The sequence below is a fragment of the Gaoshiqia sp. US2 genome, from assembly GCF_059705485.1.
Genome location: NZ_AP048550.1, coordinates 4,324,925 through 5,247,670 on the forward strand (window position 1 = coordinate 4,324,925; position 922,746 = coordinate 5,247,670).

Consider the following 922,746-nt stretch of genomic DNA (forward strand, 5'->3'; position numbering starts at 1 on the left):
GCGAATCGGGTAAGTTCGACGAGATTTTCAGAAGTCTGGAAAGCTTAATCGCCGAAAACCACAAGGTGCTCATTTTCTCGTCGTTTGTAAAACACCTCGAACTGGTAAAAGAACAAATTGAGTCGAAAAACTGGAAATATTCGCTGCTCACCGGGCAAACCGTCAAGCGCGAACAGGTGATCAAAGATTTTCAGGAGGACCCAGACAACCGTATTTTCCTGATTTCGCTGAAAGCCGGCGGTGTTGGACTCAACCTCACGGCGGCCGACTATGTGTTCATCATCGATCCGTGGTGGAACCCGGCGGCCGAGCTGCAGGCCATTAACCGCGCCCACCGTATCGGGCAGGATAAAAAGGTGATGGTTTACCGGTTTATTACCGAAGACAGTATCGAAGAGAAAATTCAGCAGTTACAGGAACGAAAAACATCGCTGGCCGAAAAATTCATCCACACAAACAATCCGTTTAAAACAATCAGTAAAGAAGAAATCTTAAGCTTGCTGAATTAAACGGGTTTCTTTGGGGGTACGGTAAAAAAGAAGGTAGTTCCTTTACCAGGTTCTGATTCGAACCAGATTTCGCCACCCGACAGTTCGACCAGGCTTTTGGATATGGCCAGTCCCAAACCGGTTCCCTTATATAATTTCTCGTTCGAGTCGCTGGTTTTGTGAAACCGTTCAAATACCTGATTCCGGAATCTCTCGCCAATGCCAATACCGGTATCCCTGACATAAAACAACATGCTGTCGTCCATGCGTTTGATCCCGAAGGTAATTGATCCCTCGTCGGTAAATTTAATGGCATTGTTGATCAGGTTAAGCGCCACCTGCTTCATCCTCAGGCTGTCAAAAAAACCGGTTTCAGTCTGTTCTGTCTGAAGATCCAGAATCAGGTTGCAGTGAGTTTTATTTAAGCGGGTTTGCATCATGAGCGAATTTTTATAAATATCCTCGCTAAAGGCAGCAATATTCACATTTTCAGGACACATCGCCAGCGTTCCGCTCTCCAGCCTCGAAAGGTCGAGGATATCTTCGATCAAATTTAACAGGCTCGCCGTATTTTCCTCGATAATCGGTATAAACCAACTTCACTGGCCGGTTTAAAATACGCTGTTCTTTATAAACCCGGTCTAACCGGTCGCCGAAAGGATTTTCGCCCAAAACCGCGATCACAAAAAAACGGTCCTGTTCGACCTGCGGTGGCCCGTAATCGGCAAAACGGGTAAACCGTTCAAAAAAAGCGGCCTTTAAAAGATATTCGTCCACACCTTCGGCCAATCCGTAAACTACCGGAACAAAAACCTGCAACATTAAGGTCAGAAACAATATTTGAAGTGATTGCTTCATAAGTTAATCCCAACGCTTAACAGGTAATTCCTGCGCGGCTGAATAATTTGTCCCATGGTGTGTTCAAAGCCACCGGGGTGGTAATAAGTTTGATCAAAAAGATTGTCGATTTTCAAGCTAAAGCTTACCCGGTCGAAAAACCTGGCTGTTCGCAGATTCAGGCTGCTTGTCCAATAAGCAGGCGTTTTGCCACCGGCAACCCATTTACGACTGCTTTCCCAGCCGCTTTGAAATCCCAGGGTCCCGATTTTTGTCACACGGTAGATAAAATGTGCCTTCAGGGTATTGAGCGGGAAATTCGACGCATCTGTATCGTCCCGTCCTGAATCGTGAATCGTTAATCGCTGATGGGAGTAAGACGTATGAATAGTCAGGTTGTTTAACAGTTTTCCTTCGCAATACAGCTGACCGCCGGTTCCGGTAGCGTCGCTTTTGTTAACAAACATCACCACGTTCCGGTCGTCAACAACCGGATCAATCAGTTTATCCATACGGTACATGAAAACCGAAACACCGCCATGCAGGTCCTTGGTAAATTTGTTCCTGATATCCAGATCGCTGTAATACATATTCTCGTGCATTAAATCCGGATTCGATGTATTTGCCCCTTCAGATTCGTAAAACATCTCGTAAAAATTAGGGGCCCGAAACGCTTTATTGAATGACAGTTTGATGTTCAGATCCTCGTTTGGAGCATAAATGGCGCTCAGCCTCGGACTTAGCGAAAGTTTGGTATAACTGTAGTCATCCAGTCGTAAGCCAGCCAAAAACCGCATCTTTTCGTTCAGCATGTAATCATACTGAACAAACAACGAGGTATTCCGGAACCGGTTGTTTTTATAAAACAGCCTGACTCCATCCATTTTCTCCATATAGTCCGACTTCGGTGAATAGTGCCATCCGGCGCCCGCCATTAACCGGCTTTTGGGAGCAAAATCGATTTGATATTCCAGTTGGACATTCCCCCAACTACCGACCGATTTATCCTCATATTCAGCAACATCAGGAGACGCATATCCGCCCCAATAACGATAGTAGTCCCAGGATGTAAGCAGCCTGACGGTTTGGTTTGAAAATGATTTTTGATAGTTCAGTTCAACGAAAGCCCGGTCGTCAACCGATTCCGACCTTCGATCCAACTGGTATCCCCAGGGACCTGTCGGAATTCCCTTTAGCCGGTGAGAACCAGAGAGTTTTAACCCAAAATTTTTCCGGTTATATTGCGTATACAAGGCATACACCTCTTCATCATCCAAACCGGTTGCATGTCCGCCGTTGCCCTGATCAAGCAGTTCATTAAAGAAAAGGTCCTCACCCGACGAGCGGTGAGTGTTTCCGCTGACGAACCACGAAGATTCCTGTTGCTGGCCGCGCGAAACAAAACCGGCTCCCAGGGTATTGTTGCTGCCAATCTTCAGACGGACTTTGTTTTCGTTTTTTGCCTCCGCCACGGTAATCACGTTTACAACGGCCATCATGGCGCTGTTTCCATATAAAGCGGCGCCGGGACCGGCAATCACCTCCACCCGGTCGATAAACTGAAGGTCGATTCCCAAGCCGTTGTCCACCAAGGCCGAACCATAAACATTTTCATTCATAACATGATTATCAACCATAAGCAAAAGCCTGTTGTTGTAATCAGACGGCCGGCTAAATCCCTGTACCCCAATATAAGTATAGTTACGGTCGTTGGTCATATAAAAACCTTTAATCAGGTTTAAAAGCTCGCCCAGGTTCTCAATCCCGTAAGCTTTGATTTCGTTGGCAAAAATCACCTGGATGACGGCATGGGTTTCACTCAGGCTGGTTTCGTATTTTGCTGCGGTTGTCACTTTCAAATTCATCAACTCTTCAAAACTCATCGAAAAAAACTCTTCAGGCAAACCTTGCGGAAAACCCTGGATTGTGATAAAAAGCAAGCAAAAAATGATACTTCTCCTGATTACATCCATGTCTTTTTTATATTTTCGCGGGATTACTGACTGTTTTTTGTATCGGTGACTGGAATATCTCCACGAAATTAGAAATTATCCCGAACCGGGAAATAATTATTCCCGGGAAATCTGCACTGACAGTTTAAAATAAAAACAAACATGAACATCGCGAAAATATTGTTCTTCTTTTGGTCGGTAACCCTCGTGTTTTCCGGCGCTGCGCAAACAAAAAAAGCTTTAAGTATCGAAGATGTAATCGTCGGTAACAGCAGCTATTTAAAACCGGATTCTCCAAAATCGTTAAGCTGGCGCGACGACAACAACTATGTGTTTGTTACCAATGACACCCTCTTTCAAATTCCGGTTTCCTCAGACCCCCGGGAGACGCTTTTAACCTTGGCCGAGGTGCAAAAGGCTGTCTCAAAAATTGACGGATTTTCGTTTCAGGCTTTTCCGTCCTTTGAGTTTATCAACAACGATCACATTCGTCTGTCTGCCGGTAACCGAATTGCCGTACTCAGCTTAACTGACAAGAAAATACACCGGCAACTGATCATTCCTGATCATGCAGAAAATCCCGATCTTTTCGATGCGAACCTGACTCTCGCATTTACCCGGGGACAAAACCTTTTTATAACAACGGGAAGCGGGGAAAAGCAAATTACATTTGATGATACGCCCGGCATTGTTAACGGGCAGGAAGTTCACCGCCGCGAATTTGGTATCGAAAAGGGGACATTTTGGTCGAATACCGGAAAACACCTCGCTTTTTACCGGAAAGACGAACGCATGGTAAAAGACTACCCCCTGGTCGATTATATGCCTCGCCAGGCCGAACACAGCCCTGTAAAATACCCGATGGCCGGCATGAAAAGCCACCAGGTTACCGTAGGTATTTACCATACCGAAACCGGCCGTACCACCTACCTCAACACCGGCGGACCCGACGAACATTACCTGACCAACATCAGCTGGGGGCCAAACGACAAGTACATATACATGGCCGAACTAAACCGGGAACAAAACCACATGCAGCTCAATCAGTATGACGCAGAAACCGGGGAAAAAGTAAAGACCTTATTCGAAGAAACCAGTTCAACTTATGTAGAGCCCTTGCATCCCATTCAGTTTTTAAAAAGTAAGCCAAACCAATTTTATTACTGGTCGCGAAAAGACGGCTGGTCGCACTTGTATTTACACGATACCAGCGGAAAACAAATCAGGCAGTTAACGAAAGGAGAATGGGAAGTGACCGAATTCTACGGGGCCGATAACAAGGACAAGTATGTTTATTTTCAGGCAACCAAAGAAAACCCGGTTGAACGGCATCTTTACCGGGTTGACACCGAAGGCGGAATTATTCAGAAGCTGGATCGGGAAAGCGGCGTTCATCAGGCCCTGTTTTCACCCGAGAAAACACATTTGATTGATCGCTGGTCGGCTTTTGATATACCCTCAAAAACCGATTTGCTCAGTGCCGACGGCAAACCAATCCGCACCATTCACGAAGCTAAAAACACCCTGGCCGGTTACGAACTGGGCGAAAACAAGCTTTTCACAATAAAGGCAGCTGATGATGTCACCGACTTATATTGCCGCATAATCCTTCCTCCAAACTTTGATGCCAGCCTGAAATACCCGGTCATTTTTTACGTTTATGGCGGCCCTCATGCCCAGTTAGTTAACAATAGCTGGCTAAACGATGCCCGCTGGTGGCAATATTACATGGCCTCAAAAGGGTATATCGCCTTCACGGTCGATAACCGGGGTTCGGCCAACCGGGGAGGCGCATTTGAAGAAGTCATTCACCGCCGGTTGGGCGTAAACGAAACTGCCGACCAAATGAAAGGCGTTGAATACCTGAAAAGCCTTCCTTATGTCGACTCTGACCGGATTGGCGTATACGGATGGAGTTATGGCGGGTTTATGACACTAAACCTCATGTTACGCCATCCGGAGGTATTTAAAGTGGGCGTAGCAGGCGGTCCGGTGACCGACTGGAGTATGTACGAAATCATGTACGGCGAACGCTATATGGACGCACCCGGGGAAAACCCGCAAGGCTACCGGGATTCGAATATGCTCAACCATGTAAATCGACTAAATGGAAAGTTAATGCTGATCCACGGAATGCAGGACGATGTGGTGGTTACGCAACACAGCATGAAATTCCTGAATGAATGTATCCGGCAAAATAAACCCGTCGATTTTTTCGTCTACCCCACTCACCCGCACAATGTGCGCGGCTTTGACCGGGTGCACCTGAAATCGAAAATAAGCCAGTATTTTATTGATTTTCTGTAATTAACGATAGGGTAATGGTTCCGGCTTACGGGCTTGAAAACTGTAATATTCAGTCCGTCCCATCTCAGACAAGCCAAAACTCCATGCGCTGGCATCAGCCGGATGGCCGGGGTAATATACAAAGCGAAGCTGGATGGTGTTGAATACCAAACTTTCGTTGCGAAAACGGACACCTGCTCCAATACCCGCGTAGTATTTTTCATCAAATATAAACTTATTGGCCGAACCGATTATTCCAAGATCGGTAAATCCGAAAAAAGCAAAATTGAAATTCAGCAGGTCTCTTTTCTGAAACACAACCAGCTCCAGGTCGAGTGTCAGACGTTGTTTACCCACCGTTTCGTCGCTGTACAGCCCGCGTATTCCATACCCGTTTTTCAGAAATAAGTTTTCCTGATCAAAACGATTGATCCCGTACAAATACTTCAAACGCGCAAAATGGCGGGCATCCTGACTCCCCACCCGGAATATCCGGCTGATATAATTCAGATTAAATTCCAGCAATCCCTGTTCGATTTGTTGCTGAACATTGAAAAAACTGCCAAATCCGAGTGATGCGAACAGATAGGAAGGCCTGTAACGAATAAAGTTTCCCGACGAAAAATACAAATGGGCATACCAGCGATCCAGAAACTCATGATCATCATATCCAATAACCAACTCATGTAAAAAACCTTTTGGAATATCCTCGGTAATCCCATAACCATAAATATGGTGGTCTCTGATGTAATTTCGTTTTGAAAAGCTCAGGCCAAGCATATACAACCTCGAATCAGAAAAAAACTGGTTAAGATCCTCACCCGGTTCCGGCCGTTCAAAATAATTTAACCTTCGGAACCGACCGGATAACACGAACTGGAAATTTTTAGCGGTTTGATTTTGATTCAGTTGAAAGGAATACCCACTCCACCAGTCCCATACCCGGTAATTCAAAGGGACATCGATGACAATCGGGTTCCCGTCATATAACCGATCTGATTTGTCGAAATACCCATAGGTCAAACCTCCTCCCCACTTGGTTGAGCTGAGCAGAAACTCTTTTTCAAAATCGAATATCACGCCGTTTCGCTTATAGGTATTGGAATATCCGGTTCTCAGGTTTATAAAATTTCCTTTAATATTATTGATGGTATAAAATCCCTCAAAACCGATATACGGTTCGCGGTCGACATGCCCGACCGTGCGAACCAAAAACTGATGTCCCGCGCCCCATATATTTTGGTTATATATTTCCAAACTGGCCGATTTTGGACCTTCAAGATGACTTCCAACCCCAAACGAAAAAACATCCTTGATCAACACGGTCAAATCGATCTGACTGGTATCGGCCTCATTGGGGGAAACCGAAAACCGGACATCTTTAATGAACGGCAACAACCGAATAATACGCTCATTATCCAGTACCTTATCAACGTCGAGCGTATCTCCCGGCGTGAAAAGGACATTCTTCCGGATAATATTGATATTGGTTTTTGTATGAATTTTATTGGCAAACGATCCCAACCAGGTATTCACGGTGGCCGTTGTATCCTGAAAAGTGGGGCCAAATACCTCGAGCGCCTTAAGATTGATCGACGCGATGGTTTTCCCGCTGTACTGTCCCAGCAGATTTAAATGATCGATGAAGTCTTTATGATCTGAATTCCCTACCAGCAACTGTTCATAAACCATACGGGGCAAACTGTACCGGTAAGTTTTGACTTTTATGCTGTCGCGTAAAACTGTTGTGTCCTGGTTTTCAACAGCAACCGAATCAGGCCCGATGGTAAACGCTGCAGAACCGTTGATAAGGCCGATGAGCAAGTAAATCAATATGAAAAAATCCCTCTTCATTCAATCCGGATAAGCTGACACCAAATTAATAATCTTCGCTAAAGTTATAAGTTAATTTTCCTGTTTTTGCCTTCACGATCTTAAATTCAACAGCTCATTTCACACAACAGGTTTCAATAATCAGATGTAAATTTCCGGCTCCTGGTTGTGCCTGTAAAACAAATTTTATCCCGAAACAAGCAATTTAGCACCTAAATAAGCGTATAATAATAAATAAAGCGCTGCAAAAAGCGATTGAAAAGAACGGGATAAAACCCCTTTGTTTTTAACTTTGCCGCAAATGCAAAAACTGAAGAAACTATACCGGGATCATATTTACGGGGTCATGGGCACCTTAATCTTTCATATCCTGCTTTTAAGTAGTTTCTTACTGGCCGATGTTAATTTAAAGGGTGAAGTCAAAGAAGAACCCATTGTGATCGAATTCGCGGTTGACGAGGAGGACATACCGGAGGAAACGGAAGATGAGAAGTCCGAAGACGAAAATACGCCGGCAAGAGAAAATCAGACGAGCACTACTACGCGCAGTAACCGGGCAGTAAACGAAGCGGCAAAAGACCCGTTTTTTGATGAAGAATATCAACGGGAAATTGCGGCAGCACAACAACTGGTATCCGATGTAAACAACCAGCTGTCGAAGGATATTCCGGATATTAAACAGTTTGACATGCCCGAGGAGACCACCGAAGGAGTTGATCCCGAATCAATCAGTAATACCGTATACTCGGGCGAGAGTAATATTCATTATTATTTGGAGAACCGTTATCATCGCCGGTTGCCGATTCCGGTATACCTGGCACGAGGCGGAGGCAAAATAACGGTCGACATCTGGGTGGCCCCTTCGGGAAAGGTTATCCGGGCCGAAATCCGAACGAAGGCCGGAATTGAGGACCCTATGCTCCCGGTTTATGCCGAACAGGCCGCTTTACGCACTGTTTTCAATGCCGACAAATCGGCTCCTTCACCTCAAAGGGGAACGATAACCTACACGTTTGTAGCTCAGTAGGGTTACATATTAAAAAGAAAACATTAATTTAACAACAATTAACAAATTTTTAAACTATTTTACTGTTTTAGAACATATCTTTGTAGTACGTTTTTTTTCATAAGTTTAGGTTTAGTTAGGTTAGTTAGTTTAGTGAGAAAAGGTAGGCCAGAGGGTCTACCTTTTATTTTTTTGCTGATCCCAAACTTCCCCTTTTCCATGACAAAAGTCTCAAAACAAAGTGATCCCGGCAACCGATTAAATACCAGACAGGGGCGCTTGTAAAAATAGTTAACATTACGCTTGTATTTTAGACATTTTATGGACATATTTAGCCTGAAATTCCTGATATAAAGAACAACTGATAGTTTTTCAGCGCAAGAATTTTTATTATGGCAATACCGCCTGTTTAAATTTTAAGTATAAAGAAGTGAAAATGATTAACTATACAAACGAAGAGCTCCTCCACGGAATTCTAAGGAACGACAACCTGATTCTTCAGTATATTTATAAAAACTTCTTTTATAAAATCAGCTTCTTTATCAAAAAGAACAGTGGCGATGATGATGACTCAAACGACATTTTCCAGGAAGCAATCATTATTATTTACCGTAAACTGAAAGCAAATGAACTGGTGCTGGACTGTTCTTTTGAAACATACCTATACTCGGTTTGCCGGTTTTTGTGGCTAAAACAACTTGAAAAACGAAAAAACGAACGCGAAAAAATTCAGGATAATCACGATTTCAACGAAGATATCTATGATACCGCTTTCGAAGCCACCGTTGATATGAATGAAAAATACCGGTTGTACCAGAAACATTTCAAGAACCTCGGGAAAGACTGCCAGAAAGTGCTGCAACTGTTTTTCGATAAAGTATCGCTGAAACAAATTGCCCAGATCATGGGATTTCAAAGCGAGAAATACGCCAAAAAACGAAAATACAAGTGTAAAGAATACCTGGTAAAGAGCATTAAACAAGACATTGAATACAAAAAAATTCTCGAAAACGACTTTTAGAACGTTTGCTTTCAGATTCTCCCGTCAACAATCTTACCGTCAATCAAATCTTCATTTTTTTGATTTCTTCCGCCTGATCACCTGATCAACAAATAACAACAGCAGAATACCAAAAATAATGGCGATAAAGTAGAAATCTTTACTTACAAACAAAGGCGCCGTGTTTCCTACAGCTACGTATCCCAGCCAGTAGTGTGGGTGGGCTTTTAACGGGTCGGCATTTTCGATATGAGCGAGTTTTGCCAGGCGCAAGGCATCATTTTTCGTCTTCCCCTTCGACAACATCCTGTAAAAATCTTTCATAATCAGGGCGCCTGATTCATCTTCAACCTCCCATAAAGTCATGACAATAGACGGGCAACCGGCATACAGGAATCCGCGGGCAAGGCTCATCACCCCCTCCCCTTTCTGCAATTTCCCCGAACCGGTATTACAGGCGCTTAAAACAGCCATTCTTGCATTCAGTTTCATCATATAGATTTCGTTGGTATTGAGCCATCCGTCATCTTCATCGTCCGAACGATTGGGTTTGGCAAATGCAAGCCGCGAAAACATCGGTAAAGTGTCATTTAAAATAGTATGCATGGCCAGGTGCAAAATGTCGTAATCCGCAGCCAATGCCTTAAAAGTCCTTTCCTGTGCATGAAGATCTTTAAAAATATCGCCCGATACGTAGCTATTAATGTACGAAACTTCCTTTTCTACCGCAGGTAACGGAAGCAATCCGGATCTGAACACCGAGAGATCGTTGTAATCCCGCTCGTCGTTTTCATAGCTTGGCGCAAATGCCAGTAAACCTTTCCTTGCCTTTTTTTGATTTTCGAAATAGTCGTACAAGAGGGTTGTCGAGTAGGTATAACTCACCGAATAATCTCTTACCAGGTAAGGCAAAGTCCGGAAATTCATCACCGATGTATCGGGGAACGAGGTCAGCAGCGCATCAAAAGGGATATAAGCCAGCTTATCGTCGGGAATAATAATCAGGTGTTTTCCTTTGATTTCTTCTTTTACCCCCGACAATAGCTGCTGATACAAATCATAAGCCGACAGGGTATAATCCTTATAGTCTGCCAAACCGGTGTACAGGTAAGTCGGACTTGTTAAAAACTGGTAAACTTTTTCAATATCATTCACAAAAACCGAATCGATCGCCGTTTTGGTAAAACTCACCTGGTCTTTCGTAATCACAAACCGGAACAACCTGCCCGAATTTGGCTTGCCATTCGGTTGTTCAATCAAATACTCCACAATGGCATCGTTGTTTTTTAGCCGTTTCCTGATCGAATGAACATCAATCGCATCATTCTTATATTTGAAAGAATAATAATTTGGAAATGACTCCTCGAAAAGCTGAACCAACTGGTCGTATTGCTCCGAATATTGAAAGATTTTTGAATTAAACAAGGCGACCTTGGCGGAATCGGGCGTCGGAAGCTGGTTCTCTTCAAACAACATTTGTTTATAATTGGAGATATTTAATTTCAAAATGTCTTCCCGGTTTAGCAAACTATCGGGAATGCCTCCAAACTGTTTGGCCCTCGAGTCTTTTACCGCGGCCAGAAAACTGGCCGATTTGCTTTTCTCCATAAACTCAAAACCTTTTAGAGCAAAAGCCAGGTCGTTGGTCTGATTGTACAGTTTATAGCAAATATTAACGGCCTCAATAAAAGTCGATTCCTGGTTTTCGGTCAAAAACAAGCGGCTCTCTTCCGACACGTAGCCGGTACGTATTTGATGTAACAGCTCGGTGGAGATCGAAATCGACTCAAAAGCTGCCAGGTAATTATTGACAGATTCCTGTTTTTGTGAAGCATTCAAATTCAGATCGCCCAAAACATTATAACAGACCGATTTTTTCTTAAGAATCTCCAACAGCTGAATTTCGGAAATGGCCTGTTTAATTTCGGGATTGGACGAGGGATCGGGGTTCGAAAACGATTCGGTAGCAGCAATAATTGCTTTTTGGTAATAGTCCAGCGCTTTTAACAGATCGTCTCGCTTTTTTTGCTTAAAATCGGCCATCAAACTGGCTTCTGAGGTTCGCGTAAAATAATAATCCGCGTAATTCAGCATCACCTGGCTGTATTGAGTACTCTTTCGGGTAAAAAATTTCTCCACAATTTTTTCCGAGAGTTCGTTGTATTTCATCACCTGGTCAAACTGGCCGACCGACAGCAGAAAAGACACATAGTTGGCATACTCGAGGCCTAAGTCGTAACTATCGGCGCCCGAAAGTTTTGTCAACATGCGAAAAGTTTCCCGGTAGTATTTATCAGCCAGGGCGGCCTCTCCCTTTTCGGCATAAATCCGGGCCAATAAACTGGTATAATAAGATTTGATATTATCGCCAACTAATTTTATATTTTCAGAACATGACAGAATTGCATCATCATATTTCTTCAAAAGAAATATAGCCTCCGAAATTGTATATCTCGCAATGTCTATCTGCTCTTTAAAACCAGAAGTGTTAGTCAATAAAATCCTCAAAGAGTTTTGTTGATATTCGAAATTTTTTACGAAGTCGCCTTTCAATTTGTAAATTGTCCCTATGTTACTGTACAAATATCCTAAGCGGGGGTAATTCTCTCCATATTCCTTAATATATAATCTTTCTGCACGCAAATAGTTTTCAATAGCCAGATCATACTCTCCCATGTTTTTATTCTGAATTCCAATATTATTCAAAATAGCTGCTAATCGAAATGAATTAATACCATATTTTTTTTCTCTATTATTCAATACTTTTATAAAATATGCCTTTGCCATCTCAAAATCGCCTAATTTGCCCGCATTAATCCCTTCCCGATTATACTCAACCATCAAAAGACTATCTTCTACGTGCGATTGTAAAATTCCAGAAGCAAAAGAAAAATTCGAATAAAATATCACAAAAAATAAAACATTTAAATATTTCTTTATCAGCGCTTTAATCTGATTTGGATATTTTTTTTTCATTTTTTTTCATTTCTATGGGGTTACCTTTTTCCCCTTTACCGGATAAAACCACGAACAAAGGATAATTAAGGAATTTTAAACATTAACCATTAAAAATTAAAAGTAATGAAAACTTTATTTGCTAACAACGAAAAAAACATTTTTGATTCATTCGAAATCTTAACAAAAGAAGAATTAAACGAAGTCAAAGGCGGCATTTCCCGCGATCTAGATATGTACATCGAAGATCTTGACTAAATCCAAGAAAAATTATCACCGACCAGGATGGCAAAGATCAAAAACACCGGACTATTAAAATATTGCTAAACAATTATTTAAAGCATGTTTTTAAGCACACCCGTGTTTAACAAATCAAGCCAAATCCGAAAAATGGATTTTAGTAAAATTACAATCCTACAATAGATGATAATTTAAAAGAAGTAAAGCTGAACAGATTTTTTTACGCATTCGACGTTTCTTTTTCCAAAGTGATCAATCGTCTGATGAATTATAATTTAGACTCTGATCATTTAACCGAAAAGAATCTATTGTTTTAAAATTGAGCGTTCTGCTTGTAGAAATTGAAAAAAATTGAAAGATGATACGCAAGTCAAATTATACCGAATACATTGACAGATATCTCAGCCAGGACTTGACCGGTGACGAACTGAGAGAATTCAATGCAGAATTGGCCATCAATCCGGAACTGGAGGAAGACATTCAACTCCACCTGGATATCGAAAGCGCCGTTCAGGAAAACGAAATTATCGCCCTGCGAAGCAACCTGCAGCACATTATGGCACAGGAAAAACCGGCTGAAACCGAAGAACCTGTTCCTGTTCTGGCTGAGCACAAAAGCTTCAACTTTGAACTGTCCGATAACATGTCATCTTTCAAAGAATTTATAGAACCGGTCAATATCAGCGATGTTTTTAGCTTTTCGCAAAGCTTGCCCATTTTACACATGGCCCAGCATAAATACGCTGAAAAAGAAAATATTCATCAATTCTACAAAGAACAACAAAATCAGGATTCCAATTCTGAAGAAGATTTTTCTCTGACGCCACAGGACGAGGCCATTTTTGCCGACCTGGAAATCGCACTTGGCGAAAAAGACATTCTTGATCTTCGGGCGAATTTAAAGCAGATTGCAACGAGCATTTCGGCCCACGAGCGAACAACTCAGGAGATTGAGCAATTCATTGATCAGGAAATGGATCAAGCACGGATGGCCGAATTCGCAGAAGAATTGGCTTTAAACCAGGGACTTGCACGAGATGTAGACCTCTACATGGAGGTAGACAAAGCGTTGGCCGAAACTGATATCATGGATTTGAGGGCCAGCCTGCAAAGCATTCAGCAAACCGAGTCTTCAACCTCCAGAAAAATTGAGGAAATTGATCAGTATCTGAATTTTGAGTTGTCGGAAGAAAACCTGGCTTCGTTCGAAACAGAACTGATAAACAATCCCGATCTGGTTGCAGAACTTGATCTGCATAAAGAAATTGACAGTGCAGTGCGGGAAACAGACATCATGGGACTCCGGGAGAAACTTGATCAGATCAGCAAAGAAATCGTCAAGGAGAAAAGCAAAGAACGGTCATTTGCTGCCAGGTTCCCGAAATCGCGGATTGCCATTGCAACAATCGCGGCCTCGTTGATCCTGATCATCAGCATCACCAGCCTGATCAGCCGGCACAAAGCGGCAAATAACAACGAACTTTATACGCAATATTACGAAATATACCAGGCAACCGGGATTTTCAGGTCGGGAGATGCTCTGCTCGACAGCAAAATAAGTATGGCCCTTCACAAATTCAATGAAGAAAAATACGCCGAATCGCTTGATTTATTTGATCATGTGCTCACGGTTAACAACATGAACCCAATCGGTAATTTTTACTCAGGAATGGCTTGCCAGCAAACCGGCAATTACGAGCAGGCAATCTTCTCCTACCAGCAGGTTATCAAAGAGAAGAATAACCTCTTCGTTGAGCAGGCCCAATGGTACATGGGCTTATGCTACCTGCAAACCGATAACAAGAAAAAGGCATATAAACAGTTTCAAAGAATAGCTGAAAGCAACAGTTACTACAGCACCAAAGCATCAGCAATTCTCAGAAAAATGACCGATATCGAATAAAAAGTATACTATCAGAAAAATATAAAAATTGTTAGCAGAAAAGTGATCCGTAAATACCGAAAATTCCTTAGTTCAAAATTCCTTAGTTCAAATTCTCAAAAACGGTAAAACGATCAATTTTTCAACGGTATTCAAAATGAAATTCTTAATTATCCAATCCTGTTCAAAAGAGTAATTCTGAATACCTTCTTTCGCAAATAAAAGTTTTTCAAATAGAATGGTTAATAAAGTTTGAAAGCCCGGAGTTCCGGGCTTTTGACTTTATATCCGTTATTTCACTGCCGGAACAGCGGCTGGATTACAAAATATCAATATCTTTGATTTTAACGTCTGCCGGGTGACTGGTTTTAATGAATCACGGAATCTGCAGATAAAAAAAAGGAACCGTTTAAGTAAACGTTCATTTTTGACGGGCACTTTATTTTACGACAGTCCCCGGATTAAATCTGGCCGACATAGTTTGACCTTTTTTGTATTGGCTCAAAATGACAAATAGTATTAAAAAGATCTCCGACAAAGCCTATGATTATTTCTTTATTGAAAATTATCAAAGGGTTCTGCTCTTTTGTGTACGGATTGTCAATGATCATCTTGCTGCCGAGGATATCGTTCAAGAGGTTTTTATCACCCTCTGGGAAAAAAGAGATTCCTTTACTTTCGACGATAAACTTATTCCTTATGTAAGAAGGGCTGTCAGAAACAAATCACTAAATTATCTGAGGAATCATTCGAAGTTCGTTGAACTTGAAAATTATCCATTCCCGGATGACGAACACTATGATGCAGAGCATGATGAATTGCTCATCAAACTCAGCACTCAAATCCAACAACTCCCTCCCCAATGCCTGAAAACGTTTCAATTGGTTGCTTTGAAGGGATGTACCTATGCCCAGGCCGCTGAACGATTAAAAATCTCAAAAAATACCGTGAAGTCACAAATGGGAAAAGCATTCTCTCTTCTTCGTAAAAAAAGATGGTAATTTTCTGAAAAAAAGAATCACCCTTTTGCACTCCCCAGGTGTATAGTAGTTAAAGAACTTGATACCATGCAGAAGGATCATTCAAAAAAGTGGGAATATATTGCGGAAAAGGTGACCCGGGAAACAACTGAAAAACCCGGCAATTTTTCATCCATCGACCAGCAGGATCTTGAAGAAGCTGAAAGGGATTTTCAAACCATAAAAGAAAATGCTGATACGATCGCTTTTCTATTGGCTAACACACCGGAGAATATGCTTTCCCGCTTAAAAAGAAAATCTCATTCGGGCAAAAAACTCTTCACTACGGTCATTCTAAAATATGCAGCCATCATTTTCATATCCCTGCTGATCGGATCGTTATTCCAATATCTCTTTAATTCAAAAAAAACTCAACCGGAACTTGTTTACGCCACATTATTCGTTCCCACCGGGCAGATGGCTCAGCTTGAACTGCCCGACGGGACACAGGTGTGGTTAAATTCCGAAACCAGAATCAAATATCCTGGCAACTTTGATGGCAACACGCGGGATGTGGAATTGGTTGGTGAAGCATTTTTCCATGTTAAGTCGAATCCGGCCAAACCATTTCATATTAAAACAACCAAATCAATCGTCCAGGTTACAGGAACCACGCTGAATGTTGAAGCCTATGAAGGAGAAATGGAAATAACCACATTGATTGAAGGAAAGGTTGCCATATTGAATCAGGACAAAGAACTGCTTGTCAGCCTACAGCCCGGGCAAAGTGCATTTTTTGACAATAATAACGAGCTGAACGTTTACCATGTCGACACCAGGCATTTCTCATTGTGGAAAGAAGGAAAACTATTCGTTGATAACGTATCCTTAACTGATCTGTCGCATATGCTTGAACGATGGTACAATGTCGAGATTACCATTCTGGACGAAGAATTGAAAGCAAAACGGATCTCCGGAACCGTATTGAAATACAAGCCAATTGACCAAATTCTGGAGATACTGACCCTCAGGGAAAATATTGATATTGAAGTTGAGCTCATGCCCAACGACCGAAATATCATTAAGTTGAAAAAGAGTTATTAATTATAAACCTATCAATGATGCTTATGATTGAAACAAGTTAAAAAAGAAAAGCGATAAAGATGCGCCCACATCCTTACCGCCTGTACAAGAGTTAATTATTGAATGCATTAACACTTAACACAACAAATTTATGAAAAAAACACAAACTCATGACGATCTGAAAAGATCGCTTAAGAAATTATTATTGGTTATGAAGTTGTCAATCTTCTTACTGTTTTTAGGAGTGCTGACCGTAAGCGCCAGAACCTACTCTCAAACCGCAAAAGTTGATCTAAACCTTAAAGATGCCACGATTCAGCAAGTTTTAACCGAAATCGAAAATCAATGTGGCTCTTATTTCTTCTACAACAAAGATGAAATAAACCAAAAGAAGGTGAACATCTCGATTACAGATGCCAGTATTGAAACGGTCCTCAACGAAATGTTTCAGGGTACTGATTTAACCTATAAAGTGGTAGACCGGTACATTGTAATCAGTAAAAATGAAACCCTCGAAATTAAAAACCTCTCTCAAGCGAATATTTCGGTAAAAGGGAAAGTGACAAATACCTCCAGAGAGCCGATCACCGGCGTTACCGTTGCGGTTAAAGGAACATCGATGGGTATTATTACCGACTTCAACGGTGAATTCTCACTCTCTTCAGTCGGTTCTGATGCGGTTCTTGTATTCTCCTTTGTTGGGATGAAAACGGTAGAACTGCCGGTAGCCGGTCAAACTGTCATCAACATCGTTATGGAAGAAATTTCTATCGGTTTGGAAGAGGTGGTAGCGATTGGTTATGGTACCATTAAAAAGGCAGATTTAACGGGAGCTGTGTCTGTGGTTAAAGCTGATGACTTCAAAAACGTGACGGCGCTCTCAGTCGGCAATGCCCTTCAGGGACTGGTTGCAGGTGTTAATATCCGTTCCAGTGGGGGCATTGGTAGCGAACCGGTTGTTGAAATCAGGGGCCTGGGTAATTTTACCAACAATGATCCGCTGTACATTATCGATGGTTTGCCAACCTCCGGTAACCGCGACTTTAACGTGAATGATATCGAATCAATCCAGATTCTGAAAGATGCCTCGGCAGCTGCCATTTATGGTTCACGTGCTGCAAACGGCGTCATTATTATCGAAACAAAAAAAGGGTCGGCCGGGGAAATGAAAGTCAATTATTCCGGAAAACTCAGCATCGACAAACTGCCCATGATGGACCTGATGGGCCGTGACGAATGGATCGCCATTACCACGCAAGCCTATCAAAATGCCATTGCCGACGGTGTCCCCGATGTTCATTCCGTACCGAATTGGATGGATGGCAATACCGATTGGAATGATGCCGTATTCCAGACTGCGGTGATCCAGGATCATAACCTGTCGTTTTCAGGTGGCAGTAAAGACGGGAAATACCTTGTTTCGACAAATTATTACGACAATCCGGGAACCGTTTACGGAACTTCCATGGAGCGTTACAGTTTCAGGGTGAATACGGAAGGGAAAAAAGGAATTTTCACGATTGGCGAAAACCTCGCCATCAGTAACACCTTTGTTGAAAACCAAAACTCCGTCTTCTCAAAGCACATCGACGTTTTGCGGATGTTACCCATTATTCCGATCTACGACGAAAACAACTTCGGCGGTTACGGCTACGGGAATGAAGCAACGGCAAGAACTTTCGGCTCAAACCCGATTGCCACGGAAGATTTGATGTATAACAGCGACGAAAACCTACGGATAAGGGGAAACCTGTATGCAACCCTCGATCTGATGAAGGGCTTACAGTATAAATTGAACCTCGGCTACGAAACCAGCAGGGATAATCATAAATGGTTGAGAAAAGAAGGTAATTTTACGTTGAACCAACCTTTTGATCCATCAACCAGGTATGAAAACAAGGCCAAGTTTGTGAATAAGCTGATTGAGAACACGCTTACCTATCAAACACAAATCGAAAAACACGATATCAATGCCGTTGTAGGTAATTCCTATCAGAATACCTATCGTGAAATGATTGCTGCCGAGAAAAAGAATCTGGTTCAGGTTGGCGATCGTTATTTTGACGTGATTGATGCCGGTACAACCGACCCGAATGCCTGGGGAAACACGGGCGAATCTTCCCTGATTTCCTATTTTGGCCGTTTAAATTATACGTTTGACGAAAAATATCTGTTAAGCGCCACTTTCCGCTATGACGGTTCTTCGAAATTTGCTCCGGAAAACAAATGGGGTTTCTTCCCTTCAATTTCAGCCGGTTGGAGACTTAGCCGCGAAAACTTCTTTCATGTTTCATGGATCAGTGATTTGAAACTGAGATACAGCCACGGTACACTTGGAAACGTTAACATTGGGAATTGGGATTACGTTGCTGTTTTGAACTCGTTCCCGATTGCTGTATTTGGAGACGACCAACACCTTCAGCCGGGGATGACCCAAATAAAATTAGTGAACCGCGACCTGAAATGGGAAGAACAAACCCAGGAGAATTTTGGTATGGATATCTCTTTCCTTGAAAACAAATTGCAGTTTAATACCGAATATTTTATTTCAACCACCAAGGATGTTTTAACCCCCATGCCCATTCTGATGACTACCGGGAACGATGGCGGTAATCCGTATGTAAACGCAGCCAGCCTGCGAAATAAAGGAGTTGAGATTACCGGCTTGTGGCGGGATAAAAAAGGTGATTTTAACTACTCGGTAGGCGCCACCTTTACCCGTTTAAGAAATGAAGTGCTGGAATTTGGCTATGGCAAAGTAGAGCAATACAGCTGGATCACCAAAACTGAAATTGGAGAGCCTTTGGCGATGTTTTATACCATCAAAACCGATGGTATTTTTCAGAATGAAGCGGAAGTATTGGCCCATACCAATTCATCGGGGACTGTTATTCAACCAAATGCCAAACCGGGAGATATCCGTTATGCCGATGTAAACGACGACGGACGAATAAATAATGAGGACAGAACCATCACCGGCAACCCCTGGCCGAAATTCGAACTTGGGCTGAACGGCCAGGTTTCGTACAAAAACTTTGACTTTAGTTTTGCCGGTTTCGGATCGTTTGGACAGGATGTATTTAATGGCGCTGCCAGCTGGATGGGCGGATTTTCCGACAACACCAACCATTTGTCGGGGTATAAACCCTGGACCAGAGAAGATCCGAATACCAAAAATCCCCGCGTGATCTACGCCGATAACCGGAACGCCCGCGGCGATCAGGACCGTTGGATTGAAAAAGGTTCGTATTTTAAGATCAGGCAAATGACCCTGGGTTACACCCTTGATATTCCTGAACTCAGGAAAATTTTCGACAACCTGCGCGTTTCGGTAACCGGTCAAAACCTGGTTACATTCACCAAATATTCGGGTCTCGATCCTGAGTTTAAAGCGCCGGATATTTGGGTGAAAGGACACGATGACGCATCTTATCCGTCACCTAAATCAGTTGTATTTTCTCTTTCATTCCAATTCTAATTCAGAAATACTATGAAAAAAATATTATTATCTAACTTATTCGTGTTGGTATTGTCGGTCATTTCCTGCAATGAGGATCTGATAGACATAGAAAATCCCAATTTTCCAACAACTGAGACTTTTTGGAAAACACCTGGCGATGCCCAGCTTGGCCTGGATGCCGCATACACGATGTTTTATAAACCTGGTAGCTGGAGCCGCTGGATTTATTTTCGTTTTGATTTGACATCGGACGAAGGATATAGTCAAAGTCCCTGGAACGAACTGAAAGAATGGACCCGGTTCATCTATTTTAATTACAACTTCTGGGAGGGCAATGCCTGGATGTGGCGGGATCATTACAAAGCGATCTTCCGCTGCAACCAGGTCCTGGATTATGTTCCTGAAATTGAATTCGCCAACCAGGCCGACAAAGACCGGATCCTTGCCCAGGCTAAGTTTTTACGTGGTTTTTATTACTACAACCTGGCCTTAATGTTCGATAATGTGCCCTTGGTATTGAATGCTTCTCAACCCGATGATACGCCGGAGCAAAGTACAGCTGCCCAGGTTTATGCCCAGGTTAAGACTGATCTTCAGGAAGCAGCCAATAACTTACCGGAACAGTGGAATCTGGCGAATCTTGGCCGGCCAACCAAAGGAGCTGCCCTGGCGCTTCTTGGGAAAGTGCATATGCAATTACACGAATGGCAGGCTGCAAAAGACGCCCTCTCTTGGTTGGTTGAAGGATCCGGCGCAACCTATTACGGGTTGGTTGATAACTACAAGGATAACTTTACGCACACCAACGAAAACAATAAAGAATCCGTTTTCGAAATTCAGTTTTCGGATATCAACCCCCGTGGCGACGGTGATGAGCCAAATCAAAACGTGGGTTCCAACCGTGCCCAGTTTTTCGCACCACGCGGTATTGGCTGGTCCGATGGTCAACCCAGAAGATGGCTGGTGGATGAATATAAAAAAGAGCCGACTGTTGCCGGTGGAATTGACCCTCGTTTAAGAGCCAGTATTTTTTATCCGGAGTTGCAAACCGACTATCCCGGAGAAAAAATTTATGGCAGAGACTGGCAAGCTGGCTGGGGCGCCGACTGTTTTTTCCGCAAATACCAGGGCGATTACTACCGGAACCACGAGGATTATTACTCGCCGATTAACTTCCGGGTCATTCGTTATGCCGATGTGCTGCTATTATATGCTGAATGCTTAGCAGAGTTATCAAGCAGTACGCCTCCCACCCTGGCTGTTCAGTGCGTTGACCGTGTGCGCGAGCGGGTTGGATTACCGAAATTGGCCAACAGTACCTTATATTCAGCTGTCGTAAATTCAAAAGCCGACTTTTTGAAGAGGCTGCAAATGGAGCGTTCGCTGGAACTTTGCCTCGAAGGGGTCCGCTGGGCCGACCTGAAACGCTGGAAACTTTGGGATTCACAAACAGGCCTGAATGAACTGATTTCAAGGGATGCCGACTTTTCCAACTTTGTTGTTGGCAAATCTCACCGGATGCCGATTCCGCAAAGCGAGGTGGACAATAACCCGAATCTGGATCAGAATTCGATGTATTAGTGGTTTATGTGAATTATATCTGATAAATTTAAAAGGCGACCGGAAAACACGTATTCGAGGCAGTCATCCTGATTCGGCGGTTGCCGGACAGGATGACTCAATGGTTGTTTTCCGGTCGCCTTTCCTTAACTTTTTAAAAATGAAAAAAATTACCCTCCTGGTGATAATCCTACTGCTTGCAATTGGCGTTCACGCCCAGCAACCCGCACCGCCCGGGCAGGTTGACAAGCCGGAAAACGCGGTAAACCAGGCCTACCTTTTTGCCCATATGACGCACCAGGATTACGGGCGTCTGTATTATTCGGTCAGTTTGGACGGACTGCATTGGTCGGCATTAAACAACAAGGAGCGTGTTTTTCAGGATTACAAAGGACATCCGGACATCTGCAAAGGTCATGACGGCCGCTACTATATTGCCGGAAACACCAGCGACGCTTCACCCGATATCAACTTTTGGGTCTCAACCGATCTGATTACCTGGGATAAACACAGCACCTATACGCCCGACTTAAAAAGTACACCCGACTATTCGTATGCCTTGCAACGGATCGGGGCGCCTAAAATATTTTTCGATCAGGATTCGAAACAATACGTGGTTACCTGGCATACACCCCACAAAGAGGGCGGCGAAACTTACTGGGCGAGCCAGCGCACCTTGTATGTCCTGTCAAAAGATTTGAAAACTTTTTCTGATCATCCGACACGCTTGTTCGAGTGGGATATGGGGACCATTGATGTTTTCATCCGAAAGATTGGCGATTCCTATTACGCGGTTTTAAAAGATGAAACTTACCCGACACTTTACTGGACTACCGGCAAAACCATCCGGATAGCCAAAGCGCCGTCACTACTCGGTCCCTATTCCGAACCCTCTGCCCCAATCAGCCCCAATTTCAGGGAGGCGCCCATGCTGATTCCTTCGCCCGACGGAAAAATTTGGTACATGTATTACGAGCAATACCCGGGAGTATCCTACGGCCTTTCAATTGCTGATAATATGAATGGCCCCTGGTTTCAAGCCTCCGGCTATACTTTTTACCACGATTGGGATAAATACAGTTTACCTCCTTCTGTCAGGCATGGATGTATGATCACCATTTCAAAAGATGAATACAATCGGTTAGCGGATCATTTTGGCATCGTAAGATAGATTCCGGTTTTATAAGAGATTTTGCCTGTCAGGTTGTATTGTTAATAATCCCATCATCAAAAACAACAAACAATGACCTCGAAAAAGATATTCCTTACGTATTTGATTTTATCATTTCTTGTACAAATTTCATCATGCAAGGGAAGTGATACTGAATTTGAGCCAAATGGCCCCGAAGAGAAAATTAAGATCCCTTTAGGCGATCCGTTCATCATGCTTTGGGAAGGGAGATATTACGCCTACGGAACGTATTCAAATGATGGCATCGCCGTTTTCGTTTCGGACGATTTGAAAACCTGGGAAACCAATTCAAGTTTAGCGCTGCATAAAAAAGATGTATGGGCCGACCGTTGGTTTTGGGCGCCCGAGGTTTACTATGTCAACGGCAAGTTTTACATGTACTATTCGGCCGACGAACACATTTGTGTGGCAACCAGCGACAATCCGCTGGGGCCGTTCAAGCAGGAAATAATTAAGCCCATGATTGAAGATGAAAAGTGCATCGACAACTCTTTGTTTATCGATGACGACGGTACGCCCTATCTTCTGTTTGATCGTTTTAACGATGGATTGAACATTTGGGTGGCTGAACTGGAAGATGATCTTATCCTGATCAAACCCGAAACCATGACTAAATGCATCAACGTATCGCAGGCCTGGGAAGAAGTTTGGCCGCGGGTGAACGAAGGCGCTTTTGTACTGAAACACAACGGTACCTACTACATGACCTACTCGGCCAACAGTTACGAAAGCCCGTTTTACGGCATTGGCGTTGCCACTGCCACCAACATCCGGGGACCGTGGACAAAATACGCTCAGAATCCCATTCTGCAAAAACCGGGAGAGTTGGTTGGCGTTGGCCACAGCGCCATGTTTACCGACAAGGAAGGGAATCTGCGGATTGTGTTTCATGCGCACAACAGCAAAGAGCGGATCCATCCCCGCCACATGTATATCAGCACGGTTCGTTTTGAAAACCGGAACGGGCAGGAAGTGATGATCATTGATAAAAACTATATGACTCCTGAATTGAAAAAATGAAAATATCGATGTCTGGAATAATTCTATACCTGGCTTTATGTGTGTTTGCGGGTGGATGTAAAAAAAGTGACGAGCCGGCAGAGCCATACGGCGCCCGCACCGGCGATCCGGTTGAAGGAATCCGCATCGCCTGGGATTACAGTTCGATGCAACGGCTGGCACCGCAAGGCAACAGGGTGTTAAGTTGGGTAGGCTACCCACGTGTCCGCAGGTTAAATGACGGACGCCTGATGGCCGTTTATGAAACACAAGGCAACGGCGAACTGGTGCAAAGCGCCGACGACGGGAAAACCTGGAGCCAGCCGGTTATCACCTTCAAACAACATCCTTATACCAACGATCGGGGAGAAACAACCGAGGTTAACATTGCCAACACCGAGTTGATCCAACTGGCTAATGGCCACCTGGTGATGGCTTGCAACTATCGCCCCGCAAAAGACGAAATTGCTCCCTTTGCCATTGCCGTTCGGCGCAGCAGCGATGGCGGGCAAAACTGGACCGAAAGTGAAGTGATTTATGAAGCCGGCCCACGTTTTAAAGACGGCTGCTGGGAGCCTGCTTTTTTGCAATTGCCCAACGGCGAACTTCAGGTGTATTTTGCCAACGAAAATCCTTTCCGCACCTCCGACGAGCAAAACATCTCCATGATGCATTCGTCCGATAACGGAGTCAGTTGGAGCGGGGAAATCAAGACCGTCTGTTTTCGCGAAGGACGGCGCGATGGCATGCCGGTTCCGCTGCTGGTTAATGATGAAATTATTGTAGCCATTGAGGACAATAAAATCGGACAGTTTAAGCCTTATATTGTCAGGACTAAAGTTTCGGAAAACTGGGAAACGCCGGTTTTGGCCAGTTCTCCTTACCGGGAATCTGCACTTAAAGAACCGCTCCCTGATCCTGTTTATGCCGGGGCGCCTTACCTGATGAAACTTCCCTCGGGCGAAACGGTCCTTTCGTATCAAACTACCGGCGGACGAAGCGCCGACTGGGAACGCTCCACCATGGAAGTGGCTGTCGGCGATAAAACCGGGCGCAATTTTACCAAACTGAGCAGGCCTTTTGCAGTTCCGCTGGACCGGGAGGCCAAATGGAATTCAGTTTCATTGTGGGACGAACATACCGTTGTTGCCGCGGCTACCACCAGCTTTCGGAGTCCAAACTGTGAAGTATGGATCATCCGGGGACACATCATTCCGGAACTGGAAGCACAGCAGGGAACTATTTCAACCGATGGAATTTTAACCCAGCCTGAATGGGGAAACGATTGGCCTGTTTTTATCGGGCACCTGCGCGAAACAAACCTTCGGGCCGGCATCAGGCAAGATGGCGATAAGTTGTATGTGGGTGTTGATGTGAATGACAAACAGTTGACTTCCGACTCGAACAATATGCTCCGTGCCGACGGGGTGTATCTGTATCTGGATGCTAACAATCAAAACCTGCTGGAGCCCGGCGAGGGTTTATTCCGGTTCTGGTGTAATTATACGGGCGAAACAAAGCTGGAAAAAGGAGACCGGGGAGAATGGAAAAGCATGGCGCCAGATCAGGTAAAGGCTGTAGCCAGGATAAAATCGGCTACCGGTTACCAAATTGAGTTTGAAGTTCTGTTTGATGCCATTCAGAAAGACAAGCATTCGGATTTTCGAATTAACTTTGGCTTGGTTGATTACAGGCAGCATGAAGGCATTCAGGAAGAAAATCTGGCCAATTCAGTTTCTGAATCATCAAACACCTGGTGCCGGGTTACCCTGCAATAAACAAAAGTGAAGCTAAATAATAGCAATATTCAATTACCATTAAATCAAAACATGATGAAAAAACAATCATTTTTTATGCTGCTGGCCGGTGTACTGCTTTTGGCGGCTTGTCAGACAAAGACGAAACAAAATGAGCAAACAACCGAAGAACTGTCAGCGAAGATCTGGACCATCGGGCAGGCAAAGGCCTGGGGCGATGAACATGGCTGGTTACGGGGATGCAACTTTAATCCCAGCACAGCTATCAACCAGTTGGAAACCTGGCAGGCCGAAACCTTTGACCCGGAAACTATTGACCGCGAACTGGGCTGGGCCGAAGAAATTGGCATGAACTGCATGCGGGTGTACCTGCACCACGTAGCCTGGGAAGTAGACCAGGAAGGTTTTAAAGACCGTATGAACCAATACCTCAACATGGCCAACAGCCACGGAATTAAAACCATTTTCGTGTTTTTCGACGATTGCTGGAATGCCACTTACCAGGCCGGCAAACAGCCCGAGCCCAAACCAGGTGTTCACAATTCGGGCTGGGTGCGCGATCCGGGTGACTTGCTGCACGAAAAACCTGAATTAATCAGCACGCTCGAAGCGTATGTGAAAGATATCCTCACTTCGTTCAAAGATGACCGGCGGATTGCGCTGTGGGATTTGTACAACGAACCCGGGAATTCGGGTTATGGCAACAAATCGATGCCGCTTTTGCAGAAAGTTTTTGAATGGGGATGGGAAATTCGCCCTTCACAACCTTTGTCGGTAGGCGTTTGGAACCTTTCCCTGTCTGATTTGAATAAATTTCAGGTGGAAAACTCCGACATCATTACTTATCACAATTATGAAGGGCCCGAAAAACACCAGGCAGCCATTGATTCGCTGAAAGCTTACGGTCGCCCGATGGTCTGCACCGAATACATGGCCCGCCGCAACAACAGCCTGTTCCAAAACATCATGCCCATTCTGAAAAAAGAAAATGTAGGCGCCATTAACTGGGGACTTGTAGCGGGAAAATCAAACACCAAATATGCCTGGGATGAGCCCATCGCGGATGGCTCGGAGCCACCACTTTGGTTTCACGAAATCTTTCATCCCGATGGAACGCCATATAAGCAAGAAGAAGTTGAGTTGATTAAAAGTTTGACTTTGGGTGAGTAACCAGCCTGATCCATTTAATTGTTTGTGTTCAGGATCTGAAGCTAATCTGCCAGCAAATGACCTGCCCAACATAAAAAAGCTGCCCTTTTGGGCAGCTTTGCACGGGAGGAGCGACTCGAACGCCCGACACCTGGTTTTGGAGACCAGTGCTCTACCAACTGAGCTACACCCGTGTTTAAATGCGAGTGCAAATATAGCAATAAGTTGTAAACTACCTAAAAAATATTTATCAATTCTGACGATTTTATTTGGACTTTTAACCCGGACTTGGTGTTTCCTGAAGAATAACAACAGGCCCCAATAAGCCCGATTTCATCAACGGAGAACCTGCACGATAAAACCGGAAGGTGGTAAACGTATACCGGCCGCTTGTCCTGGGATTTCCCTTGAGTAACCATTCCGGCCACTGCCCGTTAACAATTCCTTCATCGGTACGAAAAATGCAATCGGCGCTGATTTTTTCTTCTTCCCGGTTAGCAACAAAGTAAACCTCAGCCTGATCGAGATGCTTGTGTGTATACCTCACCGGTCCATTACTTTGAAAGTCTTCTTTAACTCCAATTTCCCTCAAAAGCGCAGCAGTGGCATCATATGCCGGATACAACTCATTATCAGCAAACTCAGAAAGGCTTCCTCCCCAATAGATCTTTCCTTTTCCATACCCTCGGGAAGTTACTTCTGCCGGAGGGGTTACAGTGCCCCAGATCCGACCGGCAGTCTCCCGGACCTGTTTGTCACAGTCGGGATAATTGGTTAAACCGGGTGATTTTACAGGTGGAAGTCCGGTTACCCAGGCTCCGGCACGAACCAGCTCCTCAATTTTTGCAAGTAACTCAGGGGTCATGGTTTTTTGGGCTGGAAGTACCAACAGGTGATAAGAAGCCCCTCCCGGAAATACAATTTTATGGTTCTCAACCGAAGCATTTGCCAGCATTAATGGTGAGCAGCCGTCAAAGTTATATCCTTTCCGGTCGGGAATCGTGTCGTTTCCGTCCATCGCCGAATGTGGAGGACGAAAAACATGGGGAGCGCCCTCCGGGGTCAGGTAAAGTACATCAGCAACGGTCTGGCCCTGTTGTAATACAAATGAACAGCGGGAAACATACTTGTGGTAATCCTGAACCATGGGCCACCAGGTTTGTCCCCGGTCCCAGTGCACGCCGTAAGGGCCCATCGTCATTCCCGGACGGCAATGCTCACCAAGCGACTTATGGGCAAAGGTATGATAGATAAACTTGTTGATCCCTGTTGCAAAAGCCCAATCTCCCTGATTTTTCAATGTAGCCGGACAGGCCGTGAAACCTTCACGTCCGTAATCAGCGGTGAAGGCTTCAGCAGCAACCTCCGGCCTCCCCATTACATGGGCAATCGAAGTTGCTTCAATACATCCGAACGACGAATTAAAGCCAAGGCCTTTCAGCCAAAACTCGCAACTCGGCACATCAGCAACCGCACCCAAATCAAGGTCGGCACAGGGATTCATATCATAGGGCTGAACAGATAAACGGAGGCCGTAACGCCGGGCCATTTTTTTAATGTAACCGGCATGATTTTCCAGTACCAATTCCTGAGCGGTAAGGCGCAGATCCCAAAGGAACCTTTCGCTCTGTTCAACACTCCCGACAACCTGACCGTTGTATACCGGAAGGAAAGGAAGCGGATCGTAGGCTCTTCGGGTTTTAAATTCCTCGCGAAAATTGTTGCTCCAGTTCTGAGCGCCCATCTCCCAGCTATCCATGTGCAAACGAAACAGGCCCCCATCCATTGAGGCTTTTGTGAAGCCTGACTTTGCAAACAGTTTGCCTATAAAGGCATCAAAATGGTTTTTAAAGGCGACTGTGTCAAATTTATCGCATTCAAACCCGATTCCCGGGTAGGGAGCCGGCCGGGTGACCGCACCATTGTTTCGCATTCCCAAACGGATAATGGTCCATTTTCCTTCCGGGACGTTCCAGTCGAGTGTTCCGTCTGCCTGAAGTTTCGATGTTAAATCAACTATTTCTGCCAGATCTACTGCTGCCAAACCCGCCTGATCCGAAGGATAATCGGGTTCCGGAAGATAGGGTTTAACGCCAGCCATCGACGTGTAGGGAGCTCTCACAAAAAGCGCTTTCTCATCGATATCTGCAATTTCAGCAGCACTTTCCGGTGTCGGATATGCCAACACGGCCACATCCTGATAATAAGCATCCCGGTGTTCCCGAAGTTCGGGAGTCAGTGTGCCTTCACCAAAGAAAGGCCTCTTTGGAGTAGGTTTAGGCAAAACCAACTTTTGCACCGAAGGACCGCGCAACTCAACCGAACTGCTCACCAGGTGCCGCATCGACTCTTCGGCCTTCACCCACGGTCCGCCACTCCCTGTCCAGCCCGGGCCAACACCCAGGGTAAGGGTTATTCCGAGACGTTTGCTTTCTTTCATCGCATGTGCAAACAACTCCTGCCACTCGTCGCTCAAAAAATCGACTTTACCTCGTGGTACGCCAACGTTCACTTCCAAAAAAAGAACATTACCAATCCCCGCTTCCTTCATCGATTCCAGGTCGGCAGTCATGGCCTCGCGCGAAAGATTACCGTCCATAAAATACCAGTAAACACCCGGACGGACAGAGTCGGGAGGATTTACGAATGACTTTTTCATATCCTCCACCGTAATGGAAAAACGGCTGTTTTTCTCTTTATGGGGCTGAATGCAATGGTTCAAACCCAGTATGAACAGCAACAAAAATGCAATTAATCTGGCTTTCATAGGTTTAGGTTATAGACAGATGTAAACTTACCGAATAATTTTAACTCCTTTCGGCGCTTTCACCGATGTTACGATTTTCCCGTCTGCATTCTTCCGGTGTTTAATTTCGATGATACCCTGTGGCGTGGGGAATGTTCCTTCCACCCAGTCAAGGTCCCCTAAGTGCGGTTCAATTTTGATTTTTTTACAGCCGGGTTCAAGCACATTTACCCCCAAAACGTACCGGGTCAGCCAGGGTGTAGGACCCGCTGCCCATCCGTGGCAAAGGCTGTGGCGGTAACTTTTGTAACAGTAATCACCGTAAGCTCCATGCACATCAACTTTGCCTTCGGGGACAATTTCATCGATCCGGGAAGCATTTTCCTTCCATTCAATATTGAAGTCTTCCCAAAAGGTAGTTGCCCCAAGATCGAGCATACTGCCCCAATATTCGCGGATATTGTCGATTGCTCCCTGATAATCGCCAGCTTTCGCCCTGGCATTCAACATATAGTAGCCATAAAAAGTCGACATTTGATGTACGCCTCCTTGTGCCAAAAGCTCTGTATTTGATTTTTCAGCAGGAACCAGGCCGGACAAGGCCAGCAATGCAGCAGCCTGTTTCGAATGATTGAAGTCAGGAACATGTTTCTTCAACTTTTCGACTGTTTCGCGACAGAAAGCGGCTGACTCCGGATCTCCAAGGATACGAAGCAACTCGTCGCCTGCTTCAAAGGTCATCACCATCATCGACTGCAACCCGGCATGAACCGCCCCGGGGTTCTCACTGGATGGCCAGTCCATAAAACGGTGTCCATCGAGAATCTCCTTCCCGTCGGCATCAATTTTTACAGCCAGGTGTTTCAACAAGGCTGTCAGGTAGCTCTGCTGTTCTTTCAGGTAGCCGAGGTCGCCATGATAAACATACCAGTCACGGTGAATCAACACCCACCACATCGAGTAAGAACTGATTCCGTTCATCCAGTTGGGCAGGGGCGTCAGGTCGCGGGCCAGATCGAGGCTTTTGGGAACCACGCTCTGATACCCGAAAACCGTATTGACGGTCATTACTTCGGGATGAAGATCGCCAACCCACACCAAACGATCGCGCTTGATTCCATCCCAAAGGTAGTTTTGCATGTTCAGGTGCACCGTATAGGCGCCCGTCATCCAAATCCGGCTCAACCGTTCATCATTACAGGTAAACGAGCCCAGGTAAGGGATATCGCGATATTTAAAAACGGCATTGATTTCCTTGATTTCAATTTTTGTACCCGGGTCAACCAGATCGATGCGGACAAAACGGAAACCGGTGTCGCCCACTTCGATGCGGCCAAGCCAGGGTAACGTAAGCACAAAATCGCGCATGGCATGGTCGTTGGTGGCCCCGTTCTCAGCAATATCGCTCATGGTTTCTGCTACCGATTCGCCAAAACGGATCCGGATCCGGCCAGCCGGATTGGAGTTGCTGATGGTGGTTACAATTTCCAGTCCGCCATGAATTTCACAACCAAAATCAAGGACAATTCCGGGAAACGATTCTTCTGAACTTATCAGAGTTAAATAATCCCCCCGATTTAAATCGGCCTGACCGATGCCGGGTTTCAAAATACTTTCAGCATGGTAAACCTGATTTCCGGTTTTATCGGAAGTCCAAACGATGCGTGTTGGCGTTAAATAGGTTTGGCTTACCTCGGCAGAACGAATCTGCTTGTTGGCAGAATTCAATACGGGAGGTATTTGGGCGAAAATTCCTGTAGTTAAAATCTGAAAAAATAAAATTAGGACGATTTTGTACTTCATATCAATCATTTTATATCTGTGATTTAAAAACTGTTTCAACGATCAATTCAATCACTAATCTGAATAGTAAAACGACCTGATGGAAAATGATACAACGTTTTACTGCCTGTTATTCGGGCCACAGTAAAAATCTTTTCGTTCAACAGATCATTGTTAACTATCAACGTTTTCGCATTGGGCAAGGCTACCAAACCGGTTGAATTCGCAGGAATTTCGATCTGCCACTCCATAGCTTCATTTTTTTGTTTCCAGTTGCTAACAATCGTTCCATAAGGTGATTCGATTGAGGCTTTGGCCCAATCCATCAAATCGGTAAACAAGGGATCAAACCGAATTACTTTAAATCCATACCCGGACGAATCAGGGCGAATACCTGCCATATCTTCAAAAAAACAAATATCATAACCGGCTTGCATCGGATGGTTGTGCGAAGCTTCCCGGGCACTTTCCTCACTATCTTTACTAACCGGCAGCGTTTCCCACAACGATGTTGCATTGGCTTCATCCCACATTCTGGCAAAACTGTTCTCACCGGTTTTTGTAAACAGGTTAAAGGCAGCCTCTGCCTGACCATAACGGGCCAGCATACTGCCAATCCGGCCGATCCCAAATATTCCGCAGTTCATAAAACCATCGTGCTTTTCGGTCATGTTGCGAACAACCGCCTTGGCCACCGCATCTTCATCACCTTGAGGAACCAGTCCAAAATCGAGCGCCATTACATCAGCAGTCTGGCTGCCAAATGTTTTTTCTGAAGCATTGTACATGATTGAAATCATTTCACCTGCAATCAGTTTCTTTTCTACGGCATATCTTTCGGCATCGGCCTCATAGCCAAGTAATCGTGCGGCCTGCTCCATTATACAAACATCGAGGTAATGAAAAGCGGTTGATGTAAATTCGATCGCTGTGTCGATACGGTCGTTTCCTCCCGGAGGACACCAATCGCCAAGCCCCTGATAAACAATATGTTTGGTTTCCCGGTTGTATTTTAATGTTCGTTCGGCGTCGGAAGCCAGGCTTGCAACATGGTCGGTCCACTGCTTCATGTCCGGGTAACAGTCTTCGAGAACAGCTTTGTTCCCGTAGTAAACATACAACCACCAGGGCAGCTGGACCAGCGCCGTTCCCCAGTCGGGCGAAGCCACCCCACAAAGGCGTTTCCCCGGTGCAATCATGTAAGGCAAACCGGATGGCTTTTCGGTAAAATAAAACCTGGTATTAAACCGTTCGTGAAACAAGGTATTTTTCTCAACAGGAGCGGCTCCCGAACGGATGTCATTCAGGTATTTTTCCCAGAAATTATTCATCTGCAGATTTACATTCGCCATTTTCACATAAGCGTGCGAATCTCCCAGCCAACCGCATTTTTCGCGGTCGGGGCAATCGGTCGGAATTCCGTGAATGTTACTGAAAACAGTACGCATTGCCAGTTCGTGCAGGCGGTTGATTTGCGGCTCCGAACATTCAAATGAGCCCGTATTTTCCAAATCGCTGTGCACCGCAACCAGACTTACGGTTGAAAGATCAGGTATTCCGTTAAAGCCGCCGAGTTCGGCATAGCGAAATCCGTGATAAGTAAAGCGGGGCATCCAACGCTCTTTTCCCGTACCCTTGCAGATGTATTGGTTCCCGAATATTTTCCCGTGATGAATCCAACCAAGCGTGGAAAAATCCAGACTGCCGTCTTTGTTTGCTTCTTCAGCCATTCTAATCCGAAGTTGGGTGCCGGCCGGCTGTTCCGCTTGCAGCAGCACAATTCCGGCAGCATTTACACCAAAATCGAAGATCCAGTTTCCCGACGCGTCCTGCCACCTGTCAACCGCCTGAATCACCTGCTTTTTTCGAATCGGATTTATCAGCTGGGGTTTCAATATTGGAGGAGCAGCTTTTTCAACCAATTGGGCCGGGTGCCAGGCTTCATCCTGAAAATCAGGCGAACTCCATCCCTCTGTTTCCTGCCTGGCATCGTAGGATTCTCCCAAATAAATATTTGATTTGATGACAGGGCCTTCTTTCCAGGTCCAGCTTTCATCGCTGGCAATGATGTCGTGCGAGCCATTGCTGTATGTAATGACTAACTGAGTCCTCAACATGGGCGGCCCATAACTAAAGGGAGCTCCCTGCCAGGCTTCATCCTGTGCAAACCAACCGTTTCCCGGCATCACCCCGATACAGTTTTCTCCATTACGAATCAGATGAGTAACATCCAATGTGCTGTACAAAGCATACTGTTCATAATTGGTTTGCGCCGGATCCAAAAAACGCGTTGAATCGACCAACTGCCCGTTCAAATAGATTTCGCCCGCACCCAGTCCGCAAAAATACACGATAGCTCTTTTTATTTCAGAATTTTTGCTTTCATTCGTTTGAAATGTTTTTCGAAAATAAGGCAAAGCAGTTTCTCTCGAATAGGGATAGGTGATCCATTTGCCTACCCAGGATTCGTCGCTTAACAAACCGATTGAAAAAGAGGCCGGCTCGCTCCAACCGCTAACATTTCCATAATTATCCCAAACCCGTACACGCCAGAAAAATTTCCCGGTTTCTTCCAGCGAAATATTGTCAGGTATAATGTTGAATTGTACATCAGACAACTGTTTCCCTGATCTCCACACATCAGGTTTTCCACTGGCGCACAAACTTTCTGAAGCTGCTATCTGGACCTCCCATGCCGTTTGTGCAACTCCCTGCGCTGTTGTTTTTATTTTCCAGCTAAACGAAGGATTTTCAATTCCTTCCGGGTTAAGCAGATTACAACACCGAAGGTCGTACACGTTCAAATTGCGGTTCTCCTGTGTACATGCCGAAAAAGTAAAAACCAATATCAGTATTAAGATCTGTTGTAATCCTGATTTATTCATTTTATTGAGGTATATATAAAGTTAAAACGTCCACCGGGAGCAACATCCCCGTTAATGTACCAGTCCAGCGGATCGGTTTCATCCTGCATATTGTCCGACCACTTAAATTCCAGATCGGGATGACCGGAAAGTTTCAGGAGTTGAAGCGAAATGGAGTACATCATCTTATTTTTACCCAGTTGAAAACCGATCTCAGCCACTTCTTTCCACTCTCCGTTTGAATATTCCTGTAATTTATTTCCTGCTGCAATCCGGAAATCATATCCCAACCAGCCGGTATTTTTATTCCTGTCAGAATCGATGTACAGGTTCATCCAGTTGCTGTCCCGTTGTCCTGACAGATCCTGTCTGGTTTGAGCAAAAAAATAAATACGGTTAGGATCATTCGTCACCTTCATCAGGTAAAAATCGTTTCGTCCGGTGATGTTGCTATAAATCCTTTCGGGATCCGATTCCGCACCCGGATGGTTCCGGGCTTTTGTATCGCCTGTATAATCCGTGTAATTCGGAAATACATCATCCCATTCTTTAAACTCCTTAATTGTTTTTTGCCCACTCGTTTTCGGAAGAGTATCCACGCCCTTGTACCGGCGAATGTTAGCCACCATCTGCATGTAATAATTATCGTTCAAGCCGGCTGTGCGTGTCGGTTCTATGTCGCGGCTGTATTCGGGATTGGCCTGATCGCAGAAAAACGAATGGTTGGGATTTCCATCCGGGCTCTTCCACCGTCCGGCAATCCATTCGTTCCATCCGGTAATAAAAATGAAAGGTGGATCTTCATTTAGCGCAAAATCCCATTGCTCCTGCACATTGTATCCATAAAAAATATCTTTTTCCGGGTTGCCATGCGAACCGTTTCGGTAGCTGCGCCCCCAGTTGTTCCTGTTTCCGTAAAAAGCTGAGCCTCCCATGCCCGCCGGCACATCGGGATGTTGCGCCACCGAAACATTTATAATCTCCTTCGCTCCTTTTGTGTTGGTGTAAACCTGCTGCGGACGTTTGAATTCAATCCACGGCCAACCGTTGGTTTTAACAGGTTCGTTGGGCCACTGCGATTCGCGAAAAGTAAAAAATGACTCATAATCTTTCCCGCCGGCTTCGCTGCTGATCCCAATGATTAATGGTTTTCCGTCGAGGTAGTACCAACACGAAGGATGATAATGCGGCGCTCCCTGCCTGTAATAAGTGTTGTAAATATTCTGCATGGTTTTCCCCGATTCGGTATTGGTGTAATAAACAATGCGGGGCACATGTTTACCCTGCGCCTGAATGTCTTTAATGGCCTGCATCAAAGCTTCCGATTGTTCAGGATAAATCAGCGTGTTGGTAGCATCAATAATGAGGAAATCAACCTGTGCATCAGTGAGCAGCTGCATGTTGCGCAAGTGTACCCAGTAATCGTCGCCCCGGTAATATCCGTATAAAGGTTTTCCCCAGAAATAATATCCCCCAACCGAAGTAGTTCCCCAACTCGGATTGTTAAAATTCTCCAGTACATCGGGATGGGCAGGAATAATTTCCGTTAAGTCCCAATACTTTTCAGAAGTCTTTGATGCCTTGTCACCCTGCCATAAGAAATAGAAAATACCGACCTGCCGGTTGGCTTTCAGATCTCCCACTTCTTCGTTCAAAGGCAGTACACGTCCCAACTCGTCGGTTCCGGCCAACGGTTGAGATACCGGGACATCCGAAGAAATGATAATTCTCTTTTCTTTTTCCTCTCCTTTATCGGTACATCCGGGAACCGACATACAATAAAAAGCAGTGGTAATTAGTAGTAAAAGTCGTTTTTGCATCGCCATCAATTTTATTTTATTGAAAAACCGAGACTTTCCATTGCCTCTTGCTTATTCATCTATTTTTTGTCCATCGCTTTTTTCAGCGCCTCGAGATATCCGTAGTTCCAGGTCGTGTCGGGCTCCAGGTAACTTCCTTCCGACCATTCATTCCAGGCATTTATCGTAATCAGCTTTGTCGTATAGCGGTTTTGATCAACAAGATCTTTTGCTTTTTGCACATAACGGCCAAATTTCTCAGGTGTTGAATTGCTGATATAACCCGCCTTAAATAAAAAGCGTGGATTGGCATCCCAACTTATCGTGACATTTGGGAAATAGGGAATAGAAAATTCCTTCAAGAAATCCGGCCACATGCCCGTAGAAGCATCTGCCCATTGTTCATAATCGCCGTCCGGATTTTGAAGATGCGCCCAGCAATAGTTGGTTAAACTGTTAAAACCAAGATATGAAAGCACCTGATCCTGGCTTTCAATACGATCGCCGGGTACGCCTGAAATCGACGAGGGAAGCGCCGACCACAAAATACCTTGTAAATGCAAGCCAGGGAAACCCGCTTCGATCGTTTTTTTCCTGAAATAATCAAAGGCTTCTTTGGTTTGTCCGGCTCCGCCCAAACCATCAATTAGCGTATTGAGTTCGTAAATACAGAATACAGGTTCACCATTAATCTTGTAATATGACCGATTTTTGAAATATTTCTCAATGACACGATCTACAATCACATTAAATTGCTCACGATCAACGCCCCCTCGCCATATCACCGAATCGAACGACGGGTTATCAACATCCCAGTAAGTAGTTGCATCATGGTTGGCCCACATCAGATAGAATTTCATCCGGTTGTTGTTGGCTCCAATAAAACCCTTATCCACACAATCTTCCAGGAAAGGTTCGCCACGGTACCAATACCAATCGAAAATAAAAACATCAACTCCGTAATTTACAGCCGTTTCAATTTTTTTGTCCATTACTTTCGGGTCGGCCTCATCAACATATCCCCAAAGTGGTACTTTGGGCTGCTGGTGTCCGTCTTCCTTCGACACCGCGTTGTAGATTATCTCCCACTCCCCTTTTTTGTCGGGGAAAAGAAATTCGGCTTTGGGTTCGTAGTGGTAAGCCGGCCAGTAAAAGGCAGCTACCGTATACTCATCTTTCGGTGTTACCTCCGGGGTACATGCCCCCAGAAAAACAAGTACAAACAGAAAGCATGAGCCGGTTATTTTTGATATCGCTAATTGTCGGTGTTTCATCTTCATGTGTTTTACGAATTCAGCATCACTCAAATTACCTGCTCCAAATCAACCGGTAATTAAATCTTCGGTTCGGAGCGGTATCTCCATGCGTACAAAGCGAAATCGGGTCTTTCAACTCTGTTGGATTGTCGGTCCATTTAAAATCAAAAGTGAACTGATTGCCGGTCAGATTTAAAAGTTCGCGAGGTGCTGATAGTTCGAGCTGATTTCCAGACGCCCGATAATCCAACTCAGCTATTTCTTTCCACATGCCCTCGTTTTGCGAAGCTTCGTAACGCATCAAAGTCGTCGTTTTTTCATCCTTCACATTTTTATTAATCAGAAAATCGTAACCATACCAACCGGTTTCCGGGTTGTTGTCGGCATCAATCAACAGCAGCATCCAGTTATTTCCGGTATGCGAACTAAGCTTGTCCGACGTTTCAGCGTAAAAGCTGATATTTTTCTTATCAACAGCTACTTTGGCGGTAATAATATCATTTCGTCCCGAAGTGTTGACGTAACGAACACCGGCATAACCAATCGCATCGCGGTGGAAGGTATCGCCGCGGGTATCGCGGAACTCGTTCTGGATTTTTTTCCATTCCCCGAAATCCCCGTCAGGTTTGACCGAATGGTAGCCTTTTTGTTTGGGGATTGGCCGGATGCCCTTGTATTTACGGATGTTCTGAGCCATCTGCATATAATAATTATCTGTATAGCCGCCTTTCATCGGGTGAATGCAACGGTTGAATTCGGCATTATACTGATCGACAAAAAAGAACGGATTGTCGCGGCCCAGCCAGGGAGTGGTTCCGCCGCCATCGGGCTGATACTTCCCTGCCGTCCACTCATTCCAGTCGTTGATATACAGGAATTCCGGATTGGCGGCCAGGGCCTCATCCCATCGTTCCTGAAAATAAATGCCGTAACCGGTCGGATTTTTCACCGTTTTCCCCAACCACGGAACATAAGCCGAATCGGGCATATCATATTCATTCAGTTTGGGTTGGCCGTTTTCGCGCGACCACGATTTGCCAACACCCATGTTCTCTTTGGTCATGGTAACCGGATGCTGCGCCGGGGTGACAGCCGCCTGCTCCCTTTTTCCGTGGTGCGTAGATAACAATTCTTCCGGTTTCAGGGCTTTCACTTTTGGATCGGCCATGCTGTAACCAAAGCTCCAGTTATCTTCTGTTCCGATATAACGTTTGCGTCCCCATTCGTAGTAACCCCACCACATGGTGCGCAGGCTAAAGAAATCTTTCACCTCTTTGGTGTAATCCTGATAAAATTCCTCCGCATAATCCGGGTCCTGGTAATGGGGATGGTTCGGATCGGTTTTCGCCGCAGGATCGAAGTGCGGGTTGGGGTGGGTAATTCCACCTCTGTTGGCATCGAAACCGGGAGTGCCATTATACAGCAACAAGGGTTTTTCGTCCCAGTAAAACCAGAGGTCTTTATATTTTTCCTGTTTGTAAATCCGGTCGTATAAGTCCTGCACGACGGTAATCACCGGGCCGTTGAATGCCCAGAAGATGAACTGCGGCACTTTGTTTCCTTCAGCTTTCATTTTCTGCATCGTACTGAACGTAACTTTCCACTCGTCCCAATAGCGCACCGCGTTGGTTACATCCATCACCAGCACGTCAACACCGGCATCAGTCAGCATCGACATATCTTTTCGGATCACATATTCATCCTGGCTAAGGAAATAACCCATTTCAGGCTCACCCCAGTGATAAGAGCCTTCGGTCCATAGCGGATGTCCGGCATCCAGGCGCACAGCCGGATCGGTGTCCAAGATCTTGCTTACATCGGCCTGGTACGGTTGTTTCAGGTTGGCCAGCCCCTGACCATGCCAGGTAATGTAAAAGATCCCGACAACACGGCGTTGATCATTTTTAACCGGCCCAACTTCCAAAAAATCAGGCATCAGGCGGCCAAGCGCATCACTGGCGACCCAGGTATCGGGGTAAATATCGCGGAAATAGTCGCCATCATTTTCAGAAACAGAAGAGGTATCCGCTTTTTCCTGTGTTTGGCAGGAAAGAATACCCACTGCGACCATCAGCAGAAAAAGGAATCGCTTAGGATTTACAAATGCTTTCATTATTTCATGTTTACAGGTTAGATTTTCAAATATTTATCGTCAACCATTTCCCGGAAATGGAATCGTCAACGTTCAGTTCAATGCCTCCGTCAATCGTTTTTAAGGGGATGGTTTGCTTTCCTACTTTAATGTTTGGCGGAATTTTGTTAGCAGAAACAGGCAGTTTTACGGTACCGGAGCCAGTCACCTGAACATGATAGACGGTTTGTTTACCTTTTGTTTCGGGAATGAAAATGACCTTTGAAAGAGGCTGTTCTGAAAAACGATATACTTTCCCATCGATGGAAATTTCGTCACAGTCGTTCCCGATAAAAGCTACCAGCTTATTTTCATTGGTTCGGAAAGCCATCCATAAGCGTCCTTTGTAGGAAACACGGTGACCGTTGATTGCAGCGTTATCCAGCTCAATCCGGTCGGAGGACAATGGATTTACAGCCAAAGCTTTGGCGTCGTTTTCGGCATTTCGGGAGAATCCGCCCTCCCAGTTTTCGCGATGGGTGCGGTAATGACGTACGATCATGGTTGTTGTATTCGGAAAACGCGTCACAAAATAATCGGACGTACGCGAAACAACAGTCGGGTTATCGTTCACCCCGGGTATAATCCCTGATGACGGATAAGCTCGTGCAGCGTTCAGCGTCTCAAACAACGTGCGTGTCTCGTACCCGAGGCTTTGTGACTGGTCGTCGCGTGGCCGGAAACCCAGGTAGTAAAATTCGCCCTGTCCGTGCCGGGTCTTTACTCCCACTGTTTTTCCGTCGCAGCCGGCAACCACCTCATTCCCATTGGATTCAACCGGATAAATACGATCGACCAGAAAATCAGTCAGGATGGTTTGCTTCGGGACACTCGAGAAACTTCCGGAAAATACAACTTCTTTCCCTGCCGCGATTTCGCCCATATAACTGTCGAAATGATACGTGGCCCCTGATAATTTCTGCCATTGCCTGGTGCAATCATTTCCTTCAGAGTCAAGCAAAGGAGGCGTTCCAAACCAAAGCACTTTCCCGCCTTTTTCAACAAACTGAGAGAGCAAACCGAGCAATCCTTTCTCCGGAAGAGGTTCAAACAAAACCACTATGGTACCGTATTTTTTGTCTTTTACGGCAAGTTTGCCGTCTTCCTGCAATTTTGCCATTTGCACCAGTTTTTCAGCCGACAAATAATTCGCATAACCGTACTGTGTCATCCAACTTCCGAAACGTTCTTCGGTGGCCACCAGGCTCATCGGATAAAGTGCCAGCACTTCCACATCGCGGTGAACACCACCGGTGATCATGGAAATATCGCGTGGTGGTTGTGCTCCAAACGCGTAATTGATAGCCATTCTGCGGTCCAGCGCTTCAGCAGGAAAGCCCCAGGCTGCGGCGTAAGCATTCGGGTATTTATTGATCACGCCAATCGACGCAGCCATTGCCGCACCGTAATAGTTACGGTCGCTCCATCCGCATTCGGCAAAATCGTTCCCGGTAGGCTCCAGGTACTCGCCCCATTTAAAATAGTCGTAACAGGCTGCGGATGCCTGATGGACTGTGTTGCTCCATACAAAATTGGAAGTGTATTCGTATTGTCCCTGAAATCCCGGCAGCTTTTCGGTATTCCACAGATCAATGGTCGGGCTTTCGGCCCAGGACGCATGTGCACCGGTTTTTAGCTCGCGTTTAAAAAGCGATTCGGCATACATCTTTGCATCTTTAAACAGATCGACAACGCCGTTATTGAGCAGTTTGTAGTAGCGGTCGCGCAAAAGAAACGTACGGTGAATATCCTCCGGCTCCGGTCCCATCACATATTGAGTGTTCAGTACCGACATGGCAAAAGGTTCATAACCGGGCGCTCCGTAAGCAAAATAAATCAGGTACTTATCATCGAAAGGCTGACCGAATTTTTCGGTATATGCCTCTGCAAAACCCTTGGTTAAATACCGTTCGGCAAACTGGCCGTTTTCGTGGTGACTGAAATAGCTCCAGTCTTGCTGGATATGCATCTCGTCGGAATATAAGGCAGTAAGGTTTACCCCTTTATCGTAGTATTTTTTCATCAGCGATTTAAGAAACACCGGTGCATCGGCATTGAAATAATCCATCTCCTGCGTTTCATATTCCAGCATCACCATTACCCGATCGTAAGCCAAAAATTCGGGCTTATCGCTAAATACATGCAACAGCCGCATATCAATGCTTTGCCCGATACCGCGCGCGGCATAATTCATCGTGTCGGTGGCTTCGTATTTCACGTCTGTCAGCGAAACAATATCTTCAGGTTTCACCACACGGTACGGCAGATGCCCGCCGCTTTCTTTAAAAGCATAAGCTTTCACTCCCTTTAAGCGGACAGGAGATTTGCCTTTGTTATTGGTCCAGTAGAGTTGCTGCCAGATGGGGATGTTAAATTTTCCGGTTTTGGGATCCCGAAATCCCACTTTATAGGCCAGCCAACGCCCGCTGTTCCCGGTTTGCTTTTTATAAGCCTGCCCCAATTCCAGCGGGCTTAACAAACTCAAACAGAGTCCCAAATCATACTTCCCGGCAAAGTCGCTTATTATTTTTATTTTATCGATATAGTCATCCATATCGGGCGTTAGCTTTCGCTCGGCGCCGGTATCGTTCCGGTATTGCCTGAAAAATTCGTCGAATGCCAAAATCAACTCGTGTGAACCACCGTTTTTTCCTTCTTCGCAGATTTGTCGCAAACTACGAACGTACTTGTTGTAGCCAAGCGACAAATCCAGTTGCCGGTCAGGATCAGTTAAACCTTCCAACTGCTGGTCGCTGGTCAGAATAACAGACTGCGCATTGAGCTGAAAAACAGCCGTTATTAAAAGGACAAGTAACCGTATTTTAAGATTCATCTTATTTCGTTTTTATCAGTTATTTAAATGTTATTAAACTGACGGTTTGAATCAGGACAAGAGATTCACCCTGTCGTGAAAATTAAACTTCTGTCTCCTGCCTGTTTCCTGTTGACTTGACATTAGTATTTCACCCTTTCAACCGTTACTGGCCCGAATAAGCCCGAGGGTTGCAACGCACTATTGGCCTTGTACTCGTTGACGGGGCACCATGTTCTTCGCTGGTCTTCGGGCAAATTTAAGTCGCCTATGAGCCGGTTCACCCAAGTGTTTACCACATCAATCCGAAGCGTATTTTTACCTTGCGTTACCAAATCAGTCATATCGAGTTGATAGGGAGACGTCCAAATACCGCCTGCATATTTTCCATTCACATAAACTTTTGCCATGGCTGTTAAATCTCCCAGACTGAGTAGTATATTTTCGCCGGTTGACAAGCCATCGATCGTGAATGTCTTTTCGTAGGAAGCCGTTCCTGAATAATACTTGATTCTGTCATCGGAAGATTGCGCCCAGTCGATCAGTTCATCAAAAGTCACGGGTTCTTCAGGTCCGCGTTGCGAGGCATCGAACTGTACTTTCCACGCCTGGTTCAAATTTGCAAGAACCGTTGGTTCCGGGTAATTAGCCTCCACTCCCTGTGCCTTGGATTTGCCCGCCTTTTTTCGGAACACAACAAATACACTTTCGTAAGGCGCAAGTTTCAATGGAACAAGCGTTGTGTTTTTTGTCAGGTCGAATGCCGGAAGCTTGCGGATTGATCCGGTCGTAGCTTCCCAAAGCTCCGGCTGCATGCCTTTCACCCTGAATTCAGGCGTAATTAGCCTGGTTTCGTTGGTTTGGTTGCTTACAAAATAAATTTCAGCGCCGTTCATTGTCCGGTGGCCGAAATGTACAGAGCGGTCGTCGGGCAATTTGCAATCGGGGACACAGCCGATCAGCTCAAAAGCCTCCTCCATCCTCATCCCGCTCATGATGGTGCCTTTTCCGAATTTCCGTGATTTCACCTGTACACCGTCTACTTCTCCCCAAAGCTCGGCTGCCAGTTTCATAACTTCCTGATCGGCAGCGGGCTGGTTTTGCAAACTGGGCGAACATGCCGGCGCCGGACCAAGTACCGCTGCACCCTCGTTGACAAGCTGCCGGATTTTTGTCAACAATTCGGGCCGCATGGTCTCCAGTTTGGGCAACACCAAAATCCGGTATAACGTACCATGTGGCAAGGTGATTAAACCGTTTTTCACGGTCATATATTTTTCGATTACTTCGGCATTCATGTAGTCGAACTGATAACCCACGGGAAGTTCAGGATCAGTAATTCCGGTCATTTTTGGAGCATCTTCTCCAATAAAATAAGCAACATCAGCAACATTCAATCCTTGCTGAAGCATGTAATTCGAACGTTTCAGGTAATCAACAAAAACATCCAACTGGGGATACCAGGAGTTTTTCCGGTTGAATTCATTTCCGAACCAGGCATTCACTCCCGGATTTTTATCTTCATAAGGCTGCGAAATGTATACATGCAAAAGGGTATTGTTAATTCCTTCTGCAAAAAAACGGTCCGTCCGTTGCTTAAACCTGGCCGGGTACCGGCTGAAGGAACCTCCGGCAACCGTATTGGATTCGGCTGAGATTTTTGTTTTCCCGTAGATATGCCCGCAGGATGTTGCCGCCCGGTTTTCGATATTTCCCAACTCGCCTTCGCTCCAAAATTCACCGCCAATCTCATCCGACTGTCCGCCGTACATCAAAAACTCGCCGGGGAATCCCCAGTGCCCGTAATTTTCGAGCCAGGTATGCAGCCCGTGTTTGTGGCTTACATCCCGTAAACCTCCTACATAATCGTATGCTACTTTATCGGCGACCATACGTCTCATGTCCCACAAAAAGCGGTCGGATTCCAACTGGCTGTTTACAACAAAACCATTGTAAACCGGTAAGAACGGAATCGGATCGTAACCATATCTTTGCTTAAACCCAGCCAGAAAATCATCGGTAAAGTTCTGGCCTCCGGTCTCGTAACTGTCCTGGACCACCACCTTAAAGGTTTTTCTGTCGGCTTCGGGAATTCGCTTCAAAATCTCGCCAATATATGCGTAGAAATGCTTCTCCACGTGCTTTTTGCTCATTTTATCAACCTCCAAACCCGTTGCTTCAGGCGACGCAGGGGCATTGGTCACCCCGGTTGGCGTCATTCCGGTTCTCAGGATCACCCAGTTTCCTTCGGGAACATCCCAACTCAGGCTACCATCGGCAGCTAACAATTGAGTGAGATCAACTACCTGAGAGGCATCAATTACCACATCTTTTTCGCCGGGCTCGGCTTGCCGGCTCCATTGGTATTCGTTCCAGTAAGGCAGCGGGGTTTGAAACATTTTTGCCAGTGTTTTTTCGGGATAACGTTCCACCCGTGGAGCCGGCGACAGTTCCACTTCAGCCAATCCCATTCCCGGATGGATATTTTTTACGACTACACGGAATGAAGTTGACGTTACTGCGGGAAACGATACCACTACCGGCGCGTGGGGTTCGAAGCCTACATTTAAAGCGGCATTGTAGCGGTCAATCTGAAATTCGGAAATCGTGCGATAGGTTCCGTCATTTTCTTTCACCTGAAGCAGAGCCGGATTGTTCATTGGTTTTTCAAGGGAAGTTACAGACAAGCTGCGCGCGGTGAAGGGAGCTTTTGCTTCGAAATCGATGGTGAAATCACCGTTTGCCGGGAAGCTAATCCCGGTGGCAGTATTTTTATCAATTAGTTTTGACAAGCCTGTTACGTTTGGCAAAGAAGTCATACGTCCTGTTTCAGAATCAAAAATCTGCCCGTAGAATTTTGGTTCGGGGTAAGCAATCACTTTCACATCCTGAAAAGGCTCAACCGGTTTATCCAGCTTCTGACTAAGTTTTTGCGGGCCTTTTACATGCAACTCCGATGTGGCCAGATAACGCATGGCTTCATCCGGTTGCACCCACGGGCCACCCGATTGGCTCCAGCCCGGCGAATTGAAGATGCCAATTTCTATATTTAATTCGGTAGCTTTTTTAAGCGCAGCATGAAGGATATCCCACCATTCGTCGCTGAATATTTTCACGTTCCCGTAAGGTACATCATCCTGCCCAATGTAGCCGATAAAAGCCCGGTTGATGCCAGCCTCTTTCATCGATTCCAGATCATTTTCCACCCCTTCTTTCGAGATATTATCTGAAATCCAATACCAGTAGACGCTGGTTTGGATAGAATCGGGCGGATTGACAAAAACAGTTTCCATTTCCCTGGTGGATTCGGCACTCTGAGGTTGCCCGCAAGAGACAAACAGCGCCACTCCGGCTAAAAAGAAGACGATTAACGATAAAGCAGTTTTCATTTATATTGATTTTTTTGATTTGTTAGATTCATCTGATTTTACCTGCCTATTTATTCGGTATATACAAAATTGAAACGTCCGCCGGGCGCAGTATCGCCATTAACATAAAAATCCATGATATTCCCGTTTTCCTGCATGTTATCGTTCCACTTGAATTCAATGTCAACGCTCTTTCCAACCAGATTCAGGATATTCCGGGGAATTTCCAGTTCCAGCATGTTTCCGTTAACCGCATAATTTGTTTCGGCCACTTTTTCCCATTCCCAACGGTTTCCTACGTTTTTTTCCACTGTTGCTTTTTTGCCCGGGCCTACCCGGTTAACAATGAAATCATAACCGTTCCAGCCGGTTGATTGATCACGATCGGCGTCAACAAAAAGCATCATCCAGTTACGGTCGGTTTTGGGAGAAAGCGGTTCTGCCGTTTCGACGTAGAAGAAGATATTCGTGTTGTCGCGTGCAACCTTGGCCCTTACTATGTCATTTCTCCCGGTGTTATTGCGGTAATACTGGTCGTAGCGGCCCCGGTGGTCGCGATGTATCGTGTTTCCCCGGTAATGTTGATAATCCGGTGCAACATCATCCCATTGACCCGGTTTGCCCGGTTTGATGGTTTTGGGGGCAGATGCCTTTTCATGAGCAGTCATTCCTTTAAATTTACGCACCTGGTCGATTAACTGCAGGTAATATACGTCGCCTTTATCTCCCCAGCCTTTGTTTGGTTCAATGTCGCGGCTGCGCTCCCAGTCAAACTGGTCGACAAACGAAAACGGATCACCCGTCCAGTTATGTTCCGGAAGCCACTGCCCGGCAATAAATTCGTTCCAACCGGTCACGAAAACCAGTTCCGGGTCAAGTTCGAAGGCACGCTCCCACTGCTCCATGAAATTCCACCCATACAGGTACCCGTCAATCCGGGGATCGAAACCGTTTCGCTGACTGAAGCTGCGGCTAAATGATCCGGGCAGGTTAAACGCGCTGCAATGCCCGTTGGTTTCGGGACAAGCGTTTTGAGCAATGCCCACGGTAACCTGTTCATATTTTCCATCAGCGCTTTTCACATATCCATGTTGGGGGTAATTTTCGAGCCATCCCCAATGGTCGTTTCTTTTTGGTCCGTCCACATAGTCGGGTTGCCCCGGACGAAAGGTGAAAAAATTGGCAATTTCCCGGTCTTCCTCCGAATCAGTCAGGTTGTCGGGATAACCCATCAGACAAGGCTTTCCTTTCCAGATGAACCACAGGTTCTTATATCTTCCGGGTTTGTACAGGTCGCGGTAAAGTTGCCGGAGTGAGACCAGTGAGTGGGGAGCCGGGCCAAACGGGAGCATATAGGCTATTTTCGGCACATTTACCCCATCTTTTTGGGCCTGGTCCCAGGTTTTCAGCAAGGCCTCGTACGAATCCTGCCAGGTCAGGCTCCCGTTGGTGCAATCGAAAAAAACGGCATCAACGCCGGCATCGGCCAACATTTCGGCGTGTTTGCGCAATACCCAGGGATCAGTCGTTTTATAATATCCCAGCAATGGTTGTTCCCAGAAAAAGAATCCCGGTCGCTTTGTACCCCAGGCCGGATGGTGGTAATCTTTCATGGCCTCAGGATACTGTCGTACAATCTCCGTGATGTTTTTTACCTGATAGGTGGTATCATCGTCTCCCTGGTGCCAGGTCCAGTAAAACATGGCAATAAACTTGTCTTTCTTTTTTTCTCCGGTCTTCTGGTAATCGCGTACCTTCCGGCCAAGGGCATCTGTTGCTGCCCATTGGTCGCTAATGACCGGCTGAGCTACCGATTGCCCTAACCAACAACAAGCGATTGTTGCCGCTACGATTGATCCGAATAGATTTTTCTTAGTCATTGTTATTATTTAGCTGGTTTAATTTTTCTTTTTAAGCGTTATTTGTCAATCATTTTAATAAGCCGGGTTGCACAACAGCTTCTCTCTTATTGGATTGGCCCGGGATAAGACACTTCATCCCAGTTTTGAATCCCAATCAGCGTTTTATACGGATCAAAAACGGCATCTTCCTGACCGGTATCAGCAGCCTGGTAGGCAAACCAAACCGGTTTCCGGCCACCCGGGTCGGCCGCATCGTCGGGGAAACGGCGTAAGCCAATCCGTAATCCGTCTTCCAACCGGTTATCAATCCAATTGTGCCATTGAAAAGCATCGATTCCGTCCAGGTTTTTCAGCTTTTTCCAGGCATAGGCAAAACCGGCAGCCTGTTCTTTCAGATCGGTATCGCTGTATGTTCGTGAATTGGTTCCGTTTTCAGATAACCAAAGTGTCCGTTTTTCGATACCTTGGTATTTATTTTCCGGCTTTTTAATCCAGGTATCCAACACTTCCAGATTTTTAAAAGTGACCAGCGGCGAGTTCATGTTAAATATTGCGTTTGCATCATTCCAGGTTTTCGGCTCATTCAGATCCTGCGGGTAAGGATGACATGCCAGCCCCCACTGAAAATCGCCCTCAGCATCGCTGTAATCCTGTAATGTTTTCAACATGTCTTTGGTGGCATAATATTTTGATCCGACTGCCTCGGCCCACGAATGGGTAAAAGAGCCAAACACTTCGCTGTTTGCATCGTATTGCCGGGCAATGTTATAACACAATCTCATCGATTTGATGTAGGTATCCATGTATACCAGCATCGGTTTGTCGCCCATGTTGGTCCACGAAAGCCCGGCATCCACCTCGTTGTGCATAATCCAGTGATGAATGCGTCCGTAAGCATGATCGCTGCGGCAATAACGACTTGCCAGAAAATCGAGCGCCGCGGCATAACAATTGACGCTTGCCGGAGTCGTCATATTGGGCATGGTATAAATTCCTTCGGACGTGTAATCGGGATGTTGCAGCAACTTCCCAATTTCGGGATCAGCGCATTGCGAAGCCTTTTGTACCAAAATGATAGCCGCCACCACGATATTTTTCGAACGGGCTGCCTGCATGGTCCGGTCAAGAGCCTCTACCCTCGCCCGGTCAAAATAATATGTTTTATCGCCATAGGAATGGGCCATGGCATTGGAACGCGATTGCAGGTACATGAATTCCGTGAACGCCACATTTACCGTAGCGCTTGTAATGTGCAGATCGTCCAAATCAGTTTGAAAACCGAGGTCGGCAGCATAACCTCCCAATCCTTTTCTCCCGGAAGGCCGTTGCGGGCTCATCGTTTGATTTGGTGTGATTTGTCCGGCATACCGGGCATGAGAAATAATTTCATCGGATGATGTTCCCTTTCTGACAATCACCCATTTGGATAATAGCCGGTCGTATCTGAATCCGTTCCGGGACACAAAACGGTCGAGAGTGATTGAGAAAGAAGATTCGGTTAAGGGGTAACTGTTGGTAAATTTCTCAATCTGTGTCAACTGGTCAGAGGGCGCCACTTCGCACAGGCTGACCTCGCCTTCGCCTGAAAAAGATCCCCGAATGGTTATGTTTGACGGACCTGCCTGAACATCGGAAATTTGGGAACTAAAACCGGACGAGAGGTATTTGCTCAGATTGGATTCCAGCAAAAGGTCATTGGCTAACCGGTCTTCCCGCTCCTTTGCCAGAGCTTCCTCCGCAGCATTCCGGGCCCTCAGTTGTATGTTCCTGATTTGAATAACCACGCCTGACTGATTACCAAAATCGAGGCGCAGAAAATTGCCGGAATTTCCCCAGGAAAACTTTTTGATTTCGTCGCCTGCATCAAACGAAAAAGTCTGCCAGACGCTTGTAACCGGAAGCGCTTCGGTTTTAACTGAACGACCTTCGCTTACAGGCGCTCCGAAGAAAATCTGAAGATGGCTGATCTGTTTGGCGCTTTGGTATTCAAAGGTAAAAACAACCCGTTCCGAAGGATTTGCACTGGTCAGCGGAACCAGCGACACGTAAGGATCTTCGCCGGTTGTGGTTAACTCATATTGATAAGATCCCTTGGAACTAATCTCAAGCTGATTAGCCGACGACGACTGAATACTCAAATAATTGGGCTTAACAATCGTGACAGGCTCGTCCGGCAGGTCTTTTTTACACGAAAAGAGAGTAAACAAAACAAATAGAAACAACGTGAATGTAACCGTTCTGTCTTGTATCCGATGGTCAAACTTCATAGGTTCCTGGTTTTGTTGATTGATCTTTAGGTTCGTTTCAACTATTTACTTTTTCACGATTACATAATCGCCGGGGCCAAGCTCTTTCTCAAAATAATCTCCCTGATAATCAGACTCATTTATTTGTGTTTCTTTTTGTTGATGAAAAATAGTGACGGCGCCGTTTATTGATCGGGTCGTTCTGAATAGTGCACGTGTTCCGGCCGGAACAGAAATCAGGTAGGTAATCTCGCCTGAATCCGATCTTTCCCAGTTCGATTTGATGTAGCCAAACGGTGTTTTGTATGATGTCTTCACATAACTCAGGCCCTCCGGAGTATGCGGTTCCAGGTGAAACTTCCGGAAACCCGGATTATGCCCGTCGGGACGAATGCCGCCCAGCCAGCGGTAAAACCATTCGGAAACGCTTCCAAACATGGGATGACAATTGGAGTAGGTGTTGTCGCTTTCTTTCCAGGTTTCCCATAAAGTAGTTGCCCCCCGGGATAACATGAAACCCCAGCCCGGATAATCGCGGCTGTTCACGATATCAAAGACCTCTTGCGTTAAACCGGCCTGCGACAAGGCTTCCAAAATATATTTGGTACCAAAAATCCCGGTCGTAAAATGACCGTTTTCTGCATTTTTAACCGAAGCCATCAGCAAATCGACCGCAAGCGGCTGCTCAGGTTCAGGAATAACACCTGAATACAGCAAGGATGAAAACAAGGTTTGTTTGTTTATACTCTCGTTGATACCCACGGAAGTATGCCAGACTGTTTCCTGTAACTTTTGTTGAAGACTGGTTTCCAGCGCCGTGAATTTGGTTTCGTTGGCGCGGTCGCCCATCAATACGGCGAATTTTTTCATCACTCCCGCGGCCTGCAAATAATGGCTGGTCCCTGTTACCTGAACAGGAACGGGTATCAACGACTCGTGGTCGCCCAAACCTTTTTCCACCAGCAAATCAGGGTGCAAACGAGCTACTTTCTCCATCCATTTCAGGTTGAAATCGTACAATTCGTTAACGATTTCCAGATCGCCGTAATACAGATAAAGTTGATACTGAAGAAACAAAAATGCCGACTCCCAGCTGATTCCGCAATACTGAAGGCCAACAAAGGGAGCCGTATCAATAAAAACAGAATCGTTCATGGCATCCACCCAGTCGTAAATTGTTTTGCGGTAAAACCCGTGCATATCAAAATTGTAAATAAACGATTCGGAAACCGCGTTGATATCGCCGCCATATCCGAATTTTTCGCGGGCGGGGCAATCCGACTGAACACTCACCAGGTTCGATTTGAAGGTGCGGATGGTTATTTTCTGAATGGAATTCAGCAATTCGGAAGAAGATTCAAAATGATTGCAGGCCTCCACATCCGAATTCAGGGCCAATCCCTCGATATCGCTTTTTGCCGGTTCATAGTTCAACCCGCTGATCTCGAGGTATCGGAACGTATGGAAGGTAAATTCAGGTGAATACCAAACCTCCCGTTTTTCGCCGAACACATAAACATCTGTTTGCCAGGCAATATCAGGAGCTCCCGGACCACCAACCCCTGCCTGCTTAATTTGCCCGCAAACCGTCGTCATCGGGTTTAACCGGCCATCGTCATAAACCCGCTCCCCAAACCTGAGCGTGATGGTATCACCCGGATTTCCCATGAGTCTGATTTTATAAGTTCCGGCAAAATTGACTCCCAGATCAGCCAGATAGATTCCTTCGCCGGGACTTGTGATTTTTACCGGACTTATCCGATCGGTGACTTTAACCGGAGGAAAAAACCGCGGCTGAAGTTTTCCTCCCGGTGAATCCACCATACAAGCGGTTTCCCAGGCTGAATCATCGTAACCCGGCAAATCCCAGTCGGGGAACTCCTTGCGGGCATCGTACCATTCGCCCAGGTAAACATTATTTTTAGTGATGGGCCCCTGAGCAAATTTCCAGGTATCGTCGGTAGATAACTCTTTGGTTTTTCCATTGACATCTTCCACCACCAGCCGGGCAGTAAATTTCGGATTGCCTGTTGGCAAGCCATTCCGCAGGTTCAGGTACCCCCACATTTGCAGCGGCAGCGGATTGTAAAACCCATTGCCCAAAGTAACTCCTATACAGTTCCTTCCTGCCTTCAATTCTGACGTGAGATCATATTCGGAATAATAAACCCGTTTACTGAAATCGGTCCAGGCCGGATCAAGATAAATATCGCCGATACGTTTGCCGTTTAAACTTGCCCGGTAATAACCGCCCGCCGTAATATAAAGTGTTGCCCTCTCTATTTTCGCGGAGTCAATCTCAAACTCCTTGCGGAACAAGGGGGCCGGATGGTTTCCGTACATCGAAACCTCATCGGCAGAAACAGGCTGGCAGTCGCCAATCCATACCGACTGGTCTGAAAGACCGGGAACGTTAGCCTGCTTTTCGCAGGAGATGGTGAGGTAGGCGGCAATAATCAGCAGAAGAAACAGGGACTTTTTCATTTGATCTATCATTTAATTGGGTTAGGTCGTTTCATTGAATTTCGTGTAATCCGTCACAGCTCACATAGTGTGTTTTTATACCAAGCGAATCCATGAGCTCCCGGATTTCTATCGTTTTCAGAATATGCGTGTTGTAGCCTTCACCAATATCGTTGTTGTACACCCACGACGGGCTTGGCCATAAACAGGCTTTGAATCGGATTGTCCGGTAAAAATCTTTACTGACGCCCTGTTGCCCGTGGTGCGCCATTTGCAGGTAATCGCAATCGAGTTCGTTTCGAAAAGGACCATTCAGCAGCCTGTCTCCTTCTTCACTCCCACAATCACCCAGAAAAACCAAGGACTTTGACTTATCCCAAACCCGGACAATCATACTTGAATTGTTGTACGGGTTCATGGTGATATCTTCGTTTTTTACAGCCAATATTTTAAATTTAGTCTGGTCGAATTGAATGATTAAACCGGGTTCGGTAACATTCACAACAGGAATTCCGGATTTTTTCAGACTGGCATAAAATTCCAAAGCAGCAGCTTTATATTCGGGTTCCGATTCACAAAAAGCCGTAGAAAGTTCAGAATGGCAAACTGTCCCGATCCGGATTCCATTCGGATTCTTCAATATTTCGGTTATGGCGACAATGTGATCGGGATGCGGATGACTTACAAACCAGACCTCAACCTGATTGCCCAGTGCCGCCAGAAACCCGCGCAGATAAGCCGCTTCTTCTTTTACACCGCCATCCATCACCGCGACTTTCCCATTGTTCATCCTGAAAACGTACGAATTTCCAATGGTGTTGATCTGCGATGGAAGCTGCCATACCGTGAAATTGGGTTTCTGCTTCGAAAAGACAGGAATGGCTCCCAGAACGAGCGCTATTATTATGATCCATTTCTTTTTCATTGCCGGCTTACTCATCGGTTAAGTTGTTTTCAGATCTGATCTGCGTTAGATGTATTGAATTACTTGAAAATTAAAGTTCTTTCCATCCTGTACTATCCGGGTTCAGACATCAATCTTTCCAGTCTGAACAATTTCCCCTCACCGGGTAACAATTTCAGATCCATCTTCCTGTTGGCCCTGTTAAACCGAACGTTTTCAGTTTTTCCTGAAACCGAAGATATTTCCTTCAATCCGTTAACTCCGGGACCAATAATCATCCGGATAAGCTCTGTCCTCTCCAAAGATTTATTGACGATCATCACATACGTCTGATGTGTTTCGTTCTGTTCAAACCGGCTTATGATCAACTCTTTTTCAGGATCTTCAGGCCTGACAACAAAATCTGACGGTAGTTTTTCGGCATCTTCGGGAATCTTTATTCCCGTATGAAAAACATTCACCGCATCAAGCCCGATGAGCGTTTTGCCCAGCTGTTTCATCTGTCGGTTTAATTGTTTGAAAGGAAGATAAAGATCTGTTTTTTGTCCGCATGAATCGATAATGGCATTGGTAAAAACTTCTCCCCGATTGGTGGGTGTCCAATAGGTAAACCAAACCATATTTTTGATTCCGTATGCCAGACATGAGAAGACATTCAACCGCAAATCAACCACACCGGGACGCCGGTAAACACCGGGGATTCCAACAGACTGAAGGTAACACGAGGTTTTTACTCCGTTTTCCAGTCCGGCACGGCGAATAAAATCCAGGTTTTCATAATAGGATTCACGGAAAGACCCATCGGCCATAAAGGGATAACAATCAAAAGACAAATACTTCAGATTCTCCATTCCGCAGCTTTCAATCCATTGAGTGACGTACAAATTGTAATCAGGTAAGGACCATTGCGGCAACAAGTTCACGTAAGGCACTACCTGACGATCAAATTCCAAAATAGTCTGATATTTTTTTGCTGCCGCTTCAATTCCATCGAAATGAGGTTCGTCAATTACATAATAACCGGCTGTCGCCACATGATCACCGTATACCTGGATCATTTCCCGGATATCGGCTTTCGTCCCATTGACACGGGGATCGGCAACAAACAGTTTCAATCGGCACTTTTCGCATAAGCCGAGCATTTTCAGGTTACGTTCTTCGGTGTCGAGCAACGAGCCCAACACGTTCTGGATGTAACCAATATTTGCTTCGTTTATAAGCTTATATTGTTTCAGGTTGGCATGTTCCCATACCGGCGGCCAAAATATACCAATCTGAAATTCATCGGTAAAATCCGGCCTCTGTTGCTGTCCGAAAGAAACCAAGACCGCTAACATCAAAATCGCAAATAAAAATGGTCTCATTCGGTTCAAATTTGTTTGAATTGGTTTGTCATGATCAATACAATTGGTTATAATTCTTTAGGAAGCCAGGTGCAAATGTGCTTTCCGTTCCAGTTATTCACCGAGGCATAATCGGCCTGACGGATCATGGATTGCAAAACATCCGGATCTTTTTCTACCTGCCGGTAATATTCTTCCATCGCAAGCAACACATATTTGCGTTCCCACAGGTCGCCGCCGGGTCCGTCAGGCTGCTCACTCATCTCCGAGCAACTGATACTCCCGTTTTCACGTTGAGTTGTCAGCATATCCGCGATAGTTGACTGAAGGATTTTTTTTAACTCCTGATCTTGCGTATAGCGATAAAACATACATCCGGAGCGTACAGCCTTGCCCCACATCTCGCCCTGTGCGAAAAACGATCTCCCCGACCTGAATTTTTCGACCAGTGCGGCATATGGTACCACTCCCTTATTCCAGTGCTCTATCGAATTTCGGATATCGTCCTCCAGGTAGCCTTCAAAACGGATTGAATTTGCAGGCAGCGGCGTAAGCTGATCCTGAATTTTCACCATATCAGCATTTCGGCATGAGCCAAGAACAAAGCATCCCGCCAACAAAGCGGCAACTATTTGCGGATTACCCAAACAACCTTTCTTTTTTAATACTTTCATGGTCAAATACATTGATTCCCTGTTTTTTTCATTCATATTCAGTCGTTTCAACGGTTCGTTTTTAATTCACAATAAACTTTTTCCTTTCAGTTTCTCCCTGATTTTTCAGTTCGACAATATACATTCCAGGGCTTTTAAGGAAGCCAACATGAATGCTGTCTGAAAAAACAGAATCCTTGAACCTTTTCTGCCACAATACCTGCCCGGAGAAATTATAGATGGTGAGTAATGAATTAGCCTCGGTTCCTAAAGAAAAAACGATATTCAACACATCGTTTACCGGGTTGGGATAAATCTGAAATAAGGACTCCGTCTCATTGGGTATTTTGCCGGCGTGGTTAACAAAATAGCGATAATTGAAGCGTCCTCCCGGAGCAGCATCACCATTGACATAAAAATCCATGATATTTCCATCCTCCTGCATGTTATCACTCCATTTAAATTCGAGATCCAATAATTCGTCATTGGTAATTCCCAGCAGAGAGCGTTTGATTTTAAATACCAGGATGGTTTCGGCGACGGTATATTGAGCGGCCCCGGTTTTACGCCACTCCCAATTTTTGTTACTTTTTTCAACAATAGCTGAATCCGCAGGGCTATTCCGGTTGATCATAAAATCGTAACCTTCCCACCCGGTCTCTTTATTCCGGTCGATGTCGATAAACAAGCGCATCCATTTCGAATCTGACTTATCGGTTAGCGGATCGGCGGTTTCGGCATAAAACCAAATATACTCCTGATCCCGTGCCACCTTTGCCCGAACAATATCGTTTCGTCCGGTGGTATTGAGGTAAATCAGTTGGTCTCCCTGTCCGGCATGATTGCGATGAAACACATTTCCTTTGTACGAACGGAATTCTGGTTTTACATCATTCCAGGAGGTTCGGTCGTTCATAATTATGGTTTTGGGTGCAGATGCCACTTCAGAATCGGGCATTCCTTTAAATTTCCGGATATTGCTGACTAATTGCAGGTAATACAGATCGCCTTTATTTCCCCATGCTTTAACCGGTTCAATGTCACGGCTTTTTTCGGCAGAATACTGATCAACAAAAGCAAAAGGTTTAACATCCCAGTCAAACCAGCGTCCGGCAACCCATTCGTTCCAGCCGGTGACAAATACCAGATCCGGATCAAGTTGAAAAGCTCTCCCCCATTGTTCCTGAAAATTCAATCCATAAAAAAAGGCATCGGGACGTGCATCCTGTCCATGAGTTTTTGTGTAACTGCGGCCGAAAGTAAGCGGACTGTTAAAACCGCTGGCATGTCCGCCACTGGCATCCGACGCATTTTGCGCAACTCCAACGGGAACCTGCTCATATCCTCCCGTTGTTTTTTTAACATACCCATTTTGCGGATAGTTTTCCAGCCATCCCCATTGATCGTTTGTTGAAGGTCCGTTCACATAATCGGGTTGTCCGGGACGAAATGTAAAAAATGCCTTTACCGCATCTACCTTTTGTTGCCCTACTGATTGGAGTATTTGTACCGGGGTATGATCTGTTCCGGCAGTTAATCCGGTAAAAATCAAATCAGAAGAATAAGCGATCTCGCTTTCGTAATTACCGCTAACCGGAACCGCATTGAAATAGCTTACAGATGTACCGTTGGCTTCGGTATATTTCCACACTCCCACCTTCTCGGTTCCATTGCTCAATTCCCAAAGGTAAGTCCCCGCATCCAGTTTATCAAAAGCTAATCCTAGTTTTTCATTATCCTTAAAATTGACAAAAGTTTTCTCTGCAAGTGGAGTTCCTGCAACCGTTTCATTGTAATTATTTTTCCATTTATACAGGCTGAAAGTCAGGTTACCGATATTGTTTCCCCAACTTGGACAGGACGCATTGACCGCGTAAAAAGATGAAGTTGCTGTAAATTTCAAGCCGGCGCTGTTCCTTTTTGCTTTCATGCAATCAGGATAAGCCATCATCAACGGTTTTCCGTGCCATATAAACCATAAATCCTTATATCGCTGAGGCTGATAAAGTTCATCATACAATTCGGTGAGCGATTCCATTGAACCGTCGGTAGGGCCAAAAGGTAGAAGAAAAGCGATACGGGGAGTTTGAACGCCATCTTTTCGGGCCTGCGTCCAAACTTCCAGCAGTTTGATATAGGATGTTTTCCAGGTGAAATTCCCGTTCGTACAATCAAAAAACACAACATCAACGCCTGCGTCAGCCAACATCTCCGCATGTTTACGCAAAACCCATTCATCGGTCGTCCGGTAATAACCAAACAGGGGCTCATCCCACCAAAAAACGCCGCCAACAATACCTTTCCAGGCCGGATGACCGGCATCAGTTGCTGCCTCAGGATATGTTTCAATGATTTCAGTAATATTCAGTACCGGAGAAAAACCGGCCATGTCGTCGGTATGCCATGTCCAGTAAAAAAGCCCGACAAATTTATTTTTTCGTAAACTTCCTGCTTCTTCTCTCATAAGCAATTTTCGGCCCAAGCCATCGGTTGCAGGAAGTCCGTTTCCAGCATTATCAGAAATCTGAGCAAACAGGCTTTCAACACAGAAGAAGAAAAATATACCTGAAATTAGTTTCATGACCATATCCTGAATAATTTGAGCCGGGATGTCTGAATTAACAATCCGGGATACCTTGAGATCAGTTTGGCACAAATGAGACCCACCTAAGCAGGTTAATTATTTAAGTTACGGACTATCAGGAACATGTTCCTGATAGTCCGTAAGCAGGTATCTTAGTTGTCAGTGCTCATCAACCTGCGAACATAAGTCCAGTGGCAATTAATCCAACCAGCCGGGGTTCTGCCAGTCGCTACCCGAAATTCCGATAATTTTATCAACCTCACTTTGATCAATCGGGTACATCAGGTACTTGTCCGACGAACAGTTCCGGTCTTTAAATTTAAACCTGGTGAATGTTAGCCCTGCCCCGTTCTGGGTGATTCTCATCCCGGTAACGAATTTATCTGTTTCGTTCAGGATCTTCCACCGGCGAACATCAAAGAACCGATGTTCTTCAAAAGCCAACTCTACACGCCTTTCATTCCGGTATCTCTTTTCGAACGCCTCTTTAGTCATCCCTGCCGGAAGAGCCGGCATACCAGCCCTGGCACGAACAGCATTAACCGCTTGCCTGGCGCTCATTGAAAAACTTCCTGAAGTAACAACGGCATCGGGTCCATTTGACTGATAAGCAGACTCGGCAAAATTCAGGTAAAGTTCAGCTAAACGGAACAGCCGTACGGCTCCGTCAGCATCGTTGCTTTGACCTGATTTGAAGTTGTTGAATTTGCGTAAATAGTACCCGGTTCGGGTATGTTTCCGGTTAAGCTCCGATATTTCCTCGTTTCCCCCAACATAGGTTTGAACAGCCGAAGGATCGACCTCGCCAGCAGGCGCGCTCTTGACTTCAATCCGGATATCTTTGATCTGCATGGCAACACCTGAATTCACACCCACGTCGAAGCGAAGATTGTCACCCGCATTTCCCCAACCAAACGAACTAACTGTTTCGGTTATATCAATTGAATACGTAGTCCATTCAGTAGCTTTAGCGATGGCTGCCGGTTTAATCGAACGAGCTTCAGCCAGTGCAGGACCAAAGAAGATCTGAGGGTTAACCACTTCCGAACTTTTGTATTCGAACTTAAATACCACCGACGGCGGATTATTTAAACCTGCAGCCAAAGGCGTAAGCATCACCCAAGGGTCTCCACCTGTAGTTGTCAATTCGTATGAACCGGCAGCAACCTGTGTTACATCCATTTGATTTATACTGCCAGTAAAGTCCAGATTATAGGTATCATCACGATCGTCAACAACCTGCCCCAAATTCCTAACTGCCCCGTTGTAATAAATGGAAGCATAAAACCGGGGATCGCGCCCTTCATAAGGGTTTGCCGGATCGTAACCGGAAGCGCTGTTTATAATCGGGTTCAATCTGCCGGCATCGGAATAGCCTGTAACAGGAATTTCGCCGTTAGCCATTTCATAACTGTCCACAAGATCCTGTGTAGGACATGGTCCGGCTTTCTCCATGCCCGGATTAGTTGGCAAACCGGCATACTTCCAAACCTGCATTTGTCCGCCGCGCTGGTAGATTGTCTCTTTATCGACTGAGCGTTGATCGTTAGAACTGGTAAAGAAATACAGGGCATATGCATTTTGCGCAATATCAGACGACGGTTCAACATCAAACAGTTTATAATCATGAGCAAGACATTGAGATAACGCTTCGGCATTGATCGCGGTCGCCATTTCCCAGGTATAAGTGCCGTCGGACCATAGCGGACTTGCAGCATATGTTACCGCCTGAGATTTAATCGCATAGGCAACTGCCCGGCTCATGATCCCATATTGATTGTCATAAATAGCCCAGTGAAACCCATTTTCTGTATCAGGAACTGACAGGGCCGCGTCGCAATCTTCCAGAATGAAGGTAACAACATCGGAAAATGATGCGCGTTTATCCTGGGAGAAATCATGTCCTATCTCCAGCGGTTTATCAAAAACAGGAACACCTCCGTAGCGTTTGATTAATTGCAAGTAATAAAGCGCACGCAAGGTACGGGCTTGCGCTACCCAACCGGCTTTTACTTCTTCAGAAGCATATACCGAAGCCGTCTTTATGTTTTCGATAAAAACATTACATTTCCGTATCCCCTGGTAGAGAGATCCCCATGGACTACCATCCACTGAATAGGATGGGTAGCTTGATGAAGTAATGCTTCCCGCATACCAGGCGCTGTATCTCGATCCGGGAGTAATATCGTCAGCATCCTGTGCTTCGTCTGTAAACGACGCCCGATCCATATATGGAGCAGGGCAGAATCCGTAACAGGAGTTCAGATAACCTCTCGTCCTGTTGTAGTCGCTAAAGACCTGGTCCATCGTTATCCGACCATCACTGGGCAGATCCAATTCATCGTTACACGAGATAAAAAAGCTCGCTATAACCGTGATGAATGCAATAATAATATACTTTTTCATACTCATTTTCTTTTCATGTTAATGATCACCCAATTCATTAAAAGACAACACTTACACCAATGTTGTAAACCCTGTAAACAGGAAATGAAGAGTAGCCACCTTCCGGACCAAAATCATCAGATTTCATCTTGTCCCAGGTAATCAGATTCTGTCCGCTGAATATAACTTTCGCTGTTGTTGCTGAAATCGCTTTTGTGAAGGACGCCGGCAATGTATAAGTTAACTCCACATTCTTAAGACGTAAATAAGACCTGTTGTAGCTAAAATAATCGTTGGCTTCATGATTAACCGACTTAGCCAGCGAAAGAGCAGGATAGCTGATCTTTTCACCCCTGTCGTATCTTTCCTGGGTCCAGGCATTCCGGTGCAATGCTCCGAATACGCCATCGTGACTTGTTTCCCACACACCGGTTCCACCATAAATAGAAGAATAATCGCTTATTCCCTGGAATAGAAAGCTCAAATCAAAAGACTTATAGATAAACCCTCCCGAGAAAGCATAGGTAGTACGAGGCAGGTATCCATCTCCAATCGGAGCCTTATCCCGTTCGTCAATGTTATGATCGCCGTTCAGATCCTGATATTTTAAATCGCCCACACGGGCTGTGCCAAAACCATAAGTAAGATTGCTGTTGTCAATTTCAGCTTGTGAATTGAAGAACCCATTCCCGTTACTGTAATCGACCAAATAGCCAAAATTCTGACCAAACGAATAATTTTCTTCCCATTTCCGGTAAGCATAATCATCGGTCCGCAACGCTTCATTCCATTTTACAATCGTATTCTTTGCATAACTATACATCCCGCCAACATAAACACTCCAATCCTTATTGATTGACTTCGTGTAGTTGACGCTAATATCGTATCCCTTGTTTTCGAAGACTCCTGAGTTTGTCTTTGGGTAATTGCTCAGTGGGACCCCCTGGTAAAGCGGTATTGTTGAATATGCCCCTACAACCATATTTTCCATGCGTTCTTTAAATACATCGACCGAAACAGTCAGTGCATTAAATAAACCCAGGTCCACGCCAAAATTTTGTTTTGTTGAAATTTCGGCTTCGATTGACGGATTACCGACTTGCTGTTCATTAACGATATACTGAAGATAAGCAATGGGGCCTCCACCTGACGCCGTTACATTGTCAAGATAGGCATAACGGGCTAAATCACTTTGGTCGTTGGCCGTTTTACCATAGGAAGCCCTGAATTTAAGATGGCTTAACCAGTCTGTTCCGCTCATGAAACTCTCGTTGGAAGCGATCCACGCCACAGATACAGCCGGAGTTAACGTATAACGGTGTGACCGTGCATATTGCTCCGAACCGGAATAGCCAACATCAAACTTGGCAAAATAGCGGTTATTATATCCGTATGTTGCCTCAGCGCCTGTACTTACCCGGTTATACGGAAGACTCCAGGGCGAACCGGTATCGGCTTTTGTCAGATTCTGATAAAACATGTAGCCCAATCCGGTAAGCTGATGTTTGCCAAAATTCCGCTGATAGTTTAAAGCCGCTTTATAGGTTAAATGATAATAAAAGGAATGACCCTTACTGTATGCCAGAGGAGTATCTGTCTGCTCTCCTTTTTTAATAAAATTAAGTGAGTTCGTATCGTCTGTTCTGATCCATCGCTCATAATCCTGAGTTGTTCCTAAACTACCTACCGAATTGGTCTGATAAGCCATAATACTATTCAAACTTAAACCTTCCGTCAGAAAACTCAGATCCAGATCCAAACCAAACTGTGATGTAATGTTCGTTACAGTGTGCCTCCAGTAACCGGATCTGTTGAGCATTCCATAGGTAGGCGAGCCAACACGTTCAGTTGTAATCACCTTACCTCCGGGTTCAATAACTTCGCCGGTGGTTTCGTCCAGCACCGAAGGAGTAACCGGTCCGTAAACGGTAGACGGAATCTGAAACAGACTGCTGTATATGGTAGAATTAGCAGAACCAGGAGTCCTTTCCCGTTTAATATTTCCGCTTAAGCGTACAAAGGTCTTTAAATATTTATTCAGGATCATATCAACATTTGTACGGTAGTTTATCCAAATATTATTGGCATTCGGATTGTACTTGGATTGATCAGTTTTGAACTGACCTCCCTGATGCATCACATTCAAATTTGAAAAGAACTGTACCTTCTGCGATCCTCCTGTCACATTTACGCCAACCCGTTCCATGAGCGAAAAGTCTTTCAGAAACATATTGTACCAGTTGTTATCTGGATAGAGATCTCTGTTTTCGCCTGACCGGTACATCTCAATCTGCTGGTTGCTGAACAGGTAATTCTGTCCGAGACCATCATTATAAGCAGCCTGATTTCTCAACTCGGCATATTCGGCAGAGCGAAAAAAAGTTGGCTTTGTTGTTACCTGCTGTAACGATTGATCAAACCGGGTATTGATCTGCAAACCGCTTTTTGTGCCTCGCTTTGTTGTAACAACAATTAATCCGTTGGCTCCTTGAATTCCATAAAGCGCTTGAGTTGAAGCATCTTTTAAAATCGTCACCGATTCAATTTCGCTCGCAGAAATGTATTCCAATGTTTGGTTACTGTTATACGCACAGATAATCCCATCAATAATAACAAGCGGGCCGGAAGTTCTCGCGGCCGATATTCCGCGGATAAAAAGATTCGTATTTGCCCTTGACAACTCAGAGAAAGTTTCCTGCGTTATCAGGCCAGATAAACGTCCGGCTAAAGTTTGTGTCAGGTTGGCAACCGGTGACTTTTCAAGCTCTTTCCCGCTTACCGTAGCCACTGATCCCGAGATTTCGCGACGCAACTGCGAGGAGTATCCCAATTGAATTACCTCGTCTAACCCATGAACATCCCGCTGAAGTGAAACGTCAATCTGAGATTTTCCGCCAATGGCGATTTCCTGCTTAACAAAACCAATAAGTGAGAAAATGAGGGATTCATCACCATCAACCAGATCCAGTACATATTCGCCATTTGCGTCTGTAATTGTTCCTTTCGTACCGTTTTCGGTGATTACCGCAACTCCGGACAAAGGCTTTCCATATTCATCAGAAGTCTTTCCCTGAATGGCGGTTGACAGCTGTTGCGCGTTAAGAGATCCTTCCCAGGAGCAAAATAACGCGAACAAAACAACTATTCTTAAAATTAAATTATTGTATGTCATCATGATTATTCATTTTAGTCCGTTACTATTTTACTACCAACCCGGATTCTGCCAATCCTGACCGGTAATCGCCTTCAGACGATTAGCCTCGTTGAGTGGCATCGGTACCCATAGAAATTTGTTGGTATAACATTTCCGTTCAGTAGAGCGTACGGTACGGCGGCCAAAAGTATAGGTGCCATCTGCATTTCTGATTATCTCTGCAGCGGTGATCCATCTGTCTGTTTTAGAAAGATCGCCTGTGGGTGATGACCAGCGTCGTACATCAAAGTAACGGTTCTCCTCCATGGCCAGCTCAACCCTGCGTTCGTTACGAATACGAAGGATGAGTTCTTCTTTGGGCAATGATGACGGCAGATCGGGCATTCCAACCCGGTTTCTGATTTCATTCACTGCCGCTTCAGCTTCAGCTAATTGTCCGGCTTCAGCAGCGGCTTCAGCAAAATTCAGGATCACTTCCCCTAATCTGAAAAGTTTCCAGTTTGCTCCGCCTACCGGATTATCATTCCCTGAATTCGGGTGTAGAAACTTCCGTTCATAGTATCCGGTCCGGGTCGCTCTCCGAACAGAAGCGCTGATTCCGGTTTGCGGCTCTCCCACATAAGTGGCAATTATTCTTGTCCGGTTACCAATCGGCGCAGGATAATTTTCATAGGATTCAGGCGCTTCAGCAAAATTCCAGAGACACTTTCTTTTGGACCCATTGTAATAAATGGAAGCATAAAAACGGGGATCTCTGTTTTTATATGGATCCTGCGGATTATAAAGGGTATTCCCCGGGTTATAATTGGGCTGCAAATGGCGCTCGTCCAGATACGGATTTGTCAGATTCAGGATCGGTTTTCCATCAATTGTTTCATAGGCATCAACCAGTTCCTGTGAAGGACATGTTCCCGATTTGTACCCATCCTGAGAACCAATACCATCGATATTCCAAATATTTCCCTGGCCATCGCGACTCTGATAAAGGGTCTCCTTATCCACCGGAGTCGAGGAATAGCTCATGTTTTGCGTAAAGTATTCGTTATAAAGAGCCGTATATTCGTTCTTATCCGGTCCTAAAAAGGCAACATCCGAAAGATAGGTTTGAGGGAAGTTTACCTTGTTGTATAATTCAAAACCACGTGATCGTAGGTTTGCTAAAGAAGCTTTATTGATTGTATAGGCTTCCTGCCAGTAATTATTCCCCCCATTATTCAAGGGACTTGCAGCAAAAAGGATCATCTTGGATTTAATAGCTTCAGCCATTGCTTTATTTACGCGTCCGGCTTCACTGCCTATCGTAATTCTCCAGGGTAATTCGTCGGTAGCAAGCGCCACGTCGCAATCCTCCATGATAAATTTTACCACCTCGTAATAACTTGCCTTTTCCACCAATGAAAAGTCAGTTGCCAAATTATATGGTTCACGTTCAATTGGCAAAACGGGCCCAAACCATTTCAATAATTCGGAGTAGTAATATGCACGCAGAAGATGTGCCTCGGCTTTCCAACGCTTACGGTCGGCCGGATTTGTTACAGTTGCATTATTTATTCTACTAATAAACAGCGTACAATTTCGGATTGCACTCCAGTACCTGGCCCAGTAATCTCCGTTTCCTCCATCAGCGCTGATATTTGTGATCGGATGACTACCGGCAGAAGCATCACCATTATACATCCGACCGGCCATAATCCACGATTCCGCTTCGGCATCGGTATCCCATGCTTCATCGCTCCAAACAATAGGTCCACGCGACCAAAAGAAATACCGGGTTCCTTTAACCGGCATATTCGAATAACAGCTGTTCAGAAAAGCTCCTACCTTATCATTGTCCGCGAAAATATCATCCATCGTCAACTTTCCATCAGGTGCCATATCCAATGCCTCTGAACAGGAGCTCAGCGCCAATATCAATGCGATAAGTGCAAAATATATGTTTTTAATTTTCATAATTTCATTGATTTAAGGATTAGAAAGTGATGTCGAGACCAACGTTCTTCATTTTGGTCACCGGATATCCGATTGGATCATTATTCTCCGGATCAAGATGTCCCAAACGCAGATGATCCCAGGTAATCAGGTTTTGTCCGCTGACATAAACTCTTAATTTGTCAATCCCCAGTAATCTCAATGCCCCGTTGGGAAGAGTATAACCCAGCTCAATGTTTTTCAGCCGGATAAATGACCTGTTCATAATAAAGAAGTCGTTGGCGACATGGTTCGTGGTACTGTGCGTACTTAGGGCAGGATAGGTGATTCGATCACCATTGGCATAACGTTCTGCAGTCCATGCAGTTTTATGATAATCAAAATAAGTCCCCCTTATTATGTATTCGTATACCCCTTGTTGCGCATAGTTCGAATTATACTTGGCCACTCCCTGAAAAAAGGTTGTAAAATCAAGAGATTTGTACGTCAGGTTTATGGTAAGACCATAAGATACTCTCGGAATACTGGAGTAACCGATAGGAGCCTGATCTTTGCTGTCAATAACGCCATCGTCATTCAGATCAATGTATTTGATATCACCCACCCGTGGCTCCCCAAATCCATAGGTTGTCGTTCCAAGGTATTCATTCAGTTCTTCCTGTGAATTAAAATATCCGTTTCCATTGCTGTAATCAATTTTATACCCCCAGGCCTGACCGATTGAATAACCGGTATTTCGGTATTGATATGCGTATGATTCGTCGCGAATTGGCTCATCGATAAAACGGATTGTATTGTGGTTGTATCCGTAGTTTCCTCTAACCATCAATTGCAGGTCTTTTGCAATCGTCTTGTTGTATGTCAGTTCAATTTCATATCCCTTATTATCAACCTTACCCATGTTCACTTTGGGAATGTTCCCTAACGGAACTCCCTGAAACTCAGGAACCATACCTCTTGAAATTAATATCTTATCCCTGTTTTCAATAAAATAATCGAAGGTTATATTCAGGTCGTTGAACAGTTGCACATCAATTCCATAATTCTGTTTCTTTGCGAGCTCCCAGGTTAAGTTCGGGTTCCCCAACAGGCCTTGATTAATGCCTCTTCCAAGCCCCAGACTACCAAGAGGTCCTGATCCCATGCTGATATTATCCTGATAAAGAAAACGGGCGCTGCCCATTTTATCATTCCCTACTTTTCCGTATGATGCTCTTAATTTAAGATTGGTAATCGTTTTATTCTCTTTCATAAACTGCTCATTGCTGATCACCCAACCAACAGATACTGCGGGGAAAAAACCATAGCGTTTACTCGGAGCAAATTGTTCCGATCCATTATACCCCATATTCACTTCGCCCAAATAACGCCCGTCAAAACCATAGGTGAAACGTCCGGCAACTCCCAATAAGTTATAAGGAATTTCTCCGGCTGTTGATTCCCAGTAATCCCGCTGGGCCAGAACCATCCCGGTCACATCGTGCTTATCTCCAAATGTCCGGTTGTAGTTGATTGTCCCCTGAAGGTTAATGTTGTAACGCGAATCAGCGCCTTTGGCAATCGACAGCAGGCTTTCATCGGAACGTTTTACGGCGTAGTTCAATGTATTTGTCTCCGGATTGATTTCGGCCAGATAAAGGCGTTCGGATTTTTGTCCCTGCATCGCGGTTGTTGACCTGGAGTCGTAGGAAATCATTCCTTTTGCACTTAATCCCTTGGTGATGGTATTACTTAAATCCCATTCCATTCCCAAGGATACATTCAGATTAGATCTGACCTCATTCCGGTAACCCATCCGGTTCATAATTTCAAATGCAGACCGGTCCATATAACCCGGATCCACAATTTGCCCGGGGGCAACACCAAATCCTTCGATTGTTGTCGGACCGGGAGTAATGGGGAGAATCGTTTGTGCCTGGTAGAGCAGGTCGCGCATCATCCAGTTGGTATCGTTTCCGTATAACCACGCAGCCGGCATATTAACCTGTTCAATATAACTTCCGATATTAAGAAACGATTTGAATGACTCGGAAACCTTGTAATCAATATTGGATCTGAAATTATATCTGTCCATTTTTGCTGACGGGTCATACCCCAAAACCGATTCGGGTTCGGTCTTCAGGTTACCCCCCTGGTGGAGGTAAGCAGCATTTACAAAATAAGAAATTTGATTCGTTCCTCCGCTTGCGGTCAGGTTGATCCGGGTTTGAGGAGCATAGCGGGAAATATACTCCCGATAATAGTCATGATCGGGATACATGTATTGTCTAATCCGGGCTTGTGCTTCATAATCCGGATCATTTGGATCGAGACCAGCCAGCGGATTGGCATACATATCGATCGTTGTCTGACTAAAAGGAGGAGTCGTGATTCCGTCGTTGAGAGCCGCTTCATTTCTTAATGCCATATATTCCAACGAATGAAGCCGTTCCGGTTCACGGGTAAACGAAGTATAACTCTGTTGTGCATTCAGTGTCAGCTGCATTTTTCCTTCAACACCTCGCCTGGTTGTGATCAGAATAACACCATTCGCTCCACGAACACCAAACAAAGCTGTTGCAGAGGCATCCTTTAAAATTGAAATCGTAGCGACTTCATTCGGATCAATTGTACGAATGTTATCACGAGGAACACCATCAATAAGAATCAATGGGCTCGTGCCGTTGGTTGTTGCCGCGCCACGAAGGTACATAGTGGCGTCGTCCCGCCCTGGCTGACCGCCACCAGACTGGATCGAAGTCAAGCCGGAAATCCGGCCGGCCAACGCATTTGCCAAACTGGCAGACGAACTTTGAACGACATCTTTGGTTTCGATAGATGAAACGGCTCCGGTTACCGATACTTTTTTCTGGATTCCGTAACCAACGACCACCACTTCATCAATTCCGGTGGTGGTTTCATCCATTTTCACATTGAGCATCTCCTGACCGGAATAAGCAATCTCCTGAGGTTTCATTCCAACAAATGAAAAGAGCAGGGTCGCTCTTTCGGGAACGTTTTTTAAGGTAAAAACGCCATCCGGATCAGTAACTGTCCCAATTGTAGTTCCTTTGACAACCACGGCAACTCCAGGTAAGGGAAAACCGCCGGAATCTGTTACAATTCCCCTGACTTGCCGCTGTTGAGCGATATTCACCGCACTGGCAATAATGGAAGGAAGATCCGGACTGTCTTTTGACATGATGGCAATTTGCCGGTCGTATATTTCGTAATAATTGTCTGTCCCTTTAAAAATCTGATCAAGAATTGAATCGACAGTCTCATTCTTTACTTTTATACTGACTTTTCTGTCTACATCAACAGATCTTTCACTATAAAGCAGAATATACTCACTGTTCTCCTCAATCGCCTGAAAAATCTGCCGGACGGTAGTACTCTCAAAATACATATTAAACTTCGTTTGTTGAGAATAACTGTTGGCAGTAACAGTCACCACCGACACAAGCATAAAAAAGGTTAGCAGTTTCATTTTCAACAATAATTTTAACATCCTGCTATGTACATAGCACGGTCCGTTTCGTTTTTTTTTCATAGTTTTGCTTAGTTTATTATTAATACCTCTATTAGATAAACGTTGAAAACCGGTGGAGGCCTAATTCCCCCGGTTTTCTTTTTATCGTTATATTTTTAAAATTTACATAGGCGCTGTTATTTAAAAATAATTACACTGTTTTCAGATATTTCATAGTCAATCCTTGCGACTTTCGACAAAACAAGCATCACCTCATTAATGGATTCTTTCAGATCCAGTTTACCGGAAACGGGCAAGGCCTTTGAGAATAAATTTTGTTCATATTTGAAAGTCACATTATAATACCGTTCAATTTTTGTCAGAACTTCTTCAAAATTCTCGTTAGAAAACTGGTACCATCCTTCCACCCAGGCAATATACAATTCCGGCATCAGTTCATTCTCCAGGGTAATGTTCCTCCCGTTTTTAACATAGGTTGCTTTCTGACCGGGAGCCATGACTACTTTGTCGTTAAGAAATCGCCCTTTCCCCAAAACGTTAACACTCCCGTTTAAAAGAACAGTTTCTGCAAAATTATCAGAGGTGTATGCACAAACATTGAATTTTGTACCTAATACTTCCACATTCATCGTACTTGTACTCACAACAAATGGTTTGTGTTCATTCTTTGCCACTTCAAAGTACCCCTCTCCTTCCAGATAAACTTCTCTTTTCTTGCCTGTAAATCGTTGAGGAAATGCAAAACGGGTTCCGGCATTCAACCACACTTTTGTGCCATCTTCCAAAACCAGTTTCGATTTTTTGCCGAAGGGAATAACAACCTCGTTGTATACCGGTTTGTCATTACCGGTTGTTCCGGTTGCCTGGCTGCTTACAATGCTGTCGTTATTAATTTGAATAGCGTCCTGATCTTTTAAAATCGTTATTTCCGATTCATCTTTTTTCAGATTCACTTTCTCGCCGGTCGAAAGAACCAATAACGGAGTCTCTGTGCTTAAACCATTATGATCCGAAGAAAACTGGTAGCAATTCCCGAGTGGATTTGATTTTATATAGATTAAACTCCCAATCGATATAATAAGTAAAAAGGAAGCTGCAATTCCTGTAAAGTTTCTGATTTTCTTTAGTCTGTAGATTCTCTTATAATCTTTATTGAATGTGCTGATGTTTTGCCAAAGTTTTTGCTTTTTATGTTCCTGAAGCGTCGCTCCGGGTGTTTTAAATAAGTCAATTATTTCCCTGGCCCTGAGAATATTTTCGTTAGATTCGGAATGCGATTGAAGGAATTGGGTCCACTCCTCTTCATTTAACGTCTGAACAATGGATATAAAATCCTTGTCTTCCAGCAATTCCTCAACAGAATAATTCAAGTATTTTTTCGAAATCATTTTAATGCCTTATATACTTACAAAAGGCAGGAGAAGTTGTTTTGTGACAAAAAAAATGAGTTTTTTTTTGTCAGGATTTAAACCCTTTAAAAATGAACATAAAATATACCTCCGTGTTCCCCAGTTTTTTCTTTAGCGACTGAATTGCCCTTGAGACTAATTGGCGGGCCGAGTCGTATGATATTGACATGATTTCGCAAATCTGCTCATACTCGAAACAGCAGGTAAATTTGTAATACAAAATCTCACGCTGCTGAGCATTAAGCTTCTGCATTCCTTCCCTGATAAACTGAAGCTTTCGGTTCTGAGATTCGTCTTGAATAAGCTCTTCTTCAACCGAAAAAACGATGTCAGCTTCAATCTCACGACTGGCATTGACCAGACTTTGTTTTTTGGTCCGTTCAAGTTCCCTGATCAGTTTTCGCCTAAATGATTTCACGAGATACAAACGAATATGATCTGTTTCTCCCAACTTTTTTCTATTTCGAATCAAATCGTAAAACAAATCCTGAATGACATCCAGTATCAAATAATCGTCTTTGGAAAACTTTCTGCCATAACAAAATAAAAAATCAATATTTTCATGATAAATATACGAAAGAGCATCATCCTCTTCGTTTTTAAAATTCTCCCATATCTGTTTGTCTTCCTTCATTTAATGAATTTAAACACGAACTGAAAAGTTAGAAATAGTAAAAAAGTTAACGCCCAAAAAACGCCACACAAAAATCTGACTATAAATTAATGCTAACTTGCTGTATCTGTTTCGCTCATAAAAGTAACATATCCTCCGATATCTTCAAACTCAACAGACCTGAATAAATGTGAATCGAATTAATGAAAGTGATGCAATAGACGGCAAGCCTGATTCAATTTTGATTAATGAATCATGCGCCCTTTGGAAGAAAAACCGGAGATATTTAACCGTACTTTTTTAATCGCCGGAAAGTCGCTGTAAGAAGTAAATTATTTTCTTGCCGGAATTGTAGTTCGCAGGTTTTGTCATTGAGCATTTGATCATCCACAGCGTAATTGTTGAATGCGATAAAGATATTATTCTTTGAATGGCCAACATGCCGGAGCAACGATGGTCTCCGGTATTCTGTAAGGGCTTCACCCAACGTGAAGCCCCGGCTTTTTGAATCGATTCCTAGTTTTCAGAAAACGATTCGGGAAAAGTGACAACGTTTTGACGGCTTCGATCGGCTGCCGGTTCCCAGATGTCTTTGTCGCGGTCACATTCGTACCATTTCAGGGTCCAGGTGTCAAATTTCCGTTCGCCTTCATAAAGTTCGATGACACGCCCTCCTTTGCCTATACTCCCGTAGGTTTGCCTGCCCGATGATTGTCCGTAGGCCATACAAATGCCACGCAAACTGCCGATATAATTGTTGTTGTGGTCGTGCCCGACAAACATTCCCATCACATCTTTACTTTCGAGAAAAGCCAGGTACATCCCCGAATTGATATCTGGTGAGCAAACCTTTTCGATCTGGCTGCCAACAGTAGTTGGCTTGCCCACCACTTCCTTGTATTCGGGCAGCGGAATATGAAAAAAAGCCAGCGCCGGAAAAGGATTTCCCCCGTTTTTCTTTGTAAAACCGGCACTTTGCTCACGATACCAGCTTACCTGGCTGTGGTCAATCCATTCGTAGTCTCCTTTGTCGGTTTTGGGTTTAAACCCGGAGTGAGTATCCAAAAAATAGAGTAAAGCCGATGTTTTTGAAGATCCGGATGACTGAATCTTTAGCACATAGTTTCCGTTTCCTGCAACATTTTTGGTGCCATTCACCGACAAACTGTAAGGCTTTTTGGCAAGCAGTTCCATGATTTGTTTGCCATTGAGTTCAGCTTCGACATCATGGTTTCCTAAAACCACTGCCCACGGAACTTTTAAACTGACAACGGCATCTGAAAATGTTTCCCAGGCTTTTGCCGTGCTGGCCGAAGTAACCACATCGCCGGTAAACACAACCAGGTCTGGCTTTTCGGCGATAACCATATTTTTCACCATCACCAAAACACTATCCGAACGATACGAATCGCCTCTGAAATGTAAATCAGTAAACTGCATGATTCTGAATTTTTTGTCTGCGTTGAACTTTAACACAGGCGTTTGAGCCGGGGTTGTGAATACTGCCAAAAGCATCAGTCCCGTCAAGTAAAAGAATTTTTTCATTTTTTCGAATTTATTGAATATTAAAATTTTGATTATCTATTATTTAAACCTCAATTTTCGACAACGTTTCATTCCAGTTATTTTTCAGGTTTTGCCGAATGGATTCAAAATCGAAATGCGGAATCCCGGTATCAAAATTTTTACGCGCCTTCTCAATGCTCACAAACGAAGTTCCGATTTTCACCCTCACCTGTTCGCCCTTGTTTACCTTGAATGAAAAATAAGCTCCGAGATTGGGTTGATTCTTCAATTCATTTGTTCCGTAGCTAACCCGAGCTTGGGTGTAAACGCCGTAAGAATCGGCATCTTTCTCCGGTATTTTTCCAAGAATTCGACAAGCTGCCAGAAAAACCAGTTGAATATACGTGATGAAACGATTTTTTTTAAGCATGTATAAGTTTTTGAAGGTTTTTCTTTAATCTATCCACCGATTATTCTTTAGACCGATCTGCTGAAAAGGGATAGGAGGAGCTCTTCAAAATAAACCGGGCAAGCTGCTTCGCCTTTTCAAGGCTTTTTAGAGGCGCATCCGCAGTCCCCTGATTATTGTCGTTACCTTTTGGGGAGATAAGAATTTCGATTTTATTGGATTTCCCGGATCCTGAACGGTATCCGAAAGCTGCCCCAACTCTCAGAAAAACAACTAACAAGATGACGACTCCCAAAAGAAAGTTTGTACCTGAAAATATTCTCATTTTCTTATAAATTGTCAATTTTAGACCTAACCAATATAACTTTCTTAAATTCCTATCCTTATCACATCAGCAAGTTAGTTCTTTTGCCTGCCTAAGAAAAATTGTTTCCAAAATAGTTCAGGAAAGGAACAGAAAAAACCTTACAACAATTACTGCCCGGGATGAGTTGTTGGATGAGACATTAAAAAGAACGAGGCGGCCATTTTCATTGGAGCCTCGTTCTCTTTTCCACCACGGCAACATTATTTATTATATGCCTGATTTTGTTGCTGTTCAACGATTGGAACCTGCCAATAATAATCGGAATACGGAGGTTGGATCGGAGAAAACTTACCTGGATCCCGGTCTCCAATACCAATAGGTAATCGCAAGCCAATTAAATAATAGGTACGATCGCCATTTTCACCGGCCAATTCTTTAATCCGCTCGTTATGAATATCATTCGCAGTAAGAACAGAGGCATCAATATCCGCTAATCCTGCGCGCCGCCTGACGACATTGACATCTGCTGCTGCCCCGATCTTGTCGCTTGCATTGAACCGGAGAATTGCACGGGTAAGATACACCTCGGCAAGGCGGATACACGGACGGTTGGCGTAACGATTGGCCGATGTTCCGTTAGCAGCACGGAAATATTTGTCCAGCCACACATGCGGTTCTTCTATCTGACAAGACGAGTTCGGGTCGCCGTTGGGTTGACCGTATGGTTCGTATCGGCGCCACGTTTGACGGTACCTTTTATCATTACGGGCTTCTTCCGTTTCGGTATAATCTCCGTTCTTTCCGTCAACCATCCATCCGATTTGTTTGAGTGTGGAATAACTCATGGTAAAGGTGGAATAATTCCCGGTTCGGACTCCGTTATAGATGTTTTTTCCAAAAATACCCGGAATGCGGTCAAACTCACTTGTTGAAGTATTAAAGGCTATTTCCCAGATGATTTCCCGGCCAATCTCAGTTCCTGTCCGGTTAAAAGCAGCAATAGGATCTTGTGACAAATCGTATAACCCGCCACTCTTTGCTCCGTTTTCAATGATATAATCACATTCCGCCTTCGCTTTCTCGTGTTCGCCCATCATAAAATAGGTCCGGCACAACATGGCTGAAGCAGCAAATTTGTTGGCGCGACTACGGCCTTCTCCTTCCACGTAATTTTCAGAAAGTAGTTTTTTGGCTTCTTCCAAATCTTCCCGGATGCTTTTCCAAACCTCGGCTACCGAACCAAGGGGGGCATTCTTTAACTCTGCGGCATTACTGACATACGACCGGCGCAATACAAAATACCGTCCTTCGTTGCTTCCCTGCGGATCGAAAGGTGGCGCATACAAGCGGGCCAGATACCAATAAGCCACAGCGCGCATAAAAAGCAATTCTCCTTTGAAACGTTTCACCTTTTCCCGGTCTGCCGGCACCATTCCTTCAAACGGGTCGACACCTTTTGCTTCAGCGTCGTTTATCAACTGCAATGGCGCATTGGTTGCCGTAACCATGGTATATAATGCCGGGAAAACGTTATAGACTTCTTTATCAGGCAACACGCTGTTATATTGCCGGTTATAATACTGTACGGCATAATTGTTCCCTTGCTGGGCTTTGGTAAGAAACTGAGGAATATCGGATTGTGCAAACTGCACTAAAGACAATGTACCCAGCGGGTTAAACCACGGCTCCATCTCTGTCATGTATCGGTAAGGTTCACGCACGGCCAATTCCAGTTCCGAAGCATTCAACCACGGAAACATACTGGGCCGGTCCAACTCGAAATAGTCCTCGCAGCCCCATCCTGCAAACAACAGCATAAGGACGAAATAAAATTTAACTATATTTTTCATTGTACTTCCAATTTATGATCGTTTAGAATTTAGCATTGACACCAATAGAATAGATTTTTGCCTGCGGCAAATCTTTAAATACTACCACACTACTGGAAGAATTTCGACCAATCTCCACTTCGGGGTCATATCCAGTGAATCTGGTAGAAGTAAATAAGTTGGTTCCATTCAGGTAGATACGAACACTTTTCATACGGATAGACCTGGTGAGGTTCTCCGGAAGCTTATAACCGATTTGCAGGCTTTTCAACCGAAGATAATCTCCTTTTTCAAGATACATGCTATTGGGTGTTTGGTTTTCGCTTGCATATTTAACAGGAACGTCCGTCGGGTTGCCATTGTCGTCGTAAAAATAGCTGACAGCGTAAGTTGTTTGAGGCCATTTAGCGTTGTCTCCCGGGGTTCTGCCAAGTATCAGTGAGCAAGTCTTTCGACAGGGTAAGCAAACCTGTATTGGGGGTCATAATACTCTGCCGCAGCCGGTTATAGATATAATGTCCGCCTGCAAATGACCAGAGCATGTTCATGTCGAACATTTTATAAGAAAACACCGTGTTGAGCCCGCCGAAGAATTTTGGTATGGAAGTTTTACCATCCAGTATCATTCTGTTTTTGTTAATATTATTCTCAGTTCCCGGAATAATATTGCCGGTATGTTTGGTTGACCCGTCTTCCTGTACGGCTACTTCATAAATCATTGGAATACCTTTTTCCGTGTCCACTCCGGCAAATTCTGCCATATACCAGTTCCCAATCGGCAAACCTTTTCTTGTAATGGTCCGGTGGTTGCTGTCGGCATCGGCTTCGGGCTCAATGCCTGCCCCGTTTTTGTCGGATTCGGGATCCAGTGCAAGTACCATATTCTTGTTCGTAGAAACGTTACCTCCCACGCTCCACCTGAAATTTTTATTATTGATTATCACGGCATCCATGTTAAATTCGATCCCGTAGTTTTCCATTTTTCCAACATTTTGCCAGATATAGTTACCTCCCCTGATTCCGGCCGATTCGGGCAATGGCACCTTCATCAACATGTCGGTTATTTCCTGTCTGTAATAACCCCCAGAGCCGTTTATCCTGTTTTGCAATAACCCGAAATCAAATCCGGCATCTACCGAAGTAGTCGTTTCCCAACGGATGTGCTTATTTCCCAGGGTGCCGAGCGTACTGCTGTTGAATCCCATGTGCGAGGATGAACCTGAAGTGATTGACCACACATCGTTTGTAATCCCGGTTGGTACGTTCGTGTTTCCGGTTTGGCCGAAACTCCCTCTCAATTTAAGCAGATTGATCGCTTCAATATTGAAGAAATTTTCTTCAGAAATAATCCATCCCAAGGAGCCCGATACAAATGTCGTCCAACGGTTTTCGTCGATAAACCTGGAAATACCGTCCCTTCTCATACTGAATCCGGCGTAATATTTATTTTTAAAATTGTAGTTAACCCGGCTGAAAATCCCCATCAAATAAGACTCGCCGCCCAGCTTACTGCTTCCCGACAAGGTTGTCGGAGTGCCAATTTCATGAAAAATACCTACCAAGCCGTCGCCTCTCAATAAAGTAGTGTGAACATTCGACCGGGTACCTTCCACCCCGGCTACAAGATTCAGAGAGTGTATATCCCTGATGTTTAAATTATAGCTGAGATAACTGTTATAATTTAATATCGCCGTTTGAATCTTGCTTTCCTGTGCTACCGCACCCAGTTCCCTTACATTTCTACTGATCCACGAAAGACCTTTGCTGTTTACGTAGTTCATCCCCAATTCGCCCTTCATAAACAATCCTTTCACAGGCAATTTCAACGAGGCATTCAGCCCGGTGATCACGTTTACCGATTTCAGATTACTTTCAGAATTACGCGAATCAATACCGGCAAGTGCATTGGTGTAGGACTGCGAATTCCAATACCCGTTAATTCCGTCGGGATCGTACACTTTCATCCAGGGCAGGGAATTTGAGTTCACCTGCGCCCAACCCCCTGCTCCTTGTTTGCCATCGCTTGATTTTACGCGGTTATTGTCGGTGTAAGAGATAATGGCTTTATATCCCAGGTCGAGTATGTCCAGTGCTTTATAATTCAGGTTGACATTGGATGATACGGTTTGTAAGTCGCTGAATTTGATGATGCTGTTATCTTTCCGATAATTCATCGACAAATAGGAAGTCACTTTCCCCGATCCATTGCTGGCAGCAAGCCGTGCATCAAAAAAACTTCCTAAACGACTAACCACATCTGCCCAATCGGTGTTGGTATTAAGCGCCTCTTCCCGCGTCATAGAAGTTGCTACATTATCCAACTGTCCAAGACTCTGTATCGGTTCGTACAGTCCGTTCATCCGGCTGTTTTTTCTCACTAAGTCCATGATAGCCACATACTCCGGACCGGTTGCCAGTCCAATATCGGATTTGGTCCAGTTACTTACGCCGCTACTGATATCAATGTCGAAAGTATTTATCCCATCCTTTCCCAGTTTGGTGGTTACTACGATCACACCATTGGAACCTCTCGATCCGTAAATTGAAGTCGCGGCAGCATCTTTTAATACCTGAATGGATTCAATGTCAGAGGGATTGATCATCGAAAGAATGTTTTGACTGGTCTCACCGTTATAACTTTGGTCGAGTGTTCCGCTGGTAACCGGTATTCCGTCGATAATCCACAGCGGGTCAGTGCCCGATGATATTGAATTGATACCCCGGACCTTCACCTGAACCGGCGCCCCGGGAACACCAGAAGAAGTAACGGTAACCCCCGACGTAATTCCCTGCAAAGCAGCATCCATCGATACAGGTTGGGTTTTTTGGATATCTTCTGCGTTTAATGTTGCTATGGATCCGAGAAAGTCCCTTTTTTTCATCGTTCCGTAACCAATCGCAACAACCTCCTCAATCCCAAGCGTTTCTTCAGCCATAATGACGTTAACACTCGTTTTTCCCGCAACTGCTATTTCCTGCGTCCTCATTCCCACAAACGAAAAGACCAACACATCATCTGCCTCAACATTCGGAAGTGAATAACTTCCGTTGGCATCCGTAATCATTCCCTGCGCGGTCCCTTTTATCGCGATTGTCACTCCCGGCAGCGGAGCGCCGGCGGAGTCGGTAACTTTGCCGGAGATCTCCTTTTGTTGCAGTGCATTGTTCCCGAATTTTTCATTTTCAGAAAGGATGACCATCCGTCCTTTGATCGAATATTGGATATCGGTTTTGTTAAAAATGTTGTCCAAAATTGTAGTAACCGACTCATTTTCGAAAAGAACTGAAACTTTCCGGTTCAGATCAAGGTATTCGGAGCTAAATGCAAAACGAAATTCGCTTTGATCCTCGATAGCCCCCAAAATTTCTTTTAAACTTACGTTTTTGTAATCCAGGTTCAGCTTCGAGTTTTGGCTGTACACGCTGGCCCCCGCAGAAAACAAACCTACTAAAATGAAAAGCACACACAGCTTCATAATGATTAAAATTTTTCGCATCTGCCGCCAGATGCCAGGGACATACCATCCCCTTGTTTTACAATCTTTTTTCATAAATTTGTGTTTGTAGATTAATAAATTCTCTTCATTTGCCGTGAAGAGTATTATTTGACAGGAAAGTGTTGTCGCACTTTCCTGTTTTTATTTCTTCCTCAAATAAATCACTTCTCCTTCCTGATAAGCCTTCGCCTGTGCAATAGCCAGCAACATCTCCAACACATCTTCAAAATCTTCATTTTTGATTGAAAAAGTCACTTTATAATCTTCCAGCCCTTTTTCCAAAACAATTTGTTGATTATACCTTTTCTGCAACTTTGCCACCGCATCCGTCAACGGCTGATCATAAATATGGATGATTCCGTCGCGCCACGAAGTGTACCTTTCGGCCACAACTTCGCTGATTTTGAAGTTATTCTCTTGCTTATCGTACACCATCATTTCGTTTGGGCGCAGGCTTGCAAATACATTTTTGCTGTCTTTGCCGGTTAACCCAACCGAACCTTCCACCAGAATGACACTGATTTCCCGTTCATCAGGATAAGTTTCAGCAGTAAAACGGGTGCCCATAACTTTTACGTTAATTTCGCCGCACGAAACCACCAACGGGAGGTCGCGGTTTTTGGTCACATCAAAATAAGCCTGCCCGGTCAATTGGACATCCCGGTTTTTTATGCCGAACTGGTTATTGTAGGTGATGCTCGAACCGGAATTCAGCCATACTACCGACTGGTCGGGAAGCAGCGCTTTTGATATCTGTCCGTTTTCAGCTACAAGGGTGTTGTAAGTAAGCGGTTGTTTAACTGTTTTTCCGTTATACAAATAGAGGCCACCCAAAGTGATAGCGAGTAAAAGGATAGCAGCATATTTGTAAAAATGCTGGACGAATTTTAGTTTGCTGATCTCCAGCGCCCGCTCATTCAATATTTTCGATTTGAACTTATCGAGTTCCAGCAAGGTATACGCAGGGAAGTTCGGTGCATCCGGATTCGCTTTCCATTCGCTTTTAATTCGTTTATATTCTGACCGGTTTTCCTGCCTGTCAAGCCACGAAATCAAGCCGAGCATTTCATCGCGTGATGCTTTGCCTTCCAGGTAATTTTTGATTGGTATTTTCATCCTTTATCGGTTTTCAGAATGGAGTACAACCATTTTTGAAAAACCCTACCGGAATTTGGAAAAAAATCAAATTTCAGATTCAAAATTCCAAACTTAAAACCTGGAACCAAATAAAAATCTGTTTGTAAATGTTGATCGGATTAACGACCTAAGCGTCTATTGAAGCAGCAAACAAAACAGGACAGAAAGTGAGACGAATCGTTTCTCGAGTTTCAATTTTAGTTCGAGTTTAGCCTCATGCAGGTGTTTCTCAACCGTTTTTACAGAAATTCCCAATTCGCCGGCAATCTCTTTTTGCTTAAGCCCCTGGATTTTATTTTTGATAAAAATTTCTTTCTTCCTTTCGGGCAATTCGTCAATGGCCTGTTTGAGCGCTTCGATCAGTTGCTCTTCAAGAGCCGGTTCTTTTCGCTCGGTAAAATCGATTTGATACAAATATTGTAATTCATTAATTGTCAGATCTTCATGAAAATAATCAACATAGTGCCGCGAATGTTCTTTCAAATAATTCAGGCACCTGTTTCGGAGAGAAACAAAAAGCAAACTTTCTACCGATTTGTGGAGATCAATCTTTTCCCTGTTTTTCCAGATGGCAAAAAAAATTTCCTGAACGATATCTTCCGCCTCAGTGTTGTTTTTTACAAATAACCGGCAATAACCCATCAGCCGGGGATGAGTTTGTTTAAACAACACGGAAAATGATTCCGCATCGCCTTTTCTGAGTTTATCGTTGAAAAGCTCGGTCATTCAATTCAAATCAGTGCTTACAAAGAACTTAAATAAAACGATAATCTCAAATTAAAAATTAATCACATTTGATCAATTTAAAGCGGAACGGACACTTGTTTCTTTGTCCTGTTTTTCATTCAGTTTGTACAGGGGAAAACAGCCAGATTTCTCAAATGTGTCCAAGTCGAATTAACCTGACAGTCAGGTTAGTTTTGTGATTTGTAAACACTTTATTCATAACAGTTGTTATTTTAATTGTTGCCAGATAAATACCATAAAAATAAAAAAATCAATTAACCGGTTGTTTGCAGATCGTCGAGGTGGAATAATTCTGTACGAAGGAATTTTTCCGTCGTCGGGAACAGGGCTTACTTTTTCAGTCCATTAGTCAGAAAAAATTTTAAGAGAATATGGTAACTATAGATACATTCAGAAAAATTGCACTTTCGTTTCCGGAGGTTATAGAAAAACCGCATTTTGATAAAACATCTTTCAGGGTGAAAAAGAAAATCTTTGCAACCTATGACAAAAAAAATAAACGGGCCTGTATTAAGTTGTCAGAAGTTGATCAAAGTGTTTTTTGTTCCATTGGCAAAACTGTCATCTTTCCGGTAGATAATAAATGGGGCAAACAAGGCTGGACACTTATTGAAATAAGTAAAGTCCATAAAGATTTGTTTATTGACGCATTGACAACCTCGTATTGCGAAGTAGCGCCTAAAAGGCTTACTGACCAAATCAGACCAAATGGAGCCGGATAAAGAAAAAATAATGCCTCCGGTAAATCAACTACCCCACCAGATGAACAGGATTTAACAAATAACATACAATGACAAAACGAAACAAAATTATTTATTGGATTGCTACGGCGTGGCTGGCATTGGGCATGCTGTCCACCGGAATCGTACAGCTTATCAGAATGCCCGAAGAAGTCAGTGTAATAACCAATTTAGGCTATCCGGTCTATATTTTAACCATCCTGGGCGTATGGAAAATATTGGGAGTGGCAGCCGTGCTTCTGCCTAAATTTCCTTTAGTAAAAGAATGGGCCTATGCCGGCTTCTTCTTCGCCATGTCGGGCGCGGTATTTTCACATATTGCCGGTGGAAGTGAAGCCAACGAATTTTTCGGTCCGCTCTTATTACTGGTTTTAACTGCTGTATCGTGGTATTTCAGGCCCACAAGCCGAAAAATCATTTCAGTTAATCCATAAAAATCGGAATGACATGAACAGCACAAAGAAGCAATTGACGCCGGAACAATGCGGAGAATTACTCGGCGTTTTGAAAACCAGGTTTGAAAAAAACAGGAATCGCCACCAAGGATTGGAATGGACTCTGATACAGGCAAAACTGGAAGCCGATACCAAAAAACTGTGGTCGCTTTATGAAATGGAAAAAACCGGCGGTGAACCGGATGTGGTTGGCCAGGACCAAAAAACAGGCGAATACATTTTTTACGACTGTTCGGCTGAAAGTCCGAAAAGCCGGCGAAGCCTTTGTTACGACCGCGAAGCGCTGGAGTCGAGAAAAGAGCATAAACCAAAAAACAGTGCGGTGGATCTGGCAGCCGAGATGGGCATTGAACTTTTAACGGAAGAACAATACCGTGAGCTGCAGCAACTTGGAAACTTCGACACAAAAACGTCGAGCTGGGTAAAAACGCCTGCTGATATCCGGAAACTGGGCGGGGCCCTCTTTTGCGACCGCCGCTACAACCAGGTATTCGTGTACCATAACGGCGCCGATTCTTATTATGCCGTCAGGGGATTCCGCGGTTTGTTAAGAGTCTGAATCTTACACAAACAGAAAGTTTGAAACAGCACAGACCCCAAAAAAAACCGGCAGGTCATTTCAAATCACCTGCCGGTTAAAAGTCTGCACCTTACCGATAAGTATTTACTTCAGGCTGAAACGGAATCCCGGTAATCAAAAGTCGGTTGTTTGTTTTCCAGGTGTCATAACTGAGCTCCTCGCCAACACGCTTCAGGAAAACAGCTACGCCAAGCTCCGAAAAAACGGAAACTTTGGTTTCCCTGACATTCGCGTATTCGGGATAAACCAGTTGAATGCAAAAGTCCATCGCTATCGGCTCGGTCCGATGAAGCTGCACAAAAGAGTTCATCGTCACCAGATCTCGTGGAACCTCGCACGGCTGAATCTGATCAGCAGCCAGCAAATTTGCTTTCAGCTGCCGGATGTACCTGAAATTGGTTGAATAGCGGCCCTCCACGATACGGATTCGTTTCATGAGCTCATTAAAATCGGTAACCGGAACAAGCATCTACTTTCTCGTTTTTCGCGTGAGTACTTTCTCCGCATCACGCTTTTGTTTCTTCTCGTCCCTTTTTTCTTTCAGACTCTTTTTAGGCTCCTTCAAGCCAACACTTTTCTTTGCCATAACTTTTTAGTTTTAAAAATCAGACATGATATTACCAGCGCCGTTTCAGACCGGGTCAGCCGGCCGGATTTCGTCCTGGTACAAAATATTTTTGATTTCCATACGCTTAATTCCCCGGGGGACTTCAAATGCCACGATGCTCCCCGACCGGTACCCCAGTAAGGCCGCGCCCAGAGGCGACAACACGGAAATGTTTCCTTTTCTGAAATCGGCATCTCCGGGGTAAACAAGTTTCACCCGCATGGACTTACCGGTATCCAGGTCGACAATTTCGACCCGCGAGTTCATGCTAACAAAATCAGGGATAAGCTGTTCCGCAGAAACTTTTTGAGCCCGCTTCAACTCGGCCCCCAAAAACGAGAGGTTCTTGTCGTCTGTGATTTTCAGATTTCTTTCTGAATTAATCAAACCACATAAACGGATGTAGTCTGATTCTGTAATTTGGATGTTGTCTTTCATATAAAATGGATTAATGATTTAAAAAAGAATGAAATGATTGAGCTGAGAAAAATGAGTTGGGGAAAAGCGCTTAGGAATATCTTCCCGAAAGGTTACGCTCCTGTGCACCCATGCCTTCAACCAGCCTCAAGCCGAAAACTTTCGGCAGGCAGTTGTAAACCGGGAACCAAACGATCGATTGGTTCCCGGCTTCAACTATCTTTGTATGGCTAAACATGAGCTGGTACATATAACGCTATGGTAAAAACAAGCAACAAATAAAGTCGTTAACGATACATATTACATCGTATCCGATACAATATTAATCATTTTTTTGTATTTTCACAAAAACCACTGCTGAATGAAAAATAAGTATGCTATTTTAAAACAGGTTATCGATTTATATGAAGACTACGAACTGGAAGCAAAACAATTAAGCCTGTTGGATTTTTCGCATTGGATGATTCAAAAACTAACTGAAGAACCGGAGCTGGATCAGAAAGTAAAACCCGAAAAATATCCGGGGCAGCAGCAGTCTTCCCCCTTATTTAAACAGTTCAACGAAAAAACGCGTTTTCTCGAATCGGTATCGCGCATTGCCCGGTATCATGAATTTTATACCCGGAAAGCCCTAAAAGACCTGGTTATTAATACCCGTTTGGAATTTCTGTTTATGCAAACCGTCCAGCTGATGGAAAAAGCAAAAAAAACCGACCTGATCAGCCTATATAACCTGGAATATACCACCGGAATGGATACCATCAGGCGACTGATTAACAACGGGTTGATAGACGAAGTCCAGGATGAATCGGACAAAAGGGCAAAACTGCTGGCGCTTACGTCAAAAGGAGAAGAGACGCTTTTGCAGGCAAAAAAGAACATGGTTGAAGAAAACGTTTTGTTTTTTGCCGCTATCAACGACAACAAGTGGAAGAAAATATTACCGGTACTGGAAGAGATCGATGATTTTCATAGCAGCATCTATAAAAACCACGGTAGCAAACCTTTTGCCGAATTGGCAAACCTGATGGATTCGTTGAAATATTTATACAAATAAGATCACTAACACAAACCCGATTATGATGAAAAGAGTAAAACGATTCGGAGTTTTCCAGACTTCAAAAGTAGCAGCCATTATTTTATTCGCCATTGCATTCATCTTCATGTTACCAATCAGCCTGATTAGCGGATTGGCCGGCAACAGCGCCTTCTCCGGCTTTCCGTTTGGCGGAGGTTTTTTCTTCATCCTTTTCCCGGTACTATATGGGGTCATGGGTTTCATCATGACGGCCATCGGTTGTGCCATTTATAATTTAATTGCCCAATGGACAGGTGGTATCGAGATTGAGGTTGAACTTGTGGACGAGTCTCAGGAAAATTAAACGCGACCTCAAAAGAAGCGCCGTCGTCTGAACTTGTTTCAGCATCGGTTGCCATTTGCCGCCCCGACGGACGAAGCGTGAAGCCAGATCAATCATCCCGAAAACTCATTTGTATTATCCGGGAAATCCGTTTCGATTATGCGGGAAACTCATTTGTATTTTGCGGAAAATGCAATCGTATTATCCGGTTATTCTGAAGAACCCTGTAGCTGACGAAATTTCTCTAAAATTCTTCAAGTATTCTTTTCGTGTAAAGTAATCGTTTTTGACAATTGATTTGAATAAATTAATCCTGTCAATATTTGTTATGCTAACATTCTGAATATTCAATAATTCTTCCAACGATTCAAGAATTATTTCAAGCATAAATTCGATGAATACTGTTAATTCACCTGTATTATCCAATTTATCAAGTGTTTCATAATACTGTTCCTGCCTTTCTTTTATTAAAGTCTCGATTGGTAAAAATTCAAAAACAGGATAAGAGTCTTTTAAAATTAGTGTTTGCCATAATCTCCCCATTCTCCCATTCCCGTCAATAAATGGGTGGATAAATTCCATTTCATAGTGAAAAACGCAACTCTTTATTAAAACTAAATCATCATCATTTTTAAAATAGTCAAACAAGTCATTCATTAAAGGTTTGAGCATTTCACAAGGTGGAGCAATTTGAGCAACTTCTGAGCCTTTACAATTGGGGAAATCGCTTTTAAACTTATATGAGATATTCCACCCTTTAATGACTGGCCTGAATTAACCACCTCCCGAAAAGATGCTTACAGCAGTCCTGTAAAAAGGATCGTGCAGTCAATCGTTCAAACAAAAATTGTGAAACCTTATTTTTTTTCTGAAAACCTTAGTAACCGGGATATAACATAAAACCTTAACCTTATTTAGCTTATACCGAACGTGAGCAAATTTATTTCCAGCTCCTATTATAAATGTACCTAATGTCTTACCGTGAATAATTAGGATACCATTCTTTTTAGTTTCCTTTTCCTGAACGCAAAGGGCAATATCTAAAACTTTGTCACCATTAATGTCTGATCCAAGATAGAATGGATTTAGTTTTCCTGTCACAACGAGTGATCTGTCACATTTTATTTGTGCTGTGATAAGCATAAGCCCGTCAGGAAGACTTTGTCTCGAATCAAAATTTTCAAATTCTATGTCTTGTGCTTTTGTCAGATTACAGAAGAACACGATGAATATTACGAATTTTATATCAACCTTATTAAATATGACTATTTTGAGTCTTTGTGTCTTCGTGTTTGAATCGTATTTTTAAGACATTTTAGAGAGTTCCTATAGCTTTCCTTCCAAAACGATGACAATTTCCCCTTTGATGGTTTTTGCCTTAAAATGTTCCAGCACATCAGCGAGTTTTCCCCTAAAATTTTCTTCGTACAATTTAGATAATTCGCGTGAAACAGAAACCTGCCGGTCTGTGCCAAAAAATTCGCAGAATTGCTCCAGTGTTTTGATCAACCGGTAAGGCGATTCGTAGAAAATCATGGTCCTTTCCTCATCCTGCAATGATTGCAGTTTCTTTTGGCGGCCCTTTTTCACCGGCAAAAAACCTTCGAAACAAAAGCGGTCTGATGGCAGGCCCGAATTAACCAGGGCGGGGATCAGGGCTGTTGCACCGGGAAGGCATTCTACCTCAATCCCGTTTTCGAGGCAGTTTTTCACCAGCAAATAACCGGGATCGCTGATCCCCGGGGTGCCGGCATCCGAAATCAGGGCAATGTTTTCGCCGGCTTCAATGCGCCGGGCAATATTTCCGGCCGTTTGGTGCTCGTTGAACTTATGGTGCGAGCTCAGTTTATTTTGTATATCGAAATGATGGAGCAGTTTGGATGAGGTACGCGTGTCTTCAGCCAGAATCAGGTCAACCAACTTCAGTATTTTAACGGCCCGGAAGGTCATGTCGTCCAGGTTCCCGATCGGGGTGGGGACCAAATATAATTTTGCCATTTCAGTTTGAAAATCGTCGTTTAACCAGTTGTGCAAATTTGACGCTGGTATCGTTCTTCCGCCATTTAAAATTATGGCTCAGGTAACCCACGGCCTCATCCAGGTTTTGCATCTGATCCAGTTGCCTGATGGTTGTTTGATACAGACCGGCATCGTGGTTAAACAGTTCGCGAATGTACTGGAAGCGGTCGTTCAGGCCAATAGCCGACTCCAGCTTACTAATGGGAGAACTGGCCAGTTGCTGGTCGAGTTTTCCCACACCGGCCAGCAGTTCGTTCAGCGATCGGCCTTGCGACAAGGTATCAGCAACAATTTTCCTACCTGGTTCAACTTCTTCTGCTTCAGGTTCTGCTTCAGGTTCTGCTTCCGAACTTTTCTGATCGGCAGTTAGCTGTGCTTTTTCTGCTTCCTTCCCTACTTCCGTTGAAAATCCGTTGGTTGGTTCCGCCACTTTTACTTCAGGCGCAGGCGCTTGCGTTTCTGCTTTTTCGCTCACAACGGCTTCGGGTTGTTTTTCCGGCGCTGGTATCTCTGCTTGTTCCGGTAAGGTTATCACAGCTTCTTCAGTCCGGCTGGTTTCCTGCTTAACCCGGTCAACCAGACTCGTGTCGCTTTTTGGCCGGGCTGGTTCAGTTTCCGCCTGATTGATCTCTTTCAGAAATTCAAATTCCTGCAACAAAATACGCGATTTGCTCAGGGCAAACTCAATCTCATAATTGGTGAGCCGGGTCTTATCACCCAGTCCCTGGGTTATTTCGTTTAATTCTTCCAGATCTTTTTGAATGATCCGTATTAACTTGTTTCTGTCCATATTTTCTGATAAACAATTTAAACCGACAAAATCGTTACTTTTGTAAAAGTACTAAAATCTTAATTGAATCGTGTTAAATGTTTCTTGAAAGAGATGTCAGTCACCGAAAACCGGGAGGCAGTATTGAAGTGATATCAGGCTCGATGTTCTCGGGTAAAACAGAAGAATTAATCCGTCGTTTAAGGCGGGCGCGCTTTGCCCGGCAAAAAATCGAAATTTTTAAACCGGTTACGGATACGCGTTATTCGCATGAAGCCGTAGTTTCGCATGATGAAAATGCCATTCAAAGTACGCCCGTTGAAAATTCATCGACCATCCTGTTATTGTCGGGTGGCGTTGATGTGGTGGGCATTGACGAAGCCCAGTTTTTTGACAAAGGTCTGACTGAGGTTTGCACAAAACTGGCCGATCAAGGTATTCGCGTGATTGTTGCCGGACTGGACATGGATTTTAAAGGAAAACCTTTTGGCCCCATGCCTGATTTGATGGCGGTTGCCGATTACGTATCAAAAGTACATGCCATTTGTGTGCGTTGCGGCAATGTGGCCCAGTTTTCACATCGCCTGGTTACCGGCGATAAACAGGTCCTGTTGGGCGAAAAGAACGAGTACGAGCCCTTGTGCCGGATTTGTTACCATAAAACACAATCCTGATGACCATTTACCAAACAGAAGAAATAGCCAAACTGGTTGACGGCCGGTTTTTCCCGGCTGAAACGAAGCTGGCCGGGAATAAAATACATACCATTTCCATTGACAGCCGCACCCTGACCGACGGTTCGTCCTGCCTGTTCTTTGCAATTCGGGGAGCCAGGCACGACGGACATCAACACCTGGCCGAATTGTATGCAAAAGGCGTCCGTAGCTTTGTTGTTTCTGATCGCGCAATCAGCTTTTCGAACTACCCGGAAGCCGGGTTTATCGTGGTTGACGATTCCCTGCGTGCCTTGCAAAAGCTGGCGGCCGCGGTACGCCGGCAGTTTAGTTACCCGGTTTTGGCCATTACCGGCAGCAACGGGAAGACCATCGTGAAAGAATGGTTGTTTGAATTGCTTCAGGAGAACCATAAGATTATTCGCAGCCCCAAAAGCTATAATTCGCAGGTGGGAGTTCCGCTTTCGGTCTGGAATATGACCGCTCAGTTTGATCTGGCCATTTTTGAGGCAGGAATTTCACAGCCCGGCGAGATGGAACAGCTGACCCGGGTTATTTTACCAACCATCGGGCTGTTTACCAACATTGGAGATGCGCACCAGGAGAATTTCCTGAATGAGGCGGAAAAGATCGACGAAAAACTACGCCTGTTTGAATCCTGTCGTTTGGTGATTTACCGAAAAGATCAGGAATTGGTGCATCAGCGGATTCAGTCGAAGAATTTCGGCAACTCAACCCGTTTGTTCTGCTGGTCGCTCACCGACCCGAGCGCCGATCTTTATATTCGGCCTGAACAGACCGGAAAAGCGACGCTGCTGTCATTTCAGTACAACGGGGAAAACAAACAAGTTGAAATACCTTTTGAGGATGAAGCGTCGGTGGAGAATGCCTGCCATGCCCTGGCGTTTATGGTGGCTGAGAAGCTACTGAATGAACAGGTTTTATCAGGCTTTTCATCCCTGCAAGCGATCGCCATGCGCCTCGAGCTGAAACAAGGCATCAATAATTGTTTGCTGGTGAACGACTATTATAACTCCGACATCAACTCGCTGGAAATCGCCCTGCAGTTTCTTAACCGTCAGGCGGCGCCGGGCAAGCAGCCGCAAACCTTAATTCTTTCCGATATCCGGCAATCCGGCTTTAGCTCCGGGGAATTGGCCCGGGTGGTGGCCCGCCTGGTATTGCTGTACCGGATCGACCGGTTGATCGGCATTGGCGAAGAACTTTGGAAACACCAGGCCTTATTTTCGGACAAGGCCCGTTTTTACCGGAATACCGATGAATTTTTGGCTCACCACCACCCGTCGGATTTCCGCGACGAGTGTATTTTGTTGAAAGGCGCCCGCGAGTTCCGTTTCGAGCGGATCGCGGCTGTATTGCAAAAGAAATTTCACGAGACTCAACTGGAAATTAACCTGAATGCCCTTACCGAAAACCTGAACCGCTATAAGGCGCTGCTAAAACCAAAAACAAAAGTGATGGTCATGGTCAAAGCGTTTTCGTACGGGAGCGGCACCATCGAAATTGCCCGGACCCTGGAATTTCAACAGGTGGATTACCTGGCGGTGGCTGTTGCCGATGAAGGATTGGAATTACGGCAAGCCGGGATTGAAACGCCGATTATCGTGATGAACCCGGAGGAACACAGCTTCGAAATGATGCTGGAGTACCGTTTGGAGCCGAATATTTATTCGAAAGAAGTTTTTCATTTATTTGACCAGGCAGCACGCCGAATGGCTGTTCCGGATTATCCGGTTCATCTGAAAATAGAAACGGGCATGCACCGTCTGGGTTTTTCGTCGGAGGAAGAACTAAAGGAAATTGCCACCCGTGTCCCGGCAGAGGGGCGTTTGCGAATTCAGTCGGTCTTTTCGCATCTGGCCGCAAGCGATGATCCGGAGCAGGACGAATTTACACGCGAACAGTACCGGCATTTTATGGATTTAAGCGAACTGGTCGTCCGGTTACAGCCGAATCAGGTGATCCGTCACTTGCTGAATTCTGCCGGAATTGAACGTTTTCCCGATTTTCAGCTCGACATGGTCCGTTTGGGCATCGGCTTGTACGGTATTGCGCAATCGGGGGCGGTACAAACCGAAACAGTTGCCCGCTGGACCACCATTGTGTCGCAGGTGAAACAGGTTGAAGCCGGCCAAACAGTTGGTTACAGCCGGAAAGGCCAGGTCGGGCGGACCTCTTCCATCGCCATTATCCCGGTTGGTTATGCCGATGGCTACGACCGGCGTTTAAGTAACGGGGCGGGGTGGGTCTGGATAAACGGCCGTGCCTGTCCGGTTATCGGGAATATTTGCATGGATATGACCATGATCGATATTACCGGAGCCGATGTTAAAGCCGGCGACCAGGTTGAACTGATGGGCGAACACATCAGGCTGGAAGAGCTGGCCCGCTGGATGGGCACCATCCCGTATGAGGCGCTTACCGGAATCTCGCAACGCGTACGCCGGGTGTATATCCAGGAATGAGATGAAGGCTCGGGGAGATTTGCCGGTAACCATAGCAAACAAGGGTTTGTGGTATTGCTTTTTGAAATCCGGAGTTACTGGTTTGTCAATCGGGTAATTTGTTCTTTTAATTTCGGTAATTCCTTTGAGACTATACCCCAAATAACATCATCAACCTTGTCGTATCCGTGGATACCTAATTTCTTAGATCAACGATACGTCTTGAATCAGAAAGGTCCATATTTGATCCGGGTGGTCGCTTCTCCGATTATTTCCAACTCCCGCTCAATTCCTCTGCGAAGAAGTTTCTTGGATTTATAAGCATTAAAATCACGGTTATTTTCCGGATAATCATTAATTGAGTTTATTGACTCCTGTATATCATGCAGTTCAAAATAGTTGTCTGTGTACGGTTCAACTGTCAGATCTTTAAATGACACGAACAGATCAATATCACTTTTGTCATTAAATTTGTCAGTGCAAGCAGATCCAATGATATAAATCTGCTTTTTATTAATCTGTTCATTGCTGGTTATTTTACTCAAAAAAAATATCTTGCTGAAAATAAATCTGAGCAATAAGCAGGTTTTCTGCATTTGCCGGTTATGAAAAAAAAGTCCCGCTTCGGCGGGACTTGGTGTGCATCGCTTTTTTAGCCTAATTTACTGATTCGTTCGAGTTTGTGCAGGTCGAGGATCTTGATCTTTCGCCCGTCAATGGCAATGACTTTCTCCCCCGCAAAAGTCGACAGGGTGCGAATGGCATTCGAAGTGGTCATGTTCGACAGGTTGGCGATGTCCTCGCGCGACATGTATGCTTTCAGCGAGACGCCGTCGTTCTCGAAACCGTATTTTTCTTTTAAAAGCAGTAATGATTCGGCTAAACGGCCCCGGATGTGTTTCTGCGTCAGGGTAACGGTTCGCGAATTGGAGAAGCCCAGTTCGCGGGCCAGTTTCCGGAGTATCCGTCCTGAAAAATCGGCATTTCGCAGGAGCTTGCCAAAAAAGTGATCGGCATTCACCGAGCAAACCAGCGAATCTTCGAGGGTAACGGCCGATGCAATGTGAATTTCTTCGGCCAGCAGCGCCCGGTAACCAACGTAGCCCATGGGCTTGGTCATCCGGATAATCTGTTCGCGGCCTCCAACGCCTTCCTTGAAAATTTTCACTTTCCCTTCGATCAGAAAAATGAAAGCGGCAGGCTTGTCACCTTCTTTATAAATAAATTCGTTTTTTTTGAATAAGGTGATGGTGATATGAGTAAGCAGTTCATCTTTTTCTTCGGGGCTCAGCAAGCTGAAAACCGATTTTGGGTTTTCAAAAATCTCTTTAATCCCCAGTTCTTGACTCAGCATAGGTTCCGATTTACATGTTTTACAGCATCAAAGTTAGTCAAATTTGTGAAACATGAAAGTTTTTACAACTTATTTTCAGCCCGTGATCCGTTTGATCTGATGAAATTTGCACGGTATTCAAAGGCCTGATAAAAAGTGCATTTTACTTATGTATATTTTGCCACCAGGGGCATTTTCCGGCCAAAACCAAAAGCTTTTGAACTGACCCTTAAAATGGGAGGGGCCTGAAACCGTTTATATTCATTTTGGTTCACCAAACGTACTGTTTTTAATACCGTACCCCGATCAAATCCCTTTTTTATAATCTCTTCGGGCGATTGGTTCAGTTCGATGTAATTGAACAGGATGGCGTCGAGAATATCATAATCGGGAAGCGAGTCGCTGTCTTTTTGGTCGGGGCGGAGTTCGGCTGACGGCGGTTTCAGGATGCTGTTTTCGGGGATGATTTCCTCGTTGCGGTTGATGTACCGGGCCAGTTTATACACATCCGTTTTGTACACATCGCCCAAAACGGAAAGTCCGCCGTTCATGTCGCCGTATAAGGTTCCGTAGCCCACGGCACATTCGCTTTTATTGGTAGTATTCAGCAGGATGTTGCCAAACTTGTTTGAAACGGCCATGACCACAATTCCCCGGCTTCGGGCCTGAATATTTTCCTCCGCTACCCCGGGCGGCAGGTTTTCGAAGATCGGGCTGAGTTCATTTTCAAACTCGTTCACCATTTTTTGGATGCCGATGATGTCGTAGCGGACTTTCAGGTTATCGGCCAGTTGAATGGCATCGGCCACGCTGTGGTTGGAAGAATACCGCGAAGGCATCAGGATGCCGCGAACATGTTGGTGACCAAGGGCCTCCGCGGCAAGCGCGCAAACCACGGCCGAGTCAATCCCTCCTGATAAACCCAGCACGACATCGGTGAAATTCATTTTCCGGAAATAATCCCGGATACCCAACACCAGCGCCTGGTAAATTTTAACGATATAACCGGTTTTTTCCTGCTCCACCGGATCCAGGTTTTCGGTGTCAACCAGGGCAAAATCTTCTTTGAAATAGGCCAGTTCAACAGGAATGGTCCCGTCGGCTTTTACAAAGCACGAACCGCCGTCGAAGATGAGCTCGGTTTGGGCTCCGGTCTGGTTCACGTAAATGATCGGCAGTCCGTATTGGATGGCATTTTTCACCAGGATGTTTTTACGCCAGTTTTCCTGATTGTACGAGAACGGCGAGGCCGACAGGTTGATGACCAAATCGGGGTTCAGCTTGCTAAGCTCGGCCATTGGCGAGGTTTGGTAGAGCTTGTCGCGGCCAAATTCATTTTGGGTAGGTTGCTCGTCCCACAAGTCTTCGCAGATGGTTACGGCCAGTTTTTTTCCTTTGTATTCGATGATATTAAAATCCTGATTGGGCTCAAAGTGGCGGTATTCGTCAAAGATGTCGTAGGTTGGCAGCAGCGATTTGTGGCGAATGGTCTCTACTTGTCCGTTGTTCAGAAACCAGGCTGAGTTGTACAACTTTTTGCCGCGGTTGCCTGTGTTGATGCTTGGGGCGCCAACCAGGGCGGCAATACCGGTGCAGAATCCGGCAATGTGTCTGACGGCGGTTTCCGCTTTCTCAATGAATTCTTTTCGTTCCAGCAGATCGTGCGGGTAGTAACCGGTTACCGACAACTCAGAGAAAACAACCAGATCGGCTCCCTGATCCTTTGCTTTGTTAATGGATGAAATGATTTTTTCAGAATTCTCTTCAAAATTGGCAATGTGATAATTTAACTGGGCCAGTGCAATCTTCATACAATAGGTGGTTTAACTCGGGCAAAAATAGTTGAAATCGCAGAAAAACAGGGCTAATTATTAGAAAACCAGTCCAAGTTTAAGCAAGAGTGAATTCAGGATGGTTTTATCGTGGATGCTTTTATCTTTTGTGATATCCACGAAGCCGTTTTTGAAAACCAGTCCGATCTGTAAGGAGTTGCCCCGTCCAAGATCATACTCGGAGCCAATACCCAGGTTCATGGCCAGGTTGAATAATTTAATTTCGCGGTTGATATCGGTTTTGTCTAATACCCCATCGTCGGTAGTGCCTTTAGCGCCAATATTGATGAAGCCGGAAAGCCCAAATTGCCCCCAATACGACCAACGCTGAAAGTCGCTGGTTTTTAGCTTAACTGCCATGGGAACCTCCAGGTATTGCAGCCGGTAACGGATACTGCTTCCCGGTTTGATGACTTCGCCGGCAAAGATAAAGTCATCGGGCAGGTAGAAGTCGAGTTCGCCGCCGGTACTGCTGACCACTAATCCGGTGGTGAAAGCGTATCGTTCCTGCATATCAAGAAAGAAGTCGGCATTCAGCCCGAAATCAAATCCGGCAATGGCTTTTCCTCGCGAAATCTCTTTTTCCCCTGAGCTCATCCAGTTAACTGACGGGCTGGTTGTAAACCCAAGCCGAAACGATTTGGTAAACCTTTCCTGGGCCGATGCGCTGAGCATGACAAAAAAAAGACTGGTAACAGCGAATATTTTTTTCATGGTTCTATGTGTTTCTGTGTGTTTCTGTTTAACTGAACGCTCGAAAATACGGGTTTTGATTCACAAATCTCGAATATTAAATTCAAAATATCAATCTGTTTAAATCGTTTTTTCCGTTATTGGCGTTTTTTCTTTATACTCGTTGAAATAAATTTAAACGATCCGGGTTTATATAAAAAATGAACCATGTACCCTAAAAAAGCTGCCGATGTACCGTGTATTTCTAACCGTTTTTATGTCTGTGCTGTTCGTTGCCTGCCAGCGGAATCCGCTTAAAGTTGATCTTTCCGGTGTTCAAATCGACCTCCGGTTTTACAGCCTGGACGAGGGTTTATTTGCCGCCCCGGAAGAACCGGAAAAAAAGCTTCCGGAAGTTGAAACAAATTTTAAGGATTTTATGCCGGTTTTTACCTACGAGATGATCCGGATCGGAGGACCGGATGATCCGGATTATTACAGCCAGTTAAAGCTTTTCCTGACCGACACCATGATTATTGGTTTAAAAGAAAAGGCCGACCGGCTTATCCGTAAAGACAAACTTAAAGACGGTATGACCAAAGCGTTTCGCTATTACCATTATTATTTTCCCGAAAAAGTGATACCGGATATTTACACCTGTATCAGTGGTTTTAACCAGTCGGTGGTCATGACCGACAGCCTGATCGGGATCAGCCTGGACAAGTACCTGGGCGCCGATTTTAAATATTACCCGCAATTGGGTATTCCGGCTTACATCAGCCGAAATATGCACCCGCAAAAAATTGTTCCTGACGTGATGTACGCCTGGGGATCGACCGAGTTCCCGTTCGAAAGCGGCGCTCCCTTCTTGATCGACCGGATGATCTATGAAGGAAAGATTCTGTACTTTTTGGATGCCATGTTGCCCGAAGTGCATGATACACTGAAGATTGGCTACACAAAAAAACAACTGGATTTTTGCAAAGCGCGTGAAGAAATGATGTGGACCTACCTGGCCGAACATAAGCTGCTGTTTTCGACCGAGCGGATGGACATTAAACGATATGTTGATGAAGCGCCTTATACATCGGGTTTTACAACCGATTCTCCCGGACGGACGGGCGCATGGCTGGGCTGGCAGATTGTGCGGTCGTATATGAAGAAAAATCCGGACCTCAGCCTGCCCGAACTGATGACGGATACCAACTACCAGGGTATTTTAAGCCGGTCGGCTTATCAGCCCGGACGATAGTTCCGTTTTTATTCGGGTACGTTCAGGATAAAGCCGCTGCTGTGAATGTTCCTAATCCCGACCGAAGGGTCGTCGGCCAGGTATTTTCGCAGTTTGGTAATGAATACATCCATGCTGCGGGCCGTAAAATAGCCGTCGTCGCCCCAGATTTTTTTCAGCGCGGTTTCGCGGGGCAGTAATTCATTTTTGTATTCGCAAAGTAAATGAAGCAATTCGGCTTCACGCGGCGAGAGTTGCTGCTCGTTCCCGTCGCGTGTAATACTCCTTTTCTTCAGGTGAAACAGGTAACTGCCAATCTGATACTCGCCGGCTGGCCGGCTGGTTTGCCGGTGGTCGCGGTTGAGGACGGCCCTGATCTTACAAATCAACACTTCGGTGTCGAACGGCTTGGTCACGTAATCGTCGGCCCCGATCTGAAAGCCTTTGATGACATCTTCCTTCAGGGTTTTGGCCGTTAAAAAAATGAACGGGATATTTTTGTCGATCCGGCGGATTTCTTTGCCGATGGTAAAACCGTCGACATTCGGGAGCATCACATCCAGCAGGCAAATATCGTATGTTCCGTTCCTGAACCGTTCCAGCGCATATTTCCCGTCGTCGACCCAACTGACTTTAAAGTCGTTCAGTTCGAGGTACGACTGGAGCACGGCCCCGAAGCTGGGCTCATCTTCTACCAAAAAAATATGTGGATTCATCGTTGCCATTAACTTTGCCTTAAAAAGGGTAAAAATACATCAAAACGGCTGCCTTTGCCCGGTTCGCTGTGCACGGTAATGGTTCCCTGGTTGGCCTCAATAACCGCTCTGACGTAACTGAGGCCGAGCCCGAAACCTTTCACATTATGAATATTTCCGCTGGCTTGCCGGTAAAAACGTTCAAATATTTTCGATTGCACGGCTTTCGTCATGCCGATGCCTTTGTCCCGGACCGAAATCAGGATGCCGAGGCCGGTATTTTTTGTTTCGATGGTAATTTGCGGCTTGTCGGGCGAATATTTATTGGCATTGTCCAGCAAATTGTAAATGATATTCGCGCAGTGGTTTTTGTCGGTGGTAATGGTTGGGTTGACGGCATTCAGTCTGGAAGTTAATTCGCCGCCGCGGGCTTCAACCTGGAGCAGGATGCTGTGTACCACATCTTCGATCACCAGGTGCACATTCACGGGTTCCCAGCTAAACTCAAAATCTTTGTTATCCAGGCGGGCAATGGTCAGGATGTCTTCAATTTGCCTGTTCATGCGGATGTTTTCCTTTCGGATCATGCCTACAAAATAGTTGATCCGTTCCGGTTGCGTGATCACTTTCTCGTTGACGATAGAATCGGCAGCAACCGAAATGGTGGCCAGCGGCGTTTTAAATTCATGGGTCATGTTATTGATAAAGTCCGACTTCATTTCCGATATTTTCTTTTGTTTCAGCATAAACAGAATGCTCAGGCTGAATGTAAGTAAAATAATCAGCGAAAACAGCAGCGAAGCCGCCAGCAGCCACGACACCGACCGGTAAATAAAACGGTCCTGCCCCGGAAAATGGATCAGCAGGTTGCTGTTCCGCTCAAGAATCGCGTGCGGGAACAAGCTGGTTTTGTATTTGCTGTTCACCAGGGCCAGGCTGTCGGCCTGTTCCGTCAGTTTACGGATGGTGTCATTTTCAGTCACTGCCAGGTCAAATTCAATGGGGATTCCTTTGTCGGTAAGCTCTTCTTTCACCATTTTCCCGATGTTCTCAAGGGGCACCGGCTGATAGTCGAGGGCAGAGATTTCGGCCACAAACTGCCGGGTAAACTGGCGCAGTCGTTGTGTTTTCAGATCGAAACGCTGCCTGGCGCCCGGGAATTGAAAGCCGAGGTCGTCGGCAACTTTCTGCAGCGAATCCAAGCGGGCCTGGTTTGCTTTGAAAATGGCACGGGAGTTCGTAAAAATGGTGTCTTTACCTGCAAAAACAAAGCTCTCGCTGTGCCCTTCTTTTCCGCTATCGCTGTTGAAAGTGAACACCTGTACCTGTTGGGCGCTATCGGTTATTATTTCGAAGCGGGTATTTCCGGGGGCTCCGGTACCGCGGATAATCTTGACCGATTTGGGTGGCGGCGGGGGCGGGCCCGCATGTCCGATCCAAACCAGGCTGTCGGGAACGCCGAAGCGGCTGATGTGCCGGATGTCCTGCCTGTTTTCAAGTTTTCGGGCGGTGCTCACCAGCGCATCGTTCACGCTGCGGTCGAATAATTCATTTTTTACCCGGATGGCATTGTTGATCCACACCAGCTGGATGACGATGATCCCGATAATCGACAATCCCATCAGGCCCATAATCAGGGTAAAAGTCCGCTTGTTCATGCATCAAAGATAACTAATACAAAAACAGTTGCTTAGCTTTTAACTTTTCCTTAACAGAGTTTAACCGGGCATTAACTCAGTTTTGGTTGGGCCCGGGTCTATCTTTGTTCCGGTATGAAAAATTAATACAAAAATAGAAATCATGAAAACACAATTTAAAATCAGTCTGCTTCTTGTTTCAAGCCTGCTTTTAATCTCCGGTATCTCAACCGGCCAATCGGCAGATGAGGCAAAAAAAGAAGAAAAAGTCAAACGCCTGAAAATGGTGAAAATCGTTGATGGTGAAAAAACAGTCATGGATACCGTTATTTACGGCGACAGCGATTTCAAATGGCATTTTGAGGGAAATTTTCCTTTTGAAGCCGACTCCATGATGAAACGGAGAATTCAACGATTCGAACCGGATGGCTAGGGCAAACATCGGAAGATGCTGTTTATGTCGCCGGATGAGGGTGAATTTGTCATGCGCGGTTTTGCTGTTTCCGGCAAGGATTCGTTGTGCCAGCTTATCCGGATGCGGCGACACGACGGACCTGACGGGATGGATGTGATGAAGTTTCGCGGCGAAGGTCCGGTGCCTCCTGCCCCACCGCACGTATTCCGGTTCAGGGCAAAGGGAAATGTTATCGACCTCGATGACCCGGGAATTATTTCGTACCGGAAAAAAGGATTGAGCGGAGGCCGTGAAAAAATTGAAATTATCAGGCAGAAACCTGCTGATACCGATGAGAGGATCATGATTGAATAGGCCTGTGCCGGATTGATCCGATCGCATTTTCTTCATTTCCTTTTCACAGAATAATTAAACGATGAACAGCCGGCAGACCATTTTGCCGGCTTTTTTCTGTTCCGGCCTGATTTAAATCCTGAGAAGATTGCAGGGCCGGTTCGGTTGCAAAACCGATCAGCGTTGTGAGGATTTTCGATAAAAACAGACCGGCTTACCGTTTAAAACCGAACGTTAGTCGGAAAAAATACAATTTATCGGCTTTCTCTTTTAAATTCACGGGCAACAGATTAAACGTTTACATTAAAATACAGTCTGATAACTGAATTTGATAACTTAAAAAAAAACGTGTGAAAATCACCATTGAAGGTCTAAGTAAAATTTACCCGAATGGCAACCGGGCCATCAACGATATTTCCATGGAGATTAACGATGGGATGTTTGGTTTACTCGGGCCGAACGGCGCCGGGAAATCGACGCTGATGCGCATCCTGGTTACCCTGATGAAACCCAGTCATGGCAAAGTGACGGTTGATGGTTACGACCTGGTAAAAAACAGGAAGCAAATCCGGAAAATGCTGGGTTATCTTCCGCAGGATTTTCGTTTCTTCTCCAAGCTGACCACTTACGAATTTCTGGACTACGCCGCCCGGCTTGCCGGAATGAAGGACAGCAAAGAACGTTCGCGTGCGGTTGACCGGATGCTGGAAGAAGTGGGGCTTTTCGAAGCGCGCGACCGCCAGGCCAACCGGTTGTCGGGAGGGATGAAGCGCCGCCTCGGTATCGCGCAGGCCTTGATCAATAACCCGCGGATCATCATTGTAGACGAACCAACCACGGGGCTCGACCCGGAGGAGCGGATCCGCTTCCGCAACCTCTTGTCGACCATTTCGACCCGGGATGTTGTCATTATTTTGTCGACCCATATTGTTGGCGACATTTCGAGCACCTGCAAAAACATGGCATTGCTGAACCGCGGCGAACTGGCCTACAGCGGTTCTCCCGACGACCTGGTAGCGCAGGCCGGCGATAAGGTCTGGCTGATCAAGGCGACCGAATCGGAGTACATGGAGATCAACGAAAAATACCCGGTGATTTCGACCGTGCCCACCAGCGAAGGATGGGAAATCCAGGTGGTGGCCGACGAGATTAACGGCTATTACGGAAATCACATCGATCCGAACCTCGAACATGCCTATGTTTATTTTATGGAGAACAAACTCAATCAGTGGACAGCTATATAACCTAAAAAGATAAAACATGATTTCCCTTCACCATATCCGATCGATTGCCCTGTACGAAACCAAAACCTTACTGCGAAGCTGGTTTTTCAGGATCTTCGCGATTCTCTCGATGGTTATCCTTACCTTTTTTAACCTCGGCGTACTGATTCAGTCGAACGGGGGGGTGGGCGAATGGAGCATGAAAGCGCTGCCTTCGCTGATCCCGTATGTGAACCTGCTTTTACTGAACGTGGTGCAGGCGGTCATCGCGATTTTTCTCGCCTCTGACTTTTTGAAGCGCGATAAAAAGCTGGACACCACCGAGGTCATCTACATGCGGCCCATGACAAACGGAGAATATGTAATCGGCAAAACACTGGGAAACCTGGCGGTGTTTATTGTCCTTAACCTGATTATATTGACCATTGCCCTGATTTTCAACCTGATTTCCAAAAACGTCGTCGTAAACTGGGAAAGCTACCTGTATTACTTTTTGCTGATCAGCGTGCCCACCCTGATGTTCATCATGGGCTTATCGTTTCTGCTCATGTCGGTTATCCGGAACCAGGCAGTCACCTTCGTGGTTTTGCTGGGTTATGTGGCCATTTCGTTGTTCTATCTGCAGGATAAAGTGTATTACCTGTTCGATTATATGGCCTTCAATATTCCGCTGACTTTTTCCGATTTTGTTGGTTTCGGAAATCTCGGGACGATTCTCGTCCACCGGGGCATGTACTTTTTCTTTGGGCTGGGCAGCATTTTCTTTACCATTATTCTGCTGCGGCGCCTGCCTCAATCGGAGGGGATGCGCTATATTTCGCTGGTTCTCGGCACCCTGTGCCTGGTGTCCGGGGTTTACCTGGGGTACCGGCATGTCAGCTCATTCATGAACGACCAGAAACTGCGCAGCGACCTGATCAGCCTCAACGATCAGTATGCGGCCATCAAACCGGTTCGGGTAAAAAATTACGACATCAGTCTGGCGCACCTGGGTGAAACAATTTCGTGCGAAACCCGCCTCAACATCGAAAATAATCACCGCGAACCGGTTTCAAGCGTGACCTTTACCCTGAACCCGGGACTGATCGTCAGCGAGATCAGCCAAAACGGGAAACCGCTTCCATTTGAACGAAAACTGAACCTGGTCGTACTGGACGGACTGAGCCTGGACCCGGGACAACAGGCCGAGCTGGTTTTCACCTATGAAGGCACGATTAATGAAGCGGCCTGTTACCTCGATATAAATGACGAAACCCGGATGAAAGCTTTCCGGAATTTCATGTACCAGATTGATAAACGCTATGCTTTTATCACGCCCGACTATGTGCTGCTTACCCGCGAAAACAACTGGTACCCCATACCCGGCGCCGGTTTCGGAACAAAAAACAGCCAATGGTTTGCCCGTCAGTTCAGCAACTATCAGCTGCAAGTTACCACGAGACCCGGTTTAACGGCAGTTTCGCAGGGAGTTGTTCAGCACGACGAAGATCGCTTTGTATTTACGCCTTCGCATCCGCTTTCCCAGCTTTCCCTGTCAATCGGGAAGTACGAGCAGAAAACGGTTGACATAGACGGACTGGCTTTTAGCGTGTTTGTCAAGGAAGGGCACGATTATTTTTCGTCGTTCTTTGAAGAAATTAAAGATACCATCCCCTCTGTCATCCTTGAAGCGCTTGAGGACTATGAGCGCGGGGTGGATATGTATTACCCCTTTGATCGTTTTTCGCTGGTTGAAGTCCCGGTACAGTATTTTTCGTATAGCCGGGTGTTGACAGGCGCCAGCGAGCAGGTGCAGCCCGAAATGATTTTGTTTGCAGAAAAAGGACTGCTGGTTGGCGATGCCGATTTTTACGGACGAATGGAAGGCCGGAGGCGCTTTGGCCCGGATAACAGCCAGGAGATGACCCCGCAGGAAAAGAAGATCCGCGTCTTACAAAACTTCATATCGTCGTTTACCCAGGAAATGGGACGCCCCGATTTCAGGCGCTCCCAAGGGCAAATGCAGGTTGAGGAAAAGCCGAACGCCTATTACCTGTTTCCCTTGTTCTATAATTATGCCTACTATATTCACTCGGATCGCTGGCCCGTTACCGACCGTGTATTTGAGAGTTATAAAAAAGGCGGAAGCGACAGTCAGCGGATGGGCTTTATCCGCGACATGCAGGGCATGTCTGAAAATGAAAAAGCCAACCTGGCCCTGCTAACGCAGAGTTTCGAAGAAATTCTGGAAGATCCCGACCAATTGCAGTTGGTTGATAATGTGATCCAGTTAAAGGGAAAAGCCTTATTTTCCATTATCAAGCGAAAGGCCGGTGATGCCGAGTTTGAGGATTTCCTGTATAATTACCTGAATCAGATCAAATTTAAAACTACCAGCATTGACGATTTTAACGATGCAGTATCGGAGCGTTTCGGCATCGACCTGATTCCGTACATGGAAGGCTGGTTTAGCCGAAAAGAGCTTCCTGCATTCCTGATTGGCCAGGTGAAAGCCGTTAAGGTACTCGACAGAGACCAACTGAAAACGATGGTGAAATTTAAAGTGAGCAATACCGAACAGGTAGAAGGGATCATCTCTGTCGATTTTCGTTTGGGCGGCGGATTTGGAGGACGTATGGGCGGCGGTTCGTCTGAAACCATCAGCAAGCTGATTCATCTGGAAGGAAACCAAACCAAAGAGGTTAGTTTTTTGTTAAACGGCAGCCCGCGCGGGGCCACCATCAACACCCTGACCTCGCGGAATATCCCGTCGGAGATTCGTCTTCCGCTCGAAAACCTGGAAGAGGATAAAAAAGCGATTCCCGAGGAAGGAGAAAAAATTGTCGACATTCCGGTGCGGATCGTTGAGGATAACGAGATCATTCTCGATAATGAAGACCCTTCATTCGTGATCACCCGGCTGGACGAAACCAGCCTGCTCCGCAAATGGCTGGTTCCCGAAGAGGAAAGCATTGGCCAGTATGCCGGATTTTCAGGCTGGAGGCCGCCCCGCAGCTGGACACTGACCACCAATTCGGGATTTTACGGGGCTTACATCCGTTCGGCCTATTACATCCGTGCCGGCGAAGGAGAGCAGCTGGCCCGCTGGAATATCCCGATTGAGGAAGGCGGATTTTACGACGTTTACGCCTACATATACAAGGAAACCCGCCGGTTTGGCCGGCGCGGGGGCGACGACAGCAAAGGAGAATACCATTACATCATTCATCACGACGACGGCGACGAGGAAGCGCTGGTCAACCTGAAATCGGCAGACGAAGGATGGAACCACCTCGGTGTCTTCTATTTTTCGCCCGATACCGCCGTTGTTGAGCTGTCGAATAAAACCCAGGCCCGGATGGTGGTAGCCGACGCTATTAAACTCATCAGACAAAATTGAACAAAACCAGTATAAGAAAATATCAAATAAAATACATCTGTATGAAAACCCTTTTCCCTAAAATTCAATTGCTGGTACTTCTGTGCTTTCTTCCCGGAAGTTTCCTGCTGGCCCAGGATATTCTTGACTTGCAGAAGTCGTTGAATATCGCTATGCAAAACAGCCCGGATATCCGGAGGTCATTGCTTAGCCTCGAACGTTCGCAGGAATCGCTGAACGCGCAGAAGGCCGCTTTGAAATCCAAGCTTGCTTTAAGCCTTACCCCGGTCGATTACAGCCGTAGCCGCACCTTCGACGATTTTTCGTCGACCTGGTACACCAACGAAAGCTTCGGCTCGTCCGGTACCTTTACCGTATCGCAGCCCATCCTGGTCACCGACGGGACCATCTCGCTGGTTAATCGTTTTGGCTGGCAGAAAAGTCTGAACGACTACAGCGGAAAAACCGACGAGGCGTTTACAAACAACCTGTACCTGAGCCTTTCGCAGCCCTTGTTTACCTACAACAGGCTGAAACTTCAGTTGAAGGAACTGGAACTCGACCTCGAAAATTCGAACCTGAGTTATGCCATGCAGAAGCTGAACCTCGAAAAGCAGGTCACCCAGTTCTTCTACAACGTGTATATGGCGCAAATGAGCCTGAACATTTCACGGGACGAATTTTCGAATACCGAGAAAAGTTTCGAGATCACCAAAAATAAGGTAGAGGCCGGGCTGGCTGCCCGCGAAGAGCTATACCAGGCCGAGCTGAACTTCGCCTCGGCGCGTTCGAACCTGGAAAACAAAAAAGTAACGCTCGAAAATTATAAAGACCAGTTTAAACAATACATCGGGATGGATATTTTTGCCGAAATTATGGTGATGACCAATGTCGATGTTAATCCGGTTGAGGTTAATCTGCAGGACGCCATTAATTACGGACTGAGTTCCCGCATGGAAATCCGTCAGCGCGAAATCTCGGTCGAAGGCTCACAGTTTGACCTGATCCGTACCAAATCGTTAAATGAATTTTCGGGCGATATGAATTTGTCGATCGGAATCATTGGCGATAACGCGAACTTGAGAGACATTTATGATAATCCGACAAATAACCCGCGGGTTTCCGTTTCATTTAACGTGCCTTTGTGGGACTGGGGCGAAAAGAAATCGCGGATAAAAGCCCAGGAGGCCGTCATAAAAAGCCAGCAGCTCACCCTCGACGAAGAAAAAAAACAGATCGTTATTGATATTCGTCAGGTGTACCGGAGGCTGCAAAATTTGCTGAACCAGATTGAGATTGCAGAACAGAGTGAGCGTAACGCCCAACTGACCTACGAAATTAACCTCGAACGATACGCGAACGGCGATCTGACCAGTATGGACCTGAACCTGTTCCAAACCCAGCTTTCGGAGAAGAAAATGGCTTATGCCCAGTCGCTGATCGATTACAAAATTGAGCTGCTCAACCTGAAAGTCCAAACCCTGTTCGACTTTGAACAAAGGCAGGGAATTGTTCCGGAAGAAATCATCAAAAAGAAATAAAAACAGTCACACGATAAAAACGAAACCTATGAAAGTAAAAGCATATCAATCACTGGCTATTTGGGGCTTAATGGGAATAGTCGCCTGCAGCAGTCCGGGCAGTGATACCGAAACCGACCTGGCTATTCCTGTTTCTGTAGAAGATATCAAGCTGGGTTCCATCGAACAAACCATCAATACAACAGGCACGGTAACCGCTTCAAAAGAGGTGAGCTTATCAACCGAAATGAGCGGTAACTATTTTCTGGCCACCAACCCACGGACCGGAAGGCCGTTTGCTTTGGGCGATGTGGTTGAAAGCGGACAGGTGATCATCGAATTACAGGATAAGGAATTCGTGAACAACCTGGGGATGGAAGCGAAGGAGCTCAACTTCAAAATTGCGGAGGAAGAGTATACCAAACAAAAATCGCTGTTTGACAAGGGGGGAGTTACCCAGCGGGAACTAAGCAATGCCGAGGTTTCGTTGGTCAATGCGCGTAACAATTACGAGCTGGCTCATATTCAGGTTGAGAAAATGAAAGTGAAAGCGCCCTTCCGGGGAATAATCACCGAATTGCCCTACGTGACCCAGGGAACAAAAGTGGCTAATGCCACGCCCGCCGTTACCCTGATGAGTTACGAAAAATTGCAGATGGAGGTCAACCTGCCCGAAAAATACATCAACGATGTAAAAAAAGGACAGCCGATCCGGGTGACGAATTATACCCTGCCCAACGACACCCTGCATGGCAGCGTGAATGAACTGTCGCCGGCAATTAGTACCGAAACGCGCACCTTTAAAGGGAAACTTGTGGTTGACAACAATCAGTTGAAACTTCGTCCCGGCATGTTTGTTCAAACCGAGATTATTCTGGATCGCCGCGACAGCGTGGTGGTGATTCCCAAAAACGTGATCCTCTCCAATCAGCGGGGCAAGTCGGTTTTTATTGTGGTGAAAGGCACAGCCGAAGAAAAACAGGTGACCTTTGGTTACGAAACCCAGGACCAGGTGGAAATTACTTCGGGGCTGAAAGCAAACGACCGCCTGGTGGTGAAAGGCTTCGAAACCCTGCGAAACCGTTCAAAAGTTAAAATCATCAAATAGAAAGGGGTAAACCGTGAAGAAGTTAAGCGAATTTTCGGTCAATTACCCGGTAACCATCCTGATGATTGTGCTCGGCGTGGTATTGCTGGGCTACATTTCGTACGACAAGCTGGGGATTGACCTGTTTCCAAACCTGAACAACCCGCGTTTGTTCATCGAGTTGGAGTCGGGTGAGCGTCCGCCCGAAGAAATTGAAAAACAGTTTGTCGAAAACCTCGAAGCGCTGGCCATCCGTCAATCGGATGTGTTGCAGGTATCGTCGGTTTCGAAAGTGGGCAGCGCCCAGATCACCGTAGAATATGCCTGGAATAAAAATATGGACGATGCCTTCCTGGATTTGCAGAAGGCCGTTTCGTCCTTTTCTCAGAATGCCGATATCGACGCGATCAATATCACCCAGCACGATCCGAATACCTCGCCGGTGATGCTGATTGGACTGAGCCACAGCTCGATTGACGATATGAACGAGTTGCGGAAGGTTGCCGAAAACTACATCCGGAACGAGCTTGTTCGTTTGGAGGGAGTGGCCGAGGTGGAGGTTTCAGGCTCCGAAGATGTGGAAGTGCTGATTGAAACCAACCGGTATTTGCTCGATGCTTTTGGCTTAAGCCTCGATGACGTCAGCAACCGGATCTCGGCGATGAACCAAAGTATCTCCGGCGGGTCGATTGAAGAAATGGGACTGCGCTACGTGGTAAAAGGCGTTAGCCTGTTAAAAGATCCCGGCGATTTTGAAAATGTCATCGTGGGATACAAACGAGTGGTTGCCGACCAGACGACCGCCGCTTATGCGCCTATTTTTCTGCGCGAAGTTGCCAAAGTGAGCATTCAGAATAAAGAACCTGACAATATTGTCCGGCTGAACGGAACCCGTTGTTTGGGGCTTTCCGTCTATAAAGAAACCAGGTTTAACACGGTAAAAGCGGTTGAGGAAATTAACAAGGCCATCGCTTCCATCGAAAAGGCCCTGCCCGGTTATCACTTTGCGGTGATTACCAACCAGGGCACGTTCATCAACAAGGCAATTAAAGAAGTGGAAAATTCGGCCTTACTGGGGATTGTGCTGGCTGTTTTTGTCCTGTTCCTGTTTTTGCGACGGCTGGGAAGTACTTTGATTATCAGCATTGCCATCCCGGTTTCGGTGATCGCGACCTTCAACCTGATGTATTTTAACGGCCTGACCTTAAATATTATGACCCTGGGCGGTCTGGCGCTGGGCGCCGGTATGCTGGTCGATAATGCCATCGTGGTGATGGAAAACATCTTCCGCAACCACGAAAACGGCATGTCGGTCCGCGATGCAGCGATTGAAGGGACCTCGCAGGTTGGCGGGGCCATCACGGCTTCGACCATTACCACCATCATCGTATTCCTGCCCATTGTCTATCTGCACGGGGCTTCGGGCGAGTTGTTCAAAGACCAGGCCTGGACCGTGGCGTTCTCCCTGCTTTCGTCGCTGGTGGTCGCCATCCTGCTGATTCCCATGCTCTTTAATCTGTTTTACCGGAAAAAAGTAAAAACCCGGGCCCGTTCGGTCCAGGTGAAAGGTTATGGCCGCTTTCTGGATAAAGTCATCAACGCCAAGTGGCTGGTGGTTTTCCTGATGCTGATCCTGATTGGAGGGTCGGCTTTGCTCATTCCGTTCATCGGGGTGGAGTTTATGCCAAAAACCGAAACCCGCGAATTCAGCATGGAAGTGCGGATGCAGGAAGGGACGCGTTTGGGCAGGACCTCCGATGCGGTGGAGAACATCGAACAGATTGTGACGGAATTATTAGGCAACGAACTTGAATCGATATACAGTCATGTGGGGCCGACCAGCGGGATCAGCAGTTCGGCTACCGCCATCTTTCAGGGCGAAAATACCGCAACCATCAAAATATTGCTGAAACCGGAGAGCAGTTTACCCTCCACCTCTGCCATTCGCAGCATCAGCCAGGCCATTGGCGAAATTCCGGGCATGGAGATCAGTTATAAACAGGATGAAACGGCCCTGAAAAGCATTCTGGGAACCGATGAGCCTCCTTTGGTGATTGAAATTCAGGGGAAAGACCTCGACCAGATCGAGGAGCTGGCCGCTGAGGTGAAAAGCCGGGTCAGCGGGCTTCCGGGTATCTACAACCTGGAATCGTCGATGGAAGAAGGTTCACCCGAGGTGGAAATCGTGGTCGACCGTTTGCGTGCCGGGATGTATAACCTGAGCGTCGCCAATATTGTTTCGCAAATTCAGGACCAGTTGATGGGCAAAGTGGCCGGCCAGGTTGAACGTCAGGGCGAAATGCGCGACATTACCCTGAAACTGCCCGACCAAACCCTCAATAGTTTGAACGACCTGCGGATTACCGGCAACGGGCAGGTTTTTTTGGTGAACGAGCTGGCGACGGTTAAAATCGGGCAATCGCCCAAAGAAGTGTACCGCCGTAACCAGAACCGGATTGGGAAAATTACGGCCCAACTCGAGAAAAACACGCCGCTCGACCAGGCAGTCAAACAAATTCAGACAGCTATAGAGCCCATGGATATTCCGGCAGATTACCAGGTGAAAATCACCGGAGAAGAAGAAAAACGGAAAGAATCGATGGCGAGCCTGAAGTTCGCGCTTTTGTTGTCGATCATCCTGGTGTACATGGTGCTGGCCTCCCAGTTCGAGTCGTTGCTGCACCCCTTTACCATTTTGCTGACTATTCCGCTGGCGGTTGTCGGCTCCGTCCTGGTCTTTTTCCTGTTTAACCAGACCTTTAACATGATGGCCTTTATCGGGGTGATCATGCTGGTGGGCATTGCGGTGAACAACTCCATCATTTTGGTCGACCGGATCCTGCAATTGCGAAAAGACGGAATGGAGCGCCGCGAGGCCATTATGCAGGCCGGGCAACAACGAATCCGGCCAATCATCATGACGAGCCTGACAACCATCCTGGCCTTATTCCCGCTCACGCTGGGTACCGGTGAAAGCGCTTCGCTGCGTTCGCCGATGGCCCTGGCAGTTATTGGCGGTTTGGTCACATCAACCTTGCTCACCCTGGTGGTAATTCCTAGTGTGTACGAGATCTTTGAAAACGTCAAAGACCGTTTTTCGCGGGGCTGACCTCTTGTATGGCTCTCTTTCGGTACAAGAAAGCTCAGAAATAAATGATAGCAAATAAAAATAAAAATTCAACCTGTGAAGTTCATCATCGATAGAAAGACCCTGATCAGTATGCTGTTTACCGGACTGACCCTGCTGGGCTACGTGTCGTATAAACAGCTGGGAATAGAGTTGCTGCCCAACGCGGAACTGCCTTTCCTGTTTGTTCAGGCGGTCTCAACCCAGGAAGCCGATCCGGCCTACCTGGAAAGCCAGGTTGTGATTCCGCTCGAAGGGGCCATTGGAACCATGGAGGGGATTGAATCGCTGGAGTCGAATGTAACCTCCCGGCGGGGGACGATTGTGGTGTATTACCAGAAAAATGTCGACTTCAGTTTTGCCTACCTGAAACTGCAGGAGAAAATCAACGAAATGCAGGGCAGTTTGCCCGAAGGGGTCCGCGTGAGCGTGAACCGCGTTGATTTGGGGCAAATGAACAACCAGTTTATGGAGTTGCAGGCCCGGGGCAGCGGCGGCATCGACCGGGTTCGCAACGTGGTGGACGAAGAGGTAGCCCCCGATCTGGAAAATATTGACGGGATTGCCGGGGTAAATGTGTACGGCGGACAGGAAAAATCGATCGAAATCATCCTGAATAAAGGGGCCTGTGAGGCCTATCAAATCACGCCGGCAAGCATTCGTTCGCTGCTGTCGCAAAATGCCCGTTCGCGCACATACGCGGGTAACCTCAAGGAAAAAGACAAGCTCTGGTTTGTTCATGTTACAGCCGAATACCAGCAGGTTTCGGATGTCGAAAACCTGGTGGTGGCCGAAGGACCAATCTTGCTGAAAGATGTGGCCGAAGTACGTTTTGGCGTTAAAGAGAAAACCAGCTACAGTCGCGTCAACGGACTGGACGCGGTGACCATCCAGCTGATCAACGATTCGCAGACCAACCAGATTGCCTTATCCGACAAAACCAAGGAAGTGATTGCCCGGCTAAACAGTAAGCTGAAATCGAAAGAGATTGAACTGGTCATTCAGAATAACTCGGCCGAAACCATGGAAAAAAACATCGACGAAATCATCAACCTGGCGCTTGTTGGCGGGTTGATGGCCGTGTTCGTGCTGTGGATGTTTCTGAAAAACGTTCGGATCGTAGCCTTTATCGCGCTGGCCATACCGGTTTCGGTGTTTACGGCTTTCAACTTCTTTTACGCCTACAACATTACCCTCAACAGCCTGACCCTGGTGGGCATGGCGCTGGCCATCGGGATGCTGCTGGATAACAGCGTGGTGGTGCTCGAAAACATTTACCGCCTGGCCGGAAAAGGGGTGGATACAGATACGGCTGTCACCCAGGGAACCACCGAGGTCTGGCGTTCGATCGTGGCCGCTACCCTCACAACCATTACCGTGTTTCTTCCCTTCGTGTTTTCGTCGAACTACCTGATCGAAATGCTGGGAAAGAATGTAGGCGTTTCCATCATATCCACCTTGCTGGTGTCGCTGGTGGTGGCCTTGTTGTTTGTGCCGATGGGCGTTCATTTCATTTTAAAAGGAAGGCGGAAAGACCGGATCACCTTTGAGAAATTAACCACCAACAACCGGATGGTGCAGGTGTACATGCTCTTGCTGAAATCGTGTATGCGCTACCCGGCAGCAACGGTATTGGGCGCCGTGGCCGTCTTTTTCCTGACTGTCTTCATGGCACTGACCATCAGTGTAAGCTCCCTGCAGGAAGTGGAGGAAAGCCAAATCCAGTTGTATGTGACCATGCCTTCGGGATCGAGCCTTGAAATGACCGATGAAACCGTGCAAAAGATCGAGGAAAAACTGGAGGGAGTGAAGGAAAAGCTCGATGTGATCAGCCGGATTGAAGAAGAAGAGGCCTCGGTTACCGTGAAACTGGTCGAAGATTATGAGAAGGTGGAAGGACGAAGTTTTGCCGAGATCAAAGCATCGATCGGCGAACTGACGAAAAACCTGGGCCCGGCCGAAATTTCGTTTGAACAGCAACAAACCAACCGGAACTTCGGAGGCGGAAGCCGTAACATGATGGGCAATTTTCAGCGCCTGCTGGGGATTGGCAGCGAAGAAGAAAAAATTGTACTGAAAGGACAGGATTTTACCCTGATGCAAACGGTGGCCGAAGACTTGCAGTATTTTCTTGAGAATATGGATATTATCCGGCGGGTCTCACTGAATGTCTCGGATAACCGGCCTGAGGTGCATCTGATTTTCGACCCGCTGTTGATGACTGAGTACAACATCAACATGCAGCAGGTTTCGGGCGAACTGAATTCATTTTCGCAGGAAATCTCTACCGGCGTGATGTTTAAACAGGGGCTCGACGAGTACGAAATAATCATTAAGCAGGGCGAAGAAGAAGAGATGGAGAATGCCACCCGGAGCATGGACGACCTGAAGCAGTTACAGGTGGCCGACGGGGCAGGCGGCCTGCACGACTTGCAGGAATTTACCCGTTTGGTATATGCCCGCGGTTTGGCCGGGATCAACCGGGTGAACCAGGAAAAACAAATTACCATTACTTACCGGCTGATCGATGAGGCGCAATCGTCGAAAGATTTGCTGGAGTCGTACCGTTACGAAATTGACGCCTTGATTGCCGGTTACGCATTCCCGGCAGGTATTGCCGCCGAGGTGATTCATGAAGAAAATGAACTGGAAGAATTTTACTTCCTGATTTTGGCAGCCATTGTACTGATTTTTATGATCCTGGCCTCGGTATTCGAGTCGATCGTTACGCCTTTTGTTTTACTGTTTTCAATTCCGCTGGCGGCCATCGGGTCGCTGCTGGGGCTGATTATCACCGGCAACAGCCTGTTTAATGCCAATACGATGATTGGTTTCCTGATTTTGCTGGGGGTGGTGGTCAACAACGGGATCATCCTGATCGATTACAGCAATATCCTGCGTAAACGCGGGTACCGCCGCTCCCGGGCATTGATGACTGCCGGCTTATCGCGCGTACGGCCCATCCTGATCACGGCCATCACCACCATCGTGGCGATGGTTCCCCTGGCCCTGGGGCAGGCCGAATACGTGAGCGTGATCGGCGCACCCTTTGCCATTATCGTGATTGGCGGCCTGGCGCTGAGCACCGTACTCACCCTGATTTTCATCCCCACCTTTTATTCGGGGCTGGAGAATGCCCTGGAATGGTTCCGCGGCCTGAACTGGAAACTGCGCGCCTTCCAACTGGTACTGATCGCTGCCGCTTTTGTCTGGATTTATGTTGAAGTGGATAGCTTTATCTGGAAAATGATTGATACGGTGCTGGTGATCGTGCTGGTTCCCGGCACCAGCTGGTTTGTGTTGAACAGCCTGAAAAAAGCGGGAACCAAGCTGATTGGACCGGATGAGAAGGTGGGGATCGTCATTCAAAACCTGGTGAAGATATACGACCGCCCGGGCCGTTTTTCACGCGAGTGGACCGGGGGACTGAACATTCGCCGCCGGGCCGGCCTTGAAAAAGAATACCGCTCCATGCGCGAATTCGACCAGTTAATCTGGCAATTGCCCTTGCTGGCTTTTTTCGTCTACTTCACCTTCTTTTACCTGAAACCGGCTGTTTGGATCAGCTTTATGATGCTGATGGTTTACCTGTATGTCAACCAGATCTGGAAACCGCTGTCCATTTACCTGGAAAACCGGTACCGGGAAACACAAAAAGGAATTTTCCTTCTTCTGAAAAAATACAGCACGGGCTTCCTGTTTTGGTTTTTGCCCCTCGCCGAACTGGTTATATTATACCTGAAAACCGAATACATTGGGCTGGTAGCGGCTTTCGCTGCGCTTTGGTACCTGGGCCTGCTTATTTCAGTTACGGCCAGACACCTGTACGAGCAGAAAGTCAATGTCGACCGGATTACCGGGCGTTTTGGCTCCTTACGACGCGCCACTTACCGGCTGGTAAAACAAATTCCGGTAATTGGTAAACGGCGGGTTCCGTTTAAAGCCTTAAACGGGGTATCGCTCGAAATCGGTACCGGTATGTTTGGTTTGCTTGGACCGAACGGCGCCGGCAAGTCAACCATGATGCGGACGATTTGCGGAATCCTGGAACAGAGTTACGGGAAAATCTGGATTAACGGGATCGATACGCAGGAAAAACGGGAAGAACTGCAAGGCTTAATCGGATACCTGCCACAGGAATTTGGTACCTACGAAAATATGCCGGCCTGGGACTACCTGGAATACCAGGCCTTACTGAAAGGCCTGACCGATGTGGACGAACGCAAAAAAAGGCTGGAGTATGTGCTGAAGTCGGTTCATATGTACGATCGCCGGGACGATAAGATCGGCTCGTTCTCGGGCGGGATGAAACAACGGATCGGGATTGCCCAGATTTTGTTGCACCTGCCGAAGATCCTGGTGGTTGACGAACCAACGGCCGGACTCGATCCGCGCGAACGCATCCGGTTCCGGAACCTGCTGGTCGGGCTGAGCCGCGAACGGATTGTCATCTTTTCGACCCATATTATCGAAGACATTTCCAGTTCGTGTAACCAGGTGGCCGTGATCATCCGCGGCCGGGTGAAATACCACGGAACGCCCATCGGGATGGTCGACCTGGCCGATAAACTGGTATGGCAATACGAAGTGCCGGCGGCTGAGTTCGACCGGATGCCCAATAAACAAATGGTGGTGCACCATATGCGGGTTGGCGAAAACATCCGGGTGCGTGTGCTGTCGGTCGAAAAACCGGCTCCCGACGCGGTTGAGGCTAATCCTTTGCTCGAAGATGCCTATTTGTGTTTGATTAAAGATTTAAAATAGATGACAGCATCCGGCCGCCGGGAACTGCTTGCTGGTTGCCGGATGCAGTTGGAATTTTTACCGTTTAACAGGAAGAAAAAATGGACAAACGAAAAATAAGAAATACGCTCAACCTGATTGGCCAAATGATCCGTTATAATTTCCGCATCATTTTTGCCGGCCGGTTTATCTGGTTTTTGCTTGCCGCCCTGGCCTTTTATGTGTTTATCGCCATCATGGCCGTGGTAAACGGCGAGGTTCCCGACGAGGTATTCGTGTACAACACCCTGGTGTTTCCGGCGGTCCTGCTCATTTTTTACCCGATGACCTTCGGCATTCAGAACGATGTGGATGCCGGAATCCTCGAAATCCTGTTCGGCATACCCGATTACCGGTATAAAGTGTGGCTGGTGCGCCTGGTGTTGGTGTTTGTGCTGGTGTTTCTTATCCTTTACGGATTTGCGGCCCTGAGCTACCTGTTTTTAACCCCGGTCGACCTGTTTGAAATGACCCGGCAAATCATGTTCCCGGTGCTGTTTCTCGGGAGTATGGCTTTCATGTTTTCCACCATCATAAAAAACGGAAACGGTACAGCCGTGGTGATGGTCATCATCGGGGTGTTGGCGCTTATTACCCAGGATGCCGTGAAACGAAGTATGTGGAACCTGTTTCTGAACCCCTTTGATGTACCTAACAACATGAATGAGCTGATTTGGGAGGGCATTGCCCTGAAAAACCGGATTTTCCTGGTTGTCGGGGCCATCGTGTTTATTCTTTACGGGCTGTTTAACCTGCAAAAACGCGAGAAATTTATTTAGAAGAAATATAAATTAGCGGGGTTATATTGTTTACAAGCACAAGCTGTTTCTTATTTTGTTAACTTGTATGGGTAAAAAAACAGGCCCATGTCCCCTACCCGGATCATAACGCTCAGCAAGGTCAATCATCACCGCGAAGAGGTGATTTTGATTGCCTTTGCCTATGACCCGGAGCTTATTGAAACCCTTAAGCAACTGCCCGGTGCGCGTTGGAGTCAAAGCCTGAATACCTGGTATATCCCCGTGAATGAGTTTGACCTTCACCGTCTTTTTGAAGCCTTAAGAGGAAAGGCGTGGGTAGATTATTCGGGGCTGAAGTTAAAACCGGCGCCTGCTCCGGCTCAAAAAGAGACAGCAAAAAATTATGCCTATCGCACTTCGACCAAACTCCCCAAAGGATACCTGGAAATGCTGGAACAAAAGCGATACAGCGATAGCACCATCAGGACCTATTGTGCTTATTTCAAAGATTTCATGCATCATTTCGAAGGAAAAGAATTAAAGAATATCACTGCGGGTGATGTCAATGGTTACCTGCTGGGCTTGATCAAGGAGAACCAAATTTCTCGCAGTCAACAGAACCAGCGGATCAATGCCATTAAATTTTACTATGAAAAGGTATTAAAGCTGGAGAAGCAGTATTACGCCATTGAACGACCACGAGTCGAGCGAAAACTCCCTGACATATTGAGTAAGGAAGAGATTTTTGCTATGCTGAGAGCGACCGATAACCTGAAACATAAGTGCCTGATTGCTTTAATTTATTCCTGTGGCTTGCGACGAAGCGAAGCAATCGCCCTGAAACCGGAGGATGTTGATTCGAAGCGGATGCTTATAAAAATAAAAGGGGCCAAGGGCAAAAAGGACAGGTATGTTCAATTGGCACAGAGTACACTGGAACTCATGCGACGTTACTATAGAAAGGAAAAACCGCAAACTTGGTTGTTTGAGGGGCAAAGAGGAAAGCAATATAGTGCCACCAGTATTCTGAAAGACGTGAAGAATGCGGCATTAAGAGCCGGAGTGAAGAAGACAGTTTACACCCATATTTTAAGACATAGTTTTGCCACCCATCATTTGGAACAGGGCACTGATTTACGCTATATCCAGGAATGGCTTGGACATGAAAGTTCAAAAACAACGGAAATATACACGCATGTATCGAATACCGATTTCCAGAAGTTTAAAAACCCGATTGATGATTTTGATCCGGACGACAGCTGACAACGACGTTTATATCCTATATTTGAGATATAAACGCACCTTTTCAGCCGATAAAGCAGAAATAAAGTGCGTAGAATTATACAAATACGTTACAGGCAAGCGTAAAAGACACATTGCAACTTGACAACGTTGACAAAAAAATAGATGTTTTTGAAACCAACCACAAAGTGAGATAATACGACACAGAAACCTCTCCAAAAGGTTTTTAAAATAATTGTCACTAACGATTCAAAGTGAATTATCATGCAAATAAATAATGAGATACTAAACGACTTTATTTTTTGCCACTACAAAGCTTATAGAAAAAGCAAGCACCAAACGGGAATTATTTCAGACTACCAATCACTTTACAATCAACTAAAACAAAAGGGGAAAGAAAATTTCGAAAGAACGATTTCAAAGAACAATAATCTTACCGTCTACCACCAAAATGGTAATAATACTCCCGAAGAAGGCATCTCGCTAAATTTCAAATTTGCCAATGCAAACATTGACATAACTCTCGATGGAATTGAATTTACAGGCAAAAAAAATATTACTCCAATATTTATAACTCCATTTGAAAAAGTTACCACTACCGACAAGCTATTTGTTTCACTGCAAGCATCATTAATCGAAACTGAATTTAATCTCAAGATATTAAACTGCAAAGTGATTCATGGAAAGAATCTACAAGAAACGCAATTCAAATTATCATCTACAGCAAAAAACATCAAAAAAATTATCGTTGAGCTGAACAAAATACTATTATCTTCAAATGAACCTGCTCTTTTTTTAAATAGGCATTGTGATATTTGTGAATTCAGTGTCACATGTAAAGAAAAGGCGAATGCCGATGGTAACATAAGTTTACTTGATAAGGCAACATTCAAAGCTATAGAAAAATATAAAAAGAAAGGAATCTTCACTATTCAACAACTTTCCTACATATATAAACCAAGAAGACGAAAAAAGCGAGCTAAAGAATTTATAATCGCTCATAATATTGAATTACAGGCATTAGCGATTAGAACAGATAAAATTTATGTGCAACAATTACCGGAACTACCAAGAAAATCCATCGGGCTATTCTTAGATATTGAAGGTACTCCTGACCAAGAATTATATTATTTGATTGGAGTTTTAATATGCAAAGATGATACAACTATTTGCAATAGCTTTTGGGCTGATAAGACATCTGATGAAGTCCATATTTGGCAACAGTTTCTTTCAATAATAAATGCATACCCTATGGTGCCAATATACCACTACGGTAATTATGAATCAAAAGCGATAAACATTCTTGGAAAGCGATATAATACAAATGTAGTTCACATACAAAATCGTTTAATAAATATTGTCAATTCAATTTTTGGTAAAATTTATTTTCCGGTTTATTCAAACCGATTGAAAGAATTAGGGAATTACCTTGGTGCCACTTGGTCGTCCGCCAATGCAAGCGGAATTCAAAGTTTAGTATGGAGGTATCAATGGAACGATACAAAAGATGAAAAGTATAAGCAAATTTTAATCACATACAATTTAGAAGATTGCTTTGCTCTAAAATTATTGTTTGATAATCTGACTGAAATTGAAAAAAGAAATGATGCTGTTACGAATATTTGTGATGAAATAAGGTCAGACCGTTGTCCGAAAAGAAGCGAGAATAAAATTCATCAACAACTTACTGAGATTTTATCCTTTTCCTACACAACAGAGCATTATGATAACAGTAAAATATTTTTCAAGGATGAAAACGCAGGAGAAAACCTTGAACAAAAAAAAGGAGTAGAGAAAAGAATCAGGAAGCCAAATAACTTAAAACCAACTAAATCTATTAAAATTCGTCGTAGAATAAAATGTCCAACTTGTGGATTAAAGCCCCTTGAAGAATCAAAAAAAACAACCCAAAAAATATCATTAGATTTAAAATTTACCCAGAAAACAGTTGTAAAAGAAATAAGAAAGTACTGGGCGAATCGAAGTTATTGTAAGCATTGCGATAAGGATTTTAACCCTCCTTATTTTAATATTCATGGGGATCCTGGGTTGTATGGAAGAAACATTAAAATTTGGGTTTGTTATCTAAGAATTGCTATTAGAAATCCATATTCTTTAATAACGAAAATAACTTCTGATTTATTTAAAATAAACTTATCACCTGCAGTGATTTTACGATTTATTGAGGAAGTAGGATCTTACTATTTGAAAACCGAAAATATTCTAATTACAAATTTGCTTAATAGTAAATTTATACATATCGATGAGACAACAATAAATATTAAAGGACAAAATCAATATGTTTGGGTATTAAGGAATGATGATTCAGTCTATTTAAAACTTACTGAGACAAGGGAAAATGAATTTATTAAAAATCTATTAAAAAATTATACCGGCATAATTATTACAGATTTTTATACCGGATATGATAATGTAAACTGCATAAAACAAAGATGTTGGGTTCACTTAATAAGGGAAATTAACAATGCTTTGTGGCAAAATCCATTTGACAAAGAGTTCCAATTATTTGTCGAGTCATTGAGAGATTTATTATTGCCAATAATGAAAACAATTCAGAAATATGGATTGAAGAAAAGAAATTTAAATAAGCACAAGAAGGAAGTAGAAGTATATTATAGAACTTGGATATTCAATAGGGATTATAATTCATTACTTTGCCTTAATTATCAAAGAAGATTACAAAAAAATAAAGAAGAATTATTTACTTTCTTAAATCACGATGATATTTTATGGCACAATAATCCTGCGGAAATAATTGTGAAACATTTAAAACTACAAGGCGATATTTCAAAATCATACAGCGCAGCCATAACTATCCATTATTTAAGGTTACTTAGTATTATGCAAACTTGCCGATTTCAAAACAAATCGTTTTTTCATTTTTTGTTATCTGGCAAGCAAGATATAAATGATTTTCGTAATGCTGATAAAACTTTAATCAACAAGAGACCATACAATAATGAATTTGACATTAATTTATTTCACTAAAATATTGTAAGTTAGCAGTAAAATATTTAACATACATGAGCAATATTAAATTATTTGAGAGCAAACAGATTAGAACCGTTTGGAATGAAAAAGACGGAAAATGGTATTTCGTTGTAGCAGATGTTATACAGGTGTTGACCGACACACCCAACCCTAGCGATTATATCAAGAAAATGCGTAAGCGTGACGAGGAACTCTCCAAAGGGTGGGGACAATTTGTCACCCCCCTTTCGGTCGATACTATTGGCGGTAAACAAAAGCTGAATTGTGCCAGTGCTAAAGGACTTTTGCGCATTATACAATCCATTCCATCACCGAAAGCAGAGCCTTTTAAACTTTGGTTAGCACAAGTGGGTTCAGACCGATTAGATGAGATTGAAAACCCCGAATTGGCTACGCAGCGAACGAGAGAACTTTATAAACTTAAAGGCTATCCTGACGACTGGATAGAAAAGCGAATGCGAAGCATTGCTATTCGCGAGGAGTTGACAGAAGAATGGAAAAACAGAGGTGTAAAGGAACAAATAGAATATTCCATACTCACAGCAGAGATTTCAAAAGCAACTTTCGGCTTGACACCTTCTGAGTATAAAAAAGTCAAAGGCCTGAAAAGCCAAAACCTGCGTGATCACATGACCGACCTTGAATTAATTTTTTCAATGCTTGGAGAGGCTTCGACAACTGAAATTGTAAAGACACAGAATCCAAAAGGATTTATTCAAAATAAAAAGGCAGCTAAACAAGGTGGTGCCGTTGCTGGTAATGCTAGGCGAGAACTTGAAAGTAGAACAGGGAAAAAAGTAGTATCCACCGATAATTACTTACCAGAAGCAAAGAAAAACAAAGAACTGAAAAAAGGCAAGGAGAAAAAATAGACAAAATTTCAAAAGAGTTTAGACACAAAATCGAAATTTAACAATTGCAGCAAAACTCAATACTGACAATGGGTGCAGAACTCGAAAGCCTCGAACGCCAGCCTGTAACACGCAATATAGCAAAAAGCGGTGAAGTGCTTAATTGGGGAGGTTTTAGCCCGTTTGTGCTTCATCTCGGTTTGATAATGAATCGCTCGCAATCCGCTTCATGCCATATTGCCACGGTTGTGTTTCATGCTAAAAAAGACAGCAGCGTACGACAAATTCATAATTGAATGGTTGTTGACTTTTCATTCTTTACTTGACGATTAATTTTTAAACCCTCGAATTAAAAAACTATTTTTGTGATTATTAAATATAACGTATGAGAGACATTCAAGATTTAGAAAATAAGGCACTTAAGTTTTGGCCACAAGAGATATCAGATACGGAGAAAAATTCAAGTATTATCCCAAAACTCATTGAGACACAGGATAAATTTATCAGTCTTTTAAATATTTCCGATGCAAATCCCTTTAAGTGGAAAGACACATTATTAAGTTCAAAAACTTTGTCAGGAAATTTGTTTTTAAAACATTTGATTGTTCTTTCAGACATAGGTGGTGAAAAATTGATGCGATTTAAAAAAGAACTTCCCAGTGTGTTTAAAAATGGAATGAATTTTATCTGGGATAGTAAAAACTTCACATATAAGTTTCAATCATTAACGGACAAATCTAATTGGAACAACAAGAACTTATCGGTTGATGGTGAAGGATTAGTAAAATCTGTTGACTTAAATCCGATAATGGAAGATGTCTGTATGTTGCTACTTTTCGGTGGTTCTGCAATTGACAACAACATTCCAAACGATATTTCTGAAAAATGTATAATTGGAACAATGTTAGGAAAAACAGCAGAATTGGAAACTTTTGTAAAACAGAGATATATTTGGGTAAGTAGGATAACTGGAGGAGCACAGGCAAATACATTAGGACAATTAACTCAAAATTATGTGAAAGAATATTTGGAAACAAAGCTCCCTGATTGGCGAATTAATAAAGACCAATTGCCTAAAGTAAGTCAAAATGAAAGAACTTCATTATCAGTTGACATTGTTGCAAAATCTCCTAAAGGGAAATTTTGTGCTGTTGAAGTAAGTTTCCAAGTTACAACCAATTCCACGATTGAAAGAAAAGCGGGACAGGCTCAAGCACGTCAAGAATTGTTACATGCAAATGGTCACAAAATCGCATATGTAATAGATGGAGCAGGTAATTTCGCAAGACAATCTGCCCTAAGAACAATTTGTCAATACAGTGATTGTACAGTTTCATTTAAGGACAGCGAATTAGATGCTCTGGTTAAATTTCTCAAAACTTTAAAATAAAAAATGGCTCATTTAAGCGAAACAAATATAAAATTGCAGTTAGTTGATGCTGGTGAAAGTACTTTACAAAGTTTCTCTGAAAATGATGTTTGGTTTATCAAACTCCCATATTATATTTCTCAATCAAATATTCCCGACATTGTAAACCTCACGAAGGAATTAAATTCATTCATTGAAAATTCAAGTAAGAATTCAACAGTTGCAATTTTAACTTCGCCTGTTTTTGCAGCACACTTTTTATCCGAATTAACACCTTTAGGTCATTTAAAATTATGGATTGGTGTAAAGTTGAGTAATTCCATAAAAACAGATTTTAGCTTAAATCAACATCACGCTGCACTTATTATTATTACTCGATACTCAAAAACACTTCAACATACAAAAACCAGAATCGGATATACATTTTGCCCAAGTTGCGATAAAACAACAAAAGACTACGGTGGTAAAAAACATCTATATAACGATTATGGAACATTGATGTCAGATGTTTGGAGAGATGTTGATATTGATTATAATAAAAATATTGACGTTGTAAAAGAAAGATTACAAGATTTGTTTGCCATAAAACCTTATAAATATTTAAAATTCATCGACCTAACAAAAAAATACGCCCCAGTTATTCAAGATACTTTCATTGAAAAAAGCAATATTGAAATCAATAATTTTGAGTATTTAGGTAAAAACAATTCTATAATAATTAATCAAGATTGTTTAGAAGGTTTAAAGAAAATTCCATCTAACAGTATTGATTTTTGTTTCGCTGACCCACCATATAATGTTAACAAGAAATATGAAAGTTGGGACGATGATAGAGATATTATTGAATATTTTAATTGGTGTGATAAATGGATTTCAGAGTTAGCAAGGATTATCAAGCCGGGGAAAACAGTAGCGATTTTAAATATTCCACAATGGGTTGTTCGGCATTTTAAACATTTAAAAAAGATTCTTTCATTTCAAGATTGGATATTGTGGGAAGGGTTAAGCCTTCCTGTAAGAATGATAATGCCAGCTCATTATTCAATTGTTTGTTTTACAAAAGGAAAAGCTGAAAGTATTCTTGGGTTAACTCGAAATAATCATTCTGTAAGTGAGTTGGAAAGTTTAACAACTATAAAAGAATTCTATTGTAATAGAGCAAGTTGTATTAATAAGAGAAAAAAAGATTCTGTAATTGACAAAGAGTCGATTACAAATCTTTGGTGGGATATTCATAGACTTAAACATAATAGCAGACGGGTTGACCATCCTACTCAATTACCACCAATGTTTATGAATCGCCTAATTTCTTTATTCACAAATGAAGGTGATATTGTTTTAGACCCTTTTAACGGTTCAGGTACGACTTCTCTTTGTGCAGCAAAAATGAATAGAAAATATTTTGGTATAGAATTATCAGAAAAGTATTACAAATTATCATTAGAAAGGCATGCTGAATTGGAAAATGGTCTCGACCCATTTAGAAAACAAGATACTACCCCAAAGGCAAAAAACAGCTATGTTCAAAGATTGACAAAACAGAAATATGAAGTTGATAAAAAAACACTTCAATTATACATAAAAGACTTATCTATTAAAATTGGGAAAATTCCGACAAGAGAAGATGTTATCAAATTCAATTCCTATCCAATAGAATATTTTGACAACTATTTTATTAATTGGGGAGAAGTCACAGCCGCTGCAAGGACAACAGGAATGGAAAGTGTTGAGAATAAAAAAGATTACAAATTACAGCAACAATTGAGATTGTTTGAAGACAAGAAAAATAAGTATGGTAATCGAAATATTGACCAAGAAGAAAAAAGCACGAAAACACAACAAAGTGTATAAGTAATGGCGGGGTTTGTAGTGTATTCAAGCGTTTTACCTCGCATCAAGTTCATCGTAATTTGACAAGAAAGTTCTCCGAAATCCGCCACTACTCATACACGTAACCGTTATAAACAATTTTAAAAAGATGGAAATAGCGAAAGGAATATATAATTCTCAATATGTAAAAATCCACACCCAAAGGATGTGGCTTTGGGATAACCCCTGGAAGGGGTAATTTGCTTTTACCCTCAAAGAAGGTAAAAGTTGTTGTCCCCACAGGTTAATGACTACTTTTCTTCTTCTCGTTTATCTTTCTTTTCCTGATACTTGACGTACCTCTTGATCATCTCCGCATCCAGTCCTACTGTATCCACACAGTAGCCTTTTGACCAGAAATGATTGCCCCAATAGGGGCGGCTCTTCAAGCTCTTATATTTGTTGAACAGCCGAATTGCTGTTCGTCCTTTAAAAATCCCAACCATGTCAGAAATAGAGACTTTCGGCGGAACCATCAAAACCAGATGTACGTGATCTTCCTGTACGTTCAACTCCTCAATAATACAGCCTTTCTGCTCCGAGAAAGCCTTGATGCAGTGTTCCACTTCAATTTTGATTTCTCCCTTCAATATTCTATACCTATATTTAGGGGTCCATACGATATGGTACATGCAATGCCAGATCGCATGCGACAACTTCTTAAAACGACTCATTGTTTTTTCCTTTCTTTGGTTGTGGGGACAACCTTCTAAAGGTAAATATGAGTCGTTTTACAGGCAAACCCGTGGAACGTCTCTGACCACGTTCAGAGAACGTGGGTTTTTAACTTGAACTAAAGCTGAATCTAAACGATTTGAAATCACCTGACTGGGAAAAGGCGATAGATATTTTGGAGAAACGAATAATGGAACGATATATCGAGCCTGTTGACAAACTAATTGAATTAGAGAAGGATATTTCCCCAATTGATAAAAAATATGGATTCATAATCCTTGCCACTGACTGTATGGTATTAGAGAATCTTCAATGTTTTTATGAAGGAAAAAAAGATTCGAACCGGAAATCAAATAAAATCTTTATTCGATTCTTGACACAAAGAGAAAATTTTAAAGAACACTTTGATAAAAAATCTGCCACTACATTTTATGAAGACTTCAGGTGTGCAATCTTACACCAACTAGAAACTTACAATGATTCTAAGATTTGGTCTGTTGGTCCTTTAGTTGTAAAAAGTGGTAATGGGTTGACAATAAATAGAACAAAATTCCATGAAGAAATAAAAAAAGAATCAGAAATATATTTCAAAAAATTGCGGTCTGGGACAGAACTACGTCAAAATTTCAAAATCAAAATGGATTATATATGCAAAAGATAAACTTCATTAGATTATTTGTATTCATGAATTTATTTTTCATGACATCTCTTTTAAGTACTGCACAGCAATTAACAGTACAAGAAACCTTAGATTACATTAATAAAACTTTAGAAAGTCACAAATGGGGAACCACGTATTTTAAAGTAAAACTATCAAGCGATGGTTATATTGAAGTAATTAGACAATTCAATAACTCAGAAAGAATCTATAACAAATGTGTAATGCATTTTTCCGACATAAGAGTATTGAAATATTCTGGCAGTCCATTGGAAGTAAGATTCAGTTGTAAACCAGACCCAGAACACGCATATTCAAGTCCTTCGTGTATAACCTGCAAAGGCTATGATGTAAGTAATAACCAAAGTTACTACAGTATATTAAACGATGAAATTTACATAAATGACAAAGTTTTTAATGCTGTTGAATATTTGTTGGCAGCCATAGAAGAAAGCAATAAATATAACAGAAATGATAATGACCCATTCGCTCCTGAGAATTATAACAAATCAGTTACAGTGAGTGGTTCAAGTTCAACTAAAATTAAATTAGAGAGTTTTGGAGGTGTATACAAGGTGTGGGTAAAAATTGGAGGGACAAATCAACATTTTATTCTTGATTCAGGTGCAAGTGATATTTCACTTTCTCAAGATGCAGAAAGAGAATTAATTAATGCAGGTGTTCTCAAAAAAGAACACTACATAACTCCTGCTCTATATAGACTTGCAGACGGTTCAATTATAAAATGTCGAAGACTGATATTACCCGAAATGACAATAGGAAGCTTTAAGGTTAACAATGTAATGGCATCTGTTGGTGTTTCAGATTCTCCATTGCTATTAGGTAGAAGTTTTCTCGACAAATTTAAAAAATGGTCTGTTGACAACTCAACAAAGGAATTACTATTAGAAAATTAAAAAACTGTTTATAACACGGTACATATTGCAGGGCGGGGTTCGGTGGTACGCCAACTGCGGATTCTCGCATCGCAGTTCCGTGTCCTCCGGACAGGAACGCTCTCCGAAATCCGCCCCAACAACATGTACCAACCGTTGGCAACAAGTGTAAAAAAACAGACGACCAGCCAGATACGATAGTGATAAATTGAAAATAGAAAACATTTAGCTTTTTGAAAGGTCAGTGCTAATTTGATGGAATTTATTTTGTTTTTTCTTCCCCCCGCAAAAAAAGAAGAAGGAAACCCCACCCACATTGCACACATTGGCAAAGCCCCACGAGCCAACGCTAAAACCAAAGCTTTGCCAAAGAGTGCAATTTTGCCAACCCACCACTGCATGTTGAAAACTTTATCATAAAATTGATTGATTAGTAACTGGATTTTTATAATTTTGACAAAAACAGTCAACAGCAATTATGTCAACAGAAACAATCGGCGAAAAGCTAAGACAATTAAGGGAAGAAAATAACTTGCCATTGCGAAAAGTTGCAGCATTAATAGATATTGATGTAGCAATTTTAAGCAAGATGGAACGAGGCGAAAGAAAACTAACAAAGGAAATAGTTCTGAGACTTGCTGATACCTACAAATACAATGTGGACGAGCTTTTAGTCTTATTTCTAAGTGAAAGAATAATGTATGAGATTCAAGACGAAGCATTGGGAGAGAAAGCTCTAAAGGTAGCGGAAAGAAGAGTAAAATATTTAAAGGAAAATAAAGTAAAATGACAATTAAGCAACTCATAGATAAATATACAGCTGACAGGAATTATTACTTGACAAACAAGTATAATGAAACACTGCTTCGCAGTGATTTCTTAGACCCTCTTTTCGAGTTGCTTGGTTGGGACATTAAAAATAGCGCAGGAAAACCAACAAACGAGAGAGAGGTAATTTTGGAAGAAGCATTGAAAGCTAACGCTTCCGAACATTCCAAAAAACCTGATTACACATTCCGACTTTTTTCTGAAAGAAAATTCTTTTTAGAAGCAAAGAAACCTTGTGTTTCCATTGAATCAAACAATGACACAGCAAAGCAAGTCAGACGATATGGTTTTACTGCTAAGTTGAAAATTTCTGTTTTATCAAATTTTGAGTATCTGATTATTTATGACACTTCTGTAAAAGTTGATAAAGACGATACTTTCTCAAAAGCACTCGTAAAGAAGTATCATTACACTGAATATGAAAGCAAGTTTGAGGAAATAAGACAACTTTTAGGAAAGGAGTCGGTATATTCAGGAGTATTTGAAACAGAATGGAAAGAAATTGAAAGTAAAATCAATCAATACTCGATAGACAATTTATTTCTAAACCAAATCAACGATTGGAGAAAAGCTCTTGGTGCTGAGATTTATAAAAATGAACCTAAAATTAACGAGCAACAATTAAACGATGTTGTTCAAAGCTACATCAATAGAATTATTTTCCTTCGTGTTTGTGAAGATAGGAATTTAGAGGATTACCAAACTCTTCTAAAGTTTGCCAATACAAACGACTTCAAAGCACTTATTAAGAAATTTGAAGATGCCGATAAACGCTATAATTCGGGTTTGTTTGACCAGTTGTTGAAAGACAAGATAGTTGAAAATGTTAGTTCAGTATTTTGGACTATCATCAAACAACTTTATTACCCTGAAAGCCCTTATTCTTTCAGCGTTTTTTCATCAGATGTTTTAGGAAGCATTTATGAAATTTTCCTTTCTGAAAAATTATCAGTTCAAAGTGGTTCAGTTGTTTTAGTAAGGAAACCTGAAAATATTGACCGTGATATTATTACAACTCCGACATTTATAATTAGCGATATTTTGCGAAATACCGTTTTGAAAAAATGCGAAGGAAAAACGGACAAGGAAATTCTAAAGTTGAAATTCTCTGATATTTCTTGCGGTTCAGGTGCATTTTTATTAGAACTTTTCCAGTTACTTAATGACATTCTGATTGACATTTATCTAAAAAACGATAAAACAAAACTCATTCAAACGAATATCAATACCTATAAACTACCGTTTGAAATTAAGCGACAAATTTTGCTGAATTGTATTTATGGAGTAGACAAAGATTACAATGCAGTTGAAGCAACAAAATTTGGACTGCTTCTCAAATTGCTTGAGGATGAAGATACTAATTCAACCAACAAAACGAAACCTGTTTTGCCTGACCTTTCGGAAAACATCTTTTTTGGAAACAGTTTATTGAATCCGAAGCAAGTAACGAATAAGAAAGACCAGGTAATTATCAATCCGTTTGATTTTACAAAGCTTCGCTTTGATGTAATTGTTGGAAATCCGCCTTATATGAAATCGGAGGATATGAAAAACATTACTCCGCTTGAATTACCACTTTACAAAACCAATTACGATTCGGCATACAAGCAGTTTGATAAATACTTCCTTTTCCTTGAACAAGGAATCAATTTGTTAGCTGATGATGGAATTTTGGGTTATATCGTTCCGAGCAAGTTTACCAAAGTTGGAGCAGGACTAAAACTTCGTGAATTACTTGCAGATAAAGAGTATTTGCATTCAATTGTTTCATTTGGAGCAAATCAGGTTTTCGCAGACAAAACTACATACACTTGTTTGCTAATTTTAAGCAAGAAAACCCAAAAGACTTTCAAATATGCCGAAGTTAAAAACCTGAAAAGTTGGAAAGTAAGAGAACCAGAAGCAGTAAAATATGCTTCAAAAAACACAAATGAATTAGATGGTGAGGTATGGGTTTTAGTACCGCCCGAATTGTCAAATGCCTATAATAAAATTGTTGCTCAAAGTATTAAACTTGGTGATTTAGTTGGAAATGATAATATTTTCAATGGTATTCAAACAAGCGCCAATGATGTTTATATTTTCTCTCCATCAAAAGAAGATAAAAAGTATTTCTACTTCTCGAAAAAAGGTATTGAATACAAGATTGAAAAGGAAATAACAAAACCCTATTTTCAAACTTCATCAGGCGAAGACAATTTATACACTTATCGAACTTTCAAACCGAACGCAAGGGTAATTTATCCTTATTCAACAACAAAAACAGGTGTTGATATAATTCCACTTTCTACCATCCAAAAGAAATATCCTTTGGCTTATGATTATTTACAAAAGCATAAAGCCCTTTTAAATAATCCAAAGCGTGATATTAAGCCTGAGCCAAAAACTATAGAAGAATGGCACAGGTACGGCCGGCATCAAAGTTTGGATAGTTGTGGACTTCCCTCAAAAATTATAGTTGGAGTTCTTTCGGTTGGCGATAAGTACGCAATTGATGTTCACGGAACCTTGATTTCGTCAGGTGGAACAGCAGGTTATTGTGTAGTGGCAATTCCAACAACTTCCAACTATTCCATTTACTATATTCAAGCTATTCTCAACTCCAAATATTTGGAGTGGTTCAGTGCTTTGTATGGCGAAGTTTTCAGAGGTGGTTACATAGCAAGAGGAACAAAGGTTTTGAAAAACCTACCAATCAGAATAATTGATTTTTCTGACGCTATACAAAATACACTTCACGACAAAATCGTAGAAACTCAAAAAGAATTAATCCGCATTAATGACCAAATAGATTCAAATGCAGGAAATAAAAGGGTTTTAGCACCACTTCAAGGACAGTTTGCACGAGAAAAAGACAAGTTAGATAAGCTGTTAGCCGAATTATACAATTTAGGCGATGATGATTCAATAATCCCATTAATCAAAGAATTGTATGAAGCTAATTAAGAACGCAACTGCAGAAAAATTGAGAGGCGGATTTTATACGCCTGAGCCAATTGCCGCTTTTATTCTAAAGTGGGGTATTAACGGTAGTTCTGATTATGAAATATTAGAACCAAGTTGCGGTGATGGTGTTTTCCTAGAACAACTGAAAGAGAATAACCATAAATTCAAATCGGTAACAGCAATTGAGTTTGATGATGTTGAAGCAGAAAAAGCGGAAAAGATTAAACTTGATAATAAAACTGTCATTAATACAGACTTTCATTTGTATTGCAATGAAACTACCGAGAGATTTGATTTGGTGGTCGGAAATCCGCCATATATACGTTATCAATACTTTCAGGAAGAACAGCAAAATGAAGCTATCAAAGTTTTCAATCGGGCTAAACTAAAATATTCAAAACTCACCAATGCTTGGGTTTCTTTTGTGGTTGGTTCAAGTTTATTACTCAAAGAAAAAGGAAAAATTGGTTTTGTAATTCCTGCGGAATTGTTGCAAGTCTCGTATGCTCAACAGCTTCGAGAGTTTTTGGCTCATTTCTACAATAAAATCAATATCATTTCTTTTGAGAAGTTGGTTTTCCCCGATATTCAACAAGAAGTTGTTTTATTGCTATGCGAGAAAAACGGAAGTGATTCACATTTGATTGAACATCTTGAATTACGAGATGCTTTAGACCTTGAAAAACTTGATGTAAACATCTTAAAAAGTCCATCAAAAAAGATAGATTTTAAGTCAAACAAATGGACTTACTACTTTTTAGACCAAGAGGAAATAGATTTTCTTGAAAATATTGCCACTAAACGAAAAGTTCCAACAATTGGCAAATATGCCAATGTTGAAGTAGGTATCACAACTGGAGCAAATGATTATTTTACGGTTCCATTACCAGTTGTAGAAGCTTACGACCTAAATGAATATGCAAAGCCAATGGTTGGCAGAAGTGTTCAGGTAAACAGTGTGATTTTTACAGAAAATGACTGGAAATTAAACAGGCAAACCAAAGCTAAAGCTCATTTATTGGTTTTTCCGCCAAAACAAATACTGAACGGACACAAAGGAGCGAACTCATACATTAAAATGGGCGAATCTCAAGGAATTAATAAAGGTTACAAAACAGGCATTCGAGATGATTGGTTTGTAATACCGTCAATTAAATTATCTGACGCTTTGTTTATCCGTAGAAACAATCTCTATCCTCGTTTAATCCTGAACGAAGCAAACGCATATACCACGGATACAATGCACCGTGTGTTTATGAAAAAAGATACTAATAAAAACGCTTTCATTGCCAGTTTTTACAATTCCTTGTCATTGGCTTTTTCCGAAATTGTAGGTCGCAGTTATGGCGGAGGTGTATTGGAGTTAATGCCAAGCGAAGCAGGAAAAATATTGCTCCCTTACCAAATTGAAAACGCTGATTTACTCGCCACCATTGACCAAATGATGCGAGATAAAAAGCAAATTGATGAAATTCTGGATATTACAAATAAGCAAATCCTGAAAGATGGATATGGTTTTACAGATAAAGAAATAAAACTTGCGGATAGCATTTGGAAAAAGTTGTCGGCGAGGAGGTTAAATAGAAATAAATGAAAAATAATGTCCAACCCACTGTCGTAAGCACATTTGCAAACCCACACGAGCCAAAACTCAAACCAAAGGTTTGCAAAAGAGCTTCCGCCTTTCCAGCCCGAGCAACCGCCTTTCAGGACGGTTTTAGGATTGCCCACGCTCAAAAAAACAAAATAAATTTGTGCTTCGTGGATAAGTAGGTTCAGGTTGACAATGACAAGAATTTAAAAGCTAAATAAATGATAAACAGACGGATATGAATGAACACCAGTTGCCAACACGCGGTATAGTTAATTGCCGGTGCAGTGGGTATTCGAGCGGTACAGCTCGTATCAAAAGTAGTTGTAACTTGATAGGAAAGTGCTTCGAAATCGGCAACTAACCATACCGCCAACCGTTAGCGTTCATTGTAAAAGACAACCAGACGACAGAATGACAAAGGAATTTTTGCTGCATAAAGAAAAAAGGAAGAAAGCCAACCGCACGGTCAAGCACATTTGGTTTTTGCCGACACACAAAGCCAACGCTGAAAAACCAAAAGAGCTTGCCCTTACCCACCGCACCCAAACATAATGATGATTTAAATACTCATTTTGTGATATATTAAATTTTTATCCTTACTTTTGCAGACTATTAACAAGTTCAAGAATGAACCGAATCAAAGACGTTTTAGAACAAAAGGGAATTAAACAGAAGTGGCTGGCTGAGCAATTGGGCAAAAGTTATAATATGGTAAACTCATATGCCCAAAATAGACGTCAACCAAGCTTAGAAGACCTATACAAAATTGCTGAAATCCTTGATGTTGAAGTAAAAGAATTATTAATTGAAAGAAAAGTACAATAAAATATGGACGGAACAAGTCTGACACCAGAACAAGAAAAAATAAACGCATTGCGACAGGTATTACCCGAAGCATTTAGCGAAGGTAAAATTGATTGGGAAAAACTAAAAGCAACGCTTGGAGAGGATATTAACTTCTCAAACGAACGCTATGTATTAAATTGGGCAGGAAAAAGTGATGCCTTTAAAGTTTTACAAACTCCGACTACAAAGACATTGATTCCTGCCAAAGAGGAAAGCGTAAACTTTGACGAAACCGAAAACATATTTATTGAAGGTGAAAATTTGGAAGTGCTGAAAGTGCTGCAAAAAAGCTACTTCGGAAAAGTGAAAATGATTTACATTGACCCGCCATACAATACAGGAAACGACTCTTTTATTTACCCCGATAAATTTTCCGAAAGCAAAGCCGACTATGAAAAACGTGTGGGCGACAAAGACGAAGAAGGCTATATGACCAAAGATGGTATGTTCAAAAAGAACAGCAAAGAAAACGGACAGTACCACAGCAATTGGCTCAATATGATGATGCCACGATTATACTTAGCAAAAAATCTTTTGCGACAAGATGGAGTTATGTTTGTCCATATTGATAATAATGAAGTTCATAACCTTAGAATGTTATTGAATGAGATTTTTGGTGAGGAAAATTTTATTGAATGTATAAATTGGAATAAGAGAGTTCCAAAAAATGATAAGGGAATCGGAAGTATCCACGAGTATGTCCTTATTTATGTAAAAGATAGTTCAATAAAGCACGAATTTTTAATGGCAAAGGAAGGATTACAAGAAATTGAAGACCTCCTTTCAAAAATTAAAAAGAAAAAAATGCCATTAAATGAGGGAGAAGAATTAATCAGAAAGCTATATAATAAAAAAGGTTACGATAGAGGGATTACACTATATAATTCACTCAATAATGAATATCGTCTTTGGGGCAAAATAAATATGAGTTGGCCAAATGCAAATACATTTGGACCTAGATATGAAGTAAAACATCCAAAAACAGGAAAGTCAGTTAAGGTTCCTGATAGAGGTTGGCGTTGGAAAGAAGATTCATTTAATGATGCAGCACAAATTGTTGAAGGTAAATTTACTAATGTATTAGAGCTACATGATAGGTCTTTTTTATCTGGAAGAATTTGGTTTGACAAAGATGAGAATACTCAACCAAGTTCTATTAACTATTTAGATGAACTTGACAATTTATTACTTAGGTCAATAATTTCTCTAAAAAGTGACGGTGGAATTGAAGTTGAAAAACTTTTTGAAGGGAAAAGCTATTTTTCATACCCAAAACCAACTTCTTTAGCTAAACTTTTAATCAAATCTGTTAAGAATGGACAAGATGATATCATTCTTGATTTTTTTGCAGGTAGTGGAACTACTGCACATGCAGTAATGGATTTAAACAAAGAAGATGGGGGTAATAGAAAATATATTTGTGTTCAACTACCCGAATTATTGGAAGAAAATAGCGAGGCATTAAAAGGAGGATTTAAAAATATTGCTGAAGTTTCAAAAGAAAGAATTAGAAGAGCGGCAAAGGCAATCGAAAAAGAATTACAAATTGAGAAAGAAAAAAGGAAAAGTCAAATTCAGTTTGAAACGCCAATTGACATAGAAATTGATTTAGGTTTCAAATCGTTAATTTTATCAGACAGCAATTTCAAACAATGGCAACAAATTGAGGGCAAAGATGCTAAAGTACTTGCCGAGCAAATGAAATTATTTGTTGACCCCGTTTCTGAATCTGCCACTATTGAAAATATGGTATACGAACTTTTGCTAAAAAGTGGCAAAGACCTGAACAGCCTTATTGAAAAGAAAGAAAGTTATTATAAAATCAACGGCACTGAATTGATTTTACTTTTAGAAAAAGCAACGCAAGAAATAATTGATGCTGTAATTGCTGAAAAACCTATCAAAGTAATTGCATTAGACAAACTTTTTAAAGGCAACGACCAGCTGAAAACTAATACCGTACTGCAAATGAAGGATGCAGGCATTGAATTTAAAACAATTTAAAACACGCAAATATGGAAAACGAAACCAAAAATATTTTTGAAAATGGAGCAACATGGCTTCGGGCTGATTTCCATTTGCACACAAAAGCAGATAAAGAATTTTCTTACACAGATAATGAAAATGACTTTTGCCGACTTTATGTTGAGAAACTTAAAGAGCAAAATATCAATGCTGGTGTCATTTCCAATCACAATAAGTTTGATAAAAATGAATTTGTTGCTTTAAGAAAAAAAGCATTTAAAGAAAGTATCGGATTGTTTGCAGGAGTTGAATTGTCTGTAAACGATGGAGCAAATGGCATTCACTGTTTACTTGTTTTCGATTTTGAAAAATGGTGTATAAATGGTGAGGATTACATCAATCAATTTCTAACGGCTGCATTTGAAGGAATAGCGAATAGAGAAAATGAAAATACAAGGTGTAGATACAACTTCGAAACGGTATTACAAAAATTAAGCGACCATGAAAATAATGGTAGGGATTCATTTATTATTCTCGCCCACGTAGAGCAAAATAGCGGTTTTTTCAACGAATTGGATGGTGGACGAATTCAGCAGCTTATTTCAAATGATTTGTTCAGGCATTTTGTGTTAGGTTTTCAAAAAGTTAGAACTTACGATAAAGTAGTTACTTGGAACAACTGGTTTAACAATAAATTACCTGCATTTGTTGAAGGTTCTGACTGTAAATCTTTAGACGAGATAGGCAGACCACATCAACAAAAAAGCGAAGAGAAGAAAACATTTATCAAGCTTGGAGATTTTAATTTTGAAGCGTTGAAATATGCCTTAACTGATTATGACAGGATTTCACCAAATGCTAAACCCGAAATAAAAAATTCCTATATTAAATCAATTGCATTTGAAGGTGGTTTATTAGAAGGAACAAGAATTGATTTTTCTCCTGAACTAAACAATCTAATCGGAATCAGGGGAAGTGGAAAATCATCGTTATTGGAAGTTTTACGCTATGTTCTTGGAATTTTACTACCTGTTAATGCCGCTGACCCGGATTATAAAAATTCATTAGTAACCCGTTCAATGGGTAGTGGAGGAAAAGCCATAGTTACCATAGTAAACAAGCAAAATGAAGAATATAGAATAGAAAAACTGTATGGTCAAAAAGAGGATATTTACAAAAACAACCTACTTCAACCAGGAATTTCTATAGATGCCACAGGCTTTAATTCCCCAATTTACTTTGGACAAAAAGACCTGTCGAATAAGGGAAAAGATTTTGAAGGTGATTTAATTCAACGGTTAATTGGAACAAGATTAAAATCAGTTCAAGTTAAAATTGAGCAAAAGAAAAGAGAGGTTGAAAACATAATATCAGAATTAAAAAAACTTCAAAATTTAAAGGACTTAAAAAAAGAAACAGAAGCTCAAATTCAAAACTCGAAGCATCAGCTTAATTTCTTTAAAGAAAAAGGCGTTGAAGATAAGTTGAAACAACAAACACTATTTGATTCAGATATTTCTAAACTGGTTCAAAATGAATCAACTGTCAGAAGTTATTTAAGCGAATTGGCATCTGTAATTTCTAATCATGATTATTTTTTTCAACAAGAAATTACAGGTTCAGAAATTAATAAAGAATTATTTGAAGAAGCAAAAACAATCATACAAGAATTAAAAATTGAGTTTGAAAAACTAAAAACGATACAAAAGAATTCTATACTAAGTCAGCAAAAAATAAAAGAGGTTATCGCAAAAATTAATACTAAGAAAGAAGGATTAAAAGAAGAGTTTGCCAAGATTAAACGAGAAATAAACACTGACACTATTAACCCCGATAATTTTCTGAATCTGAATAGGCAAATTGAAACTGCACTTTTGAAATTAAAGGAAATCGAAAAATCAGAAAAGAGAAGAAGCGATTTACAAACCAGTTTATTAGAACGTCTTACTGAACTTGATAACCTTTGGCTTGAAGAATATAATGTTCTCAATAAAGAGGTAAAAAGAATCAATGAAGCAGAAAGTAAAATTTCAATCGAAGTTGAATTTAAAGGCAGGAGGGATAAACTCACCGACAAGATGAAACAGGTTTTTAGAGGCACAGGTATTCGGGAAACAGCTTATCAAGAGATTGAAGCTAACTATAAAGACTTTATTCAGATTTACAGAGACAGCAGTAAATTAGATGACATTTTGAATGAAAATCATGTAGTTGATTTTAAAAGAAGGTTTTCTGAAAATCTGGAAGAATTGCTCACTTTCAAAGTAGAAAATAAAATAGTGATTCAATACAACGGAAAATCATTAGACAAACATTCTTTAGGGCAACGAGCATCGGCATTGATTCTTTTCTTATTGGCTCAAAGGGAAAATGATGTATTGATAATTGACCAACCAGAAGATGATTTAGATAATCAAACCATCTATGATGAAGTAATAAAAGAATTAAAGAAAATAAAGGGTAATATGCAATTTATCTTTGCTACCCACAATGCCAATATTCCTGTGCTTGGTGATAGTGAAAAAGTTGTTTCGTGCAGCTATGATGAAAAGAAAATTACAGTGCATTCCGGCACTATTGATAATCACCAAACACAACGGTTTATTGTTGACATAATGGAAGGTGGAGACGAGGCATTTAATCGCAGAAAAAACATTTACAGTATTTGGAACATTGAAAAAATAAAATCAATATGAACGCATTAGAATTACTAGATATAATTAGCAAAGGCGAAACTAGCCAAGTGCAGTTTAAAGCAAATGTTACTAATGAGCAGAGCATAGCTCAGGAAATGGTGGCTTTTTCGAACACTAAAGGAGGAACAATTCTAATTGGTGTCGATGATAAAACTTGGGACATTATTGGGCTAACTGATGATGATTTAAGACGACTTACTAATTTGTTGGTTAACGCCTCCAGTCAGCACGTAAAGGAACCTATCTTTATTGAGACCGATACCATTGAATATGAAGGTAAGAAAGTATTAATAGTAAGTGTTCCAGAGGGAATTGCAAAACCCTATAAGGATAATGATGGAATTATTTTTATGAAAAATGGAGCTAACAAACGAAAAGTAACAAGTAATGAAGAAATTTCCAGACTGCTACAAAGTAGTGGCTATTTATATGCTGAAGAAAAAGTCATAAATCATAGCTCTATTGATGATATAAATACACATAAGTTCAAATCCTTTTACGAGGCAAAATACAAAGAAACTATTGAGGCAGAAAAGGTTGAAAAATACTTGCAAAACCTACGATTATCTACAGACGATAAAATTACAATAGCAGGAGCTTTGCTATTTGGAGATAAGGTAGAAAAGCTCATTCCTGCATTTTTTATTACAGCAATTTGGTTTCGTGGAAATGACATAACAAATACAGAATACAGAAGCAGTAAAAATTTAACAGGAACGTTAGATGAATTATATAGTGAAGGATTTGATTTTATTGTGTCAAAACTAGATAGTCTTCAGGCTGGGCAATCATTTAATAGCATAGGGGTATTGGAAATTCCAAAGATTGTTATTACCGAATTATTAGTTAATGCTTTAATCCACAGAGATTATTTTATAAATGATTCCATAAAAATTTTTGTATTTGACAACCGCATAGAAATTATAAGTCCGGGTAAATTACCCAATAGTTTAACAGAAGAGCAAGTTAGAAGAGGCGTAAGGCGAACGAGAAATACTATAATTGCTTCTTTAGCTCCTGATATTTTAGAATATAGAGGAGCTGGAAGTGGAGTTCTTAGAGCATTACAGGAATATCCTTCAATAGACTTCATTAATGACATAGAAGGCGAACAATTCAAAGTCATAATTTCAAGACCAGAAAAGAAATGAAGTTAACTTTTGAATCGAATTTAGGTTATCAGCAAGATGCCATAAAATCCATAACGGATTTGTTTGAAGGGCAACCTTTGGAAGATTCCATTTTAGAATTTAATCTAAAGGAAGAAGGTACTTTGAATTTGATAAATGGCGTTAGCAATAACCTTATTTTATCGGAAGAGCAAATCCTTACAAATCTGCAATGCATTCAAACCAATAACGAAATAAAAGTTTCGGATAAATTGGACGGTATGCACTTTTCAGTAGAAATGGAGACAGGCACAGGAAAAACGTATGTTTATCTGCGTTCCATTTATGAACTAAATAAATTATATGGCTTTAAAAAGTTTGTGATTGTTGTTCCTTCGGTTGCTATTCGTGAGGGAGTTCTGAAAAATTTAGAAATTACACACGAGCATTTTCAAACACTTTACGATAATGTGCCTGTAAATTTTCAAGTGTACGACAGCACCAAAGTTTCCACCTTGAGAGGTTTTGCAACCACTAACAACATAGAAGTTTTGGTAATCAATATTGATTCATTTGCCAAAGACGAAAACATTATCAATAAACCCAATGATAAGCTGAACGGGCAAAAACCAGTTGAGTTTATTCAGGCTACCCACCCTATTGTAATTGTGGACGAGCCACAAAATATGGAAACCGAAAAGCGTATTGCAGCTATTGAAAACTTGAAAGCACTTTGTACGCTTCGCTATTCAGCAACACACAGAAACCAATACAACCTTACTTACAGTCTAAACCCTGTAAAAGCTTATGATTTAGGATTGGTAAAACAGATTGAAGTAGATTCTATCATTGAAGAAAATGCCTACAATGATGCTTTTGTTTCGGTAGAATCAATTACAGCAACTAAGACCAAAGTAACCGCCAAAGTTTCCATAAACAGCAACGAAAACGGAGGTGTAAAAAAGAAAACCCTAGCTGTTAAAGTTGGAGATGATTTGTACAAACTCTCTAATGAAAGAGAAATTTATTCAGACGGTTATATTATTGAGGAAATTGATGCTGTAAACCAATGTATTTCCATTTCAAACGGAAACTTATTGTACAAAGGCGACAGTCAAGGCGGTTTGACAGATGAAGTAATGAAGTTTCAAATCCGTAAAACGATTGAAGAACATTTGAAGAAAGAAAAACGCCTGAACAAATTAGGAATCAAAGTTTTGTCATTGTTTTTCATTGACAAAGTTGCGAATTACCGAAACTATGATTCAGCAGGAAATCCAGTAAAAGGAAAATTTGCCGAATGGTTTGAAGAAATTTATCAAGAGTATGTTTCAAAACCAGCTTTCAAAGAGTTGAATAAGTTTTCAATTGAAGAAATGCACAACGGCTATTTTTCGCAAGACGGCAAAGGGAAAGTAAAAGACACTTCGGGAGAAACCAAAGCAGATGACGATACATACAGTTTGATAATGAAAGACAAAGAAAAATTGTTGGGCTTAGACAATTCTTTGCGTTTCATTTTTTCACATTCTGCCCTGCGTGAAGGTTGGGACAACCCAAATGTATTTCAGATTTGTACCTTAAACGAAACTAAGTCAGACATTAAAAAACGTCAGGAAATTGGTAGAGGTTTGCGTTTGGCAGTTGACCAAACAGGAAAACGAACTTATGACCAAAACATAAACCGATTAACTGTAATTGCCAATGAAGCCTATGATGATTTTGCCAAAGCACTACAAAAAGAAATTGAAGAAGATTGTGGAGTTGCATTTACGGGCAGAATCAAAAACAAGCAAACAAGAACAGCTATCAAATATCGCAAAGGTTTTGAAGCCGACCCGAAATTCTTGCAGATTTGGGAAAAACTAAAAAAGAAAACCACCTACAGAGTAGATTACAAAACAGACGAATTAATTACTTTGGCTGCAAAAGCCTTAAAAGATTTGCCTGAAATCAAATCGCCTTCCATTCGTTCAACAAAGATTGGAATTACAATGACTGATGAAGGCGTAGGAACAAATTATGTAGGTGAAAAAGTAGAATCTTACGGAGGTTATTCTTGGAAAATTCCTGATGTTTTGGGCTACATTCAAAGCAAAACAGAATTGACACGTTCCACGATTGAAGAAATTTTAAGTAAATCAGGAAGAATTGAGGATATTATTATCAATCCACAATTATTTTTAGACTTGGCTACAACTGCTATAAAGCGGACTTTGTATGATTTAATGATTGACGGAATCAAATATCAAAAAATAGGTGGTTCAGAATATGAAATGGCATTGTTTGAAGCCCAAGAATTGGAAGTTTATTTGAACGACTTTTCGTTTAAAGTTTCAGACCCTTCAAAAACTATTTTTGAAGAATTTGTGCCTTTAGATTCAGGAGTTGAAAGCAAGTTTGCAAAAGACTGTGAAACCAGCGACCAGATAAAATTCTATTTCAAATTACCAAATTGGTTTAAAATCCCAACACCGATAGGAAATTACAATCCAGATTGGGCATTGGTATTTGAAGACGACAAGAAAATTTATTTTGTTGCTGAAACCAAAGACACAGGCACACCACAAGTTGACTTATCAAAATTAAGTGGAGACGAGCAAATGAAAATCAAATGCGGAAAAGCTCATTTCAACGAGTTTGAGGACTTGGAATATAAAGTAGTAAACAAAGTAGGACAATTAATTGAATAGCCAACGCTTCGTAGTCAAGCACATTTGCAGGTCGCACCAGCCAACGCTAAGACCAAAACCTGCAAAAGAGCTTGCCTACCCAAACACACGGCAGACAGGAAAGATGCAGCAAAAATGAAAGAAAAATAACGAGGAAAATGAACAACGAAACGCTAACAAAGTGTATATGCCATAAGGGTTTCAGTGGGTATTCAAGCATTGTAGCCCGCTCAAACTTTCGTGTCGGTGGACAGGAAATTGCCCCGCAATCCCTTACGGCACATACACTCAACCGTTATAAACAATTTTAAAAAGATGGAAATAGCGAAAGGAATATATAATTCTCAATATGTAAAAATCCACACCCAAAGGATGTGGCTTTGGGATAACCCCTGGAAGGGGTAATTTGCTTTTACCCTCAAAGAAGGTAAAAGTTGTTGTCCCCACAGGTTAATGACTACTTTTCTTCTTCTCGTTTATCTTTCTTTTCCTGATACTTGACGTACCTCTTGATCATCTCCGCATCCAGTCCTACTGTATCCACACAGTAGCCTTTTGACCAGAAATGATTGCCCCAATAGGGGCGGCTCTTCAAGCTCTTATATTTGTTGAACAGCCGAATTGCTGTTCGTCCTTTAAAAATCCCAACCATGTCAGAAATAGAGACTTTCGGCGGAACCATCAAAACCAGATGTACGTGATCTTCCTGTACGTTCAACTCCTCAATAATACAGCCTTTCTGCTCCGAGAAAGCCTTGATGCAGTGTTCCACTTCAATTTTGATTTCTCCCTTCAATATTCTATACCTATATTTAGGGGTCCATACGATATGGTACATGCAATGCCAGATCGCATGCGACAACTTCTTAAAACGACTCATTGTTTTTTCCTTTCTTTGGTTGTGGGGACAACCTTCTAAAGGTAAATATGAGTCGTTTTACAGGCAAACCCGTGGAACGTCTCTGACCACGTTCAGAGAACGTGGGTTTTTAACTTGAACTAAAGCTGAATCTAAACGATTTGAAATCACCTGACTGGGAAAAGGCGATAGATATTTTGGAGAAACGAATAATGGAACGATATATCGAGCCTGTTGACAAACTAATTGAATTAGAGAAGGATATTTCCCCAATTGATAAAAAATATGGATTCATAATCCTTGCCACTGACTGTATGGTATTAGAGAATCTTCAATGTTTTTATGAAGGAAAAAAAGATTCGAACCGGAAATCAAATAAAATCTTTATTCGATTCTTGACACAAAGAGAAAATTTTAAAGAACACTTTGATAAAAAATCTGCCACTACATTTTATGAAGACTTCAGGTGTGCAATCTTACACCAACTAGAAACTTACAATGATTCTAAGATTTGGTCTGTTGGTCCTTTAGTTGTAAAAAGTGGTAATGGGTTGACAATAAATAGAACAAAATTCCATGAAGAAATAAAAAAAGAATCAGAAATATATTTCAAAAAATTGCGGTCTGGGACAGAACTACGTCAAAATTTCAAAATCAAAATGGATTATATATGCAAAAGATAAACTTCATTAGATTATTTGTATTCATGAATTTATTTTTCATGACATCTCTTTTAAGTACTGCACAGCAATTAACAGTACAAGAAACCTTAGATTACATTAATAAAACTTTAGAAAGTCACAAATGGGGAACCACGTATTTTAAAGTAAAACTATCAAGCGATGGTTATATTGAAGTAATTAGACAATTCAATAACTCAGAAAGAATCTATAACAAATGTGTAATGCATTTTTCCGACATAAGAGTATTGAAATATTCTGGCAGTCCATTGGAAGTAAGATTCAGTTGTAAACCAGACCCAGAACACGCATATTCAAGTCCTTCGTGTATAACCTGCAAAGGCTATGATGTAAGTAATAACCAAAGTTACTACAGTATATTAAACGATGAAATTTACATAAATGACAAAGTTTTTAATGCTGTTGAATATTTGTTGGCAGCCATAGAAGAAAGCAATAAATATAACAGAAATGATAATGACCCATTCGCTCCTGAGAATTATAACAAATCAGTTACAGTGAGTGGTTCAAGTTCAACTAAAATTAAATTAGAGAGTTTTGGAGGTGTATACAAGGTGTGGGTAAAAATTGGAGGGACAAATCAACATTTTATTCTTGATTCAGGTGCAAGTGATATTTCACTTTCTCAAGATGCAGAAAGAGAATTAATTAATGCAGGTGTTCTCAAAAAAGAACACTACATAACTCCTGCTCTATATAGACTTGCAGACGGTTCAATTATAAAATGTCGAAGACTGATATTACCCGAAATGACAATAGGAAGCTTTAAGGTTAACAATGTAATGGCATCTGTTGGTGTTTCAGATTCTCCATTGCTATTAGGTAGAAGTTTTCTCGACAAATTTAAAAAATGGTCTGTTGACAACTCAACAAAGGAATTACTATTAGAAAATTAAAAAACTGTTTATAACACGGTACATATTGCAGGGCGGGGTTCGGTGGTACGCCAACTGCGGATTCTCGCATCGCAGTTCCGTGTCCTCCGGACAGGAACGCTCTCCGAAATCCGCCCCAACAACATGTACCAACCGTTGTATGCAAGGCTAAAAGACCGAATTACACAGAAATAACCTGATTAGAAATTTGAAAAGACGGATTGAAAATATTGTCTCATTGATTGAAGATTGGTGCAAGAAAAAATTAGTTTTTGCCCGCCCGCGTCTGCCCTTCGGGACAGTTGGGGAAGCCCTCGCACATTGCACACATTTGCAAATCGCACAAGCTGACCCACAATCCGAAATTTGCATAAGAGTGCAATTTTTGCCAACACACATACTTTAAATCACTAGTGTCTATTAATTTTTGTTAAAATGCCTCATATCTGTTTTATGCACAGCATGCTAGCTTTTCAAAACCTTGTCGCCCTTTTGAAATTTGTTCCTTTGTACTCAGGTACAAATTGGAACAAGTATGAACGTTGGCAAATATGTTTTCGCACAGATTGTGGAGTTTCTCCCGAAACGTTACTTCGAACGACTGGTAATAAAACACAAAGACAGGACAGTCAGAATGGCACCATCCTACTGGAGCCATATGCTGGTTATCATGTACGGCCAGCTCATAGGCTGCCATAGTCTTAGAGAACTCACAGATGTCACTATTGCTCATGCCAAAAGATCTTTTCACCTCGGGTTTGGAAAGGTTCCCATCAACAGAAGCGTTCTTTCCAAAGCAAACAGCCTTAGAGACCATGGGATCTTTGAGAAGTTTGCCTTTTACATTGTGTCTATTGCCCAGGCCAAACGTATCACCAAAGAGTTTGAACTCCACGGAAGGTTCTATGCCATTGATTCCACTACCATCGACCTGTGCATGTCGGTCTTTAGATGGGCAAAGTTTAGGAGCACAAAGTCTGGCATCAAGATTCATACCCAGATTGATATTGCCACTGAAATACCGGTCTTCTACAGAATCAGCCATGCAAATGTGCATGACACCAAGTCTATGGACTGGTTTACATACGAACGGCACGCTTGCTATGTGTTTGATAGAGGCTACTTTGATCTCTCCAGACTCTACGCAATTGAGCTGGCCGGAGCTTTCTTCATCATACGGGAGAAGTCCCGCCCTGATTATGAAATTACGGAAGGAGATGACATGCTTGAAGGAGATGACAATGTCCTGCGGGACCAAACGGTTAGGTTTACAGGAAAGCGAAACAGTGGAAACTATCCGGTTTCGCTCAGACGCATCGTATTCTATGCCCCTGACCTTGGAAGGGCCTTCACCTACTACACCAACAACTTCTACCTCAAAGCAAATGAAATTGCTCTTCTTTACCGTTACAGATGGCAGGTGGAGCTGTTTTTCAAATGGATCAAGCAGCATCTCCGTGTCAAATCCTTTTGGGGAGAATCCGAGAATGCGGTCCGCATACAGATACATGTCGCCATCATCACGTACTGTCTTGTCGCTATTATTGAACACGACCTCAAACTGGGCAGACCTGTTGTGGAGGTCATGCGTATCCTTGGTAATTCCCTGCTGGTCAAGGATCCCATTCAAGAACTCTTGGCTCCGAGGGAAAATAAGGCCTATGATGATAGCGATTGCCAACTGCATTTGGACTTCTAATTGAATTAACATTTTTTAATAGACACCAGTGACTTTAAATAGCAATGATATGCAGATAGAAAAAATTGAAATAAAAAATTTTAGACTTTTAAAAAATGCTAGTCTTTCATTGCAAGATAAAACAACTGTTATAGTTGGTCGTAATAACTCAGGTAAAACTTCATTAACAGAGATATTTAGACGATTTTCAAGAAGAGATAAATTTAAACTTGAAGATTTTAGTCTTTCTTCTCTTCCTGATTTTTCAAAAGCTTTAAAGGCAAAAATAGATAAGGAAAAGGATTCAGTTATCCGAGAACTTTTGCCCAGTATCGAATTGTCTTTGTTGCTAAATTATTCAGATAATAAAGATGATTATGGAGTGCTAAGCAACTTTATTATTGATTTGGATGAGAAACTAACAAGAACTCAAATTAAAATATCATATAAATTACAAGACGGAAAAATTGAAGGACTTTTCTTTGATTTGACAGATGAAAGTGACCCGAATTTATTTAACATTCTCAGAGAGCGAATACCTATTTATTATGATTTTGAGGTTATTGCAATTGATATTCAAGATTCCGGTAATACTTCAAAAACGGAATTTGAAAATTACAAACGTTTAATTCGAACAGATTTTATAAATGCACAACGTTGGTTAGATGATGAAACGATAAAAGAGAATGATGTTTTGGGAAAAGTTCTAAGTAGCATTTTTAGTAATGCTTCTAAAGAATCTGCACCAGAAGAAATGCAGAAGAAATCTAAAGAACTGGACGAAGTTGTAAAACAAATACAAACAACTGTAGATTCTGATTTTAATTCAAAAGTTCAAGCTTTAATTCCAGCACTTCAGATTATGGGATATCCTGGGTTAAGCGACCCAAAATTTACCACAAAAACAACCTTTGATGCTAAAACTATTATTGAGAAAAACACAAAGCTATTGTATGAAAAATCTCATGGAATAAATCTTCCTGAAACTTATAATGGATTAGGTTCAAGAAATTTAATATTTATCCTTTTTCATTTGTTTGATTATTTCAGACAGTTTCAATCTGATGAAATACAACCTAAAAATCATGTGATTTTTATTGAAGAACCCGAAGCTCACCTCCATCCTCAAATGCAAGAAGTATTTATTAGGAAATTGTACGAAATAGCAGATACTTTTTCAAAACAATTAAATGGAGGTAAAGATTGGCCAGTTCAATTTATTGTAACGACACACTCAACACACATAGCCAATGAAGCAGATTTTGAATCCATCCGCTACTTTCTTACAAAAGGAGATGATGAACTCCAAACATATATTAAAGACCTTAATGAAGAATTTAGTAAACCTGAAAATGATACGGATAAAAATTTCATTCACAAATATCTTACATTAACTAAGTGTGATTTATTCTTTGCTGATAAAGCCATTATGATTGAAGGCCCAACAGAAAGAATTTTAATGCCCGAGTTCATTCAAAAATTAGATAAAGGAAATCTTTCAAGCCAATTTATCTCGACTGTTGAAATTGGAGGTGCCTATGCTCATCATTTTTATAAATTTCTGGATTTCCTAGAATTAAAGACTTTAATAATCACTGACCTTGATTCTACAAAACCTGAACAAACTGATAAAGGGATTAAATACAAAGCATGTCTAGTTTCTGCTGGTGCAACGTCAAGTAATACAGGTATAATTAAGTGGTTCAGTTATAAGGATGATGAAGGTAATGACAAAGAAAACGTTGATTTATCTGAAATCCGCTCAAAACTCATTAAAGATAAAATTCAAGGCACAAGGAGAATAGCTTACCAAATTGATGAAGATTCAAAAGAATGTTGCGGTAGAAGTTTTGAAGATGCTTTTATAATCGCTAATCATGAACTCTTTGGTATCACTGAAAAGAAGGGTAATGATTTAGAAATGAAAGCTTTTGAAGAAGCTAAAAAGTATAATTCTAAAAAGACAGATTTTGCTATAAAATATGCTTATGAAGAATCAAATTGGGTGATTCCACTTTATATCAAAGAAGGCTTAGTTTGGCTATCAGAAAATGAATCAAATAAAGTTTTAAGTACAGACTTGATTAAATAATAGCTTTATGAGTAATCCAGCCGAAAAAGCATCAGAAGAAACTTTAAAGAAAATATACACTGCATTAGATAAAGGTATTTCATTTCGCGTTGAAGCAGGAGCTGGTGCAGGTAAAACATATTCTTTAATTCAAGCATTGCATTATCTGATAAAATCAAAGTCAGCAACACTTCAAAAAGGTTTTCAGAAAATTGCATGTATCACCTATACTAACGTTGCAACAGATGAGATTAGAAGTAGAATTGATAATCATCCATCTGTTTATGTTGATACAATTCATGGTTTCTGTTGGTCGATATTACAAGGTTTTCAATCTCAAATGAGAGAGCAAATTCCGACACTAGGAGATGATAAGCTTAATGAAAAAATTGATGAAGCAGGGGGATTGAAAAAACAAAAAATTGTATATGATTTAGGTTATCGAAGTGCCTCAGAGAAAGAAATCTACATCCATCATGACAATGTAATACAACTATTTACAGTCCTTCTTTCTAAAGCTAAGTTTAGGGATATTCTTAAAAATCAATATCCGATAATATTTATAGATGAATATCAAGATACTAATGCTGATTTAGGCAAAACTATAATTTCAAATTTGATAGAGTCTGATATTAATATACAAATTGGATTATTCGGAGACCATTGGCAGAAAATTTATGAAGAAGGAATTGGCGAAATGTCATCTGATAAAATTGAGGAAATTGGGAAAAATGCAAATTTTAGGTCTGAGAAGAAAATAGTTGAATTTCTAAATAGAATGCGTCCAAGCCTTCCGCAAATGGGAAAAGACCCATCTTCTGCTGGCGAAATTAAAGTTTTTCATACAAATAATTGGATAGGTGCAAGAAGAGATGGAAAAGGTGGTGGACATTGGACAGGTGATTTGCCAGCGAATGAAGCAGGGAATTATTTTAGAGCTTTAAAAAATAGACTATTACAGGATGGTTGGGAATTTACATTTGAAAAAACTAAAATTTTAATGCTCACTAATTCCGTTCTTGCCAGAGAGCAAGGGTATAGTGGCATTTCTGATGTTTTTCAATATTCTGATGATTATCTTAAAATGCAAGATAAATACATTGACTTTTTTGTAAATATTCTTGAACCGGTTTCAGAGCATTTTAGCAATAAAAAATATGGTGAGATGTTAAAGGCAATAGGACTGAGAACACCAAGGTTGAGAAACCATGATGATAAAAAAGTTTGGAATGAAAGTTTAAAAAGATTAATTGATAGCAGAAATACAGGTACAATTGGTGACGTCATTGATTGTTTAGTTGAAACACAGAAACCACGTTTGTCGGCTAAGATTGAAGAATCAGAAGAGAAATTTTCACAATTAAAGGACTTAACAGAGATTGAGGATGAATCCGATAAAAAACTTGTTTCAAAAATAAGGAAACTCAAATTAGTAAAATATTCAGAGGTAATAGAACTAGCTAAATACATTGATGATAAAACTCCATTCTCAACCAATCATGGAGTAAAGGGTGCAGAATTTGAGAATGTCTTAGTAGTTTGCGGAAGGGGGTGGAATAAATACAATTGGAGCCAGTTTCTTGGTTGGGTGAACGATGGAATTCCTGCTGATAAAAAAGAAGCTTTTGAACGCAATAGAAATCTTTTCTATGTTTCTTGCTCAAGACCTAAAAAAAGATTAGCTGTATTATTTACGCAAGAATTATCTGATTCTGCTTTGGGAACTTTAAACAATTGGTTTTTGCCTGAAAATATTATTCCAATGTAAAACGAGATGAAAACTCTACCCACACAGTCCAAGCACATTTGCAATTCGCACAAGCCCATTCGCAACCAAAAATTGCAAAAGAGCTTGTCTGTCTGCCAACGCTTTTTGCCGCCCTAAAAACTAATTTTTTCGGAAATGGCAGTGCTTCGATTGAGTGGTTTATTGACCGTAAAATATTGATAATTAACTGATAATGAATAAAGCCCAGCATACAATCGAGTAGACTGCCCCGCCAGTAATTAGCTGACGGGGAGAGCCTCTCACACCACTGTACGTACGGGTCTCGTATACAGCGGTTCATTAAGATATGGGGCAACTTTCTCGTAATACGTAAGCAACGCTTGATAACCTCTTTTTCGCAATCGCTCCAGGGTAATGGTCGTTCCCAGAATCGGGCTTTGGGCAATAGCCCATCCCCCCATTCGCGAACGGCTCCATTGGTAGGCCTGTTCGGGTGAAACACCCAACCGGATCAGGTTCTTTCGTTTCCGTTCCGGCTTTTTCCAATGATGCCAGATACAGTACCGCAGGCGATTCCTCAGCCACCCGTCGATATCCTTCAGTTTGACCTGGATACTGGCCATCCGGAAGTAATTAAGCCAACCCTGGGAGACTTCTTTGAGCTTTTGGATGCGCTCGTCGAAGCTCATCGGGGTGGTTTTTCGGGTGATCGTTTTCAGCTTTTCTTTGAGTGATTTCCAACTCTTTTCGCTTGCAACCAGTTGGTATTTGCCTTTCTCCCCTTTTCGGTAAGTGGGTACGAATCCGTAGCCCAAAACCTTGAAGTTGACCGGACGGCGGATGCCGCTTTTCTCCCGGTTGATGGGCAGTTTCAGCTTATCCTTTAGAAACAGGAAAATGCTGTTGTCAATCTTGCGGGCTGCCGTTTTACTGTTGGTGTACACACTAAAATCATCGGCATAGCGCACATAGCGAAATCCTTGCTTTTCCAGTTCTTTGTCCAACTCATTGAGCATGATGTTGGACAGCAGCGGGCTAAGCGGGCTTCCCTGTGGCACGCCTTTACGACGCTTGACCAAGTTGCCGTTGATTTGAATCGGCGCTCTCAGCCATTTGCGGATCAGCCGTAGCGTGAGCGGGCATTTGACCTTCCTGTAGATCAATTGCAGTAAAATACAGTGGTCTACTTCATCGAAGAAGCTTTTCAGGTCGATATCAACAATATGCTGATAGCCCGAGTTGATGTATTCCTGCGCTTTTAACACGGCCTGCCGGGCATTGCGGTTAGGCCGGAAACCATAGCTGTAATCTTCAAACTCCATCTCAAATTTGATGGCTAAAACCTGACCAACGGCTTGTTGAAGCATCCGGTCGGTTACGGTAGGTACGCCCAACAGGCGAACTTTACCGTTGCTTTTGGGGATTTCCACCCCTCGAATGGCTTGTGGTTGGTACTTCCCTTGCCGGATTTCGGATTCTATCTGCTCCCTGTTAGTGGTCAGGTGGGCATATAGTTCCTTCACCGGCATACCATCAACGCCTGCCGAACCTTTGTTCGACACCACCTGACGGTAAGCACGCATCATATTCCTCCGGTTGAGTACCTGTTCAATCATTCCCGTTTTCGTTTTATTCGGTTGCCCTGTTCCGCTTAAGACAGGGCTGGCAATGCCTCCCTGACGAATTTGGAACATCTTAATGTTCGGCCCTTCACTACCTCGGTGAGTCCTCCGATTCATTCATCGGCTCGTTACCGGCAGCTACTATGTCCTCTGCTGACTTCTCACCACAGCCAACACGTGGACGGTGAGATCTCCCCTGGTAAAAGCTTTTCCCTTCCTCCAATGCCTGCGTGATCTACATAGTGACCCTTTTGGTATTCTTGGGGCGTTACAATGATGTGCTTGCTTACCCGAATAACTATGCCTCATATCACGTTTCTGTTCGTCAGTACCGGATTTTGCCGTTTGACTTCCTTCACTGCTGCCGTCGCCAGCAACCAGCTTGTCACTTGCTAATACTTCCGGGCGTTACCCCAGCGTATAGGGACTTACACCCTTTGGAAAAATACACACTTGTTATTTCGCTACTATGTAAAGTTTATTTGTATTTTTAAACTTTTTCCAGAGCTTACAACAAGTGTGCGCGCTGCTTATGCAGGGCGCACACAAAGGCTAAATGCAAAAGCGGGTTCGGTGGTGTGCCAACCGCGTCTTTCCGCTCAATTTCCGTGTCCTACCGGACAGGAAATCGCCCGCAAATCCGCTTCTGCACTTAGCCAAACCGTTGGCGGTAATGCTAAAAAACAGACAGAGGCATTAGTAACAAAGCAAAAGAAAACAAAATGATTGACCTAAATGGAACCTATTGGCAGATAAGCGCAGAGGATTCTGATTTATCTGGGAAAAGAATTGATTTCAAAGAGAATGGAGAAGCTAATCTAAAAAAGATTGATTACGATGAAAATAAGCGACCTATTTTTACAATCACAAGCTCAGGTACATTTGATATTGTTGATGATAGAATTATAATAAAATTTGACGACGACGAACTTCATGGAATTATCGTTGAAGATGTCATATTTGGAGAAATTATATCATCAAATCCCAAAATAGAGTTCGAATTACAGTGCTATGGATTTTATGTGCCGCCGGGAAATAAATACATTAGGGACTTTAATGAAGTTAGTGTTGGTGAAGGTGATGAATTTGATTTAATCCTATACATATATCGTTTAATAAAAGATTATAGACTTGAATTCTTTGATGGTTCAAGAATTTCTAGGTCTAAAATCAAAAACTGGGTAGACCAATTTGATGAAAATTTAAGAATCCCAATACTTACTGAATTGAAGAATATATTTGAGAAACGATATTGTTCTAAAAAAGACGTTAAAAATTTTTTAGATTCAGTAATAAATGAATTGACACAAGATTTTAAATTCAATAATCCCCAGGATTTTTTACGGAATTCAAACTTTCTCAATCTTCAACCTGCAGGTAAAAGCCAAGGAATAATGCTTAATTTGCTTGATGAGCTTATTCAGGAAAAATATGAGTTATCAATTAATGACTGTGGAACTTCCTCAAAAAAATATTCTATTTACTTAGATGATATACTTTGTACGGGACTAACTTTAATATCTGATATTAAGGATTGGTCAGAAAAGAGTTTTTCGGAAGGTAAAACAAATAAGCAAGCCATCGCAGATAAATCAACAACGTTAGTTTTTGCTTATGTGTTTATTCACAAAAAGAACTATTTAAAGAAAGTCGCGGAAATGAGACACAAGATTTCTAAAGAAATTTCTTCTATGCATAAAATGTATAGACTGGTTGAGATTCAAAATAGTGTTTCAGTAGATTCAAAAATAGATTTGGTACTTCCATTGGACGAGGAGCAAACTGACCGTGTAAAAGAATATCAAACTGAAATATCCAATAGAGTTGACCAAAGAGCTGAAGAAAAAGGGTGGAAAACGGGACCTGATGAATTTTACCGTCCAACAAACACTCCTGGCAATGAGGAATTTTTTACTTCTCCAGAAAATAGGCAGGTAATAGAAAATGTCTTTTTGCATAAAGGCATCCAAATTCTCGACAATGCGAATTCACAAATACACAATATTAGAGCACTGGGTTATTCGCTTCCTTCTTTGAAAGATTTTGGTTTTGGAGCTTTATGTTTTACTTGGAGAAATGTTCCCAATAATGCTCCTTTAGTTTTCTGGTATTCAGGCGGTGGGTTCACTCCGCTTTTTAATGTTGTCAGAAGAAATAATGCAGCATTTGATTTTAACATTATTGCCAATCCTACTACTTTAGAGGATGATTTACCTTTTTAATAATGGCAACAAAAAAATACGAACTTAAAACTTATAAAGAAGACGAATGTTGTGTCTTTCGAAAAACCAAAGAGCTCTATGGCGGTCTTTCGAATATGGCTTCTGGGTATCCTTTAATAGTAAATGACGTTCAGATTTTATCATCTGAAGCTTTATATCAAGCTTGTAGATTTCCGCACCTTCCTGATATTCAGAAAAAAATCATCAAACAAAAAAGTCCAATGTCAGCGAAGATGGTTTGTGAACCATTTAAAAGCGAATCTAGGGACGATTGGGATGATGCTCGAATTAAAATTATGCGCTGGTGTCTAAAAGTTAAACTTGCTCAAAACTTCACTGAATTTGGTAAATTATTAGAAAGTACGTTTGATAAACCTATAGTAGAGGATAGCATTAAGGACGATTTTTGGGGTGCAATTCGAAAAAAAAAGGAAGGTAATATTTTGACAGGAACTAATGCGTTGGGACGCCTTTTGATGGAACTCAGACAGTTCTATAACGAGAAAAGATATAGTTATGAAATGTTCGTTGTAGAACCTTTGGACATTTCCGCCTTTAAGCTTTTCGGGAAACCAATAGCAATTATTGACGAACGTGAAAATTTTATATCATATATTAAAAAATCAACGAGTCTTGTTGAAATTAAAAATCTTCCAAACACTGTTTTAAAAGAAGAAGAAAATGAAATGAGGTTTGAGAATTTACTCTTAATAGACGAAAAAAGAAATACAAAAAAGACGAAAGAAAAGATAAGCGTAATAAAGACAAAAAATAAACCTGCCGACAATGCAGGACAGACAACATTACTATTTTAACAAAAAAGCACATACCGCCAATCGAGTAGACGGCTCCGCCAGTAATTAGCTGACGGAGTGCGCCTCTCACACCACCGTGCGTACGGGTCTCGTACACGGCGGTTCATCAGGTATCAACACTATCGCTCTTTACACCAATAGTACCTCTGTCTTTGTTTAGGATAAGGCTGGCAAACTCGAAGTTTGGACCTCCTTATCGAATTCGAGACAACCCAACGTTCAGTCCTTCACTATCTGGTGAGACCTCCACGGTTTCTATTCGTGGCTCGTTACCGATAGCTACTATGTCCGGCAGCTGCCGGATGACTTCTCACCACAGCCAACACGTGGACGGTGAGATCTCCCCTGGTAAAAGCTTTTCCCTTCCTCCAATGCCTGCGTGATCTACATAGTGACCCTTTTGGTATTCTTGGGGCGTTACAATGATGTGCTTGCTTACCCGAATAACTATGCCTCATATGTAAGCATTCGGCGTAATACATATTGCCAGCCAGGGGATCTCGCCGTTTCTTTGATGGAAAAAAATGAGGATGACACTATCAACATTTAAGAGGCTCTTCCAGGAGTATCAGGAGTCGGGCTTGAACGTAAAGGACTTTTGTTCCAACCAGGGCTTTGCCCCTTCCACATTCTACTACTGGAAGAAACAATTGGGTGAGATGTCGCGGCATCAGCCCGAGAGTTTTGTTCCGCTGGTCTTTGATTCCAACTTACCGGTTGCCAGTCGGCGGACAATCCAGGCTCCCATCAATAGTTCCGGTATCCCAGGCAATCAGGCTCCCATCGAGTTTGTGTTTCCCAACGGTACAAAAATGATGATAAGAGATAAGGCCGATATGCATTTGCTAAAAGCAATTGTTCACCTGTTTGATTAGAGCCGGATGTTTCATTTACATGGTAAGCTAAAGTACTTTCTTTATCCGGCACCGGTGGATATGCGCAAAAGCTTTTACACCCTCAGTGGCATAGTAAGCTCGGTCATGAAACGCGATGTTCAAAGCGGTGAGGTTTTCATTTTTGTCAACCGAAGACTCACCATCATGAAGATTCTGCACCTGGAGCACGGTGGCCTGGTTATCTATCACAAGAAGCTTGAAAGTGGGGTTTTTAAGCTTCCCACCTTCGGTGAAGCCCTCACATCTCAGTCCATTGATTGGCACGATTTAATGATGATTGTAAAAAATGTGAAGCCTAAAAAAAGGCTCTTGAAAAAGCGACAAAGCGAAGCACTTTTTTAGTTTTTTTCAGGCACCAAAAATTGGCTGAAAGCCTTGATTTTACTATCTTTACGCTCATAATCAAACAGTGGTAAATGAGCGATTTTGCAACCGGTAAAGATGTGTTAATCCAGGAGCTTCTTCAGGAACGTGATGAGCTGTTCCAGGAGCTTTCCCGGTTGCGAAAAGTCGATAACGGGGCCTTGGAAGCCCTGGAGGAACGTGATGAGCTGTTCCAGGAGCTTTCCCGGTTGCGAAAAGTCGATAACGGGGCCTTGGAAGCCCTGGAGTCCAAAAATCAGAAATTAGAGGTTGTCGTAGCTCAAAAAGACCAGCAAATCCATAAGCTTACCGATCAGCTGGCCTGGTTTCGCCACAAGTTTTTTGGGAAATCCAGCGAAAAGCATATTGCAGAAGATCCCAATCAAAGAAAGATTGACTGGGATGGCCTGGATGTACTTTCTGAAGAACAGATCGCCATAAAAGATGCAGAGAAAGAGTTAATCGAGTATGAACGGCGCAAGCCTGAAAGAGAGAAAAAGAACGCTGTTCGCCAGCCGCTTCCAGACCACCTCAGGCGGGAGATAGAAGTCATAGAGCCCGAAGGAGTCCAGGATAACTGGGTACGCATTGGCGAGGAAGTAACAGAAATACTTGAACACAAACCCGGCGAGATTTATGTACGCCGGATAGAACGCCCAAAATACGCCGTAAAGCAATCAGCAGGAGAAGAAAATATTACGAATGAACAGGACCGGAAGGAAAACCCGGCTATCCGTATTGCATCCATGCCACTATTGCCTTTACCCCGAAGCAATGCCGGCCCTTCGTTGTTGGCCGAGCTGATGATGAACAAATATTTTTACCACCTGCCTTTTCATCGTCAGATTGCCATATTAAAGATGGTCGGGGTAAGATTGCCCGCATCAACCGTTAATGGTTGGTTCCAGGGCAGCAGCGATTTACTTCGGGCGCTTTATCTTCGCTTAAAAGAACTCATTCTGGCATCCGACTACATCCAGGTTGATGAAAGCACCATCCCGGTTATCAATAACGAAAAGCACAAAGCCAGTAAAGCTTACCTGTGGATGGTCCGCTCGGTAATGGACAACCTTGTTTTCTTTCACTACGATAAAGGCTCCCGGGCCGGGAAAGTAGTGGTTGATCTTTTGAAAAATTACCAGGGAGCTGTTCAAACCGACGGTTATCAGGCATACTCAATCTATGAGCAAAAGAAAGGTGTTTTGCTCCTGGGTTGCTGGGCGCATGCGCGCCGCAAATTCTCCGAAAGTCTTCCCGAAGACAAAGCCGGAGCAGGGTATGCATTGGCACAAATAGCCAAACTCTATCAAGTTGAAGAAATGGCCACTGACCAGGAAATGGATTTCCGGCAAAGAGCTGAACTTCGAAAACGGCTGGCCTATCCAATTATGCGTGCCTTTGAAAAATGGATTGAAGGATATTACCCTAAAGCGCTGCCGGGTGGTAGAATGGGCAAAGCGCTGGCTTATACCTACAATCTTTTTATGCGTCTGTCCCGCTATCATTTGGATGGCCGCTACCTGCCTGACAACAACCTGGCCGAAAATGCCATCAGGCCACTGGCCGTAGGAAGAAAGGGGTATTTGTTTTGTGGCAATCATGAGTCGGCAGAGAATGCTGCCATCATGTATTCCCTGCTGGGGTGCTGTAAAGCCAGTGATGTGAATCCCCGGGAATGGTTGACCGATGTATTTACCAGAATCTCATTGTACAACAACAACTACGATTTAGACTTGGCCGACCTTTTGCCACACCGTTGGAAAAAATCCAACAAATGCCAGAGTTTTTCAGAAAACTCCAACTAATTCCAAGAGATTCCAGTAGAACTTAGAAAATTCCAAATCTCAGGCTGGTATCCCCGGTCTAAGAGAAAATTCAGTATACGTGGCAGGCCGAATGCTTACATATGAGGCATAGTTATTCGGGTAAGCAAGCACATCATTGTAACGCCCCAAGAATACCAAAAGGGTCACTATGTAGTCAAACGTGAAAAACCCTCATTTTTCCAGAAAGCATGAAACTTAAGTTTCTACTGAAGAGGAAAATTAGGTTTTCAAATAGCTCAAAAATATTTTTTGCCCCGGATTTTAACCTCCGGAGCATTTTTCTCAGGTTGAAACCGACTGCCGCCAGGATTGAGTTCATATTGTCCCCAATCTGGTCGAGCAGGTAATTCCGAAGCATCCGGTGGTCGTGTTTCACGTGGCCAATGACTGGTTCTATCCCGGCCCTGGCCCTGAAGCGTTGCCTTGTTTTTTGCCGTTGGTATTTGTTGTGGCTTTCAAGTGGTTTCCCCGGGCAAATAATTTGTGTGCCATTTACTTGTTTGCGGCCCCGGTATCCCCTGTCAACAATTCCTGTTTCGGGCTTGTGGCCGGTGATCCTTTCCACTTGCGTCAGTTGGGGAGAGAGGGTATCTCCATCGAAGGGGTTTCCGCAAAAGCTTATGATCCCGATAATGATTCCCGATTGACGGGTCTTTACGATTGATACTTTGTTCCCAAATTCGTATTTCTTGTGTTCTTTGCCTTTGGCAATACAACTTACCTGGGGCTGGTGAATACTGTAAACCTTGTTCTTCGAACCCCGGGTTTGGGTCAGTACCCGTTTAAAAATACAGAACTGGTTTTGGTATTTCATTTTTTGGGCTTCTCCCATCTTGCGTTCCAGGTCACGAAAAATCTTTCCCGCAATCACTTTTATCCTTCGCCTGGCGGCCAACGCCTTCTTCTTTCTCCGGGGATGGTCATGGAAGCGCTGGTCGATCAGCAGTTGCTTTAATTCGCGTTGGTAGGTCTGCCTCAGGTGGATGCCTTCTTTCTTTGAGATTTTCCGGCACTTTTCGATGATTTTCTTCTGAAGTTTTACATCGGTGGGGAAGGTGATGTTTTTCTCCTGTACCGTGGTATCGATTAAAACTTCTTTTTCCCGGATTTCTTTGCTCCCAAACAAATCCACTGTTGCCTTCAAAATCTGTTCGGCTCCATTTTCCCCGATACGCCTGCGAAACTTGATCAACTCGGTCCGGTCGAACGGAAAATCGTGACGGAAATAAACTTCTCCGCAGAAATATTGCCAGTACGGGTTTTCGATCCAACGGTCAAGCACGCTTTCATCGCTCTGGTTATACATCCTGCGCAACATGACAACCCCAACGATCAACCGGATCGGGACAGATGGACGCCCGTTGTCGGCACAATAATAAACACTCAAATCATTCTCCAGACTTTTCCAGTCTATTTTCCCGGAAAGTTGAACCAGTTCATGGCTTTCATCAATAAATTGTTTCAACGGGACCCGGAACATACTTAATTGCGGATTTTTTTCTTTTTGACCTATCATTTCTACCAGCTTTTTCTCAAATTTGGCAAAAATCCGGTAGATTTTACTCCCCCAAAATCAAATTTAATCAACAATATTGTATTGATTATCAACAATGTGGAAGCATTATTTTGATTTTTCACGTTTGACTATGTAGATCACGCAGGCATTGGAGGAAGGGAAAAGCTTTTACCAGGGGAGATCTCACCGTCCACGTGTTGGCTGTGGTGAGAAGTCATCCGGCAGCTGCCGGACATAGTAGCTATCGGTAACGAGCCACGAATAGAAACCGTGGAGGTCTCACCAGATAGTGAAGGACTGAACGTTGGGTTGTCTCGAATTCGATAAGGAGGTCCAAACTTCGAGTTTGCCAGCCTTATCCTAAACAAAGACAGAGGTACTATTGGTGTAAAGAGCGATAGTGTTGATACCTGATGAACCGCCGTGTACGAGACCCGTACGCACGGTGGTGTGAGAGGCGCACTCCGTCAGCTAATTACTGGCGGAGCCGTCTACTCGATTGTGTGCATGTGCTTTATCTTTTCTCTTGTTTTTGGTTGATTCTCTATAATCAGATAAACATGTTTCTAAAAATTTATCCCTGTTCAACATTCTCTTTATCAAAGGAATTAAAGATTCTGAATATTTGTGCAAAGAATTAGAATTTTTTCCAGATTTTATTTCCGTATGAAATTTAGCATTTCCTTTAACATTCAATTTAGCGAGAACACACTTTATCTCATGATTATTTAGCTCCAATCGTTCTGTTAAGTCCCTGGTAAACAATGGATATAAACTGTCTGATGGTATTGAAATTTCAGGTTCAATTAAACCTTCAATTTCTCCAACTAATCTTAATGTTGGAATCCCTTCACCTTCTTTTTCAACGAATTTTCCTTCTTTAATAAATTTGATTTTATCAATAATTGATTTGTCCAATAGGATTTTACCATTACCCACAGAAATCTCGCCTTTGTATGTGTCAAAGAGGTTTACATTTTGTGGTCCAATCATTGATATTTTTTGAATATGTTGCATCCACAGAAGCTTTTCCTTTTCTTTTTCTTTATCAAGGATGCCTTTTAGTTCTGCATATTCAATTTCCTTTGTTTCTGCTCTATATCTGTAGTAAATGGCTCCCTCTCTAACAATGCCATCCTTATTCTTTTTGCATATAATTGGTTTATTTTCAATCTCTTTTACAGTTATTTCTGCAAATTCTTTACTGTTAAATTCAATAATCTCGGAACTCCAAATTAATTCCTGCGAAAAATATTCTCTAATAAGCCTATCAATCGAAGCAGGGTCTGTATCTCTATATTTTGTATTTGTCATTCCAAGGGGTTCATGAGGTTTATCTTTAATTCCATAAATAATTGAACCACCTTTGTTATTAGCCATTCCAACAAGAGATTTTATATATTTTAATAGATTGTCTCCGCCCTGAAAGTTTTGTTTAAACTCAAGGTCAAAGCTCTCTCTTTTCTTTACATATCCTCGCTTATCTAGTTCGATTTTAAATCCCATGTTTATCAGGCTGTTATTGTTCTCTTAGCATTGCACACAACGGTGGTGGTATGAAAAGTTGCCGATTTCGAAGCACTTCCTTATCAAGCTACACAGCACTTTTATAGAATCGAAAACCTATAGACCTGCACTGCAACGGCAATTTTTTATACCACGTGTGTGCGCCCTGCATAAGCAGCGCGCACACTTGTTGTAAGCTGTTGAAAAAGTTTAAAAATACAAATAAACTTTACATAGTAGCGAAATAACAAGTGTGTATTTTTCCAAAGGGTGTAAGTCCCTATACGCTGGGGTAACGCCCGGAAGTATTAGCAAGTGACAAGCTGGTTGCTGGCGACGGCAGCAGTGAAGGAAGTCAAACGGCAAAATCCGGTACTGACGAACAGAAACGTGATATGAGGCATAGTTATTCGGGTAAGCAAGCACATCATTGTAACGCCCCAAGAATACCAAAAGGGTCACTATGTAGATCACGCAGGCATTGGAGGAAGGGAAAAGCTTTTACCAGGGGAGATCTCACCGTCCACGTGTTGGCTGTGGTGAGAAGTCATCCGGCAGCTGCCGGACATAGTAGCTGCCGGTAACGAGCCGATGAATGAATCGGAGGACTCACCGAGGTCGTGAAGGGCCGAACATTAAGATGTTCCAAATTCGTCAGGGAGGCATTGCCAGCCCTGTCTTAAGCGGAACAGGGCAACCGAATAAAACGAAAACGGGAATGATTGAACAGGTACTCAACCGGAGGAATATGATGCGTGCTTACCGTCAGGTGGTGTCGAACAAAGGTTCGGCAGGCGTTGATGGTATGCCGGTGAAGGAACTATATGCCCACCTGACCACTAACAGGGAGCAGATAGAATCCGAAATCCGGCAAGGGAAGTACCAACCACAAGCCATTAAGGGGTGGAAATCCCCAAAAGCAACGGTAAAGTTCGCCTGTTGGGCGTACCTACCGTAACCGACCGGATGCTTCAACAAGCCGTTGGTCAGGTTTTAGCCATCAAATTTGAGATGGAGTTTGAAGATTACAGCTATGGTTTCCGGCCTAACCGCAATGCCCGGCAGGCCGTGTTAAAAGCGCAGGAATACATCAACTCGGGCTATCAGCATATTGTTGATATCGACCTGAAAAGCTTCTTCGATGAAGTAGACCACTGTATTTTACTGCAATTGATCTACAGGAAGGTCAAATGCCCGCTCACGCTACGGCTGATCCGCAAATGGCTGAGAGCGCCGATTCAAATTAACGGGAAACTTGTCAAACGCAGAAAAGGTGTGCCACAGGGAAGCCCGCTTAGCCCGCTGTTGTCCAACATCATGCTCAATGAGTTGGACAAAGAACTGGAAAAGCAAGGATTTCGCTATGTGCGCTATGCCGATGATTTTAGTGTGTACACCAACAGTAAAACGGCAGCCTGCAAGATTGGCAACAGCATTTTCCTGTTTCTAAAGGATAAGCTGAAACTGCCCATCAACCGGGAGAAAAGCGGCATCCGCCGTCCGGTCAACTTCAAGGTTTTGGGCTACGGATTCGTACCCACTTACCGAAAAGGGGAGAAAGGCAAATACCAACTGGTTGCAAGCGAAAAGAGTTGGAAATCACTCAAAGAAAAGCTGAAAACGATCACCCGAAAAACCACCCCGATGAGCTTCGACGAGCGCATCCAAAAGCTCAAAGAAGTCTCCCAGGGTTGGCTTAATTACTTCCGGATGGCCAGTATCCAGGTCAAACTGAAGGATATCGACGGGTGGCTGAGGAATCGCCTGCGGTACTGTATCTGGCATCATTGGAAAAAGCCGGAACGGAAACGAAAGAACCTGATCCGGTTGGGTGTTTCACCCGAACAGGCCTACCAATGGAGCCGTTCGCGAATGGGGGGATGGGCTATTGCCCAAAGCCCGATTCTGGGAACGACCATTACCCTGGAGCGATTGCGAAAAAGAGGTTATCAAGCGTTGCTTACGTATTACGAGAAAGTTGCCTTATCCGGCAGTTGCCGGAAACCGCTGTATACGAGACCCGTACGTACAGTGGTGTGAGAGGCTCTCCCCGTCAGCTAATTACTGGCGGGGCAGTCTACTCGATTGGGCGTAGGTTTTTATTGAAAGTCAATATCAATACCGTCATATTTTTCTAATAATTCAGGTAAAGTTAAAGTGTCAATATTAAGTTCTTTGCAGATTGCTGGAATCTTTTTAAAAAGTTTATTATCATTGCTACTTTCAGTCTCTTCAGTGACTAAAACAACTTTTTCTCCTTCCTTTTGCAAATTTAAGCAAAGTATGATTTGCTTCATATCAGCATTATTGAGGAATGTGTTTTTTTGGTTTTCAAATTCAGTATCTGTAAGTTTTCTCTGTTTTCTGACAATAGTATTTACAAATTGACTCTCTACCTGTCTAAGAAATTTAGCTGGCGATGGTGCTAATAATGAATCGGTCTTGAATGGAACTTTTGCTGATTTATGAAATTCCTTATCATTCAAGTAATTTAGAGTCGATAACACAATACCTTTAGAATTGTAAGTACACTCTTCAAGCACTTTGTCAATTATAATAATTTCACCTTTTTCGATTTTCTTTTTAAAGAACTGATAAAGAACCCTTTTTTTGTCGAACGGTAAGTAGTAACGAACCAACGACAGAAGCGAATTTGTGTCGATTACTACTTTCATTGTAAATACTTTTCTAATTTGTCAGGTGAAATATTTAAAGTTTTGCAAACATCGTATTCGTTAATAACACCCTCATAGAATGCAGTCTGAATAGTTGAGATTAATAATGGTGAATTCATCGGTTTTGGCGTTGAGCCACCCTTTTGAATTCCAAGAATTTTATCCAACTCCTTTTGTTTATTTTGTTCTTCCTGCCTAATTCTATACTGCTCGTCAAAGTCAGCTTTAATAGAATTATAATTGTTTTGACTAATTTTCTTCTGATATAAAAGCTTTGTAAATAAAGCAATCTGGCTAAGGTGTGTTTCTTTTGAAATACTTTCAATTAAATCAAAGTGATAATCATTATTGCCTTCTGCTGTTTCTATATTTTCAAAAGCTTTATCAAATTCTCCTGCAAGAAAATGGTAGGCGAAATCATTACACCATCTTTCAATAGCTGATAGTTTATTATTACCAAAATTTGAAATATCTAATTGCTCAATTTCTTCTTCGTTAATTAAGTAATGTCCCAATTCGTGAATAAGAGTAAATATTTCTCTCCTAAATGAGGTCTGTTGCCTTTTAAGAACAATAACATTTGGAGTTAAAAAGAAACCATCGATGTTGGCTTTTTCTTTCTTGTTCCATGTTTCAACAAACTCAAATACAAGAATATTGTTTTCGGCAAAAGTCGAAATTAGACCTCTAAGGAATTCCTTTGGAATTGGATTAAAGTCGGGATATAACTCTTTTCGTATTTCTTTGGCTACTGTTTTCGGGTCTTGACTTAATGTAAAAACAGGTAACGACCGTTCAATATTCAGTTCGGCTAATTTTGAAATTGCAGAAAGTGAAATTTTGAATTCTTCAAACTGATTAACTATTTTTTTGGCACCAATATTAAGGTCTGTCCCAAACTTTGTCTTTCTAAAAAATATACTCGCATCTTGAGATACTTCCGGTGATTTTGGGTCTAAATAAAAGTGAAGTCCTTTATTAAAAACCTTGTCAATCCTCTTTAGGATATTTACTTTAATTTCTGTTGACAAAACATCTTCTTTGTTCAATGGGGTTTTTAGTCCTTCATTGATAAGCATAAGTAACTCGTCTACTGTCATTTTATATAATGTCAGCAGGTATTTTAATCTTGATATGTTTTGTTCTATTTTCAAGAAATCAGTCTTTTTTTTTGACAAATCTACAAAATTAAACGGATTTTGTTACATCGTTGCCGCTCCTAAACTTACGCCCAACGTTACGCATATGCCTAGTGGCGGATTGCGGACGATTCAACCGTCAAACCGTGGTAAAGTTTGAGCGGGCGAAAAGCCTTGCAAAGTGCAGTAAAACCGCCATTAGGTATATGCGATGTGTGCGCCCTGCATAAGCAGCGCGCACACTTGTTGTAAGCTCTGGAAAAAGTTTAAAAATACAAATAAACTTTACATAATAGCAAATAACAAGTGTGTATTTTTCCAAAGGGTGTAAATCCCTTATACGCTGGGGTAACGCCCGGAAGTATTAGCAAGTGGCAAGGTGGTTTTCCGTGAGGAATGCACTGAAGGAAGCCAAACGGCAAAATCCGGTACTGACGAACAGGAATCTGATACGAGGCTATTAAACGAGGATAAGCAAGCACATCATTGTAACGTCCCAAGAATACCAAAAGGGTCACTATGTAGATCACGCAGGCATTGGAGGAAGGGAAAAGCTTTTACCAGGGGAGATCTCACCGTCCACGTGTTGGCTGTGGTGAGAAGTCATCCGGCAGCTGCCGGACATAGTAGCTATCGGTAACGAGCCACGAATAGAAACCGTGGAGGTCTCACCAGATAGTGAAGGACTGAACGTTGGGTTGTCTCGAATTCGATAAGGAGGTCCAAACTTCGAGTTTGCCAGCCTTATCCTAAACAAAGACAGAGGTACTATTGGTGTAAAGAGCGATAGTGTTGATACCTGATGAACCGCCGTGTACGAGACCCGTACGCACGGTGGTGTGAGAGGCGCACTCCGTCAGCTAATTACTGGCGGAGCCGTCTACTCGATGTGCGCCCTGCATAAGCAGCGCGCACACTTGTTGTAAGCTGTTGAAAAAGTTTAAAAATACAAATAAACTTTACATAGTAGCGAAATAACAAGTGTGTATTTTTCCAAAGGGTGTAAGTCCCTATACGCTGGGGTAACGCCCGGAAGCATTAGCAAGTGACAAGCTGGTTGCTGGCGACGGCAGCAGTGAAGGAAGTCAAACGGCAAAATCCGGTACTGACGAACAGAAACGTGATATGAGGCATAGTTATTCGGGTAAGCAAGCACATCATTGTAACGCCCCAAGAATACCAAAAGGGTCACTATGTAGATCACGCAGGCATTGGAGGAAGGGAAAAGCTTTTACCAGGGGAGATCTCACCGTCCACGTGTTGGCTGTGGTGAGAAGTCATCCGGCAGCTGCCGGACATAGTAGCTATCGGTAACGAGCCACGAATAGAAACCGTGGAGGTCTCACCAGATAGTGAAGGACTGAACGTTGGGTTGTCTCGAATTCGATAAGGAGGTCCAAACTTCGAGTTTGCCAGCCTTATCCTAAACAAAGACAGAGGTACTATTGGTGTAAAGAGCGATAGTGTTGATACCTGATGAACCGCCGTGTACGAGACCCGTACGCACGGTGGTGTGAGAGGCGCACTCCGTCAGCTAATTACTGGCGGAGCCGTCTACTCGATTACAGGCAGTTTTTATATTTTTCTAATTAATTTTGATGGCATAGAATACATTAATTCTAAAGGTTCTCCATTCTCAACAGGTTGAAACACAACAAATCTTTCTCCTTCTTTATTCTCCATTTCATCTTCTAACAGAACGCCCTCGGGAAATTTCTCTTGATTCATGTCAGGAAATACAATTTTAACTTTATCGCCTTTGAAGAATCTTGGCTCCTCAATACTTTGGAATTCTTCCGTTTGTGCTTGTTCTCGCTTTTGTTCTATAAAATCTTGATGCTTAACTACAGGAAAACCATTTACTAAATTTTTTTCTAAGTCAAATTCAGGGTCAATTACTACATTATGTCCATTTTCAAAAAAACGCAAAAGGTGTAAACCAAAATCTTTATCATTATCGATTATCTTTAGTTCACATTCTTTAAAATCAAATCCTGCTAATTGCCAATTTTCATAAAGATTGTCAAATCTTAGAGGGTCTGTTATTAGTGGAACAAAATTGTCTAGATTTATTGGGCTTTTTGTTTCAAAATCATAGAGCAAGCAAATTGGGGCATAGTCAAATTCAGTTATTTCATTAATTTTTGACAACATCGCACTGTATTTAATTAAGTCATATTTAACAACCTTAATTAATTTCTCGTTAGTTTTTTTTCTCTTGGTTAGTTCAGAGTATTTGCCTCTATTAAAATTTATGCTAGTTGCGAAAATCGGGTCTTTTTTTGAACTGTTCAATTCACTATTTAAATGTGATAGCATATGCTCACCTTCTTCTTTGGAATATCGTTCAATTTCATGACCACAGTATAAATATGTGTAATTTTTATCTTCTAAAGTAACTCGAATACAATATGCGCCTTCATTGATTTCTCTTTCAAAATTGTAACTAATTACAGGTCTTTTTCCATCATAGTTCATGTTTTTAATAGCAGTAATCTGTCCTTGTCCTTTGGTTATTAGTGAGACCCATTTCTTAAAATCAAAATTCTTTAGTTTAGAATTTGGCAAAGGTTCTTTTAACCCAGTAAGTCCAATTACCCTATCTAAATTTCTTCTACATTCTTTATGTATTGGACCTAAGGAATGTTTATATCCAAACTCATCAATTTCAACTAGATAAGCTTCGTCAGAACTAATACTCATATCGCAGTGCAAACAACTCCATTTCGTCATATTCTGACTTAAAATTGGTTTGTTTTTTTCCTTGAAGGCAATAACATGAGGTAAATCTTCTACTTCATCTATTTCAGGGTGAGCTTCTAAAACTGCAATTACTTTATCATTATAAAGATTCCGATTTTCATCTAAATATCTCATCATTCCAGTTATTGTAGAACACCGAAATACTACATTCCATTCTATCGTTTCTTCTTCTCTTTCAATAACTAATTTTGAATCACGGTAATTTTGCTTGGGATTACCTACATCGTCAAATCGAAAAAGTTCAACAATTAGAAAATCAGCATTTTCTACAAAGGACTTTATTAATAAGATATCTTTACCACAGGCAAAATTCTCATCAAATTTTCTACTGACATCATTATTAGATTCTGAGCTATATTGTTTTAATAAAGCATTAATTTGAGAACCATCAATTGACTGTCTTTTCGATGCGTATGTTAAGCAATTAGCTACAAGCATTTTCCATATAAGTTCTGGTCGTGGAAATCCTTTGCTTTTTAAAAGCATTAATGCAGCATTAATATTAGAACTGCCTTCTTCTAAATCTATGATTGATATATATACCTGCTTGCAAAATCTAATGAAGTTTGATTCATTTGTCTCAACTCCCGCAATTCCGTTATATAAATGATAAAATTGGGTTCGGAAAAATTTAAAGGTATTTTCTTCTGATTTATTTAATGGATTATCTTGAAAATTAGTGTCATTAAGCCGAATTGAAGTCAGAATTTTTTTCAAGTCCTTCTTGGCTTTTGATGTGCTGTCTGATGTTGTAATTAACACATAATTTTTGTCTACAGAATAATTCTCTATAAAATCGACCACAAACTGCTTGATGGCTTTTATAAAATCAGATTTAGCAGATGAAGAAAGGCTTGAAATTTTTCTTTTAACTTGGCAATAAATCGTAGCCTCCTCGCAGTCTATCCGAATATCATCAACGTTGTCAATAGTTTCAAAGTGAATTGATTTAATAATCAAGTCCTTTTCAATATCAACAGTTTTATTAATGTTGAATCCTGTGTAATGAGATGTTAAAAACCAAGCTCCAACTCTCTGTTGATAGTCAATTCCTGCATTTGTTGCAGAACCAGCAGCATCAATTTTGTTTTTTTTTGACATTCAATATTTGTAATAGTGTTGGTCGTCTATTTAAATTGCCTGTAACGGTGGCGGTATGAAAAGTTGCCGATTGCAGGCGATTTCCTGTCAAGTTACACGAAAGTTGAAGCGGGCTACAACCCTTGAATAACCTACTGCCTCGGCAATTTTTTATACCGCGTGTGTGCGCCCTGCATAAGCAGCGCGCACACTTGTTGTAAGCTGTTGAAAAAGTTTAAAAATACAAATAAACTTTACATAGTAGCGAAATAACAAGTGTGTATTTTTCCAAAGGGTGTAAGTCCCTATACGCTGGGGTAACGCCCGGAAGTATTAGCAAGTGACAAGCTGGTTGCTGGCGACGGCAGCAGTGAAGGAAGTCAAACGGCAAAATCCGGTACTGACGAACAGAAACGTGATATGAGGCATAGTTATTCGGGTAAGCAAGCACATCATTGTAACGCCCCAAGAATACCAAAAGGGTCACTATGTAGATCACGCAGGCATTGGAGGAAGGGAAAAGCTTTTACCAGGGGAGATCTCACCGTCCACGTGTTGGCTGTGGTGAGAAGTCATCCGGCAGCTGCCGGACATAGTAGCTATCGGTAACGAGCCACGAATAGAAACCGTGGAGGTCTCACCAGATAGTGAAGGACTGAACGTTGGGTTGTCTCGAATTCGATAAGGAGGTCCAAACTTCGAGTTTGCCAGCCTTATCCTAAACAAAGACAGAGGTACTATTGGTGTAAAGAGCGATAGTGTTGATACCTGATGAACCGCCGTGTACGAGACCCGTACGCACGGTGGTGTGAGAGGCGCACTCCGTCAGCTAATTACTGGCGGAGCCGTCTACTCGATTATGGGCTGGTTTTATTTGTTCTGTTGAATAAGTGCAGCATTAACCGCATCTTGATCTAATTTATTCCAAGCACCTGTCGCTGCATCTATAATTACTGGAATAAATCCACCTAAAACGTCCAATACTATCCAACCAGCACCAACTTTTGTATTTACAACTCTTGTAACAGATTCATAACCATCCTTCCTGAATTCAATAGTATAGGATTTGTCAGCCTTTAAACTTAATTCTACGGGTGTCGTTCCCATTTTAAATCCGTTTACATATACTTCTGCACCGTGAGGTTCTGAACTAACTGCAAGTGGATGAGTTTTTGGCGCAAAAAGTGTTGCGCAACCTGTAATCAAAATAGTCAATGTTAGAATTGATGTGATTGTTAAGATAATTTTCTTCATTTTTTTATCCTTTAAAGTTTCCTACTCGTAAGGTTTTTCGGATTCACCTCGTTTTTTAGAGTGGTCGCTGAACTCCACTAATTTTATAAAATACTTTCTGTCAATCAATTTAAATTTCAAGAAGAGTCAAAAGTCGGTGGTTCTCTTGTCTGTGTCAATCCGTTGTGTTTTTCTTTAAACTTGCCCATAACGGTTGCTAGTTGGTTGCGGTTGGGAGTTTGAAACTGCTTACTTGTCCCACGGTAGTAAAGCTGCCAAAAAGTGTTAAGAACTCCAAATACGTCATCAACCCAACTGCAATTAACTAGCTGTGTGCGCCCTGCATAAGCAGCGCGCACACTTGTTGTAAGCTCTGGAAAAAGTTTAAAAATACAAATAAACTTTACATAGTAGCAAATAACAAGTGTGTATTTTTCCAAAGGGTGTAAATCCCTTATACGCTGGGGTAACGCCCGGAAGTATTAGCAAGTGGCAAGGTGGTTTTCCGTGAGGAATGCACTGAAGGAAGCCAAACGGCAAAATCCGGTACTGACGAACAGGAATCTGATACGAGGCTATTAAACGAGGATAAGCAAGCACATCATTGTAACGTCCGACGAACGCCAAAATCGTTTTATAGTAGATCAGGCAGGCATTGGAGGAAGGGAAAAGCTTTTACCAGGGGAGATCTCACTAACCACGTGTTGGCCGGAGTGAGAAGTCAGCAGAGGACATAGTAGCTGCCGGTAACGAGCCGATGAATGAATCGGAGGACTCACCGAGGTAGTGAAGGGCCGAACATTAAGATGTTCCAAATTCGTCAGGGAGGCATTGCCAGCCCTGTCTTAAGCGGAACAGGGCAACCGAATAAAACGAAAACGGGAATGATTGAACAGGTACTCAACCGGAGGAATATGATGCGTGCTTACCGTCAGGTGGTGTCGAACAAAGGTTCGGCAGGCGTTGATGGTATGCCGGTGAAGGAACTATATGCCCACCTGACCACTAACAGGGAGCAGATAGAATCCGAAATCCGGCAAGGGAAGTACCAACCACAAGCCATTCGAGGGGTGGAAATCCCCAAAAGCAACGGTAAAGTCCGCCTGTTGGGCGTACCTACCGTAACCGACCGGATGCTTCAACAAGCCGTTGGTCAGGTTTTAGCCATCAAATTTGAGATGGAGTTTGAAGATTACAGCTATGGTTTCCGGCCTAACCGCAATGCCCGGCAGGCCGTGTTAAAAGCGCAGGAATACATCAACTCGGGCTATCAGCATATTGTTGATATCGACCTGAAAAGCTTCTTCGATGAAGTAGACCACTGTATTTTACTGCAATTGATCTACAGGAAGGTCAAATGCCCGCTCACGCTACGGCTGATCCGCAAATGGCTGAGAGCGCCGATTCAAATCAACGGCAACTTGGTCAAGCGTCGTAAAGGCGTGCCACAGGGAAGCCCGCTTAGCCCGCTGCTGTCCAACATCATGCTCAATGAGTTGGACAAAGAACTGGAAAAGCAAGGATTTCGCTATGTGCGCTATGCCGATGATTTTAGTGTGTACACCAACAGTAAAACGGCAGCCTGCAAGATTGGCAACAGCATTTTCCTGTTTCTAAAGGATAAGCTGAAACTGCCCATCAACCGGGAGAAAAGCGGCATCCGCCGTCCGGTCAACTTCAAGGTTTTGGGCTACGGATTCGTACCCACTTACCGAAAAGGGGAGAAAGGCAAATACCAACTGGTTGCAAGCGAAAAGAGTTGGAAATCACTCAAAGAAAAGCTGAAAACGATCACCCGAAAAACCACCCCGATGAGCTTCGACGAGCGCATCCAAAAGCTCAAAGAAGTCTCCCAGGGTTGGCTTAATTACTTCCGGATGGCCAGTATCCAGGTCAAACTGAAGGATATCGACGGGTGGCTGAGGAATCGCCTGCGGTACTGTATCTGGCATCATTGGAAAAAGCCGGAACGGAAACGAAAGAACCTGATCCGGTTGGGTGTTTCACCCGAACAGGCCTACCAATGGAGCCGTTCGCGAATGGGGGGATGGGCTATTGCCCAAAGCCCGATTCTGGGAACGACCATTACCCTGGAGCGATTGCGAAAAAGAGGTTATCAAGCGTTGCTTACGTATTACGAGAAAGTTGCCCCATATCTTAATGAACCGCTGTATACGAGACCCGTACGTACAGTGGTGTGAGAGGCTCTCCCCGTCAGCTAATTACTGGCGGGGCAGTCTACTCGATTACCAATAGTTTTCATTTCAAGTTTGTGTCATTCTTTAATATCCATCCATAGATATGAGTCGGTTGTGCCATGAAATTTGAAAAGTCGCAATGCTCAATCTTTGATGTTGGTTCCATTAGAACATAAATCCATTCATTCTCCTGAACTTTTTTAAAGCCAAGAGCTTTGCCTTTTGCTCCTCTCGTAAATGTTGCAGTTATGTTTCCTCTACTACCATTTACAGGGTGTTCTACATCATCAAAGAAATAGCACTCTTTGCGAAGATTCGATTTGTCAACAGTTATCGCAAATTCCCAAGTCGGGTTAAATGTATTCTCAGCTTTCTCTGTCAAATACAAAAAACCTGATGTCGCGCTCAAAATAAATTTTGGCTCATTTTTGTTATACCTAATCTCATAATTGTACTCAAGGATTTGAGGGTCTGCACAACAGCCTGGATTATAGAGCCTGAACGAAACCAACTTGTTTTTTTCAAATGTCATATTCACAATGTCCTGATAACCTGTAAATACTTTTTTATAACGGACTCCTTGATTTAAAAATATCTGGGTAATGTTGGGTTCTCCTCCTGATGGTCCTTGATAAAAAACGTCTAACAAATTGTCACCATTAATGTCGATTGCATAGAGATATTTCACAAGGTCTTTGGGCTGGAAAGGGAACTCATCGTATAGTTTCACGCTGTCATAATACATTGCTATAAAATCCTGCAAAAAAAGACTATCTCTATTCTTCTCATAGTCAGCCAATATTGTTCGATTATATTCTGGCTCTTTGAGGTATTCAATTTTTCCCGTCCACTCAAAATATTTTACAATTTTGTCTGTGTCAGTTTTGCTATTCTGTCCATAAGAGCAGAATGAAATTGCTGTCAATGTGATTATTAGGTAGTAATTTCGCATCCTCTTAAAATTATTGGTAACGGTCACTTGTATGTGGTCGGGCGGGGTTTAGATGAGAAATCCTCTCAGACTCGCAGGAAAATGGGCACGCGGTCTGACTTGTCAGACCGCTATCACCCCGCCTGCCATATACAAATTGTTATGGCATCGTGCTTTTTTTATTTAAGATTGTTCAATTGTTGTCATAACCGATTGATCTATCCTGACAAGTAGCCACTTTTCTATGTTTTTAATTATAAGATATTCATCTTCAGTTACAGTTTGTCTCTCAGGGTGCATTACCCGATTCCGGATTGAATTAAATTTATCAAACCAAGATAATCTATCATCTTTATTTGCTTGCTTTAATTCTGGGGGTGTAAACGTGTCCCCTAATAGCTTCCAATTAGCCTTAATTATTTTTTGATAATCTAATACAAGTAAAAAATTCTCCGGTGGCTCTGGTGGATCTGCTTCGATAGATTTTACGGCACAGTCTTTTTGGATCTGTTTTGGAACGCCGAGCCTCCACCATTTTTCTGAACTCTGTCCAAATTCTTTTTTCAAACTATCGAAAATAAAGTTTCTTATTGCTTTTTGAACTTGGAAAATAGTCATGCGTGTTTCTTCGTTGAAAATTCCAGAGCTCTCTTTGATATACTGCAAAAGTCCAGCCGGTTGAAACTTTTGGTGTTTTTCATGAATTGCTTTTTGGAATTCTCGTCTGACTTTGCTTACACCAGTTGAACCCCATTGAGTACTCATATTTCGCAAGTCTTCTGCACTTAAATTCTCAATAAAATCAATAACCAGAATCAAGTATGGTTGTACCTCATCAAAAATACTTTCTGCAGATAATCTCTCAAAAGTGATGTTTTTCTCTTTTCTTAAAAATTCTACAATATCCCAAGCAATTACGATGAGTGAAGAAACACCAATATTTCGAGCAATGAATCCTCCCTCTCCATTTCCTAATGCCCATTGAACTGGTAATTTCTCCTCAACTTGTGAAAAGTACAGCTTAAAGAATTCATATGATTTTTCTAAAGTTTTTGAAGCTAAATCACCTGCATATAGAGGTCCAGTGCGTATTAAAGCTCTTTTGTTTAATTCTCCAAAAAAGTCTGTTTTATTTAATCCATAATCAAAAACATAACTTTGAGTAATACATTTTGTCTGATTCCCTTTCCCTTCGTCAGTTTTGATTCTACCATATAATGGAGATTCTTCTCTCTCGTCAAGCACTTGAGCTAGCTTTGATTTTAAAGCTCTTATCGCATCATCTGCAATTGGAGAATCCCATTTCAATTCCGCATCTAGTGTTTTTAATAGATTCGCATCAACAGATTTCTGCTTATTATTAATCTCTACGAACAAATTAGCCTGTTTATCAGAAGGCAAATTTTCAAATGCAACAACTGGTATTGTATGAGTAAAACGGTAATCATTAAATCCATACCCGAAAAGTCGGTGCTGCCCATCTATAACATAAGCACTTTTGTAACATTTTGGCAAATGAAGCACACCGAGTTTTGCATTAGAGTCGTGTTCTGTGCCTGAGGCCAAGTCAAATTGGAGTGGTTGACCCTTTTTCGTATCTATGTTTATTATTATTGAATTAGGAAAAAAATTATTCTCTCCATTTAGAAACTCATCAATTTGCTTGATGCGTTTCTTATTGACCATTCTTTGATAAGTATTTAAAGTTTCATCAGAAGTGTTAATTCTGTGAAGTATATATGATAACTTTAATAATGTATTTGGTTCAATTGAAAATGAATAATAGGTATAACCGCCCATTTTACCTTTAATTGCAGGAACTCTATTTTTTATTTCTGGAATTTCTTGATTAGCAAAAATTCTCGCAAAAAGCTGATATTTAGCACTTATCCCTAGATTATCAATTAACTGTTCATAATATCTAATGTCATCCTGATTTAAATGAAAAATTTTATGTTCCTGTAATCTCCCTTTATCATTGTCTGAAAGAATCAGATTTTCAGTGCAAAATAACCAAACTATTTTGTGTTTGCCTTCGAATGAATTATGAAGATTAGCAACAATGTTACCTCTTATTCCATTGATTTCATTAATCTCTTTTTGAAATGAAGTGGATGTTCTTTTCTTTGCTGATTTGCATTCTACAATAAAAATTGTTTCTTCGTCAACTGCGATAACATCGATCTGCTTTCCTGGGATTTTAGTGTCTTTTGTATAGCGTAAACGAAAATTGCGATCTGAATTTAAATAGAGAAATCCCATTTTTGCAAATAAACACCAAATACGATCTTCAAACCAGATGTCAAAATTCTTTAATTTTTTCACCCGAAAGGAATTTGTATTTTTGCGTTGAATTTCCCAACCTTTATCTAGATATTCTTGAAGTTCTGATTTTTTAATACTTAAAAATTCAAATTCTGATTTCCTTGACTTAAGCTTATTTGCTATGCTGTTTTTGTCAAGTAATTCTTCTTGGATTCCAGTTAGATTACTCATTATATGCAATTTGTAAATATATACTCACTAATAACTTCTCTCTTCGCACCTTTGCCGCCAACAACACTATACCTGTTCACTAAGTGTTTGGAGCCAATATTTTGAAATAGATTATTAATATTAATGTGTACTGCATTAGTTAAAATGAAGTACGCTCCTTTGGCCTTTATTAATTCAATGTATTCCGCTAAACGCTCCTGATCTTCCCATGCAAATATTTTTTGGTTGTATTTGATAAATCCATTATTCTCATGGGCAACAGTATATGGAGGATCCAAGAAGATCAGATCTCCTTTTCTTACCTTTTCGAGAGTTTCCTCGAAATCACAGGAGTTAAAAGTAGCATTTTTGAAGGTGTCTGTAAGTTTTAATAAATTATCGAAATCAAACAAAATTTTGTAACTTTTAAATCCATAAGGTACATTATATTCCCCTTTCAAATTGACGCGATATATTCCATTAAAGGAAGTGCGGTTTAGAAATATGAATTGAGCAGCCTTTTGTATATTGTTTGAAAATTTTTGATCACGTAAAAAATAGTAAAACTCTTTTTCGTTTTTGTATTCTTTTAAAATTCTAATAAGTTCGGTTGAATTAGATTTAATTACATTATAGGCATTTATAAGATCAGTATTACGGTCAGAGAGAAATGCTTCATTTTGAATCTTTCCTATTGATTTTAAGTGTATGTAAACAGAACCGCCACCTAGAAAAGGCTCATAATAATTATTGAATTTCTCAGGCAGATATTTGTAAAGATCTTTTAAAAGCCATGTTTTTCCACCAGCCCACCTCAAAAACGGTTTTAGTATAATAATTTCTTCCTTTTTCAAAACTGTCTATTTGTCTGTACTGTTAATTTGTCTTTTTTAGCATGTGTCATAACGTACGGAACTATATGCAGTTGCCGACTGCGGGCGCTTTTCCTGTCGAGCCGCACCGCCGCTGTTGCGGGCTAAACAGCTTGTTGTCAGCACGGAAACGGCAATTGACATATAGTTTTTGTGTGCGCCCTGCATAAGCAGCGCGCACACTTGTTGTAAGCTGTTGAAAAAGTTTAAAAATACAAATAAACTTTACATAGTAGCGAAATAACAAGTGTGTATTTTTCCAAAGGGTGTAAGTCCCTATACGCTGGGGTAACGCCCGGAAGTATTAGCAAGTGACAAGCTGGTTGCTGGCGACGGCAGCAGTGAAGGAAGTCAAACGGCAAAATCCGGTACTGACGAACAGAAACGTGATATGAGGGTAAGCATTCGGCCTGCCACGTATACTGAATTTTCTCTTAGACCGGGGATACCAGCCTGAGATTTGGAATTTTCTAAGTTCTACTGGAATCTCTTGGAATTAGTTGGAGTTTTCTGAAAAACTCTGGCATTTGTTGGATTTTTTCCAACGGTGTGGCAAAAGGTCGGCCAAGTCTAAATCGTAGTTGTTGTTGTACAATGAGATTCTGGTAAATACATCGGTCAACCATTCCCGGGGATTCACATCACTGGCTTTACAGCACCCCAGCAGGGAATACATGATGGCAGCATTCTCTGCCGACTCATGATTGCCACAAAACAAATACCCCTTTCTTCCTACGGCCAGTGGCCTGATGGCATTTTCGGCCAGGTTGTTGTCAGGCAGGTAGCGGCCATCCAAATGATAGCGGGACAGACGCATAAAAAGATTGTAGGTATAAGCCAGCGCTTTGCCCATTCTACCACCCGGCAGCGCTTTAGGGTAATATCCTTCAATCCATTTTTCAAAGGCACGCATAATTGGATAGGCCAGCCGTTTTCGAAGTTCAGCTCTTTGCCGGAAATCCATTTCCTGGTCAGTGGCCATTTCTTCAACTTGATAGAGTTTGGCTATTTGTGCCAATGCATACCCTGCTCCGGCTTTGTCTTCGGGAAGACTTTCGGAGAATTTGCGGCGCGCATGCGCCCAGCAACCCAGGAGCAAAACACCTTTCTTTTGCTCATAGATTGAGTATGCCTGATAACCGTCGGTTTGAACAGCTCCCTGGTAATTTTTCAAAAGATCAACCACTACTTTCCCGGCCCGGGAGCCTTTATCGTAGTGAAAGAAAACAAGGTTGTCCATTACCGAGCGGACCATCCACAGGTAAGCTTTACTGGCTTTGTGCTTTTCGTTATTGATAACCGGGATGGTGCTTTCATCAACCTGGATGTAGTCGGATGCCAGAATGAGTTCTTTTAAGCGAAGATAAAGCGCCCGAAGTAAATCGCTGCTGCCCTGGAACCAACCATTAACGGTTGATGCGGGCAATCTTACCCCGACCATCTTTAATATGGCAATCTGACGATGAAAAGGCAGGTGGTAAAAATATTTGTTCATCATCAGCTCGGCCAACAACGAAGGGCCGGCATTGCTTCGGGGTAAAGGCAATAGTGGCATGGATGCAATACGGATAGCCGGGTTTTCCTTCCGGTCCTGTTCATTCGTAATATTTTCTTCTCCTGCTGATTGCTTTACGGCGTATTTTGGGCGTTCTATCCGGCGTACATAAATCTCGCCGGGTTTGTGTTCAAGTATTTCTGTTACTTCCTCGCCAATGCGTACCCAGTTATCCTGGACTCCTTCGGGCTCTATGACTTCTATCTCCCGCCTGAGGTGGTCTGGAAGCGGCTGGCGAACAGCGTTCTTTTTCTCTCTTTCAGGCTTGCGCCGTTCATACTCGATTAACTCTTTCTCTGCATCTTTTATGGCGATCTGTTCTTCAGAAAGTACATCCAGGCCATCCCAGTCAATCTTTCTTTGATTGGGATCTTCTGCAATATGCTTTTCGCTGGATTTCCCAAAAAACTTGTGGCGAAACCAGGCCAGCTGATCGGTAAGCTTATGGATTTGCTGGTCTTTTTGAGCTACGACAACCTCTAATTTCTGATTTTTGGACTCCAGGGCTTCCAAGGCCCCGTTATCGACTTTTCGCAACCGGGAAAGCTCCTGGAACAGCTCATCACGTTCCTGAAGAAGCTCCTGGATTAACACATCTTTACCGGTTGCAAAATCGCTCATTTACCACTGTTTGATTATGAGCGTAAAGATAGTAAAATCAAGGCTTTCAGCCAATTTTTGGTGCCTGAAAAAAACTAAAAAAGTGCTTCGCTTTGTCGCTTTTTCAAGAGCCTTTTTTTAGGCTTCACATTTTTTACAATCATCATTAAATCGTGCCAATCAATGGACTGAGATGTGAGGGCTTCACCGAAGGTGGGAAGCTTAAAAACCCCACTTTCAAGCTTCTTGTGATAGATAACCAGGCCACCGTGCTCCAGGTGCAGAATCTTCATGATGGTGAGTCTTCGGTTGACAAAAATGAAAACCTCACCGCTTTGAACATCGCGTTTCATGACCGAGCTTACTATGCCACTGAGGGTGTAAAAGCTTTTGCGCATATCCACCGGTGCCGGATAAAGAAAGTACTTTAGCTTACCATGTAAATGAAACATCCGGCTCTAATCAAACAGGTGAACAATTGCTTTTAGCAAATGCATATCGGCCTTATCTCTTATCATCATTTTTGTACCGTTGGGAAACACAAACTCGATGGGAGCCTGATTGCCTGGGATACCGGAACTATTGATGGGAGCCTGGATTGTCCGCCGACTGGCAACCGGTAAGTTGGAATCAAAGACCAGCGGAACAAAACTCTCGGGCTGATGCCGCGACATCTCACCCAATTGTTTCTTCCAGTAGTAGAATGTGGAAGGGGCAAAGCCCTGGTTGGAACAAAAGTCCTTTACGTTCAAGCCCGACTCCTGATACTCCTGGAAGAGCCTCTTAAATGTTGATAGTGTCATCCTCATTTTTTTCCATCAAAGAAACGGCGAGATCCCCTGGCTGGCAATATGTATTACGCCGAATGCTTACCCTCATATCACGTTTCTGTTCGTCAGTACCGGATTTTGCCGTTTGACTTCCTTCACTGCTGCCGTCGCCAGCAACCAGCTTGTCACTTGCTAATACTTCCGGGCGTTACCCCAGCGTATAGGGACTTACACCCTTTGGAAAAATACACACTTGTTATTTCGCTACTATGTAAAGTTTATTTGTATTTTTAAACTTTTTCAACAGCTTACAACAAGTGTGCGCGCTGCTTATGCAGGGCGCACACAAGCGGTATAGCCAATAAGGGTTTCGGTGGTATGCGTAGGGTTGTAGCCCGCTTCAACTTTTCGTGTACCGTGATAGGAAATCGCCCGCACTCCCTTACTGGCCATATTGTCAACCGTTGGGCGTAAGTTGAAAACCGAACCTTGAAAAAAGTTTCGTATTTTATTTGTCTGCTGACATAGGGTTGACACGGAGTAATGATAAATTTGGACATAAATTATGTAAAACATAACAATAATAAACATGAATCCACTTGAAATTTTTCAAAAAGAAGCACCAGAAGTTGCAGAAGCATTTAATGGACTGATTGAAGCGTTAAAAAACTCATCAGGATTGGATGCTAAAACCAAACAATTGGTTTACATCGGGATAAAGTCGTCAATGGGTGATACAACAGCGATATATTTCCATGTTCCAATGGCAAAAAAATTAGGAGCAACTAGAGAAGAGATTCGAGACACGATTTTGATAACTTTATCTGTTTGCGGATTAAAGGGCGTTGCCAGTTGCCTTCCAACTGCATTAGATATATATGACAAAACAGAATAATTTTCGAATATGGCAAGTGATTTATCAAACCAAATTAATATTGGTAAGGATACAGAATCTAAATTGAAACAAGTAGGGATAGATTCTTATGAAAAATTATCGTCAATAGGTAGCGAAGGTGCATTTATCAGACTACAAACGATTGACCCAGGAGCATGTTTGAGTTTGTTGTATGGTTTGGAAGGGGCGATTGAAGGAGTTAAGTGGAATAAATTGTCATCGGATAAAAAACAAGCATTACAACAATTTTATAAGATGTCAAAAAAGAAATAAAACCTACGCCCAATAAATAGGACTCTGAGCGGTCTGCAAGACCCAGCGATGAGTCGGTGTTGGACTACACCCGCCGGGCCCAGGGCTATGCACTTACCGAAGGTTTTTAGTGATTTTTTAAAAATAAAACAGGCAGAAAGCGGCCTGAGGTTCTTTGACGTATGCCAGATTTTTGCACTTTTTGTTTAATGTACTTTTGCTTTGCCCGCGTAAAGTCACCTGTTGTTCCAGCTTGCGGACAACTTTTTCAAACTCAGGAACAAGCACAATGAGCTGCATCCATTTATAAATCCATATTTGATGGCGGGTGACAGTTACTGCGTTTTTGAAATCCATGGTTGGGAGTGCGGAATTCTAATTTGTTATGACAATAATATTATTGAAAATGTTAGGGCAACAAGATTTTTGGGAGCTGACATTATTTTTATGCCTCATGTAACCATGGGTACACCATCTACCAGACCGGGAGCTGGTTTTGTTGAGCCTAAGCTTTGGCAAAACCGTGAGACCGACCCAACTTCTTTACGTTTGGAATTTGACGGTATGACAGGTAAGGGATGGCTGATGAAATAGCTGCCAGCAAGGGCATACGACAACGGAATTTATGTAGTTTTCTCAAACCCGATTGGCATGGATGACGACCAACTGAAAAATGGTTGTTCTATGATTATTGATCCTTTTGGAGATATTATTGCAGAGTGTCGCAGTTTCGATGACAGTTTTATAACAGCCACAATTACACCTGAAAAGCTGGTTGATGCAGGATGAAATCGCTATGTTAAAACCAGACGGCCAGATTTGTACCGTGACATAATAGGACAAAATCATGTTTCTGAACAAAAAGTTGCATGACTGAACACGGGCGAAAAAGAATAAAAAAACTGCCACTAATTGTTCTGCCATATTTAACATCGACAAAAAATGAAAATAGTATCTAATTTCTAAAAAATGAATTTAATGAATGATATTGGTTTTGTTCAGTATTCAAAAAGTAATACAGACAATATAATTGAGGCCAAATGGCATTATTTGAAGAATGGAAATAAAATATCTGGAACTGGTATAGTGCAAGGCAAGAATGATAAAAACTATTCTGGAGATTTTCATGTAACATATTATAATGATAAAGGTCAAGAAACATCTAAATTTCAATTAATAATTAATTTCGAAGCAGACCATTATCTTTTGAAATGGATAAAGGATGGAAATGTTGAATACATTGGAATTGGAGTTGAATATGATAATATTTTATTTGCAGGTTGGAGAAAATTCAAAGGAAAATAGATACCCGTAAATAATTGAAACAAGACATAACAAACGTAAGGGATTCAGAAGGTTTGCAAGGGTTCGACCCGCATTGTGGTTTGGCACGGTGGATACAGACGCTGCTCAGCAATCCCAACAAAACACGGCGTCGAGCTTTAGCTCCACAATAGCTGAAAACACGACAATAGACAATTAACTATTACTTGATAAATTAATAAATAGATAAAAAAGCTTATTCCATTTATGCAAAACCTAATTAAAGCAATAAAAAAATATATTGTTCTATCTGAGAAAGATATCAATATAATTGAGCAATTATTTGTCAAAAAGGAATTAAAAGTAAATGATTATCTTTTAAAAGAGGGAGAGGTTTGTAAAGAGTTTGCGTATATAGAACATGGGCTTTTCAGGCATAATATAATTAATGATGGAAAAGAAGAAACATTTTATTTTAGTACGGAATGCGATTTTGTATGTGATTATGACAGTTTTATAAATAGGACAATATCAAAAAAGTCATTAATTGCTTTGGAGGATACAACAATATATTCAATCTCCTACAACAACATGCAACTATTTTATAATGAGGTAACATCAGGCGAACGGTTTGGTCGATTGTTCATAGAGGAGACCTTTAACAAAGCTATAAATCATATTATTTCATCATATACAGATACGGCTGAACAGCGATATTTGAATTTTATGTCTTCATTCAAGCATATTCAACAGCGAATACCACAATATTATATCGCTTCTTTTGTCGGAGTGACACCTCAATCTTTAAGCCGAATTCGACGGCAATTATCGAAAAGGTAATTTATTACCTTATGGTAACAAATTTTGTCTGAATCCGTTATTCCTTTGTGTAAAATTAAATTTTATTACAATGGAACGACAAACTTTAAACAAGACAAGTTATTTGGTAAAAACATTTCAATTACTTGCAATCATTGGTTTGATTTTATGTTTGGGTAGTATTTTTGCTTTTATAGTTATGAATAAGGTCTTGGGCGATTCCCCCTCGATTGATTCAATTTATTGGCAACGTCTATTTGTATCGAAAATTACATTCGTATTGATTATCCCTGGTATAGTTTTAATTGTTCTGAGTGCGGTTATTCTAAGCTGGAAACAATTTGGTTTTTTTAATGATAAATGGATAACAATTGTTCAGTCTCTTATTATCCTGATAATTATTAATTCAACGAATATTGTTTTACTTGCAGAAAAAGTAACTATAGTTGCTGTTCACCAACAACAAATCAAAACAACCATACCCGAATATACTATATTAAAAAGCAAAGAAGATATGTTTGGAGCATTAAATATGATTATGCTTCTGGGGTGCCTGATCATAACAAATTACCTGCCTTGCTATAAAAAAGATACTCGGTTTAATATAAAAGTTGCCTAAAAACAATTAGAAAATGAATACAAAAGAAATAGGTCAAAAACTCAAAGAAAAACTAGGTTTGAAATATTTCCCAATTGGTATAATGTTTTCGAATATGATGCCCGAAAATGCAAAACACTTTATGAAAAAAGGAGCTGGATGTATTGTTCCACTCATATTTTCAAGTGCAAAAGGGCAGATTGTTGCAATTGATAAAGATTCTACTGGTTGGGATTGTTCCGCATTTTATTTAGGCTATAAAGATTGGATATTTGAAGGTATTGAGTGTTTTTTAACAGACGGGATAGTTTTTGGTAGAAATGGCGAACGTTTTATAAAAACGAAATGTCAGGCAAAGGCTTTTGTAGAATCGATCAAACCCAAAGAAATTAACAATAAAGTGACTATATTCAAACCTTTGGAAGAATTCAAAAATAAAGAAAATCCTGAGGTTGTAATATTTTTTGTGACACCAGATGAATTAAGTGGTTTGGTATATCTCCTACATTATAATTCACCGAATACAGATGATATTGTTATCACAAGATTTATTTCGGGCTGTGGTTCAATTGTGACCATGCCGATGAAATATAAATTAGAAGGTACAAAAAAGGCAGTTATGGGAATGCACGATATTTCAGCGAGATTAAGGCTTCCAAAAGAGATATTGACAATTGCAATGCCATTCGACTTGTTAAATGACATTTATAATGAAATTGATAACAGTTTTGTTATAACGGATAATTGGAAAAGAATAAAAGAACGAAATCTGTCAGATCAAATTACAAATGAAAAATTTGATGTTAAATAAAGATTCGGCAAATGAGCCTATCTACCAATAAACCAGGACTCTGAGCGGTCTGCAAGCCCCAGCGATGAGTCGGTGTTGGACTACTTCCACCGGGCTCAGGGCTATGCACTTATCGAAGGTTTTTAGTGATTTTTAAAAATAAAACAGGCAGAAAGCGGTCTGAGGTTCTTTGACGTATGGCAGGTTTTTGCACTTTTTGTTAAATGTACGTTTGCTTTGTCCGCGCAAAGTCACCTGTTGTTCCAGCTTGCGGACAACTTTTTCAAACTCAGGAACAAGCACAATGGCCTGTTCAATCATCGTAAAACCCGATTTCTTTCTCATATTCAGAAATTTTAAGGTAAATAATCTCCGGGTATAGGAAGAATCGGGTAATTTTAAACCAGCTACCCGCGAAGGCGGATTTAGTTCAACAAATTGGATATGGCAGGTGAGGCTTTTAGCGGTCTGACAAGTCAGACTTTATGCCCACTTTCCTGCGGGTATGACAGGATTTCTCGTCGAAATCCCGCCCGATCACATACAAGTGACCGTTAGGTTGCATTTTAAAGGATCGCATCGTTGATCATTGTTAAATTGATTTTAAATCAGTAACGAATAGATAAATTTGATAAAAAACTAATATGGAAAACACGAAGTATGTACATGGATACTCTGAAAGAGAAGCGTTGAGACTTAAAGACCAGGCTACTACATTAGATGACATTATTCATAATGATTCAATATTCCCCAAAGATAGTTTAGTCCTTGAAGCTGGCTGTGGAGTTGGAGCACAAACAAAAATAATATCAACTAAAAATCCTGATTCAAATTTCATATCAGTTGATTTATCGGAGGATTCAATAACAGAGGCTAAGGCAATGATAAAATCTTTAGGCATCAATAATGTTGAATTAAAGCAAGCAGATATCTATAATTTGCCATTTAAAGATGAGACATTTGATAGTGTGATTATTTGTTTTGTATTGGAACATCTTCACAATCCGACACAAGCTCTCAATGAATTAAAAAGAGTGTTAAAAAAAGGAGGAACTATTGTTGCTATTGAGGGAGACCATGGTTCAACATTCTTCTACCCAGATAGTAAATACGCTTACTCTGCGATTAATTGTCAGGTTCAACTTCAAAAACAAAGTGGAGGCAATTCAAATATTGGGAGAGAACTATATCCTTTGTTTAAATCAATTGGACTTTATGATATTTCAGTTTCACCACGAATGGTTTATGTAGATGCAAGCAGGCCTCATCTTGTCGAAGGATTTATTAAAAACACATTTACAGCCATGATTGAGGGAATAGGTGAAAAAGCAATTCGACAGGGTATAGTGGATAGTTCGACTTTTGAAAAAGGTATCAAAGATTTATATCGAACTGCCGAGTCTGATGGAGTTTTTAGTTATACATTCTTCAAAGGATTTGGAATAAAAAAATAAAAAACGCAACCTAATAAATAGGACTCTGAGCGGTCTGCAAGCCCCGGCGATGAGTCGGTGTTGGACTACACCCACCGGGCCCAGGGCTATGCACTTACCGAAGGTTTTTATTGATTTTTAAAAATAAAACAGGCAGAAAGCGGCCTGAGGTTCTTTGACGTATGACAGGTTTTTGTGCTTTTTCACGCCAATGACACAAGCACGTTGATGGCTATGCCCTGTTTTTTTGCCGTTTTTGCCGGTAACGGGGCATACCTCTCCCGGTTGCGCGGGAACGCAAGTTGGAGTTGTTGATTATGATTGTGTTACCGGTTTGTTCAACGATAAACGATAGTGATTAAATAATCACGATACGCTTTACAAAAGCGCGCCGGCAGCAGGGAACCCTTCACTACCACTTCGCTCAAACGAAGGCCGGGGCCGTACAATTAACAATAAAACACATCAGGAAAGAATACTACCGGAATTCGCGGATGATTGCCGTTAAATTTTACCGGCAATCCGCTGTATGGTATTCCAGTTACGGGTGGTGATGTTCTTTCCAAAAAGTTGTTCCAGTGCATCCATCCCTTTCGGAGTTTGCGTTACAGACAGATCAAGCACACTGACGACCGTCCTGTCCCTGATTTCGAGGATACAGAAAGACTGATCGTCGGACAGCCACGGTGTATCTAAACCGATGGCTGGCGCCTTTTTCAGGAAAGAAAGATAAAAGCGGGTATTTTTTGTTTCTTCCACCTGCCTAAACGGATTGTTGCCTGTTAAAGCAAAAATCTCTTTATCATCGCGGATCAGTACCGGAACCGGAAAACCAAAAACCAGTTCCAGATGGGTGCCGATACGTTCTTCCAGTTCTTCGACCGGCGCCGAAGAAGCATCAAAAATAACGTTTCCCGAGTTAAGCACGGTGATGATATTTTTAAAGCCAAGTTTTTCCAGCTCCCGGCTAAGCTCAGCCATGGGTACTTTATGGTGTCCGCCAATGTTTATTCCCCGAAGCAAAGCAATCTGTCTGCTTGTTTTATTCATTTTATTACCAATTGGTCAGCGATGTACGCTTTATCTCCTGAGCCATCCGGTTAGCTGTCAAATCAATTTTTTATAAAAGAGAACATTTTAGCGCAGGTTTAGTTTCCACTTCAGCAAAATTCCGGTATCGCCAACCTGGGTAAACTTGTTTTTTCTCAATACCGCAAACGAAGCAATGTTGTTTTTTTCGGTCGATGCCGTTACTGCCCTGACACCTGGTTGAACGGTTGCCCAGTTGATGATCGCGCCGACCGCTTCGGTCATAAAACCCATATTCCGAAATTCAGCATAAGTACCATAGCCGATTTCAATCTCGCCATCGGCATTGGGTTCGCCAATGATACACAAATCACCTACCTGCTGACGGTCGTTTTTTGAAATTATGGTCCAGAGCGTTGAGAACAAATAACTTTTCTTCCGATCGGCTACGTTTGGGATGATGGTCTGTTCCAGCGCGTCTTTCAGCTCGGGTGGAATGACTCGCGACGATACACGAAGCTTCAATTCTTTTTCAAGCGAGTGATCAGCTTTCAGGTACTTCAGCAACTGACGATAAGTTAATGGTTGTAAGATCAGTCGTTCAGTTTCTATCCTGTTTGTTCCGGCAGTCCTGTTCATCTCAATTGTCCCAGCATGATCCGGTCGAACAATTTATCCGGTAAAATTTTCCGAAGGAATAAAATAGGTTTGGCCCCTGCCCCTGCCGTGTAGCGCGTTTTTGGATTTTTCGACCGGATGGCTTTCACAATCACCCGGGCAATTACCATTGGCGCCGACCCCCGGCGGTAAACCCGCCCGAGCAGCCGGACATGTTTGGACACCAATTCTTTATAGGCCGTATGTCCGGACACTTTCGCCAGATTTTCGCCGGCAACGACATCCCACTCTGTTTTTATGGCGCCGGGTTGAATTACCACCACATCAATGCCAAATTGCTTCAGCTCCATCCGCAGGCAATCGCTGAATCCCTCGACGGCATACTTGGTGGCATGATACCAGGCGCCGTGCGGTTCGCCGAATTTTCCACCCATCGACGAGATGTTGATAATGCGTCCCGATTTCCGTGCCCTCATCTGCGGAAGCGCCAGTTGAATTAAGCGCGCCAGTCCAAACAAATTTACATCGAACTGGTACTTTGCCTCAGAGATGGGCAGGTCTTCAACAGCGCCATACGAACCGTAGCCCGCATTGTTGACTAAAACATCGATACGATGCTCCGCTTCCATAATCCCTCGGATACCTTCGCTTACCGAAGCCTCGTTTGTTACATCCATTTCCAGCAAATGTATGCCTGCTTGTTTCAATTCCTGCATCTTCTCCAGCCGCCGGGCGGCGCCATACACGATATAACCTTGCTGAACCAGCAGCTTGGCCGTTTCCTTGCCGATTCCGGATGATGCGCCGGTTATGAGTACCACCTTTTTCATTTGTACGCCTTTATGTAGTTAAAGCCGTCTATTCAAGTATCCATGCTATTTTCTATACGCAGTTTTATTCGTTTTTAATATAATTCCATTCAATCAGAATCACTTTTGAAATACTTCTCTCTTTTGGATTTAAATCAATCAGTCCAAAACTAAACTCCTGCCCTGTAATTGGTATAATTTCATCCGCTACTTCCAATTTGTCGCTATCCGTATCTAAAAACGAAAAATTCTTTCGATTAGAACTATATTCAATCCCCGAAATCCCGTTCAACTTCAGGTTCGCAGTTTTTGCAATAATTTCTGCTTTCACAGTAGCATCTTCTATTGCTTTTTCAAGCGCCAGTTTCCTGATTTTCTCTTTCTGCAATTCAGAAAATTCAAAACGGATCTGGTAGTTTAGGTTTAAGCCTTCGTTACTCAGGCTTTTTAAGAGATTTTGAGAATATTCGTTTGAAAAAACCGATTCTATTTCAAACTTAATATTTGAGAAAAAGCCAACACTCTCTCGTTCCAATCCGGTCCAATTGTATTCCTCGCTTATATTTATTTCTTCTGATTCAATTTTATGAGGATCAATGCCATTTTTTTCAAATACGCTCTTCAACTCAGTTAATGAGGAAAGTGATTTTTCAAAACAGGCTTTGTAACTTTTGTCCTTGACGATTAAGTTGGCAGATATAATAATTAATTCGGGTTTTTCCTTGATTCTTGCGATTCCCTCAACCGAGATTTTTTCGGATGATTGTGCAAAACTTTCACAAGTCAAAATGATGATGATTAGCAGAAAGAATGTTGTTCTCATATTATGGTTGTTTGATCCTTATGAATATCTATTAGTTGTTAACCCAATTTATAAATCTCTCAAACGGAACAGGATTTTCCTCAATCCATTTGGTTACTTCCTCACCTTTCGATTGCGAAATGTAATAACTAAATGATGCTTTCGATAAGCTAATCATCATTTCAGCAGCTCCAAATTCAGGGTCATTATCCATCGGCACCAGAACCTGGATATTTTTTTCGGATGCCTGTGAAACGCCATGATCAAGGTAATTTCTCAAGGTCTGATATTCGATTGCCCCTCTGGCTGAATTTGGCTCAATGAGCAAAAAAAAGTAGAGCGGAAGCATCGCTTTTATTCTTGAACCTTCTTTTTCCATTATTTTACTCAGGATTAAGTGGCTGCTGGCATGCGACGAATTATTGGCAATGCCTTTTAAGGCCGAGTCGTAAGCTTTATCGTTTTTGCCGGCGTTAAAGCAAGTAATTGCATGATTATAATACAAAAGATAATTGTCGAATTCGGCCATCGCCTTCTCGTATACTTTGATTGCTTTCCCCGATTGGCCTTGCATATCGAGTGCATTGCCGTAAGTAATATAGGCGGGCAACATCTGGTCCTGTTTTAAATCAAGGACTCTCTTGCTGTATACTTCAGCGTTCTTATAATCCTTGTTGGAAAAATAGGAGAAGGCAATTTCATAATTAACCAGACTTGAATTAGGATCGTTGTTCAGGGCTTTTTGATAAATTTCGATTGCCTTTTTGTATTCTCCCTGATCATGAAATTTGATTCCTTCATTGATAAGATTCCCGACATCCGGGTTTTGACCGAAAATGGAAGTGGAAATGAAAAGAAAAAAGATAAAAATTGAGTGCTTGATTTTTTTCATACGTATGATGGTTTTTTATTCTCAGAGACTAATTGCGTCTCGGTTTCTTCACTTAGTAAAACCGGTCAGCAAACAAAGCGGTTATAACACGGGCATTTCGTTTCATCTTTTCATGGTCGGGTAAGTTTTAAGAAACCTGTTTTTGCTTTCCTTTCCCCGCATGATCTTATTGGATCATGCCCCTTCCGATCTCGCCTTTACGGAGTAAAAGAAGCGACATGCTAATTTATCAAAAAAAAGCCGGACAATAAATGGATCTTGTTGGTAATTTTTTGATCTGCTCTCTGAAGTTTATCGAAATAAATAAAGTAACCAGATGTGTACTGACACCGGCAAATCGAGTAATTCGCTTATTTTCTCCGCATATTACGCCTGATCGGTAAGGATTTTCAGGAGTTCTTCCGGGCTGACCAGTTTCTGATCGCCGGTTTTCATGTTTTTCAGGTTGATTTTCCCCTGGGCCATTTCTTCTTCTCCCACCAGGGCCACGTAAGCAATTTGTTTACGGTCGGCCCAGGCCATTTGCTTCTTCATTTTGGCGGCTTCAGGAAAGATTTCGGCATTCACACCGGCTTTGCGCAAACCGGCAAGCACGGGCAAACAATAAGCTTCTTCTTTTGGCCCGAAATTGATGAACACGACCCTGGTTGACGCAACCGCTTCTTCGGGAAACAGGTTCAACTGCGTCATAACATCGTAAATCCGGTCGGCGCCAAATGAAATGCCCACCCCCGAAACGCCCGGCATACCAAAGATACCGGTCAGGTCGTCGTATCGGCCTCCGCCGCAAATGCTGCCAATCTGCACATCTTTCGCTTTCACCTCGAAAATAGCGCCGGTATAATAATTCAGTCCTCGGGCAAGGGTCAAATCCAGTTCAACTTCAGCATTCAAGCTTACTGTGCCCAGGTAAGCAAATAAGGTACGGACTTCGTCGATCCCTTTCTGCCCGGTCACAGAAGCGCCAATCGCGGCTTCCAATTGGTTCAGTTTGTCGTCGGTGCTGCCGCTCAAATTCAGAATCGGCTGCAGGCGATCGATGGCTGTTTGCGAAACGCCCTTTTCAATCAATTCGGCATTCACATTATCCAAACCAATTTTATCGAGTTTGTCGATGGCCACGGTGATATCGACCATCCGGCCAGCTTCGCCAATGGTTTCGGCGATACCGGCCAGGATTTTCCGGTTATTGATTTTTACCAGGGTATTCACCTGCAAACTGGTAAATACATCACTGATAATCTGCACCAGTTCAAATTCGTTCAGTAGCGAATCGCTGCCGATAATGTCGACATCGCACTGGTAAAATTCTCGGTAACGTCCTTTCTGCGGCCGGTCGGCCCGCCAAACCGGCTGAATCTGGTAACGCTTAAAGGGGAATGAAATGTCGTTGCGGTACTGAACCACAAAACGAGCAAAAGGCACAGTAAGATCGTAACGCAGTCCCTTTTCCGAAATCCGGTTGGTTAAACGAATACTGTTCCGTTCGAGCAACTCCTGCTCTTCTACTCCAGCCATGAAGTCGCCCGAATTCAGGATTTTGAACAATAGCTTGTCACCTTCTTCTCCGTATTTTCCCATCAGGGTCGACAGGTTTTCCATCGCCGGGGTTTCAATGGGTTGAAATCCGTACAACTGAAAAACCGTTTTTACCGTGTCGAAAATATAGTTTCTGCGCGCCATTTCAACAGGAGAGAAATCACGCGTTCCTTTGGGAATCGAAGGTTTTTGGGCCATAATCTACAATGCATTTCGTTGAAGCTGCAAAAATAAGGAAAATTGGCAGGTCTTCAAGATATGCCGCGAATTATCAGGGATATTTCAGCAAAAAACCTGATTATTTCACAAAGGGATAGTTGAACGGATACCGGTAGAACTCACCCTGGTTAGCCTTTAAAGCCGCCACTACGGTAAAGATAAGCGACAACAAGGCCATGCCAATAAATAAGAATATTCCAATAATCACCAACGATAAAATCAAAGCTGCCAACATCGCGATACTCATGGTAATCTGGAAGTTAATTGCCTCTCTACCCTGGTCGTCGACAAAATCGAACTCTTTCCGTTTGATGGAATACACCACCAATGGCCCGATAATATTCCCGAAAGGGATAAGCATACCGGCAAATGCTGAAAGATGGCACAACATACCCCATGTGCGCTCATCCGGATTGTCAATAATTCGCTCCATATCTGAAATTTTAGGCCAAATTAGATCAATTCAAATTGAAATCAAATACTTCACCGGAAACAGTTTAAAAATTACGAACCGGGTTGTAAACTACCGGTAAACAAAATAAAAGATCAACGAAACCAGTAAGCCGGAAAAGAACAAGATGAGGAATGAGCTCAGCACCGGTTTTCGGGCCGATTTACTACTGAGTGACAAGGCGTAAATCATTTTCATCAGGTTGTTGCTGTTAGTGGCATTGATGACCGCCAAAACCACCGAAAGCTGAACGATCCCGGAGTGCTGTTGCAAAAGGTATAATAAGAAGGGGTCGATATCGAATACCCCGATCAGAAAAGCCATTCCCGACACGCCGCTGCTGCCGTAATGTTTCATTACTACCTCGGTGATCAAGCCAAAAACAACGAACAACAAACCAAAAACAGAGGCCATTTTCAGTTCCAGCGGATTACGTTTCACCAACTTATCTTCTTCAACCGGCTGTTCTTTTCCCAGGTGAATATTGCGGCCAATCCATTTCGAAAGGCCAAAGGCAATCCCAAACATCAGCAGAAAGGGGATGGTCAGCATTTGTCCGATTGAGCGGTTAAACAAGTAAGCAAGCACCAGAATACGCAAGTACATCATCCCGTTGGCCAGCATCATGGCTGCAACCGAAAGCGCGGTGGTGCCTTCCGCTTTTTCACGTCGGGCCAGGATTAAGGTGGTCGTTGTGCTGCTGTATATTCCTCCCAGAATACCGGTGAGCAAAATCCCCGATCCCGGAAAAACAAATTTCTTCAACAAATAACTGATATACGAAATGCCCGAAACTACCACAATGGCCAACCATAAACCGTAAGGCGAAATGGGTATAAAATCGGCGATATTCTCTGCTGGTAACAAGGGCAGAATAATTCCGGCAAAGGCAATAAATTTGCCCAATGTGATGAATTCTTCATCCGAAGCTTTCATGGAAATCGTCTTGAAATGACTTTTCATTTCGGTTAAAATCAGCAGCGACACGACAAACGAGAGCGTCAACCAGGCGGGTTGGGTAAATACCATCACGGTTAAACAATAGGTAAGCAGCGCCAGAACAGAAGTGGTCAGCCCGTAGTCCTGTAATTTGCTGATCTTTTGAAAATACTGAACGGCCAGCAACAGGCCGACAATGAAAAAACCGGTTAGAAAGGGAATTAAGTTGTGCGGCTCGGCAAGGTACAACACATAGCCCAGCAAGCCAATAAAGGTAAAAGTGCGGTCGGTACCAAACAACACGTTTTCATCATGATTCAGATGATGACGCCGCTGCCCCATTCCAATGAGCAAGGAAAAGACCAGCACCAGGAAAAAATTAACAATTTCATCGGGGACATACTGTTGAATATTCATCGCGCGAAGTTTTTGCACAAAGATATTGTTTCGGAGATCAAGATACAACGGGAGAAGATATTGGTTGCCGGAATCTTCAAACGCCACATTTTCGGTACAAACTGCGATTGAATACTGAACACTGGAACTTTCTCCGTTCTCCGGTAATTGCCCTTTGCTCTCTGCCCCATGCTCCACGCTGAATTTCACCTTTGTGTTTGAATATCTTCCTGTCGGCCTTGGCATGTACGGCGCATGAGGCGTGAGTGTTTTTTACCATACCGGTGGCTGCGCCTTGCCGTTGTGTGCCGGCCTGGTCCCCGGATGTCTCCGGCAGTTGCCGGATTACCGGGGCTACCCATATTTCACCCCGCAGGGGTGTTAGGACAATCAAGTAATTCCCTTTGCGGCTTCTCCGCGTTCTTTGCGTTTTAAAAAGCACCTGAACACCTAAGTGGCAAAGTATCAAAGTAAAAGGCGGTGTTTTTTAGAGGCCTGTCATTGGTCATTTAAAAGTTTCAGGTTCCAAGTCTTCTGACTCGCTACTCGCAGCTTGCGGCTTGGGGCCTGTAACCTGGAACTAAACGTACCTGCGTAGAACCGCGATTGATCACTGATCACTGGTACTGAACACCCCTACTTACAAAAAATTCTGATTTAAAAACTCCTGAAACTTATCTTTATACTGATCACTCACCGGGATGTAGGTTTTTCCAAATACAATCCGCCCGCGTTCAATGGTTTCAACTTTATCGAGGTTGACGATAAACGACCGGTGTACCCGCATAAAACGGTCGGCCGGCAATTTTTGCTCCAGCGATTTCACCGAGTTTAACGAGAGGATTGGTTTTTCTTCGTGTTGCAGAAATACTTTCACATAATCCTTCAGTCCTTCAATATATAAAATCTCATTGAAATTAATCCGCCTGATCTTGTATTCCGACTTCAAAAACAGAAATTGATTGTTTGCCTCGAGCGTTGGCAGGGCCGCCTGTTCCAGGTCGGCTATTTTTTTTGCTTTCTGCACTGCCGACAGAAATTCAGGATAACTGAAGGGCTTAAGCAAATAATCCACGGCATTCACTTTAAAACCTTCGACAGCATATTTCTCGTAAGCAGTGGTAAAAATAATCTTGGGAGGATCGGTCAGAATTTTTGTGAATTCGATGCCGGTTAAATCAGGCATTTGAATATCCAGGATGATCAGGTCGACCGTTTCACCCTCTAAAAAATCAACAGCATCCAAGGGATTATCAAATTCGCCCGCCAACTCCAGAAACGGGGTTTTCCTGATGTAATCCGTCACCAGCTTCAAGGCAAGCGGCTCATCGTCGATGGCAATGGTACGCAGATTCATGTAGTGGTTATTTTCGTTTCCAACCTGAGATCGACCAGGAATTCAGCCTCTGTTTGTTCTATTTTCAGGACATGTTTTCCCGGAAACAACAAACTGAGCCGCTTTTTTACATTTTCGAGCCCGATACCGGAATATTGCCCGTCGCCGGGATGACTGCTGGCGCCAATACTGTTTCGAGCGGAAAAACAGACAATCGCACCGTCTACCGTCATTTTTATATCAATAAAAGAAGGTTCGCGGTAACTGATCCCGTGTTTAAACGCGTTTTCGATAAAAGGAATAAACAAAAGCGGCGGTATGCCCGGGTTTTCCGTTTTCTCAGGAAATGAGACCGACAACTCCACTTTGTTATTCAGCCGAAGTTTCATCAAGTCGATGTAGTTGATCATGAACGCAATTTCGTCGTTCAAACCCGTTAATCCCTGCTCCGATTCGTAAAGCAGGTAGCGCATCAGTTTAGACAGTTTCAGTACAGCTTCGCGCGCATCTGCCGCGTCAATGCCAATCAGCGAGTAAATATTATTCAGTGTATTAAAAAAGAAATGCGGACTCACCTGGTTTTTCAGGAAGGCAAGTTCGGAGTTCAACTTCTCTTTTTCCAGTTCCTTTTGTTTTTTCTCTTCCTTTTTCAATTTTTCCATCCCGCAAAGGCCGATGGCAAAACCTGAAATTAATACCGAAACGATAACATGATTATAAAAACCGAAAACTTTCATCGGAGGATGAAAATCCTGATCACCATCTGACAGCTTTTTGATTGCCGACCGCACCCTCTCTTCAGCCAAAGAATCATGAAGAAAATATTCGTTAACAAAAGAGTTCATAACATAGGTGATCAGGATCAATCCGATCAGAGCGCCAGCATAGGTCATTTTTCTTTCCCGAAGAAAAAACGCCGGAACCAACCACAAATATCCCACATAAAAAATGATTGCCGCCGAAAAACTGTGTACAAAAAACTGGTACAACCGGTGCGGATTACCGCCTGCTCCAAAGGCATTGCTCAAATAAAGCGGAATGGTGATCATCATCAGCCAGACCGTTACATGCAGCGTCGCAACAATCGTTTTATCCGGTATTGATTTAAACATGGGAATTCATTTTCTTCAAAGTTAATTATTTCAGAGCGTAACGATTCAGAAACGGTATTTTAAAACCAAAGGGTATGCAAAACAAAAACAGCCGGTCATGCTACGGTAAAGCTGAAACCGGCGCTTTGCTGATTCGTAATTTCGACACGGCTTGCCTGACGACAGACAAACGCAACAAAAACCCGACAGCAAGAATGATCGCATACGGAATCCAGTCGCCATGTTTCAGCAAGGCCACATGTAAAACAGCCAGAAGGCCGGCCAAATAAGCCGTTTGATGAACTTTCTTCCATGTTTTACGAAGAAATTTCATCGACTTCCTGTTTGATGTGACTGCAAGAGCAAGCATGATCAGTGTTGCCACGAAACCCATGATGTACCCGAATTCTTTGAACGTTTCAATTAAACTGCGATCGATACAAAAAAATATCAGGTGGAAGCCCGCGTACACAAAGGCAATGATCCCCGCGGCCTGCCTGACATGCAAGCGTGATTTTATCCCGGTCAGGATCGAAAACGGGGTAAGGCTGAGTACAAATACCAGCCACCTGATGGCCCATTCCCCGGTTTCCTTTACGGCCATATGTGCCCCGGAAACCTCGCGGGGCAACTCTCCCACCCTTCGCGCCGGAACTGTAACCGTTTTTATTGAAATCCATGATTCTCCCGATCCTGAAAAATCAAAATTAAAAATATCCAAAATGCCTGTAAATGGCAGCAATCCTATGATTAAGACGGTAATCCATCCGCCGTTTTTCTTCAGCCAATTCATTTTCTCTAAAATTATTATTGATTCATTTTTAATCGATTATTCATACCGCAAAGCGTCAATGGGATTTAAGCCGGCGGCCTTCCGGGCCGGGTACCAGCCAAAAAAGATGCCAATTGCCGAACAAACGACGAAGGCAAACAGAACAGCCGAAGTCATAATCACCACCGGCCAGTTCATCAACGACGATACAGCATAAGTTGCCAGAATGCCAAGCATGATGCCGATGGTTCCACCCGAAACACTCAGTAAAATCGATTCGAACAGGAACTGCATCATGATATCGGTTCCGCGTCCGCCTACCGACAGGCGCAGCCCGATTTCCTTGGTGCGCTCAGTAACCGACACGTACATGATGTTCATGATCCCGATGCCGCCTACCAGCAGGGAAATACCGGCAATGGCGCCCAACAGGGCCGTCATCACGTCGCTGATGGAGGTGAATGTTTGCACCAGTTCAGATTGCGAGCGTATTTGAAAATCGTCGCTGTCTCCCGCTTTGATCTTATGGGTACGACGCAGGGTTTCGGTCAGCTGCTCAATGGCCAGGTCGTTCATGTCTTCGGACACAGCCGATGCAAAAATGCCCTGAATATGCGTGATCGACAAAATCCGTTTTTGCACGGTGGTATAAGGCGATAACATCAAATCATCCTGATCCTGTCCCATGCCATTTTCACCTTTTTCAGTGAGTACCCCGATAATTTTAAACGGAATGTTGTTAAAACGGATTGTCTTCCCGATTGGATCAACATCTGTCGTAAAAAGGTTGTCGATGATGGTTTGCCCAACGATACACACTTTGGCATAACTTTTTACTTCAGTCTCCGAAAAAATGCGGCCTGTGGCCAGCGTGTACTTTCGGATACCGAGGTACTTTTCATTTACGCCATACACGGTGCTGGGCCAGTTTTTGTTGCCATATACCACCTGTCCGCGCGAACTTACCTGCGGCGACACAGCGCTGATGGCCGTACATTCGGCTTCAACCGCGTCCACATCGCTGAGTTTCATGCTTTGGGCATCGCTGTTTCCCATCTGTACCCCACCCCGCTGCTCGGAACCGGGCATGGCGAAAATCAGGTTGGTTCCCATGTCGGCCATCTGATCCTGAATGCTTTTCTTTGATCCCTGACCAATCGCCAGCATCGCAATCACCGAAGCCACGCCAATGATAATCCCCAACATGGTGAGAAATGCCCTGAATTTATTCCGGCGGAGCGCGTTAGTAGCTATTTTTAATGTATTCCTGTAGTTCATTTTTCTTCTTTTTACAGTTAATCCTCCTCAACAGGCAGGTTTTTCAACAGTTCTGCGGCATGATAACGGGTGGTCACCTGTTCTTCGCGGATAATATGCCCGTCGCGGAATACCACGTTGCGGGTGGTAAAACGGGCAATATCCGGTTCGTGAGTCACAAAAACGATGGTCTTCCCGTTTTCGTTCAGGCGTTGCAACAAGGCCATAATCTCGTATGAAGTGCGGGTATCCAGGTTTCCGGTGGCCTCATCAGCCAGAATAACCACCGGGTCGTTCACCAGCGAACGGGCAATGGCCACGCGTTGTTGCTGCCCTCCCGACAACTGGTTGGGCATGTGGTGCATCCGGTCGGCCAAGCCGACGGCCTCCAGCGCGGCTACAGCCCTCTCTTTGCGTTCCCTGGCTTTTACCTTTGAATTGTAAAAAAGCGGCAATTCGACATTTTCGAGCGCGGTGGTGCGGGGAAGCAGGTTATAGGCCTGAAATACAAAGCCTAACTTATTGTTTCGCAAGGCCGCCAGTTCATTTTTTCCCAGCTCGCCCATACTCACGCCGTCCAGTACGTATTGCCCGTTGGTCGGCTTATCCAGGCAACCCAGAATATTCAGCATCGTTGACTTTCCGGAACCGCTGGTTCCCATAATGGCTACAAATTCGCCTTCTTTTATTTCCAGGTTGATGCCTTTCAGGGCATGGACGGTAATTTCGCCCACATGGAAATCTTTCTTCAAATCGCGAACCTGTATAATTGTTTTCGTGTCTTTCATCGCCTTAATTCTTTCGGTTACTACCCGGGCGCTGCGGCATAAACGGGCTTCGGGCCGCCGATTTCTCACCGGCGCCTGACGAACCGGCATTCAACGAAACAAGCACCTCGTCGCCTTCATTTAATCCGGAAATAACTTCATAATACGCTTCATCGGTTTCTCCTAATTCAACTTGCTGCCAGCTAATTACATTTCCTTTTTTTACCCAAACCGCTTTACCCGGGTTTTCTGAACCGGTTATTTCCGAATCCGGAAGTTGCAGCCTGATCTCCGGATGACTTTCCACATAGGCATCCAGCAACTGTTTATCCGGACTAAAATTCAACGCTTTGGCCGGCATCAATACGATATTTTTCTTTTCTTTTACATAAAACGACGCGTTAGCCGTCATCCCGGGCATCAGTTTTTTATCCGGGTTGGGTGCATGAATGACTACCGTGTACGTAATCACGTTGGAACTTTCAACCGGCAGCAACCGGATCTGGATGACATCTCCTTCAAATTTCAGATTGGAATAGGCATCCACGGTGAATTCAACACGTTGTCCAATCAGAACGTTACCGATGTCGGCCTCATCCACGTTGGCTTCTACCTGCATCTGCGTCAGGTCGTTGGCAATGGTGAACAAGGTTGGCGTATTGAAACTGGCAGCCACGGTCTGGCCTTCGTCAACAGCCCGGTCGAGAATGATCCCGTCAATCGGCGAATAAATTGATGCGTAGGACAGGTTGATCTTATTTTTATCGTAAACCGAACGGGCATTGTTTAAACTGGCCACCGCTTTGTTATAATTGTACACCACCAGATCGTAGTCTGACTGGGCAATCAGTTTCTTCTCAATCAACACCTGGTAGCGTTCATAGGTGGCTTTCTGGTACTGCAACTCAGCTTCGGCCTGATCCACCGATGCTTTGCTTTGCTCCAACTGGGCCACCAGGGGTGTTTCGTCGAGTTTGGCCAGTAATTGCCCTCTTTTTACCTGCGAATTATAGTCGACATAGATTTTCTCGATGACGCCCGAAACCTGGGTGCCCACTTCAACCGTTTCCACAGCCTCCAGAGCGCCTGTGGCGGTTATCACATCGCTGATCCCGCCCCGGATAACCACGGCAGTCTCCAGTTCAATTGTTTGTCCGGTCCGGCCGAAGGCGAAAAAGACCGCCAAGCCGGCAACGGCTATAACCACCGCCAACAAGATATAGATGATTCGTTTTTTCATTTTCAACATTTTTAAAGGGTTAATGGAATTCCTTTGTAGAAATCAAGTATTTTATAACTAAAAATGAGGTTGTATTTGGATTGCAACAGTTTACTTTCGGCCGTAATCAGATTGGTTTTTTCAAACAAATAGTCCACCGAATTCATCAGTCCAAGATTAAACTTTTCACTGGCTACCTGGCCGGACTCTTCCATCGCCTGATATTGCTCCCTGCTGGCCTCATATTCCGACTGTGCCGCCAACACATCAACGGAGGCCTGTTCAATCTCCTTGCGTAATTGATTTTTGGTATTCGCTTCTTCCAATTCGGCATTCACCAGATCAATTTGCGCCAGGCTGATGTTTGTTTTAGCCTGTTTTTTCTGAAAAACGGGAACCGAAAGCGTTAAACCGACCGAGGGGCTGATTTGGTTTTTCAGTTGGTCGGTATAACTGAAACCGCTCATACCGCTGGAATAAGCCGTTCCCAGACCGGCATCGAGCGACAAAGCGGGCAGCAGACTTGCTTTTGCTATTTTTTCGTCCATCTGTGCGCTTTCTTTGTCCAGTTCTGCTTTTTTGATCTGTGGTTTGATGGCAAGCGCCTCTCCGTACACAAAAGCGGCATCGGGTTGAAGATTCAGGTTCAAAATCTGGTCCAGTCCGGGCGACGAAACAGTAAAACCATCATCTACCGGCAGTTCCATCAACTGCATCAGGCTAACGCGGGCAATAGCCAACTGACTGCGGGTATTGGCCAGGGTCAGCTTTTCGGAAGCCAGCTGCGACTTCACCGACAAGTAATCCGATTGCGACACCATACCCAGGTTCAGCCGTTCTTCGGTCAGCGACAATTGTTCGGTAGTCGCTTCAATTTGTTTTTCGGCATTCGTTACACTTTCCCCGGCATACAACACCTGCAAAAAGGCATTCAGAATATTCAGCTCAATCGATTCCTTCACGGTTTCGGCATAATATCGGCTGCTTTCCAGCTCCAGTTCCGATTGCTTCAGCTGGTTATTCACTTTCATACCATTAAACAAAATCACGCTCGAGCTGAGCGAATAGGTCGTACTGTTTGATCCCTCCAAACTGCCAAACGCGCCGGTTTGGCTATCGGCACTTTTGTCCCAATAAAAATTTTGCCTGACCGAACCGCTTAACGAGGGCAGCCTGGCGGCCCGGGCTTGTTCGGTGTACAACCGGTTCCGGTTGGTCGATAATTCGGCCTGCTGCACCTGGATGTTCCGGCTCAACGCATAATTGATGCAGTCTTCCAGTGTCCAGGCTTTGTTTTGTGCAGCCAGACGGAGCCCCGTTGCCAGCGTCAGGAGAGTGATGAATAAAATTTTTGTTTGAATTGTTTTCATACGCTTTACTTGTTTGCCGGTAAAGGTATTGCTGGCATCAGCCGCATGAAAAAACAATCGAAGTTTAGGGCGATTTTACCGACGTTTTGGCATTATTCCTGCGTTTTCGGTTCAGCCACAAACAAACATGAAAAAAACGATAAAATCGATGAACTATCAAACTCCTCTATTGTTCTATGTGAATCTCCAACATAAACACATCGACATATGAAGAGGATTCGATTTTTAACAATCGCACTGATTTGTCTGACAACCGGTTCATTTGCTCAAAACTGGCTGACTGATTTTGACGAAGCAAAGACCAAAGCAACCACTGAACAAAAAAATATTCTGCTGGTATTTTCGGGGACGGATTGGTGCGCTCCCTGTATAAAACTTGAAAATTCCATTTGGCAGTCTGAAGAATTCAAAACATTCTCCAAAGATCATTTTGTGCTTTTAAAAGCAGATTTTCCAAAACTGAAAAAAAACCAGCTATCTCAAAGCCAACAGGAACACAACAACATGCTGGCAGCAAAATACAATGCAAACGGATACTTTCCGCATGTGGTCATCTTAAACAATCAGGGCTCAGTCATTGGAAATACCGGTTATAGGAATGTGAGCCCCCGTGAATATATTGAACTCCTTCTGTCACTTGAAAAATAAACGATGCAAAAGATCTTCATTTGTAGTGTTCTGATCCTGATCAGCGTCTGCGGATATCCCGGTGAAATATTTACAAGGACCTTAAAACTGATGGGAAGCCGCTTTGAGATAACGGTTGTGGCAACAGACAAAACCGAGGGAGAACAGTTTATACAGATGGCCATTGCTGAGATTTCACGGATTGAAAACCTGATTTCGGAATGGGCCCCCAACACGCAAACATCGTTCATTAACCGGAATGCCGGGCTCAAACCGGTAAAAGCAGATCCGGAATTATTCGACCTGATCGAACGCTCCATTCAAATCTCGAAACTTACCGACGGCGCCTTTGATATTTCTTTCGCGGCAATCGACCATATCTGGAAATTTGACGGAAGCATGACCCAAATGCCCGATGCTGAATCCATAAAGCAGTCAGTATCGAAAATCGGGTACGAAAATATTATTTTAAACAAAGAGGACCGAACCGTATTTCTGAAGCTCCCAGGCATGAAGATTGGTTTTGGAGCTATCGGGAAAGGTTATGCCGCTGATAAAGCCAAAGCCTTATTAATGAAAAATGGCGTTGTGGCCGGAATGATCAATGCTTCGGGCGATTTAAACTGTTGGGGCAAAAAACCTGATGGTTCACCCTGGCTGGTTGGAATAAGCAATCCGATGAACAAGGATCACGTGTTCTCCTGGTTTCCTGTTGACAACAGCGCCGTGGTCACTTCCGGAAATTATGAAAAATACGTAATCTTTAACGGAACCCGGTATACGCACATTATTGACCCGCGTACCGGTTACCCAACACAAGGGCTGACAAGTGTAACGGTTTTTGCGCCAAAGGCCGAACTGGCTGATGCTCTGGCCACATCGGTCTTTGTCATGGGCAAAGAAACAGGCCTCGATTTTATTGATCAACTAACCGGCATTGAATGCATCATGGTCGACGAGATTGGAAAAATTTATTATTCAAAAAATATTAAACGAAACACTCCGGAAAAATGAAAAAGATGGCAATCCTTGTTTTGGCGCTGTTGGGAATGAGTTCCTGCGTTGCTGTAAAAGAATATGAAAAAGTATACTTGAATGACCCGGACATGAAATTATCGGCTACTCAAAACGAACGCTTCGAGGTCAACTTTCAGGTTTACCGCGAAGCAGCGGCAGGTGCGAACGGTGGAAAAACAGGTGGAGGATGTGGTTGTAACTAATATCAAAAAATGATGAGAAATTTATTCCTATTGCTTCTAATCGTCTGTTTTTCTCAAGCAACTTCGGCACAACAAGACACGACAAAAATTTACAAAAAGCGCGTATTGGAAAATACCGAAGTTGACTTTTTGATGAGTTATTACAAACAGGAAGGAGACCATTCGGCCGTTAGCGGAGGTATTGGCGACGAAAGTATTGATAACATCACCCCTACGATTGTTGTTAATTTACCGCTTAATGACGATGATGTGTTAACCATTGATGCCGGTTTATCGGCTTATACCTCCGCATCGTCAAGTAATATAAACCCTTTTGAGAAAGTGGGAACCACGGCAAACGCGTTTGCCGGCAGCCCCTGGGTCGCTTCGTCAGGAGCGTCCCGCAGCGACGTACTTGCCAGTATCAGCGGGGCTTACAGCCATAGTTCTGATGACCGGAATTTCATTTGGGGAACCCATGTTTCATTTTCCAACGAATATGATTATACGTCTATTGGCGCAGGGGGTAGTCTGGCCAGGTTGTTTAATGAGAAGAATACGGAACTCAGTCTGAAAGGACAAGTGTACCTGGACAGCTGGAGGCCTATTTATCCCGTGGAACTAAAGGAATACAACCTGTATGGAACTGATTTTCTAAATTCCGGATATTTTAAAGGTGTTTCGGTATGGAACGAAAACGGAGAAGCAACAACAGGATACCATCCGGAAGCCTATACGCCTGTGTCAGGCAAAAACAGAAGCTCGTATTCTGTTTCACTGTCGTTTTCACAAATTCTCAGCAAAAAAATGCAAGCTTCTGTTTTTATGGATCTTGTGTACCAGGAAGGCTTGCTGTCAACCCCTTATCACCGGATCTACTTCAGTGATCGTCCGGATTATTACATAGGCACGGCAAGCGACATTCCCAATTACACGAATTCTCAAAATAAAGGTGTTTACAGACTGGCAGACGACATTGAACGCATGCCTGACAAACGGTTCAAAGTACCTGTAGGAGCACGTATAAACTACTACCTCAATGAAATCGTCAAGTTGCGCAGTTATTACCGCTATTACCTTGATGATTGGGGGATAAATTCACATACAGCCAGCCTTGAAGTCCCAATCAAACTTTCGCAAAGCTTCTCCATCACACCAACATACCGATTCTACACGCAAACTGCGGCTGACTATTTCGCGCCGTTTGAGGGACACTTGTCAACCGATGAATTTTATACTTCTGATTACGATCTGTCGAAATTCCACAGTAACCAATTCGGCTTAGGCTTAAGCTATACCGATATTTTTACAAAAATGAGGTTATACAAATTCGGAATGAAAAATATTGATTTACGGTTTATCCACTACAACCGGAGCGACGGGCTTAAAGCCAATCTGGTTTCATTCGGGATCAAGTTTATTCTTGACAAAAAATAGCAGGATATTTTTGCATTTGCTTCGGAACCGATCAGTTTCAAAACACATCAAATTAAAGTAGCCGGACAAAACAGCCGGCTACTGATATTTTTTTGCCACATCGGGGCGTAAGGTTCGGTTCCCTTTCTGGGCTTTTGGCTCGTATGGACAATGTTTGCATCCGTTGGAGCAGCAATAACCCCGTTTTACCAAATAACTTTCGGTCATCACCCGGTAACCTTCGGGGCTGAGATAATAATCTTCTCCCTCTTCAAAACGATCATAACCATCGGAAAACAACTGATCAAACATACCCAGGGTTAATCGTATTTGAATTTTTGCAGGAAATGCCCCATGCGGTCGCGTTTTGTTTTCAGGTAGCGCTGGTTGAATTCATTTGGTTCCACTTCCAGCGGGATAACCTCTGTGACTTTCAATCCGTAACCCTCGATCCCTGCTCGTTTTACCGGATTATTGGTCATCAGTTTCATATTACTGACTCCCACGTTCCGCAAAATCTGAGCTCCAACACCGTAATCCCGTTCGTCTGCCTGGAATCCAAGATGAATATTGGCTTCAATGGTGTCCAAACCTTCATCCTGAAGTTTATAGGCAGCGATTTTATTCATCAATCCAATCCCGCGACCTTCCTGCATCATATAAACAATCACGCCTTTCCCGGCTTTCTCGATCAACGACATGGCCTTGTGCAACTGGTCGCCGCACTCGCAGCGTAACGAGCCGAAAATATCGCCTGTCATGCAGGACGAGTGCATACGTACCAAAATTTCTTCATGTTCTTCCCACGAGCCTTTGATCAACGCCATATGTTCAGCGCCATTCGACTTTTGCCGGAAAGGGATCACGCGGAAGTCGCCGTATTTGGTAGGCATCTCCACTTCTTCTCCCTGATCAATCAGACTTTCGGTCCGAAGCAGGTATGCAATTAAATCGGCGATGGAAACAATTTTCAGTTTAAACCTCTCGGCAACCTCCATCAGCTGGGGCAAACGCGCCATGGTTCCGTCCTCATTCATAATCTCGACCAATACACCCGCGGGTTTCAAGCCTGCCAAACGAGCCAGGTCTACAGCAGCCTCGGTGTGCCCGGTACGACGCAAAACCCCCCTGTTTTTTGCTTTCAGCGGGAAAATGTGTCCCGGACGTCCCAATTCTTCGGGGCGTGTATTCGGGTCGGCCAAAGCTTTGATTGTTTTGGCACGGTCGCTGGCCGAAATTCCGGTTGTACAGCCGTAACCAATCAAATCGACCGAAACGGTAAAGGGCGTTTGATGCGACGAGGTATTTTGCCCGACCATCAGGTCGAGTTCCAGCTCTTCACAACGTGTTTCGGTTAAGGGGACGCAGATCAGGCCGCGTCCGTAGGTTGCCATGAAATTGACTTTTTCAGGGGTAATTAACTCTGCCGCAGCAATAAAATCACCCTCATTCTCACGATCTTCATCATCTACAACTATCACCAAATCACCATTTTTAATGGCTACGATCGCTTCAGGTATAGTATTTAATTTGAACTCGGTCATTAACTTATTCGGTTTTCAAAAATGCCGATGCAAAACTAAAGAAAAATATTCACTTACATATCTTCCTGAATTGACTTTCCGGGTTTTTTCCAGGATCCGATCAAATTAATTAGTCGTTTTATATTATGCTGATAAGTTTCCATATTCATAATAGCCGAGTCATTTGCCGCTTTGTAGGTCAAAAAGAAACCCAGTGGTAAAAATATGACCGTTGCAAGCCACATCCCTTCCGACATGGTCCACATGTCTTCGCGGGCAAATTTCTCGCCCGATATCGAAACCATATAATAGGTGATAAACATCAAAATGGAAACCACAACCGGCATTCCCAGGCCTCCTTTTCGGATAATTGCTCCCAGGGGCGCCCCGATAAAGAAGAAGATCAGGCAGGCAACTGACCAGGAGAATCGCCTGTGTTTTTCCATACTGTACTTATTTACATTTTTCTTCAGATTATACAGTTCAAATACATTCTGGTCAATCATTTGTTTGTTCATCCGGGCTTTGTTAAGCGCCGATGCAACGATTTCATTTTTTTGCATGGGATCCATCTCATCATGCAGATAGGAATAATCCGTGACCGCCGAGTCAAGCGTAAAGGGCTGATACTGACGAAGTGAGTCTACCTGCTGGCTTAAATCAACGATTGAGCGGTTCAAGCTATCGTTGTAGCGCATACTGATCGCGAAACGCCTCACCCGGTGGTTATAATCGGTATACAGCGAATCTTCTGAATGCCCCAACTGCTGAAGAGTCATCATCCGGTAAGCCGTCCGAAGTAAATTTTCATCGGTTCGTTTAAATTCGAAGTCATTCAGGGGCACGGTAACCACTTGCTTGCCGAAGCGATTACGCCGGAATGGATACCGTTTGTCGCGACCACGTTCGTTCGGATCTTCATCAAGAGCAGTTTCGCCTTCAAACAAGGTCATGACCATGAACTTTTTATCTTCGGAGATTTTCATGAAACCGGAATCGGCCACGGTAACAGAAACATTGGCCTGATTGTTTGTATGGTCATAAATTAGAATTCCGTAGAGCATGTTACTGTTTCGGCCTTTTCGGTCTACTTTTATACTGTATCCGTCAATGTCATTGGTAAAAACACCTTCGTTAATCACCATTTCAGGTTTTTGCCTTTTTACGCTCCACATCAATGCCCCGAATTTCAGGTTGGTTTTAGGCAGAATATTATTGGAGAAATAAAAAGCAAACAGCGTAAGAGAAACGGCAATCAGCAACAAGGGGCGCATGATCCGGAACAAGGAGATTCCGGACGCTTTCATCGCGACTAACTCGTAATTTTCGCCCAGGTTACCAAAAGTCATGATGGAAGCCAGCAACATGGCCAGCGGGAAAGCCATCGGCACGAGCGCCAGTGAGGCATAAAACAACAATTCGGCTACAATATTCCATTCCAGCCCTTTTCCAACCATATCGTCAATGTATTTCCACAAGAACTGCATCAGCAGAATGAAAACACAAATAAAAAAGGTCATGAAAAACGGACCAAGAAAGCTTTTCAATATAAACAGGTGTAAACGTTTCATGTATTATGCTTGAGAAACGATTACAAAACTAAGCTATTTTGGAGAATTAAAAAGTTAAAAATCTTTTAACACCCGAGGATCCGTTTCAAATCGGCAATTTGAGTATTCCACAAATCGATGGCTTCACCCTCTTCACCCTCTTCGGAAAAATCAACCACTACAAGCGAAACATCGCCGGTCAATTCTTCTTTATTGATTACAAATTCAAAATACGCATCGCTGTCTTCATCATCCACCCATTTAAAACGGACCAGCTTACTGTCCTTGTTCTGAACCATTTCCGCTTTTTGCTCAGAACCTTCCCAAATAAACGTAAATATCTTCCCCTTCACATAAACATCATCAGCAAACCATTCTGCTAAACCGGAGGCGCTGCTTAACCGGTTATACAAAACTGCGGGAGAACAATTGATGGGAAATTCGAGTTGTATTTTTGATTTTGAAGCCATTTTTGATTGTTTGTTGCAAGATAGTTATTATCACCCAAATTATCAATCAGATTGCTGATCGGCCAATAAAAAAAATCGAAATTGCTTGGAAATAGTAGAAATTATATACTATATTTGCACCGCAATTTTGGAATGGCGAGGTAGCTCAGCTGGTTAGAGCGCATGATTCATAATCATGAGGTCGGCGGATCATGCCCGCCTCTCGCTACTAAAAATAAAGGAGTTACAAATATTGAATTTGTGGCTCCTTTTTATTTGCACACAACTCACATACAAAATCCATATTACAAGGATTAACCTTACATCAATAGAGGTAATAGGAGATTATTTTTTATTCCACTGAAGAGATTCAGCTCCAAATACAGCTCACTCCACACAATGACCTGCTTTTCAATGCCTTGCTCGGCCAAGTTGAACTTGATAGTAAGATTTTTGTTTTCCAACATCATATTACTTATTTCAGTTTATTGATAATCGGGTTAAAAGCCTTTGAGTAAACCATTACCTGATCTCCAAGTTTGAGATTTTCAAGATCGCTATCAAAGGCAATAACCTTAATTATCTGATTATGACCTGATATAACGGTAACGATATTTACTGTGCTTTGCTGGTTGATGTGTACTATTTGTCCTGGTATCTGGACTTTACCGCTGATACTGTTATCACAAAACACTTCTTCCGGGCTACCATTTCTGGTAATCAAACCATGTTCAATATATAAAACGGTTGAAGCTAGACGGAAGACTTCATTTAAATCGTGAGTAACCATTACGGTTGTAACACCCAATGATTGATGCGCTTTAGCTATTTCGTCCTGCAAAGCGGATCGCATTCCGGCATCTAAAGCTGACAATGGTTCGTCGAGCAACAATAATTGTGGTTTACGTGCCAACGTACGCGCAAGGGCAACGCGCTGCTTTTGTCCGCCCGACAAATTTCCGGGTTTGCGTTTACTAAGCTCTGCTAATCCAAATAAATCAATCAGTTCTGATGCTCTTTTCAAATCCCTTTCGGGCTGAGCAAACAAAACGTTCTGCTCGACACTCATATTAGGGAAAAGCGCATAATCCTGAAACATCAAACTAATGTTTCGGGACTGTGGCGGCAAATTTATTCCGTTTTCTGAATTGAACCAAACAGTATCTCCAAATTTGATGAGTCCTTTATCTGGAGTGGCTAAACCCGCCAGGATTCTCAAAAGTGTGGTTTTCCCAGCTCCCGACTCTCCAAATAAAGCGACAAACTCTTTCTGATGAATGGTCGTTTGAACAACCAGATTCAGCGGACCATTGGTTGTTTGCATATGCTTTTCAATGTCAATATAGATTACATCACTTTCCATGAGCTGTATTTTCTATTTACACTATGTATAGTAGTGAGTAAGATTAATGAAACCAGGAACAAAATCAAGGCATACTGATTGGCGGCTTTAAAATTCAATGCCTGAACTTCGTCGTAAATAGCAATGGAAGCTACACGGGTTTCGCCAGGCATGTTTCCGCCAACCATGAGCACAATGCCAAATTCGCCAATGGTATGCGCAAAGGTTAGCGCAACAGCAGTGATAACCGATGGCTTTATATTGGGCAGCAAAACTTTTAGGAAAGTTATCCTCTTCGACTTTCCCAAGGTATAAGATGCTTCTCTCAGACTTTCGGGCAAAGCAGTCAATCCATTGTGCAAAGGCTGAACCATAAATGGTAAGCTGAAAATGACCGAAGCAATTAATACTCCTTCGAACGTAAAAGCTAACCGAATATCGAAAACACGACCAAGCCATGCGCCAACCCAGTTGCGTGGACGATATAGTACTAATATGTAATAGCCAATTACCGAAGGCGGCAAAACCATGGGCATACTCACCAATGCCTCGATGAGCGGCTTTACCTTGATTCTCGTGTGGGCCAGCCACCAGGCAAACGGCAATCCAATACTTAATAGAATTGAGGTTGTAAAAAAGGCCAACTTAAAGGTTATCCAAAGTGTTTCTAAAAATTGCGGGTCCATTTTTTAAGTCATTTTCAAATTATTGCTTTTTTATCAGCGATACCTCGTTGGATTTAATCAAGGCTTCGATTCCATCGCCAACCCTCAGTTGAAGCGAGTCGACTGCCCTGGGTGTAATGGCCGAAACAAGAGTATAATCCAGAAATTTCAGGATTACTTTGCTCAACAAATCGCCTCGATTTATTTCCAGAACCGAACATTTAATTCGATTTCGCAGACTTATTTGTCCTGAAAGACCTTTCGCCAACGATACTTCAGTCTCTTTAAAGACAACATCCACCATTCCATTTTCGACCAGCCATTCGGGCCAAAGAGCTGATTCAATCATTAAAGCAGAGAAAATCTGCGTTTCAACTTTCACATCAACCAGAAGAATGGCTCCTGATTGCTGAATTTGGGTAATTGTTCCGGGTAGTTTATTCATTGCAAAGCAAAAGTTAGAAGATTAAAGTCAAAAAGGGGGAAAAGGGAACGTCAAAAAAATCGGGATTTCAACCTTTGACTTTTCCCTTTTGTCTTGCTTATGGTACAATGTATCCATACTTTTCAAAAATTAGCTTGCATTGCGGGCTTAAAACGAACTTCATGAACTTAGCAGCTTCAGGATTTAATTTCCAGCCTTTAATCAAAATCATTGCTTGTTCAACCGGCTTGTATGCTTTCGGATCAATAACATATACCGAACCTTTCATATCAGGAGTTAGCGTAAGCGACAACGCCAAAAAAGCAACTTCAGCATTTCCTGTTTGTGCGAATTGCGCCGTCTGCGAAATGTTGTCGGCATAAATGATCTTTCCCTTTACCTTTTCGTACAGTCTAACCTGCTTTAAACATGCAATGGCACGGTCGCCATACGGAGCCAGTTCGGGTTTGGCAACTGCAATTTTCTTTACTGAAGGATCGGTCAACATATCGAGACCTTTTGATACATCTAATGTATTGCTCCACAGAACCAGTTTTCCAAGAGCATAAACTTTCATTTCTCCTGAAGCGGCTCCCTGATCTTTCAGTTTAACCGGGAAAGAATTGTCGGCAGCCATAAATACATCGAATTCTGCGCCGTTTAATATTTGCTGAAGAAGCGCTCCCGACGACCCAAAAATAGTCGACACATTGGTTTTAGGATTTGTCTGAATATAGGTTGTTTTTATTTCGTCGAAAACAAAACGGAGGTTTGCTGCCGCTGCCACCTTTACCGTTTGAGAATGGGCTGAAAGGGCTATAAATATGAATAGTATAAATATTACGCGTTTCATAGTGTGATTTTTAAAGTTTCAGAATTATTTGATGTCAACAACCACCGGCGTTTTATACAATTGTGGCTTAGTGGTAAACATGGCATAGGCATACTGCGGAAAACGAGTATTCCCTTGGCAAGCTTAAAACCATAATAAGTTATTTCAGAGCTCAACCGTTTATTCAATTTCAGGCTAATTCCAACGAGGTAATTAAATAAACCGCCTTTGGGTAACGTTGCCCAATATTCCATATACCCGTTGAACGAGTGATTCACGCCGTAGGGCAGCTTATTGAATGTATTGGTTTTTGTAGCATCGAGTGTTGTTGAAGATCCTGAATAATAATCGGTGCCCAGCATGCCTGTTATCTTATCGTTGAACACATACGTTCCTTTAATGGCAAGCAAATAAGCATCCAAATCAATTGTTGGCGCACTTTTCCCGAATTGGTAGTAGCCTGTAGCCAGGAGTCCAAGCGGATTTTTGTCGTTTTTTAGTTGTAATGTACCACCTGTAGTGTAGCGATGATATAAACTCAGGTCGGTTTTACTCCTCATAAACGATTCGTCAACGCCAAGTAAGCTTAAATTGAGACCATTGGCCAACGTTTTGGCAATGTGCAAAAACTCAAGTTCTTTATACATTTTGCTGATGGAGTAATAAGACGTATCGGCATTATAGGCTTTCTGGTTATTAAAAGCATAGCCCAACTGAATATCCAATCCGGGAGCAACGTAATGAAGCTGAGCCAAATCGTGTGCATTTCCGGTTAAAATCCAGGGCGAAAGACTGAATAAACGGCCATCTTCAAACTGAATGCCCTGGCGACCAATTTTCAGGCTTGTTCCTGAATAGAGCAGCATTTCGGCCCAGGCTTCGTACACTCCAATGCTACCGGTAGTGGCTGTTGCAGGTTGCTGCGTATCGGTTTCGCCAAAAATGCGGGAATCCTGCAAAGTAATTTCTCCACTCACAATTCCGCCTTTGTAATTAAAATTCAAGCGGGTCCGCTGAGTTGTTAAAAGGCCTGGTTTTGTTCCATCAAGCAAAGGCTGACTAAATCCCTGCCTGAATTCGGTTCTTGGGAGGAACTCGGCGTCGATGGTTGTTTGCCCAATTGCCGGAAAAGAGCCCAACAGCAGACAAATCACAAAACATCCAAAAAATTTCTTTTCCATTTTACCAGCTTTAAAGGGTTAAGATTGAATTGATTTTAATGCACCGGAACTTCTAATCATTTGCAGCGATTGGGTTCCGGTTTTTTATTTTTCAGGTCACCTGATTCAAAGGACCATTTTCGTTATCTACAAAATCAATAACGGTATTCAAAAAAAAATCACAGGTTTATTTCCACATTCACCTGATCCACCGTTTTATTGATTTGCTTCAGAATTAAATCATACTCATTCAATATCCGCTCGCCAAAAGAGGTAATAGCTGCCCCTCCCCCATGATTTCCGCCTCGTTGTTTAATCACCATAGGTTCGGGAGCCGACTGATTCATCTCATTAATCATTTCCCAAGCGTGCTGGTACGAAATCCTCCGAAGCTTGGCCGCCGAGTTTAGGCTTCCTGAATTTTTTATCGCTTTCAGAAGTTCGGTCTTTGCAGGATTCATGAAACAAACCCCATCCTTTTTGATCGAAATATGGCATTCGACTTCAATCATAACATTCAATTGTTAATCAATCGGTTGCTATAATAACTTCTGTCGATTTGATGATGGCATAAGCATCATTACCAAGTTTCAGGCTCAGGTCTTCGATGGCGTCCTTCGAGATAATGGCAGAAATTACATTGCCATTTCCGAGGTCGAGAACTACTTTAGCGGTAATTAATCCTTCATCCACTTTCAGGATTTTACCTTTTAATTGATTGCGTGCACTTAATTTCATGTGTATAAATTTTTGTTTTAAATACTTTAATTGAACACTCTATTTCTCCTGAACCGAAGAAAGCATGCTGTCTTCCGTCCAACGCCACAAAGCTTTCACAAAGCTTACCATTCGCTCAATTTCCTGATCCGTCGGAATGCGCTCAGCAACCACTTCCAGCGAACAGAAATTCATCAGCGAATTCATAAACCTTACCTCTGCAAAAAACTCTTCTGGAACGTTTATCAGTTTTTTGATTTCGCGAAGCATCGAACCGATGCTCGAATGTTCGGGGTAAATGCCATTTTTGGTGAGCATGGCCATCAACAAGCTTTCGATAGCCAAACCAACGGTATTATATATTACGGTATTTCCCAGCTTTCCTTTTTCCTTTGCGCCAACGGCCACCTTGCAATAAGCTAGACCTTCGTCAAGGTATTTTTCCCATTCTTCCATTTTTAAGTCCTCCTTTATTTTGTTTTTACTGATTCAGCCAGCGAAATCAATTCTATTTCGCTCAGTTCACTCTTCTTTCTCATCGAAAGTTGCTTCACTTTAGCCGTTAGCAGTTGAGACTCCGCCTCGCTGAGTTCGATCTTCCTTTTCCTGAAAAAGTCGGCAATCGTGGCTTTCCCTGAATGTTTCCCAATCACCATTTCGGTTTGCCGGCCAATTTCCTTAGCCCGGAATGGTTGGTACGACAATTCGTTATGCAGCAAACTCCGACAATGAATGCCCGACTCGTGACGACAAACATTTGATCCGGTAATTGGCTTCGAAACGGGCGTTTGCCTGTACGACACCGCTGCTACATAACGACACAACTGTTGCAATTCGGGCAGATGAATTCCAGTGCTTATTCCTGACGAAACTTTCAGCGCAGCAATCAATTCCTCGAGGAATGCATTTCCGGCGCGTTCGCCCAACCCGTTGATGGTTGCGCTTACCGCACTTGCTCCTGACAATAGAGCCACCAGCGAGTTGGCAGTAGCCATGCCTAAATCGTTATGCCCATGAAATTCGAAATCGACAAAGGGGAATTGCAAGCTCATCGCACCAAACAATTCACCAGTAGTCATCGGATTCAATATTCCAACCGTGTCGGCCAAGCGAATGCGGTTGGCTCCTTCGGCCAGGCACGCACCAATAAATTCGTTCAGGAACTCACGATCGGCACGCGAAGCATCCTGTGCACCAACAGCCACAAAGTCAAACTCGGAGCGAGCCAGCGAAATCATAGGCCTGATTTGCCTCATCACCCAATCGCGGTTGCGCCCCATCGCCGAGAGCTGTATGTCGGAAACCGAGAATGAAATGTTGATCCGGTTAGCGCCGGTTCTGACCGATGCCACAATATCCGATTCTTTGGCCCGCGCCCAGCAAAGCTTATCGAAACGAAAACCCGATTGAACGATCTCCCGAATCGCCTGAACTTCCTCGTCGCCCATAGCGGGGGTGCCCACTTCAACTTCTTTCACACCGCAATCGTCGAGCAAGGCAGCGATATGCAACTTCTCTTCGAGCATGAAAACCACTCCCGGAGCTTGTTCTCCATCACGAAGTGTCGAATCGATGATATGTGGTGTTTGATACATGGTGAGAATACAAGAGTGTTAGAATCCTGAGTCTTGAATGACGAGTTGTCGTTGTGATCGGGTTGTCGTTGTTGGAGCTGAATACTGTGACTGAAAATTGCGACTTTTAGTCAGTAATCAAATATTCCTCAACGACTTCGCCTTCTTCGAGTGCATCGAGGATTTCGTCAATTTTTTCGATAGTAATGGCTCCGTACCAATAGTTGTTGGGCTGAATTACCATTACCGGACCCTGCGAACACACATTCATGCAGGCAGTTGATGAAACGGCAGCATCAATGCCGCGGTCGGCACATTCTTCAGTTACGTACTGAATAAATTCGGCTCCACCGTTCTTGTTGCAGTAACCTTTGGCATCGCCGGCAACCCGATACGAGTTGCAAATCAAAATGTGATAATCTGGTTTTTTCATTGTGTGATTTTTAGTATTGTATATTTTAAATCGTCTTTAGCATTATCTTCACTCTTCGTCATCCTGAACTTGTTTCAGGATCATTTTGCCTGACAGACCCCGAAATAAATTCGGGGTGACGCTCCACGAGAAAGCGACTTCGTTTTAACATCCTGTTGCTTTTCCGGAGCAGGCGGCGCCGCATTTGAAAACGTCGGCTTTCTTCACGGTTCGCAATTCTTTACCTTTATATATAGCGTCCAATCCTTCGTCGATCAACCCGGTCATTTCAACAATGCGGATGCCGGTGCGGCCAATGGTTGCCGACGGACTTGGGCCGATTCCGCCAACCAATAAAGCCCGGCAGTCGCTCAATAGGTCGGCCAGCACTTCCCAGCGTTTGTTGCCGGTTCCCGATGGCGGTGTCCGGCGTTGCTCAACCAAACGGTAGCCATTGGGCGTTTCACGGAAAATGTACAGGCTCTCGGCCTCGCCCAGGTGTTGGTTCACCAGCATTCCTTCGTAACTGGCCACAGCCACAAACTGACGGTTTTCGTCGGGTGTTACCGATAAATTCATTACTTCTGACATGATTTTCTTCGCTTCCAAATCGTCCTCGCCCAATAGACCAACGGCATCGGCACGGCAACGGGCACAGTGCGTCATCGGGTTCAGGTGCTTGGCAATTTTACCCCGGACTTCGCGCATGGTCAGCACATCGGGTTCTTTCAGATTTTCGAATGGCGTATCGGTAACCGGGTAAAGCGGAATGGCATTCATCAATTCAGCGCCCATCGCTTTGGCTTGTTCGGCAATGCTTTCAATCAAATGCTCGTTCACGCCCGGAACAACAATGGTGTTAATCTTCACGGTGATTCCAAACTTCCGGAGCATTTTAATGGCAAACAACTGGTTTTTCAGCAACAGTTCGGCGGCTGCTTTGCCCACGTATCCACGGTTTTCGAAGCGAGCCCATTTATAAATGTGTTGTGTTTCTTCCGGATCGAGACCATTCAGGGTGATGGTAACATGACTGATACCCAGCTCGGCCAACTCATCGGCATAAGTCCCAATATTGAGCCCGTTCGACGAAAGGCACAAAATCATTTCAGGAAAATGCTGACGAACCAATCTCAATGTGGTGAGGGTTTCGTTGGGATTGGCAAATGGATCGCCCGGACCAGCAATTCCGACTACCGACAGGTTTGGCATTTTTTCCTTCAGTTTGATTAGATAGACCAACGCCTGCTCGGGAGATAGAACCTGACTGGTTACTCCCGGACGGCTCTCATTTACACAATCAAAATCGCGCTTGCAATAATTACATTGAATGTTGCATTTTGGAGCAACTGGCAGGTGAACCCTGGCATATGTACCTTTCGCTTCGATGTTGAAGCACGGATGTTTTTCGATGTCAATCATAGCTTTTAAGTTTTGTAGTGCATAACTTACATTCAGTCATTCACCTGATCCTACATATATTTATATCCCACGGCCGAATGGTCTTGCTTGTAACCAATCAGTTCGTTTACAATCCGGTCGAACAATTCCTGTGTGCCGGTATATCCAAGGTGTTTAATGCGTTGTCCGCCAATGCGGTCGTGAATAGGGAACCCACAGCGTACGATTGGAACGCCCAATTCGCGGGCAATGTACCAGGCTTTGCTATTGCCAATCAGAATGTCGGGTTTGTTTTCGTTGCACCATTCGTGAATCAATTCGTAGTCCCAGCCGTTTTTTACCAGGATTGAATCAGGATTCTCAGGGCAGTATTTTTTTACTTCATCTTCCAGCTTAAAACTTTCGCCGCCGGTAGCAGCCAAAGCCACCACGATGCCAATCTCATTTAGGAAAGCCGACATGGCCACCACAAAATCTTCTTCGCCATACACTACGGCGTGTTTTCCAAACGCATATTTGTGCCCATCGACATAAGAGTCAATCAACCGGCCACGTTCTTTGGCGTATTTCATCGGGATTGGTTTTCCTGAAACCCGACTCAGTGTTTCGAAGAAGGCATCGCACGAAGAAACTCCGGTTGGGAAAGGCATCCGGCAATTTTCAACGCCAAATTTTTCCTGAAGGTATTCGCCGGCAGTGGTGAGGTTCGAAGCATTTTTTACCCTTCCGGATAAACTTCCTTTATTAATTATAGTACCGAATTCGATGGAAGCTGTGGCCGAACCGCATTTTTTGACCAGCTCAATCGGGGTTCCGCCATCAGGAATGCGTTTGTACGAATCCCAGATTGGGTTGTCAAGCGTTTCCGAAAAATCGGGAACCATGATGTAATCGATCCCGAAGTCTTCGAGAATGGTTTTGAGTTGGCGCAAATCTTCCGGAGAAACGAACCCGGGGAAAATATTGATGTGTTCGCCGCGATCACCGGCTTCGGCCATCGATTTTACAATCCGACCAACGGCTTCGTGGAAACCGTCGATGTGCGAACCCTGGTAGCTGGGCGTTGATGCGTTTACAAAATGTGGGAGACTTTCATCTTCGGAAAGCTCTTTGTATTTCTGGATGTAGAATTTTACATCATCGCCAATGGTTTCGCTCAGGCAAGTGGTGGTGATTCCGATAAATTCGGGATGATATTGTTTGATGACATTGCCGATAGCCGTGTGGCAATTGGCGCCGCCGCCAAAAATGGTTGCTTCTTCGCTGAAATTCGACGAGGCAATGTCGACAGGTTCTTTGTAATGACTGATCAGGTATCGGCGAATGTAAGTAGCACACCCTTGTCCGCCGTGGATGATTGGTACTGATCCGCGAATGCCCTTGAATGCCACACTGGCTCCGAGCGGTGCGCACAATTTACAGGCGTTGCGGGTTGATTTGAAAGGTTCTTCGGTGGGTTTTGCCGGGGTATTGGTGATCGTGTCTTTCATAGTGCTATTCTCCTTTTCTTTTGTTCCGACTTGCGTGTTTCGGGATTTGGATATTCAATATTCTACATTCGATATTGCCTGCCTGCTGCCGGCAGGGATATTTCTTAACCTTTTCTCCATTGCGCCGGAAACTTAATTTGTGGCTTCGATTCAGATTTTCTGTCCGGCGCTAAAACTTTTTCATTTCTTCATCCCCGGCTTGAAAGCCGGGGCTACCAATATGCTGTCCCGATGGGACTGTTACTTCATAAATTTCCAAACAGGGCTGCATACCGAGGCGTGAACTTCTTTGGCGAAATTCAGCATGCCATCGTATCCGGCCAATGCCTCTTTGCGTTCGTGGTTATGATCGCAAAAACCTAAACCCAATTTGTAGGCGATGGGGCGTTCCTTCACGCCACCGATAAACAGGTTGGCGCCGGTTTGCTTCACAAATTCCGAAAGTTCATTGGGGTTCGAGTCGTCGACAATGATGGTTCCTTCGTCACACAAATCTTTCAGCAGGTTGTAGTCGTCAATGTTGCCGGTTTGCGAACCAACAACTACCGTTTGCATTCCCATCAGGCGCAATGCTTTTACCAGCGAAATGGCTTTGAAAGCGCCACCCACATAAATTGCGGCTTTTTTTCCTTCCAGGTCTTTGCGGTATTGCTGAAGTGCGGGTATCAGTTTGCTGATTTCTTCTTTCACCAGTTGGCGGGCTTTGTCCATCATTTCGTCGGATTTGAAATAACGGGCCACTTCGTACAGTGCATCCGACATATCTTCGATTCCGAAGTAGGAAACTTTCATAAACGGAATGCCATACTTTTCTTTCATGTCTTTGACCAGGTAAACCATCGATCCCGAACATTGCACCACGTTTAGTTGAGCTTTGTGCGCCTTCCGGACATCGTTGATGCGGCCATCGCCAGTCATACAGGCTACCATGTTTACACCCATGCGGCGGTAATAATCGGCCAGCATCCAAAGTTCACCAGCCAGGTTGAAGTCGCCAAGAATATTAATGCTGTATCCCGGGACTTCAGTTTCGTTGTCAGTACCAATTAATTTTGAAAGGGCGTCGCAGGCCAGTTTGTATCCGTCTTTTTTGGTTCCGTTGAAACCTTCGGACATAACCGGAATCACGTCGATGCCTTTTTCGCGGGTAACCCTGCGGCAAACTGCCTCAACATCGTCGCCAATTACGCCCACAATGCAGGTGGCATAAACAAATGCAGCTTTGGGTTTGTACTGATCGACCAAACTAACCAGCGCATTGTACAAGCGGGTTTCGCCACCAAATACCACTTCACGTTCCTTCAGGTCGGTAGTAAAACTAAGCCGTTGCAACTGTGGCCCCGACGATAACGATCCGCGAATGTCCCAGGTGTAAGCAGCGCAGCCAACCGGCCCGTGAATAAGGTGCAGGGCATCAGCAATAGGATAAAGCACCACGCGCGAGCCGCAAAAAACACATGCCCTCTGACTGACCGAACCTGCTACACTAGCCTTTCCACACGCGATTGCCGCATCGTCTTTCCCCTTTGTGACAACCTGATTTTGACGTTCTTTCAGTATATCGTTCATGGTGTTTTGTTTTTAAGATGAACTTTTTTATTCAGAAAATTGAAAGGGGGAGTGTGCGGGAAGCGTCCTCCCCCATCAACATTAAAAAGAAAATAGCCGCCAAATCCTCCTCACTCTAAGGAGGACTATACCTTTTCGCAATAAAGAGGGTGCGGTAATTTTTTTATAATCCTGACAAGGCGAGAAAGTTTGCCAGGATGGGATATAATTGTATAGAATGTAGGTTTTACATGGTTAACTCGAAGCTTTCTTCAGGAGTAGTGGCATCTTGTTGATCCATCAGTTCGCCCAAAATCTTTTCGAGTATGCGTAATGCTCCAACATAACCCAGCGTAGTAAAATAGCTGTGTCCAACACGGTCGATGATTGGGAAACCCATGCGCACGAAAGGGATGTTTTCGTCGCGTGCAATGTACTTGCCGTAAGTGTTACCAATGATCAGATCAACCGGTTCTTCCTTAATCCACTGGTGCATCAGGAACATGTCGGCTTGTGGACCATTTTTATATTTGGCTTCCGGAACACGACTTTTCAGTACTTCTTCCATACGTTTCTCGAAACGTTTTCCGGGAGTTCCTGAAACTACATATACCGGTTTCATATCGATGTCGACAAGGAATTCAATCAGCGGGATAATGTTGTCGGGGTCACCGTAAACAGCCACACGTTTTCCGTACAGGTACTGGTGCATATCGGTAATCATGTCGAGCAAACGTCCGCGTTCTTCAGTAATCGATTCAGGGATAGAAACCCGTCCGGCTTTAGCCAACGCCTGGATGAAACGGTCGGTAGCACGCAACCCAACAGGGATATCGATGATGTCGAACGGAACTTTACACTGATTGTCGAGTGCAATAGCAGCTTTCTGTGTAGCCCATTCGCCTAACCCGAGTGTTTCCATGCTGTCGCCCATGCTGACGATTTCGCCTATGGTAGTTCCGCCTTTGGGATACATTTCGAATTTTCCGGTCATCGGAGTATCCAAAACATCAGAAGTGTCAGGCAAAAGAACCGAGCGAACTTTCATCATTTTCATGACCCGTTTCAATTCGCGCATATCCGATGGTTCAACCCAACCCGAAAGCAGGTTGATCTGGCGGATTTTCTCGTTGGTTTTTTCAGCAAAATATTTGACAAAACTTTCGAGCATATTGGCGTAACCGGTAACGTGCGAACCCACGTAACTTGGGGTTGAAGCTGCCAGCACATGTTTCCCGAATGGTACTTTACCTTCGTCGCGGGCTTTGTTCAAAATCTGGCCCAGGTCGTCGCCAATGGTTTCCGACAAACAGGTTGAATGAACGGCTATAATTTCAGGATCGTAAACCGAAAAGATAGTTTCGACAGCCTGCAGAAGGTTCGCCTGTCCGCCAAACACCGATGAACCTTCGGTGAATGAACTGGTTGCAGCCATTACCGGTTCTTTATAATGTTTGGTGAGTGCGCTTCGGTGATATGAGCAGCAGCCCTGCGAACCGTGACTATGAGGTAAACATCCGTGAACTCCCAGTGCGGCATACATGGCCCCTACTGGCTGACAAGTTTTGGCCGGGTTGACGGTCAACGCATTGCGTTCTCTTACTTCGTTGGTTGTATGACGTAATAACATATCTTTTCCCTCCTATTAATAATGTTCGATGGCCATGCTACCAACCAGTTCCGATTCGTTCTTCCATGGTGCATCGATTAGTTTCCAAATATTGGTTGCCAGCATACGTTCCATTTCGAGGTAGAAGTTAACTGCTCCATCGAAACAGGTGTATGGGCCGCCGTAGTCGTAGCTGTGTAACTGTTTCAGCGGAACTCCGCATTTCTGTACCACATATTTTTCCTTAATTCCGGCGCAGAAAACATCGGGTTTGTAGAATTCAATGAGTTTTTCGGTTTCCCAATGGTTCACATCGTCGATAACCAGTGCGTTCTTTTTCATTTCAGGCATCATGCCGTCGTAATCTTTAAACTGGTAACCCTTTGCCATTAATTCGGCTTTCTTTTCCACCAAATCGGGCCTGAAGTGTTCCTCGTCTTTGGTAACGGTCAATTCCTCGATGTTACGGGTATCGGCGTCAATCTTGATGGTCGGGATTACTTTGCGTCCCTCGTAGTCGTCGCGGTGAGCAAACTCGTATCCGGCTGAAACAACATTGATTCCTAGTTCAGTAAATAAATCCTGATAGTGGTGAGCGCGTGATCCTCCAACGAACATCATGGCCACTTTTCCTTCAACGCGTGGTTTCACCTTGTCTTTTATTGCTGAAACTTTGGACATTTCGCGGGCAATGATTTCTTCTACTTTGGCTTTTAAGTCAGCATCGCCAAAGAAATCGGCAATTTTCCGGAGCGATTTACAAGTCGACTCAGCGCCTACAAAACTTACCTTGATCCACGGAATACCGTATTTTTCTTCCATCATCTCGGCAATGTAGTTGATCGAGCGGTGGCACATCACCATATTCAGGTCGGCCGTGTGCGAATATTCCATACTCTTGATTGTAGAGTTTCCGGAGAAAGTCGAAATTAAAGTGATTCCGGCTTCTTCAAACAGGCGTTCGATTTCGAAAGCATCGCCACCAATGTTGTATTCGCCCAACAAGTTCACCTGAAATTTTCCTTCGCGGGGACGGTCGTTCAAACCAACCACATTTTTAAATACACCATTGTTGGCAATGTGGTGACCGGCCGACTGCGAAACTCCGCGGTAACCTTCGCAACTGAACCCGAAAATGTTGATACCCAACTCAGCTTTCATGTCGCGGGCTACGGAATGAACATCGTCGCCAATCAAACCAACCGGACAGGTTGAGAAAATACCGATGGCTTTAGGTTTGAATATTTCGAAAGCTTCGCGAACGGCTTCTTTCAATTTGGCTTCACCACCAAATACGATGTTTTCGTCCTGCATGTCAGTCGAGAACGCGTAAGTCATGTAATTATCTTCACCTCCGGCGGCACGGGTTTGGTTACGGCGAGTGAGCCATGCATAGAAACTACACCCAATTGGTCCGTGCACCAGGTTAATGATGTCGCGGGTTGGCCCCAACACTACCCCCTTACATCCGGCGTAAGTACAACCACGCTGTGTAATGATACCCGGAGCAGTGCGCACATTGGCCATAATTTCCTGTTCGATATCAGGATCGTTAATCACAATCGCTTTAGCCCTTTTCTTTGCCAGTTTTGGCGGATATTTTTTCAGGATTTCTTCCCTGAGCACAATTGGGTCGGGCAACCCCTGGCTATAATCAAATCTTTTTGGCATAGTCGTAAATTTTAATCGAGTGCTATATCACCGGCTTCACCGGTTCTCACTTTAATTGCATCAATCATCGGGATGACGAATATTTTACCGTCGCCCGGTTCTGGAGTCTGGTTGGCTTCAATGATGATTTCAACCGCCTTATCTTTGTTCTCGTCCGTAACAACCAGTGTGATAACACGTTGTGGCCGAAGTCTTGGTTCTTTACCCAAATGAGCCAGTGCCTCAGGAAGATCTTTCTTTACCCCTTCGAGTACTTTGGCATCCCAAAGCCCTTTGCCACGCCCGAAAACTTTTCCGGTGGCGGTCATCGAAGGAAGTCCGGCATTCGACAGTGCGCGCTTGGTCGCGTTCATTTTGTCGATGCGTATAATGGCCATGATTAGCTTCATATCCTGAAATTTTTCTGATTATAATTCTTTGGTTCCGCGGCTGATGGTGTAAGCTTCCTCAACAGGTGTGATGAAAATTTTGCCATCGCCAAAGGCGCCTTTCGGCTCGGTGCGTGCAGCTTCCATAATGGTGGTCACTGCAAAATCCTTGTCTTCGTCTTTAATTACCATCAAAAGCATTTCCTTCGGAAGCTCGTCGTAAGTAACATCACCGATTTTGATGCCGCACTGTTTACCGCGACCCACCACCGGAATTTTTGTTACGGCCACGTAACCGGCTTCAAACAAGGCCTTCAATACTTTACTCGATTTTTCAGGACGTACAATTGCTCTTATCATTAACATATTTTGATTCTCCTATCTTTTTAGTTTCTTATTCATTTTGAATTCACCCCCTAAATCCCCTGAAGGGGACTTTAAGCCCCCTTCAGGGGGTTGGAGGTACACTTTAGTTCACAATTCCGAAGTCAATCAGCAAAGTTTCCAGCTCTTCCATGGCCAGCGGCTTTGGAATTACAAACTGAGTATTTTCATTGATGGCTTTCGACAAAGCGCGATATTCGTCGGCCTGGCTGTGGCGCGGATCGTATTCAATCACTGTTTTACGGTTGATTTCGGCACGCTGAACCATGTTATCGCGAGGGACAAAGTGGATCATTTTGGTTCCGAGCTGACGTGCCAGTTCTTCGATCATTTCGCGTTCATTGTCCACTTTGCGCGAGTTGCAAATCAAACCTCCGAGGCGAACAGTTCCGGCCTGGGCGTATTTGCTGATACCTTTGCAAATATTGTTGGCCGCATACATGGCCATCATTTCTCCTGAAACCACGATGTAGATTTCTTCGGCTTTTCCTTCGCGGATAGGCATGGCGAAACCACCGCAAACCACGTCGCCCAATACATCATAGAATGTGTAGTCGATTTTATATTTTTCGTCCCAGGCTCCCAACTGCTCCAACAGGTTGATGGAAGTAATGATACCGCGACCGGCACAACCCACTCCGGGTTCGGGGCCGCCCGACTCCACGCAGCGAACGCCGCCGTATCCAACTTTCACGATATCATCGATGTCGATATCCTCACCCTCTTCGCGCAGGGTATCCAAAACGGTTTTCTGAGCTAAACCGCCCAGCAACAAACGGGTTGAGTCAGCTTTAGGGTCACAACCCACTACTTTTACATTGAATCCTGCTTCGACCAATCCGGCCACTGTGTTTTGTGTGGTAGTGGATTTTCCGATTCCACCTTTACCATAAATTGCAATCTTTCTCATCTTCCAACTATTTTTAGGATTTAAACTTCTTTCGTTTGGAAAGGGCTTTACCAGAACGGTGCCAAGAGAAGAAGAAGGCAAAAGGCAAAAGGCAAAAGGCAAACAGAAAAACGCAGTAAATCTGCTATTTAGAGGGAGCAAAAAAAATTAAAAGGATTTTGGTACGGCGGAAAGTCCTACATTTTGGTAGGAACGGAGAATTGGGCGTACAAAAGGTGTTGCACGGCACAAATTCAACAAAAACAAGGGTTTGAGGAGTGTTAATATTGGTTTAACCTACATTTTGGTAGGAAAGGAAGAAAGTGATCAGTCGCAGTTGGCAGTAAACAAAAATGGAATAAGGAAAGGGGGAAATTGGGAAGGAGTGGCAATTAATATTTACTTATTAAATCTACCAAATCAATTAAGTTGTTCCTTGTAGCCCAAGCGTACTCCGTATATGTTAATACATCTGTGTCAATCAAATCTTTTTTAGGAAGCATTGTCTCATCTAAAAGTTCTGTAAAAAGAGTATAAATATTATGTGTTATGTAATTTTTTTGTTTGCAATTGGATTCAAGTGCTAACGCTAAGTTGCGTTCTAGTATATTATTATTTTTTTCATACTGAATTAATTTTCCTAAAGTAAATCGACTAATGTATCGTTTCTACAGAACTCTGTTTGGGCTATGGAAATTTCTCCGGATTAAAATCCGGGGCTACAAAATAGAACTATCCCTACGGGATTGGTTCACTTGCAATTCTGTAGCAGAAAAAAAAAGAGACGTAGTCTCGACCAATAATGTAGCAACCGATTTCAATCTGTTGTTTAAGGCAGTGTTTTGAACCAGAGAGCTGTAGGCTCGTGGCATTTCGATAGGTGATTTACCCGGCAGAAAAGTTTTATTCTTTACAATTTCTTCTCCCAAAACATCATGCGGGGGACGCAACCGGTAAAGCCCATTTTGCGGTAAAGCGACTTGGCGTTCGAGTTATCTTCGCGCACTTCGAGGTTAACCCGGCAGAAGCCTTTTTGCGAGGCATAATTGATAACCCCGCGCAGAAGAAAATGCCCGGCGCCTATGTTGCGACATTCAGGATCGACGATAAAGTCGTGGATATTTATGAGCGGTTTGGCCTGAAGAGTGGAGAAGTTGATATTGCAGTTGGCTAGTCCTGCATACTTGTCGTCGGCTAATAAAATAGGTTTTAAACAAAATCATATTCAAAGAGTCATCCTGAACTTGTTTCAGGATCCCTTACCTCTTAACGAGAGACCCCGAATTAAATTCGGGGTGACTTCTTCCAGTCCTTACACTTTGAACCTCCAGGCATCGATGTTGTATTTTTTAAGGCGGATACCCAGCATGCGTTCGGTTACTTTCAACTCGTCAGCTGCTTTGGCAATGTTCCCCTTTGAGCTAACCAACGCTTCGCGGATCAGTTGCTTTTCTACCTGCTCAACGGTAAACATCAATCCTCCTGAAGCTTTGGTGTTGGTTGAGTCGGCGGTTTGCAGCGATGGTGGCAAATTGTAACTGTGAATGACATTGTCCTGCGTTAAAATACACGCGCGTTCAACACAGTTTTCCAGTTCTCGAATGTTCCCCGGCCAACGGTAAACCATCAGCATATTCAAGGCTGAAGTGGTTATCCGGCTGATTTTGGCCTTGTTGCGCTTGTTAAATTTCTCAATAAAATGGTCGACCAATACCGGAATGTCGTTTCGCCGGTCGCGCAGTGGCGGCACAAAAATCGGGAACACGTTGATGCGGTAATACAAGTCTTCGCGAAACCCGTTGTTCTGGATCATGTCTTCGAGGTTTCGGTTGGTGGCGCACACAATGCGCACGTCAACCTTTATCGTTTCCGTTCCGCCCAGCCGTTCAAATTCGCGCTGCTGAATCATCCGAAGCAATTTTACCTGCGTCGACAATGGAATATCACCAATCTCATCCAGAAAAATAGTTCCGCCATCGGCCAATTCGAAACGGCCTTTTCGGCGCGACTCGGCTCCTGTAAAAGCCCCTTTCTCGTGACCAAACAATTCGCTTTCAATCAGCGTATCTGGCAGTGCCGAACAATTCACTTTAATGAAATTCTTCTTCGCGCGAGGACTCGAAAAATGTATGGCGTCAGCAATAAGCTCCTTCCCGATCCCGCTTTCGCCGCGAATCAAAACCGTTGAATTGGTTTCGGCAACCATGTTTACCAAACCGTAAACATCGCGCATCTTACTCGAGTTACCCACAATATTTCCGGGGCGGTGCTCGGTTTCGAGCTGATTCTGAAGTTGAATATTTTTCTGTTTGAGAATTTCCATTTCCTCCAAACGTTCCTGTTTCGCCCGAACAGTCCGCGAAATCAACGAACCGATAATCGAAAGCAGCCAATGCTCCTCGTCAAATAAAATATGTGGATTATAAAGGCGTACAATACTGAGTGTTCCGGTAACCTTTCCTTCTTCAATCACCGGAATGCATATAAACGATAATTCCTGCCCATCTTTGGTTAATTCCTGCCCGGTTCGGTTCAGGAATAAACTCGATTTCGAGATTTTGTCAATCACAACTGGGCGTGCCATTTCAACCACACGGCCAATGATTCCCTCGCCAAGCTTGTAACGTCCACGTGCCTGCTGCGCCGCACTGTATCCGTAAGCTGCTTCAATAATAATGCTTTCGGTTTCGCGGTTTAAAATGGTCAGGAATGCCCGTTCGGCGCCCAAATGTTTAACCACCATTTCCAAAATTCCCGATAAATCATCTTTCAGTTCCTTGCTTTGAATCAATCGCTGACTGATCTCAAAAAGTAATACAAGCTCCTTGAGTCCGTAACATTCATTGCCTGCTTTTTTACATTTGAATTCCATATTCAGTTATCTTTTTGACAATGAATAAATACATATTAAAATTTTCTGTACTAATATTAACTTAAATAATTTCTTTTTGCTTTAATTATTGAATTTTGATTATCATTTTAACAAATTAATAACAAAAAAAAGGAGACAATACAGGAACGTATATTTTAAATTTCTTACGGAAATAATAATCACTGAATTATTTTTTACATGCTTTGAATCCATTACTGCCTGTTTATAATATGTTTAATTATCAAGATCGAATTGATAAAATCTTTAAAGTATAATTTGATAAGTGAACATGTAAATAGGTATCGAATTCGAGACCAGCTTAGGTTAAAGAAAATAATATACTGATTTTAAATGCTTTAGTCATTCCATTTTAATGCACTTCAATGGGATTGGAGCCTTCTGTAGTAAGTTCTCTATACTTACTGGGAGAGATACTGCCTAAGGCAACGTGAGTCCTGTGGTTGTTGTAATCATCCACAAATTCCTGAGACACCTCCCTTACTTCATCAAGGTTGTCGAACAAATAAGCATCCAATACCGACTCACGATTTTATCCCATTGAGCAAATAATAAAACTTCACGAAGAAAAAATTGCATTCTATGAGTGCATGTTGAAAGAAAAAGGCGATCTGCATTCTCAAACAGGCTTGTTCGATCGAACCCTCCCTATCAACCAGCCCGCTCAGTCCACCTTCTTTATACTTTGAATCAGTTCATTGGCAATATTCGAACTTTCAAGTCGCATGATACTTTCTTCGGCGGTGCCAAAGCTTAACAGGTTAATGCTGCCGTACCAAACAATCTTTTCATCCATAACGGCAAACTTTTGATGGATATTTGATTTAAAGATGACACCAATCCCATAACTTTTTAACAATTCAATTGTCGTCTGCCAGGCAGTCAAATCCTTGTCTTTGAAATCTTCAGCAGGTCGGGTCACGACGACCACTTTTGCACCATTTTTAAGAGCAATTCCAAGATTCTGTGTCATCTGAAAAGTCCGCCGTTTTGTTACAAACGGGCTTACGATTAGTATCTCCCTTGACGCGCTGACAATATCATTGGAATATACCGGCAGGAAATTGGTTTTATCAAAAATGATATCCGTGGATCCTGCTGCAATATTTTCGCCTTTTGCCTTGTAGCCGATAGACGCATATCCTGCAAGCCGTTTATTGTACATCTTCTCCAGCATCCGTACCCGGACATCCACATAGTCATAAATCAGCACTTCTTTTTTCCCTTCAAATAATCTGTGAAGTCTCCCCGCATATTGCTGTAAAGTTCCTTTCCACGAAATGGGCATAGCCAGAAATAGGGTGTCAAGCCTTGGTTCATCAAAGCCTTCGCCAATGTACCGCCCTGTTGCAACTAAAGTCAGCGATCTGTAATTGGGGATTTCTGAAATACGGGTCATGGTCTCCTTGGTTCCTTTTACTCCCATGCCGCCAGTGAGTGAAATTACATCCGGGATCCTTTTGCTGAATTCGTTGGCAAGTAACTCAACATGAGCTGTCCTTTCTGTCAGGACCAGGCAATTCCTGCCATTTTGGTGACATTGAATGACATCATCTACGATTAACTGATTTCTCATTTCATTTTCAATGATTCCGGCGTACAGTTCATGAATTGGGATATCTTTCTCTTCTTTGTCCAACGGCACGTTGAAAGAAGTGAACCTGGGTATGATAAAATGTTCGAAAGGCCTTTTCTCTGCTTGCGTTTTGGCATCGTCCCGGTAACGGATTAGGCCACATTGCATAAAAATAATGGGATGGTGTCCATCCTTTCTGGTCGGAGTAGCTGTTAAGCCGTAAACATACTTAGCGTTCACATTTTTCAATATCATCTCAAAACTGAAAGCCGAAACATGATGGCACTCGTCAACGATCACCATGCCATAATCTTTCACACATTCCTTTACTTCTCCCATTCTGCTCAGCGATTGCATAACCGCAATATCAATGACACCGTTCAATGCCTGCTTTCCGGCTCCCATCTGTCCGACAATGCTTTTATTTTTCCCTCTTTTTCTGATTTTCTTTTGCAAGTCATCCGGTAGTAACTGGCTAATATTTGAATTAATCACCGGATGACTACTCTCTTTTTCATTGATCGTCAAAAAGGTTGAAAGCTTTTCCCTCCATTGGGAGACCAAGCTGACCTTGTCAACCAGTATGAGGGTGTTGACCTTTCTTTCGGCGATCAGTTTTATGGCTGCGACTGTTTTTCCGAAAGCCGTTGTTCCGCACAAAATTCCATGATCATGTTCCAGTAGTTTTTCAACAGCGAGAGGTTGATCATCCCTCAGACTACCCTTAAACACAACATCTATCGTTTTGCCGGGATTGGTTTTGTCGGTCCACAACACTTTCGTTTTTATTTCCTCAAACAGCAATTTTATATCCGTTTCACATCCTCGTGGTAAGCACAGGTATTCAGCCGTTTCATCCGAGCAAGATATAATCCTTGGCTTATCAAAGGTCGGTAAGCGCATGGCCTGGGCTTTGTAAAACTCAGGATTTTTGAAAGCAGCCAACCGTTTCAGGTGGTTTAATGCTCTTTGGGAAAACCCGGCTTTGGGAATAAACAACATATTGGCTTTTACAATTTCGATTTTATTGGGAAAATCATTCTTGCTGACCTCCGTCTTTTTAATACTTTCCCATGGTTTGGGCACTTCTTCATCGTCTGTTTTCAATGTCCCAAGCTCACTCCCCGTGCATAGCTTTGATATCAATTCTTCCAGTTTCCATTCGGAAAGCTTTTGGACGGATGCCAGAAAAGCCCACTGATCTTCTATCGGGTGAAAATGCTCATCAATGAAGATGCTGTTGTTATCTTTTCTTGCTGTCTTTTGCAGGGGCAGAGCTATTAAATTGCCGAAACCACCTTTCGGCATAATATCCTGATTGGGGAAGAAACGGTCATAAGATTTAAATGTGATCTCGTGCCGCTGGCTCATGGCATGGGTTAGCAGAGTACTTCCAAACTTTCGGGCCAAAGAAGCCGGAACAGGATGTTCAAAGAAAAACCAGGCATGGCCCCCGTTTCCTGATCGTGATCGTTCAATAGCAATGGGAATTTCAAACACGGAGCATACTTCCCTGAGCGTCATTATATCTTTTTGCCATCCTTCATCGTCAAAGTCAATTGCCAGAAACCAGCAGGTTTCGTTTGGGAGCAAAGGATAGATGCCGACTACAATATTTTGCTGACCACGCAAATGCGTATCAACTGCCGTCTCATTCAAAGGAAGAAAATCCTGATTTTTACAAGCCGAGCATTTTATTTTTGGCTTTTGACAAATGCCCGGTTTCCATTCATTACCACAGGCAGGTGAATAGCCGGCAGTTCCTTTTGCTTTGTTTTCCCATCTTTTTGCATACACATCATCCCGGCCCTTGAACAATGATAGGACGAGCTTGACCTTTTCTTCGGGAGCAGACATTTTGTTTAGAAAGTTATCAGAAGTTGAAGGTTTTGTTTCTACTTGCTGATCAAATAATTCCGGGTCCGGCGCAGAGATGTGTTTGGTTACGGCACTCGTATTCGTGAGGGCTTCACCTCGAATGACACCTTCACTGATTTGACTGGAGACCACTTTGATGCCAAGCTGAGCTTTCATCCTTTTGATCTCTTCTTTTAGCCGGTTGTTCTCAAAAAGCAATTGCTGATATTTCTCGTGCAACGTTTTAAAATCCATGTTTTTTTATTTGTTGCTATCTTCCTAATGGCTATCGTTTTATATAACAAGTAAAATTAAGGTTTTCCAAAAGGAATTATCAATGTATTGTTCCGCTTTATCAAAAAATTTCTTTGTCCGGTTGCAAAACAGTTGCTTATACGGGGTAAGGTGGTCACTTAGCCTCTGGGTCACAGAGGCCAGTGTTTTTCCATATCGATTGTCTTTTTTATGTTGTATTAAACATTGCTCGGAACGATAAATTTGTCCTTCTATTACGCCTCTAAAATACTAATAATCAACAACTAAAACAAATATAAACTAAAAAAAATCAATGATTTAAATACTTTTTTTTCAATCTGTTAAAGTAGAATTAACTTTCCTCCAAATAAATCACATCAGCTTATCGAAAATGAAAATGACAAACGAAAAGCCTGGTACTGGATTATTTTGATTTTACTTTTTGATGTTGTCCTTTTTTTAGGGTTTACCATCCGCAAAAAAATCAGCGATGCAAGAGAACGGATAAGAATCGCGAAGGATGCTGAAAAGAAAAAAAACATCGAAATGTCGAGACAATCACTGGCGGAGAACAATAAACCAAGAAGTTCCATCTTCCTGCTTGGAGGCTTTCAAGCTTTTGACAAAAAGGGGGAAGACATTACCAAATTTTTCACCCCTTTGATAAAAGAACTGTTCCTGATCATTCTTTTGTACCCGTTTAAAAATGGAAAAGGAATCACATCGAACAAGCTAACCGAAATGCTTTGGTTCGACAAGCCATCGGCTAAAGCTGTGAATAACCGGGCGGTGAATATGGGCAAGCTTAAGAAAATTTTGGGGCTCATTGGAACCTGTGATTTTACCAGCTCAAACGGCTACTGGACATTTGTCTATAACGAGCACATTCCGGATATGTATATTGACGTTCTTGAACTTCAAAAGATTATTCAAAAAGAAAATATACTGAAAGAAGATGTTGAGCGGCTAATCACCATTGCACAAAAGGGCCCGGTACTAACATTTTTAAATTATGAGTGGCTCGACGAGATCAAAGAAAGAATTTCCAGTCAATTAATTGATCTGCTCCTGGAATACCTTGAATATAAAAATACAGAGGAGGATACTGATTTGTTGATTAAAATTGCAGATTGCATTTTAATCTTTGATTCCATCAATGAAGAAGCGGTCGAGTTGAAATGCAAAACACTGGTCCGTGTTGGGAAACACGGCTTGGCGCAGAAAACATTTCAGAAATTTACAACGGAATATGAGCTGTTATATGCAATTCCTTACGAAAAGCAGTTTAATGAAATTCTGATGTAATATCGCCAGAATAGATGATCCAGCCTTTGATCATCTGGCACTCCGAAGAGTAATAAGTTATGCTAATTTGGATACAAAGCTGGTAGAAATGATCGGTCAAAAAGAAAAGAATCTGCAGTTAAATATGTTTCGGATCCCGTTGACACAATTTATTCATGCAAATCAAGGGTAAAATTGCTAATGTTATAAAAGCAGAGGCCAATCACCCAAAGGCATGAATCATGAGTCCTTTTGTTGACCTTACTTTACTGGCCTTTTGAATATCAGCCTTTTCAATCAACAATTGAATATTGCTTCAATTGGCTGTCTTATTTTTGAAACAGCCGTTGAAAATAAATCATCAGGCTGCCTGGAAAACCCTGCCCCCGCTGTTTGGTTGCTTCCGTTCGTCGGTGGTTATCCGCTATTTACTGAAAATATCATAGGCTTTGGCACAGGATTTGGTAAATTTGCCTGGAACGAAAACAGACAGTTATGAAAACAAAACCCAGCCTTCTGCTTCTTGTTATTTTTGTCGCCCTGCTTATCCAATCCTGTTCTGTCCCGAAAAACATTATCCGCCTCGAACCCGACCGCGAACCGGACAAATGGCTGTTCGGACAAGCATTTGTCAGCGATTCCGTTTACGGAGTCCATTATGAAGTTGGATTCGACAAACTGGAAGACAACCGATACCTGTTTGATTTTCATATCACAAACGGCTCAAACATGCCCATACTCATTGATCCGGCATCGTTTTCATGCAGAGCGTACAACGCCACCATGACCCCCTTAACGGAGAATCAGGTGGCCGCAATTAACCCGGAAAACGAAATCATGGGAATCGACAAACAATTATCCATCAATAAAGCCCGGCAGAAAAACCAGCTTGGGGCCACCCTGGCTATAGTTGGCGTTGGCCTCGCCGCGGCAATTATTACCAGTACCGACGACAATCCCCACAACGATTATCTGGCCGGAGAAATCGCCGCCGACATGGTCGACGATGTCCGGATATCGGGAATGGAGGCTGAATTTCAGGCGCAGGACCTGAACCATTTAAGAGACACCTGGGCTTCGTCAACCATCCGGAAAACCACCCTCGACAGCAATTATGCCATGTACGGTAAAGTGCTTTTCCCGGCCTTCCCCGAAGCAGCTTACCTGAAAATATCCTTACCGGTGGATGACCATTTAATTGAATTCACTTTCAAACAGATTCAGTTCCCGGCACAGTAAACTTTCTAAACTTTTTACAGGGCCCGTTGTTATTGTAAAAACATTTTTTTAGGTTTGCATCACTTAATACGAGGCATATTTCATGAATAACAGCAAAACATACCAGCTCCAATTCTGCACCCGATTCACGGGTTGTGCTGTTTATTCGATGCTTTCCATGTCTATGTGTATGCGATAGCCTTCATTCGGTATTCGTTGTCGGATATGGTGTGAAGGCGTACAAAAAAATCCCGAGATCAATTTCTTTTAATTTCTATTATCCCATAAATTTTAAATTTATGCCAGATTGTATTGTAAGGTTTGGCGGAAACAATTTAAATGATCCGCAAGTCATTTCAAGCCTGGTCCGCTTGCTGAAACAGGCAGGAACAGCACATATCTTGACGATATCGGCGACGAATGAAATCCAAAACGCCTTAACGAAAGGACTTCAAACATTGGGTGCCGGGACCGGCGATCCCGACATGATTTTAGCCCTTGTGCGTGACGAAATTGACAAGATAAAAAATCAGTTCAGGCTATCGGCCCTGCCATCCCTGACACCATTGCTGGAAAAGCTGGATATTCTGTTAAAAGGAATCCACTACACCGGCGATTTTTCACTGGCCTTGCAGGACCAGGTATTGTCGTATGCCGAAAAGATTACCGCGGCCCTGCTGGTTGACATCTTACAACAAAACGACATAGAAGCCGGCCTGGTATTCCCCGAAACGCTTGGCCTGCTGGTGAGCGAAGAATTTGGAAATGCAACGGTGCTGATTGAACAATCGCGCCCGCAGGTATCGGCTTTCAGCTTTGGCAAAGTCAATATCATTCCCGGCTCATACGGCATGACGCAACAAGGCCGTGTGGCCCGTATCGGCAGCCGGGCGGCCGATTATACCGCGGCCTCCATCGCGTCGATCCTGGACCTTCAACGGCTGGAATTATGGCAAATCGGCACTCCCTTCAAGACAGCCGACGATCAGTTGGTTGAAAACCCGGCTTATATCGACAGTCTGACCTACGCCGAAGCCTCAGAACTGGCCTATTTCAATTATTCGGGCATTCACCCCCGCATTGTTGAGCCGCTGATTGAAAAACACATTCCTATTTATGTATATGAATTGGCTGACGGAGAAAAAATACTCCGGACCGTCATTAATTCAAAAAGCATTGTAACGCCACAGGTAGTGAAAAGCGTGGCGTATACCGACGACATTGCCATTCTGAAGCTGAACGGACCAGGTGTCGGATTTAAACCGGGTATCCTGGCAAAGGTCACCACCGCCTTTAACAAACAGCATATTAATATTCGTTCGGTGATTACGGCCCAAACCAGCATCAATATCATGGTTGACAAAGCTTCGATCGAACGGGCCCGGCAGTTGTCGCGCGAACTGGATTTACCATCGGTGAGCGAGGTCGAAATTGCTGAACAGGTGTGCCTGATTGCGATTGTGGGGCACGGTATGCAACAAAATCATGGCATCTCGGCGGCCCTGTTCTCTGCCGTTGCAAAAAACAGGATCAACGTGCTGATCAGCGGATCGGGCGCTTCCGACCTGGTAAGTTATCTTGTTGTCGACAAGCGTGATAAAATAAAAGCCATCCAGGAAATTCATAAAATATTTTTTCATAATTAATCCCTAAAAGAGAATACGATGACGAGTAAAAATCTGAAATTCGAGACCCTGCAGCTACATGCAGGTCAACAAGCCGATCCAACGACCGGCTCGCGGGCGGTCCCCATCTATCAAACCAGTTCGTATGTGTTTAAAGATGCGGACCATGCTGCCAATTTATTCGGGTTAAAAGAATTCGGGAACATTTATACCCGCATTATGAATCCCACCTCAGACGTGTTTGAGCAACGCATGGCGGCGCTCGAAGGCGGTGTGGCAGCGCTGGCGGTAGCTTCGGGCCACGCCGCGCAGTTCCTGATCTTCAATACCTTGCTTGGATTAGGCGATAACTTTGTCAGTTCGCCTTTCCTGTATGGAGGAACCTACAATCAATTCACCGTTTCATTCAAAAAACAGGGAATTGAAGCCCGGCTGACCGAAGACCTGAGTCCGGAGTCATTTGAAAAACGGATTGATGATAAAACAAAACTGATCTTTCTCGAAACCATCGGCAATCCCGGCTATGTTATTCCCGATTTTGACGCGATTGCCGACCTGGCCCGGAAATACGACATTCCGCTGGTTGTTGACAATACCTTTGCCGGCGGCGGCTACCTGTTCCGCCCCATCGAACATGGCGCCAACATCGTGGTTGAATCGGCCACCAAATGGATCGGCGGACACGGAACCAGCATCGGCGGGGTGATTGTCGATGCCGGAAATTACAATTGGGGGAACGGCAAATTCCCCGGATTCACCGAACCGTCGGAGGGTTATCACGGACTGAAATTCTGGGATGTCTTTAACTTCGACGGCCCGTTTGGAAACATCGCCTTTATCATTAAAGCCCGGGTGGAAGGTTTACGTGATTTTGGTCCGGCCATCAGCCCGTTTAATTCCTTCCTGTTGCTGCAAGGGCTGGAAACGCTGTCTTTGCGCATGGACAGGCACGTTCAGAATGCCCAGCAATTAGCCGAATGGCTCGAGAAGCACCCGAAAGTGGAAAGCGTGAATTACCCGGGACTGAAAAGTAACCCATCCTACGAACTGGCGAAAAAGTATTTCCCAAAAGGGCCCGGAAGCATGTTGAACTTCACGGTTAAAGGAGGAACAGAAGAAGCCAAACAGGTTGTCAACAACCTGCAACTGGCGAGCCATCTGGCCAATGTGGGCGATGCCAAAACGCTGATCATCCAGCCTGCGGCAACTACGCACCAGCAGCTATCGGCCGAAGCCCAGCTGGCCGCCGGGGTTTACCCGTCGCAGCTACGCGTATCGGTAGGCCTTGAGCATATTGATGACATCATTGCCGATTTTGAACAAGCCCTGAACAAAATTGGTTAATTAACAGAGAGAGCTTGCCCTGTAACTCAATATGGTTGCAGGCAAGCCGATTTAATATTTTAAACGATAAAATTATGCCACTGAATATTCCGGATAAGTTACCAGCCATTGAGCTGCTCCTGAAGGAAAACATTTTTGTTATTGATGAAACCCGTGCCTCACATCAGGATATTCGTCCGTTAAAACTGGTCATCCTGAACCTGATGCCCTTAAAAATCACCACAGAAACTGATTTATTGCGGGTTTTGTCAAATTCGCCGCTTCAGGTTGAAATCGATTTTTTGAAGATCAAAGATCACCAGCATAAAAACACTTCAGCCGAACACATGAAGATGTTTTATAAAAACTTTGATGAAATCAAAAACAGGAAATACGATGGCATGATCATTACCGGCGCTCCCGTCGAACATTTGCCCTTTGAAGAAGTCACCTACTGGAACGAGATGAAAACCATTCTCGACTGGTCGCTTCACCACGTCACCTCCTCCTTTTTTATTTGCTGGGCCTCACAGGCAGCCCTATTCCATTTTTACGGCATTCCCAAATACCCATTGGACAAAAAAATGTTCGGCGTGTTCAAACACCGGATCTCTGATAATAAATTGCCCATTTTTAGAGGATTTGATGATGAGTACTATGTTCCTCATTCCCGGCACACCGAAATCAGGGCCGAAGATATCGACAAGGCGCCCGAACTCGAGATCATTTCCCGTTCTGCCGAATCGGGCGTTAACATGATCATGGCCCGTAACGGACGACAGATTTTTATTACCGGACATGCCGAATATGCCCGCGAAACCCTGGATAATGAATACAAACGCGACCTGTCAAAAAATTTGCCGATCGATATCCCTGTAAACTATTACCCGGACGATAATCCTCAAAATAAACCCTTGTTAAAATGGCGGTCTGCGGCAAATTTACTATTCACAAACTGGCTAAACTACTATGTTTACCAGGAAACGCCCTATAACCTGGATGACATTGGATAGAAAATAAAATTGAACCGGCCACCGCGTACAAGTAAACAGACTGATAATATTATTTTCAGGTTCTCGGAAAATCCGTAATTTTAGAGAAACCAAAATTAAATACCATGTCAACAAAAAAGAGAATCGCAGTTGTATTGTCTGGTTGCGGTGTTTACGACGGAGCTGAAATTCATGAAGCCACCCTCACCCTGTTGGCAATTTCGCGTGCAGGCGCCGAATATGTCATCTTTGCACCCGATATCCCCCAAACCCAAGTCATTAACCACCTGACCGGTGAAGTGATGAATGAAAGCCGGAATGTCCTGGTTGAATCGGCCAGGATTGCCCGTGGAAAAATTGAAAACCTGAAAAATTACAAGGCCTCCGCATTTGATGCCCTGATTTTTCCGGGTGGTTTCGGCGCTGCAAAAAATCTCAGCAGCTTTGCATTCGACGGCTCCGACTGCACCGTTGATCCCGATGTCGAGTCAGCGGTCAGAAGTACGGTCGCAGCAGGAAAACCGATCGGGGCCTTATGCATCGCCCCGGCCGTTATTACGAAAATTCTGGGCAATGTTGAAGTCACCATCGGAAACGATTCGGGCACGGCCGGCGCCATTGAGGCGATGGGTGGAAAACACACGCATACCACGCACGGAGAAGTGATTGTCGACCGGAAATACAAAGTGCTCAGCACCCCTTGTTACATGCTTAATGCCAGCATTTCCCAAATTGCCGAAGGGGCTGAAAATCTGATAAAAACCATTCTCTACATCTGATTCTGCCGATTGAAAATTAACGGCTGGTTTTCTCCCGACATTCAAATTTATGTGACAGGCCGGAGAAAACCAGCCAGTTTCATTTTAATAAGTTTCACAACATCCCCGCCCCGTTTCTTTTACTATTCTTCTCTCCTATTGAACAAAATTTCAGTTTAAAACGTTTGGCCCGGTCTCGTTTCAGGCAATCATTTCCTCCCTAATCTTTTTTCTTAACATTAAATTCAAATAACTGTCATTTTGCTTAGACTACTTTTAAATAAGCCACTTTACTCGACCGTTGCTTTTTAAATTTTTATATTTGCCGCAAATTTTCAGAGCGCAATCTATTCTAATTCACAATTATGAAACAAATCAAATACGTTACACCTCAAGAAGCTGTACAAGTTATAAAATCCGGCGATCGTGTTCATCTCAGCAGTGTGGCAGTTACGCCGCATACGCTGATAAAACCAATGGTTGAGCACGGACGGAACGGAGAACTCTTCGATGTAAAAATTCAGCATATTCACGTGGAAGGAAACGTGGAATATGCCAATCCTGAATTTGAAGGGATTTTTGTATCCGAGCAATTTTTCGTAGGCGGCAACCTGCGAAAGCAAACCCAGGCCGGTTATGCCGATTATATTCCGGTTTTCCTGAGTGAAACACAAAAACTGATCCGCGAAGGCTACACCAAGGTAAACGTGGCCATGATTATGTGTTCAATGCCTGACAAACACGGTTTTGTATCGCTCGGCACATCGGTTGATGCCACCCTGGCCGCTGTACAAACAGCCGATGTGGTTATTGCAGCGGTTAATCCCAATGTGCCCCGCGCCTGGGGCGATGCCATGATCCACATCAACGAAATCGATATTTTTGTTGAAGACAACATTGAGCTTTATGCGCACGATATGGCCCCGCTAACTGAAACTGAAACCGCCATCGGCCGGAATGTGGCCGAACTGGTCGAAGACGGCGCATGTTTGCAAATGGGTATCGGCGGTATCCCCAATGCCGTGCTGGCCCAGTTAGGAAACCACAAAGACCTCGGCGTACACACCGAAATGTTTGCCGACGGAATCCTGCCACTGGTTGATAAAGGAGTTGTTACCGGTAAACACAAAAACCTCGACAAAGGCAAAATGGTGGCCTCGTTCCTGATGGGAACCAAAGCGCTGTACGACTTTATCGACGATAACCCCATGGTGGCCATGATGGATGTTGGTTATACCAACAGTGTCAGCGTCATCCGCCAGTTAGACAAGGTAACAGCCATCAACTCGGCGTTGGCGATCGATTTAACCGGTCAGGTTTGCGCCGACTCCATTGGTATTAAACACTATTCGGGCGTTGGCGGGCAAATTGACTTTATTCGCGGTGCAGGTTACTCAAAGGGCGGTAAACCCATCATTGCCATCCCCTCGGTTACCGAAAAAGGCATTTCAAAAATCAGTCCCACCCTGCTCCCCGGATCAGGCGTCGTGAGCACCCGCGCCAACATGCACTGGGTAGTCACCGAATACGGAGCGGTAAACCTGTATGGAAAAACCTTGCAGGAACGAGCAAAATTGCTGATCTCCATTGCCCATCCTGAACATCGGGAAACATTGGATAAAGCTGCTTTTGAACGCTTTGGCCCCCACTTCTATTTTAAAGGAAAAACGAACTAAATAAAGAAGGCAGGCGGGAGTCCTGCCTTTTTTTCAAAAATATTTTTTTATAACCAAATAAAGAACACTGATATCATCCGGCCGTAAAATAAATCCGCCATGAGCCGGTTAACGAAATATGACATCCTGATTTTCGAACTTTTGAGCTATTCGTTTAAAAAGGATATAACCGGAGCATTTTACGACAACATCGATAACTGAACACAATTTTTACAACCTTATAATACTTTATACAAATGGAAATATCACATATTGAACACATCGGCATTGCAGTAAACAGCCTTGAAGAGGCCATCCCCTATTACGAAAATGTATTAGGTTTAAAATGTTATGCCATTGAAGAAGTAGCCGACCAAAAAGTTAAAACCGCCTTTTTTAAGGTAGGCAACACAAAAATTGAGCTGCTCGAATCAACCGACCCGGAAGGACCAATCGGCAAATTCATTGAAAAGAAAGGACAAGGAATCCATCACCTGGCATTCGCAGTTGACAACGTCGGCAAAGCGTTGACCGAAGCCCAGGAAAAAGGAGTTGTTCTGATTGACAAAAGCTCACGTAAGGGAGCTGAAGGTTTAAATATCGGTTTCCTTCACCCAAAATCAACCTTAGGTGTATTGACTGAATTTTGCTCCGAGTAACAAATTTGACTACCAATTTTTATTTACAAAAATCAACAATGAATAATCAGGATAAAATCAAACAACTTATTGACCTCCGCAGCGAGGCCAAACTGGGAGGCGGAGAGAAAAGAATCGAAGCCCAACACCAAAAAGGAAAGTTAACCGCGCGCGAACGGATCGACTTGCTGCTCGACGAGGGCAGTTTCGAAGAATTTGACATGTTCGTCACCCACCGGTGCGACAACTTCGGCATCGAAAAAACCAAATTTTTAGGCGACGGCGTTGTGACCGGACAGGGAACCATCGATGGCCGTTTGGTTTACGTTTTTTCACAGGACTTCACCGTTTTTGGAGGCTCACTGTCTGAAACTTTCGCCCAAAAAATTTGCAAAGTGATGGATATGGCCCTGAAAGTGGGCGCTCCGCTGGTCGGCATTAACGACTCGGGCGGCGCACGGATCCAGGAAGGTGTTACCGCCCTGGCCGGTTATGCCGAGATTTTCGAGCGCAACATCATGGCATCGGGTGTCATTCCCCAGATTTCAGCTATTTTCGGCCCCTGTGCAGGCGGTGCGGTATATTCTCCGGCGCTCACCGACTACATCATCATGAGCAAAGGAACCAGTTACATGTTTGTAACAGGGCCTAAAGTGGTTAAAACAGTTACCGGCGAAGTGGTCACCGACGAACAACTGGGCGGAGCCTCCGTTCACGGTTCCAAATCGGGCGTTACCCACTTTATTGCCGAAGACGAACAGGAAGGACTTGCCCTCATCCGTAAACTGCTGAGCTATCTGCCCCAAAACAACCTGGAAGATGCTCCTTTGGCGCCTTGCGACGATCCGATCGACCGTTTGGATGATTTTCTGAATGAAGTAATCCCCGATAATCCGAATAAACCGTACGATGTAAAAGATGTCATCTATTCCATCGTCGACTACAATGAATTCCTCGAAGTACACCGGAATTACGCACAAAATATTGTGGTTGGTTTTGCCCGGTTCAACGGCATTTCAACCGGAATTGTAGCCAACCAGCCAAACTACCTGGCCGGCGTACTCGACATCAATGCGTCGCGTAAGGCCGCCCGCTTTGTACGTTTCTGCGATGCCTTTAACATTCCGATTGTTACACTGGTTGATGTTCCCGGATTTTTACCCGGAACGGCCCAGGAATACGGCGGTATTATTTCGCATGGTGCCAAATTGTTGTTTGCTTACGGTGAAGCTACGGTTCCGAAAGTAACGGTAATCCTGCGGAAATCGTATGGCGGCGCCTATTGCGTGATGAGTTCAAAACACCTGCGCGGCGATTTGAACTACTCGTGGCCGACCGGCGAAATTGCCGTTATGGGACCAAAAGGAGCCATCGAAGTACTGCAAAGTAAAAAAATCAAGGAGATTGAAGACGACCAGGAACGCGCTGAATTTGTCGCAAAACAGGAAGAAGAGTACAAAGATAAATTCGCGAATCCTTACAATGCAGCCAGGTATGGTTACATCGATGATGTCATCGAACCGCGCAACACCCGTTTCCGGATTATCCGTGCGCTCCAGTCGCTGGCAACCAAAAAAGATGTCATGCCTCCGAAAAAACACACCAATATTCCATTATAACGAACAACCATGCAAAACAGATTCAAACAGTTATTGACCGGGATCGTCATCTACCTGGTGGTTTTTACAGGCCAAACGCTGAAAGCGCAAAGTGCCTCCGACCTCCGGTTTAATGAAGTTCTGGTGTACAACGATTCAAACTATGTTGATGAATTTGGCCTTCGCAGTGGTTGGATCGAAATAGTCAATTCATCATTCAGCAATGTCAACATCGCCGGCTGTTACCTGACCGACGATCTGAATAATCCGACCAAATACTGGATTCCTACAGGTACGCAATTAACGGCGCTGGCCCCGAGGGGATTTATCCTGTTTTTTGCCGACGATCATCCCAGCCGGGGTATTTTTCACCTGAATTTTACCCTCGAAGAAGGAAAAACCATCGCGCTTGTTGATGCAAACGGCAGAACAATCATTGATAAACTGGAATTAGGCAAAGGCCACCGGCCCGACATGTCGTATGCCCGCTTAAGCCCCGATCATGATTCCTGGGAGTTTAAAGAAAAAACCACTCCCGGCTCGGATAACGACCACAGCAAGAAAGCCTCATCCGGTGAAAAATTCGTTCAAATTGACCCGGCAGGTATGGGTTTGACCCTGGTCGCCATGTTCGTTGTGTTTTCGTCGCTGGCCATCCTGTATATTTTTTATAAGATAGTTGGCCGCCTGTTTACACGCGCGAAAAAAGTGAAACCGAAAGAGGGTGAAGCAACTGTTGCAGCTGCGCCGGTGGAACAACTATCGGGTGAAGTGAATGCCGCCATTGCCATGACCCTGTACCTGTATCAGACCGAAATGCACGATTTTGAGAATACCGTGCTGACGATTAAGAAGGTTTCCAGATCGTATTCACCCTGGAGCTCGAAAATTTACACCTTAAGAAAAACTCCCCGCTAACAAATATCAACCATGAAAAAGTTCAAATTCACCATAAACGGTAATCAATACGAAAGCGAGATTATCAATATTGAAGATAATATTGCAGAAATCGAGATAAACGGCTCGTTGTACAAAGTTGAAGTTGACAAAGAAATTAAAGCCTCGAAAACGCCAAAACTGGTTCGTCCCAAGGCTATTCCTTCAACCGACATTCACCCGGCCGAAGCTAAAACAAGCAGCCCGTCTGCGCCAAAAGGAGCCGGAAATATCAAATCACCACTACCGGGGGTGATCCTCGAAATCTTTGTCAAAGAAGGAGACCTTGTAGAACGAGGACAAAAATTGTTGATGCTCGAAGCCATGAAAATGGAAAATAACATCGAAGCAGATAAGGCAGGCAAAGTTATTTCAATCAAGGTTAGCAACGGCGCTTCGGTGATGGAGGGCGACGTGCTGATGGTAATAGGAGAATAAGATATGGGTACATTTATAGAATTCATACTCGAACACGTTGCTCAATTCTTCCAGTTTACCGCCTTTGCAAACATGACCGTCGGCCACCTGCTGATGATTGCCATTGGCCTGGTATTCATTTACCTGGCTATTGCAAAAGAGTTCGAACCCATGTTGCTGATTCCTATTGGCTTTGGTATTCTGGTCGGGAACATCGCCTTTTCACCTGGTTTTAAAATCGGGGTTTACGAAACAGGCAGTGTTTTAAACTACTTGTATTTCGGGGTAGCACAAGGGGTATATCCGCCTCTGATTTTCCTGGGGATCGGCGCAATGACCGATTTCTCCTCGCTGATCTCGAACCCGAAACTGATTTTGATTGGGGCTGCAGCCCAGTTTGGTATTTTCGGCGCCTACTGTATTGCTCTGGCGCTTGGTTTCAGTCCCACCGAAGCGGGGGCCATTGGTATTATTGGCGGCGCCGACGGTCCGACGGCCATCTTCATCTCGTCGAAACTGGCGCCCGACCTGATGGGCGCCATTGCGGTTTCGGCCTACTCGTACATGGCCCTGGTGCCTGTTATCCAGCCGCCCATCATGCGATTGCTGACGAACCGGAAAGAACGTGTCATCCGGATGAAACCGCCGCGTGCTGTTTCCAAAACCGAAAAAATCATCTTTGCCATCAGCGGGATGTTGCTCACCACCTTTATTGTGCCGAGCGGTTTGCCTTTGCTGGGTATGCTTTTCTTCGGTAACTTACTGAAAGAAAGCGGCGTTACCAAACGCTTAGCCGACACAGCCAAAGGTCCGCTGATCGATATCGTCACCATCCTGCTCGGTTTAACCGTTGGAGCGTCAACCCAGGCAACAACCTTCCTGACGGTGAAGTCAGTTGGTATTTTCTTCCTGGGCGCACTTTCGTTCGTGATTGCTACCTCCGTAGGTGTGTTGTTTGTTAAGTTTATCAATTTATTTTTGAAAGAAGGAAACAAAATCAATCCGCTGATCGGTAACGCGGGCGTATCGGCTGTTCCCGACAGCGCCCGCATTTCGCAGACGATCGGGCTTCAGTACGACAAAACAAATTATTTGCTGATGCACGCCATGGGGCCAAACGTAGCCGGGGTCATCGGATCGGCTGTTGCCGCCGGTATCCTGCTCAGCTTCCTGATGTAATCGCTGTTTTACATGATAAACAAAAAGCTTCTCTTCCAAAAAAGAGGAGCTTTTTTTGTATACTTGCACAAACTAATACCTGATCCAATGAGAAAAATTTTATCATCATTTTTGATTGCACTACTTACGATTCCTGCCTTTTCGCAGGAAAAAAGCGAAGCAAGCCCGTCTAAACTGAATGTGTTGGTATTTTCGAAAACCGCCGGATTTCGCCACAATTCCATTGCCAACGGGATTAAAATCCTCAGCGAGCTGGCACAGGAGCATGCCTGGGAGTTAACATCCACCGAAAATAGTCAGTTAATCACGCCCGGTTTTTTAACCCACTTTGATGTCGTTGTCTTTCTGAATCCTACCGGGGACATTTTTAACCAAGAGCAGGAAAAGGCATTTGCCGACTTCATGAAGACCGGGAAAGGTTTTGTCGGAATTCATGCTTCGGCTGATTGTGAATACGACTGGGACTGGTACGGCGGATTAAACGGGGCATATTTCCGGATGCATCCGCCGGCACAGGAAGGCACCGTAATTTTTGAAGATTGTAATCATCCGGCGATGAAAGTATTCGAAGGAAAAAACAGCTGGACGACTTTTGATGAATGGTACTCGTTTAAAGCCAATCCCCGGGCAAAAGTTAATGTTTTGGCCCGTCTGGACGAGTCGTCGATTAAAAAAGCGAATAACGACGACTGGAAAATGGGCGATCACCCGATCGTCTGGTGGCAGGAGTACGAGGTAGCCCGGTCGTTCTATACCGGTTTTGGGCACACTTCAGAAGCCTTTGACGACCCGAACGTGAAGGCACACCTCGCCGGAGCCATTGAATGGGCCGGTAAACGAAAGAACTAAAATTCCGAAAAACGTTTTGACAATTATAAAACGCAGGGAGCGGGTTTGAAAACAGACCCGCTTTCTGTTTTAGAGGTCTAACCGCCCCTGCAGTTCCTGATCTTGTGTCGCAAAAAAATCTTCAACAATACGGTCGATGGTCATCAAACACTTGCCACAACTGGTTCCGGCCCGGGTTGCATACTGAATGTCTGATGTATCTTTTGCCCCCTTTTTTAATTCGTTGATAATCTCCTTCTCCGAAACCATATTGCATATACAAACCAAACGGTCACTCATCTTTATTGTATTCTTTTTATAACACGATCATTCGCCCGCCATTCATTCAATTCACAACGACATGATTCCATGCCGCCTGATCAGGCAACAAACTTATTTTCAATAAATAACCTGATCTGACGGTATACCTCTATTACATCGTCCCGTTTCGGAAGTGTGTCGTAAATCTTTTGCGTGAGCTGTTTTTCATTCAACAGTTGGAAACTGTCTTTGAAATTTAAATCATAAACCATTGCCAACAGAAATAGTTTAAAATCGTTTACTGAGTGCAGATCTTTTTTGAGCACCGGTTTACCGGCCCGCAAAGCTTTAATCACCAATTCACTCACTCCCGGCGTATTGGGCAAACCATAACTTATTGAAGGCAACAAGAACGATCCGTCGCGCTTCAGGTGAGACACGCAAATTCCCCAAATATCGAGTTTATCGGCATCACGCAGGATTTTACTGAATTGAGAAACCTGATCGTCGACCATGTTCACAACTGCTTTATTGTGCAATTCAATAACCTGGGGCACCAGTTGTTGCAACGGTTCCGGCCAGCTTGAAAAAAAATCCTGTTCTTTCAGAACGGAAACGCTTAAAGCAGCATGATCCTCCGATTTTGTATCGTCAAAGGTTTTGTACTTCTCAAATTGCTGAAATCTTCCCAAATCGTGAAGTAAACCGATGATGCGGGCCAGTTCGCGACCATTTTCATCCAAATTCAGCTTTTGTGCCAGTTGCATTGATAATCCGGCCACTCTCAACGAATGGTCTTTCTTCAGTTGCAAACTATCCGCCACCGAAACATCCTTTCCTGCAAGCTGTTTCCGGGTATAATCCTCAAAGAAATTATTTGCAGTCTCCGCGATATGCTTCATCATTGCTAATTGTTCCATAGTGCGCAAAAATAATCGATTTGCAATCTCCTTCAATTTTCCTTCCGAAAGATTTATCAACAACACACAAAACATCCTTTATTCGTAAGTTTTTAATTTTTGACGACGGGAAAAAGGAATGTTTTATTATTTTTGCATCGCTTTAAAGGTCCCATAGTTCAATGGATAGAATGTAAGATTCCGGTTCTTATGATCTGGGTTCGAATCCCGGTGGGATCACCAAAAACATGAAAAGCCGCTGAAATTCAGCGGCTTTCTTTGGATCAATTCAACTTTCTGGTGGAGCGAATCATTTTCACACATAAATTTTAGCTAATCGGAACAAGAAAAATGGGATATCTCTGACACCTCTTTGGGTAGCCCTAAATGCTTTGATTTTTGCATTGAACGATTCAGCCGAAGCATTTGTGCTCCGATTATCAAAATAGTTCAATATCTCGGGGTAATGAGAGTAGAAGGTTGCCGATATAGTATTGAAAGATTTGAAACCGGAGTCTGTTACATCGTTGAACCACTTTGCCATTTTGGTATACGCCACGCCTTTGTTTTTAGTGTTTGTAAAGATCATCCTTAATCCATGTACCAACCAGTATGCCTGCTTGATATCGGGATATAGCCCGAATAATAACTTTGCGCGTTCCTTTTGTTTTGGCGTCCATTTTTCAGCCGATTTGAACAACAGGTAGCGGCTACGGGCCAGCAGTTGTTTTTTTGTATCACCGTTCTGCAACTCCTCAGGGACATATTTTTTACCGTCAAGTTTAGCGTTTTCTTTGGCATTGGTCTCTTGGTTTATTGCATCCCAACGATGTGCTATACGAATCTCCTGAATCGCATCATTGGCCAGCTTCTGTACATGAAAACGGTCAATTACCCTTATGGCACATGGAAAACACCTTCTGGCGATCTTGTTCATCGATGCGGCCATATCAAGTGTAACTTCCCTGACCACTTCCCGTTCTTTTTTAGGGATACTGTTGAGCACCCTTATGACCTTTTCTGATGCTGTGCCTTCGATCATTGCCACAAGTGCGCCTTTGCGTCCTTTCCCGTCTTTATTGGTCACCACGGTGTAAAGGTCACCGTTTGAAAGGGCAGTCTCGTCAATGCTCAGGTGGGGTCCCAGGTTTCCGGGGTAAAGTATCCATTCGCGGGCATGATCCTTTTGATCCCAGTCCCTGTACCCGCTCAAATGTTCCTTGTACTGCTGGCCAAACCGGTCTCCATCAATATAATAATGTTTCTCAAGGCTGTTGCTGCTTATTGGGTAATTGTCCAAATAATCCTTTTAAAAAATCCGCGAAACTTTTGGTGTAACGCGTCCCCTCTGCTGTCAGGTTCCATGACTTACTGACCAGTTCTCCAGTGGCCTCCACCAACCACTTTCGCCTGCGTACGTGCAGAAATACAGCCTTCTTGCGGATAGGAAAGTCTTGGATAACAACCTCGGCATGAAATCCTTTTGATGTGAGCTTCTCATTGAGGTAAGCCTCAGGTTTATTATCAATCTCATCCAAGTATACATGCACTGCTTTATCTTCAACTTTGATGCTGATCACAGTAAAGTAATCGAATAACTCTTCTGGTAATAGTAACCGGATTAACTCCCGATATCGTGATTCTTGTTCTGCCATTGGTTAATATTTGGTGCAGAACAAAGATTATAATTTTTTACATTCCCCCTACAAAGTTCATTTGATCCCTTTCTTTTTTATTTTAACCTTGCAATACCCAACTGCCTGATTAAATACCTCCTCAAATCCGCCAATACAGGCAATCGCCTGATCAATACCGAATTCACGCGCAGTATAATCGAATAGATCTTTCCTCGAACACTTTATTACAGTACAATTGAAGGGAAAGTAGTTGTACCAAAGCGATTTTTCGCCAAGCCAGGGAACGATTGGTTTTCTTTTTATACTTTTGCAACATGTATTATTCCTATGTCATTTATAACCTCGAACATCACCGTTTCTATTACGGGCTGTGTGTTGATTTACAAAAGACCGAATTGGCTCACAATGAAGGTTTAATCGAGGAAACAAGGGGTATTTCGCCCTGGAATATGGTTTTTCACGAAGAAAATACCAGTAAACAACTTGCCATCAGGCGTGTCCGGTTTTACCGCACCCTGGGCGGACAACGGTTCCTTAAACGAAAACTGAACTTTTAGATTTCAACATCAGATAGTTAATAATCATTTTTGCCCAGCACAATAAGCTGATTTTCTTTTTTTGTAGATTTGTGATTGAAACCATTTAAATTATTTAACGATGAGAAGAATAATCATTGGAGCATTTGCATGTAGCCTTTTGTTTGTTGGATGTAAATCTTCACAGAAACTGAGTTCGGGCGATGCAACCGAAGCCGTGAGCCGGAGTGATCAGCAGCCAAAAGTTTTTTCGGCAACTGAACCCAAACCTGCTACCCGCGAAACCAGCACGACTAAATATGACCAACCTGCTGCACCTGTGCGTACGCAAACAGAAGCATTCAATTTTGCGCAAAAAGAGGATGCCAGTAAATATGACGGAAGCAGCTTTTTCGTCATTATCGGTAGTTTCAGTTCGCTTGACAACGCCAACCGTTACAAACAGGAACTGACTCCCCAAGGATTTAACCCGATTATTTTACACAGCGAAACCGGCTATTACCGGGTATGTGTAAATTCGTACACCGACGAGATGGCTGCCCGTCGGCGTGTTAACCAGATCCGTACCGATTTTCCGAAATATGCAGACACCTGGCTCTTGATTAAAAAATAATATCCCTTTATCACATCACAAAAAAGCTGATTACCCGATAACGCAGGTAATCAGCTTTTTTATGATGTACTTGTGCCAAATACCGGCAATTTTTAATAATTTACCAGGCAAGCTGCACCAAAACAAACAACGATTATGCAACTTAAGCCCAATATACTTCTTATTAACAGCGCCGAACCCAAAGTAACAACATTCTGACAGCCGATCGCAATGCTACTGGAAAAATACGGCGCTTCCTGCCAGCTGGCGGAATACCGGGAAAGCAAACAAAGTCCTGCTGCCCGTTTCAACGGAGTGATGATCACCGGATCTCCCCAAGGCGACGACATTGTTGAACAATTCATAAATCACCTCGTGTTCAGAAATTTTTTAACGATCGTGAAGCGAAGCATGTCTGCCTAAAACAACACATAAAGCCAATATTATTTCCTCGCTTCCAGAAGTTGATGGGCCTGTTTTAACGCTTGTTCAAACAAGGAGAACACATTCGACTTCTGAACCAGCTTAAAGAACCCGTGTTTTTCCAGTTCCTTCATCACCTTCGGCTGAACGCCTGATAAAATGACCTCTGTCCCGGTATGTTGAATCTCTTTCACGACATCCTTCAGGTTGTGCATGCCGGTTGAATCAATAAACGGCACGTGGCGCATCCGGATGATCAGTACATCCGATTTGACGCCAATGGATTTCAAGGTGGAACTGTATTGTTTGGCCGAGGCAAAAAAGAAAGGTCCGCTGATTTCGTAAATTCCAATTTCCTTTGGAACCGAAGAATAATTCTCCAGAATATCCGAATCGAGCTCAAAACCGGGCTGGGCGCCTGCATCGGCCATTCGTTTCATAAACAAAAGAGCCGACAACACAATACCAACTTCGATGGCAAAAGTTAAATCGATCAATACCGTTAACAGGAAGGTCACGAGCAAAATCAGCACATCGAAGGCCGAGCCCTTAAAAATATTAACGAACGAACGCCATTCGCTCATGTTATACGAAACTACAATCAGGATACCTGCCAGGCACGACATGGGAATCAGTTTGGCCCACTGGCCGAAAAACAACATGATAAACAACAGGGTGATGGCGTGAATAATGCCTGCAACCGGTGTACGTCCGCCGTTTTTTACGTTGGTCGCCGTACGGGCAATCGCTCCGGTAGCCGGGATACCACCAAAAAACGGAGTCACAATGTTGGCAACCCCTTGGGCGATCAATTCGGTATTCGAGCGGTGATTACTGCCAATCATCCCATCCGACACAACGGCTGACAATAAACTTTCGATCCCTCCCAACAAAGCAATGGTTAATGCCGGTGCAAAATACAGGTGTAACTGGTGTACCTCAATCGACGGGAATGTCAGGCTAATTGTCTGCGGAATATCGCCAAAAACCGACTCGATGGTTGAAACCGGCAAACTGAACACCTGAACAAGCAGGGTAACCAAAATGATGGATACAAATGAACCCGGAATTTTATTCGTAATTTTTTTGAAATAAACAGAAATCAAAATGGTAGCAACCGTAATGCCTAAGGCAAGCAGGTTGGTTTCACCCAAATGCGAAAAGTAAGCGCCCCACTTCGGCAAAAATTCCGAAGGCATATCGGCAATTTGTAAACCCATCGCATCCTTTATCTGGGTCGTAAAAATAACCAGGGCAATACCGCTGGTAAAACCCACGATTAAAGGGTGAGGAATAAACTTCAGCAAGGATCCCAGTTTGAGTAAACCAAAGATGACCAGAATTACTCCGGCAAGTATCGTCGAAATAATCAATCCATCCAGTCCGTAACTTTGAATAATGCCGTAGACGATTACGATAAATGCCCCCGTAGGACCACCAATCTGAACACGGCTGCCGCCCAACACCGAAATTAACAATCCGGCAACAATGGCCGTAACCAATCCTTTTTCGGGCGACACCCCCGAAGCAACGGCAAATGCAATGGCCAGGGGTAAAGCCACAATCCCAACAATAACCCCTGCAAAAGCGTCATTTGTGAACTGTTTCTTCGAATATCCCCGCCTTAAAACGCTAAACAATTTTGGATAGAATACCTGATTCATGATGTCTGAAAATTGATTTTGAAGGCGCAAATGTAGAGAGAAATCATTCCCGTTATCCTCTGAAACCGCTTTTTTTGACTTGTGTAAAGAAATATTAACCCTCGTGCAGAAACATCGGACACAATTCGCTCAATATAAAAGATATACCATGCAGCAATATTAAAAAAAACGGGGACTTCTGCAACCACCTGTGAGACGATATTTTTGCAAATCAGTTTTTCCTCAATTTGGCTTTATTAACAAAAAAGCCTTAACTTTTCATCTGTGGGTTTGTTAATTCTACGTTGATAAATTTAAACGCATCTAAATCATGAGTCAAAACTTCGCCAACTTATCTTTCTTTGCAGTTGCATGGCTTTTTGTACTTGGAAGTTGCTACATGGGTAACGGACAACAAAATGAACAAGCCATGCTGAAGGCAGCCGAAAACTATCAGAATTTTTGCGCCGGATGTCACGGTTACCAACTCGAAAAATTTGAAAATAAAGACTGGATGTATGGCGATGGCATTCAAAATGTCATCAACTCCATCACCCACGGGCAAGCCGAAATGGGGATGCCTGCTTTTGCAGTCACTTTTTCGAAAGAAGAAATAAAAGCCCTGGCCGGTTATGTAAAAACCGGAATCCCGAAAGATAAAGACAAACTCCAACCGGCCTTGTCGGCAAATGACCGGGTGGAATCGGAAGTACAAAATTTTCTGGTCGACACCGTTGTCAGTGGACTGGGGGTTCCCTGGGGAATGGAATTTCTCCCCAACGGCGATTTGCTGATCTCCGAACGGTCAGGGATACTTTACCGTTTTTCGGATAACCGGTTAACCAAAATTGACGGTGTTCCTGAGGTGATGGCCAAAGGTCAGGGCGGCTTACTCGATCTGGAACTTCACCCCGACTACGAAAATAACGGCTGGTTATACCTGGCCTACTCGGGCTTTGCCGATAATAACAAAGGAATAGCCTGCACCAACGTGATGCGGGCCCGGCTAAACGGCAATCAATTGACCGACCAGGAAATCATTTTTAACGGAGCGCCCGATACCGACCGGGGACACCATTGGGGATGCAAACTGGAATTCGACCGGAATGGCTACCTGTTTTTCGGAATTGGCGATCGCGGTCAGCATTTTGTATTTCCGCAGAGCCTGGACAATTCCAACGGAAAAATTCACCGGATTAAGGATGACGGCTCCATTCCCTCAGACAATCCGTTTATTGATACGCCGGGAGCCATGCCCAGCATCTACTCGTACGGGCACCGTAACCCGCAGGGGACCTGCATGGATCCCGAAACCGGCGAAATCTGGGTAACCGAACACGGCCCCATGGGAGGCGACGAACTGAACCTGATCAGACCGGGACTAAACTACGGCTGGCCGGTCATCTCCTACGGAATCAATTATGATGGTACCACCCTGACGGAGCTGACCGAAAAGGAAGGTATGGAACAACCCGTCACCTACTGGGTTCCTTCCATCGCCCCCTGCGGAACAACCTTTGTAAAGGGAAACCGATATCCAAACTGGAAAAACAACATCCTGGTCGGGTCGCTTCGCTTTCAGTATGTGGAACGCCTGGTTCTCGAAAACAACCGGGTAACTCACCAGGAAAAATTACTCGAAGGAATCGGACGCGTGCGGAACGTCGAAATGAGCCCGGAAGGCTTTATTTATGTGGCCATCGAAAATCCGGGAAAGATTGTACGGCTGATCCCGATCGAATAAAATAAAGACCCATTTTCAAAGCAAGAACAATTATTCATGAACTACAGAAAACTTATGTGGGTACTGTTCGTATTGTTATTCATTTTTTTAGCTGTCTTTTTAAGTATAAAACTGAATCCGGCATTCGGGGGAAAAGCTACCGGGGACCGGCTGGAGCTCATGATACAATCGCCAAATTTCAGTGACGGAAAGTTTCAAAATCCGGTAGAAACCGTTATGCAAACCGACGACATGCCTTTTTTCAAATTGATGAAGGAATTTTTCTTCACAAAGGGCGACCGTGTGCCGGCCGACACCATCCCGGTGATCCCGCTTAATCCGGAAAATTACAGCGAAAGAACAGGACCGGCGCGAATGACCTGGCTGGGACATTCGAGTGTGTTGATAGAGATTTCGGGAAAAACCATTTTGACCGACCCTGTTTTTGGCAAGCGGATTTCACCTTTTTCGTTTATCGGAACAAAGGCATTCGCTTATTCACATTCATACAAACTCACCGATTTACCACCGGTTGACCTGGTGTTGATCTCACACGACCACTACGACCACCTGGATTACGCCGTCATCAAACAGCTGGTAAATACTGATGTACCGTTTGTAACTGCATTAGGGGTCGGCGCCCACCTCGAGTATTGGGGCATCAGCCCCGAACGAATTACTGAACTGGATTGGTGGGAAAGCTATATCCTCGACGATGTATTGCTTTTTACCGCCACGCCCGCCAGGCATTTCTCCGGCCGGGGCCTAACCAATCGTTTCTCCACCTTGTGGGCCTCCTGGGTGATCGAAAGCCGGGACGAACGGCTGTTCTTCGGCGCCGACTCGGGTTATTATCCCGGATTTAAAGAAATCGGCGACAAATTCGGCCACTTCGACCTGGTTATGCTGGAATGCGGACAATACAGCCGTTACTGGCCCTTCATCCACATGTCGCCCGAAGAAACCGTCCGGGCAGCCCTCGATCTCAATGCAAAAGCCTTGTTACCCATCCATTGGGGTAAATACAAATTGAGCATTCATCCCTGGACCGAACCGGTAGAACGTTTGCTGAAAGCAGCCGAAGGTTCGCCGATACAGGTAACGACGCCCAAAATCGGCGAAGTTTTTACACTCGATAAAAGACTGCCCGACAGCAGATGGTGGCGAGAGGATGGCAAGAACTGATGGTTGGAGAATTGGCTATTGGTTATTGGATAATTGGTCATTGCTGCATGGAGCTTGGGGCTTGTTCTCTGCGAACTTTGCGCTTCCTGGCGTTCTCTGCGTTAAAAAGTGCCTTAGTTCCAAAGCGCCAAAGTAAAACTGCGACTGGAACTGAACACTGAACACTGAATACTGCGACTGTCTCCCGTCTCCCGTCTTCCTCTCTCCCTTTCTCCCTTCCTTGTCATTTTCAGTTCATTTTCCCGGTTAAAAGCTAAACAATTCTAATTTTGTACCGGTTAATATGAAAAAGAGATGACGATGACCGGTTTTGTGACGGATTATTTTTCGGAACTGATTTACTTGTTAAACGAAATGGCTCCCTGGCTGATCCTGGGGCTTATTTTCGCGGGCCTGCTGAAAGTATATTTTCCGCAGGACAAGGTGCAACGTTACCTGGGCAAATCCACGACCCGATCGGCCGTGAATGCCTCGTTGCTGGGTATTCCCATGCCGCTTTGCTCCTGCGGGGTTATTCCAACCGGTATTTCTTTTTTCCGCAACGGCGCCTCCAAAGGGGCAACCAACTCATTTTTGATATCGACCCCGCAAACCGGCGTCGATTCCATTCTGGCCACTTATGCCATGTTGGGATGGCCCTTTGCCATCCTGCGGCCAGTTATTGCGTTTATAACCGGCATCGGCGGCGGTATCCTGACCAATCTGTTTATCAAAGAAAAACCGGCAGCGGCAAATCCCTATTCCAATTTGAGGGTAGATACGGCCGCTCTTGGCAAAAAAGCAACTGATCCGTCCTGCAGCGATGCCTCCTGCGGGTGCCACGACGAGAAGAAACCCAAAGGCAACTCTTTCGTGCAGGCAACACATTACGCTTTTATTGAGCTTCTTCAGGACATTGCCAAATGGCTGATTATCGGGTTCCTGATCGCTGCCCTGATTTCGGTACTTTTACCTGACAACTTTTTCAGTTCATTTCAGGGAATGGGCTTACTTGAGATCCTGATCGTTCTGGCCGCCTCCGTACCCATTTATATTTGCGCAACCGGCTCTATCCCGATTGCGGCCGTACTGCTCATGAAAGGAGTATCTCCAGGTGCAGCGCTTGTTTTTTTAATGGCCGGACCGGCAACCAATGTGGCCACCATGGTGGTGATCGGTAACATCATGGGCCGTAAATCCCTGTTTGTTTACCTGGCGACCATTATTGGCGGAGCCACTTTATTCGGGCTATTAATCAACTGGCTGATTCCAAGGGAATTGTTCATGGAGCAAATCGTTCATATTCACGGCGACGGCGAACACGAAATGTTACCCAAATGGCTTCAAATTTCATCTTCGGTTCTGCTGGTGGGTTCACTCATCTTTGGTTATTTTTATGAACGCTACGAAAAAACAAAAAAAACACAGCTTATGGATTTCAAAACAATAAAGGTTGAAGGAATGACCTGTTCTCACTGCGAAGCCAGCGTGAACCGAAACCTGTTGAAACTGGATGGTATTGATGAAGTTTTTGCAGACAAAAATACCTCCGAAGTTAAAATAGCCGGAGAGAAAATTGATCTGAAAAAAATAGAACAGGTCATTGCCGAAATTGGTTATCAATACAAAGGAGAAGTCTAATGTCTCTTATTCAGGCCGCATTGGTTGTATGTTGCAGTTTGCCGGCTCTAGCTACGGTTTTGTTGGGCTATCAGTTGCTGCGTAATGGGCAGGGCATTTTCGGACGACCCACCATCGTCGCCTGGCTATTCTATCCGGTCAAACTCATCGTCGTTGCTGTGATGACTTCACTTTCTGCATCTGCTTTTTTCCCTGGCTTCTTTTTGTACTTCCCCTGGCTGATTCAGAATGAAATACCTGAGGTTCAGAAATTAATGGCCATCGTTTTCCTGATGGGGGGCAACCTGCTGCTCATCCCGGCTTATTATACCATGAGCATCTTTACGCGCGTTGGGCTGCCCGCCTCACCGCATGCCCTTCAAACAAAAGGGGTTTTCAGTATCAGCCGGAACCCGATGTACGCCAGTTTTATCTTTTTACACACGGCCTGTTTTCTGCTTATTCCCAGCTTGTTGTTGCTGATATTAATGATTTTCAACCAACTGGTTCACCATGTCATCATTCTGAAAGAAGAAAAATTTCTGGAAGATCAATTTCACGAAGAATACTTATCTTATAAAAAAGATACGGCCAGGTATTTATAAACAAAAGCTGGATATCGCGCTGTTCGTTTTGGCTTATTTCCGCGCGATGGTCACCAGTTCCATCGTATAGCCGGTACGCTCCCACCCGCTCACTTTAAACAATGCCGTAAATTCATGCTCGTAAAGCTGGTTGCGGGCATAAAAACCGGCCAGCGAATCCTGATCGGTAAAATATTCCACGATGCGAATAACCCCGATATCGTTGTCGGAAATAAACAAAGCCATGTCTGTTCCGTTAGGGCCTCTCATCCTCGAAACAATCGTATAATCAATCATCTGCGGGTCACCCTGCGACGTATATAATTTCAGCTCATCAGATTCCGGATCAGTTATCTTCAGCCTGCTCTCCGAAATTTCGATATTCGGGAAAGCATTGCTGAACACATTGCGCAAAAAACCCATTGTTTTAAACTGCCCGATATAAATGATATTCTCCGAGTTCACTTTCGACTTGTCCCATTCGGAGTTTAGCATCAGGTTAAAGGACGTATGGTTCCGCGACAAAAGTTCGCTGATCATTTTCGTGCAATAGGGCCCCATTTTAGTAATGTAAGGATACCGGTTCGGGATCATGCCCGAAGCCTGTTCAGGGTGTTGCTGGATATGACGGGCAAATTCCTGTTCGGAGTTGATCGAGAAGTCGCGGATAATTCCCGAACCGCCTGTCGGCAAGGAAGACGAAATGGTAAAATGGTCGCCAATCAATACCGTCAACGGATAATCTGTGGCCACAAAGCCGTCCCAAAATCCGTCGTTTCTTTTCTGTCCGGCGGTTTTGATCAAAATAAACGACAGGATAAGCACCAGCAGGATCAATAGAATAAAAACCAACCTTCGTTTCGGGAAGCGCGATTTTTTTGTAACGCGGGTTGAGAACGAAACCTGGTACTGTCCTTTCTCAATTTCGAAGAGGAGATCATCGGTCTTGCCTTCGGTGGCATAATAAACGTCCAGCTTCTTCCGGAGGTTATGCACGTAAACGCGCACTTTTGTGTCGTTTCGGACCGGATCGTACGCCTTACCGAAAATTTCACTGCCAATCGTAGTTTCCTTCAGTTTAATTCCTTCCAGCGTGGAATTTACCAACAGGTTAAGCAAAGATACATTTACCCCGGAACGCGAAAATTGTTTGCTTTCCACGATCTTCTGCAATTGGTCCAATATGAGTTGTTTGTCAGGCATGCGGTAATTTAGCGATGTCCAAATATAATGAAAAACCATTTGTTTCATACTCGGAAACAATTATTTAGCCGTTTCCGAAAAATCTGTTTTTAACGGTTAAAAGAACGTGATTTATTGCTATCGGTAGCCCGGTTTTGCCGAAACAAGACTAACTTTCATCCTAAAATGGAAAAAAAATGAAACTACTCACACTAAACCTCTTCCTGATTTTATCGGTTAGCCTGTTTGCACAACAGACGGAAACCCGCTATCTCTCCGGCACCGGCGCAGACCAGACCGTGGATTGGGAGTTCTATTGTTCTGCCGGGATGAACAGCGGCTCCTGGACCAAAATTCCCGTACCATCGTGCTGGGAGCAACAGGGCTTTGGCAGCTACAACTACGGTCACGATCCGTTTGAGAAGCGCCTGAACGAAACCGGACAATACAGGCACCGCTTTTCCATTCCGCAGGCATGGAAAGACAAAACAGTTGAAATGGTGTTTGAAGGAGTAATGACCGACGCCGAAGTAAAAGTCAACGGCAAATTAGCCGGGCCGGTCCATCAGGGCGCATTTTACCGGTTTAGTTACGACATCACCAAGCTGTTAAAATATGGACAAGAAAATCAACTGGAGGTTTTTGTCAAAAAACATTCAGACAATTTATCGGTTAGTCTGGCCGAACGAAAAGCCGACTTCTGGATATTTGGCGGTATTTTTCGTCCCGTCTACCTTCAGGCTAAACCCAAGTTACACATTCAGCGCGTAGCCGTTGATGCCCGGGCCAACGGCGAATTCAAAGCCGATGTCTTCCTCTCGCCCGCAACCAAAACCGGGAAAGTACGTGTGGAGATCCGCGATCTGGCCGGAAAACCCCAGGCTGTTTTTGAGAAGCCAATTGGTAGCGCTATTGAACGGATTGATGGACATTTGAGCGATCCTCAAACCTGGTCACCCGAATTTCCAAATCTGTATACCGCGGTTTTCAGCATCCGGGATAAAAACAATCAAACCATACACGAACACCGGGAGCAGATCGGCTTCCGGACGGTTGAGGTGCGCGAAAGCGACGGGATTTACGTCAACGGCGTGCGTATTAAAATGAAAGGCGTCAACCGGCATACCTTCCACCCGAAATACGGACGAACCTCATCCAAAAACTTAAGCATCGCGGCAGTGAACCTGATGAAAAACATGAATATGAACGCCGTTCGCATGTCGCATTACCCACCCGACAAGCACTTTCTGGAAGTCTGCGATTCGCTGGGACTTTTTGTGCTCGATGAACTGACGGCCTGGCAAAAACCTTCGTACGACGACCTCGTTGGGCGGAAGCTGCTGGAAGAGTTGATTGCCCGCGACCTAAACCATCCCTGCGTTATTCTGTGGGACAACGGCAACGAAGGAGGCGAAAACAACCAGCTGAACGACGCCTTTGCAGAACTGGACATTCAGCAACGCAAAGTACTGCACCCCTGGCAGGATTACGAGCTGACCAACACCCTGCACTACATCGATTACGATTACCTGGCCTTGGATGGCTTCAGCAAACGAAAAATATTCTTCCCCACCGAGTTTCTGCATGGTTTGTACGATGGAGGACATGGCGCGGGGCTGGATGATTACTGGCAAAAAATGTGGAGCGATCCGCTTTGTGCAGGCGGTTTCCTGTGGGTATTTGCCGACGAAGCCGTCGAACGCACCGACCGGAACGGAGAACTCGACACCGACGGCAATCACGCGCCCGACGGCATTCTGGGCCCCTACCACGAAAAAGAAGGAAGTTTTTATACCATCAAAGAAATCTGGTCGCCGGTGTATTTCGAAAAAAAATACATCAACCCTTATTTCGACGGGACCTTCAACATCGAAAACCGTTACCATTACACCAATCTCAACCAGTGTCATTTCACGGCGGAATGGCTGAAGTTTTCCAATCCGGGCGGCCATCTCTCCGAGTTGGTTGTGCAGTCACAAAACCTGAAGGCAGACCTCCCGCCCGGAAAAACCGGGGCACTGAACGTTGATCTGATCGCCGGCTGGGCTTCGTGCGATGCCTTACGCATCAGTATGACCGATCTTTACGGGCGCAAGCTGAACAGCTGGAGCTGGCCGGTGAAACGGGCCCGCGACCTGGCTGGCGAACAATTAGCGTCGCTCCCCGGCCGCCGGCCGCAGCTCGAAGAAACGGCATCGGACTACCACGTAACAGCCGGCGAACTGGAAATCAGCATACGGAAAAAAGACGGCGCCATTGCGCAAATCCGGAATAAAGGGCAAATAATCCCCCTTGCAAACGGGCCGGTGTTTGTAAGCAACGAAAAGGTTGTAACAGAAGTCACGCACGCCTTCACCGGCGAGAGCCTCGAGATCAGGACGATGTTTGAAAATGGCGATTCGTTCACCTGGAGCATCCCGGGCAACGGCAGCCTGAACCTGCATGTCGCTTACGAACCGGCCGGTGGTTGCGAGTTTGCCGGAATCAGTTTCGACTTTCCCGAAAAACATATTTCGGGGATAAAATGGTTGGGCAACGGTCCGTACCGGGTGTATAAAAACCGGATGAAAGGGGCGAATTTTGGTTTGTGGGAAAAGTCGTTTAACCAAAGCATCACCGGGGAATCGGGTTTTGAATACCCCGAATTTAAAGGCTATCATGCCAACATGTACCGGGCCGAAATACAAGGTAACGAAACGCCCGGTTTCACAGTCTATATTAAAAGCGACGACATTTTCCTGAAAATGCTGACGCCCGGTGAGCCCGCTGCTCCTGCCAATACAAAAATCAGCTATCCCAAAGGCGATATTTCCTTTTTGCACGGAATCAACGCCATTGGCACTAAGTTTATGAAAGCCGACAGGCTGGGACCGCAGTCATCAACCTACTATTTTAACCCCGCCAAAATACACGGGGAAAAATTGCTGATGGATCTGACATTTACCTTTTAGCAGCAGTCGGATCCATCTGCGTAAAAACCTGTTAATTTCTCATGTAACGAAAAAAGTATGTATCCAAAACTAATCATCACAGGCCTCATCCTGTCATCGTTTACAACGGTTGACCCTTCGCCGGCTAAGGAGGACTTTTTGCAAAGCATTGGCGTGTGCACAAAATTCAGCCAGGCAGCCATGCTCGAAACCTCGGGCTATGATTACATAGAAGAAAGTGTCGGCAGTTTTTTGATGCCGTCGAAAACAGAAGAAGAGTTCGACCTGACGCTCGGACAAGCCAGACAAGCGCCCCTGCCGGTATTGGTTTGTAATGGTTTTATCCCCGGAAACTTAAAAAGTGTCGGCCCCGAAGCAGCCCATCCCGAAATACTCGATTACATGGAAACTGCATTTCGCCGGGCACAAAAGGCCGGCGTTGAATACATTGTTTTTGGCAGCGGCGGATCACGGGCCATTCCCGAAGGTTTTCCGCGCGATGAAGCCCGCCGGCAATTTATTAGTCTTTGTACGGCCATGTCTCCGATTGCCGCCAGGTACGATATCGTGGTCGTGCTGGAGCCGCTCAACAAAAAAGAATGCAATTTTATCAACTCGCTTACCGAGGGCGGCGAAATCGTCAAAGAAGTCGGCCACCCGAATTTCAGGCTTTTAGCCGACATTTACCACATGCTGATGGACGATGAAGGCCCGGAAAGCATTTTAAAATACGGACAGCTGATCAGGCACGTACACCTGGCCGAAAAAGAAGAGCGTGCGGCTCCCGGCACCCGCGGCGAAGATTTCAGGCCTTATTTTGACGCGCTAAAGAAGGTGAACTATCAGGGAAAATTGTCGATTGAATGCCGGTGGAAGGACCTGGCAACGGAGGCAGCAACGGCTATCGAAGCAATCAGAAACCAATTATAAACTCTAAAACCTGCAAATATGGATCATTCAAGACGATCGTTTGTGAAAAAATCGGTCCTTGGCGCTGCCGGGATCACCATTGGCGGCATGGGCATGTCGGCCAAAAGTTACGGAAACATCCTGGGAGCCAACGACCGGGTCAGGGTGGGCATACTCGGATTTTCGAACCGGTTTAAAGATTCGCTGGGAAAAGCCTTCCTGAAATATGCCGAAGAAATGAATTTTGAATTTTTTACCATTTGCGATATTTGGAACCGCCGTCGCGACGAAGGGCAGGCCTGGCATCAGGAAGCCGCCGGACGAACGATTGGCGTAGCCAGAAACACCGACGAACTGTGGGAGCAAAAACCCGATGCGGTCATCGTCAGTACGGCTGATTTTCAACATGCCCTCCACCTGGCGGAAGCCGTAAGAGCGGGAGCCCATGTTTATTGCGAGAAACCTTTCGCCGAAACCATGGACGACGCCAACGAGGGACTGAAAGCCGCCAAAGAAACGGGCAAGGTCATTCAGATTGGTTCGCAACGACGCTCGGGGCCCAACTATCATGCGGCATACGATTACATCCGGTCGGGCAAATTCGGCAACATCATTGCCGTGGAGATGACCTGGAATGTCAACCAGCCGGGGCGGTGGCGCCTACCTGAACTCACTTCGCAAATCAGGGAATCGGACACCGACTGGAAACGCTACCTGATGAACCGCCCGTATGAACCGTGGGATCCCCGCAAATACCTCGAATATCGCCTCTTCTGGCCCTATTCGTCAGGCATTCCGGGGCAATGGATGGCCCACCAGATTGATACGGTACACTGGTTCTCCCACCTGGAACATCCGCGTTCGGCAGTAGCCAACGGCGGTATTTACCAGTGGAAAGACGGACGGAGCAATTTCGACACCATGACTGCCGTATTCGACTACGGCCCGGCCGATAAACCGGATGAAGGCTTCCAGGTGATTTACTCGTCGCGGCAAACCAACTCGGCGGGCGGAATCAAGGAATGGTATTTCTCCAATGGCGGAAAACTCGACCTCGACACCAACAAGGTGAACGCCGACGGCGGCTTAACCGAACGGCATGCCGCGGCCATGGGAAAACAGGCCTTTTTGCTTGACGAATTCGACCTGCCCCAAATTAAAGTGGAAGCAGGCGCCACCACCGGCTCCGACCCCCTCACCAACGCGCATATGAAAAACTGGATGGATTGCGTACGCAAAGGCGATGTAAAAACCAATGCCCCGGTCGAAGCCGGTTACAGCCATTCCATTGCCAACATCATGGTAACAGCGGCCCTGCGTACCGGCATGCGCGCCACCTTCGACGCAAAAACAAAACAGGTAATGGCCGGCGGAAAGGTGTTCAAATACTGAGGCTACAGTTATTGAACCCGATGCGGGCTTCTGTGTTGTGCATAGCTTTTTGGAGGCTGTATCAGAAGTCTTGAATAGAGTCATCCTGTCCGGCAGTTGCCGGATCAGGATCTCAACCCATTGAATGACAGGGACTTTTGATACAGCCCCTTTAAAGTCCCTTCAGGTGATTTAGGGGTTTTTGACTTTTCGGAGTGAACTCAATCCTGAAAGGATTAAATAGGAATAACCGCGGGATTTCCTTTCAAAATCCCCTTCCTTTGGATGGGTCATGGGCAACTTCTTTGCAAATGCACGTTACAATTAGATCATTTGACAGCTGTCAAATTCATATCCAACAGTTGTCAAACGCTTGTACAACAAATGTCAAACAATCGTTTAACGTATGTCAAACAGTTAACCTATTCTTATTTAAGGGACTATATAAAAGGAATCATTCATTTGTTTTCCACTGCTTTTTGCTTAATTGGATCGTTGATCCCAGGCCTTTTCTACCCGCTAACGACTGAACGGAATCAAACACTTCCCTCCGCTTCTGCGCGGGAGCGGGGGAAAAGATTCTTTCCAATGAAAACGGGATTATTTCTTTCGGACATAAAACAAGCAGGTTTATTGATTGTTAAAAGTTTGGTAACCAATCATTAAAATTTATGAAAAAGCTATTTAACCTGTTGTTTTTTGTACTGATATTATCCGGTTTACAGGGGCAGGACTTTGCCCTGAAACAGCTTGAAAACTCGCCCCGCCACCACGAATGGGTAAAGGTAAGATCGGGTGACCGGGAGGTCAACTGTTTTGTGGTTTTTCCTGAAATTTCGGATAAAGCGACCGTGGCCGTTGTGATTCACGAAAACCGTGGCCTGACTGATTGGGTGCGAAGTTTTTCCGACCAACTGGCAGAAGCGGGCTATATTGCCGTTGCGCCCGATTTGCTTTCAGATTTTTCTCCGCAATACAAAAAAACCAACGATTTCCCCAATTCAGATGATGCGCGAAACGCCATTTACGAGCTGGATGCCGGCCAGGTAAAAAATGATTTGAATGCTGTGCAAGCCTATGCCGAAGGGATACCGGCGGGCAACGGAAAAACGGTATCGGTCGGCTTTTGCTGGGGAGGCATGCAAAGTTTCCGTTTTGCCACGTATAACCACAAATTAAAAGCGGCCCTGGTTTTTTATGGCAGCGCACCGGAGACGGCGTCAGAAATAGCAAAGATCAGTACAATGGATCAACGGCGGACACTGCCAAACAGAGATCAAGGAGTTTTACGGCGCCAAATCGGAAGACAATTCGAGAGAGAAGGCCTTTGTTTTGGAAGGCGGCGAGCCACCTGTGCTGCTTGGACAAAACAACGGTCCGAATGCCGTAGAGGCAGTCCTGCATGCCATCGCATCCTGTTTAAGTGTAGGTTTTATTTACAATGCAGCAGCCCGTGGCATCCATGTACGGTCGTTGGAATTTATAACTGAAGGCCGCCTGGATTTACATGGTTTTCTTGGCCTTTCTGATACGACAAGGCCCGGATACGAGGGCATCACCGTTCGTTACAAGGTGGATGCAGACGCGTCAAGGGAAAACCTGACAGAACTTTGCAACTATGTACAGCAGACTTCACCGGTGCTGGATATCCTTCGAAATCCGGTACCCGTAAACGTAGAAATGGAATGATTCTACTTGTATTTTAAAAGAAGGCAGACGGCATTGCAGATGTCAAGTCGCAGTAATTCTGCTCAACTTGCAATAGCCGACTTCCTTCCAATTTTTAAAGCTTTACAAAATTTGCAACAAACTCCAGCCTGCCCTTCGTTTGGACGAAGCGATGATGAGGAAAATGGGGTCTTACTCTTTATTCCTAAATCCCCTAAACTTCAATGATACTTCGTTAATAATTTGTCCCGGGTATTTTTCCTTGTATATGTCCGTTAAGTCTTGAGTAAACTGAAAATATTTCCCTTCACCATATTTCCCTTCATCATCCTCTTCCGGAACCAAATTGTAGTTGAATGTTAGATTATTGTAAGTGAACGATAAATCTGTCAAGTCTGAAGTATTGGTTGATATAAATGTCCCGTTAGAAATTTGCCCCGACAATTCCTTGAGTTGATAGGTACCACTTGTTAATGTATTACATGCGAGTGTTAGCGGCCGCATGCTAAGGTTATATTTTGCGTCCAGGTCGTCCGTGATTTCAGTTTTCAGGATATCATCATCTACATCTATGATGTAGGTTGTGGTCCCCAATGAAATAATTGTATAATCGATCATTGGAACTTTGACATAAAAACCAGCAAGATAATAGTCGAAATCATCTACTTTAAAGTTCACAAATACGGATATTCCAAAAACACCTGACTTGTTGGTAGAAAAAAGGTACTGATAATTTCCTTTATCCTCGAAATTGAACGGATCTATTCCTGTCTGGGAATTATCACGGGCATAGTCCAACGAATAATCCAAAACTTCGGAAGCGTCCGATATATCAACATAAAGCAAAAAAGTATCCGCTAAAGCGATTGTCACGATATCTTTATCATTCAACAGTTCCCTATTTACTCCATCTAAAGAGTAATAAACTTGAACTTTATTGGTTCCTTCTTCAGGTTCATCAGGATCATCCGATCCAGAATCTTTACTGCAAGTAAATGTCAATAATAAAATGAGAATAATGTAAATAATTCGAAAATACTTTTTCATGGCTTTTTTTTAATCTCACATAAAAGTAACTATATTTATCCGTACTGTTAATATTAAAATAAATTAAGTATACTAAATCGTTTGAATTTTCCTATTGCCAGTTCTTTATATTTGAAAGTACCTGTTTTAGTTTTATCGCAAATTCATATGTTAATTCGAGTAATGGACTTATTGGTTACCCTCCTGTCGGTACTTTTTATTATATGTCATCATTATGTCCATCCCGACAGGCCCTTCGTTACCGCTTCTCTCAAACGAAAGGTTTGTTGTTTTGGGCTTTCAACCCGTCATGCCACCTCCGAAACGTTCTGCTTTGCTTCTTCGTAAAGTTTCTAACAAATACAGGATGCAATGATCACCACTTATTTTTTACTGGCTCTTTTCGGTATTGCCATGGCTCACCTGGAAGGCGTAGTTGTAGTTTACCTGCGAAAGGCGATCGGAATGATCGACGGGGACGAGGGCAATACGGATGCGCTGGAAAAAATACCTCCGCGTTACATCAGCATCGAAAAAACAAGGGAAGCAGCAACGATTATGATGCTGGTGACATTGGCCCTGCTGGTGGGAGGAACAGAACTTGACAAGCTCCTCGTTTTTCTGTGGACATTCGCCTTCTGGGATCTGTTTTATTATCTTTCGCTTTATCTGCTGATCAAATGGCCGCCAAAGCTGACCTCCATGGACGTGCTTTTCCTGATTCCCCGCCCCTGGATTGCGCCGGTTTGGTTGCCAATCGGAATTTCATCGGCTACAATCATTCTTATCGCTTTTTTGTACCTGGCTCCTTTTTTGTAAAGCAGGCGAAAAAAGACGAATAAAATCTGCCGTTCTGCCGTTGGAAGTAGTTGCCTAAAATAATTCAGGAAAGCGCTTCACATCGGTTTCGTGCATCATTTGGTAGATGGTTTCGAAAATCCGTTCCACGTTGGGTTTCGAGAAATACTCGCCGTCGATACCGTAAGCCGGACGGTGTTCCATAGCCGGAAGCGTTCGCGGAGCCGTATCGAGGTAGTTGAATGCCTGTTGTTCTTCCAGCACTTTCTGCATCATATAAGCCGTACCTCCGCCCGGAACATCTTCATCGACAAAAATTACTTTATGGGTCTTTTTCACCGATTCCAGAATCAGGTGGTTCACATCAAAAGGCATCAGTGTTTGCACGTCAATCACTTCCACCGAGATGTTTTTCACCTCCTGTAACAGGTGAGCCGCTTTTACGGCGTGATGCGCATTCCAGCCGTAGGTCACCAGGGTGACGTCGGAGCCTTCGTGCAGAATTTCGGGCAGGCCGAGCGGCACCCGGAACTCGCCGGGGTTGGCAGGAAGTTTTTCTTTGACATTATAGCCTTTCAGGGGTTCAATCACCAGGGCCGGGTCGTTGGCTTCGAGCAGGGTATTGTAAAAACCGGCGGCCTGGGTCATGTTGCGGGGCACGCACAGGTAAACGCCGCGCATCGAGCCCAGAATCATTTGCATGGGCGAACCGGCGTGCCAGATTCCCTGTAACTGGTGACCGCGCGTGCGGATAATCAGCGGGGCTGCCTGCCTGCCCATGGTGCGGTATTGCAAACTGGCCAGATCGTCGCTCAGGGTCGACAAGGCGTAAATCAGGTAATCGAGGTACTGGATTTCGGCAATGGGACGGAAACCTCTCAGCGCCAGCCCGATTCCCTGGCCAATGATGGTCGTTTCGCGAATGCCGGTATCCGAAACCCGCTCTATACCATATTTCTCCTGCATTCCTTTCATGCCCTGGTTTACATCGCCCAGTTTGCCGGTATCTTCGCCAAAAGTGATCAGGTTGGGATGTTTGGCAAAAAGCAGGTCGAAATTTTTATTAAGAATATCGGAGCCGTTCAGTTCAATGGAATGTTCGTGGTATTCGGCCGGAACTGCTTTAACATTCAGGGCCGAATCGCGGCCTTCGCGGTAAAGTTGCCCGTTGTAAAAACGTTTGGTCCGTTTCTGAAAACCTTCGGTCCACAACCGTAATTCTTCTTTTTCGGGTTGAAAATCCGGAAAACCGTGCAGTTCAAATGCCACTCGTTTGGCCAGACTAAACAAAGCCCGGCGCGTTGGAAACACTTTCTGCCGGATACTTTCGAGCTCGCCGGTATGATCGAGCCGACCGTCTGAATGGGTTTTCAGGTGATACAGGATAGCCGACAGGCTTTCGGTTTCCTCCGTGAAACTGTCGGTATAATGGTTCCAGGCATTGTCGCGGGCCTTTCGGGCTGTTCTGGCCGCCTGTTTTTCAATCTTAGCCAGCGTTTCCGAATCGGTTTCGCCCGTATTGAGCAACCACTTTTTAAACTGGTTCAGACAGTCGAATTCATTTTCCCAATCCAAACGCTCTTTCGTTTTATAACGTTCGTGCGAACCCGAGGTGGAATGGCCCAGCGGCTGGGTAACGTCTTGTATGTGAAACAAAACCGGAACCTGGGTGTCGCGGCAACGGGCTACACCTTCGGCAAAGGTTTTCAGCAGGGCCGGGTAATCCCATCCTTTGCAGGTATAAATTGAAATGCCGTTCGTCTTCTTTTCTTTTCTGAATCCGGCTAAAGCCTCCGAAATACTGGCTTTCGTGGTTTGCAATTCGCCGGGAACGCTGATGCCAAAACCGTCGTCGTAAACTGCCACCGCCAATGGCACCTGCATCACACCGGCCGCGTTGATGGTTTCAAAAAACATGCCTTCGGAGGTGCTGGCATCGCCAATGGAGCCAAAAGCAACCTCCGTACCGTTGATGTTGTTTTTCAGGAAAGCCTTCATGCCGGGTTTTTGCCTGACGATTTTCGAAGCCTGCGCCATTCCCAGCAAACGCGGCAATTGCCCGGCGGTAGACGAAATATCGGACGCCGAATTGTAGCGCCCGGCCAAATCCCTGATTTCTCCGCTTTCATCAATATTTTGGGTGCTGAAATGATTATTGAAATTTCGGCCACCCGTAGAAGGGTTGAAATTAAAATCGGTATCGCCGTAAATCATGGCAAAAAACTCTTCGGCTTGCAGCAGGCCCAGGGCCAGCATAAAGGTTTGATCGCGGTAATAACCCGAACGCCAGTCGCCTTCGCGAAAAGTTTTGGCATAAGCAATCTGGGCCAGTTCTTTCCCGTCGCCGAAAATACCGAAGTGGGCCCTTCCGTTATGCACTTCGCGGCGCCCAAGTAAACTTAACTGACGGCTCAAATGGGCCAGGTAATAATCGTCTAATGCGGTAGGTATAAGTTTATCTGATGTTTCCAAAAGGTCCGTTTTTTCCTGATACATTGCTTTCATTTTGAATATTTCGATCAACGCCTGCAATCTCCAATCATTTCGCGCCGACAGCTTAACGCCGAAACCGGATGGTCTCCTCAATCCGTCAGCTGTGTCAACGTAAATTTTTATCGCTTCCAAAATAACGTTTCAACCCTTGATTTGTTTGAGCAAATGTGGACGTGGTATCAGCTCAGAAACCGGAACAACTGGAAGTCAGCTCAAATCAATTCTCACGGGAACAAAAAAATGAAATAAATCCGGTTTAAAAAGATGGCCGAATGGTTTTGAACTAAATGCAAACCGGTGCAGGAAGGATCTTTTTCGCCTTTTTTGATATCATATTCGTTATTCTGTGAAAATGATTCAGTCAGGTTTTGTAATTTGGGGGACAAAAAAACAACTAACCCATAAAGAAACTTCTAAACGCAACAAACATGAATCAGCCTGACAAAAAAAACAAGACAATCCAATCGGTAACCGGAATCGTGGTTGGAGTAATTGTTATGGTCCTTGTCCAACAAGTATTCTTTAGTAAACCTTCTTTTGATAAAATCATGATGGAAGCAGCCAGTGAAATCAACAAAAGCTGTCCGCTCATGCTCGACCAGGATACGCGGCTTGACAATACAATGGCTTTGCCCGGCAATGTTTTCCAGTATAATTATACACTTGTCAATATGGAAAAGGAAACGGTGGACGAAGTAGATTTGAAAAACTACCTTGAGTCGAATATTGTCAACAACATCAAGACAAATCCGGACTTAAAACCGTACCGGGACAACAAAGTAACCATGTCCTACGTCTATCGGGACAAGGATGGTCATTTTTTAATCAAAATAGAAGCAACACCCGACAAATACGGGGAATAGCAAAAACTACGCGGAAAGATGTCAAAATGGTATTATAAAACGGCATCATCTTTCAAAGCTAAGAACCTCACAACAACAAAAATACAACATGAGATCGAAAGATTTTCCCTGCTCATACCGATCTGCGATTGGTACACTATTGAGCATAAAAACCAAATGACAAAATGCGCCGGCGAGGGGAAAAAAACAGATCGGGCAGATTAAAACGAGGATCACATTTTCGCCGGGCATCCCTTTAAAAAAATTACATTTGTTCTTTTTGACCAACAGCATACCCGTATGAACGAACAAATTCAAGAAATTGCTGAGCGGCTCCGCGGATTGCGGGACCTGCTTGAAATCCGGGCAGAAGAAATCGCCTCGGTCTGCCATGTTTCCGAAGAAGAATATCTTGGTTACGAAAGCGGGGAAAAAGATATTCCGATAAGTGCGCTGCAAACTATTTCGAAAGAATACAAGGTAGAACTGACAGCCCTGCTGTTCGGTAACGAACCAAATATGAAAGCCTTTTTCCTGACCCGTTCGGGCCAGGGTACCGCGATGGAACGCACCCGGGCCTACAAATACCAGGCCCTGGCAGCCGGTTTTGTTGGCCGGAAAGCCGACCCGTTCATTGTTACCGTGGAGCCGGCACCCGAAAATATGCCAATGCACCTGAACAGCCATAGCGGACACGAATTCAATTATGTACTCGAAGGCAAACTGCTGCTAAGCATCGGCGGACACGAACTGGTGCTAAACGAAGGAGACAGCCTCTATTTCGATTCGACTTTGCCGCACGGGATGAAAGCGATGAACGGAAAACCCGTAAAATTTCTGGCAATCACCTTCTAAACGAAATCAAACCAAACAACCCGACTCCACATGATCGAAAAATACTTGAAGCAGACGAAGTTCAGCGATTTCGACGATTTTAAAGCAAACTACGAGCTCATTGTACCCGATGATTTTAATTTTGCCTACGACGTAGTAGACGGCTGGGCCGCCATCGATCCCGACAAACGGGCCCTGCTATGGACCAACGACAAGGGAGAATGCCGCTCCTATACTTTTGGAGAACTGAAAGAGATCTCCGACCGGACTGCCTTTTATTTCACAACCATCGGCATTCAAAAAGGCGATATGGTGATGGCCATCCTGAAACGCCGGGCTGAATTCTGGTTTACCATCATCGCCCTGCACAAGATCGGGGCCGTCATCATTCCAGCCACTCACCTGCTGACCAAAAAAGACATCGTTTACCGGAACAATGCGGCCGACATAAAAGCCATCATTTGCGACGGGGATGAACTGATCATCAAAAACATCAATGATGCCAGGCCCGAGTCGCCTTCCATCCGGAAACTGATATCCATCGGACCGTGTGTTCCCGAAGGATGGGAAGATTTTCACAAAGGCATTGAAAAAGCCAAACCCTTTGAGCGACCGGCTGAACCTACAAAAAACGACGATCCGCTCATTGTCAGTTTCACCTCGGGCACTACCGGCGATCCCAAAATGGTTATGCTCGACAGTGTTTATCCGCTGGCCCACATCGTCACCGCCAGCTATTGGCACAAGCTGCACGAAAACAGCCTCCACCTGACGATTGCCGATACCGGCTGGCTCAAAGCGGTCTGGGGCAAACTGTATGGCCAATGGCTGGCCGGCGCCACCGTATTTGTTTACGATCACGAGAAATTCACTCCTGCCGATATGCTGGCCGTTCTGTCAAGGCACAAAGCGACTTCGCTTTGCGCTCCGCCTACTATTTTTCGCTTCCTCATCCGCGAAGACCTGACCAAATACGATTTATCGAAACTCGAATGGTGCACCATCGCCGGAGAAGCCTTAAACCCGGCAGTTTACGAACAGTTTTACCAGCTTACCGGCATCAAGCTGCGCGAAGGTTACGGTCAGAGCGAAACAACCTTATCGGTGTTTACAAGTCCGTGGATTGAACCAAAACCGGGCTCAATGGGCCTGCCAAACCCCCACTACGACGTTGATTTGCTTACGCCCGACGGGCGTTCGGCGGAAGCCGGGGAACAAGGTCAGATTGTAATCCGTTACGATAAAAAATACCCGTTGGGACTGTTCAAAGGCTACTACCGGAATCGGAAACTCACCGACGAAGCCATGACCAACGGAATATATTACACCGGCGACCTCGCCTGGAAAGACGAAGACGGCTATTTTTGGTTTGTGGGACGCGTTGATGATGTGATTAAGAGCTCAGGCTACCGCATCGGTCCATTCGAAGTGGAAAGTGCCCTGATGACCCATCCTGCCGTTGTGGAATGTGCCATTACCGGCGTCCCCGACGAGATCCGCGGACAAATCGTGAAGGCCACCGTCATCCTGGCAAAAGACTACAAAGACAAGGCAGGCGAAGGTCTGGCCAAAGAATTGCAGGATCATGTTAAACAGGTGACTGCCCCGTACAAATATCCGCGCATCATTGAGTTTGTGGATGAATTACCGAAAACCATCAGCGGAAAAATCCGCCGGGTGGAAATTCGTCAGCGCGACCATCAAAAACCAAACTGACGAACCGGATTTGGAGGCCATTGCATCGGCCTCCGAATTCCATTCATTACCGGGCAAGCCGGAGCCAAACGCTCATATCGCTTTTACCCCGGTTATTCCAGGCATAATACGGAATCAGATTGATTCGGATCCGTTCTTCCGCCTGATTGGACAGGGGCCGGTACAAGCTGTTGCTCCAGCCGGTAGAATTTAGTTTTTTCACTTCAGCCTGCAAGGCCAAAAAGGTTCCTCCGGCAACAGTCATCTGAATTGGTTTAAACTGACTGTCAAGCGGAACAGCCACATCATAAATTCCAAGCTGATCCGGCAAATCAACCGATTCCAAACAATAAACCACCGGCCCTCTTTGCACCGCCACCTGATTACGGGTTTCTTCCACCAGCGGGTGGGCTTCCATCAACTGAACCTCCATGGGAAACTCAATTTCCACCACATCACCTTTTTTCCAACTCCCCGATAATTTATGGTAAGTTCCGGGCAGGGCTTTATCAGTGATTGGCTTTCCATTGACGGAAACAAGCGCATCCCTGCTCCATGCCGGAATCCGGATAAATAAAGCATATTCTTTTTTTGGCGCCTGATCAATTGTCAGCTTTACTTTTCCATCCCAGGGATATTCAGTTTTCTGCGTCAGTCCCAGTTCTGCCTGATCTTTCAAACGTGTTTTCAGCCTGTTTCCGCCGTAAAAATTCACCCACAAGCCTTCATCGGATGTGCTGTACATATAATTGTGGATTTGCGCCACGGTCCGGGTGGTGTTTGGAGGGCAGCAGTTGCAGTAGCTGATGTATTCTTCCCGGTCCTTCGACCAGCGGAGTTCATAGGGCAAATCCTCGGAAACAGCCAGCGGATTGGTATAAAAATGGCGTTTCCCGTCGAGGCTCACGGCAGCCAGCAAGCTATTGTACATCACCTGCTCCATGATGTCGGCATAGCGGGCATCTCCGGTTAGCTGCAACATGCGCCAATTCCAAAGCAGGTTGCCAATGTTGGCGCACGATTCGTTGTGGGCGCTCAGGTTCGGCAATTCAAAATCGTGTCCGTAGGCCTGGTGTATTTTCTGAACCGTATCGGGTTTATAAGCGGTACCATTGGGCGAAACCCCGTCGTACAAAGCCCCGCAAGCTCCGGTAATGTACATTTTTGTTCCCGTCAGGTTATCCCAGATCAGATCAAGGGCATGACGAAGTGTTTCGTCACCCGTTTCTGCCAAAACATCGGCAGCGCCGGCGTATAAATAATTGGCGCGTACGGCATGGCCCATCGCCTTGGTTTGCCGACGGAAGGGAATGCGGTCCTGGTTATCGTCGGTTCCGTTCTCCACCTGGTCACGAATATCAATCAAACCTTTCGCCAGCTCCAGGTAACGCGGTTCGCCCAGGGTGCGGTACATCTCGGTAACACCCATGTAATGCGACGGACAAATGGCATTTTGAGCCAGCTCATAAGCCCGGTGTTTATAGTAGTTGTACAAAAAATCAGTCGCTTTAACGGCCACATCCAACAGGTTTTTCTTACCGGTAAGCCGATAATGAACACAGGCAGCCGTCATCAGGTGTCCCATGTTGTATGTTTCAAAATCGAGGCGTTCGGCAAACTCCGCTTTTTCATCCGGGTTCTCCCGTGTCTTTATCATCACAGGTGTATAAATGTAGCCGTCGGCCCTTTGGGTTTTCGCGATAACCGAAATGATCGAATCAATTTTCTGATCGGTCTGTTTATCCGGTCTCATCGAATTCACCATAATCATGGCTTCCAGTATTTTATAGAAGTCGCCGTCGTGAAAAGGAGGGCCGATGTGTTTGCCCTGTTTTAATCCGGCGGCAATTTCAAAATTGGCAAAACCATGACTGATCGAATCGTTCAGGTACATATTCATCATATGAGGCACCATGCTGTGTTCGCAAACGTGAAAACGCTCGGCCCAAAAGCCATTTGTCCAGTTCACATCGGTCATATTCACAGCGCTTAATTTGGCAAACGGACTGCGCGAGGTATTTACCAAACTTTTTTCCTGTGCCAAACATCCCATGACGCTTAACAGGAAGATGGCGCTAAAAACTGTTTTTATCATTTCTTTCAAGTTCATTCTAAGGGGATTTAAAATATTTTTACGGGTTGAAATCTTTTGATATGGGATTCTTTTCAAGAACTGCATTTATTTAATTCATTTCCCCTAAATTATCTACATAATCCCAAACAAACAGATACGTTCCCGATCCGGCTTCGATAACCGGCCGGCCGGCTTCCTGTCCGATAAAAGTCAGACCGGAATGTTTCGTCACCGGTTGTCCGCTTTCCGTTAGGTTTTCTACATCGGCACAGGGGACGTAAATCCGGGCCTTCGTATTTACCGGGATCTCCACTTCCAGGCTCAGCTTCTCCCCTTCTCTTTTCCATCCGGAAACAATTTTTCCGTACATCGACTGGTAGCTTGCTGTGGCAAAATCCAGTTCAGGATGCAACCAGGGTTTGACAAAAAAAGATTTATACCCGGGCTTTTGTTCGTCAGGGTTCAAGCCTGCCACCGACTTGTAAAGCCAATTGCCCACGGCCCCGTAAGCGTAATGATTAAACGAATTCATGCCTACCGTTTGAAACGTTCCGTCGGGTTTGATGCCGTCCCAGCGTTCCCAAATCGTAGTGGCCCCCTGAGTTATCGGGTACAGCCACGACGGATAGCGTTTGTTAAACAACAACTTGTAAGCCACATCGGCATAACCGTAATCGGTTAAGGCCTTACAAATGAGCGGCGTGCCGATAAAGCCAGTGGTCAGGTGCCCGAAATAATTCACATCAGCAGCCAGGCGTTTGGCGGCAACAGGAACCAGATGATCGGGCAACAGGCCAAACGAAAGCGCCAGGGTATAAGCCGTTTGCGTGTGCGAAGTCAAACGCCCGGTTGAGGTGACAAATTCGTTTTGAAAAGCGGTTTTGATTTTGGGAAGAATCATTTCATACCGGTCTGCATCGGCTTTCCGGTCCAACAAAGAGGCAATCTTTTGCATCAGGTCGGTGGTGTAATAATAATAAGCGGTGGCAATCAGCTCTTTATCGGTATGCGCCCCGGCATAACCGTAATCGGGCGCGTTGTAGTTATACGAATAATACTCGGCAAACGAAAGCCAGTCGCCAAAATGAAAACCGGCATTAAAAATACAGGCCTCGCCCGATTCTCGGACCATATATTCCACCCAGGCTTTCATCGATTCATATTGTTCCTCCAGGATGCGCGTATCGCCATAAACCTGGTACACCGTCCAGGGAATGATCACGGCTGCATCGGCCCAGCCCGTTGAACCAAAACCATCCGACCAACCCGTTCCCCCTCCGTCTTTCACCACGTTGGGAATCACCCAGGGTACGCTTCCGTCTGCTTTTTGGTCAACAATAAAATCTTTCATCCACTTGGAGTAAAAACCAGCTGCATCGCGGTTAAAACAGGCTGTTGGCGCGAAAACCTGCGCGTCGCCGGTCCAGCCGAGGCGTTCGTCGCGCTGCGGACAATCGGTCGGCACATCCAGAAAGTTTCCCCGGAGGCCCCAGTCGATGTTTTTTTGTAAACGATTGATCAGCGGATCGGAACAGACAAACCCGCCGGTTAAAGGCATGTCTGAATGAACCACGCGACCTTCCAGATCATCCAACGAAATGTCGCCGGGATAATCGATCACTTTAATATAGCGGAAGCCATGAAAGGTGAAGCGGGGTTCGAATTCCTCCACCCCTTCGCCTTTAAAAATATAAACATCCTCTGCTTTAGCCGCACGAAGGTTGTCGGTATAAAAATTGCCTTCCTGGTCGAGCACTTCGGCGTGGTTCAGGGTGATTCTGTCGCCGGCTTTTCCCCTCAGGCGAAAACGGACCCAACCAACCATATTTTGGCCCAAATCGAACACCAGCTCGCCTTTGGGCATAATGATTTTGTCAATCGGCCTGATCGTTTCGGTGATCCTCACCGGAACACCTTCGGAGGGAACCAGTTGCTCATAACCGTAATTTTTCAGCACCACACCTGCCCATGCTGAATCATCGAAACCGGGCCGGTTCCAACCGGGCATTTCCAAACGGGCATCGTAGGTTTCGCCATTGTAAATATCCGACTTCAGGATGGGGCCCGTAGCCGATTTCCAGCTGTCGTTACTGACAACCAATTGCTCCGAACCATCGGTATATTCGAGTTTCAGTTGAAGCAGCAAGGCAAGTTTATCGCCGTACAGGTTTTTATTGCCTTGCCAAACCAGGTAGCCGCGGTACCAGCCATCGCCTAAAACCACGCCGACAGCATTTTCCCCTTGCCTGATCCAGTCAGTCAGATCGAACACCTGGTACTGCAAACGATGCTGATAGCTGGTCCAGCCCGGGGTAAACAGATCGGGACTGACTTTTTCTCCGTTTACCGATAGTTCGTACAAGCCGCGACAGGTGATATAAACCGTAGCTTTTCTGATCGTTTTGGCAACAGTAAATTCCTTTCGCAGATAGGGTGAAGGCGTTGAACCGGTAACATCTTCCTCCAAAGCAGGCTCAATCCAGTCAGCTTCCCAATTAGCTTTTTCCAGTAATCCCATTTCCCAAAAAGCAAGCCCGCTCCAGTCGGATACATCTCCTTTGTTGGTCCACACCTTCACCTTCCAGTACACCCGCTGACCCGAAGTCAAAGATTTTCCGCCGTATTCAATTTGGATTGATTGATCGGAGTCGATCCTGCCCGAATCCCAAAGCAAAGCGGTTTCACCGGCAAAATCTTCCGGGCTTGAGGCGCATAAAATCCGGTAAGCCGTCTGCCCGACATTGCGTTTGTTATCCTGAATTTCCCAGCTTAACCGCGGAAAAACCGTTCCCAAACCAAGCGGGTTGATTTTATATTCCGTTCTTAAGTTTACTAATCTCATGACTTTTTGATTTTAGATGCTGCTGAACACTGAGACTGAACACTAAACACTACTCTTCTTCTTCCAGCGACTTTGTTTTCATCCAGAACGGCGAAGTGGCAAACCAAAGGACCATGCCAACAATCATCAGATGAAAATGGCTTTCCATTTCAATCACCCCTTTAAAAACCAAAACCGAAGGAAGTATCGTCAGCAGTAAACCAATAAATGAAATAATGATCAGAACTCGTTTCATAACAGGCCTCCTTCTTTAATTAATTTTGCGTTTGCTTTTGTTTTTTGCTGCAGGTAGCTCAACACCAAATACAGGACGGCTGCCAGGAGCCACTCCGGCGCCACCAAAAAGGTCAGGTCCATGTTAATGGTATCGAGCCAGGCAGGCAATTTACCTCCGACTATATTTTTCATCCAGGGCAGGTGATCTTTTCCGTAAATAAAAAACGAAAAGAAGAATGAGCCAAACCAGGCAATGGCGGCGGGCCAGCTGAACAATTTGCGGGCTTTTTCGGTAAAATTGCTTACCAAACCGATTTTGGGAAACAACCACACATCCAGAATAATAAAGGCGCCCAGCGGGATAAAAAAGAGCCCGTAGTAGGCAACAATCCGGTCGAGATTCGCATTTACCGCCGGAATACAGGCCGTAACAATCATAAAAGCGCCCGCGGCAAAAGTCACTTTCCAGCGCTTCCAGTTGGGAGTAGCCACCTGAATCGCCAGTCCGGCCCGGTATAAGGTTGGATTGGCTGTCGTCCATCCGGCAATCACCACGCTGACAGCTCCGGCAATACCCGCGCCGTACAAAGCAATATTTCCGGGTTGCGGGTTTACAAAACCCTCGGACAAGTATGCAGCACATAAAATACCGGATGCAACCCATGCTCCAAAGTGCCCCAAAAACATACCAAACGCAGAGGCAAAACCCTGTGTCCAGCTTTTTGCATAACGGAAAATAGTCACATCCGACATGCCCATGTGTTGTGTCGCGTTGCACAACCAGGCAAATCCGGCCACATGCCAAAAAGTATATTTGGAATTATTACCAATCGGTTCGCCGGTAAATATTTTCGTATTGGCCACTTCCCAAAAATCGCCGAAGGAGCTTGTTCCCAATTTCGCCAAAACCGCCAGGGCTGCGGCAAAGAAAACCAGTACCATCCAGGGAGCACAAATTTTCGAGAAGGTGGCAATCTTCTCAAAACCCAACACGGCCAGGGCTGCAATCACGATACCCACAATCAGGGCAATGATCATCCACTGAAAGCTGGGAATCACTTCGCCGGCCACAAAATCGGGATTCGGAATGCCAAAAGGAATGGAGATCGATGTAACGGCCACATTAACCATCGCCCCCGCCAACAGGCAAAGGATAAAAGCATAAAAAGCGCTGTAAGCAATGGTTAAGTATGGTCCGATGATTTTACGCAACTGCCAGTAAATGGTCAGGCGTGTTTTCACGGCAACAGGCGCAGTCATCAGGGCCCAGCTTAAAACGGCCAGAATATTTCCGACCAGCAAGCCCAGAAAAAAATCTTTGGCCGATACGCCATGCATCACCATCAGCGGTCCCAGCACAAATTCGGTTCCCGCCACATGCTCGCCCGCAAACATGGCGATAAAGGTTTTCCACCCGTGTAACTTCTTTGTCGAAACCGGTTCCCGGTCATATTCATACAAGGCATCGAGCCTTTCGATTAAGCTTGAACCTGCCCCCTGCGCAGCAGGTTGTTGATTAGTCTGCATAAGTCATTTTAAATTAGTTAGGTCACAAACACATATCTATTTTCTATTTTTTTCGAAAAGAACTTTAGTGACGGCCAATTTACAGAATTCCGACCAAATATTTTTATTAATATTTTCGTTTTTCTTCTTTTATTTTGTTTTTTAACACTTATTTGGATGCACTTTCCCCCAAAGAAAGATTTTCAAAAAAAATTATGCCTGCCTGTCAATCCCATTTCATAAAAAACGGCAATAGCTGACATTCACGTCCGGTCCTTTGCAGTACGCTTTAATGGCTTGCCGCTTCACCCGTAACACTCCCGTAAGCAATGATGCAAAACGAAAGAATGAGCACAAACAAAGCGAAAAGCAACAACAAGTAGGTCCGTTTGTTAACCCGCGTCCATTCTTTCATGATCACGCCGATGATGTAACTGAAAAAGATGAGCATGGACATGTGCAATACCCAACTGGCAAACTGAAAGTTCCCCATGTTTACATGGCCCAGCCCGTAAAAGAAAAACTGCAAAAACCATAAGGTTCCCGCCAATCCCGACCAAAAGAAATTTCTAAGCAAAATCGTTGCCGGAATACCCGCGGAAAGAGAAAACTCTTTGATTGTGTGGTTCTTTATTCCGGCAATTGTAAACCAAACGACATTGACTACCCAACAACCGGCTGTTGAAACAATCAACTTGGCATTTCCTTCAAAGTGGCCGGCTCCGTAACCGGCAGCCATATCTGAAATTGGCTGTCCAAACTCCAGCGAAATGTTGAACACCCCGGAAAGGATTCCGGCGATGAGCGACAACACCAGACCAATTAACATTCGCGATCTCTTCGGGTCACCGTCTGCCTGAATTATTTCTTTTTCGCGGCGAAAGCCGGCCCAGCCGCAAAGAGCCACCCCAACGACCGAAATAATCATTCCCGACAGAACGATACCGCCTCCTGGCCGGGAAAAGTATTCGGTCAAACCGCCAAAAATCGTCAGGGGCAGTACCGTGCCCACCATAGCCGAAATGCCGATGGCTAAGGTGTAGGTTAACGAATAGCCGATATACCGAATGGAAACACCGAAAGACATGCTCCCGAAACCATAAACCGCACCCAGCAGAAAAGCGCCCCATATGGCATCGGAAGGTGCATTTTTTAAAATATAAAAGAATTCGGGGACCGTAAGAAATCCGATGATTAAGGGCATTAAAATCCAGGCAAACATGGCCTGAACAAGCCAAAAAGTTCCCCACGACCATTGTTTGGTTCGATGAAAAGGCACATAACAGGACGAAGCCGAAACTCCGCCGATGGCATGTAAAACGGTTCCGATAATTGGACTTGACATGGATGAATGAATGATTATTGATTAGTGATTAGTTATTGGTCATTGGATAATTGGGTTACAGCCCACAAAACTTGAAACTTGAAACTGGCAGTTACCTCATTCCAGATGAAAAATCTGCTGCATGTTGCTCCAAAATTCGCCCGGCTCCCGGTTTTCCAACGGGTCCATGAGCGGCTTTACCACATCCCACCAACGTTGGGTTTCGGGGTCGGCCGCCATTTTTGCCATATCGCCTTCAAAGTCGGAACCGGTATATTCAAAATAGGAAAACAAATAATTGTCTTTAAAATAAATGGAATAATTCCGGATATGACAGGTTTTAATCATATCAAGCACCGCAGGCCAAACGGCTGCATGTTGACGAATGTATTCATCGGCGCCTTCCGGCTTCAGTCGAATCATTTGTCCGAATCGTTGTGTCATTTTGGTTGATTTAGCGTGTTAAACAAAGCCTCGATGTTGGCTGGCGGAATGTCCGGCAAAATGGCTTCATGACTGGGCGAAACAATCAAGCCGGTCGGAAAAAGTTCTTTTAATCCGGCCACTTTCTCCGCCACATCGCCCGGACTGCCCTTTACCAGCAGATACTGGGCATCCACTCCCCCGCAAAAAGCCGCTTTGCCGTAGAAATGCTCTTTCAGGTGGGCCGCATCCATACCGGCTGCCAGCGCCTGGATGGGATGGATGACATCGGCTCCCAGACCAATCAAATCGTCGATGACCGGGAAAATTGACCCACAGGAATGATGCACCACGGTCAACCCATAACTTTTCGCCTGGTCAATCAGTTTTTTGGTTCCCGGAAAAACCAGGTCGCGCAGTAAGTCGGGGTCGACCATCAGGCCGGTTTGACTGCCAAAGTCGTTCCCGATCAGCACAGCATCCAGACAACCTTTGGTGGCTTCGTAAAAAAGTTCGTTTGCTTTTAAATAGAAATCCGTGATCCGGTCGATCACCGCCCGAAACATCTCCGGGTTCATCAACATGGTCATCAGGGCATGTTCCATCCCAAAAGCGGAGCAGGCATCCTGGAAATGGGCGCTCCACATAATTCCCATTCTCGCATAGTCATCGCCAATACTTTTTACCCGGCGAAACGACTCTTCCCGGTCGAGGTATTTTTCGGGGTCGGGCCAGTCGAACTCAGACACATCTGCCGGATCCGAATAGTCCTCAAAAAAACCCGGCGCCGTCAACGTGCGTTCATCAGGTTTGTCCAGATGGCTAAGCTTGGCAAACTTGAACGCGCAGGCAATGTGATTGGATGGCGGATCATGATAGGGAACCTCCACCGGGTAAATATCATCATCGATGATCTGTTTCAGCCGGTGAACGGAACTCACACCAAAATGCTTGCACAGCTCACTCTCCGCTTCGGGGACCGGGAGCCCCAGCCACGATGCCGGCCGGTCAACCGGCTGATAGTTGATGGTAGCGTAAAAACGTTCTTTGTGGGTTAATTTCATATCGTCAGGTTTGAGTGTTACGTCGTAGTCAGGATTTGATCAGTGGAAACAATTCATAATATCTTTCCTCCGGGATTCGGGAAAGACGGTCATTGAGCGGATTTCTCCGTTTTTCAATTCAACTTCGATACTTGTTTGACCGGGTGCGTGCAATTTAAAATGAACGTCGCGGTCGCGGGGCCAGGCCGGAAACAAGTAAATTTTATCACCCACGGTTTGCAACAGCATTTCCTGAAGGGCAATCATGCCCGATCCGCCCCAGTTGTGATCGGGTACCCAGTCGAAGCCGGGTCCCCAGAACGCCGGAAAACGGCGCCCCGAATCCTGTAACTTTAACAACAGCAACGAGTCGGCTTCGTTTGTCAGGCCCAAACGGGCAGCAAAAATGGCATCCTGTTTCCAGCCGACATGACTTCTGAATTTTTGGGCATCGGGGTCGTATTTCCAGGTATTGACCGCCACCTCCAGATCCGGTTTGCCAATTCCGTACATTCCCCAGGGGAACACCGGGTAAAGCTGGGGCAACTCCACATTGTTCACCCGTTCCCAAAGCCGTGCCGGGGCGATCGTGTTGTGCCCCTGGTGTTCGGTGAAACTAATGGGCGGGGTCCGCTTCAGCAGGTCTTCCAAATAGGCCCGGTCAATTTGGTTTGAATAACTTTCAGGCAAGGCGAGCAACTGTTTCGTTACGCTTTGCAAGGCGGCAATCGTTGAAGTGGCATTGTAAGCCATCTTATAGGTTTCGCAGGCCGAGCCGGGATACAAAACCAAATGGCCGTTGGCATCCAGGCTTTTTGTGCCGCGCCGGCTGGCCAGGTATTGGTAATGTTCGTCGAAAAAAATCAGACAGCTTTTTATCAGCGGGAGGTATCCCGAAATATCAGCTCCCTGGTAGCGATGCGTTTCCAAAATCAGGAAACAGATTTCCAGCGCCGTGTCCCACTGGTATTCCAGCCAGGCATTGTACTCCATCCCCTGATCATAAGCCTCCGGCCTTTTCCAGCCGTATTCGCTGCAATTGGGCAAGCCAAAATTCTCCATTTGCTCCGTAAAACACGCGCCTTGGTGCCCCCAGTAAAATTCACTGCGTAATTCGGCATTTCGCAGAATCCGGTTATAAAAATCAAATTGCGGTTTCATCAGGTCGGAGTCGCCGCTTTTCAGCATGGGGAAATAAACCAACCGTTGGTTTTGCGCGGTAAAGGTGCCGCCGCCCCAATTCCGGAAATCGGGTGTGAAATTTCGGGTTGAATCGGTAAACACCGGGTCAACCGTGAATAATCCGCCGTTAAATTTCGTCGGGTAATCGCCATAAGCATTACAGGCCAGCATGTAACGAAATAGTTGGTAGTTCCGGCCCGCCTGCCAGGCCGGGTCGGTCTCGTCTTTACTGTCGGGCCGGATGAAAACAAAGCTGCGGTTCCAATAGTTTTGCCACCAGCGTTGCGTTTGTTTAAATGCCTCTTTCCGGTTTTTCATTGCCCGATCAGCCAGTTTAAGCAGTCCGGAATGCCATTCGCCATAGGTTTCGGCTGTATTCAGCACAATTGATAATTCGTGTTTTGAAGCGGATTTTACACTTTTCAATTTCCATCCCTCAAAACCGGTATCCAGGTATTTTCCGCTGGTTTTCCCGGCAGGGATAAAATTTTTTCCCTGCATCAGTCCGCCGAAGGAGAGCCCGGCAAGCGGGTTGTACAGTTGGTCTTTTACGGCGTTCAGGCCTTGTTGTTCTACGGTCACATCAAAAACGGTTTCTTCCCGGTTTTGATGAAAAAAGACCACGGCCTGATCCGAAAATTCAATCTGGTCGGCAAAAGTTTTCAGCCCGGCAGGCGGCGCCCATTTATACGAATTGGCAAAACTTTCTCCTTTTCGTAAAAGCCGTTCCCCGTGGCGCCAGCTTTCGTAAACGGCTTCTGCCTGAACCTTCTGACTGGATTCAACTTCAACATAAACGACCGGATGGAAAACATCGACCCATATTTTCAAATGGGCAAACAAACCACCGTCGCTTCCAGAAATGGTAACATGCCCTTCCTGTAAATTCAGCTCCTGCCTGAAGAACTTACCGGCAAAGGGATTTGGACTGAGATTAATCCTTACCCGGCCAAGTTTCAGCATGGTGTTGTGTTCGTCGAAGGTCCCGCTTTTCGCTATGTAAAAAAAGATTTCACCGTCTTCCACCCATACATTCAAGCCGATGTCGCCACCACCGCAAGGCATGGATTCGGATGAATTCCGGCTCTGCGAAGTCCACAGCAGATGGTAATCGCTCAGTTTGACAGGCTGGGCCCAGCTTTTGCCGGCCAGCAAGGCCAGCAGCACGAGTATCAGTTGAATGTTTTGTTTCATTTTTTATTGAATTAAGTAAGCCTTTCAGGCTTCACATTCTAATCCCTCAAGATTCTGCCATTCCAATCATCTCATTCGATGTTTCGACCGACAGGAGTTCCTTCCCTCTTCGTGACCTTTTCTCGCGGACGATTTTTTTTCTGCACCTCGTTCCCGGGGGCGTTGCCCCGCGCTACCAAGATTCCGGGCCTACAGCCCGAAGAATTTCATCCACAACTCCGTCATCCAATCATCCCATTATTCATCATTCTAATATTCTAATATTCATCATTTTACCATTCTAATCTTCCTTTTGCCTTTGAAGCTTGACTGGCCCAAACAAGCCGGCCGGCAACAAGGGACGCCCTTCGAGCCGGTAAGGAGCGGTAGTCCAGGCAATTTGCTGTTCTTTTGGCAATTCATAGTCGCCAATCAGTCGATTGTGCCAGGTATTTGCCAGATCAATTTCAAGCAGGTTCTCTCCGATTTTCAGCTGTCCGTCCAACCGAAGACGGTGGGGCAAGGTCCAGCATACGCCTACGGTTTCGCCGTTCAGCCGCACTTCGGCTACATGGTTAAAACCGCCCAGCTCAATCCAAATTTCTTCATCAGGTTCAGCCGGTTGCCAGTCGAAACCGGTTTTGTAGGTTGCCACGCCCGAGTACCAGCGAATGCCATCGACCTGACTTTTACTCCAATCCTGCAATTCGCTCCATTGCTGCGCTTCGGCAGGGCCTCCCCGTTCCGGGTCGAAAGTCACCATCCAGGGACCCCCGATGGTCAATATTTCTTTTAGTTGAATGGTATTTGATTTTCCGGTCCGGGCATCTTCGTTTGCCCGATCGAACAGGACGAATAAGGATTCACGCGGTTCAAAATCGTAACTCAAGGTGGTGCGGCCTTTCTTGCTGTCCCATTCGGTACAGGGGCGAATTCGTCCCAAAACAGCATCATATAAAACCGGAATTTTGCCTTCAACCCGAAAACTCATTTCAACCGAAAGCTTTTCGGCGCTTTGATTTGAAATGAAATAAATATCTTTTTCGCCCGCAAGCCGGTGATTCCATGCCAATGTTCCCCTTACCCGTCCGTATTCGGTGAAGGCGGTAAAATCTTCACTCAGCCCAAGCGGGTTAAACGAGCTTGACTGATACGGTCCAAACAGCAAGCGGCCCTTTCCTTTCCGGATCCCTTCAAATGAGTTTCCTTTCTCATCTTTAAAGCTGAACTTCTTCCCGTCGGACAAATTTGCCGTCAATTGTTGCAATGGCCTGTCGTCACCGGGTTTTAGACCGATTGTTTGCTGCGGTCCTTCCATCCACAACACCGTAGCGCCCTGCTCAATTAATTCAGCCAGTTTGCGGGCAACAGCCAGGCTCATTTGCCCGCCGCCACGGGGAGCCAGCTTTCGGTTTCCGGGAATAACCAACAAAGCATAGCTTGCCCCTCCGGGCAGCGCCACACGGCCATTTTTAACCGTTGCGCGGTTCAGCAACACATCTTTATTGAAGGAGTCGTACACGTAGCCGTTCAGCGGGTCGATCCAGTTTTCGGGGTCGGCCATATTCGCCTGGGTGGTTACGCCTTGTGGTAAATGGCGAGTGGGGATACCTTCATTCTTCAACCGGATTGATTCGGACTTAACGCGGTCGGCCCCCATCAGTCCGGGCAGAAAATCGACCAAACGGTCGGGCAACAAGGCGCGGCGCGGCGTTTCTTCGCCAGTAAAAACAGCGATGTCCACCACCGGCTTGCCCTGCTGCAACAGCAACTGGCAATTACGCAGGTAACTCCAGAACGCATGACTTTGCGGCCACCACACCTGGTCGTGTTGCAAATAAGTTCCCACTTTATCCAACGTCATCCCGGGTTTCCGGTCGGGCCAGGGATTATGGGTAAACACATGTGTCACCACTTTATTGATGCCCAACGCAAAATTGTGGTCGGCCAGCGGTTTCAGCAATGCCGGATCTTCGTCCCAATCGAGCCGGATTTCGGTAAAACTTTCGGCCTGAACAATCGGGTGACCATAGATGTGCGCACCCGAAACAGCATCGAGTATATCGTTCGGCTTGTCGTGCGACGGACTACGCAACCAATACTCGCCCATCGGCAAATCGACGTATTTAAAATGAAGCAGGCCATCGCCAACTCCAACCGGAGCAACGCTTTCGGCCGAAAACAACAGTCCTTTTTTTTGCGATTCTTCGTGCAGGGTTTGATAAAAGTTGTCGGCAAACAACTCGGAAATGGTTTCGCGTACATCCTGCAATACGCGCTCCGAAGTTTCAACACTTTGCAACGGAACACCCGCCATCACCGGAAGATATTCCATCAAATCGTAACCGCGGCGCTTTTTGAATTCGTCGCGCATGACCGTTGACCAGTTCTGGCTGCCGCATTCCCAGCTATCGACATGAAAGCGGGTAAAAACCTTAGCGGCCAGCTCTTCCCCTATTTGACGGTAAGCTTCACCAAACCACTGATCAAACTGAAAACGAACGATCTCGGGATTGAACTTATCGCATTCAAGCCCTTTACCGCCTCCGCCAATGTAATTTTCGTGACCGGTGCTGGTATGGCCCATGCGTAAAATCACCCAGTTGCCTTCAGATACCTGCCAATTTAGTGTGCCATCGGCCGCAACAAACTGCGTTAAGTTGATCAGTTGTTTCCGGTCCACACAATCAGCGTCCGGGAGGGCTTTGTCATCCGACCAGTCGGCCACCCGCCAGATGGAGCCGTTTTTACCTTCGTATTGATGAATTTTGGCTTCCGACGATAAGGCAATTCCTTTCACCCGCAAGATTGGCGACCACTTGGCATCGTCCAGGTCCTCGGCGCCCGGCTCCGAACCTGCCGGATCGAATACAAACCGAAAGTAACGGGCCGTCACCGGCTCAATCAGTTGGGTATTGTGCTGATCCAGATCGAGCCAGCCCGAGCGCGGGGGCACAAGCCGTGTATGGGTTTTAAAATGAAGACCATCATTGCTGGTTTCAATAATCAGGCGGTTCGTCTGGTAGTTGTTCCACCCGGTTTTAATCTGAATGGAACGACAGGTAAACGGCTCGTCAAAAGCGTATTGAATCCATCCTTTCCCGCTGGTTGAAAACTGCCGGGTATTTTCTTTTTCGGCTATAAACTGAAGGTTTTCTGAAGTCAGACTGGATGTAACTACCGGCTTGACTTTCCATGAATTTCTGCCCGCCCCCTCAAAGGCCGGATAGGCAAACGTGGCAAGATCCTGATAAAAACCCTTCACCATTTCGGGCTGTGGTAAGCTCCCCGAAAAAGTTTGTCCGCCGGTCACAACCGTGTCGGCCCAAACCACCTTTTGCATCGACATTTCAGGGGTGATCCACGGCCCGCCGGCGCAGGTAAAGCCGTCGCACGAGTTGAAGCCCATTTCCAGTCCCAGGCGGTCGGCCTCGCTCACGGCATGCTTCACCAACTCCCACCACGCAGGACTCATGGTCACCACATGGCCGGGGTACAAACCCGGCACCGTATCACGAATGGCAAACAGGTAGGTCCCGCCAAAGCCAACCTGTTTCATGGCTTCCAGGTCGGCAGTAATCCCCTCTTTACTGACAGCGCCATGCATCCAGTACCAATAATTCCAGCAGGCGGCATCCTTTTCGTCTGGCACAATCGTTTTAAACGGGCTTTCCGGCTGGCGGCTGCATGCGCTAAAAACAGCAATCAGCAAGGCTGCCAGCAACAAAAGTGATCTATTTTGTCGGTTTTGTTTCATCGTTTTTGGTTTGTGATGACTGCTGCGTTACCCCGAATTTATTTCGGGGTCTGTTCCGATTGAAGAGAAAGATCCTGATCCGGCAGTTGCCGGACAGGATGACTCCCGATCGACAGTTTTTCAACCAGCCATCATCTAAAATTTCACGTTCATAATTTCATCACTTAAATCCTTTTTTCCCGCAGACATCGGCGCCAGAAAAAACGCATAGCGGTAATTTCCCGATTTGATTTGGTATTGCGGTTCCGGCGCTGCCACATCCGACCAGCTGTCGTTGCCACCCACACCCATTTGTTTCAGGTCGATATTCAGCGTCAGGTAGCCGGATTCCTCCAATTCATACGTATGTTTTGCTTTGTTGATATTTTCTTCGGTCCAGGGCCAGACGCTCATGCTCAGCAAGCTGTCGGCCACTACGAGCAAACCTTTCGTTTTTTGCACATCCGACAGGTACATCCAACGCACATCGGTCCGGTTGCCGTTCTCCTGCGGCATTACGTAAGGCTCGGTGAATTGTTCGATCGGAAGGCTGTAAATGCCAGCCTCAAAGCCGTGATTGCGGTCGACGTAATTTTCGAGCGGACCTTTGCCGTACCAGCTGATTTGCCGGTACGCATCGTTTATGCCGCACTGTATACCAATCTTTGGAATGTTTGGCAGTTGCGGCGAAGCATTCAACACGTAGTCCACTTTTAACGTTCCGTCGCCGCGCAGGGTGTACAACAGTTCGCAAACAGCCGAGTCGTCCACAATGGAGTAGCTGCTGCGAACCTGCACCAGGCCATCGCCTGTCTTTTCAGCTTTCACCATCTGCAATTTCGGTTCAGCCCCGTACCAAATTTTTAGTTTTCGCTGTGGTTTCCAGCCGCGCTCGTCGTTATCGGTCAGCGGTCGGGTAAAATGAGGAAGCAGCGGCGCAAAGATTTGCTCTTCGCCGTTCCACAGGTAAGAGCTCAGCGCACCGTTTGCTTTGTCGATTTTTAGTTTGAAGTTTTTCCCTGTCAACACGAAGGCACAGGCCGTTTCATCCAACTGCACATTGCCCGCCTTTTGTACCGGTTGCCGTGAACTCAGCCCGGTTAAGGAAAACTGGTCAAATGCGACTTCAAAACCAGCTTCAGCCCATGCGGTTTTTTCTTTTAAGTGGAAAGAAACCGAAGCCAGATACTCCACGCCCGGCTTCATTTTGGGCAGGTATTGTTTCAGGCTGACGAGCGTGTCTCTTCCGGCCTCCAACATTATCGGCGACAGCGACACGGTCTTGACCAGCTTACCGTTTTCGCGGATTTTCAACTCCGGCACAAAGGCCGACAAATTACTCACAGCCTGACGGTTGGTAATTTTCAGGCTGAAGTTGACAGCATCCTGCAACTCACAGCTCACCGGCTGACAGACCCACCTGCACTCGTACATGGCCGCTTTTGGGCGCCCGTCGGAAGCCACAATGCCGTTAATACAAAAGTTGCTGTCGTGCAAGGGTTCGCCAAAATCGCCGCCATAAGCGTAAAATTCGGTTCCGTTTTCATCGTTTTTCAGCAAACCCTGGTCTTTGTAATCCCAAATGCAGCCTCCAATCAAACGCGGAAGCGAACGAATCTGGTTCCACCATTCCTTCATGTTGCCGGTGGAGTTGCCCATGGAATGTGAATATTCGCACCAAAAAACCGGACGCTTGTCGCCATTGTCCTGATTGATTAAAAGCGGCCCTGTTTGAAGGTCGGGATACATCCGGCTCACGATGTCGATGTACGACTGGTCGAGCGGTGTTTGGATCCGGCGCGAGTGATCCTTCGGGTAACCGGGACTGTCATACGGAAGATAACCTTTCACTTTGTGGTCGCCCATGGCCGGCTCGTAATGCACCGGGCGGGTGATATCGAAATCGTGGCAATAAGCGGCCATCACTGCTGTTGCCGGTCCGCGGCCAGCTTCATTGCCCAGGCTCCAGACAATCACCGAGGAGTGATTTTTGTCGCGCGCTACCATGCGCACCACGCGCTGCAAATGGGCATGGAGCCATTTGGGGTCGTTGGCCAGTTTCCCGCCCAAGCCATGCGTTTCAAAGTTGGCCTCATCAATCACGTAAAGTCCGTACTCATCGCACAAATCGTAGAGATACGGATCGTTCGGATAGTGAGCCGTCCGAACACAATTAAAATTGAAACGTTTGATTTGTTCGATATCCTTGCGGATATCTTCCCGGGTTAACGCTTTCCCGCGCACCGGATCATGATCATGGCGGTTAATCCCGTACAGGTAAGTCAATTTGCCATTAATCAGCAGTTTACTGTCGTCTTTCGCGAACTCAATAGCACGAAAACCAACTTTGCAGCTTTTCGCTTCCACTACTTGCCCGGCGCTGTCTTTTAACGAAAGAACCAAGGTATACAGGTTTGGTTCCTCGGCGCTCCATTTTAAGGGATTGGCGACTTTGGCTTCCAGCAAACCAAATTTGACATTGTCCAGACGCGGCCAGGCTTCCGTGAGAATTGCTTCAGCGCTTTTGGTCAAAGGCTGCTCAAATATTTTTCGCTTGTTTGGATCGTAAAGCTGAGCTTCCAGCATGTACCCTTTCGCCGTATCACCGGTCAGGTTCTCCAGGCGAGGGCGAATGCTTAAGATGGCATCTTTGTATTCATCGTCCAGTTTGGTTTGGTAATGAAAATCGGCCAGACGCAATTTGGGTTCAGCCAGCAAAAGCACTTCGCGCTGAATACCGCTCATCCGCCAATGATCCTGGTCTTCCAGGTATGAGCCGTCGCTCCAACGGATTACCTGAACCGAAAGCGTGTTTTCACCCTCTTTTAAATAAGCGGAAATATTGAATTCGGAGGGCAGGAAACTATCCTCGCCATAACCCGCGAATTTGCCATTCACCCAAACTTTAAAAGCCGAACTGACTGCCCCGAAGTGCAAAGTCACATTCATATCCTTCCAAGCCGCGGGAACCGAAAATGTTCGCTGGTATGAGCCAACCGGATTGTAATCGCGCGGCACGTAAGGCGGGTTGACAGGACGAAAAGGATAAACTGCACTTTTATAAATCGGAATATCGTAACCTTTCATTTCCCAGTTCGAAGGCACCTCAATTTTGTCCCAACCCTGAACACGGCTTTGATAAAAATCAGCGGGTGCATCGGCCGGTTTTAAGGCCAAATGAAAATCCCATTCGCCATTCAGGCTCAGGTAACGCCCGCTTTGTTCCCGGTCGCCGGTCAGGGCTTCTGCCTCCGTTTTAAACGAATACGCCGTGGCACGGGCCGCATCCCGGTTTAGTTCGGTGATTTGCGGATCTTCCCAAGGCTCCGTTTGGTAAACATGCGGGACCGGCGGAATCCCTTCAGGCAGTTCAACCAGCCGTTGCGCGAATAAATAAGGAGACAGACCAACAAACGATGCAAAAAAAAGGATTGAATGATTTATTCGATTGATTTTGAGATTCATACCTACTTGGTTTTCAAGGTTAATCCGGCTGCTTCAAGTCCATCCGAGCTTGCTTTCACCACAATCTCCCCGGCTTGGTCTGTTGTTTGAATAATCAGCAAACACATACCATTGAAGGCTTTCCGGTAGTTTGCCTTAAAAGGTTCGGTACTGGCCTGGTAACCATTGTCAACCCCGGCTATGGTTCCTTCACCTTCAACCCGGAAATTAATCAGATTCGCCGCGTCGGGAACCATATTCCCATCTTTATCAGTCACTTTCACCGTGATAAACGACAGATCGCTGCCATCGGCATTCAGATTGATCCGGTCGGTCGCCAATTCAATTTTGGCTGCCGGCCCTGCGGTGAAGATTTCTTTTTCGCCCACTTTGTCGCCGTTCCTGTAGCTCACCGCCCTGATGCTACCGGGACTGAAGGGTACCCGCCACATCACATGAAACTGATCGGTTTCTTTCGCCTTACGCCCCTGCGAAACACCGTTCACCCAAAGCTCCACTTCATCGGCATGATTGTAATACGCCCAAAGGTCAACCGGTTGCCCCTCCTCCCAGTTCCAGTGCGGAAACAGGTGCAGCACGGTTTTATCCGTCCACTCGGCCTGGTACATGTAGTACACATCTTTTGGAAAACCGCACAGGTCGATGATACCGAGGTAGCTGCTGCGCGCCGGGTAAGGATACGGCAATGGCTCGCCGAGGTAGTCGAAGCCCGACCAGATAAACATGCCGGGAATAAAGTCGTTGTTTTTGATGACCGCCCAGGTGTCTTCGTGGGTGGCGCCCCAGTAGGCGATGCAGTTGTCGAACGAAGAGGCCGTCAGGTCGGGATTGCCGTCAAACGGCGCCTTGTAGGCAGGCGGCCAGATACGAACGCTGTCCGAAGGAAAATCGTAACAACCCCGGGTAGAAAGCGCCGACATGTTTTCGGATGCCAGCATACACTCGCCCGGGTAGCGCTCCGGAAACTTCAGATAATCGCGGTGTTTGTAGTTGAAACTGAGCAAATCAAGCGCACCCGATTGGTAGATATAATTTTTTGACGGATCGGTTTCGGTTAGAGCGCAAGTTACGGGGCGTGTCGGGTCTAGCTCCTTTACAATCTGCACCAACTCTTTGGTAATTGCAATGCCTGCCGAATCGAACTGTTCCGGGATTTCGTTGCCAATGCTCCAGGCAATCACCGATGGGTGGTTGCGGTCGCGAAGTACCATGTCCTGCAAATCGCGTACATGCCATTCATCCCAATACAAGTGGTAGCCTTTTTTTACTTTTGTCCGTTTCCACTCGTCAAACGATTCGTCAATTACCAGGAAGCCCATGCGATCGCACAAATGCAGCAACTCCGGAGCTGGCGGATTGTGGGCCATACGAATGGCATTCACGCCCATTTCTTTTAATATTTCCAGCTGGCGTTCCATGGCGCGGGTATTCACTGCCGCGCCCAAAGCGCCCAAATCATGATGTTGGTTAACGCCGTAAATTTTCAACGGCTCACCATTCAGAAAAAAACCTTTGTCGGGCGTAAACTCAAACCAACGTACACCCAGCTGTGTTTGGTAGCTGTCAACCAGTTTTCCATTCTGATAGATTTCAGTTTGAATTTGGTACAGGTTTGGCACTTCGGGCGACCATAAAGCGGGATTCTTCCATCCAAAGTTCTGAGTTAAGCCTGAAATCCCTGCTGCGGCATCCAGTTTATTTTCAGACTCGGCAACTTTTGTTCCGGCAGCATCGGTTATCCGCGATTTTACCGTTACCCGAACATCCGCTTCGGTTTTATTTTCAACTTGAATGTCCAGTTTTACCTTAGCTGCTTCGGCAGAAACGTCCGGAGTTGTAACAAACGTTCCCCAGTGTGCCACGTGAACCGGGGCTTTTTCGAGTAGCCACACATGGCGGTAAATGCCCGAACCGGTGTACCAGCGCGAAGCCGGTTGCGCCGAATTATCGACCCGGACAGCCAGCGTATTAACTTCATCGCCAAAGTTCAGATACGGAGTCAGTTCGTATCTGAACGAAATGTAGCCAAAAGGCCGCTTGCACAGGTAGTGGCCGTTAATCCACACTTCGCTGTTGGCCATCACCCCGTCAAAATCGATATAAAATACTTTTTCGCCGGCCGGTTTTTCAAGGTTGAATGTTTTTCGGTACCAGCCGATTCCGGTTGGCAATGCCCCGCCTTCGGTGGTGGCAGGAGCATCGGCGCTGAATTCGCCTTCAATGCTCCAGTCGTGAGGCAGGTTCAGCACCCGCCAGTTGCTGTCGTTATAGGCGGGTTGAAACGCAAGCGAATCATCGCCCAACATGAATTTCCAGTCCTTGTCGAAGCTTTGGCGCTCGGCCAATTGATGCTTTTGGCCGCAACCAAACAGGGCGAACACCATCGCCAGCATGATAAAGTTTATTTGTTGTTTTCGTTTCATCTTTTAATATTTTAACCGCAAAGAACACAAAGGATATCGCAATGGCCGCAAAGTCGGGTTCAAGTTATTTCGGCAAACGGCGACTGCGACTGAACACTTCTTTTCACTTAAGATCCGACTCAGCCGTCGACTTGAACACCAGCCCGCTTTTGCCCAAATCTTTCGAGGTTGCCAAAGCGATTCCCCTGTTACCGAGCGTATCTACGGCATTGTAAAAATGGTACACCACATCGTCAACTTTGATAACAAAGGATTTGTGCGCAAACTGGTTATCGTAGCTCTCGCCGGGCTCAATCAGTTTCGGGCCATCCCACTCAGTCCAGTGCAGCAGGTCGTACGAGGCCGCAAAGCTGTTGTACACCACCGTTTTGCCTTCGGGCCAGTATGCGCGGAAGAAAAACAGCACATACAAATCGCCGATTTTCTGGATCACTGCGTCGCCGGTAATGCCCGTGTGGTGGTTTAAAAGCGGGTTGCCCGGGTAGCGTTTCCAGTTTACCATATCGTCGGAAAAAGCCACGGAGATACGCTCGGCGCCGCGAACTTTGCTGATGCTGTCGCCTTTGGCATTGTAAAACATGACGAAACGATGCCCGGTTAGCTGTTCTTTGTCTTCCTGCACGTAGCATTTGTACATGGTGATGTTGTCGTACCAGCCGGCATCCGGATCGGCGGGCGCCAGCACGGGCTTGTCCAAACGGCTCCATTGGTGCAGGGTCGCCGGGTCATTTTCGGTATAAGCCATTCCGAATGACAGTACCCCTTTTTCGTAGCCGGTTGAGTTACCACCAAAATAGCTCATCCAATAGTTACCATCGTAGGTTTTGATGCCATAATCGCCTCCCCAATCGTAATTGATGAGCGAAGGATAACCGGCTTTTTGATTCACATCCCAATCGGCGGTATCCGAAAACTGTAAAACGGCCCCCTGTTCTTCCCAACGAATCAAATCGTCGCTCAGGGCAAGGTGGGTTTCGTACCCGCGCCCGTCGAAAATAATGTAAGTCATCACCCAGCGATTATCTTTTCTGAAAATGGTCGGGCAGTCGAACATGTGTGAGTTGCTGTCGGGGACCATCACCAAGCCGTATTTATAAGGCGTTTTCACCTCCTCATAAAGCTGCGCCATTTTTTCGGGCGACACCATTGCCGGAAGTTGTTCTTTCTTCGGTGTACAAGCCAGCACAGTCAACACAACCAATGTCCCAATTAAAATCTTCTTTCTCATTCTTTTCAGTTCAGCTTTCGGTCAAACGACCGGTTTATTGTTTGATGTTCAATTCAATTTGATAACTACCCGACTGCAAACTACAGACCGTACGGCCATTTTCTTTTTCCATCATTCTTATCATCTCCATGTTTTTCGCCGGCGCTTTCAACGCTTCAGCATGTAAATCGCCATCATATGGAAGGATCACTTTAGCGGTCGCATTCACCGGCACTTCCACCCGAAGCGTAAACACACCGTCCTTCTTCTCCCAATTGCTGACAATTTTTCCGTAGGGCGAATCGAAGGAGGTCTTAACAAAACTCAGCTCCTCCACCACTTCGGGTTGAATCACGATTTCACGATATGCCTGCGAATGTTCGGCTTGACGGATTCCGCCCAGCCCCTGGCAGAACCATTCCATCAGGTGGCCCAGCATGAGGTGATTTAACGACTTGGACGGCAATGCCTGCCACGATTCGGCCAACGAAGTGGCCCCCTGTTTGAGTTGATACCCATAACCGGGAACATCGTCGCGGTTGTTCATTTCATACAGCAATTCTGATTTTCCGAAGCTGGTCAGCACATCCACGAGGAAGTGAAAGCCCACATCTCCGGCCGTGATTGCACCCTGGTCCGCCTCAATCTGTCTGACCAGGTTTTCAAGTACCGCTGCTTCATTTCCGGGATCAACCAATCCCAGACTCAGCGGCATGGCCAGCGAAGTCTGACTGCCTGTGGCGTAAGTCGCCGTCTCCCTGTTATAAAATTTCAGGTTGAACGCGTTTTTAATTTCGGTGGAAAGTTCGGCAAAACGGATTGCCTCATTCTGATTTCCGAGTAATTTGGCCATCTGTGCCATCAGTTGGGCATCGTAAAAATAAATGGCTGTGGCTACCAGCGGCACCGGAGTCAACTGCGCATAGCCGGGCTCTTTCGGACCCACATCGTACCAATCACCCAAACCATGCGACAAAATGTTTTCGTTGGCTTTACTCTCCAAATACGCCATGTACCGTTGCATCACGGGCCAGGCCTGTTGCACCGGCTCCAGATCGCCATACCAGCGGTATATCATCCAGGGAAGAATGATGGAAGCGCTGCCCCACTCCGGCGAGTCGCGAAAAGCCGCGTCGTAATATTCAAAGTTGATGTATTCGGGCACAATGCTCGGCACCAGCCCTTCGGCGGTTTGAGCGTCGGCCATATCCGACAGCAGTTTTTTGTACAAGTGGTACAAGTCGAAGTTGAAATGTACCGAGGCGCCCATCAACTGCGTTTGCTCAATCCAGCCCAGCTTTTCGCGTGTCGGACAGTCGGTCATCACCGATTGCAGGTTGCTTTTAATGCCCCAGTTGATCAGGTCGAACGTCCGGTTGAACAATTCGTTGGAACATGAAAAGCTACCGGTTGTTGGAGCCGAATTTCGGGTATGCAGCGATTTTAATTCCATGATTTCCGGAAGTTCCGGGGCCGTGCTTCCCGCCTTTATTTGTGCCCCATTTACCTGCACATAGCGAAAACCATAGTAGGTAAACCGGGGTTGCCACGATTCTTCGGCTTCTCCCTTCAAGGTGTAAGTATAATAATAGGGCGAACCAGAGCCACGCTGACTGACCGTTCCATCGTCCTTCAAACTTTCAGCAGGGTAAAACCGGACCTGTTGACCAGCCTTTCCTTTCAACCGGAGTGAAATAATTCCCGAGGCATTCTGCCCGAAATCGTACAGGAGGCTGGTGTCATTCAATTGCTTTACGGCAACGGGCGAAAAAGTGTCCATCACTTTGACCGGATGGCTTGGGTCGGCTTTCAGTTCCCCTGACGGCGGCCTGACCAGTTCAGCCATTTTCCAGTCTGAAGCATCAAATCCGGTCTCGTTCCATCCCGGTTCTTCCAAACGGGCATCGTAATCTTCGCCCCCGTAAATACCGGAATAAGTGGTTGGCGACGGCTTGGTTTGCCAATCGCCGCCCGAAACGATTGTTTCGTCGGTTCCGTCAGCATATTGGATTTGTAACTTGCAGATCATTTTTGGAAATCCGTAAGCGATAATGAGTTTGCGATAGCGTTCGCGGTTGTTATAGTGAAAGCCATTGCCAACCATGACTCCCAGGGCGTTTTCGCCTGAGCGCAGCAGGCCGGTAACATCGCAGGTATTATAAAAAACGGTTTTATCGTAGTCGCTCCAGCCCGGAGTCAGAAAATCATCGCCAATTTTTTGTCCGTTCAGCGAGGCCTCGTACTGACCAACACCACTTATAAAAAGCGTGGCTGATGCAACCTTTTTAGTCAAATCAAAACTTTTTCGAAATAAGGGGACCACTGCCCGTTTTTCCACTTTGTCCAGAGCAAGGTCTCCATAACCGGTCACCCCCTCCACCAAGCGTTTCGACTCGTCCATATCCTCATAACCAATCCATTGTGCACCGGCCCAATCGGAGGAAGAAAGCAATCCCAACTGAAACGAGGCGATTTCGCTCCATGCGGATGCGTTGCCCGCCTGGTCCCATACTTTTACTTTCCAAAAATACTTTTTGCCAGCCTCCAGGGCTGATCCATCATAGTCGATCAGGATAGATTGTTTCGAGTCAACCTTCCCGCTGTTCCATTGATTTCCTTCATTCATTTTCAGTAAACCGGCGTCATCGGCCACCAGAATTTGCCAGGCTGACTGCGCTGTTCCGCCATAATCGGATCTCAACTTCCAACTGAAACGTGGCTGCTGATTTTTGATCAACGGCAGTTCGGTGGCAAAACCATTGACAGAGCTTTCGCTCACCTGGATATTTTTTTTTTGTGATGAGCAGGAAAAGGCAAGTAAGGCGACAAACAGCAGGTGACAAATTATTTTCATAAGCTTCGTTCATTTTATTGGTTTTCAAACCTGGTTGCGGCCCGGTTCTTCGTTATTTCAGTCTGACAAACGCCTGTTTTTCACCTCCGGCCGGCAAAAAACAAAGCGCCCTAAAAACACAATCCGACATTAATCTTCTAATTTTTAGAAATTTAATGTTAACGTTTACATTTGTTATTGGCTTGAATTCATGCGTTTTAATATTACTAAAATTCGATCTAATTTGAAAACGTTTATTGAAATAAAACGAATTCGGCAACGTGTTAATTCGTATGGATGAACCTGGCCCGGACAAATACAAACTATATTGCCTCGATTTCTTATTCCCGATCAATAATGATAACTCTTTAAGAATCCCAATCGTGAACCAACCTGCGCGATCCACTCTCTTGCCATTAATTCATGTCCAAAAACCGTTGGATGAATGCCATCCCAAATCCAATACTCAATTGGCGCAGATTTTTGGGCTTGTTCAAACAGGCCTATAAAATCGATAAGTATGGCGTCAAACTCTTCGGCCATCATTCTTACAATCCCTGCCCTTTCCTGTGTTGCCACATGCCACAACTCCCATTTTTCTCTTCGGGCGCCAATCGGGAACACAAAAGGAATTCCCAAGACAAACAAGACTTCAGGATTTATTTCCCGGGACATCTTCAACAACTTACGATAAGCTCTTTCAAATGCTTCCAAATTCCGAGCATCAGGTCGATTCGCGACTAAAGCGCCAACATCATTAATACCGATAAGGAAACTAAGCACATCGGGCTTCAATGCAAGTGTGTCTGCCTGCCAGCGTTCTTCCAGGTCGGAGACTTTATTTCCACTAATTCCACGATTATAAAATGAAAAACCGGCTTTGGGAAAATCTGCCCCGATTCGGCTGGCAACTGAAAAGACATAACCATGACCAAGAATGTGATTCGGATCATCATTTCTCCCCCTATTACCATCAGTAATGGAATCGCCCTGAAACAGAAAAGTAAAACCTTCATATTGTTCGGGAACCTGAACCTCGTCGTTCGCCAAAACATGCGAGGAAACGATGCCTGTTATTGCACCGGCAACACTGGCTGTTTTTAAAAATTTTCTTCTTGAAAATTGATTTTGAATCATTATTATGTATTAAGGGTTAACTACATCATATTTTTCAGGAACTCAAGCAAGGTTTAATAATTTGAGGAGTTGTTTCGCCACTTCAATACATCGAATTCGTACACTTTCACCTTGCCCGGCTTTCAATCAGCAAACCGGCAAAAGCAATTATGGTCTATAAACGAGGGTATCCGGAAAGCCAACAACAAATTATTCCCCGTTTTGCTTTCGGGACACCCTCAGTCATTCAACATTACCTGAATTAATAGCCGGTATTTTGAACCAGTTTAGGGTTATTATCCAATTCCGATGTTTGGAAAGGCAAGGTGTAATTCTTTTCTTCAAATACCAGGGGATCTCCCGCAGGAGTTTCCAGTGTTGGCAACTTGATATGGGCGATACGCCATCGTTTCAGATCATTATAGCGTTGTCCCTCGAGCGCCAGTTCCACGCGTCTTTCATTCCGGATGAATCCGCGAAGGTTTTCTTTGGTGTTGTAACGGGTACGGTTTATTCCGGGCATATTAACTCCTGTACGCCCCCTCACGTCATCTATCGCATTATATACCGCTACCGACGGTCCGTTCGCTTCGTTAGCTGCTTCAGCGTACATCAGCAATACATCAGCATAGCGCAAATGGATATAATCCTGATCGGTTAAGGTTGCCGTAGAGGCGCTAAACGGGGCCAGCGACAGATCAACATATTTTTCGACCAGAAAGCCGGTATATGATTCATAGCTTCCGGTCCACGGTGTTCCTGCTGAATTATACCAGATTTCTCCGGGTGTTTTTATCGTCATATTCATCCGGGGATCCCGATTGAGATAGGGATTCTGAGGATTATACAAAGGCGACTCGCTGGTTGACAGTCCGTCAGACATTTCGTAGGCGGTTAACAAATCAGCATATGGCTGCATTAACGACCACCAGCCCAATTCGATATTCATCCCGGCAGATCCCGGACTTGTACGATGTACATTTGTCGGCGCCAAATACCTGGTAGAAAACATGATCTCTTTATTTACATTCGAATTTTTCTGACCGGCCGTGAGAAATAGATCCTTATAGCTGTTTGACAGGCCAAATTTTCCTGAATCGATAATCTGCTTCAAAACAACAGCAGCCTCGGCCCATTTTTGTTGAGTTATCAATACCCGTCCCAATAATCCCTGGGCACTTCCTTTTACGGCATGACCTACGTACTTTTCGTCGGGCAATTTTGAAATGGCAAAATTCAGGTCTTCTTCAATAAAGATATAAACTTCTTCCTGGCTGCTTTTCGCGATTTTAGCGTCTTCCAGTGTTTTTGGAAAATTACGGTATATAATGACCCCGCCAAAGCTCTGAACCAGGTCGAAATAACACAAGGCCCTGATAAAGCGGACTTCGGCCGTATACTTTTCTTTTGTTGACGCGGTCATGCCCGGCACCTTCTCAATATTGTCGAGAAAATAGTTACAACTGGCAATCGCCCGGTAGGGACTGCTGTACATGTTTGCCATGGCACCTGAAAGTCCGGGAGAAATACTACCGGTCGTCATGTTGGTCATATTGGGTTGGTTCCCGTTTCCCGGATCGAGGTAGGCGTTATCGGAAAGCCCGTCAAGATAAACCCGCTCATAACCGAGAAAATTCTGTTGTAAGCGCGAATAAATACCAGCAAGAGCTGTAGTGGCGTCAGCTTCATTCGACCAAAAAATCTCACCCGACACACTGTTTAATGGGTTTTTATCTAAAAAATCTTCATTACATGCAGATAAAAACAAAGCCAGGATGATGATCGACCAATGCTTATATGATAGAAATTTTGTACTCATCTTAATAACGTTTTAAAATTTGACATTTAATCCAAGGTTGAATATTCGTGCCTGCGGATATTCGGCGTAGTTTCCGGTTACACTGGCCCTCTCAGGGTCAGAACCTTCATATTTTGTGAATGTGAGCAAATTATCTCCTGACACATAGACACTCAAATCTTTCGCCCTGATTTTGCTGATCAGCGATTTTGGAAGATCATAAGAGAGCATCAGGTTTTTTAACCTGAGATACGATGTATTCTGAAGATAGTAGGTAGACCCGCCATAGTTGGCAACACCCGAATAACCGGCAACATAAATAGCAGGCAGCGTGTTACTGCGATTTTCGGCAGTCCAGGCATCGCGCCATTTGGTGGTTGGCGGGGTTCCCTGCATAAACGGATCTATTCCCCAGTTATTTACGCGAGCCTTTTGCCCTTGTACTCCTTGGAAGAAAGCGGTGAGTGTAAAGTTTTTATAGCCGACATTCAGTCCAAAAGAATACAGGAAATCGGGATAAGCTCCGCTTACAACCCTCCGATCGTCCGTGTCTACATCTCCGTCTCCGTCCATGTCTTTCATTTTTAAATCACCCGGACGGGGACTTGGATTTAATACATGCTTTGGAGTAAGCGGATTGTTGATGTCTTCTTCCTGGAAGATTCCATCCCAAATGTACAGAAAGTGAGAGCCATATGGCAATCCAACTTCATTAATTGAAGTTCCTTTGCTGGGAACGCGGATGTGAATCAATTCATTTTTAGCTGTTGAAATCTGGAAATTGGCCCCATAACTGATTTCACCAATTTTATTCTGATGGCTTAACTCCAGTTCAATCCCCTTATTCCGCATTTTTCCATCGTTCAGGGTCGGCGAAGAAAGCCCCAAGCTGGCTGGTACCGGCTGGGCAGCCAGGATATCGTAGGTTGTTTTATTGAACCAGTCGAAGGTAACGCCCAACAAGCCGGAGAAAATATTTACATCGAACCCAAAATCAAGAATACTGGTTGATTCCCATTTTAGACGTTGATCTTTGAATACGTTCACCACAGCTCCCTGCGACAAGGTTTCTTCAAAAGGGTAATAAATGTTGCTGATCACCAAACTATTCTGATAGAGATAAGTCCCGACATCCTGATTGCCAAGTACGCCATAGGAGGCTCTCATTTTCAAATAATTCATCCAGCTGATCCTGTCTTTAATGAAGCTTTCTTCCGATACCAACCAACCGGCTGACACCGACGGGAACAGACCCCACCGGTAATCCGGTGATACTTTAGAAGTACCGTCGTAGCGCAAGTTTGCCTCCACCAGGTATTTTCCTTTATACGAATAATTAAGCCGGCCAAACAATGACTGCATGGCCCATTCCGATGGTCCGGCCAACGACGGCAAACGGGGATGTGTAAAAAACAGCGACTGGTTATCGGATGAATAACCGGTTAACTCGTCAAGGATCGGCGATACCGAACTAATCCGTCGCGCCCTCAGGGTTTGGTATTTATAGTTTATCTGCTCGTACCCGATTAAACCCGTCAGATCATGATCGTCGTTTATTTTGGTATTGTATGACATTACCGAATACACCGTTGGCGTGATCGCTTTCGCGTATTGATCTGTCACTCCCAGAATGTCGGGCCCAAATGCAAATTCGAGGTTATCGCCTGTAGTGGGATTTTTTTCCTGAAGCACATAGGCTTTATAAGGGACCTGGTGCATCTTATAAAACATATCGTCATAGTTTAGAGCCACTTTAGTGGTCCAGACAAATCCCTTAAATAGTTTAAAATCAACAAATGCCTGTGCATTCAGGTTGTAATCTTTCGTTTTCTGATTTCCCATGGCATAATACTCGCTGGGATTCCGGTTCCGGCCTTCATTCAGATACGCCCTGGATGCGATACGCCCGCTACCGTCGGGCAGATAAGGTCCGTAAGTGGGGCCTGTTGCATAAATCGACAAGGCCATATTGGCGCTTGTAAACGGAGGTTCCTTCCGGTCCTTGTATGTCAGGGTCATTTTGGTTCCAAAAGTAAGGATCTTGCTTATCTCATTGGTATAACTCAATAAAGCATTATACCGCTTGAACTGGTAGCCCGGCAACATGGCATCCTGGTCCAGATAGCTAAATGATGCATTGTAGGAACTCTTTTCCGTTCCGCCTGACAATGCGATGCTGTGATTGGTGACAATAGCATTTCTAAACCAATAATCAACGGCATCAAAATTGGGGTATTGCTCCCGGTCAGTCGCATTCCTGTACTTGGCAATTTCGTCTGCCGCATATCTGAAAGCAATGCCTGAACGTGCAGCTGCCTCGTTGTACATTTCCATGTATTCAGCCGAATTGGTAATAAAATCGGGTAGCTTTGTCGGCGAGTTAACAGCAATATTTCCCCGGTAGCTGATTACCGTTTTCCCTTTTTCTCCCTTTTTGGTGGTTACCAGTATAACCCCGTTGGCGGCTCTTGCACCATAAATCGACGCAGAAGCGGCATCTTTGAGCAAAGTAATACTTTCGATATCATCCGGTGACAGGTTGTTTAATGAACCGGTAACTCCGTCGATCAAAATAAGCGGATCGTTACTTCCTCCAAATGAACCGCGTCCGCGAATCAGGAATGACGGATTATCGCGCCCCGGCTCGGCAGAAGGCTGTATGACCTGAAGCCCTGAAATTCGTCCCTGAAGCAGGTTGGCGGAGTTAGTCGCTGGTCGTTCTGTGAGAATATTACCTGCTACCGATCCGACAGAACCTGTCAGATTTGCCTTTTTTTGAATTCCGTAACCGACAACGATCACCTCATCAATACCCACCATTTCTTCCTGCAACTCAATGTTAATGACCAGCCGGTTATTAACAATAATTTCCTGCGTTCTCATCCCTACAAAGGTAAATACCAGGATCGCATCAGAAGAAACGTTTGTTAAGGAATAGTTCCCGTTGATATCAGTGATGGTCCCGTCTGATGTACCCTTCACAACCACAGTTGCACCGGGAATCGGTTCGCCGGATGGCCCCGAAACCTTCCCCCTGACGGTTTCATTCTGCTGGATAACCCGATTTGTGTGGTCATTTTCGTTGGTATAAAGAACAAAGTTATTGTTGAATGACCTGTACTGAATGTTTGTTCCTGCCAGAATTACTTTCAGCGCCTCTTCGATATTCGAAAATTCAAGGTCGATATCAACTTTCTGATCTACATTTACATTGGATCGGTTAAACAGAAATGAGTAATCTGTTTCATCCTCAATGAATTTCAGCACCTCAACGATTGACTTGTTGGAGGCTTTTATCTGCACTTTTGCATTGTTTTGTGAAAAAACGCCGGCAGAAACCTGTAAAAAAGCCAACAAAAGGATAACGCTCGTTAGTTTCATAATGCGAAAAGTTTGCTTCAGGTGCGGTTGATGCCATACCTGAAATTTCATACGATTTTTTTTCATAAATTTGAACTGTTTATTTAATGAATAATCAGTTACGGTTGCACCCGTAACTTTTAAAAGGGAAGTGGACCAACACTTTCCTTTTTTATTTTGCTTTTAATTTAATTTTACTGCCATTTATTTCATATTGAAAATTTGAGGTTAGCTGCATCATTGTAAATAACTCACGAACACTTTCTGTCTTTATCGTGATTGTAAACTGGCCCTGGTCTCTAAGCTTATTGTCCATACTGATTTCAACGCCATACCATCGTTCAATTACCGGAACCAGTTCAGCAAAATTGCTGTCCTCAATTTTTAATTCATTGTTCTTCCAGATACTGTATAGGCGAGTATCAACAACCTTAATATTCAATGAATTATCTGAAAATTCTGCTTGCTGTCCGGGTTGAATTTCAACGGGTTTTTCAAGGTATTTGCCAAATAATTCGATCCTCCCTTTATCCAGCGTTGTTTCTATCGCCGGTTCATCCGGATAACATCGCACATTGAACTCTGTGCCCAAAACACGTATATTCAAACCCGACAGGGTATGCACGATAAACGGATGGGATTTATTTTCCGACACCTCGAAATAGGCCTCACCCGCGAGATGCACAGATCGTGGTTCAAGCGCATTGTAGGTTATAGAAGATTCTGAGTTCAACCAAACCCTGGTTCCATCGGCCAAAACCAGGTTTGATTTTTCACCTGCCGGAACATGAAATTGCACCAGGGTACTTGTATAATCCTGGACTGTAAAAAGCCTGTAACCGAAAATACTTCCTAAGCCAACAGAAATCAGAATCAAAACGGAGGCTGCCACCCTCATCCACCGGCTGAACTGAGGTTGACCTGTCGCACGGTAAACACGCAAATGTTTTGCCGAAAACTCCGACCACGAATCGTCAACGTTTATTTTTGATGAAAGCATTTTCTGGCTGCTAAACCATTTTGTTTCATACAATTGCCGAAGCTCTTCCCGGTTATCCTCACTTTCTGTTATCCAAAGCCATATTTCCCGGTCTTCGGCAGGAGTCGTTTCGCGACTAATATAACGTACAAGTAATTCTGTATCGATATTTAAATTCATTTCGTGTCTAATTACAAAAAGAAATACAAGCGGAAAGCACTTTACCCTGACAAGACACGATGATTATTTTTGTTTTTTTTTCGAAACTACGAAAACGCTCCCGGCACAGATGGTTAATACAGATAGTCTTTCAACTGAATCCTCAAACGAGACAGGGCGCGACTCATCTGTGTCTCAACTGTTTTCACCGAAATTTGCAATTCTGCCGAAATTTCAGCATATTTTAAACCTTTGTCCCTGCTTAAAAGAAAAATTCTCCGGCACTCATCTGGTAATAATAAAATTGCCTGACCTATTTTCCGATTCAATTCATCCAATTCAACCGGCATCAGGTAATCGTATTTAGTATCCTGATTGGAGTATATAAAATGTAAAACAGCCTGATAATCGCTTTCGATCCGGCGATGTTGAAGTAAATTCAGACATGAATTTTTCACCGCCCGAAACAAATAATACTGAATATCTTCATCGAAAGAAAGTTGATCTCTTTTGTTCCATACATTCAAAAAAACTTCCTGAACAATTTCTTTTGATTCCTCAACACTTTGAGTATAACGGTCGGCAAAACAACACAGGCGAACAAAGTACCTCCTGAAGATCAGTTCAAACTTTTCTTCCTTGTTTAAATTACCCTTGAAAGCCCTATTCGCTTGCCTAAATACCATCTAACGTATTTTCAAACTACAACACAATCAATTCAGTAGAAAAGCTTATACACCCACCTTCGCTATGTTATTAAGACTTACAGGATAAGCTGCCCCAAAATCCGGATGAATATACCAGTTTCCCCAGAATTATCAAGCTATTCCGGAACTAACTGCAGCAAACAACCTAAAGTGGAATTTAATTTCATCGTTCAGATTTTTTGGTCTGTTCGCTGTCGAAAGACATTCATTTCCCAAAATGAAGAGACTGCCCACCCGCCAAAAATACCGGGAAGGCAGTCTTCAAATTATCAAATGCTTATTTCAGGAACCGACACAGTCGATAAATCCCTGCAATTTTTATTTATACGCTTCATTTTGAGTGATCACTCCTGAATTTTGGGTGATGACCTGTAAGGGTATCGGTAGTACCAATTGGTTCTCGTTCAGCGTGATATTTTTGCTGCTGTTTTTAATTACCGTAATTGCCCGGCCTGTGCGAATCAGATCGAACCAACGATGAAATTCAAGCGCAAACTCCACCTGGCGTTCGTGTTCGAGCGCCAGCGCCACCGTATTGTATTGCGACGGATATCCGGCAGCACCGTAATGGGGCATTCCAACCCGGCTTCTCACCTCGTTCAGGTACTTGACGTCACCAGTAGCTTCAGTAAGCATCAGCAAAACATCGGCATACCGCAGAATAATAAAATTGTTATCGGCAGCTTCCCTCAATCCATCCACTTCAGCGCCGGTATCTTTCCATTTAATCGGATATTTCACGTCAACGGATACGCCCGCGGCAGTCGTGTAGCCATTCTGGATCGATAAATCGCGGCGCGAATCGCCTGCTTCATAAGCATTCCACAAATCAAGCGTGACCTGGTTCATCCCGGCGCCCCAGGCAGTAACAATCCGGTTGTCAAGTGGCGAAAACATGGCCCAGTACCGGCTGTAAGGATTTGATTTTCCTCCTTTGTACTGGATTTCGAAGATCGACTCGGCCCCGTTCTTTTTGGTTTTATCCCATAAGTTAGCATAGGACACAAGCGAGAACTTGCCATAAACCTTCAGCAGCACCTCAGATGCTTTTGTTTTATCCCCCAAGGTAAGATAAACTTTTCCGAGGAGGGTATTGGCGGCATCGCTACTTGCAGCACCAACAAATCGTTGACTGGCTTTGGACGGTAAATTGGCCGCAGCAAATTTAAGATCTTCAACAATTTGATTATAGACATTGGCCTTAGGGGTGCGGCCTTGCGCATAAGCTTCACTGATGCTGAGGGGTTTGGTAACCAGCGGGATATCGCCCCATGCACGAACCATATCGAAATAATACAAGGCTCTCAGAAATTTAGCTTCGCCGATTAAAGCAGCCTGGGTATCAAAGTTAATGGCTTCTGCTCTTACAATAATATTATTGATCATATATAATGACGTGTAATAACTATTCCAATAGTTTAACACTAATTCATTATCATCACTCATCGTATGATTTTCGAAACCTTCATAGTCCTGAATTCTCCCGGCAGCATTATCGCTGTATGCATTGTCCGACATTAATTCGCCAAAAAACGAGGGCAAACTCTCAGGCCCATATAGGGTGTACAAGGAGTTATATGCAGCCCAGAGGGCCGTTTCGATGTCATCTTTGCTTTGATAGAAATCCACCTCATTGGGATTGGAAATAGGTGACCGGTCCAAAAAATCTTCACTGCAACCAAAGTAGATTGTAGCGAATAGAATCAGGATGTATTTTATTTTTTTCATATTCCTACGTTTTTATATCGTTATACCTGAATTTTTAGAAAGTAATGTTTACCCCTGCAGTCGCTGTAAAAGGATTGGGATAAGCGCCGTAATCAAAGCCTACCAAAACACCGGTTTGGTATGTACTGCCTTCCGGGTCGTAACCTAAATAGTCAGAGAATACATATACATTTTCCATATTTAAGTAGAGTTTTACACCGGATACATTCATCTTATTAACTATGTTTTTCGGCAAATTGTAGCCAATACGAATGTTCTGGATGCGGACAAATGAACCGTCCTCAACCCAATAGGTAGAACCAAAGTCGCGTACCGTGGTAGGGAGCATACGAGGTTTCGGAATCATTCCATTGCCCGGGTTAGATTCGGACCTCCAGAAATTGGATACCTCCTGATACATGTTCCGGTTTCCACCACCTACGCCTGATTTCAGGAAGCGGGCATTATGGTTAAGAATCTCGGCGCCATGCGATCCACGTAACATAACCGATAATTCAACACCGGCATAGGATAAGATATTGGTCATCCCCCACTGAAAATCAGGCTGGTAATTACCAATATAGGTCCGGTCGTCTGAGTTGATTTTGCCGTCTTTGTTCACATCACGCACCCTTGGGTCGCCCGGTTCGCTGCCTGCCCACACCGGATAGGCATTGTTGTCAAGTTCGGCTTGCGACATAATTACACCGTCAATGACATAGCCATAATACATCCCAATGGGTTTTCCTACGGCAGTACGCGAGGTCATACTGGATTCATTGATATCGATCGGCGCATCATTTTCACCGAGTTTCAGCACCTTGTTCCGGTTCGCGAAGATGTTAAAGTCAGTTGTCCACTTGAACTTACGATCGATATTGCGGGTGCTGAGGTTGATTTCAAACCCTTTGTTTTGCAGCTCACCAATGTTTGTTAACGTAGAAGCAAAACCGGTGATGATGGGAATCGGAACATTCAGCAACAGGTCTTTTGTTTTCGAATAATAAATATCGCCTGAAAAATTCACGCGTTGATCCAGGATACTAAAGTCAAGCCCAAAGTTTGTTTGGCCGGTCTTTTCCCATTTCAGATTTTTATCGGCAAATGTATTTGTGTAAATACCTTGCTGCACGGTCCCGCCGCTGACATACGGGGTATAACCCAATATACCGATTGCACCGTAGTTTGGAATCTGGTTATTGCCGGTTTCACCATAGCTCAAGCGCACTTTCAGATTATCCAGCCAGGCAACTCCCTGGAGGAAAGCTTCCTCAGACATACGCCATGCAACAGAACCCGACGGGAAGTACCCCCAGCGATTGTTGGCGCCAAAACGGGATGAACCATCGGCACGGATAGCCGCGGTAACCAAATATTTGCTTTTAAGCGAATAATTGGCGCGGGCAAGATAAGAAATCAGGGACCACTCCTGGGCTGATGTACTTCCACTGCTGACTTTCCCCGCGTTTAGGGTATGAACCAAATCGTTCGGAAAACTACCCGACCGCATATTGCTGTAATCCGTGCGTTGTTCCTGAACAGTATAACCAGCCAGCACATTTAAGTCGTGAATACCATCAAACGTTTTGTTATAATTAAGCGTATTTTCCCATACCCAGTTGTAGGATTGCAGGGTAATAAAATCGGCAGTTGCCGGAACCCAACCCGAATAACCCCAGTTTTGACCTTCGTTCCAGTAGAAATTATAGGAGGTATTTTCGATATTTGAACTCAAGGCTGTTTTGAAAGTCAAATCTTTCAGAACATCCCATTCCAGAAATGAGTTGGCGGTCATCACATTCATCACTTTCTTTTTTTCGGCTTCCCGGGTTAACGAGTAGGGATGCCATAACTGAAGGCCGTATTTCACAAAGGTGTTCCAGATGGAAGTTGGATCTTTGAAGCCAAGACTGCCTGTTTCAACATAAAGCGGGAAGATCGGGTCGCTCTGCAAGGCCAGACTTACAACATCCGATTTACCTGCTGTGCCGTGGGGAGCTTCCTGTGCGCGACTGAATCCCATGTTTAATCCCAAGCGGAATCTATCGCTGAATTTATGTCTGATGTTAGAACGAAGGTTGATCCGGTCGTAGGTATTTTGGTCCACAACCCCTTCCGAATCCAGATAACCCGCCGATACCATAAACTGGGTTTTATCGTTGCCCCCCGATGCCGATACCTGGACGTTGTGCGACAGGGCAGTTCTTAATAAAACATCCTGCCAATCCGTTCCGTTCCCGATTCGGGCAATCCATGCCGGATCAGAAAATTCAACCGGCACCGTAACATTCAGGCCTCTTGAAGCCGAAGGATTTGCGGCGACAATGGTAGCCCATGAGTTATTTCTGGCTGCTGTTTGGAACTCCATCCATTCCCGGGCATTCATCATCTCCGTTTCCCGCAATACTTTTGACAGACCAAACTCATAATTCGCCTCTATCTTGGTTTTTCCGGCTTTCCCTTGCTTGGTCGTGATCAAAACCACGCCATTGGCGCCGCGCGAACCGTAAATGGCTGCCGACGACGCATCTTTCAATATCTCGATTGATTCGATATCATTCGGGTTGATAAAGTTTAGCGGATTTCGGTTAAAATCCATGTTGCTGCCGGAACTAACACCGGAAGATGTTGAGTTAGTGGTATTGTCTTCCAAAGGAATACCATCAATGACGTACAAAGGAGTTGTACCGGCATTGATCGAAGAAGCGCCCCTGACTTTTACAGTAGGAGCAAGACCCGGAGCACCCTGAGTTTGAGTGATCTGTACCCCCGATACCTGTCCTGCCAACGTTTGCATGGCATTCGTGTAAGGACGGTCTTTCAATTTGTCGGCGCCAACCGAAACCACCGATCCGGTCAAATCACTTTTCCGCACGGTTCCGTAGCCAATAGCCACTACTTCTTCCAAACCAATTGTATCCTCCGTCAGGCTTACCTGGATGACACTTCGTCCGTCAACCGCCGCTTCCTGTGTTTTCATCCCGACAAACGAAACCAGGAGGACAGCCCCGGCAGGGACGTCATCCAGTTGGTACCTCCCGTCAACATCGGTAATGGTTCCCCGATTTGTTCCTTTTACAACAACGGTTGCTCCGGGAATCGGAAGTCCTTCGGTATTCGTCACTTTACCGGTAATTGTTCTGTTTTGCTGACTTTGCAAAACGCTGTATTCGTTTTTCTTCAGATCGGAAATGACAATATACCGACCAATAAATTCGTATTGAGCCGAAGAATTTTTCAATATCAGGTCCAGCACTTCCGATATGGACTTATTCTCAACCCGTAAGTCAATTTTTTCCAGGACATCAAGCTTATTACTATTGTAGGCAATTTGAAAATCAGTCTGCTCCTCAATAGCGCTAAAAATATCCTTAATAGTAGCCTGCCTCAAATTCACCGATATTTTGGTCATTTGAGAATAGGTCTGAGACGCGAAGGTCATCAGCCCACAGAAAGTCAGGATCATTAGTAGTTTCATAACTCTGGTGAACTTTTGGAATTGAAGATATCGATCCCAATTCCGATGGGTGTTACTTTTTTTCATAAATTTGCTTAGTTTTTCGTTAAACTTTTTGTTTACACGTAAGAATGGGCGGGTAGTGTATGTTGGCGCAGAACTACCCGTTTTTCTTTCAATCAGCTTGTCATTTTAGATTTGATATATACTTTTTGATTATTTACCGACGATTCAACATTCATGACTTTTTCGATGATTTGCATTACGCGCTCGATGCTTTCTCCTTCATTCAACTCAACCGTCAGGCGCTGATTATCCAGAAAATGCTCATCATAAACAACTTCCACATTATACCAGCGTTCGATTTTCCGGACAAGATTAGCAAACGAATCATCCCTGAAAATCAGGCGGTTATTCTTCCAACCCACGACCTCGTCGTTCCGGAATCCGGTCCGGCTCACATTTCCTTCCGATCTTGAAAAATTGATCATCTCGCCCGGTTTCATTTCATAAGAGATGGGGTCCGATGTGGAAGGGCGAACCAGCAGATCGATACTTCCTTCAAGCAGTGCGGTTTCGATTTTCGATTCATCGGGGTATGCCTGTACATTAAATTTTGTACCCAGCACTTTTACTTCGATGTTTGCAGTTTTGACAACAAACGGGAGGTGTTTATTGGTGGTCACTTCAAAATAGGCTTCCCCTTCAAGAAAAATTTCCCTCGTCTCCCGGCCATATTCAGTCGGGTAACGCAGGCTGGTTCCTGAGTTTAGCCAAATATGGGTGCTATCGGGTAACACAATCTCCGACTTTTGGCCTTTGGGAACAATGGTCTCCGTATATTGAACCGGATGTTCTGTGGAAAACAGGTAGTAATAAGCCGAGACGATCATCACGGGAAGAATCAGGATTGCCGCAACCCGTTGAAACTGCTTAACCGGTTTTAATTCCCAGAATACCGCTTTTTTCTTTTCAAGCTGCTGATATTGCCGGTTAATCTGACTGATGAGTTCTTCAAAATCAGCTTCCGATTCCGTTTCGGGGGCGCTAAGCCATTGATTATGCATCCATTCGTCCAGGACCTGTATATTTTCAGGAAGAGCAATCCAATCACGCAATTGTTTCAATTCCGACACAGTCAGACGTTCATTATTGATAAACCTTTTTAGCAAGGACAAAACCTGGTCAAGCATACCTTTGGTGTTTTGCCTTTATTACGAAACGAAACTGTGTTTCCGTGAAGGGGCAACAAAAAAAATTACTGAGAAATAAAAAGCAGCAGCAAAAATCTGACCTTTCTGATTTCGCGCCTGAGAAAGTTTAAGGCCAGCCGGATTTGACTGTCAACGGTATTCTCTGAAATATTCAACTTTTCGGCAATTTGTTTATAACTGCATCCGTGATACCTGCTCAATTCGAAAATTTGTCTCCGTCGATCCGGGATTTGGCTGATTAAGCCGGTAAGTTTCAGTTCCAGTTCCTCCTGCATCGACAGGTCCGCCGAGTCCGACAGATTCAGATCGGCAATCAGGTCATCGCCCATCAGATAAATTTTCCGGTTGACCGACGAACGCAGCTGATCGATCAGCTCATTTTTAGCAACGGTGTACAGGAAGGAAGAAAACGATTTTTCCGGTTTGATTTTTTGCCGCTGCAACCAGACTTTGATAAAAACTTTCTGAACAATCTCTTCAGGATCGATTTGCGGCGGAGCTAACTTCATAACAAAGCCTTTGAGTTTGTTTTTGTATTTATAAAACAAAATCTCAAAGGCAAACTGATCATCGTGCAACAATCTTTTGATCAATTCGGGTTCGCTATGGAGTTTTAATCTGGTCAAACAGACAAACGATTTCGGTACGGTTTGTCCTGCTAAGTTACGATCAATTCTTCAAAATGAATCTCCTCCAGGGCCTGTTCAATTATTTTCCGTTCCGGTTCATTAAACCGATGAAAAGGTTCAGCCATGAAATCACTGCAAATACCCATCACCGACAAGGCGCATTTTAATCCTTTCAGGTAGCTGGAACCGTGTTTACCCACTTTATAGATACTCGTACTGATTTGAATTACTTTTTGCTGCAAAGGCAAAACCGCGTTAAAATCGCCTGCTGCAGCCGCATGATACAAATCGACATAAAGTTTCGGAAACATATTGGCCCCGCCGTTTACGCCGCCGTGCCCGCCCATCAGCACAAACTCGGCCGTCAGTTCTTCGGGTCCTACCATAAAGGTAAAGTCGGGGCGGTCTTTCAGCAGGTAGCGTATGTGATTGAAATAAGCCAGGTTGGCCGAGCTGTCCTTCATACCAATGATTCCGGGAATTTCGGCAGCTGCCTTCACGGTTTCAGGCGCAAACATCACCTTGGTATGAACCGGCATGTTGTAAATGAATAACGGGAGCGGCATTTGTTTCATAATCCGTTTCAGGTACTCCAGCAGTTCCGGCTGGCCCGACTCGAAATAATACGGAGGCGTGATCACAAGCGCATCAGCGCCGTACACGGCCGCTTTTTTGGCCAGGTTCAGGCTTTCGGTAAATGCGGAATCTGAGATCCCGACCATCACCGGCACCCGGCCATTGACAAACCGGCAACTCAGGCGGATCAACTCTTCGCGGATCTTATAACTTAAACTGGCAAACTCGCCGGTGGTTCCCAATAAAAATATCCCGTGAACGCCTCCCTGAATCACATGCTCGATTAAACGTTCAAGTCCCGCCACATCAAGCGTGTCATTATCTGTCAACGGAGTTACCAAAGGCGGAACAATTCCCCTTAAGGGGGTGGAAAATCTTGCTTGCATATTCTTTTCTCTAAATTTTTTAGTTTCTATTCTGAATCATACTATTTTAATATCGATCTGTTCGCTACAACCTGGATTGAAAATGATATTCACCCGAGCCAACTTCCAGCACAGCACGGTCGCCTTCCATACGTAAAAAAAGCAAACCTTCTGATTTTGACAGGTCGGAACCGCTTTCTTTTATATTTTTCACGGCAGTTGCCGGGAGGTAAATCAACGCATTTGTATTTGCAGGAATGGTAATATCCCAAGCGAAGGTTTTGCCTTTTTTCTGCCACCGGCTTTTTATGTCTCCGTAAACCGACCGATAGGATGCATTCACAAAGGTGAGGCCTTCCACAGGTTCGGGTCTCATGATGATTTTTTTGAATCCCGGCGATTCATCGCTGCTTTTAATCCCGGCCAGGTTTTCGTAAAACCAAATGATCAGGTCGCCCAGCATCATCACATGGTTGTAGGAATTCATATTGGGAGCTGCTGTGTTTCCATTCCAAAGCTCCCAAATCGTGGTGGCTCCGTTTTCGACCATGTAGCCCCAACTGGGGTAAGTCTTATTGGTAGCCAGACGAAATGCCAGGTCGGTGCGTCCATTTTCGGTAAGCGTGCGCATCAGCCACTGTGTACCAATCAGTCCGGTGCTCAGGTGCCCGTTATTTTTCACTTCAATCAGATCTGTAATGGTTTTGAACAGCCGGTGTCTATCCGCTTCCGTCACCAGATCAAAATAATAAGCCAGCAGGTTATCGGTCAGCGCATGTGTGCCGTACGACGCTTTTTCAGCATCGTAAAACTCCCGGTTGAACGCTTCTTTTACCTGTTCGGATAATTCGGCAAAAGCCGGAATGTCGCTTTCATTACCCGTCAAAGAAGCAAATTTTTGCATCAGTTGCAGGTAATAATAATGGTATGCGGTGGAAATTAACTGACTGGGGTATTTCACATTGGCATTTTTCCCACGCCCCTCTTCAATAGTAGCCGGCGGCACGCACCAATCGCCGTAACTGTCTTTGGTCAGGATGAACCCGTCGGTCATATAGCGGTTCTGCATGTAACCAAGCCAGTGTTTCATGTACGGATAATGTTTCACAATCGGCTCAGTATCGCCAAACTGTCGGTAAAGCATATCGGCCACCATCAGGTAGGTGCCTGCCCAGGTCATGTTATCGCTGTAATAACGCCAGAAAGCCGGGGCTACATCGGGAATGGACCCGTCGGCGCGCTGTGCATTTTTGATGTCGTCCATCCATTTGGCATACAGCAGGGCATTATCAAAAACAAAACTCTCGCCGTATGCCCCCGTGGAACGGTCGCCCAGCCAGGGTTGACGCTCGTTGCGTTGCGGACAGTCAACCGGCATGCCCTTGTAGTTGCCGTTGATCCCCCACCAGGCATTCCTGTAAATTTGGTTAATCAGGGTATTGGAAGTTTCGAAATGACCAATGGTTTCTATATCGTCATACACCACCCGGCCCTCAAAATCGTGCAGCGAAGGTTTGCCCGGAAACCCACTGATTTCAACAAACTGAAATCCGTGATAAACAAACGACGGCTCCCACACCTCTTCACCTCCACCTTTCAGGGTGTATATATCTGTAACCTTGGCGTCGCGCAGGTTTTCCCGCGCCAGTTCTCCCTGCTCATCCAAAATCTCGGCAAAGCGTAAGGTTACCTGTTCGCCGGACGAACCGCTCACCTTCATGCGAAGCCAGCCAACCATATTCTGCCCCATATCAAGGATATACACACCGGGGCGTATTTCCTTCAGCGAAACCGGTGTCAAGGTTTGCTTAATCTTCATGTTCGGGTTCAGTTGCGCCTCAAACTCTCCCGGTGGTTCCTGCACAAACTCGGCATTCAGCCAGCTGCTGTCGTCGAAACCAACCCGGCTCCAGCCCGGCATTTCTTTACGGGCATCGTATTCTTCGCCATCGTATTCATTGTTGGTCAGGATAGGCCCGTCGGCTGTACCTTTCCAGCTATTGTCGGTTTCAACGGTTTCTTTGGAGCCATCGGTATAAACAATCTCCAGTTGGAGAAGCATTTTGGGATAACCAAAGGTTTTTATTTTGTAGGGTTTTTCGGTCTGGCGCATCGTGTAATAGCGGCCGTTTCCGAGAATGGTTCCAAGAGCGTTTTCACCCGGAGAGAGGTATTCTGTCACATCAAACACATTGTACTTGATGTTTTTTGTATAGTCAGTCGGCGTTGGCGCCAGCACCTGGTCGCCGATTTTCTGCCCGTTGATGTACAGTTCATAAAGTCCCAATCCGATGATGTACACTTTCGCTGACTGAACCGCTTTGGTTACCTGAAACTCTTTCCGGAAATAGCGTGCCGAAAGTCGTGAGAATTTATCTTCCCGGTCCCAGGGAAAAGTACGGTCGAAACCAATCCAGCGCCCCGCCCAATCTTTATAATCCAGTAATCCGACACTAAATTTTGCCGGTTCGCTCCATTCACTTTCCTGGTCGCCATTCCATACCTTCACTTTCCAGTAACATTCCGAGCGGCTTTTCAATGCTTTTCCCCGGTAAAGAACTCCGGATGACTGTTCAGAAAAAACCATCCCGGAATCCCACATATCGGTTCTGTCCTCAGCCAGTTTTTCCGGAGTTGAAGCTACCAGTACCCGGTATGCCGTTTGCATGGTTGCCCGTTGCTCACTTTCCAACTGCCAACTCAAACGGGGCTGCTGCACATCGATACCAAGCGGATCGGATAAGCGCTCACACTGCAAGCCAACCGCATTAATCCTGGCAGAACTGCCAGTGGCCAATAACAAAAAGCAGGAAACCAAAATGAGGGAAAAAGTATTTTTAAGTTTCATCGATTGAAAATTAAATTTTCATGTAAATGATTACATTATTCATATTAAAACACATCCATTGAACGCACAAAAATGATCAGAAAGCAACCATGAAATCAAGCATAAAATCCAACTAACATCTCTTAAAACACTTGTTTTCAATATATAAAATCTCACAGCCTGATCCGATCCTGAAATTTTCGACCAAGGTATAAAGAAGTCATTTAATATGAAAACGTTTTCATAAATTTTTATTGACCGATTTTATCACGGATCAAAACCCTGAACAGCAACGGGCACGAACCAGCCGACCGGAACAGGCCATAATCAAACCGGCCCGCCTTATTTTTCAAAAGCGGGCCTGTTCGGTTGATTCAAAAATCTTCTGATGAGTTAATTCACTGTAAACTGGTATTTCCCGGAGCCAATTTTAACCACCACGTATCCATCTTCAGAACCGACAAGCCCGATCGTCCGCTGAAGGTTTAAGGCTTTACCGCTTTCCTTCACTTTCGACACATCGGCAGCCGGGATGTAAACCGTTGCCGTGGTATTCACCGGGATCTCGACATTCAGGCTCAGTTTTCCTCCGGTAATTTCCCAGCCTGAAGCTACTTTCCCGTAATAAGTATCCAGTTCGGCTTTCGCATGCGATAATTTATTGCTGACATGCGGTTTAATCCGGATTGACTTATAGCCGGGGGTTTCAGGTTCGGTGTCAATGCCGGCCACAACGCGGTACATCCAGTCGCCAATCGCCCCGTAAGCGTAATGGTTAAATGAGTTCATGCCGGGCGTTTGAAAGGTGCCGTCGGGCCTGATGCCATCCCAGCGCTCCCAGATGGTGGTGGCGCCCATCGTCACCGGGTACAACCACGAAGGATATGATTTTTGAAGCAAGAGTTCATAGGCCACCTCGGTATAACCAAAACGCGAAAGGACATGACACAGATAGGGTGTGCCCAAAAATCCGGTAGTCAGATGGGTATCGTACGAACGAATATTATCAACCAGGCGTTTGGCTGCCTGTGCTCTTAGGTTTTCCGGCAACATATCGAAATTCAGGGCCAGCACATAGGCTGTTTGCGTACCCGAAACCAGTCGCCCGCTGGCCGTGAGGTATTCGTGGACAAAAGCACCTTTAATTTTTTCAAGTAATTCGCTGTAAATTTCCACATCCTCTTCCATCTCTAACGCTCTGGCGGCATGAATCAACAATTGCGTTGAATAGGCAAAAAAACATTGCGCAATCAGATTTTTATCGGTCACCGCTGCAAGTCCCGAATTATCATCAAACGGACGATAAAACAGCCAGTCTCCGAAAGAGGATTTCGGTATCCACAGGTTGCCTGAGCTAACACTCCTGATATAGTCAACCCAGGCTTTCATGCTTGAATATTGCTTCTCCAGCATCACTTTGTCGCCGTAAGCCTGGTACATTTCCCAGGGGGCAATGGTGGCCACATCGCCCCAGCCGGGGCTACACTCGCCATTATTTATGACGTCGGGAACAACATAAGGCACACTTCCGTCGGTCTGCTGATCGGCAGCCACATCTTTCAGCCATTTGGCGAAAAAGCTGTGTACCCTGAAATTAAACGTGGACGTGCGGGCAAATGCCTGGGCGTCGCCTGTCCATCCAAGGCGTTCGTCGCGTTGCGGGCAATCGGTCGGCACATCAACAAAATTTCCCCGTTGTCCCCACTGGATATTCTGCTGAAGTTTATTGATCAACCCGTCGGAACAGGTAAACGAACCGGTTCGTTTCATATCCGAATACAGCGCTGTGGCCGTAAAGTTCTCCGCTTTTATTTCGCCCGGATAACCTTCAATTTTAATATACCGGAATCCCTGCCAGGTAAAATGCGGCTCATACTGCTCGACTCCCCCGCCTTTTAAGATATAAGTGTTTTTCTGCTTTGCCGTTCGTAAACTTTCCGTATAAAAATTGCCTTCTTTATCCAGCACTTCCGAATGATAAATGCTCACCTGGTCGCCGGCCTTGCCCGATACTTTCATTTGCACCCAACCGACGAGGTTCTGACCAAAATCGATGACTTTCTCTCCCTTGGGCGTAGTAATCAACTGAACCGGTTTAAAGACCTCCTGCTTTTTAACCGGCTCGTTTTCGGTGGCTACCAGGTTAATGACCGGATAGTTGGCCAGGCTGATATCATTCCACTCGGTATCGTTATAGCCGGGCAGGGTCCAGCCGCTTTTTTCGAGCCGGGCATCATAGGTTTCGCCATGATAAATCTCGGAATACCTGATGGCTTCGGTCGAAGAACGCCAGGAGCCATCGGAGACAACCGTTTCGGTGGAACCATCCGTATAGATGATCTGCATCTGAAACAACAAAGCCAGCTTGTTGCCGTAAGCATCGATTTTCCCGCCAAAGCCGATGTTACCCCGGTACCAGCCATTTCCCAGAGTGACGCCGATGGCATTTTTTCCGTCCTGAATCAAGCCGGTCACATCGTAGGTTTGGTACTGAATCCGTTTATTATAGGAAGTCCAACCAGGAGCCAGGCATAAGTCACCCACCTTTTTCCCGTTCATCTCTACTTCGTACATGCCTCTCGCCGTAATAAAGGCTACGGCCAGTTTCACTTTTTTGTTGGTTACAAATTCTTTTCTGAAAATCGGCGATGGACGCTCTTTCTCGTCGCGAAAACCCGGTTCAATCCATTTGGCTGTCCAGTTTTCGGGGCCCATAATGCCCATCACCCAAAAAGCAGGTTCGCTCCATTTCGATACTTTATCATTGTCGTCCCACACGCGTACTTGCCAAAAATACTTTCGTCCCGGCTGCAAGGTACTTCCAGTAAAGGGAACATATACATTTTGATCGGAGGGAATTTTACCGGTATGAAAAACCAGGTCGAGCCCCTTAAGCAAGGATGACAGATCTTCGCTGACACGAATCTCGAAAGCAGTTTGGGTCACATTCCGGCCGGATGCCTGCATTTGCCAGGTCAGACGCGGATATATTTCACTCACGCCAACCGGGTTAATCTTGTTTTCAATAAACAAGCCGGTTACCTGTATTTGAGCAAAACTTACCGCAACGGTTAATTGAAGTACGCCAAAAAGAAGCCATATTTTTTTCATAATCATTTGATTAGTTTTTTTTCAGGAAATAACAATTCGTTTGGTTGAATAAGCTGTTTAAGATACAAAAAAAAACTTCTTATTCCGAAACCATCTTGTTGTACTTATTGCGATACTCAACCGGAGTAAGACCTGTAATTTTTTTAAAAGCGGTTCGGAAAGCTTTGGTATCGGTATAACCAACCTCAAACATCACTTCATTGATATTTTTACGGCTGGTTTCAAAGTTCCGTTTGGCCACTTCCACCTTCACCCGCTGAATATACTCCAGTACCGAGTTATTGGTGGCCCGCTTAAACCGGCGTTCAAAACTTCGCCGGCCAACGGCTATTTTACCGGCCAGTACATCCACGTTTATTTTTTCTTCGATATTTTCCTCGATATACTCCTGCGCTTTTTTAACCGCCTCGTCATCGTGTTCCTTTTGTCCTTTAAATATGGCAAACGACGATTGACTGTTTCGGCTCATGTCGATGGCAAAATATTTCGAAACCAGGATCGCGATTTCGCGATCAGTAAATTTTTCAACCAGATGCAACAACAAATTCCAGTAAGAATTGGCTCCCCCACTCGAGTAGATGCCGCTTTCCTCGGTAACAATATTCCCGTCCTGAACAAGCACATCCGGAAACATTTCACGAAATTTATTGGTGAAGCTCCAGTGGGTCGAGCATTTCTTTCCATTGAGCAAACCCGTTGACGCCAGCAGAAATGCCCCGACACAAAGGGAGGCAATTTCGGCCCCCTTGTTGTATTGCTCTACAATCCACGGCACAAATGTTTTATTCTGCTCGATTGCTTTTGTCAGATCGCCAAATAAGGCGGGAATAATAATCAGATCGGTCCGGTGAACATCGCTGATCAACTTGTGCGGATGTACCGAGTAACAGCCTTCGCTCAGCTTGATTTCTTCTTTAAAACTAACCAGTTCAATTTTAAACAAGGGCTTCCTGCCCGACATGGCCAGAAACCGGTTAACTGCGCTAAAACAATATTGAGGATCGGCAATAGCTTGTATCACCGAACGCTCAGGAACAAGGATAGTTATATTTTTCATAACTCAAATATAAAAAATCTTGTCGTAAACCGCCCCACATTTGTCGTTTTTGCATAACTCATATCTGCCGGAGTGGTGGTAAATTTATCGTGTCAAAATGGATAACAGGAAACTTATTAAGAAATTACAGCAATGAAAACAGAAGAAAAAACAATGATTGCCATTGGAGCAACGATTCATGCTCCGATCGAAAAAGTCTGGAAATTTTGGAACGAACCGAAGCACATCGTCCGTTGGAACGCGGCCTCAGACGACTGGCATTGCCCGCGGGCAGAAAACGATTTGCGTCCGGGCGGAAAAATTGTTGCGCGAATGGAAGCAAAAGACGGAAGTCAGGGATTTGATTTTGAAGGAATTTACGATGAAGTACGAACCAACGAACAGATTGCTTACACCATGCCCGACGGAAGAAAAGTAAGGGTAAGTTTTAAAAGAAACGAAAGCTCAACCCTTGTTGACGAAGTTTTTGAAGCCGAAGATCTCTACCCGCACGAGATGCAGCGGGAAGGTTGGCAGGCAATCCTGAATAACTTCAAAAAATATGTCGAATCGTCAACTTTACACTTCGAAATAAGTATCAATGCCGCGGCCAGTAAGGTATATCAGACCATGCTCGACCAACAAAAATGGATCGAATGGACCGGGGTATTTAATCCGACATCATCGTACAAAGGTTCGTGGGAAAAGGGATCCAAAATCTTGTTCCTGGGAGCCGACCAGGACGGAAATACAGGAGGAATGGTCAGCCGGATCAAAGAAAATATTCCTAACCAGTTTGTTAGTATCGAACACCTGGGTATCATTCAGAATGACCGGGAAATAACCAGCGGACCCGAAGTTGCCGGATGGGCAGGCGCACTGGAAAACTATTCGTTTGCCGACAAAAACGGCCAAACCTTGCTCTCTGTCTATTTGGATGCCCATGAGGAATTCAAATCTTATTTTACCGAAACATGGCCCAAAGCCCTGAAAAAACTAAAAGCAATTTGCGAAGACTGAGCAACGACAAAGAGATGACCGAAAACACAAATCAACATTTTAAATATCAAACAGATACAGAAACAATAAACATCAATACTAAATTTCTATAATCATGGCAAAAGTAAGCACTTACCTTAATTTTTCGCGCCGTACCGAGGAAGCATTCAATTTTTACAAATCCGTATTCGGAACTGAATTCAACGGGCAGGGAATCATGCGTATATTAATCTCCAGCCCAATACGCGCGAAGAAACCAGACGGTTGTTCAAGGCGCTTTCGGCAGGAGGCCAGGTAGAACAGGAATTACAGGACATGTTCTGGGGCGATTATTACGGAAGTTGCAAGGACAAGTTTGGCGTGCAATGGATGTTTAATTGCGATGGAAAAGCCGACTGATCCAACCATAAAAAAAACATTGCGGATTTGCAAAAACGGGCATCGCTACTTCAAAAGCAGCGATTGCCCCACCTGTCCGAAATGCGAAGAAAAGAAAAAACCGGAAAGCGGGTTTCTGTCGTTATTGCCGGCCCCGGCCAGGCGGGCCCTTGAAAATAACGGCATTACCACATTGCAGCAACTATCTGCATACAGCGGACAGGAAATTTTTCGTTTGCATGGTATGGGAAAAACATCCCTTCCCAAACTTCGGCTGAAATTGAAAACACAGGGGTTGACATTTAAAACAAACCAGGATGAGAAAAATAATTGCTTATAATTTCCTGACGCTGAACGGGTTTTACAAAGGACTAAACGAAGATTTCAGCTGGCACAGGCACGGCAACGAAGAGTCGGCGTATTCTGAAGAAATGTTAGCCGAAAACAACATGCTGCTTTTTGGCCGAAAAACTTATGAGACAATGGCCGGCTTTTGGCCCACTCCTGCTGCCAAAGACCTGTTCCCGAAGGTAGCCGACGGTATGAACCGGGCAGAAAAGCTTGTTTTCTCAAACACGCTGGAGCAATCGGACTGGGAAAACACCCGGTTCATCAAGGGCGATGTAATCGAAAAAATAAAAACACTGAAGCAATCGCCCGGTAAAAATATGGCCATCTTGGGTAGCGGCAGCATCATCACCTTGTTTACAAACCATCAGTTGATCGATGAATATCAATTTATGATCGATCCGGTGGCCATAGGCGAAGGCGTACCGGTTTTTAGCGGGATCAGGCGCCAACTTCTTTTGGAGCTGACCCAGGTAAAGAAATTTTCAAGCGGAATTGTTTTATTGTATTACAAACCGCTTTAGCCTGATTTATTTGACGATTTATGAAAGACCATGGAAAATTAAACAACAATGGAAAATAAAATATACCCGTGCCTTTGGTTTGACGGAAAGGCAAAAGAAGCAGCCGAATTTTACAGCTCTGTTTTTTCAAATTCGGTAATTACATCCGAAAATTCATTTGTGGTTACCCTGGAAATTTCGGGCCAGAAATTCATGCTTCTGAACGGTGGTCCACAGTTTTCGACCAACCCCTCCATTTCGTTTTTTGTCGTGTGCGAAACCGAGAAAGAGATCGACCGGTATTGGAAAAGCCTGTTGGAAGGCGGTTCAGAACTGATGCCACTCGACAAATACGACTGGAGCCAAAAGTACGGCTGGCTGAAAGACCGGTTCGGAATTTCCTGGCAAATTATTCCGGCAATCCTGGAAAAACTCATGAACGATCCGAAAAAAGCGCCCAAAGTAGTAGATGCCTTTCTGCAAATGAAAAAGTTTGATATCGAAAAATTAGTACAGGCTTATGAAGGATGAAAAATTCAATCAGACAGATTCAGACCAACTAACCGTACTCAGGCGTTCCTCCCTCTGGCAGGAGCTCAAAGACGCCATCAGGGGTACCGAGGCCGACTATACCAGGATCAGCATAAAAAAAGCCATCTTCCTGCTGGCGGTGCCCATGATTCTGGAACTGATCATGGAATCGACCTTTGCTATTGCCGATATTTATTTTGTAGGCCGGCTGGGACCTTCGGCAGTTGCAACCGTAGGACTCACCGAAACCTACCTGTTCCTTTTATACTCGTTAGCGATGGGCCTTTCCATTGCCGTAACGGCCATTGTTGCCCGCCGGATTGGTGAAAAAAAGAAAGAAAGCGCCGGATTATCGGCGGTTCAATCCATATTTCTTGCGTTTGTGCTTTCCGTTCCGTTTGCTTTTGCCGGGATATTCTTTGCAAAAGAATTACTCACGCTGATGGGAGCAGACCAATGGACCATTGATGTTGGTTACCGATATACCCAGTGGATGCTCGGTGGCAACCTGGTCATCATCCTGTTATTTGTCATTAACGCCATATTTCGCGGCGCCGGTGATGCAGCGATTGCCATGCGTATCCTTTGGATTGCCAACGGCATTAACATCCTGTTGGATCCTGTACTTATTTTCGGATGGGGACCCTTCCCCGAAATGGGGATTGAAGGCGCGGCCATAGCCACCAACACGGGCAGAGGCATTAGCGTACTGATTCAGCTTTGGTTGCTTTTCAGAGGAGGAAAACACATCCGGGTAGCGCTCACACAAGTGTACTGGAACGCAAAAGTGATGTTCAGTATCCTTCGCACGGCATTGGGCGGCATTGGGCAAATGCTTGTTGGCATGACTTCCTGGATATTCATTATGAGGATCCTTGCCGATTTGGGCAGCGAAGCTGTAGCCGGATCAACCATTGCGTTACGGATTATGATGTTTACCATGATGCCCGCCTGGGGATTGTCGAATGCCGCTGCAACATTGGTCGGGCAAAATTTAGGAGCAGGAAATCCCGACCGGGCCGAATCGACCGTATGGAAAATCGGATTCTATAATATGTTCTTTCTGATAGGAATTGCCATCATTTATTTCTTCTTCAACCGGCAACTTATGGGCATTTTCACCGACGATGCCAGGGTGTTGGCCATTGGAGCCGAATGGTTGCGGATTTTATCGTACTCATACTTTGTTTACGGTTGGTGGATGGTCTCGGTACAGGCATTCAACGGCGCCGGAGATACAAAAACACCGACCTACATCAACCTGGTATTTTTCTGGTTGATACAAATCCCGTTATCCTACTTCCTTGCCATCAAACTGGGCTGGCAACACTCAGGCGTTTTTTGGGCCGTTTTTGTGTCCGAAACCTCGGTAGGCCTGTTCACCCTGTGGTTATTCAAAAAAGGGGGGTGGAAAAAAATGACGGTATAAGACACTTAATCCAGCCAGGGCACCCGTGCCGAGGGATAAAAATTCAGTCCCTGAGCTTTAAAGCGTTCGCCGTGCCGGGCCAACCGAAATTTATATTCATCCCAATTTCGCAGTCCGGCCGGCGTCCAGCCAATTTCGGCATATCCCGGGAGTCGCGGAAATACGAGGTACTCCAGTTCAGCGCGGTTGGTGACTGTCTCTGTCCAAAGCGGAGCTTCAATGCCCAGGATATGCTCCCGGGTAATCCCGTTTTCGAGCGATGCCGGGTCCCAGTCATAGGCGGTATCCACTTCAATCAGGCCGGCCCAACTCAGGCCAATCGGCGTAAGTGAATCATACTTCATATCGAGGTAAGCTTTTTTTGCCGGCGACACAATCAGTTTCACCTGCTGATTAACCGCGTTCCCGGCATTTTCGGCGCTGGACCAGTATTGTGCAACAGAGCGTTGATCGAGCCTGGCAAGCGTAATCTCGTCCCAGCCAATCATTGTTTTATGGTGCGAATAAACCAGATCCTGCACCCGTTCGATAAACGGAATATAATCTTCCGTTTTTGTTACATGAGATTCATCGCCTCCAATATGAATGTACGGACCGGGTGTGATGCGGGCCAACTCGCCAACCACATCGTTAACAAACTGATAGGTAATTTCCTTACCGGTACACAGCGTACTGAAACCAACATCGGTACCGGTATACAATTCACGGGCTTTTCCATCGCAATTCAGTTCGGCATACGATGCCAGAGCCGCATTGGTATGGCCGGGCATATCAATCTCGGGAACAATGGTGATGTAGCGCTCAGCCGCGTATTTTACCAGATCTGCATACTCTTCCTGCGTGTAAAAACCACCTTTGCCACCGCCAACTTCCGTGCTTCCGCCAATGGTTGTCAATTGGGGCCATGATTTGATTTCGATCCGCCAGCCCTGATCGTCCGACAAATGCAAGTGCAGGATATTAAACTTGTAAGCTGCCAGTAAATCTATGAAATGTTTAACATCGCCGACGCCGAAAAAATGCCGGGCAACATCGAGCATCGCTCCCCGGTATGCGTATTCCGGATAATCGCGAATGGTACCTCCTGCAATCACCCAGCGCCCCTGTCCGACGGCATCTGATTCAACCGGGGCAGGCAATAACTGCCGAATGGTTTGAATTCCTCTGAAAAGACCTTGCGGAGAGTTGGCTGTCAGGCTAAGAAGTTTTTTTGTAACCGTCAGCTGATAACCTTCCTCGCCCAGCTCTTCGTCGGCCTCCAACGTCAGGTAAATACCGGCTGACGGCGCTTTGGATACCGGCTGAACCTGTATGCCAAACCCGGTTGCCGGATTTAGTTTTTCTGCCAGCAATCCGGCTACCCGGGCGATGGGCGCTGATCCTTCGGGAATACTGATGACTGTTTTTGGCGTCAACTCAAAAGCCGAGCCGTTTGCAACGACCGAAACCGGAAGCGGGATCAGGGCTGCTTTTGTCAGGTCGGTTGGTTCGGGCCCTGAGCACGAATACAGGCCGGCACATCCGGATATCAGTATAAAGAAACCGAACTTCGCAAGTTTTCTTTTCATGATGGTTGATTTTAAATGCCTCAGCAAGGTATAAAATCAAGATCGATTAAAAAAGACATCATAAAAAAATGAGGCAGGAATTCACTTTGTGTTTACCTCACTGATCATCCCATGAATCTGCCCGTGGAGAGTTACCGGTTTTCCCGGGATTATACCGGCCCAGATCCGTCTCCGGGTGAAGCGTGTTCAGCTTACCGGTCAGGTAGGCTGCAAATTGGCCGGCCACATATGGTCCAATCAGGCAACCCTTTGCGCCAAGCCCGTTAAAAATACCGATACCCGGGTAGTCGGGATGCAAGCCAACTACCGGCCGGCGATCGTGTGCCGTAGGCCGGATTCCGGTCTGATGGCCGGTAACAACAAAATCGCCGGAAAATACCTGCTCCAGCTTACCGGTTAATTCACTTTTTGCTGCGTCGGTAGGTAGTTCGTCCAGTTGATCCCAATGATAAGTTGCTCCCAGCCTGAAACTACCTTCGCCGGCAGGCATCAAAAAAACGGTTTTATTGAGAATATGGTCCGAATGGTAATCAGCAATTTTCAGATCAAGCACCTCCCCTTTCGTATGTTTATACTTCACAGCCTTAAAAAAAGGGTTTTTGCTGCCACGGTATCCTTCACAAAAAATAACTTTTGAGGCTTCAATATTTTTATAGCGCACGTGTGTTCCGGCTATCTTCAATAAACTAAAATCAAAAGTTTCAGAAACAAACAAGCTGTTTTGCCTAAGATATTCCCGGAAAGCAGCAATCAACCCCCTTAAATTCACCCGTCCCCCTTTTTCAACCCAGCCACAGCCATAAGCCAGCTTCAGCCGGTCGTACGGCGAATAGTCGGGTAAGTGGTTTAAATAGGCTCCAAGTTTATTTTCTGCCGCCTTTTTTTGCCAGAATTCAGCATCGCCGGGTCCAAACACTTTTTGAATTTTCATCGGGAAAAAGAATTTTTGTCCGAGCAATTCCTCCAACCGGCCATAGGTAGCAGTCATCGCGGGGAAAAGTTCGTCAACCAGCCAGCTTTTGGTCAGCCGTTTGAAAACAACCGGATTCACCAGGCCGGCAGCCACCTCCGATGCTTTTTTATACTCAGCGCTATCGATAAAAAGTACCTTTTGCCCTGCCTGTATGAGTTCAAAACCCAGTAAGGTACCGGCAAGTCCCTGGCCAACGATCAAAAAATCGGTTTTCATACCCCAATGACAATAATCGCCTGTTTTTGTTCATAATTAAAACCAACCCCGGTTCCTCCCCCGGTTATCCAACATAAAAACCAGTTTTTCTGTTGCAACGGCGCGGCCGGGTTAATCTTACGGTCATATACGGATGTTTTGCCGGGAACGAACAACGGTCTTTTTAAGATAACTGCTATTTTTGCACCGCCGGACCAAATCAAAGATTGATTGATCAATTTGCTGTCCGGCTTGTTTTAATGTAAACATTTAGTCGATCAGGATATGTTGATTTTATTGGGTATTTTATTGGGTATGTTTGTGTTGATGGCGTTGGGAACCTTAATTGCCAATAAATACAGCCGGAAGAATCCAAAAGAAGAGCTTACCGAACCCCCGGTTGAAATTCCGCTGGATTGCTGCGGGGCGCACGAAGTATGCGAATTTGAAGAGATGCTGAAGAATCCGGATGAGATCGTCTACTACGAAGATGAAGATTTAGACCGCTACCGGGGTATGGCGCCGGACCAATACAATGATCAGCAAATTGAAGAATTTCGCGATGTGCTGTACACGCTGCACAGCGAAGAAATCCGCAAATGGCTGCTAAGCATCGAACGCCGCAAGATCCAACTGCCCTCTATTTTAAAACAGGAAGCATTTCAACTGTTAACCGAAGCCTGACCTATTCTTCAAAAAACAACTCTTCCTTGATCTTCTTGATCCGGTCGAGTGCATACATCGCATTTCGGGCTTGCTCTCCGGCTTGTTTTAAATAATCGCGGTAATAATGCAGGGCGATGGTTTTCTGGAAGTTGAATTCCTCGTAGGTCGTAGCAATTTCAAACAACAACTCAAACTTCTCCGGATCAATGCGCAAGGCTTCCTGATAAGCATCGATTGAAAGCTGATATTCGCGCTGCCAGCCGTACACCTGCCCCATATGATGATAAATTTCGGCCAGGTAAAAAGGCGTTGCCGTTTCAATAGCCAGTTTGAAAAATCCGATACTCTCGGGAAATTGCTTCAATTTTTTATATGCGGCGCCCATGTAAAAGTTAACAATCGGGTCATTCACCGTTTGCTGGTAACATTTTTCAAGCACACGCATCGCTTCTTCTTCCTGTTGAGCAAAATACAGGCAAATGCCGTAATTTTTCAGCACACTGCGCGATGAATCGTTCATCGCGGTATACTCGGCGTAGAAAGGCAAAGCAGCTGTATAATCTTTATGTTGGAAATATGTTTCCGCTTGTTTCAGCATAAGGGCAGGATGACCGGGAAAAATCAGGAATCCCCGGGTACATGCCGTAACAGCTCCTTCCTTGTTTTCTGTTTTATTGTAAATCGCAGCCAGGTTTAAATAAACATTCAGGTCGCGGTTCTGCTGTGTGACCAATGTTTCGTAAAGGTCAACCGCCTGTTTCATGCGGTTGGTCCGGTAAGCTGCATAGGCAAAATACCGGTTAAAATACGGGTTGAGCGAATCCGTTTCGTGAATTTCCCGGTAACATACATACGCATCATCCCAGGCTTTGAGGCTTACATAGGCCTGGGCCAGCTTTCCTTTTAACACAAGACTGCCGGGATTAAGTTTCAAGGCTTCCCGGAAATGACCGGCAGCATCGGTTGAATTGCCCATACTCAAACAGGCATCGCCCAGTTCTTCCCGGTAAACCGGCTCGGCGCTGTCGAACCGGCAAGCCAGTTTGAGCGAAGAAACCGCGCTTTCGAAGTCCATCAGTTTTTCACAAACCACTCCCTTTTTAAAATAGAGTACGGCTGACGGTTTTTTATCCAGTTCGTCATTCAGTTGTTGAAGCGCCTGTTCATAATCCCGGTTCAACATCAACTGGTCGATGTTTTGCGAAAAACCGGAAAAGAAAGCGAACACAAGTACCGGTAGAATTAGTTTTCTGAACATGATCTTTTGATTTATCGGTATGAGGCTGTCAGAAAAAAAAGAGACCGACTGAGCTTCCCCGAAGATGCTTCAGCTTTGCCGTTTGAAGCCTGAAAAGAGGCAACGACGATCGCTGCATTCTTTTCTGACAGCCTTCCCGGTTTATTCCAAAGAAAATTTGATGGGTACCGTATAGCTTACAGCTACCTCTTCGCCCCGTTGTTTCCCGGCTTTCCACTGCGGCATGCCGGATACAACCCTTAAGGCTTCCTGATCGAGGCTCGGATCGACCCCCCGGACAACCCGGGCATTCCTGACCTGTCCGTTTTTATCGACAACAAAACTCACGAAAACTTTTCCCTGTATCCCCTTATCCTGCGCAACGACAGGATATTTAACGGCGTTGGCAATATATTTGCGCAAAGCCTCCTCCCCTCCCGGATACTCGGGCATTTCGTCTACAACAAAGAATACCGGTTTGCCGTCAATGGTTTGCTGAACCGGCTCTTCCTTTTTCTCCCGACTGCTTTCGGCTGCCGGTGAACTTTTCCGGCTCACCCGCAACTCTCCGTTTTCGATCGACAGGATTTCATAGTCAGCAGACGCCTTGAAGAATTCAATAAATTGGTTCAAACTATCTTCGTGTGCATACATGGTAATTGTTTTCGAACCGACAGTCAGAACAATCCGGCTTTTTGCCGCGACTTCCTTAACTTCCTCCACTTGCCCGGTTTCGGCTTTCTCGCAGGCAAAAAAGACCACTAATACCAAAGCAACCAGAAGACCGCCAATCAGCTTGACCGCGGCTAATTTTGAAGATCTTATTTTTGACATCATTTTCAGTCTGTTTTTAATCAGGGAATAATTGAAATTATTGGCCACATGAAATTGCAGGCCAATAAATTGTTGCAACAAAATTTGCTTATACTCGACGATATTGGTTTCGCCGGCCAATACGGCCTGATCGGCCAGGTACTCGTGATTTTCGCGTATTCCCCGCTTCAAAAGCCAGAAAAACGGATTGAACCACTGAAATACGGAAATAATTTCAAGGATCAGGATATCATACGAATGACCTTGTTTGACATGCTCCAGTTCGTGCATCAGCATTTTTTGCCATCCGCCTTGTTGTTTCAGGTTCTCACCCACAAAAACAAATGAAAGAAATGAAAACGGACTGATGTCGGACTTGATCACCACCAGCTTGGTTCCGTTCTCGTCAATCAGGCAATTATTCCGGATGATGGCCCAAATCCGGATGACCCGGATCAGCAGCCGGCTTGCAAAAAACAACAGTCCAACCAGGTAAATTACGACCAGGTAAGTCCTGGTTGAAACAGAACTGACAATGCTTTCGGAAACAGCATTCCCGTAAACCGATACCACCCCCAACAAATTTGGAAAGGGAGTTACGGTAATCTCGCCCAAAAGTACAGGCTCGGGCTCCAGGATCTTCAGGTGAATAAGCGGCAACACCAGCGAAAAAACCAAGGCTGCCAAAAGAAAATAACGGTTCGTCCTGAAGAAGGTCTCCTTTCGCAAAAGCAAAAAATACAGGAGGGTGAACAGCCCCAGGCTGATACCCGATTCAAAAATATAATTGACAAAATCAATCATTGCTGCCGTTATTTGGGTTGTCAAGCTCCTTTCCTACTTCTTTCATTAACTCTTCGAGTTCGGCAAGGCTCATCTGGTCTTCCTTAGCAAAAAAAGAAACCATTTCCTGAAACGAATTCCCGAAATAGCTGCTCAAAAAGTTTTTGAAATAAGCGCGGGTGTACTCTTTTTTGCTGATCATCGGGAAATAACGGTGTGTCTTCCCAAAGGCTTCATGATCGACAAATCCTTTTTTTTCGAGGATGCGAATGATCGTTGAAACCGTGTTGTACGCCGGTTTTGGGTCCGGCATCTTTTCGATCAGGTCTTTTACAAACGCCTTTTCAAGTTTCCACAGAATCTGCATAATCTGTTCTTCGGCCCTGGTGAGTTCTTTTATCATGATCAAATAGCTTATTTCCATAAAATATGAAAACAAACATATAACTAACTTTTTAGTTTTCAAACTAAAAAGTTAGTTATTTTGTCAGAAGAATTATTTTATTGTATTTTCCACACTACGACGCCAGCGGGAGGCACCGGTTCACTACCGATCAGTATCTCTGAACCGGCAGGAATTTCGATCCGGTAATCCTTGTCGGAATAATTCAAGGCGATACCAAAACCATCACGATATTCAACGATGATTCCTTCGGCGTAATTTTCAACCGGGATATGCAGGAGGTTAAACAATTTGGCCAGTACCTCGTATTCCAGTCCGCCGGTTTTACTGTCAGCGCCAACATAGGTCACGGTTCCCCGCCCCAGTTTCCTGAAAGTCACCGACGCTTTACCGGCATAAAAGTCTCCTTCGTACACCGCCCAGGTTTCGGTACCCGGGTAGGGTTTCAACACATCGCCCCAACTTATCCACGAAAATTTCTGATGATCCATTTTTACCGTATCGGCGGCATAGGGTCTCAATAAATCATAAAATTCTATTTCCGAGCCGATTAGCCCATAAATAGGTTCTGCATGTTTGGCCTCCCACAAATGGCCCCATGAATTTTGGTGCCCGGTACGGCACGACAACACCAGGTTTCCTCCATTCTTCACATAATCCGTTAATTTATCGATCAACCCAATACTTATTTGCTGGTAGGCCGGCATGACGATGACCGGATAAGCCGTAAAATCCATGGTATCGCGAATGAAATCGACCGGTGCGCCGAAGGCTTTCAGCGCTTTATAATATTTGAGCACATGAGCCTCCGAATTCCATTCAGTAGTTTGCTTATTCTGATTGATGGCGGCCACGTTATCCGGATCGTATAAGACCCCTGTTTTTCTTTTCAGGTATTCATCAGGAACCCTTGATGCGTTGTATTTTGTCCGAAGAAGGCGGATCTCCCCGATAAACTGCTCGTACTCCAGTCCTCCCGGGCTGGGGGTAACGCCGTCGGTTCCGACGATTCCGTAATGGTATTGCTCGTAGCCGTAAACAGGCGCACGAAAACGATAGGTACAAATGAACTTACTGTCGCCTGCAAACACATGCCACAACCAAAGCCTCACGGCCCCCGGCAAAGGTTGAGAATTGATTGTTCCCCAATTCACCTGGCCCGGCTGAAGTTCCATTACACCAAACAAAGGCGAAAGCGGTCTGAAATAATCATTCGCCATCGCAATACGCGAATACTCGCCAATCCGGTAACCTTTTCGGCCAATCCCTTCGTGCTCGCCGTAAACCATATACCGGGTATACGAAACAAAATCAAGTTCCCGGCTCATCCCAATGTACCTCACATCGTACATCGGAATGTAATTAGACGTAATCCATTGGTTCTTGCCGGCATATTTACGGATGGTTTGTGCCTGTTCGTCGAGAAAAGAAGCCGTTTCGCAATCTCCAAAGCGGCCGTGGTCAAGCCGCTGGTACAGATTCATCCCCCATTGCGTGTGTTTTGGAATATTGATCTCTGAAAAATCGCTGTATGTTCCGCTCCAGAAATCGGTCCCCCATGCCTTATTTAACGCATCGATTGTTTGGTACTTATCTTTCAGCCAATCGCGAAAGCGTTGCGTCGCATCTTTCCCGTAATCGATTGTCGAATGAGGCTCATTATCCAACTGCCAGCCAATAATGCGGTCGTCCTGCCCGTAATGCCGGGCCAGTTCGGCAATCATTTTCAGGGCATACCCGCGATAGTAATTATTCGAGAAAGAAGCATGCTGCCGGGAGCCATGATCATATTTGGTGCCGTTTTCCCGTTCAATCAGGATGTCGGGATATTTACGAACCAGCCAAACCGGCGGCGTGGCCGTCGACGTGCACATGATCACTTTCAGCTTATATTTGGCCGCCAGATCAACGGCACGGTCGAGCCAGGCAAAATCGTAGATGCCCTCTTTCGGTTCCAGCTGAGCCCAGGCAAACTCGGCAAAATGAGTAAACTCGAAGCCCATCTCAGCCATTTTCTTTAAATCGCGCTCCCACTGCGACTCGTTCCAATGTTCGGGATAATAATAAGCGCCAACGGTTGTTAATTCGTTAACAGGAAAGAACCGATTGGTAACTTGTGCATTTCCGGTAAAAAAAATGAAGCACAGACTGGTCAGCAGGGATATTTTTTTCATTGTCCGACGTTTTTTGAGGTTATCATCCAGTAAAAAAACTGATCAAAAACAGGAGTCCGTTCGGCAACTGAACCCTGTTGGTCAAACAAAGAAAATAAATTTTAGCGTTTCAGTCTTATTATCAATCCGGAAAGATGGAAAAATATGTATTCAATAAACGGCATAATCAATGGTTAACTGTTCGTAGCCCAACTGGCCTTTTGTTACCGTTACCGGCTGAATCCCGCCCTGACCATCCCAGTAATTTGCATACAATTTATTGTTTTCTTCAATAAATACCGAATAAGTGCCCGGGGACAGTTTTACCTGGAAAAAGCCTTCGTGGTCGGTGGTGATTCGCTGCCGCAACAAGGTATTCACTGCGGTAAAAAACGGCCCGTAACCTTCCACATCGTCTGCCGTTGTATATTCGTAAATACGAATGGTGCGCTTTACCGGGTACGAACGGCAACCATTGTCCGATGGGTTTAGCCCCACCATCGGCATGCAGTTTCCCTCTTTCATAATCAAGGTGCCGGCAAAACCTTGCTGAATGGTAATTTTTTCCTGGTTGTATCCGTGTAATTCGGCAATGGTGTTCCAGTCTCCCTGTTCGTGTTCGTTACGATCGCACGAAAACAGGACCAATGCAAAAAGAAGGGACAGGCAGATTACAGAAAAGCGTGTCATAGACTAATTTTTTTGTTTGACTTAAGATGAGAAAAGCAACACGATCGTTGCGTGGGGGAAGAGAAAAATTTGTACAAAAATCAAAAGCAGGATCTATCTGTCAAAAACTGTCGAGCAAACAATAAATCTCCGTTCGTTTCAGTAAGCAATTTTCTTCTTTCCGTTTTATCAGATTTTCCAGGTAAGGTTTGTTTTTTTTCATCGTACGCCGCTTAACAAAAAGCTTCAGCGAATGGATCAGCACCACTTCGTCGTGCCAGTTTCCCATGAGCCTGTTGATCTTTTTGATGGCAGACGATGGTCCTGCAACATCCTGGCCGTTCACTTTATGATGCAGGATAAGTCCGTCGCTCAAGGTTTTGATCTGTATTCGTATTTTATGCAGCGACTGGTCATCGGTAACTGTTTGTTTCAGCAGACGGATTTTTTCCTGCTTGTACGCGATGTAGGCTGAAACGGCAGTCACCGGTTCTCCGTCGCGAACCGACCGAACATGTTCCAGGCAAGTCTGCCTCAATTGCTCCATGCGATGCCGGTCAAACGCATTGATTTCTGTCTGTAAAAAACGGATGGCCCGTTTCTGTGCTCCCCGTAAATAATTGAGGTATGGTGTTAGGTAACCGGCTTTACGCCGCGAAAGGACCAAATCATTCACCTGCGCCTCCCTGACCCGTCCGGCAAACAGAAAAAGCCGGCTGATCAATTCCTGGTATTTCTCCTTCCCCCCTTCGGTAATCCCCGAAAAGTCGAGTACCGACAGCAAAGTACGCAATTTTCGGGCAGCCACGCGTAATTTATGGACATCTTCCAGCCCGGCATTGGCCTCGACACGGCCAAGCAAACGGTCGAACAGAGCAAACTGTTTATTGATCTCGTTTAGAAACTGATCCATGCTTCACCTCCGTTTTTGTTTGCAAAAGGAACAACAGGAGACACAATTTCCGGTTTATCAGCATTCGGCAAATGCATCCGAACAGGCATATTCAAATTGAAGGGTGACATGATTGATCCCGAACCCACGCTGCAACAATTCGTTAATTTCGTCGCTCACCACTTGTGTTTTCGAAAGCTGCAAATCGTGCGTGAGTTCAACATGCGCCTCAAAATATACCGAACGATCGGTTAACCGCCACAAATGGATGTGATAAACCCGCCTGACACCGTCCAGTTTTTCCATTTGCTTTTTCACCTCTTCCGCCTGAATGTCTGTAGGCGCAAACTGCATTAAAATCTCAGTCGATTCTTTCAGTAATTTAAAGGTATGAAACAGCAGGTAAAAACTGATCAGCAAAGTGACCAAGGGGTCGATCCAGGTCCAGCCCCACAGCCAGATAAACAAAGCGCCGGCAATGACCGCCAACGATGTCAGCGCATCGCCAAGCAAATGCAGATAGGCTGCTTTCACGTTCAGGTTGTGGTGCATGTCCTTGTGCAACAAAAAAACAGAAGCCGTGTTGGCCACAAAACCCAGGGCGCCCAGCGCGAGCATCCATCGAAAATCAACCTCCTGCGGATGAAAAAAACGCTCAACGGCTTCGAGCATCAAATAAAAGGAAATGGCGATCAACACCAGCGCATTGATAAATGCCGCGAGGATCTCAGCCCGTTTGTAGCCATAGGTCCTTTTGGCTGTTCGTTCTTTCCGGCTTAGCCTGTCGGCAATGTACGCCAGAAAAACGGCCACTCCGTCGCTCAGGTTATGTATGGCATCCGAAATCAGGGCCAGACTGCCTGATATCAGGCCGCCGATGACCTGGCTTACGGTAATAACCACGTTGAGCACGATTGTAATTCCTAAACGGTGATGCGTCTGATATTCCGACATAAACTGATTTTTTTATAATCCTTCTACCAATAATTTCCAGGAAAAGTGATGTGTCAAATCCTTAAATAACCAAAATTCAGTACCTTTAAAACGGTCCCAAAAATAATTAAGTACAGTTAAACTAACAATCCGATGCGTAAAGTGTTTTTAAGTCAGACTGAAACTAAACAAAGAAGAAGACCTGATCAGGGCCGTCAGTTACTGCAACCAATAAACAGATTCCCTTCGGCAAATATCTGGTCATACCCCGCACAAATGGGCATTGTCGGTTATATTTGCAAAAAATTCAGCTATGAACATGGTATTCATCCTTGTTGAACCGTCGACTCCCGAAAATGTAGGCGCTGCGGCCCGCGCTATGAAAACAATGGGCTTTGGCGAAATGCGTCTGGTTAATCCCTGCGACTACCTGAGCGAACCGGCCCGCTGGCTGGCCCACGCGTCCAACGACATCCTCGAACAAGCACAGGTTTTCGCTTCATTTGAATCAGCCATCAGCGACCTCGATTTTGTTATCGGAACAACGGCCAAGCAGCGTTTGGTGAAAGAAGACTATTTTTCAACCCGCGATTTGCCCGGCCTGCTTTTGGGAAAAGGGCAAAGCATTCAAAAAGCGGCTATTGTTTTCGGCCGCGAAGACAGCGGATTACGAAACGATGAACTCAAACAATGCGACCTGGTAAGCACCGTACCGCTGCAAACCAGCTACCCGTCGCTGAACCTGGCACAGGCCGTCATGTTATATGCCTACGAATTGTCATCGCTAAATACCGGGAAACCAACAGAAACAAAACCGGTCAACGAAAACGGCTTCCGTTCACTGAAAGAAAAAACGGCAGCCATCCTGCTCGATCTGAAATTCAGGGAAGATTCGGCCATTTATCCACGCATCCTGGAACGACTTAACCTCCTGTCGGAGAACGATATCCACTTAATTCATTCCATTTGTAACAAATATTTGGAGAAGAATAAATCAAACTGATGCAACATCGCGGGCTTCCTGTTCGTCTTTTGATCAGAATTAGCTTAAAAATCAATTTTGGAAGCGCTGTTTAAAAATATTCATCAGGACATTATTGATCGTTGCCGCCAAGGTAACCGCGAAGCACAGTTCCAGTTGTACAAGCTTTATTACAAGTCGATGTACAACACCTGCTTTCGGATGGTTGGCAACGAAGCCGATGCGGAGGATATCATGCAAGAATCATTTTTGAACGCATTTAAAAAGATTGACAGCTACGAAGGAAAAGTAAGTTTTGGCGCGTGGATAAAGAAAATTGTCATCAATCGTTCACTCGATTATTTAAAAAAGCGCAAGGTGATCTTTGAAGAAATTAATGAGCGGTTAGCCGATGAAACTGAAAATCCGCTCATGGAAATACGGGAAGTGGACCTGGAAAAACTGAAAAAAACAGTCATGCAATTACCCGAAGGTTACCGGGTAGTATTGAGCCTCTACCTGCTTGAAGGATACGACCACGATGAGATCTCAGAGATTTTACACATTTCCAATGTTTCGTCGCGGACACAACTCCTGCGGGCCAAAAAGAAACTTCGTGACATCGTGTTAAAAGAAGAGATTTTTTCATTCAATTAAAACCGAAGAATATGCTTGATTTATTGGAAAAGACAATTCGGGAAAACAAAGAAGCATTTGAAACCGATGCGCCGGAGGGCCATTTTGCACGGTTTGAGAAGAAACGGGACAAAGAGTTCAATAAAAAAAGGACAGCGGGTCTGAAACCGTATCTGCAAATTGCAGCGGCCATACTGTTCGTTTTACTGGCCGGCAACCAGGCCCGGATATACTTTAGCTCACCAAAAACGGTTCCGGTTAATCTGTCCTCCTTCTCGTCCGAATACGGAGAAGTTGAGTTTTACTATACCTCGGCCATTAACCAGGGCATGCGCGAATGGGAAAAATATATCGGCGAAGGGTTGATCCCTGAAGAGAACCAACAACTAATGGCCAGCGAAATGGCCGAATTTGACGAAACCTATGCCCGCCTGCAAAAAGAGCTGGAAGCCAATCCCGGCGACGACCGGGTCGTAAACGCCATGCTCGAACTTTACCGGACCAAGCTGAGTATCATCACCTTAATTATAGAAAAACTGGAAGAAGTTAAACAACAAAAACTGAATAATCATGAAGCTGAAATTTAAACACCTGCTGCTGGCCGTTCTCCTGTTACCCTTTACGGTTCGGGCGGCCCAGTACTCCAAAACAGTTCATCAGGGCTATGCCAAATCGCTGGTAACGGCGCTAAACATCACCAACAAGTTCGGAACCATCGAAATTAACGACCGGGGCGGCGACTCCGTCACTGTAAATGCAGTTATACGGATTGAAAGCCTCAGCGAAGGAAAAGCCAAACAATTGATGGAAATGATCCGGATTGATATCCGCCGAAACGGGGGTTTGCTGGAGGTGAAAACCATTATTTCCGATAACTTCAAAACAAAAGAAAACTTTTCGATCGATTACGCCATCAATATCCCCAAAGACCGGAACCTGGCTGTTGACAATAAATTTGGCAATGTCGTGGTGAAAGAACTGGAAGCCAAAGGCCAGTTCGTGGTTGGTTACGGCAACCTCAGCGCCGGCGTGCTGAATGCGCCCTCCGGCTCCGACATTTCGCTCGACCTGTCATACGGGAAAGCCGACATCGAATACGTGAACCAGCTTAGCGGCGATGTAAAATACTCGAAACTGTTTGTCGGCGGAGCCAACCGGATGAAACTGGTCAGTAAATACTCCGGATTGAACATCGACGAAATTAAAGAACTGCAACTGGATTCAAAATACGACGGAGTAAACATCTCGGAAATAACCAGCTTGTCGGCCCTGTCAAAGTACACGAATTACAAAATCGAAGAGCTGAAAAAAGAACTGAAAATCAACACCGAGTACGGATCAATCCGCGTCAGCGAAGTGAGCGCAGATTTCAGCCGGATTGAAATCTCGAACAGTTACGGCGGAATCGTGATCGGCCTCGACCAGGCCAGTTATCAACTGGATGCACAATGCGACTACTGCGACGTGGCCTACCCCGCAAACCAGTTCAGGGGCGACCGGATAAAAAACAATACCAAACTGGAAATCAGGGGGGCCGTTGGCGAACAAACCGGGAACAAAAATGTCATCATCAAAAGCCGGTACGGAAATATAAAATTGAACAATTAAACCAGTTTAAGCTGCAATTTGAACTCACCCCGAGGGGAACCGTCGAACGGGTTAGCGGATTTGACGAGTATGCCGAAAAGATCGGCGGAAATCAGGTATTGAAACAATCGATGCAGATGTTTAGCAATGCAGAAAGTTTTGAAGCGTTTGTTGGCCAAACATTTAATTATTTTCCTGAGAATGAAGTTGGCCCCGGCGACAAATGGACGGCCTCGTTTCATCTGCCTGCCATCATGAACATGGAAACAATCATGAATTTTGAAGTCGCCAGCATTGAAAACGACCGGATTACCCTGAATGTCACTTCAGATATCAACATGGATACGCCTATTGAACAGGAAGAGATGAAAATGAACATGAAACTGACTGGCAGCCAGAACGGCAACATGGTGATTAACACCGGCGATGGCTGGCTGCGCGATTCGGACCTGGTTCAAAAGTTCGACATGAACATGAAAATGAAAAACCCGCAAAGCGGTGAAGATCTGGAGATTCCGATGCTGATGAATTCCACGGCAACGATCTCCGTCATTAAAAAATAGCTTGTTTATACTCCAATATAAAAAAGTAGCAAAAAGAAAGACCGTAAGCGCTGAACTTATGGTCTTTTTTTTAATTTTAGTCAGCTGAATGGGTGGGGAATGAAATAGCCGAAATGATGCCGGACCGGTAATCAGGAATAGTTTATTCCTGATCAATCAGATCGCGGTTTGTACCATATCCGATGAGAGCTATTTTATGGGAAAGAAGATTCATGTTATCAGTTTTTCAATTCCTTATCCGGCCGATCACGGGGCCGTTATTGATGTTTACTATAAGTTAAAAGCATTACGGCAGGCCGGGCTGAAAATCATCCTGCATTGCTTTGATCATGGCCGTCCGCCGATCCGCGAACTCGATGCTTTGTGTGAAAAAGTTTATTTTTACCCGGCAAAAAACGGCATCCTTTCGCAATTCTCTTGTTTGCCGAATGTGGTTTCTGTCCGGAATCATCCCGGTCTGCTAAAAAATTTGCTGAACGAAATTGCTCCGATCCTTTTTGAAGGCATACAAAGCTGTTACCTTTTCGATCATCCGCTGCTGTCGGCCTATCCAAAAATTGTCCGGGTCCATCATATTGAACACCTGCATTTTGCAAACATGGCCGGGTCGGAAAAAAGCGCCGGAAAAAAGTATTATTACCGGCTTGAGGCATACCGCCTGAAACAGTTTGAAAAAAAATTAAAAACGGCCTCGCAACTAATCGGATTATCGTCAACCGATACGGAATATTTTAAAGGGAATTACGGGAATGCCCTGCATATCCCGGCATTTCATCCTCACTCAAACATAATCTCAAAACCCGGCAAAGGCGATTACATCCTGTTTCACGGCAACTTAAGCGCCGCCGAAAACCTGAATGTCGTCAAATACCTGCTTCGTAAAATATTCGCCGAAATTACCGTACCTTTTGTTGTTGCCGGGAAAAATCCACCGGCCTGGCTGGTTTCAAAAGCAAAAGTAATCCCGCATGTATCGGTCATCGCCAATCCGAACGAGGCCGAAATGACAAATCTCATCCGGGAAGCGCAAATTTGCCTGATCCCAAGCTTTCAGACAACCGGCTTAAAACTGAAATTACTGACATCGTTGTTCTGCGGCAGGCACTGCCTCACCAACTCCACCATGTTATACGGCTCCGGTTTAAGCGAATTGTGTCATATTGCCGATACTCCCGAAGAAATGATTACTTTAATCGGCCGATACATGGAGCTTGGTTTTACCACCGGGGAAATCATCAAACGAAAACATGAGCTCGAAAACCTGTACTCGAATGAGAAGAATGCAAAAAAAATCATGGCTCTTATTTAGCCTGATCCTGTTCATCCGCTTACCGCTTGCCGCGTCGGGGCAAGGATATGACATCCGGTTAAATCTGCCCGGCTACGGCAACAGCAAGCTTTTAATCACCTGTTACTATTTTGGCAATCTGTATGTAAAAGACAGCCTGGAAACAAATGCTGCCGGCCAGGCTGTTTTTTCGGGCGAAAAGCCCCTGCAGCAAGGAATCTACCAGCTTTATCTCACAAAAGAAAAGCAGCTCGACTTTTTAGTCGGAGAAGATCAGTCGTTCGAAATTTACCTCGAAGACACCACAAAGCCGCCGGTTATCAGAGCTGCCTGGGAAAGCGAAAAATTCCAGGAATACCTCAACCTGACCAATCAACTGCGAAAACAGCACCGGGCAATTTCAGAAAAAAAAGAAATGTACCAAAGCCATAGCGATTCCGTCAATCGTTTCAATTTGCAAATCAGCCAAATAACGAAAGAAATCATGGACTTCAGGCAAACGGAAAGTCTGAAGTACCCGGATTCGTTTTACGGCAAATTTATGGCCGCCCAGCAGGTGACAAAAGTAAAAGAAGATGAAATTCCCGGATCGTACCTGAAAAACGATTCACTGCGATGGGTATACGAGTACAATTACCGCAAAAAACATTATTGGGACTACTTTGATCTGGACGACATGCGCATGTGGCATACGCCCTACATCAAAGACCGCCTGAACGATTACCTGAATAAGGTCCTGCTCCAAACGCCCGACACCGTCATTCCTGAAGCAATCCGGCTGATTGAAACCTATCAAAACAACAAACCGGTGTTTCAGAACCTCACTTCTTTTATTCTGAACAACAGCATCCAATCACGGGTGATGGGCATTGAAAACGTGTTTGTGGCAATTGCCGAGAAATATTATCTCAGCGGACAAGCATTCTGGGCCGATAAAAGCACCCTGGATTACATCAGACAGGAAGTGGAAATCAGGAAAAACAACCTGATAGAAATTCAGGCAAAAGAATTGCTGCTCGAAGACGCGAACGGAGAATTTCACAGTTTGAAGCAGCAAACGACTCCTTATACGGTGGTAGCGTTCTGGGAACCAGCCTGCGGGCATTGCAAAACCGAAATCCCCAAACTTTACAACGAAGTTTTTTTGACCATCAGCCCTTCGAAACTTTCGGTGTATTCAGTCTACACAATGACCAACAAAGAAGAATGGCTAAACTTTATCGATCAGCACGAGTTACACGACTGGACCAATGTCTGGGACCCGCATCAAACCTCAGGATTCAGGTATTTTTACGGGATCCGCACAACACCCGCCATCTTCTTGTTAGACCACGACAAAAAGATCATCGCGAAAAATATGGATGTAAACAGCCTGAAACAAATCCTGGAATCTCCCGCTGTAAAATAACTGCCCGGTCAAATCCCGTTAAACCACGAAATACGTACCCGGTACCGGAGATTCGAATGCTCGTCAACGAGCGTGATGAAATACAAACCCGAACGCTTGCTGCTAAAGTCGAACATGATCCGGTTATCACTTGTCTGTTCGTATGGAACATTCACCGGCCGGCCCGATAAATCATAAACTTCTACAGCCGCGGGGTGAACGGTTTCTTCGAACCAAACATTCAGTTTCTCTCCCGAATAGGCCGGATTGGGATAAGCCCTTACTTCGAGCTTTTTTAAAGGAGGAGCAATCGAAGTCGTATCCATACCACATAAAAGAGCTTCCATCAGAACCGATGATCCTTCGGTGGTCCCGCTTTTTTCGTTGTAAGGGTACCATTCTCCGCCATCTTTTATAAAGAATGAATTCCGCTTTTCACTTCGCGTGCCCAGGTACAGGGCAAAGCTGTCGGGCGCATCCACCTCTTCGATGGAGCAAACAATAAAAAACTTCCCGTTGGTATGGACCGGATAGGTAAATTCAAACGAGTTCATCACGCCCTCCGTAAAGTCGCGCAGCCGGTATGCCTGGGTATACAACCTGACTTCCGGCGTCGAATTTCCACTGTACACTTCGATATAAACGGTTGAAAATGATGCAGGATTTTCAACGTAAGCTTTGGCGATGCCCAGGTTAACTCCTGTAATTTCGCAGTCGGATTCAAAACTGAATTGTTCGGCAAAAGCCGTAAATCCATAAGAATTCGTTCCGCCCCAGTACCCTTTTAAGTCGGGTTGATCGTCAATTGCCAGGTTTTCGTGCGTATCCTCATCCCCGAAATTGGTAAACGCGCCGCACTGCTCCGATCCGCCGTACGGGTTAAGGCCATCCAGAACAGTCACCCCCGTATTTTCCGGATCGAGCCAGGCTTTTAGCTGTTTCGATGCCACAGGATAATAATCCCACGATTTGCCCAGCCACGAATAAAAATCGTTAATCGGTTTGGGGCAGGAGGCATCTCCCCCGGTCAACGAGCCCACCACCCGCATATCCTGGTTAATCAACGGGCCTCCCGAAGAACCCTTTTCCGTCGTTCCTTCTTCCCAGTTGCTCACCAATATAAAGCTGTTTTTGACATAAGCGGAGGTGTACGAGCGAATGGTCGACGGGTTCCGGTCGACCGCAATTTTTTTGATATCGCCCAGGGGATGATGAATGGAAACAGCCGATTTGGGAGCCACGGCCTCTTTGCTCCAGCCTGCGTAATACGGGCGAAATGAAGCCGGAGGCGGCGTACTCAATTCGAGCAGGCTAAAATCGAGACTATCCGAACCCGCCCGGAAGAGACTGCCGCTGATCGAGTGATTAATCTCTCCGTCAATATTCCCGCAATAAGGCGATTCGTAGTTAAACAAAAATACCGACAAAGAAGCCGCCACAGCATCCGGCACACAGTGGGCGGCGGTATAAATGTATGGCGTCCCGTCCCGGTTCGTGTTATTCATCAGGGTCCCCGAACATAAATCTTCACCGTTAACCATCAACCGGCAAACACTGTTGCCCGCCTGCCGGTATGCCTCCAGGTAGTCGCAGTTGATATTCACATTGCAGGCGCCCGATTCTTTCCCCAACGGACGGCGCGCATCACCCGATATCTTAATACCGACAAAATCATGATTAACCGACCGGATGACCAGTTCGCCGGGAAAAGCTGCATCCAAAGGTTCTTCGTACTGAACAATGAGCTTGTCGCCCAAAACGGGAGAAGTTGCGAATTTCAAATCGGCCTGGTTATTGTTCGAAGTAAATGCCCCCAGCAAATCGTCCTGAGCTTCCGAAAACAGGAACAGCCTGGCGCCAGCCGGCAGCCGGTATTTGTCAAAAACAAGATTCAGCGTTTTTGCTCCCTCCGAACGGACTTTTAGCTGCCAGATCCGGTAATGATCCTGAACAAACCAGTTTCCTGAATTTTCAAGGCTAAAACCAACCGGAATGGCATGGGCAAAGCGAAAAGGTTTTAACCTGTCGGCGGCGGCTTCGGCGCGCGCGTTTCTTAACAGAACTTCAGCAGGGACCAAAAGCTCTGTATATTCGGAGGCAACGGCAGATTTCTGTTTCTTAATTTCAATAGGCAGCCCTCCCTGCGACAATTGCGCCTGAACATGCAAACAAAGTCCCCAAAAAACCGCAACCAGGTAAAGTCTGTTCATCAATCAAACAATCATATCAGTCAAAAATAAGGAAAATAGTATCCGGTACCGTAAATTCAGCCTGTTTTGGCCGAAAGATTTTTTATTTTTGAGGAAAGTATTCGCATGAAGGTCCTGGTGATGTACATCCGTGAATTTAGCTATCAGCCTGCTGAAAAGAACCTGGAATCGGCCGAAAACGTAACAGAAGGAGCTGTTTTTTCAGACGCCGTCCTGGCATTTATCCAGGCCGAAGAGAAAGATGAAGAAAAAGATATCGGTTCGCGCGAAAAGAAACTGGTGAACCACCTGAAATGGACCGCCCGGAAAAACAACACCAAACGGGTGATCCTGCACTCTTTTGCCCATTTGTCCGGGTCGAAAGCGTCGGTCGGATTTACCCGAGAATTGTTTGACCTGGCCGAAGACCGCCTGCGAAATGCCGGGTTTGAAACCGCGCAAACACCTTTTGGCTATTTTCTCGATTTAAAAATTGATGTGCCGGGTTTTTCACTGGCGCGCATCTGGGCCGATTTGTAATGAAGCTGGTGAACTTACATACCCATTTCCCCTTAAACGAACAGCAAACCGGACTAATCAACCATGCGGTTCAACTCGATTTTCATCCCCTGCCCGGCCAGTATTATTCCGTGGGCCTCCATCCCTGGGACATTCCGGCGAACGACGCAGACTACTTAATCCTGCAAACAGAGCGCCTATCGGCCCACCCGCAGGTACTGGCCATCGGCGAATGCGGCCTCGACCGTTCCATCGAAACCTCGCCCGCGGTTCAGCAAACTTATTTTACCCGACAAGCCGCCATTGCCGAAAAACGGCAAAAACCGCTGATTATACACGCCGTGCGGACCTATGCCGACCTGTTGCAGCTCAAGAAATCAACAAAAACCGGCATCCCCTGGGTTTTGCATGGCTACACCGGGAACAGCGAAACCACCCGGCAACTCGTTAAACACGGATTCTGTTTCTCTTTTGGCGGGGCTTTGCTGAAAAACTCCGCCCCACTGAACCGGTCGTTGCAGTTGGTTCCTGCAGACCGGCTATTTTTCGAAACCGACGAAAGCACGGTAAATATTGAAAGTATTTATATTTTTGCCGCTTCAATTCTAGGACTGTCGCCAAACGGCCTGCAGTCTGTTGTATGGGAAAATTTTCAGCGCATAACAAAACGATGAAGAACTGGCAGGAACGAACCGCCCTGATGTTGGGCGAAACAGGAGTAGAAAAACTACGAAAAGCCCATGTGCTGGTGGTGGGGCTTGGCGGCGTAGGCGCCTATGCCGCCGAACAACTCTGCCGTGCAGGGATCGGGAAAATGACCATTGTTGACGGCGACCTGGTGGAAATGACCAACCGGAACCGCCAGCTCCCGGCGCTGATCAGCAACGAAGGCCAATCGAAGGCCGAAATCATGGGCCGGCGTTTCAAAGACATCAACCCCGATATTCAACTTCGCGTGGTCAACGAATATTTAAAAGATGAGCGCATGATTGAAATCCTGGAAGAAACTGCATACGATTATGTTGTTGACGCCATTGATACGCTCTCGCCAAAGGTTTTCCTGATCTATCACAGCGTGCAGCGCGGTTTGCCCATCGTCAGTTCCATGGGAGCCGGTGGCAAACTCGACCCCTCGCTGGTGCAGGTAAGCGACATTTCCAGATCATTTAACTGCAAACTGGCCCGTATGTTACGCAAGCGGCTGTACAAACTGGGGATCAGAAAAGGAATTCCCGTGGTGTTTTCGCCCGAAGAGGTGGACAAGGAACGGGTTAAAATAGAAGAAAGCCGGAATAAAAAATCGACCGTTGGAACCATCTCTTATATGCCCCCGCTGTTTGGTTGCTTCTGTTCGTCGGTGGTGATCAGGGATTTGTTGGAAAAGAATTAATTCTACCTTGACAGATTTCGAATATATCTAAAGGATGAGACGTGCAATGCTTTGATGTTATATATTTCTGCCCATATTTTGTGTCTATGCCGCTTTTTTAGCCTCTTCGATGCAAAATACGGGTAGAAAATGATCCCAAAGACCAGTGTTCAGTAATCGGTGTTCAGTATTCAGTCGCGGTTTTTCACACAGGTACTTTTTAGCTGCAAGCCGCGAGCTGCAAGTTCCAAGTGTTTACTCCGGCGCAGACGGATTCAAGTTCCAAGCCACAAGCTGCGAGCTACAAGCTTCATGACCAATGACCAATGACCAATAACCCCGTCGTGATTATTGTCAATATATTTTTTTATTTGTAATTTTCTGCTGTTATTTTACAGCAAACATAAAAAATTTCATCCCTGTTGTAATAACAGCGCCTCATGAACAGGCTGGTCATTTATTTTTTAATTGCCTTTGTTAGTATATCTTGCGGTAAACAACAAGTTTCATTAATGCCCGAATTCCATCAGGCAGAGGCCGTTATGTGGGAACATCCGGATAGCGCGCTTAGCCTGCTGAAAACGATGGAAAAACCTTCCTCTTCTGACGAACGGAATAACGCCACCTGGTGTTTACTGATGACACAGACGCAGGATAAGAATTACATCAAACATACCTCCGATTCGTTAATCACCATTGCCGTTAACTATTTTGAGCGGCACAGTAATGAGTTAAGAAAGGCAATGGCCTGTTTTTACGCGGGGCAGGTGTATAAAGACCTGAAACAGCCGGAAACTGCAATCAGTTATTATCTGAAAGCAAAAGAAGCCTCCGGAAAAACAGATGATAACCGGTTAACATCGCTTATCTGTTCCAACCTCGGCATGGTATATGCCTACAGGCGGGCCTTGAAAGAGGATGCCAAACGGGAATTACGCGACGCCTATAACTATGCCGTGATGTCTCGTGACAGTTCAAGAATCTCAAGTTCCTTGTGTTCGCTGGGGCGTATATACGGCATTTTCGGTCAGTGGGATAGCGTGGTTTATTATTATACCGGAGCCATGAAGATGGCCGAACAGGTTAATGATTTACGTTCGCTATCCAATGCTCAAAGCGAGATCGCCCAGGCCTATATCCAGTTAGGTATGCCGGAACAGGCAATCGATCTCCTACATAACTCCATAGATATAAAAACAAAAGAAGGGCGAAGCAGCATTGCTCAGTCGTACTTATCCTTAGGAAAAGTTTATAAGAGCTTACATAAAGGTGATTCATCCATCGTATATTTAAACAAAGCTCTCATTACCGACAATTTATATACTATCCGCGATGCATATTGGTACTTATATCATTTGTATAAAGAGAACGGTCATTACCAGGAAGCCATCGGTTATAACGAATTGTACCGGGAATACGCCGATTCCATTATGCAACTGGCCCATAGCAAAGAAATTAAAGAAATACAGGAAAAATATACGCACGAAAAACTGGTCAACGAAAACAATGTACTGAAAATCAAACAAGAAAATATAATCAAGACCTCATTATTGATCATAGTCATCCTAATGAGCACAGCTTCTGCTTTGATTATCAATTCCCAGCGAAAATTGCTCAACAAGGAACGTTTATTGCAAAAAATCAGGGACGAACTGCAAAGACATTTAGCAAAATTGAAGGAAAACGAAGAAGCCATGAGAAATAATGAAAAGCTAATGGAAGAAATGATCGACGGATACGGTAATCAGGTTAAAACAGACAGCGATTCCGGCGAAATTGAATTGTTGCGTCAAAACAATTACATGCTCCAATACACGAATGATGTTCTAAAGGAAAAAGTACAGGCTTACACCAATATTTTACAGGAGAAAGAGCTGAAACTGGATTCGTACGGAAAACTTCAGAAAACAAATGAAGCGCTTACCCGGCGGGAACAGTTCCTTATGGGGCAATTGGAAAAACACATTGAAATATTAGGAGAATTACGTCATGCCACCAAGGTGATCAAACAGGATGAATGGCCGGCAATCATCAACATCATCAACCGGTTGAACAACAATTTCACCCTACGGTTGAAACAGCAGATGCCTTTTCTTTCCGAATCTGATGTCCAATGTTGTTGCCTGATCAAGTTGCATTTAACTACCACGATGATTGCCAATCTCACAGCAGTCTCTCCCGCTTCCGTAACCAAACGAAAACAGCGGATCCGCAACCGCATCAGCCGGCAAACAAATCATCCGTTAGAAAAAACAGAATCCCTGGATGACTTCATTTGGAGGTTCTGATTACCCCCTTGTCCACCCTTTGTCCAGTTTTGGCTATTGAGTAAAACAATGAACTACCTGCCAGTAAGTCATTTAGGAAAATAATTTTGTCCAGCTAATGTCCAGTTCAATTTCATGGTTAATGGCGACCATTGATCTATATTTATATTAAAAATCCAAAAAATCATGGTGAGGAAAATATTAATCATCACGTTATTAATCTCATTGGTTCCTGTGCACTATATTTTAGCAGAACCAGAAACACGAATGGATCCCGAAACACCACCAATAGAAGGAGACTGGGATGAAGATGGGAAATCTTTGTTTTTATGTTTGTCATTGTATCCGTCTTCCCGCATCGAGGTCGATATGACCGGGTCGCTGCTAACGATCAGTAGTAAAACGCTCCGCTCGGATATGACCATCCGCATTTCGCAAAGCGACGAGACGGTATTTAAACAAACTGTTCCCGCCCCTGAGACCGGACGCATCGCCATTGATCTGGGCGATTTTGAACCGGGCTGTTATTTCCTGGAACTGACCAATCAATGGGGTGATTATTTGTATGGGCATTTTTACCTTGAATAATGAAAAAACATGAGGAAGGCTTGCACACGTATCGGCATAAACTTTCACACGTGCGGAAGTAAATCTCCATAAGTATCGGCGTAAATTTTCATAAGTATGGAAGTAAACCTGCGCACGTGTGGAAGCAGCACTTACACTGTGTGAAAATTTCGTTGCACACGTGCGCAGATTTGGTCGCAAACGTGTGCAGATTTTGCTCCGTACGTCTGTAGATTTTCCCGCAGACGTGCGCAGAAAAAACCAGGTCATTAACCCGTTCCATGGACAGATATAATCAATCTCTGGGACATAAATAAATAACCATGAAATACAAACTAATTGAGCGGGCAAACCCGCAAGACCGGGATCAGAAAAAATGGTACGCCAGCCCTGTAAACGAAGGTAAGATCACCAAATCAGACCTGGCCAAAGACATCGTAGGCGCCTCTTCGCTGTCGAGGGGCGATGTTTCGAATGCGATTGAAAACCTCATAGACACCATGCCTAAGTACCTGCTCATGGGGAAAAGCATCAATTTAGGCGAATTCGGTACGCTGCGGATTTCTTTCTCCAGCGAGGGCGTAGGTACACCCGAGCAGTTCAATACCAACAAAATTTCGGGGGTGAAAGTCATATTTACCCCCAGTGTAGAATTCAAAGCAGCTTTTGACCGGATTAAGTTCGAAAAAAGCGAATAAACCGGCCCTGACTATGATCAACTATTAAAATTAAATGATATGAAAAAGATCAGAATTTCATCACTTGTGTTTTTAGCAATCTTCCTTTTTTCTTGTTCTGCTAAAGAAGAATATTTTGATTCGAATGAGATTGCTGCAGAGCTGTCAGAAGCATTTGACAAAGAAAGTAGAATACTTTTAAATGATGCGATATTGCCTATCGAAGGGGATCGGGATACTTTAAATAGACCCCTATCTCTTAAAACTACTTATGATATACAAGAAGAGATTGATCAATTAGATGGTATCCCGATTTACTTGCAAGTTCAAGGCAATTCAAGTAGCAAACAGTTCCTCAATGCAACAGATAAAGGAGTTGAGCTTACAGTGGCTAATTATGCCGGAAATCTAAACCAACAATTTTACATCAGGATATTACCCGCCACAACTGGCATACCATATTTGATATATTCTAAAAGAACTGCTACTCCAATACGTATTGGGACGTATACTAGTCAGCCAAATGTAAAAGTACTGTATGCTAGTCGAGAAGACAGTGGAAGCCTTTTTGGAGCATCATGGGATTTTCGAAAGGCACAGTATTCTTCAAACTCATTTGTTATAGAAAATCAGGATTATCCGGAGCAAGGTACTGGTGGATGGTGGGATATCTATTATAACGTTATCACAGTTAATGACGCTAAAATTTCTTTTTCTAAATATAACAATTCTCCACGACAAGAGTTTGCTTTTGTTCCTGCAGAGACATTCCAAATTGAAGAAATTCGATTTAATGTTGACGCATCTGCTGTTTTAGAAAGGTTGCCGGATGTTATATTTTCTGATGGATATTCAAACAATGGCCCCATTGATCAAAGTCATAGTTTCACAATATCTGAAACTTATAAAGAAACTTCAACATTCAGTAGAAAGACCTCATATAATGTTAGTATTTCTACTGAAGTAAAGGTAAAAGTTCCTTTTATTGCTTCCGGAACAATAAAAACATCAACCTCTTTTGGTCAGGATTTCACCTATGGGAATAGCGAAGAAAAAACTTTCACAATTAATAGAACATATCCTGTAATTGTACCAGCAAATCACCGGGCAGAATTAAATCTTACGTTATTTAAATATAACATGGATGTCGAGTATGTAGCTGTATGCCGGGGACTTACTTCCGGGAAAAGAATAAACATTAAAGGTCGATGGACAGGCGTCGACTGTTTAGAATCAGATGCAGTTTTGGATGTATTTCCAATAAGTGGATTAGGAACCCGTACCAGAACGGTAATTACTGAAGAAATGTTAAAGTCTAATAGCCCAATCAGAGTGAGATGAAGTATTTAGTTTTATGTTTACTATCAATGACCCTGTATTCATGTGCAGGTTATAGAACCACTCAATTTACGAGTAATTCAATTTGTATTGGGATGAATAAAGAGTCTGTAATAAAAAAATTCGGGAAACCATTTAAAACAGACTCTTATCCCGAGGATAAAAAAAACATAGAAATTCTCTACTACAAAGAGATTGTTGATGTATCAAGTTACACGTATGCGTTAACATCGATCTTACTCTTTGAAAACTCAATTTTGACAAAAATCACACAAGAAGAAGAGTTTATTCCTGATATATCCATAAAAACTCAATCGCCTTAAATTTTATAGTTGAAAAAAATTATATCGATCATTATTGTCCGACTAAATGATATCCCTTCTCCCCGCTGGCACGGTTTTGCAAACCATGCCTTGCCTCTAAAAGCAAAAAATATTGTATAACGGCACAAATTGGAAATTTGCGCCAGTGAGGAGAACATAAAAAAAGCGAATAAACCAGCAAGGTCCGGAGCACGAATTCCGGGCCTGCAGTTCGCCAATATTGACGGGTTTCATCTGGCCCTGAAGAATAATTTACCACCACATGAAACAAGTCTCAACTTTTCAGACGAGTTCTACGAGAATGTACAGTAGAGTAGACGGCTCCGCCAGTAATTAGCTGACGGAGTGCGCCTCTCACACCACCGTGCGTACGGGTCTCGTACACGGCGGTTCATCAGGTATCAACACTATCGCTCTTTACACCAATAGTACCTCTGTCTTTGTTTAGGATAAGGCTGGCAAACTCGAAGTTTGGACCTCCTTATCGAATTCGAGACAACCCAACGTTCAGTCCTTCACTATCTGGTGAGACCTCCACGGTTTCTATTCGTGGCTCGTTACCGATAGCTACTATGTCCGGCAGCTGCCGGATGACTTCTCACCACAGCCAACACGTGGACGGTGAGATCTCCCCTGGTAAAAGCTTTTCCCTTCCTCCAATGCCTGCGTGATCTACATAGTGACCCTTTTGGTATTCTTGGGGCGTTACAATGATGTGCTTGCTTACCCGAATAACTATGCCTCATATCACGTTTCTGTTCGTCAGTACCGGATTTTGCCGTTTGACTTCCTTCAGTGCATTCCTCACGGAAAACCAGCTTGTCACTTGCTAATACTTCCGGGCGTTACCCCAGCGTATAGGGACTTACACCCTTTGGAAAAATACACACTTGTTATTTCGCTACTATGTAAAGTTTATTTGTATTTTTAAACTTTTTCCAGAGCTTACAACAAGTGTGCGCGCTGCTTATGCAGGGCACACACACGCGGTCATAAAACATAAGGGGTTCAGTGGGTTACGCAACTTTTGAGCATTTAGTCAGCCCCGCCAAAACTAAGTTTTGACGGTTTTGTAAAATGTTTTAAATTCGGTGTCAAAACGTAGTTTTGGCTACTTAGCGGTTAGATACTGAAGTGCATTAAAGCCCTTACGTTTCATACCGCCACCGTTAGCAACAAGTGTGAAAAAATCCCTGCAACCCAATAGATTCCTGCAAAATTGACAGAGATTTAATGATTTATAAGCGGAATTTAGCCCTTTGATAGGACAGTGCAAATTTGATGGAAATTTATTTTGTTTTTTCTCCCACCCGCAAAAGAAAGAAGGAAACCCCACCCACATTGCACACATTGTCAAAGCTCCACGAGCCAACGCTGAAACCAAAGCTTTGCCAAAGAGTGCAATCTTGCCAACGCACTCACTGCTTGTTGATAACTTTTCAATAATTTGAAGGTTCATTTTTCTTTCATTTTAAATTAAATATTGTAATTTTGACAAAATCATTCAAAACAAATTTTTTCAAAATGGACAACTTAGGAGAAACGATAAGAAAACTACGGGAAGAAAAGGAATTGCCCTTACGGACAGTTGCGGCATTCCTTGACATAGACCAAGCAATTTTAAGCAAAATTGAGAGAGGACAACGCAATGCCAACCGAGAACAGGTAGTAAAACTTGCCGAGTTTTTTAAGGTAAAAGAAAATGAATTGCTTGTTTCTTGGCTTTCTGACAAATTGGTGTATGAGGTAGCGGACGAAGAAATGGCATTGAAAGCCTTGCAGGTTGCAGAAGAAAAAGTTAAATATCAAAAAAGTAAAAGCAAAAAATGATTTTAAAAAAGGCAATCATAACTAATTACAAAGGGATTAACGGTTCAATCACTGTATGTTTCGACTTGTTCAATTGCATCGTAGGACAAAATGATGCTGGAAAATCTACTATTCTCAAAGCAATTGACGCTTCGCTTAATGAAACCAATCTTTCAAGGTCAGATTATAATGTTCAAGCAACAGAAAATCAGATTTCAGTTGAACTTTTCTTTGATTGTCAAAATGCACAGTATTTACTTGGTGAAGAAATACCAACTACAATTGAAGCAGAAGAACTAATCAATCAAGACAATTATTTGGTATGGAAAAAAACTTGGAACGTAACTGAAACAAATGTTGCCAAACCAAAAACATCAATTGTTAGAAAAAAATACAACGGAACAAGCGATTTTATTTTCAAAACGGAGCAACAATTAATTGCTCAGTGCACAGCAAACGCAATTGCAACAGCAAAAGGAAACGGTGAGGCTTACAATAATGTAGAGAAAAGAGAAAAGTTAAGAGAATTCAATCAGCAAAATAATGTTGCCTTTACATACGAATACGAAGAGATACCTAGTTCGGGAACTACAAAATTAAAAGCTATTGGAGATGCTATAAAAAAAATCACTACTGAACGGGGAAAAAAATAAATAGGGGTTACTCCCCGAAGGTTTGGCCCCATGTTGTAAGTTTGTTTTGCGAAAAAACTTCAACATGAGCAAAAATACAGAAATAAATTTTGTCGGACAGCCGATTTTCAAACAAGTGATTAGTTTAATAGAGGGCATCAGTTTGACCAGTATAGTAAAGAAGCACAATGCTGATTATTACTATAAAGCTTTTAAGGCAAAGACACATTTGATCACGGTTCTCTTTGGCATCTTTAGCCGGTGCGACTCGATGACCGAGATATGTGAAGGGCTGCGGGCTTTGGGCGGAAAGCTGAACCATTTGGGGCTTGAAGAAGCGCCAGCCAAAAGTACCGCTTGCGATGGGATGCGCAACCGGGACAACAAGTTCTTTGAAGATGTTTATTTTAAATTGGTACACCATTATCAAAGTTTTTTGTCGGACAGCCGAACCTTTGGCCTCACCTTTAAAGAAGTCTTACTGATCGATTCGACCACGATCCGGTTATTCAGTGATATTCTGAAAGGAGTTGGACGCAATCCCAAGAACGATGGCAAAAAGAAAGGCGGGCTAAAGGTTCATATGCTCATTGATGCAGTACAATCGGTTGGACGGTTTATTAAAATAACCGAAGCCAAAGTACACGACAAAAACTTTTTGAAGGAACTGGAACTGATCTCGTACAGTATGGTTGTTTTCGACCGGGCCTATAACTATTACCATCAGTTTGCCTTGTGGACAAGTAAATCGGTCTTTTTTGTTACCCGGATCAAGAAAAATGCCCTTTATACGGTCATTGAAGTGTTGCAGGAACATCAAAAACAGAAAGGAAAAGCAATGGTACTTCGGGAGGAAATCATAGAAATTGAGTACTCTCCTGAAGATGAAAATGGCAAAAAACAAACAAAGCAGAAGAAAACCCTTCGCCTGAAAAAAGTATGCTATCAGGATGAAAAGAACCGGTATTATGAGTTTATCACCAATAGCATGGATAGTACGGCCGAAGAAATAGCGTTCTTATACAAAAAACGGTGGGGCATCGAGCTGCTGTTCAAAAAAATGAAACAGAACTTTCAGCTTCATTACTTTTACGGGGAAAACGAGAATGCCATTCGCACACAGGTTTGGTGCACCTTAATTGCACAATTGCTAATGACAGTGATTCAAAAGATGGCCCAAACAAAAAAAGCATTTTCAGTTGTGGCTTCGTTAGTTCGCATACATCTGATTAGTTTGCTTGATGTATTTGAATTGCTTCGAAGTACTAACCGAGAATACTTGAAACAAAGAGGGTCACCAATATCAAATATGCAAACCAGTCTTGCTTTTTAGCAGGGGGTGACTTTTGAAATAGAAATAATAACAATTGATTATCATGCAATTAAAGATCAAAAATCTCAAATCTGCATGTTAGTCGGATAATAGTGAAAAAAAATATTGCCATCTTTCCAATATTTCAAAGCCGACACTTCACTTTCCGACACAGATGCAACAATTCAGAAGTATTTTAAGGATATGGCGTTTAAGCTAATCCAAGATGAAGTTGATACTGACGAAATGGAAGCAACCATTAAAACACAGCTTGGCGGTGTGCTTCAAAAAGTAACCGACAAAATCAATGACGTTTTAAAATCAACAGAAAGAGTTGAACCAAAAGTTGAATTTGACTGGAGTAAATTAATCTCGACTTCATTTGTAAGCACGGCTAACGGCCATAATATTCCGCTAAGTTCAAGAGGCGATGGTTTTAGACGAATTACAATGATGTCTTACTTTGAGTATTTAGCAGAAACTCAAAGAAACAATGCTACTCAACAAATAATTTTTGGGTTTGAAGAACCTGAAACATTTTTGCATCCTTCGGCACAAGACAGCTTGTTTGATAAATTGAATTTGCTAACCGAAAACGGTTATCAGGTAATAACATCAACACATTCGTCAACCATTGTAGGCAATACAAAACGGAATAATATCATTCATATTTCTAAGCCTGCCAATGTTTACACAGTTAATCAAACTAGAATTGATTATAAGGAACTTGCAAAGGATTTAGGAATAAAGCCTGACAATACATTTACTCCACTATTTTCAACTTCACGACTTTTGTTTCTTGTTGAAGGAATTGATGATGTAAATGCAATGCATCATAAAGCTAACCTTTACAAACAAAACGGTTTAATTCCCCAGACTTTTGAGGAATTAAGCATAAATATTATTCCTATTGGTGGTTGTGGTGGTGTAAAACATTGGGTAAATCTTGACCTTTTTACAAAACTTGAAAAACCGTTCTTCATTTTTCTTGATAGCGACAAGGACAATGTAGCAGCAGTTTCGCCAAACGAAACCAACCTTGTTGAATATGGCTTAACCAACGGAACTGACTTTGCAATTTCTCAAAAACGACTTTTAGAAAACTATATCCATCCGACAGCTTTACAAAGGCTTGTTCCTGGTTCTGTTATTACTTACACGGATTTTGACCACGCTAAAAACTTCTGTAAGGATTATCCTAACAGCGGAATTAGAGGACAATTAGGAGGAAGCAAAGTTGCTGAACATCATTATTGTAATTTAACATTTGATGAATTGCGAATGACTTGGTTTGATGGGACAAATGATGAATTTATAAATCTTTACAATACGATAATTGCTAAACTGAACTAACGATATGCCAACACTCCATTTCAAAGGGAAAACTTTTGTGCAGAACCACCATTTGGCGGTAAAGTATCACCAATTAGTGCCTAAAAAAGAATTTAGCTTAACCGACAAAGTTTCATTGCACGATAACCTGATTATACAAGGCGACAACTTGAAAGCATTAAAAGCATTACTTCCAACTTATGCAGGGAAAGTAAAGTGCATTTACATTGATGTACCATATAATACAGGTCACTAGTGTCTATTAATTTTTGTTAAAATGCCTCATATCTGTTTTATGCACAGCATGCTAGCTTTTCAAAACCTTGTCGCCCTTTTGAAATTTGTTCCTTTGTACTCAGGTACAAATTGGAACAAGTATGAACGTTGGCAAATATGTTTTCGCACAGATTGTGGAGTTTCTCCCGAAACGTTACTTCGAACGACTGGTAATAAAACACAAAGACAGGACAGTCAGAATGGCACCATCCTACTGGAGCCATATGCTGGTTATCATGTACGGCCAGCTCATAGGCTGCCATAGTCTTAGAGAACTCACAGATGTCACTATTGCTCATGCCAAAAGATCTTTTCACCTCGGGTTTGGAAAGGTTCCCATCAACAGAAGCGTTCTTTCCAAAGCAAACAGCCTTAGAGACCATGGGATCTTTGAGAAGTTTGCCTTTTACATTGTGTCTATTGCCCAGGCCAAACGTATCACCAAAGAGTTTGAACTCCACGGAAGGTTCTATGCCATTGATTCCACTACCATCGACCTGTGCATGTCGGTCTTTAGATGGGCAAAGTTTAGGAGCACAAAGTCTGGCATCAAGATTCATACCCAGATTGATATTGCCACTGAAATACCGGTCTTCTACAGAATCAGCCATGCAAATGTGCATGACACCAAGTCTATGGACTGGTTTACATACGAACGGCACGCTTGCTATGTGTTTGATAGAGGCTACTTTGATCTCTCCAGACTCTACGCAATTGAGCTGGCCGGAGCTTTCTTCATCATACGGGAGAAGTCCCGCCCTGATTATGAAATTACGGAAGGAGATGACATGCTTGAAGGAGATGACAATGTCCTGCGGGACCAAACGGTTAGGTTTACAGGAAAGCGAAACAGTGGAAACTATCCGGTTTCGCTCAGACGCATCGTATTCTATGCCCCTGACCTTGGAAGGGCCTTCACCTACTACACCAACAACTTCTACCTCAAAGCAAATGAAATTGCTCTTCTTTACCGTTACAGATGGCAGGTGGAGCTGTTTTTCAAATGGATCAAGCAGCATCTCCGTGTCAAATCCTTTTGGGGAGAATCCGAGAATGCGGTCCGCATACAGATACATGTCGCCATCATCACGTACTGTCTTGTCGCTATTATTGAACACGACCTCAAACTGGGCAGACCTGTTGTGGAGGTCATGCGTATCCTTGGTAATTCCCTGCTGGTCAAGGATCCCATTCAAGAACTCTTGGCTCCGAGGGAAAATAAGGCCTATGATGATAGCGATTGCCAACTGCATTTGGACTTCTAATTGAATTAACATTTTTTAATAGACACCAGTGAATACAGGTAACGAAAATTGGGTTTATAACGACAACGTAAATAGCCCAATGATTCAAGAATGGTTAGGGAAAGCGGTAGATATTGAAGATTTAACAAGGCATGATAAATGGCTTTGTATGATGATGCCACGATTGAAATTATTACGTGAACTTTTAAGCGAAGATGGTGTAATTTTCATTTCATGTGATGACAATGAACTTGCTAATTTACGTGTATTGTTAAATGAAATTTTTGGAGAATACAATTTTTACAGTCAGGTAATTGTAAGGGCTAATAGCAGGGGGCAAACTTATAATCAAATTGCCAAGACCCACGAATATTTGATTGTTTACACCAAAAATCCCGAAACGGAATTATTTGAACTTGAAAAAGACAGCGAATCAAATGACTTAAATCTTAATGATGAAATAGGAGCTTTCAACATACGTGAACTTAGAAATCGTAATCCAAAATTCGGAAAACATAATCGTCCAAACCTTTTTTATCCCATTTATATAAATCCAAAATCGGAAAGTAAAGACGGATTTTGTTTGGTTTCGCTTACTCAAAGTAATGAGTTTTCAGAAATGGTCGAACCATTCAATTCACAAATGAAAGAAAGTTGTTGGAGATGGGGCAAAGATAAGGTAACAAAAAACGTATCCTCAAAACCCACCACGAGTAATTTGGTTGCCAAGAAGAAGAATGACGGTTCTTTTGGAATCTATGAAAAATACCGCAAAACTACATTCAAGCCTAAATCTATTTGGGACGACAATTCATTTTTAAATGAAACGGGAACAATTGAGTTAAGAGAATTAGGGTTAGAAAGTCAATTTGATTTTCCAAAACCAAAATCTTTGGTAAAACAGTGCATAGCATTAGCCACAAGCGAAGGCGATATTGTTCTTGATAGTTTTGCAGGTTCAGGAACGACAGCACAAGCAGTTTTAGAACTCAATGAGGAAAGCGGAATTGAAAGAAATTTCATCTTGGTTGAAATGGAAAGTTATGCCAATGAATTGACAGCAGAAAGAACAAGACGAGTTATCAAAGGCGTAAAAACAGCCAAAAGTGAATTGCTCAAAAATGGTACAGGCGGTACGTTCAGTTACTTTGAATTGGGTGATACTATTGAGATGGAAAGTTTATTGAGAGGTAAAAATCTGCCATCATACACAGAATTTGCCCGATACCTTTTCTATACCGCCACAGGCGAAGAATTTAACGAAAGGTCTATCAATGAAAAAACAGGTTTTATTGGCGAAAGCAAGAATTATGAAGTATATCTTTTTTACAAAGCCGATTTGGATTGGTTAAAGAGAAACGCCTTGACATTAGAACTTTGCAAAGGACTACCAAAATTCAAAAACAAACAACGTTTGGTTTTTGCACCCGCAAAATATGTGGATGACCATACTTTATTAGATTACCGAATTGATTTTTGCCAATTGCCATACGAAATTTATAGAATACAAAAATGAGTGAGGCAATAAAACATACAGATACTTTAGATGACTGGAAAAGCGAATTTTTGCCTCGTTTACAAAAAAGCTATATCTACTCTTCACTAGAAAAAGATTGTAATACTACAGATAAAGAAGTAACTGTTTTGATTGAAAAGGTAGTATCTTTTTCTATTCAAAGAACAAAGACAATAATAAGGCACATGGATGAATACACACTTCATGATGATATCCATTTATTCAGGGTGCTTTATTTAATGGAACGATTACTTACTAAAGAGATAATTCAAAATCTTTCCATTCCAGAAAGAATGCTTTTAATCTTGAGTGCTTTTTTTCATGATATTGGAATGGCTCCAGACGAAAAAGAAATTAAAACATGGAAAAAAGTTTGGAATACTTTACCTGAAATTGAAAATGAAGAAGAACAAAAATTATTTGACCGATTCAAAAGATTTTATGATGCAAGACCAGAACAACAGGAAATAATTGAAAAACTAATCAAAGAGGGAAATGACACAAAAGCATCTATTATAAAGTCATATTTGCTTACAGATTTTATCCGACAAACCCACGCTGAACGTGCAAGAGAAATAATTGATAGGCATTGGAATGGACAAATAAAGTATCGTGATACAGACCTAACTATTGAACTTGCAAACATTTGCCACAGTCATAATGAAGATGCATTAAAACTTTTAGATTTTGACAAGAATTATCCATGTGGTAATAATTCTTACGCTTGTCTTCCGCTCATAGGTGTAATTTTGCGATTGGCTGATATTCTTGATTTTGATGCCAAGAGAACTCCTTTAGTTTTGTATTCACATTTATATGTAAGAAATCCTGTTTCTTTAAAAGAATGGGAAAAACATAGAGCAATTGAAAATTGGGAAATTAACCCAAATATTATTCAATTCAGTGCTAAATGTACACATCCAGCTATTGAAGCTTCAATACATGAGTTTTGTGACCTAATAGACCACGAACTAAGCATAAGTAATAATATCATTATTATTTTGAATGAATTTAACCAAGGTAAATCAAGACCAATAAAAGTTAAAATTCCTTTTCAGGTAACGAGAGATAAAATAGAAACCAAAAAAGATGTTCTTCACAACAAACCTATATATACTTATAGAGACACAAAGTTTAATCTTAGCAAAAGGCAAGTGATTGAGCTCTTAATGGGAACAAGATTATATGGAAATCCAGAGGTTGCTTTGCGTGAATTATTACAAAATTCCATAGATGCCTGTTTATTAAGAAATGCACAAGAAGTCAAATGGGGCTATTCCAAATATGAACCTGAAATAACTGTAAAATACTATTCAGAAAATGGTGAAGACATATTGGAAGTTAACGACAATGGCACAGGAATGGACCAGGATATAATTGATAATTATTATTCAAGAGTTGGCTCATCGTTCTATAAATCTACTGAATTTTATTCATTGCAATCTGAAACTAAGGCTGATTTTACTCCAACTTCTAGATTCGGTATAGGTATTCTATCTTGCTTTATGGTGGCAGATATCCTTATTGTTGATACAAAAAGAAAAACTGGACCCGAAAAGTTTGGTGAAGCCATGAATATTACTGTTGAAGGTCAAGAAAGTATATTTTGGATTAAACAGGGTCAAAGAGAGGTTTCTGGCACAACTACAAAACTAGTTTTAAGAAAAGGCGTAAATCCTTGGGACAGAATGAGTGAATCCGAATTTATAAGTTCAGTTGAAAGAGTAATACCTAACCCCCCATTCAAAATAAATATTGAAACAACTAAAACAAAAAAGACTAGAGATGAAAATAGTTTTAGTGAGATAACAGCCGAATCATTGAAGGACTATTCGTGGAGGGAAAAAGAGAATATTCAAACCTTTGAAATTTCGTTTAATAAAAAAGAACTTGGTTTTATTGGTACAGCGGTAGTTGCCATTTTAGAAAGTCATGGGAAACCAGTTGAAAAAATTGACCTTAATTCTCGCGAAATTGAGATTGAAGGTAATACATATACATTAGAAAGGAACTTGACATTATCTGAAAACTCAATTAAGGAAAATTCAAAATCAATAACAATTGATGATGATGGAGAAATAAACGAGAATACATCTTATAGTGAATATGCACGTTCAAAGTCTCGCATATCTCTACATGGAATTGAAATTCCAACAACTTTATTTCCTGAATCATGGAGAATGAAACCTAATCAAGTAAAAATTACGTGGCCTTTTCCATTAGTTATTGTAGTTGATATTTGTGGAAAAAGAGACCTTGACTTGAATTCTCCTAGAACGGAAATAATAATGAGCGATAAATGGATAAATTTTGAAGAAGAAATCGCTTATCAAATTTGTAATTCAATTGCTGAAAATGTTTCGATGGAATATTGGATAGAATGGAAAAGAATAATTTCAGAAGGGAATAAAAACGAGCAGTTTTTGAGAAGTCTGAATAAAGTTGAAAAAATATGAGACTAAAGCACTATCAAGAAAAGGTTTTAAAGGAACTCAAAGAATATTTGAGTGCTTTGGCTGATGCTAAAAAAGAATTTGAGGAAATTGCCGAACTAAAACCGCATTTGGCAAAGCATATCAATTTCCCGAAAGAGGCTTGGGAAAAGGCAACAGGGCGTTCAATCTATCATTCCAAAACCAACGGTTTAAATGAGCCATTGCCCGACATTTATTTGAAAGTTCCTACAGGTGGTGGAAAAACTTTGGTGGCTTGCCATGCAATTGACAATATCCAAAAAGCATATCTTAACAAGCAAACAGGTTTGATTTTATGGATTGTTCCATCTACACAAATATACAGACAAACCATTTCTGCATTAAAAAACCGTGAGCATCCATACCGTCAAGTTTTGGATATTTCAAGCGGTGGCAGAACGCTTATCAAGGAAAAAACAGAAATATTTAATCGTCTTGACATTGAAGAAAATTTGGTTGTGTTGATGCTAATGCTTCCGTCTGCCAATCGTCAAAACAAGGAAACATTAAAGGTTTTCAGAGACCAAGGTGGATTTACCGACTTTTTCCCTCGTGAAGATGATTTTGAAGGACATAAAAAACTAAAAGAACTCATTCCAAATTTAGATTGCTTCACAACTGAAATGGAAGTATTTGGAACACAAATAAAGACTTCGCTTGGCAATACTTTAAAAGTATTACGTCCACTTGTAGTAATAGATGAGGGACATCGTGCTTATGGTGAATTGGCAAGAAATACAGTTAGAAATTTCAATCCTTCTTTTATTCTTGAACTTTCGGCAACTCCTCCACCAAACAGTAATGAGTTGGTAAAAATTACAGGTCGTGAATTGCACGAGGAAGAAATGATAAAGTTGGATATTCACCTAACCAACAAAACAAGTTTAGATTGGCAAGACACTTTATTGGCAAGTTTTGAAAAGCGGAACGATTTAGAGAAAAAAGCCAAAGAATATGAAGGAAACACAGGTGAATATATCCGCCCGATTTGCTTGATACAAGTTGAAAGAACAGGAAAAGACCAAAGAGATAAAAAGTTTATTCACGCAGAAGATGCCAAAGAATATTTAATTAAAAAATGTAATGTTCCCGAAAGTCATATTGCAATAAAGTCAAGTGAAAAGGACGACATAGAGGGAATAGACTTATTTGCCAATGATTGCGAAATTCGCTACATCATTACAAAACAAGCATTACAAGAGGGTTGGGATTGTTCTTTTGCCTATGTGCTAACTGTGCTTACCAATCCATCATCTGCAACAGGAATCACGCAGTTGGTAGGACGAATTTTAAGACAACCATTTGCACGTAAAACCAAAATCAAAGATTTGGACGAGTGCTATGTTTACACGTTCCGACAAAATGCCAGCACCTTGGTAAGAGACATTAAATCAGGTTTGGAAGATGAAGGATTGGGCGACATTGCAGGCAGAATTGTAAGTGATGATGCAGGAACAGACACAGGTGGTTTAAAAGACCGTGTAATGCAATATCGTTCGGGCTTTAAAAAGTTTGAAGGGAAAATATACTTGCCAAAATTCGTCATTCAGGAAAAAGAAAGTTGGCGAGATATGAATTTTGAAATTGATATTCTCAGCGAAATAGATTGGGAAAGTATAAATATTGATGAAATCAAAAACCTTTCGCTCCAAAATAAGAGAAACAAAGAACAAGAAATTGCTCTAGGTTTAAGTGATGAGGAAAAAGAGTTGCTGAAAGAAACAGGCAGAGAAGAAAAATCAGGCACTTTAGAAATTGACGAAGTATTTCTAACAAGACAGATTACCGAAATAATTCCTAATCCTTGGTATTGTTTCCAAATCGGAGAAAAAGCCATAAAACTTCTTTTGGAAAAATACGAGTGTGAAACAGTTGCAGCCAATTTTGTTTTTATCATTGAAGAATTGAAAAAAATATTAGAGAAAGAGCGGAATCGCTTATCAGAGCAGGTTTTCCGAAAAATGGTTGCTGTTAAAAAGCTTTGCTTCTTCTTAATTTCAGATAAAGGCGGTTTTGTATTACCATCAAGAATAAAAGTTAAAAGCAACAAACAGTTGGTTCGTAACGACAATACACCTATTCAAAAATCATTGTTCGACTATGTTCCCGAAGAAAACATTAACGACCTTGAAAAATCGGTAGCCATTTATCTTGACGAGCAAGAAAAATTATTGTGGTGGTATCGCAATATGAGCAGACAAGACTATCACATACAAGGTTGGAAACGTAATAAAATTTACCCTGACTTTCTTGTAGCAGACAAACAAGAGAAAGTTGACGATTACGGAACGGTATATGTTTTGGAAACAAAAGGAATCCATCTAAAAAATGAGGACACTAAATATAAACAAGACGTTTTCGCTCTTTGTAATGAATTAGGAGCAAAGAAAGCTTGGAAGGAACTGTTCGACGAATTTCCTGACCATAATTTTGAATTTCAGGTTGTATTCGAAGATGAATGGCAAAATAAGATAAATCAGTTAATTGCCAGCCCACAGTCGTAAGCACATTTGCAAGCCCACACGAGCCAACGCTCAAACCAAAGGCTTGCAAAAGAGCTTCCGCCTCTCCTGCCCGAGTAACCGCCTTTCAGGACGGTTTTAGGATTGCCCACCCTCAAAAAAACAAAATAAATTTGAGCTTCGTAGATAGGTTGGTGCAGATTGATAACGACTTGAAAAACTAAGCTAAATAAATGATAAACAGATGGATATGAATGAACACCAGTTGCCAATCGAGTAGACGGCTCCGCCAGTAATTAGTCAAACGTGAAAAATCAAAATAATGCTTCCACATTGTTGATAATCAATACAATATTGTTGATTAAATTTGATTTTGGGGGAGTAAAATCTACCGGATTTTTGCCAAATTTGAGAAAAAGCTGGTAGAAATGATAGGTCAAAAAGAAAAAAATCCGCAATTAAGTATGTTCCGGGTCCCGTTGAAACAATTTATTGATGAAAGCCATGAACTGGTTCAACTTTCCGGGAAAATAGACTGGAAAAGTCTGGAGGATGGTTTGAGTGTTTATTATTGTGCCGACAACGGGCGTCCATCTGTCCCGATCCGGTTGATCGTTGGGATTGTCATGTTGCGCAGGATGTATAACCAGAGCGATGAAAGCGTGCTTGACCGTTGGGTTGAAAACCCGTACTGGCAATATTTCTGTGGCGAAGTGTATTTCCGCCACGATTTTCCCTTCGACCGGACCGAGTTGATCAAGTTTCGCAGGCGTATCGGGGAAAATGGAGCCGAACAGATTTTGAAGGCAACAGTGGATTTGTTTGGGAGCAAAGAAATCCGGGAAAAAGAAGTTTTAATCGATACCACGGTACAGGAGAAAAACATCACCTTCCCCACCGATGTAAAACTTCAGAAGAAAATCATCGAAAAGTGCCGGAAAATCTCAAAGAAAGAAGGCATCCGGCTCAGACAGACCTACCAACGCGAATTAAAGCAACTGCTGATCGACCAGCGCTTCCATGACCATCCCCGGAGAAAGAAGAAGGCGTTGGCCGCCAGGCGAAGGATAAAAGTGATTGCGGGAAAGATTTTTCGTGACCTGGAACGCAAGATGGGAGAAGCCCAAAAAATGAAATACCAAAACCAGTTCTGTATTTTTAAACGGGTACTGACCCAAACCCGGGGTTCGAAGAACAAGGTTTACAGCATTCATCAACCACAGGTCAGTTGCATTGCCAAAGGCAAAGAACACAAGAAATACGAATTTGGGAACAAAGTATCAATCGTAAAGACCCGTCAATCGGGAATCATTATCGGGATCATAAGCTTTTGCGGAAACCCCTTCGATGGAGATACCCTCTCTCCCCAACTGACGCAAGTGGAAAGGATCACCGGCCACAAGCCCGAAACAGGAATTGTTGACAGGGGATACCGGGGCCGCAAACAAGTAAATGGCACACAAATTATTTGCCCGGGGAAACCACTTGAAAGCCACAACAAATACCAACGACAAAAAACAAGGCAACGCTTCAGGGCCAGGGCCGGGATAGAACCCGTCATTGGCCACGTGAAACACGACCACCGGATGCTTCGGAATTACCTGCTCGACCAGATTGGGGACAATATGAACTCAATCCTGGCGGCAGTGGGTTTCAACCTGAGAAAAATGCTCCGGAGGTTAAAATCCGAAGCAAAAAATATTTTTGAGCTATTTGAAAACTTAGTTTTTCTCTTCAACAGAAACCTGATTTTTACGCTTTTTGAAAAAAAATGAGGGTTTTTCACGTTTGACTAATTAGCTGACGGAGTGCGCCTCTCACACCACCGTGCGTACGGGTCTCGTACACGGCGGTTCATCAGGTATCAACACTATCGCTCTTTACACCAATAGTACCTCTGTCTTTGTTTAGGACAAGGCTGGCAAACTCGAAGTTTGGACCTCCTTATCGAATTCGAGACAACCCAACGTTCAGTCCTTCACTATCTGGTGAGACCTCCACGGTTTCTATTCGTGGCTCGTTACCGATAGCTACTATGTCCGGCAGCTGCCGGATGACTTCTCACCACAGCCAACACGTGGACGGTGAGATCTCCCCTGGTAAAAGCTTTTCCCTTCCTCCAATGCCTGCGTGATCTACATAGTGACCCTTTTGGTATTCTTGGGGCGTTACAATGATGTGCTTGCTTACCCAAATAACTATGCCTCATATCACGTTTCTGTTCGTCAGTACCGGATTTTGCTACATATTCCGGTGATACCCGTTCACGTTTTCCGGTGATATCCGTTCACTTTTTGTTCAAAAACGATTAGGCAGATATAAAATTAATACTTCTTTCTAAGACTTTCTCCTTTTAATTGAAAACGTATCGACTTATGGACAATTCTGTCCAAACAAGATTCTGCAATCAATTCATTTCCTATAACTGCATACCAGTCGTTTACCGGTAGCTGGCTGGATATTATCAATGCTTTTTTTCGATATCTGTCATCAACAATTTGTTGAAAATCGTTTTGTTGTTGTCCTTCTAATGCTTTCATGCCAAAGTCATCTATGATTAACATGTCCACCCGTGAGAGCTTTTCCATGAATCGCATTTCTTGACCTTGCAATCGTTCGAGCTTGATTCTGTCTAATAACTTTTGCATAGTAATGAATGCGACATTAAATCCCAATCGACATGCCCTATCGCCCAAGGCAACAGGTAAAAATCCACACCCAAAGGATGTGGCTTTGGGATAACCCCTGGAAGGGGTAATTTGCTTTTACCCTCAAAGAAGGTAAAAGTTGTTGTCCCCACAGGTTAATGACTACTTTTCTTCTTCTCGTTTATCTTTCTTTTCCTGATACTTGACGTACCTCTTGATCATCTCCGCATCCAGTCCTACTGTATCCACACAGTAGCCTTTTGACCAGAAATGATTGCCCCAATAGGGGCGGCTCTTCAAGCTCTTATATTTGTTGAACAGCCGAATTGCTGTTCGTCCTTTAAAAATCCCAACCATGTCAGAAATAGAGACTTTCGGCGGAACCATCAAAACCAGATGTACGTGATCTTCCTGTACGTTCAACTCCTCAATAATACAGCCTTTCTGCTCCGAGAAAGCCTTGATGCAGTGTTCCACTTCAATTTTGATTTCTCCCTTCAATATTCTATACCTATATTTAGGGGTCCATACGATATGGTACATGCAATGCCAGATCGCATGCGACAACTTCTTAAAACGACTCATTGTTTTTTCCTTTCTTTGGTTGTGGGGACAACCTTCTAAAGGTAAATATGAGTCGTTTTACAGGCAAACCCGTGGAACGTCTCTGACCACGTTCAGAGAACGTGGGTTTTTAACTTGAACTAAATAGGTTTTGCCTGTTCCGGTAGGTCCGTTAATCACTATTGTTTGTCCATTGCGGACAAATCCACACGTACCCAACAGTGCCACAGTGGTTGCGTCAACACCTCTGGCTGTGCCATAATCAAGTTCCTCCAGCGAAGCCGGATACGGGAACGCGGCTTCTTTGAGCAACCGGGCTATACGGTTTGTTTTTCGGGTGTCCTGTTCGGTTTGCAACATTAGCTGCAGCCCATCACGAAGTGAGAGTTTGTCGGCCCTGCGTGTTTCACACAGGGAGGTCCAGCAATCGGCCATACCGGGAAGCTTCAGTTTGTGAAGCGATTTTTCAATTTCTTGCATACAATGTTTTTTCAATTGGTTATTTATAATACGAGTTTCCCCGCATGTTTTCATGGTTCGTTGGTTGTGGATTCATGCATTTCTCACTCTGGATCTGCGATTTCGCCACATTAAGATTGTTGATTACGTTTTGTAAAAACTTGCCCGAGTATGACCTGTTTTGGATGGCAATCCGGCAGGCTTGTTCAAAATCGGCAATTGGCGTTTTCCTCCCTATCGAGAGCATATAATCACAGGTCTTGTATTTAGTGTCTCTAAGAAAACCTGCAATAATTTATAGATCAACAATATAGTATTGATATCTTTTTTGAATCTTTTGGGTTAATTGTTTTGATAAGTTGATTATAGTGCAGATATTCAGGGTATTATTACATGAGGATAGGATATTTTGACCACTTGACAAAAAAAGATTGAACCATGAGAAAAAGATTCGAACAACAATTGGGGTTAGGGCAATTGCCAATCGAAGCTACTTATATTAATCCCAAAAGCAAGAATGCTTTAGATCAACTTTTAGCAGCGTTGAAGGCGATCTATTGCAACAAGAAATACAACGAAGAGATATTCAGTATTTTGGAAGATCATATCAATTCCGGGAAGAAAAATACGGGAAGGACAGGAATGGACCTATGGAGTATTTTTGTTTTGGCCCAGGTTCGCTTGTGTTTGAATTTAAGTTATGATGTGTTGCACGATCAGGCAAACAACCACCACAATATGCGGTGTTTGATGGGCGTAGAAAAGGGCTTTGGTTTTGAACGTATCGAGTTTGAATACCAGAATATTTATGACAATGTCGCCCTGCTTAGCGATGAAATGGTTTGGGAATTAAACAAGGTAATCCTGGATTTTGGGCATGGAGAGGTGTTTAAAAAAAAAGAACATACAGCATTGCGCTTAAAATCAGATAGTTTTGTTGTTGAAAGCAATGTTCATTTCCCCACAGACTACAACCTGTTGTGGGACTGTGCCCGAAAATGCATCGGCACCGTTTCAAGGATAATGAACAAACATAAGGATATTGGAGGTTGGCGCAAGATCGGCAATTGGCGTACAGAGTTGAAAAAGTTGATGCGCAATTTGGGCCATGCCAACCGTTCAGGAGGCAAAAACAAGAAAGAAAAAGTAGTTGCCGCGGCCGAAGAATACCTCAATAAATCAAGGTTATTGCTCAAAAAACTAAACGAAGAAAAGTCCGGTTTCCCGCTAACGGACATGGGCGATCTGGTATTGATCATTACGTTGGAGCACTACATGGAACTTCTTGAAAAGCATATTGACCTGGTCGACAGGCGTATATTAAAAGGCGAAACCATTCCGCATGAAGAAAAGATGTTTTCGGTATTTGAAACCTACACCGAGTGGATTACAAAAGGGAAGATGAACCCCAGTGTTGAACTGGGCAAAAAACTGAACATCACCACCGACCAGTGGGGGCTGATCGTGGATTACCAAATAATGGAACAACAACAAGACCGGGACATTGTTATCGAAATGGCCGACAGGATTTTAACAGAACATAAAGTCGCATCGTGGAGCTTCGACAAAGGCTACTGGTTAAAAGAAAACAAGGAAACCCTTCAGTTGGAAGTTGACCAGGTTATCATCCCCAAACTTGGGAAGCGCAACAAAAAAGAGAAAAAGGAAGAACGCAGCAGGTCATTTAAAAAACTGAAAAACAAGCACAGCGCGATCGAATCAAACATCAACGAATTGGAACACCGGGGGCTCGACCGTTGTCCCGACCGGAGTTATGCGCATTTTAAAAAGTACATCGGGTTGGGCGTGTGCGCCTACAACCTCAAGAAAATTGGGAAACAAATCCTGAAGTTGGAGCGTGAAGCGCTTGAAGCGCCCACCAAGCAGATTAGGAAAGCTGCTTAGTAAAATCGGTTCAAGGAAAAAACATGAAAATTAAACATGAAAGGGAGAATTATGCCTGGAAACTAAAAAATTACACCGAAAACCCAATTTTCGGTGGCGAAAATTACGGCAACCAATTAACAGGCTAAAAAATTTAGTGGCAGTAACCGAAAAAACAAGCCGATTACATATAATTATGTACACCTTTCGAAAAAAACGGGTAGTTTTCTTAAAGACACTATTTAAACTCGGGAGGAATCTGGCGTTGTTCCAAATCAAGAAACATGTTCGATACAAGCTGCTTAAATACAGCACTGTGCTTATCCGCTTTCTCCTGATAATACTCGGGCGAACGGCTCAAAAAGGCATTGGAATTGGATGCCAGATGTTCTTTTATGTGCGTATGCCCAAAGCCTAAGCGACGCTCATGTGTAGCCACCAATTCATTGTTTACAAATATCTTGACCAATGTGCGGGTGTAAATTATATGGCTGCGTTTGCCAATATGGATAAAGGGGACGGAGTAATAATGTTTGTCGCGTGCCAGGCAAACAAACCCATCGTTACGGACTTGCAAATTGCAGGTAAACTTCATTTCATAAGGCTGTTCGGGCAAAGGGGAGAGCGTGTCCTTTTCAACCGCAAAAAATTGTTCTTCACGGCTGTAGGGGCGTTGTTGCATCCGTGTTTGATTGTGTTCAAGCATTTTTTGCGATACCGCTTCATTCAAATCCTCCAATGAATAAAACGTGGTGCTGCGCAGCTTGGCATATACCCGTCGGTAAATGATCTTCACCTGGTTCTCTACCAATGCCTTGTGTGTAGGAGAATATGGGCGGCAGGGAATGGTTACAAAGTGATAATGGTTGCCCATGTCTTCCAATGCTTTGTTCAGCGTTGGTTCATACCTGTCTGCCTTTATTACAGCCGATTTAAGGTTGTCGGTTACCAAAATCTTGGGTACGCCCCCAATGGCTTCCAAACACTTGGAAATGGCATGTAGAAAATCCTCCACCCGTTGAGAGGGAATGCACATCGCAAAGGCATAATCCGTGTAAGGCAAACAGGCCACAAATACTTGCACCTTGGTTATTTCACCTGTTTCTGTGTTTATATATTCCATTGTATCGCCTGCAAAATCGACAAATAATTTTTCGCCCGGTACATACGTATCACTCAACACCGTTGTAGGTTTAGCGGCTGCTAATTGCTGTTTTAAGTGATGGAAAAACTGAGTCTTACGATAGCCGTCAGGATGCTTGGCGATATATTCCTGCCATACAAGAAATCGGGTTACATGTTTGTGCCCCAACGAGGCTTTAAAATGTGGCAACTCATCTAAAAACGTTTGGTGCCGGTAGTCTGTATATGCCGGATTGCCTGCCCTGAAGCGTGCTTCAAGTTCGGGATCTTCCATGCTCAAGGCTTGTTTTAGCGTCAATGAATCAAGGTTAAAAAACCGAACATAATTATTGACCGTCTCTTTGTTTATGTCCAAATCCTTGGCTATTTGACGGTTCGACACTCCGTTCCCGCTCAACTGGAGAACTTGTTTTATTCTACTCATACTTGCTGATTTTCCTGCCATATTGCCTTTGCTCAGTTGGGTGATTATATTGTTGCAAAGGTGCGAATGAACGTTCGAATGAACGGATATGCTCCGGAAAGAACTGGGAACAAAAACACTACTACCCAAAAGCGAACGGACATGCTCCGGAAAATGGGTATTTCTCGCCCACCGAAAATAACGTGAACGGATATGCCCCGGAAAAAGGTGCCCGTGAACGGGCATGCTCCGGAATTCAAGAGTTTTTGTTACAGTTTTTTGTCTTCTCATCCTGTTTTAAGCCTATTTTTAGCGAAAACAGACATGAAAAACGTGGTTTTGAAGGATCAACTTTCAATTTGGAACTGAAATGTTTCTACTCAAAAGTGGGTGGGTATGCTCCGGAATATGTAGATTTTGCCGTTTGACTTCCTTCAGTGCATTCCTCACGGAAAACCACCTTGCCACTTGCTAATACTTCCGGGCGTTACCCCAGCGTATAGGGACTGGACTTACACCCTTTGGAAAAATACACACTTGTTATTTCGCTACTATGTAAAGTTTATTTGTATTTTTAAACTTTTTCCAGAGCTTACAACAAGTGTGCGCGCTGCTTATGCAGGGAGCACACACATGGTATAGTGCATGCGGGTTTCAGTGGTTTGCGGGTGTTTGTGGCTCGTAAAAAAAGTAGGTGTAACTTGATAGGAAATCGCCTCGTAATCCCGCACGACACCATACCATCAAATGTTATGGGGCATTTTGAATGACCGAGTTAACATCGATAAAACATATTAAACGCAGCTAAATAAAAACTTATGAAAATTAAAGACCTTGATTATTACGCAAAATTTATCTTTTCAACAGTATCTGACACAGGAGAATGTTATTCAACAACAGACAGAGAATTACTCAAGTTCGTAAAAAACCATAAAACAGGAGAAACAATGAATGGTTTTAACGTAGGTGACATAATAAACTTTGAACCTGAAAATAAACCATTCAAGATTACAGATATATCAATCAGGAGAATGGTTGATGATACCGATTTACTAAAAATCGGACTTGATTTGTCTGACTGTGCAAATCAACAAGGGGCACCCAAGGAAGCATTGTTCCTTATCCATATTACTATTGAAAACATTTAATCTAGTTGTAACAATTTAGATTACAAGGTAAGGCAAATAAAATCTGTACACATGAGAAATTTATCAATCACCATTATCTTTTTACTTTTTCAATTTTTATCTTCTCAAAGTGGTATTGGTGCTGTTTTAGATAGCTCAGATGAAACGTTCCAAGAACAATATAACTCAACTACTAAATTATTTCACTGGTGTCTATTAAAAAATGTTAATTCAATTAGAAGTCCAAATGCAGTTGGCAATCGCTATCATCATAGGCCTTATTTTCCCTCGGAGCCAAGAGTTCTTGAATGGGATCCTTGACCAGCAGGGAATTACCAAGGATACGCATGACCTCCACAACAGGTCTGCCCAGTTTGAGGTCGTGTTCAATAATAGCGACAAGACAGTACGTGATGATGGCGACATGTATCTGTATGCGGACCGCATTCTCGGATTCTCCCCAAAAGGATTTGACACGGAGATGCTGCTTGATCCATTTGAAAAACAGCTCCACCTGCCATCTGTAACGGTAAAGAAGAGCAATTTCATTTGCTTTGAGGTAGAAGTTGTTGGTGTAGTAGGTGAAGGCCCTTCCAAGGTCAGGGGCATAGAATACGATGCGTCTGAGCGAAACCGGATAGTTTCCACTGTTTCGCTTTCCTGTAAACCTAACCGTTTGGTCCCGCAGGACATTGTCATCTCCTTCAAGCATGTCATCTCCTTCCGTAATTTCATAATCAGGGCGGGACTTCTCCCGTATGATGAAGAAAGCTCCGGCCAGCTCAATTGCGTAGAGTCTGGAGAGATCAAAGTAGCCTCTATCAAACACATAGCAAGCGTGCCGTTCGTATGTAAACCAGTCCATAGACTTGGTGTCATGCACATTTGCATGGCTGATTCTGTAGAAGACCGGTATTTCAGTGGCAATATCAATCTGGGTATGAATCTTGATGCCAGACTTTGTGCTCCTAAACTTTGCCCATCTAAAGACCGACATGCACAGGTCGATGGTAGTGGAATCAATGGCATAGAACCTTCCGTGGAGTTCAAACTCTTTGGTGATACGTTTGGCCTGGGCAATAGACACAATGTAAAAGGCAAACTTCTCAAAGATCCCATGGTCTCTAAGGCTGTTTGCTTTGGAAAGAACGCTTCTGTTGATGGGAACCTTTCCAAACCCGAGGTGAAAAGATCTTTTGGCATGAGCAATAGTGACATCTGTGAGTTCTCTAAGACTATGGCAGCCTATGAGCTGGCCGTACATGATAACCAGCATATGGCTCCAGTAGGATGGTGCCATTCTGACTGTCCTGTCTTTGTGTTTTATTACCAGTCGTTCGAAGTAACGTTTCGGGAGAAACTCCACAATCTGTGCGAAAACATATTTGCCAACGTTCATACTTGTTCCAATTTGTACCTGAGTACAAAGGAACAAATTTCAAAAGGGCGACAAGGTTTTGAAAAGCTAGCATGCTGTGCATAAAACAGATATGAGGCATTTTAACAAAAATTAATAGACACTAGTGAAATTATTTAAAGTTAAGAATAAATATTTTGGAATTCCCCAAGAAAAAGTGGCAGCTTTTTTAAATGATTTTCCTAATGCTATTGAAATACGTTCATTTTTGGTTGGCAAGGACACAATTGATATTCCTATTAAAGAAGTAGCGCAGTACTTAAAAGAAATGCCTAATGCCCAACAGTTAATAACGTATGATTTTACAAATTCAATAGTTAAAATACATAAATATCTTTATAAAAAAGACGGTTTTACTGTTCCTTTAGAACAGTTTAAAACAGACATGGAAAATGAGAAAAACCTAAACAGACTTTATTATAACCTCAGAGAAAAGGATGCTTTTTCAATGTCATTATATCAATTTTCCCAGATAATGAATGGAAAAACATTAAGAACAACAGCGGGAGCAATTCTCTATTTTAATTTTTTTGTTGCTGAACCGAATGAAAGATTAAGCCTACTTTATAATTACTTAGAAGAAAGAAATCCTGAGATTAAGAATTACGGTTTTGAATCATTTTGCCGTGATATGGAGAATGATGTTCATTTAAGAAAAGTTTATGATGGTTTTTCTGGCAATTATCAAGAATGGAGAGATTTGGGTTACGAGACTTTTAAAAAGAAACTGTTATTTAAAAAAGAATCGAACGAAGTTTTCCCCCAGACAGATAATTCGACTGTTTCAAATATGTCTTTTCAAACAGATAAAATCAAAGTTGGTAATACCTTCATTGAATTACCGTTCCCCAGCGGTTTTATAAAAGTTGATGATTCAATGGGGAGTCTGCTTGAAACGGCAGACAAATTGTGTCCCGAAACAAATACCTTACTTGCTTATTACATAAGCGAAGAAGATTATGCAAACTATTTATTTAATGAAAATCATACTTGCGAAAAATACATATTAGTTGAAATCTTCAATGAATTAGAAAACATTGATGTTGGTGCTAAGGATTACAGACAATTTCTAAAAAAACAAAAAGAAGAGTACATTGATGAATTTAAGCTGAAAATTGACGATGCTGAAATAAAAGCTTCTGAAAATTTATCAAAACTTGATGAACGTATTAAAATGCAAGATTTTAAAATGGAAACATTTGGAATCTGCTACGAAAGCAAATATTCTTTAAGCTATGGCATATTATCAAAATATAATTTCAGTTTTGACAATGGAAACTCAGATAATTATGTAGTTGCTGGAATCTCTACAATTACAAGGATTGAAAATAAGCCAATCTTTTTGTTTTTATATAATACTTACAATGAAAGTAAAGATATACGTTCACTTAAATCCTTGAATTCATCTTTAATTCAAGAAATTGAGCAAAAACAAAAGCCTGGGAATTTCATAACAGAAATAGATTTTGAGGATTATAAAGAAGCCATTCTTGCAATTCTCACACTGAGTTTTATCTGGGCTATTTATTTTGCAACTAAAAAAATACACAAAAAAGTAAAAAATCGTTCTGACGATGAAATTACCAAAGTCGAAGAAAAGACTGATTTCTTGGATTTTAATGAGCTGCTACAGGAAGAAGCAAATATTAACAAAGAAAAAGTAGTTAAAGAAAAAAATATTGATTCCCAGATAGAACAGAACAATCCCAATGTAACAACTAAAATCGTAAACCCTGAATTATTAAAAGTAAATCGAAGAACAAGATTTTATAATTGGTTGATTGATGCGGTTCTATTTTATTTCCTTATCTACGTTCCGTTATTTTATTATAACACTATTTCAAGCTATTACTTATACTTAGTAATACTGTTTTTATATTATTTCATTCAAGAATTACTATTCGGAAAGACTATCGGAAAATTTATAACCAAGACAAATGTCATTAATAGTCTAGGGTTAAAACCAACGATTCTTCAATTAATTCTAAGAAATGCATCAAGATTAATACCCTTTGAAGCATTAACCTATCTGTCAAAAGAGAAAAGGGGATTACATGATATTTTTTCAAAAACATATGTGATAAAAGACTAACCATGTTGAATATTAATATCAGACAAAAAAAATGAAGAAAAAAAACGCCCCCATAATCGAGTAGACGGCTCCGCCAGTAATTAAAAACTCTTTACCCGAAACTGAAAGCTTGACTTGACACTAGTGTCAAGTCAATTATGGTATTTCGGGTAAAATGATTACCTTTGGTAAAAACGACATGAAAAAATACAAGGTAACATTGACGGAACAAGAAGCGGAACTTTTGGAAGAAATTACCAGGAAGGGTAAGCGTAGTGCGATGATCATACGCAACGCCTATATCTTACTCAACAGCAACCAAAGTCCCGGGGGCAAAAATCAAAAGGACGAAGACATCGCCAGTTTTCTTGGCATAACAGTCCGAACGGTAGAGAAAATAAGGGAGAAGTTTGTTCTTGAAAGTTTTGAGACCGCTCTTAATGGCAAGGAAAGTACACGGGAATATAAAGTAAAGGTCGACGGGGATGTTGAAGCCCATTTGATAGCCTTAAGCTGCAGTGAACCACCTAAGGGCTATGCCAGGTGGTCGTTAAGATTACTGTCAGACAAGATGATAGAGCTAAAATACATCGATAATATTTCGCATGAGACGGTACGTACCGTTTTAAAAAAACGAATTAAAACCGTGGAGGGAAAAAGGCTGGCTGATATCCCCAAGAAACAATAGTGAGTTTGTAGCCCACATGGAACAAGTTCTGGATGTGTATAAAATGCCTTACAATGCAGATTTTCCGGTGGTTTGCATGGATGAATCGCCCAAGCAGTTGATAAAAGAACCAAGATTACCGTTAATGATGAAGCCCGGACAAGACAGAAAAGCTGACTTTGAATATGAGCGATGTGGGGTGTGCAACATTTTTATGGCAAATGAACCACTTGCTGGCAAAAGGTATGTGGAGGTCAGGGGCACCAAAACAAAAAAGGACTGGGCCCTCTTTGTAAAGGAACTTGCAGATACCCATTACAAAAGCGCAACAAAAATCAAATTGGTTATGGACAACCTGAACACACATTCCCCGTCCGCTTTATATGAAGTGTTCGAACCCGAAGAAGCCAAACGAGTGTGGAACCGCTACGAATTTATTTATACCCCAAAACATGGGAGTTGGTTAAATATGGCAGAAATAGAGCTAAATGTACTGAACAAGCAATGTCTTAGCAGGAGAATCGATAAGATTACATATTCCGGTGATACCCGTTCACGTTTTCCGGTGATATCCGTTCACTTTTTGTTCAAAAACGATTAGGCAGATATAAAATTAACTAAAGTTTCCCACGTTGGGAAGTGTTGATTTATATGAGGATTGAAATTAAATAAGTAGTGGTAAAATAGAATTTAAATTGCTATATTTGAGTTAGTTACACATCAAAAAGCAGTTTATTCACAAAACCACTACTTATGGGATCAAAAATAGCATATTAAAGCGAATTAGAGAGCGTTCTTTGCAATGATGAAAAAACCAATGAGGGGATCCTCCATTTCTTTTCGGCCTTCAGGGTTGGCCGGTTTTTAGGCTCCTTCAATTCTTTCAAGAGCAAAGGGTACGACGTTTCTGTACTTTTACTTTCACTTCTGGTTTTCAGGTTACGCAGCGAAAGTATTTGCAGGATGCAAAACCGGTGCAAAAATTTTCTTGAAAGCATTGACGACAATACCTTTTATCGTTTGATGAACAACCAGTGGATGGACTGGCGAAAATTACTGATGGGCTTTGCCAAACAATTTGCCTGGCAGGCAAAGGCCAAGGGCGGTCCTGTTTCAGGGACAACTTGTTTTGTTTTGGATGATACGGACATTGAAAAAACGGGCAAAACAGTCGAGTTTATCGGCAGGGTTTTCAACCATGTGACCAAACTTTACCCGTTGGGTTTTAAAATGCTCCTGCTTAGTTTTTGGGACGGAAAGACACTGGTTGCAACCGACTTCTCGCTCCACCGGGAGAAAGGGCAAAAGGGGACTTACGGTTTGTCAAAGAAAGAGTTGCAATCGCAGTTCAGAAAAAAGCGTGACGGCAAATCTCCCGGGCAAAAAAGGGTCGAAGAATTGGACATGAAGAAAGGCGAAGTTGCTGTTTCAATGCTCCGGCGGGCTGTAAAAAATGGGATTATAGCCAGTTATGTTTTGATGGACAGTTGGTTTGTGAACGATTACATGATCAAAAGTGTCCGTGCCATCAAAAAAGGGGCCATGCATTTACTGGGGATGTGCAAGCTTGACAGGCGAAAATACATGGTTGGCAACAAGGAATTGAACGCCCATCAGTTGATCACTAAAAACCAGAGGAAGAACAGCAAGTATTCCAGAAAATACAAGTCAACCTACATCTCCACCGTGGTCGATTACAAAGGTGAGAAAGTCCGGCTCTTCTTCATACGTTACAATAATGCAAAGAACTGGACATTGCTATTGACAACCGATTTGACCCTGTCTTTCGTACAGGCGGTTGAACTGTACCAAATCCGTTGGACCATTGAAGTCTTGTTCAAGGAATGCAAGCAGTACCTGCGTTTGGGCGCAAGCCAGAACACTGATTTCGATGGACAAATTGCAGATGCAACTATCATCTTGGCAACCCATACGATATTGTCGCTGCAAAAGCGGTTCAGTTCTTATGAAACCATGGGCGAGCTGTTCAGGGAAACACAACAGCAACTGCTCGAACTAACTTTGTGGGAACGCCTGGTCAAGGTATTCTTTAAAATGTTGACCCAGATGGCCGCGATACTAAACATTGACAGTGAAGCATTAATAGAAAAACTAATGCAAAGCGACCAAACAAGTAGGCAACTACTGGCAATGCTCAAGGCACTGGATGAATTTGATGATAATGACCAAAATAACAACAAAACTGCCATCTGCCAGGTAGTAGCTTGATAACATGATAATTAGTTGCCAACTGAACAGATAATTATGAAATTTAACATGCCCAATTATAGGGCTTAATATATGTGGGAAACTTTAGTTAGCAATTCTTGATATTTTGCTTTGTCAAGTGAAATAATCTCAGATTGCTCCAAAACTTGTATAAAGTACTCAGATGGTTTATTATCAATAAAGCTAAAGAAGTCGGTTAGCCACCAACCCTCCAAAGCAAATTGTGTGGTAAGTTCAATTGATTTAGTCTTTTCAAAAAACATTCTTAGACTACCCTTTTCAACAAAAAATATAGAACTGCATATTTCTCCTTTTTGAAGTAAAAAGGCATACTGCTCAAAGCTTAATGGTTGCATATATCGATTTAAAATATCCTGTTCACTCTTGCTTAGAGCAACAAATCTTCTAATATGTTCAAGCAATTTCTGAGTTTCCATATTACATCTCATTTTTGATGTTGAATTAGTATTCTAATTCAACAATGCAAATGTATGAAACCCAAAAATCAAAAAACTTAAGCTGGTTTAACCTGAATAATTCACAAAAACGAAGAAAAGCTCACGAAAATTAAAGATAAATTACTATCTTACAGCGTCTTACAACCGTATTTCCATGAGCTCTTCAGAAAATAAAATTACCGAAAAAACTCTGGACAAGCAAACAGACGTTGCAATTTGCCAGGGAAAACTCTTCGATTTACAACCAATTGACAATAAGCGTATTGAGGTAAGTTTTACTGCATCTGAGATTTCTTCAGATGGTGGTTTGCTGTTGGTCAAAGATATCGAGAGCCGGATTGGCATCATCAAGTCGCTGGTTACTTGTATTGAGGACACCCGGCATCAAAGCTATGTTGACCACTCTTTGGAAGAGATTGCTGCACAGCGGGTATATCAGATTGTTGCTGGATATGAAGATGCCAATGATTGCAATACCTTGCGCGATGACACGATCCTGAAAATGAGTGTTGGACGTTTGCCCATGACAGGGAATGCCTTGGCATCTCAATCAACTATGACCCGTTTTGAGAACACCCCAAGAGCCAGTGAACTGTACAACATCGCGTATGCCTTTGCCAATAAGTTTATTGAATCCTACCCTTCGGAACCTCCTGTGATTATTATCGATTGCGATGACACCAACATTGATACCCACGGGGGGCAGCAGTTAACCCTGTTCAATAACTATTACGGAGAGTATTGCTACATGCCCCTTCACATTTATGAAGGCTTGTCGGGAAAACTGATTACCACCATACTCAAACCAGGCAGGCGCAGCAAAAGTGCCAATGTTTTTGGGATACTCAAAAGGCTTGTTGCCCATTTGCGCAAATCGTGGAAAAATACGGTGATCATTGTTCGGGGCGACAGCCACTTTTGCAGCAAAGAGTTGATGGACTGGTGCGTTGGACAACCCAATATCCATTTTATAACTGGCTTGACCGGAAACAGCGTATTGAATTCGAGTGTTGAAACTCTTGTAAAGAGTTGCGAAAATGAATTTGCCAGATATGCCAAACCCATAAAGCGTTATCACTCATTTGGCTACAAAGCGGGTAGTTGGGAAAACCAGCAACGCGTGATTGTTAAAATCGAAGTGACAAGCAAAGGATCCAATATTCGTTTTATTGTAACCGACCTTTGGGAATACCGGACAAAGGCACTTTACGAACAAGGGTACTGCGGACGGGGCAGGATGGAACTCAATATCAAAGACCACAAAAACTACCTGCAATCAGGCCGGATGTCGTGCAATAGCTTTTATGCCAATCAGTTCAGGTTATTCTTGCATTCAGCCGCTTATGTGCTGATGCACTCGTTGCAGGAGAACATGCTAAAAACAAAGGGGTTGGCAGCTGTTACGATGAAGACATTACGTGAAAGGTTCATTAAAATTGCTGCCCAGGTTAGACAAATGAAGACAAAAATAAAAGTGGAATTTCCAGCTTCATGCCCGCAAGCCAAACTGCTTGAGAATTACTTCCTCGAAATCGGACAGTTGCGCCGTTAGCAACAACCCAACTATATTCAAAAATACATATTAATCAGGCACTTGCAAAGCACAAGATAAAATACCTATGTTCTGTGAAGAAAATACACACAATTTTTGGTCTAAAACTAAACAGGCCAACCTCTAAAATGACCAATCGAAAACAATCGCAGACAACAAATTTTCTTTTCAGCATATGGGTTATTAAATCCCACGGCTGAAAAAATCAAATATTCACCTTTTTAAAGTTTATGAATTATTCAGGTTAAGAAAGCTAGTGTCATGTCAATATAAAATTGTCGGATAAAGACGTTTTAATTTGATTCTTGCCTCGTTGTTTGTGAACTGCCTACATCAATTTTGTCGGCCGCGGTATTTATCATTATTATCTTATACTTCCTGTTTTAATTGCCCGACACGAAAAAAGCAACTCCTGCCAAGGTCATTTCAATTTTTCTTCGATGATTCCCGGATAACCAATTTTGTTTTCAGCACAACAGTCTTTGGATTGGCGTTATTTTCAATCTTGTCGAAAAACAACTCTGCTGCTTTTCTTCCCATTTTAAAGGTCGGGTGAGTAATGGAGGTCAGCTGGGGGTCGACCACGGTCGAATGAAACTCGTCGGTAAAGCCAACCAACCCGATATCCCGGGGAATTTGAAGCCTGTGTATTTTGATTTCTTTCATCACCGCAAAAGCAACCGTGTCGTTAATGCCAAACACCGCATCGGGCCGCTCGGGAAGGTCCAGCAGACGTTTCATGGCCTGCCTTGCCGAGTTGTGGCTCAGGTTGCACTGCTCAATTAAATCGGGCATTGCAGGAAGATGACAGTCATTCAGCCCGGCTAAGTAACCCGACATGCGTTCCCTGGAAATATAAAGATGTTCGGGCCCCGAGATAAAAGCAATCCGGCGGTAACCCTGCTCGTAAAAATGACGGGTAATCTTGCAGGCTGCATCCGGGTTATCGGCCACCACGGCAGAAACCCGGTCCTGCAAACAGACCCGGTCGAAAAATACCAGGGGGATATCCTGTTCCAACAGTTTTTCAAAATGAGCGATGTCTTTTGTTTCCTGGCTCAGGCAAACAATGAATCCTTCAACCCGGGCTTTTAGCAGATTTTCGATGGATTCCTTTTCTTTTTGAAAGGATTCGCTGGAACTGGCGATGAGGATGAAGTAATCTTTTTCTTTTGCAAAACTCTCGATCCCGGCGATGATCGATGCATAAAAATGAGTCACCAAATCGGGGACAATCACGCCAATCATCCGGGTTTTTTGTTTCAGCAAACCCATAGCCAGCGGGTTGGGGCTGTAATGACGGGCGGCGGCCAGTTCTTTCACCCTTTGCCGCATCTCCGGGCTAATATCGGGATGATTCTTCAGCGCCCGCGAAACGGTTGAGATAGAAACATTCAGTTCTCTGGCCAGATCTTTTAACGAAACATGTCTGTTGCCCATAACTTGTCAGTGTAAGGCAAATGTAGTTAAAACTTCGTTTTCGTATAAATCCGCGAACTCACTCGTAGTGTTTTAAAACATTTTTTTAAACCCGCAAAGCTTTGCACAAAGCTTTGCACACCTGTCGCCCAATAGCTCCGGTTGCATAATCCATTGATATGTAAGAGCTTTATCCTAAAATACATCAACCAATGAAATTTAAACGATACTGTAAAACTTTGTTGCTGGAAAATGATCCGGATCTGATCGAAGCCTACCGGCAGGTTCATTCGCCCGAAAATACCTGGCCGGAGATCGCTCGGGGAATGAAAGAAGTGGGTATCCTGGATATGGAAATTTACATTCACGAAAACCGCCTGTTTATGATTATGGACACGGTAGCCGATTTTGATCACGACCGGGCGATGGCCGAACTGGCCGGAAAACCGCGGCAGGCAGAATGGGAGGCTTTTGTATCACGTTTTCAGCAAACCGGCAAAGAGGCAACTGCAGGCGAAAAATGGCAGCTCATGGAACGAATTTACGAACTGGATCAGCAAACGGCTTTCACCGCCGGCGAAGGTCAGCAAAAAGAAATAAAATAAGGGTATGAAAAGCAGACATTTGGGAAAAACCGGCTTATCCTATCCTCCGATTATCTACGGAACAAGTTACCTGGGAAACCTCTACCGGGAATTGAGCGAGACCGAAAAGCTGGCCTTAATGCAGGAATGGTTTAAGGTGGCTGAAGGCCGGGTGATGATTGACAGCGCCGGAAAATATGGCGCGGGCCTCGCCCTGGAAGTGATTGGCCGGGGGTTAAAACAGCTTGGAATTGATCCGAAGCAGATTACCATCAGTAATAAGTTAGGCTGGTACCGGGTTCCGCTTGAAACACAAGAACCAACTTTTGAACCGGGCGCCTGGGCCAACTTGAAATACGATGCCGTCCAGAAAATCAGTTACGAGGGTATTTTGGAATGCTGGCAACAAGGTTGCGAGTTGCTGGGAGGAACCTATCTGCCTGAATTGGTCTCGGTACACGATCCTGATGAATACTTGCTGGCTGCCATTGATAACCTCGACCGGCAAAAACGGCTTGATGACATTCTGGGCGCATATCGGGCGCTTTTTGAACTGAAGGCAAAAGGCGAAGTGAAGGCTGTTGGCATTGGATCGAAAGACTGGCTGATCGTCAGGGAACTTTATCAACGCGTAAAATTCGACTGGGTGATGTTTGCCAACAAGTTTACCCTGTACCATCACCCCAAAGAAATTGTAGACTTCATGAAACAGTTGGATGAAAACGGAGTCGGCATCATCAATTCGGCCATTTTTAATGCCGGATTTTTAACCGGCGGAGATTATTTTGATTACCGGCTTACCGGTCCGGACAATGAAGCCGACAAACCATTATTTGCCTGGCGGAAAAAGTTTTTTGCAGTTTGCAAACAATTTAAAATAACTCCCGGCGATGCCTGTTTAAAGTTTGCGATATCAGCTCCCCAGATTACAGCAGTGGCGCTCAACCCGAGTAAACCACACCGGATGGCGCACAACCGGGCCATTTTAGATGAAGAATTCCCGGCGGCCTTCTGGCAGGAAATGAAGGCGAGCGGCATCATTGACACCGATTATCCTTACCTGTAAAACAATGAGGCTATGATTATTGATACTCATCATCATTTTTGGAACTACAATCCGGTTGAATTTGACTGGATTGATGACGATATGGCAGGTATCCGGAAAAGCTTTCTTCCGGCTGATCTCCAGGCAATCCTTGATGCTGGCGGGGTAGACGGCGTTATTTCCGTTCAGGCGCGCCAGTGTTTGGACGAAACAGACTGGCTACTGGAACTGGCTTCGGAAAACGAATTTATAAAAGGGGTTGTCGGATGGCTGCCTCTGATGGATGAAAATATCCGGCAGGTATTGGAAAAATATGCCGCCCACCCCCGGCTGAAATCGGTACGTCATGTGATCCAGGGAGAACCTGATCCCGGGTTTATCCTGCGGCAGGACTTTAACCGGGGCATTTCGTGTTTAAAAGATTACGGGTTCGTTTACGATATCCTGATTTTTGAGCATCAGTTACCCAATACCATCCGTTTTGTTGATCAGCATCCCGATCAACCATTTGTTCTGGACCATATGGCCAAACCGAAAATAAAAACAAACAAAATCCAGGCGTGGCGTAAAAATATAAAAGAGCTGGCTAAACGGGAAAATGTAAGCTGTAAAATCAGCGGTATGGTTACCGAGGCTGATTATAAAAGCTGGACCGAAAAGCAACTTCAGCCCTATTTTGATGTCGTGCTCGAAGCCTTTGACCCGTCGCGTTTGATGTTTGGCTCCGACTGGCCGGTCTGTCTTGTTGCCACCGAATACGCTGCCTGGCTTGCACAGGTAAAAAAAATGATATCGGGTTTGAGCCCGAATGAGCAGGATCTGATTTTATACCGAAATGCTGTAAACACTTATCAACTTTAACGATTCAATTAAAAAAATGAAAGCAATAGAAATTACAAAACCGGGCGAAATGAAAATGGTGGAACGGGACAGGCCACAAACCGGGAAAGGAGATATTCTTCTAAAACTAAAGTATGTCGGATTTTGCGGGTCCGATTTAAGTACTTATCTGGGTAAAAATCCGCTGGTTCAGTATCCGCGAATTCCGGGACACGAGATCTCCGCGGTGATCGAAGAAACAGGTGCAGAAGTTCCGGCCGGTTTCCGGATCGGGCAACCGGCCACTGTTGTGCCATATACCAACTGCGGACAATGCACCTCATGCAAACAAAAAAGGTTTAATGCCTGCCGCTACAATCAAACACTGGGTGTGCAACGCGATGGCGCCATGACGGAATACATCGCCGTTCCCTGGCAAAAAGTGTTGGTTGATGATGAATTATCGGCCATTCAATTGGCCCTGGTAGAACCGATGACCGTGGGTTTTCATGCCATCGATAATGCAAAAGTTACCGACCTGGATACCGTGCTGGTTTTTGGTTGCGGGATGATTGGGAGCGGCGCTATTGTCAGGGCCAATTTACGCGGCGCCACCGTTATTGCGGTTGATATTGACCATTCGAAACTCGAAACAGCCGGAAAACTGGGAGCCCGCTATGTGATTAATTCACTGGAGCAGAACCTGCATGACGAACTGGAGTGGATAACCAACGGAAACGGACCAACTGTTGTGGTTGAAGCGGCCGGAAACCCGGTCACCTACAAGTCGGCAATCGAAGAAGTAGCGTTTGCCGGGCGCGTGGTTTGCATTGGCTATGCCGGAAATGACGTTTCTTTTTCAACGAAATTATGGGTGCAAAAAGAACTGGAAATCAGGGGGTCACGCAATGCCAATCCTTCTGATTTTGAAGCAGTAATCAAATACCTGAAAAACAGCGGGCTGGATGAAAACCTGTTGGTTTCGACAATCGTTGAACCGGAAGATGCTCCCTTAACCATGCAAAACTGGTCTGAAAATACCGGTAAAATTCTGAAGATATTGGTACGATTTTAATGATAAACGCATTTTGAATTTTTTCGATGAGTATCGGGATAACGATCGAATTAAACGGCTGAAGCCTATTTTTCCCTGAAAAGATGTACAAACCCGTGGGCATTGCGTTTCTTATCGTCCCTGCCCTGCCCTTCGATCACGTAGTAATACACGCCCGGACTGGCATAACGCCCACCAATCCGGCCATCCCAGACCGATTCGGTTACGGAACTTTCAAAGCCCTGAATATTATTTCGTTCCCACGAGAATACCTGTTTTCCCCAACGGTTAAATATTTTTACACTGATTTTCTTTAACGACTGGTACTTAACCACAAACTCGTCATTATCGCCATCGCCATTGGGCGTAAACACGTTTGGAACGTCAACAAATGAAGTATCGGCAACGAGATACCCATCGAGGTAAACCGTGTCGGTACAAACACCATAGTCCGAATGTTTGGATGCCACCAGCTTCACCTTGTAGGTTCCCGAATTTTCGTAAACATAAACCGGGTTCGCGTCAATCGCCACATCCATGATGCTGTCTGAAACCACTCCGTTCTGAATAGCTTCCAGCTTTATTTCGTCCAGATCGCGAAAAAAGAACCATTGGTATTGATCGGCATTTTGCGACAAATTCGTAAAGGTTACTCTTAACGGCGCCTCTCCTTTCAATGGATTGGCAGCAAACGCAGCTTTTGGCACAATCGACTGGTAAGGAACCGTTACGCTAACCTCGCAGCCAAAACGATCGTAAACCGTCAACCGGTAATCGGTATTTTGCGTGGGAGGGTCAAAAATCTGAGGGTTTAAAACCGTAGCTTCCAGTACCCCATTGACTTCCCATCGGACCTTAACATCTTTAAAAACCTGCAATTGGCTCCCCGTTCCCAAGTCAGAATAAGTCAAGTCAGTCCCTTCAAAAGCAGCCTGTAGCTGAAAATACTCACAGGTGGATTCTGTGATTTCGGCAGTAACCGAGTAGCTATTGTTAAACACCCAGGCGGTATAGGTTTCGGTATTACCACCCGAACTGACATGTACCCGGTAGGCGCCGTTCGGCAAACTGTTGACGGTGGAAAATGAACTGCCCGAGTTGTCGGTTTCATAAGCATCAAACAAACCGGACACCGGATTGTATTTCGTCCACTCGAACAAGGCGGCCCCACCACCCGAATATGTGGCGGTAAGCGAAGCAACCGTCTCGCCGGGAGACGTACAAAAGATGTAGATCTGGTCCTGCGGGCCGGCACTGTAAGTTGTTGTGGCTGCACCATCAGCCACGGCCGAAAGCTGCCCGTGTGCAAGTGAACTGATCAAAATAGCCAAAAGAAGCAGAAAAATGTAATTTCTTTGTTTAAAATCCATATTGAAGATGGTCTTAAGAAATCTGACAATACAATATTAACGCATAAAATTGATTTATCTTTTGCAGCCTGCTGTTTTTTTATTTTAACCAAATTCAGGCGAAACATCCGGCATGAAAACTAAAATTACAGCCTGAATATTGTTGAAAACTATACAGGCAGGGAACAACTATTCTTAAAAATAGATTTTACTTTTGAACTTTATTTTGAGAAGACATAACATTTCATCGAATATTGTTAAACTTTGCAGGAAAAACCAGCCGGAATCTATTGAGAAGATTGAATAAACGGTGACTTTGATAAGGACAGGCATGAATTATTTGGACGAATTAAACGAAGCCCAACGTAAAGCAGTAGTGAATATTGACGGCCCGTCGCTGGTAATTGCCGGCGCCGGTTCCGGGAAAACCCGCGTATTAACCTACCGTATTGCTCACTTATTAAAACAGGGAGTGAAACCCGGAAGTATTTTGGCACTGACCTTTACCAATAAGGCGGCCAAAGAAATGAAAGAACGTATCGCGGCTATCGTTGGGCACAACACGGCCCGAAACCTGTGGATGGGCACGTTCCACTCTGTTTTTGCCCGCATCCTGCGAACTGAGGCTGAATTGATCGGCTTTCCTTCCAGTTTTACCATTTATGATTCGGCTGATTCAAAGAGCCTGCTCAAAACAATCATCAAAGATTTGCAGCTCGACGACAAAACCTATAAACCCAACGTGGTCTCCGGTCGCATTTCATCGGCAAAAAACAGCCTGATTACCCCGGCTGCCTACCAGAAAAACGGGCAGATTGCCGAATACGACATGAGCATCCGAATGCCTCGCATCGGCGAAATCTACAAAGAATACGACCGGCGCTGTACCCTGGCCGGCGCCATGGATTTTGACGACTTGTTGCTGAGAACCAACATCCTTTTCCGTGATCATAAAGCAACGCTCGAAAAGTACCAGCATCGTTTTGATTACCTTTTGGTTGACGAGTACCAGGATACCAATTTCGCCCAATACCTGATCGTTAAAAACCTGGCCGCCCTGCATCAAAACCTGTGTGTTGTTGGCGACGACGCCCAAAGTATTTATTCGTTTCGGGGAGCCCGGATCGAAAATATCCTGAATTTTCAGAAAGATTACCCGAATCACCAGATATTTAAGCTGGAGCAAAATTACCGGTCGACCCAGAACATCGTCAATGCAGCCAACAGCATTATTGCCAAAAACAAGCGGCAGATCCCCAAAAATGTCTTTTCCGAAAAAAGTCCGGGCAACCTGATTAAAGTTTTTTCAGCCTTAACCGATAACGAAGAAGGCTACCTGGTAGCCAACGAAATAAGCGAAACCCGCATGCGCCTGCATTACCGCTACCAGGATTATGCGATTCTTTACCGAACCAACGCCCAGTCGCGTATTTTCGAGGAGGCCCTGCGGAAACGCAACATCCCTTACAAAATTTACGGAGGCCTTTCCTTCTATCAGCGAAAAGAAATCAAAGATTTACTGGCTTATTTTCGTTTGGTGATCAACCCCAAGGACAACGAAGCGTTGAAACGGGTGATCAATTACCCGGCCCGGGGAATCGGAGATACCACCCTCCATAAACTCGAACAGGCAGCGCTTTCTGAAAACATCAGCATTTTTGAAATCGTTTCAAAAAGCAGTCGTGAAAACCCGGCCGCCTTAAACAAAGGAACCATCAGCAAACTGATTGAGTTTTCGGCCATCATCGGCCAGTTTTCGGAGCTCGTTGCAACCACCGACGCCTATGAACTTGCCGGCTCGATTGCCACGCAAACCGGTATCATGAAAGACCTTTACCGCGACCAGACGCCCGAAGGACTCAGCCGTTTCGAAAACATACAGGAACTGCTCAACGGGATCCAGGAGTTTACCATCAATGCCCGCGAAGAAGGATTGCCCAATTCCCTGGCCAACTACCTGGAAGATGTCGCCCTGTTAACCGACCAGGATACCGACAAGGAGGCCGACCGTGACAAAGTGACACTGATGACAGTACACTCATCCAAAGGACTCGAATTTAAGAATGTATTTATTGTCGGGATCGAAGAAAACCTGTTTCCTTCAGCCCTCATGGGTTCAAGTCCGTCTATTGAATCGTTCGAAGAAGAACGCCGCCTGTTTTATGTGGCGCTGACGCGCGCCGAAGAAAACGCCTATCTGAGTTTTGCCAAACAACGGTATCGCTGGGGGAAACTCGATTTTTGCAATCCCAGCCGTTTCATTGCCGAAATTGATCCGTTATACTTGAGCATGCCCGAAGAAAACGGATTTGGCTTTGACAATGAACCACCGGCGCCCCGGACAACGCAAAGTTTTGGCAAACCTGCGTTTCCGACAAATCGTCCGGTAATAGAAAATCAGCAGTCGATCAGTCAAAAGCTGGTAAAACTTCGCGAAGCAAAAAAGCAGAGCCAAACGATTGACGGCGACGATCCCCGCGATATACAAGCCGGGATGATCGTGGAACACCAGCGATTCGGGCAGGGAAAAGTTCAGCAGGTTGAAGGAACTTTTCCGAACCTGAAGGCAACTGTCTTTTTCCCGAATGCCGGTCAAAAACAATTATTACTGAAATTTGCAAAACTCCGGATCGTTCGTTAGCGTCTGGGGGATCATGCCTTAAAAAGAACTGACAATTTAAGTTTTTCGCCGAAAAGGTTTGACAGCTAAATATTTTAAGTTAGATTTGCAGCAGAGAATCACTTTCGCTGCTGATTATCAACTTTTATTACCGAAACTGCTCAACCTTAAAGGTATATTCAACATTTTATTAGATATTTTTTAGATGGATTATAATTCAAACCGGAAAAAAATGCCTCTTCCCGAGTATGGGAGGAATCTTCAGAATATGGTCGATCATGTACTGACCATCGAAGACAGGGCTGAAAGAAATCGTGCTGCCAGAACAATCATTGATATCATGGGCAACATGTATCCGTATTTACGCGACATCAACGATTTCAAACACAAACTGTGGGACCATATCGCGATTATGTCCGATTTTCAGCTCGATATTGATTATCCATACGATCCGCCCAAACGGGAAACATTCAATGAACCCCCGAAAAGGATCCCATACACAACCGGCTCCATCAAGCTGCGCCATTACGGGAAAATACTGGAATTACTGGTCAATAAAGCGTCGGCCTTTGAAAGCGGCGAGGAAAAAGAAATTCTGATCAAGCTGCTGGCTAACCACATGAAAAAGAGCTACCTTGTTTGGAACAAAGATACAGTCGACGACGAAAAAATCTACCAGGACCTGGCCATCCTTTCCAAGGGACACATTAACCGGTCTGATCTCTCGCTGACAGAGACCAAAGATATTCTTTACCGGAACCGGAAGAAAACAACCGTTGCAGTTCGCAATCAGAAAAAACACCGCAAACACGATTAACACGTTTTACCGGAATGGCAACATTTCAAATCGAGGGAGGCATAAAACTAAACGGGAGGCTGGAGCCTCAAGGCGCTAAAAATGAAGCCCTGCAAGTCATCTGCGCCACCCTGTTAACAAAAGAAAAAGTTACAATTTCCAATATTCCCGAAATCAGGGATGTATTAAAACTGATTGAGATCCTGACCGGATTGGGCGTAAAAACCACTCGTCTGTCAAAAGGCGTTTATACCTTCCAGGCTGATGATCTGGATCTGGCTTATCTGAAAACAGAAAAATTTGCTGTCCAGGCAATCAGCCTGCGTGGGTCAATTATGATTGTTGGTCCCTTGGTGGCCCGTTTTGGAGAAGCTTACATCCCTCAACCCGGTGGAGATAAAATCGGGCGCCGCCGTTTAGACACCCATGTTACCGGGCTACAAAACCTGGGAGCAGAATTCACGTACGATGCTGACAATCATTTTCACAGTGTCAAAGCCAAAAGACTCTCAGGGAAATACATGCTGCTCGACGAAGCATCTGTAACCGGCACGGCAAACATTTTGATGGCTGCGGTACTGGCCGAAGGAAAAACCACAATTTATAACGCTGCCTGCGAACCCTACCTGCAACAACTATCGGCCATGCTCGTCTCGATGGGCGCTAAAATCAATGGAATTGGCTCAAATCTGCTTTACATTGATGGCGTGGAACAGCTAAACGGATGTGAGCATCGTATTTTACCCGATATGATTGAAGTAGGCAGTTTTATTGGCCTGGCTGCCATGACCGGTTCAGAAATTACCATTCCCAATGCCGGAGTCAGTCACCTGGGAATCATTCCCGATTCATTTAAACGTCTGGGGATTAACCTGCAAATAAAGGGTGACGACATCATCGTTCCCGCTCAGGATGAGTATGAAATTGAAACGTTTATTGATGGTTCCATTATGACCATCGCCGACGCTCCCTGGCCGGGCCTGACTCCCGACCTGCTCAGCATTTTCCTGGTCATTGCCACACAGGCAAAAGGCAGTGTGCTCATCCACCAAAAAATGTTTGAAAGCCGCTTGTTCTTTGTGGATAAGCTGATTGACATGGGAGCCCAGATTATTTTATGCGACCCGCACCGGGCGACCGTTATCGGGCTAAATAAAAAATATTTATTGCGCGGCACCACCATGTCATCGCCGGATATCCGCGCCGGCGTCGCCTTATTAATCGCCGCTTTATCGGCCCAGGGGAAAAGTCAGATCTTCAATATTGAACAAATCGACCGGGGATACGAACAAATTGATGTCCGGTTGAATGCAATAGGCGCCTCCATTAAACGGATTGATTAAAAGGGCCGTTTTGTTAAAAATATTAAATCGGCCTGTTCATATTGCATCATTTTTCTTATACTTGCTCCCTGAACAAGTAGCATCGTTGATTAAAATACACAAAATGAAAAAGAAGATAGCACTCCTGGTTTTATTTTTAGGATTAATAAGCCAGGTAAACGCCGGAAATGATGTAAAAACAGGAACAAACATTGGAGATAAAGCTCCCGAAATTGCAGAACAATCTGTTAACGGAGAAGAATTAAAACTCTCATCCCTTAAAGGGAAAATTGTTTTAATTGATTTTTGGGCTTCCTGGTGTGGCCCTTGCCGCAGAGAAAACCCAGCCGTGGTCGCAGCCTACGAAAAATTTAAAGATAAAAAGTTTAAAAACGGGAAAGGGTTCACGGTATTCAGCGTATCGCTCGACAAAGCCAAACCAGCCTGGGAAAAGGCTATTGCCGACGACAAATTGATTTGGGAATACCACGTCAGCGATTTAAAAGGATGGTACGCCAAATATGCCGCCGTGTATGGCGTCAGAAGTATTCCTGCCAACTTTTTAATTGACGGGGACGGAATGATCGTCGCCAAAAACCTGCGCGGACCTAACCTGGAGCGGGCACTGGAAGAACTGGTAAAGTAAACTCAGGCAAAATCAGATAAACGAACAGGCGGTACCCGGGTACTGCCTGTGATTTTTTAAATTTTGGCAGTCCTCCCGGAAAAACGATGTCAATTTGTCCCTAATTGACTGATGGCAATATTTTTGTGAGCTAACCGGTGATAATGTAAAATTTCATAAAAATGGCAGAAGAAAAAACAACGAATGATCAGGCCAACGAAACCGAATTAAACGAAACACAACAAACGCCTGAGAATGAACAACACGAACAAAAAAAGGAAACAACAAAAGATAAAAAACACAAAAAAGATCAGGTCCGCGAACAAGTGGAAAAACTGGAAAACGAACTGGCAGAGGTAAAAGACAAACACATCCGTCTGCAGGCCGAATTTGATAATTTTCGTAAGCGTACGCTAAAAGAAAAAATGGAACTGATGAAGTCTGCAGGCGAATCGGTTCTGATGAACATCCTGCCTGTAATTGATGATTTTGAACGGGCGCTTATTGCATTTCGCGACATTGAAGACGAAAATCCGCTAAAACAAGGTGTAAACCTGATTTACAGTAAATTCCAGGACTTTTTAAAACAAAACGGGGTCAAAGAAATTGAAGCCAAAGAAAAAGATTTTGACACCGATTTGCACGAAGCCATCACGAAAATACCGGCGCCAACCGAAGAGCTTAAAGGAAAAATTGTTGATGTGGTTCAGAAAGGATACCTGCTAAATGAAAAAGTGATTCGCTTTGCAAAAGTGGTGATTGGCGAATAAGCACCGTAAACCCTAAAAAAACATGACAAAAAGAGATTATTACGAAATATTAGGCGTTGGCAAGGATGCATCGGCTGAAGAAATAAAAAAGGCTTACCGCAAAAAAGCCATTCAGTTTCACCCGGATAAAAACCCCGGCAACAAAGAAGCTGAAGAAAAATTTAAAGAGGCAGCCGAAGCTTACGAAGTGCTGAGCAATCCGCAAAAGAAACAGCGGTATGACCAGTTTGGACATGCCGACATGGGCAATGGCGGCGCAGGCTTCAGTCAGCACGACATGTCGATGGACGATATTTTTTCCATGTTTGGGGATATTTTTGGAGGCGGTTTCGGAGGTGGATTCAGCGGTTTTGGCGGTTTTGGCAATTCACGCGGCCAGGGAAGGCGCGTTCACCGGGGTTCCGACCTTCGGATAAAAGTCAGCCTGACCCTCGACGATATTGCCAATGGCGTTGAAAAGAAACTGAAGGTAAAAAAATATGTAGCCTGTAGTCATTGTCATGGCACAGGCGCCGAAAAAGGCTCCGATTACGAAACCTGTTCCACCTGCCGTGGAAACGGACATGTGACCCGGATTACCAATACGCTGCTCGGGCAAATGCAACAAACAACCGTTTGCCCCACCTGTAACGGCGATGGCAAAATGATCCGCAACAAATGTACGCATTGCCAGGGAGAGGGCGTTGTCCGCGAAGAAGAAGTGATTCCGGTACGTATACCCGCCGGTGTGGGCGAAGGCATGCAACTGAATGTTTCGGGGAAAGGAAACGCCGGACGGCGCGGAGGAGTAAACGGCGACTTGCTGGTGGTGATCCAGGAAGAATCGCACCCCGACCTGATCCGTGACGGAAACAACCTGATATATAATCTGTTTCTGAGTATGCCCGATTTTATTCTGGGCACAACCGCAGAAATACCCACGGTCGACGCCAAAGTAAAAGTCAAAATAGAACCCGGCACGCAGCCCGAAAAAATCCTTCGTTTACGGGGGAAAGGGCTTCCCGATGTGAATGGTTACGGCAAAGGCGACTTATTGGTACGCATCCACGCCTGGGCCCCTAAAAAAATTACACCCGAAGAACGCAAAATACTCGAGAAATTGCAACAATCGCCCAGCTTCCAAAATACGCCGGGAGCAGGCGATAAAAATTTCTTTGAAAAAATGCGGGATATGTTTGAATAAAAATACGCGATGACAACTCAAAGAAAAAGGGGCTATCTCAAAAGAGTTCAGCCTCTTTTTTTTGTTTTTTTGAAAAAGTGGCGAAGGGCATCAGATTGATGAAACTTTGATTTCAATCGCTTTGGTTGATTATCAGGGATTTATTAATTTCAGGCATGACAACACCAAGAAAAATACCCTTCAAAACCTACAGTCCCAAACAGGCGATGTTGTTGCCTCCGAGCCTGGATGATATGATTCCGGCCAATGATCCTGTCAGGGTTGTGGATCGGGTGGTCGATCAGATCGAAATCCATCCGTTGATCAGTACCTATAAGGGAGGCGGCAGTTCAGGATATCATCCCCGCATGTTGCTCAAAGTGCTTATCTATGCCTATGTGCGCAACATCTATTCCAGCCGCAAGATGGAAGACTCGCTGAAGGAAAACATATACTTCATGTGGCTTAGCGGGATGAACATGCCAGATCACAATACGATCAACCGTTTTCGGGGCAAACGGCTGGAAGGACATCTGAAAGATATTTTCACGGCCGTAGTTTTGTTGCTGGCCGAAGAAGGATACCTGAGCATCAGGGAAGTTTTTATAGACGGGACCAAAGTGGAGGCCAATGCTAACCGCTATACTTTCGTTTGGGGCAAAGCCATTGCTACCCAAAAACAAAAGATCAAAAATCAGCTTGAATCGCTGTGGGCTTATGCCCAAAACCAATACGATGCAGAGTTACAGGAACCGGAACCACCTGATTTTACAGAGATCTCTGCCGAAAAGGTAGAAGAAACCATCCGGCAAATCAACCAGACACTGAAAGACAAAGAGATCGACCGGGAAGTAAAAAAAAAGCTTGAATACGGGGCAAAACACTGGCCTGAAAACTTACGCAAATACCAGTCACAGCAAGAGATTTTGAACGGGCGCAACAGTTTTTCCAAGACTGATCCCGATGCCACGTTCATGCGGACCAAGGAAGACCACATGAAAAACGGGCAGCTAAAACCCTGCTATAACTGGCAGTTCTCGACCAACAATCAATTTGTTGTCAACTATACCGTAACCCAGACCACCACCGATACCACCACCCTGATTGAGCATCTGGAATCACACAATGAACAGTTTGGCAGCTATCCCGAAACGGCAACCGCCGACTCGGGCTACGGATCGGAAGAAAATTACCAGTTTATCCAAGAGAAACAAATCGAAGGGTTTATCAAGTTCAACTACTTCCATAAAGAACAAACCCGCAAGTTTAAAGACGATATTTTCCGCAGAGAAAATCACTATTACAACACAGAGCAGGATTGCTTCTACTGCCCGATGGGACAGAAAATGCAAAAGATTGGGGAAGGCAAACGGAAGACATCCACCGGGTTTGAACAAAAAGTAAGCTATTACCAGGCACAAAACTGTCAGGGCTGCCCACTGCGATGGGGCTGTCACAAGGCCAAAGGCGAACGGATCATTGAAGTAAACCACAATTTGGAACGCCAAAAACAAATAGCCCGCAACAGGCTGCTTAGTCCCGAGGGAATTGAACACCGAAAGCGACGACCGGCAGAGATAGAAGCAGCCTTTGGGAACATCAAACAAAACAAAGGATTCCGGAGATTTTTGCTCCGGGGCAGAAGAAAAGTGGAGATTGAGACCGGATTGATCGCACTGGCACACAATTTAGCCAAAATCAGAGCCTAAAAATCCCTGAATTTTGATTTTTTCATCCGGAAAGCTTACCTGAAAACCTAAAGAACTCAAGTTCCCAATCAGGTTCACTCTACAGCATCACAATAGCACAAACTCCAAGCTCTAAAACCCCCAAAATCCATAAAAAGAAAGACCGTCCCAAATTTTGTTTTGAGACGGCCTCTTTTAATATAAGTACTTCCCTTCTGAAGGGTTATTCTTTTGTCGTGGCAATCACTCCTCTGAAATAACCGATGGACTCGGCAATACCCATGAACGGATGATCCATGTTTTTTTCGTGTTCCAGACTGCATACCCCCGTGTAACCCACTTCGCGCAACATCTTTACGAAAGCGGGGAAATCAATAACCCCGCGGCCAATTTCCAACGAGTAACCCAATTTGGTGTTTCCGGTAACATCTTTAATGTGAATATCGAATACCCGGCTGTGGTATTTCTTTAAATCGGCAACCGGGTCTTTCCCGTTACGGGTATCGTGGCCAATATCCAGGCACATCCCAATGCGGGGATCCAAATTTTTCACATTTTCCCAAACATTATCCGCATCCGGGTATAATTCGATATCGGGTCCGTGCAGGTGAATGGCATAATTTAAACCGTATTCCTTCACTTTTTTATCCACGTAAGGTAACAGTTCGTAGTTGGGTACGCCAACAATTAACTTCACGCCCACCCGTCTGGCATATTCAAACGCGCGGTCGACTTCCGGCTCCGACTTCATATAAATCGGGCCGACAGCATAACCGGTCACCCCTTTATCTTTCAATTTGGCATGAAAAGCGGCAATCTCTTCATCGGCGCTGTTAAAAGGAAGATGAAAATCTTTGATGCACAAGTAATGGACATCGGCGCGCTGCATGGTTTCGAGCGTTTTATCCAGATCGAATTTCACAAAGGTATAACCGGCCATGCCAATTTTGAATAATTCGCCGGTTTCAGGCGCAGCCTGTTGCCCCGGACGTTCCTGTCCGAATGCAAAGAAGATTGCTATAAGCCCCGGCAACAGGGAAATGATTTTTTTCTTCATCGTTTTTTATAATTTATAGTATTGCTCCCAATCTTTGCGGGGAGGAACTCCAACCAGCAGTTGATTGGCCAGCTTATTATTGGTGATCTGTTTGGTCTTGCGGTCGAACAACAGTTTCGTATTGAGTTGCTGGGCCAAGACTCCCAGGTTGAAAACCTGACTTAACGGACCGGCAATTTCGAACGGAGAACGGCACGTTTCCTGACCTTTGCAGGCCAGCAGGAAGTTGGCATAGTGGTTGGACGGGCTTACCGGAACTTCGGGCAATTTTCCCTGCATGTCCCTGGCTTTCTCTTCGGGAATGATGGAAAGCGTACTTCCGTGTGAACCGCCTTTAAAAATGAGATCTTTACTGTAAATAATCTTTCCGGGATTTAGTTTGGCCGGTTGAATTTTACCCGTGCTTGGCGGCGGAATATTGGGGTCGAGTTCGGATACGCCGTAACCTTCGGGTACCGCGGGTACGTTATTTACACCGTCGTACCAGGTAATTTCGCAGGCCGGCATTTTACCTCGTTTTGGAAATTTAAACGACAAGGTGGAAGACATCGGGAAGAAAAACGGGTTATGCCCGTCCAGCTTTACGGCATCAATTTCGTAGGGCAGGCCCAAATCGAGGAACTGATGGGCCGTATCGATGATGTGTGCTCCCCAGTCGCCCAGGGCGCCCATGCCAAAGTCGTACCAGCAACGCCACTGACCATTGACAAAATCCCGGTGATAATCGTGATGTTGGGCAGCCGACAGCCAGGTATCCCAATCCAGTGTTTCCGGGATGGATTCGCCGTCGGGGAATTTGGTGATCCGGGGATCCCAGCCGTGCCAGCGACGCGAGTTGTTCATATGAGCGGTGATGGCTGTCACATCTTTAATGATCCCGGCCTCGGCCCAGGTTTTAAACTGGAAATAATTTCCTTCGGAATGCCCCTGGTTTCCCATTTGGGTGGCTACTTTATACTTCTTGGCCGCCCTCATCATCAGTTCAACTTCGTTGAAGGTGCGGGCCATTGGTTTTTCAACATAAACATGTTTGCCCAGGCTCATTGCCAGCATGGTGATCGGGAAATGGGCATGATCGGGCACACCCACCGAAACAGCATCAATTTGACCGGCCATTTTGTCAAACATCACCCGAAAATCCTGGAAGCGCGGCACATCCGGGAATTTCTCCAGTACCTTCAGCGTATGCGGCGCTCCCATATCCACATCGCAAAGAGCTACGATATTGGCCAATCCGGTATTGTACAGGGCCATGATGATTTCGCCGCCGCGGTTGCCGATTCCGCAACAGGCCAGATTAACCCGTTCGCCGGCCCCGGCTAATTTTGAAAGCGGCATAACAGCGCCGGATACCGTCTTGACCAGAATCGTCGGAAACGCGGAAGCAGCTGTGATAGCAAGACTTTTCTTTAAAAACGAGCGTCTTGAATTATTCGGTTTCATTGGCTTGAAATTTAGATTTTTATTCTTACGAAGATAAAACTAATATTTTACCATTCAATTTTAATCACTTCACTGCCGGCCAATAAAAATGCGCCCGCTCCGTATACTTCCCAACTCTCGCCCGTGAAATTCTTCCGGGGATCGGCACCAATCGGCTGGCACCATCCAACCCGGCCATCGGGCTGAACCAGGCTGTTTAAACCGATCCACGCTTTTTCGATTACCGGAAGATATTTGTCTTTATCCAGCAGTCCCCGGTTAACCCCCCATGCCAAGGCATAGGTGTAGAAACCCGAACCGCTTGCCTCTCCTCCCGGATAGGAGTCAGGATCGAGTAAACTGGCGCGCCACAAGCCATCTTCCTGCTGCAAGCCGGCAATCCGGGCAGACATTTCAAGAAAGATTTCCTCATAAAAGGCACGATTTGCGTAATCCTGCGGCAGTTCTTCAAGCACCCTGACCAAACCGCCCATGACCCATCCATTTCCGCGCGACCAGAATATCTTTTGCCCGTTTGCTTCGACTTTTGGTTCGGACCAGTTAAGCTGGTAACTTTTATCCCGAGCAAACAAATCTTCTTCCTGATCATACAGCAGGTCATAACATTCCTTAAATAACCGGTCGCTGTATTTCAAATACTTGTCTTCGCCCAGGGTTATTCCCAGCTTTACCAATGCCGGAGGCGCCATAAAAAGGGCATCGCACCACCACCAGGTAATCGGGCGAAGCGGTTCCTGTGCCGGATAAGATGTCGCCATAAACTCATCCATGGTTTGGCGGAAAGGTTCAATCATCTTCCGGTCGCCGGTAATCCGGTATACATCAATATAAGTCTGGCCAATTGCATGATCGTCGGCATGCGTTAGCCGTGGACCTGCTTTCCATGCGTTCGCCTCACCCATTTCGAGCAAAGCTTTCCCTATTTTTTTTGAGCCGGTGGTTTCGTAAGCGGCAACTACCCCGGCATAAAGTGCGCCGTTTGTCCAATCATACAATTCATGCTTCGGATGGTCTAACTGCCAGAAAGTGGCTTTTAGCATTGTTTTTTTGATTTGTTTCGCAGCGAAAATCTTATCTGAAGGCTTTATACCGAAAGAGAAAGAGCTGGTAAACAGGAAAAAAAGCGAGATAAAAACAGTCCTTTTCATACGTTTTATTGATTTAGGTTTTAACAGAAGTCAAATATAATCATTTCATGCAATCGATTGCAAAAAGTTAAAAAACTTTATACGAATTCAGCATCTTCTGATTGGAGTTCGGAAAAATATGAACCCCTGATAAAAACAGGCCGGGCTGGTGTAAAAACAACGGTTAATCTTTATCTTTGACCCCATTCAAAATACGTCGTTCCTGGATTTAACCGAACATAAACGCATTGTCTGCCAAGGCAATACAAAAACAGAAGATGTAACTTCTTTTTTGTTACTCATGATTGGAAAGCCGCCTAACCAGCGGCTTTCTTTATAATCTGTCCTTAAATTCGGTTGACGTAAGTTTTATCCCGGTTTTCTCATTTTTTTCAATAAAAAAGTAGGGTCGTGCACCCTTTCTCAGGATATGGGTTAAAAATTTGTCAATCTTAACATGCGTACCATGAAAAACACCAAGCATTTTTTTGAGTCTTTCACCTCATTATTCAGTTGTTTACATTCAATCAAAAAAAGCCATGTATCTTGAAACGTCCCTCGAACAAATCGAACCACATTATTTGTTATTAATTTATTTCGGGTTCAATTTTTTAGTAACCGGAATCATTATCCGCTATTTTTATTACCGGAAAACACGGCGGCGCGACTATCTTTTCACCTTCCTGATGGTTAGCGCTACCATTTTTCTAATGGTTTACCTGCTCGAAAGTGTTAAAATTAAAATTGGTTTTGCACTCGGCCTGTTTGCGATTTTCGGGATCCTCCGTTACCGGACCGATACCCTGCCGGTACGCGAAATGACTTACCTTTTTGTTATCATCGGTATTTCGGTGATTAATGCCCTGAGTAACGGAACAAACAGCTATGCCGAAATTTTAATCACCAACTGCATTTTTCTGTTGCTGGTTTGGATCATGGAAACCAATCACCTGATCAAGCATACCGCATCAAAATTTATTATTTATGAGAAGATTGACCTGATAAAGCCCGAAAACCAACAGAAAATGCTCGAAGATTTGCGGGAACGGACCGGTCTGATGGTGCAGCGTTTCGAACTTGGACAGATCAATTTTAAAAAGAAAATTGCCTTTGTAAAAATCTATTATCCCGGCAATGGCGAGATCAACACGGCCGACAACATAAAAGAACTCCAATCCATCAGCTAAGTCAATTGTTTAATTCACCTTAATAATTATGAAAAAACATTTATTAAAAATCTGTACCGTTTTGTCCTCTGCGCTTTTTCTGACAACCAGTTACGCGCAAAGTAACGATTTTGGCACCTGGTTTACTGCCGGAGCCGAAAAAAAAGTAAAAAACTGGTCGTTTTATCTTGGAGAAGAACTGCGCACCATGGAACAGTTAGGAACGATAGAGCAGTTAAAAACGAATTTCGACATTCTGTATAAACTATCAAAAACCTTTAAGTTGGGCGCAAGTTACCAGTTTATTTATTTCCATGATGTTGAAAATGACGATTATCAGCCCCGAAACCGGTATGGCTTTTTCGTTCAGGGCGAAAAAGACTGGAACAGGTTTACCTTCAGCTTGCGCGAACGGTTTCAATCGACCTGGAAAGATGAAACAGTACGCGATTACAAAACAAATCCGAAAAACAGCTGGCGCAACCGGTTCGAAATGGAATATAATATCCGCAAATCGCCGCTGACCCCTTCATTGTCGGTCGAAACCTTCTTTCAGTTAAATAATCCCGACGGAAACAGCTTCGATAAAATCAGGTACAAACTGGCCGGAGCGTATAAATTAAACAAACGAAATCGCCTGGAATTATTCGGGCTGCTCGATAAAGAAATAAACGTAACCAATCCGGTTCAGCGGTTTGTGCTTGGCCTGGAATATAAATACTATTTCAAGAAAAAATAATCGGTTCACAAATAAGGCGAAAACTTATGAACACAATTTTTTTTTTACGGATAACTTCATCCCTGTTTATATGCTTATTTGCCGTCTCCTGCCTTCACATCAATGATGATGATGAAGATGAAGAAGAAAGCAAACCCGATGAAACCACGGTGGATGCATCAACCGGCAACGCCGGGCCACACGAAGATCCGGCAGATTACGTATGGGACAGCTCATCGGAAAACATCATCTTGTTAAACGGGAGTTCCATCACCGTCAGCGGTTCGGGCGCGTCGGCAAACGGCAGCATACTGACCATATCGGCAGCCGGCAATTACAACATCGCCGGTATGCTCACAAACGGGCAAATCATCGTCGATACCGAAGATACCGGAACGGTGCGGCTTATTTTTAACAGCATCGACGTCAGTTGCTCCAACAGCGCTCCCGTAAACATCAAAAAAGCCGGGAAAGTAGTCATTATCCTGCCTGAAAACACAAACAACTACCTCTCCGACGGAACTTCGTACTCCGTTGACAGCAGCAGCGACGATGAACCCAATGCAGCCTTGTTCAGCAAGTCGTCTCTCTCTGTTTACGGGAATGGCTCGCTCACGGTAAAAGGCAACTACAACGATGGCATTACCGGCAAAGACGGTCTGATCATCACTGCCGGAACCATCGCCGTTACAGCCAAAGATGACGGCATCCAGGGAAAAGATTATCTCATCATTAAAAGCGGAACTTTTAACCTGACCACCGGCGGAGACGGTCTCAAGTCGGATAACGAAACAAACGCGGCCAAAGGTTACATTTCGATTGAAAACGCCGAAATAACCCTTACTTCCGGCGCCGATGCCATGCAGGCTGCTACCGATATCCTGATCGCATCCGGCACATTTAACCTGAAGTCGGGAGGAGGCAGCAGCAGTTCGGGCAGCAGTTTGATTTCGGCCAAAGGACTCAAAGCCGAAACCAGTATCGTGATCGATTATGGAGATTTCATCATCAACTCGGCCGACGACGGAATTCACTCCGGAGGAAGCCTCGTCATTAACGATGGAAACATCAACATCTCTTCACGGGACGACGGTATCCATGCCGACGGAGCGATCACGGTAAATGCCGGGATGATTAACATCACGAAGTCATACGAAGGCATCGAAGGGCCATCCATTACCGTTAACGGCGGGAATTTAAGCATCGTGTCGTCTGATGACGGATTCAACGCGACAAACGGAAGAGGCGGCGAATCGAATGACGGAAGTTTGCTGAATTTTTATGGCGGCCATATCATGGTAAACGCTTCGGGAGGCGATGGGATTGACAGCAACGGCAATATGCGCATGACCGGCGGAACGGCGCTTGTTCACGGGCCGTCGGGCTCTGTTGAGGTTGGCATGGATGTTAACGGCAGTATTGATGTAACAGGAGGCACATTGATTATCTCCGGAACAGCTTCGAACATGACCGAAGCTCCGAACACATCAACTTCCCAATATTCTGTCCTGATCTTTTTTACCTCATCCAGGGCGGCAGGCACCCTGTTTCACCTTCAGGACGCCAACGGGAATGAAATTGTGACTTTTCAGCCAATCCGCAGCTATTCATCCATGGTTGTTTCATCGCCGGTCCTGACGAAAGGCACAAGTTACCAGATCTACACCGGAGGAACCCACACCGGAACTGTTGAAGACGGGTTATACTCCGACGGAACCTACTCAGGCGGAACCCTATACGGAAGTTTTACGATTTCCGCCACACTAACAAAAGTCGGATCAAGCAGCGGAGGAACAGGAGGACGCTAACCACTCAGATTAAGCAACCGCTCATGCCTGCATGCAGGCATGAGCGGTATTAAATGTTCACATCAGGCTTTTTTCCGATATAAATTTTCATGATAATTTCGTTTATATTTGGAATATTCATGAAAAAATACGGGAATTGACAAGAGAAGAGTTCAACTACTTATTTAACACGTATTTCGAAGATGTCAGACGGTACGTGTTTTACAAATCGGGAGATGAGGACGCGGCAACAGATATCGCACAGGACACATTTTTGCGACTCTGGGAAAAACAAATGAACATCCGGATGGAAACAGCCAAAAACCTGCTGCTGAAAATAGCCAATGATCTGTTTATCACGCGGTATCATAAGCAAAAGCTGGCTTTTAATTTTTTCAACACCTATGTTCCAAATGAAAAAAGCCTGAGCCCCGAGGATCAGTTGAACTACAAAGACCTCATCAATCGTTATGAAAAAGCGCTGAGAAAAATGCCGGAGAAACAACGTGTGGTTTTTCTGTTAAACCGGATTGATGAATTGAAATACAAAGACATTGCCGACCAGCTTGGACTAAGCGTAAAAGCAGTAGAGAAACGGATGAGCCTGGCGCTTGAATACCTGAAAGAGCAGTTAAAAGATCAGATCGCCCCCCTGATTCTTTTTCTTTTCGGTTATTGTTTTTCAGAAAATCAAAAAACAACAAATGGACAACAAGAAGCAAGATAGCGATCTGAATGCGGTTGACCTTCACAGTAAAAAGTTTCTGGCTGGCGGTTCGTTCAACTGGAAAAAAAGCCAGACTGATGTTTGGCTGAAACTGGAAGGCTCCATCGAACGGATTCCCGCGAAGCGTTTCTTACACCAACCGAATCTGAAACTGGTTTCAATAGCCGCCAGCCTGATCATCCTGCTGGCATCCGGACTGTTCCTGCGTTTTTACAGCAAAACCGTTCATTCGCCTGTCGGCACACACCAAGTTGCCGGTTTACCCGACGGTTCAACTGTTGAAATGAACGCCGAATCGATTCTGAAATATTACCCATACTGGTACCGGATCAGCCGGATTCTGGAATTTGAAGGCGAAGGATTTTTCCAGGTCGAAAACGGAGCAAAGTTTACCGTGTTGTCTTCTTCCGGAAAAACGCAGGTAATGGGAACCAGTTTTAATATTTTTTCCAGGGAAGCCTACCGGGTGACCTGCCTGACCGGTAGTGTAAAAGTGATTTCAAAAACGAAAAGCCAGGTCGTTTTACAAGCCAACAGTAAAGCCGAAATACAGGAAGACGGGGAGATTGTTATTAAAAATGACATTCAGCCCTATCCCGAAATCTCTTGGCGAAATCATGTCTTCACGTTTACCGCCACGCCTGTCGGGCAGGTTTTCCGGGAAATTGAACGGCAATACAGCATCACCATTTTGACTGATTTAACTGAAATGCCTGTTTACACCGGAAACTTCAAAAAACAACAGCATGTAGAAGATGTTTTAGGTTATATCTGCCCGGCATTAGGGTTGAAATACACCAAAAAATCGGTCAACTTGTATGTCATAACCCGGGACGAGGAATGATCAAAGTAATTTTCACAACCCTCATTTGTTTAAGCCTGATTTGGCCGGGGAGCGCGCAAACCCGATCTCTTGTCGTCGAAGCCGATCATCAACCTTTAAATTTGGTACTGCTTCAGCTTCGCGACACGTATCAGCTTCAACTGTCGTACAACGATGCCGAACTCGCGAAGTATCGGGTAACAGTTTCAAAAACATTTCCGAACGGCGAAACGGCTTTGGAATACCTGATCAAAAACCTTCCGCTTAAACTGAAAATATCAGGCGATGTCCTGATCATCATTCAGTACCGGAAACCGGCAAAAGAAGACAAAAAGAAAGAAACGACAACCATCTCGGGGCAGGTAGTCGAACACGAAACCTTTGAACCGTTGTCTTTTTCAAACATCATCGTCAACAAGCAACAATTGGTAGCCGATGTCACCGGAACATTCAACTTTACGGCGTCTGCCGACAGTTCTTTTCACATCCGGATCTCGCACCTCGGGTACTATGTGTTTGACACGGTTCTGCACGCAGGCATCAACCGGAAATTTACCCTTATCCCTTCCACCGAACAATTACCGGAAGTCACCGTCAGCAATAACCTCATCGAAAAAGCAGCGTTAATCGGCGAAAGTCCGGGAAATATGAGGCTGAACCACACGATATCGCGTTTTTTACCAGGTCAGGGAGATAACTCGGTTTTTAACCTGCTGCGGTTAATGCCCGGCATACAGGCCGTTGATGAGCAAACGCCTGATATCCTGATTTGGGGAAGTTACGAAGGACAAAGCCTGGTGACATTCGATCATTTTACCTTGTTCGGACTAAAAAATTACAGCAACAACATCAGCATTATCAATCCGTTTGTGGTGAAAAACATCGATATTTATAAAGGCGGCTACGAGGCCAGGTATGGAAACCGGATTGGCGGGCTGGTAAATATTACCGGCAAAAACGGGAGCCTGCAAAAACCCGGCTTCAGTTTTAACATGAACCCGACAACGATTAACGGAATGGCCGAATTACCGCTATTCGGCAAATCATCTCTCTTGCTGGCCTATCGTCAAACCTACTATAATCTTTACAACCTGGACGATTTCAATATTTTTGCTCCAACCAGGCCGGTAAAAAAGGACGAACCGGACAGAGACGATCCGGAAGATCTCAGCCAAAGCCTCAGCATTTATCCTGACCAATATGTATTCCGTGATTTTAACCTGAAATATACCATCCAGCTCAACCCGAACAATCAGTTCTCGTGGAGCTTTTACCGGGGAGGCGATGACTTCACCCTAACCACCAACAACCGGCTGAATCAACCTCCTCCGCGTGATGATGATGATGATGAAAGTCCACCCGAAAACCCCTTCGAATTTTATCTTTCCGACCACGAAACCAACAAACAACTCGGATTTTCGGCTTTTTACAGTAAAAACTGGCCTAACGGAAATATCTCTAAACTCATTTATTCGGAATCTTCTTTCTCAAAGCAGATTACAGATTATACCCGGTCTGAGGATCTGGATACCGAAGAATTGTATAATGAAGACCAGGTCGGGATAAAAAATAAAGCGGTTGAACATTCCATCCGCATCGACAACATGATCAACTTTACCGATGGGCATCAGCTGGAATTTGGAGGAGGGCTGAACACCAATGAAGCCTTGATAAAAAATCACAACAATTACCTGGATACGCTCCTGGTTAACTCGTTAAAAAACTACAACGCCACCTACGGTTTTGTATTTCTTCAGGACAACCTGAACCTGAATCACCGCTTATCGCTGAAAAGCGGCCTGCGGATAAACCTCACCAATAAAGAAAAAAAAGCATTGGCGGAACCCCGTATGAGCGCATCATACCTTTTGACAAAAAACATAAAGATGAATGTTGCATGGGGAAAATATTACCAATTTATGTACAAAATCGGTTCTGTTGACCGGGACAAAAACTACACGTACCTGTGGACCACCGGTGATAAAAATGCCCGGACACTAAATGCCACTCACTGGGTCGCCGGACTCAACTACTTCAAAAATAATGTAACAATTGATCTTGAAGGATATTATAAAACAGCCGGAAACTTAAACCGGCAGGTTCTGGAGCAACGGATCGTCGACGGAGAGATGACGAATGGTTATTATGCCTATACCGGAGATGCCCGTTTCTACGGCATCGACGCTTACATTAAAAAAGACTTTGGTGAAAATTCGTGCTGGGCATCTTATACGTTAAGCAAATCGCTGGAAAGGCTGGCGCCCGGGGGCAGCCCGCTCCCCGCGTATCGCCCTGCCCCGCAGGATCAACGGCACGAGTTTAAGCTGGCCGCCATCATCAAACTCCGCAAACTGTATCTGTCGGCGAATTACATTTATGGCTCAGGGATGGAGATTATCAGAGAAACCTTTAAAAATGATCCCGGACAAACCAGCTACAAGCGGGTTGACACCGCCTTAACCTACCATTTCCACCGGGGCCGGATGTCGGGAGAAACCGGACTTTCTGTTCTGAATATTTTTGACCGGAAAAACTTAGTTCAGAACAATTATAAGAATATCAATATCAATGACGAAATAGGCTCGGTAAAAATATATACCGACGCGGTGCCGTTAACCCCGGTTTTATTCCTGAAGTTAGCCTTCTGAAAGATTGTTTGAAACTATCGGAAACACAAAAACCAGCGCCTTACGACGCTGGTTTCACACTCATTATTGGCATAAAGTCCGGGAATCTTACCCGGGAAAGAATCCGGTGTTTGTTTTACCTGGCATTGCTTTGCTCATGTACTCCTTTCACGGCGCGGCCGGAGGGGTCGGCATTGTTGCGGAACGACTCATCCCAGGCAAGCGCTTCGGCGGTACTGCACGCAATCGACGGAACCGACGGCACACAGGCGGCGGCCTGGTCAGACGGGAAATGCTCGCTGAAAATTGTACGGTACAAATATTCTTCTTTCGACATCGGCGTATTTATCGGGAAACGAAAGTGGGCGGAAGACATCATTTCGTCCGTCACTTTTTCGGTCGCAATCTGTTTCAGGGTATCAATCCAACCATAGCCCACCCCGTCGGAGAATTGTTCTTTTTGTCTCCAGGCAACACTTTCAGGCAACATATCCTCAAATGCTTTACGAACAACATATTTCTCCATTTTACCGTTGCCGGCCATTTTATCTTTCGGATTCAGCCGCATGGCCACGTCCATGAATTCTTTATCCAGAAACGGAACACGGCCTTCAACGCCCCAGGCGGCCAACGATTTGTTTGCACGCAAACAGTCGTACAAATTCAGTTTATTCAGTTTACGCAGGGTTTCTTTGTGAAACTCTTCAGCATTGGGCGCTTTGTGGAAGTACAGGTAACCACCAAAAATTTCGTCGGCCCCTTCGCCGGTCAATACCATTTTAATTCCCATCGACTTAATCACGCGCGCCAGCATGTACATGGGAGTTGATGCGCGTATAGTCGTTACATCGTAGGTTTCGATGTGATAAATGACATCGCGGATGGCATCCAGTCCTTCCTGGATGGTATAATGAATTTCATGATGAATGGTTCCGATGTGATCGGCTACCTTGCGGGCGGCAATCAAGTCGGGCGAATCCTTCAAACCGATGACAAACGAGTGAAGCTGTGGCCACCAGGCATCTTTCTGATCACCCTCTTCGACACGTTTCGCTGAGAATTTTTTGGCCAAAGCCGAAGTCACCGAGGAGTCCAGACCACCGGAAAGCAGCACTCCGTAAGGCACATCCGACATCAGCTGGCGGTGTACAGCCGCTTCCATCGCCTTTTTTAACTCGTCGATACTGGTGGTGTTGTTTTTTACATTTTCATAATCCATCCAGTCGCGCGTCCACCAGCGTTTAATTTCGCCGTCTTTACTGTACAGGTAGCTGGCCGGCGGAAACTCCTGTATTTTTGTGCAAACACCTTCCAGCGCTTTCAGTTCCGAAGCCACATAGAAATTACCGTACTTGTCCCAACCCATGTAAAGCGGGATGATCCCGATGTGGTCGCGGCCAATCAGGTACGTGTCATTTTCTTCGTCGTACAGGGCAAAAGCAAAAATACCACTCAGCTCATCCAGAAAATCAACTCCTTTTTCTTTGTACAGGGCCAGGATTACTTCACAATCCGAACCGGTTTGGTACTCGTAACGGGCTTTTGTTCTTTCGCGTATTTCGCGATGGTTATAAATCTCCCCGTTTACACCGAGGATCAGTTTTTTATCTTTACTGTACAAGGGTTGACCGCCCGATTCGGGGTCAACAATCGATAAACGCTCATGAGCAATCACTGCCTTCTCGCCACAGTAAATACCCGACCAGTCGGGACCGCGATGCCGAATTCGTTTCGATTGTTTCAATACCTGTGGTCTCAATTCCTGAGCATCCATCTTTAAATCAAATACACCTACAATTCCACACATAATGCCAATAACTTTAAATGAGTTCTCAAAACTATCTTTTTCAGAGCTCAAAAATAATCGTTTTGTTTCTATTTCAAAACTATTATTGACATTTTTCTATAATAAATTAATATTTACAGACAAATGATCAGATCACATTCGATTTTAGTTTCTTTTTGAAATCTAATTATTTCCAGAACACCCTCCCAAAAAACCAGCTTCGAAATAAAATAAAACTACATCAAACACCAACACCCCCCGTAAAAATACAGGGTCTTTCCAAAAAATCGATACAAATTCAGACTCAAGCTCCAAAACATTTAAAAGCCGGCACAAAATCAAACGTTATCCTTTTTTTCTACCGAAACGACAAAAAAAAGAGCAGCTCATACACTGAGCTGCTCTTTCGTGCGCCATTTATATTCTTTCTTACAGGAAGATCAATTGCGTAACAATGTAAACGGGCAATAAAACAACAAGCGAAAATTTCAGGATATACCCGAAAAAGCCGGGCATATTTATTTTGTTCTCTTCGGCAATGGCTTTCACCATAAAATTGGGGCCGTTGCCAATGTAGGTCATCGCCCCAAAAAATACGGCGCCCAGGCTAATGGCTTTCAGCAATACCTCGGGAATTCTGGCTACCAGCTTGGCGTCGCCAAACTGATCGACCATCCCCAGGGCCAGGTTGTGGAAAGAAACCGCGGTAGGGGCATTGTCGAGAAAAGAACTTAACGAACCGGTTGCATAATAAAAATGCGTGGGCGTGGTTAATCCAAACGAATGGGCGTTTTCTTTCAGGTAAAGCAAGGCCGGCACCATCGTAATAAAAATACCCAGGAAGAGGTAAGCCACTTCGACAATTGGCCCCCAGGTAAATTTGTTCTCCTCGTAGCGCATTTTGTTATCGGTAAATATCAACGACAAAACAGCCATGATCACAATAACGCCTTCGCGAAGAAATCCATAATAGTGATTCTCGTGAATTGCATGGATATACTGCTCGTTCAGAAACGCAACCGACAATACAACCCCCGCGAGGAACAGAAAATTCAGGTTTCCTTTTAAACGAATGGGTTCGATGTGCATGCGATCTTCGGACAAGGCAGAAGCCGTTTCTTTTTTGTGATAATAAGTATCGAGTATAAAATAAATAAGCAGCAACAACAGGTTTGCAAACAACCAGGGGCCGACCAGCCCAAAGAACCAGGTGAATGGCGCGCCTCTTAAATAAAGCAGAAACAAAGGGGGATCGCCCAGGGGAGTTAACATACCGCCGGCATTGGCTACAATGGCAATAAAGAACAAAATGGTGTGTACTTTAAATTTGCGTTCGGAGTTTGTTTTAATAACCGGTCTGATCAGCAACATCGCGGCGCCGGTAGTTCCCATAAAAGAGGCGAGCACCGCGCCGATTGCCAGAAAGAGCGTATTTACAGCCGGTTTGGCTTCAATATCGCCCTTCAGGTGAATGCCGCCGGTAATTACAAACAAAGCGCCCAGCAAAATAATGAAGGGGACATAATCGAAAAGTATCTGGTGGATGAGCTCGTGATGAAGTCCCCGCACGATCAGCACGATGGCCAAAGGAATACCCAGGATTAAGGATATCTTCAGTTTATTTTTATTTTCCTCCCACCAATGATGGAAAAATAAAGGTCCTATTGCGATAAACAGCAACATAGCCACAAACGGTAAGGATAACCATAAGGGCATACTTTCTACAGTTCCATGGTCCATAAGTCTATTACTAATTAATTTTTGATTTGAGGTCGAAAATAAAAAATATTCGGAAACTAAGTCCAATTAAAAATTAAAACCGGCCAATGTTAAGTGATGTTGAAGCCTTACACATTGAAACGGAAGTGCATGATGTCTCCATCCTGGACAATATAATCTTTCCCTTCGACGGCCATTTTCCCGGCTTCTTTACAAGCTTGTTCCGATCCCAGACTGATAAAGTCGGCATATTTAATCACTTCTGCCCGGATAAATCCTTTTTCAAAATCGGAGTGGATCACCCCGGCGGCCTGCGGCGCTTTAAAACCCTGCTTATAGGTCCAGGCCCGGACCTCTTTCACCCCGGCGGTAAAATAGGTTTCCAGTTTCAGCAAACGGTAAGCCAGCTTAATCAGTTTGCTCACGCCCGATTCCGTCAGACCGAGATCGTCGAGAAACATTTGCCGTTCTTCATAACTTTCCAGTTCTGCAATATCGGCTTCGGTAGCAGCAGCAATGACAAGAAATTCGGCATTTTCGTCTTTTATCGCTTCTTTAATGGCATCCACATAGGCATTCCCGCTAATCACCGACGCTTCGTCGACATTACATACGTACAGAATTGGCTTATTGGTCAGTAACTGCAGGTCTTTGGCCAGTTTCTGGTCTGCTTCCTCCACCTCAACTGTACGGGCCGATTTTCCTTGCAGCAGAACTTCTTTATAAGCTGTCAGGATTTTCAACAACCTTTTTGCTTCCGGATCGTTCCCTGTTTTTGCCTGTTTTTCCACTTTAACCAGCCGGGCTTCAACGGTTTCCAGATCTTTCAACTGAAGCTCGATATCAATTGTTTCCTTATCGCGTACCGGGTCAATGGTGGTATCCACATGAGTAATGTTGTCGTTATCAAAACAACGCAGCACGTGAATGATCGCATCCGTTTCGCGGATATTTCCCAGAAATTTATTCCCCAATCCTTCGCCTTTGCTGGCCCCGCGAACCAGGCCGGCAATATCCACAATTTCAACGGTTGTCGGGACAATTCGCTCCGGGTGTACAAGCTCGGCCAGTTTATTTAATCGTTCGTCAGGAACGGTAATAACACCAATATTGGGTTCAATGGTACAAAACGGAAAATTGGCAGACTGCGCCTTGGCATTCGACAAACAATTAAACAGCGTTGACTTTCCCACGTTCGGAAGCCCCACAATACCACACTTTAAAGCCATTCTTTCTACTTCTAAAAATTGAGCTGCAAAGTTAAACCTTTTTCCCTATTTTTGAACAGATACGAAACGATGCCAAAGTTTATTCAAGAAACGGATCTCACATGGAATAGTTAAATTTTATTAACCCGTTAAACTTCGTCCCGTATTTTTAATCTCTATATACAAACCAGCGTAAGGGCACATGATCAGCGATCAGCAACTAATAAGCAATTTAAAAGAGGAAAGCACCCGGCAGGATGCTTTCGGTCTGCTGGTAAAAAATTACAAAGAAAGGCTGTACTGGCATATCCGTAAAATTGTGCTTGACCACGATGATGCCGACGATATTTTGCAGAACACCTTTGTAAAAGTCTGGCGAAATATCGACTCGTTCCGGGCCGAATCAGGTTTGTATACCTGGCTTTACCGGATTGCCACCAATGAATCGCTGAGCTTCCTGAAACAGAAAAAGAAAAAAACGTTTGGAGGAACAGATGATGAACTGAACGACTATTTACTTGAAAACATTCAAACCGATCCCTATTTCAGCGGCGATGATATTCAACGTAAATTACAGGAAGCCATAGCGCGGCTGCCGCAAAAACAACGGCTGGTTTTTAACATGCGTTATTACGACGATATGAAATACCAGGACATGGAAAAGATCCTGGACACCTCTGCCGGAGCCTTAAAAGCATCATACCATCACGCCGTTAAAAAAATCGAAGATTATTTTAACTCCCTGGAATGACAGGTCCGGCCGGAATACATTAAACCTTTTATCATTAAATTAGTCAAAAGGACGAAATGAAAGAATTTGACAACATATGGAATCATCACCCGGAACTCCCAAAAGACAATCCTTTTGAAGTTCCTGAAGGTTATTTTGAAACGCTTGAAGACAGGATTCAGGCAAAAATAACGGCCGAAACAAGCCTGCCAACCCGGAAACAAAAAGTTATTCAACTGGTTAAACCCATATTGGGCCTTGCCGCCAGTTTCGCGCTTGTATTCCTGCTGGTTCATTACCCGATCAGCAAATTCATGCCCTGGTACGCCGCGCAGCAAGGGAGCGAACAAACAGATGAATTTCAGATGGAAGAAGAATACTTTACCTCCGCCTCCTTCACCTATGGGTACGCGTTGCTTCAGGCCCTGAATAATTCTGAAAATAATCATGAATTTGAAACAACTGAAATCATCACCTTTCTCTCAACCGAGTTAAACGACTATGAAATCTTCGCCGAAATCATTAACTGACACGAACATGAAAAAGCTTATCATCTTATCCGGACTTCTCCTCTTCTGCGTTGTTTCTTTTGCTCAACACAAAGGCATGCAGGGCGACTTTGAAAAGTTCAAATCTCAAAAAATTTCGTTTATGACGGAAAAAATGGAACTCAGCCCGGAGGAAGCTCAAAAATTCTGGCCCATATACAACGAGTTTGAAGAAAAACGCATGAATATCTTCAAAACGCGCAAAGAGCTTGAAGACAAGGTGAATGACAATTATACCAAATTCAGTGAAAACGAATTTAAAAAGCTCAGCTACGAAATTGTGGACCTGCATGTGAAAGAGGCCGGGTTGCTTAAAGAATATCACGAAAAATTCCTTCGTTTGCTGCCTGCCAAAAAAGTAGTCATCATTGGACAACTGGAAAATGAATTTCGCTTTAAAATGATCCGGGAGTTCCGCCAGCGCGAACGCGAAAACGAAAACAAAAAGTAAAACGGGCCTCCACCCGCTGCAAAAAGAACTTCAGTAACCGGATGACCGACTGCAGTCGCAAAAAAGGGTCAACGAGCCGGTTTTGAAGTGGGAGGGGTAGCTCTGAAGTGGGGTCCGGATGCAGCGAATCGGTCATCGGATAATTGGTCATTGCTACATTGCGGCTTGCAGCTTAAAACTTGCAGCTCGCAGCTTGCCGCTATAAAACACCTGAGTAAAACCACGACTGAACACTGATCACTGATCCCTGACAAACTTCCCCTCTTCCAAAAACCGGATGGTATCGTTAATTCCTTCGTACATTAAGCGGTCTTCTTTTACAAAGGGAACTTCTTCGCGGTACAGGGCAATAAATTCTTCCAAATAAGGAGAGCTTTTTAGTGGCCGCCGAAAATCGAGCGCCTGCGCTGCATTAAATAGCTCAATGGCCAACACTTTCATAACGTTATCAGCCACTTTCAGCGCCTTGGTGGCCGCATTGCCGCCCATGCTCACGTGATCTTCCTGCTCGTTTGACGAAGGAATTGAATCGACCGACGCAGGTGTGCAAAGTTGTTTATTCTGGCTCACGATCGATGCCGCGGCATACTGCGGAATCATAAAACCCGAATTCAGCCCGGGGTTGGCGACCAAAAACACGGGCAAGCCACGTTCGCCCGCGATCAGGCGGTAGGTCCGGCGTTCAGAAATGCTGCCCAGCTCCGACAAAGCAATCGCCAGAAAGTCGAGAGCCAGCGCAAGGGGTTCGCCATGAAAATTACCGCCCGAAATAATCAGGTCGTCATCCGGGAAAACGGTCGGATTGTCGGTCACCGAATTGATTTCCACCTCAACCACTCCCGCCGCGTAATGAACGGCATCTTTTACCGCCCCGTGCACCTGCGGAATGCAGCGAAATGAATAGGGGTCCTGGACATGTTGTTTTTCGCGGTCTATCAATTCACTTCCTTTCAATAATTCCCGAAAATTACGGGCCGTTTCAATTTGCCCGGTATGCGGACGGATTTCGTGCACCCGGGCCATAAAAGGTTCCAACAAGCCATCGAAGCTGTCGAGCGAAACCGCGCCAATCACATCGGCATACTTCACCAGGCTAAAGCTTTTAAGCAGTGTATGAACGGCATAAGCGCTCATAAACTGGGTGCCGTTCAGTAAAGCCAGTCCCTCTTTGGCTTCGAGCTTCACCGGTTCCCAGCCCATTTTCTTCAGGGCCCCGGCCGAACTGATTTTTTCTCCCTGGTAATTAACCGTGCCCAAACCCAGCAGGGGCAAAAACAGCATGGCCAGGGGAGCCAGGTCGCCGCTGGCGCCAAGCGATCCCTGCTCGAATACCTGGGGCAGCATATCTGCGTTAAATAAATCGATGATGCGTTGCACCGTAATGAATTGCACAGCCGAATTTCCTTTGGCCAGCGCGTGCGCTTTTAAAAGCAACATTAACCTGACGACATCGGGAGGAACTTCATTCCCTACATTGCAGGCATGCGAAACCAGCAGGTTCTCCTGCAATTTACTCAGGTCGGGTTTCGATATTTTCCGGTCGCACAAGGCCCCGAAACCGGTATTGATCCCGTAAATCGGATCTTCGCTTTGGGCCAGTTTCTGATCTAAAAAGTTTTTCGACTTCCGGATAAGCCGGATTGACTCATCTGAAAGCACCAGCTTTTTTCGCTGCTCCAATATCGTCTCAATGATTTCCCAGGTTAATGGCTTCGGGCTGATCGCGTGTATTTCAGGATTCATTTATGTTATTTTCAGCTAAAGTTGAACTATTCATCCATAAAAATCAATGGGTTTTGTCACCACTTTTTCAATTATCAGGCCATGTCCAACCTTAAGCCGGCTAAACAATCGCTTTGCCGGGCTGAATTTATCATTAAATTTGTTTTTCTGCTCAATTTCGATTTATGAAGAAACCATTAAAAATACATTACCTGCAGCATGTTTCGTTTGAAGGATTAGGCTGTATCGAAAAATGGATCAGGAGTAAGGGACACCAGCTGACAGCCACGCGTTTTTACCTGGATGAAGTTCTGCCCCACCCCGACGAATTCGACTGGCTGATCGTTATGGGCGGTCCGATGGGGATTTACGACGAGGCCGTTTTCTCCTGGCTAACTGCCGAAAAACAGTTTCTGAAAGAAGCGCTAACTGCCGGGAAAGTGGTTCTCGGAATTTGTCTTGGCGCCCAGTTGCTGGCCGACGCTCTCGGCGTTCAGGTGATTTCGGGGAACGAAAAAGAAATCGGCTGGTTCCCGGTGAAAAAAACGCCGGAAGCTTCAAAAGCTCCCCTGCTGGCCAATATGCCCGACGAACTGACTGTTTTTCACTGGCACGGCGATCAGTTCCAAATTCCCCCGGGCGCTGTCAGGCTTGCAGAGAGCAGGGCCTGTGCCAATCAGTTGTTTTTACATGGCGACCGTGTTGTTGGTCTGCAATTTCATTTCGAAGCCACTTCCGAAAGTATCGAAGCCATGCTCGAACATGCAGGTGACGAATTGACGGAAAGCGGGCCGTTCATTCAAACAACAGAGCGCATCAGGGCGGGGTATTTACACTGCCCCGCCAACAACAAGATCATGTTCTCCATTCTGGATCAGCTAAGCAAGCCGGATTAAACCACGGCATTACGCTTATCGTGCAGAAAACCGGATAAAAAACCAAACGTATTTTATACCGCCGAATAACAAACAACAGCTTTTGCTTTTTCAATGGCAGCCTCTATTCCGGCAACATCTTTGCCGCCGGCTGTTGCATAAAACGCTTGCCCACCGCCGCCGCCTTTCATTTCTTTGGCGGCTTCACGCACAATCTGTCCGGCATTTAAGCCTTTATCTTTTACCAGGTTATCCGAGATCATAATGCTCAGGCTTGGTTTTCCGTCGATTTCGGCGCCGAGAACCAGGAAGAGGTTATCAATCTCGCCTTTCAGTTGAAACGATAAATCTTTTACCGATTGGGCCGAATCGAGCTCTACTTTTTCAGCAATCAGGTTGATTCCGTTGACCGACTGCATTTTCTTCTTTAGTTCCTCTTTAATTCCGGCGGCAGCCTGTTTTTCGTAGGTTTCGATGATCTTTTGTAAACGGCTGTTTTCGGCCATCAGGTCTTCAACCGATTTTTTCAGGTCTTTGGTGTTACTAAACAAGGCGCGTACCTCATTTAGTTCTTCCATGTTCCGGTTGAGCCAGGCCTCCGCCTTGTCGGCAGTAATGGCCTCAATGCGGCGTACGCCGGCAGAAACAGCGCTTTCGGAAGTGATAATAAAATGACCGATCTGTCCGGTTGCCGGAACGTGTGTTCCGCCGCAAAGTTCGACTGAGTCGCCAAATTTGACCACGCGGACCGTATCGCCGTATTTTTCACCAAATAAAGCAATGGCTCCCATTTCCCGGGCTTCGGCAAAGGGAATATCATTTTTTACTTCCTGTGCAAAATTTTGGCGGATCAACTCATTCACCCGGGTTTGTATTTGATCCAGCTCTTCTTTGCTCACCTTGTGAAAATGTGAAAAGTCGAAGCGCAAATGATCGGCCGTTACCAGCGATCCTTTTTGTTCGACATGTGTTCCCAGAATTTCGCGTAAAGCCTGATCGAGCAGGTGTGTGGCCGTATGATTATTGGCCGTAAGCATCCGTTTTCGGTTGTTTACAACGGCCTTAAACCGCACCGACGGGTCGGCAGGCAGTTCTTTGGCGATATGGACAATCAGGTTATTTTCTTTTTGCGTATCCAGAATCGTTGTTTTTATGCCCTGGACCTCAATATACCCGGTATCGCCCACCTGTCCGCCCGACTCGCCGTAGAAAGGCGTCTGGTCGAACACAAGGTGGTACAATTCTTTATCTTTCTGTTTCACTTTCCGGTAACGGGCAATGTGAATATCGGCTTCAAGCGTGGTATATCCCAGGAACCTGACCTCTTCGGTTTTTTTCAACTCCACCCAGTCGCCGGTTTCCTGTGCAGCGGCGTGGCGCGAGCGGTTTTTCTGTTTTTCCATCTCCTCGTCAAATTCGGCCCGGTTCACGGTAAGGCCGTTTTCGCGCAGAATAAGCTCGGTCAGGTCGAGCGGGAAACCAAATGTATCGTATAACTCGAAAGCATTCTTCCCCGAAACCTCCGTTTTACCGGCTGTTTTCACCGAGGCCATTTCATCGTCGAGCAGGCGGATACCGGTTTCGAGGGTACGCAGGAAGCTCTCCTCTTCTTCTTTGATCACATTTTCGATCAGTCGTTGTTGCGCTTTCAGTTCGGGGAAAGCATCGCCCATATTCTTTTTCAATACTTCGGCCAGTTTGAATATGAAAGGCTCACGGAAACCCAGGAAGGTGTATCCGTACCTTACAGCCCGGCGCAGAATCCGGCGAATGACGTAACCAGCCTTATTGTTCGACGGCAGCTGACCATCGGCAATGGCAAATGCAATTGCACGGAGGTGGTCGGCAATCACGCGCATGGCAATATCGTCTTTCCCGTCTTTTCCGTAATGTTTACCGCACAACCTGGCTATTTCAGCGATGACCGGTTGAAACACATCGGTATCGTAGTTCGATTTTTTACCTTGTAACACCATGCACAGGCGTTCGAATCCCATTCCCGTATCTACATGCTTGGCCGGCAACTCTTCCAGGCTGCTGTCTGCTTTCCGGTTAAACTGGATGAAAACGAGGTTCCAGATCTCAATCACCAGCGGATTGTCTTTATTTACCAGATCGCGCCCGGGAATTTTAACCCGGTCGTCATCATCGCGCAAATCAACATGGATTTCGGAGCAGGGACCGCAAGGGCCGGTATCGCCCATCTCCCAAAAGTTATCTTTTTTATTGCCCAGCAACACACGCTCCGCCGGGAGGTGTTTCAGCCACAGTTGTTGCGCTTCTTCGTCCAGTTCCAGCTGATCATCCTTACTTCCTTCAAAAACGGTGGCATACATCCGGTCGGCGGGGATTCCCATCTTTTCGTGCAGAAACTCCCAGGCCCAGTCAATCGCCTCCGTTTTAAAATAATCGCCAAACGACCAGTTTCCGAGCATTTCGAACATCGTGTGGTGATAGGTATCGTGCCCTACTTCTTCCAAATCATTGTGTTTTCCGGATACACGCAGGCATTTTTGGGTGTCGGCTATGCGGACTGATTTGGCCGGTTGATTACCTAAAAAAATATCTTTAAACTGATTCATTCCCGCGTTGGTAAACATCAGGGTCGGGTCATTCTTCACCACCATGGGGGCCGAATCAACGATTGTATGCTGTTTAGAAATAAAAAAATCCAGAAAGGCTTTCCTGATCTCTTTGGAATTCATCTCCATCGTCTCTGCTAAATTTTAAAAATTGTTAAAATGAATTAATTGCCGATTTTTCAGACTTGTTAACCGGATTATTCAATTATTTTTGTCATCATGCTAACATGCCCGATTTTAAAGTCTTGCAAAGTTAGATTAATTACTTAAATTTGTTACATCCGAAAAAAAGAAATTGGTTTTATATGGCAAAAACAAAGTACAAATTCAATCCCGAAACACTTAGTTACACCAAGGTTGAATATAACTTTAAAGCTAAATTTTCCCGCCTGCTGCTTCTTTTTTCTGCCAGCCTGATCATGAGTATTTTTATGACTGCTGTTTTTCTTCAGCTTTACGAAACGCCGAAAACGCGTAGCCTGAAGCGTGAGAATCAACGCATGTTGACGCAGTATGAACTGATGTACAAAAATCTGGAAAATGTAGAAAAGGTTCTTGCCGATCTGCAACAGCGCGACGACAATTTGTACCGTGTTATTTTTGAAGCCGACCCCATCCCCAATTCGATCCGCAAGGCCGGTTTTGGAGGTATCAATAAGTATGCCCGGCTTGAGACTATGGATAATTCGGAACTGGTTATAAATACAGCCCGAAAGTTGGATATCATTTCCAAACAGGCATACGTCCAGTCAAAATCATATGAAGAAGTCATGACCCTGGCCCTGGCCAAAGAACAAATGTTGTCCAGTATTCCGGCCATTATGCCTGTTTCCAATCAAGACCTGAAACGCACCGCTTCCGGATGGGGATTTCGTGTTCATCCAATTTATAAAATCAGCCGTTTCCATTACGGGATGGATTTTACAGCGCCTGTCGGGACCGAAGTCTATTCGACCGGAGATGGCATTATCAAAGATGTTCAAACATCCCGGACCGGCTACGGACGCTGGATTGTAATCGACCACGGGTTTGGCTACGAAACGCTTTACGGACACCTGAACGATTTCAATGTAAAAATCGGACAATCAGTTAAACGCGGCAGCGTAATCGGTTATGTTGGCAACAGCGGAACCTCATCGGGGCCTCACCTGCATTACGAAGTGCATAAAAACGGTAAACCGGTTAATCCCCAGCATTTTTACTTTAAAGATCTGAGTGCGGAAGAATACGAGACCATGATCGCGTTATCGTCGAACATGGGTCAATCTTACGACTAATCCGTCGGTGTTGTGCCTTACAAAAAGCCTGTCATAGAAAAAGTGTACTACACCATTGGTGAAGTTGCCGACATGTTTCAACTCAATACCTCCCACATTCGTTTTTGGGAAAAAGAGTTTGATGTACTGAAACCCCACAAAAACAAAAAAGGCAACAGGCTGTTTACCAAGGATGACATTGAACAAATCAAATTAATTTATCATTTGGTGAAAGAACGCGGACTGACGCTGAAAGGCGCCAAGCAAAAATTAAAAGACAACAAAGACAACACGGTCGGGAATCATGAGCTCGTTGATCGCTTGCAGCAAATCCGCCAAATGTTAATTGACATTAAAGAAGAGATGGACTAAAGGTGAATTTCCGGGTATCGATAAATGCATTTCGTTCACTCCCGATCAATAGATGGCCTGTTATTTTCAATATAACCGTCGTGTTTAACATGCGAACCTGTACATGTAAAAAAATGAAAATCAGCGAAATAACGAACTATCTTGAATTGATAGCCCCACTGGCTTACCAGGAATCCTATGACAATGCCGGGCTGTTGGTCGGTCATCCCTCTGATGAAGTCGGCAAGGCGTTGATTACGCTGGACGTGACTGAAGCCGTGATTGACGAAGCCATCAACGAAGGTGCAGGACTTATCATCGCCCATCATCCCTTAATTTTTAACGGCATCAAAAAGCTGAACGGTTTTTCGGAAACCGAACGTTGCATCATCAAAGCAATAAAAAACAACATCGCAGTTTACGCAGCACACACCAACCTCGACAGCGTGATGGGCGGGGTAAACAGCAAGATTTGTGAGAAGCTGGGCCTGATAAACTGCCGTTTTCTTTCCCCCGCAAAAGGGCAACTGAAAAAGCTGGTGACCTTCATCCCGCACGAATATGTTGGGCAGGTGCAAAAAGCTGTTTTTGAAGCTGGGGCCGGACACATCGGGAATTACGATTCATGCGGGTATTCGCTCGAAGGAACAGGCAGTTTCCGTGGAAATGAAAACAGCAAACCCTTTGTCGGATTGTCAGGACAGGTTCACCACGAAGCGGAAACCCGTTTTGAAACAATTTTTCCGTCCCACATTCAGGCAAAAGTGATCGGCGCCCTGCTGCAAGCCCATCCTTACGAGGAAGTCGCTTACGATATCTATTCGCTCGACAACGATTTTCCGCTGGCCGGTATTGGGATGATCGGCGAACTGGAACAACCACTGGAAGAAACTGCATTTCTCCGGCAGGCACAGAACGTATTTCAAGCCGATGCCGTCAGGCACAGCCCTCTGCTGAACAAGCCGGTACAAAAAGTAGCTGTATGCGGAGGCTCAGGAAGTTTTCTGATTCGGCAAGCCATTAGCGCCTATGCAGATGTTTTCGTGACCAGCGACCTGAAATACCATCAATTTTTTGAGGCCGAAGCGAAGATACTTCTGGCCGACATCGGGCATTTTGAGAGTGAACAATTTACCCGAGAAGTTTTTTATGAGCTACTTACAAAAAAATTCCCTACATTTGCACTCCGTTTATCGGCTGTTAAAACCAACCCGATTAACTACTTGATTTGAAACAGATAATAACAGCATTCAAATATGAATACACAGTATCGCGAAGAAGACAAAACCGTGCCAATTAGTGAGAAACTAAAAGCGCTTTACGAATTACAGAGTGTTGCGTCGGAAATCGACAAAATCAAAACCCTTCGGGGTGAGCTTCCCCTGGAAGTGCAGGACCTGGAAGATGATATCACCGGTTTAAAAACCAGAATTTCAAATTTTGAAGATGATGTGAAAAGCATGGAAACATCAATCGTCAACCGGAAATCTGCTATTAAGGAATCTGAAGTCCTGATTACCAAATACACCGAACAGCAAAACAACGTTCGAAATAACCGGGAATACGATTCACTGAATAAAGAAATTGAATTCCAGAAACTGGAAATTGAACTTTCTGAAAAAAGAATCCGCGAGTTTATGGCTGAACTACTCACAAAAAAAGAAGCGATCGATTCGTCGAAAATACAACTGAGCGAACGAGAAGAAGATTTGGACCGCAAGAAAAAAGAGCTGGACGAAATTACAGCCGAAACAAAAATTGAAGAAGAAAAGCTGAAAAGCAAAGCGGAAAAAATCGAAGACATGATTGAATCGCGCTTACTGACTGCGTTTAAACGTATCCGCAAAAATGCCCGTAACGGTCTGGCTGTTGTTACCGTACAACGCGATGCCTGCGGTGGTTGTTTCAATAAAATTCCGCCTCAGCGTCAAATGGATATTGCTAACCGCAAAAAAATTATCGTTTGCGAATACTGCGGACGCATCCTGGTTGATAAAGATATCATGGAAGTGGAAGTAGGAGCCGAAGACTAAATATGACAACAAGATAATTAATAAGAGGCCATCTGAAAAAGATGGCTTTTTTGTTTGCACTAAGGATTTGATACGAAATAATATGTACATTTGAAAAAAACAAAATGTATGCAAAGCGATAAACTTTTACAGGAAAAATATGATTTGCTATTGCCCCATTTAGATGAAAAAAGCAAGCGTCTGTATTTGGCATCAGAATCGATCGGGCATGGGCGTGGGGGTATAAGTAAAACTGCTAAACTTACTGGGTTTTCCAGGGTGACGCTAACGTCAGGGATTAAAGAATTGCGGTCGGCAGATGTAAACAAGATTGATTTAAAAAGCAACCGAAAGACTGGTGGTGGCAGAAAAAAGCTGACAGACAAAGAAATTGGATTAACAGAAGCTGTCCGCGAATTGGTAGGCCCCCATACTGTTGGAGACCCGATGAATACACTTTTATGGACAAGCAAGAGTACGAGAAAGATAGCGGTGGAGTTAAAAAGGAAAGGGTATAATGTTAGCTATAACGTAGTTAACCGTATATTGAGTTCCGAAGGGTTTAGCTTGCAGGGTAATAAGAAGGTTGACGAAGGCGGGGAACACGAAGATAGGGATGCACAGTTTGAACATATCAACAAAGTGGCGACAGAATTTATTGCTTTAGGGGACCCGGTTATTTCGGTAGATTGCAAAAAGAAGGAATTAGTGGGGAATTATAAGAATTCAGGACAAGAATGGCACCCAAAAGGCGGATCCCCCGAAGTAAAGGTTTACGATTTTGTCGACAAGGAACTAGGGAAAGCCATACCTTACGGGGTGTATGATATAGAGCAAAACCAAGGCTGGGTAAGCGTTGGGGTTAATTACGACACAGCTAAGTTTGCCGTTTCATCCATACGGAACTGGTGGTATGAAATGGGGGCGGGTTTGTACGGAAAATCAAAACGCCTGTTCATAACAGCAGATGGTGGCGGGAGCAACAGTGCGAGAAGCCGTCTTTGGAAATCAGAAATACAGTCACTTTCAAATGAGTTGGACATGGAAATAATTGTAAGCCATTTTCCGCCAGGGACAAGCAAATGGAATAAAATTGAACACAGGATGTTTTCATATATCTCCATGAACTGGCGGGCAAAACCACTGACAAGCCTACAGGTAATAGTAAGCCTGATTGCAGCTACGACAACAACAAAAGGCTTGTTGATAAAAGCAAAAATCGATGACACGGTCTATGAAAAAGGAATTAAAATAATAGATGAGGATTTGAGAAAGATAAATATCACAAAAAACGATTTTCATGGAGAATGGAATTATTCCATTGTACCAAATATGTAAAGTTTATTTTGTATCAAGCCCTAAGTCCTTAAAACGCTAATTTTGGCGGTGAAAAACGGTCTGTAGCTCAGTTGGTAGAGCAGCTGACTCTTAATCAGCGGGCCCGGGGTTCGAGCCCCCGCAGACCGACCAGAAAACCAAAGAGTTGCAAGAATTTAATCTTGTGACTCTTTTTTATTGTATTCTCAATAACCAAATCTGGCCAGAATCGTAACAGTAAAAGCTTTCCAGGTAAAACCAAAGCTCCTGCACAAATAACACAAAAGACCGGAAATTTATGACGTTTCCGGTCTTTTATGAAACCTAATAAGAACTGAAAAAAATCGATGAAATGAAAGCTATAAAACAAACCTTGCCGTTCAGACGATTCGCCTTTTTAATGGCTCTGTTGACCATCGCAGGCTGCGCCGCAATCTCATCATTCGATCAATATGCTTACACGCAAACCACATCGGGAAAAGTTGATGCGTTAAACGTGATGGATTTGGCAACTGAAGCATACGATGTCCATAAAACCTTGGTAAAGGAGCTTGAAACCAAACTTCAGAAAATCTATGAGTACGAGAAAAACCGGCCCAAAAATGAAATCAGTACCCAAATGTGGGATAAACTTCTCGCTAAAGAGGGCTATCTGTTGGGAGGATTCCTTGCCCGCTGGAAAGAGGAAGACAAGCTAAATCCGGCTTTTATAACCGAAATGAAGAAAATCGTGGATCAGGCATTTGACCAGATCGCAGGTTTGGAAAGCAAGAAAATCAAAAAATCGCAAGTATCAAATTGAAAAACGTTAACCCACTAAAAACAGGACAGATATGGATTTCCAAAAGCTATTTGACCGCCTGAAGGACGAAGTAATCAAGCTGGCTTCGTCCAGTTTGAAGAGTTACAAAAAAGAAGCGCAAAACGATGCCTTGCGTATCGTGGAAGAACTGAAGGGAAATCTGGAAACATGGACCATGCAAATGGCGGCCGGAGAACTGTCAGCAAAAGACTTTGAATTTTTAGTTCTGGCACAGAAAGAACTGATTGAAATGACGGCATTAAAACTGAAAGGCCTGGCTAAAATTAAGATTGACGAATTCAAGACCGGTTTGTTAAACTGTATCATCAATACCGTAACCGGTTTAATCTGACGTTGAGTAAATATCCTCTAAATTCGTTAAAAGGTTTAATTTAAGAATCATTCTTCGTGAAAGGATTGAAATATATTTTAAATATTCGGGGAAGAATATTTAGATATAAGTGAAGCCAGGCTCATTTTTCACCCGGCTTCTTTATATTTTCAGTATTGGCTACCAACTACCTCCAGCTCCGCCGCCGCCAAAGCCACCACCCCCGAAACCGCCAAAACCGCCGCCGCCCCCGAAGCTGCCACTGCCGCCTGAGAAGTTGCCCCAACCGCCGCTGCGATGGCCTGAGCCCATTAAGCCGCCCATGATCAGCCAGAAAGGCAAACTACTGCCACCGGTGTTATAGTACCTTCTCTTCCCTCTGAAAATCGGGATGATAACAAAGAAAAACAGAAAAAACAGGATGAAAAACGGAAATCCGCCTCCGCTAACTTTATCCTGGTACTCCTGTGCCGAGAATTCGCCGGACGCCAGAGACATAATGACCTGCACGCCGTTTGAAAGTCCGCCGTAAATATCTCCCGCTTTGAAGCGCGGAATCATCTCATGATTAACAATGTCGCGATTGGCAACAGCATCGGGAATAACCCCCTCCAGCCCGTAACCCACAGCCATGAATACTTGCCCCTTTTCTTCCGCCGTTTTGGGCTTGAACAGTACAATCACACCGTTGTCTTTGTCTTTCTGTCCGACTCCCCATGCTTCGCCCAAACGAAAAGCATAATCAGATGCCGCATAACCATCGAGCGTTGGCACGGTAACAACGACAATCTGGGTTGAAGTTTGCCGGGCAAAAGAAACCAGTTGGTTTTCCATCTGTAACACCTGTTCCGCAGTCAGCACCTGGGCCAGGTCATTGACTAATCTGGGTGGATTTGGCCGTGCGGGGATATCCTGAGCAGAGATCCCCAAGGACAACAACAAAGCAACAATAACGAATATTTGTTTGATCATGCTACTTATTTTTCTCCGAATGAAATTTCGTCCGGAAGTTCATTGACATCATCATGCTGATACGGGAAGTGCGCCTTAAGCTGTTCACCTGCCATCCTGATCCCTTCGGCCAGCCCATCAGCCATCCGGCCTTTTTTAAACATCGCCAGCATGTGTTCTTTAATTTCCTCCCAAAAGTCGTCCGGCACTTTCGCATTAATTCCGGCATCACCCAAAATGGCAAACTTATGGTCGTATACCGCCATATAAAACAAAACTCCGTTTCTCAAGGCTGTTTTATGCATGTTCAGCTTTTCAAACCAATATGCAGCGCAATCGAGTACATCCTCCTTACATTTACCTTCGATATGTACACGCACTTCGCCGGACGTATCCAGCTCAGCTGCACTGACGGCATCGGTTATCCGCTTTTTCTCTTCTTCGCTAAAAAAATGAGATACTGCCATAGTCATACTTTTTATTCGAAGCTTACCTGAGGCGCTTTTTCAGCTCCCTGATCAGCTTCAAAATAAGCTTTCTTTTCGAAACCAAACAGGTTGGCATAAAGGTTCTTCGGGAATGTCCGGATGTAGGTATTAAACGAACGGGCGCTTTCATTAAATTTCCGGCGCTCAACAGTTATCCGGTTTTCAGTTCCTTCAAGTTGAGCCTGCAAATCCAGAAAATTCTGATTTGCCTTCAAATCCGGGTAACGTTCTACCACCACCATCAGGCGGCTCAATGCAGAAGATAAACCAGCTTGTGCATCCTGAAACTGCTGAAGTTGCTGCATATTCATATTTTCCGGGTTTACGTTCACCGATGTTGCTTTTGAGCGGGCTTCAATCACGGCCTGCAGGGTTTCCTGTTCGTGTGCAGCATAACCTTTTACAGTACTAACCAGGTTTGGGATGAGATCGGCCCGTCGCTGATACACATTCTCGACCTGCGCCCAACTGGCTGAAACGCCTTCATCCATCGTAACCATCGTATTATAGGTGCCTTTAACGGTCGAATAAATCAATAAAACGACGATAACGACACCTGCTAAAATGATCCAACTCTTTTTCATTTGTTTTACTCTTTTTATCAATGATTTTTACTAGTTCGGCAAATGTTGCAAAACTACCCTAAAGTTACTTCATTTTTTCGGGGAATGTCGCAAATTTACCGTTAGACAAACGTCTTCAAAAGATGAACCAAAATCGTCCTCTGCCATGACACGAGAAGAATTTCAAACCCACATCCAAACCGGAATACCAATCAGCTTACCCGGAACCCGCCCATACATAGCGAGTTTGAATCACGCCCCCAGACGTAAAGATATCCTATCGTCTGAAGAAAAGAAGCAAGCGTTAAAAAATGCCTTACGTTATTTTCCGACAGAACAGCATGTCATTTTGGCGCCGGAATTCTTAAACGAGTTAAAAACATTCGGACGAATCTATATGTACCGTTTTCGCCCGGCATACGAGATGAAGGCCCGCCGGCTGGAAGACTATCCGCACCGATCAAGGCAAGCTGCAAGCATCATGATGATGATTCAGAATAACCTGGATCTGGCGGTGGCCCAACATCCGCACGAATTGATCACCTATGGCGGAAACGGAGCTGTCTTTCAAAACTGGGCACAATACCTGCTTTGCATGAAATATTTATCGGAAATGACCGATGAGCAGACCCTGGTTTTATATTCCGGACACCCGATGGGCCTGTTCCCCTCTCATCCGGATGCGCCGCGCGTGGTGGTCACCAACGGGATGGTGGTTCCCAACTATTCCGGACGCGACGATTATGAGCGAATGAATGCCTTGGGAGTCAGCCAATACGGACAAATGACAGCAGGCTCATTTATGTACATTGGCCCCCAGGGGATTGTACACGGAACCACCATCACCGTGATGAATGCGGCCCGCATGCAGGGAGCAACAGAAATGGCAGGCAAGGTTTTCGTATCGTCGGGACTTGGCGGTATGTCGGGAGCCCAGCCAAAAGCAGCGAAAATTGCCGGCATGATTGGTGTGGTTGCCGAAATCAATCCCAAAGCAGTTCGCATACGACACCAGCAAGGCTGGGTAGACGAAGTCTTCACTGAACTTGATTTCTTAATCGTGCGTATTCGTCAGGCTCAGAATAATAAAGAAGCAGTATCGCTGGCTTACCAGGGCAATGTGGTCGACTTATGGGAAAAACTGGCAAAAGAAAAATTTCACATTGATTTGGGTTCCGATCAAACCTCGCTGCATAATCCCTTTGCCGGCGGATACTATCCTGCCGGATGGAGTCTGAATGAGTCGAATAAGATGATGAGCGAAGATCCGGAACAATTTAAAGAAGAAGTTTACAAAAGTTTGCGGCGCCACGTGGCTGCCATTAATCAAATGACTGCCTTGGGCATGTATTTCTGGGATTACGGGAATGCCTTTCTGCTGGAAGCCGGACGCGCCGGAGCCGATGTGTTCAGTCAAAACAATAAGTTTATATATCCGTCGTACGTACAGGATATCATGGGTCCATTGTTTTTCGATTACGGTTTCGGGCCTTTCCGCTGGGTCTGCACATCAGGCGACCCGAAAGACCTGGCAAAAACCGACCGGCTTGCCGCTTCGGTATTGAAAAAAATCAGGCAAACTGCCCCGCCTGAAATTCAAAGCCAGTTAAACGACAATATTCACTGGATTGAAGAGGCCGAAAAAAATCAGCTGGTTGTTGGCACACAAGCCCGGATTTTATATGCCGATGCTGAAGGACGAATAAAAATTGCCCGGGCTTTTAATGAAGCCATTAAAAACAGGGAAATTTCAGCGCCCGTCGTGTTGGGCCGCGATCATCACGATGTCTCGGGAACCGATTCGCCCTTCCGGGAAACATCCAACATCTTTGACGGATCAGCTTTCACGGCCGATATGGCCGTACAGAATGTCATCGGGGATTCTTTTCGCGGAGCCACCTGGGTATCAATTCATAACGGAGGCGGAGTTGGCTGGGGTGAAGCCATTAACGGAGGCTTCGGCCTGACCATTGACGGCAGCACCGATGCTGAGCGACGGATCGCGCAACTGTTACATTGGGACGTAAACAACGGGATTGCCAGACGAAACTGGGCAGGTAATCCGGCAGCGACCTTCGCCATAAAACGGGCCATGAAAGAAAATCCGAAGTTGAACATCACCTTGCCCCATCAGGCAGATCAGGAGGTGATCGACAGTCTGTTCTGATTAAATAGTGTCGGTGTATTTTTTCAGGGTGAAGGTGAAAGTACTCCCTTTCCCGGGTTTCGACTGAACACCAATTGTTCCGCCGTTAATTTCAACAAATTCTTTACACAACAACAAGCCCAGCCCCGATCCCTTTTCATGATTGGTGCCATAAGTTGAAATGTGATTGTCGGGTGCGAATAAACGGGGAAGATTTTTCGCCGAGATCCCGATCCCATTATCGATCACCGCTATTTCAATAAAATTGCCTGATTCTTTTGCCTTAACCGTGATTTCGCCGCCTTCTTCCGTAAACTTTACGGCATTGGAAATCAAATTTCTCAAAATCAGGTTAACCATATTATAATCGGCAAATGCAGCGATCCCGGCGGCAACATCTGTTTTAAGTTTTATCCCCTTACTTTCAGAGAATCTGAAATTAAGCAGGATATTACTTTCAATCAATTCTGCCAGTTCCAAACGTTCGGGACGGTAACTAATGCTGTTTTTCTGACTTTTGGCCCACGACAACAGGTTATCCAGCAAAAAATAAGTACTTTCAGCCTCATCCCTCAGTTCATGGATAATTTGTTGCCGTAACTCATCGGTAAACATTTCCGGATAGTCGGCCAGTTGTCCTACCACATCTTTAAAAGCCCCGATCGGGTTTCTCAGGTCGTGCCCGATAATAGACAGGAACTTGTCTTTCGTCTCGTTTACCCGGATCAACTCAACGTGTTGCTCGTTAATCTGCTTATTTTTCTGTTCCAGCAGATCGCTGGCCTTTTTACGGGATTTTATATAATTGAGCATAATAAAGAACACGATGACCGATAAGCCAAGGGTTAAAAACAAAAAACGTGTTTGTGTTTTTTGTCTTCTTATCTGAATCTCTTTTATCTGGCTGTTCTTTTGAAGCAGTTCAATTTCGTTTTGTTTTTCCGAAACTTCAAGTTCCGAACGCAGTTGTGCAAAATCATTGGTCCGCTCGTCGTTGTAAAGCGTGTCGGTTTTCTGGGCATAAAGCTTCATATTCTCAAAGGCTTCTTTATACCGTTTCTGGGCCTCATAGATCCGGGATTTCACCAGGTAGCCTTTTTGTTCAAGATCGGCAATCCCAATTTTTTTTGAAAGTTCCAGAGATTCGTTTACCTGCGATAGCGCTTCTTCCATCTTCCTTTCCGACAAGGCCGTCTGTGATAGGATTAACCGCGCATTGGCAATTCCTTCCAACATCTTCAGCTCACTAAAAACAGATAATGCCTTGTTTGCATTCTCGTAAGCAAATTTGTTTTCTCCGAGCAGCAGGTAAACTTCGGCCAAACCAACCCATCCGTAAGCCCGGTAAAAATCGCCGGCATCGGCGCTATCCGCAATATCAATTGTCAGCTGATAATGGGTTAATGCCTTCTGGTATTCTTCTTTGTCTTTATAAATTTCTCCAATATTATTGTATACAATCGCCTGACCTACATAATCATTCAACTGCTGATAGGTAGCCAGGGTCCGTTCATAAAACTCCAGCGCTTTATCGTAATCTTTCCATGCATGATAATTCACGGCCACATTATTCAGAATCCGGGCCATGATCTGTTCGTTACCTTCCTGCTCAAAATATTTCAACGATTCCATCAGATGGCGAAGTCCTTTGGTCCGTTCGCCTTTATTTGTGAGCAAAGCGCCAAGGTTTAAACGGGCCGTGGCTGCCCGTGCTTCCAATCCGGCAGAATCTGCCTTTTGTAAGGTTTCCCTGAACATCGCCGCCGATGTTTCGTAATCACCGGTGTTCATGTAATAGGCTGCCAGCGAGTTCAGGCCAACGCAAATGTAATCGGTATGACCTGTTTCTCTGGCTATTTTAAGGCCAATGTCGGAATACTTACGACCATCTTCAAAGTTACCGGCAAACAGATAACCGCCGCCAATTAATAAGTTAGCAAAAGCCTCCTGTTCTTTATTCTGGTATTCCTGAATGATTGACAAGGCCAGACGTCCATACTCAACCACCTTTGCGGGATCGACATACGTGTATTCTTTGGAAAGTTCCAGGTAACAGTCGGCCCGTTTTTCTCCCTTCAACCCGGGCAATACAGATCTCAGGCTGTCAATTCGGGCCGATTGGGCACAAACTGATGCATTTGTAAAGAAAAAACCGACTAAAATGACAACTGTGTAAACGTATTGCTTCAATTAGATTATTTTATCTTATGGACTAAAAATAATTCATATTTATATCTCTCACAAACAAGAATTACGAAAACATGAGCTGATACGGACGTTTTAGTTCATTTTTTAACGCTTCGATACCAAAACTCCTGCTTTTTCGCAAGAATTCGCGTCCTTCAAAATAAACAAGAATGGCAGGAACCGAAAAAATCCGGTTTTGGGCGGCGGCATCAGGCACTTTTGCACAATTCATATAAACCTGTTTGATTTTCGGGAAATATTCATCCAGCATTTCGGCCACTTTCGGTTTCAATACCTGGCATACGCTGCATTCGTCAGTCGAGAAATAGGCAAGTACCGCATCTTCCTGTTCAAGTACCTGCTCAAAATCAGCCAGAGAAAAAAGTTCGGTAAACATCAGTATGGTCCGCGCTTAATAAAACAAGATCTTTTCCATCGTATTCCCGCTCTAATCCTGGTTCTTCTTCTGAATCAAAACAGTGGCGTAAGCAGATATCCCCTCTTCGCGGCCCTCAAAGCCAAGCTTCTCGGTTGTTGTCGCCTTCACCGAAACCACATCAGAGTCAACTCCCAACACTTCAGCCAATTTCTCTTCCATCATCGGGATATAATCTTTCAGTTTAGGTTTTTGGGCCGCAATGGTGGCATCGATATTTCCAATGGCATAACCTTTCCCGGACAGCAGTTCGTTTGTTTTTTTCAACAAAATCTTACTGTCAATATTCTTAAAATCAGTCGAATTATCAGGAAAATGATAACCAATATCTCGAAGTTTGGCAGCGCCGAGCATAGCATCACAGATGGCATGAATCAGCACATCTCCATCCGAGTGAGCTACCGTCCCTTTTTGATGCGGAACCAGAATACCGCCTAACCAAAGACTTTCGCCTTCGGCCAGACGATGAACATCATAACCAAAACCAATACGAAATATCATTACCTTCTTTGACTGTTAAATGCTTCAAAGTCGAACAACAGCGAGAAACGCAAGGTATTTTCAAGCGGGTGATTTCTTTGGGTCGGCACCAGGTACGAAAAATCCAAGGCAAAAACATTCAGCTTTAAGCCGGCGCCGAAGGTTACAAATTTCCGGTTACCCTTGTTTTCGTGTTCGTAAAAATATCCGCCGCGAATAGCAAACTGCTTGTTATACCAATACTCGAAACCGGTGGAGATATTGACTTCCTGAAGTTCTTCCTTAAACCCGCCCGGAGCATCCGTAAATGAAGTGAACATACCGGAAATGACCGATTTATCCTGGCTGAATCCGCCTCCGACAATCACGCCTCCCTCACCTTCTTCCACTTCAATGTTTGGGGTAGGTACCAGTAATTTATTGAAATCGAGGGTAAATAAAATTGTATTGTATTGGTTTAGTTCGGTTTCATAGGCCGTGCCCAAACGCAGATTGGTCGGGATAAAGTCTTTGGTCATCCCGTCGGAATACGAAATCTTATTTCCAATATTGGAAATATTCAAACCGGCTGATAATACGGAATTTCTCCTGTTCCGACGCATTTCGTTCCGAAAGTAGAATGCAATATCGGCCGCAAACGAATTACCGGCATGTGTTTCGACATCGCCAACCATTTGCCCTCCGGTCAAATCGGAACGGATGTACCGCAAAGCCACAGAACCGGAAAATTTTTCGGAAAGCAAGCGGCTGTAAGCCACATCAAAGGCAAATTCATTCGGATTTTGCAGGCCCTGGTAATTTCCCCAGTTATCCATAAACGTAATTTCACCCAATGCAAAATAGAGCAACGAGGCGCTGACCGTTTGCACGTCATCCAGCTTTTTGTATCCGGCCAGGTAAGCCAGGTTAATGTCGTCAACCAGGTTCCGGAGCCAGGGAGTATAGGACAAACTCACGCCCAGGTCGCTTTCCATAAACGCGTATTTCGCCGGATTCCAGTGCTGCGAGTTCATATCCGGGGAAGTGGCCACGCCGGCATCCCCCATACCGCCTGCCCGTGAATCAGGGGCAATTGTTAAAAACGGAACCGCTGTTGAAATCGTGTTGGCCCCCGTAGCTGAAGATTGGGCGCTGGCATGCTGAAAACAGATGCTCAAAATTAAAATCGCCGTAATAACCGCAAATCGCTGTTTCATTTTATCCTGTTAAGAAGTTAAACTGCAAATATAGACTAATTGTTAAAATCTGTCCCCTTACCGGGAGCTACAACAATGAACGAAAAAAAGAGATAAAAAGTATATCTGTGATCATGCTATATGAAAAGAAGACCTACCGGGACCGCTGAAAAAAGTTAAGAAGCCTGAACAATAAGTGATGGACAAATCAGTTATATTTGTGAACATTGAAATTTTAACTGAAAATACATAGCAATGAAATTTAAGGCCATAATACTTTTGGTGTTGTCTGTGATGATTGCAGGCTGTGGTTTATTCAAAAAAGATGGTGCCGGATTTAGCAAAAAGAATGCATCCAGCAAAACCGGATGGAAATACAACGATCCGGACAATGGTGGTTTCCAGGCAGATGATGGCTATGAGCAATTTACCGGCCCCGGGTTAAAATTCATCCAGGGTGGAACCTTTACGATGGGACGGGTCGAACAGGATGTCATGTACGATTGGAACAACATGCCCCGACGGGTAACCGTAGCATCATTTTATATGGATGAAACAGAAGTATCGAACCTGGACTACCGGGAATTTTTGTTCTGGATCCGCCGGGTACATCCCGACAAACCGGAAAGATATCAGGCTGCCCTGCCCGACACCCTGGTGTGGAGAGCTGCTTTGGCCTACAATGAACCTTATATTGAAAACTACCTGCGGCATCCGGCGTACAGCCGGTACCCCGTAGTTGGCGTTTCGTGGGTCCAGGCAACCGAATATTGTAAATGGCGCACAAACCGGGTTAACGAGCAATTACTGGTCAACCGCGGGGTGCTGAAACACGACGCCAATCAAAGCGGCCAGGATGTATTTACCACGGAGACCTACCTCGCCGGCTTATACCAGGGGACACAGGGTGATAAACCCATTGAAGACGCGATGGGTAATGCCCGGCAACTCAGGTGGGAAGACGGTGTTTTACTGCCAAGTTACCGCCTGCCTACCGAAGCCGAGTGGGAATATGCGGCTTATGGCCTGATCGGAAATACAGAGGGAGAGTTATTAACCGAAAGAAAACTTTATCCCTGGAACGGAAGCTACCTTCGGAATGATTCCAGAAGACGCCGTGGCGAATTAAATGCGAACTTCATCCGGGGACGTGGCGACATGATGGGTATGGCCGGAGCATTAAACGATAATGCTGACATCTCTGCTCCTGTGAATTCGTACAACCCGAATGATTTTGGTCTGTATTGTATGTCCGGCAACGTAAACGAATGGGTCGCAGACGTATACCGCCCCCTGTCCATGCAGGATATGGCTGAATTCCAACCTTTCCGGGGAACGGTTTATACGCAATACAAACGCGATGAAGGCGGTAACCTGATCCGGAACGAATTCGGGGAGCTGGTTGTTGACACGGTCGCTGATTTCCGTAATTACATGGACGGAGATTACCAGTCGCAACTGATTGAAGGACAGGACTGGAACACGGAAAAGGCACTCAATACCGACAATATGTACATCAAATCAGAAACTGAAGGACAATTATCGTCTCTGATTACTGATAATACCCGCGTTTACAAAGGCGGATCGTGGAAAGACCGGCCTTACTGGCTGGTTCCCGGAACCAGACGGTACAAAGAGCAAACAGAAACAGCCAATGACCTTGGATTCCGTTGTGCCATGACACGCGTTGGCAGCCCGGAAGGATTTTAGTGATCATCAATCTAATCTTGATATTCATGAAACCTCATTTTTTTAGATGAGGTTTTCTTTTTTTTGCAACATGAACACAGAACAATTATATCATCTTTACTGCAAACATCCCGTTATCTCAACCGACAGCCGGAAAATTCCGAACGGATGTATCTTTTTTGCACTGAAAGGCCAAAACTTCGATGGGAACAAGTTTGCCAATGAAAGTATCGAAAAAGGAGCAGCCTTTGCTGTTGTTGACGATCCGGCCTTAGCAGGCAACGACAAACTGATATTGGTAACCGATGTACTGGAAAGTTTACAGCAACTATCCACCTATCACCGGGAACAACTCAATATTCCGGTGATCGCAATTACCGGATCAAACGGGAAAACAACCACAAAAGAATTAATTGCTGCCGTTTTACGTCAAAAATTCAGGGTAACCTTTACTCAAGGCAACCTGAACAACCACATCGGAGTCCCCCTTACCCTGCTCCACATAAACAAACAAACAGAAATAGCCATCATCGAAATGGGCGCCAACCATCCCGGAGAAATCGCCCAACTTTGCCGGATTGCCCGGCCCGACTACGGCATAATCACCAACATCGGCAAAGCTCACCTCGAAGGATTTGGCTCGTTCGAAGGAGTCGTTAAAACAAAATCCGAGCTGTACGATTTCCTTCGTGAAAACGGGGGAAAATGTTTTGTCAATGCCGATAATGAGTTGCTGGTAAAACAGGCAGGCGGACTCGACCAGCTAAGCTACGGAACAGGCGCGGCGGCCCAGCTTCAGGGCCAGGTGGAAGATTCGGCTTATTACCTGACCGTTAAAGCGCTTTTTCCGAAAGGGTGGCTGTATCTGAAGTCGAAGCTGATTGGCAGTTACAATGCAGAAAATATACTGGCAGCAGCACGCATTGGCTTACATTTCGACCTTGATCCGTTGAAAATCCAGCAGGCAATCGAAAACTACGAACCCGATAATAACCGCTCTCAGCTCATTCAAAAAAGGAGCAACCGGATTATTATGGACGCCTACAACGCCAACCCGACAAGTATGATGGCCGCCTTACAGAATTTTGAAATGATCAACCATCCCGACAAAGTGCTCATTCTGGGCGATATGCTCGAACTAGGGGCATATTCGGAACAGGAACATCAAAAAATTGCCGACTTCATTGCCCAAAGTAAGGTCCCGTCTGTTTTTCTGATTGGCAATTGCTTCGCAAAAACGCATACCGATCTAAAAACAAAGAAGTTCGGATCAACCGAACTTCTCATCAACTACCTGTATCAACAAAAAACAATGGAAGACAAGCTAATTCTGATCAAAGGCTCCAGAGGGATACAACTGGAAAAAGTCCTCGAAAAAATTTAGCCTGACTATTTTGGTATTCTTCCCGAAACAAGATTTAGTTGACCGGTTTCTCAACTTTCAACACTTCACCGATCGCCTGCTCAAAAGTCGACTTGGGTAAAGCGCCCATCGCCATTTGCGGCTGACCGTCAACCGGGACAAACAGCAACGACGGAATGCTTTGAATGCCAAACATGGCTGCCAGCTCCCGCTGATCCTCGGTGTCTACTTTGTAAATATGCAAACTGTCGCCGTATTCTTTTTGCAGTTCTTCCAGGATGGGAGCAACCATTTTACACGGACCGCACCAATCGGCGTAAAAATCAATCAAACACGGCTTGTCGCCTTCGTATTTCCAATCTTTATTTTGTTCAAAATTGAAAACTTTCTCTTTGAATGTTTCTTTGGTTAGATGTTCCAACATAGCTTTTTATTTTAATTATTCAAATATATAAATTTCTTGATACTTGTATATCAAGTTCTGTGCCAATAAAATTATCGGAAAATTACCTCTGCAAGGTTTCGAAATAATTGTAATTTTGTCACGGTTTTAAACATTTTGGCATGTTTTTACTTTAAATAACGTTTAAAACCGAAAAATTGATTCATGAGAGAGCATTTAAAACACCCTGTATTTTCAATTATTTCAGAAGAAGCGGACCGGCTGGGCCAATCGTGTTACGTCATCGGCGGGTTTGTCAGGGACCTGTTTTTAAAACGAATTTCGAAAGACATTGATGTAGTGACCCTTGGCAGCGGAATTGAACTGGCCCAAGGGGTTGCCAAACGGCTGGGCCCCAAAACACCTGTCAGTGTATTTAAAAACTTTGGCACAGCGATGATCAAAGCGCAGGATCTGGAAGTGGAATTTGTTGGGGCACGAAAAGAATCTTATCAACGCGACTCGCGCAAACCAACTGTCGAAGACGGCACACTGGAAGACGATCAGAAACGTCGCGATTTCACCATAAATGCGCTGGCCATTTGCCTGAATAAAGATAAATTCGGCGAACTGGTTGATCCGTTCAACGGGATGGACGACTTGAACAAACGGATTATCCGCACACCTTTGGAACCGGGCATCACCTTTTCAGACGATCCGTTGCGTATGATGAGGGCCATCCGTTTTTCAACACAGCTGAATTTTGTTATCGAAGAACACACCTTAAATGCCATCAGCGAAAACAACGAACGCATCAAAATCGTTTCGGAAGAACGGATTTTAGAAGAACTCAACAAGATCATTCTGGCCGATAAACCTTCCAAAGGGTTTAAACTGCTGGATAAAACAGGCCTGCTGAAACTGATTTTCCCGGAGCTGCACCGCATGAAAGGGATCGACATGGTTGACGGCATTGCTCACAAAGATAATTTTCTGCATACCCTGGAAGTTCTCGACCGGATTGCCCCCAACACGAATAATCTGTGGCTCCGCTGGTCGGCTTTGCTCCACGATATTGCCAAACCCCGCACCAAACGGTTTGTGCCCGGGATTGGCTGGACTTTTCACGCGCATAACCATGTTGGAGAAAAGATGCTTCCCGCACTCTTCCGCCGGATGAAACTACCCTTGAATGAGAAGATGAAATACATCCAGAAGATGGTTTCGCTGCATATGCGCCCGATCGTGTTGTCGGAAGACGAAGTCACCGACTCGGCAGTCCGCCGCCTGTTGTTCGAAGCCGGCGATGATATTGACGACTTAATGACACTCTGCGAAGCCGATATCACCTCGAAAAATGAATCAAAGGTTAAACGTTATCTGAAGAACTTCCAACTGGTGCGCGAAAAACTGAAAGACCTGGAAGAGCGTGATCACATCCGCAACTTTCAACCACCCGTTTCAGGAGAGGAAATTATGGAAACCTTTGGCCTTAGTCCCTGCCGCGAGGTCGGGCTGATAAAAAACGCGATTAAAGAGGCTATTCTGGACGGCGAGATTCACAATGATTACCAGGAAGCCTACAATTTCATGCTGACGAAAGCCGCCGGGATGGGCTTAAAACCGGTTAGTCGTTAACCTGCAATTTAAGCCTTACAGGTAAATGGTCGCTAAAACCGCCCTGGTATTTATAACCGAAATACGTTCGAAATAACCTTTTCCCTTTAAACCGGGGATCAGGCTCAAATAAAAAGGGCAGATCAACAATCGTCGCCCCGTTCTTCGTTGTACTCAACCCCGTTCCTTTCAATAAATAATCGGAGACAATGATCTGATCGAAAATTTGCCAGCTTTGCTGGTGTTTTAAGGTTCCACGCGGAGCCCATCCGGCCGACAGGTTGATCAGTTCACCGGCCTGTCCGGTTGAATTTTCAGTCCTGGCCTCCAGTACGTCTTTTAAACTTTTATTCAACGGTTGGTCATTAAAATCACCCATGATCACCACCCTGGCTTCAGTATGGTTTGTCCTGATCCGGTCAACGGCATTCTTAAGCGTATTTGCCGCCCGTATTCTCAGCGATTCTGTTTCGGCCTGTCCGCTGTATCGCGACGGCCAATGGTTAAAAAAAACATGTAAACTATCCTGCGAGGGAAAACAAAAAACGGCATACAAGATTTCCCGGGTATGGATAATTTCTCCATTCTGACTCTTCAATGGCAAATAGTCGTATTCGAGCGGTAAGATCAGATCGGCCCGGTACAGCAAGGCCACATCAATTCCGCGGTTATCGGGCGAATCTTTATGAATAATCCGGTAGTTAAAAGCGGCCAGAGCTGTTTTCCGTGTCAAATCTTCCAATACCAGCCGGTTCTCCACTTCACATAAACCGATAATCACCGGTAAATCAAATCCGCATGAGGCCAGAAGAACTTTCGCAACCCGGTTCAACTTTTCCTGGTAGCGCTTGTAGCTCCAATGCCTGACTCCTCCGGACAAAAACTCATCATCGGCCGTCATCGGGTCATCGGTGACATCAAACAAATTTTCAACATTATAAAAAAGCAGATTGTATTCAACCGGCGCCGTCAGAGACTGTGCATCCAAATTAACCGGAAACAAAAATAACAGGATCAGCAGCAGGAACCGGTCGACTCTATTTCTTGGTTTTCTCCACTCGTTCATAAGCGCCCAGGTCAGGTGCATTATCGCTGGTCCGGCTTTTATTTTGCAGATCAAACGGGAATAAGGCGCCAACATCGATTGAACCGGCATCTTTGGCCGGACTGAGTGTATCCAGTTCAAAGATCATTTTATTGTACGGATCAATAAACTTCGGATCAATCCCTTTGAGAATACCTGAGTAATTATTTCCGTTTGTTATTTTGAACGTGTCAGCCAATTGCAGCAGGCAATGATCAAACCTGAAATTAAAATCGACCTCGCCGGTTTTTATCAGGTTTAGTTCGTTTCGGGTAATGATGTTGCCGGTAACGATGCTGTTTGCAAAATAGGCCTTCTTTAAATCACCAACATACGTTTTGTTCGAGCCATTGGATTTATCAACGATCACATGATCCGAGATCATGAGTGAAGACGTAGAACGCGTACGGGATGAATAGCCTCCCCAATAATTGGCAATGGTTGTATGATAGAACTCATACTCCCCTCCTACCAGCAAAGCAGCCGCATAGTAGCCGCAGTTAGCAACCACGCAATTATAGGCCCTGATTTTTGATTTTAATGAAAAAATCCCGGCATAGGCATGATTGTATATTTTTGTATTGGCTAAAACCACCGAGGCATAACCTTCTTTTTCAATGGTGCCCACCTGCAAACCAATGTTGGCATTCTTTATTTCAGCATACTGAAATTTATTATCATAACTTCCTGAAAACAACAAAATTCCATTCCACTGATCCGGCACATTCTGATAGACATCTTCCAGCCTGTCGCCCTGAAAAACCACCGGCTGCGCGAATGTTCCTTCCACCAGAATTTTTCCCTGGACGTACAGCCCGGTGCCATGGTGAAAATAAACCCTTGTCCCTGGCTCAATCGTCAGAACAACAGCCGTATCAACTTTCGTATTAGAATAAACCAGGTAAGGTTTCTCTGCCGTCCAGGTGGTCGATCGGGTAATATGCTCTTTTACCAAAACAATATCCTGCCCCCAGGCAATCAAATCGACATCCTGCAAGTTTGCATTGGTCAGGAATTCAATCGAGTCTTTCACAACAATGGGTAAATCCATGCCTGCCGGGTCAATTGTTACCTCAACAAAAATATAGATACTGTCCTTTGGACCTATTTCCACATCAAACAGTTCGTCTGTGGGAAAGCCGTTTATATTTAAACGAAACTGGGACTCTTTACTGCCGGCTAACCGAATATGTGAGATTAAGATTTTCTGATCGTAGGGGTTGTATACTTTTAAGTGCTGCGTGGTAGAACCAATGGTGGTAAAAATGGTATCAAACATCACGGTATCAACAGAAAAAGCCAGTTTTACATCAGCCGATGACAAATAGCGCTCGTCTTCACACGAAATCATGTAAATCAGCATAAGAAAGACAAAACATATGTAGAACAGTTTTTTCACCGGCGACTTTTAGGTTTAACGAGGTTTCACTGCTGATTAGTATACTAAAGTACGAAATGATTTTCACAAATTTTAACATTTTTTTCATGATTAAAAAAACAACCGTCCGGTTTTTTTCATTTATGACGGAAAGCCCTGTAAAAGTTAACATTCTGTTAAAGATCAGGAGCTCAACCCAAGGGGATTATTTTCCACAGTTGCCATCGGGATATAACAAATAGTTACGTCTCAATTCCAGGTATTTATTCAACTCACCTTCCCATGAAATCTTGATCTCTTTTTCGGTTTTTCCGGCGCGGATATCAGCCAGCAACTTATCGGTACCGGCCAGCAGGTTAAACCAGCGCTCAGAGCTCAAAAATTCAGTTTCGTCGGAGAATTTCCGGAGATATTTCAAAAAATACGACAGCGTAAACCGGTGGTTCAAACAAACGTCCCGAAGATCTTCACCATAACACAGCTTTCCTTCCTGTAAAGGATTTTTTGCCATCCCGTCCATACTTACCGGCGTAAACTGAAAACTCCCCATTTTCGGATCGGGATACCCGATTACCTGGAACGGGAAAGTGGTTCCTCTTCCAATGCTGACACGTGTCGCCTCAAAAAAACATAAAGCCGGATTGACAGATCGTTTGGCAGATTTGGAGATGGCTTTACCGGCAGGGAATACCGGGTCTGATGCGTGTAGTTTTTAACCGGAATCACAGTCAGATCACAATGAGCGCCAGCCTTCAACCAGCCTTCGCCGTTTATCATTCCGGCCAGCTCGCCCAGGGTACAGCCATGCACCACCGGAATGGGATGCATCCCCACAAATGATTTGAACCGCGGCTCAAGAACCGGGCCCGACACATAGTCCCCGTTTGGATTAGGACGGTCAAAAATGATCAGGGGCAGGTGGTTTTCGGCACATGCCTCCATGACGTAGTGCATGGTACTCAGGTAAGTATAAAAACGAACTCCGACATCCTGAATATCATAAACCACGGCATCGAGCCCGCTTAGATGTGCGGGAGCCGGCTTTTTATTATCTCCATACAAAGAAATAACCGGCAATCCCGTTGCTCCGTCGGTTTGATCTTTTATTACTTCTCCGGCATCGGCATCCCCCCGAAATCCATGTTCCGGACAAAAAACCTTTTGAACAGAAATTCCTTTTTCGAGCAAATAATCCAATAAATGCCGGTCTCCGATCATGGAGGTATGGTTTACCACCAAGCCAAGCCTTTTGCCTTCGAGCAAGGGCAAATAAACCTCGGGCTGTTCGGCTCCTGTCTTTACCGGCTGAGCCGGAAGCAATTTCACAAAAAAAATAAAGGACAGCAAAAAGATTGATTTCATGTTCAAAAAAATTCGTTTCACGAATGTAAAAAATCGTCCTGATCCTGCCTAACGACCATCCGGATAAAATCGCCATCGACCGCAGGAACACGAAGAGACCATAAAATATCCCATTGTTTCAGGAAAATTTGTTAAAGATTCATAACAGGCCCGCAATTCGGTGAAAATTTACGAATTTTCGCCTTACAACGAAGGACATAAAAGTACCTTTTAAGCGTTGCTTTATTTATAGCCTGAAAATTTGAAACAATGAATAAACTAATATTATATCCAATTTTTATCATTCTTTTCATATTCAACCTTCACAATTTAAAAGCCCAGAAAACTCCGGACTTTCTGAAATATCTCGGCCATACCTGGGTCGATTCTACCTTAAAAGAAATGAGCCTTGAACAAAAAATCGGCCAGTTATTCATTGTTCAGGCATACAGCGAAAACGGGAAGACTACCGATCAGGTGTTAAACGATATTCAACGATTCCACATTGGCGGGATTATTTTCATGCAGGGAAATGCGGCGGATCAGGTTCTGTTAACCAACCGGTTTCAGCAGGCAAGCCGCATTCCGCTGCTGATTACCATGGATGCGGAATGGGGCCTTGGGTTCAGGTTAAAAGATGCGCCAAAATACCCGGTACAAATGGCATTAGGCGCCATTCAGCACGACAGCCTCATTTACCAAATGGGCATTGAAATCGGGAAACAACTACGGCGGATTGGTGTTCATGTAAATTTTGCCCCGGTGGCCGATGTGAACAACAATCCCAATAACCCGGTAATCAACTACCGGAGTTTCGGTGAAGACCAGCAAGCCGTTGCCCGCAAATCATGGCTATACGCGAAAGGCCTACAGGATGCCGGCGTACTGGCCGTTGCCAAACATTTCCCGGGGCACGGAGATACTAAAACCGACTCCCACCTTGGCTTGCCGGTGATCAATCATGGCCTGGAACGGCTAACAAAGGTTGAACTGTACCCGTTCAAAGCACTGATCGACAGCGGAATCGGAAGCATCATGACCGGTCACCTGCAACTACCGGCGCTGGAACCCGACACCAAACTGCCATCGTCGTTGTCGCCGCTGATTATTAAAGGCAAACTGATTGATGAATACCATTTCAACGGGCTGATTATCACCGACGGCATGAACATGCAGGGAGTGACCAATCAATTCCCGTCGGGGGAAGCCAGCGCCCGGGCGCTTATTGCCGGCAACGACATGCTTGAGATTGTCCCCAAGCTCGAAGAATCAATCAACGCGGTAAAAAGGGCGGTGGAAAACGGCGAGCTCAGCCAGGAAGAAATTGACTGGAAATGCCGGAAGATACTGGCCTTGAAAAAGTGGCTCCAACTTGATGAGAATTCCCCGATTTCGCCGGAAAACCTCCGTGCCGACCTGTTCAAACCAAGCTACGAATTAACCAAACGCCTGCTGCACGAACAATCGTTAACTGTTTTAAGAAATGAAAACCTGTTACTTCCTTTGCAAAAACTGGACAGTTTAAAAATTGCAGTCATCTCTGTCGGCACAACAAACGAAACGGCTTTTCAACGCATGAGCAGCCATTACCTGGATGTTGATTATTTCAACCTGAAAAAACAAGCTACAGCCCAGGAAATTGAACAACTGGCGAGGGCAATGAGACCCTATAACCTGCTGATTATCGGCCTTCATAACCTAAACCTTGGAGGAACTAGAACGTATGGCGTAGATTCGTCAATCACTGAATTCATACTGAAAACAACACACAAAAAACAAGTAGTTGCGCTGTTCGGTAACCCTTATGCACTCGATTATATCCCGGGGATTGAAACCTGCGAAGGCTTGCTGGTCAGCTACCAGGAAAACCGGATGACCGAGGAACTGGCGGCACAGGCAATATTCGGCGCCATCCATGCAAACGGAAAGCTTCCGGTGCATGTTAACAACCACTTTAAACTGAATGACGGGTTTGACATAAAAAAAAACCAGCGATTAAAATATACCATCCCTGAGGAAGCCGGCATATCATCGCGATACCTGGAAGACCGGATTGACAGCCTGGCCAATTTAGGATTGCGGGAAAAAGCCTACCCCGGATGCCAGGTACTGATTGCCGTTAACGGCAAGGTAATTCTGCACAAATGTTACGGATACATGACTTACGATCGGCACACGCCGGTAGAAAAAGATCACCTGTACGACTGGGCCTCCATCACAAAAATTACCGCTCCCCTTCCTGCGCTGATCCGCCTGCACGGCGAGCGAAAGTTCAATCCCGACCTGCCGTTTTCGTTTTACTGGCCACCTTTCCGAAATACCGAGAAAGATAAATTTACCACCAGGGAAGCGCTGGCCCACCAAAGCGGGCTGATTGCCGGAGTTCCATTATGGCAAAACCTGGTAAAAAAAAATGGGCAGTTAACATCGGTATTCAACGACCGCCCAACAAACAGGCATGATATACGCATTTCTTCCAATTTATATTTGAATAACAAATTAAGCGATCAGGTCTACGATGAAATTCTGGGATCACGCTATTTTACCCCGGGAAAATACAATTACTCCGACCTGCCGTTTCTCATTTTTCCAAAAATTATTGAAGACTTAAGCCAGTGCGATTATGAAGCTTACCTTAGAAAAACTTTTTATCAACCGCTGGGCGCATCAACCATAACATTCAACCCTTACCGTTTTTTCCCGGCACAGCGCTTTGTCCCGACCGAATATGACGAATTGTTCAGGAACGAACTGCTCCAGGGTTTTGTACACGACGAAGCGGCAGCGATGTTGGGGGGGGTTTCGGGGAATGCAGGTTTGTTTGGCACCGCGAACGATCTGGCCAAGCTCATGCAAATGTACCTGCAAAACGGTTATTACGGAGGAGAGCAATTTCTCGACTCGGCAAGCCTGGCCGAATTTACCCGGGTTCAGTACCCCCTGAGAAACAATCGCCGCGGGATGGGTTTCGATAAGCCATACATCAACAATCAACGAAGTACCTTAAAAAATGCCTTTCCCGCCATTGATGCCAGTCCCGACAGCTACGGACACACGGGCTTTACCGGCACATTCACCTGGGCCGATCCGATAAACCGCGTTCTTTTTATCTTCTTTACCAACCGGATTTACCCCACGCGCACCAATTCAAAACTTACCGGGCTTAACCTGAGAACATCGATGCACCAGGTGATTTACGACAGTATTAAAAAGGGGATTTAGGCTGATCACACGCGATACCGCTCACTGACAACACACTCCTGTTTTTAATTGAAAAAGCATGCGGTTAAAAATTGTTAAAATGTTTTTTAACATTCATGATCAATAATTTAGATCAGTAAGTTCTAAAATCCGCACAGGAAAAAGCTTTCAGCAAGATAAAAAAGGTTACATTCCTTTTCATCCCCAATAAAATGACATAAGCAAGTTATTCAAGCTATATGCTACGATTACATTATTAAATTATTAATTCTAACTTTAAGGGAAGTTTACGATCAAATTTAATAACCTATAAATTTTTACTGCCATGGAGAGAAAAATCACTTTCAACGAGCTTCGCAAAATTAAAGACAGCTTACCTGACGGTTCAATCCGCCAACTGGCACAGGAATTTAACATTGAAGTTGAAACCGTCAGGAATTATTTTGGAGGTGCCAATTACGACCGGGGAAGATCAGTCGGGTTACACATTGAACCAGGGCCAAATGGCGGGATTGTTTTACTTGACGATACAAAAATATTAGAACGGGCTGAAGAACTTCTTGCGGAGATTCACTAAAAAAGCATTGGTTTTTGTTTGAAAAACTGTTCTATCTTTATAGGACAGTTTTTTTATTACCTAATCCAAAGAATATGAAATTAATTTCAAGCACGTTTATGATCCTGATCAGCCTCCTTCCGTTGGGATCGCATGCACAAAAAATGAAACCCCTTTTTAACGGTAAAGACCTAAAAAACTGGGAAATTTATATTGGCTCGGCGCTTAAAGGATTTGAAGAACTAAAAGAAAAAGCAACACCCGCGCGCACCTTCTCGGTAGTTGAAAAAGACAGGGAGAAATTAATCCGCGTTTCGGGTGATGTCAATGCTTCGTTGTCGAGTAAAAAGGAGTTTGAGAATTACCATCTTCGACTTGAATTTAAATGGGGCGACGAGGTTTTTACGAACCGCAACAGCGGCTTGCTTTATCACAGCTACGGACCCTTTGGCGCCGGAATTGATACCTGGAAAAGTTCCATCGAACTGCAATTGATGCACGGCAATCTTGGCGACGCTTACATGATGGCTGATACCTATGCCGAGATCAGTGTGAATGAAGTTGAAAACAATAAGGTTTTCAATCAAAACGGCGCTCAAATGGCTTTTGGAAATAGCCAGCAGGGAGGCAAAATTGCCCGCAAACAAAAAGACGCGGAAAAACCGGTCGGCCAGTGGAATGTGGTTGATTTGTACTGCTTCGGACAAAAATCCGTTCATGTAGTAAACGGCCAAAAAGTGATGGAATGCGAAAATACCGGCAAACTTGTTAACGAGCAGGTGTTGCCCTTGTCAAAAGGAAAAATTCAGATACAATCGGAAGGCGGAGAAATGTTTATCCGAAAAATAGAGATTACTGAAATTTTTGCGCTTCCTTCGTTTGAATAGCGCCAGATTAAAAACCGAAGGCTGCTGATCGTGTCACGTTGATGACAGTGATCAGCAGCCTTCAATTTAATAGCAGCTTATCGTTGTTTGCTCGGTTTACGCTTAAAATTAGATTCGGCAGTATACGATTTTTTCGTTTTCGTCCAGGGGGCTGCCGGGCGATCCTGTCCGGATACACGGTCAACTTTCAGGGCATGTCCGTCAATAACGGAACCGTTAATCGATTTAACCAGTTCCGATTCAAAGCGGCTGTCAATCTCAAAGAAAGAGAATTTACGCTGGATATCAATTTTACCAATCTCGATGTTTTTCTTTCTTAAATGTTCGTTGATCAGCCCCAGCAAGCGTGAAGCATTCAGGTTTTGCTTTTTACCGGCATTGATAAATAAGCGTGAAAATGCAACCCGTCCGCCGCGTTCGATTCCTCGCTCGCTTCCCCGTTTCTCAAATCCTCTCGGTTCTTTTTCACGAATATTCAGGTCGGGAGCATTTTTATAGTATGACAAAAATCGGTTAAACTCAATCGAAACGAAACGTTTCAAAATTTCTTCGCTGCCCAGTCCGGCAAATTTTTCTTTAATCGCTGACAAATACGGATCAATACGCGAGTCGTTCACTTCTACCTGAACCACTTTGTCAATCAGATGCATCAACTGTACTTCACAAATCTCTTCGCCTCCCGGCACCATCTTCCGTTCAAATCGTTTTTGTGAGATGTTTTCAATTTGGCGCAATCTACCGGTTTCGCGCATGTGGACAATCGATACCGAAATACCGCTTTTTCCGGCACGTCCGGTACGCCCGCTCCGGTGAATATACACTTCCGGGTCATCGGGCAAGCTGTAATTGATCACATGGCTCAGGTCGTTTACATCCAGTCCGCGTGCAGCCACATCGGTAGCAACCAGCATTTGCAGGTTGCGCGAACGAAAGCGGCTCATCACCTGGTCGCGTTGAGCCTGCGACAGATCTCCGTGCAGCGCATCGGCATTATAACCGTCGGCCATAAACTTTTCGGCCACCTCACGGGTTTCCATCCGCGTACGGCAAAATACGATGGCGTAACAATTCGGATAATTATCGGCAACCCGTTTTAAGGTCGCATATTTATCTTTGGCCTGAACCACATAATAGTGATGTTCTACATTTTCGGCGCCGGAGTTACGTTTGCCCACGGCAATTTCTTCCGGGTGATGCAGGTACTTGGCTGACATGTCGGCAATTTCGCGGGGCATGGTGGCCGAAAACAACAGGGTTTGTTTGATCGCGGGAGTTTCAGCCAATATGGCATCCATCTCTTCCTTGAAACCCATGGTGAGCATCTCATCGGCTTCGTCAAGCACCAGCCATCTGATCTGGCTCACGTCCAGCACTTTCCGGCGGATCAGGTCGTGTACCCGTCCCGGGGTGCCCACTACAATTTGTCCTCCGTCGCGCAGTTCACGGATTTGCTTACCAATATCGGCTCCTCCGTAAACAGCAATGTTTTTGAATCCCCTGATATTCTTAGAGAAAGCCTCCAGATCGCGGGTAATTTGCAGACATAATTCACGGGTAGGACACAACACCAGGGCCTGAACAGCTTTGGTGCTTACATTGATATTATGCAGCAAAGGCAACCCAAAAGCGGCGGTTTTACCGGTTCCTGTCTGTGCCAAGGCCACCAGGTCGTTGCTGTTGTTAATCAAATGCGGGATTGTTTTTTCCTGGATAGGCGTAGGTTGCTCAAAGCCCATTTCTGAAATGGCGCTGAGCAGTTCGGGCTTCAAGCCCGTTTCTTCAAATGTCATCGTCGTAATTTATTAAGCGAAGGACAACACGTCCTTCTTTTCCAAATAAGCACCGATGACAATAAAATTTACTTTTCAATACACCCCTATGCCATCTATGCAAAAAATTGAGCTGCAAAGATAATTTTATTTTCTTACATACAAACCGATGTTTTATTTCATCATTTACAGACAGATAGATTCCATCAAAATTCGTATCTTTTTACTACTTAATCCAAACCAGATGGGCTTATCCTATAAATTTACCTGCAAGGACTGCAACCATACCCAATATCTCTATGAAGGCTGGGGATTCATGGTCCATGACCAACTGGTGGACGAATACTTTCAAGGGCAGCCGGTTAAGCTTCATTACAAGACATATCAAAAAATTGTTAAGCTTTTCAACGAACTTCCTGATTTGGAGTTAAAAATGGAATACCGGATCTACCGGTGCCGTCATTGCCTGCAAATTTCATCCAAACTTTTTGTTCAGGCAATCTGTCACGACCAGATCTTGCATAAAACCCACTTCCGATGTGCCTCCTGCCAAACGGTTCTCAGGCACACCAACATCCGCAGCCTGAAATACGCCACTTGTCCAAAATGCAAAAGCAAGCGATTTGAAAAACTGAAAGACCTGGTACTCTGGGGTTAAGCCAGATGTGGGTAATCGGGAAAGACTTCGTCTGCCATGACGTATTAAAGCAAGCAATTGCCATTTTGCCATTTGGACGAATCTGACTATCATTACCGCCTTAAATCTATTCCATGAAGATTTTAATCGTAGCCTTGCTAGTATTTCTGATCAATGTACCATTTGGCGCCTTGCGGTCGAGACATAAAAAATTCACCCTGATGTGGTGGGTATATATCCACATCCCGGTTCCTGTGGTCATTTTGTTACGAATTTACAGCGATATTGGCTTTGCATTTTATACGTATCCGATTCTGGTTGGCGCTTTCTTTGCCGGCCAACTGGCTGGCAGAAAATATTTCCCTTTAAACCCGAAAGATTAGCATCGTCAGATCAAAATGGTTATGCGGCGGTGCAGGATGGAACGATCGACCCTTGACTTTTCCGTGAAGCGATCAATAACTTTCCGGTAATTTTAAATGGAGTGGTTTTACCTTTTAAATTCAGGTAACCAAAAAAACAGAAAATATTCGTATCTTTAAGCGAATAAATTCACATTGATATGAATGCACTTGAAATTTCAGAAAAGGATATCCTGATTGGAGCCCGAAAAGGAATCCAAAAATCACGGCTTTTGTCAATAGCCAAAGAATCTGGCTTGACACTTAAGGAGCTTAGTTCGTACCTGCGGATTTCAACCCGGTCAATTCAGGAAAAGGAACCGTCGCAGCTTATAGCTCCCGGTCCATCGGAACGTGCATTGTACATAGCAAAACTTTTCAAATCAGGGATTGACCTCTTTGGGAGTAAGGAGAAGTTTCATAGTTGGTTGAATTCCGAGAATAAAGTAATGGGCAATGAAAAACCTGTTTCGTACCTGGATACATTTTCCGGGATACAGCTTGTTTTCGATGAGTTGAACGCTATTGAATACGGATTCTCAGCCTGATGATCGTTTACCGGATTACAAAAAAAGAGCATTCTACCCTCGACGGGATGGGTGGATTGTATGGCCCCGGAAGATGGCATAAAAAAGGAAATTTAGTGATCTACACATCTGAACATGCATCACTGGCTGCGTGGGAAAAGATTGTCCATGTGACGAGCCTTGAAAACCTTCCTAAAAACCTGTTACTGGTCAAAATTGAGTTGCCTGACGGAATAGAGCTTCAATCAGTTCCACCAAAGGTATTGATCAAGGGATGGAACTGTTATCCGTTTGCGCTGGAAACGGTTAACTACGGTACTTCCTTTTTGCAAAAAAAAGAACACCTGGCCCTTAAAGTACCATCTGTCATTATTCCGGATGAATTCAACATCATATTAAACCCGCTTCATCCCCACATCCGGGATTGTAAAGTCGTCAGCACCATTCCATTTGTGTTTGACCAACGGGTTTCAAAAGAAAATTAATCAGTTATTGCAACCGCTATTACAGTATTGTTGATTGCAATAACTGATTTATCCTGATGCAGTAATTACCCACTTAGGCTCTTCCTTAAATGGTGAAGCTAAGTTTCGATAGAAGCCCCCATGTAATTCCCCGGCCGGTGAAGATTTACCATCTGCCACTTCCTTAATTTGGGATTTGTAATGTCTCGCCAGGTGGCCTGTCTTATTCCCCAGGATATCTTGCCCTTTTACGGGTAGCAGGACGTGGAATATACCGGTTTTTGACGCTGATTACCTTACACCTTCGGGATGACAGGCATACACGGCGCACAATAAAAAAGCAGTAAATCAACGACTTACTGCTTTTTGATGCCGTTTGGCATCCACTTTCGTGGGCGGTGAGGGATTCGAACCCCCGACCCTGTAAGTCGTTGTATATTAGAAAACTATCCCGCCAATATCGAAAAAACTCACCGGATTGTTCATAAAAAAACCGGATATAAGTCAATTTGAAAAATAGTTTGCACAAAGATATTAAATAAATGCTTAACCTCCTAAAATTAAGCTTATTATTAGTTTACCACTTAAGCCTCGTAAACAATGGCAAATAAATCAAAATAGCAATTATCGAAAAGATCAATCCACCCATCGCCCCAACGGCAAAAGCAAACCAGAAAACTTCATTTTGCCCTGACCACACAAACGGGATTAATCCGAGTACCGTGGAAATAATAGTCAGAAAGATGGGAATGATTTTATGATTGAACGCTTTCAGATACAAACGCATGTTGCTTTTTGCCTCCAACTTTCTGCAAAAGTTATTGTAATCGTTGATAATGTATAATCCGGCGTTGACCACAATCCCGCTTAAAAGGATAAAGGAGGCAAAGCCGCCCTGGTCGAAATTGAAGTCAAACAGGTAAAAAGTAAGGAATACCCCGATAAAAGAAACCGGGATCATAAGAATAATAGCCAGCGGCTGCAAAAGCGACTCAAGAAGGATGGAACAGATAAAATAGATGATCAGGATGACCAGCAGGATCAGGAAGTACTGTTTTTTATCCTTCCGGTCCCAGCCCCAACCTTGATTGAACGCACGGACGGAATATCCCAGCGGCAAAATTTCCGACAGTTCCTTCTCATGCCTTTCCCTGACGATCCTGGATAAAGGTTCCGGACCGATAAAATCATAAGCCACGACCAACTGGTATTGTTGGTTGGTTTTATGAATGTCGTTCCCTGATTTTTGTTTGTTTACTTTTCCAAAGTTGGACAGCTTCAGCTGTTTCTCCCCGATTTCAATGGGCAGGTTGTTTAAGTCCCAGACATTAAACTCCCCGTAAGCATCGGAGACCAGCGAAACCGGCTGCAGCTCGTTGTCGTTATAGATAGGACTGAGGTTGGCTTTATATACCTTGTCTTTCAGAAATGAATAAAACTGGTTGACCGATACCTCATTCAAGCCAAAACCCTCATGGTTGAAAACCATTTGGTATTCGTAAAGCGAACTGCTGTTCCAACTGGTTGATCCGGTGATCTCGATTTCGCGAACCCGTTCATTTTCGGAAAGTCTCGTCTCCAGCATTTCGGCATACCGGTATAGTTCATCGTAATTGTAGCCTTCCAGGATGATGCGGCTGTTCTTGAACCCTGTGTTCAACGCATTTGAAAATCCCCGTCCAACCCCGTAAACGCTCCAGTCGAGACCGCCCAGGCTGATGGCTTTCGAGGTAATCTCTTCTTTTAAAAAGTAAGGGAATGAACCATTTTCGTATTCCTGTTTAAACTGGATAGAAATCGATGAATTGTTGTATGCATAGACCGATGTTTGAAACAGTTCAATTTCATCAAATTGGCTCAGGTAGTTTTCCATTTTCTCCATAGCTTCGTTGAGTTGCTGCACCGTGCAGCCTTCAGGCATTTTCCCCCGCACATAAAGCATCGTCCGCGATGGCTCTGAATAAAACGAACTTTCAAAAACATACTCAGAGAACAAGCGTAAGGAACCACCTAAGGCTTTTTCAAGAACCGGCCTGGCTTCTTCGGCAAACCAACTGCTCCCGAGTGTTTTGTTGTATTTTTCGGGCCAAAAACCCTCTTTTCCTATTTTGGCAGGAAGCCATTGCACCGGGATGCCGAATCCCAGGATAAACAACAGGATATAAGCCCATTTAAACCGTTTGCTGATTAGGATGTAACGCCGGTAGAAACGGGTAGTGCGAACGGCCCGTTTTTTTCTTTTGAAAAATCTTTTTGCCCGCCGGTTATTCAGCCTGACTTTGTCCGTCAGGGCCGGATTGAAATCCATCAAGGCCGGAATAAAAAACAGGGCGATCGCCATCGAAACCGAGAGGTTTACCATGATCACCTGGGCAAACTCCACCAGGTTGATGCGTTGTTCCTCCTTTAAAAAGAAGATGATACTAAGGATTTGATACGAAATAATATGTACATTTGAAAAAAACAAAATGTATGCAAAGCGATAAACTTTTACAGGAAAAATATGATTTGCTATTGCCCCATTTAGATGAAAAAAGCAAGCGTCTGTATTTGGCATCAGAATCGATCGGGCATGGGCGTGGGGGTATAAGTAAAACTGCTAAACTTACTGGGTTTTCCAGGGTGACGCTAACGTCAGGGATTAAAGAATTGCGGTCGGCAGATGTAAACAAGATTGATTTAAAAAGCAACCGAAAGACTGGTGGTGGCAGAAAAAAGCTGACAGACAAAGAAATTGGATTAACAGAAGCTGTCCGCGAATTGGTAGGCCCCCATACTGTTGGAGACCCGATGAATACACTTTTATGGACAAGCAAGAGTACGAGAAAGATAGCGGTGGAGTTAAAAAGGAAAGGGTATAATGTTAGCTATAACGTAGTTAACCGTATATTGAGTTCCGAAGGGTTTAGCTTGCAGGGTAATAAGAAGGTTGACGAAGGCGGGGAACACGAAGATAGGGATGCACAGTTTGAACATATCAACAAAGTGGCGACAGAATTTATTGCTTTAGGGGACCCGGTTATTTCGGTAGATTGCAAAAAGAAGGAATTAGTGGGGAATTATAAGAATTCAGGACAAGAATGGCACCCAAAAGGCGGATCCCCCGAAGTAAAGGTTTACGATTTTGTCGACAAGGAACTAGGGAAAGCCATACCTTACGGGGTGTATGATATAGAGCAAAACCAAGGCTGGGTAAGCGTTGGGGTTAATTACGACACAGCTAAGTTTGCCGTTTCATCCATACGGAACTGGTGGTATGAAATGGGGGCGGGTTTGTACGGAAAATCAAAACGCCTGTTCATAACAGCAGATGGTGGCGGGAGCAACAGTGCGAGAAGCCGTCTTTGGAAATCAGAAATACAGTCACTTTCAAATGAGTTGGACATGGAAATAATTGTAAGCCATTTTCCGCCAGGGACAAGCAAATGGAATAAAATTGAACACAGGATGTTTTCATATATCTCCATGAACTGGCGGGCAAAACCACTGACAAGCCTACAGGTAATAGTAAGCCTGATTGCAGCTACGACAACAACAAAAGGCTTGTTGATAAAAGCAAAAATCGATGACACGGTCTATGAAAAAGGAATTAAAATAATAGATGAGGATTTGAGAAAGATAAATATCACAAAAAACGATTTTCATGGAGAATGGAATTATTCCATTGTACCAAATATGTAAAGTTTATTTTGTATCAAGCCCTAAGCGCCCCGATGGTTGTTAAAGTGGCAGCAAGGATAGCCAGAAAAGCCTTTTTATTTCCCTGGTGGCGAAGGTGATCGATCATGATAATGCTGTTGTCGATGATGATTCCAAATGACACGGTAATACCGGCCAGCGAGTACAGGTGGATCTCAATTTTCAGTAAATAATAAAAAATGCAGGCTACAACCAGGTTGGCCACGATACTGGCCATGATCAGCAAGAGGTATTTTAGGCTCCGGGTAATGATCAGGATAAAAACCAGCAGGATCAGCAGGGAAAAAATTGTACGGAGAAAGACTTTTTCCAGTTCTTTCTGAATATACTCCGTAGTATCGTTGGCCAGCAGCAACGAATAACCTGCAGGCAGGTTGTTTTTCAGGAGGGAGACTTCTTCCCTGACCGATTTGGAAAGGCGCAGGTTATTCACCTGGTCTTCAGGATAAATGACCATGTTAATGGTATTCAACCCGTTGATCCGGAAATAGGAAGATGGTTGTTGCTCCTGGTATTTGGCTTTGGCCAGGTCTCCCAGCCAAATCATCCGCCCGCCAACTTTTTTTACCGGAATGGCTTGCCAGTCGATGCTGTCATTCAGTCCATTGGACAAGTACAGCCCGGTAATGGCTTGTCCTTCGTCCTGAATATCAGACAACACCCCTTGTCCCAGGTACTCTTCCCGGAAGTGGTTTTGGATGCTTTGGGCGATTTCGGATGAACTGATCCCCAGGGATTGGATTTGATCGCTGTTATACCTGATCTCCCACTCAAAGGGTGTTGAACCATAAACCTTGACCCCACTCACTCCAGATAGGATGGATAAACGGGGAACCAGTTGGTTTTCGGCATATTTCTGAATTAAAAAAGGTGCGGCGCTGGCGTTGATCGTGTAAGTCATGACCGGTTGGGTATTTTGCCCGCCGGTACCCATCGAAAGTTCCGGGAAAGAAACCTGCCCGGGCAGTTCAGGATAGGCTTGCCGGATCAGCGTAGCAATCTCGAAACGGGCGGCATCCAGGTTCACCGTTTTTTTAAACGACAGCTCGATCCGGCCGGAACCTTTGGAGGAAACCGATGACACCTCTTTGATCCCCTTCACCGAACTGAACAGCCCTTCGAGCCGGGAAGTCACTTCCTGTTCAATCACCCGGGCCGATGCATCGGGCCAGCTATAGCGTACCGACAACTTTGGCAACGAACGCGACGGGTTCAACTGCACATTGAGCAACGGCAGCATTCCCAGCCCCATGATGACCATCAGTATAAAGGCCATGATGACAGAGAAGGAGGAGAGTCGGTATGGGTTCAACGGTTTCAGGGTTTTGCTGTTGCTATTGTTTCTGTTGTTTTGCTGTTGTTTTCACTGTTTGATGCGTTGCGTTTGACTACCTTCGGTAGTTTGACGTTGCACTGTTTGATTGCCTCCGGCGGTTTGAAGCCCTGCGGGCGTTTAACGTTGCCTGTTTGATCGCCTTCGGCGGTTTGGTGATGCGCGTTCGAACTTTTCAATCCGTCAAAAGCCGGACAAGTTCCGCCGAAACCGGAGTAAACACCTTCAAACTTTTTCACCCGCCCGAAGGGCATCAAACCCTTCAAACGCGAAGCTTCAAACCTTTCAAATCCTTCAAACCATATGCTATCAATATATTTTATAGTTAAGTTTTTTACGATGTTAATAACTTCTTTTCAAATAATAATACATCAACGGCACCAGGCACAAACTGACCAGGGTCCCCAATACCATTCCCCCGATAACGGCCAGGGCCAGGGGGCGCTGCAAATCGGAACCAAGCCCTGTGGTAAACAGAAAAGGAACCAACGCCAGAATCGTGGTCAAACTGGTCATCAGGATCGGTTTTAGCCGCCGGTGACCGGCTTCAACAAGGGCACGCATTAATGAATAGCCCTGGCTCCGGAGTTGGTTCATGGTGTCGATCTTCAGGATCGAATCGTTAATGATGATCCCGCTCATCACGATGATGCCGATCAATGACATCAGGTTGATGCCGGAGCCCCCCAGTTTTAAGGCCAGAAATGCACCAAAAATGTCAATCGGAACTTCCAGGAGCACAATCAGGGGCAGCGTTAAAGACTCAAACTGCGAGGCAAGTATAAAATACAGCAGGGCCAGGGAAACCAGCAGGATCAGCGAAAGTTCCTTTAGCAGTTCTTTGTTCGAAAAAATACTGCCTGTAAAGCTGACATCAAACAGCCGGTCTGCGGTTACCAGTTGCCTGACCCTCGCCATCAGCACCTCCGCCTGGGGGGTATTTGCTTCAAACGCAACCGGGTAATATTCCCCTTCCTTTCCGGCAACAATGGTTTTCATGTCCTGGCTTTTTATTTCGGTAACCAGTTCCCGTAAAGGGATCAGTTCATTGGCATTGTTGCGGATAAACAGGTTCCGTATAATTTCACCGATAGTACGCAGCTCGTCGCCCAGTACCACCGGCACAAAATCCTGGTTGTCGGCGATCATAAAAAGCTGGTTCTCATTGAAAGCGCTTTTTAGTTTACTGTATACCATATCGAATGACAATCCGTAAAGAAGCAGTTTCTCGGGATCGGTGCGCAAAACAGTGTATTCATAAAGGGGCAAAGGGGCGACCGGCTGTTCCGGAAATGCAGCCCTTAGTTTTTCCAGCGTCTTTTGCAGAAAGCTGATTTTGCCCGGACCATAATCATCTACTGCTTTCAGCCTGGCAACCAACGGCTTTTCGGTATCCGAAAAAATCATGTTGAAAATATTCCCGGCATCATTAAACTGAAAAAGGGCCCGGGGATAATTGTTTTCAAGAAATTTTTGGATTTCGTCCGTAACCCGGCCCAGGTTTTCTGAAGAGCTGGCCTTAAAGTAAATCATTGTTCCTGAAGCAGAGGCCGTGCTGCCATGCTCCATAATAAACTGTTGTTGCCCAATCAGGGCCGTGTGGCTTTCCAGGAAATCTTTCACATGACCGGCTACAAGTTGTGACCGTTTCCTGTTTTCATCAATATGGACCTGTTCGTTCCAGTCAATCCACAGAATCACCTCGTCTTTGGTAATCGGGGGCAGTTTGCTTTTTTGCAGGTCAGTAAATAAAAATACAGCTCCAAGTAAAAAAACGCCAACCAAGGCCCAGGAAGCGCCCTGATGTTTCAGGGTCAGGCGCAAACCTTTGGCATAAAGGCCTTCAACATTGAAAATGGTGATTTTCGTTAAAAAACGGTTTTGCCCGGTTGTCCCCTTTCGCCGGTAAACCAGCCGGTAATAAACAGGCAGCAGGGTAACCGAAACAACCAGGGAAACCAGCAAGCCAACCGTAATGGCCATGGCCTGGTCGTAGAACATGGCCCCCGAAATCCCGCTGATAAAGATCATGGGTATAAAAACGGCACAGGTGGTGAGCACCGAGCTTAGCAGGGGGCGGAAAACTTCGTTGGTACCGCTGACGCAAGCTTTGTTCAAAGATTGAGGGATTGAAAGAACTTGTCCGGCATTTGACGGATTGATGTTTCGGGTTGCTGTTGTTTCTAATGTTTCTGGAGTTTCTGTTGTCAACTTTGAACTTGAATCCGTCTGCGCCGGTCCGGCAATTGCCGGATGGAACTTGGAACTATTCAGCCGTTCGAGGTGCTGGGTGATGTTGTCGATCACGATAATTGAATTATCGATCATCATACCTACTCCCAAAATAATTCCCGAAAGGGAGATAATATTGATGGAAATACCCAGGATATAAAAGAAAAGCATGGAAATGACCAGCGAGGCAGGAACGGTAATCCCAATTAACAGGGGGGCTTTAAAATCCTTCATAAAGAAGAACATGATCAGGAAGGCAAGCAGGGCCCCCCAAACCAGGCTTTGGCCGAGGTTCGAAATGGAATAATCCAACAACTGTGTTTGGTTACGTGTGACGCTGAACGTTATACCGGGATAATCCTTCTCAAACCGGGCAACCAGTCCATTCAGCTTTTGTTTCAATGCCGACATCTGGGCATCGCTTTGTTTGATCACGGCAATGGTGACAGCATCCTGCCCGTTATGCAACACTTTCCCCTTTTGTTTTTGGGGATGCTCAATGACATCGGCCACATTTTTAAGCTGCAATAACCGCCCGTTGGTTTTAAACCAGGTGTTTTCAATATCCTGTTTGTTTTGAAGGGTGGAGGAAAACCGGATGTTGTACTGGTACTGGCCGTCGCGGATCAGCAGGTTTCCGAGCCTGATGTTGCTGTTTTCAATCAGGCGCACCAGGGTTTCCTGTGTAATTCCCATCGATTCCAGTTTTTTGCCGTCGGGAATAATGAGCAGTTCGGAACTTACCTGTCCGCTCATGTCAACCATAGCCACTTCCGGTATCTGCTCGATCCGTTTGCGAATGACATTGGAGGCAAAACGGCTTAGCTCAACAAATTTTTGCGAAACGGGGAAGAGAGCGGAGGTTTCCGGGGTTGTTTCTAAGGTTGCCGGGGTTTCTGTTGTTTCTGTTGTTGTTGGGGTTGTCAACTTGGAACTTGGAACTTGGAACTTGGAACTGCTAACCGTTAGGTTCAGGTAGAAAATCGGAATATCCGTGGCATTGGCTTTGATAACCCGGGGCCGCTGAATATCCCGAGGCAGGTAATTCATGGCACGATCGATCTTTTCGTTTACCTCGATAAAGGCAAAATCGACATCGGTACCGTAATCAAATTTCAAATGAATGATGCCATGTTCATTGCGTGTTTCACTGGTAATGTCGGCCAGGTGCGCTACCTGCATCAGTTGTCTGCGGATGGGCTGAACAACGGTGTTCTCCAGTTCGCGGGCCGGGCTATTCGAAACACTTACCTGTACCGTGATCTCAGGGATATCAATGTCCGGCATCAGCGAAACCGGTATAAACTTCATGGCAAATATCCCCAGCACCAGGATGGCGATGAAGGTCATGCTGACAGCAATCGGGCGTTTGATTAAAAAGGAGACCATGCGAATTAGTTTCTTTGGTTTCTATTGTTTCTGTTGTTTCTGAGTTTCTGTTGTTTCTGTTGTTTCTATGGTTTGGATGGTTTGTATGGTTTGTATTTGTTGCCGCGGATGTCGGTTTTTTTCAGGTAGTCCATCAGGTTGGCTATTTTTCGTCCTAAATCGATGGTTTTCTTAGCCAGATCATTGAATTCTTCTTCTGATATATACGATCGGTCAAGCGCGCGGTACAATTGAGACCGGCACTCTCCGCATGATGCTTTGGCGATCGACAGAAACTGGGTAAATTCCTTTGCTCCATCTCTTTCAAATCCCTCGGCAATGTTATCCATTACCGAACCACTTGAATTGTTGATTTGATTTTTGAGCCCAAAATCTTTTGAAAAAGATTCATAGTTCGTGATCCGGTATATTTCCCTGCATAACTCCCTGGCCAACTTCCATATTTCCAAATCCTCAAACCTCTTAATAGTACCCATAGCTTAAATTTTTCGTCAAACAACAGAACAATAGAAACAAAACCCAACACCAGAAACCACAGAAACCAATTGCCCCAATAACAGAAACTACCGGATAACTACTTCACTTTCATGCGCCAGATTCAAATTCCCCGAAACAATCACCGTATCGCCTGCAGCAAGCGAGCCTCCTTTTTCGGGATGGGCAATTACCGCGTAAGAAGTGCTGTTTTCTGCTACTGTTTGTACGTAAGTCCAGAAGGCAATAGAGTCTTTCGTGCATTTAAACAGCACTTCCTGGTTTTGCCGTAACACTACCGCGGATTTAGGGACCACCAGTTGATCCGGTATTTCCTTTTCAACCAGGACTTTCACATTCATTCCTTCCAATAAGCTGCCGGGATTTTTGACGCGTGCTTTCACCAGGATCAGGCCGTTTTCATCAATCAAAGGATTGATTTCAGAAATTTGCCCGCTATAAATCCGGTTATTGTTTGAAAACGGGATGATCTGTACTTTATTTCCGATTTCGATAACTTCGATTTCGCTTTCAACAATTCGAAATTCAACCTCAAATTCTGAGTCATCAATCAGGATACAAAAGGCGTCACCCGAACTTACCTGCTCGTGTACCTTTTTTTTACAGTTGCTAATTAATCCGCTATAAGGAGCTGTTAACCGGGTAGCCTTCAGGTTAAACTCAGCTGTTTGAAACCCCTGCAAAGCTTCGGCATAACCAGACCTGACCACTGCCATCTCGTATATATGTGGCGGCATTTTAGTACTGTCAGTGGTCATATAGCCTTGCCCGATCAGGATATTTTGCAACTCCAGTTTCGCTTTTTGTACCTGCACCTTTGCTCCCGACAGTTGCTGCTGATAGGTAAAAGGTATTAACGCGGCGATTAACTGTCCTGTCCCTACCCGGTCTCCATTTTTTACCATCAACGTTTCCAATTGTTCGCTTACCCGGAACCGGAGTTCGCTTTTACGAACAGCATTTAATTTTCCGTTGTTTATAATCTCTTTTTTGAAAGGTATTTTTTCAAGTACCGCCACTTCAACCGGATTTTGCTGCTGAACGTACTGGCGCTTTTCAGTCGCATCGGGTCCCGTTGAATTTGTTCGTGTACACGATTGGATAAAAGCGAATACGATAATGACTAAAATTATTGGAATGCGAGGTCGTTTCATTTTAGATTCATTTTTATCAATAAAGCTATTAATTTATTTTACATATCAAATTGGAATTGCACCAAATTTTAACTTACCCCAATAAATTACAGGTTTTGCTATTCTCAAAAACGATTAAGTTATAGTCTTTTAAATATTCGTTTCCATTTAAAACCATTTTCATTATTTGAGTAGAGCACCAAAATCGCTTTTCCAATAATTCCCTTCTCCGGAAGAAAGCCCCAGGTTCTTGAATCGGCCGAATTGTGTCGGTTGTCTCCCATCATAAAATAGTAGTTTTGGTTAAAGGTGTAGAACCGAATTTCTTTTCCCTCTTCTTGCACAATTCCGTCCCTGAGAATTAGATTCTTTCCTTCATATTCGCGGATTAATTTTTCGTAGAGGATGAAATTCTCTTCTGTCATCTCAATACGCATTCCTCTTTGAGGAACTTTTAATGGACCAAAGTTATCGGCTGTCCAACGAAATTTCATATTATGAGGATAGGCCTGTGGCATGGTGTCAGTGGGAATTTCCAAAAAGCAGATCGAATCAATTCCTTCTTTTAAGCGCAGTGTCTCGTATTGCATCCGGTTTAATTCCAGCTTGAACAGCCCACATTGTATTTTGTTAATTTTGTCATTCGCAATTTCCAGTTGATCAAGGATGTCAGTTAAACGATCCTCGTTCGCCCATATCAGGTAATCAACTTTGGAAGTTAAAGGAGCGGGTATATTTTGCTGATTACAGCTTATATTACTGTTTCTGATGCGAATTATTTCTCCTGGTAAGCCAATGCAACGTTTGATATAAAAAGTTCCTTGCTGCTGCGGGAAATTGAAAACGACAATATCATCTCTTGAAACTTTGGCAAATCCCTTTAGCCGTTTGTATTTGTACCACGTGGAATCGATTTTATAACGAGCTTCTTTATTCAGGTAAAACAGGATATTGATCCAGGGAATTTCGAATGGAGATTGAGGTAGGCGTGGCCCATAGTGCAATTTACTGACCATGATCTGGTCTCCCGGGACCAGCGTATCTTCCATCGAACCGCTCGGGATCATATATGTTCCAAAGAACAAAACCCGGAGAGCTATTGCGAGAACGACTACCCAAAAGATAGTACTCGCGAATGAGAAAGTCCTATTCCTTCGAATCCAACGAATAAATCTTAGATCAGAAAAAAACAAAACAAACAGGCATACAATAACGAATAGGCCAATTGATAACCATGCCAATCCAACCATTGGAAGCGTGAAAATGGTAAGTAAGAGTACAAAAATTATATACTTCTTCATTTTATGTTTTCATCTGTTCCGGAAGAAAACGCATCTTCATTGGGGTATTTTACGTTTCCTTTTATTGTCAGGATTTGCGGAGACCCTTCTCCGTTATAGGATACCGTAATTGTCTTGACGAATACCCCGGGATAAGAGGTGTCGTAACTAAGGAGTATTTCTCCGGATTCTCCCGTTTTTATTGGCTTTTGGGGCCATTTGGGAACGGTACATCCGCATGACGTTTTCACATGCTGGATTACCAGCGGCTTCTCTCCTGGATTGGCAAACTTAAAAGTGCAATTCGCTTCCCCTTTGTATTCAAGCTCGCCAAAATGATGCGTTGTTATCTCAAATTTTATTTCTGCGTCGTTTTTTACAACGACAGATTTACAGGCCATAAAGCCAACTGTTACAAAAATTGCTAGTTCAATTCTTAAGGATATTCGCATACTAGGATCTTTAAATAAGATTCATTTTCTTTATCAAGATACATTTATATAAAAGTCAAAGAGGCTTAAGCCCATCCCTATCCACGTTTTTCAAATCCTTCTTTATTTGCTTTTTAATTGACATTATTACGATATCCTCATCCACAAATGCCATCATTACTGGAGATAAAATGAATTTCTTCGATTTTGTTGTTGGATAACACAAAAAATACGGGAGAGTAAAAATTTTTCAATTTTCTTCTTATCATCTCATTTTCGTCAGAGTATACATAATCATGATACTCATTTGCCATCTGATCTCGATAAATATTTGTATTTGAAGAAATCACCCAAATTAAGTTCTTTGAAAAGCTGCCGTTAATGTTTTTGAGAATTCGAAATCCCTTTTGAATACATTGAAGGCAGTCATTCCCGGTATAATAATAAACAATTGTTCTATTACAAACATCTGGACAAAGTGAATCTTTAAGAATAACTGATACTTCATTCAGCTCTTCCCCCAACAATCTCGATTTCAGGTGTTCTAAGTTTTTTAACTTCAGTTCGATTGCTTCTTTATAAAATTTCTGATTTTCATTGTTCTTTTTCTGCAAAAAAAAACCTATTGTAATAACTATGATTACACAAAAAAGAAATATAAATCTCATAGATTCTTATTTAAGCCTAAAGGATTGCAATTCAGATAAATATCCATTAAATGCTATTAACTTTTCCTTGTCGGGTAATATGCAAAATGAATCGTACCTCCCTATCCCCAATTCCCAAATATCCGAAAGCTGTAAATTATTACTTTGATAATTGAATACAAGAATCTTATTTGTTTGAATAAATTTACCGCTACCTCTTTCAGTAATAAGCATATATACGGTAGAGTCGATAACTGAGACATCATTAATGAGAATTGGGGTTGCGCCCTGCGGGTTTCTTTTGTAAATAAGATTATGCTGCTTTAACGTCTTTTTAAAAATAGGAATATCAGAAAGATCAAAACGATTAATAATTTCACCGGAGAAGGAATAAATTTCAACAATTGGCTCAGATATACCAACTGAAATAAGATGATTAGCACTGGAATATATTCGCCTATAGTTCCTTTCTAAACTTGATGTCTCTGCATAGAATTGTCCGAAAGTGATGGTATCTTTTCCCTGTAGGTCAATACGATAAAAAACAGGTAGATCTTCATTTTGAGGAAATGTCAGAAACATCATTCCATCCTTAATCGAGACCGACCGACTATCACTTATAATTAAATTAGTAGAAAATGAATTTTTAAAAATGTAGTGACTACGTATATTTTTCGAATACAAATTAAATCGTCGGTTTCCGGCATCCTGAACAATAATTCCTTCTTTTGCGTTAAAAACATTTAATGGGTATAATAACTCACCAGGGCCATGACCTTCTCCGCCAATTGTTTGTACATAATTCAAATCTGAATCTAACCGGATAATCAAATGTTGGTCCATATCCACTAAATAAATGTTGCTATCAATGTATTCTATTGACACAATTTTTGAGAGAAATATCGAATCGTTAATTTCTTTATATATCTTTTCAGGCGAAATCTGCTCAACAGACACATCATCATGAGATTTCTGACTTATACACGAGACATTTAGCAATATAACACCTGCGATAATCGACAATACTTTATCCTGTTTCATTTCTAATAATTTTTATTGCTTTCTCAAAATGAGAAAATGATAGTACTCATCTTATTAATTTAATTCCGTGCTAATTCTAATTAATTAACACGGAATATAATCTGCCTAAGGAACCAGCACACACCTGTGTGTAACACCATCACACTCTACTTTTCCCACCAATGGATAGGATTTACAGGTATACATCGAGTTATATCCATAGCATTTAACACTACCATCGCCGCCAACAGAATCACAGTCAACTGTTGCCTCACACAATACTTTATCACCTCCTCCACTTGTTGTTGTGCTGGTAGTCGTAGTGGTGCTAGTTGTTGTACCTGTAGTACTACTTGAAGTTGTTTGAGCAATGACAGCTTCGCTCATCATCACAAACGGGTCGTCCAATGTCACTTTCACATTAACGGCCAGAGCAAGTAAAAATATTGCCGCGGCCAAGTATTTCAACCATTTTCCAATTTTTGTTTTCATTATATATAGATTTGTACAGGCTTGTGAGTATTGTTTTTGAAATGTGTGCTCACAATACCTGTGGTTTAAGGTGTGGCTGGGTTTTCCCGGCTGCACCTATGTTTTAACTAACGCTTGCCGTACCGGTGTGGGTACGCCCACTTTTCCCGTTCGCAGCCTATTGGGCGAGAAGTGGACTTTTGGGGTCAACTGGTTAATGTTTATGTCACGGCAATTCCTCCTCTATTGGTTTGTTAATAATGGCTATTTATTATTCGTTTCTTACGGCTCCGCCCCCTCAGTCCCATTGGGAAACTTAGCAAGCGTGTCCTTTTCGCAGACTTGTTATTCAGCTTTAACCTCTGGACCAAGTCGCGTAAACTATTCAACAGGCACTGTTTCGGCTACTTTCTCCCTGGCCTGCTTATGGTATGGTTTGATGCTTTTGTCCAGGATGATGTAGTTTGGCCTGCGTTTATTCTCAATAAATAACTTCCCTAAATATTCGCCCATAATGCCCAGCACAATTAGTTGCACTCCGGCCAGAAATACGGTGCTGATGATGGTCGATGTCCAGCCATGTACCGTTTTATCGGTAAAAAACTCCAAATACAAGGCCCAACCCATAATGATAAAGGCTACGAGCGATACCAAAAGGCCCATGATTAATGCGAGCCTCAATGGTTTTACACTCGTTGAGGTAATCCCGTTTAGCGCCAGCCTTATCATTTTGCGCAACGGGTAATGGGTTTGCCCGTTTTTGCGCTTCAGGTGGTCATAGCTTACAAATGCTTTTTTAAAGCCCATCCAGGCATAGAGTCCCCGCAGGTAGAAGTGGTTCTCGGGGAGTTGCCTGATCACATCGGCTACCCTCTTATCAATGAGCCGGTAGTCGTTGGCACTTTTCACCACCGGGTAATCGCTAAGTTTATTAAGCAAATTGTAATAGCAATAGGATGAGTGTTTTTTGAACCATCCAATAGAGTTGGTATAAATGGGCATGGCCTCCACAATCATGGCCCCTTCCAGCCACTTGTCAATCATTTTGGGGATTATTTCCGGGGGTTGCTGCAGGTCTGCATCAATGGTAATAATGGCATCGCCGGTTGCGTGATTGATCCCGGCCTGCAAAGCGGGTTGGTGCCCAAAATTTCGTGAAAAACGAACAAAGTTGACTTCATGAAACCGACTCGCCAACTGTTCATAAACTTTAGGCGAGTGATCGGAACTGCCATCGTCAACCAGTATTATTTCGTAGGTATACCTACTCAGGTATCCCTGAAGTTCAGCAACCATCAGGGGAATATTCACCGCTTCGTTATAGCAGGGCACCACCACCGAGACAAGGAAATTACTCTTCTCCATAAGCAACGTTTTGAAGAGGATTATCTACCGCAGGTTTGTTTTCTGCTTTTCGCCTGTCAATAAGTTCATTGACATTTTTTTTGATTGAATCGCTGTCTTTCCATTCTGTAGTTCTTACGAACGAATGAGCACCAAAGAAAATGAAATAAGCTGTCAGTCCAGGTATTAGAAATTTTCGCCATACTTTTTCCCGGACATACAAATAATAAATAAACCATGCAGCCATTACTCCAAGCCCAATGAGACTGAAATACATATACCTGTCGGCTGTAATCATTTTGCGGGGCATTGGAATGAGGTGCAGTACCAGCACGATATTGATAATAAACAGCAGGAACCCGAAAATAACAAGCCGGTTGTTGCGGACAAAATTGCCCCTGATAAAAATGATACAAATAGTTACCAGCATAGGATATACCCAAAAATAAAGTGGTAATGCTTCGCCCACTTCAATAGGGAAAAAGTAGAAATAGTATAATTTGACCGGGGCAATATAACGGAACAGGTACTCCATAAAACTGCTCATGCTGAACAGGAATCGTTGGTAAAGCGGATAGGTATCTGTTGTAAACGTACCCAGGTTGTTCGAGACTGAAAAAGCATATAACAAAAGGGCGATGAAAAAGAATGGAATCTTTTCGGCAATCACCCTGCTTTTTAGTGACCAAAAGGAGAAGTTTAGTTTTTTGAAACGGTCGAAAACATAATCGAATGCCAGCAGGTTAAGTGGGAAAATGATGGCCTGTTCCTTTGATCCATAGGCCAGCAGGTAACACAAGGCCACCCCAATCAGCCACCAGGCGTTTAATGTTCTCAAATAGTTTAGGTAAAGCCGGATTCCCATTAAAAAGAACAGGGAATAGAGTACAATTTTTGATGCACTGATCCAGGCCACGGATTCAACCTGCAAGGGATGTATGGCAAATGCGAGTGTTGCCAAAAACGAAAATATCCGGATTCGTTCGGCGCTCCATGCGTGCTTAGTCTGCCTGATGGTTATGCAAATAATGGCATAAACGAGTAGAACATTTGCAAGGTGTATCAGCAGGCTGACCGCATGAAAAGCCGCAGGATCAAACCCAAATATTTTATAAATAACAACATACAATACCGTATTTACGGGCATGTATTGTCCCAGATGATAGTGGGTAAAATGATACCACAGATCGCTAAGAGAATGGCTGGTCACAAACTCATAATCGAGGACTTGCCACTGGTCGTCCCATCCTAGTTGGAAATCATTGAAAAGAGTTGGAAGAAAAACAATGAGGACCGCAAATACCAATAATAATGGTGGGTGAAGTTTACCTACAGATTTAATCATAAATATCAGTCTGGGAAATTTTATTTACAGTAGAACAATTTAAACTTATATTACGGAAAATCAAGAATAATATTTCTTTATTTAGCAAATAGTTATTGCTAATGAGGGAATGGTTCCGGGAGTTATTGGGTGAATAATTCTTTTAGCTTTTTTCTCCCGCTTCTTGAGACAGGAATGACAATTGCGTTATCAAGTTTCAGTGATTGGTCTATATTGGTATTATACTCGATGATATGCCCGATGTTGACAACAACGGTTCGGTGGCAACGGACGAATCCCAGATCCTTCAAAAGAAATTCGAGTGTTTTCAAGGTTTTTGAAATTAAGATTCTATTATTATCAACGGTATGGATTAGTGTATAATTACTTTGTGATTCACAGTAGACTATATTACCAATAGGAACACACTTAATAGAATCCCGGAAATGAACAGATAATAGAACTGTAGTTGGGGTAGTTGGGGTAGTCAGAATTTTCATGTTTAAAGGGTTCAACTGATTGTAAAAAAAGGTTTTTGTATATTATATAATAACGCATAAAAGTCAATAATCCTTTAGTTCTATAATGTTTTTTTTAATTAACTATCCCGAGACTGCAATAATAATGCATCCTCCGGTATTCGGGTTATGCTCATAGTTCATTCGATTTATGGCAGTTAAGCGGCCTGTTACTTCTTAATATTATCATTCAGCCAATCAGGGTTCCTCAATAATTTGTTTCATTAAATTTATTATTATTATTTAATCGGCACAAGGTATTGTTAAACATACGGGGGGGGGTAATTTTATTGTATCGCCTTTATGTAAAGAGTGATTGCTATTGATTTACATATTCAGGTTGCAATTTGTGTTTTTAAACATATCCACTGGAAGATTACCTTGCTCCGGATAACAGATTTAAACAGATGTCCGGGTGTAATAGATTGTTTTTCATGCGTTTTAGCTCATGCAGCAAAAATATTCTTGCCATTCAAACCCATCAAAGGTAGCCTTGCCCTATCAGGATATTTTGCAACTCCAGTTTCGCTTTTTGTACCTGCACCTTTGCTCCCGACAGTTGCTGCTGATAGGTAAAAGGTATTAACGCGGCGATTAACTGTCCTGTCCCTACCCGGTCTCCATTTTTTACCATCAACGTTTCCAGTTGTTCGCTTACCCGGAACCGGAGTTCGCTTTTACGAACAGCATTTAATTTCCCGTTGTTTATAATCTCTTTTTTGAAAGGTATTTTTTCAAGTACCGCCACTTCAACCGGATTTTGCTGCTGAACGTACTGGCGCTTTTCAGCAAGATCGGTTTCTTCTGATCTGGTGCCGGAACAGGCCGTCAGGAATGCGAATGAGGCTATAGTTATAAATCCCGCCAGTTTGGTTGATCTGGTTTTCATAATGATCATTTTATCGTTAAATTTATACATTTTCTGTTAATCCGAAAAGATGCAAAACAATGATCTTTATTGAAAAGAATTTCGTCGAGATATCGAAACGCGACATAATTCGACTGGCATTCTCTTTTATATTTATCATCACCACCATTGACATTTTCCATTTTTTATCATTAGTGTCCGACTAAAAAAAAATAGAGAAGGTACTCCCTTACGGTTTCCCTTCAAAGTTGTAAATTGATTTTGCGAAAAACTTTTTACAACATGGATAAAAATACAGAAATAAAATTTGTCGGACAGCCGATTTTAAAACAGATATTAAACTTGACAGAGAAAGTCAACATATCCTGGATCGTAAAGGCACATGACAGTGACCGGTACGACAAAGCCTTCAAGTCCAGAACCCATTTGATTACGATGCTGTTTGGGATCTTGATCCGGTGTGATTCGATGACCGAAGTCTGTGAAGGGCTGCGGGCTATGGGAGGAAAATTAAACCACCTTGGACTTGAAAAAGCTCCGTCCAGAAGTACCGCCAGCGACGGGTTAAGAAACCGGGATAACCGTTTTTTCGAGGCCTTATATTTTGCCTTGGTTGACAAATACCGATCATTTTTGTCGGACAGCCGGACCTTGGGCCTAACCTTTAAAGAAGTGCTTTTAATCGATTCGACCACGATTCGTTTGTTCAGCGATATTTTGAAAGGAGTTGGACGTAATCCCAAAGGAGATAGGAAAAAGAAAGGCGGTTTGAAAGTTCACATGCTCATTGATGCTGTCCAGTCGGTAGGACGGTTTATAAAAATAACGGCAGCAAAAGTTCATGACAAAAACTTTTTGAAAAGCCTTGAGCTGATTTCGCACAGCATGATCGTGTTCGACAAAGCCTACAACGATTACCACCAGTTTGCCTTGTGGACCACACAGCAGGTTTATTTTGTTACCCGTTTGAAAAAGAATGCAGTTTACCAGGTTGTTGAAGTAAAACGTGCCCATTACCGGAAAAAGGAGAAAGCCAAAGTGCTGCGCGATGAGATAATCGAACTCACCTATCACCCCGAAGATGAAAAAGGGAAAAAGCAATTGAATGTTTTCGAAAAAATCCGGTTGCGCAAAGTATGTTACCAGGATGAACAAAACCGGTATTTTGAGTTTCTGACCAATAATTTTGACATAACAGCCGAAGAGGTCGCCTTTCTTTACAAAAAACGCTGGGGCATCGAATTGCTGTTTAAGAAGATGAAGCAAAACTTCCAGCTTCACTATTTCTATGGAGAGAATGAGAACGCAATACGCACACAGGTTTGGTGCACACTCATTGCCCAACTGCTGATGACTGTTATTCAAAAGATCGCACAAACCAAAAAGGCTTTTTCGGTTGTGGCTTCACTGGTACGGATACACCTGATAAGCATGCTTGATAGGGTAGAACTGCCTCGCAGTACCAACCGGGCATATAAAATACAAGCCGGAGAACCTCCCGGACAATTGCAATTAAAGTGGATATAAACAGGAGGGTCTGTTTGGAGATTGAGAAACAATCTCCCGAAAACCGGACATTACAGACAATAAAACTTTGCATTCCCGACTTTAGTCGGATTATAGTGATTTGAAATCATTAAATAAAGAGGCTAAAAGAATGATCAACTCAAAAGTCACTGAGTGTCAATCGTTTTTTTGGCTTTCCATTCGCTCAAGTCTTTCTCTCCTTTCTCGAAATGGTGTAGAAAGTACTTCTGCCCTGACCATGCTTTTCAACAAGGTTATCATCAACAAGCCCGGTAAGTATCTCGTACGTTTTTGTATTTTTCAAACCGATCAGTTCTGCTGCCTCTTTTCTTGATATTTTTTTGTTATCCATTAGGTACAGAAGTATATCCTGTTTTTCTTTCGTTAATCGTTCGTAATCGTTCGTAATCATTCGTAATCGTTCGTAATCGTCTGCGGATGATTCTCTTTCCAATGGTTTATTGGTCAGAATTGGTCGAATAATCTCTACATCAAAAAAGTCGTTCTTCTCTTCAATTTTAGGAGTGGGCAACCCCTGTTGCTTACAAGCATTGATAATCCGGTTTATCCCGCTTCCCCATTGTTCAATCAGGCCCAGTTCTTTAAAAATATGGGCAATTACCCGGTTCCGTGCTTCGCTGCGTCCGTTAAAAATATCTTACATGGTAATGCTACTCGGTAAACTGCCCGGAGACACAACATTTACAATATCATCATAAACCCCAACCTTAATATCCCGTCCCTGGTTGACGTAATCTCTGTGAATTAAGGCATTGACCAAACTTTCGCGCAGTGCAACCACTGGAATTTCATACGTTTCTTCACGGTATAACCCTTTTATTTCTGCCTTCAGATTAATGTGGTTCAATACAAAACTCTGGGTATTCTCAAGGATGGAGAAAATGTCGCCTTCATACTCTTTTTTGTCGATAAAAACGTCCATGGTAGTCCCTTTAAAGCGCGCACACTTTACGGTACAATGCGGAAATTTACCGAGTAGTATCATCAGTGCGTTGGTTGGATAGGTTCTACCTTTTTCGGTTTTAGCCAGCTTCAGGTTTTTTAGTTTGTCGTCATTCAGTGGTTTCCCAATACTTTCAAACCGCTTCAGCACCGGAACAATATCAAGCTGATCAAAGGTCTGATCATAGCAAATTTCTTCATCAAAGCTAACGTGCCGTTTTTGCCGTTCCAGTTCGGCAATCGTATCCAAATCAGCAAGCCGGTTTGTTGCACCAATACGAATGTAGGTCCCTTCGGCTTTGCCCTGGTTTTTCAAAAAGTACGGTTTCAAATTGCCCCGTACGATTTCAATAACCAACAACAACTTGCCTTCAACATTCACACTATAAATTTCCGGCATGATTCCCGGGCAACAGTTGTCTGCAATAACCGAGGCAACGTCATCCTGTATTTGAAACAGTTCATCTCCGTTTACACCTACAATTTCCCGCTTATTGTTTACGCCAATAATTAGTTTACCTCCGCTCGTATTGGAGAAGGCAATTACTGTTTTGGCAATATTTTCATTTTTAGGTAAAGCCCTTTTAAATTCGAGCGTTTTGCTCTCGCCTTTCTGTATTTGCTCAATCAATTTCATTATTCCAAAGATATTCATAATTCTCTATGGCAGTTGCCTACCCTCTACGGAATATCACTTCTGCCGAAAATTTAAACTCCCAAGTTGTCAGATTTATGATAACACACATACAGACTAAGAAGATTTAGCACCATTTGGTTTTACGAAAAATGATGACAGCATTGATCCATCTCAGCTTGACTCCATGTAACGACACTCCGTCCTCTTTCATGCCCTGCATACCTCCATATGTCAGAACAAAAACTTAATAAACTATATACAAGCATTTTATATACAAAAATCAAAGAATGCCCTCGCGTTACTTAACCGAAGGTTATTGCCGTTTCAAATTTGTCCTTTCGTTTTTCAGACCAATTTCCCTTTTTCGTAGGGCGTTTTTGCTAACCGAACTACTTTTCGCAGTCGTTCAATGTGTTTCATAACACCATTGTTTTGCATGGGTTTGATATGGTTCACCGGTTCCCTGTTCCGCAGAAAATATTCAAAGTCTGTCACAAATTTGTAGTTGAGTTTTGAAAGATAAATATCTGTTGTGCGGAAATGCCTGTTTAGAAATTCTTTTACATAGCGTTCTGTCGTAATATAATGTTTTAGCGTATTTCCAGAGAGTTCAGATTTTGAAATTTTCTGATGATACGCGAAAGTATCCAATAGCGTTTTCCCTTGTTCGTGAATTCCAAGAAAATGATTTTTAATAATGGTAGCCGTTGGCAAATCCCCTTCTACAATCAATTCCCGGTAAATATTGTTGAGCTTCGTTCTTACTTGTTCCAAAAATTGATTGAGGTCTCTGGCTTCTTTTCTCTTACCTTGAGCTATTCCGTTGGATGCACTCCAATCCTCATGCGCGACATTTTGTTTTAGTGAGATTTCAGACCGGGCTCCATTCACCGTAACCCGGGCGAAAATAGTAAGACTTTTTTCATTGTCGGAGCATTTGCTTTTTCTGGTTGTGAACTGGACTCCGAATGTTTGTTTTGTCTCCATATCAATGTCTTTTGAAATGTTTTAATGTATTCCAGTTAAATGATGCTGAAACTACCTATTTGAATGACTCAAAATATATCAAAACAAACTACCATTTAACTGTAGTTTATTTCGAATAATTACCAGATATATAATCTGATACAGAGATCCAGGTGAGTAAATTTAGTGTAAAAATTTACTCACCGAATTGCTCACATTTTTTTTTGATATTGACTGGATTATTTTGACACAATAAAAAATAAAAAAGCAGTAAATCAACGACTTACTGCTTTTTGATGCCGTTTGGCATCCACTTTCGTGGGCGGTGAGGGATTCGAACCCCCGACCCTCTGGGTGTAAACCAGATGCTCTGAACCAGCTGAGCTAACCGCCCGAATGTTTACTGAACGTGCCTTACTTCCCTGAAAGGCGATGCAAATATATATCCTTTTTTCTTCCTTCCAAAAAAAAAATCAAAATTTTCAGGAAAAATAATCGGCCACAACAAAAGTGCTCCCTCCTACAAAAACAACATCATTTTCGCCGGCATTCCGGATGGCTTCATTCACAGCCTCTTTAACCGGCAAGATCGCTTTCCCGGATAAACCGGCAGCCTCTGCCTTTCTTTTTAACAAATTGGCATCAAGCGCACGCGGGATATCTGCCTGGGTAAAATAATACGTCGCTTCCCGAGGCAGCAGTTCCAAAACGCCATCGATATCTTTGTCGTTAACCATCCCCAAAACCACGTGCAGCTTTTTCGGGTTCATCTGTTGCAGTTGTTCGACAACCAGTTTTATTCCGGCTTCGTTGTGCCCGGTATCGCAGACCACCAGCGGCTCATAGCCGGTAATCTCCCAACGCCCGCGCAGTCCGGTATTTTTCCTGACATGACTGAGTCCGTCATAGACAGCTTCGTGATTGATTTTCCATCCTCGTTGCTGAAGAATCTCAACGGCCTTCAGCACTCCGGCCACATTTTTGCGCTGATAACTCCCTAACAAATCGGTCTTCAAGTCCGGGAAAATGAGCGCCTCGTTTTTACTGAAATTAAAAACCTGCAAACCCTCGGGCAACAAGGTGGTATCATGAGCCGTGTATTCCCGGTCGGCAAAAAAAAGCGGGCTATCCGTCATTTCGGTTTTCTGCTCAAACACAAAATGGCAGGCATCGTCCCACTCCGACACTACCACCGGTATGCGCGGTTTAATAATCCCCGCCTTTTCGGCCGCAATTAACGGAATGGTTTTGCCCAGCAAAGCCGTATGATCAAAACTAATATTGGTAATCACCGACAATTCGGGCGTAATAATATTTGTTGAATCTAACCGCCCGCCCAGGCCAACTTCAACAACAGCCACATCCACTTCCCGGTTTTTGAAATGCTCAAAGGCCATCGCCACCGTCAATTCAAAAAAAGAAGGTTCCAGTCCTGCGGTTTCATTTTTTTCCTGAAACGATTCAATAAAAGCCACCACCTCGTCTTCGGTAATCAGTTCACCGTTTACCCGGATCCGTTCCCTGAAATCGACTAAATGCGGTGAGGTGTACAAGCCGGTTTTATACCCCGACGCCTGTAAAACCGATGCCAGCATATGCGAAACAGATCCCTTGCCGTTTGTCCCGGCCACATGAATTGTTTTAAACCGGCGGTGCGGATGACCATACATGTCATCCAACGCCAGTGTGTTTTCCAGATTATCTTTATAAGCCGCGGCCCCGGTACGCTGAAACATGGGCAACTGGCTGTACATATAATCCAAAATTTCTTTGTATTTTTTCATTATCATTCAATCAGTTATAATAAACAACAAACATGGTCAATAAAACACTAACATCTTTTAACAATAAATCCGTACCAAATTCTCCATTTTTTTCTACTTTTAAAAAAGTCTAAATATTAGAATTATGGCAAGCCAGAAACTCACTAAAATTTTCGTGTTGGATACAAATGTGATTCTGCACGATCATACCTGTATTTACCAGTTCAAAGATAATGATATCGTCATTCCGTTGACCGTACTGGAAGAACTTGACAAGTTCAAAAAAGGAAATGATCCGATTAACTTCCAGGCGCGTGAATTTGTCCGGATTTTGGACAACATTGTTGGCGAAAAACTATTTAACGGCGGAATAAAGTTAGCGCCTGAACTGGGGAAACTGATTATTGCAACCGGGAAACCGTTTTCGGAAACAATGAAACAGTCCTTTAAAGAAGACATTCCCGACCACCGGATCCTGGCAATAGCCGAACACATTACGACCGAAAACACCAAAAGACCAACCATACTGGTTACCAAGGATATTAACCTTCGCATGAAGGCCAAATCGCTTGGCATTATGGCCGAAGACTATCAAAATGACAAGATTAAAGACCCGCTGGTGTTTGAGAAATCGATCACGGAATTGGAAAACTTCAAAGATCAGCTGATCGATGTGCTTTACAATGATGGTTCGTTCCCTGTAGCTGAAGCCGGGCTGGAAACGGCGCCCATCGCCAACGAATTTTTCATTCTGAAAGGAAATAAATCGAGTGTTTTAGGCCGCTACGACAGCCCAACCCAGCGAATGGTGCGGGTAGAAAAAAAAGTAGCTTACGGAATAAAACCCCGCAATGCCGAACAAACGTTCAGTCTGAATTCGCTGTTGAACCCGGATGTAAAACTGGTGTCGCTCACCGGAAAAGCCGGCACCGGGAAAACCTTGCTGGCCCTGGCAGCCGCGCTCGAACAACATAAGCTGTACGAACAAATTTTACTGGCCAGGCCTATTGTCGCCCTGAGTAACCGCGATTTGGGCTACCTGCCCGGCGATGCCACCGAAAAAATCAGCCCCTACATGCATCCTCTGTTCGATAATCTGTCGGTAATCAAACATGCCTTCAACCCCCGCAGCCAGGAGTATCAGAAAATTGAAGAATTACTAAAAGAAGAACGGCTGCTTATCACGCCGCTTGCATATATCCGCGGCCGGAGCTTATCCAATTCATTCTTTATCGTGGATGAAGCCCAAAACCTTACGCCGCACGAGATAAAAACCATTATTACCCGGGCGGGCGAGGGAACCAAAATGGTGTTTACCGGCGACTTACAACAAATCGACTCGCCTTACCTCGATATGAAATCGAACGGGCTGGCTTATATGACCGACAAAATGCGCAAGCAGGAACTATTCTCACACGTGAACCTGATTAAAGGCGAACGCAGTTACCTGGCCGAGCTGGCCAGCGACCTGTTGTAGTCGATCGGCATTGTTTAATCATATTCAAGGACTTCAGTCGCAGCAAGCTGAAGTCCTTTCTTTTTAGGCCGGGTATTTTTGTTATTTTTGCACCGCCAAATGAAAGAGAAACAACAGATGGATTACAAGGGCAAAAAAGCGGCATTCTTCACCTTGGGTTGCAAACTCAATTTTTCAGAAACATCAACCATTGCACGACATTTCGAAGTGATGGGCTTCAACCGCGTTGATTTTAAAGAGCAAGCCGATGTTTATGTTATCAACTCGTGCTCGGTGACGGCCGAAAGCGACAAAAAAAGCCGAAACATCATCCGGCAGGCGGTGCGCCGCAATCCGAAAGCCGTGGTGGTGGTTACCGGTTGCTACGCGCAACTACAAGCCGAAACCATTAAAACCATGAAGGGGGTCGATTATATTTTAGGCACCAACGCCCGTTTTCGCATGACCGATTTTATGAACGGCTTGCAAAAACGCGACGAAACCTTTGTGTTGCTGCAATCGCAACAGAACAACAAAGACTTTTTTCACGCTGTCTCCTGGGGCGACCGTACCCGCAGTTTTCTGAAGGTCCAGGACGGCTGCGATTATTTTTGCACCTATTGCACCATTCCGTTTGCCCGTGGCCGAAGCCGCAATGATAAAATCAGCAACACGGTAGCCGAAGCCCGGGAAACCGTGTCACAGGGGATTAAAGAAATCATCCTGACCGGCGTAAACATTGGCGATTTCGGGAAAAGCACCAACGAAAAATTCATCGACCTGCTGCATGAACTCGATGAAGTGGACGGGCTGGAACGTATCCGGATTTCATCTGTTGAGCCAAATCTGCTGACCGATGAAATCATTGATTTTGCAGCAAGTTCAAAACGAATCGCGCCTCATTTTCACCTGCCGCTGCAATCCGGATCAAACGATGTCCTCAAGCTCATGCAGCGTAAATATAACCGGGAACTGTTTGCCGAACGTGTCGGCAAAATCAAATCGGTTATGCCGCATGCGTTTATTGGCGTCGATATCATTGCAGGAACAAATGGCGAAACAGAAGATTTTTTCCTCGACGGTTACCACTTTGTCAAAAGCCTGGATGTTTCTCAGCTACATGCTTTCCCCTACTCCGAACGTACGGGAACAAAGGCATTGGAAATCAAACCGGTTATACCTGTTGATGAGCGGAAACGCCGCACGCATCAGCTCATCATGCTTTCGGAGAAGAAGCTGCGCGCCTTTTATGAACAGAACAGCGGCGCCGCTTATCCGGTTTTATTTGAAGACGAATCGTACAACGGGCGGCTGAAAGGATTCACCGAAAATTACATCCGGGTCGAAACGGATTATCAGCCCGAACTCGTAAATCAGGTCAGAAAAGTAAAACTGTCGAAAATAAATAACAACGGAAATTTTGAAGTCAGCCTGCTTTAAGCGAATTTCGAACAAAAAATAAACCATGGATTTACAAAATATTTGCACCCAAATCGGGAAACTGGCTCAAGAAGCCGGACAATTTATCCGTGAAGAACGGTCGAAAATTTCAAACGAAGACATTGAACTGAAAGGTAAAGCCAGCCTGGTTACCTACGTAGACAAAACAGCTGAACGGATGATCGTGGATGAACTGCGCCGGCTGTTGCCCGAAGCCGGATACATTACCGAAGAAGGAACTGCCGGCGAACAGGGTGAGAAATACAAATGGGTGATTGATCCGCTTGACGGCACCACCAACTTTATTCATGGCATTTTCCCGCATTCCGTGTCTATTGGCTTATTGGAAGATAACCATCCGGTGGCCGGAGTGGTATATGAGGTGGGACAGGACGAACTCTTTTCAGCCTGGCAAGGCGGCGGCGCCTGGCTCAACGGTCAGCCTATTTCCGTATCCGCCTCAGCCACGCACGAAGATGTGTTGCTGGCTACCGGCTTTCCGTATTATAATTTCGACATGCTGCAAAATTACCTTCGCCTGCTCGAGTTTTTCATGATCGAAACCCGGGGAATGCGCCGGATGGGTTCTGCTGCAGTTGATCTGGCCTACGTGGCCTGCGGCCGGTTCGACGGGTTCTTCGAACATGCCCTCCACCCCTGGGATGTGGCGGCCGGCATCATCATCCTAAAAGAAGCAGGCGGTCGGTTGAGTGATTTTAAAGGCGGAGATAATTACCTGTTCGGAAAAGAAATTGTGGCTGCCAACGCCAATTATTACCCTGCTTTTTTTGAAAAGATAAATGAACTTCTTGGATAATCTCTGTCATTCGGGTAAAGCATACGATGAATCAACAACCGACTGAAAATAAAATCAGAAAATAGTTTATACATTTTCGGAATTGGTATAACTTGCATTAAAAAGCATTATGGCCGACAAAGAAATTGCCTTACTCCATAAGCAAATCGAAAAGTTATACGAAAAAAGTTTCGATCTGGGCGCCTGGAAAAATCAGACCTTATTGTTTCTGAACCGTATTTTTGGCGCCAACCACGCCATCGTGAAAATGATTTCGGGTCTGAAGTATGATTACTCCAGCTGGAACCTGCGCGACGCTACCGGCAACGAAAAATCAGACGATCCGGTAAAAATGCAGGCCCGTGAAATCCTGGAGGCAGCCGTGCAGGAACTCGAAACCTTAGGCCTTCCGGAACAGGGTGTCACATCAAATAAGGTTTGGGCCATCCTCGAAGAAGAGTTGACCGGCAAACAGTTAAAAGAACTAAAGGAAATTGTAGCCGAAAAAGAAGAAGAGAGACTTCGGCAGTTCAAGGAAAAGCTAAACCAGTTCGACAAAGAACAACTGATCAACCTGCTCTCGCGCATATTGATTTCCTGACTATCTTTGCCCGGATGAAACCACCAAAAGTCGCGATTGTTATTCTAAACTGGAACGGCGAAAAACTGCTTCCTCAATTTTTGCCGTCAGTTATCGGGCACAGCCTGCACGACGATGTTCAACTCATTGTTGCCGATAATAACTCTACCGATGGTTCTGTTCAACTGCTTAAAGATCACTTTCCGCAGGCAAAAATCCTTCAGCTTGAAACAAATTATGGTTTTGCACGGGGCTACAACGAGGCATTAAAACAAATACAGGCTCAATATTATATCCTTCTGAATTCGGATGTGGAAGTGAGTCCAAACTGGCTCGACCCCCTGATTCAGGTCATGGACAACAACCCGGCCGTGGCTGCCGTTCAACCTAAAATTTTAAGCTGGCATCAGAAAGACACCTTTGAGTATGCAGGAGCCGCGGGAGGTTTTATCGACAAACTGGGCTTTCCGTTTTGCCGGGGACGTATTTTGGATGTGCTTGAAAAAGATGAAGGTCAGTACGACCAGCCGGCCAGTATTTTTTGGGCCAGCGGGGCTTGCCTGGCCATCCGGGCAGATTTGTTTCACGAGGCCGGTGGGTTCGACGCCGACTTCTGGGCACACATGGAAGAAATTGACTTGTGCTGGCGACTGAAAAACAGGGGTTATAAAATACTTTTCGTTCCTGAAAGCAAAGTGTTCCACCTGGGCGGAGGAAGCCTTTCGTATAATAATCCCCGTAAACTTTTCCTGAATTTCAGGAACAGCCTATGGCTGTTATATAAAAACGTGCCTCGTCGTAAGTTTTGGAAAGTGATGACCACCCGATTGTTTCTCGATGGCATCGCCGCCTTGCGCCTGTTGACCGAAGGAAATGTGAAAGGTTTTGCCAGCGTTTTTAAGGCCCATATGGCTTATTACCGCGAGTTGCCCGTTTTACGAAAAAAAAGAAGAAATCTCCGGAAAATGTCGGCGCAGGAATGGCACGATGAGATCCTTTGCAAAAGCATTATCTGGAAATATTACGTCAAAGGCGAAAAAACCTTCCGTGAACTGAGCTGATCTGTTTTTCCTCAGATTTTGAGTTTTGGGCGAGTCGTTGTATCTTGGATCAAATTCAAGCCGATGAAACGAGGATTAATCCATGCATTTTATATCGATTCAATTGAAAAAAAAGCGATAAAACTTTTACCCGATCAGGTTCCCGATATTCAACGGGAGGCAGATTACATCTGGCTTCAACTGAATTTCTCGGTTTCAGAAACACGTTCAATCCTGGAAAAGCTGGACATAAATGAGCTGACCATCAACGCGCTGACCAAAGAAGAATCGCGCCCGCGCGTAGCCATTACGCCCGAAGAATTATTGCTCGTGGTACGCGGGATCAACATGAACAAGGGTGAAAAACCCGAAAACATGATCTCGGTCCGGATTCTGGCAACAAAAAACCTGCTGATTACCTGCCAGAAGAAAAATCTCAAATCGGTCGACGACCTGATCGCCGAACTGGAGCAAGGTAATCCGCCAAAAACGACCGGCGATTTTATTGTCCGTTTAAATGAACGGCTGGTGGTAAACATGAGCGATGTGATGGAAGATATCGAAGAACTTGCCATTGAAATTGAAGAACGGGTGATTGCCGAAGACCAAACCGACTACAAACAGGAATTGCACAACCTGCGACTGCAAATCATTCAGCTCAAACGCTTTTTAATTCCGCAACGCGATGCTTTAAGCAAGCTGCAACTGGATAAAACCAGCTGGATGACGACCAAACAGCAATTGCGCCTGCGCGAAGTGGGCGACCACCTGCTGCGTTACCTCGAAATGCTGGATGCCTCGCGCGAACTGGCTTCGGTAAGTCAGGAAACCCTCTCCCACCGCCAGAATGAGCAGATCAATAACCGGATGTACCTCTTATCGATCATTGCAGCCTTGTTTTTACCGCTCAGCTTTTTCACCGGCTTATTGGGCGTCAACCTGGCCGGAATCCCCCAGGCGGAGAACCATTATGCTTTTGCTGCTTTCGTGATCATCCTGCTTTGTATTGTTGCCTTTCAGTTTTGGTTCTTCCGGAAAAACAGGTGGTTATAAAAAAAAGACCCCGCCTGTCGGGCGAGGTCAGTGAACCAACTAACTAAACTAAACCAATGATGTAACAAACAACGAAACTTATTCTTCGGTCTTTACGAAATATCAATCATTCGCGGGGCATTTCCCTTCAATTCTTCACGTTTGGGAAGAACAATCTTCAATACTCCGTTTTTGTGCGAGGCATTGATCTTGTTCACATCCACGCCGTCGGGAATACGGAACGAACGACTGAACGAAGAGTAATTGAACTCACAGAACACCACTTTGTTTCCTTCTTTTTCTTCTTTTTCGTCTTTCTTTTCAGAAGAAACAGTCAGCACATGGTCTTTTAAATCAATGTGGAAATCCTTTTTCTCAAGCCCCGGGGCGGCCACTTCAATTTCAAAATTGTCTTTTCCTTCAAAAACATTGACACTTGGACTTGTGCCCCAGCCCGTTTTGTCAAAAAATTCATTCCACAAATTGCGTCCAAAGAATTCATCAAATAAACTTGGAACATTCTTGTTGTTTCTGATTAATGGTAACATGGCTAATCCTCCTTATTTCTTTCGTTAAACATGTTTTTATTGTTTCCGGCTGATCATGATCAAAGAGCAGGCCAAGGCGGTTTTTGTCCAAATTCTCTTGTTTATTGTTCACCTGGCTTGCCAAAATGTCGTTGGAAAAGTCATTTTTTCATGCGATAAGCTGTTTATAATGAAATATTTTCAGTTTTTCCCCCAATTTAATTGCCGAACCAGTTTTGATATATTCGTTTTTTTTACCTTACCTTTGCTCCTGATTTTACGCAATGGGGTGTCCTAAAAAATCGGACTGAGATCATACCCAATGAACCTGATCCGGGTAATGCCGGCGGAGGGAGGGCGAAAGGAAAAATGTTTCCTACCTCATTGGTTATTTATTAACCAAATTTTCAAAACAAAATGAAAAAGATTGTTGTAATGCTGCTTTTGCAGTGTGTTGTTGTTGCCTCATTTGCCCAATTTTCGGTTTCGGGGATGGTGAAAAATGAGGAAGGGGGAATTTTACCCGGCGCCACCGTTACGCTAAACGCGACTTACCGGGGAACGATTACCAACGAACATGGCCGGTTTACATTCGACAAACTGAAGGCCGGAAATTACGAATTGCAGGTTTCTTTTATCGGTTATGAAAGGAGAACTATTCCGGTACAATTAAACCAGGCCGTTGATTTACAAATTCAACTGAGCCGTTCGACCATCTTAACCGAAGAAGTATTGGTGTCGGCCACGCGCGCCGGCGACAAAACGCCTGTTGCCAAAACTACGGTCGACCGATCAACCATCGAAAGCAGGAACATGGGGCAGGATATTCCCTATTTGCTCACGATGAGTCCTTCGTTTGTGGCTACTTCGGATGCCGGCGCCGGTGTGGGATACACGAATTTCCGTATCCGGGGCACCGACCTAAACCGAATCAACGTGACCATCAACGGCATTCCCATGAACGATGCCGAATCGCACGGCACCTGGTTTGTGGACATCCCCGACCTGGCCGGTTCGATCGAAAATATCCAGGTTCAGCGTGGAGTAGGCACTTCGACCAACGGAGCCGCCGCTTTCGGGGCAACCATCAACCTGCAAACCGAAAGCCTGAACAAAGACGCTTATGCTGCATACAGCAGCTCGGCAGGTTCGTTTAACACCTTCCGAAACTCGGTCAGCGCCGGAACCGGCCTGTTAAACGAGCATTTTACCGTTGATGTGCGTTTATCGAAAGTCACCTCCGATGGTTTTATCGACCGCGCTTCGTCTGATTTGAAATCATTTTTCGCTTCAGCCGGCTATTATTCCGGTAACACCATGCTCAAAGTCAATGTATTTTCCGGTTTTGAAGAGACCTACCAGGCCTGGTGGGGTGTTCCTTCCGTCCGCCTGAAGAATGACCTGGCAGGAATGCAACGTTACGAAGAGCACTGGTTGTACACTCCAAAACAAACGGAGGAAATGATCAATTCGAACAGCCGGACCTACAACTACTACACTTACGAAAACGAAGTAGACCATTACCAGCAGGATCATTACCAAATGCTGTTTTCGCACAAATTCAACCAGGCCCTGAACCTCAACGCAGCCCTGCACTACACCTACGGACGCGGCTACTATGAAGGCTATAAATACGACGAAGAATACGAAGATTACCGGATGACTGCTCCCGAAGGTTTGGAAATCACAGACCTGGTAACGCGCAAATGGCTGGACAATGATTTTTACGGAGCGACACTTTCATTGAATTACCATAAAAACCAATCATCGTTCACCTTTGGCGGAGGCTACAACGTGTACGACGGCCGCCATTTCGGACAGGTGATCTGGGCGCAGTACATGGGCGAAAACGGGAAAGACCACGAATGGTACCGCGGCACAGGTCTGAAAAAAGATTTCAATGTTTTTGGGAAATACAACTTTCAACTGACAGAAACCCTTAATTTGTTTGCCGACCTGCAATACCGCCACATCAATTACGGGATCGACGGCATTGATGATGATCTGCGCGACCTGACCCAATCGCACAAATTCGACTTCTTCAACCCCAAATTCGGTCTGTTCTACCGCCCAAACAGTTCGCGGGAAGCCTACCTGAGTTTTGCCCGCGCCAACCGCGAACCCAACCGAAGCAACTTTGTGGATGTGGATGAAGGTGACCCAACGCCCAAACATGAAACGCTGAATGATTTCGAAGCAGGCTATACCTATAAAACATCGCGTTTTCTGTTAGGGGCAAACCTGTACTACATGGATTACAAGGACCAGTTGGTTCAAACCGGGGAGGTAAACGATGTTGGTACGCCTCTTTTGGTGAATGTAGACGACAGCTACCGGGCCGGGATTGAACTGACCGGCGGACTGAAGATTTCCGCTAAACTAAACTGGGATACGAATGTTACCCTCAGCCAAAACAAGATTGAAAATTTTACTGAATATGTTGACAACTGGGACACCTGGGAACAGGATGCCTTTGAACTTGGGAAAACCGACCTGTCATTCTCACCCAATGTGATCGTTAACAGCCAGCTCAGTTACAAACCGGTAGCCGCGCTAAACGTCAGCCTGCTTTCAAACTACGTAGGCGATCAGTACGTCGACAACACCTCGGGCAACGACCGCAAGCTGGACGCCTGGTTTGTAAACAACCTGAAAGCAGATTACTCACTGAAGGCCAAGCTGTTTAAAGAAGTCAGGCTGCACCTGATGGTGAATAACCTCTTTGATACCCGATACGAAAGTAATGCCTGGGTATATTCATATCTTTTGGGGAACGAACGTTTCGCCATGGATGGATATTTCCCGCAGGCCGGACGACATTTTTTTGCCGGAATTGATTTCAGGTTTTAATTTTCAACGTACCCCCCGGAGCAGACGTTCCGGGGGATACGTTATATACATTCGCTAAAATTTTATTTCAATCCGGGAGCGATAAAAGAAGTGGCATACCTGCGATATCGCTTCGACTTACCTACGACTTACCTGCAATCGCCAACGAACGATTGAACGAAAGGAAAAACAGGGCAATCTCCGGCAATCAGATTAAAGCATGGCCGCTTATGTCCTTCCGGACAGGATTTACTTTTTTGCCTTAACGCAGAATATGGCAATAAGCTGAATGTTGATGGCGATGATTTTTCTACGAAGGTGACCATAGAAAATAAGGTTTATATCCGGGAAACAGCCCGGGGTTCGTCATGCTGAACGATCGTTGGCGGCTTTTTGTTCTACTTATCATCCGGTTTGCGCCATTAAGTTTCTATAGCCGCGTATAACTGGGCCATCAGTAATTACAACTCCTGCAACGCCTTGCTGGTCGCATAATACTTTTCCTTCGTTTGCAATAACAACCGGTTTATTCTCTTCTCCGTCGTCAATATTATTATCCTTACTACAGGAAACGATTGAAAACGATATAACAAGGACACATAAAAATAATCTGCTCATTAGTTTCATAACTTATTTTCCTTTTCTGATTTCATACATGGAATAACCCACTTCCCTGATCTTTGCAATGGTTTCCTCGTAAGGGGTATCGCAAATATCGGTAAAGCCTACCTGAAAATTCTCACCATCGAAACGCCCCGTGGTGGCCTGATCGGAAAACTGGTGCCAGTGGGTACCGATGATGTTAGGGTGGCGCAGCGCCGATTCGATGTAGCCGGCATAACAGGCTGCCCGTTCTTCCTGGTTAGCCGTTTTCACCAGGCCCGGGTGGAACATTCCCCGGTCGAGGGCGCCAAAATGAAATTCGCCGATCATTACCGGCTTGTCGATGCCTTTGGGCAAAGAGAACCCATACAGGTTCCGTTTGTAAATATTGTAACTGATCACGTCGCAGTAGTTTGCCCCGATGCGGATTACATTTTCGTTGGAACGGGCAAAACGGCAACCCATATACAACTTGTTTGGCGCCACTTTTTTGAACTCATCCCGCACATTGCAAAAATAGGCTTCGGTCATCCGAACCGAAAATTCAACACAATCAGCCAACGCTTTTTGGGGCGGTTTTGCGTGCGAATTTAATAGATCGTCCCACGACGGATAGTTGGTTTCCCATACCGCATTCAAAGCCTGAATATTTTTGTATTTGTTTTTCAGCTCTTTCAGCATTTCAATTCCGCCCAGTAAATAAGCAAAACTCATGGACGACAATCCGTTTGAAAGTCCGAATGATTGTTTGAAATACCCCAGCAGGAAGGGCGACAGCGACCCGACCCTAAACACAAACAAATACACAATCCCGTTGATCGATGCGCGATAGCGGGGGTTCTATCGTGTCAAAAAACGTGGTGATAAAATTGGCCTCATAAATTCCCCTAAACAGGCCAAATGCCGCCAGGCAGAAATAGATTGAAAACAGCGTGGTTGACTGTCCCATGCCAAAGATGAACGGCGCCCCGATCAACAGGGTCGATGGTTTGTTGAACAGCATCCGGAAGGCTTCGCCGATAAATTTTTTGCTTTCCGAAAAAGTGGTGATTTCAGGGACCATCTTTGAGGGGGCAAACGCCAGAACAGCAAAAGTGAATAAACCACCCCGATTCCGCCAAACAGGTAGAATGCCATCCGCTACGCATAGTTCTCGGCAATAAAACCACCGATCACCCCGCTCAGGATGATGCCGATGTACAACGATGTTTGGTGTATCGACATGGCCCGCGCCCTGGTTTTGGTGTGGTATTCCGAAAGCAGCGCATTGGCCGAAGGGGCATAAAAAGCCTCCCCTCCGCCAACCGATACGCTTCTCAGTAAGATTAAATGAAAAACGATGTAACTCATGCCGGTAAAAAAGGTGGCAAGGCTCCCGGAAAATTGCTTGCTCCCCCCCCCCCGATGGGCAAACGCATTTAAAAAAGTTTGGTTTAAGCCATAAGCTCCTGCCGAGGAGCTTGGTTTCCTCATAACTCTTCATTATGTTTGAATGATTAATATTTTTGAAAGGCGGGTTTTGCATGTTGTAAATGGCCCGCCTTTCGTTTTGCTAATATACTAAATATCTGTTGATTAGTTACATGATTGGATAAAAGATTTGCCAGTTTTGCTATATTAATAAGAAGACAGAAGAACAAATTTCAGAAGCATGGAAGAGTTCGCTTTTCCACCAGATTTTCAGCAAGGTGAGCGAACCAAGAAGGACAAACAGGGGTAATTTCCGGCACCAGTTGCATGACATCCTGTTGCTGGTACTGTCCGCCGTTTTGTGCGGAATGGACGAATGGGAGGAAATCGCGGACTTTGGCCTGGAACAGCAGCATTGGTTGCGCAAGTACGGCTCTTTTGTTTATGGCATTCCCTCGCACGACACGCTTAACCGGGTTTTTTCGGCCATTGACCCAGTTGAGTTTTCAGCCTGTTTTTCCCAGTGGGCCAACAGTTTGCGGGCTCAATGCGACCAGGAGGTGGTTGCTATTGATGGCAAGCGCATGTGCAACTCCCATTATTTAACCAATCCGGCGATACACATGGTCTCTGCTTTCGCCACCCAAAACGGGCTGTGCCTGGGACAGGTAGCCACTCAGGAGAAAGGCAACGAGATCACGGCCATTCCCCAACTGCTTTCTCTCCTGGATGTCAAAGGGTGCATCGTGACCATTGATGCAATGGGCTGCCAAAAGAACATTGCCTCGAAAATATTAAAACAGGGGGCCGATTATATTCTTGCAGTCAAAGGCAACCAGCCGTCGCTCGAAGAAGGTATTCTGGATACAATCCGGTTCAATAAATCCATCAGTTCCGATGTAGATGTTGATTGCGGGCATGGCCGGATCGAAACCCGCGAATGCTCTGCGTACAGCAACCTTGAGATGATCGAAGGCGCGGATCAATGGGAAGGGCTGAAAACAATTTTCCGGATCGATTCTCAACGGGTTATCAAGTCAACCGGAGAAACTTCCCGGCAAACAAGATATTACATATCAAGTCTGGAAGCCCAGGCAAAACAGTTCAACACCTGGACACGCAACCACTGGGCTATCGAGAACAACCTGCATTGGACTTTGGATGTAGTCTTTGGCGAAGATCAATCCAGAAAAAGAAAAGGTTATGCCGCCCAGAATTTTAACACCATACGAAAAACAGTCATGGCTTTGCTGGTAAACGAGCAACATTGGAAAGCCAGCAAAAAGAGAAAAAGATCAAAAGCTTTACAGAACGAAAAATACAGGGAAACTTTACTCAAAATTTAAATGCGTTTGCCCTGCTCATTGCGAAAGCAAATATTCTTGTGCATTTTTGCAGCAAAGGAGTATTTCACGAGAATCGGGAACAAAAAAAATGACAAGATGAACACTCGTTGATTCATTTGCTCTTTTGATGCCGGGAAATAAAGCCAATGCGAAACGTTTTTTTCATTCAGCACAAATCCTCACCCTCTTCACCTCCTCATTCCCCCGAAACACCGGGAAATACATCAATTCAACTTTGGCCGGATTTAGGCTATAAACGCCGGTATAACGGGGAATCAGTTTGATCTCGAAGGAGTACTCTCCTTTCCGCAAACGCTCGCAGAAGATCGTGGTTTCGTTTTTAAAATACTCGCGGTGCGATTCGTTTCTGAAATTGTTTTTCTTATCGGCGTACGAACAACCACCGGGAATCGGAATATTGATCATCACATACTCGGCATCTTTTTTCAGCTTAACCGTTGCAACCAAGGTCACTTCGTTGCCAGCTTTCAAGCTTAACGTTGAATCGCGATCAAAGCAAGTCGTAATCTCAAAATCACCCCTGGTTATTTGCGGATCACTGTTCCAATATGTCTGATAACTGGTCAGGTATACCGGGAAGTCTCCGGTTTTGGAGATTTGAATTTGTTGAGTTGGATCAACTTTCATTTCAAAAGGAAACGCTGAAACCGTTTGGTTTAAGTCTCCCCGGATATTCAATTCAGGTTTAGTCACATTGGTTTTGCTGCCAAGCAAATCAGGCAGAATAGTTTCGATGATTTGAGCCGATTCGTAGGTGTTCCGCCAATAACCGGTTTTTCGGTTTTCGAGCAAATAGTTCCGGATTTTACCCAAGGTGACTGCATTTTTGACAGAATCTGCTCTCAGTATCCGGTAAGCCAGCAAGGTATTTTGGATATTGTTGACCAGCAGGCTGGGTTCTTGTTTTATATCTTCAAGATATACATTCCCGAATAAGGTCGTTTTTTGATAGTGATTCAAGGTGTCGGGATCAAAAGCCAGCTTACATTGTTGTTTCAGTTCCATCACCCGCAACAACTCGTGCAATGATAATTTCCGGTTTCGTTCCAAATCGGAGAGGTACGCCTGGTAATTGATCTGCGCATCCAGCAGTTTCAGTATTTTAAGTATCCGGATTTGCCGGTCAAAATTTCTGCAGCTTTGCAATTCCCAGGTCAGTCTTCCAACCAGCTCTTCTTTGTCGATTTTGATCAGGTAGCCCATTTTTTCAGCACGGACCAAGGCTTCCAGCACATGCAGGCTAATCCATTCCACCTCTTCCGAATCTTTCCACCAACCCCAAAGCCCGTTCGTTTTACGGCTTCCGTTTAATAACCGGATGAGCTTTTCTATGTCCCTGTCCTGTTTGAATTCTTCACTGGCATAACCGGCAATCGCCCGTTCAGCAAGCAGGACTTTCAGTTTGGAGGCCAGTTGCTCATTACACTGGTACCTGTATCTGAGCACATGCCCGATCTCGTCCCGGATCAGGTCAAGCACATCGGCCCGTGCATACACGGTGGCATCGCCCATGTTGGGATCAAAGGACAGCTGGATGCCGGCATCGTTTTCCAGTACATGGAATTCGCCATTCGCTTCTTCCAAACCCGCGGGATAAACCGGGATATTCCGCAACTCCCCGTCAAAGTAGCCATCTTCTTTTTCAAGAAAGTATTTGACAGAAACGGAGTCGGAAGAGGCCGTAACCGGGATCGTATCAAGGACTGAATGGGTGCAATAGCTGGTTTGGCTGAACCGGGCTTGTCCGTTCACCTCAAAACGGGTCGTGATCTGGACTGAATCCGGCATGTAGTTCAAAGCCTTGCCAATGGCAAAGGTGGTGTCCGACTGCACCAAAAACCGGGGAACAGCCAGTTGAGCCATCAAGGGTTTGTACGATTTGATCCGGTCCTGCGTTTGCCCGCTCTGTCGGTTTCCGTTCATGGCCAGGTAGAAGGCTTCCCAACTGGTGACGTCGTCCGGGAAGGTCACTTCAAAGCTCGCCTTACCGTTTTTATCGGTAGTCAGGCTTGGTTTCCAGAACGCATCATCCGAAAAGTTTTCACGGATGGAACTGGCCCCTGAAGCTGCTTCCAGAAAAGTATCATCAAAACCGGCCCCTTTGTCTGCAGGCGCCGGAGTTGGCTTAAAAGATCCCGGCTTTGTATCAATAATCACCACCCCGAGGGCGCCGCGGGCGCCGTAAATGGCTGTGGCCTCCTCTCCTTTCAGTATTTGAATATTTTTGATTAGCCCGGGGTCCAATTCGGCAATATTCCCCGCAAAGACATTCCCGTTGATGATATACAAGGGAGGTTGTTCCGACGCCAAAACCGACGTTCCCCGGATCATAATTTCAAAAGGTCGCCCGGCAGACGAATCTCCGGGAATAAACTTCACCTCTCCCAGTTTTTCGTTTAACGCCAGGGAAATATTTCCGCTGACCCCCGGAATTCCCCGGGTCATACGAACCGTTGAAACTCCGGCAACCGCGCCGGTCAAAGCCATTTTGCTTTGCATTCCATATCCCACAACAACCACTTCATCCAAACGCAGCACCGACGCGGAAAGGTTCACGTTGACAGAACCGGAACCGACAATTCTTTTTTCCACACTGTCGTATCCGATAAATGAGAAAACCAATTCGTGCCGGTCGCGCGGAACCTTTAGCGAATAATACCCATTCAAATCAGTAACGGCGCCATACGTGGTACCTTTGATAAGCACTGTGACTGCCGGTATTGGCTCGCCGGACTCGTTATCAACCACATAACCATCAACCAATTCGCCATCGCCGGTATATTGAAATTGTTGCTGATAGGAATGATAAATGGTTTTCAGTTCTTTTTCTTCATCATCAAAAAACGGAGCCGGACTAAAGATGGTTTCTTCAATCAATTGACTAACTGCCAGACTAAAAGTATCTTTATTAAACGTCAGTGGTTGATCAAATTCATAATAATTCAGCCCGTTGGGCTCAACATACAGGGAATCTTTCTGCTGATATTTTGCGCCGGCATAAAAGAAGATCAGTTTATAATAACCTTCGTGCAAATCGTGGACAAAAGAAACATTTCCCGGGTAAACCCGGAGAAAATCAGGATTGTCGTACCGAAAAACAAGCATATTCAGGGGAATGTCTTTCCGTTGCTGATCCGTTTTGGCCACATTGACCAGCATTTTTCCGTTACCTGGCGAGGTAGAATCGGGGTAACGGTATCTTGCTTTCATCCGCCGTTTTGAATCAAGATAGTCCTGCCACTGTTTCTGTAAATTTTCTTTGGTCAATACCACATCAGTCAGCTCCTGTTCTCGCCGATACTGGTTCAAATATTTGGGGTACTTGTTGCGGTCGACGCTCCGCATTTTCAGCAACTCGGGTGCAAATTCATATTCAAAAAACGGTTCATGGTCGAACTTGGACGAGAAACTGTCCATGAGTTGAAAAGTGACCGGCCCGACTACAGGCCCTGCAAGGTGATACGCGTTGCCGCTAAAGGATGAAGGTTTCAAAAACCGGACCCCGTCCTTTTGTTCCAGAAAAGCAAACCGTTCGCCAAAAGTATTCCTGAACGGAAAAATGTATTTGTATAACCGTTGCTGTTCCGATGCGCTTAATTCGGGCTTTGCCTCCTGAATCCGGATGCTTTTCAGAGTAAGCTCTTCATTCAAACTGAATATCAGTTTCTTCCCCGGATGAATGTACAGGCTGTCGATGGTTATGCTTTTTGTACTTGTCCGCAACCTGATTTGGTGGTAACCGCTGTCAATTTCAAAAGAATAGGGCCGGACATGGGTTGACCAGCTAAAATAAACCGGTTGTTGATCGACTTCAATGACATGAACAGGTACAATATCGCCTTCAGAAACAACAAAGGGGGCAAACTGGGTCAGCGAATCATCCGTACGGTACTCAAAACGGTAAACGGAGTTTTCAGGATAAATAAACCGGTAATATTCAATGGAATCCAAACCGGCCAATAACTTCCAGACATCGTAATCCAGCTTTAGTCCGGTTGTGTTCAGCGTGGATTTTGCGAAGTGAAAATTGTTGATCAGGGTTTTGTTTTTTCGGCTTTTCCCCATATAAGGCAACTGAGGCGGCGTGTAACCAAACTTCTTGGTTAATGAATAAGCGGTCAGGTCAACTCCTTCAACCGGTTTTCCGGCCGGATCGGTGACCAAAATTTCGATCCGTGATTTTTGTCCCGGGTAAACAATTTTGGGTTGGATTACCGAAACATTCAGTTTTTTATCCATCCATGGAACCTGGTAATTTTCTTCTTCCATTTTCCCACCCCACAGGTAACGAACGGATACGAAATAAGTCTGCACTGACGCTGTTTTTTGTTTGAAATCCAACGAATCAGCATATCCCTCCGCTCTCTGGTTGTTCTTTTTGTAAATGGTATAGCTGAAAGGCAACTTACGCGGATTATCAGCAACAATATATACCGAATCCGGTGTTCGTTCCGAGAAACATTGAAACAAAGAAGGTTGGGACGAAATGTAAATGGTATTGGTCAAACTGTCGGATTTGATGGTATAAGATGCGAAAAACGGATCAAGTTCAATTTTACAAGGTGTCGTTCCATCAAATACCGGTGTCTGATTTCCGAAATGATCATTCGCGCTTATCGTCACTTTTTTGTTTGTTGCAACGCCGTTTTTATGGTAACTGAACCGGATGGAATCGGTGAGCAGTTCCATGTCAAACTCCTCGGAATCGTAAAAATAGGGTACGGTCCGGCTTTCAGAAATTGCTTCATTATCGGAGGTAAGCAGCCGCACAACAAGCTCATAATCCAGATTGGTCTTTGGAAAAACAGAGTCAGGCAGAATGACTTCCGTTTCACCCGTAGGTTCGAGCCTTCTTTCAATGAATAAAAGGGTATCGGGAATAAATACCTGCTTTTCAAAATACCGGTTTATCAATTTTGGTTTGACCAGAACCTCGATCCGGGCATCCAACAGGTTCAGGTCATTCTCGTCTGTCCCTTTGATGAAAAGTTTGAATTCTCCATCCCGGTATTGTTTGGTCTGGTCTAACCGGAGCGAAAGTTTGCTTTTGGACAGTTCATAATCTTCGCACCTGAAATAGCCTGTCTGCAAATTTTTCCGTTCATTCAACTCAAGCCGGATGGGATATGGCCTGTCGAGCTGTAGTTGAAGCGAATCGTGAAGAAAAAACTGCCAGGCATAGCCGCCCGGACGATATGGTTCCAGACGGGTTAATTTGATATTCTTTTTAGCCTGCAGAATCACATTAACTGGTTTATCAACCGGCTTTCCCTTTTTTGTCAGCAGAAAAGCCTTGAATTTTACCGTGTCGCCGGGATGGTATTTCGGCTTGTTGAAAACGATGTAACCGGTATAGTCCTGTTGAATTTTGTACCAGAAATAGCTGTTGCGGTAAGAATCATCAAAAATGGAAGCTACCCTGCGAAACGACCCGACAAAGAATTTCTTAGTACTGTATATGGTTCCGCGGGTTCCCCCACCGACAATCGATTTGGCCGCATCAACCGGCAGATGAACCACGTAGCGAACCGGCAGCCAGACATATTTTACAGGAGTTGCGTAAAGCACCTTCCGTGTTCCCCGCCTGATAAAAGAATTATTGTGTTGCCTGTTCAGGTTGTAATAAGCGGTAAAGCCTTTACGCGTTACCCGTACCAATCCCTTTTGGTTTGATTTCCGGTCGATGTAAGATTGGATCTTTTTATCAAAATGCAGCTTCTTCCATCCTACACTCACCGCTGCATCAGTTATGATATTTCCTTGCAGATCGTAGACCTGGATACACAAATCGGTCTGGTTATTCGAAATAAAGATATCAAAATCCTGAATCGTTGTTATAAAAAATTTCTGTTTATTCTTTTCCGCGTAGGTTTTCAGGTAATGTCCTTCGGGCAATTGTCCGGTGTAAATACTGTCCGTAAAAAATGAATCCACCAACGTGTGGAAATAAGTAGGTTCAACTTTCACCAAATCGTTCTTGTAGATTTTTTTGGCTTCCTGGTCGGTCAGCTTATAAATGTAAGTGTAATAACTGGTTCGCCTGCTGTCAGGTAATTTCTGGCTGAATAAATTCAGGTGAATAAACGATAACAGCAGTAAGGATAAAATGCTTAGGCTTTGACGGATGTTCATTGGGCTGGAAAAGGTATTTGATTTTTAGTTTATTCTGATTGCTGCCAATAAAATTAAGGTTTTATCCGATCAACATGTTAACTAAACGAAAAAAGATTATTGACCCGTTTACGACTGATCGTGTTCTTCCGGACAAAAATTAACCTGCCAATCATCAAAAAAGCCTGTAAATCATACGATTTACAGGCTTTAGACTTTCATTGATTTCCCAATTTGTTGGGATAAGCAGGCTGCCTGCATAGAATTTGGCTTCCATGCCGGGTTGTCCAGTGACAGAAGCGACGGAATGTCCAACCGGGATCACGAAACTTTTGCAAGATGGGCTTTCACCGTATTCCTGCTAATCCCCAAACTACGGGTGTAACGCAAAACAGATGCGCAAGAACCGAAAAACACAATTAAATCTCCCGACGAAAGGGGGTCAGCTTGGGACGGATTATCCACCAAAACACTCCCTTCAACATTTTCGGAAAATTCTCAAGAGGAAAAAAATAAAAAATGAATGGAAAAAGCGGAAGTGTTGGTGTTTTGTGCCAGGGCTTGAGTAGCTCGTACAAATAATAATATGGACCTGATTATCGGTTTTATACATTGATCTTAAAACGTATTTCGTATGCTGAGCTTGTAATTTATGATTGCAATTAATCCACTTTAACTATTACCTTTAGAAGTTTAAATATGAATTACATATGCAAGTAGCAGTAAACAGAAAAGGTATCAAATTTAGCCCCGATGCCTCCAGGATAATTGCCCGGTTCTTATACACCGGCGATGAAAGGGCGCTAAATACCATTCGCTCAGTACTTGGGATGTCTGAAAATTCTGTATCGCAGGCATTGAGCCCCGTGTTGAGGGATTACTCGTTACGCCACCGAAATATCTCTAAAATTTTCGAAAAACATTTTAATAAGATTGCTCATCTGCTAGAGCTGTTAAATATTGAACCTGAATCGCTTAACATTTCGCAAAAAATACTGATCGGCTCCTATTTTACGATGGAATATTCGATTGAATCGGCGGCTTTTTTTAATCCCTCAATTGTGGAACACCCCGATCAGACGGAAACAGGTCCGGGCGAAAAAAGGGTAATACTCAGTTTCAGGGCCACCGGTGAGGGCCATATTTCGTCCATCGTCTTCCGGACAGGAGTATTGAATAGAAACAACAACCTGTCCATTGAGCCGGTTGGCAAAATGCTGGAAGAGGCCCAACACATACGAAAGCATATTTACGATAAAGCATCGTTTAAAAGCAAACTCGATGAGATGAAAGATATCCATACTTTAATCCCTTCAGGTTTAGTCCTCGACAAGCTAAACGATAAATTTACATATGGCGAATTAAGAGATTGTATTAAAGAAGCACGGAATACATTGCATCTGGCCGCCGATAAAGAAATTCTTTTCAATCAAATTATGTGGCTGGCCTCGTCGCATTATGAACTGGACTTTTCGCTGGACACCAACATTTCCGAAAGGGTTATTTTCCCGGTTTCGGTTAACGAAAAGAACGGAATTGAAGATGCTCGTTTTGTAAAATTTACAGAAGATAACGGAGAAACCATTTATTATGCCACCTACACGGCTTACGATGGCACTGCCATATTACCCAAAATGCTCGACACCCGGGACTTTTATCATTTTAAAGTACTGCCGCTTCACGGCGAAATTGCCCAAAACAAGGGTATGGCGCTTTTCCCCCGGAAAGTGAACGGGAAATATGTGATGTTGTGCCGGTTAGACGGCTTTAATAATTACATTTCTTATTCGGATAATATCAACATCTGGCGTAATGCCAGATTATTGCAACAACCTAAATTTCCGTGGGAATTTATTCAAATCGGAAATGGCGGATCGCCCATTGAAACACATGAAGGTTGGCTGGTGATAACACATGGTGTTGGCCCTATGCGTGAATACACGTTGGGAGCCTCACTGTTTGATCTTGAAAATCCCGAAAAAGAAATCGGGCGGTTAAAATCTCCCCTGCTGATTCCAAATGCCAAAGAACGCGAAGGATATGTTCCCAATGTGGTTTATTCCTGCGGCTCGATGATTCATAACGACGAATTGATAATCCCTTATGCCATGTCGGATTATGCTTCAACGTATGCAACAGTTAATCTGCACGAGCTGTTAAATGAGTTGAAAAACTCATAAAAAAATGAGAAATTCAAAAGAAACCGTTTCAAGTCGGTCGCTTTTTTTTAGTCGGTAATGAATATAGAACAAAGGCGCGGCAATAAAAACAACCGATACCATCACAATCAAACTCCATCCAAAGTACATTGTGTTTTGCGAATAAACTGTACCGGTATTCGAATTAACAAACTTCCTTTTTGAAATTTCCTGCACAGTGGTTGCTGACCGGGCTCAACGGGAATGTGTTGCGGAAGATGCTCAAGGAAATACCAGAAAAATCCTTCTTTGAGTTGTACCTTAAAAAACGGGAAATGCTTTTCTGCCTGCAAAACTGCTTTTCGAAGCGGTTTTATTTTAACAGGGTGTTTCAATACAACCGTCAACCTGAAAACGGCAGTATTATTTTCGTTGATTATTATCCATTAAGGTGACAATTAAATGTGTGAATGATGTAACTCTTATTCCGAATTTTGTAATACTTCCCTGTACAAATGAACAGACCTTTGATTTATATAAATTTGTTCACAAACTAAACAGTTAAAAATGAAAAAGACTTTGGGAATTGTGCTCGTCGTACTTGGAATACTGATGGTTGCATACACCGGTTTTAACTATGTAACTAAGGAAAAAGTGGTCGATTTGGGTCCGATTGAAATAAACAAGGAAAGAAATAATACGGTTAAATGGCCGCCTATTGTCGGAATTATCCTGATAGTTGGTGGAATAACTGTGATTGTTCTTGACACAAAGAAGGTCCATTTATGAGAAATGTTGCAAGACAAATCGAATTGCCAAATGTGTGAATGATGTAATTTATACCAAAGATTGTGTAACAAGCTTCAGGGGTTGGATAATTACCTTTATTCTAATTTATAAATCTTAAAAAATATCAAAATGAAAAAAACTATTTTTTTAGTACTCGCAATGGTGTTTGTTTTAAGCTCATCAATTGCATTTGCCAGCAAAAAGGACAGAACCGCTGATTCAGAAAAGTTGGCAGTTCCGGTAAAAACGGAAAACAAACTATCTGACGAAGAAATTACCCGTTTGACAAATCGCATCGAAGAAATCCGGAAAATGGATAAAAGCGACTTGACAGCGGAAGAAAAAAGTGAGCTGAAGAGTGAATTGAAAGAAATGAAAAAAGATGTAAAGAAATCGGGAGGTACCATTTATATTGGTGGAGCCAGCCTTATTTTAATTATCATCTTAATTATCCTTTTGGTTTGATTCTTAAATTTCCTTTATACATAGACAAACAGATACATACACAAAAAAATATTTTTGAAATGGGAAATCGCTGGTGAATTTCTTCTTTCTGTTTTCAATCAAAAAAATGAAGGAAATTAATTCGTGTACTAATAAATTAAAAGTATTTCTACTCAGGGTAACGATCAGGCAGATGATGTTCATTTGCCTGTTTTACTTTGGATCGTTTTCAAAGGTTTTATCTCAGGAGTATTTTCAACAGGAGACCAATTATAACATTCAGGTGTCTCTTAATGATAAGCTACACGAGCTAAACGCATCCGAAACCATTGAATACATCAACAATTCGTCCGACACCCTCTGTTTTTTATATTTCCATTTGTGGCCAAACGCTTATTCCGGCAACAGCACCCCATTGGCCAAACAACTGTTTCGTTTAAACGGCAAGGCAAGGCTGTTCGATAAACCTGAATTGAAAGGTTGTATCGATTCACTCGACTTTAACGTAAATGGCAAACAGGTGCATTGGAATTTATTGCCCGACCAACCCGATATCTGCAGGATACTTCTGAATGAGCCTTTATTTGCTGGCGACACAATTATAATTTCAACCCCATTCCGGGTAAAAATTCCCAAAGGGGTTACGTCAAGGTTGGGGTACATTGAGCAATCCTATCAAATATCGCAGTGGTATCCAAAACCGGCAGTTTATGATCAGGATGGTTGGCACGAAATGTCTTATTTGGATCAGGGAGAATTTTATTCGGAATTTGGAAATTTCGATGTAAGGATAACATTGCCTGACAATTACATTGTTGGTGCAACCGGAAGCCTGCAAAACCGATCAGAAATTGAAATGCTAACTGCATTAGCAGCCGACACTACATGGATAAAAACTGTCAACATTTACCAAGATGATTTTCCGGTTTCATCAAAACAGGTGAAAACGCTGCATTACATCGCAGAACAGGTACACGACTTCGCATGGTTTGCCGATAAAAGGTTTCATGTTCTAAAAGGAAATGTTACGGTACCCGAATCCGGCAGGGAAGTTACTACGTGGGCAATGTTTACGAACCAACAGGCCCACCTTTGGAAAGAGGCCCTGAATTATGCGAATGATGCCATTTCATATTATTCAAAAAAAATTGGCGATTATCCGTATCCGAATTTCACGGTGGTCCAAAGTGCGCTGAGCGCCGGATTGGGTATGGAATACCCCGGAATTACCGTGATTGGTCTTGTTGAGAATGCCTACTCGCTCGATGAGGTCATTGCCCACGAAATTTGCCATAACTGGTTTTACAGTTCGCTCGGATTTAATGAGCGGCGTTACCCGTTTATGGATGAAGGAATAACCAGCGCTTACACCGCACGTTACATGCACGAAAAATATCCCCAAAAAAAGCTTTGGGAGGGCTGGTTCAAAAACCGTAAACCGGCTGTATTTTTACACATCGACCAACTGCCCGTGAAGCGGTTGCAGGAACTGGAATGGCTTGTACAGGCCCGCAGTAACCTCGAACAGCCCATGAACCTGCCGGCAACCGGATTCAGTGATTTAAATTACAGCATTATCCTTTACAATAAAACCGCCATAGCCTTTAATTATCTGCGGGCTTACCTTGGAGATTCACTTTTTGATGCTGCGATGTATGAGTATTACCGCAACTGGATTTTCAGGCATCCCCGACCAGATGATTTACGAACCGAATTTGAAAACCTTACAGCCAAAGATTTAACCTGGTTTTTTGATGATTTAATTGGAACGACCAAACGACTGGACTATAAAATGGTTCGCGCGGAAAACAAACAACTGCTCGTGAAAAATAGGGGCGAACTGGTTTCGCCGCTGGTCATCGCCGGCATGACCGGAGACTCAATCTTTTTTGAAAAATGGATCGATGGGTTTGCGGGTCAGAAATGGATTGAACTGCCCGAGGGTGATTATACAGAAATAAAAATTGACCCCAGACACGAAATGCCCGAAATTTTCAGGATGAATAACAATATCCGGAAAACCGGCGCTTTTCCCAAGGCAGACCCCATACAAACCCAACTCTTCTTTACCGTTGATGATTCCGAAAAGCACACACTGATGTATTTTCCGGCAATAAACTGGACCCGGGAAAACGGGTTTATGGCGGGGCTGGCGCTCCATAACGGCTTCATCATTCCAAAACCGGTGGAATACTTTGTGATGCCCTTTTATGCATTCGGCAATAATGATTTAGCCGGGTTTGGCAAGGTGACCTATAACATTACGCCGTATAATAAATTCGTCAGACTGGCCGCAATTTCGTTCGAAGGAACCCAATTCGGCGCACCGGGCAACCAAAACTACAAAAAGCTGAAAACCGGCGTTGAATTGTATTTCAGAAACCGAAGCATGAATCACTCGTTTAGCCAAAAAGTATTTGGAAACTATACTGCTGCTTCCGGCCTATATCAGATTGAACTTGGGCAAAAAGCAAAAATGAACTCTTATTTGCAATTTGGTTATCGGGTGGAGCAGCAGCGTTCAATCAACCCATTCAGTCTGCAGGCTACATTGGAAACGGGGAAACTTTACCAAAAAACTTCGATGGAGTTTAATTACAAAATAAGCTATTACGGGCTATCCCAGGGATTGGATATCCGGTTCTTTGCCGGAACAATGCTGAAAAACGAATCGGATATTCCGTTTTACGCATTTTCGGCAGGTGGACGAAGTGGCCGTGAACAATATCTTTACCAGGGATCGTACCCCGACCGTTTTGCCGTTTTCCCAACCAATTTCTGGTCGCGGCAAATGAGCCTTTCTGAAGGCGGACTGGTTTCACCGGTTAACGATAGCCTGGGTTTTAGCCAATGGATTATTGCCTTATCATTCACCAGTAATTTGCCGGAAAAAATAAACCGGTTACCAGTTAAACCTTTTGTTAACCTTCTCCTGAACGACCATACTTTTAGAAAAAGCAACAATTCCCCTATCTTTTTCGAAACGGGCTTAAAAGCCGGAATATGGGACCTTTTCGAAATTCATTTCCCGCTGGTGGTTTCCAAAAATATTGATTTAATAAGCGGGCCATTCAAAAACCGGATTCGGTTTGTTTTTTCCCTCGATTCAATTAAGAAACTAAAAATGACTTCAAAAAAATAATTCTGATTTCCCAAATGTGTGAATCATGTAACGATCAACCGGAATTATGTAATACTTTTTAGTTTAAAAAAGTTAAACTTTACATGGTACGATTTAGTACAAATAAAAAAATTATCGTCATGCCAATATTAACTATTCTTGTCGTTATTATCGTTGTCGGGGTTATTCTCTGGTTGGTAAACAGCTATATTCCCATGCAACGTACCATTAAAAATATTTTAAATGCCGTTGTTGTCATTATTTTGGTGGTGTGGTTGCTCAACGTATTTGGAGTATTAGACAGTTTGAAGAACGTGACTATTTAGTTTGCAGACATCAAAAATTTGTTTTTTGATGCTGCCTGATAGAATCCGGGAACAATGCTCCCACACCCTCTCCTTACATCTATCCCATAAACAACTTAATTCTACTTTGACACATTCGAAAAATCCGGATGTTTTTACCCTAAATCCCTGAAGGGAACACCCAGATTTTTCTCCTGACATCCGGCAATTGCCGGACAGGGGTAAAACAGGAGAGAAATCTACCGCCAATCTTAATCTGTCAAAGTAGAATTAAAATGAATGACTTTTACACGTTCTGTTTTCCGCGATGTATGTATTATATAACTTATTCATAATTATTAGCTTCTCAAGAATAGAGTCAAATCAAACTGAAATAATTTATTCGGATGTAACCGTAAATTTTCAGGTTGAGGACATGTTTAATTTTTTCAGGTTAGAAGCTGAAAATCAGGTAAGGCAATGAAGCATCGACCCCCGTAGATTTCTATAAGTTGAAGAAAAACGATAATCTATTTCAGCATGAATAAACAAAAAAAAACAACAACCAAACCAGATAAACTTCGCCAGGCCGCAGAACTGTTGCTAAACCGAAAAGAGAAAGGTCTGGAAAAATCTTTCCACGAATCCGATAATTTAAAACTCATCCACGAACTTGAAGTACATCAGATCGAACTGGAAATGCAAAATGAAGAGCTTAAACAGGCAAAGGAAAAAGCAGAACTTGCAGAAAAAAAATATACCGAATTATATGATTTTGCCCCTTCAGGATATCTGACACTGACAATGGAAGGTGAAATTATCGATTTGAATATTCGTGCAGAACATTTGTTGGGAAAGGAACGTTCGCATCTGATTAAAAGTAGTTTTGGTTTTTTTATTTCCTCTGATACCAGAGTCCTCTATCCTGAATAATTCATAAACTTTAAAAAGGTGAATATTTGATTTTTTCAGCCGTGGGATTTAATAACCCATATGCTGAAAAGAAAATTTGTTGTCTGCGATTGTTTTCGATTGGTCATTTTAGAGGTTGGCCTGTTTAGTTTTAGACCAAAAATTGTGTGTATTTTCTTCACAGAACATAGGTATTTTATCTTGTGCTTTGCAAGTGCCTGATTAATATGTATTTTTGAATATAGTTGGGTTGTTGCTAACGGCGCAACTGTCCGATTTCGAGGAAGTAATTCTCAAGCAGTTTGGCTTGCGGGCATGAAGCTGGAAATTCCACTTTTATTTTTGTCTTCATTTGTCTAACCTGGGCAGCAATTTTAATGAACCTTTCACGTAATGTCTTCATCGTAACAGCTGCCAACCCCTTTGTTTTTAGCATGTTCTCCTGCAACGAGTGCATCAGCACATAAGCGGCTGAATGCAAGAATAACCTGAACTGATTGGCATAAAAGCTATTGCACGACATCCGGCCTGATTGCAGGTAGTTTTTGTGGTCTTTGATATTGAGTTCCATCCTGCCCCGTCCGCAGTACCCTTGTTCGTAAAGTGCCTTTGTCCGGTATTCCCAAAGGTCGGTTACAATAAAACGAATATTGGATCCTTTGCTTGTCACTTCGATTTTAACAATCACGCGTTGCTGGTTTTCCCAACTACCCGCTTTGTAGCCAAATGAGTGATAACGCTTTATGGGTTTGGCATATCTGGCAAATTCATTTTCGCAACTCTTTACAAGAGTTTCAACACTCGAATTCAATACGCTGTTTCCGGTCAAGCCAGTTATAAAATGGATATTGGGTTGTCCAACGCACCAGTCCATCAACTCTTTGCTGCAAAAGTGGCTGTCGCCCCGAACAATGATCACCGTATTTTTCCACGATTTGCGCAAATGGGCAACAAGCCTTTTGAGTATCCCAAAAACATTGGCACTTTTGCTGCGCCTGCCTGGTTTGAGTATGGTGGTAATCAGTTTTCCCGACAAGCCTTCATAAATGTGAAGGGGCATGTAGCAATACTCTCCGTAATAGTTATTGAACAGGGTTAACTGCTGCCCCCCGTGGGTATCAATGTTGGTGTCATCGCAATCGATAATAATCACAGGAGGTTCCGAAGGGTAGGATTCAATAAACTTATTGGCAAAGGCATACGCGATGTTGTACAGTTCACTGGCTCTTGGGGTGTTCTCAAAACGGGTCATAGTTGATTGAGATGCCAAGGCATTCCCTGTCATGGGCAAACGTCCAACACTCATTTTCAGGATCGTGTCATCGCGCAAGGTATTGCAATCATTGGCATCTTCATATCCAGCAACAATCTGATATACCCGCTGTGCAGCAATCTCTTCCAAAGAGTGGTCAACATAGCTTTGATGCCGGGTGTCCTCAATACAAGTAACCAGCGACTTGATGATGCCAATCCGGCTCTCGATATCTTTGACCAACAGCAAACCACCATCTGAAGAAATCTCAGATGCAGTAAAACTTACCTCAATACGCTTATTGTCAATTGGTTGTAAATCGAAGAGTTTTCCCTGGCAAATTGCAACGTCTGTTTGCTTGTCCAGAGTTTTTTCGGTAATTTTATTTTCTGAAGAGCTCATGGAAATACGGTTGTAAGACGCTGTAAGATAGTAATTTATCTTTAATTTTCGTGAGCTTTTCTTCGTTTTTGTGAATTATTCAGGCTATAATCGTTTTCTGAAAAAAAATATTCAAAAACAAATTAAAAGAAACCTGCGAACTGAAATTGGTAACCTCCGGCGATTCCGAAAAGTACATACTCGTCAACGGCATAATCAGCCATATTGACGAAAAATGTTTGGTGACCCTGGTTGACATTACAAATCGCAAACACGCCGAGAACGAATTGATAAGAGCCAAAGAAAAAGCGGAAGAAGGCGACAGATTGAAATCAGCTTTTCTGGCCAACATGAGCCACGAAATCAGAACACCGATGAATGGAATTCTGGGTTTTACCGAACTGCTTAAAACGGTAAAGTTAAACGGAGAAGAGCAGCAAACCTATATTGGCATTATTGAGAAAAGCGGTACCCGCATGCTCAATATCATAAACGATATTATCAGCATTTCCAAAATAGAATCTCGCCAAATTGAAGTTTCGGTTTCAGAAACAAATATAAACGAACAGGTAGAATACATTTATCACTTTTTCAGGCTGGAGGCAAAACAGAAGAAATTGCATATTTCATATAAAAATACGCTGCAACGAAATGAGGCTTTCATAAGGACGGACCGCGAAAAGGTATATGCTGTACTCACCAACCTGGTGAAAAATGCAATTAAATTTACTCAAACCGGCTTCGTTGAATTGGGTTATTTAAAAAAAGACAGATTCCTCGAATTTTATATAAAGGACAGCGGCCCCGGAATTCCGGAAGAACAGAAAGAAATTATTTTTGAACGCTTCAGACGGGGCAATGAATCATTAACCCGTAACCATGAAGGAGCCGGCCTGGGGTTGTCAATTTCAAAAGCGTATGTTGAAATGCTGGGTGGACGAATCTGGGTCGAAAATAATGCCGAAACGAATACAAATACTTCGGGATCCACGTTCTTTTTTACCATACCTGCCCATCCTGTAAATCAAGCCGGTCAAGTTACCCCGGTTGCTCCACCGGATCAATCGGCAAAAAATGGAACCAGAAAACTTAATATTTTAATTATTGAAGATGATGAAACTTCGGAAATACTTATCAATAAGATGATTGAAGGGTTTTCAGGGAAGATTTTAAAAGCAACAACCGGAGTTGAAGCGGTTGAAATTTGCCGGAAAAATCCTGACATCGATTTGGTGCTGATGGATATAAACATACCGGAGATGGATGGCTATGAAACCACCCGTAACATCCGGAAGTTTAATAATGAGGTGGTAATAATCGCACAAACCGGGTACGCACTGGCTGGCGACCGAGAGAAGTCAATAGCTGCAGGATGTAATAACTATATTTCCAAACCAATCGACAGAGTCGATTTAAGGAAGATGGTAAACAGTTATTTTTCAGAATTGACGAAATCATAAAATGTGTGAATGATGTAATTTATTTGAGAAATTTTGTAACAGTTTCGGGGATAAAGAGAAATACCTTCGGTAATAAACGATAATAATGATATTCAAAAATCTTTTACATCGACAAATAACCAGATTCAGTAAGATAAAAGTATCTGTCAGGGTTTGGAAGGTTCACATAAATGTACCCTGTAATTTGAATGTGCAGAAAAAAGATGAAGATATAAAAACGATTGAATGGACCATTAATCAGGTGCTTAATTAATAAAAAACTCTCTGACACCGAAAAATGAACGTATGAAAAAATTGTACCTATTAATATTAATACAAATAATAATTTAAAAAATTATCATGGGAAACTTGCTATACATCATCGCTGTACTCCTGATTATCGGATGGGCAATCGGATTTATCGGGTACAATTCCGGAGGCATAATACATATCCTGCTTATCATTGCAATTATTGCAATAATCGTCAGGGTTATTCAGGGGAGAAGGGTATTATAAATCGAATTTTTTTCTTTAAATGTTTCGGGAATTTAAATACGCTGCTTTTTATACATCAATAAACGTCCAATATTATTGATGGTCTAGTTTAGGTTAGGTTTGTAATAAAAATGTGGGTAGAGTACCCACATTTTTTCCTGGAATTCTGGGGATATAATCAAATAACAAATTCAAAATGGAAAATATTGTTATTTGAACCCGGCCAAAAACAGAGATGCTGCGATGGTTGACTTTTGTATGTGTAAATTATTTAATCAATATAAACAATTAATAGTATGAGTTCAGGAAAAGTTTTGTTGGGCGTATTGGCCGGGGCAGCCGTCGGCGCATTGGCAGGGATTTTATTTGCACCTGCAAAAGGATCGAAAACCCGTAAAAGAATTTTGAAAAAGGGTGAAGACTATTCAGAAACATTGAAAGAAAAATTCAACGATTTCGTTGAGGTTATTACCGAGAAATTTGAAAAAATGAAAGACGATGTTACTGACTATGCCGAAAAGAAAATGGGTAAACCCGAAGACGCAGAAGAGAAAACAAAAACTGTTGAAGGTTAGAAAAGTCTAAAAAAATGGGAATATGTTTAAAGGAACATTGAAAACTAAATCATCCGGAGGAATTAACAGGTCATTTATGGATTCATTTCACCCCTTCAATTTTCTGCCCCTGATTGAAAAAATGAAACATAAACCGGCTTTGTTCAAAAGAGATTTGCATTCAATGGTTCTTTTAAACGATCCCGACAAGCAGATTGTGCTTACGACATTTGATAAGGGAACAGAAATCAATTCATTCCAGTCGGATGAGCAAATGATCCTTCAGGTTATTTGGGGAGAATTAAGCTTTCATACTCACGAAGAATCGCTGAATTTAAGTCAGGGTGAATTTCTTATTATCCAGGTAAACAAACCTTACCGTTTAACAACCGGGGGGAAAACCATGTTTCTTTTAACACTTATTCCCGGCAACCTGAGGCGTACAACGTCAAAATTCACAAAATGAAGTACGATAATGCAAAAATACGATGGATGATAACGTGAAGTTAATAGAATCGCTACTCGAAAGTACCTTCAGGTACGGAGCAGCGGAAATAGAGTGGACTCAAGCTTAAAACTTTAAACAAAACATCAGATGTGGTTTCCAGTTTTATTCCACATACCGTTGTTTTTTTTATTTTAGTTCTGTTTCTGCTTTTTCTCAATTTAGGACTGGCCCTTTGGCTTGGTGACATCATCGGAAATGATTTCTACGGATTTTTTGTGATTGCTGCATTTTATGCCATTGTGGGGCTTGTTATGCATTTTTTTATGCATAAGTGGATTAAACGAAAGATTTGCAATTATCTGGTGAAACAGATGTTTAAATAAACTGACATGGAAAATATATCGACCCCTGCTGAACTTAAAGAAGCGATTGAATTGCTGGAAGCGAAAAAGTCTGTTCATTTTCAGGAGATGAGGGCAAATTTTTTCCTTGCCTACGAGTACCTTAAACCCGCTAATCTCATTAAAAGTACAATAAAAGAAATTGGCTCCTCGCCCGATCTTTTCAATAATATTTTTAACGTTGCTATTGGTCTGGTTGCAGGTTATCTTTCAAAAAAAGCGATATTTATCGGCAGCTCAAACAGTAAATCCAGAAAACTTTTGGGTCTAATTTTACAGTTAGGTGTTACAAACCTGATTGTTAATGCCCCAAATGCATTAAAGTCATTCGTCCAGGATATTTTCAGTAAAAGCAAAAAGGAAATTAAATCCGACTAACCGTGACAGTTAAAGAATTTATGATACCTCTTTACGTAAAAACGGTACTGGTTTTTATAGGCATACTCGCCTTTGTTATCACGTTATATATTGCTCAGGGCGTTATTATTCCAATTGTTTTCGCAACTATTTTTGCCATCGTGCTCCATCCCGTAGTGAACCTGATCGTCAGGTTGAAAATTCACCGGATAGTAGCCATCGTTATAGTGATGTTTTTTACTTTTTTGATTATTGCCTCATTTGGCGCGCTTTTGTTCTCCCAGGCAAGCCGGTTCACTGAATCGTTACCGGCGCTGGTTGACAAGTTTACCGAAATACTCAACCAAATCATCTTCTGGGCTTCTGGTTATTTCGACATTAGCGCCAATGAAATCACCGCATGGATAACAAAAACAAAAAATGAACTCATTGGAGGTGCTGAGATCGGACGAACAATTATTAATGTTGGCGGCGTCCTGGCATTTTTATTTCTGATTCCTGTTTATGTTTTTATGATTTTATTTTACCAATCTCTCCTGATTGAATTTTTTCACCGTTTGTTTGGGAAAAACAACAGAGACAAGGTAAGCGAAATAATAAACCAGATAAAAACTCTTATTCAGCGCTACCTCATCGGACTGCTTATTGAGGTGATCATTATTTCTTTTTTATATACCATTGGTCTTTTAATATTGGGAATCGAATATGCTTTAATTCTTGGTATTTTGGGCGCCCTTCTTAATCTGATTCCTTATCTCGGTTCAATCATTGCGGCATCCATGCCAATGATAATCGCTGTTGTAACCAAACCATCTCCCTGGTTTGCCTTGCTGGTTTTGGCGCTTTATATCGTCATCCAATTTATCGACAACAACTATATCGTACCCAAAATAGTTGCTTCAAAAGTAAAAATCAACGCCCTGGCTTCCATCATTGCTGTGATTACATTTGGCACACTGTGGGGTATTTCGGGTATGTTAATCGCCATTCCGCTAACTGCGGTTGCGAAGCTTATTTTTGATCATATCGAACCGTTACAACCCTGGGGATTTTTATTGGGAGATACCATGCCGTCCCCACTAAGCACTAAATCAATTCTCAAAAAATTGAAACTGAAGTGAAATACGATTTCATCACCAGTGTGAATTGAGGTTATTCTTTCGCCCGATATTCAAGAAATAGATAAGCTTCTGTATCAGTAAAATTTTATTGCTGGTATTAAAAGCTACATCCCCGCACTCCTTTATGAAGTGCGGTATTTTTTTGATCATGTGTGAATGATGTAAATTTCCATACGAATTGTGTAACTTTTTAGAAATACGAATGGTTTAATTTTATATTGGATTACTGGCATCTAATTCAAAAAAAAGGTACCGTCATCGTATAGAATACTAAAACCGCACCTAAATGATTCTGAAAATTAAAAATATGGCAACCAGTCGTTGTAAAGTTTTTGTTCAGAACGAAATTAACAAACTGGGCATTTACAACATAACTGTTGAATTGGGTGAAGTGGAATTAAGTGAGAATTTATCCGAGAAGAAATTAAGGTTCCTGGATATTGCCCTCAGAAATGCCGGGTTGAAATTATTGAAAGATAAAAAGCACTCGCTGGTTGAAAAAATTAAAGCGGCTATCCATGAATTGGTGTATTATACCGATGACATTCCCAGACCAAACTATTCAGATTTTATTAGTCAAAAAGTCAATCTCAATTACACCTCCCTTAGCAATACTTTTTCGAAGACGCAGGGCATTACCATTGAAAAATATATTATTGAACAACGAATAGAACGTATTAAAGAATTGCTTATTTACACCGACCTCAGTATCGACGACATGGTGTTTAAATTAAACTACAGCAGTACGGCTCATTTGTCGAACCAGTTTAAAAAGTTTACCGGAATGACTCCTTCCAATTTCAGAAAACAAAGAAATCATCTTCCCAACGCTCCAGCATAAAAGCTCATTTTATAAACAGATTGCATACGGAGTCAACGCAGAATTCATTTGAATTTTAAAGGCCATCGTTAAAATATAACGACAGCCTTTTTTTAATCAGAAATATATAGAACTAAAACCGGAATCCAAGGGAAAGCCCGTAACCTGTATTCTTAAGCGATGATTGATTATCACCGGTAATCCGGTTGTCCTTCGGGTTGATATCGAGCAAGCCGAGTTGAGTATTCAGTTGCAAAAACAGTCCGGCCTGTAATTCGTAACCAAAGAAGAGGTTGGCGCCGGCATCAAACGGTTTTATATATACGGTAGTAAGCGGGTCACCGGCCTCCACCTCTTTTTTGAATTCGATGTCGGTTTCAACGGTTACCGAACCTCCTTCGTAAATGGCTTTTCCCCCAATTCCATACGCCACATAAGGTCCGAACCCAAGCATAAAATAGCCGTTGCCCACCTTGCCTTTATATACAAAGTTCAACGGCATTTCGATGTATGAAAGTTTATATGTATTGGTAATCAGTCCATCATTGTTTTCTGCTCCTTTTGTACTGAACAGTAATCCAGGCTGAACGTAAAACGCAGGGGAAACAGGAAACTGGATATTTACCCCGGCATGATAACCAATGATCATATCGTTTTCAAGTTTGTCGCCATTCATGTCTTTTCCGTTCAGATTTTGCATACTAGCCCCACCCAGAATAGCAAATGATGTTCTTCCCTCTCTTCCGCTTTGGGCTTCTGCCAAAAACACGGTTAGCGTGAAAATCAGAATCAAAGAAATTCGTTTTGTTCTCATATCAAAAATATTTAAGTGAATTTGTATTATTAATTTTGAGCGCCTTGCACAGCTTCTGCCTTCATCTTTTCATTGGCCGTGATCAAAAATTCGACCCTGCGATTTTGGGTACGTCCGTCTGCTGTTTCATTTTCGTATTTGGGTAATGTTTCGCCAAAACCTTTGATACTTAAACGGCTCGTCGCAATGCCGGCACTGGTCAGATAACGGCTGACTGCGGTAGCCCGCTGTACAGACAAAGTCTGGTTATAGGCTTCACTCCCCTTGTTGTCGGTGTGCCCCTGTACTTCAATATTGGTTTCCGGATACGTGTTCAGAACCGTTACCAATTTGTTCAGGTTGATTTTCGCATCATTGGAAAGGTTCGACTGGTCGAATCCAAACAAAACACTGCTGCTAAATTCCACCACAATACCTTCGCCCACGCGTTCCACTTTTGCGTCAGGCACGGTTTTTTTAATTTCCTCAGCTTGCTTATCCATCTGCCGCCCAATTACAGCGCCGGAAGCGCCACCAACTGCAGCGCCAATTATGGCCCCAAGAGCAGTATTTCCCGAAGCCCGACCTATTACTGCACCGGCAGTCCCGCCGGCTGCTGTTCCAATAACAGCCCCTTTCTGTGTTTTATTCCATGAAGTACAGCCCGTAAAAATAAAAGTTAAGCATAACACCACGAGTAAACCCATTCGTAACTTATTCATAATTTGACGTATTTAATTGTTTAAAACTTGTATTCATTCAAAGCCTTATTTTTATAAATCAAAAAGGATATTTCATTTTTCCTTTTTTTTTCCTTCAGCGCATCATTCCTGATTTTTTCATTTTGGGGATTCCGAATCTGTCTGAGCTGACTTCTGAGTTTCAAAACATCTTGCTCCCCAATTGCATGCCCCAAATCATTTTTCCAGCTCATTTTTAAATTATTGGTATTTGGCATTTTAATGTATTTTGAACTGTTCTTTTACAGTTGATTGTATTTCGAATAAAGGTAGGCCGATTCCACTAGTGAAACATTACATAATTCTCAATAACAATTACATCATTCACACATTATTGGCGGTGCTTTTTTTCAAAAAAGTGGGAATAATGTAATTTTTTCGAAAAATTATATAATACACAAATTATCTTAGTTTGTTAATTTTCGCATTCATGAACTAGTAAAAATCAGAAAGCACAAATTGTTTTGGATGTAAACACTGCAATTGTTTTAATTTCAAATGAAGTGGATTAACTATATTTACTTGGTTTTTAAAATCGGTTCAACACGCGGACACAGAAAAAGAAGGAGTTGAACAAATATGATACCTGACGGGGATTACTTAAAATACAAACAGTTGAAAACAAAAAACACAGATCCGGCGATTTCAAATGAAGAAAAAACTCATGAAATGAAGAGCAGTAGTTTCCCGATAGTCGGTATCGGCGCCTCAGCAGGCGGCTTGGAAGCTCTTGAACAATTTCTGGGTAATACGCCTGAAAACTGCGGTATGGCGTTTGTCGTTGTTCAGCACCTGGATCCAACCCAAAAAGGGATGCTCCCCGAACTGCTTCAGCGAATTTCCAAAATGAAGGTTTATCAGGCAGAAGACCTGATGAAAGTTAAACCAAACTGTGTTTATGTAATACCCCCGAATAAAAGCATGTCGGTATTTAAAGGCGCGCTTCACCTGTTCGATCCCATCGAAGCCCGTGGACTGCGCCTTCCGATTGATTTTTTTCTTCGTTCGCTGGCCGACGATCAGAAAGAAGATGCTGTTGGTGTAATTCTCTCCGGAATGGGCTCTGACGGGAGTGTGGGAATAAGGGCGATCAAGGAGAATAACGGAATCGTGATGGTGCAGGAACCTGACACGGCCAAATTCGACAGTATGCCACGGAGTGCCATTGACTCCGGCTTGGCTGACCTGATTGCCCCGCCGGATAAATTACCCTCGGAACTCATGTCATTTATGAAACATTTACCGGCTGTAAAATCGAACCTGAGTAACGAAATCAGGGACAAAAGTGCGTTCGAAAAAATAATTATCCTTCTGAGGATACATACCGGCAACGACTTTTCCTTGTATAAAAAAAATACCATTTATCGCCGAATTGAACGAAGAATGGGCGTACATAAAATTGACGAGATTTATTCTTACGTCCATCTATTACAGGAGAATCCCAAGGAAGTACATATCCTGTTCAAAGAACTGATGATTGGCGTAACCAATTTTTTTCGCGATGCACAAGTATGGGAAAAGCTGAAAGAAACCGTTGTTCCGTCCCTGATTGCAAAACAGAGCCACAACTCCGCATTAAGGGCCTGGATACCTGGCTGTTCAACCGGAGAAGAGGCCTACTCGCTGGCGATCGTATTTAAGGAAACGCTTGAAAAATTAAAACCCCACGAGGGAATTTCATTACAGATTTTTGCATCAGATCTCGATAACGATGCCATCGATACCGCCCGGAAAGGATTGTTTTCGGACAATATTGCCGCCGATGTATCGCCAACAAGGCTAAACCGCTTTTTTACCAAAACAGACGACGGCTTTCGTATCAACACAGAAATAAGGGAAATGGTCGTGTTTGCCCAGCACAACATTATTATGCACCCGCCATTTACCAATATCGATATCATTTCGTGCAGAAATCTGCTTATCTATATGGATCCCGAATTGCAACGGGAACTGATAGGTCTGTTCTTTTACAGCCTGACCAACGATGGTATATTACTGTTGGGCAACTCAGAAACACTTGGGGTGCAGGGACATCTTTTTTCAGCAGTAAATTCAAGTTTGAAAATATACAAACGTGCCGAGGCCCCTATGAATCCTGAACTATTCGATTTCCCGTCTTCTTTTTCGCGACCCAAAACAAGTCAAATAGAAACAAAGCTACCTGATAAACCCATTATGAACATTCAAACACTTGCCGATCAACTGCTGCTAAGCCAATTTTCGCCAGCCGGAGTGCTGGTAAACGAAAGTGGCGATATCCTTTATATTAGCGGACGGACCGGTAAATATCTGGAACCGGCGGTGGGCAAAGCAAATCTGAATATCTTTGCTATGCTGCGGCCAGGTTTTCAAAACGATTTTGCCATTGCATTTCGTAAAGCCGTCGTGAAAAAAGAAGCCGTAACATTACACCATGTTAAAATCGGCACAAATGGAGGGACACTTCTGATCAACGTCAACATTCAGTGGATCAGTAAACCGGAACCTTTGTACGGCAAAATCATGATCATTTTTTCGGATGTCCCTGAAACTTCGGAAACCAAACACCTTGCTCAGAAAGGTAAAAGTGTATCGGGCAGCAAACGGGAATCGGAATTGGAAGAAGAATTGCAGCATACCCGGGGAGAGATCCAGAGTATTATGGAAGAAATGCAAACATCGCAGGAAGAGCTGAAATCAACCAACGAAGAATTGCAGTCAACCAACGAGGAGCTTCAATCAACCAATGAAGAATTAACCACTTCTAAAGAAGAAATGCAGAGCCTGAACGAGGAGCTTCAGACAGTGAACGCTGAATTACAGTCGAAGGTGGATGAATTTTCGCGCGTAAACAACGACATGAAAAACCTGCTGAACAGCACCGACATTGCCACCTTGTTTCTCGACAAGGAATTAAATATCCGCCGTTATACCAATCAGGCAACCAAAATATTCAAACTGATTAAAAGCGATATTGGCCGCCCTTTCACCGACCAGGTTTCACAACTTATTTATCCGGAGTTGGCAGAAGATGCCCTGGAAGTGTTAAGGACGTTGATTTTTATTGAAAAGCAAATTCCTACCAAAGACGGCAGGTGGTTTTCCATCCGGATTATGCCCTACCGCACGTTCGACGACCGGATTGACGGGCTCGTCATTACTTTTATCAACATCTCCGATTTAAAACAGGTGGCTGAAGAATTAAACGAAATGCAAAAGCTGAACCAGCTTTTTCTAAATTCATTCCCCGACATTGTCATTAAGTTAAACAACGATTTGATAATTAATGAGTTTAATTCGGTGGCTGAAAAATTCTTCGGCAAAAAACGCGCGGATGTTACCAATCATAAATTTATGGAATTGTTTGTTCCTGAGCCTTTTAGAAAAAAAACAGAACTTGAGATGATTAAAATGCTGCAACAGAACGATAATGATAAATTTAAAATGAAAGTTATTGATAGCAAAGCAACAGAAACAGATGTTGAATGGTCGGTTCATGTCATGTACAACAACCTGCAGATCCCATCAGGAATAATCTTAACAACAACAAAACTAAAATAACAGAACCATGAGCATCGAAGAAATTGATTTCACAAATGCGCAGATGTTGCGCAAAAAAGCTGAAGAAGTACTCAAAGAGCAACAAAAAGATGTGGCCCAATTGGAAAAGGAAACCGATACAAAAAAACTTGTTCATGAGCTGCAGGTACACCAGATAGAACTGGAAATGCAAAACGAAGAGTTGCGTCAGGCTTATGAAACAATGGAATCAGCGCTGAAGAAATACACCATGTTGTTCGATTTAGCTCCGGTAGGGTATTTTTCGCTCGACCCGGAAGGATCTATTTGCGACCTCAATTTCACAGGAGCCGACATGCTCAGGGAAAGACGGTTCTCTCTGATAAACAGCAATTTTAAGCTATTTGTCTCCGAAGCATCAAGGCCTGTTTTTAATAACTTTTTCAGAAAGGTTTACTCCCGGAATGCAAAGGAATCATGCGAAGTAATGCTTGGGTACAACAATAATCCGTTGTGTTTGGTGTACATGGAAGGTGTCGTCACCGAAGATGAACAAAAATGTCTTTTGTCGGTCATCGATATTTCAAAATTCAAACTGAAGAATCAGGAATAATGTGTGAATGATGTAACTCTTGTCCTGAATCGTGTAATGTTTTCCGGGTCATAACGAATTACCTTTAATCCGGGAAGTACCATTTAATACGAATCAGGATGAAAGCACTTATTTCAAATCAATTCACAAAAAAAATCTTCTCCGCCATATTATTGGCGGCCATAATATTTTTTGTCGCTTCATGCGATACGACTGTCCCTTTTTTAAATTCATCGGTCGTACCTGCGGCCACCGGAACTGTAACGCTTAAAAAAGACGGTAACCAGAATTACGCCATCAAGGTGCAGATTGAAAATCTGGCGGAAGTTGAAAGATTACAGTCTTCAAAGCAAATGTATATTGTTTGGATGGAGACAGAACGTGGGAATGCCGAAAATTTAGGACAGTTGAATAGTTCCAGCGGTTTCATGTCGAAAAAACTCAGCGCATCGCTCGAAACCGTTTCATCATTTAAACCGGTCCGGTTTTTTGTCACCACCGAATTTACCCGGAATGTCCGTTATCCAGGTGCGGAAGAAATTCTCACCACGAACAGGTTTGACAAATAAACTACCTGACAGATGAAACGTACAATCTTTGTTGCTTTTATGTTGCTTTCAACCTTCGCATTGGATGCAAATGAACTTACTGAATCGATCAGCCGGTTTATCAACAACAAACCGGGAAATATGCCTTATGTAGTTGATCAGGAGTCCCTTTTTTCCAGTAAAATGCTGCAGCAGTTTTATACAAAAAGGAATTATACCCCGGCATGGATAACTAAAAAAACTTCGGAATGGATAATATCTGATTCTCCACCCTGGATTAACCCTGAAACTCTGGTCAGGGCAAATACTGATGTTCCTGCCTGGATTGAATCTGATATTCCTGTACAATTTAATGCGAACGCTTTGGGCAAAAACGGATTTATATTGCTTGATTATATCCGTCAGATTGACCGGCATGGTTTGCATCCCAACGATTATCATCTAAGCTTGATTGAAAAATATATTGGTAAAATAGTACCCTTTATGCCGATGGATCCGGAGGATATGATGAAACTGGATGTATTACTTACCGATGCGTTTTTATTTTTAGGCCTGCATTTGTATTACGGCAGAGTTGATTCAGAAAATGAAGGCAAGAGTTGGAAGATACAGCGTAAAGCGCCGGAGTTGCAGTTTAATGTAAAACTGGAAGAAGCGCTGGTTTTTAATGACGTTGCCAACGCGCTAAACCTGCTTGCCCCGAGATATCGTGCTTATTGGTTGATGAAAGAGAACCTGGCATTTTTTCTCAGTATCGCCGGTGAACCCTGGCCGGCAATTCTGACGGATACAATCGTTAAGCCCGGCGAATCCAATCAAATCATCCCGGAAATCAGAAAAAGGCTGATAAAATTAAGGTATCCGTTATCCGACAGCATTTCGGTGAACTATGATATTGATTTCGAAAAGCGCCTAAAATCATTTCAGGCAGACTGGGGTTTAAATGCCGATGGTATTATTGGAAAAGGAACCTTACTCGCCTTAAACAGCAAACCGCTAAAGCTTATTAATCAATTGAAGGTAAATATGGAACGGTTCAGGTGGCTTCCACTAAAAGTAACGGAGAAATACATCATGGTAAATATTGCCAATTACAGGCTTTTGATGATCGATGGAGCTGATACCCTGATTTCGATGCGCGTTGTTGTTGGAAAAGAATACCGGGAAACCCCCGTTTTTAATGCACGAATGACTTATATTGTATTTAGTCCGTCATGGACCGTACCCCCCACCATTTTGAAAAATGATGTGATTCCCGAATTAAAAAAAGGTTCAGACTATCTGACTAAAAAAAATATGAAAATTCTAAGGTCCGACGGTTCTGAAATTCTCTACAAAGAAATTAACTGGGAAAATATATCGAGAAACAATTTTCCGTATATGGTGCGCCAAATTCCGGGCTCTGACAATGCATTGGGGAAAGTAAAATTTATGTTTCCAAACAGCAACAACATTTATATTCACGACACTCCCACCAAGGGAACTTTTGCGCGCGACGACAGGGCGGTGAGTTCAGGTTGCATCAGAATTGAAAAACCATTTGAACTGGCCGAACTTTTACTGTACGATTTACCGGAGTGGACTTCAGCGCAAATCCACAACTCCATGCAGCAGAAAAAGGAACAAACGGTCCGGTTAAAAACTCCAATTGATGTGATTTTGTTATACCTGACAGCATGGACCGACGGAAATGGCCGTGTTCAATTCAGAAAAGATATTTACGGGCATGATGAAATCGTGTTGAATGCTTTAAATCAAAAACCGGAAGCCGAAAAAATAAAGATTATCCCTTTTTAACTGCGGCCATTCTGCTGATAACCGGCGATTTTGTCAGATAGCTTGCTGAGGGTACATAAACAAACAGGCATGTGCCGTCTTTGATGGTTTCAATAATTTCCCTGCTCAATTCTTCAGGAACAGCCGGGCAACCGTGACTGCGGCCAAGTCTTCCGTTTTTCCTGATAAATTCTGAAGAAACATAATCAGCGCCATGTATCACAATCGCCCGTTCACGTGCTTTATCGTTAATTCCTTTCTCCATTCCATCAAGCCGAAGTGAAAACCCGTTTTTACCTGAATAGGTTTCGCCCGTGGTATAAAACCCGGGGCTGCTGGCATAAGAGCCTGAATCGTTGGAAAAATTATTGACGATCACTTCGCCCGAATTACGTCCATGCGAAACAAGACAATGGTATAAAACTTTTGCCTCCGCCAGGTCGAGTACCCAAAGCCTCTCTTTGTCTGAAGGCAGGCTGTAATCAATAATAGTCATCACTTCCGGACGACGGATAGTTTGTTCTTCCTTGAGTAATTCGTAGCCGGAAAGTGCGGTCTGCAATAAATCTATAGCAGGAAGTTCAGAAGAGTCTCCGGTATTTGTTAGTTTAAATTTTTCAATCAACAGGGGTGAATTATGGTCCTTATAAGACGCGACACTCCACTCACTTATTACCGAAATCAGAACCAACAACAAAAAAACTAAAACGATTTTCTTTTTCCGCATGGGCCAAAAGTAATTGTTTTTTATTGGTATTCAATGTTTTTCGGTTTTTTAATGTGTGAATGATGTAAACCTTCGTTGGAATTATGTAATGTATTATTGGTTGATGCCGACGACCTTTGTAAAGTGATCTAACATTCAACCATTTTATAGTGAAAATTATTGATCCTGTAATAAAAAAGGTTAAAAAACTTCCCAATGTAAAAAAGCAAGTTATAAAGCTTAGCGAAAAAACCATTGAGAAAACGCAGGAAGCGAATGTTTTCTTTTCAGGATTAGGCGATTTCTTTTTGTTTCTTTGGCAAACTGTAAAAGAAACTTTTTCTCTGGATTTTGAATTGAACGAGTTCCTGCGCCAGTGTTTTCAAATTGGATACAAAACGTTGCCGCTTATTTCAATAACCGGCCTTATAATCGGGTTGGTGCTAACCATACAAACGCGGCCTGTTTTGGTCGATTTCGGTGCGGTATCTATGCTTCCGGGAATGGTTGCATTATCAATCATCCGGGAAATGGGACCGGTGATTACCGCATTAATCTGTGCCGGAAAAATTGGCTCGGGCATGGGGGCCGAACTGGGTTCAATGAAAGTATCGGAACAAATTGATGCCATGGAAGTTTCTTCCACCCATCCCATGCGTTTTCTGGTGGTCACAAGGGTTTTGGCTGCCACGCTGATGATTCCCATTTTGGTTTTATATGCCGATGCTCTTGGAATTCTGGGAAGTTGGGCCGGTGCAAATATTAAAGGAAGCGTCACTTTTGTTTTGTTTTTCAATCAGGCATTCAGGGTGGTTGATTTTATGGATCTTTTACCTGCCGTAATCAAGACATTCTTTTTTGGCGCTGTCATCGGGCTCGTGGGTTGTTACAAAGGGTATTCCGCAGGGCGCGGAACAGAAAGCGTGGGCAAAGCGGCCAATTCGGCCGTGGTGCTTGCGTCTCTGCTTGTGATCATTGTTGACTTGATTGCTGTTCAGATAACCGATATGCTTTTATGATAAAAATATAAGATATGATTGAAAATGAAACGGTTAATCCGGGAAATGTAAATACATCCGATCTGGTTATTGAAATTAACAACCTCAGTAAAGGTTTTGCCGATTTGCAAGTATTAAAAAACTTGTCGTTAAAGCTTTTTGAAGGCGAAAACCTGGTCGTGCTCGGAAAATCAGGCTCAGGAAAATCGGTTCTTATTAAATGCATTGTCCGTTTGTTAACCCCCGACCAGGGTACAATTACAGTACTGGGTAAAAATGTAAATGAATTAAACAGTAAGGGGCTTGCCGCGCTGAGGGAAAAAATTGGTTTCCTTTTTCAGAGCGGTGCGCTGTATGATTCCATGACCATTAAACAAAACCTTGAATTTCCTTTACGCAGAATAAAAAAGAAACTCACGAAAAAGGAAAGGGACCAAAAAATTGAGGAGGTTTTGGAGAATGTGGGTTTGGCCGACACGTTGCACAAAATGCCCTCCGAGCTTTCGGGAGGAATGCGTAAACGGGCAAGCCTGGCGCGCACCATTGTCGTCGATCCGATGATTATGTTGTACGATGAGCCAACCACCGGACTCGATCCGGTAACTTCTGACGGAATAAGCGCTTTGATTAATGATGTTCAAAAAAAATACAAAACATCATCCATCATCATCACGCACGATATTGAATGTACCCGTGCCACTGCCGACAGAATTATCATGTTGCATGACGGCGAGGTTTACATGGAAGGGAATATCGATGAATTCGAAAATTCATCCGATGAGCTGATCCGGTCTTTTTTCAAACAAAAAACATAAAAAATGGAAAATCATACTCCACGATTTAAGACACGGCTGGGAATTTTTATTGCAGGAGGAATAACAATTTTTGTTATTGCGATTTTTATTATCGGCAAACAACAGAATTTGTTTAATCCCGTGTTTAAAATTACAACTACCTTTTTCAACGTTAGCGGCCTTCAGATTGGAAATAATATCCGGTTCTCGGGCATCGACGTTGGCATTGTCGATAACATTAAAATTATTAATGATTCAACAGTGCAGGTTGATATGCTTGTCAGAAAAGATGTGCAGCAGTTTATAAAGGCAGACAGTTATGCGGGTATTGGGTCCGAAGGTATTATTGGCGACCGGGTGGTAATCATCACCCAGGGGAGTAATGATGCGCCAATGGCAAATGACGGTCAGCAGATTTTATCAAAGGAGCCTATCGAGACTGACGCCATTATGATAAGTCTGCATTCAACAGCCGTTAATGCTGAACTTATTACACTTCAACTTGCTGAAATAATGATGAATATCAACAGCGGGAAGGGTACGCTCGGAAGATTAATCCAGGATTCAACCATCGCAGAAAATATCAATCAGACCATTGGAAACTTCAAAAAAAGTTCGGCAGGACTGGATGAAACGATAGATCTTACCAAAGAAAATGTGTTTGCTTTTATGGAGAGCCTGCAAAAAACTGCCTCAAAAACTGAAGTTGCCTCGCACCAGCTTGGTGAAATTATGATGAAAATAAACAGTGGCGAAGGAGCCATCGGAATGTTGATTCAGGATACAACGATCGTAAAAAACATTGATGAAACCATTATCAACCTAAAAGAAAGCAGCAAAGGGCTGAACGAAAACATGGAAGCGCTCAAACACAACTTCCTTTTCAGGGGATATTTTAAGCGGAAGAGTAAAGAAGAGGAAAAAAAGAAAATGGAAGCAGAAATGTGAGAACCGGCAGAATATAAGTGAAAAAGCAACGGATAAGTGATTTCACATAAAAACATAACGGAAGACGTAAAATGGCAATCAGGGTGCCTGCGCCAGACCGTTTTTAAAGGAGAACAATGTGGATAAAAAGTGTAGCAATATTGTTGTTTATTTTACTGACTACAAATGATCTTGCATTTGCACAGGAAATTACAGTTCAAAAAGATTCGACCCATCTTTACGAGAACATCGAAACCTATTCCGAAAAAAGCAAGTTTACCAAATTTATGTTCCGGCTTTTTTTTAAACCGGCAGCACCACCACCCGCACTAAAAATACTGAATAAAAGACTGATACAGAAACCTTACGGTTCTTTTGAAGGGAAAATCATCCGGCAAATCAATATTGTAACGCTCGACCCGTTTGGATATTCGATTGGCGACACGATTGCGGCATCGCTCAACTATTTATCCAACACCGGAAACAAATTTCATGTTAAAACCCATCACAACACCATTCGTAACCTCTTACTGATCCATAAAAATCAACCCTTCGATTCGCTGCTCATAAAAGAATCTGAACGTTTGATACGCAGCATGAATTACATCACCGATGTATCGTTTTATATAGTTTCAGCGCCTGAAACGAATGATTCTGTTGATATTTTCATCCGCGAACTGGATAGCTGGAGCCTTATCCCCGGAGGCTCCGGGTCGTCTTCGCGCCTAACCTTTAAACTGAGAGAAAACAATTTCATTGGCACGGGCCACGAGTTTCGAAATGGAATTATCTGGAACCATTCAACCGGCAACATGGCTTATCGGATGAAATACTTTATTCCGAATATTCGGAATACCTATATTAATTCAACGTTGCAATATGGTACTGATGAATACGGAAATTTTATTAAAAATTTTGCCGTCGATCGTCCGTTTTTTTCCCCGTTGGCGAAGTGGGCGGCAGGTATAAGTTTTTCGCAACACCTTCACAAAGATACAATCCTGTCAATCAACTTTATGCGCTTTAAGTACAATGCACAAGATTACTGGGCGGGGAACGCCATACCTGTTTTCAGGGGAAATTCGGAATATAGCCGTACAACCAGGTTCATTTCTGCCGCACGTTTTATCCGGATCCGTTTTATCGAAAAGCCCCCTGAAACGATTGACACGCTCCGGTTTTACAGCGACGAGAATTTTTACCTCTCCAGCATAGGCGTAGCAACACGGTTGTATATAAAAGACAAGTATATTTTCAAGTTTGGAATAACAGAAGATGTTCCGGTTGGAAAAGTTATCAGCCTGACCGGCGGTTACCAGGAAAAAAACAATCTTGGGCGCTTCTATGTTGGAGCACGTCTTTCTTCGGGCAATTATTATACGTGGGGATACCTGAGTTCCAATATCGAATTTGGTACGTTCCTCCGGTCAGCGCAGGCTGAGCAGGGTGTTTTCAGGGCCGCCTTAAATTATTTTACAGGATTGATTGAAATCGGACAATGGAAATTCAGGCAGTTTATTAAACCGCAGATTATTATTGGCATCCACCGTACTGCGTACGACAGTTTAACAATTAACAACGAATATGGGCTGAGAGGTTTTAACAGCCCGGTTTTGTCGGGCAACAGCCGTTTGTTGCTTACATCGCAAACACAATTTTACGCTCCGTGGAATTTTATCGGGTTTCATTTTGGCCCCTATTTAAACGTTTCGTTGGGTATGCTTGGCGATGCAAAAAAGGGTTTCCAGGCAAGCAAAGTGTATTCGCAAATAGGATTGGGCGTTTTAATAAAAAATGATAACCTGGTTATGAATGCTTTTCAATTATCCATTTCGTTCTATCCGGCAATTCCCGGTAAAGGGAATAATATTCTTAAAATGAACTCTTTTCAAACCACCGATTTCGGCTTCCGTGATTTTGAAATTGGGAAACCGGCGCCTGTTGTATTCCGATGAAATCAATTGTCGTATTTTATGTGAGAATGATGTAACTCTTACTTGAAATTGTGTAACATTTCCCGTATTCATTGAGCGTAATTTTATCTCTGCTAACTGAACCTGATTCAGGGGGTTCATAAATACAATGCCCTGAAAAATTCGCGTTACACCATTCCTGGCTTAGCGGTACTTCTTTGGGCAATCATAACGATTACATAAAAACATTAAAATAATTAGAAATGAAATCAATAAAACGGTTAGGGATTTTTAACACAACAGGAGATATCATAAAAGAGTAAATCGATATGGATGAACCAAATCCAAAAAACGTTGCCCTAATTGTTGCTCACCCCGACGATGAAACATTATGGGCCGGAGGAACAATTTTGAGCCATCCGTCCTGGAATTGTTTTATTGTTTCGGTTTGCCGGGGAAATGATACCGACCGTGCATCAAAATTTTATAAAGCATTAAAGGTGTTGAAATCGGAAGGCAATATGGGTGATCTGGATGACGGTCCCGATCAGGCTCCATTGGATGAAGACAAGGTTGAACAAGCCATTTTAAATTTGTTGCCTGTAAGACATTACGATTTGATTATTTCCCATAATCCAAACGGGGAATATACCCGTCATATCCGGCACGAAGAAGTAAGCAAGGCAGTTATTAATCTCTGGAACAACCGTAAAATAAGTGCTGATGAACTGCGGACTTTTGCTTACGAAGACGGTCATCGGGAATACCATCCGCGGCCAATTATCAATGCGGCAATTTACCGGCCACTTACCAAACGGATCTGGCATCGGAAGTACCGTATTCTGAGGGAAACTTACGGATTTGAAAAAGAAAGCTGGGAGGTACAAACAACTCCCCGGGATGAAGCATTCTGGCAGTTTACCAATCCGTTTCTTGCAAAAAAATGGCTAAATAACGGAGGAATTTACAGATGAAAGTATTGATTTTATACGATTACCCACCCTCACCCGGAGGACTTGCTACCCAGGGAGATTTATTATACAAAGGACTTGTTGCTATGGGCATTGACGCCCACCCTGTGCATTTTGAATCGGCACAGGAAAAAGAATGGTATTACCGTTGGTTTGAACCCGACATTGTTGTTGGGGTCGGTTACTGGGGTCACACCCCACAACTGGTGCTTCACCCGCAGCGATATGGTGTGCAACCGGTTCCCTGGCTGGTTGCCGATGGATATATCGCCAATTACCAGGAGGTGTTAAATGCACTGCCGCTGATTCTGGTAACATCAAACTGGGTAAAGGAAATGTATGTCCGCGATGGAATTAACGGCGACAAGATTGAGGTGTTACCTGTTGGTTGCGATACGGATTCATTTAAACCTTTTGGCAAAAATGACCCAAAAATTGCGGCTGTGCGTGAAGCGTTGGGTGTTTCTCCCGATCAGTTAATGATTCTCACCGTTGGAGGTGACGCCGCATCAAAAGGCGCTCAGGAGGTGATGCAGGCACTGGCCATAATCGACACAAAAGCGCCCGACTGGAAATATGTATGCAAAGTATGGCCGCAGCCACGAACCAAAACACAAAACCTGGCCGATCTGCAATTAGCTACAGATTTGGGAATTGAAAAAAATGTAACATATGCCACTAATACCATTTCGCGTAATTTTATGCCCTACCTGATTGGCGCATGTGATATTTATGCCGCGCCTTCCCGTTTGGAAGGTTTCGGAATGCCGCAGGTGGAAGCCGGCGCCTGCGGAAAACCGGTTATAAGTTTAAAAGCCATGGGGATGCTGGATACATTGATTCACAGAGAAACAGCTCTTCTTGCAAAAGTCGCGCGTAAAATTGATGTGGGCGAAGTAATGATTGGCGAAGAATCAGGATTTGAAGATCAGCATAAAGTGATTTTCAAAGTACCCAGAACTGTGGATTACCGGGCTAATGTACAGGATATCGCAAAGTACTTGTTAGAACTTATGAAAGATGATGCCCTACGTGATAAAATGGGTCAGGCAGGCAGGGAGAGGGTTGTTGAGAATTTCGACTACCGTGTAGTTGCCAAACGGTTTGTACAAATCATCAACCTGAGATTGGGAATACATTGATATAACTCATGGAACAATTATAAAATTCATAAATTATGAATGGAATACTTTATCTGGTATCCGACGAATCAAAATTTGTTCGCTTTTATTATGATCTGGATATTAACCTCGAAGGGATTGAGACGATAAACTATTTATTGCAGCGAATAGAAAGTCTTCAGAATGAGATTGTTGTACTTAAGAATAGGCTTCGGTTTTACGAAGGATAATATTTCGATAATTTATAGGATAAGATTATGCAAACCAATAACGAAAAAGAGATTGAACAAGCCAGTAAAGCTGCCCTCGAAGTTTTACTCCACAATGATCACGGACCTTATCATGGACTTCCGCGCACTGCCGGCTGGGGATATCCTGAACCGTACACACGCGATCTGATGATTTCCATTTTGGGAATTGCAGTTTCAGGGAATGAAAAGCTATTGGAGAGTATCCGAAAAGTATTGGAAACATTGGCAAAAAACCAAACCGAACATGGCCATATTCCATCACTGGTCCATGACGCCGATGATCGCGGCGCCAGTGATACAACTCCACTGTTTTTAATGGCTGCCGGAATATTCAGAAAAGTTACGGGTGAACCTGATTTCCTTGAGGAGGCAGTTGAAAAAGCGCTGGTCTGGATGGATTATCAAAGTCCTGCCGATCGCAGTTTGGTTGCACAGCAACCCACAAGCGACTGGCGTGATGAACAATGGGTAATTGGGAAAGGACTTTATGTGAATACCTTGGTTTACAGTTATCTCCGGATCTTGGAAAAAAATGAGAAAGCCGATAACTTAAGAGATGAGATGGGTCGTTTTACGATAACAAAAGGCTCAATGCACCATCATGTTCACGAAGGACTGGTGGTAAAACACAAACCTTACTACGCTTTTTGGTCATATAAAATTTTTAGCAGCGAGCGCTTCGATCTGCTTGGAAATAGTCTTGCCATTCTTTCAGGAATCGCTTCACCTTCACGTGCCGATGAAATGGTTTCGTGGATTGAAGAGGAATGTGTTGCTATGCATGAAAGAGGTGAATTAACAGGGGATCTTCCACCCAATTTTTTCCCTTTTATTAAACCTGAAGATCCCGACTGGCACGAACGATATTCAACCTATAATCAACCAGGGGACTACCACAATGGCGGAATTTGGCCTTTTATATGCGGATTCTATGTGGCTGCCCTGATTGCTGCAAAACGATTTAAACTCGCCGAAGAAAAACTCATAGCGCTCACCCGTTTGGTTAGAGTTACGCGTACTGACAGCCTTGAATTTGGTTTTAATGAATGGATTAAAGCGCAGGACGGCAAACCAATGGGACAGGACTGGCAGACCTGGAGCGCCGCAATGTATCTGTATGCGGCAAAATGTGTGGAAGAAAAAAGAACACCGTTTTTTGAGGAAATAAGAGACCTGAATATCAAACATTAAATAATGCAAATCAAGGGTTAAATTGCTAATGTTATAAAGCATGGCATACAAATAGATCGTCATAATCTCCTGGTCGCTAAATGCGGGTTTGTTATTGCCCGTGAACCTTTGCAACCCTTGATTCGCATAAATAGTCGCCCAATTGCAAGCCTTGAAGGGAAACTGGTACTCGATGCATTTTGGTGAAATAAAAATCACAAGTTCTGAAAAGCAGCTTGATTTCGACGTTCAGGTTTGTTGCAGTGCTGTTGAACCGGATAATGTGCAGGTGGAACTATTCGCCAATGGCTTATCTGCTAACAGAAAGATTTGGATTGAAAAATCGAAACTCCATTTCTGATTAAGCACAGTGTCTCTCAAATGTTTTTTTATCATCCTGTTTTGTATTCAGAATTTTTATAGGCTAATTTTAAAACATTCAGATTTTCAAGCAAATGCAGAACAGAGGTTTCGGAGGCCTGAGAGATAAACTGTTTCAAACTAATTTTAAGTTCGATTTGTGAAACTCTTCGTAAGCTTGCAAAACAGTTAAATGAGAAATTAGATAAGCGAGCGAACTCTCTGCTCCCTGGTTGCGGTTTACACCATAACTTTCAAAACCATCGCAACACCCTTTGGTTTCAAAATCGTACAAACTCATGCGCAAATCGTTTTCACCCAGGAACCACAAAAAAGAGGTATACAATTTATTCAGGTAATCCTTGTCTTTTGTAACAAAATAGGCTTCGTGGTACATTAAAACCATCGCCATTGCATCTATGGGTTGCTGTGCAAAAACAGAGCGTTCGCCTTCTTTTTTATACCATTTTTCATTGCCAATTACCGATAAATAATTGTCCTTTAAGGTATGCTCTGTCAAAAAGTTCATCGAATCGATAGCGGTTTGGGTAATTTTATCATCATTCAGTATTTTTGCTGAATGCAACATTGCCAAAGGAAGAATTCCATTATCATAGGCCAGCAAAGATTCAAACCAATTCCAGCCGGCAGACTGGTTTTCCTGGTAATGCTTTTGTAAAACATTAGCGAGATTTCTCAGCCTTTCCGTCATTGAATCGTCAGCCGGGTTGCTTTTCAGATAATGGCTGATGCCAATCATGGTATTGGCGATCCCGCGGATGGAGGTTAATTTTTCAAAATTGGGAGCTGCATTGAAAAATAGAAGTTTCCCCGTTTGATAATACGCATCGTTTGGCGCATTCGCGAGCAAATAACCCAAGGCCCAGATGGTACGGCCAAACGAATCTTCGGAACCAATTTCATCCAGAAAATTACGGTTAAAACTCAGAAAATTTCGAAAAGTCCCGTTTGGATTTTGCAGATAATGGATATAGCTCAGATAAATGGGCGACAGTTCAAGCGCACGGTTGTCTTTCATTTGGCGGTAAGCCATTAACACCATCAGCAGAGCGCGCGAATTGTCATCCAGGCAATAACCTTCCTTTAAATTGGGAATGCCAAACTTGGCATGTTGAATGATGCCCGTGTCATCGGTAAGCCGGTTAATATGCGCAAGAGAAAAGGGGGGAAGGATAAGTAAATCGGGTTCCAATTCTTTTTTAATAATAACCGGGGTCTCATCCTTCACCGTTTTCTCGGCAAGAGCAACATATTTTTCTCCGGTTTTTGGCCAGGTAATATTTTTGCCATATTCTGCTGCTTTGTTCTTTAGTTTTACTTGTTCTCCGGGTTTATCAAGGAGTTTTGTTAATGTGTTTGCAAGGTCATCCGAATCATTAAACTGAAATAACCTCCCTCTTCCATTGGACAGTAATTCAGCAGCGTGCCAGTATGGTGTTGAAAGAACAGCCGCCCCAACGCCGACAGCATACGAAAGAGTGCCGCTGGTAATCTGGGCTTCGTTTAAATACGGTGTGATGTAAATATCGCAGGCATATAAATATTTGAACAAATCCTGTTCATCAATAAATTCATTCAAAAAAACAACGTGATCTTCAAGGTGCAGGTTTTTCACCAAACGAAGGAGAAAAATCCGGTATTCTTCACCTGAATGCCGAAGTACATTTGGATGCGTTTTCCCTAAAACGATGTAAATAACTTCGGGATACTTTTTAACCACTTCGGGCAATGCTTTTATAACCGTTTCAATACCCTTGCTTCGCCCGATAAAACCAAAGGTTAGCAGCACTTTCTTGTTTTCGAGTTTAAACTCTTTTTTTGATTTCTGGGGACTAAACTGAATATCCGGGACCCCATGTTCAATCAGGGCTATTTTTTCTTTTGGCACATCGTAAATGGTGGTCAGAAACTCCACTGCCTTGTGGCTCATTACCACAATTTTATGGGCCATTTTGCAAATTTCTTTTAAAACAGCTTTCTCGTTGTACGAAGGTGTTTTGAGTATGGTATGAAGGGTTACTATAAGGGGAATTTCGAGCCGGTGAAGCAAAGGAAGGATGTACACCCCGCTTTGTCCGCCAAATATGCCAAACTCGTGCTGGAGGATACAAACATCGGCACCGCTGAGATTAATGTATTTAACGGCTTTTAAATAATCTTCCTGATGATCCTGCCGGATGGTAACTTTTACTTCTTCCGGGTATTTATAGGTGAGATCGTTATCGTTTAATGCAACCACGAAACCTTCATGTTTTTGGAGGTTTTTGCCTGACAACATCGATTTAAACAGGTTGTTCGTGAAGGTTCCAATACCACATTCGCGGGGCGGGTAAGTTGCAATATAAGTGATTTTCATTTATTTGATGATTACGTTCAAGGAAGTTAATAAGCCAATATCCTGTATTTTGCGAGGAAGGAGTTCCCGTTCAAAATAAACCAAATCCTTGTGGCTGGGGTTTTCCTGTATTTTGCAATAATATACTCGGTCAACATATCGTCTGACTATCAAATTTTGATTTGGATTAACCTTCGCATGCACTAGTTCGCCTTCTTTAAATTTGTTTTCCATTTTTGTATTTAACTTGTACCCTTGCTATTTTTAACTCTGTTTGTCTTGCGGTAATTCTATTTATATCAAAAATCAGATTAAACTCGAATCGCTCTTTCCGGCCTTTTTTGCAGCCTTATCAGCTCTTTTTTCTTTCAAACTTTTTACCGCTTCCTTTTTTATATTTTTTCTTTCTTTTCCTTCTTTGCTTTTTGCCATGACGCTTATTATTTAAGTACTTTTATTAAATTATGCTACCTTCATATCCGCTTTTGATCACTGTTGAGATCATTTTGAACCGACCGTTTGCTTTTACAACATTAGAAGCGTGTGCAGGAATAATAATACCTTGTCCCGTTTGAAGTATGTTTGGCTGATCATCAATGATAACTTCCGCCGTTCCTTCAATAATCTGAATAAAAGTGTCGAACGGAGAAATTTTCTCGGCCAGCGCTTCTCCGGTATCGATGGCAACAACGCAAATATTTCCTGTGGTTTTTTTGATTATGGTTTTGCAAACCACCGAATTGGGAACATATTCTATGATTTCAATAAGTATATGAATTTTTGATTTTTCTATTTCGTTCATTTTTAATAGACTATATTATTAAAATCATATCAAAGGTACTCCCACCCAATTTCGAAAATGTTACACAATTGATATTATAATTTACATCATTCACACATTGCCGATATGCGGCGCAATCCGTAAACGGTTCTGAAATGATAACCATAAACGGTATATGTAATGGCATCAACCATTAATTCTGGCTTTTTGAAAAGGGTCCAAATAATGAATTTCCAGTATTCCGTTCTCCCCTTGTTGAGGAAACCAATAATATAAACCGATTTAATAAAAGCCATCAGCAAGGAAAACCGCATTGTACTTTGTCCTTTACTCATCCGGTTGTAATTCAGCATTAACTGCCTAACCCTTTTGTAATAAGGTTTTACGGAATAAATATTGTGGATTATCTTTTTATATCCTTCCTGAAGCTCATCGTAATCCATTTTGGGTATAAAATTCATCGTTGAATCCGTATTGTTCCCGGTAGCTTCAGCCGTTAAACGGTTTTCTGCTTTTAACTGTTGATAGAGTTTTGTGTTTTTGGGTGCATTTAATAACCCTACCATAGCCGAAACAATTCCGCTTTTCTGGATAAAATCGATCTGCCGCTGAAAAACCGTTGGGGTATCACTGTCGAAACCAACAATAAAACCAGCGGAAACCTGAATTCCAGCTTGCTGTATTTTTTTTACACTATCCAGTAAATCGCGGTTTAAATTTTGTACTTTATTGCAATAGCTCAGCGATTTTTCTTCGGGGGTTTCAATGCCGATAAATGTTGAGCTAAACCCGGTTTCAACCAGCAGCGCCATCAGTTCGTCATCGTCGGCAAGGTCAATTGAGGATTCAATATTAAACGTAAACGGATACTTGTGAACTATCATCCACTTTTTCATGGCAGGCAGGAGATTGTATTTTATCTCTTTTTTGTTCCCAATAAAATTATCATCGACAATTGAAACCGGCCCTCGCCATTTTATCGTATGGTATAAAACATCCAACTCATTAATAATCTGAGCTGTACTTTTCTTTCGTACCTTATGTCCCAAAAGCTGCGTTATTTCGCAAAAATTGCAGTTAAACGGGCATCCACGTGTAACCTGGATATTCATAAAAGCATAATCTTTTACCGATAATAAATGAAAGTCGGGAACCGGTGATTGAGTAAGATCAGCAAATTCTTCTGTAGCATAAACCCTCCGGGGTTTTCCCGCGTTCAAATCGGACAGGAAAAGGGGCATGGTTATCTCTGCTTCATTTAAAATAAAATGATCGATATCGGGATAATTGGGATATTCCTGGGTAAAAAGCGGGCCGCCTGCCACAATTTTTTTGTTCCACTTTTTGCTTTCAGCAATTACCTTGCTTACCGATTCTTTTTGAACATACATGGCGCTTATAAAAACATAATCGGCCCACTGAACATCGCTTGTCCGAAGTGGAGAGATATTCAAATCCACCAGTTTTTTCTCCCATATATCGGGCAACATTGCCGACACTGTAATTAAACCAAACGGAGGTACGGCTGCTTTCTTAGAAATAAATTTCAGGGCATGGGTAAAACTCCAGAACGAGTCGGGGCATTTCGGATAAACCAATAAGACTTTCATTTTTTTTGATTTGTTGGCAACCCATAGCAATGCAATCCTTTTTCTCAGAAAGCAATTAAACCAATGAATTACAAAGTAAATTTCGAGATTTGGGTTAAAAATGTGTTACACAATTCTGGATAATATTTACATTATTCACACATCTTCAAGTGTTTCGCGACGTTTGTTTTTGAGTTTCTTGAAATGAGTGGGGGTAAGACCGGTGTATTTTTTAAACTGATTGGAAAGATGGGCAACACTGCTGTAATGCATTCGGTAAGCAATTTCCGAAAGATTCAGTTCGTCATAAACAATCAGCTCTTTTACCCTTTCAATTTTATGGATGAGGTAAAATCTTTCGATGGTAATGCCTTTTACTTCCGAAAAAAGATTGGCAAGGTAGGTATAATCGTAATCGAGTTTTTCACTGAGGTAATCCGAAAGATTTACCTTGATTTGGTCTTCGGTATAATGAACCAATTCGATAATGGCGCTTCTTATTTTTTCAACAAGAATACTTTTTTTGTTGTCCATTAAAACCAAACCTGCCTTTTTCAAATCTGTTTTTAACTGTTCCATCTGGTCAGGCTTAACATCTCCAATAATATCAGCCTCACCAATCCTAACATAAACATATTGAAGGCCGAGTTTCTCGAGTTCGGCTTTCACTACCATCTGGCAGCGAATGCAAACCATATTTTGGATGTATAACTTCAATTCATGTTTGTCTTAAGAAGTTAAAATTACGATATTAAAGGTACGTAACCTAATGTCGTTTAGTTAAGAAGTGAATACATATTGGTTTTAGTTAACTAATTTATTTGCCGGGGTACTTGTCAATTATTCAATATATCTCTTGAATGATTGAATTAAGAAATTATCTTTGTCGAAAATAAAACGAAGAAAATGAAAGGACGTGAATTCAAAGATGCCATGTACGATGGCCTTTCAAAATTGATGAAAGCCTTAGCCAATCCCGCTCGATTGGAAATCATCGAGATGCTTTCTCAAGGTGAAAAGAGCGTGGAAGGGGTTGTGGCAGCCACCAACCTGACAGTAGCCAACGCCTCGCAACATTTACAGGTCCTAAAAAACAACAACATTGTGAAATTCAGGAAAGAGGGACATTACGTTTATTATTCCCTTGTGAATAGTGAATTTTTAGCGCTTTACCAGCACATTACGAAATATGCCGTTACCGAAATTGCCGAACTGGAAAAAACACTGAACCGGCAACGCGAAGACCATAAAGCGCTCAACTCGGTGAGCCTGGACGAACTGGAGACAATGATTCACAACAAAAATGTGTTGTTGCTGGATGTCAGGCCTTCAACAGAATACGAGTTCGACCACATTACCGGAGCGGTTTCGATACCTATGAAAGAATTGTTGTGTTGCCTGAAAGATTTTTCGAAAGAGCAGGAAATTATTGCATACTGCCGCGGGCCGTTTTGTGTTTTGGCAGATGAGGCGGTGAGGGTACTTTCTGAAAATGGATTTAAGGTCAGGAGACTCGATGAAGGTTATCCGGAATGGAAAATGAGGCAACTGGAAAAAGAAAACCGCTAAAATTCAACAACCCAAAAATTCCACTTAATGAAAAAATACCTGGCCATATTCGTTTTTGTTCGGTTCTTTTCGCCCAATAGCACCAAGGCGAACAGTTTTGCACAGATTGCTCCTTCCGATGATGCCGATTTTTTTTATCCAGGCCGGCTACTATTTCAATACTCCGGTTGCTGTGGAAAACATCCAACCCTTTTCGGTATGAAACAGTTTCGGTAGAACAAAAGGATAACACCGGCATTTTCAGCGGCGGGCTCAATTATTATCTCAAAGGGACAATGCCAAACTCAGCCTGGATTAGATAATGATTGATTATTCAGAATTTGAAAGCCAAAATATTTTTACCGTGCAATTGGCGGTAGGAATTTAAACTCAAAAAGAATGAGCGTACCGATTTATCTTGATTACAACGCCACCACACCCATCGCTCCGGAAGTGGTTGAAGAAATGTGGCCATACATCCGGACTCACTTCGGAAATCCTTCGAGCAGTAATGCCATAGGAAGGCACAACAAGGAAGCCATTGAAAAGGCGCGGATGCAGGTGGCAAACCTTATCGGCGCGTTGCCTGAAGAAATCATTTTTACCAGCGGTGGCACCGAATCAAACAACTATGCCATCCGGGGAGCCGTTTTTGCCAATCAACAAAAAAGCAAACACATTATTACTTCTGCGGTGGAACACCCGGCAGTGACGGAGGTTTGCAAATCCCTTAAAAAACAGGGTTACGAAATAACCTGGCTCCCGGTTGATGCCTTCGGGAAGGTAAACCCGGCAAACCTTGAAAAGTCGGTTCGACCTGACACGGTGCTGATTTCCATTATGCACGCCAACAACGAAGTGGGCACCATTCAGCCTATAAAAGAAATTGGAGAACTGGCCAAAAAGCATGGCGCGATTTTCCATACCGATGCCGCTCAGTCGGTTGGCAAAATTAAAACCAATGTCAATGAACTGGGTGTTGATTTGCTTTCGATTGCGGGACATAAATTGTATGCGCCCAAAGGAATCGGCGCTCTGTATATTCGGAATGGAGTGAAGCTGGAAAACCTGATTTTTGGCGCTGGTCAGGAACGCGGATTGCGCCCCGGAACCGAAAATGTGCCTTATATTGTAGCCTTGGGCAAAGCCTGTGAACTGGCCAATGAAAACCTGGATGGGAACAAACAGCACCTGTTTCAAATGCGACAACTTTTACTTCAAGGGTTGAAAGAAACATGCCAAACAACTGTAAAAGTGAACGCCGACCTAAACAATTGCCTGCCCAACACCTTGAGTATTGCTTTCGGCGGAGTGGAAGCGCACACGCTGGCGTCATTTGTCAGCAGCCGGGTGAGTTTTTCCACCGGCTCCGCCTGCCATGCCGATTCCATTGAAATATCGCCGGTATTAAAAGCCATGAACACCGACCGGAAAACAGCCGCCGGAACAGTACGAATTTCAACAGGAAAATTCACCACAAACGAAGAAATAGACCACGCTGTTGAAGCCATTTCAACAGCTGTAAATCAACTTAGTCACGCAAAATAACCTTTAAATGATACATACTATGAAAAGAACAATTTTCTCTCTTGCCATCATTTTGCTGTTTCTGTCAAACGGTTTTTCGGCATCGGGCAATTCGAAACCAGAGCAGTATTCTCCCACATCCATCGGAATGGTGATTTATTCCAACGATGTTGAAACCGTATGGAATGCATTCAGACTCGCCAATCACGCAATAAATCAGGGTGACACGGTTCAGGTTTTCCTCCTTGCAAAAGGGGTGGAAGTTGATAATCTGGTGAAAGAAAACGAAGATCTGGAAGAACAGGTGAACAAGTTCCTGGGAAAAGGAGGAAAAATTCAAGGCTGCGGGACTTGCTTGCAAAGCCGCAATATGGATGGACCCCAAATTTGCACTTTTTCATCGATGGCCGATTTATACGGTATCGTGAGAAAAAATAAAATCATATTAACTTTCTAATATAGAACATCATGCAGAAAATTTTGATTTTAATTAACGACGGACCTTACGGAACAGAAAATGCTTATAACGGAATCCGTTTGGCCAACCAGTTAAACAAAGTCCACGAAGATGTGGAAGTACGGATTTTCCTGATGGCCGATGCAGCGTCCTGCGCCGTAGCCGGGCAAACCACGCCCAACGGCTATTACAACATCGAACGAATGATGAAGTACTCCATTAAAAAAGGCGCCAAAGTAAAAATCTGCGGGTCATGTGCCGATGCCCGTGGATTAAAGAATGCTGAGCTTATTGAAGGAACTGAAATCAGCACCATGGCCGAATTAACCGAATGGGTGGCAGATAGCGACAAAGTAGTTACCTTTTAAATACTTGGGGATGAAGCAAAAACCGTTCGACACCCTTGCTTCAGAACATGAAGCCAGGTTTGTTGAAAATAAAGTCCTTTTTCAATCGGAGCTGCTCGCTTTGAAGCAAGTTGTTCGGCTGATAAAAAAGGAGTTGAAATTGGTATCGGCAGCAGCATTTTTTCAGAACAGCTTGGTGCCAGGTTTGCGTTGACCCATCAAAAAAAATGTTGGAATATGCCCGGCAAAGGGGATTGGAGGTGCAAAACGGTGTGGCCGAATACCTGCCCTACGAAACGGCTCCTTCGACTTTATTGTACCGATGTTGTACCCGTCCCCAAAAAAAAAGAAGAAGCTATATTTTGATCTAACTTCTTGATTTTAAACAAGTCGGGATGACAAGATTTGAACTTGCGACCCCTCGCCCCCCAGACGAGTGCGCTACCAGGCTGCGCTACATCCCGTTGTTATTGCGTGTGCAAAAGTATATAAACAACACTATACTTCAAAATTATTTCTGAAAATTGATCGGTTTTTATTTTTACCTTCATTCCCCAAACGGGCATGATAGTTAAACTCTATCTGATCTTAATTATTATTGATGAAGCCCTTGTTGGATATGTTCGTATGATCCGTAATTTTGTCAAAGAAAAAAACTAAAAACTCAAGTCATGTTTAAATCATTAAATCTTAATAAAAACGAAGAAAAAAATATGGATCACTCGGGGAATGCTGAACGGGTAAAATGTTTGATCATTGGTTCAGGTCCTGCCGGATATACGGCTGCCATTTATGCCGCCCGGGCAAACTTAAACCCCGTGATGTATGAAGGCCTTCAACCGGGAGGTCAATTAACCACAACAACCGAAGTTGAAAACTATCCGGGGTATCCCGATGGCGTTACCGGGCCGGTGATGATGGAAGATTTCAAAAAACAAGCTCAGCGCTTTGGCACGGATGTTCGCTTTGGGTTTGCCACGAAGGTTGATTTTTCAAGCGACATCCATAAAGTCTGGATTGATGATAAAAAACTGATCGAAGCCGAAACGGTCATTCTGGCCACGGGCGCAACAGCCAAGTACCTGGGAATCGAAGATGAACAAAAATATGCCGGCGGCGGTGTATCGGCCTGTGCCACCTGTGACGGATTTTTCTACCGGGGCAAAGATGTTGCAGTCGTTGGCGGTGGTGATACGGCTGCCGAAGAAGCCATGTACCTGGCCGGACTTGCCCGGAAAGTTTACCTGATTGTCCGCCGGGACGAATTGCGCGCCTCAAAAGTAATGGCCGACCGGGTGATGAGAACGCCGAACGTTGAAATTCTTTGGAAACACCAAACCAAAGGCTTGTTTGGAAACGGCGTGGTTGAAGGAGCCGTTTTATGGAAAAATAAAGGCGAAGCCGGTGAAGAAGAAGTAAAAATCAAAATTGACGGTTTCTTCCTGGCTATCGGACACAAGCCAAATTCTGATTTTGTCGCCGATTTCCTCGACCGGGATGAAGTAGGTTACATCAAAACGATTCCGGGCACATCAAAAACCAATATTCCCGGTGTATTTGCCTGCGGCGATGTACAGGACCCCATCTACCGCCAGGCCGTTACAGCAGCCGGATCAGGTTGCATGGCTTCCATTGATGCCGAACGATACCTTTCTGAAAAACATTCATAACCATCAATCCCCAATAAGAAAAGCCACCCGAACCGGATGGCTTTCTTTATTTATCATTGAACAGGATCATCTTAAATTGCACCCATTTGCCGGATTTCTGTTCCGCTGTATTCTCCGTTTTCAAGCTTTTCGCGGACAGCTTTGAATGCCTGGATCGTGTATGTGACATCTTCCAGCGTATGCGTTGCTGTCGGAATCAGGCGAAGAATGATTTCACCCTTCGGGATAACCGGGTAAACAACAACCGAGCAGAATACATTATAATTTTCACGCAGATCAACGACCACGTTTGTCGCCTCAACCACGCCGCCTTTCATATAAACCGGCGTTACCGGCGAGTTGGTGCGGCCAAGGTCAAATCCGGCTTCTTTTAACCCGCTTTGAAGGGCATCAACAATGGTCCAAAGCTGTTCGCGCAACTCAGCCTTCGTTCTTAAAAGCTCGAGCCGTTTCAACGACCCCATAACCATCGGCATCGGCAGCGATTTCGCAAAGGTTTGTGAACGCATATTGTAGCGCAGGTAGAAACAAATGTCGGTATCGCAGGCAACAAATGCGCCAATTCCGGCCATCGATTTCGCGAAGGTGCAGAACAACACGTCTACTTCATCCTGCACGCCAAAATGTTCGGGAGTTCCGGCGCCGGTAGGCCCCATGGTGCCAAAACCATGAGCATCGTCAACCAACAGACGGAATTTAAAGTCTTTTTTCAACGCAACAATTTCGTCCAGTTTACCCAGGTCGCCCGACATGCCGAACACACCCTCGGTGATCACCAGGATACCGCCGCCCTGCTTTTCAGCCAGCTTGGTTGCACGTTCGAGTTGCTTTCTCAGGCTTTCCATGTCGTTATGAGCATAAACAAAACGCTTACCCATGTGCAAACGAACACCATCGAGAATACAGGCATGAGCTTCGCTGTCGTACACCACTACATCGTTCCGGCCGCAAAGCGAATCAATAATGGAGACCATTCCCTGGTAGCCAAAATTTAACAGGAATGCGTCGGGTTTCTGAACAAAGGCCGCCAGTTCGCGTTCCAGTTGTTCATGATAGTCAGTCTGACCCGACATCATTCGGGCTCCCATCGGGTAAGCAAGCCCCCAATCAGCAGCAGCTTTTGCATCAGCCTCGCGCACCTCCGGGTGATTGGCCAAACCGATGTAATTGTTTAAACTCCAGGTAAGAACCGGCTTACCTCTGAATTTCATATGGGCACCAATTTCGCCTTCCAGCTTTGGAAAAGCAAAATAGCCGTGCGCCTGCTTCATATACTGACCGATATTTCCTTTATTGGATCGAAATTTTTCAAAAATATCCACGTCTTTTTACTTTAAGATTAAACTGTGCAAATGTAATTTATTTTAGGAAGTCTGCAAATTTGTTAAATTATATTAAACCAGTTAGTAAAACCACTTTTCTTGTTTATTTTGTCCTGAGATTTTAATAAAAATGTATCTTTGCGCCATGATAAGAAAAATATCTAAAATTGGAATCTTTTCACTGCTGGTTTTGCTGTTTTCAACCGCTTGCAGTGATTTCAATAAAATAACCAAGAGTACCGACTACGAATTCAAATACAAAAAAGCCATTGAGTATTATGAAGCGGAAGAGTTTGTACGCTCGTCAACCTTGTTGAAAGAATTGGTCAATATTTACCGTGGGACCAGCCGCGCCGATAAAATCTATTATTATCAGGCAAAAAGTTACTACGGAATGAAAGATTACATGATGGCCGGACATTGGTTCCGTACCCTGATTCGGGAATTTCCGAAAAGCGAATTTGTGGAAGAAGCCCAGTTTATGAACGGTTATTGTTATTATCTGGATTCACCCAAAGCGCGTTTGGACCAGCAGATCAGCCAAAAAGCAATCGATGCCTTACAATTATACATCAACCTCTACCCCTTAAACAACCGGGTTGAGGAAGCGAATCGCTTAATCATTGAACTGCGCGACAAGCTGGTTTTGAAATCATATTTAACCGGAAAACTCTATTACGATCTTGAAAATTACAAGGCAGCGGTAATTGCCTTAACCAATTCGTTGAAAGATTTTCCGGATACCAAATACCGGGAAGAACTCAGTTTTATGCTCCTTCGCGCCAAGTATTACCTGGCCATCAGGAGTATTGAAGACCTTAAAGAACAACGTTTGAGTGAAGCGTTGGATGAATATTTTACCTTTGTTGACGAATACCCGGAGAGCAGTCACCGGAAAGATGCCGACAAATTTTATGAAACAACAGCCAAATTGCTGAATTACAACGAAGATTATAATTAATTGATATATGGATTTTAAAAAGATCAAAGCAGAAAGTACAACTGTTCCAAGAGACTTAGCCGACATGGAAGAGCAAACCGGAAATATTTACGAAACGGTGATGATTCTTGCCAAGCGTTCAAACCAGATTGCTTCGGAAATGAAGGAAGAACTGAGCCAGAAACTGCAGGAATTTGCTTCTTACTCGGATAACCTGGAGGAAGTGTTTGAAAATCGTGAGCAGATCGAAATTTCGAAATATTACGAAAGGTTGCCAAAACCAACCCTGATCGCTTACGAGGAATTCAACAAAAAACAGATCTATCATCGTAATCCTGCCAAAGAAAACCGCAAAGGATTAGTATAACATTGGCCTTGATGAGGCTTAACGGAAAACATATCATTTTGGGTGTGACCGGAAGTATAGCTGCCTACAAGGCAGCTTATCTTTTAAGGTTACTGGTGAAAGAGGGCGCTGAAGTTCAGGTAGTCATGACACCGGCTGCCAAAGAATTTATCACGCCTGTCACCATGAGCGCTTTGTCAAACAGGCCGGTTGCCTCCGAATTTTTCGCGGCCAACGACGGGACCTGGCATTCGCATGTGGATATGGGCCAATGGGCCAACCTTGTGCTGATTGCCCCGGCCACTGCCGCCACACTGGGCAAAATGGCGACCGGCATTGCCGACAACCTGTTGGTAACCACCTACCTGTCGGCCAAGTCGCAGGTGATGATTGCCCCCGCTATGGACCTGGATATGTTTCGTCACCCGGCCAACCTGAAAAATCTGGAAACGCTTCGTTCGTTCGGGAACATGATTCTTGAGCCTGGCGAAGGAGAACTGGCCAGCGGCCTGCACGGCAAGGGCCGGATGCAGGAGCCGGAACAAATCGTTGAAGAAGTCATCCGCTACTTCAACTCAAAAAAAAAACTTCTGAATAAACATTTTCTGGTCACCGCCGGCCCAACCTACGAAAAGATTGACCCGGTGCGCTTTATCGGAAACTATTCATCCGGTAAGATGGGTTTTGCCCTGGCCGAAGAACTGGCTAATCAGGGAGCGAAAGTCAGCCTGGTTAGCGGGCCGGTTTCGATCAGCGCCATTCACCCGAATATTTCGCGGATAAATGTCGAGTCGGCTCTTGACATGAAAGACGCCTGCCTCCGGGTATTCGCCGAAGTTGACGGTGCCATCATGTGTGCTGCCGTGGCCGATTATCGCCCGAAACACCGGGCCAATCAAAAAATAAAACGAACGGAAGCCGAAATGGCGATCGAACTGGAGGCCACCGACGACATTGCCGCCACGCTCGGGAAACTGAAAACCTCAAAGCAACTGCTAATTGGTTTTGCCCTTGAAACACAGGACGAACAAACCAACGCCAGGAGCAAAATGACGAAAAAGAACCTCGACTTCATTGTTCTCAATTCGTTACAGGACCAGGGAGCCGGTTTTGGCGTGGATACCAATAAAATAACCATCCTGTCGAAAAACAATAAAGCTCAGGTTTTTGAGTTAAAAATGAAAGCCGAAGTCGCCCGCGATATTGTGTGTAAAATCGCAGAAGAACTGGAGAATCGTTAAGACTTCCGAATAATTCATTATTTTTACTTCACCGGCAGGACCATCCTATGAAGAAATTAAGTAGCATATTGATTGTTGTTCTGGGCCTTACATCTGGCCTGGTTGCCCAGGAGCTTCGCTGCAATGTCAGCATCTCGGCAACAAAACTGCAAGGCGCTAACCGAAATATTTTCCGGACCATGCAGGCCGACCTGTACGAATTTATGAACAACCGGAAGTGGACCGACCATGTGTACACTATGGATGAGCGGATTGAATGCAACATCTTTATTCAACTCGACGAACAAATCTCATCCGACGAATTTAAAGGAACCATGACCGTTCAGGTGAGAAGACCTGTCTTTAATTCTTCGTACGAAACCACCTTGCTGAATATCAAGGATAAAGATTTTCAGGCGCGTTACGCCCAGTATCAGACGATGGAGTTTAACGAAACATCGAACCGCGACAACCTGACAAACCTGATGGCATTTTATGCCTACATCATCCTGGGCATGGATTACGACTCCTTTTCGCCCGATGGCGGGACCGAATATTTCCAGAAAGCCCAGCAAATTGTCAACAATTCTCAAAACGCCCGCGAGCCGGGATGGAAAGCCTTCGAAAGCGAACGCAACCGGTACTGGCTGGTCGAAAACCTGCTGAACCGCTCGTATGCCCCCTTCCGCCAGTGTACCTACCGTTATCACCGCCTGGGGCTCGACCTGATGAGTGAACGCGTGGAAGAAGGCCGGATGGAAATGGCCGAATCGTTAAAATTAATTCAACGTGTATTTCGTACCCGTCCTTCCCTATACATTCTGCAAGTATTTTTCGACGCGAAATCGGATGAAATGGTCAACGTATTTTCGGGCTCCTATCCCGATGAAAAAAACCGCGTGTTGTCTATTTTAAACGAGGTTGATCCGTCAAACGGGTCCAAATACGAAAAAATCAGGAAGGACAACACCTTTAATTTAGAAAATCAATAAACCGAATTCAACGTGCTGCAATCGTTAAATATCTCCAATTACGCGCTGATTGACGAGCTGAACATTACCTTCGAGCCGGGCTTTAACATTATTACCGGCGAAACCGGCGCCGGGAAATCCATCATACTGGGCGCTCTTGGCCTGATTCTCGGTCAACGGGCCGATTTATCCGTTTTACAGGACAAAGACCGCAAATGCACGGTTGAAGGCACATTCAATATTAAAGATTACCAGCTGGAAGCTTTTTTCAAACAGGAAGAACTCGATTACGACCACCTGACCATTCTTCGTCGCGAAATCACGCCCTCGGGCAAATCGCGCGCATTTATCAACGACACCCCTGTTAATCTAAAGGTATTGCAAGACCTGGCTCTTCAACTAATCGATATTCACTCGCAGCATCAAAACCTGGAACTCGGAAACCGCTCGTTCCAGTTAAAACTGGTTGACCTGGTAGCTGGAAACGGGGCATTGCTGACCGATTACAACCGGCTGTACCAATCGTTGCAAAAACAAGCCACCCTGCTGGCCGGACTGAAAGAAACCGCAGAAAAAGCCAAAGCCGACCTGGATTACTATGAGTTTCAGCTCAAACAGCTCGAAGAAGCCCGTTTAAAGGAAAATGAACAGGAAGAACTGGAAGCCGAACAAAGCACGCTGGAACACGCCGAAGAAATTAAACTCACCTTTGGCCAACTCGCCGCAGAACTCGAAGGCGACGAAGCCGGGATGTTGACCCGTTTGAAAGAACAGATCCACCAGGTTAGCAAACTGGCCAGCCTGCTGCCCGAGGCCAAACAAATGAAAGAACGGCTGGAATCGTGTTACATCGAACTAAAAGACCTGGCCGACGAAAGCGCCACAGTGGCCGAACGCACGGCCCACGACCCCGACCGCATACAGCTGATTGCCGAACGCCTCGACTTGATTTATTCGCTGCAGCAAAAATTCAGGCTGGCCACCGTTGCCGAGTTGCTTGAACTTCAACAGGAACTTGATGACAAGATCAGGCAAATTGCCTCGTATGACGAAGAAATTGAAGAAGCCTCACGAGTATTCGAACGGCTTTTACAACAGGTGAACGAACTGGCCGGAACACTCAGCGAACGACGCCGCTCGGTAAGCGACCAGATGACCGGCACAGTGACCGGCGTACTGCAAAAGCTGGGCATGCCCCATGCCAATTTCAGGCTTCAGTTTGACGACCTGGACGAAGCCGGGCCAAACGGACGGGACGAGGTACGTTTCCTGTTCTCGGCCAATAAAAGCTCCCTGCCGCAGGAAATCTCGAAAATTGCGTCGGGCGGTGAAATATCGCGCGTCATGCTGGCCCTGAAAACCCTGATAACCGACAGCAAGTCGCTGCCTACCATTGTTTTCGACGAGATCGATACAGGCATATCAGGCGAAGTGGCCGTAAAAATGGGAACAATTCTGAAGGACATGGCCACGACCACGCAAATCATCAACATTACTCACCTGCCACAGATTGCCGGTAAAGGACAGCATCATTTCAAAGTATACAAATACGAAGAAGCGAACCGCACCTATACCTCCATCCGACGGCTAACCGACGGCGAACGCGTTGACGAACTGGCCCAGATGCTTGGCGGCGAAAATGCCTCGGAAACAGCCCGCGAAACAGCCCGCGAATTGCTGAATTAATTCCTCCGGAAATAGCGCCATCCGCTCCTAAATCGAATCGAAGAAGGAAGTCATCAGACGGAAATAGCCCTCAAAGCCGGCCAGCGACAGCCCTTCCAAACGGTCGTCAACATCGTGGTACGCCTTGCTCCCTCCGAGGGTATAGATGAAAAAAGCGGGCACGCCTTTCTGGTAAAACGGACAATGGTCGCTGTTACACGACTCGCCGCGGATCTCAACCGCCGGAAGTAGTTTTTGTTCTTCGTTTATAGCGCACAGCCTATCAAATTCTTTCTTAAAAACCGTGCCGTTTACCACCTTAATCCCCTCGTCGCCGGTACCCGCCTGGTCGAAGTTCACCAGAAACTTTACCTTCGCCAGATCAATCAACGGATTTTCAACAAAGGCCTTTGCCCCCAGGATGCCCATTTCTTCGGCGGCAAGGCAAATAAATACCATGTTGTATTTCGGTTTGTTTACCGCATAGTGTTTGGCCATATTGAGCAGCATGGCCACCCCGCTGGCATTGTCGTTGGCCCCCGGAAAATAAACCTGTTTGCCCATCATCCCCAGGTGGTCGTAATGCGCCAGTGCCACGATACACGAATCGGTTGCCGAAGTTCCGCGAATAAAGCCCGCCACATTGGAGGTCTTATAATGATCGATCAGTCGCGCGTCGGCCAAAATATCAACGCGGCTCAGCCGGTTTAAATCGAGTTCTTTTTTCACCGTGACCACCGGAATCAGACTTTGCGAAGTAGAGGCCCGCCAGGTGAGTTTCTCGTCGCTCAGGATCAGAATACCCTTCATCATCTCGGGTGAGCACAGCTTTAACAGGCGTATATTTTCATCGATCTTTTTACCCAATTCAGGGTCTTCATCTTTTTTATTGCGGCTGTCGATTAAAAGAAAGGCGCCCCGGGCGCCGGCAGCAACGGCCCTCATTTGGTCCTCGTTCACGATCTCGGCCCGCGTGGTTTTGACGATCGGATAGCTGCCCTTCACCGAGGGGCTCGACGGTTCGAGCAGAAACTCGCGGGCAATTTGCAGTTCAACGCCGTCTATCTTCACCGATACCCTGTTGGGCAGGGTGTTGGCCGACAGGCTGAACTCCTGGAAATACGAAGTCTCCGAAAGCGGCAACAGGCCATGTTCGCGGTATTGTTCGGCGATGTACCGGGCGCTCAGCCGGTCGCCGTTTCCAACATAGCCGCGTCCTTTAAATTGCGGGGAAGACAGTTTTTCGATCACTTTTTTTGCATAAGCGAGATCCTGCGCCGGGGCGGTTACGCCTGCCAGGATAAAAAAAAGAGCAATACTCAACTTTAACATATTCTTTCTTTTTCAGTTTTATCGGGTGTCGTGTCTGGTAAACAGCGAACCGGCAGAAGGCCGAAGTTCAATTTTTACGACAGGGGCAATCTCTTGTTCTGATTCAAACCGTCAGTTTAAACCCGACACGACTGTGTTATTTGTGCGGCTTAAAAATAAGCATGTTCTTCTGTTTTTCCATATCGCAAACAGAAAACAGGCAGGCAGAACACACTTTTCGCGGCCCGGAGCCCTGTCAATACGCGCTGGATTTCGACTTTTGATAATCCGGGTTTTTAACCGCCTGCTTCAGCCGCGTACCTGCCCTGAAACTGATATCGGCCGATTTGATCAGGCGGAAGCTATCGGTGCGCGGCTTATCCGATGGTTCACTCTTCAGGTTCAGGCTGAACGTGCCCAGACCGCCCAGTTCAACCGTGTGGTTATCGAGCAGCAGCTCGGGTATCAGGTCGATCAGCTCCACCAGCGTACCAACAATGTCGCCCCGGCTCAGCGACGAGCGTTTGACAATCCTGTCAGCCAGCACATCAAGCGTCACTTTTCGCCGTTCGCAGGCCCTGACGTAATATTTGTACTGTCCTCCGCCTTTTACTCCCGGCGTTGCCTGCTTAATCAATCGGTATTTAACAGTCATGGCATCATGATATTTAGGATAATGAATACAGTATTGTTGTAAATTTAATACCTATTATTTAATAATTTAACAGGTATTAAAATAAAATTTAATAGCTATTAAAAAATAATTTGATACGTATTAAATCATCATTGAGTACTGTACAACAAATTCAAATTCCTTTAGAGACGGTTTCGATTCTATTTATTTGTTCCATCGAGGAACAATGCAAATCAAGAGCAGAAGCCTTGCTTCGGTATGAACCCGATTCGCGTGACTGAATCAAATTTAAACGATCTCCGGATGCAGATCAGGTCAAAGCAAAAATAATCAGCCGGTTAAGAATCATTACATAAAATTTTGTAGTTTAGGCTACAGAAAGAAAAGGACCCGCGTACGCGTCTCCGAAAATATATTCCGACTGGAATGATTCGGACAGCTCGCGGGTTTTCACCTCAACCCGGACGGGAGAGATTGATTTCGCGATTGCGTTGGAACACTACCAGGACAGCAACCGGTCTAACGCCTCCTTCATTGAAGTGTTTGAGAACGGCGTCACTCAACCGAGCTGGATGAAAGAAGTTGCAGCCACCAAAACCACGATAACAGAGAAGAGGCTGCCTGAAAAGTAAGCATCAACGCCGGGTTGATCTGTCAGTACTTTTCAGACAGCCGCCGGGAGTCCCGGTTGGCTTTTACAAACGGTTTTCTAAAATCAGTTTAATTTCGGCAGGACCAATATCGCCCTTCTCCCCGATCCTGAAGCCGCGCCTGGCAAAACGGGCCGAGATCTTTTCGATGGTTTCGGCCGAAACCCCGTATTCGGGAAGCCGTGTTTGAATGCCCACCGATTCAAAAAACTCCACTGTTTTCTGAATGGTCCGGTCGATGCGTTCGTCGACGGTTCCTGCAGTAATTCCCCAGACCCGCGCGCCGTACTGAAGAATTTTTGCTTCTTTTTCTTTCCGGCGGATATGCAGTATCCCGGGAAATACGATGGCCAGGGTTTGGGCATGGTCGATGCCGTGATAGGCCGTCAGTTCGTGACCAATCATATGCGTGGCCCAATCCTGCGGAACACCAACGGCAATCAGCCCGTTCAGGGCCATCGTGGCACTCCACATGAAGTTGGCTGCCGCTTCGTAATCATTCCGGTCGGCCAATACTTTCGGGCCTTCTTCGATTAAGGTGATCAGGATGCTTTCGGAAAAGCGGTCCTGGATCGGCGAATTCACGGGGAAGGTCAGGTACTGTTCCATCACGTGAATGAAGGCGTCGACCACGCCGTTGGCCACCTGTTTGGCAGGCAGCGAGAAGATCACCTCCGGATCGAGCGCCGAGAACTGCGGCATCACGGCAGCCGAGCCGAAACTCAGCTTCTCCTGCGTTTCGATTTTCGATACCACCGCGTTTCCGTTCATCTCCGATCCGGTGGCGGGTAAAGTAAGCACCGCACCAATGGGCAGCGCTTTGGTTACGGGGCAACTACTGCTTTTCGCCAGGATATCCCAGGGGTCGTCGCCATCGAACAACACGGCAGCCGCGATAAATTTGGTTCCGTCCAGCACCGATCCGCCCCCGACCGACAGCAGATAATCTACTTTTTCTTCTTTGCAAACAGCCACGGCTTTCATCAGGGTTTCAAACTTCGGGTTCGGCTCAATGCCCCCGAATTCAATCAGATCAAAGCCTTTTGTTGCAGCCTTTACCTGCTCGTAAACGCCGTTTTTAAAGATGCTCCCGCCGCCGTATGTCAGCATGATTTTAGCATTGGCAGGCAGTTCGCGCCCGATTTCGCCAATTTGTCCTTTTCCGAACAAAATTTTTACAGGATTCTGAAATGTGAAATTGTACATATGGTTTTTTTTCGGTCAAATGTAAGTACTCATGCAAAATTACAAAATGAAAGCCAACCGCTGTGTTAATAAGTTTAAAGGTTTAATTTTGCCTGAAAGACAAAGGACATGGAATTTCCCGATAAAGAAAGTTTACGCGGCCGTTTTGAGAACTATACCAACGATCAGTTACTCGAAATCCTGAAACATCCGAAAGACTACCAGGAAGCGGCCATTGAAGCAGCTACCGAACTGGCCCTGGAACGGGGCCTGATTAACAGCCGGTTCGATCTGACAGGATCTGAATTTCGTCCGGCAGAAATATCCGGAACAAAGTTTTTCCCGGTTTTAAACACCCCCGAACAAAACCGGAACCTGAGATCAAGCCTGATCCGGATTCTGGCGCTGGTCACCATCTTCCCGGCCATGTATGCCATCTTGAGTTTTGCCGAAGGAAACTTCAATAAGGTCATCCTGTCCGGCGCCTTTGCCCTGGTTTGGGGAAGCGCGGTTTACCTGGTCAGTACGACAAAAAATTCCGCCCTCACCTATTTCCTGCTTTTCCTGTTTTATGCCGGCGTCGCTTTTACGCTTTATTCCAACAACGGTTCCTTCAGTCAACCGTCCATCGCCGACCTGATCATCCGCCTGTTGGCCTTTCTGTTAATCACCTATGTGATCCTTTACCTGAGGGTTTTGTTGCGTGGTTTAAAAGAATAAGAGCCGAAAAATCGGCCTGTAAGCCGTTTACCTGTCAAAACCGGTCATTGGTCGAATATCCGCTTGAATTGAAATCCGGCCGGCGTAGCTTTGCTTCGGTGTCTGAAAAGAAAAGAAGTTTTAACCATGATGCGAAAAATTCGTTTGAGTTTAGTCCTGTTAACGGTTACCGTTTTTTTTACCGCCTGTTACACCGGCGCTAAAAACCGGGAAGAACAAACTGTTAAAATATTTGAAACCGGAGATTTTTATAAACTCAGGCTCGAAGGCAGCTTTCGGGTTATTCTGGAACAATCGGACAAAACCGGCTTACGCATTAAAACTTACGATGAGACACTTGAGAACATCACCGTATCGGAAGACAGCCATTCGGGAGAATTAAAAATAAGCCGCGATGGGTTCGACATGAACCGGGTTACCCTCTACGTCAGTTTTACCCGGCTCGAAGAAATCCGTTCAATCGGAGGCTTACGGCTGGAAACCATAGGTTATCTTGATTTGGCCGATTTCCGGGTTCATACTGAAGGCGGGGCCGTACTGAAAATGGAGGTAAAAGCCGATCAGCTCGCCGTTACCGGCGAAGGAGCTGTCTGTCTTAAGCTGAAAGGCGTAGTCAAAACAATGGAAGTCCATATTTCCGGCGCCGGTTTTGTCAATACCGACGAACTGCATGCCGAATATGTAAACGTGAAGGTTGAAGGGATGACCTTAGCCTCCGTCCATGCGACAGATTCGTTAAAGGCATCGATCGAAGGAATGGGAAAAATCAAATACAAGGATGATCCGAAAGTCGATAAAAATATAGAAGGAATTGGAAAGATTACAAAAGATTAATTGGTTCGTTTTAATTTAGTTTAGTTAGTTTATTCGTTAGAGAGAGGTTGGTATGCAGCCTCTCTCTTTCTGTTTTGAAAGCAAAATCAACGGGTAATCCACTTATTTATTTTTAGGATTTTAAATCATTATTACTATTTTTGAAGATCAACCTTGAAATCTGATAAAATTTTATCAAATCGTTTAATAAAACTGAATAAAAAAGAACTATTATGAAGCGTATTTTATTTGTAATTGTATTCTTATCGGGAGCATATTTAGGGTTCGCGCAGGATGCAGCAGAATTGATTAATAATGCCAACGAGGCATTGAAAGAGAAAGATTATGCAAAAGCCTTTGAATTGTATGAGAATGCGATGAAAAATTTGGGTGATGTGCAAGTTGACGATGCGATTAACTTTAATATCGGGTTTGCAGCGTTACAAGCCGACAAATTTGATGCCGCCATTAAGTATTTCGACAAGGCCATTGCGGCCGGAGCCAATGTAGCCAGCGCACACGAATACAAAGGAAATGCTTATGCCAAGCTCGACAAAACAGCCGAAGCAATTGCGGCGTACAAAGCCGCCATTGACGCAGGAGGCGAAGCAGGCAGCCTGAACTACAACTCGGGAATTGTGGCTTACAAAGGTGAACTGTTTGAGCAGGCTGCCGAGCTTTTCGGCCAAGCCTATGCCGCCGGTTACAATGGCGAGAATGCCATCTTTTACAAAGCAGCTTCGTTGAAAAAACTGGATAAGGACGAAGAGTACAAACAGGCATTGGAAGAAGGCGCGACAAAATTCCCGGGAAACAAAAAAATCACATCGGCCCTGGCTAATGTCTACGTGTCAGAAGGAAATGCCCTTTACAAAGACGGTGTTGCCATTCTGAACGCGGCCAACGCAAAAGTAAATGCGGGAACTATTACCACCAATGATGATGAATACACGGCTGCCGTTGAAAAATCGAAAGTCGAGTTTAAAGCCGCTTTGGGAGTACTGGAAAAAGCAAAAGCATTGGATACATCAAATGCGAACGCCAACAAACTGATTGAAGCCTGCAAAGCGGTGCTTTAACAGGGACTCCGTACCAACAAACAAGGGTGTCTTTTCTGAAAAGACGCCCTTATTTGTTTTATGCGCGACCGACAAGCGGAACCGTTTCTGCCTTATTTTACTTCGAAGTCGAACATTTTTTTGTCTTCCAGGAAACCTTCGAGGCGGTCGCCAACGACGACGGGGCCAACTCCTGCCGGTGTTCCGGTGTAAATCAGATCGCCGATCTTCAGGGTAAAGTATTTCGACACCTGACTGATCAACTCGTCAATCGGGAAAAGCATGTAGGCCGAATCGCCGGTCTGAACCAGTTCTCCGTTTTTTTTCAAACTGAATTTGATGGAGTTTAAATCGGGCAAATCGGTTTTTGCAACAAATTCGTTACTGATCGCCGCCGAACGGTCGAAGGCTTTGGCCTTTTCCCAGGGCAGTCCTTTATCTTTGAGCTGATTCTGCAAATCGCGGGCAGTAAAATCGATTCCCAGGCCAATCTCGTCGTAGTAACGATCGGCAAAACGGGGCTCGATATTTTTTCCCAGGCGGTTGATCCGCACAATCAATTCACACTCGTAGTGCACATCCCGGCTGAAATCAGGAATATAAAACGGATCGTTGTTGCGCAGCAAAGCCGAGTCGGGCTTCATGAAAATAACCGGTTCCGAAGGGATCTCATTTTGCAGTTCCCGGACATGTTCACTGTAATTGCGTCCAATACAAATAATCTTCATACAATTGAGTTATAAGTAGCGAGTAGTGAGTGTTTTTGACTTTCTGCTCGCGACCGGCTACCCGGACTTCTTTATTCCTTCATTCGCAGCTTAATGGCCGTGAGGACCTTTTTGGTGTAAAGCGGAAACTCACTGGTCATCATCCAGCCAAAATAGCCGGGTTGTTCGCGCAAGACCTGTTCTACAGGTATTCCTTTGTTCTTTCCAAAGTTAAACACTTCAACACCCTTGTCGTTGTATACAATACGGCCGACAAAGTCGACATTCCGGTCGTACGACGAAAACTCGCTCAGGGCCACAATGTCATTCTGAATCGGCTTACTGACCTTGCCGTTGTTATCCTCGAATTCAGCTTCCCGGTAAAGATCAAGCTGGGCTTTCAGGACATCGTAAGTTGCTTTGGTGTCGGCCATGGCGCCGTGGGCGCCTTCCAGTTCCCATTGGCAATAGAATTTGTAAGCGGCCGCCAGGGTCCGCTTTTCCATCTTATGAAAAATGGCCTGCACATCAATAAACTTCCGTTTTTTAAAATCGATGTCGACATCGACACGCAGAAACTCTTCGGCCAGTAAAGGAATATCAAAACGGTTTGAGTTGAAGCCGGCCAGGTCGCAGCCTTCCATAAACCGGGCCAACGATTTGGCCACCTCCTTAAAGGTAGGCGCATCTTTCACATCGTCATCGTAAATCCCGTGAATCTTGCTGGCAGAAGCAGGAATCGGCATCTCCGGGTTAATCCGGAACTCCCGGCTTTCTTCCGATCCGTCGATCTGTATTTTCAACAAGGCAATTTCAACAATCCGGTCGGTGACCACATTAATCCCCGTGGTTTCAAGATCCAAAAAGATCAGTGGGTTTTTTAAATTCAGTTTCATCTGTTTTATTAAGCATTGATCATCATCGGCATCAGCAACATCAGCACATCTTCTTCGTCGAAGCTTTTCTCGGCCGGCAACAATAAGCCGGCGCGGGTCGGATCAGACAGCTCGACACGCACTTCGGACGATGACAGATTTTGCAAAATCTCGAGCAGGAATGTTGATTTGAACCCAATTTCAATTTCATCCCCCTCATACTGACACTTCAGCCTTTCAACCGCAGAAATGGAGAAATCGACATCCTGGGCTGAAACAACAAGCTGGTTATCATCAATATGAAATTTAATCAGGTTGCTTGCCTGGTTGGCAAATACCGACACCCGTTTAATCGTATTGTAAAACTCAAGGCGGTCTACCAACAGTTTATTGGGGTTATTGGTCGGGATTACCGAGTTGTAACTGGGGTAATTCCCTTCCACCAAACGGCAAATCACTTTATAATTGCTCAGGGTGAAGAAGGCATTTTTTTCGTCGAACTGCAACTTTACATCAAATTCTTCCCGGGACAGGAGGTTTTTCAGCAAGGCAGCCGGTTTTTTAGGCAGGATAAAGGATGACTCAACTTCCGCTTTGGCATCGCCGCGCCGGTAACGAACCAGCTTATGGGCATCAGAGGCCACAAAGGTCAGGTCATTTTGTCCCAGCTCGACCAATATGCCATTCATGACCGGACGAAGTTCATCATCGGCCGTAGCAAACAAGGTGCGTGAAATACCGCTTTGCAGTACATCATGATTCATCTGGATGGTTGAAGCCAATTCCTCACGCAAAACAGGCAGTTGAGGGAAATCATCGCCATTTTGCCCAACGATGCTAAACTTACCGTTTTCAGAATAAATATCAATGCCATAGGTATCCGCATCGATTTTAAACGTCAGCGGTTGCTCCGGAAACTCTTTCAGTGTGTCATTCAACAACTTTGCCGGAACAGCAATATCCCCCTGGCCTTCGGTGTTATCCAGCGTCAGGCTGGTAATCAGCGTTGACTCTAAATCAGAAGCGGTAACCGTTAGCCGGTTATCTTCCAGCTGAAATAAATAATTATCCAGGATGGGTAATGTATTTTTCGAACTAATCACCTTACTGATTGCATTCAGATGACTGAGCAATTCGGTACTGGAAACAACAAATTTCATTGATATTCTCTTTTAGTATTCATGTATGTGTTTTATCCATCCTGAAAGACCGTTTAGGTCGGTATTCAGAATGATACGAATATACAAACTTTGGTTTTGTTTAGCGATGTTTTCTTTTGAGATTTTATACAAAGAAATTAACCGCGGTACTTTCGTCGCCGGATGAAGTTAAAGATCAATCCAAAAACGGATATCAGCGCCAATGGCAAAATCACATTCAGCAACTGCCAGAAAAGCTTTTCTTCGCGCACTTTTACTTTATCCAGCAAGCGGATTTTAAACACGCGCGAACGAAGCGACATGATCCCGGCATCGTCGCACAGGTAATTGACCGCGTTCACCAGGAATTCTTTGTTTCCGAAGGTTTGTTGCGAGTAATTGTCGTAACCCAGCGGCCTGGTTTGAATTTGCCCGTCGCGTCGAGATACCTGGTTTGCAATCAGGCTGCCGTCGGCCAGCACAATCATCTTCGCCGGTTTCGACTCCGCCAGTGCATTGATATCCGGATCAAATTCTTTTGTCATCCGGTTTTGAAAAACAGAAGGAAATACCCCTTCGAGCAGCATACCAACAGGCACCTGTTGCCGGTGAAACAAATCGCGTGCAGGCGGGTTGTTGATACTCTGCAAACTGATTTCTTCCGGAGTCCTCACGATCCGGGCATAATTTGATGTATGGAGAATTACGGTCTTTTTCACGCCGGAACTTTTCCCAACCGTGTCGATGGAACTGACAAATTCCGATTTCAGCCGGTTCAGGTTCCGGCTGATCACATGCGATGAGGCCGGGGTTAGCAAGGGAGAATAGTACCAGGGAGCGGGTGTAAACTTAGGCGGACTACCCGCCGGTGAAGTATCCACGGGAATCATCAGGCATTCCACATCCTGCACCAGGTCGGGATTGACCCGTACCCCATATTTAAAAAGCTGGTCCATCAGCTTCAGGTCGCGGGGGAAAGCCAGCGTTGTTTCTCCGCGGCTCAGGCTGTCGAGGCTAACCTGCACCGGATCGAAAAGCCAAAGGATCCGTCCGCCCCGCATCAGGTACTGGTCGACATAAAACTTGGCAGTCTCCGAAAACGGCTCCGAAGGATCGGCAATAATCAGCGCTCCGGGGATGGTGTCACCCAAAATCAATTCATGGGCAAACCGATCGGTGATCCGGTAGCTCTCCGCCAGGGTCCGGCGAATATCGTAGGTCGCCGCTTCATTCAACTCTCCCTGCCCGGTAAGAAAAGCCACTTCCTGCCGCTTTTGCCCCATTAACAACTGAAGTGCCCGCATCAACTCAAATTCAAGGGTTTCAACCGAGTTATTCAGATTTTCTTCGGCCGGAAGGGCCGGATTATTTTTAAGCAGGTTAACGCCTATTTCTACATTTTTATAGCGGATTGTCGCCCCGGGGAAGATCAGGCGGGTAACCGTACCTTCGTCGCGGTTCAGGCGCAAGTCGGTTGGCTGCAAACCCGATTCAACCAGGTATTCAAACAGCTTGTTCCGGTCGTCGGCATTGGTTATTTCGTAGGGATCATGGATTTCGCAACGCACCCGGTAAGCCGACCAGGCATTGATATCCTGCACCTTTTCGTTGATGGCTTGTTGTAATTTCCGGAAGCCAGGAGGCAGTTCTCCTGCTAAAAACAGATCTACCTTCACCGGCGCCTCCAGTTTTTGAATCAGTTCTTTCGAAACAGGCGACAAACTATATCGCTTCTCGGTGGTCAGGTCGACCCTGAAAAAAACACGGGACGACAGAACCGATATAAGCAAAACAGCCACCAGCAAGATCAGAAATTTCCGTAACTGTACATTTCGTTTTTTCTGTTTTTGCTGGAGGAAAAGGCTGGTGAGCATCAAAAAGATAAAGGTAAGTGTAATAAAATAAACCACATCGCGCGAATCGACCACTCCCCTGCTCACTGATAAATAATGCTCGTTCATACCAATTCCTGTAAAAAAAGAGCTAAGCGACAACGGGATATTCATGGAGGCAATAAAATCGAAGCCGGTATAAAAGAAGAATGAAAGGAACAAAGCCGCGATAAAGGCAAAAATCTGGTTGTCGGTGAGTGCCGATGCCAACATACCCATGCCAACATATAAGGCCGCCAGGAAGAACAGACCGATAAACGACCCCCAGGCAGCGCCACTGTCCCAGTTTCCTGCCGGGTTTCCCAACGAATAAACGGAATAAAAGTAAATGAGCGTGGGAAGCAGACAAACAACCACCAGGAACAAACCCGCCAGGTACTTGGCCCACACCAGTTGAAACAACGATAACGGACGGGTAATCAACACTTCGAGTGTTCCGAGACGTTTTTCTTCGGCAAACAAACGCATAGTCAGCGCCGGTACAAGAAAAAGAAAAATCCAGGGGGCCAGTGAAAAATAACTGTCAAGGGTAGCATAGCCGTTTTCAAGTAAGTTAAACTCTCCCGGGAAAACCCAGAGGAACAAACCATTGGCGACAAGAAAAACAAAAGCAACCAGGTAACCGGTCAGTGATCCGAAAAAGCTGGTAATCTCTTTACGAAATAAGCTATACATGCCTCAGTTTATTATTATATGCTCCAACGAAGATAGGAAAAGATTATTTTGATTGCCGGAGTTTTTCGATGATCAGGCCGGCAGCCCTGGCCGATGCCCCCGGCCCTCCCAATAACTGATGAAGCTCGTCGTAATCCCGCATCATCCGGTCGCGGTGTACCGGATTACAGATGATTCGTTCCAGTTCATCCCGGATGTTTTCTGCCGAACAATGATGTTGCAACAATTCTTTCACCGCATCGCGTTGTAAGATCAGGTTCACCAGCGACACCCATTTTATTTTCAACACCTTCTGCCCGATTTTGAAGAAAACAGCGCCGCCGGCCATCCGGTAACAAACCACCTGGGGGCAAGCAATCACCCCTGCCTCCAGCGACACCGTACCGGAAGCCAATACAGCCGCATCGGCCTGTTGGAGCGTATCGTAGGTTTTATCATGCAGCAGGATGGCCTCGTAACCGTTCATCAGTCGGGCATAAACCCGGTCGTCAATATTTGGCGCTGCCGTTACAATCAGCTGGTGTGTTTTAAAGCCTGATGCCGCTTGTAACATACGGGGCAAAAGGGAACGAATTTCCTGCAGGCGGCTTCCGGGAAGCAGGGCAATCACCGGTTTATCCGAAAGGTTATTCTCCGTGCAAAATTCCGCAAAGGTTTTCCCGGTAAGTTTCGAAGCGATGGCGTCGGTCACCGGGTTACCCACATAATTTACCGGGTAACTAAAACGTCGGTAAAAACCGGTTTCAAAAGGAAGAATGGTAAACATTTCATCGACAAACGCTGTGATCTTTTTAATGCGCCGCTCTTTCCATGCCCATATTTTCGGCGAGATATAATAATATACCCGGATATTCTGTTTTTTGGCAAACTCGGCCATACGAAGGTTAAAGCCCGGGTAATCGACCAGCACCAGCATGTCCGGTTTAAAGTCGAGCAAATCGCGTTCGCAAAGCTCAAAGTTCTTTTTGATGGTACGCAGGTTGAGCAACACCGGAATAAAGCCCATGAAGGCCATCTCGCGGTAATGTTTGGTCAGCTGCATCCCGGCCTGTTCCATCAGCTCACCGCCAAATCCGCGGATCCGGGCCCCCGGGTCCTGTCTCATCAGTTCACGGATCAGGTTGGAGGCATGCAAATCGCCGGAAGCCTCGCCTGCTATAAAATAGTATCTCATCCTGTACAATAAGGTGTAAGAATTCAAATGTAAGTGTTTAAAATGAATTTGCCATGAAGGCGTCGGGCGTATATTGGCAGTCTGATGAAAATTGGAATTTCAAACTGGCGGGTGTTCAAATAATTTTAGCCTGATTCTTATAATGTTATTTCTTTTTCGGAAGCAGGGCTATTTTAGTTGTATTAGTAGTCGTTCTTACATACTGGATCTTGCGGAATGTAATTTGACGATTTTGTTGCTAAAATGCCTTTGAAATTAAAACTGCAAATGCATAAACAAAAGTGGCCATTAAAACCCCGCGTGCCGCCATATCCCATTTTCTTCTGAAAAAATAAAGAAACACCAGCAAATTTGGAGTCACACACAGCGACAGCATTTTAATGAGCATATCCAGCTTCCATAAACCGGAAAGATACTCCGTAAACGAAACTTCGCTCCCGTTGACAAAAAACATCAGCATAAAAATGATCAGCGGTAACACCATGCCGGGAATAAAGCCAAAACGAATTTTGTTTACGTTACGTTTAATTTTTGTTTCCATTCAGAACCTCCAGTTTTTCATTTGTTGTGACGTCTCGTGACAGGTCATATCTACATTTACCGGAACAATTGACACAAACTGGTTTTCCAGCGCGTGCATGTCGGTTCCCGGCTGATCCGGTTCAAAGTTTTTAAAATAACCGCTCAGCCAATAATAGTTTCTCTGGTGAGGATCGGTTCGTTTTTCAAGCTCTTCGACCCATTTACCGGCCGTTTGGCGACAAATTTCGACCCCTCTGACTTCACCCTTCGGAATATTGACATTCAGACAGGTAAAGTGAGGCAGGCCATTTTCGGCAACCGACTGAAAGATACGGGCCACCCACATTTTCGCACGTGTAAAATCGGCATCGGCATCAAAATCGCAGAGCGAGAACCCAATGGAGGCCACCCCATGCAAACAGCCTTCGATGGCGGCGCCCATCGTGCCCGAATACAATACGCTGATCGCCGAATTTGTGCCGTGATTAATGCCGGAGACAACAAAATCGGGATGGCGGTCCAACAAATGGTTAAAGCCCATTTTTACACAATCAACCGGGGTGCCGTTGCATTTGAAAAGGGTATATCCGTCTTCCTCCTCCATTTTTGTCGCCCGAAGCGGCTTGTCAACCGTTATGGCACTCGACATGCCCGACATGGACACCTCGGGTGCAATAACCACCACATCGCCAAAAAGTCGCATCACATCGGTTAGTTCTTTCAATCCTTTTGCATGAATTCCATCGTCGTTGGTAACAAGAATAAGCGGGCGGTCTTCCATTTTTTATTTGTTTGAATCGAATGACAAATATAATCCAATCGGGCAGAACATCATTTTCTTTCAGCCAGAATTCGAGGGTCAAATTTCCAAAAACAAATACATTTGCCCGACTGGCTTACCGGATATGGCAACCTGGAGCGCCTGTTTTCGTATCGTATAACATAAATCACAAACAAGCAGAGATAGTCATTTAAATAAAAATCTAAAAACACCTGCCATGAAAAAGCAAAAAGATGCCATCGTCTGGGCCGAAATTCCGGTGCTAAATTTTGATCGGGCAAAAGAGTTCTATTCAAAATTGCTGAATTATGAGATGCAGGATCAGTCATACGGAAAATTCCGCATGGGTTTTTTGCCGATGGATCCTAACCTGAAAGGCGTTGGGGGCGCTATTGTTCAGGGCGAAGGATATACGCCCAGCAGTTTAGGTTCAAAAATATACCTGAACGCCGGAGACGACTTAAAAGAAGTACTGGCCCGCGTTGATATTGCCGGAGGAAGAGTGATTCAACCCAAAACCCTGATCACGGGAGAAATCGGCTATTATGCCGTTTTTGAAGATACGGAGGGCAATCATGTTTGTCTGTATTCAAAAAAATAGAAAGAAACAGAGCCGGGAGTCCCGGCTTCTTTCTTTTTAGCGGCAGAATAACTAAATTGTGCGCCGTCAAACACTAAACTCAAATACATGAAACCAACTTCTTCCCGCCGGTCGTTTTTGAAAACCGGAACGCTTGTTGCAGCTGCGGGCAGTTTCGCCTTATCTCATTTAAACAGCTGCGCTGCGCCACAACAACCCAACCCGAAACCCGGACAAACACCCAATACCCGGTTTGCAGTCAATATCGAAATCTGGTGGAAAGATCTGCCGGTTACCGAGCGGATCGAAAAAGCGGCGGAACTGGGATACAGCGGTATCGAATTCTGGGGCTATGAGGACAAAGACCTGGATGCGATGGCCGAAAAATGCCGGGAGCTGGGAATAACCGTCTGCCAGTTTACCGCCTGGGGATTTAAACCCGGCATGAACAATCCGGTGAATCACGATCAGTTTGAAGAAAAAATAAAAGAAGCCATCCAGGTCGCGAAAAAACTGAACTGCAATATGGCAACCGTTGTTGGCGGCGACGATCAGGAAGGGATGACGCAGGAAGAAATGCATGCTCACATCACCACCGCGCTGAAACGCGTAAAACCCCTGGTGGAAGAAGCCGGGCTGATGCTCATACTCGAACCCATGAATATCCGGGTCGACCATAAAGGACATTCGTTGTACGGCAGCGCTCCGGCTGTAATGATTTGCCGCGAAGTAGATTCGCCCATGGTGAAAATCAACTGGGACCTGTATCACATGCACATTACCGAAGGCGACCTTTGCGGGCGCCTCAACGAAGGTTTCGACCAGGTGGGATACATCCAGGTGGCCGATCATCCGGGACGGAAAGAGCCTGGCACCGGTGAAATTTATTACCCCCGCGTATTCCAGGAACTTAAAAAACTCGGGTATACCGGCTTTGTAGGGTTGGAATGCTGGCCGCTGGAAGATGAACAGACCGCCGCTCAACGGGTAGCTCGGGCCGACCAGTGGTAAAACAACGTGAATAGCTGAAGTTTGTCCGGAAATTGGGGACCACCTGATTTTTGGACAAACTTTTTTATTCGGTCAACTGAGTAAAAGAGCGATGGTCACCCCAACAAAGGTGCCGATTACATAGCCAAGTATACCGACCAGAATACCGGGCGTAATCAGCTTTTTCTGGCCCAATGAGGCAGCCATGGGAGCTGCAACAGACGGCCCCATGATGTTGGCAGCCGAGGATACAATCACCTCATAAACATCCAGGCGAAACAACTTTGCCGTTGCCAGTAACACACCGAAATGGATCAGCAGCACCAGCAGGTAAAACCCAAGTACTGCAGGCCCAACATGAAGAATATCCTGCAAATTAGTAGCCGCGCCGATCGTTGCCAGAAAAATATACATCATCCACAAGCCAACGGCAAAGGCTGTATCTTCAAGAAACTTCAAACGCTTCGGGAACAAATTGGCCACTAAAACCGACAAAAGCGTGATCACCAGGATGCTCATGTTCATTTTTGCCGCGAACAAATGCTGCAACAGCCCATCGATAAACATTCCCGTTCCGGCAATTACTGCTGCCAAAAAAACAGATAAAGCAATCCGTTCCATGGTAATTGGCATATCAACAGACTCCGGCTTCGTCGCTGTTTCCTGATTTTCCGGTTTTGTGCGGGCAAAAAAACGTTGTAAAAAAGGAACTGAAGGAACCGCGATCAGCAATAAAACAAACAGATTAGCCGCAAAATTATCAACAGCAATGGTTGCAGTAAAAAGGGGATGTGTGCTGAAATTCAGAATCTCGCCGGTTGCAACAAAGTTCATGCTTCCGCCAATCAGGGTAGCAGCGATCACGCCGGCTGCACTACCCGAATCCGCGCCAAGATCAATCAGGGCATAGGCCAGCAAACAGCCTAAAACAACGCCGGCAGCGCCAATGACGTAGGCCACCAGCAACTTCCCCCCTTCACTGATAATCCGTCCCAGGTTGGACCCCAGCAGCAACATCGGAACAGCTAAGGGAATAAACCAGTCGTAAACCAGGTCGTAAACAGGAACCCGGACATCGGTCCCGGAGGCTACGGGCACAAAACCGGACATTGACAATACCGACATGAAAAGCATGGTAACGACAATTCCCGATACCTTGCCTAACCATTTTCGGTGTTCAGCCCAGATTCCCAACGCGGATGCCCCCAATAACACAGCAAAAAGGGCAAGATGATTTTCGGATGATATCATTGAGGTCATATCTTACTTGGTTGCAAATCGACAAATCTGCTATTTATTTTCCGGGCAATTTAACTGAATATGCCGGTTTTTGCAAAAGCGCCGATCATTTTTCAGACAAACCCACTAATGATGATCAGCCTGCGCTTAGCACACTCAAAAATCTTCATTTAAAAACTGTCAAAACGCATTCTGTTTTCGGAAATTCATTTCTTTCAAAAAATACTTTTAAAATTTTTTTAAATAGTTTAGCTTTTTTATGTATTTTTATATATTATTGTATGACCTAATTAAACAAATAAGCAGATGTTGTTGCTCAAAAAGGAAAATATGGACAAAATGGCCATCAGTGAGCTAAAACGTTACCGGCTTCGCATGCAGATTATGAGTTTGCTCTACAAAAAAAGCATGCAATCAGCATCTGCCTTAAGCAAAAAAACGCACGTCAGCCTGCCTACTGTCCGTTCCATACTTGACGATCTGATGATTGAGAACATCGTTCGCGAATCAGGCACCGGTGATTCGATTGGTGGACGAAAACCGACCATTTACAGCTTATCCGAAGATGCATACTGCATACTCGCCGTTGAACTGGGACATTACAAAGCCAAGGCGGTTCTTTACAACAGCCTGAACAAAGAGATCAGTTCGATACTTGAATTCACCACAAACATCGATGATCCTCAACTTGAGGAACGAATGGACGAAACCCTTGTGAAGTTACTGGCTGAATCGCGGCTGACCAAAGAAAAAATCACCGCTATTGGCGTATCGATGCCTGGCTTAATTGATTCGGAGAAAGGAATTAACCAGACCATAAAAGACCAGCAAGCCCGAAATATAGGGGAACGGCTGACCAGATACTTTAACATCAGGACCTACATTGAGAACGATGCGCGCATGCAGGCGCTCGGCGAATTTGTATTCGGGAAGGCAAAAAATACCAGTAACACCGCCGTGCTAAACTGGAATTGGGGACTTGGACTGGGCATTATTTTAAACGGGGAAATTTATCGCGGATCAAACGGCTGTGCCGGCGAACTCAGTCATATCCGGATGATTGAAAACGGGGCATTATGTGAATGCGGCAAACGGGGATGCCTTCAGACCATTGCCTCGGCACAAAGCCTCCTCGATCTGGCCCGGGAAGAAGTATCAAAAGGGACCCTGTCGCACTTAACAAGCACATTTGCTCACCATCCGCAGGATATGTTGCCGATTGACATTGTAAACAGCGCCAAAAAAGGCGACGAACTATCCATCTCGCTGCTCGGGAAAATCGCCACGAAACTGGCCTGGGGACTATCCATTCTCATTCAGTTGTACAACCCCGAATTAATTGTATTAAACGGCCCGCTGACCAAGGGCAATCAATATATTTTAATCCCAATCCGTCAGGCATTGAATCAATACTGCCTGGAAAATATTTCGGAAAAAGTACGAATTGAAATCTCCGAAATGGGTGAAAGTTCCGGCCTTAAGGGCGTAGCAGTCATGGTTTTTCAAAAAATATTCCGAGACAAATCTGCCGACATGTAACCGGCAGTATTAATAAATAATGTTTATCATTCATTCTGTTTCACTACTTTTTAAAAATTATGCTTATGAATCGAAAATTAAACTTGTCTAAAAGGTGGCTGACAACTCTTGTCGCACTTTTTATGGGAGTTGGCATCCTGATGGCCCAGGAGGTCAATCTTTCAGGAACCGTAACCAGCTCTGAAGACGGCAGTCCGTTACCTGGAGTATCCGTCATTCAGAAAGGAACTACCCGCGGTACTGTTACCAACATTGACGGGAAATATACTATTTCCGCACAAAAAGGGGCAGTAATTGTATTCTCATTCATTGGGATGCAAGCACATGAGTACACTGCTCAGAACACAACTACCTACAATGTTGTGCTTCAACCTGAAACAACAGGCTTGGAAGAGGTGGTAGTCACTGCACTGGGTATCACAAAGTCGGAAAGAGCAATTGGTTTTGCCCAGTCAACTATCCAGGCTGAAAAACTGGTTCAAAAAGGTACGCCTAACCGCGCAACCATGCCGTGGTAATGGTTACCGGAGATGATCGGGAAAAAGTAAGCAGTACGGCTGAAAAACTCGTCCGGCATTTTTGGGAGGTCCGCGACGAATTTTCATTTGTTGCCCCCACCGGAAACCTGCACGAGTGCCTTGACAAAGCCCTGGCAAGCGACAAACATCCGTTCTTTATCAGCGATTCGGGCGATAATCCGACTGCCGGCGGCGCAGGCGATGTCAGCTGGACCTTGACGCAACTGCTGGAACGCCCCGAATTTAAATTAGCAAAAGGTCCCTCGCTGATTTATGCCTCCATACCCGGACCCGGCCTGATTGAAAAAGCCGTAGCAGCCGGTGTGGGGAAACGCGTTGAGGGGTACGTCGGGGGCATGGTGGATGCGCGTTATGCTCCCCCGCTGAAGATCTCGGGAACCGTGCAATCCATCGTACACGGCGATAAAAATGCCGAAACCGAAGTGGTCGTACGGGTCGGAAGCGTTGATGTGATCGTCACAAAAAAACGAAAACCCTACCACAAGGAAGCCGACTTTACCCGGCTTGGGCTGAATCCGCGGGAAGCGGGTATCGTCGTGGTAAAAATCGGCTACCTGGAGCCCGAACTTTACGACATGCAGGCCGACTGGCTGCTGGCGCTTACGCCCGGCGGGGTCGATCAGTACCTGAAGCGCTTAAGCTACAAGCGGATCAGGCGTCCGATGTTCCCTTTAGACAAAGACATGAAGGATCCCGATCTGGAGGCCAGGCTTGTCCCTTCATCCGACGAGCTGGATTAATTGATGACTTCAATTCAGAAAAACAGATGGCACATTGGCAAAATGTTAGATTATACCGGCTCTATTTAAGGTTTATTAAGACTTAAATCGACCATCTTTTGAATTTTTTTTCTTAATTGCATCACCAATTAAACAAATATTAAACAACCTTGCATACCCGGAAAGATCCCATCAACATGGCCATCAGCGAGCTTAAACGACACCGGCTCCGCGCACAGATCATGAGGCTTTTGTATACAAAAGGAGCCCAGTCGGCTACCATTTTGAGCAAAAAAAACAACGTGAGTTTACCAACTGTCAGAGCCATACTTGATGAGCTGATTGAACGAAAGCTCGTTTTTGCCTCCGGCATTGGCGATTCGCAGGGCGGACGTAAGCCCGCTTTATACAACCTCCGCGAAGATGCTTTTTTTATCCTGGCGGCCGAGTTTGGACATTACCGGGCTAAAGCGACCCTCTTTAACTCCCATAACCAGGCCATTTGTTCCATACACGAATTTGATACCCACATTGATGACCCGCAGCTGGAAGATAAGTTGGCAGCTGTTTTCGAAACATTATTAACGGAGGCTGCTCTTCAAGCCGATAAAATTACCGCGATAGGCTTAAGTATGCCCGGCTTGATTGATTCGGAGAACGGAATCAACCGGACGATCAAAGACGAGGCCTCGCGTAATATCGTATCCCGGCTGACCAAACGCTTTAAAATAAAAACCTACCTGGGAAACGATGCCCGGGCACAGGCCTTGGGCGAATTGGTTTTCGGGAAAGCAAAAAATACCCAAAATACCATTGTTTTAAACTGGAACTGGGGGCTTGGCCTGGGATTGATCCTGAATGGCCACATTTATCGCGGATCAAACGGTAGCGCCGGCGAACTGAGCCACATCCGGGTTGTTGAAGACGGCGATCTTTGCGATTGCGGCAAACGCGGTTGCCTTCAAACCATTGCCGGAGCACGGAAGTTACTCAATATGGCCCGCGAGGAGGTCGACAAAGGAACCATATCGCGACTGACCAGTCAGTTTGCATCCAATCCGCAGGATATTGAACCTGCCGACATCATTCAATTTGCCAAACAGGGCGACGAATTGTGTATTTCACTGCTGAACCGAATCAGCAAAAAGCTGGCCTGGGGGCTCTCCATCCTCATCCAGTTGTATAATCCCGAATTAATTGTGCTGAACGGCCCCTTGACCGAAGCCGGTCAATATATTTTAATCCCTATTCAGCAAACCTTAAACCAGTATTGCCTCGAAAACATTTGTATGAATGTGAAAGTGAAAATCTCCGATGCCGGCGACACCATCGGACTGAAAGGGGTGGCCGTTATGGTCTTTCAAAATATTTTTCACGACAAATCGGTACACTTGTAACTCGCTTCCGCACTGACAATCATCGTCATGCCAGGCATAACAGAAAAACAAACCGTTGTTTTTCAGAAAAAACGCGTCCCCTTGTAATGAAACTCCTCCCCGTTCGTCTTAACTTTGAAATTGAACCTGAAAGACAGACAAGCGGATGTTAGCCAGCGAATTTAAAACGACTATTTTGCCACTTGGCAACAAACTCCTGCGCTTTGCCACTCAACTTCTGAATGACGAAGATGAAGCAAGGGACATCACCCAGGATGTATTTTTGAAGCTTTGGCAAAAAAGAGATACGCTGAATAATGTAGAGAACATCGAAGCGTTTGCCATGCGTATGGTCCGAAACCGCTGTCTGGACTTGTTTCGGTCGAAACGTTCGATTCCGGTAGACGATGAAAAACTGAAAAGACAAACAGACGAACAGCAAAACCTGCAAACGGAAATTGAACTTTCGGAAACGGCCAGGCTGATCAGGAAATTAATCAGCCAGTTGCCCGATATCCAGTGTACGGTGATGCACCTGCGCGATATTGAGCAATACGAATATGAAGAAATTGCCAGATTGACCAAGCTGAATGTGAACGCGATTCGGGTGACCTTGTCGAGAGCGAGAAAAAAGGTTAGGGATGAATTGATAAAAGAACAGGAATATGGAACCGGAAATCATCAAAAACAAGCTGCAGAAATATTTTGACGGCGAAAGCAGTGTAAAGGACGAAAAAATCCTGCGCGACTACTTTTGCTCCGGCGAAGTGGAGAAAGAACTGCTCCCCTACCGCGGACTGTTTACGGGGCTTGACGAACTGGCGGGCGCAGAAGCCGCATCGTTGGAAGACGAGCTAATGGATTTTATTCTGGAAAACGAACATCAGGAAAAAACAAAATACCGGCGGTTGTGGCAAACCGTGAGTGGCATTGCAGCCATCCTGCTGATGGCTTTACTGGTGGTGAATTACAATAACGATCGCCGGAACTGGAAAGACACCTATGCCGATCCCGAACAAGCCTATGCCGAAGCCAGCCAGGTCATTCAGTACGTAGCCGGCAAATACCAAAAAGGTATGAACCACCTGCAACCGGTGGGAAAGCTGCACGAGGCTGTAAAACCCCTGGACAAAAGCTTGTCAACGCTTGATAAAGGTTTTGAACAGGTTGAAACCTTAAAACGATTAAATGAAAAACTAAAAAATGAATAGCCATGAAAAAATCATCTTTAACCCTCAACCAACCCGCGCGTAAACAGACTGGTATAAAATACGCCGTAATCCTGCTGGCGCTGCTTATCCCGATGATGAGCATGGGACAGAAAAGCCCGGTTGACAAACTTTTCGAGAAATATGCCAATAAAGATGGCTTAACCACGGTCAACATCAGCGGGGCCTTGCTGGGTTTTGCCAGTAAAATAGACAGCGCATCGCCCGAATCCGATTTTCTGTCGGGTCTGAAAGGCATCCGCATCCTGTCGGTTGATAACGAAGCGCTGAACAAATCGCTTGATTTTTACAAGGAACTGGAAGCCGATGGTTTCTTTAAAAACCACGATTACGAAGTGCTCATGGAAGTGACGGATAAAAGCGAGGTCGTTCGGTTTTACGGACGAAGCGCGGGCAGCGGAAAATTCTCGGAGTTGCTGCTGGTTGTTGGCGGCGACAGCAATGCCCTGATCAGCATTCGCGGGCTGATTGACCCAAATAACATCGGGAAGATTACCGGGGCATTGAATATGGATGTCATGCCCAAAAGTAAATAATGATTGACGAAAATTAATTTAAATTTGTGTGGATGAAACAAAATCATACCATGCAAAAAACAAAATTGATTTGGGGAAAATACGAGGGTAAGCCCGGCCGCTTTTTCAGTTTTAAGGGTGGTTTCACCGAAATTCAGGTGAAACGTTTCCCGGGCGGGTGGATGATTAAAGAAAACCGGAAAGAGACGGCACACGATGCTTTTTCGGCCGGCATTTCGGAACAGGGAGAAGCGCTTTCTGATGCCCAAATCTACCAAACGGGACGTTCGGAGGTTTTGTTTGTGCAACCGGCCCTTCCGAAAAAACCTGTTGTTTTCAGGAATAATAAGCCGATGATTGTGAGTCCGATGCAATCGATCCGGATTTTTCTGGCCGTACCGGTCAATGTCCAGTTCTATTTTAGTCAGCCGAAGAGTGAAAACCTGATGTGCGAGTTTTCCACCTGCCGCTTGTCTGATACCTGGTTTGGAGAACCCGATGGCGGCGAACCAGCTTTCTCGATCGGTTCGCGCTTCGCCTTACAGGGCGACCAGCTTCAAAAAGAATACTATGACGCGGTTTGCCCGGTACACATTCAAAATAATTCGAACCAGGCGCTCGATTTACAACGGCTGATTATTCATGTCGAAAATCTGAATATCTATCAAAAAAGCAATCAACTGGTTACCGACCTGGTCACCATCGAATTTAAAGGACAGGACATGATCAGCAGTTTGCAGTTTTCGACCGAGAAGGCCCTGCATGGCGAATCGCCTTTGCTGATTAGTAAAGCGCGTATGGTTACCAGTAAAAATATTCTTGGACAAAGCTTCCATTTTTTTAAGAACTTCACACAGTTTTAGTTATGAACTTCGACCTTCCTTCCTACTTCAATACCGAAACATTGGATAAGATTATCCGCATAGGCATTGTGTTGGTTATCGGGCTGGGCTTTATTCACGGCTTAGCCCTCCTGGTAAAACGAAGCATCACTTACCGGCTTAGCAGGCAGTCGCGGATGATCGTGAACCGGATCATTGTTTACTCGGGTTACCTCTTGCTGGGCTTAACAGTTTTAAACGAACTGGATTTCGACATCACGGCCCTGTTCGGGGCGGCCGGGGTGGTTGGGATCGTGATCGGGATTGCCTCGCAAACCAGCATCGGCAACATTATCAGCGGCTTTTTTCTGGTGTCGGAAAAATCGTTCGAGCTGGGCGACATTATTCGGCTGGGCGACAAAACCGGGACGGTTTATTCTATCGACCTGCTTAGCATAAAAATACGCACCCACGACAACCTGCTGATCCGCATTCCCAATCAAACGGTCATCAGCTCGGAAGTAATTAACGTGACCCGGTTTCCCATCAGGCGCTTGGATATTAACCTGGGGGTGGCCTATAAAGAAGATCTGCGCAAGGTATTTGAAGTGTTGAAAGGGGTCGCCCGCAAAAATCCCCTGTGCCTCGAAGAACCGGAACCACTCATTTTGATGCAGGGATTCGGCGCCAGCAGCATGGATATCCTGTTTGCTGTGTGGTTTGAAAAAACCAATTTCAGGGAGACAAAAAACAGTATCCTGATCGATATCAAGGAAGCTTTTGACCGCGAAGGAATCGAAATTCCGTTCCCGCATGTGAGCCTGTATGCCGGCGAAGCAACTAAAAACTTTCCGGTAGAAATCAGGAACAAAAAAGCAGATTCCTGACCGCTCGGCAAACCGGCAGGCATCCCGAAATAAAACACCATCATTTTAGGATCGGTCAATGCAGGGCCGGCCGTCAAGACTTGTCCCGATAAAAATCGGGAACGCCCACCGGGTGCGTCAATTTTCAATCGACAATTATTGAATGCGCGGTACAAACCGCGCCACCCTATAAGAAGAACGTATTTGAATAAAAATTGAAGGACAGCCATTCTGAAGAAAGCGTTGCAACTTATGTCCTTCCGGACAGGATTTACTTCTTTGCCTTAACACAGAATAAGGTAATAAGGTGAATGTTGGTGGCGATGATCTTTCTACGAAGGTTACGTTAAATAAGGTTTATATCCGGGAAACTGCCCAGGGTTTGTCATTGGTAACTTGTTTCAGCATCTGTTGCCGTTTGTGGCCCAGGCGGTTAGCGATAAAGATTCCCGATCCGGCAACTGCCGGACGGAATGACACATTCATACGCCTGTTATAGTGGTCGTTACAAACGCCCCTCGTTGCCGCTGCGCTCAAAACGGAAGCAGCGCAGGCAAATGACCAATGACCACAAACTTAGCTCATCACACCTCTATCTGGGAAATTTTACCGGTATCGACATTGTAAAGCAACGGAGCGACTTTCACTTTCGGATAGCGTTTTCGCAGGCGTTCCACCTCAACGATCAAAAAATCCACCGCATCGCCAATCTCAAAAAAGGGCGACAGGTTTTCAAAGTGTTTCTCGGCATTTTCTTTTTTCCAGCCGGCATTTTTTACCAGCCCGTTGATAAACTCATTTTTTCGTTCGTCGAGCCTGACCATGCCGCATTTATTATGACCGATCAGCGCGATGTGCCTCAAGTCGCCCACGGCAATGGCATACGACACCTGAAATTCGTGATAAAACAGGTTCGCCCCGCCCGAGCGTATAATAAAGGCAAAATTTTCGGGGATCCACAAGCTTTTCCGGTTATCCATACACATACCGATCAGCATTTGGGCCTGATCGTAACTGCAAAAGGTTTTATTCAGGTTGTGATATTCAAGCAACAAACCGATTGGTGTTTTCCGGTACTCCGGAAAGATGTCGTCGGTTGAGTTTACTTCTATTAATTTCGCCATACATTCAGTTTCATCCTTTTTCCAAACCACAAAGCATCACGAAAGGTTCACTACCTGCCTTAAAAACCGAAAAATAAAAGCCCGTCCGGGTAGTTCGCCAAAACGCCGGTACAATATACAAAACAATCGCAGGCATACAAATGCCGCCGGGTTAGCCGATTGTACCACGAGCCCGGGTTAATTCGTACCTCCCTGTAAAATTTTCTGTTATTTTTGGAACAAAAACGAACCACATGGCAAAAGACTGGAAAGAGCGCCTGGGAGTGGTGTATTCGACCAACCCGGATTTTCAATTTGAAAAAGAGCAGGAAGAAGCGACTGAAACGCTTCCTCCCAAACAGCAAAACCTGCGGGTGGGCCTTGACAAGAAAAACCGGAAAGGAAAGGCGGTGACCCTGATTACCGGTTTTATTGGGGCCGAAGACGATTTGAAAGCGTTGGAAAAAAGCTTAAAAACAAAATGCGGCGTGGGCGGCTCGGCTAAGGATGGCGAAATCCTGATCCAGGGCGATTTCCGCGACAAAATCATGCAAATCCTGCAAGCAGAAGGCTACAAGGCAAAACGTACGGGCGGTTAAACAAGTGTACCCGGCTACTCATCCATTTCTTTCAGGATGTTTTCGACTTCGGTTTCGGTTTTATGGAGTTTTTCCTTGCAAAATTTAATCAGGAAAGATACCCGTTTCACTTTTTCCGACAGTTCGTCCACATCCAGTTCTTCGTTTTCAATTTTTTCCAGGATTTCGTCAATTTCATCCACGGCTTCCTTATAAGTCATTTTCTTCTGAACCATATCGTTTTATTTTTTTGATTTCACTTTTTACCTCACCGTCGGCCAGGCGCGTGAGCAGTTCGCCGCCTTCCGCCAGATCGCGGGTCGATTTTACCAGCCGGCCATCTTTGTATGTCAGACTATAGCCTCGTTTCAGTACATTATACGGATCAACCAGCCTGACTTTCTCATCGAAAGCGGCCAGTTGCCTGCGCTGTAACCTAAAGCTGTCGCGCAGGCGGATACCCATTTCGTGCCACACCTGAGTCAAAGCATTCTTTTCGGCACGAAACAGCCGTTGCGAATAGTGCTGCAGGTCGTCAGTCTTTTTTCGCAACCGGTGCGTTTGCTCTTTCAAATGGCCAAGTCCGCCGGATTCCAGGGAGCGCTTGTACTTTTCGAACCGGTCTTTTTGTTGTTTCAGGAAGGAAGGAACGACATTTTTCAATCGCATCCCCATCAGGTTGAACTGATATTCCTCCTCTTTCACCAGTTGCCTCACTCCGGTTTTGAGTTGCTGAACAGCCTGTTCCAGCCAGCTTGTTTCTTCTTCCAAACGGTCCTCCACCAAATTCACGAAACGGGTTTCCATTTCAATCAGCATCTGCTCAAATGCCTCGGCTCCGCTAATCAGGAACTCGGCAACCGCCGTGGGGGTTTTCATTTTGGTATGGGCCACCAGGTCAATCACCGTTTCATCTTTATCGTGCCCGATGCCGGTAATCACCGGAAGCGGAAACTGGGCCACATGAAAGGCCAGCTCGTAATGATCAAAACTGGCCAGGTCAATCTGGGCGCCTCCCCCGCGGATGATAGCCACCACATCGAAGAAATCGCCGTATTGAAACACCTGGTCAAGCGCCTGAATGATGGAATCGGCTGCTCCGGCTCCCTGCATTACGGCCGGGAACAAGCGGGTGTAAAAACGGATGTGCCGCGGGTTGTTGGCGAGCTGTTCCATAAAATCCTGTAAGCCGGCAGCCGTTGGAGACGAGATGATGGCCACACGCTGCGGAACCAGCGGAAGTTCCATCTCTTTGTTCATATCGAACACACCATCGTGCTGGAGCTGCAGAATAATTTCGCGCCGTTTCCGGGCCATGTCGCCCAAGGTATAACTGGGATCGATGTCGCGGATATTCAGGCTCAGTCCGTAAACCGGATGATATTCCACTTTAGCCTGAATGAGCACTTTGATGCCTTCGGAAAAAGACTGCCCCGTAGTCGTTTCGAAATAGGGCTTCAACATACGGAAAGTGTACGACCAAATGGTTGCCCGCCCGCGTGCCAGCACTTCTTTGCTGACAGAATCCATATCGACCAGTTCCAGGTAACAGTGGCCTGCCCGGTTAATCGTGATTTCGCTTATTTCGGCTTTAATCCAGATCAGATCAGGGAAAGCATCATCCAGCGTATTCTTGATGAACAGGTTGAGTTCTGAAAGCGATAATTGTGTTGTTGCCATACAATCTCCGGTTTTTAATGCCCCGATTTGATCAGTTTTACCCGGGCCGATTGATTATTGGAGCGGATATCGGCTACATATAAACCTGCAGGCAAGTTAGCAAGATTCGGTATATAAATAGGACTGGCCGGCGGAAATTGTGCTTCGTAAACCAGCGAACCGTTTGGGCGAAATAACCTGACTGTAACTTCATCGTCGGGCGCCCCGTCGCGCCTGTAAAGCCAGACATGCGTTTGCAGCGGGTTAGGCACCGCTGTCCATTCGTCCCGGTTTGAGCGGTTCTGTTTTTTCAGTAGTTCATCAGCCAGTTGAAAATCAGGGATCCCGTAACCCAGGCGATCGTCGGGATAAGGGTACTGGCTGGCGCTTTGTTCGATCGCCAACTTAACATCGGCGGCCCTGGCCTCCGGGTTTGCCTGCCATAAACAGGCTGCCATTCCGGCTAAAACAGGCGACGAAAACGATGTGCCGTTTCCGTATCCGATATACCCATTGCTCAATTGAATCACCGTTCCCTGCCCCATCGCCGCCACATTGGGCTTCACATCGCCGTCGGACGCAGGGCCAAACGAGCTGAACGGGGCTTTCATCCCCTCGCTGTTCACGGCGCCTACCCCAATCACCAGGTCGCCGTCGGCAGGGGCGCCGATATAGTTCCAGACGCCGTAGCCTTCATTTCCCGCGCTGGTCACCACCAGCATCCCTTTACGCGCAGCCATGTTAGCCCCGCGGGTGACACGGGTCGTATTTCCGTCCATATCCTGATAGGTATGACTCATGGAGGCATCATCAAACTGAGTATAACCCAGCGACGAATTGATGACATCAACCCCCAGCGAATCGGCATACTCGGCGGCAGCAACCCAATGATCTTCTTCAATCAGGTATTCCGAGCCAACATCCTCTGTCCGAAACAAAAAGTAAGAAGCCTTTGGCGCCGAGCCAACCAGCGTACCGGGCAGGTTCCCGGCCATCACCGACAGCACGCTCATCCCGTGATAATGTTCGGCAAAAACATTACTGCCCGGCGACACAAAATCACGGGTCCTCAACAAGCGGTCGTCGGCCCAGAGCGAACCAAAAACCGCATACTGATCGGCCCGGTAATAGCCGCCGTCAAGCAAGGCCACCCAGATACCTTGCCCCTGAAAACCGTCGTTATGCAGAAACTGACCGTTAAGCTGGCCGATTTGGTGAACCGAATAACCATAATAGGAGGTATCGATGGAAGCGGTAATCTGTTCGCGGGCAAATTTATCGCGGGTTGATTTGGTGATCATGCCGGGCCTGGTGAGCTGGATCTCCCGGATATAATTCAGCCCCGACACGGCATTGGCGACTGCCGGAGTCGCTTTCATGGTTGCTCCGTTCAACCATTTCGAACAATGGACGATTGTTGCGCCCGCATTTCTTAGTCCTTCCAGGTAAACCGAAGAAACCGGCAGGTCGGACTCATCAACCGGAATCTGTTGTTTTTCACGCCGGGAGATGGCCCGCCCGGATAAAAATTCGTCGGGCCGCGTCACCGAATAGTTTGTCCCGGCCTTATCTTTAAAGCCCACCCAGTAGTAATCCATTGTTTCCTGTGCGGGCAAATACAAGGGAAAAAACAAGTAACACAGAAGTAACCAACCAAACGGTTTCATGTCGTTTACAATTTATCCGGCGATAACGGGTCCTTCAAATATTCCATTGGATTATCGATGAATTTTTCCGGATCGATCAGTTTTGATTTGTTTTCCTCCATCTCCTGCAATTGAATCTGATCGATACTGTCGCGCACTTCCGGGTTCATCAGTTCGCCCATATCATAAATCAGTTCGTAGCTCAGGTTACCCTGGTCGTCATAAAATTTCCAGGTATCATGACGTAAGTTCTGCCGGTAAAAAGCCTCCATCTGCAATTCGCCGTTTTCGTGAAAAACCTGGCAAAAACCGTCGTTTTTACCGGCATTCATCCGACACTCAAAATAAGCTTTCCCGTTTTTGGTATAAACCCGGTATATTCCGTTTTTCAGGTTGTCCACCCAGTCCGCTTCTTCGAGTAATTCTCCGGTAGGGTAATATGTTTTTGACTTGCCGTTTTTCAGTCCGTCTATATAAAATTCTTCGCCGATCAATTTCTTATCCTGGTAATAAATCCATTTTCCGGCCTTTTTTTGGTTCACATAAACGCCCGCGGCAATCAACATTCCCCGTTCATCGAACAGCTTTGTCTGAGCAGAATCACTCGTTTCGGGATAATTAATCACTGCTTTAATCACGCCGTTTGGATGATACCGTTTAAATTCGCCCACCGGCTCATCATCTTTAAACAGGCCTTCGTACAGCAGTTTCCCGTTATCCTGTTTTTTTTGCCACCATCCCTGCTTTCGTCCCAGAGCATCGGTGTGATTCACCTGATCTTGTGCAACAAGCGTAATGGCAAGAAACACGAAAATTATCGTCAAAAATTTACTCATCATTTTTTCTTTTTATAACACCCAAAACTAAAGAATTATTTTAGATGAGATCGAAATTAAGTCGCCGTGATCGAATACCGCCGGCAATTTTTATATTGCTTACTCACTCAGTGATCTTAAAAATGAGCGGACCGAAGCGACCGATTCCACCTTGTAGGAAGCGGCTGTATTTTTCATACCAACCTTTATGGTGATGGCGCTTTCGGGCAGTTCGCGGAACATGTACTCATCGGTCCAATCGTCGCCAATGGCCAGGATGCAGTCAAAGTCCTTATCTTTTAAAAAACGCATAGCCGCATTTCCTTTGTTGACGCCTCCCGCTTTTACCTCGATTACTTTGTTGCCTTCCATAATTTCGAGGTTATGGTTGGCAATCATGTTTCGCAGTTCATCTTTCAGTTCGTTGGCCCGCAGGTCGCCTTGTTCGGGTTCGGCTTTGCGGTAATGCCACACCAGCGAATAATTTTTCTCTTCGATGAATGTTCCCGGGGTACGGTCGACAAAGGTTTCCAGAATCGGACGGATCACCGGCTTCCAGGCGCTGCTGATGTTATCCGTCATTTTCCAGTCTTTGCCATACTTTTTGACCCAAACGCCGTGTTCAACAATCAGATTTACCTGGTGCTCGCCCAGCCATCGCTCCAGCGTATCGCGGTCGCGTCCGCTGATGATGGTGATGATATTCTTCTCATCTTCTTCCAGGGTATTCAGCAGCAAGTGCAACTCCTGATCGGGACTGGCAGCCTGAGGGTCGTTTTGAAAGCTCACCAGGGTACCGTCGTAATCGAGAAAAATGGCCCGGCGCTGCGCTTTCCGGTACTGATCAAGCAATTCGTTTTTAATGGATGGGGTAATTCGTTTGGCCAGAAATTTATTCTGGATATTTTCGATACGCCGCAAAGCTTTTATAAACTCGCCCGACCATTTAAAAACATCGTACCGGCTGATGCGTTGCTGCAAAAATTTCATCCGTTCGCGTTGTTCGTCGATTGGCATGTTCAGCGCCTGGTAAATGGCATCGGCAATTTCTCCTTCGTCGTTCGGGTTGATCACGATGGCCTCTCCTGTTTCTTTCGCCACCCCGGCCATTTCGCTGATAATGATTACGCCGGTTTGATTAACGCGGCAAGCAATGTATTCTTTCGCCACCAGGTTCATCCCGTCGCGCACAGGCGTAATCAGGGCCACATCCGAGGTGCTGTACAATTCAATCAGGTTGTCAAAAGGAAGCGAACGGAAGAAATACCACACCGGGGTGTAGTTTACCCCGCCGAAACGTCCGTTGATCCGGCCAACCAGTTCATCGACTTCACTTTTCAACAACTTGTATTGGTCGACCTCGCTTCGCGAAGGCACCACCAGCATGATCAAGGTCACCTTGTTCCGAAATTCGGGGCGCCGTTCGAGAAACAGTTCAAAAGACCGGAGCCGATTGGGGATTCCTTTGGTGTAATCGAGCCGGTCGATGGACAAGATCAGCTTCCTGTCGGGGTCAACCAAAAAGTATTTATCCAACTCTCGGTGCAGTTCCGATTTTTCCTGCAAGGATTTTTGAAAAACCTCTTTTGCCCGGGTATGAAATTTTCCATAATCGATCCCCATCGGAAAGGCATCGCCCATCACGATGCGGTCTTCCAGGTGAATTTGATTAAACGACACCTCGTAGCCCAGAAGCCGGCGCACCGAACTAAAAAAATGCCGTTCATAATCATAGGTATGAAAACCAATCAGATCGGCGCCAAGCATCCCTTTGATCAGTTCATTACGCCAGGGTAAAATCCGGAACACTTCGAACGAGGGGAACGGAATGTGTAAAAAGAAACCAATGATCACTCCCGGCTTTTTGGCCTTGATCATTTCGGGCGCCAACAATAACTGGTAATCATGCACCCAGATGATATCTCCGTCTTCCAGAATTTCAAGGGTTTTATCGGCAAACTTTTGGTTTACTTTCACATAAGCGTCCCAATATTCCTGCTTATACTCGATAAACTGAGCGAAGTAGTGGAACAAGGGCCAAATCACGTTATTACTGAACCCTTCGTAATACAAATTAATTTCTTCGCGGGTAAGGTACACCGCCAGGCAATTCTCTTCCACCAGTTTTTCATCAATTTGGCGCGTATCCCCTTCCTTTAAATCGTCGGTTGCCAAACCGGGCCAGCCAATCCACTTTCCTCCGTATTCTTTGTAAATCGACCTCATCCCGGTGGCCAGACCACCAACACTGGGGTTTAATGTTAGCTGATTTTCATCATTGACGATACTTAGGGGTAAACGGTTTGAAACAATGTGGATTTTACTCATCTTTTCGTTTTTATATTCTGTTTTCAGGGAATGTTCATTGAAAATTCAACATCTGTGCAATTAAAATGTTGAATAATAGAAAAGCAGAAGATCATGATGACCTGATCCAAAAAAGACAGCATTAAGATACATCAAAAATGAGGTTTATAAAAATACCGGCTAAACCTTTTCTGTTTTACGTTTAAGCTTAATCAGGTTATGAAGAACTTAAATTACGGAGTAATAGGCAACTGCAAAAGCGCCGCGCTGGTTTCGGCAACCGGCGCCATTGAGTGGTTTTGCCTGCCTCAGTTTGACTCATCGTCGGTATTTGCCAAAATACTCGACGACCAAAAAGGCGGAAGTTTTGAAGTTTTACCCCTGCATGGCGAAAGTATCGGCCAGTGTTATGTCCCTCACACCAACATCCTGGTCACCCGGTTCAATTGTTCCGACGGGGTTTTTGAGTTGCATGACTTCATGCCCCGGTACCGCGAGGAAAATACCGGCAGCTATTACATACCGCCCGACATTGTCCGCTATTTCAGGCACATTTCGGGCGAACCCGAACTGGTGATCCGGTACCAACCCCGGCTGGAATATGCGCGACATCCCACCCGACACCTTATCGAGGAGGATTACATCAAATCGGTGACAGAAAAAGGCCCTTACGACTCGCTTTACCTGTATTCGGGTTTCGACCTGCAAGCCATTTTAAACGAAACGCCTGTTAAACTTTCAAAAGACAATTTTTGCCTGCTGAGTTATAACCAGAAATTACTAAAGCAGAATGTGAGAAGAAGCTATTTGAAGCTGGAACGAACCAAGGTTTACTGGCTGAACTGGTCGGAACGTACCACCTCGTATAAAAAATACAACGAAATCATTATCCGCAGTTCCCTGACCCTGAAGATGCTCAGTTTCGACAAAAGCGGGGCTATTCTGGCGGCGCTCACCACTTCGCTCCCCGAAACGGCCGGAGAAGAAAGGAACTGGGATTATCGTTTTTGCTGGATCAGGGATGCATCGATGGTCGTAAAAATTATGAACACGCTGGGACACCACCGGATGGCCAAACGTTACCTGAACTTCATCATGGATATTTTGCCCGACAAGGACGAGAGAATACAAATCATGTACGGCATACGCGGAGAAAAAAAACTGACCGAATACGAATTGCCGCATCTTTCGGGTTACGAAAATTCCGTTCCGGTCCGCATCGGCAATGCTGCCTACAAACAAAAACAAAATGATATTTACGGGATCTTACTGGATGTGATCCTGCAACATTTCGAATTATTCTCCGACACGCTCGAACACAGCGAGGAACTTTGGACGATCGTCCGGAACATGATTAAAGTGGTTGAAACCAACTGGAAAAAGCCCGACCGGGGAATCTGGGAGATTCGCAGTGAAAACAAACATTTCACCTTCAGCAAAGTGCTGTGCTGGGTAGCAGTCGACCGGGCCGTCCGAATTGCCGAATTGCTGAAAAGAAGTTTGTATGTGGGGCCCTGGTCTGACTTACGCGACGAGATTAAAGCCGACATTCACCGCCATGCCTGGTCGGAAACAAAAAAATCGTTCACCCAGGCCTATGGCGCCGACGATCTCGACGCGTCGGTCTTGCTCATGGAGCCCTACGGTTTTATCCCGGCCGAAGATCAACGCTTTGTCGACACCGTACTGGCCATTCAAAAAGATCTGGAATACAACGGCCTGATGTACCGTTACAAAAACCGGGATGATTTCGGAATTCCCAAATCAGCTTTTACAATTTGCTCGTTCTGGCTGACGAACAGCCTGTACAAAATCGGTCGAAAAAAAGAAGCGATCGAAAAATTCCGGACTTTACTCCAGTATGCCAACCATTTGGGCCTGTACAGTGAAGACCTGGATTTTGAGACCAAACGGATGCTGGGAAATTTTCCGCAGGCTTACTCGCACCTGGCGCTGATCGAAACCGCTTTGACCATCTCGAACGAAGAGTTAACAGAAGAAGAAGAAATAAAAGAATTTATCTTTTAAAAGGGCAGCGGCTGTCTCTTTCGAAACAACCGCTGCTTGTTTTTGGTTATTTTCCCCCTTAACTCAGAAATGTTCTCAACATCCACAAGCGTTTTTCGGTTTCGCTAATGGCATCGCTGAACAGCGCATTGGTGGCCTCATCGTTCTGGTTGGCGGCCACCGCCTGCAGGCTTTTCATCCTGGCTAGCAGTTGCTCCGACTGAGCGATGACCACACCCACGGCTTTTCGCCCGTCGCTCACCTGCTTTACTTCGGGCAGGCCGGCTACTTTCAGATAGTCTGAAAAGGCATGAACCGGTTCGCCGCCAATCATCAGGATGCGTTCGGCTACTTCGTCAATCAGCTCGGATGTTTCGTTGTAGTACTCTTCAAATTTAGCGTGCAATACAAAAAACATCGACCCTTTGACATTCCAGTGCAAGCCCCGCAGATTCTGATAGAAAATTTACAGATCGGCTAAAAATCCGTTTAACCCGTCGACCAATACATCATTTTTCAGGTTGCTTTTTTCTAAAGTTTTCATATCTATTCGTTTTAAATTGTTTGACTTATCTTGTTTTTATTTTCTTTACTCAAAGATACTATAATCATTATTTATTAATTTTATACAGTCATTAATTACGGTTATAAACTATGAATATCAATCAATTAAAATACTTTATTGAACTGGCCCGGCATAAAAGTTTCTCGAAGTCGGCCAGCCGGTTAAACATCAGCCAACCGGCGCTGAGCCTTCAGATTCAGAAACTTGAGGAAGAATTCGAATATCAACTGATTGACCGGACGAAAAAGCCATTAGCGCTGACAGCCGAAGGTGAGTTGTTTTATGAGAAAGCGTTAAAAATTGTACAACTTGTTGAAGACCTGGGGCAGTTAAGCCTCGAAATGGAAGAACAGGTCGAAGGAACCCTTCGGATTGGCATTATCCCAACCCTCGCCCCTTACCTGATTCCCCTGTTCATCAAACAACTAAACCGGAAATACCCCAAATTATTCCTCGACGTTACAGAATTAAATACCGAAGATATTATTACCCGGCTGACTTACAACGAACTGGATGCCGGGATCCTGTCGACCCCGCTGAAAGCGAAAAATATTGGTTTTGTCCCCTTGTTTTATGAACAGTTTTTCCTGTATGTATCCGAACATCATCGTTTGTTTGCGCAGGATTCGGTTAACCTGGAACTGTTGCCCCGGAACGAGCTCTGGTACCTCAGGGAAGGAAACTGTTTTCAAAACCAGGTCAATTCGTTTTGCCGGATACCCGATCCAAAAGACAGCGATCTCTCGTTTCGCTATGTTTCGTACTCCATCGAATCGTTAAAACGGATTGTTGAGAACCAGGGAGGCATGACCTTTATCCCTGAACTGGCCACGATCAACATCCCGTCGGAGTATGAAAATATGATCAAGGAGATTGAAGGCGAAACACCCGTCAGGGAAATCAGCGCCGCCTACCTGCGAACAACCGGCCTTAAAAAACTGGTCCGCCTGTTGCTCGATGAGGTGATCGACTGCATTCCCGCGCGGATGAAAGAAAAGCCGGATGTAAAACCGTTGGATACCCAACTGAGGCTGAGTTAATCAACGATGCTTTTAACCCGGCATTTTATGTTCGCCTGTATTTGATTGATTAACTCCTGTATGGTTTTCTCGCCCCATATTATCGATGTATATCCCAATGCCCACTTAGCAGAGCCAACTCTTTTTAGATAATCCATTTTTTTTTAGTTTAGAATCACTATTATCCGACTAAAGTCGGGAATGCAAAGTTTTATTGTCTGTAATGTCCGGTTTTTGAATACTCATGTGTATTTACTCATGAATTCAAGACAATACTTCGTTGAAAATGTTGATAACTATTTGAAAATGAGCAAAATAAGTATTTGAAATATTTAATTAAATCCCTGATAATCAGTATCTTAATAGGATTTACCAGATTCTATAAAAGTATGATTACCAGGGAATATAAATCTTATAACACATTAATTATCAAAAATTTGTCTAAAATATCAAATATAAACAAGCGCAGAAAGGACTTCATTTGTGAAGTACTTCTTCTTTTTCTCAGCATAAAAGGGCGGATCAACTTTCTGCAGCTTGGGCGTTATGGTTTGTCCGGCGAACAAAGGTACAGACAACAGTTTGAGAAACCATTCGACTTCCTTGCCTTTAACAAGGAACTTGTCCTTTCCAACGGCAGTGGCCGTTATATCATCGCCTTTGACCCCAGTTACATCGATAAGTCGGGCAAAAAGACGACAGGCCTGGGTTGGTATTGGTCGGGGTGTGCCGGAAAAGCCAAATGGGGGCTCGAGATTGGCGGCATTGCAGCAATCGACATCGACAACCATACCGCATTCCATCTTGAAGCCGTGCAAACACTTCATTCACAGGATCAAACACTTACGCAGTGGTATATTGACCTGCTGACAGAAAGGTCGGGCACGCTTACGGCCATTTCCCCCTATTTTGTGGCCGACGCATGGTTCTCGAAAAAGCCGTTTGTCGATGCAATAACAGCAATGGGGATGCACGTTGTATGCAGGTTACGCGACGACGCGGACCTTTTATACCTGTACAGGGGAACCCCTACCGGCCAAAGGGGGAGGCCAAAAAAATACGCAGGGAAAATCGACATCGGCGCCATCGACAAAGATTATTTCACACTTGTCGAACAGACCGGTGAACACACTATCTATTCCGCGATCGTTTATTCAAAAAGCCTCAAACGCAATATCCGGCTTGCCTACGTTTTGTACCACAGGGGCAACGGGAAGCAAACCACCAAGCTGTATTACGGTACCGACCTTAGCCTGTGCCCCAAGGATATATTGCTGTATTACCAAAGCCGTTTCCAGATCGAGTTCCTCTATCGCGACGGAAAACAGTTCACCGGCCTTTGCGATGTACAGGCAAGAGGGGAAAACAAACTGGATTTCCACTTCAACGCTTCCCTGACGGCAATCAATGTTGCCAAGGTGGAGGACTGGCTGAGAACCCCGAAAGAAGACAGGAAAGCGTTCTCTATGTCCGACGTCAAAACGCTGAACCACAACAGGTTGTTGCTCTGTCGATTTTTTGACCTGTTCGGAATCGACCCAAACAAACCAAAAAATAAAGAATACATCAAAGAACTTTTATACTACGGCACTATTGCCGCTTAATTTTTTAACGAAGTATTGAAAAAAGTTTCCTGAATAATTTCTTCTACGTCTTCCTTCGATTTTAAAATTGCAAACAAGAAGAAGTATAGCTTTTGATGATACATTTCAAAAAGCGATTTAAAAGCATCGTTATCTCCATTTTTCAATGCTTCTACCAACTTCCTTTGGTTACTTGCTTCGTTCAATTGTTCCAGAATAACTTTTTCCGATTGCAATTATCGCAAATAATTTCTAATTAAACCAGATTTCTCTTTTTCACAAAGCTTGAAATGAAAGACAACCCGAATAAAATGAATTCCAAGGTTTAAACATTCCAGAAAGCGAACATAAAGCACAATAGCTAATTTTTACAGAAACACTTTTCCAAATAAAGTTCTGCAGAGCAGGGCTAGGTAATATGCCTCAACAACCTCCCATACCGAGCATTCATTATTTTCAAGCACCTCTGTTTCATTTCCTCCGACAAAAAAGATTTTTCAATCCAATCCGCAACTTTCGCTCGATTCTTTGACATCCTTTTAAAACTGCTTTGGATTTGTTTTGCGGTTAATCCCATCCCCTCTCCCAATTGCTCAAAGTGTTCCCGTTTGAGCTTTTTCTTTTTGCCACACAGTGTCAATGCCAATTCTTCATCATCTTCAGGGAGAACAATAGCCACATTCAGCAGATCATATGCCGGTGCCAACCCCCAACCTGAGGATTGCTCAATCATTGAGAAGTTCTTCAAATGCATATCGTTGTTGCCCGTCAAAAAAGAGAAAAGAGCCAATTCAAAGAAAAAGATTTTATCAAGCATTGTATTTGCAGAATAGGTATCCAAAGCTTTTCCAACTTTCTCCATCGACCCTTTATACTTATCAAAAGCCTCGGTTATTTGATACATGTCCAACATGTGGATTTTTTCGCCGCTCTCTGTTCGATCTATCCGCTTGGTGATGTAAGCCAACTCACCCGAAGCCAGACGAATAAGAGAAGAAGGCACTACTCTTATTCCAAAATCTTCAGCGATACGCATAGTCACATGTTCGTTCTCCGGCATTTCCGGAAATCGATCGGAAGGCGGTTTGAAAATGTATTGTCCGCCCAAAGCCCCAACAACAGTTAAACGAGTATCCTCAGCTTTATCCGTTGCTGCTTTAATTAACGTCATCGAGAGTTTCGGCTGTACCCCAGGAACAGTCACGCTTCGCTCGACGACAGACTTCGCCAACTCATCCATCTGACTTAAAGTATACTCAATTACAGGTGGCGCTGATGTTCCAAAGAACGCTAATGAACATTTTGGATGAAAATCCAGCTCTTCGTCTATTGGCTGGTAGCAATACAAACATTTACGCATCATTGCCCTCCTCAATTGGTACAACACTCACTGCTCCGATACAATTTTGACAACAAGCCAAAAGTAAACCCATACGATCATTTTGGTTGATCCGCCAACTCTCTGACGCTATCTCAAGCAACCATCCTTCAGGAATAAGCCCTTCAAAAAACGGGAATAATCGATTATCGGAGTACGGTTTCTCCGTAACTGGCATCGTAAACGTGAGAAACAATTCCGGATGCCCACTCACATACGCCGAATCGTACTGAAAAACATATTCCCCATCATCCGCTTCTGTGATTGTTCCAGCGAAATAATCCTTATAAAAAACGTTCCCTTGTCTCATCCGTTCAATTCTTTACTATTCACCGGGGCCAACTCATGACCAAACATACTCAACACCAGGTTAACCTTATCCATATTCAGATTTGTCTTCCCTTGTTCAATTTTCCGGATCACTGTCAGTGCGACTCCCGCACGTTCAGCAAACTCTTCCTGTGTAAGATTTACCTCTTTGCGTCGCTCTTTAACAAACTCTGCCAATTGCTTCATTATATGCCTTTAAATATAAATCAAAACAAATATATGAAATTATATGCAAAAAGATATAGAACCACTGGAAATTCACATTTTATATGCAATACCATATAACTAGAACCAACGACTTTTTAAACGATCAAAGCAAGATCATCAGCAGCAAGCTCACATAGGCTATCAACATCCCGTAGGTAATCCACCGAAGTTGCTTTCGAAGGGGCTTATTGCCTTGTTCTACAGCTTTGATTACTTTATCCAATGCTCCCGCTTCGACCTTGATGCCATGCCGGTCAATCTCTTTCACTTCCCGGGAAAGCGACATGGATAACTGTGTCAGATACCTGTATTGCTCTGTCGATAACTGGAGATCTTTCAGGCTTTGAGCAAGCGTCAGATCCCGTTTATCAGTTTATCCATTCGTTCGATCAACAGCCCAATATCATTATATCGACTTAGTCAAACGTGAAAAACCCTCATTTTTCCAGAAAGCATGAAACTTAAGTTTCTACTGAAGAGGAAAATTAGGTTTTCAAATAGCTCAAAAATATTTTTTGCTTCGGATTTTAACACCAATATCGGTTAGATTAACGCCATTTAAGGCTGCACAAGACCTAATAAGTATGTTTAACGCGCACATTAAAGCCAATTAGAGCGCGGCACAAATATGGTACAAATATATGGCAAAAATCGATTAAATTCCAAACTAAATCGGAAGTTATTAAAATCAAAAAACGCAGCAAGTCAGAAACTTACTGCGTTGTATTAATTGCTGATTATTCTTATTAATCGTATCCTATTTTACTTCTTCAAAATCCACATCGGTTACTTCGCCATCCTGCGATGCTTTGGATGACTGTCCGTTACCGCCGGTGGCTCCGGCATCGGGGCCGGGCTGGGCATTGGCCTGGGCCTGTGCGTTATACATTTCCTGCGAAGCAGCCTGGAACACCTGGTTCAGTTCGGCCGTGGCGGCATCAATCGCTGCCAGGTCCTGATTTTTGTGTGCTTCTTTCAGTTTATTCAAAGCAGCCTCAATCGGTCCTTTCTTGTCGGCAGGCAGTTTGTCGCCAAACTCTTTCAATTGTTTTTCGGTTTGGAAAATTAAACTGTCGGCCTGGTTCAGTTTGTCGACCTTTTCTTTGGCGGCCCTATCGGCTTCGGCATTGGCGGCAGCTTCCTCGCGCATCCGTTTAATTTCGTCGTCGCTTAATCCCGACGATGCTTCGATGCGGATGGACTGCGATTTACCGGTAGCTTTATCTTTGGCGCTCACGTGCAAAATACCATTGGCATCAATATCGAAGGTTACTTCAATCTGGGGAACACCGCGCATGGCCGGCGGGATTCCGTCGAGGTGGAAACGGCCGATGGTTTTATTCCCGGCTGCCATCGGGCGTTCGCCCTGCAACACGTGGATCTCAACCGAAGGCTGGTTATCAGCAGCCGTTGTAAATGTTTCCGATTTCTTGGTCGGTATCGTTGTATTGGCTTCAATCAACCTGGTCATCACGCCGCCCATTGTTTCAATACCCAACGAAAGCGGGGTCACATCGAGCAACAACACATCTTTTACTTCACCCGTCAGTACGCCTCCCTGGATGGCAGCGCCAACAGCCACCACCTCGTCGGGATTTACACCTTTTGAGGGGGCTTTGCCAAAAAGTTGCTGTACTTTTTCCTGAACAGCCGGAATACGGGTTGAGCCGCCAACCAAAATCACTTCGTCAATATCGGCGGCAGTCATACCGGCATTTTTCAGCGCTTTACGGCATGGTTCCATCGTGGCATTGATCAGGCTGTCGGCCAGTTGTTCAAATTTGGCGCGGGTCAGCGTTTTTACCAGGTGTTTCGGCATGCCGTTTACCGGCATAATATACGGCAAATTGATTTCCGTTTGTGTGGAACTCGACAACTCGATTTTTGCTTTCTCGGCAGCTTCTTTCAACCGCTGGAGGGCCATCGGGTCTTTACGCAGGTCAAGGCCTTCTTCGCTTTTAAATTCTTCGGCCAGCCAGTCGATAATTACCTGGTCAAAGTCGTCGCCACCCAGGTGTGTGTCGCCGTCGGTCGATTTTACCTCAAAAACGCCGTCTCCCAGTTCGAGGATGGAGATATCAAAGGTACCGCCGCCAAGGTCAAACACGGCGACTTTCATATCCCGGTGCATTTTATCCAGACCGTAGGCCAGAGAAGCAGCCGTTGGTTCGTTAATGATCCGACGAACTGTCAGTCCGGCAATCTCGCCGGCTTCTTTGGTCGCCTGCCGCTGAGCGTCGTTAAAATACGCCGGCACCGTGATAACTGCCTCTGTAACTTCCTGTCCCAGGTAGTCTTCGGCTGTTTTCTTCATTTTCTGAAGCACCATAGCCGAAATTTCCTGCGGCGAATAACGGCGGTCGTCAATCTGCACGCGAGGCGTATTATTGTCACCCTCAACAACTTTGTATGGAACGCGTGATACTTCTTTATTTACATTGGCAAAACGCTCTCCCATAAAACGTTTTATGGAGAAAATCGTTTTTTGCGGGTTGGTGATCGCCTGACGTTTGGCCGGGTCACCGATTTTGCGTTCACCGTTTTCAACAAAAGCAACGATTGAAGGAGTGGTACGTTTTCCTTCGCTGTTGGGAATAACAACAGGTTCGTTACCTTCCATAACAGCAACGCATGAGTTTGTTGTACCTAAGTCTATTCCAATAATTTTTCCCATTTTATCTTTTATTTTTAATAATTTCCTGATTGGACTTCAGATATACGGTCAGAATTGATCAATGATTATGCCAAGGAAGATTGGCCGGCCCGAAGTGCAATATTGGCACAGTGAATAAAAAACCTTGCATTTCATGCTGACATGTTTGATGACAAAAAGACAGCGGTTTATTAAATTTTATACATTTACCCCACTAAACAAATTTAAAAACGGTATACCTATGGAACCTATCAGAACCGAAAAAAAAGATCGCCTGTTATCCCTTGATGCCCTTCGCGGATTCGACATGTTTTGGATTATCGGCGGTGAAGCTTTATTTGCTTTTATCGGACAAAAAACAGGAGCAGCATGGCTCTCGGCACAAATGGAACACGTTCGCTGGACCGGTTTTCACTTGTATGACCTGATTTTTCCGCTGTTTATGTTTATTGCAGGCGTTGCCATTCCCTATGCCATTGTGTCGAAACTCGAAAAGAATTCACCCCGGAAAATACTGGTTACCAAAGTCTTTAAACGCATGGCCATCCTCGTGGCGCTGGGAATTATCTATAACGGCGCCCTGAGCGGCAACTTAACAAATATTCGTTATGCCAGCGTGCTCGGGCAAATCGGGCTGGCCTATTTTTTTGCCGCCGTCATTGTTATTTACACCAAATCCATCAAAAGCCGGTTGTATTGGCTTGGCGGCATACTGGCCGGTTATGCCCTGATCCAGCTTTTCGTCCCGGTTCCGGGCGTCGGGGCAGGCGTGCTCACGGCCGACGGGTGTATTAACGGTTATATCGATCGCCTGCTGCTTCCCGGTCGTTTGCACGGACAAGTTTTTGATCCGGAGGGGCTCCTGTGCATTATTTCGGCAACAGGAATCACCCTGATGGGCGTAGTGGCCGGTCATATCCTGCGGGAACGGAAACGCGGCGACCTGCAAAAAGTAATGCTCATGGCCGGAATTGGCGCTGCATTGGTCGTTCTGGCGCTCATCATTCACCCCTTCTACCCGATCATCAAAAAATGCTGGACCAGCACCTTCAACCTGATGGCCGGCGGTATCAGCTTTTTACTATTATCATTATTTTACCTGATCATTGATGTGCTGAAATGGTCGAAATGGTCGTTTTATTTCCGCGTGATCGGTATGAATTCCATCTTTGTGTACTTATTTGTACGTTTTGTGGATGTGGAACGGCTTTCCGGCTTTTTGTTTGGCTGGGCCCCCGAACTCTGGGGCGATTTTGGACAGTTCATTCATTATACCGGGCTGCTTGCCCTCATCTGGGCCGTCTTGTACTACATGTATAAAAAGGAGATTTTCTTAAGAGTCTGATATCATTCGCGACTTATTTGGCCGGATAACTTAAAAGTTACTTACCTTTGTGCCGATAAAAGAATAAACCATGTCGGTACATAAAGAAATTAAGCGAGTCACCACCCATGTTTTGTCTGAGATGAAACTGAAAGGTGAAAAAATATCCATGCTGACCAGTTACGATTACAGCATGGCCAAATTAGTTGATGAAGCCGGAATTGATGTCATCCTTGTAGGCGATTCGGCATCGAACGTCATGGCCGGGAACGAAACGACCCTGCCCATCACCCTCGACCAGATGATTTACCACGGCAGCTCGGTTGTAAAGGCAACAAAACGGGCGCTGGTGGTGGTTGATCTGCCCTTTGGAACCTACCAGGGCAACAGCAAAGAAGCGCTGAATTCAGCCATCCGGATTATGAAAGAAACGGCAGCCGATGCCGTGAAACTCGAAGGGGGGAAAGAAATCCGCGAATCGGTCGACCGGATTTTGTCGGCCGGTATTCCCATTATGGGACACCTGGGTTTAATGCCGCAATCGATCCACAAATACGGAACCTACACGGTAAGAGCCCGGCAGGAAGAAGAGGCCGCCAAGTTGATGGAAGATGCCAAACTACTGGAAGAAGCCGGCTGTTTTGCCCTGGTGCTCGAAAAAATTCCGGCGGCTTTAGGCAAACAGGTGGCCGAATCGCTGAAAATACCCGTGATTGGTATTGGCGCCGGCAACGGAGTCGACGGCCAGGTGCTGGTGATCCACGATATGCTGGGCATCACCCAGGAATTTTCGCCCCGTTTCCTGCGACGCTACCATAACCTGGCAGCCGAAATCAAAGGAGCCGTTGGCTCCTATATCGACGATGTGAAGTCGCTCAATTTCCCAAACGAGAGAGAGCAGTATTAGGGAGTTGGTTATTAGTTATTAGTCATTAGTCATTAGTTATTGGTAATTGGGCATTGGGCATTGGTTGGTTATTGGATAATAAAAAGTACCAGACACAACGAATTTAAACGCGATCGTCATGAAACTTGAGGAACTTAAAATTTACAATCTGTCAATGAATATTGCAGAAGAAGTTTGGGCAGATGTCTCAGGATGGGATTATTTTTCAAAAGATACAGTCGGCAGACAACTGGTTCGTGCTATTGATTCCGTTGCTGCCAATTTGAGTGAAGGCTTTGGCCGGTATCATTACAATGACTCCAAAAAATTCGGATATTATTCAAGAGGTTCATTGTATGAATCGAAAACATGGTTGGTGAAAGCCAAAAATCGCGGACTGATCACGAATGAAAAATTTTCACACTATGCTGATCAAATTAATATCATCGGAAAAATGCTCAACAAGTACATCAAATCAATTGGCGAAAGTGACTCAGTAAACGAACCCCCGGTAAAATATTTGATCGCAGGAGAAGACAATGATTTTTTAAATATCCCCCCTGCTAATGACTAATTACTAATGACTAATTATCCAATGACTATTTTATACGAAGACAACCATATTATTGCGGTGAATAAAGCCTGTGGCGAAATTGTGCAGGGCGACAAAACCGGCGATGTTACCTTGATTGACCAGGTAAAAGCCTACATCAAGAAAAAGTACAACAAACCGGGCGATGTTTACCTGGGTTCGCCGCACCGGCTCGACCGGCCAACCAGCGGCGTGGTGCTTTTTGCCCGGACCAGTAAAGCGCTTACCCGCCTGAATGAGATGTTCCAGGATAAAGACGCCATGAAAAAAACCTATTGGGCCGTGGTGAACGTCCTTCCTGAACGGGAAGAAGATACCCTGGAACATTACCTGTGGAAAGATGAAGGCAAAAATAAAAGCTTTGCATCGGTGAAACCCAAAAAAGATGCGCGTTTTTGCAGTTTAAGCTACCGGCACCGGGCCAGCGTAAACCGGTATCACCTGCTGGAGGTTGACCTTCATACCGGGCGGCATCACCAAATCAGGGTGCAACTGGCCAAAATAGGCTGCCACATCAAAGGCGACCTGAAATACGGCGCCGAACGCAGCAACCCGGACGGCGGTATCCACCTGCATGCCCGGAAACTGGAATTTGTTCACCCGGTTAAAAAAGAACCGGTTAAAATTATCGCCAACCCGCCAAAAGGCGACCCCATTTGGGACGACCTGATCCAGATTAAGGAATTGAAGGATTAAATGTTTTTGCTGAAGGCAGATTGGTTAAACCGGCCCGTAATGGTTGAGTCCCGCACGATGAATCTGTTCTGATTTCCGGTTTCTGCTTTAACTCCAGCTCGGCTGTTTGAGCATAGCGGTTCCGGGCATGAAGCTCGCTGTTGTCTTTTCGCTCTTTCGTCAACAGAAAACAAAGGCAGAATACCAAATATCCGAATACAACCAGATCGGGAAGGGCTGTTTCCATCGTTATTGTTTTCCGCGATTTTCAGAAGAAGACATTTAATCAATTCCCGTAATTCGGGCCTGGAGTGGTTGTTCCGATTTTTTGCCATTTATGATCGGATAAATCGTGATGCTGATTTCACCCCGGACCCCCGTTGGCAAACTGTAACTGAACAGCATTTCGCCCCGTTCTTTGGGCAACAGGTTTCCCGGGTTGGTGAACCGGATCTGCTTATGATTACCCTCAATCATAAAAATCAGGTTCATTGGTTCGTCGGTATCATTGGCATAGCGTAGCTTAATTTGTTTTCCGGGTCCTTCCGCCACCTTTCCAAAAGGCAAAACCTTCAGGTTAAAATATAAGCCGTTTCCAAAGTGGTAGGGGTAATCCTCCTCTACCGGATGCTGATACGGAATAACATTCCCCTTAATCCAAATACGGTTTATACTTTTGTGGTTATTGCTGTAAATAACGATCTCCTTTGAAAAAAATCCAGGCCGGCGAAGAGGGTTATAAGTGATGCTAACCCTCCCATCGCGACCGGGCAAAACAGGCTCTTTGGTGTATCCATGCCCGGTACATCCGCAACCGCTTACAATTTCATCAATTACAACAGGTTTGCTCCCTGTATTTTTAAAGATAAACGAATGTGACACTTTCCCGTTTTTCTCAAAGATTTCGCCAAAATCGAACACCCGTTCTTCAAAAGAAAGCGCCGAAGAAACAGTTTGCGAATAAAGCTGCCCATTAAAAATCTGCAACAGCAACAGCAGCAGGATAAATCTTCTCATGATCTCATTCATTTGAGGAAAGAGAGGCGATTCCCGGTTACGAAAACCGCCTCTCTCAAAACACAGCTAATTACCAAAATTTATGCTGAAACAACCTGATCCGTTATATAGCAATGTATACATCGAATAAAGCCACACGGATCTGCGTTGTTGATCGCCAACCCAATACCTCAAATTTCAGGTAGCGGGCGTTTATCGGCTCGTAGAACTTAATATACTGGTAAGCGTTCCCAATGGTTAATTCGGTGATTCCCTGCGATGTCCAACTGACTCCGTCGGTACTGGAAAATACTTTTAACTTCGTAAAGTTATACGCCGCATTGTTGGTGTGAATGCGTATTCCGGTAATAGATGTCCGTTCGCTGACCATATCCACCGACCAGTCGAATACCTGCGGATTAACCCGCCAATAGGAAGATGTCATCGTATTGAGCATATTGGCAGGCGTGCCACTGACAAGCGGGGCATTTACAGTTCCGGTCCAGCCGGTTTTACTGGTAATTAAAGCGCCGGTTATGTCGTTGGCCACCGAAAAGTTATAACAGTTCGACTCGGTGGCATTGATCATCAGGTAAACGGCATTCAGGTTCGAACTGACAGATGAATTACCATTGCTTACCGAAGCGATTTTAACCGGAATCATATAAGTCGCCACAGCCAATAAGCTGAGCTGATCAGAATTAATGGAAAGGGTGATGCTGTCGGCAGATTTGGTTGCCCCTTTCGGGATGACCAGTTCTGTTTTGTCCATACTTAAGCTTACACCATTGGGTAGCGCCAGATAGCCTTCTCCGATCAACGAATTATCGGCCTCAAATTTCACCCGGAGGTTTTCCGGCGCCACATGTGTACACTGTACGCCAAATTTAACTTCAATCTGGCTGGTATTGGCGATGATACTCCCGATTGGCGTATTGGTCACCTGGAACATAAAGGTATTTTTTGGTGTATTTGCCGGGCTCCACGCATACGTATTGATGTAAACCTTATTTTCGGTAGCGCCGGTTACATCGAATGTTTCGTCCTCGCTGCACGACTGGAACAGGAAAGCCCCAAGCACAGCAACACAGATGACAATATATTTCAAGTTCAGTATCTTTTTCATATCGATAATTCTTTACAATTTTTACTATTGACTGCACTTATTCTTATCATCAAACAACCACCTGACGTAACCGCTTTTGTTGTACTGTATTTCGTTTTGCCAGGCTTTGCTCCAATCCATATCAAATCCGTTTCCGGTTGCGTCGCGGAAAATATGGCCTTCGCCTTCATTCAGTTTCCAGTAAGCCACCAGGCCTTCCGATTCGGGATCGACACCACAAAGGCCGATTTGCAGTTCGCTGGTCGACAAGGGGCGGTTCCACAGGCGGATTTCGGCGATACGTCCCAGAAACCGTTGTCTGTAAGGGTAAGACGAGCCCGGGTTTCCGCTGTCGTACCACGACATGCCCAGCTCCAGCCGCTGGAAAGTAGTTCCTTTGGTTCCTGCAAGTTCTGCATCTTTAATTCCGTCAACATACATGACATATTTGCTGCCGTCGAATGTGAGCGAAATGGTATACCATTGACCGGTGTTGAAGCGGGTTGACGAGATGAGTCCTCCGCCCGGAGATACCCATTGCAGGGAGTTTACGTCCTGACCGTTTTCGCCAAACCGAAGCAGGTTGGTCACCGACTCGTCAATCGGCGCAAAATTACTTACCCGGCTGATGGGTTCGTTTCCGGGGTGCCACTGGTTGACATAGCATTTTATTTCGTAGGTATACATGGGAAGATCGATCGGCGTATTCGCATAATAATTCCCGTAGAAATAGGTATTGGTCATATCCAGCGAATGAAAGTTAATGATGCGGGATACGCGTAAAAAGATGGTTTTCGACGCGGGCAGTACCTCCATACTCCCCCCGCTGACGCTCTCGATGGTAATGGGAATCACATAGGTGCGGCCATCTTTAAAATCTTCGGTCGATACAATACGTACCGTAATGCCGGTAGACGATGCCGTTCCTGCTTTAATAATTCCCTGGTTCCCGTCAATCTGTATAGCCGACCCCGGGATAGCATAAAAACTGGTTTTATTCCTGGCATTGTAGGCCTCGATCAACGAATTGTCCTGGGCAAATTTTACGATCACATCCTCCGAAACCTTACCGGTTGCCGAAGCGGTAACCGTATAGGAAGCCGGCGTGTCTTCAACGACAAACCTGACCAGCGGATTGCTGTCGGTTCCTGTTACCAGGATCACTTCTTTGCCATAGTCGAAATCGTCTCCTTTTGAGGTACAACCGGCCAACAGAAACATGCCAGTTGTAACGAGAAGGGTCAGTTTTAAATATATTTTTGTCTTCATGTTCAACTTAGTTTTATCGTTCTTGAATAATTCGGCATGTATTTATTTAACAGCTGGATTCATGATCTGAATAGCCTTCCGAAATTCGTTATAAGGTATGCCGGATGAAGAATAATAATTTCTCCCTAAGAAAAATACGCCGCAACCGCCTTTGTGCCCGTTTGCCGGTTCCCATCTTGCATAATCAAGAAGCTTGCCTCCATCAGCATAAAAAACGCCAAACGACTCACAATAAATCATCTTCTCGTAAGGGAAATTTTGAGGGTGATAAATCCCTCCGGTTTGATTACTGTAGGATTGGCTGACAAAATAGTCGCAGTAAGGAATTATGCTCAATGGAGGACGACTATTAAAAAAGTCCACAATAAGCAGTTTCTCAGGATCCTCGCCTTGAGGGCCGAAATATTTACCAAGTTCGGTTATTAGCCGTTCCAAATCAGCGCCGCTCCAGCCTTCCCAGTCGATGTCCACACCATCCAGTTCCCCATCGACCACGCTATTTACGATGAACTTAGCATAGGCGACAAGCGCTTCGTCGGTTAAACCGGTTTGCGACATATCATAATCTACGCCATCCACCTTAAATTTATGTCTGTAATGGGAAGCATCTCCATGCATGACAAAGCGTATCCCTTTTTTTTCCTGGCAAAATTTCATGTCCTGGTATGCGATCGGATGAGTATCCGGAGTAGGTATGCCCATCCAAAGGTTTACGATGTCGATACTATCGGGCAACCCCAGGAAACGCTCTCCCCAGGATGCCGGATCTTTATACCCCTCTACACCTTCCAATGGCGACCATGCTTCGTAGTAAGCATAACTTATCTCGTGGTCGCTTTTCTTGAAAACCCGTAGATTCTCATAATACTGTTCGTCGTATGTTTTCAGCTTTTGAATCTCCAAAGCTTCAATATCCGTTTCACAACTTGCAACAACAAATATTGATGAGATGAGTATCAATAAACCTAATATTTTCATTTTCATTGTATTTAAATTTTAGCATGAAACACCGAATTATTTTTTATCCCACCAAAGTTTCGTTCCACCCGTATCCTGGCCTCCCAATTTGGAAACACCAACCTGCACGCCTGCCGTGTTATTATTGTACTCTGACTGGGGAAAAGGGATTCGGCGGACCTGGACATTGGTATCAATGGCGCCGTTACTGTTGTTCGAAACAACAGGAATGAGTTTTGGATAGCCGGTACGCCGGAACTCAGCCCATCCTTCCGGGCCATCGGGGTACAAGGCGATCCACTTTTGAGTGATAATCCGTTCGAGGTTCCGTTCAACGGGTTCGCTCTCGTTCCAGGCAATCGTGATGTCGCTTGGCGCGGGCGCGCTAAAACTTGATCCTTCGGCATTGTCGGTAAACGGAATCGGGGCATTTACGGCATTGGCTATATAATTTGCCGCTCCCGACACGCTGTTTTCTTCGAATGAAACAGCAATCCCGTTTTCATAAAGCTCCTGAGCAGTTCCTCCCATCGACCAGCCACGCAAAGCGCCCTCCGCGCGAAGAAAATAAGATTCGGCTGCGGTCATCCAGACAATTGCCGTCGAGCTTTCGTTCACATTCAGATTGGAGATGTTATCGCCGACATAGCGGGTCCAAACCGAGGTAGAAATACCTAAGCGAACGCCATGATAAGCGCCGTCGGCTGCTGCCGGTTTAAAATAGGCCGGCAAGCGGGGATCGCTGTACCCGTTCATATAGGCATCCATCGAAGCGCTCATGCGGGCTTCCCCTTCATTGAAATTGTAGGCGATATCGTACAACGGATGGTAATAAACCAGGTTTGAAGAGCGTTGTAAGGCGGCTCGTTCATTTGTTGCGGTAATAACACCGATTGCGTTAGTGATGGATTTTTCTGCTTCTGTTTGGGCCAGCGTCGGATTGGCATAAACCACCCGCATGGCTAAACGCAGACGAAGCGTATTGGCAAACTTGACCCATTTCGTTGCATCGCCTCCGTAAACAAGATCATATTTCTGAAGAATCCGGGACGAAGGATTTCCCGCCACATAGTTGGTCAACACGTCGATGGCATCGTCGAGTTCTTCGAAAAACCTCGCATAAACATCTTCCAGCCCGTCATAATTATTCTGTAACGAGCCGCTGCCATAATTCAGGTAAGGTATCGGACCGTAGGCATCTGCTACGCGGTGCATGGCTGCAACCTTAACAACAGTAGCCAAAGCCGATATCTCGGGAAGTTTCTGTTCGGTAGCTACTTCCACAATGGATTGCCATGCAGGCATAACGCTCGAAAAACCGGAAGTAAAGGTTTTTTCAATCCAGTTTGTGATAAAATAATACGAGCCGTTATGAACCCCGCTATACCAGGTTCCGGTTGGAGCGATGTATCCGGAATAAAGGTCGCTGGTAAGACCCTGAGCAACCTGATAATCGCTGCTTAGATTGGTTCCGTCTTTAAACAAAACAACATTTCGCTGCATTTGAGTGAAAAACGCGCCTGTCTTCAGGTTATCGCGCGCCATCATCTCTTCTGTGGCCTCGTGCTGGTTGGTATTGTAATCATCGAAAGAATCCGTACAGCCAGGGCTAAGTAACATCAGTGTTGCAAAAAGCAGAGGCAACTTTTTCCACGAAAATATATTATTCACCTTCATAATTATTCTCAATTAGATTATTAAAATTGAACTTTAACAGAGAACCCGATATTTCGAAGGCTTGGAGACATGAAGTAATCAACACCTTGAAAGTAAGTTCCGGTATTCGCTGTCAACTCCGGATCGTAAGGCGCCTTGTTATAAAGGAAAAACAAGTTGCGGCCAACCAGAGAGACATGAAGTTCTTTCACCCATTTATACCATCTTTTCACGGGCACGTTGTATCCCAGGGTCATCTCGCCCAGCCTCACATTGGTGGCGCTGTAACAATACATGGAGCCAATTCCCCCCGATGCACCTCCGCCTACCGTTTGATAATAATCTTTGGCCGGGATGGGCCTTCCGTTGACCAGGGCCCCGCCGGCATCGCGCGCCTCAGCCGAGGCTTCTGATACGCCAAACGCATCCAGGATCGCCTGCGTATTGGAGACGACAATGCCGCCAACCCGCGCAGTAAATAAAAATCCGAGTGAAACGCCCTTCCAGCTTAAATTATTTCCCCAGCCTATATTATACTTTGAATTACTGTTTCCCGCGTAAACAAAATTATTCGCGTCGGCTACCACCACCTGATCGGAGGGGTGGACATAAATTGCTCCGTGTTCATCGACCCGAAGCGTATTGACGTAAATGGCCCCCATCGATCCGCCCTCTTTAAGAACCATCTTATAACTTCCGGTACCGCCCATATCCAGTTCCGACAATGAGATTACTTCGCCGGTTACCGGGTTGGTCCAGCCCGGCAATAGTTCTACAATTTTATTCCGGTTGAGTGAATAAATCAGGTATGAACTGTAATCAAGCTTGCCAAATTTATCGCTGAACCTGGCCGAAACCTCCACCCCTTTATTGTCGATCCGTCCCGCGTTCACAATCACGCTGGTATAACCGGAAGAAGATGACAGCGTGGGCTCAAAAAACTGATTGTAAGTACTGGATTCATAGGCCGTAGCATCCAGTTTCAGTTTATTTTTAAAGAAAACAAAATTCACACCGGTCTCCCACGATTTTGTACGTTCAGGCTTCAGGTCGGTGTTAGGCATCCGGGTTTGTGTTTGCGGATAACCGCTGGCAACGGCATAGGTAGGAATCGTCAGAAATAAATCCGGTTCGTTACCCACTTCCGAATAAGAAACACGCAGTTTCATAAATGGCATGATATCGGTACCGATGTCAAGTATGTCTGTTATGATTCCCGAAAGGCCGATAGTCGAATAGAAAAAAGATTTGGTATCCGATTCGGCCAACGTAGAAGCCCAATCGTTACGGGCTGTCAAATCGAGATAGGCCAAACTCTTGTAACCTAATTGTGCACTGGCAAAAACCGATTGTTTTTGTTTGCGGTACCCGCTTTGCGATGATTCGGAGGTAGAAGTGTTCACATTGGAATAGGTAAACAAATTGGCGACGCCGTGAAGTTTTCCCCCGTACATGTCCTGATTGTGCAGAATATCTTCGATACTCGAACCAATATTGGCAACCAGCCCCAGGGTTTGATCGTAGAAATATTTATTAATACTTAACAAAGCCTCACCGTATAGTTGCCGGGTTTCGGTTCCATTAAGCGAATAATACCCGTTTTCCGATGCAAATAAGATATTGGTAGAAGCGCTGAACTTTTTCTCATACCGGTCGTTGTTCCGGTCCATTTTAACCCTACCCGAGAGGTTCACCCAATCGGCAAACTCGTACTTAAGCGTTGCATTGGTCATGTAGCGCTCTTTGTGGTTGATAAACTTATCCCGCTCGGTCACCCAATACGGGTTCTGTATTGATAAACCCTGGTCGCCATAGGGCCAGAACTGGGTCTTGAAATTACGCGATGCATCGTAGCGCTCGTAGATTTCCACTTTCGAGAAATCGTCGCCCGGAGGAAACAGGTACACGGCAACCAGCGGGTTAAAGTATTGACCCTGTGAAATCATATTCTGTTCTCTCACGCTGCTGGTCATAAAGCCCAGATCCATCGTCATCTTATCGTTGAAAAAAACAGATGTATTCCTGACAGAGAAATTATAACGATCGTAGTTGTTATTGTGAATAATGCCCTGAGAATTTACTGTTCCGAACGACACATAGGTTTGGTTGTGCTCCGAACCGGTAGACAAGCTGACTGAATTAGATAAATTGACGCCTGTCTGGAAAAAATCGGAAGGTTTGTAGGTTGACGGGCTTGATAGTTTTTCGCCCCAACTATAATAACTGCCCGGTTCTATCTGACCATAGGTGTTCTGAAACTTAGGTAAAATCAATGGCGACGAAAACAGGGTTGTGTTGGCCAGTGTTACCGATAATTTCTCCTTTTGCCCTTTTTTAGTCGTGATTAAAACAACGCCGTTTGAGGCCGAACTACCATACAAGGCAGCTGCCGACGGACCGCTAAGCACCGAAATACTTTCAATATCGTCGGGATTGATGTTCGACACGCCATCGCCGGTTTGACCTGCACCGGAAAAAATATCATCGGGTTGCCCTCCCGACAGATTCGGCATCGGAATACCGTCGATCACATACAACGCATTGTTATTTCCTGAGATTGATTTAACACCGCGCATAATCACACGCGATGAACCCCCTACTCCCGAAGAACTGCTGTTGATGGTAACCCCTGCCACTTTGCCGGTCAGACTGTTTACAAAACTGGCATCCTTCACCGCGACAATCTCTTGGGCATCAATCTTCTGAACATGATACGAAAGTGTTTTCGATTCCCGCTCGATACCGAGGGCTGTGACCACTACCTCGCTGATACCAACCATTTCTTCTTCCATCACCACAACGATGGTAGACCTGTCACGAACGGGTACTTCCTGCGGTTTCATCCCTACAAACGAAAACAACAGGACCGCGTTATCAGGCACTTGCCGGAGAGAATAATTCCCGTCCATATCGGTGATCGTCCCGTTGGTTGTTCCTTTGATCACCACCGCGGCTCCCGGTATAGGAGCTCCGGCCGAATCGGTTACTTTACCGCTTACTGTTCTCAGTTGCTGGAACGAAGGAGTTCCCGGTTTTACAGCCTGACGTTCAATCAGGATTAACCGGTTTTCCATCTCTTTAAAGGTATATGGTAAATCTTTAAAGGCCTGGTTCAGAATATCGCCAATGGGTTTACCGGAAACATTCACGGTCACTTTTTGTGAAACATCCACATCATCGTTGTTATAAAAAAAACGGTAACCGGTTTGGTTCTCAATGGCAATAAACAACTCCTGAAGCGTAGTATTGCTCTTGCTCAACGATATACTGGTGGTTTGCGACCAAACCGAAGCGGTGGAATGCAGACAGATTGTCAAAATCAATAGCCAGCTCAGTTTCATGACTAAATAGATTTTTTTTAATTGCCCGGCACAAGAGTCAGGCAGTTTAATTAGATTAATTTTCATAAATTTGGATAGTTTCTAAAGTTAAACTTTGGTTTAATTTTTCAGAAAGGGGGGTGTTGGTCGCACTTCCCTTTCTTCCTTTTTACGAGTCAATCAATTCATAGGCATGTTTGTTTTATCATTTTGTATAAAAGGTAATTACATTGTCTTTGATCCGGCAAGCCACATATTTCGACCGTTCAAAATAAGATATGACTTCCAATATACTTTCACGTTCCACGGTTCCGGTAAAGTGACGGGTTTTTACCTGCTCGTCGGCAAACTCAATCTCCACATCAAACCATCGCTCCAACCCGTGTTCCAACTCTTCCAACGATTGGTTACGGAAAACCAGCCGTCCGTCTTTCCATTCGGTATCAGGCGACAGGTCGGCAAGCTCAACGACATGCATTTGCCGGCTTTCTTTATCGAAAACCAGCTTTTGGTTGGGTTCGATGATCGTCGATTTGTTGTCGCCGGTAACTTTCAGGCTCCCGCTAACCAAAGTAGCTGCCGTTGTCGGCTCACCAGCATAGGCTCTCAGGTTGAAATCCGTACCAAGAACTTCAATATCGATGGCAGAAGTGTTCACCCGGAAAGGATTCCGCGGATCTTTACGCACCGAGAAATAGGCTTCGCCGTCTAACATCACCTGACGGGATCCGTTTTTAAAGTTATTATTGAAGGTGAGCTTACTTCCCGAATTCAGAAATACGCGGGAACTATCGGGCAGCACAACGGCCGTTTTATCACCCAAATCGCATGTGATGGTCGTCAGCGTATCGGTGTCAACCCTTGATTTCGTTCCCCAAAAGTAAGCGGCGGGAATCATCAGGGCCAGCAACAAAATTGCAGCGTAACGGGCAAATTGGTAGATCCGGTTTTCCCGGGCTCCCCTTTCGTTCAGGAGAGACGTTTTTTGCAGGAATTTTTGAATTGCCTTTTCGATCTCGTAGTGGTCCGGGTTGTGTTCAATTCCTGAACTTAGCCAGATTTCTTTCAGCTCGTTAAATAATTTTTGAGTTCCTGCTTCTCCGATCAGCCAGTTGGCAACTATTTGTCTTTCTTCGGCATTTGCTTCTTCGGCAAACACGCGAATAATCAACTGATGGATGTTCTGTTCTGTATGCATAATCATGAGTATTCAATAGTGATGATGCAAAAACAGGCAAAAACCCTGTATCGGGGAGTAAAAAAAATCAGTTTCCGATTTTACGCCTTAGAAAATGCTGTTGAGGAACAGAAAAAGAAGAAATTCGGGCAAATAATCTTTCAGGTTTTTACGAAGCGACAGTAATGCTTTCGATAAGTGCATTTCAACCGTTTTTACTGAAAGGCCCATCATGTCAGCGATTTCTCCGTTCTTTTTGCCTTCGTAGCGTTTCAGCCTGAATACGGTTTGTTGCTGTGGCGGAAGCGAGGCAACTGCCTCATCAATGGTTTTTGACAAATCTTTCAGCATCAGGCTGTCGAAAGGAAGTTCTTCGGAAGTAAGGATAAAATGACTGTTTTCCGCAGCATTCTCTTTAAAAAAGTGGTCGAGATTTTCCTCTTTCTTCAGTTTTCGGAGGTAGTTTAGCGAATTGTTGCAAACGGCATGAAACAGGTATCCTTTCACCGACGACCGGATTTCGAGCGTTGCCCGGTTTCGCCAGATGTTGAAAAAAGTATCCGAGACTATTTCCTCGGCCACGTCCTTACGCACCACGTAACGCCGGGCATACGAGCAAAGCGGCACATAATATTTACGAAACAGGAAAACGTAGGTATCGTCGTCCCCTTCCCGAAGTTTTCGGGTAATATAGGTCAGGTTACTGTCCATTGATGAGTGCCTCTTTTGAATTTTGTCTAAACGCCGGCTTTCAACGAATTCCCGTTAAAGCTAAGAGGCAACAAACTTTCAACATTCGTCAGTTCTTCAATCAGTTCGCGGCTTTCGAGCAAAATACGGATGGGTTTTTCAAAGCGCGACTGCGTTTCAAGCATGGCCTGACGACAGGCCCCGCACGGACTTAAATTTTTAGCCCGCTCACCACGTTGGTCGATTGCTGTGACGGCGATAGCCACGACCGCTTTTTCCGGGAAATTGGAATTTGCCCAAAATAACGCTGAGCGCTCGGCGCAGGTGCCGATTGGCGATGAGGCATTCTCCTGGTTATTTCCGACAACGATGCTGCCATCGTCCATCCGGAGCGCCGCTCCTACCTTAAAACCAGAGTATGGAGCATAGGCTTTTTGGGCAATTTCACGGGCAGCCAGAATTAATTCACGATCGTTTGTTATTAACTCTTCAAGGCGACTGTATTGATGAATAAGAATTTTGATTTCTTTTGTTTTCATAAAATAAGTCTTTTCCCAAAAGTACATTTTAAAATGCACTTTCACCAGATTAGGCTATTTCAGGGTAATTCTTATTTTTGTCTAAATTTATATCGTTATGATCAGAAAGATTTTTGCAAGCTTTTTCCTCAGCATAATTTTCATCAGTAGTTTTTCACAACGCCAATACAGCCGCGAAGAATACATACAAACTTATCGCACTCTGGCAGTTCATGAAATGCAGCGTACCGGCATTCCGGCCAGTATCAAGCTGGCACAGGCTTGTCTCGAGTCGGCCGACGGGAATAGCGAACTCAGCCGAAAATCGAATAACCACTTTGGCATTAAATGTAAAAGCGACTGGACAGGCAAACGTGTTTACCACGATGATGATATGCGGAATGAGTGCTTCCGGAGTTATAAAACCGTGGAAGAATCGTTTGTAGACCACAGTAACTTTTTGTCGGCCAACCCACGCTATAGCGCTTTATTTAAACTGGAGATTACCGACTATAAAGGGTGGGCCCACGGCTTAAAAAAGGCGGGATATGCCACAAACCCCCATTATGCCGAACGCCTGATCCGGATTATTGAAGAATACAAGCTGTACATCTACGACCAGGTGATCGACGGCCGGCAACTGGCCCGCATCAGCAACAACAACGGATCGACCGGGACAAACGGGGGTGGCCCGCTGATCAACCCTTACGAATCACGAAAAATTGTTTTGCGAAACGGGCTTAAATCAATTGTCGTTAAAAACGGTGACAGCATCAGCAAGATAGCCGAAGAACTAAATATGAAAACCTGGGAGATCTATCAGTATAACGACTTCCCGAAAAACAGAAGGTTGTACGAGAACGAGATTCTCTACATCGAACCAAAACGAAATAAGGCGCATAAAAACAACAATGTCCATGTTTTTGAGTACGACGACAGCATGCACTTTATTTCGCAACGATACGGGATCAAACTTAAAAATTTATACCGAATGAACCGGATGAGCCCGAATACCGAACCACGCGAAGGCACGGTGATTTACCTGAGAAGCAGAAAACCTCAAAATTAAAAAGGATCTTCTTCATTTTACAGTGTGGTGCTCAATCCGGTGAAATCCCCTTAAGAAATCGATCGTGTTCATCCGCTTTTTACCGGCCAGTTGTAAATCCGTCAGGTTCAGCCAACCATCGGCGGCTGCAATTTTCAGGAATGTTTTCCCGTCAGACCGGATCGTTCCCGCAGTGGAGGGGGGTCCGGGCTCAAAGGTAGCTGCAAAAATTTTCAGCGTCAGAGCTTGTCCGGTTTCATCAGTCAGTTCGGTCCAGGCGGCCGGATAAGGCGAAAGCCCCCGGATTAAGTTACATACTTGTTGCCCGGGTTTCAACCAGTTGATGCGGCAATCTTCCTTGAAAATTTTCGGGGCCGGTTTCAGCTCATTGATCTCAACTTCGTGCTGTTCGACGGGCGAATAATCCCCCGCAGCCAGTGCATCTACCGTTTTTACGACCAGCCCGGCGCCAATTTCCATCAACCGGTCGTGAATATCGCCTACCGTATCATTATCGGCAATGGCTATTTTTTCCCGGAATAGAATAGCTCCTGTATCAATTTCGTGAGATAGCAGGAAGGTGGTGACCCCGGTTTCTTTTTCGCCGTTGATAATGGCCCAGTTCAGGGGTGCAGCGCCACGATACTGAGGCAGCAGCGACCCGTGCAGGTTGAAGGTTCCCTGGCGGGGCATACGCCAAACCGCCTCGGGCAACATCCTGAAAGCGACCACCACCTGCAAATCGGTATGCAAATCCTCCAACTCCCTGATAAAATCGGGATTCTTTAGTTTTTCAGGCTGCATGATGTGCAAACCTTTTTCGGCGGCATATTTTTTCACAGCCGATTCCTGCACCTGCCGCCCGCGTCCGGCCGGTTTATCGGGAGCCGTAATCACCCCAACCACCTGATAGCCATTCTCAACCAGGGCCTGTAAACTGGCCACCGCGAAATCGGGCGTACCCATAAAAACAATCCGTAAGTCTTTTCCGGTCATAAATTCTGCTTTTTAGGCAAAGATACCTGTCTTGGCCGAAAACCAAAAACATCAGCTTGTAATTGGATAATTGGTTATTGCGGCTTGAAGGAGTTTAAAAAAGCACCGGCTTACTTCTCCGGTTTTTGCTGTTTGAACTGGTCAAACTCCTTTTTCAGGCGTTCGTAGTGTCCGGGACCAAAAAGATAATCAAAATTTTGCATGTCCGGCAGCTCTCTAAGTTGAAACGGCATGGAGTCGGGCTGTGCAAAGTTGCCAAACTGTTTCATCATATCTTCGCGAAAGCTGTCGAAGTTAAAAAAAGAAGATGAATCGGGCATCATGTTTAACGTGCTGTCATTAAACCATTGACCAAACGGGCTCATTGAATCGAATCCGGGGCTTCGGAAAAAATCAGGCATCCTGGTGAACGGGCTTTGTCCTCCAAAAACTGAATCGGAAAAGAAATTTTGGAAACCGCCGTCAAACAGGTTCTCCATTTCCCTGCGGATAGCATCCAGATTAAACGTGTTCGAATTAGCTGAGTCTGAAGACCAACTCCATACATAAGTTGAATCGAAACGAATCAGGTTGCCGTTTTCATCAAACTCTTTGTTCACCTGGATTTGTTCTTCGGGTAGCTTTTCTTTTGTCTTTTCCTGGGCCAGACACAAGTTAACAAGCCCAAAAAAAAGCGCAAAGGGAATTAACTTTTTCATTGCCTACGAATTTTAAACAGCGATTAAAACAGGTTAATTAAGCACAAAACTAATCAATTGTTTTGCTAAAAAGTTTAAAAAAATATTAAACAAACTAAGCCTGCGCCTACCGGCGAACAAGTTTTTACGCCATAACCCGGCCAACCGGTACAATGAGCCGGTTGAAAGACAGGATGGAATAATGTACAGTTGCCGAACCATAGATCCCGAATACCTTAATCTTTAACCCGGCTAAACTGCAGGGTGTTAATCATCCAGTTCGGAAGCGATTTTTTCGGGTCTCTCCCTTTTAATTTCATGTACCACCCCAGTTTCCCAATGATTGGAAGTTTGTGTGTTTCAACAAACTCAATGGGGGTGCCGTCGGGATCGGAGATGTACGAAAAATGGCCGGCAGCAGAACCCATATCGAAACTATCGGCGCTGTTTACGGTGAACGGGAAGCCTTTCTGCTCACATTCCTGCTTTAGAAAGTCCATCCCGATGATATCGAAGCAAATGTGGATGTAACCCAGTTCGCCCCAGATCCGGTCCTGGTAGATCTTCTTCGGACGACGATCGAGCGGCTGGACCAGTTCAATTTGGGTGGGGCCAAGCAATTTACTGAATGGCCCGGTCCGGGGTTGGTGTTTCAGCAAAACCCGCCGATAGGTTTCATTTCCGCCGGGTAAGGCAGCAAAATCATCAAACCGACCGGTTTCATCAAAAACAACCTGATCATACTGAAGAATATCAGTATATACTTTTTTAGCTTCATCCAGGTCAGAAACCCCGATCACCGCTCCGGCCACACCTCCGGTCAGCGATTTTTGTTTCCTGTAAAAGGATGAGTCTTCGGTAATTTCAAAAATGTTGTTGTACGGATCGCGTAGGTAATAATGTAACCGACCCTGCGGGTCGTGGCATAATGTCCCGATGATATCCAGGCCTTTGGCCTGGTGTCCGTCAAACGCCTGCCTGATGTTCCGGGATTTCATTTTACAGATGTATATGCCGCAATCGCCCAATTGCACGTTAAAAACAGGAGGTTTGGAAAGCATATCGGTATGTTGCCAGATTTCGAAACCGCCGCCGCCTTCCATATTCATGGCCAGCGCCGCGTAGCGCCTGCACTCTTTACCGTTGGTGTACGGCAACATGAGTTTCGCGGTAGCCGTGTCTTCAAACACATTGATATCCATACCAAAGGCGCCACGATACCATTTCCATGCCTCCCCGGCATCTGCTACGCCGATTCCGATTTGCTGAATACCGCAAATATTCTTTTCCATATCCATACTATTTCTTGTCTTCATTCAGGACTGATTTTGGTGACTATTTTATAATATAAAGCCGGAATAAACCGCCGGATATAAACCATCAGAATCTCTTTCCTCCCCACCAACTGTTCTTTCCGGTTTTGTTTGACCGCTTTTATAATTCGGGCAGCACAAACATCCGGCGCCATTCCGTTGGCCTGCCCGCTATCCATCTTATTGTATGGCCGACCATCTTCCATGATCGCATTTCGCGAGATATCGGTCCTGATTCTGCCCGGTGAAATAATCGTTACATTAATCTTTTCGTTGAACAACTCAGCCCTCAGCGCTTCAAAATAGCCCTGAACCGCGTGTTTTGACGCCGTATAGGCTGTTCGCATCGGGAAGCCGAATTTCCCGGAAATACTGCTGATCACAACAAGATGCCCGGATTTATTTTTAATCATATGCGGCAATACCAGTTTGGTTAGCGCCACCACACTGAAAAAGTTAAGTTCCATGATGACCCGGTCGATCTCCAGCGGTGTTTCTTTCGCCAGCGAACGTTGGCTCCGGCCGGCATTATTAACCAGCACATCGATGCGGCCGGCTTGCTCCAAAACTGCATTTACCACACGGCTCAAGCCATTAACATCTGAAAGATCGGCCGGTTGCACCCAACAGTTTGAGGTGAATGTTAAACATTTGGCTTTTACCTGCTCAAGCTTTTCCGCATTACGGGCCGACAACACCGGGAATGCCCCTTCGCGGGCAAAGGCATAAGCCAGATCTTCGCCGATTCCGGATGATGCCCCTGTAATCCAGACCACTTTATTCTGAAGGTTTCTCATATCGTTTCCGGTTCGTTTAACGAACAAAAGTTGCGAATAAAAAATCGAAATTCATACCTAATCCCGTAATTTCTCATCCCGTTCAACAGGTATACCCTGAAGCAGTACGATCATCCGGCGGTTTATGCTTTTAAAAACTCATCTCTGCTCTGAGCCTGATACCTCCATTATCCGTAAAATCCCTGTTTTTATACTCCGGGTTAAGTTGATGAACGTATTCGACACGTAAGACCTTAAAAATATTGGTTACGCCAAATCCAATTTCGGCGTAAGGCGATTTAAAGTCGTTCGTATAATAGCCGGGCAAATCGAACACCCCTTTATACGAGTCGTCCAGTTTGCCGTGGTGAAATTTAAAAGAAAGAATTTCGCGTAATTTCATCTTCCTGACAACCGGAAGCCGGTTAAGAATCACCCCTCCACCGTTAAAATGCAGGTGCGTGTTGGTGTACAAATTGTGGGCAAACGATGCAAAATGCAGCAGGTTAAACCGGTCTTTCGCGTAACCGAGCGACATGGAGCCGACCGGCTGATCGAGCAAGTCGTACGGCGCGTCGCCAAATAAATAACCCGCGTTAAGAATATAATTCATAAAGATCTGCCCCATATTGATCCGTCCCTGCACCGACCCGTGAAACTGAGCATAAAATCCGGAATTTTTCATACGCTCGCCAGGCAGCAGGGTTTGCCCGATGTCCCAGCTCAGATTAACAACCGGTATCGGATTCACATAATACACCCGGTCGAAATAATACTTATCGTAGTGCTGTCCAAATGTAAACCGGACATCGAACAACACGCCATAGTTCTTATAGCTGTTGTATACTTCTGCGCCGCGCATAAATGATACAGCAGGCGTACTTTTGCTCGACAACAGGTAAGGAGAAGCTTCCAGGTGGGTACCGCTCGGCGAATTGTATTCCATCCGCAATTCAAAGCTTTCTTCATCTTTCAGATACGGATTGTCTTCCCTGCTGGTGAAGATGGCAATGAAATTCCCCGTCCCCTTGTTGTTCGGATTGTTTTTAATGAAACGGAGGTACTTGTCCTGTGAAACCAGCGCATAGTCGTTTGAATAATTAAACCTGAAAATAAACTTATCGGTTTTCAAAGGCTGATAAATCAGGTTTCCTCCAAACTGAAACTCTTCGTTCCGGGTGCCATAGCCCAAAAATCCGCCAACCGAAAAATTCTTAAACAATTTTTCACTGGTTCGCAACGGTACCGAGAAACGGCTTCCCTCGATGGTATTGGTACTGTAAATATCGTAAACAGGCCCGACATCGATTTTTCCGGCATTGAAATAGCTGGTCAGAACCATCCCGCCGATCGCGTCGATGCCTTTCACCACATCATGCTCTTTGATCTTGTCAACATGGGCATAGGAGTCCGTTTCCGGTTTTCGGGAAGCAAATTCAGGTTGATTTTTCCACATGCCTGCATTCACCTGTTCCAGGCGTTCGGAAGTCGAATAACGGGTTGACCGGCTGATCAGCCAATTGCCGCTCGATACCTGCTCAACGCGTTTCGAACTGTAATTCGATACCGAATCTTTATTTATGGTCAATGCCAGGTTGACATCGATTTTTTGCTCATGGTAAAACCATCTGCCATCGGGAAGTTTACTATATGAAACGTTTCCCTGAAAACCGTTTACAAAATTCAGGTTGGCCTCCCTGGGAATATAGGCGTCAATCCGGGTTAAGGCAAAACTGCCGTCTTCAATCACAAACTGACCGGAAAACAGTTGGTTATATTTGTTTTTAGGAGCATACGAAAAGTTAAAATACTTCGTACTGTCAATCATCACACTGTCATTCAGATACAGGTTATAGTGCGACAAAGCCGAATTGCTCAGCGGCGAGATAAAGCCCCGGTCCAGAATCACAACCTGGTCCTTGTAAAAATCCAGATCAACAACCACATTCTTCAGGATGACGCTTTCAAACGCCTGGTTCAACCGGGGAAAAATGCTGTTCTTTTTATGATGAACAACTTCAGCCTGATTACCGGCAACATCGCGCGCCTGCTCGAACAGGTAAACGGGCGAAAACCTCATGTCCTGATTATCGATCTTAACAGTAACATCGTCGAGGTTGCCAAATGAGCGGATCATCCGGGAGGTGGTATCCACGGCAATGTACACGGTGGTGCTCTCCACCGCTTTATAGTCTGCCATGGCAAGCACTTTTTCCCGGTTTTCCTTTTTGTGCCGGAGAATTTCGTTAAACAACACCCTGGCCCGGGGAATTTCTGGCCTTACTGTTACTTCGTCAATTAAGCGCACATCCCGCTCAAGGAAAACCGTCAGCCGTTTACCATCCGTCCCCCTAACCGGTATTTCCTTCGGAATATAACCCACCGACGAAAAACTGATGGTATCCTTATTCGATGTCAGGAGCTTAAAAAAACCATTGAGATCCGACATCGTCCCCCGCTGTGTTCCTTTAATCCAGACATTCGCAAAAGGAATCGGTTCTTTATTCCCCGCATCTTCAATGTAACCCGAAACCTCCTGCGCAAAGATACCCTGGCCGGCAAAAGTGATTAAAACAAGTATAGCAAACCGAAACAACAACATATCAATCAATTATGGCTATTCTTTGTTTTTAACAACCAATAAAGCCCTTTAACCCCTATTCTGATATCGTCGAGCCACAACAATACAAAAATTTTCTCGATGTAGGCAATAACTCCCCAACCTACGGCCAGGTAGTACATCCACGGGTAAAAGCCAAAAACAAACAACACGAAAAAGAATATACTTTGGATATATCCGGCCGATACGGCCGAATAAAGGTGCAAACCCGGTATTTTCCCAAAGCGGTAGAACGAAACCAGGTAACTCAGCACAAAAACGAACAGGAAGAGATACAGGATCCAGGCATGAGCTTCGATATCCGTCCACTTGAAAAGAAATAAACCCAGCAGGGCCATCGCGTAAGTACAGATATCGGCCAGGTTATCGAGCGCTGCGCCAAAATTAGTCTGAAGTTTAAAGTAGCGTGCAATATTCCCGTCGAGTACATCGCTGATCAGGCTAATACACAATAAAATGACAAACCATTTTTCCTGGCCGCTAAGGGCGAAAAACAGAATGACCGGAAAGACCAGAAGGCGGTATAAACTAATGAAATTAGGCACATTCAAAATATTTTCGCCTTTTACTATTATTTTTCTCATTTTCAGTCAACATTAAAATTGTTTAAATGAATTAACATGGCTATTGGCATGGTCAACTTCGCTGTAATCAGGAAGCCGAAGTGTAAATATTGTTTTTTTTCTTTTCCGACAGCTGCTGAATGAAATACTCCAGCATTTTATAAACGCTTTGCTCGTTGGGTTCATTTCCGTTGGGCGAAACGAGCAAATCCAGATTTTTTGTATCAAACAAGATGTCAACATCCGTATAGCTGCTGGTGAACGACATGCCGATGGAAATAACCCGTTCCAGAGCATTCATCTCTGCTCTCGAAAGCACTTTATCAGCAATCAGACGAACAGGCAACAAGCTTGATAAACTATTAATGATATGGGCATTTTTAATTGAATTCCGGGCCGTAAAATTCATGATCACAGGCAAATCTCTTACTTCCAGCGTTCGTAACAAATAACTGACAACAGTGTCAATCGGAATCAGATTTTGAGTTGAATCCGGATCTACACGTACCCGGATGGTTTTGTTGGGGTACCGCGACGCCAGGCTGTGGACTCTTCGTGCAAAATCAAAAATGCCATAATCGGTTTTGGTAACCCCTGTTTTATTATGACCAACTACCTGCGACAAGCGAATAATATACCCGTTTAACTGATTGGAGTCGATAAATTTTCGGACTACGTTTTCAGCAAACCGTTTCGATTGCTCATAGTAATTCCTGAACCCCGATATCTCTTCATTTTCATAAAAGGTTTCTCGGAACAGGCCCGGTATATGGCCGCACGAATATGCCGTGCTGATAAAAAAGAAACGCGACCGGCCGGTAGCATACTTCGAAAATACCTTCAGCGAATTCTCAATCCCGTTGATATTGGTATTGAATATTTCCTCCTTCGATTTAAAATCGAACTTGAGGCTGGCGGCAAAATGAAAGTAGTCGGTATCCTGGCTGAAAATTTCGGCCAATTGTTTTTCGGGTATCGAAAAATTTTCGTGCAGCAATGAATAATTGAATATCTTCAGTTTTTCTGTTTTTTTATACGCACCATCATTAATTCCGGCCAAAGCAACTTTCATCCGGTCATCAGCCGAATACTTATGACTTCCTCTCACCAGCGCGATGACCTCGTAACCCTGCCGAAGCAGTTCGTTGATAAAGTTGGAGGCGACATAGCCATTGGCCCCGTTAATAATTATTCTCTTCATAGTATATCGTCTTCTTGAATCGATTAAAATACATAGCTTTATTTTTTTGCATTACAAACGGTTCCCGCTACAGGAAAAGCACCAGCATCAGGACAACGCTCAACGGAATGCTCAGATTATCGGAACCACGCCAACCGGCAATTTCGGACAGAGTCCCTGTTAGCGCAACAAGCAGCGCCAGCCAAAATGTCTTCAGATCGAATACTGCCCGGTGAAAATAGAGGGCAATAATACTGATCACAAAACCGGTGACCAGAAATGCAACCGATCCGATGATGGTTTTTTCTGTTTTTACACCAAACAGTTTAATCTTCCCATTGTTCTTCTTCGCACTCATACCAAGTATAGCCGCCATGGGATCACAAACAGCCAGTAACAACATGGGCAGGATATACAGAAATTTATTCTCAAAAAGGGTGGAAATCAAGAACGTGATGTAGATAGAAAACGGCAACAGGTAACTGCCTATCGATTTTCTTTCTATATCGTGAATTGATTTCAGTTGTTTGCTGTATTGCGTAGCAAACAACACCGCGAAAAAAATAGCCGCCAGGACCAAGACATACCAATGCGAACTAAAAATATACGGAAAGGGAATTGTTGCCAGTGTGCCCGTGAAGTGGGCAAACTTACGCGTTATTTCGCCTTTAACGTTAAGCCTCCGGTAATTGAGTTCATTAAAAATTAAAAGAATGGCTATTCCAATTAAATAAACAAGCGCGAATACAATTGTATTGACCATGTAACTCTATTTTAGTTGGTACGGACCAGGTTAATAATTAAAAACAAATACACTGAACGTCACCCATGCCCCACCGGCAATCAGACTGTCGAAACGATCGAGAAAACCTCCGTGTCCCGGAATCAGCTTACTGAAATCTTTTACCTGATATTTTCTTTTATAAAACGACGCTGCCACATCGCCTGCAAAGGCAAAAGAAACAACACCTGCTGCCATCAATACTGATTTTAAGGGCAATCCGTCATACAGATCATCAAGCAACAGCGAACTTACCACAGCCACCAATGCCCCTCCAACCAGTCCGCCAACCGTTTTATTGGGGCTGATTTCGGGCAGCAGTTTGGTACGTCCCCAAAGCTGCCCGCTAATTTGGCTGAAGCTGTCGAAAATGGAAAGGATTAAAAATGAAAAGAGGATTAACCCTTTATCCAGCGTGCTAAACAGGAAAAATCCTGTTGACAGAACCGTGAAAATAAACAGCGACGACCAAAAGAACCCTTTGAATTTATAACTGTTCAAACCGAACAATTTAAATAACTCGTAATACCCGACTCCAATAATCAGCGCAGCCAGGAATGTGAACACGACCGGTTTAACAACAATACTGAAAAACAAAATGTTGATAATAAAAAAATAAGTGATGAACTTGGTGTAACTTTTCCGGGCCACCTGGGCATCTTTATTCCGGTTGATCAAATAAAAACTGATTCCGCCAAGCAAAAAATAAATAAGAATGATAATATAAATTGTACAAATCATCTGTAACTATTTATTATTCAGTATTAGCCAACAATCATGAACAGTCCCAGTGCCACCATCACGGCAGCATAAGCATATTTTATTCTGTTTTCAGAATTCCCGATTTTAACGTTTGCCAGTAATTTAGGCCCGGCAAGCGCCCCGATTGCCGATCCGGCAGTAAGAAATCCCACCAGGGTCAGATCGATTTTTCCGATTAAAAAATGAGCACCTACGGCAAAAAACGTATTACTCAGAACAACCAACATCGAAGTGCCAATGACCATTTTTAAAGGAATACGCATTGAAAACAGGCCGGCAAGGACAGGCGCTGTTCCGCTTGTGCCAAAAGTCCCGGTAATAATTCCGCCAAATAATCCAAAAAATGAACCCTTTGCGATTTTCCGTCCCGTGTAGCTTTGCCCATTTGCTGGGGCGCCGCTATGCCGGTTACGCCAGGCGCCAATAGCTATGTTAACCGCAATTAAAACCGAATAGATGCCGAAACTCACTTTAAGCAGATTGCTACTGATTAGCCGCGTAATACCGGCGCCAATAAAAGCCCCTGCAATTCCAGATATGGAAAACAAAACAGCCATCTGAACATCAATATTGCTCTTTTGGTAATGACCAAGCGAACCGACAAGGCATATCGGCAGCGTGGCAACCAGCGAGGTAATTACGGCTGTTTGTGCCGGCGCCTTTACAAGGAGCATCAGGATTGGCAGAAAAAAGAATCCGCCACCGCCGCCAAGCATGGTCCCGAACAAACCGATGATCAGGCCGAACAACGGGAGCAGAAAATAAACAGGTTCTATGGGAGAATAAAAGATCATGGGTCTCTGCGTTCTAAATAAATTGTTGCTAACGGATGTATCAGCAAAGCACGGTCTAAGATGCCGTCTTTATAGTTATATTCATTTGTTTTATTGTCTTTGTCGTCCGTAATCACATAGGTTTGATCGGCGATACATTTCAGCGGCTTTTTTTCGCCATTCCTTTCATTAAACATACAGGATACGTCCACCGGCTCATTAAAATAGAGCAAGCTACCGCTGTAAGTAATATTTTCATTTACAAAAACAGAGTCTCCGTCTTCAACCAGAAGGTAAGCTTCTCCCCGCTTCTCCAGCCGCAAATCCGAATTTAGCTTTCCGTTTTTGATTGTCTGTACGTGCGAACTCCATAAACTCCCGTCGCGGTAAATACTGTTTTGTATAAACTTAACCCGGTATGTGAAAATGATCTTTACTTCAACATCAGTGATTGCTTCGATCCGGGTCTCATCGCCCACGTTTTTCTGGTGCACGGCAAACTCGCCGATGTTCATTCCTAAAACACGGATACGATATTTCGCCGTACGGTCGGCTTGCCGGGCAAAAACAGATGAAGATGAAACAAAAATCATCAGCAGGGATACCCAAATAAATACTGAATATTTCACGAATATGCGAATCAGGCTCCTGTACAGAGGAATGGTTTTCATGGCTCGCTTAATCATATCTTTAAAGGTGAATTTTCATATACAGCTCAATGACAAAAGAAATTCATTATTGTTTACATCTCCCTTTTAAATTCTTCCGCTTTTACGAGAAAAAACTTTAAACCGGCGGAAATCGATTTCAATAAATTCACATTCTTTGAATTCTGGTCGGTTTTTAAACTAATAATCTGGTCAATCAGATCGATATGCTGCCTGATTTTTTTCTCTGCTTCCCCAAGAATTGCAGGTACATCTCTCGAAATCGCCCGGTAGTAACGTTTGCGGTCGCCCGGGTAGGTTGTGTATTCGATACATCCGCGCAATTCCAGGTTTTTAAGCGCTGTACTGACAGTTCCTTTGCTGATCTGCATTTCCGTCACAATCTCGTCAAAGGTATACTCTTCCTTATCCATAACCATCAGTAAACCCATAATTCGGGCTGCAACAGGCTGAATACCATCCCGTTCGCGGTGTCGACCAATACATTCAACCAGTTCTTTTTGTTTCCTTATCCTTTCCGAAGCATCCATCTTTTCTCGTTTTAGCGTAAAATTAATTGGTTTTGTCAGTTCAAAACTAATCAAACACTCAAAACTTCACAAACAAAACAATATTTTAACTTTGCCAATTTTCAATCAGTCGGCAGTTCAGAAACGGGAATTTGCCACCGCCCGGGTCTGCCGGCAGGGTGTATTCATATTAGCGGAGTTTCAACAATTGGGGTACTTTGAACTTCTGTTATTATTATTTTGAAATTATAAGTTTAACTGACTGAATTAATTTATCTCCTTCACTTTGCAGGTCAAATGTAAATCCTGAGAATTGCCATTTCTTCACAAATAAACGAAGGGAGCCCATAATCATGATAGCTAAATGAGTTGCATCAATATCGTTACGTAATTCGTTGTTGTGTTGGCCTTCTTTTAAAATGGTCAGTAGTATTTTGTTATTGTGCTCAATTAGCTCAGCAATTTTTTCAGTGAGTATTTTTTCATTTCGAAACATTTCCTCAGAAAATACAATTGAAGCCAGTGAAGGCATTTCAGAAAATGATCTGAAATGTTTTTTAAATAGCTGTTCAATTTTTCGAATGGACGATTCTTCTGATTTTAATTCGGAATAAAATATGTCGTTGCTGTTTTTTTTCATCAAATCAAGAATGGAAACCAGTATCTGTATTTTATTCTCAAAATGCCGATAGATGGCTGGTTCGGTAATCCCCAACTTTTTCGATAGGTTTTTTATTGTTAGGTTTTGAATACCGTTTTCATTGATTAGCCCAAGCGCGGTTTCAATAATTTCCTGTTGTCTTGCTGTCTGCATAGGCCCGTTATTTACTCTTTTGATCTTTCTTACAAAGGCACAAAGTTAGTTAATAAATACTAACTTTCAAGTATGTTGGACTCAACAATTAAAAATTTTCAGCAAATTTAAAAACCTTTGTCAGTTCGAAGAAAAGGCATCCATCTATATTATCTTAAAAAACTCAATTACTCCAAGGCACCATCGTTAAAGGACAGCATCAAGATACAATCCTATCGAAATTGTACACAATAAGTCCAGCACCTAATGATGGGAAGGAGTCCGATTCATTGTCCTATCCTCTGCTCTCCCTTGGTTTTTTTTTCTTGCGGATGAGCTTTGAGCTTGTTTGCTGGAGTCATCTTTTTGGTTAATTCAACATTAAGCGTAGTACTGCTTATTGAGTCCAAAGAAATGACAACTTGTTCATAATCTGGTGCCGAGAAAACCACGGTCCTGGCGGAATCATTGGTCCATAGTTTGTAATTCCCATTGACATCTGAAATTGTTCCGATCGTTGTTGTTTCGAACAGGACACTGGCGGCTTCGATTGGTTGTTGAGTTCCCTTCTCAGTAATAATTCCCGATAGATTTATGTCCTGTCCAAAAATACAGTTTGCGGTTGTTAAGAGAATTACTAACATTAAAATTTTATATCCGGAGTCTTTCATGTCTTTTTCTGATTATAGATTCAATTTACGTAACGTGCGTATAATTTTCAGCTACAACGCAAGGGCATGCTAGCTGACTTTTTCCTGTTTAAGCAGGCTATGAACGATGAAGCTCGATATCAAATACTTTTGGTTTTCAAGGTTTGAATCAGCGTCAGATTGATTTTGAGAGTCTTGATAGTAGAACTGGTTATTGATAATTGAGAACGCGGAAAGCGATAGTATGCTTGTGAAAAGATATTTCGGATCAATCGGATTGATCAATCCTTTTTCTTCCGCAAGAATGATTTCTCTTTCAAATTTACTGACAAAAATTTCGCTTAGTTCACTGATGATACTGGAGACCTGCTGATTCGTGTTTAATCCATTGAGTATGAATGAAGGCAAATATGGATGGATGGCAAACACGTTCAGTACCTTAGAAACAAATTCATCGATTAAGTCGAAAAGATTCGTGTTTCCTTGCGATATAACTTCTACGTTTTCAAAGATGATATCGATTATTTTATTCATTACAGCTTCAAATAAATTTTCCTTAGAGCGGTAGTAATAATGAATCGATGTCTTGCTGACGTTGGCATGTTGTGCAATCTCACATAGTCTCGCGCCGGCAAATCCTTTTTGAAAGAAGATGATTATGGCTGAATCAAGGATCTTTTCATCCTTTTTAACTAATGGACTCATTTTGATAGAATTTCATGACTATTAATTGTGTGATATGAAGATATAGGATTTATGAATGCCTATTTGAAATAGATCATCTTAACCTGAATCGTGGTGTCTTCTGTCAACTTGAACGACGCTTTATCAAACGATGGCTTGTTGGTCGGACCAATCGATTGATAGTTGGAAAATCCCAGTCCTTCTTTAGGCAAAAAAAATCCCTTTTCAATTTTACCATCATTATTTTCATCATGGAAAATGTTTACAGCATACTCTCCTGGAATAAGTTCATGAAAGGTTACAGTCGAGCTACCTTCGGAAATTGATCCCTGGGTTTTCTTGAAGTACTTATTTAATTCTTTGTCGGGAAGTGCGTCTTGGGTGTTATACAAAACAAACATGACATGTCCTTCCGAGTTTCTGAGACTCTCTACATTTACCGATAATGAATGGTTACCTTCTTTTGAAGGGATTCGAAAAGAGTAGCTCAATCCGATTAGAGCAAATAATAGGCCGATGGCGATGTTTCTCGCTAACAATGATCTTTTCATAATTCTGAATTTTAATTTGAATTCAACTTTGGTGTGATTTGTCTGAACCCAACGAGCTCTCCAGACTGACATTGCGGACGTCCTCGTTGGCCTTGTAATTCCTTATTTTGCATTAAATATATAGGTAGATAGATGAATAACCTGAATCGTGCGTTTCAGCTGTTTCGCAGCTACTAATCTGCGGGTGATTTATTTTTAATGGCCTGAGCTTCGCTGATCATTTTATTGAGGAGCCGTTGTTGATTCATAAATAGACGAAAGCTCCCCAGTATACTAACAGCTAGCGACTTGGCTGTTCGCGTGGACTTAAATACTTTGTCTTCTTTTCCATGATTTATTATTTGCAATAAGTAGCGCTTGGCTCCAATCTTTATTCTCAATAACAGATCCTGTATTTCAGGACTTTTATTTAATAGTTCTGCAGAAAAAATTAAGGTTAGATAATCACTATTATCCGACTAACATGCAGATTTGAGATTTTTGATCTTTAATTGCATGATAATCAATTGTTATTATTTCTATTTCAAAAGTCACCCCCTGCTAAAAAGCAAGACTGGTTTGCATATTTGATATTGGTGACCCTCTTTGTTTCAAGTATTCTCGGTTAGTACTTCGAAGCAATTCAAATACATCAAGCAAACTAATCAGATGTATGCGAACTAACGAAGCCACAACTGAAAATGCTTTTTTTGTTTGGGCCATCTTTTGAATCACTGTCATTAGCAATTGTGCAATTAAGGTGCACCAAACCTGTGTGCGAATGGCATTCTCGTTTTCCCCGTAAAAGTAATGAAGCTGGAAGTTCTGTTTCATTTTTTTGAACAGCAGCTCGATGCCCCACCGTTTTTTGTATAAGAACGCTATTTCTTCGGCCGTACTATCCATGCTATTGGTGATAAACTCATAATACCGGTTCTTTTCATCCTGATAGCATACTTTTTTCAGGCGAAGGGTTTTCTTCTGCTTTGTTTGTTTTTTGCCATTTTCATCTTCAGGAGAGTACTCAATTTCTATGATTTCCTCCCGAAGTACCATTGCTTTTCCTTTCTGTTTTTGATGTTCCTGCAACACTTCAATGACCGTATAAAGGGCATTTTTCTTGATCCGGGTAACAAAAAAGACCGATTTACTTGTCCACAAGGCAAACTGATGGTAATAGTTATAGGCCCGGTCGAAAACAACCATACTGTACGAGATCAGTTCCAGTTCCTTCAAAAAGTTTTTGTCGTGTACTTTGGCTTCGGTTATTTTAATAAACCGTCCAACCGATTGTACTGCATCAATGAGCATATGAACCTTTAGCCCGCCTTTCTTTTTGCCATCGTTCTTGGGATTGCGTCCAACTCCTTTCAGAATATCACTGAATAACCGGATCGTGGTCGAATCGATCAGTAAGACTTCTTTAAAGGTGAGGCCAAAGGTTCGGCTGTCCGACAAAAAACTTTGATAATGGTGTACCAATTTAAAATAAACATCTTCAAAGAACTTGTTGTCCCGGTTGCGCATCCCATCGCAAGCGGTACTTTTGGCTGGCGCTTCTTCAAGCCCCAAATGGTTCAGCTTTCCGCCCAAAGCCCGCAGCCCTTCACATATCTCGGTCATCGAGTCGCACCGGCTAAAGATGCCAAAGAGAACCGTGATCAAATGTGTCTTTGCCTTAAAAGCTTTATAGTAATAATCAGCATTGTGCTTCTTTACTATACTGGTCAAACTGATGCCCTCTATTAAACTAATCACTTGTTTGAAAATCGGCTGTCCGACAAAATTTATTTCTGTATTTTTGCTCATGTTGAAGTTTTTTCGCAAAACAAACTTACAACATGGGGCCAAACCTTCGGGGAGTAACCCCTATTTATTTTTTTCCCCGTTCAGTAGTGTTAGATAATATGGTTTGGTATTAAATAAGAAGTAAAGGTTTTTAAAGAGATAGTTCAATTCTTTCTCTGACGAAAAATTCTGTTGTTTGGCCGTATTTACCAATTGATTCAATTCACTCTCTAAACTTTCTAACATCGTGAGTAGAATTTCCTCTGTTGTTTCACAATGACAAGGAAGGGTCCGTTGGTCGATATTTAAATCACGGGCTAGTCTTTCCGGAGACAAGGATTCTATTCCGGATTCAACGATTATTTTTCCAACTTGAGCGATAATTTCTTCATCATGTTTTTCCATCGTCTTTATTTTATTAGTTAAAACTAACTAACTTCACACACATAGCTTATTATATTGAAAACGATCAATATGTAATGTCTATTTAATAGTTGGTTCAGGTTACTGGCCCGTTGACTTTCATTTTGGCGATGAGCAACTCAACAAATACCCATAAAGTGATTGGCTCAGTCGTGTCTACCTGCATCAACTATAATTTCAAACATGTGGTGCCCGCAGAAACCCACTTAGTGTTTGAAATAAATCCACTCCTTTAGACCTCAAATCAAAACTGTATCCCGTGTTTTTCCATTGGCGGACTAAAAACCGAACAGACCCCAAAAATAGGAATATTGCATACAAGATGTCAGACTTACTTTCAAAATGACGATAGATACCGGGCTCTGAAATACCAATCTCTTTTGATAGGTTCTTTATCGTAAATCCATGGACTCCTTTTGAATCTATCAGCAGAATGGATTCAACGATGATTTGCTTTTGCCTTTCAGATAACATTTTTTTTCTGTTAGTAAATATTCACTAACAAAGAAAACGTATTTTTTTCTAGTTTCCAACTCTTTGGTAAATAATTTTGAGGATTTGATTTGATATTCAGACATTTCAGAAAAAAATCATCAGATGAAATTGCTATAAATGCCATGGGCGTCCCATCAGATCATTGTTTTGAAACGTATTTCCCTGACCTCTTCTATCTCTATACCTCAAAGACTCAATACCCACCACACGCCACGGTCTGTGCTTTTAAATTTTCAAGCTTTTCCACAGCCCACACAGTAATAAAAGGACACGTCAACGTGTCATTGATTTTTCAATTGAAAGCAAACTTATTTATTACCTCGAAGTAATGCTGAGTTTTCTTTTTGTAAAACTAATCAGTGTTCCAGTATCTCTCTGTTGAACTCATAATCCCCGAAGGGCACTTTGAAGAAAAGACGATAAAGAACGGGGACAAAAAGTAACGTAATGATTGTTGCAAAAAATAGTCCGAAGATAATGGCCAGGGTTAAAGGTTCCCACAGCAGTCCACCGCCGAAAAGAAGAGGTAGCATTCCGAGTGATGTCGTTAATGTTGTTAAAATGACCGGTCTGAAACGGTTGTTTGCAGCCTTAAGGATGGCATCTCGCCGGTCTATTTCCGGATTTTCAGCTATTTCCACATCGATCCGGTCAATGAGAATGATGGCATTATTTACCACAATTCCGGCAAGCGCAATTACTCCCAGAATCCCAAAGAAACTCACAAACGAGCCGCCGACAAACCACCCGATGACTACTCCAATCATTCCGAGAGGAATTGCCAGAACAATAATCCCAGATTTCCTTATGGAGTTAAATTGAAGCACCAAAAGCAATAAAATGAGAGAAAACGCCAGAGGTAAATTTGAAAAAATTGCCCCAAGATTCTCATTCGTATCTTCATCTTCGCCACCAAACTCGTAATCGTAGCCAGGATCCCAAGATGCCTTTTGCTCTTTCATCCATGGACCAATAGCTTCAAAAATGTCAGAGGCGTTATACCCTGACTGCAAATAAGCACCTACCGTTCTGGTTTTCTTTAAATCTTTTCGGATCACTTTTGAAAATTCCCAATCCATCCTAACATCGGCTACCTGAGCCAGAGTAACATTTTGACGCATTGTCTCGGAATAAATACTAAAGGCTTTGACGGAACTTATATCGTGCTCCTTATTCTTGTCATTCTTCATGTAGATTGGGATACGTTCGCTGTCTTCCCGAAAGTCGTCTATCTTCATACCTGACAGTCCTGTATTTAAAGCCATGGCAATTTCCATATTGGTCAACCCCACCCGTTTTGCTTTATCAGGATGGATATCCACAATGAGCTTATTAATCTTTGGTCCCCAATCGTCGGTAATGTTTTTTGCCCCTTCTATTGTAACCAGCTTTTCTTTTACCTTTTCCGACAAAACAGCCAGTTGCTCCTGATCTTCCCCGGAAACACGGATTTCAACCGGCGTTCCGGATGCACCGGCACCTGTCAGCCGGTTTACCCGAATATCGGCGTCGGGAATATGATTGAGGCAAAAACTATCAACTTTGGCAATGATGTAGTCGTTGTCGACATCACCCGTCGTATTTAGCAACATATGTGCATAATTAGAATTGGCTTCATCTTTAAAATACCCCAGATCGTAGGGTTCCGGACCTTCACCAATAAACGAGGAAAAATCAATAACTCCAGGCCTTTTTGTTGTCCCGGGATCCACGAAAAGAGAACCCAGAATGTAATTCCCAATATCATTCACGGCTTTTTCTGTATACTCAATTTGCGTACCTGAAGGGAATTTAATGTCGACCGTTACCAGGTTCCGATCGCTGTCGGGCACCAGTTTAAAAGGCAATAGTGGTATCATCAGTAACGAGATGATAAATAATGCCGCAATAAATCCTAAAAATAAAAATGGTTTTTTTAGAACACGAAACAGCAAGCCGTTATACCATAGATTAATTTTTTTCATGTTACGGTCAACTGCATTTTCTTTCTTGGTGTTGGTTGTCGAGTTGCCTTTTATAATAAGCATCGCCAACAAGGGAATAAATGTAAATGCAAGTAGCCACGAACTTAAAAGTGTTAGACTGACCACCCAGAATAAGGGGGACGAAATTTCTCCCATGGGTGTTTGGGCTAAGGCAAACGGCAAGAAGGCTGATGCAGTGGTTAGTGAAGAAATTAACAACGGGATGATTAACACTTTACAGGAGTATACACTTGCTTTAAAGGTGCTCATTCCATTTTCCATGTTTACCAGGATGGATTCTGCCATCACAATGCCGTTGTCGACCAATAAACCAAGCGAGATGATTAGCGCTGCCAGCGATACTTTATTTAATCCCAGGTTGAGCAATCCCAGGAAGAAAAAAGTTGACAGAATAGCCATGGGCAACAGTGCTGCCACCAGCGAGCCCGTTCTAAATCCTAAAAAGAAAAACATCACTGCAAGAACGATTACCACGCTCTGCAGCAGGTTGATCAAAAAGTCGTTAACCTGTCCACTCACCACTTGATCCTGAGACGCTGATCGAACAACCTCTATACCTATGGGTAGGGTACTGTTGATTCGTGCCAATGCTCTGTCTACATCTTCCCCCAGCCGCACAATATTGGCCCCGTCCTTTAACGAGATGAAAAGGGCAATGGCAGGTTGTCCATTTATTTTGACAATCTTTTCACGTGGAGTTATGTAGTCTTGGTAAATATTTGTAGTGATGTCTTCTAAAAATAAGGGAGCTCCATTGGCCGTTGGAATTAAAATTTTTTTCAGATCATCCAGGGTTTCAAAGCTACCCGAAGGTTCAAGAACAATCCGCTTACGACCCATGTTAATTTCACCACCGGGATACAAAATGTTGGTTGCAGAAACAATATTTCGAAGTTTACTGGCATTTAACCCATAACGAGCTAATTGCTTGTCATCAAATTCAACGAAAATCCGTTCTTCCTGAACTCCACCATATTTCACTTTCGCGGCATCGGGAAGATATAATAACTGTTCGCGGACTTCTTTGGCGTAGTCTTCTAATTGATTGTAAGGAACTCCGTCACCCGTAACTCCCAAAATAATTCCGAAAACTGTCCCAATGTCTTCATCCTTTACAATAGGACCAAAAATACCTGAAGGAAGAGCGGGTTTTACATCATCAACCTTATTCCGGAGATTTTCCCAAACAGCTTGAAGTTGACCTTTGTTGACCTGAGAAATAAGCTCCACGGTGATAACCGAAAGTCCGTTCCGCGATTCACTTTCAATTGTTTTAACTTCAGCCATTTCGCGGATTGCTTCTTCCAAAGGATCAGTCACTAGTGATTCAACTTTCTGGGGAGAAGCCCCCGGGAATTTTGTAACCACTGTCGCCATCCTAATCGTATAAGGCGGCATACTATCCCGCTCCAGTTGAAAATAGTTGGCAACGCCTATAAAGGCCACAATCAGAATGGCTATAATCGTGATCCGGTTATTATTGAAGGTTATTCGGGTAAGGTTCATATCTGCTGTGTATAGGTTTATTATTTCGCCTGATCGATTAACTTCACCGTTCTTCCCTCGTACAGAAAGCGGATGCCGGCAGTAATAACAATCTCTCCGTCTTTCAATCCGTTTGTGACTTCATACCCCGAAGAAGTTAGATCACCAAGATTGACAACTCTTTTTGTAACAATATACAGGTCAGGCTCATTGCTTTTGTCGGCGAGATAAACAAAATCACCATCCTTATCATGACTAATTGCATCGGGGGCGACAATTATAGTTCCATGAGCCTTGTCTTCATGCAGTGGAATTTGAATGTTGCCAGTCATTCCGGGTAGTAAGCCCGTTGATGGCTCGGATATTTGAATGATTACCGGATACGAAGAAGCACCTTGGGTTCCCGGACTGATCTCATTTACCTTTCCCTGGAAAGATTCTCCTGGCAAAGTAATAAAACTGACGGTAACCAACTGGCCTTTTTCAATTTGATTAATCATGTTCTCAGGAATGGAGGTCTTAACCTCAATATTACTGGTTGAAGAGAATACGACGATTGGGCGGCCTGCGCTGGTCATTTCGTTTTCATCAGCTAAAATAGCGGATATTGTTCCATCAAAAGGAGCGACCAGGCGAGTATAGTCTAGTTGGTTTTTGGCAGCTTTCACTTGTGATTGCGCTGTTTTTACCATCGCTTCAGCCGACTCGAACTGTGCTTTTGATTTTTCATAATCTGTTAATGAGGCATTATTGCCAGCATAAAGTTTTTCAACTCTTTGAAAGCCTGAATGTGCTGCTGAATATTGCACTTCTGCATTTCGGAGCGAAAGAATTGCTTTGTTGTAGTTGATGAGGTAATCCGAAGTATCTAAACTGGCAATGACTGTGCCTTTTTTTACGACATCGCCTAACTCAACATTCAGCTGATCGATTGTTCCTCCTACCTTGAAACTCAGTTTTGCCTCTTTCGCAGCTTGTGAAACTCCATAGAATGAGCGATTTTGAGAAGTTGTGGTTTTCTCAACTTTCTGATAAAATACAGGCCGTATAGTTTCATTTGCGTCCTTTTTTCCACTACAGCTCATCAGGAGCAGGGCGATTAAAACAACTTGATACACTTTCATTCTTCTTCGTTTAAATAGTTTAGCAATCGACTCGTATACATATCTCGCTCCGTGTCATCATCTAAAAACGAAAACTTTCCCTGCAGACGTTCGGTATGAATAAAGTCTAGAATATATTGATGGTATGCACTTGTTACCAGGTGCTTTGTTCTTGTCATTACATTCTGGGCATCAATTAATTGAATGATGTTGGCAGCTCCAAGAGAATAGGCATTCTGTATGAGCCTGAAATTATCTTCAGCGGCTTGCGCTGCTTTCTCCGACAAATCTAACTCCTTGTACGAAGCATTCATTAATTGAACATTTGAGCGGATGCCTTTTTCAATCTTGTTGAGCAGGTCTTCTTTCTGCCAGGCTATCTTATCTTGCTCAATTGCAGAACGTTGCAATTCTGTTTTCTTTCTTCCACCCTCGAAAATAGGAATACTCAATCGTAAGCCCAGGTTCCAGGTAATGTCATCAGGTGGCGGCGGGACCGGCAGTTGTGGATTGGCGATTACACCTTCCCGTACAAATGACTGGTCGGCATTCCCAATCAGCGCAACTTCGGGCAGAAACAGCTGCCTGATTTGCATGGACTTCTGACGGTCAATAATTTTACCTGCAGTCTGAAGTTGCTGCAACTCGGGTGAGTACTTATACATTTCGTCAATAAGAAAGCTGGCATACTTTTCAGTCAAGTTCGAGTTATTGAAATACCAGGCTAATACCTTTTGATTGAGCACAATGGTTTCCGTTAGGTCAACCGAGTCAGGAGTGGCAATAGAGCTGCTGATGGGTGCATTAAGCAATTCGTTCAGCTGGTACATCGCTGACTTGTATTTCGATTGCGCATCATTCAAATCAATTTTATTCAGGTTCAGTTCACTTGTCCACCGATTCACATCGGATACACTACCTTCACCAGTTTCTTCTTTTGCTTTCGCCATTTCCAGGTTTTGTAGAGTCGTATAAACATTCTCGTTTTTAATTTGAAGATTGCTTTTTGCAAAAAGTAAGGAAATATATGCTTTGGAGACCTCCAGAACAAGATCAAGTGTGACTTGCTTATTGTACTGCTCTACATTTTCGGCCGCAAGTTTCTTTATGGCAATGTTTGCAAAAGCTGCTTCCGAATAGATAACTTGTTTCAATGAAGCTGATCCGGTGACGGTAAATTCTCCTTTTTGCCCCATGGAGGCTTCAACCAGGTTCTGACTTAGCTGAGCTCCTGTGCCTGATAGCTCGATTTGTGGGAGAATGGCAGATTGAGCGATTCGGACGTCCTTTTGTGCAATCAATAAATCCTGATTGGTAATCTTGCCTTTCAGGTTGTTTTCCAATACGATGGCAATTGCGTGACGAAAGCTTAATTCCTCTCCAGGAATCTTTGCAACGTTCATCAAAATAGCGTTTTCCAATACTTCCCATCTCGGGAACTGATCAATTTTCCTGAGGGATTCCATATTGACAACAGGCGGGCGTATTTCTCTGTTTATTGCAATTGGAATTTGGGCAAGATTAGTTCCTCTTCTGATCTTTCCCACATGTAAGGCTACTTGTCGTGCCATTTGCTGCAAGGAGAACTGTGGAGTAAAGGTTAAGGTGGCACCATTTTCCAGATAGCAAATTCCGCTTATGGCCAATGAAGGAATTTGTTGGTTGTTCAGTTCTTCAAAGAAGTCTTCTATTTCCGGCTGTGAATGTTGGATCAATGGAAATACAAAGGCAGCATCAATGTTGGATAGCAGCCTTGGTGGCGCTTGCTCGCCACCTTCAACCGGAACAAAGGTGACATCAAACGCGTTGGTGTCTGATTTGAGCAACTGGCTTATCGGAGCAAACTGCTCATATATTGTTTGGGGAAGTATAATCGCCAGGTGCTTGAAATTAAACACATTGTGAAAGTCCTGCAGATCGCTTTTTAAGCGAATCCATGATTCGATGTAGGAAAAATTATCAATTTCTGATCCTTGATCTGTACCCGTAGGCAATTTCTGAAGTTCCTGGTCCAGAATAGTAGACGCAATAACCGGTTTTGGATACGAAGATAGGCTTGCGGCTGCATCGGAAGAGAGGAATCCAAGGGTGATAATGATATCGATGTTTGGATCACTAAAAAAAGTTTGCAGATGCTGTGTTGCTACTTCATAGTTCCATGCCGAAGTCACTTCCTTAAAAGCCACACTGTCTCCGCTCTCTGTTAATGCCTCTACCTCAAGCTTCAATTGTTTGCTGAGAAGTTCAAATTCATTGGTATCTGCATCTTTAAGAATACCAATATTGAGTGTAGACTGGGCTTGAATAGTTGTCGGTATGATCAGCAGTCCGATGATTATTTTCAAAAATATTTTAGTAGTGCTCATGTGGGTTGTAAATTAATTAATTCAGTTTTCTGTATAACCTGTTTTAATTTGAAGCTTTTTATCTCCCTTTCCAAGATTAACTCCTGCCTAATGTACATTTCTGGTCCAATTTGACAACAAGCTTTTAAGTTTAAATCTACATGTATAAAAGCAATATAATTTGAGTTAGTTTGTATTCACTAACAAAGAAACGGCAAAATATTTGATTTTGCAACATCTTATTGTACTATTTTTCGCCCAAGGTTTCCATACGTGGGGTTTGTGTACGGTAGAAAAAAATTTCCTGCTGTGAAAAAAAGATTTTTCACAGCAGGAAATTTTAGGTATATGCTGTTTCATCATTCCACAGCATTTGAAAAGAAGAAGGCTATTTCACCAGTTTTTTATACTTAATCCGGTGCGGACCATCGTCGCCCAGTCGTTTCTTTTTGTTTTCTTCGTATTCAGAATAACTTCCTTCGAAGAAATACACGCGCGATTCGCCTTCAAATGCCAGGATATGGGTGGCAATACGGTCGAGAAACCAGCGGTCGTGCGAGATCACCACCGCGCAACCGGCAAAGTCTTCCAATCCTTCTTCCAGCGCCCGCAAGGTATTTACATCAATATCGTTGGTTGGTTCGTCGAGCAGCAACACGTTCCCTTCTTCTTTCAGGGCCATAGCCAGATGCAGCCGGTTGCGCTCGCCGCCCGAAAGAATACCGCATTTCTTTTCCTGGTCGGAACCTGTAAAGTTAAAACGCGAAACGTAAGCGCGGGCATTAATCTGGCGGCCCCCCATCGCGATCAAATCATTCCCGCCCGAAATCACTTCATAAACCGTTTTATTCGGATCGATGGCCGCGTGCGACTGATCAACATAGGCCAGCTTCACCGTTTCTCCCACCTCAAAAGTTCCCTTATCGGCTTCAAGTTGTTTCATGATCAGCTTAAAGAGCGTGGTTTTTCCGGCGCCGTTGGGACCAATAACGCCAACAATCCCGTTGGGAGGCAACACAAAGTCAAGATTTTCGAACAAGAGCCGATCGCCAAATCCTTTCGATACAGCATGCGCTTCAATCACCTTCTCTCCCAAACGGGGGCCATTCGGAATGAAGATTTCCAGTTTTTCCTCTTTTTGTTTCACGTCCTCATTCATCAACTGGTCGTAAGCACTTAAACGGGCTTTGGCCTTGGCATGGCGGGCTTTGGGAGCCATGCGGATCCATTCCAGCTCACGCTCCAGGGTTTTCCGGCGCTTGGATTGTTGTTTTTCCTCCATCGCCAGCCTCTGCGATTTTTGCTCAAGCCATGAGGTATAGTTTCCTTTCCACGGGATGCCTTCGCCCCGGTCGAGTTCCAGAATCCAGCCCGCCACATTATCGAGGAAGTAGCGGTCGTGCGTAATGCAGATCACCGTTCCTTTATATTGCTGCAAATGTAATTCAAGCCACTGTACTGATTCAGCGTCAAGGTGGTTGGTCGGCTCGTCAAGTAAAAGCACATCGGGCTCTTTCAGCAACAAACGACATAAAGCCACACGACGCTGCTCGCCGCCCGAAAGCTCGCTCACCGGCTGATCGCCCGGAGGACAACGTAAGGCATCCATTGCGCGTTCGAGTTTTGTATCCAGGTTCCAGGCATCGTATTGGTCAATTTTCTCCTGAAGCCGGGCCTGTTCATTCATGAGGGCATCCATCTTGTCCGGATCTTCCAGTACATCGGGATCGGCAAAACGCATGTTTACTTCCTCGTAGGCTTTTAACACGTCAACCACTTCCTGTACGCCTTCTTCCACGATTTCTTTAACCGTTTTTGAAGGATCGAGGTGTGGCTCCTGTTCCAGGTAACCCACACTGTAGCCGGGTGAAAACACGACTTCGCCCTGGTATGATTTTTCGAGGCCTGCAATAATTTTAAGCAAGGTCGATTTTCCTGATCCGTTCAAACCGATGATCCCAATTTTGGCTCCAAGGAAAAATGAAAGGGAAATATCTTTAATCACTTGCTTTTGGGGAGGGTAAGTTTTGCTCACCCGGTACATCGAAAAAATAATCTTTTTGTCGTCGCTCATATCTGTCAATTTATTAGCTAATCTGTCAAAATGGTATTTTGAACTATCCAATCCAAAACTTCAGTTAGCAAATGTAAATGATTTTTGGGATGAATATGCGTATATTTAAACTGTAATTTTTAATCAAAAAAGTCTGCTTTGAAAATATTAGTTGTAGATGATAATCCGATTAATCAGAAGTTTGTTCAATACTCACTTCGGAATTCTCACGATATCGATACGGCAAATGACGGAGAGGAAGCGGTTAATAAAGCGGCTCATAATTTCTATGATTTAATTATTATGGATTTATGGATGCCCATTATGGACGGAGCTGAAGCGACCTTAAAGATTCGCCAGCTGGAGCGTAACAGCAACCGAAAAACTCCGATCATGGTGTTTACGACCAGTAACATGGAAAACGACCGTAACCGCTGTCTGCAATACGGCGCAAATGATTACCTGGTAAAACCGGTTCCTGCTGCTACATTACAGGAAAAGGTCAAATGCTTCACAAGATAAATCAGTGGTTGATTTGGGACCAATAGCATAAACAAAAAAAGCTGACTTTTAAGTCAGCTTTTCTATTTTATATCTGAATGTACTATTCAGCTTTCGGTTCATCAGCCTGAGCTTCATCAGTTGTTGGTTCTTCAACAGCTTCGGCTTTGGTTTCTTCAACCACATCGGCTACTTCTTCTTTAACAACTCCGGCTTTCGCTGCGGGAGCGGCAGTTTCCGTTGCTTTTTTAGCGCTGCCACGACGCGAACGACGTGATTTTGCCTTGGTTTCTTTAGCCGCAAGCATGTTTTCGTTGAAATCAACAAGCTCAATGATACACATTTCGGCATTGTCGCCCAAACGGTTACCTGTTTTCAGGATACGGGTATACCCACCCGGACGATCGCCGATTTTTTCGGCTACATCTCTGAAAAGTTCAGCCACAACGGTTTTACTTTTCAAGTAGCTGAAAACGGTACGACGTGAGTGTGTGGTATCATTTTTCGCCTTTGTAATAAGCGGCTCAACATACATCTTTAGCGCTTTTGCCTTTGCAGTGGTGGTGGTAATTCTTTTGTGCAAAATCAAAGAATTGGCCATATTCGACAGCAAAGCTTTCCGATGAGCGCTTTTCCTTCCCAGATGGTTGAATTTTTTATTATGTCTCATTTGTGCTTATTCCTTGTCTAATTTATACTTACTAATATCCATTCCGAATGTCAGGTTCATCACATTCAACAGATCATCCAACTCTGTCAGCGATTTTTTACCGAAATTTCTGAATTTAAGCAAATCGTTCCGGTTATAGGTAACCAATTCGCCCAACGTTTCCACATCGGCAGCTTTCAAACAGTTTAATGCACGAACTGACAGATCCATATCAACCAATTTGGTTTTCAGAAGTTGACGCATGTGCAGCACTTCTTCATCAAATTCTTCGTTTGCAAATTTCTCGTCCGAATCAAGGGTAATTTTTTCGTCAGAGAATAACATGAAGTGATAAATCAGGATCTTGGCAGCTTCTTTCAAGGCATCTTTTGGATGGATTGAACCATCGGTTTTGATTTCGAGAACCAACTTTTCATAGTCGGTTTTCTGCTCAACCCGATAGTTTTCGACTGCATATTTCACATTTTTAATTGGTGTGAAAATTGAATCAATCGGAATTATACCAAACTCAGCATCTACCGGCTTATTTTCAGCGCTGGGAACATAGCCGCGACCTTTGCTTATGGTAATTTCCATTTGCAATTTAACATCAGCTTCCATGCGGCAAATAACCAGCTCTGGATTTAAGACACGGAAACCGGTCATAAATTTATTGATGTCGCCAGCCGTAAATTTTTCCTGTCCGGTAATGGTGATAGAAATTTTCTCACTGTCAAAATCTTCTACTTCACGTTTAAAACGGATTTGTTTCAGGTTCAGGATGATTTCAGTCACATCTTCCATGATTCCTTTAACCGTTGCAAACTCGTGGTCTACGCTTTCTATTTTAACGGTAGTTATTGCATAGCCCTCTAACGAAGATAACAGGATTCGACGCAAGGCATTACCGATGGTAATCCCATAACCAGGCTCCAATGGACGAAATTCGAATTTACCGACTTTCTCATCGGACTCTACCATTATTACTTTGTCAGGTTTTTGGAACGCTAATATTGCCATAATAATACTGAGTAATTTTATTATTTAGAATACAACTCTACGATCAGTTGTTCTTTAATGTTTTCTGGAATTTCTTCCCGTTCCGGGCGATTCAGGAATTTTCCGGCCATTTGGGCTCCATCCCACTCCAACCAGGCGCATTTGTTGTAGCGATGAGAAGTCAAAGCAGCTGAAATAATTTCGAGCGATTTTGATTTTTCGCGTACACTCACTACATCGCCGGGACGAAGTTGATAAGAAGGAATATTAACGATTTCACCGTTAACCATGATGTGTTTGTGGCTCACCAACTGCCGCGCAGCTGCGCGGGTGCGGGCTAATCCGAGACGGTAAGCCACGTTGTCCAACCTAGATTCCAACAACTGAAGTAATACCTCACCGGTAATCCCCTTCGCTGCAGAAGCTTTGTGGAACAAATTGGCAAACTGTCTTTCCAACACGCCATAAGTGTATTTAGCCTTTTGTTTTTCACGCAATTGCAACCCGTATTCAGATTTTTTACGTCTGCGGCTGGCTAATCCATGAAAACCGGGAGGATAATTTTTCTTTTCAAGAACTTTGTCTGGGCCGAAAATTGGTTCACCAAATTTTCGCGCGATTTTTGATTTTGGGCCTCTATATCTTGCCATTATTCATCCAAATTAAAAGATTAAACACGTCTTCTTTTTGCAGGGCGGCAACCGTTGTGTGGCAATGGAGTCACATCAACAATTTCGTTTACCTGAATTCCCACGCTGTTAATCGCACGAATAGCAGACTCACGACCGTTTCCGGGGCCTTTCACAAAGACTTTTACTTTTCTGAGACCCAGGTCATAGGCCGTTTTTGCACATTCTTCTGCGGCTACCTGTGCAGCATAAGGCGTATTTTTCTTTGAACCTCTGAATCCTTTTTTACCAGCCGACGACCAGGAGATTACTTCTCCGTTATTATTGGTCAGTGAAATGATAATATTATTGAATGAGGAATGAATATGCGCCTGGCCAGTAGCTTCAACGTTAACAACTCTTTTTCTTGTAGTTCCGGATTTTTTTGCCATAACTTAATTATCAATTATTTAGTGGCTTTTTTCTTATTAGCTACAGTTTTCTTCTTTCCTTTACGTGTACGGGCGTTGTTTTTAGTACTTTGCCCGCGTACAGGAAGGCCAATACGGTGACGGATACCACGGTAGCAACCGATGTCCATCAATCGTTTAATGTTCAACTGGTTTTCAGACCGAAGTTCACCTTCAACTTTGAAACTTTCGCCGATGACTTTACGAATTGCAGCAAATTGGTCATCATTCCAATCCTGCACTTTGGTGTCAAAATCAACGCCAGCTTTTTCGAGGACGAACCGGGCACGGTTCCGGCCAATACCGAAAACATAGGTTAATGCCACTTCACCTCTTTTATTATTAGGAATATCAACTCCAACAATACGAGCCATAAAAAAAAATTTTACAAAGTTAATTAATTATCCTTGACGCTGTTTGAACTTTGGGTTCTTTTTATTGATCACGTACAAACGGCCTTTTCTGCGAACAATTTTGCAGTCGGCGCTGCGCTTCTTAATGGATACTCTTACTTTCATTATTTCGTACTTTAATTTTTATATCTAAAAGTAATCCGTCCTTTAGTCAGGTCGTATGGAGACATCTCCACTTTTACCTTATCTCCCGGAAGAATTTTGATATAATGCATCCGCATTTTACCAGAGATATGTGCCGTAATCACATGCCCGTTTTCGAGTTCAACCCGAAACATCGCATTTGATAAGGCTTCGATGATTGCTCCGTCTTGTTCTATGGAAGGCTGCTTTGCCATATTTTTATCTGTCCAATTTAATACCGGGCCGGTTTTTCAACCATCCCGGCTCTATTGTTAATTTAGATGAAAGACTTTTAATACATAGCAGCACCACCGCCTGTACGTCCTTTAATCCGGCCTGATTTCATCAAACCGTCATAATGCCGCATCAACAGGTGGCTTTCAATTTGTTGCAGCGTATCGAGCACCACACCAACCAGAATCAACAGAGAAGTTCCACCGTAAAAATAGGCGAACTGGGTGTTAATTCCGGCCATCATTGCAAAAGCGGGCAAAATGGTTACAATTCCGAGGAAAATTGATCCGGGAAGCGTAATCCGCGACATGACTGTATCGAGAAATTCGACTGTTTTTTTACCGGGTTTTACCCCCGGTATAAAACCGCCGTTCTTTTTCATGTCCTCGGCCATTTGTACCGGGTTTACAGTAATGGCGGTGTAAAAATACGTAAACAAAACCACCATGACAAACTGAGAGAAATTATACCAAAACCCGACATGATTCGACATTGCCGCAGCAAAACCGCTCATGCTTTCCGAATTGGCAAATCCTGCAATACTAATTGGAACAAACATGATCGCCTGAGCAAAAATGATAGGCATTACCCCGGCTGCATTCACTTTTAATGGTATATACTGACGTACGCCCCCGTATTGTTTGTTTCCTACGATGCGTTTTGCATATTGTACCGGGATCCGGCGGGTACCTTGTACCAGCAGGATACTTCCCATGAAAACGATGAAAAGGACGACAAACTCAATCAGGAACATGACCATACCGCCACCTTGTTGCTCCAAACGGGAAACAAACTCTGCAAAAACAGAGAATGGCAGACGGGCAATAATACCAATCATGATAATCAACGAAATACCGTTACCTATTCCTTTATCGGTGATGCGTTCTCCCAACCACATAATAAACATCGATCCTGCCGCCAGAATGATTGTTGATGTCAGTTTAAACATCCAGCCGCTCATTGCAAATGCTTCTGCAGGAAGTTGATAGGTTAAATTGGCAAGATACGCCGGTGCCTGGAACAACAAAATCAACACAGTCAGATAACGGGTTATCTGGTTGATTTTCCTTCTTCCTGATTCTCCTTCTTTTTGCAACCGTTGAAAATACGGGACGGCTATTCCCATTAACTGGATAACAATCGAAGCAGAAATGTAAGGCATAATCCCTAAAGCGAATATAGAAGCGTTTGAGAAAGCCCCTCCCGAGAACATGTCTAACAAGCCCAGCAACCCCTCTGAAGTTTGTTGTTTCAATTGTCCAAGTTGAGCCGGATCAATACCCGGTAAGGCGACAAACGATCCTAATCGATAAATCAAAAGAAGAAATAAGGTTAAGCCCAAACGGGCTCTTAAATCCTCGATTTTATAAATATTCTTTAGGGTTTCGATAAATTTTTTCATTAGGTTAGAGTATTTCTGTGGTTCCTTCTAATTTTTCAATGGCTTCTTTTGCGTTTTTAGAGAAAGCATGCGCTTTAACATCCAATTTAAGCGTTAACTCGCCTTTCCCTAAAATTTTCACACGGTCGTTTTTCGAAGCCAGACCGGCATCAACCAACAACTGAACATCGATCGCTGAAAGCTTGTTGCTTTCGGCCAATGTTTGCAGTGTGCTTAAGTTGATGGCTTTATATTCTACCCTGTTTACATTGTTGAATCCGAATTTTGGCACCACGCGTTGCAAAGGCATCTGACCGCCTTCAAATCCGCGGGTACGGCTGTATCCTGATCTCGACTGGGCACCTTTGTGACCTCTTGTAGAGGTACCACCATGTCCGGAGCCTTGACCACGACCAATGCGCTTTTCTTTTTTAACGGATCCTCCTGCAGGTTTAAGATTACTTAAATCCATAATTTTAATCTTAAAATATTTTAAATTTCTTCAACTTTCACCAAATGTTTCACTTTGTTAACCATCCCCCATATCGCGGGTGTAGCTTCGTGTTCAACACTGTGATTCAATTTTTTAATTCCAAGAGCTTCAACTGTTGCTTTTTGGCTCTTTTCGGAACCGATTATGCTTTTTACCAGTGTTACTTTTATTTTAGCCATGTTTCTATCCTTTAAAAACTTTTTCCAATGAAACTCCTCTGTGCTGAGCCACGGTATAAGCATCTCTCATTTCGAGCAATGCATTCATCGTAGCTTTCACCAGGTTATGCGGGTTCGATGATCCTTTGGATTTCGCCAGGATATCATGGACTCCAACACTTTCCAACACGGCACGCATAGCGCCCCCTGCTTTTACGCCTGTACCATGCGATGCAGGTTTCAGGAATACATTAGCGCCACCAAACTTAGCCACTTGTTCGTGGGGGATTGTGCCTTTGTTGATCGGGATTTTAACCAGGTTCTTTTTCGCAGCGTCAACGCCTTTAGCGATGGCCGCTGTTACTTCGCTGGCCTTGCCAAGGCCCCATCCGACGATCCCGTCTTCGTTACCGACAACAACAATGGCTGAGAAGCTGAAGGTTCTACCCCCTTTGGTTACTTTGGTGACACGGTTGATCGCCACTAACCTGTCCTTAAGTTCAATGTCTGTTGTTTTGACTTTCTTGATATTTCCTGCCATAATCATTAAAATTTAAGGCCACCTTCACGGGCAGCATCAGCTAATTGTTTAACTCTACCGTGATACAAATAACCATTGCGGTCGAATACAACACTTGAAATACCGGCAGCGATTGCTTTTTCAGCTAAAGCTTTTCCAACCAGGGCAGCTCTTTCGGATTTATTGCCTTCGGCTGCGCCGATTTCTTTATCCAATGAAGAGACTGCCAGCAAGGTGGTGCCGGCAAGGTCGTTCACCAATTGGGCATATATTTGTTTGTTGCTTCTGAATACGCTCAGGCGCGGTCTTTCAGCAGTTCCGGAAACAATTTTCCGGATTCTCATTTTTATTCTATATCTTCTTTCTTGTTTCGTTAAAGCCATGGTTTCAAATTTTACTATTTAGCACCTGCAGATTTACCGGCTTTGCGACGTAATACTTCACCCGCGAATTTCACACCTTTTCCTTTGTAAGGTTCAGGAGCACGGAATGATCTGATTTTTGCCGCTACCTGGCCAATAAGCTGTTTATCGCAGCTTTTAAGAGTGATCGTTGGGTTACTGCGTTTATCGGTTACGGCTTCAACCGCCACTTCATTCGGTAGTTCCAGAAATGTGTGGTGAGAATAGCCTAAAACGAGGTCCAGCAATTGGCCCTGGCTTTCTGCACGGTAACCAACCCCTACCAGTTCTAATTTAATTTCATAGCCTTTAGAAACGCCCACCACCATGTTATGGATCAATGAACGGTAAAGCCCGTGCATGGCGCGGTGTCTTTTCTGTTCGCTTGGTCGTTTAACCAAAGCCTGGTTGCCTTCAACAGCTATTTCAATCTCACGGTCTACCTGTTGCGAAAGTTCGCCGAGCTTCCCTTTAACGGTCACCAGGTTTTCCGGGCCGACAGTGATCGTTACTCCGGCAGGAATTTCGATGGGTAATTTACCTATCCTTGACATTGTTTTTCCTCCTTATTAATAAACGTAACATAAAACTTCACCACCGACTCCCTGTGTCTGAGCTTCTTTGTCAGTAATCACACCTTTGGAGGTCGACAAAATCGCAATTCCCAGGCCGTTTAATACACGAGGAATGTTCTCGCTGTCGCAGTACTGCCTCAAACCGGGTTTACTGACCCGTTTGATTGACTTGATGGCTGGTGTTTTTGTTTCAGGATGATACTTCAGGGCGATTTTAATATTTCCCTGATAATTCACTTCCTCTTCAAACTTATAATTCAGGATGTAACCCTTCTCTTTTAAGATCTTGGTGATTTCCTTCTTTATATTCGATGCAGGAATATCGACTACGCGGTGTTTGGCTTTTTGAGCATTTCTGATGCGTGTCAAATAATCTGCTATTGGATCTGTAATTTTACTCATTACTTTTTGATTAATAATTACCAACTAGCTTTTTTAACGCCCGGGATTAAACCAGCAGAAGCCATTTCGCGGAAGTTAATCCTGCTAATACCGAACTGGCGGATATATCCTTTGGGACGACCTGTTAATTTACAACGGTTGTGTAAACGTACCTTGGATGAATTTTTAGGTAGTTTTTGCAAGCCGATAAAGTCACCTTCTGCTTTTAATTGAGCCCTTTTTTCAGCGTATTTTTCAATCAGTGCTGCCCTTTTTACTTCACGGGCTTTCATGGATTCTTTTGCCATAGCTTAATTCTTTTTTACGTTTTTAAAAGGCAAACCTAATTCTTTCAACAAAGCGTATCCTTCTTCATCTGTTTGAGCAGAAGTCACAAAAGTAATGTTCATCCCGTTAATACGGTTAACTTTGTCAATGTTAATTTCGGGGAAAATGATCTGTTCCGGAATTCCGAGGGTATAGTTCCCTTGTCCGTCCATTTTGCTCTCAATTCCTTTAAAGTCACGAGTACGTGGCAAAGAAACATTGATCAGACGATCAAGGAATTCATACATTTTGTCCCTTCTCAGGGTCACGCGAACACCGATAGGCATTTTCTTTCTTAACTTAAAGTTTGAAATGTCCTTTTTTGATTTGGTTTGGACTGCCTTTTGTCCGACGATCATCGTCATCTCTTCCGTAGCGACTTCGATGATTTTTTTGTCGGCAATTGCAGCTCCAACACCCTGATTCAGGACGATTTTATTCAACTTCGGCACCTGCATAACAGATTTGTAATCAAATTCCTTCATCAATGCAGGAATGATTTCTTCCGAATATTTCTTCTTAAGTGTTGGTGTATAAGCCATTACTTAATCTCCTCTCCAGATTTTTTAGAATAACGAACTAATTTACCGTTGTCGCCGAGTTTCCGACCGATACGGGTTGGCGCTCCGGTTTTCGGATCAACCAACATCAGGTTGGAAATGTGGATTGGCGCTTCCTTTTCAACAATACCTCCCTGCGGATTTTCTGCATTGGGTTTGGTATGTTTTTTTATCATATTAACGCCCTCCACAATTGCTCTGCTTTTTTCCCGGATTACTTCCAGTACTTTTCCTTGCCGTCCATTATCGTTTCCGGCAGTTACAACAACTGTGTCTCCTTTTTTGATATGTAATTTCTTCTGCATCTTGTTTTATTTATGCATTAAAGTACTTCTGGTGCAAGTGAAATGATTTTCATGTTTTTGTCACGAAGTTCTCTTGCAACAGGTCCGAAAATACGGGTACCGCGCATTTCGCCAGCGTTGTTTAGCAGCACAACCGCGTTGTCATCGAAGCGGATATAAGAACCATCCTGACGACGAACTTCTTTTTTTGTGCGTACAACAATTGCTTTCGAAACAGTCCCTTTTTTCATATCACTACTCGCGATCGCACTTTTTACAGTCACGACCACGACATCGCCCAGCGAGGCATAGCGCTTTCTGGTTCCGCCTAAAACACGGATACAAAGCACTTCTTTTGCTCCGCTGTTATCGGCTACTGTACATCTTGATTCCTGTTGTATCATGATTACTTAGCTCTTTCAATAATTTCAACTAATCTCCAACGTTTGCTTTTGCTCAACGGACGCGTTTCCATGATCCGTACGGTATCGCCAACGTTGCAGGTATTTTGCTCGTCGTGAGCATAAAATTTAGTTGTTTTGTTAACGAATTTCCCGTAGATGGGGTGTTTTTCTTTCATCTTAACGGCAACAACAATGCTTTTATCCATTTTGTCGCTCACAACGACCCCGGTACGCTCTTTTCTCAGATTTCGTGTTTCCATTCTACAAAATTAATTCTGATTTTGATTCAATTCCCGTTGACGTAACACGGTCTTCAGGCGTGCAATATTTCTCCGGGCAACCTTAATTTTCATCGGGTTATCGAGTGGAGATACAGCATGGTTCATGTCCAGACGCGTCAAGGTTTCGTTCTCCAAATGGATTCTTTCCAGGATTTCCTTATCCGTTAATTCTTTAATTTCAGAAGTTTTCATTCTTAATCTTCTTTTTCAGATTCAACATAATCACGTCTAACAATAAACTTTGTCGTAACCGGTAATTTTTGAGCGGCCAGACGAAGGGCTTCCTTCGCCATTTCAAAGGGCACGCCATCGGCTTCAATAATGATTCGGCCGGGAGTAACCGGGGCTACAAATGCTTCAGGAGCACCTTTACCTTTACCCATACGTACTTCGGCGGGTTTCTTGGTAATCGGTTTATCGGGGAAAATACGGATCCAGATTTGACCCTGACGTTGCATATGACGTGTTACCGCAACCCTCGCCGCTTCGATCTGACGACCGGTAATCCATGCTTCCTCCAACGTCTTGATCCCGAATGAACCGAATGCCAGTTGGTTTCCGCGTTGAGCGATACCTTTCATCCGGCCCTTCTGGACTCTTCTAAATTTTGTTCTTTTTGGCTGTAACATCCTTTTTTAGTTAAAAGGTTTCCAATTATTTTCTTTTCTTTTTGAAACCGCTTCCTCTGTTTCCACGCGGACCGGCACCGGCAGGTGCGCTTGTTGATTTTTGTCCTACGTTTGGCGACAGATCGCGTTTTCCGTATACTTCACCTTTACAAATCCAGACTTTAACGCCAAGCAACCCTGTTTTTGTTAAAGCTTCGGCCAAAGCATAATCAATATCTGCTCTGAGTGTGTGCAAAGGAGTACGGCCGTCTTTATACATTTCAGAACGAGCCATTTCAGCGCCATTTAAACGGCCTGAAACCATCACTTTGATTCCCTGCGCTCCCATTCTCATGGTAGAGGCGATCGCCATTTTCACGGCGCGGCGGTAAGCGATTTTACCTTCGATCTGACGTGCAATATTATTCGCCACGATACGGGCATCGAGTTCAGGTCGTTTAATCTCGAAGATATTGATTTGAACTTCTTTGCTCGTAATCTTTTTCAATTCTTCTTTCAGCTTATCAACTTCCTGACCACCTTTGCCAATAATAATACCGGGTCTTGATGTGTGAACAGTAATGGTAATAAGCTTCAGGGTACGTTCGATAATGATCTTGGAAATACTTGCTTTTGCCAAACGGGCATTCAGGTATTCACGGATCTTCGTATCTTCAACCAGCTTGTCACCATAGTCGTTTCCACCGAACCAGTTGGAATCCCATCCACGGATAATTCCTAAGCGATTAGCGATTGGATTAACTTTTTGTCCCATGTATTACTATTTATTCGTTTTCGTTAACAACATTTTTACTATCGATGCAAAGTGTAACGTGGTTCGAACGCTTGCGGACCCGGTGTGCCCGGCCTTGCGGAGCGGGGCGAAGACGTTTTAAAATACGTCCTGAATCAACGGCAATATTCTTCACAAACAAATTGCTTTCCTCAAGGCGAGTTCCTTCGTTTTTTGCCTGCCAGTTTGCCACGGCCGACATCAACAGTTTTTCAACTTTTCTTGAAGCTTCTTTTGACGAATATTTTAAGACATCCAGCGCCCGGTTAACTTCCATTCCGCGAACCATATCGGCCACAAGCCTCATTTTACGCGGAGAAGTCGGGCAATCTTTCAATACTGCAAAATATTGTGATTTTTTAGCTTCTTTAAGTTCGTTTGCTTTATTTCTTTTTCTAGCACCCATCGTAAGTTCTTTTAATAGTTAATGAGAAACTCATGCCTACCTTTTGTTACCGGCATGTCCCCTGAATGTTCTTGTAGGTGCAAATTCGCCTAATTTATGACCAACCATGTTTTCGGTCACATACACGGGGATAAATTTATTCCCGTTATGTACCGCGATGGTATGCCCTACAAAGTCAGGAGAGATTACTGATGCCCTGGCCCAAGTCTTAATCACAGACTTTTTACCTGATTCATTCAAACCCAATACTTTCTTTTCGAGTTTGTAGGCAATGAAAGGGCCTTTTTTTAATGAACGACTCATAGTTCTTCTCCTTTATTATTTCTTGCGTCTTTCTACAATATACCTGTTGGAAGCTTTTTTCTTGGCGCGGGTTTTATAACCTTTAGCCAATAAGCCTTTACGTGAGCGCGGGTGTCCGCCTGAAGCGCGTCCTTCGCCACCACCCATGGGGTGATCAACCGGGTTCATCACAACACCGCGTACGCGTGGTCTTCTTCCTAACCAACGTGAACGACCGGCTTTACCTGATCTTTCCAGGTTGTGTTCTGTATTTCCAACAGTACCAACGGTAGCTTTACAAGAAACAAGTACCATTCTGGATTCGCCCGAAGGTAGTTTTACGATAGCGTATTTTCCTTCTCTTGAGGTCAACTGTGCATAAGTACCTGCACTACGTGCCATCACGCCCCCTTGTCCAGGGTGAAGTTCAATGTTGTGAACCAATGTTCCCAGAGGTATTTCACCAAGAGGGAGGGAGTTGCCAATTTCAGGTGCGATACCTGGACCGCTTAATACCGTTTGACCGGCCTGCAATCCATTCGGTGCAAGCATGTAACGTTTTTCACCATCGGCATAGACCAACAGTGCAATACGTGCCGTACGGTTCGGGTCATACTGAATTGACTCAACACGAGCAGGGATACCGTCTTTTTCGCGTTTGAAATCGATCACGCGGTATCTCTTTTTGTGCCCTCCACCTATATACCTCATTGTCATGCGTCCCTGGTTGTTACGACCACCGGACTTTTGCATGGGCTTCAACAATGATTTTTCAGGCGTTGATGCAGTAATCGTATCAAAAGCACCAATAATTTTATGCCTTTGACCCGGAGTAACTGGTTTTAATTTTCTTACTGCCATTTTTGTTTATTATATATTACTGTAAAAATCAATTGCATCTCCTTCTGCCAATGTGATAATGGCTTTTTTGAAAGCATTTGTTCTTCCGTTAATCATACCGCTTTTGGTATACCGGCTTTTATTTTTACCGGCATAAATCATGGTATTGACAGAAACAACATTCACATTGTACAGACTTTCAACTGCTTTTTTTATCTGTTGCTTATTGGCATCTTTCTTAACGACAAAGCCGTAACGATTCAGCTTTTCTGCCTGACCCGTTACTTTTTCCGTTACGATGGGTTTAATTAAAATATTCATTTCTTTTCCCCCTTAAATCTTAAATTGTTCTTCAATTTTACCAAAAGAACTCTCTAAGAAAACAATTTTCTTAGCGTTCATGATTTGGTAAGTGCTTAATTCCGAGGCAATTACAACAGATATGTCCTCCAAATTTCTGGATGACAAATATATGTTTTTATTTTCTTCCGGTAAAACGAAAAGTGACTTTTTATCGGTAATATTCAGATTCTTACTGATATTGACCATCTCTCTTGTTTTCGGAGCATCCAGATTGAAATCTTCAAGGATCAGAATATCGCTTGCCTGCGCTTTGTAAGTCAATGCTGATTTACGGGCCAAAGCTTTCACTTTTTTATTCAACTTAAAGTTGTAGTTTCTTGGGCGTGGTCCGAAAACGCGACCACCACCGCGAAACAAAGGAGATTTGATGCTGCCTGCACGTGCGCCGCCTGTACCCTTTTGTTTTTTAATCTTTCTGGTACTTCCGGCAACTTCTCCTCTTTCTTTCGCTGAATGAGTCCCCTGACGTTTGTTGGCCATGTACTGTTTTACATCCAGGTAAATGGCGTGGTCATTGGGCTCAACACCGAAGATCAGTTCATTCAGAACGACTGCTCTTCCGGTTTCTTTTCCGGCTGTATTTAATACTTGTACTTCCATTACTGATAAATAATTACGGTTGAACCTTTTGCTCCCGGAACAGAACCTTTAACAATAAGCAGGTTTGATTCGGGGATTACTTTCAGGACTTTCAGGTTTTGAACAGTTTTGTTCGCGCCGCCTGTACGACCTGCCATCCGCATTCCTTTGAATACGCGCGAGGGGTACGATGAGGCGCCCAATGAACCTGGAGCTCTCAGACGGTTATGCTGACCATGCGTAGCATCGCCAACGCCGCGAAAGTTGTAACGCTTAACAACGCCCTGAAATCCTTTACCTTTTGTCACACCAGTAATGTCTACCCAGCCTTCTTCCGAGATGGTGTCAACAGTAATGGTATCTCCGAGTTTAAACTCGCCGTTAAAATCACGAAACTCAACGACCTGACGCTTTGGTTCACTTCCTGCTTTTTTGAAGTGTCCAAATTCAGCTTTGCTGGTGTTTTTTTCTTTCTTTTCACCAAAACCTAACTGAATTGCTTCATAGCCATCGGTTTCTGCCGTTTTCACTTGTGTGACCACACAAGGACCGGCTTCAATCACAGTGCATGGGATGTTTTTCCCCTCAACACTGAATACGGAAGTCATTCCGATTTTTTTACCGATTAATCCTGCCATTTTTTTTGTTTTTTACAGGTTATCAAACTTTAATTTCTACTTCAACGCCACTTGGTAATTCAAGCTTCATTAAGGCGTCGATGGTTTTTGCTGTTGAACTGTAAATGTCGATCAAACGTTTGTAAGACGACAGCTCGAATTGTTCCCTTGATTTTTTATTCACAAAGGTTGAGCGTAATACAGTAAAAATACGTTTGTGTGTCGGAAGCGGAATTGGTCCGCTTACTACTGCACCGGTAGTTTTAACTGTTTTTACGATCTTTTCAGCCGACTTGTCTACCAAGTTATGATCATACGATTTCAGCTTAATTCTGATCTTTTGACTCATAATGAGATAAATAATTATTTTACAATAACTCTACTTTTCCTTTTATTTCTTCCAGCACTTTGATGGCCATCTGACGCGGAACTTCCTCATAGTGAGAAAACTCCATCGAAGAGGTAGCCCGACCTGAAGACAAGGTTCTCAGCGTGGTTACATAACCAAAGATTTCGGCCAGCGGCACTGTTGCTTTAATTACACGTGCTCCGGCTTTTTCCTCCATACCTCCAACGCTGCCACGACGACGGTTCAAGTCGCCAATGATATCGCCCATGTATTCTTCCGGGGTAACGATCTCTGCTTTCATAATGGGCTCCAGCAATTTGGGGCCTGCTTTTGATGCAGCGCTTTTGAAAGCCTGGCGGGCACAAATTTCGAAAGACAACTGGTCCGAGTCAACCGCGTGGAATGAACCGTCGATCAATTCAACCTGAAGGCTGTCTAACTGGAATCCGGCCAATGGCCCGTTCAGCATAGCCGACTCAAAACCTTTTTGTACCGGCGGGATGAATTCTTTCGGGATACGACCGCCTTTTATGCTGTCGATGAACGTTAAGCCTTCTTTTCCTTCCTCGGCCGGACCTACGCGAACAATGATATCGGCAAATTTACCGCGACCACCCGATTGTTTTTTGAATACTTCGCGCAGTTCAACAGTTTGGCTGATCGCTTCTTTGTAAGCCACCTGGGGTTTACCCTGGTTGCATTCAACCTTAAACTCGCGTCTTAACCGGTCGATGATGATTTCCAGGTGAAGTTCACCCATCCCGCGAATAACGGTTTGACCCGATTCTTCGTCGGTGTGAACCTTAAAGGTGGGATCTTCTTCGGCCAGTTTTGCCAAACCAAGTCCCAGTTTATCCAGGTCTTTTTGTGTTTTTGGCTCTACGGCAATACCAATTACCGGCTCGGGGAAGTCCATGCTTTCCAGGGTAACCGGATGGTCAATATCGGCCAGGGTATCTCCGGTGCGGATGTCTTTAAAACCAACAGCAGCACAAATATCGCCTGCTTCGATGACATCCTTCGGATTTTGTTTGTTTGAGTGCATCTGGAAAAGACGCGAGATCCGCTCTTTTTTACCCGTACGCGAATTGTATACGGTAGAACCTGCTTCCAGTTTACCTGAATATACGCGGATAAAGCACAAACGGCCCACATAAGGGTCGGTCGCAATTTTAAATGCGAGAGCAGTCAAGGGTTCATCGACATCGGCATGACGAATCACCTGATTGTCAGTTTTTGGATCGATACCGATAATTTCGCCTTTATCCAACGGACTTGGCAAATATTCGCAAACAGCATCCAACAAACGCTGAACACCTTTATTTTTGAATGCCGAACCACACATCATCGGTACAATGATACCGGCGACAGTCGCTTTGCGGATGACGGCATGTAATTCAGCCGGAGTAATTGAATCCGGATCATCGAAGAAGCGTTCCAGTAAATTGTCATCCAATTCGGCTACAGCTTCTACCATTTGAGCACGATACTCATTGGCTTGTTCAAGCATGTCGGCCGGAATATCTTCGAGTGCATAGGTGGTACCCAGCGTCGCATCATCATACCAACGAACCGCTTTCATTTCGATCAGGTCGATCACCCCTTCGAATTTTTCTTCGGCGCCAATCGGGATCTGAATCGGAATCGGGTTTGCCCCAAGTTTTTCGCGAACCTGCGAAACAACATCATAAAAATCGGCTCCTGAACGGTCCATTTTATTGACGAAACCAATCCGTGGCACGCCATATTTTTCGGCCTGGCGCCAAACGGTTTCTGATTGAGCCTCAACGCCGCCCACAGCGCAGAAAAGAGCTACAGCTCCATCCAGAATACGTAACGAACGTTCTACCTCAACGGTGAAGTCAACGTGTCCCGGAGTATCGATGATATTAATTTGGTGTTGTATATTTTCGTGTGTCCAGAATGTAGTTGTAGCAGCAGACGTGATGGTAATCCCACGTTCCTGCTCCTGCTCCATCCAGTCCATGGTAGCAGCCCCATCATGCACTTCACCAATACGGTGAGTCAATCCGGTATAATACAGGATCCGCTCAGTCGTTGTTGTTTTTCCGGCATCGATGTGGGCCATGATACCGATATTTCTTACATATTTTAAATCTCTAGCCATGTTTACCAATTATTCTAATCCTGATTTAAACTAATACCAATCCGTTGTTTAGAACCGGAAATGGGCAAAAGCACGGTTAGCTTCAGCCATACGGTGTGTCTCTTCTTTTTTCTTGAAGGCGCCACCTTCTTCGTTAAAAGCAGCCTGAATTTCAGCAGCCAACTTATCAGCCATTGATTTACCTGAACGTTTGCGTGCAAACAGAATCAGGTTTTTTATTGATATTGAAACTTTTCTTTCGGGACGGATTTCCATAGGAACCTGGAAGGTAGCGCCACCAACGCGGCGGCTTTTCACCTCTACGGCCGGAGTAACATTTTCCAGCGCTTTTTTCCAGACATCGAGCGGAGATAATTCTTCGTTTTTCAAACGATTGGCAACCAACGCCAGCGCATCGTAGAAAATACCATAGGCAATGGATTTTTTACCATCAACCATCAGGTCGTTTACAAATCGTGTTACCAGAACGTCGTTAAATTTTGGATCGGGCAGAATGATCCTCTTCTTTGGTTTTGATTTTCTCATCTTTTAAACTTTTAGTGTTATTCGAATTGGTTGTGACTTATTTGAGCTTCAGTTCTCCGGCAGATGCCGGATCATTTACTCAACCAAACCACTAAACATCCATTTGTTATTTCTTCTTAGGCCTTTTTGTACCGTATTTTGAACGTCTTTGCGTACGACCTTCAACACCCGCGGTATCCAAAGCACCACGGATCAAGTGATAACGTACCCCCGGCAGGTCTTTTACCCTACCTCCACGTACCAATACAATAGAGTGTTCCTGAAGGTTGTGGCCTTCTCCCGGAATGTAAGCATTCACTTCTTTGCCGTTTGTCAACCTGACCCTGGCTACTTTACGCATAGCTGAGTTTGGTTTTTTAGGAGTTGTGGTGTATACACGTACACAAACACCCCTTCTTTGCGGGCAAGAATCTAAAGCCGGAGACTTACTCTTTACTACTTTTGATAGTCTCCCTTTTCTAACTAACTGCTGAATCGTTGGCATACAACTATTTTTATTTTTATTAAAGTTTCTGTAAAATGGACTGCAAAGGTATTGATTTTTCAATAAATACGAATACAACCATCTCCGTTTTTGACAGAATCCTCCAAAAACGGCAGGCAAAAGTACTAATTTTCAGAAAAGAACAATCGTTTTTCGTATTGTTTTTTTGAAAATTCTTTAAAAAAGCGGATGGATATCAGGCTAATTCAAGACTTTATCCTTGAAAAGCGATTTAACCGGATTAAAAAAGCGCTGAAGCAAACGCAGGTCTTCCGTGACAATTTCGACATCGCCTTTCATTTCCTGACTAAAGGTAAGCGACCGATTATAATTGGTCTTCAAATCCTGCGGCAGATCAATTTCGGCGATATAATTATCATTCGACGGCACCAGCGAGATTGATTTTACCGTTCCCCTGACAACCCCGTATTCCATATACGGGAAATTATCGAAGCGAATATTGACGCGCTGCCCGGCCTTTACTTTCCCGGCGCCGCGCAACGGCAAACTGACACGGCCGATAATATGGCTTTCGCGTTCGGGCACAATGGTAAATACAATATCGCCGCTTTTTACCTGCTGATTTTTACTCCAGAAGTTTGTGAAAGTCACCTGTCCCTCAATCGGTGTTTTCAGCACAAAGGAATTCTCCCAGTACTCGAGCCGGCTTTTTAATACGTTTAACGATTCGATCAGTTCGGTTTGCAATCTGCGCTTTTGGTCTTCAAATTCCTTTTCGGTCCCGATGACGGCCTGCTCCATTTCAATAATTTCTTTTTGCGTTTGGGCTAAGGTGGTCCGGGCCCCGTTAAAGGAATACTGTTTTTGCAACAAGGCTGACTCGGATTTTTTTAAATCGACCAGCGAAAGAACCTCCCGCCGGTACAACATCGAATCGCGTTTAAACTGATCGCGCGCAATCTGATATTCATTTTCGAGGATTTGCCGTTGACTCCACAACCGGTCGTAATAAACCCGCTGCATATACACCTGCTCGCGCAGCGAGGCAACTTTTTGCGGGTAAAAGTTCAGGCGGACAAAACTGATGTAATTATGATATAAACGTAAAAAAGAAGAAAAATCGGACTGAATATCGCCCAGGCTATAACCCGTTGTAATTTCCTTATAATATAAGGTATCAAACGTGATGAAAAAACGATCCGTTTCCAACAGGTCTTTTTTTAGTTGGGCAACGTCTTCGTGGTTGGCAGTATTTTCGAGGATAGCGATAATTTGTCCGTTGGATACAAGCCCCTTATCCTGGATAAAAAGCTGATCAATGCGCCCGGTTGTCCTGGCCACAATATGGGCCGGCGGATTTTCTGACATAACCACCACCCGTGCCCGGATCATATCGGGATAATGAAAAAGCCAGCTTCCGAGCAACAGCAAAATCAAAAAACCGATAATAACCATCAGCCCGCTTCGCAGCAACCACGACGGCGACTTCCCGATGATCTCCTGAACCTCGTCGCTCCTGATTTCTATGTTGTCATTTTGCGGCATAATTTTTAAATGCTGATTTGTTTAGACGCAGATTTTTATGAAATCATAATCATCTGCGTCTCAGTTTTCTAACTTCCCAACTCCAGCTGGTTTTTCACCAAATTATAATACGCGCCTTTCTTTAATGTCAGCTCTTCGTGCGTTCCCAACTCCACCAATTCTCCCCGGTCGAGGACCACTATCTGATCGGCATTTTTTACCGTGCTCAGCCGGTGGGCGACCACCACAACGGTCTTTCCCTCGTACACCCGGTTCAAGTTTTCCATGATCACCTTTTCGTTGTTTGCATCCAGTGCATTGGTTGCCTCGTCGAAAAACAGGTACTCGGGATCTTTATAGATCACACGCGCAATCAGGATCCGTTGCTTCTGTCCCTGGCTTAACCCGTGGCCGTCCTGCCCTATTTTTGTATTAAATCCGAGGGGCAGCCCTTCCACAAAATCCATGATGTTGGCCATCTTGGCGGCGAACATCAACTTCTCCTTGTTAATCCGTTCTGTTCCAACCACGATATTATTGGCGATGGTGTCCGAAAAAATAAAACCGTCCTGCATCACCGCCCCCACCCGTGTACGCCACCACTGCTGCGAAAAGTTTTGCAAATCGGTATCGCCTACCCTTACCTTACCACTCACCGGATGATAAAATCCAAGCAGTAATTTCACCAGGGTCGTTTTTCCGCTTCCGCTGGTTCCAACAATCGCGGTGATCTTTCTCTCCGGGATCGTCAGGCTGATCTGGTTTAAAACTTTGGGCGAATGAGGTCCTTCGTACTGAAAAACCAGATCGTGCACGTATACTGATTTATCAGACGGAAGCGAATTCAGCAAAGGTTTGTCTTTTAGTTCTTCGTCATCCTGCTTGTGGATCTCGGCCAAACGCTCCATACTCAGCTTGGCATCCTGTGCCAGGTGCATAAAGTTGATCATGTCGTTCAGCGGCCCGTTTAACTGCCCGATAATGTATTGCACGGCCAGCATCATCCCCAGGGTCATATCCCCGTTTAGCACCGCCATAGCCGCGATAATGGTGATGATGATGTTTTTGGTTTCATTCAGGAAGACCGAACCGGCCTGCTGGTACTGATCGACTGTGAGGTTTTGCACGTTCACCCGGAATAAACGGGCCTGAATGCGTTCCCACTCCCAACGTTTTTGTTTTTCGTAATTATTCAGTTTGATCTCCTGCATCCCGTTGATCAACTGGATGAGCATGCTTTGGTTTTCAGAAAGCTGCGCAAATTTTTTATAATCCAGCTCACGCCTTTTTCGCATAAATACAAATACCCAAACCACATAGAGCGCCGAGCCCAGCAGGAATACAAACAGGATCTTCCAATTGTAAATAGCCAGCACAATACCAAAAACCAGCAGGTTAACCACCGAAAACAGGGTATTCAGGGTTTGGGTGGTCAGGAAACGTTCGATGCGGCGGTGGTCCTGGATACGTTGCATGAGGTCGCCGATCATTTTGGTGTCGAAAAAGCCGATCGGCAACTTCATCAGCTTAATCAGGAAGTCGGAAATAATGGAAATATTGATCCGGGTTGAAATATGCAGCAAGATCCAGGAGCGGATAAAATCGACCGAAGTTTGGCTGATAAACAAAACCAGTTGGGCAATCAGCACCAGGTAAATAAAATGAATATCCTGGTTGTTGATCCCGACATCGACGATGCTTTGCGTCAGGAAAGGAAAAATCAGCTGAATGATGCTCGCGGCCAGGAAGCCCAGCAACAACTGGCTGACCAGGCGCCGGTGCGGCCGCACATAGCGCCACAGGAATCCAAAGCCCGAACGATCGGTTTTCTCATCGTCGCGGTCGTAAAACTCCGGGGTTGGCTGAAGCATCAGGCAAATACCTTTCTGACTTCCGCCCGACACGGTTGCCAGCCAATGTTTTTTAAACTCCACGGGGGCGTATTTCACCAGGCCAAAAGCCGGGTCGGCCACATAAATTTTATCTTTCCGGGCCTCGAATACCACCACAAAGTGATTTTGGTCCCAGTGTACAATACAGGGTTTGGGCACATCCTTCACCAATTGTTCAAAAGTGACCTTTGTCCCCAGGCTGCGCATGCCGATCGCTTCGGCGGCATCGCTAATTCCCAGCAAGGATACGCCTTCGCGTGTAATGTGTGATTGTTCCCTTAAAAAATCGAGCTGAATGCTTTTCCCGTAAAATTTGGCAATCATCCGCAGGCAGCTTGGCCCACAGTCCATGGCATCGGGTTGCTTAAAGAAAGGGAAACGGGACATATCGCAAATTTATGCTTAAAAATAAGACGAAATAAGCCCGAAAACACCGCCAATACCGATTAGTTATTCACAAATGCCCGTTAATAGTATTTCCTGTTTCAACCGGTTTAAATTTATTGTTCCTTCACCACCAGCTTGCCGGTCAACAGCTCGCTGTTGTAACTTACACGCACAATATAAACGCCTTCTTTCCAGCCCGAAGTGTTCAGCCGGTAGTCCCTGCCTCTGAGTTTGGTTTTCTTTATTTTCAACAATTGGCTTTGATCGTAAACTTCCAGGTCCCATTCTGTATTCATGTCCGGGCTTTCTTCTGATGTAGATTCGATGGAAACAGTGGTTTCGGAGGTGGAGGGGTTGGGAGATAAAAGCAAGAAATCACACCAAATCACTCCAATGTCATTACGGATTCTTGTTTTGGATATGCCGCAAGCTGTTACCGTAGATGAAATATAGCCGAACCCGTCAAAAGTTCCCCAAACCGTGCAAGTTGGACTAGTCTCGTTCGCAATGGAAAGGATATCGGATTCCCAATAAAAAGATTCACCGTTTACCCTATTGATGTCATCTACCCTGTATGTCAATCGACTACCACATTTTATGACATAATTGCCTGATATAGTCGGAGTAGGAAGCTCGCCGGTATAAACCTCATGTCGGGGAAGAGTTATATCTCCGCAGCCAGTCGTAACAGTTGCTTCAATCCAACCTTCTCCCGAACCGGTAGCGGTAAATATACAGGGGTTTGAACCCTGAGGTGAAGTACGTGAAAGATTAGCGCTTTGGTTCCAGCTGATTGTTGTTCCCACCGGATTATTAACCGTAAATGAAGCGCCGGAAGAACAGACAAGTTCGGGGCCGGAAATGATTGGACTTCTTGATGTATTTACAGTCATTATTCCTGATCCACATGGATCTAACCAATTACTCAAACGGGTTGTATTTGTCCCACCTCCCGTCCAGGAAAGATGAAACTGACCATAATATATCGTATGGTAGGAAGAACAACCACCATCTCCACCATGAACTCCCCAACAACTCTTTTATTTTGATCAAACAGAGGCGAACCAGAAGAACCACCTTCGGCTGTTCCATCATCAAAGATAACTCTCCAGTGGGTATCTGCAGGAGAAACTGTACCATTATTCCAAGTAATTTGAGAACTATTTGATGTCAGATTATCATTGTCAAAAGAAATCTTCATAACATCTCCTGAAGGATGGTGGATTCCTGTTCCGGAGGTAGGAATATCACCGCTCCGGTCCCAACCCAACCAGGAGAAACGGGTGTCACCCAACGGTGACGTATCCATCTCCATCAAGGAAAAATCGGTACTATTCCATGCGGCCCGAAATTCAGCTCCATTATAAGTAATCCCTGTGGTTGCTGAACTTCCGCCACAAGTGGTCATTTTATATTGAAACTTGAACATCCAGTTCTCTGCATCGGATATTTCTGTTGAAGACAAACTTCCATTAGATGAGGTATCAATGCAGTGAAAGGCAGACAAAAAATAAGGTCTAAAATTTTGATCGGCGGTCATCAGTAGTGAGCCACTGCACCATTCAGTTCCATCAGAAAGAAGAACCAACGCCACAGCATCCGACTCTTCGTCCCATCCCGGGAAGCAGGCGATATTATTATTGCAGCTACCTGACCCTCCTAAATTTCCATAGGCCATAGTGGGGTATAAATTTTTATATGCATGTACCACTCTTTTTATAGACAATTGTGATTGTCCTCTTTTTGTTACAGGCTCAAACAAATAAATAGTAACATTGTCTCCCAAGATAAGGTCAGTCAGGAAGTAACCGTTTTTCGTGTTTTGTTTTGATGTAACGGGTCCATAAAGCATTCTCCCAATCGCATTGGAGATATACAATTCGGCACTGTCGGGCAGGTAAAACTGGTCAAAAACAAAATTAATCGAATAAGCTCCTTTTGACTGAAATTCCATAGACCAAAGCAGACCACCTTCCACGACAGTCCACGCTCCGTCAGCCAATGTGATATGGGTATCAAATCCTTTTCCAAAACGAAAAGGAATATCCAGGCCTTCTTTCTGTTTATCTTCTTCTATTAGTTTTTGTACGTCAAAAGCAGGAAACTCCTTAACTGTGGTGGCTTTCGGTTGACTTTTAATTAGCGGTACCTGATCAAAGGCATTTCCATCCGGAAAGAATTTTGTTTCTACTTGCCCGGATGCCAGTTGAATAGAAGAAATAAGGACAAAAAACAAAATTACTCGTTTCATTTTATTACTGAATTTTAAAGTTGATTTTAAAGGTTAGCGTATCCGTTAATAGCGAGGGTTCTTCATGAGTACGGGCAAAACGAAAACGGTGCTTAAACCCCGTATAATAATTGTCCTTTCCCAGAAATTCCCGATGGGTACTTTCATATGTTCCTTTTCCCCAATACCAAACAGAACTTCTGTTATCAACCCATAATTGTTCAAACACGTAAGTCGTATCTGTTTTGAAAGGATATGCCCCGGCACCAAGCATTAGAGTTTGTAATAATTTATATGACTTACCATAATCTTCTCCATCTGAATGAAAAACTCTACAAAAGCCATTTTCATTGGAATAAGCAAAATTGGGGTCAAAATGTAATTTCTCATCTCGTTTATTCGTAACAGAAAAGTAGAAAGAAAAATTTTCACCTTCACGAAAAACAGTGGCGGGTTTTCCTTCTTCATTTAAAAGACAAAATTTGAATTCAATGCTATCCACTTCTTTTTGGATGATAGCACTTTTACTATTGGGAGAGATTTCCCAATAGAGTTCTTCATCTTTTTCGCACCCGGCCCCCGTTAAGCTAAGGAGCAAGATAAATACGCTGATTTTTACAATGGTTGTTTTCATCGTTTCTGAGTTTTATAGTTTGACAATATGTTTTTTTGCAGCGCCATTTGGCTGTAAGCGGAAAGTTTTAGGCGGATGTGTTTTCATTGTATGTCGTTTAAAGGTTAAACTGATGTGCCTTTTCAGAACCGCGGGTAGTAAGAAGATGAACAAGTTACAAAATAGTTGCGCTGGGATTTTATGTTAGTGAACATATTTTCAAAAACAGCGTGGGGCAGGGAGCATGGGGAAAAGGGATGTGCCGGTTTTCGTCATTGACGGACCGGGCGACTCCAAAGTCATCCGATCAGTCAAAAAAGTCAACGTGTTTCGATAAGTTTGAATTTATTATTCTTTCACCACCAGTTTGCCGGTCAACAGCTCGCAGTTGTAGATATAATGTCAGGTCAGGTTTAAACCGGCGATCTGAATCAGTACAAGAGATTCACCCGGCCGTGAAAATTAAACTTCTGCCTGATTACTGATTACTGAATACTGGCATTGGTCACCGATCACCGATCACCGATTACCGATTACCGACTTGACAATAAACACCTTCTTCCCGGAATTATAGATTAATCTTTTGGACATGATCTGTTGATGGTTTCATTCGTATTACCAAATGGAAGAAAAACCAGACGTTAATCGTGAAATTTATTTTAACCTGAATAATTCATAAACTTTAAAAAGGTGAATATTTGATTTTTTCAGCCGTGGGATTTAATAACCCATATGCTGAAAAGAAAATTTGTTGTCTGCGATTGTTTTCGATTGGTCATTTTAGAGGTTGGCCTGTTTAGTTTTAGACCAAAAATTGTGTGTATTTTCTTCACAGAACATAGGTATTTTATCTTGTGCTTTGCAAGTGCCTGATTAATATGTATTTTTGAATATAGTTGGGTTGTTGCTAACGGCGCAACTGTCCGATTTCGAGGAAGTAATTCTCAAGCAGTTTGGCTTGCGGGCATGAAGCTGGAAATTCCACTTTTATTTTTGTCTTCATTTGTCTAACCTGGGCAGCAATTTTAATGAACCTTTCACGTAATGTCTTCATCGTAACAGCTGCCAACCCCTTTGTTTTTAGCATGTTCTCCTGCAACGAGTGCATCAGCACATAAGCGGCTGAATGCAAGAATAACCTGAACTGATTGGCATAAAAGCTATTGCACGACATCCGGCCTGATTGCAGGTAGTTTTTGTGGTCTTTGATATTGAGTTCCATCCTGCCCCGTCCGCAGTACCCTTGTTCGTAAAGTGCCTTTGTCCGGTATTCCCAAAGGTCGGTTACAATAAAACGAATATTGGATCCTTTGCTTGTCACTTCGATTTTAACAATCACGCGTTGCTGGTTTTCCCAACTACCCGCTTTGTAGCCAAATGAGTGATAACGCTTTATGGGTTTGGCATATCTGGCAAATTCATTTTCGCAACTCTTTACAAGAGTTTCAACACTCGAATTCAATACGCTGTTTCCGGTCAAGCCAGTTATAAAATGGATATTGGGTTGTCCAACGCACCAGTCCATCAACTCTTTGCTGCAAAAGTGGCTGTCGCCCCGAACAATGATCACCGTATTTTTCCACGATTTGCGCAAATGGGCAACAAGCCTTTTGAGTATCCCAAAAACATTGGCACTTTTGCTGCGCCTGCCTGGTTTGAGTATGGTGGTAATCAGTTTTCCCGACAAGCCTTCATAAATGTGAAGGGGCATGTAGCAATACTCTCCGTAATAGTTATTGAACAGGGTTAACTGCTGCCCCCCGTGGGTATCAATGTTGGTGTCATCGCAATCGATAATAATCACAGGAGGTTCCGAAGGGTAGGATTCAATAAACTTATTGGCAAAGGCATACGCGATGTTGTACAGTTCACTGGCTCTTGGGGTGTTCTCAAAACGGGTCATAGTTGATTGAGATGCCAAGGCATTCCCTGTCATGGGCAAACGTCCAACACTCATTTTCAGGATCGTGTCATCGCGCAAGGTATTGCAATCATTGGCATCTTCATATCCAGCAACAATCTGATATACCCGCTGTGCAGCAATCTCTTCCAAAGAGTGGTCAACATAGCTTTGATGCCGGGTGTCCTCAATACAAGTAACCAGCGACTTGATGATGCCAATCCGGCTCTCGATATCTTTGACCAACAGCAAACCACCATCTGAAGAAATCTCAGATGCAGTAAAACTTACCTCAATACGCTTATTGTCAATTGGTTGTAAATCGAAGAGTTTTCCCTGGCAAATTGCAACGTCTGTTTGCTTGTCCAGAGTTTTTTCGGTAATTTTATTTTCTGAAGAGCTCATGGAAATACGGTTGTAAGACGCTGTAAGATAGTAATTTATCTTTAATTTTCGTGAGCTTTTCTTCGTTTTTGTGAATTATTCAGGTTAAAAAGACGTTTTTACTTTCAATTTAATTTTGCTTTTTCAAATTAATTTCTACTTTTGCCCAAACAAAGAAATAACAATGAAGTATCCGGCTATCATACTTAACGTCATTATCCTCGTCGTCGTGGTCATTTCGCAAGCGAAGTGAGGATGTTGCACGTTGGTATATCAGGTAGCCATTCTCACAAAAAGGGAATGGCTTTTTTTATTTAAATAAATTTGTAGATGAGGCATTTTTCAACATATATTCTTGTAGTCCTTCTGGTCGTCCTTCATGGGTCTCGCTGGAAAGGCTGCTGATTGTTGAATAACAAATATCATTCAAAAGCCTTTCTCTGATCAGAGAAGGGCTTTTTTTAAAAACAAACACGACAAACTGAAGATATGAAACACAAATTAAGATCAGCTACAACCACCGAAGGGCGCCGGATGGCCGGGGCCAGAAGTTTATGGCGCGCCAACGGCGTGAAAGAAGAACAATTTGGCAAACCGATGATCGCCATCGTCAACTCATTCACCCAGTTTGTTCCGGGCCATGTTCACCTGCACGATATCGGCCAGTTTATTAAAGGCGAAATTGAAAAACAAGGCTGTTTTGCCGCCGAATTCAACACAATCGCCATCGACGACGGAATTGCGATGGGGCACGATGGCATGTTATACTCGCTGCCCTCGCGCGATGTGATTGCCGACAGCGTGGAATACATGTGCAACGCGCACAAAGTCGACGCCATGGTGTGCATATCCAACTGCGACAAAATCACCCCGGGCATGATGATGGCGGCCATGCGACTGAATATCCCTGCCATTTTTGTATCGGGCGGCCCGATGGAAGCCGGCAACATCGACGGGAAAGACTACGACCTGGTGGATGTCATGGTCATGGGCGCTGACCACGAAGTGGACGAGTCGTACCTGACAAAAGTGGAACGCGATGCCTGCCCTACCTGCGGAAGCTGCTCCGGCATGTTTACCGCCAACTCCATGAACTGTCTGGCCGAAGCCCTGGGGATTGCCCTGCCGGGAAACGGCACCATCGTGGCCACTCACCTTAACCGGAAACGTTTGTTTGAGCAAGCCGCCAAACAAATCATTAAACTTACCTACGACTATTATCAAAACGGGAACGAAAAAGCCCTCCCGCGTCAGATTGCAACAAAAGCTGCATTCGAAAACGCGATGAAATTGGATATTGCGATGGGCGGATCGACCAACACGGTCTTGCACATCCTGGCCATTGCACACGAGGCGGGGGTTGATTTTACCATGAAAGATATCAACGGTTTATCCAAAGTCACCCCCAACCTGTGCAAAGTAGCGCCAAACGGGCACTACCACATCCAGGATGTAAACCGGGCCGGCGGCATTCTCGGAATTTTAGCCGAGTTGAGCCGCGGCGGGCATCTCGACACAAGCGTTCCGCGCGTCGATGGCCTGACGCTGGAAGAAGCCATTGAGAAGTACGATGTCATGAGGAAGAACGTAAACACGGAAGATATTCAACGCTATAAATCAGCGCCGGGCGGCGTTCGCAACCTGGTACTGGGGTCGCAGGAAAGTTATTATCACGAATTTGATGCCGACCGGGCAAACGGCTGCATCCGCGACCTGGAACATGCCTACAGCAAAGACGGCGGGCTGGCTGTGCTCTACGGCAACATTGCCGAAGACGGCTGCATTGTAAAAACAGCCGGAGTCGACCCGTCGGTTTACCGCTTTAAAGGGACCGCCCGCGTGTTTGAATCGCAGGAAGACGCCGTTAATGGCATTCTTGGCGACGCGGTACAAGCCGGCGACGTGGTAATCATCCGCTACGAGGGGCCTAAAGGCGGACCGGGTATGCAGGAAATGCTGTACCCAACCTCCTATTTAAAGTCCATGAAGTTGGATAAGGCTTGCGCCTTGCTGACGGATGGCCGTTTTTCGGGAGGAACATCCGGGCTTTCCATCGGCCACGTTTCACCCGAAGCTGCTGCCGGCGGAGCAATCGCGCTGGTCAGAGACGGCGACCCGATTGAAATTGACATCCCGGCGCGTAAAATTAACATGCTGGTCCCAAGCGAAGAATTGAATAAAAGAAGAACAGAAGAAGAAGCCCGGGGAAAAGAGGCCTTTAAACCGGCCAACCGGCAACGCTCTGTCAGTAAAGCATTAAAAGCTTATGCCTGCCTGGTTAGCTCGGCCGACAAAGGCGCAGTTCGCATCATTGATTAGTAAAAAATAAAACACATTCATATGGCAACAAAACACATTACCGGATCTCAAGCCGTTATTCTTTCCTTACTGGAAGAAGGCGTTGATACCATTTTCGGCTACCCAGGCGGGGCCATCATGCCCATTTATGATGCCCTGTACGATTTCGACAAACAAGTGACCCACATCCTCACCCGGCATGAGCAAGGCGCCGTCCATGCCGCTGAAGGTTATGCCAAGGTAACCGGAAAAGCCGGAGTGTGCTTTGCGACATCGGGCCCGGGAGCGACAAACCTCATCACCGGCATTGCCGACGCGATGATTGATTCCATACCGCTTGTCTGCATTACCGGCCAGGTGGCTTCCCCGCTCCTGGGAACCGATGCGTTTCAGGAATCGGATGTGGTAGGCATCTCCATGCCCATTACGAAATGGAATTACCAGGTTACTTCGGCACAGGAAATCCCTGAAGCAATTGCCAAGGCTTTTTACATTGCCCAATCGGGCCGACCGGGACCTGTTTTGCTGGATATCGCCAAAGATGCCCAGTTTCAGGAACTGAATTTCAAATACAAGAAATGCACGAAAATCCGTTCATATATCCCCGAATACCCGGTTGACCCGTTTAAAGTGCAAGCCGCTGCCAAACTCATCGATGCCGCCAAAAAGCCTTTGTTGCTTTTCGGACAAGGCGTTATTATCGCCAATGCCGAAGCGGAGCTGAAAGCCTTTATCGAAAAAACCGGCATCCCGGCTGCGTGGACCCTGCTCGGCTTATCGGCACTGCCGTCCGACCATCCGCTGAACGTGGGCATGCTGGGCATGCACGGAAACTACGGGCCAAACATCAAAACAAACGATGCCGACCTGATCATTGCGGTAGGAATGCGTTTTGACGACCGGGTAACCGGCAAAGTCAGTTCGTACGCCCGAAAAGCCAAAATCATCCACCTCGAGGTTGACCCGGCTGAAATTGATAAAATCATTAAAACCGATATCGCCGTTTTAGGCGATGCAAAAAAATCGCTGGCCATGTTCACCGCTAATGTCAAAGAAAATAAACACGACAGCTGGCTGCAGGAATTCCGCGTATGCGATCAGATTGAGCACGAGAAAGTCATTCAAAAAGACATCTATCCTGAAAAAGCCGGATTGACGATGGGCGAGGCGGTTCGCATTGCTTCCGAAAAAACCGGACACGAAGCCATCCTGGTGACCGATGTTGGCCAGCAGCAAATGATTGCCTCCCGCTATTTCAAATTTAAACATTCGAAAAGCAATGTAACCTCAGGTGGTTTGGGCACCATGGGCTATGCCATCCCGGCTGCTTTAGGCGCGCAGCTTGGGGCGAAAGACCGGACGGTTGTTACCTTTGTCGGCGACGGCGGTTTTCAAATGACGCTTCAGGAATTGGGCACGATTGTACAAAACAAGCTCCCGGTAAAAATCATTCTGCTGAATAATAACTTCCTGGGCATGGTGCGGCAGTGGCAGCAACTGTTCTTTGAAAAACGTTACTCCTTTACCGAGCTTCAAAACCCCGATTTTATCATGATCGCCAATGGCTTCGGTATGGCAGCCCACAAGGTGACCAAACGCGAAGAACTGGAACCGGGAATTCAAAAAATGCTTGACCACGACGGGCCATACCTGCTCGAAGTCGTGGTTGAAAAAGAAGACAATGTATTCCCGATGGTTCCCTCGGGGGCAGCAGTTTCCGATATCATTCTTGAAGCCTAATTTTAAAACAACGAAAAATGAAACAAGAATTTAATATCATCTTATATTCAGAAAACCACATCGGTTTACTCAACCGGATTACCATCAATTTTACCCGCCGGAAAATGAACATCGAAAGTTTGACCGTATCGGCATCGGCCATTAAAGGTATTTCGAAATTCACCATCGTGGTAAACGAAACCGAAGACCGGGTTAAAAAAGTAGTGGGGCAACTTGAAAAAATCGTTGATGTGTTAAAAGCCTTCTATCACACCAACGAAGAACTGATTTACCAGGAAATCGCCTTGTATAAAGTACCGACGGAAGCCCTCTACGAAACGGATAAAATTGAAAAAATGGTTCGCAATGCCGGGGCCCGTATCCTCGAAATTACGCGCGAATATACGGTCATCGAAAAAACCGGGCACAAAGAGGAAACACAGGCGCTTTTTGAACAACTGAACGAATTTAAAGTTATGCAATTTATCCGTTCGGGCAGAATTGCCCTTACACGCGACCCGATTGAACGACTTTCGGAGTTTCTGAGAGAACGCGATGCCATGCTCGAAGCATTAGATTAATATGGACACGACCAGGCCAGCTTGTTTTAAACGACTTTGCCGATGCAGTGAATTCACCCTGAATTTCGTTTAGGTGCTGTTTATCATGATCAGGAAACCCCGAAATAAATTCAGGAAGATCCAGACGACAGGCATTGAAACAAGCTGACCTTTTTCGCGTGATGGCCAAAACAGAACATTTACCGGTATACAGCCTGCATAACTTCAGCCCGGAAGAACGGAAAAGTCAGCAGTTTCAGGTTGAAGTATTTGATGCCAAACGTCATTTTAGCGTCAGATACCCGCACCGGCACGACTTTTTCGAAGTGTTATACCTGATGCAAGGCTCCGGGTTTCACGTGATCGACGGGAACAAATACGAAATTCAACCTCCCTGCGTGTTTTTTATGTCGCCCGGACAAGCCCACAAGATTGAATTCTCAAAAGATATTGGCGGTTACATCTTCATTTTCACAGCCGACTTCTACCTGGCCAACCGGAGCAACCAAAACAGCCTGATCGAGTTTCCCTTTTTTTATAACCTGGAACAGGATAATCCGCCACTCTTGCTTGAACAGAAAGAAGACATCCTTTTTCTGGAAAAATTGTTCAGCAGGAGTATCTCGGAACTGCGCACCAACCAAGCCAACCCGCTGGACATGCTCCGTTCGTTGCTCGACCTGATCCTGACCACCTGCACTTCGCTTTATAAAACAGCCGAAAACCTGGAGGCGAAAGGAAAAGGATACTTGCTGGTAAAGCGTTTCTATCACCTGGTTGAAGAACAGACCCACAAAAATTTATCTTTAAAGGAATACGCCAGTTCCCTGGCGGTCAGCCCGAATCATTTAACACAAACAGTCAAACAATACACCGGCAAAACGTCCAGCCAAATCATAAAAGCCAAACAAATCATGGAAATCAAGCGGCTGCTGGTACACACCAACCTGAGCATAGCCGAAATTGCCCATCAGCTCAACTTTGACGACCAATCGTATTTTACCAAATTTTTTAAACGCGAAGCCGGATTTTTGCCTCTTCAATACCGGGCAGAAACAGCCCGATAACACAAAAGTACCATCGCCTGTAAAAATGTAAATTATTGAACTTTAAGGTAAAAAGTCAAACAATCGGATAAAACAAAACCCGAATCCATGAAAATTACCAAATATTCATGCTTTTTTACTCCGTTTTTTGCCGATTATTCTTTTGCTTTGTATCCGGTAATGTTAAAATCAAGTAAAAACAAATAAATTCATTCAACATGGCAAATTATTTTAACACGCTCCCGTTGCGCCTGCAACTGGAACAATTGGGAACCTGCGAATTCATGGACAAATCAGAATTTGCTGACGGTGTAAAAAAACTGGAAGGGGAAAAAATCGTCATTGTCGGCTGTGGCGCACAGGGCTTAAACCAGGGGCTCAACATGCGCGATTCGGGACTCGACATTTCATACACCTTACGGGAATCGGCCATTCAGGAAAAACGCCAATCGTATAAAAACGCCGCCGAAAACGGGTTCAAAGTCGGAACATATGAAGAAATGATTTCCACCGCCGACCTGGTAATCAACCTGACGCCCGACAAACAGCACAGCGGCGTAATCAATACCATTATGCCCATGATGAAAAAAGGAGCAACACTCTCCTATTCACACGGCTTTAACATTGTTGAAGAAGGCATGCAAATCCGTAAGGACCTGACCGTCATTATGGTTGCACCAAAATCGCCGGGCTCTGAAGTTCGCGAAGAATACAAACGCGGCTTTGGCGTTCCCACGCTGATTGCCGTTCACCCCGAAAACGACCCGAACGGCGACGGATTGGAAATTGCCAAGGCCTATGCCGTAGCAACCGGAGCCGACCGCGCCGGCGTACTGCGCTCATCGTTTGTGGCCGAAGTAAAATCGGACCTGATGGGCGAACAAACCATCCTGTGCGGCTTATTACAAACCGGATCGATCCTCTCGTTCGACAAAATGATTGAAAAAGGAGTTGAAGCCGGATATGCCTCCAAACTGATCCAGTACGGATGGGAAGTAATTACCGAAGCCCTGAAACATGGCGGGATTACCAACATGATGGACCGCTTGTCGAATCCGGCAAAAATTAAGGCCTTCGAACTTTCCGAAGAATTGAAACGCCTGATGCGCCCGCTTTTCCAAAAACATATGGACGACATCATGAGCGGCGAATTCTCGAAAACCATGATGGAAGACTGGGCCAACGGCGACAAAAAACTATTGACCTGGCGTGCTGCAACCGGCGAAACGGCATTCGAAAAAACCCCGGCCGGCGATATGGAAATCAGCGAGCAGGAATACTTCGACAATGGCGTGCTGATGATTGCCTTTGTGAAGTCGGGAGTTGAACTGGCTTTCGAAACGATGACCGAAACCGGCATCAAAGAAGAATCGGCTTACTACGAATCGCTGCACGAAACACCGCTGATTGCCAACACCATCGCCCGAAAAAAATTGTTTGAAATGAACCGTGTTATTTCCGATACGGCCGAGTACGGTTGCTACCTGTTCGACCATGCCTGCAAACCTTTGCTCGCCGATTTTATGTCGAACATGGATGTGGATGTCATCGGAGAAACATACGGCGAAGGACGCGACAACGGGGTCGACAATAAACAACTGATCGCCGTAAATGAACTGATTCGTTTCCACCCGGTAGAAATTATTGGCTACGAATTGCGCGAATCGATGACCGCGATGAAGAAAATCGTTTAATTCACGATATTTCCACAAAAAAAAGCCTGACAGTCGATTGATTGTCAGGCTTTTTTTCATAAAATCCTTCCGCCGGGCCTTCTTCCCCAAACAGAGATTCAGCCTGGTTGAAAATCATTCGGGAAAGTATTAAACCAATTCTACGTATCGACCGTTATTTGTGTAAATTCGTCAAAAATAAACAACGATAAAGCAAACAACTATGATCGACTGGTTTATCAATTTGAGCCCCATCCTGCAAGCTCTTATCGCAACCTTATTCACCTGGCTTGTGACCGCGCTTGGCGCCGCCATGGTGTTTTTCTTTAAGGAAATCAACCGGAAAGTTCTGGACGGCATGCTTGGTTTTGCAGCCGGAGTGATGATTGCAGCCAGCTTCTGGTCGTTACTGAGCCCGGCTATCGAGATGGAACGGGCAGCCGGAGGCATCCCCTGGGTCCCGGCCGTGATCGGTTTCCTGGCCGGCGGTTTCTTTTTATGGTTAATCGATCAGTTTCTGCCTCACCTGCACCTCGGATTTCCCAGCGAAGAAGCCGAAGGTGTCCCCACCTCGTGGCGGCGAAGTGTACTTTTAGTTTTGGCTATTACCCTGCACAATATTCCCGAAGGGTTGGCGGTGGGTGTGGCTTTTGGAGCTGTCGCCGCCGATTTGCCCGCGGCCTCGCTTGCCGGAGCGGTCGCCCTGGCAATTGGTATTGGCATCCAAAACTTCCCTGAAGGAGCCGCTGTGTCGATTCCTTTGAGAAGAGAGGGCATGACACGCCGTAAAAGCTTTATATACGGACAAGCTTCGGGTGTGGTAGAGCCGATTGCCGGCGTATTTGGTGCGGCGGCGGTTTTGCTGATGCGCCCGATCCTGCCCTACGCCCTGTCGTTCGCAGCCGGCGCCATGATCTATGTTGTAGTTGAAGAGCTGATCCCTGAATCACAACTCGAAAAACACACCGATATCGCGACCATTGGCACCATGCTTGGCTTTGCCGTGATGATGATGCTGGATGTGGCGCTTGGGTGAAAACAAACTGAAAAGATCTTGCAAAAAAAACTCCCTGACGCCCAAAGACAGGCTGTAACTTATTTTTAAAACATGTTTTCTCTTTGAACAAAAAGAGGTAATATTCGTCTTCAATCAATAAAACTTAAAATCATGAACAGTTTAATCATAGGAAGCTGGAAACTCAAATCATTTGAGGCCCAAAAAGAGAACGGTGAAACGATCTATCCGTTTGGAAAAGACCCCATCGGTTTAATCACCTATTCTGCTACCGGGCACTTTTCGGTCCAGTATATGCCCCGCGAGATCAATCCGGAAAAAGTAAACGGAGTATCGTATTTCGGACATTATGAATTCAACCGCGAAAAGGATTACATTGTCCACCATGTAGAGGGATCGTTGTTCCCCAGTGAAGAAGGACTGGATAAAATCCGCCATGCCCGCCTGCGCGGAAAAAGCCTGACGCTAACCTGTCCGCCTCTAAAATGGGGAACCGACGAAGAAGCCGTGGCCATTATTCAATTTGAGAAACAAGGTGAGTTGCCTCCAAACACAGCTCTTTAGCCCTTTCTTTTTCGTTCCCGGGAATTCGAAAAGAAGCGGTTTTCTAAATTAAGACGATAAAATCTTTTTCTTAGGAATTGTAAAAATAATGGCCTTTATATTTTCATTTTAAAATTAAATTGTGATATTTGCAGGAAATCTTTGAACAGATGAAGCATATTAATTCCATTTCTATTCTCGGTATTCTTCTCGGTATTCTAATTGGGATGCGCGACTGAGAATGGTATGGAATAAAAGATAAAAAAATGACATCAAGCCATTCTCCGCAGAGAATGGCTTTTTTGATATGTAAAATAATACAACAGATAATAAACAAATCATTTCATCATGAGCGACAGATTGTACATTTTTGACACCACCTTACGAGACGGAGAGCAAGTTCCGGGGTGTCAGTTAAACACAGTTGAGAAGATTGAAGTGGCCAAAGCATTGGAAGAATTAGGCGTTGATGTGATCGAAGCCGGATTCCCGATTTCGAGCCCCGGAGATTTCAAATCAGTGGTTGAAATATCAAAAGCGGTTACCTGGCCAACCATTTGCGCCCTCACCCGCGCAGTAGAAAAAGATATTGATGTAGCTGCCGATGCCCTCAAATACGCCAAAAAAGGCCGTATCCACACCGGTATCGGAACATCGTATTACCACATTCATTACAAACTCAACTCAAATCCTGATGAAATTATTGAGCGCGCCGTGAAAGCCGTGAAATATGCCAAAAAGTATGTGGAAGATGTGGAGTTTTATGCCGAAGATGCCGGCCGTACCGAAAACGAGTACCTGGCCCGCGTGGTCGAAGCGGTCATTAAAGCCGGAGCGACCGTAGTCAATATTCCGGATACCACCGGCTACACCATGCCCCACGAGTTTGGCGAAAAAATCAAATACCTGTTTGACCATGTCCGGGGGATTGAAAATGCCATCATCTCCACACACTGCCACAACGACCTGGGAATGGCCACTGCCAATACCATTTCGGGGATCATCAACGGGGCCCGTCAGGCCGAAGTAACCATCAACGGTATCGGCGAACGCGCCGGAAACACCTCGCTCGAAGAAGTGGTGATGACGCTGAAAAGCCGCTATAAAGTATTGAATATTGATACCAATATCAATACAAAAAATATCTACAAAACCAGTCGTCTGGTTTCCAACCTGATGAACATGCCGGTTCAGCCAAACAAGGCCATTGTGGGCCGTAATGCCTTTGCCCACTCATCCGGTATTCACCAGGACGGCGTGTTGAAACACCGCGAGAACTATGAGATTATTGATCCGACCGAGGTGGGCATCAATGAATCCTCCATCGTGCTGACGGCCCGCAGCGGACGTGCAGCCCTGAAACACCGGCTGGAAGTGCTGGGTTACGAACTGACCAAGGAGAAAGTAGACGAGGTTTATGAAAAATTCCTCGAACTGGCCGACAAGAAAAAAGACATCCGCGACGACGATGTAGTGGCGCTGGTTGACGACTCGGAAAAAAAAGAACGCCGCATTAAGCTTGACTTCCTGCAAGTGGTCACCGGAAAATCGTTGATCCCGATGGCAACGGTCAGGCTGGACATTGCCGGTGAGAAATTCGACGCGACCAGCTCCGGAAACGGACCGGTTGATGCCGCCATCAAAGCCGTCAAGCAAATCCTGAAACGCCAGGTTACGCTCGAAGAATTCCTGATCCAGGCCATTACCAAAGGCAGCGACGACGTCGGAAAAGTACACATGGAACTTGACCACGATGGCGCTAAATTCTTTGGTTTTGGCGCGCATACCGACATTATTACCGCATCAGTCGAAGCATTTCTGGATGCCGTAAATAAGATTCCGGTCCAATAAAAACAGAATAATCTTAAAATTATAACGATTCACAAACCTGCATTTCCAGGCAGGCCGAAGCTGAAAATACATGTATATGGAAGCAAAAACATTATTTGATAAAATTTGGGATGCCCATGTGGTGAAACAAGTAGAAGGAGGCCCCAATGTATTGTATATCGACCGTCACTTCATTCACGAAGTGACGAGCCCGGTAGCATTTTTAGGACTGAAAACCCGCGGACTGAAGGTCTTCCGACCCGACCAAACCACGGCCACTCCCGACCACAACGTGCCGACCATCAACCAGAACCTGAGCATCAAAGACGAGTTGTCGCGCAACCAGGTTGACATGCTGAAGAAAAACTGCGAAGAAAACGGCATTACCCATTACGGACTGGGAAGCGACGGGCATGGCGTGGTGCACATCATCGGACCCGAGATGGGTCTGACCCAGCCGGGCATGACCATTGTTTGCGGCGACAGCCACACCTCTACCCACGGCGCTTTTGGCGCCATCGCCTTCGGGATTGGCACCAGCGAGGTAGAAATGGTACTGGCCAGCCAGTGCATTATGCAGCCCAAACCGAAAAAAATGCGCATCACCGTCGACGGGAAACTGGGAAAAGGCGTAACGGCAAAAGACATTGCCCTGTACATTATTTCTCAGATTTCAACCAGCGGCGGAACCGGCCACTTCATCGAATACGCCGGCTCGGCCATCACCAGCCTGAGCATGGAAGGCCGCATGACCCTGTGTAACCTGAGCATTGAAAGCGGCGCCCGCGGCGGGATGATTGCGCCTGATGAAACAACGATTAACTACGTAAAAGGCCGCCAATTTGCCCCAAAAGGTGCTGACTGGGACAAGGCCGAAGCTTACTGGAAATCGCTGAAATCGGACGAAAACGCCAAATTCGATACCGAATATGTTTTCGATGCCGCCGACATTGAACCGATGATCACTTACGGAACCAACCCGGGCATGGGCATCGGTATTTCACAATCAATCCCAACCGGAAACGAACTGGAAGGAACCGACAAAACCACCTTCCTGAAATCGCTGAAGTACATGGATTACAACCCGGGCGAAACCATGAAAGGCAAAAAAGTGGATTACGTATTTCTGGGCAGTTGTACCAACGGCCGGATTGAAGATTTCCGTGCTTTCGCCGACTTTGTAAAAGGAAAACAAAAAGCGGACAACGTGATTGTTTGGTTAGTTCCGGGATCAAAAGCCGTAGAATCGCAAATCAAAGCCGAAGGCCTTGACAAAATATTCGAAGCAGCCGGAATGGCGCTGCGTCAACCGGGATGTTCGGCTTGTTTGGCGATGAACGACGACAAAATTCCGGACGGAAAATACGCCGTATCGACTTCGAACCGCAACTTCGAAGGACGTCAGGGACCGGGAGCCCGCACCTTGTTGGCCAGCCCGATTACCGCTGCCGCCGCCGCCGTTACCGGCGTCATCACCGACCCGAGAGAGTTCCTTTGATTGATGATTGATTAATGACGATTGATGATTGTTTCAAATGACACGAAATGAGCTGGAACAAAGAACAAAGAAATATGCACATGATTGTGTAAGAGTCGCGATGCTGCTTCCTGAGACTACTTTGGGGAGACATATCAGAAGTCAGCTGATCCGATGTTCAACATCAGTTCCGGCTAACTATCGCGCTGCAAATCTGGCACAGTCCAAGGCCTCTTTTGCTGCAAAATTATCAATCGTTATCGAGGAAGCCGATGAAAGTAGCTTTTGGTTGGAATTTGCAACAGACGAGAACTTGCTCACTGCGGAAACAACCGGTTCATTAATAAAAGAAGCTTATGAGCTTTGCTCAATTTTCATTTCTTCCAGAAAATCAATCCAGACGGGAAGTTGAAATCATAAATAATCATTCAAAAATTATAATTCAAATGGCTTACGACAAATTTTCAAAAATAGTATCACCGGCGGTGCCACTGCCGATCGAAAATGTGGACACTGACCAGATCATTCCGGCCCGCTTCCTAAAAGCAGTTGAACGCAAAGGCTTTGGCGACAACTTGTTTCGCGACTGGCGTTACGATAAGAACAACCAGCCCATTGCCGATTTTCCGCTCAATCAAAGCAAATACAGCGGCAAAATTTTAGTGGGTGGTAAAAACTTCGGCAGCGGGTCGAGCCGCGAACATGCCGCCTGGGCAATCTACGACTATGGTTTCCGCGTGGTCGTTTCCAGCTTCTTTGCCGATATCTTTAAAGGAAACGCCATCAACAACGGATTACTTCCGGTAGTTGTCAGCCCGGCATTCCTCGAAAAAATCTTCGCTGCCATAGCAGCTGCCCCAACCACTGAATTCGAAGTTGATCTTCCCACCCAGACCTTCACCATCAAAGCAAGCGGCGAGTCTGAGTCATTCGAGATCAACCCGTACAAAAAACACTGCCTGCAAAACGGGCTTGATGATATCGATTATCTCGTGAGCTTAAAACCCGAGATCGAGGCATTTGAAAAATAAACTCAAATGACAGGAAAATTAGTCACGAAAAATAACCCGCTGATCACCATCATGGACACCACGCTGAGGGATGGCGAACAAACCTCGGGGGTGTCGTTTACCGATACCGAGAAGTTGAGCGTAGCGAAAGTCCTGCTCGAAGATGTGAATGTCGACCGGGTTGAGATTGCATCGGCCAGGGTTTCAGAAGGAGAATTTAACGCCGCCCGCCGGATTATGGACTGGGCTGCCGAAAAAGGACACCTCCACCGGATTGAAATACTGGGTTTTGTTGATGGCCGAACCTCGCTCGACTGGATTAACCGGGCGGGCGGCAAAGCGCTGAATTTACTTTGTAAGGGATCGTATAAACACGTCACCCAGCAATTGCGCAAAACGCCCGAAGAGCACATCGCCGACATTCAGAAATCGGTTGATTATGCTACCGAACTGGGCATCTCGGTCAACGTATACCTGGAGGACTGGTCGAACGGCATGCGCAACTCCAAAGACTACGTGCATTTTATGGTGTCGAAGCTGAAAGAGATGAACATCAAACGCATCATGCTGCCCGATACGCTTGGGATTCTTAATCCCGACGAAACCTACGATTTCTGCAGGGAAATGATTGATGCCTACCCGGACGTTTTGTTCGACTTTCATGCACACAACGATTACGACCTGGCCATTGCCAACGTATTTCACGCCATAAAAGCAGGGATTGGCTGCGTACACACCACCGTGAACGGCTTAGGCGAACGTGCCGGTAATGCCCCCCTGTCCAGCGTAATCGCCACCGTGAAGGATCACCTGCAGATGAAGACAAACGTCAATGAAAGCATGCTGAACCGGGTGTCGAGGATCGTGGAAAGCTTCTCCGGAATACGCATCCCAACAAACAAACCCTTAATCGGCGAGTTTGTATTTACCCAATGCAGCGGCGTTCATGCCGATGGCGACAACAAAAACAATCTGTACTTTAACGACTTGTTGCCCGAACGTTTCGGCCGCACCCGTACTTACGCCCTGGGAAAAACTTCAGGAAAGGCCAACATCAAGGCCAACCTCGAAGACCTCGGGATAGAACTTTCGCCCGAAGCCCTGAAAATGGTCACCAACCGGATCATCGAACTGGGCGACCGGAAAGAAACCGTGACTGCCGAAGATCTGCCGTATATTGTCGCCGATGTCCTTCAGGAAGATATTGAGCAGAAAATTTTCATCAACAACTATGCGCTTACCCATGCCATGGGGCTCAAACCTTCGGCCACGGTGAGCATCAATATCGACGGAATAACCTACGAGTCGTTTGCCGCCGGCGACGGCCAGTACGATGCCTTTGTGAATGCGGTAAAAAGCATCTACAAACGCCTGAAGAAACCATTCCCGAAATTACTCGATTACTCGGTAACCATCCCTCCCGGGGGAAAAACAGATGCCCTTGTTGAAACGGTGATCATCTGGGAACTCGACCGCGAATTTAAAACCCGGGGCCTCGATCCTGACCAGACCGCGGCAGCCATTAAGGCAACGGTGCGTATGCTGAACCTGCTTGAACACAAAACAGGCATCGAAGCCGACCATGAAACGCAAAACTCATAACTCAAAACACATAACCCGTACATGAAACTGAAATTAGCTGTACTTCCCGGCGACGGGATTGGCCCCGAAATTATTGAGCAGGCCATGAAATCGGTGAAAGCCATTGCCAAAAAATTTAATCACGAACTGGAATACGAATACGCTCTAACCGGAGCCATTGCCATCGATCAGTTAGGCGAACCCTATCCCGAAAAAACGCACGAACTGTGCATGCAGTCTGATGCGGTGCTGTTTGGGGCTATCGGCGACCCCAAATTCGACAACAACCCAAAGGCAACAGTGCGCCCGGAACAAGGGCTGCTGCTGATGCGCAAAAAACTGGGGCTGTATGCCAACATTCGTCCGGTAGAAACCTTCGAATCGCTGTTGCACAAGTCGCCGCTTCGCCGCGAATTGGTCGAAGGGGCCAACTTTGTGGCCATCCGCGAACTCACCGGTGGTATTTATTTTGGCGAAAAGGGCCGGAAAGACAACGGCAACACCGCTTTCGACACCTGCACCTACACCCGCGCCGAGGTGGAACGCATCCTGAAACTGGCATACGAATTTGCCCTGAAACGCAACAAAAAACTAACGGTGGTTGATAAAGCCAACGTGCTCGAAAGCTCGCGTCTGTGGCGCGAAGTAGCCCAGGAAATGGCCCCCGCCTACCCCGACGTAACCACCGAATACATGTTTGTCGACAATGCCGCCATGCAAATCATCCAATGGCCGAAAAACTTCGACGTGATGGTCACCGAAAACATGTTTGGCGATATCCTCACCGACGAAGCGAGTGTGATCACCGGCTCATTGGGCTTGCTGCCTTCAGCATCCATCGGCATCCACACCTCGGTATTCGAGCCCATCCATGGTTCGTACCCGCAGGCCGCCGGGAAAGACATTGCCAACCCGATTGCCACCATCCTGTCGGCGGCCATGCTGTTCGAGTACGCCTTTAACCTGATGGACGAAGGCAAGCTGATCCGCGATGCCGTTGCCGCATCGATGGCTGCCGGTGTGGTCACCGTTGATATTGCCGAAGGAAAATCATACAAAACATCGGAAGTCGGCGACTGGATTGCCGCGTGGATTGCCCGGGCATAAACCTGTAGCTTAGAAATACAAAAAGGCTTTCCGCATTGGAAGGCCTTTTTGTTTTGCCTTAAACCCGGCGGGTGTAGTCCAACAGTAAGCATTCGGCCTGCCACGTATACTGAATTTTCTCTTAGACCGGGGATACCAGCCTGAGATTTGGAATTTTCTAAGTTCTACTGGAATCTCTTGGAATTAGTTGGAGTTTTCTGAAAAACTCTGGCATTTGTTGGATTTTTTCCAACGGTGTGGCAAAAGGTCGGCCAAGTCTAAATCGTAGTTGTTGTTGTACAATGAGATTCTGGTAAATACATCGGTCAACCATTCCCGGGGATTCACATCACTGGCTTTACAGCACCCCAGCAGGGAATACATGATGGCAGCATTCTCTGCCGACTCATGATTGCCACAAAACAAATACCCCTTTCTTCCTACGGCCAGTGGCCTGATGGCATTTTCGGCCAGGTTGTTGTCAGGCAGGTAGCGGCCATCCAAATGATAGCGGGACAGACGCATAAAAAGATTGTAGGTATAAGCCAGCGCTTTGCCCATTCTACCACCCGGCAGCGCTTTAGGGTAATATCCTTCAATCCATTTTTCAAAGGCACGCATAATTGGATAGGCCAGCCGTTTTCGAAGTTCAGCTCTTTGCCGGAAATCCATTTCCTGGTCAGTGGCCATTTCTTCAACTTGATAGAGTTTGGCTATTTGTGCCAATGCATACCCTGCTCCGGCTTTGTCTTCGGGAAGACTTTCGGAGAATTTGCGGCGCGCATGCGCCCAGCAACCCAGGAGCAAAACACCTTTCTTTTGCTCATAGATTGAGTATGCCTGATAACCGTCGGTTTGAACAGCTCCCTGGTAATTTTTCAAAAGATCAACCACTACTTTCCCGGCCCGGGAGCCTTTATCGTAGTGAAAGAAAACAAGGTTGTCCATTACCGAGCGGACCATCCACAGGTAAGCTTTACTGGCTTTGTGCTTTTCGTTATTGATAACCGGGATGGTGTTTCATCAACCTGGATGTAGTCGGATGCCAGAATGAGTTCTTTTAAGCGAAGATAAAGCGCCCGAAGTAAATCGCTGCTGCCCTGGAACCAACCATTAACCGTTGATGCGGGCAATCTTACCCCGACCATCTTTAATATGGCAATCTGACGGTGAAAAGGCAGGTGGTAAAAATATTTGTTCATCATCAGCTCGGCCAACAACGAAGGGCCGGCATTGCTTCGGGGTAAAGGCAATAGTGGCATGGATGCAATACGGATAGCCGGGTTTTCCTTCCGGTCCTGTTCATTCGTAATATTTTCTTCTCCTGCTGATTGCTTTACGGCGTATTTTGGGCGTTCTATCCGGCGTACATAAATCTCGCCGGGTTTGTGTTCAAGTATTTCTGTTACTTCCTCGCCAATGCGTACCCAGTTATCCTGGACTCCTTCGGGCTCTATTACTTCTATCTCCCGTCTGAGGTGGTCTGGAAGCGGCTGGCGAACAGCGTTCTTTTTCTCTCTTTCAGGCTTGCGCCGTTCATACTCGATTAACTCTTTCTCTGCATCTTTTATGGCGATCTGTTCTTCAGAAAGTACATCCAGGCCATCCCAGTCAATCTTTCTTTGATTGGGATCTTCTGCAATATGCTTTTCGCTGGATTTCCCAAAAAACTTGTGGCGAAACCAGGCCAGCTGATCGGTAAGCTTATGGATTTGCTGGTCTTTTTGAGCTACGACAACCTCTAATTTCTGATTTTTGGACTCCAGGGCTTCCAAGGCCCCGTTATCGACTTTTCGCAACCGGGAAAGCTCCTGGAACAGCTCATCACGTTCCTGAAGAAGCTCCTGGATTAACACATCTTTACCGGTTGCAAAATCGCTCATTTACCACTGTTTGATTATGAGCGTAAAGATAGTAAAATCAAGGCTTTCAGCCAATTTTTGGTGCCTGAAAAAAACTAAAAAAGTGCTTCGCTTTGTCGCTTTTTCAAGAGCCTTTTTTTAGGCTTCACATTTTTTACAATCATCATTAAATCGTGCCAATCAATGGACTGAGATGTGAGGGCTTCACCGAAGGTGGGAAGCTTAAAAACCCCACTTTCAAGCTTCTTGTGATAGATAACCAGGCCACCGTGCTCCAGGTGCAGAATCTTCATGATGGTGAGTCTTCGGTTGACAAAAATGAAAACCTCACCGCTTTGAACATCGCGTTTCATGACCGAGCTTACTATGCCACTGAGGGTGTAAAAGCTTTTGCGCATATCCACCGGTGCCGGATAAAGAAAGTACTTTAGCTTACCATGTAAATGAAACATCCGGCTCTAATCAAACAGGTGAACAATTGCTTTTAGCAAATGCATATCGGCCTTATCTCTTATCATCATTTTTGTACCGTTGGGAAACACAAACTCGATGGGAGCCTGATTGCCTGGGATACCGGAACTATTGATGGGAGCCTGGATTGTCCGCCGACTGGCAACCGGTAAGTTGGAATCAAAGACCAGCGGAACAAAACTCTCGGGCTGATGCCGCGACATCTCACCCAATTGTTTCTTCCAGTAGTAGAATGTGGAAGGGGCAAAGCCCTGGTTGGAACAAAAGTCCTTTACGTTCAAGCCCGACTCCTGATACTCCTGGAAGAGCCTCTTAAATGTTGATAGTGTCATCCTCATTTTTTTCCATCAAAGAAACGGCGAGATCCCCTGGCTGGCAATATGTATTACGCCGAATGCTTACAACTGGCCTTTTTTGTTTTCTATCATTTTTCTATCAATTTGCTACTTCGTTTCTGTCTGCCGTGCGTTTGGGTAGGCAAGCTCTTTGGCTGGTTTTGGTCGTGCGGTAGGCTTTTTGAGCGACTTGGCAATGTGTGTGGCTGTGAAGCGTGGGCTATATGTTTTATTCTTCCAATCATTACGCAACTTTCTGTTTGTAAAGATGTTCTTGAAATTCTATAAACAGTCTGCTGATATTTGCCACGTCTCCCAAAATTTCTTTGGCATCTTCTAATGATTGATACTTGTTTGTCAGCAAGATTGGGAGTTTCTCTTGGTCGAGTTCGTCAACGCCTGTTTCAATGTATTTGCTCAATACGAAAGTGATAAACTCTTTTTGTTTGTCGTTGAGTAAGGCAAAGATTGTCGCTTCGGCTGCTTTTGCTCTCGCTTCTCTGGTCATTGCGATATAGTCGCCATTGAAAACGTATTCCAATACATCGTACAAGTCGCTTTTTTCCATATCTACCAACTTTTGCAAAGTCAGTAAGTCGTCTTTGGGAAAACCTGCTGCATCTAAATTTTCTAATAAAATTCTTCGGGTTATCGGACTACTCCATAGTTTTCGTAATTCTTCTTCGTCTTTGAAAAGTTTAGGTAATTCACCAAATAGATTATTCAAAAATTCTTCTGCTGATATTGGTTTGCCGTCTGCACTCCAAAACGAAGTGGAAACCATGTGTTTAATTTCTCTTTCTTTTCCGTTTCGCAGTTTGATTTTTACTTTCTTCTTGCATACGCAAGGACTATGACCACATTTGTAACAAGGTGGTGGCGGTTCACTTATACAAATACAAGGTCTTTGACCACAAATCGGACACGGTTTGGGTGGTTGCTTCTCGCAAATGCAAGGATTTTGACCGCATATTTTACAAGGTTCTTCTTCTATTGGTTCACCGTCCCATTCAGGGTCTGAAAAGTGCTTGTAGGCATCTACAAAGTCGCAAATGGTAAAAAACTCTTTGCCGTCAAACAAGCGTGTGCCACGACCAACGATTTGTTTAAACTCAATCATCGAATTAACAGGACGAAGCAAAACAATATTGCGAATGTTCCGTGCATCAACTCCCGTAGAAAGTTTTTGTGAAGTTGTTAGAATAGTTGGTAATGTTTTTTCGTTGTCCTGAAATTCTCTTAATAGTCTTTCGCCTTCTTCTCCATCATTGGCAGTTACACGAACGCAATAAAATGGGTCTTTGCTTTTAGCATTTTGGTTTACCAAATCCCGAATTAATGCAGCGTGTGCTTGATTTGCACAAAATATAATTGCCTTTTCATTTTGGTTGGCTTCTTCCAAAAAGATATTTACTCGCTTGGCTTCTCGTTCTACAATTTCAATGGTGCGGTTAAAGTCCTTTTCTTCGTATAGTTTGCCTTCTTCAATTTCGCCTTCCACAATGGTATCGTCCGAAGTGTAGCGGTAATCGTCTAAGGTAGTTTTGATGCGTTTTACTTTGAATGGCGTTAAAAAACCGTCATTGATTCCCTCTTTTAGTGAATATATGTAAACTGGTTCGCCAAAGTAACGGTAAGTATCCACATTGTCTTTTCGTTTGGGAGTGGCGGTTAAACCTAGTTGAACGGCTGGACTGAAATATTCTAAAATTCCCCGCCAATTGCTTTCATCATTTGCTCCGCCACGGTGGCACTCGTCAATAATTATAAAATCAAAGTAGTCCGCTGGATAATCGCCAAAGTAGGGTGCAGGTTTTCCTTCTGCATCCGTGCCACTCATAAACGTTTGAAAAATGGTAAAGAAAATGCTGCCGTTGGTTGGTACTTTTCCGCTTTTCTTAATCTCGGTTGGTTTTATCCGTACCAAAACATCTTCGGGAAATGCCGAAAATGAATTGTAAGCTTGGTCGGCTAAAATGTTTCTATCAGCTAAAAATAAAATTCTTGGTCTGCGGTTGCCGTCTCGGTTTAAATTCCAACGGGTTTGAAACAGTTTCCAAGCTATTTGAAAAGCAATTGCCGTTTTTCCTGTTCCTGTGGCAAGGGTTAGCAAAATTCTGTCCTTGTTTTGTGCAATGGCTTCAACGGTTCTTTGAACGGCTATTTCCTGATAATATCTTAACTGCCAACTTCCGCTTTTGTCTTCAAACGGCACATTGGCAAATTGTTCTCTCCAATTGTTTTGCTCGGCAAATGTTTTATTCCAAAGTTGTTCGGGGCTTAAAAAGTCAGTTACTAAACCTTCTTCGCCCGATTTCATGCAGATTTGGTAAATCACTATACCGTTGGTGCTGTAAGTGGTTTCTAATTGCAGTTTCTGTGCGTATTTTTTGGCTTGCATTACGCCTTCACCAACTACCAGCTCATCGCTCTTGGCTTCTACTATGGCGAGTTTGATACCTTTATACACCAAAACATAATCGGCAATTTCTTTTTTGCCACGACCACCGCCTGTTTGTATTTTACCTTGGGTTATGTGGTATTCACGAAGGACTTTAGAGCCTTCCACAACGCCCCAACCACAAGCCTTTAACTTAGGGTCAATTAATTCCGCTCTGGTTTCCGCTTCGTTCATTTTTTACTTTTTATTTTCTTCTCAGCCTGATTGGTAAGGTAATATCTACCTGTTTTTGAAGACCCTTTAAATTCTATAAAGTTAATTTCTCTGAGTACTTGAAGATACCTTTTTACTGTTGCATTTGATTTTCCTGTTGCATCCATTATGTCTTTTATTGAAGCTCCATCATTTAGTTTTATAATTGTATTTACAGCATCAATAAGAGCATCACTTACAGCATCACTTACAGCATCAATTTGACCTTTTTTTACAGCATCATTTACAGCATCATTTACAGCATCATTTACAGCATCATTTACAGCATCATCATTTTTTGCAGCAACAGTAACACCAGGAAATACAACAGTAGTATATCCTTGATTACTATTCCATTTTGGACTTGCATATCCTTTGTTCTCACAATCTTCAATCATTAGTACAGTTCCTCTACCAATCTTTTCAATCATTTGTCGTAAGAAACAGATATGTGCAATGTCAGGGTTTCGGGGAACAGATAAGTGACTTTTGGATAAATCGTTAGGAGAATATCCACCAAATAACGAACCCGAATTTATAATCTCTAAATGCGTTGGATAAAAAGCAATGTGGACAGTTCCTGAAACAGATGAAAATTCCCGATGAATTAATGCGTTCATCAATCCTTCTCTTAATGCAAACTTTGGATAGCTTACATCCTCACGTAACCATTTTTTCTCTGAAAATTTGCTTTGTATTGCAATGTTCACTTCAAAAAACTGCAATATTTCGGCAATATTTCTAAAAAGATTACCCTCAAATACTTTGTCGTAGCTGTAACTATCAGAGGTTTTTCCTTCCTTAAAAACAGTTAATCGAACACGACATTGAGGTAAATATCTCGTAGGTTCTTTGGCAAATAAAACCACCGCAGCATTGGTTAAATGTCCATCCCTGTAGAGACCGTAATAGGTTAAAAACTCCTCAACTTCTTTTTCAGAGAACAGTTTTCCTCGTCCGGATTTAGTAAGGTCTTGTAAGGTTTTACGAATTTCTAATTCGTCTAAGTCGTCAATTTCAATCCCCAAGGCAGGCTGACGTTCCCAATGTAATTCAGTTTTTTGCCGCTCGGTAATTAAACCTGATATTTCCAATGCAGTTGCCTTAACGGTGCGGCTTCCACGTCTAAAATATATTTCACCGTTGAAAATATAAGGCGGTTTGGAGCCATTCCAAACCTTTACAGATAAAATTTCTTTTGAGCCAATCTTTTCAATAGAAACTGTAACAGGAGCTTCAGGAATAATTACACTAAATAAATATTGTTTTAACTCCGATTCATATTTTTCGGCATTATCAATGCCAATAATTTTTCCATCATCTTGTACGCCAATCAGTAATGTGCCTCCTTCGGCATTAAGGAAAGCACATAATGTTTTAGCAATTTCTTCTTTTCGAACAACTTCCTTAAAATCAAGCTGTTCGCTTTCGCCCTGCTTTATCAGGTTCTTTATAAGTTGTTCGTTTTTCATTGTTCTAATTCTATTAATCGTTTATTGTGGTCTTTAAACTGTTGTTCAATAAAAAACAATAATTCGCCTGGATTTGTAAATGATTGAACCCAATTGTGCCGAACATCATTATACATATCCACCACCTTAATACTATCTAAAACGGAATTCTTTTTTAATTCAAAATCGGTTCTTTGTTTTTCTTCATCAAACAGATATGGTTCAAATAGCTTTCTTAAATATTCAATTTTCTCATGTGCTACAAACCATCTCGGCTTTCCTATTCTTACGGCTTCTTTAAACTCTTTATGCGTAATTCCTGAACCATATCGAGGAAAGATAATCCCTAAAAATAAATCACAATCGTTTACGGCTTGCAAACAAGCTCCTTCCGGATTGTCAATAAACTGAACAGGAACATAAACACTACCTTCTTTTGACATAATTACATCATAACCAAACTGCTGACGCAAAACTGCTGCAATTTGTTCCAGTATATCCTGACTGCCATATACCGTGGAAGAAATCATTATTTTTAGTTTACGTTTTTTAGCCATTATTATAAACTTGTTTCTGCTAAGTTTATAGATATTTCACACCATAGCAAATTGCTGTTCTATAACGTCAGGAAATTGATGCCAAATCCTACCATCAAGCTCTTTCCCGTTCAGTTTTTTATTGCGTTTTACCTTGTCGGCTCCCCATGTACCCCATTGTTTAAAGAAAAAAGCAACATCTTTTTGTTCGCATTGTTGCTTGATATTTAAAACCCAGTCTTTTTCCATTGGCCTGGCTTTGTTTCCACTTTCTCCGCCAACAATCACCCAATCAATATTTGAAAGGTTTATTTCACCCAAATCCTCCAAAAGAGGTTCCACTGAAAGAAACAGAACAGTGGCTCGGATATTTCTCAGGAAATCAATTCGTGGCAATCCTTCTTTTTTATTATCCACCGTAACGCCAAGCCAAATATTCTTAGGTACTGGGCGAAGCGAAAAATATTCGGCCATTCTGTTGGCTCGTTTGGTAAGCACCTGGTAGGTATGTTGTGGGGTTTGTTCTATAACATCAAATATCTTATTGAGATAATCCAATGGCATATCCTTATGAAAGATATCGCTCATTGAATTCACAAAAAAAACTGTAGGCTTTTTCTTTTTTAAAGGCTCATGTAAACGACCGGGTACAATATTGAACGTAAACCCGTTTTCGTACCCTTCTACTCCCATAGCCTGTAATCGGATAGCCATGGTTTCGGCATAACAGTTTTGGCATCCGGCACTAATTTTTGTACAGCCTGCCGATGGATTCCATGTTTGTTCTGTCCATTCAATTTTGTGTGCCATAGTTATTTGGTTTTTATAATCGTTACTGTTTTAATTCTATGAATATCGTTATTAATTGTCTTAAACTCCTCTATTTTGCCTTCGCTCATTAACGCTTTTAGTTTTTGAGCGGCATGTTTAACCAAACAACGATTGCGAAGTGCAAACTTGTAAGCATCTACATCCGTTTTAATTTTACCTGATTTTATTTCATTTTCCAAATCGAGGTTGAATTGTTTGATTTTTAAAGGAATCTTATCTTCTTCGAAAAGAACACCCTGGTCGCCATAAGTTAATTCCCTGTCAATGTTATAATCGGCTTCGCCTGTAAGTTCATCGAATTTCCAGCAAACTTTTTGGAATTTCTCAGCCCCCAAAGTGTGATTGCTACCGAATATTAATCCAAAATATCCGGCATCCTTTTTAACGGAAAAACAACCAATATAATATTCTTTATTACTTGGAATAAGCGAATTATAATAAGACGCAATTAAACGATGGCAATGAACAGCTTTGGCATTTTTAATATCAATCTGTTGAGAGTCTATATATTTATTGAAGGCGGGTGTATCCGGAAACCGTTTCAGGTAAAATGATGGCACAAAACAAATAAAGTCAGCCAATGGTAAATTTATTAATTTGTGAAGTAAATTGTTATCAATAATAAATCGGAAAGGGTCTAAATACAATATTTTTGCTGCTTTTCTCCTTTTGAGCATGGCAGGATAAATCTTCGGAAAATAGGTTTCGAAATCTTCCGCCTTAATAATCAGATTCTCATCTTCGGCAAAAACACATTCTCCACCGCAGTTTGCTTTGCAGGTATTGAAAAAATCCAACACGTTCGATTTTAATATTTCCGATTCTTCTTTATCGTTAAGAATAATATAGACCTTTTTCTTGCTTTTTCTTATTTCTTCGCAATAAGGTTTAATTTCATTGAGTATATTAAATGCGGTTCCATACTCGCCTTCGGCATTTTGCCCCTGCCCGGCAAAGAAATCATAAATGAAAATCTCCTCAAAAAACGGACTGTGTAGAAAAACGGGAAAGCTTTCCTTGAAATATTCCTTGAACACTTCAAGTTTCGATTGTGTCCCTTTATCGAATTTTGAGTTATGAAAATCTTTTTTTGCCATAGTAATTACAATTCCCCTGCAAACGCCTTTTGCAACACACTCTTTTTCAGTTCTTCCAAATTTAAAAGTTTTTGCTGATAAATGGCTTCTAATCTTTTAGTTTCGGTTCGCAGGGCATCTAATTGGCGGACGATGGTTTGTTGTTCGTTGATTGGAATATTTGGGAAACTGAAATTTCTTAATGACTTTAAGGAAACTGTTTTCTGAGCAGTTCCTGTTGCAGTTTCATTTGCTTGAAAAAATGCTTGTGGAGATAAAATCCAATAATAAAGCAATTTGCTATTAAGTTTCTTACTTGGTCGTATCAAGCCAATGTGTCGCTGAAAACAGAATTTAAAATCATCTTCTATCAATACAGGAATACCATAAGAACCAGTAACAGTATAGAGAACATCTCCGTTAATTGGCTTTTTGTTTGGTTTTAAACCATCATAATATTTCTGAGGCACTTTGAATGTGTCAGAAAAATCAATTTTATGAGTTTGTTTATTGATATTTGAAATGGTAATAAATGGCAAACCAAATTCCGATTTAGGCGGTGGCATATGGTCGCCATCAGAAATGTCAGTTGCCATTTCTGATAGCTTTACAAAACCCCAATTCCCATTCTCAAACACCCCCTGCAAACAGCTTTCAAAAAGTTCTTTGGCGTTTTTGAGGTTTTGTTCGGCATTGGCTTTTGCCTTGGCTATGGCGGCACCTGCGGCATCTAAAATGGAAACTATGCGTTGTTGTTCGGGGAGAGGTGGAATGGGGATTGGAATACTTCTCATCTTCTCCTGATTTAACTTAGGAACTGTCATTCCTGTAATGAAAGGCGTTAAATCACTAAAGTTTAAAAAGTAAACTATCCATTCATCTAAAATTACATTGCGATTTGGTCTTATTACGTGGGCGTGATTATTAACCCAATATTTTCCTTCTGCAATAAATGAAGTGTTATCACCTGAAGCCCATTTTGCTCCGTCTTCACCTATCAAAACTAATTTTTCATAAAAAATATAGTTGTGAACGTAGCTTAAAATTCCTGTTGCTCCGTAATAAGGATATTCACCTTCAATACGGTCTCTTTTTGTAATTGGCTTTCGCAAATTATCAAGGACATCAACAACTTCCCCCAACTTCTTTACTTCCCAACCTTGCTTCATATCAATTCCAAAATTGAGTTAAGGATTTCGGCACTTTCTTCGTCCAATGCTTTCATTTCTTCTAAAATGGCTTGTGGTTGGCGTAGGGCAGTTTCTTGTTTTTTGTTGGGGTTTTTTACGCTCAGGTCAAAAGTACTTTGGTCAATGTCTTTTATGCTTACCGTCCATGAGTTTTCGCTCTCGGCAAAAGTTTTTTGTAGTTCAACAAATTCTGCCAAATCGTTTACATTGAGCGGATTGGTTTTGCCCAAATTGCGGTCGAGATTGAGCGAGTAAAACCATGTCTTTTGGGTTGCTTTTCCTTTTTCAAAAAATAACACAACGGTTTTTACACCTGCTCCGGTAAATGTTCCACCCGGCAAATCCAAAACCGTGTGCAGATTACAACTTTCCAATAATGTTTTACGAATGGCAACAGTGGCATTGTCGGTATTGCTCAAAAAAGTGTTTTTAATTACTACACCTGCTTTGCCACCTGCTTTCAGAATTTTAATAAAGTGTTGCAAAAACAAACTGGCGGTTTCGCCAGTTTTTATTGGAAAATTTTGCTGCACTTCGGCTCTTTCTTTTCCACCAAAAGGCGGATTGGCAAGCACTACATCGTAACGGTCTTTTTCCTGAATGTCGGCAAGGTTTTCGGCAAGTGTATTGGTGTGTATTATGTTTGGGGCTTCCACTCCGTGCAAAATCATATTCATAATGCCGATAATGTAAGCCAGCGATTTTTTCTCTTTGCCGTAAAAGGTGCGTTTTTGTAGTATCTCGGTTTCTTTGGTAGAAAGTGATTTGCTGTTTTTCAGATAGTCGAATGCTTCGCAAAGGAATCCCGCAGAACCCACTGCACCGTCATAAATTTTGTCGCCAATTTTGGGGGCAACCACTTTTACAATGGTGGTAATGAGCGGTCGGGGTGTGTAATATTCACCACCGTTTCGCCCTGCATTGCCCATGTTTTTGATTTTGTCTTCGTACAAATGGCTCATTTCGTGCTTTTCGGCATGGGTACGGAAACGCAACTCGTCAATGCGGTTTATCACTTCACGCAAATTGTAACCGCTTTGTATGCGGTTTTTCAGTTCGCTGAAAATCTCACCAATCTTGTATTCAATGGTGTCGGCACTTTCGGCACTTAGTTTAAACTTTTTGAGGTATGGAAACAGTTTGTTGTTTACAAAGTCGGTAAGGTCATCGCCCGTAAGTGCGTTATGGTCAATTTTTAATGCTCCGTTTCCGTTTGTAATTTTTGGGGCAGCCCAATTATTCCATTGATATTCTTTGTCAATTATGGTAGTATAGGTTTTTCCTGTCAGTTCGGCTGCGGTGGCACGGTCACGCTCCAAATCGTCTAAATATTTCAGGAACAATACCCACGAAGTTTGCTCTACATAATCTAATTCACTCCCACAACCAGCATCTTTGTGCAGTATGTCGTCTATGTTTTTAAAAGTTTGTTCAAACATTATTTAATCCTGTCTTAAAATCATTATCAATAAACGCAAATGTACCAATTTCCACGGGTGCGTTGGCAAGAAAACTGCTCTTTTGCAAGCTGAAGCATCGGCTTGTGTGTCGGGGCTTGCGAATGTGCAGTTTTGTGGGTCGGCTGTTCATTATATCGTTTTTCTTTTTTGTCTTTATGCAGCAAATTTTCTATTAAAGCACTGTCTCTCTACGCTTGTGCACAACGTCTGTGTAAATTTACTATGAAATATATTTCCGTTTTGTCAGATGGAAAGTGAAATATATTCTCACTAGTGTCTATTAATTTTTGTTAAAATGCCTCATATCTGTTTTATGCACAGCATGCTAGCTTTTCAAAACCTTGTCGCCCTTTTGAAATTTGTTCCTTTGTACTCAGGTACAAATTGGAACAAGTATGAACGTTGGCAAATATGTTTTCGCACAGATTGTGGAGTTTCTCCCGAAACGTTACTTCGAACGACTGGTAATAAAACACAAAGACAGGACAGTCAGAATGGCACCATCCTACTGGAGCCATATGCTGGTTATCATGTACGGCCAGCTCATAGGCTGCCATAGTCTTAGAGAACTCACAGATGTCACTATTGCTCATGCCAAAAGATCTTTTCACCTCGGGTTTGGAAAGGTTCCCATCAACAGAAGCGTTCTTTCCAAAGCAAACAGCCTTAGAGACCATGGGATCTTTGAGAAGTTTGCCTTTTACATTGTGTCTATTGCCCAGGCCAAACGTATCACCAAAGAGTTTGAACTCCACGGAAGGTTCTATGCCATTGATTCCACTACCATCGACCTGTGCATGTCGGTCTTTAGATGGGCAAAGTTTAGGAGCACAAAGTCTGGCATCAAGATTCATACCCAGATTGATATTGCCACTGAAATACCGGTCTTCTACAGAATCAGCCATGCAAATGTGCATGACACCAAGTCTATGGACTGGTTTACATACGAACGGCACGCTTGCTATGTGTTTGATAGAGGCTACTTTGATCTCTCCAGGACTCTACGCAATTGAGCTGGCCGGAGCTTTCTTCATCATACGGGAGAAGTCCCGCCCTGATTATGAAATTACGGAAGGAGATGACATGCTTGAAGGAGATGACAATGTCCTGCGGGACCAAACGGTTAGGTTTACAGGAAAGCGAAACAGTGGAAACTATCCGGTTTCGCTCAGACGCATCGTATTCTATGCCCCTGACCTTGGAAGGGCCTTCACCTACTACACCAACAACTTCTACCTCAAAGCAAATGAAATTGCTCTTCTTTACCGTTACAGATGGCAGGTGGAGCTGTTTTTCAAATGGATCAAGCAGCATCTCCGTGTCAAATCCTTTTGGGGAGAATCCGAGAATGCGGTCCGCATACAGATACATGTCGCCATCATCACGTACTGTCTTGTCGCTATTATTGAACACGACCTCAAACTGGGCAGACCTGTTGTGGAGGTCATGCGTATCCTTGGTAATTCCCTGCTGGTCAAGGATCCCATTCAAGAACTCTTGGCTCCGAGGGAAAATAAGGCCTATGATGATAGCGATTGCCAACTGCATTTGGACTTCTAATTGAATTAACATTTTTTAATAGACACCAGTGATATATTCTTCCAAATCCGGAGAGTATCGTTATACGCTCCTCTCACCCACATCAAACCATCAATCGTGTACTTTTCTATCCGGCAATAAAAAAATTGGAACCTAAAACGTCCTTCCCCCGATCTGTTTCTTCCCCTCCAACAGCCTCTCCAACATCGCCTCTAAGGGTTTATGTCGTTTTTTTCCTTTCGCTTCAAATCAACCAACCGACCGGAATTTTCCAGTTTCGCTCCCCAATTTACAAAACTTGACGTAATAAATTTTACTAAGCAACTAATTTGGAATCAATTTAAAAAACAAGCGATTAACGAACGGCGTTCCTAATCGGGTGCGGCGGTTTCCGGACCGCCGCTTAGTAAATGCCTGCCAGAAATCGAATTGCAGATTGGCAGCGGAAGGATCTTTCAGAGTTGTCATCGGGGCGGCAACCGGCAACAGATGCTGAAACAAGTTCAGCATGACCCGCGTTTCTATGACGAACTGTCGTCCGGCTGCGGCCTACGGGGATTTTGAACCCGGAAAACAAGGGAAGGGAATCGGGGCTGGGACTGGTAAGCGGCCCTGTTTGAGGAGGAACGACGAGTTGAGGCCGTGTGGCATTCACAAACCGTCGTTTTCCTTCAAAATCACCGTCAGCCTTGACTTTTTTTGTTTACTTTTTTGTGTCAAGACAAAAAAGTAAATCCCGTCCGGAAGGACATAAGCCCTGCTGGCTTGCTTTTGTATGGAGAACCAGGTTTTGAAAAGGGGTGGGCAGGCTGGTTCGCCCCGGTGCGCCGGTTTTTAACCGGCAATGACCGAATGCACCGAATGCGCGGTTAAAAACCACGCCACCCGGCTGGTTCGCTTTTAACATTGGCTGTCCGCCGGGACTGTATACGGCAACAGATGCTGAAACAAGTTCAGCATGACCCGCGCTTCTGCGACGAACTGTCGTTCGGCTGCGGCCTACGGGGATTTTGAACCCGGAAAACAAGGGAAGGGAATCCGAGCTGGGACTGGTAAGCGGCCCTGTTTGAGGAGGAACGACGAGTTGGGGCCGTGTGGCATTCACAACCCGTCGTTTTCCTTCAAGATCACCGTCAGCCTTGACTTTTTTTGTTTACTTTTTTGTGTCAAGACAAAAAAGTAAATCCTGTCCGGAAGGACATAAGCAGCAACGCTTTCTTAACAATGGCTGTCCTCCGGGGCTGTATAGGACAACAGATGCTGAAACAAGTTCAGCATGACCCACGCTTGTTTGATGGACTGTCGTTCCACTCGCTCGCACCGACCTGTGATTGAAAACAACTAATCGAATTGAGATTTGATCTTAACATGATAAGGCACAAACTACAAATTAACGCAGGAGTGAGCGATCAACCTGAAACCTTCGTTTCGTTTTCTTTTGGGTCGGGCAGGCCTTTCCCGGTGCTGATCAGGCTCCGTAAGCTCTGCCGGATGTATTGTCCCCAGGCATTGGAACAGGTATCAAAACATTCGATGCCGGGAACCAAACCCAAATGTGTGAAACGAACCAGTGCCCGGCGGCCCTGCCGTGCAATTTCAAAGCTGATTTTTGTGCCTGTCCATTCGTTCTTATCCCGAAGAAAACTCAAATAACTGTCGGTTACTAACCAACCAATTTTTTTGTCAGGAATGAGCTCGACTAATTTTTGCCGGGAATAATGCACATCACCAAAACGGACCTCAAATTCGTCGTTGAGTTGTTGCGTACTGCCTTCCAGATTCTCCGTCCACCACCGCGATACACGGTTAATACATTCAAATGCTTCGTGTGCCGTGGCATCAATCACAATGCTGGTCTGATAATGTTGTTCTTCCATCAGCATTACTTTTTGTGTTGTTGAAGCAGTTGTTCGTTAAACCCGCCTTCTTTCGGGTTCGGCTGGCCTTTGCCCGTAGTGATCAGGCCGTGCAAACTATCGTTGATATAATGAGTCCACGCGTCCTTACAAATATCATAACATTCATATTCGGGCGTTAAACCCAGTTGTGTGAATCGCACCTGTGTTTGACCGGTTCTTCGGCTGATCTCAAAAACCATCTTATTACCCGTCCATTCGCCTTCGTCTTCGGTAAAGTTAAACCGGTTCTCCAGGACAAGCCAAACCATTTTTTCGTTTGGAACCACCTCGATCAGTTTTATTTTCGAAGTGTGAACGTCCTGGTAACGATAAATAAACTCGTCGTGAAGGTTTTCGGTCGGGCCCTCAATTTCTTCCGACCACCACCCGCGCACATGAGCGATGCCCCTGAATACAGCTTCAGGTGTTTGGTTAACCACGAAGCTTGTCGTAAAATTTGTGTTTTCCATTGTTTTTGTTGTTCTGTTTTTATAATCGTACTGTCAGTTACAAAGCTATTGCCTTCAAGAAAAACAGGCAGGGTGCAAAACGGACTTTGTAGCAGGTTGATTTGGACAGGTTGAATCCCTATTTTTACAAAAACAAACAAATGTAGCAGCCATGAAACATCTTACCATTCTGGTTCCCGACGGACAAAACAACCTGAGCAGCATCGTGGGCGCATATAAAATATTTACACGGGCCAATGCCCATTGGAAGGAAAACGGCCGGGACGAACTGTTTAAAATCCGGTTGGCAGGCATTTCGAAGGAAGTTGAATTTTACGATGGCCTGTTTACCGTGAAACCGCATACCCACATTTCAAGCATCACGAAAACCGACCTCGTTATTATTCCGTCTCTGAATCACAATTATGCGAATGCTTTAAAAGACAACCAATTGCTGATTGACTGGATTGTTAAACAATACCAGGACGGCGCCGAAATAGCGACAATCTGTACCGGGGCTTTTTTGCTGGCCGCATCGGGCTTGCTCGACGGGAAAAGTTGCTCGACCCACTGGGCAGCGGCAGATCATTTCAGGAGCATGTTCCCGAAAGTGAACTTACAAACCGACAAACTGATTACCGATGAGAATGGAATTTACACGAACGGAGGCGCTTATTCTTTCCTGAACCTGGTAATTTACCTGGCAGAAAAATATTACGGCCGCCCAACGGCCATTTTCTGTTCTAAAGTTTTCCAGGTTGAAATCGACCGTCACGGCCAATCCGAATTCATCATCTTCAAAGGACAAAAGATGCACGGTGACATCATGGTAAGAAAAGCACAAAACTATATTGAAAGTAAACTCCACGAACAAATTCCGGTTGCACAACTATCGTCCATGTTCGCCGTCAACCGGCGAACTTTTGACCGGCGGTTTATCCAGGCCACCGGAAACACACCGGTTGAATATGCCCAACGGGTACGGGTTGAATCGGCCAAAAAAACCTTTGAAACCAGCCGAAAAACCATAAATGAAGTCATGTATGAGGTCGGCTATTCCGACATCAAAGCCTTTCGCGAAGTATTCCGGAAAATTACCGGCTTATCGCCACTTGAATACCGGAAAAGATACAATCGGGAATCGCTGGTTTGACCAATTGAATTTCCTGCCAGCCCTGACATTTTTTTGTTTTTGGTGCTGAAACAAAGAAATAAATCCTGTCCCGAAAGGACATCATCAGCAATGTTTTTCCCACAATTTAGTCAAAAAATCAAACTATCCCCCACAACCTTTATCATGCGCCATCCAATGATTGGTCAATCCTCAATTCTGTCTTGTTGCTCTTCTGTTTTCCGGGATATTGATCACTCCGGAGCCATCGACCAACCACTTGTTATCCTGATTTACAATCCTGACCACTAAAATAAATTCCGGCCAATTTTTACCTTCCAGAGTCAGAAATCCCGTTTCACGATCACTGCTTATGATCTCAAATCCCTGGTCCGGATAATCCTGGGCATCAAAGATCGGGTCAAATCCCAATCCCAGTTCCGGATCCGCTTTAGTTGCTGAGTCCAGAAGATTTTTGTAAGCGGTTTTAAAATTATCCGTTAACAGTCGGTTGTTTGCAATCCAGTCTGCCCCCGAACCCGGTCGTTTCGAACAAAAATCAGCATAATCGTTTAAAAACTGTAATGCAATACCCGAATCAGGGACCAAACCAACATCCTTCGAATCAGTTTGAACGTTTGATTTATCATTTTCCGGTGTATGACAGGAAAATCCTGTCACAACTAAAATCAGTAAAAGAATCAGCCTCATAGATAGTTATCATTTATGCGTTTGAATTGAGAGCGAGTTATTCTTGATATTTTCCCAAAATACGGGTACATAATTGTTTGGCAAATTCACGTTCAACATAAACCAAATGTTCTTTGTCATTCAGCAGGATATAATTCAAATCCATTGTTTCTAACCAGTCTGTTTGAGGCTTGAAAACGTCGTTGTTCCCGTAGTAAAGCGTTATTTCTCCTTTGGGTCTTGCCGTTTCGTATCTTAGCCTTGTCGACGACACACAAATAAGCGAATCCAGGTGACCGCTTTCAAGTCCAAATCTCCAGGCAATAGTTCCCCCGATACTAAATGCAAGAATACTTACTAAAGTTTCCCACGTTGGGAAGTGTTGATTTATATGAGGATTGAAATTAAATAAGTAGTGGTAAAATAGAATTTAAATTGCTATATTTGAGTTAGTTACACATCAAAAAGCAGTTTATTCACAAAACCACTACTTATGGGATCAAAAATAGCATATTTAAGCGAATTAGAGAGCGTTCTTTGCAATGATGAAAAAACCAATGAGGGGATCCTCCATTTCTTTTCGGCCTTCAGGGTTGGCCGGTTTTTAGGCTCCTTCAATTCTTTCAAGAGCAAAGGGTACGACGTTTCTGTACTTTTACTTTCACTTCTGGTTTTCAGGTTACGCAGCGAAAGTATTTGCAGGATGCAAAACCGGTGCAAAAATTTTCTTGAAAGCATTGACGACAATACCTTTTATCGTTTGATGAACAACCAGTGGATGGACTGGCGAAAATTACTGATGGGCTTTGCCAAACAATTTGCCTGGCAGGCAAAGGCCAAGGGCGGTCCTGTTTCAGGGACAACTTGTTTTGTTTTGGATGATACGGACATTGAAAAAACGGGCAAAACAGTCGAGTTTATCGGCAGGGTTTTCAACCATGTGACCAAACTTTACCCGTTGGGTTTTAAAATGCTCCTGCTTAGTTTTTGGGACGGAAAGACACTGGTTGCAACCGACTTCTCGCTCCACCGGGAGAAAGGGCAAAAGGGGACTTACGGTTTGTCAAAGAAAGAGTTGCAATCGCAGTTCAGAAAAAAGCGTGACGGCAAATCTCCCGGGCAAAAAAGGGTCGAAGAATTGGACATGAAGAAAGGCGAAGTTGCTGTTTCAATGCTCCGGCGGGCTGTAAAAAATGGGATTATAGCCAGTTATGTTTTGATGGACAGTTGGTTTGTGAACGATTACATGATCAAAAGTGTCCGTGCCATCAAAAAAGGGGCCATGCATTTACTGGGGATGTGCAAGCTTGACAGGCGAAAATACATGGTTGGCAACAAGGAATTGAACGCCCATCAGTTGATCACTAAAAACCAGAGGAAGAACAGCAAGTATTCCAGAAAATACAAGTCAACCTACATCTCCACCGTGGTCGATTACAAAGGTGAGAAAGTCCGGCTCTTCTTCATACGTTACAATAATGCAAAGAACTGGACATTGCTATTGACAACCGATTTGACCCTGTCTTTCGTACAGGCGGTTGAACTGTACCAAATCCGTTGGACCATTGAAGTCTTGTTCAAGGAATGCAAGCAGTACCTGCGTTTGGGCGCAAGCCAGAACACTGATTTCGATGGACAAATTGCAGATGCAACTATCATCTTGGCAACCCATACGATATTGTCGCTGCAAAAGCGGTTCAGTTCTTATGAAACCATGGGCGAGCTGTTCAGGGAAACACAACAGCAACTGCTCGAACTAACTTTGTGGGAACGCCTGGTCAAGGTATTCTTTAAAATGTTGACCCAGATGGCCGCGATACTAAACATTGACAGTGAAGCATTAATAGAAAAACTAATGCAAAGCGACCAAACAAGTAGGCAACTACTGGCAATGCTCAAGGCACTGGATGAATTTGATGATAATGACCAAAATAACAACAAAACTGCCATCTGCCAGGTAGTAGCTTGATAACATGATAATTAGTTGCCAACTGAACAGATAATTATGAAATTTAACATGCCCAATTATAGGGCTTAATATATGTGGGAAACTTTAGAATACTTATTTTGTCTTTTTCATTTTCAACCAGTTTTTCAACAGCCCGGTCAATCCCGCCATGAATAAACTGTTTATGAAGACTTTCCTCACGATAATCTGATTTATCAATATCACCCAACTCACAACAGTCGTAATCGTTAATATCGAAATAATCCTTTAGAATCCGGGTGTAATTGTTGATCCATGCTGATCTTTCTCTACCCCACATGTCTGAAAGAATGATTAATCTCTTTTTCATCATTTTAGATAACACCCCGGAAGGTGAACCGGAACGATCGCCGGGACTTGCATCCCGCTCATCGCCCTATTGATCAACCATCCGGGCTTCTGTTTGATCGATGATCGCCTTCAGTTCTTCAATGAGTTCTTTTTCGCTCTTTGCTTCATTGATGATTAAGAAGTCAGTCTGAAAATTTCGTTGCGCCACTTTTTTTTGTTTATCATGGTCATTTGGTCATCAAAAATATAGACATGAATTGTCTGGTCCCGATGTTTAACCCGGTCGAAACCGATTTGGCTGTCATTTTCACCTTTTTTGTTCGTTATCGTCTCCACCAGAGCATTCACGGTCGCAACGCGACTTTCACCCACGTGTTACCATACGCTATACTCATTCTTGTGTTCATGAGCTGTATTATTTTATTTCATACAGTTTATCGACAATTCCGTATTCAATTGATTCCTTTGCATCCATCCAGTAATCTCTGTCGAAATCCTTATATATCTGTTTGATCGTCTGATTACAATTTTTCGCCAGAATATCGGCTGCAATTTCCTTTGTTTTCATAATCTGCCGTGCTTGTATCTCCAAATCGATTGCACTACCCTGTAATAATCCGATGCCGGGTTGATGAATCATTACCTCTCCCAATGGATAAATATACCGCTCTCCTTTTTGTCCTGCTGATAATAATATTGAACCCATTGAGGCTGCCAAGCCCATACAAATCGTCGAAACCGGTGACGAAATCAGATTCATGGTATCTAATATTGAAAAGCCGGAAGTAACAACACCTCCGGGGCTGTTGATGAAAAAATGTATCTTTTCGCCAGGTTTTATTGATTCCAAATAAAGTAGTTTACTTACAATGTCCTTGGCAGAATCATCATCAACCGGTCCCCATAAAAATATTTTTCTTTGCTCCAGAAATTTTAAGTCTATGATTCTTTGAATGGATTGCTTTTTTTCTGCCGAATCAGATTCCTGACATTTGTTCATGCTATTTCTTTCTATATTTTTCACTATTTAAAGATTGTTTTGTATCTCCAATTGGGTATGGTTACATCCATTGGCAATTTTCCCGTTTTGCTCCACAATTTACAAAACTTGACGTAATAAGTTTTACTTGTCAACTAATTTCGAATCAATTTTTAAAAAAATAAGCTGTAAACGGGCATCATCGGCGCTATTCCTCGTTTAAGCATAGCGTTAACATGGATTTTTTGAAGGTTAGCATCCCCAATTCGTTCCGTCGTGCGGAAATCATGTGTCAAAAAAAAAGCTCCTGAAATTTCAGGAGCTTTTTTGCTTGTGGTGCCACTCGGAATCGAACCAAGGACACATGGATTTTCAGTCCATTGCTCTACCAACTGAGCTATGGCACCAAGCCGCTTTGGTTTTGCGGTGGCAAATATAGCTCAAAATATTAAACTACAAAACAAATTTCACATCCGGCTGAAAAAAAAATTACCATTCCGCTAAACCTTTTCTTTTTCATTTGTTTATCGGTTGGTATTTGCTTACTGTTTTCTACTTTTGCACTCCAATAATTCTTATTGTGAAGATAGCTACAAGCACATTAAAAAACGGCATACGCATCATTCATCAACAGGTCGAATCACCTGCGGCGCATTTTGGAATCATCCTGAATACCGGATCGCGCGATGAGTTGCCCCATGAACAGGGAATTGCCCACTTCATTGAACACGTCATTTTTAAAGGAACGAAAAAGCGAAAAGCATTTCATATTCTCAGCCGGATCGAAGATGTGGGCGGTGAAATAAATGCCTACACCACCAAGGAAGAAACGGCTGTTTATGCAACTTTTTTAAATGAGCATTACGACCGGAGCATGGAACTGATCAGCGATATCATGGTCAACAGCACGTTTCCGGAGCGGGAACTCGAACGCGAAAAAGAAGTGGTGATCGAAGAAATTAATTCGTACAAAGACAGTCCTTCGGAACTGATTTTTGACGATTTCGACGAGTTGCTTTTTGATGGCCATCCCATTGCACGCAATATCCTGGGAACCCCAAAACTGGTCAAATCTTTCAACAAGAACAGCATCCTGCAATTCATCGGCAATAACTATCATACCGATGAGATGGTACTCAGCTCGGTAGGCCAAATACCGTTTGAACGCTTCCTTTATCTCACCGAAAAGTATTTCGGCGATATACCCCCCAATACAAGAAGCCAACAACGGCAATTGTTTGACAATTACATCCCCGGCTTTAAACGGGTAAAAAAAGACACCTTCCAGACACACTGTGTGATTGGAAATATTGCCTACGATGCCCGCGACGAAAAACGCATGGGCATGGTGCTGCTGAATAATATTTTGGGCGGACAATCTATGAACTCGCGCCTAAACCTCAGCCTGCGCGAACGAAACGGCATGGCATACAATGTGGAATCGAATTATAGCGCCTTTACCGACACCGGCCAGTTTAATATTTATTTTGGCACCGACCGCGAAAACCTGGAGAAGGCCATCAAACTAACCAATAAAGAATTTCGCCTGCTCCGCGAAAAAAAGCTGGGTAGCCAGCAGCTCAGCAAAGCAAAAAAACAACTGATCGGCCAAATCGCTATATCCAGTGAGAACCGGGATGACCTGATGCTCACCTTAGGAAAAAGCTTTTTATTGTACAATAAAGTGGACAGCTTGCCCATGATTTACCAAAAAATTGAACAGATTACCGACGAGCAACTCCGCGAAATTGCGAATGAAATTCTTGATGAAAAAGCATTAAGCACACTGATTTACGAATGATGGAATTGGAAAACGATCTCGAACAATATCTGCTTGCACACTCGGAAGAAGAAGATCCGGTGCTGAAAGAATTGGATCGCGAGACGCATCTGAATATTCTTCGCCCGCGCATGCTTTCAGGACATCTGCAGGGCAAACTACTGGAACTGCTGTCAAAGATGACCAAACCCGAGCGGATACTCGAAATCGGCACGTTTACCGGTTACTCGGCGATTTGCCTGGCTAAAGGTTTAAAAGAAGGCGGAAAACTGCACACCATCGAGTTAAATGACGAACTGGAATCCATTGCCAAAAAATACGTAGCAAAAGCAGGCCTTTCCGATGTCATCATCCAACATATTGGCAATGCCTGTTCCATCATTCCTGAACTGGACGAACGCTTCGACCTGGTGTTTCTGGATGGCGATAAACGGGAGTACTGCCGTTATTTCGACCTGGTTTTTGACAAAATAAACACCGGCGGTTTTCTGATTGCCGATAATATCCTTTGGAGCGGAAAAGTTACCGAAACGCTTGATCCGAGGGACGAACAAACGGCCGGGATTATCCGGTTCAACGAAAAAATGAAACACGACCCGCGGGTCAGCCAACTCATTCTTCCATTGCGCGACGGCTTGATGCTTATCCGAAAAAATGTTTAAACCCGTCAGTAATTAGCTGTTTGGCATCAATCAAACTTCCAGCTCCTTCATCGAATTGATGAAATTCTTTTTGGCTTTTGCCGATTTGATGTAAGATCCCGGTCCGGCAATACAGCCGCCTTCACACGCCATTACTTCATAAAACTGTGCCGTTGCTTTTCCCTTTTCCATCATTTTCAAGGTGCGGATGGCGGCCCGGTCAATTCCGTCAATCTGTTCAAAACTAAAGCTCTCCACCTTTTTCTCTGCCAGAACAGCTCCCAGTACGCCTCCGCTTTGGGCAAATCCCCTTGATTCTTTGCTGTAATTTTCCATCGGCAGGCTGTCCATTTTTTCCGGCTGAATGTCCATCCCGATTAAAATGGCATCCAATTCTTCGAAACTCAGGACAAAGTCGATGGTCCCCAAATCGCGGGCTTCTTTTCGTTTAGCCACGCAGGGGCCAATAAAAACAAGTTTGGCGTCGGGATACGTTTCGCGCATCTCTTCGGCCGTATAGGCCATGGGCGAGGGTGTATGCGAAACATGGGGCAACAAACCGGGCGTATGTTTCCGCACCGTCTCCACATAAGAAGGACAACAGGAAGTGGTCATAAATTTTTTGCCTTGCTCCAGCTTTTCTTTTAGTTCTTCGGCTTCGTGACGGGCCGTTTTTTCAGCGCCGCGAGCCACTTCCACTACCTGCGTGAACCCAATTTTCTTTATGGCTGAAAATACTTTTCCCGGGACATCGGCATACTGTGCCAGAATAGAGGGAGCCACCAGCGCAATGACTTCTTGTTTGTTTTCAATCGTTCGCAAAACATCGATGATGGACGACAGTTCGAAAATCGCCCCAAATGGGCAGGCTGTAATACATTTCCCGCAGTATATACATTTGTCCGGATCAATTTCTTCGATTCCCCGTTCATTCTTCTTTATGGCCCCTACCGGGCAAGCTTCCTCGCAGGGAATCGGCATGTAAATAATGGCATGGTACGGACAGGCTTTCTGGCACAAGCCACAATTCACACACTGATCGGCTTTAATCTCGGTTTGACCGGTAGCAGTAAACCGGATAGCATTTTTCGGACAATTCATCACGCACGGACTGGCCACACAACCGCGACAAAGGTTGGTAACCACGTAGTTTGCCTGAACACAGCTGGTGCAGGCCTCATCAACCACTGTGAGAATGCTCTCCGACTGCTTTTCGCGAACAAGCGCTTCGCCGGCATACTGTTCGAGCGGATACAGATCAATGTCATCCTGGGGAACCTCGAAGCCCAGCAGGGGTAACATTTTATAACGCGTGATGGCCCGCTCCTTATAAATACAGCAACGCCCGCGCGGATTTCGGTCTTTCGGATATAACTCAACCGGCAGGCTGTTGATTTTAGTTACCAATTCACTGTTTCTAAACATCTTAACCAGCCTGGCCATCAGCTCGTGCCGGATAATCATTATGTTATTTAAGTATGCCATGAATGCCCTTGTTTTCCGGCCGCAAAGGTATCTATTTTCCATGCTGTACAACATACCGGACCCATTTTTATGTTTTTTTACATGAAAATTAACACTGAAAAAAGGCAGAATCCCGATCATACAGAAAACATGAATTTTCCACCAGTCGGAATAACCTATCGCCTTTCGTTCATGGCACATCTGCTTATGACTCGGGGGATAGAACGGCTTAATCGGAAAAATGAATGAAAAACAGATGTATTTTACGATGACTGGTTGTACTTTTGAAGCTTACGGGGAGTGAGCAACAGACGATCACCGGTCACGGACAAATCCGAAAAGAAACTGGTCTACCATCTCAGAGCAGAAGTTGAAAAAATAATGATCCCGTTTTATTTGATAAAACAGCACGATAAACGCATGAATAAACATACCATTCTCCTTCATCCGCTTAGCAAAAAGTTGCAGGTAAACGATCAAACTCCGTTGATTGATGTGCTTCACGAATTCGGGATTGAATTTCCCTGCGGAGGGAAAGGGACCTGCGGAAAATGCAAGGTCAGGCTGCGGGGCGGGAAAATCGACACGACGCCGGTTCATCAGCAAAAACTGGCAGAGCTGGGTCTGCCGGCTGATTGGAGGCTGGCCTGTTTCAGCCGGTGTACCGGCGATATCACCCTCGAAGTTGAGCAATTCAATCACCTGATTCTTGCCGATGAGAGCGAATTTGAATTTCAGCCCCGCGAAGGCTTCGGAGTGGCCGTTGATCTGGGTACCACAACGGTAGTGGCGCAGTTGATCGATTTATCTTCAGCAAAAGTATTGGCGGTTGAAACCATGTTGAACCCGCAGGTTAAATTCGGGGCCGACCTGATTTCAAGGATCCAGGCCTGCCTGGATGGACATGCCGGCGAGATGAGCCGCATCATTCGGTCATCTGTTGGTACCCTTGTTGAGATGATGTTGAAAAAACACGAAGTAGGCCTGCAAAAAGTAATCCTGGTTGGAAATGCCGTCATGCAGCTTATTTTCAGCCATTTCGACGTAAGCCCATTGGCAACATATCCGTTTCACACCGAACATTTAGGCGCAAAAACATTCGATCCACATGAATTGGGCTGGAATTTTGAATCAGCAGAAAAGGTTCAGTTCTATCCGTCCATCGGAAGTTTTGTTGGCAGCGACATTTTAGCCGGGATTGCCGCCACCGGGCTGCATCAAAATGAACATTATACGGCTCTGATTGACCTGGGCACCAACGGCGAGATCGTACTCGGGAACAAAAACCGGATCGTTTGCGCATCGACGGCAGCCGGACCGGCATTCGAGGGCGCCAACATCTCGATGGGGATGCGTGCTGTAACCGGGGCCATTTCGTCACTGAAGCTGGTCGACGGGAAGATGGAAGCCAGCGTGATTGGCAATACCAGTCCGAAGGGGATTTGCGGCAGCGCCCTGATTGATGCAGTAGCCATTCTCCGGAAACTCGAACTGATCGGCCTGTTCGGCGAAATCAGTTCGGGAGAAAGCCATATCCCAATCGCGGGAAAAGTAAAGCTCTCACAAAAGGATATCAACGAATTTCAACTGGCCAAAGCCGCCCTGGCTGCCGGACTGACCATTCTGGCTCACCAGCTCTCGATTCAGCTTTCCGACATTCAGACCATATACCTTGCCGGTGGGTTCGGAAACTACGTGAATACCGAAAACGTTGTCGCCACCGGAATGATCGAAGCCGCAGAGCAAAAAATCCATAAAATGGGAAATACGGCTCTGATCGGGGCAAAAATGTTTCTGTTTTCAGAACCGCAACTCATTGATGAGATTCTGCAGAAAACCAAACATATCAACCTGGAAGGCCACCCCGGGTTTCAGGATATTTATGTCGACAAAATGCTTTTTCAATGAACCTGCCGACAAAAGTCATGCGATGACAAATCAATTTTATTTATTTTGGACGCTTTCTGTTAAATACATGAACACACAACACACGTAAATGAATTAGAATGAAAAAAACAGGTCTCTTCTTAATTATTTTACTGATTTCAAATGGATTGAGGGCACAACTTTCCGTTGACATGAACGTCTGGGAACTGATCAATCTGCAACAATTAAACATGCCTGCCTTTTCTGACACGAAAAACACGGATGGAAACACCTTTGAACCATCCGATCTGCTAAGCAGCGCAAAGGTGAATTTTGATGAGCCGGCGTATAGTCGAAGCCGGGTTGAAATTGGAACCGACAGTGTGCTTTCGTTCCAGCCTGAACCCGGATCGCTGGTTCTTTTGTCGGGCTACCTGTCGGTGGAGCGCTGGACAAAAGCTTCGCTAAACCTGACCATGAACGCCGTTTATGAAATTTACCTCGATGATGAACTTCTGAAAAGCCAGAAAAATGCCGAACTAAATACCAACAAGATTGATCTGAAACTGAGTCAGGGAAATCACCGTGTTGTGATTAAATGGCTCTGCCCCGACAAACCGCTGAAGTTACATGCCCTGTTTATGTGCAATGCGGAATTTGCCGACTGTAGGGCGATTTGGAATTTAAATGCTTCCCGCTATTGCACCATCCACGATGTACTGGAAGGAAATCAGCTAAGCTCTGCAAAAATTTCTCCTTCGGGCAAATACATTCTGATCAGTTATTCGGAGGTGATGCCGGGTAGTGGAAAAAGCAGGTCGTACAGCGAAATCTATGATCTGGAAAAAAAACGGAACATCACCGTCTGGCGAAATAAAGATCTCCGGCACACAGGTTGGCTTCCGCGAACCGACAGGCTAAGTTATGTCACCACTCAGGATGAAGAGTCGGAACTGTTTGTGTACGACCCGCAAACAGGATCCGAAAAACCGATCGCCAAAGGCATGAAAGATCTGTCGGGTTTCCGCTGGGCACCCGGCGAGGATTATATCATCGTCACAACAACTAAAAAAGCAGAGAAACCAGGTGATCTGAAGCGAATTTTTGCAAACGACGACCGAATGCCGGGCTTCCGCGACCGGTCGTTCCTGCACTTGATCGATGTCAAATCCGGAAATATCCGCCAGTTAACATCCGGAAATCTGTCGGCAACGTTGCACGACATCAAGCCCGATGGTTCCGGAATCTTATTCTCAAGTTCGCGGGTCGATCATTCCGACGTTCCTTTCCGAAAACAGAACCTCTATGAAATGAACATCAGAACCTATGCCCTGGATACGGTTTGGAAAGATCAGTTGTATGCCGGCGCCTGCCAGTATTCGCCCGACGGAACAAAATTATTGGTGCGGGGAGCGCCGGAATGTTTTGACGGGCTTGGCGTAAATGTCGGCGAGGGGCTGATTCCGAACAGCTACGATCAGCAACTTTATTTTTTCGATTTGCAGAGCCGGCAGGCCGAAGCCATTACATGGAACTTTGATCCGTCGGTTGACGCCGTTTACTGGGGCAAAGACAACCGGATTTATCTTTCGGCCACCGACAAAGATTACAAAAACCTCTATCGTTATAATTTGAACGACAAGTCGTTCAGTCAAATCGGTCTACAGGTTGATGTTTTGTCTGATATTGATTTTGCTTACGAAAAACCAGTAGCTGTTTATTCCGGCTCGGGCATCTCTAAACCAAAAAAGCTGTTTGTAATCCATTTGGACAAAGCCGTAAGCAGCCTGATTTCGTTTCCTGAAAAAGACAGGTTCGAACAGGTCCGGTTTGGCGAAAGCGAAGACTGGAATTTTACCAACAGAAACGGGACGACCATTTACGGGCGAATTTATTATCCGCCTCATTACGATTCCGGTAAAAAGTACCCGTTAATTGTTAACTTCTATGGCGGAACCACGCCCACCGACCGGTCGTTTGGAGGCCGTTACCCCAAGGAAGTCTGGGCAGCAAACGGGTACCTGGTCTACGTATTGCAGCCGGGTGGCGCAACCGGTTTCGGACAGAACTTTTCAGCCTTGCACGTGAACGGCTGGGGGCTCGACGCCATCGACGACATTATTGAAGGAACCGAAAAGTTCATCCGGACGCATCCTTCGGTTGACGCGGAGCATGTGGGCTGTATCGGCGCTTCGTACGGCGGATTTACGACCATGCTGCTGCAAACGCGAACCGGTATTTTCAAAACGGCTATCTCGCACGCGGGCATCAGTGCCATCAGCAGTTACTGGGGCGAAGGATACTGGGGCTATTCATACAGCGCCGGCGCTACAAAGCATAGTTACCCCTGGAACAGGAAGGATATCTACGTGGATAACAGCCCGCTGTACAATGCCGACAAATTTCAGAATTCGATCCTGCTGCTTCACGGCACCTCCGACACCAATGTTCCGGTTGGCGAAAGTTTACAGTATTATGCCGCGTTAAAGCTGTTGGGCAGAGAGGTAGAAATGGTGCTGGTTGACGGAGAGGACCACTGGATACTCGATTACCGGAAACGCCTCAAATGGCACGACACCATCATGTCGTGGTTCGACTTGAAACTCAAAAATCAACCGCAGCAGTGGCAGGATTTATACCCGGAAAAGAATTTATAGAAACGGGCAGGCAGCCTGTTGATGACTCCGGATAAACAGATCAACGAATCATTAAATCTCGGCGCATAGCATAAGCTTATTTTTAATCCTTCTAAAAAAAGAATAATTTTGTGCGGAATTTAGCAAATCATAAAAAACGAATATAAATTATGGCTGTACAAAAAACCCTTTTAATGATCCTCGACGGATGGGGAATCGGCGATGGTTCCGAACGCGATGTCATTGCCTCGGCGCCGACTCCGTATATGGATTCGTTGATGAAAGAATATCCCAACTCACAATTACTTACTTCGGGCGAGAACGTTGGTTTGCCCGACGGACAAATGGGGAACTCGGAAGTTGGCCACCTCAACATTGGCGCCGGCCGGGTATTGTACCAGGATATGGTGAAAATCACCAAGGCCATTCGCGAAAAAACTTTATGGCAAAATCCGCAGCTTTTAAAAGCATATCAGTACGCCAAAGAAAATAAGAAAAAAGTTCATCTGATCGGCTTGATTGGCCCCGGCGGGGTTCACGCGCTGAGTAGGCACATGGTGGCCCTGTGTCAAATGGCAACCGATCTGGGACTAGGCGATGTTTTTGTACATGGGTTGACTGACGGACGCGATACCGACCCCCGCTCGGGTTACGGTTTCCTGGAAACTGACCTGGAAGCGCTGAAATCAACAAACGGCAAGTTCGCTTCGGTTATTGGCCGTTACTACGGCATGGACCGCGATAAAAACTACGACCGGCTAAAGCTGGCATATGATCTTTACACCAAAGGCGAAGGCGAAAAATCGACCGACCTGCTGGCATCGGTGCAGGCTTCGTACAATGCCGGGGTGACCGATGAATTTATCAAACCGATTGTAATGGTAAAAGAAGACGGAAGCCCGGTTGCCCTGATTGAAGAAGGCGACGTGGTGATTTGTTTCAACTTCCGCACCGACCGTTTGCGTCAAACAACCATTGCCTTTACACAGGAAGACCTGCCCCAGTTTGGCATGAAAACCATGAATCTGCAATGGTATACCATGACGAATTACAAGGCAGATTTCAAAAACGCAAACGTGATTTTCGACAAAGAGAACCCGACCAACACAATGGGTGAAGTGGTGTCGAAAGCCGGGTTAAAGCAGATCCGCATTGCCGAAACCGAAAAATACGCGCATGTTACCTTCTTCTTTAGCGGAGGGCAGGAAACGGAATTTGAAGGTGAAAAACGCATTTTGATCCCTTCGCCGAAAGTGCCGACCTATGATTTTCAGCCCGAGATGTCGGCCCCGAAGATTAAAGACGCCATTATTCCTGAATTACAGAAAGCTGAAGCCGATTTCATCTGCCTGAACTTTGCCAACGGCGATATGGTTGGTCATACCGGCGTTTACGAGGCCATTTACAAAGCCATCGAAGCGGTTGACCGATGTGTGAAAGAAGTGGTGGAAGCCGCACGTGCCAATCAATATAACGTGTTGATTATTGCTGACCATGGAAACGCCGATTATGCCGTTAACCCGGATGGTTCGCCGAATACAGCCCACTCGCTGAATCCGGTTCCGTGTATTTATGTGAGCGACAATAAAAACCTGGAAATCAAGAACGGTATTCTGGCTGATGTTGCCCCGACCCTGCTCTCTGAAATGGGACTGGAAATTCCGGCCGAAATGACCGGAAATGTATTGATTGAACGATAAATAAGATAACAACAGGATAGAGGCCGTATCAAAAATCCTTAATCTTTGGGAATCTGGTCACCCCGAATTTATTTCGGGGTCTGTCATTCAATGGGTTGAGATCCTGATCCGGCAACTGCCGGACAGGATGACTCTATTCAAGAATTTTGATACAGCCTCTTTTTATACCGTCGGCTATGTTGGAGATAGGAAAAACCATTGTAAGTTTTGATGTGCTTGAAGAGCATTTCTTATGTGACCTGATGAAATGCAAGGGAGCCTGCTGCGTGGAAGGTGAATCGGGCGCTCCCTTAACGCAGGAAGAAGCGCTGACGATTGAACAAAACTATCCGGTAATTGAACCCTATATGACGCCGGAAGGAAAAACAGTGGTTGAACTGCAGGGAACTTCGATGATCGACAGCGACGGTGACCTGGTGACTCCGCTGGTAAATAACCGCGAATGCGCATTCACCTTCAAAGATGAACACGGCATTACCAAATGCGCCATCGAAAAAGCTTTTTTGGAGGGAAAAACCGATTTTCGCAAACCGGTTTCCTGCCATCTGTTTCCGATCCGGATTACCGAATACAAACGGTTTGACGCCATAAACTACCAGGAGCTTGATATTTGCAAGCCGGGCCGGAACTGCGGCAAAGGGCAAAAGCTTCCGCTGTACAAGTTCCTGAAAGAACCGCTGATCCGCAAATACGGCGAAAACTGGTACGAGCAGCTCAGCTTTGCCGCCGAAGAAAGACCCTGGGAAAAGAAATAAGAAAGAAGGGAAAGATTCGCACGTAATCAGGCGACTTATCGGTTCATCTCGCATCATCCAGAACAAGGTTGTTTCCGGTTTTCGCCGGATTTTGTATTTTAGACGGCCAAATGCAGAACTGTCAGGAAAAATGAATGTCTGGCAATTTTTAAATCAGCCGTTTACCCTGCTCGATGATACCCGTCACCGATGGATCCTGATTGCTTTTTGCACCACATTCGGGATCATATTCATCAATGTATTTGTACCTTTCAACATAAACCGGTGGAGCAATGATTCCGGCTTCGCCCAATTTATGCGCCTGTCCGGTTTCGGAATAATTGCCGGTTTGATTTTATTTTTCTCGCAAATTGTTGTCCGTAAGATCTGGGTAATCGAAAAATACCGGATTCTCACCTATGGGCTTTGGTTTGCCGGCGAAATGACGCTTATGGCCGTGGCTTTTCTTTTTTATCAATCGCACCGGCTGAGTGTCGCCCAATTTGTAAAAGATGTTCCGGACAGCATAAAATACACCTTGCCCGGAATTCTGATTCCTTATTCCTTGTCTCTTTTATTTATTTCCCAGATGATCAGCAGAAAACGGTTGAATGAATTGAAAAACAAAGCAGGAAACCCGATCTTTGAACCTAAACTGTTGGATTTTCCCGATGAAAAAGGAGTGCTTCGCTTTTCGGTAGCCAGCGACCAGATTTATTATCTTGAGTCGGCCGACAATTATGTCATCGTGTTTTACCAAAGCGGGAACAAATTGACCAAACAGCTATTACGCAGCTCTATGAAAAACATGGAGACGCTTTTCAGCGGTTTTCCGTTTAAACGATGTCACCGTTCCTTTATGGTCAATCTGCAAAAGATTGAATTTGTAAACCACGGAAACGCAAGTTGCTCTGTTAAGCTTTCTGGTGTCGAAAAATTGATCCCCGTTTCCCGGAAATTTTATCCCGAGTTTAAACCATACAAAAAACGGGAACTGTAAAAACCCGTTTTTTCAGAACAAGCTGTTCTCCGATTGTTACGATACCGTCATCCACCCCATAACGGGCGTTTTCGTCCCATAAATTTTTTTTCTCTTTTCCGGCAACATAAATTTGTAACATGTTTTCCGGGAGCAACCGGAATGTTCAGAAATCAGAAAATAAAATTAATCATCCATTAAAAACAAAACAGACAATGAAAAAACTAGTCACGTTCATTTTACTCCTCACCGGAGTGATGGTTTGGGCAAACAGTCGTCCTGCGAGCCCGGGAAAAGAAAATTTAAAAGGAACCTGGGAATATAAAGCTCCCGATGCTCCTTATGAGTATAATACCGGAAAAATTGTTTTTGAAGAGGTGGACGGTGAAATCCGTATCACGGTAAAATTCAGAAACGGTGCGATAATCAAAGCACAGGATGCAAAAATCGGGGACGACAGTTTCTCATTTAAAGTAGAGGTGGAATATGAACCGGTGAAAGTAAGCGGAAAAATTGCCGGAAACCGGATTACCGGGCAAGCCAATTCCTCTCAGGGAGTAATCAACATCACTGCCGAAAGGCCGGAAGTGAAAACCAACTAAACAAATCGCAGATAACGAACATTTTTCCACGGGCCCGCTTAACCTGAAGCCGCGTCCGGGAAAAATGTTCCCCATTTTATACCATAAACTTTGTTTTCATCCAGTCTGCGTTAACCGCATTTTAAATTAGAACATCAGTTCAACCCGGTTCCCTTCCGGATCGAGAATAACCGACTCATAAAATCCGTCTCCGGTTGTGCGGGGCTCACTAATCACCCTAAACCCGTCGCTTCTCAGTGTTTCTGTCAATTCGTCTACCCGCTGTTTCGAGCCCACATTAATAGCAAAGTGAATTAAACCCGTAAATTGTTTTTTTGGATCGTTCTTCGATTGCGGCACCCCCGGCATTTGCATTAACTCCAAATAGCATTCCCCGTTAAAGGTGATGAAATAGGATTTGAAATCTTTGGTGTGATTATAATACCCTTCATTCGAGCCGGCATCAAAGTAATGCATGTAAAAGTTACGCATCCCTTCCAGGTCATTGGTCCAAATGGCGATATGTGCTATTTTCATAGAGTGAATATTTTAATTATTTATTATTAGTTCAAGTTCCATTCGTTAAAAAACTGACTTAAGTAAACTTCCATAAACTCATGTCGCTTTTGCGCTATTTTTCGGGCTGTTTCCGTATTCATCCGGTCTTTTAAAAGTAAGAGTTTTTCGTAAAAATGGTTGATGGCCGGGGCTGTTGTTTTTTTGTACGCTTCAAAACTGTTATGCAATTCCGGTTTTGTGTCGGGATCGTAAATTAAGCGGTTTTTCCATCCGCCGAAAGCAAACGTGCGGGCAATGCCGATCGCACCAATGGCGTCCAGACGATCTGCGTCCTGAACAACTTTAGCCTCCAGCGTTGTCGGACTCGTGTCGACTCCCGCTCCTTTAAATGAAACTTCGTTAATAATTTGCCAAATCTGTTCCACCTTCCGCTGAGGTACTCCCAGTTTCTCCATCCAACTCACTGCCTGTGCTTTCTCCTGCGTTTGGCCGGTAATTTTCCAGTCATCCAGATCGTGAAGCAAGGCAGCCATTTCAACCGGGAACAGATCCGCATGTTCTTCCAGTCCGATCTTGACCGCCAGTTTCCAAACCCGGTAAATATGCCACCAATCGTGTCCGCTGCTTTCCTTCTCAAACTTCAACCGGACATACATGGCTGTTTCCTTTATGTAAAAGGGCTTTTTCATGCCCTATAAATGTACGCAATTCCTTTGATATGATTCAAGTCCTGCGAAACAATCATTCGTTACTTAGGAATGAATTTATATCAATGGTCAGGCGGAACCAACCGAAATTGAACTCAGTCGATATATTCCGAAAATTTTTGGTCGATGTGCTGATTAAACCACTTATCGATGATTGACTTTTTAAACCGCCATTCCTTCCCCAATTTTGCAGCCGGAATTTTGCCATGCTGTGCCCAGGTATAAATCGTCTGTGGCTTTAGCTTTAAGTACTTTGCGACTTCCTCTATGGTCATGATATCATCCATCCTTACTTCGTCAAAAGATTTATATAACTGGTGTCAATTATTTCGGCATTGTCGCTATCCCGGTAAAAATACGATTCCTGGAGAAATTTATGCTGCGCCGTATCTTTCGCCGATGCCAGCTGCTGAACGGAATAGATGACGGCCGTGTAAAAGTTTCCCTCGTATTTCCTGAATACTTTAAATTCTTCATCCTTATTGCACAAAAAAGGCCTTAAATTCCAGGATAACTGAATACCAACAAATGCCAGAATAATAATCCAGATCCTGAAAACAGTTACACCAATACGCGGGTAGATCTCCTTTTTTTCACAGGCAAACTTCAGCGCTTCTATCATCATTCTCATCCCGAAAATACCGGAGAACACAAAAATAAAAATACCACCTTCAAGCCGGCAACCAGAGATTGAAGAAAGCTGTGATAACTTCCCATGACCACTCCGTACAAAAAGGCAAAAACGCAAATAACAAGAACCTGGAAAAAGATTAATTTTCGGGATTGCTCCTTGTTTCTTTCTTCAAAATAGGACTCAGTATTCCGAAATACGTTGAACACCTCGAATAATGTGTTTTTCTTTTCCATAACAAACTAGTTTAGTTAAAACATAAAGTTATGGAATTATTCGATGGATTTTACTGTTTTTTATTGTTTTTTACTGTTATTTCCAAAATATTAAACTTAGGCCCGGCTGCCGCCAGACAGTTAAAACGAAAAAACAAGGCAAACCGGATCCCCATCAGGCGGGGGCAACAGGCTGACGAATGGAATCGGGGCAAGACCTTATCAGGCAAGCAGGGCTTTTACCTGGTCGGCAATCGCTTTACCATCGGCTTTTCCGGCCAACTCTTTCGACGCCAGTCCCATTACTTTTCCCATGTCTTTCATGCCTGCGGCGCCTGTTTTTTGAATAATGTTTTTCACGGCAGCCGTTAATTCTTCGTCCGAAAGTTTTTTGGGAAGATAATTCCCGAACACCTCCACCTGGAGCATTTCTTCTGCATATAAATCGTCGCGTCCCTGTTCTTTGTAGAGGTTGGCCGAATCCTGTCCCTGTTTTGCCAGTTTCTGAATCGCCTTAATTACCTCCTGATCGTCCAGTTCGGCGGCAGCGCCTTTCGCTGATTTGGCCTCAAGCAAAACCTTTTTAATATTGCGCAATGCTCCCAGTTTTTCCTTTTCGCGGGCTTTCATGGCCGCTTTTAAATCTTCACTGATCTGATCAAATAAGCTCATCGTTATCTTGTTTATACCTGTTTTTTATTTGTTGCAATGTTCCGCTTCGTTAATCCACATTATCGTGCAGATACGAATTGTTGTCACGCAGGATGGTTTTCTCATCGTCGTCCTGCGACAAGGTAAAGCGCGACAATTTTTGTTCAAACTTTTTGCGCACGTCGGCAATGTTTACCTTTTTACGCCGGTATGCCGGAATGTTTTCCAGTTCGTCCACCACCTCGTCACCCGAACTCGAAAAATCCATTTTCACATTGAGGTCATAATCAAATTCCTTTTTCGGCTTCCCGTATAGCTCATCAAATTCATCATGCGACGATGTTCCCACCTCAAACTCAAAGGTACGCTGATCGATCCGGGTCGCATGAACATCGCCGGGAAAAGACGGTTTTGGCTTGATGGTCGGTTTTGTCGCCGGTTTTGGCTGCGTTTCGTCTACCAGGGTATGATACGTTTTTTCGGTTTTCCGGGCAGCCATCATTTCCGGGATACTGCTCACGCTAAATCCGGTAGCAATAACGGTTACCGAAATTTCGTCGCCTAAACTGTCATCGACTCCATTTCCCCAGATCAGGTCGGCATCGTGTCCGGCCTTCGTTTGGATGTAATCGGTAATCTGCCCGATCTCGTCCATCGTTACCTCTTCCTTTCCTGAGGTGATATTGAGCAAAATATTTTGTGCCCCGCGGATATCGTTGTTATTCAGCAAAGGCGAATTTAGGGCTTCTTCCACTGCCTGCAAGGCCCGGTTTTCACCTTGCGCCCGGGCCGATCCCATCAGGGCCACCCCGCTTTTGCGCATCACGGTTTCCACATCGGCAAAATCGACATTGATATAACCCGGCACGGTGATGATCTCGGCAATCCCTTTGGCCGCCGTTGCCAACACATTATCGGCCTTGGCAAAAGCCTCTGATATTTTGAAGTCGCCGTACATTTCACGAATCCGTTCGTTATTGATCACCAGGAGCGAATCGACATGACCCTCCAGTTCGGCGATTCCGTCGATCGCCTGTTTGATGCGGCGGCGTCCCTCGTTTCGGAACGGCAGGGTGACAATGCCAACGGTCAGGATTTTCAGTTCCTTACAGGCCTCGGCAATCACCGGAGCGGCCCCGGTACCGGTGCCGCCACCCATTCCGGCAGTAATAAAAACCATCTTGGTTGCCGGATCTACTGCCTTTTTTACATCGTCAATATTTTCGATGGCTGCCTGCCGTCCAATTTCGGGTTTGTTCCCTGCTCCGCGTCCTTCGGTGAGCGAGGCGCCCAACTGAACGCGAAACGGGATCGGACTGTTTTGCAGCGCCTGGGCATCGGTATTACACACCATAAACCCAACATCTTTTATTCCCTGGTGGTACATGTGGTTAACCGCATTACCACCGCCTCCTCCAACACCGATCACTTTGATGATCGTTCCTGAAGATTTTTCCAAATCAAAATTCATGATATCGCTTGACATAGGCTTCTCTCTTAATCTTTATCACTAATTGCTTCATCCTGATCATCAAAAAAACGGTTAAACTGGCGCAGAAACCAGCCATCCGTACTTCCGATTTCCTGTTTTTCTTCAGAGACCAGTTCTCCCGGTTGTTTGTTTTTCCGCGGCGAACCTTTGGTTGTTTTCTTTTTATCTGTTTTCAGGCTTTGTTTTACACCGATATCGTCAAAAAGATGACCTGAAAATCCGTTGTCGTCGTCTTCAATACTGATATCGGCTTCCCGGGTCATATCCAGGACAAACTCTTCTTTCGATACGGGCGGCTGCAGCAGGCTGCTCGGGTTTTTCTCGAAACGTGTAGCCGCGATGGTTACGCTGATCTTGTTGCCCAGTTTCCGGTCGATTCCGTTACCCCAAATAATGTTGGCATCCTGCCCGGCTTTGTCTTGCAGGTATTCAATGATGTCGCCAATCTCTCCCATCGTAATCTCGTCGTCGCCCGAAATGATATTGAGCAGAATATCTTTGGTTCCGTAAATATCGTTGCTGTCGAGCAAAGGCGATTCCAGCGCCTCGAAAACGGCCTGCATGGCCCGGTCTTCACCTTCGGCAATTCCGGTTCCCATGATAAACACTTTACTGTCGGCCATCACCGTGTACACATCGGCAAAGTCGATATTAATATTTCCGTGAACGGTGATGATCTCGGCCACCCCTTTCACGGCTGTTCCAATGATATCATCCGCCTTTTTAAAGGCTTTCGAAGCGGGAAGGTCGCCGTAAATGGTATGCAGTTTTTCGTTGCTGATCACCAACATGCTGTCTACATGCTCTTTTAATCGTTCCAATCCTTCCAGGGCCTGCTGAAAACGACGCCTGCCCTCTGCCGGGGCCGGAACGGTTACCACAGCAATGGTGAGAATACCCATATCGCGCGCCAGGCGAGCAATGACCGGCGTTGCGCCGGTTCCGGTACCTCCTCCCATCCCGGCCGTAATAAACAACATTTTGGTGGTTCCTTCCAGCACCTTACGTACATCTTCCAGGTTTTCAATGGCGGCCTGTTCTCCATGCTCGGGCTGGTTACCGGCACCGCGTCCTTCAGTCAGGGTCACCCCAAGCTGAATCTTAATCGGCACAAGGCTGTTCTGCATCGCCTGGGCATCGGTGTTGCAAATCAGGAAATCAACTCCACGGATTCCTTCACTAAACATGTGGTTGACGGCATTGCAGCCGGCGCCGCCCACACCAAGTACTTTGATGATGGATGATTGCGATTGCTGCAATCCAAAATTGATAATTTCCTCAATCATAGGCGAGGATTTTACTGGTTAATACATCTCTGCATCCTGTTCATCTTCGAAAAACAGGGTAACCTGGCGAGCCACTTGCTGTCTCATATTGCTAAAAAATCCAGGCTGAGTGTTTTTGGGTTTATTTTTCTTGATACGCATCCGGTTTTTGGATGACTCGTTCTCCAAATCATTCAAACCGGCCAGTAAGAGGCCCAATACGGTTGCATTTCGCGGATCTTCCAATTCTTTCCACGGATGGTCGAGCTTCAGGCGCGGAATGCCCTTCCTGACATCCATCCCCGTCCGGTATTTGATGAGCTGGCTCAGGTTCGGCAACAAAGCTGTACCTCCGGTCAGCACAATACCTGCTCCCACTTTTTCGAGATAGCCCGATTTTTCGATCTGGAAAAAGAATGCATCAATAATCTCGTCCATACGTGCCTGGATAATAAATGCCAGGTTTTTGAATGAGATTTCTTTGGGTTCCCAGCCCGAAATACCCGGAATGGTTACCACCTTATCTTCAGGGGCAAAATCGCCCATCGCCTGGCCAAACTGAACTTTCAATGATTCGGCCTGCCGGGCCAGGATGGAACATCCCTCTTTGATATCGTTGGTTAATACATTGCCGCCAAAAGGAATGAGCGATGAATGACACAACACCCCATCATGATAAATGGCCACTTTGGTCGTTCCGCCGCCAATATCCAGCAGAATCACTCCGGCCTCTTTTTCATCTTCCGACAAGAGTACTTCGGATGAGGCCAGCGGATCAATCATGCTTTCCCGGACTTTAATCCCGGCCCGGTCAAAACACATTTTCAGGTTGTGTTCATAAACCTCGGGAGCCACCAGCAACTTGAAATCGACTTCCAGTTTTTCGCCGGCAATGCCTACCGGATTGGGGATGCCTGCTTCCTGATCAATCCTGAACAGCTGAGGAATTGCATGATAAATTTTATATCCTTCGGGTAAGGCCGTTTTTTGGGCGTATTGAAACAAAGATTCCACATCTTCTTCCGAAACAATATGGTTTTCACCGACGTATTTTTCGGTTTTCAGCGTGAATGTTTTCAGTTGTTGCCCTACGATATTGACATACACTTCGTTGATATCGGCATTCATAACGTCTTCTGCCTGCCTGATCGCCTCGTGTATGGCCTTAAAGGCTTCCTCAATATTCAAAACAACACCACGTTTCACCCCCATGGAGCGGGTTTTGCCCACTCCCAGCACTTCAATTTTACCGTCGTCATTTCTTCGTCCGGCCACTACAACCACTTTGGTTGTGCCCACATCGACAGCCGCGATTATATTATTGCTTTTGCCCATAAGTTTTACTTTTTGGTACAAACAACCTGATTTTTATATTTTACACTTATCTTCTTATATTTTCCCCAGCCGGTTTCCGGGAAAGTTTGATCGTACAAGGCTCTCAGATTCCTAAACTTGACCTTGAAATCATCCGGTTCCCCAAATTCGACCAACTGATCACCGATCAACGGCACCAGGGTCAGCTCTCCGTCAGCCTCCACATCAACCTGTTTAATCTGAGCTTTCCAGAACTCATCATTTTCAATATAACTCACGAAAGGAAGCAAGCGTTCCCGCGCAAATTTCTCGCCGGCTTTCCCGGTAACCAACAACACATGCGAGGTGAATCTCGGATTGGCAGGAATTTTCACCCCGTCAGCATCCATATAAAAGTTTTCCTGACCGGCAATAACCCGGAATAAAGGTTCTCGCTGAATAACCTCAACCACCAGCTTCCCTTTAAAGTTCATCCGGTCGCCGCTCACATGCCTGTATATTTCTGCATTTTTGATGGCTGCTGTTTTTTCCAGCTGCCGTTCAAGTTCTTCGGTATTGATGGCTGACAATTGTTTGCCGATCAGTTTCGGATCAGCTTTCCTGACAATGCCTGCAATTTCGTCCTCGTCGATAAAACGGGGCGACCAGTCAGGGATGACTACGGTCAGCTCATCGCAATTCAGGCGGGACAACTTCCCGGAAGAAAATGCCAGTGAGCTGATGATCAGGGCCATCAGCAAACCAAATAATCCTATTTGCAACAATTTCCTAAACATGGTCTTTTTCCTTCAAAAGTTGACTGACCGGCTCTACCAGGGTGTCAATATCTCCTGCTCCCATCATCAATACCACGCCGGGTTTCAGATTTTCGACCGCCATCGTCAGTTCTGTCTTTTTAATCAGTTGTTTACACGGGCTGGTCAGTTGATCAAAAATCAGCGCCGAACTGACTCCCGGGATCGGTTTTTCGCGGGCCGGGTAAATATCCAGCAAAATAACCTCATCCAAATGGCTGAGTTCGCGGGCAAAACCATCGGCAAAATCCTGCGTCCGGCTGTACAGGTGCGGCTGAAAGATTCCGGTGATCCAACGGCCGGCAAACATCTCTTTCACCGAACGAATGGTTGCCTTCAGCTCTTCGGGATGATGTGCATAATCATCAATTAAAACGAAATGATCGCTGCGGTAGCGCAGGTCAAAACGTCGCTTCACACCCTGATATGATGCCAGGGCTGTTTTCAACTCGGTTTCATCCACTCCGGCCAGCAAAGCCAGCGACGAAGCAGCAATGGCGTTCTCCACGTTCATCAAACCAGGATAACTCAAGCGGATCTGGCTGATTCTCCCCTCCGGGTGAACCAGATCGAACCGATAGGCCTCATCTGTCAGGATCAGGTTTTCGGCATAAAAATCGGCCTGTTCGTTTAATGAATATGAAAAATGACGGATGTTTGTATTGAGTTCCCGGTTAATGGGAAGCCCTTTTTTAGCGACAACTGCCCCGCCGGCCTTCACCTGGGCGGCAAAGGCGTTGAACGATTCGATGATCGCCTGGTGATTGCCGTAAATATCCAGGTGGTCGGCATCCATCGACGTAATCACCGCCAGGTTGGGAAACAGCCGTAAAAAGGAACGGTCGAACTCATCGGCTTCGGCGACCATCCATTCGCTGTCGGCCGAAAGCAACAGGTTGGTCTGGTAATTTTTCGATATACCTCCCAGAAAAGCGGTACAATCCAGCTGCGATGTTTTTAAGATATGCGCCAGCATGGTCGAAACCGTTGTTTTCCCGTGTGTTCCGGCAACAGCGCATGTTTTGGCCTGGTTACAAATCATCCCCAAAACCTCGGAACGTTTCTTTATGCTGAAACCTTGCTGCTCCAGAAAAACCCGTTCTCCCAGATCGGCCGGTACAGCCGGCGTTAATACCACCAGCGTTTCTTCCTTTTTGAGCTGACCGGCCAGCCATTCCGGCCGGTCGTGATAATGAACGGCAATTCCTTCGGCAACCAACTCTTTGGTGAGTGTTGTTTCGGTACGGTCGTAACCCGACACCTGCAAACCGGCATGCTTAAAGTAGCGTGCCAGTGCGCTCATCCCGATTCCTCCAATCCCAAGGAAATACACCTGTCTGATGTCGTTTAAGCCGGTCATTTATTTTCTATTTCGTTTAAAATTACACTTACTATATCTGCGGTGGCAGTTGGCTTCGCCATTTTCAGGCAGTTGGCGGCCAGGCGGGCCAGGCGTTCATCGTCGTTCACCAGTGCAAAGGCCTCCCGGAATAAGCGATCGCCGGCTTCGGCATCTTTTACCAAAACGGCGGCATCGTTTTCGGCCAGCGCCAGGGCATTTTTTGTTTGATGATCTTCGGCCACATTGGGTGAAGGCACCAGCACCGAGGGCTTGCCCAACAGGCAAAGTTCGGAGATGGTTCCTGCTCCGGCCCTCGAAATCACCAAATCGGCCGCCTTATAAGCCAAATCCATGTTCGACAGAAATTCAAGCGGCTTCAGGTTATCGGGCAGCCTGCCCTGTACCCGCTCCATAATTTCGTTGTAATAGATTTTGCCTGTCTGCCACACGACCTGAGCACCGCTTTGCGCAATCAGATCCAGGTTGGCCAGCACGGCCTCGTTCAGGCTACGCGCCCCCAGACTTCCTCCAACAATCAGCACCACCGGTTTTCCGGCAACCAACCCAAATTCGTTTAACGCATCTTGTTTATCTACCGACTGTAATAAGCTCTGCCTGAAGGGATTGCCAGTCAGTACAATTTTTCCGGACGGAAAATAGCGTTCCATATTTGGGTAAGCCACACAAATCTTACGCACTTTGGCAGCCAGCAATTTATTGGTCACTCCGGCGTAGGAATTCTGCTCCTGCAACACCGCCGGCACTCCCCTGCGAACGGCGGCTTTCAATACCGGTCCGCTGGCATAACCGCCAACGCCAACCGCCACATCGGGTTGAAAATCATGAATCAGCCGACGGGCTTTCTGCATACTTTTATACAGCATCCAGAGAAAACGGAACATCTTCAGCGATGCTTTCCGGGGTAATCCCATCACCGGGAGACCTACAATGGGGTAACCGGCAGCGGGAACCCGTTCCATCTCCATCCGCCCCAAAGCGCCGACAAACAAGATATCCACCCCGGGCACCCGGGCTTTCAGCTCATTGGCGATCGACAGCGCCGGGAAAATATGCCCGCCTGTACCTCCTCCGCTTATGATGACTTTCAATTTCTTCATATTACAACTCCTGATCTTCGTCCGGCAAATTTACCATCACCGGCTGTTCTACGGTTTCTCTGTTTTTTTGATTGTGATAACTGACTGATAAAATCATTCCAAACGATACGGCCGTAAACAACATGGATGTTCCACCCATGCTGATCCACGGCAGCGGCTGACCGGTAACGGGCATCACCCCCACCGAAACCGACATGTTAATTAATGCCTGAAATACCAGCAACAATACCAGCCCGGCCGTTAAAAAAGCCGGAAACGTGCGGTTGCACCGCCTGACAATGGTTACCCCGCGATATAAAAACACGAGATAAAGAAATACCACCGCCAGTCCTCCCACCAGTCCGTATTCTTCAATAATAATGGCATAAATAAAGTCGTTATAGGCAGCTTCCATGTAGTTACTCACTTCGCTTCCGCCGGGACCTTTCCCCAGCAAACCGCCCTCAAAAACCGCCAAACGGGCATAATCGGCCTGTGTTGTTCCCTCTTCGGAGTCGGCATCGCCATAAATAAAGTCATTCACCCGTTCTTTAAAAGTATGCACCCGCCCAAAGGAAGAAGGCAGGTAATCGGCCGTGAAATAAACAACCGACAAGAGCAACAAGCCAGCCAGTCCTGTCATCAGTAAATATTTCATCGGAACGCGGGCAATCAGCATCAGCACCATAATGCTCAAAAAAATCAATACGGAGGTTGAAATGTTGCCGTAAAAAATGATCCCGCTCACCACCATCGTAGCGCCCATCACCCAGTAGAATGCTTTTTTCAGTTCTTCGGCCGACTTTTGTCGTTTGGAAAGCACCTTCGCCACAAACATCACCAGGGAAATTTTTGCCAGCTCGGCCGGCTGAAAGCTGAAAAATCCCAAATCGAGCGAACGGGGGGTAGGCTTGGCCGGACTTAGCTTAAACTGAATGATCGCCGCAAACAGGGAAAGAATCGTGATCATCAGCAACAAAGGAGCTATCCAGGAATAAATTTTTACAGGAATCACATTCACCAGGAGAACCATCACCCCAAAACCCAACAAAATGAAAACCGTTTGCCTCACCAGGTAGTATGCCGTCTGACCGCCTGCTTCGCGATAAGCCAGGCGCCCCGTAGCGCTGTAAACCACCAGGATAGACGCGAGTGACAAAAACACCAGCACCACCCAAAGAATCCGGTCTCCTTTAAATATTTTTCCCAATGAAAAGTCCATACTTTTTTACCGTTCTCCGTTTTCAATAATTACAGTTCCCTGACCGCCATTTTAAACTGGCGTCCGCGGTCCTCATAGTTTTCAAACAGGTCGAAACTGGCACAGGCCGGCGACAACAATACCACTTCGCCATTTTTGGCAAGGTAATAGGCCGAACGAACGGCATCTTTAATGTCGCGGGTTTCGATAATATCCGGGACAATGTCCGAAAATGAATCGATAATCTTTTTATTATCCACCCCCAGGCAGATGATCGCTTTTACTTTTTCTTTAACCAGGTTGTGCAAGGCGCTGTAATCATTTCCTTTATCCACACCGCCTGCAATCCAGACAATCGGACGGTTAATACTTTCCAAGGCATACCAGGTCGAATTGACATTGGTTGCTTTCGAATCGTTGATAAATTCGATGCCGTGCACTTTTAGAAAACGCTCCAGCCGGTGTTCCACTCCTTGAAAATTGGACAAGCTTTCCCTGATTTTCTCGTTCCTGATTTTTAACACCATTCCGGCAAGCCCGGCTGCCATCGAATTGTAGGTGTTATGTCTTCCCTGTAAAGCAATATCAAAAATAGACATAGTGAATGTGTTTTTTCCCCAATTAATAATGATGTTATTCCCTTTTGTACCGGCGCCGCTTTCAGGCGCTTCGTCCCAGCTAAACGGCAGGCAGTTAGCCGGTATGTTCCGTTTTTTCAGTTCTTCCCGTATCACCGGATCATCGGCGCCGTAGATGAAAAAATCATCTTGTGTTTGATTTTGAATGATGCGGAATTTCGAATCCACATAATTCTGCATCTGATACTCGTAGCGATCCAGGTGGTCGGGTGTGATGTTCAGCAACAAGGCCACATCCGCTTTAAATTCAAACATGCCGTCCAACTGAAAGCTGCTTAGTTCGATCACATAATAATCGAAATCTTTTTCGGCCACCTGCCAGGCAAAGCTTTCACCGACATTTCCGGCCAGGCCGACATGCAAACCGGCCGTTTTCAGCAGGTGATAAGTGAGCATGGTGGTGGTGGTTTTACCGTTACTGCCGGTTATGCAGATGGTTTTCGCCCGATTGTACCGGCCGGCAAATTCAATCTCGGAGATAACCGGAACAGCTGCTTCTTTCATCTTTTTTATGAGCGGCGCTTTATCAGGGATACCCGGACTTTTGATCACCAGGTCGGCTTTCAGAATGTCGTCTTCCGAATGACGACCTTCTTCGAAACGAATCCCACGGGCCACCAAGGCATCTTTATATTTTTCTTTAATCGTTCCTGCATCGGAGACGAATACGTCGAAACCCTGCTTTTTAGCGAGTATAGCCGCGCCAACACCGCTTTCGCCTGCTCCCAATATGACTGTTTTTTCTGCCACAGCTACCGCATTTTTAAAGTTGCAATCGTAAATACTGCCAAAACAATTCCCACAATCCAAAACCGGGTGACAATTTTCGGTTCCGGAATGCCTTTTTTCTGATAATGATGATGGATCGGGCTCATCAGGAAAACCCGCTGTCCCTCGCCGTATTTTCGTTTGGTGTATTTGAAATAAGTTACCTGGATCAGCACCGACAAATTTTCAATCACAAAGATGCCGCAAAGGATCGGGATCAGAATTTCTTTCCGGATAATGACCGCGAACACTGCCAGGATTCCACCCAGCGCCAGGCTTCCCGTGTCGCCCATGAATACCTGGGCCGGGAACGAATTCCACCACAAGAAGCCAACCGTTGCACCAATGAAGGCTGCGATAAATACCGTCAGTTCACCGATATGCGGGATATACATGATGTTCAGGTAATCGGCATAAATGATATTCCCGCTCACGTAGGCCAGAATACCCAAGGTCACCCCGCTGATCGCCGATGTTCCGGTGGCCAGCCCGTCGATGCCGTCGGTCAGATTGGCCGCATTGGAAACTGCCGTGATAATCAGAATGATTGCGAGTGCATAAACCAGCCAGCGCAAATAGCCGGCGCTGTCGCCTACAAAGCGGATCACCCAGACATAATCAAACTCATGGTTTTTCAGAAAGGGGATGGTTGTCCGTGTCGACTTAACATCCTTGGTCACAAAGCGAATTTCCTGCTGCCCGGTCTCATTGTCAACCACAATTTCTTTCACAAAATCGCCTTTGGCGTTACGCACCTTTTCGCGGACCACCACATTATCAGACAAATAGAGCGTTGATGCCACTATAATTCCCAGGCTAACTTGTCCAAGTATTTTGAATTTTCCAGCCAAGCCTTGTTTGTCTTTGAGGAAAACCTTGATATAATCGTCGATAAAACCGATGATTCCGAGCCATATGGTGGTGATCAGCATCAGAATGATGTAGATGTTATTTAATTGTGCAAAAAGCAGGGTTGGGATAATAATGGAAGCCAGGATAATAATGCCTCCCATCGTGGGCGTACCTTTTTTCTGCATTTGTCCTTCCAGCCCCAAATCTCGGACTTCCTCGCCTATTTGTTTGGTTTGCAGCACACGAATAAGCTTTTTACCGAAACCCATCGTAATAAACAGTGACGTAATGATTGCCGCTGCCGACCGGAAAGAAATATACTGAAGCATTCCCAGTCCGGGAATATCAAAATCTTTCAGCCATTCATACAATAAACTAACCATTGTTTTTCTTTTTATTGATTTGAATTAAAAATTTCACTGACCACTTCTTTATCGTCAAAATGATATTTCACGCCCATAATCTCCTGGTAATCTTCGTGTCCTTTCCCGGCAATCAGGATGATATCGCCCGGTTTTGCCAACATGCAGGCAGTACGGATCGCTTCTTTCCTGTTCTCGATCGACAAGACTTTTCTGCGCTGATGAGGTTCTACTCCGGCTTCCATATCGGCAATAATCTGCCCGGGAACTTCGGTGCGCGGATTATCCGATGTCAGGATGACCTTATCGCTTTGCATGACTGCTTCTTTGGCCATCACCGGGCGTTTGGTTTTATCGCGGTCGCCGCCGGCACCCACCACCGTAATCACCTGCTCGGCCCCGGTCCGTATTTCGCCGATCCCGCTCAATACATTCTTCAGAGCGTCCGGGGTATGCGCATAATCAACAATGGCATACTTCCCGTCGGGCGAACGCAGAATTTCGAAACGGCCGGCCACCGGGCGTAATTCGCTCATCACCTGCAACACGGGCTCCGCCTTTTCGCCCAACAACAAAGCCGTGCCATAAACCGCCATCAGGTTGTAGGCATTAAAAATTCCGGAGAAGTGCGTCCAGACTTCCCGTCCGTCGATATCCAGCAACATGCCGTCGAGGTGTTTCTCCAGCACTTTGCATTTAAAATCGGCCAGCGTTTTTAAGGCATATGTTCTTTGTTCGGCCTTTGTATTTTGCAGCATTACCTTGCCGTTTTTCTCATCGGCATTCGTCAGCGCAAAAGCAGAGGCCGGCAATTGGTCAAAGAATTTTTTCTTCGCTTTCAGGTATTCGGCAAAGGTTTTATGATAGTCGAGGTGATCGTGTGTCAGGTTGGTGAAGATACCGCCATCGAATGCAATCCCGTTGATCCGGTCCTGATCGATCGCATGCGAGCTGACTTCCATAAAACAATATTCGCAGCCGGCATCCACCATTTGAGCCATCAACGACTGAATTTGCAGGGCATCAGGCGTCGTATGCGAGGCCGGGTATTCCTCTTCGCCTACATAATATTTAATGGTCGAAATCAATCCGGCCTGGTAGCCCAGTTTTTTGAACATGCGGTAAAGCAAGGTGGCAATCGTGGTTTTCCCGTTTGTTCCGGTAACGCCAACCACCTTCAGGTTTTCAGACGGATTTCCGTAATAATTAGCCGCCAGAAATCCAATCGCCGATGCCGTATGTTCCATTTTTACCAGGGTGGCCGGACCGACTTCCACATCACTTCGCTCGGCAATAATCACCGCCGCCCCGTTTTCAACGGCCGCGGGAATAAAGGCATGTCCATCGACATGTGTGCCGCCTACCGCAATAAACACATCGCCCGGTTTCACCTGGCGTGAATCGAAATGCAGTTGACCGATTTCGGCGGAAAGGTTCCCCGAAACCAGCTCAAACTCCAGGCCTGATAATATGTTCTTCAATGTTCTCATCAACTCAATTCCAAATAAATAGTTTGTCCCTTCTTTAATTTATTTCCGGCAGGCAACGACTGTTTGCGTACTTTTCCCACACCGTTTATTTTCACGTTCAAGCCCGACTTTTCGAGCAGGAACAAGGCGTCGCTCCCGCCCATGCCGGTTACATCGGGCACCAATCCGTCGCGAAGGGTGATCGCGGCGACCTCCGGTTTTCCCGTTGTTGTTTTTACCCTGATCAGCTCCGAATCGGCTTTCCGTGCATCAATATCCAGGTTCAACTCCTCAGAAGCTTCTTTAATATCGTCTTTGAACCCGGCTTTTACGACCGGCGCTTCAGCCGGTATTTCATCTTTTGGCGAACGCGGTTCCAGAAAAGAAGCATATACTTTGGCCGCTACTTCTTTAAAAACCGGACCGGCAACCGAAGCGCCATAATACTTTCCTTTGGGCCCCACGATGACCACGATGACCGAATATTTCGGATCGTCAGCCGGGAAGTATCCGGCAAACGAAGCCTGGTAATTTTTCCTGCCGCCCTGGCTGTAACCTTCATTATTGTATGCCACCTGGGCCGTCCCGGTTTTACCGGCTATCGGGAAATAGGGGTTATTCAGGGCCTTGCCGGTACCCTCGCTGCACACGCCGTGCAGCAAGGCCTGCGTTTTGGCCAGTGTCGCTCGCGAACAGATCGACGGACTGATTACCTCCGGCTTAAATTCTTTTACCAACACGCCGTTTTCACGGACTTCTTTAACAAAGCGGGGTTTAATCATGCGTCCGTCGTTGGCAATGGCATTATAAAAGGTGAGCGTTTGCAAAGGAGTCAGTTTAATCTCGTAACCATAAGAAATCCAGGCCAGGGAAGGTCCCCACCAGGTTTTATCTCCCGGATACTTGATATAGGGTACCCCTTCTCCGGCAAATCCAAGTCCAAGGGGTTTATTCAATCCGAAGTTGTAAATGCGGTCGATAAAATCTTTTTCCTTCCCTTCGTAATGTTTGGTAATAATTTTTGCCACCCCCACGTTTGAAGAAAGTTCAAAAATACGCTTCATACTGAGTTTCCCGTGCGTACCGCGACCGTAATCGCTGTCGTATATGGTTTGTCCCCGGTATTCCCAGCGGCCGATTCCGGTATCAAAAACATCGGTTGTATCCACATAACCATCTTCCATCGCCACCATCATCGACACCAGCTTAAAGGTTGAACCCGGCTCGCTGCAACCGGCATGCCCCAAAGCAAAATTGTAGGTTTCGGCATAGGTGCCGTCCTTTTTAAGCCCCAGGTTGGCAATGGCTTTTACCTCGCCGGTTTTCACTTCCATCACTACTGCTGTCCCCCACTCTGCCTGAGATTCGCGCATTTGCCGCATCAGCGCGTTTTGTGTAAAGTCCTGCAGGTTTACGTTGATGGTGGTAATGATGTCTTTCCCGTCTTTTGGGTCAATAATGGGCACATCAACCCAATGACCGGACAAATTTCGTTTCAGGGCCAGCCCGTTTTCACCGGCCAAGTAACCTTCCATAATCCCTTCGATGCCCGAATAACCAACATTCCCGTGAATACCGCCAAAAGCTCCTTTATTTAAGGTACCAATGGTGCGGCTGGCCATATCGCCATGCGGAAGAATTCGCTCGCTTTCACCAACAACAATCAGTCCCGAGCCAAAATGGCTTTTCTTCATCATACTCAACCGTTTGAATTGCTGAAGCTGATTATAGTTTACTTTTTGCGGATGGATCAGAAACCAGCGGTTTCCGGCTTTATATGCCTTCGTCAGGTTTTGTTTGAATTGCGCTTTAGACACCTTAAATAACTCGGCTACCTGCAGTGAGAATTCGTCGGCATCATCACTAAACACACGTTTTATGCGGGGAGCCGCCAGGTCGAGCCGCAATTCGTAATAGGGGACCGAGGTGGCCAGGATACTTCCGTCGTCGGCACAAACATTACCGCGTTTAGCCGTTATTTGGGCGGTATTGCTTTTCAGATCTTTGGAAATCTGTTTCCACTTCCCGGTTTCCACTGTTTGAATCAAAAAAGATTTGACTACAATGGTGACGCCCACCAAAACAGCCAAAAAATAAATAATTCCAAAACGGAAGGTTATGTCTTTCCTGATTTCCATTTAATCCCGATCCGATTTTTTTAATTTTATTTTACGTGCAGGCTCCTGGGGTTCAACCAGGTTCAGCCCGCTTTCCTTAACCTTATTTGTAATTTCCGAAGGCCGGTTCATCCGCATCAACTCGGTCTCAAATGTGATTGATTCGGCTTTCAGCTCTTTAATCGAATCCTGAGCCGTCTCGATTTGCCTCATTGTTTTTTCGGCCCAGTAACGGTTGGTGATGAGCAGTATTCCCAGAAATACCACGAAAAAGACAAAAGGCATTTGCTTCATCACCTTCTCGCTGGCCAGCAAACTACCTCCCAAAAAGGATTTCAGTCCGCTTTTGCGGGCCTTCCCTTTTTCATTTTTTGGAGTTTCTTCGGTCATCGTTTTTCCGCAATTCTTAATTTGGCGCTTCGGGCCCTTGGGTTACGATCAATCTCTTCATCACCGGGAATCATGACTTTGCGGTTGACGGCTTCCAGGCTGGAAGTAACATTCCCGAAAAAGTCTTTTTCCTGTTTTCCCTCAAAGTTTCCGGTCCGGATAAAATTCTTGACCAGACGGTCTTCCAGCGAATGATAGGTAATCACCACCAGACGTCCTCCCGGTTTCAGAAGTTCTTCGCTCTGTACCAGAAAATCTTTCAGCACATCCAGTTCGCCATTGGTTTCAATGCGCAAGGCCTGAAAAACTTTGGCGAGGTATTTTGTTTCATTTTTCTTTGGAACACACGAGGCAATGGCGCTTTTAAACTGATCGATGGTACGAACCGGCTGAACCTGCCGCGCTTCGACCAACTGTTTCACCAGCCGGCGGGCATTTTCTACTTCGCCGTATTCCCTGAAAACCCGGATCAGTGTTTCTTCGTCGTACTCATTAATAACCGATGCAGCCGTCGTCGCGGAATTCCGGTTCATCCGCATATCCAGATCGCCCGGGAAACGAAAAGAGAATCCGCGTTCGGCCACATCAAAATCATGAGAAGAGACACCCAGGTCGGCCAGTATCCCATCGACCTTCTCGACCTGATAATAGCGCAGAAAATGACGGATATACCTGAAGTTATGACGGATAAAATAAAAGCGGGGATCATCAAAAGCGTTTGCCGCGGCATCTTCATCCTGGTCAAAAGCGAATAACCGGCCGGCCGACAGCCTGTTCAATATTTCGCGGGAATGCCCGCCGCCGCCAAAGGTAACATCTACGTAGTCTCCATCCTTTTGAATGTTTAGCCCTTCGATGCTTTCATTCAATAAAACCGGTATGTGGTAAGCTTGTTCCACTACAATTCCTCCAAATTTCCAAAATGCTTGTCAAATAACTCTCCGTATCCTCCCATTGATCCAAGATAAGCCTCGTATTCCCCGACATCCCAAAGCCGGATCCGATCACCCTGGCCCACAAAGACCACCTCTTTGGCGATGCCCACTTTTTCGATAAAGTTGTTCGGAAGATTCATCCGGCAACTTTCGGGAACCTGAATAATTTTGAAACTCCGGTAAATTAAGTCCAGCAAGCGGCTTTGCTCACGATTGTTCCGATTCAGTTTTCCCTTCAGAAAAGCCAGGCGTTTTTCCCAGATTTCCATCGGGTAAATGTTCAGGCATTTTTCATAGGGATCCAGCTCGATGGTCAACTGACCACCGGGAATCCCGCCTCCCATCTCGTTTTTGTAATCGGCAGGCAATACGACACGACCTTTTTCGTCAACGGTTGCGTTTTTTTCTGCTGAAAAATCCATGAGTTAATTGCCTATTTTTCAATCGTAAAATTAGTAAATTCTTTCCCAAAAATCCACTTTCAGTCACTTTCAGTCACTTTTCTCCACCTTTTAAACTAAAAAAAATGTTTATTTCCTGTTCACAACTTCAATAAAAACGTTCATATCTGTACAAATAGTGCTTATTAGCAGGGATTTTGACATTTCGGAAATTTATCAACACCCGTTAATAAATCAACCACGATGAACAAAGCTACAAACAGTAGCCATCGCGGTTTGACGTAGCGATAATTTTTCTATTTTGCAGGCAAAATACATGCTCATGACCGAAAATAGACGCAGCGAAATAAAGCCAATTGACATTGAAGCGCTGTTCCGGGAGAAGAACCCGAAACTGGCCAGGCTACTGCCCGGTTTCATTTACCGGTACATCAACCGGATTATGCACATCGGCGAAATCAACGAAATTTTGACAACATACGGTCACCAGGAGGGGATTGATTTTGCCAACAGCACCGTTCAGTATTTCAACGTCAGCCAAAAAGTTTACGGGCTGGAGAATGTCCCCCGGGAAGGCCGGTTCATTTTTGCAGCCAACCACCCCCTGGGCGGTTTCGACTCGCTTTTACTCATGCACAATGTGCACAATCAGGTCGGGGATCTGCGCTTTTTGGTCAATGATGTATTGATGAAGATTTACCCGCTGAAAAGTATTTTTGTGCCAATCAACAAGCACGGCGGACATAATCGTGAAATTGCAGAGATCATCCACCGCGAATACAGTTCCGATGTTCAAATCCTGATTTTTCCGTCCGGCTTCGCTTCCCGAAAAGTAAAGGGCAAAGTAACCGACCTGGACTGGAAAAAACATTTTATCCAGAAAGCCATCGAATACCGGCGCGATGTCATCCCGGTACATATCAGCGGCCGAAACTCAAATTTTTTCTACAACCTGGCCAACCTGCGGAGTTTTCTGCGGATAAAATGGAACCTGGAAATGTTTTTTCTGTCGGATGAAACATTTAAGCATAAAAATCAGGAATTTACCCTCACGTTTGGTAAACCCATATCGTATAAAACGTTTGACAAAACGAAAACACAAAAACAATGGGCCGACGAAGTCAAACGAATTCTTTACGGCTTACCCGGCCAAAGAGGCAAATGAAACAACAGGGAAATCGCTTTTAACCGTTATTTGAATATCTTTTGTTATCCTTTTCGTAAAAAACCTTATTTGTATCGTTATAACCTTAGTAGCCAATGATATAAAAAAAGAACATTAACCTGATTCACCTTATCGGATAAAGATCGAATACAATATTTTATACACCATTTTATCTTTACAACTTTCGGCCGGAATCGGATCATTCAGGAAAAGAACCGGGTGAGGATAGGAAAATACATCACTGGAACCGTCAATAAAAATGATTCGAAACTTTATGCCATTTACGCTAATCCCGATCATGTTCATTTTCTGGTGTCACGTTCCCCTTCGTTGTCTGAAACAGATTTGGCGACTATTGTCGCATACAGTTCCGAAAGCTTAAAAAATAAGGTCTATCAGGTTGAGGGAGATGGCGCTTGACCGGCTACTAAGGTGAACCCGGAGATCAGGTTTTTGGAAACCAGATTCCATCATGTTCCGGATTGATCAGCCGGCTAACGGCCCATATAACGTCAAATCAAGTATTTTTTTCTAAAAGCGATTTCCCTGTTCTTATTATATTTTTTTTAGCTTTGTAGCTCATTTTTATTAAGCATACCAAGTATGAAGGAAATTGCTGCACCTGTAGCGAAAGATGCTATTCTGGCGGAGCTTACCCCGGAAAAGTTGTTGAGAAAAACCAATAAAGGTGCCAATGAGATCTATGTGATCACTCATCATGACTCTCCCAATATCATGTATGAAATTGGCCGACTTCGGGAAATCAGTTTTCGCGATGCCGGCGGTGGAACGGGAAAGGATCTGGATATTGATCAATACGACACCTGTGAGAATCCGTATAAACAATTAATTGTATGGGACCCGGATGCCCGGGAAATTCTCGGGGGCTACCGTTACATAATCTGCAAAAATTTGCCTTTGGATGAAAACGGCGAAGTAAAACTGGCCACCTCTCGCCTGTTCCATTTCTCCAAGGAATTTATCGAAAACTACCTTCCCTACACCCTCGAACTGGGCCGCTCATTTGTTCAGCCCGACTACCAGTCGAGCAAAGCAGGGGCCAAAGCGCTGTTTGCTCTCGACAATTTGTGGGATGGTTTAGGAGCGCTAACGGTCGACCACCCGGAAATTAAATACTTTTTTGGCAAGGTGACTATGTACACGCATTTTAACATCGATGCCCGGAATTTAATTTTGTGTTTCTTCTCCAAATACTTTCGCGACCGCGACAACCTGGTTACCCCAAAAAGACCAATTGATTTGCGTTTGGACATGGAAACTATGGAGCAAATTTTCTCCGGCGGATCGTACAATGAAGATTATCGGATCCTGACACATAAAGTCAGGGAGTATGGCGAAAATATCCCTCCGCTGATTAATGCCTACATGAACCTGAGCCCTTCTATGAAGACCTTCGGAACTGTACTGAACGACCGCTTTGGCGACGTGGAAGAAACGGGAATTATTGTAACCATTAAAGATATTTACGAAGTAAAAAAAGACCGTCACATCGAAACGTACATCCGGGAGAAGGATGACAATAATGTGTTTCCCGAAGTGAAATAAATTCCATTTCAACACAACGGCATCACAGAAAACGACCGTCTCAAATTTCGTTTTGAGACGGTCGTTTTTTTGTAGGTGTAGCAGAAAAAGTCTTTTTTAAAACCGCCATCAACAGAAGTCGTCGAACGTAGAAAATAAAGTTTATTTTTCACGTTCGCCTAAATAGCACTGAAATTATTTGTCCCGGAAAGCCAACTAAAAGCGACAACAAATACCAACGGCAAAAAAATATTTTTGAGCTATTCGAAAACCTAATTTTCCTCTTCAGTAGAAACTTAAGTTTCATGCTTTCTGGAAAAATGAGAGTTTTTCACGTTTGACTAATTACTGGTGCTTCACTCTTCGCATACAGCATGATCGCGAATCGCACCAAAACCTTTCAGACAAACTGCATCATCCCTTTGATTCAACGACAATAACACCCTCTTTTTAAAACAAAAGTTGTCGATATTACAAGCGTAAAAATTAAATTCATCAAATAAAGCAACGCAACAAATTAAGAATATTTCAAAACAGATAACACATAATGATGAATTTCGTAACTTTATTGGACACTGAATAGAAAACCAATGCTTCAATCCACCAAATCACAACGCCTACTAAAACTAATCCTTTTCCTTTCTAATAGTTACCCCAAGACCAGGAACGAATGTGTCGATTTGCTGGGTATAAAGGATTCCGCATTTTACAACTACCGGAACGACCTGCTTGAGATCGGATTTAACCTAATCCAGAAGGATGGAAAATACTGGATTGAGCACCAGAAGGACGACCATCATGTTCTGCAAAATATACTTCATTTTACAGAAGAAGAGAGCTGGCTCCTATCCCGAACAATTGACTTACTGGATGCCCCTAAAAGCACAACATCTGCATTGAAAAGAAAACTAGCTAAATTTCTCAATCAGGACAAGGCACTTGATTCCTATTTACAAAAAGAAAAGTCCGTTAAAGTACAAACACTCGCGGAGGCGATGAGGCGGAAAAAGCAGGTCCTATTGATAAACTATGCATCCGGCAACAGCCAAACTGTTAAAAACCGATTGGTTGAGCCATTCGAATTCAAGGATGATTTTAATCTTATTTGGGCATTTGACACCACTTTAAAACAAAACCGTCAATTTAAAATCTGCCGGATTGAAGACGTACAAATCTCTCCGCTAAACTGGGAATATGCGAGGTTCCACCGTTCAATGCCGGTTGATATTTTCCGGAACACCGGAGAACTCAACAAGCAACTGGAGCTAATACTCACGCTCAAAGCACGCAACCTTCTGATTGAAGAATATCCCCTGGCAGATAAGTATTTGTCAGAACAAAGCATCAATAAATACATCCTGAAAGTACCGGTTGCAAAATACGAAGGCCCTGGACGATTTGTATTAGGACTGGCAGAAGATGTTCAGATTATTGGCAATACCGGATTCTGTGAATACCTGAAAACAAAAATCAAAAAAACGCAAAACTTATTCTGTGACTCCACGAATTCGGGAGTCACAAGTACCATATTTGACCAAAACTAAAATAACAACTAGGATAAAGCCATAGCACAAATAGGACACTGGCAATTAGAGCAAAACCGAATTAATCATGATAACCGAAATTGAATTTAAACGAACTTCAAACATCTTTATCAATGCCGGGATTGTGGCATTGTTCCAGTACCTGAAGGTTTTCAAAGAGGATACTAACGTTGAGTACGACTATTCTTACTCTCTTGAAAAAGATTCATTGCACGTTAAATGCGACAAACTATTCACTTTGTTGGAAGATGTTTACTACTACATGGGCAGGGAGCTATATGACACTGTTACAGAGAAGCAGGAAGATAATCTTAGAAACAAAAAAGATTGCAACGCTTATTATGATGTAGAAAAGGATCAATTCGTGTATTTTCCCAAAAAAAACACTTACGGATTAACTCATTTAATCACCAATAATAAGTCTCGAAATACTTTACTTGAGGCTAACCAGACAAAGCTCGAAAGCCTTACTGATGATCTAAAAGCAAAATTTCTAAAGTTTCAGGAAGAAAATAATATGAAATTTGGGAGTATTGTCTATCTGAATGAAGAATATACCTGCATTACTCGATTGGAAAAGCCTATTGATGATTACTTTATAACTGGAAAAAAGTTTTGTTATATCACAGGAATTGGTTATAAAAAGTTAGTACCCAATGCTAATATAAGTCCATTTATAAAGCAGCAAGGGAGCAAGTCATTTAACTCATCATTGAACAAGAATGATGTAAATATTAGTTGGGCTACAATGTATTTATATAGATTCTCACCTAAGCTTTGCCTATATTTTTATACAAAAAAAGATAAAGATATTCGGGGAATAATCAACTGTTATTTTTTCGAATCAACTGATTTATTAAAGCTTAATACACTTTATGAAAGAAATTTATCAGTTTATAAGGATTCAATGCTTAATAAGAAAACGAATTATTTTACAAATTTTAGAATTTATCAATTTAAACGAATTAAGGATAGTCTGTCTGAACCTAATGATTTCAAAGGAAAACATGAAACATTATTTGCCCTGATTTATACTTTCTACAAACAGTTCCTTTATGATAAAGGTTTTGAGGACATTAATGAAGTGGACAACATTTTCGATTTGGGATTCGAGAAAATACCAATATCCCTGATCTCATTCAAAGCCGATTCCTTCTCTTCAACACTTCGCCCTAATGCATTTGAATATTTCAATAATTTCAAATTTGCAATCAAGCTAATCATTTATTTAGAGAAAGAAGGAATTAAATTTTCGCAAATGCTTTCAAGCTTAAAATTTATGAAAAGCTCAGAAAGGAACTCAGGGAATAGTTATCTGCTGGAACGGAAACAGAGAGAAAAGGTGATGACCTTAATGCTAAACGGAAAATCAGTGGTTAATGAGATTGCACAGTTATATTATCAATGTTACACTTACCTCTTAAAGGGAGACCCTGTTGGATTTAAAAATTACGAACAACTATATCTATTTACAAGCAAATACGAACTTAAAATTAATAGACAAATGACACCGGAAATGCAGGAAAAAGCTTTTAAACTGGGGACTTCGATTGGTATGGCAATTACCAGATTCGAAAATCCCGAAAATAAAAATGACGAGAAGTCAAATGCAAAAAATGGCCGCAAATACATTATCGATTTGAATAAATCGAGAACACTCGATCAATTCAATGATGCCATTATCCGCATCATGAACAAGTACCAGTTGCAGGTTAACAGCGAACTTTTCAAAGAAAATCTGAATGAAGAAAACTTCGAAATGGTCAAACAATTTGCCATTATCGGAGCCTTAAATGTGATTAACAATGTAATTAAACCAATAAATACAACTTCAAATGAAAAACAATAGCATTACAATTACCTATTTATCGAAAGTATCGTTTGCCAGCTTGAATGGAGCCGATAAAGATGTTGACAACATTAACCCGATCAAGAAAATAACGCTCGATAATGGAACCGAGTTGCCTTACGTGTCGTCGCAAGCCATCCGCAGGGCATTACGCGATCGACTTGAAGAGATGGGACAGCAGATTTCTATGGTCACTCCTGGCGAAGGAAAGAATCCGGCAAGCACCGAAGGCGATCCAAGTGCTTACATCGATGATGATTTATTTGGGTATATGAATGCCAGTGCACGAAGCCAGCGTACATCTGCTATTCGCGTCGAATCATTAGTCGCAATCAATACTTACAAGGGTGATCTTGATTATGGCACCAACTTTATGGGTGTTAACAAAGGCGGTGAACCCAATATTTATGAAACTGAAATACATTCAGGTTTGTACAGGGGAACCATCTTGATTGAACTGGACAGAATTGGTAATGGGCGAATTGTCAATGAGAATAAAAAGACAAAATTTGATGATTCCGAATACATCACAAATGAAGAGAAACAGAAAAGGGTTCTGGCTTTTATCGATGCATTCAGGACGCTTTGGAGTACCGGCCGCCAATCGCGTTTCCTTGCCGACATTTCGCCAAAGTTTATTGCAGCGGCTTATATGAGTGTGAAGAATCCGGTCTTTCTTGAATCAGTAACCATTGACAAATCGGGAAAGGTTAATTCAGGTATTCTTTCAACTGTTGTTGATGACTATCAAAAATTCATTTCCGATCATGTATTTGCCGGGCAAAAGGCATCATTAAATCTCGATGAATCGGTTCTTTCCTTAGAAGAAGGATTCAATAAAATTGAAAATTGGGTAAAAGATTATTTCAAGGCTTAAGATGAAATATTGTATTGTTGAATTAAAGACACAGACAGCAACCTTTCGAAATCCTGAGTTTCAGAATTTCCACAAGACATTACCGTTGCCACCCCCAACAACATTGGTTGGTGTTGCAGGTGCTGCAATGGGAAAAAGCCCGGAAGAAGCTCAACGGTTCTTTGAGGGCTCAGCTTTTGAGATGGGGTCGTACTGCAAAAACGTAGGAATGACAACCGATTTGTGGAAATACAATGATTTCAGGGAGCGAAGCATTATTCTGAAAGAAGTATTATTCCAAAATGAAGTGATTTTGATATATGGTTCGGAAGATATATCAAGAGTAGATTTCCTAATGAATTCATTTGAGAATCCAGTTTATGGGCTAACCCTGGGTAACAGTGATTCACTAGCCAAGGTTGTAGCTATTGTGGATGAAACAAATACAATAGAGGCAGACAATGTTTCTTATTGCCTTATTGAAGGCGATATCATTGAAGAGGTTTTATCAAATGCCTCGAATGGTTTGGATTTTTCTATCTACTCAACATCCGATCCGGTTGCTATGGATTTACCGACCCGTTTTACTTATACTGATAGTTATGGGATGCGCAGTGTGTGTCAACGCAAACAGTTTTCGTTGATCACCAAAGAGATGAAACTGAATATAAAGAAGAAAGGCATTTTATATAAAGAGATATTTGTGCCACTTTTTCATTTCTAACGGTTATGGAGGAACTCCTTGCTAAGAAAAATCCAAATGAATCATTAATATCCCATACCGATTGGGTTTTATCGGTGTGGGATATTATTTTCCAACAGTACAGATCAATCATTCCCGATAATCGCTTTTGGGATGATTCTTATATTTCTGTTTTGTTGCAACGATATAGGAAAGGCTACACTGAATTTTCAGGATGTCATGTATAATAGAGTTCATGATTACGACAACTATATTCGTCACGAGCTTTATTCCGGTGTCTTTATTTTACTGAATGATAAAGCTAAGTTCATCCAAAATCCTTTGCCTGTATTAAGTGTTTTCAGCCATCATAAAGATTTGGTGGAGGGTGTTTTTGATCGTGAAAATGACTACGTTGAGATTTGCATAAACAAAGAATCTTTTGATTTTATAATTGACTATTATAAGGCTAAACTTAACGAAAAGAGAATTGGAGCATCTTTCGATTCAAAGGTCATAGCTAGGTTGTCAAATCAGTTAAAAACAAATCTTTTAATAATAGCATTTAAGAACTTTATCAAAGGGACTTCCGAAAAATTCGTTTTTGATACACGTAAGCAGTATATCAGATATAAAGCAGTTTTAACTATTTGTGATTGGCTTGGATCAGCTCACCAGTTCCCTAAAGAGGGTATAGTTTACGACAATGAGTTTTTGAGAGAAAGGATTGTAAGTAAGTTAAGAAACGAAGGGAAAACAGAAATTGCTGATAGTTTCAAATTCAGACGGTTTCAAACAGAAAGCACAGTCCCCGGTAATGTGATTGCTATTGCCCCAACAGGGAGCGGAAAAACCGAGGCTGCTTTGTTGTGGGCTTCTCAGAAAAAAGCTGAGGAACGGATTATTTATTTACTACCAACCCGCGTAACTTCAAATGCCATTTACAATCGATTGTTACAGTATTTTAATGATGATTCTGTTGCAATTGTTCATTCTTCTGCACTTTTTTTCCGTAAAGAAACAACTGAAAACTACGATCAGAAGGAATACCTGAAAGATCGAACTTTTTTTCAGAATGTCAATGTATGCACCATTGATCAGGTTCTTACGCAAGGGTTCAATCTTGGATATTGGGAGCTAAAGACTTTTCACATGATGAATTCCTGGATTATTATCGATGAGATTCATCTTTATGCACCTTACACATTAGCGCTTATAATTTCAACGATTTCCTATTTGAAGTCAGAGTTTGGTACTCGGTTTTTTATCATGAGTGCAACCATGCCGTCAAAACTTCAGCGGCTATTAACAAAATCATTGGGAGATGGGAATTACAGCTTAATTCAGGATAAGGAATTACTTGACCAATCGAGGAATATCTTTGAAACACGCGATTGTCTGGTTGATGATTTGTTAGATGAAATAATCGCTGCAATTGAGTCAGCAAAGAAAGTTCTTGTTGTTGTAAATACTGTCGATGAAGCAACACGTATCTATTCCACACTGAAAGACTATGCTTCAAAGGCCTTTTGTTATCATTCCAGGTTTATGCAACAAGATAGGATAGACAAGGAAAAAGAGATATTGCTTGCTGAAAATTCAGGAGAGTCATTACTATTAGTCGCGACGCAAGTTGTTGAGGTTAGTTTGGATATTGATTTCGATATACTGTTTACGGAAAATGCTCCTATTGATGCGATTGTTCAACGTGCGGGTCGTGTTAATAGGAAACGCTCAAAAGCAGGAACTAAAATCATTGTTTTCCAAGAAACCGAAATAACAAGGAAATGGGTTTATGATGTTCCCGGAATACTGGACAATACATTTTCTGTAATACAAAACCATGATGGAGAAGCTTTAAATGAACATCAACTACTCCAAATGGTTGACCAAGTTTATTCTGAAATTGACATAGAAACAGATACTCACTTTATAGATGGAATAAAAAAGTATTCTGAGATTCAAAGGAATCTGCATTTCATAAAAGACAATGTAAATAAGGATGAAGTTTATACACGCGAAGGATTAGATACAATATCAGTTATTCCGATGAAAAATAATGCTAATAAATATGGAGAAGAGGAGGATTACTGGTCTGTAGAATTTAAGAATAAGAGTGCAATGGAAAAGGCAAAGCATGAATTATCTGTTCGAAAGTCTAAGCAATTTAGTTTTCCAATATTGAAAGATGATAAAGGATTCAACTATATCGATGCAGAATACTCTTATGAGTTTGGAATAGTATTTAAAAAAAGCGAAAAAAATGTTTTTCTATAACTTATTTAACTATGCAAATCACACAAACGACCATACAATTTCCGGACATTCAATTGCAAACCCGCGATGCCCATAAACTTCGTGGCTATTTTGGCAACCTTTTTAAAGAACATTCGCCGCTGTTGCATAATCATTACGACGATGGCTCGTCGCGGTATGCCTATCCGTTGGTACAATATAAGGTAATCGACCGGGTTCCGGTTCTGGTTGGGTTTCAGGAAGGGGCCGAATTGTTGGTTTCGCTTTTCTTGAAAATCCGCGAACTCGACATCGAAGGACAACATTACCCGGTAAAGGCTAAAAACATTCAACAAAAACAAATAGAGTTGAGTGTTAACCAGCAGTTGTACAACTATTCATTCAAAACTTTATGGATGGCACTAAACCAGGAAAACTTTCAAAAGTACAGCAAGCTGGACGAAGATGAAAAGAAACAGTTCCTTAACCGCCAAATTCAAAACAACATCCTCAGTTTTTACAAAGGGCTCGATTTCCGAACTTCGGAACGCATTATGGCTGTTGCCCGGCTCGAAGAAAAACAAACCCTGTTCAAAAACCAAACTATGCTTGCCTTTTCGGGGAGTTTCACCAGCAATGCGTACCTGCCTGACTGGGCAGGAATTGGCAAAGCCGTTAGTCGCGGTTTTGGAACCATTAGTCTAATACAATAAAGCTTGAAGCATGCAACTAATCATCAATACCTATGGTACGTATGTCCATGTAAAAGACGAACTATTTGAGGTTTCGCTGACCAAAGACGGGGAAAAACAAAAACATCATTTTGCCAGTCAAAAGGTTACCTCCATATTAATGAGTAAAGGAGCTGCAATCAGCACTGATGCTGTTATTCTGGCCATGAAAAACAACATCGACATCATTATCTTCGAATACGATGGCGTACCAGTCGGCCGTTTTTGGCATAGTAAACCTGGAAGTACCTCCAAAATTCGCAAACAGCAGCTGGAAGCAAGTCTGAACGAGGTGGGTGTTTTCTGGATTAAAAGCTGGCTAACGAAAAAGCTCAACAACCAAGTAGAGTTTCTGAAACGATTGAAAAATCATCGACCAGCAACCGCTGACCAAATCCAGGAAAAGATTGACTCAATCACTTCGCTCAAACAAAAAATGAACGATCTTGAAGGGATCAACATTGATGCCGTCGATGACACCCTGCGCGGACTGGAAGGAACTGCTGGTCGGATATACTTCCAAACACTTAGTACCTTATTAACTGAGCGCTACCAGTTCAACGGGCGAAGCTTTCGTCCTGCACAAGATTCGTTCAATGCTTTTCTCAATTATGCCTACGGCGTACTTTACAGCAGGGTCGAAAAAGTGCTGGTCATAGCCGGACTTGACCCCTATGTCGGTTTTATGCACCGCGATGATTATAACATGAAAAGTATGGTCTTCGACTTTATTGAACCCTATCGAATATATGCCGATGAAGTAGTCTTTAAGCTGTTCTCCGCAAAAAAAGTAAATGATAGCCACACCGATACCATCACCAACGGTATCAGTTTAAATGGCGATGGTAAAAACTTACTGATGCAATCACTCATGCAATTTCTCGACGAAGAGAAAATAAAATATAACGGAAGGAATCAAACCCGCATGAACGCCATGCAGATGGACGCTCATCAATTTGCAAACAAATTAATCAACAAGCTATGATCTGCTGGGTTTTATACGACATTAAAAAGAATCGACAACGAGGAAAGGTCTCTAAGATTTGTAAAAGGTCGGGATTGTACCGGGTACAAAAATCAGTATTTCTGGGTAGTATGGAAGACAATGAAAAAGACAGTCTTGAGTTGGAGATAAAAGAACTTATTGACGAAGAATCGGATTCCGTTTACATCTTCCCGATGAGTAAGAACGAGCTACGCCAAACAGCACTTATGGGACAGGCATTCGATAAGAAATTAATCACCGATGAAATTAGAGCCTTGTTTTTCTGATGTCCATAACTCCGTCACATATCATTGAATACTTGTACTGTCCGAGGTTTACTTACTTCGAGTATGTGCTAAGTATCCCTCAATATGAAGAGAGACATTTCAAAGTTGAAAAAGGGAGAAATGTCCATGAGCAAAAGCTCGAACAGAATAGAGATTACCTAAGAAAACGAATCGGAGTAAAGGCAAAATACGCCGACCAATATTTAACCAATCAAATACTGAGAGGAAAAATTGACGAAGTACTTTTATTAAATGATGATACGATGGCTCCGCTCGACTACAAATTTGCTAAATTTGAAGATCGGATTTATGAAACTTACAGAACACAATTGGAGTGTTACGCGGTTCTTATTGAAAACAATTTTGCGAAAAAAGTAACCAAAGGATTTTTGGTCTACACCCGTTCTGCAAACAAACTGGTTGAAGTTGAAATTCCGGACGCGGCTAAAAACGAAGTTCGTTCCATATGCCAAGCTGTAAACGAAATAATTACACAGAATTATTTTCCCAAAGCAACCAAATACAAACAACGCTGTATCGGCTGTACATACCGGAATATTTGTATAAAATAGGCATTTACGGACTGGAATTTATTTGATACGCTGAAAAATAAGGCAATAACTAAAAGAATAATAATAGATTACACTTTCGAAAATGTTTAAAAACAAACACATATCAGAGTTCTTTGACATACTGAAAAATCAAAAAGAGCATAGCCAAATAAACTATTACGGCACTGGAAAACAAACAGATAAAAAACTGTGTAACTTCCAGAGCAACATCCAGAGCAACAAGGATTGAAACATCCAGATTCCCAATTTCTGATAATCTGAATAAGGTCTTCCAGAGCAACATCCAGAGCAACAAGGATTGAAACCTTCATCAATAAGATACAAACAAATAAAAATTAGCACTTCCAGAGCAACATCCAGAGCAACAAGGATTGAAACTTTTAGGTAAGGCTAAAGACGCTCTACCTCAATTTTCTTCCAGAGCAACATCCAGAGCAACAAGGATTGAAACATTGAAAAACAACCAGAGCAAAATTGCCCAAAGGTCTTCCAGAGCAACATCCAGAGCAACAAGGATTGAAACTTTGCTTCAGAAAGATGAATCAAAGATCAATAAGCTCTTCCAGAGCAACATCCAGAGCAACAAGGATTGAAACTTCGTAATATCGAACGTCCTGCCTCGCTCGTAGGCTCTTCCAGAGCAACATCCAGAGCAACAAGGATTGAAACTACATGAAAGGACATTATGGTTATTGGAAAGAAAAGCTTCCAGAGCAACATCCAGAGCAACAAGGATTGAAACTAGCTAATAATCCGCATCAGTGCATAACAACGGCTATCTTCCAGAGCAACATCCAGAGCAACAAGGATTGAAACGTAGAAAATTAAATTGAAACAGAAATGAAAATAAAGCTTCCAGAGCAACATCCAGAGCAACAAGGATTGAAACAGATATTCCAGTAATTCAGTACGGGAAAAATACAGTCTTCCAGAGCAACATCCAGAGCAACAAGGATTGAAACTGCTTAGCTAAAACGGATTTCATTACTTCTGAAATTCTTCCAGAGCAACATCCAGAGCAACAAGGATTGAAACTATTTGTTCATATCCTTGAACCATCCTGCCAATTCACTTCCAGAGCAACATCCAGAGCAACAAGGATTGAAACTAAGCCAGCTCCAACTTCCGGGGTCAATAAGGGAAAACTTCCAGAGCAACATCCAGAGCAACAAGGATTGAAACTAAGCCAGCTCCAACTTCCGGGGTCAATAAGGGAAAACTTCCAGAGCAACATCCAGAGCAACAAGGATTGAAACTAAAACAATTAATAAGAGTGTTAATTCAAAAAATATCTTCCAGAGCAACATCCAGAGCAACAAGGATTGAAACTCTGGTAATCAGATAAAAAGCTTTCGCCCATATTGACTTCCAGAGCAACATCCAGAGCAACAAGGATTGAAACCGATATTCTGCATGAAAATAGTTCTGCATTCATTGCTTCCAGAGCAACATCCAGAGCAACAAGGATTGAAACTAATTGTGTTAATTCAAAAAACAGAGTTAAAAATTTCTTCCAGAGCAACATCCAGAGCAACAAGGATTGAAACTAAGCCAGCTCCAACTTCCGGGGTCAATAAGGGAAACTTCCAGAGCAACATCCAGAGCAACAAGGATTGAAACAAAAAGAAAGGGGGCAACAATGAATAAGGGTGCTGTCTTCCAGAGCAACATCCAGAGCAACAAGGATTGAAACCTTCTTGCGAGGTGGATGTTTGCCCCCCCTGATCTCTTCCAGAGCAACATCCAGAGCAACAAGGATTGAAACCCAGTGAAGCCTTTAATGCCTCGTATTCGGCCTTAACTTCCAGAGCAACATCCAGAGCAACAAGGATTGAAACAAACAGATGAATACACCACAGAAACCCCAATTGCACTTCCAGAGCAACATCCAGAGCAACAAGGATTGAAACTCTGGTAATCAGATAAAAAGCTTTCGCCCATATTGACTTCCAGAGCAACATCCAGAGCAACAAGGATTGAAACATTTTGAAGCACTTCCATTATTGATAGCTTCGTTCACTTCCAGAGCAACATCCAGAGCAACAAGGATTGAAACTGCGGCGGCAGTAGCATATTGTCGTGAAGTTAGAATCTTCCAGAGCAACATCCAGAGCAACAAGGATTGAAACCGCAGCCAAAATTTTGCCTTCGTAAAATCGCCAACCACTTCCAGAGCAACATCCAGAGCAACAAGGATTGAAACCAGCTAATGATAAAGTATATGCCGGGCTGTTGTTTTCTTCCAGAGCAACATCCAGAGCAACAAGGATTGAAACTTTGAAGGCAAAATAAATCTTGCTTATAAAATAAACTTCCAGAGCAACATCCAGAGCAACAAGGATTGAAACTAAGCCCGCTCCAACTTCCGGGGTCAATAAGGGAAACTTCCAGAGCAACATCCAGAGCAACAAGGATTGAAACTCGAAATTATTTTGTATTCTAACTTCACGACAATATCTTCCAGAGCAACATCCAGAGCAACAAGGATTGAAACATTAAAAACAGGGTAATAACCGGGACAAAAGATACTACTTCCAGAGCAACATCCAGAGCAACAAGGATTGAAACCGCAGCCAAAATTTTGCCTTCGTAAAATCGCCAACCACTTCCAGAGCAACATCCAGAGCAACAAGGATTGAAACTACATTTGATTTCCGTCGAAGATGAACGAGCTGATTCTTCCAGAGCAACATCCAGAGCAACAAGGATTGAAACGACAAATACCGAGCAATTTCCCGAATGCCGTACACCCTTCCAGAGCAACATCCAGAGCAACAAGGATTGAAACCGAGGATGAAAAAGGATTATTCATCGAGGTAATGATCTTCCAGAGCAACATCCAGAGCAACAAGGATTGAAACCATTATACAAATAACACTAAAACAAAATATCATGACTTCCAGAGCAACATCCAGAGCAACAAGGATTGAAACTAACATGTTTTGCAAATCAATTAGGTCATGATTATCTTCCAGAGCAACATCCAGAGCAACAAGGATTGAAACTTAACGGTAATTCTTACGCAGCAAAAGAAAGTATTAACTTCCAGAGCAACATCCAGAGCAACAAGGATTGAAACACAATTGTAAATTATGGATTACGAGAGAATAAAAAAACTTCCAGAGCAACATCCAGAGCAACAAGGATTGAAACTGATTTAAAGTGAATTACATATGATATGTCGTCTTACTTCCAGAGCAACATCCAGAGCAACAAGGATTGAAACATCTGGGAAATACAGAGATAATTTCAGCCGCTGTTACTTCCAGAGCAACATCCAGAGCAACAAGGATTGAAACTGAATTGTCTCCGTAGGAAGATTTCCCCATTGATTCCTTCCAGAGCAACATCCAGAGCAACAAGGATTGAAACGTATTAACGTAAAAAAAGAAAAAATAGGGAGGGTTTCTTCCAGAGCAACATCCAGAGCAACAAGGATTGAAACCCTCAGGGGCACTCAAATCACGTCTTTGCCAGATAACTTCCAGAGCAACATCCAGAGCAACAAGGATTGAAACAAAACGGAAATACTTGGCAACCACTTACAATGTGATCTTCCAGAGCAACATCCAGAGCAACAAGGATTGAAACATTATTAAAACCGCAGTTTATACGGGCGTTAAAGAGCTTCCAGAGCAACATCCAGAGCAACAAGGATTGAAACTCGCTTTTGCGATCAAAAATCATAACGGAAATTTTTCTTCCAGAGCAACATCCAGAGCAACAAGGATTGAAACAGCCTATTCAAATCTGCCTGAATCGGTGAATCTGCGTTCTTCCAGAGCAACATCCAGAGCAACAAGGATTGAAACCCAGTTCACCATCTTCATTTAAGCTCAATGTCCAAGCTTCCAGAGCAACATCCAGAGCAACAAGGATTGAAACCATTAATTATGTTGTTTTTACACCCGCGCTGATTACCTTCCAGAGCAACATCCAGAGCAACAAGGATTGAAACTTTTTGGTAATACAGAGATAATTTCATCCGCTGTTAACTTCCAGAGCAACATCCAGAGCAACAAGGATTGAAACCTTCGGTTTATCCGGGGCCACATTTCGGGAGGTGGCGCTTCCAGAGCAACATCCAGAGCAACAAGGATTGAAACTTCAACCCGGTCCCGGTAACGATCAACGGGCTTTCACTTCCAGAGCAACATCCAGAGCAACAAGGATTGAAACTGCTTTAGGTTATCGATCTCGTCAATCCGAGCCCGCACTTCCAGAGCAACATCCAGAGCAACAAGGATTGAAACCTTCGGTTTATCCGGGGCCACATTTCGGGAGGTGGCGCTTCCAGAGCAACATCCAGAGCAACAAGGATTGAAACCAGAAAACAACAATCTACTGTCAGCAATAGGAGCAAACTTCCAGAGCAACATCCAGAGCAACAAGGATTGAAACACGTCTATATTTGCAGAGTAAGTAAATCAAATATAGACTTCCAGAGCAACATCCAGAGCAACAAGGATTGAAACCGGCAAATCTGATTTCATTAGCAGAAAGCGACACCTTCTTCCAGAGCAACATCCAGAGCAACAAGGATTGAAACCCTCAGGGGCACTCAAATCACGTCTTTGCCAGATAACTTCCAGAGCAACATCCAGAGCAACAAGGATTGAAACCCTCAGGGGCACTCAAATCACGTCTTTGCCAGATAACTTCCAGAGCAACATCCAGAGCAACAAGGATTGAAACTTATGACTGCATTCTGGTTTCTTGTGGTGTGCCTTTCTTCCAGAGCAACATCCAGAGCAACAAGGATTGAAACCAAGTTTAAGGCCGAATACGAGGCATTAAAGGCTTCCTTCCAGAGCAACATCCAGAGCAACAAGGATTGAAACCAACAGGGGCATTACTCCCCCAATATCAATATGATCCTTCCAGAGCAACATCCAGAGCAACAAGGATTGAAACCTTTCAAAATCTACAAGTTCACCAATCGCTTTAAAACTTCCAGAGCAACATCCAGAGCAACAAGGATTGAAACCCTCTTGCGTCGTGGATGTTTGCCCTCCCTGATCTTCTTCCAGAGCAACATCCAGAGCAACAAGGATTGAAACTTTTAATATATTACAGTATGAAAAAAATAATTATAATCTTCCAGAGCAACATCCAGAGCAACAAGGATTGAAACAGTAACAAACTCGACCCTATCAACTTTTAATGAAAAGCTTCCAGAGCAACATCCAGAGCAACAAGGATTGAAACGTTACCGATTGTTTCCCTTCAGAAAATTCATACCACTTCCAGAGCAACATCCAGAGCAACAAGGATTGAAACTTCATCCTTAGTCAAAGTCGGTATGAAAATCAAAAACTTCCAGAGCAACATCCAGAGCAACAAGGATTGAAACTTGTTGATGATGTTACGATTGAAGCCCTTATTAATTCTTCCAGAGCAACATCCAGAGCAACAAGGATTGAAACTTAGTAATATACAGAAAGGGGATACTACATCAATAACTTCCAGAGCAACATCCAGAGCAACAAGGATTGAAACCTTTTAGTTTAAACGTTTAAAATTAAAAATATGGCACTTCCAGAGCAACATCCAGAGCAACAAGGATTGAAACAGCTAAGTCAATATTTCTATAAAATGAACGAAAAATCTTCCAGAGCAACATCCAGAGCAACAAGGATTGAAACTCTTCAATATAACCAATGGGCAAGCAAAGGGCATCGACTTCCAGAGCAACATCCAGAGCAACAAGGATTGAAACTCCCTATATATTTTGCTTCCAGCTCGTTGAGGAAAGCTTCCAGAGCAACATCCAGAGCAACAAGGATTGAAACTATGAACAATTTAAACGAATTATCAAAACAGATTTACTTCCAGAGCAACATCCAGAGCAACAAGGATTGAAACATTGTATCGACTGGCCGAGAGATAACGAAAATGAAACTTCCAGAGCAACATCCAGAGCAACAAGGATTGAAACCCGGCCATCCATTTGCTATGCCATTACAGATATTTACTTCCAGAGCAACATCCAGAGCAACAAGGATTGAAACTGATTTAAAGTTAATTGCATATATATATCTACGTTCTTCCAGAGCAACATCCAGAGCAACAAGGATTGAAACTATAACCGTTGCTGATACAAGATTACATAATGATAGCTTCCAGAGCAACATCCAGAGCAACAAGGATTGAAACATCCTACCAAATAAGAATCAAAAACAACATCTGCCACTTCCAGAGCAACATCCAGAGCAACAAGGATTGAAACGGATGGTACGAGCGATCAACGGGTCGCAGCTATGCGGCTTCCAGAGCAACATCCAGAGCAACAAGGATTGAAACTTTTTGGTAATACAGAGATAATTTCATCCGCTGTTACTTCCAGAGCAACATCCAGAGCAACAAGGATTGAAACGCGCATATTCTACATTTGTTCCTATTGCAATGCTACTTCCAGAGCAACATCCAGAGCAACAAGGATTGAAACATGATACTTCTCCGAGAATATGTTTCCTGGTATCGTCTTCCAGAGCAACATCCAGAGCAACAAGGATTGAAACTGCTTCGCCGTTAGCCCACATTGCGAGCAGCTAATCTTCCAGAGCAACATCCAGAGCAACAAGGATTGAAACTCTGGTAATCAGATAAAAAGCTTTCGCCCATATTGACTTCCAGAGCAACATCCAGAGCAACAAGGATTGAAACAAAATGGCACAAAGAGAACATAAATATTCGGATGCTCTTCCAGAGCAACATCCAGAGCAACAAGGATTGAAACCTGTTCATATTATCAACCGTTAACGTTCATACTAAAACTTCCAGAGCAACATCCAGAGCAACAAGGATTGAAACTGTAAAATATACAACATTCGGCATAATTGATGAACTCTTCCAGAGCAACATCCAGAGCAACAAGGATTGAAACATTAGTAGAAACTCAAATTGAAATACAAAATGAAAGCTTCCAGAGCAACATCCAGAGCAACAAGGATTGAAACTCCATTCTTCATAATCCAAATTGGTATCAATTCCGTCTTCCAGAGCAACATCCAGAGCAACAAGGATTGAAACATATTACGATAATGCGCATGACCTTGATACTCACCACTTCCAGAGCAACATCCAGAGCAACAAGGATTGAAACATTACATCAATAAAATTAGTTCCTACTGCCGTAATACTTCCAGAGCAACATCCAGAGCAACAAGGATTGAAACTTTTTACATCCAAAATCTGGTCGTGATCTGGAAATGGCTTCCAGAGCAACATCCAGAGCAACAAGGATTGAAACTCATTGATACCTTTTTTGACAGCAAAAAATAGTGTACTTCCAGAGCAACATCCAGAGCAACAAGGATTGAAACATAACCAATGTACCACGCATGTAAGCGGTAATTGTCTTCCAGAGCAACATCCAGAGCAACAAGGATTGAAACATTAACGAAAAAAAGAGATGCGAAAAACCTTCACCCCTTCCAGAGCAACATCCAGAGCAACAAGGATTGAAACATCCTAAGTCAAGTTTTCCTAATTCGTCCTTCGCAATCTTCCAGAGCAACATCCAGAGCAACAAGGATTGAAACTACAATGCCGTTGAAGTTGCAAAAGCCGCTTTTGAACTTCCAGAGCAACATCCAGAGCAACAAGGATTGAAACATGTTAAATTAAAAAAGGATTACAATACTGTTATTCTTCCAGAGCAACATCCAGAGCAACAAGGATTGAAACACAGGCCATTTCCGTCGACGTTGTATTGAAGCAAACTTCCAGAGCAACATCCAGAGCAACAAGGATTGAAACCTCGAAGAAAAGTTTGTACAGCCAATGGCCCTGCGCTTCCAGAGCAACATCCAGAGCAACAAGGATTGAAACAAGACAAGCAAAAGGCTGAGGCTGTTACCCTCATTGACTTCCAGAGCAACATCCAGAGCAACAAGGATTGAAACGCATGTAGGGCATGAGCAATCGTTCTGCGTTATCGCCTTCCAGAGCAACATCCAGAGCAACAAGGATTGAAACAGAAAAAAAAGAAACCAGTTGCCAGAAGAGCTGAACACTTCCAGAGCAACATCCAGAGCAACAAGGATTGAAACTGCCTATATATTTTTCTTCCAGCTCGTTGAGGAAAGTCTTCCAGAGCAACATCCAGAGCAACAAGGATTGAAACACAACCATGTAGTAACTTTCAAGAGAAAATTTGGGCTTCCAGAGCAACATCCAGAGCAACAAGGATTGAAACAAACTTCTTTTCAGTTGTTTTGCAGCCTCAGAAACACTTCCAGAGCAACATCCAGAGCAACAAGGATTGAAACACAATTAAAAGCACAAACGAAAAACAAACAATTATGCTTCCAGAGCAACATCCAGAGCAACAAGGATTGAAACAGGGGAAATTGGACTGCTATAATCCGGGGAAATCAATCTTCCAGAGCAACATCCAGAGCAACAAGGATTGAAACCTTCCAGCTCGTTGAGGAAAGTAAACCGGTCAGCACTTCCAGAGCAACATCCAGAGCAACAAGGATTGAAACTTATGCTGCTTCCAATGTTCGCAATATTAACCGATTCTTCCAGAGCAACATCCAGAGCAACAAGGATTGAAACAGAGGGAATGCTATCGCCCGTGCAAGAGCAATTTCACTTCCAGAGCAACATCCAGAGCAACAAGGATTGAAACATTTGGGCAATACAGATGCAATTTCATTTGCGGTTAACTTCCAGAGCAACATCCAGAGCAACAAGGATTGAAACATAATAACAAAAACAAACAAAATGGAAAGAAATATTCTTCCAGAGCAACATCCAGAGCAACAAGGATTGAAACTTTTTCCAAGCATCAACAAACTTTCCAGCAGCTAAAACTTCCAGAGCAACATCCAGAGCAACAAGGATTGAAACTCTTTTTGGAGGCAATTCTGGCCCCTCCGGTTCCTCGCTTCCAGAGCAACATCCAGAGCAACAAGGATTGAAACTGCCTATATATTTTTCTTCCAGCTCGTTGAGGAAAGTCTTCCAGAGCAACATCCAGAGCAACAAGGATTGAAACACAACCATGTAGTAACTTTCAAGAGAAAATTTGGGCTTCCAGAGCAACATCCAGAGCAACAAGGATTGAAACAAACTTCTTTTCAGTTGTTTTGCAGCCTCAGAAACACTTCCAGAGCAACATCCAGAGCAACAAGGATTGAAACACAATTAAAAGCACAAACGAAAAACAAACAATTATGCTTCCAGAGCAACATCCAGAGCAACAAGGATTGAAACTGTGATATGCCGTCTTATCGTGTCTACTTCCAATGGCTTCCAGAGCAACATCCAGAGCAACAAGGATTGAAACAAAAGTCGCTGCGTAAACTATTAACACTAACTGTTGACTTCCAGAGCAACATCCAGAGCAACAAGGATTGAAACTGAGAAGCGACTGCCGTAAGAAGTTTTGCCGATTCATCTTCCAGAGCAACATCCAGAGCAACAAGGATTGAAACGCGGAATTCAGCTCGATTTAAGCTAAAAGTTCAAAGTTCTATTTTGATAGTGACCGGTATTAGTTTTGCTTTGCTTTAGTTGTTGACGTTTTTTTTAGGACGAGTTGCCTGTATCCGAGACGAGTTTGCACTGCCCTTTTCTACGTTGCTGTAGGTATTAGGGTAGTCAACTAAGAATACTGTGCTATAATCTCCGTTTCGGCGAACTGGCTTCGCTGGAACAGCTGGCCGAGTTTATTAAAATCCAGAACCCCGATATTGTTGCCCTTCAGGAAGTTGATGTAAAAACACACCGCGCGAAGGCGCCGCATCAAAACGGCAAAGATTTTATCACCGAACTGGCTTTTTACACCGGAATGCTTTCAGCTTACGGTAAAACCATCCCTTATGCCGGTGGTTACTATGGCGTTGCCATCTTATCGAAGTATCCGTTGGCAAAGGTAGAACGTATTTACCTGCCTAAAACTGAAAATGGGAAAGAACAACGTGCTGTTTTAGTTGCCGATGTAGAATATCGTGAAGGAGAATATATCACGTTCGCAAGTACGCATCTGGACTACACCAATACCGAAGAACGCCAGCTTCAGGTAAAAAAAGTAAAAATCCACACCCAAAGGATGTGGCTTTGGGATAACCCCTGGAAGGGGTAATTTGCTTTTACCCTCAAAGAAGGTAAAAGTTGTTGTCCCCACAGGTTAATGACTACTTTTCTTCTTCTCGTTTATCTTTCTTTTCCTGATACTTGACGTACCTCTTGATCATCTCCGCATCCAGTCCTACTGTATCCACACAGTAGCCTTTTGACCAGAAATGATTGCCCCAATAGGGGCGGCTCTTCAAGCTCTTATATTTGTTGAACAGCCGAATTGCTGTTCGTCCTTTAAAAATCCCAACCATGTCAGAAATAGAGACTTTCGGCGGAACCATCAAAACCAGATGTACGTGATCTTCCTGTACGTTCAACTCCTCAATAATACAGCCTTTCTGCTCCGAGAAAGCCTTGATGCAGTGTTCCACTTCAATTTTGATTTCTCCCTTCAATATTCTATACCTATATTTAGGGGTCCATACGATATGGTACATGCAATGCCAGATCGCATGCGACAACTTCTTAAAACGACTCATTGTTTTTTCCTTTCTTTGGTTGTGGGGACAACCTTCTAAAGGTAAATATGAGTCGTTTTACAGGCAAACCCGTGGAACGTCTCTGACCACGTTCAGAGAACGTGGGTTTTTAACTTGAACTAAAATAAACAAAAAACCGCTGAATATTTATCAATATCCAGCGGTTTTACTTGTCTTTATGATTTTTGGAGCTCCCCAGGTAGGACTTGAACCTACGACCTACGGATTAACAGTCCGCCGCTCTAACCAACTGAGCTACTAGGGAATTTCGGTATTTGAACGTTTGCTTTGTGTTTCAAAAGCGATGCAAAAATAACAGCTTTTCTCAAAACAAAAAACTTTTCTGAAAAAAATCCTGAAACTTTTTTCAAAAAAAATCCGGGGCTGTTTTGCCGTTGACAGACTAGCCCCAACGCATCGTTCAGGCTATTAAAATCTTAGCAAAATCAGCCTGTTCAGAAGTGTCTGACTAATGCCGAGCGCCACCAGTGGTAATATTTTCCTTCCAGATCGGCGATCGTCGGGAACGGATAAAACAGGTAATGATCTTTATCGCCGATGTAAAACCCGGTTTTAATGGTCCGGTAAGGGATATCATCGCGCAGGAAACGCAAAACCGTCTTGGTTTGTCTGCCCGGCGACTCTTTTAAACGAATCAGGCAGTCGCGCAAATGATCCGGGTTCGGATAGGGCAAATTGTTCAAAGGGGCATAAGGGTCGTTAACCAGTTCGTTCAGCCTCAGGTCGGCCATGAAAATTTTTGGTGCGAAAACCGGCTTGCCGGTATCGGTGAGAAACCGGATAAATTCAACAGGCGGTAATTTACTGGCCACCCGGGTTGTAATCGGAACTAGTTGTTGGTAAAGATGAATCTCATCCGACTTCCGGTCCAGGTAGTCCCTGGGCTCAATTTCAAGGACAATCCCATCGTCGGTGACCAGGTAAAGGTTTTTCAGCGCCTTCATCGGAATACTTTCAAAGGTGCGGTAAATCGACAGGTAAACCGAACGTTTTGGTTCTCCGTCATCATAGGGCTTCATTTTCATGTTGATATAATCCTGATTCAGCCTGGTTTTATCCGCATCAATTTCGAAGAAGGTGGCCTGCCCCCTGGTTTGCTTTTTGGTGCCTACAGCCAGGTAATTGCCAAAATCGGCGGGGGCCAAATGAGAGGCAATTAACGATTCGGGAGTGGCAACCAGATAGTAATATCTCCTCATGGCATTCAATTTTTGGTCGTATTAACAAGTACGATTTCCAAACAGAAAAGTTAACAGTATGGCTTATGCAATGACCTGAATCTGCTTGCCACAAACTTTCGTAATCCAAATATAAATAACTATTTTCGCCCTATATTTTTTGAAGACTATTACTATGTGGGTTCGGCTCTCAAGAATTATTCTCAGAAACAGAATTTTCTTACTCGTTTTTTTAGGCATTGTAACTGTTTTTATGGCTTATCAGGCCCAAAAACTGGAGATGTCGTATGAATATGCACAATTACTTCCCAAAAAGGACAGCGCCAATATCGACTATCAGAATTTCAAAGAAATCTTTGGAGAAGAGGGTAACCTGATTGTTGTGGGGATTGAAAATCCCGATTTCTTTAAATTGTCATATTTTAACCAGTGGCGCGAATTAAATAACGATTTAAAAAGCATTGACGGGGTCGAAGATATCCTTTCGGCATCGGGCGCCTTTACGCTGAAAAAAAACACCGAAGAACGGAAATTTGAACTGGACCCGATTTTTCCCGAAAACATCGACTCGCAGGAAAAACTCGACAGCCTGGCAAAAACGTTTCATTCGTTGCCTTTTTACCGCGGTCTGTTATATAACCCTGAGGCCCATGTTTATATGCTGGCCGTTACGGTCAACAAAGATAAAATGGCGTCGAAAGCCCGCGAAAAGTTGGTATTGGCCATTAAAGACCGCTGTGACCGGTATTCAGAAGAATCAGCCCTGAAAGTCCATTATTCCGGCCTACCCTACATTCGGGTAATCAATTCAATTCATATAAAAAAGGAAATCTTTTTGTTCAGCGCCTTGGCCATGGCCTTGTGTATTATTACCCTGTTCCTGTTCTTCCGGTCGTTTAAAGCGGTTCTGATCCCCATGCTGATTGTGTCCGTAGGGGTCGTATGGGCCATGGGCACCATGTCGTTATTAGGTTTCAAAATCACGCTGCTCACCGGCATGATCCCTTCCTTGCTGATTGTGATCGGTATTCCCAACAGCATTTACATGCTGAATAAATATCATCATGAATTCCGCGCCCACGGGAATAAAATCAAATCGTTACAACGGGTGATCATTAAAATCGGGAATGCCACCTTCCTGACCAACCTGACTACCGCATCGGGTTTTGCAACCTTCGTGATTACCAACAGCGAAATTCTGAGGCAATTTGGTTTGGTTGCCGCATTAAACATCATGACCTTGTTTCTGCTTTCCCTGGTGATGATTCCCACGATTTTCAGCTTTTTCAATCCACCCCAGGCCAGGCATATTCAGCATCTCGAAAACAAAAATATTCGCAGTATCATCGACAAACTGGTCGATATTACCTATCATCACATCAAGTGGGTGTATCTGTCGGCATTTTTCATTTTATTGCTTGGTATCTACGGTATTTCGCTGATCAAAAGTTCCGGTTACATGGTTGACGATATTCCCGAAAGTGATGTGATTTACCAGGACCTGAAATTTTTCGAAAAACACATCGACGGGATTATGCCGCTGGAAATCATTGTGGACACCAAGAAGCCAAACGGCGCCATGAACCTGAGCACCTTCAACCTGATTGACAAACTCGAAAAACACCTGACAAATTACGAAGAACTTTCCTCGTCCCTGTCGCTGCTGAATATTCTGAAATTCTCAAAACAGGCTTTTTATAACGGGAAGGAACGTTATTATACCTTGCCGAGCAACCAGGAAAAGAATTTCATCCTGGCGTATGCCAATAATGCGACACAAAACTCGCAAAACAGTATTGGCGCCCTGCACTCGTTCCTCGACAGTACACAGCAAATAACACGGGTGTCGATCCGGATGAAAGACGTGGGAACCAAACGAATGGAAGAATTATACCACGATTTTAAACAGGAAGTAGATTCCATTTTCCCGGCCGACAAATACAAGGTTACCGTTACCGGTTCGAGCATTACCTTCTTTAAAGGCACCAAATACCTGGTTAAAAACCTGTTTTCGAGCCTCGCTTTGGCTATTTTCCTGATTTCATCCTTTATGGCCCTCATGTTTTACTCGTGGCGGATGGTGGTGATGTCGCTGATCCCCAATATCCTTCCGTTGATTTTTACGGCGGCGATCATGGGATTCACGGGCATTCCCATCAAGGCATCTACCATCCTGGTATTCAGTATCGCCTTTGGGATATCGGTTGACAATACCATTCACTTCCTGGCCAAGTACCGGCAGGAGCTGAATGTAACGGGCTGGGACATTCATCGTTCGGTAAAACGGGCCCTGCGCGAAACCGGGGTGAGTATGTTATATACCTTCGTGGTGCTATTCTTTGGTTTTGGCGTGTACAGTATCTCTAAATTCGGAGGAACTGCCGCTCTTGGCGTACTGGTTTCGCTGACTCTGCTGGTTGCCATCACCTCCAACCTGATCCTGCTGCCCAGTTTGCTGATCGGTTTGGAAAGGCTCACCACCACCCGGTCGTTCCGCGAACCGTTGCTGGCCATTTATAATGAGGAGGAAGATATCGAACTGGACGACCTGGAAATACAGGAACTTCCGATGACTAAAGAACAGGAATGATGCATACAGCAAAATCATTACAGGAACTTATTGTTGTAAAACTGGAAGAAGAAGCCAGGGTAATCGGCTCAACGGTTCCGGTTAATCTGTACGGCCCCATCGAATATACGCTGAACATGGGTGGGAAAAGGCTTCGCCCGGTCATGCTGTTAATGGCCTGCGAGCTTTTTGGAGGACAACCCGATGACGCCATGAATGCAGCCCTTGCCGTGGAAATCTTCCACAACTTCACCCTGCTGCACGACGACATGATGGACCATGCCGAACTACGCAGAAACCAACCGTCGGTACATAAAAAATACAACGAGAATATCGCGATCCTTTCAGGCGATGCCATGTCGATTCTGGCTTATCAATATTTGCTGAAAACCGAAACGCCGGCCTACCGGGAGTTAATCCAACTGTTCTCGAAAACAGCCATCGAAGTATGTGAAGGACAGCAGTATGACATGGATTTCGAAGGAAAACCGGACGTTCGCATCAATGATTATCTGGAAATGATCCGGCTGAAAACGGCCGTGCTCATTGGCTGCAGCTTTAAAATGGGTGCGCTTATCGGCCAGGCACACCCCGAAGACGCCAATCGCCTTTACAACTTCGGGATCAACCTGGGACTGGCTTTCCAGTTACAGGACGATCTGTTGGACGTATATGCCGATCAGAAAAAATTTGGCAAAAAAATCGGCGGCGACATTGTCGCCAATAAAAAGACCTTTTTGTTGTTGAAAACGCTTGAGCTGGCCACAGACCGTCAACGGGCCGAATTGTTGTTCCGAATTGGGCAAAAAGAGTTTGATCCCGCCGAAAAGATTGATGCTGTCAGAAAAATTTACACAGACTCCGGGGTGCAACAGATCAGTGAGTCGGTGATGGATGATTACTACCAAAAAGCATTGACGGAACTAAAGGCTGTTCAGGTAGAAGAATCCCGGAAAGAAGCCTTACGTTTACTGGCAAAAACGATCATGAAGCGTGAACATTAATCCTGTCCGTTCGTTTAGTTTGATCGGTAAAAATTTAATACGCATTATTCAGAAAAGAAATTTGTTCAATTAAACCGGTTTTTGTAATTTCCGGCTCCACTCGAAATAAACTATTAAAAATGAGTCAAAATATTGGTAGAGTAGTACAGGTGATTGGTCCTGTCGTCGATATCTGCTTCGATCGTGAAGGAAGCGAACTCCCTCAAATCTATGATGCCCTCGAAATTGTCCGTGAAGGAATACCCAATCTGGTTGTAGAATGCCAGCAGCATATTGGTGAAAATACAGTGCGGGCAATTTCGATGGATTCAACAGATGGAATCAGAAGAGGCCTGGATGTGATTGCCACCGGCAAACCAATCACCATGCCCAAAGGAGAAATTGCCCTCGGACGTTTACTAAACGTGACCGGCGACGCAGTTGACGGGTTGGAGCAGTTGCCAAAAGACGGACTGCACATCCACAACAAACCGCCCAGATACGAAGACCTAACCACTGAAACGGAAGTGTTATTCACCGGGATCAAGGTAATCGATCTGATTGAACCTTATGCCAAAGGCGGAAAAATCGGTTTGTTTGGCGGCGCTGGTGTGGGTAAAACCGTGTTAATCCAGGAGTTGATCAATAACATTGCACTGGCTCACAGCGGACTTTCAGTATTTGCCGGCGTTGGCGAGCGTACCCGTGAAGGTAACGACCTGCTTCGGGAAATGATTGAAGCAGACATTGTTAACTACGGCGAGGATTTTAAAAAATCGATGGAAGCCGGCAGTTGGGACCTTTCGAAAGTAAACCCCGAATCCATGAAAAAATCGAAGCTGGCCCTGGTGTTCGGGCAGATGAACGAACCCCCCGGCGCACGCGCACGCGTGGCTCTGTCGGGTCTGACCATTGCCGAAAGTTTGCGCGACGGAGATGGAACTCCCGGCTCGGGTCGTGATATTCTGTTTTTTGTCGACAACGTGTTCCGCTTCACCCAGGCTGGTTCCGAGGTGTCGGCCCTTTTAGGCAGGATGCCCTCGGCTGTAGGTTATCAACCTACTCTGGCCACCGAAATGGGAGTCATGCAGGAACGGATCACCTCAACAAAAAACGGATCAATCACTTCGGTTCAGGCCGTTTATGTGCCGGCCGACGACTTGACCGACCCGGCGCCGGCAACAACTTTTGCCCACCTGGACGCCACCACGGTATTGAGCCGTAAAATCTCCGAGTTGGGTATTTACCCGGCCGTTGACCCGCTGGATTCCACCTCACGCATTCTGACGGCTGATATTGTTGGTGAAGAGCATTACAACTGTGCCCAGCGTGTAAAAGAAATCCTGCAACGTTACAAAGAGCTTCAGGATATTATTGCCATTCTGGGGATGGATGAGCTTTCGGAAGAAGACAAGCTGGTGGTTCACCGCGCACGCCGCGTACAACGGTTCCTGTCTCAACCTTTCTTCGTGGCCGAACAGTTCACCGGACTCGAAGGCAAGCTTGTCTCCATTGAAGATACCATCAAAGGCTTTAACATGATCATGGACGGCGAAGTGGATCAATATCCTGAATCGGCGTTCAACCTGGTAGGCACCATTGAAGAAGCCATTGCCAAGGGCGAAAAAATGTTAGCCGAGTCTGTTGCCTGATCATTTGACTGAAAAAACCGCACTATGTATCTTGAAATTATAACACCAGTCAAAAAGGTCTTTTCGGGGGAAGTTAAACTGGTTCAACTCCCCGGAACGAAAGGTTCTTTTGAAATTTTGACCAACCACGCCCCGATTATTTCGACCCTGGAAAAAGGACGAATTAAAATTGTGGACCGGAATGACCAGGTTTCTTTTATTGAAATCACGGGAGGGGTGGTCGAATCAAAAAGCAACAAAATCAGTATTCTGGCAGAATCTGTCTGATAATCAATAAAACCGAAAAGTTTGCCCGGGAAGGATCAACATCATTATCTTTTCCGGGCAAATTTGTATATGCCGATATCCGCAGTTTACTCCGACGCCCGGCTCACGATTTGTGCGATCCGGTTCAATGCCTCATTCAGCATGGCGCGTGTGCATCCCAGGTTAATACGCATATAACCTGAGCCTTGTTTACCAAACTGAACTCCCCGGTTCAGTCCGACACCCGCGTCCAACAACTTTTCATTGAGCTCATCATCGGTTAGCCCAAGTACCGAAAAATCGAGCCAGGCCAGGTAAGTAGCTTCGGCTTTCATCACCCTAACCGATGGCAAGTTCTTGTTCAGCCAGTCTTCGAGAAAGTCAAAATTAGCCTGGATGTACCCGACCAGCTGATCAACCCAGCCTGAACCATACGTGTATGCGGCTTCGAGGGCAATGGTTCCGAAAATATTTCCCATATGCAGATGCGGAATTTTCAGGGTCCGCTCATATCGCGCAAAATGCCGTTTATTCGGAATGATCAGGAACGAAGTCGTCAGCCCGGCCAGGTTAAATGTTTTGCTTGGCGCCATGCAAACCACACAGTTTTGTGCGATCTCATCCGAAAGCGTTGGAAGCGGAATGTGTTTATACCCTTTAAAAACCAGGTCGGAATGAATTTCATCGGAAATAATCAGGATTTTATTTTCCAGACACAGCGTGGCCAGGGCAGTCAGCTCTTCTTTTGTCCAAACCATCCCGCCCGGGTTTTGCGGGTTGCACAAGAGTAAGAGTTTGGTTTTTGAAGTGATTTTGCTTCGCAGGTCGTCGAGGTCGAACGTATAACGTCCATTCACCAGTTTCAGCGGGTTTTCGAGCATTCGCCGACCGGTGGATTTGACCGAATCAAAAAAAGGAAAATAGACCGGCGGCTGAACCACAACTTCATCTCCCGCCTTCGAGAACGTTTCGATCGCCAGCGTTAAACCGGCAACAACACCCGGGCTGAATGAGATCCATTCTTTTTCGATCAACCAGTCATGGCGTTCTTTCATCCAGCCGATAATCGACTGAAAATACGAATCCGGACGGAATGTATAACCCAATATTTCGTGCTCAAGCCGTTTTTTGATGGCATCCAGAATAAAGTCGGGGGTTTTAAAATCCATGTCGGCCACCCAAAGCGGCAGCACATCTTCTTTCCCAAAGAAAAACTTCCGGGCGTCGTATTTGATGCAATTGGTTCCTTCCCGGTTTATCTGTTCATCAAAATTATATGTTCCCATCGTGTGTATTTATCATTATCAAATATGTGCCTAAAGATCGATTTTTTTCAGATAATTACATCCGTTTTCCTGTTCAACTTTCAGTATAAAATTGAACCGGTTTAAGCTCAGGCATAGTTCAAAATCGGCCGAGGGCGCCCACTCCTGCTTTTCCGGAGCAAAAAAACGGGCTCCCGATCCGGCACGAAGCTTTTCGACCATCGCCTCAAAATCAACCGGTTGTTTCTCCAGCCTGGCTTTAATATATTCGGCCAGAAATGTGTCTTCGTCTGTGGGATACGAACAGGCATAGCCCATGCAAACCAGCGATAGCTTTTCGGGTTTTCGTTGTTCAATGTACTGAATAATGGCACCGGCGTTGACAAAACTACCGGTGATCAGCTCATCAGCTCCGGTGGCATTGGCAATTCCCTGTGTCCCCGAGCTGGTGGTATGTACCATGGTTTTTCCCGAAAGATTGCCGGAGAGTAACTGCGATGGCGAGTTGCCGAAATCAAAACCTTCAGGCTTTTTCTCGTTTCGTTCTCCCACCAGGATATAATCCGGGTTTTGCGCTTTAAGGCGGTATGCCTGGTCGATATCGCTTACCGGGTAAATTTTAGTCACCCCGCTGTTGAAAGCGTAACAGGCTACCGAAAATGCCCGGAATACATCGATAATCACCGTTAATCCGCTGGCCTTTTTTGCTCCTTCCAGCAATTGTAAGATTTCTGTTTGCATCTGTTTGATCTAAATTTAATATTTTACTTTATGCGCTGGCACAATATTTGATAAAGAACGACTCATTTTCAAAATCCCTTTAAATATAAGGGAAAACAACGCCTATTCGTGTATAGATTATGTCGATATGTTGGACAACATAAACTTAACCTACAATTAACGTATGTTTTACGGCATATGTTGTAAAACATGGTACATTTGTCTTGTAATGAATGTCGAACTTTTTAAAAGTTTAAAACTATGAAAACGATCAGAACTTTAACAATGATGTTTGCTTTAATAGTTATCGCAAACATGGCCATGGCCACCGGGAACCTTCGGGTTGACATCCTTCCGTTAACAGCCGACCGCGCTGTAGTCGCTATTTCGAACAATGCCGAAAGCAAATTTCAGATCAGTATCGAAAATTCATCCGGCGAGATGATCTACTACAAGGAAACCGAAGGAAATGCAGCGGAATACCGCAAAATCTATGATTTTTCCAAGCTGGAAAAAGGTGATTATCGTCTGACGGTAAGCATTGACGGCGCTGTCAGCGAACGCGCATTCAGCATCGACAACAAAAACATCAATGTGGGTAAAATGAAAAATGTGGTGGAACCCTTTTTCTCCTTCAAAGACGATGTTTTACGTGTCGCTTACCTGAACTATCCGGGTGAAAACATGAATCTGCTTATTTACGAAGGAAGCAACCTGATTTACAACAAAGCATTGGAAAATACTTTTTCTGTAAATGAAGGTCTGAACCTCTCTAAATTGAAAAACGGAAATTACCAAGTGGTTTTGGCCACAGGAAATGACGTTTTCGATTATACGGTAGAAGTTAAGTAATTCTTACTTCTACTGGTTTTCCAATGCGGTTATCCAAAAGAAGCCGCATTTTTTGTGCGTTAAATTCTCCCGAACCAACCTGAAATATCATTACTTTTGCGTTCATTCAAAAAAAAGAATTAAAATTTGTGACGATGAGTACAGCAAAAGAATGGTTAAACAGCGGTTCCTGGACTGAAGGAGCCCCTGTCAGGTTTCACGAGTCAGTTGATATCGATCAGTTTTACAAACAATATCATGCCCGTCCGGACTTATGGAAAGCCGTGTTTGCCTTTATGAAACAGGACCTTTCAGCTCTTGAGCCCGGAAAATACTCCCTGGTTGGAAACGAAGCTTTTGCCATGGTTTCGGAATACCGGACCAAGCTGCCTGAACAAGCCAAATGGGAGGCTCATAAAAAGTATACCGACTTGCAGTTTATGATCTCCGGGGAAGAAAAAATGGGGATTTTACCCTTACCTAAAGCAGTTGGCGCCCTGGAATACAACGAAGAAAAAGATCTGATCTTCTTCACCGAAAATGAAGGTGATTATTACACCGCAACCACCGATTCGTTTTTCCTGTTTTTCCCTTCGGATGTTCACCGTCCTTCCATCATGATTGAAGAACCGAAATCGGTAAAGAAACTGGTAGTCAAAATTGCCGTAGCCGGATAAACAAGAAAGAGGCTGTTTTGAAAACAAGTTATTCGGCAGACTGAGCTACCATACACTCTCTCCAAAACAGCCTCTTCTATAAAAAAATAGAAATCCTTCTTACAATAAACCTTTTACCACTTTAATGGCAGCCTCGTAATCCGGCTCACTGCTCACTTCGGGAACATATTCCACATATTTTACAATTCCGTCTCTGTCAATAATCACAGTGCCGCGGGCCAGCAAACGTAACTCCTTGATCAGAAAACCATATCTGGTTCCAAAATCCACATCGCGGTGATCAGATAAGGTGATCACCTTGTCGAGCCCTTCAGCGGCACAAAAACGGCTTTGGGCAAAAGGCAGGTCGCAGGAGATGGACAGGATTACTGCATCTCCCAGGTTGGAAGCTTCGGCATTGAACCTGCGGTTCTGGGCCTGGCAAACGCCGGTATCAATCGACGGATACACAGCAATAACCCTCACTTTACCCTCGTAATCGGACAGTTTTACAGGTTGCAAGCCTGAACCTAACACGACAAAGTCAGGAGCTTTATCACCCACTTTTATTTGTTCACCCAACAGGGTTAAGGGGTTTCCTTTAGAGGTAATTTTTCCGGTTGTTTCTTTCATCTTATTCGTTTTTTTTGATTTTCGATTATTACAACAACCGGAAAGAATTATGGTTTAAAACAACCCGTGAATTCTCAAAGCCAAAAAAATCGGGTTGAAAAGAAGCCAGCCACTCCAAACGGCAGCGGCTGGCATTCAGTCATGGGTTAATCGGTCCCGGTTAATCAATAACCTGGATTTTGGATCAGGTTTTCATTGACATCAACAGCTGAGGTAGGGAGCGGGAAGAGCTCTTTTTGCGCGTTAGTGACCGGTTTTTCCTGATAAGCTTCCGTGAATTTACCAAAACGGATCAGGTCCTGACGGCGCAGACCTTCCCAATACAATTCAAAACCACGTTCTTTCAGAATATCATCGAGCGTAATCGCAGTCCGGGCAGGTAATGTTTTGCCGGCGGCGCTGCGTTTGGAACGGATAAAATTGACATCGGCCAATGCCCCGGCCGGATCATTGTTCCGTAATTTTGCCTCGGCACGGATCAGATAAATATCAGAGATGCGCATAATTGGCACATCGTTGGGTGACGAAAACTGGCGTTCGGTGGCCGGATTGGGAGCAAACTTGACAACACGGATCCCCGCATTCTCGGGCGAACTTGACAGGTTGATCTCGGGCACGAAAATCAGCGGAGAGCCATTGCGCTGCGACAATGCCGTTCCGTCCAATCCATATTGTTGTCCGTGTAAAAATCCCTGATTGAAGCCGGTTTGCCCTTTTATGCGGTCATCATAAAAACGGGCGTCGTTTACCATATCCCAAGTTTCGAAAAATGTTTTGGTGGTGGAAGGCCCGTTCCAGGTGCTCGTGATGTTTCCAAAAACCTGGGAGTAATGCAGGGTGAAATTCACCCAAACGCTGCCGCTGCCCATATCCACATTGTCATCCATCGGCACACGAAGGATAAATTCGGGATGTTCGGCCACATCTTTCTGGAACATGGTCCAGTAATCGTCGGCCACGGTGTAAACACCCGAATTGATCAGCTGGTCGCAGTAAGTAATGGCATCGGCCCATTTTGCTTCTCCGGTATACACTTCGTAATTAAGGTAAATTTTTGCCAGCAAGGCTTGGGCCGCGCCAACAGTTACGCGTTCGGAGCCCACCTGGGCCTTGGTCTTCAGGTTGGGCATAACCGCTTTGATCTCTTCAATGATGAAATCAGTGGCCGCTTTGCGGTTCATCACCATGGGCGATATGGAAAAATCCAGCTCATCCGCTTCGCGGTAAGGCACCTGTCCAAACAAATCGTTGATCAGGTACATGTAGTAGGCACGCAGGAAGCGGGCTTCGTTGATGTATTGCTCGGTGGTGGCTGTTTGCGGGAAATGCCCAATGTAGTAAATGGCGGTATTCGCCCGCGAAACACCTTGGCTAAGCGCGTCCCAAACGTTTTTCATGCGGATGTGGTCGGCTGTCCAGGTATGCAGATGGAGCTCCATCCAGGCGCCGTTGTCGTACCAGTCGGTACCGCGTGTCGGGATAATGGTCTCGTCGGTAGAAACTTGCTGTAAGGCCCAGTAGTCGTACCATTCGATGGTGCGCCGAAGGCTTCCGTACGGCGGGTTGATCAATGCTTCGATGTTTTGCGGGTTGTTGACCAGGTCGGCGCCTAACTGCTCGTCCAGTACTGTTTCTTCCAGGTCGGTACAACCAACAACAGCCAACAAACCCAGTAGGGTAAAGAACAGAATAAATTTATATGGTTTCATCTTTTTTTCGGATTTAGGTTCATGTTAAAATTGAAGGTTTAAACCAAAGGTAAATGTCCGTGGCTTCGGATAGGCCGTATAGTCGATCCCCATCGAAGGCACGCCGTTTTCGTCGGCAGCCACGTTTACTTCCGGGTCATATCCGGTATAGTCGGTAAAGAGCAGCAGGTTGTTACCGGTGACATACACGCGTGCGTTGTTCAGCCACTTCACTGATTTCGTGTTGAGGGTGCAACCCAAGGTCACGTTGGCCAGGCGCAGGAACGAACCGTCTTCGATAAACCGGGAAGAGAAGGCGTTCGAGTTGCCCGGGCTTTCGTTGGATTTGAGCACGGATTTCAGCACGTTGTTCCCTTTATCCAGCGGGCCTTTCAGAAACAAGGCGTTGGCCGTGTTGTTATACACTTTGTTGCCTTGTGTGCCATACCAGAACATGCTGATATCGAAACGTTTGTATTTTAGTTTTGAGTTAAAGCTGTACGTGTAATCGGGCAATGCCGAACCTAACGATTCTTTCACATCAACACCATTCTCATCCTTTTTGTAAACACTTTCACCGTTGCTGTCAAAGCCTTCCCAAACCATGCCATAGAATGTGCCCACCGGTTCGTTGTTGGTGATCACCTGTACGCGGGTGCCTGAGAGGCCTTGTCCGCTGGCATTACCGGTTTCGATAAACTTAACGGGCAGGTCTTTCACTTTATTCTTGATGTAAGCGATATTGAAGCCCAGGTCCCAGGTCAGGTCGTTATTGTCAATCAACAAACCGTTCAGCCCCAATTCGATCCCGTTGTTGACAATCCTCAGATCGGGAACATTTTGCCATTGGGTTTGCGCGGCGGCAGGCGCTTTGGCAGGCACTTCCAGCAAAACATCTTTGGTGTTTTTATTGAACACATCAATTGTACCAGACAGCCGGTTTTCGAAAAATCCGAAATCGATACCTAAGTTGGTTTGAATAGTGGTTTCCCACTGAATGTCGGGGTTTGGTGTTCTCAGGAAAGTGATACCGGGAGACAACATGCCGTTAAAATATCCGTTGGCTGAGGGAGTGGTCCCCACTGCCAGTAAGGAGATTTTGTCGGGAATTTCCTGGTTACCGGTCAGCCCCCATCCCAAACGAAGTTTCAGGTTGCTTAATTTGCCGGACCCTTGCAGGAATTCTTCTTCGGATACCCTCCATGCAAAGGCGGCTGAGGGGAAGAACCCGTATTTTTTGTTTTCGCCGAATTTGGATGAACCGTCAAAACGTCCGGTGAACGTAAACAGGTATTTGTCTCTGAAACTGTAATTAACGCGTCCGAAAAAGGATTGCAGTTCACGTTCGTAAGCCGATGAATTCACATTTGCCGACGAGAAATTACCATACTGAAGGTTGTCGGTGTATTTGACATCATCCACCTCAAAGCCGTTTACATTCATTTGGGTGGTGCTCACCTTAAAGAACTGGTAGGCATGCCCGGCCAAGAAGTTGAATGAATGATCCGTGCCAATGTCCTTCAGATAGGTAACATAGTTTTCAATCAGGCGGTTGTTGGCTGTAATGCCGTTGATGTTTGCTTCGCCCTTGTTTGCCAGGTAACTCAGTTGCTTATCCTGGTTTACACGACGCTCGGCCACGGTACGGTCCAAGCCTACGTTCAGTTTGTATTTCAGATTTTTGACGATTTCGAACTCTGCCGACATGTTGGAGATCATCCGGTCGGTTTGGGTTTCGTCATCCACCAAATTGAGCATGGCCAACGGGTTTCGCTGGTCTTTGGTGTGTTGGTAATAGGTTCCGTCCGGATTAAAAATCGGATAGGTAGGGTTCGACTTCAAGGCGGTCAGGATCAGGTCGCCTTCGTAGCCCGAGCCGCTTTGTTCGGTAATCGGAGCGCGGAAATCGGTGGTGTGCGAGGCGATTAAACTTCCCGTCAGGTTCAGTTTACCATCAAACGCTTTTTGAGTCACATTAATTTTTCCGTTCAGTTTTTCCTGCCCGGTTGTTTTCACAATTCCTTCCTGATCGAGGTAGCCCAACGAAGCATGGAAGGTAAAGTTTTCGGTTCCCCCGCCATACGAGAGGTTGTGACTTTGCGTGATCCCGGTGGTATAAATTTCATCCTGCCAATCGACGCTGGCTCCCAAATCGAGCAATTTAGAGCCGTTCGCCTTGGTATACGAACGAAATTCGGCCGCAGTAAGCATATCCAGTTTTTCGCGTATCTGAGCCATACCGGTATAGCCGTCGTAGGTGATGGTGCCTTTGCCCTGTTTTCCTTTTTTGGTGGTAATAATAACCACCCCGTTAGCGCCCCGGGCCCCGTAAATCGCGGTCGATGAGGCGTCTTTCAGGATGTCAATCGATTCGATATCTTCCGGGTTCAGAAAGCTGATCGGGTTTTTTACGGCGCCGCTGCCATAACCCGCCGCGCCGCCGCCTGTTGGGGTAATATCGGCATTGTCAAGCGGAATACCGTCAACCACATACAAGGGTTCCTGCCCGGAACGGATGGAGTTGGAACCGCGGATTCGGACTGACATCCCGGTTCCCGGCTCCCCGCTGTTTTGGATAATGTTGACGCCTGAAATCCGGCCCTGCATCATTTCGATCGGCGAAGTAGCCACCGCCTTGTTCATATTGTCTCCGGTCAGGCGGCTGGTTGCGCCGGTCAGGTCGCTCTTGCGCTGAACACCGTAGCCCACGGCAACCACTTCTTCCAGTTCCAGAACGTCTTCACGCATCTGCACCTGAAACGTTTTTTGTGTGCCGATGGCGATTTCTTCCGTTTGAAACCCGACAAAAGAGAATTGCAGGCTTCTGGCGTCGGAAGGGGCATTCAGCGTAAATTCGCCATTAAAATTGGTGATGGTGCCGATGGTGGTTCCCATCACCAGTACGGTAACGCCCGGCAAGGGCTGGCCGGCCACATCAACCACACGTCCCTGCAACTGGTTGACAGCTTGCTGTCCGGTTGCCGGCCGTTTCAGCTCTTCGCGCTGGGTAATTACAATTTGCCGTCTTTAATTTCATAGCTTAAAGGCGTTCCGGCGAAAAGTTGATCCAAAACTTTACCGACCGGAGAATTTTTCACGTTAATGGTAACCACTTCGGTTACATCCAAAATATCATCTGAATAAACGATGATAAATTCGCTGTTTTGTTCAATTTCGTTAAAAACCTGCTTAATCGTAGCCTTACTCAGACTCATTGAGAATTTTGTGTTTTGCGAATAACTGCCCCCCACGGCGGTGAAAACACTGACCAAAAGTAGCATTACTGATAACCTCATGACAAGGAACATTTTTTTTAACCTTTCGTTTGAAAGAAAGGTTCGTACATAAAACATTTTTTTCATACATTTAAAACGTTTAGTTTAACGACTAATAAAACCCATGGTTTGAACCGGTAAGCGCTGCTACGCTTACCGGTTTTTTTATCCATTTTTATTTTCTTACGATTACAAAATCCCCGTTGCTTTTTTTGGTCCAGTCGATCGGCACTGTCAGTTTAATGATACTCAGCACCTCTTCCGGGCTTCCTTTCAAATCAAGCTTCCCGGAGATGACATAACCTCCCGCCAGAGGGTCTTTCATCTCGATCCGGATATTGTAATAACGTTCTACTTTTTTAATGACCCGCACCAGGTCTTCTTTCTCCGCTTTCAGCATACCGTCCTTCCAGGCCGTGTACATGCTGACATCGACCGTCCTGACAGAAATTCCGCCTTCTTCCTTACTTAAACTGAATTTTTCGTTGGGCTTCAGGATAAACTCGTTCCGCGGGTCATCAAAATCTTTGGTTTTTATTTCAAGGGCCACGCTGCCTTCTTCCAAAATCGCTTCGGTAAAGTTATCTTCGGGGTAGGCCGACACATCAAAGCGGGTACCCAGCACTTTTACATTCATATCGGCCGTGCGGACGATAAACGGTCTGTCCTCCATCCTGGCCACATCGAAATAAGCCTCTCCGATTAAAACCACTTCCCTTTTTTTGCGCAGGAAGGTGGACGGATAGATCAGCTGACTCCCGGCATTCAACCAAACCATTGTTCCGTCTGACAGATGGATCATCGATTTTTTGCCGTAAGGAATAATCACCTTGTTCATCACCTCACGCCCCGACGCCTGATTCTGGCGAATGGTATCGTTGTTCACAATCAGTTGATTGCCGGCGCTGTTGTAGGTAATTTCAGACTCTTTTTTTTCGAGTGAAATTTCCGAACCGTCGGACAGGATGATTTTAGCCTCATTGCTGCTTGTCTCGGGAACAGAAACCAGGTCGAAATGAGTTTGTGGCCTGTTTTCGTAGATATAATAACTGATGGCGCCCGACAGGAAAACAACCAACAGCACCGCTGCGTACTTCAATGCAGTTCCCCACCTTAATCTTACCGGGCCACGGAACGATTTCAGGATGTTATTCCAGATATCATAGGTTTCATCCAGGCTCAGTTTTGCCTGTTCGTGCTGAAACATGCTGAAAATAAACCGGGCCTCATCAATTGCCTGTTTTTTGTCGGGATAGTGTTCCAGGAAATCTTTCCAGTGTTTTTCCTGTTCGTCGGTTGGATTGAGCAACCAGCTGACAAAATAAGCATCGGCTAAAAAGTCTTCGCTCGTATATTTTTTGTACTTCTCCATAAACATCAGAATCTGCCGGTAAAAGGCACGAAACTGATTTCTGTTGATAGTTTTTGAGCGATTTTTTTACTGTTGTAAAGCATTTTTCTTTGCCTGACACAAGATACAGAGCATAAATTGATTGAAATAATTGGATTTTTCGGCTAAAATTTCACGCAATTTACTGATGCCCCTGTGGATGAGGGCGCGCGCCGATTGATAGTTCAGGTTAAGAATAACAGCAATTTCCCGGTAATCCATTCCCCGTGTAAAACGAAGATAAATGGCTTCTTTTTGCCTGGCGCTCAATGAGTCGACAGCTGCAACCAGTTTTTGTTTCTGCTCATCGGTCAGTTCATATTCAACATGATCAAAGCTCTGAAAAAAAGCAACTTCGAAACGGTTACCTTCCTGATCAAGCTGTTTGTATTTTTGATTTCGCTGTAGTTCGCGGATCAATTTCCGTTTAAGCGCCTTGAACAGGTAAAGCTGAATATTATCCGTAGGAGAAAGTGATTTGCGATTTCGGATGATCGTACAAAAGATGTCCTGAATGCAATCTTTCACCAAATCACGGTCGGAAGAAATTTTACACCCATAGTCGTATAAAGCATTAACATACCGGAGATAGATCAGAGACAAAACCTGGTTATTTCCATCCAGAAATTGTGCCCAAAGCTCATGGTCGTTTCCGTTGAAATGTTGAGACATGTAATTTTGGTTCATTAAGCATACGAAATTAACACAAGTTCGTATATCAGAAATAAGACCGGCAGATGCTGTTAAACAAGTATAAACAGAAGTTCTGATTTACCCTGTGTTTAAGTTGTTTAAAAATAATTTACAAACCGACGCGCTTTTAATGCCATTTGATATGCTTTTATTGACTTTGCCGTAACTGCTGCTTAACAGTGATTTACAAACTTGCCGCAAATGATACGGAATATGATAACAAGACAGCCGGAAATAGCCGTCATCTCAGACCTGCACCTGGCAACCCGTGCCAGCAAAGCAAAGAAAGTATTAAAATACCTCAAGTCGATTAATCCCGGGATGTTGGTTTTGAATGGCGATATTATTGACTCCTGGCGGTTTAGCCGCAAATACTTTCCCAAATCGCACCTGAAAGTCATCCGGCAATTTATCCGTATGCTCGAAAAAGGCGTGCATGTGATTTACATTACCGGAAATCACGACGAATTTCTGAGAAAATTCAACCAGACCCAAATGGGTAACCTAAAAATCGTCAACCAGTTGATCCTGGAAATTGACGGGAAGAAAACCTGGATTTTTCACGGCGACATTTTCGATCATATCATTCACCGGGCAAAATGGCTGGCAAAACTTGGCGCTGCCGTTTACGGACTTTTATCCGTCGTTAATCACGGACTGAACCAGTTGCTGAACCCCTTCGGGTTGAAAGAATTCATCATTTATAAAAGCATCAAGGATAAATTGGTGAAAGAGCGGCCCCAGGTATCGCCTTTTGAACGGGTGGTGAGCAAAACAGCCTCCGCGCAGGGATACAAAACAGTCATCTGCGGGCACACCCATCAACCGCGCGACAAACAAATCATCAATGAACACGGGGCCGTGCATTACCTGAACTGTGGAGACTGGGTCGAACATTTTACCGCTGCCGAATATCACAACGGAAAATGGAGTCTTTTCCAATACAAAGATGACCATGACGATGAAATAATGACTGACGAGCCGGATATTCCGAACGAAAAGCAGCTTTACCAGTCGCTCTTCCGTGAACTTGCCGTGGCCAATATCCTGTAAAAACACCTACCATTTATGAACAACCGCAATTTACGAATCCTGTATGCCATCCAGGGAACCGGAAACGGGCATTTAGCCCGGGCAACAGAGATTGTTCCCTTGTTAAAACAACTGGCCCGGACCGATGTGTTGGTCAGCGGCATCCAGGGCGACATCAAACTTCCCTTTCCGGTAGATTACCGGCTTTACGGGATGAGTTTTATTTTCGGCAAAAAGGGAGGGATCAGCCTGCTGAAAACGCTTTCTCGCTTACGGCCCCTGCGCCTGATCAGGGATCTGATCAAACTGCCTGTTAAGCAGTACGACCTGGTGTTGTGCGACTTTGAGCCGGTTTCGGCCTGGGCATGCCGGTTAAAAGGAAAAGCGTGCATCGGCGTCAGTCATCAGAATGCCGTGCTCCATGCCAAAGCTCCTCTGCCTGTCAGAAAAAACAGGCTGGGCCGATTCATTTTGAGAAATTATGCACCGGCATCCGTAAAATACGGGTTTCATTTTACGGCTCTCGATGCAAACAACTATACCCCGGTCATCCGTCCTTCCATCCGAAAAGCCGCGCCTGAAAACAAAGGACATTACACGGTATATCTGCCGGCATACAGCAACAAGGAGATTGAACGCATCCTATCGGCCTTTCCGGATACCCGTTGGGAAGTTTTTTCGAAACACAGCCCCGAAACCTATCAACGGAAAAACATTTCATTCCACCCCGTTTCGCTTGAACAGTTTAGCGAATCATTTATTAACTGTGCCGGCATTTTATGCACCGCGGGCTTTGAAACACCGGCAGAGGCCATTTATATGGGGAAAAAACTGTGCGTTGTTCCCATGAAAAATCAGTACGAACAAGCCTGCAACGCCGCTTTCCTGAAAAGTATGGGAATCACCGTACTTACCGACCTGAATACCGGTCAACAACAGATCGGCCAATGGCTGCGTGAGAAAAAGGCCCTGAAAATCGATTTTCCCGATGAAACGGCTGAGATTTTTGAACAGATCATCTCCAACAGGTATTATAAAAAAACAACGAAGCAAGCTGCCGGTTAAAAAACAAACAACTTGCTTCGTTTCATCAATCGCAGGGAATAAGCCCGAAAGTGACTATTTCAATTCCTTAATCCGAAGATTCCGGAACTTCAGTTCGGAGCCGTGTCCCAGAAAGGCGATATGACCGGAATGGCGTTCCAGACCGGGATGTTCCTTGTGGTCGGCTGTTCCGTTTTTACTTGCTTCCTTCATATTTCCGTCAACAATCACTTCGCCGTTAAGGGTGATCTTAATATCATCGCCTTTAACGATCACTTCCTGGTAATTCCAGTCGCCAACCGGTTTCAGGAAACCGCGTTTGGCCGGGATGATGCCATATACCGATCCGTGGTACTGGTATGGCTCCAGTTTGGCATAAATTGGCGCGGTATCATCGAGGATCTGCAACTCTTTGCCCACATAAGCGGCGTCGCCTTCCATCGGCGTATGAATTCCGAGGCCATTGTTAGCGCCCGGGGTCAGCTGAAACTCGAAGCGAAAAATGAAGTCGGAATATTCTTTCGCCGTATACAGATTGCCCCGGCTTCCTTTTGTCGGATAAACGGCAATGACACCGTCCTCGGCGACATAATCGGTTTTATTGCCCACCCAGAGATCAAGGTTCTGGCCGTTAAACAGGGAAACGAAGCCTTCTGCCTTTTCTGTTTCGCTCAGGTTTGAGCTGTCCGGATTAATCTCGCGGACATAGATATTCCGGAAGGCCAGGTCGGTACCATGAGCCTGCAATTCGATGGGTCCTTCGCTGAAAATCGGGATGTTGCGGTCCCAGTAGTTTTCCAGGATCACGTTGTCGACAACAAGAACACCGTTCAGGTAAACCGTGACCCGCTGGTCAACCATCCGGATGCGGAAGGTGTTCCAGTCGCCAATGGCATTGTCGGCCAGAACCAGCGGCTTGCTGGGATTTTTTGAATTGTTATAAAGTCCGCCCGATCCAACCTGGGCGCCTACGTCAACACGGGCCGTGTCCCAAATCTGAACCTGGGGCGTTCCGCGTAGGTAAATACCGCTGTCGCCGTCTTTGGTAATCCGCCAATCAACTACCAGGTCAAAATCCTTGTAACTTTTCACGGTACACAGGTTGTCGCCTTTCCCGTTGAATACGATGGAACCGTTTTTCACCGACCAGTTTTCGAGCATGCGTTTGTTTGCCGCAACCTGTTCTTTCGCCAACATGGCGGCTGACATCTTTGCCCTGGCAATTGGATTCTTCACCAGTCCTTGCCACCCGCTAAGGTCTTCGCCGTTGAAGACAGACAGATAACCCGCTTCAGCAGGCATTTTATCCAGGTATTCCTGGATATCTATTTTAAAATACTGGCTGTCGGGACCTGTAATTTTCTCTTTGACTTTTTCCAGCGTTTCCCGGACGACTTGTCCTGTTAGCCCGTTTTTCTCTCCGCCCGAAGGCAAAGCTATTTTCATAGCCGCCTGAGCTGCGGCCCCGCTCAGTTCCTCCTGATCGAGGTAGTTGGATACAAAAACCAGCGACAGGAATGTTTTCACCGATCCGGCGAGGCTGATGACCTGTTTCTTTTCTTCGGTCCCGGTACATTCGCCCATGATTTTGTCGAGCCAAAGCAGTTTCCGGTCGTCCGGAATAGCAGCCTGGTTTACCTGTCGGAGATAAGCGCTGAGCGCCTCTGCCCGGAAAGCCCGATAGTCGTTGTTGCTAAAAATAGTGAATAATGCCGGTAAAGCAGTGTGATCGGTCCAGTTGGTCAGCGCTTTCAAAGCCGCTTTTTTTTCGGATTTTGTTCCGTCTTCCAGCAGCGAGTTAACGCTTTTCAAAGCATTCCCGTCGTTCAGGTACGGCAATACCGGGATCAGCTTTTCGCGTTGTGTCCCTGAGGTCAGCTTATTCAACACAATGGAAGCCTGGGGATGATCATCGGACGCATAGAGCCCTATGATGGCTTTTTGTACCGCTTCCGTTTCGGCCGGAACAGAGGTTTTTCCGAGCAGTGTGATCAGTTGGTTGATGTTTTCAGGCTGGCTCATCCGGCTAAGCGCAGCATAGGCAGCCAGGCGTACTTCGGGGCTTTCTGACGCACAAAGCTTTTCCGCCAAACCAAAATAGGCGCTTGCACCACGTCCGGCCAGCACTTCAATGAGTACCGTTTTACCGGCATCATTCATCTGACTCATTTCATCAGCAAGCTGGTTGCATTCGTTCACCGAACAGGAGGTGAACAAAGCTTCTTTCAACACGGGGTAATCATTCTGATCCTGTACTTTTTTCAACTGATCGAGCAGCAGCGGAACAGCAACATTTTTTTGGTTGATCACCAGAGCGCGGATTGCTTCGTGGCGAACAGCAGCCTGTGTGGCCGACAAAGACGGCAGAATAACTTCGGTCAGAACATTTTCATCCTGACGGGGAGCTAAAAAGTGAAGCAGTTCAGCCTGGCTTTCAGCCGAAACTTTTTTGAATCCGGCAATCCACTGCCCGGCTTGTCTCGAATTTAGCTGATCGCCGGCAATACGCATCACGGCAACCCGATAAGCCTTATCTGAGTTTTTGATCTCTTTTAAAAACAAGGGAACTGAAGTTTCTCCGTTCCCGTGCAGGATTGCCAGTGCAGCCGATCTGAACTGCAGCTGGTCTGTCCGGGTGCAGCTTTTCAACACGGCAGCACACAGCGAATTGCTTAATTTTACTTCATTGTCTTCAGCCAGCCGTCCGGCATACCGCAGGTACGAAACCATGCTTCCGTTTTCATCGGTGGCGAAACGTGCATTCTCTGCCGCCGATTTAAACAAGGTCGCTGAATTTTTCCCGCCGGTTTCAGCCAATGCCGCATATAACGTGGCTAAAACCGGAGCTTGTGCTTTTGCGGAGAGGGTGATCAGATAGCTTTCAGCCGGCTGATATTTCAGTACGCCTAAGGCTTTGATCAGCTCAGCCTGGCGGGGGCCGGTTTGAGATTGAAGGGCGCGGAGGAGGGTAGCGGCGGCCTCGCCGGTCCCGATCGTGGTTAGCGTGGCTACGGCCGGCGACGACAATTCAGGCACATCCAGGTATTTCGCCAATGCATCAACGGTGGCCGATTGCCCGCAGAAAGCCAACTGCCGGATGAGGAAATCCTTCACCTCCCGGTCCGAAGCTTCATTTAAGGCTGCCAGAAAAGAATTTTCAACCTGCTCCCTGACTTTTTCGCGCCCGGGAGCGCCGGCATAGCGGGCCAGACCGCCCACAGCATAACGCACCTGGGTGTCGTCGCCCGTACCTGCGGGAACAAGCAGGTTAAACACCTTGGCGAGACCTTCCGGTCCAAGGTCGGTAATCCCGGCCATCAACCGGTTGGTATGTTCCGCATCCGGCGCGGGAAACTGTGCCAGTATATCGGCCACCTTTGTGCCGATGGTCCGGGTGTCCTGGCTGAAAGACGGAACTGCCAGAACGGCTGTCAACAAAACAGTCAGTATATTTTTAAAAAGATATTTCATATTTCTTCTTGGTTTAACTCCATCATATTGTGCTTCGATCCTTAAATGGTCCATTCGCCGCGCATTGGCTGGTTAATGAGCTTGTTGGCTTCATCGTCATGAACAAACTCCTGTTTAACCGGGTCGAATTCCAGATTACGCCCCAATTGCAACGCGATAACGCCCATATTTACGATAGTACACGAACGATGCCCGTTTTCTTCGTTCAGCGCAAATTTCTTGCGCGTGCGTACCGATTCGCTGAAAGTGGTTATCCGGGGTTCCGGATCAGGAAGAGCGTCAATCAACTTATTCAGTCCGGGAATGTCCGATTTAAATCCTTTATAGATTTTCCCCTTAGGCCCCTCAATATAAGCGGCATTCTGATCTTTATTTTCACCATCGAGAATGATCTGGCATCCGTCAGCGTATGTATAGGTGATTTTTCGCCATGTTCCGATGGCGTCGTAGTGTTGCTGGGGAGCGTCAATCTCCACTTTTACCGGACTGGTATCGTCCTTGTCGAGAATATATTGCACCGGATCGATGTAATGCTGCCCCATATCGCCCAGACCGCCGCCGTCGTAATCCCAGTACCCGCGAAAAGTCTGATGCACACGGTGTTTATTGTAAGGTTTCAGGGGGGCCGGTCCCAGCCACATGTCATAATCAAGTTCGGCAGGAACAGGTTCCGGGCTGAGGTTGGTCTTTCCAACCCAGTAGAATTTCCAGTCGAAGCCGGTTACCCCGCTGATGGTTACTTTCAGCGGCCAGCCCAGGGCCCCGCTTTGCACCGCTTTTTTCAAGGGTTTTACTGGCGTACCCAGTCCGTAAAAGTTATCTTTAAACCTGAACCAGGTATTCAACCGGAACATGCGGCCGTTCGCCTTCATGGCTTCCACCACGCGTTTACCTTCGCCAATGGTACGGGTCATGGGCTTTTCGCACCATACATCTTTACCGGCCCGGGCTGCCATCACCGACATGATACCGTGCCAGTGAGGCGGCGTGGCAATGTGGACGATGTCGATGTCGGGACGTTGAAGCACTTCCCGAAAATCGGCGTAACCTTTCACTTCTGCATTTACCTTCTTCAGGGTTTGTTCCAGGTGGTTCTTGTCGACATCGCAAACAGCCAGCAAGCGGGTACCTTCATAGTTAATGTGCCCCTGCCCCATTCCTCCGACGCCAATAATGGCTTTTGTTAGTTGATCGCTGGGCGCCAGAAAACCGGCGCCTCCCATGACATGCCTGGGAATTATCGTAATCCCGGCAGCAGCAATCAGCGACTTTTTAATAAAATCGCGACGATTGTCCGTTTTGTTATTCATTCGTATTTGATTTGATTTAGTATTTACCTGTCAGCTTGTTTACGGCAAAGAAAACAAAGAGGGTATAACAGCAGGGGTAATAAAAGGGGTAATGCCAAAAGAAAATAAGGCCAATACAAATCTTTCGTCATTGATCAGCTCAGACTTCCGAGGTCAGGTCTCTGAAATCGACCGGATAGGTCTCCTGGTACAACTCGCTGTAAAGCCTGACAAAGTGATTGTACAACGTCAGGGCAAGGCTTAATTTTCCCTGCCGGGTGAGGATTCGAAGTTTTGCACGAAGCGACGGTTCGTTGAGCGGGTCGTTCAGGCTAATCACCTCGGCTAATTCATGAATCAGGGAGGCCTGTTTATTCTCATCAAGCAGGTCGAAGAGCCTCAATCCCAGCTCAATGATCCGGTCGCTCATTTTGCTCACGTAAGGATCAAGCCACGATTCGGTCATATTTGGAAAAAGCGTCCCTTGGTTTAAAATATCCAGCAAGGCTTTGAGTTCTTTTTCGGGAACAGGTCCGTCACCAACCCATTTTTCGAGTTGCCCGATCCTGACCTGAACATCGGTATAATCGGCATAAACGAATGGACCGAACTCAAGAAACCAAAGCTTGTCGCGGAAGACCAGTTTGATGCCGGGACAGGAGGCAAGCGCCGCTTTGAGGTTTTGGATGTTGGTTCCCCGTGTGTTTTTGGCATGCTGCGGACTCATTCCGGGCCACAAGGTCTCGGATAGCTTTTTCGTGGTGATTCCTTTCGGTTCATCCACGCTGTGGAGAAAAATCAAAACGAACAATTTTTTTAATTTGGGCGAAAAACGCTGACTGATGTCGATACCCTGTTCGTTTATCACCTTTAATCCGCCAAAACACGTGATCGTTTCTCTGCTGACCGGAGACCCCGGATGAATTTGTTTCGCTGCTTCACCATTTGTCGGATGGGGAGTTCGATGCTTTCGGCTTCGGCGCAGCAGGAAAACAATAGCAGGAATCAGGATCAGAAAAATTAATGCATAAGTTTGTTTCCCGTGTTTTATTCGCGAATCCTGGTATTGGCGACGGATTTCATCGCCATTGAGTTCCCTGGTCCAGATTTTAATTTCATCCATATACCCCGAGAAAAACTCTTCCCAAAGATTACTGCCAATCAGTAAGGTATAATCCGATTCGTCATACGGAATAATCAGGTCGGTTTGATCAGTCAGCTCGCCGTTGATATAAAAACTAATCCGGTTTTCATATGCCGAGTGTACCAGACCTACAAATGTCCATTGGTTAAGCGGAACTTTTGAGTTTTGGCTCCGGTAATCTTTAATGCCTTGCATCGTATAGGTGAGCATCCCGCTATGTAATTTCAGGACAAAATTTCTTCCTTTTCCCAGGATGCTGTTGTTTGCCTCAATCTTGGTGGGCTTGATCCAGGCCGTGATGCTGAAATTCGTTTTTAACGATGTCTTACTTTGCAAACCGGCATCAACATAAGCCCTTCCCGGAAACCAGCCAACCTGTCCACGGGTTTCATCCTTTACGAACTCAATATCATAGGTCAATATTTCCTTTGTGTTGCCCCGTTCCCGGTTTACAATTTTCCCATTAAATTTAAAATGATCGCTCAAACCAAAGTCAGCGCTCAATTCAACCGCTTTAAAAATTTTCGGATAATTCAGATTTTCAGGTGAGTCCAGAATAATATCGGGTGAAAACTGATAACCCGCTTTATAGGGGCTGAAAGTCCGTCGGGCCTGTCCTTCTATCGGGAAGCAAAAATATCCGTTGGTCATCCTGTTGGGGTAATCTTTCCACGAAACCCGGCCAAGGAGTTGGTCGCCCGCCCGGATGACCCCGTAAATTTTCCGGTGGGAGTTCAGCGATTCAACAAGCGGTATCAACGCCTCAAGCTGCTCTTTGGGGGCATGAATAAAATTAGGGAGTTTTCCCGATTGCCTCCAAAGCCGGAACAACAGACTGCTGTCTGCTGGCTGGTCCACATCACCAAACACGTAAAGCAACTCGTTGAAACTAAAGAACGAATCACTGAACAGACTATCCGAAACCATTGACTTCAGTGGAATCTGATCCATTTGTTCCGGCTTGATCAGGATCAACCCGGGAAGTTCTGTATTATCGTTCAAACCTGTATTTTGCCGGATAAGCGGTATCGGGCTTTGTTTTTCGGATATTTGCCGCAACAAAAGTTCCATGTTCGCATCCGGAAAACCCGGTTCAAAGAAAGCGAACGGGATTTGTCGGTCAGCCAGTTGTAAGATTTCTCCCGTTGAAAAATCGGTTGGATGGATGAGCAAATAAGAAGTCAAACGGATTTTGGCCCGGGCGCTGTCGGGAAGTTCAGCATACCGCAAATGACCGGCTTGCGACAGCGTCGCGATCCCAAGGAATTGAATGATCAGAAACAGGCCATATGTAATTTTAGTCGATTGCAAAAGGAACAGATCTAAAGCGAATTATCAGCAGACACAAAACTAAGAAAAGCAATTTAAAGTTATTTGTACCAGGAAACCAAATTTCTTCAAAAAAACAGATAAAATACGGCGCCTGCTAATCTGACATCATCTTTTTTATTCGACCTGCAATAATTTTTATTGCTCATTGAAATATTTAACTTTAAAGGCTTGTTTGAAAAAATCAGATTGGTCATCGGTGTTTTTTATGATCCTGTTTCTTTGACATCTGATTTTATGGAATAAAACTGGTTTTATCATGGAAATAGTACGTCCAACCCTGGTACTTGACAAAGAGGTTTGTCGCAAAAACATTGCCCGGATGGTTGCGCGGGCAAAATCAAAAAACCTGCAATTTCGTCCACATTTCAAAACACATCAATCAGCAGAAATTGGCGAGTGGTTTCGCGAATTCGGAGTCACAGGCATTACCGTCTCGTCGGTAGCCATGGCCTCGTATTTTGCCGAACACGGATGGAATGACATCACCATTGCTATTCCGTTGAATATCCTTGAGATCGATCAGATTAATCAACTGGCTCAAAGAGTCAAGTTGAAATTACTGGTCGAAAACAATGAATCGCTGCTTTATCTGGATAAATTTATCCGGTTTCCGGTGGGTATTTATATTGAAATTGATACCGGTCAAAACCGCACGGGAATATCAGCAAGTAAAACCAACCTGACAGACAGCCTTCTGGAAATTATGCAGAATAACCCGCGATTGTCCTTCACCGGATTTCTTTCGCATACCGGGCAAACGTACCAGGCCTATTCCAAACACGATATTTTCAACCGTCATTTTGATGCGCTGCTAAAAATGCGTTCGCTAAAATATCGCTATCAGGCCGACTGGCCCAATTTGTTGTTATCATTGGGCGATACCCCATCGGCCAGCATTTGCGAGAATTTCGACGGCATTGATGAAATCCGTCCCGGTAATTTTGTTTTTTACGACCTGATGCAGTGGAAACTTGGCGCCTGTAGATTCGACGATATCGCGGTACGCCTGGTTTGTCCTGTAATTGCCAAACACGCTTCGCGTAACGAAGTGGTGATTTACGGAGGAGCCGTGCATATTTCGAAAGACTCCATTACCAATACCGACGGGAAAGAGCTTTACGGTCAGATTGTTGTCAGGGTAAACGGCGAAAAAGTGCTGCTCGACGAACGGAACTACCTGCACAAACTCAGCCAGGAACACGGGATACTCAAAGTGACCTATAAAGATTTTAACCACTTCAACGTGGGCGATCTGGTTGAAATCATTCCCGTACACAGTTGCCTAACGGCAAACTTAATGGGGAACTACATCACCACCGATGGCGAGCGAATTACGATGAGTTGTTCCCGCGACTGATTCAGGTTTCACCATCTTCATTTTCGGCCACACGAACAACTGCTTCCAGGTAAGCCGTTAACGGGTAGAGCTTTTCATCATACCAAAGGGAGGCGAAATACAGCCCGATGGGTGCGGCTTTCAATCCGTGTTGAAGGTAATAAGCATCCAGCCAGTTTAACCCCCGTAAACAAGCCTCGTCATTGCGACCAACAGAAAGGGCAGAAATGGCCAAAGCGGTTTCTTCAAGCGATCCGCTGACCGTTTTATCGCCGCCCCAGCTACCATCTTCATTTTGAACATTCAGCAAAAACTGCTCAGCCGGCTGAATGAGTTTTTGCAACTGTTCCCGCATCGTGCGATCCGGCCACCTGAAACGAGTGACATCGTGCAAATAAGTCAGCACCCGTGCGGTGCCGTAAACCGGATTGACGTGACCGGAGGCATACTGGTTGCCAAACCAAAGCGGCAGCCAGCTTCCATCCATCCGCTGGTATTTTTTCAGGTAAGCGCCCATTCGTTTAACGGCACTGGTAAACCTCTTTGAAGCGCCGGAGTCCAGTTCCGCCCCAAACGCATCCAAACAAGCCGACATGGCCAGCAGGCAATGCCCTGTCAGGTCGGCACAACTCTGATCAAAGGGCAACTTACCCCAACCTTTTGAAAAAGTAGGTATGCCGCCGTCGCTGTTTTGCAATTGCAGCAGCCACTCACAGGCCGCCAACACCTGTTGTTTTACCTGTTGTTTTGGTTGAAGTTGAAGTAAAGCAAGGATGGCGCCGGGCGTATCATCGCCGTCGGGCACCGAGCCGGTATAGCTGGTCCAGCCCCATCCACCTGGCTGAGCGCCGTTAAAGGGATGTATTTCCAGATGTTGTATATTATTCAGATGTCCGGCAATACGAAATTGCATCTCCGGGCCGAGCGCCTCGGTCGTTCGCCCGCGAAGCGATTTTACAGCCAGGGTAGTCACCCAGGTCGACAGGTCAACATCGATCGGCCAGCTGCCATCGGCGCGCTGGCTACGCTTCAAGAAGGCAATTCCTTTTTCCACGATTTCCAGCCCGCGAAAACCAGCCTCGATCAAGCTTAAGCTCACGAATGCCGTTAAGGGAATGGCTTCCAGAAATCCGCCGCTTTCGGGCATTAACCGCCGGAGTAAACTCAGCGCGGGACCTACGAAACCTTTCCTGATTAGCCGCCAAAAAACATTCGACTTCTTCTTTTTGAAAATCACAATACCCACAGCCACCAAGGCCGGAACAGCATAACTGACCACGCTCAGCTTAAGCAAGCGGTAAAATTTGCGGGGCACCAACGACAGCTCAAAGGGTAACTGGGGAACGTGTTGAAATGCGCCGTCGCCCGGAACGCCGCACAAACCGCACATGGTGAGGATCGGGACCGAAAACGTGTAATCTTTTTGATAAAAACCAAGTATAACTTCGGCGACCTGCGGCGAACGGACATCAATTCCCTGTCCTGACAAATAAGCGGCCGCCTGCTCCTGCAACAAGGCCGTATTTTCGTCGGTTGCCGCATACAGGTTTGCTGCAGCATACACCAGCAAACTGGTGCTCACATTGCCGGGACTTTCAGGCGTATCGCCAAAACTACCATCGGCATTGACATTCCGCCGAAGCCAGTCCAAACCCTTCCTGATTTCATCCCGGTTGGCTTGCGCGTCATGAAAATGCAAAGCAGCAACAGCCACGGCCACTCCCAGTGCGCTGGATGACAATTCTCCGGTCCAGAAACCTTGCGGGTTCATTTCCTGCAATAAAATTCCGGTTAGCTCCTTAAAGCGTTTTTCAAGATCTTGTTTTGTCATAAATCAAGATGATCGTCATTCACTAATTTCAACTTATCCCGGTGTTTTCTGCCCCATACTCACCATCCTTGCTTCCGGCCAAACAACCCAAGGCCAGCAAACCATAAAACGTGTATTCCAAATCGCGGGTTTCATCGCCGTCGCCCGACAAGAATGCTCCATCGGCATATTGCCGCTGAACGAAATCGAAACAGGCCGGGGCAATCAGCCGCAAATCATACCCTGTCTGCTGCAAGGCATACAAAGCCACGCCTGTCGACAACAAATCGCCCGAGGCCATGTGCGCGAACGACTTAAATCCCTTATTCCCGTCAAGAAAATTCAATAACTGCTGCTGTTGTTTTTCGGTTTTCAGGCCCACTTCGTGCCTGGCGACTGTCAGGGCGGCCAATATGCTGCACGGAACACCGGCGGCAGGCTGATACCATCTCAAAACCAGGCGAACCAGAAAATAGAACCATCCCTTTCGTCCGTACCGGGCATCAAACACCAGTAAAAATAAGAACAGCTGATAGGAAAAATTCAGCCGGTATTCTTTTTTTAAAAGCATCCTGAACAAGTTTGACGAGTCATTTTTCGCGGGAGATAAAGAATGCCGGATGAGCATCAAGGCAAACCGGTCAACCACTTTTTTATCAACATCCATTTCTTTTGCCGATACAAAATCCAGCAAGCGCGTCAGAGCGCTTTTCATATTTAAGGCCGAGGCCAGCCAAAAACCAAACAACGAATAATAACAATCGGGGTTTCCGGCACGGTCGGTAAACGCGCCTGATGAATGTTGCTGACGATCGGTAAACTGTCTGATTTCAGTTTGAATATCCGGATCAAGCAAGTCCAGCCCGTTTTGGATGGTCCGGACGAATTGCAGGTAAAGCGGTCTGTTTCGTTTGGCGGGGTTCATGGTTTTTTAGAATATTTTGCCCATTACCCCATATAAACTCAGTTTCAGCTTCAGGTTTTGCAACCGGTCGAGTTCACGATAACATTTGTCAACATACAATTTCAGGAAAGCATCGGCATGCAAATCCACTTTTTCATCCCGCATCAAGCGGTGCAATTCTTCGGAAGTTAATTTTGTCCGTTTTTGCAATCCCGCCTCGTCATTTTCAACCAGTTTTTCATTCAGCAAAGCCAGCAAAAACGGGAAATGATGGGTATGTTCCGGCTGGTGGTCTTCCCTGAATTCATTCAAATCGTCGCGAATCTGGTAGGCAATGCCAAACCAGTCGGCAAAAGTTTCCAGGATTTTCAATTCACCGGGATCGGCCCCCCCGTTAATGGAGCCGAGCAAGAGCGCCACTTTTACTGCCTCACCTGTTTTTTGAATGAAGATTTGCAGCAGCTGGTCAACCGACAGCGAATCGGTTTGTCCGTTCAGCATCAGGTCGGCTCCCTGCCCTGTTGCCAGATTCAGGTGCGATGATGAGACCACACGAAGAGAGCCGGCCAATGCCACCGGATCGACAGGCAGGTTTGCCAGCAACTGATAGCCTTTGCCGATCAGGTAATCGCCCACATTTACCGCCACCGGAATGCCATGTGTTTTATGCAGAGTTTCCTGGTTGTAGCGGTAATCGTCATCGTCTTCCAGGTCGTCATGAATCAGCGAGGCTTTATGAAAGCATTCGATAATCATAGCCAACGCGGCCTGTAAATCTTCTTTAACTTCCCTGGCATACGAACGGTAAGCCAGCACCGTCAGTAAGGGTCTGATCCGCTGGCCACCCAGCATCAGCATGCGCTTGGCCAGTTTTTCGGTTTCGTTACCTGCCAGAAAAAAATCCTGCAGGGTAAATTCTGTAAAATAATCCTGAACCTGATCTTTTAATAAAGAAACCGACAGTGGCTGAATCGCTGTATTCTGCTTCAAAACATGCATTTCTTCGAACAGCCAGCCATAATCCACGTTGGTATTTTCACAGCCATTAAACAACAGCGGCAGGCCCATAACCGGCACGGCAGCCCGCGAAACCGGCTCAAACGAACGCTGCAAAACAGGCATGCAACTTACGCCAATCACCGCATCGATGGCGCCTTCTTCAACCAGACCTACCGCAACGGTGGTTCCTTCGGCAACCAGGGTGGTGTAGCCCAGAGCCTCTGCTTTCGTCAACACGCTGTCAATCGGGCAGGCTTTACACCCGGAACAAATTAAACCGAGCGAGTCCATCTCTGCCTGACAGCTCTGGGTATTTTTCAGGCACTGCGGCAACAACAACAGTCGGCGGTCAAAAGGAGTAGCGGCAATCACATCGCGCCAAATTTCGTTACCGCACAGTACGATCGTAAAATCGAGGTATTCCTCATCCATCCCCAAATACCGGAGCAGGTCGCCGGCAAGACTTTGCAAATGCGTAAAATCAACCGGGGGAAGTATTTTTTCCCGGGCAACAAACAAAGCAGCTTCCTTGCGAAGCAAACTTCGCAATTTCACGTCCTGAGGTACTTTTAATAGTCGTTGCGTTTTTATCATCTTTTTTATCCGTAGGCCCCCAATCCAAAAAAGGCCCGTTTTTTCGCAAATTTATACACCCAACTTTTCTCCGGGATGGGTCTTCCCGATCCGTGACTGCATACGTTTTCCATCGCGCGCAGGCGGACAGCTTCATTATCCCTGCCCGAAGTATCGGTTGCTCCGTGTCTTTCGGTAAAATCAACCAGCCACTTGGGGTCTTCCATAAGGATACAACCGGAGGTTTTCTTTGGAATCGCTGTCTTTAACTCATTCAGGAAGGCCGAAGATCGGTAAATTTCAGCCAGTGGTTTGTCGCCAACACGGTCGGTCGCAAACTGAATGACCGGACAGGGTTCGATGTAACCCGAGGCATTGATGTGATGGCTCAAACCCGAAGCGGCCGGACAAAGCCCCCTGCCCTCTCCGTCCCAATAGGCATCAATGATGGCAATTTTATATTTTGTCCGCGCTTCCACCATGTGCAACCGCAGTTGTTCTATTTCTTCTTTGCTTAAGCTCAGTTCCACGGTGGCATTTTCGCCAACCGGCCGGTAAATGTAATACCAAAGGTAAAGCACGCCCCGGTCAATCAACGATTGAATAAAAGCCGGCGACAAAGCCAGGGCAAGATTTGATTTGCAAACACTCATGGCGACTCCGGTTACCAGGCCGGCTTTGGTCGCATTTTCAACAGCCTGCCAGGTGCGTTGATACACGTTTTTACCTCCACGGCGCACGTCAGCCACCGTTTCATCGCCTTCAAAGCTGATCAAGGGTGTTACATTGGCACAACGGCGCAATTCATCCGCCACATCGGGGCTCAGCAAGGTGCCGTTGGTGAAAAGTTGAAAATAACAGTCAGCATGTTTTTTGAATATACCGAAGAGTGGCTTGTACAGCAAGGGTTCTCCGCCCAGAATACCAAAAAAATAAGAGCCTTGCGCTTTGGTTTCGTTAATGATCCGGTCCAATTGCTCTGCCGTCAGCCGGTTGTTTTTTTTCTTTCCCATCACCCAGCAGCCCTGGCAATTCAGGTTGCAATCGTCGGTCACCGAGATAAAATGAAAAGCCGGGAAAAACTGACCGTTCTTCAACCGTTTTTGAAAACGGTTAAAACTGATCGCCCCTTTAATCCCAAGATTATAAACAAACTTATACAGACACCGTTTGTCGGTGTTAAACAGCAATTGTTTCAGCATGTCAGTTTTCTTTTCGAATGCTTTTTTTGAATTCTTCCAAGGCCTTGCGCCGTTCTTCTTCGGCCAACTGCACTACCCCTTGCCTGAAAATGTTTTTCCTCGCCTGGTTACGCTCATTCAGTGTAAAAAGCAAGCTCCCCGGCTTCGCCTGACCGGGTAATTTTGACTCATCCACTTCGGCGCCGGCCAGTACCGATTTCTCAGCCAGCCTCGGAAATATAATGGCTGATGCCGGGCAAGTCCGTCCACAGGCCGGACAATTATTTTTGCATGCCAGGGGGTTAACCACCCGCAGACTTTTTTTATCGTATTTGTAAACGCCAAACAGGCAAAAACGGGCACATTGCCCGCAAAGGGTGCAGCGTGATTCGTCAATTACGGGAAACCAGGCCGGCACATCCAGTTCTGCTTGCAGAACCCGGTAGCTGGCTTCACCTTCCTGCAATTGATGGCTTTCACTCAGGTTTACCCCGATTTGTTCTGCCGAAAGCGCCTTGAAATTCAGCACCTCAAATTCTCCAAAATCAAGTCCTGCCTGTCGCAACAGGTTTTTGACCGCACGCGGATAACAGGCTACAACCACTTTGCGTTCGTATTTTTCCGCGGTAGCTTGCAGCACGTCTTTCCCGTTAACCGAAAGGGCGCACAAATCGCGAAGTTCATATACATCAGCATCCAACCGGCGAAAAGCGTCAGCTAATTCGTCCGTTTTTTCGTCCGAAATTACATGGGCCCCACAACGGCAAAAAAGAATACAAGTTGAATGATTCATGCTGCTTGTCAAAATTGGATTAGCTAAATAAATTAAAATCCGGGCAAAAGGGAAATCATCTTCCTGTTTATATGCCCACATTAACAAGTTTTTACAATTACATTGTTATTTAGATATAAAATAAATAATGAACTGTCTTGCCGGAAATGTTTATTGTTTTATTTTATTTTGATAACTTGATTGCCGGAAACCAAACTCAACCAACTTTTGGATAAAAAGACCGACATATTCCATTCTTCCTTATTCCGGCAACAAATACAACCTGATATCCGGGGGTCTGTTCCCCCACAAACAACTTATTCCGCTTTAAAACTCCACTTATGAAAACAACGGTATTAACTATTTCTGTTCTGCTCACTTTTGTGGGTATTTTTCAACAGGTTTTCTCACAGAATTCACCCGAAAAATTTGGCAAGATTGAGATCTCCGACCTGGAATCGAAAGAATGCCCTATTGACCCAAACGCCGATGCCTACTGCATCTTCGACGCGGGTGAAACCGAGTTCATTTACGACCAGTCGGCAAATAAGGGTTTCCAGTTAGTGTTTAACAGGCATCTCCGGGTAAAAATCTTAACCACCCAGGGCCTTTCGTGGGGAGATTTTCAAATTCCCATCTACCAGAAAGGCTCCACCCGGGAAGAAGTTACCAACCTGAAAGCCTTCACCTATAACCTCGAAGACGGAAAAATTGCAAAAATCAAACTTGAAAAAAGTGATGTTTTAACCGAAGAAACAAGCGAAAACCTCAAAACGGTGAAGTTTGCCATGCCGGCATTAAAGGAAGGTTCGGTGATCGAAATTCAATATTCCATAAAATCAGACTTTCTCTTCAACCTGCAGGAATGGTATTTTCAGCGAAGAATTCCCACCCTGTACAGCGAATATACCGTAACTATCCCCGAATACTTTAACTACAATAAAACATCAAAAGGATATTTTCCGATTGAAACCGGAACCAACCGAAAACCCAGAAAACTGACGCTTACCCACCACCAGCGGGCCGAAGGAATGAGCGTCAAAGAAGAAAAGTACACCTATGATGTTGATTTTACCGAACATATTTATCACTTTTTGGCAAAAGACATACCGGCATTTCCCAATGAAAAATTCTTAAAGACAGCCAGTAATTACCTTTCAAAGGTTGAATTTGAGCTACAATACACCAAATTCCCCAATCAACCAATGGAGTATTATACATCAAGCTGGGAAGAGATTGACCGAAAACTGGATGAAAGTTACAACTTTGGTCAGGAGTTGAAACGGGCCAACCACCTGAATGCTGATGCGGAACTTTTAAAAAGCAGGAACCTGAAGGACGAAGCATTGATCGATGCCGCATTGAGCCTCATGAAGCAACGGGTAAGCTGGAACGGCGGAAACAACAAGTATACCACTTCGACGCTTGCCAAAGCTTATAAAACCGGCGAAGGAAACAGCGCCGATGTCAACCTGAATCTGGTTATGCTGCTCCGGGCGCTTGGATTTACCAGTTACCCGGTTATTTTGAGCACCCAGGCCAACGGGATTGTACATCCTTCACACCCGTCAATCACCAGCTTTAACTATGTGATTGCCCTGGTCAATTTCAACGGCAATACCTACCTGATGGATGCCACCGATCCAAATTCCCTGGTTAACCTATTACCAACCAGATGTTTAAACGACAAGGGACGGATTATTGGAAATTCGGCCGACAAATGGATCAATTTAATGGATTATAAAGCCTACATCACCCGGTCGCAGTGTATCCTCACGCTCGACAGCACCCTGGCTGTAACCGGGAAAATCCAGAAAAACCTGCTGGATTACTGCGCTTATTTTTACCGGGGCAGTATCAAAGATAAATCTGACCCCGACGAGTCGTTAAAAACACTGGAAGAAGACAATACCGCTTACCACATCAGCGATTTGAAAATAGATGGACTCGACAGCATTACAAACAGCCTGAAGCTAACTTATGAGATTAGTTCTGTCGACGGCATCAACAACGCGGGCGACATGGTTTACTTTTCACCCGCCCTTGATCCGTTTTTTGATGAAAATCCCTTCAAACTGGAAAAACGCGAATTTCCAGTCGAGTTTGATTATCCGTTCCAGATTCAACGGATGTATTCATTTACAATTCCTCAAAATTACGAAGTATCAGAATTACCAAAACCGGTTGCCGTCAGGCTCCCGGATAATGCCGGCAGTTTTCGTTATCAAACCGAAAAAATCGGCAACACGCTCAGCGTCAGTTCGCTGATCAGTATCAACAAAAGCTTGTTTTTACCCGACGAATACGAGTTATTAAAAGTATTTGTGCAGGCCATCGTTGATAAAGAGAAAGAAATGGTTGTTTTAAAGTCGGTTAGAAATTAAAATGATCACACAATTGAGCATGAACACTTGTAACAAATTCACACACGTGAAAAAAGCCTGTATGCTTTTACTGTCCTGCCTGTTGGCCGGAATCGCCGGAAACGCCCAAAACAAATTGGATGTATCGTTAATCCCTGATTCGCTGAAAAAAGATGCCAATGCGGTTATCCGAAACTCTTCAACCATTTACAACCGGTTGTCGGTCGACAAATATACCCTGGACGTGAATTACACGATAACTGTTTTAAATGCCAGGGGGGTATCTGCGGCAGAATTAGCTGTCTTTTATGATCGTAATTCGTCAGTCAGTTCGATCAAAGAAAACATTTATGACGCTAAGGGCAATCTGCTTAAAACCATAAAAAGGAAAGGTAAAAACGCTTTATAAATACATGCAGCAAAGAACGCGTTATGTCAACATTTCGCTTGGTATCGGCGGCTTTCAGCCTGCGCCTGCCACAGAAGTACATGCCAAAGGATACGGCGATTGTAAAGCGTTGAGCAATTACATGAGAGCTCTGCTGAAAGGGATTGGCGTTGAATCCTATTATGCCGAAATCGGGAATGGCCCATCCCGAAAAATAAAATTCCCGGAATTTCCGAGTGTTAATCAAACAAATCACATCATTCTTTGCGTCCCGCTTGAACGGGATACCATCTGGCTTGAATGTACCAGCCAGAATTATCCATTCGGGTACATCGGGGTCGGTAATTCAGACCGTTATGCCCTGCTGATTACCGAACAAGGAGGCAAACTTGCGCGAACCCCGGAATACAACGCGCAGGAAAACACCCGGACATCACAGCTGAAAGTCGACCTGCAGGAAAACGGAGCAGCCCTTTTTGAGTTAAACGCTGATTTCAGAAATTCACTCTACAGCGATGTTTTTCCCATGATCTATAAATCGAACGAAGAACAAAAGAAAGATTTGCTAAAATCGTTATCCGGCGGAGGCATTCAGATTACTGAATTCCAGATAAAAGACACTTCCGTTGACGAAGCAACCGCCGCTTTGTATGTGAAGGGACAAATCGGCAGTTATGCCATTACCGGCGGAACCCGCCTGTTTGTTGAACCGAACTTGCTGTTTCCGCATTCCTTTCCCGCACAGATCAGGAAAACCCGGAAGCAAAACCTGTATGAAGCAGTCGGCTACATATACAACGATACACTCAGCATAAGCATCGCGGACGACCTGACCATCGAATTTTTGCCGAAAGACAGCGAAATCAGCTCACCATACGGCTCATACAAAATCAGCTACCTGAAGATGGCTGACAACAGCATCCTGGTGAACCGGGTGATTACCATCAATAAAGGGAACTTTCCCCCGGCCGAATTTGACCAGATCAATACATTTTTAACCGGTGTTGGCCGGCAGGACAAAGAAAAAATCGTTTTATCGCTCAAAAAGACCTGACAACCAATCAGCTCCAACAGAGCTAAAGTCAACATTCATCCAAATTGACTACTTTTGTTTTAACCGGAAAATCCTCGCGATCAAACGGGTAAGAACAACTTATTAATTTAAATTTTTTGGATCATGAAAAAAAACATGGGAATGACAGACCGCGCCATCCGCGCCGTGATTGCAGTTATTATCGCTGTTTTGCATTTTACCGGAGTAATCTCAGACACCCTGGGTCTCGTTTTGCTGATCGTGGCGTGTATCTTCCTGCTCACCAGTTTCCTTAGTTTTTGTCCGTTGTATCTGCCGTTTGGGTGTAACACCATCCCAAAGAAAGAGACAAAAGAATAACGATCTTTTTGCAGGAAACAACAGAGGGCCTCTGATAATCGGAGGCCCTCTGTTGTTCTATTTTACAGGAATATTTTTCAAAGTTTCCAACAGAAAATCCCAGAATTTACCGACAGTTTCGATATTGACTTTCTCGTCGGGCGAGTGCGGAAAACGAATCGTCGGGCCAAACGAAATCATATCCCAGTGCGGATAGGTTCCGCCAAGAATCCCGCATTCGAGTCCGGCATGAATCGCTTTAATTTCGGGCACTCTGCCATATTTTTCGGCATAAACTTTCTGCATGGTTTTCAGAATCGGCGACTCCATATTGGGTTTCCACCCCGGGTAAGCGCCGGCAAATTTCACTTCGGCGCCTGCCAGTGTAAACACGGCTTCAATACGTTTACCAAGGTCGGTTTTTGCCGAATCGACTGAACTTCTCATCAAAAAGGACAGGCTAATCTGTTTCTCGGCAGCATTGGACTTAATAATCGCCATGTTCACCGATGTTTCCACCAAACCCGGCATACTGTCGCTCATGCGGATCACCCCGTTCGGGCAGGCCATCACCGCTTTTGTCAGGTTCAGCTGCGTTGTAGCGTCAATTACTACGCCCGGCATTTCGGACGGTTCCAACACCATTTTCATTTCCGGTTCGGTTGCCGACAACTCACTTTTTATCGTGGCAAACTCGGTATCAAGCGCTTGTTTTAAGCGATCTGCGTCGGCTGCTCCCACGGTCAGCACCCCAAAAGCCTCGCGGGGAATGGCGTTGCGTAGGCTGCCTCCGTCGACCGATGCCAAACGGGCGCCGGCAGCCAGGTACGCTTCATGCAGCAAACGAAAAAATACCTTATTGGCATTTCCCCGCTGCAGGATGATATCCATTCCCGAATGTCCGCCCTTCAGCCCGGTAACACTCAGCTTAAAAGCCAGCGAACCGGCCGGGACAACAGCTTCCTGGTACGTGAATGCGACGCTTGCGTCTTCTCCGCCGGCGCAACCCACGTACAATTCACCTTCGTCTTCCGAGTCGGTATTTAACAAGATATCGCCCTTCAAGATCCCGGCTTTCAGGCCTTCGGCCCCGTCCATGCCGGTTTCTTCGGTAGCCGTAAATAAGGCTTCTATCGGCCCGTGAACCAGGTGATCGGCGGCCAGCACGGTCATAGCCGCAGCCACTCCAATGCCGTTGTCGGCCCCGAGCGTGGTGCCATTTGCCGTAACCCACTCGCCGTCGATGTATGCTTCAATCGGGTCGGTGACAAAGTCGTGTATTTTATCGCTGTTTTTTTGCGGAACCATGTCGAGGTGCCCCTGCAAAATGACGCCTTTCCGGTTTTCCATACCTGGGGTGGCCGGTTTTCGGATGATGATATTTCCGGCCTCGTCTTTTATGGTTTCCAAACCAAGGCTTTTGCCAAATTTAAAGATAAACTCCCGGATACGTTCTTCATGATTGGAGGGACGTGGAATTTGCGTGAGTTTGTAAAAGTTTTCCCACAGCGCAGTTGGTTCCAGCGCACGAATGTTTTTATTCATTGCTCTTTATTTAAGTGATTACGATTTCAACAGAATCCTTTAAAAATACAATTTTACCCCCCAACTTGTTCTGACATTCGTCAGCTGAAATAAAGAAACTACCTGAAAAACCGGGTTTACTCTGTTATCCCGGTTTTTCAGGTAGTTTCTTTATATATAGATCTATGGGTTATTCGGCTTCAACACCCGAAGGTAGCTCCAGCCCGTATTTGTTTTGTTTGTCGGCACGTAACAGCATATAAGCCAGAAAGATCGAGATCAGCCCGCAAAAAACCAGCATCAGAATCGGAATGGTGTAATCGTACATTTTTTCGCCCGCCTTGATGGCATCCAAATCGGCACGGTTTACATAGTCGAGCAAAGCGCCAATTCCCCAGAAGAAAAGGCCAAGCCCCCAGTTTTGGATGGTAAACATGGATGAATAGGCGGTTCCCAACCGGTTTTCGGCAACAATTTTAGCTACCGAAGGCCACATGGCAGCAGGAACCAGAGCAAATGCAATTCCCAGTGAAATCAGCCCCATATAGCCCAAGGTAACACTATGGAACAGCGACAGGGAAACATGGGCAAAAATGAGCAGAAATGCCCCCAAAATCATTAACGACGCCGCTTTTCCTTTTTTATCGACAATGGAACCGAAAATAGGTGTGAATAAGATGGTTCCCAGGGGGATCAAACCGGTAACCTTGGGCCCGTTGTGGAAAATAGCGCCGATCTTCTCAAATAAAGTCATCCCCGACAAATCGGGCAGTTGATAGGTAAACCCAAATTTATTCACCAGCAAATCGGGCGCGTACTGGATAAACGGGAACACCCCGGAATAAAAAGCCACACACAATAAAGTAATATAGATGAAGCCTTTATTGGTAACCAGCTTCAGTAAATCGCTGAATTTAAATTCTTCTTCGCTGGCGCCCGCTTCTTTCATCGCATTGATCTGTTTGTCCAGGCGAACATCGAAAATCAGGTAAGCCAAAAACAAAATAAAACCCATACCAATCAGCGAAGCGGCAAAAGCAACCGCCGGGGCGACATGCCCTCCTCCAATTTCGACAGAGAAAGCTGTTCCGAAAGCCGTTCCAAAACGTCCAAAGGCTACGTTAACAGCCATTGCCAGAGCCAGTTCGTATCCTTTAAACCATTTCACTGTTGTTCGGGTAACAATCACGCAAATGGATTCAAGCCCGATACCAAACAACATCCGTCCGGCCATCATGAATTTCATCATGGTTCCCGGGTCGTCGCCGAACATGCCATAAGTAGCCATCGCCGTTATGGATGCGCCAAGAGATGCCACAATCCCGAATACAACCCCGGCCACGCGGATTCCCCATTTATCCAGGATAATCCCGCCAACCATGATCATCCCGACCATGTTTGCCCAGGTGGTGGAGCTGATGATCAGCCCAAACTGGCTGCTGGTAATTCCAAGTTCCGACATCATCAGACCTTTCAGTCCCGACATAAAATCCTGGAACCAATAGGTGCCAAACATGAACATTGAAATAAGCACTAATACAAGCCATCGTACTGCGGCCGAATCTTTTAAGGTCTTTTTTATCGCATCCATCGTATACTATTTGTAAATTTTCACTTGAAGTTGGTAAAAATAAAAAAAATAGATGCCCGCCAAACGGCAGGAAACAAAAAAAGGCAGCCATCAAGCTGCCCTTTCGTGATTTATTTTTGAAGAATACTTTTTATCCCTCCGGTTTTTTGATGAAAAACGACCTGATGATTACCATCCAGCAATTCTTCGGGCAAGGGGGCCACCGTTCCGAACTGGGCCAGATCGACCCGGATTACAGCCATCAGGTTAATCCCGTTTTGCATCCTGATTTCAGCCTTTCCCGGCATGCGGTAATAAACGCCGCTTGCCGCAGTCCGCTGGCTCAGCTGTTTTTCCTGGGCCGATGCCAGATCGTCCAGTTTTTTGATGTCGAGCACAATGGGTTTCCCGCTCATGTCGGTCTTTGGCAAAACGCCTTTATTTTCGGCAAAACGAAAAATAACTTCACCCGAAACCGAGTTTTCGCCGGGAATAAAATCGAAGCAATAATCGAAGGTACTTTTGTAGGTTTTACCAATAAACAAGGCCACATATTCAGCTTCCAGTTTCCCCAGTTCGTCCACCATCAGCTCGTAAGCGCGTCCGTCGGGCAATTGTTCATCGTATCCGTTTGCAAGCGATTTAAAACGACGCTTGCGTAATTTGGTAATCGTATGCGCTGCCTCCATCGCTTTTTCCTGCAACGATTTCGGAACGATCACATTCCGGCGGGACGAATCCTGTTTGGCAAAAAAAGGATTTAACGATAAATCGGAGAACGGGTAATCCGGAACTTTTGTATCGCCCATAAAGGTTGAAACAACCGGCGGCTCAGTTCCGCCATCCACCGGTTTATTAATGCCTGCCAACACGCCCGATTCGGTAAGGCTAAGCAGGGATGCTCCGCTGCCTTTTGCTTTATATACCTGTTTGGGGTCGGCCTCGCTGAAGGTTTCAATCTTCACATCGTTAATGGTCCAGTTTTCAGAATCCGACGAGGGCGCATTCTTTAATCCAAGCATCGTTTCGGCGTATTGATAATAGGGCCCCCTGAAAAATTTTTCCTGTGTGGCTTTCACGTAAACCCGCACACCAGTGCGCGGCAAACTATACACGACCCCGTCGCTAAAAGTAGTGCCGGGCGCGGCTTCTTTTGCACGTTGTGCAAACATGGTCAGGTTGCTGAACAGTAAGAATAACAGTACGGTGTATTTTGTCTTCATGACTAATCTTTTTTTAATTTCTTCTCAAAAATAATGATTGCCGGCCCTGAACCGCAGTTTTTCGATAAAAATTTTTCGGATTGAGCCTGTAATTTTAAAAACTGATTCCTGCGCATTTTATTTTGCCAGATGAAGGAATGCTTTCCCGAAATGCGCAATCAGGTCTCCTGCAATCAGCGCTGGCTGGCTCAGTTGTTTCTCAGCCAGATCGCCGGCCAGGCCGTGAAGATAAACAGCCAGGAGTGAAGCGTCGTGCGGCGTATAGGCCTGGGCCAGCAAGCCAAGCAAAAAACCGGTCAGCACGTCGCCGCTGCCGGCTGTGGCCATGCCCGGATTTCCGGTTGTGTTGAAACAAACCCGCCCATCGGGAAATGAAACCGCTGTATGCGCCCCTTTTAATACAACAATGACCTGATAGGTCTTCGAAAACCATCGCTGTAATTGCAGCCGCGACCAGGAATCGGATGTTTCGCCGGCCAGGCGTTCAAATTCTTTCGGATGCGGAGTCAGGATGCTGTTCGCGGGAAGTAACTCGTACCAATCGGGGTGCATCGAAAGAATATTCAGGGCATCGGCGTCGAGTACAAGCTTGGCCGGATTGGCCAGTAAAAGTTCCTTCAGCGCCTTTTGCGAGTTTGGCTTACACCCAATTCCCGGACCAACACCAACCGCCGAAAACTGAGCCGGTTCGGGAAATTCCGTAAACATCAGATCAGAGGGGTCAATGGAACACATGGCTTCGGGAACCGTGGTTTGAATAACCGGGTAGCCCGTGTGCGGCACATGGCTGGTAAGCAAACCGGCGCCGGCGCGCAAACAAGCTTTTGAGGCCAACACGGCAGCGCCCATTTTTCCGTACGATCCGGCAATCAGCAGGGCATGACCAAAACTTCCCTTGTGCGCAAATTTTCGCCGTTTCAGGAGCAACGACGATACATATTCTTCATTTAAACAGTGAAAAGGCGTTTGAGCAAAGGAAACAGCTTCCGGATGCAAGCCGATCGGCAATACTTCCCACTGCCCGAGCAAATCTTCGTGTTCGGGAAAAAAGAAACTCAGCTTTGGAAACTGAAAGGTCAGCGTATAATCGGCTTTCACCACTTTCGACAAGTCGTTCTGTGAATTATCTTCCCCGAACAGGCCGCTGGGCAGGTCAATCGCTACGACCTGCGCCGCCGATGCGTTTATCCGGGCGACAACAGCTTCGGCCAGGCCATCAAGCTGCCGGCTCAAACCGGAGCCAAATAAACCATCGATCACGACGGCATTTTCAGGGATTTCAGGCAGATCGCCCATTTCAGACAGAACGGTCAGCTTCACTTTACCCTGTTGGTCCAAACGCTGCCGGTTAATAGCCGGCGAACCGCTCAGTTCACGACCAAAATACAGCAGGTATACTTCACAGAAATAGTCGTAATCAGCCATGATCCGGGCAACAGCCAGGGCGTCTCCGCCGTTGTTCCCGGGGCCGGCAAAGATCATTAACTTCCGTTCGTTTGAACAATGATGGATCAACCAGTTGACGACCTGCAACGAAGCCCGCTCCATTAAATCAATATCTTCAATCGGTTCATTTTGAATGGTATACCGGTCAATCTCGGCTATTTGTTTCGTGGAAAAGATCTTCATACAGCTAATTTTAAACCGAATTTACAAAAAACTATCCTTCCCAACCTGATATTTATCAAACTTGAGAAGCAAAAAAGTTGATTATATTTGTCAGTCTTGCAAAACTTTACAACAAAAAATTTACTAATTAAAAAGATCAATTATGCTGAAAGGACATCCCAAGGGGCTATTGGTGGCATTTTTTGCCAACATGGGCGAACGATTTGGCTTTTACACCATGATGGCCATCCTGGTGCTCTTCTTACAGGCCCGATTTGGCCTGACAGAGGAAGTAGCCGGTGATATTTACAGTTGGTTCTACTTTGGAATTTATGCGCTGGCACTGGTGGGGGGCATCGTGGCCGACTGGACAAAAAAATACAAGCTGGTTATTTTCGCCGGGATTGTAATTATGTTAGGCGGATACGGTATTCTGGCCATCCCCAACATGTCGCTGGCGATAACCGTTATTGCCCTTTTTGTGATTGCATTTGGTAACGGATTATTTAAAGGTAACCTGCAGGCTGTGGTAGGTCAGTTGTACGACGACGAACGTTACTCGAAAATGCGGGATTCTGCTTTCATGATTTTTTACATGGGAATCAATGTCGGCGCATTTTTTGCTCCCTTTGCCGCTACCGGAGCCCGCAACTGGTGGTTAAAAGCCAATGGGTTTTTACATGACGGGAGCCTGCCGGCGCTCTGTCATCAATACCTGAACGGAAGCATGACCGATACGAGCCAATTTTCATCGCTCGCCAATAACGTCAGCTTAAGCGGACCCGTAACTGATTTAAATGCCTTTGCCGAAAGTTACATCGGGGTATTTTCTCAGGGTTATAACTATGCTTTTGGAATCGCAGCCGGGGCCATGATTATTTCATTGCTGATTTACGTTCTATTTCAGAAATTGCTGCCGAATAAAGAAAAACAGCTGCCGAAAGCCGCAACAAAGGTGGCTGAAGATATTACTCAACCCAGAAACAGATCAAAATCAACGGCTGTGGTGGCTGCTCTGGTTGCTGCCGCGGTGGTCACACTGCTGATCGGGATGGTGCTCGACTACAAAACCGGGATGGCATTTGGCTTGTTTGCCGCCTTTGTCACCTGGATTTCATTGTCCGCTACCAAGGAAGAAAAACCCAAAGTAAGCTCGCTGATCCTGGTTTTCTTTGTTGTTATCTTTTTCTGGATGTCCTTCCACCAAAATGGACTCACCCTGACCTTTTATGCCCGCGACTATATTGTGAAAGAAGTAGGTCCGTTCACCCACCTTTTTTTCACGCTTGAATCCATCCTGTCGGTCATTGGCGCCATCTCGGGGCTTATCATGCTGGTGGCCAGGAACAGTTCAAGAGTCAACCGCATTATTGGAGCCGCCTTACTGCTGGTCGGGGGAAGCCTTTCTGCCTGGTTTGTTATTAATAACGGACCCTCCAATGCCATTGCTCCTGAGGTTTTCCAATCCTTCAACCCGCTGTTTATCGTTTTCCTGACCCCCTTGGTCATGGGCATTTTCAGTTGGCTGAATAAAATCGGGAAAGAACCTTCGACGCCCAAAAAGATCGGCTACGGGATGATCATCGCCGCTGTCGGTTTCCTGGTTGTTTTAATCGCCTCCATCGGTTTGGTTTCGCCTCACGAACTGGCCGGACAGGCTGTGCCCGACAGCTCGCGGGTATCTCCGTACTGGTTGATTGAGAGTTACCTCGTTCTGACGATCGCCGAACTTTTCCTCAGCCCGATGGGATTGTCATTTGTTTCGAAAGTGGCCCCGCAGCGGTTCCAGGGACTGATGCAGGGAGGTTGGCTGCTCGCTACGGCAGTTGGAAACAAACTCTTGTTTGTGGGAAGTTTCTTCTGGGGAAAACTCGACTTATCGTACCTGTGGTTAATCTTTATCGTATGCTGTTTAGTTTCTGCCGCCTTCATTTTTGCTATTATGAAACGGCTGGAATCGGCAACCAAATAATGATTGAGAAATTTAGCTGAAAGAAAAGCCTGTTCAAAAGTACACTCCCAAGTCCGGATTCAGTCACCCTGAACTTGTTTCAGGGTCTGTTTCCTGATGATGAGATCCCGAAATAAATTCGGGATGACCAACGATAGTGAACTTTTGAACAGGCTTTTTATGCCTTCATTTGTGCCTGAATAAACTGCAGTTGTTTTTCGAGCATCGAGACCTTCTTCATTTCAAAACCGCTCCTGGCTGCCTCCCGAACCGGGTTTGAATAGATGGCTTCGATTTCCATCGGTCGCTTAAAGTCATAATCCAGCTTCATACTGGGTGCGTAAGGGGCCATTACGGCTGTCATTTCCAACATGCTGTGGGCGAACGCCTCGTCGAGGTTTACGCCGCAATGGTTGGCTGCCCCGATCACTTCCTGCATCAGTTCCAGGGCAAGAGCCTGGGTAGCTTCGTGCGCCATAATCCGGTCGGTGGTCGTATTCAGCACCACCGCCATCCCGTTGAAGGGTACGTTCCATACCAGCTTTTGCCAACGCGCGTGGTACAGGTTCGCGGAAAGCCGGCAAGGTACCCCGGCTTGTTGAAAATCGTTGCAAACCCGTTGCAACACCTCCGACTGGTTCAGCTTATAAGCTCCCAGTACCAGTCTTCCCAAGTCGAGGTGGCAGATGTGACCCGGTCCGATTTTGTTGGAACAAATAAAGGCCAGGCCTCCCGAAATCTGTACATCGGGTAACTGTTTTTCAAGCTCCTCTTCAACGCCTAAACCATTCTGGATCATCACCACCAGGCTGTTCTTATGAAGAACCGGCGGCAACAAGTCTTTTAACAAGTGATTGTTGGTTGTTTTCAGGCAAACCAGCACCACATCGCAAACCGGCATGTCGGATGTCGACGCATATGCGTTCAGCTTATTCAAATGAAAATCTCCATTCACCGAGTCAACGCGCAGCCCGTTTTCGCAAACATGCCGGTAGTCGCTGTTGAACAGGAAATGAACATCTTTCCCCGATTTTGCCAATAACCCGCCGTAATAGCCGCCCAACGCTCCGGCACCGATAAGTCCGTATGTCAATTTCATATCGCGATCACTGATCTGTCACTTTAATCTTCGATCGGACTCAGGGTGTCGACGCCGAGCGTACCGGCCAAATCGGTCAGGTAGGCGGGCGCCGATACTTCTTTCAGCCTGGCCTTCGCGGCATTTAAGCGTTTGGGAAGCGACAGGCGCACTGAAGTTTCAGCGAAATTCTTCCGGCTGATCACCTCTTCGATGTAGGCCACATTTTTCGTCCATTGTGCCACATCGCGTTTTTGTTTTTCAACCAGGCGTTCTTTGTACCAGTTGCTGTTCAGCACAGCTTCGCGCGTAAACATAGCCCGGATATCGGGATGATTGCGTCCTTTTCCCTGGTAAGTTCCGTCAATCATGAGATGAATCAGGGCTTTCAGCGGCGGGCAAAGCAAATCGACCGTTCCGTCGCGCATGTAGCCCTCGGCCGCCCGCTTTTGGGTAATCGAAAGGTTCTCGATAGAGGCTACAAACATTTCCATATCCTGCAGTTCCGGCTTCAGCATGTCGTCACTAAAAACCGCGTCGGGCTTACTGAAGATGCGCGCCATGAAATGGGTCACAAACCGCAGAGTAATCCGGTAGCCCAACAAACTGGCATCCACTTCCTTTCCCTGGTAGGTAAAATTTTCTACTTTTTCAAGGTAGCCGTTGTCAATCAGGAATTTGGGGTCGCGTTCTTCAACCGACATGCGGCACCAGATTTCCGGGATCAACAGGCTGATATCGTGATCAACCTTGTATTTGGGGCCAACATAACCTGCCGCCGAAGAAAATCCATCGTAGCCGGTCAGGATGTACGACAGGAAGGCATTATTCAGGTCCGAAGCCGGCAACAGCGAGTTGAACGGCCCTTTGGTGAGGGCCCCTTCAGACCCGAAACCGGTTGTTGAAGGAGATTTTCCGGTGATACTGCAAATAAAATCGATAAACAGTTCCGGCAATTCCTGATAATGAATCGGGTTATACACCGCCAGTGGCGGCACATTATTTTCCGGCTCGGCCGGATTGTTGCGGCGTCCCGGTAACACCGCGTTTACCGGCATAAATACCGGCTTATCCAACGGAATTTTACGGAAGATGCGGGTGCCAACTTCAGCCACGTATTTACTAACCGGATCTACCAGATCGGGGCGTACCTGGAGGTAACGCGGATTTTTTGAGGGAACTCCGTCCACCAGACGCGGTTCGGAAGGAACCACCAAAAACTCCGGGCGATCGCCTGCCAGAAAATTATTGATCAGGTCTTTGACCGGCTGTGTGTACAATTCAAAACCAATGGCATCGTCCTTAATCTCCTGTACCTGTTTCCGCGTGAGCGGTTCAAAATTCGACAAGAAGGTATTCGGGCTTGACAGGTCTTTTTCTCCCTGTTTGTCATACCCTTTAATGATGCAGTCATCCGGCCGCTGAAACAATCGGGATTCGCAGTTTTTAACGATCTTGACACTTGGATTGGCGTACTCCGGATTCAGGTTTTCCAGCTTTTTGGCATCGAGTACCACCGACGCGGTGATGTCGTCCTCAAACTGCACTTTGGCCGAAGGATTATAATCCTGCCGTGTCAGGAAAATACGCCAGGAATGATCAATATCATGCCCCACCCTCAAATAGTTTGTCAACAGCTTGCTCGACTGAAATTTCAGTTCATTGCCCGGTATCCCGTTTATTTTGTCCACCGAAAAATATTTCCTCCAGTCTTTGTCCCAGTCCTGACTGTAATTTCCTTTGATCACATAAATAAGCACCCTGATGCGTTGCGGAAGCGAACGGAGCCAGTCGTTGTATTCATCGGTATACTCATCTGCCGGTGTCAGCAGTTTAATCACCGATCCGAGGGAACGCCGACGACTCAGTATATGCCGGGGTTTCTTGACGGAATAGTCGGCGGGGACTTTGAAACGTTTGGAATAATCTTTCGACATGATCTCTTCCACCATGTCTAAATCGGCATTCAGGTCGTTCACAATAACCGATCCCTGGATCATGGCATCTTTGATTGATTTGGAAATTTCGGATTTTCCGCCTCCCGACACGGTGCAGGGCTTGTGACAAAGCGTTCCTTCGGCAGTAGTGCCCACCAGATGCCATTTCGGCCCTTCGAGCCGTTTTTTCATTTCAACTTTATAGCCGTTCGGATAAATGTAATACTTGTATGGAAGTAATTTGATCACCTGCTGCTTTCCAGCGGTATGCCAGATGATCGTTTGTTTCAGCAAATCAAAGTTGGCGTCCTCGGGAATGTAAATTACATCGGGGTATTTTTTATCCACCGCGTAGCCTTCTTTTTTCAGCTCCAGCATGTCGGCAAACAGGTAAAGGAACGAAGCAAAATTCAGTCCGTTGGTCGGGAGCCTTTCATCAAGGTAACATTTTTCGCCCAGGTTATAGCTGCGGAAAGCAATGGCGCCGCCGGCATGTTCTTCTTCGGCCAGACCGTACAGGTTTGCCGAATAACCAATCATGGTTTTTACTTCTTTTTTACAATAGCCGTAGTAGTTATCGGCAATCAGGGTGACAACCACTCCCCTTTTGTCGCGGGCAGTAATTTTAAATGCGTTGCCGTCGTTGTATTTTTCGTCCTCCTTCTTCCAGCACATCCCGTCTCTTTTTTGCCGGTCGGTAGCATTGTTGTAAAACGGAAGGCCGAGTTCTTTTTTTGTAAGAACGGTGAGATGCGGGGCCAGAATGACGCAACCGGTATGTCCGGTCCAGGTATCCGGGTTTAAAGCGGCATCGTTTTCGGGCAGGAACGGATCGCCTGCATTTCCGAAAATCGATTCAACAAAATCAAGATTGGAGACCAGGCTTCCCGGGGCCAAAAATTTGATTTCCATCGATTTTTCGGCCATCACCCCGGGGACTTCGGGTACCACAACCGGCCGGAGCATCAGGCTGACGAACAATTCGGCTGCCTGCTCCTGGTTAGCTGTAAACGGAAGCAGCATCAGTTCTTTGGGTGGGTTCAACGCCTGTTGCAACAATTTGCAGAAAACAGGTTTGGGCACCGATTTTTTATCATCAGGAACCGGTAATCCGCCTTCACAAATGTGAAAAACGCCTTTGGTGGTCCTCCGGTCTTCTTTGGGGTTGTTCAGGATCCCCTGCGCCGTGCGGTACGACCTGATGATGTCGTTCTCAAAATAATCTCCGTCGGCAGGCAATGACACTTTACGTGCCAATCCGTAACGATCGAGAATAAACGGATGGTCGGGAAACGCAAAGGAGTTATCTCCCGGAACATCGCTTAAAAATTCCCTGAGGAAATTTTGCACACGCTGCCCCAGCGGAGAAGTTTGGTTGGCCAACAGCCGGGATTTGATATTGTAACTATCCAGTAAGGGTTTGGCGATTTCCAGCAGATCCGATTTAAACCCGGTCACACAAGTCGGATAACCATCGGCTGCAAGCTTCAGGTTAATATATTGGATGATCTTTTTGTATGACACTTCGTGTTCATTCACATCATTACCTATCCCAAAAGTTCTGTTTACTGTCATGATCTAATTTTTAATTGATTAGGGATGAACATTTACGATAAAAAACGGTATCCAGTTTTTAAATGGTACCTTTTTCTGTCAATTTAAATACTACATCCGGTTTTATTAACTCAACCTTACAGGTACCTTAAACCGAAACAGATTTTCCTATCTAACGCCAAAAGTACACAGAATTCCCTCCTCAGAACAGAAATGACTGATGTTTGATTTAAGCTTAACACAAAAGTTACAAGCGCGAAAATGGCCTTCCTCTTCCCGAGATCATTCACTACAGTTTTACGTCGACCAGGGCCCCGTCGATAATTTTGGCTACAACATCTTCATCCAGTAAGGTGGTAATATCGCCCAGGTTCGAAGCGTCTCCTTCAGCTACCTTACGCAGGATGCGGCGCATAATTTTCCCGCTCCGCGTTTTGGGCAGGCCGGGGACCAGCTGAACCAGGTCGGGCCGGGCAATGGGGCCGATAATTTTTGTAACACCTTGTTTGATGCTGTGCCGGATGCCCTCTTCGCCTCCGGTAGACAGCTCGGAGCATACCACAAAGGCATAAATTCCCTGGCCTTTAATGGCATGAGGATAACCCACCACGGCTGATTCGGTCACCAGCGGATGTTCGTTAATCGCGTTTTCAATTTCTGCAGTCCCCAGGCGGTGTCCCGATACATTAATTACATCATCCACCCGGCCCAATATGCGGTAATAACCATCTTCATCACGTTTTACGCCATCTCCGGTGAAATACAAGTTTTTATAGGTGGAGAAATAGGTTTTCTTAAACCGCTGGTGGTCGCCCCAGATCGTCCGGGCCATGCCCGGCCAGGGATATTTAATACAGAGGTTACCTTCAACCGAATTGCCTGACAATTCTCTCCCTTTACCATCAACAATAACGGGCTGAATACCGGGTAAGGGGAGGGTTGCAAACGATGGTTTTGTTGGCGTAATGCCGGCCATGGGCGAGATCAGAACGCCGCCTGTTTCGGTTTGCCACCAGGTATCAACAATCGGACAGCGGTTTTTGCCCACATGATCGTGGTACCAGTGCCAGGCTTCTTCGTTGATGGGTTCACCTACGGTTCCCAAAACCTTCAGCGAAGCCAGTTTTTTTCCTTCCAGGTATTCATTGCCCATTGCCAAAAGCGAACGCAAGGCCGTAGGGGCGGTGTAGAACTGGTTTACCTTGTATTTATCCACAATATCCCAAAAGCGTCCGGCGTCGGGCCAGGTGGGAATCCCTTCAAAGATCAGGGTTTTGGCGCCATTCAACAAAGGCCCGTAAACAATATACGAATGACCGGTAATCCATCCGATGTCGGCCGTGCAAAAATAAACGTCTCCGGCGCTGTATTGAAACACATTTCTGAACGTGTAGGCCGTGTACACCATGTAACCACCGGTGGTGTGCACAATCCCTTTGGGTTTTCCGGTTGAGCCTGAAGTGTATAAAATAAATAAAGGATCTTCCGCATCCACTTCCACCGCCGGACAAACCTCCGATTGCCCGTCAGTGACTTGATGCCACCATAGATCTCTTCCCTCTTTCATCGTGACGGAAATGCCGGTTCGTTTTAAAACAACCACTGCTTCAACCCCGGGACAGGATGTTAAAGCTTCATCCGAAATGGCTTTCAGCGGCGTTATTTTTTCGCCCCTGAACCCGCCATCAGCCGTTAGTAACACCTTGGCCTGCGCATCGTTAATCCGTTCAGACAAGGCATTGGCCGAGAAACCGGCAAACACCACCGAATGAATGGCCCCAATACGGGCACAGGCCAGCAAGGCAACCGTCAGTTCCGGCACCATGGGCATGTAAATTGCCACCCGGTCGCCTTTTTGCACGCCGAGCTGTTTCAATACATTGGCAAATTTGTTGACCTCCCTGAATAATTCGTTGTAAGTCAAGTTGCGCGGTTCTTCTACCGGATCGTTGGGTTCCCAGATCAAGGCAACCTGATCGCCGTGCGTGTACAGGTTTTTTTCAAAGATATTTTCTGTCAGGTTTAGTTTCCCGTTAACATACCAGTTTACCTCAGGCTCTTCAAAATTCCACGAAATCACCTGGTCCCACCTTTTCCTCCAAAATAAACATTCGGCCTGTTGTGCCCAGAATGCTTCCGGGTTGGCCAGACTTTTCTGGTACTCATGAAAATACCCGCCGAGACTGTGAATCTTGTTTATCATTTTATTCCAGTTTTTGAGTTGAAAAATATGGTTTTAGTCTATGCTAATTTAGTCTTAATAAAAATAAGAAACAAGGTATTCGTTATCCAACCATTTATTTTGACTGCCAACGTTCAAAGCCCTTTAATACCCGGGAAAAGAACTAAAAACAAAAATGACCGAACAACTGATTTTTTTAGCCGGTAATTTAGCCGCTTTCTGAAAAAAGAAGGTTAAATTGTATGTTATCCGATATAAACGGAATCATTCGGAATGAATACGCTCGTAAAAAACAATCAAAATGACACAGAAAGCGCTTATCGCCGGAGCCACCGGGTTGGTTGGTAAACAGTTGGTTAAGCTCCTTTTAAATGACGAACGGTTTGGCGAAGTAATTGCCTTTACCCGACGAAAAACCGGATTGACACATCCCAAACTCACAGAACACCTCGTCAATTTCGATCAACCGGAACAATGGACAGGGCTGGTTCAGGGAGACGTGTTGTTTTCGGCCCTGGGCACCACGCTGAAAGCTGCCGGAAGCAAGGAAAAACAATACCAGGTAGATTTTACTTACCAGTACGAGCTTGCCAAAGCTGCTGCCGGCAACGGCGTTCCGGCTTATGTGCTTGTATCGTCGGTAAATGCCGATAAAAATTCGAAACTGTTTTACAGCCGGTTGAAAGGCGAGTTGGATGATGCGGTCCGGAAACTTGGTTTTGCCCAAACAATCATCTTCCGCCCGTCTTTTCTGGACGGCCAGCGTCAGGAAAAACGGAAGGGAGAAGCCATCAGCCTGAAGATCGTACGCTGGCTGACTAAATACCTGTTTAAACGTTACCGCCCGATAAAAGATGTGTTGGTGGGGCAGGCCATGATCAATTCATATTTCATGGAAAGCCCGGCACTGTCGTTTTCAATTTACGAAGCAGATGAAATTTTCAAGCTGGTTTTCCCGGAGCAGGAAATGAGTTAACCGCGTGACCTTTTTCGTATCATCAGGCATAACATTCAATCTTATTAAGGATTATTTAAACGAATCTGCCTGTTTTTTTTCAACTAAAGGATAAGGTAAACGTTAAAGATGAAAAGAAAAAATTACCATCATGTATATCGGATTATTACATCTTCACAATTTATTACGCTGGCTCATCTTAGCGATAGCCCTTGTTGCGCTTTTCAAATACTTTATGGGCTGGTTTAGCCAGGGTAAGTGGCAAAAATCAGATCATATCCTGGGGACTGTGTTTACCGCCCTGCTTGATTTACAATTATTATCAGGGCTTATTCTCTATTTTTTTGTCAGCCCCCTTACAAAAGCTGCCTTTCGCGATTTTGGCGCTGCCATGAAAAATTCGGATTTGCGTTTTTATGCGGTGGAGCATTTTTCCTTGATGCTGATTGCGGTGATCCTGGTCCATATCGGGCGGGCGCGGACAAAAAAGGCAAGCACCCCGAAAGCCAAGTTCAGCAATTCGCTGATTTTTTTCGGAATTGCCTACCTGATTATGCTGGCTGCCATTCCCTGGGGACGAATGCTGTAAAAGCGGCGTGAGTTCGCAGAGCGGTAAAAGAGTCGGTTCGAAGACAAATGAAGGGAGCTATCTGAGAAATAAGGTGATTGCCGGCAGAACCGGGAAAAATTAACTCATCATTTTTTTCAGATAGCTCCCTCTTTTTACAGCTTGAATTTCTTCAGTAGTTCGTTCATGTCGAAGCGAAGGTTTACGCGCGGAATCCGAAACCCGTTGCCTCCACCCACCGGTTTCGAGCCGTTATAAATTTCGGAAACAATGTGTTTGTACTTTTTCAAAATGTAATTCCGTTTCAGCTTCAGAGTAGGCGACAACTCCCCGGTTTGGGGCGTCCATTCCTCACAAACCAGCCTGAAACGTTTGATTTCTTCGTGTTGCCCGAGTGTTTTGTTGATGAGGGCCACCTCTTTAAATAATTGCAGGATCACTTCTTTTTTCTGGACCAATTCTTCGTTATCCCTGAAGTGAATTTTATGCTGCGAACACCAATCGTGCAGGTATTCGAAATTCGGGGAGATCAGCGCGCTGGCAAATTTTTCGTTTTCACCGATGACCATCGCTTGTTCAATGAAGAATGATTCTTTCAGCTTGTTTTCAATCATCTGAGGGGCGATGTATTTGCCTCCCGACATTTTAAACATTTCCTTTTTTCGGTCGGTTATTTTCAGGTATTTGCCTTCATCCAGAATACCGATATCGCCGGTATGAAACCAACCTTCTTCGTCGATCACTTCGGCGGTAAGTTCGGGAGCTTTGTAATATCCTTTCATCACGGAAGGACCTTTACAGAGGATTTCGCCATCGTCGGCAATTTTGACTTCAACCCCATCCAAAACCGGCCCCACGGTTCCAACTTTCATGACGCCCAGCGCCGGATTATTTACGGCAATTACCGGCGAGGTTTCCGTGAGCCCGTAACCCTCGAGGGTAAGCATACCGGCCATACCCAGCACCCGGGCAATACGCGGCTGTAAAGCAGCCCCGCCCGAAACCACGTAAACAATGTTGTTTCCCAAGGCTTCCCGCCACTTGGAATAGATCAGTTTGTCGGCCAGCTTAATCTGCATCCGGACAAAAAGGCTGTATTTCTTGTTGTACTCAAAATGGCGGGTTAGTCTGAGCGCCCAGAAATAGATGATCTTTTTCAGCCCGGCAAGCTCCTGTCCTTTGGAAACAAAACCATCGTACACGCGCTCGAGCAAGCGGGGAACCGAGTTAAACATATGTGGTTTGATTTCCTTGATGGCGCTGACAATTTGCCCCAGGTTACCCACATAATAAATGCCCATTCCTTTATATTGAAAATGGTAGTTCACGCTGCGCTCGTACACATGGCACAAGGGAAGAAAGCTGATGACGCGGTGGTCTTTTCCGAGGTGGTGCATTTTTGAATGGGCGACAAAATTCGAAACCAGGTTTTTATGGGTGAGCATCACGCCTTTGGGAACGCCGGTTGTACCCGAAGTATAAATCAACGTGGCTACATCGTCGGGGCTGACCGACGCTTTAATTTTTTCGAGTTCGGCCAACAATTCGTCCTTTCTGCTTTCTCCCAAATCGAGAATTTCCTGGTAGTACGGACAGTCGCCGATTTCCTCAAAACAATAAATTCCTTTCACATGCTCCATCTCCGCCACAATCGGGCTGAGTTTTTCATACAACTTCTTATCTCCCACAATCAGGTAATGCACCTCGGCATGTTCGAAAATATAACGATATTCCTCGTCGCCGATGGTCGGGTAAATGGGTACATGCACCAAACCGGCCATTGCCAGTCCCATATCGGCAAAGTTCCATTCGGGCCGGTTGGGAGTCACTGTCGCCACTTTTACGCCTGGCTTTAAGCCAAGCGCCAACATGCCCAGGGCAAACTGATGAGATTTTTCAACATATTCAGCCGTGGTGAAGGTGTACCACTTTCCGTCTGTTTTACCTCCAAGAGCATCTTCCCGGGGAAACTCCGACAGATAACGCTCCAAAATATCAAAGGTGCGCGAAACATCTTTACTCATAAGTTCAGATTTAGATTTAAACCGAAATAACCAGGCAAAGATAATGTTTCGGAAAAATTATCCAATTTACGCTAACGATCAGCGCCCTCAAACTTCTTGTAATTCAGATACGAAAACGTAACTAAAACCACAATAAGGGCTAAGGACAAGTAAACGGCCCAATGAATGCCGTCAACACTCCCTTTTCCGTATGAGTGCATACCGCTCAGGAAATAATTTACCCCAAAATAGGTCATCAGAACCGATGAAAAACCGATCACCGTTGCCAGGTTATAGTTAAACCGACCGCGAAGAGAGGGAATTAAGCGCATATGAACCACAAATGCGTATATCACCACGGTAATCAGGGCCCAGGTTTCTTTCGGGTCCCAGCCCCAGTAACGGCCCCAGCTTTCGTTGGCCCAAACGCCGCCCAAAAATGTTCCGATGGTTAGCATGTACAGGCCAATTGTTGCCGAAAGCTCGCTAATGGTCGTCAGCTGATAGATATAATGATTCACATTTTTCCGGTTTTTCTCTTTCATCAGGCCATAAAGGATCAGCACCAGCAGGCCCACGAAAGCGCTCAGCCCGATAAAGCCGTAACTGGCCGTAATAATAGCCACATGAATAATCAGCCAGTAGGATTTCAACACGGGAACCAGAGGCGTTATTTCGGGGTTCATCCAGTTGAGGTGGGCCACAAAAAGCGTAATTCCCGAAAGAAAAGCCGCTGTTCCGAGAACCAGCGGGTATTTGCGTCCGAAGATAAAACCGGATAACATGGCTGCCCAGGCCACATAAACCATCGATTCGTACCCGTTGCTCCAGGGAGCATGACCCGAAATATACCAGCGCAGGATAAGACCGCCGGTGTGTAACAGAAAACCTATAAAAATAAAACCGACAAACAGCCGGATCACTGTTTTACCAGCCGGTTTTTGTCTGAAAATATTCACGAACAGGATTATCAGCAAGACAAACCCCGTTAATAAATACCAGGAAAATACCCGTTTAAACGGCTGTATTTTATTATAAGTCAGCTCGGCTGATTTTTTTTGTGCCGATGGTAATATTTCAGCGCCAAATTTCTCCTGAAAGCTGCCCACCGTGGCTATAATCTGCCGGGGCTGCACATCGCTTCCCGGCAATAACGATTCGCGCAAAAGTTGAAAGCTTCGGTTTACAAACAACGAATCGGCATGGGGATAACCGGCAGGTGTGCTACCGGCGGCAAACCAGGCATCGGTTTGGTTTCGGGGCGGGAAAAAGGTAAAAAATTCGCCGTTAAATACCATAAAGCAAATATTCACCCGCTCATCGGTATACAGAAACTCCTTTTCCTTCTGATTCCGCATGCCTGGCATTTTGTTATAGGCCGCCTGCGCGGGTTCTGCCAGTTTATAATGGCCGCTCATATCGAAGAAATCAACAGCTGCAGCGTATTTTCCCTGGATTCCCAGAAAGGCGGCTACTTCGCGGTCGACTTTGATCATCGGAACGGTTCGCCAGATTTCGGGATACAGGTGCATGCTCAGCACGACTTCGTCGGCGGGTTTGCCGTAGAATGACGATTTCCGGCTGACTTTCCGCAAAATCTCATTCGATAAGGTCGACATGGGCTCAATACGGCCATCGCGCCCGTGCACCCAGAGCTCCGAAAAGTCGCTGACCAACTGTGCATCCAACGACGGAATTCCGGATACAGCCGCATTGTTTCCTTGCGCCTGACCAGACAACAACAGCAGGAAAGCCAGCGCCGCGGTGACTTTAACCTTGTTCAGTTCTTTTAAATGACGAACCAAAAACTGAAAATACGAATGTTTATAAAACAACGAGAAAATCATTCCCAAAGCCATCAGCAAATAGCCCAGGTAAGTCACGAAAGTTCCCCAAAAATCTTTATTCACCGAAAGAACAGTTCCCAGTTCGTCCACATCGTACGATGACTGATAAAAACGGTATCCCCGGTATTTCAATGTATTATTCATAAATATCCGGACATCGCGGTCAACGCCCTCCTGCTCGTCAATCAGCTTTATTTCACTGGCATACGAAGAGGGGCTTTCGGAGCCGATATAACGTTCCAACTGAAAATCTTTTAAATACAACTTAAACGGCAGGTAGATGGGTTCTGAACCATAACTCAGCCTGACATTCGTATTTCCGGCTTTGATGGTAACCGGCTCTCCGGCTGTTCCGCTCCGTCCAAAAACATTGACCGTACTAATGCGGCCGCCTTCCGAAACTTCGAGAATAACGGCATCTTCATGCGAATTCCCTGAAGCATCGCGGGTTACGCGAACCAAGGCTTTCGGGTAAAATTTCCGCACCAGTAGCAAGTAGTTATCAAACGCATACAGATGCATCAACTTCACCGGGTTGCGAACGCCGGCCGCCACCGGCTCCGGATCTCCGCCTCCCATCGACCTGATTTCCAGATCACGGTCGGCAAGCAGGTAAAGTTCATCGCCTTCCTGTTCAAAACGAATGTTGGCATCGTTGCGAAAGCCAACCTTCGCCGACCCAAGGTCAAACTGATCACCGGGGTCGAAGGAAAAGCTCTGCATGCCCTGGCCTGCCGAAATTACAAAATCGACCATCGGCGACCCGGCGGGATGTTCGACCGGCGTACGCAAAGCATTCTTCACAAATCCAACTGATTTTATCTTTACCTTTTGCCCGTCTACTTCAATCGTTTCACGAAATTGGCCGGGGGTCAGTTCTGAAAACAACACCTGCTCCCGAATCTTTTTATCGTCAGTTTCCACCTTGAAATAGGTGTCGGTCGACATGATGTAATCCGAGCTTTGGCCTTCGCGGATATGCATTACCCCTTCGAAGCTAATATACCGTGTAATGGCTGCTCCAAAAACAATCAAAATAAAGGACATATGAAAAATCCCGACAGGTAGCTTTTGCGGCAAATACATCCGGTAACGGATAAAATTTGTAAGCAGACTGATGCCCAGCAAAAGAAAAACCACTTCGAACCAACGGGTATTGTATACCAAAGCCTTGGCCGCTTCGGTTCCCCAACTGCTTTCGGTAAAGGTGGCAATAGCCATTGAAAAAGCCATCACCAACAATAAAAAGCCCATAAACGGCATCGAAGTCAGGAACTGAATTAGTTTCTTCATGAACGTGTTTGTTTAGAAATTCGATGAAAATAATAGTTTTGACAACAACAAAAAAGCTGCTGACCGGCAACAGCTAAAACATTAACATTTAGGCGGCATTTTTGTTGAAAAAACTACGGGCGGGACCACCGGCTCCCGGACTGGAACAATCGCCAAATTTCGCTTCAGTTCGTCATTGAATATGAACAGGAAAATCGGTACCTTTTGCCGGAAATCACAATTAAATAAAACGATATGACAACAGCAATAGCGCTCATCCATGCCGACCAGAAACTGCTGAACGCCGTAGGCGAACAACTGGCAGGCATTTCAGGTATCACCGAAGTTTATTCAGTAGGCGGACAGTTTGATTTTGTGGCGATTATGCGTTTGCCCGACAATGAATCGCTGGCCGAACTGGTTACCGAGAAGATTACTAAAATCGAAGGCATAAACAAAACCGAAACCATGGTGGCTTTCCGCGCGTTTTCGCGCTACGACCTGGCCGCTATGTTCGATATCTCTTAGCCGAAAGACGAAGAAAACGGTAACAAGAACCGTGATAAAAACAAAAAAGACTTTTGCAGGTGGATCAATGCAAAAGTCTTTTTTGTGTCTGTATTCGGCGCTTTATTCCTCTATCTCGCCAATAAATACCCCCGAAATATTCCAGGCGCTGAACATATTACCTTCGCGTTCGCCCAGCGGAATATACACGCGGATGCTATGTTTCCCGGGGCTCAAGCCCTTAACCGGCATGTACAAGGGGTTGGAAACGGTTCCCGGGCACCAGCCCGAGCGACTGTAATCAGACGACGACAAACCATTCCAGAAATTACCCGATGCCGGGTTGTAGGCCCGATGCGTTGCACAATCGGTTCTCCAGGGCGTATATTTAAAGAAAAGTTCGCGATCGATAAAGATTTCGTTGGTTTTAGGCACAAACTCATCACCTCTTCCCCAGCCTCCGTGCCCGGTTGACAGATACCTGAAAGTCAGGTTTTTCACTCCGGGGGGAACATTAAAATCAACAGCGAGGGTATCGCTTCCGAATAATGTACCGTATTCCTGTCCGCCCATTTCGAGCACATTGGTTGTGGTAAATACCGGTTTAATCCAGTATTTTTTCGCTGCCCGGTCGCTCAGCTCCATGTTGTTCAGGTGATATTTCAGGTTCAGGCTGACCTTGTGCCCACCCCCGTCATAGTTCCCGATAAAAACGCCGATCCAGGTTTCCCCGCGCAAAAGCGGCAATAAATCAGAAATTTCCTGTTTGTAAACAGCGGTATCCTCCCAGGCAATCCCAACATCGCGTTTATCATTAAAATGATGGATTCCAAAAGGCGTAAAAAACCTGATCAATTCAACAATCGGCGAATAATCGCCGGTAGCGGCAATCCCCTGATAGGCTTTGCCTTCTTTGCTCTTATAGGCCGGCAGCGAATCCAGTCCGTACCTCACCCCATCCAAAAAACTCCGGGTTTGATCAACCGGAACAACAAAAACAGAACCGGTACGGTCGTAAGCATCTCCGTTCGATTGCTGTTTCAGCTCGGCAAAAACGGAGGTCCCATCCGGAACATCCGGCAAATTTACCTTTTTAAGGATCACGGTGCCTCCGGCATAACGGTAAGTATAATCATTGCAATCGCCTTGCGGATTTTCGATTTTGTCGCCCCAGTTAATTTGTTGCCCTTCGAATACGCGAACCTCTTTTACAAAAGCATTTGCCAGGCGTAACCGGTATTTTACCGCTGAAACTTCTGTTCCCAAATCGCCGGGAAACAAATCCTGCGCCTTTGATTTTTTTCGGACATCCACGTTGGTTGCCACAAACCCGGCATTCCCGTTCCTGACATACTTTAGCACCAGTCCGTCGGCAACCGGAAATCCCAAAATCGGAGTTCCCAATATCCCGGCATCGCGGGTTATCCAAAGTTCTATCCGGTTCGAGAACGAGCTGCCCACGTATTTCATACAGGTATAGCCCTGTATTTCTTCGGTTGTTCCATCGGGCTCAAAGCCGGCCAGTTCATTAAAATCTTCTGAGCTATGAATAAGATCGCCGTTTTGAAATTTCGCCAGCTGGTAAGTTCTTTTCAGCCGGTAATCGAGGTAAGATGCCTCTTCGGGCACTTCCGGGATCAGGTTTCTTCCCGACCGGTCGGCGACCAAACGGGCCATCCCGTTGGCGTAAGTCACAATCATTTTCGCTGAGCCTCCGCGTCCGGATCCTTCGGGAAACATCCCGTATATCACTTCTCCCTGCCGGTTAAAGTTTTCACTTTGAGCGAATACAAACTGCAGAAAGAGCAGCATGCCCAATGTCATTGTTCCAATTTTCTTCATCGCTGATCCGTTTGTGTGTGCGGACACAAAATACGCATTCGCTCCGGAAAAACAAAAAAGATTAATCATACACCAAGGAATCGCTTTTAAAAAATATTCTGGATTTGACGTCGCATGGCTCATTAGCCGACGGATCAAAATCATGGTACTGATCTCCTGAAACCTTATTTTTGTTTGAACGATTGACTGCACGATCTTTTTTACAGAACCGCTGTAACCATCTTTTCGGGACGTGGTTAATTCCGTCCAGTCATTAAAGGGTAAAATAGCTCATATAAGTTTAAAAGCGATTTCCCTGAGTCATGTCCGGGGTCTGAAAAGAACGTACACAAGTTACAAATTGAACAGGTAACTTAACGACAGCCGGAATGATGAAGTTTCGGGATAGTCAAAAGCATCTCCTGCCTGGCGTGGCAGGTTATAAATGTAGCTAAATCTCAGATCAAAATTCTTCAGGTTGAGGCTTAGCGGCAACTGGAACTGGATATTCAACAGTCCGAATTTATCCTGGTAATAAATATCATATTCCTCATTTGTTTCAGGATCAACAAACACTTCGCCCAACAGATACGCTGCCGACTCGGTCCCAAAATACATGGATGCTTCCGGCTCCAGCCTGATTTTATTATATCCGCCTAATTTTACCAGGTTTATGTAGGCATATGCGGCCCAGTTAAATTGGGAGCTCACATCGTCTCCAAGCAACAAGGAGGCGTCAAAACTGGTACCCACCGATTTACTTCGGAGTGTAAACCCTGAGTTTACGCTACTGGTATAAAGCGGATCAAAATCGGGGATATTGCTGTTAAACAGATAATAATCGTAAGAAATCCGGTATCTGAAAAATTTTAGCCGCTGCAATCCTTTACTGTAACCGAGTGTCAGCACCGTTGCCCGGTACCCCGGATCAAGCTGGCTGTACCAGCTTCCCGAAACCCCGGCATAAATGCCGAGGGAGTGCATATAGTACAATTGCCCGCTCAGGTTATACTGATTTGCCCCGATCTCGCGTCCGGCAAAAGTCGTGCGCGAGTCATAGTTGGTCCGGAAATACAGGAACTGAAAACTTTTATCCAATCCAAGTAGCCGGCTTAACTCGTCATCGGCAAACAAAACATCATACAACAGCGAGTCGATACGGACTGAGCGAAGATTGTCGGGCAAATCGGTTACCTGGCCCTTTACTGCCTGCTGACCTAAAACCAACAAAAGAAGAATGACAAATTTTTTTTTCACGATAACGGTTTTTGAAAGTGATACCATCTGGTATTTAATGACTATAGACACCGAAATGCAAAATAATGGCTCACATATCAATCAAGCCTGATTGCCGTGAGCCATTATTTTACAGAATCAGTTTAATTTCCCCCTTTGCCGTAACGACCGCCGGAACCACTTCCGGACGATTGCTCGCGGATTTGTTCGCGGACTTGTTGTTGTAATGCTTCATTATTCAGGCATTCGCCACTTTGCTGTGCCCGGTTCCGGGCTTGATTGGCCTGCTCACCCTTCATCCCCTCGCGATACTGGAAGCCCTGCTCGGCGCGCAGTTGCTGCTGGGCCTGAAACATCTCGCGTTGTGCTTCACTTAAAGAGGCCATAAAGGCTTCGCGTTTTTGTTCACGGGTCATTTCTTTGTTTTCCAGAATGGCCAACTGCTCTTCAGACAAGGTAGCCCTAAAAGCGGTTCTGAATTGGTTGGCTTCCTCTTGCCGTTGCGTCCGTAACGCCTGGCGTTCGGCACGTTGCGTTGCATTTCGGGCCTGAACCTGGTTCATCGTACCGTCCGGATCTTGCAATTGAATCCGTTGCTGATCTCTTTTTCTGATTGGAGTTTCTTCGGTTTGCGCCCAAACTCCGGTTGCCGATATAGCCAGGACCAAGGCTGCTGATGCAAATGTTCTGATTAATGTTTTCATAATTCTCTCGATTAATGTTTTTATAAATCTTTTACATTAGCTAACCGCACCAGAATAATTTTACCCTACCTTTTTTTTATCTTTTTCCTGAAAAACTACGAAAATAAATCAGGATCACTTCAAAAGCGGCTTTGCCCGCGAGCACAGTATTAAATCCTTTCATTAAAACGAAAAGTTCAAAAACATGGTCGGGGTGAACGGCACCGCTTCGGCATGCAGGTTGACCGTAGCATCCTGATCGTCGGGAACACGGATGAAATTGGCGTATTTGATGTTTTCGTAGTTAAAAACATTCAGAACGGAAATACCGGCTTCGAGAGCAAACTTTTTGACCGGAACACGGTAAACCGCGGCCACATCCATCCGGTGATAATCGCGTTCGTAGTTTTCATCGCCAAGCAACAGGGGATCGGGAAATCCGGAGCCGTAGACGTAATTGGCCGACAAGTAAAACGGTTTCAGATGAATGAGCGCCGCCGATTTCAGCTCAAGTCGCTGATCATGTAATGCCCGCTGAAAGGATTCATCCGGGAAATTTGAGAAATGTTCCCTCGTATTTCCCAGCATCGCGGCAATCCAGAACGAATGCCCCTTGTAGTCCTTTTTAATAAAAAGATCAAGTCCTTTACTTTTGCTCTTCCCTTCATGCAAAATCAGTTCTCCGCCTTCTTCTGCATAACGCGACAAACCGTTGGTTTGTTTCCGGTACATTTCGATACTAAACGTAAAATCACGCTGATGATAAGTAAACCCAAGCATGGTGTGTTCAGATTTCAGTACCGGAATGTCTGTCCCGTTGCAGATCGTCCAGAGATAGCGAACGTTACCAAATTCATCAATCACCGAATTCCGGGCAATATACTGGCGATACAGGCCCCACGCAACATTTATTTTCAGGAAATCGCTCAAGCTGACTGTCCCTGAAACACGGGGCTGCAGGTAGAGCTGGTCTAAATTCAGCGGATAATCGGCACGAACGCCGGCGGTTAGCTGCAAGCGGTTCCCCATGGAAAAACGGTCCTGGATAAATCCGTTTAACCGGCTTGCTTCCTCGCTCAATTCAAGCAAATTCACTTCAAATGAGTCTTCCATAAAATGAATCCGGTTGACGTACATCCCTCCGCCAAATTCAAGCTGATGGTGTGCCGCCAAAGCTTGGTTGTGGTTTAGGTTTAATTTGGCCTCGGAGATTTTATTTTGACTGAACTGATCAACATTTGTCTGCCAGGTATTTCCGCTTCCACTTCCCCCGCCTCCCGGCCCCTGGCCGCCACTTCCGCCACTTCCGCCGGATTGTTGATTCCCTGTTTTGCGAATATTGCTTAGTCCGCTTTGCAAACCGGAATAAGCCAGCGTCAGTTCAGACCTTCCCCCGTTCTTCCATCCTTTGTTATAGTGTGCCGACAGCCCGTATTGCCGGTTATGCTCACGGTCTTCCCATGCCCGGTTGGCTTGCTGAGTTTCATATTCGAGCGCATAGGCAAACCGGTCGCTCCCGGTTAAAAAACTCAGGCTGTACGAATCGTTGTGATTGCTTTTTCCTGAAAATTTCAGGTTCAGATCCTGAAAATTATAATCGGGATAAATGTTCCGGTCAACCAGGTTGCCATGGCCTCTGCGCCCACCCGATGACAAGGCAATTTGTCCCTTATCGTACAACTCGTAATAGGTTTGCCGGAGCGCCACCATGAGCGATGCCTTCCCGGCAACAGGAATATTCAGTAAACCATTCATGGTCATATTGTTGACAGAAAGATTTACGTGCAAGTCATTGGCATCGCCATCGGAGGAAGTAATATTAACTAAGCCTCCCACCCGCTCACCGAAGGGGGCCGGAAATCCTCCCTTCATTACCTGGATATCTTTCGCCATAAAGGGATTGATGGCGCTGATGTTGTCGTTGTAATTCTTCATTCCAAACAGCGTAAAGCCGTCGACTAACACCTGGCTTTGCCCCTCGTAACTTCCCCAGATAATCAAATCGTTCGATTGTTCGCCGGCAGCCAGAATACCGGGTTGCAAGCGCAACAGGTTAAAGACCGAATTGTCGCCGTAACCGGGCAAATGGCCGGCAATCTGGTGATTAAGGCGCACTGTTCCGGGGCTGTATCCCACTTGTACCGAACGAACAATTTTTAATCCTTCAACCTTGATTTCCTGTAATTTATAAACAGAGGGAGTCAACCGGAAGGGCTGGTTAATTCGCGCGTGAACCAGCGTATCCAACAAATAATAGCCCAAACTGGATACCTGTACCTGAAAAACGCTGTCGACAGTTGAGAGGTACGAGAAGTTCCCTTTCTGATCGGTAATTAACCCTTGGCCGTTTACCACCAGGTGGGTATACGGCAAGCTTTCGTTCGTTTCGCGGTCAGTGACGGTTCCGGCTAAACGATAATTCTTCTTTGTTTCGGGGATTACGCGGTCATAAATTAAATAAACCCCTCCGGCTTTCTCCCAAGTCAGGGGGAGTTTCTTCAGTAATTCATCCAGCGCTTTTTCGGGCGACGAAAACTTTCGGTTCACCGTCACCGGGAAAGCCGACAGACGGGCATGATCGAAAGATAACTGCAACTGGTAACGATCGCGAACCGCAAGCAAGACCTCATTCAGCGGAGTATCCTGAAAAACAAGATCGAGTTCCTGCGAAAAACCCAGGAAACCCGACAACAGCAACGAGCCAATTAAAATATATTTTTTCAAAACAGATTACTGATTTTTCAATACCTGGTATTGCCCGGTCTTTTTCTCTTCAAAGTTAAGGTTAAAAGGCTTGCAAATATAGGTTAACACCTGATGAACTGATTCTTCTTTACTAAAATTACCGCTGTATTCAAAATTCAACGACTGATCGGAGATGATCCGTATGCCGTACTGACGTTCAATTTCGTCAAACACTTCACGAATTGATCTGCCGGTAAACTCAAACTGTTTGTTGACCCAAGCCGGTTTCCGGTCGGCAGGCATATCAGCCTTCCTGAAAGCACTGCTTTGCCATTCGGCTTTTTGGTTGGCCGAAAGAATAACTTCCTGGTCTCCCCCGGCATTGGTTACTTTTACCGTTCCCGTCAGGCAACTTACCCGGTAAGCCTCGTCACGCGCATAAATGTTGAAACTGGTGCCCAGTACGCTGGTCGTTCCGTTTGATGAAATCACGGTAAACCGGTCGCCCTTGCTGACCTGAAAATAAGCTTCTCCCTCCAGGGCCAGTTTGCGCGAAAAGCGCCACCAATAAGGACGAAAAGTCAGCGAAGATGCGGCATTCAGCTGCACGGTTGATCCATCGGGCAAGCCAATGGACAGGTGTTGCCCGGGAATTGTGCGGTAAGTCCGGGTATGGAAACGCATGACCGAGCCAATCCCGACCAGCAAGACAAGCAGGGCGGCTACAGCAAGCCGAAAAGCGGGTTGGGCAAAAAGGATAAGTTTCGCCGGCTTCACCGGCGTCTCCAGTTTCTGCTCCATACGAAGCCAGATCGCTTCCTTGGATTCCTGCCAATCCGTGGTCAACCGGCTGCCAAAACGGTCAATTTCGGTCCAGTCCGATTGTTCTTTTTCGTTATATTCTTCCTGTTTTTTCATAACCATTGCAAATTTTCTTTTAACATCCCCAAGGCGCTTGTCATCCTTTTTTCTACTGCTTTTACGCTTAGCCCAAGCCGTTCGGCAATTTCGTAATACTTAAGGCCCTCTGTGCGGCTCATCAAAAAAACAACCCGTTGTTTCTCCGGCATCTGAGCCAATACCCATTCGTAGTTTCTTTTCAGTTCCTCGTATTGCAATTGTTCTTCGGGCGATACGTCTTTTATTTCAAATTCAATCCCGCTCAGGTACTTTTGTTCGATCTGCTGCCGGCGGTAACGGCTGACAAACAAATCGGACGCCATCTTGTAAAGCAGGCCGGCATTCTCTTTGGGCCGGTATTCTTCCTGCTTTTCCCAGAACTTTAAAAAAACATCCTGAGCAATGTCCGTCGACTGTTCTTTGTCGCCCGACCGGTAATAGATGTAATTCCGGATCGCATCAAAATATCGGTCAAACAATTGTTTAAATTCCTGTGTTGTCAATTTTCAATACGTTTAGGATCCTTTCGTTATCATTCACTTCTTCTCAAAGTTGAAAAAAGTTAATGATAATCTGTCTTGTTTCACTCACTAACCGTTTAAAAAACAGTTTACCCTACCCAAAAGCTAATTTTATTTCACGCACCGCCGGTTTAAATTTGATGTAATGTTTAAATAATCGAAAATATTTGGAGTCAGCTGAATCACGGTTCATCTGAAACAGGTAGTTTTGAAACGATTTTGGGAGGTATAAACAACCAAGGTTTTTTTAATCATCCGCTATATTATTATGAAAGGACTACTCACAATCGGTTTACTGGTCATGTCGAACACGTTTATGACCTTTGCCTGGTACGGTCATTTGAAGTTTGCCGAAATGAAATGGTTCAACAAGTTGGGCCTCATTTCCATCGTGATGGTTAGTTGGGGGATTGCCCTGTTCGAATATTTCTTCCAGGTTCCGGCCAACCGGATTGGGTTTAAAGCGTATGGAGGCCCTTTTTTGCTGATCGAACTAAAAGTATTGCAGGAGGTCATCACCCTGCTTGTTTTCACAGCTTTTACGGTGCTTGTTTTCCGGAATGAGTCTTTTCGCTGGAATCACATGATCGGCTTTGTTTTTCTTATTTTGGCCGTTTATTTTATTTTTAAAAAGTAATTACAGATCCGACCATCCCAAAGTGTGATATTTGTTACGGCTGTATCCGCAAAACATGCGTGTAATTTAGGACTATGAATATATTATTGGACGATCCGGAAACAGAAAAAATATTTCAGGAATTACTGGCAAAAATCAGGTTGCGTAAAAACGGTGAAACCGTTGCACAGATGAAAGCCCTCGGTATGACCTACAAAATGAACTGGGGCGCTTCGGTGATCTCACTTCGCGAATTGGCCCGGCAATACGAAAAAAATCATTTACTGGCCCTGAAGCTTTGGAACAAACAATGGCGCGAAACCATGATCCTGGCAACGTTGCTCGATGAGCCGGAGAAGCTGACCGAAGAACAAATGGATTTTTGGACAAAGAGCCTTGAACAGGCCGAAATTGCCGAACAGGCAGTCGCTAATTTATTTGTACATTCAAAATTTGCCTTTATCAAAGCGCTGGAATATTGCTGCGGGAAAAAACAGCTGGTGAAATACACCGGCCTGCATTTGATCGGGCGACTGGCGATGGTCGACAAAAAAGCCATTGATGAAATGTTCGAACCTTTTTTCAGCGTGTTGTTCTCGCTGATTAAAGATCCTGAATTGGGGCAAATCATCTACCGGACCCTGATTCTCATGGCTAATCGCAGCGCCACCTTGCGTGAATCGTGCAAAAACTTTCTCGAATTGGTTCTGGAAATGGAAGAAGAACATCCGAAAAAACTGGCAGCCATCCTGCTCGAAGATATTGCTGCCATGTAATTTACCCGGGTTACGGCAAAATAAAACAGCTCCGGTTCTTCCGCCGGCCCGTTGATCCGGCTTTTCCAATTGAAAAATATTGCTACTTTTGCTTCATCATCTCGTTAGGGGTGTCTGTGCAGGTGCACAGGCTGAGATCAGACCCTAATAACCTGAAATGTATCATAACAGCGGAGGGAAACGAGAATTGTATCTGAACCTTGTTTTTAACGAAATTCATACAAGCCGTTTCGCATTTCTGCGGAGCGGCTTTTTTATTTTAAACGAAATATCATGATAAACGCAAGTTCCATCAGCGCTGATTTGGCTGCCGTGCGCAGCCGGTCGCCTTTAGTTCATAACATCACCAATTTTGTTGTGATGAACAATACGGCCAATGCCCTACTGGCTCTGGGAGCATCACCGGTTATGGCCCATGCTGCCGAAGAAATGACCGACATGGTGGGGATCGCCTCGGCCCTGGTCATCAACATGGGAACGCTGAGTCCCCAATGGGTCGAAGCGATGTTACTGGCCGGAAAAGCCGCGCGCAAAAAGGGCATTCCCCTTGTTTTCGATCCTGTTGGAGTGGGTGCTACCTCCTACCGCAACGAAACGGCCGCTCAAATCGTCGGGCAATGCAAACCAACCATCATCCGGGGAAATGCTTCCGAAATCATGGCATTGGCCAACGAAAACACCCTGACAAAAGGTGTTGACAGCACCGTAGCCTCCAACTCAGCCATTGAAGGGGCCAAACGGCTGGCATCACAAACCGGGGCAGTCGTTGTCATTAGTGGCGCCGAAGATTTTATCACCGATGGCAACACGGTACTGTCCATCAAAAATGGCTCGCCCCTGATGCCCAAAGTAACCGGGATGGGCTGCACGGCAACGGCCGTAACCGCTGCATTTGCCGCCGTAAACCCCAATCCGCTTATGGCGGCTGCCCATGCGATGGCGGTCATGAGCATTACCGGCGAGTTAGCAACAACAAGGTCGGCAGGCCCCGGCACCCTGCAACTGCATTTTATTGATACCCTGTTTAACCTTTCGTCCGAAGATATTGAGCATACCTATCAAGCCTGAGCCATGAACGATTTTGATTTAAGCCTTTACCTGGTCACCGATCGCGAATTATCGCTGGGCCGGCCACTGGAATTTATTGTGGAGGAAGCGGTAAGAGGAGGCGTTACGATGGTACAACTGCGCGAAAAAAATTGCAGTTCGCGCGAATTTTATCAGCTGGCGCTTCAGTTAAAAGAATTGCTGTCACCACTACGTATCCCACTCATTATCAACGATCGGCTCGACATTGCTCTGGCTGTAAATGCCGATGGCCTGCACATCGGGCAAAGTGATTTGCCGTGGAAGGTGGCACGCAAGCTCCTGGGCAAAGATAAAATCCTCGGACTTTCTGTAGAAACCGTTCAGCAGGCAATCGAATCGAATGAAATGGACGTCGATTACATCGGGATTTCACCGGTTTTTGCTACACCAACCAAAACCGACACCTTCGAACCGTTTGGACCGGAAGGTGTGATGAAGATCAGTTCTCTGTCCAAACATCCAACTGTCGCTATCGGCGGGATTAAGCTCAGCAATGCCCGGCAAATCATCGCGTGCGGCGCCAGCGGGATTGCCGTGGTTTCGGCCATCTCATCGGCTGAAAATCCAATGAAAGCAGCACTGTTACTTAAAAACGAAATTTTAACTCATCCCAAATGATGAAATGGACCGAACAGGCCTGGAAAGCCGCCGAACCGATTTACGAAAAAATACTCGATCTGCCTTTTTTGCATGAACTGATAGCCGGCAGTTTAGCGCGCGAGAAGTTTCTGTTTTACCTGAAGCAGGACGCACTTTATCTGTCGGAATACGGGAAAATACTGGCAGGCATTGCCGCGAAACTCAACCGGAAAGCGTGGAGAGAAGCTTTCCTTCATTTTTCGGGAGATACAGTTTCGGTGGAGCAGGCCTTGCATCAATATTTTCTGAAAGATGAGATGCCTGAGCTGACACCTTCGCCAAGCTGCATGCTTTACACCGGGCACATGTTCCGGCAATTGGCCTGTGGCTCGGCCGAAGAGGCCCTGGCCAGCGTATTGCCCTGTTTTTGGGTTTACCAGAAGGTGGGCGACTACATTACCGAACACCAAACCCGAAACAAAAATCCCTACCAGGCCTGGATTGACACCTACGGAGGGGAAGAATTTGCACGGGCAGTTCAAACAGCTATCGAAATTTGCGACGAAACGGCTGCCGCCTGCACCGAAACTCACCGTAAAACCATGACAGAAGCTTTTCTTCTTTCGTTTAAAATGGAATGGATGTTCTGGAACAGCGCCTGGAACATGGAGCAATGGCCGGTTTAATTATCGCCGGAGCCTGGTTCTTTGTTTTACAAATGCAAAACAAAAAAAACAGAAAGAAATGAAACTGAAAGAAATAGGGGAATTTGGATTTATCGAACGCTTTTCGCCGGCGTTTGAAGATCTGCTTACTCTGCAGATGACAGGTATTGGCGATGATTGCGCGATCATTCCGATGAACGAAACGGAAGATTTGCTGGTAACCACCGATCTGCTCATGGAGAATGTGCATTTCCTGCGAAATGAAATTTCACCGCAGCAACTCGGATACAAATCAGTGGCCGTCAACCTGAGCGATATTGCAGCTATGGGCGGCGAACCCTTAGGAACTTTCCTCTCAATCGCAATTCCTCCGGAAACGGAGGTGGAATATCTTGATGCCCTCATGGAAGGTTATCAGGAAATTTCCCGAAAATACAAGGTTCCGCTTTTGGGTGGCGACACCACCAAGTCGGTCAGTCATTTGGCCATCAATGTGTGTGTGGTCGGGAAGTGCGCCAAAGGCATGGCCCGGCTGCGCTCAATGGCCCAGGTGGGCGATGTGGTTTGTGTGACGGGCTGTCTTGGCGATTCAGCGGGCGGGCTTCAGGTTGTATTGAACCGGTTAAAATCATCTCCCGACCGGGAATACCTGCTTGCCAGACATCACCTTCCGGAACCACGGTTGGTTGAGGGACAATTTTTGAGCCTTTTCCCGGGAGTTCATGCCATGATGGATATTTCCGACGGCATCGCTTCCGACCTGAGACACATCCTCAAAGCATCGGGCAAAACGACCCGTATTCATTTGGATCAACTCCCGGTTTCCGGCGCTCTGACACGGACTTGTAACGAGCAGGGTTGGAATGTAACAGACCTGGCCATCGGCGGCGGCGAAGATTACGAACTGCTTTTCACGGTGGCGCCCGGGCAGATAGAAGCGCTTCAGCAAAAGTTTCAAACAAAATTCGGCAAAGCCCTTTATCCGGTTGGAACCATTGATGAAGGATCTCCCGTCATTCGTTGGTTTCATTCTGAAACAGAAATTCAGCTTTCGAAGAGCGGCTTTAACCATTTTCAATAAAGGTATAATTCTAATCAATCATTGTCAGCAATCATGCAATACAAACGCGTGTTAACCATAGCCGGCAGCGACCCAAGCGGGGGAGCCGGCATTCAGGCCGATTTGAAAACCATGTCGGCTTGCGGATGTTTTGGGACCTCGGCGATTACTGCCGTCGTCGACGAAAATACAGTGGGTGTATTTGGAGTGCACCCGGTTCCCGTTCCCTTCGTTCAGGGGCAAATTAAGTCGGTACTCGACGATATTGGCGCCGATGCCATTAAAATCGGCATGTTACATTCGTCGGAACTGATTCGGGGAGTAAAGGAAACCTTGTCGCATTATCCGATCCGGAATATCGTACTCGATCCGGTGATGGTCGCCACTTCGGGCGACAAACTGCTGCAGGACGATGCTATTTCGACCCTGCAAAACGAGCTGATCCCCTTGGTTAAAGTGATCACCCCGAATATTCCCGAAGCAGAGATTCTGCTGGGCGAGCGTATCCGGAGCCAGCCGGATCTAAGGCGGGTGATTAAAAAACTTTCGTGCGGCGGAAGGGTTTCTGTCTTGCTAAAAGCCGGACACCTTGCAGACGACGAACTGGCAGACCTTTTTTACAATGCCGAAACCGATGACATCCTGGAACTCCGTTCCAAACGGGTATTAACAAATAACACGCATGGAACCGGTTGCACCTTTTCGTCGGCAGTGGCATCGTTTCTGGCTCACCAATTGCCGCTAAATGACGCGGTATATCATGCCAAAGAATACATCAGCCGGGCTATTATTCAAGGAGCGAACTACAAAATAGGGAAAGGAAACGGGCCAGTCCATCATTTTTTTAAATTCTGGCAATGAAACGGGAAAACCCGGAAATGACATTGGGAACAACCCGTTAAATGAAAGCGGAGAGTGAGGGATTCGAACCCCCGGTACCCCGAAGGGTACAACAGATTTCGAGTCTGCCCCGATCGACCACTCCGGCAACTCTCCAATGGGGGACGAAATTATAAAAAATAAAGCTACCGTGTCAATATCTTCGCATGAAATTTCGGCAGCTTTTTCGGTAAAGAGTTTTTTGGCATTATTTTTATTACTTTGATACCTGAATTTTAAACCATTTTAGTGAAATGAATTTAACGAAATCATCAAATCCTGTTTTTGGAAATGCTGTTTACGATCGTGTTCAAACCGGCGCGCAGGCAGGTCATATGACCATTGAAGGAACCATCAATAAGACCGGTCTGATGTTATTGATACTGATATTTGCCGCCGTTTTTACCTGGCGGAAATTTTTTGCAGCTTTTGATTATTCAACACCCGAAGCGGCGTTCCAGGCCGTGTCAATTTGGTTACTGGCCGGAGGGATCGGGGGTTTTATTACCGCCTTGATCACCGTTTTCAGTCCGCGCAGGGCCAATGTAACCGCCCCTGTTTACGCAGTTTTCGAAGGCTTATTCCTTGGGGCAATCTCTGCTTTTTTTGAAAGTATGTATCCCGGATTGGTCATGCGTGCGGTAGCTTTAACCTTTGGTGTCTTCCTGATCATGCTGACTTTGTACCGTTCGGGCAAAATTCGGGCAACCGGAAAATTCAGGATGGGCATTTTGGCAGCAACCGGAGGAATTGCGCTGATCTATTTTGTCAGTTTTATAGCCGGTTTATTTGGCGCCAACCTAAACTTCCTGTACGGCAGCGGGACAATCGGTATCGGTTTCAGCCTGGTGGTTGTGACGATCGCCTCCTTAAACCTGATCCTTGATTTTGATTTTATTGAACGCGGTGCAGCCGGCGGCGCGCCAAAATACATGGAATGGTACGGCGCTTTTGGTCTAATGGTGACCCTGATCTGGTTGTACATTGAAATATTGAGGCTGTTGGCCAAATTTGCCAAACGCGATTAATTGTCGTCTGATATATGAACTGAAAACACAGCAAAACTTTATTCAAAATTTAAACGTATTTGCCTTTAGTTCTATCTCTGAAAGAAATTCAAATAGAGCCCAACGGATGTTGGGCTTTTTGTATTTATAAATCAAACGCCATGACATCCGTTTTTTAAACATTCGGAAAAATGTGTAAATATGACATTATGCTTGGTGTAAAGTTAAAAAAATGCCGAATTTGGATTGATTTCTTTTCATGATTGTGTATCATTGCAGTATATCATTGTATCCACGGCATGGACAAAACAGATGATCAATTATTCCAGCGTATCAGGCAAGATGATTATTTAAGCTATAATCTGCTGTTTACGCGGTATTATGCCCGTCTGTGTGCTTTTGTGTACGAATACCTCAAAGATGACGCGGCTGCCGAAGATCTGATTCAAGATCTTTTCCTGAAATTATGGGCCGAACGCAAACGGATTGAAATCCGCGAGCGCGTAATTTCCTACCTGTATAAAGCATCGCGGAATGCTGCCCTGAATTATCTCCGGTCTAAAAAAAACAAACAGAAGGCAATTAACATGCTGCCATTGACTGAAAGCCAGCCGGAAGATGAATTTCCCGATTTTGACGAGTTTATAGTCCAGGTACAAGTATGTATCGACGAACTGCCCGGCAGGAGCAAACAAGTTTTTGTAATGAGCCGGATTGATGGCCTGAGGCTTGCCGAAATCTCGGAGGAATTGGGAATATCCGTAAAAACCATTAAAAACCAAATTTGGAAATCGATGCAATATTTGCGTTCCTGCCTTCAACAGAAAAATGTCATGTAGTCTTTTGTCATTCATCAGAATACCTTTCTATTTTCCGGTTCGCGGAAACTTTTTTTCTTTGAAAAAATAAAAAAAGCGATTTCGGATAGGACTTTTTACGGGGTACTGTGTCATACCTGTAAAAAACCGAAAATAATGGACGAGCAAAAAAAATTGGGTGAATATTTGATCGATCATTTCTCTGCAACAGATGGTGACCCAGATAAACACAATCCGGAATTAGACAAATGGATACAATCGTCGTCCGAGAACAAAAAAACCGTTCTGGACATGCTTCGCATTTGGCAAGGCACAAAGCGTTTGTCTAAAATGCGTGCGTTTGACTCGCAGCGTGCATGGCAACAAATTGACGGGAAAATCGGCCGCCAACAGAACAAAAGGCAACATGTTTATCGTCTGGTTTATGCCCTGTCAGGTATGGCTGCCACCTTGTTGATTGTTATCGGCCTGCAGTCTTATTTTTCAATTTTTCCCGGCAATCCGGGTTCATTAGCTGCTTCTACTACTTACGGCAGTCGTACCGAAATTACTCTTCCCGACGGGACAGCCGTCCACCTGAACGCGGGTTCCTCTATTTCCTATAAACGAAACCCTTCGAACCGGGAGCGGCAGGTTTCGTTTTCGGGCGAAGGCTTTTTTGACGTGGCAAAAAGCAATCATCCATTTGTGATTGCCACAGGCGATGGCATGAAATTAAAAGTACTGGGGACAAAATTTAACCTGCAGGCCTACCCCGGTGACGCCATTATCCAAACCGCATTGATCGAAGGTAAAGTAGAATTGCAGGTTGACGGAGGTCATACGCTCACGCTGTTACCAGGGCAAACAGCCAGCTTCGAAAAAGAAGGAAAAACGCTGAGCCTGGTTCAGAACCAAATGGCACAAGTGCTGAGTTGGATGGAAAATAAACTGTACATGGATCATATGCCTCTCGGTGAAGTTTGCAAACGACTGGAACGCTGGTACGATGTCCGGATCGAAATCCAGGATAAAATACTTGCCGGTTCAATCCACTACAGCGGTGTCCTTAGCGAAGAAACGATATCTGATGTGCTTGATGCACTTTGTGCGTTGAGCGAAATCCAATACACGATGAAAGGAAAAAATATTGTTATCACAAAAAAACAATTGCCTATGAGTAAATAAAAACGGGAAATGTTCCCGCATTCCCCGTTTTGTAATCATCCAAACTAATGCAATCACATTAGCTTGATTTAATAACTAATTACACTACAAACTTATGAAAAAAAATTATGAATCAGGGAAAGGAATATCCCTCATTTCCCACAAGCATTGGCGAATTATGAAGCTTACTGTTTTTTTTCTCATTGCTCTTGCCATGCACGTTTCGGCAACTGTCTATTCTCAAAACACGCGTTTGTCACTATCCATGCAGAATAGCACCATCAAGGATGTTTTGCACCAAATCGAATTGCAAAGTGAGTATCGATTTATCTATACAAACGAAACCATCAACCTGGATCGGAAAGTTAGTATGAACATCCAGAACAAAGCCGTTGAAGCCGTTTTAGACGAACTGTTCAAAAATGAAGGCATCAAATATCGGATTACCGACAATAATCTGATCATTATCAACCCATTGAACCGGGAAGACCAGGCTGAATTTAGGCGCCAAACCTTGATGCAGCAGGAAATCTCGGTTAAAGGGCAAGTAACTGATGGAATTGGACAACCGCTTCCCGGTGTAACGGTGGTGATTAAAGGCGAAGCAATTGGAACGATAACCGACGTAAACGGATACTATTTTTTTGACAAAGTTCCAGGCAACGCTATTTTGGTTTTCTCTTTTGTTGGAATGAAATCGCAAGAAGTGGAAGTAATGGGTCGTCAGGAAATCAGCCTTACACTGGAAGAGGAAACTATCGGATTGGAAGAGGTTGTGGCCATTGGTTATGGCGTTCAGCGGAAAAGCGATCTCACCGGCGCCATCTCGCAGGTAAAAGCCACCGACATGGAAAACCGCACCATTACCCGGCCCGAGCAGGCTTTGCAAGGAAAAACCGCAGGTGTGCAGATCATCCAGACTTCCGGAGCGCCGGGAAAAAGTGCAACGGTCCGTATCCGTGGATACAGTACCAATGCCTCATCTGATCCGCTTTATGTAGTTGACGGGCTACGTACAACAGACATCGGCTCCATTGACCCGAATAATATTGAGTCCATGGAGGTATTAAAGGATGCTGCATCGGCAGCCATATACGGTGCACAGGCTGGCAACGGGGTGGTGCTGATTACCACAAAGAAAGGTAAAAAAGGAGCAGGCAAAATTTCGTATGACTTTCAATATGTATCCAACCAGCTTAACCGCATACCGGAGGTGATGAATGCCGGCGAGTACATCAATTATATGACCGAGGGCAACCACATTACTCCCGGGAAAATCAACTCGGTTTGGGATGGGACGACAGATACCGATTGGACAGATGTCGCTTTCGAAAACTCGCTGATGCAAAAACACAACCTGAGCTTTCAGGGAGGAAACGAGCGCGGCTCGTATAACCTGTCCCTTTCATACCTCGATCAAAACGGGATTGTGCGTGGCGATAAGGACGTGTATTCGCGCATGACAGCCATGATCAACGGTGACTACAACATTAACAGCTGGTTAAAAGTGGGAACAACCAATGTGGTTGAACGCTGGAAAAGTAAATCGGTTTCTGAAAACTCGGAGTACGGTAGTTTGCTGGCTGCTGTATTGACTATGGACCCGCTTACACCAGCCTATTTTTCAGAAAATGATTTGCCGGATTATATGCAGAGCTACCTAAACTCGGGGAAAGTGCTTCTGCAAGATGAAACAGGCCGATACTATGGATTGTCGGAAATTTACAAAGCAGAGCAGGTGCATCCGTTGCTTATGCGCGATCGCACGGATTCTGAATCTCAGGGAGCTAATGTAATCGGAACCATTTATGCCGATTTTAAACCGTTCAAAAATTTTACGGTTACGTCTAAGTTGGGGTACCGTGGCTCATTCTTTGGTAGTTATAATTTTGATTATATCTATTATGCAAATGATGTAAATAAAAGTGATAACATCGGCGTAGGGCGTACCAACTCCAATAGTATTTATTATCAATGGGAAAATTTTGCCAATTATATGTATGATAAGGGTGATCATCACCTGACCGCCATGTTGGGGATTTCTTATTCCGAGCCTTATTCAACTACTGTTGCAGCCAGCGGAAATGCGATTACCAAAGATGATCCAATGTTCCGCGACCTGGATTACCTTTCTCCAACTGCCGCGAAGAGTATTTCAGGGGGATATTCCGACACAGGGCGCCAGTTTTCATATTTTGGCCGTTTCAGTTATAATTTTGCCGACAAATACCTTATTCAGGCGTCGCTACGGCGCGATGCCAGCGATTTGTCCATCCTCCCTGCAGAAAACCGCCGGGGAACTTTTCCGGCTGTTTCAACTGGCTATGTCATTTCAAACGAAGACTTTTTCCCAAAATCAACCCCGGTAAATTTCATGAAGTTACGGGCCAGCTGGGGCAAAAATGGCAGTATCGGTCCACTGGGCGGATTCAGGTACAGGGCATCAATCGGGTCAGGTGGTAGCTATCCGTATTCGGACAACCTGGCTTACCAAGTTGCGTCCTTCCCCAGCACTCTCAGTAATCCGGAGTTGAAATGGGAAACATCTGAACAACTCGACCTTGGGTTTGACCTGCGCGCGTTCAAAGACCGGTTGGTCTTCTCGTTCGACTATTTCGACAAAAAAACGAAGGACTTGTTGGTGAACACAACACCACCCTACGAAACCGGCGTGAGTTCGGTTACGGTAAATGCCGGTAATGTATCCAACAAAGGCCTTGAGTTTGAATTAGGCTGGAGTGAACATATACATGATTTCAACTACAGTATTCGTGGTAACCTGGCCACCCTTAAAAATAAAGTAACTTATCTCGATCCAACGATTTCACGCATTAATGGTGCCTCGTTCCACACGCAATCCGGCATTACGGTGTTTGAGCAGGGGTTTCCGGTCTGGTATATGCGGGGTTTCGAACTGGCAGATATTGATGATGCTACAGGCAATCCGGTTTTTGTGGATCAATTAACTGTAGATACCGACGGTGATGGCAAGCCTGATATGGCCGACGGAAGCATTACTGACGACGACAAAGTCATGCTGGGAAGCGGGATCCCTGATTTCACCTATGGGATTACAATTAACGCCAGCTACAAAGGTTTTGACCTGGTTTTGTTTGGCACCGGATCGGAAGGGAACGACATTTATAATGCCCTCACCCGTATTGACCGGCCGCGTGGCAATAAGCTAAAAATATTTTACGATGATCGTTGGACCACCTCCAATACCGACGCCTCTAAACCACGGCCAAACGCCAATGGCGAAGACAAATACTGGATTAGCAGCGATGCCGTAATGGATGGTTCATTTTTCAAGGTAAAACAAATTCAATTGGGTTACACCGTGCGAAAAAATATGAGCAAGAACTTGTATATGAGTAGTCTGAGAATTTATACTTCGCTGGACGATTGGTTTGTATTCACAAACTATCCGGGGTTTGATCCTGAAGCATCGGCTGGCTCTACCTCATCGCTGGGTGTCGATAAAGGATCCTATCCCAATTCCAAGAAGGTTGTGTTTGGTGTTAATGTAACCTTTTAAACCTTTTAAAAACTGAAAATTATGAGCACAAAATTAATATATCTGATCGGTATTATAGTTAGTATGAGTATCTTGAGCGGATGTGAAAGCCTGCTCGACGAAGTAAAACAACAAGGGACCACCTCGATAGAAAATTTTTACAAAACAGACACGGATGCCGAAGAAGCTATTGCATCGGTGTATTTTCAGTGGCGAAGCCAGGCATATAACGATTTTTTTCTGAAAAATACACTCTCTGATGATATTTATTCCGGCGGTGGTTCGCGAGGCGATAATTCCATTCTGGAGCAACTGAGCGAGTACCGGTTTTCCACTTCAAACTCAACCATGTCTGGCTATTTTAGCGGACTTTATACCCTGATTTATCGGTCAAACCTGGTAATTAACAATTTTTCGGATGATACGGATACGAAACGCAGGGCGATTGCCGAAGCAAAAGTGGCTCGTGGTTGGGCTTATTTCAACCTAGTAACTTTATGGGGCCCCGTTCCCTTTGTGACCAGCCAGCTTGCGCCAAGCGAGTACCAACAGCCAAACGGAACAATAAGCGAAATCTGGGGCCAAATTGAAACCGATTTATCAGAAGCTGCCGCATTAGGGGTGTTGCCTGAAAAAGCAAGTGTAACAGACAAATCTGTCGGCGGCAGGCTAACCATACAGGCGGCCCTTTCATTTCTGGGCAAGGCACAGATTTTTCAGGGGAAATACGGCGAAGCAGCCACCACCTTAAAATCAGTTATCAATTCAGGTAAGTACAAATTAATTGACAATTATGAAAACGTACTTCGAAAAGTGGAAGATTTTGGCCCGGAAAACATTTTCGAAGTTAACTCGATAAACGATGGCGAAAATGCTTTTAACCAGGGAACAACCATACTCGGGAATATGTACGGTTGGCGAAGCGACCGGCTCAACCTGAACGGATACTGGTTTGGGGTGCACGATTTGTATCCCGGAGGTTGGGGGTTTGCTAATCCCAGAGGAAATTTGTACGATGCTTTTGTTGAAATGGAAGGAACCGATGGTTACCGGCTGAACGCTACGGTGAAAACCTACCAGCAGGTTATGAACATCGGTGCTCCGGCGGCCCCGGTTACGGTAAATGCCGGTACCAGCCTTTATGGGCACGAAGGTTATTTCAACTGGAAATGGCGATTTCTGGGATCTGAAGTTATTCCAAATTCGTGGGGATTGGCTACTGATAACAACTACCGGATTATGCGTTATGCCGAAGTACTCTTGCTGGCGGCGGAGGCCTGCCTGCTATCCGGCGACGACGATGGCGCCCTCAACTACATCAACCAAATTCGTACCCGGGCACAGTTACCTAACTTATCTGCTGTTACGTTGGTCGACATTAAAAAGGAAAAACGGCTGGAATTGTGTATCGAGCAAATCAGATATCAGGATTTGGTGCGCTGGGGCGATGCTGCCATTGCGTTGAAAGAACAGGGAAAGCAAGTTCCCGTTTTCTCCGGCTTGAAGGAAGATGGAACGCACAATGTGAGCTATCCCTATACAAATCCGGTTTATGGCTTTAAAGCAGGAAAACATGAGTTGTTGCCTTTCCCGGAGCATGAAATGAATGTAAATGATAATCTGGTTCAAAATCCAGGTTGGTAGTATCTAAATAATGAAAAGGCTGTTCCGGATATTTTCAGAAAAGAAAAATACTGAATTGGTATCCGGATCAGCCTTCCTACAATAAATTAGGAATATATGAAATTACATAAATTTAAAAGCACCCTGATTTTATTTTGCATAGCCTGTGGACTAAACGCTTATCCACAATCATTAGCGCCTGCCAAACGTTTGCCGATCATTGATGTCCATGTACACACCATGAAAGTAAATCCGGCCTGGTCGTCGCCTATGTGTCCCTGGTTTTTGAGGGATATGCAGGGGGCCGATCCGAACGAACCGACGGCTTTTTTTATGAACCTGGATTGTTCTGACCCGCTTCAAGCGGCCAAGAGTGATGAGGAAATGATAGCAGCAGTTTTGGAAACCATGGAGCGGTTGAATATGACTATCATTGCTTTTAGCGATGCTGAAATTCTTCATCAATGGTACAATGCAGCGCCCAAAGGGCGGATCATTCCCGGAATTGGGATCAGCAACGCGAATGAAATGTCGGTTGAAGCTTTTCGGGATTCTCTGTCAAATGGTTTTTATAAAGTAATGGGCGAGTGTGCCCCTCAGTATCAGGGTATTTCGCCAAGCGATCTTTCTTTGGACGAATATTTTGGTATTGCAGAAGAGTTAGGCATTCCTGTTGGCATCCATTTGGGTACTGGTGGAAACGGTATGGCAAACCTGACCCAGCCAAAATATCGCGCATCGCTCGGTAACCCCTTTATTCTGGAAGACTTGCTGGGCCGTCACCCCAATCTAAAGGTTTGGATTATGCACGCCGGCTACCCGATGATTGATGAACTGATCGCACTGATGGGGGCCAATGCGTACGTGTATTGCGATATTTCGGGCTTCATCTGGAGCTATCCGCTTGATGAAATTCATGCCTATATTAAACGGATTGTGCAGGCAGGTTTCGGAAAACGAATCATGTATGGCACTGATTTTATGATGTGGCCAAAACTGTTCGAAACCTCAATTGGAGTTATCGAAAATGCTCAATATTTATCGTTTGATCAGAAACGGGACATCCTGTTCAATAATGCGGTCCGATTTTTCCGGCTGGATGAAAATCAGTTCAAGTGATACCTGTTTTATATGAGCTCGACTTTTATCGCTTGAATAATCGAATAGAAAATATTTAAGAAATTTCCTTGTGTCAATTAAACGCAATGAGCAATTTAAAGTCTAATGCCTGGTTGAAAATACCTAATCAATAAACTAAAAACGAAAAGAATGAAACAATTTTTCTCACTTACAATTTTGACGATTCTGTTCTGCGTACCGGCATTTGCCCAACAAGCGCTTTGGGGTGGAGCACAAATTACCTCACCCGAAGTAAACGACGACAAAACGGTAACCTTCCGTTTTCAGGCCCCCGATGCCAAAGAAATAAAACTTACCGGTGATTGGATGCCTTCGGAAGGTTGGATGCCCGGCTCCGAATTAATGGAAAAAGACGACAAGGGGTTGTGGTCATTCACCACCAAACCGCTTGAATCTGACCTTTATGGTTACGCCTTTCTGGTTGACGGTCTTCGCAGCACCGATCCTAACAATCCCTTTCTGATTCGCGATGTGGCATCGGTAACCAATGTGTTTATCGTTGGGGGCGGAAAAGGCGATTTGTATTCGGTAGAAGATGTTCCACACGGTTCGGTAACCCGCCGGTGGTACGACTCACCAAGCTTGAAAAAGCAACGCCGCATAACCATTTATACCCCTCCCGGTTACGAAAGCAGCGCTGACAAATACCCGGTACTGTACCTGTTACATGGTGCCGGCGGCGACGAAGAAGCTTGGATTAACCTGGGACGCCTTTCTCAAATTATGGACAACCTCATTGCCCAAGGAAAAGCAAAGCCAATGATTGTGGTGCTGCCCAACGGGAATGTATCGCAATCGGCAGCGCCAGGCGAAGGCTTGAGAGGATTCTACAAACCACAGTTTATGGTGCCCAACACCATGGACGGCAACTACGAGGCTTCGTTCCCCGACATCATGAAATTTGTTGAAAGCAACTATCGCGTCAAGACCGACAAAGCCAACCGGGCCATTGCCGGGCTTTCCATGGGCGGATTCCATTCGTTGCACATCTCACGATATTATCCCAACACATTCGATTATGTGGGCTTGTTCTCGGCGGCTATTTTGCCCAACCAGGATGTTTCGCACGAAGTGTATAACGATATTGACGGAAGTTTGAAAAAGCAAATGGAAAATGGCTATAAGTTATACTGGATCGGTATGGGCAAGACCGATTTTCTGTACGATTCCGGCGTTAAATACCGTTCCAAACTCAATAATATGGGCATGAAATACAATTATGTGGAAACCGAAGGTGGCCATACCTGGACAAACTGGCGGGTCTATTTGTCGAATTTTGCACCGTTGCTTTTTAAATAGAGTTCCTGAATAAACCACAGAGAAAGCAAAGCATAAAATTCTTTGTCTCTGAATTCTTTTCAATTTCGCAACATCTTTGTGGTTTATTCTTCGCTTTCCCATTTCTAAGATTGAATGTGCCAAACGAACATATTACCTAAGCATGAACCTGAACCCAATCTTCTTTATCAAACTTTTGCTGGTCTGTTTTTCCGGAATTTCTTCTTCCGGGCAGGAAATTTTCAGGAACAATGAGCTTACGATCACCAAACTCGAACAAAACATGTGGGTGATGGAAACCAGCGATCATACCACCATGTACCTGATTGAAGGAACACAAAGAGCCATGCTTATTGACACAGGAACCAAAACAGAGAAACTTGATTCCATAGTGAAACTGATCACCGCAAAGCCGCTCTGTGTTGTAGTTACCCACCTGCATCCTGATCATGCAGGCAACATCCGGTTTTTCGATGAAATCCATTATCATCCGGCCGATACCTTACTACTTGGGCGAAAGGGAGTTTCGTACAGCGGAAAAGTCAATTTTGTTGCCGACGGACAGAAAATTGATTTGGGAGAAACGGCATTGGAGGTCCGCTTAATGCCGGGCCATACTCCCGGTTCAATCGTTTTGCTCGATTGGAAAACAGGTAACTGTTACTCAGGCGACACATTTGGTTCGGGGCAGGTATGGATGCAGTTGCAGCCTCATGTTTCTATGGCCACTTATGCCGAATCGTGCCGAAAGATGGAAGCTTTGATGGAAAATGGCATCACTAAAATCCATTGTGGCCATTATCCTTATGTCAAAAAAACATTTGACAAAGCATACATCACCGATATGCGGATACTTGCAGAGGAACTTTCAAAAGGAGTAGCCCCCGAGGCAAAACCTTACCCGGTAAAAGTGCCGATCGGCGCGCAAAACCCTATGATTATCACCAACGGAAGTGCAAGCATTGTTTTCGATCCGGAAAACATCAACTAAATGGATTGATGGATAAAGAGTCGTGAAGAATACTGAAGTGTACAATATGCCCGAATAAAACAACCTGAAACGCAGCAAATGCATGGCATTTGGAAAATAAAATTTAAACTTAAATTGCTCAAAATGAGAAAAATAATTGGCTCATTCGCTTTTGTTTGTATTGTGTTCACCGCTTTTGCCCAATGGCCTGCCATGGGAAAAGTGGAATACAAAACCATGCCCAGCAAAATTTTAAACGAAGACCGCGAATATGCGGTTTACCTCCCCAAAAACTATGCGGAAAATACGGGAAAGTCATACCCTGTACTTTACTTGTTGCACGGAGGCGGGGGCAGCCATACCGACTGGCCGCAAAAAGGAAGCCTGGCCGGTGTTGCCAATCAACTGATCGAATCGAACGAGGGATCCGAAATGATCATTGTTTGCCCGGAGGCCGGAAAAACGTTCATGAATTATTTTAATAGCGACGATTGGCGTTATGAAGACTATTTCTTTCAGGAACTGATTCCGTACATTGAATCGAATTACCGGGTGATTGCCGATAAAAAACACCGGGCAATTTCGGGGCTTTCAATGGGAGGTGGCGAAACTTTCGTTTATGCATCTCATCATCCCGAAATGTTTTGTGCTGCTTATGCCATGAGTGCTTATTTGTACCATCAAAAAGAATTATTTTGGTTGAATACAGACAAAGATCCGGTTCAGAAAAAAATACATCAACTGGTGGACGACAACAATTGTGTAACATTGGTTGAAAATGCGGATGCCGGGAAGGTTGAGGCGATGAAAACCGTGAACTGGTTTATTGATTGCGGTGACGACGATTTTACTTTACGACCTAACCTCTAATTGATCATGGCCATGCGACAGGCCGGAATCCCCATGCAAATCCGCATCCGCGATGGCGGCCACACCTGGGAATACTGGCACTCGGCCTTGTATATTGCGATTCCCTTCGTCACCGATTGTTTCCGAAAATAAATCGTTCATCATGAACAGAACTATGGTTCTCGTTTCCACATCAGAAGTATTGATCTTTGATATAACAGTATGAACACATTAAACTAAAAAAATGGATCTAGCAAAACTTTTAACAATTGTTGTTTTCACAATCGCTCTGGGAGGTTGTACCGCCGAAAATGCACACCGGTCAGCTTTACTTCAGTACGACAAACAGATCGATGGGATTATCGGACAAATGACACTGGATGAAAAAATAAACATGCTCCATGCAAAACATATGTTTGTATCAGCAGGAGTGGAACGGTTGGGAATTGCCGATATGATTTATGCGGATGGCCCCTTTGGCATTCGCGAAGAAATGCAACCCGATGGCTGGATGCCTTTGGGATGGGAAACCGACAGAGCTACTTTTTTTCCCACCGGTTCGGCATTGGCAGCTACCTGGAGCCCCGAACTGGCTTATGCTTATGGCACCGGTATGGCTCGTGAAGCCCGGATGCGCGGGAAAGATATGATTCTTGGACCGGCCATAAATATTCAACGCATTCCAACAGGTGGGCGTACCTACGAGTATTTAAGCGAAGACCCGTTTTTAAGTTCGAGGTTATCGGTCGGTTATACTAAAGGCGTTCAGGACAACGGGGCCGCAGCTTGTTTAAAACACTATGCCCTCAACAACCAAGAGAATAACCGGGGAACAGTAAATGTGATTGTTGGCGAACGTGCCATGCGCGAAATTTACCTTCCTCCATTTCAGGCGGCTGTTGAAGAGGCAGATGCCTATGGTGTAATGGCTGCCTACAATAAAGTAAATAGTTGGTGGTGTGCCGAAAACGATATCCTGCTCAATAAAATTCTACGCGACGAATGGGGCTTTGCAGGTTTGGTCATTTCCGACTGGAATGGTACACACAGCACCGTTGATGCCATAACCAACGGCCTGAATATTGAAATGCCAACTAAAAAATTTCTGGGAGATGCTTTGCTCGATTCGGTAAAAGCAAGATTGGTTTCCGAAGAAATCATCAACCAGCGCGTTCGCGAAATTTTACGCGTTCGGTTGGCAATTAAGCCAATTCCGGCCGAAGAAGCTAACAAGGAAGTCACCTCGCAACCGGCACAACAAAAAATTGCGTACGATGTCGCTTCAAAATCAATCGTCTTATTGAAGAATGAAGGTGTCCTTCCTTTAGATCTCAGTAAAAAACAGGTAATTGCAGTTATTGGGGCCAATGCTGAACAAACTTTGGGGCTGGGCGGAATGGGGGCCGGTGTGAAAACATTGTATGAAGTCACTCCACTCGAAGGCTTGAGAAACAAAATTGGCGATCAGGCAGAGATTGTTTATGCAAAAGGGTACGAGCCTGTTGTTTTTAGTTTTGCCGATATGTTCAGGAAAAAGACACCCGATGAAATTGAAGAAGAAGCCCGCGAGAAAGAAACAATAGCTAAAAAACTAACGAAAGAAGCCGTAGAAGTGGCATCGAAAGCTGATCTGGTTCTTTTTGTAGGTGGCAACAACCGGGCAGTGGAAACCGAAGGCAGCGACAGGAAAGACATGCAATTACCTTCGGGACAGGATGATTTAATCCAGGCCATTGCCGCAGTAAATCCTAACATTGTAACCGTTCTTGTTAGTGGTGCACCGAACGATCTTAATGTAGTACAACCCCTTTCAAAAGCGCTGCTGATTTCCTGGTTTAACGGAACTGAAGGTGGAAATGCGCTGGCCGATGTATTGGTTGGAAATATTTCACCCAGCGGGCGTTTGCCTTTTACACTTCCGATAAAACTGGAAGATTCACCTGCTTACGCTTTGGGTAATTATCCGCAGGGTAAAAAGGGAGCCGATATTTTTGCCGACCTGGTTTCGGAAACCGAAAAAGTGGAAAAATCTGAAGACAATGCACCGAATGAAAAATTAAATGATGATCCAAATACGGCTATCTATTCCGAAGAATCGCTGGTGGGTTACCGATGGTTCGATACGAAAAACATTCCCGTAATGTACCCGTTTGGTTACGGGCTTACTTACACAAATTTTGAATATTCCGATCTGAAAACCAACAAAGATAGGTATGGAAAAAACGATGTGATCACCGTTTCCTTTGAGCTGAAAAATACTGGTTCGGCTGCAGCCGACGAAGTGGTGCAGGCTTATGTTCATCGGATAAACCCATCGGTGGAGTGGCCTTATAAGGAACTCAAGGCATTTTCTCGTGTGCCATTAAATCCAGGTGAAAGCAAAACGGTTTCGTTGGAAATCCCGGTAAAAAATCTTCAGTATTGGGATGAAACGCTTCAGATGTGGAATGACGATTTCTGCAATATCGAATTGCTGGTTGGTGCTTCTGCCGGCGATATCAAACTGAAAAAAGAAGTGACATTGAAATAAAATCATTCAAAACCAATGCAATATGAAAACTAACAGACGTAACTTTTTTCAAACCCTTGGGGTTGGTGCTGCCGGGATCGGATTGGTATCGATGCCATTAAGTGGTTATTCAGCCCTCAATAATTTATCACCGGATGACGATGATCAGCAGTTGCTTATCGGCGATGATATTGCCATTGCCGAAACTCAATACGGAAAAGCGAAGGGCTTTATTTTGCGTGGAATTTACCAGTTTCGTGGAATCCCATACGGGGCCGATACCTCGGGCAAAAACCGCTTTATGCCTCCCCGACCACCTCAACCCTGGAACGGGATTTTACCAACTGTCTGGTGGGGAAACACGGCCCCTCAATTGATGGACAACCGCTACGCAAACGCGTATTCCTCGTTTGTCGATCACTGGAACTACGATGATGTGAGTGAAGATTGCCTGAAGTTGAACATCTGGACCCCCGCGCCCGACAATAAAAAGCGTCCGGTGCTGGTGTGGCTGCACGGCGGCGGGTACACCAACGGGAATGGAATTGAGCAGGATGGCTACGATGGCGAAAACCTGAGCCGCAAGGGCGACATCGTATTTGTATCGATCAATCATCGGCTGGGGCCAATCGGCTTTTCCGACCTATCGGCTGTTGGCGGTGAAAAATATGCCCATTCCGGCAATGTTGGCGCACTCGATATGGTCGCTGCCCTTCGGTGGGTGAGGGACAATATCTCCAACTTTGGTGGCAATCCGGCCAATGTAACCATTATGGGGCAATCGGGTGGCGGTGCAAAAGTCTGCATCCTGACTGCGATGCCTCAGGCAAAAGGGCTATTTCAGAAAGCAGTTCCGCTGAGTGGATCCACCTTTAAAGCAATGGATCAGGACTATTCAAGGACGATTGGCGAATATATTTTGAAAGAGGCAGGAGTGACTGCTTCCGAGGTGGATAAACTTCAGGAAATGCCCTGGAACGAATACATCTTACTGGCCAATAAGGCGGCCCAAAAAGCATCGGCTGAAAAGGCAACTCCCGGTATGCGTGGCGGTTTTGCCCCGGTGGCCGACGGGATTAACCTTCCCAAAGGCCAGTTTTATGCCGATCCAACTGGCCTGTCGGCTGATGTGCCCATGCTGATTTGCACCACTTTCCACGAATGGGGAATGGCCCGTACCATGCCCGAGATGGAAAGTATCACAGCAGAAAAAGCCGTGGAGATGCTGAAAGAGCGTGCCGGATTTGGTGGTGGCTTAGGCGATAAAGCACAAGCTGTTTATGAGGCATATGCCAAAACTTTCCCGAATGCCAAGCCTATCGAAATTATGACCCTGGTAAGCAGCAACCGCAAAGGGGCGATCGAAACGGCCAATGCAAAAACTGCCCAGAAGGCGCCGGTTTACCTGGCATGGTTTGGCTGGGAGCCCCCTATGTTCAACAACCGCATGCGCGCCTTTCATTGTCTGGATATATGTTTCTGGTTTGCCAATACCGACTTGATGCTGACGCACACGGGCGGTGGAAAACGTCCGCGGCAGTTAGCAGATAAAATGTCCTCGGCTTTGCTTCAGTTTATGAAAACCGGAAATCCCAACGGAGGAGGTTTGCCTGAATGGAAACCTTATTCTCCTGAAAAGGGAGAAACCATGGTTTTGAATGATGTACCGGAATTGAAAAATGATCCCGACCGGTCAGCCCGGCAATTGCTGTAAAAAATCAAACTTTATTCGAGGATGTTCGGCAGTGTTTCAACTATCTGAACGATGCACCTTTTATGAAATAGAAAATAAAACAAAAATTTAGCAGGATAAACAATTATGAATAAAAAATGGTCTTATAAAAAACCAATGATTCAGTTCGCCTTGTCGATGTTGGTAATGGCTGGAACTACTGGTTGTAATCCTTCCGAAAAGCGAAAGACCGATCAGGAAAGAATTCAGGAGATGGTTTCGGCCCTGAGCTTGGAGCAAAAGGCCCAGTTGCTGGTTGGCACCGGCATGTTCATGGATTTGCCGGATTCCATCAAAAACATGTTTGGCGACCGGAAAACGGCCGAAAATACAGACACCCTGTACGCCAATATGGTTGATCGCATACGGAAATATCTTCCGGGTGCGGCAGGCTTTAGCTCCGAGTTTCCGGATATCGGCATTAGCTCGCAGGTGTTAGCTGATGGTCCGGCAGGTTTGCGGATTTCACCCGGTCGGAAAGGGGAAGAAAAAACATATTATTGCACTGCTTTCCCGATTGCCACGGTGCTGGCTTCGAGTTGGGATACGGAGCTGGTTTACCGGGTTGGCGAGGCAATGGGCAACGAAGTGCTGGAATATGGAGCCGACGTGTTGCTGGCCCCCGGGATGAACATTCAGCGCGACCCGCTATGTGGACGTAATTTCGAATACTATTCCGAAGACCCGCTGGTGACCGGTAAAATGGCCGCGGCCATGGTTAACGGCATCCAGTCGAACGGCGTGGGCACCTCTGTGAAACATTTTGCCGCCAACAATCAGGAAACCAACCGGATGTCGGTAAACACGGTTGTGAGTGAGCGGGCGCTGCGCGAAATCTATCTGAAAGGTTTTGAAATTGCCGTGAAAGAGGCGCAACCATGGACGGTGATGTCATCTTATAATAAAATTAATGGCGTTTACACATCCGAAAGTCACGATCTGTTGACAAAAATATTACGCAATGACTGGGGGTTTGCCGGTTATGTAATGACTGACTGGGGCGGTGGCAGCGACGTGGTGGCCCAAATGGAAGCCGGAAACGATATGATCCAGCCGGGTCAGCCGAAGCAAATCCGGGAGTTAATTACAGCGGTAAACGAAGGTCGTTTGGATGAAGTCGTGTTGGATCAAAACCTGTCCCGCATCTTGGGAATTATGCTGAAATCTCCCAAATATAAGGGGTATGCTTATTCCTCAAATCCCGACTTGCAAGCACATGCAGCCGTAACCCGGCAGGCTGCAACCGATGGGATGGTCTTGCTCGAAAATAAAAACCAGGCGCTTCCTATTGCTGAAAATCTGAAAAAAGTAGCTGCTTTCGGAAATACTTCCTATGATTTTGTTGCTGGCGGCACCGGCAGTGGAGATGTAAACGAAGCGTACACCATTTCGCTGATCGAAGGACTGAAAAACGGGGGCTTCGAGCCCGATGAGGAATTGGCGGCAATTTACGAGGCCTACATTCAGAAAACCCGAGCAAAATTGGGTAAACCGAAAAACTGGCTGGCAGCTCTGATGGGTGGAAAAGAACCCGTTGAAGAGATGCCCCTTACAACAGCATTAGCGGCAAAAATAGCAGGTAAGGCAGACGTTGCCCTGATCACTATCGGCCGCAACTCGGGCGAAGGTGGCGACCGGGAGGCTGTGGAGGGTGATTTTTACCTGACGCCAACTGAAAAAGCCATGATCAAAGATGTGACGGAGGCATTCCGGGCAAAAGGCAAGAAAGCGATTGTGGTGCTGAATGTGGGCGGTGTAATTGAGACTGCCAGCTGGCGCGAATGGCCCGATGCCGTTTTGATGGCCTGGCAGCCGGGACAGGAGGCCGGTAATTCGGTAGTGGATGTGCTTACCGGCAAGGTGAACCCTTCGGGAAAACTGGCGGTTACCTTCCCGCTTTCTTATCAGGATGCCCCATCTGCTAAAAATTTTCCGGGCGTTGAGGTGAAATCGGACCAGACAGATGATGCGGCCGATTTATCAGGCTTCTCGTTTATGCGGCGTGTGCCCTGGGAGGTTGTTTATGAAGAAGATATTTACGTGGGCTACCGCTACTACAACACATTTGATGTGCCTGTGGCTTACGAATTTGGCTATGGATTATCCTACACCAACTTCGAATACAGCAACCTACAGCTCGGCTCATCCACTTTTGACGGCACGCTTACCGCTTCGATTGAAGTGAAAAATACAGGTTCGGTTGCCGGACGCGAAGTGATACAAGTATATGCCAGTGCCCCGAACGGCAAATTGGAAAAACCCGAAGCAACATTGGTTGCCTTTGGAAAAACCCGTCTGTTGCAGCCAGGTGACTCCGAAACCCTCAGTTTTACCATTAATGCAAGCGATTTGGCATCGTTCGACGAAACTGCTTCAGCCTGGATAATTGAACCGGGAAGCTACACGCTAAAAGTGGGCGCATCTTCGCTCAAAATACACCAAACAGCTTCGTTTGAGGTTGACTCGGAGATAAATGTTGGCCAGGTTAGCAAAGCCTTGGCTCCACAGCGCAGCTTCGACCGGTTAAGTTCAAATTAATAGAAAATAGCAGGTTTCTTTTTATATGGATTGGTTAGTTGAATTGGCTTTCTGCACTTCCGGTTTTGTGCCGGAGCGCAGAAACCTTTTCATTGAAAACTACGGAAAAACTTTCAGTAATCTTTGCATCTCCGCCTGTTCTAACGTATTGTTGTCGCTCAAATTTAAAACAGAAATTCCATAGAACATATAAACCGTAAAAAAAATGGGTCGGCTGAAACACTGGTCTAAACCCCTTTTTCACTCGTTGTTGCGGTAAATTCCAACAGAGAGGTTTTGGCCCCTGTTTTTATTTTCAGCCGATAAGTATTATTTTCGGCAGTTTTAATCAAGTTATTGTTACATGGAGATCATAGAGATAAACGATAAGAAGCTGATTGATGCGTTTCATGAACTTCCGTATTTAATTTACACAGACGATCCGAATTGGGTGCCACCCTTACGGATCATGGTCGAAACCTCCTTCGACCCGCAAAAAAACAACGCGCTTAAATCGGGGGTGGCCTGTCGATGGTTATTGAAGCAGGAAGGCAGGTTTGTCGGACGAATCGCCGCTTTTTTTATACCAGCTTATGCCTACAGCTTCGATCAACGCACCGGGGGATGTGGTTTTTTTGAATGTATCAACAATCAGGAAGCAGCCGATAAATTATTCGACACCGCCCGCAACTGGCTAAAAGAGAAAGGGATGGAAGCGGTTGACGGCCCCATCAATATTGGTGAAAATTTTTTTAACTGGGGGCTTTTAACCGAAGGCTTCGTGCAGCAGGGCTTTGGTATGCCGTATAATCCGCCATATTACCGGGCTTTATTCGAGAATTATGGTTTCAAAACCTATTACGAGCAATATAGCTATCACCTGAATATTACCAGCCCCGATCTTCCCGAACGTTTTTGGAAAATCGCTGCCTGGACGGCAAAAAAACCGGCGTACAGTTTTAAACAATTCCGTTTTTCAAATCAGGAAGGGTTTATTGGCGACTTTCTTCAAATCTATGAGCAAGCCTGGAGCAAACACGACAACTATAAAACGATCACCCCGGGCGACATCCGCGATATGCTGAAACAATCAAAAATCATGATTGATGAAGAGTTTATCTGGTTTGTTTACCACGAAAATACACCCATCGCGTTTTTTATGATGATACCCGATCTGAACCAGTTATTTAAATATTTCAGAAATGGGAAGTTAAACTTTCTGAAAATGTTAAAAATGTTATACCTGAAACAGAAAAAGGTAATGAACCGTTGCCGGGTATTGGTGATGGGGGTCGTTCCCAAATTTCAAAAATCAGGTATCGAATCGGCAATTTTTTATCAGATCAGGCAGGTTCTGCTGAAAAAACATTGGTATAATGAAATGGAACTAAGTTGGGTGGGTGATTTCAACCCGAAAATGGTTTCCATTTTCAAAGCCGTAGGCGGGACCCATACCAAAACCCACCTGACCCTTCGGTATTTGTTTGACCGGAATAAGGAATTTCAGCGATCCCCGATAATTCTTGATTGATCGGAAATAACCTATTCGTTAGAGTTTTTTTTAATCTTAACTTGCCCATTATTTTTTTAAACTCAATATGCAAATCAGAACTGTCGACAACCAGGAAACAAGAAAGCAATTTCATCGCGTTCCTCACCTCGTGTACAAGAATGACCGGAATTGGGCTCCCCCCCTGGAAATGATGGTGGAAGATACCTTCAATCCACAGAAAAATCCGTCATTTAAAAACGGCAAAGCAATCCGGTGGGTGTTGGCCGATGACCAGGGGAAACTGCTTGGACGAATAGCTGCTTTTGTGAACTACAACAAAGCCAACACCTTTGAGCAACCTACCGGGGGTTGCGGTTTCTTTGAATGTACAGACGATCAGCAAGCGGCCAATGTACTGTTTGATGTCGCCCGGGACTGGCTGAAAGATCAGGGCATGGAAGCCATGGATGGCCCGGTGAATTTTGGGGAAAACTACATGAACTGGGGGCTGCTGGCCGACGGATTTATGCCGCAAGGTTTTGGCATGCCGTATAATCCCCCTTATTATAAATCTTTATTCGAAAATTACGGTTTTAAAATTTATTTTGAACAATACAGCTATCACCTGGATACCACCCTGCCCGAGTTGCCCGAACGCTTTTGGAAAGTAGCCGAATGGGTAGCAAAAAAACCACAATTCCGGTTCGAGCATTTCTCGTGGGATAAGAAAGATAAATTCATCGATGATTTTGCAGCGGTTTATGACGGGGCCTGGCGTCGTCACGAACATTATCAGCCACTGGATAAAGATGACCTGAGAGATTTTCTGAAATCGGCAAAACCAATCCTGGAAGAAGATTTCATTTGGTTTGCCTACCACGAAGACGAACCGATTGCCTTGTTCGTGATGATCCCCGACCTGAACCAGATCCTGATTCACCTGAACGGAAAATTAAATCTTTGGAATATGCTTAAATTCCTTTGGTTGAAGAAACGTAAAACCATAACCCGGACCCGCAGCCTGATTATTGGGATTGTACCGAAATTTCAGCGCTCGGGGGTCGAATCGGCCATATTCTGGCATCTTCGCCCGGTGATGTACCGGAAAAACTGGTATCGGGAAATGGAGCTTAGTTGGGCGGGAGATTTTAATCCGAAAATTGTGGCGCTCTATAAGTCTGTCGGCGGCAAACACATGAAAACGCATTATACCATGCGCTATTTGTTCGACCGGACAAAACCATTCAACCGGGCTCCAATTATTGGAGCGGAGTAAAGAATAAATAAAAAAATAAAAATCTTTGGAATTTAAGCAAGTATGTTTATATTTGCAGCCCGATTACAGTAATGTTGAAAAGGAGATCAGCAATGAAAAAAGAAATACATCCGGAGAGCTATAGAATGGTAGCGTTCAAAGACATGTCAAACGGCAACGTATTTTTGACAAAGTCTACAATTCAAACAAAAGAAACAGAGGTCGTTGATGGCGTAGAATATCCTGTTGTCAAACTGGAAATTTCCAGCAGCTCTCACCCGTTTTACACCGGCAAAATGAAACTTGTCGACACTGCCGGACGTGTTGATAAATTCATGAACCGCTACCAAAAGCACATGGATGCCCGTAAAAAGTAAGTATTTATTGCTACTATAAAATATTGAAGCTTCGCCTTTTGCGGAGCTTTTTTTTTAATCGTAATTTGCTGTCTGAACATCAGGTTATGAATATCATCTTATTCGAAACAGATCAACGGGATTGTCTGCTTCCGCTGTGTTACACCCGTCCGGTTGCGATGCTTCGCTCGGGGATGCTCACCATTCGTGAGAAATGGGAAATTCGGATTCCGGGAAATTATTCGTTTAAAACAGACGAATATCTGCGAAAGAAATTCCCACTGGCAGTTGCAGATGACAATTTACTCCTGTCGTCCCATATTTGTCCGTCCGACGAGTTGGTTTTGCAGGTAAAGAGATTGCAGGCTGGAGAAGGGATCACTTATAACGGAATTCCGGTGGCTGCCCGCTTGTCGGCTAACGATGTTTGGTCTTATCCGGCATCTGTGCCGATGATCCGCTGGACTGATTTTACCGGTGAGCTCGATCTGATCAGGCACCCCTGGGATTTAACCGAAGTGAATGCCCGGCAGATTCAGTTGGACTTTGAATTGATAACGGCAGGCCGCAGTTCTGCCCCCATCAGCAAAACCAACAACCTGATGGCTCCGGAGCGTATTTTCTCAGAGGAAGGAGCAAAGATCGAATACGCCACCATTAACGCGACCCAGGGGCCGGTCTATATCGGGAAGGACGCCGAGATTATGGAAGGTTCTCTCATCCGTGGACCCGTTGTGCTGGGCGAACAGGCAGTGGTAAACATGGGAAGCAAAATTTACGGTGCGACCACGATTGGCCCGTATTCGAAAGTTGGCGGAGAAATTGCCCAATCCATCATCACCGGTTATTCCAATAAAGGACACGACGGATTTCTGGGACATTCGGTTCTGGGAGAATGGTGTAACCTGGGCGCAGGCACAAATGTTTCGAACCTGAAAAACAGTTACGAGAAAGTCAAAGTCTGGAGTTATCCGGCAAACAAATTTATCAGGACAGGCTTGCAATTCTGCGGACTAATCATGGGCGATCATTCAAAAGCAGGGATCAGCACCATGTTTAATACCGGTACGGTAGTTGGCGTTGGTTGTAACATTCACGGGGCCGGTTTCCCGCGTCAGTTTGTGCCTTCGTTTTCCGACGGAGGAGCTCACGGCTACAAAGTAAACTCCCTGAAAAGTGTTTTTGGCACAGCCGCGCAGGTAATGGCCCGCCGAAAACGGGTGATGACAGACGAGGACCAACGTATCCTTACAACTGTTTTTGAACGGTCGGCGCCATACCGAAGGTTTTAACCATACGGGAATATCGCTTTTTGGCATGGCTATTGCCTTATTTTGTCCTGGTTTTTATGCTGTTTAATACAAGCCAGATTGTCATACAGAAACGAAGAATGAATCATGGGAAATATGAAAGGACAACCCTTTGGAAGAATAATATTTACAGGAATAGACGACGATGAAAGCGAATTGATACCCATCATCGCCGATGGAGATGACAGGGAACTGAAAAATTTTAATGTCCCTGAAATACTGCCAATTTTACCGCTCAGAAATACCGTTTTATTTCCGGGAGTTGTTATTCCAATTACCGTAGGCCGGCAAAAATCGCTGAAGCTGATTCAGGATGTATTCCGGAATGACAAAGTGCTGGGTACAGTCACCCAGATCGACGGATCGGTGGATGATCCGGAGCCAAAAGATTTGTATAAAGTTGGAACGGTGGCTCAAATCCTAAAGATCCTCGAGATGCCGGATGGATCAACCTCCGTTATTATCCAGGGGAAACGCCGGTTTCAGGTACAGAGCTACCTGGAAGAATTTCCCTACTTTAAAGCCAAGGTTAATCTACTCGACGAAATCGTCTCGGGCGACGAAACAGCCGAATTTAACGCCATTGTGGGCTCATTAAAGGATCTGTCGATTAAAATTGCCCAATATTCGTCGAATGTTCCGCCCGAAGCCAGCTTCGCCGTAAAAAACATTGAGAATTCTACCTTCCTGATCAATTTCATCTGCTCGAATACCGACCTGAAAGTGGAAGAAAAGCAGAATCTGCTTGAGTTCTCCGATATCCGTGAACGCGGCATCCAGGCAATATCCTACCTCGTGAAGGAGGTTCAGATGCTCGAACTGAAACGGGATATTCAAACCAAAGTAAAACTGGAGCTGGACCAGCAACAACGTGAATTTTTGCTTAATCAGCAGATCAAAACCATTCAGAATGAGCTGGGAGGAAACCCAACTGAACAGGAAATCAACGATCTAAAAGAGATCGCCAAAGAGAAAAAATGGAGCGAAGAGGTAGCAAATCATTTTGAGAAAGAAGTAAACAAGCTTCAGCGGCTCAATCCGGCTGCCGGCGAATATTCCGTGCAATATTCGTATTGCCAGACTTTACTCGATTTGCCCTGGAATGAATACACGGAAGATAATTTTGATCTGAAACATGCCGAAACCGTGTTGGACGAAGACCACTTCGGACTCGAAAAGGTTAAAGAGCGCATCCTGGAACACCTGGCCGTGCTGAAACTGAAGAAAGATATGAAAGCGCCCATCCTTTGCCTGTATGGTCCTCCCGGAGTTGGAAAAACTTCGCTGGGTAAGTCCATTGCAAGGGCCCTGGGACGAAAATATATCCGTATGAGCCTTGGTGGCTTGCACGATGAGTCGGAAATTCGTGGGCACCGGAAAACATACATCGGCGCGATGCCCGGGCGGATTCTGCAAAATATCAAAAAGGCAAAATCATCAAACCCGGTATTCATACTGGATGAGATCGATAAGGTATCGAGCGATTTTCACGGCGATCCGGCTTCGGCTTTGCTCGAAGTGCTCGATCCCGAACAAAACTATGAATTTCACGACAACTACGTGGAGATTGAATACGACTTATCGAAAGTCATGTTCATCGCCACGGCAAACACCCTGAATACCATTGCGCCGCCTTTGCGCGACCGCCTGGAACTGATTGATGTGAGCGGTTACATCATGGAAGAAAAAGTGGAAATTGCCAGACGCCACCTGATTCCCAAACAACTGGAAAACCACGGCTTGAAAAAAAGCCAGCTGACTTTCCCGAAGGAGGTGATGGAATATATTATTTCAAGCTACACCCGCGAATCAGGCGTGCGTGAACTGGATAAAAAAATCGCCAAAGTCGTTCGCCGTGTGGCAAAAAAAGTTGCATTCGGTGAGGACTACGATAAAAAGCTGACCAAAAAAGATACCCGGGCTTACCTGGGCGCAGAACAATATTCGCACGAAAGTTACCAGGGCAACGAATTTTTGGGGGTGGTTACCGGACTGGCATGGACGGCTCACGGCGGCGAAATCCTGTACGTGGAATCGAGCCAAAGCAATGGTAAAGGCAACCTGACCCTCACCGGCAACCTGGGAGACGTGATGAAAGAATCGGCCATGTTGGCCTTGGAATATCTGAAATCGCACACCAAAGAGCTGAATGTCGACCCCTCGGTATTCGAAAAAAGCAGCTGGCATATCCATGTGCCCGAAGGCGCTATTCCCAAGGATGGTCCCTCTGCCGGGATTACGATGGTCACCTCGCTTGCCTCGGTACTCACCGGCCGAAAAGTCCGGGAAAATATCGCGATGACCGGTGAAATTACCTTACGCGGAAAAGTGTTGCCGGTAGGCGGAATCAAGGAGAAAATTCTGGCTGCCAAACGTGCCGGAATAAAAGAAGTATTGCTCTCAACCGACAATAAAAAAGATCTGGAAGAGATCAAAGATGTTTATCTGAAAGGCTTAAACTTCCGGTTTGTACGAAATGTAGGCGAAGTGCTCGATTTTGCGCTTCTGTAGTTTCTCGACAAATGTTATCGGTGTCCGCACCTACCTTGTTCCCGATTTACAAACGACAAAGGGATCGGTGCGATGCACCTTGTTTTTATGTTTTGCTCCTGTAACCCGGCAATGATGAAGCAGCAGCGCTGCGGGATATTTGTAGCTACTACAAATATTCCGGTGCGATGCACCTCCGGGTCATGTTGGGTTTTGTATCTCTGCAAATGTTATCGGTGCTCCGCACCTTTTCTTTATGTTACGCCATATAAATCTACAAATGTTACCGGTGCGATGCACCTGTCTTGTTCCCGATTTACAAACGACAAAGGGATCGGTGCGATGCACCTTGCTTTTATGTTTTGCTCCTGTAACCCGGTAATGATGAAGCAGCAGCGCTGCGGGATATTTGTAGCTACTGCGGAATATTTACCGAATAAAATTCACGATTACCAATCAAGGTGCAGCGCACCGAAACCACTAATCATCGAAAAAATCAAACAAGTAGTTGTCGTTATATTTGATATCGTTTTTGCGCAGTATTTCTAAATATTCCTCCCTGAACGATTTCTTTTGGTGGTGTTTTTCCTGGTTCAACACATATTTTACAACCGTATCTATTTGTGAATTTGAATGCGTAAATGCCCCATATCCTTTTTGCCATTCAAATTTATATCCCGATAAATTATTTTGTTTCACCCATGCGTTACTCGATGTTTTAATGTTTTCCACTAAATCGGGGATAAGTTGGTTTAAGTTATAGCCTATAAAAATATGAATATGGTCGGGCATGGAGCCAATTGCCAGCAATTTATGATTGTTGTTTTGTATAATCCCGGTCATGTATTTTTCCAGTTCAGCAGCCCAGGTTTTGCCGATCAGGGCATCGCGGTTTTTGGGCGAAAACACCAGGTGAAAATAGGCTTGTGAATAGGTATTTGCCATGTTATTATTATTTAAAATTGTTATCGGTGCGCTACTACAAATATTCCGGTGCGATGCACCTCAGGGTCATGTTGGGTTTTGTATCTCTACAAATGTTATCGGTGCTCCGCACCTTTTCTTTATGTTACGCCATATAAATCTACAAATGTTACCGGTGCGCTGCACCTGCCTTGTTCCCGATTTACAAACGACAAAGGGATCGGTGCGATGCACCTTGTTTTTATATTTTGCTCCTGTAACCCGGTAATGATGAAGCAGCAGCGCTGCGGGATATTTGTAGCTACTGCGGAATATTTACCGAATAAAATTCACGATTACCAATCAAGGTGCAGCGCACCGAAACCACTAATCATCGAAAAAATCAAACAAGTAGTTGTCGTTATATTTGATATCGTTTTTGCGCAGTATTAGAAATCTTTCTACTGAGGACGGCAAAATCCCCAAGCTTGAAAAAAAAAATTCATAGCTTGGGGATTATAATTTCCTAGCTTGGAAAAAAAATCGGCAAGGCAGGAAATTTTCGACCTATGCTTTTTTGTATTTCATGGCTGCCAGCATTTCTTTTAACCGGCTGCCCGGCGTGAAAATAATATTGCTCGATTTGATAATCGAATCGAGCACATCTTTTTCAGCATCAACACCTTCCGATTTGATACTGGTCCGCAGGCTACCCAAGTCGCCTAAACGAACAATCGTGCCGCCGTTTAATTCATCAATCGATACATCGACCAGGGCATATAATACCGCACGGATATCAGCTCCACTTACGGTACATATTTTCTCGATTGCCCTGGTGAGATCGTCTAAACTGGCTTCGCCATTGGTTACCGGACTTGCGTACCACTTTTTAACACCACCGCCAGCCACTCCCGGCTGGGCTTTCTGAATTGCTCTAAATTTTATAGCCATCGCTTTTTGTATTAAATTATTTAATCGATCACCCTGTGGGTGTTTTAAACAATGAAAACCGTCGTAACTGGCGGGGGCTTTTGTTTTATAAGGTGGTCCGGGACTTTCTGCTGCGAATCGGTACGGTTGGACGCCACTCTGTTTGGTAACCCGGCGAAGTTTGCCTGATTTGCACTAAACTTCGCACTCAATTATGCTATACAATTTACAAGCTTTTAAATTTAGATTCAATTTAAATTATGGTAAAATTTATGGCCATGATACCCGCACCCGCGCGCGATTGCATCGCGTGGTTTTCAGTATCCCGCCCTGCCCCCTGATCGCTATATGGTACGGCACTGGACGATATCAAATAACAATCCGGTTCGGGGACTGCCGTCTCCAAACCGGATTTTCGTACAGCTGTCATCCGCTATTTGTCGTTACACGCGACATCGGGCTTACCTGCTGTACTTTTTTCTCAATCTGTCTAAAAGTGTAAATATTCCTTGTTGTGTTTCTTCGGTGGCACTATTTGCAACAATGATGTAGGCCAATTTATTCTTTTTATCGATAAGCGTATGGCTGAAGAAGGTCCCTGCCGAACCTGAATGTTCGGAAAATTGTTTATCATCATTATTTACATTGACCCAACCAATAGCATAGTCTGTTCGCCCGAAATGAAGATAATGGTAAGTGCTTGCCTTTATAACATGGTCTTTTCCTAATAATCCCTGTAAGTTTAGTTGTACAAATTTTGCGTAATCAGGTAAGGTCATGCTGATATCACCTGCGGGTTCTCCAAGTCCTAAGTTATAGCTGATGTCAGGTGCAAGCGATTGCAAAGTTCCGTTTTCGATCCAATGGCCATACGGTTGTTTTAAGTTGATTTTATTGGGCCAGCTGAATTTTATGTCGACATGAAGTGTTGTCAACATGATTTCTTTTGTCAATTGCTCCCAGGTTTTTCCCGAGACTTCCTCAAGCATCAAAGCTGCAACCGTATAACCGGCATTAGAGTAGTTATAAACCTTGCTATTATCTCTTACAGGCTGTTCGGTTAGCAAATACCTGGCAAATTGTTTTCGTTGATCTGATTTATCACCTTTAAAAGCCGGTAGTTTCTGATATTCAACTCCGCTTGTATAGGGTTGTATTTTGGCCCTGTGGGAGAGTAAATCGGCTAAGGTAATTTCATAATAGGCCGGGTTGCTCTGTTTCTTCCATTCCGGAAATAAGTCAAAAAACTTAGTCGTCCAGTTTATTTTATTGTTTTCAACAAGATATGCTGCAACGAAACCTGTTATTGCTTTTGTATTTGAACCTAAATGAAAATAGTCTGTAACTTTTGCCCGGGTTTTTCTTTTTTTGAGGTCGGACCGGTGAAAGCCTACTGTTTGCAGGTTCAAAATGCTGTCTGCTGAAATAACGGCATAACCGAGTTCAGGAATATGCCCGGCCTGCATTAAACTATCAATAAACGTTTGAATGTTTTGTGTTTTGGCGGTCAATGCAGTTGCTAATAAAACAATTGCTACAATAAGTCTATTCATATTTTAGGTTTCTGTTACGATGACAGGTCACCAATAGGCCCCGTTGCCGGGTCATGCCTACTGCTCAGAGTTCTGCTTATTATGTGCCATCTTTACTAATATTCAATCCGATCCGTAGTCATTCCCTTTTTTAGTCGTCTCTCACTGCCGCTTACGACAATAATTCCCTTGTATAATTTCATTTTCCCATGTGAATCCTTTGTCCGTTGATGCAAGTAACTCATTATACGTCATTGCATATATGGTATGCTCGTCTGAACTCATGTTGTGCAGACTACGATTTTCCAGTATTTGTACCCATTCTTTCCGGCCTTTGGGAGTGGTGAATGCCCCTTGATTTGTTCCGATATAAATGTTTCCATCAAATTCAGTCATACCATTTACCTGCATTGTCCTGTTTCCGTATTCAAGTTCCCATTTCATTTCCGTTTCATCGAAAGAGTATAATCCCGCGTTGGTGCCTGCATACAATTTATCGTCAATCTGAACGAATCTTCGAATCGTAAAATTAGTAAGACCTGAATCTGGTTTTTCCCAATGTTCACCGAAGTCTGCCGACGAAAAAATTCCGCTGATTTGCGTTCCTACATAGATTTGGTGTTTAAAAAAGATTAAAGGTCCAGGATTACTTTCAATAATGTTTTTGTCTGTTGGAATATTAACCCACTGGTTCTTCTGAAAATCAAAAAGAAAGACTCCTTTTTCTTTTGTTGCAATTCCAAGTGATTTGTCGGAAACAGCAATGGCCCCCAAAGCTATCGTAATTGAATCTGGCAATCCATCGCTTTTATTTTCCCAAGTCAGACCATTGTTGACTGAAAAGTAAACGACTCCGTTAATTGTTTCAGCGGGGGTTTTAATTTCAGAAGCGGGAAAACGATCACTTTTTGATGATTTTTCATTTATTTTATTTTGGTGTCCGTTACATGAACCTAAAACAGCCGACAAAATTATTATTGCAAATAATCTCATTCTATGTCATTTTAATTGAAGTTTCCATCGATTTAAGGTTGTGCATAATTTGTTTATCTATCCACCAAAGTGATCTTACATCTCTGTTTTTCGAAGGGAGTGTGTCACTTTTGTATCTCATGTTTTCGCACCCTAATTTACAAAATAGGCTCAAGGTATTTCTTAAACGCCGCAAAATTGCCCAAGCTGGCGCCGATTTGTAATCGGTGTCTTGCCCATCAGGGCAAACTTTTGCTTTTTCAAAGCAAGACACTGGTCACAGACCCACGCCAGCGGGCGAAAAGCCACAAAAAAAATAAGGGACCCCATTCGAGGTCCCTCATTGGCTAACGAATTAGCTAAAGTTTTTCGTGCACGGCTTAAAATGAGATATCGTACAAACCCTGTCCGTCTTCGAGGAAAGTTTTCACGCTGATATCGGTCATCGGGTGCCTGATCAGTTGCATCAGCAAATCGGGGCCAACCGTGGCCGAGTGCGACCCGTTCATGCTCACGCGGTGAATCTGGTCGACCGTTTTAAAACTGGCAGCCAACACCCGGGTATTCAACTTAAAGTCGCTCATGTTCTTTACAATATCGCGCACCACTTCAATCCCGTGCGAAGAAATATTGTCTAAACGGCTTACGTACGGAGCCACAAAATCGGCGCCTGCTTTGGCTGCCACCAGCGCTTGCTGCTGGGTAAAAATAGCCGTGCCCGTTACATTGATTCCCGCATCTTTTAAAATAGCCATCGCTTTATACCCTTGCGGGGTGACCGGTATTTTAGCGAAAAACGAATCGCCCACATCAAAATAATTCTTGTAGGTTTTGGCCTCGCGAACCATATCCTCCGCGTTTTCGCTGATCACCTGCACATGGATCATGCCATGCCCGATCAGCTTCAGAATACTTTCGATCGCTACCGAAAGTTTTAAACCCGATTGTTTCAGGATCGACGGATTGGTAGTTACACCTTCCAACGGAAAAAAATCATACAACTCCTCCAAGGCTGACAAGTCAGCCGTATCTGCCATGTAAATCATAGTGTGTTTTTAAATCTCCTTTGCATTTGCCAGCAGGAACTCTTCTGCCTCGACGGACCAAAGTTCGTTATTACGCTGGCAAATTTCGTGCAGTTGGGCAAAAAACGGATCAGATTTACCTTTTTCTTTAAATTCGGAAATGGCCGTGAGCGGAATATCCTTGTGGGTATAAATCAACTTCTTCCCGCCCGGGATTTCGGGCAGATGCAGGGTCGTACCGATCACGGCATTCAGCCCGCCAATATGGGTGACCAGGCCGGCCGGGTCGAGGCCTTTCCCAAACATCTCGAGCGATTCCACCATGTCGTCGTTGTTACCGCCCGAGGTGCCCACAATGTGGGTCGACGCGTAGTGCACGTTGTAGAAATTCATTTTGGCGCTGAACTCAGGGTTGCTTGGCCCGGCAAAAAAATTGAGGCAACCGTCGTTTGCCAGGATGGCATCGCCCTGCTCAATCACAGCGGGTACCGGCGCGAAAACAAACACATCATTGTAGCCTTCTCCGCCGGTGAGCGCGCGAAGCTTTTCAACCGGATTCTCACCACCTGTGTTCAGATAGATCAGCTCAATGCCTTTCGATTTGGCCCACTCCACCGAATAAATAGCTGCCGCCCGGTCCAAACGGGTCTGGTCGATGTCAGTCACCACCAGCAGCGAAGGTTTCCGGTCTTCGCGCATGATCACGTAGTTGATGGCCGCCAGCCCCATCGGACCAACGCCGGCCAGAATGGCCATTTTGCCGCCATCAACAATTTCCATTTGGTGAATGTACGAACCCGGTTTGGTGTGGTAGTTGGCGTGCATGGCGCCAATCACACAGCTCAGCGGTTCGGCCAGCGATGCGGGGTAATAGCCCGGGCCCTCGTAGGCCAGCAAACAATCCTGCACCAGCACATCTTTCGGGATGATTACATAGGTGGCGTCGCCGCCAATGTACTGGTACGAGTATCCGGGGGCGCTCAGCACTCCCACAGGGCCTTCTTCGTAATAAATGGCCGGCTGAATGGAGAACTTTTGTCCGGATTTGAACTTGTGCTGCCAGTTGGCGCCCACTTCAACCAACTCGCCGGCAAACTCGTGGCCGATGATGATCGGGTTTTCGCTCACATCACCGGGGATGCGTTTGTGGTCGGTACCCTGCGTGGCCGCCTTGTACGACGACATGCAGATGCTGTCGGAAACGACTTTTGCCAGAATTTCATCATCCGAGATCGCCGGAAGTTCAAACTCTTCCAGTCTCAGATCTTTTTTCCCGTATAAACGGATTGCTTTGGTTTTCATATTTCTTTATTCTTTTGATATTTCATAAAAGTCATCCTGTCCGGCAGTTGCCGGGTCAGGATCTCAACCCATTGAATGACAGACCCCGAAATAAATTCGGGGTGACTGGATTCTGAAAGATTAAGGACTTTTGATACAGCCTCGACTCCCTCAACCTTGCCAGCAGCCAACAGCCAGTCTCAGTTCAACATATTTTGTCCGCCGGTAACCGGTACGGCCTGGCCGGTTTCGTACTCCTGTTCCATCACGTAAAAGATGGCGCGCATCACATCCAGCGGGGTACAACCGCGGCCTGCGGGTACCTGGGCTTCATAAAAATGCTTTACATCGTCGATGGTTTTTGCGCCCGGCACTTTCCCTGCCCTCAGGTATTGAACGAACAAGCCGTTTTCGGGGTCGGCCCACAACGGCCCGTCAAAAAAGTTGCCCGGACAAATGGAATTCACCTTGATCCGACTGGGCATCAGTTCGAGCGCGAACGATTGGGTGAGGCCAATTCCGCCAAACTTACCGCCTGCATAGGCGAAGTTTTTGTTGCTGCCCTTCAATCCCGATTTGGAATTGATCTGAATAATATCGGTGAAATGGTCGCGTTTGTATTTGTTTTGCAGTTTCATCACCGCCGAGGCATATTTGGCGCAGAGGAAGTAGGCCGAGTAATTCACTTTGGTCATCAGATCGAAGGTTTCGGGCGTCATCTCGTCCAAGCCGCCGGCGCGCAAAATACCGGCATTACTAATAAACGCATCCAGCCCTCCAAAGGAAACGACTGTTTCGAACACCAGGTTTTCCACCGATGCCGCGTTCGACACATCTGCTTTTACAAACAGGGCCTTGTTTTTTCGGTTGGCAGCATTCAGGAGGCTGGCAAACTCGTTTCCTTTTTCTTCGTTCAGATCGGCAATCACTACGTTGGCGCCATGTTTCATCAGTTCTTCCACAATGCCTGCTCCAAATCCCTGGGCGCCTCCCGTTACAACAATCACTTTCCGGTCGACCCGGCCGGCAGTAGCTCCCAGCGATATTTTCGAACGGTATTGCTCCACTTCCCAGCTTTCGATGAATTCGATCTGTCGCTGAGTCATCGGGTGTTGTCCGCCAAACGATTCGGCAAACCGGGCAATCCGGCAATGGTCGGTCACCACATCCACCAGGATTTCGGCTCCTTCGGCGTGGTCGGCCACCACCAACAGACCCAGGCCCGAAGCAAAAATCACCTTGGGCAACTTGCCTTTTTCCTGCCGGTAACGTTCAATTTTCTGTTGAATGTCATTCAAAAAACTGTCGGCATCGCCTGTAAATTCAGTAAAAAGGAACGACGAGTTGGCATACACGATGCCGTCGGGCGTGAAAGGTGCGGCAATGGCCTGCTGGTTGGCCCGGTCCAGGTATTTCGACAAGATGGTGCTGTTAACCAGGCGAACTGTTTTTAACCCTTCGCCCGAAACCATCATACGGACTGCCGGAACAATCAGGGCAGCCTTCGCTGAAACCGCGACCGGGTCAATCGCGGGCTCTTCTCCGTAAACTGCATCCAGTTTGGCAATCAACTCATCGTAAATGTTTTTGATTTCGCCGATGGTATTGGCGCCCACAAACACACCGTGGTTTTGCAGGAAGATGACTGCCGGCTCTTTGCCTTTTTCGGCCCGGTATTTCAGAATGGCTTTTTCAACCACTTTAAACAGGATGTAGCCCGGATCTTCGTAAGCAATGTAAAGCGCCTGGTCGCCAAACAACTCAGCCGTTTTTTCGGCAGCCCGGTTGCTGCACATCAGTCCGTTTACTTTGGTTGAATGCGTATGTACCACAAACGCAAAGTCAATCAGGTTGTGCAGCGAGGTTTCTACCGAAGGGCGCTGTCCTTTTTCGGGCTCCACGCGGCTTTTCAGCAAATCGTTTTTGATTTCTTCCTCGCGCTGAAGCACATTTTCCGAATAGGTTTTCGTGTTCACCTCGGCCAGCAATGAGCGGTCGAGTTTGGCAAAGCCGGCTTCGCCAATGGTAGCCAGGCTAAATCCGCTGGCTTTCACCCATAAATATTCCCCGGTTTTAAACGAGGTGTTCCCGCCCCCGGCAATCACAAAATCTTTTTGCCTGCCGTAGTACTGCGAGATTTCTATCAGTTCTTTTATTCCTTGTTTCATGAGAGTTTCGAGTTTTGAGTTTTGAGTTTCGGGTCGTCCATTCATCAATTATCATTCATCCATCATTCACCAACCCCTCAGGGTTTGACGAAGTTTTTGATAACCGCATTTCCGAGGGCCACGAATTCGGCACGTTGATCAAACCGGGCCTTTCCCGATTTTTTCAAATAACCCGGTTTGCCTTTGGCTTTCAGGTACTGATGCGCGGCAATCACGCAGGCCCCCTCGTAGCCAATTTTTTTCATGGCCGGACTCAGTTCTTTTCCGTCGCCGTCCAACACGGTTATCGGGTCGAGCTGAGGCGTGTTGTGCTCGGTGCCAAAAGTGATCACAAAGCCTTTTTCGTTGAAAAAGTTGACAAACGCTTCCAGAACCTGCGGTTTATTCCGTCCAGGGATCAACTCGAGCATGTATACGTTTTTGGCGACGAGGTTTTGGTAAAGCTTCTCAAAATCGCCTTCATAATCGGTAAATTCACCTTTCGGATTGTCGAGCAATACCGGGTAACAGGGAATTCCGCCGGCTTCCCGGATCAATTCAATCACCTGTTCCAGGCTTAAAAATGCCTTGTCATCTTCAGGCACAAAAGCGCGGCCACCCGATTTCAGCAGGTTTCCGCGAATTTCGTTTTCCAATCCGGCCACATCCGACATGGCCGATTTGGCAGCCTTGCCTGAGAATATTTTCTCAAAGAACGCTTTTTGATCTTCTTCCGAAGGGTATTTGGCAACCACGGCCTCGCGCAATGCTTTGGCGATATGGCGTTCGCGCAATAGGTTTTTGGCATATTTCTCTTTCATTTCGTCAAAAGAAAAAGAAAAGTTTTCACCTGATTCTTTCAGAAAGTCGTTCAACTTTACCACCATCTGGGCCGTTTGCCGGTTGCTTTCGTCCTGAACCTGAAACAAACGTTCGACCATTTGGGCATTAAGCCGAACAGGAAATCTCAAGCCTTTCCCGCTAAAATAAGTCCGACCCGGGTTATTCGGATCGTTTACCCGAACACCGGCTGCCTGCAAATCTTTCTGCAAGCTCATAAATTCGATATTAAAAAGCGGAAAAACCCGGTATTCTTTAGCCAGCGCATTAAATTCTTCGTAACCGTCGGTCGTATAAAAATCGTTAATTCCCAACACCTTCACTTTTTCTTTGCCGGCCATTTCAAATACCTGGCGGATTTCGGAAAAAGCGCTGAACGAATACGGCGTGTGGAAATGCCCGTTTACCTGAAGGACTTCGCGGTCGAATCCGTCTGCGGTTTCTTTTAATTGTTCAGGATCCGGATATTTTACAAAAACAGATGTTCTCATAGGGTCGTACTTTAACTTTTTTTGAATTAATCATGCAAAAGAAGTAAAACCGGATGAAATAGCTATCCTTTGGTGTCCTGTATGACGATGACGTCAAGGAACAAAAAGGATCAAGCGAAGGACGGAATTTAAAGCCGACTGCCAGTTATGCCTGAAACGCTTATGTTCTGCACCTTTCGTATCGCTCAATGTCCATGATGTGGCTTTCTTTTAAGGAATCCGACAGCAGGCTGCCCCGAAATGAATTTTTAGCCAGTTGGCACAGATCGGTCCGCGAAAGGTTCAGCGCTTCGGCAATGGCCAGGTAGTTTTGGTTGATGTAGCCGCCAAAATAGGCCGGATCGTCGGAGTTGACGGTTACCAGCAGGCCGCGGTCCATTAGTTTTTTCAAAGGGTGGTTTTCGAGGCTGCTCACCACGTTTAAGGCTAAATTTGACAGAGGGCACAGGGTTAGCGGAATTTGCCTTTTCACCAGTTCATCGGCCAGTTTTTCATCCTCAATGGAGGCATTTCCATGATCGATACGGAAAACTTTCAGCAAACCGACTGCTTCGCGAACGTATTCCACAGGGCCTTCCTCGCCGGCATGGGCCACCGTAAGAAAACCTTCTTCGCGGGCTTTGGCAAACACCCGTTCGAATTTGGAGGGAGGATTGCCTTTTTCCGACGAATCGAGCCCGACACCCACAATCAGGTCTTTATAATCGAGCGCCTGCTCCAGGGTGTGAAAGGCCGAGACTTCGTCGAGATGACGCAGAAAACACAGGATCAGACGGCTCGAGATACCCAGCTTTTCACGCGCATCCTGTAAGGCATGATTGATGCCATTGATCACCGTGGCAAATAAAATACCCCGCGAAGTATGCGTTTGCGGATCGAAGAAAACCTCGGTATGCACCACCTGTTGTTCCTGGCATTTCAGCAAATACGCCCAGGTGAGCTCGTAAAAATCCTGCTCCTCACGCAACACGTTGGCTCCTTCGTAATAAATATCGAGGAAATCCTGCAGGTTGCTGAACCTGTACGCCTGCTTCACTTCATCCACCGACTGATACTTCAGCGAAATCCGGTTTCGTTGTGCCAGTTTGAACAGCAATTCGGGTTCCAGCGTACCTTCGATGTGCAGGTGCAACTCGGCTTTGGGCAAGCCCGCGATAAAATCAGGCAAGTCTGTCATGGCGCTACTTCGATTGGCCTTTAAAGTAATCTTCCTTGTCCGCGAACAAAATATTGAAGGTGGTTAAACTACCGTAAGCGCGGGTAATATACTGTTGCAACTGCACCTTGTCGTCGTCATCCAATTTGGGGTGGCTGTTGATGTTTTGTTCCAGCACGCGCAGCCGGTCGCGCAACATCACAATCTTGTGGTAGAAGGTTTCCATCGGTACTTCTTTCGATTGCAACTCCGGGTTGGCCGGTTTCATCTCCAGCATGCCGCCTTTCCATTTATCGGCCATTTTTACGGCATAGGTCAGGCCCTGAAATTTATCGAGCACGTAAGTCATCGCTTTTTCCACCTCGGCCAGGGTGAGCCCGTTGCGTGGTTTTTCTTCGGGAGCGCTGATGATATCCAGGTCTGCATTGTATTTGGTCAGTTCCATTTTTCCGGCCCGTTCAAAAAAGATCTCGTAAATGGTCAGGTGCGAACGACTGACGATTCCTTCACCATAAACAGGATGCTTCACCCGGGTACCTACTGCTAAATCTTCCATAATTCGTTTGATTTTATTTCGGAAGATGAAAATACGAAAAAACGAACATGATTCCGATGTTGATTAATCGATAATTTTCATCTTTTTCATCAGGTAGCTGGCATTCATGGTCCGGGTTACGCCATCAATCAGTTTGTAATCAAAAATCAGGTTGTCATCTGCCAGGTTTACTTCAAAGCACCTGTTGCTGATTTGTTTGGGGTAGGTATCGGCCAATTCGGTCAGCTTAAGGTCGTGTGTGGCCACCAGCCCATTGGCATTCAGTCTGATCAGTTTTTCCGTTAAGGCTTTTGAGCCGGTAAGTTTATCTTCAGAGTTGGTCCCTTTCAGCATTTCGTCAATAATCACAAAAAGTTGTTTTCCCTGGTTGATGAGCTCAAGCATCTGCTGTATACGAAGCAGTTCGGCAAAAAAGTAGGATTCATCTTTTTGCAGGTTGTCGGTTGTCCGCATATTGGTGTACAAACTCACCGGCTTCATGGTAAACCAGCTTGCACAAACACGACAACCGTTCATCGCTAAAATCATGTTCACGCCAATTGTACGCAGAAAAGTGCTTTTCCCGGCCATATTGGCACCGGTTACAATCATAATTTTCCCCGGCCCATTCATCCGGAAGTCGTTCCCGATCCGCTTTTCTTTTTTGATCAGGGGATGCGCCAGTTCGTTGGCCGACAAGCAAAAATCGTCATCTTCGAACGTTGGCAAGGCCCATTCAGGGTGGTTATGGTTTAAATTGGCCAGGCTGGAGAGAGCGTCAAACTCAGCAATCAGATCAAACCAACGGAGGATATCATTTTTGTATTTCCGGTTCCACCGGTTGAGTTGATAAACACAGATCAGGTCCCAGATAAAAATGGATTCGGCAAACAGTGCAAAGGCCAGATTTGCCCGGTAATCAAACCTGGCCATGATTTTTCGTAAATCGGCAACAACCGCACTCGCTTCTTTTTGATGGGAGTAAAGTTGCTTTTTCAGTCTTTTAAGCCATTCCGACTCAAAATCCTTTTGTTCGATCAACAAGAGCAATTCGCGGTAACTATCGAGAATTTTCGCCTGGTTACCAAACAATTGATAAAACGAGCTGATGATTTTCCGGTACCGGTATAAGACAAATCCATTCAGGAAAACCGAAAGGACAAAGAATATCCAGGGAAGGACTGAAAACAAACACAAACCAAGCATGCTCAAACTAAATACCGGCAGAATCAGGATTAACCAGCCGACATGCCGCGGATGATCCAAATCGTCGTGAGCGGCAATCTGATGCAGTAAACGCAAGTCCTGCTCATCGTGCGAATGTCCCTTTGCCGCAAAATGATGCCGCCAGCGGGTATAGGCCGAAAGCTCCAGCAGCGCCTTTTGCCGATCTTTGATTTCGGCAGGGTCGCTCAGCGGATTGTTGAGGTAAAACGCCAGCTTTTTACTTCCCAGTTTGGTTACGGTGCGGTTCAGAAACTGGAACAGGCTTCCTTCGCCAAATAAATCCAGATCGAAAGAATAAGCATGCCCCGGATCAGCAAAACCGGTCCCGCCATCAAACTGCATATAAATTTCATCCAGGGCCAACAATTCATTTTGGTTAATACGGATTAAACGTTCGTACAGAAATTTCTTTTTTTCCTGGCTGATGTAAGCTCTGATCCAGTAGAGAAACAAGGCGAACGCGAACAGAGCTACCCCGATATTGAACGGATATCGCAGGTAAACAAACGACAAAATAATCCCCAGAAAAGCCAGGAACCGCAATAAACTCAATCGCTTCAGGCTTGCTTTTACCCCGGACAACCGGTTTATATCGAAATTCAGAAACTTCTCGTATTCCTGCTTCAATTCCTCCATCGGTTAAATCCAGTTAAAGTGTTGGAGCCGGCTGACCACCATAAACGTAGTCGCAAGAACGGTTAAAAAGATGATAAAAATGACATTAAACTCGCTGTTCTCCAGGTTTGTTTCAATGAGTTTGGGACTTCGGAGCACTAAAAAATGTTGCTCGATAACAATCAACAATTTATACATGAAATAACCGGTCAGTATTCCGAACAACATTCCGGTCAGAATATCCAGCGGGTAATGCACCCCCACGTAAATCCGGGTATAACTTATCAACAGGGCCCAGAAGTAAATGAGTATGTTATACCGTGAATTCCGGAACAATAAGGATGTGAAGGAAGCCACGGCAAAGGTATTGGACGCATGGGAGGAGAAAAAACCATAAAGACCGCCTTTCTTTAGCACATTGTGAACCAGGTGCTGGATGGCGGGGTCGTGGGTGGGGCGCAAGCGTTTCACTGTCTCTTTTACCAATACCGAAAACTGGTCGGTAATAACAATAGCCAAGGCTAATAAAATTAAAACGACAAGAGCTTTGGCCCGGTATTTCTTTATGATGAACCAGATCAACGGAACATATAAAATCAGCCAGTATTCCGTACGGGTAAACAAGGTCATCACGATATCCCCAAAGGGAAAATGCTTTCCGTTCAGGAAAAAAAACAGCGATTGGTCAAGATCTGTTATGAATTCAAAAAATCCGATCATGAGTGATTCAATATTTTCCAGATTGTATCCTTCAATTGCGTAATACCACTCCCGGTCACTGATGAAATAAAGCTGTGCGGAATATCTTTAAACTCCCTGCCAATCTCCTTTTTCAGCTCCTCATCAAGGAAATCTGATTTGCTGATAACCAGGAAGCGTTCTTTATCCAACAGTTCGGGGTTGTACTTTTCAAGTTCATTCAGCAGGATGAAATATTCTTTACGGTGGTCTTTGCTGTCGGCAGGCACCATAAACAGCAACATGGAATTTCGCTCAATATGCCTCAAAAAGCGCAATCCGAGCCCTTTTCCTTCACTGGCACCTTCAATAATCCCGGGGATATCGGCCATCACAAACGACTGAGCGTCGCGGTAAGAGACAATACCCAGGTTTGGGACCAGCGTTGTAAACGGGTAATCAGCGATTTTGGGTTTTGCGGCCGATACCACCGAAAGCAGGGTTGATTTACCGGCGCTGGGGAATCCCACCAGGCCAACATCAGCCAATACTTTCAATTCGAGTATTTTCCATCCTTCTTCGCCCGGTTCACCTGGTTGTGCATAACGGGGAGTCTGGTTGGTCGCCGATTTGAAATGCGTGTTTCCCAGTCCGCCGCGTCCGCCTTTAGCCAGGAGGTGCGTTTCACCGTCGGTTGTAATTTCGAACAGAAATTCACCGGTCTCGGCATCTTTGGCCACTGTTCCCAGCGGAACTTCAATGGTTACATCATCGCCGTCGGCGCCAAAGCTGCATTGTTTACCGCCCGATTCTCCGTGACCGGCGAAAATATGTTTCTGATAGCGGAGGTGAAGCAAGGTCCACATCTGGGCATTTCCTTTTATGATCACATGCCCTCCCCGGCCGCCGTCGCCGCCGTCAGGTCCGCCTTTGGGAATATACTTTTCTCGTCTCAGGTGTGCTGAGCCCGGTCCTCCGTTACCTGAACGGCAAAATATTTTTATATAATCAACAAAATTGCTTTCAGCCATTTATTTTAAAATTGGGAAGATGCAAGATAAACAAAAAAAGACGAATGCAGGGAATACATCCGTCCTCATCTAAAAACTAATTTCTTATTCAAAGTGCACTGACCGCTTTTTTCAGGCGATCGGCAATTTCGTCAATGGATCCCATACCGTCGATACCGAAATGTTTGGACTGAGCGGCATAGTAAGTTTTTAAGGGTGAAGTTTTTTCGTTGTACACGTTGATCCGGTTTTCGATGACCGAAACATCCTGATCGTCTGAACGTCCTGAAGTTTTACCACGGTTCAGCAATCGCGCAACCAACTCCTCTTTCTCAACCTCTAACGAAAGCATCCCGGATACCGGCGTGCCGTTCTCGTTAAGCAGCTTGTCAAGCACTTCGGCTTGTGCCACCGTGCGCGGATAGCCGTCAAAAATAAAACCTTTGGCATTCGCATTGGCCAGTAACTTGTTTTTTATCATCCCGATAACAACTGAATCAGGAACCAACTCGCCTTTATCCATAAAACGTTTAGCTTCCAATCCCAACGGGCTTGATGCAGCAATCTCATTACGTAACAGGTCTCCGGTTGATAAATGGATCAAGCCGAATTTTTCAATCAGAAATTCGGCCTGGGTTCCTTTACCTGCTCCCGGAGGCCCGAATAGAACTAAATTTAACATGAAAATATTGAATTTTTGTTTTAGTCAACAACTCTGAAAATATCGATCAGATTACGGCCCATTCCATTATAATCGAGCCCGTAACCAACAATAAAATCATTGGGGATTTCGAGGCCGATATAATCCAGCTTAACCACTTTTTGCAAAGCATCCGGTTTTAAAAGCAGGGTTGCCACCTGCACTTCAGCCGGTTTTTTTGACTGAATCTGTGCAATCACTTTTTCAATGGTAATGCCGGTATCCACAATGTCTTCCAGAACCACCACCGTACGGCCTTCCAAATCTTCGTTTAAGCCGATCAGTTCCCTGACGCTCCCGGTCGTGGAAGTTCCGTCGTAAGAAGCCAGTTTTACAAATGAGATTTCAGCATCGAGCAAAGTAATGCGTTTAAAAATTTCAGCAGCAAACATAAAGGAGCCGTTCAGGATGCAAATAAACAGCGGATTTTTACCTTCCAACCGTTCATTCATCTCTTCTGACATTCTTTCAACCACCGAACGAATCTTTTCGTACGGCATAAATAACTCGAACTCCTTATCTAAAATTTGAATGTTCCCCATTTCTTTTGATTTTTCAGAATATTTGTTCAGGATCAGCTGATATGTGTTTAATTTCGATCAGTTTAGCTTCATTTTTTAAAAAGGTGCAAAGTAACAAAAAATAATCGCTCAACTGAAATGTGTTTCACCTCAAAATTCATTTTTTATACAACAAAGGTGTGGATTGAAGATTTTCTGTATATTGGAAGACAGAAATGATTGAAATTTTAGCATGAAACAGATGGAACCAAAAGTGAGTATTATTATGGGCAGCACGTCCGATTTGACAGTCATGGAAGGAGCTGCAAAAATTCTGGATGAGTTTGAGATTCCGTTCGAGATCAATGCCTTGTCGGCTCACCGCACCCCCGAAGAGGTCGAGAAATTCGCCAAAGGCGCCAAAGACCGGGGAATTAAAGTTATTATTGCCGGCGCAGGTATGGCCGCTCATCTTCCAGGGGTAATAGCCGCGATGACCCCGCTTCCCGTGATCGGCGTACCGATTAAAGCCAGTTTGGATGGTTGGGATTCCCTGCTTGCCATTGTGCAGATGCCTCCGGGAATCCCGGTTGCCACCGTGGCTGTAAACGGCGCCAACAACGCCGGTATCCTGGCCGTACAAATGCTTTCGCTGGGCGACGAAAAAGTGATGGAACGATTCATCCGGTTTAAAGAAAGACTGAAAGAAAAAATCGTAAACGCGAACAAAGATTTATCTGAAGTAAAGTACAAATTCAAAACAAATTAGTTTTTTGTTTAACCAAGAAGTTGTAACTTGTAAGAGCTTAGTGGAAAAGGTGGACAAAATTGTTCACTTTTTTTATGGGTTATCAATTCAACATACGTCTGTTGTTGGTTTCTTGTTCATTCTTCCTTTTCTCATCAGGGGGAAACTGCCAGGAGCTTTTCCGGGCACCTGCCGCTTTTCAGGCGATGGGCCATACCGGCGCAAGCCTGGAGTCGCCGCTTGCTTTATTTTCAAACCCGGCGGGAACGGCGGGGAGCAAACTGGCCGGAGGCATCCTGTACAGCAATCGTTTTTTACTCGAAGACCTTTCAACCAGTTCGGCGTTTCTGGTCCTGCCTGTTCAGAAGAATCGTTTCCTTTTTACTTTTTCCCAGTTTGGAAGCGAAGGGTTTCGCGAAGATAAATTCTCAGCCGGAATGTCAAGAAGACTCTCCCCGGCTGTTTCGGCCGCCTTACAGTTTCATTATTTCAGTTTGTTTCTGGCAGAAAATGACCAAAGGCCTGGTCAGCTGATTTCCGACCTGGGCATCCAACTTCGCTTCGGGGAGCTTGGTTTTGGGATGCAGTATTTTAATCCGTATGGCGTTTCGGCAAGTAACAATAGCTTACCGGTCGACTACCCTTGGGTGATCAGGTTGGGGGCGCGTAAAAACTTTCAGGATTCATTTCTGCTGACAGCAGAGCTGTACCAGGAGCAGCATGCCTCCATAGAACCCCGGTTTGGAATGCAATACCTGATCAACAACCAATTGTCGCTGCGCTGCGGGCTGGAAGCACAAACCGGAAATCTGGCGATGGGTCTGGGCTACCTGATCAACACAATTCAAACAGACATTGCCTTTTCATATCATCAATACCTGGGATTATCCCCCTCAGTAACCATTTATTATCATCGTAAATGAGAAATGTTGCCTTCACGGTAGTCGTTCTGCTGGCCACAATTGCGGCTTATGCGCAGGAAGCTGATCCGTCGCTTCGCGACCAACTGGAAGCCCTGATCGAAATGAGCCTGACTGAAAATGAAGAAACTGACGCGGAACAACTGTTAATTGAATTGCAAAAAATCAGGGAAAATCCGGTCAATCTGAATCAGGCGAATGAAGCAGATCTGTTAGGCCTGCACTTTTTAACGCCTATGCAGGTTCATTCGATCATGGAATACCGGAAGAAATACGGACCGATCTTTTCGGTATACGAACTGGCCGCGATCGAAGGATTTCATATTGAATTAGCCCGTCTTTTGGGCGAATTTGTCAGTTTCGGTCAGCTTCAGGCCGAACGAAAATCGTTTCGCCCCCGACAGGAACTGATCATGCGGACAGTCAGGCTGATGGAGAAACAGGCGGGTTTTACCGATAAGAAATACGAAGGCTCGCCCGAGAAACTGTATACGCGTTACCACTTTTCATCAAGCCGGTTCGAAGCAGGTTTTACGGCAGAAAAAGATGCCGGCGAATCTTTTTTCAAAGGGGCAAACCCAAACGGGTTTGACTTTTACAGCGGCTTTGCCAGCGTCGCGTTTGGCAGGAAGAAATCATCGTTGATGTTGGGCGACTATGTCCTTCAATTTGGACAGGGACTGGCGGCCTGGCAAGGATTTTCACTAGGCAAGTCGGCCGAAGCAAGCCGGACAGCCAAATTCAACCAGGGAGTTAAACCCTACCGTTCAACCGACGAAAATAATTACATGCGGGGAGTAGCTGCCACATTCAATTTCGGACGGTTTCAACTGAATCCCTTTGTTTCGTATAAAAAGTTCGATGCCAATACCGATCGTGTTGACGGCATAACAGTGTTTACATCCTTTCAAACAAGCGGGCTGCACCGGACGGCCTCTGAAATTGAAGATAAAAATTCGGTTTCATCGACCGTAGCCGGAGCAAACCTGACCTATAACGCAACCAATTTAGCATTGGGAATGACCGGTTTTCATACGCGCTTTGAATTTCCATTGGAGCGAAGTGACGATTTATACAACCGGTTTCTGTTTGATGGAGATCAGATCAGCAACCTGAGCCTTGATTACCGGTGGAGTGTAAACCGATTGTACTTGTTCGGCGAATTGGCATCCGGTTTTTCCAACGGCCTGGCCAGTCTGAACGGCCTGATGTTTCAACCGGTCGATCAACTGGAGCTTTCGGCGCTGTACCGATATATCGGTAAAAATTACAATTCGCCGTTTTCCTCATCCTTCACCGAAAACAGCCGGGTGAACGACGAACAGGGATTCTACCTGGGAACAAAAATTCAGCCGGTGCCAAAAGTCCGGCTAAACCTGTATGCCGACTTTTTCAGCTACCAATGGATAAAATACACCACGGCAGCTCCCGGTAAGGGAAAAGAGTTTATGATGCAGGGCAGCTATCAGTTCAACCGCAACTGGCAATTGCTTAGCAGGTATTTTTATGAGATAAAGCCTGTTAAAGTAAGCGGATTGCTGATGAAAGAAAACCTGGATCAAATCAGGCAATCCATCCGGTTTCAACTCAGTGGAAGGCTCAGTGCAACCTTCCCGGTAAAAAGCCGCTTTGAACAATCATTTTATCGTCACGACCACCGGTCGTCGGGGATTTTTATCAGTCAGGATATTGGATTTCAACCCGAAAAATGGCCCATGCAGTTTTGGTACCGGATAGCTTATTTTCACACCGATGATTACGATTCGCGCGTGTATTCGTATGAAAATGACATGCTTTACCAATTCTCAATCCCCGCTTTTTACAACGAAGGAATCCGATCGTACCTGACCGGAAAAGTTAAAATATGTGAAAAAACAGAGTTGTGGTTTAAGGTATCAAGAAGCTGGTTGTCCGGCGCCGAGAGCATTGGAAGCGGCTACAACCTCATTGAAGGAAACAAGCGAACTGAGGTTAAATTTCAATTAAGGTTCAGGATTTAATTGCAATTACTATCTTTGCCGCGCTATATCTAACGGAATGAGGGAAATTATGAAGTATGATGATATTCGGCCTTACGAAGATCATGAAGTCAATCAATACATTCAGGTATTGTTAAAAGACGAAGTGTTCCGAAAGGTGTTGTTTTTTATTTTCCAGGATGAGGAAAAAGTAAACGGTATTGGCCGGATTCTCTCGGAAATTAAAACGATCAACCAATTACAACGGGAATTCATGTATCCGCTCATCAAAGAGTGGATCATTGAAAAAACGACCAGCGGGGTAAGTTGGAGCGGATTGGAAAACCTGGATAAAAAACAAAGTTACCTGTTTATATCCAACCACCGGGATATTATCCTGGATGCAGCCATCCTGAACTACATTATTGTAAATGCCGGGATGAATACCACCGAAATCGCGATTGGTAATAACTTACTGATTTACGACTGGATTTTGCATGCCGTTAAATTAAACCGCGCCTTTGTGGTCAAACGCAACCTGCCTGCCCGTGAACTGTTGCTGGCCTCGCAGAAATTGTCGTCGTACATTCGGAAAACCATCACCAAAGACCGGATGTCGGTTTGGATTGCTCAGCGGGAAGGAAGGACCAAAAACGGCTTCGACCAAACCCAGCAGGCCTTATTAAAGATGCTGAACCTCAGCAACAAGGGCGACTTTGCTTCCGGCTTTCGCGAGTTAAAAATTGTTCCGCTGTCGATCTCGTATGAACGCGAGCCCTGCGGTATTTCAAAGGTGGAAGAAATCTATAAACGCGAACGCGAAGGATATATAAAAACACAGGCCGACGACTTAAAAAGTATGGCCTTTGGTCTCACCCGGCCAAAAGGACGCGTACATTTTGCATTCGGAAAACCGATTGATGCACAGCTCGATAACATTGCAAACTCAGAGAATGCCAATGCAAGCATCCAGCAATTGGCTGAACACATCGACCGTTGCATTTACCGAAACTATAAACTGTGGCCAAATAATTACCTGGCAGCCGATTTGTTGAGCGACAACCAGCAACATGCCGATAAGGTTGACCCGGCTACCCGCGAAAAATTTACGGAATTACTGGATGATTTGGTGAAGACCATCGGGGGCGGAGATACTGATTGCCAGAAAAGGCTGTTTATGCAAATGTATGCCAACCCACTTCTGAACGCGGAAAAAGTAGAAGATCCTCAAACACAAGCATAACAGGAAAAGCCGGCGTTCTGACCGGCTTTTTTATTTACAATAACCTGTTTTCATGGATATACCCCGGGAAGAATAAGAAAGCGGAAAAAACAAAACAGGCTATCGCAAACAGAAGCCCTGATTCTCTGAAAAGTAAATTGGTATCCAATTTGCTGGATTTTCGTAAATTCCATCAAATAGAAACCATATGAAACGGATTATCCTATTACTGATGATTGTGCTTACCGGAACTTCGTTTTGCCAGGCACAAAAGCTAACTGCTAAAGAGCGCAGTATTCAAAAAGAACAAGAAATAAAAGCCTTGATTGAAAGCCGGAAATTCAGTTTTGAAGCACAATCGGCACTACCTCTCTCCATGCGTAAAGTTAATCTGACGTCGCATTACAATTTAACAGTTGACAGTACCTGGATTGAAGCCTGGCTACCTTTCTTCGGGCGCGCTTACCAGGCTGATTATGGCAATACCGAGGGAGGCATTAAGTTTAAAGAGGAGGCAAAATCGCTGCAAGTGCGGTTTAACGAAAAGAAAAAGCTCTACCTGATCGATATGGAAGTGAAAACGGAGAAGGATAACTACAAAATACAAATCTCGGCGGGACTGGGCGGCTATGCCAATGTGAACGTTGTTTCAAACAACCGGCAATCGATTGGTTTCTACGGAACAATTGAATCGCTGCCGGAGAAAGAAAAATAACAAGCCGGGCAGAAGCAGCCAGTATAAAATTCAGGCAGAAAATATACGGAGCCAATTGAAAGAGCCCTGTACCAAAGGCGACAGGGCTCTTAACCAAATGAAAAAAGAATTATTAAACTCCCAACTTATTTCTTCGGATCTGTTCCGGTTCGGTGAAGTTGTTTTTGACAACATGTCCTTTCAACGGAACAATTTTTTCGTGAATCGCGTCAATAATCCAGCTGGCCTGCGGGAAGAAGGCTTCTTCCAATTCATAAGCCGGCGTAATCCAGTTACGCGAACCTACCACCACCGGCGGGGCATCCAGTTCGTCGAAAGCCAGCTCCGTAATATTCGATGCCAATTCGCGCATAAATGATCCGCGGGCTGAGGCATCGCCCGAAATCACAATGCGGCCGGTCTTTTTCAACGATTCAATCACCGGTTCGTAGTTAAACGGAACCAACGAACGGGCATCAATCACTTCGGCGCTCAGTCCATATTTTTCCTGTAAAATTTCAGCAGCTTCGAGGGCACGGTACAAAGTTGCGCCAATCGTGAGGATCGTCACATCTGTTCCGGCCCGTTTCACATCGGGTTCGCCAAACGGAATTTCGTAATATCCTTCGGGTACGCCACCCTGGTGAAACTGCTCGCCAATATCGTAAATACGCTGACTTTCGAAGAAAATAACCGGGTCGGTTCCCTGCAAAGCAGCATTCATCAGGCCTTTTGCATCGTATGGAGTCACCGGAAAAACCACTTTCAAGCCCGGAATGTGTGCCGGTAAAGCCGTCCAGTCCTGCGAGTGCTGGGCGCCGTATTTCGATCCCACCGACACACGCACCACCACCGGCATTTTGATCACGTTCCCGCTCATGGCCTGCCATTTCGGCAATTGGTTGAACACCTCGTCGCCGGCGCGGCCCAGGAAGTCGCAATACATGATTTCGGGAACCACACGCCCGCCGCACATGGCATAACCAATGGCTGTTCCGACAATTGACGCTTCGGAGATCGGCGAATTAAATAAGCGGTGATAAGGAAGCGCCTCAGTTAGTCCGCGGTACACCGCAAAGGCCCCACCCCAGTCGCGGTTTTCCTCTCCATAGGCTACCAACGTCGGATCTTTATAAAAACGGTCGATGATGGCTTCAAAAATTCCGTCGCGCAAACCATACTGTTTAATTTTGGAGAATGGTTTCCCATCGGCATCGAAAGCAAAACGTTCTTTTGTTGCCAACTGTTTCACGCGCGGGTTTTCTTCCATCGGGTGATTCACATCCGGCTGGCGGTCTTCCATGCGGTCAACCGATTCGTTCGAGAACATCATCTCTCCAATCAACTCCGGATATTTTTCCACATCCATCAGGGGCGAAATTTCAAAGTTGATGGCCAGTTTCACTCCCCAGCTGATTAAATCGGTGGTATTCGCTTTTATGGCCGCCAGTTCGGCTTCGGTAGCAATCCCTGCTTTTACCAGTTCGTTTCCAAACCAAACTATCGAGTCAACAGCCTGCCAAGCATCAATTTCTTCTTTTGAACGATACGAAGAAGCATCCGAAGGCGAGTGTCCGCTAAACCGGTACGTCAACACATCGAGCAACACCGGGCCGCGTTTTTCTTTCAGGATTTCGCGTTTGCGTTTATAGGCGTCAATCACCGCCAGGGGGTTATAACCATCCACGCGCTCGGCATGCATCTGGTCGGCATTCAGACCGGCGCCAATGCGGGCAGCCACTTTGTAGCCCATCGTTTCGCCGCAGGTTTGCCCGCCCATCCCGTACTGATTGTTCATGATATTGATGATCAGCGGCAATCCGCCTTTCATGTCGCCTTCCCACAGTTGGTTGAACTGGTCCATCGTAGCAAAAGCCAGCCCTTCCCAAACCGGGCCGCAAGCCATCGAAGCATCACCAATGTTGGCCACCACGATACCGTCTTTTCGGTTTACTTTTTTGAAAAGGGCGGCGCCAACAGCAATATCGCCCGAACCGCCTACAATGGCGTTGTTCGGGTATACGCCAAACGGTGTGAAGAAGGCGTGCATCGATCCGCCCAAACCGCGGTTAAAACCGGTTTCGCGGGCAAAAATTTCGGCCAGTGTTCCGTAAATCAGGAAGCGGATGGCCAGTTCTTTTACCGAACCGTTAAAGTTGGCTTTCACCGGCGCAAAAGTTTTACCATCGAAATGGTTTTCCATGATTTGAAGTAACTGCTCGTCGCTTAGCTTGGCAATAGCCGACAATCCTTTGGCCAGGATCTCGCCGTGTGAGCGATGCGAACCGAAAATAAAGTCTTCAACACCCAGAGTGTATGCCATACCGACAGCGGCAGCTTCCTGCCCGATGGATAAGTGTGCCGGTCCAGGGTGATTGTAAGCGATTCCGTTGTATTCGCCTTTGATTTTAATTTCGTTGAGCATGGTTTCAAACTCGCGGATGACCACCATGTCGTGATAAATGCGAAAAAAATCTTCTTTCGAAAAATTGGCTTTCTCGTCTTCAATACTTCTATTGTATTGGTTGACAGGAACCGGCATGAATGTCACTTCGCCGGCTTTCCTGACTTCTTGCGGATCAATAAATTGTACTTTTGGCATATCGTTTCGTGTTACGGTTTTTTCTCTTTTTTCATTATATTCTTTTCTCAAACCATTTGCGCTTTTTGAAGCAGGTTTCAAATTTCAAATTCCAAGTTTCAAATTTCGAGTTGGGTTGGCTCGGTGACTATTTAAATTTCTTTCCCTTCAATTCGGATTCTTTCAAGTATGACATGAAACCGCTTAGCATTTTACCGATTTCAAATGCCTGCGTATAAGCTTGATCAAATTCTTCTGTTGAAATATACCTATTGTCCAAGGCCCGGTATAGTTGAGATCTTGACTCCCCACAGGAACCTTTGGAGATAGCTAAAAATTGTCCAAATTCCCTGTTCCCGTCACGCTCATATCCTTCGGCAATATTATCCATGATTGATCCTGAAGAAGCTTTAATTTGGCTGACCAATTTAAAATCTTTACAAAAAGCATCCTTCGAGGTAAATTGATGAATCAGCTTACAAAATTCACGTGCTGCTTTCCAAACCTTTAAATCTTCAAAACGCTCAATCGTTGCCATAACTTGAAATTTGGAACTTGGAATTACTTAAAATTGGAATATCGTTTCTTTGATGATTTCGCTGACAGTCGGATGCGGAAAAACAATTTCTTCGACATCCTGTACGCGCAGCTGCGCTTCGATGAGAGCGCAGGCGCCCCAGATCATTTCTGAACAAGCGCCGCCAACCAGGTGAATGCCCAATACTTCTTTGTATTTTTTCCCGACAACAACTTTGCAAAAACCGTCTTTACCTTCGTTTTCAGCAATAAAACGGCCGGCATAAGCCATCGGCAGCTTTCGCACTTCCACCTCAATTCCCTGCGCTTTGGCAGCCGATTCAGTCAAACCCACGCCGGCAATCTCCGGATGCGTATACACCACTCCCGGAATCGCGTTGTACCGCATCACATCTTTCCGGCCCAGCATGTGGTTCACGGCCACTTCACCTTCGCGGCTGGCCGTGTGGGCCAACAGTGAAAACCCGGTGATGTCGCCGGCAGCGTACACATTCGGAATGTTGGTGCGGCAGTACTGATCGATTTTAATGCCTCGCGGAGAAAACTCCACACCAATATTTTCAAGACCTATACCCTGCACGTTCGGACGACGGCCAACCGACAGCAACACTTGTTCGCCGGCAACCGACAGAACCTGTCCGTCTTTTTCAAAGATCACCTCTTTGCCTTTGAGTTCAGTAACCTTTGCATTCAAGTGGTATTCAATTCCCCGTTTGGTAAATTCGTTGCGAACAAAAGCAGCAATTTCCTCATCCACGCCGGTGAGAATCTCGGGCAGCATTTCAATCACAGTCACCTTGGTCCCCATCGCGTTGAAGAAATCGGCAAACTCAGTCCCGATCACGCCGCCGCCAATAACTACCAGGCTTTGTGGCAGTTCTTTCAGTTGAAGAATTTCGCGGTTCGTCAGTACCATGCTTTTGTCTAATCCGGGAATTGGAGGAACGGCCGCTTCAGACCCGGTGCAAACCAACAGGCGACTGGCCTGGTAATCTTTCCCATCGGCGGTAATTGTAATCACGTCAGCACGCTTCTCTTTAATGACCGCCTCGGCCATCACCACTTCGGCCCGGGCATGTTTCATTTTGGCGCCAACACCCGAAACCAACTTGCGCACAACTTTATCCTTGCGCGCCATGATCTTTTTAAAGTCGATTCCAATGCCTTCGACCTTTACGCCGTATTTTTCAGCCTCGTGTGCATATTCCAGCACTTTTGCCGAATTCAGGAGCGTTTTGGTCGGGATGCAGCCTTCATTCAGGCACACCCCGCCCAACGCTCTCTTGTCAAAGATGACCAAGCTCAGTCCTTTTGCCCCGGCACGTTCGGCCGCGACATAACCGGCAGGGCCACCCCCCATAATTGCTATATCGAATTTGTTACTCATTTCAGATCGTCAGATTTTCGATTTGGTCTTTGATTTCTTTCAGAAAAAGAGTTGCTTCTCCCCCATCCAGGGCCTGGTGGTCGTAGGTCAGCGACAGTCCCATCATCGGTACAAAACCGTAAACCCCATCGCCCAGATCTTTCGGACGGGGAACAATGGTACATACCCCCAAAATAGCAGTCTGCGGCAGATTAATCACGGGAGTAAACATTTCAACCCCGTAATTTCCCAGGTTCGAAACGGTGAAACTGGCTGCTTCGGGTTTCAGCAGCTCCGGATCAACATTTCCTTTGCGGCATTGTCCGGCCACGGTTGACAGTTGCGACGAAAGTCCTTCAATAGAAAGATCGTCGGCATTTTTAATGGCCGGCACCATCAGTCCGCGTTCGGTGTCAACCGCCAGTCCCAGATGCACTTTTTTGAACCAGCGCATGCTGTCGCCAATAAAGTGGGTATTCACCTGCGAGAATTTCTTTAGCGCTTTAATCACGGCAAAGCAAACCAGATCATTAATCGTGATATTTTGGTAAATTTCACCGGCTTCCAGTTTCTTTTTGAACTGCTTACGCAAAGCCATCACCCGGCGGGCATCGGCGCTCATATGGTGGGTAAGCTGAGCCGAATTTTGCAAGGATTGGTGCATCGCTTTTGCAATCAGTTTCCGGATATTGGTAAGTTTTTTCACCTCAAAGTCATCACCGTAAACCGGATTGTAAGCGATCAGATCGGCAGCGGCAACACGTCCGCCCAATCCGGTTGTTTCTTTGGAAGGGGTCCGATTTTCGGCTTTTGCCTTTTCCTGCGCCAGCGGGGTGAGTTTTGGAAGCGCCTCGGCAGCGGCTTCAACATCCCGCGCGATGATTCGTCCCTGCGGACCGGTTCCCTGAACCTGTTCATAAGAGACGCCCATGGCCTCGGCCATCACTTTGGCGCGTGGCGATATTTTCACGGTTCCCGCGGGCCTGTCAACCAGCACAACTTCTTTTTTGTCTTCTGCGGGCGCTGCAACCTCCTGAACAACTTCGGGTGCAACCGCAGCAAGCGTCCCTCCCGGACGGAATTCATCAACCGCTTCTCCCATTTTTCCGAGAACGGCGACATTACTCAACACGGGAACTTCATCGCCTGATTCATAAAAAACGGCCAGTAATTCTCCATCTTCTTTTGCTTCTTCTTCAAACGACGCTTTGTCGGTTTCATACGAAAACAAGATTTCTCCTGCTTTCACCTGATCGCCGACCTGCTTATACCATTCGCCTATAATACAGGTCTCAACTGATTGCCCCTGACGAGGCATAATTACCGGAATAGCCATATACGTTTATCTCACTTGTTAATACATCAATCAGATTAATAAAAACAAAATAGTCGCCTAAACTCAATGTATGCAATACCTGTTATGTTTTCGGTTGTAAACTTACAGCATACAACTTGTATATACAAGTGAAATATAAAAATTTAATTATTTTTCTTATTTTTGATCATCATTTCATAACAAATGGCTGAAAATAACAAGATCCCTCAATACAAAAAATTGTATGAAATTCTTCGCAAACACATCATGTCGGGTGTTTTCGAAGAAGGTAGCCTGCTGCCCTCCGAAAATGAACTTTGCGCCGTTCATGGCGTGACCCGGCCAACGGTCCGTCATGCCCTGGAAGCATTGGTTCAGGATGGCTTTATCCTGAAAAAACAAGGGAAAGGCAGTATTGTGCAAAAACCGCCTCAGGACATCGGTATTCTTTCGATTGAAGGAACTGCTTCGGCGATTAGCAAACAATACCTGCAGACTCAAATTTTACAGAAACCGCAAATTCAGGCCTGGCCGGAACCTTTTCACTTTGACCTGGCTGACAGCGAAAAAGATTCGGGCTGCATTTACATGGAACGCCTGCGTTTTGTGAACGAACAACCGGTTTTTTACGACATCAACCACATCCCGAACATCAACCTGCCCCGGTTTACCAGCCGCTCATTCGAAAACAAATCGTTGTTTGATACGCTTCGGACCAATTACCGGATTGAAATAAAAGGAGGTCAACAAAAACTGAAAGCCATGAAAGCCGATGAACGAATCGGGGGACTGTTAAAAATTAAAAAAGGCGATCCGGTGCTTTACATCGAACGGAAACTATATACAAACAGGGAAGGTTTTCACATCTATTCCACCATCTACTTTAACTCGGAAAAACATGCCATTTTCGGAAACTTCTGAGAAAAAAAAAGGTGGACGTCCGTGCAACCACCCCTAACTGCACATAAATCTCCCGAAAAGAGACTGGACATCCACCAAAAAAGTTTGATACAAATAAAAAACTAATATTTAAGACCGTCAAGCTTTTATACAACACGATTTTGCCCGGAGGATGCCACTGCCCCGATCAATTCTGCATCTGTCGGGAGCGGCACAAGAAACTGATCATCGCCCATTTGACAGGCCACATGGACGACTTGATAAATTTTTATACATTCCGGGTGGATATTTATTCATTTATTGGTTTTCGCTTTAATAATCTGATAAAAATTTTCATATTTGTCGCTCGTTTATAAACAGTTTTAGCAGTTAATCGTACGTGACAATAAATAAATAATTATTCTATGAAAGTTTTAAAGTTTGGTGGAACCTCTGTTGGAAGTGTTGAAAATATGAATGCTGTCGTTGACCTGATAGCCGACGGAGAAAAAAAGCTTGTCGTCCTGTCAGCCATGTCGGGCACAACCAATGCACTGGTTGAGATTGCCGATTACCTGTACAAGAAGAATAAAGATGCCGCGCGCGTTCATATCAGTAAGCTGGAAAAAACCTATGAAGAGGTATTGGGCGCCTTGCTGAAAAGCGCCGACCATAAAAAGAAAGGTTCAGAAGTCATTAAACTTGCTTTCGACACAATAAAACAATTTACATCCGGTGATTTTACGGAAGCGGGTGAAAAAACAATTTTGGCCCAGGGTGAACTAATTTCCACCGGTTTATTCACCGAGCTGATGCTGGCCAGAGGCTATCATACCAAGTTATTGCCGGCGCTCGACTTTATGCGTATTGATGCCGACAAAGCAGCCGACATCAATGCGATCAAAGAAAATATTGCCCTTGTTTTGGCCGAAACCGGCGATGCCGATTACTACATCACCCAGGGCTTTATTTGCCGCAATGCCGACGGTGGGATCGACAACCTTCAACGCGGAGGGTCCGATTATACCGCATCGTTGATTGGTGCAGCCATCGACTCGGAAGAAGTCCAGATCTGGACGGATATTGACGGTTTTCACAACAACGATCCGCGTTTTGTGAAAAATACCCGCAAAATTGAGCAACTCTCGTTCAACGAAGCAGCCGAGCTGGCTTATTTTGGAGCCAAAATCCTGCATCCGCAAACCGTGTTGCCGGCCAAACTGCAAAATATCCCGGTCCGGTTAAAAAATACGATGAACCCGACCGACAGCGGCACCCTGATCACCGCCGAGTCAACCGGAACCGGAATTAAAGCGGTAGCAGCAAAAGACGGAATCACGGCCATAAAAGTCCGTTCGTACCGCATGTTGATGGCTTACGGGTTTCTGAAAAATATTTTTGAGATCTTCGAATTTTTCAAAACACCGATTGATATGATCTCAACCTCTGAGGTTGCCGTTTCGCTCTCCATCGACAACACCAACAAGTTAAACGACATCCTTCGGGAGCTGAAAGAGTACGGCGAAGTTGAAGTTGATGAAGATCAATCAATTATATGTATTGTTGGCGACATTATCGCCGAAGAAAGAGGTTTTGCCGCGAAAGTATTTACGGCGCTCGAAGGCATTCCGATCCGAATGATTTCATATGGCGGAAGCCGTTTTAATATTTCCGTTTTAGTACCAACCAAACACAAGCAACAAACGCTACAGGCTTTGAGCGATAATCTGCTCAATCATTAAAAACTGAAGCGTTTTTTCAGGACATGGTCTCCATAACCTAAAAGCAGGAACCGGGTTTTTCCCCGGTTCCTGCTTTTTATTGATAATCAACCAAAAAGAATCGAAGAAATATTAACATATTTTCCGAAAAATATTTTTTTAAAAGCAAAATAAGTCTACATTTGCCAACACACAATTATTTTTTATTGAATATGAACATTTTTGTAGGAAACCTCAACTACTCAGTCACTGAAGATGATTTAAGAGAAATTTTTGAGGAGTATGGTGAGTTAAGCTCTGTAAAACTAATCACAGACAAATTTACCGGAAAAAGCAAAGGCTTTGGATTCGTTGAAATGGCTGACGCCACAGAAGCTAAAAAAGCTATCGAAGAATTAAACGGAGCCGAAGTAGAGGGCCGCAGCATGGTCGTTAATGAGTCGATCGAGAAAAAGAGAGACAACAACACCCGCAGACCCAGTGGTGGTGGTGGCGGCGGCGGCTTCCGCGGCGGCAACACCCGTGGTGGTGGCAGTGGCAACGGTGGCTACGGTCGTAGAGACAACAATTTCAGGTCGAATTACTAAGCAATTAGGCCATGAAAGGTACTGTTAAATGGTATGATGAAACCAAAGGTTACGGATTTATCCTGACCGAAGACAACAAAGACATTTTTGTTCATCGCTCTGGTTTAGCAAATACCATTACCGGTCTTCAACCTGAGGAGACCGTGGAATTTGAAATTGGTCAGGGAAAAAAAGGACCAATTGCGACGAACGTAACAAAAGTAGATTAATTCGAAATTGAGCAGGGCCTATGGAGGCAGCTCTTCAATTAACGATATTTTTCACTCTTTGTTTCTGACGAAAGCCCGGCAACCCCGGGCTTTTCTTATTTGTGTCACCGCTCCCGCGCGATTGTATCGCATGGTTTAATAAAGTTATCCCTCTTCCCCTTTCTGCTGCTTCGCTCAAACGAGAAATAGCGCGGGCAAGTGGATTCCTTTTAGCTACAACGAGATTACTGCCGTTGGGGCCTGCCGGGAGGTTAATTCAATCTGAAAACGTTTCTGAAGAGGTTGAAAAACTTCGTACGCCTTTTCCGGCGTATTGTTTTCGCCGGATAAATGGCTCAAAAAGATGGTTTGAAGGCGGTCGCCGGCATATTCTTCGACCAGACGGAAAGCCTGCTCGTTTGACAAATGTCCGTAAGCCGATGCCACCCGCTGCTTCAAAAAATAAGGATAAGGACCAGCCATCAGCATTTCCTCATCGTAGTTACTCTCCAGAAATAACGCGTGGCAAAGCGATAAATGTGTTTTTACCTGTTCGCAGGCTTCGCCGATATCGGTCATCACCCCAACATGTTTGTCGCCATAACTTAGCCTGAACGAACAAGCCTCAACGGCGTCATGCTGTTTGGAAAAGGGAAAAACCTCGAACCCGCCCAGCCGGAATGCCTGATCCGGCTCGAACCAGACGACATTTTCGGGTCGTTGGGCCCGGCTCATAGCCAAAAAAGTCTTTTTCGTGAGGTAAACCGGAGCCTGGATCCGCTTACTGAAAACGCGCACTCCACGGCAGTGGTCACTGTGTTCGTGCGAAATCAGGATGGCTTTAATTTTAGATTGGTCCAGCCCCCGCTCAGCGATCCGAAGTTGTAGCTGCCTGGCCGATAAACCAACATCGACCAACAGTGCCTCGTGCTCGTTGCCCACATAATAACAGTTCCCGTTGCTGCCTGATGCCAGGGCGCATAATTCCAGTTTAGTCATGTTCCAGCTCAATCCTGTTAAGAATTTCCTCGACCGTTATATTCGTCCCGGAAATAATATAATTCGCCTGTTCGTAGTACGGACGCCGTTTTTCCATCATCCCGCCAATAAATCCGACCAGTTCTTCCGGCGATTTATCTTTGATCAGCGGGCGTTCGGACTTCGATTTGATCAACCGTCCGGCTAATTCTTCGGCATCTACATCCAGAAAAACACAATAGCCCGTGTCGTTCATCAGCTGGATATTATCGAAAAAACAAGGGGCACCTCCCCCGGTAGCAATAACAACATCATCAAACTCCGCCACTTCGTGCAAACAGCTTTGCTCTTTCAGCCGGAAGGCTTTCTCTCCCTCCTCTTCAAACAACTGCGGGATCGTTTTAAAATACTTTTTCTCGATGTATTTATCCAGATCTAAAAAAGACATGCTCAATTTAGAGGCAAGCTCCCGTCCCAGGGTTGTCTTGCCACTTCCCATATAACCAATCAGATAGATTCTCATTAAAAGAGCGACATTTGGTTTGTATCTTCATTTTCGTCCGGACGGTCGATCTCAAACGGGATATCATCGATATCCGTATCAGGTACTTCATCCAATCCCGGTTTATCATCTTCATCTTTAATAACAGGCTCCAACTCTTTAATGTTTTCCACCTCGTAGTTGGTTAAACGTTTTCCGCGGGCTTTGTATGATTTTACCCCGATAAATTCGGAAACTTCAATAATTTCGTTCTCCCGCTGGGCATTTTTGCCGCCAAATTCAATTTCCAGGCGCGGGTAGCGTACCCAGGTGATGCTGACCAGTTTACTATCCGGATGGTCGCCGATAAAGCCGATGCGTTTCCCCGTAATCTCTTCAATTTCGAATCGCTTAACATAGTAATAGTCTTGCTCTCCGTCATAATAAACCACCGAGAGAACTTTATTTGGGTCAAATTTTTCAATGCCCAGGATGTCGGGGTCGAAGTGGTTGCCCAGATCAAAATTATACAGCTGATACTCTCCGTTTTTGTGCAGCGTAAGGATTTGGTCTTCGCCCTGGAACTCGCCCAGGAACTTACCGCGCCCATCCGAATTCAGCCTGAGCACGTCCTGATCGAACCAGATTTTACGGCCGCCAAGCGTCGACACGCCCTTTTCTTTCAGGACGATCCGGTGCACTTCATATTTGGTGAGGATGTTCCCCATCGCGGCGCGCCCTTTGATGGCCAATTCACTAAAGTCCACCTCAAACATCAGGCGTTTCAACCTGGCCTTGGGTTTTAAGGTTACCCGCAATACTTCGGCCTCTCCATTCGGGTTTTCACTGAAATACCAGATACGCGATCCGGCGGTTCCCCGCGTCAGATCGTATTCTTTATCGCGTGTGACACCGGTCACGGCAAAACGTTTCATAAAGAAATGGCCTTGCTTGCCATCGCGGTAAACCACGTTATAGATTGTCCGGTTGTCGTTTTTCTTAAAGACTGCCAGGTGCTGTATATTTTTGCCGATGAAGGCTTTTTCGGACACTTTGGTAATAAAGTAAGTTCCGTCTTTCCTGAAAACAATGACTTCGTCAATATCCGAGCAATCGCAAACATACTCGGCTTTTTTCAGGCCGGTACCCATGAAGCCTTCTTCGCGGTCGATATACAGTTTTTCGTTGGCAACAATCACTTTGGAAGCAACGATATTCTCAAAATTGCGGAGTTCTGTTTTACGCTCTTTCCCTTTACCATACTTACTCTTGATCCGTTCAAAATACTCAATCGTGTAAGAAATGATGTGCTCAATATGGTAATCAATCTCCTTAATTTCTTCTTCGACCGAACGAATATAGTCATTCGCTTTATCCGAGTTGAACTTCAGGATCCGGGCCATGCGGATTTCCATCAGTTTCATAATATCTTCGCGCACGACTTCGCGCAGCAGTTTCGGTTTCCATGGATCGAGCCGCCGGTCGATGTGCTCCACCGCCGCATCCATATTCACGGCCTGTTCGAATTCTTTGTCTTTATAAATCCGTTCTTCAATAAATATTTTTTCGAGCGAAGCATAATGCAAAGCATCCTGCAATTCGCCTTTCCTGATTTCGAGCTCGAGCTTTAATAACTGAACCGTTTGATCGGTATTTTTTCTCAGAATTTCACTGACGCCCATGAAATGGGGCTTGTCGTCTTCAATAATACAGGAATTGGGAGAAATGGACACTTCACAATCGGTAAAAGCATAAAGGGCATCAATGGTTTTATCAGACGAAACGCCCGGGGCGAGGTGAACAAGGATTTCCACCTTATCCGAGGTGTTGTCGTCAATCCGTTTTACCTTGATTTTGTTTTTATCGTTTGCCTTGATGATGGACTCAATCAGCGTCCCTGTGGTTTTGCCGAACGGAAGATCGGTAATGACCAGTGTTTTACTGTCCTGTTTCTCAATTTTTGCCCGTACTTTGACAGCGCCGCCGCGAATCCCGTCGTTGTACCGGGAAACATCCACGGAACCTCCGGTGGGGAAGTCGGGATAGAGGATAAATTCCTCCTTGTTCAGATGGGCAATCGAGGCGTCAATCAGTTCGATAAAATTATGCGGGAGGATTTTGGATGCCAGTCCAACGGCAATCCCTTCCACCCCTTGTGCCAACAGGAGGGGAAATTTCACCGGGAGCGTGATTGGCTCTTTTTTCCGTCCGTCGTACGAAAGTTTCCACTGCGTTGTTTTCGGGTTAAACACCACGTCGAGTGCAAATTTAGACAAGCGGGCTTCGATATAACGGGGAGCCGCCGCGCCATCGCCGGTATAAATATTTCCCCAGTTACCCTGGGTATCTACCAACAGGTCTTTTTGCCCCAGTTGCACCAGGGCATCGCCGATAGATGCATCGCCGTGCGGGTGATACTGCATGGTTTGCCCGATGATGTTGGCGACCTTGTTGTAGCGGCCGTCATCCATCTCTTTCATCGCGTGCAAAATCCGCCGCTGTACGGGTTTTAGTCCGTCGTACACGTATGGAACAGCCCGCTCCAGGATTACGTACGACGCGTAATCAAGAAACCAGCTTTCATACATTCCGGACAGATAGACAATGTTATCGATCTTATCCTCCGATCCCAGTTGATCTGTTCTGATATCCTCTTCGCTCACGTTTTTTTCAATTAGTCGTTGACATATTACAGTTCATCCTTCTCAACATACAGGTTTTCGATAATGAAATCCTGCCTCTCGGGCGTATTTTTCCCCATATAAAATTCGAGCATCTGCGAAACCGATTCGTGTTTTTTCATTTTCACCGGTTCCAGCCGGATATCAGGTCCGATAAAGTTTTTAAACTCGTCCGGGGAAATTTCGCCCAAGCCTTTAAACCGGGTGATCTCCGCTCCGCGTCCAATCTCGTCAATAGCAGCCATACGCTCCTCATCCGAATAACAGTAGATGGTTTTCTTTTTATTTCGGACACGAAACAAGGGGGTTTGTAAAATATATAAATGACCTTTTCGGATTAGCTCCGGAAAGAATTGCAAAAAGAAGGTGATCAGCAACAAGCGGATATGCATCCCGTCAACATCGGCATCAGTTGCTATAATCACCTTGTTGTAACGAAGGTCGTCCATGCTTTCTTCGATGTTGAGGGCGGCCTGCAACAAGTTGAATTCCTCGTTTTCGTAGACCACTTTTTTAGTCATCCCGTAAGAATTCAGGGGCTTGCCTCTCAAACTGAATACCGCCTGCGTATTGACATCGCGCGACTTGGTAATGGATCCGCTCGCCGAGTCTCCCTCGGTGATAAAGAGGCTCGATTCGGCCTTGTGGTCATTTTTGTCGTTATAATGAATCCGGCAGTCACGCAGTTTCCGGTTATGCAGGTTGGCTTTTTTGGCCCGTTGCTTGGCCAGCTTTTTGATCCCTGAAATGGCTTTCCGTTCCCGTTCAGATTCCTGGATCCGCCGCAACAACACTTCGGCCACGTCCTGGTTTTTATGCAGGTAATTATCCAGCTCTTTCTGAATGAAGTTCGCTACGTGATTCCGGACACTTGGACCATCGGGCCCAATATCCCGCGAACCTAACTTGGTTTTGGTCTGCGATTCAAAAACAGGTTCTTCCACTTTAATACTGATTGCAGCAATAATGGAAGCCCGGATATCCGAGGGGTCGAAATCTTTTTTGTAATAATCGCGGATGGTCTTTACAATCGCTTCGCGAAAAGCAACCAGGTGGGTTCCGCCCTGCGTGGTGTGCTGCCCGTTTACGAAAGAGTAGTAGTCTTCGCCATATTGGTTACCATGAGTAATGGCTGCTTCAATATCTTCTCCTTTCAGGTGAATAACCGGATAAAGCGGTTCTGCATCCAGGTTCTCCTCCAGCAGGTCTTTCAAACCATTCTTCGACTGATAGCGTTCGCCGTTACAATGAATGACCAGACCTGCATTCAGGAAGGAGTAATTTTTCATCATGGTCTCCACATAATCACTCCTGAAGCGATAGTTTCTGAAAATATCGCCATCCGGCACAAAATCTACTGCCGTACCGTTGGGTTCGTCTGTCGGACCCACATTTTTTTCATCAACAACCTGTCCGCGCGAAAAAAGAACTTCTTTCACCTGTCCTTCGCGAAAAGCCCTGATGCAAAACGACGAGGAAAGCGCATTTACCGCCTTGATTCCCACACCATTTAAGCCTACCGATTTTTTAAATACCGTGGAGTCGTATTTGGCGCCGGTATTCATTTTCGAAGCAACATCTTTCAGCTTCCCCAGGGGAATGCCACGGCCAAAGTCGCGAATACTAACCAGCTCATTCGACACGCTTATCTCGATTTTCTTCCCGAATCCCATCATAAACTCATCAATCGAGTTGTCTACGACTTCTTTCAACAAGACATAAATACCGTCGTCGCTGGCCGAGCCATCACCCAGTTTCCCAATGTACATACCCGGCCTTTTCCGGATATGTTCCTGCCAGTCAAGGGTTTTTATGGAACCCTCATCATAATTTGGAGTCATACCTCTTTGCAATTTGACACAAATATAAAGAAAACAAAAGTGCGCCAAAATTTTTAAGAACTGTCAATAACTAACAACGCACAGTTGAAAACTTACTCATAAAATCAGCGATCAAATCGCCTTTTGCTTCAATTTTATTTCCGGAGAAGCAAAGATGCATTGTTTTATTAAAGTTTTTTAAGGCTTGATGATCAGGCAAGCATCGAGTTTTAACTATATTTGCCCCGTATGAATCGAAAACTGTACATAAGCATTTTGTTTTTCCTGCTTACGGTATCCTTCAGCCAGGCACAGGAAGCTGTAAAAACTTTTGGAACAGGTGGAAATGAATTGTTGGGACCGGACGATTACGAAGGTTCGGAAGATCAGGATACGAATCACCGGCATGACGAGCCGGAGAAAAAACATGTTCCTTCCTTTATCCGCAACTGGCAACTTTCCAATTACGGGGCGAGCATTGAGGAAGCCGAATTTGATACCACCCTGAATTTTTTTCACGTGTACAATCCTATTTTCCAGCACAGTATCAGCAATACATTTACCGGGAACACGGGTGGCGCCTACCAGTCGAACGATTTTTTCAGCCGCAAAACGGTTTCCGATTTCTACTTTTACCGTTCATACGATGCTTATGCCAAGTTTCCCACCACTATAAAATTCTTCAACACGACAACGCCTTATACGTTACTGGATTATACCCAGAGTGAAAACCGGAATACAAGGAACGAAACCCGTTTTAATGTGCTGCACAGCCAAAACGTAAATAAAGATTTCAATTTCACCTTATTTTACGACCAGAGTAAATCGACCGGACACTACCAGAACCAGGAGACCAAGTTTCACAACATTGGCCTCAACACCACGTATCTGTCAGACAAATTCAACTCCCATTTCCAACTGATTTTCAACCGGTACGAATCGCAGGAAAACGGCGGGTTAACACCCGGACAAGACCTGAATGAGTACGAAGAAACAGAAACCTACCTGGTGAACCTGCTGAATGCCGCATCGTCGGTAAAAAACAACATCGTGGCGTTTACCAACGAATACAAAATAGGCAAAACGGAGGAAAAAGAAACGGAGGATGGCTACCTGTACGATTCGTTTCGCCCCATTACCGGCTTCATTCATCAATTTGAATATTCCACCAACCAAAGGCGGTATTTGGACAGCGATCCGCATAATGCGGACATGTACAAAAACGTTTACCGCGACGAAACAGCAACAAACGACACCACAATTTATAACCGGCTGACCAATATTTTCCAGTTGAAGTTTTACGAAGCGCCCGAGCGCAAATTCACCTTCACCCAAAGAGCCTACATCGGCAACGACCTGATTACGGTGAAAATGTTGGATGCTGACAGCTTATACCTGACGAAGGAAAATCTGCATAATACTTTTATCGGAGGCGGCATATCCCGGGAGGAAGGCAAATTCTGGCGCTGGAATGCCCAGGGGAAAATGTACCTCACCGGATACCGGTCGGGACAAACCGAACTGAGCGGTTTTATATACAAGCCGCTGAAGATCGGAAGCGATACCACCAGCCTGTACCTGGCCGGCGAAATCAACAGCCTTGTTCCCGACTACTTTCAGCAGCATTACCGGTCGAACAATTACGAGTGGGATAACCGGTTCAGCAACATCAACGAGCTTACCTTACACGGACAGATCAGATCGCAAAAGTACAAGCTCGAATTGGGAGCAAACCACTCGCTGATCAGTAATTACATTTACAACGACCAGGATGCCCTTCCGAACCAGGGAGGCTCCGAGCTGCTTGTTTTATCGGCATACGTCCGCAAAGATTTTGAATCGAAGCACTGGCTCCTCCGGACCCACTTGCTTTGGCAGACCAGCAGCCAGGAAGATTATCTGCATCTGCCCGAACTGACCGGATACCTGAGTTTTAATTTCAAAACGGTCGTCTCGAAAGTACTGTACACCAATCTGGGCTTTGATGTCAGGTACCACAGCTCGTATTATGCCGATGCCTTTGATCCGGCAACGGGACGTTTTTATTGGCAAAATCAACAAAAAATTGGCAACTTCCCCTTCGTTGACCTGCATGCCAATTTAAAATTAAAGCGGACACGGGCGTTCTTTCAGTTACTTAATGCGGCTTCCGGCTTAATGGAGGGAAATTATTGGACAGCTCCGGATTACCCGTTATACCGCCGAACATTCCGTCTTGGTATAGCCTGGTCATTTTACGATTAGTTAGCGCTAATTCATTTTTAATGGGAAAAATAAACATACGCCTTTCCCTGATGGTTGTTGTTTTGCTGTTAACCGGTTGGTCTTGTTCCAACAAGGAAAAAACAACATCAGGTCAGGCAAAAGTTGAAAGGGAGACCGAAGTCACCCGGATCATGAAATCGGGCAAACTGCGTGTCGTTGTCGATTACAACTCCACCAACTATTTTATTTACAGAGGAAAGCCAATGGGATTCAAGTACGAATTACTGCAACAATTGGCCAAAGACATGGGGGTAAAGCTCGAAATATCGGTCAGTAACGATCTCGACGAAACGTTTGAAGGACTCAACAGGAAACAGTACGACCTGGTGGCAAAGAACCTGACCATCACGAAAAGAAGAAATGATCTGATTGATTTTACCATGCCCCTGGAACAAACCCGGCAGGTGCTGGTGCAGCGAAAACCGGAAAGATGGCGGGAGATGCCCCCGCATGTCATCGAAGATTCGCTGATCAGAAACCAGTTGTATTTAGCCGCGAAACGAATACATGTCCAAAAAAACACCGCCTACTACCGGAGGTTAGTCAACCTCTCCGATGAAATTGGCGCCGAAATAGAAATCGTTCAGGACAGCATCTACGGGGTAGAACAGTTGGTGTCGATGGTTGCAAAAGGCGAAATCGACTATACCGTTTGTGATGAAAATGTTGCCCGGGTCAATCAATCGTTCTACCCGAACCTGGATATCGAAACGCCGGTTAGTTTTCCTCAAAATATTGCCTGGGCCGTAAGAAATGATTCACCGGAATGGCTGAGTTACCTCAATAGCTGGATCCTCGATATCAAAGCGTCGCCAACCTACCTGGTCCTATACAAAAAATACTTCGAAAACAGTCGGTCCAGTGTCATGGGCAACAGCGATTACCATTCCATTACCGGAGGGAAAATTTCGCCGTACGATGAACTGATTAAAGCAGAAAGCGCTAAAATCGGGTTAGACTGGCGTTTTATCTCAGCCATTATCTACCAGGAATCCCGTTTTGAACCCGAGGCAATTTCCTGGGCCGGCGCTTACGGACTGATGCAGGTATTGCCCGAATCGGCCGACTTGTTCAATATTTATGACTTTGAAGACCCGAAAAACAACATCGAGGTAGGAACAAAGCTGATCAAATGGCTCGACGACAACTTCAAAAAGGAGATCCCGGACTCGACCGAGCGCGTAAAATTTGTGCTGGCGGCCTACAACGTGGGCCTCGGACATGTCAAAGACGCGCAGCGCCTGGCCGAGAAGTACGACCGCATACCGATTGTCTGGACCGATAATGTCGATTATTTTTTGTTGAGTAAATCGATTGCCAAATATTACCGCGACCCGGTAGTGAGGTGGGGCTATTGCCGGGGTGAAGAACCCTTTAATTACGTCAACAACGTGTTAGCCACTTACCGGCATTACCGGAATATTATCGGGGAATGAGCTTGGGCTTGCCCAGCAAATCGAGAAATTCGGTCAGGATCATAGCGGTTGCCCCCCAGATGATCTCCCCGTCGCAGGGGTAATACGGGACTTCGAGCAAGCCGGTACTGGTTTCCAGTTCCATGTGCCGGATTTCCCGCCGTTCCACGAACCGCTGAACAGGAAACAAAATCAGCTTCTCCGCTTCGTCCTGGTTTAACACAAATTCAGGTTGTTCATCCAGCCAGCCGACAAAGGGATAAACCGTGTAAGAACTTACCTGGACATACAACTCGGACAATCGGCCCAAAATCCGGATATCACCAGCCGACACGCCAATTTCCTCCTGTGTTTCACGCAAAGCAGCCATCTCGGCGCTTTCGCCCTCTTCCATCCGTCCGCCGGGCAGGCTAACCTGTCCCGGATGATATTTTAATCCCGCGCTCCGCTTAACAAAGCAGGTATAAATTTCGCCGCCTGCCGGGAAAAGCAGGATCAGCACACCGCTGAGTTTTACCCGTTTTTGGTCTGTCGCCGCGGCATACAGGTTCCTCCCCGGAGGCACCATCTTCAGGTGAGATTGTTCTCCCGGCAGGTTAGATTGAAGTAAACGGGCAATATGGTCGGGCAAAAAACTGTTCATAACTAAATATAATCATTCATCTGAAATGTGAAATTGAAAAAATGTTAAAATTTCACGCTTTAAATGTAAAATTAATATTCGCACGAAACGACAGATCGATTATTCGAAGCGGATGGTTTTTTCAGGCGCAATCCGTCCAACGATATACGAAGGGCCAAGCAACATCAGCATCGTAACAGCCAAAGCGCCGATATTCAGGAGAATGAGATGCGAAACAAGCAGGTTTACCGGAACGGTATCCACATAATAGGAAGCCGGATCCAGGCGAATAATCTTCAGGTAATGCTGTGCCAGGCAAATCAGGACACCGAGCATATTTCCCCAAAGCAGGCCTTCGCCCACCAAAAAAGCCGAGAGGTACATAAAAACCCGCCGGATATTGAAGTTGGCTGCTCCCATCGATTTTAAAATCCCGATCATTTGGGTGCGTTCCAGGATGATTACCAGCAAACCGGATATCATATTGAATCCGGCTACCAAAACCATCAGCGCCAGGATAATCCATACGTTCATGTCGAGCAGGTTCAGCCAGTCAAAAATATAGGGAAACTTATGCTTGACATTCACCACCCGCAGCATGGGCGAGTCCTGCTTCAGCGATGTCAGCACCAGGTTTCGCACCTGGTAATCCAGCTTATCCACATCATCCAGCTGGTCTATAAACAATTCGAAGCCGGAGATCTGGTTGTCATCCCACGAGTTCAGCCGTTGCACATGCCTCAGATCAACCAGCACAAACATCCGGTCAAACTCTTCCAGCCCGGTCCGGTAAATACCGCCAACGGTAAACTGCCGGATACGCGGCACCTTTTCGCCGGTATTCAGAAAATACATACGAAAGCGGTCGCCCAATTTCAATTTCAGCAACAGCGAGATCTGCTCCGAAATCCAGACATCGTCTGTCCTGGCCGAATCGAGCCTGATTTGGGCACCTGCTACCTTGTTTTTTTCAAAGAAACTCCAGTCGAAATCGGCAGCAATCCCCTTCAGAACCACCCCCTGAATGTCGTCATCGGCCTTAATCATGCCCGGTTTGGTGGCGAACTGCTGGATATGCCTGATCCCCGGGAAATTTTTCAGTTGGGGCAGAAAATCCTGTCCGCTGCTGATCGGATCGGTTTGATAGGATTGATTGCTGTCGTAACTCACAATTTGCAAATGCGCGGCAAAACCATTGACTTTCCCCTCGATCTCGCGCTGAAAACCGGTGACAATCGAAATGGCCAGGATCATCACCACCATGCCCAGACTAATTCCGGCCACGGCCAAACGGACGATTCTCCGGGACATCCGTTGGGATTGGTCCTTTGAAGAAAATAAACGGCGCGCTATAAACAGTTCTGTATTCAAGGATTTGTTCTGTTAACCCGTAAAACTACAAACTTTAATTTGTTCTGCGGTTAATAAACGGTAAGATCAGCAAAGAAATTACCCCCAGCAGGATTTGCATGGCAGTCATGGTGCCGTGCGCCAGGAACGCGAAGATCACGCCGTCGGTTTTGGCCACCCCGTAAACCAGCAGGGCCTGCATCACCATAAAATGCCAGGCGCCAATTCCACCCTGCACCGGTGCGGCCATGCCGAAGCTGCTGAGCACAAACACGGTTAAGCCCGCGATCACCGTCAGGTGCGACGTAAATTCAAACGAGAAGAAAACGACATACAGCATCAGGAAATACATCAACCAGATAAACAGGGTGTGAAAAATAAAAGCCCCTTTGTTTTTCATATCCTTGATGGTTCGCAAGCCTTCGCCAAACTTCGACAGGATGCCGTTGAGTTTGCCAAAGAAAACTGATTTTTTTATTTTCCTGCGAAAGAAAAAGATCCCGGTCATCAAAGCTCCGGCAATCAATAAAATCCAGATTATTAAGCCGGTACTTCCCAGTTTTTCCCTGATGTCGGGGTTATTTTCAAAAAATTCGAGAACTTCCCCGAATTGGGTAATAACAGCTAGCAAGGCCAGCAACAACAACATGATCACATCAATAATGCGTTCGGTCACAACGGTGCCAACCAGTTTGGTAAACGATATGTTTTCGTAACGGGACAATACCCCGCAGCGCGAAATTTCTCCCATCCGGGGCAACACCAGGTTCATCAGATAACCCACCATCACCGCCAAAAACGTGTTAAACACACGGGGTTTGCGCCCCAGAGGCTCAATCATTAATACCCAGCGAAGGGTCCGGCTGATGTGGCTCAGTATGCCCAAAACAATGGCAATCCAGATCCAGAGGTATTCGACATCATTTTTAAGAATTGACTTAATCCGCTCAACATCCTGATCTTTATACACCAACCAAAAGAGGAGTATCCCAAAGGCAAAAAAGGCAAGAAATTTAATAAGTTGTAGAAGCTTCTGTTTCAAAATGAACTTGTTTATTTCTGAAAATACGCTAATTTTAAAAACCTTTAAGGTAATCTCAGAGGTTTTATAAAGTACTTTTATAAATTTGCACGCCTTTAAAACGGCAAAATTCGCTGACAAAAATACAGATTTGTTTTAAATCGCACCTGTTTTTGGCAACATATTCATCAATGCTAATAATGGAAGACGGAGACAGTAATGACCATAGTACGGGCCAAAAAAAACTTAGGTCAACATTTTTTGAAGGACAAAAATATCGCCCAAAAGATTGTTGACAGCCTGCAGGCCAACCAAACACCTGATGTGTTGGAAGTTGGCCCGGGAATGGGTGTTCTTACCCAATTTTTGCTAAAAAAATCAGCTTACCGCACCACCGTTGTCGAGATCGACCGCGAATCGGTCTCCTACCTCAAAGAGCATTTCCCGGAGTTGGAAGACCGTATTCTCTCAAAAGACTTTTTAAAACTGAACCTGTCGGATTATTTTCCCGGGCAGTTTGCCGTAATCGGGAATTTCCCGTATAATATATCCTCCCAAATCTTTTTTAAGATACTGGAGTACAAAGATCTGATCCCCGAGTCGGTCGGGATGATCCAAAAAGAAGTCGCCGAACGCCTGAGCGCCGGCCCGGGCTCAAAAACCTATGGTATCCTGAGTGTCTTTCTTCAGGCATATTACCAGATCGAATACCTCTTTACTGTACCCGAACATGTTTTTATTCCGCCGCCAAAAGTAAAATCGGCTGTAATCCGTCTGGTACGTAACCAGCGCGATAAGCTCGATTGCGACGAATCCTTTTTCTTCAGGATCGTAAAAACAGCCTTTAACCAGCGGCGTAAAACCATGCGTAACTCGCTCAAGTCATTTCTGACTGATGAAGAACTGAAGCGCTCAGCCATTTTCGACAAACGCCCCGAACAACTGAGCGTGGGTGAATTTGAACATTTAACCCGGCTGATTGCCAGTCAGCCAAAACCATGAAACCATGAAGTTCGAATTAAACAGAGAGCTGATCGATAAGCTGAAAGACCTGATCGATAAAAAAGCGGCCAAAGAAATTCTGAAGATACTGGACGGCCTGCACCCGGCCGACATTGCAGAAATCATGGAAGAGCTCAGCATGGAGGAAGCCCGCTTTCTTTACCTGCAACTGGACGGGGAATTGGCTTCCGACGTGTTAATCGAGATTCCCGAGGTCGACCGTCGCCGGTTTCTGAAGGCCCTTCCGCCCGAGGTAATTGCCCGGCAGTTTATCGAACACATGGACTCTGATGATGCAGCGGATATTGTGGGCGATTTGGAAGAATCCATCCAGGAAGCTGTATTGCTCGAAATCGAAGATAAGGAACAAGCCGGCGACATTGCCGACCTGCTCGAATACGACGAAGATACCGCCGGGGGATTGATGGCCAAAGAGTTGGTGAAGGTAAACGAAAACTGGACCGTCCAGACTTGTTTGAAGGAAATATCCATTCAGGCCGAAGAAATCGATGAGATTTATTACGTGTATGTTGTTGATGATGACAATATTTTGAAAGGCATTCTGTCTCTTTCCCGACTGATCCAGAAACCCACGCACACGAAGGTAAAAAACCTGGTTTATGACGAAATTCACGCGGTAAGAACCGACACCCGGCAGGAAGAAGTGGCTCAGATCATGGAAAAATACGACCTCGTTGTTCTGCCGGTAATCGATCACATTGGCCGGCTGAAAGGCCGCATTACCATCGACGACGTAGTGGATGTGATCCGCGAGGAAGCCGGCAAAGACTATCAAATGGTGTCGGGGATCACCGGCGATGTGGAATCAGGCGACCGGATCTGGCAACAAACCCGCGCACGGATCCCCTGGCTGCTGATCGGTACCATGGGCGGTATTTTGGGCGCACGGGTGCTGGGCGCCAATGCCGGTACGCTCGACAAGATTCCGGCCATGGCCTTTTTCATACCGCTCATTGCAGCAACTGCCGGGAACGTGGGCGTACAGTCCTCATCCATTGTGGTGCAAACCATCGCCAGCGGATCGCGCGATTTCGACTCCTTTGGAAAAAAAATGATCAAAGAACTGGCTGTCGGCCTGATCACTGCCTTGTTTTTTTCCAGCGTTATCTTCGCCTATAACTTCTTTTTCAGCGACAATTTCAACCTGACTATGGCGGTGAGCTGCACCCTGTTTATCGTGATTATCTTCGCCTCCATGTTCGGGACCATCATCCCGTTGATGCTCAATAAGCTAAAAATTGACCCGGCCCTGGCTACCGGCCCGTTTATTACCACCAGCAACGACATCCTTGGGCTTATGCTCTACATGCTGGTTGCACGCTTCTTTTTTGACATGATTTAGATGAAAACGAAAATACTGATCGGACGGCAGGATATTGCCGAATTTCCGGAGCTTCAGCTGGAAAATATCGAAGTGAAAGTGGATACCGGGGCTTACACCTCTAGCTTTCATTGTCACGATATCGAGGTGATCAACCTGAACGGGGTAAATAAATTACGTTGCTTCTTTTTAGATCCCGAACATGAAAAATATCATCATAAAGAATTTATCTTTGACCGCTTTTCCAAAAAAAAGATACGCAGCTCGAACGGCCAACTGGAAGAGCGTTTTTGCATTAATACCACCATCCTGCTTTTCGGACGGCAAATGCCGCTGGAGCTAACGTTAACGGAGCGCGGACAAATGCGGTTCCCGGTTTTGCTGGGACGAAAATTTCTCTCCCCGCGGTTCCTGGTCGACAGCTCGAAACGAAACCTGTCTGCAAAAAATGTGGTGAAACTGATTCAAGTCGGACAAATGAAGTGAACGCGTTCGAAAAAAAGTTGTCATACCTGAATTAAAAAATAAAAATAGGTCCAATTAAACAAAACAAGGTGAAAATTGTCATTTTATCCAGAAACCAACACCTCTACTCAACCAAACGACTGGTAGAAGCAGGCGAAAAAAAAGGCCACGAAATGCTGGTCGTTGACCATTCCAAATGCGATCTGGTCATCGAAAAAAAAAGGCCGGCCATCTTCTATAAGGGTAACCTGCTTGAGCATGTCGATGCCGTCATTCCCCGGATCGGGGCATCGGTTACCTTTTACGGAACGGCCGTCGTCCGCCAGTTTGAAATGATGAAGGTATTCACAGCCATCGAATCACAGGCGCTGGTCCGCTCGCGCGACAAGCTGCGCAGCCTGCAAATCCTCAGCCGGGCCGGACTGGGACTGCCCAAAACCGTCTTCACCAACTACTCGCGCAATGTGAAAGACATTGTAAAGAGTGTTGGCGGAGCCCCTGTGGTCATTAAATTGCTGGAGGGAACCCAGGGACTTGGCGTGGTGCTGGCCGAAACCGAAAACGCGGCCGAATCAGTCATCGAAGCGTTTAACGGACTGAAAGCCCGCGTGATTGTCCAGGAATTTATCGCCGAAGCCAAAGGATCGGACATCCGCGCTTTTGTGGTTGACGGGGTGGTGATTGGAGCCATGAAACGGCAGGGAAAAAAAGGCGAGTTCCGCTCCAACCTGCATCGCGGCGGCACTGCCAGCGTGATTGAACTAACCGAGGACGAAGAAAATGCCGCGCTGAAAGCTGCCCGTGTGATGGGATTGGGCATTGCCGGGGTCGACATGCTGCAATCCAATCATGGCCCGCTGATCCTGGAGGTCAACTCCTCGCCCGGCCTCGAAGGTATTGAAGCCGCTACCGGAAAAGATATTGCCAACAGCATTATCCGGTACGTTGAACGAAACGTGTAATAACATGAATACAAACACGCCCTTAACCATTCTGGGAACCCCGGTAAAACCAGGCAAAAAAACAATGGTTAGCCTGGATATCGTCCGACTGCACACCCACAACAAAATTGAGGTGCCTGTTATTATTGAACGCGGCAAACAAGATGGTCCGGTTTTGCTGCTTCTTGCCGGAATTCACGGAAACGAGATAAACGGCGTGGAGATCATTCGCAGCCTGATAGCCAAAAAGCTGAATAAACCCGAGCGGGGAACGGTGATCTGTATCCCCGCGCTCAACGTGTTTGGTTTTCTGAAGCAAACCCGAGAATTTCCTGACGGAAAAGACCTGAACCGAATGTTTCCGGGAAACAAAAACGGCTCGCTGGCCAGCCTGTTTGCCTGGCACCTGATGAACCGGATTCTGCCCCTGGCCGATTACTGCATCGATTTTCATACCGGTGGGGCAAACCGCTTTAACAGTTCGCAAATCCGCATCAGTAAAGGCAAGCCCGAATTGTTGGAACTGGCCGGAATCTTTAATCCCCGTTTTATCGTTTATGCGCCCGACCGCGAAAAATCGTTCCGCGAGGCAGCTACCCAACTAGGCAAAAAAGTGCTCTTATTCGAGGGAGGCAAGTCGCTCGATATTCACAACCGGATCACGCAGCGGGGAACAGTGGGGATCATGAAGGTGATGCACCATTTGGGTATGCGCGACTTCAGCGCAGAACTCAGCCCGTTCAGCCAGAACGGGTCTGTACTGATCCGCGAATCGGGCTGGATACGCGCCCGGCAGGGCGGAATGTTTCGTTTTCATGTAAAAGACGGGGCCAAAGTAGAGAAAGGCGACGTAATTGGCAGCATCTCCGATCCTTACGGGCAATTCGAGCACGCGGTGAAAATACCCGCCAGCGGCTACATCATCGGTTTAAACCATTCCCCCATTGTGTACCAGGGCGACGCGCTGATCCACCTGGGAAAGATCTAAGCCTGCCCATCAGAAATTCCGGTTCTGCGTCGTCCTTAACGCTTTACCGGATACGCACAGACAATAAAAACTCGTGCAGGTTCAGGGAATCGTCGTCAAACAAACCGGAGAAACTGTAATGATAACCTAACCGGAACTTTCCGTTGATATCGCAGCCCAGCATAAGCGAATGCAGATCGTTAAAGTTAAGGCTGTTGTAGCCTGCCCATAAACGCTCGTGGTATTTAAAGAAAATGCCGGCATAGGCATCGGTATTCCCGTTGTCAAGATCAACCAGCAGGTTTGGTTCAATTCGCAGCGTTTCGCTCACCGAAAACCGGTAAGCGCCAAGCAGGGTATACACATCGACCGGATCTGTCAATGAAAAGAAAGCAGGATCACTGATCTCGTTTTTCAACTCGTCATACCGGGTGTAGCTCAGCCCCAAATCAAAACTGCCGGAGTTGAAAAACAAACCCAAACCGGATTTCAGGTGAACCCATTCCTTTGCTTCAGCAACATAATGTCCAAAGGCATCATACGGGCCTGAAGGCGGTATATACTTTGGCGAGTTATATGTATAATTCAGGTGGCCAGCGCCCAGTCCGATACTTAAACTTCCCTTCTCCTGAAAAGATACCGTATAGGCATAGCTCAGCTGCCAAAAGGACATGTCATTAAAAGAATATTCTTCTTTTTCAAAATTAAACCCAACTGAACCAATTTTGGGACTGATGGTAAAATCGGCCCCGGCGCTGAACCCTTTTAAATCAGATACCTCGTTGGTGAAAAAATACCCATCATAAAACCAATCGGTTGGCGAACCGATCGCGGCAGGGTTTTTAATTGGCAAACCCACCCAATAGGCATCGTCCTGCGATTGAGCCGGCTTAATCATACCCATAAGAATAATTGTTAAGACAAGAACGCAGGAAGCGTTAACGAAAGAAAAGTTGTGGTTTTTTTTCATTGCAGATCAGGTTAGACTGATGATAATAAAATGCAAATTAAGCATTTTACAGATAAACTGATCATGATCTTGTTGAGATTCTTTCAAAAAAAACAAGCTGAATAAGGTCAACTCAACGATTATTCCTCCAGGTATTTTTGCGGAAGTTCTTTACTGGCTTTGGCGCCCAGCTCACGCAGCTTTTCGGCCGAGCGGATCAAGTTGCCGCGCCCGTCGTACAGTTTATTCATGGCCAGGTCGTAGTTTTTACGGGTTTGATCGAGGTTACTGCCTATTTTTTCCAGATCGGCTATAAAAGCGACAAATTTATCGTAAAGCGCCCCGCCCTGACGTGCTATTTCCATAGCATTCCGGGTTTGATTTTCCTGTTGCCAGATGGATGCAATGGTGCGCAGCGTGGCCAGCAAGGTGGACGGACTGACGATCACCACCTTGTTGTCCCAGGCATACGAAAATAATTCCTGGTCGGCCTCAATGGCCACGCTGAACGACGACTCGATGGGCACAAACAGCAGTACAAAATCGGGGCTGTTCAGTCCAACTGCATGCTGGTAATGTTTCTCGCTTAACAGCTTAATGTGGCTTTTGATGCTTTGCAGGTGCTCCTTCACCTGTTTAATCCGTTCGTCGTCGCTTGTTGCGCTCACCATGCGTTCGTAGGCGACCAGCGAAACCTTTGAGTCGACGACAATGTGCTTTTGTTCGGGCAAATTGATCACCACATCGGGTTGCAGGCGCGAGCCGTCATCGCCTGTCGTGCTGAACTGTTTCTGGTATTCACGTCCTTCGGTAAGGCCCGAACGCTCCAGGATGCGTTCGAGAATGACTTCGCCCCAGTTGCCCTGCTTTTTTACATCGCCTTTCAGCGCTTTGGTCAGGTTGTTCGCTTCATCGCTAATCTTCATATTCAGGTCGTGCAGTTTTTTCAACTCCGCCTTCAGGTCGGTCTGATCTTTTAAGCCTTTTTCATAGGTGTCTTCGACCTTCTTTTCGAAAAGCTGGATTTTTTCGCGCAAAGGGTTCAGGATGTCGCTGATGTTTTTTTGATTGACCTGCGTAAATTCCTGAGAATTCTGCTTCAGAATTTTGTGGGCAATGTTTTCAAATTCGGTGGTAAACTTCTTTTGCAACTCTTCCATTTCCTGCTTTTGAACCGTCAGTTTTTCGCGCAGGTTGGCAAATTCCACTTCGGCTTTGGTCAAACGCTGAGCCTGTTGTTCATTTGTTGTTTCTGCGATCTCCAACCTACCGGTTAACCGGTCTTTATCATCCTGTAAGTAACGGACCCGTTCTTCGAGCTGAGACTTGTTTTTTTCGTATTCGGTACGAACCGACAACAATTCATTTTCAGAACTTTTCGATTTCAGTTTAAGGACCAGAAAAGCGACGATAAAACCAACAGCCAGTCCGGCAAACAGATAAATTAATTCCATTTTTTTGACGATTTGAACGCTAAAAGTACAAAGAAACAAGCTGAAATTTGGAATTTGAAAGCTGGAACTTAAACACTATTTTTAGCTTATCAAAAAAAACTGCATCATGGATGTTAAAATTGAAGCCAGCTGGAAAAAACTGCTGAACCGTGAATTTGAAAAGCCCTATTTTGAAAACCTCACCAAATTTGTGCACGAAGAATACCGAACCCACCAGGTTTTTCCTCCGGCCAGGCTCATTTTCAATGCTTTTGACCAATGTCCGTTTGGTCAACTCAAGGTAGTCATTCTGGGGCAAGACCCGTATCACGGGCCAGGACAGGCACATGGCTTGTGTTTTTCGGTAAACGACGGTATTGAGTTTCCACCCAGCCTGCGCAATATTTTTAAAGAACTGCAAACCGATCTAGGCAAAGCCATCCCGCCGAGCGGCAATTTAACTGACTGGGCGCAACAAGGCGTTTTACTTCTAAATGCCACCTTAACGGTACGCGCCCACCAGGCAGGCTCGCACCAGAAAAAAGGATGGGAAGAATTCACCGATGCCGTCATTCATAAAATCAATGAGGAAAAAGAACACGTGGTGTTTATTTTGTGGGGCTCCTACGCCATCAGAAAGGGCGAATTTGTCGACCAAACCAAACACCTGGTGCTGACTTCGGTGCACCCGTCTCCCCTATCGGCCAGTCGCGGTTTTTTTGGCAACAAACATTTCAGCCGAACCAACGCGTTTCTGGCACATCACGGCCTGAAACCAATCAACTGGTAAGCTGGTTGTGGAAATGTCAAATCGCGCATCCGGGCCGGTTATACAAAAAAACCGTTCGTTTATTAATCTTTTAACAAAGCGCTAAACAAAAGAAAACGATACGGGAAAGATGAAGGATTAAAAATACAACTATCTTATTTGTAGTTATTTAATCTCATTTCGATTTACAAAACACAAACAAAGACAGCTGTGAATTCGATCCAAATCGCAGAAATTTACCGGCGAAAAAAGCCCATTCGGACTTAATGCAAGGAATATCCGAACAATTCAGCTATCTTTGCCTCCTTAAATTATTACATGACTTTTAAAGAATTAGGAATTACAGATTCCATACTGAAAGCTCTCGCAGACGAAGGCTACACCAACCCAACCCCGATACAGGAACAATCGATCCCAATTTTACTTGACGGAAAAGATCTGCTCGGCTCAGCCCAAACAGGCACGGGAAAAACCGCCGCTTTTGCGATTCCCATCCTGCAAAGCCTTTATTTTAACAGGCCGCAGATCAAAAAACCTCGCAAAATAAGGGCTTTGGTAGTTACCCCTACCCGGGAACTGGCGATACAAATTGCCGAAAGTTTTTCAACTTACGGAAAATATACCGACCTGAACAATACCGTGATTTTTGGCGGGGTAAAACAGGAAGCCCAAACGCAGGCCCTCCGTCGCGGCGTCGACATCCTGATCGCCACACCGGGACGGCTTCTGGATTTAATGGATCAAGGTTTTATCTCCCTGAAAGATATTCAACACTTTGTATTGGATGAAGCCGACCGGATGCTCGACATGGGTTTTGTACACGACATTAAGAAACTGATTGCGCGGCTCCCTGAGGACCGACAGTCGCTTTTCTTTTCGGCTACCATGCCACCGGCCATTGTCGAGTTGTCGCAGAAAATCTTGGGAAATCCCGAAAAAGTAGTGATTAACCCGGAACAGACCACTGCCGAAAAAGTTGAACAATCCATTTTCTTCGTAAGTAAAAAATGGAAGTCAAAACTATTGGTGCATCTGATCCGGAACGAGAAGTTTGATTCGGCGCTCATTTTTTCGCGTACGAAACACGGAGCCGACAAGATTGTCAAATCGTTGGAGAAAGCAGGGATTGCATCGGCGGCCATTCACGGCAATAAATCGCAGGGGGCACGGCAACGGGCTTTAGGCGATTTCAAAAGCGGCCAAACGAGTATTTTGGTTGCCACGGATATTGCCGCCCGCGGCATTGATGTGGAACAGCTATCGCTGGTAATCAATTACGACCTGCCCAACATCCCCGAAACCTATGTTCACCGGATCGGACGAACAGGAAGGGCCAACGCAGGCGGCACAGCCCTGTCGTTTTGCGAGGTAGAAGAACGGCCATACCTGCGCGACATCCAACGGCTGATTGATCAACAGATCCCGGTTGTCACCGACCATCCTTTTCCTGACGATGAAGAAGAAGTCATGCCAAAAAGTTCGACGAATCACCGAAACCCGCAACAAAGGAACGGATTCACAAATTCCGCACCTGGCAGGAGAAACGGCAACAGGCATAAACCGCAATTCAGGAGCCAGCGCTAAACGAAATTGTCGGTTTTCTCTGCAAAAAATTAGCTGAAATAAAAAAAGCTGTCTCTCTTTATTCGGGACAGCTTTTTCCTGTTTACTTATTTTATCTTACCATTTATATACAATGGAATTCACATTCATCCCGGCGCCGACAGAACAGAGAACAATGTAATCTCCCGGGTTGATTTCCTGATTTTCCATCTGACCCTTCACAATCAGGTCGAGCAGGGTTGGCACAGTTGCCGTTGACGAGTTTCCAAGTTTATTGATGCTCATCGGCATGATGCCTTCGGGAATGTGTTTTTCTTTATATAGCTTGAAAACACCTTTCAGAATCGCTTCATCCATTTTCTCATTGGCCTGATGGATCAGAACCTTTTTAATATCAGACAGCTGTAAACCGGCTTTTCCAATACTGTCTTTTACCACTCCCGGAACAAAGTTCAGTGCATATACATATAACTTGTGCCCGGCCATCTTGATAAACATATCATTCTGGTTATAGTCCGGATTCAGCGATGGTCCAAAGGTGAGCAAATTTACGTACGGATTACAATCGGAACGGCTGCTGTGCGAAATAATCCCAACGGGAGTTTCGCTTTCAACAGCTTCAACAATTGTCGCCCCCGCCCCGTCGGAGTAGATCATGGTATCCCGGTCGTGCGGGTCGGAAACCCGAGATAAGGTGTCAGAACCAATTACCACCCCTCGCTTAAAGGTTTGGCTGCGGATATAAGCATCGGCGACAATCATTCCCTGTGTCCATCCCGGGCAGCCTGAAATAAGATCATGACAGATACAGGCCGGATTCCGGATATCCAATTTCTTTTTCACCCGGTTAGCCAGGCCGGGAAGGGTATCAACCGAGGTATTTCCGGGATAAACATCACCGAAGTTGTGGCCAAAGATGATAAATTCAAGCGATTCCATGTCGATTCCGGCCGATTCGCAGGCATTTTTTACAGCGATCGCTGCAATATCCGAGTTCACCTGGTCATCAGCCACCCACCGACGTTCTTCAATGTTGGTAATTTCATGAAACTTCTGAATAATTTCCTCATTGCTTTTGTCAAATGGTTTCCGGTTGGCCGGATCGTAAAATTTGTAATCCAGAAAATACTCGTTTTTGATTACCTGTGGCGGAATACAACTCCCTGTTCCAATAATTTTTGTATAAACCTTTTTCGTCATAGCATTCAATTATTCAGACTTGCAGCCTGTTATCCATTGTATCTTTTTAATTCAAATTTCTCTCCGTCAAATACCCCGTAGGAAAAGTGATGAATCCAATCTCCCAGATTGATATAACGCGAGTGTTTCCCGACGGGCAAATCGAGCAATAAATGGCGGTGGCCGAAAATAAAGTAGTCAACCTCTTCCTGTTCGAGTACCGATTTGGCAAAAACAAACAGCCCCTCTTTTTCTTCTCCTTTAAACGGTTCACCCATTCCTTTGGTCAACCGGCTTTTCTTCGACCAGGCATGCGCGATGGCAATCCCCAAATTTGGATGAATATGGGAGAAGGTCCATTGAAAAAATCGGTTTGTAAATATTTTCTTCAAAAAATGATAACCGGTATCATAGGGATCGAGCCCATCGCCGTGAGCCATGAAAAATTTCTTCCCGGAAAAAGTAACCCGCATTTCATGGTAGTGTACTTGCACACCCAATTCGGTTGGCAGGTAATCGAAAACCCAGATATCGTGGTTGCCGGTGAAAAAATGAACCGGAATCCCCGAATCGGCTATTTCTGCAATTTTCCCCAATGCACGGGTAAATCCGCGTGGCACAACTTTTTTGTACTCAAACCAGTAATCAAAGATATCACCCATCAAAAAAAGGACGGACGCGTCTTTCCTGATTTCATCCAACCAACTGACGAACAGCTTTTCCCGTTCGTGATTATTTGTCAAAGCCGGCGCTCCCAAATGAACATCGGAAATGAAGTATATTTTATTTTTCTGACTGGCCAAAGTTTGTGATTCCGGAACTACAAATTTGCTGACAAAGATACCATTAAAATGATTTTCTCTGTTCAACTTTTGTTGCAAACAATTGCATTATTAAAATCATCTATTTCAACAATTCGCCCAATATCCGATCTAAACCGGCTCCTTTCAGATCTTTGGCAACAATTGCGCCTTCCCGGTCAAGTAAATAATTGAACGGGACCGACTTGATGTTGTAGGCAATAACAGCGCTTGCGCTACCCGCCATGTCGCCCACGTTGGTCCATTTCAACCCATCCTGGTCGATGGCATCCAGCCATTCATAGCGGTTTTCATCAATGCTGACCTGGTAAATTTCAAATCCTTTGGACCGATATTTATTATACAATTCAACCAGCACGGGGTTCATAATCCGGGAACCGCGTTCGGCTGCCGACCAGAAGTGCAGCAACACGTATTTCCCCCGCAACGAAGAAAGGGCAATTTCGTTCCCGCCGGGGTTGGGCAATACAATATCCGGACTGTTATCGCCGGCTTCCTGTATGAATCTCCTGACTCTTTCGTTACGTTCATCCTGCATTAACTTAAGCGTGTTGGCGTACAGCGCTTTCACGTGTTCCGATTCCGGGAAAAACGAATTCAGGGCCGAAGCAGCCACTTTCAGCGACTGCAAATCCTGGATGACGTAAGTGTCGTCGTCGAATTTCTGATAAAGCGCCAGTACATTGGCCATGGAAAACGGATGGGTTTTAACAAAATCCTGCGAGTATGCAATCTGTGCTTCGCGTACCTTTTTGTATTCTTCATCCCATTTTTGCCTCTTTGAAGCATAATCCGGGTCATTCCGGAAGGATATTTGCAACGAACGAATAGAATCCAGCCGGTGTTTTGTCCGGCTTAAATGATTGGTCAACTCCTTCACCAAGGCCGAACCTTCCGATCCTTCAACCTGGTATTCCCGCGAAAAATTGGCAGCATCGCCTTTCACCTCAATCTGTTCGGCCGAGTCGACAAGCAGGGTGATGAAGTTTTTCTCACTCAGCCTGAGTAAAAAATAAGTCGGATAATTGACGTTTCCTTTAAACTCAAATTTTCCGTCCTTTCCCAGTAAAACCGAATCGATTGTTGCCGTGGAAGTAATTTTTAACTCGTCAAGATAAATATACCTCTTCTCAGCGTTGGTGATCCGGCCATGAATCCGAAACCTGGAAGAATCATTACAGGCAACCGCAATTGTTGCCAGTACAAGCAGATATACAATAAACTTTCTCACAATTCAGAATTTTATTTTTAGAACCGAGGGGTAAAAATAGATAATTTACACTGCATTCGGATGACTTCGCTTAATCTTTTAAAGCACGATTTTGTTTTATTTGTTATGTATACTGTCAAAGCCTTAAAAAATCGTATTTTTGGCACTCCAAAATCGCAGGAAGAATGAAAATCTACCATGATACTGATGATTTCCGTGTTCAAAACCCAGTGCTCACCATCGGCTCCTTCGATGGGGTTCATCTCGGGCATTTTAAAATCATTGAACGGTTAAAAGAAATCGCCTGCCAAAACAAGGGCGAATCGGTGATATTTACCTTTTACCCGCATCCGCGCCTGGTGTTGTTCCCCGACGAAGGCAACCTCCGTTTACTGACGACACTGGATGAAAAAAGCCGCCTGTTCGAAAAAGCCGGCATCGAACACCTGATCATTTTTCCGTTCACCAAAGAATTCTCAGAATTGAGCTACACCGATTTTGTACGTGAAATTTTAGTGAAAAAACTCAAAATCAAAAGTCTGGTGGTAGGTTACGACCATAAATTCGGGAAGAACCGGGAAGGCGGTTTCGAAATGCTTAAAAACCTTTCGCTGGTTTTCAACTTCCAGGTCGAAAAGCTGGATGTGTTATTGATGGACGATATCAACATCAGCTCGACAAAAATCAGGGATGCCCTTCAAGAAGGCAACATCAGCAAGGCAAACAAATACCTCGGCTACCCGTTTACACTGCATGGCACCGTGGTTGAAGGACAGAAACTGGGCCGGAAACTTCAGTTCCCCACAGCCAACATCGAGGCTTCCGATCCGAACAAAATTATTCCGGGTTACGGCGTTTACGCTGTTTTTGTAAATGTGGGCGCCCAAAAATTTAGGGGCATGCTGAACATCGGCACCCGCCCTACGGTGAATAAAAATGCAGACTCACGAAGCATCGAGGTACATATCCTGGATTTTGACGGTAATCTTTACAAAAAACAAATTGAGCTTGAATTTATTCAGAAAGTACGCGAAGAACAAAAATTTGCTTCCGTTGAAGAATTGAAACTGCAACTTGAAAAAGATAAAAAATCAGTACAAGGCATCCTGGAAAAATACCTTAATCAGCCCTTGGTTTGATGGCTTAACCGGCTAATGATCAAGCCTGAAAATCCAAAAAGATGACAGCCGGGAGTACAATAAAATAATAATTTAGGGAGAATCGCTATCTTTGCTCCACTCAAAAAAACAGAAGTGAAAATGACAATCATGACAGAAAAAGAAATTGACTACAAAGTTGCCGACATATCCCTGGCCGACTTTGGAAGAAAAGAAATTGAAATTGCCGAAAAAGAAATGCCCGGATTGATGTCGATCCGTAAAAAATATGCTGCAGAGAAGCCACTAAAAGGCACCCGGATTATGGGATCGCTTCATATGACCATCCAAACTGCCGTTTTGATTGAAACATTGGTTGAACTGGGCGCCGAAGTGCGTTGGGCAAGCTGTAATATTTTCAGCACGCAGGATCACGCGGCGGCGGCTATTGCTGCTGCCGGGATTCCGGTATTTGCCTGGAAAGGCGAAACCCTGGAAGAATACTGGTGGTGCACCGAAAAAGCGCTTAATTTTGGCAACGGTTTGGGACCGACGCTGATTGTTGACGATGGCGGCGATGCCACGATGATGATCCACCGCGGTTTTGCTGCAGAGAAAGACGCAGCCGTCCTGGATTTGCCTGCTGAAGGCATTGATGAAATTGAGCTGAATAAGGCTCTGAAAAAAATTCTGGCCGAAACGCCGCAACGCTGGACCAAAGCGGTTCCCGAAATTAAAGGTGTGAGCGAAGAAACTACGACCGGCGTTCACCGTCTCTACCAAATGATGGAGAATGGCAAACTGTTTTTCCCGGCCATCAATGTAAACGACTCGGTGACCAAATCGAAGTTCGATAACCTGTACGGCTGCCGCGAATCGCTTGCCGACGGGATTAAACGGGCAACCGATGTGATGATCGCCGGGAAAGTGGTGGTGGTTGCAGGTTACGGCGACGTAGGAAAAGGCTGTGCCCGCTCCATGCGCGGCTACGGGGCGCGGGTCATTGTCACCGAAATTGACCCGATTTGTGCTTTACAGGCCGCGATGGAAGGTTTTGAAGTAAAAACACTGGAAGACGCCCTTGCTGAAGGCAACATTTATGTAACCACCACCGGGAACAAAGACATTATCACCGCAGAACACATGGCAGCCATGAAAGACCAGGCTATTGTATGCAATATCGGCCATTTTGACAATGAAATCCAGGTTGCCCGCCTCGAACGCTGGCCGGGAATTCAAAAAATCAACATCAAACCCCAGGTCGATAAGTATATTTATGCAGACGGACACGCCATTTTCTTATTGGCCGAAGGACGACTGGTGAATTTGGGATGCGCCACCGGCCACCCCTCCTTTGTCATGAGCAACTCATTTACCAACCAGACGCTTGCCCAGATTGAACTTTGGAAAAACAATTATGCGGTGGATGTTTACCGTTTGCCAAAACAACTGGACGAAGAAGTGGCCCGCTTACACCTCGAACAACTGGGGGTGAAACTGACCCGTCTCACCAAAGAACAAGCCGATTACCTTGGTGTTCCGCAGGAAGGACCTTACAAACCGGAACATTACCGATATTAAAAATCGCGAAAAAAGCAGCCCATCAGCTGCTTTTTTTATTAACTTCAGGCCCATGCAGGATAAAAAAATAAACGAACAGGCCATCCTGAATACCTTTATGAGACTGATGGATGATTTCCCTACCGGGAAGATTGTACCCGGAGAATCTCCTGATTTTCTCCTGAAGTTAAAGCCCCGAAAAGCCATTGGCATTGAGTTGACTGAACTGAAGGGGCAGGATTTCCACAACCACACCGGACGGCTCATCGAACCCGGAAATGCCTTATTCCACATCCGCAACACCATTCTGTCGAAGGAAGAAAAATTATACCTCTACAAAAAAAAGAAACTCTGGCAACTTTGGCTGCTCATCCACCTGGAAGCCTTAACTCCCAACCTGAATTTCAGGATTGAAAATAAGCTGGATCAGTTACAGCTCAACTCAGGCTTCGACCGCATATTTCTGATCGAGTTAACGCGCGACCGGCTTTACCAGTTGCTCTGATTGAGGAGGAGCCGATTTCTTAATTGGTAACAATCAACATATTCCCCGACTGGCTGACATTATAGGGTTTCAGGGGTTCTTTTGCCGGTCCTGATCCTTCTTTCGATCCTCCCAGCCACAAATTAAACTGGCTTTCGCACGAAGGACAAACGGCGCGTCCCGAAGCATCAGGCTCAACCCGGACAGTCGGGTCAACTTCGTAGGGGCAGGCGGCATCGTAAGCAACGTAACCCGTTGCAATATTCATCACAATCACCCCTCCGTAACCAGCCGGGAAATAAACCGGGTTTCCCGGGATTGTCAAATCGTTATTATTGACCAGGTTGATTGAAAAATTTACCCGGACATACGGAATAGACGAGTCAAACGAATCCTTACAGGAGAATGTCGACAACAGGACAACACCCAAAATAAAACTTAAGCGCCGTGAAATCTGTTTTAAACCATTCATTTTTTATACCTTTATCACACTAAACCCGAATCGGGGAAATTTATTTTATCCCGGTCTGTCAAAAGTACAAAAATGGAAGATTATATTTTTATCATCATAGCGATCATTCTTTCAGTCGTTGGCGCCATTAGTCAGGGGAAAAAGAAACGTACGGCAGAATTGGAAATGCAGAAAGCTGAGACAAATGAACCCGAACATCCGTCGGTTTTCGATGCTCTTTTCGAGGATGATTTTTTCAACGATTCCGTTCTCGTGAGCAAACCGGTTGAAATGCCTGCACCTCCTCCTCCGGTTGTGTTCCAGGCGCCTGTTGAATCAAAAACGAAGACCAGGCCAACGATCGCCAAACCGGAGAAGAAAAAACCGGCAGTTAAATCGGCCCAAATGAAGAAACACCCGATTAGAAATAAGATCGCAGCAGAATTTTCGCTTAAAAAAGCAGTCATTTACTCTGAAATACTGAACCGGAAATATTAGCTGCCCATACCCTTAAAATAAAAGAAACTGCTGTTGTTGATAGGCACAAACCCTTTTCCGGCCAACACACAACAGGCTCTTCTCAAAGAACGATCAGAACGATTTAGTTAGCAATTGTTTAAATGCTATTTTAAAACATGCCATTCGTAAAAATCAAATATTTTATATAGATTTGTGAAACTAAAGAGTTCCGCTCGCCGGAATTCTTTTTTATTTTATGTAGTCACACACAATTAAAACTGTTTATACAAAATGGGAAAGGTTACCTATATTACTCAGGAAGGTTTTAATAAACTGAAAGAAGAATTAAACTACCTGATGAACGTGGAACGCCCGGCAATTTCCAAACAAATTGGCGAAGCCATTGAAAAAGGTGATATCTCGGAAAATGCAGAGTATGATGCGGCCAAAGATGCACAAGGCATGCTGGAAGCAAAAATTGCTGTACTTCGCGGGAAAATTGCCAATGCCCGGATTATTGATGAGTCGAAGATCGACACCTCCAGTGTTCAGATCATGAACAAAGTGACCATCAAAAACAAAAACAACAACACAACAATGAAATACACCATTGTTTCGGAGCATGAAGCCGATTTAAAATCAGGTAAGATCTCAATTGAGACCCCAATTGCCAAAGGATTGATTGGCAAAAAAGTGGGCGACGTGGTGGAAATCAAAGTTCCCTCGGGAATTATTCCTTTTGAAATCATTGATATTTCCCTGTAACATCATGGCAAGTATTTTTACGAGAATCGTCAGAGGCGAAATTCCGGCCTACAAAGTTGCCGAAGATGAGAATTTTCTGGCTTTCCTGGATATTTTTCCGGTAGCGAAAGGCCATACCCTGGTGATCCCTAAAAAAGAAGTGGATTACCTGTTTGACCTGGATGATGAAACCTATCTGGGCCTTCAACAATTTGCCAAAAAGGTTGCCGAAGGACTAAAAAAAGCCATTCCCTGTCAAAAAGTTGGGGTATTGGTTTTAGGGCTTGAAGTGCCTCATGCGCACATTCACCTGGTGCCCATGCAAACGGAGGCCGATCTGCTGAACTTCTTCCACAAGCTGAAGTTCTCGCAGGAAGAGTTTGCCGAAATTACAAGCCGTATTTCAAAAGAAATGATCCTGTAATATGATTTAACCATCAGCTTCTGCTGGTGGTTTTTTATTTGTACCAATAGCTCCCCTCTCCCATCTTCTTCACCTCACCCTGCCGGGATTTTTTTTCACAAAGTCGCTCCAGTTCCTGAATTCGCCCTTCCCCACCGGATTTTTCATTTGCAGATAATGACAAACTGCCACAGCCACCGCATCGGTTGCATCCAACTCGGGTGGTAAATCGTCCACTTTCAGCATGTTTTTCAGAAAATAGGCCACCTGTTCTTTGGCGGCCCTCCCCATACCGGTAATCGATTGTTTCACCTTCAGCGGGGCATATTCGAACACGGGAATATCGCGGTGCAGGGCCAGGCCCATCACAATGCCCTGGGCGCGCCCAAGCTTGAGCATGGCCTGAATATCTTTCCCGTAGAACGGTGATTCGATGGCCAGTTCATCCGGCAAATACTCGTCAATCAAAGCCTGGGTCCGGTTAAAAATATGCTTCAGCCGCAAATAATGATTATTAAAACCGGCTGTTTTCACCACCCCCACCTGGAGGATTTTGGGTTTGTTTCCTTCAATCTCGATCAAACCGTAGCCCATCACTACGGTTCCGGGGTCAATTCCCAGTATTCGTTTGCCTTCCAATGCCATAACAGCCGTTTCGTATTTAAGCTAAAAGATGCAGAACAAAAAAAGAAAATTCCCTTATCATAAAGTCCCGTCTTTTGGGTTTCGTCGCTTTATTTGCTGCATAAAGATCCCTAAAAGTATAAAACTTAATCCAATAAACGTGGTCAGGTAAATGGTTTCGTGTAAAATGAAGCGGATGAATATCAGTGACAAAAAGGGCGTTAAAAAGATAAAGTTCCCGGTAACCGCGTTGTTTTCACTTTTATGAAGAGCGTTTACCCACACGATGTAGGTAATGCCAAGCTCAAACAGGCCTACATACACCGCCGCAGCCGCCGACTTGTCAAACGTAAAAACGAAGGTCGCTTCGGCATCAAACAAGCTGTAAATAAGCAACCAGACGATACCAAAAACGAAATTCCAGAACAACACGAACAACTTGTCGCGTTTGTCTTTGGCACTTAAAATCCAGTAAAGCGACCAGATGATACTGCTCGAAAGAGCCAGTAAGGCCCCGGTGGTATTGGTCCGGGCAAAGCCTTCGACGCTTCCCTGAGACGAGATAAATACCACGCCGGCAAAACTAAGCAAAATCGCCCAGAGGTTTCGCCATGTAATTTTTTGCCCCAGCAGCGGAACCGACAAAACGGCCAGCGTAATCGGCCAAATCATATTCAAAGCCTGGGTTACCTGTGCCGGGTTCAGCGAATATGCCTTAAAAAGAATGAGATAGTATAAAAAAGGATTTAGAAATCCCTGCATGGCCGATTGCAACAACTGGTTTCCCTTCATTAAAAACAGCGGTTTCAGCTTTCCCCGGATCATCAGTACCAGAAAAAAGAACAGCAGCGATACCAGCGATGAAATCACGATTAACTGAAAAGGATTTAATCCCTCCAAGGCAATTTTGAAACTGGTTGCCACCGTCGACCACAATAATACCGCGAGCAAAGCCAGCGAGATGGCTGTTTTTTGATTCTTCATTTAATTCATATCCTTTTCGAACCCGGGTTCAGCATGTTGTCCGTCGCCAAAATCGCCGCGCAATTCCCTGAAGGTCCTTCGCGCTTCACTCCCGTAAACGCTTCCGGGATATTGCACCAGTAATTTTTGATAAAGCGCCATCGCCTCTTCTTTCCGGTTAAGGCGCTGCCCGTAAATTCCGGCTAACTGAAACATGGCATCATCGCCCAATAAATCATAGGGGTATGCGGTTACTATTTGCTCCAGGAAACCTGCAGCCTGCTGATAATCGCCGGCGGCGACCGACAAATTGGCTTTCCGGTAATAAATATCGTCAATCAGCGAATGGTAGGGATAAGTTTTTCCAATAGAATCGAGCAAAGTCCAGGCGTCCCGGATTTCGTTCCGAAAGCTGAGCAAATCAGCCCGGGCAAAAAGCTGAAGGGGCACCTGCGTAGTATCCAAGTTCATATTGTTTCCGATGAAAAGCGACAGTTCAAGCGCGTCATTGGCCACCAGTTTCGATGTGCTGGCTTTTATGACGTCCAGTTGAGCCTTCGCCCATTTCAGATCGCCTATGTAGTAAGCCAGTTTCGCTTTTTTCAGTTTGGCTTCATCACCCAGGTCATTTGTTTTGTTTCGTTCAATCACCTGCGAGTACAGCAAAACTGCCTCCCACACATCTCCTTTATACACCTGCACATCGGCCAGTTCTGTCTTCAGTTCATCCTGCTGTACCCGTGAAAGATTCGGAATGGCCATCCCGTCCTCGAGCAACCGGATCGCCTTTTCGGGTTGCCGCATGTAAAAGGTCAGTAAGTGGGCATAATCCAGGATCAGGCTGTACGTTTCGGGGAAATAACCAAGTTCCTGAAAGGTTTCGTCAAACCGGCGGGCAATTGTCTCCGGCATCTGATTTTTAAGAGGATTTTCAACAAACTGCAAATAGATTAACTGCATTTGTTCCAGCAAAACATTTTTATAATAGGCTCCCGAACGACCCTTTTTAAGCATATAATCGTACGCTTTTAACGCTTCGCCATACTCATTGTTCCGCCCTGCAATACGCGCCAGTTCAATAATCTCGCGATCTTCGTCCCCGGTCCGGCGGTCGAGGGCAATTTGCTGCCTCAGCGCGGCTGCAAAATTCTTTTCCTGCATGAAAATCCAGATCAGCAAACGATTATAAACCAACACATCCGGATCTTGCTGAATACTTTTGAGTACGCGAACCCGGAACTGCTCATGCAGCGACTGGTCAACATCCATGCGAAGCGCCGACTGAAACGCGCTTTCAACCTGGCTAAGCGACGTTTCATCTTCCCGCATCAATAAGAGGAATTCATCAAACATGGCATCATAGTCGCGCTGGAACAGGTAAACCCGTCCCAATTCGTAATGAAAATTTTCGCCGGGTACTTTCCGGCGGCCTTCGCGGTACAACAACGCAGCATACTCATACTCGCCGCGGTTAATAAGGGTATTCCCTAACCTCACAAAATCAGGTTTGTTGTTCCGTACCAATTCCACAGCCTGCCTGAGCATGGATTCAGCCTCGTCGTTACGGTTTTGTTTTTTTAACAAGTAGGCCCATTGCACATATAAAACGGGGTCGTTGTTGGTACGTCGCAGTTCCCGTTTTATTTCCTTTTCGGCGGTATCAAAATCGGCATTTTCAATCAAACAAGTCAGGTATACTTCGAAATAGTAATTACTGCCGGTGGTTTCGTAAAGTTCCCGGTACAGCAGGGCTGCCTTGTCAAAATCCCGCGACTGGTAATACCGGTTCGCCAATTGCAGTTTATTGGCATCGGGCATTTGTTGCTGCCCCAAAGCGAAAAACGAAAAACCCAGACATCCGAGAATTCCCCAAAGCATTAGCCATCTTTTTGTTTTTGCTATCATGATCTGCAAAAATAACAATCCCTCATGAGCTTTGTTAATAAAGTCTTCCAAATAAATACCTTATTTTTGGTGAAAATTTTCCAAAAAATCATGAACGACGAATTGCAGCCAAAGCCACGCCTGCCACGTTGGATGAAAATGAAAATGCCCAAAGGAGAAAGTTATTCCAGGGTAAAAAATCTGGTGAACAAGCACGGACTGCACACCATTTGTACCAGCGGAAACTGTCCCAACATTGGAGAATGCTGGAACCGAGGCACAGCCACCTTTATGATTTTAGGTGAAATTTGTACACGCAATTGTAAATTTTGCGGCGTGAAAACGGGCAAACCGCTGCCACCCGACCCGCGGGAACCTCGGCGTGTTGCCGAATCCATCCGGCTGATGCAATTGAAACATGCTGTCATCACCTCGGTAGATCGCGACGACCTGCCCGATCTGGGCGCCGCTTTCTGGGCCGAAACCATCCGCGAAGTGAAACAACTTAATCCGGATACCCGGCTGGAAGTGCTGATCCCTGATTTTCAGGGAAAGCCGGAGCTGATTGAGCAGGTGGCCAAGGCCCGTCCCGAAGTGATTTCGCATAACCTGGAAACCGTGGAACGACTAAGCCCGCAAATACGCAGCTCGGCCAAATACCACCGCAGTCTGGAGGTAATTTCCGTCATCGCAAAAACCGGTTTGGTTCCCAAATCGGGCATCATGCTGGGGCTGGGCGAAACCGAAGCAGAAATCATGCAAACCATGGACGACCTGCTGTCAGCCGGCTGCCGGGTAATCACCATTGGACAATACCTGGCGCCAACGATATCGCATATTCCGGTAAAAGAATATATCAGTCCCGAACAATTTGAAACATACCGAACAATCGGCCTCGAAAAGGGTTTTTCATTTGTGGAAAGCAGCCCGCTGGTCCGTTCGTCGTACCGGGCAGAGCTACATGCCGGGGCCTGACCGGAAAAAAACCAAACCCGAAAAACTGGAAACTGAAAACTGGAAATATGGCAAATTTTAAATACGAAGATGTCGGTCTGAAAGACTATAAAGCCTGCTGGGACTACCAGGAAGAAATACTGGAAATGGTGCAGGCAGATAAAAAAGCCACGGGCGCTCCAAGCGAACTTAACCGGTTTTTACTGGTTGAGCATCCGCATGTGTACACGCTGGGGAAAAGCGGCGACGAGCACAACCTGCTGGTTCACGGCGACTTTCTTAAAAAGATTGACGCCACCTTCTACAAAATCAACCGGGGAGGCGACATTACGTATCATGGTCCCGGTCAACTGGTAGGCTACCCGATTATCGACCTGGAATATTACAAAATCGGTGTACGCGAATACATCGAAAAGATGGAAGACGCCATCGTGGCCACCCTGGCCCATTACGGATTGACCGGAGGACGCAAGGAAGGCGCTACGGGTGTTTGGCTCGATGCCGGCATCCCGGCCAAAGCGCGTAAAATTTGCGCCATCGGCGTGCGTGTCAGCCGCTACGTCACCATGCACGGCTTTGCGTTGAATGTCAACACCGATTTACGCTACTTCAACTACATTAACCCCTGCGGTTTTCTCTCTTACGGCGTCACTTCAATCGAACGCGAACTGGGACACCCGGCAGACATGAATGAAGTGAAGGAAATCGTAAAAATAAAGTTTAATGATATCTATTAAAAAAGACAACATGATTGATCTTGAAACCCTGGAAGAGAAATTTAGTATTGAAGGCGAGTTAGGCTTTGCCGAATTGGAAAACGATCTGGTTTACCTCACCGTTTCCAATAAATATGCCGAGGCCGATATTTGTTTGTACGGCGCCCATGTAACCCGTTTTCGTCCGCACAAAACCATGGACATCCTCTGGATGAGCCCTGACAGTTTTTTTGAAGTTGGCAAACCAATTCGCGGCGGCATTCCCGTATGTTTTCCCTGGTTTGGCCCGCACAAAACCGACGCGCAAAAACCACAGCACGGCTTTGCCCGGCTGATGTACTGGGAGGTACTGGAAACAGCTGCCACACCCACCGGCGAAACACAAATCAGGCTGCAACTGACTTCGTCGGAAGAGACCCGGGCTTACTGGCCTTTCGATTTCGTGGCAGAGCTCGACATAACGGTAGGCGCCAGGCTGACCGTGAGCTTAAACGTGACCAACACCTCAACCGATCCGTTTGAATACAGCAGCGCACTGCACTCGTACTTCTTCCTGTCGCGCATCGAAAACATCGGTATCGAAGGACTTCAGGGAACCACTTATTATAACCAGCTCAATCCGGGAAATGAAGTACAGGAAGAGGCGGTACTGAAGATCAGCGAAGCGCTTACGCGCCACTACCTCGACACGGAAGCTGCCGTAGTGATCGCCGATCCCGTTTTCCGCCGCCGCATCCGGGTCGAAAAAACAGGCAGCCGGGTGACAACCGTCTGGAATCCCGGGAAAGAAGCCTGCGCCACCATTGCCGACCTGCCAGCCGATGCCTACGAAACTTTTGTTTGCGTGGAAGCCGTCAATGCATTCAATACGCCCGCTCGTCTGGCGCCTGGTCAATCGCACGAAACATCGGCCATTCTTGGAATTGAAGAATAGTTGCAAAAACGCTTTCATGAACATTTTTGCCCAAACGAAAATTGCCCGGGAGTACGACGCCTATTATCAATCGGAGCAGGGACGCCTGGTTGACGAACTGGAAAAGCAGGCTGTTCTGAACCTGCTGACGCCGGTAAGCCCGGGCAAAATGCTCGAAATTGGATGCGGCACCGGCCACTGGACTGAATTTTTCAGCGAGCTGGGATTCCACATCACAGCAACCGATGTGGCCGAAGCCATGCTGACTCTTGCCCGGGAAAGGGCGCTGCCCCAAGTGCAATGGATGACTGCCGATGTTTGCCGACTGCCCTTCGCCAACCATACGTTCGACCAGGTGGCCGTGATTACGGCGCTGGAATTTTGCGGTGATATCAAACAGGCATTTGCCGAAATGAAACGGGTGTTAAAACCCGGCGGCTGGCTGATTGCCGGTTGTCTGAACGCCGACTCAACTTTAGGAAAAATCAGGGAGCAGTATCCGGTATTCCGGCACGGGGATTTTATGACCCGTGAACAACTCTGCAATCATTTGCTAAAAATTGGCCAGCCGGAAATCGCGGAATGTGTTCACCTGTCCTCCGACTTTCAAATCCTTGATCAAACCGAAGATAAACAAACAGCGCCGGCTGTATTTATGGCCGCCGCCGTCCAAAAAACGAACTGATGTACATTACCGTCGAAATAAGCTATTATCCGCTCCTCAACGAATATGAACAGGCCGTCCTGGAACTGTTGGATTTACTGAAAGACCAGCCCGGAATTTCGGTAACAACAGGAGCCATGAGTTCGCTGATTGCCGGCGAATACGAGCCGGTTATGGAACTGCTCCACCAGGCCATGAAGCAGTTGATGCAGCAATATCCTTCGGTATTCACCTTAAAGATCGCGAACGCCTGTGAGGTGAAACCGTGAGTCCGGGATTAGTTCCGGTTTTTCCGCTTCTTTTTATACTTCTTCAACAAATACAGGATCAGAGATACGATTAACCAGAATGGCCAGATTTTAATCATGAAGAGAACAAAATCAACAAATCCGAACCAGCCCCGCGAAAGAGACTGCTTTAAGCGTTCGGTAAATTTTCCCCGTTTGGCCGGATTATACTTAAAATCTTTCTGTTTCGATATCCATAAATTAAGGGTACTGTAATCAACCAAATCGGCCAGGTAGGTTAGCCGGCCGGTGGCGCTTTCAATTTCTTCTTCCAGACCGCGTATTTTTTCTTCAATCTCCAGAATTTTTTTCACGGTCTTTGCCTGTTTTAAAAGATCCTGGTAACGGACCAGATAACTCCGTTTATTTGCAAGCCGCGTTTCTATATCGAATAACTCTTCTGGTAATAGTAACCGGATTAACTCCCGATATCGTGATTCTTGTTCTGCCATTGGTTAATATTTGGTGCAGAACAAAGATTATAATTTTTTACATTCCCCCTACAAAGTTCATTTGATCCATAAATTGGTCGGTGACGTCGCGGGCATCAATTTCTTTATACAGGATTTCGCCACTGCCCGCTTCTACCTGCACAATAAAGTTTTCGAACTGATTGCAGGGAATCCTGACGTTTAAGTTGTACGACGATTCGTAGTCGGTATTATTAAAACTTTCGTTGGCATAATAGCCACCGTGCATTTTCACCAGGCTGTCGATCCGCGATTTCGACCTTTCAAGTTCATTCACCCTCAAGCCCAGGCGGCCGTCTTTGATGATCTTTTTTTTATCAACTTCCGTTTTTTCAAGTTCGTCAACAGCCGGTGCCTCCCGCGACTGATTGGTTTGGGGGACAATTTCTTTTTCAACGCCGGCCAGGTCATAGTTCATCCGGTCACTGCCGGTTTCGGCACACGAGAAAACCATGAATGCGAACACCATGAGGTTGAGAATCTTTTTCATTTGTTTTGGGTTTAATTGTTTTTATCTGTTGTAATGACTGTTACCGGTTATCTACTTTTTCCGGGTTCAGATCATGGTTTTGCAGGCGATACCAGGCCAGTTCTTCGTATTTGGTCCCGGGCCGCCCGTAGTTCGAGTACGGATCAATGCTGAGACCGCCGCGCGGAAGGAATTTTCCCCACACTTCGATGTATTTGGGTTCCATCAGCTTAACCAGATCTTTCATCATGATGTTGATGCAATCTTCGTGAAATGCGCCGTGGTTGCGAAAACTAAACAAATACAGTTTCAGCGATTTGCTTTCGACCATTTTCGCACCTGGCAGGTAACTGATGTAAATGGTGGCAAAATCGGGTTGCCCGGTGATGGGGCACAGACTGGTAAATTCGGGCGCGTTAAATTTCACCCAGTAATCATTTTCCGGATGTTTATTGTCGAATGTCTCAAGCAGATCCGGCGAGTAGTCGAACAAATAATTGGTTTCGTTTCCGAGTTGTTTCAAGTTGTCCATATCTGTTAAATTCCAGGTTTCAAGTTCGAAGTTTCAAGTTCGAAGCAAGCAGGTTCCAGGTTTGATGATAAATACCCAATCACCGCCTAATTATCCAATGACTAATGACTAATCACCAATGACCGCCTAACTAACCCCATCCCCTGTTTTTCTCTTTTTCAAATAATTTTCCAGTCCGTTTCGCCGCAACTTACAGGCGGGGCAATGCCCGCAACCTTCTCCAACAAGGCCGTTGTAGCAGGTGAGCGTTTCGATGCGTACCAGCTCAAAAACGCCCAACTCGTCGGCCAATTGCCAAATCTGCTCCTTATTCTTCCACATCAGCGGCGTATGAATCTCATACGCGTAATCCATCGACAGGTTCAGTGTGTGGTTAAGCGAGCGAATAAACTCGTCGCGGCAATCGGGATAACCGCTGTAATCGGCCTGCCCGACCCCGGTCACCAAATGATGAATGCCCCGCGACTTGGCATATACGGCAGCATAAGTCAAAAAAAGCATATTCCTCCCTTCCACCAGCGTATTAGGCGGATGACCGGCGGGCTTATCTTCGTCAACCCCAATATCGGGATTGGTAAGCGCATTGCTGGTGATCTGCCCCAACAAATCGAGCTTATACACATGAAACGGCACACCCGCTTTTCGTGCAATTGCCCCGGCAACCTCTAGTTCGAGCCGGTGTTTTTGCCCGTAATCAAACGAAATGGCCTCAAGCTCATCAAATTGCTGTTTTGCCCAGAACAGGCAGGTTGTCGAATCCTGTCCGCCCGAAAAAACCACCAATGCCTTGTTCATTAAATTTGTTTTAAGCGAAACGGATTATACGAAATTTCCTCGTCAAACGTATCAACCCCTTCAATCTCCTTTACCTTTTTCACCACCAAAACAGTGAACGGCAGGATAAGAATTTCATAGGCTGTTTTCAGTAAGGCCTGCGTCACAATCATCGTCAGGATAACCTGGAGCGGGAAAATACCTGTAAAAGCAATGCTGATGAAGATCATTGAGTCGGCTCCTTCGCCGGCCAGGGTAGAAACGATGGCGCGCAACGAAAAGCCTTTGCCTTTGGTGAGCAGTTTAAACTTGCTCATCACGAATGCATTGAGGAAAGAGCCGATCAGGTAAGCCATCAGGCTGGCAAACACGATACGCACCGAGCTTCCCACAATTTGCTGAAAGGCCTCCTGACCTTCATAAAAGGGGGCGGTCGGCATCGAAATCGCCAGCATAAAGAATAATGCAGCCAGCAAATTCACACCAAAACCCGCCCAAATAATCAGGCGCGCCTTGGCGTATCCCCACACTTCGGCAATCACATCGTTGATGATGTAGGCGACGGGAAAAATTAATACGCCCGCCGGCGCCGACCACGGTCCGATCAGGATAATTTTGGAGGCTAAAATGTTTGCAATTAGCAGGGAAGCCGCGAACAGGACTCCCGTTAACAGGAATAATACCGAAACTTGATTTTTCATTTTACTTGTTTTTTACGTGGTTACCAAGCACACGTGATTCATGATGCCGCAAAAGTAATCATTTTTCTTTGATGCGCTTTAGCGAAACCGGAAACTTTGGGAAGGCCCTCGTTCTGTTCTAAATCATTGTTCAACCAGTCGTTAATCGTTAATAAGTATCAATGAAGGACGCTCGTATCTTTTTTTTCATATTTTTGTATAAGATGTTACTTTTTTTAAAATTGATGTTACTATGACAGTTTCCAGGTTTGGCGTATCGTTGGAAAAGGATCTTTTGGATGCCTTGGATGAATACGTGAAAGAAAATCGCTTTTCGAACCGGTCGCAGGCGATCCGCCAGCTGATCAGCCGGAATGTTGTTGAACGGAAATGGCAATGCAATAACCATGTTGCCGGCTCGGTCACCCTGGTTTACGATCCGCACCGCCGCGAAATCCTGAGCCAGCTTGCCGATGTCCAGGAAACCTACTCACAGGAGATCTTATCGTCCCAAATGGTTATCCTCGACAAATCGAAACACATGGAGATTTTTGCCATCAAAGGCGTAGCCAGCCGGTTAACCGATATGGCCGACAAGCTGATTACCATCAAAGGAATGCAACACGGCAAATTAACCATGAGCCGCGTTGATTAACCCGTTGGACCGTGGCTTCCTGTTCTTATTATTTAATGTGATCTCAAAAACAATAAAACGTGTATCATGAATGACCTTTCTCCACATCTTCAACATAAACTTGACCAACTGGAACAATGGTTTTCCTCCCGAAAAGGTTCAATTGTCGCTTTCTCGGGCGGGATTGATTCAACCCTGGTGTTGTTCCTGGCCTGGAAGTTCCAGGGAAAACAACATGCCATCGGTGTCATTTCCAATTCCGAAAGTCTCAAGCAAAAAGATTTCGAGTTGGCAAAAAATTTCTGTCAAACATTCGACATCCATCTGGAGATCATTAAAACCAAAGAACTAACCGACCTGCGTTACAACCAAAACCCGGAAAACCGGTGTTATTTCTGCAAAGAACATCTGTTTCACGACCTGCAGGCGGTCAAGGAAAAATATCCTGAATTTGATGTACTAAGCGGCACCAACCTCGATGATCTGGGCGATTATCGCCCCGGATTGCAGGCAGCAGCCCAATACCGGGTTTTGGCGCCAATGGCCGACTGCAAGCTCACGAAAGACGAGTTGCGCCAAATCGCGAAACATTTTGAACTTCCCAACTGGGACAAACCGGCCAGCCCCTGCCTGAGCTCGCGTATTCCGTACAATCACCGGATCACCTACGAAAAGCTCCGTCAGGTTGAAGCGGCCGAGAATATCCTCAACGATTTTGGCTTCAACGATGTGCGGGTACGCCATTACGGCGAGTACGGACAAGTGGAAGTAAAAAAAGAAGAACTGGAGAAACTGTTGCTGATGGAAGATCTCGTCATTGACAAGATCAGGGCGGTTGGTTTCCCCCAGGTGAAGATCGACCGCGAAGGATTGGTTTCAGGAAAGCTCAACCGGGTATTGAAAGGCATTCATCAGAAAAAATAGACCAGTATGAAGATATTGTATTACGATTGTTTCGCAGGAATCAGCGGAGATATGAACCTGGGAGCGCTGATTGACCTGGGCGTAGATGCCGGTTATCTGAAAACAGAGTTGGAAAAACTAAACATCACAGGGTTTCATCTCCATATCAAACCCGACCAGCGCAGAGGTATCTCAGGCACAAAAGCCGAAGTGGTGATTGAAAATCCCGATAACGAAAAACACCGCCACCTGAGGCATATCGAAGAGATCATCAACAACTCCGCCCTGCCGGAGCATGTCAAACTAAACTCCTTAAAGATTTTTAACCTGATTGCCGAAGCAGAAGCGAAAGTACACAACATTCCCAAAGAAAAAGTCCATTTTCACGAAGTCGGCGCTCTTGATTCGATTGCCGACATTGTTGGCGCAGCCATTTGCCTCGATTATTTAAAAGTCGACAAAGTGATATCTTCGTCCATTCAACTGGGAGGAGGCACCGTAAGATGCGCTCACGGAATCATGCCGGTACCCGCGCCGGCAACGGCGCTGATCGTTCAAAACGTTCCGGTGAAAAGCGGTTTGGTGAACCACGAAGCAACCACGCCAACCGGTGCTGCCATTTTAGTTGCAACAGTCGACGAATTTACCGACAGCATCGATTTCAGGATCACAAAAACAGCTTATGGAATTGGTAACCGCGACAGCGAAGTTCCGAACGTATTACGCGTTTACCTGTTGGAATCAGCAGAAGGACATCGTGATGTACAGCTTGAACCCGCTGTGATTTTGGAATGCAACATTGACGATATGAATCCCGAACATTTTGATTTCATACTGGATCAGCTGTTTCGGGCCGGAGCCAGCGATGCCTGGCTTATCCCGGTCATCATGAAAAAATCGCGGCCTGCAAACATGCTCTCAGTACTTTGCCCTGAAAATTTAACCGGGAAACTAAAAGAAATCATCTTCACGCACAGCACCTCCATTGGCATCCGGGAATACCGGGTTACTAAAAACGCCCTTCGCCGCGAAGAATCAACGATTGAAACCGTTTATGGCCCGGTTCGGGTGAAAAAAAGCTTTTACAACGGGAAACTGATCCGCGTCAAACCGGAGTCGGAAGATTGCCGGAAATGGGCCGAGTTAAATCAGATCAGCATCTCGCAGGTGGAACATGCTGTTCAAAAAACACTGTTTCAACAATGGAACTGAAAGATATTCTTGAAAAATACAAACAGGGTGAAATTGAACTCGTAGACGCTCTGGAACGGCTTTCGGGGCATGGCATTGAAGAAATGGGCTTTGCCACCATCGACACCGACCGGCAACACCGGACCGGAATGCCGGAAGTGATTTATGCTTCGGGGAAAACAGTTGAACAGGTTTGCCTGATTGCCGAACGCATGTATCAAAAAGGAATCGACCTGCTGGCAACCCGGGTGACTCCCGAGATGTTTGATGCCGTAAAAAACATCATTCCCGGGGCCGACTATAATCCGCTGGCCAAAACCATTACCTGCAAAAAAAATCATCAGCCGGTTAACAAAGGCTACATTGCCGTTGTGGCCGCCGGGACGTCCGATTTGCCGGTGGCGGAGGAAGCTGTGGTAACGGCGCGCTTTTTAGGCAACCAGGTCGAAACGGTTTACGACGTGGGGGTCGCAGGCATTCATCGGCTGTTTAACAAGCTGGAAATCATCCGGAATGCCCGCGTCATTATCGTGGTAGCCGGCATGGAGGGCGCCCTGGCCAGCGTGGTTGGCGGACTGGTTGACAAACCGGTGATTGGTGTCCCCACCAGTATTGGTTACGGAGCCAATTTTGGCGGACTGTCCGCTTTGCTGTCGATGCTGAACAGTTGCGCCAGTGGCGTGAGTGTCGTTAATATCGATAACGGTTTTGGGGCCGCCTGCCAGGCTTCATTAATCAATAAACTTTAAGATACTGTATCATCATGCAAGAACTGTATTTACTTTCCGTTTCAGCCGCCTCGCTCGGCGTTATTCACACCATCCTGGGCCCCGACCATTATTTGCCCTTTATTGTATTGAGTAAAGCCCGGCAATGGTCAAGCAATAAAACGATGTGGATCACCTTTATCTCGGGTGTAGGACATGTGGGCAGTTCCATCCTGATCGGGATTTTGGGTGTAACACTCGGCATCAGTCTGAGTAAGCTGGAAAACATTGAAGCGTTTAGGGGCGAACTGGTTGGATGGATGTTGTTTGCATTTGGCGTTTTGTATACCTTGTACGGCATTTACAAATACATCAAAACCTCGCATCATGCCCATCTCCCCGATTTTTTACTTCCCAAAAAGATCAGGGGGTTGCAACATCTGCCTGTCGACGAACAAAGTCAGGACAACAGCCGGTTAACACCCTGGGTTTTATTCCTGATTTTTGTATTCGGCCCCTGTGAAGTGCTGATCCCCATGCTGATTTTTCCTGCATATAAAAACAGTACGCTGGGCATGTTTACAGTTGCGCTGATCTTTGGCATTGCCACCATTTCGACCATGATGTTCACCGTTTACCTGGGATATAAGGGTACATCGTTGCTAAAATTCAAAAAACACGAAAGATACCTTCATTTGCTTGCCGGACTGGTCATTCTCTCAAGCGGGACCGGGATTTTGTTTTTGGGATGGTGATGTATAAGACGGTCGGTTGCCGTGATCGGTGACCGGGTATCCGATCTTTCGCAACGCGTGTTAACCAGGCGTATTTCTGTCGGCGAAAAGGACAATAGGTATTCATCAGAAAAAATTGTTACTTTTGCCAAATAAAACAGAATGAGCGCTTCCGCGAAAGTTTGATTCTCTTTTCTGGTATATTTTGACATACATTCCTGCACATTATATGAAGTTTGACGAATTTGATTTACACGACGATATCCTGGATGCCTTGCACGATATGGGTTTTGACGAAGCGACCGAAATCCAGGAAAAAACCATCCCCATTATACTCGAAGGACACGATTTGATTGCCTGTGCCCAGACCGGAACCGGAAAAACAGCGGCTTTTATGCTGCCGATTATTGAAAAAGTTTCGGCCTTGCCGTCGGGCCATACCCGGGCGCTGATTATTATTCCAACACGGGAGTTGGCAATCCAGATTGAACAGCAGGTGCAGGGATTTTCGTATTACTCGGGCACCACCTCCATCTCGTTGTATGGCGGCGGCGACGGGAACGAATGGGAAGTTCAACGCAAAGCGCTGGAGGGTGGCGTGGATATCATTGTAGCGACCCCCGGCAAGCTGATTTCCTTTATCGACAACGATATTGCCCGCTTGGGACAGGTCGAATACGTGGTACTTGACGAAGCCGACCGCATGCTCGACATCGGTTTTCATGACGATATTATCCGGATTTTCAGCCATCTGCCCGAAAAACGGCAGACCGTGATGTTCAGCGCAACCATGCCGCCAAAGATCAAAACACTGGCAGCCAAGGTACTGACCAAACCCAAAGAGTTTAGCACGGCTATCAGCAAACCTGCTGAAGGAGTTTTACAGGCCGCTTATATTTGTCACGAAGAACAAAAAATACCGCTGATCCAAAGTCTGATCGCCGGGAAAGATGACTGCCAGAGTATCCTCATTTTTTGCTCAACGAAAAAGAAAGTGTCGCAGATTGTGCGGGCGCTGCAAAAGAAAAAGCTGGATGCGCAAGCCATCTCATCCGATTTGGAACAAAAAGAACGCGAAGCAGTTTTGATGAAATTCCGCGCCCGGCAAACACGTATCCTCGTTGCTACCGATGTGCTTAGCCGGGGGATCGATATTAAAGATATTAACCTGGTCATAAACTTTGATGTACCGGGAGACGCCGAAGATTACGTACATCGCGTTGGCCGTACTGCACGAGCCAATACCACCGGTATCGCGCTCACCTTCATCAACAGCGACGACATGTACAAATTCCAGCAAATTGAAACGCTGATCGAAAATGAAGTATACAAAGTCCCTCTGCCCGAAGAATTTGGTCCCGGTCCTGAATGGAAAGTGTCTGCCCGGAGAAAAGGCGGCGGCGACCGGAATAAAGGCAATGGTCGAAAAAACTTCAGAAAAGAAAAATCCCGGCCAGGAAAAAATCAGAATTAAAAAGAGGCAAACCTCTGAACGTCCATCTGCTTCGTCGGGTTAAAGAAGGTGAAAACGATGGAAGACAGTCGAAGACCATCGTATTCAATAATCTTCGACTGCCTTATTTCTCTAATTTCCCATATCAGAAATAAACTTGATCCGCATCAAACGGATTTCTTCCTCGCTGTATTCATCTTCTCCCAATTCGTCAAGGGCCGACTGAATGGAATCATCCTCTGCTTCGCGAAAATAATCATAGACTTCATCCTGGTGTTCATCGTCCAGCACGTTGTCGATGTAATAATCAATATTGATTTTGGTTCCTGAGTTTACAATGGCTTCAAGCTCAGATATCAGTTCTCCCATCTCTATGTTGTTGGAGTTGGCAATATCTTCGAAAGGCAGCTTACGGTCAATACTCTGGATAATGCTCACTTTTGTTTTCGACTTATTGGCTACCGTTTTCACCACCATATCCTGCACCCGTTCGATATCATTGTCTTCGACATATGATTTGATCAATCCAATAAATTCGGCGCCGTAACGTTTGGCCTTCCCGTCGCCAACTCCCTGCATATTTTTCAGTTCGTCAATGGTGATGGGGTACTGAATGGACATATCGGTCAGTGAAGGATCCTGAAAAATGACAAATGGCGGAAGGTTATGCTTTTTAGCTACTTTTTTTCGAAGATCTTTCAGCAATTCAAACAGCTCCGGGTCTCCGGCCGAACTGCCTGACGGGCCGCTTAGCGACACATATTCTTCTTCCAGTTCATCGTAGTTGTGGTTTCTGACCAGTAAAAACGGTCCGGGCTTAGCGATAAAGGCATTTCCTTTTCCAGTCAGCTTCAATAGGCCGTAGTTTTCAATGTCTTTGCTGATAAGGCCGGCAATCATGCTCTGCCGGAATACAGCGTTCCAGAAACGGGCGCTGTGGTCGTCGCCGTTTCCGAAAGCTTCCAGTTCATCGTGATGGAACGATTTTACAGCAGCGCTCAGTTTACCGGTCAGGATATCCGAAATATGTTCGGCCTTATATTTTTCTTTCACTTCTTTAATGGCGAGTAAAGCGCGGTGGACCTCATCTCCCGCTTCTACCTGTTCTTTCGGGTTCAGGCAATTATCGCAGTTGCCACAAGGTTCGTCCAATAGTTCGCCAAAATAATTCAACAGGATGATGCGGCGGCAAATAGCCGATTCGGCATACGAAGCCGTGTCCAGCAAAAGCTGACGCCCGATTTCCTGTTCGGCGACGGGCTTACCCTGCATAAATTTCTCCAGCTTTTGAATGTCTTTATACGAATAAAAAGCGATACATTGTCCTTCGCCCCCATCACGCCCGGCACGGCCGGTTTCCTGGTAATAGCCCTCCAGACTTTTGGGGATATCGTAATGGATCACAAAGCGTACGTCGGGTTTATCGATTCCCATTCCAAAGGCAATGGTAGCCACAATTACGTCAACTTCCTCCATCAGAAACTTATCCTGGTTCCCCGACCGGGTGGCCGAGTCCATGCCGGCATGGTAAGCCAGCGCTTTAATGCCGTTTACCCTTAAGAGTTCAGCCAGTTCTTCCACTTTTTTCCGGCTCAGACAATAAATAATGCCCGATTTCCCTTCATTCTCCTTAATAAACTTAATAATCTGGTTTTCGGGTTTAACCTTCGGCTTCAGCGCGTAATACAAGTTCGGCCGGTTAAAGGAAGCCTTAAACACATTGGCCTCCAGCATGCCGAGGTTTTTCTGTATATCGTGCTGTACTTTAGCCGTAGCGGTAGCGGTAAGCGCCACAATGGGTGCATTCCCGATTTCCTGGATAATCGGCCTGATCCGGCGGTATTCGGGACGGAAGTCATGTCCCCATTCCGAGATACAGTGTGCCTCATCAATGGCGTAAAACGAAATCTTCACGCTTTTCAGGAATTCAACGTTTTCCTGCTTGGTCAACGATTCGGGGGCCACATAGAGCAACTTGGTTTTGCCCCCTGTCACAGACTCTTTTACTTGCTGAACAGCCTGCCTGGATAAGGATGAATTTAAAAAGTGGGCGATGCCATCTTCGGTTCCGAAACTTCGGATGGAGTCAACCTGGTTTTTCATTAATGCAATTAATGGCGAAATAATAATTGCCGTTCCTTCCATGATTAATGCCGGCAACTGGTAGCAAAGCGATTTGCCTCCGCCGGTTGGCATTAATACAAAGGTATCATTCCCGTCCAACACGCTTTTTATCACCTCCTCCTGTTGACCCTTAAACCGGTCAAAACCAAAGTGTTTCCTGAGATGATCGGTCAATATTAGCTCATTCTTCATAAAGCTACTAGTTTATTATCCACTTAGTCACAAATCTTTTAGGGGTATCTAAGGTAAATAAAATCTGCTTCAAATCGCAACGTTTTTTTTTCATTTTATTCCACTTGCTTCTGATTTAAAAAAAATTAAGCTTTGAGGCAAAAGAAGAATTGTGAATAGTCGCTATATTTGTCCGGGTTTCCCCAATAAACACATTTTGATAACTACTGAACCAAATTACCAAAAATGACCGAGGATCAAAGCACAAATAAGAAGAAAGACCCGAATGCGGAAATGTCCTTCCTGGAACACCTGGAAGAATTGAGATGGCATCTGATCCGGGCA

788 protein-coding genes, 9 tRNA genes, 3 pseudogenes, 1 CRISPR repeat array and 2 riboswitches (2 of these 803 only partly in view) are annotated in these 922,746 nt (G+C 44.6%); of the genes and pseudogenes, 370 read left to right on the forward strand and 430 right to left on the reverse strand.

All coding sequences use genetic code 11. The features are described 5' to 3' along the window. Positions 1-509 carry the 3' end of a DEAD/DEAH box helicase gene (locus tag AC6H3C_RS17130; protein ID WP_497516637.1) on the forward strand. The gene continues 2,428 nt to the left of window position 1, outside the view, so the window shows 509 of its 2,937 coding nt (coding positions 2,429-2,937); its start codon lies off the left edge, out of view; it ends in the stop codon at positions 507-509. Here the strand turns inward: AC6H3C_RS17130 and AC6H3C_RS17135 are convergent. The 3 genes from AC6H3C_RS17135 to AC6H3C_RS17145 are packed head-to-tail and all read right to left on the reverse strand — an operon-like array spanning position 506 to position 3,298. Beyond that, a complete protein-coding gene (locus AC6H3C_RS17135) occupies positions 506-1,039 on the reverse strand; it encodes a sensor histidine kinase (RefSeq protein ID WP_497516638.1) in 534 nt (177 codons plus the stop codon). The two genes, AC6H3C_RS17130 and AC6H3C_RS17135, sit on opposite strands and share 4 nt — an antisense overlap. Beyond that, on the reverse strand, positions 978-1,346 hold the full coding sequence (locus AC6H3C_RS17140) for a YfiR family protein (protein ID WP_497516640.1): 369 nt from the start codon (positions 1,344-1,346) through the stop codon (positions 978-980). The genes AC6H3C_RS17135 and AC6H3C_RS17140 overlap by 62 nt, the downstream gene beginning before the upstream one ends. Further along, on the reverse strand, positions 1,343-3,298 hold the full coding sequence (locus tag AC6H3C_RS17145; protein ID WP_497516641.1) for a TonB-dependent receptor plug domain-containing protein: 1,956 nt from the start codon (positions 3,296-3,298) through the stop codon (positions 1,343-1,345). Before AC6H3C_RS17145 ends, AC6H3C_RS17140 begins: the two co-directional genes overlap by 4 nt. Before the next feature lie 141 nt (positions 3,299-3,439). Here AC6H3C_RS17145 and AC6H3C_RS17150 point away from each other — a divergent pair, with 141 nt between their 5' ends. Beyond that, on the forward strand, positions 3,440-5,584 hold the full coding sequence (locus AC6H3C_RS17150; RefSeq protein ID WP_497516642.1) for a S9 family peptidase: 2,145 nt from the start codon (positions 3,440-3,442) through the stop codon (positions 5,582-5,584). Here AC6H3C_RS17150 and AC6H3C_RS17155 read toward each other — a convergent pair whose 3' ends face one another. Further along, positions 5,585-7,417: a BamA/TamA family outer membrane protein gene (locus tag AC6H3C_RS17155; protein WP_497516643.1), complete on the reverse strand. Its 1,833-nt coding sequence runs from the start codon at positions 7,415-7,417 to the stop codon at positions 5,585-5,587. A gap of 280 nt (positions 7,418-7,697) precedes the next feature. On the opposite strand from AC6H3C_RS17155, the gene AC6H3C_RS17160 reads away from it, so the two are divergent. After that, complete coding sequence (locus AC6H3C_RS17160) at positions 7,698-8,423, forward strand: energy transducer TonB family protein (RefSeq protein ID WP_497516644.1); 726 nt, start codon at positions 7,698-7,700, stop codon at positions 8,421-8,423. A 415-nt stretch (positions 8,424-8,838) separates the two neighbouring features. Continuing rightward, the gene (locus AC6H3C_RS17165) at positions 8,839-9,423 is read left to right on the forward strand and encodes an RNA polymerase sigma factor (protein ID WP_497516645.1); all 585 of its coding nucleotides are present in this window, start codon (positions 8,839-8,841) and stop codon (positions 9,421-9,423) included. A 51-nt stretch (positions 9,424-9,474) separates the two neighbouring features. Here AC6H3C_RS17165 and AC6H3C_RS17170 read toward each other — a convergent pair whose 3' ends face one another. Next, on the reverse strand, positions 9,475-12,243 hold the full coding sequence (locus tag AC6H3C_RS17170) for a CHAT domain-containing protein (RefSeq protein ID WP_497516646.1): 2,769 nt from the start codon (positions 12,241-12,243) through the stop codon (positions 9,475-9,477). Positions 12,244-12,483: 240 nt separating this feature from the next. On the opposite strand from AC6H3C_RS17170, the gene AC6H3C_RS17175 reads away from it, so the two are divergent. The 10 genes from AC6H3C_RS17175 to AC6H3C_RS17220 all read left to right on the forward strand — a co-directional run bounded on the left by AC6H3C_RS17175 (position 12,484) and on the right by AC6H3C_RS17220 (position 26,659). Beyond that, positions 12,484-12,615 carry a bacteriocin gene (locus AC6H3C_RS17175; protein ID WP_497516647.1) on the forward strand — a complete coding sequence of 44 codons (132 nt, stop codon included), beginning with the start codon at positions 12,484-12,486 and terminating at the stop codon, positions 12,613-12,615. Between the two features lie 340 nt (positions 12,616-12,955). Further along, positions 12,956-14,500, forward strand: coding sequence for a tetratricopeptide repeat protein (locus tag AC6H3C_RS17180; protein WP_497516648.1), 1,545 nt, complete (start codon positions 12,956-12,958; stop codon positions 14,498-14,500). A gap of 485 nt (positions 14,501-14,985) precedes the next feature. Then, a complete protein-coding gene (locus AC6H3C_RS17185) occupies positions 14,986-15,480 on the forward strand; it encodes an RNA polymerase sigma factor (protein ID WP_497516649.1) in 495 nt (164 codons plus the stop codon). 66 nt (positions 15,481-15,546) lie between these two features. Beyond that, on the forward strand, positions 15,547-16,542 hold the full coding sequence (locus AC6H3C_RS17190) for a FecR family protein (RefSeq protein ID WP_497516650.1): 996 nt from the start codon (positions 15,547-15,549) through the stop codon (positions 16,540-16,542). Between the two features lie 130 nt (positions 16,543-16,672). Beyond that, positions 16,673-19,999 (forward strand): TonB-dependent receptor, encoded by a 3,327-nt coding sequence (locus AC6H3C_RS17195; RefSeq protein WP_497516651.1) that lies wholly within the window; start codon positions 16,673-16,675, stop codon positions 19,997-19,999. Positions 20,000-20,011: 12 nt separating this feature from the next. Next, the gene (locus tag AC6H3C_RS17200; RefSeq protein WP_497516652.1) at positions 20,012-21,562 is read left to right on the forward strand and encodes a RagB/SusD family nutrient uptake outer membrane protein; all 1,551 of its coding nucleotides are present in this window, start codon (positions 20,012-20,014) and stop codon (positions 21,560-21,562) included. Between the two features lie 139 nt (positions 21,563-21,701). Continuing rightward, the gene (locus tag AC6H3C_RS17205) at positions 21,702-22,712 is read left to right on the forward strand and encodes a glycoside hydrolase family 43 protein (protein ID WP_497516653.1); all 1,011 of its coding nucleotides are present in this window, start codon (positions 21,702-21,704) and stop codon (positions 22,710-22,712) included. A 72-nt stretch (positions 22,713-22,784) separates the two neighbouring features. Next, on the forward strand, positions 22,785-23,753 hold the full coding sequence (locus tag AC6H3C_RS17210; protein ID WP_497516655.1) for a glycoside hydrolase family 43 protein: 969 nt from the start codon (positions 22,785-22,787) through the stop codon (positions 23,751-23,753). A gap of 8 nt (positions 23,754-23,761) precedes the next feature. Next, positions 23,762-25,510: an exo-alpha-sialidase gene (locus AC6H3C_RS17215; protein WP_497516656.1), complete on the forward strand. Its 1,749-nt coding sequence runs from the start codon at positions 23,762-23,764 to the stop codon at positions 25,508-25,510. A 51-nt stretch (positions 25,511-25,561) separates the two neighbouring features. Beyond that, complete coding sequence (locus tag AC6H3C_RS17220) at positions 25,562-26,659, forward strand: glycoside hydrolase 5 family protein (protein WP_497516657.1); 1,098 nt, start codon at positions 25,562-25,564, stop codon at positions 26,657-26,659. 100 nt (positions 26,660-26,759) lie between these two features. Here AC6H3C_RS17220 and AC6H3C_RS17225 read toward each other — a convergent pair. The 30 genes from AC6H3C_RS17225 to AC6H3C_RS17370 all read right to left on the reverse strand — a co-directional run bounded on the left by AC6H3C_RS17225 (position 26,760) and on the right by AC6H3C_RS17370 (position 79,824). Then, positions 26,760-26,832: transfer RNA gene (locus tag AC6H3C_RS17225), tRNA-Trp, on the reverse strand. Between the two features lie 83 nt (positions 26,833-26,915). Next, entirely contained in the window at positions 26,916-29,405 is a 2,490-nt protein-coding gene (locus AC6H3C_RS17230; protein ID WP_497516658.1) for a glycosyl hydrolase, read from the reverse strand. A 27-nt stretch (positions 29,406-29,432) separates the two neighbouring features. Beyond that, on the reverse strand, positions 29,433-31,187 hold the full coding sequence (locus tag AC6H3C_RS17235) for an alpha-L-rhamnosidase-related protein (RefSeq protein ID WP_497516659.1): 1,755 nt from the start codon (positions 31,185-31,187) through the stop codon (positions 29,433-29,435). 47 nt (positions 31,188-31,234) lie between these two features. Then, complete coding sequence (locus AC6H3C_RS17240; protein ID WP_497516660.1) at positions 31,235-34,051, reverse strand: family 78 glycoside hydrolase catalytic domain; 2,817 nt, start codon at positions 34,049-34,051, stop codon at positions 31,235-31,237. After that, positions 34,048-35,850 (reverse strand): hypothetical protein, encoded by a 1,803-nt coding sequence (locus tag AC6H3C_RS17245; RefSeq protein WP_497516661.1) that lies wholly within the window; start codon positions 35,848-35,850, stop codon positions 34,048-34,050. Before AC6H3C_RS17245 ends, AC6H3C_RS17240 begins: the two co-directional genes overlap by 4 nt. 59 nt (positions 35,851-35,909) lie before the next feature. Further along, entirely contained in the window at positions 35,910-37,103 is a 1,194-nt protein-coding gene (locus AC6H3C_RS17250; protein ID WP_497516662.1) for a glycosyltransferase WbsX family protein, read from the reverse strand. 34 nt (positions 37,104-37,137) lie between these two features. Next, positions 37,138-39,198: a hypothetical protein gene (locus AC6H3C_RS17255; protein ID WP_497516663.1), complete on the reverse strand. Its 2,061-nt coding sequence runs from the start codon at positions 39,196-39,198 to the stop codon at positions 37,138-37,140. A 25-nt stretch (positions 39,199-39,223) separates the two neighbouring features. Then, positions 39,224-42,049, reverse strand: coding sequence for a hypothetical protein (locus AC6H3C_RS17260; RefSeq protein ID WP_497516664.1), 2,826 nt, complete (start codon positions 42,047-42,049; stop codon positions 39,224-39,226). A gap of 122 nt (positions 42,050-42,171) precedes the next feature. Further along, positions 42,172-45,417 carry a glycosyl hydrolase gene (locus tag AC6H3C_RS17265; RefSeq protein WP_497516665.1) on the reverse strand — a complete coding sequence of 1,082 codons (3,246 nt, stop codon included), beginning with the start codon at positions 45,415-45,417 and terminating at the stop codon, positions 42,172-42,174. 50 nt (positions 45,418-45,467) lie between these two features. Then, on the reverse strand, positions 45,468-47,276 hold the full coding sequence (locus AC6H3C_RS17270; RefSeq protein ID WP_497516666.1) for a hypothetical protein: 1,809 nt from the start codon (positions 47,274-47,276) through the stop codon (positions 45,468-45,470). A gap of 86 nt (positions 47,277-47,362) precedes the next feature. Beyond that, positions 47,363-49,525 (reverse strand): DUF5722 domain-containing protein, encoded by a 2,163-nt coding sequence (locus AC6H3C_RS17275; protein WP_497516667.1) that lies wholly within the window; start codon positions 49,523-49,525, stop codon positions 47,363-47,365. 45 nt (positions 49,526-49,570) lie between these two features. Further along, complete coding sequence (locus AC6H3C_RS17280; protein ID WP_497516668.1) at positions 49,571-51,988, reverse strand: family 78 glycoside hydrolase catalytic domain; 2,418 nt, start codon at positions 51,986-51,988, stop codon at positions 49,571-49,573. 31 nt (positions 51,989-52,019) lie between these two features. Beyond that, a complete protein-coding gene (locus AC6H3C_RS17285; protein ID WP_497516669.1) occupies positions 52,020-52,907 on the reverse strand; it encodes a ComEC/Rec2 family competence protein in 888 nt (295 codons plus the stop codon). 77 nt (positions 52,908-52,984) lie between these two features. Continuing rightward, the gene (locus AC6H3C_RS17290) at positions 52,985-54,235 is read right to left on the reverse strand and encodes a hypothetical protein (protein ID WP_497516670.1); all 1,251 of its coding nucleotides are present in this window, start codon (positions 54,233-54,235) and stop codon (positions 52,985-52,987) included. A 47-nt stretch (positions 54,236-54,282) separates the two neighbouring features. Next, on the reverse strand, positions 54,283-54,924 hold the full coding sequence (locus tag AC6H3C_RS17295) for a hypothetical protein (RefSeq protein WP_497516671.1): 642 nt from the start codon (positions 54,922-54,924) through the stop codon (positions 54,283-54,285). Between the two features lie 25 nt (positions 54,925-54,949). After that, entirely contained in the window at positions 54,950-57,454 is a 2,505-nt protein-coding gene (locus tag AC6H3C_RS17300; RefSeq protein ID WP_497516672.1) for a T9SS type A sorting domain-containing protein, read from the reverse strand. 195 nt (positions 57,455-57,649) lie between these two features. Beyond that, on the reverse strand, positions 57,650-59,857 hold the full coding sequence (locus tag AC6H3C_RS17305; protein ID WP_497516673.1) for a RagB/SusD family nutrient uptake outer membrane protein: 2,208 nt from the start codon (positions 59,855-59,857) through the stop codon (positions 57,650-57,652). Between the two features lie 37 nt (positions 59,858-59,894). After that, positions 59,895-63,011, reverse strand: coding sequence for a SusC/RagA family TonB-linked outer membrane protein (locus tag AC6H3C_RS17310; protein ID WP_497516674.1), 3,117 nt, complete (start codon positions 63,009-63,011; stop codon positions 59,895-59,897). A 30-nt stretch (positions 63,012-63,041) separates the two neighbouring features. Then, a complete protein-coding gene (locus AC6H3C_RS17315) occupies positions 63,042-64,940 on the reverse strand; it encodes a RagB/SusD family nutrient uptake outer membrane protein (RefSeq protein ID WP_497516675.1) in 1,899 nt (632 codons plus the stop codon). 19 nt (positions 64,941-64,959) lie between these two features. Beyond that, on the reverse strand, positions 64,960-68,388 hold the full coding sequence (locus AC6H3C_RS17320) for a TonB-dependent receptor (protein WP_497516677.1): 3,429 nt from the start codon (positions 68,386-68,388) through the stop codon (positions 64,960-64,962). Positions 68,389-68,567: 179 nt separating this feature from the next. Further along, on the reverse strand, positions 68,568-69,779 hold the full coding sequence (locus AC6H3C_RS17325; protein WP_497516678.1) for a FecR family protein: 1,212 nt from the start codon (positions 69,777-69,779) through the stop codon (positions 68,568-68,570). A 70-nt stretch (positions 69,780-69,849) separates the two neighbouring features. Continuing rightward, positions 69,850-70,434: an RNA polymerase sigma factor gene (locus tag AC6H3C_RS17330; RefSeq protein ID WP_497516679.1), complete on the reverse strand. Its 585-nt coding sequence runs from the start codon at positions 70,432-70,434 to the stop codon at positions 69,850-69,852. A gap of 495 nt (positions 70,435-70,929) precedes the next feature. Continuing rightward, positions 70,930-71,958, reverse strand: a complete 1,029-nt coding sequence (locus tag AC6H3C_RS17335; protein ID WP_497516680.1) for a metallophosphoesterase family protein — start codon at positions 71,956-71,958, stop codon at positions 70,930-70,932. 43 nt (positions 71,959-72,001) lie between these two features. Continuing rightward, positions 72,002-72,349 (reverse strand): hypothetical protein, encoded by a 348-nt coding sequence (locus AC6H3C_RS17340; protein WP_497516682.1) that lies wholly within the window; start codon positions 72,347-72,349, stop codon positions 72,002-72,004. 40 nt (positions 72,350-72,389) lie between these two features. After that, positions 72,390-72,653 (reverse strand): hypothetical protein, encoded by a 264-nt coding sequence (locus AC6H3C_RS17345; RefSeq protein WP_497516683.1) that lies wholly within the window; start codon positions 72,651-72,653, stop codon positions 72,390-72,392. Between the two features lie 242 nt (positions 72,654-72,895). Beyond that, complete coding sequence (locus AC6H3C_RS17350; protein ID WP_497516684.1) at positions 72,896-74,485, reverse strand: RagB/SusD family nutrient uptake outer membrane protein; 1,590 nt, start codon at positions 74,483-74,485, stop codon at positions 72,896-72,898. Positions 74,486-74,507: 22 nt separating this feature from the next. Next, positions 74,508-74,765, reverse strand: coding sequence for a hypothetical protein (locus tag AC6H3C_RS17355; protein WP_497516685.1), 258 nt, complete (start codon positions 74,763-74,765; stop codon positions 74,508-74,510). A gap of 103 nt (positions 74,766-74,868) precedes the next feature. Then, positions 74,869-78,015, reverse strand: a complete 3,147-nt coding sequence (locus AC6H3C_RS17360; protein ID WP_497516686.1) for a SusC/RagA family TonB-linked outer membrane protein — start codon at positions 78,013-78,015, stop codon at positions 74,869-74,871. Between the two features lie 87 nt (positions 78,016-78,102). Next, positions 78,103-79,077, reverse strand: a complete 975-nt coding sequence (locus tag AC6H3C_RS17365; protein WP_497516687.1) for a FecR family protein — start codon at positions 79,075-79,077, stop codon at positions 78,103-78,105. A 156-nt stretch (positions 79,078-79,233) separates the two neighbouring features. Then, positions 79,234-79,824, reverse strand: a complete 591-nt coding sequence (locus AC6H3C_RS17370; RefSeq protein WP_497516688.1) for an RNA polymerase sigma-70 factor — start codon at positions 79,822-79,824, stop codon at positions 79,234-79,236. Between the two features lie 392 nt (positions 79,825-80,216). On the opposite strand from AC6H3C_RS17370, the gene AC6H3C_RS17375 reads away from it, so the two are divergent. From AC6H3C_RS17375 to AC6H3C_RS17385, 3 genes are all read left to right on the forward strand, one after another. Next, on the forward strand, positions 80,217-80,567 hold the full coding sequence (locus tag AC6H3C_RS17375) for an MmcQ/YjbR family DNA-binding protein (protein WP_497516689.1): 351 nt from the start codon (positions 80,217-80,219) through the stop codon (positions 80,565-80,567). A 68-nt stretch (positions 80,568-80,635) separates the two neighbouring features. After that, positions 80,636-81,019 carry a DoxX family protein gene (locus tag AC6H3C_RS17380; protein ID WP_497516690.1) on the forward strand — a complete coding sequence of 128 codons (384 nt, stop codon included), beginning with the start codon at positions 80,636-80,638 and terminating at the stop codon, positions 81,017-81,019. Positions 81,020-81,032: 13 nt separating this feature from the next. Continuing rightward, positions 81,033-81,599: a DUF4256 domain-containing protein gene (locus tag AC6H3C_RS17385; protein ID WP_497516691.1), complete on the forward strand. Its 567-nt coding sequence runs from the start codon at positions 81,033-81,035 to the stop codon at positions 81,597-81,599. A 91-nt stretch (positions 81,600-81,690) separates the two neighbouring features. Here the strand turns inward: AC6H3C_RS17385 and AC6H3C_RS17390 are convergent, their stop codons facing one another. The 3 genes from AC6H3C_RS17390 to AC6H3C_RS17400 all read right to left on the reverse strand — a co-directional run bounded on the left by AC6H3C_RS17390 (position 81,691) and on the right by AC6H3C_RS17400 (position 82,882). Beyond that, positions 81,691-82,089: a GreA/GreB family elongation factor gene (locus AC6H3C_RS17390; protein WP_497516692.1), complete on the reverse strand. Its 399-nt coding sequence runs from the start codon at positions 82,087-82,089 to the stop codon at positions 81,691-81,693. A gap of 162 nt (positions 82,090-82,251) precedes the next feature. Further along, positions 82,252-82,665, reverse strand: coding sequence for a GreA/GreB family elongation factor (locus AC6H3C_RS17395; RefSeq protein ID WP_497516693.1), 414 nt, complete (start codon positions 82,663-82,665; stop codon positions 82,252-82,254). A 70-nt stretch (positions 82,666-82,735) separates the two neighbouring features. Continuing rightward, positions 82,736-82,882: a hypothetical protein gene (locus tag AC6H3C_RS17400; RefSeq protein WP_497516695.1), complete on the reverse strand. Its 147-nt coding sequence runs from the start codon at positions 82,880-82,882 to the stop codon at positions 82,736-82,738. 123 nt (positions 82,883-83,005) lie between these two features. On the opposite strand from AC6H3C_RS17400, the gene AC6H3C_RS17405 reads away from it, so the two are divergent. Continuing rightward, positions 83,006-83,701 carry a MarR family winged helix-turn-helix transcriptional regulator gene (locus AC6H3C_RS17405; protein WP_497516696.1) on the forward strand — a complete coding sequence of 232 codons (696 nt, stop codon included), beginning with the start codon at positions 83,006-83,008 and terminating at the stop codon, positions 83,699-83,701. 22 nt (positions 83,702-83,723) lie between these two features. Further along, positions 83,724-84,026, forward strand: a complete 303-nt coding sequence (locus tag AC6H3C_RS17410; protein ID WP_497516697.1) for a hypothetical protein — start codon at positions 83,724-83,726, stop codon at positions 84,024-84,026. 180 nt (positions 84,027-84,206) lie between these two features. Here AC6H3C_RS17410 and AC6H3C_RS17415 read toward each other — a convergent pair whose 3' ends face one another. From AC6H3C_RS17415 to AC6H3C_RS17425, 3 genes are all read right to left on the reverse strand, one after another. Continuing rightward, on the reverse strand, positions 84,207-84,767 hold the full coding sequence (locus tag AC6H3C_RS17415) for a Fic family protein (RefSeq protein WP_497521274.1): 561 nt from the start codon (positions 84,765-84,767) through the stop codon (positions 84,207-84,209). A 564-nt stretch (positions 84,768-85,331) separates the two neighbouring features. Then, complete coding sequence (gene rsmI / locus AC6H3C_RS17420) at positions 85,332-86,003, reverse strand: 16S rRNA (cytidine(1402)-2'-O)-methyltransferase (RefSeq protein ID WP_497516698.1); 672 nt, start codon at positions 86,001-86,003, stop codon at positions 85,332-85,334. A gap of 1 nt (position 86,004) precedes the next feature. Next, positions 86,005-86,814, reverse strand: a complete 810-nt coding sequence (locus tag AC6H3C_RS17425; protein ID WP_497516699.1) for a DUF8457 domain-containing protein — start codon at positions 86,812-86,814, stop codon at positions 86,005-86,007. 77 nt (positions 86,815-86,891) lie between these two features. Between AC6H3C_RS17425 and AC6H3C_RS17430 the strand changes: the two genes are divergently transcribed. Further along, on the forward strand, positions 86,892-87,467 hold the full coding sequence (locus AC6H3C_RS17430; protein ID WP_497516700.1) for a thymidine kinase: 576 nt from the start codon (positions 86,892-86,894) through the stop codon (positions 87,465-87,467). Then, complete coding sequence (locus tag AC6H3C_RS17435; protein WP_497516701.1) at positions 87,467-89,953, forward strand: bifunctional UDP-N-acetylmuramoyl-tripeptide:D-alanyl-D-alanine ligase/alanine racemase; 2,487 nt, start codon at positions 87,467-87,469, stop codon at positions 89,951-89,953. The genes AC6H3C_RS17430 and AC6H3C_RS17435 overlap by 1 nt, the downstream gene beginning before the upstream one ends. Positions 89,954-90,159: 206 nt before the next feature. Here the strand turns inward: AC6H3C_RS17435 and AC6H3C_RS17440 are convergent, their stop codons facing one another. The 4 genes from AC6H3C_RS17440 to AC6H3C_RS17455 all read right to left on the reverse strand — a co-directional run bounded on the left by AC6H3C_RS17440 (position 90,160) and on the right by AC6H3C_RS17455 (position 93,811). Continuing rightward, positions 90,160-90,528, reverse strand: coding sequence for a nucleotidyltransferase domain-containing protein (locus AC6H3C_RS17440; protein ID WP_497516702.1), 369 nt, complete (start codon positions 90,526-90,528; stop codon positions 90,160-90,162). A 56-nt stretch (positions 90,529-90,584) separates the two neighbouring features. Further along, on the reverse strand, positions 90,585-91,286 hold the full coding sequence (locus tag AC6H3C_RS17445) for a Crp/Fnr family transcriptional regulator (protein WP_497516703.1): 702 nt from the start codon (positions 91,284-91,286) through the stop codon (positions 90,585-90,587). A gap of 146 nt (positions 91,287-91,432) precedes the next feature. Beyond that, the gene (locus AC6H3C_RS17450) at positions 91,433-93,076 is read right to left on the reverse strand and encodes an NAD+ synthase (protein WP_497516705.1); all 1,644 of its coding nucleotides are present in this window, start codon (positions 93,074-93,076) and stop codon (positions 91,433-91,435) included. A 60-nt stretch (positions 93,077-93,136) separates the two neighbouring features. After that, positions 93,137-93,811 (reverse strand): porin family protein, encoded by a 675-nt coding sequence (locus AC6H3C_RS17455; protein WP_497516706.1) that lies wholly within the window; start codon positions 93,809-93,811, stop codon positions 93,137-93,139. A gap of 208 nt (positions 93,812-94,019) precedes the next feature. Between AC6H3C_RS17455 and gldB the strand changes: the two genes are divergently transcribed. Continuing rightward, positions 94,020-95,021 carry a gliding motility lipoprotein GldB gene (gene gldB, locus AC6H3C_RS17460; protein ID WP_497516707.1) on the forward strand — a complete coding sequence of 334 codons (1,002 nt, stop codon included), beginning with the start codon at positions 94,020-94,022 and terminating at the stop codon, positions 95,019-95,021. Between the two features lie 8 nt (positions 95,022-95,029). On the opposite strand, the gene AC6H3C_RS17465 is transcribed toward gldB, so the two are convergent. Together AC6H3C_RS17465 and AC6H3C_RS17470 are read right to left on the reverse strand one after the other, a co-directional pair. Further along, entirely contained in the window at positions 95,030-95,716 is a 687-nt protein-coding gene (locus tag AC6H3C_RS17465) for a response regulator transcription factor (RefSeq protein ID WP_497516708.1), read from the reverse strand. An 8-nt stretch (positions 95,717-95,724) separates the two neighbouring features. Next, positions 95,725-97,353: a sensor histidine kinase gene (locus AC6H3C_RS17470; RefSeq protein ID WP_497516709.1), complete on the reverse strand. Its 1,629-nt coding sequence runs from the start codon at positions 97,351-97,353 to the stop codon at positions 95,725-95,727. 142 nt (positions 97,354-97,495) lie between these two features. Between AC6H3C_RS17470 and AC6H3C_RS17475 the strand changes: the two genes are divergently transcribed. The 15 genes from AC6H3C_RS17475 (at position 97,496) to AC6H3C_RS17545 (ending at position 122,242) form a co-directional block, all read left to right on the forward strand. Next, positions 97,496-97,765, forward strand: coding sequence for a hypothetical protein (locus tag AC6H3C_RS17475; RefSeq protein WP_497516710.1), 270 nt, complete (start codon positions 97,496-97,498; stop codon positions 97,763-97,765). A gap of 15 nt (positions 97,766-97,780) precedes the next feature. After that, entirely contained in the window at positions 97,781-98,101 is a 321-nt protein-coding gene (locus AC6H3C_RS17480; RefSeq protein ID WP_497516711.1) for a hypothetical protein, read from the forward strand. Between the two features lie 329 nt (positions 98,102-98,430). Continuing rightward, positions 98,431-99,324, forward strand: a complete 894-nt coding sequence (locus AC6H3C_RS17485) for an ABC transporter ATP-binding protein (RefSeq protein ID WP_497516712.1) — start codon at positions 98,431-98,433, stop codon at positions 99,322-99,324. 16 nt (positions 99,325-99,340) lie between these two features. Continuing rightward, positions 99,341-102,682: a golvesin C-terminal-like domain-containing protein gene (locus AC6H3C_RS17490; protein WP_497516713.1), complete on the forward strand. Its 3,342-nt coding sequence runs from the start codon at positions 99,341-99,343 to the stop codon at positions 102,680-102,682. Between the two features lie 41 nt (positions 102,683-102,723). After that, positions 102,724-104,202, forward strand: coding sequence for a TolC family protein (locus AC6H3C_RS17495; RefSeq protein ID WP_497516714.1), 1,479 nt, complete (start codon positions 102,724-102,726; stop codon positions 104,200-104,202). Positions 104,203-104,230: 28 nt separating this feature from the next. Further along, on the forward strand, positions 104,231-105,289 hold the full coding sequence (locus AC6H3C_RS17500; RefSeq protein WP_497516715.1) for an efflux RND transporter periplasmic adaptor subunit: 1,059 nt from the start codon (positions 104,231-104,233) through the stop codon (positions 105,287-105,289). A gap of 13 nt (positions 105,290-105,302) precedes the next feature. Continuing rightward, entirely contained in the window at positions 105,303-108,377 is a 3,075-nt protein-coding gene (locus tag AC6H3C_RS17505) for an efflux RND transporter permease subunit (RefSeq protein WP_497516716.1), read from the forward strand. Positions 108,378-108,452: 75 nt separating this feature from the next. Beyond that, a complete protein-coding gene (locus AC6H3C_RS17510; protein ID WP_497516717.1) occupies positions 108,453-113,159 on the forward strand; it encodes an efflux RND transporter permease subunit in 4,707 nt (1,568 codons plus the stop codon). Positions 113,160-113,239: 80 nt separating this feature from the next. Next, positions 113,240-113,956, forward strand: a complete 717-nt coding sequence (locus AC6H3C_RS17515) for a hypothetical protein (protein ID WP_497516718.1) — start codon at positions 113,240-113,242, stop codon at positions 113,954-113,956. Positions 113,957-114,043: 87 nt separating this feature from the next. Continuing rightward, on the forward strand, positions 114,044-115,180 hold the full coding sequence (xerA, locus tag AC6H3C_RS17520; protein WP_497516720.1) for a site-specific tyrosine recombinase/integron integrase: 1,137 nt from the start codon (positions 114,044-114,046) through the stop codon (positions 115,178-115,180). A gap of 243 nt (positions 115,181-115,423) precedes the next feature. Continuing rightward, complete coding sequence (locus tag AC6H3C_RS17525; protein WP_497516721.1) at positions 115,424-118,168, forward strand: TM0106 family RecB-like putative nuclease; 2,745 nt, start codon at positions 115,424-115,426, stop codon at positions 118,166-118,168. Positions 118,169-118,203: 35 nt separating this feature from the next. Continuing rightward, complete coding sequence (locus AC6H3C_RS17530; protein WP_497516722.1) at positions 118,204-119,043, forward strand: BRO-N domain-containing protein; 840 nt, start codon at positions 118,204-118,206, stop codon at positions 119,041-119,043. Between the two features lie 68 nt (positions 119,044-119,111). Further along, positions 119,112-119,318: a hypothetical protein gene (locus tag AC6H3C_RS17535; RefSeq protein WP_497516723.1), complete on the forward strand. Its 207-nt coding sequence runs from the start codon at positions 119,112-119,114 to the stop codon at positions 119,316-119,318. Positions 119,319-119,407: 89 nt separating this feature from the next. After that, complete coding sequence (locus tag AC6H3C_RS17540; RefSeq protein ID WP_497516724.1) at positions 119,408-120,412, forward strand: hypothetical protein; 1,005 nt, start codon at positions 119,408-119,410, stop codon at positions 120,410-120,412. A gap of 3 nt (positions 120,413-120,415) precedes the next feature. Then, positions 120,416-122,242: a DNA-methyltransferase gene (locus tag AC6H3C_RS17545; protein WP_497516725.1), complete on the forward strand. Its 1,827-nt coding sequence runs from the start codon at positions 120,416-120,418 to the stop codon at positions 122,240-122,242. 269 nt (positions 122,243-122,511) lie between these two features. Here the strand turns inward: AC6H3C_RS17545 and tnpA (AC6H3C_RS17550) are convergent, their stop codons facing one another. Further along, positions 122,512-122,934: an IS200/IS605 family transposase gene (tnpA, locus tag AC6H3C_RS17550; protein WP_497516157.1), complete on the reverse strand. Its 423-nt coding sequence runs from the start codon at positions 122,932-122,934 to the stop codon at positions 122,512-122,514. A gap of 140 nt (positions 122,935-123,074) precedes the next feature. On the opposite strand from tnpA (AC6H3C_RS17550), the gene AC6H3C_RS17555 reads away from it, so the two are divergent. Then, the gene (locus tag AC6H3C_RS17555; protein WP_497516726.1) at positions 123,075-123,596 is read left to right on the forward strand and encodes a hypothetical protein; all 522 of its coding nucleotides are present in this window, start codon (positions 123,075-123,077) and stop codon (positions 123,594-123,596) included. After that, positions 123,584-124,510 carry a retropepsin-like aspartic protease family protein gene (locus AC6H3C_RS17560; RefSeq protein ID WP_497516728.1) on the forward strand — a complete coding sequence of 309 codons (927 nt, stop codon included), beginning with the start codon at positions 123,584-123,586 and terminating at the stop codon, positions 124,508-124,510. The genes AC6H3C_RS17555 and AC6H3C_RS17560 overlap by 13 nt, the downstream gene beginning before the upstream one ends. Before the next feature lie 8 nt (positions 124,511-124,518). On the opposite strand, the gene AC6H3C_RS17565 is transcribed toward AC6H3C_RS17560, so the two are convergent. Next, positions 124,519-124,959, reverse strand: coding sequence for a hypothetical protein (locus AC6H3C_RS17565; protein WP_497516729.1), 441 nt, complete (start codon positions 124,957-124,959; stop codon positions 124,519-124,521). A gap of 8 nt (positions 124,960-124,967) precedes the next feature. Here AC6H3C_RS17565 and AC6H3C_RS17570 point away from each other — a divergent pair, with 8 nt between their 5' ends. From AC6H3C_RS17570 to AC6H3C_RS17610, 9 genes are all read left to right on the forward strand, one after another. Next, positions 124,968-125,279: a helix-turn-helix domain-containing protein gene (locus AC6H3C_RS17570; RefSeq protein WP_497516731.1), complete on the forward strand. Its 312-nt coding sequence runs from the start codon at positions 124,968-124,970 to the stop codon at positions 125,277-125,279. Next, a complete protein-coding gene (locus tag AC6H3C_RS17575) occupies positions 125,276-128,263 on the forward strand; it encodes an Eco57I restriction-modification methylase domain-containing protein (protein WP_497516732.1) in 2,988 nt (995 codons plus the stop codon). The genes AC6H3C_RS17570 and AC6H3C_RS17575 overlap by 4 nt, the downstream gene beginning before the upstream one ends. Then, entirely contained in the window at positions 128,250-129,857 is a 1,608-nt protein-coding gene (locus tag AC6H3C_RS17580) for an Eco57I restriction-modification methylase domain-containing protein (protein WP_497516733.1), read from the forward strand. The genes AC6H3C_RS17575 and AC6H3C_RS17580 overlap by 14 nt, the downstream gene beginning before the upstream one ends. Positions 129,858-130,268: 411 nt before the next feature. Next, entirely contained in the window at positions 130,269-130,409 is a 141-nt protein-coding gene (locus AC6H3C_RS17585) for a hypothetical protein (RefSeq protein ID WP_497516734.1), read from the forward strand. Positions 130,410-130,484: 75 nt separating this feature from the next. Next, a complete protein-coding gene (locus AC6H3C_RS17590) occupies positions 130,485-130,682 on the forward strand; it encodes a helix-turn-helix domain-containing protein (protein ID WP_497516735.1) in 198 nt (65 codons plus the stop codon). A gap of 3 nt (positions 130,683-130,685) precedes the next feature. Then, entirely contained in the window at positions 130,686-132,707 is a 2,022-nt protein-coding gene (locus AC6H3C_RS17595; RefSeq protein ID WP_497516736.1) for a site-specific DNA-methyltransferase, read from the forward strand. Between the two features lie 11 nt (positions 132,708-132,718). Continuing rightward, on the forward strand, positions 132,719-135,364 hold the full coding sequence (locus tag AC6H3C_RS17600; RefSeq protein ID WP_497516737.1) for a TrlF family AAA-like ATPase: 2,646 nt from the start codon (positions 132,719-132,721) through the stop codon (positions 135,362-135,364). Then, positions 135,361-136,515, forward strand: a complete 1,155-nt coding sequence (locus tag AC6H3C_RS17605) for an RNA/DNA-binding domain-containing protein (RefSeq protein ID WP_497516738.1) — start codon at positions 135,361-135,363, stop codon at positions 136,513-136,515. The genes AC6H3C_RS17600 and AC6H3C_RS17605 overlap by 4 nt, the downstream gene beginning before the upstream one ends. Beyond that, on the forward strand, positions 136,512-139,166 hold the full coding sequence (locus AC6H3C_RS17610; protein ID WP_497516739.1) for a restriction endonuclease: 2,655 nt from the start codon (positions 136,512-136,514) through the stop codon (positions 139,164-139,166). Before AC6H3C_RS17605 ends, AC6H3C_RS17610 begins: the two co-directional genes overlap by 4 nt. A 436-nt stretch (positions 139,167-139,602) precedes the next feature. Here AC6H3C_RS17610 and tnpA (AC6H3C_RS17615) read toward each other — a convergent pair whose 3' ends face one another. Continuing rightward, entirely contained in the window at positions 139,603-140,025 is a 423-nt protein-coding gene (tnpA, locus tag AC6H3C_RS17615; protein ID WP_497516157.1) for an IS200/IS605 family transposase, read from the reverse strand. 140 nt (positions 140,026-140,165) lie between these two features. On the opposite strand from tnpA (AC6H3C_RS17615), the gene AC6H3C_RS17620 reads away from it, so the two are divergent. From AC6H3C_RS17620 to AC6H3C_RS17640, 5 genes are all read left to right on the forward strand, one after another. Then, positions 140,166-140,687 carry a hypothetical protein gene (locus tag AC6H3C_RS17620; RefSeq protein WP_497516726.1) on the forward strand — a complete coding sequence of 174 codons (522 nt, stop codon included), beginning with the start codon at positions 140,166-140,168 and terminating at the stop codon, positions 140,685-140,687. Then, entirely contained in the window at positions 140,675-141,601 is a 927-nt protein-coding gene (locus AC6H3C_RS17625) for a retropepsin-like aspartic protease family protein (protein WP_497516728.1), read from the forward strand. The genes AC6H3C_RS17620 and AC6H3C_RS17625 overlap by 13 nt, the downstream gene beginning before the upstream one ends. 514 nt (positions 141,602-142,115) lie before the next feature. Further along, positions 142,116-143,279, forward strand: a complete 1,164-nt coding sequence (locus AC6H3C_RS17630) for an IS4 family transposase (protein ID WP_497515873.1) — start codon at positions 142,116-142,118, stop codon at positions 143,277-143,279. A gap of 49 nt (positions 143,280-143,328) precedes the next feature. Continuing rightward, on the forward strand, positions 143,329-145,350 hold the full coding sequence (locus tag AC6H3C_RS17635) for an AAA family ATPase (RefSeq protein ID WP_497516740.1): 2,022 nt from the start codon (positions 143,329-143,331) through the stop codon (positions 145,348-145,350). Positions 145,351-145,357: 7 nt separating this feature from the next. Beyond that, positions 145,358-147,097: a UvrD-helicase domain-containing protein gene (locus AC6H3C_RS17640; protein ID WP_497516741.1), complete on the forward strand. Its 1,740-nt coding sequence runs from the start codon at positions 145,358-145,360 to the stop codon at positions 147,095-147,097. Between the two features lie 260 nt (positions 147,098-147,357). Here the strand turns inward: AC6H3C_RS17640 and ltrA (AC6H3C_RS17645) are convergent, their stop codons facing one another. Next, positions 147,358-148,752: a group II intron reverse transcriptase/maturase gene (gene ltrA, locus AC6H3C_RS17645; RefSeq protein WP_497516742.1), complete on the reverse strand. Its 1,395-nt coding sequence runs from the start codon at positions 148,750-148,752 to the stop codon at positions 147,358-147,360. 381 nt (positions 148,753-149,133) lie between these two features. Between ltrA (AC6H3C_RS17645) and AC6H3C_RS17650 the strand changes: the two genes are divergently transcribed. From AC6H3C_RS17650 to tnpC (AC6H3C_RS17675), 6 genes are all read left to right on the forward strand, one after another. Beyond that, on the forward strand, positions 149,134-149,406 hold the full coding sequence (locus tag AC6H3C_RS17650) for a hypothetical protein (RefSeq protein ID WP_497516744.1): 273 nt from the start codon (positions 149,134-149,136) through the stop codon (positions 149,404-149,406). Continuing rightward, complete coding sequence (locus AC6H3C_RS17655) at positions 149,403-150,902, forward strand: phosphoribosyltransferase-like anti-phage protein (RefSeq protein WP_497516746.1); 1,500 nt, start codon at positions 149,403-149,405, stop codon at positions 150,900-150,902. The genes AC6H3C_RS17650 and AC6H3C_RS17655 overlap by 4 nt, the downstream gene beginning before the upstream one ends. 2 nt (positions 150,903-150,904) lie before the next feature. After that, entirely contained in the window at positions 150,905-151,717 is an 813-nt protein-coding gene (locus AC6H3C_RS17660; RefSeq protein WP_497516747.1) for an NADAR family anti-phage protein, read from the forward strand. 530 nt (positions 151,718-152,247) lie between these two features. Beyond that, positions 152,248-152,592, forward strand: coding sequence for an IS66 family insertion sequence element accessory protein TnpA (gene tnpA, locus AC6H3C_RS17665; RefSeq protein ID WP_497516013.1), 345 nt, complete (start codon positions 152,248-152,250; stop codon positions 152,590-152,592). A 6-nt stretch (positions 152,593-152,598) separates the two neighbouring features. Continuing rightward, complete coding sequence (gene tnpB / locus AC6H3C_RS17670; RefSeq protein WP_497515904.1) at positions 152,599-152,955, forward strand: IS66 family insertion sequence element accessory protein TnpB; 357 nt, start codon at positions 152,599-152,601, stop codon at positions 152,953-152,955. Positions 152,956-153,029: 74 nt separating this feature from the next. Further along, positions 153,030-154,781 carry an IS66 family transposase gene (gene tnpC, locus AC6H3C_RS17675; protein ID WP_497516749.1) on the forward strand — a complete coding sequence of 584 codons (1,752 nt, stop codon included), beginning with the start codon at positions 153,030-153,032 and terminating at the stop codon, positions 154,779-154,781. Positions 154,782-154,956: 175 nt separating this feature from the next. On the opposite strand, the gene AC6H3C_RS17680 is transcribed toward tnpC (AC6H3C_RS17675), so the two are convergent. Then, positions 154,957-156,318: an IS5 family transposase gene (locus tag AC6H3C_RS17680; protein ID WP_497516615.1), complete on the reverse strand. Its 1,362-nt coding sequence runs from the start codon at positions 156,316-156,318 to the stop codon at positions 154,957-154,959. Positions 156,319-156,789: 471 nt separating this feature from the next. Then, the gene (locus AC6H3C_RS17685) at positions 156,790-157,824 is read right to left on the reverse strand and encodes an AlbA family DNA-binding domain-containing protein (protein WP_497516750.1); all 1,035 of its coding nucleotides are present in this window, start codon (positions 157,822-157,824) and stop codon (positions 156,790-156,792) included. Positions 157,825-158,464: 640 nt separating this feature from the next. Here AC6H3C_RS17685 and AC6H3C_RS17690 point away from each other — a divergent pair. Together AC6H3C_RS17690 and ltrA (AC6H3C_RS17695) are read left to right on the forward strand one after the other, a co-directional pair. Continuing rightward, on the forward strand, positions 158,465-158,782 hold the full coding sequence (locus AC6H3C_RS17690) for a hypothetical protein (RefSeq protein ID WP_497516752.1): 318 nt from the start codon (positions 158,465-158,467) through the stop codon (positions 158,780-158,782). Further along, positions 158,728-159,864: a group II intron reverse transcriptase/maturase gene (ltrA, locus tag AC6H3C_RS17695; RefSeq protein WP_497516754.1), complete on the forward strand. Its 1,137-nt coding sequence runs from the start codon at positions 158,728-158,730 to the stop codon at positions 159,862-159,864. The genes AC6H3C_RS17690 and ltrA (AC6H3C_RS17695) overlap by 55 nt, the downstream gene beginning before the upstream one ends. A 59-nt stretch (positions 159,865-159,923) precedes the next feature. On the opposite strand, the gene AC6H3C_RS17700 is transcribed toward ltrA (AC6H3C_RS17695), so the two are convergent. From AC6H3C_RS17700 to AC6H3C_RS17715, 4 genes are all read right to left on the reverse strand, one after another. Continuing rightward, entirely contained in the window at positions 159,924-160,499 is a 576-nt protein-coding gene (locus AC6H3C_RS17700; RefSeq protein ID WP_497516755.1) for a DUF4411 family protein, read from the reverse strand. Further along, positions 160,496-161,653: an ImmA/IrrE family metallo-endopeptidase gene (locus AC6H3C_RS17705; protein ID WP_497516757.1), complete on the reverse strand. Its 1,158-nt coding sequence runs from the start codon at positions 161,651-161,653 to the stop codon at positions 160,496-160,498. The genes AC6H3C_RS17700 and AC6H3C_RS17705 overlap by 4 nt, the downstream gene beginning before the upstream one ends. A gap of 1,560 nt (positions 161,654-163,213) precedes the next feature. Continuing rightward, positions 163,214-165,502: a hypothetical protein gene (locus tag AC6H3C_RS17710; protein WP_497516758.1), complete on the reverse strand. Its 2,289-nt coding sequence runs from the start codon at positions 165,500-165,502 to the stop codon at positions 163,214-163,216. 849 nt (positions 165,503-166,351) lie between these two features. Next, complete coding sequence (locus tag AC6H3C_RS17715; protein WP_497516759.1) at positions 166,352-166,735, reverse strand: PEGA domain-containing protein; 384 nt, start codon at positions 166,733-166,735, stop codon at positions 166,352-166,354. 785 nt (positions 166,736-167,520) lie between these two features. On the opposite strand from AC6H3C_RS17715, the gene ltrA (AC6H3C_RS17720) reads away from it, so the two are divergent. Next, positions 167,521-168,915 carry a group II intron reverse transcriptase/maturase gene (ltrA, locus tag AC6H3C_RS17720; protein ID WP_497515882.1) on the forward strand — a complete coding sequence of 465 codons (1,395 nt, stop codon included), beginning with the start codon at positions 167,521-167,523 and terminating at the stop codon, positions 168,913-168,915. 58 nt (positions 168,916-168,973) lie between these two features. Here the strand turns inward: ltrA (AC6H3C_RS17720) and AC6H3C_RS17725 are convergent, their stop codons facing one another. From AC6H3C_RS17725 to AC6H3C_RS17755, 7 genes are all read right to left on the reverse strand, one after another. After that, the gene (locus AC6H3C_RS17725; RefSeq protein WP_497516760.1) at positions 168,974-169,864 is read right to left on the reverse strand and encodes a hypothetical protein; all 891 of its coding nucleotides are present in this window, start codon (positions 169,862-169,864) and stop codon (positions 168,974-168,976) included. Between the two features lie 162 nt (positions 169,865-170,026). After that, positions 170,027-172,339, reverse strand: a complete 2,313-nt coding sequence (locus AC6H3C_RS17730) for a DGQHR domain-containing protein (protein WP_497516762.1) — start codon at positions 172,337-172,339, stop codon at positions 170,027-170,029. Then, positions 172,339-173,172, reverse strand: a complete 834-nt coding sequence (locus AC6H3C_RS17735; protein ID WP_497516763.1) for a DNA adenine methylase — start codon at positions 173,170-173,172, stop codon at positions 172,339-172,341. The genes AC6H3C_RS17730 and AC6H3C_RS17735 overlap by 1 nt, the downstream gene beginning before the upstream one ends. A gap of 514 nt (positions 173,173-173,686) precedes the next feature. Further along, the gene (gene tnpC / locus AC6H3C_RS17740) at positions 173,687-175,366 is read right to left on the reverse strand and encodes an IS66 family transposase (RefSeq protein ID WP_497515906.1); all 1,680 of its coding nucleotides are present in this window, start codon (positions 175,364-175,366) and stop codon (positions 173,687-173,689) included. Positions 175,367-175,440: 74 nt separating this feature from the next. Then, the gene (gene tnpB / locus AC6H3C_RS17745) at positions 175,441-175,797 is read right to left on the reverse strand and encodes an IS66 family insertion sequence element accessory protein TnpB (RefSeq protein WP_497515904.1); all 357 of its coding nucleotides are present in this window, start codon (positions 175,795-175,797) and stop codon (positions 175,441-175,443) included. 6 nt (positions 175,798-175,803) lie between these two features. Continuing rightward, positions 175,804-176,148: an IS66 family insertion sequence element accessory protein TnpA gene (gene tnpA, locus AC6H3C_RS17750; protein ID WP_497516013.1), complete on the reverse strand. Its 345-nt coding sequence runs from the start codon at positions 176,146-176,148 to the stop codon at positions 175,804-175,806. Between the two features lie 297 nt (positions 176,149-176,445). Then, a complete protein-coding gene (locus AC6H3C_RS17755) occupies positions 176,446-176,568 on the reverse strand; it encodes a hypothetical protein (RefSeq protein WP_497516765.1) in 123 nt (40 codons plus the stop codon). A gap of 136 nt (positions 176,569-176,704) precedes the next feature. Between AC6H3C_RS17755 and AC6H3C_RS17760 the strand changes: the two genes are divergently transcribed. The 7 genes and pseudogenes from AC6H3C_RS17760 to AC6H3C_RS17790 all read left to right on the forward strand — a co-directional run bounded on the left by AC6H3C_RS17760 (position 176,705) and on the right by AC6H3C_RS17790 (position 180,753). Next, positions 176,705-177,010 carry a carboxymuconolactone decarboxylase family protein gene (locus AC6H3C_RS17760; RefSeq protein WP_497516767.1) on the forward strand — a complete coding sequence of 102 codons (306 nt, stop codon included), beginning with the start codon at positions 176,705-176,707 and terminating at the stop codon, positions 177,008-177,010. Positions 177,011-177,019: 9 nt separating this feature from the next. Continuing rightward, entirely contained in the window at positions 177,020-177,283 is a 264-nt protein-coding gene (locus AC6H3C_RS17765) for a TfoX/Sxy family protein (RefSeq protein ID WP_497516768.1), read from the forward strand. A gap of 222 nt (positions 177,284-177,505) precedes the next feature. After that, positions 177,506-178,051, forward strand: a pseudogene (locus AC6H3C_RS17770) (nitrilase-related carbon-nitrogen hydrolase). Positions 178,052-178,240: 189 nt separating this feature from the next. Beyond that, positions 178,241-178,567 carry a hypothetical protein gene (locus AC6H3C_RS17775; protein ID WP_497516770.1) on the forward strand — a complete coding sequence of 109 codons (327 nt, stop codon included), beginning with the start codon at positions 178,241-178,243 and terminating at the stop codon, positions 178,565-178,567. A gap of 225 nt (positions 178,568-178,792) precedes the next feature. After that, a complete protein-coding gene (locus AC6H3C_RS17780; protein WP_497516771.1) occupies positions 178,793-179,365 on the forward strand; it encodes a Crp/Fnr family transcriptional regulator in 573 nt (190 codons plus the stop codon). Between the two features lie 70 nt (positions 179,366-179,435). Continuing rightward, positions 179,436-179,963 carry a hypothetical protein gene (locus AC6H3C_RS17785; protein ID WP_497516773.1) on the forward strand — a complete coding sequence of 176 codons (528 nt, stop codon included), beginning with the start codon at positions 179,436-179,438 and terminating at the stop codon, positions 179,961-179,963. Positions 179,964-179,976: 13 nt separating this feature from the next. Then, positions 179,977-180,753, forward strand: a complete 777-nt coding sequence (locus AC6H3C_RS17790) for a DUF169 domain-containing protein (protein WP_497516775.1) — start codon at positions 179,977-179,979, stop codon at positions 180,751-180,753. Positions 180,754-180,885: 132 nt separating this feature from the next. Here the strand turns inward: AC6H3C_RS17790 and AC6H3C_RS17795 are convergent, their stop codons facing one another. Then, positions 180,886-181,077, reverse strand: coding sequence for a hypothetical protein (locus AC6H3C_RS17795; RefSeq protein ID WP_497516777.1), 192 nt, complete (start codon positions 181,075-181,077; stop codon positions 180,886-180,888). Positions 181,078-181,376: 299 nt separating this feature from the next. Between AC6H3C_RS17795 and AC6H3C_RS17800 the strand changes: the two genes are divergently transcribed. Then, the gene (locus tag AC6H3C_RS17800) at positions 181,377-182,186 is read left to right on the forward strand and encodes a methyltransferase domain-containing protein (protein WP_497516779.1); all 810 of its coding nucleotides are present in this window, start codon (positions 181,377-181,379) and stop codon (positions 182,184-182,186) included. Between the two features lie 483 nt (positions 182,187-182,669). Here the strand turns inward: AC6H3C_RS17800 and AC6H3C_RS17805 are convergent, their stop codons facing one another. The 16 genes from AC6H3C_RS17805 to AC6H3C_RS17880 form a co-directional block, all read right to left on the reverse strand. Then, positions 182,670-183,215, reverse strand: a complete 546-nt coding sequence (locus tag AC6H3C_RS17805; protein WP_497516781.1) for a DUF1697 domain-containing protein — start codon at positions 183,213-183,215, stop codon at positions 182,670-182,672. Positions 183,216-183,302: 87 nt separating this feature from the next. Next, positions 183,303-183,833, reverse strand: a complete 531-nt coding sequence (locus tag AC6H3C_RS17810; RefSeq protein WP_497516783.1) for a GNAT family N-acetyltransferase — start codon at positions 183,831-183,833, stop codon at positions 183,303-183,305. Beyond that, complete coding sequence (locus AC6H3C_RS17815; protein WP_497516785.1) at positions 183,830-184,642, reverse strand: oxidoreductase; 813 nt, start codon at positions 184,640-184,642, stop codon at positions 183,830-183,832. Before AC6H3C_RS17815 ends, AC6H3C_RS17810 begins: the two co-directional genes overlap by 4 nt. 64 nt (positions 184,643-184,706) lie before the next feature. Then, positions 184,707-185,444 (reverse strand): SIMPL domain-containing protein, encoded by a 738-nt coding sequence (locus AC6H3C_RS17820; protein WP_497516787.1) that lies wholly within the window; start codon positions 185,442-185,444, stop codon positions 184,707-184,709. A gap of 31 nt (positions 185,445-185,475) precedes the next feature. Next, positions 185,476-186,315, reverse strand: a complete 840-nt coding sequence (locus AC6H3C_RS17825) for a tetratricopeptide repeat protein (protein WP_497516789.1) — start codon at positions 186,313-186,315, stop codon at positions 185,476-185,478. Positions 186,316-186,681: 366 nt separating this feature from the next. Beyond that, positions 186,682-188,052 carry a histidine--tRNA ligase gene (gene hisS, locus AC6H3C_RS17830; RefSeq protein WP_497516790.1) on the reverse strand — a complete coding sequence of 457 codons (1,371 nt, stop codon included), beginning with the start codon at positions 188,050-188,052 and terminating at the stop codon, positions 186,682-186,684. Positions 188,053-188,152: 100 nt separating this feature from the next. Next, a complete protein-coding gene (locus AC6H3C_RS17835; RefSeq protein ID WP_497516792.1) occupies positions 188,153-188,506 on the reverse strand; it encodes a DUF4870 domain-containing protein in 354 nt (117 codons plus the stop codon). Positions 188,507-188,596: 90 nt separating this feature from the next. Then, a complete protein-coding gene (locus AC6H3C_RS17840; protein ID WP_497516793.1) occupies positions 188,597-189,880 on the reverse strand; it encodes an MgtC/SapB family protein in 1,284 nt (427 codons plus the stop codon). Positions 189,881-189,956: 76 nt separating this feature from the next. Further along, positions 189,957-190,253, reverse strand: coding sequence for a hypothetical protein (locus AC6H3C_RS17845; RefSeq protein WP_497516794.1), 297 nt, complete (start codon positions 190,251-190,253; stop codon positions 189,957-189,959). A 246-nt stretch (positions 190,254-190,499) separates the two neighbouring features. Continuing rightward, on the reverse strand, positions 190,500-191,216 hold the full coding sequence (locus AC6H3C_RS17850) for a LytR/AlgR family response regulator transcription factor (RefSeq protein ID WP_497516796.1): 717 nt from the start codon (positions 191,214-191,216) through the stop codon (positions 190,500-190,502). Beyond that, positions 191,213-192,307 carry a sensor histidine kinase gene (locus tag AC6H3C_RS17855; RefSeq protein WP_497516798.1) on the reverse strand — a complete coding sequence of 365 codons (1,095 nt, stop codon included), beginning with the start codon at positions 192,305-192,307 and terminating at the stop codon, positions 191,213-191,215. Before AC6H3C_RS17855 ends, AC6H3C_RS17850 begins: the two co-directional genes overlap by 4 nt. Positions 192,308-192,407: 100 nt before the next feature. Next, positions 192,408-193,079, reverse strand: a complete 672-nt coding sequence (locus AC6H3C_RS17860; RefSeq protein ID WP_497516800.1) for a ferric reductase-like transmembrane domain-containing protein — start codon at positions 193,077-193,079, stop codon at positions 192,408-192,410. A gap of 36 nt (positions 193,080-193,115) precedes the next feature. Beyond that, positions 193,116-194,336: an ABC transporter permease gene (locus AC6H3C_RS17865; protein WP_497516802.1), complete on the reverse strand. Its 1,221-nt coding sequence runs from the start codon at positions 194,334-194,336 to the stop codon at positions 193,116-193,118. A gap of 17 nt (positions 194,337-194,353) precedes the next feature. After that, positions 194,354-195,103, reverse strand: coding sequence for an ABC transporter ATP-binding protein (locus tag AC6H3C_RS17870; protein ID WP_497516804.1), 750 nt, complete (start codon positions 195,101-195,103; stop codon positions 194,354-194,356). Between the two features lie 4 nt (positions 195,104-195,107). Then, complete coding sequence (locus AC6H3C_RS17875) at positions 195,108-196,322, reverse strand: efflux RND transporter periplasmic adaptor subunit (RefSeq protein WP_497516806.1); 1,215 nt, start codon at positions 196,320-196,322, stop codon at positions 195,108-195,110. Positions 196,323-196,333: 11 nt separating this feature from the next. Continuing rightward, complete coding sequence (locus tag AC6H3C_RS17880) at positions 196,334-197,671, reverse strand: TolC family protein (protein WP_497516808.1); 1,338 nt, start codon at positions 197,669-197,671, stop codon at positions 196,334-196,336. Positions 197,672-197,878: 207 nt separating this feature from the next. Here AC6H3C_RS17880 and AC6H3C_RS17885 point away from each other — a divergent pair, with 207 nt between their 5' ends. The 4 genes from AC6H3C_RS17885 to AC6H3C_RS17900 are packed head-to-tail and all read left to right on the forward strand — an operon-like array spanning position 197,879 to position 200,934. Then, the gene (locus AC6H3C_RS17885) at positions 197,879-198,319 is read left to right on the forward strand and encodes a thioredoxin family protein (protein ID WP_497516810.1); all 441 of its coding nucleotides are present in this window, start codon (positions 197,879-197,881) and stop codon (positions 198,317-198,319) included. A gap of 3 nt (positions 198,320-198,322) precedes the next feature. After that, positions 198,323-199,312, forward strand: a complete 990-nt coding sequence (locus tag AC6H3C_RS17890; RefSeq protein ID WP_497516812.1) for an FAD:protein FMN transferase — start codon at positions 198,323-198,325, stop codon at positions 199,310-199,312. Continuing rightward, positions 199,309-199,518, forward strand: a complete 210-nt coding sequence (locus AC6H3C_RS17895; protein WP_497516814.1) for a DUF4266 domain-containing protein — start codon at positions 199,309-199,311, stop codon at positions 199,516-199,518. Before AC6H3C_RS17890 ends, AC6H3C_RS17895 begins: the two co-directional genes overlap by 4 nt. Before the next feature lie 9 nt (positions 199,519-199,527). After that, complete coding sequence (locus AC6H3C_RS17900; RefSeq protein WP_497516815.1) at positions 199,528-200,934, forward strand: DUF3570 domain-containing protein; 1,407 nt, start codon at positions 199,528-199,530, stop codon at positions 200,932-200,934. Between the two features lie 78 nt (positions 200,935-201,012). On the opposite strand, the gene AC6H3C_RS17905 is transcribed toward AC6H3C_RS17900, so the two are convergent. The 4 genes from AC6H3C_RS17905 to AC6H3C_RS17920 form a co-directional block, all read right to left on the reverse strand. Then, the gene (locus AC6H3C_RS17905) at positions 201,013-201,225 is read right to left on the reverse strand and encodes a C1orf53 family protein (protein WP_497516817.1); all 213 of its coding nucleotides are present in this window, start codon (positions 201,223-201,225) and stop codon (positions 201,013-201,015) included. 8 nt (positions 201,226-201,233) lie between these two features. Continuing rightward, positions 201,234-202,457 carry a bifunctional 3,4-dihydroxy-2-butanone-4-phosphate synthase/GTP cyclohydrolase II gene (locus AC6H3C_RS17910; RefSeq protein ID WP_497516819.1) on the reverse strand — a complete coding sequence of 408 codons (1,224 nt, stop codon included), beginning with the start codon at positions 202,455-202,457 and terminating at the stop codon, positions 201,234-201,236. Between the two features lie 53 nt (positions 202,458-202,510). Continuing rightward, positions 202,511-204,007: an LptF/LptG family permease gene (locus AC6H3C_RS17915; protein ID WP_497516821.1), complete on the reverse strand. Its 1,497-nt coding sequence runs from the start codon at positions 204,005-204,007 to the stop codon at positions 202,511-202,513. A gap of 65 nt (positions 204,008-204,072) precedes the next feature. After that, the gene (locus AC6H3C_RS17920; protein ID WP_497516823.1) at positions 204,073-204,456 is read right to left on the reverse strand and encodes an START-like domain-containing protein; all 384 of its coding nucleotides are present in this window, start codon (positions 204,454-204,456) and stop codon (positions 204,073-204,075) included. 134 nt (positions 204,457-204,590) lie between these two features. Here AC6H3C_RS17920 and AC6H3C_RS17925 point away from each other — a divergent pair. Further along, positions 204,591-204,664 (forward strand) — tRNA-Met (locus AC6H3C_RS17925). Between the two features lie 246 nt (positions 204,665-204,910). On the opposite strand, the gene AC6H3C_RS17930 is transcribed toward AC6H3C_RS17925, so the two are convergent. From AC6H3C_RS17930 to AC6H3C_RS18035, 22 genes are all read right to left on the reverse strand, one after another. Beyond that, complete coding sequence (locus AC6H3C_RS17930; protein WP_497516825.1) at positions 204,911-205,798, reverse strand: sulfate/molybdate ABC transporter ATP-binding protein; 888 nt, start codon at positions 205,796-205,798, stop codon at positions 204,911-204,913. Continuing rightward, positions 205,783-206,463, reverse strand: a complete 681-nt coding sequence (modB, locus tag AC6H3C_RS17935; RefSeq protein ID WP_497516828.1) for a molybdate ABC transporter permease subunit — start codon at positions 206,461-206,463, stop codon at positions 205,783-205,785. The genes AC6H3C_RS17930 and modB overlap by 16 nt, the downstream gene beginning before the upstream one ends. Before the next feature lie 19 nt (positions 206,464-206,482). Next, the gene (locus AC6H3C_RS17940; protein ID WP_497516830.1) at positions 206,483-206,887 is read right to left on the reverse strand and encodes a TOBE domain-containing protein; all 405 of its coding nucleotides are present in this window, start codon (positions 206,885-206,887) and stop codon (positions 206,483-206,485) included. A gap of 97 nt (positions 206,888-206,984) precedes the next feature. Continuing rightward, positions 206,985-207,719 (reverse strand): molybdate ABC transporter substrate-binding protein, encoded by a 735-nt coding sequence (gene modA / locus AC6H3C_RS17945; RefSeq protein ID WP_497516832.1) that lies wholly within the window; start codon positions 207,717-207,719, stop codon positions 206,985-206,987. After that, the gene (locus AC6H3C_RS17950) at positions 207,716-208,879 is read right to left on the reverse strand and encodes an alginate export family protein (RefSeq protein WP_497516834.1); all 1,164 of its coding nucleotides are present in this window, start codon (positions 208,877-208,879) and stop codon (positions 207,716-207,718) included. Before AC6H3C_RS17950 ends, modA begins: the two co-directional genes overlap by 4 nt. 158 nt (positions 208,880-209,037) lie before the next feature. Next, positions 209,038-209,370 (reverse strand): winged helix-turn-helix domain-containing protein, encoded by a 333-nt coding sequence (locus AC6H3C_RS17955; RefSeq protein ID WP_497516835.1) that lies wholly within the window; start codon positions 209,368-209,370, stop codon positions 209,038-209,040. A 16-nt stretch (positions 209,371-209,386) separates the two neighbouring features. Continuing rightward, a complete protein-coding gene (locus AC6H3C_RS17960) occupies positions 209,387-209,596 on the reverse strand; it encodes a TOBE domain-containing protein (RefSeq protein ID WP_497516837.1) in 210 nt (69 codons plus the stop codon). Between the two features lie 39 nt (positions 209,597-209,635). After that, entirely contained in the window at positions 209,636-210,031 is a 396-nt protein-coding gene (locus tag AC6H3C_RS17965) for a HEPN domain-containing protein (RefSeq protein WP_497516838.1), read from the reverse strand. Positions 210,032-210,045: 14 nt separating this feature from the next. Next, positions 210,046-211,170, reverse strand: a complete 1,125-nt coding sequence (locus tag AC6H3C_RS17970) for a hydroxymethylglutaryl-CoA lyase-like TIM-barrel protein (RefSeq protein ID WP_497516839.1) — start codon at positions 211,168-211,170, stop codon at positions 210,046-210,048. Positions 211,171-211,276: 106 nt separating this feature from the next. Further along, positions 211,277-211,582: a (2Fe-2S) ferredoxin domain-containing protein gene (locus AC6H3C_RS17975; protein WP_497516840.1), complete on the reverse strand. Its 306-nt coding sequence runs from the start codon at positions 211,580-211,582 to the stop codon at positions 211,277-211,279. A gap of 144 nt (positions 211,583-211,726) precedes the next feature. Next, the gene (locus tag AC6H3C_RS17980) at positions 211,727-212,983 is read right to left on the reverse strand and encodes a radical SAM protein (protein WP_497516841.1); all 1,257 of its coding nucleotides are present in this window, start codon (positions 212,981-212,983) and stop codon (positions 211,727-211,729) included. Positions 212,984-213,033: 50 nt separating this feature from the next. Further along, positions 213,034-214,452: a nitrogenase component 1 gene (locus AC6H3C_RS17985; protein WP_497516843.1), complete on the reverse strand. Its 1,419-nt coding sequence runs from the start codon at positions 214,450-214,452 to the stop codon at positions 213,034-213,036. A gap of 240 nt (positions 214,453-214,692) precedes the next feature. Next, the gene (gene nifE, locus AC6H3C_RS17990) at positions 214,693-216,021 is read right to left on the reverse strand and encodes a nitrogenase iron-molybdenum cofactor biosynthesis protein NifE (protein ID WP_497516844.1); all 1,329 of its coding nucleotides are present in this window, start codon (positions 216,019-216,021) and stop codon (positions 214,693-214,695) included. A 226-nt stretch (positions 216,022-216,247) separates the two neighbouring features. Further along, positions 216,248-217,630, reverse strand: coding sequence for a nitrogenase molybdenum-iron protein subunit beta (nifK, locus tag AC6H3C_RS17995; protein WP_497516845.1), 1,383 nt, complete (start codon positions 217,628-217,630; stop codon positions 216,248-216,250). A gap of 15 nt (positions 217,631-217,645) precedes the next feature. Beyond that, a complete protein-coding gene (gene nifD, locus AC6H3C_RS18000; RefSeq protein WP_497516847.1) occupies positions 217,646-219,280 on the reverse strand; it encodes a nitrogenase molybdenum-iron protein alpha chain in 1,635 nt (544 codons plus the stop codon). 11 nt (positions 219,281-219,291) lie between these two features. Continuing rightward, positions 219,292-219,669, reverse strand: coding sequence for a P-II family nitrogen regulator (locus AC6H3C_RS18005; RefSeq protein WP_497516848.1), 378 nt, complete (start codon positions 219,667-219,669; stop codon positions 219,292-219,294). Positions 219,670-219,687: 18 nt separating this feature from the next. Continuing rightward, complete coding sequence (locus AC6H3C_RS18010) at positions 219,688-220,008, reverse strand: P-II family nitrogen regulator (protein ID WP_497516850.1); 321 nt, start codon at positions 220,006-220,008, stop codon at positions 219,688-219,690. Positions 220,009-220,117: 109 nt separating this feature from the next. After that, positions 220,118-220,942, reverse strand: coding sequence for a nitrogenase iron protein (gene nifH / locus AC6H3C_RS18015; RefSeq protein ID WP_497516852.1), 825 nt, complete (start codon positions 220,940-220,942; stop codon positions 220,118-220,120). Positions 220,943-221,831: 889 nt separating this feature from the next. Next, positions 221,832-222,125: a GNAT family N-acetyltransferase gene (locus AC6H3C_RS18020; protein WP_497521275.1), complete on the reverse strand. Its 294-nt coding sequence runs from the start codon at positions 222,123-222,125 to the stop codon at positions 221,832-221,834. Between the two features lie 108 nt (positions 222,126-222,233). Beyond that, positions 222,234-223,793: a sigma 54-interacting transcriptional regulator gene (locus AC6H3C_RS18025; protein WP_497516853.1), complete on the reverse strand. Its 1,560-nt coding sequence runs from the start codon at positions 223,791-223,793 to the stop codon at positions 222,234-222,236. Between the two features lie 370 nt (positions 223,794-224,163). Beyond that, positions 224,164-224,328, reverse strand: a complete 165-nt coding sequence (locus tag AC6H3C_RS18030) for an integrase core domain-containing protein (RefSeq protein ID WP_497516855.1) — start codon at positions 224,326-224,328, stop codon at positions 224,164-224,166. Between the two features lie 147 nt (positions 224,329-224,475). Further along, on the reverse strand, positions 224,476-227,499 hold the full coding sequence (locus AC6H3C_RS18035) for a TOTE conflict system archaeo-eukaryotic primase domain-containing protein (protein ID WP_497516857.1): 3,024 nt from the start codon (positions 227,497-227,499) through the stop codon (positions 224,476-224,478). Positions 227,500-228,045: 546 nt separating this feature from the next. Between AC6H3C_RS18035 and AC6H3C_RS18040 the strand changes: the two genes are divergently transcribed. From AC6H3C_RS18040 to AC6H3C_RS18105, 14 genes are all read left to right on the forward strand, one after another. Beyond that, entirely contained in the window at positions 228,046-228,804 is a 759-nt protein-coding gene (locus AC6H3C_RS18040; protein WP_497516858.1) for a hypothetical protein, read from the forward strand. A 256-nt stretch (positions 228,805-229,060) separates the two neighbouring features. Next, positions 229,061-229,282: a hypothetical protein gene (locus tag AC6H3C_RS18045; RefSeq protein ID WP_497516859.1), complete on the forward strand. Its 222-nt coding sequence runs from the start codon at positions 229,061-229,063 to the stop codon at positions 229,280-229,282. After that, positions 229,279-230,022, forward strand: coding sequence for a hypothetical protein (locus tag AC6H3C_RS18050; RefSeq protein ID WP_497516861.1), 744 nt, complete (start codon positions 229,279-229,281; stop codon positions 230,020-230,022). The genes AC6H3C_RS18045 and AC6H3C_RS18050 overlap by 4 nt, the downstream gene beginning before the upstream one ends. Positions 230,023-230,300: 278 nt before the next feature. Beyond that, the gene (locus tag AC6H3C_RS18055; protein ID WP_497516863.1) at positions 230,301-231,647 is read left to right on the forward strand and encodes an ACT domain-containing protein; all 1,347 of its coding nucleotides are present in this window, start codon (positions 230,301-230,303) and stop codon (positions 231,645-231,647) included. 18 nt (positions 231,648-231,665) lie between these two features. Beyond that, positions 231,666-232,970 (forward strand): O-acetylhomoserine aminocarboxypropyltransferase/cysteine synthase family protein, encoded by a 1,305-nt coding sequence (locus tag AC6H3C_RS18060; RefSeq protein WP_497516865.1) that lies wholly within the window; start codon positions 231,666-231,668, stop codon positions 232,968-232,970. A gap of 74 nt (positions 232,971-233,044) precedes the next feature. Beyond that, entirely contained in the window at positions 233,045-233,962 is a 918-nt protein-coding gene (metA, locus tag AC6H3C_RS18065) for a homoserine O-acetyltransferase MetA (protein ID WP_497516867.1), read from the forward strand. Positions 233,963-234,066: 104 nt separating this feature from the next. Beyond that, positions 234,067-234,720, forward strand: coding sequence for an isoprenoid biosynthesis glyoxalase ElbB (gene elbB, locus AC6H3C_RS18070; protein ID WP_497516868.1), 654 nt, complete (start codon positions 234,067-234,069; stop codon positions 234,718-234,720). 344 nt (positions 234,721-235,064) lie between these two features. Further along, on the forward strand, positions 235,065-236,375 hold the full coding sequence (locus tag AC6H3C_RS18075; protein WP_497516870.1) for an acetyl-CoA hydrolase/transferase family protein: 1,311 nt from the start codon (positions 235,065-235,067) through the stop codon (positions 236,373-236,375). A gap of 236 nt (positions 236,376-236,611) precedes the next feature. Then, positions 236,612-237,013: a methylmalonyl-CoA epimerase gene (mce, locus tag AC6H3C_RS18080; RefSeq protein ID WP_497516872.1), complete on the forward strand. Its 402-nt coding sequence runs from the start codon at positions 236,612-236,614 to the stop codon at positions 237,011-237,013. 38 nt (positions 237,014-237,051) lie between these two features. Next, positions 237,052-238,611, forward strand: a complete 1,560-nt coding sequence (locus AC6H3C_RS18085; protein WP_497516874.1) for an acyl-CoA carboxylase subunit beta — start codon at positions 237,052-237,054, stop codon at positions 238,609-238,611. A 9-nt stretch (positions 238,612-238,620) separates the two neighbouring features. Beyond that, positions 238,621-239,508: an OadG family transporter subunit gene (locus AC6H3C_RS18090; protein ID WP_497516876.1), complete on the forward strand. Its 888-nt coding sequence runs from the start codon at positions 238,621-238,623 to the stop codon at positions 239,506-239,508. 12 nt (positions 239,509-239,520) lie between these two features. Continuing rightward, positions 239,521-239,964: an acetyl-CoA carboxylase biotin carboxyl carrier protein gene (locus AC6H3C_RS18095; RefSeq protein WP_497516878.1), complete on the forward strand. Its 444-nt coding sequence runs from the start codon at positions 239,521-239,523 to the stop codon at positions 239,962-239,964. A gap of 3 nt (positions 239,965-239,967) precedes the next feature. Continuing rightward, on the forward strand, positions 239,968-241,122 hold the full coding sequence (locus tag AC6H3C_RS18100) for a sodium ion-translocating decarboxylase subunit beta (RefSeq protein ID WP_497516879.1): 1,155 nt from the start codon (positions 239,968-239,970) through the stop codon (positions 241,120-241,122). Between the two features lie 87 nt (positions 241,123-241,209). Then, positions 241,210-241,971 carry a ThuA domain-containing protein gene (locus AC6H3C_RS18105; RefSeq protein ID WP_497516881.1) on the forward strand — a complete coding sequence of 254 codons (762 nt, stop codon included), beginning with the start codon at positions 241,210-241,212 and terminating at the stop codon, positions 241,969-241,971. A gap of 69 nt (positions 241,972-242,040) precedes the next feature. Here the strand turns inward: AC6H3C_RS18105 and AC6H3C_RS18110 are convergent, their stop codons facing one another. Together AC6H3C_RS18110 and AC6H3C_RS18115 are read right to left on the reverse strand one after the other, a co-directional pair. Beyond that, entirely contained in the window at positions 242,041-242,250 is a 210-nt protein-coding gene (locus tag AC6H3C_RS18110) for a (2Fe-2S)-binding protein (RefSeq protein ID WP_497516883.1), read from the reverse strand. An 80-nt stretch (positions 242,251-242,330) separates the two neighbouring features. Beyond that, complete coding sequence (locus AC6H3C_RS18115) at positions 242,331-243,131, reverse strand: HD domain-containing protein (protein ID WP_497516885.1); 801 nt, start codon at positions 243,129-243,131, stop codon at positions 242,331-242,333. A 147-nt stretch (positions 243,132-243,278) separates the two neighbouring features. On the opposite strand from AC6H3C_RS18115, the gene AC6H3C_RS18120 reads away from it, so the two are divergent. Beyond that, positions 243,279-243,353 (forward strand) — tRNA-Arg (locus AC6H3C_RS18120). A 73-nt stretch (positions 243,354-243,426) separates the two neighbouring features. On the opposite strand, the gene AC6H3C_RS18125 is transcribed toward AC6H3C_RS18120, so the two are convergent. Next, a complete protein-coding gene (locus tag AC6H3C_RS18125) occupies positions 243,427-244,410 on the reverse strand; it encodes an ISAon1 family transposase (protein WP_497516388.1) in 984 nt (327 codons plus the stop codon). Next, positions 244,376-244,765, reverse strand: a complete 390-nt coding sequence (locus AC6H3C_RS18130; RefSeq protein ID WP_497516387.1) for an ISAon1 family transposase N-terminal region protein — start codon at positions 244,763-244,765, stop codon at positions 244,376-244,378. Before AC6H3C_RS18130 ends, AC6H3C_RS18125 begins: the two co-directional genes overlap by 35 nt. 296 nt (positions 244,766-245,061) lie before the next feature. Here AC6H3C_RS18130 and AC6H3C_RS18135 point away from each other — a divergent pair, with 296 nt between their 5' ends. The 3 genes from AC6H3C_RS18135 to AC6H3C_RS18145 all read left to right on the forward strand — a co-directional run bounded on the left by AC6H3C_RS18135 (position 245,062) and on the right by AC6H3C_RS18145 (position 246,298). After that, positions 245,062-245,304 (forward strand): hypothetical protein, encoded by a 243-nt coding sequence (locus AC6H3C_RS18135; RefSeq protein WP_497516887.1) that lies wholly within the window; start codon positions 245,062-245,064, stop codon positions 245,302-245,304. A gap of 100 nt (positions 245,305-245,404) precedes the next feature. Next, the gene (locus AC6H3C_RS18140) at positions 245,405-245,896 is read left to right on the forward strand and encodes an SPOR domain-containing protein (RefSeq protein ID WP_497516889.1); all 492 of its coding nucleotides are present in this window, start codon (positions 245,405-245,407) and stop codon (positions 245,894-245,896) included. A gap of 210 nt (positions 245,897-246,106) precedes the next feature. Continuing rightward, positions 246,107-246,298, forward strand: a complete 192-nt coding sequence (locus AC6H3C_RS18145; RefSeq protein WP_497516891.1) for a hypothetical protein — start codon at positions 246,107-246,109, stop codon at positions 246,296-246,298. Positions 246,299-246,318: 20 nt separating this feature from the next. Here the strand turns inward: AC6H3C_RS18145 and AC6H3C_RS18150 are convergent, their stop codons facing one another. Further along, entirely contained in the window at positions 246,319-247,962 is a 1,644-nt protein-coding gene (locus AC6H3C_RS18150) for a SulP family inorganic anion transporter (protein WP_497516893.1), read from the reverse strand. Positions 247,963-248,272: 310 nt separating this feature from the next. Here AC6H3C_RS18150 and AC6H3C_RS18155 point away from each other — a divergent pair, with 310 nt between their 5' ends. From AC6H3C_RS18155 to AC6H3C_RS18170, 4 genes are all read left to right on the forward strand, one after another. After that, a complete protein-coding gene (locus AC6H3C_RS18155; protein ID WP_497516895.1) occupies positions 248,273-249,685 on the forward strand; it encodes a PQQ-dependent sugar dehydrogenase in 1,413 nt (470 codons plus the stop codon). A gap of 36 nt (positions 249,686-249,721) precedes the next feature. Continuing rightward, positions 249,722-250,849: an MBL fold metallo-hydrolase gene (locus AC6H3C_RS18160; RefSeq protein WP_497516897.1), complete on the forward strand. Its 1,128-nt coding sequence runs from the start codon at positions 249,722-249,724 to the stop codon at positions 250,847-250,849. A 300-nt stretch (positions 250,850-251,149) separates the two neighbouring features. Next, complete coding sequence (locus AC6H3C_RS18165; protein WP_497516899.1) at positions 251,150-252,469, forward strand: SO_0444 family Cu/Zn efflux transporter; 1,320 nt, start codon at positions 251,150-251,152, stop codon at positions 252,467-252,469. Continuing rightward, entirely contained in the window at positions 252,469-253,053 is a 585-nt protein-coding gene (locus AC6H3C_RS18170; protein ID WP_497516900.1) for a methyltransferase family protein, read from the forward strand. Before AC6H3C_RS18165 ends, AC6H3C_RS18170 begins: the two co-directional genes overlap by 1 nt. 33 nt (positions 253,054-253,086) lie before the next feature. Here AC6H3C_RS18170 and AC6H3C_RS18175 read toward each other — a convergent pair whose 3' ends face one another. Next, positions 253,087-254,283 (reverse strand): hypothetical protein, encoded by a 1,197-nt coding sequence (locus AC6H3C_RS18175; RefSeq protein ID WP_497516902.1) that lies wholly within the window; start codon positions 254,281-254,283, stop codon positions 253,087-253,089. A 128-nt stretch (positions 254,284-254,411) separates the two neighbouring features. Here AC6H3C_RS18175 and AC6H3C_RS18180 point away from each other — a divergent pair, with 128 nt between their 5' ends. The 5 genes from AC6H3C_RS18180 (at position 254,412) to AC6H3C_RS18200 (ending at position 261,113) form a co-directional block, all read left to right on the forward strand. Next, positions 254,412-257,165, forward strand: coding sequence for a glycoside hydrolase family 2 protein (locus AC6H3C_RS18180; protein ID WP_497516904.1), 2,754 nt, complete (start codon positions 254,412-254,414; stop codon positions 257,163-257,165). A gap of 57 nt (positions 257,166-257,222) precedes the next feature. After that, a complete protein-coding gene (locus AC6H3C_RS18185) occupies positions 257,223-258,074 on the forward strand; it encodes a sugar phosphate isomerase/epimerase family protein (RefSeq protein ID WP_497516905.1) in 852 nt (283 codons plus the stop codon). An 18-nt stretch (positions 258,075-258,092) separates the two neighbouring features. Then, positions 258,093-259,445 carry a Gfo/Idh/MocA family protein gene (locus AC6H3C_RS18190; RefSeq protein ID WP_497516907.1) on the forward strand — a complete coding sequence of 451 codons (1,353 nt, stop codon included), beginning with the start codon at positions 258,093-258,095 and terminating at the stop codon, positions 259,443-259,445. Between the two features lie 650 nt (positions 259,446-260,095). Further along, positions 260,096-260,914 (forward strand): dienelactone hydrolase family protein, encoded by an 819-nt coding sequence (locus AC6H3C_RS18195; RefSeq protein WP_497516908.1) that lies wholly within the window; start codon positions 260,096-260,098, stop codon positions 260,912-260,914. Further along, positions 260,832-261,113 (forward strand): OsmC family protein, encoded by a 282-nt coding sequence (locus AC6H3C_RS18200; protein ID WP_497521276.1) that lies wholly within the window; start codon positions 260,832-260,834, stop codon positions 261,111-261,113. The genes AC6H3C_RS18195 and AC6H3C_RS18200 overlap by 83 nt, the downstream gene beginning before the upstream one ends. Before the next feature lie 171 nt (positions 261,114-261,284). On the opposite strand, the gene AC6H3C_RS18205 is transcribed toward AC6H3C_RS18200, so the two are convergent. Continuing rightward, positions 261,285-262,139, reverse strand: coding sequence for a hypothetical protein (locus AC6H3C_RS18205; RefSeq protein WP_497516909.1), 855 nt, complete (start codon positions 262,137-262,139; stop codon positions 261,285-261,287). Positions 262,140-262,490: 351 nt separating this feature from the next. On the opposite strand from AC6H3C_RS18205, the gene AC6H3C_RS18210 reads away from it, so the two are divergent. Next, positions 262,491-262,937 (forward strand): hypothetical protein, encoded by a 447-nt coding sequence (locus AC6H3C_RS18210; protein WP_497516911.1) that lies wholly within the window; start codon positions 262,491-262,493, stop codon positions 262,935-262,937. Between the two features lie 54 nt (positions 262,938-262,991). Here the strand turns inward: AC6H3C_RS18210 and AC6H3C_RS18215 are convergent, their stop codons facing one another. Continuing rightward, on the reverse strand, positions 262,992-265,388 hold the full coding sequence (locus AC6H3C_RS18215; protein WP_497516912.1) for an alpha-ketoacid dehydrogenase subunit alpha/beta: 2,397 nt from the start codon (positions 265,386-265,388) through the stop codon (positions 262,992-262,994). A 449-nt stretch (positions 265,389-265,837) separates the two neighbouring features. On the opposite strand from AC6H3C_RS18215, the gene AC6H3C_RS18220 reads away from it, so the two are divergent. From AC6H3C_RS18220 to AC6H3C_RS18230, 3 genes are all read left to right on the forward strand, one after another. Beyond that, a complete protein-coding gene (locus AC6H3C_RS18220; protein ID WP_497516914.1) occupies positions 265,838-266,272 on the forward strand; it encodes a DUF8479 domain-containing protein in 435 nt (144 codons plus the stop codon). A gap of 279 nt (positions 266,273-266,551) precedes the next feature. Next, positions 266,552-267,106, forward strand: a complete 555-nt coding sequence (locus AC6H3C_RS18225) for a helix-turn-helix domain-containing protein (protein ID WP_497516916.1) — start codon at positions 266,552-266,554, stop codon at positions 267,104-267,106. Positions 267,107-267,136: 30 nt separating this feature from the next. Next, positions 267,137-268,801: an AMP-binding protein gene (locus AC6H3C_RS18230; protein ID WP_497516917.1), complete on the forward strand. Its 1,665-nt coding sequence runs from the start codon at positions 267,137-267,139 to the stop codon at positions 268,799-268,801. A 46-nt stretch (positions 268,802-268,847) separates the two neighbouring features. Here the strand turns inward: AC6H3C_RS18230 and AC6H3C_RS18235 are convergent, their stop codons facing one another. From AC6H3C_RS18235 to AC6H3C_RS18360, 26 genes are all read right to left on the reverse strand, one after another. Further along, a complete protein-coding gene (locus AC6H3C_RS18235) occupies positions 268,848-270,890 on the reverse strand; it encodes an aceric acid hydrolase (protein WP_497516919.1) in 2,043 nt (680 codons plus the stop codon). A 73-nt stretch (positions 270,891-270,963) separates the two neighbouring features. After that, complete coding sequence (locus AC6H3C_RS18240) at positions 270,964-273,696, reverse strand: family 78 glycoside hydrolase catalytic domain (protein ID WP_497516921.1); 2,733 nt, start codon at positions 273,694-273,696, stop codon at positions 270,964-270,966. A 49-nt stretch (positions 273,697-273,745) separates the two neighbouring features. Continuing rightward, entirely contained in the window at positions 273,746-273,931 is a 186-nt protein-coding gene (locus AC6H3C_RS18245; RefSeq protein ID WP_497516922.1) for a hypothetical protein, read from the reverse strand. Further along, complete coding sequence (locus AC6H3C_RS18250; protein ID WP_497516923.1) at positions 273,928-275,439, reverse strand: purine-cytosine permease family protein; 1,512 nt, start codon at positions 275,437-275,439, stop codon at positions 273,928-273,930. Before AC6H3C_RS18250 ends, AC6H3C_RS18245 begins: the two co-directional genes overlap by 4 nt. Positions 275,440-275,707: 268 nt before the next feature. After that, a complete protein-coding gene (locus tag AC6H3C_RS18255; RefSeq protein ID WP_497516925.1) occupies positions 275,708-276,763 on the reverse strand; it encodes an L-rhamnose/proton symporter RhaT in 1,056 nt (351 codons plus the stop codon). Positions 276,764-276,859: 96 nt separating this feature from the next. Next, on the reverse strand, positions 276,860-277,186 hold the full coding sequence (locus tag AC6H3C_RS18260; RefSeq protein WP_497516927.1) for an L-rhamnose mutarotase: 327 nt from the start codon (positions 277,184-277,186) through the stop codon (positions 276,860-276,862). Beyond that, on the reverse strand, positions 277,183-278,229 hold the full coding sequence (locus tag AC6H3C_RS18265) for a uroporphyrinogen decarboxylase family protein (RefSeq protein WP_497516929.1): 1,047 nt from the start codon (positions 278,227-278,229) through the stop codon (positions 277,183-277,185). The genes AC6H3C_RS18260 and AC6H3C_RS18265 overlap by 4 nt, the downstream gene beginning before the upstream one ends. Before the next feature lie 39 nt (positions 278,230-278,268). After that, positions 278,269-280,584 carry a DUF5703 domain-containing protein gene (locus AC6H3C_RS18270; RefSeq protein WP_497516931.1) on the reverse strand — a complete coding sequence of 772 codons (2,316 nt, stop codon included), beginning with the start codon at positions 280,582-280,584 and terminating at the stop codon, positions 278,269-278,271. Between the two features lie 280 nt (positions 280,585-280,864). Then, positions 280,865-284,320, reverse strand: coding sequence for a glycosyl hydrolase (locus AC6H3C_RS18275; RefSeq protein ID WP_497516933.1), 3,456 nt, complete (start codon positions 284,318-284,320; stop codon positions 280,865-280,867). A gap of 135 nt (positions 284,321-284,455) precedes the next feature. Continuing rightward, positions 284,456-287,764 carry a glycoside hydrolase family 2 TIM barrel-domain containing protein gene (locus AC6H3C_RS18280; RefSeq protein WP_497516934.1) on the reverse strand — a complete coding sequence of 1,103 codons (3,309 nt, stop codon included), beginning with the start codon at positions 287,762-287,764 and terminating at the stop codon, positions 284,456-284,458. Positions 287,765-287,766: 2 nt separating this feature from the next. After that, positions 287,767-290,187, reverse strand: a complete 2,421-nt coding sequence (gene galB, locus AC6H3C_RS18285; RefSeq protein ID WP_497516935.1) for a beta-galactosidase GalB — start codon at positions 290,185-290,187, stop codon at positions 287,767-287,769. Between the two features lie 103 nt (positions 290,188-290,290). Next, the gene (locus tag AC6H3C_RS18290) at positions 290,291-291,415 is read right to left on the reverse strand and encodes a glycoside hydrolase family protein (protein ID WP_497516937.1); all 1,125 of its coding nucleotides are present in this window, start codon (positions 291,413-291,415) and stop codon (positions 290,291-290,293) included. A gap of 34 nt (positions 291,416-291,449) precedes the next feature. Then, positions 291,450-294,248: a glycoside hydrolase family 78 protein gene (locus AC6H3C_RS18295; RefSeq protein ID WP_497516939.1), complete on the reverse strand. Its 2,799-nt coding sequence runs from the start codon at positions 294,246-294,248 to the stop codon at positions 291,450-291,452. Between the two features lie 330 nt (positions 294,249-294,578). Next, entirely contained in the window at positions 294,579-295,364 is a 786-nt protein-coding gene (locus tag AC6H3C_RS18300) for an SGNH/GDSL hydrolase family protein (RefSeq protein WP_497516941.1), read from the reverse strand. Positions 295,365-295,605: 241 nt separating this feature from the next. Continuing rightward, positions 295,606-297,162, reverse strand: coding sequence for a RagB/SusD family nutrient uptake outer membrane protein (locus tag AC6H3C_RS18305; protein ID WP_497516943.1), 1,557 nt, complete (start codon positions 297,160-297,162; stop codon positions 295,606-295,608). A gap of 12 nt (positions 297,163-297,174) precedes the next feature. After that, positions 297,175-300,588: a TonB-dependent receptor gene (locus tag AC6H3C_RS18310; RefSeq protein WP_497516945.1), complete on the reverse strand. Its 3,414-nt coding sequence runs from the start codon at positions 300,586-300,588 to the stop codon at positions 297,175-297,177. A gap of 85 nt (positions 300,589-300,673) precedes the next feature. Beyond that, positions 300,674-301,660 carry a FecR family protein gene (locus tag AC6H3C_RS18315; protein WP_497516947.1) on the reverse strand — a complete coding sequence of 329 codons (987 nt, stop codon included), beginning with the start codon at positions 301,658-301,660 and terminating at the stop codon, positions 300,674-300,676. Between the two features lie 113 nt (positions 301,661-301,773). After that, a complete protein-coding gene (locus tag AC6H3C_RS18320) occupies positions 301,774-302,325 on the reverse strand; it encodes an RNA polymerase sigma-70 factor (RefSeq protein WP_497516948.1) in 552 nt (183 codons plus the stop codon). Positions 302,326-302,664: 339 nt separating this feature from the next. Continuing rightward, positions 302,665-304,074, reverse strand: coding sequence for a RagB/SusD family nutrient uptake outer membrane protein (locus tag AC6H3C_RS18325; RefSeq protein WP_497516950.1), 1,410 nt, complete (start codon positions 304,072-304,074; stop codon positions 302,665-302,667). Between the two features lie 34 nt (positions 304,075-304,108). Then, positions 304,109-307,531 carry a TonB-dependent receptor gene (locus tag AC6H3C_RS18330; RefSeq protein ID WP_497516952.1) on the reverse strand — a complete coding sequence of 1,141 codons (3,423 nt, stop codon included), beginning with the start codon at positions 307,529-307,531 and terminating at the stop codon, positions 304,109-304,111. A 158-nt stretch (positions 307,532-307,689) separates the two neighbouring features. Then, positions 307,690-308,703, reverse strand: a complete 1,014-nt coding sequence (locus tag AC6H3C_RS18335) for a FecR family protein (RefSeq protein ID WP_497516954.1) — start codon at positions 308,701-308,703, stop codon at positions 307,690-307,692. A 65-nt stretch (positions 308,704-308,768) separates the two neighbouring features. Then, complete coding sequence (locus AC6H3C_RS18340) at positions 308,769-309,350, reverse strand: RNA polymerase sigma factor (RefSeq protein ID WP_497516956.1); 582 nt, start codon at positions 309,348-309,350, stop codon at positions 308,769-308,771. A 32-nt stretch (positions 309,351-309,382) separates the two neighbouring features. Continuing rightward, positions 309,383-310,315 carry a dihydrodipicolinate synthase family protein gene (locus tag AC6H3C_RS18345; protein WP_497516958.1) on the reverse strand — a complete coding sequence of 311 codons (933 nt, stop codon included), beginning with the start codon at positions 310,313-310,315 and terminating at the stop codon, positions 309,383-309,385. A gap of 64 nt (positions 310,316-310,379) precedes the next feature. Further along, on the reverse strand, positions 310,380-313,142 hold the full coding sequence (locus AC6H3C_RS18350) for a glycoside hydrolase family 78 protein (protein ID WP_497516960.1): 2,763 nt from the start codon (positions 313,140-313,142) through the stop codon (positions 310,380-310,382). A gap of 372 nt (positions 313,143-313,514) precedes the next feature. Continuing rightward, positions 313,515-316,232, reverse strand: a complete 2,718-nt coding sequence (locus AC6H3C_RS18355; RefSeq protein ID WP_497516962.1) for a family 78 glycoside hydrolase catalytic domain — start codon at positions 316,230-316,232, stop codon at positions 313,515-313,517. A 79-nt stretch (positions 316,233-316,311) separates the two neighbouring features. Then, on the reverse strand, positions 316,312-317,289 hold the full coding sequence (locus AC6H3C_RS18360) for a GlxA family transcriptional regulator (RefSeq protein ID WP_497516964.1): 978 nt from the start codon (positions 317,287-317,289) through the stop codon (positions 316,312-316,314). Positions 317,290-317,421: 132 nt separating this feature from the next. On the opposite strand from AC6H3C_RS18360, the gene AC6H3C_RS18365 reads away from it, so the two are divergent. The 6 genes from AC6H3C_RS18365 (at position 317,422) to AC6H3C_RS18390 (ending at position 321,456) form a co-directional block, all read left to right on the forward strand. After that, the gene (locus tag AC6H3C_RS18365) at positions 317,422-318,288 is read left to right on the forward strand and encodes an SRPBCC domain-containing protein (RefSeq protein ID WP_497516966.1); all 867 of its coding nucleotides are present in this window, start codon (positions 317,422-317,424) and stop codon (positions 318,286-318,288) included. A 243-nt stretch (positions 318,289-318,531) separates the two neighbouring features. Next, positions 318,532-318,666, forward strand: a complete 135-nt coding sequence (locus AC6H3C_RS18370; protein ID WP_497516967.1) for a VOC family protein — start codon at positions 318,532-318,534, stop codon at positions 318,664-318,666. Beyond that, positions 318,650-318,985, forward strand: coding sequence for an RNA polymerase alpha subunit C-terminal domain-containing protein (locus AC6H3C_RS18375; RefSeq protein WP_497516968.1), 336 nt, complete (start codon positions 318,650-318,652; stop codon positions 318,983-318,985). The genes AC6H3C_RS18370 and AC6H3C_RS18375 overlap by 17 nt, the downstream gene beginning before the upstream one ends. After that, positions 318,963-319,517, forward strand: coding sequence for a dihydrofolate reductase family protein (locus AC6H3C_RS18380; RefSeq protein ID WP_497516969.1), 555 nt, complete (start codon positions 318,963-318,965; stop codon positions 319,515-319,517). The genes AC6H3C_RS18375 and AC6H3C_RS18380 overlap by 23 nt, the downstream gene beginning before the upstream one ends. Positions 319,518-319,565: 48 nt before the next feature. Beyond that, on the forward strand, positions 319,566-320,027 hold the full coding sequence (locus AC6H3C_RS18385) for a VOC family protein (RefSeq protein ID WP_497516970.1): 462 nt from the start codon (positions 319,566-319,568) through the stop codon (positions 320,025-320,027). Continuing rightward, positions 320,017-321,456, forward strand: coding sequence for an MATE family efflux transporter (locus tag AC6H3C_RS18390; protein ID WP_497516972.1), 1,440 nt, complete (start codon positions 320,017-320,019; stop codon positions 321,454-321,456). The genes AC6H3C_RS18385 and AC6H3C_RS18390 overlap by 11 nt, the downstream gene beginning before the upstream one ends. A gap of 5 nt (positions 321,457-321,461) precedes the next feature. On the opposite strand, the gene AC6H3C_RS18395 is transcribed toward AC6H3C_RS18390, so the two are convergent. Next, on the reverse strand, positions 321,462-323,024 hold the full coding sequence (locus AC6H3C_RS18395; RefSeq protein WP_497516973.1) for a beta-N-acetylhexosaminidase: 1,563 nt from the start codon (positions 323,022-323,024) through the stop codon (positions 321,462-321,464). 97 nt (positions 323,025-323,121) lie between these two features. Next, positions 323,122-324,213, reverse strand: a complete 1,092-nt coding sequence (locus AC6H3C_RS18400) for an NAD(P)/FAD-dependent oxidoreductase (protein WP_497516974.1) — start codon at positions 324,211-324,213, stop codon at positions 323,122-323,124. 264 nt (positions 324,214-324,477) lie between these two features. Between AC6H3C_RS18400 and AC6H3C_RS18405 the strand changes: the two genes are divergently transcribed. Further along, a complete protein-coding gene (locus tag AC6H3C_RS18405; RefSeq protein WP_497516976.1) occupies positions 324,478-324,876 on the forward strand; it encodes a hypothetical protein in 399 nt (132 codons plus the stop codon). A gap of 1 nt (position 324,877) precedes the next feature. On the opposite strand, the gene AC6H3C_RS18410 is transcribed toward AC6H3C_RS18405, so the two are convergent. From AC6H3C_RS18410 to AC6H3C_RS18440, 7 genes are all read right to left on the reverse strand, one after another. Beyond that, positions 324,878-326,116 (reverse strand): tetratricopeptide repeat protein, encoded by a 1,239-nt coding sequence (locus AC6H3C_RS18410; protein WP_497516978.1) that lies wholly within the window; start codon positions 326,114-326,116, stop codon positions 324,878-324,880. Positions 326,117-326,257: 141 nt separating this feature from the next. After that, entirely contained in the window at positions 326,258-327,712 is a 1,455-nt protein-coding gene (locus AC6H3C_RS18415; protein ID WP_497516979.1) for a TonB family protein, read from the reverse strand. Further along, positions 327,705-328,094, reverse strand: coding sequence for a BlaI/MecI/CopY family transcriptional regulator (locus AC6H3C_RS18420; RefSeq protein WP_497516980.1), 390 nt, complete (start codon positions 328,092-328,094; stop codon positions 327,705-327,707). The genes AC6H3C_RS18415 and AC6H3C_RS18420 overlap by 8 nt, the downstream gene beginning before the upstream one ends. 98 nt (positions 328,095-328,192) lie before the next feature. After that, entirely contained in the window at positions 328,193-330,268 is a 2,076-nt protein-coding gene (locus AC6H3C_RS18425) for a beta-galactosidase (protein WP_497516982.1), read from the reverse strand. A gap of 150 nt (positions 330,269-330,418) precedes the next feature. After that, positions 330,419-330,937, reverse strand: coding sequence for a hypothetical protein (locus AC6H3C_RS18430; protein ID WP_497516983.1), 519 nt, complete (start codon positions 330,935-330,937; stop codon positions 330,419-330,421). A 100-nt stretch (positions 330,938-331,037) separates the two neighbouring features. Continuing rightward, on the reverse strand, positions 331,038-331,829 hold the full coding sequence (locus tag AC6H3C_RS18435) for a CHAD domain-containing protein (RefSeq protein WP_497516985.1): 792 nt from the start codon (positions 331,827-331,829) through the stop codon (positions 331,038-331,040). A 57-nt stretch (positions 331,830-331,886) separates the two neighbouring features. Next, a complete protein-coding gene (locus AC6H3C_RS18440) occupies positions 331,887-332,762 on the reverse strand; it encodes a cation diffusion facilitator family transporter (RefSeq protein ID WP_497516986.1) in 876 nt (291 codons plus the stop codon). A 292-nt stretch (positions 332,763-333,054) separates the two neighbouring features. Here AC6H3C_RS18440 and AC6H3C_RS18445 point away from each other — a divergent pair, with 292 nt between their 5' ends. The 7 genes and pseudogenes from AC6H3C_RS18445 (at position 333,055) to AC6H3C_RS18475 (ending at position 339,184) form a co-directional block, all read left to right on the forward strand. Next, positions 333,055-333,744 (forward strand): tRNA/rRNA methyltransferase, encoded by a 690-nt coding sequence (locus AC6H3C_RS18445; RefSeq protein ID WP_497516988.1) that lies wholly within the window; start codon positions 333,055-333,057, stop codon positions 333,742-333,744. A 57-nt stretch (positions 333,745-333,801) separates the two neighbouring features. Then, entirely contained in the window at positions 333,802-334,359 is a 558-nt protein-coding gene (locus AC6H3C_RS18450) for an RNA polymerase sigma factor (RefSeq protein ID WP_497516990.1), read from the forward strand. Positions 334,360-334,370: 11 nt separating this feature from the next. Then, positions 334,371-334,925 carry a hypothetical protein gene (locus AC6H3C_RS18455; protein ID WP_497516991.1) on the forward strand — a complete coding sequence of 185 codons (555 nt, stop codon included), beginning with the start codon at positions 334,371-334,373 and terminating at the stop codon, positions 334,923-334,925. Between the two features lie 223 nt (positions 334,926-335,148). After that, on the forward strand, positions 335,149-335,946 hold the full coding sequence (locus tag AC6H3C_RS18460; RefSeq protein WP_497521277.1) for a DUF4097 family beta strand repeat-containing protein: 798 nt from the start codon (positions 335,149-335,151) through the stop codon (positions 335,944-335,946). Then, positions 335,910-336,488, forward strand: a pseudogene (locus AC6H3C_RS18465) (DUF6263 family protein); the annotation flags it as partial. The gene AC6H3C_RS18460 and the pseudogene AC6H3C_RS18465, both read left to right, overlap by 37 nt. A gap of 196 nt (positions 336,489-336,684) precedes the next feature. After that, positions 336,685-337,797 (forward strand): glycosyltransferase, encoded by a 1,113-nt coding sequence (locus AC6H3C_RS18470; protein ID WP_497516993.1) that lies wholly within the window; start codon positions 336,685-336,687, stop codon positions 337,795-337,797. Then, on the forward strand, positions 337,760-339,184 hold the full coding sequence (locus AC6H3C_RS18475; protein ID WP_497516994.1) for a DUF5106 domain-containing protein: 1,425 nt from the start codon (positions 337,760-337,762) through the stop codon (positions 339,182-339,184). The genes AC6H3C_RS18470 and AC6H3C_RS18475 overlap by 38 nt, the downstream gene beginning before the upstream one ends. Before the next feature lie 8 nt (positions 339,185-339,192). Here the strand turns inward: AC6H3C_RS18475 and AC6H3C_RS18480 are convergent, their stop codons facing one another. Beyond that, positions 339,193-341,373: a trypsin-like peptidase domain-containing protein gene (locus AC6H3C_RS18480; RefSeq protein WP_497516995.1), complete on the reverse strand. Its 2,181-nt coding sequence runs from the start codon at positions 341,371-341,373 to the stop codon at positions 339,193-339,195. A gap of 66 nt (positions 341,374-341,439) precedes the next feature. On the opposite strand from AC6H3C_RS18480, the gene AC6H3C_RS18485 reads away from it, so the two are divergent. From AC6H3C_RS18485 to AC6H3C_RS18520, 8 genes are all read left to right on the forward strand, one after another. Beyond that, on the forward strand, positions 341,440-341,892 hold the full coding sequence (locus AC6H3C_RS18485) for a threonyl-tRNA synthetase editing domain-containing protein (protein ID WP_497516996.1): 453 nt from the start codon (positions 341,440-341,442) through the stop codon (positions 341,890-341,892). After that, positions 341,892-342,545 (forward strand): TatD family hydrolase, encoded by a 654-nt coding sequence (locus AC6H3C_RS18490; protein ID WP_497516997.1) that lies wholly within the window; start codon positions 341,892-341,894, stop codon positions 342,543-342,545. The genes AC6H3C_RS18485 and AC6H3C_RS18490 overlap by 1 nt, the downstream gene beginning before the upstream one ends. Continuing rightward, a complete protein-coding gene (locus AC6H3C_RS18495) occupies positions 342,542-343,261 on the forward strand; it encodes a tRNA threonylcarbamoyladenosine dehydratase (RefSeq protein WP_497516998.1) in 720 nt (239 codons plus the stop codon). Before AC6H3C_RS18490 ends, AC6H3C_RS18495 begins: the two co-directional genes overlap by 4 nt. Before the next feature lie 491 nt (positions 343,262-343,752). Continuing rightward, the gene (locus AC6H3C_RS18500) at positions 343,753-345,528 is read left to right on the forward strand and encodes a tetratricopeptide repeat protein (protein ID WP_497516999.1); all 1,776 of its coding nucleotides are present in this window, start codon (positions 343,753-343,755) and stop codon (positions 345,526-345,528) included. A gap of 165 nt (positions 345,529-345,693) precedes the next feature. Beyond that, complete coding sequence (locus AC6H3C_RS18505; protein WP_497517000.1) at positions 345,694-346,095, forward strand: DUF3244 domain-containing protein; 402 nt, start codon at positions 345,694-345,696, stop codon at positions 346,093-346,095. Positions 346,096-346,397: 302 nt separating this feature from the next. After that, positions 346,398-346,772 (forward strand): HU family DNA-binding protein, encoded by a 375-nt coding sequence (locus tag AC6H3C_RS18510; RefSeq protein ID WP_497517001.1) that lies wholly within the window; start codon positions 346,398-346,400, stop codon positions 346,770-346,772. Between the two features lie 39 nt (positions 346,773-346,811). Next, positions 346,812-348,092, forward strand: coding sequence for a BSAP5b family pore-forming toxin (locus AC6H3C_RS18515; protein ID WP_497517002.1), 1,281 nt, complete (start codon positions 346,812-346,814; stop codon positions 348,090-348,092). Beyond that, positions 348,089-348,412: a hypothetical protein gene (locus AC6H3C_RS18520; RefSeq protein WP_497517003.1), complete on the forward strand. Its 324-nt coding sequence runs from the start codon at positions 348,089-348,091 to the stop codon at positions 348,410-348,412. The genes AC6H3C_RS18515 and AC6H3C_RS18520 overlap by 4 nt, the downstream gene beginning before the upstream one ends. 1,111 nt (positions 348,413-349,523) lie before the next feature. On the opposite strand, the gene AC6H3C_RS18525 is transcribed toward AC6H3C_RS18520, so the two are convergent. After that, positions 349,524-349,871 (reverse strand): hypothetical protein, encoded by a 348-nt coding sequence (locus AC6H3C_RS18525; RefSeq protein ID WP_497517004.1) that lies wholly within the window; start codon positions 349,869-349,871, stop codon positions 349,524-349,526. A 32-nt stretch (positions 349,872-349,903) separates the two neighbouring features. Between AC6H3C_RS18525 and AC6H3C_RS18530 the strand changes: the two genes are divergently transcribed. The 10 genes from AC6H3C_RS18530 (at position 349,904) to AC6H3C_RS18575 (ending at position 363,244) form a co-directional block, all read left to right on the forward strand. Further along, positions 349,904-350,242 carry a helix-turn-helix domain-containing protein gene (locus AC6H3C_RS18530; RefSeq protein WP_497517005.1) on the forward strand — a complete coding sequence of 113 codons (339 nt, stop codon included), beginning with the start codon at positions 349,904-349,906 and terminating at the stop codon, positions 350,240-350,242. Continuing rightward, positions 350,239-350,874, forward strand: a complete 636-nt coding sequence (locus AC6H3C_RS18535; protein WP_497517006.1) for an AAA family ATPase — start codon at positions 350,239-350,241, stop codon at positions 350,872-350,874. Before AC6H3C_RS18530 ends, AC6H3C_RS18535 begins: the two co-directional genes overlap by 4 nt. Before the next feature lie 64 nt (positions 350,875-350,938). Continuing rightward, positions 350,939-352,186 (forward strand): IS4 family transposase, encoded by a 1,248-nt coding sequence (locus tag AC6H3C_RS18540; protein ID WP_497517007.1) that lies wholly within the window; start codon positions 350,939-350,941, stop codon positions 352,184-352,186. A gap of 105 nt (positions 352,187-352,291) precedes the next feature. After that, the gene (locus AC6H3C_RS18545) at positions 352,292-353,518 is read left to right on the forward strand and encodes an ATP-dependent nuclease (protein ID WP_497517008.1); all 1,227 of its coding nucleotides are present in this window, start codon (positions 352,292-352,294) and stop codon (positions 353,516-353,518) included. Positions 353,519-353,522: 4 nt separating this feature from the next. Then, positions 353,523-353,753 carry a hypothetical protein gene (locus tag AC6H3C_RS18550; RefSeq protein ID WP_497517009.1) on the forward strand — a complete coding sequence of 77 codons (231 nt, stop codon included), beginning with the start codon at positions 353,523-353,525 and terminating at the stop codon, positions 353,751-353,753. A gap of 121 nt (positions 353,754-353,874) precedes the next feature. Beyond that, positions 353,875-355,038 carry an IS4 family transposase gene (locus tag AC6H3C_RS18555; protein ID WP_497515873.1) on the forward strand — a complete coding sequence of 388 codons (1,164 nt, stop codon included), beginning with the start codon at positions 353,875-353,877 and terminating at the stop codon, positions 355,036-355,038. A gap of 28 nt (positions 355,039-355,066) precedes the next feature. After that, positions 355,067-356,533 carry a site-specific DNA-methyltransferase gene (locus AC6H3C_RS18560; protein ID WP_497517010.1) on the forward strand — a complete coding sequence of 489 codons (1,467 nt, stop codon included), beginning with the start codon at positions 355,067-355,069 and terminating at the stop codon, positions 356,531-356,533. Beyond that, the gene (locus AC6H3C_RS18565) at positions 356,530-358,989 is read left to right on the forward strand and encodes an HD domain-containing protein (RefSeq protein ID WP_497517011.1); all 2,460 of its coding nucleotides are present in this window, start codon (positions 356,530-356,532) and stop codon (positions 358,987-358,989) included. The genes AC6H3C_RS18560 and AC6H3C_RS18565 overlap by 4 nt, the downstream gene beginning before the upstream one ends. Continuing rightward, positions 358,986-361,511, forward strand: a complete 2,526-nt coding sequence (locus tag AC6H3C_RS18570; RefSeq protein ID WP_497517012.1) for a DEAD/DEAH box helicase — start codon at positions 358,986-358,988, stop codon at positions 361,509-361,511. Before AC6H3C_RS18565 ends, AC6H3C_RS18570 begins: the two co-directional genes overlap by 4 nt. A gap of 386 nt (positions 361,512-361,897) precedes the next feature. Further along, positions 361,898-363,244 (forward strand): IS5 family transposase, encoded by a 1,347-nt coding sequence (locus AC6H3C_RS18575; protein WP_497517013.1) that lies wholly within the window; start codon positions 361,898-361,900, stop codon positions 363,242-363,244. Positions 363,245-363,793: 549 nt separating this feature from the next. Here AC6H3C_RS18575 and AC6H3C_RS18580 read toward each other — a convergent pair. The 3 genes from AC6H3C_RS18580 to AC6H3C_RS18590 are packed head-to-tail and all read right to left on the reverse strand — an operon-like array spanning position 363,794 to position 365,161. Next, the gene (locus AC6H3C_RS18580; protein ID WP_497521278.1) at positions 363,794-364,228 is read right to left on the reverse strand and encodes an ATP-binding protein; all 435 of its coding nucleotides are present in this window, start codon (positions 364,226-364,228) and stop codon (positions 363,794-363,796) included. A 51-nt stretch (positions 364,229-364,279) separates the two neighbouring features. Further along, positions 364,280-364,702 (reverse strand): IS200/IS605 family transposase, encoded by a 423-nt coding sequence (gene tnpA / locus AC6H3C_RS18585; protein WP_497516157.1) that lies wholly within the window; start codon positions 364,700-364,702, stop codon positions 364,280-364,282. Between the two features lie 57 nt (positions 364,703-364,759). Further along, entirely contained in the window at positions 364,760-365,161 is a 402-nt protein-coding gene (locus AC6H3C_RS18590) for an ATP-binding protein (RefSeq protein WP_497517014.1), read from the reverse strand. 417 nt (positions 365,162-365,578) lie between these two features. Between AC6H3C_RS18590 and AC6H3C_RS18595 the strand changes: the two genes are divergently transcribed. After that, positions 365,579-367,045, forward strand: coding sequence for an ISNCY family transposase (locus AC6H3C_RS18595; protein WP_497516513.1), 1,467 nt, complete (start codon positions 365,579-365,581; stop codon positions 367,043-367,045). Between the two features lie 217 nt (positions 367,046-367,262). Here the strand turns inward: AC6H3C_RS18595 and istA are convergent, their stop codons facing one another. After that, complete coding sequence (istA, locus tag AC6H3C_RS18600; protein ID WP_497517015.1) at positions 367,263-368,591, reverse strand: IS21 family transposase; 1,329 nt, start codon at positions 368,589-368,591, stop codon at positions 367,263-367,265. A gap of 797 nt (positions 368,592-369,388) precedes the next feature. On the opposite strand from istA, the gene AC6H3C_RS18605 reads away from it, so the two are divergent. Beyond that, positions 369,389-369,718: a hypothetical protein gene (locus AC6H3C_RS18605; RefSeq protein ID WP_497517016.1), complete on the forward strand. Its 330-nt coding sequence runs from the start codon at positions 369,389-369,391 to the stop codon at positions 369,716-369,718. A gap of 214 nt (positions 369,719-369,932) precedes the next feature. Here AC6H3C_RS18605 and AC6H3C_RS18610 read toward each other — a convergent pair whose 3' ends face one another. Next, positions 369,933-371,096: an IS4 family transposase gene (locus tag AC6H3C_RS18610; RefSeq protein ID WP_497515873.1), complete on the reverse strand. Its 1,164-nt coding sequence runs from the start codon at positions 371,094-371,096 to the stop codon at positions 369,933-369,935. Between the two features lie 124 nt (positions 371,097-371,220). On the opposite strand from AC6H3C_RS18610, the gene AC6H3C_RS18615 reads away from it, so the two are divergent. From AC6H3C_RS18615 to AC6H3C_RS18630, 4 genes and pseudogenes are all read left to right on the forward strand, one after another. Continuing rightward, positions 371,221-373,206, forward strand: a complete 1,986-nt coding sequence (locus tag AC6H3C_RS18615) for an RDD family protein (RefSeq protein WP_497517017.1) — start codon at positions 371,221-371,223, stop codon at positions 373,204-373,206. A 178-nt stretch (positions 373,207-373,384) separates the two neighbouring features. Continuing rightward, positions 373,385-373,873 (forward strand): helix-turn-helix domain-containing protein, encoded by a 489-nt coding sequence (locus AC6H3C_RS18620; protein WP_497517018.1) that lies wholly within the window; start codon positions 373,385-373,387, stop codon positions 373,871-373,873. Continuing rightward, positions 373,854-374,384, forward strand: a pseudogene (locus tag AC6H3C_RS18625) (IS630 family transposase); the annotation flags it as partial. The gene AC6H3C_RS18620 and the pseudogene AC6H3C_RS18625, both read left to right, overlap by 20 nt. A 293-nt stretch (positions 374,385-374,677) precedes the next feature. After that, positions 374,678-376,081, forward strand: coding sequence for an IS4 family transposase (locus AC6H3C_RS18630; RefSeq protein WP_497521279.1), 1,404 nt, complete (start codon positions 374,678-374,680; stop codon positions 376,079-376,081). Between the two features lie 65 nt (positions 376,082-376,146). Here the strand turns inward: AC6H3C_RS18630 and AC6H3C_RS18635 are convergent, their stop codons facing one another. Beyond that, entirely contained in the window at positions 376,147-376,518 is a 372-nt protein-coding gene (locus AC6H3C_RS18635; protein WP_497517019.1) for a Crp/Fnr family transcriptional regulator, read from the reverse strand. Between the two features lie 175 nt (positions 376,519-376,693). Between AC6H3C_RS18635 and AC6H3C_RS18640 the strand changes: the two genes are divergently transcribed. After that, the gene (locus AC6H3C_RS18640; RefSeq protein WP_497515887.1) at positions 376,694-378,091 is read left to right on the forward strand and encodes an IS1380 family transposase; all 1,398 of its coding nucleotides are present in this window, start codon (positions 376,694-376,696) and stop codon (positions 378,089-378,091) included. A gap of 426 nt (positions 378,092-378,517) precedes the next feature. Here AC6H3C_RS18640 and AC6H3C_RS18645 read toward each other — a convergent pair whose 3' ends face one another. Further along, positions 378,518-379,531, reverse strand: coding sequence for a LacI family DNA-binding transcriptional regulator (locus AC6H3C_RS18645; RefSeq protein WP_497517020.1), 1,014 nt, complete (start codon positions 379,529-379,531; stop codon positions 378,518-378,520). 191 nt (positions 379,532-379,722) lie between these two features. Here AC6H3C_RS18645 and AC6H3C_RS18650 point away from each other — a divergent pair, with 191 nt between their 5' ends. From AC6H3C_RS18650 to AC6H3C_RS18665, 4 genes are read left to right on the forward strand one after another with little or no spacing between them, the layout of a single operon-like run. Further along, the gene (locus AC6H3C_RS18650; RefSeq protein WP_497517021.1) at positions 379,723-380,115 is read left to right on the forward strand and encodes an L-rhamnose mutarotase; all 393 of its coding nucleotides are present in this window, start codon (positions 379,723-379,725) and stop codon (positions 380,113-380,115) included. A gap of 4 nt (positions 380,116-380,119) precedes the next feature. Then, the gene (locus AC6H3C_RS18655; RefSeq protein ID WP_497517022.1) at positions 380,120-381,160 is read left to right on the forward strand and encodes an aldo/keto reductase; all 1,041 of its coding nucleotides are present in this window, start codon (positions 380,120-380,122) and stop codon (positions 381,158-381,160) included. A 12-nt stretch (positions 381,161-381,172) separates the two neighbouring features. Next, complete coding sequence (locus AC6H3C_RS18660) at positions 381,173-382,000, forward strand: amidohydrolase family protein (protein ID WP_497517023.1); 828 nt, start codon at positions 381,173-381,175, stop codon at positions 381,998-382,000. A gap of 16 nt (positions 382,001-382,016) precedes the next feature. After that, positions 382,017-383,033, forward strand: coding sequence for a zinc-binding alcohol dehydrogenase family protein (locus AC6H3C_RS18665; RefSeq protein WP_497517024.1), 1,017 nt, complete (start codon positions 382,017-382,019; stop codon positions 383,031-383,033). A gap of 65 nt (positions 383,034-383,098) precedes the next feature. Here AC6H3C_RS18665 and AC6H3C_RS18670 read toward each other — a convergent pair whose 3' ends face one another. After that, on the reverse strand, positions 383,099-384,382 hold the full coding sequence (locus AC6H3C_RS18670; RefSeq protein WP_497517025.1) for a T9SS type B sorting domain-containing protein: 1,284 nt from the start codon (positions 384,380-384,382) through the stop codon (positions 383,099-383,101). A gap of 310 nt (positions 384,383-384,692) precedes the next feature. Here AC6H3C_RS18670 and AC6H3C_RS18675 point away from each other — a divergent pair, with 310 nt between their 5' ends. From AC6H3C_RS18675 to AC6H3C_RS18705, 7 genes are all read left to right on the forward strand, one after another. Next, complete coding sequence (locus AC6H3C_RS18675) at positions 384,693-387,002, forward strand: ATP-dependent helicase (RefSeq protein ID WP_497517026.1); 2,310 nt, start codon at positions 384,693-384,695, stop codon at positions 387,000-387,002. A gap of 184 nt (positions 387,003-387,186) precedes the next feature. After that, positions 387,187-387,798, forward strand: coding sequence for a DUF4290 domain-containing protein (locus AC6H3C_RS18680; RefSeq protein WP_497517027.1), 612 nt, complete (start codon positions 387,187-387,189; stop codon positions 387,796-387,798). A gap of 14 nt (positions 387,799-387,812) precedes the next feature. Continuing rightward, complete coding sequence (gene murA, locus AC6H3C_RS18685; protein ID WP_497517028.1) at positions 387,813-389,120, forward strand: UDP-N-acetylglucosamine 1-carboxyvinyltransferase; 1,308 nt, start codon at positions 387,813-387,815, stop codon at positions 389,118-389,120. Positions 389,121-389,223: 103 nt separating this feature from the next. Beyond that, on the forward strand, positions 389,224-389,745 hold the full coding sequence (locus tag AC6H3C_RS18690) for a TlpA family protein disulfide reductase (protein WP_497517029.1): 522 nt from the start codon (positions 389,224-389,226) through the stop codon (positions 389,743-389,745). Between the two features lie 161 nt (positions 389,746-389,906). After that, positions 389,907-390,494, forward strand: coding sequence for a nucleotide exchange factor GrpE (locus tag AC6H3C_RS18695; RefSeq protein ID WP_497517030.1), 588 nt, complete (start codon positions 389,907-389,909; stop codon positions 390,492-390,494). 22 nt (positions 390,495-390,516) lie between these two features. Then, positions 390,517-391,677 (forward strand): molecular chaperone DnaJ, encoded by a 1,161-nt coding sequence (dnaJ, locus tag AC6H3C_RS18700; RefSeq protein WP_497517031.1) that lies wholly within the window; start codon positions 390,517-390,519, stop codon positions 391,675-391,677. 155 nt (positions 391,678-391,832) lie between these two features. Further along, positions 391,833-393,365, forward strand: a complete 1,533-nt coding sequence (locus tag AC6H3C_RS18705) for an IS1182 family transposase (RefSeq protein WP_497517032.1) — start codon at positions 391,833-391,835, stop codon at positions 393,363-393,365. A gap of 202 nt (positions 393,366-393,567) precedes the next feature. On the opposite strand, the gene AC6H3C_RS18710 is transcribed toward AC6H3C_RS18705, so the two are convergent. Genes AC6H3C_RS18710 through AC6H3C_RS18720 form a run of 3 tightly spaced genes read right to left on the reverse strand, consistent with a single transcriptional unit; the run spans position 393,568 to position 396,992 of the window. Next, complete coding sequence (locus tag AC6H3C_RS18710; RefSeq protein WP_497517033.1) at positions 393,568-394,401, reverse strand: sugar phosphate isomerase/epimerase family protein; 834 nt, start codon at positions 394,399-394,401, stop codon at positions 393,568-393,570. Positions 394,402-394,407: 6 nt separating this feature from the next. Further along, complete coding sequence (locus tag AC6H3C_RS18715; protein WP_497517034.1) at positions 394,408-395,844, reverse strand: Gfo/Idh/MocA family oxidoreductase; 1,437 nt, start codon at positions 395,842-395,844, stop codon at positions 394,408-394,410. 47 nt (positions 395,845-395,891) lie between these two features. Continuing rightward, positions 395,892-396,992: a glycoside hydrolase family 88/105 protein gene (locus tag AC6H3C_RS18720; RefSeq protein WP_497517035.1), complete on the reverse strand. Its 1,101-nt coding sequence runs from the start codon at positions 396,990-396,992 to the stop codon at positions 395,892-395,894. Between the two features lie 518 nt (positions 396,993-397,510). Here AC6H3C_RS18720 and AC6H3C_RS18725 point away from each other — a divergent pair. The 6 genes from AC6H3C_RS18725 (at position 397,511) to AC6H3C_RS18750 (ending at position 404,840) form a co-directional block, all read left to right on the forward strand. Further along, positions 397,511-398,158: a DUF4956 domain-containing protein gene (locus AC6H3C_RS18725; protein ID WP_497517036.1), complete on the forward strand. Its 648-nt coding sequence runs from the start codon at positions 397,511-397,513 to the stop codon at positions 398,156-398,158. 28 nt (positions 398,159-398,186) lie between these two features. After that, the gene (locus AC6H3C_RS18730) at positions 398,187-398,876 is read left to right on the forward strand and encodes a DUF2490 domain-containing protein (RefSeq protein WP_497517037.1); all 690 of its coding nucleotides are present in this window, start codon (positions 398,187-398,189) and stop codon (positions 398,874-398,876) included. A 26-nt stretch (positions 398,877-398,902) separates the two neighbouring features. Next, on the forward strand, positions 398,903-400,663 hold the full coding sequence (locus AC6H3C_RS18735; RefSeq protein WP_497517038.1) for a carbohydrate-binding domain-containing protein: 1,761 nt from the start codon (positions 398,903-398,905) through the stop codon (positions 400,661-400,663). Between the two features lie 136 nt (positions 400,664-400,799). After that, entirely contained in the window at positions 400,800-401,369 is a 570-nt protein-coding gene (locus tag AC6H3C_RS18740; protein WP_497517039.1) for an RNA polymerase sigma factor, read from the forward strand. Beyond that, complete coding sequence (locus AC6H3C_RS18745; protein ID WP_497517040.1) at positions 401,347-402,213, forward strand: FecR family protein; 867 nt, start codon at positions 401,347-401,349, stop codon at positions 402,211-402,213. Before AC6H3C_RS18740 ends, AC6H3C_RS18745 begins: the two co-directional genes overlap by 23 nt. Then, entirely contained in the window at positions 402,210-404,840 is a 2,631-nt protein-coding gene (locus tag AC6H3C_RS18750) for a TonB-dependent receptor (RefSeq protein ID WP_497517041.1), read from the forward strand. Before AC6H3C_RS18745 ends, AC6H3C_RS18750 begins: the two co-directional genes overlap by 4 nt. Before the next feature lie 115 nt (positions 404,841-404,955). On the opposite strand, the gene asnB is transcribed toward AC6H3C_RS18750, so the two are convergent. From asnB to ychF, 3 genes are all read right to left on the reverse strand, one after another. After that, complete coding sequence (gene asnB / locus AC6H3C_RS18755) at positions 404,956-406,677, reverse strand: asparagine synthase B (RefSeq protein WP_497517042.1); 1,722 nt, start codon at positions 406,675-406,677, stop codon at positions 404,956-404,958. 357 nt (positions 406,678-407,034) lie between these two features. After that, the gene (locus AC6H3C_RS18760; RefSeq protein WP_497517043.1) at positions 407,035-408,345 is read right to left on the reverse strand and encodes a sodium:proton antiporter; all 1,311 of its coding nucleotides are present in this window, start codon (positions 408,343-408,345) and stop codon (positions 407,035-407,037) included. Positions 408,346-408,452: 107 nt separating this feature from the next. After that, positions 408,453-409,553, reverse strand: coding sequence for a redox-regulated ATPase YchF (ychF, locus tag AC6H3C_RS18765; RefSeq protein ID WP_497517044.1), 1,101 nt, complete (start codon positions 409,551-409,553; stop codon positions 408,453-408,455). 181 nt (positions 409,554-409,734) lie between these two features. Here ychF and AC6H3C_RS18770 point away from each other — a divergent pair, with 181 nt between their 5' ends. The 3 genes from AC6H3C_RS18770 to AC6H3C_RS18780 are packed head-to-tail and all read left to right on the forward strand — an operon-like array spanning position 409,735 to position 411,261. Next, positions 409,735-410,283, forward strand: a complete 549-nt coding sequence (locus tag AC6H3C_RS18770) for an RNA polymerase sigma factor (protein ID WP_497517045.1) — start codon at positions 409,735-409,737, stop codon at positions 410,281-410,283. 56 nt (positions 410,284-410,339) lie between these two features. Then, on the forward strand, positions 410,340-410,792 hold the full coding sequence (locus AC6H3C_RS18775) for a hypothetical protein (RefSeq protein WP_497517046.1): 453 nt from the start codon (positions 410,340-410,342) through the stop codon (positions 410,790-410,792). Between the two features lie 7 nt (positions 410,793-410,799). Beyond that, positions 410,800-411,261: a hypothetical protein gene (locus AC6H3C_RS18780; RefSeq protein WP_497517047.1), complete on the forward strand. Its 462-nt coding sequence runs from the start codon at positions 410,800-410,802 to the stop codon at positions 411,259-411,261. A gap of 237 nt (positions 411,262-411,498) precedes the next feature. On the opposite strand, the gene hutH is transcribed toward AC6H3C_RS18780, so the two are convergent. After that, complete coding sequence (gene hutH / locus AC6H3C_RS18785) at positions 411,499-413,004, reverse strand: histidine ammonia-lyase (protein ID WP_497517048.1); 1,506 nt, start codon at positions 413,002-413,004, stop codon at positions 411,499-411,501. A gap of 164 nt (positions 413,005-413,168) precedes the next feature. On the opposite strand from hutH, the gene AC6H3C_RS18790 reads away from it, so the two are divergent. Then, on the forward strand, positions 413,169-413,879 hold the full coding sequence (locus AC6H3C_RS18790; RefSeq protein WP_497517049.1) for a type 1 glutamine amidotransferase: 711 nt from the start codon (positions 413,169-413,171) through the stop codon (positions 413,877-413,879). 53 nt (positions 413,880-413,932) lie between these two features. Here AC6H3C_RS18790 and alaS read toward each other — a convergent pair whose 3' ends face one another. Further along, positions 413,933-416,569 (reverse strand): alanine--tRNA ligase, encoded by a 2,637-nt coding sequence (gene alaS, locus AC6H3C_RS18795; RefSeq protein ID WP_497517050.1) that lies wholly within the window; start codon positions 416,567-416,569, stop codon positions 413,933-413,935. 176 nt (positions 416,570-416,745) lie between these two features. Between alaS and AC6H3C_RS18800 the strand changes: the two genes are divergently transcribed. The 8 genes from AC6H3C_RS18800 (at position 416,746) to AC6H3C_RS18835 (ending at position 422,530) form a co-directional block, all read left to right on the forward strand. Continuing rightward, the gene (locus AC6H3C_RS18800; RefSeq protein ID WP_497517051.1) at positions 416,746-417,717 is read left to right on the forward strand and encodes a M23 family metallopeptidase; all 972 of its coding nucleotides are present in this window, start codon (positions 416,746-416,748) and stop codon (positions 417,715-417,717) included. 12 nt (positions 417,718-417,729) lie between these two features. Further along, entirely contained in the window at positions 417,730-418,068 is a 339-nt protein-coding gene (locus AC6H3C_RS18805) for a MerR family transcriptional regulator (RefSeq protein ID WP_497517052.1), read from the forward strand. Positions 418,069-418,181: 113 nt separating this feature from the next. Beyond that, a complete protein-coding gene (locus AC6H3C_RS18810; protein ID WP_497517053.1) occupies positions 418,182-419,279 on the forward strand; it encodes a Nif3-like dinuclear metal center hexameric protein in 1,098 nt (365 codons plus the stop codon). Between the two features lie 24 nt (positions 419,280-419,303). Further along, complete coding sequence (locus tag AC6H3C_RS18815) at positions 419,304-420,080, forward strand: zinc ribbon domain-containing protein (protein ID WP_497517054.1); 777 nt, start codon at positions 419,304-419,306, stop codon at positions 420,078-420,080. Between the two features lie 108 nt (positions 420,081-420,188). Continuing rightward, the gene (locus AC6H3C_RS18820; protein ID WP_497515874.1) at positions 420,189-421,397 is read left to right on the forward strand and encodes an ISAzo13 family transposase; all 1,209 of its coding nucleotides are present in this window, start codon (positions 420,189-420,191) and stop codon (positions 421,395-421,397) included. Between the two features lie 56 nt (positions 421,398-421,453). Further along, a tRNA-Lys gene (locus AC6H3C_RS18825) sits at positions 421,454-421,529 on the forward strand. Positions 421,530-421,728: 199 nt separating this feature from the next. Then, the gene (locus tag AC6H3C_RS18830) at positions 421,729-422,178 is read left to right on the forward strand and encodes a hypothetical protein (RefSeq protein WP_497517056.1); all 450 of its coding nucleotides are present in this window, start codon (positions 421,729-421,731) and stop codon (positions 422,176-422,178) included. A gap of 31 nt (positions 422,179-422,209) precedes the next feature. After that, positions 422,210-422,530: a hypothetical protein gene (locus tag AC6H3C_RS18835; protein ID WP_497517057.1), complete on the forward strand. Its 321-nt coding sequence runs from the start codon at positions 422,210-422,212 to the stop codon at positions 422,528-422,530. 159 nt (positions 422,531-422,689) lie between these two features. Here AC6H3C_RS18835 and AC6H3C_RS18840 read toward each other — a convergent pair whose 3' ends face one another. Genes AC6H3C_RS18840 through AC6H3C_RS18850 form a run of 3 tightly spaced genes read right to left on the reverse strand, consistent with a single transcriptional unit; the run spans position 422,690 to position 424,532 of the window. After that, positions 422,690-423,481 carry a TPM domain-containing protein gene (locus tag AC6H3C_RS18840; RefSeq protein WP_497517059.1) on the reverse strand — a complete coding sequence of 264 codons (792 nt, stop codon included), beginning with the start codon at positions 423,479-423,481 and terminating at the stop codon, positions 422,690-422,692. A 5-nt stretch (positions 423,482-423,486) separates the two neighbouring features. Next, positions 423,487-423,927, reverse strand: coding sequence for a TPM domain-containing protein (locus AC6H3C_RS18845; protein WP_497517060.1), 441 nt, complete (start codon positions 423,925-423,927; stop codon positions 423,487-423,489). A gap of 11 nt (positions 423,928-423,938) precedes the next feature. Continuing rightward, complete coding sequence (locus AC6H3C_RS18850) at positions 423,939-424,532, reverse strand: LemA family protein (RefSeq protein ID WP_497517062.1); 594 nt, start codon at positions 424,530-424,532, stop codon at positions 423,939-423,941. A gap of 145 nt (positions 424,533-424,677) precedes the next feature. On the opposite strand from AC6H3C_RS18850, the gene hutU reads away from it, so the two are divergent. Next, on the forward strand, positions 424,678-426,678 hold the full coding sequence (gene hutU, locus AC6H3C_RS18855; protein WP_497517063.1) for a urocanate hydratase: 2,001 nt from the start codon (positions 424,678-424,680) through the stop codon (positions 426,676-426,678). Here the strand turns inward: hutU and AC6H3C_RS18860 are convergent, their stop codons facing one another. The 4 genes from AC6H3C_RS18860 to porV all read right to left on the reverse strand — a co-directional run bounded on the left by AC6H3C_RS18860 (position 426,679) and on the right by porV (position 430,956). Next, positions 426,679-428,847: an ATP-binding protein gene (locus AC6H3C_RS18860; RefSeq protein WP_497517064.1), complete on the reverse strand. Its 2,169-nt coding sequence runs from the start codon at positions 428,845-428,847 to the stop codon at positions 426,679-426,681. Positions 428,848-428,908: 61 nt separating this feature from the next. Continuing rightward, a complete protein-coding gene (locus tag AC6H3C_RS18865; RefSeq protein ID WP_497517066.1) occupies positions 428,909-429,241 on the reverse strand; it encodes a thioredoxin family protein in 333 nt (110 codons plus the stop codon). 51 nt (positions 429,242-429,292) lie between these two features. Further along, positions 429,293-429,781, reverse strand: a complete 489-nt coding sequence (ispF, locus tag AC6H3C_RS18870; RefSeq protein ID WP_497517067.1) for a 2-C-methyl-D-erythritol 2,4-cyclodiphosphate synthase — start codon at positions 429,779-429,781, stop codon at positions 429,293-429,295. Beyond that, complete coding sequence (gene porV / locus AC6H3C_RS18875) at positions 429,781-430,956, reverse strand: type IX secretion system outer membrane channel protein PorV (protein WP_497517068.1); 1,176 nt, start codon at positions 430,954-430,956, stop codon at positions 429,781-429,783. Before porV ends, ispF begins: the two co-directional genes overlap by 1 nt. A 234-nt stretch (positions 430,957-431,190) precedes the next feature. Here porV and AC6H3C_RS18880 point away from each other — a divergent pair, with 234 nt between their 5' ends. Both AC6H3C_RS18880 and AC6H3C_RS18885 read left to right on the forward strand, forming a co-directional pair. Next, positions 431,191-432,645, forward strand: coding sequence for an SUMF1/EgtB/PvdO family nonheme iron enzyme (locus AC6H3C_RS18880; RefSeq protein ID WP_497517069.1), 1,455 nt, complete (start codon positions 431,191-431,193; stop codon positions 432,643-432,645). Positions 432,646-432,715: 70 nt separating this feature from the next. Further along, positions 432,716-434,008 (forward strand): UDP-N-acetylmuramoyl-tripeptide--D-alanyl-D-alanine ligase, encoded by a 1,293-nt coding sequence (locus AC6H3C_RS18885; protein WP_497517071.1) that lies wholly within the window; start codon positions 432,716-432,718, stop codon positions 434,006-434,008. A 34-nt stretch (positions 434,009-434,042) separates the two neighbouring features. Here AC6H3C_RS18885 and trxA read toward each other — a convergent pair whose 3' ends face one another. Beyond that, positions 434,043-434,411 carry a thioredoxin gene (gene trxA / locus AC6H3C_RS18890; protein ID WP_423126737.1) on the reverse strand — a complete coding sequence of 123 codons (369 nt, stop codon included), beginning with the start codon at positions 434,409-434,411 and terminating at the stop codon, positions 434,043-434,045. A gap of 183 nt (positions 434,412-434,594) precedes the next feature. Here trxA and AC6H3C_RS18895 point away from each other — a divergent pair, with 183 nt between their 5' ends. Next, positions 434,595-436,007 (forward strand): CCA tRNA nucleotidyltransferase, encoded by a 1,413-nt coding sequence (locus AC6H3C_RS18895; protein ID WP_497517072.1) that lies wholly within the window; start codon positions 434,595-434,597, stop codon positions 436,005-436,007. Here AC6H3C_RS18895 and AC6H3C_RS18900 read toward each other — a convergent pair. From AC6H3C_RS18900 to AC6H3C_RS18915, 4 genes are all read right to left on the reverse strand, one after another. Further along, positions 435,997-437,052 carry an endonuclease/exonuclease/phosphatase family protein gene (locus AC6H3C_RS18900; protein ID WP_497517073.1) on the reverse strand — a complete coding sequence of 352 codons (1,056 nt, stop codon included), beginning with the start codon at positions 437,050-437,052 and terminating at the stop codon, positions 435,997-435,999. The genes AC6H3C_RS18895 and AC6H3C_RS18900 overlap by 11 nt on opposite strands. Further along, a complete protein-coding gene (locus tag AC6H3C_RS18905) occupies positions 437,024-438,469 on the reverse strand; it encodes a hypothetical protein (RefSeq protein ID WP_497517075.1) in 1,446 nt (481 codons plus the stop codon). The genes AC6H3C_RS18900 and AC6H3C_RS18905 overlap by 29 nt, the downstream gene beginning before the upstream one ends. Before the next feature lie 184 nt (positions 438,470-438,653). After that, complete coding sequence (locus AC6H3C_RS18910) at positions 438,654-439,118, reverse strand: hypothetical protein (RefSeq protein ID WP_497521280.1); 465 nt, start codon at positions 439,116-439,118, stop codon at positions 438,654-438,656. Further along, positions 439,019-439,810, reverse strand: coding sequence for an exo-beta-N-acetylmuramidase NamZ family protein (locus tag AC6H3C_RS18915; RefSeq protein WP_497517076.1), 792 nt, complete (start codon positions 439,808-439,810; stop codon positions 439,019-439,021). The genes AC6H3C_RS18910 and AC6H3C_RS18915 overlap by 100 nt, the downstream gene beginning before the upstream one ends. Before the next feature lie 249 nt (positions 439,811-440,059). Between AC6H3C_RS18915 and AC6H3C_RS18920 the strand changes: the two genes are divergently transcribed. The 3 genes from AC6H3C_RS18920 (at position 440,060) to AC6H3C_RS18930 (ending at position 444,433) form a co-directional block, all read left to right on the forward strand. Next, entirely contained in the window at positions 440,060-443,011 is a 2,952-nt protein-coding gene (locus AC6H3C_RS18920) for a serine hydrolase domain-containing protein (protein WP_497517077.1), read from the forward strand. Positions 443,012-443,315: 304 nt separating this feature from the next. Then, positions 443,316-443,567 carry a DNA-binding protein gene (locus AC6H3C_RS18925; protein ID WP_423126731.1) on the forward strand — a complete coding sequence of 84 codons (252 nt, stop codon included), beginning with the start codon at positions 443,316-443,318 and terminating at the stop codon, positions 443,565-443,567. 74 nt (positions 443,568-443,641) lie between these two features. Then, positions 443,642-444,433: a 3-keto-disaccharide hydrolase gene (locus AC6H3C_RS18930; RefSeq protein WP_497517079.1), complete on the forward strand. Its 792-nt coding sequence runs from the start codon at positions 443,642-443,644 to the stop codon at positions 444,431-444,433. A gap of 77 nt (positions 444,434-444,510) precedes the next feature. Here the strand turns inward: AC6H3C_RS18930 and AC6H3C_RS18935 are convergent, their stop codons facing one another. After that, positions 444,511-446,223 carry a DEAD/DEAH box helicase gene (locus AC6H3C_RS18935; protein WP_497517080.1) on the reverse strand — a complete coding sequence of 571 codons (1,713 nt, stop codon included), beginning with the start codon at positions 446,221-446,223 and terminating at the stop codon, positions 444,511-444,513. Positions 446,224-446,446: 223 nt separating this feature from the next. Between AC6H3C_RS18935 and AC6H3C_RS18940 the strand changes: the two genes are divergently transcribed. The 4 genes from AC6H3C_RS18940 to AC6H3C_RS18955 all read left to right on the forward strand — a co-directional run bounded on the left by AC6H3C_RS18940 (position 446,447) and on the right by AC6H3C_RS18955 (position 448,252). After that, complete coding sequence (locus tag AC6H3C_RS18940; protein WP_497517081.1) at positions 446,447-446,860, forward strand: hypothetical protein; 414 nt, start codon at positions 446,447-446,449, stop codon at positions 446,858-446,860. A 113-nt stretch (positions 446,861-446,973) separates the two neighbouring features. Beyond that, a complete protein-coding gene (locus AC6H3C_RS18945; protein ID WP_497517082.1) occupies positions 446,974-447,222 on the forward strand; it encodes a hypothetical protein in 249 nt (82 codons plus the stop codon). 179 nt (positions 447,223-447,401) lie between these two features. After that, positions 447,402-447,788: an Xre family toxin-antitoxin system antitoxin gene (locus AC6H3C_RS18950; RefSeq protein ID WP_497517083.1), complete on the forward strand. Its 387-nt coding sequence runs from the start codon at positions 447,402-447,404 to the stop codon at positions 447,786-447,788. Continuing rightward, on the forward strand, positions 447,788-448,252 hold the full coding sequence (locus tag AC6H3C_RS18955) for an RES family NAD+ phosphorylase (protein ID WP_497517084.1): 465 nt from the start codon (positions 447,788-447,790) through the stop codon (positions 448,250-448,252). The genes AC6H3C_RS18950 and AC6H3C_RS18955 overlap by 1 nt, the downstream gene beginning before the upstream one ends. A gap of 556 nt (positions 448,253-448,808) precedes the next feature. Here AC6H3C_RS18955 and AC6H3C_RS18960 read toward each other — a convergent pair. Beyond that, positions 448,809-450,698 carry an efflux RND transporter permease subunit gene (locus AC6H3C_RS18960; RefSeq protein ID WP_497517085.1) on the reverse strand — a complete coding sequence of 630 codons (1,890 nt, stop codon included), beginning with the start codon at positions 450,696-450,698 and terminating at the stop codon, positions 448,809-448,811. Between the two features lie 5 nt (positions 450,699-450,703). Here AC6H3C_RS18960 and AC6H3C_RS18965 point away from each other — a divergent pair, with 5 nt between their 5' ends. Further along, on the forward strand, positions 450,704-451,912 hold the full coding sequence (locus tag AC6H3C_RS18965) for an ISAzo13 family transposase (RefSeq protein WP_497515874.1): 1,209 nt from the start codon (positions 450,704-450,706) through the stop codon (positions 451,910-451,912). A 13-nt stretch (positions 451,913-451,925) separates the two neighbouring features. Here the strand turns inward: AC6H3C_RS18965 and AC6H3C_RS18970 are convergent, their stop codons facing one another. From AC6H3C_RS18970 to AC6H3C_RS19035, 14 genes are all read right to left on the reverse strand, one after another. Next, entirely contained in the window at positions 451,926-453,242 is a 1,317-nt protein-coding gene (locus AC6H3C_RS18970; protein WP_497517086.1) for an efflux RND transporter permease subunit, read from the reverse strand. 5 nt (positions 453,243-453,247) lie between these two features. Beyond that, a complete protein-coding gene (locus AC6H3C_RS18975) occupies positions 453,248-453,529 on the reverse strand; it encodes a hypothetical protein (protein ID WP_497517087.1) in 282 nt (93 codons plus the stop codon). A gap of 76 nt (positions 453,530-453,605) precedes the next feature. Next, entirely contained in the window at positions 453,606-456,884 is a 3,279-nt protein-coding gene (locus tag AC6H3C_RS18980) for an efflux RND transporter permease subunit (RefSeq protein ID WP_497517088.1), read from the reverse strand. A gap of 65 nt (positions 456,885-456,949) precedes the next feature. Beyond that, complete coding sequence (locus tag AC6H3C_RS18985; RefSeq protein ID WP_497517089.1) at positions 456,950-457,360, reverse strand: four helix bundle protein; 411 nt, start codon at positions 457,358-457,360, stop codon at positions 456,950-456,952. Positions 457,361-457,447: 87 nt separating this feature from the next. After that, positions 457,448-458,533 carry an efflux RND transporter periplasmic adaptor subunit gene (locus AC6H3C_RS18990; RefSeq protein WP_497517090.1) on the reverse strand — a complete coding sequence of 362 codons (1,086 nt, stop codon included), beginning with the start codon at positions 458,531-458,533 and terminating at the stop codon, positions 457,448-457,450. Positions 458,534-458,652: 119 nt separating this feature from the next. Beyond that, positions 458,653-459,813: a signal peptidase I gene (lepB, locus tag AC6H3C_RS18995; RefSeq protein ID WP_497517091.1), complete on the reverse strand. Its 1,161-nt coding sequence runs from the start codon at positions 459,811-459,813 to the stop codon at positions 458,653-458,655. Next, on the reverse strand, positions 459,810-460,244 hold the full coding sequence (locus AC6H3C_RS19000) for a DUF1573 domain-containing protein (protein ID WP_497517092.1): 435 nt from the start codon (positions 460,242-460,244) through the stop codon (positions 459,810-459,812). The genes lepB and AC6H3C_RS19000 overlap by 4 nt, the downstream gene beginning before the upstream one ends. A gap of 137 nt (positions 460,245-460,381) precedes the next feature. Further along, entirely contained in the window at positions 460,382-460,891 is a 510-nt protein-coding gene (locus tag AC6H3C_RS19005) for a hypothetical protein (protein WP_497517093.1), read from the reverse strand. A 6-nt stretch (positions 460,892-460,897) separates the two neighbouring features. Then, positions 460,898-461,911, reverse strand: coding sequence for a hypothetical protein (locus AC6H3C_RS19010; RefSeq protein WP_497517094.1), 1,014 nt, complete (start codon positions 461,909-461,911; stop codon positions 460,898-460,900). Positions 461,912-462,016: 105 nt separating this feature from the next. Further along, entirely contained in the window at positions 462,017-462,382 is a 366-nt protein-coding gene (locus AC6H3C_RS19015) for a hypothetical protein (RefSeq protein WP_497517095.1), read from the reverse strand. A gap of 360 nt (positions 462,383-462,742) precedes the next feature. After that, a complete protein-coding gene (locus AC6H3C_RS19020) occupies positions 462,743-463,726 on the reverse strand; it encodes a glycosyltransferase family 2 protein (protein ID WP_497517096.1) in 984 nt (327 codons plus the stop codon). Beyond that, on the reverse strand, positions 463,713-465,050 hold the full coding sequence (locus tag AC6H3C_RS19025; protein WP_497517097.1) for a hypothetical protein: 1,338 nt from the start codon (positions 465,048-465,050) through the stop codon (positions 463,713-463,715). Before AC6H3C_RS19025 ends, AC6H3C_RS19020 begins: the two co-directional genes overlap by 14 nt. A gap of 122 nt (positions 465,051-465,172) precedes the next feature. Further along, positions 465,173-465,529, reverse strand: a complete 357-nt coding sequence (locus AC6H3C_RS19030) for a LytR/AlgR family response regulator transcription factor (RefSeq protein ID WP_497517098.1) — start codon at positions 465,527-465,529, stop codon at positions 465,173-465,175. A 499-nt stretch (positions 465,530-466,028) separates the two neighbouring features. Next, positions 466,029-466,436 (reverse strand): hypothetical protein, encoded by a 408-nt coding sequence (locus tag AC6H3C_RS19035; RefSeq protein ID WP_497517099.1) that lies wholly within the window; start codon positions 466,434-466,436, stop codon positions 466,029-466,031. Positions 466,437-466,697: 261 nt separating this feature from the next. Here AC6H3C_RS19035 and AC6H3C_RS19040 point away from each other — a divergent pair, with 261 nt between their 5' ends. Further along, positions 466,698-467,942, forward strand: coding sequence for an IS4 family transposase (locus AC6H3C_RS19040; RefSeq protein WP_497517100.1), 1,245 nt, complete (start codon positions 466,698-466,700; stop codon positions 467,940-467,942). A gap of 184 nt (positions 467,943-468,126) precedes the next feature. On the opposite strand, the gene AC6H3C_RS19045 is transcribed toward AC6H3C_RS19040, so the two are convergent. From AC6H3C_RS19045 to AC6H3C_RS19065, 5 genes are all read right to left on the reverse strand, one after another. Beyond that, positions 468,127-468,597 (reverse strand): ATP-binding protein, encoded by a 471-nt coding sequence (locus AC6H3C_RS19045; RefSeq protein ID WP_497521281.1) that lies wholly within the window; start codon positions 468,595-468,597, stop codon positions 468,127-468,129. Positions 468,598-468,600: 3 nt separating this feature from the next. Then, positions 468,601-469,542 (reverse strand): AlbA family DNA-binding domain-containing protein, encoded by a 942-nt coding sequence (locus tag AC6H3C_RS19050; RefSeq protein WP_497517101.1) that lies wholly within the window; start codon positions 469,540-469,542, stop codon positions 468,601-468,603. 345 nt (positions 469,543-469,887) lie between these two features. After that, a complete protein-coding gene (locus AC6H3C_RS19055; protein WP_497517102.1) occupies positions 469,888-470,529 on the reverse strand; it encodes a phage integrase SAM-like domain and Arm DNA-binding domain-containing protein in 642 nt (213 codons plus the stop codon). A gap of 298 nt (positions 470,530-470,827) precedes the next feature. Further along, positions 470,828-470,902, reverse strand: a tRNA-Val gene (locus tag AC6H3C_RS19060). An 88-nt stretch (positions 470,903-470,990) separates the two neighbouring features. Next, the gene (locus AC6H3C_RS19065) at positions 470,991-472,292 is read right to left on the reverse strand and encodes a bifunctional folylpolyglutamate synthase/dihydrofolate synthase (protein WP_497517103.1); all 1,302 of its coding nucleotides are present in this window, start codon (positions 472,290-472,292) and stop codon (positions 470,991-470,993) included. A 124-nt stretch (positions 472,293-472,416) separates the two neighbouring features. Between AC6H3C_RS19065 and AC6H3C_RS19070 the strand changes: the two genes are divergently transcribed. The 6 genes from AC6H3C_RS19070 to AC6H3C_RS19095 all read left to right on the forward strand — a co-directional run bounded on the left by AC6H3C_RS19070 (position 472,417) and on the right by AC6H3C_RS19095 (position 478,636). After that, positions 472,417-473,748, forward strand: coding sequence for a PhoH family protein (locus AC6H3C_RS19070; RefSeq protein WP_497517104.1), 1,332 nt, complete (start codon positions 472,417-472,419; stop codon positions 473,746-473,748). Between the two features lie 99 nt (positions 473,749-473,847). After that, complete coding sequence (gene mtaB, locus AC6H3C_RS19075; RefSeq protein WP_497517106.1) at positions 473,848-475,167, forward strand: tRNA (N(6)-L-threonylcarbamoyladenosine(37)-C(2))-methylthiotransferase MtaB; 1,320 nt, start codon at positions 473,848-473,850, stop codon at positions 475,165-475,167. Positions 475,168-475,192: 25 nt separating this feature from the next. Continuing rightward, positions 475,193-475,984 carry an inositol monophosphatase family protein gene (locus AC6H3C_RS19080; RefSeq protein ID WP_497517107.1) on the forward strand — a complete coding sequence of 264 codons (792 nt, stop codon included), beginning with the start codon at positions 475,193-475,195 and terminating at the stop codon, positions 475,982-475,984. A 109-nt stretch (positions 475,985-476,093) separates the two neighbouring features. Next, positions 476,094-476,564 (forward strand): hypothetical protein, encoded by a 471-nt coding sequence (locus AC6H3C_RS19085; RefSeq protein WP_497517108.1) that lies wholly within the window; start codon positions 476,094-476,096, stop codon positions 476,562-476,564. Between the two features lie 14 nt (positions 476,565-476,578). Beyond that, the gene (locus tag AC6H3C_RS19090; protein ID WP_497517109.1) at positions 476,579-477,604 is read left to right on the forward strand and encodes a glycosyltransferase family 2 protein; all 1,026 of its coding nucleotides are present in this window, start codon (positions 476,579-476,581) and stop codon (positions 477,602-477,604) included. A 63-nt stretch (positions 477,605-477,667) separates the two neighbouring features. Continuing rightward, complete coding sequence (locus AC6H3C_RS19095; RefSeq protein WP_497517110.1) at positions 477,668-478,636, forward strand: zinc transporter ZntB; 969 nt, start codon at positions 477,668-477,670, stop codon at positions 478,634-478,636. Between the two features lie 92 nt (positions 478,637-478,728). On the opposite strand, the gene AC6H3C_RS19100 is transcribed toward AC6H3C_RS19095, so the two are convergent. Further along, positions 478,729-479,163, reverse strand: coding sequence for an Hsp20/alpha crystallin family protein (locus AC6H3C_RS19100; RefSeq protein ID WP_497517111.1), 435 nt, complete (start codon positions 479,161-479,163; stop codon positions 478,729-478,731). A 254-nt stretch (positions 479,164-479,417) separates the two neighbouring features. Continuing rightward, positions 479,418-479,514: riboswitch (TPP riboswitch) on the forward strand. Positions 479,515-479,559: 45 nt separating this feature from the next. On the opposite strand from AC6H3C_RS19100, the gene AC6H3C_RS19105 reads away from it, so the two are divergent. After that, positions 479,560-481,992 (forward strand): TonB-dependent receptor, encoded by a 2,433-nt coding sequence (locus AC6H3C_RS19105; protein ID WP_497517112.1) that lies wholly within the window; start codon positions 479,560-479,562, stop codon positions 481,990-481,992. Positions 481,993-482,376: 384 nt separating this feature from the next. On the opposite strand, the gene AC6H3C_RS19110 is transcribed toward AC6H3C_RS19105, so the two are convergent. The 4 genes from AC6H3C_RS19110 to AC6H3C_RS19125 all read right to left on the reverse strand — a co-directional run bounded on the left by AC6H3C_RS19110 (position 482,377) and on the right by AC6H3C_RS19125 (position 484,047). Beyond that, positions 482,377-482,589 carry a hypothetical protein gene (locus tag AC6H3C_RS19110; protein ID WP_497517113.1) on the reverse strand — a complete coding sequence of 71 codons (213 nt, stop codon included), beginning with the start codon at positions 482,587-482,589 and terminating at the stop codon, positions 482,377-482,379. A gap of 12 nt (positions 482,590-482,601) precedes the next feature. Next, positions 482,602-483,288 carry a hypothetical protein gene (locus AC6H3C_RS19115; RefSeq protein ID WP_497517114.1) on the reverse strand — a complete coding sequence of 229 codons (687 nt, stop codon included), beginning with the start codon at positions 483,286-483,288 and terminating at the stop codon, positions 482,602-482,604. Positions 483,289-483,361: 73 nt separating this feature from the next. After that, entirely contained in the window at positions 483,362-483,637 is a 276-nt protein-coding gene (locus tag AC6H3C_RS19120) for a hypothetical protein (protein ID WP_497517115.1), read from the reverse strand. 77 nt (positions 483,638-483,714) lie between these two features. Beyond that, complete coding sequence (locus AC6H3C_RS19125) at positions 483,715-484,047, reverse strand: MFS transporter (RefSeq protein WP_497517116.1); 333 nt, start codon at positions 484,045-484,047, stop codon at positions 483,715-483,717. 203 nt (positions 484,048-484,250) lie between these two features. On the opposite strand from AC6H3C_RS19125, the gene AC6H3C_RS19130 reads away from it, so the two are divergent. After that, entirely contained in the window at positions 484,251-485,330 is a 1,080-nt protein-coding gene (locus tag AC6H3C_RS19130; protein WP_497521282.1) for an ISAs1 family transposase, read from the forward strand. Positions 485,331-485,492: 162 nt separating this feature from the next. Here AC6H3C_RS19130 and AC6H3C_RS19135 read toward each other — a convergent pair whose 3' ends face one another. Further along, entirely contained in the window at positions 485,493-491,483 is a 5,991-nt protein-coding gene (locus tag AC6H3C_RS19135; protein WP_497517118.1) for a carboxypeptidase-like regulatory domain-containing protein, read from the reverse strand. 689 nt (positions 491,484-492,172) lie between these two features. Between AC6H3C_RS19135 and AC6H3C_RS19140 the strand changes: the two genes are divergently transcribed. The 6 genes from AC6H3C_RS19140 (at position 492,173) to AC6H3C_RS19165 (ending at position 499,171) form a co-directional block, all read left to right on the forward strand. After that, positions 492,173-493,642, forward strand: coding sequence for a glycoside hydrolase family 130 protein (locus AC6H3C_RS19140; RefSeq protein ID WP_497517119.1), 1,470 nt, complete (start codon positions 492,173-492,175; stop codon positions 493,640-493,642). 525 nt (positions 493,643-494,167) lie between these two features. Then, positions 494,168-494,389, forward strand: coding sequence for a YidH family protein (locus AC6H3C_RS19145; protein WP_497517120.1), 222 nt, complete (start codon positions 494,168-494,170; stop codon positions 494,387-494,389). Between the two features lie 129 nt (positions 494,390-494,518). Further along, positions 494,519-494,854: a hypothetical protein gene (locus tag AC6H3C_RS19150; protein ID WP_497517121.1), complete on the forward strand. Its 336-nt coding sequence runs from the start codon at positions 494,519-494,521 to the stop codon at positions 494,852-494,854. A gap of 106 nt (positions 494,855-494,960) precedes the next feature. Further along, the gene (locus AC6H3C_RS19155) at positions 494,961-497,975 is read left to right on the forward strand and encodes a M1 family metallopeptidase (RefSeq protein WP_497517122.1); all 3,015 of its coding nucleotides are present in this window, start codon (positions 494,961-494,963) and stop codon (positions 497,973-497,975) included. Between the two features lie 83 nt (positions 497,976-498,058). Then, positions 498,059-498,280, forward strand: coding sequence for a Thivi_2564 family membrane protein (locus AC6H3C_RS19160; protein WP_497517123.1), 222 nt, complete (start codon positions 498,059-498,061; stop codon positions 498,278-498,280). Between the two features lie 498 nt (positions 498,281-498,778). After that, positions 498,779-499,171 (forward strand): hypothetical protein, encoded by a 393-nt coding sequence (locus AC6H3C_RS19165; protein WP_497517124.1) that lies wholly within the window; start codon positions 498,779-498,781, stop codon positions 499,169-499,171. A gap of 235 nt (positions 499,172-499,406) precedes the next feature. Here AC6H3C_RS19165 and AC6H3C_RS19170 read toward each other — a convergent pair whose 3' ends face one another. Next, entirely contained in the window at positions 499,407-500,804 is a 1,398-nt protein-coding gene (locus AC6H3C_RS19170; RefSeq protein WP_497515887.1) for an IS1380 family transposase, read from the reverse strand. 146 nt (positions 500,805-500,950) lie between these two features. Between AC6H3C_RS19170 and AC6H3C_RS19175 the strand changes: the two genes are divergently transcribed. The 7 genes from AC6H3C_RS19175 (at position 500,951) to AC6H3C_RS19205 (ending at position 506,439) form a co-directional block, all read left to right on the forward strand. Then, on the forward strand, positions 500,951-502,243 hold the full coding sequence (locus tag AC6H3C_RS19175; RefSeq protein WP_497517125.1) for a hybrid sensor histidine kinase/response regulator: 1,293 nt from the start codon (positions 500,951-500,953) through the stop codon (positions 502,241-502,243). A 339-nt stretch (positions 502,244-502,582) separates the two neighbouring features. After that, positions 502,583-502,738, forward strand: a complete 156-nt coding sequence (locus AC6H3C_RS19180; RefSeq protein ID WP_497517126.1) for a lmo0937 family membrane protein — start codon at positions 502,583-502,585, stop codon at positions 502,736-502,738. A gap of 275 nt (positions 502,739-503,013) precedes the next feature. Next, entirely contained in the window at positions 503,014-503,292 is a 279-nt protein-coding gene (locus AC6H3C_RS19185; RefSeq protein WP_497517127.1) for a YtxH domain-containing protein, read from the forward strand. A gap of 22 nt (positions 503,293-503,314) precedes the next feature. Further along, a complete protein-coding gene (locus AC6H3C_RS19190) occupies positions 503,315-503,737 on the forward strand; it encodes a cupin domain-containing protein (protein WP_497517128.1) in 423 nt (140 codons plus the stop codon). 371 nt (positions 503,738-504,108) lie between these two features. Further along, the gene (locus AC6H3C_RS19195; RefSeq protein WP_497517129.1) at positions 504,109-504,498 is read left to right on the forward strand and encodes a hypothetical protein; all 390 of its coding nucleotides are present in this window, start codon (positions 504,109-504,111) and stop codon (positions 504,496-504,498) included. A gap of 2 nt (positions 504,499-504,500) precedes the next feature. Beyond that, positions 504,501-505,598 (forward strand): AI-2E family transporter, encoded by a 1,098-nt coding sequence (locus AC6H3C_RS19200; protein ID WP_497517130.1) that lies wholly within the window; start codon positions 504,501-504,503, stop codon positions 505,596-505,598. 286 nt (positions 505,599-505,884) lie between these two features. Then, complete coding sequence (locus tag AC6H3C_RS19205) at positions 505,885-506,439, forward strand: helix-turn-helix domain-containing protein (RefSeq protein ID WP_497517132.1); 555 nt, start codon at positions 505,885-505,887, stop codon at positions 506,437-506,439. A gap of 112 nt (positions 506,440-506,551) precedes the next feature. On the opposite strand, the gene AC6H3C_RS19210 is transcribed toward AC6H3C_RS19205, so the two are convergent. The 3 genes from AC6H3C_RS19210 to AC6H3C_RS19220 are packed head-to-tail and all read right to left on the reverse strand — an operon-like array spanning position 506,552 to position 508,169. Beyond that, positions 506,552-507,232: a porin family protein gene (locus tag AC6H3C_RS19210; protein WP_497517133.1), complete on the reverse strand. Its 681-nt coding sequence runs from the start codon at positions 507,230-507,232 to the stop codon at positions 506,552-506,554. A 29-nt stretch (positions 507,233-507,261) separates the two neighbouring features. After that, entirely contained in the window at positions 507,262-507,933 is a 672-nt protein-coding gene (locus AC6H3C_RS19215; RefSeq protein ID WP_497517134.1) for a YiaD family glycine zipper/OmpA-like lipoprotein, read from the reverse strand. A gap of 20 nt (positions 507,934-507,953) precedes the next feature. After that, positions 507,954-508,169 (reverse strand): hypothetical protein, encoded by a 216-nt coding sequence (locus AC6H3C_RS19220; RefSeq protein WP_497517135.1) that lies wholly within the window; start codon positions 508,167-508,169, stop codon positions 507,954-507,956. A gap of 451 nt (positions 508,170-508,620) precedes the next feature. Between AC6H3C_RS19220 and AC6H3C_RS19225 the strand changes: the two genes are divergently transcribed. From AC6H3C_RS19225 to AC6H3C_RS19240, 4 genes are all read left to right on the forward strand, one after another. After that, a complete protein-coding gene (locus AC6H3C_RS19225; protein ID WP_497517136.1) occupies positions 508,621-511,491 on the forward strand; it encodes a chemotaxis protein CheB in 2,871 nt (956 codons plus the stop codon). Between the two features lie 7 nt (positions 511,492-511,498). Next, positions 511,499-512,062 carry a PAS domain-containing protein gene (locus AC6H3C_RS19230; RefSeq protein WP_497517137.1) on the forward strand — a complete coding sequence of 188 codons (564 nt, stop codon included), beginning with the start codon at positions 511,499-511,501 and terminating at the stop codon, positions 512,060-512,062. 98 nt (positions 512,063-512,160) lie between these two features. Next, complete coding sequence (locus tag AC6H3C_RS19235; protein ID WP_497517138.1) at positions 512,161-512,610, forward strand: hypothetical protein; 450 nt, start codon at positions 512,161-512,163, stop codon at positions 512,608-512,610. 12 nt (positions 512,611-512,622) lie between these two features. Next, positions 512,623-514,386, forward strand: a complete 1,764-nt coding sequence (locus tag AC6H3C_RS19240) for a L,D-transpeptidase family protein (protein WP_497517140.1) — start codon at positions 512,623-512,625, stop codon at positions 514,384-514,386. On the opposite strand, the gene AC6H3C_RS19245 is transcribed toward AC6H3C_RS19240, so the two are convergent. Then, positions 514,373-514,990, reverse strand: coding sequence for a murein L,D-transpeptidase catalytic domain family protein (locus AC6H3C_RS19245; RefSeq protein ID WP_497517141.1), 618 nt, complete (start codon positions 514,988-514,990; stop codon positions 514,373-514,375). The genes AC6H3C_RS19240 and AC6H3C_RS19245 overlap by 14 nt on opposite strands. Positions 514,991-515,241: 251 nt before the next feature. On the opposite strand from AC6H3C_RS19245, the gene AC6H3C_RS19250 reads away from it, so the two are divergent. The 8 genes from AC6H3C_RS19250 to AC6H3C_RS19285 all read left to right on the forward strand — a co-directional run bounded on the left by AC6H3C_RS19250 (position 515,242) and on the right by AC6H3C_RS19285 (position 523,237). Further along, entirely contained in the window at positions 515,242-516,090 is an 849-nt protein-coding gene (locus AC6H3C_RS19250) for an MlaE family ABC transporter permease (RefSeq protein ID WP_497517142.1), read from the forward strand. Between the two features lie 14 nt (positions 516,091-516,104). Next, positions 516,105-516,884, forward strand: coding sequence for an ABC transporter ATP-binding protein (locus tag AC6H3C_RS19255; RefSeq protein ID WP_497517143.1), 780 nt, complete (start codon positions 516,105-516,107; stop codon positions 516,882-516,884). Between the two features lie 3 nt (positions 516,885-516,887). After that, positions 516,888-517,811, forward strand: a complete 924-nt coding sequence (locus AC6H3C_RS19260) for an MlaD family protein (RefSeq protein WP_497517144.1) — start codon at positions 516,888-516,890, stop codon at positions 517,809-517,811. Positions 517,812-517,927: 116 nt separating this feature from the next. Next, positions 517,928-519,745 carry a hypothetical protein gene (locus AC6H3C_RS19265; RefSeq protein WP_497517145.1) on the forward strand — a complete coding sequence of 606 codons (1,818 nt, stop codon included), beginning with the start codon at positions 517,928-517,930 and terminating at the stop codon, positions 519,743-519,745. Positions 519,746-520,032: 287 nt separating this feature from the next. Further along, a complete protein-coding gene (locus AC6H3C_RS19270; protein ID WP_497517146.1) occupies positions 520,033-520,677 on the forward strand; it encodes a PIG-L deacetylase family protein in 645 nt (214 codons plus the stop codon). Beyond that, entirely contained in the window at positions 520,674-521,816 is a 1,143-nt protein-coding gene (locus AC6H3C_RS19275) for a glycosyltransferase family 4 protein (protein ID WP_497517147.1), read from the forward strand. Before AC6H3C_RS19270 ends, AC6H3C_RS19275 begins: the two co-directional genes overlap by 4 nt. A 35-nt stretch (positions 521,817-521,851) precedes the next feature. Continuing rightward, positions 521,852-522,025 carry a chaperone modulator CbpM gene (locus tag AC6H3C_RS19280; RefSeq protein WP_497517148.1) on the forward strand — a complete coding sequence of 58 codons (174 nt, stop codon included), beginning with the start codon at positions 521,852-521,854 and terminating at the stop codon, positions 522,023-522,025. Between the two features lie 27 nt (positions 522,026-522,052). After that, positions 522,053-523,237, forward strand: coding sequence for a glycoside hydrolase 100 family protein (locus tag AC6H3C_RS19285; RefSeq protein WP_497517149.1), 1,185 nt, complete (start codon positions 522,053-522,055; stop codon positions 523,235-523,237). A gap of 475 nt (positions 523,238-523,712) precedes the next feature. Here the strand turns inward: AC6H3C_RS19285 and AC6H3C_RS19290 are convergent, their stop codons facing one another. The 5 genes from AC6H3C_RS19290 to AC6H3C_RS19310 all read right to left on the reverse strand — a co-directional run bounded on the left by AC6H3C_RS19290 (position 523,713) and on the right by AC6H3C_RS19310 (position 529,019). Beyond that, positions 523,713-525,953, reverse strand: coding sequence for a glycosyltransferase family 4 protein (locus AC6H3C_RS19290; protein ID WP_497517150.1), 2,241 nt, complete (start codon positions 525,951-525,953; stop codon positions 523,713-523,715). A 285-nt stretch (positions 525,954-526,238) separates the two neighbouring features. Next, entirely contained in the window at positions 526,239-526,364 is a 126-nt protein-coding gene (locus AC6H3C_RS19295; RefSeq protein ID WP_497517151.1) for a hypothetical protein, read from the reverse strand. Positions 526,365-526,389: 25 nt separating this feature from the next. After that, the gene (locus AC6H3C_RS19300; protein WP_497517152.1) at positions 526,390-526,734 is read right to left on the reverse strand and encodes a cupin domain-containing protein; all 345 of its coding nucleotides are present in this window, start codon (positions 526,732-526,734) and stop codon (positions 526,390-526,392) included. Positions 526,735-526,820: 86 nt separating this feature from the next. Continuing rightward, the gene (locus AC6H3C_RS19305) at positions 526,821-528,323 is read right to left on the reverse strand and encodes a B12-binding domain-containing radical SAM protein (RefSeq protein WP_497517153.1); all 1,503 of its coding nucleotides are present in this window, start codon (positions 528,321-528,323) and stop codon (positions 526,821-526,823) included. A 135-nt stretch (positions 528,324-528,458) separates the two neighbouring features. Continuing rightward, positions 528,459-529,019, reverse strand: coding sequence for a helix-turn-helix domain-containing protein (locus tag AC6H3C_RS19310; RefSeq protein ID WP_497517154.1), 561 nt, complete (start codon positions 529,017-529,019; stop codon positions 528,459-528,461). A gap of 189 nt (positions 529,020-529,208) precedes the next feature. Between AC6H3C_RS19310 and AC6H3C_RS19315 the strand changes: the two genes are divergently transcribed. The 4 genes from AC6H3C_RS19315 (at position 529,209) to AC6H3C_RS19330 (ending at position 532,202) form a co-directional block, all read left to right on the forward strand. Continuing rightward, positions 529,209-529,871 (forward strand): metalloregulator ArsR/SmtB family transcription factor, encoded by a 663-nt coding sequence (locus AC6H3C_RS19315; protein WP_497517155.1) that lies wholly within the window; start codon positions 529,209-529,211, stop codon positions 529,869-529,871. 378 nt (positions 529,872-530,249) lie between these two features. After that, positions 530,250-531,398: a cysteine desulfurase family protein gene (locus tag AC6H3C_RS19320; protein ID WP_497517156.1), complete on the forward strand. Its 1,149-nt coding sequence runs from the start codon at positions 530,250-530,252 to the stop codon at positions 531,396-531,398. Positions 531,399-531,417: 19 nt separating this feature from the next. Further along, positions 531,418-531,834: a DsrE family protein gene (locus AC6H3C_RS19325; protein ID WP_497517158.1), complete on the forward strand. Its 417-nt coding sequence runs from the start codon at positions 531,418-531,420 to the stop codon at positions 531,832-531,834. Between the two features lie 11 nt (positions 531,835-531,845). Beyond that, entirely contained in the window at positions 531,846-532,202 is a 357-nt protein-coding gene (locus AC6H3C_RS19330; protein WP_497517159.1) for a DsrE/DsrF/TusD sulfur relay family protein, read from the forward strand. Positions 532,203-532,571: 369 nt separating this feature from the next. Here AC6H3C_RS19330 and AC6H3C_RS19335 read toward each other — a convergent pair. Further along, positions 532,572-532,645 (reverse strand) — tRNA-Pro (locus tag AC6H3C_RS19335). 249 nt (positions 532,646-532,894) lie between these two features. On the opposite strand from AC6H3C_RS19335, the gene trxB reads away from it, so the two are divergent. After that, positions 532,895-533,851 (forward strand): thioredoxin-disulfide reductase, encoded by a 957-nt coding sequence (gene trxB, locus AC6H3C_RS19340; protein ID WP_497521283.1) that lies wholly within the window; start codon positions 532,895-532,897, stop codon positions 533,849-533,851. A 71-nt stretch (positions 533,852-533,922) separates the two neighbouring features. On the opposite strand, the gene AC6H3C_RS19345 is transcribed toward trxB, so the two are convergent. Next, positions 533,923-535,173 (reverse strand): aminotransferase class I/II-fold pyridoxal phosphate-dependent enzyme, encoded by a 1,251-nt coding sequence (locus tag AC6H3C_RS19345; protein WP_497517160.1) that lies wholly within the window; start codon positions 535,171-535,173, stop codon positions 533,923-533,925. 145 nt (positions 535,174-535,318) lie between these two features. Between AC6H3C_RS19345 and AC6H3C_RS19350 the strand changes: the two genes are divergently transcribed. Genes AC6H3C_RS19350 through recN form a run of 5 tightly spaced genes read left to right on the forward strand, consistent with a single transcriptional unit; the run spans position 535,319 to position 540,336 of the window. After that, positions 535,319-536,134 (forward strand): outer membrane protein assembly factor BamD, encoded by an 816-nt coding sequence (locus AC6H3C_RS19350; RefSeq protein WP_497517161.1) that lies wholly within the window; start codon positions 535,319-535,321, stop codon positions 536,132-536,134. Positions 536,135-536,141: 7 nt separating this feature from the next. Further along, on the forward strand, positions 536,142-536,480 hold the full coding sequence (locus tag AC6H3C_RS19355) for a DNA-directed RNA polymerase subunit omega (protein ID WP_497517162.1): 339 nt from the start codon (positions 536,142-536,144) through the stop codon (positions 536,478-536,480). Positions 536,481-536,491: 11 nt separating this feature from the next. Then, positions 536,492-537,700, forward strand: coding sequence for a bifunctional phosphopantothenoylcysteine decarboxylase/phosphopantothenate--cysteine ligase CoaBC (gene coaBC / locus AC6H3C_RS19360; RefSeq protein WP_497517163.1), 1,209 nt, complete (start codon positions 536,492-536,494; stop codon positions 537,698-537,700). A gap of 47 nt (positions 537,701-537,747) precedes the next feature. Beyond that, positions 537,748-538,671, forward strand: coding sequence for a type IX secretion system protein PorD (porD, locus tag AC6H3C_RS19365; RefSeq protein WP_497517164.1), 924 nt, complete (start codon positions 537,748-537,750; stop codon positions 538,669-538,671). 12 nt (positions 538,672-538,683) lie between these two features. Next, positions 538,684-540,336: a DNA repair protein RecN gene (recN, locus tag AC6H3C_RS19370; RefSeq protein WP_497517165.1), complete on the forward strand. Its 1,653-nt coding sequence runs from the start codon at positions 538,684-538,686 to the stop codon at positions 540,334-540,336. 27 nt (positions 540,337-540,363) lie between these two features. Here the strand turns inward: recN and AC6H3C_RS19375 are convergent, their stop codons facing one another. The 3 genes from AC6H3C_RS19375 to AC6H3C_RS19385 all read right to left on the reverse strand — a co-directional run bounded on the left by AC6H3C_RS19375 (position 540,364) and on the right by AC6H3C_RS19385 (position 544,116). After that, positions 540,364-541,647, reverse strand: a complete 1,284-nt coding sequence (locus AC6H3C_RS19375; RefSeq protein WP_497517166.1) for a M28 family metallopeptidase — start codon at positions 541,645-541,647, stop codon at positions 540,364-540,366. A gap of 235 nt (positions 541,648-541,882) precedes the next feature. After that, the gene (locus AC6H3C_RS19380) at positions 541,883-542,281 is read right to left on the reverse strand and encodes an HU family DNA-binding protein (RefSeq protein ID WP_497517167.1); all 399 of its coding nucleotides are present in this window, start codon (positions 542,279-542,281) and stop codon (positions 541,883-541,885) included. Positions 542,282-542,955: 674 nt separating this feature from the next. Continuing rightward, positions 542,956-544,116 carry an iron-containing alcohol dehydrogenase gene (locus AC6H3C_RS19385; RefSeq protein WP_497517168.1) on the reverse strand — a complete coding sequence of 387 codons (1,161 nt, stop codon included), beginning with the start codon at positions 544,114-544,116 and terminating at the stop codon, positions 542,956-542,958. Positions 544,117-544,224: 108 nt separating this feature from the next. On the opposite strand from AC6H3C_RS19385, the gene AC6H3C_RS19390 reads away from it, so the two are divergent. From AC6H3C_RS19390 to AC6H3C_RS19400, 3 genes are all read left to right on the forward strand, one after another. Next, on the forward strand, positions 544,225-544,815 hold the full coding sequence (locus AC6H3C_RS19390; RefSeq protein WP_497517169.1) for a hypothetical protein: 591 nt from the start codon (positions 544,225-544,227) through the stop codon (positions 544,813-544,815). A gap of 126 nt (positions 544,816-544,941) precedes the next feature. Beyond that, positions 544,942-545,649, forward strand: a complete 708-nt coding sequence (locus AC6H3C_RS19395; protein ID WP_497517170.1) for a head GIN domain-containing protein — start codon at positions 544,942-544,944, stop codon at positions 545,647-545,649. A gap of 212 nt (positions 545,650-545,861) precedes the next feature. Further along, complete coding sequence (locus tag AC6H3C_RS19400; RefSeq protein WP_497517171.1) at positions 545,862-546,707, forward strand: tetratricopeptide repeat protein; 846 nt, start codon at positions 545,862-545,864, stop codon at positions 546,705-546,707. 92 nt (positions 546,708-546,799) lie between these two features. Here the strand turns inward: AC6H3C_RS19400 and AC6H3C_RS19405 are convergent, their stop codons facing one another. The 7 genes from AC6H3C_RS19405 to surE form a co-directional block, all read right to left on the reverse strand. After that, positions 546,800-547,414 (reverse strand): fumarylacetoacetate hydrolase family protein, encoded by a 615-nt coding sequence (locus tag AC6H3C_RS19405; RefSeq protein WP_497517172.1) that lies wholly within the window; start codon positions 547,412-547,414, stop codon positions 546,800-546,802. A gap of 71 nt (positions 547,415-547,485) precedes the next feature. Beyond that, entirely contained in the window at positions 547,486-548,289 is an 804-nt protein-coding gene (locus tag AC6H3C_RS19410) for a 3'-5' exonuclease (protein ID WP_497517173.1), read from the reverse strand. An 8-nt stretch (positions 548,290-548,297) separates the two neighbouring features. Further along, complete coding sequence (gene dnaN / locus AC6H3C_RS19415; RefSeq protein WP_497517174.1) at positions 548,298-549,428, reverse strand: DNA polymerase III subunit beta; 1,131 nt, start codon at positions 549,426-549,428, stop codon at positions 548,298-548,300. Positions 549,429-549,565: 137 nt separating this feature from the next. Continuing rightward, on the reverse strand, positions 549,566-551,974 hold the full coding sequence (gene gldG / locus AC6H3C_RS19420; RefSeq protein ID WP_497517175.1) for a gliding motility-associated ABC transporter substrate-binding protein GldG: 2,409 nt from the start codon (positions 551,972-551,974) through the stop codon (positions 549,566-549,568). A 43-nt stretch (positions 551,975-552,017) separates the two neighbouring features. After that, positions 552,018-553,175, reverse strand: coding sequence for a lipid-A-disaccharide synthase (lpxB, locus tag AC6H3C_RS19425; protein ID WP_497517176.1), 1,158 nt, complete (start codon positions 553,173-553,175; stop codon positions 552,018-552,020). A 211-nt stretch (positions 553,176-553,386) separates the two neighbouring features. Next, the gene (locus AC6H3C_RS19430) at positions 553,387-553,689 is read right to left on the reverse strand and encodes a hypothetical protein (RefSeq protein WP_497517177.1); all 303 of its coding nucleotides are present in this window, start codon (positions 553,687-553,689) and stop codon (positions 553,387-553,389) included. Further along, positions 553,690-554,451 (reverse strand): 5'/3'-nucleotidase SurE, encoded by a 762-nt coding sequence (gene surE, locus AC6H3C_RS19435; RefSeq protein ID WP_497517178.1) that lies wholly within the window; start codon positions 554,449-554,451, stop codon positions 553,690-553,692. Between the two features lie 217 nt (positions 554,452-554,668). Between surE and AC6H3C_RS19440 the strand changes: the two genes are divergently transcribed. Continuing rightward, positions 554,669-555,052: a VOC family protein gene (locus tag AC6H3C_RS19440; RefSeq protein ID WP_497517179.1), complete on the forward strand. Its 384-nt coding sequence runs from the start codon at positions 554,669-554,671 to the stop codon at positions 555,050-555,052. An 87-nt stretch (positions 555,053-555,139) separates the two neighbouring features. Further along, positions 555,140-556,042: a TIM barrel protein gene (locus AC6H3C_RS19445; protein ID WP_497517180.1), complete on the forward strand. Its 903-nt coding sequence runs from the start codon at positions 555,140-555,142 to the stop codon at positions 556,040-556,042. Positions 556,043-556,114: 72 nt separating this feature from the next. On the opposite strand, the gene AC6H3C_RS19450 is transcribed toward AC6H3C_RS19445, so the two are convergent. Next, positions 556,115-557,281 (reverse strand): DUF819 family protein, encoded by a 1,167-nt coding sequence (locus tag AC6H3C_RS19450; protein ID WP_497517181.1) that lies wholly within the window; start codon positions 557,279-557,281, stop codon positions 556,115-556,117. Positions 557,282-557,566: 285 nt separating this feature from the next. Between AC6H3C_RS19450 and AC6H3C_RS19455 the strand changes: the two genes are divergently transcribed. The 9 genes from AC6H3C_RS19455 to AC6H3C_RS19495 all read left to right on the forward strand — a co-directional run bounded on the left by AC6H3C_RS19455 (position 557,567) and on the right by AC6H3C_RS19495 (position 564,885). Further along, positions 557,567-558,799 carry an ROK family protein gene (locus AC6H3C_RS19455; protein WP_497517182.1) on the forward strand — a complete coding sequence of 411 codons (1,233 nt, stop codon included), beginning with the start codon at positions 557,567-557,569 and terminating at the stop codon, positions 558,797-558,799. A 65-nt stretch (positions 558,800-558,864) separates the two neighbouring features. Beyond that, the gene (locus tag AC6H3C_RS19460) at positions 558,865-559,317 is read left to right on the forward strand and encodes a carboxypeptidase-like regulatory domain-containing protein (protein ID WP_497517183.1); all 453 of its coding nucleotides are present in this window, start codon (positions 558,865-558,867) and stop codon (positions 559,315-559,317) included. Then, positions 559,317-560,078, forward strand: coding sequence for an MlrC C-terminal domain-containing protein (locus AC6H3C_RS19465; RefSeq protein ID WP_497517184.1), 762 nt, complete (start codon positions 559,317-559,319; stop codon positions 560,076-560,078). The genes AC6H3C_RS19460 and AC6H3C_RS19465 overlap by 1 nt, the downstream gene beginning before the upstream one ends. Positions 560,079-560,227: 149 nt before the next feature. Continuing rightward, positions 560,228-561,454, forward strand: coding sequence for an ROK family protein (locus tag AC6H3C_RS19470; protein WP_497517185.1), 1,227 nt, complete (start codon positions 560,228-560,230; stop codon positions 561,452-561,454). Between the two features lie 145 nt (positions 561,455-561,599). Then, positions 561,600-562,142: a GFO_1088 family ECF-type sigma factor gene (locus tag AC6H3C_RS19475; RefSeq protein WP_497517186.1), complete on the forward strand. Its 543-nt coding sequence runs from the start codon at positions 561,600-561,602 to the stop codon at positions 562,140-562,142. Next, positions 562,099-562,644 carry a PG0215 family putative anti-sigma factor gene (locus tag AC6H3C_RS19480; RefSeq protein ID WP_497517187.1) on the forward strand — a complete coding sequence of 182 codons (546 nt, stop codon included), beginning with the start codon at positions 562,099-562,101 and terminating at the stop codon, positions 562,642-562,644. The genes AC6H3C_RS19475 and AC6H3C_RS19480 overlap by 44 nt, the downstream gene beginning before the upstream one ends. Before the next feature lie 2 nt (positions 562,645-562,646). After that, positions 562,647-563,198, forward strand: coding sequence for a DUF4252 domain-containing protein (locus AC6H3C_RS19485; protein ID WP_497517188.1), 552 nt, complete (start codon positions 562,647-562,649; stop codon positions 563,196-563,198). A 32-nt stretch (positions 563,199-563,230) separates the two neighbouring features. After that, positions 563,231-564,040: a DUF432 domain-containing protein gene (locus tag AC6H3C_RS19490; protein WP_497517189.1), complete on the forward strand. Its 810-nt coding sequence runs from the start codon at positions 563,231-563,233 to the stop codon at positions 564,038-564,040. 2 nt (positions 564,041-564,042) lie between these two features. Continuing rightward, complete coding sequence (locus AC6H3C_RS19495; RefSeq protein ID WP_497517190.1) at positions 564,043-564,885, forward strand: mechanosensitive ion channel family protein; 843 nt, start codon at positions 564,043-564,045, stop codon at positions 564,883-564,885. 336 nt (positions 564,886-565,221) lie between these two features. Here AC6H3C_RS19495 and AC6H3C_RS19500 read toward each other — a convergent pair whose 3' ends face one another. Together AC6H3C_RS19500 and AC6H3C_RS19505 are read right to left on the reverse strand one after the other, a co-directional pair. Beyond that, on the reverse strand, positions 565,222-565,350 hold the full coding sequence (locus tag AC6H3C_RS19500; protein ID WP_497517191.1) for a hypothetical protein: 129 nt from the start codon (positions 565,348-565,350) through the stop codon (positions 565,222-565,224). Positions 565,351-565,448: 98 nt separating this feature from the next. Further along, positions 565,449-565,988, reverse strand: a complete 540-nt coding sequence (locus AC6H3C_RS19505; protein WP_497517192.1) for a carbonic anhydrase — start codon at positions 565,986-565,988, stop codon at positions 565,449-565,451. Positions 565,989-566,221: 233 nt separating this feature from the next. Here AC6H3C_RS19505 and AC6H3C_RS19510 point away from each other — a divergent pair, with 233 nt between their 5' ends. After that, on the forward strand, positions 566,222-566,566 hold the full coding sequence (locus tag AC6H3C_RS19510) for a translation initiation factor (protein ID WP_497517193.1): 345 nt from the start codon (positions 566,222-566,224) through the stop codon (positions 566,564-566,566). 14 nt (positions 566,567-566,580) lie between these two features. Here AC6H3C_RS19510 and xseB read toward each other — a convergent pair whose 3' ends face one another. From xseB to AC6H3C_RS19535, 5 genes are all read right to left on the reverse strand, one after another. Further along, positions 566,581-566,781: an exodeoxyribonuclease VII small subunit gene (xseB, locus tag AC6H3C_RS19515; protein ID WP_423126592.1), complete on the reverse strand. Its 201-nt coding sequence runs from the start codon at positions 566,779-566,781 to the stop codon at positions 566,581-566,583. Next, the gene (xseA, locus tag AC6H3C_RS19520; protein ID WP_497517194.1) at positions 566,756-568,225 is read right to left on the reverse strand and encodes an exodeoxyribonuclease VII large subunit; all 1,470 of its coding nucleotides are present in this window, start codon (positions 568,223-568,225) and stop codon (positions 566,756-566,758) included. The genes xseB and xseA overlap by 26 nt, the downstream gene beginning before the upstream one ends. 14 nt (positions 568,226-568,239) lie before the next feature. Beyond that, complete coding sequence (locus AC6H3C_RS19525) at positions 568,240-569,871, reverse strand: S8 family serine peptidase (RefSeq protein WP_497517195.1); 1,632 nt, start codon at positions 569,869-569,871, stop codon at positions 568,240-568,242. 5 nt (positions 569,872-569,876) lie between these two features. Next, positions 569,877-570,689: a toxin-antitoxin system YwqK family antitoxin gene (locus AC6H3C_RS19530; RefSeq protein ID WP_497517196.1), complete on the reverse strand. Its 813-nt coding sequence runs from the start codon at positions 570,687-570,689 to the stop codon at positions 569,877-569,879. Between the two features lie 96 nt (positions 570,690-570,785). Then, the gene (locus AC6H3C_RS19535; protein ID WP_497517197.1) at positions 570,786-572,993 is read right to left on the reverse strand and encodes a bifunctional alpha,alpha-trehalose-phosphate synthase (UDP-forming)/trehalose-phosphatase; all 2,208 of its coding nucleotides are present in this window, start codon (positions 572,991-572,993) and stop codon (positions 570,786-570,788) included. 198 nt (positions 572,994-573,191) lie between these two features. On the opposite strand from AC6H3C_RS19535, the gene AC6H3C_RS19540 reads away from it, so the two are divergent. Then, a complete protein-coding gene (locus AC6H3C_RS19540) occupies positions 573,192-575,000 on the forward strand; it encodes a glycoside hydrolase family 15 protein (protein WP_497517198.1) in 1,809 nt (602 codons plus the stop codon). Between the two features lie 58 nt (positions 575,001-575,058). Here the strand turns inward: AC6H3C_RS19540 and AC6H3C_RS19545 are convergent, their stop codons facing one another. Continuing rightward, a complete protein-coding gene (locus AC6H3C_RS19545; protein ID WP_497517199.1) occupies positions 575,059-575,397 on the reverse strand; it encodes a Dps family protein in 339 nt (112 codons plus the stop codon). A 236-nt stretch (positions 575,398-575,633) separates the two neighbouring features. On the opposite strand from AC6H3C_RS19545, the gene AC6H3C_RS19550 reads away from it, so the two are divergent. Together AC6H3C_RS19550 and AC6H3C_RS19555 are read left to right on the forward strand one after the other, a co-directional pair. Next, positions 575,634-576,584, forward strand: a complete 951-nt coding sequence (locus AC6H3C_RS19550; RefSeq protein WP_497517200.1) for a LysR family transcriptional regulator — start codon at positions 575,634-575,636, stop codon at positions 576,582-576,584. A 416-nt stretch (positions 576,585-577,000) separates the two neighbouring features. Further along, positions 577,001-578,167, forward strand: a complete 1,167-nt coding sequence (locus AC6H3C_RS19555; protein WP_497517201.1) for a transposase — start codon at positions 577,001-577,003, stop codon at positions 578,165-578,167. A gap of 388 nt (positions 578,168-578,555) precedes the next feature. On the opposite strand, the gene AC6H3C_RS19560 is transcribed toward AC6H3C_RS19555, so the two are convergent. The 5 genes from AC6H3C_RS19560 to dnaK form a co-directional block, all read right to left on the reverse strand. Then, positions 578,556-579,509, reverse strand: a complete 954-nt coding sequence (locus AC6H3C_RS19560; protein ID WP_497517202.1) for a HipA domain-containing protein — start codon at positions 579,507-579,509, stop codon at positions 578,556-578,558. Beyond that, complete coding sequence (locus AC6H3C_RS19565) at positions 579,499-579,834, reverse strand: HipA N-terminal domain-containing protein (RefSeq protein ID WP_497517204.1); 336 nt, start codon at positions 579,832-579,834, stop codon at positions 579,499-579,501. The genes AC6H3C_RS19560 and AC6H3C_RS19565 overlap by 11 nt, the downstream gene beginning before the upstream one ends. Beyond that, the gene (locus AC6H3C_RS19570; RefSeq protein ID WP_497517205.1) at positions 579,831-580,040 is read right to left on the reverse strand and encodes a type II toxin-antitoxin system Y4mF family antitoxin; all 210 of its coding nucleotides are present in this window, start codon (positions 580,038-580,040) and stop codon (positions 579,831-579,833) included. Before AC6H3C_RS19570 ends, AC6H3C_RS19565 begins: the two co-directional genes overlap by 4 nt. Before the next feature lie 124 nt (positions 580,041-580,164). After that, positions 580,165-580,347 (reverse strand): hypothetical protein, encoded by a 183-nt coding sequence (locus AC6H3C_RS19575; RefSeq protein ID WP_497517206.1) that lies wholly within the window; start codon positions 580,345-580,347, stop codon positions 580,165-580,167. Between the two features lie 471 nt (positions 580,348-580,818). Then, complete coding sequence (gene dnaK / locus AC6H3C_RS19580; protein WP_497517207.1) at positions 580,819-582,735, reverse strand: molecular chaperone DnaK; 1,917 nt, start codon at positions 582,733-582,735, stop codon at positions 580,819-580,821. Positions 582,736-582,955: 220 nt separating this feature from the next. On the opposite strand from dnaK, the gene AC6H3C_RS19585 reads away from it, so the two are divergent. The 4 genes from AC6H3C_RS19585 (at position 582,956) to AC6H3C_RS19600 (ending at position 586,212) form a co-directional block, all read left to right on the forward strand. Continuing rightward, complete coding sequence (locus AC6H3C_RS19585; protein WP_497517208.1) at positions 582,956-584,059, forward strand: acyltransferase family protein; 1,104 nt, start codon at positions 582,956-582,958, stop codon at positions 584,057-584,059. A gap of 70 nt (positions 584,060-584,129) precedes the next feature. Next, positions 584,130-584,945 (forward strand): 3-methyl-2-oxobutanoate hydroxymethyltransferase, encoded by an 816-nt coding sequence (gene panB / locus AC6H3C_RS19590; RefSeq protein ID WP_497517209.1) that lies wholly within the window; start codon positions 584,130-584,132, stop codon positions 584,943-584,945. 118 nt (positions 584,946-585,063) lie between these two features. Beyond that, positions 585,064-585,498, forward strand: a complete 435-nt coding sequence (locus AC6H3C_RS19595; RefSeq protein ID WP_497517210.1) for a four helix bundle protein — start codon at positions 585,064-585,066, stop codon at positions 585,496-585,498. A gap of 6 nt (positions 585,499-585,504) precedes the next feature. After that, positions 585,505-586,212 (forward strand): RluA family pseudouridine synthase, encoded by a 708-nt coding sequence (locus tag AC6H3C_RS19600; protein ID WP_497517211.1) that lies wholly within the window; start codon positions 585,505-585,507, stop codon positions 586,210-586,212. Here AC6H3C_RS19600 and AC6H3C_RS19605 read toward each other — a convergent pair. The 10 genes from AC6H3C_RS19605 to AC6H3C_RS19650 all read right to left on the reverse strand — a co-directional run bounded on the left by AC6H3C_RS19605 (position 586,193) and on the right by AC6H3C_RS19650 (position 597,900). Beyond that, positions 586,193-586,438: a hypothetical protein gene (locus AC6H3C_RS19605; protein WP_497517212.1), complete on the reverse strand. Its 246-nt coding sequence runs from the start codon at positions 586,436-586,438 to the stop codon at positions 586,193-586,195. The two genes, AC6H3C_RS19600 and AC6H3C_RS19605, sit on opposite strands and share 20 nt — an antisense overlap. Before the next feature lie 35 nt (positions 586,439-586,473). Further along, positions 586,474-587,208 (reverse strand): DUF1573 domain-containing protein, encoded by a 735-nt coding sequence (locus tag AC6H3C_RS19610; RefSeq protein WP_497517213.1) that lies wholly within the window; start codon positions 587,206-587,208, stop codon positions 586,474-586,476. Between the two features lie 103 nt (positions 587,209-587,311). Beyond that, positions 587,312-588,313, reverse strand: a complete 1,002-nt coding sequence (locus AC6H3C_RS19615) for a BT_3987 domain-containing protein (RefSeq protein WP_497517214.1) — start codon at positions 588,311-588,313, stop codon at positions 587,312-587,314. A gap of 24 nt (positions 588,314-588,337) precedes the next feature. Next, positions 588,338-589,561, reverse strand: a complete 1,224-nt coding sequence (locus AC6H3C_RS19620; RefSeq protein WP_497517215.1) for a BT_3987 domain-containing protein — start codon at positions 589,559-589,561, stop codon at positions 588,338-588,340. A gap of 42 nt (positions 589,562-589,603) precedes the next feature. Next, entirely contained in the window at positions 589,604-590,545 is a 942-nt protein-coding gene (locus AC6H3C_RS19625) for a glycoside hydrolase family 18 (RefSeq protein ID WP_497517216.1), read from the reverse strand. Positions 590,546-590,575: 30 nt separating this feature from the next. Further along, positions 590,576-592,195, reverse strand: coding sequence for a RagB/SusD family nutrient uptake outer membrane protein (locus tag AC6H3C_RS19630; protein WP_497517217.1), 1,620 nt, complete (start codon positions 592,193-592,195; stop codon positions 590,576-590,578). A 20-nt stretch (positions 592,196-592,215) separates the two neighbouring features. Further along, positions 592,216-595,581 carry a SusC/RagA family TonB-linked outer membrane protein gene (locus AC6H3C_RS19635; protein ID WP_497517218.1) on the reverse strand — a complete coding sequence of 1,122 codons (3,366 nt, stop codon included), beginning with the start codon at positions 595,579-595,581 and terminating at the stop codon, positions 592,216-592,218. Between the two features lie 118 nt (positions 595,582-595,699). Beyond that, entirely contained in the window at positions 595,700-596,692 is a 993-nt protein-coding gene (locus AC6H3C_RS19640) for a FecR family protein (protein ID WP_497517219.1), read from the reverse strand. An 87-nt stretch (positions 596,693-596,779) separates the two neighbouring features. Continuing rightward, complete coding sequence (locus AC6H3C_RS19645) at positions 596,780-597,382, reverse strand: RNA polymerase sigma-70 factor (protein WP_497517220.1); 603 nt, start codon at positions 597,380-597,382, stop codon at positions 596,780-596,782. A gap of 26 nt (positions 597,383-597,408) precedes the next feature. Further along, positions 597,409-597,900, reverse strand: a complete 492-nt coding sequence (locus AC6H3C_RS19650; RefSeq protein ID WP_497517222.1) for a cytidine deaminase — start codon at positions 597,898-597,900, stop codon at positions 597,409-597,411. 97 nt (positions 597,901-597,997) lie between these two features. On the opposite strand from AC6H3C_RS19650, the gene AC6H3C_RS19655 reads away from it, so the two are divergent. After that, entirely contained in the window at positions 597,998-598,948 is a 951-nt protein-coding gene (locus AC6H3C_RS19655; RefSeq protein WP_497517223.1) for a glycoside hydrolase family 73 protein, read from the forward strand. Between the two features lie 12 nt (positions 598,949-598,960). Here AC6H3C_RS19655 and fmt read toward each other — a convergent pair whose 3' ends face one another. The 23 genes from fmt to ettA form a co-directional block, all read right to left on the reverse strand. Then, complete coding sequence (gene fmt, locus AC6H3C_RS19660; protein ID WP_497517224.1) at positions 598,961-599,923, reverse strand: methionyl-tRNA formyltransferase; 963 nt, start codon at positions 599,921-599,923, stop codon at positions 598,961-598,963. A 110-nt stretch (positions 599,924-600,033) separates the two neighbouring features. After that, a complete protein-coding gene (locus tag AC6H3C_RS19665) occupies positions 600,034-600,621 on the reverse strand; it encodes a hypothetical protein (RefSeq protein ID WP_497517225.1) in 588 nt (195 codons plus the stop codon). 215 nt (positions 600,622-600,836) lie between these two features. Beyond that, positions 600,837-601,892: a VOC family protein gene (locus AC6H3C_RS19670; RefSeq protein ID WP_497521284.1), complete on the reverse strand. Its 1,056-nt coding sequence runs from the start codon at positions 601,890-601,892 to the stop codon at positions 600,837-600,839. A gap of 20 nt (positions 601,893-601,912) precedes the next feature. Further along, entirely contained in the window at positions 601,913-602,710 is a 798-nt protein-coding gene (locus AC6H3C_RS19675) for an SDR family oxidoreductase (protein ID WP_497517226.1), read from the reverse strand. Between the two features lie 130 nt (positions 602,711-602,840). Then, positions 602,841-605,291, reverse strand: a complete 2,451-nt coding sequence (locus tag AC6H3C_RS19680) for a DUF5686 and carboxypeptidase-like regulatory domain-containing protein (RefSeq protein WP_497517227.1) — start codon at positions 605,289-605,291, stop codon at positions 602,841-602,843. 5 nt (positions 605,292-605,296) lie between these two features. Further along, on the reverse strand, positions 605,297-605,893 hold the full coding sequence (locus AC6H3C_RS19685) for a CDP-alcohol phosphatidyltransferase family protein (RefSeq protein ID WP_497517228.1): 597 nt from the start codon (positions 605,891-605,893) through the stop codon (positions 605,297-605,299). A 67-nt stretch (positions 605,894-605,960) separates the two neighbouring features. Next, entirely contained in the window at positions 605,961-607,073 is a 1,113-nt protein-coding gene (locus AC6H3C_RS19690; protein ID WP_497517229.1) for an SDR family oxidoreductase, read from the reverse strand. 67 nt (positions 607,074-607,140) lie between these two features. After that, the gene (locus AC6H3C_RS19695) at positions 607,141-607,815 is read right to left on the reverse strand and encodes a phosphatidate cytidylyltransferase (RefSeq protein ID WP_497517230.1); all 675 of its coding nucleotides are present in this window, start codon (positions 607,813-607,815) and stop codon (positions 607,141-607,143) included. A 30-nt stretch (positions 607,816-607,845) separates the two neighbouring features. Then, complete coding sequence (locus tag AC6H3C_RS19700) at positions 607,846-608,574, reverse strand: phosphatidate cytidylyltransferase (RefSeq protein WP_497517231.1); 729 nt, start codon at positions 608,572-608,574, stop codon at positions 607,846-607,848. Between the two features lie 23 nt (positions 608,575-608,597). Next, positions 608,598-609,389: a sulfite exporter TauE/SafE family protein gene (locus tag AC6H3C_RS19705; RefSeq protein WP_497517232.1), complete on the reverse strand. Its 792-nt coding sequence runs from the start codon at positions 609,387-609,389 to the stop codon at positions 608,598-608,600. Beyond that, complete coding sequence (locus AC6H3C_RS19710) at positions 609,386-610,039, reverse strand: DUF6134 family protein (protein WP_497517234.1); 654 nt, start codon at positions 610,037-610,039, stop codon at positions 609,386-609,388. Before AC6H3C_RS19710 ends, AC6H3C_RS19705 begins: the two co-directional genes overlap by 4 nt. A 71-nt stretch (positions 610,040-610,110) precedes the next feature. Next, positions 610,111-610,566 (reverse strand): GbsR/MarR family transcriptional regulator, encoded by a 456-nt coding sequence (locus AC6H3C_RS19715; protein WP_497517235.1) that lies wholly within the window; start codon positions 610,564-610,566, stop codon positions 610,111-610,113. A gap of 214 nt (positions 610,567-610,780) precedes the next feature. Continuing rightward, positions 610,781-611,359 (reverse strand): TetR/AcrR family transcriptional regulator, encoded by a 579-nt coding sequence (locus AC6H3C_RS19720; RefSeq protein WP_497517236.1) that lies wholly within the window; start codon positions 611,357-611,359, stop codon positions 610,781-610,783. A 266-nt stretch (positions 611,360-611,625) separates the two neighbouring features. Continuing rightward, positions 611,626-612,009 (reverse strand): carboxypeptidase-like regulatory domain-containing protein, encoded by a 384-nt coding sequence (locus AC6H3C_RS19725; RefSeq protein ID WP_497517237.1) that lies wholly within the window; start codon positions 612,007-612,009, stop codon positions 611,626-611,628. 69 nt (positions 612,010-612,078) lie between these two features. Continuing rightward, positions 612,079-612,693, reverse strand: coding sequence for a TetR/AcrR family transcriptional regulator (locus AC6H3C_RS19730; protein ID WP_497517238.1), 615 nt, complete (start codon positions 612,691-612,693; stop codon positions 612,079-612,081). Between the two features lie 59 nt (positions 612,694-612,752). Then, positions 612,753-613,223 (reverse strand): DUF2141 domain-containing protein, encoded by a 471-nt coding sequence (locus AC6H3C_RS19735; RefSeq protein WP_497517239.1) that lies wholly within the window; start codon positions 613,221-613,223, stop codon positions 612,753-612,755. A 540-nt stretch (positions 613,224-613,763) separates the two neighbouring features. After that, positions 613,764-615,011 (reverse strand): IS4 family transposase, encoded by a 1,248-nt coding sequence (locus tag AC6H3C_RS19740; protein ID WP_497517007.1) that lies wholly within the window; start codon positions 615,009-615,011, stop codon positions 613,764-613,766. 60 nt (positions 615,012-615,071) lie between these two features. Then, positions 615,072-615,395, reverse strand: coding sequence for a hypothetical protein (locus AC6H3C_RS19745; RefSeq protein ID WP_497517240.1), 324 nt, complete (start codon positions 615,393-615,395; stop codon positions 615,072-615,074). A gap of 195 nt (positions 615,396-615,590) precedes the next feature. Beyond that, on the reverse strand, positions 615,591-615,887 hold the full coding sequence (locus AC6H3C_RS19750) for a TetR/AcrR family transcriptional regulator (protein ID WP_497517241.1): 297 nt from the start codon (positions 615,885-615,887) through the stop codon (positions 615,591-615,593). 377 nt (positions 615,888-616,264) lie between these two features. Next, entirely contained in the window at positions 616,265-619,399 is a 3,135-nt protein-coding gene (locus AC6H3C_RS19755) for an efflux RND transporter permease subunit (protein ID WP_497517242.1), read from the reverse strand. Between the two features lie 20 nt (positions 619,400-619,419). Then, a complete protein-coding gene (locus AC6H3C_RS19760; RefSeq protein ID WP_497517244.1) occupies positions 619,420-620,502 on the reverse strand; it encodes an efflux RND transporter periplasmic adaptor subunit in 1,083 nt (360 codons plus the stop codon). Continuing rightward, positions 620,499-622,847, reverse strand: a complete 2,349-nt coding sequence (locus AC6H3C_RS19765; protein WP_497517245.1) for a TolC family protein — start codon at positions 622,845-622,847, stop codon at positions 620,499-620,501. The genes AC6H3C_RS19760 and AC6H3C_RS19765 overlap by 4 nt, the downstream gene beginning before the upstream one ends. 367 nt (positions 622,848-623,214) lie before the next feature. Continuing rightward, complete coding sequence (gene ettA / locus AC6H3C_RS19770; RefSeq protein ID WP_497517246.1) at positions 623,215-624,900, reverse strand: energy-dependent translational throttle protein EttA; 1,686 nt, start codon at positions 624,898-624,900, stop codon at positions 623,215-623,217. Between the two features lie 138 nt (positions 624,901-625,038). On the opposite strand from ettA, the gene AC6H3C_RS19775 reads away from it, so the two are divergent. Then, a complete protein-coding gene (locus tag AC6H3C_RS19775) occupies positions 625,039-625,401 on the forward strand; it encodes a response regulator (RefSeq protein WP_497517248.1) in 363 nt (120 codons plus the stop codon). Positions 625,402-625,483: 82 nt separating this feature from the next. Here AC6H3C_RS19775 and rplQ read toward each other — a convergent pair whose 3' ends face one another. From rplQ to AC6H3C_RS19965, 38 genes are all read right to left on the reverse strand, one after another. After that, positions 625,484-626,050, reverse strand: a complete 567-nt coding sequence (gene rplQ, locus AC6H3C_RS19780) for a 50S ribosomal protein L17 (protein ID WP_497517250.1) — start codon at positions 626,048-626,050, stop codon at positions 625,484-625,486. Between the two features lie 6 nt (positions 626,051-626,056). Next, positions 626,057-627,049 (reverse strand): DNA-directed RNA polymerase subunit alpha, encoded by a 993-nt coding sequence (locus AC6H3C_RS19785; RefSeq protein WP_497517251.1) that lies wholly within the window; start codon positions 627,047-627,049, stop codon positions 626,057-626,059. A 20-nt stretch (positions 627,050-627,069) separates the two neighbouring features. After that, positions 627,070-627,678, reverse strand: coding sequence for a 30S ribosomal protein S4 (gene rpsD, locus AC6H3C_RS19790; protein WP_497517253.1), 609 nt, complete (start codon positions 627,676-627,678; stop codon positions 627,070-627,072). A gap of 20 nt (positions 627,679-627,698) precedes the next feature. Further along, positions 627,699-628,088, reverse strand: a complete 390-nt coding sequence (gene rpsK / locus AC6H3C_RS19795) for a 30S ribosomal protein S11 (protein WP_423126535.1) — start codon at positions 628,086-628,088, stop codon at positions 627,699-627,701. 14 nt (positions 628,089-628,102) lie between these two features. Then, positions 628,103-628,480 carry a 30S ribosomal protein S13 gene (rpsM, locus tag AC6H3C_RS19800; RefSeq protein ID WP_423126534.1) on the reverse strand — a complete coding sequence of 126 codons (378 nt, stop codon included), beginning with the start codon at positions 628,478-628,480 and terminating at the stop codon, positions 628,103-628,105. 27 nt (positions 628,481-628,507) lie between these two features. After that, the gene (ykgO, locus tag AC6H3C_RS19805; RefSeq protein ID WP_081782363.1) at positions 628,508-628,624 is read right to left on the reverse strand and encodes a type B 50S ribosomal protein L36; all 117 of its coding nucleotides are present in this window, start codon (positions 628,622-628,624) and stop codon (positions 628,508-628,510) included. Between the two features lie 11 nt (positions 628,625-628,635). After that, positions 628,636-628,857, reverse strand: a complete 222-nt coding sequence (infA, locus tag AC6H3C_RS19810) for a translation initiation factor IF-1 (protein WP_282591442.1) — start codon at positions 628,855-628,857, stop codon at positions 628,636-628,638. Positions 628,858-628,934: 77 nt separating this feature from the next. Then, positions 628,935-630,278: a preprotein translocase subunit SecY gene (gene secY / locus AC6H3C_RS19815; protein WP_497517256.1), complete on the reverse strand. Its 1,344-nt coding sequence runs from the start codon at positions 630,276-630,278 to the stop codon at positions 628,935-628,937. Between the two features lie 4 nt (positions 630,279-630,282). Next, a complete protein-coding gene (gene rplO / locus AC6H3C_RS19820) occupies positions 630,283-630,729 on the reverse strand; it encodes a 50S ribosomal protein L15 (RefSeq protein WP_497517257.1) in 447 nt (148 codons plus the stop codon). Between the two features lie 20 nt (positions 630,730-630,749). Beyond that, on the reverse strand, positions 630,750-630,929 hold the full coding sequence (rpmD, locus tag AC6H3C_RS19825; RefSeq protein ID WP_423126531.1) for a 50S ribosomal protein L30: 180 nt from the start codon (positions 630,927-630,929) through the stop codon (positions 630,750-630,752). 4 nt (positions 630,930-630,933) lie between these two features. Next, the gene (gene rpsE, locus AC6H3C_RS19830) at positions 630,934-631,449 is read right to left on the reverse strand and encodes a 30S ribosomal protein S5 (RefSeq protein WP_423126530.1); all 516 of its coding nucleotides are present in this window, start codon (positions 631,447-631,449) and stop codon (positions 630,934-630,936) included. Positions 631,450-631,454: 5 nt separating this feature from the next. Next, positions 631,455-631,811: a 50S ribosomal protein L18 gene (rplR, locus tag AC6H3C_RS19835; protein WP_423126529.1), complete on the reverse strand. Its 357-nt coding sequence runs from the start codon at positions 631,809-631,811 to the stop codon at positions 631,455-631,457. A 14-nt stretch (positions 631,812-631,825) separates the two neighbouring features. Then, a complete protein-coding gene (gene rplF / locus AC6H3C_RS19840) occupies positions 631,826-632,383 on the reverse strand; it encodes a 50S ribosomal protein L6 (RefSeq protein WP_497517259.1) in 558 nt (185 codons plus the stop codon). Between the two features lie 15 nt (positions 632,384-632,398). After that, positions 632,399-632,797 carry a 30S ribosomal protein S8 gene (gene rpsH, locus AC6H3C_RS19845; RefSeq protein WP_497521285.1) on the reverse strand — a complete coding sequence of 133 codons (399 nt, stop codon included), beginning with the start codon at positions 632,795-632,797 and terminating at the stop codon, positions 632,399-632,401. A 26-nt stretch (positions 632,798-632,823) separates the two neighbouring features. Further along, the gene (gene rpsN / locus AC6H3C_RS19850; RefSeq protein WP_423126526.1) at positions 632,824-633,093 is read right to left on the reverse strand and encodes a 30S ribosomal protein S14; all 270 of its coding nucleotides are present in this window, start codon (positions 633,091-633,093) and stop codon (positions 632,824-632,826) included. 3 nt (positions 633,094-633,096) lie between these two features. Beyond that, complete coding sequence (gene rplE, locus AC6H3C_RS19855) at positions 633,097-633,654, reverse strand: 50S ribosomal protein L5 (RefSeq protein ID WP_497517261.1); 558 nt, start codon at positions 633,652-633,654, stop codon at positions 633,097-633,099. After that, on the reverse strand, positions 633,654-633,977 hold the full coding sequence (gene rplX / locus AC6H3C_RS19860) for a 50S ribosomal protein L24 (RefSeq protein ID WP_497517262.1): 324 nt from the start codon (positions 633,975-633,977) through the stop codon (positions 633,654-633,656). Before rplX ends, rplE begins: the two co-directional genes overlap by 1 nt. Before the next feature lie 17 nt (positions 633,978-633,994). Continuing rightward, positions 633,995-634,360: a 50S ribosomal protein L14 gene (gene rplN, locus AC6H3C_RS19865; RefSeq protein ID WP_497517264.1), complete on the reverse strand. Its 366-nt coding sequence runs from the start codon at positions 634,358-634,360 to the stop codon at positions 633,995-633,997. Positions 634,361-634,362: 2 nt separating this feature from the next. Then, positions 634,363-634,620, reverse strand: coding sequence for a 30S ribosomal protein S17 (gene rpsQ, locus AC6H3C_RS19870; protein WP_423126522.1), 258 nt, complete (start codon positions 634,618-634,620; stop codon positions 634,363-634,365). A 9-nt stretch (positions 634,621-634,629) separates the two neighbouring features. Continuing rightward, entirely contained in the window at positions 634,630-634,833 is a 204-nt protein-coding gene (gene rpmC, locus AC6H3C_RS19875) for a 50S ribosomal protein L29 (RefSeq protein WP_497517265.1), read from the reverse strand. Between the two features lie 2 nt (positions 634,834-634,835). Further along, on the reverse strand, positions 634,836-635,270 hold the full coding sequence (gene rplP / locus AC6H3C_RS19880) for a 50S ribosomal protein L16 (protein WP_423126520.1): 435 nt from the start codon (positions 635,268-635,270) through the stop codon (positions 634,836-634,838). A 25-nt stretch (positions 635,271-635,295) separates the two neighbouring features. Continuing rightward, a complete protein-coding gene (gene rpsC / locus AC6H3C_RS19885) occupies positions 635,296-636,024 on the reverse strand; it encodes a 30S ribosomal protein S3 (RefSeq protein ID WP_497517266.1) in 729 nt (242 codons plus the stop codon). A 10-nt stretch (positions 636,025-636,034) separates the two neighbouring features. Further along, positions 636,035-636,448, reverse strand: a complete 414-nt coding sequence (gene rplV / locus AC6H3C_RS19890) for a 50S ribosomal protein L22 (protein WP_423126518.1) — start codon at positions 636,446-636,448, stop codon at positions 636,035-636,037. 36 nt (positions 636,449-636,484) lie between these two features. After that, positions 636,485-636,751 (reverse strand): 30S ribosomal protein S19, encoded by a 267-nt coding sequence (gene rpsS / locus AC6H3C_RS19895; protein ID WP_423126517.1) that lies wholly within the window; start codon positions 636,749-636,751, stop codon positions 636,485-636,487. A 15-nt stretch (positions 636,752-636,766) separates the two neighbouring features. Further along, positions 636,767-637,591 (reverse strand): 50S ribosomal protein L2, encoded by an 825-nt coding sequence (gene rplB, locus AC6H3C_RS19900; protein ID WP_497517268.1) that lies wholly within the window; start codon positions 637,589-637,591, stop codon positions 636,767-636,769. A 9-nt stretch (positions 637,592-637,600) separates the two neighbouring features. Further along, entirely contained in the window at positions 637,601-637,891 is a 291-nt protein-coding gene (rplW, locus tag AC6H3C_RS19905) for a 50S ribosomal protein L23 (RefSeq protein WP_497517269.1), read from the reverse strand. A 12-nt stretch (positions 637,892-637,903) separates the two neighbouring features. Continuing rightward, positions 637,904-638,533, reverse strand: a complete 630-nt coding sequence (rplD, locus tag AC6H3C_RS19910) for a 50S ribosomal protein L4 (RefSeq protein ID WP_497517270.1) — start codon at positions 638,531-638,533, stop codon at positions 637,904-637,906. After that, positions 638,533-639,150, reverse strand: coding sequence for a 50S ribosomal protein L3 (rplC, locus tag AC6H3C_RS19915; RefSeq protein WP_497517272.1), 618 nt, complete (start codon positions 639,148-639,150; stop codon positions 638,533-638,535). The genes rplD and rplC overlap by 1 nt, the downstream gene beginning before the upstream one ends. Positions 639,151-639,172: 22 nt before the next feature. Next, positions 639,173-639,478, reverse strand: a complete 306-nt coding sequence (gene rpsJ, locus AC6H3C_RS19920; protein WP_318350058.1) for a 30S ribosomal protein S10 — start codon at positions 639,476-639,478, stop codon at positions 639,173-639,175. A gap of 19 nt (positions 639,479-639,497) precedes the next feature. Then, positions 639,498-641,606 (reverse strand): elongation factor G, encoded by a 2,109-nt coding sequence (gene fusA, locus AC6H3C_RS19925; protein ID WP_497517274.1) that lies wholly within the window; start codon positions 641,604-641,606, stop codon positions 639,498-639,500. Between the two features lie 48 nt (positions 641,607-641,654). Then, the gene (rpsG, locus tag AC6H3C_RS19930) at positions 641,655-642,131 is read right to left on the reverse strand and encodes a 30S ribosomal protein S7 (protein ID WP_497517275.1); all 477 of its coding nucleotides are present in this window, start codon (positions 642,129-642,131) and stop codon (positions 641,655-641,657) included. A gap of 106 nt (positions 642,132-642,237) precedes the next feature. Then, entirely contained in the window at positions 642,238-642,615 is a 378-nt protein-coding gene (gene rpsL, locus AC6H3C_RS19935; RefSeq protein ID WP_497517277.1) for a 30S ribosomal protein S12, read from the reverse strand. A gap of 201 nt (positions 642,616-642,816) precedes the next feature. Continuing rightward, positions 642,817-644,121: an HlyD family secretion protein gene (locus AC6H3C_RS19940; RefSeq protein WP_497517278.1), complete on the reverse strand. Its 1,305-nt coding sequence runs from the start codon at positions 644,119-644,121 to the stop codon at positions 642,817-642,819. A 68-nt stretch (positions 644,122-644,189) separates the two neighbouring features. After that, a complete protein-coding gene (locus tag AC6H3C_RS19945; RefSeq protein ID WP_497517279.1) occupies positions 644,190-646,379 on the reverse strand; it encodes a peptidase domain-containing ABC transporter in 2,190 nt (729 codons plus the stop codon). Between the two features lie 113 nt (positions 646,380-646,492). Continuing rightward, positions 646,493-647,308 carry a T9SS type A sorting domain-containing protein gene (locus AC6H3C_RS19950; protein ID WP_497517281.1) on the reverse strand — a complete coding sequence of 272 codons (816 nt, stop codon included), beginning with the start codon at positions 647,306-647,308 and terminating at the stop codon, positions 646,493-646,495. Beyond that, on the reverse strand, positions 647,305-648,630 hold the full coding sequence (locus tag AC6H3C_RS19955; protein ID WP_497517283.1) for a trypsin-like serine peptidase: 1,326 nt from the start codon (positions 648,628-648,630) through the stop codon (positions 647,305-647,307). Before AC6H3C_RS19955 ends, AC6H3C_RS19950 begins: the two co-directional genes overlap by 4 nt. Before the next feature lie 4 nt (positions 648,631-648,634). Continuing rightward, on the reverse strand, positions 648,635-649,243 hold the full coding sequence (locus AC6H3C_RS19960) for a hypothetical protein (RefSeq protein ID WP_497517285.1): 609 nt from the start codon (positions 649,241-649,243) through the stop codon (positions 648,635-648,637). A gap of 886 nt (positions 649,244-650,129) precedes the next feature. Further along, positions 650,130-651,527, reverse strand: coding sequence for an IS1380 family transposase (locus AC6H3C_RS19965; protein ID WP_497515887.1), 1,398 nt, complete (start codon positions 651,525-651,527; stop codon positions 650,130-650,132). Positions 651,528-651,995: 468 nt separating this feature from the next. On the opposite strand from AC6H3C_RS19965, the gene ilvD reads away from it, so the two are divergent. The 13 genes from ilvD (at position 651,996) to leuB (ending at position 667,365) form a co-directional block, all read left to right on the forward strand. After that, positions 651,996-653,825 (forward strand): dihydroxy-acid dehydratase, encoded by a 1,830-nt coding sequence (gene ilvD, locus AC6H3C_RS19970; RefSeq protein WP_497517287.1) that lies wholly within the window; start codon positions 651,996-651,998, stop codon positions 653,823-653,825. Positions 653,826-653,846: 21 nt separating this feature from the next. Then, positions 653,847-655,544, forward strand: coding sequence for a biosynthetic-type acetolactate synthase large subunit (gene ilvB / locus AC6H3C_RS19975; RefSeq protein ID WP_497517289.1), 1,698 nt, complete (start codon positions 653,847-653,849; stop codon positions 655,542-655,544). A gap of 17 nt (positions 655,545-655,561) precedes the next feature. After that, positions 655,562-656,104, forward strand: a complete 543-nt coding sequence (ilvN, locus tag AC6H3C_RS19980) for an acetolactate synthase small subunit (RefSeq protein ID WP_497517290.1) — start codon at positions 655,562-655,564, stop codon at positions 656,102-656,104. Between the two features lie 134 nt (positions 656,105-656,238). Then, the gene (locus tag AC6H3C_RS19985) at positions 656,239-657,150 is read left to right on the forward strand and encodes an AraC family transcriptional regulator (RefSeq protein ID WP_497517291.1); all 912 of its coding nucleotides are present in this window, start codon (positions 656,239-656,241) and stop codon (positions 657,148-657,150) included. Positions 657,151-657,347: 197 nt separating this feature from the next. Further along, positions 657,348-658,823 (forward strand): ketol-acid reductoisomerase, encoded by a 1,476-nt coding sequence (ilvC, locus tag AC6H3C_RS19990; RefSeq protein ID WP_497517292.1) that lies wholly within the window; start codon positions 657,348-657,350, stop codon positions 658,821-658,823. Positions 658,824-659,025: 202 nt separating this feature from the next. Next, positions 659,026-659,838 carry a ZIP family metal transporter gene (locus AC6H3C_RS19995; RefSeq protein WP_497517293.1) on the forward strand — a complete coding sequence of 271 codons (813 nt, stop codon included), beginning with the start codon at positions 659,026-659,028 and terminating at the stop codon, positions 659,836-659,838. A gap of 132 nt (positions 659,839-659,970) precedes the next feature. Then, on the forward strand, positions 659,971-660,381 hold the full coding sequence (locus AC6H3C_RS20000; RefSeq protein WP_497517294.1) for a lipocalin-like domain-containing protein: 411 nt from the start codon (positions 659,971-659,973) through the stop codon (positions 660,379-660,381). 327 nt (positions 660,382-660,708) lie between these two features. Then, positions 660,709-662,211, forward strand: coding sequence for a 2-isopropylmalate synthase (locus AC6H3C_RS20005; RefSeq protein WP_497517295.1), 1,503 nt, complete (start codon positions 660,709-660,711; stop codon positions 662,209-662,211). A gap of 76 nt (positions 662,212-662,287) precedes the next feature. Next, on the forward strand, positions 662,288-663,688 hold the full coding sequence (leuC, locus tag AC6H3C_RS20010) for a 3-isopropylmalate dehydratase large subunit (protein ID WP_497517296.1): 1,401 nt from the start codon (positions 662,288-662,290) through the stop codon (positions 663,686-663,688). 37 nt (positions 663,689-663,725) lie between these two features. Then, complete coding sequence (locus tag AC6H3C_RS20015) at positions 663,726-664,079, forward strand: four helix bundle protein (protein WP_497517297.1); 354 nt, start codon at positions 663,726-663,728, stop codon at positions 664,077-664,079. Between the two features lie 34 nt (positions 664,080-664,113). Continuing rightward, the gene (leuD, locus tag AC6H3C_RS20020) at positions 664,114-664,698 is read left to right on the forward strand and encodes a 3-isopropylmalate dehydratase small subunit (RefSeq protein WP_497517298.1); all 585 of its coding nucleotides are present in this window, start codon (positions 664,114-664,116) and stop codon (positions 664,696-664,698) included. A gap of 6 nt (positions 664,699-664,704) precedes the next feature. After that, positions 664,705-666,279, forward strand: coding sequence for a hydroxymethylglutaryl-CoA lyase-like TIM-barrel protein (locus AC6H3C_RS20025; RefSeq protein ID WP_497517299.1), 1,575 nt, complete (start codon positions 664,705-664,707; stop codon positions 666,277-666,279). A gap of 21 nt (positions 666,280-666,300) precedes the next feature. Next, positions 666,301-667,365, forward strand: coding sequence for a 3-isopropylmalate dehydrogenase (leuB, locus tag AC6H3C_RS20030; RefSeq protein WP_497517300.1), 1,065 nt, complete (start codon positions 666,301-666,303; stop codon positions 667,363-667,365). A gap of 183 nt (positions 667,366-667,548) precedes the next feature. On the opposite strand, the gene tnpC (AC6H3C_RS20035) is transcribed toward leuB, so the two are convergent. The 11 genes from tnpC (AC6H3C_RS20035) to AC6H3C_RS20085 all read right to left on the reverse strand — a co-directional run bounded on the left by tnpC (AC6H3C_RS20035) (position 667,549) and on the right by AC6H3C_RS20085 (position 679,188). Continuing rightward, the gene (tnpC, locus tag AC6H3C_RS20035; protein WP_497516025.1) at positions 667,549-668,307 is read right to left on the reverse strand and encodes an IS66 family transposase; all 759 of its coding nucleotides are present in this window, start codon (positions 668,305-668,307) and stop codon (positions 667,549-667,551) included. Further along, entirely contained in the window at positions 668,292-669,227 is a 936-nt protein-coding gene (locus AC6H3C_RS20040) for an IS66 family transposase (protein WP_497517301.1), read from the reverse strand. The genes tnpC (AC6H3C_RS20035) and AC6H3C_RS20040 overlap by 16 nt, the downstream gene beginning before the upstream one ends. 74 nt (positions 669,228-669,301) lie before the next feature. Next, the gene (gene tnpB / locus AC6H3C_RS20045) at positions 669,302-669,658 is read right to left on the reverse strand and encodes an IS66 family insertion sequence element accessory protein TnpB (protein ID WP_497515904.1); all 357 of its coding nucleotides are present in this window, start codon (positions 669,656-669,658) and stop codon (positions 669,302-669,304) included. A 6-nt stretch (positions 669,659-669,664) separates the two neighbouring features. After that, positions 669,665-670,009 carry an IS66 family insertion sequence element accessory protein TnpA gene (gene tnpA, locus AC6H3C_RS20050; protein ID WP_497516013.1) on the reverse strand — a complete coding sequence of 115 codons (345 nt, stop codon included), beginning with the start codon at positions 670,007-670,009 and terminating at the stop codon, positions 669,665-669,667. 247 nt (positions 670,010-670,256) lie between these two features. Further along, positions 670,257-672,647 (reverse strand): EcoAI/FtnUII family type I restriction enzme subunit R, encoded by a 2,391-nt coding sequence (hsdR, locus tag AC6H3C_RS20055; RefSeq protein WP_497517302.1) that lies wholly within the window; start codon positions 672,645-672,647, stop codon positions 670,257-670,259. Further along, positions 672,644-674,137, reverse strand: coding sequence for an RNA/DNA-binding domain-containing protein (locus tag AC6H3C_RS20060; RefSeq protein ID WP_497517303.1), 1,494 nt, complete (start codon positions 674,135-674,137; stop codon positions 672,644-672,646). Before AC6H3C_RS20060 ends, hsdR begins: the two co-directional genes overlap by 4 nt. Next, positions 674,134-674,673: a DUF4062 domain-containing protein gene (locus AC6H3C_RS20065; RefSeq protein WP_497517304.1), complete on the reverse strand. Its 540-nt coding sequence runs from the start codon at positions 674,671-674,673 to the stop codon at positions 674,134-674,136. Before AC6H3C_RS20065 ends, AC6H3C_RS20060 begins: the two co-directional genes overlap by 4 nt. Positions 674,674-674,709: 36 nt before the next feature. After that, positions 674,710-675,462 (reverse strand): DUF5131 family protein, encoded by a 753-nt coding sequence (locus AC6H3C_RS20070; protein WP_497517305.1) that lies wholly within the window; start codon positions 675,460-675,462, stop codon positions 674,710-674,712. A 2-nt stretch (positions 675,463-675,464) separates the two neighbouring features. Next, positions 675,465-676,580, reverse strand: a complete 1,116-nt coding sequence (gene tcmP, locus AC6H3C_RS20075) for a three-Cys-motif partner protein TcmP (RefSeq protein WP_497517306.1) — start codon at positions 676,578-676,580, stop codon at positions 675,465-675,467. A gap of 5 nt (positions 676,581-676,585) precedes the next feature. Then, positions 676,586-677,728 (reverse strand): restriction endonuclease subunit S, encoded by a 1,143-nt coding sequence (locus tag AC6H3C_RS20080; protein WP_497517307.1) that lies wholly within the window; start codon positions 677,726-677,728, stop codon positions 676,586-676,588. Then, positions 677,725-679,188: a class I SAM-dependent DNA methyltransferase gene (locus AC6H3C_RS20085; RefSeq protein WP_497517309.1), complete on the reverse strand. Its 1,464-nt coding sequence runs from the start codon at positions 679,186-679,188 to the stop codon at positions 677,725-677,727. The genes AC6H3C_RS20080 and AC6H3C_RS20085 overlap by 4 nt, the downstream gene beginning before the upstream one ends. Before the next feature lie 416 nt (positions 679,189-679,604). On the opposite strand from AC6H3C_RS20085, the gene AC6H3C_RS20090 reads away from it, so the two are divergent. Both AC6H3C_RS20090 and AC6H3C_RS20095 read left to right on the forward strand, forming a co-directional pair. Then, complete coding sequence (locus tag AC6H3C_RS20090) at positions 679,605-680,222, forward strand: DUF4372 domain-containing protein (RefSeq protein WP_497517310.1); 618 nt, start codon at positions 679,605-679,607, stop codon at positions 680,220-680,222. Beyond that, complete coding sequence (locus AC6H3C_RS20095) at positions 680,194-680,769, forward strand: transposase (RefSeq protein WP_497517312.1); 576 nt, start codon at positions 680,194-680,196, stop codon at positions 680,767-680,769. The genes AC6H3C_RS20090 and AC6H3C_RS20095 overlap by 29 nt, the downstream gene beginning before the upstream one ends. Positions 680,770-681,451: 682 nt before the next feature. Here the strand turns inward: AC6H3C_RS20095 and AC6H3C_RS20100 are convergent. The 3 genes from AC6H3C_RS20100 to AC6H3C_RS20110 form a co-directional block, all read right to left on the reverse strand. Then, the gene (locus tag AC6H3C_RS20100; protein WP_497517313.1) at positions 681,452-681,853 is read right to left on the reverse strand and encodes a hypothetical protein; all 402 of its coding nucleotides are present in this window, start codon (positions 681,851-681,853) and stop codon (positions 681,452-681,454) included. Between the two features lie 304 nt (positions 681,854-682,157). Continuing rightward, on the reverse strand, positions 682,158-682,625 hold the full coding sequence (locus AC6H3C_RS20105; protein ID WP_497517314.1) for a hypothetical protein: 468 nt from the start codon (positions 682,623-682,625) through the stop codon (positions 682,158-682,160). 5 nt (positions 682,626-682,630) lie between these two features. Beyond that, on the reverse strand, positions 682,631-683,116 hold the full coding sequence (locus AC6H3C_RS20110) for an SRPBCC family protein (protein ID WP_497517315.1): 486 nt from the start codon (positions 683,114-683,116) through the stop codon (positions 682,631-682,633). A 151-nt stretch (positions 683,117-683,267) separates the two neighbouring features. Here AC6H3C_RS20110 and AC6H3C_RS20115 point away from each other — a divergent pair, with 151 nt between their 5' ends. Then, a complete protein-coding gene (locus tag AC6H3C_RS20115) occupies positions 683,268-684,248 on the forward strand; it encodes a GlxA family transcriptional regulator (protein WP_497517316.1) in 981 nt (326 codons plus the stop codon). Positions 684,249-684,419: 171 nt separating this feature from the next. On the opposite strand, the gene AC6H3C_RS20120 is transcribed toward AC6H3C_RS20115, so the two are convergent. Continuing rightward, a complete protein-coding gene (locus tag AC6H3C_RS20120) occupies positions 684,420-684,917 on the reverse strand; it encodes a hypothetical protein (protein WP_497517317.1) in 498 nt (165 codons plus the stop codon). A 472-nt stretch (positions 684,918-685,389) separates the two neighbouring features. Here AC6H3C_RS20120 and AC6H3C_RS20125 point away from each other — a divergent pair, with 472 nt between their 5' ends. Continuing rightward, positions 685,390-686,865: an IS4 family transposase gene (locus tag AC6H3C_RS20125; protein WP_497516226.1), complete on the forward strand. Its 1,476-nt coding sequence runs from the start codon at positions 685,390-685,392 to the stop codon at positions 686,863-686,865. Between the two features lie 43 nt (positions 686,866-686,908). Here AC6H3C_RS20125 and AC6H3C_RS20130 read toward each other — a convergent pair whose 3' ends face one another. The 4 genes from AC6H3C_RS20130 to AC6H3C_RS20145 all read right to left on the reverse strand — a co-directional run bounded on the left by AC6H3C_RS20130 (position 686,909) and on the right by AC6H3C_RS20145 (position 688,560). Further along, positions 686,909-687,193 carry a hypothetical protein gene (locus AC6H3C_RS20130; RefSeq protein ID WP_497517319.1) on the reverse strand — a complete coding sequence of 95 codons (285 nt, stop codon included), beginning with the start codon at positions 687,191-687,193 and terminating at the stop codon, positions 686,909-686,911. A 66-nt stretch (positions 687,194-687,259) separates the two neighbouring features. Continuing rightward, entirely contained in the window at positions 687,260-687,382 is a 123-nt protein-coding gene (locus AC6H3C_RS20135; RefSeq protein ID WP_497517321.1) for a hypothetical protein, read from the reverse strand. Positions 687,383-687,589: 207 nt separating this feature from the next. Continuing rightward, positions 687,590-688,198 (reverse strand): ClpP family protease, encoded by a 609-nt coding sequence (locus tag AC6H3C_RS20140; protein ID WP_497517323.1) that lies wholly within the window; start codon positions 688,196-688,198, stop codon positions 687,590-687,592. Positions 688,199-688,487: 289 nt separating this feature from the next. Next, positions 688,488-688,560 (reverse strand) — tRNA-Phe (locus AC6H3C_RS20145). A gap of 173 nt (positions 688,561-688,733) precedes the next feature. Here AC6H3C_RS20145 and AC6H3C_RS20150 point away from each other — a divergent pair. Continuing rightward, positions 688,734-689,954, forward strand: coding sequence for a M16 family metallopeptidase (locus AC6H3C_RS20150; protein ID WP_497517325.1), 1,221 nt, complete (start codon positions 688,734-688,736; stop codon positions 689,952-689,954). Next, complete coding sequence (locus tag AC6H3C_RS20155) at positions 689,951-690,595, forward strand: O-methyltransferase (protein WP_497517327.1); 645 nt, start codon at positions 689,951-689,953, stop codon at positions 690,593-690,595. Before AC6H3C_RS20150 ends, AC6H3C_RS20155 begins: the two co-directional genes overlap by 4 nt. A gap of 30 nt (positions 690,596-690,625) precedes the next feature. Here the strand turns inward: AC6H3C_RS20155 and AC6H3C_RS20160 are convergent, their stop codons facing one another. After that, positions 690,626-692,059, reverse strand: a complete 1,434-nt coding sequence (locus tag AC6H3C_RS20160) for a monomeric [FeFe] hydrogenase (protein ID WP_497517328.1) — start codon at positions 692,057-692,059, stop codon at positions 690,626-690,628. 399 nt (positions 692,060-692,458) lie between these two features. Between AC6H3C_RS20160 and AC6H3C_RS20165 the strand changes: the two genes are divergently transcribed. The 6 genes from AC6H3C_RS20165 to AC6H3C_RS20190 all read left to right on the forward strand — a co-directional run bounded on the left by AC6H3C_RS20165 (position 692,459) and on the right by AC6H3C_RS20190 (position 700,555). Further along, positions 692,459-693,946 carry an ASKHA domain-containing protein gene (locus AC6H3C_RS20165; protein ID WP_497517329.1) on the forward strand — a complete coding sequence of 496 codons (1,488 nt, stop codon included), beginning with the start codon at positions 692,459-692,461 and terminating at the stop codon, positions 693,944-693,946. Positions 693,947-694,044: 98 nt separating this feature from the next. Next, the gene (locus AC6H3C_RS20170; RefSeq protein ID WP_497517331.1) at positions 694,045-696,561 is read left to right on the forward strand and encodes a S9 family peptidase; all 2,517 of its coding nucleotides are present in this window, start codon (positions 694,045-694,047) and stop codon (positions 696,559-696,561) included. Between the two features lie 149 nt (positions 696,562-696,710). Then, positions 696,711-698,240, forward strand: a complete 1,530-nt coding sequence (gene gpmI / locus AC6H3C_RS20175; protein WP_497517332.1) for a 2,3-bisphosphoglycerate-independent phosphoglycerate mutase — start codon at positions 696,711-696,713, stop codon at positions 698,238-698,240. Between the two features lie 176 nt (positions 698,241-698,416). Then, positions 698,417-698,995, forward strand: a complete 579-nt coding sequence (locus tag AC6H3C_RS20180) for a DUF3109 family protein (protein ID WP_497517333.1) — start codon at positions 698,417-698,419, stop codon at positions 698,993-698,995. Positions 698,996-699,125: 130 nt separating this feature from the next. Further along, on the forward strand, positions 699,126-699,974 hold the full coding sequence (locus AC6H3C_RS20185; protein ID WP_497517334.1) for a LytR/AlgR family response regulator transcription factor: 849 nt from the start codon (positions 699,126-699,128) through the stop codon (positions 699,972-699,974). Positions 699,975-700,168: 194 nt separating this feature from the next. Then, positions 700,169-700,555 (forward strand): hypothetical protein, encoded by a 387-nt coding sequence (locus tag AC6H3C_RS20190; protein ID WP_497517335.1) that lies wholly within the window; start codon positions 700,169-700,171, stop codon positions 700,553-700,555. Positions 700,556-700,681: 126 nt separating this feature from the next. On the opposite strand, the gene AC6H3C_RS20195 is transcribed toward AC6H3C_RS20190, so the two are convergent. The 20 genes from AC6H3C_RS20195 to AC6H3C_RS20290 all read right to left on the reverse strand — a co-directional run bounded on the left by AC6H3C_RS20195 (position 700,682) and on the right by AC6H3C_RS20290 (position 719,715). After that, positions 700,682-701,071, reverse strand: coding sequence for a VOC family protein (locus AC6H3C_RS20195; protein WP_497517336.1), 390 nt, complete (start codon positions 701,069-701,071; stop codon positions 700,682-700,684). A 26-nt stretch (positions 701,072-701,097) separates the two neighbouring features. Next, positions 701,098-701,742, reverse strand: coding sequence for an HD domain-containing protein (locus tag AC6H3C_RS20200; RefSeq protein ID WP_497517337.1), 645 nt, complete (start codon positions 701,740-701,742; stop codon positions 701,098-701,100). A 113-nt stretch (positions 701,743-701,855) separates the two neighbouring features. After that, positions 701,856-702,047 carry a helix-turn-helix domain-containing protein gene (locus tag AC6H3C_RS20205; RefSeq protein ID WP_497517338.1) on the reverse strand — a complete coding sequence of 64 codons (192 nt, stop codon included), beginning with the start codon at positions 702,045-702,047 and terminating at the stop codon, positions 701,856-701,858. A gap of 2 nt (positions 702,048-702,049) precedes the next feature. Next, on the reverse strand, positions 702,050-702,391 hold the full coding sequence (locus AC6H3C_RS20210) for a hypothetical protein (protein WP_497517340.1): 342 nt from the start codon (positions 702,389-702,391) through the stop codon (positions 702,050-702,052). Continuing rightward, positions 702,388-702,627 (reverse strand): hypothetical protein, encoded by a 240-nt coding sequence (locus AC6H3C_RS20215; RefSeq protein WP_497517342.1) that lies wholly within the window; start codon positions 702,625-702,627, stop codon positions 702,388-702,390. Before AC6H3C_RS20215 ends, AC6H3C_RS20210 begins: the two co-directional genes overlap by 4 nt. Positions 702,628-702,828: 201 nt before the next feature. Then, complete coding sequence (locus AC6H3C_RS20220; RefSeq protein ID WP_497517344.1) at positions 702,829-703,278, reverse strand: GatB/YqeY domain-containing protein; 450 nt, start codon at positions 703,276-703,278, stop codon at positions 702,829-702,831. 49 nt (positions 703,279-703,327) lie between these two features. Then, positions 703,328-704,743, reverse strand: coding sequence for a cell division protein FtsZ (ftsZ, locus tag AC6H3C_RS20225; protein WP_497517345.1), 1,416 nt, complete (start codon positions 704,741-704,743; stop codon positions 703,328-703,330). Between the two features lie 11 nt (positions 704,744-704,754). Next, positions 704,755-706,035 carry a cell division protein FtsZ gene (gene ftsZ / locus AC6H3C_RS20230; protein WP_497517346.1) on the reverse strand — a complete coding sequence of 427 codons (1,281 nt, stop codon included), beginning with the start codon at positions 706,033-706,035 and terminating at the stop codon, positions 704,755-704,757. An 18-nt stretch (positions 706,036-706,053) separates the two neighbouring features. After that, entirely contained in the window at positions 706,054-707,349 is a 1,296-nt protein-coding gene (gene ftsA / locus AC6H3C_RS20235; protein WP_497517347.1) for a cell division protein FtsA, read from the reverse strand. A 5-nt stretch (positions 707,350-707,354) separates the two neighbouring features. Beyond that, positions 707,355-708,104: a cell division protein FtsQ/DivIB gene (locus AC6H3C_RS20240; RefSeq protein WP_497517348.1), complete on the reverse strand. Its 750-nt coding sequence runs from the start codon at positions 708,102-708,104 to the stop codon at positions 707,355-707,357. After that, positions 708,097-709,482 (reverse strand): UDP-N-acetylmuramate--L-alanine ligase, encoded by a 1,386-nt coding sequence (gene murC, locus AC6H3C_RS20245; RefSeq protein ID WP_497517349.1) that lies wholly within the window; start codon positions 709,480-709,482, stop codon positions 708,097-708,099. The genes AC6H3C_RS20240 and murC overlap by 8 nt, the downstream gene beginning before the upstream one ends. Beyond that, complete coding sequence (gene murG / locus AC6H3C_RS20250) at positions 709,479-710,582, reverse strand: undecaprenyldiphospho-muramoylpentapeptide beta-N-acetylglucosaminyltransferase (protein ID WP_497517350.1); 1,104 nt, start codon at positions 710,580-710,582, stop codon at positions 709,479-709,481. The genes murC and murG overlap by 4 nt, the downstream gene beginning before the upstream one ends. Position 710,583: 1 nt before the next feature. Further along, positions 710,584-711,783, reverse strand: a complete 1,200-nt coding sequence (locus AC6H3C_RS20255) for an FtsW/RodA/SpoVE family cell cycle protein (protein WP_497517351.1) — start codon at positions 711,781-711,783, stop codon at positions 710,584-710,586. A 29-nt stretch (positions 711,784-711,812) separates the two neighbouring features. After that, complete coding sequence (murD, locus tag AC6H3C_RS20260) at positions 711,813-713,150, reverse strand: UDP-N-acetylmuramoyl-L-alanine--D-glutamate ligase (RefSeq protein WP_497517352.1); 1,338 nt, start codon at positions 713,148-713,150, stop codon at positions 711,813-711,815. 2 nt (positions 713,151-713,152) lie between these two features. Then, positions 713,153-714,403 (reverse strand): phospho-N-acetylmuramoyl-pentapeptide-transferase, encoded by a 1,251-nt coding sequence (mraY, locus tag AC6H3C_RS20265; protein ID WP_497517353.1) that lies wholly within the window; start codon positions 714,401-714,403, stop codon positions 713,153-713,155. Positions 714,404-714,414: 11 nt separating this feature from the next. Then, entirely contained in the window at positions 714,415-715,872 is a 1,458-nt protein-coding gene (locus AC6H3C_RS20270) for a UDP-N-acetylmuramoyl-L-alanyl-D-glutamate--2,6-diaminopimelate ligase (RefSeq protein WP_497517354.1), read from the reverse strand. Continuing rightward, a complete protein-coding gene (locus AC6H3C_RS20275; RefSeq protein ID WP_497517355.1) occupies positions 715,872-717,989 on the reverse strand; it encodes a penicillin-binding protein in 2,118 nt (705 codons plus the stop codon). The genes AC6H3C_RS20270 and AC6H3C_RS20275 overlap by 1 nt, the downstream gene beginning before the upstream one ends. After that, positions 717,990-718,358, reverse strand: a complete 369-nt coding sequence (locus AC6H3C_RS20280; protein WP_497517356.1) for an FtsL-like putative cell division protein — start codon at positions 718,356-718,358, stop codon at positions 717,990-717,992. Then, the gene (gene rsmH, locus AC6H3C_RS20285; protein WP_497517357.1) at positions 718,355-719,257 is read right to left on the reverse strand and encodes a 16S rRNA (cytosine(1402)-N(4))-methyltransferase RsmH; all 903 of its coding nucleotides are present in this window, start codon (positions 719,255-719,257) and stop codon (positions 718,355-718,357) included. Before rsmH ends, AC6H3C_RS20280 begins: the two co-directional genes overlap by 4 nt. Then, entirely contained in the window at positions 719,257-719,715 is a 459-nt protein-coding gene (locus tag AC6H3C_RS20290; protein ID WP_497517358.1) for a division/cell wall cluster transcriptional repressor MraZ, read from the reverse strand. Before AC6H3C_RS20290 ends, rsmH begins: the two co-directional genes overlap by 1 nt. 301 nt (positions 719,716-720,016) lie before the next feature. Between AC6H3C_RS20290 and glsA the strand changes: the two genes are divergently transcribed. The 13 genes from glsA (at position 720,017) to AC6H3C_RS20355 (ending at position 742,241) form a co-directional block, all read left to right on the forward strand. Next, positions 720,017-720,859, forward strand: coding sequence for a lyso-glycine lipid O-acyltransferase GlsA (gene glsA / locus AC6H3C_RS20295; RefSeq protein ID WP_497517360.1), 843 nt, complete (start codon positions 720,017-720,019; stop codon positions 720,857-720,859). A 171-nt stretch (positions 720,860-721,030) separates the two neighbouring features. Continuing rightward, a complete protein-coding gene (locus AC6H3C_RS20300) occupies positions 721,031-721,279 on the forward strand; it encodes a transposase (protein ID WP_497521286.1) in 249 nt (82 codons plus the stop codon). A gap of 183 nt (positions 721,280-721,462) precedes the next feature. Continuing rightward, a complete protein-coding gene (gene glsB, locus AC6H3C_RS20305; RefSeq protein WP_497517361.1) occupies positions 721,463-722,425 on the forward strand; it encodes a glycine N(alpha)-acyltransferase GlsB in 963 nt (320 codons plus the stop codon). 569 nt (positions 722,426-722,994) lie between these two features. Continuing rightward, entirely contained in the window at positions 722,995-723,948 is a 954-nt protein-coding gene (locus AC6H3C_RS20310; RefSeq protein ID WP_497517363.1) for a helix-turn-helix transcriptional regulator, read from the forward strand. A gap of 67 nt (positions 723,949-724,015) precedes the next feature. Beyond that, entirely contained in the window at positions 724,016-725,797 is a 1,782-nt protein-coding gene (locus AC6H3C_RS20315; protein ID WP_497517365.1) for a hypothetical protein, read from the forward strand. Beyond that, on the forward strand, positions 725,784-726,674 hold the full coding sequence (gene cas7i, locus AC6H3C_RS20320; RefSeq protein ID WP_497517366.1) for a type I-B CRISPR-associated protein Cas7/Cst2/DevR: 891 nt from the start codon (positions 725,784-725,786) through the stop codon (positions 726,672-726,674). Before AC6H3C_RS20315 ends, cas7i begins: the two co-directional genes overlap by 14 nt. Position 726,675: 1 nt before the next feature. Next, positions 726,676-727,377, forward strand: coding sequence for a CRISPR-associated protein Cas5 (gene cas5 / locus AC6H3C_RS20325; protein WP_497517367.1), 702 nt, complete (start codon positions 726,676-726,678; stop codon positions 727,375-727,377). Between the two features lie 198 nt (positions 727,378-727,575). Continuing rightward, a complete protein-coding gene (gene cas3, locus AC6H3C_RS20330) occupies positions 727,576-729,612 on the forward strand; it encodes a CRISPR-associated helicase Cas3' (RefSeq protein WP_497517368.1) in 2,037 nt (678 codons plus the stop codon). 11 nt (positions 729,613-729,623) lie between these two features. Further along, positions 729,624-730,283 (forward strand): CRISPR-associated endonuclease Cas6, encoded by a 660-nt coding sequence (locus tag AC6H3C_RS20335; RefSeq protein WP_497517369.1) that lies wholly within the window; start codon positions 729,624-729,626, stop codon positions 730,281-730,283. A 10-nt stretch (positions 730,284-730,293) separates the two neighbouring features. Then, on the forward strand, positions 730,294-731,286 hold the full coding sequence (cas1, locus tag AC6H3C_RS20340) for a CRISPR-associated endonuclease Cas1 (protein ID WP_497517371.1): 993 nt from the start codon (positions 730,294-730,296) through the stop codon (positions 731,284-731,286). Then, positions 731,283-731,573 carry a CRISPR-associated endonuclease Cas2 gene (gene cas2 / locus AC6H3C_RS20345; RefSeq protein ID WP_497517372.1) on the forward strand — a complete coding sequence of 97 codons (291 nt, stop codon included), beginning with the start codon at positions 731,283-731,285 and terminating at the stop codon, positions 731,571-731,573. The genes cas1 and cas2 overlap by 4 nt, the downstream gene beginning before the upstream one ends. Then, a complete protein-coding gene (gene cas4 / locus AC6H3C_RS20350) occupies positions 731,573-732,145 on the forward strand; it encodes a CRISPR-associated protein Cas4 (RefSeq protein WP_497517374.1) in 573 nt (190 codons plus the stop codon). Before cas2 ends, cas4 begins: the two co-directional genes overlap by 1 nt. A 195-nt stretch (positions 732,146-732,340) precedes the next feature. Further along, a CRISPR array of direct repeats spans positions 732,341-741,591; the repeat unit is 37 nt; unit sequence CTTCCAGAGCAACATCCAGAGCAACAAGGATTGAAAC. Between the two features lie 179 nt (positions 741,592-741,770). Further along, positions 741,771-742,241 carry an endonuclease/exonuclease/phosphatase family protein gene (locus AC6H3C_RS20355; protein WP_497521287.1) on the forward strand — a complete coding sequence of 157 codons (471 nt, stop codon included), beginning with the start codon at positions 741,771-741,773 and terminating at the stop codon, positions 742,239-742,241. A 52-nt stretch (positions 742,242-742,293) separates the two neighbouring features. Here the strand turns inward: AC6H3C_RS20355 and tnpA (AC6H3C_RS20360) are convergent, their stop codons facing one another. The 3 genes from tnpA (AC6H3C_RS20360) to AC6H3C_RS20370 form a co-directional block, all read right to left on the reverse strand. Continuing rightward, positions 742,294-742,716: an IS200/IS605 family transposase gene (gene tnpA, locus AC6H3C_RS20360; RefSeq protein WP_497516157.1), complete on the reverse strand. Its 423-nt coding sequence runs from the start codon at positions 742,714-742,716 to the stop codon at positions 742,294-742,296. A gap of 191 nt (positions 742,717-742,907) precedes the next feature. Further along, a tRNA-Asn gene (locus AC6H3C_RS20365) sits at positions 742,908-742,981 on the reverse strand. 190 nt (positions 742,982-743,171) lie between these two features. Then, on the reverse strand, positions 743,172-743,936 hold the full coding sequence (locus tag AC6H3C_RS20370) for a hypothetical protein (protein WP_497517376.1): 765 nt from the start codon (positions 743,934-743,936) through the stop codon (positions 743,172-743,174). Between the two features lie 232 nt (positions 743,937-744,168). Here AC6H3C_RS20370 and AC6H3C_RS20375 point away from each other — a divergent pair, with 232 nt between their 5' ends. The 4 genes from AC6H3C_RS20375 to atpC all read left to right on the forward strand — a co-directional run bounded on the left by AC6H3C_RS20375 (position 744,169) and on the right by atpC (position 749,386). Continuing rightward, on the forward strand, positions 744,169-746,505 hold the full coding sequence (locus tag AC6H3C_RS20375; RefSeq protein WP_497517378.1) for an efflux RND transporter permease subunit: 2,337 nt from the start codon (positions 744,169-744,171) through the stop codon (positions 746,503-746,505). Continuing rightward, a complete protein-coding gene (locus AC6H3C_RS20380) occupies positions 746,502-747,488 on the forward strand; it encodes a polyprenyl synthetase family protein (protein ID WP_497517379.1) in 987 nt (328 codons plus the stop codon). Before AC6H3C_RS20375 ends, AC6H3C_RS20380 begins: the two co-directional genes overlap by 4 nt. Before the next feature lie 119 nt (positions 747,489-747,607). Then, positions 747,608-749,119: a F0F1 ATP synthase subunit beta gene (gene atpD, locus AC6H3C_RS20385; protein ID WP_497517381.1), complete on the forward strand. Its 1,512-nt coding sequence runs from the start codon at positions 747,608-747,610 to the stop codon at positions 749,117-749,119. Positions 749,120-749,143: 24 nt separating this feature from the next. Further along, entirely contained in the window at positions 749,144-749,386 is a 243-nt protein-coding gene (gene atpC, locus AC6H3C_RS20390) for an ATP synthase F1 subunit epsilon (RefSeq protein ID WP_497517383.1), read from the forward strand. Between the two features lie 86 nt (positions 749,387-749,472). On the opposite strand, the gene AC6H3C_RS20395 is transcribed toward atpC, so the two are convergent. Continuing rightward, the gene (locus AC6H3C_RS20395; RefSeq protein WP_497517384.1) at positions 749,473-750,651 is read right to left on the reverse strand and encodes a MalY/PatB family protein; all 1,179 of its coding nucleotides are present in this window, start codon (positions 750,649-750,651) and stop codon (positions 749,473-749,475) included. A 30-nt stretch (positions 750,652-750,681) separates the two neighbouring features. Further along, the gene (locus tag AC6H3C_RS20400) at positions 750,682-751,371 is read right to left on the reverse strand and encodes a 2-phosphosulfolactate phosphatase (protein ID WP_497517385.1); all 690 of its coding nucleotides are present in this window, start codon (positions 751,369-751,371) and stop codon (positions 750,682-750,684) included. A 240-nt stretch (positions 751,372-751,611) separates the two neighbouring features. On the opposite strand from AC6H3C_RS20400, the gene AC6H3C_RS20405 reads away from it, so the two are divergent. Next, positions 751,612-752,202 (forward strand): T9SS type A sorting domain-containing protein, encoded by a 591-nt coding sequence (locus AC6H3C_RS20405; RefSeq protein ID WP_497517386.1) that lies wholly within the window; start codon positions 751,612-751,614, stop codon positions 752,200-752,202. A 134-nt stretch (positions 752,203-752,336) separates the two neighbouring features. Further along, positions 752,337-752,858, forward strand: a complete 522-nt coding sequence (locus AC6H3C_RS20410) for a NanQ anomerase/TabA/YiaL family protein (protein ID WP_497517387.1) — start codon at positions 752,337-752,339, stop codon at positions 752,856-752,858. A 99-nt stretch (positions 752,859-752,957) separates the two neighbouring features. On the opposite strand, the gene tpx is transcribed toward AC6H3C_RS20410, so the two are convergent. The 6 genes from tpx to AC6H3C_RS20440 all read right to left on the reverse strand — a co-directional run bounded on the left by tpx (position 752,958) and on the right by AC6H3C_RS20440 (position 760,495). Then, on the reverse strand, positions 752,958-753,470 hold the full coding sequence (gene tpx / locus AC6H3C_RS20415; protein ID WP_497517388.1) for a thiol peroxidase: 513 nt from the start codon (positions 753,468-753,470) through the stop codon (positions 752,958-752,960). 164 nt (positions 753,471-753,634) lie between these two features. Next, positions 753,635-755,179: a RagB/SusD family nutrient uptake outer membrane protein gene (locus AC6H3C_RS20420; RefSeq protein WP_497517389.1), complete on the reverse strand. Its 1,545-nt coding sequence runs from the start codon at positions 755,177-755,179 to the stop codon at positions 753,635-753,637. 24 nt (positions 755,180-755,203) lie between these two features. Further along, entirely contained in the window at positions 755,204-758,113 is a 2,910-nt protein-coding gene (locus tag AC6H3C_RS20425) for a SusC/RagA family TonB-linked outer membrane protein (protein WP_497517390.1), read from the reverse strand. 56 nt (positions 758,114-758,169) lie between these two features. Continuing rightward, a complete protein-coding gene (locus AC6H3C_RS20430; RefSeq protein WP_497517391.1) occupies positions 758,170-758,454 on the reverse strand; it encodes an STN domain-containing protein in 285 nt (94 codons plus the stop codon). Positions 758,455-758,608: 154 nt separating this feature from the next. Further along, on the reverse strand, positions 758,609-759,805 hold the full coding sequence (locus AC6H3C_RS20435) for a FecR family protein (RefSeq protein WP_497517392.1): 1,197 nt from the start codon (positions 759,803-759,805) through the stop codon (positions 758,609-758,611). 66 nt (positions 759,806-759,871) lie between these two features. Continuing rightward, on the reverse strand, positions 759,872-760,495 hold the full coding sequence (locus AC6H3C_RS20440; RefSeq protein WP_497517393.1) for an RNA polymerase sigma factor: 624 nt from the start codon (positions 760,493-760,495) through the stop codon (positions 759,872-759,874). Between the two features lie 234 nt (positions 760,496-760,729). Here AC6H3C_RS20440 and AC6H3C_RS20445 point away from each other — a divergent pair, with 234 nt between their 5' ends. Beyond that, a complete protein-coding gene (locus AC6H3C_RS20445) occupies positions 760,730-761,569 on the forward strand; it encodes a UDP-2,3-diacylglucosamine diphosphatase (protein ID WP_497517394.1) in 840 nt (279 codons plus the stop codon). A 15-nt stretch (positions 761,570-761,584) separates the two neighbouring features. Further along, positions 761,585-762,613 (forward strand): glycosyltransferase family protein, encoded by a 1,029-nt coding sequence (locus AC6H3C_RS20450; protein WP_497517395.1) that lies wholly within the window; start codon positions 761,585-761,587, stop codon positions 762,611-762,613. A gap of 54 nt (positions 762,614-762,667) precedes the next feature. Here the strand turns inward: AC6H3C_RS20450 and AC6H3C_RS20455 are convergent, their stop codons facing one another. The 3 genes from AC6H3C_RS20455 to AC6H3C_RS20465 all read right to left on the reverse strand — a co-directional run bounded on the left by AC6H3C_RS20455 (position 762,668) and on the right by AC6H3C_RS20465 (position 769,807). Then, complete coding sequence (locus tag AC6H3C_RS20455) at positions 762,668-766,063, reverse strand: 3-keto-alpha-glucoside-1,2-lyase-like domain-containing protein (protein WP_497517396.1); 3,396 nt, start codon at positions 766,061-766,063, stop codon at positions 762,668-762,670. A gap of 41 nt (positions 766,064-766,104) precedes the next feature. Next, a complete protein-coding gene (locus tag AC6H3C_RS20460) occupies positions 766,105-767,373 on the reverse strand; it encodes a Gfo/Idh/MocA family oxidoreductase (protein WP_497517397.1) in 1,269 nt (422 codons plus the stop codon). 139 nt (positions 767,374-767,512) lie between these two features. Next, entirely contained in the window at positions 767,513-769,807 is a 2,295-nt protein-coding gene (locus AC6H3C_RS20465) for a LamG-like jellyroll fold domain-containing protein (RefSeq protein WP_497517398.1), read from the reverse strand. Between the two features lie 277 nt (positions 769,808-770,084). On the opposite strand from AC6H3C_RS20465, the gene AC6H3C_RS20470 reads away from it, so the two are divergent. Further along, positions 770,085-771,185, forward strand: coding sequence for an alanine racemase (locus AC6H3C_RS20470; protein WP_497517399.1), 1,101 nt, complete (start codon positions 770,085-770,087; stop codon positions 771,183-771,185). Position 771,186: 1 nt separating this feature from the next. Here AC6H3C_RS20470 and AC6H3C_RS20475 read toward each other — a convergent pair whose 3' ends face one another. From AC6H3C_RS20475 to AC6H3C_RS20495, 5 genes are read right to left on the reverse strand one after another with little or no spacing between them, the layout of a single operon-like run. Then, positions 771,187-772,995 (reverse strand): hypothetical protein, encoded by a 1,809-nt coding sequence (locus AC6H3C_RS20475; RefSeq protein WP_497517400.1) that lies wholly within the window; start codon positions 772,993-772,995, stop codon positions 771,187-771,189. Positions 772,996-773,023: 28 nt separating this feature from the next. Then, a complete protein-coding gene (locus AC6H3C_RS20480; protein WP_497517401.1) occupies positions 773,024-773,899 on the reverse strand; it encodes a hypothetical protein in 876 nt (291 codons plus the stop codon). A 6-nt stretch (positions 773,900-773,905) separates the two neighbouring features. Next, a complete protein-coding gene (locus AC6H3C_RS20485) occupies positions 773,906-775,471 on the reverse strand; it encodes a polyprenyl synthetase family protein (protein ID WP_497517402.1) in 1,566 nt (521 codons plus the stop codon). Between the two features lie 5 nt (positions 775,472-775,476). Continuing rightward, positions 775,477-776,652, reverse strand: a complete 1,176-nt coding sequence (locus tag AC6H3C_RS20490; protein ID WP_497517403.1) for a radical SAM protein — start codon at positions 776,650-776,652, stop codon at positions 775,477-775,479. 1 nt (position 776,653) lies between these two features. Then, positions 776,654-777,505 carry an ATP-binding protein gene (locus AC6H3C_RS20495; protein ID WP_497517404.1) on the reverse strand — a complete coding sequence of 284 codons (852 nt, stop codon included), beginning with the start codon at positions 777,503-777,505 and terminating at the stop codon, positions 776,654-776,656. 239 nt (positions 777,506-777,744) lie between these two features. Here AC6H3C_RS20495 and AC6H3C_RS20500 point away from each other — a divergent pair, with 239 nt between their 5' ends. The 4 genes from AC6H3C_RS20500 to AC6H3C_RS20515 all read left to right on the forward strand — a co-directional run bounded on the left by AC6H3C_RS20500 (position 777,745) and on the right by AC6H3C_RS20515 (position 781,547). Next, positions 777,745-779,787, forward strand: a complete 2,043-nt coding sequence (locus AC6H3C_RS20500; RefSeq protein WP_497517405.1) for a DUF3857 domain-containing protein — start codon at positions 777,745-777,747, stop codon at positions 779,785-779,787. Between the two features lie 61 nt (positions 779,788-779,848). After that, the gene (locus tag AC6H3C_RS20505; RefSeq protein WP_497517406.1) at positions 779,849-780,175 is read left to right on the forward strand and encodes a hypothetical protein; all 327 of its coding nucleotides are present in this window, start codon (positions 779,849-779,851) and stop codon (positions 780,173-780,175) included. 4 nt (positions 780,176-780,179) lie between these two features. Then, on the forward strand, positions 780,180-781,208 hold the full coding sequence (locus AC6H3C_RS20510; protein ID WP_497517407.1) for a DUF3858 domain-containing protein: 1,029 nt from the start codon (positions 780,180-780,182) through the stop codon (positions 781,206-781,208). 123 nt (positions 781,209-781,331) lie between these two features. Beyond that, positions 781,332-781,547: a YgaP family membrane protein gene (locus AC6H3C_RS20515; protein WP_497517408.1), complete on the forward strand. Its 216-nt coding sequence runs from the start codon at positions 781,332-781,334 to the stop codon at positions 781,545-781,547. A gap of 57 nt (positions 781,548-781,604) precedes the next feature. Here the strand turns inward: AC6H3C_RS20515 and AC6H3C_RS20520 are convergent, their stop codons facing one another. The 4 genes from AC6H3C_RS20520 to AC6H3C_RS20535 form a co-directional block, all read right to left on the reverse strand. Further along, a complete protein-coding gene (locus AC6H3C_RS20520; RefSeq protein WP_497517409.1) occupies positions 781,605-783,071 on the reverse strand; it encodes an aminoacyl-histidine dipeptidase in 1,467 nt (488 codons plus the stop codon). Between the two features lie 169 nt (positions 783,072-783,240). Then, on the reverse strand, positions 783,241-784,641 hold the full coding sequence (locus AC6H3C_RS20525; protein ID WP_497517410.1) for an MFS transporter: 1,401 nt from the start codon (positions 784,639-784,641) through the stop codon (positions 783,241-783,243). A gap of 110 nt (positions 784,642-784,751) precedes the next feature. Next, entirely contained in the window at positions 784,752-785,843 is a 1,092-nt protein-coding gene (locus AC6H3C_RS20530; RefSeq protein WP_497517411.1) for a DUF4831 family protein, read from the reverse strand. 117 nt (positions 785,844-785,960) lie between these two features. Next, complete coding sequence (locus tag AC6H3C_RS20535; RefSeq protein WP_497517412.1) at positions 785,961-787,472, reverse strand: NAD(P)H-hydrate dehydratase; 1,512 nt, start codon at positions 787,470-787,472, stop codon at positions 785,961-785,963. Positions 787,473-787,614: 142 nt separating this feature from the next. Here AC6H3C_RS20535 and AC6H3C_RS20540 point away from each other — a divergent pair, with 142 nt between their 5' ends. After that, on the forward strand, positions 787,615-789,423 hold the full coding sequence (locus tag AC6H3C_RS20540; RefSeq protein ID WP_497517413.1) for a peptide MFS transporter: 1,809 nt from the start codon (positions 787,615-787,617) through the stop codon (positions 789,421-789,423). A gap of 157 nt (positions 789,424-789,580) precedes the next feature. On the opposite strand, the gene AC6H3C_RS20545 is transcribed toward AC6H3C_RS20540, so the two are convergent. The 3 genes from AC6H3C_RS20545 to acs all read right to left on the reverse strand — a co-directional run bounded on the left by AC6H3C_RS20545 (position 789,581) and on the right by acs (position 796,174). Beyond that, positions 789,581-790,501 carry a putative 2-dehydropantoate 2-reductase gene (locus AC6H3C_RS20545; protein ID WP_497517414.1) on the reverse strand — a complete coding sequence of 307 codons (921 nt, stop codon included), beginning with the start codon at positions 790,499-790,501 and terminating at the stop codon, positions 789,581-789,583. 23 nt (positions 790,502-790,524) lie between these two features. After that, a complete protein-coding gene (locus AC6H3C_RS20550) occupies positions 790,525-793,992 on the reverse strand; it encodes a PPi-type phosphoenolpyruvate carboxykinase family protein (protein WP_497517415.1) in 3,468 nt (1,155 codons plus the stop codon). Between the two features lie 268 nt (positions 793,993-794,260). Beyond that, positions 794,261-796,174: an acetate--CoA ligase gene (acs, locus tag AC6H3C_RS20555; protein WP_497517416.1), complete on the reverse strand. Its 1,914-nt coding sequence runs from the start codon at positions 796,172-796,174 to the stop codon at positions 794,261-794,263. Positions 796,175-796,454: 280 nt separating this feature from the next. Here acs and AC6H3C_RS20560 point away from each other — a divergent pair, with 280 nt between their 5' ends. Both AC6H3C_RS20560 and AC6H3C_RS20565 read left to right on the forward strand, forming a co-directional pair. Further along, positions 796,455-797,129, forward strand: a complete 675-nt coding sequence (locus AC6H3C_RS20560) for an NAD(P)H-binding protein (protein WP_497517417.1) — start codon at positions 796,455-796,457, stop codon at positions 797,127-797,129. 130 nt (positions 797,130-797,259) lie between these two features. Next, positions 797,260-797,697: a hypothetical protein gene (locus tag AC6H3C_RS20565; RefSeq protein ID WP_497517418.1), complete on the forward strand. Its 438-nt coding sequence runs from the start codon at positions 797,260-797,262 to the stop codon at positions 797,695-797,697. A 134-nt stretch (positions 797,698-797,831) separates the two neighbouring features. Here AC6H3C_RS20565 and AC6H3C_RS20570 read toward each other — a convergent pair whose 3' ends face one another. Then, a complete protein-coding gene (locus tag AC6H3C_RS20570) occupies positions 797,832-799,700 on the reverse strand; it encodes an AMP-dependent synthetase/ligase (protein ID WP_497517419.1) in 1,869 nt (622 codons plus the stop codon). 71 nt (positions 799,701-799,771) lie between these two features. Further along, the gene (ccsB, locus tag AC6H3C_RS20575; RefSeq protein WP_497517420.1) at positions 799,772-802,819 is read right to left on the reverse strand and encodes a c-type cytochrome biogenesis protein CcsB; all 3,048 of its coding nucleotides are present in this window, start codon (positions 802,817-802,819) and stop codon (positions 799,772-799,774) included. 234 nt (positions 802,820-803,053) lie between these two features. Here ccsB and AC6H3C_RS20580 point away from each other — a divergent pair, with 234 nt between their 5' ends. Then, positions 803,054-803,326 carry an Lrp/AsnC family transcriptional regulator gene (locus AC6H3C_RS20580; RefSeq protein ID WP_423126349.1) on the forward strand — a complete coding sequence of 91 codons (273 nt, stop codon included), beginning with the start codon at positions 803,054-803,056 and terminating at the stop codon, positions 803,324-803,326. A gap of 102 nt (positions 803,327-803,428) precedes the next feature. Here the strand turns inward: AC6H3C_RS20580 and AC6H3C_RS20585 are convergent, their stop codons facing one another. The 6 genes from AC6H3C_RS20585 to AC6H3C_RS20610 form a co-directional block, all read right to left on the reverse strand. Further along, entirely contained in the window at positions 803,429-805,147 is a 1,719-nt protein-coding gene (locus AC6H3C_RS20585; protein ID WP_497517421.1) for a PNGase F N-terminal domain-containing protein, read from the reverse strand. 333 nt (positions 805,148-805,480) lie between these two features. Beyond that, entirely contained in the window at positions 805,481-806,383 is a 903-nt protein-coding gene (locus AC6H3C_RS20590; RefSeq protein ID WP_497517422.1) for a hypothetical protein, read from the reverse strand. A 122-nt stretch (positions 806,384-806,505) separates the two neighbouring features. Then, the gene (locus AC6H3C_RS20595) at positions 806,506-807,066 is read right to left on the reverse strand and encodes a hypothetical protein (protein WP_497517423.1); all 561 of its coding nucleotides are present in this window, start codon (positions 807,064-807,066) and stop codon (positions 806,506-806,508) included. Between the two features lie 162 nt (positions 807,067-807,228). Then, positions 807,229-809,769, reverse strand: a complete 2,541-nt coding sequence (locus AC6H3C_RS20600; protein ID WP_497517424.1) for a TonB-dependent receptor — start codon at positions 809,767-809,769, stop codon at positions 807,229-807,231. Between the two features lie 6 nt (positions 809,770-809,775). Beyond that, positions 809,776-810,648: a FecR family protein gene (locus AC6H3C_RS20605; RefSeq protein WP_497517425.1), complete on the reverse strand. Its 873-nt coding sequence runs from the start codon at positions 810,646-810,648 to the stop codon at positions 809,776-809,778. Next, positions 810,645-811,133 (reverse strand): RNA polymerase sigma factor, encoded by a 489-nt coding sequence (locus tag AC6H3C_RS20610; protein ID WP_497517426.1) that lies wholly within the window; start codon positions 811,131-811,133, stop codon positions 810,645-810,647. The genes AC6H3C_RS20605 and AC6H3C_RS20610 overlap by 4 nt, the downstream gene beginning before the upstream one ends. A 286-nt stretch (positions 811,134-811,419) precedes the next feature. On the opposite strand from AC6H3C_RS20610, the gene AC6H3C_RS20615 reads away from it, so the two are divergent. From AC6H3C_RS20615 to thiD, 7 genes are all read left to right on the forward strand, one after another. After that, complete coding sequence (locus AC6H3C_RS20615) at positions 811,420-811,788, forward strand: DMT family protein (RefSeq protein ID WP_497517427.1); 369 nt, start codon at positions 811,420-811,422, stop codon at positions 811,786-811,788. Between the two features lie 74 nt (positions 811,789-811,862). Next, a complete protein-coding gene (locus AC6H3C_RS20620; RefSeq protein ID WP_497517428.1) occupies positions 811,863-812,543 on the forward strand; it encodes a DNA alkylation repair protein in 681 nt (226 codons plus the stop codon). Between the two features lie 96 nt (positions 812,544-812,639). Further along, a riboswitch (TPP riboswitch) is annotated at positions 812,640-812,739 on the forward strand. Positions 812,740-812,816: 77 nt separating this feature from the next. Beyond that, entirely contained in the window at positions 812,817-813,611 is a 795-nt protein-coding gene (gene thiM / locus AC6H3C_RS20625) for a hydroxyethylthiazole kinase (RefSeq protein WP_497517429.1), read from the forward strand. A gap of 3 nt (positions 813,612-813,614) precedes the next feature. Beyond that, entirely contained in the window at positions 813,615-814,250 is a 636-nt protein-coding gene (gene thiE, locus AC6H3C_RS20630; RefSeq protein ID WP_497517430.1) for a thiamine phosphate synthase, read from the forward strand. Continuing rightward, a complete protein-coding gene (locus AC6H3C_RS20635; RefSeq protein ID WP_497517431.1) occupies positions 814,247-814,897 on the forward strand; it encodes a TenA family protein in 651 nt (216 codons plus the stop codon). The genes thiE and AC6H3C_RS20635 overlap by 4 nt, the downstream gene beginning before the upstream one ends. A 58-nt stretch (positions 814,898-814,955) precedes the next feature. Beyond that, positions 814,956-815,957 carry a thiamine-phosphate kinase gene (gene thiL, locus AC6H3C_RS20640; protein ID WP_497517432.1) on the forward strand — a complete coding sequence of 334 codons (1,002 nt, stop codon included), beginning with the start codon at positions 814,956-814,958 and terminating at the stop codon, positions 815,955-815,957. Between the two features lie 33 nt (positions 815,958-815,990). Next, the gene (thiD, locus tag AC6H3C_RS20645; protein WP_497517433.1) at positions 815,991-816,797 is read left to right on the forward strand and encodes a bifunctional hydroxymethylpyrimidine kinase/phosphomethylpyrimidine kinase; all 807 of its coding nucleotides are present in this window, start codon (positions 815,991-815,993) and stop codon (positions 816,795-816,797) included. A gap of 48 nt (positions 816,798-816,845) precedes the next feature. Here thiD and AC6H3C_RS20650 read toward each other — a convergent pair. Beyond that, positions 816,846-816,932: transfer RNA gene (locus AC6H3C_RS20650), tRNA-Ser, on the reverse strand. A gap of 137 nt (positions 816,933-817,069) precedes the next feature. On the opposite strand from AC6H3C_RS20650, the gene AC6H3C_RS20655 reads away from it, so the two are divergent. The 18 genes from AC6H3C_RS20655 to lon all read left to right on the forward strand — a co-directional run bounded on the left by AC6H3C_RS20655 (position 817,070) and on the right by lon (position 842,845). Continuing rightward, a complete protein-coding gene (locus AC6H3C_RS20655; RefSeq protein WP_497517434.1) occupies positions 817,070-817,843 on the forward strand; it encodes a Bax inhibitor-1/YccA family protein in 774 nt (257 codons plus the stop codon). 278 nt (positions 817,844-818,121) lie between these two features. Next, positions 818,122-818,661, forward strand: a complete 540-nt coding sequence (locus AC6H3C_RS20660) for an RNA polymerase sigma factor (protein ID WP_497517435.1) — start codon at positions 818,122-818,124, stop codon at positions 818,659-818,661. A gap of 135 nt (positions 818,662-818,796) precedes the next feature. Beyond that, positions 818,797-819,807 carry a FecR family protein gene (locus AC6H3C_RS20665; protein ID WP_497517436.1) on the forward strand — a complete coding sequence of 337 codons (1,011 nt, stop codon included), beginning with the start codon at positions 818,797-818,799 and terminating at the stop codon, positions 819,805-819,807. A gap of 94 nt (positions 819,808-819,901) precedes the next feature. Further along, the gene (locus tag AC6H3C_RS20670) at positions 819,902-823,324 is read left to right on the forward strand and encodes a TonB-dependent receptor (protein WP_497517437.1); all 3,423 of its coding nucleotides are present in this window, start codon (positions 819,902-819,904) and stop codon (positions 823,322-823,324) included. Between the two features lie 21 nt (positions 823,325-823,345). Then, positions 823,346-824,947, forward strand: a complete 1,602-nt coding sequence (locus AC6H3C_RS20675; protein ID WP_497517438.1) for a RagB/SusD family nutrient uptake outer membrane protein — start codon at positions 823,346-823,348, stop codon at positions 824,945-824,947. A 96-nt stretch (positions 824,948-825,043) separates the two neighbouring features. After that, positions 825,044-826,045, forward strand: a complete 1,002-nt coding sequence (locus AC6H3C_RS20680) for an amidohydrolase family protein (RefSeq protein ID WP_497517439.1) — start codon at positions 825,044-825,046, stop codon at positions 826,043-826,045. 150 nt (positions 826,046-826,195) lie between these two features. Then, positions 826,196-827,365, forward strand: coding sequence for an esterase (locus AC6H3C_RS20685; protein WP_497517440.1), 1,170 nt, complete (start codon positions 826,196-826,198; stop codon positions 827,363-827,365). Between the two features lie 142 nt (positions 827,366-827,507). Continuing rightward, positions 827,508-828,335, forward strand: a complete 828-nt coding sequence (locus tag AC6H3C_RS20690; protein ID WP_497517441.1) for an MBL fold metallo-hydrolase — start codon at positions 827,508-827,510, stop codon at positions 828,333-828,335. Positions 828,336-828,458: 123 nt separating this feature from the next. After that, positions 828,459-829,184 (forward strand): alpha/beta hydrolase, encoded by a 726-nt coding sequence (locus tag AC6H3C_RS20695; protein ID WP_497517443.1) that lies wholly within the window; start codon positions 828,459-828,461, stop codon positions 829,182-829,184. A 6-nt stretch (positions 829,185-829,190) separates the two neighbouring features. Then, entirely contained in the window at positions 829,191-829,316 is a 126-nt protein-coding gene (locus tag AC6H3C_RS20700) for a hypothetical protein (RefSeq protein ID WP_497517444.1), read from the forward strand. Positions 829,317-829,407: 91 nt separating this feature from the next. After that, positions 829,408-831,693: a glycoside hydrolase family 3 C-terminal domain-containing protein gene (locus AC6H3C_RS20705; RefSeq protein WP_497517445.1), complete on the forward strand. Its 2,286-nt coding sequence runs from the start codon at positions 829,408-829,410 to the stop codon at positions 831,691-831,693. A 22-nt stretch (positions 831,694-831,715) separates the two neighbouring features. Then, on the forward strand, positions 831,716-833,386 hold the full coding sequence (locus AC6H3C_RS20710; RefSeq protein ID WP_497517446.1) for a carboxylesterase/lipase family protein: 1,671 nt from the start codon (positions 831,716-831,718) through the stop codon (positions 833,384-833,386). Between the two features lie 105 nt (positions 833,387-833,491). Continuing rightward, positions 833,492-835,942 (forward strand): glycoside hydrolase family 3 C-terminal domain-containing protein, encoded by a 2,451-nt coding sequence (locus AC6H3C_RS20715; protein ID WP_497517447.1) that lies wholly within the window; start codon positions 833,492-833,494, stop codon positions 835,940-835,942. Between the two features lie 343 nt (positions 835,943-836,285). After that, positions 836,286-837,452 carry a GNAT family N-acetyltransferase gene (locus AC6H3C_RS20720; protein WP_497517448.1) on the forward strand — a complete coding sequence of 389 codons (1,167 nt, stop codon included), beginning with the start codon at positions 836,286-836,288 and terminating at the stop codon, positions 837,450-837,452. A 67-nt stretch (positions 837,453-837,519) separates the two neighbouring features. After that, positions 837,520-838,689 (forward strand): GNAT family N-acetyltransferase, encoded by a 1,170-nt coding sequence (locus AC6H3C_RS20725; protein WP_497517449.1) that lies wholly within the window; start codon positions 837,520-837,522, stop codon positions 838,687-838,689. Between the two features lie 92 nt (positions 838,690-838,781). Next, positions 838,782-839,045 carry a type B 50S ribosomal protein L31 gene (locus tag AC6H3C_RS20730; protein WP_497517451.1) on the forward strand — a complete coding sequence of 88 codons (264 nt, stop codon included), beginning with the start codon at positions 838,782-838,784 and terminating at the stop codon, positions 839,043-839,045. An 86-nt stretch (positions 839,046-839,131) separates the two neighbouring features. After that, on the forward strand, positions 839,132-840,316 hold the full coding sequence (locus AC6H3C_RS20735) for a GlmU family protein (RefSeq protein ID WP_497517453.1): 1,185 nt from the start codon (positions 839,132-839,134) through the stop codon (positions 840,314-840,316). Between the two features lie 105 nt (positions 840,317-840,421). Beyond that, positions 840,422-842,845 carry an endopeptidase La gene (lon, locus tag AC6H3C_RS20740; RefSeq protein ID WP_497517454.1) on the forward strand — a complete coding sequence of 808 codons (2,424 nt, stop codon included), beginning with the start codon at positions 840,422-840,424 and terminating at the stop codon, positions 842,843-842,845. A 459-nt stretch (positions 842,846-843,304) separates the two neighbouring features. On the opposite strand, the gene tnpA (AC6H3C_RS20745) is transcribed toward lon, so the two are convergent. The 15 genes from tnpA (AC6H3C_RS20745) to AC6H3C_RS20815 form a co-directional block, all read right to left on the reverse strand. After that, positions 843,305-843,769 carry an IS200/IS605 family transposase gene (gene tnpA / locus AC6H3C_RS20745; RefSeq protein ID WP_497517455.1) on the reverse strand — a complete coding sequence of 155 codons (465 nt, stop codon included), beginning with the start codon at positions 843,767-843,769 and terminating at the stop codon, positions 843,305-843,307. 525 nt (positions 843,770-844,294) lie between these two features. Beyond that, complete coding sequence (locus AC6H3C_RS20750) at positions 844,295-844,678, reverse strand: HU family DNA-binding protein (RefSeq protein WP_497517456.1); 384 nt, start codon at positions 844,676-844,678, stop codon at positions 844,295-844,297. A gap of 440 nt (positions 844,679-845,118) precedes the next feature. Continuing rightward, complete coding sequence (locus tag AC6H3C_RS20755) at positions 845,119-846,210, reverse strand: serine hydrolase domain-containing protein (protein WP_497517457.1); 1,092 nt, start codon at positions 846,208-846,210, stop codon at positions 845,119-845,121. Positions 846,211-846,351: 141 nt separating this feature from the next. After that, complete coding sequence (locus AC6H3C_RS20760) at positions 846,352-847,182, reverse strand: hypothetical protein (RefSeq protein ID WP_497517458.1); 831 nt, start codon at positions 847,180-847,182, stop codon at positions 846,352-846,354. A 359-nt stretch (positions 847,183-847,541) separates the two neighbouring features. Further along, positions 847,542-848,207: a transaldolase family protein gene (locus AC6H3C_RS20765; protein ID WP_497517459.1), complete on the reverse strand. Its 666-nt coding sequence runs from the start codon at positions 848,205-848,207 to the stop codon at positions 847,542-847,544. A 9-nt stretch (positions 848,208-848,216) separates the two neighbouring features. Then, positions 848,217-849,488 carry a zinc-binding dehydrogenase gene (locus tag AC6H3C_RS20770; protein WP_497517460.1) on the reverse strand — a complete coding sequence of 424 codons (1,272 nt, stop codon included), beginning with the start codon at positions 849,486-849,488 and terminating at the stop codon, positions 848,217-848,219. Between the two features lie 179 nt (positions 849,489-849,667). After that, entirely contained in the window at positions 849,668-851,635 is a 1,968-nt protein-coding gene (locus AC6H3C_RS20775; protein ID WP_497517461.1) for an SDR family NAD(P)-dependent oxidoreductase, read from the reverse strand. A 77-nt stretch (positions 851,636-851,712) separates the two neighbouring features. Continuing rightward, a complete protein-coding gene (locus AC6H3C_RS20780; RefSeq protein ID WP_497517462.1) occupies positions 851,713-852,945 on the reverse strand; it encodes a PHP domain-containing protein in 1,233 nt (410 codons plus the stop codon). A 160-nt stretch (positions 852,946-853,105) separates the two neighbouring features. After that, on the reverse strand, positions 853,106-854,122 hold the full coding sequence (locus AC6H3C_RS20785) for an adenosine deaminase (RefSeq protein WP_497517463.1): 1,017 nt from the start codon (positions 854,120-854,122) through the stop codon (positions 853,106-853,108). Between the two features lie 4 nt (positions 854,123-854,126). Beyond that, positions 854,127-854,657 (reverse strand): DUF8685 domain-containing protein, encoded by a 531-nt coding sequence (locus AC6H3C_RS20790; protein ID WP_497517464.1) that lies wholly within the window; start codon positions 854,655-854,657, stop codon positions 854,127-854,129. A 63-nt stretch (positions 854,658-854,720) separates the two neighbouring features. Next, positions 854,721-856,499: a MutS-related protein gene (locus AC6H3C_RS20795; protein ID WP_497517465.1), complete on the reverse strand. Its 1,779-nt coding sequence runs from the start codon at positions 856,497-856,499 to the stop codon at positions 854,721-854,723. A 3-nt stretch (positions 856,500-856,502) separates the two neighbouring features. Beyond that, on the reverse strand, positions 856,503-857,198 hold the full coding sequence (locus tag AC6H3C_RS20800) for a phosphatase PAP2 family protein (RefSeq protein ID WP_497517466.1): 696 nt from the start codon (positions 857,196-857,198) through the stop codon (positions 856,503-856,505). Beyond that, on the reverse strand, positions 857,195-858,187 hold the full coding sequence (gene obgE / locus AC6H3C_RS20805; protein ID WP_497517467.1) for a GTPase ObgE: 993 nt from the start codon (positions 858,185-858,187) through the stop codon (positions 857,195-857,197). Before obgE ends, AC6H3C_RS20800 begins: the two co-directional genes overlap by 4 nt. A gap of 88 nt (positions 858,188-858,275) precedes the next feature. Beyond that, the gene (locus tag AC6H3C_RS20810) at positions 858,276-858,848 is read right to left on the reverse strand and encodes an adenylate kinase (RefSeq protein ID WP_497517468.1); all 573 of its coding nucleotides are present in this window, start codon (positions 858,846-858,848) and stop codon (positions 858,276-858,278) included. Positions 858,849-858,868: 20 nt separating this feature from the next. Continuing rightward, positions 858,869-859,408 carry a phosphoribosyltransferase gene (locus AC6H3C_RS20815; RefSeq protein WP_497517469.1) on the reverse strand — a complete coding sequence of 180 codons (540 nt, stop codon included), beginning with the start codon at positions 859,406-859,408 and terminating at the stop codon, positions 858,869-858,871. A 211-nt stretch (positions 859,409-859,619) separates the two neighbouring features. On the opposite strand from AC6H3C_RS20815, the gene purE reads away from it, so the two are divergent. The 5 genes from purE to AC6H3C_RS20840 all read left to right on the forward strand — a co-directional run bounded on the left by purE (position 859,620) and on the right by AC6H3C_RS20840 (position 864,929). Further along, positions 859,620-860,135, forward strand: a complete 516-nt coding sequence (purE, locus tag AC6H3C_RS20820) for a 5-(carboxyamino)imidazole ribonucleotide mutase (protein WP_497517470.1) — start codon at positions 859,620-859,622, stop codon at positions 860,133-860,135. Positions 860,136-860,209: 74 nt separating this feature from the next. Next, positions 860,210-861,037 carry a hypothetical protein gene (locus tag AC6H3C_RS20825; RefSeq protein WP_497517471.1) on the forward strand — a complete coding sequence of 276 codons (828 nt, stop codon included), beginning with the start codon at positions 860,210-860,212 and terminating at the stop codon, positions 861,035-861,037. Then, positions 861,034-863,034 carry a helix-hairpin-helix domain-containing protein gene (locus tag AC6H3C_RS20830; protein WP_497517472.1) on the forward strand — a complete coding sequence of 667 codons (2,001 nt, stop codon included), beginning with the start codon at positions 861,034-861,036 and terminating at the stop codon, positions 863,032-863,034. Before AC6H3C_RS20825 ends, AC6H3C_RS20830 begins: the two co-directional genes overlap by 4 nt. A 37-nt stretch (positions 863,035-863,071) precedes the next feature. Next, entirely contained in the window at positions 863,072-864,235 is a 1,164-nt protein-coding gene (locus tag AC6H3C_RS20835; RefSeq protein WP_497517473.1) for a 1-acyl-sn-glycerol-3-phosphate acyltransferase, read from the forward strand. 187 nt (positions 864,236-864,422) lie between these two features. Then, a complete protein-coding gene (locus AC6H3C_RS20840) occupies positions 864,423-864,929 on the forward strand; it encodes a DUF4251 domain-containing protein (protein ID WP_497517474.1) in 507 nt (168 codons plus the stop codon). A gap of 112 nt (positions 864,930-865,041) precedes the next feature. On the opposite strand, the gene AC6H3C_RS20845 is transcribed toward AC6H3C_RS20840, so the two are convergent. From AC6H3C_RS20845 to AC6H3C_RS20860, 4 genes are all read right to left on the reverse strand, one after another. Then, positions 865,042-867,510 (reverse strand): alpha-ketoacid dehydrogenase subunit alpha/beta, encoded by a 2,469-nt coding sequence (locus tag AC6H3C_RS20845; RefSeq protein ID WP_497517475.1) that lies wholly within the window; start codon positions 867,508-867,510, stop codon positions 865,042-865,044. Between the two features lie 127 nt (positions 867,511-867,637). Beyond that, positions 867,638-868,027 carry a four helix bundle protein gene (locus AC6H3C_RS20850; protein WP_497517476.1) on the reverse strand — a complete coding sequence of 130 codons (390 nt, stop codon included), beginning with the start codon at positions 868,025-868,027 and terminating at the stop codon, positions 867,638-867,640. 27 nt (positions 868,028-868,054) lie between these two features. Continuing rightward, on the reverse strand, positions 868,055-869,413 hold the full coding sequence (gene lpdA / locus AC6H3C_RS20855; RefSeq protein WP_497517477.1) for a dihydrolipoyl dehydrogenase: 1,359 nt from the start codon (positions 869,411-869,413) through the stop codon (positions 868,055-868,057). Position 869,414: 1 nt separating this feature from the next. Then, positions 869,415-870,728, reverse strand: coding sequence for a dihydrolipoamide acetyltransferase family protein (locus AC6H3C_RS20860; protein ID WP_497517478.1), 1,314 nt, complete (start codon positions 870,726-870,728; stop codon positions 869,415-869,417). A gap of 183 nt (positions 870,729-870,911) precedes the next feature. Here AC6H3C_RS20860 and AC6H3C_RS20865 point away from each other — a divergent pair, with 183 nt between their 5' ends. The 4 genes from AC6H3C_RS20865 (at position 870,912) to AC6H3C_RS20880 (ending at position 874,103) form a co-directional block, all read left to right on the forward strand. Continuing rightward, positions 870,912-871,628: a GntR family transcriptional regulator gene (locus tag AC6H3C_RS20865; RefSeq protein ID WP_497517479.1), complete on the forward strand. Its 717-nt coding sequence runs from the start codon at positions 870,912-870,914 to the stop codon at positions 871,626-871,628. 383 nt (positions 871,629-872,011) lie between these two features. Then, entirely contained in the window at positions 872,012-873,328 is a 1,317-nt protein-coding gene (locus tag AC6H3C_RS20870; protein WP_497517480.1) for an aspartate kinase, read from the forward strand. A gap of 161 nt (positions 873,329-873,489) precedes the next feature. Further along, positions 873,490-873,894: an RNA-binding regulator gene (gene rbp / locus AC6H3C_RS20875; RefSeq protein WP_497517481.1), complete on the forward strand. Its 405-nt coding sequence runs from the start codon at positions 873,490-873,492 to the stop codon at positions 873,892-873,894. 11 nt (positions 873,895-873,905) lie between these two features. After that, positions 873,906-874,103, forward strand: a complete 198-nt coding sequence (locus AC6H3C_RS20880) for a cold-shock protein (protein WP_497517483.1) — start codon at positions 873,906-873,908, stop codon at positions 874,101-874,103. Positions 874,104-874,316: 213 nt separating this feature from the next. Here the strand turns inward: AC6H3C_RS20880 and AC6H3C_RS20885 are convergent, their stop codons facing one another. The 4 genes from AC6H3C_RS20885 to AC6H3C_RS20900 are packed head-to-tail and all read right to left on the reverse strand — an operon-like array spanning position 874,317 to position 880,063. Continuing rightward, positions 874,317-875,081 carry an MBL fold metallo-hydrolase gene (locus AC6H3C_RS20885; RefSeq protein ID WP_497517484.1) on the reverse strand — a complete coding sequence of 255 codons (765 nt, stop codon included), beginning with the start codon at positions 875,079-875,081 and terminating at the stop codon, positions 874,317-874,319. Next, positions 875,074-875,583 carry a shikimate kinase gene (locus AC6H3C_RS20890; protein WP_497517485.1) on the reverse strand — a complete coding sequence of 170 codons (510 nt, stop codon included), beginning with the start codon at positions 875,581-875,583 and terminating at the stop codon, positions 875,074-875,076. Before AC6H3C_RS20890 ends, AC6H3C_RS20885 begins: the two co-directional genes overlap by 8 nt. Then, entirely contained in the window at positions 875,583-878,204 is a 2,622-nt protein-coding gene (locus AC6H3C_RS20895; protein WP_497517486.1) for a DNA gyrase/topoisomerase IV subunit A, read from the reverse strand. The genes AC6H3C_RS20890 and AC6H3C_RS20895 overlap by 1 nt, the downstream gene beginning before the upstream one ends. A gap of 26 nt (positions 878,205-878,230) precedes the next feature. After that, positions 878,231-880,063 (reverse strand): DNA topoisomerase IV subunit B, encoded by a 1,833-nt coding sequence (locus AC6H3C_RS20900; RefSeq protein ID WP_497517487.1) that lies wholly within the window; start codon positions 880,061-880,063, stop codon positions 878,231-878,233. A gap of 228 nt (positions 880,064-880,291) precedes the next feature. On the opposite strand from AC6H3C_RS20900, the gene AC6H3C_RS20905 reads away from it, so the two are divergent. Both AC6H3C_RS20905 and AC6H3C_RS20910 read left to right on the forward strand, forming a co-directional pair. Next, positions 880,292-882,286: a putative porin gene (locus AC6H3C_RS20905; protein WP_497517488.1), complete on the forward strand. Its 1,995-nt coding sequence runs from the start codon at positions 880,292-880,294 to the stop codon at positions 882,284-882,286. A 20-nt stretch (positions 882,287-882,306) separates the two neighbouring features. Continuing rightward, positions 882,307-883,743 (forward strand): MltF family protein, encoded by a 1,437-nt coding sequence (locus AC6H3C_RS20910; protein WP_497517489.1) that lies wholly within the window; start codon positions 882,307-882,309, stop codon positions 883,741-883,743. On the opposite strand, the gene AC6H3C_RS20915 is transcribed toward AC6H3C_RS20910, so the two are convergent. The 3 genes from AC6H3C_RS20915 to AC6H3C_RS20925 form a co-directional block, all read right to left on the reverse strand. After that, on the reverse strand, positions 883,730-884,365 hold the full coding sequence (locus AC6H3C_RS20915; protein WP_497517491.1) for an NUDIX hydrolase: 636 nt from the start codon (positions 884,363-884,365) through the stop codon (positions 883,730-883,732). The two genes, AC6H3C_RS20910 and AC6H3C_RS20915, sit on opposite strands and share 14 nt — an antisense overlap. Positions 884,366-884,464: 99 nt before the next feature. Continuing rightward, positions 884,465-885,655, reverse strand: a complete 1,191-nt coding sequence (locus AC6H3C_RS20920; protein ID WP_497517493.1) for an ABC transporter permease — start codon at positions 885,653-885,655, stop codon at positions 884,465-884,467. Between the two features lie 94 nt (positions 885,656-885,749). Further along, a complete protein-coding gene (locus AC6H3C_RS20925; protein ID WP_497517494.1) occupies positions 885,750-886,736 on the reverse strand; it encodes a lysylphosphatidylglycerol synthase transmembrane domain-containing protein in 987 nt (328 codons plus the stop codon). Between the two features lie 198 nt (positions 886,737-886,934). Between AC6H3C_RS20925 and rsmA the strand changes: the two genes are divergently transcribed. The 5 genes from rsmA to AC6H3C_RS20950 all read left to right on the forward strand — a co-directional run bounded on the left by rsmA (position 886,935) and on the right by AC6H3C_RS20950 (position 891,453). Further along, positions 886,935-887,717: a 16S rRNA (adenine(1518)-N(6)/adenine(1519)-N(6))-dimethyltransferase RsmA gene (gene rsmA / locus AC6H3C_RS20930; protein WP_497517495.1), complete on the forward strand. Its 783-nt coding sequence runs from the start codon at positions 886,935-886,937 to the stop codon at positions 887,715-887,717. A 4-nt stretch (positions 887,718-887,721) separates the two neighbouring features. Then, a complete protein-coding gene (gene mgtE, locus AC6H3C_RS20935; RefSeq protein ID WP_497517496.1) occupies positions 887,722-889,080 on the forward strand; it encodes a magnesium transporter in 1,359 nt (452 codons plus the stop codon). Continuing rightward, the gene (locus tag AC6H3C_RS20940) at positions 889,081-889,545 is read left to right on the forward strand and encodes an ATP-dependent zinc protease family protein (RefSeq protein ID WP_497517497.1); all 465 of its coding nucleotides are present in this window, start codon (positions 889,081-889,083) and stop codon (positions 889,543-889,545) included. Between the two features lie 68 nt (positions 889,546-889,613). Then, complete coding sequence (gene rimK, locus AC6H3C_RS20945; RefSeq protein WP_497517498.1) at positions 889,614-890,486, forward strand: 30S ribosomal protein S6--L-glutamate ligase; 873 nt, start codon at positions 889,614-889,616, stop codon at positions 890,484-890,486. A gap of 4 nt (positions 890,487-890,490) precedes the next feature. Next, a complete protein-coding gene (locus AC6H3C_RS20950) occupies positions 890,491-891,453 on the forward strand; it encodes a succinylglutamate desuccinylase/aspartoacylase family protein (protein WP_497517499.1) in 963 nt (320 codons plus the stop codon). A gap of 43 nt (positions 891,454-891,496) precedes the next feature. Here the strand turns inward: AC6H3C_RS20950 and AC6H3C_RS20955 are convergent, their stop codons facing one another. Together AC6H3C_RS20955 and AC6H3C_RS20960 are read right to left on the reverse strand one after the other, a co-directional pair. Further along, on the reverse strand, positions 891,497-892,336 hold the full coding sequence (locus AC6H3C_RS20955) for a type IX secretion system membrane protein PorP/SprF (protein WP_497517500.1): 840 nt from the start codon (positions 892,334-892,336) through the stop codon (positions 891,497-891,499). Between the two features lie 185 nt (positions 892,337-892,521). Then, positions 892,522-893,835, reverse strand: coding sequence for a DNA recombination protein RmuC (locus tag AC6H3C_RS20960; protein WP_497517501.1), 1,314 nt, complete (start codon positions 893,833-893,835; stop codon positions 892,522-892,524). 106 nt (positions 893,836-893,941) lie between these two features. Here AC6H3C_RS20960 and ung point away from each other — a divergent pair, with 106 nt between their 5' ends. Both ung and AC6H3C_RS20970 read left to right on the forward strand, forming a co-directional pair. Further along, the gene (gene ung / locus AC6H3C_RS20965) at positions 893,942-894,604 is read left to right on the forward strand and encodes a uracil-DNA glycosylase (RefSeq protein ID WP_497517502.1); all 663 of its coding nucleotides are present in this window, start codon (positions 893,942-893,944) and stop codon (positions 894,602-894,604) included. Between the two features lie 297 nt (positions 894,605-894,901). Beyond that, positions 894,902-896,167, forward strand: coding sequence for a DEAD/DEAH box helicase (locus tag AC6H3C_RS20970; protein ID WP_497517503.1), 1,266 nt, complete (start codon positions 894,902-894,904; stop codon positions 896,165-896,167). Between the two features lie 96 nt (positions 896,168-896,263). Here AC6H3C_RS20970 and AC6H3C_RS20975 read toward each other — a convergent pair whose 3' ends face one another. Genes AC6H3C_RS20975 through AC6H3C_RS20985 form a run of 3 tightly spaced genes read right to left on the reverse strand, consistent with a single transcriptional unit; the run spans position 896,264 to position 899,377 of the window. Then, positions 896,264-897,346 carry a 3-oxoacyl-ACP synthase III family protein gene (locus AC6H3C_RS20975; RefSeq protein ID WP_497517504.1) on the reverse strand — a complete coding sequence of 361 codons (1,083 nt, stop codon included), beginning with the start codon at positions 897,344-897,346 and terminating at the stop codon, positions 896,264-896,266. A gap of 29 nt (positions 897,347-897,375) precedes the next feature. Next, a complete protein-coding gene (locus tag AC6H3C_RS20980; RefSeq protein WP_497517505.1) occupies positions 897,376-898,194 on the reverse strand; it encodes a UDP-2,3-diacylglucosamine diphosphatase in 819 nt (272 codons plus the stop codon). Positions 898,195-898,228: 34 nt separating this feature from the next. Next, positions 898,229-899,377 carry a DUF4369 domain-containing protein gene (locus AC6H3C_RS20985; RefSeq protein WP_497517506.1) on the reverse strand — a complete coding sequence of 383 codons (1,149 nt, stop codon included), beginning with the start codon at positions 899,375-899,377 and terminating at the stop codon, positions 898,229-898,231. A 164-nt stretch (positions 899,378-899,541) separates the two neighbouring features. Between AC6H3C_RS20985 and AC6H3C_RS20990 the strand changes: the two genes are divergently transcribed. The 3 genes from AC6H3C_RS20990 to AC6H3C_RS21000 all read left to right on the forward strand — a co-directional run bounded on the left by AC6H3C_RS20990 (position 899,542) and on the right by AC6H3C_RS21000 (position 902,518). Next, entirely contained in the window at positions 899,542-900,495 is a 954-nt protein-coding gene (locus AC6H3C_RS20990; protein WP_497517507.1) for a bifunctional riboflavin kinase/FAD synthetase, read from the forward strand. 129 nt (positions 900,496-900,624) lie between these two features. Next, positions 900,625-902,034: an adenosylhomocysteinase gene (ahcY, locus tag AC6H3C_RS20995; protein WP_497517508.1), complete on the forward strand. Its 1,410-nt coding sequence runs from the start codon at positions 900,625-900,627 to the stop codon at positions 902,032-902,034. 52 nt (positions 902,035-902,086) lie between these two features. After that, positions 902,087-902,518 (forward strand): hypothetical protein, encoded by a 432-nt coding sequence (locus AC6H3C_RS21000; protein ID WP_497517509.1) that lies wholly within the window; start codon positions 902,087-902,089, stop codon positions 902,516-902,518. A gap of 19 nt (positions 902,519-902,537) precedes the next feature. On the opposite strand, the gene AC6H3C_RS21005 is transcribed toward AC6H3C_RS21000, so the two are convergent. Next, a complete protein-coding gene (locus AC6H3C_RS21005; RefSeq protein WP_497517510.1) occupies positions 902,538-902,969 on the reverse strand; it encodes a Rieske (2Fe-2S) protein in 432 nt (143 codons plus the stop codon). 72 nt (positions 902,970-903,041) lie between these two features. Here AC6H3C_RS21005 and AC6H3C_RS21010 point away from each other — a divergent pair, with 72 nt between their 5' ends. The 3 genes from AC6H3C_RS21010 (at position 903,042) to AC6H3C_RS21020 (ending at position 904,575) form a co-directional block, all read left to right on the forward strand. After that, positions 903,042-903,446: a hypothetical protein gene (locus AC6H3C_RS21010; RefSeq protein ID WP_497517511.1), complete on the forward strand. Its 405-nt coding sequence runs from the start codon at positions 903,042-903,044 to the stop codon at positions 903,444-903,446. A gap of 252 nt (positions 903,447-903,698) precedes the next feature. Further along, positions 903,699-904,172 (forward strand): transcription elongation factor GreA, encoded by a 474-nt coding sequence (gene greA / locus AC6H3C_RS21015; RefSeq protein ID WP_497517512.1) that lies wholly within the window; start codon positions 903,699-903,701, stop codon positions 904,170-904,172. Between the two features lie 4 nt (positions 904,173-904,176). Further along, positions 904,177-904,575 carry an HIT family protein gene (locus AC6H3C_RS21020; RefSeq protein WP_497517513.1) on the forward strand — a complete coding sequence of 133 codons (399 nt, stop codon included), beginning with the start codon at positions 904,177-904,179 and terminating at the stop codon, positions 904,573-904,575. A 69-nt stretch (positions 904,576-904,644) separates the two neighbouring features. Here the strand turns inward: AC6H3C_RS21020 and ruvC are convergent, their stop codons facing one another. From ruvC to AC6H3C_RS21035, 3 genes are read right to left on the reverse strand one after another with little or no spacing between them, the layout of a single operon-like run. Then, complete coding sequence (ruvC, locus tag AC6H3C_RS21025; RefSeq protein WP_497517514.1) at positions 904,645-905,199, reverse strand: crossover junction endodeoxyribonuclease RuvC; 555 nt, start codon at positions 905,197-905,199, stop codon at positions 904,645-904,647. 57 nt (positions 905,200-905,256) lie between these two features. After that, complete coding sequence (locus AC6H3C_RS21030; RefSeq protein WP_497517515.1) at positions 905,257-906,162, reverse strand: DMT family transporter; 906 nt, start codon at positions 906,160-906,162, stop codon at positions 905,257-905,259. Beyond that, positions 906,163-908,046, reverse strand: a complete 1,884-nt coding sequence (locus AC6H3C_RS21035) for a tetratricopeptide repeat protein (RefSeq protein ID WP_497517516.1) — start codon at positions 908,044-908,046, stop codon at positions 906,163-906,165. A gap of 90 nt (positions 908,047-908,136) precedes the next feature. On the opposite strand from AC6H3C_RS21035, the gene lipA reads away from it, so the two are divergent. From lipA to AC6H3C_RS21060, 5 genes are read left to right on the forward strand one after another with little or no spacing between them, the layout of a single operon-like run. Next, on the forward strand, positions 908,137-909,000 hold the full coding sequence (gene lipA, locus AC6H3C_RS21040) for a lipoyl synthase (RefSeq protein WP_497517517.1): 864 nt from the start codon (positions 908,137-908,139) through the stop codon (positions 908,998-909,000). 47 nt (positions 909,001-909,047) lie between these two features. Further along, entirely contained in the window at positions 909,048-909,716 is a 669-nt protein-coding gene (gene lipB, locus AC6H3C_RS21045; protein WP_497517518.1) for a lipoyl(octanoyl) transferase LipB, read from the forward strand. Beyond that, positions 909,703-910,629 carry a D-hexose-6-phosphate mutarotase gene (locus tag AC6H3C_RS21050; RefSeq protein WP_497517519.1) on the forward strand — a complete coding sequence of 309 codons (927 nt, stop codon included), beginning with the start codon at positions 909,703-909,705 and terminating at the stop codon, positions 910,627-910,629. The genes lipB and AC6H3C_RS21050 overlap by 14 nt, the downstream gene beginning before the upstream one ends. A 16-nt stretch (positions 910,630-910,645) precedes the next feature. Then, positions 910,646-911,293 (forward strand): class I SAM-dependent methyltransferase, encoded by a 648-nt coding sequence (locus AC6H3C_RS21055; RefSeq protein WP_497517520.1) that lies wholly within the window; start codon positions 910,646-910,648, stop codon positions 911,291-911,293. Further along, on the forward strand, positions 911,293-911,541 hold the full coding sequence (locus AC6H3C_RS21060; protein WP_497517521.1) for a thiamine-binding protein: 249 nt from the start codon (positions 911,293-911,295) through the stop codon (positions 911,539-911,541). Before AC6H3C_RS21055 ends, AC6H3C_RS21060 begins: the two co-directional genes overlap by 1 nt. Before the next feature lie 8 nt (positions 911,542-911,549). Here the strand turns inward: AC6H3C_RS21060 and AC6H3C_RS21065 are convergent, their stop codons facing one another. From AC6H3C_RS21065 to AC6H3C_RS21085, 5 genes are all read right to left on the reverse strand, one after another. Next, on the reverse strand, positions 911,550-912,011 hold the full coding sequence (locus tag AC6H3C_RS21065; protein WP_497517522.1) for a DUF4349 domain-containing protein: 462 nt from the start codon (positions 912,009-912,011) through the stop codon (positions 911,550-911,552). 37 nt (positions 912,012-912,048) lie between these two features. Further along, complete coding sequence (locus AC6H3C_RS21070; RefSeq protein WP_497517523.1) at positions 912,049-912,519, reverse strand: DUF4349 domain-containing protein; 471 nt, start codon at positions 912,517-912,519, stop codon at positions 912,049-912,051. Between the two features lie 40 nt (positions 912,520-912,559). After that, entirely contained in the window at positions 912,560-913,030 is a 471-nt protein-coding gene (gene queF, locus AC6H3C_RS21075) for a preQ(1) synthase (RefSeq protein WP_497517524.1), read from the reverse strand. Between the two features lie 126 nt (positions 913,031-913,156). Continuing rightward, the gene (gene queC / locus AC6H3C_RS21080) at positions 913,157-913,825 is read right to left on the reverse strand and encodes a 7-cyano-7-deazaguanine synthase QueC (protein ID WP_497517525.1); all 669 of its coding nucleotides are present in this window, start codon (positions 913,823-913,825) and stop codon (positions 913,157-913,159) included. Further along, on the reverse strand, positions 913,825-914,505 hold the full coding sequence (locus AC6H3C_RS21085; protein WP_497517526.1) for a queuosine precursor transporter: 681 nt from the start codon (positions 914,503-914,505) through the stop codon (positions 913,825-913,827). The genes queC and AC6H3C_RS21085 overlap by 1 nt, the downstream gene beginning before the upstream one ends. A gap of 232 nt (positions 914,506-914,737) precedes the next feature. Here AC6H3C_RS21085 and nikR point away from each other — a divergent pair, with 232 nt between their 5' ends. The 6 genes from nikR (at position 914,738) to AC6H3C_RS21115 (ending at position 920,127) form a co-directional block, all read left to right on the forward strand. Further along, positions 914,738-915,139, forward strand: a complete 402-nt coding sequence (gene nikR, locus AC6H3C_RS21090; RefSeq protein WP_497517527.1) for a nickel-responsive transcriptional regulator NikR — start codon at positions 914,738-914,740, stop codon at positions 915,137-915,139. Between the two features lie 66 nt (positions 915,140-915,205). Beyond that, positions 915,206-916,042: an ATP-dependent sacrificial sulfur transferase LarE gene (gene larE, locus AC6H3C_RS21095; protein ID WP_497517528.1), complete on the forward strand. Its 837-nt coding sequence runs from the start codon at positions 915,206-915,208 to the stop codon at positions 916,040-916,042. 6 nt (positions 916,043-916,048) lie between these two features. Beyond that, positions 916,049-917,233 (forward strand): nickel pincer cofactor biosynthesis protein LarC, encoded by a 1,185-nt coding sequence (larC, locus tag AC6H3C_RS21100; RefSeq protein WP_497517529.1) that lies wholly within the window; start codon positions 916,049-916,051, stop codon positions 917,231-917,233. Further along, the gene (gene larB / locus AC6H3C_RS21105) at positions 917,224-917,961 is read left to right on the forward strand and encodes a nickel pincer cofactor biosynthesis protein LarB (RefSeq protein ID WP_497517530.1); all 738 of its coding nucleotides are present in this window, start codon (positions 917,224-917,226) and stop codon (positions 917,959-917,961) included. Before larC ends, larB begins: the two co-directional genes overlap by 10 nt. Positions 917,962-917,975: 14 nt before the next feature. Next, the gene (locus AC6H3C_RS21110) at positions 917,976-918,674 is read left to right on the forward strand and encodes an urease accessory protein UreH domain-containing protein (protein WP_497517531.1); all 699 of its coding nucleotides are present in this window, start codon (positions 917,976-917,978) and stop codon (positions 918,672-918,674) included. 208 nt (positions 918,675-918,882) lie between these two features. Continuing rightward, positions 918,883-920,127: a DEAD/DEAH box helicase gene (locus AC6H3C_RS21115; protein ID WP_497517532.1), complete on the forward strand. Its 1,245-nt coding sequence runs from the start codon at positions 918,883-918,885 to the stop codon at positions 920,125-920,127. A gap of 111 nt (positions 920,128-920,238) precedes the next feature. Here AC6H3C_RS21115 and recQ read toward each other — a convergent pair whose 3' ends face one another. Further along, positions 920,239-922,422 (reverse strand): DNA helicase RecQ, encoded by a 2,184-nt coding sequence (recQ, locus tag AC6H3C_RS21120; RefSeq protein ID WP_497517533.1) that lies wholly within the window; start codon positions 922,420-922,422, stop codon positions 920,239-920,241. 225 nt (positions 922,423-922,647) lie between these two features. Here recQ and tatC point away from each other — a divergent pair, with 225 nt between their 5' ends. Further along, on the forward strand, positions 922,648-922,746 hold the start of the coding sequence (gene tatC, locus AC6H3C_RS21125) for a twin-arginine translocase subunit TatC (protein ID WP_497517534.1). Its footprint extends 744 nt past the window's final position; only the first 99 of its 843 coding nucleotides appear in the window; its start codon is at positions 922,648-922,650; its stop codon lies beyond the right edge, outside the window.

Bases quoted from the DNA above. Each gene is read 5' to 3' on its own strand.
- AC6H3C_RS19395 (WP_497517170.1), top strand. From the start codon at position 544,942: ATGATGCGAAAAATTCGTTTGAGTTTAGTCCTGTTAACGGTTACCGTT.
- AC6H3C_RS20445 (WP_497517394.1), top strand. From the start codon at position 760,730: ATGATAACAAGACAGCCGGAAATAGCCGTCATCTCAGACCTGCACCTG.
- AC6H3C_RS18835 (WP_497517057.1), top strand. From the start codon at position 422,210: ATGGATTTCCAAAAGCTATTTGACCGCCTGAAGGACGAAGTAATCAAG.
- AC6H3C_RS17140 (WP_497516640.1), bottom strand. From the start codon at position 1,346: ATGAAGCAATCACTTCAAATATTGTTTCTGACCTTAATGTTGCAGGTT.
- AC6H3C_RS17385 (WP_497516691.1), top strand. From the start codon at position 81,033: ATGAACAGCACAAAGAAGCAATTGACGCCGGAACAATGCGGAGAATTA.
- AC6H3C_RS18320 (WP_497516948.1), bottom strand. From the start codon at position 302,325: ATGGTATTTAGGCAAGCGAATAGGGCTTTCAAGGGTAATTTAAACAAG.
- tnpA (WP_497516013.1), bottom strand. From the start codon at position 670,009: ATGACACTATCAACATTTAAGAGGCTCTTCCAGGAGTATCAGGAGTCG.
- AC6H3C_RS19440 (WP_497517179.1), top strand. From the start codon at position 554,669: ATGAAAAAGCAAAAAGATGCCATCGTCTGGGCCGAAATTCCGGTGCTA.
- AC6H3C_RS17535 (WP_497516723.1), top strand. From the start codon at position 119,112: ATGGGTGCAGAACTCGAAAGCCTCGAACGCCAGCCTGTAACACGCAAT.
- AC6H3C_RS17310 (WP_497516674.1), bottom strand. From the start codon at position 63,011: ATGATGACATACAATAATTTAATTTTAAGAATAGTTGTTTTGTTCGCG.
- AC6H3C_RS17345 (WP_497516683.1), bottom strand. From the start codon at position 72,653: ATGAGAATATTTTCAGGTACAAACTTTCTTTTGGGAGTCGTCATCTTG.
- rpsE (WP_423126530.1), bottom strand. From the start codon at position 631,449: ATGGCAGGAAATATCAAGAAAGTCAAAACAACAGACATTGAACTTAAG.
- AC6H3C_RS19460 (WP_497517183.1), top strand. From the start codon at position 558,865: ATGAATCGAAAATTAAACTTGTCTAAAAGGTGGCTGACAACTCTTGTC.
- AC6H3C_RS19550 (WP_497517200.1), top strand. From the start codon at position 575,634: ATGAATATCAATCAATTAAAATACTTTATTGAACTGGCCCGGCATAAA.
- AC6H3C_RS17755 (WP_497516765.1), bottom strand. From the start codon at position 176,568: ATGGCCAGTAAGGGAGTGCGGGCGATTTCCTATCACGGTACACGAAAA.
- AC6H3C_RS20705 (WP_497517445.1), top strand. From the start codon at position 829,408: ATGGATCTAGCAAAACTTTTAACAATTGTTGTTTTCACAATCGCTCTG.
- AC6H3C_RS17440 (WP_497516702.1), bottom strand. From the start codon at position 90,528: ATGCAGAAAACCTGCTTATTGCTCAGATTTATTTTCAGCAAGATATTT.
- AC6H3C_RS19535 (WP_497517197.1), bottom strand. From the start codon at position 572,993: ATGAGTAAAATCCACATTGTTTCAAACCGTTTACCCCTAAGTATCGTC.
- AC6H3C_RS18570 (WP_497517012.1), top strand. From the start codon at position 358,986: ATGAGACTAAAGCACTATCAAGAAAAGGTTTTAAAGGAACTCAAAGAA.
- AC6H3C_RS19210 (WP_497517133.1), bottom strand. From the start codon at position 507,232: ATGAGAACAAAACGAATTTCTTTGATTCTGATTTTCACGCTAACCGTG.
- AC6H3C_RS17445 (WP_497516703.1), bottom strand. From the start codon at position 91,286: ATGCTGAGTCAAGAACTGGGGATTAAAGAGATTTTTGAAAACCCAAAA.
- AC6H3C_RS21010 (WP_497517511.1), top strand. From the start codon at position 903,042: ATGGAAGATTATATTTTTATCATCATAGCGATCATTCTTTCAGTCGTT.
- AC6H3C_RS20410 (WP_497517387.1), top strand. From the start codon at position 752,337: ATGAGTACAGCAAAAGAATGGTTAAACAGCGGTTCCTGGACTGAAGGA.
- AC6H3C_RS18610 (WP_497515873.1), bottom strand. From the start codon at position 371,096: ATGAACGTTGGCAAATATGTTTTCGCACAGATTGTGGAGTTTCTCCCG.
- AC6H3C_RS20040 (WP_497517301.1), bottom strand. From the start codon at position 669,227: ATGAGCGATTTTGCAACCGGTAAAGATGTGTTAATCCAGGAGCTTCTT.
- AC6H3C_RS20540 (WP_497517413.1), top strand. From the start codon at position 787,615: ATGCTGAAAGGACATCCCAAGGGGCTATTGGTGGCATTTTTTGCCAAC.
- nikR (WP_497517527.1), top strand. From the start codon at position 914,738: ATGACAGTTTCCAGGTTTGGCGTATCGTTGGAAAAGGATCTTTTGGAT.
- AC6H3C_RS17490 (WP_497516713.1), top strand. From the start codon at position 99,341: ATGATTTCCCTTCACCATATCCGATCGATTGCCCTGTACGAAACCAAA.
- AC6H3C_RS20160 (WP_497517328.1), bottom strand. From the start codon at position 692,059: ATGGCATACTTAAATAACATAATGATTATCCGGCACGAGCTGATGGCC.
- AC6H3C_RS18170 (WP_497516900.1), top strand. From the start codon at position 252,469: ATGTCTCTTATTCAGGCCGCATTGGTTGTATGTTGCAGTTTGCCGGCT.
- ykgO (WP_081782363.1), bottom strand. From the start codon at position 628,624: ATGAAAGTAAGAGTATCCATTAAGAAGCGCAGCGCCGACTGCAAAATT.
- AC6H3C_RS21070 (WP_497517523.1), bottom strand. From the start codon at position 912,519: ATGAAAAAGATTCTCAACCTCATGGTGTTCGCATTCATGGTTTTCTCG.
- AC6H3C_RS18660 (WP_497517023.1), top strand. From the start codon at position 381,173: ATGATTATTGATACTCATCATCATTTTTGGAACTACAATCCGGTTGAA.
- ung (WP_497517502.1), top strand. From the start codon at position 893,942: ATGGATGTTAAAATTGAAGCCAGCTGGAAAAAACTGCTGAACCGTGAA.
- AC6H3C_RS20510 (WP_497517407.1), top strand. From the start codon at position 780,180: ATGCAGCAAAGAACGCGTTATGTCAACATTTCGCTTGGTATCGGCGGC.
- atpC (WP_497517383.1), top strand. From the start codon at position 749,144: ATGTATCTTGAAATTATAACACCAGTCAAAAAGGTCTTTTCGGGGGAA.
- AC6H3C_RS18775 (WP_497517046.1), top strand. From the start codon at position 410,340: ATGAAAGAATTTGACAACATATGGAATCATCACCCGGAACTCCCAAAA.
- AC6H3C_RS20890 (WP_497517485.1), bottom strand. From the start codon at position 875,583: ATGAGAATCTATCTGATTGGTTATATGGGAAGTGGCAAGACAACCCTG.
- AC6H3C_RS20725 (WP_497517449.1), top strand. From the start codon at position 837,520: ATGCAAATCAGAACTGTCGACAACCAGGAAACAAGAAAGCAATTTCAT.
- leuC (WP_497517296.1), top strand. From the start codon at position 662,288: ATGGAAGCAAAAACATTATTTGATAAAATTTGGGATGCCCATGTGGTG.
- AC6H3C_RS18790 (WP_497517049.1), top strand. From the start codon at position 413,169: ATGAAGAAACCATTAAAAATACATTACCTGCAGCATGTTTCGTTTGAA.
- rplF (WP_497517259.1), bottom strand. From the start codon at position 632,383: ATGTCAAGGATAGGTAAATTACCCATCGAAATTCCTGCCGGAGTAACG.
- AC6H3C_RS17730 (WP_497516762.1), bottom strand. From the start codon at position 172,339: ATGAGTAATCTAACTGGAATCCAAGAAGAATTACTTGACAAAAACAGC.
- AC6H3C_RS18495 (WP_497516998.1), top strand. From the start codon at position 342,542: ATGAAGAACTGGCAGGAACGAACCGCCCTGATGTTGGGCGAAACAGGA.
- AC6H3C_RS19500 (WP_497517191.1), bottom strand. From the start codon at position 565,350: ATGAATGTGTCATTCCGTCCGGCAGTTGCCGGATCGGGAATCTTTATC.
- AC6H3C_RS18135 (WP_497516887.1), top strand. From the start codon at position 245,062: ATGTATTATTCCTATGTCATTTATAACCTCGAACATCACCGTTTCTAT.
- AC6H3C_RS20595 (WP_497517423.1), bottom strand. From the start codon at position 807,066: ATGAAAACATTAATCAGAACATTTGCATCAGCAGCCTTGGTCCTGGCT.
- AC6H3C_RS19630 (WP_497517217.1), bottom strand. From the start codon at position 592,195: ATGAAGGTGAATAATATATTTTCGTGGAAAAAGTTGCCTCTGCTTTTT.
- AC6H3C_RS18225 (WP_497516916.1), top strand. From the start codon at position 266,552: ATGAACGAACAAATTCAAGAAATTGCTGAGCGGCTCCGCGGATTGCGG.
- AC6H3C_RS19080 (WP_497517107.1), top strand. From the start codon at position 475,193: ATGGATTTACAAAATATTTGCACCCAAATCGGGAAACTGGCTCAAGAA.
- AC6H3C_RS18605 (WP_497517016.1), top strand. From the start codon at position 369,389: ATGAAAATTAAAGACCTTGATTATTACGCAAAATTTATCTTTTCAACA.
- AC6H3C_RS20975 (WP_497517504.1), bottom strand. From the start codon at position 897,346: ATGACGAAAAAGGTTTATACAAAAATTATTGGAACAGGGAGTTGTATT.
- rpsN (WP_423126526.1), bottom strand. From the start codon at position 633,093: ATGGCAAAAGAATCCATGAAAGCCCGTGAAGTAAAAAGGGCAGCACTG.
- AC6H3C_RS18300 (WP_497516941.1), bottom strand. From the start codon at position 295,364: ATGATTCAAAATCAATTTTCAAGAAGAAAATTTTTAAAAACAGCCAGT.
- AC6H3C_RS18640 (WP_497515887.1), top strand. From the start codon at position 376,694: ATGAGCTCTTCAGAAAATAAAATTACCGAAAAAACTCTGGACAAGCAA.
- AC6H3C_RS18515 (WP_497517002.1), top strand. From the start codon at position 346,812: ATGAAAAAGATCAGAATTTCATCACTTGTGTTTTTAGCAATCTTCCTT.
- AC6H3C_RS17840 (WP_497516793.1), bottom strand. From the start codon at position 189,880: ATGAATATTCAACAGTATGTCCCCGATGAAATTGTTAATTTTTTCCTG.
- AC6H3C_RS20105 (WP_497517314.1), bottom strand. From the start codon at position 682,625: ATGGAAGAACAACATTATCAGACCAGCATTGTGATTGATGCCACGGCA.
- ilvN (WP_497517290.1), top strand. From the start codon at position 655,562: ATGAAACAAGAATTTAATATCATCTTATATTCAGAAAACCACATCGGT.
- AC6H3C_RS20530 (WP_497517411.1), bottom strand. From the start codon at position 785,843: ATGAAGACAAAATACACCGTACTGTTATTCTTACTGTTCAGCAACCTG.
- AC6H3C_RS17250 (WP_497516662.1), bottom strand. From the start codon at position 37,103: ATGAAACACCGACAATTAGCGATATCAAAAATAACCGGCTCATGCTTT.
- AC6H3C_RS20755 (WP_497517457.1), bottom strand. From the start codon at position 846,210: ATGAATAGACTTATTGTAGCAATTGTTTTATTAGCAACTGCATTGACC.
- AC6H3C_RS18230 (WP_497516917.1), top strand. From the start codon at position 267,137: ATGATCGAAAAATACTTGAAGCAGACGAAGTTCAGCGATTTCGACGAT.
- AC6H3C_RS20900 (WP_497517487.1), bottom strand. From the start codon at position 880,063: ATGACTCCAAATTATGATGAGGGTTCCATAAAAACCCTTGACTGGCAG.
- AC6H3C_RS17610 (WP_497516739.1), top strand. From the start codon at position 136,512: ATGAAGTTAACTTTTGAATCGAATTTAGGTTATCAGCAAGATGCCATA.
- AC6H3C_RS18160 (WP_497516897.1), top strand. From the start codon at position 249,722: ATGAACTACAGAAAACTTATGTGGGTACTGTTCGTATTGTTATTCATT.
- AC6H3C_RS19070 (WP_497517104.1), top strand. From the start codon at position 472,417: ATGGCAAGCCAGAAACTCACTAAAATTTTCGTGTTGGATACAAATGTG.
- AC6H3C_RS19145 (WP_497517120.1), top strand. From the start codon at position 494,168: ATGAAAAAGACTTTGGGAATTGTGCTCGTCGTACTTGGAATACTGATG.
- AC6H3C_RS19700 (WP_497517231.1), bottom strand. From the start codon at position 608,574: ATGATTTGTACAATTTATATTATCATTCTTATTTATTTTTTGCTTGGC.
- AC6H3C_RS17590 (WP_497516735.1), top strand. From the start codon at position 130,485: ATGAACCGAATCAAAGACGTTTTAGAACAAAAGGGAATTAAACAGAAG.
- AC6H3C_RS18880 (WP_497517069.1), top strand. From the start codon at position 431,191: ATGAAATTTAAGGCCATAATACTTTTGGTGTTGTCTGTGATGATTGCA.
- AC6H3C_RS18150 (WP_497516893.1), bottom strand. From the start codon at position 247,962: ATGAATCAGGTATTCTATCCAAAATTGTTTAGCGTTTTAAGGCGGGGA.
- AC6H3C_RS19165 (WP_497517124.1), top strand. From the start codon at position 498,779: ATGAATAAACAAAAAAAAACAACAACCAAACCAGATAAACTTCGCCAG.
- AC6H3C_RS19620 (WP_497517215.1), bottom strand. From the start codon at position 589,561: ATGAAGACAAAAATATATTTAAAACTGACCCTTCTCGTTACAACTGGC.
- AC6H3C_RS19015 (WP_497517095.1), bottom strand. From the start codon at position 462,382: ATGAAAACAAAAATTGGAAAATGGTTGAAATACTTGGCCGCGGCAATA.
- AC6H3C_RS17790 (WP_497516775.1), top strand. From the start codon at position 179,977: ATGAATACAAAAGAAATAGGTCAAAAACTCAAAGAAAAACTAGGTTTG.
- AC6H3C_RS19730 (WP_497517238.1), bottom strand. From the start codon at position 612,693: ATGAGTCCATTAGTTAAAAAGGATGAAAAGATCCTTGATTCAGCCATA.
- mtaB (WP_497517106.1), top strand. From the start codon at position 473,848: ATGAAAGAGAAACAACAGATGGATTACAAGGGCAAAAAAGCGGCATTC.
- AC6H3C_RS17240 (WP_497516660.1), bottom strand. From the start codon at position 34,051: ATGAATAAATCAGGATTACAACAGATCTTAATACTGATATTGGTTTTT.
- AC6H3C_RS20375 (WP_497517378.1), top strand. From the start codon at position 744,169: ATGGCTTATCAGGCCCAAAAACTGGAGATGTCGTATGAATATGCACAA.
- AC6H3C_RS19230 (WP_497517137.1), top strand. From the start codon at position 511,499: ATGAGCATCGAAGAAATTGATTTCACAAATGCGCAGATGTTGCGCAAA.
- lpdA (WP_497517477.1), bottom strand. From the start codon at position 869,413: ATGAGTAACAAATTCGATATAGCAATTATGGGGGGTGGCCCTGCCGGT.
- AC6H3C_RS19595 (WP_497517210.1), top strand. From the start codon at position 585,064: ATGAAACTTGAGGAACTTAAAATTTACAATCTGTCAATGAATATTGCA.
- AC6H3C_RS18675 (WP_497517026.1), top strand. From the start codon at position 384,693: ATGAATTATTTGGACGAATTAAACGAAGCCCAACGTAAAGCAGTAGTG.
- AC6H3C_RS18220 (WP_497516914.1), top strand. From the start codon at position 265,838: ATGAATCAGCCTGACAAAAAAAACAAGACAATCCAATCGGTAACCGGA.
- AC6H3C_RS17880 (WP_497516808.1), bottom strand. From the start codon at position 197,671: ATGAAAACAATTCAAACAAAAATTTTATTCATCACTCTCCTGACGCTG.
- AC6H3C_RS17975 (WP_497516840.1), bottom strand. From the start codon at position 211,582: ATGAAAAAACCAGATTATCACATTTTGATTTGCAACTCGTATCGGGTT.
- AC6H3C_RS19350 (WP_497517161.1), top strand. From the start codon at position 535,319: ATGATAAGAAAAATATCTAAAATTGGAATCTTTTCACTGCTGGTTTTG.
- AC6H3C_RS17820 (WP_497516787.1), bottom strand. From the start codon at position 185,444: ATGAGAACAACATTCTTTCTGCTAATCATCATCATTTTGACTTGTGAA.
- AC6H3C_RS20125 (WP_497516226.1), top strand. From the start codon at position 685,390: ATGGGATCAAAAATAGCATATTTAAGCGAATTAGAGAGCGTTCTTTGC.
- AC6H3C_RS17205 (WP_497516653.1), top strand. From the start codon at position 21,702: ATGAAAAAAATTACCCTCCTGGTGATAATCCTACTGCTTGCAATTGGC.
- modA (WP_497516832.1), bottom strand. From the start codon at position 207,719: ATGAAACGCGTAATATTTATACTATTCATATTTATAGCCCTTTCAGCC.
- rpsC (WP_497517266.1), bottom strand. From the start codon at position 636,024: ATGGGACAAAAAGTTAATCCAATCGCTAATCGCTTAGGAATTATCCGT.
- AC6H3C_RS20315 (WP_497517365.1), top strand. From the start codon at position 724,016: ATGATAACCGAAATTGAATTTAAACGAACTTCAAACATCTTTATCAAT.
- AC6H3C_RS17545 (WP_497516725.1), top strand. From the start codon at position 120,416: ATGGCTCATTTAAGCGAAACAAATATAAAATTGCAGTTAGTTGATGCT.
- AC6H3C_RS18840 (WP_497517059.1), bottom strand. From the start codon at position 423,481: ATGATCAAACAAATATTCGTTATTGTTGCTTTGTTGTTGTCCTTGGGG.
- AC6H3C_RS19485 (WP_497517188.1), top strand. From the start codon at position 562,647: ATGAAAAAATCATCTTTAACCCTCAACCAACCCGCGCGTAAACAGACT.
- AC6H3C_RS20955 (WP_497517500.1), bottom strand. From the start codon at position 892,336: ATGGGTATGATTAAGCCGGCTCAATCGCAGGACGATGCCTATTGGGTG.
- AC6H3C_RS17370 (WP_497516688.1), bottom strand. From the start codon at position 79,824: ATGACCGAGCTTTTCAACGATAAACTCAGAAAAGGCGATGCGGAATCA.
- AC6H3C_RS17260 (WP_497516664.1), bottom strand. From the start codon at position 42,049: ATGAATCTTAAAATACGGTTACTTGTCCTTTTAATAACGGCTGTTTTT.
- AC6H3C_RS17325 (WP_497516678.1), bottom strand. From the start codon at position 69,779: ATGATTTCGAAAAAATACTTGAATTATTCTGTTGAGGAATTGCTGGAA.
- AC6H3C_RS18435 (WP_497516985.1), bottom strand. From the start codon at position 331,829: ATGGATCAGTTTCTAAACGAGATCAATAAACAGTTTGCTCTGTTCGAC.
- AC6H3C_RS19715 (WP_497517235.1), bottom strand. From the start codon at position 610,566: ATGGATGCTTCGGAAAGGATAAGGAAACAAAAAGAACTGGTTGAATGT.
- AC6H3C_RS18830 (WP_497517056.1), top strand. From the start codon at position 421,729: ATGAAAGCTATAAAACAAACCTTGCCGTTCAGACGATTCGCCTTTTTA.
- glsB (WP_497517361.1), top strand. From the start codon at position 721,463: ATGAAGGAAATTGCTGCACCTGTAGCGAAAGATGCTATTCTGGCGGAG.
- AC6H3C_RS17580 (WP_497516733.1), top strand. From the start codon at position 128,250: ATGAAGCTAATTAAGAACGCAACTGCAGAAAAATTGAGAGGCGGATTT.
- AC6H3C_RS19220 (WP_497517135.1), bottom strand. From the start codon at position 508,169: ATGCCAAATACCAATAATTTAAAAATGAGCTGGAAAAATGATTTGGGG.
- AC6H3C_RS19615 (WP_497517214.1), bottom strand. From the start codon at position 588,313: ATGAAAAAGATACTGAACTTGAAATATATTGTCATCTGTGTTGCTGTG.
- AC6H3C_RS20240 (WP_497517348.1), bottom strand. From the start codon at position 708,104: ATGTTTAGGAAATTGTTGCAAATAGGATTATTTGGTTTGCTGATGGCC.
- AC6H3C_RS17710 (WP_497516758.1), bottom strand. From the start codon at position 165,502: ATGTCAAAAAAAAACAAAATTGATGCTGCTGGTTCTGCAACAAATGCA.
- AC6H3C_RS18265 (WP_497516929.1), bottom strand. From the start codon at position 278,229: ATGAAATTAACCCACAAAGAACGTTTTTACGCTACCATCAACTATCAG.
- AC6H3C_RS21060 (WP_497517521.1), top strand. From the start codon at position 911,293: ATGTACATTACCGTCGAAATAAGCTATTATCCGCTCCTCAACGAATAT.
- AC6H3C_RS19205 (WP_497517132.1), top strand. From the start codon at position 505,885: ATGATTCTGAAAATTAAAAATATGGCAACCAGTCGTTGTAAAGTTTTT.
- AC6H3C_RS20000 (WP_497517294.1), top strand. From the start codon at position 659,971: ATGAACAGTTTAATCATAGGAAGCTGGAAACTCAAATCATTTGAGGCC.
- AC6H3C_RS20485 (WP_497517402.1), bottom strand. From the start codon at position 775,471: ATGATAAAAACGCAACGACTATTAAAAGTACCTCAGGACGTGAAATTG.
- AC6H3C_RS21000 (WP_497517509.1), top strand. From the start codon at position 902,087: ATGCAGGATAAAAAAATAAACGAACAGGCCATCCTGAATACCTTTATG.
- AC6H3C_RS17940 (WP_497516830.1), bottom strand. From the start codon at position 206,887: ATGAATAAACTACCCGGAACAATTACCCAAATTCAGCAATCAGGAGCC.
- tnpC (WP_497515906.1), bottom strand. From the start codon at position 175,366: ATGAGCGATTTTGCAACCGGTAAAGATGTGTTAATCCAGGAGCTTCTT.
- AC6H3C_RS19010 (WP_497517094.1), bottom strand. From the start codon at position 461,911: ATGAAACAGGATAAAGTATTGTCGATTATCGCAGGTGTTATATTGCTA.
- AC6H3C_RS19125 (WP_497517116.1), bottom strand. From the start codon at position 484,047: ATGAGGAAACCAAGCTCCTCGGCAGGAGCTTATGGCTTAAACCAAACT.
- AC6H3C_RS18100 (WP_497516879.1), top strand. From the start codon at position 239,968: ATGGGTACATTTATAGAATTCATACTCGAACACGTTGCTCAATTCTTC.
- dnaN (WP_497517174.1), bottom strand. From the start codon at position 549,428: ATGAAATTTGTTGTTTCCAGTACCGAATTGCTCAGTCATCTGAATGCA.
- AC6H3C_RS20560 (WP_497517417.1), top strand. From the start codon at position 796,455: ATGACACAGAAAGCGCTTATCGCCGGAGCCACCGGGTTGGTTGGTAAA.
- AC6H3C_RS17575 (WP_497516732.1), top strand. From the start codon at position 125,276: ATGACAATTAAGCAACTCATAGATAAATATACAGCTGACAGGAATTAT.
- ltrA (WP_497515882.1), top strand. From the start codon at position 167,521: ATGTTCCAAATTCGTCAGGGAGGCATTGCCAGCCCTGTCTTAAGCGGA.
- AC6H3C_RS17180 (WP_497516648.1), top strand. From the start codon at position 12,956: ATGATACGCAAGTCAAATTATACCGAATACATTGACAGATATCTCAGC.
- ltrA (WP_497516742.1), bottom strand. From the start codon at position 148,752: ATGTTCCAAATTCGTCAGGGAGGCATTGCCAGCCCTGTCTTAAGCGGA.
- ftsA (WP_497517347.1), bottom strand. From the start codon at position 707,349: ATGGGCAAAAGCAATAATATAATCGCGGCTGTCGATGTGGGCACAACC.
- AC6H3C_RS20760 (WP_497517458.1), bottom strand. From the start codon at position 847,182: ATGAGATTATTTGCAATAATAATTTTGTCGGCTGTTTTAGGTTCATGT.
- AC6H3C_RS18140 (WP_497516889.1), top strand. From the start codon at position 245,405: ATGAGAAGAATAATCATTGGAGCATTTGCATGTAGCCTTTTGTTTGTT.
- AC6H3C_RS18725 (WP_497517036.1), top strand. From the start codon at position 397,511: ATGTATCTTGAAACGTCCCTCGAACAAATCGAACCACATTATTTGTTA.
- AC6H3C_RS19155 (WP_497517122.1), top strand. From the start codon at position 494,961: ATGAAGGAAATTAATTCGTGTACTAATAAATTAAAAGTATTTCTACTC.
- lon (WP_497517454.1), top strand. From the start codon at position 840,422: ATGGGAAATATGAAAGGACAACCCTTTGGAAGAATAATATTTACAGGA.
- AC6H3C_RS17495 (WP_497516714.1), top strand. From the start codon at position 102,724: ATGAAAACCCTTTTCCCTAAAATTCAATTGCTGGTACTTCTGTGCTTT.
- AC6H3C_RS17195 (WP_497516651.1), top strand. From the start codon at position 16,673: ATGAAAAAAACACAAACTCATGACGATCTGAAAAGATCGCTTAAGAAA.
- xseA (WP_497517194.1), bottom strand. From the start codon at position 568,225: ATGGCAACAACACAATTATCGCTTTCAGAACTCAACCTGTTCATCAAG.
- fmt (WP_497517224.1), bottom strand. From the start codon at position 599,923: ATGACCGGAAAAGACTTACGGATTGTTTTTATGGGTACGCCCGATTTC.
- AC6H3C_RS17300 (WP_497516672.1), bottom strand. From the start codon at position 57,454: ATGGTCATGAAACTAATTTCAGGTATATTTTTCTTCTTCTGTGTTGAA.
- AC6H3C_RS18505 (WP_497517000.1), top strand. From the start codon at position 345,694: ATGGTGAGGAAAATATTAATCATCACGTTATTAATCTCATTGGTTCCT.
- dnaJ (WP_497517031.1), top strand. From the start codon at position 390,517: ATGACAAAAAGAGATTATTACGAAATATTAGGCGTTGGCAAGGATGCA.
- AC6H3C_RS18730 (WP_497517037.1), top strand. From the start codon at position 398,187: ATGAAAAAACATTTATTAAAAATCTGTACCGTTTTGTCCTCTGCGCTT.
- AC6H3C_RS21005 (WP_497517510.1), bottom strand. From the start codon at position 902,969: ATGAATGGTTTAAAACAGATTTCACGGCGCTTAAGTTTTATTTTGGGT.
- AC6H3C_RS18025 (WP_497516853.1), bottom strand. From the start codon at position 223,793: ATGGAATTCAAATGTAAAAAAGCAGGCAATGAATGTTACGGACTCAAG.
- AC6H3C_RS17285 (WP_497516669.1), bottom strand. From the start codon at position 52,907: ATGAGTAAGCCGGCAATGAAAAAGAAATGGATCATAATAATAGCGCTC.
- AC6H3C_RS18095 (WP_497516878.1), top strand. From the start codon at position 239,521: ATGAAAAAGTTCAAATTCACCATAAACGGTAATCAATACGAAAGCGAG.
- AC6H3C_RS19050 (WP_497517101.1), bottom strand. From the start codon at position 469,542: ATGAAATTGATTGAGCAAATACAGAAAGGCGAGAGCAAAACGCTCGAA.
- AC6H3C_RS19110 (WP_497517113.1), bottom strand. From the start codon at position 482,589: ATGAGCAGATTATTTTTATGTGTCCTTGTTATATCGTTTTCAATCGTT.
- AC6H3C_RS18105 (WP_497516881.1), top strand. From the start codon at position 241,210: ATGAGAAAAATTTTATCATCATTTTTGATTGCACTACTTACGATTCCT.
- AC6H3C_RS19065 (WP_497517103.1), bottom strand. From the start codon at position 472,292: ATGAAAAAATACAAAGAAATTTTGGATTATATGTACAGCCAGTTGCCC.
- AC6H3C_RS19765 (WP_497517245.1), bottom strand. From the start codon at position 622,847: ATGAGCACTACTAAAATATTTTTGAAAATAATCATCGGACTGCTGATC.
- lepB (WP_497517091.1), bottom strand. From the start codon at position 459,813: ATGAAGAAGTATATAATTTTTGTACTCTTACTTACCATTTTCACGCTT.
- purE (WP_497517470.1), top strand. From the start codon at position 859,620: ATGAAACAGATGGAACCAAAAGTGAGTATTATTATGGGCAGCACGTCC.
- AC6H3C_RS18355 (WP_497516962.1), bottom strand. From the start codon at position 316,232: ATGAAAAAAATATGGCTTCTTTTTGGCGTACTTCAATTAACCGTTGCG.
- hutU (WP_497517063.1), top strand. From the start codon at position 424,678: ATGACACGAGAAGAATTTCAAACCCACATCCAAACCGGAATACCAATC.
- AC6H3C_RS19120 (WP_497517115.1), bottom strand. From the start codon at position 483,637: ATGGTCCCTGAAATCACCACTTTTTCGGAAAGCAAAAAATTTATCGGC.
- AC6H3C_RS17145 (WP_497516641.1), bottom strand. From the start codon at position 3,298: ATGGATGTAATCAGGAGAAGTATCATTTTTTGCTTGCTTTTTATCACA.
- AC6H3C_RS18425 (WP_497516982.1), bottom strand. From the start codon at position 330,268: ATGAAAAAAATATCCCTGCTGACCAGTCTGTGCTTCATTTTTTTTACC.
- AC6H3C_RS20715 (WP_497517447.1), top strand. From the start codon at position 833,492: ATGAATAAAAAATGGTCTTATAAAAAACCAATGATTCAGTTCGCCTTG.
- AC6H3C_RS17220 (WP_497516657.1), top strand. From the start codon at position 25,562: ATGATGAAAAAACAATCATTTTTTATGCTGCTGGCCGGTGTACTGCTT.
- AC6H3C_RS17885 (WP_497516810.1), top strand. From the start codon at position 197,879: ATGAAGAGGATTCGATTTTTAACAATCGCACTGATTTGTCTGACAACC.
- AC6H3C_RS20970 (WP_497517503.1), top strand. From the start codon at position 894,902: ATGACTTTTAAAGAATTAGGAATTACAGATTCCATACTGAAAGCTCTC.
- AC6H3C_RS18590 (WP_497517014.1), bottom strand. From the start codon at position 365,161: ATGCAAGAAATTGAAAAATCGCTTCACAAACTGAAGCTTCCCGGTATG.
- ispF (WP_497517067.1), bottom strand. From the start codon at position 429,781: ATGATATTTCGTATTGGTTTTGGTTATGATGTTCATCGTCTGGCCGAA.
- AC6H3C_RS17800 (WP_497516779.1), top strand. From the start codon at position 181,377: ATGGAAAACACGAAGTATGTACATGGATACTCTGAAAGAGAAGCGTTG.
- AC6H3C_RS17595 (WP_497516736.1), top strand. From the start codon at position 130,686: ATGGACGGAACAAGTCTGACACCAGAACAAGAAAAAATAAACGCATTG.
- AC6H3C_RS20840 (WP_497517474.1), top strand. From the start codon at position 864,423: ATGAAACGGATTATCCTATTACTGATGATTGTGCTTACCGGAACTTCG.
- AC6H3C_RS20495 (WP_497517404.1), bottom strand. From the start codon at position 777,505: ATGTGGGCATATAAACAGGAAGATGATTTCCCTTTTGCCCGGATTTTA.
- AC6H3C_RS19445 (WP_497517180.1), top strand. From the start codon at position 555,140: ATGAAACCAACTTCTTCCCGCCGGTCGTTTTTGAAAACCGGAACGCTT.
- AC6H3C_RS17895 (WP_497516814.1), top strand. From the start codon at position 199,309: ATGAAAAAGATGGCAATCCTTGTTTTGGCGCTGTTGGGAATGAGTTCC.
- AC6H3C_RS17970 (WP_497516839.1), bottom strand. From the start codon at position 211,170: ATGTATCAAACACCACATATCATCGATTCGACACTTCGTGATGGAGAA.
- AC6H3C_RS19005 (WP_497517093.1), bottom strand. From the start codon at position 460,891: ATGAGATTTATATTTCTTTTTTGTGTAATCATAGTTATTACAATAGGT.
- AC6H3C_RS17350 (WP_497516684.1), bottom strand. From the start codon at position 74,485: ATGAAAAATATAGTTAAATTTTATTTCGTCCTTATGCTGTTGTTTGCA.
- cas5 (WP_497517367.1), top strand. From the start codon at position 726,676: ATGAAATATTGTATTGTTGAATTAAAGACACAGACAGCAACCTTTCGA.
- AC6H3C_RS17655 (WP_497516746.1), top strand. From the start codon at position 149,403: ATGATTGACCTAAATGGAACCTATTGGCAGATAAGCGCAGAGGATTCT.
- obgE (WP_497517467.1), bottom strand. From the start codon at position 858,187: ATGGCTGAAAGCAATTTTGTTGATTATATAAAAATATTTTGCCGTTCA.
- tnpA (WP_497516157.1), bottom strand. From the start codon at position 742,716: ATGAGTCGTTTTAAGAAGTTGTCGCATGCGATCTGGCATTGCATGTAC.
- ahcY (WP_497517508.1), top strand. From the start codon at position 900,625: ATGACAGAAAAAGAAATTGACTACAAAGTTGCCGACATATCCCTGGCC.
- AC6H3C_RS19295 (WP_497517151.1), bottom strand. From the start codon at position 526,364: ATGGCAAAAAGCAAAGAAGGAAAAGAAAGAAAAAATATAAAAAAGGAA.
- AC6H3C_RS20990 (WP_497517507.1), top strand. From the start codon at position 899,542: ATGAAAATCTACCATGATACTGATGATTTCCGTGTTCAAAACCCAGTG.
- AC6H3C_RS17475 (WP_497516710.1), top strand. From the start codon at position 97,496: ATGAAAACACAATTTAAAATCAGTCTGCTTCTTGTTTCAAGCCTGCTT.
- rplC (WP_497517272.1), bottom strand. From the start codon at position 639,150: ATGGCAGGATTAATCGGTAAAAAAATCGGAATGACTTCCGTATTCAGT.
- AC6H3C_RS18945 (WP_497517082.1), top strand. From the start codon at position 446,974: ATGAAGATTTTAATCGTAGCCTTGCTAGTATTTCTGATCAATGTACCA.
- AC6H3C_RS18955 (WP_497517084.1), top strand. From the start codon at position 447,788: ATGATCGTTTACCGGATTACAAAAAAAGAGCATTCTACCCTCGACGGG.
- AC6H3C_RS19380 (WP_497517167.1), bottom strand. From the start codon at position 542,281: ATGACTGTTAAATACCGATTGATTAAGCAGGCAACGCCGGGAGTAAAA.
- AC6H3C_RS17305 (WP_497516673.1), bottom strand. From the start codon at position 59,857: ATGAAAAAGTATATTATTATTGCATTCATCACGGTTATAGCGAGCTTT.
- rpmD (WP_423126531.1), bottom strand. From the start codon at position 630,929: ATGGCTAAAATAAAAGTAACACTGGTAAAAAGCATAATCGGTTCCGAA.
- AC6H3C_RS20220 (WP_497517344.1), bottom strand. From the start codon at position 703,278: ATGAGCTTATTTGATCAGATCAGTGAAGATTTAAAAGCGGCCATGAAA.
- AC6H3C_RS20570 (WP_497517419.1), bottom strand. From the start codon at position 799,700: ATGAGTAAAGATGTTTCGCGCACCTTTGATATTTTGGAGCGTTATCTG.
- AC6H3C_RS18390 (WP_497516972.1), top strand. From the start codon at position 320,017: ATGAAGGATGAAAAATTCAATCAGACAGATTCAGACCAACTAACCGTA.
- rpsJ (WP_318350058.1), bottom strand. From the start codon at position 639,478: ATGAGTCAAAAGATCAGAATTAAGCTGAAATCGTATGATCATAACTTG.
- murG (WP_497517350.1), bottom strand. From the start codon at position 710,582: ATGAAGAAATTGAAAGTCATCATAAGCGGAGGAGGTACAGGCGGGCAT.
- larE (WP_497517528.1), top strand. From the start codon at position 915,206: ATGAATGACCTTTCTCCACATCTTCAACATAAACTTGACCAACTGGAA.
- lipB (WP_497517518.1), top strand. From the start codon at position 909,048: ATGGCAAATTTTAAATACGAAGATGTCGGTCTGAAAGACTATAAAGCC.
- AC6H3C_RS20860 (WP_497517478.1), bottom strand. From the start codon at position 870,728: ATGGCTATTCCGGTAATTATGCCTCGTCAGGGGCAATCAGTTGAGACC.
- AC6H3C_RS17425 (WP_497516699.1), bottom strand. From the start codon at position 86,814: ATGGACAGAAACAAGTTAATACGGATCATTCAAAAAGATCTGGAAGAA.
- AC6H3C_RS18280 (WP_497516934.1), bottom strand. From the start codon at position 287,764: ATGAATCTCAAAATCAATCGAATAAATCATTCAATCCTTTTTTTTGCA.
- AC6H3C_RS20115 (WP_497517316.1), top strand. From the start codon at position 683,268: ATGAAACATCTTACCATTCTGGTTCCCGACGGACAAAACAACCTGAGC.
- AC6H3C_RS20520 (WP_497517409.1), bottom strand. From the start codon at position 783,071: ATGAATAAAAACATTCGTGCGCTGGAACCAACTGCGCTGTGGGAAAAC.
- AC6H3C_RS17170 (WP_497516646.1), bottom strand. From the start codon at position 12,243: ATGGTTGAGTATAATCGGGAAGGGATTAATGCGGGCAAATTAGGCGAT.
- thiD (WP_497517433.1), top strand. From the start codon at position 815,991: ATGCAATACAAACGCGTGTTAACCATAGCCGGCAGCGACCCAAGCGGG.
- rplP (WP_423126520.1), bottom strand. From the start codon at position 635,270: ATGTTACAGCCAAAAAGAACAAAATTTAGAAGAGTCCAGAAGGGCCGG.
- AC6H3C_RS20130 (WP_497517319.1), bottom strand. From the start codon at position 687,193: ATGAAAAAGAGATTAATCATTCTTTCAGACATGTGGGGTAGAGAAAGA.
- AC6H3C_RS21065 (WP_497517522.1), bottom strand. From the start codon at position 912,011: ATGGCAGAACAAGAATCACGATATCGGGAGTTAATCCGGTTACTATTA.
- AC6H3C_RS19490 (WP_497517189.1), top strand. From the start codon at position 563,231: ATGAAACAAAATCATACCATGCAAAAAACAAAATTGATTTGGGGAAAA.
- AC6H3C_RS17290 (WP_497516670.1), bottom strand. From the start codon at position 54,235: ATGAGACCATTTTTATTTGCGATTTTGATGTTAGCGGTCTTGGTTTCT.
- AC6H3C_RS19760 (WP_497517244.1), bottom strand. From the start codon at position 620,502: ATGAAAGTGTATCAAGTTGTTTTAATCGCCCTGCTCCTGATGAGCTGT.
- AC6H3C_RS19650 (WP_497517222.1), bottom strand. From the start codon at position 597,900: ATGAAAACAAAAGAAATCAAAATTCTTATTCATCAATACAGTCGCCTT.
- AC6H3C_RS19785 (WP_497517251.1), bottom strand. From the start codon at position 627,049: ATGGCAATATTAGCGTTCCAAAAACCTGACAAAGTAATAATGGTAGAG.
- tnpC (WP_497516749.1), top strand. From the start codon at position 153,030: ATGAGCGATTTTGCAACCGGTAAAGATGTGTTAATCCAGGAGCTTCTT.
- AC6H3C_RS20910 (WP_497517489.1), top strand. From the start codon at position 882,307: ATGGGAAAAATAAACATACGCCTTTCCCTGATGGTTGTTGTTTTGCTG.
- AC6H3C_RS17930 (WP_497516825.1), bottom strand. From the start codon at position 205,798: ATGGAAAGTGATGTAATCTATATTGACATTGAAAAGCATATGCAAACA.
- AC6H3C_RS18780 (WP_497517047.1), top strand. From the start codon at position 410,800: ATGAAAAAGCTTATCATCTTATCCGGACTTCTCCTCTTCTGCGTTGTT.
- AC6H3C_RS17585 (WP_497516734.1), top strand. From the start codon at position 130,269: ATGACAAAGGAATTTTTGCTGCATAAAGAAAAAAGGAAGAAAGCCAAC.
- AC6H3C_RS17185 (WP_497516649.1), top strand. From the start codon at position 14,986: ATGACAAATAGTATTAAAAAGATCTCCGACAAAGCCTATGATTATTTC.
- rsmI (WP_497516698.1), bottom strand. From the start codon at position 86,003: ATGGCAAAATTATATTTGGTCCCCACCCCGATCGGGAACCTGGACGAC.
- AC6H3C_RS20950 (WP_497517499.1), top strand. From the start codon at position 890,491: ATGAATACAAACACGCCCTTAACCATTCTGGGAACCCCGGTAAAACCA.
- AC6H3C_RS18680 (WP_497517027.1), top strand. From the start codon at position 387,187: ATGGATTATAATTCAAACCGGAAAAAAATGCCTCTTCCCGAGTATGGG.
- AC6H3C_RS17480 (WP_497516711.1), top strand. From the start codon at position 97,781: ATGCTGTTTATGTCGCCGGATGAGGGTGAATTTGTCATGCGCGGTTTT.
- AC6H3C_RS18920 (WP_497517077.1), top strand. From the start codon at position 440,060: ATGAATAAACTAATATTATATCCAATTTTTATCATTCTTTTCATATTC.
- thiL (WP_497517432.1), top strand. From the start codon at position 814,956: ATGAAACTGAAAGAAATAGGGGAATTTGGATTTATCGAACGCTTTTCG.
- AC6H3C_RS18235 (WP_497516919.1), bottom strand. From the start codon at position 270,890: ATGAACTTGAAAGAAATGATAAAAACAGTTTTTAGCGCCATCTTCCTG.
- AC6H3C_RS17355 (WP_497516685.1), bottom strand. From the start codon at position 74,765: ATGTATCTTGAAAAAGGAGATTATCTTCGGTTGAAAAGCCTGCAAATC.
- AC6H3C_RS18400 (WP_497516974.1), bottom strand. From the start codon at position 324,213: ATGAAAACCGATTTTTTGATCGTTGGCCAGGGACTTGCCGGTACCTTA.
- AC6H3C_RS17270 (WP_497516666.1), bottom strand. From the start codon at position 47,276: ATGACTAAGAAAAATCTATTCGGATCAATCGTAGCGGCAACAATCGCT.
- AC6H3C_RS17335 (WP_497516680.1), bottom strand. From the start codon at position 71,958: ATGAAAAAATTCTTTTACTTGACGGGACTGATGCTTTTGGCAGTATTC.
- AC6H3C_RS19735 (WP_497517239.1), bottom strand. From the start codon at position 613,223: ATGAAAAGATCATTGTTAGCGAGAAACATCGCCATCGGCCTATTATTT.
- AC6H3C_RS18800 (WP_497517051.1), top strand. From the start codon at position 416,746: ATGGCAAAAACAAAGTACAAATTCAATCCCGAAACACTTAGTTACACC.
- AC6H3C_RS20475 (WP_497517400.1), bottom strand. From the start codon at position 772,995: ATGACAAAACAAGATCTTGAAAAACGCTTTAAGGAGCTAACCGGAATT.
- AC6H3C_RS18475 (WP_497516994.1), top strand. From the start codon at position 337,760: ATGAGAAGAATGCAAAAAAAATCATGGCTCTTATTTAGCCTGATCCTG.
- AC6H3C_RS17870 (WP_497516804.1), bottom strand. From the start codon at position 195,103: ATGAAAGACACGAAAACAATTATACAGGTTCGCGATTTGAAGAAAGAT.
- hsdR (WP_497517302.1), bottom strand. From the start codon at position 672,647: ATGAACGAAGCGGAAACCAGAGCGGAATTAATTGACCCTAAGTTAAAG.
- AC6H3C_RS18055 (WP_497516863.1), top strand. From the start codon at position 230,301: ATGCCAGATTGTATTGTAAGGTTTGGCGGAAACAATTTAAATGATCCG.
- glsA (WP_497517360.1), top strand. From the start codon at position 720,017: ATGACCGAAAATAGACGCAGCGAAATAAAGCCAATTGACATTGAAGCG.
- AC6H3C_RS19160 (WP_497517123.1), top strand. From the start codon at position 498,059: ATGGTACGATTTAGTACAAATAAAAAAATTATCGTCATGCCAATATTA.
- AC6H3C_RS17450 (WP_497516705.1), bottom strand. From the start codon at position 93,076: ATGAAGATTGCACTGGCCCAGTTAAATTATCACATTGCCAATTTTGAA.
- AC6H3C_RS20960 (WP_497517501.1), bottom strand. From the start codon at position 893,835: ATGGAATTAATTTATCTGTTTGCCGGACTGGCTGTTGGTTTTATCGTC.
- AC6H3C_RS17905 (WP_497516817.1), bottom strand. From the start codon at position 201,225: ATGTTTGATCAGTTGTTTTCCGATGGTTATGATCGTTTTGAAGAGGGA.
- AC6H3C_RS20920 (WP_497517493.1), bottom strand. From the start codon at position 885,655: ATGTCCCGGAGAATCGTCCGTTTGGCCGTGGCCGGAATTAGTCTGGGC.
- tnpA (WP_497516157.1), bottom strand. From the start codon at position 122,934: ATGAGTCGTTTTAAGAAGTTGTCGCATGCGATCTGGCATTGCATGTAC.
- AC6H3C_RS20550 (WP_497517415.1), bottom strand. From the start codon at position 793,992: ATGACAGTAAACAGAACTTTTGGGATAGGTAATGATGTGAATGAACAC.
- AC6H3C_RS18180 (WP_497516904.1), top strand. From the start codon at position 254,412: ATGAAACTACTCACACTAAACCTCTTCCTGATTTTATCGGTTAGCCTG.
- AC6H3C_RS17985 (WP_497516843.1), bottom strand. From the start codon at position 214,452: ATGAAAGACACGATCACCAATACCCCGGCAAAACCCACCGAAGAACCT.
- rplD (WP_497517270.1), bottom strand. From the start codon at position 638,533: ATGGAAGTACAAGTATTAAATACAGCCGGAAAAGAAACCGGAAGAGCA.
- AC6H3C_RS18410 (WP_497516978.1), bottom strand. From the start codon at position 326,116: ATGTTCAGAAAACTAATTCTACCGGTACTTGTGTTCGCTTTCTTTTCC.
- AC6H3C_RS18415 (WP_497516979.1), bottom strand. From the start codon at position 327,712: ATGATTGATTTTGTCAATTATATTTTTGAATCGGGTATCAGCCTGGGG.
- ilvD (WP_497517287.1), top strand. From the start codon at position 651,996: ATGAAACACAAATTAAGATCAGCTACAACCACCGAAGGGCGCCGGATG.
- rplE (WP_497517261.1), bottom strand. From the start codon at position 633,654: ATGGCTTATACACCAACACTTAAGAAGAAATATTCGGAAGAAATCATT.
- AC6H3C_RS18710 (WP_497517033.1), bottom strand. From the start codon at position 394,401: ATGAAGAAAAAAATCATTTCCCTGTTGCCGGGGCTTATAGCAATCTTC.
- AC6H3C_RS17915 (WP_497516821.1), bottom strand. From the start codon at position 204,007: ATGAAACGTTTACACCTGTTTATATTGAAAAGCTTTCTTGGTCCGTTT.
- AC6H3C_RS20025 (WP_497517299.1), top strand. From the start codon at position 664,705: ATGACAGGAAAATTAGTCACGAAAAATAACCCGCTGATCACCATCATG.
- AC6H3C_RS20690 (WP_497517441.1), top strand. From the start codon at position 827,508: ATGAACCTGAACCCAATCTTCTTTATCAAACTTTTGCTGGTCTGTTTT.
- rpmC (WP_497517265.1), bottom strand. From the start codon at position 634,833: ATGAAAACTTCTGAAATTAAAGAATTAACGGATAAGGAAATCCTGGAA.
- AC6H3C_RS18715 (WP_497517034.1), bottom strand. From the start codon at position 395,844: ATGAAACCGAATAATTCAAGACGCTCGTTTTTAAAGAAAAGTCTTGCT.
- AC6H3C_RS20730 (WP_497517451.1), top strand. From the start codon at position 838,782: ATGAAAAAAGAAATACATCCGGAGAGCTATAGAATGGTAGCGTTCAAA.
- coaBC (WP_497517163.1), top strand. From the start codon at position 536,492: ATGAGGCTTAACGGAAAACATATCATTTTGGGTGTGACCGGAAGTATA.
- AC6H3C_RS18670 (WP_497517025.1), bottom strand. From the start codon at position 384,382: ATGGATTTTAAACAAAGAAATTACATTTTTCTGCTTCTTTTGGCTATT.
- AC6H3C_RS20180 (WP_497517333.1), top strand. From the start codon at position 698,417: ATGTTGGAGATAGGAAAAACCATTGTAAGTTTTGATGTGCTTGAAGAG.
- AC6H3C_RS17795 (WP_497516777.1), bottom strand. From the start codon at position 181,077: ATGAGAAAGAAATCGGGTTTTACGATGATTGAACAGGCCATTGTGCTT.
- surE (WP_497517178.1), bottom strand. From the start codon at position 554,451: ATGGAAGACCGCCCGCTTATTCTTGTTACCAACGACGATGGAATTCAT.
- AC6H3C_RS19030 (WP_497517098.1), bottom strand. From the start codon at position 465,529: ATGAAAATTCTGACTACCCCAACTACCCCAACTACAGTTCTATTATCT.
- AC6H3C_RS20205 (WP_497517338.1), bottom strand. From the start codon at position 702,047: ATGGATGATATCATGACCATAGAGGAAGTCGCAAAGTACTTAAAGCTA.
- AC6H3C_RS18950 (WP_497517083.1), top strand. From the start codon at position 447,402: ATGAATGCACTTGAAATTTCAGAAAAGGATATCCTGATTGGAGCCCGA.
- AC6H3C_RS20685 (WP_497517440.1), top strand. From the start codon at position 826,196: ATGAAACAATTTTTCTCACTTACAATTTTGACGATTCTGTTCTGCGTA.
- AC6H3C_RS20870 (WP_497517480.1), top strand. From the start codon at position 872,012: ATGAAAGTTTTAAAGTTTGGTGGAACCTCTGTTGGAAGTGTTGAAAAT.
- AC6H3C_RS19955 (WP_497517283.1), bottom strand. From the start codon at position 648,630: ATGAAACGAGTAATTTTGTTTTTTGTCCTTATTTCTTCTATTCAACTG.
- AC6H3C_RS19530 (WP_497517196.1), bottom strand. From the start codon at position 570,689: ATGATGAGTAAATTTTTGACGATAATTTTCGTGTTTCTTGCCATTACG.
- AC6H3C_RS17960 (WP_497516837.1), bottom strand. From the start codon at position 209,596: ATGAAATTAAGTGCACGCAATCAATTAAAAGGTAAAATCCTGAAAGTG.
- AC6H3C_RS19705 (WP_497517232.1), bottom strand. From the start codon at position 609,389: ATGATCTTTTATTCTCCCATAGAACCTGTTTATTTTCTGCTCCCGTTG.
- AC6H3C_RS19390 (WP_497517169.1), top strand. From the start codon at position 544,225: ATGGAATTTCCCGATAAAGAAAGTTTACGCGGCCGTTTTGAGAACTAT.
- AC6H3C_RS18490 (WP_497516997.1), top strand. From the start codon at position 341,892: ATGAAGCTGGTGAACTTACATACCCATTTCCCCTTAAACGAACAGCAA.
- AC6H3C_RS17375 (WP_497516689.1), top strand. From the start codon at position 80,217: ATGGTAACTATAGATACATTCAGAAAAATTGCACTTTCGTTTCCGGAG.
- AC6H3C_RS20830 (WP_497517472.1), top strand. From the start codon at position 861,034: ATGAGAAATGTTGCCTTCACGGTAGTCGTTCTGCTGGCCACAATTGCG.
- AC6H3C_RS19020 (WP_497517096.1), bottom strand. From the start codon at position 463,726: ATGGAGAAGAGTAATTTCCTTGTCTCGGTGGTGGTGCCCTGCTATAAC.
- AC6H3C_RS20015 (WP_497517297.1), top strand. From the start codon at position 663,726: ATGACACGAAATGAGCTGGAACAAAGAACAAAGAAATATGCACATGAT.
- AC6H3C_RS20660 (WP_497517435.1), top strand. From the start codon at position 818,122: ATGGACAAAACAGATGATCAATTATTCCAGCGTATCAGGCAAGATGAT.
- AC6H3C_RS19755 (WP_497517242.1), bottom strand. From the start codon at position 619,399: ATGAACCTTACCCGAATAACCTTCAATAATAACCGGATCACGATTATA.
- AC6H3C_RS17255 (WP_497516663.1), bottom strand. From the start codon at position 39,198: ATGAAAGCATTTGTAAATCCTAAGCGATTCCTTTTTCTGCTGATGGTC.
- AC6H3C_RS19225 (WP_497517136.1), top strand. From the start codon at position 508,621: ATGAAGAGCAGTAGTTTCCCGATAGTCGGTATCGGCGCCTCAGCAGGC.
- AC6H3C_RS19465 (WP_497517184.1), top strand. From the start codon at position 559,317: ATGGTTACCGGAGATGATCGGGAAAAAGTAAGCAGTACGGCTGAAAAA.
- AC6H3C_RS18375 (WP_497516968.1), top strand. From the start codon at position 318,650: ATGGAAAAGCCGACTGATCCAACCATAAAAAAAACATTGCGGATTTGC.
- AC6H3C_RS17340 (WP_497516682.1), bottom strand. From the start codon at position 72,349: ATGCTTAAAAAAAATCGTTTCATCACGTATATTCAACTGGTTTTTCTG.
- AC6H3C_RS17640 (WP_497516741.1), top strand. From the start codon at position 145,358: ATGAGTAATCCAGCCGAAAAAGCATCAGAAGAAACTTTAAAGAAAATA.
- tnpA (WP_497516157.1), bottom strand. From the start codon at position 140,025: ATGAGTCGTTTTAAGAAGTTGTCGCATGCGATCTGGCATTGCATGTAC.
- AC6H3C_RS20380 (WP_497517379.1), top strand. From the start codon at position 746,502: ATGATGCATACAGCAAAATCATTACAGGAACTTATTGTTGTAAAACTG.
- AC6H3C_RS19315 (WP_497517155.1), top strand. From the start codon at position 529,209: ATGAAAGGACGTGAATTCAAAGATGCCATGTACGATGGCCTTTCAAAA.
- AC6H3C_RS19685 (WP_497517228.1), bottom strand. From the start codon at position 605,893: ATGAGAAAAATAATAGTAAAAGGCGAAAATATTTTGAATGTGCCTAAT.
- AC6H3C_RS19325 (WP_497517158.1), top strand. From the start codon at position 531,418: ATGAAAAGAACAATTTTCTCTCTTGCCATCATTTTGCTGTTTCTGTCA.
- AC6H3C_RS17910 (WP_497516819.1), bottom strand. From the start codon at position 202,457: ATGACCGAGTTCAAATTAAATACTATACCTGAAGCGATCGTAGCCATT.
- AC6H3C_RS20280 (WP_497517356.1), bottom strand. From the start codon at position 718,358: ATGACCGAAGAAACTCCAAAAAATGAAAAAGGGAAGGCCCGCAAAAGC.
- AC6H3C_RS21110 (WP_497517531.1), top strand. From the start codon at position 917,976: ATGCAAGAACTGTATTTACTTTCCGTTTCAGCCGCCTCGCTCGGCGTT.
- AC6H3C_RS19180 (WP_497517126.1), top strand. From the start codon at position 502,583: ATGGGAAACTTGCTATACATCATCGCTGTACTCCTGATTATCGGATGG.
- AC6H3C_RS20680 (WP_497517439.1), top strand. From the start codon at position 825,044: ATGAAATTACATAAATTTAAAAGCACCCTGATTTTATTTTGCATAGCC.
- AC6H3C_RS19510 (WP_497517193.1), top strand. From the start codon at position 566,222: ATGGCAAAAGACTGGAAAGAGCGCCTGGGAGTGGTGTATTCGACCAAC.
- AC6H3C_RS18010 (WP_497516850.1), bottom strand. From the start codon at position 220,008: ATGATAAGAGCAATTGTACGTCCTGAAAAATCGAGTAAAGTATTGAAG.
- AC6H3C_RS18085 (WP_497516874.1), top strand. From the start codon at position 237,052: ATGAATAATCAGGATAAAATCAAACAACTTATTGACCTCCGCAGCGAG.
- AC6H3C_RS18190 (WP_497516907.1), top strand. From the start codon at position 258,093: ATGGATCATTCAAGACGATCGTTTGTGAAAAAATCGGTCCTTGGCGCT.
- dnaK (WP_497517207.1), bottom strand. From the start codon at position 582,735: ATGGGAAAAATTATTGGAATAGACTTAGGTACAACAAACTCATGCGTT.
- AC6H3C_RS18735 (WP_497517038.1), top strand. From the start codon at position 398,903: ATGAACACAATTTTTTTTTTACGGATAACTTCATCCCTGTTTATATGC.
- AC6H3C_RS18865 (WP_497517066.1), bottom strand. From the start codon at position 429,241: ATGTTTACCGAACTTTTTTCTCTGGCTGATTTTGAGCAGGTACTTGAA.
- AC6H3C_RS21020 (WP_497517513.1), top strand. From the start codon at position 904,177: ATGGCAAGTATTTTTACGAGAATCGTCAGAGGCGAAATTCCGGCCTAC.
- AC6H3C_RS19355 (WP_497517162.1), top strand. From the start codon at position 536,142: ATGGATTTTAAAAAGATCAAAGCAGAAAGTACAACTGTTCCAAGAGAC.
- AC6H3C_RS17780 (WP_497516771.1), top strand. From the start codon at position 178,793: ATGCAAAACCTAATTAAAGCAATAAAAAAATATATTGTTCTATCTGAG.
- recQ (WP_497517533.1), bottom strand. From the start codon at position 922,422: ATGAAGAATGAGCTAATATTGACCGATCATCTCAGGAAACACTTTGGT.
- AC6H3C_RS20405 (WP_497517386.1), top strand. From the start codon at position 751,612: ATGAAAACGATCAGAACTTTAACAATGATGTTTGCTTTAATAGTTATC.
- AC6H3C_RS18290 (WP_497516937.1), bottom strand. From the start codon at position 291,415: ATGAGAAAGAAGATTTTAATTGGGACATTGGTTGTGTTGACTGTGCTG.
- AC6H3C_RS19140 (WP_497517119.1), top strand. From the start codon at position 492,173: ATGCAAGTAGCAGTAAACAGAAAAGGTATCAAATTTAGCCCCGATGCC.
- AC6H3C_RS18885 (WP_497517071.1), top strand. From the start codon at position 432,716: ATGAACACAGAACAATTATATCATCTTTACTGCAAACATCCCGTTATC.
- AC6H3C_RS19190 (WP_497517128.1), top strand. From the start codon at position 503,315: ATGTTTAAAGGAACATTGAAAACTAAATCATCCGGAGGAATTAACAGG.
- ftsZ (WP_497517346.1), bottom strand. From the start codon at position 706,035: ATGATTGAGGAAATTATCAATTTTGGATTGCAGCAATCGCAATCATCC.
- AC6H3C_RS20775 (WP_497517461.1), bottom strand. From the start codon at position 851,635: ATGAAACAAGGAATAAAAGAACTGATAGAAATCTCGCAGTACTACGGC.
- xseB (WP_423126592.1), bottom strand. From the start codon at position 566,781: ATGGTTCAGAAGAAAATGACTTATAAGGAAGCCGTGGATGAAATTGAC.
- AC6H3C_RS20735 (WP_497517453.1), top strand. From the start codon at position 839,132: ATGAATATCATCTTATTCGAAACAGATCAACGGGATTGTCTGCTTCCG.
- AC6H3C_RS17500 (WP_497516715.1), top strand. From the start codon at position 104,231: ATGAAAGTAAAAGCATATCAATCACTGGCTATTTGGGGCTTAATGGGA.
- AC6H3C_RS18260 (WP_497516927.1), bottom strand. From the start codon at position 277,186: ATGACACAACGATTCGGACAAATGATTCGACTGAAGCCGGAAGGCGCC.
- AC6H3C_RS20700 (WP_497517444.1), top strand. From the start codon at position 829,191: ATGGCCATGCGACAGGCCGGAATCCCCATGCAAATCCGCATCCGCGAT.
- rpsK (WP_423126535.1), bottom strand. From the start codon at position 628,088: ATGGCAAAAAAATCCGGAACTACAAGAAAAAGAGTTGTTAACGTTGAA.
- rplW (WP_497517269.1), bottom strand. From the start codon at position 637,891: ATGAATATTTTAATTAAACCCATCGTAACGGAAAAAGTAACGGGTCAG.
- AC6H3C_RS17455 (WP_497516706.1), bottom strand. From the start codon at position 93,811: ATGAAAAAAATATTCGCTGTTACCAGTCTTTTTTTTGTCATGCTCAGC.
- AC6H3C_RS17715 (WP_497516759.1), bottom strand. From the start codon at position 166,735: ATGAAGAAAATTATCTTAACAATCACATCAATTCTAACATTGACTATT.
- AC6H3C_RS20810 (WP_497517468.1), bottom strand. From the start codon at position 858,848: ATGTTAAATTTAGTTCTATTCGGGCCTCCGGGAGCAGGTAAAGGAACC.
- AC6H3C_RS19025 (WP_497517097.1), bottom strand. From the start codon at position 465,050: ATGATTAAATCTGTAGGTAAACTTCACCCACCATTATTATTGGTATTT.
- AC6H3C_RS18275 (WP_497516933.1), bottom strand. From the start codon at position 284,320: ATGAAACAAAACCGACAAAATAGATCACTTTTGTTGCTGGCAGCCTTG.
- AC6H3C_RS18980 (WP_497517088.1), bottom strand. From the start codon at position 456,884: ATGGTCTCCTTTTTAATCAAACGCCCGATTGCTGTCAGCATGACCTTC.
- AC6H3C_RS18645 (WP_497517020.1), bottom strand. From the start codon at position 379,531: ATGGGCAACAGACATGTTTCGTTAAAAGATCTGGCCAGAGAACTGAAT.
- secY (WP_497517256.1), bottom strand. From the start codon at position 630,278: ATGAAAAAATTTATCGAAACCCTAAAGAATATTTATAAAATCGAGGAT.
- AC6H3C_RS20450 (WP_497517395.1), top strand. From the start codon at position 761,585: ATGAACAACCGCAATTTACGAATCCTGTATGCCATCCAGGGAACCGGA.
- AC6H3C_RS17605 (WP_497516738.1), top strand. From the start codon at position 135,361: ATGAACGCATTAGAATTACTAGATATAATTAGCAAAGGCGAAACTAGC.
- AC6H3C_RS17465 (WP_497516708.1), bottom strand. From the start codon at position 95,716: ATGAATCCACATATTTTTTTGGTAGAAGATGAGCCCAGCTTCGGGGCC.
- greA (WP_497517512.1), top strand. From the start codon at position 903,699: ATGGGAAAGGTTACCTATATTACTCAGGAAGGTTTTAATAAACTGAAA.
- AC6H3C_RS19670 (WP_497521284.1), bottom strand. From the start codon at position 601,892: ATGGAAAAGAATATTTGCGGTATTCAGCAAATCGGAATCGGCGTAGCA.
- AC6H3C_RS20850 (WP_497517476.1), bottom strand. From the start codon at position 868,027: ATGGCAACGATTGAGCGTTTTGAAGATTTAAAGGTTTGGAAAGCAGCA.
- AC6H3C_RS18930 (WP_497517079.1), top strand. From the start codon at position 443,642: ATGAAATTAATTTCAAGCACGTTTATGATCCTGATCAGCCTCCTTCCG.
- AC6H3C_RS18895 (WP_497517072.1), top strand. From the start codon at position 434,595: ATGAGAGAGCATTTAAAACACCCTGTATTTTCAATTATTTCAGAAGAA.
- AC6H3C_RS20255 (WP_497517351.1), bottom strand. From the start codon at position 711,783: ATGGACTTTTCATTGGGAAAAATATTTAAAGGAGACCGGATTCTTTGG.
- AC6H3C_RS19710 (WP_497517234.1), bottom strand. From the start codon at position 610,039: ATGAAAACCATTCCTCTGTACAGGAGCCTGATTCGCATATTCGTGAAA.
- AC6H3C_RS17295 (WP_497516671.1), bottom strand. From the start codon at position 54,924: ATGAATGAAAAAAACAGGGAATCAATGTATTTGACCATGAAAGTATTA.
- AC6H3C_RS17540 (WP_497516724.1), top strand. From the start codon at position 119,408: ATGAGAGACATTCAAGATTTAGAAAATAAGGCACTTAAGTTTTGGCCA.
- AC6H3C_RS20480 (WP_497517401.1), bottom strand. From the start codon at position 773,899: ATGAACCCCGCCAAACGAAACAGACCGCTTTACCTGCAATTCGTCCGG.
- panB (WP_497517209.1), top strand. From the start codon at position 584,130: ATGTCGGTACATAAAGAAATTAAGCGAGTCACCACCCATGTTTTGTCT.
- AC6H3C_RS20060 (WP_497517303.1), bottom strand. From the start codon at position 674,137: ATGAAAAACGAACAACTTATAAAGAACCTGATAAAGCAGGGCGAAAGC.
- AC6H3C_RS17365 (WP_497516687.1), bottom strand. From the start codon at position 79,077: ATGAAAATACCAATCAAAAATTACCTGGAAGGCAAAGCATCACGCGAT.
- ettA (WP_497517246.1), bottom strand. From the start codon at position 624,900: ATGAGCGACGACAAAAAGATTATTTTTTCGATGTACCGGGTGAGCAAA.
- AC6H3C_RS17815 (WP_497516785.1), bottom strand. From the start codon at position 184,642: ATGAAAAAGGTGGTACTCATAACCGGCGCATCATCCGGAATCGGCAAG.
- ilvC (WP_497517292.1), top strand. From the start codon at position 657,348: ATGGCAAATTATTTTAACACGCTCCCGTTGCGCCTGCAACTGGAACAA.
- AC6H3C_RS20460 (WP_497517397.1), bottom strand. From the start codon at position 767,373: ATGAATAACAAAACGGACAATCGTCGCGATTTTATTAAAAAGTCGCTG.
- AC6H3C_RS19150 (WP_497517121.1), top strand. From the start codon at position 494,519: ATGAAAAAAACTATTTTTTTAGTACTCGCAATGGTGTTTGTTTTAAGC.
- AC6H3C_RS17235 (WP_497516659.1), bottom strand. From the start codon at position 31,187: ATGAAGTACAAAATCGTCCTAATTTTATTTTTTCAGATTTTAACTACA.
- AC6H3C_RS18325 (WP_497516950.1), bottom strand. From the start codon at position 304,074: ATGAAAAAAATAAAATACATCCTGATTCTATTCGCTACAATCTACTTT.
- AC6H3C_RS18205 (WP_497516909.1), bottom strand. From the start codon at position 262,139: ATGAAAAAGTATTTTCGAATTATTTACATTATTCTCATTTTATTATTG.
- AC6H3C_RS19330 (WP_497517159.1), top strand. From the start codon at position 531,846: ATGCAGAAAATTTTGATTTTAATTAACGACGGACCTTACGGAACAGAA.
- AC6H3C_RS17690 (WP_497516752.1), top strand. From the start codon at position 158,465: ATGTTCCAAATTCGTCAGGGAGGCATTGCCAGCCCTGTCTTAAGCGGA.
- AC6H3C_RS17530 (WP_497516722.1), top strand. From the start codon at position 118,204: ATGAGCAATATTAAATTATTTGAGAGCAAACAGATTAGAACCGTTTGG.
- AC6H3C_RS18480 (WP_497516995.1), bottom strand. From the start codon at position 341,373: ATGAACAGACTTTACCTGGTTGCGGTTTTTTGGGGACTTTGTTTGCAT.
- AC6H3C_RS17430 (WP_497516700.1), top strand. From the start codon at position 86,892: ATGTTTCTTGAAAGAGATGTCAGTCACCGAAAACCGGGAGGCAGTATT.
- AC6H3C_RS20400 (WP_497517385.1), bottom strand. From the start codon at position 751,371: ATGCAAACAGAAATCTTACAATTGCTGGAAGGAGCAAAAAAGGCCAGC.
- AC6H3C_RS20880 (WP_497517483.1), top strand. From the start codon at position 873,906: ATGAAAGGTACTGTTAAATGGTATGATGAAACCAAAGGTTACGGATTT.
- AC6H3C_RS18705 (WP_497517032.1), top strand. From the start codon at position 391,833: ATGACAACACCAAGAAAAATACCCTTCAAAACCTACAGTCCCAAACAG.
- AC6H3C_RS17390 (WP_497516692.1), bottom strand. From the start codon at position 82,089: ATGCTTGTTCCGGTTACCGATTTTAATGAGCTCATGAAACGAATCCGT.
- AC6H3C_RS19375 (WP_497517166.1), bottom strand. From the start codon at position 541,647: ATGTTAAAGTTGAGTATTGCTCTTTTTTTTATCCTGGCAGGCGTAACC.
- AC6H3C_RS20790 (WP_497517464.1), bottom strand. From the start codon at position 854,657: ATGGAAGATTTAGCAGTAGGTACCCGGGTGAAGCATCCTGTTTATGGT.
- AC6H3C_RS20270 (WP_497517354.1), bottom strand. From the start codon at position 715,872: ATGAGAACATTGAAGAACATATTATCAGGCCTGGAGTTTGAGCTGGTT.
- AC6H3C_RS17155 (WP_497516643.1), bottom strand. From the start codon at position 7,417: ATGAAGAGGGATTTTTTCATATTGATTTACTTGCTCATCGGCCTTATC.
- AC6H3C_RS20915 (WP_497517491.1), bottom strand. From the start codon at position 884,365: ATGAACAGTTTTTTGCCCGACCATATTGCCCGTTTACTTCAATCTAAC.
- AC6H3C_RS20080 (WP_497517307.1), bottom strand. From the start codon at position 677,728: ATGAAGCAAGGTTGGGAAGTAAAGAAGTTGGGGGAAGTTGTTGATGTC.
- AC6H3C_RS19270 (WP_497517146.1), top strand. From the start codon at position 520,033: ATGGATGAACCAAATCCAAAAAACGTTGCCCTAATTGTTGCTCACCCC.
- AC6H3C_RS20155 (WP_497517327.1), top strand. From the start codon at position 689,951: ATGATGGAATTGGAAAACGATCTCGAACAATATCTGCTTGCACACTCG.
- galB (WP_497516935.1), bottom strand. From the start codon at position 290,187: ATGAAACGAAAACAACAAATAAACTTTATCATGCTGGCGATGGTGTTC.
- tnpA (WP_497517455.1), bottom strand. From the start codon at position 843,769: ATGGCAAATACCTATTCACAAGCCTATTTTCACCTGGTGTTTTCGCCC.
- rpsL (WP_497517277.1), bottom strand. From the start codon at position 642,615: ATGCCAACGATTCAGCAGTTAGTTAGAAAAGGGAGACTATCAAAAGTA.
- AC6H3C_RS20525 (WP_497517410.1), bottom strand. From the start codon at position 784,641: ATGGATGCGATAAAAAAGACCTTAAAAGATTCGGCCGCAGTACGATGG.
- AC6H3C_RS20215 (WP_497517342.1), bottom strand. From the start codon at position 702,627: ATGGAAAAGAAAAACACATTATTCGAGGTGTTCAACGTATTTCGGAAT.
- AC6H3C_RS19300 (WP_497517152.1), bottom strand. From the start codon at position 526,734: ATGAACGAAATAGAAAAATCAAAAATTCATATACTTATTGAAATCATA.
- AC6H3C_RS17265 (WP_497516665.1), bottom strand. From the start codon at position 45,417: ATGAAAACTGCTTTATCGTTAATCGTCTTCTTTTTAGCCGGAGTGGCG.
- AC6H3C_RS17875 (WP_497516806.1), bottom strand. From the start codon at position 196,322: ATGAAAAAACGAATCATCTATATCTTGTTGGCGGTGGTTATAGCCGTT.
- AC6H3C_RS17980 (WP_497516841.1), bottom strand. From the start codon at position 212,983: ATGATTGACATCGAAAAACATCCGTGCTTCAACATCGAAGCGAAAGGT.
- tnpA (WP_497516157.1), bottom strand. From the start codon at position 364,702: ATGAGTCGTTTTAAGAAGTTGTCGCATGCGATCTGGCATTGCATGTAC.
- rpsQ (WP_423126522.1), bottom strand. From the start codon at position 634,620: ATGGAAACACGAAATCTGAGAAAAGAGCGTACCGGGGTCGTTGTGAGC.
- AC6H3C_RS18040 (WP_497516858.1), top strand. From the start codon at position 228,046: ATGTCGAGACAATCACTGGCGGAGAACAATAAACCAAGAAGTTCCATC.
- AC6H3C_RS18990 (WP_497517090.1), bottom strand. From the start codon at position 458,533: ATGAAACGACCTCGCATTCCAATAATTTTAGTCATTATCGTATTCGCT.
- rpsM (WP_423126534.1), bottom strand. From the start codon at position 628,480: ATGGCTCGTATTGTTGGAGTTGATATTCCTAATAATAAAAGAGGTGAA.
- AC6H3C_RS20455 (WP_497517396.1), bottom strand. From the start codon at position 766,063: ATGAAATATCTTTTTAAAAATATACTGACTGTTTTGTTGACAGCCGTT.
- AC6H3C_RS18305 (WP_497516943.1), bottom strand. From the start codon at position 297,162: ATGAGTACAAAATTTCTATCATATAAGCATTGGTCGATCATCATCCTG.
- AC6H3C_RS17560 (WP_497516728.1), top strand. From the start codon at position 123,584: ATGCAAAAGATAAACTTCATTAGATTATTTGTATTCATGAATTTATTT.
- tnpA (WP_497516013.1), bottom strand. From the start codon at position 176,148: ATGACACTATCAACATTTAAGAGGCTCTTCCAGGAGTATCAGGAGTCG.
- AC6H3C_RS20070 (WP_497517305.1), bottom strand. From the start codon at position 675,462: ATGGCACACAAAATTGAATGGACAGAACAAACATGGAATCCATCGGCA.
- AC6H3C_RS19115 (WP_497517114.1), bottom strand. From the start codon at position 483,288: ATGAGTTTTGCTTATTTACTGGGCGGAATTGAAATGCTGAAAGAGCTG.
- AC6H3C_RS18595 (WP_497516513.1), top strand. From the start codon at position 365,579: ATGAGAAAAAGATTCGAACAACAATTGGGGTTAGGGCAATTGCCAATC.
- AC6H3C_RS21035 (WP_497517516.1), bottom strand. From the start codon at position 908,046: ATGATAGCAAAAACAAAAAGATGGCTAATGCTTTGGGGAATTCTCGGA.
- AC6H3C_RS18315 (WP_497516947.1), bottom strand. From the start codon at position 301,660: ATGAATTTAAATATCGATACAGAATTACTTGTACGTTATATTAGTCGC.
- AC6H3C_RS17360 (WP_497516686.1), bottom strand. From the start codon at position 78,015: ATGAAAAAAGATTGTAAAACAAGGGGATGGTATGTCCCTGGCATCTGG.
- AC6H3C_RS20825 (WP_497517471.1), top strand. From the start codon at position 860,210: ATGGGTTATCAATTCAACATACGTCTGTTGTTGGTTTCTTGTTCATTC.
- AC6H3C_RS20470 (WP_497517399.1), top strand. From the start codon at position 770,085: ATGGAAATAGTACGTCCAACCCTGGTACTTGACAAAGAGGTTTGTCGC.
- AC6H3C_RS20565 (WP_497517418.1), top strand. From the start codon at position 797,260: ATGTATATCGGATTATTACATCTTCACAATTTATTACGCTGGCTCATC.
- AC6H3C_RS19565 (WP_497517204.1), bottom strand. From the start codon at position 579,834: ATGAGACAAGGGAACGTTTTTTATAAGGATTATTTCGCTGGAACAATC.
- AC6H3C_RS18520 (WP_497517003.1), top strand. From the start codon at position 348,089: ATGAAGTATTTAGTTTTATGTTTACTATCAATGACCCTGTATTCATGT.
- thiM (WP_497517429.1), top strand. From the start codon at position 812,817: ATGATAAACGCAAGTTCCATCAGCGCTGATTTGGCTGCCGTGCGCAGC.
- ccsB (WP_497517420.1), bottom strand. From the start codon at position 802,819: ATGAAGAAACTAATTCAGTTCCTGACTTCGATGCCGTTTATGGGCTTT.
- AC6H3C_RS17150 (WP_497516642.1), top strand. From the start codon at position 3,440: ATGAACATCGCGAAAATATTGTTCTTCTTTTGGTCGGTAACCCTCGTG.
- AC6H3C_RS17860 (WP_497516800.1), bottom strand. From the start codon at position 193,079: ATGAATTGGCTGAAGAAAAACGGCGGATGGATTACCGTCTTAATCATA.
- thiE (WP_497517430.1), top strand. From the start codon at position 813,615: ATGAACGATTTTGATTTAAGCCTTTACCTGGTCACCGATCGCGAATTA.
- AC6H3C_RS20940 (WP_497517497.1), top strand. From the start codon at position 889,081: ATGAAAACGAAAATACTGATCGGACGGCAGGATATTGCCGAATTTCCG.
- AC6H3C_RS17700 (WP_497516755.1), bottom strand. From the start codon at position 160,499: ATGAAAGTAGTAATCGACACAAATTCGCTTCTGTCGTTGGTTCGTTAC.
- AC6H3C_RS17315 (WP_497516675.1), bottom strand. From the start codon at position 64,940: ATGAAAATTAAAAACATATATTTTGCACTTATCGCATTGATATTGGCG.
- AC6H3C_RS18455 (WP_497516991.1), top strand. From the start codon at position 334,371: ATGCTTGATTTATTGGAAAAGACAATTCGGGAAAACAAAGAAGCATTT.
- AC6H3C_RS20210 (WP_497517340.1), bottom strand. From the start codon at position 702,391: ATGAGAATGATGATAGAAGCGCTGAAGTTTGCCTGTGAAAAAAAGGAG.
- nifE (WP_497516844.1), bottom strand. From the start codon at position 216,021: ATGAACGATATACTGAAAGAACGTCAAAATCAGGTTGTCACAAAGGGG.
- AC6H3C_RS18295 (WP_497516939.1), bottom strand. From the start codon at position 294,248: ATGAAAATAATTTGTCACCTGCTGTTTGTCGCCTTACTTGCCTTTTCC.
- AC6H3C_RS18845 (WP_497517060.1), bottom strand. From the start codon at position 423,927: ATGGCAGTATCTCATTTTTTTAGCGAAGAAGAGAAAAAGCGGATAACC.
- AC6H3C_RS20585 (WP_497517421.1), bottom strand. From the start codon at position 805,147: ATGAAGAAAATTGGAACAATGACATTGGGCATGCTGCTCTTTCTGCAG.
- AC6H3C_RS20670 (WP_497517437.1), top strand. From the start codon at position 819,902: ATGAAAAAAAATTATGAATCAGGGAAAGGAATATCCCTCATTTCCCAC.
- AC6H3C_RS20675 (WP_497517438.1), top strand. From the start codon at position 823,346: ATGAGCACAAAATTAATATATCTGATCGGTATTATAGTTAGTATGAGT.
- AC6H3C_RS19560 (WP_497517202.1), bottom strand. From the start codon at position 579,509: ATGATGCGTAAATGTTTGTATTGCTACCAGCCAATAGACGAAGAGCTG.
- AC6H3C_RS19105 (WP_497517112.1), top strand. From the start codon at position 479,560: ATGAAAAAGATTGTTGTAATGCTGCTTTTGCAGTGTGTTGTTGTTGCC.
- AC6H3C_RS18060 (WP_497516865.1), top strand. From the start codon at position 231,666: ATGACGAGTAAAAATCTGAAATTCGAGACCCTGCAGCTACATGCAGGT.
- AC6H3C_RS19240 (WP_497517140.1), top strand. From the start codon at position 512,623: ATGAAACGTACAATCTTTGTTGCTTTTATGTTGCTTTCAACCTTCGCA.
- AC6H3C_RS18130 (WP_497516387.1), bottom strand. From the start codon at position 244,765: ATGGCAGAACAAGAATCACGATATCGGGAGTTAATCCGGTTACTATTA.
- AC6H3C_RS20765 (WP_497517459.1), bottom strand. From the start codon at position 848,207: ATGATTTACATGGCAGATACGGCTGACTTGTCAGCCTTGGAGGAGTTG.
- AC6H3C_RS19255 (WP_497517143.1), top strand. From the start codon at position 516,105: ATGATTGAAAATGAAACGGTTAATCCGGGAAATGTAAATACATCCGAT.
- AC6H3C_RS17410 (WP_497516697.1), top strand. From the start codon at position 83,724: ATGATGAAAAGAGTAAAACGATTCGGAGTTTTCCAGACTTCAAAAGTA.
- AC6H3C_RS20435 (WP_497517392.1), bottom strand. From the start codon at position 759,805: ATGGAGAAGTACAAAAAATATACGAGCGAAGACTTTTTAGCCGATGCT.
- AC6H3C_RS20370 (WP_497517376.1), bottom strand. From the start codon at position 743,936: ATGAGGAGATATTACTATCTGGTTGCCACTCCCGAATCGTTAATTGCC.
- AC6H3C_RS21085 (WP_497517526.1), bottom strand. From the start codon at position 914,505: ATGAAAAATCAAGTTTCGGTATTATTCCTGTTAACGGGAGTCCTGTTC.
- AC6H3C_RS19720 (WP_497517236.1), bottom strand. From the start codon at position 611,359: ATGCAGACAGCAAGACAACAGGAAATTATTGAAACCGCGCTTGGGCTA.
- rplQ (WP_497517250.1), bottom strand. From the start codon at position 626,050: ATGAGACATAATAAAAAATTCAACCATCTGGGAAGGAAAAGCGCTCAT.
- AC6H3C_RS17810 (WP_497516783.1), bottom strand. From the start codon at position 183,833: ATGAACAGGACTGCCGGAACAAACAGGATAGAAACTGAACGACTGATC.
- AC6H3C_RS17165 (WP_497516645.1), top strand. From the start codon at position 8,839: ATGATTAACTATACAAACGAAGAGCTCCTCCACGGAATTCTAAGGAAC.
- atpD (WP_497517381.1), top strand. From the start codon at position 747,608: ATGAGTCAAAATATTGGTAGAGTAGTACAGGTGATTGGTCCTGTCGTC.
- AC6H3C_RS18655 (WP_497517022.1), top strand. From the start codon at position 380,120: ATGAAAAGCAGACATTTGGGAAAAACCGGCTTATCCTATCCTCCGATT.
- AC6H3C_RS19405 (WP_497517172.1), bottom strand. From the start codon at position 547,414: ATGAAGATTATTTGTATTGGACGCAATTACAGTGAACATGTCCGGGAA.
- AC6H3C_RS19085 (WP_497517108.1), top strand. From the start codon at position 476,094: ATGGCCGACAAAGAAATTGCCTTACTCCATAAGCAAATCGAAAAGTTA.
- AC6H3C_RS20750 (WP_497517456.1), bottom strand. From the start codon at position 844,678: ATGGCTATAAAATTTAGAGCAATTCAGAAAGCCCAGCCGGGAGTGGCT.
- AC6H3C_RS19170 (WP_497515887.1), bottom strand. From the start codon at position 500,804: ATGAGCTCTTCAGAAAATAAAATTACCGAAAAAACTCTGGACAAGCAA.
- AC6H3C_RS20665 (WP_497517436.1), top strand. From the start codon at position 818,797: ATGGACGAGCAAAAAAAATTGGGTGAATATTTGATCGATCATTTCTCT.
- AC6H3C_RS19640 (WP_497517219.1), bottom strand. From the start codon at position 596,692: ATGCATACAGAACAGAACATCCATCAGTTGATTATTCGCGTGTTTGCC.
- AC6H3C_RS17865 (WP_497516802.1), bottom strand. From the start codon at position 194,336: ATGAACTACAGGAATACATTAAAAATAGCTACTAACGCGCTCCGCCGG.
- AC6H3C_RS18175 (WP_497516902.1), bottom strand. From the start codon at position 254,283: ATGAAACAAATGGTTTTTCATTATATTTGGACATCGCTAAATTACCGC.
- AC6H3C_RS19690 (WP_497517229.1), bottom strand. From the start codon at position 607,073: ATGAAGAGAATAATTATTAACGGGGCCAATGGCTATGTCGCCTCCAAC.
- AC6H3C_RS18255 (WP_497516925.1), bottom strand. From the start codon at position 276,763: ATGTCAAGTCCAATTATCGGAACCGTTTTACATGCCATCGGCGGAGTT.
- AC6H3C_RS18965 (WP_497515874.1), top strand. From the start codon at position 450,704: ATGCAAAGCGATAAACTTTTACAGGAAAAATATGATTTGCTATTGCCC.
- AC6H3C_RS17805 (WP_497516781.1), bottom strand. From the start codon at position 183,215: ATGAATAAAACAAGCAGACAGATTGCTTTGCTTCGGGGAATAAACATT.
- AC6H3C_RS20290 (WP_497517358.1), bottom strand. From the start codon at position 719,715: ATGGATTTTTCAGCAGAAAAAAACGCAACCGTTGACGAAAAAGGTCGT.
- AC6H3C_RS21050 (WP_497517519.1), top strand. From the start codon at position 909,703: ATGATATCTATTAAAAAAGACAACATGATTGATCTTGAAACCCTGGAA.
- AC6H3C_RS19410 (WP_497517173.1), bottom strand. From the start codon at position 548,289: ATGAAACTGAATTTAAAAAACCCACTGATCTTTTTGGATCTTGAAACC.
- AC6H3C_RS17600 (WP_497516737.1), top strand. From the start codon at position 132,719: ATGGAAAACGAAACCAAAAATATTTTTGAAAATGGAGCAACATGGCTT.
- AC6H3C_RS19400 (WP_497517171.1), top strand. From the start codon at position 545,862: ATGAAGCGTATTTTATTTGTAATTGTATTCTTATCGGGAGCATATTTA.
- nifD (WP_497516847.1), bottom strand. From the start codon at position 219,280: ATGCCAAAAAGATTTGATTATAGCCAGGGGTTGCCCGACCCAATTGTG.
- AC6H3C_RS20170 (WP_497517331.1), top strand. From the start codon at position 694,045: ATGAAAAAAACAGGTCTCTTCTTAATTATTTTACTGATTTCAAATGGA.
- AC6H3C_RS18500 (WP_497516999.1), top strand. From the start codon at position 343,753: ATGCCCGAATTCCATCAGGCAGAGGCCGTTATGTGGGAACATCCGGAT.
- AC6H3C_RS17680 (WP_497516615.1), bottom strand. From the start codon at position 156,318: ATGATAGGTCAAAAAGAAAAAAATCCGCAATTAAGTATGTTCCGGGTC.
- AC6H3C_RS19090 (WP_497517109.1), top strand. From the start codon at position 476,579: ATGAAACCACCAAAAGTCGCGATTGTTATTCTAAACTGGAACGGCGAA.
- AC6H3C_RS18565 (WP_497517011.1), top strand. From the start codon at position 356,530: ATGAGTGAGGCAATAAAACATACAGATACTTTAGATGACTGGAAAAGC.
- AC6H3C_RS18550 (WP_497517009.1), top strand. From the start codon at position 353,523: ATGCCAACACTCCATTTCAAAGGGAAAACTTTTGTGCAGAACCACCAT.
- hutH (WP_497517048.1), bottom strand. From the start codon at position 413,004: ATGAATCCTGAAATACACGCGATCAGCCCGAAGCCATTAACCTGGGAA.
- AC6H3C_RS17965 (WP_497516838.1), bottom strand. From the start codon at position 210,031: ATGGAAGAATGGGAAAAATACCTTGACGAAGGTCTAGCTTATTGCAAG.
- AC6H3C_RS19960 (WP_497517285.1), bottom strand. From the start codon at position 649,243: ATGAAAACAACCATTGTAAAAATCAGCGTATTTATCTTGCTCCTTAGC.
- AC6H3C_RS19455 (WP_497517182.1), top strand. From the start codon at position 557,567: ATGTTGTTGCTCAAAAAGGAAAATATGGACAAAATGGCCATCAGTGAG.
- AC6H3C_RS18195 (WP_497516908.1), top strand. From the start codon at position 260,096: ATGAAAAAGCTATTTAACCTGTTGTTTTTTGTACTGATATTATCCGGT.
- AC6H3C_RS18690 (WP_497517029.1), top strand. From the start codon at position 389,224: ATGAAAAAGAAGATAGCACTCCTGGTTTTATTTTTAGGATTAATAAGC.
- rsmA (WP_497517495.1), top strand. From the start codon at position 886,935: ATGACCATAGTACGGGCCAAAAAAAACTTAGGTCAACATTTTTTGAAG.
- AC6H3C_RS17160 (WP_497516644.1), top strand. From the start codon at position 7,698: ATGCAAAAACTGAAGAAACTATACCGGGATCATATTTACGGGGTCATG.
- xerA (WP_497516720.1), top strand. From the start codon at position 114,044: ATGTCCCCTACCCGGATCATAACGCTCAGCAAGGTCAATCATCACCGC.
- cas3 (WP_497517368.1), top strand. From the start codon at position 727,576: ATGTATAATAGAGTTCATGATTACGACAACTATATTCGTCACGAGCTT.
- AC6H3C_RS18310 (WP_497516945.1), bottom strand. From the start codon at position 300,588: ATGAAAAAAAATCGTATGAAATTTCAGGTATGGCATCAACCGCACCTG.
- AC6H3C_RS20185 (WP_497517334.1), top strand. From the start codon at position 699,126: ATGAATGTCTGGCAATTTTTAAATCAGCCGTTTACCCTGCTCGATGAT.
- ychF (WP_497517044.1), bottom strand. From the start codon at position 409,553: ATGGCTTTAAAGTGTGGTATTGTGGGGCTTCCGAACGTGGGAAAGTCA.
- AC6H3C_RS17245 (WP_497516661.1), bottom strand. From the start codon at position 35,850: ATGCAAAAACGACTTTTACTACTAATTACCACTGCTTTTTATTGTATG.
- AC6H3C_RS19995 (WP_497517293.1), top strand. From the start codon at position 659,026: ATGATCGACTGGTTTATCAATTTGAGCCCCATCCTGCAAGCTCTTATC.
- AC6H3C_RS19215 (WP_497517134.1), bottom strand. From the start codon at position 507,933: ATGAATAAGTTACGAATGGGTTTACTCGTGGTGTTATGCTTAACTTTT.
- AC6H3C_RS20865 (WP_497517479.1), top strand. From the start codon at position 870,912: ATGGCTGAAAATAACAAGATCCCTCAATACAAAAAATTGTATGAAATT.
- AC6H3C_RS20110 (WP_497517315.1), bottom strand. From the start codon at position 683,116: ATGGAAAACACAAATTTTACGACAAGCTTCGTGGTTAACCAAACACCT.
- AC6H3C_RS19195 (WP_497517129.1), top strand. From the start codon at position 504,109: ATGGAAAATATATCGACCCCTGCTGAACTTAAAGAAGCGATTGAATTG.
- AC6H3C_RS18250 (WP_497516923.1), bottom strand. From the start codon at position 275,439: ATGCAGACTAATCAACAACCTGCTGCGCAGGGGGCAGGTTCAAGCTTA.
- AC6H3C_RS18525 (WP_497517004.1), bottom strand. From the start codon at position 349,871: ATGAACCTTCAAATTATTGAAAAGTTATCAACAAGCAGTGAGTGCGTT.
- AC6H3C_RS18165 (WP_497516899.1), top strand. From the start codon at position 251,150: ATGACCGGTTTTGTGACGGATTATTTTTCGGAACTGATTTACTTGTTA.
- AC6H3C_RS19965 (WP_497515887.1), bottom strand. From the start codon at position 651,527: ATGAGCTCTTCAGAAAATAAAATTACCGAAAAAACTCTGGACAAGCAA.
- ilvB (WP_497517289.1), top strand. From the start codon at position 653,847: ATGGCAACAAAACACATTACCGGATCTCAAGCCGTTATTCTTTCCTTA.
- AC6H3C_RS20085 (WP_497517309.1), bottom strand. From the start codon at position 679,188: ATGTTTGAACAAACTTTTAAAAACATAGACGACATACTGCACAAAGAT.
- AC6H3C_RS17630 (WP_497515873.1), top strand. From the start codon at position 142,116: ATGAACGTTGGCAAATATGTTTTCGCACAGATTGTGGAGTTTCTCCCG.
- AC6H3C_RS18620 (WP_497517018.1), top strand. From the start codon at position 373,385: ATGAAAAAATACAAGGTAACATTGACGGAACAAGAAGCGGAACTTTTG.
- AC6H3C_RS17920 (WP_497516823.1), bottom strand. From the start codon at position 204,456: ATGGCTTCAAAATCAAAAATACAACTCGAATTTCCCATCAATTGTTCT.
- mgtE (WP_497517496.1), top strand. From the start codon at position 887,722: ATGAAGTTCGAATTAAACAGAGAGCTGATCGATAAGCTGAAAGACCTG.
- AC6H3C_RS21115 (WP_497517532.1), top strand. From the start codon at position 918,883: ATGAAGTTTGACGAATTTGATTTACACGACGATATCCTGGATGCCTTG.
- AC6H3C_RS18900 (WP_497517073.1), bottom strand. From the start codon at position 437,052: ATGAACGAGTGGAGAAAACCAAGAAATAGAGTCGACCGGTTCCTGCTG.
- AC6H3C_RS21030 (WP_497517515.1), bottom strand. From the start codon at position 906,162: ATGAAGAATCAAAAAACAGCCATCTCGCTGGCTTTGCTCGCGGTATTA.
- AC6H3C_RS19055 (WP_497517102.1), bottom strand. From the start codon at position 470,529: ATGGAGACAAAACAAACATTCGGAGTCCAGTTCACAACCAGAAAAAGC.
- gldB (WP_497516707.1), top strand. From the start codon at position 94,020: ATGTACCGTGTATTTCTAACCGTTTTTATGTCTGTGCTGTTCGTTGCC.
- AC6H3C_RS20395 (WP_497517384.1), bottom strand. From the start codon at position 750,651: ATGGGAACATATAATTTTGATGAACAGATAAACCGGGAAGGAACCAAT.
- AC6H3C_RS17570 (WP_497516731.1), top strand. From the start codon at position 124,968: ATGTCAACAGAAACAATCGGCGAAAAGCTAAGACAATTAAGGGAAGAA.
- AC6H3C_RS19185 (WP_497517127.1), top strand. From the start codon at position 503,014: ATGAGTTCAGGAAAAGTTTTGTTGGGCGTATTGGCCGGGGCAGCCGTC.
- AC6H3C_RS17230 (WP_497516658.1), bottom strand. From the start codon at position 29,405: ATGAAAGCCAGATTAATTGCATTTTTGTTGCTGTTCATACTGGGTTTG.
- AC6H3C_RS20120 (WP_497517317.1), bottom strand. From the start codon at position 684,917: ATGAGGCTGATTCTTTTACTGATTTTAGTTGTGACAGGATTTTCCTGT.
- AC6H3C_RS18380 (WP_497516969.1), top strand. From the start codon at position 318,963: ATGAGAAAAATAATTGCTTATAATTTCCTGACGCTGAACGGGTTTTAC.
- AC6H3C_RS18420 (WP_497516980.1), bottom strand. From the start codon at position 328,094: ATGATAAAAGAACTCACCAGGGCCGAAGAACAGATTATGCAGATTCTG.
- gpmI (WP_497517332.1), top strand. From the start codon at position 696,711: ATGGCTGTACAAAAAACCCTTTTAATGATCCTCGACGGATGGGGAATC.
- AC6H3C_RS20535 (WP_497517412.1), bottom strand. From the start codon at position 787,472: ATGAAGATCTTTTCCACGAAACAAATAGCCGAGATTGACCGGTATACC.
- alaS (WP_497517050.1), bottom strand. From the start codon at position 416,569: ATGGAGATGAATTCCAAAGAGATCAGGAAAGCCTTTCTGGATTTTTTT.
- AC6H3C_RS17280 (WP_497516668.1), bottom strand. From the start codon at position 51,988: ATGAAAAAGTCCCTGTTTCTTCTGCTGATTATTGCCGCCTACCTCACC.
- AC6H3C_RS18110 (WP_497516883.1), bottom strand. From the start codon at position 242,250: ATGAGTGACCGTTTGGTTTGTATATGCAATATGGTTTCGGAGAAGGAG.
- AC6H3C_RS20090 (WP_497517310.1), top strand. From the start codon at position 679,605: ATGAACGTTGGCAAATATGTTTTCGCACAGATTGTGGAGTTTCTCCCG.
- AC6H3C_RS18445 (WP_497516988.1), top strand. From the start codon at position 333,055: ATGAACATGGTATTCATCCTTGTTGAACCGTCGACTCCCGAAAATGTA.
- AC6H3C_RS20770 (WP_497517460.1), bottom strand. From the start codon at position 849,488: ATGAAAACCAAAGCAATCCGTTTATACGGGAAAAAAGATCTGAGACTG.
- AC6H3C_RS19495 (WP_497517190.1), top strand. From the start codon at position 564,043: ATGAACTTCGACCTTCCTTCCTACTTCAATACCGAAACATTGGATAAG.
- AC6H3C_RS18335 (WP_497516954.1), bottom strand. From the start codon at position 308,703: ATGCTTGACCAGGTTTTGTCCTTGCTAAAAAGGTTTATCAATAATGAA.
- AC6H3C_RS18760 (WP_497517043.1), bottom strand. From the start codon at position 408,345: ATGGACCATGGAACTGTAGAAAGTATGCCCTTATGGTTATCCTTACCG.
- rpsD (WP_497517253.1), bottom strand. From the start codon at position 627,678: ATGGCAAGATATAGAGGCCCAAAATCAAAAATCGCGCGAAAATTTGGT.
- modB (WP_497516828.1), bottom strand. From the start codon at position 206,463: ATGGACCCGCAATTTTTAGAAACACTTTGGATAACCTTTAAGTTGGCC.
- tnpB (WP_497515904.1), bottom strand. From the start codon at position 669,658: ATGTTTCATTTACATGGTAAGCTAAAGTACTTTCTTTATCCGGCACCG.
- AC6H3C_RS19610 (WP_497517213.1), bottom strand. From the start codon at position 587,208: ATGAGAAGATTTATCCTGCTGCTGTTGCTGTTGCAGATTTTTAATGGG.
- AC6H3C_RS19040 (WP_497517100.1), top strand. From the start codon at position 466,698: ATGGATAAAAATACAGAAATAAAATTTGTCGGACAGCCGATTTTAAAA.
- cas1 (WP_497517371.1), top strand. From the start codon at position 730,294: ATGCAACTAATCATCAATACCTATGGTACGTATGTCCATGTAAAAGAC.
- trxA (WP_423126737.1), bottom strand. From the start codon at position 434,411: ATGTTGGAACATCTAACCAAAGAAACATTCAAAGAGAAAGTTTTCAAT.
- AC6H3C_RS17395 (WP_497516693.1), bottom strand. From the start codon at position 82,665: ATGAAAGACAACATCCAAATTACAGAATCAGACTACATCCGTTTATGT.
- AC6H3C_RS17320 (WP_497516677.1), bottom strand. From the start codon at position 68,388: ATGAAACTGCTAACCTTTTTTATGCTTGTGTCGGTGGTGACTGTTACT.
- elbB (WP_497516868.1), top strand. From the start codon at position 234,067: ATGTCAACAAAAAAGAGAATCGCAGTTGTATTGTCTGGTTGCGGTGTT.
- AC6H3C_RS19290 (WP_497517150.1), bottom strand. From the start codon at position 525,953: ATGAAAATCACTTATATTGCAACTTACCCGCCCCGCGAATGTGGTATT.
- AC6H3C_RS20500 (WP_497517405.1), top strand. From the start codon at position 777,745: ATGAAAACAACGGTATTAACTATTTCTGTTCTGCTCACTTTTGTGGGT.
- AC6H3C_RS17200 (WP_497516652.1), top strand. From the start codon at position 20,012: ATGAAAAAAATATTATTATCTAACTTATTCGTGTTGGTATTGTCGGTC.
- AC6H3C_RS19575 (WP_497517206.1), bottom strand. From the start codon at position 580,347: ATGTCGCTTTCCCGGGAAGTGAAAGAGATTGACCGGCATGGCATCAAG.
- acs (WP_497517416.1), bottom strand. From the start codon at position 796,174: ATGATAAACAAGATTCACAGTCTCGGCGGGTATTTTCATGAGTACCAG.
- AC6H3C_RS20835 (WP_497517473.1), top strand. From the start codon at position 863,072: ATGAGGGAAATTATGAAGTATGATGATATTCGGCCTTACGAAGATCAT.
- AC6H3C_RS19385 (WP_497517168.1), bottom strand. From the start codon at position 544,116: ATGTACAATTTCACATTTCAGAATCCTGTAAAAATTTTGTTCGGAAAA.
- AC6H3C_RS18925 (WP_423126731.1), top strand. From the start codon at position 443,316: ATGGAGAGAAAAATCACTTTCAACGAGCTTCGCAAAATTAAAGACAGC.
- AC6H3C_RS18440 (WP_497516986.1), bottom strand. From the start codon at position 332,762: ATGTCGGAATATCAGACGCATCACCGTTTAGGAATTACAATCGTGCTC.
- AC6H3C_RS20780 (WP_497517462.1), bottom strand. From the start codon at position 852,945: ATGAGAACATCTGTTTTTGTAAAATATCCGGATCCTGAACAATTAAAA.
- AC6H3C_RS20635 (WP_497517431.1), top strand. From the start codon at position 814,247: ATGATGAAATGGACCGAACAGGCCTGGAAAGCCGCCGAACCGATTTAC.
- tnpC (WP_497516025.1), bottom strand. From the start codon at position 668,307: ATGGTCCGCTCGGTAATGGACAACCTTGTTTTCTTTCACTACGATAAA.
- AC6H3C_RS17400 (WP_497516695.1), bottom strand. From the start codon at position 82,882: ATGTTTAGCCATACAAAGATAGTTGAAGCCGGGAACCAATCGATCGTT.
- AC6H3C_RS18345 (WP_497516958.1), bottom strand. From the start codon at position 310,315: ATGCAAGCAAGATTTTCCACCCCCTTAAGGGGAATTGTTCCGCCTTTG.
- AC6H3C_RS20655 (WP_497517434.1), top strand. From the start codon at position 817,070: ATGAATTTAACGAAATCATCAAATCCTGTTTTTGGAAATGCTGTTTAC.
- AC6H3C_RS20580 (WP_423126349.1), top strand. From the start codon at position 803,054: ATGACAACAGCAATAGCGCTCATCCATGCCGACCAGAAACTGCTGAAC.
- AC6H3C_RS18405 (WP_497516976.1), top strand. From the start codon at position 324,478: ATGTTGATTTTATTGGGTATTTTATTGGGTATGTTTGTGTTGATGGCG.
- AC6H3C_RS18185 (WP_497516905.1), top strand. From the start codon at position 257,223: ATGTATCCAAAACTAATCATCACAGGCCTCATCCTGTCATCGTTTACA.
- AC6H3C_RS18050 (WP_497516861.1), top strand. From the start codon at position 229,279: ATGAAAACAAAACCCAGCCTTCTGCTTCTTGTTATTTTTGTCGCCCTG.
- AC6H3C_RS18460 (WP_497521277.1), top strand. From the start codon at position 335,149: ATGATCCGGATTGATATCCGCCGAAACGGGGGTTTGCTGGAGGTGAAA.
- AC6H3C_RS19545 (WP_497517199.1), bottom strand. From the start codon at position 575,397: ATGTTTTTTGTATTGCACGCTAAATTTGAAGAGTACTACAACGAAACA.
- AC6H3C_RS18365 (WP_497516966.1), top strand. From the start codon at position 317,422: ATGAAAACAGAAGAAAAAACAATGATTGCCATTGGAGCAACGATTCAT.
- istA (WP_497517015.1), bottom strand. From the start codon at position 368,591: ATGAGTAGAATAAAACAAGTTCTCCAGTTGAGCGGGAACGGAGTGTCG.
- AC6H3C_RS19450 (WP_497517181.1), bottom strand. From the start codon at position 557,281: ATGACCTCAATGATATCATCCGAAAATCATCTTGCCCTTTTTGCTGTG.
- AC6H3C_RS19540 (WP_497517198.1), top strand. From the start codon at position 573,192: ATGAAGAACTTAAATTACGGAGTAATAGGCAACTGCAAAAGCGCCGCG.
- AC6H3C_RS18985 (WP_497517089.1), bottom strand. From the start codon at position 457,360: ATGGGTACTATTAAGAGGTTTGAGGATTTGGAAATATGGAAGTTGGCC.
- AC6H3C_RS18820 (WP_497515874.1), top strand. From the start codon at position 420,189: ATGCAAAGCGATAAACTTTTACAGGAAAAATATGATTTGCTATTGCCC.
- AC6H3C_RS19275 (WP_497517147.1), top strand. From the start codon at position 520,674: ATGAAAGTATTGATTTTATACGATTACCCACCCTCACCCGGAGGACTT.
- tpx (WP_497517388.1), bottom strand. From the start codon at position 753,470: ATGAAAGAAACAACCGGAAAAATTACCTCTAAAGGAAACCCCTTAACC.
- cas4 (WP_497517374.1), top strand. From the start codon at position 731,573: ATGTCCATAACTCCGTCACATATCATTGAATACTTGTACTGTCCGAGG.
- AC6H3C_RS18745 (WP_497517040.1), top strand. From the start codon at position 401,347: ATGGACAACAAGAAGCAAGATAGCGATCTGAATGCGGTTGACCTTCAC.
- rplO (WP_497517257.1), bottom strand. From the start codon at position 630,729: ATGGATTTAAGTAATCTTAAACCTGCAGGAGGATCCGTTAAAAAAGAA.
- AC6H3C_RS18750 (WP_497517041.1), top strand. From the start codon at position 402,210: ATGATCAAAGTAATTTTCACAACCCTCATTTGTTTAAGCCTGATTTGG.
- AC6H3C_RS18090 (WP_497516876.1), top strand. From the start codon at position 238,621: ATGCAAAACAGATTCAAACAGTTATTGACCGGGATCGTCATCTACCTG.
- AC6H3C_RS20605 (WP_497517425.1), bottom strand. From the start codon at position 810,648: ATGAAAAAACAGGAAGAATATAACGAAAAAGAACAATCGGACTGGACC.
- AC6H3C_RS19000 (WP_497517092.1), bottom strand. From the start codon at position 460,244: ATGCGAATATCCTTAAGAATTGAACTAGCAATTTTTGTAACAGTTGGC.
- AC6H3C_RS17380 (WP_497516690.1), top strand. From the start codon at position 80,636: ATGACAAAACGAAACAAAATTATTTATTGGATTGCTACGGCGTGGCTG.
- AC6H3C_RS18650 (WP_497517021.1), top strand. From the start codon at position 379,723: ATGAAATTTAAACGATACTGTAAAACTTTGTTGCTGGAAAATGATCCG.
- AC6H3C_RS19665 (WP_497517225.1), bottom strand. From the start codon at position 600,621: ATGAAAAAGTTAATTCCCTTTGCGCTTTTTTTTGGGCTTGTTAACTTG.
- AC6H3C_RS19135 (WP_497517118.1), bottom strand. From the start codon at position 491,483: ATGAACATCCGTCAAAGCCTAAGCATTTTATCCTTACTGCTGTTATCG.
- fusA (WP_497517274.1), bottom strand. From the start codon at position 641,606: ATGGCTAGAGATTTAAAATATGTAAGAAATATCGGTATCATGGCCCAC.
- AC6H3C_RS20845 (WP_497517475.1), bottom strand. From the start codon at position 867,510: ATGCCAAAAGTACAATTTATTGATCCGCAAGAAGTCAGGAAAGCCGGC.
- AC6H3C_RS18240 (WP_497516921.1), bottom strand. From the start codon at position 273,696: ATGAGATTAGTAAACTTAAGAACGGAATATAAAATCAACCCGCTTGGT.
- tnpB (WP_497515904.1), bottom strand. From the start codon at position 175,797: ATGTTTCATTTACATGGTAAGCTAAAGTACTTTCTTTATCCGGCACCG.
- ftsZ (WP_497517345.1), bottom strand. From the start codon at position 704,743: ATGTCAAGCGATATCATGAATTTTGATTTGGAAAAATCTTCAGGAACG.
- AC6H3C_RS19260 (WP_497517144.1), top strand. From the start codon at position 516,888: ATGGAAAATCATACTCCACGATTTAAGACACGGCTGGGAATTTTTATT.
- AC6H3C_RS17435 (WP_497516701.1), top strand. From the start codon at position 87,467: ATGACCATTTACCAAACAGAAGAAATAGCCAAACTGGTTGACGGCCGG.
- AC6H3C_RS17525 (WP_497516721.1), top strand. From the start codon at position 115,424: ATGCAAATAAATAATGAGATACTAAACGACTTTATTTTTTGCCACTAC.
- AC6H3C_RS18395 (WP_497516973.1), bottom strand. From the start codon at position 323,024: ATGAAAAGAAAACTTGCGAAGTTCGGTTTCTTTATACTGATATCCGGA.
- AC6H3C_RS19265 (WP_497517145.1), top strand. From the start codon at position 517,928: ATGTGGATAAAAAGTGTAGCAATATTGTTGTTTATTTTACTGACTACA.
- AC6H3C_RS17855 (WP_497516798.1), bottom strand. From the start codon at position 192,307: ATGTTTAAATCAATACCGGATAAAACGATTGTTGCGACGCTGCATGTA.
- AC6H3C_RS17900 (WP_497516815.1), top strand. From the start codon at position 199,528: ATGATGAGAAATTTATTCCTATTGCTTCTAATCGTCTGTTTTTCTCAA.
- AC6H3C_RS20615 (WP_497517427.1), top strand. From the start codon at position 811,420: ATGAAAGGACTACTCACAATCGGTTTACTGGTCATGTCGAACACGTTT.
- AC6H3C_RS20490 (WP_497517403.1), bottom strand. From the start codon at position 776,652: ATGCTGAAACAATTGCTGTTTAACACCGACAAACGGTGTCTGTATAAG.
- AC6H3C_RS19625 (WP_497517216.1), bottom strand. From the start codon at position 590,545: ATGAAAATGAAAATATTAGGTTTATTGATACTCATCTCATCAATATTT.
- AC6H3C_RS19750 (WP_497517241.1), bottom strand. From the start codon at position 615,887: ATGTTATCTGAAAGGCAAAAGCAAATCATCGTTGAATCCATTCTGCTG.
- AC6H3C_RS18330 (WP_497516952.1), bottom strand. From the start codon at position 307,531: ATGAAACTACTAATGATCCTGACTTTCTGTGGGCTGATGACCTTCGCG.
- AC6H3C_RS19320 (WP_497517156.1), top strand. From the start codon at position 530,250: ATGAGCGTACCGATTTATCTTGATTACAACGCCACCACACCCATCGCT.
- rpsS (WP_423126517.1), bottom strand. From the start codon at position 636,751: ATGAGTCGTTCATTAAAAAAAGGCCCTTTCATTGCCTACAAACTCGAA.
- AC6H3C_RS17890 (WP_497516812.1), top strand. From the start codon at position 198,323: ATGCAAAAGATCTTCATTTGTAGTGTTCTGATCCTGATCAGCGTCTGC.
- murC (WP_497517349.1), bottom strand. From the start codon at position 709,482: ATGACCGGCTTAAACGACATCAGACAGGTGTATTTCCTTGGGATTGGA.
- AC6H3C_RS17850 (WP_497516796.1), bottom strand. From the start codon at position 191,216: ATGAATCTGCGTACCATTGCCATCGACGATGAGCCGCTTGCCTTGAAG.
- queC (WP_497517525.1), bottom strand. From the start codon at position 913,825: ATGAACAAGGCATTGGTGGTTTTTTCGGGCGGACAGGATTCGACAACC.
- rplB (WP_497517268.1), bottom strand. From the start codon at position 637,591: ATGGCAGTAAGAAAATTAAAACCAGTTACTCCGGGTCAAAGGCATAAA.
- AC6H3C_RS17275 (WP_497516667.1), bottom strand. From the start codon at position 49,525: ATGAAGTTTGACCATCGGATACAAGACAGAACGGTTACATTCACGTTG.
- rpsG (WP_497517275.1), bottom strand. From the start codon at position 642,131: ATGAGAAAATCAAAACCAAAGAAGAGGATCATTCTGCCCGATCCAAAA.
- AC6H3C_RS17775 (WP_497516770.1), top strand. From the start codon at position 178,241: ATGAATGATATTGGTTTTGTTCAGTATTCAAAAAGTAATACAGACAAT.
- AC6H3C_RS18720 (WP_497517035.1), bottom strand. From the start codon at position 396,992: ATGAAAAGGACTGTTTTTATCTCGCTTTTTTTCCTGTTTACCAGCTCT.
- AC6H3C_RS18075 (WP_497516870.1), top strand. From the start codon at position 235,065: ATGAAACAAATCAAATACGTTACACCTCAAGAAGCTGTACAAGTTATA.
- AC6H3C_RS18535 (WP_497517006.1), top strand. From the start codon at position 350,239: ATGATTTTAAAAAAGGCAATCATAACTAATTACAAAGGGATTAACGGT.
- AC6H3C_RS19745 (WP_497517240.1), bottom strand. From the start codon at position 615,395: ATGGAAAAACATGATGAAGAAATTATCGCTCAAGTTGGAAAAATAATC.
- porD (WP_497517164.1), top strand. From the start codon at position 537,748: ATGAAGAAATTAAGTAGCATATTGATTGTTGTTCTGGGCCTTACATCT.
- AC6H3C_RS17190 (WP_497516650.1), top strand. From the start codon at position 15,547: ATGCAGAAGGATCATTCAAAAAAGTGGGAATATATTGCGGAAAAGGTG.
- AC6H3C_RS19480 (WP_497517187.1), top strand. From the start codon at position 562,099: ATGGAACCGGAAATCATCAAAAACAAGCTGCAGAAATATTTTGACGGC.
- lipA (WP_497517517.1), top strand. From the start codon at position 908,137: ATGAACGACGAATTGCAGCCAAAGCCACGCCTGCCACGTTGGATGAAA.
- larB (WP_497517530.1), top strand. From the start codon at position 917,224: ATGGAACTGAAAGATATTCTTGAAAAATACAAACAGGGTGAAATTGAA.
- AC6H3C_RS18555 (WP_497515873.1), top strand. From the start codon at position 353,875: ATGAACGTTGGCAAATATGTTTTCGCACAGATTGTGGAGTTTCTCCCG.
- AC6H3C_RS17950 (WP_497516834.1), bottom strand. From the start codon at position 208,879: ATGGAAAAGAAATTTTTTGGATGTTTTGTGATTTGTCTGCTGTTGGGC.
- AC6H3C_RS21055 (WP_497517520.1), top strand. From the start codon at position 910,646: ATGAACATTTTTGCCCAAACGAAAATTGCCCGGGAGTACGACGCCTAT.
- AC6H3C_RS19100 (WP_497517111.1), bottom strand. From the start codon at position 479,163: ATGTTACCATTAATCAGAAACAACAAGAATGTTCCAAGTTTATTTGAT.
- infA (WP_282591442.1), bottom strand. From the start codon at position 628,857: ATGGCAAAGCAGCCTTCCATAGAACAAGACGGAGCAATCATCGAAGCC.
- AC6H3C_RS17515 (WP_497516718.1), top strand. From the start codon at position 113,240: ATGGACAAACGAAAAATAAGAAATACGCTCAACCTGATTGGCCAAATG.
- AC6H3C_RS19635 (WP_497517218.1), bottom strand. From the start codon at position 595,581: ATGAAAATTAATCTAATTAAACTGCCTGACTCTTGTGCCGGGCAATTA.
- AC6H3C_RS17660 (WP_497516747.1), top strand. From the start codon at position 150,905: ATGGCAACAAAAAAATACGAACTTAAAACTTATAAAGAAGACGAATGT.
- AC6H3C_RS20335 (WP_497517369.1), top strand. From the start codon at position 729,624: ATGCAAATCACACAAACGACCATACAATTTCCGGACATTCAATTGCAA.
- AC6H3C_RS18385 (WP_497516970.1), top strand. From the start codon at position 319,566: ATGGAAAATAAAATATACCCGTGCCTTTGGTTTGACGGAAAGGCAAAA.
- AC6H3C_RS17470 (WP_497516709.1), bottom strand. From the start codon at position 97,353: ATGAACAAGCGGACTTTTACCCTGATTATGGGCCTGATGGGATTGTCG.
- AC6H3C_RS17955 (WP_497516835.1), bottom strand. From the start codon at position 209,370: ATGATTGAAGTCGAATGCCATATTTCGATCAAAAAGGATGGGGTTTGT.
- AC6H3C_RS20720 (WP_497517448.1), top strand. From the start codon at position 836,286: ATGGAGATCATAGAGATAAACGATAAGAAGCTGATTGATGCGTTTCAT.
- nifH (WP_497516852.1), bottom strand. From the start codon at position 220,942: ATGAGAAAGATTGCAATTTATGGTAAAGGTGGAATCGGAAAATCCACT.
- AC6H3C_RS18005 (WP_497516848.1), bottom strand. From the start codon at position 219,669: ATGAAGCTAATCATGGCCATTATACGCATCGACAAAATGAACGCGACC.
- AC6H3C_RS20200 (WP_497517337.1), bottom strand. From the start codon at position 701,742: ATGAAAAAGCCCTTTTACATAAAGGAAACAGCCATGTATGTCCGGTTG.
- mraY (WP_497517353.1), bottom strand. From the start codon at position 714,403: ATGGTTAGTTTATTGTATGAATGGCTGAAAGATTTTGATATTCCCGGA.
- AC6H3C_RS20195 (WP_497517336.1), bottom strand. From the start codon at position 701,071: ATGAAAATAGCACATATCGCCATTTGGACCAATGACCTGGAAGGGATG.
- AC6H3C_RS20420 (WP_497517389.1), bottom strand. From the start codon at position 755,179: ATGAAACCATATAAATTTATTCTGTTCTTTACCCTACTGGGTTTGTTG.
- AC6H3C_RS17635 (WP_497516740.1), top strand. From the start codon at position 143,329: ATGCAGATAGAAAAAATTGAAATAAAAAATTTTAGACTTTTAAAAAAT.
- AC6H3C_RS17725 (WP_497516760.1), bottom strand. From the start codon at position 169,864: ATGCGAAATTACTACCTAATAATCACATTGACAGCAATTTCATTCTGC.
- AC6H3C_RS20885 (WP_497517484.1), bottom strand. From the start codon at position 875,081: ATGACTAAACTGGAATTATGCGCCCTGGCATCAGGCAGCAACGGGAAC.
- rplR (WP_423126529.1), bottom strand. From the start codon at position 631,811: ATGGCTTTAACGAAACAAGAAAGAAGATATAGAATAAAAATGAGAATC.
- AC6H3C_RS19605 (WP_497517212.1), bottom strand. From the start codon at position 586,438: ATGGAAACAGCCCTTCCCGATCTGGTTGTATTCGGATATTTGGTATTC.
- AC6H3C_RS17405 (WP_497516696.1), top strand. From the start codon at position 83,006: ATGAAAAATAAGTATGCTATTTTAAAACAGGTTATCGATTTATATGAA.
- AC6H3C_RS20785 (WP_497517463.1), bottom strand. From the start codon at position 854,122: ATGACAGACTTGCCTGATTTTATCGCGGGCTTGCCCAAAGCCGAGTTG.
- AC6H3C_RS17175 (WP_497516647.1), top strand. From the start codon at position 12,484: ATGAAAACTTTATTTGCTAACAACGAAAAAAACATTTTTGATTCATTC.
- AC6H3C_RS20695 (WP_497517443.1), top strand. From the start codon at position 828,459: ATGAGAAAAATAATTGGCTCATTCGCTTTTGTTTGTATTGTGTTCACC.
- AC6H3C_RS19505 (WP_497517192.1), bottom strand. From the start codon at position 565,988: ATGGCGAAATTAATAGAAGTAAACTCAACCGACGACATCTTTCCGGAG.
- tnpB (WP_497515904.1), top strand. From the start codon at position 152,599: ATGTTTCATTTACATGGTAAGCTAAAGTACTTTCTTTATCCGGCACCG.
- AC6H3C_RS18915 (WP_497517076.1), bottom strand. From the start codon at position 439,810: ATGAAATCAATCTTTTTGCTGTCCTTTATTTTTTTTGTGAAATTGCTT.
- AC6H3C_RS18155 (WP_497516895.1), top strand. From the start codon at position 248,273: ATGAGTCAAAACTTCGCCAACTTATCTTTCTTTGCAGTTGCATGGCTT.
- AC6H3C_RS18210 (WP_497516911.1), top strand. From the start codon at position 262,491: ATGATCACCACTTATTTTTTACTGGCTCTTTTCGGTATTGCCATGGCT.
- AC6H3C_RS19430 (WP_497517177.1), bottom strand. From the start codon at position 553,689: ATGGAAACAAAAATTAAACGTAACGTAAACAAAATTCGTTTTGGCTTT.
- AC6H3C_RS20800 (WP_497517466.1), bottom strand. From the start codon at position 857,198: ATGATCGGATTTTTTGAATTCATAACAGATCTTGACCAATCGCTGTTT.
- trxB (WP_497521283.1), top strand. From the start codon at position 532,895: ATGGATCACTCGGGGAATGCTGAACGGGTAAAATGTTTGATCATTGGT.
- AC6H3C_RS19645 (WP_497517220.1), bottom strand. From the start codon at position 597,382: ATGGACAGTAACCTGACCTATATTACCCGAAAACTTCGGGAAGGGGAC.
- AC6H3C_RS17765 (WP_497516768.1), top strand. From the start codon at position 177,020: ATGGCAAGTGATTTATCAAACCAAATTAATATTGGTAAGGATACAGAA.
- AC6H3C_RS18145 (WP_497516891.1), top strand. From the start codon at position 246,107: ATGCTACTGGAAAAATACGGCGCTTCCTGCCAGCTGGCGGAATACCGG.
- AC6H3C_RS17210 (WP_497516655.1), top strand. From the start codon at position 22,785: ATGACCTCGAAAAAGATATTCCTTACGTATTTGATTTTATCATTTCTT.
- AC6H3C_RS19585 (WP_497517208.1), top strand. From the start codon at position 582,956: ATGGAACCTATCAGAACCGAAAAAAAAGATCGCCTGTTATCCCTTGAT.
- nifK (WP_497516845.1), bottom strand. From the start codon at position 217,630: ATGTTATTACGTCATACAACCAACGAAGTAAGAGAACGCAATGCGTTG.
- metA (WP_497516867.1), top strand. From the start codon at position 233,045: ATGCCACTGAATATTCCGGATAAGTTACCAGCCATTGAGCTGCTCCTG.
- AC6H3C_RS20515 (WP_497517408.1), top strand. From the start codon at position 781,332: ATGAAAAAAAACATGGGAATGACAGACCGCGCCATCCGCGCCGTGATT.
- AC6H3C_RS19475 (WP_497517186.1), top strand. From the start codon at position 561,600: ATGTTAGCCAGCGAATTTAAAACGACTATTTTGCCACTTGGCAACAAA.
- cas2 (WP_497517372.1), top strand. From the start codon at position 731,283: ATGATCTGCTGGGTTTTATACGACATTAAAAAGAATCGACAACGAGGA.
- AC6H3C_RS18115 (WP_497516885.1), bottom strand. From the start codon at position 243,131: ATGGAACAATTAGCAATGATGAAGCATATCGCGGAGACTGCAAATAAT.
- porV (WP_497517068.1), bottom strand. From the start codon at position 430,956: ATGAAACAGCGATTTGCGGTTATTACGGCGATTTTAATTTTGAGCATC.
- AC6H3C_RS19600 (WP_497517211.1), top strand. From the start codon at position 585,505: ATGACTAATTATCCAATGACTATTTTATACGAAGACAACCATATTATT.
- AC6H3C_RS20005 (WP_497517295.1), top strand. From the start codon at position 660,709: ATGAGCGACAGATTGTACATTTTTGACACCACCTTACGAGACGGAGAG.
- AC6H3C_RS19570 (WP_497517205.1), bottom strand. From the start codon at position 580,040: ATGAAGCAATTGGCAGAGTTTGTTAAAGAGCGACGCAAAGAGGTAAAT.
- AC6H3C_RS19695 (WP_497517230.1), bottom strand. From the start codon at position 607,815: ATGGTCAATACAATTGTATTCGCGCTTGTTTATTTAATTGGAATAGCC.
- AC6H3C_RS17760 (WP_497516767.1), top strand. From the start codon at position 176,705: ATGAATCCACTTGAAATTTTTCAAAAAGAAGCACCAGAAGTTGCAGAA.
- gldG (WP_497517175.1), bottom strand. From the start codon at position 551,974: ATGTATAGCTTATTTCGTAAAGAGATTACCAGCTTTTTCGGATCACTG.
- rplV (WP_423126518.1), bottom strand. From the start codon at position 636,448: ATGGGTGCTAGAAAAAGAAATAAAGCAAACGAACTTAAAGAAGCTAAA.
- AC6H3C_RS18035 (WP_497516857.1), bottom strand. From the start codon at position 227,499: ATGGATTTTAAAACGTTGCACGAGAAATATCAGCAATTGCTTTTTGAG.
- AC6H3C_RS18350 (WP_497516960.1), bottom strand. From the start codon at position 313,142: ATGAAACTTAAAAATACTTTTTCCCTCATTTTGGTTTCCTGCTTTTTG.
- AC6H3C_RS19940 (WP_497517278.1), bottom strand. From the start codon at position 644,121: ATGCCGCAAAATGACAACATAGAAATCAGGAGCGACGAGGTTCAGGAG.
- tnpA (WP_497516013.1), top strand. From the start codon at position 152,248: ATGACACTATCAACATTTAAGAGGCTCTTCCAGGAGTATCAGGAGTCG.
- AC6H3C_RS17215 (WP_497516656.1), top strand. From the start codon at position 23,762: ATGTCTGGAATAATTCTATACCTGGCTTTATGTGTGTTTGCGGGTGGA.
- AC6H3C_RS19655 (WP_497517223.1), top strand. From the start codon at position 597,998: ATGATCAGAAAGATTTTTGCAAGCTTTTTCCTCAGCATAATTTTCATC.
- AC6H3C_RS19740 (WP_497517007.1), bottom strand. From the start codon at position 615,011: ATGAGCAAAAATACAGAAATAAATTTTGTCGGACAGCCGATTTTCAAA.
- AC6H3C_RS18770 (WP_497517045.1), top strand. From the start codon at position 409,735: ATGATCAGCGATCAGCAACTAATAAGCAATTTAAAAGAGGAAAGCACC.
- AC6H3C_RS17825 (WP_497516789.1), bottom strand. From the start codon at position 186,315: ATGAAAAAAATCAAGCACTCAATTTTTATCTTTTTTCTTTTCATTTCC.
- tcmP (WP_497517306.1), bottom strand. From the start codon at position 676,580: ATGGCAAAAAAAGATTTTCATAACTCAAAATTCGATAAAGGGACACAA.
- AC6H3C_RS20310 (WP_497517363.1), top strand. From the start codon at position 722,995: ATGCTTCAATCCACCAAATCACAACGCCTACTAAAACTAATCCTTTTC.
- ruvC (WP_497517514.1), bottom strand. From the start codon at position 905,199: ATGGCATTGGAAGGCAAACGAATACTGGGAATTGACCCCGGAACCGTA.
- AC6H3C_RS19680 (WP_497517227.1), bottom strand. From the start codon at position 605,291: ATGTTGTTGTTTCGGTTTGCTATACTTGTTTTAATCACTTTTGCCGGC.
- AC6H3C_RS18575 (WP_497517013.1), top strand. From the start codon at position 361,898: ATGATAGGTCAAAAAGAAAAAAATCCGCAATTAAGTATGTTCCGGGTC.
- AC6H3C_RS19305 (WP_497517153.1), bottom strand. From the start codon at position 528,323: ATGAAAGTCTTATTGGTTTATCCGAAATGCCCCGACTCGTTCTGGAGT.
- AC6H3C_RS19235 (WP_497517138.1), top strand. From the start codon at position 512,161: ATGAAAGCACTTATTTCAAATCAATTCACAAAAAAAATCTTCTCCGCC.
- AC6H3C_RS18635 (WP_497517019.1), bottom strand. From the start codon at position 376,518: ATGGAAACTCAGAAATTGCTTGAACATATTAGAAGATTTGTTGCTCTA.
- AC6H3C_RS20620 (WP_497517428.1), top strand. From the start codon at position 811,863: ATGAATATATTATTGGACGATCCGGAAACAGAAAAAATATTTCAGGAA.
- AC6H3C_RS19095 (WP_497517110.1), top strand. From the start codon at position 477,668: ATGAAACGAGGATTAATCCATGCATTTTATATCGATTCAATTGAAAAA.
- AC6H3C_RS19525 (WP_497517195.1), bottom strand. From the start codon at position 569,871: ATGAAACCGTTTGGTTGGTTACTTCTGTGTTACTTGTTTTTTCCCTTG.
- AC6H3C_RS18695 (WP_497517030.1), top strand. From the start codon at position 389,907: ATGGCAGAAGAAAAAACAACGAATGATCAGGCCAACGAAACCGAATTA.
- leuB (WP_497517300.1), top strand. From the start codon at position 666,301: ATGAAACTGAAATTAGCTGTACTTCCCGGCGACGGGATTGGCCCCGAA.
- hisS (WP_497516790.1), bottom strand. From the start codon at position 188,052: ATGGCCCAAAAACCTTCGATTCCCAAAGGAACGCGTGATTTCTCTCCT.
- murA (WP_497517028.1), top strand. From the start codon at position 387,813: ATGGCAACATTTCAAATCGAGGGAGGCATAAAACTAAACGGGAGGCTG.
- AC6H3C_RS18940 (WP_497517081.1), top strand. From the start codon at position 446,447: ATGGGCTTATCCTATAAATTTACCTGCAAGGACTGCAACCATACCCAA.
- AC6H3C_RS18270 (WP_497516931.1), bottom strand. From the start codon at position 280,584: ATGAAACAAAACATTCAACTGATACTCGTGCTGCTGGCCTTGCTGGCC.
- leuD (WP_497517298.1), top strand. From the start codon at position 664,114: ATGGCTTACGACAAATTTTCAAAAATAGTATCACCGGCGGTGCCACTG.
- AC6H3C_RS17625 (WP_497516728.1), top strand. From the start codon at position 140,675: ATGCAAAAGATAAACTTCATTAGATTATTTGTATTCATGAATTTATTT.
- AC6H3C_RS18815 (WP_497517054.1), top strand. From the start codon at position 419,304: ATGAATACACAGTATCGCGAAGAAGACAAAACCGTGCCAATTAGTGAG.
- AC6H3C_RS17835 (WP_497516792.1), bottom strand. From the start codon at position 188,506: ATGGAGCGAATTATTGACAATCCGGATGAGCGCACATGGGGTATGTTG.
- AC6H3C_RS20505 (WP_497517406.1), top strand. From the start codon at position 779,849: ATGCTTTTACTGTCCTGCCTGTTGGCCGGAATCGCCGGAAACGCCCAA.
- AC6H3C_RS18430 (WP_497516983.1), bottom strand. From the start codon at position 330,937: ATGACACGCTTTTCTGTAATCTGCCTGTCCCTTCTTTTTGCATTGGTC.
- queF (WP_497517524.1), bottom strand. From the start codon at position 913,030: ATGGACAACTTGAAACAACTCGGAAACGAAACCAATTATTTGTTCGAC.
- AC6H3C_RS18540 (WP_497517007.1), top strand. From the start codon at position 350,939: ATGAGCAAAAATACAGAAATAAATTTTGTCGGACAGCCGATTTTCAAA.
- AC6H3C_RS19280 (WP_497517148.1), top strand. From the start codon at position 521,852: ATGAATGGAATACTTTATCTGGTATCCGACGAATCAAAATTTGTTCGC.
- AC6H3C_RS20440 (WP_497517393.1), bottom strand. From the start codon at position 760,495: ATGTCTCAACATTTCAACGGAAACGACCATGAGCTTTGGGCACAATTT.
- AC6H3C_RS19035 (WP_497517099.1), bottom strand. From the start codon at position 466,436: ATGAAAACCAGATCAACCAAACTGGCGGGATTTATAACTATAGCCTCA.
- AC6H3C_RS19675 (WP_497517226.1), bottom strand. From the start codon at position 602,710: ATGAGAAACCTTCAGAATAAAGTGGTCTGGATTACAGGGGCATCATCC.
- AC6H3C_RS17685 (WP_497516750.1), bottom strand. From the start codon at position 157,824: ATGGGATTTAAAATCGAACTAGATAAGCGAGGATATGTAAAGAAAAGA.
- AC6H3C_RS20430 (WP_497517391.1), bottom strand. From the start codon at position 758,454: ATGAGGTTATCAGTAATGCTACTTTTGGTCAGTGTTTTCACCGCCGTG.
- AC6H3C_RS20710 (WP_497517446.1), top strand. From the start codon at position 831,716: ATGAAAACTAACAGACGTAACTTTTTTCAAACCCTTGGGGTTGGTGCT.
- AC6H3C_RS19285 (WP_497517149.1), top strand. From the start codon at position 522,053: ATGCAAACCAATAACGAAAAAGAGATTGAACAAGCCAGTAAAGCTGCC.
- AC6H3C_RS18245 (WP_497516922.1), bottom strand. From the start codon at position 273,931: ATGAAACGAGTTCTGATCATTATTTCATTTATTGGTTTACTGCTGACG.
- rplX (WP_497517262.1), bottom strand. From the start codon at position 633,977: ATGCAGAAGAAATTACATATCAAAAAAGGAGACACAGTTGTTGTAACT.
- AC6H3C_RS17785 (WP_497516773.1), top strand. From the start codon at position 179,436: ATGGAACGACAAACTTTAAACAAGACAAGTTATTTGGTAAAAACATTT.
- AC6H3C_RS18665 (WP_497517024.1), top strand. From the start codon at position 382,017: ATGAAAGCAATAGAAATTACAAAACCGGGCGAAATGAAAATGGTGGAA.
- AC6H3C_RS17330 (WP_497516679.1), bottom strand. From the start codon at position 70,434: ATGAAGGAAGACAAACAGATATGGGAGAATTTTAAAAACGAAGAGGAT.
- AC6H3C_RS19945 (WP_497517279.1), bottom strand. From the start codon at position 646,379: ATGTCCCGTTTCCCTTTCTTTAAGCAACCCGATGCCATGGACTGTGGG.
- AC6H3C_RS20065 (WP_497517304.1), bottom strand. From the start codon at position 674,673: ATGGCTAAAAAACGTAAACTAAAAATAATGATTTCTTCCACGGTATAT.
- AC6H3C_RS18510 (WP_497517001.1), top strand. From the start codon at position 346,398: ATGAAATACAAACTAATTGAGCGGGCAAACCCGCAAGACCGGGATCAG.
- AC6H3C_RS20905 (WP_497517488.1), top strand. From the start codon at position 880,292: ATGAATCGAAAACTGTACATAAGCATTTTGTTTTTCCTGCTTACGGTA.
- AC6H3C_RS18850 (WP_497517062.1), bottom strand. From the start codon at position 424,532: ATGAAAAAGAGTTGGATCATTTTAGCAGGTGTCGTTATCGTCGTTTTA.
- AC6H3C_RS20165 (WP_497517329.1), top strand. From the start codon at position 692,459: ATGAATAAACATACCATTCTCCTTCATCCGCTTAGCAAAAAGTTGCAG.
- AC6H3C_RS20545 (WP_497517414.1), bottom strand. From the start codon at position 790,501: ATGAAATTGACATACGGACTTATCGGTGCCGGAGCGTTGGGCGGCTAT.
- AC6H3C_RS20795 (WP_497517465.1), bottom strand. From the start codon at position 856,499: ATGGAGGAATTGAAGCAGGAATACGAGAAGTTTCTGAATTTCGATATA.
- AC6H3C_RS20190 (WP_497517335.1), top strand. From the start codon at position 700,169: ATGAAAAAACTAGTCACGTTCATTTTACTCCTCACCGGAGTGATGGTT.
- AC6H3C_RS20275 (WP_497517355.1), bottom strand. From the start codon at position 717,989: ATGGAAATCAGGAAAGACATAACCTTCCGTTTTGGAATTATTTATTTT.
- larC (WP_497517529.1), top strand. From the start codon at position 916,049: ATGAAGATATTGTATTACGATTGTTTCGCAGGAATCAGCGGAGATATG.
- mce (WP_497516872.1), top strand. From the start codon at position 236,612: ATGGAAATATCACATATTGAACACATCGGCATTGCAGTAAACAGCCTT.
- AC6H3C_RS18470 (WP_497516993.1), top strand. From the start codon at position 336,685: ATGGGAAAGAAGATTCATGTTATCAGTTTTTCAATTCCTTATCCGGCC.
- AC6H3C_RS18810 (WP_497517053.1), top strand. From the start codon at position 418,182: ATGAAAATCAGCGAAATAACGAACTATCTTGAATTGATAGCCCCACTG.
- AC6H3C_RS20815 (WP_497517469.1), bottom strand. From the start codon at position 859,408: ATGGGGAACATTCAAATTTTAGATAAGGAGTTCGAGTTATTTATGCCG.
- AC6H3C_RS19725 (WP_497517237.1), bottom strand. From the start codon at position 612,009: ATGAAAGACTCCGGATATAAAATTTTAATGTTAGTAATTCTCTTAACA.
- AC6H3C_RS18935 (WP_497517080.1), bottom strand. From the start codon at position 446,223: ATGACATTTGAAGAAACGGGCTTGAAGCCCGAACTGCTCAGCGCCATT.
- rplN (WP_497517264.1), bottom strand. From the start codon at position 634,360: ATGATACAACAGGAATCAAGATGTACAGTAGCCGATAACAGCGGAGCA.
- cas7i (WP_497517366.1), top strand. From the start codon at position 725,784: ATGAAAAACAATAGCATTACAATTACCTATTTATCGAAAGTATCGTTT.
- AC6H3C_RS18360 (WP_497516964.1), bottom strand. From the start codon at position 317,289: ATGAAAAATATAACTATCCTTGTTCCTGAGCGTTCGGTGATACAAGCT.